At 64.3% G+C, this 922,746-nt stretch carries 801 protein-coding genes, 13 tRNA genes, 9 rRNA genes, 1 other RNA gene, 1 pseudogene and 3 riboswitches (2 of these 828 running past the window's edge); of the genes and pseudogenes, 509 read left to right on the top strand and 316 right to left on the bottom strand.

Features of this window, described 5'->3' with window-relative positions:
• Nucleotides 1-447, bottom strand: partial view of an MFS transporter gene (locus tag ACVZTU_RS02695; protein WP_482401319.1) — the beginning only. The gene continues 1,029 nt to the left of window position 1, outside the view; 447 of the gene's 1,476 nt are visible here — the first part of the coding sequence; it begins with the start codon at nt 445-447; the stop codon falls past the left edge of the window.
• Nucleotides 448-646: 199 nt separating this feature from the next.
• Between ACVZTU_RS02695 and ACVZTU_RS02700 the strand changes: the two genes are divergently transcribed.
• From ACVZTU_RS02700 to dld, 3 genes are all read left to right on the top strand, one after another.
• Nucleotides 647-1,318, top strand: coding sequence for a GntR family transcriptional regulator (locus ACVZTU_RS02700; RefSeq protein ID WP_482401320.1), 672 nt, complete (start codon nt 647-649; stop codon nt 1,316-1,318).
• 8 nt (nt 1,319-1,326) lie between these two features.
• Nucleotides 1,327-2,685 (top strand): MFS transporter, encoded by a 1,359-nt coding sequence (locus tag ACVZTU_RS02705; protein ID WP_482401321.1) that lies wholly within the window; start codon nt 1,327-1,329, stop codon nt 2,683-2,685.
• A gap of 137 nt (nt 2,686-2,822) precedes the next feature.
• Nucleotides 2,823-4,529 carry a D-lactate dehydrogenase gene (dld, locus tag ACVZTU_RS02710; RefSeq protein ID WP_482401322.1) on the top strand — a complete coding sequence of 569 codons (1,707 nt, stop codon included), beginning with the start codon at nt 2,823-2,825 and terminating at the stop codon, nt 4,527-4,529.
• On the opposite strand, the gene ACVZTU_RS02715 is transcribed toward dld, so the two are convergent.
• From ACVZTU_RS02715 to ACVZTU_RS02730, 4 genes are all read right to left on the bottom strand, one after another.
• Nucleotides 4,483-5,331: a dienelactone hydrolase family protein gene (locus tag ACVZTU_RS02715; protein ID WP_482401323.1), complete on the bottom strand. Its 849-nt coding sequence runs from the start codon at nt 5,329-5,331 to the stop codon at nt 4,483-4,485. The two genes, dld and ACVZTU_RS02715, sit on opposite strands and share 47 nt — an antisense overlap.
• Before the next feature lie 274 nt (nt 5,332-5,605).
• Nucleotides 5,606-6,181: a hypothetical protein gene (locus tag ACVZTU_RS02720; protein ID WP_181272305.1), complete on the bottom strand. Its 576-nt coding sequence runs from the start codon at nt 6,179-6,181 to the stop codon at nt 5,606-5,608.
• Entirely contained in the window at nt 6,178-6,390 is a 213-nt protein-coding gene (locus ACVZTU_RS02725; protein WP_181272306.1) for a helix-turn-helix transcriptional regulator, read from the bottom strand. Before ACVZTU_RS02725 ends, ACVZTU_RS02720 begins: the two co-directional genes overlap by 4 nt.
• A gap of 395 nt (nt 6,391-6,785) precedes the next feature.
• Nucleotides 6,786-8,027 (bottom strand): MFS transporter, encoded by a 1,242-nt coding sequence (locus tag ACVZTU_RS02730; protein WP_482401324.1) that lies wholly within the window; start codon nt 8,025-8,027, stop codon nt 6,786-6,788.
• 323 nt (nt 8,028-8,350) lie between these two features.
• Here ACVZTU_RS02730 and ACVZTU_RS02735 point away from each other — a divergent pair, with 323 nt between their 5' ends.
• A complete protein-coding gene (locus ACVZTU_RS02735) occupies nt 8,351-9,391 on the top strand; it encodes an LCP family protein (RefSeq protein WP_139906821.1) in 1,041 nt (346 codons plus the stop codon).
• Between the two features lie 130 nt (nt 9,392-9,521).
• On the opposite strand, the gene ACVZTU_RS02740 is transcribed toward ACVZTU_RS02735, so the two are convergent.
• The 3 genes from ACVZTU_RS02740 to ACVZTU_RS02750 form a co-directional block, all read right to left on the bottom strand.
• Nucleotides 9,522-9,992 carry a hypothetical protein gene (locus tag ACVZTU_RS02740; RefSeq protein ID WP_482401325.1) on the bottom strand — a complete coding sequence of 157 codons (471 nt, stop codon included), beginning with the start codon at nt 9,990-9,992 and terminating at the stop codon, nt 9,522-9,524.
• A gap of 502 nt (nt 9,993-10,494) precedes the next feature.
• Nucleotides 10,495-12,135 (bottom strand): phosphoglucomutase (alpha-D-glucose-1,6-bisphosphate-dependent), encoded by a 1,641-nt coding sequence (gene pgm, locus ACVZTU_RS02745; RefSeq protein ID WP_482401326.1) that lies wholly within the window; start codon nt 12,133-12,135, stop codon nt 10,495-10,497.
• A 118-nt stretch (nt 12,136-12,253) separates the two neighbouring features.
• Nucleotides 12,254-12,547, bottom strand: coding sequence for a hypothetical protein (locus ACVZTU_RS02750; protein WP_458310964.1), 294 nt, complete (start codon nt 12,545-12,547; stop codon nt 12,254-12,256).
• Nucleotides 12,548-12,794: 247 nt separating this feature from the next.
• Between ACVZTU_RS02750 and glsA the strand changes: the two genes are divergently transcribed.
• Both glsA and ACVZTU_RS02760 read left to right on the top strand, forming a co-directional pair.
• A complete protein-coding gene (glsA, locus tag ACVZTU_RS02755) occupies nt 12,795-13,811 on the top strand; it encodes a glutaminase A (protein ID WP_482401327.1) in 1,017 nt (338 codons plus the stop codon).
• Nucleotides 13,811-15,439, top strand: a complete 1,629-nt coding sequence (locus ACVZTU_RS02760) for an MFS transporter (protein WP_482401328.1) — start codon at nt 13,811-13,813, stop codon at nt 15,437-15,439. The genes glsA and ACVZTU_RS02760 overlap by 1 nt, the downstream gene beginning before the upstream one ends.
• Nucleotides 15,440-15,509: 70 nt before the next feature.
• On the opposite strand, the gene ACVZTU_RS02765 is transcribed toward ACVZTU_RS02760, so the two are convergent.
• Nucleotides 15,510-15,839 (bottom strand): rhodanese-like domain-containing protein, encoded by a 330-nt coding sequence (locus ACVZTU_RS02765; RefSeq protein ID WP_139469974.1) that lies wholly within the window; start codon nt 15,837-15,839, stop codon nt 15,510-15,512.
• Between the two features lie 254 nt (nt 15,840-16,093).
• On the opposite strand from ACVZTU_RS02765, the gene ACVZTU_RS02770 reads away from it, so the two are divergent.
• Nucleotides 16,094-16,933 (top strand): pyridoxamine 5'-phosphate oxidase family protein, encoded by an 840-nt coding sequence (locus tag ACVZTU_RS02770; RefSeq protein WP_482401329.1) that lies wholly within the window; start codon nt 16,094-16,096, stop codon nt 16,931-16,933.
• Nucleotides 16,934-17,085: 152 nt separating this feature from the next.
• Here ACVZTU_RS02770 and ACVZTU_RS02775 read toward each other — a convergent pair whose 3' ends face one another.
• Nucleotides 17,086-17,676: a CGNR zinc finger domain-containing protein gene (locus tag ACVZTU_RS02775; RefSeq protein WP_482401330.1), complete on the bottom strand. Its 591-nt coding sequence runs from the start codon at nt 17,674-17,676 to the stop codon at nt 17,086-17,088.
• 57 nt (nt 17,677-17,733) lie between these two features.
• Here ACVZTU_RS02775 and ACVZTU_RS02780 point away from each other — a divergent pair, with 57 nt between their 5' ends.
• From ACVZTU_RS02780 to ACVZTU_RS02810, 7 genes are all read left to right on the top strand, one after another.
• Nucleotides 17,734-19,086 (top strand): MFS transporter, encoded by a 1,353-nt coding sequence (locus tag ACVZTU_RS02780; RefSeq protein ID WP_482401331.1) that lies wholly within the window; start codon nt 17,734-17,736, stop codon nt 19,084-19,086.
• Nucleotides 19,087-19,238: 152 nt separating this feature from the next.
• Nucleotides 19,239-19,529, top strand: coding sequence for a DUF4287 domain-containing protein (locus ACVZTU_RS02785; RefSeq protein WP_139469982.1), 291 nt, complete (start codon nt 19,239-19,241; stop codon nt 19,527-19,529).
• A complete protein-coding gene (locus ACVZTU_RS02790; protein ID WP_482401332.1) occupies nt 19,526-19,870 on the top strand; it encodes a cupin domain-containing protein in 345 nt (114 codons plus the stop codon). The genes ACVZTU_RS02785 and ACVZTU_RS02790 overlap by 4 nt, the downstream gene beginning before the upstream one ends.
• A 62-nt stretch (nt 19,871-19,932) precedes the next feature.
• Nucleotides 19,933-21,246, top strand: a complete 1,314-nt coding sequence (locus ACVZTU_RS02795; RefSeq protein WP_482401333.1) for an FAD-dependent oxidoreductase — start codon at nt 19,933-19,935, stop codon at nt 21,244-21,246.
• 71 nt (nt 21,247-21,317) lie between these two features.
• Nucleotides 21,318-22,175: an ABC transporter permease gene (locus tag ACVZTU_RS02800; protein ID WP_139469989.1), complete on the top strand. Its 858-nt coding sequence runs from the start codon at nt 21,318-21,320 to the stop codon at nt 22,173-22,175.
• Nucleotides 22,168-22,998 carry an ABC transporter ATP-binding protein gene (locus tag ACVZTU_RS02805; protein WP_458310969.1) on the top strand — a complete coding sequence of 277 codons (831 nt, stop codon included), beginning with the start codon at nt 22,168-22,170 and terminating at the stop codon, nt 22,996-22,998. The genes ACVZTU_RS02800 and ACVZTU_RS02805 overlap by 8 nt, the downstream gene beginning before the upstream one ends.
• Nucleotides 22,999-23,408: 410 nt before the next feature.
• A complete protein-coding gene (locus ACVZTU_RS02810; protein ID WP_139469992.1) occupies nt 23,409-24,680 on the top strand; it encodes an MFS transporter in 1,272 nt (423 codons plus the stop codon).
• Between the two features lie 228 nt (nt 24,681-24,908).
• On the opposite strand, the gene ACVZTU_RS02815 is transcribed toward ACVZTU_RS02810, so the two are convergent.
• Nucleotides 24,909-25,817 carry a sulfite exporter TauE/SafE family protein gene (locus ACVZTU_RS02815; RefSeq protein ID WP_482401334.1) on the bottom strand — a complete coding sequence of 303 codons (909 nt, stop codon included), beginning with the start codon at nt 25,815-25,817 and terminating at the stop codon, nt 24,909-24,911.
• 396 nt (nt 25,818-26,213) lie between these two features.
• On the opposite strand from ACVZTU_RS02815, the gene ACVZTU_RS02820 reads away from it, so the two are divergent.
• The 9 genes from ACVZTU_RS02820 to ACVZTU_RS02860 all read left to right on the top strand — a co-directional run bounded on the left by ACVZTU_RS02820 (nt 26,214) and on the right by ACVZTU_RS02860 (nt 36,598).
• Nucleotides 26,214-27,089 carry a sirohydrochlorin chelatase gene (locus tag ACVZTU_RS02820; protein WP_482401335.1) on the top strand — a complete coding sequence of 292 codons (876 nt, stop codon included), beginning with the start codon at nt 26,214-26,216 and terminating at the stop codon, nt 27,087-27,089.
• A gap of 140 nt (nt 27,090-27,229) precedes the next feature.
• Complete coding sequence (locus ACVZTU_RS02825) at nt 27,230-28,957, top strand: nitrite/sulfite reductase (RefSeq protein WP_482401336.1); 1,728 nt, start codon at nt 27,230-27,232, stop codon at nt 28,955-28,957.
• Nucleotides 28,954-29,763, top strand: coding sequence for a phosphoadenylyl-sulfate reductase (locus ACVZTU_RS02830; protein WP_482401337.1), 810 nt, complete (start codon nt 28,954-28,956; stop codon nt 29,761-29,763). Before ACVZTU_RS02825 ends, ACVZTU_RS02830 begins: the two co-directional genes overlap by 4 nt.
• Nucleotides 29,760-30,722, top strand: coding sequence for a sulfate adenylyltransferase subunit CysD (cysD, locus tag ACVZTU_RS02835; protein ID WP_482401338.1), 963 nt, complete (start codon nt 29,760-29,762; stop codon nt 30,720-30,722). Before ACVZTU_RS02830 ends, cysD begins: the two co-directional genes overlap by 4 nt.
• Nucleotides 30,722-32,101, top strand: a complete 1,380-nt coding sequence (locus ACVZTU_RS02840; RefSeq protein WP_482401339.1) for a sulfate adenylyltransferase subunit 1 — start codon at nt 30,722-30,724, stop codon at nt 32,099-32,101. The genes cysD and ACVZTU_RS02840 overlap by 1 nt, the downstream gene beginning before the upstream one ends.
• On the top strand, nt 32,098-32,910 hold the full coding sequence (cobA, locus tag ACVZTU_RS02845) for a uroporphyrinogen-III C-methyltransferase (RefSeq protein ID WP_482401340.1): 813 nt from the start codon (nt 32,098-32,100) through the stop codon (nt 32,908-32,910). Before ACVZTU_RS02840 ends, cobA begins: the two co-directional genes overlap by 4 nt.
• Nucleotides 32,907-33,233: a ferredoxin gene (gene fdxA, locus ACVZTU_RS02850; protein ID WP_482401341.1), complete on the top strand. Its 327-nt coding sequence runs from the start codon at nt 32,907-32,909 to the stop codon at nt 33,231-33,233. The genes cobA and fdxA overlap by 4 nt, the downstream gene beginning before the upstream one ends.
• A gap of 70 nt (nt 33,234-33,303) precedes the next feature.
• Complete coding sequence (locus ACVZTU_RS02855) at nt 33,304-34,713, top strand: FAD-dependent oxidoreductase (RefSeq protein WP_482401342.1); 1,410 nt, start codon at nt 33,304-33,306, stop codon at nt 34,711-34,713.
• A gap of 214 nt (nt 34,714-34,927) precedes the next feature.
• On the top strand, nt 34,928-36,598 hold the full coding sequence (locus ACVZTU_RS02860) for an APC family permease (RefSeq protein ID WP_482401343.1): 1,671 nt from the start codon (nt 34,928-34,930) through the stop codon (nt 36,596-36,598).
• 345 nt (nt 36,599-36,943) lie between these two features.
• Here the strand turns inward: ACVZTU_RS02860 and ACVZTU_RS02865 are convergent, their stop codons facing one another.
• The 4 genes from ACVZTU_RS02865 to wecC all read right to left on the bottom strand — a co-directional run bounded on the left by ACVZTU_RS02865 (nt 36,944) and on the right by wecC (nt 44,089).
• Nucleotides 36,944-37,963 (bottom strand): DUF6414 family protein, encoded by a 1,020-nt coding sequence (locus ACVZTU_RS02865; RefSeq protein WP_482401344.1) that lies wholly within the window; start codon nt 37,961-37,963, stop codon nt 36,944-36,946.
• A 72-nt stretch (nt 37,964-38,035) separates the two neighbouring features.
• A complete protein-coding gene (locus ACVZTU_RS02870; RefSeq protein WP_482401345.1) occupies nt 38,036-39,397 on the bottom strand; it encodes an ApeA N-terminal domain 1-containing protein in 1,362 nt (453 codons plus the stop codon).
• A 765-nt stretch (nt 39,398-40,162) separates the two neighbouring features.
• Nucleotides 40,163-42,142: an acetoacetate--CoA ligase gene (locus ACVZTU_RS02875; RefSeq protein WP_482401346.1), complete on the bottom strand. Its 1,980-nt coding sequence runs from the start codon at nt 42,140-42,142 to the stop codon at nt 40,163-40,165.
• A gap of 687 nt (nt 42,143-42,829) precedes the next feature.
• On the bottom strand, nt 42,830-44,089 hold the full coding sequence (gene wecC, locus ACVZTU_RS02880) for a UDP-N-acetyl-D-mannosamine dehydrogenase (protein ID WP_482401740.1): 1,260 nt from the start codon (nt 44,087-44,089) through the stop codon (nt 42,830-42,832).
• Between the two features lie 301 nt (nt 44,090-44,390).
• On the opposite strand from wecC, the gene wecB reads away from it, so the two are divergent.
• Complete coding sequence (wecB, locus tag ACVZTU_RS02885) at nt 44,391-45,554, top strand: non-hydrolyzing UDP-N-acetylglucosamine 2-epimerase (RefSeq protein ID WP_482401347.1); 1,164 nt, start codon at nt 44,391-44,393, stop codon at nt 45,552-45,554.
• An 11-nt stretch (nt 45,555-45,565) separates the two neighbouring features.
• On the top strand, nt 45,566-46,741 hold the full coding sequence (locus tag ACVZTU_RS02890) for a glycosyltransferase (RefSeq protein WP_482401348.1): 1,176 nt from the start codon (nt 45,566-45,568) through the stop codon (nt 46,739-46,741).
• A 6-nt stretch (nt 46,742-46,747) separates the two neighbouring features.
• Here the strand turns inward: ACVZTU_RS02890 and ACVZTU_RS02895 are convergent, their stop codons facing one another.
• The 7 genes from ACVZTU_RS02895 to ACVZTU_RS02925 all read right to left on the bottom strand — a co-directional run bounded on the left by ACVZTU_RS02895 (nt 46,748) and on the right by ACVZTU_RS02925 (nt 57,487).
• A complete protein-coding gene (locus ACVZTU_RS02895) occupies nt 46,748-47,536 on the bottom strand; it encodes a hypothetical protein (RefSeq protein ID WP_482401349.1) in 789 nt (262 codons plus the stop codon).
• Nucleotides 47,537-47,559: 23 nt separating this feature from the next.
• Nucleotides 47,560-48,969, bottom strand: coding sequence for a polysaccharide pyruvyl transferase family protein (locus ACVZTU_RS02900; RefSeq protein WP_482401350.1), 1,410 nt, complete (start codon nt 48,967-48,969; stop codon nt 47,560-47,562).
• Complete coding sequence (locus ACVZTU_RS02905; protein WP_482401351.1) at nt 48,966-51,566, bottom strand: glycosyltransferase; 2,601 nt, start codon at nt 51,564-51,566, stop codon at nt 48,966-48,968. Before ACVZTU_RS02905 ends, ACVZTU_RS02900 begins: the two co-directional genes overlap by 4 nt.
• Nucleotides 51,559-52,419: a hypothetical protein gene (locus tag ACVZTU_RS02910; protein WP_482401352.1), complete on the bottom strand. Its 861-nt coding sequence runs from the start codon at nt 52,417-52,419 to the stop codon at nt 51,559-51,561. The genes ACVZTU_RS02905 and ACVZTU_RS02910 overlap by 8 nt, the downstream gene beginning before the upstream one ends.
• Nucleotides 52,412-55,045, bottom strand: coding sequence for a glycosyltransferase (locus tag ACVZTU_RS02915; RefSeq protein WP_482401353.1), 2,634 nt, complete (start codon nt 55,043-55,045; stop codon nt 52,412-52,414). Before ACVZTU_RS02915 ends, ACVZTU_RS02910 begins: the two co-directional genes overlap by 8 nt.
• Nucleotides 55,042-55,377, bottom strand: a complete 336-nt coding sequence (locus tag ACVZTU_RS02920; protein ID WP_259358521.1) for a hypothetical protein — start codon at nt 55,375-55,377, stop codon at nt 55,042-55,044. Before ACVZTU_RS02920 ends, ACVZTU_RS02915 begins: the two co-directional genes overlap by 4 nt.
• 217 nt (nt 55,378-55,594) lie before the next feature.
• Nucleotides 55,595-57,487 (bottom strand): glycosyltransferase family protein, encoded by a 1,893-nt coding sequence (locus ACVZTU_RS02925; protein ID WP_482401354.1) that lies wholly within the window; start codon nt 57,485-57,487, stop codon nt 55,595-55,597.
• Nucleotides 57,488-57,735: 248 nt separating this feature from the next.
• On the opposite strand from ACVZTU_RS02925, the gene ACVZTU_RS02930 reads away from it, so the two are divergent.
• The 10 genes from ACVZTU_RS02930 to ACVZTU_RS02975 all read left to right on the top strand — a co-directional run bounded on the left by ACVZTU_RS02930 (nt 57,736) and on the right by ACVZTU_RS02975 (nt 75,378).
• Complete coding sequence (locus ACVZTU_RS02930; RefSeq protein ID WP_482401355.1) at nt 57,736-59,652, top strand: polysaccharide biosynthesis protein; 1,917 nt, start codon at nt 57,736-57,738, stop codon at nt 59,650-59,652.
• Nucleotides 59,652-60,689, top strand: coding sequence for an MraY family glycosyltransferase (locus tag ACVZTU_RS02935; protein ID WP_369865087.1), 1,038 nt, complete (start codon nt 59,652-59,654; stop codon nt 60,687-60,689). The genes ACVZTU_RS02930 and ACVZTU_RS02935 overlap by 1 nt, the downstream gene beginning before the upstream one ends.
• Nucleotides 60,686-62,047 (top strand): glycosyltransferase family 4 protein, encoded by a 1,362-nt coding sequence (locus ACVZTU_RS02940; protein WP_482401356.1) that lies wholly within the window; start codon nt 60,686-60,688, stop codon nt 62,045-62,047. Before ACVZTU_RS02935 ends, ACVZTU_RS02940 begins: the two co-directional genes overlap by 4 nt.
• The gene (locus ACVZTU_RS02945) at nt 62,044-63,789 is read left to right on the top strand and encodes a glycosyltransferase family 4 protein (protein WP_482401357.1); all 1,746 of its coding nucleotides are present in this window, start codon (nt 62,044-62,046) and stop codon (nt 63,787-63,789) included. Before ACVZTU_RS02940 ends, ACVZTU_RS02945 begins: the two co-directional genes overlap by 4 nt.
• Nucleotides 63,786-64,667, top strand: a complete 882-nt coding sequence (locus tag ACVZTU_RS02950) for an ABC transporter permease (RefSeq protein WP_482401358.1) — start codon at nt 63,786-63,788, stop codon at nt 64,665-64,667. Before ACVZTU_RS02945 ends, ACVZTU_RS02950 begins: the two co-directional genes overlap by 4 nt.
• On the top strand, nt 64,654-65,961 hold the full coding sequence (locus tag ACVZTU_RS02955) for an ABC transporter ATP-binding protein (RefSeq protein ID WP_482401359.1): 1,308 nt from the start codon (nt 64,654-64,656) through the stop codon (nt 65,959-65,961). Before ACVZTU_RS02950 ends, ACVZTU_RS02955 begins: the two co-directional genes overlap by 14 nt.
• A complete protein-coding gene (locus ACVZTU_RS02960) occupies nt 65,958-66,824 on the top strand; it encodes a DUF6270 domain-containing protein (RefSeq protein ID WP_482401360.1) in 867 nt (288 codons plus the stop codon). The genes ACVZTU_RS02955 and ACVZTU_RS02960 overlap by 4 nt, the downstream gene beginning before the upstream one ends.
• Nucleotides 66,825-66,990: 166 nt before the next feature.
• Nucleotides 66,991-70,821 (top strand): CDP-glycerol glycerophosphotransferase family protein, encoded by a 3,831-nt coding sequence (locus ACVZTU_RS02965; protein ID WP_482401361.1) that lies wholly within the window; start codon nt 66,991-66,993, stop codon nt 70,819-70,821.
• A gap of 45 nt (nt 70,822-70,866) precedes the next feature.
• Complete coding sequence (locus ACVZTU_RS02970) at nt 70,867-72,723, top strand: glycosyltransferase (RefSeq protein ID WP_482401362.1); 1,857 nt, start codon at nt 70,867-70,869, stop codon at nt 72,721-72,723.
• Between the two features lie 591 nt (nt 72,724-73,314).
• Nucleotides 73,315-75,378 carry a hypothetical protein gene (locus ACVZTU_RS02975; RefSeq protein WP_482401363.1) on the top strand — a complete coding sequence of 688 codons (2,064 nt, stop codon included), beginning with the start codon at nt 73,315-73,317 and terminating at the stop codon, nt 75,376-75,378.
• Between the two features lie 14 nt (nt 75,379-75,392).
• Here ACVZTU_RS02975 and ACVZTU_RS02980 read toward each other — a convergent pair whose 3' ends face one another.
• From ACVZTU_RS02980 to ACVZTU_RS02995, 4 genes are all read right to left on the bottom strand, one after another.
• Nucleotides 75,393-76,316: an LCP family protein gene (locus ACVZTU_RS02980; RefSeq protein ID WP_482401364.1), complete on the bottom strand. Its 924-nt coding sequence runs from the start codon at nt 76,314-76,316 to the stop codon at nt 75,393-75,395.
• A 65-nt stretch (nt 76,317-76,381) separates the two neighbouring features.
• The gene (locus tag ACVZTU_RS02985) at nt 76,382-77,257 is read right to left on the bottom strand and encodes a hypothetical protein (RefSeq protein WP_482401365.1); all 876 of its coding nucleotides are present in this window, start codon (nt 77,255-77,257) and stop codon (nt 76,382-76,384) included.
• A 203-nt stretch (nt 77,258-77,460) separates the two neighbouring features.
• Nucleotides 77,461-78,522, bottom strand: a complete 1,062-nt coding sequence (locus ACVZTU_RS02990) for a YceI family protein (RefSeq protein WP_482401366.1) — start codon at nt 78,520-78,522, stop codon at nt 77,461-77,463.
• Nucleotides 78,523-78,669: 147 nt separating this feature from the next.
• Nucleotides 78,670-79,860, bottom strand: a complete 1,191-nt coding sequence (locus ACVZTU_RS02995) for a YbfB/YjiJ family MFS transporter (protein ID WP_482401367.1) — start codon at nt 79,858-79,860, stop codon at nt 78,670-78,672.
• A 208-nt stretch (nt 79,861-80,068) separates the two neighbouring features.
• On the opposite strand from ACVZTU_RS02995, the gene ACVZTU_RS03000 reads away from it, so the two are divergent.
• Nucleotides 80,069-81,694, top strand: coding sequence for a hypothetical protein (locus tag ACVZTU_RS03000; protein WP_482401368.1), 1,626 nt, complete (start codon nt 80,069-80,071; stop codon nt 81,692-81,694).
• Nucleotides 81,695-81,757: 63 nt separating this feature from the next.
• Here ACVZTU_RS03000 and ACVZTU_RS03005 read toward each other — a convergent pair whose 3' ends face one another.
• The 3 genes from ACVZTU_RS03005 to ACVZTU_RS03015 all read right to left on the bottom strand — a co-directional run bounded on the left by ACVZTU_RS03005 (nt 81,758) and on the right by ACVZTU_RS03015 (nt 84,755).
• On the bottom strand, nt 81,758-82,876 hold the full coding sequence (locus ACVZTU_RS03005) for an NAD(P)/FAD-dependent oxidoreductase (RefSeq protein ID WP_482401369.1): 1,119 nt from the start codon (nt 82,874-82,876) through the stop codon (nt 81,758-81,760).
• Between the two features lie 71 nt (nt 82,877-82,947).
• A complete protein-coding gene (locus ACVZTU_RS03010) occupies nt 82,948-83,796 on the bottom strand; it encodes a DUF3500 domain-containing protein (protein ID WP_482401370.1) in 849 nt (282 codons plus the stop codon).
• Nucleotides 83,797-83,822: 26 nt separating this feature from the next.
• Nucleotides 83,823-84,755: a diacylglycerol/lipid kinase family protein gene (locus ACVZTU_RS03015; RefSeq protein ID WP_139470102.1), complete on the bottom strand. Its 933-nt coding sequence runs from the start codon at nt 84,753-84,755 to the stop codon at nt 83,823-83,825.
• 159 nt (nt 84,756-84,914) lie between these two features.
• Between ACVZTU_RS03015 and ACVZTU_RS03020 the strand changes: the two genes are divergently transcribed.
• Entirely contained in the window at nt 84,915-85,394 is a 480-nt protein-coding gene (locus ACVZTU_RS03020; RefSeq protein WP_482401371.1) for a hypothetical protein, read from the top strand.
• Nucleotides 85,395-86,032: 638 nt separating this feature from the next.
• Here ACVZTU_RS03020 and ACVZTU_RS03025 read toward each other — a convergent pair.
• Nucleotides 86,033-86,464 (bottom strand): Hsp20/alpha crystallin family protein, encoded by a 432-nt coding sequence (locus ACVZTU_RS03025; RefSeq protein WP_209324119.1) that lies wholly within the window; start codon nt 86,462-86,464, stop codon nt 86,033-86,035.
• Nucleotides 86,465-86,510: 46 nt separating this feature from the next.
• On the opposite strand from ACVZTU_RS03025, the gene ACVZTU_RS03030 reads away from it, so the two are divergent.
• Together ACVZTU_RS03030 and ACVZTU_RS03035 are read left to right on the top strand one after the other, a co-directional pair.
• Nucleotides 86,511-86,882, top strand: coding sequence for a MerR family transcriptional regulator (locus ACVZTU_RS03030; protein WP_482401372.1), 372 nt, complete (start codon nt 86,511-86,513; stop codon nt 86,880-86,882).
• Nucleotides 86,882-87,073: a hypothetical protein gene (locus tag ACVZTU_RS03035; protein WP_482401373.1), complete on the top strand. Its 192-nt coding sequence runs from the start codon at nt 86,882-86,884 to the stop codon at nt 87,071-87,073. Before ACVZTU_RS03030 ends, ACVZTU_RS03035 begins: the two co-directional genes overlap by 1 nt.
• Nucleotides 87,074-87,207: 134 nt before the next feature.
• Here ACVZTU_RS03035 and ACVZTU_RS03040 read toward each other — a convergent pair whose 3' ends face one another.
• Entirely contained in the window at nt 87,208-88,755 is a 1,548-nt protein-coding gene (locus tag ACVZTU_RS03040; RefSeq protein WP_482401374.1) for an AMP-binding protein, read from the bottom strand.
• A 148-nt stretch (nt 88,756-88,903) separates the two neighbouring features.
• Here ACVZTU_RS03040 and ACVZTU_RS03045 point away from each other — a divergent pair, with 148 nt between their 5' ends.
• Nucleotides 88,904-89,710 carry an SDR family oxidoreductase gene (locus tag ACVZTU_RS03045; protein WP_482401375.1) on the top strand — a complete coding sequence of 269 codons (807 nt, stop codon included), beginning with the start codon at nt 88,904-88,906 and terminating at the stop codon, nt 89,708-89,710.
• A gap of 23 nt (nt 89,711-89,733) precedes the next feature.
• Here the strand turns inward: ACVZTU_RS03045 and ACVZTU_RS03050 are convergent, their stop codons facing one another.
• From ACVZTU_RS03050 to ACVZTU_RS03060, 3 genes and pseudogenes are all read right to left on the bottom strand, one after another.
• On the bottom strand, nt 89,734-91,119 hold the full coding sequence (locus ACVZTU_RS03050; protein WP_482401376.1) for an MFS transporter: 1,386 nt from the start codon (nt 91,117-91,119) through the stop codon (nt 89,734-89,736).
• Nucleotides 91,120-91,212: 93 nt separating this feature from the next.
• Nucleotides 91,213-91,809, bottom strand: a complete 597-nt coding sequence (locus ACVZTU_RS03055) for a phosphotriesterase family protein (protein ID WP_482401377.1) — start codon at nt 91,807-91,809, stop codon at nt 91,213-91,215.
• A gap of 97 nt (nt 91,810-91,906) precedes the next feature.
• Nucleotides 91,907-92,245 (bottom strand): annotated as a pseudogene (locus ACVZTU_RS03060) (phosphotriesterase family protein); the annotation flags it as partial.
• A 108-nt stretch (nt 92,246-92,353) separates the two neighbouring features.
• Here ACVZTU_RS03060 and ACVZTU_RS03065 point away from each other — a divergent pair.
• The 7 genes from ACVZTU_RS03065 (at nt 92,354) to ACVZTU_RS03095 (ending at nt 98,864) form a co-directional block, all read left to right on the top strand.
• Nucleotides 92,354-92,833, top strand: coding sequence for a MaoC family dehydratase (locus ACVZTU_RS03065; RefSeq protein WP_482401378.1), 480 nt, complete (start codon nt 92,354-92,356; stop codon nt 92,831-92,833).
• A gap of 14 nt (nt 92,834-92,847) precedes the next feature.
• Complete coding sequence (locus ACVZTU_RS03070) at nt 92,848-93,630, top strand: SDR family oxidoreductase (protein ID WP_482401379.1); 783 nt, start codon at nt 92,848-92,850, stop codon at nt 93,628-93,630.
• Nucleotides 93,631-93,761: 131 nt separating this feature from the next.
• Nucleotides 93,762-94,769 (top strand): NADPH:quinone oxidoreductase family protein, encoded by a 1,008-nt coding sequence (locus tag ACVZTU_RS03075; protein ID WP_482401380.1) that lies wholly within the window; start codon nt 93,762-93,764, stop codon nt 94,767-94,769.
• 36 nt (nt 94,770-94,805) lie between these two features.
• On the top strand, nt 94,806-96,029 hold the full coding sequence (locus ACVZTU_RS03080) for an acyl-CoA dehydrogenase family protein (RefSeq protein ID WP_482401381.1): 1,224 nt from the start codon (nt 94,806-94,808) through the stop codon (nt 96,027-96,029).
• Complete coding sequence (locus tag ACVZTU_RS03085; RefSeq protein ID WP_482401382.1) at nt 96,026-97,048, top strand: phosphotransferase family protein; 1,023 nt, start codon at nt 96,026-96,028, stop codon at nt 97,046-97,048. Before ACVZTU_RS03080 ends, ACVZTU_RS03085 begins: the two co-directional genes overlap by 4 nt.
• A 48-nt stretch (nt 97,049-97,096) precedes the next feature.
• A complete protein-coding gene (locus ACVZTU_RS03090; RefSeq protein WP_139469847.1) occupies nt 97,097-97,783 on the top strand; it encodes a TetR/AcrR family transcriptional regulator in 687 nt (228 codons plus the stop codon).
• 109 nt (nt 97,784-97,892) lie between these two features.
• Entirely contained in the window at nt 97,893-98,864 is a 972-nt protein-coding gene (locus ACVZTU_RS03095) for an alpha/beta fold hydrolase (protein ID WP_482401383.1), read from the top strand.
• 169 nt (nt 98,865-99,033) lie between these two features.
• Here the strand turns inward: ACVZTU_RS03095 and ACVZTU_RS03100 are convergent, their stop codons facing one another.
• Nucleotides 99,034-100,305, bottom strand: a complete 1,272-nt coding sequence (locus ACVZTU_RS03100; protein WP_482401741.1) for a cation:dicarboxylate symporter family transporter — start codon at nt 100,303-100,305, stop codon at nt 99,034-99,036.
• Nucleotides 100,306-100,629: 324 nt separating this feature from the next.
• Here ACVZTU_RS03100 and ACVZTU_RS03105 point away from each other — a divergent pair, with 324 nt between their 5' ends.
• The 4 genes from ACVZTU_RS03105 to ACVZTU_RS03120 all read left to right on the top strand — a co-directional run bounded on the left by ACVZTU_RS03105 (nt 100,630) and on the right by ACVZTU_RS03120 (nt 106,205).
• Nucleotides 100,630-101,058: a hypothetical protein gene (locus ACVZTU_RS03105; protein WP_482401384.1), complete on the top strand. Its 429-nt coding sequence runs from the start codon at nt 100,630-100,632 to the stop codon at nt 101,056-101,058.
• A complete protein-coding gene (locus ACVZTU_RS03110) occupies nt 101,058-102,791 on the top strand; it encodes a sensor histidine kinase (protein ID WP_482401385.1) in 1,734 nt (577 codons plus the stop codon). Before ACVZTU_RS03105 ends, ACVZTU_RS03110 begins: the two co-directional genes overlap by 1 nt.
• A complete protein-coding gene (locus ACVZTU_RS03115) occupies nt 102,781-103,482 on the top strand; it encodes a response regulator (protein WP_482401386.1) in 702 nt (233 codons plus the stop codon). Before ACVZTU_RS03110 ends, ACVZTU_RS03115 begins: the two co-directional genes overlap by 11 nt.
• A gap of 431 nt (nt 103,483-103,913) precedes the next feature.
• Nucleotides 103,914-106,205: a helix-turn-helix transcriptional regulator gene (locus ACVZTU_RS03120; RefSeq protein WP_482401387.1), complete on the top strand. Its 2,292-nt coding sequence runs from the start codon at nt 103,914-103,916 to the stop codon at nt 106,203-106,205.
• Between the two features lie 110 nt (nt 106,206-106,315).
• Here the strand turns inward: ACVZTU_RS03120 and ACVZTU_RS03125 are convergent, their stop codons facing one another.
• Nucleotides 106,316-108,091, bottom strand: a complete 1,776-nt coding sequence (locus tag ACVZTU_RS03125) for a sigma-70 family RNA polymerase sigma factor (protein ID WP_482401388.1) — start codon at nt 108,089-108,091, stop codon at nt 106,316-106,318.
• 488 nt (nt 108,092-108,579) lie between these two features.
• Between ACVZTU_RS03125 and ACVZTU_RS03130 the strand changes: the two genes are divergently transcribed.
• Nucleotides 108,580-110,589 carry a SpaA isopeptide-forming pilin-related protein gene (locus tag ACVZTU_RS03130; protein WP_482401389.1) on the top strand — a complete coding sequence of 670 codons (2,010 nt, stop codon included), beginning with the start codon at nt 108,580-108,582 and terminating at the stop codon, nt 110,587-110,589.
• A gap of 61 nt (nt 110,590-110,650) precedes the next feature.
• On the opposite strand, the gene ACVZTU_RS03135 is transcribed toward ACVZTU_RS03130, so the two are convergent.
• A complete protein-coding gene (locus tag ACVZTU_RS03135; protein WP_482401390.1) occupies nt 110,651-111,430 on the bottom strand; it encodes an AraC family transcriptional regulator in 780 nt (259 codons plus the stop codon).
• A 7-nt stretch (nt 111,431-111,437) separates the two neighbouring features.
• Here ACVZTU_RS03135 and ACVZTU_RS03140 point away from each other — a divergent pair, with 7 nt between their 5' ends.
• The gene (locus ACVZTU_RS03140) at nt 111,438-112,013 is read left to right on the top strand and encodes a DUF2000 family protein (protein ID WP_482401391.1); all 576 of its coding nucleotides are present in this window, start codon (nt 111,438-111,440) and stop codon (nt 112,011-112,013) included.
• A 34-nt stretch (nt 112,014-112,047) separates the two neighbouring features.
• Here ACVZTU_RS03140 and ACVZTU_RS03145 read toward each other — a convergent pair whose 3' ends face one another.
• Entirely contained in the window at nt 112,048-112,419 is a 372-nt protein-coding gene (locus tag ACVZTU_RS03145) for an ArsR/SmtB family transcription factor (protein WP_420096319.1), read from the bottom strand.
• 99 nt (nt 112,420-112,518) lie between these two features.
• Between ACVZTU_RS03145 and arsB the strand changes: the two genes are divergently transcribed.
• From arsB to ACVZTU_RS03160, 3 genes are read left to right on the top strand one after another with little or no spacing between them, the layout of a single operon-like run.
• Nucleotides 112,519-113,616 carry an ACR3 family arsenite efflux transporter gene (gene arsB, locus ACVZTU_RS03150; RefSeq protein WP_482401392.1) on the top strand — a complete coding sequence of 366 codons (1,098 nt, stop codon included), beginning with the start codon at nt 112,519-112,521 and terminating at the stop codon, nt 113,614-113,616.
• An 11-nt stretch (nt 113,617-113,627) separates the two neighbouring features.
• Entirely contained in the window at nt 113,628-114,095 is a 468-nt protein-coding gene (locus tag ACVZTU_RS03155; protein ID WP_482401742.1) for an arsenate reductase ArsC, read from the top strand.
• Complete coding sequence (locus ACVZTU_RS03160; protein ID WP_482401393.1) at nt 114,088-115,527, top strand: FAD-dependent oxidoreductase; 1,440 nt, start codon at nt 114,088-114,090, stop codon at nt 115,525-115,527. Before ACVZTU_RS03155 ends, ACVZTU_RS03160 begins: the two co-directional genes overlap by 8 nt.
• 74 nt (nt 115,528-115,601) lie before the next feature.
• On the opposite strand, the gene ACVZTU_RS03165 is transcribed toward ACVZTU_RS03160, so the two are convergent.
• On the bottom strand, nt 115,602-116,255 hold the full coding sequence (locus ACVZTU_RS03165; RefSeq protein ID WP_482401394.1) for a histidine phosphatase family protein: 654 nt from the start codon (nt 116,253-116,255) through the stop codon (nt 115,602-115,604).
• A gap of 63 nt (nt 116,256-116,318) precedes the next feature.
• Nucleotides 116,319-117,218 (bottom strand): LysR substrate-binding domain-containing protein, encoded by a 900-nt coding sequence (locus ACVZTU_RS03170; RefSeq protein ID WP_259358804.1) that lies wholly within the window; start codon nt 117,216-117,218, stop codon nt 116,319-116,321.
• A 158-nt stretch (nt 117,219-117,376) separates the two neighbouring features.
• Here ACVZTU_RS03170 and ACVZTU_RS03175 point away from each other — a divergent pair, with 158 nt between their 5' ends.
• The 3 genes from ACVZTU_RS03175 (at nt 117,377) to ACVZTU_RS03185 (ending at nt 120,626) form a co-directional block, all read left to right on the top strand.
• Nucleotides 117,377-118,291 carry a CoA transferase subunit A gene (locus ACVZTU_RS03175; protein ID WP_181271956.1) on the top strand — a complete coding sequence of 305 codons (915 nt, stop codon included), beginning with the start codon at nt 117,377-117,379 and terminating at the stop codon, nt 118,289-118,291.
• Nucleotides 118,288-119,136 carry a CoA-transferase subunit beta gene (locus ACVZTU_RS03180; RefSeq protein WP_482401395.1) on the top strand — a complete coding sequence of 283 codons (849 nt, stop codon included), beginning with the start codon at nt 118,288-118,290 and terminating at the stop codon, nt 119,134-119,136. Before ACVZTU_RS03175 ends, ACVZTU_RS03180 begins: the two co-directional genes overlap by 4 nt.
• A 110-nt stretch (nt 119,137-119,246) precedes the next feature.
• On the top strand, nt 119,247-120,626 hold the full coding sequence (locus ACVZTU_RS03185) for an MFS transporter (RefSeq protein ID WP_482401396.1): 1,380 nt from the start codon (nt 119,247-119,249) through the stop codon (nt 120,624-120,626).
• Nucleotides 120,627-120,838: 212 nt separating this feature from the next.
• Here the strand turns inward: ACVZTU_RS03185 and ACVZTU_RS03190 are convergent, their stop codons facing one another.
• Complete coding sequence (locus tag ACVZTU_RS03190; protein WP_139469877.1) at nt 120,839-123,358, bottom strand: HNH endonuclease signature motif containing protein; 2,520 nt, start codon at nt 123,356-123,358, stop codon at nt 120,839-120,841.
• Between the two features lie 651 nt (nt 123,359-124,009).
• Between ACVZTU_RS03190 and ACVZTU_RS03195 the strand changes: the two genes are divergently transcribed.
• Complete coding sequence (locus tag ACVZTU_RS03195; protein ID WP_482401397.1) at nt 124,010-125,215, top strand: NAD(P)-dependent malic enzyme; 1,206 nt, start codon at nt 124,010-124,012, stop codon at nt 125,213-125,215.
• 218 nt (nt 125,216-125,433) lie between these two features.
• On the opposite strand, the gene ACVZTU_RS03200 is transcribed toward ACVZTU_RS03195, so the two are convergent.
• From ACVZTU_RS03200 to ACVZTU_RS03210, 3 genes are all read right to left on the bottom strand, one after another.
• Nucleotides 125,434-125,856 (bottom strand): organic hydroperoxide resistance protein, encoded by a 423-nt coding sequence (locus tag ACVZTU_RS03200; protein ID WP_139469879.1) that lies wholly within the window; start codon nt 125,854-125,856, stop codon nt 125,434-125,436.
• 118 nt (nt 125,857-125,974) lie between these two features.
• Nucleotides 125,975-126,448: a MarR family winged helix-turn-helix transcriptional regulator gene (locus ACVZTU_RS03205; protein ID WP_139469880.1), complete on the bottom strand. Its 474-nt coding sequence runs from the start codon at nt 126,446-126,448 to the stop codon at nt 125,975-125,977.
• Nucleotides 126,449-126,662: 214 nt separating this feature from the next.
• Nucleotides 126,663-127,832 carry an SPFH domain-containing protein gene (locus ACVZTU_RS03210; RefSeq protein WP_248284078.1) on the bottom strand — a complete coding sequence of 390 codons (1,170 nt, stop codon included), beginning with the start codon at nt 127,830-127,832 and terminating at the stop codon, nt 126,663-126,665.
• A gap of 201 nt (nt 127,833-128,033) precedes the next feature.
• Between ACVZTU_RS03210 and ACVZTU_RS03215 the strand changes: the two genes are divergently transcribed.
• Together ACVZTU_RS03215 and nagB are read left to right on the top strand one after the other, a co-directional pair.
• Nucleotides 128,034-128,732 (top strand): FadR/GntR family transcriptional regulator, encoded by a 699-nt coding sequence (locus tag ACVZTU_RS03215; RefSeq protein WP_139469881.1) that lies wholly within the window; start codon nt 128,034-128,036, stop codon nt 128,730-128,732.
• Between the two features lie 83 nt (nt 128,733-128,815).
• Nucleotides 128,816-129,598 carry a glucosamine-6-phosphate deaminase gene (gene nagB, locus ACVZTU_RS03220; RefSeq protein WP_139469882.1) on the top strand — a complete coding sequence of 261 codons (783 nt, stop codon included), beginning with the start codon at nt 128,816-128,818 and terminating at the stop codon, nt 129,596-129,598.
• An 84-nt stretch (nt 129,599-129,682) separates the two neighbouring features.
• Here nagB and ACVZTU_RS03225 read toward each other — a convergent pair whose 3' ends face one another.
• From ACVZTU_RS03225 to ACVZTU_RS03240, 4 genes are all read right to left on the bottom strand, one after another.
• Nucleotides 129,683-130,369 carry an N-acetylmannosamine-6-phosphate 2-epimerase gene (locus ACVZTU_RS03225; protein WP_139469883.1) on the bottom strand — a complete coding sequence of 229 codons (687 nt, stop codon included), beginning with the start codon at nt 130,367-130,369 and terminating at the stop codon, nt 129,683-129,685.
• Nucleotides 130,370-130,450: 81 nt separating this feature from the next.
• Nucleotides 130,451-131,509, bottom strand: coding sequence for an ROK family protein (locus ACVZTU_RS03230; protein ID WP_482401398.1), 1,059 nt, complete (start codon nt 131,507-131,509; stop codon nt 130,451-130,453).
• The gene (locus ACVZTU_RS03235; RefSeq protein WP_139469884.1) at nt 131,506-132,426 is read right to left on the bottom strand and encodes a dihydrodipicolinate synthase family protein; all 921 of its coding nucleotides are present in this window, start codon (nt 132,424-132,426) and stop codon (nt 131,506-131,508) included. Before ACVZTU_RS03235 ends, ACVZTU_RS03230 begins: the two co-directional genes overlap by 4 nt.
• A gap of 10 nt (nt 132,427-132,436) precedes the next feature.
• Nucleotides 132,437-134,101: a sodium:solute symporter family protein gene (locus ACVZTU_RS03240; protein WP_139469885.1), complete on the bottom strand. Its 1,665-nt coding sequence runs from the start codon at nt 134,099-134,101 to the stop codon at nt 132,437-132,439.
• Nucleotides 134,102-134,421: 320 nt separating this feature from the next.
• On the opposite strand from ACVZTU_RS03240, the gene ACVZTU_RS03245 reads away from it, so the two are divergent.
• The 6 genes from ACVZTU_RS03245 to ACVZTU_RS03270 all read left to right on the top strand — a co-directional run bounded on the left by ACVZTU_RS03245 (nt 134,422) and on the right by ACVZTU_RS03270 (nt 140,183).
• Nucleotides 134,422-135,309: a CoA transferase gene (locus ACVZTU_RS03245; RefSeq protein WP_482401399.1), complete on the top strand. Its 888-nt coding sequence runs from the start codon at nt 134,422-134,424 to the stop codon at nt 135,307-135,309.
• 141 nt (nt 135,310-135,450) lie between these two features.
• Entirely contained in the window at nt 135,451-136,530 is a 1,080-nt protein-coding gene (locus ACVZTU_RS03250; RefSeq protein ID WP_482401400.1) for a glycosyltransferase family 2 protein, read from the top strand.
• A complete protein-coding gene (locus tag ACVZTU_RS03255; RefSeq protein ID WP_482401401.1) occupies nt 136,527-137,444 on the top strand; it encodes a hypothetical protein in 918 nt (305 codons plus the stop codon). Before ACVZTU_RS03250 ends, ACVZTU_RS03255 begins: the two co-directional genes overlap by 4 nt.
• Nucleotides 137,445-137,533: 89 nt before the next feature.
• A complete protein-coding gene (locus tag ACVZTU_RS03260) occupies nt 137,534-137,995 on the top strand; it encodes a DUF3151 domain-containing protein (protein WP_482401402.1) in 462 nt (153 codons plus the stop codon).
• Between the two features lie 103 nt (nt 137,996-138,098).
• A complete protein-coding gene (locus ACVZTU_RS03265) occupies nt 138,099-139,568 on the top strand; it encodes an MFS transporter (RefSeq protein WP_482401403.1) in 1,470 nt (489 codons plus the stop codon).
• A 162-nt stretch (nt 139,569-139,730) separates the two neighbouring features.
• The gene (locus ACVZTU_RS03270; protein WP_482401404.1) at nt 139,731-140,183 is read left to right on the top strand and encodes a MaoC/PaaZ C-terminal domain-containing protein; all 453 of its coding nucleotides are present in this window, start codon (nt 139,731-139,733) and stop codon (nt 140,181-140,183) included.
• A gap of 124 nt (nt 140,184-140,307) precedes the next feature.
• Here ACVZTU_RS03270 and ACVZTU_RS03275 read toward each other — a convergent pair whose 3' ends face one another.
• Together ACVZTU_RS03275 and ACVZTU_RS03280 are read right to left on the bottom strand one after the other, a co-directional pair.
• On the bottom strand, nt 140,308-141,567 hold the full coding sequence (locus ACVZTU_RS03275) for an IS30 family transposase (RefSeq protein WP_139470450.1): 1,260 nt from the start codon (nt 141,565-141,567) through the stop codon (nt 140,308-140,310).
• Between the two features lie 235 nt (nt 141,568-141,802).
• Complete coding sequence (locus ACVZTU_RS03280; RefSeq protein WP_139469891.1) at nt 141,803-142,147, bottom strand: ArsR/SmtB family transcription factor; 345 nt, start codon at nt 142,145-142,147, stop codon at nt 141,803-141,805.
• Nucleotides 142,148-142,346: 199 nt separating this feature from the next.
• Here ACVZTU_RS03280 and ACVZTU_RS03285 point away from each other — a divergent pair, with 199 nt between their 5' ends.
• Nucleotides 142,347-143,423, top strand: coding sequence for an NADH:flavin oxidoreductase/NADH oxidase (locus ACVZTU_RS03285; protein ID WP_139469892.1), 1,077 nt, complete (start codon nt 142,347-142,349; stop codon nt 143,421-143,423).
• A 183-nt stretch (nt 143,424-143,606) separates the two neighbouring features.
• Here the strand turns inward: ACVZTU_RS03285 and crcB are convergent, their stop codons facing one another.
• The 5 genes from crcB to ACVZTU_RS03310 form a co-directional block, all read right to left on the bottom strand.
• Complete coding sequence (gene crcB / locus ACVZTU_RS03290) at nt 143,607-143,984, bottom strand: fluoride efflux transporter CrcB (protein ID WP_139469893.1); 378 nt, start codon at nt 143,982-143,984, stop codon at nt 143,607-143,609.
• Complete coding sequence (locus ACVZTU_RS03295; protein WP_482401405.1) at nt 143,981-144,415, bottom strand: fluoride efflux transporter FluC; 435 nt, start codon at nt 144,413-144,415, stop codon at nt 143,981-143,983. Before ACVZTU_RS03295 ends, crcB begins: the two co-directional genes overlap by 4 nt.
• The gene (locus ACVZTU_RS03300) at nt 144,412-145,005 is read right to left on the bottom strand and encodes a universal stress protein (protein WP_482401406.1); all 594 of its coding nucleotides are present in this window, start codon (nt 145,003-145,005) and stop codon (nt 144,412-144,414) included. Before ACVZTU_RS03300 ends, ACVZTU_RS03295 begins: the two co-directional genes overlap by 4 nt.
• A gap of 234 nt (nt 145,006-145,239) precedes the next feature.
• On the bottom strand, nt 145,240-145,569 hold the full coding sequence (locus tag ACVZTU_RS03305; protein WP_482401407.1) for a nuclear transport factor 2 family protein: 330 nt from the start codon (nt 145,567-145,569) through the stop codon (nt 145,240-145,242).
• A 69-nt stretch (nt 145,570-145,638) separates the two neighbouring features.
• On the bottom strand, nt 145,639-146,394 hold the full coding sequence (locus ACVZTU_RS03310) for an SDR family oxidoreductase (RefSeq protein ID WP_482401408.1): 756 nt from the start codon (nt 146,392-146,394) through the stop codon (nt 145,639-145,641).
• Between the two features lie 63 nt (nt 146,395-146,457).
• On the opposite strand from ACVZTU_RS03310, the gene ACVZTU_RS03315 reads away from it, so the two are divergent.
• Complete coding sequence (locus ACVZTU_RS03315) at nt 146,458-147,144, top strand: TetR/AcrR family transcriptional regulator (RefSeq protein WP_482401409.1); 687 nt, start codon at nt 146,458-146,460, stop codon at nt 147,142-147,144.
• A gap of 126 nt (nt 147,145-147,270) precedes the next feature.
• Here ACVZTU_RS03315 and ACVZTU_RS03320 read toward each other — a convergent pair whose 3' ends face one another.
• A complete protein-coding gene (locus ACVZTU_RS03320) occupies nt 147,271-148,551 on the bottom strand; it encodes an aminotransferase-like domain-containing protein (RefSeq protein ID WP_482401410.1) in 1,281 nt (426 codons plus the stop codon).
• A 204-nt stretch (nt 148,552-148,755) separates the two neighbouring features.
• Between ACVZTU_RS03320 and ACVZTU_RS03325 the strand changes: the two genes are divergently transcribed.
• The 6 genes from ACVZTU_RS03325 to ACVZTU_RS03350 all read left to right on the top strand — a co-directional run bounded on the left by ACVZTU_RS03325 (nt 148,756) and on the right by ACVZTU_RS03350 (nt 157,092).
• Complete coding sequence (locus ACVZTU_RS03325; RefSeq protein WP_229664162.1) at nt 148,756-149,295, top strand: DinB family protein; 540 nt, start codon at nt 148,756-148,758, stop codon at nt 149,293-149,295.
• A gap of 171 nt (nt 149,296-149,466) precedes the next feature.
• Entirely contained in the window at nt 149,467-151,077 is a 1,611-nt protein-coding gene (locus ACVZTU_RS03330; RefSeq protein ID WP_482401411.1) for a sensor histidine kinase, read from the top strand.
• A complete protein-coding gene (locus ACVZTU_RS03335) occupies nt 151,074-152,000 on the top strand; it encodes a response regulator transcription factor (protein WP_482401412.1) in 927 nt (308 codons plus the stop codon). The genes ACVZTU_RS03330 and ACVZTU_RS03335 overlap by 4 nt, the downstream gene beginning before the upstream one ends.
• Nucleotides 152,001-152,192: 192 nt before the next feature.
• A complete protein-coding gene (locus ACVZTU_RS03340; RefSeq protein ID WP_482401413.1) occupies nt 152,193-153,119 on the top strand; it encodes an ABC transporter ATP-binding protein in 927 nt (308 codons plus the stop codon).
• A complete protein-coding gene (locus ACVZTU_RS03345; protein WP_482401414.1) occupies nt 153,116-155,644 on the top strand; it encodes an ABC transporter permease in 2,529 nt (842 codons plus the stop codon). Before ACVZTU_RS03340 ends, ACVZTU_RS03345 begins: the two co-directional genes overlap by 4 nt.
• Before the next feature lie 161 nt (nt 155,645-155,805).
• Complete coding sequence (locus ACVZTU_RS03350; protein ID WP_139469898.1) at nt 155,806-157,092, top strand: adenylosuccinate synthase; 1,287 nt, start codon at nt 155,806-155,808, stop codon at nt 157,090-157,092.
• An 86-nt stretch (nt 157,093-157,178) separates the two neighbouring features.
• Here ACVZTU_RS03350 and ACVZTU_RS03355 read toward each other — a convergent pair whose 3' ends face one another.
• Nucleotides 157,179-157,457: a hypothetical protein gene (locus ACVZTU_RS03355; RefSeq protein ID WP_482401415.1), complete on the bottom strand. Its 279-nt coding sequence runs from the start codon at nt 157,455-157,457 to the stop codon at nt 157,179-157,181.
• A gap of 446 nt (nt 157,458-157,903) precedes the next feature.
• Between ACVZTU_RS03355 and ACVZTU_RS03360 the strand changes: the two genes are divergently transcribed.
• The 4 genes from ACVZTU_RS03360 to ACVZTU_RS03375 all read left to right on the top strand — a co-directional run bounded on the left by ACVZTU_RS03360 (nt 157,904) and on the right by ACVZTU_RS03375 (nt 162,215).
• Nucleotides 157,904-159,361: a purine-cytosine permease family protein gene (locus tag ACVZTU_RS03360; protein WP_482401416.1), complete on the top strand. Its 1,458-nt coding sequence runs from the start codon at nt 157,904-157,906 to the stop codon at nt 159,359-159,361.
• The gene (locus tag ACVZTU_RS03365; protein ID WP_139469901.1) at nt 159,351-160,760 is read left to right on the top strand and encodes an amidase; all 1,410 of its coding nucleotides are present in this window, start codon (nt 159,351-159,353) and stop codon (nt 160,758-160,760) included. Before ACVZTU_RS03360 ends, ACVZTU_RS03365 begins: the two co-directional genes overlap by 11 nt.
• 115 nt (nt 160,761-160,875) lie before the next feature.
• Nucleotides 160,876-161,727, top strand: coding sequence for a helix-turn-helix domain-containing protein (locus tag ACVZTU_RS03370; RefSeq protein WP_139469902.1), 852 nt, complete (start codon nt 160,876-160,878; stop codon nt 161,725-161,727).
• Between the two features lie 80 nt (nt 161,728-161,807).
• Nucleotides 161,808-162,215 (top strand): VOC family protein, encoded by a 408-nt coding sequence (locus tag ACVZTU_RS03375; RefSeq protein ID WP_482401417.1) that lies wholly within the window; start codon nt 161,808-161,810, stop codon nt 162,213-162,215.
• 31 nt (nt 162,216-162,246) lie between these two features.
• On the opposite strand, the gene ACVZTU_RS03380 is transcribed toward ACVZTU_RS03375, so the two are convergent.
• Nucleotides 162,247-163,407, bottom strand: a complete 1,161-nt coding sequence (locus ACVZTU_RS03380; protein WP_248284084.1) for a GAF domain-containing protein — start codon at nt 163,405-163,407, stop codon at nt 162,247-162,249.
• A gap of 156 nt (nt 163,408-163,563) precedes the next feature.
• On the opposite strand from ACVZTU_RS03380, the gene ACVZTU_RS03385 reads away from it, so the two are divergent.
• Nucleotides 163,564-165,384 (top strand): flavin-containing monooxygenase, encoded by a 1,821-nt coding sequence (locus ACVZTU_RS03385; RefSeq protein ID WP_139469904.1) that lies wholly within the window; start codon nt 163,564-163,566, stop codon nt 165,382-165,384.
• A gap of 202 nt (nt 165,385-165,586) precedes the next feature.
• Here the strand turns inward: ACVZTU_RS03385 and ACVZTU_RS03390 are convergent, their stop codons facing one another.
• On the bottom strand, nt 165,587-166,108 hold the full coding sequence (locus ACVZTU_RS03390; protein WP_139469905.1) for a TetR/AcrR family transcriptional regulator: 522 nt from the start codon (nt 166,106-166,108) through the stop codon (nt 165,587-165,589).
• A 189-nt stretch (nt 166,109-166,297) separates the two neighbouring features.
• Here ACVZTU_RS03390 and ACVZTU_RS03395 point away from each other — a divergent pair, with 189 nt between their 5' ends.
• Entirely contained in the window at nt 166,298-167,836 is a 1,539-nt protein-coding gene (locus ACVZTU_RS03395) for an MFS transporter (protein ID WP_139469906.1), read from the top strand.
• A gap of 54 nt (nt 167,837-167,890) precedes the next feature.
• Entirely contained in the window at nt 167,891-168,574 is a 684-nt protein-coding gene (locus ACVZTU_RS03400; RefSeq protein WP_259358754.1) for a DUF4166 domain-containing protein, read from the top strand.
• Nucleotides 168,575-168,734: 160 nt separating this feature from the next.
• On the opposite strand, the gene ACVZTU_RS03405 is transcribed toward ACVZTU_RS03400, so the two are convergent.
• From ACVZTU_RS03405 to ACVZTU_RS03415, 3 genes are read right to left on the bottom strand one after another with little or no spacing between them, the layout of a single operon-like run.
• Entirely contained in the window at nt 168,735-170,282 is a 1,548-nt protein-coding gene (locus ACVZTU_RS03405; RefSeq protein ID WP_139469908.1) for a tripartite tricarboxylate transporter permease, read from the bottom strand.
• A 1-nt stretch (nt 170,283) separates the two neighbouring features.
• The gene (locus ACVZTU_RS03410) at nt 170,284-170,958 is read right to left on the bottom strand and encodes a tripartite tricarboxylate transporter TctB family protein (protein WP_139906968.1); all 675 of its coding nucleotides are present in this window, start codon (nt 170,956-170,958) and stop codon (nt 170,284-170,286) included.
• Entirely contained in the window at nt 170,955-171,992 is a 1,038-nt protein-coding gene (locus tag ACVZTU_RS03415) for a Bug family tripartite tricarboxylate transporter substrate binding protein (protein WP_482401418.1), read from the bottom strand. The genes ACVZTU_RS03410 and ACVZTU_RS03415 overlap by 4 nt, the downstream gene beginning before the upstream one ends.
• Before the next feature lie 189 nt (nt 171,993-172,181).
• On the opposite strand from ACVZTU_RS03415, the gene ACVZTU_RS03420 reads away from it, so the two are divergent.
• From ACVZTU_RS03420 to ACVZTU_RS03465, 10 genes are all read left to right on the top strand, one after another.
• A complete protein-coding gene (locus tag ACVZTU_RS03420) occupies nt 172,182-174,428 on the top strand; it encodes a S9 family peptidase (RefSeq protein ID WP_482401419.1) in 2,247 nt (748 codons plus the stop codon).
• Nucleotides 174,429-174,694: 266 nt separating this feature from the next.
• Nucleotides 174,695-175,672, top strand: a complete 978-nt coding sequence (locus ACVZTU_RS03425) for an ABC transporter substrate-binding protein (RefSeq protein WP_482401420.1) — start codon at nt 174,695-174,697, stop codon at nt 175,670-175,672.
• Nucleotides 175,673-175,817: 145 nt separating this feature from the next.
• Nucleotides 175,818-176,801, top strand: coding sequence for an ABC transporter permease (locus ACVZTU_RS03430; RefSeq protein ID WP_482401421.1), 984 nt, complete (start codon nt 175,818-175,820; stop codon nt 176,799-176,801).
• 5 nt (nt 176,802-176,806) lie between these two features.
• Entirely contained in the window at nt 176,807-177,598 is a 792-nt protein-coding gene (locus ACVZTU_RS03435) for an ABC transporter ATP-binding protein (protein ID WP_482401422.1), read from the top strand.
• A 148-nt stretch (nt 177,599-177,746) separates the two neighbouring features.
• Complete coding sequence (locus tag ACVZTU_RS03440) at nt 177,747-178,346, top strand: TetR/AcrR family transcriptional regulator (protein WP_482401423.1); 600 nt, start codon at nt 177,747-177,749, stop codon at nt 178,344-178,346.
• Nucleotides 178,343-178,702 carry a DMT family transporter gene (locus ACVZTU_RS03445; protein WP_139906975.1) on the top strand — a complete coding sequence of 120 codons (360 nt, stop codon included), beginning with the start codon at nt 178,343-178,345 and terminating at the stop codon, nt 178,700-178,702. Before ACVZTU_RS03440 ends, ACVZTU_RS03445 begins: the two co-directional genes overlap by 4 nt.
• Nucleotides 178,699-179,013: a DMT family transporter gene (locus ACVZTU_RS03450; protein WP_259358748.1), complete on the top strand. Its 315-nt coding sequence runs from the start codon at nt 178,699-178,701 to the stop codon at nt 179,011-179,013. Before ACVZTU_RS03445 ends, ACVZTU_RS03450 begins: the two co-directional genes overlap by 4 nt.
• A 587-nt stretch (nt 179,014-179,600) precedes the next feature.
• Nucleotides 179,601-181,652: a BCCT family transporter gene (locus ACVZTU_RS03455; protein ID WP_482401743.1), complete on the top strand. Its 2,052-nt coding sequence runs from the start codon at nt 179,601-179,603 to the stop codon at nt 181,650-181,652.
• Nucleotides 181,649-183,235 carry a choline-sulfatase gene (betC, locus tag ACVZTU_RS03460; RefSeq protein WP_482401424.1) on the top strand — a complete coding sequence of 529 codons (1,587 nt, stop codon included), beginning with the start codon at nt 181,649-181,651 and terminating at the stop codon, nt 183,233-183,235. The genes ACVZTU_RS03455 and betC overlap by 4 nt, the downstream gene beginning before the upstream one ends.
• A 264-nt stretch (nt 183,236-183,499) precedes the next feature.
• A complete protein-coding gene (locus tag ACVZTU_RS03465) occupies nt 183,500-184,900 on the top strand; it encodes a TIGR01777 family oxidoreductase (RefSeq protein ID WP_139469918.1) in 1,401 nt (466 codons plus the stop codon).
• An 84-nt stretch (nt 184,901-184,984) separates the two neighbouring features.
• Here ACVZTU_RS03465 and ACVZTU_RS03470 read toward each other — a convergent pair whose 3' ends face one another.
• Nucleotides 184,985-186,214 carry a cobalamin-independent methionine synthase II family protein gene (locus ACVZTU_RS03470; protein WP_139469920.1) on the bottom strand — a complete coding sequence of 410 codons (1,230 nt, stop codon included), beginning with the start codon at nt 186,212-186,214 and terminating at the stop codon, nt 184,985-184,987.
• A 245-nt stretch (nt 186,215-186,459) separates the two neighbouring features.
• Between ACVZTU_RS03470 and ACVZTU_RS03475 the strand changes: the two genes are divergently transcribed.
• Nucleotides 186,460-186,801 (top strand): hypothetical protein, encoded by a 342-nt coding sequence (locus ACVZTU_RS03475; RefSeq protein WP_482401425.1) that lies wholly within the window; start codon nt 186,460-186,462, stop codon nt 186,799-186,801.
• A gap of 130 nt (nt 186,802-186,931) precedes the next feature.
• Here the strand turns inward: ACVZTU_RS03475 and purL are convergent, their stop codons facing one another.
• A complete protein-coding gene (gene purL, locus ACVZTU_RS03480; protein ID WP_410709908.1) occupies nt 186,932-189,316 on the bottom strand; it encodes a phosphoribosylformylglycinamidine synthase subunit PurL in 2,385 nt (794 codons plus the stop codon).
• 162 nt (nt 189,317-189,478) lie between these two features.
• Here purL and trhO point away from each other — a divergent pair, with 162 nt between their 5' ends.
• Nucleotides 189,479-190,390, top strand: coding sequence for an oxygen-dependent tRNA uridine(34) hydroxylase TrhO (gene trhO, locus ACVZTU_RS03485; RefSeq protein ID WP_172175061.1), 912 nt, complete (start codon nt 189,479-189,481; stop codon nt 190,388-190,390).
• Between the two features lie 73 nt (nt 190,391-190,463).
• Here the strand turns inward: trhO and ACVZTU_RS03490 are convergent, their stop codons facing one another.
• Nucleotides 190,464-191,480: an epimerase gene (locus tag ACVZTU_RS03490; RefSeq protein ID WP_482401426.1), complete on the bottom strand. Its 1,017-nt coding sequence runs from the start codon at nt 191,478-191,480 to the stop codon at nt 190,464-190,466.
• 535 nt (nt 191,481-192,015) lie between these two features.
• Between ACVZTU_RS03490 and ACVZTU_RS03495 the strand changes: the two genes are divergently transcribed.
• From ACVZTU_RS03495 to ACVZTU_RS03535, 9 genes are all read left to right on the top strand, one after another.
• Nucleotides 192,016-193,543: ribosomal RNA gene (locus ACVZTU_RS03495) — 16S ribosomal RNA — on the top strand.
• A 422-nt stretch (nt 193,544-193,965) separates the two neighbouring features.
• Nucleotides 193,966-197,086, top strand: a 23S ribosomal RNA gene (locus tag ACVZTU_RS03500).
• Nucleotides 197,087-197,271: 185 nt separating this feature from the next.
• Nucleotides 197,272-197,390: ribosomal RNA gene (rrf, locus tag ACVZTU_RS03505) — 5S ribosomal RNA — on the top strand.
• The 16S, 23S and 5S rRNA genes sit together here, the layout of an rRNA operon.
• A 394-nt stretch (nt 197,391-197,784) precedes the next feature.
• Entirely contained in the window at nt 197,785-198,078 is a 294-nt protein-coding gene (locus ACVZTU_RS03510) for a helix-turn-helix domain-containing protein (protein ID WP_139906987.1), read from the top strand.
• Complete coding sequence (locus ACVZTU_RS03515; protein ID WP_172175384.1) at nt 198,075-199,316, top strand: type II toxin-antitoxin system HipA family toxin; 1,242 nt, start codon at nt 198,075-198,077, stop codon at nt 199,314-199,316. Before ACVZTU_RS03510 ends, ACVZTU_RS03515 begins: the two co-directional genes overlap by 4 nt.
• 566 nt (nt 199,317-199,882) lie before the next feature.
• Nucleotides 199,883-201,410, top strand: a 16S ribosomal RNA gene (locus ACVZTU_RS03520).
• Nucleotides 201,411-201,832: 422 nt separating this feature from the next.
• Nucleotides 201,833-204,953, top strand: a 23S ribosomal RNA gene (locus ACVZTU_RS03525).
• Nucleotides 204,954-205,138: 185 nt separating this feature from the next.
• Nucleotides 205,139-205,257, top strand: a 5S ribosomal RNA gene (gene rrf, locus ACVZTU_RS03530).
• A gap of 227 nt (nt 205,258-205,484) precedes the next feature.
• Nucleotides 205,485-206,534, top strand: a complete 1,050-nt coding sequence (locus ACVZTU_RS03535; RefSeq protein WP_229664226.1) for a DoxX family protein — start codon at nt 205,485-205,487, stop codon at nt 206,532-206,534.
• A gap of 78 nt (nt 206,535-206,612) precedes the next feature.
• Here the strand turns inward: ACVZTU_RS03535 and ACVZTU_RS03540 are convergent, their stop codons facing one another.
• Nucleotides 206,613-207,731 (bottom strand): DUF6882 domain-containing protein, encoded by a 1,119-nt coding sequence (locus ACVZTU_RS03540; RefSeq protein ID WP_139470430.1) that lies wholly within the window; start codon nt 207,729-207,731, stop codon nt 206,613-206,615.
• A 216-nt stretch (nt 207,732-207,947) separates the two neighbouring features.
• Between ACVZTU_RS03540 and ACVZTU_RS03545 the strand changes: the two genes are divergently transcribed.
• From ACVZTU_RS03545 to ACVZTU_RS03565, 5 genes are all read left to right on the top strand, one after another.
• Nucleotides 207,948-209,681, top strand: coding sequence for an ABC transporter ATP-binding protein (locus ACVZTU_RS03545; protein WP_139470429.1), 1,734 nt, complete (start codon nt 207,948-207,950; stop codon nt 209,679-209,681).
• A 1-nt stretch (nt 209,682) separates the two neighbouring features.
• Entirely contained in the window at nt 209,683-211,809 is a 2,127-nt protein-coding gene (locus ACVZTU_RS03550) for an ABC transporter ATP-binding protein (protein ID WP_482401427.1), read from the top strand.
• Between the two features lie 403 nt (nt 211,810-212,212).
• Nucleotides 212,213-213,913, top strand: coding sequence for an LPXTG cell wall anchor domain-containing protein (locus ACVZTU_RS03555; protein WP_139470428.1), 1,701 nt, complete (start codon nt 212,213-212,215; stop codon nt 213,911-213,913).
• 266 nt (nt 213,914-214,179) lie between these two features.
• Nucleotides 214,180-214,674, top strand: coding sequence for a peptidoglycan-binding domain-containing protein (locus ACVZTU_RS03560; protein ID WP_139470427.1), 495 nt, complete (start codon nt 214,180-214,182; stop codon nt 214,672-214,674).
• A 490-nt stretch (nt 214,675-215,164) separates the two neighbouring features.
• Nucleotides 215,165-215,947: a hypothetical protein gene (locus ACVZTU_RS03565; RefSeq protein WP_139470426.1), complete on the top strand. Its 783-nt coding sequence runs from the start codon at nt 215,165-215,167 to the stop codon at nt 215,945-215,947.
• A 126-nt stretch (nt 215,948-216,073) separates the two neighbouring features.
• Here ACVZTU_RS03565 and purQ read toward each other — a convergent pair whose 3' ends face one another.
• The 9 genes from purQ to purD all read right to left on the bottom strand — a co-directional run bounded on the left by purQ (nt 216,074) and on the right by purD (nt 227,182).
• Nucleotides 216,074-216,811 (bottom strand): phosphoribosylformylglycinamidine synthase subunit PurQ, encoded by a 738-nt coding sequence (gene purQ, locus ACVZTU_RS03570; RefSeq protein ID WP_139470425.1) that lies wholly within the window; start codon nt 216,809-216,811, stop codon nt 216,074-216,076.
• The gene (gene purS, locus ACVZTU_RS03575) at nt 216,808-217,065 is read right to left on the bottom strand and encodes a phosphoribosylformylglycinamidine synthase subunit PurS (protein ID WP_025780534.1); all 258 of its coding nucleotides are present in this window, start codon (nt 217,063-217,065) and stop codon (nt 216,808-216,810) included. Before purS ends, purQ begins: the two co-directional genes overlap by 4 nt.
• Before the next feature lie 115 nt (nt 217,066-217,180).
• On the bottom strand, nt 217,181-218,602 hold the full coding sequence (locus ACVZTU_RS03580) for an NAD(P)/FAD-dependent oxidoreductase (protein ID WP_482401428.1): 1,422 nt from the start codon (nt 218,600-218,602) through the stop codon (nt 217,181-217,183).
• A 158-nt stretch (nt 218,603-218,760) separates the two neighbouring features.
• Entirely contained in the window at nt 218,761-219,624 is an 864-nt protein-coding gene (locus ACVZTU_RS03585; RefSeq protein WP_139470423.1) for an ABC transporter permease, read from the bottom strand.
• A gap of 1 nt (nt 219,625) precedes the next feature.
• Nucleotides 219,626-220,564 (bottom strand): ABC transporter permease, encoded by a 939-nt coding sequence (locus ACVZTU_RS03590; RefSeq protein ID WP_139470422.1) that lies wholly within the window; start codon nt 220,562-220,564, stop codon nt 219,626-219,628.
• Entirely contained in the window at nt 220,561-221,724 is a 1,164-nt protein-coding gene (locus tag ACVZTU_RS03595; protein ID WP_180345702.1) for a polyamine ABC transporter substrate-binding protein, read from the bottom strand. The genes ACVZTU_RS03590 and ACVZTU_RS03595 overlap by 4 nt, the downstream gene beginning before the upstream one ends.
• A 1-nt stretch (nt 221,725) precedes the next feature.
• On the bottom strand, nt 221,726-222,913 hold the full coding sequence (locus ACVZTU_RS03600) for an ABC transporter ATP-binding protein (RefSeq protein WP_139470420.1): 1,188 nt from the start codon (nt 222,911-222,913) through the stop codon (nt 221,726-221,728).
• Between the two features lie 15 nt (nt 222,914-222,928).
• Complete coding sequence (locus tag ACVZTU_RS03605) at nt 222,929-224,647, bottom strand: amidohydrolase (RefSeq protein WP_139470419.1); 1,719 nt, start codon at nt 224,645-224,647, stop codon at nt 222,929-222,931.
• A 294-nt stretch (nt 224,648-224,941) separates the two neighbouring features.
• Nucleotides 224,942-227,182 (bottom strand): phosphoribosylamine--glycine ligase, encoded by a 2,241-nt coding sequence (purD, locus tag ACVZTU_RS03610; RefSeq protein ID WP_482401429.1) that lies wholly within the window; start codon nt 227,180-227,182, stop codon nt 224,942-224,944.
• A 33-nt stretch (nt 227,183-227,215) separates the two neighbouring features.
• Between purD and ACVZTU_RS03615 the strand changes: the two genes are divergently transcribed.
• From ACVZTU_RS03615 to ACVZTU_RS03630, 4 genes are read left to right on the top strand one after another with little or no spacing between them, the layout of a single operon-like run.
• Nucleotides 227,216-228,334, top strand: a complete 1,119-nt coding sequence (locus ACVZTU_RS03615) for an asparaginase (RefSeq protein WP_482401430.1) — start codon at nt 227,216-227,218, stop codon at nt 228,332-228,334.
• Nucleotides 228,334-228,735 carry a sterol carrier family protein gene (locus ACVZTU_RS03620; protein ID WP_101546322.1) on the top strand — a complete coding sequence of 134 codons (402 nt, stop codon included), beginning with the start codon at nt 228,334-228,336 and terminating at the stop codon, nt 228,733-228,735. The genes ACVZTU_RS03615 and ACVZTU_RS03620 overlap by 1 nt, the downstream gene beginning before the upstream one ends.
• Nucleotides 228,732-230,174, top strand: coding sequence for an aldehyde dehydrogenase family protein (locus ACVZTU_RS03625; RefSeq protein WP_482401431.1), 1,443 nt, complete (start codon nt 228,732-228,734; stop codon nt 230,172-230,174). Before ACVZTU_RS03620 ends, ACVZTU_RS03625 begins: the two co-directional genes overlap by 4 nt.
• Before the next feature lie 25 nt (nt 230,175-230,199).
• Nucleotides 230,200-231,096 carry an EamA family transporter gene (locus ACVZTU_RS03630; RefSeq protein WP_482401432.1) on the top strand — a complete coding sequence of 299 codons (897 nt, stop codon included), beginning with the start codon at nt 230,200-230,202 and terminating at the stop codon, nt 231,094-231,096.
• Between the two features lie 12 nt (nt 231,097-231,108).
• On the opposite strand, the gene ACVZTU_RS03635 is transcribed toward ACVZTU_RS03630, so the two are convergent.
• A complete protein-coding gene (locus tag ACVZTU_RS03635; RefSeq protein WP_482401433.1) occupies nt 231,109-232,086 on the bottom strand; it encodes a universal stress protein in 978 nt (325 codons plus the stop codon).
• Nucleotides 232,087-232,277: 191 nt separating this feature from the next.
• Here ACVZTU_RS03635 and ACVZTU_RS03640 point away from each other — a divergent pair, with 191 nt between their 5' ends.
• Genes ACVZTU_RS03640 through purM form a run of 3 tightly spaced genes read left to right on the top strand, consistent with a single transcriptional unit; the run spans nt 232,278 to nt 235,382 of the window.
• A complete protein-coding gene (locus ACVZTU_RS03640; RefSeq protein ID WP_482401434.1) occupies nt 232,278-232,757 on the top strand; it encodes a hypothetical protein in 480 nt (159 codons plus the stop codon).
• A gap of 44 nt (nt 232,758-232,801) precedes the next feature.
• Nucleotides 232,802-234,283 (top strand): amidophosphoribosyltransferase, encoded by a 1,482-nt coding sequence (gene purF / locus ACVZTU_RS03645; RefSeq protein WP_482401435.1) that lies wholly within the window; start codon nt 232,802-232,804, stop codon nt 234,281-234,283.
• A gap of 1 nt (nt 234,284) precedes the next feature.
• Nucleotides 234,285-235,382 (top strand): phosphoribosylformylglycinamidine cyclo-ligase, encoded by a 1,098-nt coding sequence (purM, locus tag ACVZTU_RS03650; RefSeq protein ID WP_062245363.1) that lies wholly within the window; start codon nt 234,285-234,287, stop codon nt 235,380-235,382.
• A 265-nt stretch (nt 235,383-235,647) separates the two neighbouring features.
• Here the strand turns inward: purM and ACVZTU_RS03655 are convergent, their stop codons facing one another.
• On the bottom strand, nt 235,648-235,857 hold the full coding sequence (locus ACVZTU_RS03655; protein WP_482401436.1) for a DUF3073 domain-containing protein: 210 nt from the start codon (nt 235,855-235,857) through the stop codon (nt 235,648-235,650).
• A gap of 127 nt (nt 235,858-235,984) precedes the next feature.
• Between ACVZTU_RS03655 and ACVZTU_RS03660 the strand changes: the two genes are divergently transcribed.
• The 3 genes from ACVZTU_RS03660 (at nt 235,985) to ACVZTU_RS03670 (ending at nt 238,394) form a co-directional block, all read left to right on the top strand.
• On the top strand, nt 235,985-236,800 hold the full coding sequence (locus tag ACVZTU_RS03660) for a DUF8083 family protein (RefSeq protein ID WP_482401437.1): 816 nt from the start codon (nt 235,985-235,987) through the stop codon (nt 236,798-236,800).
• Nucleotides 236,801-236,928: 128 nt separating this feature from the next.
• A complete protein-coding gene (locus tag ACVZTU_RS03665) occupies nt 236,929-237,531 on the top strand; it encodes a hypothetical protein (protein ID WP_482401438.1) in 603 nt (200 codons plus the stop codon).
• On the top strand, nt 237,498-238,394 hold the full coding sequence (locus tag ACVZTU_RS03670) for a hypothetical protein (protein ID WP_482401439.1): 897 nt from the start codon (nt 237,498-237,500) through the stop codon (nt 238,392-238,394). The genes ACVZTU_RS03665 and ACVZTU_RS03670 overlap by 34 nt, the downstream gene beginning before the upstream one ends.
• Here ACVZTU_RS03670 and ACVZTU_RS03675 read toward each other — a convergent pair.
• Entirely contained in the window at nt 238,391-239,296 is a 906-nt protein-coding gene (locus ACVZTU_RS03675) for a LysR family transcriptional regulator (protein ID WP_482401440.1), read from the bottom strand. The genes ACVZTU_RS03670 and ACVZTU_RS03675 overlap by 4 nt on opposite strands.
• 72 nt (nt 239,297-239,368) lie before the next feature.
• Between ACVZTU_RS03675 and ACVZTU_RS03680 the strand changes: the two genes are divergently transcribed.
• Nucleotides 239,369-240,358 (top strand): EamA family transporter, encoded by a 990-nt coding sequence (locus tag ACVZTU_RS03680; RefSeq protein WP_482401441.1) that lies wholly within the window; start codon nt 239,369-239,371, stop codon nt 240,356-240,358.
• Nucleotides 240,355-241,557 (top strand): hypothetical protein, encoded by a 1,203-nt coding sequence (locus tag ACVZTU_RS03685; RefSeq protein ID WP_482401442.1) that lies wholly within the window; start codon nt 240,355-240,357, stop codon nt 241,555-241,557. Before ACVZTU_RS03680 ends, ACVZTU_RS03685 begins: the two co-directional genes overlap by 4 nt.
• 16 nt (nt 241,558-241,573) lie before the next feature.
• Here the strand turns inward: ACVZTU_RS03685 and ACVZTU_RS03690 are convergent, their stop codons facing one another.
• The 4 genes from ACVZTU_RS03690 to ACVZTU_RS03705 form a co-directional block, all read right to left on the bottom strand.
• The gene (locus ACVZTU_RS03690; RefSeq protein WP_139469145.1) at nt 241,574-243,055 is read right to left on the bottom strand and encodes a phytoene desaturase family protein; all 1,482 of its coding nucleotides are present in this window, start codon (nt 243,053-243,055) and stop codon (nt 241,574-241,576) included.
• 54 nt (nt 243,056-243,109) lie between these two features.
• Complete coding sequence (locus ACVZTU_RS03695; RefSeq protein WP_139469146.1) at nt 243,110-243,796, bottom strand: TenA family protein; 687 nt, start codon at nt 243,794-243,796, stop codon at nt 243,110-243,112.
• Nucleotides 243,791-243,897: riboswitch (TPP riboswitch) on the bottom strand. Its footprint overlaps the gene before it by 6 nt.
• Before the next feature lie 85 nt (nt 243,898-243,982).
• A complete protein-coding gene (locus ACVZTU_RS03700; RefSeq protein ID WP_482401443.1) occupies nt 243,983-244,600 on the bottom strand; it encodes a nucleoside/nucleotide kinase family protein in 618 nt (205 codons plus the stop codon).
• 71 nt (nt 244,601-244,671) lie between these two features.
• On the bottom strand, nt 244,672-245,697 hold the full coding sequence (locus tag ACVZTU_RS03705) for an ATP-grasp domain-containing protein (RefSeq protein ID WP_482401444.1): 1,026 nt from the start codon (nt 245,695-245,697) through the stop codon (nt 244,672-244,674).
• A 126-nt stretch (nt 245,698-245,823) separates the two neighbouring features.
• Between ACVZTU_RS03705 and ACVZTU_RS03710 the strand changes: the two genes are divergently transcribed.
• Entirely contained in the window at nt 245,824-246,186 is a 363-nt protein-coding gene (locus ACVZTU_RS03710; RefSeq protein WP_139469148.1) for a VOC family protein, read from the top strand.
• A 54-nt stretch (nt 246,187-246,240) separates the two neighbouring features.
• On the opposite strand, the gene ACVZTU_RS03715 is transcribed toward ACVZTU_RS03710, so the two are convergent.
• Nucleotides 246,241-247,623 carry an MFS transporter gene (locus ACVZTU_RS03715; RefSeq protein ID WP_482401445.1) on the bottom strand — a complete coding sequence of 461 codons (1,383 nt, stop codon included), beginning with the start codon at nt 247,621-247,623 and terminating at the stop codon, nt 246,241-246,243.
• A 310-nt stretch (nt 247,624-247,933) separates the two neighbouring features.
• Between ACVZTU_RS03715 and ACVZTU_RS03720 the strand changes: the two genes are divergently transcribed.
• The 3 genes from ACVZTU_RS03720 (at nt 247,934) to ACVZTU_RS03730 (ending at nt 251,748) form a co-directional block, all read left to right on the top strand.
• Nucleotides 247,934-248,467, top strand: a complete 534-nt coding sequence (locus ACVZTU_RS03720; RefSeq protein WP_139469150.1) for a HutD family protein — start codon at nt 247,934-247,936, stop codon at nt 248,465-248,467.
• Between the two features lie 199 nt (nt 248,468-248,666).
• Nucleotides 248,667-250,034, top strand: coding sequence for a hypothetical protein (locus ACVZTU_RS03725; protein WP_482401446.1), 1,368 nt, complete (start codon nt 248,667-248,669; stop codon nt 250,032-250,034).
• Nucleotides 250,035-250,269: 235 nt separating this feature from the next.
• Nucleotides 250,270-251,748 (top strand): catalase, encoded by a 1,479-nt coding sequence (locus ACVZTU_RS03730; RefSeq protein WP_482401447.1) that lies wholly within the window; start codon nt 250,270-250,272, stop codon nt 251,746-251,748.
• Nucleotides 251,749-251,928: 180 nt separating this feature from the next.
• Here the strand turns inward: ACVZTU_RS03730 and ACVZTU_RS03735 are convergent, their stop codons facing one another.
• Nucleotides 251,929-253,863, bottom strand: a complete 1,935-nt coding sequence (locus ACVZTU_RS03735; protein ID WP_482401448.1) for an aconitate hydratase — start codon at nt 253,861-253,863, stop codon at nt 251,929-251,931.
• 231 nt (nt 253,864-254,094) lie between these two features.
• Between ACVZTU_RS03735 and ACVZTU_RS03740 the strand changes: the two genes are divergently transcribed.
• Nucleotides 254,095-254,940, top strand: a complete 846-nt coding sequence (locus tag ACVZTU_RS03740) for a DNA-formamidopyrimidine glycosylase family protein (protein WP_482401449.1) — start codon at nt 254,095-254,097, stop codon at nt 254,938-254,940.
• Between the two features lie 77 nt (nt 254,941-255,017).
• Here the strand turns inward: ACVZTU_RS03740 and ACVZTU_RS03745 are convergent, their stop codons facing one another.
• Nucleotides 255,018-255,698 (bottom strand): TetR/AcrR family transcriptional regulator, encoded by a 681-nt coding sequence (locus ACVZTU_RS03745; RefSeq protein ID WP_180345638.1) that lies wholly within the window; start codon nt 255,696-255,698, stop codon nt 255,018-255,020.
• 48 nt (nt 255,699-255,746) lie between these two features.
• Between ACVZTU_RS03745 and ACVZTU_RS03750 the strand changes: the two genes are divergently transcribed.
• From ACVZTU_RS03750 to ACVZTU_RS03760, 3 genes are read left to right on the top strand one after another with little or no spacing between them, the layout of a single operon-like run.
• Nucleotides 255,747-257,123, top strand: a complete 1,377-nt coding sequence (locus tag ACVZTU_RS03750) for a flavin-containing monooxygenase (protein WP_181272260.1) — start codon at nt 255,747-255,749, stop codon at nt 257,121-257,123.
• Nucleotides 257,120-257,983 carry an SDR family oxidoreductase gene (locus ACVZTU_RS03755; RefSeq protein WP_482401450.1) on the top strand — a complete coding sequence of 288 codons (864 nt, stop codon included), beginning with the start codon at nt 257,120-257,122 and terminating at the stop codon, nt 257,981-257,983. The genes ACVZTU_RS03750 and ACVZTU_RS03755 overlap by 4 nt, the downstream gene beginning before the upstream one ends.
• Before the next feature lie 60 nt (nt 257,984-258,043).
• On the top strand, nt 258,044-259,021 hold the full coding sequence (locus ACVZTU_RS03760; protein WP_181272258.1) for an aldo/keto reductase: 978 nt from the start codon (nt 258,044-258,046) through the stop codon (nt 259,019-259,021).
• Nucleotides 259,022-259,105: 84 nt separating this feature from the next.
• Here ACVZTU_RS03760 and ACVZTU_RS03765 read toward each other — a convergent pair whose 3' ends face one another.
• The 4 genes from ACVZTU_RS03765 to ACVZTU_RS03780 form a co-directional block, all read right to left on the bottom strand.
• Nucleotides 259,106-260,341, bottom strand: a complete 1,236-nt coding sequence (locus tag ACVZTU_RS03765) for a threonine/serine exporter family protein (RefSeq protein WP_482401451.1) — start codon at nt 260,339-260,341, stop codon at nt 259,106-259,108.
• A gap of 124 nt (nt 260,342-260,465) precedes the next feature.
• The gene (locus ACVZTU_RS03770; RefSeq protein ID WP_482401452.1) at nt 260,466-262,106 is read right to left on the bottom strand and encodes a GMC family oxidoreductase; all 1,641 of its coding nucleotides are present in this window, start codon (nt 262,104-262,106) and stop codon (nt 260,466-260,468) included.
• 186 nt (nt 262,107-262,292) lie between these two features.
• On the bottom strand, nt 262,293-263,369 hold the full coding sequence (locus ACVZTU_RS03775) for an IS110 family RNA-guided transposase (RefSeq protein WP_482401316.1): 1,077 nt from the start codon (nt 263,367-263,369) through the stop codon (nt 262,293-262,295).
• A 341-nt stretch (nt 263,370-263,710) separates the two neighbouring features.
• Complete coding sequence (locus tag ACVZTU_RS03780; protein WP_482401453.1) at nt 263,711-265,648, bottom strand: primary-amine oxidase; 1,938 nt, start codon at nt 265,646-265,648, stop codon at nt 263,711-263,713.
• Between the two features lie 100 nt (nt 265,649-265,748).
• Here ACVZTU_RS03780 and ACVZTU_RS03785 point away from each other — a divergent pair, with 100 nt between their 5' ends.
• From ACVZTU_RS03785 to ACVZTU_RS03800, 4 genes are all read left to right on the top strand, one after another.
• Entirely contained in the window at nt 265,749-266,345 is a 597-nt protein-coding gene (locus ACVZTU_RS03785; RefSeq protein WP_139469163.1) for a TetR/AcrR family transcriptional regulator, read from the top strand.
• Between the two features lie 169 nt (nt 266,346-266,514).
• Entirely contained in the window at nt 266,515-267,477 is a 963-nt protein-coding gene (locus ACVZTU_RS03790) for an AraC-like ligand-binding domain-containing protein (RefSeq protein ID WP_139469164.1), read from the top strand.
• 295 nt (nt 267,478-267,772) lie between these two features.
• Nucleotides 267,773-269,164, top strand: coding sequence for an APC family permease (locus ACVZTU_RS03795; protein ID WP_434595340.1), 1,392 nt, complete (start codon nt 267,773-267,775; stop codon nt 269,162-269,164).
• Between the two features lie 125 nt (nt 269,165-269,289).
• Nucleotides 269,290-270,693 carry an aldehyde dehydrogenase family protein gene (locus tag ACVZTU_RS03800; RefSeq protein WP_434595343.1) on the top strand — a complete coding sequence of 468 codons (1,404 nt, stop codon included), beginning with the start codon at nt 269,290-269,292 and terminating at the stop codon, nt 270,691-270,693.
• Nucleotides 270,694-270,763: 70 nt separating this feature from the next.
• Here ACVZTU_RS03800 and ACVZTU_RS03805 read toward each other — a convergent pair whose 3' ends face one another.
• Nucleotides 270,764-271,399, bottom strand: a complete 636-nt coding sequence (locus tag ACVZTU_RS03805; protein WP_181272251.1) for a class I SAM-dependent methyltransferase — start codon at nt 271,397-271,399, stop codon at nt 270,764-270,766.
• Between the two features lie 94 nt (nt 271,400-271,493).
• Nucleotides 271,494-272,390, bottom strand: a complete 897-nt coding sequence (locus ACVZTU_RS03810; RefSeq protein WP_434593854.1) for a LysR family transcriptional regulator — start codon at nt 272,388-272,390, stop codon at nt 271,494-271,496.
• Between the two features lie 122 nt (nt 272,391-272,512).
• On the opposite strand from ACVZTU_RS03810, the gene ACVZTU_RS03815 reads away from it, so the two are divergent.
• Nucleotides 272,513-273,703, top strand: a complete 1,191-nt coding sequence (locus ACVZTU_RS03815; protein WP_434593857.1) for an acyl-CoA dehydrogenase family protein — start codon at nt 272,513-272,515, stop codon at nt 273,701-273,703.
• A 34-nt stretch (nt 273,704-273,737) separates the two neighbouring features.
• Here the strand turns inward: ACVZTU_RS03815 and ACVZTU_RS03820 are convergent, their stop codons facing one another.
• Nucleotides 273,738-274,811 (bottom strand): amidohydrolase family protein, encoded by a 1,074-nt coding sequence (locus tag ACVZTU_RS03820; protein ID WP_434593860.1) that lies wholly within the window; start codon nt 274,809-274,811, stop codon nt 273,738-273,740.
• 35 nt (nt 274,812-274,846) lie between these two features.
• Nucleotides 274,847-275,731, bottom strand: a complete 885-nt coding sequence (locus tag ACVZTU_RS03825; protein WP_482401454.1) for an oxidoreductase — start codon at nt 275,729-275,731, stop codon at nt 274,847-274,849.
• 83 nt (nt 275,732-275,814) lie between these two features.
• Between ACVZTU_RS03825 and ACVZTU_RS03830 the strand changes: the two genes are divergently transcribed.
• The gene (locus tag ACVZTU_RS03830) at nt 275,815-277,569 is read left to right on the top strand and encodes an ABC transporter transmembrane domain-containing protein (protein ID WP_482401455.1); all 1,755 of its coding nucleotides are present in this window, start codon (nt 275,815-275,817) and stop codon (nt 277,567-277,569) included.
• Nucleotides 277,566-279,347 carry an ABC transporter ATP-binding protein gene (locus ACVZTU_RS03835; protein WP_482401456.1) on the top strand — a complete coding sequence of 594 codons (1,782 nt, stop codon included), beginning with the start codon at nt 277,566-277,568 and terminating at the stop codon, nt 279,345-279,347. Before ACVZTU_RS03830 ends, ACVZTU_RS03835 begins: the two co-directional genes overlap by 4 nt.
• A gap of 19 nt (nt 279,348-279,366) precedes the next feature.
• Here the strand turns inward: ACVZTU_RS03835 and mgtE are convergent, their stop codons facing one another.
• Nucleotides 279,367-280,734: a magnesium transporter gene (mgtE, locus tag ACVZTU_RS03840; protein WP_139907040.1), complete on the bottom strand. Its 1,368-nt coding sequence runs from the start codon at nt 280,732-280,734 to the stop codon at nt 279,367-279,369.
• Between the two features lie 137 nt (nt 280,735-280,871).
• Here mgtE and ACVZTU_RS03845 point away from each other — a divergent pair, with 137 nt between their 5' ends.
• Both ACVZTU_RS03845 and ACVZTU_RS03850 read left to right on the top strand, forming a co-directional pair.
• Nucleotides 280,872-281,582 (top strand): ArsR/SmtB family transcription factor, encoded by a 711-nt coding sequence (locus ACVZTU_RS03845; protein WP_259356932.1) that lies wholly within the window; start codon nt 280,872-280,874, stop codon nt 281,580-281,582.
• 41 nt (nt 281,583-281,623) lie between these two features.
• On the top strand, nt 281,624-282,430 hold the full coding sequence (locus tag ACVZTU_RS03850; protein WP_482401457.1) for an isocitrate lyase/PEP mutase family protein: 807 nt from the start codon (nt 281,624-281,626) through the stop codon (nt 282,428-282,430).
• Nucleotides 282,431-282,437: 7 nt separating this feature from the next.
• Here the strand turns inward: ACVZTU_RS03850 and ACVZTU_RS03855 are convergent, their stop codons facing one another.
• The 9 genes from ACVZTU_RS03855 to ACVZTU_RS03895 form a co-directional block, all read right to left on the bottom strand.
• Nucleotides 282,438-282,800, bottom strand: coding sequence for a universal stress protein (locus tag ACVZTU_RS03855; protein ID WP_482401458.1), 363 nt, complete (start codon nt 282,798-282,800; stop codon nt 282,438-282,440).
• 9 nt (nt 282,801-282,809) lie between these two features.
• Entirely contained in the window at nt 282,810-284,255 is a 1,446-nt protein-coding gene (locus ACVZTU_RS03860) for a sugar porter family MFS transporter (protein WP_139469184.1), read from the bottom strand.
• A gap of 64 nt (nt 284,256-284,319) precedes the next feature.
• Nucleotides 284,320-284,817 carry a hypothetical protein gene (locus ACVZTU_RS03865; RefSeq protein WP_139469186.1) on the bottom strand — a complete coding sequence of 166 codons (498 nt, stop codon included), beginning with the start codon at nt 284,815-284,817 and terminating at the stop codon, nt 284,320-284,322.
• Nucleotides 284,818-284,894: 77 nt separating this feature from the next.
• Complete coding sequence (locus ACVZTU_RS03870; protein ID WP_434593877.1) at nt 284,895-285,878, bottom strand: patatin-like phospholipase family protein; 984 nt, start codon at nt 285,876-285,878, stop codon at nt 284,895-284,897.
• A gap of 59 nt (nt 285,879-285,937) precedes the next feature.
• Nucleotides 285,938-286,807: an SDR family oxidoreductase gene (locus tag ACVZTU_RS03875; RefSeq protein WP_482401459.1), complete on the bottom strand. Its 870-nt coding sequence runs from the start codon at nt 286,805-286,807 to the stop codon at nt 285,938-285,940.
• Nucleotides 286,808-286,956: 149 nt separating this feature from the next.
• On the bottom strand, nt 286,957-288,906 hold the full coding sequence (acs, locus tag ACVZTU_RS03880) for an acetate--CoA ligase (RefSeq protein ID WP_181271029.1): 1,950 nt from the start codon (nt 288,904-288,906) through the stop codon (nt 286,957-286,959).
• A gap of 155 nt (nt 288,907-289,061) precedes the next feature.
• Nucleotides 289,062-289,134 (bottom strand) — tRNA-Phe (locus ACVZTU_RS03885).
• 71 nt (nt 289,135-289,205) lie between these two features.
• Nucleotides 289,206-289,279 (bottom strand) — tRNA-Asp (locus ACVZTU_RS03890).
• A 37-nt stretch (nt 289,280-289,316) separates the two neighbouring features.
• A tRNA-Glu gene (locus tag ACVZTU_RS03895) sits at nt 289,317-289,389 on the bottom strand.
• Nucleotides 289,390-289,557: 168 nt separating this feature from the next.
• Between ACVZTU_RS03895 and ACVZTU_RS03900 the strand changes: the two genes are divergently transcribed.
• A complete protein-coding gene (locus ACVZTU_RS03900) occupies nt 289,558-289,905 on the top strand; it encodes a metallopeptidase family protein (protein ID WP_139469193.1) in 348 nt (115 codons plus the stop codon).
• Between the two features lie 207 nt (nt 289,906-290,112).
• On the top strand, nt 290,113-290,613 hold the full coding sequence (gene ybaK, locus ACVZTU_RS03905) for a Cys-tRNA(Pro) deacylase (protein ID WP_101546357.1): 501 nt from the start codon (nt 290,113-290,115) through the stop codon (nt 290,611-290,613).
• Between the two features lie 35 nt (nt 290,614-290,648).
• Here ybaK and ACVZTU_RS03910 read toward each other — a convergent pair whose 3' ends face one another.
• Entirely contained in the window at nt 290,649-291,260 is a 612-nt protein-coding gene (locus tag ACVZTU_RS03910; protein WP_482401460.1) for an IMPACT family protein, read from the bottom strand.
• A gap of 88 nt (nt 291,261-291,348) precedes the next feature.
• Between ACVZTU_RS03910 and ACVZTU_RS03915 the strand changes: the two genes are divergently transcribed.
• On the top strand, nt 291,349-292,713 hold the full coding sequence (locus tag ACVZTU_RS03915) for an aminotransferase class III-fold pyridoxal phosphate-dependent enzyme (protein WP_482401461.1): 1,365 nt from the start codon (nt 291,349-291,351) through the stop codon (nt 292,711-292,713).
• Nucleotides 292,714-292,775: 62 nt separating this feature from the next.
• Here ACVZTU_RS03915 and ACVZTU_RS03920 read toward each other — a convergent pair whose 3' ends face one another.
• Together ACVZTU_RS03920 and ACVZTU_RS03925 are read right to left on the bottom strand one after the other, a co-directional pair.
• Nucleotides 292,776-294,407 carry an amidohydrolase gene (locus tag ACVZTU_RS03920; RefSeq protein WP_482401462.1) on the bottom strand — a complete coding sequence of 544 codons (1,632 nt, stop codon included), beginning with the start codon at nt 294,405-294,407 and terminating at the stop codon, nt 292,776-292,778.
• Between the two features lie 78 nt (nt 294,408-294,485).
• Nucleotides 294,486-296,207, bottom strand: a complete 1,722-nt coding sequence (locus tag ACVZTU_RS03925; RefSeq protein WP_482401463.1) for a thiamine pyrophosphate-dependent enzyme — start codon at nt 296,205-296,207, stop codon at nt 294,486-294,488.
• Between the two features lie 188 nt (nt 296,208-296,395).
• Here ACVZTU_RS03925 and ACVZTU_RS03930 point away from each other — a divergent pair, with 188 nt between their 5' ends.
• Both ACVZTU_RS03930 and ACVZTU_RS03935 read left to right on the top strand, forming a co-directional pair.
• A complete protein-coding gene (locus ACVZTU_RS03930) occupies nt 296,396-299,218 on the top strand; it encodes an aminotransferase class I/II-fold pyridoxal phosphate-dependent enzyme (RefSeq protein ID WP_482401464.1) in 2,823 nt (940 codons plus the stop codon).
• Between the two features lie 12 nt (nt 299,219-299,230).
• Nucleotides 299,231-300,247: a proline racemase family protein gene (locus ACVZTU_RS03935; RefSeq protein ID WP_139469203.1), complete on the top strand. Its 1,017-nt coding sequence runs from the start codon at nt 299,231-299,233 to the stop codon at nt 300,245-300,247.
• Nucleotides 300,248-300,261: 14 nt separating this feature from the next.
• Here the strand turns inward: ACVZTU_RS03935 and ACVZTU_RS03940 are convergent, their stop codons facing one another.
• From ACVZTU_RS03940 to ACVZTU_RS03990, 11 genes are all read right to left on the bottom strand, one after another.
• Complete coding sequence (locus tag ACVZTU_RS03940) at nt 300,262-301,041, bottom strand: amino acid ABC transporter ATP-binding protein (protein WP_482401465.1); 780 nt, start codon at nt 301,039-301,041, stop codon at nt 300,262-300,264.
• On the bottom strand, nt 301,038-301,832 hold the full coding sequence (locus ACVZTU_RS03945; protein ID WP_139469379.1) for an amino acid ABC transporter permease: 795 nt from the start codon (nt 301,830-301,832) through the stop codon (nt 301,038-301,040). The genes ACVZTU_RS03940 and ACVZTU_RS03945 overlap by 4 nt, the downstream gene beginning before the upstream one ends.
• Before the next feature lie 228 nt (nt 301,833-302,060).
• Nucleotides 302,061-302,858: a transporter substrate-binding domain-containing protein gene (locus ACVZTU_RS03950; RefSeq protein ID WP_482401466.1), complete on the bottom strand. Its 798-nt coding sequence runs from the start codon at nt 302,856-302,858 to the stop codon at nt 302,061-302,063.
• A 271-nt stretch (nt 302,859-303,129) separates the two neighbouring features.
• Nucleotides 303,130-304,566, bottom strand: a complete 1,437-nt coding sequence (locus ACVZTU_RS03955) for an MFS transporter (protein ID WP_139469205.1) — start codon at nt 304,564-304,566, stop codon at nt 303,130-303,132.
• Nucleotides 304,567-304,766: 200 nt separating this feature from the next.
• Nucleotides 304,767-305,522, bottom strand: coding sequence for a peptidylprolyl isomerase (locus ACVZTU_RS03960; RefSeq protein ID WP_482401467.1), 756 nt, complete (start codon nt 305,520-305,522; stop codon nt 304,767-304,769).
• A gap of 100 nt (nt 305,523-305,622) precedes the next feature.
• Entirely contained in the window at nt 305,623-306,834 is a 1,212-nt protein-coding gene (locus ACVZTU_RS03965; protein ID WP_139469208.1) for an MFS transporter, read from the bottom strand.
• A gap of 109 nt (nt 306,835-306,943) precedes the next feature.
• On the bottom strand, nt 306,944-308,248 hold the full coding sequence (pcaDC, locus tag ACVZTU_RS03970; protein ID WP_482401468.1) for a bifunctional 3-oxoadipate enol-lactonase/4-carboxymuconolactone decarboxylase PcaDC: 1,305 nt from the start codon (nt 308,246-308,248) through the stop codon (nt 306,944-306,946).
• Nucleotides 308,249-308,292: 44 nt separating this feature from the next.
• Nucleotides 308,293-309,663 carry a lyase family protein gene (locus ACVZTU_RS03975; RefSeq protein WP_482401469.1) on the bottom strand — a complete coding sequence of 457 codons (1,371 nt, stop codon included), beginning with the start codon at nt 309,661-309,663 and terminating at the stop codon, nt 308,293-308,295.
• Nucleotides 309,664-309,669: 6 nt separating this feature from the next.
• Nucleotides 309,670-310,254: a protocatechuate 3,4-dioxygenase subunit alpha gene (pcaG, locus tag ACVZTU_RS03980; protein ID WP_139907066.1), complete on the bottom strand. Its 585-nt coding sequence runs from the start codon at nt 310,252-310,254 to the stop codon at nt 309,670-309,672.
• Complete coding sequence (gene pcaH, locus ACVZTU_RS03985; protein ID WP_482401470.1) at nt 310,247-311,071, bottom strand: protocatechuate 3,4-dioxygenase subunit beta; 825 nt, start codon at nt 311,069-311,071, stop codon at nt 310,247-310,249. Before pcaH ends, pcaG begins: the two co-directional genes overlap by 8 nt.
• A 62-nt stretch (nt 311,072-311,133) precedes the next feature.
• Nucleotides 311,134-312,318 carry a 4-hydroxybenzoate 3-monooxygenase gene (locus tag ACVZTU_RS03990; RefSeq protein ID WP_172175145.1) on the bottom strand — a complete coding sequence of 395 codons (1,185 nt, stop codon included), beginning with the start codon at nt 312,316-312,318 and terminating at the stop codon, nt 311,134-311,136.
• 288 nt (nt 312,319-312,606) lie between these two features.
• Between ACVZTU_RS03990 and ACVZTU_RS03995 the strand changes: the two genes are divergently transcribed.
• Genes ACVZTU_RS03995 through ACVZTU_RS04010 form a run of 4 tightly spaced genes read left to right on the top strand, consistent with a single transcriptional unit; the run spans nt 312,607 to nt 315,816 of the window.
• Nucleotides 312,607-313,212 (top strand): SipW-dependent-type signal peptide-containing protein, encoded by a 606-nt coding sequence (locus ACVZTU_RS03995; protein ID WP_139469219.1) that lies wholly within the window; start codon nt 312,607-312,609, stop codon nt 313,210-313,212.
• A 17-nt stretch (nt 313,213-313,229) separates the two neighbouring features.
• Nucleotides 313,230-313,928 (top strand): SipW-dependent-type signal peptide-containing protein, encoded by a 699-nt coding sequence (locus tag ACVZTU_RS04000; RefSeq protein WP_482401471.1) that lies wholly within the window; start codon nt 313,230-313,232, stop codon nt 313,926-313,928.
• 14 nt (nt 313,929-313,942) lie between these two features.
• A complete protein-coding gene (locus tag ACVZTU_RS04005) occupies nt 313,943-315,274 on the top strand; it encodes a signal peptidase I (RefSeq protein WP_446656010.1) in 1,332 nt (443 codons plus the stop codon).
• Nucleotides 315,271-315,816, top strand: a complete 546-nt coding sequence (locus ACVZTU_RS04010) for a hypothetical protein (protein ID WP_420095781.1) — start codon at nt 315,271-315,273, stop codon at nt 315,814-315,816. The genes ACVZTU_RS04005 and ACVZTU_RS04010 overlap by 4 nt, the downstream gene beginning before the upstream one ends.
• Nucleotides 315,817-315,902: 86 nt before the next feature.
• Here the strand turns inward: ACVZTU_RS04010 and ACVZTU_RS04015 are convergent, their stop codons facing one another.
• Together ACVZTU_RS04015 and ACVZTU_RS04020 are read right to left on the bottom strand one after the other, a co-directional pair.
• Complete coding sequence (locus ACVZTU_RS04015) at nt 315,903-316,739, bottom strand: phosphosulfolactate synthase (protein ID WP_482401472.1); 837 nt, start codon at nt 316,737-316,739, stop codon at nt 315,903-315,905.
• 69 nt (nt 316,740-316,808) lie between these two features.
• Nucleotides 316,809-318,209, bottom strand: a complete 1,401-nt coding sequence (locus ACVZTU_RS04020) for an MmgE/PrpD family protein (RefSeq protein WP_482401473.1) — start codon at nt 318,207-318,209, stop codon at nt 316,809-316,811.
• Nucleotides 318,210-318,415: 206 nt separating this feature from the next.
• Here ACVZTU_RS04020 and ACVZTU_RS04025 point away from each other — a divergent pair, with 206 nt between their 5' ends.
• Nucleotides 318,416-319,471: a YeeE/YedE family protein gene (locus tag ACVZTU_RS04025; RefSeq protein WP_420097034.1), complete on the top strand. Its 1,056-nt coding sequence runs from the start codon at nt 318,416-318,418 to the stop codon at nt 319,469-319,471.
• The gene (locus ACVZTU_RS04030) at nt 319,468-319,692 is read left to right on the top strand and encodes a sulfurtransferase TusA family protein (protein ID WP_039207979.1); all 225 of its coding nucleotides are present in this window, start codon (nt 319,468-319,470) and stop codon (nt 319,690-319,692) included. The genes ACVZTU_RS04025 and ACVZTU_RS04030 overlap by 4 nt, the downstream gene beginning before the upstream one ends.
• A 5-nt stretch (nt 319,693-319,697) precedes the next feature.
• Here ACVZTU_RS04030 and ACVZTU_RS04035 read toward each other — a convergent pair whose 3' ends face one another.
• Nucleotides 319,698-320,468, bottom strand: coding sequence for a class II glutamine amidotransferase (locus ACVZTU_RS04035; protein WP_376906372.1), 771 nt, complete (start codon nt 320,466-320,468; stop codon nt 319,698-319,700).
• Between the two features lie 74 nt (nt 320,469-320,542).
• Here ACVZTU_RS04035 and ACVZTU_RS04040 point away from each other — a divergent pair, with 74 nt between their 5' ends.
• Entirely contained in the window at nt 320,543-321,076 is a 534-nt protein-coding gene (locus ACVZTU_RS04040) for an O-acetyl-ADP-ribose deacetylase (RefSeq protein WP_482401474.1), read from the top strand.
• A gap of 4 nt (nt 321,077-321,080) precedes the next feature.
• Entirely contained in the window at nt 321,081-321,434 is a 354-nt protein-coding gene (locus ACVZTU_RS04045; RefSeq protein ID WP_482401475.1) for a VOC family protein, read from the top strand.
• Between the two features lie 18 nt (nt 321,435-321,452).
• On the opposite strand, the gene ACVZTU_RS04050 is transcribed toward ACVZTU_RS04045, so the two are convergent.
• The 3 genes from ACVZTU_RS04050 to ACVZTU_RS04060 all read right to left on the bottom strand — a co-directional run bounded on the left by ACVZTU_RS04050 (nt 321,453) and on the right by ACVZTU_RS04060 (nt 323,681).
• Nucleotides 321,453-321,704 (bottom strand): hypothetical protein, encoded by a 252-nt coding sequence (locus ACVZTU_RS04050; RefSeq protein ID WP_482401476.1) that lies wholly within the window; start codon nt 321,702-321,704, stop codon nt 321,453-321,455.
• A gap of 121 nt (nt 321,705-321,825) precedes the next feature.
• A complete protein-coding gene (locus ACVZTU_RS04055; RefSeq protein ID WP_482401477.1) occupies nt 321,826-322,506 on the bottom strand; it encodes a response regulator in 681 nt (226 codons plus the stop codon).
• Nucleotides 322,503-323,681 (bottom strand): histidine kinase, encoded by a 1,179-nt coding sequence (locus ACVZTU_RS04060; protein ID WP_482401478.1) that lies wholly within the window; start codon nt 323,679-323,681, stop codon nt 322,503-322,505. The genes ACVZTU_RS04055 and ACVZTU_RS04060 overlap by 4 nt, the downstream gene beginning before the upstream one ends.
• 152 nt (nt 323,682-323,833) lie before the next feature.
• Between ACVZTU_RS04060 and ACVZTU_RS04065 the strand changes: the two genes are divergently transcribed.
• On the top strand, nt 323,834-324,238 hold the full coding sequence (locus tag ACVZTU_RS04065; protein ID WP_172175116.1) for a hypothetical protein: 405 nt from the start codon (nt 323,834-323,836) through the stop codon (nt 324,236-324,238).
• The gene (locus ACVZTU_RS04070; RefSeq protein WP_482401479.1) at nt 324,235-325,743 is read left to right on the top strand and encodes a multicopper oxidase family protein; all 1,509 of its coding nucleotides are present in this window, start codon (nt 324,235-324,237) and stop codon (nt 325,741-325,743) included. Before ACVZTU_RS04065 ends, ACVZTU_RS04070 begins: the two co-directional genes overlap by 4 nt.
• A gap of 36 nt (nt 325,744-325,779) precedes the next feature.
• Here ACVZTU_RS04070 and ACVZTU_RS04075 read toward each other — a convergent pair whose 3' ends face one another.
• Nucleotides 325,780-326,538: an SDR family NAD(P)-dependent oxidoreductase gene (locus ACVZTU_RS04075; RefSeq protein ID WP_482401480.1), complete on the bottom strand. Its 759-nt coding sequence runs from the start codon at nt 326,536-326,538 to the stop codon at nt 325,780-325,782.
• Nucleotides 326,539-326,736: 198 nt separating this feature from the next.
• Between ACVZTU_RS04075 and ACVZTU_RS04080 the strand changes: the two genes are divergently transcribed.
• Nucleotides 326,737-327,315, top strand: coding sequence for a dihydrofolate reductase family protein (locus ACVZTU_RS04080; protein ID WP_420095628.1), 579 nt, complete (start codon nt 326,737-326,739; stop codon nt 327,313-327,315).
• On the opposite strand, the gene ACVZTU_RS04085 is transcribed toward ACVZTU_RS04080, so the two are convergent.
• Nucleotides 327,296-328,027 carry a GTP pyrophosphokinase gene (locus tag ACVZTU_RS04085; RefSeq protein WP_172175104.1) on the bottom strand — a complete coding sequence of 244 codons (732 nt, stop codon included), beginning with the start codon at nt 328,025-328,027 and terminating at the stop codon, nt 327,296-327,298. The genes ACVZTU_RS04080 and ACVZTU_RS04085 overlap by 20 nt on opposite strands.
• An 81-nt stretch (nt 328,028-328,108) precedes the next feature.
• Here ACVZTU_RS04085 and ACVZTU_RS04090 point away from each other — a divergent pair, with 81 nt between their 5' ends.
• Together ACVZTU_RS04090 and ACVZTU_RS04095 are read left to right on the top strand one after the other, a co-directional pair.
• Nucleotides 328,109-328,372: a DUF2277 domain-containing protein gene (locus tag ACVZTU_RS04090; protein ID WP_039207958.1), complete on the top strand. Its 264-nt coding sequence runs from the start codon at nt 328,109-328,111 to the stop codon at nt 328,370-328,372.
• Nucleotides 328,369-328,755: a DUF1304 domain-containing protein gene (locus ACVZTU_RS04095; protein ID WP_139907082.1), complete on the top strand. Its 387-nt coding sequence runs from the start codon at nt 328,369-328,371 to the stop codon at nt 328,753-328,755. The genes ACVZTU_RS04090 and ACVZTU_RS04095 overlap by 4 nt, the downstream gene beginning before the upstream one ends.
• A gap of 16 nt (nt 328,756-328,771) precedes the next feature.
• Here ACVZTU_RS04095 and ACVZTU_RS04100 read toward each other — a convergent pair whose 3' ends face one another.
• Nucleotides 328,772-329,542 (bottom strand): IclR family transcriptional regulator, encoded by a 771-nt coding sequence (locus tag ACVZTU_RS04100; RefSeq protein WP_039207955.1) that lies wholly within the window; start codon nt 329,540-329,542, stop codon nt 328,772-328,774.
• Nucleotides 329,543-329,673: 131 nt separating this feature from the next.
• On the opposite strand from ACVZTU_RS04100, the gene ACVZTU_RS04105 reads away from it, so the two are divergent.
• From ACVZTU_RS04105 to ACVZTU_RS04115, 3 genes are read left to right on the top strand one after another with little or no spacing between them, the layout of a single operon-like run.
• Entirely contained in the window at nt 329,674-331,131 is a 1,458-nt protein-coding gene (locus ACVZTU_RS04105; RefSeq protein WP_482401481.1) for a benzaldehyde dehydrogenase, read from the top strand.
• A gap of 28 nt (nt 331,132-331,159) precedes the next feature.
• Complete coding sequence (locus ACVZTU_RS04110) at nt 331,160-332,440, top strand: MFS transporter (RefSeq protein WP_172175098.1); 1,281 nt, start codon at nt 331,160-331,162, stop codon at nt 332,438-332,440.
• A gap of 4 nt (nt 332,441-332,444) precedes the next feature.
• Nucleotides 332,445-333,611, top strand: coding sequence for a PrpF domain-containing protein (locus ACVZTU_RS04115; RefSeq protein ID WP_139469252.1), 1,167 nt, complete (start codon nt 332,445-332,447; stop codon nt 333,609-333,611).
• A gap of 3 nt (nt 333,612-333,614) precedes the next feature.
• Here ACVZTU_RS04115 and ACVZTU_RS04120 read toward each other — a convergent pair whose 3' ends face one another.
• On the bottom strand, nt 333,615-336,287 hold the full coding sequence (locus ACVZTU_RS04120; RefSeq protein ID WP_482401482.1) for an ExeM/NucH family extracellular endonuclease: 2,673 nt from the start codon (nt 336,285-336,287) through the stop codon (nt 333,615-333,617).
• Between the two features lie 506 nt (nt 336,288-336,793).
• On the opposite strand from ACVZTU_RS04120, the gene ACVZTU_RS04125 reads away from it, so the two are divergent.
• Nucleotides 336,794-337,870 carry an IS110 family RNA-guided transposase gene (locus ACVZTU_RS04125; protein WP_139470449.1) on the top strand — a complete coding sequence of 359 codons (1,077 nt, stop codon included), beginning with the start codon at nt 336,794-336,796 and terminating at the stop codon, nt 337,868-337,870.
• Between the two features lie 63 nt (nt 337,871-337,933).
• Here ACVZTU_RS04125 and ACVZTU_RS04130 read toward each other — a convergent pair whose 3' ends face one another.
• A complete protein-coding gene (locus ACVZTU_RS04130; protein ID WP_482401483.1) occupies nt 337,934-341,341 on the bottom strand; it encodes a bifunctional proline dehydrogenase/L-glutamate gamma-semialdehyde dehydrogenase in 3,408 nt (1,135 codons plus the stop codon).
• A 154-nt stretch (nt 341,342-341,495) separates the two neighbouring features.
• Between ACVZTU_RS04130 and ACVZTU_RS04135 the strand changes: the two genes are divergently transcribed.
• From ACVZTU_RS04135 to ACVZTU_RS04155, 5 genes are all read left to right on the top strand, one after another.
• Nucleotides 341,496-343,037, top strand: coding sequence for an FCD domain-containing protein (locus ACVZTU_RS04135; protein ID WP_181271006.1), 1,542 nt, complete (start codon nt 341,496-341,498; stop codon nt 343,035-343,037).
• A gap of 51 nt (nt 343,038-343,088) precedes the next feature.
• Entirely contained in the window at nt 343,089-343,700 is a 612-nt protein-coding gene (gene udk, locus ACVZTU_RS04140; RefSeq protein WP_139469259.1) for a uridine kinase, read from the top strand.
• Between the two features lie 86 nt (nt 343,701-343,786).
• On the top strand, nt 343,787-345,400 hold the full coding sequence (locus ACVZTU_RS04145; protein ID WP_482401484.1) for an HNH endonuclease: 1,614 nt from the start codon (nt 343,787-343,789) through the stop codon (nt 345,398-345,400).
• A 132-nt stretch (nt 345,401-345,532) separates the two neighbouring features.
• Nucleotides 345,533-346,036, top strand: a complete 504-nt coding sequence (locus tag ACVZTU_RS04150) for a hypothetical protein (RefSeq protein WP_139469262.1) — start codon at nt 345,533-345,535, stop codon at nt 346,034-346,036.
• Nucleotides 346,020-347,636, top strand: a complete 1,617-nt coding sequence (locus tag ACVZTU_RS04155; protein WP_482401485.1) for a hypothetical protein — start codon at nt 346,020-346,022, stop codon at nt 347,634-347,636. The genes ACVZTU_RS04150 and ACVZTU_RS04155 overlap by 17 nt, the downstream gene beginning before the upstream one ends.
• A 19-nt stretch (nt 347,637-347,655) precedes the next feature.
• On the opposite strand, the gene ACVZTU_RS04160 is transcribed toward ACVZTU_RS04155, so the two are convergent.
• Together ACVZTU_RS04160 and ACVZTU_RS04165 are read right to left on the bottom strand one after the other, a co-directional pair.
• Nucleotides 347,656-349,590, bottom strand: a complete 1,935-nt coding sequence (locus tag ACVZTU_RS04160) for an FAD-binding monooxygenase (RefSeq protein ID WP_482401486.1) — start codon at nt 349,588-349,590, stop codon at nt 347,656-347,658.
• 45 nt (nt 349,591-349,635) lie between these two features.
• A complete protein-coding gene (locus ACVZTU_RS04165) occupies nt 349,636-351,039 on the bottom strand; it encodes an MFS transporter (protein ID WP_482401487.1) in 1,404 nt (467 codons plus the stop codon).
• Between the two features lie 118 nt (nt 351,040-351,157).
• Here ACVZTU_RS04165 and ACVZTU_RS04170 point away from each other — a divergent pair, with 118 nt between their 5' ends.
• Genes ACVZTU_RS04170 through ACVZTU_RS04195 form a run of 6 tightly spaced genes read left to right on the top strand, consistent with a single transcriptional unit; the run spans nt 351,158 to nt 357,565 of the window.
• Nucleotides 351,158-352,648: a fumarylacetoacetate hydrolase family protein gene (locus ACVZTU_RS04170; protein WP_482401488.1), complete on the top strand. Its 1,491-nt coding sequence runs from the start codon at nt 351,158-351,160 to the stop codon at nt 352,646-352,648.
• A complete protein-coding gene (locus ACVZTU_RS04175; RefSeq protein WP_482401489.1) occupies nt 352,609-353,349 on the top strand; it encodes a GntR family transcriptional regulator in 741 nt (246 codons plus the stop codon). Before ACVZTU_RS04170 ends, ACVZTU_RS04175 begins: the two co-directional genes overlap by 40 nt.
• A complete protein-coding gene (locus ACVZTU_RS04180) occupies nt 353,346-354,851 on the top strand; it encodes an aldehyde dehydrogenase (protein WP_482401490.1) in 1,506 nt (501 codons plus the stop codon). Before ACVZTU_RS04175 ends, ACVZTU_RS04180 begins: the two co-directional genes overlap by 4 nt.
• A 7-nt stretch (nt 354,852-354,858) precedes the next feature.
• Complete coding sequence (gene hpaD / locus ACVZTU_RS04185) at nt 354,859-355,995, top strand: 3,4-dihydroxyphenylacetate 2,3-dioxygenase (protein ID WP_482401491.1); 1,137 nt, start codon at nt 354,859-354,861, stop codon at nt 355,993-355,995.
• Nucleotides 355,996-356,006: 11 nt separating this feature from the next.
• Nucleotides 356,007-356,792, top strand: coding sequence for a fumarylacetoacetate hydrolase family protein (locus tag ACVZTU_RS04190; protein ID WP_482401492.1), 786 nt, complete (start codon nt 356,007-356,009; stop codon nt 356,790-356,792).
• On the top strand, nt 356,777-357,565 hold the full coding sequence (locus tag ACVZTU_RS04195) for an HpcH/HpaI aldolase family protein (protein WP_410710866.1): 789 nt from the start codon (nt 356,777-356,779) through the stop codon (nt 357,563-357,565). The genes ACVZTU_RS04190 and ACVZTU_RS04195 overlap by 16 nt, the downstream gene beginning before the upstream one ends.
• Here the strand turns inward: ACVZTU_RS04195 and ACVZTU_RS04200 are convergent.
• Nucleotides 357,556-358,029 carry a DUF6194 family protein gene (locus tag ACVZTU_RS04200; protein ID WP_216657199.1) on the bottom strand — a complete coding sequence of 158 codons (474 nt, stop codon included), beginning with the start codon at nt 358,027-358,029 and terminating at the stop codon, nt 357,556-357,558. The genes ACVZTU_RS04195 and ACVZTU_RS04200 overlap by 10 nt on opposite strands.
• A 26-nt stretch (nt 358,030-358,055) precedes the next feature.
• On the opposite strand from ACVZTU_RS04200, the gene ACVZTU_RS04205 reads away from it, so the two are divergent.
• On the top strand, nt 358,056-358,802 hold the full coding sequence (locus ACVZTU_RS04205) for a MerR family transcriptional regulator (protein ID WP_482401744.1): 747 nt from the start codon (nt 358,056-358,058) through the stop codon (nt 358,800-358,802).
• A 9-nt stretch (nt 358,803-358,811) separates the two neighbouring features.
• On the opposite strand, the gene ACVZTU_RS04210 is transcribed toward ACVZTU_RS04205, so the two are convergent.
• Nucleotides 358,812-360,776, bottom strand: a complete 1,965-nt coding sequence (locus ACVZTU_RS04210; protein ID WP_482401493.1) for an LPXTG cell wall anchor domain-containing protein — start codon at nt 360,774-360,776, stop codon at nt 358,812-358,814.
• An 895-nt stretch (nt 360,777-361,671) separates the two neighbouring features.
• Between ACVZTU_RS04210 and ACVZTU_RS04215 the strand changes: the two genes are divergently transcribed.
• Together ACVZTU_RS04215 and ACVZTU_RS04220 are read left to right on the top strand one after the other, a co-directional pair.
• Nucleotides 361,672-362,931: a PrsW family intramembrane metalloprotease gene (locus ACVZTU_RS04215; RefSeq protein ID WP_229664013.1), complete on the top strand. Its 1,260-nt coding sequence runs from the start codon at nt 361,672-361,674 to the stop codon at nt 362,929-362,931.
• Nucleotides 362,932-362,940: 9 nt separating this feature from the next.
• Nucleotides 362,941-364,131 (top strand): MarP family serine protease, encoded by a 1,191-nt coding sequence (locus tag ACVZTU_RS04220; protein ID WP_139469283.1) that lies wholly within the window; start codon nt 362,941-362,943, stop codon nt 364,129-364,131.
• A 6-nt stretch (nt 364,132-364,137) separates the two neighbouring features.
• Here the strand turns inward: ACVZTU_RS04220 and ACVZTU_RS04225 are convergent, their stop codons facing one another.
• From ACVZTU_RS04225 to upp, 3 genes are all read right to left on the bottom strand, one after another.
• Entirely contained in the window at nt 364,138-365,079 is a 942-nt protein-coding gene (locus ACVZTU_RS04225) for an endonuclease/exonuclease/phosphatase family protein (RefSeq protein ID WP_139469284.1), read from the bottom strand.
• A 75-nt stretch (nt 365,080-365,154) separates the two neighbouring features.
• Complete coding sequence (locus ACVZTU_RS04230; RefSeq protein WP_139907110.1) at nt 365,155-365,973, bottom strand: winged helix-turn-helix transcriptional regulator; 819 nt, start codon at nt 365,971-365,973, stop codon at nt 365,155-365,157.
• A 287-nt stretch (nt 365,974-366,260) separates the two neighbouring features.
• The gene (gene upp / locus ACVZTU_RS04235; RefSeq protein WP_139469287.1) at nt 366,261-366,899 is read right to left on the bottom strand and encodes a uracil phosphoribosyltransferase; all 639 of its coding nucleotides are present in this window, start codon (nt 366,897-366,899) and stop codon (nt 366,261-366,263) included.
• Nucleotides 366,900-366,972: 73 nt separating this feature from the next.
• Between upp and ACVZTU_RS04240 the strand changes: the two genes are divergently transcribed.
• The 13 genes from ACVZTU_RS04240 (at nt 366,973) to ACVZTU_RS04300 (ending at nt 382,476) form a co-directional block, all read left to right on the top strand.
• Complete coding sequence (locus tag ACVZTU_RS04240; RefSeq protein WP_139469289.1) at nt 366,973-367,524, top strand: tRNA adenosine deaminase-associated protein; 552 nt, start codon at nt 366,973-366,975, stop codon at nt 367,522-367,524.
• Between the two features lie 32 nt (nt 367,525-367,556).
• Nucleotides 367,557-367,988, top strand: coding sequence for a nucleoside deaminase (locus ACVZTU_RS04245; RefSeq protein ID WP_376906412.1), 432 nt, complete (start codon nt 367,557-367,559; stop codon nt 367,986-367,988).
• Nucleotides 367,989-368,051: 63 nt separating this feature from the next.
• Nucleotides 368,052-368,142: transfer RNA gene (locus tag ACVZTU_RS04250), tRNA-Ser, on the top strand.
• Nucleotides 368,143-368,429: 287 nt separating this feature from the next.
• Nucleotides 368,430-369,890, top strand: a complete 1,461-nt coding sequence (locus ACVZTU_RS04255) for an NCS2 family permease (RefSeq protein ID WP_139469292.1) — start codon at nt 368,430-368,432, stop codon at nt 369,888-369,890.
• A 195-nt stretch (nt 369,891-370,085) separates the two neighbouring features.
• On the top strand, nt 370,086-371,543 hold the full coding sequence (locus tag ACVZTU_RS04260) for a xanthine dehydrogenase small subunit (protein ID WP_139469294.1): 1,458 nt from the start codon (nt 370,086-370,088) through the stop codon (nt 371,541-371,543).
• The gene (gene xdhB / locus ACVZTU_RS04265) at nt 371,543-373,921 is read left to right on the top strand and encodes a xanthine dehydrogenase molybdopterin binding subunit (RefSeq protein ID WP_446655982.1); all 2,379 of its coding nucleotides are present in this window, start codon (nt 371,543-371,545) and stop codon (nt 373,919-373,921) included. Before ACVZTU_RS04260 ends, xdhB begins: the two co-directional genes overlap by 1 nt.
• Nucleotides 373,918-374,703, top strand: coding sequence for a xanthine dehydrogenase accessory protein XdhC (gene xdhC / locus ACVZTU_RS04270; RefSeq protein ID WP_420097474.1), 786 nt, complete (start codon nt 373,918-373,920; stop codon nt 374,701-374,703). The genes xdhB and xdhC overlap by 4 nt, the downstream gene beginning before the upstream one ends.
• A gap of 49 nt (nt 374,704-374,752) precedes the next feature.
• The gene (gene guaD, locus ACVZTU_RS04275) at nt 374,753-376,036 is read left to right on the top strand and encodes a guanine deaminase (protein ID WP_482401494.1); all 1,284 of its coding nucleotides are present in this window, start codon (nt 374,753-374,755) and stop codon (nt 376,034-376,036) included.
• Between the two features lie 170 nt (nt 376,037-376,206).
• Nucleotides 376,207-377,031 carry a hydroxypyruvate isomerase family protein gene (locus tag ACVZTU_RS04280; protein ID WP_139469300.1) on the top strand — a complete coding sequence of 275 codons (825 nt, stop codon included), beginning with the start codon at nt 376,207-376,209 and terminating at the stop codon, nt 377,029-377,031.
• Nucleotides 377,032-377,066: 35 nt separating this feature from the next.
• Entirely contained in the window at nt 377,067-377,954 is an 888-nt protein-coding gene (locus tag ACVZTU_RS04285) for a 2-hydroxy-3-oxopropionate reductase (protein ID WP_139469302.1), read from the top strand.
• A 126-nt stretch (nt 377,955-378,080) separates the two neighbouring features.
• Entirely contained in the window at nt 378,081-379,874 is a 1,794-nt protein-coding gene (gene gcl, locus ACVZTU_RS04290) for a glyoxylate carboligase (RefSeq protein WP_482401495.1), read from the top strand.
• 112 nt (nt 379,875-379,986) lie between these two features.
• Complete coding sequence (allB, locus tag ACVZTU_RS04295) at nt 379,987-381,342, top strand: allantoinase AllB (protein ID WP_482401496.1); 1,356 nt, start codon at nt 379,987-379,989, stop codon at nt 381,340-381,342.
• Nucleotides 381,343-381,486: 144 nt separating this feature from the next.
• Nucleotides 381,487-382,476 carry a DUF559 domain-containing protein gene (locus tag ACVZTU_RS04300; RefSeq protein WP_181270991.1) on the top strand — a complete coding sequence of 330 codons (990 nt, stop codon included), beginning with the start codon at nt 381,487-381,489 and terminating at the stop codon, nt 382,474-382,476.
• 92 nt (nt 382,477-382,568) lie between these two features.
• On the opposite strand, the gene bcp is transcribed toward ACVZTU_RS04300, so the two are convergent.
• Entirely contained in the window at nt 382,569-383,048 is a 480-nt protein-coding gene (gene bcp, locus ACVZTU_RS04305) for a thioredoxin-dependent thiol peroxidase (RefSeq protein ID WP_172174155.1), read from the bottom strand.
• Nucleotides 383,045-384,238, bottom strand: coding sequence for a glycerate kinase (locus tag ACVZTU_RS04310; protein ID WP_482401497.1), 1,194 nt, complete (start codon nt 384,236-384,238; stop codon nt 383,045-383,047). The genes bcp and ACVZTU_RS04310 overlap by 4 nt, the downstream gene beginning before the upstream one ends.
• 199 nt (nt 384,239-384,437) lie before the next feature.
• Between ACVZTU_RS04310 and uraD the strand changes: the two genes are divergently transcribed.
• The 4 genes from uraD to aceE all read left to right on the top strand — a co-directional run bounded on the left by uraD (nt 384,438) and on the right by aceE (nt 389,129).
• Nucleotides 384,438-384,929, top strand: coding sequence for a 2-oxo-4-hydroxy-4-carboxy-5-ureidoimidazoline decarboxylase (gene uraD, locus ACVZTU_RS04315; protein WP_139469311.1), 492 nt, complete (start codon nt 384,438-384,440; stop codon nt 384,927-384,929).
• A complete protein-coding gene (gene uraH / locus ACVZTU_RS04320) occupies nt 384,926-385,249 on the top strand; it encodes a hydroxyisourate hydrolase (RefSeq protein ID WP_172174149.1) in 324 nt (107 codons plus the stop codon). Before uraD ends, uraH begins: the two co-directional genes overlap by 4 nt.
• Nucleotides 385,250-385,404: 155 nt before the next feature.
• Nucleotides 385,405-386,289, top strand: coding sequence for a factor-independent urate hydroxylase (gene pucL / locus ACVZTU_RS04325; protein ID WP_139469314.1), 885 nt, complete (start codon nt 385,405-385,407; stop codon nt 386,287-386,289).
• Between the two features lie 95 nt (nt 386,290-386,384).
• A complete protein-coding gene (gene aceE, locus ACVZTU_RS04330; RefSeq protein WP_482401498.1) occupies nt 386,385-389,129 on the top strand; it encodes a pyruvate dehydrogenase (acetyl-transferring), homodimeric type in 2,745 nt (914 codons plus the stop codon).
• A 25-nt stretch (nt 389,130-389,154) separates the two neighbouring features.
• On the opposite strand, the gene ACVZTU_RS04335 is transcribed toward aceE, so the two are convergent.
• Nucleotides 389,155-389,934 (bottom strand): IclR family transcriptional regulator, encoded by a 780-nt coding sequence (locus ACVZTU_RS04335; RefSeq protein ID WP_139907129.1) that lies wholly within the window; start codon nt 389,932-389,934, stop codon nt 389,155-389,157.
• Nucleotides 389,935-390,096: 162 nt separating this feature from the next.
• On the opposite strand from ACVZTU_RS04335, the gene ACVZTU_RS04340 reads away from it, so the two are divergent.
• From ACVZTU_RS04340 to ACVZTU_RS04350, 3 genes are all read left to right on the top strand, one after another.
• A complete protein-coding gene (locus ACVZTU_RS04340; RefSeq protein ID WP_139469319.1) occupies nt 390,097-391,476 on the top strand; it encodes an NAD-dependent malic enzyme in 1,380 nt (459 codons plus the stop codon).
• A 109-nt stretch (nt 391,477-391,585) separates the two neighbouring features.
• The gene (locus tag ACVZTU_RS04345) at nt 391,586-392,893 is read left to right on the top strand and encodes a DUF6986 family protein (protein ID WP_139469321.1); all 1,308 of its coding nucleotides are present in this window, start codon (nt 391,586-391,588) and stop codon (nt 392,891-392,893) included.
• Between the two features lie 41 nt (nt 392,894-392,934).
• Nucleotides 392,935-393,759 carry a bifunctional allantoicase/(S)-ureidoglycine aminohydrolase gene (locus ACVZTU_RS04350; RefSeq protein ID WP_139469323.1) on the top strand — a complete coding sequence of 275 codons (825 nt, stop codon included), beginning with the start codon at nt 392,935-392,937 and terminating at the stop codon, nt 393,757-393,759.
• A gap of 108 nt (nt 393,760-393,867) precedes the next feature.
• Here ACVZTU_RS04350 and ACVZTU_RS04355 read toward each other — a convergent pair whose 3' ends face one another.
• Nucleotides 393,868-395,343, bottom strand: a complete 1,476-nt coding sequence (locus ACVZTU_RS04355; RefSeq protein ID WP_139469324.1) for a malate:quinone oxidoreductase — start codon at nt 395,341-395,343, stop codon at nt 393,868-393,870.
• 214 nt (nt 395,344-395,557) lie between these two features.
• Between ACVZTU_RS04355 and ACVZTU_RS04360 the strand changes: the two genes are divergently transcribed.
• The 3 genes from ACVZTU_RS04360 (at nt 395,558) to ACVZTU_RS04370 (ending at nt 399,144) form a co-directional block, all read left to right on the top strand.
• Nucleotides 395,558-396,619, top strand: coding sequence for a pyridoxal phosphate-dependent aminotransferase (locus tag ACVZTU_RS04360; protein WP_139469326.1), 1,062 nt, complete (start codon nt 395,558-395,560; stop codon nt 396,617-396,619).
• A gap of 2 nt (nt 396,620-396,621) precedes the next feature.
• The gene (locus ACVZTU_RS04365; RefSeq protein ID WP_139469386.1) at nt 396,622-398,028 is read left to right on the top strand and encodes an FAD-binding oxidoreductase; all 1,407 of its coding nucleotides are present in this window, start codon (nt 396,622-396,624) and stop codon (nt 398,026-398,028) included.
• A 108-nt stretch (nt 398,029-398,136) separates the two neighbouring features.
• A complete protein-coding gene (locus ACVZTU_RS04370; protein WP_482401499.1) occupies nt 398,137-399,144 on the top strand; it encodes an isopenicillin N synthase family dioxygenase in 1,008 nt (335 codons plus the stop codon).
• Between the two features lie 9 nt (nt 399,145-399,153).
• Here ACVZTU_RS04370 and mmuM read toward each other — a convergent pair whose 3' ends face one another.
• The gene (gene mmuM / locus ACVZTU_RS04375; RefSeq protein WP_139469328.1) at nt 399,154-400,089 is read right to left on the bottom strand and encodes a homocysteine S-methyltransferase; all 936 of its coding nucleotides are present in this window, start codon (nt 400,087-400,089) and stop codon (nt 399,154-399,156) included.
• A gap of 21 nt (nt 400,090-400,110) precedes the next feature.
• Here mmuM and tgt point away from each other — a divergent pair, with 21 nt between their 5' ends.
• A complete protein-coding gene (gene tgt / locus ACVZTU_RS04380) occupies nt 400,111-401,367 on the top strand; it encodes a tRNA guanosine(34) transglycosylase Tgt (RefSeq protein ID WP_482401500.1) in 1,257 nt (418 codons plus the stop codon).
• A 241-nt stretch (nt 401,368-401,608) separates the two neighbouring features.
• Here the strand turns inward: tgt and ACVZTU_RS04385 are convergent, their stop codons facing one another.
• On the bottom strand, nt 401,609-402,370 hold the full coding sequence (locus ACVZTU_RS04385; RefSeq protein WP_248284022.1) for a queuosine precursor transporter: 762 nt from the start codon (nt 402,368-402,370) through the stop codon (nt 401,609-401,611).
• Nucleotides 402,351-404,924: a M3 family metallopeptidase gene (locus tag ACVZTU_RS04390; RefSeq protein ID WP_139469330.1), complete on the bottom strand. Its 2,574-nt coding sequence runs from the start codon at nt 404,922-404,924 to the stop codon at nt 402,351-402,353. The genes ACVZTU_RS04385 and ACVZTU_RS04390 overlap by 20 nt, the downstream gene beginning before the upstream one ends.
• 97 nt (nt 404,925-405,021) lie before the next feature.
• On the opposite strand from ACVZTU_RS04390, the gene ACVZTU_RS04395 reads away from it, so the two are divergent.
• A complete protein-coding gene (locus tag ACVZTU_RS04395) occupies nt 405,022-406,092 on the top strand; it encodes an AI-2E family transporter (RefSeq protein ID WP_482401501.1) in 1,071 nt (356 codons plus the stop codon).
• Between the two features lie 17 nt (nt 406,093-406,109).
• On the opposite strand, the gene ACVZTU_RS04400 is transcribed toward ACVZTU_RS04395, so the two are convergent.
• Complete coding sequence (locus ACVZTU_RS04400) at nt 406,110-406,334, bottom strand: hypothetical protein (protein ID WP_139469332.1); 225 nt, start codon at nt 406,332-406,334, stop codon at nt 406,110-406,112.
• 58 nt (nt 406,335-406,392) lie between these two features.
• Between ACVZTU_RS04400 and ACVZTU_RS04405 the strand changes: the two genes are divergently transcribed.
• Nucleotides 406,393-407,466, top strand: coding sequence for a GNAT family N-acetyltransferase (locus tag ACVZTU_RS04405; RefSeq protein WP_482401502.1), 1,074 nt, complete (start codon nt 406,393-406,395; stop codon nt 407,464-407,466).
• Between the two features lie 11 nt (nt 407,467-407,477).
• On the opposite strand, the gene ACVZTU_RS04410 is transcribed toward ACVZTU_RS04405, so the two are convergent.
• Entirely contained in the window at nt 407,478-408,116 is a 639-nt protein-coding gene (locus ACVZTU_RS04410) for a GNAT family N-acetyltransferase (protein ID WP_482401503.1), read from the bottom strand.
• A gap of 176 nt (nt 408,117-408,292) precedes the next feature.
• On the opposite strand from ACVZTU_RS04410, the gene adh reads away from it, so the two are divergent.
• Nucleotides 408,293-409,816 carry an aldehyde dehydrogenase gene (gene adh / locus ACVZTU_RS04415; protein WP_139469336.1) on the top strand — a complete coding sequence of 508 codons (1,524 nt, stop codon included), beginning with the start codon at nt 408,293-408,295 and terminating at the stop codon, nt 409,814-409,816.
• Nucleotides 409,816-410,235 (top strand): DUF779 domain-containing protein, encoded by a 420-nt coding sequence (locus ACVZTU_RS04420; protein WP_482401504.1) that lies wholly within the window; start codon nt 409,816-409,818, stop codon nt 410,233-410,235. Before adh ends, ACVZTU_RS04420 begins: the two co-directional genes overlap by 1 nt.
• A gap of 142 nt (nt 410,236-410,377) precedes the next feature.
• Here the strand turns inward: ACVZTU_RS04420 and ACVZTU_RS04425 are convergent, their stop codons facing one another.
• The 6 genes from ACVZTU_RS04425 to ACVZTU_RS04450 are packed head-to-tail and all read right to left on the bottom strand — an operon-like array spanning nt 410,378 to nt 418,117.
• Nucleotides 410,378-411,712 carry an alkylhydroperoxidase domain protein gene (locus ACVZTU_RS04425; protein WP_482401505.1) on the bottom strand — a complete coding sequence of 445 codons (1,335 nt, stop codon included), beginning with the start codon at nt 411,710-411,712 and terminating at the stop codon, nt 410,378-410,380.
• 1 nt (nt 411,713) lies between these two features.
• Complete coding sequence (locus tag ACVZTU_RS04430; RefSeq protein ID WP_139469339.1) at nt 411,714-412,781, bottom strand: putative FMN-dependent luciferase-like monooxygenase; 1,068 nt, start codon at nt 412,779-412,781, stop codon at nt 411,714-411,716.
• Nucleotides 412,782-412,786: 5 nt separating this feature from the next.
• On the bottom strand, nt 412,787-414,481 hold the full coding sequence (locus tag ACVZTU_RS04435) for a dipeptide ABC transporter ATP-binding protein (RefSeq protein WP_139469340.1): 1,695 nt from the start codon (nt 414,479-414,481) through the stop codon (nt 412,787-412,789).
• Nucleotides 414,478-415,338 carry an ABC transporter permease gene (locus ACVZTU_RS04440; protein WP_139469341.1) on the bottom strand — a complete coding sequence of 287 codons (861 nt, stop codon included), beginning with the start codon at nt 415,336-415,338 and terminating at the stop codon, nt 414,478-414,480. Before ACVZTU_RS04440 ends, ACVZTU_RS04435 begins: the two co-directional genes overlap by 4 nt.
• Complete coding sequence (locus tag ACVZTU_RS04445; RefSeq protein WP_139469342.1) at nt 415,335-416,414, bottom strand: ABC transporter permease; 1,080 nt, start codon at nt 416,412-416,414, stop codon at nt 415,335-415,337. The genes ACVZTU_RS04440 and ACVZTU_RS04445 overlap by 4 nt, the downstream gene beginning before the upstream one ends.
• Complete coding sequence (locus ACVZTU_RS04450; RefSeq protein WP_139469343.1) at nt 416,411-418,117, bottom strand: TIGR04028 family ABC transporter substrate-binding protein; 1,707 nt, start codon at nt 418,115-418,117, stop codon at nt 416,411-416,413. The genes ACVZTU_RS04445 and ACVZTU_RS04450 overlap by 4 nt, the downstream gene beginning before the upstream one ends.
• A gap of 192 nt (nt 418,118-418,309) precedes the next feature.
• Between ACVZTU_RS04450 and ACVZTU_RS04455 the strand changes: the two genes are divergently transcribed.
• The 3 genes from ACVZTU_RS04455 to ACVZTU_RS04465 all read left to right on the top strand — a co-directional run bounded on the left by ACVZTU_RS04455 (nt 418,310) and on the right by ACVZTU_RS04465 (nt 420,546).
• Nucleotides 418,310-419,011 (top strand): VOC family protein, encoded by a 702-nt coding sequence (locus tag ACVZTU_RS04455; protein ID WP_139469344.1) that lies wholly within the window; start codon nt 418,310-418,312, stop codon nt 419,009-419,011.
• Nucleotides 418,999-419,667 (top strand): VOC family protein, encoded by a 669-nt coding sequence (locus tag ACVZTU_RS04460; protein ID WP_139469345.1) that lies wholly within the window; start codon nt 418,999-419,001, stop codon nt 419,665-419,667. Before ACVZTU_RS04455 ends, ACVZTU_RS04460 begins: the two co-directional genes overlap by 13 nt.
• Before the next feature lie 105 nt (nt 419,668-419,772).
• Nucleotides 419,773-420,546, top strand: a complete 774-nt coding sequence (locus tag ACVZTU_RS04465; protein ID WP_180345645.1) for a DUF3152 domain-containing protein — start codon at nt 419,773-419,775, stop codon at nt 420,544-420,546.
• Between the two features lie 90 nt (nt 420,547-420,636).
• Here ACVZTU_RS04465 and ACVZTU_RS04470 read toward each other — a convergent pair whose 3' ends face one another.
• Together ACVZTU_RS04470 and ACVZTU_RS04475 are read right to left on the bottom strand one after the other, a co-directional pair.
• A complete protein-coding gene (locus ACVZTU_RS04470; protein WP_139469346.1) occupies nt 420,637-422,385 on the bottom strand; it encodes a DHA2 family efflux MFS transporter permease subunit in 1,749 nt (582 codons plus the stop codon).
• Nucleotides 422,382-423,032 carry a TetR/AcrR family transcriptional regulator gene (locus ACVZTU_RS04475; protein WP_248284024.1) on the bottom strand — a complete coding sequence of 217 codons (651 nt, stop codon included), beginning with the start codon at nt 423,030-423,032 and terminating at the stop codon, nt 422,382-422,384. Before ACVZTU_RS04475 ends, ACVZTU_RS04470 begins: the two co-directional genes overlap by 4 nt.
• Before the next feature lie 176 nt (nt 423,033-423,208).
• Here ACVZTU_RS04475 and ACVZTU_RS04480 point away from each other — a divergent pair, with 176 nt between their 5' ends.
• Entirely contained in the window at nt 423,209-425,758 is a 2,550-nt protein-coding gene (locus ACVZTU_RS04480) for an ATP-dependent Clp protease ATP-binding subunit (RefSeq protein ID WP_139469348.1), read from the top strand.
• Nucleotides 425,759-425,887: 129 nt separating this feature from the next.
• Here ACVZTU_RS04480 and ACVZTU_RS04485 read toward each other — a convergent pair whose 3' ends face one another.
• Together ACVZTU_RS04485 and ACVZTU_RS04490 are read right to left on the bottom strand one after the other, a co-directional pair.
• The gene (locus ACVZTU_RS04485; RefSeq protein WP_139469349.1) at nt 425,888-426,700 is read right to left on the bottom strand and encodes a YidC/Oxa1 family membrane protein insertase; all 813 of its coding nucleotides are present in this window, start codon (nt 426,698-426,700) and stop codon (nt 425,888-425,890) included.
• A gap of 127 nt (nt 426,701-426,827) precedes the next feature.
• Nucleotides 426,828-427,133, bottom strand: coding sequence for a hypothetical protein (locus tag ACVZTU_RS04490; protein WP_180345646.1), 306 nt, complete (start codon nt 427,131-427,133; stop codon nt 426,828-426,830).
• A gap of 146 nt (nt 427,134-427,279) precedes the next feature.
• Between ACVZTU_RS04490 and ACVZTU_RS04495 the strand changes: the two genes are divergently transcribed.
• From ACVZTU_RS04495 to ACVZTU_RS04515, 5 genes are all read left to right on the top strand, one after another.
• Nucleotides 427,280-427,924: a ClpP family protease gene (locus tag ACVZTU_RS04495; protein ID WP_139469350.1), complete on the top strand. Its 645-nt coding sequence runs from the start codon at nt 427,280-427,282 to the stop codon at nt 427,922-427,924.
• Entirely contained in the window at nt 427,921-428,502 is a 582-nt protein-coding gene (locus tag ACVZTU_RS04500) for a ClpP family protease (RefSeq protein WP_482401506.1), read from the top strand. Before ACVZTU_RS04495 ends, ACVZTU_RS04500 begins: the two co-directional genes overlap by 4 nt.
• Nucleotides 428,503-428,582: 80 nt before the next feature.
• Nucleotides 428,583-429,872, top strand: a complete 1,290-nt coding sequence (locus ACVZTU_RS04505; RefSeq protein ID WP_180345647.1) for a sensor histidine kinase — start codon at nt 428,583-428,585, stop codon at nt 429,870-429,872.
• The gene (locus tag ACVZTU_RS04510) at nt 429,869-430,543 is read left to right on the top strand and encodes a response regulator transcription factor (protein ID WP_139469353.1); all 675 of its coding nucleotides are present in this window, start codon (nt 429,869-429,871) and stop codon (nt 430,541-430,543) included. Before ACVZTU_RS04505 ends, ACVZTU_RS04510 begins: the two co-directional genes overlap by 4 nt.
• Before the next feature lie 119 nt (nt 430,544-430,662).
• Complete coding sequence (locus ACVZTU_RS04515) at nt 430,663-430,944, top strand: SHOCT domain-containing protein (protein WP_139469354.1); 282 nt, start codon at nt 430,663-430,665, stop codon at nt 430,942-430,944.
• Nucleotides 430,945-430,949: 5 nt separating this feature from the next.
• Here ACVZTU_RS04515 and ACVZTU_RS04520 read toward each other — a convergent pair whose 3' ends face one another.
• The gene (locus ACVZTU_RS04520) at nt 430,950-431,309 is read right to left on the bottom strand and encodes a helix-turn-helix domain-containing protein (protein WP_139469355.1); all 360 of its coding nucleotides are present in this window, start codon (nt 431,307-431,309) and stop codon (nt 430,950-430,952) included.
• Between the two features lie 178 nt (nt 431,310-431,487).
• Between ACVZTU_RS04520 and ACVZTU_RS04525 the strand changes: the two genes are divergently transcribed.
• Complete coding sequence (locus ACVZTU_RS04525) at nt 431,488-432,516, top strand: iron-siderophore ABC transporter substrate-binding protein (protein ID WP_139469356.1); 1,029 nt, start codon at nt 431,488-431,490, stop codon at nt 432,514-432,516.
• A gap of 51 nt (nt 432,517-432,567) precedes the next feature.
• Here ACVZTU_RS04525 and ACVZTU_RS04530 read toward each other — a convergent pair whose 3' ends face one another.
• On the bottom strand, nt 432,568-434,064 hold the full coding sequence (locus tag ACVZTU_RS04530) for a L,D-transpeptidase (RefSeq protein ID WP_248284025.1): 1,497 nt from the start codon (nt 434,062-434,064) through the stop codon (nt 432,568-432,570).
• A 180-nt stretch (nt 434,065-434,244) separates the two neighbouring features.
• Nucleotides 434,245-434,340: signal recognition particle sRNA small type (gene ffs / locus ACVZTU_RS04535), an RNA gene on the bottom strand.
• A gap of 160 nt (nt 434,341-434,500) precedes the next feature.
• Between ffs and ACVZTU_RS04540 the strand changes: the two genes are divergently transcribed.
• Genes ACVZTU_RS04540 through ACVZTU_RS04550 form a run of 3 tightly spaced genes read left to right on the top strand, consistent with a single transcriptional unit; the run spans nt 434,501 to nt 437,576 of the window.
• Nucleotides 434,501-435,634, top strand: coding sequence for a permuted SH3 domain-containing protein (locus tag ACVZTU_RS04540; protein ID WP_139469357.1), 1,134 nt, complete (start codon nt 434,501-434,503; stop codon nt 435,632-435,634).
• Nucleotides 435,631-436,380 (top strand): ABC transporter ATP-binding protein, encoded by a 750-nt coding sequence (locus ACVZTU_RS04545; protein WP_229664009.1) that lies wholly within the window; start codon nt 435,631-435,633, stop codon nt 436,378-436,380. The genes ACVZTU_RS04540 and ACVZTU_RS04545 overlap by 4 nt, the downstream gene beginning before the upstream one ends.
• Nucleotides 436,377-437,576, top strand: coding sequence for an ABC transporter permease (locus tag ACVZTU_RS04550; RefSeq protein ID WP_139469358.1), 1,200 nt, complete (start codon nt 436,377-436,379; stop codon nt 437,574-437,576). Before ACVZTU_RS04545 ends, ACVZTU_RS04550 begins: the two co-directional genes overlap by 4 nt.
• Here ACVZTU_RS04550 and ACVZTU_RS04555 read toward each other — a convergent pair.
• Nucleotides 437,554-439,050: an MFS transporter gene (locus ACVZTU_RS04555; RefSeq protein ID WP_139469359.1), complete on the bottom strand. Its 1,497-nt coding sequence runs from the start codon at nt 439,048-439,050 to the stop codon at nt 437,554-437,556. The genes ACVZTU_RS04550 and ACVZTU_RS04555 overlap by 23 nt on opposite strands.
• Nucleotides 439,051-439,171: 121 nt before the next feature.
• On the opposite strand from ACVZTU_RS04555, the gene ACVZTU_RS04560 reads away from it, so the two are divergent.
• From ACVZTU_RS04560 to sfnG, 3 genes are all read left to right on the top strand, one after another.
• A complete protein-coding gene (locus ACVZTU_RS04560) occupies nt 439,172-440,071 on the top strand; it encodes a helix-turn-helix transcriptional regulator (protein WP_139469360.1) in 900 nt (299 codons plus the stop codon).
• Between the two features lie 112 nt (nt 440,072-440,183).
• A tRNA-Ser gene (locus ACVZTU_RS04565) sits at nt 440,184-440,271 on the top strand.
• A 392-nt stretch (nt 440,272-440,663) separates the two neighbouring features.
• A riboswitch (SAM riboswitch) is annotated at nt 440,664-440,782 on the top strand.
• Nucleotides 440,783-440,792: 10 nt separating this feature from the next.
• Entirely contained in the window at nt 440,793-441,941 is a 1,149-nt protein-coding gene (sfnG, locus tag ACVZTU_RS04570) for a dimethylsulfone monooxygenase SfnG (protein ID WP_139469361.1), read from the top strand.
• 19 nt (nt 441,942-441,960) lie between these two features.
• Here the strand turns inward: sfnG and ACVZTU_RS04575 are convergent, their stop codons facing one another.
• From ACVZTU_RS04575 to ACVZTU_RS04590, 4 genes are all read right to left on the bottom strand, one after another.
• The gene (locus ACVZTU_RS04575; protein WP_139469362.1) at nt 441,961-443,535 is read right to left on the bottom strand and encodes a SpoIID/LytB domain-containing protein; all 1,575 of its coding nucleotides are present in this window, start codon (nt 443,533-443,535) and stop codon (nt 441,961-441,963) included.
• A gap of 124 nt (nt 443,536-443,659) precedes the next feature.
• On the bottom strand, nt 443,660-444,193 hold the full coding sequence (locus ACVZTU_RS04580) for a type 1 glutamine amidotransferase domain-containing protein (RefSeq protein WP_139469363.1): 534 nt from the start codon (nt 444,191-444,193) through the stop codon (nt 443,660-443,662).
• Nucleotides 444,194-444,288: 95 nt separating this feature from the next.
• On the bottom strand, nt 444,289-445,248 hold the full coding sequence (locus tag ACVZTU_RS04585; protein ID WP_139469364.1) for an NADP-dependent oxidoreductase: 960 nt from the start codon (nt 445,246-445,248) through the stop codon (nt 444,289-444,291).
• 258 nt (nt 445,249-445,506) lie between these two features.
• Nucleotides 445,507-446,208 carry a hypothetical protein gene (locus ACVZTU_RS04590; protein ID WP_139469365.1) on the bottom strand — a complete coding sequence of 234 codons (702 nt, stop codon included), beginning with the start codon at nt 446,206-446,208 and terminating at the stop codon, nt 445,507-445,509.
• Nucleotides 446,209-446,483: 275 nt separating this feature from the next.
• Here ACVZTU_RS04590 and ACVZTU_RS04595 point away from each other — a divergent pair, with 275 nt between their 5' ends.
• From ACVZTU_RS04595 to ACVZTU_RS04615, 5 genes are all read left to right on the top strand, one after another.
• The gene (locus ACVZTU_RS04595) at nt 446,484-446,891 is read left to right on the top strand and encodes a YciI family protein (protein WP_139469366.1); all 408 of its coding nucleotides are present in this window, start codon (nt 446,484-446,486) and stop codon (nt 446,889-446,891) included.
• A gap of 24 nt (nt 446,892-446,915) precedes the next feature.
• Entirely contained in the window at nt 446,916-447,059 is a 144-nt protein-coding gene (locus ACVZTU_RS04600; RefSeq protein WP_482401507.1) for a hypothetical protein, read from the top strand.
• 90 nt (nt 447,060-447,149) lie between these two features.
• Nucleotides 447,150-448,115 (top strand): RNA polymerase sigma factor, encoded by a 966-nt coding sequence (locus ACVZTU_RS04605; RefSeq protein WP_482401508.1) that lies wholly within the window; start codon nt 447,150-447,152, stop codon nt 448,113-448,115.
• Between the two features lie 196 nt (nt 448,116-448,311).
• Complete coding sequence (locus tag ACVZTU_RS04610) at nt 448,312-449,382, top strand: FUSC family protein (protein WP_180345649.1); 1,071 nt, start codon at nt 448,312-448,314, stop codon at nt 449,380-449,382.
• Between the two features lie 111 nt (nt 449,383-449,493).
• Nucleotides 449,494-450,159: a DNA alkylation repair protein gene (locus ACVZTU_RS04615; RefSeq protein WP_427846183.1), complete on the top strand. Its 666-nt coding sequence runs from the start codon at nt 449,494-449,496 to the stop codon at nt 450,157-450,159.
• Here ACVZTU_RS04615 and ACVZTU_RS04620 read toward each other — a convergent pair.
• Nucleotides 450,148-451,221, bottom strand: coding sequence for a saccharopine dehydrogenase NADP-binding domain-containing protein (locus tag ACVZTU_RS04620; protein ID WP_139469369.1), 1,074 nt, complete (start codon nt 451,219-451,221; stop codon nt 450,148-450,150). The two genes, ACVZTU_RS04615 and ACVZTU_RS04620, sit on opposite strands and share 12 nt — an antisense overlap.
• Nucleotides 451,222-451,291: 70 nt before the next feature.
• Between ACVZTU_RS04620 and ACVZTU_RS04625 the strand changes: the two genes are divergently transcribed.
• Nucleotides 451,292-452,257, top strand: coding sequence for a GlxA family transcriptional regulator (locus tag ACVZTU_RS04625; RefSeq protein WP_139469370.1), 966 nt, complete (start codon nt 451,292-451,294; stop codon nt 452,255-452,257).
• 22 nt (nt 452,258-452,279) lie between these two features.
• On the opposite strand, the gene ACVZTU_RS04630 is transcribed toward ACVZTU_RS04625, so the two are convergent.
• The 4 genes from ACVZTU_RS04630 to ACVZTU_RS04645 form a co-directional block, all read right to left on the bottom strand.
• Complete coding sequence (locus ACVZTU_RS04630; RefSeq protein ID WP_482401509.1) at nt 452,280-453,689, bottom strand: amidase; 1,410 nt, start codon at nt 453,687-453,689, stop codon at nt 452,280-452,282.
• Nucleotides 453,690-453,759: 70 nt separating this feature from the next.
• Complete coding sequence (locus ACVZTU_RS04635) at nt 453,760-454,122, bottom strand: winged helix-turn-helix domain-containing protein (RefSeq protein WP_482401510.1); 363 nt, start codon at nt 454,120-454,122, stop codon at nt 453,760-453,762.
• Between the two features lie 13 nt (nt 454,123-454,135).
• A complete protein-coding gene (locus tag ACVZTU_RS04640) occupies nt 454,136-454,558 on the bottom strand; it encodes a hypothetical protein (protein WP_139469372.1) in 423 nt (140 codons plus the stop codon).
• 157 nt (nt 454,559-454,715) lie between these two features.
• Nucleotides 454,716-455,165, bottom strand: a complete 450-nt coding sequence (locus ACVZTU_RS04645; protein ID WP_482401511.1) for a flavodoxin family protein — start codon at nt 455,163-455,165, stop codon at nt 454,716-454,718.
• Between the two features lie 58 nt (nt 455,166-455,223).
• On the opposite strand from ACVZTU_RS04645, the gene ACVZTU_RS04650 reads away from it, so the two are divergent.
• The 3 genes from ACVZTU_RS04650 (at nt 455,224) to ACVZTU_RS04660 (ending at nt 457,298) form a co-directional block, all read left to right on the top strand.
• A complete protein-coding gene (locus tag ACVZTU_RS04650; RefSeq protein ID WP_482401512.1) occupies nt 455,224-456,135 on the top strand; it encodes a Sir2 family NAD-dependent protein deacetylase in 912 nt (303 codons plus the stop codon).
• A 67-nt stretch (nt 456,136-456,202) separates the two neighbouring features.
• Nucleotides 456,203-456,793, top strand: coding sequence for a TIGR03085 family metal-binding protein (locus tag ACVZTU_RS04655; RefSeq protein ID WP_139468730.1), 591 nt, complete (start codon nt 456,203-456,205; stop codon nt 456,791-456,793).
• A gap of 103 nt (nt 456,794-456,896) precedes the next feature.
• Nucleotides 456,897-457,298, top strand: coding sequence for a DUF4190 domain-containing protein (locus ACVZTU_RS04660; RefSeq protein WP_181270946.1), 402 nt, complete (start codon nt 456,897-456,899; stop codon nt 457,296-457,298).
• Between the two features lie 95 nt (nt 457,299-457,393).
• Here ACVZTU_RS04660 and ACVZTU_RS04665 read toward each other — a convergent pair whose 3' ends face one another.
• The 8 genes from ACVZTU_RS04665 to ACVZTU_RS04700 are packed head-to-tail and all read right to left on the bottom strand — an operon-like array spanning nt 457,394 to nt 463,178.
• Nucleotides 457,394-459,001, bottom strand: coding sequence for a polyamine aminopropyltransferase (locus ACVZTU_RS04665; protein WP_482401513.1), 1,608 nt, complete (start codon nt 458,999-459,001; stop codon nt 457,394-457,396).
• Nucleotides 458,998-459,426 (bottom strand): DUF350 domain-containing protein, encoded by a 429-nt coding sequence (locus ACVZTU_RS04670; protein WP_052240077.1) that lies wholly within the window; start codon nt 459,424-459,426, stop codon nt 458,998-459,000. The genes ACVZTU_RS04665 and ACVZTU_RS04670 overlap by 4 nt, the downstream gene beginning before the upstream one ends.
• Nucleotides 459,427-459,454: 28 nt before the next feature.
• The gene (locus ACVZTU_RS04675; protein WP_218973644.1) at nt 459,455-459,895 is read right to left on the bottom strand and encodes a hypothetical protein; all 441 of its coding nucleotides are present in this window, start codon (nt 459,893-459,895) and stop codon (nt 459,455-459,457) included.
• Nucleotides 459,892-460,518: a DUF2617 family protein gene (locus tag ACVZTU_RS04680; RefSeq protein WP_482401514.1), complete on the bottom strand. Its 627-nt coding sequence runs from the start codon at nt 460,516-460,518 to the stop codon at nt 459,892-459,894. The genes ACVZTU_RS04675 and ACVZTU_RS04680 overlap by 4 nt, the downstream gene beginning before the upstream one ends.
• The gene (locus ACVZTU_RS04685; protein ID WP_482401515.1) at nt 460,518-461,168 is read right to left on the bottom strand and encodes a DUF4178 domain-containing protein; all 651 of its coding nucleotides are present in this window, start codon (nt 461,166-461,168) and stop codon (nt 460,518-460,520) included. The genes ACVZTU_RS04680 and ACVZTU_RS04685 overlap by 1 nt, the downstream gene beginning before the upstream one ends.
• Nucleotides 461,169-461,192: 24 nt before the next feature.
• Entirely contained in the window at nt 461,193-462,221 is a 1,029-nt protein-coding gene (locus ACVZTU_RS04690; RefSeq protein ID WP_181270944.1) for a GNAT family N-acetyltransferase, read from the bottom strand.
• 31 nt (nt 462,222-462,252) lie between these two features.
• Nucleotides 462,253-462,519 carry a hypothetical protein gene (locus ACVZTU_RS04695; RefSeq protein WP_139907172.1) on the bottom strand — a complete coding sequence of 89 codons (267 nt, stop codon included), beginning with the start codon at nt 462,517-462,519 and terminating at the stop codon, nt 462,253-462,255.
• The gene (locus tag ACVZTU_RS04700) at nt 462,516-463,178 is read right to left on the bottom strand and encodes a DUF1707 SHOCT-like domain-containing protein (protein ID WP_181270943.1); all 663 of its coding nucleotides are present in this window, start codon (nt 463,176-463,178) and stop codon (nt 462,516-462,518) included. The genes ACVZTU_RS04695 and ACVZTU_RS04700 overlap by 4 nt, the downstream gene beginning before the upstream one ends.
• 92 nt (nt 463,179-463,270) lie before the next feature.
• On the opposite strand from ACVZTU_RS04700, the gene ACVZTU_RS04705 reads away from it, so the two are divergent.
• The 15 genes from ACVZTU_RS04705 to ACVZTU_RS04775 all read left to right on the top strand — a co-directional run bounded on the left by ACVZTU_RS04705 (nt 463,271) and on the right by ACVZTU_RS04775 (nt 480,424).
• Nucleotides 463,271-466,675, top strand: a complete 3,405-nt coding sequence (locus ACVZTU_RS04705; RefSeq protein WP_482401516.1) for a DNA polymerase III subunit gamma and tau — start codon at nt 463,271-463,273, stop codon at nt 466,673-466,675.
• On the top strand, nt 466,672-467,277 hold the full coding sequence (gene recR / locus ACVZTU_RS04710; RefSeq protein WP_025780860.1) for a recombination mediator RecR: 606 nt from the start codon (nt 466,672-466,674) through the stop codon (nt 467,275-467,277). Before ACVZTU_RS04705 ends, recR begins: the two co-directional genes overlap by 4 nt.
• A gap of 145 nt (nt 467,278-467,422) precedes the next feature.
• Complete coding sequence (locus ACVZTU_RS04715; protein ID WP_482401517.1) at nt 467,423-468,052, top strand: hypothetical protein; 630 nt, start codon at nt 467,423-467,425, stop codon at nt 468,050-468,052.
• Nucleotides 468,052-468,285, top strand: coding sequence for a helix-turn-helix domain-containing protein (locus tag ACVZTU_RS04720; RefSeq protein ID WP_139468723.1), 234 nt, complete (start codon nt 468,052-468,054; stop codon nt 468,283-468,285). The genes ACVZTU_RS04715 and ACVZTU_RS04720 overlap by 1 nt, the downstream gene beginning before the upstream one ends.
• 363 nt (nt 468,286-468,648) lie before the next feature.
• Nucleotides 468,649-469,974: an aspartate kinase gene (locus ACVZTU_RS04725; protein WP_139468722.1), complete on the top strand. Its 1,326-nt coding sequence runs from the start codon at nt 468,649-468,651 to the stop codon at nt 469,972-469,974.
• Nucleotides 469,971-471,023: an aspartate-semialdehyde dehydrogenase gene (locus ACVZTU_RS04730; protein WP_139468721.1), complete on the top strand. Its 1,053-nt coding sequence runs from the start codon at nt 469,971-469,973 to the stop codon at nt 471,021-471,023. The genes ACVZTU_RS04725 and ACVZTU_RS04730 overlap by 4 nt, the downstream gene beginning before the upstream one ends.
• A gap of 376 nt (nt 471,024-471,399) precedes the next feature.
• The gene (locus tag ACVZTU_RS04735; RefSeq protein WP_420097676.1) at nt 471,400-472,470 is read left to right on the top strand and encodes a metal ABC transporter solute-binding protein, Zn/Mn family; all 1,071 of its coding nucleotides are present in this window, start codon (nt 471,400-471,402) and stop codon (nt 472,468-472,470) included.
• 2 nt (nt 472,471-472,472) lie between these two features.
• Nucleotides 472,473-473,342, top strand: a complete 870-nt coding sequence (locus ACVZTU_RS04740; protein ID WP_482401518.1) for a metal ABC transporter ATP-binding protein — start codon at nt 472,473-472,475, stop codon at nt 473,340-473,342.
• Nucleotides 473,339-474,247: a metal ABC transporter permease gene (locus tag ACVZTU_RS04745; protein WP_172173965.1), complete on the top strand. Its 909-nt coding sequence runs from the start codon at nt 473,339-473,341 to the stop codon at nt 474,245-474,247. Before ACVZTU_RS04740 ends, ACVZTU_RS04745 begins: the two co-directional genes overlap by 4 nt.
• 85 nt (nt 474,248-474,332) lie before the next feature.
• Nucleotides 474,333-475,280: a metallophosphoesterase gene (locus ACVZTU_RS04750; RefSeq protein ID WP_139468717.1), complete on the top strand. Its 948-nt coding sequence runs from the start codon at nt 474,333-474,335 to the stop codon at nt 475,278-475,280.
• A gap of 103 nt (nt 475,281-475,383) precedes the next feature.
• A complete protein-coding gene (locus ACVZTU_RS04755; RefSeq protein ID WP_482401519.1) occupies nt 475,384-477,741 on the top strand; it encodes a transglycosylase domain-containing protein in 2,358 nt (785 codons plus the stop codon).
• A gap of 279 nt (nt 477,742-478,020) precedes the next feature.
• A complete protein-coding gene (sp36, locus tag ACVZTU_RS04760; protein WP_009883339.1) occupies nt 478,021-478,176 on the top strand; it encodes a Sp36 family protein in 156 nt (51 codons plus the stop codon).
• A 49-nt stretch (nt 478,177-478,225) separates the two neighbouring features.
• Nucleotides 478,226-478,699, top strand: coding sequence for a RidA family protein (locus tag ACVZTU_RS04765; RefSeq protein WP_139907182.1), 474 nt, complete (start codon nt 478,226-478,228; stop codon nt 478,697-478,699).
• A complete protein-coding gene (locus tag ACVZTU_RS04770; protein ID WP_181270935.1) occupies nt 478,689-479,660 on the top strand; it encodes an NUDIX hydrolase in 972 nt (323 codons plus the stop codon). The genes ACVZTU_RS04765 and ACVZTU_RS04770 overlap by 11 nt, the downstream gene beginning before the upstream one ends.
• Nucleotides 479,657-480,424: an MBL fold metallo-hydrolase gene (locus tag ACVZTU_RS04775; RefSeq protein ID WP_139468713.1), complete on the top strand. Its 768-nt coding sequence runs from the start codon at nt 479,657-479,659 to the stop codon at nt 480,422-480,424. Before ACVZTU_RS04770 ends, ACVZTU_RS04775 begins: the two co-directional genes overlap by 4 nt.
• Before the next feature lie 317 nt (nt 480,425-480,741).
• Here the strand turns inward: ACVZTU_RS04775 and ACVZTU_RS04780 are convergent, their stop codons facing one another.
• On the bottom strand, nt 480,742-481,419 hold the full coding sequence (locus ACVZTU_RS04780; protein WP_101545702.1) for a Crp/Fnr family transcriptional regulator: 678 nt from the start codon (nt 481,417-481,419) through the stop codon (nt 480,742-480,744).
• A gap of 243 nt (nt 481,420-481,662) precedes the next feature.
• On the opposite strand from ACVZTU_RS04780, the gene nth reads away from it, so the two are divergent.
• On the top strand, nt 481,663-482,439 hold the full coding sequence (nth, locus tag ACVZTU_RS04785; protein ID WP_139468712.1) for an endonuclease III: 777 nt from the start codon (nt 481,663-481,665) through the stop codon (nt 482,437-482,439).
• Nucleotides 482,436-483,167 carry an NUDIX hydrolase gene (locus ACVZTU_RS04790; protein ID WP_259357050.1) on the top strand — a complete coding sequence of 244 codons (732 nt, stop codon included), beginning with the start codon at nt 482,436-482,438 and terminating at the stop codon, nt 483,165-483,167. Before nth ends, ACVZTU_RS04790 begins: the two co-directional genes overlap by 4 nt.
• Before the next feature lie 28 nt (nt 483,168-483,195).
• On the opposite strand, the gene ACVZTU_RS04795 is transcribed toward ACVZTU_RS04790, so the two are convergent.
• Together ACVZTU_RS04795 and ACVZTU_RS04800 are read right to left on the bottom strand one after the other, a co-directional pair.
• Entirely contained in the window at nt 483,196-484,041 is an 846-nt protein-coding gene (locus ACVZTU_RS04795) for an ABC transporter permease (protein WP_139468710.1), read from the bottom strand.
• Between the two features lie 58 nt (nt 484,042-484,099).
• Nucleotides 484,100-485,059: an ABC transporter ATP-binding protein gene (locus ACVZTU_RS04800; RefSeq protein WP_482401520.1), complete on the bottom strand. Its 960-nt coding sequence runs from the start codon at nt 485,057-485,059 to the stop codon at nt 484,100-484,102.
• Between the two features lie 111 nt (nt 485,060-485,170).
• Between ACVZTU_RS04800 and ACVZTU_RS04805 the strand changes: the two genes are divergently transcribed.
• Entirely contained in the window at nt 485,171-486,175 is a 1,005-nt protein-coding gene (locus ACVZTU_RS04805) for a TetR/AcrR family transcriptional regulator (protein ID WP_482401521.1), read from the top strand.
• Between the two features lie 82 nt (nt 486,176-486,257).
• Here the strand turns inward: ACVZTU_RS04805 and ACVZTU_RS04810 are convergent, their stop codons facing one another.
• Together ACVZTU_RS04810 and acs (ACVZTU_RS04815) are read right to left on the bottom strand one after the other, a co-directional pair.
• Entirely contained in the window at nt 486,258-486,665 is a 408-nt protein-coding gene (locus ACVZTU_RS04810; protein ID WP_039211350.1) for a phage holin family protein, read from the bottom strand.
• A gap of 179 nt (nt 486,666-486,844) precedes the next feature.
• On the bottom strand, nt 486,845-488,782 hold the full coding sequence (acs, locus tag ACVZTU_RS04815) for an acetate--CoA ligase (RefSeq protein WP_482401522.1): 1,938 nt from the start codon (nt 488,780-488,782) through the stop codon (nt 486,845-486,847).
• Between the two features lie 337 nt (nt 488,783-489,119).
• Here acs (ACVZTU_RS04815) and ACVZTU_RS04820 point away from each other — a divergent pair, with 337 nt between their 5' ends.
• The 10 genes from ACVZTU_RS04820 to ACVZTU_RS04865 all read left to right on the top strand — a co-directional run bounded on the left by ACVZTU_RS04820 (nt 489,120) and on the right by ACVZTU_RS04865 (nt 497,276).
• On the top strand, nt 489,120-491,786 hold the full coding sequence (locus ACVZTU_RS04820; RefSeq protein ID WP_482401523.1) for a hypothetical protein: 2,667 nt from the start codon (nt 489,120-489,122) through the stop codon (nt 491,784-491,786).
• 243 nt (nt 491,787-492,029) lie between these two features.
• Nucleotides 492,030-493,037 carry a septum site-determining protein Ssd gene (gene ssd, locus ACVZTU_RS04825; RefSeq protein WP_181270926.1) on the top strand — a complete coding sequence of 336 codons (1,008 nt, stop codon included), beginning with the start codon at nt 492,030-492,032 and terminating at the stop codon, nt 493,035-493,037.
• Nucleotides 493,034-494,206, top strand: coding sequence for a TadA family conjugal transfer-associated ATPase (locus ACVZTU_RS04830; protein WP_376906121.1), 1,173 nt, complete (start codon nt 493,034-493,036; stop codon nt 494,204-494,206). The genes ssd and ACVZTU_RS04830 overlap by 4 nt, the downstream gene beginning before the upstream one ends.
• Nucleotides 494,203-494,661: a hypothetical protein gene (locus ACVZTU_RS04835; RefSeq protein ID WP_482401524.1), complete on the top strand. Its 459-nt coding sequence runs from the start codon at nt 494,203-494,205 to the stop codon at nt 494,659-494,661. The genes ACVZTU_RS04830 and ACVZTU_RS04835 overlap by 4 nt, the downstream gene beginning before the upstream one ends.
• Nucleotides 494,662-494,700: 39 nt before the next feature.
• Nucleotides 494,701-494,898, top strand: a complete 198-nt coding sequence (locus tag ACVZTU_RS04840; protein WP_482401525.1) for a hypothetical protein — start codon at nt 494,701-494,703, stop codon at nt 494,896-494,898.
• Complete coding sequence (locus ACVZTU_RS04845; RefSeq protein WP_229664004.1) at nt 494,895-495,491, top strand: type II secretion system F family protein; 597 nt, start codon at nt 494,895-494,897, stop codon at nt 495,489-495,491. Before ACVZTU_RS04840 ends, ACVZTU_RS04845 begins: the two co-directional genes overlap by 4 nt.
• Nucleotides 495,492-495,533: 42 nt before the next feature.
• The gene (locus ACVZTU_RS04850; protein ID WP_139468702.1) at nt 495,534-496,136 is read left to right on the top strand and encodes a GNAT family N-acetyltransferase; all 603 of its coding nucleotides are present in this window, start codon (nt 495,534-495,536) and stop codon (nt 496,134-496,136) included.
• A gap of 187 nt (nt 496,137-496,323) precedes the next feature.
• Nucleotides 496,324-496,569 (top strand): DUF4244 domain-containing protein, encoded by a 246-nt coding sequence (locus ACVZTU_RS04855; RefSeq protein WP_139468701.1) that lies wholly within the window; start codon nt 496,324-496,326, stop codon nt 496,567-496,569.
• A gap of 6 nt (nt 496,570-496,575) precedes the next feature.
• Nucleotides 496,576-496,962 (top strand): TadE family protein, encoded by a 387-nt coding sequence (locus tag ACVZTU_RS04860; RefSeq protein ID WP_139468700.1) that lies wholly within the window; start codon nt 496,576-496,578, stop codon nt 496,960-496,962.
• A complete protein-coding gene (locus ACVZTU_RS04865; protein ID WP_139468699.1) occupies nt 496,959-497,276 on the top strand; it encodes an Rv3654c family TadE-like protein in 318 nt (105 codons plus the stop codon). The genes ACVZTU_RS04860 and ACVZTU_RS04865 overlap by 4 nt, the downstream gene beginning before the upstream one ends.
• A 9-nt stretch (nt 497,277-497,285) precedes the next feature.
• On the opposite strand, the gene ACVZTU_RS04870 is transcribed toward ACVZTU_RS04865, so the two are convergent.
• On the bottom strand, nt 497,286-499,562 hold the full coding sequence (locus ACVZTU_RS04870; RefSeq protein WP_482401526.1) for a DEAD/DEAH box helicase: 2,277 nt from the start codon (nt 499,560-499,562) through the stop codon (nt 497,286-497,288).
• Nucleotides 499,563-499,596: 34 nt separating this feature from the next.
• Here ACVZTU_RS04870 and ACVZTU_RS04875 point away from each other — a divergent pair, with 34 nt between their 5' ends.
• A complete protein-coding gene (locus ACVZTU_RS04875; protein ID WP_248283970.1) occupies nt 499,597-501,255 on the top strand; it encodes a DUF7059 domain-containing protein in 1,659 nt (552 codons plus the stop codon).
• A gap of 168 nt (nt 501,256-501,423) precedes the next feature.
• Nucleotides 501,424-504,192, top strand: coding sequence for a type I DNA topoisomerase (topA, locus tag ACVZTU_RS04880; protein WP_482401527.1), 2,769 nt, complete (start codon nt 501,424-501,426; stop codon nt 504,190-504,192).
• 250 nt (nt 504,193-504,442) lie between these two features.
• Here topA and ACVZTU_RS04885 read toward each other — a convergent pair whose 3' ends face one another.
• Both ACVZTU_RS04885 and ACVZTU_RS04890 read right to left on the bottom strand, forming a co-directional pair.
• A complete protein-coding gene (locus tag ACVZTU_RS04885) occupies nt 504,443-504,937 on the bottom strand; it encodes a GNAT family N-acetyltransferase (RefSeq protein ID WP_139468696.1) in 495 nt (164 codons plus the stop codon).
• A gap of 93 nt (nt 504,938-505,030) precedes the next feature.
• Complete coding sequence (locus ACVZTU_RS04890) at nt 505,031-505,786, bottom strand: lipoate--protein ligase family protein (RefSeq protein ID WP_248283969.1); 756 nt, start codon at nt 505,784-505,786, stop codon at nt 505,031-505,033.
• A 109-nt stretch (nt 505,787-505,895) separates the two neighbouring features.
• Here ACVZTU_RS04890 and tmk point away from each other — a divergent pair, with 109 nt between their 5' ends.
• A complete protein-coding gene (tmk, locus tag ACVZTU_RS04895) occupies nt 505,896-508,784 on the top strand; it encodes a dTMP kinase (RefSeq protein WP_139468750.1) in 2,889 nt (962 codons plus the stop codon).
• A 1-nt stretch (nt 508,785) separates the two neighbouring features.
• Entirely contained in the window at nt 508,786-509,943 is a 1,158-nt protein-coding gene (locus tag ACVZTU_RS04900) for a DNA polymerase III subunit delta' (RefSeq protein WP_139468695.1), read from the top strand.
• A 41-nt stretch (nt 509,944-509,984) separates the two neighbouring features.
• Here ACVZTU_RS04900 and ACVZTU_RS04905 read toward each other — a convergent pair whose 3' ends face one another.
• Nucleotides 509,985-511,103, bottom strand: coding sequence for a M20/M25/M40 family metallo-hydrolase (locus tag ACVZTU_RS04905; RefSeq protein WP_482401528.1), 1,119 nt, complete (start codon nt 511,101-511,103; stop codon nt 509,985-509,987).
• 210 nt (nt 511,104-511,313) lie between these two features.
• Here ACVZTU_RS04905 and ACVZTU_RS04910 point away from each other — a divergent pair.
• Nucleotides 511,314-511,386 (top strand) — tRNA-Thr (locus tag ACVZTU_RS04910).
• An 83-nt stretch (nt 511,387-511,469) separates the two neighbouring features.
• On the opposite strand, the gene ACVZTU_RS04915 is transcribed toward ACVZTU_RS04910, so the two are convergent.
• Together ACVZTU_RS04915 and ACVZTU_RS04920 are read right to left on the bottom strand one after the other, a co-directional pair.
• On the bottom strand, nt 511,470-512,018 hold the full coding sequence (locus tag ACVZTU_RS04915; RefSeq protein WP_139468693.1) for an ureidoglycolate lyase: 549 nt from the start codon (nt 512,016-512,018) through the stop codon (nt 511,470-511,472).
• An 8-nt stretch (nt 512,019-512,026) separates the two neighbouring features.
• Nucleotides 512,027-512,707, bottom strand: coding sequence for a DUF2848 domain-containing protein (locus ACVZTU_RS04920; protein ID WP_139468692.1), 681 nt, complete (start codon nt 512,705-512,707; stop codon nt 512,027-512,029).
• A gap of 138 nt (nt 512,708-512,845) precedes the next feature.
• Here ACVZTU_RS04920 and ACVZTU_RS04925 point away from each other — a divergent pair, with 138 nt between their 5' ends.
• Nucleotides 512,846-514,216, top strand: a complete 1,371-nt coding sequence (locus tag ACVZTU_RS04925) for an MFS transporter (RefSeq protein ID WP_248283968.1) — start codon at nt 512,846-512,848, stop codon at nt 514,214-514,216.
• A gap of 76 nt (nt 514,217-514,292) precedes the next feature.
• Here ACVZTU_RS04925 and ACVZTU_RS04930 read toward each other — a convergent pair whose 3' ends face one another.
• Nucleotides 514,293-514,937: a GntR family transcriptional regulator gene (locus ACVZTU_RS04930; RefSeq protein WP_172173881.1), complete on the bottom strand. Its 645-nt coding sequence runs from the start codon at nt 514,935-514,937 to the stop codon at nt 514,293-514,295.
• Between the two features lie 68 nt (nt 514,938-515,005).
• On the opposite strand from ACVZTU_RS04930, the gene ACVZTU_RS04935 reads away from it, so the two are divergent.
• On the top strand, nt 515,006-515,836 hold the full coding sequence (locus ACVZTU_RS04935) for a carbon-nitrogen hydrolase family protein (protein ID WP_482401529.1): 831 nt from the start codon (nt 515,006-515,008) through the stop codon (nt 515,834-515,836).
• A gap of 85 nt (nt 515,837-515,921) precedes the next feature.
• Here ACVZTU_RS04935 and ACVZTU_RS04940 read toward each other — a convergent pair whose 3' ends face one another.
• Both ACVZTU_RS04940 and ACVZTU_RS04945 read right to left on the bottom strand, forming a co-directional pair.
• Nucleotides 515,922-518,585: a LuxR C-terminal-related transcriptional regulator gene (locus tag ACVZTU_RS04940; protein ID WP_482401530.1), complete on the bottom strand. Its 2,664-nt coding sequence runs from the start codon at nt 518,583-518,585 to the stop codon at nt 515,922-515,924.
• Nucleotides 518,586-518,990: 405 nt separating this feature from the next.
• Nucleotides 518,991-519,395 (bottom strand): hypothetical protein, encoded by a 405-nt coding sequence (locus ACVZTU_RS04945; protein ID WP_139468687.1) that lies wholly within the window; start codon nt 519,393-519,395, stop codon nt 518,991-518,993.
• Between the two features lie 252 nt (nt 519,396-519,647).
• Between ACVZTU_RS04945 and ACVZTU_RS04950 the strand changes: the two genes are divergently transcribed.
• The 3 genes from ACVZTU_RS04950 (at nt 519,648) to ACVZTU_RS04960 (ending at nt 524,049) form a co-directional block, all read left to right on the top strand.
• Nucleotides 519,648-520,856, top strand: coding sequence for an acetyl-CoA C-acetyltransferase (locus ACVZTU_RS04950; RefSeq protein WP_482401531.1), 1,209 nt, complete (start codon nt 519,648-519,650; stop codon nt 520,854-520,856).
• A gap of 1 nt (nt 520,857) precedes the next feature.
• Nucleotides 520,858-523,035 carry a 3-hydroxyacyl-CoA dehydrogenase NAD-binding domain-containing protein gene (locus ACVZTU_RS04955; RefSeq protein ID WP_482401532.1) on the top strand — a complete coding sequence of 726 codons (2,178 nt, stop codon included), beginning with the start codon at nt 520,858-520,860 and terminating at the stop codon, nt 523,033-523,035.
• A 93-nt stretch (nt 523,036-523,128) separates the two neighbouring features.
• Entirely contained in the window at nt 523,129-524,049 is a 921-nt protein-coding gene (locus tag ACVZTU_RS04960; protein ID WP_139907208.1) for an NADP-dependent oxidoreductase, read from the top strand.
• A 64-nt stretch (nt 524,050-524,113) separates the two neighbouring features.
• Here ACVZTU_RS04960 and ACVZTU_RS04965 read toward each other — a convergent pair whose 3' ends face one another.
• Nucleotides 524,114-524,740, bottom strand: a complete 627-nt coding sequence (locus ACVZTU_RS04965) for a TetR/AcrR family transcriptional regulator (RefSeq protein WP_139907209.1) — start codon at nt 524,738-524,740, stop codon at nt 524,114-524,116.
• A gap of 134 nt (nt 524,741-524,874) precedes the next feature.
• On the opposite strand from ACVZTU_RS04965, the gene ACVZTU_RS04970 reads away from it, so the two are divergent.
• The 4 genes from ACVZTU_RS04970 to cls all read left to right on the top strand — a co-directional run bounded on the left by ACVZTU_RS04970 (nt 524,875) and on the right by cls (nt 531,383).
• Nucleotides 524,875-526,488 carry a carboxyl transferase domain-containing protein gene (locus tag ACVZTU_RS04970; RefSeq protein WP_482401533.1) on the top strand — a complete coding sequence of 538 codons (1,614 nt, stop codon included), beginning with the start codon at nt 524,875-524,877 and terminating at the stop codon, nt 526,486-526,488.
• 17 nt (nt 526,489-526,505) lie between these two features.
• Entirely contained in the window at nt 526,506-528,515 is a 2,010-nt protein-coding gene (locus tag ACVZTU_RS04975; RefSeq protein WP_482401534.1) for an acetyl/propionyl/methylcrotonyl-CoA carboxylase subunit alpha, read from the top strand.
• A 47-nt stretch (nt 528,516-528,562) separates the two neighbouring features.
• Nucleotides 528,563-529,735 carry an acyl-CoA dehydrogenase family protein gene (locus ACVZTU_RS04980; RefSeq protein ID WP_181270910.1) on the top strand — a complete coding sequence of 391 codons (1,173 nt, stop codon included), beginning with the start codon at nt 528,563-528,565 and terminating at the stop codon, nt 529,733-529,735.
• Between the two features lie 175 nt (nt 529,736-529,910).
• Nucleotides 529,911-531,383 (top strand): cardiolipin synthase, encoded by a 1,473-nt coding sequence (gene cls / locus ACVZTU_RS04985; protein WP_172173863.1) that lies wholly within the window; start codon nt 529,911-529,913, stop codon nt 531,381-531,383.
• Between the two features lie 107 nt (nt 531,384-531,490).
• On the opposite strand, the gene ACVZTU_RS04990 is transcribed toward cls, so the two are convergent.
• Nucleotides 531,491-532,420, bottom strand: a complete 930-nt coding sequence (locus tag ACVZTU_RS04990; RefSeq protein ID WP_482401535.1) for a hypothetical protein — start codon at nt 532,418-532,420, stop codon at nt 531,491-531,493.
• Between the two features lie 312 nt (nt 532,421-532,732).
• Complete coding sequence (locus ACVZTU_RS04995; RefSeq protein WP_139468677.1) at nt 532,733-533,554, bottom strand: HAD-IIA family hydrolase; 822 nt, start codon at nt 533,552-533,554, stop codon at nt 532,733-532,735.
• A gap of 181 nt (nt 533,555-533,735) precedes the next feature.
• On the opposite strand from ACVZTU_RS04995, the gene ACVZTU_RS05000 reads away from it, so the two are divergent.
• Complete coding sequence (locus ACVZTU_RS05000) at nt 533,736-534,098, top strand: ArsR/SmtB family transcription factor (protein WP_139907214.1); 363 nt, start codon at nt 533,736-533,738, stop codon at nt 534,096-534,098.
• An 83-nt stretch (nt 534,099-534,181) separates the two neighbouring features.
• The gene (locus tag ACVZTU_RS05005) at nt 534,182-534,694 is read left to right on the top strand and encodes an SRPBCC family protein (protein WP_446655908.1); all 513 of its coding nucleotides are present in this window, start codon (nt 534,182-534,184) and stop codon (nt 534,692-534,694) included.
• Nucleotides 534,695-534,726: 32 nt separating this feature from the next.
• Here ACVZTU_RS05005 and ACVZTU_RS05010 read toward each other — a convergent pair whose 3' ends face one another.
• Nucleotides 534,727-535,386, bottom strand: a complete 660-nt coding sequence (locus ACVZTU_RS05010) for a histidine phosphatase family protein (protein WP_172173851.1) — start codon at nt 535,384-535,386, stop codon at nt 534,727-534,729.
• Between the two features lie 85 nt (nt 535,387-535,471).
• On the opposite strand from ACVZTU_RS05010, the gene ACVZTU_RS05015 reads away from it, so the two are divergent.
• The 10 genes from ACVZTU_RS05015 to ACVZTU_RS05060 all read left to right on the top strand — a co-directional run bounded on the left by ACVZTU_RS05015 (nt 535,472) and on the right by ACVZTU_RS05060 (nt 549,130).
• Nucleotides 535,472-536,002 (top strand): MaoC family dehydratase, encoded by a 531-nt coding sequence (locus ACVZTU_RS05015; RefSeq protein ID WP_181270906.1) that lies wholly within the window; start codon nt 535,472-535,474, stop codon nt 536,000-536,002.
• An 8-nt stretch (nt 536,003-536,010) separates the two neighbouring features.
• Entirely contained in the window at nt 536,011-536,814 is an 804-nt protein-coding gene (locus ACVZTU_RS05020) for an HpcH/HpaI aldolase/citrate lyase family protein (RefSeq protein ID WP_482401536.1), read from the top strand.
• A 13-nt stretch (nt 536,815-536,827) separates the two neighbouring features.
• A complete protein-coding gene (locus tag ACVZTU_RS05025; RefSeq protein WP_139468671.1) occupies nt 536,828-537,493 on the top strand; it encodes a peptide deformylase in 666 nt (221 codons plus the stop codon).
• 87 nt (nt 537,494-537,580) lie between these two features.
• Nucleotides 537,581-538,756 carry a hypothetical protein gene (locus tag ACVZTU_RS05030; RefSeq protein WP_482401537.1) on the top strand — a complete coding sequence of 392 codons (1,176 nt, stop codon included), beginning with the start codon at nt 537,581-537,583 and terminating at the stop codon, nt 538,754-538,756.
• A gap of 51 nt (nt 538,757-538,807) precedes the next feature.
• The gene (gene msrA / locus ACVZTU_RS05035; RefSeq protein ID WP_139468669.1) at nt 538,808-539,338 is read left to right on the top strand and encodes a peptide-methionine (S)-S-oxide reductase MsrA; all 531 of its coding nucleotides are present in this window, start codon (nt 538,808-538,810) and stop codon (nt 539,336-539,338) included.
• A complete protein-coding gene (locus ACVZTU_RS05040) occupies nt 539,338-540,213 on the top strand; it encodes a nitroreductase family protein (RefSeq protein WP_482401538.1) in 876 nt (291 codons plus the stop codon). The genes msrA and ACVZTU_RS05040 overlap by 1 nt, the downstream gene beginning before the upstream one ends.
• Nucleotides 540,210-541,463 carry an MFS transporter gene (locus ACVZTU_RS05045; protein ID WP_181270903.1) on the top strand — a complete coding sequence of 418 codons (1,254 nt, stop codon included), beginning with the start codon at nt 540,210-540,212 and terminating at the stop codon, nt 541,461-541,463. The genes ACVZTU_RS05040 and ACVZTU_RS05045 overlap by 4 nt, the downstream gene beginning before the upstream one ends.
• A gap of 213 nt (nt 541,464-541,676) precedes the next feature.
• Nucleotides 541,677-545,612, top strand: coding sequence for an efflux RND transporter permease subunit (locus tag ACVZTU_RS05050; RefSeq protein ID WP_482401539.1), 3,936 nt, complete (start codon nt 541,677-541,679; stop codon nt 545,610-545,612).
• A 24-nt stretch (nt 545,613-545,636) separates the two neighbouring features.
• Entirely contained in the window at nt 545,637-546,398 is a 762-nt protein-coding gene (locus ACVZTU_RS05055) for a CPBP family intramembrane glutamic endopeptidase (protein ID WP_482401540.1), read from the top strand.
• A gap of 191 nt (nt 546,399-546,589) precedes the next feature.
• A complete protein-coding gene (locus tag ACVZTU_RS05060; protein ID WP_482401541.1) occupies nt 546,590-549,130 on the top strand; it encodes a PhoX family protein in 2,541 nt (846 codons plus the stop codon).
• A gap of 89 nt (nt 549,131-549,219) precedes the next feature.
• On the opposite strand, the gene ACVZTU_RS05065 is transcribed toward ACVZTU_RS05060, so the two are convergent.
• Nucleotides 549,220-549,861, bottom strand: a complete 642-nt coding sequence (locus ACVZTU_RS05065; RefSeq protein ID WP_139468664.1) for a VOC family protein — start codon at nt 549,859-549,861, stop codon at nt 549,220-549,222.
• Nucleotides 549,862-550,032: 171 nt separating this feature from the next.
• Nucleotides 550,033-550,521 (bottom strand): inorganic diphosphatase, encoded by a 489-nt coding sequence (locus tag ACVZTU_RS05070; RefSeq protein WP_101545791.1) that lies wholly within the window; start codon nt 550,519-550,521, stop codon nt 550,033-550,035.
• A 108-nt stretch (nt 550,522-550,629) separates the two neighbouring features.
• On the opposite strand from ACVZTU_RS05070, the gene dacB reads away from it, so the two are divergent.
• Genes dacB through tilS form a run of 3 tightly spaced genes read left to right on the top strand, consistent with a single transcriptional unit; the run spans nt 550,630 to nt 554,145 of the window.
• Nucleotides 550,630-552,123, top strand: a complete 1,494-nt coding sequence (gene dacB, locus ACVZTU_RS05075) for a D-alanyl-D-alanine carboxypeptidase/D-alanyl-D-alanine endopeptidase (RefSeq protein WP_482401542.1) — start codon at nt 550,630-550,632, stop codon at nt 552,121-552,123.
• The gene (locus tag ACVZTU_RS05080; protein ID WP_139468660.1) at nt 552,120-553,136 is read left to right on the top strand and encodes a zinc-dependent metalloprotease; all 1,017 of its coding nucleotides are present in this window, start codon (nt 552,120-552,122) and stop codon (nt 553,134-553,136) included. The genes dacB and ACVZTU_RS05080 overlap by 4 nt, the downstream gene beginning before the upstream one ends.
• On the top strand, nt 553,123-554,145 hold the full coding sequence (gene tilS / locus ACVZTU_RS05085; protein WP_482401543.1) for a tRNA lysidine(34) synthetase TilS: 1,023 nt from the start codon (nt 553,123-553,125) through the stop codon (nt 554,143-554,145). The genes ACVZTU_RS05080 and tilS overlap by 14 nt, the downstream gene beginning before the upstream one ends.
• Nucleotides 554,146-554,148: 3 nt before the next feature.
• Here the strand turns inward: tilS and ACVZTU_RS05090 are convergent, their stop codons facing one another.
• Complete coding sequence (locus ACVZTU_RS05090) at nt 554,149-555,423, bottom strand: amidohydrolase family protein (protein WP_446655900.1); 1,275 nt, start codon at nt 555,421-555,423, stop codon at nt 554,149-554,151.
• A 116-nt stretch (nt 555,424-555,539) separates the two neighbouring features.
• Between ACVZTU_RS05090 and ACVZTU_RS05095 the strand changes: the two genes are divergently transcribed.
• The 12 genes from ACVZTU_RS05095 (at nt 555,540) to ACVZTU_RS05150 (ending at nt 568,145) form a co-directional block, all read left to right on the top strand.
• The gene (locus ACVZTU_RS05095) at nt 555,540-556,811 is read left to right on the top strand and encodes an MFS transporter (protein ID WP_259357077.1); all 1,272 of its coding nucleotides are present in this window, start codon (nt 555,540-555,542) and stop codon (nt 556,809-556,811) included.
• 47 nt (nt 556,812-556,858) lie between these two features.
• On the top strand, nt 556,859-557,410 hold the full coding sequence (gene hpt, locus ACVZTU_RS05100) for a hypoxanthine phosphoribosyltransferase (protein WP_139468656.1): 552 nt from the start codon (nt 556,859-556,861) through the stop codon (nt 557,408-557,410).
• A gap of 179 nt (nt 557,411-557,589) precedes the next feature.
• A complete protein-coding gene (gene ftsH, locus ACVZTU_RS05105) occupies nt 557,590-559,776 on the top strand; it encodes an ATP-dependent zinc metalloprotease FtsH (protein WP_139468655.1) in 2,187 nt (728 codons plus the stop codon).
• Entirely contained in the window at nt 559,776-560,399 is a 624-nt protein-coding gene (gene folE, locus ACVZTU_RS05110; RefSeq protein ID WP_139468654.1) for a GTP cyclohydrolase I FolE, read from the top strand. Before ftsH ends, folE begins: the two co-directional genes overlap by 1 nt.
• 23 nt (nt 560,400-560,422) lie before the next feature.
• Nucleotides 560,423-561,304 (top strand): dihydropteroate synthase, encoded by an 882-nt coding sequence (gene folP, locus ACVZTU_RS05115; protein ID WP_218973642.1) that lies wholly within the window; start codon nt 560,423-560,425, stop codon nt 561,302-561,304.
• Complete coding sequence (gene folK / locus ACVZTU_RS05120) at nt 561,301-562,257, top strand: 2-amino-4-hydroxy-6-hydroxymethyldihydropteridine diphosphokinase (protein WP_139468653.1); 957 nt, start codon at nt 561,301-561,303, stop codon at nt 562,255-562,257. The genes folP and folK overlap by 4 nt, the downstream gene beginning before the upstream one ends.
• Before the next feature lie 28 nt (nt 562,258-562,285).
• Complete coding sequence (locus ACVZTU_RS05125; RefSeq protein ID WP_139468652.1) at nt 562,286-562,747, top strand: DUF3180 domain-containing protein; 462 nt, start codon at nt 562,286-562,288, stop codon at nt 562,745-562,747.
• Nucleotides 562,744-563,244: a PH domain-containing protein gene (locus ACVZTU_RS05130; protein WP_139468651.1), complete on the top strand. Its 501-nt coding sequence runs from the start codon at nt 562,744-562,746 to the stop codon at nt 563,242-563,244. The genes ACVZTU_RS05125 and ACVZTU_RS05130 overlap by 4 nt, the downstream gene beginning before the upstream one ends.
• Before the next feature lie 2 nt (nt 563,245-563,246).
• Entirely contained in the window at nt 563,247-565,106 is a 1,860-nt protein-coding gene (locus tag ACVZTU_RS05135; protein ID WP_248283964.1) for a PH domain-containing protein, read from the top strand.
• Nucleotides 565,103-565,993, top strand: coding sequence for a Rossmann-like and DUF2520 domain-containing protein (locus tag ACVZTU_RS05140; protein WP_139468649.1), 891 nt, complete (start codon nt 565,103-565,105; stop codon nt 565,991-565,993). The genes ACVZTU_RS05135 and ACVZTU_RS05140 overlap by 4 nt, the downstream gene beginning before the upstream one ends.
• A gap of 44 nt (nt 565,994-566,037) precedes the next feature.
• Entirely contained in the window at nt 566,038-567,597 is a 1,560-nt protein-coding gene (gene lysS / locus ACVZTU_RS05145; protein ID WP_446655899.1) for a lysine--tRNA ligase, read from the top strand.
• Between the two features lie 218 nt (nt 567,598-567,815).
• Nucleotides 567,816-568,145: a histone-like nucleoid-structuring protein Lsr2 gene (locus ACVZTU_RS05150; RefSeq protein ID WP_092015973.1), complete on the top strand. Its 330-nt coding sequence runs from the start codon at nt 567,816-567,818 to the stop codon at nt 568,143-568,145.
• Between the two features lie 294 nt (nt 568,146-568,439).
• On the opposite strand, the gene ACVZTU_RS05155 is transcribed toward ACVZTU_RS05150, so the two are convergent.
• Nucleotides 568,440-569,330, bottom strand: a complete 891-nt coding sequence (locus ACVZTU_RS05155; protein WP_139468646.1) for a macrolide 2'-phosphotransferase — start codon at nt 569,328-569,330, stop codon at nt 568,440-568,442.
• Nucleotides 569,331-569,480: 150 nt separating this feature from the next.
• Between ACVZTU_RS05155 and ACVZTU_RS05160 the strand changes: the two genes are divergently transcribed.
• The gene (locus tag ACVZTU_RS05160; RefSeq protein ID WP_139468746.1) at nt 569,481-572,021 is read left to right on the top strand and encodes an ATP-dependent Clp protease ATP-binding subunit; all 2,541 of its coding nucleotides are present in this window, start codon (nt 569,481-569,483) and stop codon (nt 572,019-572,021) included.
• Nucleotides 572,022-572,079: 58 nt separating this feature from the next.
• On the top strand, nt 572,080-572,664 hold the full coding sequence (locus ACVZTU_RS05165) for an amino-acid N-acetyltransferase (RefSeq protein WP_446655898.1): 585 nt from the start codon (nt 572,080-572,082) through the stop codon (nt 572,662-572,664).
• 124 nt (nt 572,665-572,788) lie between these two features.
• Here ACVZTU_RS05165 and ACVZTU_RS05170 read toward each other — a convergent pair whose 3' ends face one another.
• Nucleotides 572,789-573,820 carry an HhH-GPD family protein gene (locus tag ACVZTU_RS05170; RefSeq protein WP_482401544.1) on the bottom strand — a complete coding sequence of 344 codons (1,032 nt, stop codon included), beginning with the start codon at nt 573,818-573,820 and terminating at the stop codon, nt 572,789-572,791.
• Nucleotides 573,821-573,967: 147 nt separating this feature from the next.
• On the opposite strand from ACVZTU_RS05170, the gene ACVZTU_RS05175 reads away from it, so the two are divergent.
• Complete coding sequence (locus tag ACVZTU_RS05175) at nt 573,968-574,660, top strand: hypothetical protein (protein ID WP_482401545.1); 693 nt, start codon at nt 573,968-573,970, stop codon at nt 574,658-574,660.
• Nucleotides 574,661-574,664: 4 nt separating this feature from the next.
• Here ACVZTU_RS05175 and ACVZTU_RS05180 read toward each other — a convergent pair whose 3' ends face one another.
• The 6 genes from ACVZTU_RS05180 to ACVZTU_RS05205 form a co-directional block, all read right to left on the bottom strand.
• Nucleotides 574,665-575,057, bottom strand: a complete 393-nt coding sequence (locus ACVZTU_RS05180) for a VOC family protein (protein WP_139468643.1) — start codon at nt 575,055-575,057, stop codon at nt 574,665-574,667.
• Nucleotides 575,058-575,100: 43 nt separating this feature from the next.
• On the bottom strand, nt 575,101-576,468 hold the full coding sequence (gene radA, locus ACVZTU_RS05185; protein ID WP_482401546.1) for a DNA repair protein RadA: 1,368 nt from the start codon (nt 576,466-576,468) through the stop codon (nt 575,101-575,103).
• 171 nt (nt 576,469-576,639) lie between these two features.
• On the bottom strand, nt 576,640-577,407 hold the full coding sequence (gene map / locus ACVZTU_RS05190) for a type I methionyl aminopeptidase (RefSeq protein ID WP_139468641.1): 768 nt from the start codon (nt 577,405-577,407) through the stop codon (nt 576,640-576,642).
• A gap of 725 nt (nt 577,408-578,132) precedes the next feature.
• Nucleotides 578,133-578,357 (bottom strand): PLD nuclease N-terminal domain-containing protein, encoded by a 225-nt coding sequence (locus tag ACVZTU_RS05195; RefSeq protein WP_172173788.1) that lies wholly within the window; start codon nt 578,355-578,357, stop codon nt 578,133-578,135.
• 195 nt (nt 578,358-578,552) lie between these two features.
• Nucleotides 578,553-580,088, bottom strand: coding sequence for an L-piperidine-6-carboxylate dehydrogenase (amaB, locus tag ACVZTU_RS05200; RefSeq protein WP_482401547.1), 1,536 nt, complete (start codon nt 580,086-580,088; stop codon nt 578,553-578,555).
• A 102-nt stretch (nt 580,089-580,190) separates the two neighbouring features.
• Nucleotides 580,191-581,411 carry an NAD(P)/FAD-dependent oxidoreductase gene (locus ACVZTU_RS05205; protein ID WP_446655895.1) on the bottom strand — a complete coding sequence of 407 codons (1,221 nt, stop codon included), beginning with the start codon at nt 581,409-581,411 and terminating at the stop codon, nt 580,191-580,193.
• Nucleotides 581,412-581,589: 178 nt separating this feature from the next.
• Here ACVZTU_RS05205 and ACVZTU_RS05210 point away from each other — a divergent pair, with 178 nt between their 5' ends.
• The 4 genes from ACVZTU_RS05210 (at nt 581,590) to ACVZTU_RS05225 (ending at nt 584,079) form a co-directional block, all read left to right on the top strand.
• Nucleotides 581,590-582,465, top strand: coding sequence for a LysR family transcriptional regulator (locus tag ACVZTU_RS05210; protein WP_139468638.1), 876 nt, complete (start codon nt 581,590-581,592; stop codon nt 582,463-582,465).
• 22 nt (nt 582,466-582,487) lie between these two features.
• Nucleotides 582,488-583,090, top strand: a complete 603-nt coding sequence (locus ACVZTU_RS05215) for a class I SAM-dependent methyltransferase (protein ID WP_139468637.1) — start codon at nt 582,488-582,490, stop codon at nt 583,088-583,090.
• A 75-nt stretch (nt 583,091-583,165) separates the two neighbouring features.
• Entirely contained in the window at nt 583,166-583,486 is a 321-nt protein-coding gene (locus tag ACVZTU_RS05220) for a putative quinol monooxygenase (protein ID WP_139468636.1), read from the top strand.
• Nucleotides 583,487-583,536: 50 nt separating this feature from the next.
• Nucleotides 583,537-584,079, top strand: coding sequence for a hypothetical protein (locus ACVZTU_RS05225; RefSeq protein ID WP_446655894.1), 543 nt, complete (start codon nt 583,537-583,539; stop codon nt 584,077-584,079).
• Between the two features lie 89 nt (nt 584,080-584,168).
• On the opposite strand, the gene ACVZTU_RS05230 is transcribed toward ACVZTU_RS05225, so the two are convergent.
• Genes ACVZTU_RS05230 through ACVZTU_RS05240 form a run of 3 tightly spaced genes read right to left on the bottom strand, consistent with a single transcriptional unit; the run spans nt 584,169 to nt 587,168 of the window.
• Complete coding sequence (locus tag ACVZTU_RS05230; RefSeq protein ID WP_248283961.1) at nt 584,169-584,996, bottom strand: energy-coupling factor transporter transmembrane component T family protein; 828 nt, start codon at nt 584,994-584,996, stop codon at nt 584,169-584,171.
• A 10-nt stretch (nt 584,997-585,006) separates the two neighbouring features.
• Nucleotides 585,007-586,539, bottom strand: a complete 1,533-nt coding sequence (locus ACVZTU_RS05235; protein ID WP_139468633.1) for an ABC transporter ATP-binding protein — start codon at nt 586,537-586,539, stop codon at nt 585,007-585,009.
• A complete protein-coding gene (locus ACVZTU_RS05240; protein WP_139468632.1) occupies nt 586,539-587,168 on the bottom strand; it encodes an ECF transporter S component in 630 nt (209 codons plus the stop codon). The genes ACVZTU_RS05235 and ACVZTU_RS05240 overlap by 1 nt, the downstream gene beginning before the upstream one ends.
• Nucleotides 587,169-587,190: 22 nt before the next feature.
• Nucleotides 587,191-587,299, bottom strand: a riboswitch (TPP riboswitch).
• Between the two features lie 146 nt (nt 587,300-587,445).
• Here ACVZTU_RS05240 and ACVZTU_RS05245 point away from each other — a divergent pair.
• Nucleotides 587,446-589,434, top strand: coding sequence for a purple acid phosphatase family protein (locus ACVZTU_RS05245; protein WP_446655893.1), 1,989 nt, complete (start codon nt 587,446-587,448; stop codon nt 589,432-589,434).
• Between the two features lie 36 nt (nt 589,435-589,470).
• On the opposite strand, the gene ACVZTU_RS05250 is transcribed toward ACVZTU_RS05245, so the two are convergent.
• Entirely contained in the window at nt 589,471-590,388 is a 918-nt protein-coding gene (locus tag ACVZTU_RS05250) for a universal stress protein (RefSeq protein WP_139468630.1), read from the bottom strand.
• A 157-nt stretch (nt 590,389-590,545) separates the two neighbouring features.
• A complete protein-coding gene (locus ACVZTU_RS05255; protein WP_139468629.1) occupies nt 590,546-591,085 on the bottom strand; it encodes a DUF4916 domain-containing protein in 540 nt (179 codons plus the stop codon).
• A 195-nt stretch (nt 591,086-591,280) separates the two neighbouring features.
• Here ACVZTU_RS05255 and ACVZTU_RS05260 point away from each other — a divergent pair, with 195 nt between their 5' ends.
• From ACVZTU_RS05260 to proC, 10 genes are all read left to right on the top strand, one after another.
• Nucleotides 591,281-592,777, top strand: coding sequence for an MmgE/PrpD family protein (locus tag ACVZTU_RS05260; RefSeq protein ID WP_139468628.1), 1,497 nt, complete (start codon nt 591,281-591,283; stop codon nt 592,775-592,777).
• Nucleotides 592,777-593,682, top strand: a complete 906-nt coding sequence (prpB, locus tag ACVZTU_RS05265; RefSeq protein ID WP_139468627.1) for a methylisocitrate lyase — start codon at nt 592,777-592,779, stop codon at nt 593,680-593,682. The genes ACVZTU_RS05260 and prpB overlap by 1 nt, the downstream gene beginning before the upstream one ends.
• Complete coding sequence (locus tag ACVZTU_RS05270) at nt 593,679-594,800, top strand: bifunctional 2-methylcitrate synthase/citrate synthase (protein WP_139468626.1); 1,122 nt, start codon at nt 593,679-593,681, stop codon at nt 594,798-594,800. Before prpB ends, ACVZTU_RS05270 begins: the two co-directional genes overlap by 4 nt.
• A gap of 24 nt (nt 594,801-594,824) precedes the next feature.
• Nucleotides 594,825-595,652: an enoyl-CoA hydratase/isomerase family protein gene (locus tag ACVZTU_RS05275; RefSeq protein ID WP_446655892.1), complete on the top strand. Its 828-nt coding sequence runs from the start codon at nt 594,825-594,827 to the stop codon at nt 595,650-595,652.
• A gap of 9 nt (nt 595,653-595,661) precedes the next feature.
• The gene (locus ACVZTU_RS05280; protein ID WP_139468624.1) at nt 595,662-596,639 is read left to right on the top strand and encodes a Ppx/GppA phosphatase family protein; all 978 of its coding nucleotides are present in this window, start codon (nt 595,662-595,664) and stop codon (nt 596,637-596,639) included.
• 188 nt (nt 596,640-596,827) lie between these two features.
• Nucleotides 596,828-598,546, top strand: coding sequence for a glycerol-3-phosphate dehydrogenase/oxidase (locus tag ACVZTU_RS05285; RefSeq protein WP_446655890.1), 1,719 nt, complete (start codon nt 596,828-596,830; stop codon nt 598,544-598,546).
• A gap of 132 nt (nt 598,547-598,678) precedes the next feature.
• Nucleotides 598,679-599,401, top strand: coding sequence for an MIP/aquaporin family protein (locus tag ACVZTU_RS05290; protein WP_139907252.1), 723 nt, complete (start codon nt 598,679-598,681; stop codon nt 599,399-599,401).
• A 59-nt stretch (nt 599,402-599,460) separates the two neighbouring features.
• Entirely contained in the window at nt 599,461-600,993 is a 1,533-nt protein-coding gene (glpK, locus tag ACVZTU_RS05295) for a glycerol kinase GlpK (RefSeq protein ID WP_139468621.1), read from the top strand.
• A gap of 95 nt (nt 600,994-601,088) precedes the next feature.
• Nucleotides 601,089-602,090, top strand: coding sequence for a sugar phosphate isomerase/epimerase family protein (locus ACVZTU_RS05300; RefSeq protein ID WP_139468620.1), 1,002 nt, complete (start codon nt 601,089-601,091; stop codon nt 602,088-602,090).
• Between the two features lie 134 nt (nt 602,091-602,224).
• Entirely contained in the window at nt 602,225-603,061 is an 837-nt protein-coding gene (proC, locus tag ACVZTU_RS05305; RefSeq protein WP_446655889.1) for a pyrroline-5-carboxylate reductase, read from the top strand.
• Nucleotides 603,062-603,076: 15 nt separating this feature from the next.
• Here proC and ACVZTU_RS05310 read toward each other — a convergent pair whose 3' ends face one another.
• Complete coding sequence (locus ACVZTU_RS05310; RefSeq protein ID WP_446655888.1) at nt 603,077-603,958, bottom strand: helix-turn-helix transcriptional regulator; 882 nt, start codon at nt 603,956-603,958, stop codon at nt 603,077-603,079.
• 107 nt (nt 603,959-604,065) lie between these two features.
• Here ACVZTU_RS05310 and ACVZTU_RS05315 point away from each other — a divergent pair, with 107 nt between their 5' ends.
• The 4 genes from ACVZTU_RS05315 to ACVZTU_RS05330 all read left to right on the top strand — a co-directional run bounded on the left by ACVZTU_RS05315 (nt 604,066) and on the right by ACVZTU_RS05330 (nt 607,814).
• Nucleotides 604,066-604,407: a DUF485 domain-containing protein gene (locus ACVZTU_RS05315; RefSeq protein WP_139468617.1), complete on the top strand. Its 342-nt coding sequence runs from the start codon at nt 604,066-604,068 to the stop codon at nt 604,405-604,407.
• On the top strand, nt 604,404-606,056 hold the full coding sequence (locus tag ACVZTU_RS05320; RefSeq protein WP_446655887.1) for a solute symporter family protein: 1,653 nt from the start codon (nt 604,404-604,406) through the stop codon (nt 606,054-606,056). The genes ACVZTU_RS05315 and ACVZTU_RS05320 overlap by 4 nt, the downstream gene beginning before the upstream one ends.
• Before the next feature lie 414 nt (nt 606,057-606,470).
• Entirely contained in the window at nt 606,471-607,460 is a 990-nt protein-coding gene (locus tag ACVZTU_RS05325) for a hypothetical protein (RefSeq protein WP_259357107.1), read from the top strand.
• Between the two features lie 283 nt (nt 607,461-607,743).
• Nucleotides 607,744-607,814: transfer RNA gene (locus ACVZTU_RS05330), tRNA-Gly, on the top strand.
• Between the two features lie 197 nt (nt 607,815-608,011).
• On the opposite strand, the gene ACVZTU_RS05335 is transcribed toward ACVZTU_RS05330, so the two are convergent.
• Nucleotides 608,012-608,674, bottom strand: coding sequence for a potassium channel family protein (locus ACVZTU_RS05335; protein WP_101546810.1), 663 nt, complete (start codon nt 608,672-608,674; stop codon nt 608,012-608,014).
• Nucleotides 608,667-610,085 (bottom strand): TrkH family potassium uptake protein, encoded by a 1,419-nt coding sequence (locus ACVZTU_RS05340; protein WP_248283973.1) that lies wholly within the window; start codon nt 610,083-610,085, stop codon nt 608,667-608,669. The genes ACVZTU_RS05335 and ACVZTU_RS05340 overlap by 8 nt, the downstream gene beginning before the upstream one ends.
• Before the next feature lie 59 nt (nt 610,086-610,144).
• Here ACVZTU_RS05340 and ACVZTU_RS05345 point away from each other — a divergent pair, with 59 nt between their 5' ends.
• The 14 genes from ACVZTU_RS05345 (at nt 610,145) to ccsB (ending at nt 624,556) form a co-directional block, all read left to right on the top strand.
• Nucleotides 610,145-611,341, top strand: a complete 1,197-nt coding sequence (locus ACVZTU_RS05345; RefSeq protein WP_482401548.1) for an acetoin utilization protein AcuC — start codon at nt 610,145-610,147, stop codon at nt 611,339-611,341.
• A 250-nt stretch (nt 611,342-611,591) separates the two neighbouring features.
• Nucleotides 611,592-611,690, top strand: coding sequence for a 30S ribosomal protein bS22 (locus ACVZTU_RS05350; RefSeq protein WP_009882927.1), 99 nt, complete (start codon nt 611,592-611,594; stop codon nt 611,688-611,690).
• Nucleotides 611,691-611,762: 72 nt separating this feature from the next.
• Entirely contained in the window at nt 611,763-612,008 is a 246-nt protein-coding gene (locus ACVZTU_RS05355; protein ID WP_482401549.1) for a glutaredoxin family protein, read from the top strand.
• A gap of 27 nt (nt 612,009-612,035) precedes the next feature.
• Nucleotides 612,036-612,731, top strand: a complete 696-nt coding sequence (locus tag ACVZTU_RS05360) for a redox-sensing transcriptional repressor Rex (protein WP_039206526.1) — start codon at nt 612,036-612,038, stop codon at nt 612,729-612,731.
• Nucleotides 612,728-615,205: a glutamyl-tRNA reductase gene (gene hemA, locus ACVZTU_RS05365; RefSeq protein ID WP_482401550.1), complete on the top strand. Its 2,478-nt coding sequence runs from the start codon at nt 612,728-612,730 to the stop codon at nt 615,203-615,205. Before ACVZTU_RS05360 ends, hemA begins: the two co-directional genes overlap by 4 nt.
• A complete protein-coding gene (locus tag ACVZTU_RS05370; RefSeq protein WP_482401551.1) occupies nt 615,202-616,806 on the top strand; it encodes a bifunctional uroporphyrinogen-III C-methyltransferase/uroporphyrinogen-III synthase in 1,605 nt (534 codons plus the stop codon). The genes hemA and ACVZTU_RS05370 overlap by 4 nt, the downstream gene beginning before the upstream one ends.
• 1 nt (nt 616,807) lies before the next feature.
• On the top strand, nt 616,808-617,836 hold the full coding sequence (hemB, locus tag ACVZTU_RS05375; RefSeq protein ID WP_482401552.1) for a porphobilinogen synthase: 1,029 nt from the start codon (nt 616,808-616,810) through the stop codon (nt 617,834-617,836).
• Nucleotides 617,836-618,303: a MarR family winged helix-turn-helix transcriptional regulator gene (locus tag ACVZTU_RS05380; RefSeq protein ID WP_139468609.1), complete on the top strand. Its 468-nt coding sequence runs from the start codon at nt 617,836-617,838 to the stop codon at nt 618,301-618,303. Before hemB ends, ACVZTU_RS05380 begins: the two co-directional genes overlap by 1 nt.
• A gap of 69 nt (nt 618,304-618,372) precedes the next feature.
• Complete coding sequence (gene hemL, locus ACVZTU_RS05385) at nt 618,373-619,734, top strand: glutamate-1-semialdehyde 2,1-aminomutase (RefSeq protein ID WP_482401553.1); 1,362 nt, start codon at nt 618,373-618,375, stop codon at nt 619,732-619,734.
• Nucleotides 619,731-620,372, top strand: a complete 642-nt coding sequence (locus ACVZTU_RS05390; protein ID WP_139468607.1) for a histidine phosphatase family protein — start codon at nt 619,731-619,733, stop codon at nt 620,370-620,372. Before hemL ends, ACVZTU_RS05390 begins: the two co-directional genes overlap by 4 nt.
• On the top strand, nt 620,369-620,968 hold the full coding sequence (locus ACVZTU_RS05395) for a TlpA family protein disulfide reductase (RefSeq protein ID WP_139468606.1): 600 nt from the start codon (nt 620,369-620,371) through the stop codon (nt 620,966-620,968). Before ACVZTU_RS05390 ends, ACVZTU_RS05395 begins: the two co-directional genes overlap by 4 nt.
• Nucleotides 620,965-621,729: a cytochrome c biogenesis CcdA family protein gene (locus ACVZTU_RS05400; RefSeq protein WP_482401554.1), complete on the top strand. Its 765-nt coding sequence runs from the start codon at nt 620,965-620,967 to the stop codon at nt 621,727-621,729. The genes ACVZTU_RS05395 and ACVZTU_RS05400 overlap by 4 nt, the downstream gene beginning before the upstream one ends.
• The gene (gene resB, locus ACVZTU_RS05405; RefSeq protein ID WP_229664134.1) at nt 621,729-623,396 is read left to right on the top strand and encodes a cytochrome c biogenesis protein ResB; all 1,668 of its coding nucleotides are present in this window, start codon (nt 621,729-621,731) and stop codon (nt 623,394-623,396) included. Before ACVZTU_RS05400 ends, resB begins: the two co-directional genes overlap by 1 nt.
• Nucleotides 623,397-623,551: 155 nt before the next feature.
• Entirely contained in the window at nt 623,552-624,556 is a 1,005-nt protein-coding gene (gene ccsB, locus ACVZTU_RS05410) for a c-type cytochrome biogenesis protein CcsB (protein ID WP_434594348.1), read from the top strand.
• Nucleotides 624,557-625,071: 515 nt separating this feature from the next.
• Here the strand turns inward: ccsB and ACVZTU_RS05415 are convergent.
• Nucleotides 625,072-625,515, bottom strand: coding sequence for a PLD nuclease N-terminal domain-containing protein (locus ACVZTU_RS05415; RefSeq protein WP_139468603.1), 444 nt, complete (start codon nt 625,513-625,515; stop codon nt 625,072-625,074).
• Between the two features lie 84 nt (nt 625,516-625,599).
• Here ACVZTU_RS05415 and ACVZTU_RS05420 point away from each other — a divergent pair, with 84 nt between their 5' ends.
• Nucleotides 625,600-625,890: a DUF4229 domain-containing protein gene (locus ACVZTU_RS05420; protein ID WP_101546796.1), complete on the top strand. Its 291-nt coding sequence runs from the start codon at nt 625,600-625,602 to the stop codon at nt 625,888-625,890.
• 137 nt (nt 625,891-626,027) lie between these two features.
• On the opposite strand, the gene ACVZTU_RS05425 is transcribed toward ACVZTU_RS05420, so the two are convergent.
• From ACVZTU_RS05425 to ACVZTU_RS05435, 3 genes are read right to left on the bottom strand one after another with little or no spacing between them, the layout of a single operon-like run.
• A complete protein-coding gene (locus tag ACVZTU_RS05425; protein WP_062861278.1) occupies nt 626,028-626,960 on the bottom strand; it encodes a 1,4-dihydroxy-2-naphthoate polyprenyltransferase in 933 nt (310 codons plus the stop codon).
• 38 nt (nt 626,961-626,998) lie between these two features.
• On the bottom strand, nt 626,999-628,231 hold the full coding sequence (locus ACVZTU_RS05430; protein ID WP_482401555.1) for an AMP-binding protein: 1,233 nt from the start codon (nt 628,229-628,231) through the stop codon (nt 626,999-627,001).
• Nucleotides 628,232-628,256: 25 nt separating this feature from the next.
• Complete coding sequence (locus tag ACVZTU_RS05435; protein ID WP_062861280.1) at nt 628,257-629,177, bottom strand: 1,4-dihydroxy-2-naphthoyl-CoA synthase; 921 nt, start codon at nt 629,175-629,177, stop codon at nt 628,257-628,259.
• 112 nt (nt 629,178-629,289) lie between these two features.
• Here ACVZTU_RS05435 and ACVZTU_RS05440 point away from each other — a divergent pair, with 112 nt between their 5' ends.
• Nucleotides 629,290-630,450: an o-succinylbenzoate synthase gene (locus tag ACVZTU_RS05440; RefSeq protein ID WP_482401556.1), complete on the top strand. Its 1,161-nt coding sequence runs from the start codon at nt 629,290-629,292 to the stop codon at nt 630,448-630,450.
• 52 nt (nt 630,451-630,502) lie between these two features.
• Here the strand turns inward: ACVZTU_RS05440 and ACVZTU_RS05445 are convergent, their stop codons facing one another.
• Together ACVZTU_RS05445 and ACVZTU_RS05450 are read right to left on the bottom strand one after the other, a co-directional pair.
• Nucleotides 630,503-631,213 carry a hypothetical protein gene (locus ACVZTU_RS05445; RefSeq protein ID WP_172173690.1) on the bottom strand — a complete coding sequence of 237 codons (711 nt, stop codon included), beginning with the start codon at nt 631,211-631,213 and terminating at the stop codon, nt 630,503-630,505.
• A gap of 15 nt (nt 631,214-631,228) precedes the next feature.
• Nucleotides 631,229-632,755 (bottom strand): alpha/beta hydrolase, encoded by a 1,527-nt coding sequence (locus tag ACVZTU_RS05450; protein ID WP_446655880.1) that lies wholly within the window; start codon nt 632,753-632,755, stop codon nt 631,229-631,231.
• 59 nt (nt 632,756-632,814) lie between these two features.
• Between ACVZTU_RS05450 and menD the strand changes: the two genes are divergently transcribed.
• Nucleotides 632,815-634,587 (top strand): 2-succinyl-5-enolpyruvyl-6-hydroxy-3-cyclohexene-1-carboxylic-acid synthase, encoded by a 1,773-nt coding sequence (gene menD / locus ACVZTU_RS05455; protein WP_446655879.1) that lies wholly within the window; start codon nt 632,815-632,817, stop codon nt 634,585-634,587.
• A 57-nt stretch (nt 634,588-634,644) separates the two neighbouring features.
• Here the strand turns inward: menD and ACVZTU_RS05460 are convergent, their stop codons facing one another.
• Nucleotides 634,645-636,015 (bottom strand): isochorismate synthase, encoded by a 1,371-nt coding sequence (locus ACVZTU_RS05460; protein WP_139468598.1) that lies wholly within the window; start codon nt 636,013-636,015, stop codon nt 634,645-634,647.
• 82 nt (nt 636,016-636,097) lie between these two features.
• On the opposite strand from ACVZTU_RS05460, the gene ACVZTU_RS05465 reads away from it, so the two are divergent.
• The 4 genes from ACVZTU_RS05465 (at nt 636,098) to ACVZTU_RS05480 (ending at nt 640,372) form a co-directional block, all read left to right on the top strand.
• Nucleotides 636,098-636,826, top strand: a complete 729-nt coding sequence (locus ACVZTU_RS05465; protein ID WP_139468597.1) for a demethylmenaquinone methyltransferase — start codon at nt 636,098-636,100, stop codon at nt 636,824-636,826.
• Between the two features lie 2 nt (nt 636,827-636,828).
• A complete protein-coding gene (locus ACVZTU_RS05470) occupies nt 636,829-638,130 on the top strand; it encodes a geranylgeranyl reductase family protein (protein ID WP_139468596.1) in 1,302 nt (433 codons plus the stop codon).
• A gap of 94 nt (nt 638,131-638,224) precedes the next feature.
• Entirely contained in the window at nt 638,225-639,235 is a 1,011-nt protein-coding gene (locus ACVZTU_RS05475) for a polyprenyl synthetase family protein (protein ID WP_139468739.1), read from the top strand.
• A 69-nt stretch (nt 639,236-639,304) separates the two neighbouring features.
• Nucleotides 639,305-640,372: a permease gene (locus tag ACVZTU_RS05480; protein WP_139468595.1), complete on the top strand. Its 1,068-nt coding sequence runs from the start codon at nt 639,305-639,307 to the stop codon at nt 640,370-640,372.
• Nucleotides 640,373-640,413: 41 nt separating this feature from the next.
• Here ACVZTU_RS05480 and ACVZTU_RS05485 read toward each other — a convergent pair whose 3' ends face one another.
• From ACVZTU_RS05485 to rarD, 4 genes are all read right to left on the bottom strand, one after another.
• Nucleotides 640,414-641,157 carry a hypothetical protein gene (locus ACVZTU_RS05485; protein ID WP_139468594.1) on the bottom strand — a complete coding sequence of 248 codons (744 nt, stop codon included), beginning with the start codon at nt 641,155-641,157 and terminating at the stop codon, nt 640,414-640,416.
• Nucleotides 641,154-642,071 carry an ABC transporter ATP-binding protein gene (locus ACVZTU_RS05490; RefSeq protein ID WP_482401557.1) on the bottom strand — a complete coding sequence of 306 codons (918 nt, stop codon included), beginning with the start codon at nt 642,069-642,071 and terminating at the stop codon, nt 641,154-641,156. The genes ACVZTU_RS05485 and ACVZTU_RS05490 overlap by 4 nt, the downstream gene beginning before the upstream one ends.
• Nucleotides 642,072-642,074: 3 nt before the next feature.
• Nucleotides 642,075-642,476 carry a GntR family transcriptional regulator gene (locus ACVZTU_RS05495; RefSeq protein WP_180345613.1) on the bottom strand — a complete coding sequence of 134 codons (402 nt, stop codon included), beginning with the start codon at nt 642,474-642,476 and terminating at the stop codon, nt 642,075-642,077.
• Between the two features lie 188 nt (nt 642,477-642,664).
• Nucleotides 642,665-643,576 carry an EamA family transporter RarD gene (gene rarD, locus ACVZTU_RS05500; RefSeq protein WP_139468592.1) on the bottom strand — a complete coding sequence of 304 codons (912 nt, stop codon included), beginning with the start codon at nt 643,574-643,576 and terminating at the stop codon, nt 642,665-642,667.
• 179 nt (nt 643,577-643,755) lie between these two features.
• Here rarD and ACVZTU_RS05505 point away from each other — a divergent pair, with 179 nt between their 5' ends.
• A complete protein-coding gene (locus ACVZTU_RS05505; RefSeq protein ID WP_139468591.1) occupies nt 643,756-645,174 on the top strand; it encodes an FAD-dependent oxidoreductase in 1,419 nt (472 codons plus the stop codon).
• Nucleotides 645,175-645,404: 230 nt separating this feature from the next.
• The gene (locus ACVZTU_RS05510) at nt 645,405-646,331 is read left to right on the top strand and encodes a GTP pyrophosphokinase (protein WP_139468590.1); all 927 of its coding nucleotides are present in this window, start codon (nt 645,405-645,407) and stop codon (nt 646,329-646,331) included.
• Nucleotides 646,332-646,426: 95 nt separating this feature from the next.
• Here the strand turns inward: ACVZTU_RS05510 and ACVZTU_RS05515 are convergent, their stop codons facing one another.
• Nucleotides 646,427-646,918, bottom strand: coding sequence for a YajQ family cyclic di-GMP-binding protein (locus ACVZTU_RS05515; RefSeq protein ID WP_167194552.1), 492 nt, complete (start codon nt 646,916-646,918; stop codon nt 646,427-646,429).
• Nucleotides 646,919-647,078: 160 nt separating this feature from the next.
• Here ACVZTU_RS05515 and ACVZTU_RS05520 point away from each other — a divergent pair.
• Together ACVZTU_RS05520 and ACVZTU_RS05525 are read left to right on the top strand one after the other, a co-directional pair.
• A tRNA-Tyr gene (locus ACVZTU_RS05520) sits at nt 647,079-647,160 on the top strand.
• A 135-nt stretch (nt 647,161-647,295) separates the two neighbouring features.
• Nucleotides 647,296-647,826 (top strand): DnaJ family domain-containing protein, encoded by a 531-nt coding sequence (locus tag ACVZTU_RS05525; RefSeq protein WP_139468588.1) that lies wholly within the window; start codon nt 647,296-647,298, stop codon nt 647,824-647,826.
• Here the strand turns inward: ACVZTU_RS05525 and ACVZTU_RS05530 are convergent.
• The 3 genes from ACVZTU_RS05530 to ACVZTU_RS05540 all read right to left on the bottom strand — a co-directional run bounded on the left by ACVZTU_RS05530 (nt 647,741) and on the right by ACVZTU_RS05540 (nt 651,718).
• Nucleotides 647,741-649,120, bottom strand: coding sequence for an acyltransferase family protein (locus ACVZTU_RS05530; RefSeq protein WP_446655877.1), 1,380 nt, complete (start codon nt 649,118-649,120; stop codon nt 647,741-647,743). The genes ACVZTU_RS05525 and ACVZTU_RS05530 overlap by 86 nt on opposite strands.
• A gap of 139 nt (nt 649,121-649,259) precedes the next feature.
• A complete protein-coding gene (locus tag ACVZTU_RS05535) occupies nt 649,260-650,474 on the bottom strand; it encodes a M20 metallopeptidase family protein (protein WP_446655876.1) in 1,215 nt (404 codons plus the stop codon).
• Nucleotides 650,475-650,545: 71 nt separating this feature from the next.
• The gene (locus ACVZTU_RS05540) at nt 650,546-651,718 is read right to left on the bottom strand and encodes a hypothetical protein (RefSeq protein ID WP_139468585.1); all 1,173 of its coding nucleotides are present in this window, start codon (nt 651,716-651,718) and stop codon (nt 650,546-650,548) included.
• 149 nt (nt 651,719-651,867) lie between these two features.
• On the opposite strand from ACVZTU_RS05540, the gene ACVZTU_RS05545 reads away from it, so the two are divergent.
• From ACVZTU_RS05545 to ACVZTU_RS05560, 4 genes are all read left to right on the top strand, one after another.
• Nucleotides 651,868-652,668 (top strand): glycerophosphodiester phosphodiesterase, encoded by an 801-nt coding sequence (locus ACVZTU_RS05545; RefSeq protein WP_139468584.1) that lies wholly within the window; start codon nt 651,868-651,870, stop codon nt 652,666-652,668.
• Nucleotides 652,669-652,802: 134 nt separating this feature from the next.
• Nucleotides 652,803-652,875: transfer RNA gene (locus ACVZTU_RS05550), tRNA-Thr, on the top strand.
• A gap of 27 nt (nt 652,876-652,902) precedes the next feature.
• Nucleotides 652,903-652,976, top strand: a tRNA-Met gene (locus ACVZTU_RS05555).
• 121 nt (nt 652,977-653,097) lie between these two features.
• A complete protein-coding gene (locus tag ACVZTU_RS05560; protein WP_139468737.1) occupies nt 653,098-654,288 on the top strand; it encodes a M20 metallopeptidase family protein in 1,191 nt (396 codons plus the stop codon).
• Here ACVZTU_RS05560 and ACVZTU_RS05565 read toward each other — a convergent pair.
• Nucleotides 654,274-654,453, bottom strand: a complete 180-nt coding sequence (locus tag ACVZTU_RS05565; RefSeq protein ID WP_139468583.1) for a hypothetical protein — start codon at nt 654,451-654,453, stop codon at nt 654,274-654,276. The genes ACVZTU_RS05560 and ACVZTU_RS05565 overlap by 15 nt on opposite strands.
• Nucleotides 654,454-654,733: 280 nt before the next feature.
• On the opposite strand from ACVZTU_RS05565, the gene ACVZTU_RS05570 reads away from it, so the two are divergent.
• The 5 genes from ACVZTU_RS05570 to ACVZTU_RS05590 are packed head-to-tail and all read left to right on the top strand — an operon-like array spanning nt 654,734 to nt 658,198.
• Nucleotides 654,734-655,693 (top strand): prenyltransferase/squalene oxidase repeat-containing protein, encoded by a 960-nt coding sequence (locus ACVZTU_RS05570; RefSeq protein ID WP_139468582.1) that lies wholly within the window; start codon nt 654,734-654,736, stop codon nt 655,691-655,693.
• Nucleotides 655,669-656,736, top strand: a complete 1,068-nt coding sequence (locus ACVZTU_RS05575; protein ID WP_482401558.1) for an intradiol ring-cleavage dioxygenase — start codon at nt 655,669-655,671, stop codon at nt 656,734-656,736. The genes ACVZTU_RS05570 and ACVZTU_RS05575 overlap by 25 nt, the downstream gene beginning before the upstream one ends.
• A gap of 24 nt (nt 656,737-656,760) precedes the next feature.
• On the top strand, nt 656,761-656,934 hold the full coding sequence (locus ACVZTU_RS05580; protein ID WP_139468580.1) for a twin-arginine translocase TatA/TatE family subunit: 174 nt from the start codon (nt 656,761-656,763) through the stop codon (nt 656,932-656,934).
• Nucleotides 656,931-657,755 (top strand): twin-arginine translocase subunit TatC, encoded by an 825-nt coding sequence (gene tatC / locus ACVZTU_RS05585; protein ID WP_248283959.1) that lies wholly within the window; start codon nt 656,931-656,933, stop codon nt 657,753-657,755. Before ACVZTU_RS05580 ends, tatC begins: the two co-directional genes overlap by 4 nt.
• Nucleotides 657,743-658,198, top strand: coding sequence for a twin-arginine translocase TatA/TatE family subunit (locus ACVZTU_RS05590; RefSeq protein ID WP_139468579.1), 456 nt, complete (start codon nt 657,743-657,745; stop codon nt 658,196-658,198). The genes tatC and ACVZTU_RS05590 overlap by 13 nt, the downstream gene beginning before the upstream one ends.
• A 24-nt stretch (nt 658,199-658,222) precedes the next feature.
• Here the strand turns inward: ACVZTU_RS05590 and ACVZTU_RS05595 are convergent, their stop codons facing one another.
• From ACVZTU_RS05595 to ACVZTU_RS05605, 3 genes are all read right to left on the bottom strand, one after another.
• Nucleotides 658,223-658,819 carry a hypothetical protein gene (locus ACVZTU_RS05595; protein ID WP_139468578.1) on the bottom strand — a complete coding sequence of 199 codons (597 nt, stop codon included), beginning with the start codon at nt 658,817-658,819 and terminating at the stop codon, nt 658,223-658,225.
• Nucleotides 658,820-659,022: 203 nt separating this feature from the next.
• Nucleotides 659,023-660,279: a serine hydrolase domain-containing protein gene (locus tag ACVZTU_RS05600; protein ID WP_482401559.1), complete on the bottom strand. Its 1,257-nt coding sequence runs from the start codon at nt 660,277-660,279 to the stop codon at nt 659,023-659,025.
• 151 nt (nt 660,280-660,430) lie between these two features.
• Complete coding sequence (locus tag ACVZTU_RS05605) at nt 660,431-662,155, bottom strand: biotin carboxylase (protein WP_258041904.1); 1,725 nt, start codon at nt 662,153-662,155, stop codon at nt 660,431-660,433.
• Between the two features lie 184 nt (nt 662,156-662,339).
• Between ACVZTU_RS05605 and ACVZTU_RS05610 the strand changes: the two genes are divergently transcribed.
• The 17 genes from ACVZTU_RS05610 (at nt 662,340) to ACVZTU_RS05690 (ending at nt 678,283) form a co-directional block, all read left to right on the top strand.
• Entirely contained in the window at nt 662,340-662,789 is a 450-nt protein-coding gene (locus ACVZTU_RS05610; protein WP_139468577.1) for an FAS1-like dehydratase domain-containing protein, read from the top strand.
• Nucleotides 662,786-663,229 carry a MaoC/PaaZ C-terminal domain-containing protein gene (locus ACVZTU_RS05615; protein ID WP_139907283.1) on the top strand — a complete coding sequence of 148 codons (444 nt, stop codon included), beginning with the start codon at nt 662,786-662,788 and terminating at the stop codon, nt 663,227-663,229. Before ACVZTU_RS05610 ends, ACVZTU_RS05615 begins: the two co-directional genes overlap by 4 nt.
• Nucleotides 663,226-664,335 carry a UDP-N-acetylmuramate dehydrogenase gene (locus ACVZTU_RS05620; protein ID WP_139468575.1) on the top strand — a complete coding sequence of 370 codons (1,110 nt, stop codon included), beginning with the start codon at nt 663,226-663,228 and terminating at the stop codon, nt 664,333-664,335. Before ACVZTU_RS05615 ends, ACVZTU_RS05620 begins: the two co-directional genes overlap by 4 nt.
• Nucleotides 664,336-664,345: 10 nt before the next feature.
• A complete protein-coding gene (locus ACVZTU_RS05625) occupies nt 664,346-665,995 on the top strand; it encodes a metallophosphoesterase family protein (RefSeq protein ID WP_248283956.1) in 1,650 nt (549 codons plus the stop codon).
• Between the two features lie 122 nt (nt 665,996-666,117).
• Nucleotides 666,118-666,190 (top strand) — tRNA-Trp (locus tag ACVZTU_RS05630).
• Between the two features lie 95 nt (nt 666,191-666,285).
• Nucleotides 666,286-666,564, top strand: coding sequence for a preprotein translocase subunit SecE (gene secE, locus ACVZTU_RS05635; RefSeq protein ID WP_101547325.1), 279 nt, complete (start codon nt 666,286-666,288; stop codon nt 666,562-666,564).
• Nucleotides 666,565-666,646: 82 nt separating this feature from the next.
• Nucleotides 666,647-667,513: a transcription termination/antitermination protein NusG gene (nusG, locus tag ACVZTU_RS05640; RefSeq protein ID WP_139468574.1), complete on the top strand. Its 867-nt coding sequence runs from the start codon at nt 666,647-666,649 to the stop codon at nt 667,511-667,513.
• A gap of 425 nt (nt 667,514-667,938) precedes the next feature.
• Nucleotides 667,939-668,376 carry a 50S ribosomal protein L11 gene (gene rplK, locus ACVZTU_RS05645; protein ID WP_025776636.1) on the top strand — a complete coding sequence of 146 codons (438 nt, stop codon included), beginning with the start codon at nt 667,939-667,941 and terminating at the stop codon, nt 668,374-668,376.
• Between the two features lie 64 nt (nt 668,377-668,440).
• Nucleotides 668,441-669,136: a 50S ribosomal protein L1 gene (rplA, locus tag ACVZTU_RS05650; RefSeq protein WP_101555448.1), complete on the top strand. Its 696-nt coding sequence runs from the start codon at nt 668,441-668,443 to the stop codon at nt 669,134-669,136.
• A 227-nt stretch (nt 669,137-669,363) separates the two neighbouring features.
• Nucleotides 669,364-670,641, top strand: a complete 1,278-nt coding sequence (locus tag ACVZTU_RS05655) for a helix-turn-helix domain-containing protein (RefSeq protein WP_376906934.1) — start codon at nt 669,364-669,366, stop codon at nt 670,639-670,641.
• Between the two features lie 145 nt (nt 670,642-670,786).
• Nucleotides 670,787-672,310 carry an acetaldehyde dehydrogenase ExaC gene (exaC, locus tag ACVZTU_RS05660; RefSeq protein WP_139468572.1) on the top strand — a complete coding sequence of 508 codons (1,524 nt, stop codon included), beginning with the start codon at nt 670,787-670,789 and terminating at the stop codon, nt 672,308-672,310.
• Between the two features lie 128 nt (nt 672,311-672,438).
• Complete coding sequence (adhP, locus tag ACVZTU_RS05665; RefSeq protein ID WP_139468571.1) at nt 672,439-673,458, top strand: alcohol dehydrogenase AdhP; 1,020 nt, start codon at nt 672,439-672,441, stop codon at nt 673,456-673,458.
• Between the two features lie 355 nt (nt 673,459-673,813).
• Nucleotides 673,814-674,347, top strand: a complete 534-nt coding sequence (gene rplJ, locus ACVZTU_RS05670) for a 50S ribosomal protein L10 (protein WP_062244493.1) — start codon at nt 673,814-673,816, stop codon at nt 674,345-674,347.
• 59 nt (nt 674,348-674,406) lie between these two features.
• Nucleotides 674,407-674,793, top strand: a complete 387-nt coding sequence (gene rplL, locus ACVZTU_RS05675; protein ID WP_101546927.1) for a 50S ribosomal protein L7/L12 — start codon at nt 674,407-674,409, stop codon at nt 674,791-674,793.
• 231 nt (nt 674,794-675,024) lie between these two features.
• The gene (locus ACVZTU_RS05680) at nt 675,025-676,260 is read left to right on the top strand and encodes a hypothetical protein (protein ID WP_482401560.1); all 1,236 of its coding nucleotides are present in this window, start codon (nt 675,025-675,027) and stop codon (nt 676,258-676,260) included.
• Nucleotides 676,260-677,069, top strand: coding sequence for a hypothetical protein (locus tag ACVZTU_RS05685; protein WP_482401561.1), 810 nt, complete (start codon nt 676,260-676,262; stop codon nt 677,067-677,069). Before ACVZTU_RS05680 ends, ACVZTU_RS05685 begins: the two co-directional genes overlap by 1 nt.
• Nucleotides 677,066-678,283 (top strand): hypothetical protein, encoded by a 1,218-nt coding sequence (locus tag ACVZTU_RS05690; protein WP_482401562.1) that lies wholly within the window; start codon nt 677,066-677,068, stop codon nt 678,281-678,283. The genes ACVZTU_RS05685 and ACVZTU_RS05690 overlap by 4 nt, the downstream gene beginning before the upstream one ends.
• A 64-nt stretch (nt 678,284-678,347) precedes the next feature.
• Here the strand turns inward: ACVZTU_RS05690 and ACVZTU_RS05695 are convergent, their stop codons facing one another.
• Nucleotides 678,348-679,148 (bottom strand): MBL fold metallo-hydrolase, encoded by an 801-nt coding sequence (locus ACVZTU_RS05695; protein WP_139907292.1) that lies wholly within the window; start codon nt 679,146-679,148, stop codon nt 678,348-678,350.
• A gap of 99 nt (nt 679,149-679,247) precedes the next feature.
• Here ACVZTU_RS05695 and ACVZTU_RS05700 point away from each other — a divergent pair, with 99 nt between their 5' ends.
• The 3 genes from ACVZTU_RS05700 (at nt 679,248) to ACVZTU_RS05710 (ending at nt 687,956) form a co-directional block, all read left to right on the top strand.
• On the top strand, nt 679,248-680,306 hold the full coding sequence (locus ACVZTU_RS05700; protein ID WP_482401563.1) for a GNAT family N-acetyltransferase: 1,059 nt from the start codon (nt 679,248-679,250) through the stop codon (nt 680,304-680,306).
• A 229-nt stretch (nt 680,307-680,535) separates the two neighbouring features.
• Nucleotides 680,536-684,015 (top strand): DNA-directed RNA polymerase subunit beta, encoded by a 3,480-nt coding sequence (gene rpoB / locus ACVZTU_RS05705; protein ID WP_139468565.1) that lies wholly within the window; start codon nt 680,536-680,538, stop codon nt 684,013-684,015.
• Between the two features lie 68 nt (nt 684,016-684,083).
• Nucleotides 684,084-687,956 carry a DNA-directed RNA polymerase subunit beta' gene (locus ACVZTU_RS05710; protein ID WP_482401564.1) on the top strand — a complete coding sequence of 1,291 codons (3,873 nt, stop codon included), beginning with the start codon at nt 684,084-684,086 and terminating at the stop codon, nt 687,954-687,956.
• A 170-nt stretch (nt 687,957-688,126) separates the two neighbouring features.
• Here ACVZTU_RS05710 and ACVZTU_RS05715 read toward each other — a convergent pair whose 3' ends face one another.
• Together ACVZTU_RS05715 and ACVZTU_RS05720 are read right to left on the bottom strand one after the other, a co-directional pair.
• Nucleotides 688,127-689,152 carry an ATP-dependent 6-phosphofructokinase gene (locus ACVZTU_RS05715; protein WP_139468563.1) on the bottom strand — a complete coding sequence of 342 codons (1,026 nt, stop codon included), beginning with the start codon at nt 689,150-689,152 and terminating at the stop codon, nt 688,127-688,129.
• Complete coding sequence (locus ACVZTU_RS05720) at nt 689,149-689,835, bottom strand: DUF1707 SHOCT-like domain-containing protein (protein WP_139468562.1); 687 nt, start codon at nt 689,833-689,835, stop codon at nt 689,149-689,151. The genes ACVZTU_RS05715 and ACVZTU_RS05720 overlap by 4 nt, the downstream gene beginning before the upstream one ends.
• Before the next feature lie 147 nt (nt 689,836-689,982).
• On the opposite strand from ACVZTU_RS05720, the gene ACVZTU_RS05725 reads away from it, so the two are divergent.
• The 5 genes from ACVZTU_RS05725 to ACVZTU_RS05745 all read left to right on the top strand — a co-directional run bounded on the left by ACVZTU_RS05725 (nt 689,983) and on the right by ACVZTU_RS05745 (nt 696,601).
• Nucleotides 689,983-691,248 (top strand): glycosyltransferase, encoded by a 1,266-nt coding sequence (locus ACVZTU_RS05725; RefSeq protein WP_482401565.1) that lies wholly within the window; start codon nt 689,983-689,985, stop codon nt 691,246-691,248.
• Nucleotides 691,241-693,433, top strand: a complete 2,193-nt coding sequence (locus ACVZTU_RS05730) for an ArnT family glycosyltransferase (RefSeq protein ID WP_482401566.1) — start codon at nt 691,241-691,243, stop codon at nt 693,431-693,433. Before ACVZTU_RS05725 ends, ACVZTU_RS05730 begins: the two co-directional genes overlap by 8 nt.
• 15 nt (nt 693,434-693,448) lie before the next feature.
• Nucleotides 693,449-694,165, top strand: coding sequence for a response regulator transcription factor (locus tag ACVZTU_RS05735; protein WP_139468560.1), 717 nt, complete (start codon nt 693,449-693,451; stop codon nt 694,163-694,165).
• Nucleotides 694,162-695,697 carry a sensor histidine kinase gene (locus tag ACVZTU_RS05740; RefSeq protein WP_139468559.1) on the top strand — a complete coding sequence of 512 codons (1,536 nt, stop codon included), beginning with the start codon at nt 694,162-694,164 and terminating at the stop codon, nt 695,695-695,697. Before ACVZTU_RS05735 ends, ACVZTU_RS05740 begins: the two co-directional genes overlap by 4 nt.
• A gap of 91 nt (nt 695,698-695,788) precedes the next feature.
• The gene (locus tag ACVZTU_RS05745) at nt 695,789-696,601 is read left to right on the top strand and encodes a hypothetical protein (protein ID WP_446655861.1); all 813 of its coding nucleotides are present in this window, start codon (nt 695,789-695,791) and stop codon (nt 696,599-696,601) included.
• Between the two features lie 98 nt (nt 696,602-696,699).
• Here ACVZTU_RS05745 and katG read toward each other — a convergent pair whose 3' ends face one another.
• Nucleotides 696,700-698,907, bottom strand: coding sequence for a catalase/peroxidase HPI (gene katG, locus ACVZTU_RS05750; RefSeq protein WP_139468557.1), 2,208 nt, complete (start codon nt 698,905-698,907; stop codon nt 696,700-696,702).
• A 120-nt stretch (nt 698,908-699,027) separates the two neighbouring features.
• Entirely contained in the window at nt 699,028-699,504 is a 477-nt protein-coding gene (locus ACVZTU_RS05755) for a Fur family transcriptional regulator (protein WP_482401567.1), read from the bottom strand.
• A 556-nt stretch (nt 699,505-700,060) separates the two neighbouring features.
• On the opposite strand from ACVZTU_RS05755, the gene rpsL reads away from it, so the two are divergent.
• From rpsL to map (ACVZTU_RS05890), 27 genes are all read left to right on the top strand, one after another.
• Entirely contained in the window at nt 700,061-700,435 is a 375-nt protein-coding gene (rpsL, locus tag ACVZTU_RS05760; RefSeq protein ID WP_025777935.1) for a 30S ribosomal protein S12, read from the top strand.
• Nucleotides 700,435-700,905 (top strand): 30S ribosomal protein S7, encoded by a 471-nt coding sequence (rpsG, locus tag ACVZTU_RS05765; protein ID WP_039206341.1) that lies wholly within the window; start codon nt 700,435-700,437, stop codon nt 700,903-700,905. Before rpsL ends, rpsG begins: the two co-directional genes overlap by 1 nt.
• Before the next feature lie 99 nt (nt 700,906-701,004).
• Entirely contained in the window at nt 701,005-703,110 is a 2,106-nt protein-coding gene (fusA, locus tag ACVZTU_RS05770; RefSeq protein ID WP_139468555.1) for an elongation factor G, read from the top strand.
• A 116-nt stretch (nt 703,111-703,226) separates the two neighbouring features.
• Nucleotides 703,227-704,420 (top strand): elongation factor Tu, encoded by a 1,194-nt coding sequence (tuf, locus tag ACVZTU_RS05775; protein WP_139468554.1) that lies wholly within the window; start codon nt 703,227-703,229, stop codon nt 704,418-704,420.
• A 511-nt stretch (nt 704,421-704,931) separates the two neighbouring features.
• Nucleotides 704,932-705,240, top strand: coding sequence for a 30S ribosomal protein S10 (gene rpsJ / locus ACVZTU_RS05780; RefSeq protein WP_009379191.1), 309 nt, complete (start codon nt 704,932-704,934; stop codon nt 705,238-705,240).
• 11 nt (nt 705,241-705,251) lie between these two features.
• A complete protein-coding gene (rplC, locus tag ACVZTU_RS05785) occupies nt 705,252-705,926 on the top strand; it encodes a 50S ribosomal protein L3 (protein ID WP_101546942.1) in 675 nt (224 codons plus the stop codon).
• Nucleotides 705,927-705,931: 5 nt separating this feature from the next.
• A complete protein-coding gene (gene rplD, locus ACVZTU_RS05790; RefSeq protein ID WP_139468553.1) occupies nt 705,932-706,585 on the top strand; it encodes a 50S ribosomal protein L4 in 654 nt (217 codons plus the stop codon).
• Complete coding sequence (rplW, locus tag ACVZTU_RS05795; RefSeq protein WP_025777929.1) at nt 706,582-706,881, top strand: 50S ribosomal protein L23; 300 nt, start codon at nt 706,582-706,584, stop codon at nt 706,879-706,881. The genes rplD and rplW overlap by 4 nt, the downstream gene beginning before the upstream one ends.
• Nucleotides 706,882-706,911: 30 nt before the next feature.
• Complete coding sequence (rplB, locus tag ACVZTU_RS05800; RefSeq protein ID WP_025777928.1) at nt 706,912-707,748, top strand: 50S ribosomal protein L2; 837 nt, start codon at nt 706,912-706,914, stop codon at nt 707,746-707,748.
• Between the two features lie 15 nt (nt 707,749-707,763).
• Entirely contained in the window at nt 707,764-708,045 is a 282-nt protein-coding gene (gene rpsS, locus ACVZTU_RS05805) for a 30S ribosomal protein S19 (RefSeq protein ID WP_025777927.1), read from the top strand.
• A 42-nt stretch (nt 708,046-708,087) separates the two neighbouring features.
• On the top strand, nt 708,088-708,474 hold the full coding sequence (gene rplV / locus ACVZTU_RS05810) for a 50S ribosomal protein L22 (protein ID WP_025777926.1): 387 nt from the start codon (nt 708,088-708,090) through the stop codon (nt 708,472-708,474).
• Nucleotides 708,474-709,289 carry a 30S ribosomal protein S3 gene (rpsC, locus tag ACVZTU_RS05815; protein WP_139468552.1) on the top strand — a complete coding sequence of 272 codons (816 nt, stop codon included), beginning with the start codon at nt 708,474-708,476 and terminating at the stop codon, nt 709,287-709,289. The genes rplV and rpsC overlap by 1 nt, the downstream gene beginning before the upstream one ends.
• 3 nt (nt 709,290-709,292) lie before the next feature.
• Nucleotides 709,293-709,709, top strand: a complete 417-nt coding sequence (gene rplP / locus ACVZTU_RS05820) for a 50S ribosomal protein L16 (protein ID WP_025777924.1) — start codon at nt 709,293-709,295, stop codon at nt 709,707-709,709.
• A gap of 2 nt (nt 709,710-709,711) precedes the next feature.
• Nucleotides 709,712-709,963 (top strand): 50S ribosomal protein L29, encoded by a 252-nt coding sequence (rpmC, locus tag ACVZTU_RS05825; protein ID WP_025777923.1) that lies wholly within the window; start codon nt 709,712-709,714, stop codon nt 709,961-709,963.
• Nucleotides 709,963-710,250, top strand: coding sequence for a 30S ribosomal protein S17 (gene rpsQ, locus ACVZTU_RS05830; RefSeq protein WP_139468551.1), 288 nt, complete (start codon nt 709,963-709,965; stop codon nt 710,248-710,250). The genes rpmC and rpsQ overlap by 1 nt, the downstream gene beginning before the upstream one ends.
• Nucleotides 710,251-710,394: 144 nt before the next feature.
• The gene (rplN, locus tag ACVZTU_RS05835) at nt 710,395-710,763 is read left to right on the top strand and encodes a 50S ribosomal protein L14 (protein ID WP_025777921.1); all 369 of its coding nucleotides are present in this window, start codon (nt 710,395-710,397) and stop codon (nt 710,761-710,763) included.
• Nucleotides 710,764-710,765: 2 nt separating this feature from the next.
• Entirely contained in the window at nt 710,766-711,134 is a 369-nt protein-coding gene (rplX, locus tag ACVZTU_RS05840; RefSeq protein ID WP_139468550.1) for a 50S ribosomal protein L24, read from the top strand.
• Nucleotides 711,134-711,703: a 50S ribosomal protein L5 gene (gene rplE / locus ACVZTU_RS05845; protein ID WP_039206325.1), complete on the top strand. Its 570-nt coding sequence runs from the start codon at nt 711,134-711,136 to the stop codon at nt 711,701-711,703. The genes rplX and rplE overlap by 1 nt, the downstream gene beginning before the upstream one ends.
• Before the next feature lie 67 nt (nt 711,704-711,770).
• A complete protein-coding gene (gene rpsH, locus ACVZTU_RS05850; RefSeq protein ID WP_025777918.1) occupies nt 711,771-712,169 on the top strand; it encodes a 30S ribosomal protein S8 in 399 nt (132 codons plus the stop codon).
• 17 nt (nt 712,170-712,186) lie between these two features.
• Nucleotides 712,187-712,723: a 50S ribosomal protein L6 gene (gene rplF, locus ACVZTU_RS05855; protein WP_025777917.1), complete on the top strand. Its 537-nt coding sequence runs from the start codon at nt 712,187-712,189 to the stop codon at nt 712,721-712,723.
• A 2-nt stretch (nt 712,724-712,725) separates the two neighbouring features.
• Complete coding sequence (gene rplR / locus ACVZTU_RS05860; protein ID WP_092015640.1) at nt 712,726-713,106, top strand: 50S ribosomal protein L18; 381 nt, start codon at nt 712,726-712,728, stop codon at nt 713,104-713,106.
• Nucleotides 713,103-713,786 (top strand): 30S ribosomal protein S5, encoded by a 684-nt coding sequence (gene rpsE / locus ACVZTU_RS05865; protein WP_216657189.1) that lies wholly within the window; start codon nt 713,103-713,105, stop codon nt 713,784-713,786. Before rplR ends, rpsE begins: the two co-directional genes overlap by 4 nt.
• Nucleotides 713,786-713,968 (top strand): 50S ribosomal protein L30, encoded by a 183-nt coding sequence (rpmD, locus tag ACVZTU_RS05870; protein WP_025777914.1) that lies wholly within the window; start codon nt 713,786-713,788, stop codon nt 713,966-713,968. Before rpsE ends, rpmD begins: the two co-directional genes overlap by 1 nt.
• A 1-nt stretch (nt 713,969) precedes the next feature.
• The gene (gene rplO, locus ACVZTU_RS05875) at nt 713,970-714,422 is read left to right on the top strand and encodes a 50S ribosomal protein L15 (protein WP_101546948.1); all 453 of its coding nucleotides are present in this window, start codon (nt 713,970-713,972) and stop codon (nt 714,420-714,422) included.
• Nucleotides 714,423-714,770: 348 nt separating this feature from the next.
• Entirely contained in the window at nt 714,771-716,072 is a 1,302-nt protein-coding gene (gene secY, locus ACVZTU_RS05880; RefSeq protein WP_139468549.1) for a preprotein translocase subunit SecY, read from the top strand.
• 49 nt (nt 716,073-716,121) lie between these two features.
• A complete protein-coding gene (locus ACVZTU_RS05885) occupies nt 716,122-716,688 on the top strand; it encodes an adenylate kinase (RefSeq protein WP_139468548.1) in 567 nt (188 codons plus the stop codon).
• On the top strand, nt 716,685-717,521 hold the full coding sequence (gene map, locus ACVZTU_RS05890; protein WP_482401568.1) for a type I methionyl aminopeptidase: 837 nt from the start codon (nt 716,685-716,687) through the stop codon (nt 717,519-717,521). The genes ACVZTU_RS05885 and map (ACVZTU_RS05890) overlap by 4 nt, the downstream gene beginning before the upstream one ends.
• A gap of 9 nt (nt 717,522-717,530) precedes the next feature.
• Here the strand turns inward: map (ACVZTU_RS05890) and ACVZTU_RS05895 are convergent, their stop codons facing one another.
• Nucleotides 717,531-717,770, bottom strand: a complete 240-nt coding sequence (locus ACVZTU_RS05895; protein ID WP_139468546.1) for a hypothetical protein — start codon at nt 717,768-717,770, stop codon at nt 717,531-717,533.
• 78 nt (nt 717,771-717,848) lie between these two features.
• Here ACVZTU_RS05895 and ACVZTU_RS05900 point away from each other — a divergent pair, with 78 nt between their 5' ends.
• A complete protein-coding gene (locus tag ACVZTU_RS05900) occupies nt 717,849-718,733 on the top strand; it encodes a PaaX family transcriptional regulator (protein ID WP_139468545.1) in 885 nt (294 codons plus the stop codon).
• A gap of 58 nt (nt 718,734-718,791) precedes the next feature.
• Here the strand turns inward: ACVZTU_RS05900 and ACVZTU_RS05905 are convergent, their stop codons facing one another.
• A complete protein-coding gene (locus ACVZTU_RS05905; RefSeq protein ID WP_139468544.1) occupies nt 718,792-719,937 on the bottom strand; it encodes a MalY/PatB family protein in 1,146 nt (381 codons plus the stop codon).
• 367 nt (nt 719,938-720,304) lie between these two features.
• Here ACVZTU_RS05905 and infA point away from each other — a divergent pair, with 367 nt between their 5' ends.
• The 6 genes from infA (at nt 720,305) to rplQ (ending at nt 723,459) form a co-directional block, all read left to right on the top strand.
• Nucleotides 720,305-720,526, top strand: a complete 222-nt coding sequence (gene infA / locus ACVZTU_RS05910) for a translation initiation factor IF-1 (protein WP_009379245.1) — start codon at nt 720,305-720,307, stop codon at nt 720,524-720,526.
• Nucleotides 720,527-720,584: 58 nt separating this feature from the next.
• Nucleotides 720,585-720,698 (top strand): 50S ribosomal protein L36, encoded by a 114-nt coding sequence (rpmJ, locus tag ACVZTU_RS05915; RefSeq protein ID WP_009884960.1) that lies wholly within the window; start codon nt 720,585-720,587, stop codon nt 720,696-720,698.
• Between the two features lie 212 nt (nt 720,699-720,910).
• Nucleotides 720,911-721,279, top strand: coding sequence for a 30S ribosomal protein S13 (gene rpsM, locus ACVZTU_RS05920; RefSeq protein WP_025777905.1), 369 nt, complete (start codon nt 720,911-720,913; stop codon nt 721,277-721,279).
• A gap of 51 nt (nt 721,280-721,330) precedes the next feature.
• The gene (gene rpsK / locus ACVZTU_RS05925; RefSeq protein ID WP_025777904.1) at nt 721,331-721,735 is read left to right on the top strand and encodes a 30S ribosomal protein S11; all 405 of its coding nucleotides are present in this window, start codon (nt 721,331-721,333) and stop codon (nt 721,733-721,735) included.
• A 153-nt stretch (nt 721,736-721,888) separates the two neighbouring features.
• Nucleotides 721,889-722,887, top strand: coding sequence for a DNA-directed RNA polymerase subunit alpha (locus ACVZTU_RS05930; RefSeq protein ID WP_025777903.1), 999 nt, complete (start codon nt 721,889-721,891; stop codon nt 722,885-722,887).
• Nucleotides 722,888-722,910: 23 nt separating this feature from the next.
• A complete protein-coding gene (gene rplQ / locus ACVZTU_RS05935; RefSeq protein WP_482401569.1) occupies nt 722,911-723,459 on the top strand; it encodes a 50S ribosomal protein L17 in 549 nt (182 codons plus the stop codon).
• Nucleotides 723,460-723,924: 465 nt separating this feature from the next.
• Here the strand turns inward: rplQ and putP are convergent, their stop codons facing one another.
• Nucleotides 723,925-725,445: a sodium/proline symporter PutP gene (putP, locus tag ACVZTU_RS05940; protein WP_482401570.1), complete on the bottom strand. Its 1,521-nt coding sequence runs from the start codon at nt 725,443-725,445 to the stop codon at nt 723,925-723,927.
• Between the two features lie 119 nt (nt 725,446-725,564).
• The gene (purU, locus tag ACVZTU_RS05945; protein ID WP_420095749.1) at nt 725,565-726,416 is read right to left on the bottom strand and encodes a formyltetrahydrofolate deformylase; all 852 of its coding nucleotides are present in this window, start codon (nt 726,414-726,416) and stop codon (nt 725,565-725,567) included.
• Between the two features lie 168 nt (nt 726,417-726,584).
• On the opposite strand from purU, the gene glyA reads away from it, so the two are divergent.
• Both glyA and ACVZTU_RS05955 read left to right on the top strand, forming a co-directional pair.
• Nucleotides 726,585-727,859: a serine hydroxymethyltransferase gene (gene glyA, locus ACVZTU_RS05950; RefSeq protein WP_482401571.1), complete on the top strand. Its 1,275-nt coding sequence runs from the start codon at nt 726,585-726,587 to the stop codon at nt 727,857-727,859.
• Complete coding sequence (locus tag ACVZTU_RS05955; RefSeq protein ID WP_172173581.1) at nt 727,859-728,740, top strand: bifunctional methylenetetrahydrofolate dehydrogenase/methenyltetrahydrofolate cyclohydrolase; 882 nt, start codon at nt 727,859-727,861, stop codon at nt 728,738-728,740. Before glyA ends, ACVZTU_RS05955 begins: the two co-directional genes overlap by 1 nt.
• 93 nt (nt 728,741-728,833) lie before the next feature.
• Here the strand turns inward: ACVZTU_RS05955 and ACVZTU_RS05960 are convergent, their stop codons facing one another.
• Entirely contained in the window at nt 728,834-729,322 is a 489-nt protein-coding gene (locus ACVZTU_RS05960; protein WP_139468538.1) for a GNAT family N-acetyltransferase, read from the bottom strand.
• A gap of 86 nt (nt 729,323-729,408) precedes the next feature.
• Between ACVZTU_RS05960 and ACVZTU_RS05965 the strand changes: the two genes are divergently transcribed.
• Complete coding sequence (locus ACVZTU_RS05965; RefSeq protein ID WP_139907308.1) at nt 729,409-730,224, top strand: exodeoxyribonuclease III; 816 nt, start codon at nt 729,409-729,411, stop codon at nt 730,222-730,224.
• 109 nt (nt 730,225-730,333) lie between these two features.
• Here the strand turns inward: ACVZTU_RS05965 and ACVZTU_RS05970 are convergent, their stop codons facing one another.
• Nucleotides 730,334-730,570 carry a CstA-like transporter-associated (seleno)protein gene (locus ACVZTU_RS05970; RefSeq protein ID WP_181271771.1) on the bottom strand — a complete coding sequence of 79 codons (237 nt, stop codon included), beginning with the start codon at nt 730,568-730,570 and terminating at the stop codon, nt 730,334-730,336.
• Nucleotides 730,567-732,789 (bottom strand): carbon starvation CstA family protein, encoded by a 2,223-nt coding sequence (locus ACVZTU_RS05975; RefSeq protein WP_446655852.1) that lies wholly within the window; start codon nt 732,787-732,789, stop codon nt 730,567-730,569. Before ACVZTU_RS05975 ends, ACVZTU_RS05970 begins: the two co-directional genes overlap by 4 nt.
• A gap of 243 nt (nt 732,790-733,032) precedes the next feature.
• Here ACVZTU_RS05975 and trpS point away from each other — a divergent pair, with 243 nt between their 5' ends.
• Nucleotides 733,033-734,031: a tryptophan--tRNA ligase gene (gene trpS, locus ACVZTU_RS05980; RefSeq protein WP_139468534.1), complete on the top strand. Its 999-nt coding sequence runs from the start codon at nt 733,033-733,035 to the stop codon at nt 734,029-734,031.
• A 2-nt stretch (nt 734,032-734,033) separates the two neighbouring features.
• Nucleotides 734,034-735,083, top strand: a complete 1,050-nt coding sequence (locus ACVZTU_RS05985; RefSeq protein WP_139468533.1) for an App1 family protein — start codon at nt 734,034-734,036, stop codon at nt 735,081-735,083.
• A gap of 109 nt (nt 735,084-735,192) precedes the next feature.
• On the opposite strand, the gene ACVZTU_RS05990 is transcribed toward ACVZTU_RS05985, so the two are convergent.
• The 5 genes from ACVZTU_RS05990 to ACVZTU_RS06010 form a co-directional block, all read right to left on the bottom strand.
• On the bottom strand, nt 735,193-736,164 hold the full coding sequence (locus tag ACVZTU_RS05990) for an NAD(P)H-dependent flavin oxidoreductase (RefSeq protein WP_376907243.1): 972 nt from the start codon (nt 736,162-736,164) through the stop codon (nt 735,193-735,195).
• Between the two features lie 169 nt (nt 736,165-736,333).
• Nucleotides 736,334-737,110: an enoyl-CoA hydratase gene (locus tag ACVZTU_RS05995; RefSeq protein ID WP_139468531.1), complete on the bottom strand. Its 777-nt coding sequence runs from the start codon at nt 737,108-737,110 to the stop codon at nt 736,334-736,336.
• Nucleotides 737,107-738,162 (bottom strand): enoyl-CoA hydratase/isomerase family protein, encoded by a 1,056-nt coding sequence (locus tag ACVZTU_RS06000; protein ID WP_482401572.1) that lies wholly within the window; start codon nt 738,160-738,162, stop codon nt 737,107-737,109. Before ACVZTU_RS06000 ends, ACVZTU_RS05995 begins: the two co-directional genes overlap by 4 nt.
• Nucleotide 738,163: 1 nt before the next feature.
• Nucleotides 738,164-739,330, bottom strand: coding sequence for an acyl-CoA dehydrogenase family protein (locus tag ACVZTU_RS06005; RefSeq protein ID WP_139468529.1), 1,167 nt, complete (start codon nt 739,328-739,330; stop codon nt 738,164-738,166).
• Between the two features lie 134 nt (nt 739,331-739,464).
• Nucleotides 739,465-739,980 (bottom strand): MarR family winged helix-turn-helix transcriptional regulator, encoded by a 516-nt coding sequence (locus ACVZTU_RS06010; protein WP_259357217.1) that lies wholly within the window; start codon nt 739,978-739,980, stop codon nt 739,465-739,467.
• A gap of 52 nt (nt 739,981-740,032) precedes the next feature.
• On the opposite strand from ACVZTU_RS06010, the gene ACVZTU_RS06015 reads away from it, so the two are divergent.
• From ACVZTU_RS06015 to rrf (ACVZTU_RS06030), 4 genes are all read left to right on the top strand, one after another.
• On the top strand, nt 740,033-740,707 hold the full coding sequence (locus tag ACVZTU_RS06015) for an SOS response-associated peptidase (protein WP_374990257.1): 675 nt from the start codon (nt 740,033-740,035) through the stop codon (nt 740,705-740,707).
• A gap of 569 nt (nt 740,708-741,276) precedes the next feature.
• Nucleotides 741,277-742,804: ribosomal RNA gene (locus ACVZTU_RS06020) — 16S ribosomal RNA — on the top strand.
• Between the two features lie 422 nt (nt 742,805-743,226).
• Nucleotides 743,227-746,347: ribosomal RNA gene (locus ACVZTU_RS06025) — 23S ribosomal RNA — on the top strand.
• A 185-nt stretch (nt 746,348-746,532) separates the two neighbouring features.
• Nucleotides 746,533-746,651, top strand: a 5S ribosomal RNA gene (gene rrf, locus ACVZTU_RS06030).
• Nucleotides 746,652-746,786: 135 nt separating this feature from the next.
• On the opposite strand, the gene ACVZTU_RS06035 is transcribed toward rrf (ACVZTU_RS06030), so the two are convergent.
• Nucleotides 746,787-747,452, bottom strand: coding sequence for a GNAT family N-acetyltransferase (locus ACVZTU_RS06035; RefSeq protein WP_482401573.1), 666 nt, complete (start codon nt 747,450-747,452; stop codon nt 746,787-746,789).
• Between the two features lie 126 nt (nt 747,453-747,578).
• Here ACVZTU_RS06035 and gdhA point away from each other — a divergent pair, with 126 nt between their 5' ends.
• Entirely contained in the window at nt 747,579-748,925 is a 1,347-nt protein-coding gene (gdhA, locus tag ACVZTU_RS06040; protein WP_139469695.1) for an NADP-specific glutamate dehydrogenase, read from the top strand.
• Nucleotides 748,926-749,204: 279 nt separating this feature from the next.
• Here the strand turns inward: gdhA and ACVZTU_RS06045 are convergent, their stop codons facing one another.
• Nucleotides 749,205-749,720, bottom strand: a complete 516-nt coding sequence (locus ACVZTU_RS06045; protein ID WP_139907318.1) for a flavin reductase family protein — start codon at nt 749,718-749,720, stop codon at nt 749,205-749,207.
• Between the two features lie 31 nt (nt 749,721-749,751).
• Here ACVZTU_RS06045 and ACVZTU_RS06050 point away from each other — a divergent pair, with 31 nt between their 5' ends.
• The gene (locus ACVZTU_RS06050) at nt 749,752-750,006 is read left to right on the top strand and encodes a DUF3039 domain-containing protein (protein WP_035320920.1); all 255 of its coding nucleotides are present in this window, start codon (nt 749,752-749,754) and stop codon (nt 750,004-750,006) included.
• Nucleotides 750,007-751,800: a DEAD/DEAH box helicase gene (locus ACVZTU_RS06055; RefSeq protein WP_139469693.1), complete on the top strand. Its 1,794-nt coding sequence runs from the start codon at nt 750,007-750,009 to the stop codon at nt 751,798-751,800.
• A gap of 112 nt (nt 751,801-751,912) precedes the next feature.
• Here ACVZTU_RS06055 and ACVZTU_RS06060 read toward each other — a convergent pair whose 3' ends face one another.
• Nucleotides 751,913-753,232, bottom strand: coding sequence for a nicotinate phosphoribosyltransferase (locus ACVZTU_RS06060; protein ID WP_139907319.1), 1,320 nt, complete (start codon nt 753,230-753,232; stop codon nt 751,913-751,915).
• Between the two features lie 52 nt (nt 753,233-753,284).
• On the opposite strand from ACVZTU_RS06060, the gene clpS reads away from it, so the two are divergent.
• The 10 genes from clpS to ACVZTU_RS06110 all read left to right on the top strand — a co-directional run bounded on the left by clpS (nt 753,285) and on the right by ACVZTU_RS06110 (nt 763,223).
• Nucleotides 753,285-753,590: an ATP-dependent Clp protease adapter ClpS gene (gene clpS, locus ACVZTU_RS06065; RefSeq protein WP_101545203.1), complete on the top strand. Its 306-nt coding sequence runs from the start codon at nt 753,285-753,287 to the stop codon at nt 753,588-753,590.
• 3 nt (nt 753,591-753,593) lie between these two features.
• On the top strand, nt 753,594-754,172 hold the full coding sequence (locus ACVZTU_RS06070; RefSeq protein ID WP_139469691.1) for a DUF2017 family protein: 579 nt from the start codon (nt 753,594-753,596) through the stop codon (nt 754,170-754,172).
• Nucleotides 754,169-754,990: an MBL fold metallo-hydrolase gene (locus ACVZTU_RS06075; RefSeq protein WP_139469690.1), complete on the top strand. Its 822-nt coding sequence runs from the start codon at nt 754,169-754,171 to the stop codon at nt 754,988-754,990. The genes ACVZTU_RS06070 and ACVZTU_RS06075 overlap by 4 nt, the downstream gene beginning before the upstream one ends.
• A 58-nt stretch (nt 754,991-755,048) precedes the next feature.
• Nucleotides 755,049-755,771 carry a ribonuclease PH gene (gene rph, locus ACVZTU_RS06080; protein ID WP_139469689.1) on the top strand — a complete coding sequence of 241 codons (723 nt, stop codon included), beginning with the start codon at nt 755,049-755,051 and terminating at the stop codon, nt 755,769-755,771.
• A complete protein-coding gene (rdgB, locus tag ACVZTU_RS06085) occupies nt 755,768-756,373 on the top strand; it encodes an RdgB/HAM1 family non-canonical purine NTP pyrophosphatase (RefSeq protein WP_139469688.1) in 606 nt (201 codons plus the stop codon). Before rph ends, rdgB begins: the two co-directional genes overlap by 4 nt.
• A gap of 126 nt (nt 756,374-756,499) precedes the next feature.
• Nucleotides 756,500-758,005 (top strand): ABC transporter substrate-binding protein, encoded by a 1,506-nt coding sequence (locus tag ACVZTU_RS06090; RefSeq protein WP_139469687.1) that lies wholly within the window; start codon nt 756,500-756,502, stop codon nt 758,003-758,005.
• A 12-nt stretch (nt 758,006-758,017) separates the two neighbouring features.
• On the top strand, nt 758,018-758,965 hold the full coding sequence (locus ACVZTU_RS06095) for an ABC transporter permease (RefSeq protein WP_139469686.1): 948 nt from the start codon (nt 758,018-758,020) through the stop codon (nt 758,963-758,965).
• Nucleotides 758,962-759,915 (top strand): ABC transporter permease, encoded by a 954-nt coding sequence (locus ACVZTU_RS06100; protein WP_139469685.1) that lies wholly within the window; start codon nt 758,962-758,964, stop codon nt 759,913-759,915. Before ACVZTU_RS06095 ends, ACVZTU_RS06100 begins: the two co-directional genes overlap by 4 nt.
• A complete protein-coding gene (locus ACVZTU_RS06105) occupies nt 759,866-761,755 on the top strand; it encodes a dipeptide ABC transporter ATP-binding protein (protein ID WP_218973670.1) in 1,890 nt (629 codons plus the stop codon). The genes ACVZTU_RS06100 and ACVZTU_RS06105 overlap by 50 nt, the downstream gene beginning before the upstream one ends.
• Before the next feature lie 49 nt (nt 761,756-761,804).
• Nucleotides 761,805-763,223, top strand: a complete 1,419-nt coding sequence (locus ACVZTU_RS06110) for an amidase (protein WP_139469683.1) — start codon at nt 761,805-761,807, stop codon at nt 763,221-763,223.
• Nucleotides 763,224-763,360: 137 nt separating this feature from the next.
• On the opposite strand, the gene ACVZTU_RS06115 is transcribed toward ACVZTU_RS06110, so the two are convergent.
• A complete protein-coding gene (locus ACVZTU_RS06115; RefSeq protein ID WP_482401574.1) occupies nt 763,361-765,169 on the bottom strand; it encodes a zinc ribbon domain-containing protein in 1,809 nt (602 codons plus the stop codon).
• A 115-nt stretch (nt 765,170-765,284) separates the two neighbouring features.
• Here ACVZTU_RS06115 and ACVZTU_RS06120 point away from each other — a divergent pair, with 115 nt between their 5' ends.
• Complete coding sequence (locus ACVZTU_RS06120) at nt 765,285-766,619, top strand: cell division protein PerM (protein WP_259356540.1); 1,335 nt, start codon at nt 765,285-765,287, stop codon at nt 766,617-766,619.
• Nucleotides 766,620-766,785: 166 nt separating this feature from the next.
• Here the strand turns inward: ACVZTU_RS06120 and ACVZTU_RS06125 are convergent, their stop codons facing one another.
• On the bottom strand, nt 766,786-767,238 hold the full coding sequence (locus ACVZTU_RS06125; RefSeq protein ID WP_101545186.1) for a hypothetical protein: 453 nt from the start codon (nt 767,236-767,238) through the stop codon (nt 766,786-766,788).
• Nucleotides 767,239-767,340: 102 nt separating this feature from the next.
• Here ACVZTU_RS06125 and purN point away from each other — a divergent pair, with 102 nt between their 5' ends.
• From purN to ACVZTU_RS06145, 4 genes are all read left to right on the top strand, one after another.
• Entirely contained in the window at nt 767,341-767,964 is a 624-nt protein-coding gene (gene purN / locus ACVZTU_RS06130) for a phosphoribosylglycinamide formyltransferase (protein WP_482401575.1), read from the top strand.
• A gap of 48 nt (nt 767,965-768,012) precedes the next feature.
• Nucleotides 768,013-769,557, top strand: a complete 1,545-nt coding sequence (purH, locus tag ACVZTU_RS06135) for a bifunctional phosphoribosylaminoimidazolecarboxamide formyltransferase/IMP cyclohydrolase (protein ID WP_482401576.1) — start codon at nt 768,013-768,015, stop codon at nt 769,555-769,557.
• A 1-nt stretch (nt 769,558) separates the two neighbouring features.
• Entirely contained in the window at nt 769,559-769,900 is a 342-nt protein-coding gene (locus ACVZTU_RS06140; RefSeq protein ID WP_482401577.1) for a hypothetical protein, read from the top strand.
• A gap of 136 nt (nt 769,901-770,036) precedes the next feature.
• Nucleotides 770,037-770,219, top strand: coding sequence for an antitoxin (locus ACVZTU_RS06145; RefSeq protein WP_139469677.1), 183 nt, complete (start codon nt 770,037-770,039; stop codon nt 770,217-770,219).
• A gap of 189 nt (nt 770,220-770,408) precedes the next feature.
• Here the strand turns inward: ACVZTU_RS06145 and ACVZTU_RS06150 are convergent, their stop codons facing one another.
• Both ACVZTU_RS06150 and ACVZTU_RS06155 read right to left on the bottom strand, forming a co-directional pair.
• Nucleotides 770,409-772,958 (bottom strand): UvrD-helicase domain-containing protein, encoded by a 2,550-nt coding sequence (locus ACVZTU_RS06150; protein WP_482401578.1) that lies wholly within the window; start codon nt 772,956-772,958, stop codon nt 770,409-770,411.
• 121 nt (nt 772,959-773,079) lie between these two features.
• A complete protein-coding gene (locus ACVZTU_RS06155) occupies nt 773,080-773,472 on the bottom strand; it encodes a hypothetical protein (RefSeq protein ID WP_139469675.1) in 393 nt (130 codons plus the stop codon).
• Between the two features lie 64 nt (nt 773,473-773,536).
• Here ACVZTU_RS06155 and ACVZTU_RS06160 point away from each other — a divergent pair.
• From ACVZTU_RS06160 to pth, 6 genes are all read left to right on the top strand, one after another.
• Nucleotides 773,537-773,608 (top strand) — tRNA-Gln (locus ACVZTU_RS06160).
• A 32-nt stretch (nt 773,609-773,640) separates the two neighbouring features.
• Entirely contained in the window at nt 773,641-775,098 is a 1,458-nt protein-coding gene (gene glmU / locus ACVZTU_RS06165; protein WP_482401579.1) for a bifunctional UDP-N-acetylglucosamine diphosphorylase/glucosamine-1-phosphate N-acetyltransferase GlmU, read from the top strand.
• Nucleotides 775,091-776,062 (top strand): ribose-phosphate diphosphokinase, encoded by a 972-nt coding sequence (locus ACVZTU_RS06170; RefSeq protein WP_025777652.1) that lies wholly within the window; start codon nt 775,091-775,093, stop codon nt 776,060-776,062. Before glmU ends, ACVZTU_RS06170 begins: the two co-directional genes overlap by 8 nt.
• Nucleotides 776,063-776,206: 144 nt before the next feature.
• Nucleotides 776,207-777,223: an alpha/beta fold hydrolase gene (locus ACVZTU_RS06175; protein ID WP_446655835.1), complete on the top strand. Its 1,017-nt coding sequence runs from the start codon at nt 776,207-776,209 to the stop codon at nt 777,221-777,223.
• A 148-nt stretch (nt 777,224-777,371) separates the two neighbouring features.
• Nucleotides 777,372-778,016: a 50S ribosomal protein L25/general stress protein Ctc gene (locus ACVZTU_RS06180; protein WP_139469671.1), complete on the top strand. Its 645-nt coding sequence runs from the start codon at nt 777,372-777,374 to the stop codon at nt 778,014-778,016.
• 188 nt (nt 778,017-778,204) lie between these two features.
• Nucleotides 778,205-778,804, top strand: coding sequence for an aminoacyl-tRNA hydrolase (gene pth, locus ACVZTU_RS06185; protein ID WP_139469670.1), 600 nt, complete (start codon nt 778,205-778,207; stop codon nt 778,802-778,804).
• A 43-nt stretch (nt 778,805-778,847) separates the two neighbouring features.
• Here pth and ACVZTU_RS06190 read toward each other — a convergent pair whose 3' ends face one another.
• Together ACVZTU_RS06190 and ACVZTU_RS06195 are read right to left on the bottom strand one after the other, a co-directional pair.
• On the bottom strand, nt 778,848-779,564 hold the full coding sequence (locus tag ACVZTU_RS06190) for a rhomboid family intramembrane serine protease (protein WP_139469669.1): 717 nt from the start codon (nt 779,562-779,564) through the stop codon (nt 778,848-778,850).
• 122 nt (nt 779,565-779,686) lie between these two features.
• Nucleotides 779,687-781,165 (bottom strand): arylsulfotransferase family protein, encoded by a 1,479-nt coding sequence (locus ACVZTU_RS06195; protein ID WP_139469668.1) that lies wholly within the window; start codon nt 781,163-781,165, stop codon nt 779,687-779,689.
• A gap of 97 nt (nt 781,166-781,262) precedes the next feature.
• On the opposite strand from ACVZTU_RS06195, the gene mfd reads away from it, so the two are divergent.
• The 5 genes from mfd to eno all read left to right on the top strand — a co-directional run bounded on the left by mfd (nt 781,263) and on the right by eno (nt 787,938).
• Nucleotides 781,263-784,865 (top strand): transcription-repair coupling factor, encoded by a 3,603-nt coding sequence (gene mfd / locus ACVZTU_RS06200; protein WP_482401580.1) that lies wholly within the window; start codon nt 781,263-781,265, stop codon nt 784,863-784,865.
• A 120-nt stretch (nt 784,866-784,985) separates the two neighbouring features.
• Nucleotides 784,986-785,180 carry a CsbD family protein gene (locus tag ACVZTU_RS06205; RefSeq protein WP_482401581.1) on the top strand — a complete coding sequence of 65 codons (195 nt, stop codon included), beginning with the start codon at nt 784,986-784,988 and terminating at the stop codon, nt 785,178-785,180.
• 61 nt (nt 785,181-785,241) lie between these two features.
• Nucleotides 785,242-785,742, top strand: coding sequence for a MazG nucleotide pyrophosphohydrolase domain-containing protein (locus tag ACVZTU_RS06210; protein WP_482401582.1), 501 nt, complete (start codon nt 785,242-785,244; stop codon nt 785,740-785,742).
• Nucleotides 785,739-786,581, top strand: coding sequence for a tyrosine-protein phosphatase (locus ACVZTU_RS06215; RefSeq protein WP_482401583.1), 843 nt, complete (start codon nt 785,739-785,741; stop codon nt 786,579-786,581). Before ACVZTU_RS06210 ends, ACVZTU_RS06215 begins: the two co-directional genes overlap by 4 nt.
• A 76-nt stretch (nt 786,582-786,657) precedes the next feature.
• Nucleotides 786,658-787,938 carry a phosphopyruvate hydratase gene (gene eno, locus ACVZTU_RS06220; RefSeq protein WP_482401584.1) on the top strand — a complete coding sequence of 427 codons (1,281 nt, stop codon included), beginning with the start codon at nt 786,658-786,660 and terminating at the stop codon, nt 787,936-787,938.
• 446 nt (nt 787,939-788,384) lie between these two features.
• On the opposite strand, the gene ACVZTU_RS06225 is transcribed toward eno, so the two are convergent.
• Entirely contained in the window at nt 788,385-789,482 is a 1,098-nt protein-coding gene (locus ACVZTU_RS06225) for a DUF559 domain-containing protein (protein ID WP_181270299.1), read from the bottom strand.
• A 487-nt stretch (nt 789,483-789,969) separates the two neighbouring features.
• Between ACVZTU_RS06225 and ACVZTU_RS06230 the strand changes: the two genes are divergently transcribed.
• The 5 genes from ACVZTU_RS06230 (at nt 789,970) to ACVZTU_RS06250 (ending at nt 794,653) form a co-directional block, all read left to right on the top strand.
• A complete protein-coding gene (locus ACVZTU_RS06230; RefSeq protein WP_172168647.1) occupies nt 789,970-790,464 on the top strand; it encodes an FtsB family cell division protein in 495 nt (164 codons plus the stop codon).
• The gene (locus tag ACVZTU_RS06235; protein WP_139469661.1) at nt 790,464-790,991 is read left to right on the top strand and encodes a DUF501 domain-containing protein; all 528 of its coding nucleotides are present in this window, start codon (nt 790,464-790,466) and stop codon (nt 790,989-790,991) included. The genes ACVZTU_RS06230 and ACVZTU_RS06235 overlap by 1 nt, the downstream gene beginning before the upstream one ends.
• 8 nt (nt 790,992-790,999) lie before the next feature.
• Nucleotides 791,000-791,947, top strand: a complete 948-nt coding sequence (locus tag ACVZTU_RS06240) for a Ppx/GppA phosphatase family protein (RefSeq protein ID WP_181270301.1) — start codon at nt 791,000-791,002, stop codon at nt 791,945-791,947.
• The gene (locus tag ACVZTU_RS06245) at nt 791,944-793,188 is read left to right on the top strand and encodes a S8 family peptidase (RefSeq protein ID WP_229663870.1); all 1,245 of its coding nucleotides are present in this window, start codon (nt 791,944-791,946) and stop codon (nt 793,186-793,188) included. The genes ACVZTU_RS06240 and ACVZTU_RS06245 overlap by 4 nt, the downstream gene beginning before the upstream one ends.
• Nucleotides 793,189-793,279: 91 nt before the next feature.
• The gene (locus ACVZTU_RS06250) at nt 793,280-794,653 is read left to right on the top strand and encodes an NAD(P)/FAD-dependent oxidoreductase (protein WP_139469659.1); all 1,374 of its coding nucleotides are present in this window, start codon (nt 793,280-793,282) and stop codon (nt 794,651-794,653) included.
• A gap of 116 nt (nt 794,654-794,769) precedes the next feature.
• Here the strand turns inward: ACVZTU_RS06250 and ACVZTU_RS06255 are convergent, their stop codons facing one another.
• Nucleotides 794,770-795,375 carry an NAD(P)-dependent oxidoreductase gene (locus ACVZTU_RS06255; protein ID WP_139469658.1) on the bottom strand — a complete coding sequence of 202 codons (606 nt, stop codon included), beginning with the start codon at nt 795,373-795,375 and terminating at the stop codon, nt 794,770-794,772.
• A gap of 118 nt (nt 795,376-795,493) precedes the next feature.
• On the opposite strand from ACVZTU_RS06255, the gene ACVZTU_RS06260 reads away from it, so the two are divergent.
• Nucleotides 795,494-795,889 (top strand): winged helix-turn-helix transcriptional regulator, encoded by a 396-nt coding sequence (locus ACVZTU_RS06260; protein ID WP_219922142.1) that lies wholly within the window; start codon nt 795,494-795,496, stop codon nt 795,887-795,889.
• 124 nt (nt 795,890-796,013) lie between these two features.
• On the opposite strand, the gene ACVZTU_RS06265 is transcribed toward ACVZTU_RS06260, so the two are convergent.
• Both ACVZTU_RS06265 and ACVZTU_RS06270 read right to left on the bottom strand, forming a co-directional pair.
• Nucleotides 796,014-796,457, bottom strand: a complete 444-nt coding sequence (locus ACVZTU_RS06265) for a hypothetical protein (protein WP_482401585.1) — start codon at nt 796,455-796,457, stop codon at nt 796,014-796,016.
• Nucleotides 796,458-796,522: 65 nt separating this feature from the next.
• Nucleotides 796,523-796,599, bottom strand: a tRNA-Leu gene (locus tag ACVZTU_RS06270).
• Between the two features lie 90 nt (nt 796,600-796,689).
• Here ACVZTU_RS06270 and ACVZTU_RS06275 point away from each other — a divergent pair.
• Nucleotides 796,690-797,976, top strand: coding sequence for an MFS transporter (locus ACVZTU_RS06275; RefSeq protein ID WP_482401586.1), 1,287 nt, complete (start codon nt 796,690-796,692; stop codon nt 797,974-797,976).
• Nucleotides 797,977-798,043: 67 nt separating this feature from the next.
• A complete protein-coding gene (gene ppk2, locus ACVZTU_RS06280; RefSeq protein WP_139469655.1) occupies nt 798,044-798,946 on the top strand; it encodes a polyphosphate kinase 2 in 903 nt (300 codons plus the stop codon).
• A 199-nt stretch (nt 798,947-799,145) separates the two neighbouring features.
• Here the strand turns inward: ppk2 and ACVZTU_RS06285 are convergent, their stop codons facing one another.
• The 5 genes from ACVZTU_RS06285 to ACVZTU_RS06305 all read right to left on the bottom strand — a co-directional run bounded on the left by ACVZTU_RS06285 (nt 799,146) and on the right by ACVZTU_RS06305 (nt 802,684).
• Nucleotides 799,146-800,330, bottom strand: coding sequence for a TIGR01906 family membrane protein (locus tag ACVZTU_RS06285; protein WP_139469654.1), 1,185 nt, complete (start codon nt 800,328-800,330; stop codon nt 799,146-799,148).
• A 68-nt stretch (nt 800,331-800,398) separates the two neighbouring features.
• Nucleotides 800,399-801,325 (bottom strand): AEC family transporter, encoded by a 927-nt coding sequence (locus ACVZTU_RS06290; RefSeq protein ID WP_139469653.1) that lies wholly within the window; start codon nt 801,323-801,325, stop codon nt 800,399-800,401.
• 161 nt (nt 801,326-801,486) lie between these two features.
• The gene (locus ACVZTU_RS06295; protein ID WP_229663872.1) at nt 801,487-801,804 is read right to left on the bottom strand and encodes a hypothetical protein; all 318 of its coding nucleotides are present in this window, start codon (nt 801,802-801,804) and stop codon (nt 801,487-801,489) included.
• Between the two features lie 140 nt (nt 801,805-801,944).
• Nucleotides 801,945-802,292, bottom strand: a complete 348-nt coding sequence (locus ACVZTU_RS06300) for a DUF202 domain-containing protein (protein WP_101545131.1) — start codon at nt 802,290-802,292, stop codon at nt 801,945-801,947.
• Nucleotides 802,292-802,684 (bottom strand): YidH family protein, encoded by a 393-nt coding sequence (locus tag ACVZTU_RS06305; RefSeq protein ID WP_482401587.1) that lies wholly within the window; start codon nt 802,682-802,684, stop codon nt 802,292-802,294. Before ACVZTU_RS06305 ends, ACVZTU_RS06300 begins: the two co-directional genes overlap by 1 nt.
• A gap of 51 nt (nt 802,685-802,735) precedes the next feature.
• Between ACVZTU_RS06305 and ACVZTU_RS06310 the strand changes: the two genes are divergently transcribed.
• The 3 genes from ACVZTU_RS06310 to hrpA all read left to right on the top strand — a co-directional run bounded on the left by ACVZTU_RS06310 (nt 802,736) and on the right by hrpA (nt 809,191).
• The gene (locus tag ACVZTU_RS06310) at nt 802,736-803,323 is read left to right on the top strand and encodes a DinB family protein (RefSeq protein WP_139469650.1); all 588 of its coding nucleotides are present in this window, start codon (nt 802,736-802,738) and stop codon (nt 803,321-803,323) included.
• Nucleotides 803,324-803,509: 186 nt separating this feature from the next.
• Nucleotides 803,510-804,832 carry an Nramp family divalent metal transporter gene (locus ACVZTU_RS06315; protein ID WP_218973669.1) on the top strand — a complete coding sequence of 441 codons (1,323 nt, stop codon included), beginning with the start codon at nt 803,510-803,512 and terminating at the stop codon, nt 804,830-804,832.
• Between the two features lie 51 nt (nt 804,833-804,883).
• The gene (gene hrpA / locus ACVZTU_RS06320) at nt 804,884-809,191 is read left to right on the top strand and encodes an ATP-dependent RNA helicase HrpA (protein WP_482401588.1); all 4,308 of its coding nucleotides are present in this window, start codon (nt 804,884-804,886) and stop codon (nt 809,189-809,191) included.
• A gap of 178 nt (nt 809,192-809,369) precedes the next feature.
• On the opposite strand, the gene ACVZTU_RS06325 is transcribed toward hrpA, so the two are convergent.
• A complete protein-coding gene (locus ACVZTU_RS06325) occupies nt 809,370-809,738 on the bottom strand; it encodes a hypothetical protein (RefSeq protein ID WP_181270305.1) in 369 nt (122 codons plus the stop codon).
• 163 nt (nt 809,739-809,901) lie between these two features.
• Between ACVZTU_RS06325 and ACVZTU_RS06330 the strand changes: the two genes are divergently transcribed.
• From ACVZTU_RS06330 to ACVZTU_RS06380, 11 genes are all read left to right on the top strand, one after another.
• Nucleotides 809,902-811,494, top strand: coding sequence for a peptide chain release factor 3 (locus ACVZTU_RS06330; protein ID WP_181270306.1), 1,593 nt, complete (start codon nt 809,902-809,904; stop codon nt 811,492-811,494).
• A 152-nt stretch (nt 811,495-811,646) separates the two neighbouring features.
• Entirely contained in the window at nt 811,647-812,732 is a 1,086-nt protein-coding gene (locus ACVZTU_RS06335; protein WP_101545123.1) for an inositol-3-phosphate synthase, read from the top strand.
• A 299-nt stretch (nt 812,733-813,031) separates the two neighbouring features.
• Entirely contained in the window at nt 813,032-814,615 is a 1,584-nt protein-coding gene (locus ACVZTU_RS06340) for an AbgT family transporter (protein WP_181270307.1), read from the top strand.
• 217 nt (nt 814,616-814,832) lie between these two features.
• On the top strand, nt 814,833-815,615 hold the full coding sequence (locus ACVZTU_RS06345) for a Bax inhibitor-1/YccA family protein (RefSeq protein ID WP_139469709.1): 783 nt from the start codon (nt 814,833-814,835) through the stop codon (nt 815,613-815,615).
• A 217-nt stretch (nt 815,616-815,832) separates the two neighbouring features.
• A complete protein-coding gene (locus tag ACVZTU_RS06350) occupies nt 815,833-816,729 on the top strand; it encodes a dihydrodipicolinate synthase family protein (protein ID WP_139469645.1) in 897 nt (298 codons plus the stop codon).
• On the top strand, nt 816,726-818,243 hold the full coding sequence (locus ACVZTU_RS06355; protein ID WP_139469644.1) for an aldehyde dehydrogenase family protein: 1,518 nt from the start codon (nt 816,726-816,728) through the stop codon (nt 818,241-818,243). The genes ACVZTU_RS06350 and ACVZTU_RS06355 overlap by 4 nt, the downstream gene beginning before the upstream one ends.
• 53 nt (nt 818,244-818,296) lie before the next feature.
• On the top strand, nt 818,297-818,623 hold the full coding sequence (locus tag ACVZTU_RS06360; RefSeq protein ID WP_181270309.1) for a hypothetical protein: 327 nt from the start codon (nt 818,297-818,299) through the stop codon (nt 818,621-818,623).
• A gap of 20 nt (nt 818,624-818,643) precedes the next feature.
• Nucleotides 818,644-820,242, top strand: a complete 1,599-nt coding sequence (locus ACVZTU_RS06365; RefSeq protein WP_181270310.1) for a molybdopterin-dependent oxidoreductase — start codon at nt 818,644-818,646, stop codon at nt 820,240-820,242.
• A 166-nt stretch (nt 820,243-820,408) separates the two neighbouring features.
• Nucleotides 820,409-820,615, top strand: coding sequence for a hypothetical protein (locus ACVZTU_RS06370; RefSeq protein WP_139469641.1), 207 nt, complete (start codon nt 820,409-820,411; stop codon nt 820,613-820,615).
• Complete coding sequence (locus ACVZTU_RS06375; RefSeq protein WP_181270311.1) at nt 820,612-822,150, top strand: sodium/proline symporter; 1,539 nt, start codon at nt 820,612-820,614, stop codon at nt 822,148-822,150. The genes ACVZTU_RS06370 and ACVZTU_RS06375 overlap by 4 nt, the downstream gene beginning before the upstream one ends.
• 1 nt (nt 822,151) lies before the next feature.
• Entirely contained in the window at nt 822,152-822,736 is a 585-nt protein-coding gene (locus ACVZTU_RS06380) for a hypothetical protein (protein WP_482401589.1), read from the top strand.
• Between the two features lie 29 nt (nt 822,737-822,765).
• On the opposite strand, the gene ACVZTU_RS06385 is transcribed toward ACVZTU_RS06380, so the two are convergent.
• Nucleotides 822,766-823,188, bottom strand: coding sequence for a VOC family protein (locus tag ACVZTU_RS06385; RefSeq protein WP_482401590.1), 423 nt, complete (start codon nt 823,186-823,188; stop codon nt 822,766-822,768).
• A gap of 63 nt (nt 823,189-823,251) precedes the next feature.
• Here ACVZTU_RS06385 and ACVZTU_RS06390 point away from each other — a divergent pair, with 63 nt between their 5' ends.
• Entirely contained in the window at nt 823,252-824,118 is an 867-nt protein-coding gene (locus ACVZTU_RS06390) for a DUF6597 domain-containing transcriptional factor (protein WP_482401591.1), read from the top strand.
• 6 nt (nt 824,119-824,124) lie between these two features.
• Here ACVZTU_RS06390 and iadA read toward each other — a convergent pair whose 3' ends face one another.
• The 7 genes from iadA to ACVZTU_RS06425 all read right to left on the bottom strand — a co-directional run bounded on the left by iadA (nt 824,125) and on the right by ACVZTU_RS06425 (nt 832,251).
• On the bottom strand, nt 824,125-825,279 hold the full coding sequence (gene iadA, locus ACVZTU_RS06395; protein ID WP_482401592.1) for a beta-aspartyl-peptidase: 1,155 nt from the start codon (nt 825,277-825,279) through the stop codon (nt 824,125-824,127).
• Nucleotides 825,280-825,329: 50 nt separating this feature from the next.
• Nucleotides 825,330-826,166 (bottom strand): ABC transporter ATP-binding protein, encoded by an 837-nt coding sequence (locus ACVZTU_RS06400; protein WP_139469635.1) that lies wholly within the window; start codon nt 826,164-826,166, stop codon nt 825,330-825,332.
• On the bottom strand, nt 826,163-826,954 hold the full coding sequence (locus ACVZTU_RS06405; protein WP_139469634.1) for an ABC transporter ATP-binding protein: 792 nt from the start codon (nt 826,952-826,954) through the stop codon (nt 826,163-826,165). The genes ACVZTU_RS06400 and ACVZTU_RS06405 overlap by 4 nt, the downstream gene beginning before the upstream one ends.
• Complete coding sequence (locus tag ACVZTU_RS06410) at nt 826,951-827,883, bottom strand: ABC transporter permease (protein ID WP_139469633.1); 933 nt, start codon at nt 827,881-827,883, stop codon at nt 826,951-826,953. Before ACVZTU_RS06410 ends, ACVZTU_RS06405 begins: the two co-directional genes overlap by 4 nt.
• Nucleotides 827,880-828,992 carry an ABC transporter permease gene (locus tag ACVZTU_RS06415; RefSeq protein ID WP_482401593.1) on the bottom strand — a complete coding sequence of 371 codons (1,113 nt, stop codon included), beginning with the start codon at nt 828,990-828,992 and terminating at the stop codon, nt 827,880-827,882. Before ACVZTU_RS06415 ends, ACVZTU_RS06410 begins: the two co-directional genes overlap by 4 nt.
• Nucleotides 828,993-828,994: 2 nt before the next feature.
• A complete protein-coding gene (locus ACVZTU_RS06420; protein ID WP_139469632.1) occupies nt 828,995-830,557 on the bottom strand; it encodes an ABC transporter substrate-binding protein in 1,563 nt (520 codons plus the stop codon).
• 212 nt (nt 830,558-830,769) lie between these two features.
• Nucleotides 830,770-832,251 carry a malate:quinone oxidoreductase gene (locus tag ACVZTU_RS06425; RefSeq protein ID WP_482401594.1) on the bottom strand — a complete coding sequence of 494 codons (1,482 nt, stop codon included), beginning with the start codon at nt 832,249-832,251 and terminating at the stop codon, nt 830,770-830,772.
• A 64-nt stretch (nt 832,252-832,315) separates the two neighbouring features.
• On the opposite strand from ACVZTU_RS06425, the gene ACVZTU_RS06430 reads away from it, so the two are divergent.
• A complete protein-coding gene (locus ACVZTU_RS06430) occupies nt 832,316-833,227 on the top strand; it encodes a LysR family transcriptional regulator (RefSeq protein ID WP_172168690.1) in 912 nt (303 codons plus the stop codon).
• Between the two features lie 69 nt (nt 833,228-833,296).
• Here ACVZTU_RS06430 and ACVZTU_RS06435 read toward each other — a convergent pair whose 3' ends face one another.
• The gene (locus ACVZTU_RS06435; RefSeq protein ID WP_139469629.1) at nt 833,297-834,217 is read right to left on the bottom strand and encodes a LysR family transcriptional regulator; all 921 of its coding nucleotides are present in this window, start codon (nt 834,215-834,217) and stop codon (nt 833,297-833,299) included.
• Nucleotides 834,218-834,330: 113 nt separating this feature from the next.
• Between ACVZTU_RS06435 and ACVZTU_RS06440 the strand changes: the two genes are divergently transcribed.
• Nucleotides 834,331-835,464 carry a PrpF domain-containing protein gene (locus ACVZTU_RS06440; protein ID WP_482401595.1) on the top strand — a complete coding sequence of 378 codons (1,134 nt, stop codon included), beginning with the start codon at nt 834,331-834,333 and terminating at the stop codon, nt 835,462-835,464.
• A 70-nt stretch (nt 835,465-835,534) separates the two neighbouring features.
• Nucleotides 835,535-836,899: an SLC13 family permease gene (locus ACVZTU_RS06445; RefSeq protein WP_482401596.1), complete on the top strand. Its 1,365-nt coding sequence runs from the start codon at nt 835,535-835,537 to the stop codon at nt 836,897-836,899.
• Between the two features lie 160 nt (nt 836,900-837,059).
• Here the strand turns inward: ACVZTU_RS06445 and ACVZTU_RS06450 are convergent, their stop codons facing one another.
• From ACVZTU_RS06450 to ACVZTU_RS06460, 3 genes are all read right to left on the bottom strand, one after another.
• Nucleotides 837,060-839,195, bottom strand: a complete 2,136-nt coding sequence (locus ACVZTU_RS06450; RefSeq protein WP_258041918.1) for an iron ABC transporter permease — start codon at nt 839,193-839,195, stop codon at nt 837,060-837,062.
• Between the two features lie 3 nt (nt 839,196-839,198).
• The gene (locus ACVZTU_RS06455) at nt 839,199-840,242 is read right to left on the bottom strand and encodes an ABC transporter substrate-binding protein (protein ID WP_139469626.1); all 1,044 of its coding nucleotides are present in this window, start codon (nt 840,240-840,242) and stop codon (nt 839,199-839,201) included.
• A gap of 85 nt (nt 840,243-840,327) precedes the next feature.
• The gene (locus ACVZTU_RS06460; protein WP_139469625.1) at nt 840,328-841,152 is read right to left on the bottom strand and encodes an ABC transporter ATP-binding protein; all 825 of its coding nucleotides are present in this window, start codon (nt 841,150-841,152) and stop codon (nt 840,328-840,330) included.
• 122 nt (nt 841,153-841,274) lie between these two features.
• On the opposite strand from ACVZTU_RS06460, the gene ACVZTU_RS06465 reads away from it, so the two are divergent.
• Genes ACVZTU_RS06465 through ACVZTU_RS06475 form a run of 3 tightly spaced genes read left to right on the top strand, consistent with a single transcriptional unit; the run spans nt 841,275 to nt 845,296 of the window.
• Nucleotides 841,275-842,408 (top strand): metallophosphoesterase family protein, encoded by a 1,134-nt coding sequence (locus tag ACVZTU_RS06465; RefSeq protein ID WP_482401597.1) that lies wholly within the window; start codon nt 841,275-841,277, stop codon nt 842,406-842,408.
• Nucleotides 842,405-845,008: an AAA family ATPase gene (locus ACVZTU_RS06470; RefSeq protein ID WP_139907408.1), complete on the top strand. Its 2,604-nt coding sequence runs from the start codon at nt 842,405-842,407 to the stop codon at nt 845,006-845,008. Before ACVZTU_RS06465 ends, ACVZTU_RS06470 begins: the two co-directional genes overlap by 4 nt.
• A gap of 54 nt (nt 845,009-845,062) precedes the next feature.
• Nucleotides 845,063-845,296 carry a hypothetical protein gene (locus ACVZTU_RS06475; RefSeq protein WP_139469622.1) on the top strand — a complete coding sequence of 78 codons (234 nt, stop codon included), beginning with the start codon at nt 845,063-845,065 and terminating at the stop codon, nt 845,294-845,296.
• Nucleotides 845,297-845,350: 54 nt separating this feature from the next.
• Here the strand turns inward: ACVZTU_RS06475 and ACVZTU_RS06480 are convergent, their stop codons facing one another.
• From ACVZTU_RS06480 to ACVZTU_RS06495, 4 genes are all read right to left on the bottom strand, one after another.
• Nucleotides 845,351-847,069 carry a class I adenylate-forming enzyme family protein gene (locus ACVZTU_RS06480; RefSeq protein ID WP_482401598.1) on the bottom strand — a complete coding sequence of 573 codons (1,719 nt, stop codon included), beginning with the start codon at nt 847,067-847,069 and terminating at the stop codon, nt 845,351-845,353.
• Between the two features lie 85 nt (nt 847,070-847,154).
• Nucleotides 847,155-848,360 carry an acyl-CoA dehydrogenase family protein gene (locus ACVZTU_RS06485; protein ID WP_139469620.1) on the bottom strand — a complete coding sequence of 402 codons (1,206 nt, stop codon included), beginning with the start codon at nt 848,358-848,360 and terminating at the stop codon, nt 847,155-847,157.
• 82 nt (nt 848,361-848,442) lie between these two features.
• Nucleotides 848,443-849,237: an SDR family oxidoreductase gene (locus ACVZTU_RS06490; RefSeq protein ID WP_139907411.1), complete on the bottom strand. Its 795-nt coding sequence runs from the start codon at nt 849,235-849,237 to the stop codon at nt 848,443-848,445.
• Entirely contained in the window at nt 849,234-850,256 is a 1,023-nt protein-coding gene (locus ACVZTU_RS06495) for a phosphotransferase family protein (RefSeq protein ID WP_420097187.1), read from the bottom strand. The genes ACVZTU_RS06490 and ACVZTU_RS06495 overlap by 4 nt, the downstream gene beginning before the upstream one ends.
• Nucleotides 850,257-850,432: 176 nt before the next feature.
• Between ACVZTU_RS06495 and ACVZTU_RS06500 the strand changes: the two genes are divergently transcribed.
• Nucleotides 850,433-851,404, top strand: a complete 972-nt coding sequence (locus tag ACVZTU_RS06500) for an NADPH:quinone oxidoreductase family protein (protein ID WP_139469617.1) — start codon at nt 850,433-850,435, stop codon at nt 851,402-851,404.
• A gap of 12 nt (nt 851,405-851,416) precedes the next feature.
• On the opposite strand, the gene ACVZTU_RS06505 is transcribed toward ACVZTU_RS06500, so the two are convergent.
• Nucleotides 851,417-852,583: an acyl-CoA dehydrogenase family protein gene (locus ACVZTU_RS06505; protein ID WP_139907414.1), complete on the bottom strand. Its 1,167-nt coding sequence runs from the start codon at nt 852,581-852,583 to the stop codon at nt 851,417-851,419.
• 230 nt (nt 852,584-852,813) lie between these two features.
• Between ACVZTU_RS06505 and ACVZTU_RS06510 the strand changes: the two genes are divergently transcribed.
• A complete protein-coding gene (locus ACVZTU_RS06510) occupies nt 852,814-853,458 on the top strand; it encodes a TetR/AcrR family transcriptional regulator (RefSeq protein WP_482401599.1) in 645 nt (214 codons plus the stop codon).
• A gap of 42 nt (nt 853,459-853,500) precedes the next feature.
• Here ACVZTU_RS06510 and ACVZTU_RS06515 read toward each other — a convergent pair whose 3' ends face one another.
• The 9 genes from ACVZTU_RS06515 to ACVZTU_RS06555 form a co-directional block, all read right to left on the bottom strand.
• Nucleotides 853,501-855,117 carry a nuclease-related domain-containing DEAD/DEAH box helicase gene (locus tag ACVZTU_RS06515; protein ID WP_482401600.1) on the bottom strand — a complete coding sequence of 539 codons (1,617 nt, stop codon included), beginning with the start codon at nt 855,115-855,117 and terminating at the stop codon, nt 853,501-853,503.
• A 131-nt stretch (nt 855,118-855,248) separates the two neighbouring features.
• Nucleotides 855,249-856,631, bottom strand: coding sequence for an MFS transporter (locus ACVZTU_RS06520; RefSeq protein WP_139469613.1), 1,383 nt, complete (start codon nt 856,629-856,631; stop codon nt 855,249-855,251).
• Nucleotides 856,632-856,933: 302 nt separating this feature from the next.
• Nucleotides 856,934-857,632, bottom strand: coding sequence for a transporter substrate-binding domain-containing protein (locus ACVZTU_RS06525; RefSeq protein ID WP_482401601.1), 699 nt, complete (start codon nt 857,630-857,632; stop codon nt 856,934-856,936).
• Nucleotides 857,633-858,131: 499 nt separating this feature from the next.
• Complete coding sequence (locus tag ACVZTU_RS06530) at nt 858,132-859,589, bottom strand: amino acid permease (protein WP_482401602.1); 1,458 nt, start codon at nt 859,587-859,589, stop codon at nt 858,132-858,134.
• A 162-nt stretch (nt 859,590-859,751) separates the two neighbouring features.
• Nucleotides 859,752-860,477, bottom strand: coding sequence for a DeoR/GlpR family DNA-binding transcription regulator (locus tag ACVZTU_RS06535; protein WP_482401603.1), 726 nt, complete (start codon nt 860,475-860,477; stop codon nt 859,752-859,754).
• A 66-nt stretch (nt 860,478-860,543) separates the two neighbouring features.
• Nucleotides 860,544-861,590, bottom strand: coding sequence for a 4-hydroxythreonine-4-phosphate dehydrogenase PdxA (gene pdxA, locus ACVZTU_RS06540; protein ID WP_139469610.1), 1,047 nt, complete (start codon nt 861,588-861,590; stop codon nt 860,544-860,546).
• A 65-nt stretch (nt 861,591-861,655) separates the two neighbouring features.
• On the bottom strand, nt 861,656-863,062 hold the full coding sequence (locus tag ACVZTU_RS06545) for a four-carbon acid sugar kinase family protein (protein ID WP_253903671.1): 1,407 nt from the start codon (nt 863,060-863,062) through the stop codon (nt 861,656-861,658).
• On the bottom strand, nt 863,059-864,504 hold the full coding sequence (locus ACVZTU_RS06550; RefSeq protein ID WP_482401604.1) for a GntP family permease: 1,446 nt from the start codon (nt 864,502-864,504) through the stop codon (nt 863,059-863,061). Before ACVZTU_RS06550 ends, ACVZTU_RS06545 begins: the two co-directional genes overlap by 4 nt.
• 346 nt (nt 864,505-864,850) lie before the next feature.
• Nucleotides 864,851-865,912 carry a 2,3-butanediol dehydrogenase gene (locus ACVZTU_RS06555; RefSeq protein WP_482401605.1) on the bottom strand — a complete coding sequence of 354 codons (1,062 nt, stop codon included), beginning with the start codon at nt 865,910-865,912 and terminating at the stop codon, nt 864,851-864,853.
• A gap of 143 nt (nt 865,913-866,055) precedes the next feature.
• Here ACVZTU_RS06555 and ACVZTU_RS06560 point away from each other — a divergent pair, with 143 nt between their 5' ends.
• A complete protein-coding gene (locus ACVZTU_RS06560) occupies nt 866,056-868,239 on the top strand; it encodes a heavy metal translocating P-type ATPase (protein ID WP_482401606.1) in 2,184 nt (727 codons plus the stop codon).
• A 92-nt stretch (nt 868,240-868,331) separates the two neighbouring features.
• On the opposite strand, the gene ACVZTU_RS06565 is transcribed toward ACVZTU_RS06560, so the two are convergent.
• Together ACVZTU_RS06565 and ACVZTU_RS06570 are read right to left on the bottom strand one after the other, a co-directional pair.
• Nucleotides 868,332-869,282 (bottom strand): VOC family protein, encoded by a 951-nt coding sequence (locus tag ACVZTU_RS06565; RefSeq protein ID WP_482401607.1) that lies wholly within the window; start codon nt 869,280-869,282, stop codon nt 868,332-868,334.
• A 104-nt stretch (nt 869,283-869,386) separates the two neighbouring features.
• The gene (locus ACVZTU_RS06570; RefSeq protein ID WP_180345666.1) at nt 869,387-870,121 is read right to left on the bottom strand and encodes an IclR family transcriptional regulator; all 735 of its coding nucleotides are present in this window, start codon (nt 870,119-870,121) and stop codon (nt 869,387-869,389) included.
• Between the two features lie 190 nt (nt 870,122-870,311).
• Here ACVZTU_RS06570 and ACVZTU_RS06575 point away from each other — a divergent pair, with 190 nt between their 5' ends.
• From ACVZTU_RS06575 to ACVZTU_RS06595, 5 genes are all read left to right on the top strand, one after another.
• Nucleotides 870,312-871,661 carry an RraA family protein gene (locus tag ACVZTU_RS06575; protein WP_139469703.1) on the top strand — a complete coding sequence of 450 codons (1,350 nt, stop codon included), beginning with the start codon at nt 870,312-870,314 and terminating at the stop codon, nt 871,659-871,661.
• Nucleotides 871,658-873,079: a TRAP transporter large permease subunit gene (locus ACVZTU_RS06580; protein WP_482401608.1), complete on the top strand. Its 1,422-nt coding sequence runs from the start codon at nt 871,658-871,660 to the stop codon at nt 873,077-873,079. The genes ACVZTU_RS06575 and ACVZTU_RS06580 overlap by 4 nt, the downstream gene beginning before the upstream one ends.
• Before the next feature lie 30 nt (nt 873,080-873,109).
• Nucleotides 873,110-873,376 (top strand): hypothetical protein, encoded by a 267-nt coding sequence (locus ACVZTU_RS06585; RefSeq protein ID WP_218973667.1) that lies wholly within the window; start codon nt 873,110-873,112, stop codon nt 873,374-873,376.
• Nucleotides 873,363-874,334: a cyclase family protein gene (locus tag ACVZTU_RS06590; RefSeq protein WP_482401609.1), complete on the top strand. Its 972-nt coding sequence runs from the start codon at nt 873,363-873,365 to the stop codon at nt 874,332-874,334. Before ACVZTU_RS06585 ends, ACVZTU_RS06590 begins: the two co-directional genes overlap by 14 nt.
• A 115-nt stretch (nt 874,335-874,449) precedes the next feature.
• A complete protein-coding gene (locus ACVZTU_RS06595) occupies nt 874,450-876,039 on the top strand; it encodes an acetolactate synthase large subunit (protein ID WP_482401610.1) in 1,590 nt (529 codons plus the stop codon).
• 48 nt (nt 876,040-876,087) lie between these two features.
• Here the strand turns inward: ACVZTU_RS06595 and ACVZTU_RS06600 are convergent, their stop codons facing one another.
• Both ACVZTU_RS06600 and ACVZTU_RS06605 read right to left on the bottom strand, forming a co-directional pair.
• Complete coding sequence (locus tag ACVZTU_RS06600; protein WP_139469603.1) at nt 876,088-876,987, bottom strand: DUF6282 family protein; 900 nt, start codon at nt 876,985-876,987, stop codon at nt 876,088-876,090.
• Nucleotides 876,977-878,266 (bottom strand): MFS transporter, encoded by a 1,290-nt coding sequence (locus ACVZTU_RS06605; RefSeq protein ID WP_482401611.1) that lies wholly within the window; start codon nt 878,264-878,266, stop codon nt 876,977-876,979. The genes ACVZTU_RS06600 and ACVZTU_RS06605 overlap by 11 nt, the downstream gene beginning before the upstream one ends.
• 239 nt (nt 878,267-878,505) lie before the next feature.
• On the opposite strand from ACVZTU_RS06605, the gene ACVZTU_RS06610 reads away from it, so the two are divergent.
• The 10 genes from ACVZTU_RS06610 to ACVZTU_RS06655 all read left to right on the top strand — a co-directional run bounded on the left by ACVZTU_RS06610 (nt 878,506) and on the right by ACVZTU_RS06655 (nt 889,250).
• Nucleotides 878,506-879,300: an IclR family transcriptional regulator gene (locus ACVZTU_RS06610; protein WP_139469601.1), complete on the top strand. Its 795-nt coding sequence runs from the start codon at nt 878,506-878,508 to the stop codon at nt 879,298-879,300.
• Between the two features lie 277 nt (nt 879,301-879,577).
• A complete protein-coding gene (locus ACVZTU_RS06615) occupies nt 879,578-880,846 on the top strand; it encodes a cytochrome P450 (protein WP_139469600.1) in 1,269 nt (422 codons plus the stop codon).
• Between the two features lie 11 nt (nt 880,847-880,857).
• Nucleotides 880,858-881,955 carry a PEP/pyruvate-binding domain-containing protein gene (locus ACVZTU_RS06620; RefSeq protein ID WP_062241643.1) on the top strand — a complete coding sequence of 366 codons (1,098 nt, stop codon included), beginning with the start codon at nt 880,858-880,860 and terminating at the stop codon, nt 881,953-881,955.
• Between the two features lie 64 nt (nt 881,956-882,019).
• The gene (locus ACVZTU_RS06625) at nt 882,020-883,906 is read left to right on the top strand and encodes a PEP-utilizing enzyme (RefSeq protein WP_482401612.1); all 1,887 of its coding nucleotides are present in this window, start codon (nt 882,020-882,022) and stop codon (nt 883,904-883,906) included.
• 3 nt (nt 883,907-883,909) lie between these two features.
• Nucleotides 883,910-884,656 (top strand): SDR family NAD(P)-dependent oxidoreductase, encoded by a 747-nt coding sequence (locus tag ACVZTU_RS06630; protein ID WP_139469597.1) that lies wholly within the window; start codon nt 883,910-883,912, stop codon nt 884,654-884,656.
• A 65-nt stretch (nt 884,657-884,721) separates the two neighbouring features.
• Entirely contained in the window at nt 884,722-885,042 is a 321-nt protein-coding gene (locus ACVZTU_RS06635; RefSeq protein ID WP_139469596.1) for a 2Fe-2S iron-sulfur cluster-binding protein, read from the top strand.
• A gap of 1 nt (nt 885,043) precedes the next feature.
• The gene (locus tag ACVZTU_RS06640; protein ID WP_482401613.1) at nt 885,044-886,360 is read left to right on the top strand and encodes an NAD(P)/FAD-dependent oxidoreductase; all 1,317 of its coding nucleotides are present in this window, start codon (nt 885,044-885,046) and stop codon (nt 886,358-886,360) included.
• Complete coding sequence (locus tag ACVZTU_RS06645) at nt 886,357-887,118, top strand: HD domain-containing protein (RefSeq protein WP_139469594.1); 762 nt, start codon at nt 886,357-886,359, stop codon at nt 887,116-887,118. The genes ACVZTU_RS06640 and ACVZTU_RS06645 overlap by 4 nt, the downstream gene beginning before the upstream one ends.
• Nucleotides 887,115-888,632, top strand: coding sequence for an aldehyde dehydrogenase family protein (locus ACVZTU_RS06650; protein ID WP_482401614.1), 1,518 nt, complete (start codon nt 887,115-887,117; stop codon nt 888,630-888,632). Before ACVZTU_RS06645 ends, ACVZTU_RS06650 begins: the two co-directional genes overlap by 4 nt.
• Before the next feature lie 108 nt (nt 888,633-888,740).
• A complete protein-coding gene (locus ACVZTU_RS06655; protein WP_139469592.1) occupies nt 888,741-889,250 on the top strand; it encodes a hypothetical protein in 510 nt (169 codons plus the stop codon).
• 12 nt (nt 889,251-889,262) lie between these two features.
• Here the strand turns inward: ACVZTU_RS06655 and rraA are convergent, their stop codons facing one another.
• From rraA to ACVZTU_RS06680, 5 genes are all read right to left on the bottom strand, one after another.
• Nucleotides 889,263-889,730, bottom strand: coding sequence for a ribonuclease E activity regulator RraA (rraA, locus tag ACVZTU_RS06660; protein ID WP_101545050.1), 468 nt, complete (start codon nt 889,728-889,730; stop codon nt 889,263-889,265).
• 38 nt (nt 889,731-889,768) lie between these two features.
• Nucleotides 889,769-890,791 (bottom strand): D-cysteine desulfhydrase family protein, encoded by a 1,023-nt coding sequence (locus ACVZTU_RS06665; RefSeq protein WP_139469591.1) that lies wholly within the window; start codon nt 890,789-890,791, stop codon nt 889,769-889,771.
• 83 nt (nt 890,792-890,874) lie between these two features.
• Nucleotides 890,875-891,315 carry a hypothetical protein gene (locus ACVZTU_RS06670; RefSeq protein WP_482401615.1) on the bottom strand — a complete coding sequence of 147 codons (441 nt, stop codon included), beginning with the start codon at nt 891,313-891,315 and terminating at the stop codon, nt 890,875-890,877.
• A gap of 202 nt (nt 891,316-891,517) precedes the next feature.
• Nucleotides 891,518-892,837: a dicarboxylate/amino acid:cation symporter gene (locus ACVZTU_RS06675; protein ID WP_139469589.1), complete on the bottom strand. Its 1,320-nt coding sequence runs from the start codon at nt 892,835-892,837 to the stop codon at nt 891,518-891,520.
• A gap of 168 nt (nt 892,838-893,005) precedes the next feature.
• Nucleotides 893,006-893,233, bottom strand: a complete 228-nt coding sequence (locus tag ACVZTU_RS06680; RefSeq protein WP_482401616.1) for a hypothetical protein — start codon at nt 893,231-893,233, stop codon at nt 893,006-893,008.
• Between the two features lie 174 nt (nt 893,234-893,407).
• On the opposite strand from ACVZTU_RS06680, the gene ACVZTU_RS06685 reads away from it, so the two are divergent.
• Nucleotides 893,408-895,264: an acyl-CoA dehydrogenase gene (locus ACVZTU_RS06685; protein WP_482401617.1), complete on the top strand. Its 1,857-nt coding sequence runs from the start codon at nt 893,408-893,410 to the stop codon at nt 895,262-895,264.
• A gap of 6 nt (nt 895,265-895,270) precedes the next feature.
• On the opposite strand, the gene ACVZTU_RS06690 is transcribed toward ACVZTU_RS06685, so the two are convergent.
• From ACVZTU_RS06690 to ACVZTU_RS06700, 3 genes are all read right to left on the bottom strand, one after another.
• On the bottom strand, nt 895,271-896,005 hold the full coding sequence (locus ACVZTU_RS06690; protein WP_248284046.1) for a phosphatase PAP2 family protein: 735 nt from the start codon (nt 896,003-896,005) through the stop codon (nt 895,271-895,273).
• A gap of 108 nt (nt 896,006-896,113) precedes the next feature.
• Complete coding sequence (locus ACVZTU_RS06695; protein ID WP_139469587.1) at nt 896,114-896,779, bottom strand: response regulator; 666 nt, start codon at nt 896,777-896,779, stop codon at nt 896,114-896,116.
• Between the two features lie 150 nt (nt 896,780-896,929).
• Nucleotides 896,930-898,351, bottom strand: a complete 1,422-nt coding sequence (locus ACVZTU_RS06700) for a sensor histidine kinase (protein WP_482401618.1) — start codon at nt 898,349-898,351, stop codon at nt 896,930-896,932.
• A gap of 159 nt (nt 898,352-898,510) precedes the next feature.
• On the opposite strand from ACVZTU_RS06700, the gene ACVZTU_RS06705 reads away from it, so the two are divergent.
• The gene (locus ACVZTU_RS06705) at nt 898,511-899,311 is read left to right on the top strand and encodes a DUF4352 domain-containing protein (RefSeq protein WP_139469586.1); all 801 of its coding nucleotides are present in this window, start codon (nt 898,511-898,513) and stop codon (nt 899,309-899,311) included.
• 2 nt (nt 899,312-899,313) lie between these two features.
• Here ACVZTU_RS06705 and ACVZTU_RS06710 read toward each other — a convergent pair whose 3' ends face one another.
• Both ACVZTU_RS06710 and ACVZTU_RS06715 read right to left on the bottom strand, forming a co-directional pair.
• Nucleotides 899,314-900,102 carry a fructosamine kinase family protein gene (locus ACVZTU_RS06710; RefSeq protein ID WP_139469585.1) on the bottom strand — a complete coding sequence of 263 codons (789 nt, stop codon included), beginning with the start codon at nt 900,100-900,102 and terminating at the stop codon, nt 899,314-899,316.
• A 44-nt stretch (nt 900,103-900,146) separates the two neighbouring features.
• Nucleotides 900,147-900,890 carry a 3-keto-5-aminohexanoate cleavage protein gene (locus tag ACVZTU_RS06715; protein WP_482401619.1) on the bottom strand — a complete coding sequence of 248 codons (744 nt, stop codon included), beginning with the start codon at nt 900,888-900,890 and terminating at the stop codon, nt 900,147-900,149.
• A 219-nt stretch (nt 900,891-901,109) separates the two neighbouring features.
• On the opposite strand from ACVZTU_RS06715, the gene ACVZTU_RS06720 reads away from it, so the two are divergent.
• A complete protein-coding gene (locus ACVZTU_RS06720; protein ID WP_167443931.1) occupies nt 901,110-901,253 on the top strand; it encodes a GPGG-motif small membrane protein in 144 nt (47 codons plus the stop codon).
• A gap of 103 nt (nt 901,254-901,356) precedes the next feature.
• The gene (locus ACVZTU_RS06725; RefSeq protein ID WP_248284044.1) at nt 901,357-902,367 is read left to right on the top strand and encodes a formylglycine-generating enzyme family protein; all 1,011 of its coding nucleotides are present in this window, start codon (nt 901,357-901,359) and stop codon (nt 902,365-902,367) included.
• A 2-nt stretch (nt 902,368-902,369) separates the two neighbouring features.
• Here the strand turns inward: ACVZTU_RS06725 and ACVZTU_RS06730 are convergent, their stop codons facing one another.
• A complete protein-coding gene (locus ACVZTU_RS06730) occupies nt 902,370-903,302 on the bottom strand; it encodes a LysR family transcriptional regulator (protein WP_482401620.1) in 933 nt (310 codons plus the stop codon).
• Between the two features lie 175 nt (nt 903,303-903,477).
• Between ACVZTU_RS06730 and ACVZTU_RS06735 the strand changes: the two genes are divergently transcribed.
• Both ACVZTU_RS06735 and ACVZTU_RS06740 read left to right on the top strand, forming a co-directional pair.
• Complete coding sequence (locus tag ACVZTU_RS06735) at nt 903,478-904,827, top strand: MFS transporter (RefSeq protein ID WP_482401621.1); 1,350 nt, start codon at nt 903,478-903,480, stop codon at nt 904,825-904,827.
• 10 nt (nt 904,828-904,837) lie between these two features.
• Nucleotides 904,838-906,343 (top strand): acetyl-CoA hydrolase/transferase family protein, encoded by a 1,506-nt coding sequence (locus ACVZTU_RS06740; RefSeq protein ID WP_482401622.1) that lies wholly within the window; start codon nt 904,838-904,840, stop codon nt 906,341-906,343.
• Nucleotides 906,344-906,371: 28 nt separating this feature from the next.
• On the opposite strand, the gene ACVZTU_RS06745 is transcribed toward ACVZTU_RS06740, so the two are convergent.
• Nucleotides 906,372-907,637, bottom strand: coding sequence for an SLC13 family permease (locus ACVZTU_RS06745; protein ID WP_139469580.1), 1,266 nt, complete (start codon nt 907,635-907,637; stop codon nt 906,372-906,374).
• A gap of 311 nt (nt 907,638-907,948) precedes the next feature.
• Here ACVZTU_RS06745 and ACVZTU_RS06750 point away from each other — a divergent pair, with 311 nt between their 5' ends.
• The 5 genes from ACVZTU_RS06750 (at nt 907,949) to ACVZTU_RS06770 (ending at nt 913,150) form a co-directional block, all read left to right on the top strand.
• A complete protein-coding gene (locus ACVZTU_RS06750; RefSeq protein ID WP_139469579.1) occupies nt 907,949-908,428 on the top strand; it encodes a YybH family protein in 480 nt (159 codons plus the stop codon).
• Nucleotides 908,425-909,798: a purine-cytosine permease family protein gene (locus tag ACVZTU_RS06755; protein ID WP_248284042.1), complete on the top strand. Its 1,374-nt coding sequence runs from the start codon at nt 908,425-908,427 to the stop codon at nt 909,796-909,798. Before ACVZTU_RS06750 ends, ACVZTU_RS06755 begins: the two co-directional genes overlap by 4 nt.
• A 145-nt stretch (nt 909,799-909,943) precedes the next feature.
• Nucleotides 909,944-911,224, top strand: coding sequence for a sensor histidine kinase (locus ACVZTU_RS06760; RefSeq protein ID WP_180345663.1), 1,281 nt, complete (start codon nt 909,944-909,946; stop codon nt 911,222-911,224).
• On the top strand, nt 911,221-911,871 hold the full coding sequence (locus tag ACVZTU_RS06765) for a response regulator (RefSeq protein WP_139469577.1): 651 nt from the start codon (nt 911,221-911,223) through the stop codon (nt 911,869-911,871). Before ACVZTU_RS06760 ends, ACVZTU_RS06765 begins: the two co-directional genes overlap by 4 nt.
• A 121-nt stretch (nt 911,872-911,992) precedes the next feature.
• Complete coding sequence (locus ACVZTU_RS06770) at nt 911,993-913,150, top strand: fatty acid desaturase family protein (RefSeq protein ID WP_219922145.1); 1,158 nt, start codon at nt 911,993-911,995, stop codon at nt 913,148-913,150.
• A gap of 46 nt (nt 913,151-913,196) precedes the next feature.
• Here ACVZTU_RS06770 and ACVZTU_RS06775 read toward each other — a convergent pair whose 3' ends face one another.
• Together ACVZTU_RS06775 and ACVZTU_RS06780 are read right to left on the bottom strand one after the other, a co-directional pair.
• A complete protein-coding gene (locus ACVZTU_RS06775) occupies nt 913,197-914,024 on the bottom strand; it encodes an MBL fold metallo-hydrolase (RefSeq protein ID WP_482401623.1) in 828 nt (275 codons plus the stop codon).
• Nucleotides 914,025-914,129: 105 nt separating this feature from the next.
• Entirely contained in the window at nt 914,130-915,314 is a 1,185-nt protein-coding gene (locus ACVZTU_RS06780; RefSeq protein WP_139469575.1) for an ABC transporter permease, read from the bottom strand.
• Between the two features lie 124 nt (nt 915,315-915,438).
• On the opposite strand from ACVZTU_RS06780, the gene ACVZTU_RS06785 reads away from it, so the two are divergent.
• Entirely contained in the window at nt 915,439-916,008 is a 570-nt protein-coding gene (locus ACVZTU_RS06785; protein ID WP_139469574.1) for a TetR/AcrR family transcriptional regulator, read from the top strand.
• 13 nt (nt 916,009-916,021) lie between these two features.
• Here the strand turns inward: ACVZTU_RS06785 and ACVZTU_RS06790 are convergent, their stop codons facing one another.
• Together ACVZTU_RS06790 and ACVZTU_RS06795 are read right to left on the bottom strand one after the other, a co-directional pair.
• Nucleotides 916,022-916,738, bottom strand: a complete 717-nt coding sequence (locus ACVZTU_RS06790) for an MgtC/SapB family protein (protein WP_181270631.1) — start codon at nt 916,736-916,738, stop codon at nt 916,022-916,024.
• A gap of 156 nt (nt 916,739-916,894) precedes the next feature.
• Complete coding sequence (locus ACVZTU_RS06795) at nt 916,895-919,270, bottom strand: ABC transporter permease (RefSeq protein WP_434594722.1); 2,376 nt, start codon at nt 919,268-919,270, stop codon at nt 916,895-916,897.
• 133 nt (nt 919,271-919,403) lie between these two features.
• Between ACVZTU_RS06795 and ACVZTU_RS06800 the strand changes: the two genes are divergently transcribed.
• Nucleotides 919,404-920,060 carry a TetR/AcrR family transcriptional regulator gene (locus ACVZTU_RS06800; RefSeq protein ID WP_139469571.1) on the top strand — a complete coding sequence of 219 codons (657 nt, stop codon included), beginning with the start codon at nt 919,404-919,406 and terminating at the stop codon, nt 920,058-920,060.
• Between the two features lie 95 nt (nt 920,061-920,155).
• Here the strand turns inward: ACVZTU_RS06800 and ACVZTU_RS06805 are convergent, their stop codons facing one another.
• The 3 genes from ACVZTU_RS06805 to ACVZTU_RS06815 form a co-directional block, all read right to left on the bottom strand.
• Entirely contained in the window at nt 920,156-921,232 is a 1,077-nt protein-coding gene (locus ACVZTU_RS06805; protein ID WP_139470449.1) for an IS110 family RNA-guided transposase, read from the bottom strand.
• A 341-nt stretch (nt 921,233-921,573) separates the two neighbouring features.
• Entirely contained in the window at nt 921,574-922,308 is a 735-nt protein-coding gene (locus tag ACVZTU_RS06810) for a DsbA family oxidoreductase (RefSeq protein WP_434594726.1), read from the bottom strand.
• Between the two features lie 46 nt (nt 922,309-922,354).
• Nucleotides 922,355-922,746, bottom strand: the 3' portion of a protein-coding gene (locus tag ACVZTU_RS06815; protein ID WP_434594729.1) for an Rv2578c family radical SAM protein. Its footprint extends 685 nt past the window's final position; the window shows 392 of its 1,077 coding nt (coding positions 686-1,077); the start codon falls outside the window, past its right edge — the gene reads right to left on this strand; its stop codon occupies nt 922,355-922,357.

The following is a 922,746-nucleotide window of genomic DNA, read 5'->3' on the forward strand; positions in this document are numbered from 1 at the left end:
CTCCCGCGGGGAGGCGGCCAGAGTGATATTCATGCCGATCGGGGTGAGCAGTCCGGTGCCGATGGCCTGGAGGAGACGGCCGATGAGGAGGACCGCAAAGCTCGGGGCCAGGGCACCGACGACGGACCCTAAGACCATGATCGCGGTGACGGACACGAACAGCGCCCGGGTCGGGATCCGGTGGTAGAGGACGTTGGCGATCGGCACGAAGATCGCCGCGACGAGGAGGTAGGCCGTGGTCAGCCACTGCACGGTGGCGACATCGACGCCGAGGTCGGCCATGATCGGTGTGAACGCGACGTTGAGGAAGGTCTCGTTGAAGGTGGCGAGGAAAGCCGCGGCCGCAGCGACGGCGATCATCCACCCGGTGCCGCAGGGCTTCGACGAGGCGGCTTGGCCGACGGACCCTTCGGCAGATCGCGGGCGGGCATTGACGGATGAGGTCATGAAGTCTCCTGACGTTCGGCGGTTGAATGCTCGATCGTGCCGTGTCAGAAGTTCCCTGTGACGTGGGTCTTCGCGTGTCGTTTCGTCGATGCGGTGCTGGTGGCCGGAAAGGGCCGTCAATGAATGTAGCAGTTTTCAGCTGTTTACATAAGCGAGATCAGATGCATGCATCAATGTATGCATCTGTTATCGTGGGCTCGTGAATGATTTGCTGACTCTGCCCTGGCAGCGCATCGACGACTCCGCTCCGATCGCCGTTCGGATGGCCGCGGCGACCGCCCGGGAGATCATCGAAGGCCGACATGAACCCGGCGAACTCCTCATCGAGACCGACCTCGCCGCTGCGCACAACGCCAGTCGCACCCCCGCCCGGGAGGCGATGCTCCAGCTCGAGCGTTGGCGCCTCGTCCGCCTCGTCCCCAAGAAGGGCGCGCTCGTGACCACCGTGACGGGCAAGGAGCGCCGCGACCTGCTCGCCGTGCGCTCGATGTTCGAGATCGACGCCGTGGAGACACTGGCCGACGGCGGCGACCTCACCGCTCTGGCCGCCGATCTGCGCACCCTGCTCGGCGAGCAGAGGAAGGCCCTTGACGCGGGCGATCCGCTCGGCTTCGCCAGCGCCGACTATGCCTTCCACGCCCGCCTCATCCGCAGCGGCGACAACGCCATCGTCACCGAGATGCTCACGACCATGGGCCCGCGCCTGGCCCGCCTGACCTTCCAGGTCGCCATCGACGCGCCGCACACCCTCGACACGCTCCTGACCGAGCACGAAACGCTCACCGACCGCGCCGAGGCGGGCGACGCAGAAGGCTTCGCCCGCCTCGGCCGCGACCACATCGAAGGCTCCCACTTCCCGCAGTCCCGCTGAGGAGGACCATGACCGCTTACCTCTCGACCTCCACGACCGATACCGCCGCCGAGGCAGTGCCCACCGGGAATAGGAATACCCACACCGAGGCGGCCCCCGCCACGGACATCGAAACGCCGGTTCCGAACCCGGCCCGGTCCCGCCTCGGCGAGGTGGCTCCCGATCGTGGGCCGGAACGGCCACGGCGGGCACGGGCGTGGCTGATGGTGGCCCCGGCGTTGTTCCTGCTCGCATGGGGCGGCAATCATTTCACCCCGCTCGTGCACATGTATGAGGAGGACGGCGGATACGCCATCTGGCAGGCGAACCTGCTGCTGGGGATGTACGTGGGCGGACTCATTCCGGGATTGTTGGTCGCCTCGGCGCTGTCGGATCGGCACGGACGCAAACCGGTCCTCATCGCCGGATCGCTCGCCGCGATCGCCGGCAGCCTCGGCCTCGGGCTCGGTTTCGATCTGTTCTGGCTGCTCTGCCTGGGCCGGGTGCTCGCGGGAATCGGCGTCGGGGTGGCGATGTCGGTGGGCACGAGCTGGATCAAGGAGCTCTCGGCACCGCCGTTCGATCACCAGGCCGGAATCACCGCCGGTGCCCGGCGTCCTTCACTGACGCTGACCTTGGGGTTTGCCATGGGCGCGGCGGTCACCGGATGCCTGGCCCAATGGGGACCGGTGCCCGAAGTCGTGCCCTACGCCGTGCACGGAGTGCTCAACCTCGCCGCCCTGATCCTGGTGATCTTCGCGCCGGAATCGATGCCTCGCGACCACCGGGCAGCAGGCCATTGGTGGCACGGTCTGCGTGTTCCGCTCGTCGCACATCGGACGATCCTGCGACTGATCGTGCCGGCTGCGCCCTGGGTGTTCGGTGCCGCCGGGGTCGCCTATGCCGTGATGCCGGCGACCGTGCAGGGCGAGCTGGGGGAGTGGACGACGCTGTACGCCACGGTGCTCACCGTCGTCACGCTCGGAGCCGGTGCGCTGGTGCAGAACATCGTGCCGTGGATCAACCGGCTGACCGGCGGGCGGGCGCTCGTCGTCGGACTCGGGCTGATGACCGTGGGGATGGGGCTCGGGGCGGTGGCCGCACTTCTGGCGGACCCGATCCTTGCGTTCATCGTGGCGATCGTGCTCGGTGTCGCTTACGGCATCTGTGTGGTCTCCGGGCTCATCATCGTCCAGGCCATCGCCTCACCGCAGGAGTTCGCCGGCATCACCGGCGTCTACTATTCGCTGGCGTACTCCGGGTTCCTACTGCCCACGGTGCTCGCCGCCCTGCTGCCCGTGCTGTCGTACACGGTGTCTCTGGCCGCCGTGGCCGTCATCTGCCTGGCCTGCCTCACAGCAGTCGCCATATCCACCAAACACCCCTAATTGCTACCCGACGGCGGCCCAGCAACCTGGCGCCAGGTATCTGGGCCGCCGTCGGGTAGTTCTAAAAGGGGGTGCGGGGTGCGAACCGAGACACCTGCCATGAGAACAACCGTCGCCTACCGATAGGGATCGACTATATGCCCGGCAAGACACGTCACCAGTCCCCAGCCGTCAACGCGTTCATCGACATCATGGGGCCGCGCCACGTCCTCACCTCCGCGCGGGCGACCGCACCGTACGCCAAGGGCAACCGCTTCGGCGGCGGCAATGTGCTGGCCGTGCTGCGACCCGGCAGCCTCGTCGACATGTGGCGGGCCCTGCAGGTCTGCGTCGACAACGACCTCATCGTCATACCGCAGTCGGCCAACACCGGCCTGACCGGCGGCTCCGGTCCCGGCGCGCAGGACTACGACCGTCCGATCGTCATCATCTCGACCCTGCGGATCAACGAGATCTATCTCATCAACGACGCCCGCGAGGCGATCTGCCTGGCCGGGTCCACACTGTACGAACTCGACGAGGCGCTCGCCCCGTTCCACCGCGAACCCCACTCGGTCATCGGCTCGTCCTCGATCGGCGCCTCCGTCATCGGCGGCATCGCCAACAACTCCGGCGGCTCCCAGATCCGCAAAGGTCCGGCGTTCACGAAACACGCGATCTTCGCCCGCGTCAACGAGGCGGGGCGACTCGAACTGGTCAACCACCTCGGCGTGGAGCTCGGCGACGACCCCGCCCACATCCTCGACAAACTCCAGCGCGGAGATTGGGACCCCGCCGGGGTCACGCCCGCCCCGGAGGACACGACGGAGACCGAATACGGCGAGCAGGTCCGCAGGATCGTCGACTCACCGGCTCGATTCAATTCGAACTCCGACTACCTGTACGAGGCCTCCGGTTCGGCCGGAAAACTCATGGTCTTCGCCGTGCGCACCCGTACCTTCCCGAAGGAAGAGGGAGCGACCACGTTCTACGTCGGCACGAATTCCCCGGCCGAACTCGAAGATCTGCGACGGGCGATACTGACCTCGGAGATGCCGCTGCCGATCTCGGGCGAATACATGGGCCGACCCTCGTTCGACCTCGCCGAGAAGTACGGCAAAGACACGTTCGTCTCGGTCAAGCACGCCGGCAGCCGCGAGCAGATCAAGCTGTTCGCGCTGAAGAACTGGGCCAACGGCGTGTTCGCGAAGCTGCCGTTCTTCGGCGAGACCGTCGCCGACACGATCGCGCAGAACGCGTTCGGCCTGCTCCCGCAGCAGCTGCCCAAGCGGATGCTCGAGTATCGCGACCGCTTCGAGCATCATCTTCTCCTCGTCGTCAGCGCCGAGGAGAAGAATCGGATGGGTGCGTTCCTCGATGACTTCTTCGCCGAGGCGGCCCACCAGGGTGACTATTTCGTGTGCAGTGCCGATGAGGCTCAGTCCGCGATGCTGCATCGTTTCGGTGCCGCGAGTGCGGCGACCCGGTACTTCAACCTCAACCGTGAGGACTCCTCGGACATGATCACCTTCGACGTGGCCCTGCGCCGCGATGATGAGGACTGGCTCGAGGTGCTGCCCGACGAGATCGCCGACCAGCTGCACATCAGCTCCTACTACGGACACTTCTTCTGCCACGTCTTCCACCAGGACCACGTGGCGAAGAAAGGCGTCGACACAGTGGCGCTGAAGCAGCAGATGACGGAGCTGCTCGAGGCCCGCGGTGCGGCCGTGCCCGCCGAGCACAACTACGGCCGGCTCTACCCTGTGCCGCCGGAGATGGAAGCGCACTTCAAGAACCTCGACCCGCACAACGTCTTCAACGCTGGAGTCGGCGAGACGTCGGCGAAAAAGGACTGGGCCTGACGCGGCGGGGCCGATGGAGTATCTCCTCGTCCCCAGGGCCCCCGCCGCAGCGGTCAGCTCGTTTCAGGTGGCGGGCGAAGAACCGGGCGGCATCCTCGCCGGCGAATTCCGGGACTCCTGTGTGTCCGCCCATATTGGCGTAGAGCGTCTTCTCGGTTGAAGCGAAAGCATCGAAGAGTTCGAGGGCGGCCGCACGGTCGTTGCCTTCGTCATCCCACTGCAGGAGGACGTGCAGCGGAATGGTCACGCGCCGGGCTTCTTCCATGGTCGACTGGGGAATGAAGCTGCCGGCGAAGAGCCCGGCTGCCGCGATCCTGGAATCGATCGCAGCCAGCCGGACAGCGATCGCAATCACTCCGCCGGAGAAGCCGACACGGTCGGCAAGACCGGGAAGGCGCAGGAGTTCGTCGAGCAGCGACTGCCATTCGGGAACTGCCTGCTCGACGAGCGGCAAGATGAGCTCGTCGATGACATCAGCGGAGGGTGATTCGTCGGCGAGGATCGCAGAACGCAGCCGATTGCGTGCCTGATCCATGCCGGGGAGGCGTGGACGCTCACCCGAACCGGGCATCTCGAGGCAAGCGGATGCGAACCCGAGTGCCGCGGCGCTGCGGGCGCGTGCCATCAGTCGCGGGTACATCCGCTCCATGCCGATGCCGCCGGGCTGACCCATGAGAATGATCGGAACCGGCTCGGTTTCAGATGCGGAGGACGGAGTCCAAAGAATGCCCGGAGTATCGCCGAGGCGGAATTGACGTTCGACGAAATCCCCGTCGAAGTGCTGTTCGGAGGTGAAATGCATGGTCGTGCCTTTCGGGAGTGCGATGAATGATCGGCGCTCCCGGACGACCTACCGTCCGACCGTGACTCCATAGGGGAGCACCTTCGAAACTGCGTTCACTGGTACCACCTCCTCGGTCTCTTTCACGGAGTCTCAAGCGTATCAGTGGCAACTAGGTGGTATGTCGCACCGCAGACAGCAAAAACACCCCGCTGCAGCGGGGTGTTTTTGCGCCGAGGGTGATTGATGCTTGAGCGCCGAGCCTCTAGCACCAAACCTCAACAGTCGAGCGGAATCAGTCCTCGTCTTCGATCTCAGCGGCGGCGGCCGCCTCGGCGCGGGCCTGCTTGATTTTTCGTACCCGGGAGATCGTCATGATGGTCAGCGCGACGATGAAGCCGAACGCAGCGCCGATCGCGATGGAATAGGTGCTGGAGGGAGCACCTGGCATCGTTTGATTGCCCATTCCGACATCGATGAGCGGGTAGCCGTTGCTTATATGAAAGACGATTGCACCGACCCAAACGATGGCGAACAGGGCGCCGACGATATTGCCGACGATCAGCCGCCTCGGCGAGACGCGAGCCATCGACATGGAGAAGTCCACATTCTCACGCTGGCAGTATGCAGAGATGACGATGCTGGTCACCATGGAGCCGAAGACGATGAGCACACTCCACATTCCCGCGCCGAAGACGGCAAAGATGAGTGCAAGCGCGAAGAACACGTAGGTGGAGACGACGGCCCCCAAGGTATATGCCCGCAGAATGACGTCGCGTTCGCGTTCGTCTCCCATCGAGGGGTCGTCGAAGCCGGCGATTCTGTCGGCAAAGGCGTTGGGGCGGTTCTTGTTGCCGCTGATGTTGTTCATGACGATTCCTCCTGAAGTGAGAAGATCTCTTCGACTGTCGTGTCCAAGGCTCGGGCGATGCGCAGCGCCAGATAGACGCTGGGGGCGTAGGCGCCGCGTTCGGTCGCGATGATCGTCTGCCGCGACACCCCGGTGAGCTGGGCCAACTGTGCCTGCGTCAGTCCCGCAGCCTTGCGAACCTGCTTGAGGTCCGAGGTCTGAACTTCCATACCGTTCCTTGATGTCAACTTCTCTTTACATCAATAAGTAAAGCATGTTTGACATCTAGATGTCGATGATCTTTGACATCGCCGAGGCGGCCCCGCCGTTCCGTGTTCCCGTGGACTCGCGATCGGGCCACCACGGCCGGGCTGAGCCAGCGGGCCGTCGCCGCCTCCGTACATCACCTCCCGCAAACGCGAAAACACCCCGCCGCAACGGGGTGTTTTCTCGCTATGGGTGATAGATGCGCACCGGCCGGTGCGAAAAGAGACTCACGCGAGGGCGTGACACTGACGACGACGGATGCTCGCCGAGGCGGTCGCCGGCAGGCGGCACTGCCGCCCACTGCACGTGACACCAGCGCGCGAGACAGCGATCGCGCAAGCGCTCGCCTCAGCGCGCTTTACGCCTCCACAACTCGCTCGCGCCGCCGGTCCTTCTCCAGCCGCGCTTCGTGACTCGACCGCGAAGGGTTCAAAAGCTTCAGCAGCGACAGTGCGATGATCGCTCCCAGCACTGCGCAGCCGGCGGGCAGCAGCATCGCGGTCTTTGCATCGAAGGCGTCGATGATGTTGCCGGCGACGGCCGATCCGAAGGCGACGCCGAAGCCCAGCGAGGTGCCCAACCAGGCGAATGCCTCGGTGAGCCTGCGCGGGGGAGCGAGCTGCTCGATGACGGAGTTCGCGCCGATGAGGCTCGGTGCGATCGCGGATCCGACGACGATGAGGATGATGCCGTAGGTGATCATCGAGTTGGCCAGCAGCATCAGGCATGCGCCCACGGCCAGAGCGGACACGGCCACGCCGAAGCGGTGATGGACGGCGGCCTGCCAGTTGCGGGCCCCGTACAGCGCGCCGGAGATGAGCGATCCCAGCGCCAGGCACGACAGCAGCACACCGGCAGAGGACTTCACGCCGAGTTCGTCGGCGAAGGCGACGGCGATGACGTCGATGGCACCGAAGTTTACGCCGAGGAAAATGTTGACGATGATGATCGCGAAGATGCCCGGATTCGAGAACACGTGGCCCTTCGCCTCGGTGGTCCGCTCCACCGGTGGGGGTTCGGTCGACTTCTGGATGTAGAGCAGCAGCGAGCCGACGCCGACGGTGATCATCGAGAGGATGATTCCGGCCGGCGGCCACACGGCGGTGGCGAGCACCGTGGCCAGAACCGGCCCGGAGACGAACATCAGCTCATCGGCGACCGATTCCCAGGAGAACGCGGTCTGCAGCTTCTTCGGGGTGTCGACGATATGCGACCAGCGCGAACGCACGAGCGAACCGACGGAGCCGACGGTGGCGCCGCCGATGCCGGCGAAGACGAAGACGAATCCCGTCCACCATTCCTCGTACACGGAGACGATGAGCAGCGCCAACGCGATGAGGTGGGTGATGACGATGGGCACCATGACCTTCGCCTGGCCGAGACGGTCGACGAGGCGAGCGATCCCGGGGCCCGCAAGCGCCTGGACGATCATGTAGACGGCGGAGACGATGCCCGCCATGCCGTACGACCCGGTCACGCCCTGGATGAAGAGGACGATTCCCAGCCCCAGCACTGCGATGGGCATTCGGGCGACGAGACCGGCCAAGGAGAACTTGAGAGCACCGGGAAGCGACAGAATTTCCCGATAGTTATTGAACACCAGGAAAGTCTACCGAGCGCTCTCAGCGACAGCCAGACGAATTGTGCGTTATTACTGGTGAGTCCCCTCACCTCGGCGCCGGAAGTCATGCACGGGTAACGAACCGGTATCAGTCCCGGTCCACCCGGTCGAAACCGGGGATCACTGCGTCTGACAAGGCAGAACACCTCGCCGAGGCGGCCCTGCCCTCCCGTTCGCCTCCGCAGTGCGGTACGGGGTGAGTCGCGTGGCTGAGAAATGGGTCACCTCGGTCGCTATACAATGAGCGGGATTGCCCAATGACCCCGGCGCCCGGCGCCGACCGCTCAAACCCCGGAGTGCCGATGACGGACAACACCACCTTCGACGATCTCTTCGACCACCAGAACGAGGAACAGCAGCGCCCGCGCAAGAAGAAGCGCGTCTGGCGCAAGGTACTCGTCGCACTGCTGATCATCGTCATCCTCGGCGTGCTCGGCATCGGGCTCTACGTCTGGAGCGTCGGCCGGTCGTTCGACAAAAACGCGAACCAGCTCAGCGATGAGCAGGTCTTCGGCAAGTCCGGCGGCGGCAAGGACGGCGACGGCACGAACATCCTGCTGCTGGGCTCGGACGAGTCGATGAAAGATGTCGACGTCAACGATTCGCGCGGCCTGCGTTCGGACACGATCATGGTCATGCACCTGCCCGAGGACGGCGGCAACGTCCAGATCATGTCGATCCCGCGCGACACCTACGTCGATATCGAGGGCCACGGAAAGTCGAAGATCAACGCGGCACTGTCCTACGGCGGTCTGCCGCTGGCCGTGTCGACGGTCTCGGACTTCATCGGCACCGAACTCGATCACGTGGCGATCATCGACTTCGAGGGATTCAAGGCACTGACCGACAGCCTCGGCGGGGTGACCGTGAACTCCGAGCAGGCGTTCGAGAAGAACGGCCACTCGTTCACCAAGGGTGAGAACGTCCTCAACGGTGACGAAGCGCTGACCTTCGTACGCGAGCGCAAGCAGTTCCAAGACGGCGACTTCCAGCGTGCGCGCAATCAGCAGGCGTTCATCCGCGGGCTGACGAACGAGATGATCTCGGCCGATACCCTGTCGAACCCGAAGAAGATCCAGGACATGGTCAAGAACTTCGCGCCGTACATGTACGTCGACTCGGGCATGGACGCGAAGTACATCTCCTCAACCGCGTTCAACATGCGCGACGCCCGCCCCGGTGACATCGAGTTCTTCACCGCGCCCGTTGCCGGCGTCGGCACCTCCCCGGACGGTCAGTCGATCGTCAACGTCGACGAGGATGAGCTGAAGAAGGTCCGCGACGCGTTCAAGAACGACACCGTGGCCGACTACGTACAGAACGCCCCAGAGGCCCACCTCTAAAACCTCGCCGAGGCGGCTCACCTTAGCCGCAGACGCCGTGGCCCAGCGTCGCTGAGTCCACGCGCCGAGCCCCGCTCCAGGATTTTTCTGGAGCGGGGCTCGATGGATCGGCGTTCAGATGGCTGGAGCTTCAGTCCTCAAACTGAACCTTGTGCACGGCGTTGGGAGTGCCCCACTCGTCGTCGGGGTCGACGACCGCCTCGGTGGGCATGCCGAGCGACATCTTCTCGCCGGTGACGGTGTTCTCGTAGTCGATGTAGGTCGAGCCGGCGGCTCCCTCTCCGCCGACGCGGTCCCAGTGGGTGACTTCGTCGTCGCTGTGTGCCTGCAGTTCCTCGGCGACCTGAGGCGACGCGAAGGCCTCGACCCGGTCCGTGTCGCCTTGTCCCCAAGCTCGGACGAGCTCGTCGGCGTATTTGACCGGATCGGTCGGGTAGTAGACGGACTGTGTGTCGACGCCGGAGTCGGCGGATTGGCTGGATGAGTCGGCGAGGGACGCGTCGGCTGCCATGGCCGGTCCGGACGCGAGTCCAAGACCGGCGAGTCCGGCTACGGTGGCGATTCCGAGAGATGCTGCGCGGTTGCGAACGGAGTACTTCATTGTGTCGATCCTTTTCTGTTCATCTGCCGCTTCTGCTGGTGGACGTGTGAGTTTCGCAGGGCGGTATGTCGATTGACGGTGAACAGTCTTGCGATCGAATCTAGAGGGCGCGACAACGGAGCCTGACAGCCGACTTAAGGTCTGTCACAGCGGGAAAACAGGAATATTGCAGTAGTGCGACGGTCGCTGTTACACACAAGCTGACCACTGTTTGGTGGCAACATGTCTTACGGGTGAACGTCGTGGTCATGGCTTCATGCGGACGCAGTGGTCTAAGTCGCCCGCGGGGTTTGCGCCATTGCGGCCGTATCGTCGGCTCGGTTGGGGGCCTCTGCAATTGCGACAATCCTGCGCAGGCAGCGATACATGATCGTGATCCGCACTCGCCCTTACAAAAGTGAACAGAAGTATCCGCGGCTGCAAAGTGTGAGCGCAGCGATGAAGTTCGCTGCATCCACACTTCGAAGCCGCGGAAGTGAGTTATTCGTACAGTGGCTGGTGCTTACTCCAGCACTCCGTCCACCAGCGTCCGCGCATCATGCTGGACCTGGCGCAGGTGGTCCTCATCGCGCAGCGATTCTGCGTAGATCTTATACACGTCTTCCGTGCCCGACGGTCGCACGGCGAACCATGCATTGTCCGTGGTGACCTTGAGCCCGCCGATGGGCGCATTGTTGCCCGACGCCGAGGTGAGCACCTCCTTGACGGGTTCACCGCCGACGGTCTTTGCACTCACCTGGGAGGCATCCAGGGACCCCAGTCGTTCCTTCTGTGCGCGCGTCGCCGGAGCGTCCTGGCGGGCGTAGGAGCTGGTGCCGTGGTTCGCGGCCAGTCCTGCGTAGCGCTGTGAGGGAGTCTGCCCGGTCTTCGCGGTCATCTCGGCCGCGAGGAGGGCGAGGATGATGCCGTCCTTGTCCGTCGACCACACTTTGCCGTCCCTCCGCAGGAACGATGCGCCGGCCGATTCCTCGCCGCCGAATGCCAGCGTCGAATCGAGCAGGCCGGGAACGAACCATTTGAAGCCGACAGGCACCTCGAAGAGGGTGCGATTATGCGCGGCGACGATGCGGTCGACGATCGACGAGGTGACCAGAGTCTTGCCGATCCCCGCGTCGTTCGGCCAATCGGGGCGGGAGTCGATCAGGTAGTCGATGGCCGCTGCCAGATAGTGATTCGGATTCATCAGGCCGGCATCGGGAGTGACGATGCCGTGGCGATCGGCATCGGCGTCGTTGCCGGTGGCGATGTCGAAGTCGTTGCGCGAGGCAATGAGGCCGGCCATCGCATAGGGGGAGGAGCAGTCCATGCGGATGTTCTCGTCCCAATCCAAGGTCATGAACGACCAGGTGGGGTCGACGTCCGGATGGACGACGTCGAGGTTGAGGTCGTAGTCCTCGGCGATGGCCGCCCAGTAGTCGACGCTGGCTCCGCCGAGCGGATCGGCGCCGATCTTCAGCCCGGAGCTGCGAATGACGTCGAGGTCGATGACAGACTCGAGGTCGTCGACGTAGTTCGAGACGTAGTCGAAGTTCTCGGTGTTCTCCAGATGGAACGCCCGCTGGAACGGGGTGCGCGGGATCTTCTCCCACCCCTCGGCGAGATACTGGTTCGCGCGATCAGCGATCCAGGTCGTCGTCTCGGTGCCGGCAGGTCCTCCATGGGGCGGGTTGTACTTGATGCCGCCGTCGGCGGGCGGATTGTGGCTGGGAGTGACGATGATGCCGTCGGCCTGCGCATCCTCGCGCGACTTCCCTGCATTGAAGCCGAGGATCGCGTGGGAGACGGCAGGGGTCGGGGTGAAACCGTCGCGCTCGTCGATGAGCGCGGGCACCTCGGCTGCGGCGAGCACCTCGAGGACGGTGAGGAATGCGGGCTCACTCAGTGCGTGAGTGTCACGGCCGAGGAAGATCGGCCCACGGATGCCTTTGTCACGGCGGAAGTCGACGATCGCCGCGGTGATGGCCGCGATGTGCGCCTCGTTGAAGGAGCGGTTGAAGCTCGAACCGCGGTGGCCGGAGGTCCCGAAGCTCACTGCTTGCGAAGGCACCGAAGGGTCGGGAACCAAGTCGTGATAGGAATCGAGAAGGGCAGGGACGTCAACGAGATCCTTGTCCTGGGCCAACTGGCCGGCGCGTGTTGTCATTCTTCTACCTAACCAAATGACAGCGGTTGCGCACAGTTGTGTCCACGGAGTTCTTGCATCGTGGACTTCGGCGGCTCCACGGAGCGAGAACTAGCGGCCTCGCTCAACGGTAGCCGTCTCAGTCCGGCGGCTCCACGGAGTCGTCTTCCTCTTCCTTCGTGTCTCCACCGCTGATATCTCGGTCCTTGTCGGGAGAGGACCCTTCAGCTTCGGCCTGGGCTTCCTCAGGATCCCGCTCGATCGGAACCTCGTGTTCGGCAGCGATGCGCTCGAGCCTCTCTTCGGGAGTCTGGGAACTTCCTTCGGCATCGGTATCCGCGCCGACTCCGACGACAGAGCCCTCGATCTCCTGCTCGTCGTCGGTCTGCTCTTCTGCTGCGTTCTCCGGGAGGTTCTTCTTCTCGTCACTCATGACTTCGGCTCCTTTCGGAGTTGAACACGCTCTCGCCGTTCGGCGGAGGATTGGAGATCACCAGATGTGCCTCAGTGATCCGTGGTGCCGACGGTAGACCCATCGTGGCATGCGGGCAAGGGGGTTCAGACCGACGGTCAGGGACCTGTGCAAGGTGAGCGCCCTGAGATACAGTGAAATCACCCTGTGGAGAGGCGCTGAGCGGCCTGTCCCACGGCAACCCCCAAGATTGGGACGAGGATCAAAGATGGTCGGGCCCGACGAGAATTCGGTCAGACAGCGAGCCTCCACCGGTGGCCTGCCCTCCGACAGCTTCATTGACGAGACCCTGGCAGACATCCACGCACGGTACGGCGGACTCGACGACGGTGAGGTCGCCGACTACATCCCGATCCTCGCCGAGGCGGATCCCCGATGGTTCGGACTCAGCCTCATCGAATCGGCCGGGACCGTGCACGAGGCCGGAGACGTCGATATCGAGTTCTCCATCCAATCCATCTCCAAGGCCTTCGTCTTCGCGCTCGTCTGTCAGGCCCGCAGCTCCGAACTCATCCACGAACGCGTCGGCGTCAACAACACGGGACTCGCCTTCAACTCCGTGATGGCGATCGAACTCAACGACGGCAAACCGTTGAACTCGATGGTCAACGCCGGCGCCATCGCCACGACCGCACTCATGCCCGGGGCCACCTCGGCGGAGAAATGGGAGAACATCCGCTCCGGGCTCTCCCGCTTCGCCGGGCGGCAGCTTCGCCTCGACGGTCGGGTGTACGAATCGGAGATGAAGACGAATCAGCGCAACAAGGCCCTGGCTCGCCTGCTCGAGAGCTACGGGCGGATCATCACGGATCCGCTCGACACCGTCGACATCTACACCCGGCAGTGCTCGCTGCTGGTCACCGCGCACGATCTCGCGGTGATGGGAGCGACGCTGGCCGACGGAGGAATCAATCCACTGACCGGTCGGCAGGTCGTCTCCGCCGAAGTGGCGCGTGACACGCTCGCGCTGCTCGCCTCATGCGGAATGTACGAGAACAGCGGTGAGTGGCTCTTCGAGATCGGACTGCCTGCCAAGTCCGGGGTCGCAGGCGGCATCGTCGCCATCGCCCCAGGCAAGGGAGCGCTGGGCACTTTTTCGCCGAGGTTGGACTCCGCGGGCAACAGCGTGCGCGGTCAATGGGCGTGTTTTCACATCTCCAGAGTCCTGGGCATGAACCTCTTCGCATCGAACGCGGCCGTCGAACGTCCAGGGAAAGGACAATGATGAGCTCCGAAACCACACCGCACGACATCGCCGAGGAGCGCAGATCGTGGGCACCGATGATCGGGCTCTTCCTCGCCCAGGTCCTCATGTCGTTCAACGTCGCCGCATTGCCGATCTCGCTCGGCGGAATGGTCGAGGACTTCGGTGTGCCGCCCACGGTCGCCTCGTCGACGATCGTCGTCTACGGCCTTGCTGTGGCCGCGCTCGTGATGACCGGTGCGAAGCTGGGACAGCGGATCGGGTGGGTGCTCATATTCCGCGCCGTCCTCGTCGTCTTCGCGGCCTCCTCGCTGCTGATGATCTTCTCCCGGACGGTCACCTGGGTCATCGCCGGTCAGCTGCTCGCCGGGGCCGCCGCCGCGATCATCGTGCCCGCGCTGGTCGCGCTCATCGCGGAGAACTACCGGGGTGCACAGCAGGCCGCGGCGGTCGGCTCACTCGGTTCGGCACGTGCTTTCTCCGGGATGAGCGCCTTCCTCATCGGCGGCACCTTGGGCACATTTGTCGGGTGGCGGCCGATCTTCTTCATCACCCTGGGACTGGCCGTCATCGTCTTCGCGCTGACGTTCACGCTGAAGTCGGACAAAGGCGATGACTCGATTCGGATCGACTTCGTCGCCTCGGCGCTCATCGGTGCTGCGGTCGTGCTGCTGACGTTGGGGTTCAACAACCTCAATGGGTGGGGGATCATCCGCGCCGAGGTTGGGGCACCGTTCTCGATCGCGGGGCTGTCACCGGCGCCGGTGTTCATCGTCATCGGCGTGGTCCTCGGGCAGCTGTTCTTCGTCTGGACGAAGCGTCGGAAGGCCGCAGGAAAGGTGCCGCTCGTCGACATCAGCGTGCTCGGTCGTCCGAGTGAGAGGGCAGCGGTCTATGCGATGTTCGTCATCGTCGCCATGGAAGCGGCGGTGAACTTCACCGTGCCCACCTACATCCAAGTCGTCCAGGGGCGCACCCCTTTCGATACCTCGTTGGCGATGCTGCCGTTCAATCTCACGGTCTTCGTCACCGCCACCCTCATCGTCCGCTTCTACAAGCGGTACTCACCGCGCACCATCGCGCTCTTCTCCTTCGGGCTGACGACCGCTGCACTCATTTGGCTGGCGTTCGTCGTGACGAACAACTGGGAGACTCTGCCGACGATCCTCGGCCTCATCGTCTTCGGCATTGGTCAAGGTGCGCTCGTGACCTTGGTGTTCAATGTCCTCGTCACTGCCGCGCCGAAGCACCTGGCAGGTGACGTCGGGTCAATCCGCGGCACCGCGCAGAACCTCGCCTCGGCGGTCGGCACGGCGGTGATGGGAGCGCTGCTGGTCACGGTGCTCTCGGCCGGGCTGGCGTCTGCCGCCGATGACCATCCCGATCTGCCGCCGGAACTCGTCGAGCAGGTCGACCTCGACAATGCGAACTTCGTGAGCAACGACGAACTGCGCGACGTCCTCGAGGGGACGACGGCGACACCGGAGCAGGTCGAGCATGCCGTCGAGCTCAACTCCCAGCAGCGACTGCGCACACTTAAGCTCGGCTTCCTCATCCTCGCCGGCATCAGCCTGATCGCAGCAGTTCCGGCTTCCCGGCTGCCGAAGTACCGACCGGATGAGATCCCCGACCCCGCCGAGGCTGACTAGGCCAGGCGGATCAGCTTGATAACTTTACCAACGGCCTGAATCTAGCGGCTGAAAACGGCAGGGGAGAGGATCACTTCACCCAGGGCTCTTCGCCGGTCTCGGAGACGATGGGCTTGCCGTTGTCGAGGTTCCACGAGCCCATGCCGCCGTCGACATTGAAGGCGTCGAAACCGTTCTGGTTGAGCCAGGCCACGGCCCGGTTGGAGCGCCCGCCGGTGCGGCAGATGACGTACATGTCGTCATCGAGGGGGAGATCGTCGAGGCGGCTCGGCAGTTCGCCCAGCGGCACGTGGATCGCGCCTTCGATATGGCCGGCCTCCCATTCGTCGTCCTCGCGGACGTCGATGATGGCGGCCCCTTCGGGGATGTCGTTGACGGTGACGGTCGTTTCTTCATCCATGGCTTCAGTCTAGACATCGGCCAGGACACGGACGCAATGGGCTGCCGGACCGATCTGCTCACCACCCGAGCTCCAAATGGCGCGGTGTCTGGCGCCTCGGGCCGGGCCCCGTCTCTGTGAGGTGGGGGCAGGTCTCTTAGGGCGGCGCGTCTGTGCGCCGACTGGGAAAGCCCACCATGTTGAGTCAGTCAGCGTTCCGCACCGCGATCGCATGGAAGAATGACGAACCACCGCCGACGAAGAGGGGAAGTCTGATGAACAGAGACAAGAGCACCGAAGGTCGCGGCGAGGAGAAGGCTCGCGACGCCGCCGCCGTTCTCGACGAGACAACCGAGAAGTTCGCCGGTACCTCGAACATCGCCCCGGGCGAAAAGGGCGGCTACACCGAGGGGGACGTAGAGACCCGGGCGCGCGACGCCGCTGCCAGCCAAGGCGCGAACCTCTATCGCAACCCCGACGGTTCGCACACGGCAGTCGACGAATCTAAAGCCGCCGTGGGAACCCCGAGCTCCGAATCTGAGGACTCCGGGCCACCGGCCCGCACCGCTGCCACCGATGATACGGAGGCCGGCCAGGTCTCCGCAGCCGGTGACGGGCAGGCTCCTGCAGGCCAGGCGGCTACCGATGAGCTCGACCAGGCCGATGTCGTCAAGATCCTGCGCGGCAGCGACTCCGTCATGCTCGCGACGGCGTTGGCCGATGGCAAGATCCTCTCCCACCCGATGGCACCTCAAGAAGTCACCGAGGATGCCGACGTATGGTTCTTCCTCGCCCTCGACGGCGACCAGACGAAGGCGCTGCGGACGAACCCCGAAGTCAACATCAGCATCGCTGAGGCGGGCAACTGGTTGTCAGTCGCCGGACGCGTCGAGTTCATCGATGACGAGGCCAAGGTCGATGAGCTGTGGTCGGATTCTGCCAAGGCATGGTTCGACGACCGTCGGGACCCGAATCTGGGGCTGATCAAGGTCATCACGCACTCCGCTCAGCACTGGGGGCTGCCTGGAGGTAAGGCATCTGGCCTATTCCACATGGTCAAGTCCAAGATCACCGGCAACCGTCCAGCCGGCGGCACTCAGACCACGGAACTCTGAGCCGTATCAGCATCCAGGGCGTCCGGCGCGACTCATCAGTTCGCGCCGGGCGCCCTCGTCTGTGTCTGCCACCGAATCCGTAGTCGCCCGACACGATGGCTGCGACAGACTGTTTTGGGTTTTTCGCAGCGACCTGGCCAGCCGCTCCAGCCTCACTGATTCGCTTGTTTGGCCCGCCACCGGGCCTGCTTCGCCCGATTGCCGCACAGCTCCATAGAGCACCAGCGTCCTGTGCGCGAGCGCGAGTGATCAAAGAACGCCCACTGGCAGCTGTCGTATTCGCATGCCTTCAGCCTCGCCCATGTTCCGTCCCCGAGCGCCGCGGTCGCAGCACTCACCACCCGACCGATTGCTGCGTCGATACCGGTGCCGGCTGCGACGAGCTCGGCGCCGCGGTCGGTGATGACGATCTGAGTCGTGCGCCGGGCCGCCTCGGTGAGTGCCTCGATAACCGCGTCGGGCGTGCCCGCCTTCGAATGATTGGCCAGGAGCCCATCGCGCAGAATCTCCCGCAGTTCCCGTGCCCGGTGCAGATCCGCCTCCGATGCATCGTCGGCTGCGCCGTTTTCGCCGAGGTGGCCGTCGCCGGCGGATCGTTCGATTCCCTGCTCGTGCGCCCACTCCGACCACCCGGACAGATCGGCGAGGCGATCGGTTCCCAAGTCGATATCGCGGGTGTTGACGAAGGCGCGGACGAACTCCAGCTCGCCGGGAGCAGCTGCGGGCGGAACGATCTCAGGCATGAGGCCAGTATAACCACTATTGCTATTTACATGGTTACTGAGATAACCTGCGTTGCTATGACAACAGTTACGTCAGCGTGGACGGTTCCTGGTTTTCGCCTCTTCTGGAGCGCTGGAGCGCTCTCTCGACTCGGAGCAGAGGTCGGAGAGATCGCCCTGCCCGCCCTCACCCTCATCACTCTCGGCGCGACCGCGATGGAGGCCTCCTGGGTGCGCACGGCACTCGTCGCCCCGTTCCTTGTCGTCACGCTCTGGTTCGGCGTCATCGTCGACCGCCACCCCAGGCGGCCGCTCATGATCCTCGCCGATTGGGTGCGCGGCGTCCTCCTCGTCGCTGTGTGCGTCCTCGCGCTGACGAATACACTGACGATTCCGGTCGCCGTCGGGGCCGCTTTCGCGATCGGCACGATGACCGTGCTCTACCAGCTCGCCGACTTCTCGTTCCTGCCGCAGTTCGTACCCGAAGACGCACTCATCGACGCGAACTCCAAGATCACTGCCACGGAGTCCGCCATCGAGACCGCCGGTTCCGGTGTCGGTGGACTAATCGTCCAGGCCGTCACCGCGCCGATCGCGATCGCAGTCAATGCCGTCGGCTACCTCGCCTCAGCCCTGCTCATCGGGCGGTTGAAAATCGACGACCCCGCTCCCGCCCCTGGCGCGACCGAACCCACACCCGCACCCGCCGCAACCGAACCCACCCCCGCCCCGAGCACGAACGAAACCGCAGACACGTCCGCCGTCAAAACCTCAGCCATCGCCGAGGTGCGCGACGGACTCAAGTCACTCATCCGCCACCCGATCCTCCGGGCCCTGGCGACAGAGGCGTCTCTGTGGAACTTCGGCCATGAGATCCTCATGCTCGCGCTCGCCGTCCACGTGCTTGCCGGACTGCCTGCCGGTCCTCTCATCTTCGGTGTGGTGGTGACCTGCGGAGGCATCGGCGCTCTCGTCGGCAGCCTGCTCAGCCCCCGCCTCACGGCACGTTTCGGATATGGGCGGTCCCTGCTGGTCAGCCTCGTTCTCGGCAACACAGCGCCGCTGATCGGAATGGTCATCGTGGCGTTCTTTCCCGCCGTCCTCATCCCGGGCCTGGCCGTCGCCTTCCTCCTTTCGGGGCTCGGCAGCGGAGTCGCCGATTCGCAATCGACGAGCATCCGCCAGCTCGCTCTGCCCGACGAACTTCGCGGACGCGTCAACGCCGGCTACCGCCTCGTGTCCTGGGGCGCACTGTCCATCGGCGCGATCCTTGGCGGCACCCTGATCACGTTCATCGGGCCGGTCGGATCCGCCGTCTCCGGAGCGGCACTCATGGCGCTGGCCACGGTCCCGGTAGCCCTGTCGCCCGTGCGCGGAATCCGCGCCATCAATGAAGTCGTGCCGGACCGAACCGGCACACAAGACACATGAGTCGGGAGATCGAGCGGTACCGGGGGCTGACGACGATAACCCTCGACCTGGCATCTCTCAGCGATATATCCTGAACTCGGGTGAGCGCGGAACGCTGACCTGCACCGTTGCCGAGCAGCGCCGCTCGCCGCATCGCCCCGAAGGGACCCGACATGTCATTTCAGGCCTACCTCGACACCATCGAAGACAAGACCGGACTCACTCCTCGCGAGTTCATCGACCTGGCCAAGGACAAGGGGTTCGACGACGACTCGGTCAAGGCCGGAGCCATCCTCGAGTGGCTCAAAACCGACTATGGACTTGGCCGCGGGCACGGCATGGCCCTCGTCCACGTCATCAAGAAGGGCCCGCAGATCGACGCCAAACACGTCGGCACCGGCGGCACACACAATGATGAATCAGACATGCTCTGGCTCGATGGCAAAGCGAGCAGACCAGCATGATCACCGTCATGCAGCGCTCCGAGCTGCTGCTGCCCGGATCGCCGACGGCCAAGTTCATCGGCGCCGAGCACGGTGCCGACGTCTCGTTCTTCTGGGGCGATACCGGACCGGGAAAGGGCCCCGATCTGCACCGGCATCCCTACACAGAGACATGGATCGTCCTATCGGGGCAGGTGCGCATCGACGCAGATGACGAAACCGTCACTGCCGAGGCCGGCGCCGTCGTCACCGTCGGAGCCGAAACGGTCCACCGTTTCCGCAACATCGGAACTGAGAATCTCAAAATGGTGTGCATCCATGCCTCACCCGAAATCATCCAGGATTTCGTCACCGAGGGCTGACCAGGTCGGCTTCACACCCGCACCTCCCGGCGGGCCGCCTCGGCGAGGATTAGCATGGAGGCATGAGCAAGCGGATCGTCATCATCGGTGCGGGATTGGCCGGCACGACCGCGGCGCGGGAGCTGAACGCGCGCGGTCAGGCCGTCACCGTCATCGACCCCCAGGCCGGCGAAACGTGTGAGCGGCCGCCGCTGTCGAAGCACCTCTTCGACGGCTCCCGCCACCACCTGCCGTACCACCTCGAATCGACCGAGCACATCACCTTCGTCCGTGACCGGGCAGAAGAGATCACCCTCGCCGAGGCGGCCGCAGAGTCCCGCTACACCGCCGAGACCCAGCGACACCCCCACCCGCTGGCGAACCACCACGCCACCGCGGGCACCATCCACCTGGCCTCGGGAGAGTCCATCGACTTCACCCACTGCATCCTCGCCACCGGGATGGAGGCGAACCGCCCCGAAGTCCCCGCCTACCCGGACGCTCTGCCGGTCTATGACCTCGCTGACGCCGAATGGATCCTTGAACGTGTGAACAACGCGACCGAGGCCCTCAACGTCGGGGTGCTGGGCTCCGGTTATCTCGGAATGGAAGTGGCCACCTCGGCGGTGGCGGCCGGACACCACGCCACGATCTACCTGCGCGGGGACGAACCCCTGCGCAAGCAGCTCTCCGCTCCCGTGAGGCAGGCGCTGTTCGACAAGCACAAGGCTGCCGGAGTCGAATTCGTCACCCACACTGCGAGCCCGGATGACATCCCGGCCGATGTTCACGACCTGTTCATCACCAGCGTCGGGGCTCGCCCTCGGCTGATCCCGATCGACGGTCACCGACCCGCTCAGGCGTGGGGTGTGGATGAGAGTTTGGCAACATCCAATCCGGGTGTCTTCGCCGCCGGTGACTGTGCCATCGTCACCGCCGGACCCTATGCACTCGACCACCCCTGGGCCTGTGAGCCGGTGGCCGAAAGCCACGGAAAATTCCTCGCTGAACTGCTCACTGAAGGATCAGACACGGCTTCGAACGACGGTGATAATGCGCCCGAATCCGCTTCAGATTCTGGGCCGGACGACGGTCCGAAAGTCTGGTCCGATGTTCCCTGGCACTGGAGCTTCCAAGGCCCGGAGAAGGTGTTCACAGCGGGCCTGACGAGCCCCGACGCCGACGACACGATCGTCCGACACGACCCCAGTGGAGCGAAGTTACAGGTCTTCCACTTCGACGGGCCCGCCCCGGAGTCGGTGCTCGTCGGCGTCGAGACGTTCAACTGGCCCCCGATGCAGGCGGCCGCCCGACGGGTACTCGGCGGTAACAATATTCCGACGAGAGCTCAGATCGCCGACCCCGACTTCGACTTCAAGGCTCACAGCCGACTGTGAGTCTGCGCTAGTCTCATCCCGTAGACTCTTTCTGTTCTATCCCCAGTCGCCGACGAGAGAATTTTCTGTTCATGGATATGGCCAGGCTTGCTGCCGAGCACGGACTCGAAAGAGTCGGTGGACGGCCGTCTCTACCTCAGTACGTCAAACAGCTTCTCAACCGAAGCGACTTCACGTATACGCTAGCGAAGTACCGGATGCAGTCCGAGAACGAACGCAATCGCCTCGGCATGCTCTGGGTGCTTCTGCGTCCGGCGTTCTCCGCACTCATCTACGGCACAGTCTTCGGGTTCATCATGCGGGGCGCCACCGCCCGGCCCGACGATTTCGCCCCTTTCGTCATCATCGGCGTCTTCGTGCTGGAGTTCTTCAACACCTCGATGAACGGCGGGTCGAAATCGATCATCTCGAACGCCTCTCTCGTCCAATCGCTGCCGTTCCCGCGCATCGTGCTGCCGATCGCCACGGTGTTCCAGAACCTGCTCAACTTCATTCCCACCTTCATCTTCATGGCACTACTCGTCATGCTCTGGGGCGCGAAACCCGGTTGGGACTGGTTCCTCTTCATCCCCTTGGTCTTCCTGTTCTGGATCTTCAACCAGGGTGTGGCCTTCATCTTCGCCCGCGCAACGGTCCACTTCCGTGACCTCTCCCAGGTGACTCCGTTCATCTCCCGGATGATCTTCTACACCTCGGGCGTCTTCTTCGACCTCAAGGTCATGGTCGACAAGATCAACCCGTCCCTGCAGCCCTTCGCTGATTGGCAGCCGCTGAACAACGTCCTCGCGATCGCCCGCGGCATCCTCATGAAGGACGGTGTCATTCCCTACGACTACTTCTGGCACCTGGCCATCTGGGCATTCGGCATCTTCATCATCGGCTTCGTGTTCTTCTGGCAGGCCGAGGAAAGGTTCGGTCGTGATGAGTGAGACGAACGAAGAGCAGGCCTTCGACACCGGCAGCCTGCCCGAAGTGACGCGAAACAATCCTCCCGTCGTCGTCTGCGACAACGTCCACGTCCGGTACAAGACTCTGGCTACGGGCAAGAAGCTCAAGCTCGGCAGCAAGGACGTCATGTCCAAGCGTCGGGAGCTGAGGGAGGTTCACGCCCTCAAAGGCATCAGCTTCGTCGCCCACAAGAACGAATCGATCGGCATCATCGGCAGCAACGGCTCGGGCAAGTCCACGCTCATGCGGTCGATCACCGGACTGACTCCGACCTCCGAGGGGGCGATCTATGCAACGTCACGGCCGAACCTCCTCGGTGTCGGCGCCGCACTGATTCCGGATCTCTCGGGCGCCCGCAACATCGTCCTCGGGTCTCTGGCTCTGGGGCTCACTCGTGACGAGATCGATGCCAAGTTCGATGACATCGTCGAGTTCACCGGGCTTGAGGACTTCATCGACCTGCCGATGCGAACGTACTCCTCGGGTATGTCCCAGCGTCTGAAGTTCGCGATTGCGACCTCGGTGCAGCATGAGATCCTCATTGTCGACGAGGCGCTCAACGTCGGTGACAAGAAGTTCCGTGACCGTTCCGAGGGTCGTATCCGAGCCATTCGTGAGAACGCCGGTACCGTCTTCCTCGTCTCGCACTCGATGCGCACGATCAAGGACACGTGCAACCGTGCACTGTGGATCGAGAAGGGCGAACTGCTCGCCGACGGCCCGGCGCTTGAGGTCATTCGCAAATACCAGGCTTTCACCAAGGCCGAGAAGGCGAAGGAAAAGGATCAGGAAGAGCCGGCCTGAGCCCTAGTCTGCCCTGCCTTCGGCCCCTTGCGAACTCGGTCCCGTTCTCTGCTGAGGACGGGGCCGTTTCTTTCACTTCGCCGCAGCCAGCGACACCCTGAGCTCCACTGTCCGCGCTGTGCGGGGCCCTCACCAAATCGCCGCGGCGATGTGGTGAAAGGCGTCGACAACGACACTGACGTGACTCGTCACCTGCTGAGACCGTCTTTGCGGCCGGATACTACGGGACTACAATCGTCTCGCTGACGAGAACAGGGGGCATACTTGTCAGATCAGAGACTCCGACCGGGTCTGTGAATAAGCAACATCCGCCCGGGTGACGAGCAACGGTGCCTGCATCCTGCAATTCCACGATCCACCACCGGCTTCGCCAACCACGGCATCCGGGCACCTACAAGAAGAGGCACACGATGACTGAGACACCCGTCGAGTCCCGCGAAGACAAGTCGCGGGCCCGCAAGGCCGTAGTTGCGGCCGGACTGGGCAACGCCCTCGAATGGTATGACATCATCCTGTTCGGGTTCATGGCCACCTCGATCACCGCGGTCTTCTACCCGGGCGAAGGCCTGTCCGCGCAGCTGATGACCTGGGCGACCTTCGCCATCACCTTCGTCGTCCGCCCCCTGGGCGCGATCATCATCGGCCGCTATTCGGACAAGCACGGCCGCAAATCGGCCTTGTCGCTGACGATCGGTCTGATGACCCTCGGCGTGTTCATCATCGTCATCCTGCCCGGCGAAGCGACCATCGGCATCTGGGGCGCGATCGGCCTCATCATCGCCCGCATCATCCAAGGCATCTCCGCCGGCGGCGAATTCGGATCAGCCACAGCCTTCCTCACCGAGAACGCCAAGCGCGGCAAGGCCTACTACGCCTCCTTCCAGACCGCTACCCAGGGCATCTCGATGTTCCTGGCCGCCGGAATCTCGTGGATCCTCAGCTCGGCACTGAGCGAAGAGGCCCTGCACTCCTGGGGCTGGCGAGTGGCCTTCGCCCTCGGCCTGCTCATCGGACCCGTCGGCTGGTACATTCGCTCGAAGATGGATGACACTCCTGAGTTCAAGGCCGCCGAGAAGACCGACAACCCGCTTCGCGTCCTCCTCAGTGAGAACTTCGGTCGCCTGTTCTCCGCGTTCCTCATCATCGCGATGGCCACGATCTCGGTCTACCTCATCACCTTCCTGCCGCAGTTCGCCGTCACCAACCTCGGTCTCGACGCCTGGGCATCATTCCCCGGCGCCGTCGTCGCCGGTGTCATCACCCTCATCGGTGCCCCGTTCGCCGGCCGCCTGGCCGACCGGGTGGGACCGACGACCGTGATGATCCCGACGACCATCGTGGGCATCATCGTCGCCTGGCCGATGTTCATCCTCCTGACCGCGAATCCCTCGATCGGAGTCCTCACCCTGTGCGAGGCGATCGTCGGCCTGTTCATGGTCTTCTACTTCGGTCCGATGCCGGCGCTGCTGTCCGAACTGTTCCCCGTCAAGGTGCGCAGCTCCGGCATGACCATCGCCTACAGCTTCGGTGTCGCGATCTTCGGCGGCTTCGCCCCGCTCATCCTCACCGCGCTGCTCGGCGCGACCGGTCTGCTGACCGTGCCCGGCTTCTACTACGCGGGCCTGTCGCTGCTGTCCCTCATCGGCGTGATCATGGCCCGGAAGCTCTACAGCCAGCGCTGACCGCACCGCAGACCCGAACAGACCCGACCCCGCGATTGTGCGGAGTCGGGTCTGTTCGCGTGTTCTCGCCGGCTCAGCGGCCTTCACCCGCAGGAATCGTGTGCTTGACGGGGTTTCCTCGCCTCGTTCAAGTCGGCCCGCGAAAATAGGTGCGTGTACCTCGCGATAAGCGAGCTTGGCCTTGAACGACGGTATGGAAGAGGGAAGGAGCGCCCTCGCCGAGGCGGTTCACCCGCCGACGGGCACCTCGACTCCAGCTTCCTCGGCCTTCCGCGCCTTCGCTGCCGCACGCTCGATGCGCACGACGTGGGCGAGGAGTGCGAACCACACAAGTGCCAGGCCGCCGAGCGTCAGCCACACAGCCGACGAACCGAGGCCGATGGCGAGCAGGATGGTGCGGACGTTCGTGAGAACGATGATTCCACCTGCGGCGACCGCAAGCACCTTGGCCGGCAGCAGCTTCACCAGCCATGCGGCGAAGGGTGCGGCGATGACGCCGCCGACGAGCAGCGCCGCCACGATCTGCCATTCGATGCCCTGTGATCCGAGTGCAATGAGGAATCCGAGCGAACCGCCGACCGCGACGATGAACTCGCTGGTGTCGATCGAGCCGACGACCTTGCGCGGCTCCAAGCGTCCCGAGGACAGCAGCGTCGTCGTCCCGACCGGACCCCAGCCGCCCCCGCCGATCGAGTCGAGCGTGCCGCCGATGAGCCCGACGGGGACGAGCATCTTCGCGCTCGGCCGTGACTTGAACGTCGGACGCGCACCGCCGAGTGCCAGGAAACGCCAGATGACGTAGATGCCGAGCGCCAGCAGGATCCCTGAGATCCATGGGGTCGCCGCTTCGCCGTCAAGACTGGCGAGGAACGTCGAGCCTACGATCGCCCCGACGAACCCCGGGCCGGCCAGAATCGCGACGGTCCGCCAGTCGACATTGCCGAACTTGTGGTGCGAGATCCCCGACACCAACGTCGTCCCCAATTCAGAGAAGTGCACCGCCGCCGAGGCGGCCGCCGGTGCCGTACCCGCCGCGAGCAGAAGCGTGGTTGAGGTGACCCCATAGGCCATGCCCAGGGAGCCGTCGATGAGCTGCGCGATGAGCCCGACTATTCCCAGGATGATGAGCTGACGCATGTGCTTGCCTTTCGTGGATGACGCGGAGGATGTGGAGGCGCAGAAGATTGGTGAGGCGTCGAAGATGCGGACGGTGCCGGCAACGCAAAGACGCGTTGACAACACACACTAGCGAAACTGTTGAGCAGAAAGGAAAATCGGCCGCAATCCTACGAACTCGGTCGCCGTGTGTCGAAAGATGACGTCGAATGTCGATATTTCGCTGATGAACAGCCTGTATGCGACGCCGAGGCGGATGGGTTACGCTGTGCGAATGCATTCAATCCAAACGATCACTGCTCGCCCTGGTTGCTCAGTCGTTGAGCAATCAGCCTGCCCGGTGACCTTGATGGCCCCGGGGCAGGTGCGGGAACGGGTGCAGAGGCTCGCGCAGAGAAACGCTGAGGAGCGGGCGCAATGACAGGGTTGCCGTCGGTGGGCCTGATCTCCCACGGAACTTCATCGCCGACCGGGCAGGTCCTCATCGAGGTGCTCGCTGCGGAGGTCGCCATGGACCTGCGCATTCGCGGGATCGCTGACGAAGTCATGCTCGGGCACGTGGACGTCCAAAAACCCGACGTCGACGAGGTGATCGCCCGATTGCCCGCCGACCGTCCGGTCATCCTCGTGCCGCTTCTGCTCTCGCCGGGGTATCACGTCCATGTCGACCTCGCCGAGGCGGCCGGCCGTGCCGCTGAATCCGGCCGTGACGTTCGACGAACCCCTACCCTTGGGCCGGATCCGAGGCTCGCAGAGATCCTCGCCGATCGACTTCCGCCCTTGAGGAGCAGCGACGACGTCATCCTCGCCGCTGCCGGGTCGAGCGACGAGCGAGCGAACGAGTCCTGCCGCGAAATGGGCAGGTTGCTGGCCGCAGAGCTCGAGCGTCCCGTCGAGGTCGGCTTCCTCGCCGGCGGAGGAGTGCCGTTGAAAGAACTCGTCGGACGGAGCCGCAACCGCGGTGCCCGACCCGTGCTGGCGAACTACCTGCTGGCCCCGGGTTTCTTCGACGACCTCGCCCGCAAGCACGTAGAGGGCGGCACTGACTCGACCGGCCACCTCGCTCCGCCGCTTCTCACCGGAGGCGGCACCACGTCCGCCGTCCCGCCGAAACTCGTCGACATTGTCCGCGACCGGGTCCGCGAGGGCATCCGCGGCCAAGTTCGCGACGGTGTTCTCGCGGCCGGCCTCAACAGTGGCCACGGTGGCGCCCATGCCGAAGGCGGCTGTCCTGCCTACGTCCAACCTCACACCCAACCCCACAACCTCACCCCGCAGATGCTCAACGCTTAACCGCACCCACGCAACCGCCCACGGCAGGCCGTGACGCCATATGTCACTTCGTGACACAAACCCTTCGGTAATTGGTTGAGCAATTCGGCATTCGTGTAGCGTGATTCATCACTGGTTCCCCTCAGCGTTTGGAGACAGCAATGTCCACTCAGGTGGAAGAGAACAAGGAAACGGCAGGTAAACAGGCCGCAAAGCGGCCCGCCCGCCCGAAGAAGTCCAATGGGCAGTGGAAGATCGACGGCCATGAACCGTTGAACAAAAATGAGATCGACAAGGCCGAAGACAACGGCCTCAACGTTCGCGCCCGAATTGAGACCATCTACTCCAAGCGCGGATTCTCGTCGATCGACTCCGACGACCTGCACGGCCGCTTCCGCTGGTGGGGCCTGTACACGCAGCGCAAACCCGGAATCGATGGCGGCCGCACCGCGAAGCTCGAGCCGCATGAGCTCGAGGACGAGTACTTCATGCTGCGTGTCCGCATCGACGGCGGAAAGCTCACCACCGAGCAGCTGCGCACGATCGCCGACATCTCCACCGAATTCGCCCGCGACAGCGCCGACCTCACCGACCGCCAGAACATCCAGCTGCACTGGATCGAGATCGAGAACGTCCCCGAGATCTGGCGCCGCCTCGAAGCCGTCGGCCTGCAGACCACCGAAGCCTGCGGCGACGTCCCCCGCGTCATCCTCGGCTCACCCGTCGCCGGCATCGCCGCCGACGAACTCATCGACCCGACCCCGGCGATCGAAGAGATCTCCCGCCGCTACATCGGCGACCAGAGCCTGTCGAACCTGCCCCGCAAATACAAGACCGCGATCACCGGCCACCCCAGCCAAGACGTCGTCCACGAGATCAACGACTGCTCCTTCGTCGCCGTCGAACACCCCGAACACGGCATCGGCTACGACCTGTGGGTCGGCGGCGCCCTGTCCGTCGTCCCCCGCTTCGCCGAACGCCTCGGCGCCTGGGTCGCCCCCGACCAGGTCGTCGAGACCTGGCTGGGAGTGACCTCGATCTTCCGCGACTACGGCTTCCGCCGCCTGCGCAACAAGGCCCGTCTGAAGTTCCTGCTCGCCGATTGGGGTCCGGAGAAGTTCCGCGAGATCCTCGAAACCGAATACCTCGGATACAAACTCGCCGACGGTCCGGGACCGGCCAAGCCGATCACCGCCGGCGACCACGTCGGCGTGCACAAGCAGACCGACGGCCGCTACTACATCGGGGTCAGCCCCGTCGTCGGCCGCGTCTCGGGCACCCTGCTCAGCCAGGTCGCCGACCTTGCCGACAAGTACGGCTCTACCCGCCTGCGCACCACCCCGCACCAGAAGTTCCTCCTCCTCGACATCGAGGAGAAGGACGTCGAAGCCGTCGTCGCCGAGCTTGACGCCTTGGGCCTCTCCAGCCGCAAGGACCTCTTCCGCCGCTCGACGATCGCGTGCACCGGCATCGAATACTGCAAACTCGCCATCGTCGAGACCAAGCAGACCGCAGCCGACACCATCACGAAGCTCGAAGAGCGCCTCGCCGACATCGAGGAGCTGCCCCACCCGATCAGCTTCCACCTCAACGGCTGCCCGAACTCCTGCGCCCGCATCCAGACCGCCGACATCGGGCTCAAAGGCCAGATCGTCACCACCGACGAAGGCGAACAGGTCCCCGGATTCCAGGTCCACGTCGGCGGGGGCCTGGCCTCGAAAGACCGCGACGAGGCCGGACTCGGCCGCACCGTCCGCGGGCTCAAGGTCACCGCCGAGAACCTCAGCGACTACGTCGAGAAGCTCGTCCGTCGCTTCCTCGCCGGGCGTGGGGAGACCGAGACTTTCTCCGAATGGGCCCACCGCGTTGACGAGGAGGAACTGGTATGACCCGTACGAACACGACCACCACCGAGGCGACGCCCACCTCCGCAACCGCGGCGAAGGGAGGGGCAGCGACGCAGTCCCGCCCCGAACCGCGCCCCGTCGAGGAACTCAAGGCCCTCGCCGAGGCGGGTGCCCGTGAGCTCGCCGGTGACCCGGAGAACGGTGTTCCCGAGGCCAACCCCGCCGACGTCATCCGCTGGGTGTCCCGGAACTTCGACACCGCGGCCTGCGCCGTGGCCTGCTCGATGGCCGACGCGGCACTGCCGCATTACGTCGCCCAGTACCAGCCCGGCGTTGATGTCCTCTTCCTCGACACCGGCTATCACTTCCGGGAGACCTATGACACCCGCAACGAGGTGGCCCGCCGTGTCGACGTCCACATCGTCGACGTCCTCCCGGAGCAGACCGTGGAAGAGCAGGACGCCGAATTCGGCAAGGACCTCTTCGCCCGCGACCCGGGCCTGTGCTGCGCCCGCCGTAAGGTCGCACCGTTGAAGAAGTCGCTCAACGGCTACGAACTCTGGTTCACTGGAGTCCGCCGTGATGAGTCTCCCACCAGGACGAATACGCCGCTGATCACCTTCGATGAGAAGAACGGGCTCGTCAAGGTCAACCCCCTGGCTGCGTGGTCCTTCGATGATCTCCTCGACTATTCCCGCGCCTTCGACGTCCCGGTCAACCCGCTGCTGTCACAGGGGTACCCGTCGATCGGCTGCCAGCCCTGCACTCGCCCCGTCGCCGAAGGGGAAGACCCCCGCGCCGGCCGTTGGGCCGGATCGACCAAAACAGAATGCGGACTCCACACATGAGCATCGACACCCAGTTCAACCACGACACCCACACCGCCGAGGCGACACCCGCCCACAACCCGGGTGCGAGCCTGTCCACCCTCGACGTCCTCGAATCCGAAGCGATCCACATCATCCGTGAGGTCGCCGCCGAGTTCGAGCGCCCCGTGCTGCTGTTCTCCGGCGGCAAGGACTCCGTGACGGTCCTCCACCTCGCGGCGAAGGCGTTCTGGCCGGCGAAGATCCCGTTCGGACTCCTCCACGTCGACACCGGCCACAACTTCGACGAGATCATCCGCTTCCGCGATGAGACGGCGGAGAAGTACGGCCTCGACCTCACGGTGGCGAAGGTCCAGGACTACATCGACGACGGTCGCCTGCGCGAACGCCCCGACGGGACCCGCAACACGCTGCAGACCCAGCCGCTGCTCGACGCCATCACCGGCGGGAAGTTCGACGCTGTCTTCGGCGGTGCCCGCCGCGACGAGGACAAAGCCCGCGCGAAGGAACGCATCCTGTCCCTCCGCGACGAATTCGGCGGCTGGAACCCCAGCAGCCAGCGGCCTGAACTGTGGAACCTCTTCAACGGCCGCCACCTGCCCGGCGAACACGTGCGCGTGTTCCCGATCTCGAACTTCACCGAACTCGACGTGTGGAGTTACATCGCCCGCGAAGGGATCGAACTGCCCGAGCTCTACTTCGCCCACGATCGCGAAGTCTTCCAACGCGACGGCATGTGGTGGGCCACGGGCGAATTCTCCACCCCGCGCGACGGCGAGACCGTCACGACCAAGAAGGTCCGCTACCGCACCGTCGGGGATATGAGCTGCACTGGGGCCGTCGAATCGAGCGCCGATGACCTCGAGTCCATCCTCGCCGAGGTGGCCGCCACCACTGTGACCGAGCGCGGAGCCACTCGCGCCGACGACCGGATCTCGGCCGCGGCGATGGAAGACCGCAAGAAGGACGGGTACTTCTGATGACGACGACAACCACCACCGAAACAACCACCACCGAGGCGACGCCGACGTTGGATACGACGACGAAGACGCTGCTGCGCTTCGCCACCGCCGGATCCGTCGACGACGGGAAATCCACGCTCGTCGGCCGGCTTCTCCACGATGCGAAGGCGATCCTCGCCGACCAGCTCGCCGCCGTGACCGCCACCAGCCGGGAACGCGGATTCCTGGGAGGTGAGTTCGATTTCGCTCTGCTCACCGACGGTCTGCGGGCCGAACGCGAACAGGGCATCACCATCGACGTCGCCTACCGGTACTTCGCCACCGACCGTCGCTCGTTCATCCTCGCCGACTGCCCCGGACACGTGCAGTACACGCGGAACATGGTCACGGGAGCCTCGACCGCCGATGCTGTCGTCGTCCTCATCGACGCCCGCACCGGCGCGACCGAACAGACTCGCCGGCACCTCACCGTCGTCTCCCGACTGGGCATCCGCCACGTCATCATCGCCGTCAACAAGATCGACCTCATCGACTACGACCAGGCGGCGATCGAGACGGTCGAGAACGACATCAAGGCACTCGCCGACGAGATCGGCCTCGAGACCCCGCACCTCATTCCGATCTCCGCCCTGGCCGGGGACAATGTCGCCACCACCTCGGACAGCACTCCCTGGTACACCGGGCCGGCGCTGCTCGAACTCCTCGAGACCCTGCCGAGTGCGGACGAGGACACCGCCGACCTCGAGGCCTTCCGCCTCGACGTGCAGACCGTGCTGCGTCCCCAAGGGGGCCTGGCACCGGGTCTCGACCCCGAGGAATTCCGGGACTACCGGGCCGTGGCCGGACAGATCACGGCCGGGCGGGTCAGCCTCGGCGATGAGATCGAGATCCATCCTGCCGGGCTGAAAACGACGGTGACCGGAATCGATACCGCCAGCGGTCCCCTTGAGACCGCGAGTGCGCCGCTGTCGGTGGCGCTGCGGTTGGCCGATGACGTCGATACCGCCCGTGGCAGCGTCATCGCCGCGGCCGGCACCCTGCCCACCCCGCGCCGGGAACTGCGCGCCGAGGTATTCCCGTTCACGGCCGAGGGCCTGCGCACGGGGGATCGGGTGCTCATCAAGACGGGGACGACGACCGTGAAGGGGATCGTCACCATCGAGGCCAAACGCAACCTCGAGACCTCCGAGACCGAACCCGCCGAGGTGCTCGCCGGCAACGACATCGGCCTGGCCCGGGTGAAGCTGTCCGCCGAACTGCCGGTCCCGGACTTCCGCGACCACGGCACGGCCGGTGCCTTCGTCGTCATCGACCCGCAGACGGGCAACACCCTCGCCGCGGGAATCCACACCCCCGAGGCGGCCCCCAGCCCCGAATCCACCGAGGACCAGTCATGACGCTCTTCCTCCCACAGCAGCCGGGCACGGTGCTGCTCGTCGGTGCCGGACCGGGCGATCTCGGACTGCTCACCGTCACCGGTCTGCGCGCATTGGAACGCGCCGACGTCATCGTGGCCGACCGCCTCGGCGCCCGATCGGTCATCGATCAGCTCGAAACCGAACGCGGCGCACCCCTGGACGCGGAGATCATCGACGTCGGCAAGCTTCCGGGGCACCATCCGGTGCCGCAGAGCGGGATCAACGACATCCTCATCACACAGGCGAAGCTCGGCCGTCGGGTCGTCCGACTCAAGGGCGGGGACCCGTTCGTCCTCGGACGTGGGGGAGAGGAGGTCATCGCCTGCCGGGCCGCCGGAGTCGATGTCCGCGTCGTTCCCGGGGTGACCAGCGCGAACTCCGTTCCCGCGGTCGCCGGAATCCCGCTCACCCACCGAGGCGTCGCCACCTCGTACACGGTCGTGACCGGTCACGACCAGCTCAGCGAGATCGGCGGGGGACGCGACCACACCGTCGTCGTGCTCATGGGAGTGGGCACACTCATCAATTCGGCGATGGTGCTCGCCCGATCCGGGCGCGGTGACGACTGCCCGGTCGCGATCGTCGAAGACGGTTTCGGTGAGAACCAACGAGTGACCATCGGAACCCTCGGCGACATCGCCTTCCGCGCGGCTCGCCGAGGCGTCCGCTCACCGGCCGTGATCGTCGCCGGTGATGTCGTGACCTTGAGCCCCTACGCCGATGGTGCGTTCACCCAGGCGACAGAGCCTGTGCCAGCGCACGCATCCGAACTCGTGAGGAACCCATGACCTACATCATCGCCCAACCGTGCGTGGATCTGAAGGACCGAGCCTGCATCGAGGAATGCCCGGTCGACTGCATCTACGAAGGCACCCGTTCTCTCTACATCCACCCCGACGAATGCGTCGACTGCGGGGCGTGCGAACCCGTGTGCCCCGTCGAGGCGATCTTCTACGAAGACGATGTGCCCGATGAGTGGGAGGCCTACTACAAGGCGAACGTCGAATTCTTCGACGACATCGGCTCCCCGGGCGGAGCAGCCGCTCACGGGATCGTCGACAAAGACCACCCCTTCATCGCAGCTCTGCCGCCGCAGAATGCGGACGACTGAACACCCCGCGACTGACTTCTCAATGACGACGAGCGACACTTCGCTCACCTCCGACTGATCAAGGAAAACCATGCCCGCTATTCCCTTCAGAGTGGCCATCATCGGCGCCGGTCCCGCCGGCATCTACGCCGCCGACCTGCTGACCAAGGCCGAACATGACCTGGAACTGAGCATCGACCTGTTCGAACGCCTGCCCTCTCCCTTCGGGCTCGTCCGCTACGGTGTCGCCCCCGACCATCCGCGGATCAAGGGCATCATCAATGCGCTCATCAAGGTCCTCGACCGTGGTGACATCCGCCTGTTCGGCAACGTCGAATACGGGGCCGACATCAACCTCGGCGAGCTCACCGACCGCTACGATGCGGTGATCTTCTCCACTGGCTGCTTCGTCGACGCACCCCTGTCGCTGCCAGGCATCGACCTGCCCGGTTCCTACGGCGCCGCCGACTTCGTCAACTGGTACGACGCCCACCCCGATGTCGCACAGACCTGGCCGCTGGATGCGGAGAAGGTCGCGGTGCTCGGCAACGGAAATGTCGCGCTCGACGTGGCCCGGGTGCTCGCGAAGCAGGCCGATGACCTGCACACGACGGAGATCCCCGACCATGTGTATGAAGGACTGAAGTCCTCGAAGGTCACCGATGTCCACGTGTTCGGACGGCGTGGCCCCGCGCAGGCGAAGTTCACTCCGCTCGAGCTGCGTGAGCTCGGTCAGGTCGAAGACGTCGACATCATCGTCTACGCGGAGGACTACGAGTTCGATCAGGGGTCGCTCGAGGCCATCGAGTCGAGCAACCAGGTCAAGCAGGTGACGAAGACGCTCACGGACTTTGCGATGCGGGAGGAGACCGGGGCGAAGCGGCGGCTGCACCTGCACTTCCTCCACGCACCGGTGGCCATCCTCGGCGAGGATCGGGTGACCGGTCTGCGCACGGAACGTCAGGAACTCGACGGGACCGGTGGCGTCAACGGCACCGGGGACTTCCACGACTGGGACATCGATGCCGTGTACCGGGCCGTCGGCTATGCGGGAACGCAGCTGCCGCAGCTGCCCTTCGACGAGGCCAAGAAGGTCATCACGAATCACGAAGGACGCGTCGTCGACGCCGAAGATCAGGGCCAGGCTGCCGAGGCGGACGTCATCCCCGGCGTGTACACGACCGGATGGATCAAGCGCGGACCCGTCGGGCTCATCGGTCATACGAAGGGCGATGCGCTCGAGACGATCGGACACATCCTCGACGACCAGGCCGCCGGGGCGCTCACCGAACCCCTGTACCCGGAGGAGTCCTCGATCGTCGAGCTGCTCGAATCGAAGGGCGTCGACTTCACGGACTGGGAGGGCTATCACCGGCTCGAGGCCGCCGAGAAGGCCCTCGGTGTGGCCGAGGGACGTGAGCGGGTGAAGATTGCGACTCGTGAGGCCATGCTCGCCGAGGCGCGCGCCCACCTGACCGCGGACGCGAACGCCGGGAGCTGAGACCCGCGCCCACCGCGTCGGCACCCACCTCGAGGCGCAAACCTCACATAGTGACCCTCAACGTTCCACCATTCGACCCCGAACACCGAAAAGAGGTGTTCGGGGTCGTTTGAGTCTGTGACCTGGCCGTATAACACGGCTATGTAATTGACATCACACGCCGATCGGAGAAAACTAGCGGCGGATAAACTGCCGTCTACCCTGGGAGGCAAAGATGCCCTCACAAAGTTCCCTGTCGTCGGGCTCGCCCACGAGCGTGACCGTCGTCCATGACAAAGGGCTCAAACGTGATATCGGCAAGACCGGCCTGCTCTTCACCGGGGTCGGGTCGATCATCGGCTCCGGTTGGCTCTTCGGTGCCTTCGATGCCGCGAGCATGGCCGGCCCGGCCGCGATTCTGTCGTGGGCCCTGGGTGCGGTCCTCATCATCTTCGTGGCCCTGAACTATTCAGAGCTCGGTGTCATGTTCCCCGTCGCCGGCGGTGTCGTGCGCTACCCGCACTATGCCTTCGGTTCGTTCGCCAGCTACACCAGCGGGTGGATCACGTGGCTGTCGGCGGCGGGAACCGTGGGCATCGAGGTGCTCGCGGCCGTCCAGTATGCCTCGAGCTATATGCCGTGGCTGATGGAGTCGAAAGAGGGGGTGCTCGTCCTCACGGTGCCGGGCATCTTCGTGAGCATCGCGATGGTCGCGGTCTTCTGCATCATCAACATGTTCGGCGTGAAGTTCTTCGCCCAGTTCAACAACGTGCTCGTGTGGTGGAAGCTGCTCGTCATCGTCCTTGTGTTCATCGGACTGGCGCTGCTGGCGTTCAACCCCGGTCATTTCCACATGCCCGAGTTCGGCGGTTTCGCTCCCAACGGCATTGCCCCGATCTTCGCGGCCCTGCCTGCTGCGGGCATTGTCTTCTCCTACCTCGGATTCCGTCAGGGTGTGGAGTTCGCCGGTGAGACGAAGAACCCGCAGAGGAACGTGCCCTTCGCCGTCATCGGATCGATCGTGCTCACCGGCATCATCTACATCCTCCTGCAGGTCGCGTTCATCGGCGCCATCCCTACCGACCTGCTCAAGGACGGTTGGGGCGGACTGTCGTTCTCGAACTCGGCGGGACCGTGGGCGGAGATCGCGATCATGCTCGGTGCCATGTGGCTGGCGATCATCCTCTACATCGACGCCGTCGTCTCCCCGGCCGACACTGGTCTGATCTTCACCGCGCTCACACCGCGGCTGTCGTATTCGCAGGCGCGCGTGGGCAATGCCCCGAGTGCCATGACGAAGCTGAACAAGAAGGGCATCCCGTGGTTCGGTCTGCTCATCACGTTCATCGTCGCCTGCTTACTGTTCTTCCCGTTCCCGTCGTGGGCGAAGATGGTCGGGTTCATCACCTCCGGCACCGTCATCTCCTTCGGCTCCGGTCCGATCACGGTGGCGGCATTGCGCCGTCAGCTGCCTAATCAGGAGCGTCCGTTCCGCCTGCCTGGTGGAGACGTCCTCCCGTTCCTCGGGTTCCTCGCTGCGAACCTCATTGTGTTCTGGACTGGGTGGGACACGAACTGGAAGCTGTTCCTAGCGATGGCTCTGGGCTACGTCGTCCTCGGCCTGCACTATGCGTTCAGCGACCGCAGCAAGATCCCGCCGCTGCAGTTCAAATCCGGTTGGTGGATGATCCTGTGGCTCGGCGGACTGGCCGTGCTCAGCCTGCTGAGCAACTACGGCGAGGGCGCCATGGGCGTGCTCACGTTCGGCTGGGGCGAGCTGGTCTGCACCATCTTCACCGCCGTCGTCTTCTACGTCGGCATCAAGACCCGCTTGAAATCAGCGGAAGTCGTCGCCAATGTAGAGAACACGAAGGAGACCGCAGCCGAACACATCGACGGGGAATGATCCCTTGACCGAACGTCGAATCCTTCGACACTAGGTAGCGAAACCCTCGCCGAGGCGGCCCGACCCCGTACCTCCACGACAGTGGCATACAGGGTCGGGTTGGCTCTACGTGTCGACATCCGTGGCTTGGCAGCCAGGAGTCCGATACGGTTCCAGAAAGCGGCCTCTGACACGGAGGACGACGATGACCACAATCGGCAACGGACTCACCGCGAGAGAACCGACCGATCAGGAACGCAACGCCCTACAGGTGCTGTCAGTGTTCCCGTTATAGAGTGCGGTGATAGCACCCGAGTTCACCCGCCCGGTGGGACCGACACAGGCGTACTACACTAACCTCGTAATCTACGCATAAATAGCAATCGGAATCACCTTAAAAGACGCACCGTCTACCCTTGAACTCAAGGACAGATCAATCGGTGAAAGATTCGACTCCCCACTCATCTTCTCTTCAATCGACTGCCCGCCGCTTTGAATGACACGATTGAACTCACCAAATGCCGAATCTATCAACTCCGGATTTACAATATCCAACAGTTTATTCCGACTAAAAACAGCCCGATCTCTTATCGCACGTTCGGTGACTTTTCCTAGCACAGTGAATTCTCCATCAAGAATTCTATCTTCATCAGCAACGGTAAAATTGGCCGCGTCGCATATTGTGATTGCTGTCAAGCCATCGACAACATCGCCATAGAATTCCCTTGTCTTATCGCTCCTGAAATCCACGCGCACGGCTTCCGTGATCTCGCGAGCTAAGTTAACCTCCGACTCGAGTGTCTTGTCGAATTTGGCGGCATTTTGTTGAAATTCTTCGAAAGACTCAAATGTTTCACATTTGGACCACTTCTTGATTCGGGCAGTGCGATAGATGGCAGCGACTAGGGTAGGGTTCAGTACGTCGAGCACCGCTGCCGATTGCTCGACTCGAAAATTAGCTGAAAATTCTACAAAAGTTCCTGGTTCAAGATTTTCGGCATCTTGAACCGTAGCTATCGTGCGAATTAGCTTACGCTGCCGAAGTTCCTTGCGCACGTGATGCAAGTAGTAGGCCTGCGAATAGACGAATTCATAAGTATTTCTTGTGGTCTCCAATGTTCTGGAACCAAGCCCGCCTCCAGCTGTTCCTCCTACCTCCAGACCAGCTCTTCCGAAACCGGGAACTTGGCCTGACAGGTTGGCCTTAACCGCTGTCGAGCCTTGGCCCTGAGACTTGGATTCCCCGTCCACGCCCGACTCCATGGTCTCCGTTGAGACAAGGGGCCGCTCGTAAAGTTGTTGGAGCAGTCCCGACACGTGGTCTGGTTGTTGATAAATTACGACACTTGGAGATTCGTGCGGCCTAGTGTCTTTCGTGCTTGCCATATTCAATAAGATCCTTCTGAATTTAATTGCGAATAGTTTCAAGATAACTGGGTAGCGAAATGATTGAAACCGCTAGCTCATCTGCTTCCGTAGATGCTCGATTGTTTTGTAATGTTGGTTCGAGTTGAGGTTAAGAGTGATCTTCGATTCATGGACATCTATTCGTTTTGAAACCCATATTCGAAACAATAATGACATCTCGAGCCATGATAGGTAGGAAGTTGTCGCATCTGGCAGTTTTCTATTGGCATGCTTTACGGAATTGTAGACAGCAGCGGCCCGCTGAAGCCATTGATCCGATTCTAGGGCAAGAACATTTGGGCGAGAGTCTTCTGTAATACGTTCTAGTCGTCGCATGTGGGGCTCGTCTTTAGCCGCTCGAGCCGATATGCCGGATTCAAGAGCCAATAGATATCCTATAGCTTCCATAGCCATGCCAGATTCTGCAATCCTAGTATTGATTGAAGCGGTGTTCTCGAAAAGAGACATCATGATATCTATTCCTCGACCAAAATGCTTTCTTAAAGAGAACCATTTCGCGACCCCCTTTTCGCCAACGTCGGAGAAGAGATACATGAAATTGGGGTTACTTGCGGTCGAAGGTTTGATTCCAGTTTCATGAGTTACGACATTTCTCCACGGTCGATCTGCGATATCCCCCGAAGCTACTAAGTCCGGGTCGTCGTGCCGGCGTGCGCGATGAGCAAGATAGTTCAGCGGTTGCCAGGCTGAGATGCGAAGCAGGTCGCGCACAGCATGATGTATTTGAAAATGGTCTTCCCAGTCTCGCGGCTTGGCGTCACTTGTTTCTACAAAGACCCGCTCAGTTATTACCGTTTCATCTGCTCGTCCCTTGTCGGTCCTAAATGATGGAACAAATCTAACGCCCATTTCTTTCGCGACGTCAATTGGAGGAGGGGTCTCGAGTTGAATATCGATTCGTTTCACTCGACCGGCTTCGTCCCGTTTCATCCCTTGTTCCATGCTTCGGAGACGAAGCCAATCTCCTAGCCCTTCCAGTTCAGATTGAAGGCTATCGACCGAAATGTAGGAGCTGCGCTCAACTCCGAGCACTACGAAGCGGATCTTTACTGTACCTTGGCCACAGTGACTGCCCAGCCCGCGCTCTCTCCACGACGCGCCATAGGTTCCTACTAGGCAGAGTGCCCCGCGAGCGTCCTTGAAATGGAGTTCCTCGGGAATTTTATAGGAAAACTTAGTTTGATCTGTGTCGTCTCCAAAGCTTGCAAAGCCGGAGAGGAACCACCGTCGGTACTCTTCTCCGACTAGTTTGCTAATCCAGGGAATGGCTAGTGTGATTTCACCGTTCGCATTGGACAGTAGCGTCGCCATGTGAGCGGTCCTCGGATCTTCATCGAAGATGAACCCGATCCGGGCGTCGCCATCGCCTAGTGTATTTTCAGTTGATGCCACGAGTTGAACTCTAGCGGTACAACGCTGACAGTTCTGGTTACGAACTGGTTTCGATTCGGGCTAAAAACCGTTAACGGCTACAGCCGTGCATTAGAACTTATGTATTCCACCATGATGCGGTGCGTATTCGGTTCCCAGCTGTCGGAATGTTCAACTTCCTGAGCAACATGAATCGGAATAGAGAAGTCGTATGCTTCAGCTGGAGGTGCGAGTTCTCTTGGGTCCTGCTCAAGGCGGTTCTCCATCAGTGGAGATAACCCAGACGGCGTTCTAGTTCTTAAGCGTCGGAACGAGACCCGCCCATGGCTCGATCTGTAGTCTGCGCTCGCGACTATATCTTGGAGTTCGTCACCCGGCCGCAATTCGGTTCCACGCGGAAAGTGGTCGAAGCTCTAGTTGAGCTGTAGTCCGGTCCGGGAGGTCCGTTTAATCCGGGCACCCTGACTACTGGAAGGCTTCCAAGACGGTCCGAAGCACGGTTGCGCCCTTCGATGACGAGTTCATGGAACTCCTCAAGGACCGCGCCGAATACATCGGTGAGCGCTTCGTCAAGTTGACGGGTTCAGCCCTCTCGGTGTGGACCATGCCTATCTCTAAGCCCAGCGTTTTGACACTGCCTTCTAGGACAAGAGGTTCAGCCCCGGCTTGTATCTGAGCACTCATTCCAGAGCATAAAAACGCTGCAACAGCTGAATACCCCAAACCTTCGCCGAGGCGGCCCGACCGAAATCGTGGGGCCGCCTCGGCGATGTTCGTTGCTTTGATTTAAGCTCCCGCGTCCGTAAACCGCGCAAAGTACTCCAGCGCCTCGAACGAATCCACAGCATCCGGGTTCGCCACCTTCCCCAGCGCATGCCCCTGGATAAGCCGCTTCACCGGCACCTCGAGCTTCTTGCCGGTCTTGGTGTGCGGAATCGCGGGCACGGCGATGATGGCATCGGGCACGTGCCGCGGCGACGCCTTCTCCTTCAGCTCCCGTGCAACCCGACCCTGCAACGCGTCATCAAGCGAAACCCCCTCGGCCAGCACGACGAACAGCGGCATCCAGTACCCGCCGTCGGGCTGCTCAGTACCGATGACCAGGGATTCGGCCACCTCGGGGATGCCGTCGACGACGTCGTAGATGTCGGCGCTGCCCAGGCGCACCCCCTGCCGGTTGAGGGTGGCATCCGAGCGGCCGGAGATGATGACGCTGCCGTGGTCGGTGATGGTGATCCAGTCGCCGTGGCGCCAGACTCTCGGGAACATCGAGAAGTACGTGTCGCGGTAGCGCTCACCGTCGGGATCGTTCCAGAACTTCACCGGCATCGACGGCATCGGTGCGGTGATGACCATCTCGCCGACTTCGCCAACCAAAGGCTGACCGGAGTCATCCCACGACTCCAACGCCACACCGAGGACCGGCCGAGACAGCTCACCGGCCCAGATCGGAGCGTTCGGTGCGGATCCAGCGAAGCCGCTGACGACGTCCGTGCCGCCGCTCGTCGAGGCCAGCTGCACGCGTTCGCCGACGGCATCGCGCACCCACGGAAAGCAGTGGGCGGGCACCGGGGCGCCGGTGGCGCCGATCGTCCGCAGCGCGGAGAGGTCGAACTCCTTGCCGGGTTCGATCCCGGCCTTCATCCCGGCGAGGAAGATCCCGGGACTGACCCCGAGCACGTTCGCCTTCGTGTCCGCGGCGATCTCCCACAGCCGGCTCGGCCCCGGATAGAAGGGGCTGCCGTCGAAGCACACCGTGGTCGCACCACCCACCAGCGCAGAGGCGACGAGGTTCCACATCATCCAGTTCGTATTCGTGTACCAGAAGAACCGGTCACCCGGCCGGATGTCGAGGTGGAGACCCAGCAGACGCAGGTGATCGATGACGACCCCGCCGTGGCTGTGCACGATCCCCTTGGGAATCCCCGTCGTACCCGAGGAGTACAGCACCCACAGCGGGGTATCGAAATCGACGCGCGTGAACTCGGGTTCGGCATCACCGGAGGCAATATCGTCCCAGGCGGCGAGGTTCGTGATCTCACCATGTTCATCGATGAATTCCTCGCCGAGGTTGCCCACCCCGACCACGGCCCGCAGGCTCGGCATCCGGTTGGCTAAGTCCGCGACCTGGTCGCGGCGGTCGAAAGCCTTGCCGTTCCACAGGTAGCCGTCGGCGGCGAAGAGCACCTTCGGTTCGAGCTGTCCGAGTTTCGTTGCGGCACCTTCGGCGGCATAGTCCTGAGCGCAGGCCGACCAGATGGCCCCGACCGAGGCGGAGGCGAGGAATGCGATGAGTGTGTGGTGGGTGTTCGGAAGGTAGCCGACGACGCGGTCGCCTTCTCCGACTCCTTGGGATCGCAGCCAGTCGGCGACGCATCCGACCTGGCGGCGGAGTTCTCGCCAGGTGGTGTCGGTGCGCTCGCCGGATTCTTTGATGGTGATGATGGCTGGTTCGTCGGCGAGTTTGTCATCAAGGCCGGCCCGCAGAGCGTGCTCGGCGTAGTTCAGTCGAGTGCCGGGGAACCACGAGGCACCGGGCATGGACCGGTCAGCGAGCACCTCGGTGTAGGGCTCATCGGCGATGACGTCGAAGAAGTCCCAGACAGCACCCCAGAACCCGTCGAGGTCGCTCACCGACCATTTCCACAGATCGTCGTAACCAGCCAAAGTCTGTCCGGTGCGCTGATTGGCGAAGTCGATGAAGTCGGCAATCTGCGGACGCGGGGTCTGATTGGGGTCGGGAAGCCAGATCGGGTCAGCCGTCAATTCTTCTCCTCAGCACAGCAACGGGCGGTAGCGATAGCGATCTCCACCAGCCGAAACGAGGCACACTCGTTCTGCGGTGGAGACGTTGAGTCCACCTTACGCCGCCATCCCAGCGGCTTTTGCAGGCCGCCCAAAACGCAACTGCGCCACTGAGAATTCTCAGCGGCGCAGTTGCTGGGGCGACCGTTGTGGGTTCGGCCCAATGCATTTGGCAGTTGTACCGAATTGATGGAATATCGACGGGCCAGTCGAGGAAACTCGCCTGCTTTTCACCTCAACCGATGGTCGATCGACCCTTGCAGCTCCGTCACTTGGGTGCTTAGTTTTTGGATTTCTACATGCATCGTGTTCGTCGAGTCACGGAGCATTTGAACGTCGCTAGATTTGATCTGGATGGTAGCGTCTTTGGACTTGATCGAGTGTGAAACAACTGCAGCCAGAACTATGAGAACGCAACCTGAAATTATGACCCAGCCCGCCTAGCCGGAATCGAATCCACCAATTATTGGACCGGCTACGGCTCCAATGAGGCTTCCCCCAAGTGCTGCACTCAATGAACTTAGTGAAGTATCGACGATCCACTCTGGTACTCGGAGTCTTGATCTATCGGTGTCGACCATCTTCCCATCCTATGTAGGGCGAGGAATGGAGCGGAAGACTTAGATAAGACTTGAGATGCGGCCCGACTCAGCCCCACACCCCGCGAGTATCGTGAACGATCTTCTGCGTGAGCAGAGTCCGGTCGATGCGGGTGAACTCATTGTGGTCGACGAGCAGCAGCACGATATCGGCAGCGCGAATGGCTTCGTTCACTTCAGTGAGAGTGACGTTGTCGCGCTCCTCGAGTTCCGAAGGCAGGCTGTCGATGTTCGGCTCGACCGCCATGATGTTCGCATCGGGGAGTTCGTCGGCAAGCCGACCCACGATCTGCCGGGCCGGGCTCTCGCGCAGGTCGTCGATGTTCGGCTTGAAAGCCAGGCCAAGCGCCGCGATCTGCACATCCTGGATGCGACGAGCCTGGGGGAGGAGCTTGTCGAGCACATAACCAGGCTTCGAATCGTTGACCTCACGCGCGGTGCGGATCAGTGACGACTGCTCGGGCGCAGTGGAGACGATGAACCACGGATCGACAGCGATGCAATGACCGCCGACACCGGGACCGGGCTGCAGGATGTTGACTCGAGGGTGGTGGTTCGCGAGCTTGATGAGCTCCCAGACGTTGATATCGAGACCGTCGGAGATCACCGACAGCTCGTTGGCGAAGGCTATGTTGACGTCGCGGTAAGCGTTCTCGGTCAGCTTAGCCATCTCCGCGGTACGAGCATCGGTCATGAGGAACTCGCCCTCACAGAACAACTCGTACAGGTCGCGGGCACGTTCACCGGCATTGCCGTTGAGGGTGCCGACGATGCGATCATTCGTCCGCAGCTCGATCATGATCCGGCCGGGCAGCACCCGCTCAGGGCAGTGCGCGAAATAGACAGTCTGTGCACTGCCGGGTTTGAGCGTGAGATCCGGGCGTTCCCTGATGATCGTCTCGGCCAGGAACTCCGTTGCTCCGGGAGGCGAAGTCGATTCGAGAATGATGAGCTCATTGCCCTCGAGCAGGCGTGCAATCTGCTTACCCGCAGTCTCGATGTAAGACAGGTCCGGTTCGTGCCCGTCCTTGAACGGCGTCGGCACGGCGACGATGTAATTGTCCGCGTGCGGAGTCTCGGTCGTGGCTCGCAGGTAACCCTGAGAGACGACACCGGCCACCGTTGTCGCCATGTCCGGCTCCACAAAGGGAACTTTGCCGGCGTTGATCGTGGCTACAGCATCGGCGTTGATGTCGACGCCGACGACCTCTGCGCCCGAACTGGCCAGAACAGCTGCGGTCGGAAGACCGATATAACCGAGGCCGATGACGGCGACGGAGGGGCGTTGAGAGGTGGCGGTGGGCGGCATGTGTGCGATGCTCCAAACTCGAGATGAACGACTACTGATGTTACCCGAGAGCTTCTCGAGGCAACCTGACCACAATGACTCACGAAATGACCGCTGACGTGACTTCATCATCAACTTTGAGTGAATGCGCTGTGAAGGTCTTCTGATTCGGTCAGCGAAGGTGGGTTCGTCATGATGAGATGAATGGAGTCGGTATGTCCAAGTTCTGCAGAACTGCATACCATTACCCACATCGGCATTGAAGCGAGAACCCTGCCTCGCCGAGGCGGCCCCCGTGGTTCTCCCGACCAGGAGTTCGTGCGTGACCCCCACTGTCCTCACCGTTTTCGGCACCAGGCCGGAAGCCATCAAGGTGGCCCCTCTCATCCGGGCGATCGAATCGAGTGCGACCCTGCACTCCCGCACCGTCGTCACCGCCCAGCATCGTGAGATGCTCGACCAGGTCAATGATCTGTTCGGAATCGTCCCGGACGTGGACCTCAACATCATGTCTCAGGGACAGACACTCAACGGGATCGCCTCCCGTGTCATCGGCGAACTCGACGCCGTGCTGGAAGACGAGGCACCCGATGCCGTGCTCGTCCAGGGCGATACGACCACGGTCATGGGTGCCTCCATCGCCGCCTTCAACCGCGGCATCCCGGTCATCCACCTCGAGGCCGGACTGCGCTCGGGGAACCTGCTCAGCCCCTTCCCCGAGGAAGCCAACCGGAAGCTGACCAGCCAGATCTCCGCACTCCACCTGGCCCCGACCGCACGGTCACGTGACAACCTGCTGGCCGAGAGCGTCAATCCGGCCGACGTCGTCGTCGCCGGGAACACCGTCATCGACGCCCTCCACATCGCCGTCGACATGAACGTGGCACCGGCCGACCCGGTCGTCGCCGACTATGTCGCCTCGGACCGCCCGAAACTGCTCGTGACAACTCACCGTCGGGAGAACCTTGGCTCGTCCATGGAGAACATCGGAGACGCGCTGGCAGAACTCGCCGCTGCCCGACCCGAACTGCTCATCCTGCTCCCGGCCCACCGCAACCCGCTCGTGCGCGAAGCCGTTCTGCCCAGAGTCGAGAAGTTCGACAACGTTCTCGTCACCGAACCGCTGTCCTACGGCGAGTTCACCACGGTCATGGCCGCCTCGGACGTTGTCCTCACCGACTCCGGCGGCATCCAGGAAGAAGCCCCCAGCCTCGGCAAACCCGTCCTCGTCATGCGTGAGAACACCGAACGCCCCGAGGCGGTCACCGCAGGTTCGGTCAAACTCGTCGGCACCGACACCACCGTGATCGTCACCGAAGTCTCCCGACTCTTCGACGACGCTCTCGCCTACGAAGCCATGGCCAAGGCCGTCAACCCCTACGGTGACGGACGAGCCGCCGCCCGGTCGGTCGCAGCCATCGAATCGCTGCTCGGCGTCGGCGACCGCATCGCGGAATTCGCACCAGACGTCGCCTTCGCCGACTGACGGCGACGATCGTGGCAGTTCAAACGCGCACCGTGCTGGTGACCCGCATGGGTGTGGGCATCTTCGACCCCGTCTGGTGGCGAACCCGACTCGGACTCTTCAGCAGCATCACCGCCGCCAGCGTGGCCGCGATGGGCAACCGAGACCTGGTGTGGGCCATCCTGCTCGACTCGGACCTGCCGCCGGACATCCTCGGCGATGTCCACGACGTCATCGACGCCCACGGACTCACCGACACGGTTCGCTTCCACTTCGTCCCGGATCACTCCCGCCTCGGCGACACCGTGCGCGCGGCGCTCAAGGCGGAGACGCACCCGAAGCGTCCCCTCCACGCCCAGCTGCTCGATGACGATGATGCGATCTCGGCCCGATTGCACGACGCCCACCTCGAGGCCTTCGAACCGGATGTTGCCGGGGCGCAGGTAGCCACGACCGCGAAAGGCGTCGGCATCGACGCACCGCGCGGCAACCGAGGCGAGCTGATCTACCCCAGTCACGTCCCGAACTCGACCTTCTTCGGTTCAGCGACCGACGTCGGTGACCTCATGCTCTCCTCCCACCGGAAATGGCTGACTACCGCGGTTCAGCGCGGGGGACTGGCCCACCGAGTCGAGACCGACACCGATGACTGGCTCTACCTCTACCATCGGCAAGGCGACGGGGACTACGACTCGCGGATCGCCCAATTCGGCGACTCCATGCGCCCGCTCACCCAAGCGGATCTCAACCCGTTCGGCATCGACCTCGAAGCGTTCCGAGCCAGCGTCGTCGAACACGAAGCAACCCCGGAGACGATGGGTCTCACGTGGCGTCGCACCCAGCCGCAGCAGTACGCTCTGCTCGATCTGCACCGTCGGACGCGCAAGCTCAAGCAGAAGTGCATCCGCATCAACTCCGACATCTTCGGACAGAGCGAACCGTTCTTCTACCTGCGTTCGCCCCTGCCCGGCAAAGCGCGGAAAGCCGGCGCCACCGAATTCATCGGAGTCGGCACACCCGGCAGCCGCATCGAACTCTGGTTGAAGGGCAAAAACGACTTCAAGCACATGGGATCGGCAGAATGCGCCGAAGACGGCAGCTGGTCGATTCGCCAGAACTTCCGAGCATCGAAATGGTCGGTCGAACTGCGTCAGTTCTCCGGAGACACCGCGGCCAATACGCTTCCGTTCCGCCTCACTATCACCTGAGGGTTCTCAGCTGCCGACGACGTCCTTGAGGATCGTGCCCAACAGGGCACGCTTCGGCGGAACATGGCCTTCACCGGCATCGACGAGGTGGGGCTCCACCTGGTGATCGTCCGGCAGCACATCGAAGAACGGCGCATAGTGGTGCTCCATATGATCGCTGTCGCCGGAGTTCTGCACATAGAGCACCGAATTGGTCACGGGACGACTGTAGAGCTCGATGACATCGGTGCACACCGGCAGCTCGCCGACGGGCAGTCCGTCCCACGCATAGTTGAGGTACCGGTTGACGATGACCGGCACATAGTTGCGGATCGTCGTCTGCGGGTTGACCGGAACAGCGATCGACCCGGAAAAGTGCGTGGAGTAGTAGAGGGAGGCGAAGCCGCCACCGGATGCGCCGAAGAAGACGAGTCGACGCTCCGGACCGTCGAATCTGGAGATGATCTCAGTCAATGCGTCCTGCAGCTTCGGCTGCCGACTGCTGCCGGCGTACCAGCCGAGCTTGATCCGGGAATCGACGTAGAGTGACGGGTCGCTGATGAACAGACGATTCGCGGCGACGTCTTCGGAGAACGTGGCCCCGGAGAACACCGGGTACCGACGCACAGCCTTCGTGATCGCGGCATGGAAGAAGACGACGGTGGTGTCGAACCCGCGATCGTCATAACGCAGATCGATGGGGACGTCATCGAGCATGATCGTGTACGTCGTCGAGGCGCCCGGCTGGGGCCCGGTGAACGCCGCCACCGATTCGACGTGGTGGTGCCCCTCCTCGGGGATGGTGCGTTCGATCATCTCTTCAACTCCTCGGGTCGTTCTCAGCGCGACTCTGCGCCGGGTGCATTGTCATCTGAGTGGCTGTCGGTGTCACGCAGATCGTGAACGGCCTGCAGCACTTGGGACAGCGATTCCTTCTGCGCGCGTTCGAGCCCTGTCCGATAGAGCTGCGCCAGGGCCTCGATCTTCAGCGCAGACGTGTCGAACGTCGTCGTCTCCTGCGAGGCGATCGCCTCTGCGAACCAGCGACGGACCAGGGTCCTGTTCGCCCGGATCCGATTGTGGATCTCGTCGATGGAGTCGCGGACCGTGGACAGTGCCGTGTCGACTTCGTCGCGCACTTTCGAAATGCTCCGTTCGTCCAGACGCACGGCGCAGTGGGGAAACTTGAGCAGCTCGAACAGCCCGGGCATCTTGTGCCCGTGCGTCTCCGAATACACGCCCACGGTCGGCACCGCCTGAGACGAGGCGAGGATGACCGAATGGAAGCGAGATGTCACCAATGCGCCGAGGCGGCCGAGCTCGTCGACGAACGACCGGAATCCGGCCGGATCGATGAGTTCGACCCTGTCCGAACCGGCGATCTCGATGAGATGGTCGGCGACCGCCGTGGAGATTTCCCGGTCGGCTCGGGTCTGAACGATGACCTTCACCCGCCCTCCGTCGGCCAGATGGGCTTCGGCCACCGAGGTGAAGAGTTGGAACGCCTGGGAACTGCGGAACTGCGATTCTCGGAGTTTGTTCTGCACGAATGCCGAACGACGGGACCCCGGACGGATTCCCATGTCCTCGGGTCGCAGGACGATGCCGAGGACATCCTCGTCGCGACTGGCATCCTCTTGGGCCCGAAGGCCCGGTACGAAGAAGCCGGGATCCAGGAGAACCGGAAGCTCCACACCGAGGTCGTGCGACTCGAGTCTCCGGGACTCGAGATCACGGTAGGCCGCGGCGTCGACGCCCTGGTGGAGGAACTCCTCGAGCGCGGTCCCGAACGACGTGCGGAACGGGCCGACGGTCGACGGCAGCATGACGACTGGTTTCTTCAGCGACTGCGCGGCCAGTGCGGGGAGGATCCTCCACACGAGATCGATGAGGTTCTCCCCGGTCGCCGACTCGAAGAGATGCTCACCGGCATTGAGGACGACGAGGTCGACATCGGCCATACCGACATCCTCGGCGAACCGGTGCGGATGAGCGACATAGTCGATGAGCAGTTCGACCTCGTCACGGCCGCCGCGTGCACGACCGTCGGCCGGAACGATCACCTGCTTCGTGCCCTTGAGGGTGAAGCCCGCCTGCCTGCGGAACTGGTCCGAAGGAGCGAGGAGAACAGCCGTCGAGCCATCGATATCGACCTCGGCCCGGCGCATCAGTTCGAGGGCACCGGCATTGATGGCGAGGTCGCCCCAGTTCGAGGCGACATGCCCGTAGAACAGCATCGTCCGTGTCATGACGTCAGCCTATCGAGCGCCGATCCCATGACCGCACCGACCGCCGACCAGCTGCGCTCCGATTCCGTCCATGCGGCCGCGGCCTCCACCCGTGACAGCGTCGCGGAAGGATCCTCGATGACTGCGCTGATCGCCTCGGCGAGAGCCTCGACGTCACCGCTGGGCACAACGAGACCGCGCTCGCCGTATCCGGCGATCTCCGCGAGAGCCGGGACATCGGAGACGATGACGGACTTCTTCGCCGCCATTGCCTCGAAAGGTTTGAGCGGAGAGACCGCGCGGGTCGCCGGGGTGAGCAGGCGCGGATAGGCGCAGACATCGATGACCGAATAGAGGTCGGCGACCTCGTCATGGGGGACGCGCCCGGTGAAGGCGATAGTCGATTCGTCGAGGCCGAGATCGGCTGCCAGCGACCGGATCCGGGACGACTCTGCGCCGTCTCCGACGAGCAGTGCGCGCACCTGGACTCCGCGGCTGCGGACCAGAGCGATGGCGCGAACGAGGATGTCGAGACCCTCGTAGCCGACGAACGTGCCGATGTATCCGATGACCGGGTCGTCGGCGCTCCAACCGAATCGCGAGAGCACCTGCGGGTTCTTCTCTGTAGACGCGAACTCAGCCGTATCGACGGCATTGGGCATGATGCCGATCGGGCGTCGAGTGTGCACTCTGTCGCTGATGATGTCGCGCATCGCCTCGGTGATGGTGAGGACTTCGTCGCAATGCTCCAACACTGCGTTCTCCAGCACCACGGTGCGTGCACGACGGCCCTCCATCCGGGCGGTGTTCGCGGCCTCGTAAACGAGTTCCCACATGCCCGAGACCTCGTAGACGACGGGCAGGCCGAAGCGTTTGGCCGCGATGAGCCCCGGCAGAGCCGAGACATAGGTCGAACGCAGATGGACGGCCGACGGTCGCTCCCGGCGGATCACCTCGGCGAAATGGTCGATGGCCTCGCGCATGTACGCGAACTCACCGTCGGCGCGGGCGGAATCGCTGCCCAGGCGCAGGTAACGGATCCCATCGTGGATCACCTCGGCGGTGTCGCCCGGTTCCAACGAGTTCGCTGCCTCGGGAAAGCCCGGGCGGGTGAGAGCGATGACCTCGAAGTCGTTGGCGGCGATGGTCTTGAGGACGCTGTGTGCGCGAACCGCGTAGCCGCCGCTCTGGTCCGGAGCGCTCGCGTGAAGGATGGTGAGGATCCTCCCGGGCACGGGCTCGAACGGCACCGAGGTGTTCTCGGACACGGATTCAAGCTCGCGCAGCATCGCCGAGGCGGCTGCGGACTCGCTGATGAGAGGCCGGTCCGCGGCGGATGCGGTCGCGGACTCGGCAGTGTCGGCGACCTCGTCGAAGCGTCCGGTTCCGAAGAGAGCGCGGATGCGTCTTGCGCGGTAGACCTTCCCGCGGTCGGAGGCCGGCACGGTACCGACGAGAGCCATGGCCTCAGCAAAGAAACCGGCGGCCAGGAGGTGCCCGGTCAGAATATTGCGAACCGGAGCGGTCTGCCGCCTCGTACCGCGGAACCGCAGCAGACGGGCGAACGCTCTGGTCGCCGAGGACAGGGGCAGCAGTCGGGATGATTCGATCCGAAGAGAGTCGACGACCGTGCGAACGTGTTTGGCTAGCACAGGTGACTCGACGATGGTCGTCAGCCCGAGGGCGGCTCCCAGCGCTTGGATATCGACATCCGTCGGCAGGACGAGGTCCGAACTCGGCCCGGCGTCGAGCAGCTCGGAGCCGCGGATCGAGATGATCGTCTGCTGTCCTGATCGGTTCGGTGTGAGCAGAATGACGCGAGCCCGATCGAGGAGAGGCCGACCCACCGAGTCAGAGGTCGACAGTGCTGCCGCGACAGACTCGGCGACGAGGATCGGTACGACGGGCAGGATCGCGAGGGTCTCCAGCACCGGTGTCAGCGCTTGGCGAGCGAACTCAGTCGGCGCAATCCGGATGCAGACGACGTCGTGCTGAATGCCGACGGGGGTGTCATCGAGGGCGCACACAAGTTCGGCGAGCCAGTCTGCATTCGCACCGAGAGAGCGGGTGACGGCACGCAGCTCGTGTTGAGCCGCTGGCTGCACATCCGACCCTGTTGACTCGAGCGTGGTCGTCCCGTCAGCAGCGATGGTCAGATCGAATGATCGGCGGGCGCCCTCACCGAAGTTGCTGTTCGGAGCATCCTGCATGAGGGACTCCAACCGTCTCCTCTGCCAGGGCTTCGCCCCTGTCGCGACCGCTTGATCGGCCAGCAGACGTGCCAGCTGGGCACGGCCGTTGCTGGCCAACAGGTCAGCCACGAACCGCGATCGCAGCGATGAACCTTCGGCCACCGCAGTGTGGAAGAGAATCCGGCAGACCGTTGCCGAAGACGTCAGACCGTTGAGTACTGAGCTGATCTTCCGCGCGGCCGTCTCCAGGTCATCGGAATGCTCGGACAGCAGACGAGCGGCAGCTGCGATGCCGTCGACAATCGGGTTCTCAGCGGGAACGCGGACGGTTCGGCTGCTCTCACTCGAGGATTCGACAGCAGGAACGGACTCCAACACAGGCTCAGGTGCTGTTTCACGGGTGTCGACCTCGATGCGTTCACTCACCTGCGGCCTCGCTGACGATCGCGTTGACGGCCGCGGCGGTGGCGGCTTTGGACAGTGGATTGTGACCGCCGCGGATGTCGGAATACAGCGATACATCAAAACAGGATCGTTCACCGGACTGAGCGGGCAGAGCGTCGACAAGCGCGGGCAGCTGCGCGAGGGCATCGTTCTCGCTGGCGGCATTGAGCAGGCAGCGAGTTCGGGGGATATGCCCGAACTCGGCGAAGGCCCGAGCGGTCGACGTCCTGTCCGGGAAGTTCTCCGCCGTCTCTTCTGGAGTCGCACCCTCATAGATCTGGCGGGCGATCGTTGTGACGTACACCGGGATGTACTTCGTCCAGTCGATCTGCGGGTTGTTCACCAGGGCACGGCTGCCTTCATCGCGGGCGGCTGTTTGGAGAGCCTGGAAGCCTCCCGCGCTGGTCCCGAAATACAGGCGAGCAGCCGACGGAACCGCGAGACACTCCGCGACGAATCGCGCCGTCTGGGCCATCGCGGGCAGCGCAAATCGGCCGGGAGCTCCTTGCCCCCATCCGATGCTGATCTGATTGTCCGTGCGCAGCGTCGGATCGGAGATGAAGAGGACATCGGCGTCGAAGTCGTCGACCCAGGTCCGCCGTTGGAAGATCTCCTGCGGATCCTTCCCCGGTGTCCTCCGGACTGCTCCGTTGAAGGCGATGACGAGACGGCCGGTCGGCTCGTCCCTTGACCACAGGAGCGCGGGAACCGTCACCGTTCCGGCGTGGAAATCGAAGCGTTGGAATAGACCGGGGCGTCGTTCGATGCGGTCTCCGGGCAGCAATGTGCCCAGTCGCTCGAATGGGGGCTCTTCGCTGAGTGCGGCCTCAGACATGTGTGACGGCATGGAGTTCGGCGAGCTCGGCGTCCTTCCACGACGTCTTGCCGTAGAACCGCGTGAGTCGACGGATGAGGCTCTTGCACTCATCGATATCCTCTTCGGCAGCGAACGCGAGCTTCTGGACGAACCATCCTTTGACGAAGGGTTCGAGCCGTTTGGCGTTGTAGTCCTCGAGCAGACCGACCTCGCGCAGCCACGCAGACCTGTCCTCTTCCAGAGGCAGGTACTTCTCGTAGAAACGCGGGCCGATGGCATTGACCGTCGAGTTCGTCACCGCCGCATAGTAGGTGTGGATCGGTGTCGACGTCAGCCCGATCCGGCAAGCGTGGAAGAGCATCTGCTGGAAGAAGTAGGAATCCTGTCCCACGGCACCGATCGGCTGATAGATGCCGAGGCTCTTCAGCCACTGAGCGTCGGCCACGAGCGCCTGGATGCTCATCGGCTGGAACTTCACTCTAGAGAGCGCATCGTCCTCGAGGACACCCTCCTCGCCGACGACCGGACGCAGAATGCCCGCGTTCTTGACCATGATCCGGTTGTGCTTGAACCGCATCATATTGCCGATGGCGAAGTCGTATCCGTGCTCTTCGACCATCTCGAGCAGCAGCGCAAAACCGTCGTTCGTCTGCTCATTGTCCGGATCGAGATACGTCACGTACGGAGTGCGGGTGAGTTCGAGCCCCTTGTTGCGTGGACGCGAAGCGCTGCCCGACCCGCCGGCCGGGAAGCGGTGGACTCGAACATTGGGATAGGCGCGGTCGAGTTCGTCGAGGACCGCCGGCGTTTCGATGTCGGTGGAACCGTCGTCGACGAGGAGGATCTCGCAGCGGTCGAAGATCGATGACCGGCGCAGGGATTCGAAGCACTTGAACTTCAGATGCGGACCGTTGTTGTAGACGGGAACGATCACGCTGATCTCGGGCTCGGCCGTGACCTCGATCGTCTCGACCCGCTCGACGGCGAGATCCGAGGCGATCGCCAGCGTCCTGCGCTCAGGTCCGACACCGTCACCGAGGCGGCTTCCGGCCGGGCACCACGTGGCGGTGATGTGCTGGTCGGAGTCGACCGGATCGACGAATTCGTAGAGAGGCTCGGTCGTATCGATCGGCAGAATCCGGACCTCGTCGACGTCGGTGAAGCGGAATGCATTCACCGCGTCCTGCACGAGGTGAGGACCGAAATCGGAATGCCCGGTCAGGTCGATGACGACGTCGCCGTCAGCGCCGGCGACCCGGTCGGAGTCGTGTGGAAGAACCTCCACCGGACCCGCATACGACTGGGCCAGGCGGAAGGTGTCGAAATCCGATTCCGTCAGTCCGGTGACGTAGACCGTGTGATCGGGAGAACCGGAGTCCAGTCCCATCTCCTCGGCGATCGTGTCGATACGGTCGAACGCAGTGTTGGCAGTGAACGCGGCACGGATTCCCGCCATTTGTGCTTCCCGGATGCTGCGCTGTGTCAGCGCCCGGTACGTCTGCTCCATGTCGAGAGCGGAGTCAGGCATGCACACCTGCGGATAGAGGGAGTTCACGCCCGCGTTGTAGTTCGAGACGATGAACGTTCCCATCGCCTGCAGCTCGATGATCCGGTTGGCGTACATCGACTGGGAGTTCACAACGGAGTTGAGATTGATGCCCACGGGCAGAAGCCGCTGCAGATCGAGCAAAGTCTCGTGATCGATCGGCCGGTGCAGATGCGGCAGATACCGTTCAGGGAAGAGATAGCGTTCGGTCTTCGCGAACTTCTCCGTGTCGAGTTCGAGGTTGCGGTCGACGATCGTGAGATCGGCTCCGGCCGACAGCAGACCGTCGAAGATCCGCTGGGCGGATGATTTTCGCTCCGGATACTTGTGCTCGAACCAGGAGCCGGCGAAGACGAACTCGCGACCGGAATGGCGCATGCTGCCGAGCGGATGATGATGGACGAAGTTCACTGCGAAGGGCAGAACAGTCACGGGCACTTCGTGACGGAGGTACTCACGGTAGCGCGGTACGCATTCGACGGCGCTGGTGAACACGTGGTCGGCGAATTTCGCCAGGGGTGCGAACTGTTCGTAGTTCGGTGGATCCTCCTTCGAATAGAAGGCGATCGGGATCTCGTTCGCGCGGGCGAAGGGAACGACCTTCGACTCGAGGATCTGGCGTGCCGGGGAACCGGACAGGGCGACGTTGAACCATTCGTCAGCGAGCCCGCGCCAGGCCGAGGTGATGAGCAGCAGGTCGATATCCGCCATGTCCTGCTCGTAGGTCTCAGGATTGATCGGCACCACATGAGCCGCGTCCTTGAGTGAGTCGAAGAGGAACCGGTCGGCGATGATCCCGATGCGCAGCTTCCGGCGAGTATCCCAATGCTGGTCCGAGGTCCTCGGCAGCTGGTGAGCCTTGTCGATGAGGGCTGAGATCTTGCTTTCGACCGGGGCTGCGAAGGACCGGTGGCGTTCGAGGTACTCGTCACGCGATTCGGCCAGGTCGATGTAGGGGTGCCGTCCGAGCAGACCGTCGATGAAGTAGTCCGACTGCGTGTGCACGCCGAGCGACTTCTGGCGCGTGCGGGTTGCCTTCAGTTCCTTGATGCGGTTGTCGAGAGCGGCCTGCCGCTTCTTGATATCGGCGTCCTTCATCGCTGACCTCCCCTCTGCTGGGAGGTGCCGCGCTGCGGACGGCGCAGGCGCCAGTAAGCCCGCTGAACCTGCATGGCTTTGGAGCCCAGCAGTCGTTCGAGCCGTTCATTGACCGAGGCGAGTTTCGCATCCCGTTTCGCGACTTCGTTCTTCAGCCGCTCGATCTCCTTCTCGCGCTTGTTGATGCCTCCCAGCAGTTTCGACTCACGGTCGTAGGCGCTGATGAGTTCCTTGGCGAGTTCGGCATTGAGGGACGAAGTCTCATCAATGACACGAGAAACGTTCTCGCGGACGGATCCGAGGTCCTCGGTTCCGGTCGTGGTGGTCTTCAAATGGGCTCCAGTTGTCCAACGTCCGCAATGGAACTTCTGGCCACCGGAAGCGGTGGCGTCCCACTGCGAAATCTTCACAGCATGACCGCCACGCTACTGACCGGAGCAGACCGAAACCGCCCATTTCACCAACAGTTCACCTGGGGCATACGAAGAATTCCGCGGGCCGCTCAATACTGCCGAGCGAGTGTTCGGGCAAGAGCCGACGACCGGAACCTCAGAAGCAGTAGTGGCCCGGAGCGTAGCCGAAGGCATGAACGTCTCCGTTGGCCAACAGGTGGCTGTCGTCGACGCTCCACGTGTGGGCATGGTCGCCGCGGACCTGGACGAAGTTGAACCTGTCTGCCGAGTAGATCCGGGCTCCGGAGGCGATGAGTCTCTGCTGGAGCTCCGTGTCCTCACCAAGGGTGCGTTCGGCGAACGGGTTGTCCAGCAGCGTCGACCGATGCGTCATCAGGGTCGGGCCCATGACGAGGTCGGTGAACCGGTGCTCGCGTTCGGGGAAACGGCAGATGACGATGTCACGGCCCCGCATGTGCAGATAGTGTGCCTGCTTGCCGACGAGATCGGCATTCGAATAGCGCAGTGCCGCGAGCTGATCGCCCAGGTAGTGCGCTCCGTAGACATCGTCGTCGTCCATCTTCGCGATGACGTCGCCGGAGGCCGCCTGAACTCCGCGATTGAGGCAGACGCCCAACGGCAGCGCAGAGTCGACCTCGACGATCTGCAGATGCTCAACCCCTGCTTGTGCGGCGCGGGCACGCAGATCGGCAGGTGCCGCGAAGCCGTGGGCCACCAGCACGAGCTCCTTATCCGTGTGCAGCTGCGCGGCATGGGTCCGCAGAACCTCGCCGAGGTGGTCCGGCCGATTCGTCGACACCACAGACGAGACGGACGTGGGGAATGGCTGCGCATAGTCCAATCCGAGCGAATCCATCACCGTCATCGCTCGGTGAGTGTAGGTGTGCTCGGCCCAGATGCGTCGTTGGGCAAGATGGACGGTGCGGTCTCTCAACTCAGGACTGCGCACATAGGCACGCAGAGTCCACTCTGCTTCCTCCGGAGTCTCAGGTTGAGGGACCTCGGTGGTGGGGAAGAACTCTCGAGTCGCCGCACTTGGAGTGGTGACGACGGGGGTACCGGCGGCACTGATCTCGAAGATCCTGCGCGCGCACATGCTCGGAGAGTCGGTGACGGAGTTGACGTTGAGGAAGACCTTGAAATGTTTGTATGCCGTGAGCAGATTGCGGTACGGAAGCGACCCGACCACACGCCCGGCCAGGTTGCCTGGGAACTGATACCGCTCATCGTTGCCGAGGAAACGGGAGAAGATCTCCAGCCCGTACTGCATCCTCGGCGATACGGCGTCAGCGGCACCGAGCAGCAGGTCCATCTGCTCCCTGCGCTCCGGATATTTGTGGGCGAAGTACATGCCCGCAAAGGCAATGTCCCTGGCAGCGGCATTCCGCGCAGGACGTGAGGGATTGTGGACTGCCGGCTGTGCGGCGAACGGCAGGGCGGCGACCCTGTCGTGACCGAGTCTGGAGCGATACTCGGGGATCAGTCTGACATCGCTGGTGAAGACGACGTCGAACATCCGTGCCAGGGGCAGGAAATCCTCGAAGTGCGGGGGATCCTCTTTGTTCCAGAAGACGGTCGGAATGCCTCGGCGGCGGCACTCGCCGAGCAGATCGGTGATCTCTGTGCTCGGACCCGACGGGCTCGTGAGCTTGAACTTCCACTGACCGTCGTTGCCGCTCCAGGCGGACTCGACGAAGACGAAGTCGAGGCCGTCGAGCTCGGTCGGCCACTGCGTCGGCGACAGCGGTCGGAGCGACCACTCATAGCCGAAGCTCTCGGTCGAGAACTCGTCGAGGACGACTCCCACGGACAGCTGATCGAAGACCGGAGTGCGATGAACCATCGGCAGGGGAGGGAACAGGTCCGCGAGGACCTCCGCCGACAGGCTTCCCGTTGCGACCTCGGCGGAGGCTTCTGCAGTTCCTTGGACCAGCGAGCGACGGCGACGCCACTTCGCGACTTGGCTGATTCCGCCGTTGCGCAGATGCCACACAGCGGTTCTCAGTGTGCGAAGTGGAGTTTGCGGCACGGATCGGATCCTCTCGGCGGTAGCCAGGGTACGTGACGGGGAAGTGAATCGAAGTCAGGCGACGGCTGTCGACGCTCAAAGTTCACAACGTCATTTATGTGTGAAACCTGTTAACGCCAATAGTACAATCGGAAAGTTGCAAGCGGCTTCGCGAAGTCGGACGGGGAAACCAGAATGAAAAGAGGACAGTGGGAAGCAGCTCAGGGCCCATTCCCTCACGGACCCCTATGAGGCGGCACGGCAGAGCCATGGCGCTGTCACTCATCGACGGTCTCGTCTTCGCGTTCCTCGTCGTAGCGATGACGCTGGTGCGATACGACTTCCACACTGAGCTCGTCAACGTTCCGGGAATGCTCGTCTGTTCGGCGATCAGTCTGATCGTCTTCCTCATAGGCGGGCCCCTGGCGATCTACCGCGGACGCTACAGACGCGGCTCGACCGACCAGTTCGCCGCCATCGTGGGAACGGTTGCCGTGGGTGTCGGCGTCATGTGGGTGGTCGAATTCGCCTTCGCCAGTCAACTGCTCATCCCGACCAGCGTCCCGATCACAGCGGGAGCGCTCATGGTCGTGATCAAGAGCCTCGAGAACTGGATTCGCCGCAACTTGAGGCAGCGCAGTCTCACCACGTCCGGTGCGTCCCGGCCCACAATCGTAGTCGGCGCAGGGAACCAGGGCATGCTCGCCCTCGACATGATCGCTCAGGACACGCACAACGAATTCGTCGCTGTCGGCATCCTCGACGATGACCCTGCCAAACGGCATCTGCGCTACAACGGAATCCGGGTGCTCGGACCGATCGCCGACATCGCCGCCCATGTCGATCGCACCGGCGCCGGGGCAGTCATCATTGCAATCTCTGACCTGCCACCAGAAGAGCTCTCCCGCATCGCTTCGAATCTTGAATCCCGACCGGTCGAGATCAAGATCATGCCGAAGCTCTCGGACTCCGCGCTGGCACGTCCCGAGCCGGACGCCCATGACGTCGCCGACCTGCGTCACCGAAGCTTCCGCGATGTCAGCCTCGAAGACCTCATCGGGCGCAAACCGATCTCGACGAATATCGACGACATCGCCTCGGCGATCACCGGCAAGGTCGTCCTCGTCACCGGTGCTGGCGGCTCCATCGGCTCACAGCTGTGCCGTCAGGTCGCCCGGTTCGACCCGGCCCGACTCATCATGACCGACCGCGACGAATCCGGCCTGCACGCCACTGAGCTCGGTCTTGAGGGATCGGCCCTTCTGACCAGTGATGACCTCGTCCTCGGTGACCTGCGAGATCCGGCATTCATCGATGCCCTCGTCGCCGAGGCGAAGCCGGACATCATCTTCCACGCTGCGGCTCTCAAACACCTGACTTTCCTTGAGCGCTTCCCGGAACAGGCGGTGCGCACGAACGTCGGAGCCAGCCTCGACCTGCTCAACGCTGCAGTGGCTCACGACGTCGATTCATTCGTCCACATCTCCACTGACAAAGCCGCCGGCGCAACCTCGGTGCTGGGGCGGACGAAGTTCTCCATCGAGCGGGCGATCGCCTCCGTGGCCGCGGCGACCGGACGGCGTTATATGTCGGTGCGTTTCGGCAATGTGCTCGGTTCCCGGGGCTCCGTTCTCGAGACCTTTGTCGCTCAGGTGGCGGCCGGCGACCCCGTCACGGTCACCGATCCCGAGGTCACTCGGTACTTCATGACTGCCGATGAGGCCTGTGAGCTCGTTCTGCAGGCAGCGGCGATCGGCGGCCCCGGAGAGACCTTGGTCCTCGACATGGGCGAACCGATCCGCATCGCTGACCTCGCCAAGCGCGTGATCGCACTGTCGGGCCGCAGCGATGCGCAGATCGTGTACACCGGTCTGCGCCCGGGGGAGAAGCTGACCGAAGCCCTTCTCTCACCTGGGGAGGTCGACAGCCGACCCAATCATCCGCTGATCACTCAGGTGCCGATCGCTCCGATCGATCTGGAGAAGCTCGGTGCTCTGGTCGCCGAATCGCGTGACCAGGGAGTCTTCACTCATCGGTCGACACTGGAGGACCACCTGACGGGTCTCCTCGATTCCGAAGCGACACTGGTCCCCGATGACTCGACGGCTGCCATCGAACCTGCGGCGCTCTCATCACGGTCTTCAGAGCCCGGCGCAGATCCTCATGACACCGGAGTCGGCCTCTGATGGCTCTGCAGTCGCTGGTGATCCTGGTTGTGGCCGCGGTGGTCACGGTTCTCAGCGCCCTCATCGCCTTTCCGCTGCTGCGCCGAGCGGGAGTCGTCGACGTCCCCTCTCACCGTTCCTCGCATACTCTGTCGACCGTACGCGGCGGAGGAATCGCTATCGGCTGCGGCATCACCGTCGCCACAATTCTCGCCATGGTCTGGACTGTCAGCGAGGACGGAGTATTCGGCCTCGGCGGTACCCTCCTGCCGATCGGTTTCCTGGTCCTGACCTGGTGCTATTCGGCCATCGGCATGAGCGATGACCTCGATTCCCTGCGCCCCGCTGGGCGGCTGATCGGACAGGTCATCCTGGCTCTGCTGTTCAGCGCGATCATCGCAATGTTCTCGACACAGGGAATCGCTCACGTCATCGCCTTCGCGGTCATCGGCGTGACCACCGTCAACGCCGTGAACTTCGTCGACGGACTCAACGGGTATGTCACCGAGTGGACCATCGTCACCGCCGGATGGTTCGCCTTCGTCAGCTCCTGGGTGGGCGAGAACGACATCGCGCTGCTGGCTCTGGCACTGGCCGGCGCCGCTGTCGGGTTCCTGCCGTTCAACCTTGGTCGGGCCAAAGCGTTCCTTGGAGACACGGGAAGCTACGGCATCGGTGCGGCTGTGTTCGCTCTCGCGGTCTGGCTGTTCGTCCAAGGCGTCCCGATCGTCGTCATCATCGCGCCGATGATCTTCGTCTTCTTCGACGTCGGTCTCACCTTGGTCCTGCGCCTGTTTCGGGGAGAGAATATCCTCTTGCCTCATCGTGAACACATCTACCAGCAGATCCAGCAGGCGGGCTGGCCGCACAGCTCCGTTTCGCTCTTCCACGCAGCATTGAGCGTCCTTGCCTGCGTCATGGCCGTGCCGACCCTGATCAGCGGAAATACGGCGACGACCTACCCTGCCCACGTGTTCTGGGTCGGATTGCTCGCCTTCTATGCGCTGTTGCCGCTGTGGATGAGGCGACGCGCGCAGAAGGAGGCGATGACCGCATGAGGATCGTTCTGCTCAGCCATTACTACTATCCCGAGGTCGGTGCACCACAGCGTCGGTGGCGGATCCTCGTCGACCACCTGCGCGCCGCAGGACACGACGTCATTACGGTGGCACCACACCCGCACTACCCGTATTCCGACCGGAACGGGTTCTTCGGATCGAATGTCGGGCGGGGGCGCCGTCGAGTCGACGTGCGCCTCGGCGGTACCTGGGACACCGGAATCGACGGTGAGCGGATCCTCCGCGTGCCGTACCTGCACAGCGGATCGTCGATGGCTCGTCAGCTGCTCGACCAGACGGTGTCAGCGACAGGCGCGATGTCGGCGGTCATCGACCGGCTGCGAGGCAGAATGCGCCCCGATGTCATCGTCTCCACGACTCCGGCACTGCCGTTTCTGCTGGCCGGCGACACTTTGTCGCGTCTGCTGCGGGTTCCGCACATTGCTGAAGTCCGCGATGCCTGGCCCGACCTCATTTCGGAGATGAACCTGGTGACGGGTGCTGTTGGGAAGTATCTTCCCTGGACGTTGACGCAGCGACTCGAACATCGACTGCTGCCGGACCTGCTCACTCGTGCTCAACGACGTGCCGCTGTCGTCGTCGTCACCACGGAGGGTTTCAAACATCGTTTGGAACAGCGTGGGGTGACCGCCGAGGTCGTCCGCAGCGGAGTCTCACCAGCTGAGTTGGAAGGCGCATCCGGGCTGACGGCGACGGGGGCGATTCCACTCATTCCTGTCGCTGACGCAACCGGTGCCTCTGGGGATGAAGCCAACCGCAGGACGGCTGCCGACCACAGTCGGCTCAACCTGCTGTATGTGGGCACTGTCGGTCGTTCCCAAGACCTCGGCACCTCGATTCGTGCATTGGCCCGCACCGAGGGCGTGCGACTGCGAATCGTGGGCGGCGGCGTCGACGCTGCCGAACTCAAGACCGTCGCTGCCGCGCATGGCGTTCCAGTGGAATTCCATCCCCAGATCGCAGGTGCCGAGCTCGCGGCCCATTGGGAGTGGGCCGACGCCGGGCTGGTCAGCCTCAGCTCCCTCGATTCCTACGAATGCACAGTGCCGTCGAAGCTCTACTCTCTGATGGCCCGTCGAATTCCAGTCCTCGGCGTCGTCGCCGGTGAGGCCGCCGACATCATCACGGTCACCGCGGCAGGAGAAGTTGCGGTCCCCGGAGACACCGAGTCAGTGGCAGCGGCAATGACGCGGATGCGATCGCGAATAGAAGCCGGTGAGGAATTCGGACTGAATCCGTCCGCCGGCCTGAATCCGCGAGACTGGGTGGCTCGGCATGCATCGGCAACCGCAATGGGGCATACCTACGAACGCATCCTCGAGCAGGTGGTGTCGTGAACCTGCGCTTCCTCGCCCGACAACTGACGAACGTTGCCCTGACCACGGCCGGGCATATCAACGACGACCGCGTATTCTTCGGAATGCAGCTGGCACGTCGCCTGCCGGGACCAGCCTCGCGTTTCGTCGGACATGCACTCGGACGACTGCCGGGCGACGCCAGCCGGGCGGCTTCTGCGTGGCTGCTCGGAGAAGAGATGTCGGCGAAGTCATTGGTTGCCGGCTCTCCTTCGCCTTCACGCCTTCTCGGTGAGATCGCACTCAATCTGGGCCTCCTCGACGAAGCCGAGTCGATCGCAGCTGCTATTCCCGGTGCACGCGCACTGAGCTCACGTATCGAGTGGACCAAGGGGCACATCGACGAAGCCATCGCAGTTCTGCCAGACGGCGCTCGGCGGACACGACTGATCGATGAGCGACAGTGTCTGCAGCCTCATTGGTGGCCGGAGGTTTCCAGCCACATCACGGCTCGCCGGGCACGCGGCAATGCGGAACGTGATCGAAGTCGGCAGCCGACGGTTCTGCACGTGCTGACGAACTCCTTGCCTCATACCCGTTCCGGTTACGCGTACCGCTCACATGCCATCCTCACGACTCTGCGGGACGCGGGTCATCAAGCAGCTGCGGTCACGCGCCCGTCGTATCCCGTGACCGTCGGACGACTGAGTCGGGGACCGGTCGAGGTCGTTGACGGCGTCGAGTACATCCGTGACGTGCCGCTGAGACCGCGTCCTACACCATCCGCGCGGCTGAGTGAGCAGGCGAATCATATCGCCTCGGAAGCACATCGACGTGGAGCACAGATCCTTCATACGACAACGCACTACGTCAATGGCTTGGCTGCCGGTGCGGCCGCGGCGGCTGCGGGCCTGCCGTGGGTCTACGAAGTCCGCGGTGTCTTGGAAGAGACATGGGCGGCTGCAGGAAGCAGTCCGGAAGAGCGCTCAGCGCGTCGGGACAGTCAGCGCTTTGCACTCATGCGCTCCAAGGAAATCGAAGTCACGACGGCGGCAGACGCGGTCATCACCTTGGGCGAGACGATGCGTGAGCACCTGATCGCCGGGGGAGTTCCGGCAGAAACCATCACCCTCATCCCGAATTCGGTCTCCGAAGCCGTCGTCGACACCGATGTCACCCGCACTCCGGCCGAGGTGAGGACGAGCCTAGGCCTGCCCGAAGACGGAATCTGGGTCGGCACGGCAGCGTCGATCGTCGGATACGAAGGACTCGACGACCTCGTCGATGCCGTCATCCTCGCCCGGAGCCAGGGCACGGACCTGCGTCTTCTCATCGCCGGCGACGGTGTCGCCCTGCCGGTACTGCGCGAACGTGCAGCTGTTCTGGGAGAGAACGCCGTCTTCACCGGACGGGTCTCCCAAGCCCAGGCAATTGAATACCAACTCGCGCTCGATGCGATCGTCGTGCCGCGCAAGGACGAACCAGTCTGTCGTTTGGTCACTCCGATCAAACCGATCGAAGCGATGGGCCTTGCGCGACCCGTGGTCATCTCCGACCTGCCGGCACTGCGTGAACTGGTTCCGGACAACGCTGGCTTGGTCACAACGCCGGAGAACCCGCAGGATCTCGCGGGACTGCTGTCCGAGCTCGCCTCCGATGACACCGCGAGAGCCAGATTCGGAGACAATGGACGAGCACACGTTCTTGCAACTCGCAGGTGGAAGGAAATCGGACGACGATATGGGCAGGTCTATTCTCAGCTCGTGGGGAGTGATGCGCGATGAGTGAGACAAAGAACCCCCTTGGGCTGAGTTCGATCCCGTCCGTTTCGAGCGAAGGCCTCGTACCCGTCGGTCGGCGGACGAGTCTGAGCAGCTACCTCGCCGCGCTGTGGAACCGTCGGCACTTCATCATCGCCGAGTCCCGAGCCAAGATGTCGAGTTCGACGCGGAAGAACATCCTCGGATACGGCTGGCTGTTCCTCAATCCACTGCTGTCGGTGCTCGCATTCTGGTTCATCTTCGGATTCATTCTGCAGACTTCTCGAGGAGTTCCGAACTTTCTCGGCTTCCTCGTCGTCGGAGTGTTCTTCTTCGGGTTCACCGGCAAGTGCATGACCGGCGGAACCGGAGCGATCCGCTCGGGTGCGTCGATGATCAAGGGATTCCAGTTCCCCCGTGCTGCGCTTCCGATCTCTACTGTGGTCCGCAATTTCCTCGACTTCATGCCGACACTGCTCGTCATGGTCATCGTGCTGGCGGTCGTGCCCCCGCTCGAAGTCATCACCTGGCGTGTCATCCTCGTCATCCCCGTCATCATCCTGCAGACGATCTTCAACGTCGGTCTCGCCTGCTTCCTAGCTCGTCTTGGACACAAGATCCCGGACCTCACGAACTTCATGTCGATTGTCAGCCGATTCTGGCTCTACGGATCGGGAGTGTTCTTCTCCATCGAAGACCGACTGGACAATCACCCGGCACTCTTGGCAGCTATGCAGTACAACCCGATGCATGCTTATCTGACGCTGGTGCGCAACTCACTGCTCTACGGAGTCGATACCGATCCGAAGATGTGGATCGTCGGCACAGTCTGGGCGTTCGGCCTTCTCATAGTCGGATTCCTGTTCTTCTGGAGAGGGGAGGAGAACTATGGCCGACTCTGAGGTCCAGGAACCCAATATCATCGCGGAGAACGTCCAAGTCCGGTACACCGTCAACACCAACGATCCGGGCAGTAGGGCAACTGGTGTCCGACGCCTGACGAACAAAATCGTCGGGCGACAAGGTCAGACGACTGTGCGGGCGCTGCGTGGGGTCAACTTCGTTGCCCGTGAAGGAGAGATGGTGGGAATCGTCGGGGCCAACGGCTCCGGAAAGTCGACCTTCCTGCGCAATGTCGCCGGCGTCGAGCAGCCGGATCGAGGCCGCATTCTCGTCCGTTATCAGCCGCTTCTGCTCGGTGTCAGCGCTGCCTTGCAACCCGCGCTGTCGGGAAGTGAGAACGTTCGCCTCGGATGTCTGGCGATGGGCCTATCTCCGGAAGAAGCGGCCGAAGCCTTTGACTATGTCGTTGAGCTTTCGGCGTTGGGGTCGGCAATCCATCGGCCGATGGGAACCTATTCCTCGGGTATGGGCGCCAGACTCCGATTCGCCATCGCCTTGGCTGCGCGACCGAAGATTCTGCTCATCGATGAGGCACTGTCGACAGGCGACGCGACATTCGCCGAACGCAGTGAACGTGCGATGGATGAGCTTCTCGCTGAAGCAGGAACGGTACTGCTCGTCAATCACGCTGCCAAGGTGATTCAGGAGCTGTGCACCCGTGCAGTCTGGATGCACCGAGGTGAGATCCTCATGAACGGCCCTGCGGAGGCTGTCGCAGAGAAGTACCGCTGGTGGGCGTGGAATGTTGCCAAGGGCAAGGAAGACATCGCGGACAAGCTCCTTGCCGATGTGGTGAGCAACGCGGTCAAAGAGGAGATCAATATCCTCGAACCCGAACTCATCAAGAACCCAATCCCACGCCATGCAGCGCGATCGTCCAAGAAGAAAGCTGCTCCGGCTCGCCATGTGAAGCGACAGGACACGGTCGAAGAAGTCGAAGAGACTCCGACTCCGATGCTGGCTGCCGCTGAAGAACAGGTTTGGCCGACGTCCTTCGACGCTGAGATGCCGAAGGCCAAATTCCCAGCATTGCCCAAACCTGCTTCTCAGGCGGTGAGCGCCCCACGAATCACTGATGCCCCGCCGTTGCGACTGAATCCCAGTAAGAAGCGGGTCGTGCTGCGTGCAGCGAATCCGAGCGACCGTGCGTCGTCGGTTGCCGCTGCCGATGACTTCACCGGCCGCAGACTTGCCTCTCGTGCACGCCAGATTGCCGACGAACGCTACGAGGAGCGGCAGCGATTGCGGCACGAAGATGAGGTTCCTGCTGTTCACCAGGATTCGGGCCGATGAAGATCGCTATCTTCGGGTCCTGCGTGAGCCGTGATACAGCAGAGTTCATGCCAGAAGCCGAGGTCGTGGCCTACGTAGCCAGGCACTCGGTGACGAGTCTTGAATCTCCACATGGGACAGCCGGAATTGATCTCAGTGACTTGACCTCGGCGTTCCAGAAGCGAATGGTCACCAGCGACCTCAACGGCACCGGTCTCGATCGGATCGCCAAGAATGCCAAGGATCTTGACGTCGTTCTTCTCGATTTGATCGATGAACGACGGGGATTCTGGCGTTTTCCCGATGGAACGACAATGACGAACTCACTTGAAATCGAGTCGTGCGGAGCAGCGCGTGTAGCACGTCGCGCCGGTGCGCGGCTCGTCGAGTTCGGCACTGACGAACACTTCGATCAGTGGAGGTCAGGGTTCATCACCCTCATTGAAGGTCTCAAAGATGCCGAAGTGTGGGAGAAGACCATCCTACTCGACATCGAATGGGCCGGTGCCGTCGACGGAGCACAGCACCCACAGAACGACGGTTTCGCGAAAGCAGGGCGGCAATGGCGTCGGCTACAGCGAGGATCTCGCGAGGCGGGCAGGGAACTGTCAAGAGGACGTGGATTGGGTGAGGCTTGGCAGAGCCTGCGTAATATCAAACCGACCGAAGCGGAAGAGTATGCCGAACGGGCCCTATCGGCCAATGCTCAGTATGTCCGCTATCACGAAGCGGCCCGTGATTTCGCGAATTCTACCGTGACCAAGTTGAGCAAAGATTTACGAATCGACCCCGCCCACCGATGGGGTCCTCAGCCATTCCACTATCGAGAACGCGATTATCTAGGAATTGCGAACGGCATAAGAGAGATAGCTGAGCGCCTGTAAGACGAACACATGAGTGTACCGTCCAGCACCTAGCGCATCACGAATTCAGAAATGCTCGAGTCGAGGCGGAAGCAAATTTTTCGCTCACCAGTTTACTGGAGACCTGGAACACAGTACGACGCGGCGGACGGTGCCACCATAAGGTGAACGATATACTAATTTTGTTTTGACTGATCCTTTCCAGGAGAAAAACTTGAGTTCAGAACCAGAGACGCCTGGGATGCTGCGAACCTTGATGAGAATGTCGAGGAAGAAGGCCGAGGAGCGGAGGAGTTCCTCGAATGTTGTGCGGGCAGATGAAACGAACGAGCCGGTGGAAATCGCCGACGATGCGACGGTGACAACGGCTACAAGCCACGAGGAAACAAGTGGGCGAGCGCGGGTAGCTCTCCCGGGACGCCCAGACGGCGTCCTTGGTGATGAACTGACAGTGGTGTTAACCCAAAGTCCAACGGCTGACGATCTCCGACATCTGTTCGGCGGATCACGAGTATCCGCAAAATGTGTGATGCCATCGCCTATCGTGCCTACGCACGGAAATCCACGCTACGACGCTTCCGCAGACGCGGCCAATGGCGGCTACGAAACGGCGGAACCGCTACCGCTAGCCTGGAGACTCCCTTTTTTGCATGCAAGGAAAATCGTGACCGATGAGACAGAGTCTCAAACACGACTGTTGCAAAAGTTGCTCCATAGTGTGACAACGGAATTCGTCCTCATCTCGCCAGAGTGGGAAGCTCTTGAGCTGAAGGGCGTTAACGATCTGCTATCGCGTGTAACGCACGAGCAGGTTCTTTTCGGTTCGGGAAATATTCGTCATGTGGCGGAGACCGGGGACAATAGTTCGCCTCTACTTGCTCCCACGCATAAAAGAGCTCAGGTCATCGACTTCTATGAGAACGAAGCCTTCGGGGACTTCGGGCTTGGGAACAAAATCTTTAGAACGACATTCCTTAGAGAAGTTGTCGATTTTTGCGTTGAGCGAAACCTTGACGAATTGATTCAGACGTCTTTGGTCGCATCCGCATGGGCTAAAGAATACCTGGTATCGAAGGAGATTGTTCTATCAACCTTCTTCCCGACAGAAAATGCTGCAGTTAGGCGTCAGCGGAACAATCCAGATGTTCTTGCTAGCACAATGAGCATGATTGAACATGGTATAGACGCGTTGGTGGCCGTCGGTGACGAGGAATTAATAAACGGGTGGCGCATCTATTCGTTCGGGGCACTGATGTCTCCGTACTACCAGTTGGTCCCGAGAGCAAGCGCTGAATATTGGAACACGCTTTCAGAATTCATCGACGGGCAATATGCGTCAATCCAAAGAGATGGAATCTTGGACTCCCTCTCATTGCATGACAGAGTGTTGATCCATTTAATTAAGGAAAATAATAGAGCCGACTGTGAAGCGGTGTCATTCAATCGAAGCGAACTAGGGTCGAAATATCTAATAGAAGTATCCGACGGACATCTTTTCGCAGCGCCAAATTATCTTGAGGATCTTCAATCCCCAATTCCGAAGGATATCCTTGCCTGCCAGAAATCTGAACTTGAGTTGAAGGCGGGAATATTCGACTATCAATGGACGGATCCGTCAGTGTTGCGGATTTCCGGATACGCCTATATTGAGGGACTGGATATTGATATTCATGACCAGAGGACTTGTGTTCGAGTTGTGAATACAATTACTGGTGCATTTACTGACTTCCCGATTCGTAGTGTCGATAATCCGCGTATCGATTCAATTAGCAATGACCGCAATCTCAGTTATGCAGCTATGGGCTTCGAATCGGACATAGCGCTATCGCAATTTCCTGATGCGAACTTCGATTCTCTTCTCGGTAGCTACACGTGGAAGATCGAGGTCCTCATTGAAAACAAGGCTGGCACCGTCCAGGACGGTTTTGCTTGGCGCGATAGATCCGGGAGTGCAGCGAATCTTGATTTTGCTGAACTTCAATCGGGTGTGCGGCTAGTGCCTCGATTTTCTTCGGATGAAGGTTTGGAGGTCAAGTTCGATCGGCCAAAATACGTGGTCCACAATGCCGACATCGAGGGTCGGGTGTTGACTATACGAATCGCAGCCGGCGGTGGTTCCATTCCGATTGGCATCGAAGCTTCATGTTCCGCAACAAAGACAACGACGCAAGGCGCCCTAGTTGCATTTGACGACGGTGTAGCCACCTATAGTGTGGAGCTGCCGACAGTCACCCACGACTCGCGGGCCAAAGGGGAGTGGGATTGGTCGATCAGGGCAGTACTCGCTGGAAATGAATATCATCCATTGTCGTGGGCTTATGACGCGAAGGCGCTGGAGGCACGAATTGATCCGGCCGCTTCACTGACTGTCAGGCTCACTGGCTTTGGGTATGTGAAACTCGTCGAACGGCGCTGGCGCATACTTGTCGATCGGGTAGTAGTTTCGTCAGACGGTCAACAGCTGGAGGTATTTGGATCTTGTGACCTTGACAGCGGCCGCCCTCCCATCCTCGTGCTTTCCAATGCGCGTGGATCGATAACTGCCACTTATAGCGAGCTCGTCGCCAAGTCAGACAAGCCAGCTGCCGAGTTTAGAGTGAAATTTGATCTGAAAGCGTCGGTCTGGAGAGAAACGGAAGGTCCTATTGAGTCGGGCGCCTACAGCCTCAGGTACTTGCGCCACGAGGGTGATGACCCCAGCCGTAGCCATTGGATATTAGCGGGGAGGCGATTCAGCAGCGAGCTTCCCTACAGAGCCGAAGGTTATCGAGCTAGCGTCGAAGTTTCGCGAACCACCCGGCAAGGCGCGGTAAAAATTCACGTCCGACCGAACCTTTCCGAACGGGAAGCCTCAAGGTTTGGTCAACGTGAGCTGCAACTCGAATACTTCACTGGGCCCAACGTGGATCTGTCAGTGGAAGCTGACGGTGAATTCGTGCTAGCTACGTGCTTCGGCGGACGCCGAGTGACTGACACCGTCCTGGAAGTTGTTAACCGACTTCATAAGGAGAAGCCCGACCTTCCAATCTATTGGGGGGTCGTTGACGAATCCGTCCCGGTACCAGAAGGACACGAGTCTGTCGTCATTGGAACCAGACGCTGGTATCAATTGCTCAGTAGCGCACGACTATTAATAAACAACAACAACTTTCCACACTACTACCGTAAACGAGCTGGACAATACTATCTGCAGACGTGGCACGGCACCCCACTGAAGCGACTGGTGTTTGACGTTGATTCCAATAACTTCTCGTTGTCGTATTGGGCTCTTATGGCGCGAGAGGCTAAATATTGGGATCTCTTGATCGGACAGAATGAAGCATCCGCTAAAACTCTGGCTAACGCGTTTCGATACGATGGACCTTTGTTCTACGATGGCTACCCTCGTAACGATTCTCTCAATGGGTCCGATGCACTGGCTACGCGTGAGAAAGTCCGACGTCATCTTGGCATTGGAACTGAGGAGAAGGTCGTATTGTATGCGCCCACATGGCGAGATAATGCAAAGTCATCTTCGAGTCAATATGCGATGGTCACGTATTTGGACTTTGATGCATTCAACAAGCAGTTGGGTAAGGAATGGACAGTCCTGCTCAGAGGGCACCACAATATTGCGGCGGAAAGGACAACGGCGGGCCTTAATGTCGTTGATGTAACCGACTACCCGTTGGTAAATGACCTCTATTTGGCCGCCGACGCGCTCGTCACTGACTACTCGTCGGTGATGTTTGACTTCTCGGTTACGGGCAAGCAGATTGTCTATTTGGCTCCCGATATCGATGCCTACCGAGACGATATTCGGGGGTTCTATTTCGACCTCATCGAAGCTGCACCGGGTCCGGTTGTGAAGACTACTCGCGGAGTAGTAGACGCACTTCAAAATCTTACTCTCACCCAGTGGAGATATCTGCGTAAGAGGAAAGAGTTTAAGCATCGATTCGCTCCGTTTGACGACGGTGCCGCAACAAACAGGCTTTATGAGGCGTTGCCCATCTCAGAGATATTTCGGGGTGAGTGAAATGCGGTCGACTCGCAATCTGAGCCTGGGGAGGATTCGAAATCCGTGAAGAAGATCTGGAAGTTCAAGCCTAAAGTATCGTCAAGCCCAGTAGCGGCTGCGGTCCCTCGCAAAGTTCCTTTGGACATATACATGCTTACGTACTCAATTCCGGAGAACTTCGGCGGCATGACTAATGTATTGCTTCATCGAGCACGCTCGTTCGCCAATTTAGGGGAGAAGCGAATAGACGTGCTTACGTTGGACGCTGATATGGATTTACCTCACGCGGTTGCCCGTTTGGAGGAGCGCGGCTATTTAGGCGAGTCGAATGTTCGTCTAAGGAATGTGTGGCATGAGATCGGCGAGCTATCTGACACTGCGTTAATGGGCTACGAGTCCTCGGATGAAGAAACTGTTGAGGATACCCCTGTCTCATTTGAAGAGGGAGGAACGTTGCATGTTCGGAAGGGCGGAGACGGATCGTTGCTTCAACTCGACCGCTATCGCTCCGATGGAACTCTGTGGGCCATAGACAGACGTGACACCCACAGGGAAGGCTCGGTGGGTGGTCGACGAATTTCCTTATACGCGAGGAACGGTACTCTGGTGGGCCAGTGGACTCGCCCATCCGAGTTCTATTTCGCGTGGTTGGATTGCGTAATCGGATCTAGAACGGCTGCGTTGATCAGTGATTCTCAGTTCGTTGGCGGTTTTGTTCACAACTATAAACGCCCGAACGTGGTTGTAGCTCAAGTTGTGCATAGTACACATTTGGAATCGGGTGCGAACGATGCGTTTGGCCCCCTGTCACGGGGCAAAGGGCCGATTATGAAGAACGCAGATGCATTTGACCTAGTGACAGTCCTTACTGAATCGCAAAGAGACGATGTAGCGTCAGCTGATCTGGTTGGGAACAGCCTACGAGTCATCCCCAATTCTCGATCGACGCAGGAGCTGAGTGGTTCTGAAGATCGCCCAAGTGGACAGGGCGTGATGATATCCCGTCTGACCTCCCCTAAGAGGGTCGAAGATGCAGTTCGTGCGACTGTATGGGCAAGCCATCATTGCCCCGGACTTCATCTCGATATTTATGGGGACGGCGGTCAACGTGCCAATCTTGAGCGATTGATTGACGGCATTGATGGGGCCGGAGCTGTTAGCTTAAAAGGGTATAACTCCTCAGCTGCCGGTAAATTCCGTAACGCGAGATTTAGTGTACTGTCGTCAAAATTCGAGGGTTTCGGATTGGTGTTAGTGGAATCAATGGCGGCCGGATGCATTCCAATTGCTTATGATATTAAATACGGTCCGTCTGACGTTATCACTGACGGCGTGGACGGATTCTTAGTTCCCTCGGGTGACGTTCATGGGTTAGCTGCCGCGATTCATAGAGTTGCGTCCATGAGGGACGGAGAACTTGCTCGGATGCAGGAGGCGGCCGTGCTTCGTTCGAAAGCTTTTTCGGATAGCGTTGTCATGAAGCTTTGGATGGACGAAATAGCCGAGGCTTGGCGTAGGAAGTCCGATGTTCCTGCGGAGGCTCCCAAAGCGTCCATTCGTCAGGTGCTATTTACGGGTGATGACTCTGTTCGATTCTATGGTGAAGTGGTGGGCGCGGTGCCCGGCCCGTGTGCTCTATTCCTAAGTTGGTTAAATCGTGATAACTCATTGATCTATTCCCGTATGCGAGTCAACGACGTGCGGTTCGTTGACGAAGTTGGTTATTTTTCCGTAGATGTTCCAATGGAGCGTTTGACCCGTTGTGGGCCTGGTCCATTAGATTTCTCTCTGGATATTTCAGGTGGGGGAAATTTGTTCAGGGAGCGACTTAAATGCGCCTCCGAATTCTCTGGCATTTCCGAAAGCGGGTTACGGGTATATTCGACCATTTATGGCAATTTGAGTATTGCGGTAAAGTAGCCCTATTCTCTGATAGGTGGAGAGTTTGATCGATTGACCCTGTGCCTGTGGTCATCAATATTTTTGGGCTCCATACTGAGCGGGGCGACTCGCTGTTTTTCTTATTCTGTTAACCTGCCTGCGGTTTCCCGACGGCTGTTGTTCGCCTGGCTCGAAGCGAGCGTTTCGAGGAATTCTGCCGGCGCACGGTCTAGGCTTGGGCTGCAGCATGCTGTGTAGGCGTTGCTTTTGTGCTTGGGCATTAGTTTTGCTTCACGATATCTCGCTTTTTGTGTACTTGATTATGAGTAGCTTCTGCTAATGTGTCATTCTGGTTATAGTGTTTCGCAGTGCTGCAGCAGTGGTGCCGTCTGCTTTTAGGTCTGAGGGCGTTGGCGGTTGTAGCCATCTTGCTATTTGGGCATGGGGCGGTATCTAAGCGGAGCGGCTCGAGTGGGCGTTGGGCTATTCGAACGGGCGGAATTGCAAACATTTGTAGCTGGTGTTAGTTTGAACTAACATCGGATGAATGTTTTAGTAACATTTGGGGCTCGGCATTGTTTCGGGAGCCGACCGTAGTTTAGGCCGCTGAGAAGCATATACAATGCGGCTATGGTATTAGGTTCGTATTTGTTCCCGCGCGGGTTTATTGCTTATCACCAATCGGTGAATGCATTTGGGTGGGAAGGTCCTCCGCAGCGGTTTCAGCAACTCAGCTTTGGCGAGCTGTTCATGTGGTTCGACAGTGAGCGAGCGCCGGCCGTGGCTCGGTCAGAATCAGCTGCCGTTCTGGTCGTTGGGACAGCAGCATTCGTCCCACCTGGTTCGGATCTGGTCGAGGTGACTGCTGATTTGCAGGCGATCGCCGAGTCTCTGCTCGTGGAACTGACCTCAAGCCAGAAGCACTTCCTTGACGCGCTGGACTACCTTGGCGGGCGCTTCGCGATCATTGTCGAAGTCGACGGCCTCTATCGCGTGTTCCACGATGCACACGGCACTCGCACGATTTACTACGACATGAACCGCCTAGCCTTCTCCACACATGCACATCTGCTCGCATCACTTATCGGAGTCGAGCCGCGTGACTCTAGTGAGTTGAAGGCTACGCGATCCTGGGCAACGCTGCCTCTGTCTTTCGCCTGGGACGAGACACCTTTTCCTGGGATCCGAGCACTCCTGCCGAACCATATGCTTGAGCTCGAGTCGAAACGCACTTTCCGCTACTACCCGCGAGAACGCAATCGCTTCACCAATTTGAGTTTTGACGAGAGAGTGTCGGAGATCAACCGCCTGTGGTTGGGGCAGATGAGTGCATTCGCCCAGAGCACCGACCGCTTCTTCGTGTCATTGTCCGGAGGACTCGACTCGAGAGTGGTTTTAGCCGCACTGCGTGAGCACAAGGGCAAGGTCGATGCATTCACCTATTTCACAAACAATGGGACTGGCAATTGGGCGCAGGCCATGCAGATGGATCGTGACCTCTCCCAGCAGGTACTTGCGCTTGCGCACGTCAACCACGTGCCGATCGTGCACGGGGAAGGCGCAAAGTTCACCGAAGAAGACAAAGCCATGGCTGACAAGAACTCGCTTGTCGAACACGGTCGTTGGCTCGTTGCCCGCTATGTTGAGAATTTCGGAAACAGCACGGGGCTGCACTTCAGGGGTAACACCCAGGAGACGATCCGTTCGTACTACGGGTCAACCAAGCAGAGGGATCCGATCGATCTGGTCAAGGGCCTGATGTCCTCACGGTTGAAGAGCGTCAACCTCGACGACGAGGAACTCAAAGACTACGAAGCGAAGCTCGATGAGACACTGAAGCAGTTTGGCTATCCGAATGCGCTGCACGACTTCGTGGCCTCAGACATGTTCTATTGGGAGATCCGGATGGGGCGGTGGCTGGCCGAGATTTATAACGAGACCGACCCGGCATTCGACTCGATCTCGCCGATGAACATGCGGGCCATCGTCGAACTCGGGCTCGCCGGATCTGAAGACGAACGACGGTCCGGGATCATGTTCACCGAGCTTATCGACCGCAACTGGCCCGAGCTGAATTTTCCTGGAATCAATAACAGGAACAACCTCTACAAGCAGAGCACTATTCTCCGTAAGTCGCTCACCGAAGCCAAGTCACGAGCAGCCGCGGCTCCACCCTGGATCGGACGAGCAGGCAACAACCATGGCCATCCTCTGTCGGCCGGGCCACTGTCGATGGAATCCAACAACCACACTGTCGACTGCCCGCGAGGCGAAATCAAGATTCCAGCCGAAGAGTTAGGAGCGGGAGCATTCGCCAGACGAGTAGTGACTTTGTCTGACGAGAGTTCCAGCGTCCTCACCTTCAGCCTGCGTAGCAACTACGTCAACTCAAGAGGCACTGACTATATGCGCTTTGAAGTCGAGGTGAATGGGAAGACTCTTGTCGGGCACAAGGTCGGGTTCGACTCTGACACCAGCTACTGGGCTGTGTACGGGCTTCGGCCAGGCGATCGAGTCAGTCTGGGAGTCCGGTCTTTGCGCACGGTAACTACCGAATCATGGTCCAGAGCCTCTCGTTGCTTCATCACTATCTTGGATTCTGCAACTGAATACTGGGAACGGCGAGGATCCCTCGACCTCGGTTATGCGACGACCAGTGCGGCGGCAATGCCAGGGGAGTCGTTGCGCGGATAGATCGACGTACTCTCTTAATATCCCAACGAGACGAGGTATCGGAAGAAGTCTGCGAGGTCGTTGCTGGCCAAAGCGTTCTTGAGCGCGGGTACCGCCTCGGGGTCGAAATCGATGATGACTGTGCCGTTGTCCTCGCGACGTGAGTTCGTGGGCACGGTGACCACTGCGATGTCGTCTGTCTGCAGGGTCCGGAGGCTGTTGGCGATCTTGACGAGTTCACCCGTCGTGAGCTCCGCGTTGTGCTGAATGCCCGACGCGAAATGTCCAAGCACAGCAGCGCCCTTGTTGGGATCCTTGACCAAGCCGCCTGACTTCAGCCCCTGAACGAGAGCTCGCACCACCGCCCGCTGATTACGGGTTCGCGTCTGGCCGGCATCATCGACTGGATTCACTGAAGTGAAAATCGCTGATGTCGTTCCGTCGAGGTTGTTCGTACCCTCGACGAAGTCGGTGCCGTCCGCGCTGAATGCAGTACGGCTGTAGACCTGCAGACCGCCTAGCTCGTCGATGACGCGCCCGAGCGCGTCTGCTTCCAGCTGTGCGATGTGATCAATGCGGATGCCGAGGAACTCCTCCACCATGGCGACGACGACCGGCCACCCGCCCTCGTCGGCAATGGTCGCGAAAGTCTGACCTGCCTCGATCTGAGTGGAGGGATTAAGGACGAGTCCTGCTGCGAAGTCGCCGGCGGCGGGAACATGGATGACCGCGAACGTGTCCCCTTGGCTCGATGACTGTGGGGCCGCCTCGGTGAGGTCTCCGGGATTTGTCACCCGAAGCATCAGGGTGCGGGAATCGCCAGCAGCCGGGCGGATGTCTTCTGGCGGGAAGGCAGCCTCGGCGTGGATGGTCTTCGACGCATCATCGAACTCCGCACGGGCGGAGTTGAGGTCCTTGAGAGAACCGATGGCGGAAACCATCTTCGTCAGCTTGGCCATGGCAGTCCCACTTCCTCTGTCAGGTCACATGGTGCTGGTCCCAATAATAGCCGCGGGAGGAATCTTCAGCGCTCTCCACCGTGCCAACTGCAAGTCCCTTGGCCGGACGAATTGGAAACGGTGCCATCGTTGCACTGAGTTGGTCCGCCAGAGTTCCCCTGATACTCGTTGTACGGACCCGGGTATGGGTAGTTGGGGTCGGAACTGCCGTACTCGGGTGCTTCGCCCTCGAACGCGTCTGAACTGTCATACGGGTCGGGAGCGTCCGGCGCCGATGGATCTGACCCGTCGGACTCCGGCGGTGTATCGAAATCGTACCGAGTGATGAACAGCTGATTGTCGTAGTAGTCCGAGAAATCCGCAGCCGACAAGGTAGATCCGATGGCATTGACCGTTTCCAGAAAAGCCAAAGAGATCAGCTGTGCTTCCGAGCCGTACCTTTCGAAGTTCGTGCCGTAATCGTCGACTCCGCACCAGTACGAACCGATCACCAAAAATACGAAGGACTCGAGCAGAAGGCGGGATCGCGGATCCTCGGCGAGGATCTCGGCGGATTCCGGACCATAGACACGAGTGCTGCCCGCTTCAGAATAGGAGTCACATTCCTTCTCTGCGAGCGACAGCCACTCATCAGGTTCCACGTCGGTTCCATAGCGAAAGGCGAGCACTTCGCCGTAGTAGATGAGCTGCTCGTCCTCCGTCGAGTATGGGTCCAGATCCTCAGACACCGCCTCGGGCGCTGGTTCGTCAACGGCTGCCGGATTGACCTCCTCGATGGGGTCAGCGGAGGATCCGGTCGAGTCACCGGTCTGCGGTGGCTTCTCGACTGTAGAGCAACCCGAAAGAGCGACGAGGGCAAAAACTAACACCACCGCGACAAAGGAGCGTCTTATATTCACTTGCCACAGCAAGGACCTCAACAGAGGTGAGCGATGCTTCACGGGACCCCGATTCGACTCTGACCGAAGCAGACGACTTATCGTAACTGGTTACTCGTGAGCGAGAATGCCTCTGGCCGGGGTGGAGGGCAACGGTTATCAATTCGTTGGAATGTGAGTGACTGCGTTGCCGGTAATGCGCTCATTCAACACATAAAACAACTCGACCGAGCAGCTAACAGCTACTCGGTCGAGTTCATTTGGTTTCAGCGGAGGCCGAAGATCTTTCCGAACGCGCTTCCGGATGACTGGCCGTCCGACTTCTTGGATTCGGGAGCCTTTTCCGACGGCTTGTCAGCAGAAGCTTCGGCGGGCTTGACCGGCGGCGGGGGAGGGAACTCCGTGCCGGCGGACTCTGCCTTCGGGGCCACTGATGCTGCGCTCTCCGGGGCCTTCGGCGCGGGAGGAGCCGTCTCGGTCTCGTCGGCTGCCGGGGTCGGGGTCACCGACTCCGGAGCTTCGGGGACCGGCTGAGGGGCTTCCGGTGCGGGAGCCGACTCGGCGGCTTCTGGCTTCGGAGCGTTCGGCACCTCAGGTGCTTCCGGTGTCTCCTGGACCGGGGCGTCAGCGGAGTTCTCCGGGGCATTGGTCACGGGCGCTGTGGTCTGCGGGGCTGCGGAGCCAGCTTCGGGGGCGGAGGTCGCCTCGGTGGAAGGTGCCCGGGCCTCGGTGGAGGCTTCGTTCTCAACCGCGGTTTCGGACGAATCGGCGGGGGCCGCCTCGGCGGCATTCTTGATGAGGGAGAGCTCGAATTCGAGCGTGATCTTGTCGCTGACGAGGACGCCACCGGAATCGAGCTTCGTATTCCAGGTGACGCCCCAGTCCTTGCGGTCGATGCGACGCGAGCCCTCGAGGCCGGCGCGCAGCTCGCCGTAGGGATCGGTCTCGACGCCGATGAGCTCGAGCGGAACCGACACGGTCTTCGTCATGTCACGGATCGTCAGCTCACCGGTGACGATGTAGGAGCCTTCGTCGACCTCGTCGATGGCCGAGGAGACGAATCGGATCTCCGGGTAGGTCTCCACGTCGAAGAAGTCCGCCGAGCGCAGGTGCTCGTCGCGGCCTTGGCTGCGGGTGTCGACGCTGGCGGTCTGGATGATGACCTCGGCCTTTGAATCGGCAAGGTCGTCGGCGATGTCGGCGGAACCTGACACATCGTTGAACGCTCCGCGCACACGCGAGACCATGGCGTGGCGTGTGGAGAATCCCAGTCGAGAATGTGAGGGGTCGATGTCCCAATGACCTGTGATCCCAGGAGTTTCTGTCATGGGGGATAGCTCCTTCGGTTCCTCCGCGCTCCTGCAGGGGAGGCTGTCGTAGTCGGTGTGCCAATTCGCAGATCGAGCGATCATTGAAAGAGCAATCGCCTACGTAGTCTTACACGGGCAGGCGCTTCTGTGCCACCCTGACTCGCATCAGCGTTCGACGTTGCCGGCGAGGACGCCGACCAAGGTCAGCGCCATGGCAATGGCCAGAGCGATCGCTGAGGCGATGAACGCGGCGGCGATGTGCTCGCTCAGGGCCGCCGCGACGATGGCCGGTCCGACGATCTGACCGATGCTGTACCAAGAGGTCAGCTTCGCCGAGGCGTTCGCGACGCCCATCTGCGTGCCGACGCCGATCGTCATCATGACCACGCCGATGAAGGTGAAGCCGAAGAGGGCAGCGGCGATGATGAGGACGATCGGTGAGGATCCGAAGACTGCGAGCAGGGCACCGAAGACCTGGAGGCAATAGCAGACGGTCAGTGCCTTGACTGTGCCGATGCGGGCGGCGACCGCTGACCAGGTCAGGGGAGACGCCGCTGTTGCGATCCCGGCGATGAGCCACGTCGAGGCAGCCGCGGTTGCTCCGAAGACGGGACCGGCCAGCACAACGAGGTAGGTGCCGATGATGATGTAGCCGCCGCCCTGGAAGAAGTAGCCGGTGGAGAGGATGGCCATGGCTCGGCGACGATTGGCCTCGAAGGGGGTGGCCTCCTCGGTGGGGGAGTGATCGGTGTTGGTCTCGGTCGGGGCGACCGCCTCGGCGGTGGTGGTCTGTGGGACCCGGGCGGCGATCGGCCAGGTCCAGGCGATGATGGTGAAGACCGCGGACACGGCCGCGCAGATGAGCCACAGTTGGCGCCAGTCGGCGAAGCTGCCGGCGGCGAGCACGATTGCTCCGGAGACGAGGATGCCGAAGCCGACTCCGCCGTAGGAGACGCCGCCGTCGCGTGGTTTGCGGGAATTCGCGGGGATCCGTTGGGTCACGCACACGAAGATCAGCCCCGAGGCGATGCCGGCGATCGTGCGGATGCCGCCTTGCCAGATGAGGTTCGGGGTCAGGGCGACGGCGGCGAGGCCGAGTGTGGAGACGATGAGGTTGAGGCGGTAGACGAAGCGGTTGGGTTCGACCCAACCTTGGGCGATGACGAGGGTGCCGATGAAGTAGCCGACGTAGTTGAGCGTGGCGATCCACGCGCCGGGGGCGGAGCCCCAGTGCAGGGCGGCGGCCATGAGCGGCAGTGCCGGGGTGTAGAAGAATCGGCCCATGCCCATCGCCACCGAGAGGCCGAGCGCACCGCGGACGGGGGTGAGGGAGGGCCGGGCGATGCTGTCGGGCATGGCGGTTCCTCTCCTCGGGTGGGCTCAGGTGGCGTGGTCTCCACCCTTACGATGCCATGAGCGCGGGGCGGCCGCCTCGGCGGGTGGGGATTCGGACTTCGGACGTCGACGTGGTGGAGGCGGACGTCTTGCCTTGTTTGGGCGGGAGGTGTCTCGAAAGGCACTGTGGGAGTTGTTGATTCTGTGGGGACAGGGCAGAGTTATCGGAGTGAACCTCAAAAGGAGCATCCAGGGCGGTGTGGTGGCGCTCGCCCTCGTTCTGTCCGGGTGCTCGTGGTTCGATTCGGACGATTCGTCGTCCTCGAGCCAGTCCCCGGAGCCGAGTCCTACTCCGACCGAATTCGAGCAGTCGTTTGCCGGCGCGGTCTCCGGAGACGATGCGGTGGTGACTGCGTCCACCGACAAAACGGGTCCGGGCCTCACGGCAGACAATGTCGGGATCTCTTTCGAAGCCACTGACCTCGCCGATCCTCGGCTCGATCCGGCGCAGTCCAACCTCGACGAGCAGTTGAAGTCCCTCGGATCGCCGGCGCTGCGCTTCGGCGGCAATGCTCTCGACCGGAGGACGTTCTGGACGTCCAAGGGTGAGAAGCCGAAGCACGGTGAGAAGGTCACCGTCACCCCTGATGACCTCAAACGGCTGAAGAAGCTCGTCGACGTCACCGGTTCGTCCGTCACCATCGGCATTCCTCTGGGCACCTACGATCCGAAACGCGGAGCGGACATGGCCGCGCATGCGGTCGACATCCTCGGCGATTCTCTTGTCGGTCTGGCGATCGGCAATGAGCCGAACGGGTACACCGTCAAGGATGTGCCCAGCGGTGCCGTGCGAGGCAAGGGATGGAACAAGGACAAATACGTGGAGCAGCTTGAGGCGTATGCGAAGGCGATCCATGCCAAGCGGCCCGATGCGCCGATCATCGGTCCCGATGTCTACGACGGCGCGTGGATGGAGGCTTTCGCGGATTCGGACGTGAAGAAGAAGGCCGCGATCTCCCAGCACTGGTATCAGCTCTACGAATGCGACTCTTCGACGGTGCCCGGTCGCGGCCCGCAGGCGGCGAACCTCATCGACCCTTTGGCGAAGGAGGCGGCGAAGAAGAACCTCGGCATCGGGAAGTCGAAGGCTGACGATGCGGATTTGCCGCTGTGGCTCGAAGAGACCGGGCCGACGAGCTGCCCGGGCACGAATGACACCTCGCTGACGAACGCCTCGGCGTTGTGGGCTGCCGACTACACGATGTATGCGGCGACGCTCGGGGTCGAGCGGATGGCCATGCATTCGATGCTCGGGGCGTGCAATGGGGGAGCGCCGATGTCGCTCATCTGCGATCCGGCCGATCGCGGGGATCAATCGAACGAGTTCCAGGTGCGACCGAACATGCTCGGGCTGCGGCTGCTCGTACCCAGCGTCGGTGGGGAGTTCACTTCGACCGACGTTACGGGCGGCGGGAATATGAGCGCCTACACCGTGGTCAAGAACGACGGTCGCACGCTGGTGACGACGGTGATCAATGCGAACGACGCGGCTTCGGTGGGTGGGAATCCCGTGACGCTGTCGATGCCGTCGGGGTTCAGTGTTTCGTCGGCGTCGCAGGTGTACGGGGAGTCGAACGATGTGAAGAGTGCTACGCAGGTTGTGCCGGCGAACCCGCTGCCGGCTGATGTGCCGTTCAGCGGGGACGGGGCTTCGGGGGCATCGGCGAGCGCGTCGGCTGGGGCGGGTGCCACCAGCTCGTCGGCTACTCCGAGCGGCGGGATGGGCGACGACGGAAAGCTGCGGATCGACCTGGCTGGGAGCTCCGTGACGGTCTTTATTATGCGCAAGGGGTGAGGTGGGCCGATCGGACCGCTTTTCTCCGCGCACGCCCCATAGCCGGCCGTGCTGAAGACTCCTTCACATGGGCGTGGCTGTGGGAAACGCCGTCAGCTCCGGTGCGGGGTTTCCGAGGATGCTGCGGGCGACGGCATCGCCCAGCAGCGGCCCGAGCGTCAGCCCGCCCGCGCCGTAGCCCGTCATCGTCCATAAGCCTGATCTGTCCGGCACTTCTCCGGCGATCGGCAGGTTGTCGTCACCCATAGGGCGAATGCCCACTCGGGTCTCGATGACTGTGGCATCGGCCAGTCCGGGCGCCAAATCCAGCGCGTCCCGGAGGACCTGCATCTGTCCTGCGGCGGTGACGCGGGGATCGTAGCCGCTCCCGGTCTCGCGGGTTGCGCCGACCGCGATCCTGCCATCATCGAACGGGGTCATGTAGTTGGGTGTGAAGGGGTGGACCGTCGGCCATTGTGAAGTGTTCACTCCACGAAGGTTCAGATGCGTGATCTGTCCGCGTTGGGGGCTCACAGCGCAGTTCACATCGAGGGGAAGCAGCAGTTCTGGAGTTCTTGCCCCTGCTGCCACGACGACAGAGTCAACGTCGATCGGACCGCGCATCGTCTGCACTCGCCATCCGGTGTCGCCGAGGGGATTGATCGCGATCACTGCGTCCTCGCAGTGCTCGGCCCCTAGAAGGACTGCGGCACTCAACGTCGCATTCCGGAGAACGCGGCCGTCGACCCGTCCGCCGCCGGAGACGTACAAACCCGTCAGTTCGGTGGACAGGGCGGGAAACAGTTCGTTGACCTGTGTGCTGTCTACGCGCTCCAGCGTTCCTGCGACGGAACCGGACTCAGCAATGCGCTGGGCTACCCGGTCTTCGACGGCGTCGAGTTCTGTATCGTCTCGCGAGACCATCAGGGCGCCGGAGCGCCTGTATCCCAGTTCGGGAATCCCCAGGTCATGGAGCCTTGCGAGGAACTCCGGGTAGTAGTTGCCGCCGGCTGAGTACGCTTCATAGAAGGCACCGGTCGAGGACGAGACCCAGGGAGCGATGATCCCGGCGCTGGCAGCTGTCGCCTGCCCCGAGGCGGCATCGTCGATCAAGGTAACCGTCGCGCCCCGACGCGCCAGTCCGTAGGCAGTCGTGACTCCAGCGATTCCTGCCCCGACGACGGCGATCTTCATTGTATTCATAGTTGGCGATATTCCTTTCGGTCCGGGCCCTGGGGCCAGCTTACGATCCCGACTACACCCTCAGATTGTGCTCATCGGGTGTTGCTTTCGACTCGACCGTCAGTTCGACGCTGCCACTGGCGGACCCAGGCGCGGCCGTAGTCGTTGCCGTTGGTTACGCGCATGAGCGTGTGCACATGGAAGCGCTGGGGGACGTCGTAGTCGAGGAACACTCCGCAGTGGTGGTCGAGTTCGATGATGAGTACTGGTGACTGGAATCGGTAGTAGAACACATCTCCCGGCTCGGTCCCACCGATCCAACTGAAATACGACTCGTTCAGATGTTCCCTGACTTCGCGCACCTTCGCGCGACGCGGCCCCTCGGGCAGGATGTTGAGGAAGGTCGCGACGAGGTCGACGACCGCTTCCTGTGCCCGCGCATCCAGCGTGGCCACCTGCACCCCCTCGTAGGGGATGACCCGATTGTCCTGAAACGCCCCGGCCAGATGGCGCCCATCGCCGGGATGGATTCGCCCTTCGGGCATCGCAGGATCGACGATCACGTCGTAGATGACCGCCTCGGCGTGCTGATTCTCGCTCATGCACGCGATGAGGTCGGTGCCGGCGTCGACGCGATCGTCGAAGGATCGCAGGCCCGCGTGCGGCCCCGCGTCGATTTCGTTTGGCTCAGCGCCGTGAAACACCGGGGCTATCGTCATCCGTCCCTCGACGACGAGGCAGTTGACGGCGCAATGATGTCCATAGAGCTGCCATCCCCAGGGAGCCCTGACATCGGGAGTGCCGTAGACGGCGAAGTTGTATGAGAACTCCCCGAGGACGTTCTCCAGACCCACGACCTCGCCGAGGAATCCGTTGATGAGCATCATCGAGTGGGTGAGTTCGAAGCCCTCCTTGCTCAAACTCGCCCGGACGAGGTCCAACGCGGTGCCCTGTAGTCTCTGCCGGACTAGCGCACTCGCAGCGCCGCGGGCTTGATCGTCACATCGATCCGGTTAGTTTCACCGACTTCGTCACCGTCAACCTCGACGATGCGCGGCTGCTCAAGCTCAATCGTCAATGAAGAAATCCGCTGATGTACCGCGCTCTCACTGCTCTGCGCAGACTCGTCCTTCGCCATCATCTTCCGCAGACCGTTATCCCACACCATGTTCTTCATCGTGTCGAGCCAACCGGCGACACCCTCTGCCTTGAGGATAAGGACATCCAGTTCACCATCGGTGGGATCGGCATCGGGAAGGAGAGTGATACCACCCTGCAGCGTGCCGCAATTGCCGACGATGAGCGTATGCGCCGACTCGTGCCCGATCGGTTCACCTCCGCGTGACAGGTTGATCTCCATGACATCGCTGGCAGAGACGGCACGCCCAAGCGACTCAACATAGGCCAGCCATCCTGCCTTGTCCTTAAGGTCATCGTTGGTCTCTGTGATCATGTGGGCATCTATTCCGAACCCGGCCATGACGACGAAAGGCTCACGATTCATGCCCTGGGGAAGGGTGACCTCCACCCAGCCCATGTCGATTTCGCGTGCTGTGCCGTTGAAGGCGCGATCCATTGCCTCGCCCAAGCTGTTGAGCGGAACGTCGAGATTGCGGGCTAGGAGGTTCCCGGTCCCCAGCGGAACGATGCCGAGCTCGGCAGAGGAGCCGATCTCCGCGAGGTGACCAGCGATCGCACGGACTGTCCCGTCCCCTCCTGCCGCGATGATCACTTCAGCACCGGCATCGAGCGCGGCCTGCGTCGCTGATTTGCCGGGATCGTCTTCCTCAGTTTCGTGCCACGTGATATCGACGCCAGTCTGTGTCGGGAGCGCGGCCTCAAGGTCTGCCTTCTCGGTCTTGGACGGATTCCACACAATGCCGACATGATTGGCATTCATTTCGGGTCCTCTTCTTAGACGATGCTGCGGGTGGTGTTGCTTGGGCATCGGCTTCAGCCGTCGGCCTGTTCACAGGCTAGCGCAGTCGTGACCACGTCAGGCAGGCAGCCCGCTCTGATCCAGCCCAACCTCCAGCTACTTCCAAGGATGGAGGGCGCCATGATCACCTCCAGCGACCCGACCGGCCGTCTCGTCCGCCCGGCTCGGGGCGGACGGACTTCGATCACAGACGCTCACCAGGCTGACGGCTCTGCGACGGGATGCTCACCAACTGGCATTGCCGACGCACAGGCATTGGAGCCGAGAGCCTTTTCGGTATATAACACTGACATCAATCACGACACCGTTGGACCGAAGCTAGGTGATGAGAAGTTGCGTTGGGAACAGACAGCGATAGAGACCGCTAAACAGGTTCATCCCGATCCCGAGTTTGATGTCCTGGGACACTCCTATTCGCTTTCGGCGTTGCGTGAGCACAAACGGGAAGCATTCGTCGATGGTGCACGATGGCAACGAAGCAGACTCGGAAGCGATGAGAGCGTCGAACGCGTCCGGGCGTACCTCCGCGACACTGTCGGCATAGACGTCGACGAAAGTACTCCCCGCGAACTGGTCAAGGCGTTGCTTAAGGAGTCCTGAGGCGGTCAAGCGACACAGGCCGCTGGCCGGCCGAGGATCGATAGCGGGATGATATCGCTTTGCCAATCAGTGCTCGAGCGTGCCTGGGCCAGACAATCAACAGTTTCTCCAAGAAGCTAACCAACACGGTCTCCTCATCTCTCATCTCAACCGAACATGGTCTGGCCCCGGGGGATGCCCCGGGGCCAGAAGGGGAAGCCGTGGGCGGGCCCGCATCACTTCGTCGTCATTGTGACGTCACTGCCGCGCATCTTGCGTCGAGCACACTGGTAGAAAGACTTGCGGGCGCGACCACACGGCTGCATAGCTCAACCTGGTTGTGGAAACGTCTCACCTCCTTTCAACGATGAAGTCAGCGCCGTTTGAACCGGGGAGGAGAGCGCTGACAAGCGAGGATTCGGTGGGCGATGACCTGGGCTGCTGAGAGGCCGGGCGACCGGAACAGCTGCCACGATTCGGAGTGCCTGACGACCCGGCACCTGCAGTGACTCACGGCCTGCGGTCCATCACCTGTGTGGTGACTTGTGTCGAGGTCCCGCAGTTCGCGGTCGCTGAAAACGATCGCCCAGAACGCAGCATCGATACCCAGCTGGACGTCTGGTGCACACGTCTGCATGGCAACACACCACCAGTTGTGGTCAGGCGCTGATGGCTGCCGGTTCAGCAGAGCCCGAGTTGATGGCGATCTTGCGGGGTTTCGCTGATTCCGCTACCGGGATGCTGAGTGTGAGCACACCGGCGTCGTAGTTCGCCGTGATGTTGCTGGTGTCGAGGTTGTCGCCGAGGACGAGTTGTCGGCTGAAGGTCCCGCGGGGTCGCTCTGCCGCGACTGAAGACTCCCCATGGTCGGGGGCGGGCCGTTCAGCTTTGACGGTGACGACGTTGTTCTCCACGTCGAGGTCGATGTCGTCAGGATCAATTCCTGGCAGGTCGAGTTCGACGCGGAAAGTATCGCCGTCGCGCCAGGCGTCCATCGGCATCATCACCGGTCGGGCCGTTGTGCCGGTGGCTCCGAAGATTTCTCTGCTCAGGCGTTCGACTTCGCGGAATGGGTCAGTGCGCATCATGATCATTGGTGAAACCTCCTTTGCTGGATAGTGGATTCGTGCAGATGATATGATCTACATCATCTGGTGGACATATTATTTAGTCGATCCGAATAAGAATGTCAACACTCAGTCAGGAGAAATTTTGAGAGAAGGGGAGATGGCGATTTCAGAGTCTGGTGGGCGCTTGTTCTCGATTTCGCGTGTTGCGGAGTTGACCGGTGTCGGGGTGCAGTCATTGCGGCAATACGAGGCTCGTGGGCTGGTGACTCCTGCTCGGAGTGAAGGTGGGACGCGACGGTTCAGTCGCGCGGATATTGCTCGTCTGCGGCGTGTGCGCGAACTGGTTGACGTGGGCGCGAATCTCGCTAGCATCGGAATCATTCTCGATCTGCAGGATGAGAACACCTCGCTTCGGTACGAATTGAGGAGGAGGCAATGATGGCAGACAGTGACCGCCCCGGCGTCGAAGTGCCCGGGCCGGATTGGAACGAACAGCTCGTCGACGCCGCAACGCATATCGACGACGGTTACGAAGAGGCTGAGCCTCACTGGGGAGCAATCCGCGAAGCGGATGCGGGCGATGTTGCCGATCAATCCATCGTTGTCGAGGTTGATGATGAAGACGGGTGAGAAGCCGCGCTGATCTGATGGCGGCATATCGGGCTATAAGGGGAAGTTGCTGTGCTTCTTCCATCGGCCTTGCCGGCGTTCGAATGCGAACCGTTCCGCCCGCAACCGCCTGCCGACGATGATGCCCGCCTGTCTCAGCGTGCCTCGGTGCTCGGGGTGAACATGCGCACGATCTCGCGTTTGAGGATCTTGCCGCTGGGTCCTTTGGGGAGTTCGTCGAGGAATTCGATGATCCGCGGGATCTTGTAGGCGGCGAGATTCTCCCGACAGAACCGCTCGACCTCATCGGCGTCGAGGTCGGAGCCTGGGGTGCGGGCGATGACAGCCGTCACCTGCTGACCGTACTTCTCGTCCGGGGTGCCCACGACGCTGGCCTGATCGACCTCGGGGATCTCATAGAGGACCTCTTCGACCTCGCGCGGGTAGACGTTGTATCCGCCGTGGATGATGAGGTCCTTGATGCGGTCGACGATGAAGAGGTACCCGTCCTCGTCCACCCGGCCGAGGTCGCCGGTGCGGAACCAGCCCTCGGCGTCGAGCACCTCGGCGGTCGCCTCGGGTTTCTTCCAGTAGCCGGCCATGACCGCGGGCCCACGCAGCAGCACCTCACCCACCTCACCGGCAGGCAGCTCGTCGGCGGTGGTGGGGTCGATGATCTTGACCTCGAATCCGGGCACCGCCGGACCGACGCTCGTGGGCTTCCTCGTCCCGTGCAGCGGGTTGAACGTGCCCAGCCCGGACGTCTCCGTGAGCCCGTAGCCCTCGGCCAGCGGTGCCGTGAAGCGATCTTCGACCCGACGGACCACCTCGGCGGCGATCGAGGCGCCTCCCGAGCTGATGATGCGCAGGTCCGGTGCGTCGCCCTCGGGTGCCTTCGCCAGCACCGACATCCACATCGTCGGTACGCCGGAGACGATGGTCGTCTGATCCTCGGCGAGTGAACCGATGAAGCCCTGCGGATCCCAACGGGGGAAGAGCGTCACCGGTGCACCGGCACTCATCGCCGGCAGGGTGACGGCCGCCAGACCGAACACGTGGAAGAGCGGCAGACCGGTCGCGGACCGATCCGACGGGGTGGCCTCGATCATTTCGCGGACGATGTCGGTGGCCGAAATGAAATTGCCCAAGGTCAGCATCGTCCCCTTCGGCTTGCCCGTCGTGCCCGAGGTATAGAGGAGCGCGGCGAGGTCATCCCAGGCGAAATCGGCACGATCGACGGTGACATCGGACTCGGCGCCCACCTCGGCGCGCGGACCCTCATTGCCGACGATGGCCAGGGTCCGGAAGCCGACATCGTGCTGCGCAGCCGCGGTCTTCCCTGCCTCGGCCGAAGCAGGGTGAGCCACGAGCACGCGGGCCTCCGAGTCGGCGAGGATGTAGTCGAGCTCCCTGACCGTCGAGAGCGGATTGACGGCGACGACCACCAGCCCGGCAGCGTGCGCACCGAAGAACTCGATGAGGAACTCCGGGCAGGTGGGCGCGATGAGCACGATCCGATCACCCGGGCGGACATCCGCAGTCAGGTACCGGTCACGCGCGGCACCGATCTCGCCGAGGAGGCGCACCTTCGACAGTGACACCCGATCCGGTCCCGGAGGCGTGGCCGCTGCGACGGACTCCGGGTGCTTCTCCGCCCAAGGGGTGAGCAGGTCAATGATCGATGTGCGGGACTTCGTGGTCATGAAACTCCTTTGGATCACGACGTGGACGGGCTCGCGCGGGGCTCGACAGCAATGCGTGGATGCTGAAATACTTGAAACTGAGTACAGGTTCAACTATAGATCGGTCGTGTTTCGGACACAACGGGGTGCGCCGGAGAGGAAGAGGACTATGGACATCGAGGGGCGTACTGCCGTCGTCACCGGGGCCGCATCGGGGATCGGGGCGGCGCTGGCCACAGCCCTGCACGAGCGCGGGGCCCGGGTGCTGCTGGCCGACCTCGCCGAGGCGGTCACGGACACCGCGGCACAACTGGGCCAGCCGCACTGGACCGGGGACGTCTCCACGGCAACAGGCGTCGACGATCTGCTGGCCGCTGCCGACCGCGAACTCGGCGACGTCGATCTCTACTTCGCCAATGCCGGGATCGCCGGAGCTCCCAGAATCGGCAGCGAACGCGACTGGGACCGCATCCTCGACGTCAACCTGCGAGCGCACATCCGCGCCGCCGAACGGCTCGTGCCTCGCTGGCAAGCCAGGGGAGAAGGATATTTCGTGGCCACCGCCTCGGCGGCGGGACTGCTCACTCAGATCGGGCAGGCCGGCTACTCGGTGACCAAACACGCCGCACTCGCTTTTGCCGAATGGCTGTCAGTGACCTACGGCGACGAGGGCGTGGGTGTCTCTGTGCTCGCCCCGATGGGAGTGAACACGAAGATCCTGTGGGGAGAGGACCCCGACTCCCTGAGTGCGGAGGAACTCGCCGCCCAGCGTGCCGTGTCCGAAGCCGGAAACGTCCTCGAGCCGGCAGACGTCGCCGAGACCGTCATGGCCGCCGTCGAAGCCGAGACCTTCCTCATCCTGCCCCACCCCGAAGTCCTGGATATGTACCGGATGAAGGGGTCGGACTACGACCGCTGGATCCGCGGGATGCGCCGCTACCAGGCAAAGCTGCGTGGCAGCGGCGCTGCGGGCTGAGCCGATTAAGCAGGCTGGGCCGACTATGCAGGATGGACCTCGACGGCCCCCGCGCGAAGATGCTCACCTGGTACTGCCGTCGGAGACTGCCTGACGGACTTCGGGTTCGTCTCCTTCAGTGCCAGCGTTGACACGACGGTGATCAGGGCCATCGCACACACGAACAGCGTGATCCCCAGCGTCGATCCGTCCATCTTCGCGATCAGCCACGTCATGACGATGGGCGTCGAGCCCGACACGACGATCGCGCTGAGCTGATAGGCCAGAGAGACCGCGGAGAAGCGGATCTGCGGGGCGAACAATTCGCCGAAGTACGCGGCGATCGGGGCGTAGATGAGTGACTGGAACACGCTGGCCACGCTGATCGAGACCGCGAAGAGGACGATGTCCGTCGTATTGATCAGGGCGAAATAGGGGAACGCCCACGCCAGCAGGCCGACGCCACCGATGATGATGACCGGACGGCGACCGATCTTATCGGCGAGCCTGCCGCCGATCAGAATGGTGGCGATGCCGAACACGCAGGAAAGCATGGCGGCGATGAGCATCTGCCCGTAGTCCATGCCCAGATAGCTCGTGCCGTAGGACAGGGCACCGGCGATCGTGATGTAGAAGACGCAGTTCGTTCCCGACAGTGTGCCCGCTGCCAGCAGGATCGTCTTCCAATGAGACCTGATCGCCTGCCACAGCGGTGCCTGCACGACCTTCGGCTTGGCCGCGGACACATCGTTCTCGAGCTTCCTGAACTCGGGGGAGTCCTCGACTTTGAGCTGGATGTACATGACGATCGGCACGAGCAGTGCCGTGGCCCAGAACGGGATTCGCCAGCCCCAGGAGACGAATGCCGCCTCATTGACCGTGGACGAGACGATGACGAAGGCCAGATTGCCGAGCAGGGCGCCGGTGGGTACGCCGACCTGCATGAACGACCCGGAGAAGGCCCGATGCTTGGGCCCGGCGGACTCGCTGAGCAGCAGTGCCAGTCCGCCCCACTGTGCGCCGCAGGCGATGCCCTGGACGAATCGGCACGTGACGAGCAGGACCGGGGCCATGATGCCGATGCTCCCCGCCGATGGCAGGCAGCCGATGAGGAAGGTGAAGACGGCCATGCCCAGCAGGGCGATGACGACCATGGGTTTGCGGCCGATCTTGTCGCCGAAGTTGCCGGCAACGAGTCCGCCGACCGGTCGCGCGATGAAGCCGGTGGCGAAGGTCGAGAACGACAGGAGTGTGCCGGTGACGCCGCTCGAATCAGGGAAGAAGACCTGAGGGAAGACCAGTGCGGCCGCTGTGCCGTAGAGGAAGAAGTCGTACCACTCGATCGAGGAGCCGACGAGACCGGCGGCTCGCAGTCCGGCATGTTTGGCCGGTGTCACCTGTGATGGGATGGTGTGTGCGGTGGCTGACATGGGAGATTCCCTTCATCGTTGAAAATGGTCTCTCAGTGCATATGGTCAGTGCGTGGGGTTGGAACATGTGGTCGGTACGTGTGCTCGGGGGTGTCACTCGAAGTAACGGCGCGGGTTCTTCACCAGCATCGTGTCGATATCGTCTTCGGTCACGCCCTTGTCCAGCAGCATCGGAATGACGTCGTCGCTGATGTGGCGGAAGTGCCAGTTGGGTTGGATCTGCGCCTTTTCTTCCTGAGTGAAGTAGTCGATGTAGCACGCCGCATCGTGGGCCAGGGTGATGCGTTCGGCATAGCCGCGACGGACGAGTTCGACGATGGTGTCCACGCGTGGTTCGGTCGGCAGGTAGGCGTCGATCCCGAACCGGTCCATGCCCAGGAAGGATCCCGCCTCGGCGATCTGGGACAGGTAGTCAAGGTCCGTCGAGTCGCCCGAGTGGCCGATGATGACCTTCTCCAAATCTGCGCCCTCTTCCTTGAGCACGCGTTGCGTGACTAGGCCGGAACCAGTGGCTGGATTGGTGTGGACGGTGATGGGAGCTCCGGTCTGGGCGCTCGCCTGCCCGACTGCCCGCATCGTGCGCTCGACTCCCTCGGTGAGTCCGGGGGATTCGATGGCGCATTTGAGGAATGCGGCTTTGACGCCGGTGTCGGCGATGCCCTCCGTGAGGTCGCGGACGAACAGCCCCACGAGTGGTTCCGGTTCGTCGATGAGGAGGCCGGGGCCGCGATGTTCGAACTGGTGGGGGGAGATCGGTGAAAGTGTAGAGGCCGGTGGCCACGATGATGTTGAGATCGGTCTGCTCGGCCACCTTCTGCACTCGGGGGATGTAGCGTCCGAGGCCGACGACCGTGGGATCGAAGATCGTGTCGATGCCTGCGGCCTTGAGGTCATTGAGCTTGGTCACGGCGTCGGAGATTCTCTCCTCGTCGTCCCATGTCGTGTCATAGTTCTGCCGCATCTCCTCGCTGAGGACGAAGATGTGCTCGCGGACGAGGGTCCTGCCGAGTTCGCTGCTGTCGATGGTGCCGGTGACGGTCTGGACTTCTGTCATGGGTGCCGCTCCTTTGCGTAGACGTCCCTGCCGTGTGGTGTGTTTCGGTTGCACCTTGAAGTGACCCGGCATACACGGCTAGTCTCAGACTAATGAATCTGAACTCAATTTCAAGAGTGGTTTCAGATTCCGGATTCACCTGATCGATTCCGACTCGCTCCACTGATCGAAAGGCAGACAATGACGACTCCCATCAGGCCCACGACGATCGCCGAGATCGACGCGCTCGTCGGCAAAGAACTCGGTCCCACCGGCTGGCACACGCTCGTCCAGGACGACATCAACACCTTCGCCGACCTGACGAATGACCACCAGTGGATCCACGTCGATGAGGATCGTGCCGCTGAGGGTCCCTTCGGCGGCACGATCGGCCACGGTCTGTTCACCCTGTCTCTGGGACCGGCGTTCATGGAGGAGCTTATGGCCTTCGACGGGTTCGCCCACAGCCTCAACTACGGCTACGACAAGGTGCGCTTCCCGCAGCCTCGACCAGTGGGCTCAAAGGTGCGCATGCGGGCCACGATCTCCGCCGTCGACCCGCGCGGAACCGGTTCCGCACAGGTGACCACCACCCAGATCTTCGAAGCAGACGGCATCGAGAAGCCGATCTGCGTCGCCGAATCGATCGGCTACTTCACCGAACACGACGCAGACATCTGAACAAGGGAGTTTCCATGGACATGTCGACACTGTTTGCGCTGAAAGGGCGCAGCGCGCTGATCACCGGCGGCTCGCGCGGAATCGGCAGGATGATCGCCGAGGGATTCGTGCAGTCGGGCGTGCGCGTCTACATCACCGCCCGCAAGGCCGAGGCCTGTGACGCGACCGCCGCCGAACTGTCCGCACAGGGGACCTGCGTGTCCCTGCCCGGCGACATTTCGACGAAGGAGGGACTCGCCTCGGTGGTGGCCCGACTCCGGGAGCACGAGACGAATCTGGACATTCTCGTCAACAACGCCGGTGCCGCCTGGGGTGCGCCGTTCGACGAGTTTTCGGAGGACGGGTGGGACAAGGTCATGGACCTCAACCTCAAGGCGATGTTCTTCCTCACGCAGGCACTCGCGCCGGACCTGCGGGCCGCCGCGGCCGCGGGCGACCACCTCGCCAAAGTCATCAACGTCGCCTCGATCGACGGCATCCGACCCAATCCGCTGGAGACCTACAGCTATCACGCGTCCAAGGCCGGAGTGGTCCACCTGACCAAACGCTTGGCCTCCCGACTGGCCCCGGACGGAGTGATCGTCAGCGGCATCGCCCCCGGAGCCTTCGGGACGAAGATGAACAAGGACGCCCGCGACCACGGCGACGAGGTGAAGACGCAGATCCCGGCAGGACGGATCGGCACCGGTGAGGACATGGCCGGCGTCGCCGCCTACCTCGCTTCTCGGGCCGGGGACTACGTCGTGGGGGAGACGATCGTCGTCGACGGCGGTGTCGTCGCCTCCTCCCGTCTCTGACCACCCCGCCGCTCAGGCACGCTCCCGCTCATCCGCACTGAGCCCATCGCATTGATGGGCGAGCACATTCCATACGTGCGCGAACTCGTCACAAACGTTCGCGAACCCCGACGAAAGGACACCCGACCATCATGAGAGCAATGCAGCTGAGTGCCACCGACGGCCCCGGCTCCCTCGAACTGCGCGACATCGAGACTCCGACACCCGGGCCTGGCGAGGTCCTCATCGACGTCGCCTATGCCGGCGTGACCTTCCCCGAACTGCTCCAATCTCGCGGGCAGTACCAGATGCAGCCGCCGCTGCCCTACACAGTGGGGTCGGAAGTCTCCGGAGCCGTGCGTGAGCTGGGCGAAGGCGTCACCGGTCTCAGCGTCGGCGACCGCGTCGCCGGGGTGGCGAATACGGGGGCCTACGCGGAGTCCATCGTCGTCCCGGCCGCCAGCGTCCTCCCGCTTCCGGAGTCCGTATCGCTGACCGCAGGAGCAGGAATGCCGATGAACCTCCTGACCGCGGACTTCGCGCTGCGCGTGCGCGGGAGACTCGAACCGGGTCAGACGGTCCTCGTCCACGGCGCCGCAGGCGGACTCGGCAGCGCCCTCGTCCAGGTCGCCCGCGCCTACGGCGGAGAAGTCGTGGGCGTGGTCTCGACCGAGGAGAAGGCGGAGACGGTGCGCAGCCTCGGCGCTTCTCGTGTGGTCTTGGCCGAACGGTTCAAAGACACGGTCAAGGACCTGCTCCCTGGCGGTGTCGACCTCGTCGCCGACCCGGTCGGCGGTGATCGGTTCACCGATTCCCTGCGCACACTGAAGACCTTCGGCACTCTTCTGGTCCTCGGATTCACCGCAGGATCCATCCCCGAAGTCAAGGTCAACCGTCTGCTGTTGAACAACATCTCCGTGGCCGGAGTGGGGTGGGGCGCGGCACTGGCCGGACGACCGGAGATGGTCGCCACCCAGTGGGACGCGCTGTGGCCGCATCTGAGTTCAGGGGCACTCGATCCCGTCATTCACAGCGTGCTCCCGTTGGAAAGGGCGCAGGAGGCCCTCGAGCTCATCGACTCCCGATCCGTGCGCGGCAAGGTCGTCCTCGAAGTCAGAGGAGAGACCGGCGGCGCCGGTGCCCATGATCAACAGACCTGACACCGCATACACCCCCTCACCGAGAAAGCAGGAACTATGGACTTCGCACCAGATGAGACGACCCGCGACTACCAATCCAGACTCAACGCCTTCATGGACGACTTCGTCTACCCCGCGGAACCGGTCTACCACCGGCAACGGGCCGAGGCCGGGGACCCGAACTTCCACCCGCCCGTCCTCGAAGACCTCAAACGTGAGGCCCGGTCCCAGGGACTGTGGAACCTGTTCCTGCCATACGACGAATGGGGAGCAGGACTGACGAACCTCCAGTACGCGCATCTTGCCGAAATCACAGGACGCAGTGCGGAGATCGCCCCAGAGGCCATCAACTGCAACGCCCCCGATACCGGGAATATGGAGGTCCTTGCGCTCTTCGGGACCGACGAGCACAAGGAGAAGTGGCTCAAACCGCTGCTCGACGGTGAGATCGCCTCAGCGTTCTGCATGACCGAACCGGCGGTGGCGAGCTCCGATGCGACGAACATCGAGATGAGCATCGCCTCGGACGGAGACGACTATGTGCTCAACGGGCGGAAATGGTTCGCCTCGAACGCTCTGCACGCCAACTGTCAGGTCTTCATCGTCATGGGCAAGACCGACCCGAACGCCGAGACCCACCGGCAGCAGTCGATGCTCGTCGTCCCCAAAGACACCCCCGGCATCACCGTGGTCCGGGGACTGCCGGTGTTCGGCTACCTCGACCGGGAGGGCCACGCAGAGATCATCTTCGAGGATGTGCGAGTGCCGAAGACTGCGCTGCTGTCCGGCGAGGGCGACGGATTCGCCATCAGCCAAGCCCGGCTGGGTCCGGGCCGCATCCACCACTGCATGCGCTCGATCGGGATGGCCGAGCGAGCCCTCGACCTGCTCATCGACCGTGCTCAGGAGCGGGTGACCTTCGGTCAGCCGCTGGCAGAGCGGGCGAACATCCAGGACTGGATCGCCGAGGCGCGCGTCGAGATCGAAGCCACCCGCCTCCTCGTGCTCAAAGCTGCGTGGATGATGGACACGGTCGGCAACAAGGAAGCAGCCACGGAGATCGCGGCCATCAAGGTCAAGGCCCCGAACATGGCGCTTAAGATCATCGACCGGGCGATCCAGGTCCACGGTGGCGGCGGAGTCACCGACGATTTTCCGTTGGCCAGCTTCTACGCCCATCAGCGCACCCTGCGTTTGGCCGATGGCCCCGACGAAGTCCACAAACGGTCGATCGCGCGGCGTGAACTGCGGCGCAGGAAGAACGCACGGGAGTCTCGATGAGCGTCGAACTCGATCTGTCGAGCCTGGCCGGCTGGATGCGGGACGCCGGCGAGCCGGTGACCGGTTCGCTCCGCGGGACCCGTGTGGGGCAGGGGCAGTCGAACCTCACCTACCGCATCGACGACGAGGCGGGGCGGTCGTGGATCGCCCGTCGTCCCCCGCTGGGGCACCTCCTCGCGTCGGCCCATGACGTGGCCCGGGAGCATCGGATCATCTCCGCACTCCAAGCAACCGGAGTGCCGGTTCCAGCCACCCTCGGTGTCTGTGAGGATTCCGCAGTCGCCGATGTCCCCGTGGTCATCATGGAACACGTCGAGGGAACCGTCATCGACGACGAGAAGGCCGCCCGAAATCTCGGCCCCGAGGCGCGCAGACGTCTCGGCCTCGAACTCGCTCGGACCCTGGCGAAGATCCACGCCGTCGACATCGACGCTGTCGGCTTGGGCGACCTGGCGTCTCGGAAGCCCTATGCGCCGAGGCAGCTGAAGAGGTGGAGCCGCCAACTCGAGGAGAGCCGGACCCAAGACCGCCCCGATCTCGACGCTCTCACGACGGTGCTGACCGAGCACCTGCCCGAGCCTGGCGAGATCACTCTGGTCCATGGTGACTTCCACATCCGCAATGTCATCATCGACAGCGCCACCGGTGACATCCGAGCAGTGCTCGATTGGGAACTGGCGACACTGGGTGACCCGCTGGCCGATGTGGGCAGCTCCTTGGCGTATTGGACGCAGGCCGGCGAGGTGCCCGACGGCGCCCCGACTGCAGTTGACGGATTCCCGACCCGCGCCGAGATCTCTGCCGAATACCTGGCTGTCTCGGGTCGCAACAAGCGAACGCTCGGCTTCTGGCACACACTGGGGCTGTGGAAGATCGCGATCATCGCCGAAGGCGTCCGTCGCCGCGTCGCGGACAACCCTGCGAACGCCGCTGCCCACGGCGTGCCCACGGCCCGCGACGTCCAGGCGATCATCGATCAGGGATGGGCTGTTGCGCGGGAGAGCGGGCTGACCTCATGAGCTTGCACTCTGCCCGTGCCCGAGAAATGGATTGTAGGATTGGCTGTCATGTCGACGACCGAAGGCTCAGCTGAGGATCTCCCCACGCTCGTGGATACCGCGCTCCTGCGCGATCTCCCGACGACCACGAGGGGAACCCGCACCCGAGCGGCCTTGGTCGCCGCCGCTCGAGTCGTGTTCGAACGTGATGGCTTCATCGATTCTCGGCTGACCGACATCACCAAAGAGGCCAAGTGCTCCACGGGCACGTTCTACACCTACTTCGACAGCAAGGAGCAGGCTTTCGCTGCTGTGCTCAGCGAAGCCCAGGAGGACATGCTCCACCCGGGCCCGCCGCACAGCGGCGACGAAGAGCGCACCGTCATCGAGCAGCTGCGAGCCGGACACCGTGCATACATCGAGTCGTATAAGCGCAACGCGAAGCTGATGCTCCTGCTCGAACAGGTCGCCGCGATCGACGCGAACTTCCGTCGACTGCGCCTCGACCGGGCGCGGGCCTTCTCCAGACGCAACTGCCGGTGGATCCGAAAGCTTCAGGACGAAGGGTATGTCGACCCGAGTCTCGACCCCCTCATGTCCGCCCGGGCGCTGTCAGCGATGGTCGGGCGGATGGCGTACTTCAAATATGCGGTCGAGGAACCGGACTGGGGCAGTGACGAACTGCTCGTGGAGACTGCGACGAAACTGTGGATCAACGCACTGGGCATTCCCACCGACGGCTCACGTCGCAAATAGCAGTCACCGGGCCGTCGGGTGCCCAGCATCGGCCGAGGGCCCAGCGGCCGGTGGCGGGTGGCCGCTGGGCCGAGAACCCATGCACCTTGATCAACGAGGAGACTGACCCATGACAATATCGACGACGTCCCAGCCCTACAGCGGTGCCCCTTTCGACAACGCATCGGTAGCCGCGCGCTTGGCGGAGCTGCCGACGACCGCCGACGCCGAGGCGCTGACGGTGTCCACCGACCAGGGAGAGTTCACTGCTTTCCGGGCGACACCTGCGCATCCGGATCCCGACCTCGGCGACGCGATCCTTCTGCACGGGTGGCCGGAATACGCGTCGTGCTGGGAGAAGACCGCAGCGCTGCTCCTCGAGCAGGGAATGGGTGTGTTCGCCTACGACCAACGAGGATATTCGCCGGGAATACGGCCGGATTCAGTCGGGGAGTATACGATCGCGCGCCTGGTCGCCGACCTCGACGAAGTCTCCCGCGCGGCGGGACTCGAACGCTTCCACCTCGTCGGTCATGATTGGGGCGGACTGGTCGCGTGGCCCTTTGCCGCGAACCACCCGCAGCGTCTGCACACCTGCACCGTCGTGTCGACGCCGCACCCCAGAGCGCTGGGCAAACAGCTGAAGACGGACGACGATCAGTATGAACGCATGGGCTATATGCGGTCGATCCAAGACCACCCGGAGGGAGTGGCCCGAACATTGCTGCGCGATGACGGAAAGAAGCTGGTCGATCTCTACGGCGGCGCCGTCCCCGAAGATCTCGCAGCCTCCTATGTTGCGCGATTCAGTGAACCGGGGGCTTTTCTGTCCGTGCTCAAGTACTACCAGGCGATGGATGGCCGCGATCGGACGCCGAGCACTCCCGTCACGGTACCCACCAGTCTTGTGTGGGGCAGCGAGGATATTGCCTTTTCCCGCGCAACCGCAGAGCTCAGCGCTCGCTACGTCGAGGGTCCTTATCGTTTCGTCCCGCTTGAAGGGGCCTCCCACTGGCTCCCCGAATCACACCCGAACGACATCGCTTCCACGGTCATCAACCAGGCACGGGAACACGCAGCGGACCGCCTGAGATGTAATTAGTTTCCCGGCGGCCCGGAGGACCGCTGTGAACCCGCCAGGGCGTCAGCCGATGACATGACGATACTGCGCCCCCGCCTCGGCGAGGGGAGACGAAACACCACGGGTGCCGACGTCCTCACGATGAGGACATCGGCACCCGTGGTGGTTGTGGAGCGGGAGCGATTGGAAGTCAGCTCACGGCGACCTTCTCGCCTTCGGCGGGACGTTCCGACTCGGCGGGCGCATCGTGGGCGTCCGGCTCGAGCGAGAGCTCGTCGAACGGGTTGTCACCCGACAGGGTGGCGCGGGCGACGTCGAGGTCGATCTCGTTCGTCCACTTGCCGATGAGCAGGGTGGCCACGGCGTTGCCGGTGAAGTTCGTCAGCGCACGGCACTCGGACATGAACTTGTCGATGCCGACGATGACGCCCATGCCGTCGAGCAGCTCGGGGCGATGCGACTGCAGACCGGCGGCCAGGGTGGCCAGGCCCGCACCGGTGACTCCGGCGGCGCCCTTGGACGCGATGATCATGAACACGAGCAGCGAGATCTGTTCGGGGATCGACATCGGCATGCCCATGGCCGAGGACACGAACAGCGAAGCCATGGTCAGGTAGATGGCGGTGCCGTCGAGGTTGAACGAGTAGCCGGTGGGCACGGTGATGCCGACGACCGGCTTCGAGACTCCGGCGTGCTCCATCTTCGCGATGAGGCGCGGCAGGGCCGACTCGGACGACGAGGTGGAGAAGATGAGCAGGAACTCACGGGCCAGGTACTTCAGCAGCAGGAAGATGTTGAGCCCGGTGACGATCTTGAGCAGACCGCCGAGGACGATGACGATGAACAGCGCACAGGTGAGGTAGAAGGCGCCCATCAGAGTCGCCATCGCCCCGATTGCAGCCCAGCCGGTCTTGCCGACGACCGCGGCGATCGCACCGAAAGCGCCGACGGGAGCGGCCCACATGATCATCATCATGAGCTTGAAGACGACAGCCTGGATGTGCTTGATTCCGGTGAGCACGGGCTCGCCGGCCTTGCCCATCGACTGCAGAGCGAATCCGACGAGAAGCGCGAGCACGAGAGTCGGCAGCACCGGGATGTCACCGGGGATGAGGCTCATGAGGAAGCCGACCATGCCGCCTTCCTCGCCACCGGACGCCTCTTCGTACGGCTGGAGGTGGAGTCCGTCGCCGGGGTGGATGAAGTTGCCGACGACGAGCCCGATGACAAGGGCGAAGGTCGCCATGACCAGGAAGTAGATGAGGGCCAGGCCGCCGACCTTGCCGACGGTGGCCGCCTTCGCCACGGAGCCGACGCCGAGGACGATGGTGCAGAAGATGACCGGGGCGATGATCATTTTGATGAGAGCGACGAACGCCTTGCCCAGTGGTTCGAGTGCGATTCCCGCCTCGGGGGCGATGAGCCCGATGGCGGCACCGGCGAACACGGCCACGATGACCATGATGTAGAGCCAGTGAGTGCGATCCTTCTTCCGCTGCGGGGCACCCTGATCGGTGGCCGCTGCGGTGGCGTTGCCCGTATTCGCGGGTCCGCCTTCTTGCTGTGGCGACATTGCCATGATTCCTCCAAATGATTTCCGCGAACTCACCCGTCGGTGGGTGCGAACGCGCGCGACGACTGGCCGCGGTGGTGATGTACCCGACAACTGTGCCAGTCGATGTGACGGGTGTCTCGGTTGCGTTCATAGTGTTCACAGACACAGTTGGCGGCTAATGTGGAGGCGTAAGGACACACCAATGGACACACCTGAAGAAGGAGCACATTCGTGAAGATCAGCACCGCACTTCTGCGCGCAGTCCCCGGCGCTTTCATCCTCAACTCGGGCATCGGCAAGCTCGGCCTCGACGAAGAATCCGCCGCCGGGCTCCAGCAGATGGCCGCCAACGGTGTGCCCATGGTCGAGAACATGACCCCCGCCCAGTTCGGGAAGTTCCTCTCCTACGGTGAGATCGCCGTCGGCTCCGCCCTGCTGCTGCCGTTCGTGCCCACCCGCATCGCCGGTGCCGCGCTGACGACCTTCGCCGCCGGCCTCGTCGCGAACTACTTCTCCATCGATTCGATGACCAAGGACGACGGCATCCGTCCGTCCGAGGACGGCACCGCCGTGGCCAAGGACACCTGGCTGGCCGCAATCGGCCTGGCCCTCCTCATCTCCGGCGGCAGCAAGAAGAAAAAGAAGAGCGCTAAGAAGTAATGAGGTCACTCCCGGCCCCACCACGGCGGGGCCGGGAGCTGTTCCGGGCTCGCCGAGGCGGAACCCTGGCCAGGCGCCTCTTCCTCGTCCAGCTCGTCCTCATCGTCCTCGTCTGCACCGCCCTGTCGGTGACGAGCTACGTGACGACGCTGAACAATATCCGGCACGCCACCGGCGAGCGAGTCTTGTCCATCGCCGAGACGCTGGCCCACGATCCCTTCGTCACCGAGGCTGTGACCGGGGACGATCCCTCCGCCCGGCTGCAGCCCTATGCGCTGACCGTCATCGATTTCGCCGAGGTTGATTTCGTGACGATCATGGACCGCGACGGTACCCGCTACACCCACCCCGATCCCGATCAGCTGGGCAAGACCTACCTCGGCAGCACCGCGAAAGCCCGCGCCGGGCAGACCCAGACCGAGGAATACGTGGGCACGCTCGGCCCGTCGGTGCGCGCGATCGTGCCGATCAGGGACGCCGACGGCGAGGTCACCGCGATGGTCGCCGTGGGTGTGACACTCGAGACCCTGTCGGTGGCGCAGGCGGCCTCCCTGCCGCAGATCATCCTCGTCGGCCTCGCCGCGCTCGCCCTCGGCGGACTCGGCTCCTGGCTGCTCGCCCGCTACCTGCGCCGAGTCACCCTCGGCTATGGTCCGGAGGAATTGCGCCGTCTGTTCGCGTTCTACGATTCGGCCCTGCATTCCCTGCGCGAGGGCCTCATCCTCGCCGACGATTCCGGTCGGCTCGTCCTCTACAACGACGAGGCCGCGTCCCTGCTCGGCCTGCCCAAGGTGGAGGAATCGACGCCGATCTCCCTCGCCGAGGTGGCCCTGCCAGAATCTGTCCGCGACCTTCTGACGACCGGTCGGGTCGCCGTCGACGAAATCCACTTCACCGAGGACCGTGTCCTCGTCATCAGTCAGAAACAGGCCCGGCAGCCGCGCGGCGGGCGCGATGAAGGCGGAACGGTCGCGACCCTGCGCGATCGCACGGACATCCAGGAGCTCACCGGTGAGCTGGCAACGATGACGACTCTGTCCGAGGCCCTGCGTGCGCAGACTCATGAACATGCCAACCGTTTGCACACGGTCTCCACTCTTATCGAACTCGGCCGGGTGCAGGAGGCGCTGGACTTCGCGGTCAAGGACGAGCAGGAATCGCAGCGGCTGACAGATTCCTTCGTCGCCTCACTCGACGAGCCATTCATCACCGCGCTCATGATCGGCAAGGCCGCGCAGGCCAATGAGCGCGGCATCGAACTGACCGTCACCGCCACCGGCGAACTCCCTCCCGAACGACTCGATGCTCGCGACCTCGTCACCGTTGCCGGCAATCTTCTCGACAATGCTTTCGACGCGGTCGCGGACTCGGATGAGAAGCACGTGTGGGCGGACTTCGTCGCCGCTGACGGGGAGCTCATCATCACCATCGCCGATTCCGGTGCCGGAGTTGCGGGGGAGGACATTGATGCGCTCTTCCACCTCGGTGCCTCGGCGAAACCCGAGGTCGGGGGAGTGGGACGGCACGGATTCGGGCTCGTCTTGGTTCGGCAGGCGGTGAGCCGCCTCGGCGGACATATCGATGTCGATTCCGATGGCGGTGCGATCTTCACGGTGACGCTTCCATTGGGGGACATCGACGCGGCCGGCGACTACGATTCTCCGGAGAACCACACCACTGATGGTGAGGATTCGAGTCAGGATCTGGCGGAAGGAGACTCACGTGAGCGATGATGCCGCGCTGCTGGTGCTCATCGTCGAAGACGATCCGATGACGGCGCAGGCGCATGCGGACTTCGTGGCCCGGGTGCCCGGCTTCGAGGTCGTCGGAACGTGTCTGGGCGGGCATGAGGCGATCGAACGCTTCGACGAACTCGCCGCGGCCGGGACGCCAGTCGATATCGTCCTCCTCGACATGAACCTCACAGATTCGCACGGCCTCGAGGTCGCCGGGCGCCTGAACGCGCGCGGTCAGGACGTCGATATCATCGCGATCACGGCGGTGCGGCATCTGCAGGTCATCCGGTCGGCGATCTCGTCGGGCATTACCCAGTACCTCATCAAGCCCTTCACCTTCGCGTCGTTCCGGGAGAAGTTGGAGAACCAGCGGGAGTTCCGGCGCGGACTCAGCGGATCGGGTTCGTTGGCGACTCAGGCCTCGGTGGACAATGCGCTCTCAGCCCTGCGGTCGGTATCGTCGACGACCCTGCCGAAGGGGCTCATCGCCGAGACCTTGGAGGCTGTGTCTGCTTTTGTCCGCGATTCCAAGGTTCCGGTCTCGGCCACCGAGGTGGGGCGTCGGCTTGATCTGTCCAGGGTCACCGTCCGCCGGTACTTGGAGCACCTCGTCTCGACGAAGCAAGCGATCAAGCAGCCTCGGCATGGGACTCCGGGGCGGCCGGAGTACGAGTATCGGTGGGTGTGAGCTGGCTTCTGGTTTCAAGCGAACCCGACATGCGAAGGCGAGCGAAGGGATCTCTTCCTTCGCCCGCCTGCTTTTGCGCGAGATCAGTGGCTTCGTCTGTCTGAGCAGTCGTTGAAGTGCTCGATCATGCAGTCGGCCCCGGACGGGGTCAGATCAGGGAAAAGGGACCTGACCGGGGAACACGCGGTTCAGCGCTTGGAGTTGTCTTCGGTGGAATCTCCAGCGTCGTCGCCGTTGGGGCTCGAATCTATGATCAGCTGATGTGCAAATGCTGAGATTTGCCGCTGGTGAGCCGAGAACTGATCTCGGTTCACCAGCGCCACCAGTACGATGCGGTACTCTGACAACTGCCCAACGCCGCATTTCCCCTCCTTGTGGCATTTCCCCACTGTCCGTCGGCATCCGCCGCACTAGCAGAGAAGAACCGCGCCGTGACCAGTACCTGCCCTGTAGACCCCAAAAGCAATGACGAGGCGACTCCCCGAAAGGACTCCGGATTCGAGTTCCGGTTCGGTCCTCGCGCATCCTCCATCGACTCCTTTGCCGAGTCGGTCGGCCACAGTGATGAGCTGTCCCCAGCCGCTCTCGAACAGCTCTTCAGCTGCAGCGGCGGTCGCTCCCGTATCGCCGACACGCTCGTGCGAGCACGTGTCAACGCCGGCATACCGCTTACCGACGATGACCCCGACCGCATCGATGCGATGCTCTCATCTTCGTTGACGCCGGAAATCGAGGGCACCAATCGCGAATCCGGGGCACTCTACCTGTTGACCCTGTTCGCGTGGCCCCCGCGAATCACCTCGGCGATGGTCGATCTCATCCACGCCGCTTTCGCCGCCGCCGAGGTGGCCCCATCGGCAGGGGCCTCGCCTGAAGGACTCACTTCGCTCCTCATCGACGAAGGACTCCTGACAGTCCCGACCGACACCGAAAAGGTGTTCACGGTCCCGCCCTTGATCCGCATGCTCATGCGTCGAATCGTCACGTGCGGCTCCGACACCGCCGACAGGAGTCCGCGCGAAGCGCTCGGAGCGGCGGTCTCTGATTCTATCGGCCGACAGCGTTCGGACAGACGCGAAGGTCTGACCGAGGTCGTCGAACTCGTTATGGAGCTCCGTGATTGGCATGTGCTCGAACGGGCATGGGCGCGCCGTTCGGTCAATGTCTTCATCGATGTGCCCAGCGCCATCGAGGCCTACCTCAGCGTCCCCGAGGAGGTGTTGGCGCAGAACCCGACCCTCACCCTGGCTCGCAGTGCTGCCCGTCGCATCGACTCGACCCGCACTCGTCTGGGCACCGACGACATGGCGGCACTGGTTGCGGCCACGGATTTCGCCAGCATCGTGTTGCCCGAGATGCACGGACTCCTGTCCGCCGAGACCGAACGTCGACTCACCGCCGACGAGGTGACTGTGGTGACCATGCTAGAAGCGCGGACGCACCGGCTCAATCGGGAGAACGAAGCCGCGTTGAACGTCATCGATGTGGGACGGGAACGTCTGCGCCACCTCGGCGCGGGAGAGCCCGGGCCCTCGCTGATGCTGCAGGCCGAACTCAACCTCGAGCACGGGCGGAATCTGGTGGTGGCCGGTCGCTTCCCCGAAGCGATGCGCGTGCTCCAGAGGGTCGTCCAGTTCGCCGAGATCTACGCCCCGAACTCGCCGCATCCGCTGCTTGCGGGGCTCGTGGAGACCGCCCAGGCTGGAATGGGACATGGGCACGGATCAGATATGGACCGCAACCTGGAACGGGCACGTGAGGACGCTCGCAGATTCGGAATGGCCGCGTTGCCGGACGAATATACGGCCCTGTGCATCGAATTGATGCGCAGCCTGGACCGGCTCGATCTCGATGCGGCCGGGCAGATCCTCATCGCACTCGACCAGGCGAAGCCCACTCAATTCCTGGGGCCCATTCCGCACGTGCTGAGAAGTCTGTGCTTTGTGTATGAAGGGCGAGCCTCGGCCGCGGCGAAGCTGCTCGTGGAGAGTCCGCAGGTTCAACTTCTGCCGACGACAGGTGTCCCGAGCTCACGGTTCTCGGCCATCGTCAACATCGTCGGCTTCGTGCTGGCCGCCGCGGGGGAGGGGAAGGCCCTGCAGGACCTGGCCGGCCGGATGAGTCCGCAGAGTCCGGGCTACTCGGTCGTCAAGGCTCGTCAGGCCTTCGTCTTCGGGAAGCACGATCCCCTGTGGACCGCCACAGGACAGGTGCTGGCGGGCGATGAGGGGCCCAGGCTCAAGAGCTCCGCCATGGCTCTGCGTGCCGACATTCTCCACCATGAGGGCCGTTCCGCCGAGGCGCTGGAGGCCTTCGTCGACATGCTCGACTACTGTGCGATCACGGCTTCGGTGCTTGCTGTCACTCAGCTGTCGAAGTCTGCTCGAGAGGTGCTCATTCCCGCTTCGGCCGATTTTTCCGAGTGGGTGGCCGTGGCGCGGTCGTTCAATTCTGCGGAGATCACGTCGGCCGTGTTGCAGAAGCGTCTGCTCGAGCTGCCGGAGACTTCTCCGGTGTCCCCGGACTTCCAGACCGATCTCACGCCGACCGAGCAGTCGCTGCTGTTCGCGATCGACTCATCGAAGTCGATCGCGCAGATCGCCCGTGAGTTCGGAGTGGTGCCGGGTACGCTGAAGAACCGACTGTCTGCGCTTTACCGCAAACTCGGCGTGCGCAGTCGCGCCGAGGCTGTGGCCTACGCCCACCGCGCTCAGCAGAGGTGACTGCGTGAGAATCGTCTGCGGCGAGGCGGCCGCCTGCGGGCCAGTTGTCAGAGGCACCGGAACGATCGATCCACCGCGAGCAGTCTGAGCTCTCCGTCTTCGGCGGTGGATCAGTGGCAGAACTCCCACCAGCCGACGACGTGACAGTGGGATCCTTCGTCAGGGTCTTCTCCGTCGGCGTCTGAGGCGTCAGAAGCATCTGCTGCAGTCGAATCGTCTGCGTCTGCGACTGCTTCTGAGGTCGAGTCGACTCCCGCATCCGGTTCGCTGGGCGCGGTCGAGGAGCCCGCGTCGCCGTTCGCAGCCGCTTCGTCAGTGCCTTCCGACGATTCCGATGAGGAGTCGGAACTCGGTTCTGCTGGGGCCGAAGGAGTGCTGCTCGGTTCGGGGCTGGGCTCGCTCGAGTCCTTCGGCTCCTCGTCCGGTGTGGGTTCGGCAGTCTCTGGGGTCGTTTCGGACGAGCGCTCATCCGGTTCCGCAGGCAGAACCTCGGCGGGTTCTTTCCTCGGATGCTGCCGGTCGGACGAGGAGGGGGTCTGGGTCTTTTCCTGCGGGGCGGGCTCTTGAGTGTTCTCCCTAGAGGCCCGCGACCGCTCCTCCTCGCGTGAAGCGGAGCGCTCAGCGGCGTTCTGCTCGCGTTCGTCCGAACTCTCACCTCTCTCATCGCTTCCGGCCGGCCCAGCAGCGTGCGGTGGTGAGACTGAAGAAGGCGTCGTCTTCGGTGGGCCAGCAGGCGCCGAGGAGGTCTCTGCCGCAGCAGCAGACTGTGGGGCAGGGTTACTCTGAAGATTCACAAGTGTGGCGGCACCGGCCGCGATGGCGGCGCTGGCAGCGATGCCTGCGATCGCAACCTTGACCGCCGACGCTCCGGCCGCGATTCCGGCAGTGCCTCCTCCGGAGCTGCCCGCAGCCGCAGTGCCCGTGCTGCTCTTCGAAGCTGCGGCTGCCGCACTTGACTGCGGCTCGGCGGCGACCGTACCTGACTGCCCACCGGGCCCGACGTTCACCGGTCCTGCTTCTGTCAGCAGCACAGCTGTTTCCAAGAAATGGCCCCATTCGATGAGCGCGGCAGCGAGAGCCGCCGGCGTGATCCATGCCTGGAACGTTGTATTGACGCTGCGGAGCTTAAAGGACTGACGGCGGCAGTGACTGCAGTGACTGAGGTGAGCCTCGATCGCTTCGGCGCGTTTCGGGCTCAGCTGCTGACGCACGAACCGCGCAAGCGCCGAGGAGTACTCCACACATTCGGGGGCGCTGGGTTCGACGTGTTCCTGCAGATAGGCGGCCCGCAGCCCCTCTCGTGCACGACGCAGGAGCGAACTGAAGGAATTCGACGACAGTTCCATCGTCGCGGCCGCATCGGTGGTCGATGTCCCATCGATGTCGATGAGGATGAGTGCGCTCTGCCAGGCGTCGGGGAGAGATTTGAAGGCACGGCCCAGCTGATCTCGCTCAGCCACCTCGGCGGCGTGATCGCCCGGTTCGCTGTCTGCAAGGAACGTCAGCACATCGGGTTCGACGATCGTCGTCGCACGGACCATCGCAGTGCGCCGGTACGATTCGGAGCGCACAGCGGCCATGAGGTACGCCTTGAAGGACTCATCCGGCCCTTTCCCGTGCCCCCACGCGCGCCAGATCTTGGCGAAAGCCTCGGCGACGGCATCTTCTGCTTGCGCACGATTTCGGTTGAGGCTCAGTGCGAAATGCAATGCGGGCAGCCGATGTCGGGCATAGAGCTCACCGTAGGCGGCCCGTGCAGCTGCTGATTCGGGCCGTTGGTCACGGATGCGGGCACAGAGGTCGGAGTCGCTGAGTTCGCTGCTCGGGTGCGGCAGTCCGAAAGGGGAGCGGGAACTATCGGCCGACGATGACCACGCTTCGGTCATCGGCTAATCGCCTCGGTGTAGAGGCACGGAAGTTGGCGCTGAATCTGCATGGGGACCTCAACTGTGATTCGGGGAACAGTTCGGGGTATTTCAGGGGAGTGCTGAAACTCTACAGGAGAAGTTCTCGGCTTCCCAAACATTCGAAACCCGGTGCTGTGAGCTCGAAATGTCAGCCGAAGGAGAAGAGATGCCTTTTCGATGTAGTCCTGTTTGCCGTGTCGCGGAGAAAAACTTCTGGAACTCGCGAACGAAAGCCTCCGCGCGCAGGTCTCAGTCTATGGAGAGGTCAAGACCCACGATCGCTCCGAGCCTGAGCCGGCAGTTGGACAACAGCCGATTCGGGTCCCCTCCGAGTCCCGGACTCGCCCGAGGCGGCCCTGCAGAACCACGTGGTTGCAGGGCCGCCTCACACCCCCATAGTCAGTGCATCCGCTTACCTGGCATTCGTCGAATGCGCAGGTGACGGCTTTTTCTGAAGGAGCCAACCCTTGTCTCTGAAGCGACATCCTCTGACGAAGCACGGAGCCGCGATCCTCGCATCGTCCGTTCTTGCTTCGTTCGCATTCCTCGGTGCATCCGTCGCGCCGGCACAGGCCGCGGCAGAGCCCCTGCCGAACCCCTCATTGGCCGACAAATGCGGCCTCGATATCGGGGTCGTCCTCGACCTGTCGAATTCCCTGTCAGATCGAGACGTCGACGATTCGAAGTCGGCCGCCAAATCTGTCGCCAGCGGCCTCTCGGGGACTCCCAGCAGAGTGTCTGTCAACTCGTTTGCGACGTTCGGGCCCGACGGCACCAACGAGCCCATCAACAGCACGTCTGTCGCAACCTCGGACTCAGTTGACGAACTCAATAAGCAGATCGACGCGCTTCGGCGGGTTCCGCAGGACTCGGGAGGCACGAACTGGGACCGCGGGCTCGGGCAGCTGGGCGGCACGAACCACGACTTGGTGCTGTTCGTCACCGATGGCAAGCCCACGGCATACGGGGTGCCGGGGTCCGAACAGGGCAATACCGACCGCGGTACGCGAACCGATCAGGTCGACATCGACAAAGCCATCGAATCGGCGAATGCGCTGAAATCGCAGGGTACCAAGGTCGTCGGTTTGGGAGTGGGCAGCGAGATCAACGAGGGCAACATAAAGCTGGTCTCGGGCCAGACCTCAGGAGACGACTACTATGTGGTCTCGGACTACTCCGAATTGGCCGAACAGCTCCGTGAGATCGCCACGAAGAGCTGCCGAGGAACTCTCAACGTCACCAAACTCATCGACCCTGGGGCCGGCAAACACGCGAAGAACACCGCGAAATACCCAGGCGAGGGCTGGACGATCTCGTCCCCGGACTCGGTGGACGGAGTCGAGAAGACCACCGATGCGGCCGGGACGGTGAGCTTCAAACTGACGACCCCGGCCGAAGGGGTGCGGGCCTCGGAGACGCAGCAGGAAGGCTACCGACTGCAGCAGCAGTCCGGTTCAAACGCGCTCTGCAACGCAGATGGACGTGACGTCGGTACCAGAAACATCGCCGACGGATTCGAATTGACCGAGACCGTCGACACGGATGCGATCATCACCTGTCGGCTCGTCAACGAACAGATCCCCGGAGGACTGAGCTGGAAGAAGGTCGACGAGGACGGCGAAGCGCTCGACGGTGCGGAATTCACACTGAGGGGTCCGGATGGTGAGGACTTCGTCGTGGCCGACAACGGAGAGCTCGACACCGATGAGGCGGTCGGGCAGTTCGAAGTGACCGACTTGGCCTGGGGCGACTACACCATCACGGAAACCCGCGCTCCCGACGGATATGTGCTCACAGACGAGACGCAGACCGTGACGATCACCGGTGAGAAGCGGGACGTGGCGTTCTCCGACATCGTCAACAAGAAGGATGTCGGAGTCGGTGCCGATCCGGATGGCGACACCTCTGCAGATCCGGGGTCAGACGCGGACGCTTCCACCGATCCTGATGCGGACGCTGACCTGGACGCGTCGCCTGATGCGGATTCATCGACTGACCCGGACACATCGTCTGACCCGGACACATCGTCTGACCCGGACACATCGTCTGACCCGGACACATCGTCCGACGTGAATGCCGAATCCAAGGCATCGAAGGAGTCTGACGCTGAGGCTTCGAACGATCCCGATGGTGCTGCCGATGCGTCGACCGACCCTGACGGCAAGGACGAGGAGTCGAAGGATGCTGAGGTCGACGCCACTGCCGATTCGGACGCTGACGACTCGGCGGCGACGAACTCGATCGCGGGCAGTGCTGCGTCGAGCACGTCCGAAGGCGGAAACACCTCAGCCAATGGATCCGCCAGCGACAGCGGAGGGAGCACCAGTGTAGGGAACGACAGCGGCAGCGACGGCTCTCATCTGCCGAGGACAGGCGCCGCTGGAGCGGTGACGTTCGGCATCCTTGGTGTGCTCCTCATCGGGGGCGGAATCGCCGCTATTCTCGTGTCGAGGCTACGGAAGACCGACCTGCTGTGATGCAGTCTCGTATCTGATCCGAGCGTAGAGGGCGGAGCCGAATTGATATCGGCTCCGCCCTCTACCGTCTGGAGAAAATGCCGGGGGTCGCGCCCAGAGTCGACCGGAAGTGGCGGGTGAGATGAGCTTGATCGTGAAATCCTGACTCCACGGCCGCCTCGGCGGGGGAGTGCCCGGCCAGGAGCAGCCTGCGGGCGCGGTCGACCCGGCGGCCGATGACGTACCGGTGGGGCGCGATCCCGAAGTTCCGGGTGAAGACCCGCACCAGATGGCTGCGGTGGGCGCCGAGCTCGGCGGCCGCCTCGGCGATGGTGAACGACTCAAGCAGTCGATCATCGAGCATCTCCCGCAGACGACGGGCGAGCGGCGCATCGGACGCGGCCTCGGACGACGGCGTGAGGCCGGACTTCGCGATCTCGCGCAGGGTCAGCACGCCGCATTCGGCGGCGAAGGCATCGGCGGGATCGGCCAGGGCGGAGTGGACATCGGTGACGGTGCTCAGCGCATCGGGGCCGAGCAGGGTGGGCGAATCGGTCGCAGCGTCCACAGCGGTCGGCGGCAGCCAGTCGGCATCGAGGTAGAGCACCCGTTTGCGAAAGCCCTGGTCAGCCAGCGCGGAACGGCCATCGTGGGGCACCTGCGGCGGTAGCAGCGTCACGGCTGCAGGGGTTGCGAGATGATCGTGACGGTCGAGATCATAGGTCACTGCGCCGTCGTCGATGAGCAGCACCGTCCATGAATCGTGGGTGTGCGCGGGGTAGGCGTGATGGTCGAAACGGGCGTGCAGGACTTCCTGCACCTGCGGGACCGCCGGGTGCCACGCGCGGATGACATCGACCATGCAACAAATGTACAAGACCGGGGGTGCCGCAGTCGGCCAGGCTGGATTCATGCACGAGAACACGAACACCACAGATCAGGCCGACGGTCAGTCCACCCCCGCCGAGGCGGCCGGCAGCAGTTCCATCACCGAGGCGGCCGCGCCGTCACTGTCCGCCGATCCGAGCGAACCGGTGCGGTTCGATACCAAGGTCGTCGTCGTTCTCAGCGACGATCTGCAGCCGTGGCAGGAACTCAACGTCACCGCCTTCCTCATGTCCGGAATCGCCACGAGCGATGAGGGCCTGGTCGGGGAGAACTACCGGGACGCCGACGGCAACGACTACCTGCCGATGCTGCGCCAGCCGGTGATGGTGATGACGGCGGATGGAGATAAGCTGCGGTCGATCCGGACGAAGGCGATGGGGCGAGGAATCCCGACAGCGATCTATACCGAGGAGCTGTTCTCCACCGGCCATGATGCGGCCAACCGGGCCGCCGTGGCCGGTGTTTCGGCCGAGGAACTCAACCTCGTCGGGGTGGCCCTGCGTGGGCCGAAGAATGGTGTTGATCGGGTGGTGAAAGGCGCGCGGATGCACGCGTGAGGTGGGGCTAGCTCCCTGCTTTGCCGTTGTGCTCTCACTTCGTAGAGAGAAACGCTGATAAGCGGTTCAGTGTGTCCGTCTCGAGCGAGTAGTACGACCAGACTCCGCGCTTCTCACGGTGAAGGACTCCGGCATCGACGAGGATCTTCAGGTGGTGGGAGACGGTCGGCTGGCCGAGACCGACGGGTTCGGTGAGATCGCAGACGCACGCTTCCTGCCGCTCGTGCGCGGCGACGAGGGAGACCAGGCGCAACCGAGTCGGATCGGCTACTGCCTTGAAGATGCGCGCGAAATCCTGAGCGTCATCGAGGCTCAACGGCGAGACGGTCAGCGACGGGCAGCAGTCGTCCGCTTGTGTCGGAGGGGGCGCGGGTTGTGTGGTCACTCTTCCATTATGCCCATACATTGACACTTGTCGATGTATTGTGGTCCTATCGTATCGATAAACTTCAATGCGTCAGCATGTGACCGCGGCGCCGAGTCGATCAGGACCTCGAGGGAGACAATGCATTCCACTGCGCCAGTCGGCACCGATTCGCCTGTGGCGGCGAAGATGTCGACATTGGATCGATTTCTGCCGCTTTGGATCATCGGCGCCATGGCCCTGGGCCTGGTGTTGGGCAGACTCGTGCCCGGCGTCGCCGAGACTCTGGACGCGGTCAAGGTCGCCGACGTGTCCCTGCCGATCGCCATCGGCCTGCTGGTGATGATGTTTCCTGTGCTCGCCAAGGTTCGGTACAACGAGACCGGACACGTGTTGAGTGACAAGAAGCTCATGATCACCTCTTTGGCCATCAACTGGTTGGCCGCACCGGCGTTCATGTTCGTGCTCGCATGGCTCTTCCTTCCTGATCTGTCCGAATACCGGACCGGACTGATCATCGTCGGTCTGGCCAGGTGCATCGCCATGGTCCTCATCTGGAACGATCTGGCCTGCGGAGACCGTGAGGCTGCCGTCGTGCTCGTGGCCATCAACTCGGTTTTCCAGGTTCTCGCATTCGGGCTCCTCGGTTGGTTCTACCTCCAGTGGCTTCCGAGCCTGCTGGGTCTGCCGACGACGACCAGCGAATTCTCCTTCTGGGCGATCACCCTCAGCGTCCTCGTCTTCCTCGGAATCCCGCTTCTTGCCGGCTTCCTCACACGCACGGTGGGAGAGAAGACGAAGGGACGTCAGTGGTACGAAGATCGATTCCTCCCCAAAGTCGGGCCGTGGGCACTGTACGGACTGCTCTTCACCATCGTCGTGCTCTTCGCCTTCCAGGGTGACGAAATTACCTCTCACCCGGGCAACGTCGCCCGCATCGCCTTGCCGTTGCTCGTCTACTTTGTCGTCGTCTTCGCTGCCGGGATGGTCATCGGCAAGGCACTGAACCTGGGTTATGAGAAGACGACGACCCTGGCATTCACCGCTGCCGGCAACAACTTCGAACTCGCCATCGCAGTGGCGATCGGAACCTATGGTGTCGCCTCGGGGCAGGCGCTCGCCGGAGTCGTCGGACCGCTCATCGAGGTGCCCATCCTCGTCGCCCTCGTCTACGTCGCGCTCTGGGTGCGACCCCGATTCTTCCCATCGGCCGCTGATCAAGGAGTGAACCGAGTATGAGTCCTGCACAGATGAGCAAGCCGAGGGTCCTCTTCGTCTGCGTGCACAACGCCGGCAGGTCCCAGATGGCGGCTGGATTCCTCCGCGAACTGGCCGGAGAGCGCATCGAGGTGCGGTCGGCCGGCAGCGCACCGGCCGAGACGATCAACCCAGTCGCAGTCGATGCGATGAGGGAACTCGACATCGACATCACTCGAAACAGTCCCACGCTCCTCGACGCCGACACCGTGCTCGCGTCCGATGTCGTGATCACGATGGGCTGCGGCGATACCTGCCCGATCTTCCCCGGCAAACGTTACGAAGACTGGGTTCTGGATGATCCCGCAGGTCAGAGCCTGGAATCTGTGCGCCGAATCCGGGATGAGATCAGGACCAGAGTCGAAGCCCTCGTCGTCGATCTCGCCCCCGATGCAGGGACGAGATCCACACTGTCGACGACCACGTCGAACCCCATCGCCGAGGAGGCGCCCAATGACTGATTATGCGCTCGAACAGCTCCCGGTCGCCGTGATCGGTTCCGGTCCCGTCGGCCTCGCGGCCGCGGCCCAGCTCGTCCGACGCGGTGTTCGACCGCTCGTTCTCGAAGCGGGAACCACTGTCGCGGCGGCAGTGGCCGAGTGGGGTCATACCGGTTTGTTCTCTCCGTGGAAGTACAACATCGACGAGGCGGCGCGCAGTCTGCTGGCGCCCACCGACTGGCAGGAGCCCGACGGGGACCGCCTGCCCACCGGTGCCGAGCTCATCCGTGACTACCTCAAGCCGCTTGCTGAGACAGCTGAACTCCGAGATTCCGTCCTCATCGATACCCGGGTTGTGGCAGTGAGCAGAGTCGGAATGGATCGGACGGGCACCGCGCAGCGCGAATCGACTCCTTTCCTTATCCGCACTCGGAGCTCAGATGGAACATCGGCGGATTTGCAGGTCAGGGCAGTTATTGACGCTTCGGGGACATGGGAGAGCCCGAACCCGCTCGGGCAGTCCGGTCTCGCAGCGACCGGCGAGGCCGAAGCCCGTCGCAGCGGGTTCGTCACATCGCCTCTGCCCGATGTGGTCGGCCGAGATCGAGAGCAGTTCGTCGGGCAGCGGACTCTTGTCGTTGGTGGAGGGCACTCGGCGGCCAACACGCTCCTGGCGCTGGCCGAACTGCGTGAGGAAGCCCCGGGCACGCGAATCGGCTGGGTGCTCAGGCGATCAGATCCCGCATCTGTCTACGGCGGAGAGGACCAGGACGGTCTGCCAGCACGCGGGGCCTTGGGAACGCGACTTCGCCACCTCGTCGAGACCGGAGTCATCGAAGTGCATGCCTCGACGACGCTCACCGGATTCTCCACCGACGGTCGTGGCACCTTAGCTGCGGAGAGTGGCGGCGAGTCGGTGACGCTCCATGCCGACAGGGTCGTCCCTGCCGCCGGCTTCCGGCCGGACCTGGGGTTCTTGCGTGAGATCCGACTCGACCTCGATCCGATTGTCGAAGCTCCGCGGCAGTTGGGCCCGCTCATCGATCCCGAACATCATAGTTGCGGAACTGTCGCTCCGCATGGTGCCCGGGTGCTCGGGCATCCGGAGCCGAATTTCTACATCGTGGGTATGAAGTCCTATGGGCGCGCCCCGACGTTCCTCATGTACACCGGCTATGAGCAAATCCGCTCCGTCGTCGCAGCGATCGCCGGGGACCAGGAGGCAGCCGACCGAGTCGAGCTCGTCTTGCCGGAGACCGGCGTGTGTTCGACCGACGCCGGATCTTCGTGTGATGCGCCGACCGGCAAGTCGGGTTTTGTCGACTTGCCCGACACCGCTGCCGCATCGGACGCATCAGACGCAGCCGGATGCTGCGGACCTGCAGAACCGGTTGTGATCGGGATACCCACAGGGACAGAACACGGGCGATCGGGAGAGAGCGGGAATGGCTGACTCGCGGGTCCGACCTTCGCCGCCTCGACCTTTGCCCCTCAGCGGGCTGATTCGCAGGTTCGGCTTACGTTGCCTCAGCGGTAGGTGGCGTTCTTCGGATCCTGGTGACCGTGGTCGTTGAACGAGATGAGGCTGGTGCCGCCTCGGCCGGTGATGATCTTCGTGATGCCGGTGTTGATGGTCACCCGGTTGAATGCCATCCACTGGTCGAAACCGCCGCCGATCAGGCGGGCGGCGGTCCACGCGATGGCGCCGGCGCTCGAGACCACGATCGTTGACTGGCCTGAGCCCATCGCGCTGGTCGTCTCATCGAGGGCACGTTCGACCCGTGACGTGAACTGCTTGTAGGTCTCCGTATAGTCCTCGTCGTGTTCGCCCGAGGCCCAGCGAGCCGCACCGCGTTCGAGCTCACCCTGGAAGATCTTGGAATCGTGCTGGGCGCGAGGGTCGAGATCCGTGAGCACTCCGGTGAGCTCCCAAGCGGCATATTCGTTCCAGCCGGCGTCGACGTGGGCGTCCATGCTCCGGCTCATGCCTTCGAGGAGGCCCTCGGCGGTCTGACGCTGCCGCAGCATCTCTCCGTGGACGAGCCGGTCTGGCTCGATGCCCTGGGAAGCGAGGAAGCGACCGGTGATGCGGCTCTGCTCTTTGCCGAGATCAGACAGCCTGTCATAGTCATCGGTGCCGAACGACGCCTGCCCGTGCCGAACCAGATAGAGCACACTCATGAATCACACATCCTCGTCGTGAAGCCCACACTGCTTTTCGAGTGATCGTTTACTGATGTGAGTCTACGGGACATCGGTGGGGAACAGCTGCTCGGCCAGTCGAAGCACCTCAGCGAGGGCAGGACTGACGTCATCTCTGCGCCATGCCATGAGCAGCGGGAACGGCCCCTTCGGGTCTTCGAGGGGGACGAAGGCGATATTGGGGAAGGAGGCGTTCTTCGGCACCGACGCCACAGTGACTGAACAGCCGATCTCCGCACCGACGAGCGAGAGTATCGTCCACGTGTCCGGAGCCACCTGGATGACGGTGGGGTTGAAACCTGCGGCCTGCGACAGCTCGTAGAGCCGTTCGATCGTCGTCGACCCCGGATTCGGCGGCACCGTGATGAACTCCTCTCCCGCGAGCTCGCTCATCGACACCGACTCGCGGCCTGCTAAGGCATGCTCTCTGTGCATGGCGACGACAAGCGACTCCTGGGCGACGACGCGAGTATCGACCGACTGTGGCACGAATGGCCAATAGCCGAAGACGAGGTCCACTGAGCCGTCGGCGACGCTGTCGATGGCCGGCATCCCGAAGGAGGCGCTCTGCAGACTGAGGTGGATTCCCGGATGAGTCCCGCGGACCAGTTTGAGCAGCCGTCCGATGAGTTTGTGGGTCGCGATGCCGGTGAATCCCAGGCGCAGATGTCCGACCTCGCCTTTCCCTGCTGCCTGCACTGCGGAGTCGGCGAGGCGATGACTCATGAGGATGTCGCGCGCAGGTTCGACGAGCGCCTGTCCTGCCGGAGTCAGGCGCACAGACCGAGTGCTGCGTTCGAACAGCTGTGCCGACATGTCGGACTCCAGGCCCCGGATGAGTCGGCTGAGGGGCGGTTGGGTCATATGCAGTCGTTCGGCGGCTCTGCCGAAGTGAAGTTCCTCGGCGAGGACGAGGAATGCGCGGATGTGCTTTGTGTCCATATCGGTGTCTCAATCGTGAAGGCGGCCGCCCAGTGAGGATCAGGCGATATTCGTGCAGTGACTGCATTAATCGTCTCCATTATAAGTATTGGACGGGTATCAATGATTTTGAAAGGATGACCCAGGTCACAGTCATCCGAGGTTCGAGGAGGAACGCGATGGACAAGACGATGAGTCTTCCCCAGGCGATCAGCACCTATCTGCGCAACGGGGATACAGTCGCCCTGGAGGGCTTCGGCCACATCGTGCCGGTCGCTGCCGCGCACGAGATCATCCGGCAGGGCTTCACTGATCTAGTCCTTGCGCGCATGTCCTGCGACGTCATTGTCGACCAGCTGCTCGGAGCGAACTGCCTGAAAGGTCTCATCTCCTCGTTCATCGCCAACAGTTCGGCCGGTTCCCTTCACGAGCTTCGGCGGCGCATTGAGAAGTCGGACCCGGAACCGCTGTGGTTCGACGAATACAGTCACGGCGGAATGGTCGCCCGCTATCAGGCCGGTGCCTCGAAGCTTCCGTTTCAGCCCATCGCCTCCTACCGGGGCAGCGACCTAGCGGCGAAGAATCCGCGGATCAAGTCCGTTCCCGACCCCTACGGTGGACCGGACATCCACGTCGTCCCCGCACTCAATCCCGACCTCACGATCATCCACGCCCAACGTGCGGACATGCATGGAAACGTGCAGGCATGGGGGATGCTCGGGATTCAAACCGAGGCCGCATTCGCCAGTCACCGACTCATCGTCACAGTTGAGGAGATCGTCGACGAGGCTGTCGTCCGCTCCGACCCGAACCGCACAATCGTTCCCGCGCACGTCGTCGATGCCGTCGTCGCCGTGCCACGCGGCTCACATCCACATTCGGTCCAGGGCTATTACGACCGCGACGACGAATTCTCGAGACAGTGGTCCGCGCTCGCCCGCGACGCGGCGGCGGTCCAGGACTGGCTCGAGACCAATATCCGCGGCACGAGCGACCACGATGAGTTCCTTGCCACCCTCGGATCGGAACATTTTGAGCGGATGGCCATCCACGACGCATATTCGACGCCTGTGAACTATGGAGGGCGAGCATGACATTGAGTGCTCACGACACCACTGAGACCCGGTCCCGCGACGAGCTCAGCGAGACCACAAGCAGCGAGGTCGCTGGCGACGTGGTCACCAGCAGCGAACTTCTCACCGTCCATTCGGCGCGGGCGCTGGCCGGACGCAACGTGGTCTTCGCCGGGCACGGCCTGCCCACTCTTGCCGTCTCTCTGGCTCAGCACACTGTCGCACCGGACATCGAGATCGTCTACGAGTCGGGAGTAACCGGAGCCAGGCCGCCGGTGATGCCGCGCAGCATCTCGGATTCGATTTTGGTTCCGGGGGCCGCCTCGGTGATGCCGATGACGCACCTGTTCAACTATGTTCTGCAAGGCCAGCGAATCGATGTCGGCTTCCTCGGTGCCGCGCAGGTCGACAAGTTCGGGAACCTGAACTCCACCCTCATTGGCGAGGACTGGGAGCACCCAGACAGCCGACTTCCGGGCTCAGGAGGAGCCATCGAAGCCATGGCGGGCGCAGCAGAGATCTTTCTCGTCATGCGCAGGCACACCCCGCGCACCTTCGTCGAATCCTTGGACTTCGTCACCTCCCCAGGGTCGAAGAAGGCCGCCGAGGCGGAGGTCGGATCCATGCCGGCTGGTTCCGGCGTGACCCACGTGATCACCGACCTGGGCATCATGACGCGCTTCGCTCGGGATGAGGAGCTCACTCTGACAGCCGTTCACCCCGGTGTCGACCCCGCCGAGGCGGTGCGGCAGACCGGATGGAACCTCCAGGTATCGACCGACCTCAAGACGACGCAGCCGCCGACTCCGGATGAGCTGGCACTGCTGCGAGAGACGCTCGATCCCACCCGGATCTACCTGCGCTGAACCGGAGCCCTCACCCGCTGACCGATGTCCGCGGGCAGCTGTAGGCGACAGTCGCCCACTGTGGCTCCCTGCTGAGCAAGCGAGAATTCGAATCGAAGAAAGTTGAAATCATGTCAATGAAGACAAACGCACAGGCTGCCTCCCCTCCTGATCCGAATGTGACTCGGCCCGAACTGCGCCGTGCCGCGTGGTCGTCGTGGCTCGGCAGTTCGCTCGAGTACATGGACTTCACCTTGTATACGCTCGCCTCGGCCCTGGTCTTCGGACCGCTCTTCTTCCCCAATGAGACTCCTGCGGTCGCGCTGATCTCCAGTCTCGGCGTCTACGGGTCCGGTTTCGTAGTCCGGCCGATCGGCGGATACGTCTTCGGACGAGTCGGTGACAAGCACGGACGTCGGATCGTCCTCATCGTCACTCTGTCGATGATGGGCATTGCCACCATGGGCATCGGTCTTCTGCCGACTTATGCTCAGATAGGCATCTGGGCACCTATGCTACTCGTCGTACTCCGGCTCGTGCAGGGGTTCGGAGCCGGAGCCGAATTGGCCGGAGCTTCGGTGCTCTTGGTCGAATCGTCGCCTGTGCGTCGCCGTGGGCTCTTCGGGGCGATCGTGGCGATGGGGACCAACAGCGGAATCTTCCTGGCCACAGTTCTGTGGACGCTGCTCACCCTGCTGCCGGACGAGGCTTTCCTCAGTTGGGGCTGGCGGGTGCCCTTCCTGCTCAGCATCGTCACCACTTTCGTGGCTCTGGCAATTCGTACGAAGGTCAGGGAGTCCCCGGTGTTCGAAGAGGCGAAGGAGCGCCGCGCCGAGGTGGCCGCGGACAAGAGCGATCAGCCGAGCATCCTCGTCGAAGCGCGTCGGTCGACGAAGTCGTTCCTGCTCGCCTTGGGCATCCGAATGGGAGAGAACTCCGCAGTCTACCTCGTCAAAGGCTTCATGGTCGGGTGGGTGGTCACCACGACGGGAATCGACTCCTCCATCGTCACCACCGGCATCATGATCGGCACCGTCATCGGCTTCGCGACTGTGCCGTACTTCGGCAAGCTCAGTGACAAGCTGGGTCGCCGACCCGTGTTCTTGGGGTTCACTCTATTCCAGATCCTCTTCGCGATTCCGGCCATGATCCTCATCGACACGGGCAACCCGATCATCATCGCGGCCGTCTTTGCGGTCTTCGTCGGCGGGCCTCTGCCGAATCTCTACGGTGTCGAGTCGAGCTGGTTGGTCGAACTGTTCGGATCGAAGCATCGGTATACGTTCATGACCACTATCAAAGAGGTCGGATCGGTCGTCTCCGGCGGTCTGGCGCCGGTGATCGCGGCCTCGCTCGTCGCCGTGATCACCGACTCATGGTGGCCCGTTGCGATCGTTCTCATTCTGTTCGCCGGCTGCGGCCTGCTCGGTGCGCTCTTCGCGCCCGAGACCCGTGGTCGCGACCTCACGACTGAAGTCGACGCAGTGGACGAATGGCAACCGCAGCAATAGGCAAGGGCCGGGACCCCGCGATGGGCGAGGGCCGGGACCCTGCGATACGCGACGGCCGGCCCGGTGAGGTGGACTACGACCAGCCCGCTGGGGTCGGCGACGGCCCTACTGCCGGATTGCGGTCAGTTGTTGTGGCGCGGAGGCGCTCTGCCACCAGTGCTGTCGCTGCAGCTCTGCGTTGAGAGCGATGCCACAGGCTCCGGGGGGCGTCATCAGAACGGTGGGGGATCGACCTCGAGGTCGTGGTCCCAGTTCACTGTCTTGGAGACGAAGCGGTGGTCCCAGGGATCGTCGGCTCCAGTGCCCTTGGGGTCTGCAGCGTCCTCAGACTGCGAGTTGCTTTCGAAACCGGTGAGGTTCGGGCCAGCGGCGGTACGGGCGCTGCGCTTGTCGGGCTCATTCGGGTCGAAGTCGATATCGTCGATGTCGAGCTTGGCAAGACGCGCCCATCTGACGACTCGGGCGTACTTCGCGTTCCCCGTCAGCTGCTTCACCGTGAGAGTGTTGGAGCCGGCGGGCAGACTGCGCTGATGGACAGAGTTCGCCCAATTGAGGCAACGCTCCAGCCGCCGCCGCCTGATCTCAGCCTGCTGCTCCCGATACGCCTCCGAAAGACGTCGCTGGTGTGCTTCGCGTTCCTCCCGCTGGCGCTTCTCTTCGTCGCGCTGACGAATCGTTGATTCGCCAGGCATGAGCTCGAGCACCCTCGGTGCTGAGGGAACCATCGACCAGGGCAGTTTCCACCGCTTGAGACCCAGTCGTCCCAGGGAATCGAATTCGAGCGCTTGGGCAACATTGATCGGCTGGCCGGGAGCTGACACAGTGGTCGAGATCCCGTGTTTGAACTCGTAATCGAGCTCACCGGATTTTGGCATAGTGACCCGAAGGCGGCCGGCGGTCTTCAATGCATGATGCTTCTTGCACAGAGGATGAAGGTTGCCGAACCGAGTGAGACCGCCCTTGAGCGGATCCAGATGGAAGAACGGAACGACATGGTCGATCTCCGACTTCTCAGCCCGACGAACACAGCCGGGAACGGTGCACACGGTCCACTGCTCGACCAAGGTCTTCCGAAGATCTCTGGGGACCTGGTAAGTGGTCGCTTTGGCGTCGATGGGAGTGCCGGTGGCGGGATCGGTGAGGATCCGCTGGATGCTCTTCGACCGGCCGGCGATGTTGCGAGCCACCTCAGCGGGTACCGGTGAGCCGTCGGCGAAAGTGCCGGGCAGGTCAGAATCTCCGGTGAGCGAGAGGAATGGAACGGTCACCACGGTGGCGGCCTGGTGTGACAGCCACCACGCGCTTGTGGGCATACGCAGCTTGACGACATATTCAATGGGACCGTCAGGGTCTTCACCTTCGACGCTGCAGTCGTGCCGGAAAGCCGAACCGTCGGGTCGGCTGGCGACAGAGAATCCATCGGACGACTCTGTGGTGCTGTCGGCCGAGCACTCGGCGGACGATTCTGCGGCATCGTCGTCCGAGTCCGAAGCGACGTGCTTCGCGAAGTCGGCGATGGCGTCGTCGCAATCCATATCCGGAATGAGTTCGCCGTCGGTGTCGAGCAGTGACTTCTCTTCGGCGGTTTGGATACCCGTGATCGGGTCGACCGAAATGACCTTGACCTTGAGCTCCGGGACTGGCCGGGTGAACAGATCGTACTCGAGCTGAGAGATGGAGCGGTCATCGCTGATCTCAACGCCCACAGGCAGATTGAACGCCGACTTGTTCTTTCCATGCACGGCCAGCGCCATGCCCTGGATTCGGTTGTAGCAGGCAAAGATCTCCGCTGAGGGTCCGCTGACGGTCAGGCAAGCCGAGCCGTCCTTATATCCTTCGACATCGACGCGGCGACGCTTGGTGGCGAGTTCGGTGTTGTCGATCGGCGGGACGAGCAGGGCGATCATCTTCGCCAGATCTCGGCGCAGGGTCTCACAGGTGATATCGGCGCGCCTCGCGGCCAGGAAGATGTCGAGCTTCGGAAGAAAGTCGAACGCGACATCAGCGCACTGGCGGGCGACCACATCGACATGTGCCTGGGTGAACTCTCCGGCGCGGACACGGTCGGCGAAGCGCGGCAGACCATAGAAGATCGTCATCGCGCCGGCGAGCTGACGGTAGGTACGGGCAGTGTTGGTCCCCAGCACCGTCGAGATCTCGACGAGGACCTCAGCGTCGACATAGTCATAGACCCATTTCGAGAAGCAGATGCCCTCATCGAGCTCGGGGAATTCGGGCAGCGCCTTCGCCTCGGGCTCAGTCGCCTTGCGCAACTGTTCGCGGGCGAAGTCGGCGTCATAGAGCACAACTGTCGCGGAAGGGGAGCCGCCGGTGCCGGTCGTGTCGTCAGTGGGTGACGACGCGACCTTAGGCGACGACGCGACGCTGGGCGAAGACGCGCCCTTGGGTGAGGCCTTCGACTTCTCCGCAGCGCCGAAGTCGGTGTTCTCTTCGGACTCTTTGGCGCGGCGATCAAAGGATGCGGAGATCGTCTCGCAGCGAAACGGTTCGGAGCCCTCGGGCATGGGCAGTTCGAGAGCGATGAAGACCTGTTCCAACACAACTGAGGAGACGGACTCGAGGAGGGAGAAATGGGCACGGTCGGAAGCGACAGCGTTCTCGGCGAAACGAGACATGCTTGATTCGAAGCGGATGGCGAATCGGGGCGACGGCTGTGTCACACCCGGCTCGTCTGCCTGGTCGGGGGTCGAACGGTTGGTGGTGCCCTTCATTGCTCTTTCACCTGCCTCGGACTTCGTTGTCGGGGAAGTGGTGCTGACTTGAAAAGCTGTTAATCAGATCTTAGCCGGTCAATCTGACATTCACAATAGTAAAAAGAAAAAAGATTCGAATAAGTTTCGATGGCATATTGATAGTGGATTGATTCTCTACTCATCATTGCACTCGGTGCTGACATGAGGACGTTCGGCCTTGTTCGGCCAGGTCAGGGGCTGTTCTGCGTCGGTCCAAAGGTCTGGAGAACATGCCACCGGAACGGCGGGACAACCTCGGTGGGGGCCGGATTTTTGGGTGAAACGGGTCACAGCATCGGTTATGATGATCGAGTTGTCGGATGCGACCCATGAGGTCGGTACTCGCCTCATGCGAGCCGTATCCGCACTGCGCGCAACCGCGTCGCCCTTCACCTAGGGTCATGTCGCGGGCCGCGTCGACGTCACCGCACCATCCTTCACTGGTGACCAGTTCTTCGCCCAGACCATCGCCTGCGCTCACGGTCGACCGTGTCCGCGCCGGCCGACGTCCAGACGATCACTGCCGGCTGCACCGATGATCCGATCATCGAACGGAGTGCTCGCCCAACCGAGTGCTCACGAGCTTCGTAAGCTCACGAACCGCCGCCGCATCAACCACGAGGATCAACCATGACGACCACCGCTCACAGCTCCGCCGCCTCCGACCAGGGCTCGAAGGGCCCGATCACCGACGCCGAGATCTTCGAGGCGCACGAAGGCGGCAAGCTCTCCGCCGAGCTCACCTCACCGCTCGAGACCCAGCGCGACCTCTCGATCGCGTACACCCCGGGCGTGGCCAAGGTCTGCACCGCGATCAAGGACGAACCGCAGCTGGCGCGCACGCACACGTGGACCGGCCGGCTCGTCGCGGTCATCTCTGACGGGTCGGCTGTGCTCGGCCTCGGTGACATCGGTCCGGCCGCCTCGCTGCCGGTGATGGAGGGCAAGTGCGCCCTGTTCAAGTCCTTCTCCGGGCTGAATGCGATTCCGATCGTACTCGACACCAATGACACGGACGAGATCGTCGAAACCATCGTCCGCATGGCCCCGACCTTCGGTGCGATCAACCTCGAGGACATCTCGGCTCCGCGCTGCTTCGAGATCGAAGACCGGGTCAAGGAAGCCCTCGACATTCCCGTCATGCACGATGACCAGCACGGCACCGCCGTGGTCGTCCTCGCCGCGCTGACGAATGCTCTGCGCGTGGTGAAGAAGTCCTTCGAGTCCGTCCGCGTCGTCGTCTCCGGCGCCGGTGCTGCCGGAGTGGCCGTGGTGAAGATCCTCGCCGACGCCGGCGTGAAGGACATCGTGGTCCTCGATTCCAAGGGAGTCGTCGAATCCGGCCGCTCCGACCTCACCGAGACCAAGCAGTTCCTCGCTGAGTCGACGAACCCGCGCGGAATCTCCGGTGGGATCGGCGAAGCCCTCGACGGTGCCGATGCCTTCATCGGCGTCTCCGGCGGCACCATCGACGAGGCGCATCTGGAGAACATGGCCGACGATGCGATCATCTTCGCCCTGTCGAACCCCAACCCCGAGGTGGCCCCCGACGTCGCAGCCAAGTACGCCACCGTGGTGGCCACCGGGCGCAGCGACTTCCCGAACCAGATCAACAACGTCCTCGCGTTCCCCGGAATCTTCCGCGGCGCGCTCGACGCCGATGCCAACGAGATCACCGACGATATGAAGCTCGTCGCCGCTCGTGCGATCGCCGATCTCGTCGGCGATGATCTCGAGCCCGGTTACATCGTGCCCGGTGCGCTCGATTCGCGTGTCGCTCCGGCCGTCGCCGAGGCGGTCGAGAAGTCCGCGCTCGAGGCCATGGCCAAGCGCTGACGCCTCGTCGGTGAGCCATCGCCGACTCGGAATTGTCGCCGAGGCGGCCGAATACGGCTGAGGGGCGGGTGAAGAGTGATCTTCGCCCGCCCCTCAACTGTGTGTCGGTTGCTGATTGCGTTCCGCTCCAGGCCGTGTGCCACAGGTGGTCGGGCGCCGGCGGCCGTCGGTTGGCCAGCGGAGGACTGCCGCCCATGCCAGGCAGACGCGGTCGGAACTCAGTCGTCGGTGACGGTGATGGTGACGTCGATGTTGCCGCGGGTGGCATTCGAGTACGGGCAGACCTGGTGGGCCTTGTCGGCCAGGGCCTGTGCCTCGGCTTTGTCGAGGTGCGGGAGGGTGACCTCGAGTTCGACAGCGAGCTGGAACCCGCCCTCATTGTTCTTGCCGATGCTCACTCGTGAGCCGACCGCAGAGTCGTCGACGTTCGCCTTGGCCTGACCGGCCACGAGGCGCAGCGCCGAGTGATAGCAGGCCGCGTAGCCGACCGCGAAGAGCTGCTCGGGATTCGTGCCGTTGCCGCTGCCGCCCATCTCCGCGGGTGTGGCGAGATCGACGTCGACCTTTCCGTCGTTTGTGCGACCGTGGCCGTCGCGGCCTTCGCCGGTAGCCAGTGCCTCTGCAGTGTAGAGAGCCTTCATGATTCTTCCTTCCGTTGGCGGTGCGTTGTGGGTTAGTAGGGTTTTGTGGGTTGGTAGAGCTATCTGGGCTGGACGTGCGCTCTGGGGCAGGGCATTGATCGGTCTCGCATCGGGGCCGTCAGCGGGCCGCAGTCGAGTCGGTGACGGCCGCGGGATCTCCGCGCAGGTTCCTCGTCAGAGTGCGCAGGGTCTCGAGCAGCTCGGGCATCGCGGCGGGGTCGAGCTGCGTGCGCTCACCGATGCGAGCCGGAACGCACTCGGCGCGCTCCTTGGCTGCGGCGCCCTCGGCGCTGGGGCGGATGAACACACTGCGCGAGTCCTCGGCGGAGCGGTGACGGGTGACGTAGCCGAGCGATTCCAGCCGCGACAGCAGCGGAGACAGCGTGCCCGAATCGAGCTGCAGACGCTCACCGAGGTGTTTGACGGTCACGCCGTCGGGCGCGGAATCCTCCTCCCACAGCACAAGCATCACCAGATACTGCGGATAGGTGATGCCGAGCTCGGCCAGCAGATCCTTGTATGACGCGGTCATTGCACGCGACGCCGAGTAGAGGGCGAAGCAGAGCTGTCGGTCGAGGTCGAGCGTATTCATAACTAAATGGTTGCACACAATTCAATTGGGCACAACTGATTATCAGAAGTCGGATGAACGGGGATCGAGGTGAACACAGCGGAGGGGCGGGCGAAGATCTCTCTTCGCCCGCCCCTCCGCTGTGTGGTGCCTCAGTCGTTCGCCGGCACTCGGTGTCGTGCGGTGGCGTTCGGGCAGCTTCGGCGGCGCTTCGGCAGCCTGGCTCTGCCCTGGGTCACTGCGGTGGATTCTGCTTGGAGTTCTTCCACTGCTGAGCTGCCGCTTGAGCCGACTGGGCTGCCGACCGAACGGACTGGCCGAGCGACTGGCCGGAACCTCCGGGGCCACCTGACTGACCGTCATGACCCGAGCCGTCGGAACCATCGGAGCCGCCCGTGCTCGGCGGGTTGGACGGCTGAGGGGGAACGCTGGCCCGCTCGGAGCGGTGGCTCGAGGTGTACCGGCTCTCGGGTGCCGTGAAGGTCGCTCCATCCTCGGCGGCGTTGGCGGCGAACAGGGCGTTGCGGATCTCCTGGCCCATCTCGCCCAGGCCGCCCGGGTTCGAGGGCATAAACAGCACGTTCGACCGGCCCTCCTGGGCGACGTTCTGCATGGTGTCGAAGTACTGGGTCATCATCAGCAGCTGCTCGGCCGTCTTGTCGATGCCCACCTCCTGCAGCTTCGCATACTGCTCGGCGATACCCGTCGCGATCGCCTTGCGCTGAGCGGCGACACCCTCGCCGTGGAGGCGCATCGCCTCGGACTCCGCCTGAGCCTGGGTGACGCGCTTGATCTTGTCCGCCTCGGCGAGCGATTGAGCGGCGACGCGGTCACGCTGTGCGGCATTGATCGAGTTCATCGAATCGCGGACCTTCGGGTCCGGGGTGATATCCGTGACCAGGCTGCTGACGATCTTGAAGCCGTAGCGCTTCATCGATTCCGAGAGCCGGCCCTCGACGTTCTCCGCGATATCGTCCTTCGACTCGAACGCCGTGTCCAGAGTCAGGCCCGACAGAGCCGAACGAACGGTGTCGAAGACGTAGGAGCGGATCTGCTCCTCGGAGTTCGCCAGCTTGTAGTAGGCGTCGGCGACATTGTTCTCTTCGACGACGTACTGGACGGCGACGGGAACCGTGACGAAGACGTTGTCCTTCGTCTTCGACTCGATGTTGACCTCGAGCTGCTGGACGCGCAGCGAGATCGGCCGGCTCGTCGTCTCGATGAACGGCACCTTCGTGTTCAGTCCCGGCTTCGCCACTTTCTTGAATTTGCCGAATCGCTCGACGATGACGTTCTCCTGCGTCTTCACCGTGAAGAACATGCTGGTGCGCAGCTTGCCGAAAAGCAGAACGGCGATGATGAGGATGACGATGATTATGGCGAATGTGGCCACCAATCCAGTCATGGGTGCTCCAATGCGTCGTAGATTTCGGCCGCCGAGCGACCGCCTGTGACTACCACCCTAGTAGCCGGGACGGCATCCGCATATGCCAAGGCCGGTTGACGTCACGGTCCAAGCGTCTCGACATCGAAGAGCGACTGCCGACACATCTGATGTCAGATGTATACTGGAGAATCAGCGTGGAACGACCAGCAGAAGGTGATCATGGCGGAGCCGACAGGGACCGGACGGAAAGTGACGACCTCCGACAGAATCAAGGATCTCATCCTCTCCGATGGTCTGCATCCCGGAGACCTGCTGCCGACCGAAGGCGAACTGTGCACCCGCCTCGGCGTCTCGCGCTCGAACGTCCGGGAAGCCATCCGCAAGCTCTCGACCCTCGACATCGTCGACGTCCGGCACGGTCATGGCACCTACGTCGGCGAGATGACGCTCGACGCGCTCGTCGAAGCCCTCGTCTTCCGAGGCGTCCTCAGCCCCGGTGACGACCTCGACGCACTGCGCGATGTCGTCGAAGTGCGCAAGGCCCTCGACCACGGAATGTCCGAGCAGATCGTCCACGCCCTCAACGGCACGGAGAATTCCGAGCTCAAGGACCTGGTCGACGAGATGACCGCGCTCGCCGCTGACGGCAAGACCTTCCCGCAGCAGGATCGCGCCTTTCACACGGGACTGCTCGCGAAACTCGGAAACTCGCTCGTCGGCCAACTCGTCGCGGCGTTCTGGGATGTGCACACTGCCGTCCTGCCCAAACTCAACGTCGCCGTGGCCGCCGACCTGGAGCAGACCGCACGTGCCCACGGCCTCATGCTCGAAGCGGCAGAATCCGGCGACGCCGAAGCCTTTCGCGCCGCGATCACCGCCCACTATGAGCCGATCATGCGAGCCCTCGAACAGAAATGATTGACTGAAGAACAACGCCCACGCCGCCGATTGGGGCAGCGCCGAACGCAGACTATAGAGCGCAGAACGCCGAAGGAGACCACATGGAAGTCGTCATCGCCGACGAATACACGCTGGCGGAGCTCGCCGCCGACGCGATCGAGGAGCTGCTGCGCACCGAGGCTGCACCGGTCATCGGGCTGGCGACCGGCTCGAGCCCACTGCGCATCTACGACGAGCTGACCACCCGCCACAAGAACGAGGATCTGTCCTTCGCCCACGCGCAGGCGTTCATGCTCGACGAATACGTCGGCATCGCCGACGAACATCCGCAGCGCTATCGCAACGTCATCGACGCCGAGATCGCCACTCGCGTCGATTTCGCCGAGGGGGCCGTCCACGGTCCCGAGGGATCCGCCGATGACCTGGCGGCCGCCTCGGCGGACTATGAACGGAGGATCGCTGAGGCGGGCGGGATTGACCTGCAGATCCTCGGGATCGGCAGCGACGGTCACATCGCGTTCAACGAACCCGGATCGTCCCTGGCCTCGCGGACACGGGTGAAATCCCTGACGCACCAGACGCGGCTCGACAATGCGCGGTTCTTCGACGGCGACGTCGAGCAGGTGCCGAAGCTGTGCTTGACCCAGGGTCTGGGCACGATCATGGAGGCGAAGCATCTCGTGCTCGTCGCGACCGGAGGCAACAAGGCCGAGGCGGTGCATCAGATGGTCGAGGGGCCGATCTCGGCGATGTGGCCCGCGACCGTGCTGCAGATGCACCCGCATGTCACTGTCATGCTCGATGATGCGGCGGCGTCGCGGCTGCAGCTCGGCGACTATTACCGCCACGCGTACGAGAACAAGCCCGAGTGGCAGAGCCTCTGAACGATTTCGGCCCGGGCAGGCAGCTGGCGAACTCAGCCCGGGCCGCTTACCTGCGAACTTGACTTGGGCCGTTGGCTCCCGAGCTCAGCCCTCGACGGCCTCGGTGAACCACGAGGTGATCGTCGCGGGATGCGTGATCGCGGTGCCCACGACCACGGAGTCGGCGCCGGCTGAGCGGGCGGCGGCGGCATGCAACGGGGTGTGGATGCGGCCCTCGGCGACGAGCAGCGCAGGCAGCTCGGCCGCTCGGATCGCGCTGATGAGTTCGAGATCGGGACCCTCGGTCCTCGCCCGTTCGCCGGTGTAGCCGGCCAGGGTAGTTCCGATGATGTCGGCGCCGGCCTCGACCGCGGCCTTCGCATCATCGAGGCTGCCGCAATCGGCCATGACCAGGGCATTCGTCTGTTCGTGGAGGCGAGTGACCGTCTCGGCCAGGCTCAGTCCGTCGGGGCGTCCCCGCCGCGTCCCGTCGAGGGCGACGATGTGGGATCCGGCCAGAGCCACTGCATACGCGTGTTGGAAGGTCGGGGTGATGACGACTCCGTCCTTGCCGTCTTTCCAGAGCCCGATGACCGGGGCGTCGACGGCCGACCGTGTTGCCTGAATGTCGCCGAGTCCCTGCACTCGTACGGCTGCTGCTCCTCCGCTGACCGCCGAGGCAGCCACCTGAGCCATCGTTCTCGGATCGCGCATCGGCTCGCCGGGATAGGCCTGAGCGGAGACGATGAGCCGTCCCCGCAGCGCCTCGAGGATCTCGGTCTTCGACAGCATCAGTGAGTCTCCTTCTTCTGGCGGTTCTCCTCGCCGTTCGGCGAGTTCGTCAGTGTGTTGGTGCGGCGGGAGGGAAGCGTCTCAGTGCTTCTGGCCAGGCGCGTCATTCCAGAGGCCGGCAGCGCCGATGAGCGCGGCGTCCTGCCCCAATTCTGCCTTCACCAGCGGGGTTCCGGAGGCGGCGGGGATGAGTTCCGCGGCGAAAGCCTCGCGCAGAGGTGCCCACCAGGTCTCGTCCATATCGGCGAGTCCGCCGCCGATGACGACGAGCTCGGGGGAGAGCACGTTGACGATCCCACCGAGTGCCGAGCCGAGGGCACGCGCCCCGATGTCGAAGGCGCGAAGCGCCAATGCATCCCCCGCCGAGGCGGCCACCGCCAATTCTCGGGTGTTCGTTGGGGCTGGCGCAGGGGTGGGAGAGGTGATCCCGGAGGCCAGTCGCCGGTAGGTCTCGAGAATAGCCGGGCCCGAAGCGATGGCTTCGACGTGACCGGTGCCGCCGCACGGGCAGGCCAGTCCGGCCGCGGCTGCCGAGGGCACATGCCCGATGTGACCGGCGGCAGAATTCCTGCCAGTGAGCAGGTGACGATCGGTGATGAGCCCGCCGCCGATGCCGGTGCCCGCCGCGACGAGCAGCGAACTCCGAGTGCCGCTGGAGGCACCGGCGGCCGCCTCGCCGAGGGCATGAGCGTGCACATCGTTGACGACGCGCACGGGTAGGTCGGTGCGGGCGGAGAGTTCGGAGACCACGTCCGTTCCGGCCCATCCGGGCAGCGACTCCGTCGCCGAGACCACAGTCCCCGTCACAGGGTCGATGGCCCCGGCCGCGCCGATGCCGATCCGCCACGCGAATTCGGAACCTGAGCCGTCCCCGCCTCCGGATTCGGCGGCACTCGACGTGGACCCGGCACCATGCGAATCCGACACAGCACCACGCGAAGCGGACCCGGCGCCACGCGAACCCGACGTCTCCGCGATGACGGCGGCGGCCACCTCGGCGATGGAGTCGAGAACGGCCCGGGCACCCGCGGTCGCGGGAGTCGGCACGCTGCGCACGTGCGCAAGTTCGCCGTCGATGACGGAGCCGGCACGGATCTTCGTGCCTCCGACATCGACGGCGACGGTGGCGGGCAGGGTCACAGCAGTCCTGCGGCGGCGACGATTTCGCGGACGTGCTCGGTCTCATCGGCGTTGAGTGCTTCCATCGGTTCGGCCATCCGGTTCGAGCCGATGACGCCCATGAGCTGCAGGGCGGTCTTGAATCCGCCGAGGCCGGCCGCACCTGCGGACACGCGTCCCGGGGTCGCGGCTCCGGTGATGTCGAACAGAGCCGCCACGCGGTCCTGCTCGGCAGCCGCTGCCTGCCAGTCGCCGGCCTTCGCTGCATCATAGATGCGCACATATCCGGCGGGGTCGACGTTGCCGAGCCCGGGGACGATGCCCGCCGCGCCGCCGAGCATCGCACCGTCGGTGACCACCTCGTGGCCGGTGAAGACGGCGAAGTCCGGCAGGTGCTTCGTCGCGAGGAGCAGACGGCGGAAGCCGACATCGTCGCCAGAGGAGTCCTTGACTCCGGCGATGACACCCTCCTCGGCGAGGCGGACGAGGACGTCGAGCGGCATCTTCATATGCGTGCGCACCGGCACGTCATAGGCGAACAGGGGCACGCTGATATGGGCGGCGACGGTGCGCAGATGGCGCTCCACCTCGGCGGCGTCGGACAGCGCATAGAACGGCGTGGTCACGACGGCTGCGTCACCGCCGATGGCCAGCAGACGGTCGGCCTCTTCGAGGACCCGGGTCGTCGTCTGCTCGCTGATGCCCACGAGGACGGGCACCCTGCCGGCGGCGGCCTCGATCGCGGTGGAGAGGACGAGGTCACGCTCGGCGTTCGTCAGGTACGGGACCTCGCCGGAGGACCCGAGGACGAAGATTCCGTGCACACCGCCGGCGACGAGGTGGTCGACGAGGGCGGCCAGCCCGGCGCGGTCGATCTCACCGTCGGTGGTGCGCGGGGTCAGCAGCGGCGGGATGATTCCGTGGAAGTCAGCAGTCATGGTCGTGTCCTTACTTGTCGTACTTGTCATTGTTCGCCGAGGCGGCCCCGGGGTCGGCCGGAGCCGATCCGTTCGTCAGGGCAGAGTCGGCGGAGACCGCGAGGGAGGAGGCCACGGATGCGGCGGTCTCCCGGGCAGGTTCGGTGGGGACTCGGCGAGTGTAGGCCGAGCGCTTTCCGTAGATCGTCAGCGGCAGCACATCGTGGTCGCCGCGGCCGCGCTGCATCGCTCCGGTGAGCAGGGAGATGAGGTAGCCGAAGACCATGGCGCCGATGAACGCGACGGTGGAGACCGCGAACGGTGTGAGTCCGGCCTGCTCCTGGACGACCCAGGCCAGGGCGGCACCGAGCAGGAGGCCGGCGAGCACTCCCGAGGTGTTCGCCCGCTTCGTGAAGATACCGAGGGCGAAGACGCCGGCCAGTGGGACGCCGAAGAGTCCGGTGATCGAGAGGAACAGGTCCCAGGTCTGGGCCTGATCGGTCGCCGAGAGGTAGAGCGCAACCCCGACGGACAGGGCACCGACGATGACAATGACGGCGCGGGAGAAGCCGACGCCCGTGCGAGGCCGGCCGTCCTTGGGTGGGAAGAAGCGGTCGCGGATGTCGACGGTCACGCAGGCCGAGATCGAGTTGAGGCTCGAGGAGATCGTCGACTGCGCGGCAGCAAAGATCGCGGCGATGAGCAGACCCGAGACACCGGCCGGCAGAGCGGTGACCGCGAAGTAAGGCACGAGCGCCGAGGTGTTGAAGCCTTCCGGCAGAGCCTCCGAGTGCTGGTAGAAGCTGTAGAGCACAGTGCCGATGCCATAGAACAGCGGGATCGTCAGCAGGGCGAGGAAGCCGTTGACGATGAGCGAACGGGCCGTCGACTTCGGCGAATCCGTGGTCTGGTAGCGCTGGACGACGTCCTGGCTGGCCGTGTACTGATGCAGGTTGTTGAAGACCGAACCGAGGAAGACGATCGGGATGGCCGCTGCCGCTCCGCCGAACTTCCAGTTGTCGGCAGAGATGAACTTGTCATCGGCCGCGGCGTCGGCGGCGACCGTGACGAGACCTCCGTCGATGGCCATGACGCCGAAGACGAGGATGACCGCAGCACCCACGAGGAGGATGATGCCCTGGACGACATCGGACCAGATGACGCCCTCGATTCCGCCGAGGAAGGTATAGACGACCGAGAGCACGCCGACGGCTCCGGCGACGAGCGCCGGGTTGATGTCGGTGACCGAACTGATGGCCAGTGTCGGCAGGTAGATGACGATGGCGACGCGGCCGATGTGGAAGAGGACGAAGAGAACCGAGCCGAGCACGCGGATGCTCGGGCCGAAGCGTTCCTCGAGGTACTCGTACGCCGTGGTGACGTCGAGCTTGCGGAAGAACGGGATATAGAAGATCACGAGCAGCGGGACGATCGCGAAGATCGCGATATTGCCGGCTGCATAGGACCAGTCGGCGAGGAAGGCCTGCTCGGGCGTGGACATATACGTGATCGCCGACAGCGTCGTCGCGTAGATGGAGAAGCCCGCCGCCCAGGCAGGGATCCGCCCGCTGGCCTTGAAGAACTCCTCTGTTCCTCCGCTTGCTCTCTTGGTGAACCAGACTCCGATGCCGAGGGTGGCCAAGAGGTAGATGATGATCACGGCCCAGTTGAGGCCGCCGAGTCCCGGAGCGTCCATGCTCCCTCCTCACGTGGATGAACGTAGGGGACCGGCGCGGGCGTGAGTGCGAGCGGAAGTCCCATCTGACTTATAGAACCAACACGTAAGACGTATGATGTCCTATGTTGTGAATGTACGGGAATGTGCGGCACGGCACAACCCGGCAGACGGTGGATGTGTTATCCGCGCTGGTGAGGGTGGGTGGATCATGTGGGGCCGACGACAATCGGGCGCCGCTTATTGAACACTCTTTCAGTTTCCAATACATTCGGTGAAAGACGATGACGTGCAGCAGTCGTGCTGTGAGCCGATTCCATGGCCGAATACGAGGAGACGCGGTGCCCGACCAGCAACCACTTGACGGAGTCACGGTGATCACTCTCGCCGTGAACCTGCCCGGCCCCTTGGCCGCCGCCCGATTGAGCGCCCTGGGAGCCGAGGTCATCAAGGTCGAACCGCTCACCGGCGACCCTCTCGATGCCGCTGTGCCCGAGTACTACCGAGAACTGACCGTCGGCCAGGACATCCGCAGAATCGACCTCAAGGACCCTACCGGCAAGGCAGAGCTCGAGGCCCTCGCCGCCGATGCCCAGGTGCTGCTGACGGCGATGAGACCGCGGGCGGCGGCCGCTCTCGGCCTGCCCGAGCTCGTCGAACAGCATGGGCTTGTCCATGTCGAGATCGTCGGCTTTGCCGGAGACCGCGCCGATGTGCCCGGCCACGACCTCACCTATCAGGCAGCGCATTCCACACTCGTACCCGGCACGATGCCGACCGTGCCCATCGCCGACGTCCTCGGCGGAGAACACGCCGCCCTCGAAGCGCTCGCCGGCCTGCGCCAGAAGGAGCAGCTGGGTGCCGCCGGCGGCATCGTCAAGCGGGTCGTCCTCGACGACGCTGCCGCATGGGCGGCAGGGCCGGCACGGCACGGTCTGAGCTCACCCGGAGGCCACCTCGGCGGGGGATCACCGTTCTATCGGACCTACCCGACGTCCGACGGGCACATCGCCGTCGCCTGCCTCGAGCCCCATTTCGCGAAGGTGCTGGCCGCGCACATCGGCACCGAGGAGGCCGTACTCGAGCGCACCTTCGCCGAGAAGCCGACCGCGCACTGGGTGGAATTCGCCGCAGAGCACGACCTGCCGATCGAACGAGTCGCGCTCGGTTCCGGTCAGAATCCAGGTCGCTATCGGACACTTTCTGCGAACAGGAATATCCGGTGTTGACCTAGATTCGAGTGCTGGTGTCCGATGGTGACCTGAAGTCGGGATGTGCGGTCGAATGCGACGAGGAAGTCTCAGCTCGACAGAGCCCACCTGTACGCCCCCTCAAGGCCGAGCATTCACGGGTGTGGGAAGATTGAGGGCGTGTCGAAAGTACTTGAGATCCTGACCCCGGAGGGCCTTCCGCCGCTTAACGAGAAGCCCGGTGTCTCCTTCATCATGCCGGTCCTCAACGAGGCCGAACACATTGAGCAGGCGATCACCACGATTCTCGCTCAGGAGTACGACGGGGACAAGGAGATCGTCCTCGCCCTCGGCCCCTCGACCGACGATACGAACGCCATCATCGCATCGATGGCTGCGCATGATCCGCGGATCCAGACTGTCGACAATCCGCAGGCCGCGACTCCGATCGGACTCAACCTCGCGATCGCCGCGACCCGACACCCGGTGATCATCCGCGTCGACGCGCACTCCGGACTCGGCGCCGACTACACCAGACAGGCGATCGACACTCTGCGCGAGACGAAGGCCGCGAACTGCGGCGGACTCATGCTCGCCCGCGGCAAGACCTCCTTCCAGAAGGCCGTGGCACGGGCATACATGTCCCCGGTCGGCCTCGGCGGTCCCGCCTACCACTCCGGCGACGAGGCGCAGGAAGCCGAATCGGCCTACCTCGGCGTCTACCGTCGGGAAGTGTTCGACCACCTCGGCGGATTCGACGAAGGCATCAAACGCGGTCAGGACTGGGAACTCAACCTGCGCATCCGCTCCGCCGGCGGCCGCATCTGGTTCAACCCGGACATGGAAGTCACGTACTGGCCGCGCGGCACCTGGTCGAAGATCGCGCAGCAGTTCTGGGCCACCGGAATCTGGCGGGCCGAACTCATCCGCCGCTACGGGTCGCAGAACTCCATCCGCTACTTCGCCCCTCCGCTGCTCGTGCTCGGCATGGGCGCGGCCGTGATCGAGACCCTGCTCCAACTGTCCGGATCGACGAAGCGGTGGCCGAAGTTCCTCCGCCGCTTCACCTCCCTCATCCACGTCCCCAGCTTCGGCTACATCGCCGGAATCCTGGCCACCGCCTCGGCGGCGAAGGACTGCGGACGACGCGAGCGATTCTGGTTCGGTATCGTCCTGCCGACCATGCACCTGTGCTGGGGCGCCGGGTTCCTCCGGGGACTCGTCACCGGAGCCGGAACGACGAAGGACAGCAGCCGATGAGCAAGAAGAAACCGAGCCGGGCCCACCGGGACCGCTACGGCCGCGGCACCAATGATCCGCTGCCGAGCGTCGATCCCGAATCCCGCGAGCGGATTCCCGTGCCCGATCGTCCCGAGCCGAAGAAATTCAACGCACCCCTGTGGGCCGGCGCCATCGTCGTCCTCCTCGTCGCGGGTGTGTTCGCGATGAACATCTTCGGCTCCAAGGACCAGCTGACCGTCGATTCGCTCAACCCACCGGCCGTGGGCGCCCTCGACGGTGGATCGTCGGTGTACCCGGCGAACTCGAAGCTCGCCTTCACCGAGAACGTGAAGTTCGGCTACCTGCCCGCGCCCACACTCACCGCTCTGGGCGACGGCACGATCGTGGCCGCGAACCCGGAGACCGCCGCCGAGGACATGGGCCTGAAGAAGGGCCTCGACGAGCTCGACGCACACGAATTCCTCGACCAGACCATCAAACCGGCCCGCAAGAACACGAGTGCCGGCGATCCCATGACCTGGGACCAGATCGTCGACGAGTTCGGCGGGGACACCGTTTTCATGCCCGCCATCGACTCCGCCGAGGTGGCAACCCCGGCATTGAAGACCATCACCGAGGCGGAGCTCGAGGACTCGACGCTCGTGCGCACCGATGACCCCGAGGTGGCCCGGGCCGCCGCCGATGCGGGAGTCGGCGCCATGTTCACCGGGGACTACACGGTGAGCTCGGCTGAGGACCTCGATTCCGGCGGGTACACGGCAATGGCGGTTCGCGCCGATGATGCGTCGACCTGGGCCGAAACGGATCTGGCCGTCTGGGCCACCGATGTCAAGGACAAGAAGCAGCTCGAGAAGCTCGCCGACGCCGGGGTCACCGGAGCACTGAGTGCGAACCCGTACACGGTGCTGCCGTCCGAAGTGAAGAAGAACTGACTGCGGCCCCGAACTGAACGTGACGCTGGGGCGGACAGCCGCCTCGGCGAGAAAATGTTGACTACGACCCCGACTACGAAGGAGACGCAATGACTCAGCCCATCGGCAACCCGTCACACATCGGCAATCTGGATGCCAGCCAGCTCGGCCCGCAGCCGACCTACCTGCCCGATGACCACCCGGACGTCGACGCTCGCAAACGCATCGACGCAGGTGAAGAGCCAATCGATGTCGCGGCCGCACTGCCGGCCTCGTCCCTGGCCTGGGCAGAACTCGCGGATGAAGCGCACCAGGAAGGCCGCCTCGTCGACGCCTATGCCTATGCCCGCGTCGGTTACCACCGCGGACTCGACGCCCTGCGCGCTGCCGGTTGGCGCGGCGCGGGACCGATCCCGTATTCGCATGAGGTCAACCGCGGATTCCTCCGTGCGCTCTACGCGCTCGGCCGTGCCGCCGGAGCGATCGGCGAAGGCGAAGAGGCCACGCGCATCGAGGAGTTCCTGCACTCGTCCGACCCGAAGGCCGTGGAAGCCATCGGCCGCGGGGAGTAGGCCCGCCGCAGCTTTTTCGGACATATCGGCCTTCGTGGCGCGTGAGCAAACGCACCACGGAGGCCGATTGTGCTTGTCGCCAGGGCGGCGTAGAACTATATGAATGGGTAATGTTTCCGAGACGGTCATGACGGCAGAGCAGCGCAAGATCCTGGCGGTGATGCTCGTCCCGATGTTCATGTCGCTGCTGAGCGTCTCGATCGTCAATGTCATCCTCCCCGACATGCAGCGCTCGATCGGCGCCTCGAATTCGGCGATCCAGTGGGTGCTCTCGGGGTATACGCTCGCGTTCGGCGTGCTGCTCGTGGCCGCCGGCCGAGCCGGTGACCTCTTCGGCCGTGGTCGGCTCTTCGTCATCGGCGTCGGTGTCTTCGCCCTCGGTTCCCTCATCTCGGGACTGTCCCCGGACCCGCTCGTGCTCAACATCGCCCGTGTCGTCATGGGTCTCGGCTCCGGCCTGCTCAGCCCCCAGGGGGTGGGGATGCTCCAACAGTACTTCCACGGCCAGGTGCGCGGTCGCGCCTTCGGGATGTTCGGCACGATCGTCGGTGTCTCCGTGGGCATCGGCCCCGTGCTCGGCGGTGGACTCATCGCTGTTCTCGGCGACGAGTGGGGATGGCGTTCGGCGTTCCTCATCAACGTGCCGATCGCCCTGGCCGCAATCATCCTCGGCCGGTTCTGGCTCCCGAGGAGCGCCTGGGTCGGCGCCGGCACCGATTCCGACTCGCACGGCCGACGCCGCGCCGACTTCGACCCGGTTGGGCTCGTTCTGCTCGGCGTGGGCACGTTGCTGGTCATGCTGCCCTTCCTCGAGCGCAGCGCAGGTGCTTGGATCTACGCCCTCGTCCCGGTCGGCGTCGCCGTCGTCTGGCTGTGGGTGCGGTGGGAGAACCGATACTCCCGCCGAGGCGGATCACCGATGGTCGACATGCAGCTGTTCCGGACACGCAGCTTCGCGTACGGGGCGTCGCTGACGTCCATGTATTTCGTCGGTATGCCCGGCATCTGGGTCATCGTCGCGCTCTATTTGCAGAACGGTCTCGGATTCCCCGCCCTCCATGCGGGCCTCGTCGGTCTGCCCTCGGCGCTGCTCTCGGCGATCGCAGCACAGGCGGCCGGCCGTGTCGTGCTCACCTTCGGCCGGAAGATGGTCGTCCTCGGGGTCGCAATCGGTCTGACCGGGGTCGTCGCCTCGGCGCTCCTCGTGTTGGCGCATGAGGCCTGGGGGATCAGCATCTGGTGGCTGCTCCTCACACTCGGGGTCACCGGCCTCGGGCAGGGCATGGCGATCAGCCCGAATCAGACGCTCACTCTGGCTGAGGTGCCCGTCGAGTATGCGGGCAGCTCGGGCGGTGTGATGCAGACCGGGCAGCGGGTGGGCACGGCCATCGGCATCGCAATCGTCACCGCCGTGTTCTTCGTCGTCCAGCCGGTGGCCGGCTACGGCGCCGCCATCGTCGCGGGCTTCGGGTTCATTGCGCTCGTCATCGTCTTCGCCGGAATCATCGGACTGGTCGATCTTGCTCGCGGTCGGGCCAAGGCCCGGCAGGAGGGGCAGCCGGTCAGGAGCTGAGCCCCGCATCCCGCGCCTGCGATCGGGGCAGGCCCGGCTGTCGCCGGTGAGGAATCGGGCGAAGGGATTGCCGCCTTCCTCGAGATGCGTGCACCGAACTTTACAGCCGCCTCTGCGAAATCCGATGATGGAACTGAAAGAACGAGCGCAAGGAGGCGCAGAATGACTCTCTTCTATGAGGACCTGACCATCGGGCACGGGTGGACGAGCCCGGCGAGGACGATCACCGAATCCGACGTCGTCTCCTTCGCTCAGCTGACCGGGGACTTCCACCCGCTGCACACGAACGAACCCGTCGCGGCGAAGAGCCGGTTCGGCCAGCGCATCGCTCACGGAATGGTCGGGTTGACCTACGCGATCGGACTCATGCTCACCCGCAGCGGCGAGTTCGACGAATCGATCGCCGCGTTCCTCGGCGTCAAGGACTGGCGCTTCAGCGCTCCCGTGTTCTTCGGTGAGACGGTCCATATGCGCTACGAGATCACCGACCGGCGACTGTCGAAATCCGCCCCGTCCGACGGCATCGTCGATTTCCGCGTCGAGGTGCTCAATCAGAACGACGAGGTGGTTCAGGCGGGCACGCTTACGATGCTGGTGTCGGTGCGGCCCGGCTGAGTTCCAGGTTCCGACCGCTGCTGCGCGTTGAGGTCAACGGTCGTCCCGATTGCGACTTAAGTGGGGCCAGATTGCTCGTCTGCTCGAGGTGGGCTCAGTGTTCTAGTGCAACAGTGGGCTGGTCTCAGGCTACCTGCTCATGCAACAGATCAGCCAGGACCTCGGCCGGGGTCGCGAACCCGAGGACCTTCCGCGGCCTGCGGTTGAGCTGATCCTGCATCGCCTGGATCTCCTCGTCAGTAACCGACTCATCGAAGACCGTGCCCTTCGGGTAGTAGTCCCGAACGAGACCGTTGGAGTTCTCATTCGTCGGTCGTTGCCAGGGTGAGTGCGGGTCGCAGAAGTACACCTGGCAATCGGTGGCGACAGTGATCCGCAGATGCTCAGCCATCTCCTGACCCTGGTCCCACGTGAGAGTCGAGAACAACGCTTCCGGCAGGGAAGCGATCATGTCCTGGACTAGTCCGGTGACGGTGACCGATTCGCGGTTGTTCGGCAGTTTCCGGATCAAGGAGAACCGGGACCGGCGTTCGAAGACGGTCACCAGGCCACCGGCGTGGGAATCGACGACGAGATCACCCTCCCAGTGGCCAGGAACAGTGCGGTCGGCAGCTTGTGAGGGACGGTCGGTCAACAAGGCACCATCGAGCCAGGGACGGTTGGACCGACGCGGCAGCTTCGACTGTGGCTTCCTTCCCGTCTGTCCCGATCGGAGGGCTTTGACCACGGCCAGCTCGTGACGCAGGGATCCGCGTCCTTGGACGTAGAGAGCTTGGTAGACCGTTTCGTGGCTCACGTGCAGGTCCTTCCGGTCAGGGTAGTCACGCCGAAGCCTACCGGCGACCTGTTCGGGCGAGCACTTGTCGTTGAGCCCGTTGATCACGTGAGCCCGCAGCCACGGATCCTCGAGACGTGTGCGACGGTGTTTCTTGCGTGCCTGTCGGGCATAGGTGCGGCCGTGGGCGCCGGCGGCACTGTAGACCGGGTGTGGGCTGATTCTGTCGTATTGGATGAGTCGGTTGCGGCGGATCTCTCGGGACACGGTTGACGGAGCAACACCGAGTTGAGTCGCGATGGTTCTCATCGACAATGGCGGATCTGATTGCAGGCCAGCCTGGATCGTCATTCGGTCGGCGATCGTCAGGTGGCGGTAGGCAGGTGGTCGTGGTGGTGCCGGGGCAGCAACGATGGTGGTCGGCATGGACAGTATTCTGCCGGTCCTGCCTTTGGGCAGGCCGAGTCGCCGCGCCCACCGGGTGACGGTGTTGAGGTTGATGCCGAGGTGGTCAGCGATCGCTGATCGTGGTCTGCCTTCGAGGAGGAGCCAGAAGAGTTCGTCGAGGACGTGGAAGGGCAGCCGTGGACGTCTGTAGTGCGTGGTCATGGGGGTGTTCCTTCGTTCAGTGGAAACACCCGGTCTGATAGTGCTGGTCAGACCGGGTGTTGCACTAGAACCTAGAAACCGCCCGTAAGCAGCGGGCAATCTGGCCCCACTTAACTTTCGTCAGCGGGGGAGAGGGGGCTTGTTCGTGCGGGGAGAGGCGCCTGATCGCTCGTCTCGACGAGGGTCCGCGCAGAAGCGAATCGGCGAATTCGGGCTTGGAGGTGGAGCGGCCGGGTCAGTCGCGAGATTCGGGGGCGGTCGCCTCGGCGCGTTCGATGTCCTGGGCGGCGAACACGGCGTCGAGGAGGCCGGGGAAACGGGCGTCGAGATCGTCCTTGCGCAGGGTATTCATGATCTTCGTGCCCTCATATTCCTGGCGGATCACCCCCGCTTCGCGCAGTGTGCGGAAGTGGTAGGTCGCCGTGGACTTCGACACCGGCAGCTCGAAGGTCGCACACGCATGATCGCCGAAAGCGTCGTTGAGTTTGCAGGCGACGGTCCGGCGGACCGGGTCGGCGAGGGCGGCCAGGACGGTGTCGAGTCTCATCTCGTCCCTGCTGGGGTGGTCGAGTGTGCGCATCTGGATCCTCCCATCTCGCCATCGTGTCGGTCAGCGTCGGTGGATGTCGTCTGAACAGCCACCGATCACAGGTAGCGCCGCATCTCTCCATTGTACGAAATATTTGGTAGTACGAAATTCATCGTAGTAAAGTGCGAACTCGAAGTACGAAGAATCTCATACTTCCAACCAACGACTTTCGACGAGATCACGAGGTGTCATGTCTCATCTGCTGTTCGAACCGCTCACTCTGCGCGGGCTGACCTTCCGCAACCGGATCTGGGTTCCGCCCATGTGCCAGTACTCCGTCGAGACTCTTGACGGGGTCCCCGCTCCTTGGCACACCGTCCACTACGGTGCGATGGCCCGCGGCGGAGCCGGCGCCGTCATCGTCGAAGCCACCGGAGTCGCTCCGGAGGCGCGCATCTCGGCCAAGGATCTGGGGCTGTGGAACGACGAACAGCGCGACGCCTTCGTCCCCATCGTCGACTTCCTCCACACCCAGGGCGCGGCCGCCGGCATCCAGCTCGCCCACGCCGGCCGTAAGGCCTCGACCTATCCGGAGTGGGGAACCGACCGCGACGGCAGCCTGCCCGTCGACGAAGGCGGTTGGCAGACCGTGGCTCCGTCCGCACTGGCCTTCGACGGCCTCGCCGAACCGCGAGCACTGACCGAAACAGAGATCGCCGAGGTGGTCGCGGCCTTCCGGTCCTCGGCTCGCCGGGCGATCGAGGCCGGGTTCGACTTCGTCGAGATCCACGCCGCACACGGTTACCTCCTCCATGAGTTCCTGTCGCCCCTGAGCAATACGCGCACCGACTCCTACGGCGGAACCTTGAAGAACCGGGCCCGACTGCTGCTCGACATCGTCGATGCCACCCGCACCGAGGTGGGCGAAGACGTTCCCGTGTTCGTGCGCCTGTCCGCGACGGACTGGACCGACGGTGGGCTCACGCTCGACGACACAGTGGAGGTCGCCGGATGGCTCAAGGAACATGGTGTCGACCTCATCGACGTCTCCTCCGGCGGCAATGTGATGGCGTCGATTCCCGTCGGTCCCGGCTACCAGACGACTCTGGCCGCCGGCGTGCGGCAGGGATCGGGGCTGCCGACCGCGGCCGTCGGCCTCATCAGCGAACCGTTCCAGGGCGAGCACATTCTGGCCACCGGCCAGGCCGATGCGATCCTCGTGGGCCGTGAGTACCTCCGCGATCCGAACTTCGCGCTGCGCGCCGCCGACGCACTGCGCTTCGACATCGACTACCGCCCGGCCCAGTACCACCGCGCGTATAAGTGAGTTGAGGCAGAGTCGCTGGAGCGGCTCAATGCTCATACGCTGACGGCCCAGTTGAAGGTGAAAAGCTCAGATTTGAATATGGGCTCTTCACCTTCAAATGGGCCGTTCGGCGTCTGTGCGGACAGCGTCTCGCCGAGGGTGAGCGTGTGGAGATGTGGCTGAGCCCAGAACGGTCGGTCGCAGCTAAGCCAGGCCGCCGAGCCACATTCCGATCGCCGCGGCCGCCGTGGCGAAGACGAGGGTGCCAAGCCCGTTGACCAGGCCGGCGACCCAGCGACGTTCCTGGAGAAGCCGAACAGTCTCGAAGCTCGCCGTCGAAAACGTCGTATAGCCGCCGAGGAATCCCGTGCCGAGCACCAGGTGCCAGGCTTCCGGAAGCAGGTTCGCTCCGGCCAGTCCGGTCAGCAGGCCGAGCACGAGTGATCCCGAGACATTGATGATGATCGTTCCCCACGGCAGGGCCGTGCTCATGCGGGACTTGATGAGTCCGTCGATCAGCATTCGTGATGAGGCGCCGAGTCCGCCGGCGGCGGCAAGGGCGATGAAGACCAGCGGGGTCATCGGGCACCTCCTCGACGCAGCGTCGTCGCCGTGGCGATGCCGGCGAACGTGGCGAGACCGCCGATGAGTACCGTGCCCACCGCGTAGGCAAGACCGATGCCGGGGCTGCTCGCACCGCCCGGATCCGCGCCGAGGAGACCAGCGGTATCCGCGGCCAGCGCGCTGTACGTGGTGAAACCGCCCATGAAACCGGTGCCGACCAGGATCCGTGTTCGGCGACGCCACCCTTCATCGGGACCGCTGCGCGCCAGGGAATCCAACAGCAGGCCGAGCATGAACGCCCCGAGGATGTTGACCGTGAAGATTGCCCACGGCACATCGCCGAGGGGCGGCAGGCTCAGACTGATCGCCTCGCGTGCCGCGGTTCCGAGTACGCCGCCGATGAACGCGAGCCCCAGATAGGACAGGCGCAGGTGGACCGGCCGGGTCACTGCTCGCCCTCGCCGGCTTGAGTCTCGGCAGCGGGGGAGGCGCCCGGGGTCGGCGACTTCGCAGGGGCTTCGGGGTTGGCTATGCCGCCGGTGCCTGTCGCCAGCGGAACGACGACGAGGGGGCGATGCTGGCGCCTCGACAGCTGGATCGCGACCGAGCCGTTGAAGAACTCATGCAGTGAGCCGCGAACACCTGCGCGACGGACGCCGAGGATGATCATGCGGGCATTGAGCGCCTCGGCGAGCCGGTCGAGTTCCTGTGCCGGTGACCCGGCCAGTGCGCGAGTCGACCAGGCGACATTCGTGCCTTCCAGGGCGGCAGCGATGCGGTGCTCGAGTTCGGGGTCGAACTCGGTGGCTGCCTCGTCGGTGGTGTCCGGATCGATGGGCATCGAGAGCACGGAGCCGTCGGGACGAGTCTCAACGGTGTAGCGGGATTCGTCGACGTGGGCGCAGACGAGCTCGGCGTCGAAGTGGGCGGCGTAGTCCGCGGCGGCGGCGATCACCTCGGCGGGCTGATCGGGGACGACGCCGAGGATGATGCGGGCGCGCGGCGGCCCGTCGTATATCGGATCGGGGCTGGCGGTCATGGTCTCTCCTACCTTTCGGGCATGCTGAAGCCGGTCGAGGTAGGGACTGTTGTCGAAGACGAACACCGAGGTTCCGCTTCCGAGGTTGGGTACGGCGAGCCCCACCGCCGTGCCGCGCAGTCGCGACACCAATATTGTGCCACAGGACCATAGCGAAAGGGCCGTCGGATGGCCGGCATCCGAAGATGGCCGGCATCCGACGGCCCCCGCTGGGGTATCAGCGCTCGCCGAGCCTCAGCCTTCGCGGATCGTCATCCGGCTCAGTTTGTCGCCGTCGATGATGAAGGCGAATGATGATCGACCGTTGGCATGCGTCGAACGCCAATCGCCGACGACGATGACGTCGTTTCCGTCGACGGTGACCTCCTCTGGCGTGAGGATGCCGGTTGCGCCGATGAACTCCTTGTCGCTCCACGCCTTGATGGCCTCTCGGCCCTGGAACTCGCGGCCCCAGTCATCCACGACTCCGTCAGAGGTTAATGCGTCGAGGAAACCCTGGTCATCGTGAGCGTTGACGGTGTCGATGAAGCCGGCGACGGGTTCGGGAATCTGCAGATCTGACATGTGTGCTCCTGTGGTTTCGAGAGGTGGTTGTTGGATGGGTGCTCAGGGGACGGAAGTGTCGTGTCCGCCTCAGCGAGTGGTGTAGCCGCCGTTGGCGAAGATCGTCTGGCCGGTGATCCAGCTGCCTTCCGTGGCGAGGAATCGCACGATCGGTGCGATGTCTTCGATTCGGGTCAGACGGTTGCCCATGCCCTGCGATTTGTGGAACTCCACTCGTTCCGGGGTCTCCTGACCGTAGAAGAAGGGAGTGTCCATGGGCCCGGGCGCGATGGCGGTGACGGAGATGCCGCGGTCGGCATACTCCTTCGCCGCGGCTCGGGTGAAGTGCTCGACCGGACTCTTGCCGCCGGCGTAGGTCGAGTAGCCGTCGGTGAACGCGGCGAGCAGGGCGGTGACGATGGTGACGATCTTCCCATTGTCGGCAAGGTGTCTGCCTGCTTCCTTGATGAAGAAGTACGCGGCCTTCGCGTTGATGTCGAACATCGCGTCGTACTCGTCTTCGGTGGTCTCCGCAATGGGCTTGCGCAGAACCTTGCCAGTCGTGTTCACCGCGATATCGATGGACCCCAGCGCGGAGACGGCATCGTCGAAGAGCCTCTCGACGTTGGCGGGCTTGGTGAGATCTCCGGTGAGCAGAACGCCCTTCGATCCGCTGGCCTCGACGGCCGCGAGTGTCTCTTCGGCCTCCGGGCGCGTTGATTCCGAGTTGTAGTGGATGGCGATATCGGCTCCGGCTGCGGCGGCCTGTCGAGCGATGAGTCCGCCGAGGTTCTTCCCGCCTCCTGCGATGAGGATGGTCTTGCCTTGCAGAGTCTGTTCAGTCATGGTCTCAACCTCCGTATCGTTGTTACATCGGACTATATCGACGGTACACTATAATATAGCGATATGACAGAAGTTGAGGAAACGGATACACGGACCCGCCTGCTCGAAGCGGCCGCCGACCTCATTGCCGCGACGCCCGGAGAGGACTTCTCTCTGCGCGCGGTCTGCGACGCGGCGGGGGTCAAGATGCCCACTCTGTACCATTTCTTCGGCAACAAGCAGGGACTGATCGAGGCCGTCGTGGAGCGTGGCTTCGACATGTATCTGTCGGCCAAATCCTCGACCGAATCCGGTGGCGACCCGATTCAGGATCTGCGTCTGGGCTGGGATGCTCACGTCGCCTTCGGACTGGAGAATCCGGGTTTCTACACCCTCATGTACGGCAAGGTCAGACCCGGCTATTCACCCGAGGCGCAGTCGAAGCCGAGCGAGATTCTGCGCGGTCTGACGCTCAAAGCGGAACAGGACGGACGGCTCGTCGTTGGCCACGAGCAGGCGGCCGCTCATGTGCTCGCCACGAATATCGGCGTCACCCTGCGACTGATCATTCAAGGCAGGAACGATCCCGAACTTTCGGCAGGCGTCCGTGAAGGCGTCCTCGCCGCCATCACCGGAACCGGACAGAGCGAACCGGGCGACGGTCGTCTGGGTCATGCTGTCATCGAACGTGCTGCGGCGAATCCGGACATCCTGGGCGAAACGGAGACTCAGCTCCTCATCCAATGGATCGGCCGCCTCGGCGAGGTCTGAAAACGGTCGCCGAACAGGCGGCCGCGCCCGCCTGTTCGGTCGAGGCGGGGTCGTCGGTTCGGGAGCGCTCGGACGTCGTGGTCGGGCGAGGTCGGAGCCGCCTCGGCGAAGGTGTCGTCCTGGTGATCAGCGCTCTGCGCGGTAGCGGTCGACGGCACGGCGGAGGCGCTGCAGGCCATCGTCGATGCGATCGGGGGCTGCCGAGGCGAAGCACAGGCGCAGCGCGTTCGAGAAGTTCCCGGCCGGCGAGAACGCAGGACCGGGAATGTAGGCCACACCTTCCTCGAGTGCGGTGGTCATGAGGTCTTCGGTGTTGATGGATTCGTCCTCGAAGGTCACCCACAGGAAGAATCCGCCGTCGGGATCGGTGGCTCGGATCTCTCCGGGGAAGAGCCTCTCCAGTCCTTCTGACATCGCAATCTTCCGCTCGCGGTAGGCCGTGCGCAGGACCTCGACGTGCGAGTCGGCGCCGCCTTCGGCCAGCCACCGGGCGATGAGGTGCTGGTTGGGGACGGGGGCGCAGGAGTCCATCGTCTGCTTGGCGTTGACAGCGAGCTCGCGGACCTCGGGATCGACGTCGATCCAGCCGACCCGCAGACCCGGGGCGACGAATTTCGAGAACGTACGCACCCCGAAGATGAGGGGATCGTTCGGGCTGAGGTCGCTCAGCGCGGGCAGGGACTGACCTTCGAAGCGCAGCATTCCGTACGGGTTGTCCTCGATGATGACCGACCGGTGGCGGTGGGCGAACTCGAGGAGGCGCTCGCGACGCGGCAGCGACATGGTCACGCCAGCGGGGTTCTGGAAGGTCGGGACGGTGTAGATGACCTTCGGGGCGCGCCCGGTGCGCTGTGTGCGCTCCTCGAGGACGTCGATCTGCATGCCTTCTTCGTCGACGGGGATCTCGAGGATCTCCGCCTCATAGCTCATGGCCGTCGCCGAACCGTTCGTATAGGTCGGCGACTCACAGGCGACGAGGTCACCGGGGGTGACGAAGAGTTTGAACCCGAGATCGAGTCCCTGCATGCCGCCGGAGGTGATGAGGAGACGGTCGCGGTTCCCCTGCTGTTCGGGCGGGATCTGTTCGGTGGCGGCGAGGTAGTCGTGGAGGGCTTCGATGAGGATGGGCTCGCCCTTCGTCTCCCCGTAGGTGAAGTTCTCCGGGGAGAAGACGTCCGAGGCGATGCGGGCGAAGTCCGCGGCCGGGAGCATGTCCGGTGCCGGCGCACCCATGCCGAACTTGACGATGTCATGGTCATATTGGGCGAGCACCGTGGTGGAGGCATCGATGACGGAGCCGACGAGCTGATCGCGGCGGCGGGCGTAGGGCAGCGCGGGGGACTGCGACTGGCTCTCGGGCTGGTTCTGCGAAGCACTCGTGGCCGGATGCATTGACGTGGTGGACATGAGCGACCTCCTCTGAGCGGTGATGCCCTGAAGTCGACGGCTCCGGCGACAATGCCAAGGCTCCTGCCCGAACGACGGTGTACGTGGGTCACTTCAGCATAGGGGTGGGGGACGTGGCGGACAAGGATGCTGATCCCCTGCGATTTCGGGCGAGTCGTCGATCAGGTCGGTCCTCCCTCGCCGAGGCGGCTCTACAGTGGGGACATGACAGGCAACGGAGTCGACGCCAACAGCACTTTCGCCATGCGAGAGGCCGACCTGGCCGCACAGTTCACAGCGTTCATCGACGAACACCGACAGCATCTGCTCGGGACCCTCGACGACCTGAGCGAAGACGAAGCGAGGCGATCCCTGGTACCGAGCAGAACCCGCCTCCTGTCTCTGCTCAAACACGCGGTGTTCGTCGAAACAGTCTGGTTCGGTGAAGCAGTCACCGGTCGGAGCCGGGTCGACTACGGGCTGCCTCACGACTCAAAAGACTCCTTCCTCCTCGACTCCTCGGACACGATCGCCAGCGTCTCGGCTGACTACCAGGCCGCCGTGGAGCGCTCGCATTCGGCGATCGAGGGGATGGACCTCGATTCCGTGCTCACCGGTCATCGGGCCGGGCCGATGCCGCTGCGATGGGTGCTTCTCCATGTCCTGCGGGAGCTCGCCCAACATTGCGGGCACGCGGACATCCTCCGCGAGCAGATCCTCGCCGAACGGGGGAGACGCGGCGGATGGTCCGGGATCGCGCGCTAGGGAAGGACCTCCTCGGCGAGTCGGGGTGGTGCGTGACGGCGGAGCCGCCTCGGCGATCTGACGCTCCCGAGTGAGTACGGTCCCGTGGGCGAGCGCCGCGGCGGGCATCGTCTGCTCGGATCAGCCCTGAGTATGATGTGAGTCCGGCGGCGCAGAACTACCATGGCCGACATGAGCAATCGATCGATCCGGACCGAGGGCCACCGCCCGGAGCCGCAGCAGCGCACCCCCGACCGCGTCGACCGCATCCGTCGCACCCTCACCGCTCATCCTTGGATCGTCGACTCACTGCTCTGGGCTCTGCCGATCACCTATCTGACCGTCGTCTTCACCTCCTCTCAGGCCGAGCGGAGCGAGATCGCCTTGGTGCCCGTGGCAGTGCAGGTCGGCATCGTTCTGCTCCAGACGCTGCCGCTGGGACTGCGACGCACTGCCCCGCTGCTGAGCTCTTCGCTCATCGCCGTCGGCTGCCTGCTGACCGTGCTCACGATGATGGGACCGACCTTCGGCATCGTCGCCGTTCCGATCACCGTGTATTCGACGACAGCGTGGGGGACGCGCAACCACGGTCGCATCGTGCTCGTCCTGGGCCTCCTCGGCGCACTCTTCCTGGGCGGCTGGCTCTACCTCGTCTCCCTGCAGGCGACGATCGGGGTGAACCCGCGACCCCTGGCATTCGGTGAGTACGTGTTGCTGGTCGTCGTCGTGGCACTGTGCGCGTCGATCGTGCTCATCGCCTGGCTGTTGGGCGGAGTCGGATTCCGTCGCCGCCGCGAGATCGAGGGCATCCGCGAGCGCAACCGCCTGCTGGAGCGCGAACGCGAATCCGAGACCCGGCTGGCCGCCGATGCCGAACGCATGCGCATCGCCCGCGAAATGCATGATGTCATCGCCCATTCCCTGTCCGTCGTCATCGCCCAAGCCGACGGAGGACGCTATGCGGCGAAGACCGATCCGGCCGTCGCGGTCGGAGCCCTCGAGACCATCGCACAGACCGGACGGGAAGCCTTGGCACAGACGCGGTCGCTGCTCGGCTTCCTCCGCGCCGAGGAGGACGACGAGCGCTCTTCGTCGCCGCTGCCCGGCGTCGCCGACATCGGCTCCCTCATCGCCGATGTGCGATCGGCGGGGCTTCCGGTCTCGGTGACCGAACTGGATGACGTCGACCGCGGCCGCTTGGCCGAAGGAGCGTCGCTCGCCGTCTACCGCATCGTTCAGGAGGCGCTGACGAATGTGCTCAAACATGCCGGGGACGGTGCCCGGGCACATGTCGAGCTGCTGACCGAGGACGCAGAGCTCGTCGCCCGGATCAGCGACAACGGAACCGGAAACGCGACAGGCCGCAGGAGCGGAGAAGCCGACAGCCACGGAGCCGACGATCCGGCACGGAATGCGACCCACGGCCGTGGATACGGAATCGTCGGCATGCAGGAACGCGCTGCGCTCTACGGCGGCACGCTCATGGCCCGGCCGATCCGTTCGACCGGAGTGAAGGACCGGTCCGAAGGACACACCGACGCGAAGCCCGGGTTCTCCTCCGGCACTGTCACAGGAAGCGCCTTCGGAACGACCACGGGATTCCTCGTCGAGGCCAGGTTGCCGCTGTCCGCTCCCGTGCCCAGTCCCGAATCCGATTCCGGGCTCACCTCGGGCGCGGGCACTCATGATTCGTCCGATCATGGGGAGAATGGATCTGCCGGAACCGGGCAGAACACCCTAGCAGGGCAGACCGCCGAGGCGGGGGAGAGTCAGTCCGCCGAAGTCGAGGAGAGCAGCCGATGAGCGCCGATGGCGAGGCGACAGTGCACGGTCGGACCGATGCTCGGGAGAGCGGGCCGCTTCGCATCGTGCTCGTCGATGATCAGGCCCTCGTGAGGGCGGGCTTCGCCATGGTCATCGACTCCCAACCGGACCTCACCGTCGTCGGACAGGCCGGCGACGGTGCGGCAGGTCTCGACATCGTCAGGCAGGACGAACCCGATGTCGTGCTCATGGACGTTCGGATGCCGCGTATCGACGGTATCGAAGCGACCCAGCGGATCCTTGCTCTCGCCGACGAGAGGACGATCCGTCCCCCGAAGATCATCGTGCTGACCACCTTCGACGATGACGATTACGCCCTGCGCGCGCTGCGCGCCGGTGCGTCAGGCTTCCTTCTCAAAGACACCCTGCCCGAGGTGCTCCTCGAGTCGATCCGCACGGTCGTCGACGGTGGTGCCGTCATCGCTCCCACCACCACCAAACGACTGCTCGAGACACGGCTCCTGCCCCACCTCGGCGCGGGGGATCCGCCCCATTCGGATCCGAGATCGGCGGCCTCGGGAACCGATGCGACATCGGCCGGGGGCTTTGCGCCCACCCCACCCGGCGACGGTGAGCCTGCATCATCCGAGGTCAGCGCCTCTGCACTGAGCGAACAGGGGATGCAGAGCAACGATGGCGCGGATGCGTCCGGGCGGGCCGGTGCGAGCCGTCTCGATGCGGCCGATATGCGTCGGTTGGAGTCACTGACCCAGCGCGAGACCGAGGTCCTCGTTCTCATCGCCACCGGTCTGAGCAACACCGAGATCGGCGAACGGCTCTTTCTCGCCCAGCCGACCGTGAAGACCCACGTCGGTCGGATCCTCATGAAGCTCGAGGCTCGTGATCGTGTGCAGGCCGTCGTGTTCGCCTACGAAGCCGGTCTCGTCGGGCCCGGTCACTGAGCCGGAAGCATCTCGCACGCGCCCGGAGGCCGACCGTTCGAGACCGGTTCATCGTCGGCGAGTAGAGTCGCTCAAGGGAATCCGAGATCATCCTCAGGTATGACGGCCGGGCCACGGCCGCCTCGGCGCTCTGAGGCGAAGACCATCCTCAGGTCCGATGTGGGAGGGTGGCCCGGCGACGAAGCTGGAGGCATGAACACATCAGCGACATACACCGATGCCCATCCTTCCCCGACCTCATCCCCGAACCCAGCACAGGGCCCGACCCCCAGCCAGGGTTCGAATCCCGCACCGAGGCTGGCCATACAAGCCATCGGACTGCGCAAGACCTACGGAAAAGGGGACGCGCAGGTCAGGCCGCTCGACGACCTCAGTCTCGACATCGAAGCCGAACGCTTCACCGCCATCATGGGACCCTCCGGCTCGGGCAAATCGACGCTGCTCAACATGCTCGCCGGCCTCGACACCCCGGACTCGGGTGAGGTCTTCATCGGACGCACGGCGATCTCACGGCTGAACGACCGCAAGCTCACGGCGCTGCGCCGCGACCGCATCGGCTTCGTCTTCCAGTCCTTCAACCTCGTGCCCGCGATGAGTGCCGAAGAGAACATCCTGCTGCCCTCTCAGCTGTCGGGGCAGAAGACCGACCGTCGTATCTTCGACCGCATGGTCGACCTGCTCGGTCTGCGCGAGCGCCTGGGCCACCGGCCCCACGAGCTCTCCGGCGGACAGCAGCAGAGAGTCGCCGTCGCTCGGGCACTCGTCGCCCAGCCCGATATGCTCGTCGCCGACGAGCCCACCGGCAACCTCGACTCGAATTCCGGTGAAGAGGTGCTGAACATCCTGCGCGCCTCGGTCGATGAACTCGGTCAGACCGTCGTCATGGTCACCCACGATCCCCGGGCTGCAGCCCGTGCCGACCGTGTCGTGCTGCTCGCCGACGGACGGCTGGCCGGTGAGCTCGCCCAACCGGATCCGGAGTCCGTGGCCGCAGCGCTCATGAATGTCACGGCAGGCTCGGCAGCTTCGGGAGCAGCACCTGCCGGCCAGTCGGCCGGCGGTTCGGCCGGGCCCGGGTCTGCAGCCGCAACAGGGCCGACGGACGGAGGTGCGCGATGATCCGCATCGCCTGGTCCAACCTCCGCAGCGCCTCCGGGCGTCTGAGTGCGGCGATGATCGCGATCGCCGTGTCAGTGGCCTTCATCGTCGCGGCGCTCCTGTTCTCCCAGGCCTTCGGCGACACCCTGCGCAACCAGGTCCAAGCCGAATGGGCCGGCGCCGACGTCGCGATCACCGCGGACGAACCCGACGATCCGGCCGCAGCCGATGAGGCGTCCCCGCTCACCGAATCCATGCGCCAGACCGCGGCCGAGGTCGACGGGGTCCAATCCGCCCAGCTCACCCAGTCCGCCTTCGTCGCCGTTGAGGCCGGAACCACCTCGGTGACGGGGTCGGCCACGAACCTCCCACAGCGACAGGTCAACACCGTGGACGGCACCGTCCCGGACTCGGATGATGAACTCATGCTCCGCGAAGCCGATGCGAAGACCCTTGGGGTCGGCGTCGGTGACACCATCACCCTCGGCGAATTCGACGGGCCGGGACATTCCGCCGCCGACGGCCCGAGCTACACCGTCTCGGGCATCATGCCCGGCTCCTCCTCGGCGGGGATGAATCTCTACCTCACCGACGACGGGCTGGCCACGGCTCCGGGCGAGCTCGTGCCCGACTCCATCCGCGTCGTCGCCGACGATGGGAGCGATCGTGCAGGGCTCGCCGAGGCGGTCGAATCCGCTCTCCCCGATGCCGGCGCCGACGTGTCGGTCCGGACCGTTGACCAGGTCGTCGAGGAGCAGATCGAGTCGCTGTCGAAGACCTCCGACATGCTCTCGACCATCGGCATCGCCTTCGGCCTGCTGGCCGCGGGGGTCGCGGCACTCGTCATCTCGAACACGTTCAACGTCCTCGTCGCCTCCCGCACAAGAGTCCTCGCGCTCTTCCGCGCAATCGGTGCCTCACGCAGGCAGGTGCGCGGGGCCGCGGTGGTGGAGAGCCTCAGCCTCGGGATCGTCGGATCCGTGCTGGGCGTCGGACTCGGTCTCCTCATCGGTTGGGGACTCTCAACCGTGGTCCGAGCGTTCTGGATGCCGGAATTCGCCCAGATGTCACCGTCCGTCTCGGCGTTCGTCGTCGGGCCCGTCGTCGGCATCATCGTCACCCTCGCGGCAGGGTTGATCCCCGCGATCCGGGCCTCCCGGGTGTCCCCGATCGAGGCACTCCGACCGGTCGATGTGCCTGCGGCTGCCCCGCGCATCCGGTGGGTGCGACTGAGCCTGTCGCTTGTGCTCGGCATCGGCGGAATCGGTCTGTGCCTGCTCGGGACTACGAGCCAGTCCGTGCTGTTCGGCATCGTCGGCTGCTTCGCGCTCTTCGTCGCTCTCCTCGTCGGTGCGAAGGTCTTCGTGCCGCCATTGGTGGCGCTGTTCGCCGCCGCAGTCGGCCTCCTCACCCGGCGTTCGCCGGCGGTGAAGCTGGCCGGACGGTCGGCGAGCACAGCGGGAGGACGCACCGCCTCGACGACGGGTGCCCTGCTCATCGGAATCACCCTCGTCACAGCCGTGGTCGTCGGTTCCTCGAGCCTGCAGCGAACCCTCGAACTCGCCACTGCCGAGGACACCCCGGTCGACCTCGTGGTCTCCACGGCAGGGCAAGACGGTGCCGACGACGCGAAGATCGCCTCCGTGCTCGATGATTCGCCGATCGTCGAGGAACGCGAGAACGTTCCGGCGCCCACCGCCTCGGTGAGCGTCGACGGGACCGACGGCTCCGGTGATGTGGCGATCACCAGCGCCGAGGCGGCCGCCGACTCCCCGGTCCTGCGCAGTGAGGGGTACGACGTCGATGAGGGCACGATCTTCCTCGACCCGACGACGGTGGGACTCGACGAGGAGGATTCTGATGTCGACGGCCAGAGCGCGACCGTCCGCCTCGGCGATGAGAATCTCGATCTGACGATCGAGACCTCCTACGACGTCCCCGCGGGGACGGCTCTGGTCAGCGGTGCCGATGCGAAGACCCTCGAGGGGGCCGGCGACAGTGCGGACGAACAGACGTGGGCGAAGATCGCCGATGACGCATCGAGCTCGCAGATCGAAGCCCTGGCCTCCGAACTCGACGCCGTCGGTGCCTCAGCCGATGCGACTGCGGCACAGTATCGGGCGGATTTCGCCTCGATATTCCAGGTCGCTCTGAGCGTGGTGCTCGGACTGCTGGCGGCCGCGGTGGTCATCGCCGTGATCGGAGTGAGCAACACACTCACGCTCTCGGTCATCGAACGACGCCGAGAGGGTGCCCTGCTGCGGGCGCTGGGATTCACCCGAGCTGCGATGTCGCGGATGATCACGATCGAATCGCTGCTCATGACGGTCATCGCACTCATCGTCGGAGCCGGGGTCGGGACGTTCTTCGGCTGGGTCGGAACGGCATCGATCATGCCTGCCTCGGCGAATCCGGTGCTGTCCGTGCCGTGGGCGCAGATCGGGCTGATCGGCGTCGCCGCAGTGCTCGCCGCCGTTCTCGCCTCGGCGATACCGGCGAGGTCGATGTCGCGGATCGCCCCGGCCAAGGGGATGAGCATGGAGTGAGACCGGGGGCGGGTCTCGGTGCGGCCGCGGGTGGGAGCTTTGGGTCTCCTGCCCGCGGCCGCCGCGGTGAGGGAATGCTCCCGATGGCGGCTGTGTCGGTGTGACCCAGTAGACTTGGGGAGTAATGACATCCCCTTTTCACTTCGAGGTGAAGCACTCTCATGCCAGCAATCGTTGTCGTCGGCGCTCAGTGGGGCGACGAAGGTAAAGGTAAGACCACCGATATCCTCGGCACCAGCGTCGACTACGTGGTCAAGCCCAATGGTGGGAACAACGCCGGCCACACGGTTGTCGTCGGAGGGGAGAAGTACGAACTCAAGCTTCTGCCGGCGGGCATCCTCTCGCCGAATGTCACCCCGGTCATCGGCAACGGCGTCGTCGTCAACCTCGAGGCGCTCTTCGAGGAGATCGATGCCCTCGAGTCCCGTGGCGCGGACACGTCGAAGCTGCGGATCTCGGCGAATGCCCACCTCGTGGCTCCGTACCACCAGACGCTGGACAAGGTGACCGAGCGGTTCCTCGGCAAGCGGGCCATCGGCACCACCGGCCGCGGCATCGGACCGGCCTATATGGACAAGATCGGTCGCCTGGGCATCCGCGTCCAGGACGTCTTCGACGAGTCCATCCTGCGTCAGAAGATCGAAGGGTCGCTGCGGCAGAAGAACGAACTGCTCGTCAAGGTCTACAACCGTCGTGCCGTGTCGGTCGAAGAGATCGTCGAATACTTCGAACCCTTCATCGAACGCCTGCGCCCCTACGTCGCCGAGACCGAGCTCATGCTCAACGAGGCACTCGACCGCGGTGAGGTCGTCGTCATGGAGGGTGGTCAGGCGACCATGCTCGACGTCGACCACGGCACGTACCCCTTCGTCACCTCGTCGAACCCGACCGCCGGCGGATCCTGTGTGGGCACCGGCATCGGCCCGACCCGAATCAACCGCGTCGTCGGCATCGTCAAGGCGTACACCACTCGTGTGGGCGCCGGACCGTTCCCGACCGAACTCTTCGATGAGATGGGCGAATACCTGCAGAAGGCCGGTGGAGAATTCGGTGTCAATACCGGCCGTCCGCGCCGCTGCGGCTGGTACGACGCGGTCATCGCCCGCTACGCCGCGCGCACCAACGGCTTCACCGACTATGTGCTGACCAAGCTCGACGTGCTCACCGGCATCGACCGGATCCCGGTCTGTGTCGCCTACGACGTCGACGGGCAGCGCCAGGACGAGATGCCGGTGTCGCAGACCGAGTTCCACCATGCGAAGCCGATCTTCGAGTACTTCGACGGCTGGACCGAGGACATCACGAAGGCTCGGACCTTCGACGACCTGCCGGAGAACGCGCAGAAGTACGTGCTCGCACTCGAGGAGCTCTCGGGTTGCCGGATGTCGGTCATCGGCGTCGGCCCCGATCGCGAACAGTCGATCGTGCGTCACGACCTCCTGGACTGAGGTCTCAACAGAACTGAACAGTTGAGGGCGGGGCTGACAGACCATGTCGGCCCCGCCCTTCGCTGTCTGCACAGTGATGCGGGCGGCTAGCCCCGCAGTTTTCGGATGGACTCGATGGCACCGTCGTAGGCGGCGGCGATGTCGACGAGGTCGGTCCGGTCCGGCAAGTCCCCGGAGGGCTGATGGCTGAGGAGGAATTCCACGGTCGCGCGGACGGTGGCCTCGTCGTTGTCCAAGACCCCGTCGGAGACGTCTTCGGCATCGTCGAACATCAGAACGATCTCGTCGGTTCCCGTCGCCGTGTGGATTCGGGCCAGGAATTCGCCCGTGTCCTGCATCTCGACGTCGATCTTCTCGCCAGCCATTTCGACCTCCCACTGCTCGGCCCACGCGGTTCGGTTCATCCGACGGCGCGGCCCAATCGACTGCGTCCATTCCTGCTCTTCAGCATAGACCTGACTTGCGACCCCTTGGGCAGACGTGCAGAAGTGGGGCCAATAACGGAGCACGCCACCGATTCTCGCCAGGCACGTGTCGAGTTTGAGGGCCGAAGACGACGAGAATGCCCTCAGTTGGGCGATCATGGTGGCTCTGCCAAGAAATGTGTCATGTGTCCCTGTGGACCATCGAATTGAGATGGTACTCGAATTGTAAACTGCTCGACAGTCCGAGAAGACTTGGAGTGGTCTACTCATCAGTAATGTAAGCCGGCGCACAATTGGTGTGTAAAAATGCAGTCTTGGAAAGCGAGATATTCTTTTGTTTCTCTTGTGGGAAGAATGTGGTGATGTGAGGCTGACAGGTACCTTCTATGAAAGAGGTCCAATTGGCGCTCAAAGATGCCTTTAGGAGTCCAGCAACGTCGCTGGATGACCAGATGGAAAGTTACGCAACGGAAAGGGTTCCCCGATCGCAAAGGTGGCCTGCCTTTGCAATCCTGCTGATATTGACCGGAAACGTCACTGCAATGTTCTGGTTTACTCTCGGTGGGCAAATCGGGTTCCTGGTTGGCTGGCCCCTGATGCTCATTCCGATCGGATACCTGGTGGTCGTATCGACTGTCCTCGGATCGCTGATCATGAGAATTGCGTCCAGGGAAGGTCTGAGCCTTGTGCTTCTGACTCGAGGTCTCGGGTTCGGAGCGAAAGGTTCTGCCGTAGCCTCGTTCATCTACGGAATTAACTACATCTTCTACTTCATTTTTGAGGGAAGCATCGTTTCTCATGCATTGAGTCAATACTTCGGTGTGGGACAGAACTCGGTTACCGCTAGCGTAATATTTGCTTTAGTCGGAGCTGCTGCGTTGTTCTTCGCTTGGCGAGGAATGCATTCCATGAACATTCTTCAGAGATTTGGGATGCCGATCTTTCTGATTCTGTTTGCTGTCGGCATTTTCATGCTCTCCCAGGGGCACGCACTGGTCGGCCCCGGCCAGTGGGAATCCCTGACGCCCAATGACCCGACCGTCATGTGGCAGGCCTTCTCGCTTGTGAACGGGCAAATCGTCTTCCAAGCCCTACTTGCGACCGACTATGGAAGGTTTTCGCGACCGCAGATCGGCTACAAAGGCACTGCCGGGATCATGTTCGGAGAAATGATGATGATCGCGGTAGTGCTGGTGCTTGGTTCCTTCCTTGCGTTCACCATCTACCCGAGCATCACAGAAGGTGACCCGGTGCTTTACTCGACGGACCCAGGTTTCGTATTCGCCCTCATTATGGGTCTACTTGGCGTGATTTTCGCTATCATCACTCAGATCAGAATTAACGTCATGAACCTCTACTCTGGCTCCCTAGCGTTCTCGAACACTTGGGACGCTTTTGCGAAGAAGCCGATTCGGCGGAATTGGTGGATGGTCGGTCTGCTGGCTCTTGGCATCGTCCTCTACCCGGTCAACGTCCTTCAGTACACCGACACCTTCTTGGCTGTTACCGGGATCATGACCAATACGTGGATCTTTATACTCCTGTCGGACTATTTCATCTGCCGAAAGGGCCTCAAGCTGGCACCTGCGGAAAAGATTGAGTACGACGAGCGTGTCATCCGGGATTGGAATCCTTGCGGGATGATTGCAATGGCGATTGCTGTGGCTCTAGGAGCCTGTGGACTCGCTGGCCTCTACCCGATCTATTACGCGTCATTCATTGCAATGATTTCAGGACCCATCACCCACGTTCTATTGACCGCTCTGACTAGGGGCAGATTCTATTCCCCGAAGACCTCACGCAGTAGTGACCAGGTTCTAGAAGGAGAAACCAATGCCAACTGACCAGCTGCATTTCGAGTCTATCGAAGGAATCTCGAGCCGGATTGCTCGGCGCGAACTCTCTTCGCGAGAAGTTGTTGAACACATGTTCACCCGCATCAGCGAAGTAGACCCAATCCTCGGCGCCTACTCATCGATCAATTCCGATTCTGCCCGAGTTGAAGCTGATCAGTTGGATCGCGACTACGCGGACGGCAGATGGAGAGGGCCGTTGCATGGAGTGCCCGTAGCGGTCAAAGATATCTACGGAGACGCGGGACACCCATTCGAGATCGGGATGCCGAGTCGGCAAGGTCTCACCGCGCCGGTCACTGCAACCGTGGTGGACCGTCTTAGGGAAGCGGGCGCGGTCATCCTCGGTCGTGTTCACACCACTGAGGGTGTGTATGGCGAACATACGCTGCCTTTCGAACCTCCACGCAATCCCTGGGGGCTTGACCGGTGGGTTGGGGTCTCCTCGAGCGGTAGCGGATCCTCAACTGCAGGAGGACTGGCCATTGCTACTTTGGGGTCAGACACTGGCGGGTCGATCCGCATGCCATCTTCGGCAAATGGCGTGACGGGCCTGAAACCCACCTGGGGCCGCTGCAGCCGCTATGGCGTCTTTGAACTTGCGGCCACCCTCGACCACGTTGGACCGATGGCACGATCGGCACGTGATGCGGGACTAATGCTGGAAGCTATCGCCGGATTCGACCCAAAGGATCCGACTTCGTTATCAGTACCCGTGGACGACTTCGGTCTCCATGCCAGCCGGGATCTGAGTGGATTGAGGATCGGCGTCGACTATTCATGGGCGCTCACCGACGTGTCTCCCAGTGTTCATCGCAGCCTGCTGTCTGCCATCGACACTTTCGAAGCATTAGGTGCATTGATCGTTCCAATCAGCTTTCCAGATCCCGAGGAGATCAACGAAGACTGGTTTACCGTCTGCGGAGTCCAGACTGCTCGTGCGCATGGCGGATGGTTTGACTCCCATCTCGACCAGTACGGGGACGCACTCGCCGAGGTGATCCAGATTGGGCGGAACGTCACAGCAGTTGAATATCAAGAGGTGCTTAGGAGGCGCGACGATTTCAAAGGCAATGTCGCGCATGTGCTTTCCACTGTCGACGCCATGCTGATCCCAGGGCTGCCCTATGAGGCGCCTCCGGCCGCAGAGATGATGAAGATGGGGGCCGACCAGCTGGCTGAGGTGCATCGCTACACCGTTCCGTTCACAATGAGTCAGATGCCGACTATTACGTTCCCGACCGGCTTTACTGAGGCCGAAGGACTTCCTGTGGCTGGACAATTAGTCGGCGGTGCTTTGAGCGAAAAGAAGCTGGTGAGAATCGCCGATGCGTTCCAGCAGGTGACCGATTTTCACCGGAAGCACCCTGAGGTCGGAAAAGGCCTCTAAGTAGCAATGCCGATTGAGCACTGCGGAGGAGGCCACGCGACTTTGCTGGTCTCCTCCGCCTGGTCATATGTAGTTGTATCTATTTTGCCTGCACTTGCGGGTCTACACTGGCGCCATGTCCGCGTCGCGCACTGACGAGCTGATCCGCCGGCCTCACCCGAGACTGCGATCGTTCGTGGGCGATTACGCCGGCTATGACATCTCGGGCGTCCCCGCGGGGACGCATCTCGGGCTGCCCTCGGGAACGCTGACCTTCATCGTCTCGATCGACGAACCACTGTGCCAAGTCGATTCGGTCACCGGCAGTCGCGAGCATTTCGATGTGCTGCTCGCCGGCCTCCACCTGCGCTCGACGCTCATCGCTCACCCGGGCACGATGTCCGGAATCCAGATCAACTTCAATCCGTCGGCTCCGCGCGCGTTCTTCGGAATCCCCGCCGCCGAGTTCGCCCACCACAGCGTCGACGTCGCTCGGATCTCCCGGCCGCTGGCCGCGGAACTGCACGAGCGGGTCAACCTCGAGACCGAATGGCCAGCCCGCTTCGCCGCCGTCGACGACGTGCTCATGCGCACGATCGATGATGCGAATCGTCCCCGCGCCGAGGTGACCGCCGCCTGGCATCGGATCACTGACAGTCATGGCGGGCTGCCCGTCTCCCTCATCGCCGACGACGTCGGATGGAGCCGACGCCATCTGGGCAGTCAGTTCCGGTCCGAATACGGGATCGGGCCGAAGGATGCCGCACGAATCGTCCGCTTCGATCGAGCGCGGCGACTCATCCCCGCCGGTCGGGGCAGTTTGGCGGAGATCGCTGTGAGCTGCGGTTATGCCGATCAAGCCCACCTCAACCGGGACTTCCGGGATTTCGTCGGTCTCAGCCCGAGCCAGTGGCTGGCCGCCGATGACGTGGCCCGGTCACGGACGGTGGGAACAGATTCGGCGGGGGTCGCCTCGGCGATGGGATGAACTGTTCCCATTTGTCCAAGACGTGGAGGGAGGTGCTCCGCGACGATGGAGTTCCATCTGCGACAAACTGAGGAGTGACCATGTCCGAGAACCATGCCAACGTCTGGCCCACTTTCCGCTACCGCGATGCCAGAGCCGCGATCGCATTTCTCCAGGATGCGCTCGGATTCGACATCGTCGCCGAGTACACGAACGTTGACGATCCGAACCGCGTCGATCACGCCGAACTGGCCTGGCCCGAGGGTGGGGGAGTGATGCTCGGGTCCGTCCGCGATGATGGCGGGGTCATGACGAAGACCGGAGTCGCCTCGGGGTCGGTGTATCTGGCCTCCGGCAACGTTCGCGAACTCCACGCGCGTGCGATCGCCGCCGGTGCCATCGAGGTCATGGGACTGACCGAACAGGACTACGGGTCGCTCGACTTCGCCATCCAAGACCCCGAGGGTGTGCTGTGGTCGGTCGGGAGCTACCGTGGGGCGGACAGGTGACGGCTGTGCCCGGTTCACGCCGTTCAGAGAGTCATTCCACCCGCGCGTCGACGCCGTCGGCCCACCGATAGGGGCGGGTGGCGAGCAGGGCTCCGACCGATCGGCGCAGACGCGAGACCTCTGCGCGGACGGTGACCACGTGGTCACCGTCCCCGTAGAGGCGCTGGCTGAGGTCGGCGGCACTGATCCCGGCCAGCCCCGCCGAGGTGACCGCCGCCAGAATCTGCGCCCTCCGTGGCGTGAGCGGAACGACCAGAGGTTCGGTGCCGGAATGGATATCCAGAACGGGCGGATCTTGCTTCGTCCGCAGAGTCACAGAAGCTCGACGATCGCCGGTGGGCCGCAGCAGCCATCCACCGGTGATCTTCTCCGGCAGGCACAGACCGGCACCGGGGATGAGGATCGAACGGTCGGCGGCCGGCACCTCGATGCGGTCGCGGCTGCGCACTCCCTGCTGATACGCCACCCATCCTGCATCATCGACGACGAGGGCCGGACCGGACGTGCCGGCGAGCATCGCCGACATCCGATCGCGGAGTGTGTTCAGCGCTTCCTGCTGAGCGATCATCAGCCGAGCCTCGGCCAGACGCACCGCCGTCGTCACCAACGACTGCACCGCAGGATGAAGAGTCATCGCCGGGCCGCTGATGTCGACAACTCCTAAGAGGGTCCCGACATGCGGGTCGTGGACGGGCACGGCGCTGCAGTACCAAGGGTGCTGAGAGGCCTCAAAATGTTCGGCGGAGAAGAGCTGGACGGGTGCCTCCTCGGTCAGAGCCGTGCCGATGGCGTTGGTGCCGACCTTGGCTTCGGACCAATGCGCTCCCTCGACGAATCCGAGCTCATCGGCTTGCCGTCTGGCGGAAGCCGCACCATCTCGCCACAGAATGACTCCATCGGCATCCGTGACGACGAGGATGAACGGCGCGGCGTCGGGAGCCCGCAACAGCACTGAGCGCATCTCATCGACGACCAGTCGCAACTGCGACTTCCGGCGTCGAGTCTCCAGCTCAGCCTCATCGGCGACGATCCGCGCATTCGCGCCATCCGGGTCCAGCCCCAAGCGCAGCATCCGATCCCACGAGCGCCTGACCAGCGCGCGCGGTTGCACCGGCGGCGAAGCCCCGGTGATCACAGCATCGTGAATGCGTGTCAGATCTCTGGCGAGATGCGCCAGATCCGGCTGAAGCATGCCTTGAGTATAAGTCGGGAACGTACCCCTGGCCATGAGGGCGAGGCGTCGGTGAGAATCCCGGCACGGCGTGGGCCATGCAATCCGATGCAACTCTTCCGAGCTGGGAGTGCCCGGCCTAGTTTGGAGTCACTGAACTCAATGAGGAGGAGTGACATGACAACGACGCTCGACCGTCCCCAGCTGACCGCCGACGACATCGCGATGAGGTGGCTGCAGGACTTCGAATCGGCGCTCAGCCGCCGGGACATCCCTGCCGCAGCCGGACTGTTCGCCACCGACAGCTATTGGAGGGACCTCGTGTCCTTCACCTGGAATCTCAAAACAGTGGAGAACCCCGACGGAGTCACCGACCTGCTCACACACAATCTCGACCGGGTCTCACCGGAGGAATTCGAACTCAGCGAACCGGCGGCAACCGCTGACGGAGTGACGGAAGCATGGTTCACCTTCACCACCTCGGTGGGGCGTGGCAAGGGACTCGTCCGCCTCATCGATGAAGACGGCATCAAGGCCTGGACCGTGCTCACCTCGCTGCAGGAGATCACCGGACACGAAGAGCCGCGCGGCACCCGCCGGGTCAAAGGTGCCGAGCACGGCGTCGATCCTGAGCGGAAGAGCTGGTCGGAGAAGCTCGCCGAGGAGGACGCCGCCTGGGGCGCGACCGCCGACCCCTACATCCTCGTCGTCGGTGGCGGTCAGGGCGGGATCGCCCTCGGCGCTCGCCTCCGCCAACTCGGGGTGCCGTCCCTGGTCATCGACCGGTGGGAGCGGCCGGGTGATCAGTGGCGGTCGCGGTACAAGTCGCTGTGCCTGCATGACCCGGTCTGGTATGACCACCTTCCGTACCTGAAGTTCCCAGACAATTGGCCGGTGTTCGCACCGAAGGACAAGATCGCGGACTGGTTGGAGTTCTACACGAAGGTGATGGAGATTCCGTACTGGTCGTCGACCACAGCTGCCTCGGCGAAATACGAAGAAGCGGAAGGCCGGTGGACGGTCGAGGTTGACCGGAACGGGGAGAAAGTCACCCTGCGGCCGACCCATCTGGTGATGGCCACGGGCATGTCGGGCAAGCCGAGCATCCCAACGTTCCCGGGCTCGGACATCTTCAAGGGCGAGCAGCAGCACTCCTCGCAGCACCCGGGCCCCGACGCTTATGCGGGCAAGAAGGTCGTCGTCATCGGCAGCAACAACTCCGCCTTCGACATCTGCGGTGCTCTGTACGAGAACGGCGCCGATGTCACGATGGTGCAGCGATCGAGTACGCACATCGTCAAGAGCGATTCGCTCGTGGAGATCGCGATGGGCGACCTGTACTCCGAACGCGCGCTGGAGAACGGCGTGACGACGGAGAAGGCGGATCTCATCTTCGCGTCACTGCCGTACCGGATCATGCACGAGTTCCAGATCCCGCTCTACGACCAGATCAAGGAAGCGGATAAGGACTTCTACCAGCGCATGGAGGCCGCCGGGTTCGACCTCGACTTCGGCGACGACGAGTCTGGTCTGTTCCTCAAGTATCTGCGCCGCGGTTCGGGCTACTACATCGATGTCGGATCCGCCGAGCTCGTCGCCGACGGCAAAGTGAAGCTGGCCAAAGGGCAGGTCGACCACCTCGCCGAGGATGCCGTCGTCCTTTCCGATGGGACTGAGCTGCCGGCTGACCTCGTCGTCTACGCCACCGGCTATGGCTCGATGAACGGCTGGGTCGCGGACCTCGTCGACCAGGAGACCGCGGACAAGGTCGGCAAATGCTGGGGACTGGGGTCGGAGACGACGAAGGACCCGGGCCCGTGGGAGGGCGAGCAGCGCAATATGTGGAAGCCCACCCAGCAGGAGAACCTGTGGTTCATGGGCGGCAATCTGCACCAGGCCAGGCACTACTCGCTGTATCTGGCGCTGCAGCTCAAGGCCCGGCACGAAGGCATCGAGACTCCGGTGTATGGGCTGCAGGAGGTTCATCACCTGAGCTGAGCTCGGGGTGAATCCGGCTCTTTGAGGTCGGGTGGATGCTCATAGGTGGGCGAAATGGTCACGTTCTGTTACTCGGGACGTGACCATTTCGCCCACCGAAGGCATCTAGTAGGGAAGTGCATCTGCCGGGGGAGGTGCGCAGATCGTAGGAGAAGTTGCTCTAGGGGCCCAGGCGCCCAAGCCGCCCAGGCGCGTAGGTGTCTTAAAGCCCCAAACGCGTGAGCACTCGCTTCACATGATCGAGGGCCTCATCCTGTGACAGCCCGAAGTTCTGATTGAAATACATTCCGTCGCCGATGAGCTGAATCGTCATCGCCAGATCAGCATCGCCGAGGTGGTTGTTGAGAGCGTCGAACCACGCTTCACGTGTGCGACGCAGAGCCGCCTTGGCGTCCTCGTTCTCGAGAGCGAGGCAGCCGGCGGCGATGAGGCTGCGGTCCAGGGGAGTACCGACCTCGGCGGAGGTCTCGAGGTAGTAATAGTGGAGGCGCGCGCCGGCGGCCTTCATCTCCTCGACGTCTTCGGCGACCAGCTGGTCGAGGCGTTCCAGGCTGCCCTTGATGAGCTCGGCCTTCGACCCGAAATGATAGAGCAGACCGCCTTTGGAGACTCCGGCCTTCGCAGCTACTGCGTCCAGAGTCGCTCCGGCTGTGCCGTGTTCGTCGAGGAGCGTATCGAAAGCGTCGAGCAGCTTCTCCTTGGTTGCGGTCGGATTGCGTGCCATAGCCACGAGCCTAGTCCATGGCTGTACTTACGAGACGGACGTGTGCCTGGTGTTCTGCCAGCTGGGCATGCATGAGACCGCTCGGATTTCTCGCGCGGCCGGGCCTGTATCTGCGAAGTACCTGAGCATCTCGGTTGCAGCACGCCAACCGCTTTTCAACTGTACCGTCCAGACGGTACAGTTGATGACATGACGACGACACTGACTCCACAGCTGCGTGCCGGCCGGCGCGAATGGGCCGGACTCGCGGTGCTCATGATCCCCGTGCTGCTGATCTCGATCGACAACACGGTCCTCGGCTTCGCGATCCCGGCAATCAGCACCGGCCTGCATCCGACGGGCACGCAGCTGCTGTGGATCGTCGACATCTATGCGCTCATGCTCGCCGGTCTGCTGGTGGCCATGGGCAGCCTCGGTGATCGGGTCGGACGTCGCAAGCTGCTCATCATCGGGTCCGTCGGCTTCGGTGCGGCCTCGCTGCTCGCGGCGTTCTCCACCTCCGCCGAGATGCTCATCCTTGCCCGCGCACTGCTCGGCATCTTCGGCGCCACCCTCATGCCATCGACACTGTCGCTCATCCGCAACATCTTCGACCATGACAAAGACCGTCGCATCGCGATCGCCACCTGGGCCGCGATGTTCTCCGGTGGTGCCGCACTCGGGCCCATCGTCGGCGGCTTCCTGCTCGAGCACTTCCACTGGAGCTCCGTCTTCTTCATCAACCTGCCACTCATCGCGCTCTTCATTCCCGCAGCTGCAATTCTGCTGCCCGAATCGCGCGACCCGAACCCCGGCCGCTTCGACCCGTTCTCCATCATTCTGTCGATGCTTGCTCTGGCCCCGCTCGTCTTCGCCATCAAACACAGCATGGCGTCTGGCGCCGACTTCCTCTTCTGGCTCAGCCTGTCCGTGGCGATCGTCGCCGGAGCCAGCTTCGTCCTCCGCCAGCTCGCGACTCCGAACCCGATGCTCGACGTCCGTCTGTTCGCGAACTCCGTGTTCACCTCGGCGGTGGTGTCGAACCTGTTGAGCATCATGGGACTGGCAGGGTTCCTCTACTTCGGCACCCAGCTGCTCCAGCTCGTGCTCGGACTCTCACCGATCGACGCGGCCCTAGTGCTCATCCCGGGACTCATCACCTCGGTTGCGGCCGGCTATCTGGCAGTGCCGCTCATCGCCCGCTTCGAACCGCGCGTCGTCGTGCCCTGCGCGCTCGCGCTCAACGCGGTCGGCATGGGCATCATCGCCTTCACCTCCGAACACTCCGTGATGGGAATGCTGCTGGCCTTCCTTATCCTCGGCATCGGACTCGGCACCGCCGAGGTCATCACGAACGACCTCATCCTCGCCGCGGTCCCCGCTCACAAGGCCGGAGCTGCCTCGGCGATATCGGAAACCGCGTACGAATTCGGGTCCGTCATGGGCACGACCGTCCTCGGCGGACTCTCGACCTTCATGTACGGATCCGCGCTGCAGTCGGCGATCGGGGACAAAGCGGACAGAGCACAGTTCGATACGCTCGGCTCCGCCCTCGAATACGCGTCTGGGTTGAGTGGTGCAGCCGGTGAGCGAATCACCGAGGCGGCCGTGTCAGCCTTCGACTTCGGCGTGCAGTGGGCCGCCGGTGCGGCCGTCGTCCTCGTCCTCATCGCCGCCGTGCTCACGAGCTTCGGCCTCAAGGGGGCCGGGCGACTGCTGCCGGGAGCTGCCGCCAACGCCGACCGCTGAGGCCGGGACGGTTCCTGACCACTGATCCGGCGGAGTTGCCCTACACTCGCAGCCATGAGCTCTCCCTCCCGATCCGCATATGAGCGGGCGCTCGGCGCTCGAGTGGCAGAACTCCACCCGGTCCTCAGGCGATACTTCGCGGTGATCCCTCCCGGCGCGGTGGGTGTCGGTGAAGGTGTCTTCGAATCGTTCGGCACCCAACGGCGGTGGCTGTGGCCCGTCCTCGCAATTGCGAAACGGTGCGGTGTGATCGTGCCGGGTGTGCACCGCGAGGTTCCTTTTCGCGTAGAGAACCGAACGGAAGACGGTGAGCAGACGGCGACGCGGACGATGAAATTCGACGACGGTGATTGGTCGATGGTCGATGCGGTGTCGTTCGTCCCGCGCGGATCCCGATCCGAGGTAGGTGGAGAAGTTCCGTGCGACTCTCAGGGCGGAGTCGTCGACGTGCTGGGGAAGCCGTCCATCGTCGAGGCGGAGTTTGCTGTTGACGTGGTCAATGGGGGATTGCGACTGCGCAGCCGCCGAATCGCGCTACGGGCAGGTGGGTTGCGGCTGCCCATGCCGTTAGTGCTGCGACCGGTCATCGAATTGAGTGAGCGATTCGACGACACCCTCGACCGGCAGAGAGTCGAGCTCAACGTCGACGTACCGCTGATCGGACGTGTCTACGAGTACTCCGGCACTTTCACCTACCGCATCGTGAGCGAATACCTGCGTTCGACGAGGGGCAATTGAGCGATTCGGGCAGTCGGCGAAGGTCGTCAATGCCCTCGATCAAGCAGAAGCGCGGATATCGGGACGTAGACGTCTCGATATCCGCGCTTGGCCTTGAACGGCGGTTATTTGGCTGGCGAACCGCGCTTCGCCTTGAACGACGGCTGGGAGCCGCGCTAGTTCAGAGGTTGACCGACTCCGCGGAGTTCGATGCCTTCGACGTAGCCTGTTTCTGTCGTTTGCGAGCCAGCACTCGGCCGATGCCGGTGTAGACAAGAGCGGCGATGAGCACGACGTAGATGACGATCGTGATCGGCGAGGACACCAGAGTCGACGCATCACCGCCGGAGGCCAGCAGAGAGTCGCGCAGGTTCGATTCGGCCAGGGGGCCGAGCACCATGCCGATCATCAGCGGAGCCAGCGGCACACCGTAGCGCTTGAGCACGAAGCTCAGCACTCCGATGCCCAGCAGGATGAGCAGCTCGAAGGTCGAGGCGGACGTCGCATAGATGCCCAGTCCGCAGAAGACCGCGATGCCGCCGTAGAGGTACGGGTCCGGGATCTTCAACAGCTTCGCCCACAGAGGAGCGAACGGCAGGTTGATGATGAGCAGCACGATCATCGCGACGAAGAAGCTCGCCAGCAGACCCCACACGAGCTCGGGGGAGCGGTCGAAGAGCAGCGGACCGGGCTGGATGCCGTACTGGCGGAAGGCCGCGAGCATGATCGCCGCCGTCGCCGAGATCGGCAGACCCAGAGCCAACAGGGCACCCATGGCGATGCCCGTCGTCGCCGATCCGGCCGCCTCGGGGGCGGCAAGACCACGGATCGCGCCCTTGCCGAACTGCGGATCCTTCCGACGGGAATCGAGCTTGCGCTCCAGGCCGTAGGCCATGAACGTCGGAACATCGGCACCGCCGACAGGAATGACGCCGAAAGGCAGGCCGATCGCTGTTCCACGCAGCCACGCCGGCAGAGCTTCGCCGACTTCCTCGCGGGAGAGGAAAGGCCGACCAGAGGCGTTGATCGTATTGTCCTTGGTCTGACGGCGGATGCGGGAGGCGATGAAGAACACTTCGCCCAGCGCCAGCACACCCACGGTCACCGTGACGAGGGAGACTCCGTCGAAGAGCTCGGGCACGCCGAGGGTGAACCGCTCGGTACCCGAGACCGAGTCGATGCCGATGACGGTGAAGCCGATGCCCAGCACCAGGGCTGTGAGCCCCTTGAGCACCGAATCGGCCACCACCGAGGAGGTGGCGACGAAGGCGAACAGGGCAAGGGCGAAGAACTCGGCCGGGCCGAAGCTTGTTGACAGCTCCGCCAGAGCGGGAGCGACGAAGACGACGAGGCAGCAGGAGATGAACCCGCCGATGAACGCACCGATCGCGGCCGTCGCCAAAGCCTGCGGGGCCCGCCCGGCCTTGGCCATCTTGTGGCCTTCGAACGTCGAGGCGATGGCCGAGGCCTGCCCAGGGGTGTTCATGAGGATGGCCATCGTCGAGTCGCCGAAGAGCCCGCCGAAGTAGACGCCGGCGAACATGATGAACGCACCTGTGGGGTCCAGCGCAAAGGTCATCGGCAGCAGCAGGGCCACGGCCATCGATGAGCCCAGGCCCGGCAGCACGCCGACAGCGGTGCCGAGGAAGCAGCCGACGAGGACCCACAGCAGGTTCATCGGCGTCAGAGCGTGTGTGAACCCTTCGAAGAGGGACATGAGAGCGTCCATATCAGAAGCCACCTCCCAGAATTCCCGAAGGAAGGTTGAGCCCCAGCATCACCGAGAAGGCGATATAGACCAGGGACGAGAACGTCAGTGCCAGAGTTAGATCGAACAGCGGCTTTTTCGAGCCCATCGACCGGGCCACGCACCAGAACAGCAGAGCGGCGGCGATGATCCACCCGGCGAATTCGAGGATGAGCGCGAAGGCAGCGAAACCGCCCGCACCCCAGGCCAGGGACACGAAGTCACTGTGCGTGCGGTGCTTCGCATCGGCCTTGCGAGCCGCAGCGAGAGCCTGACGGTCTTCTTCCGGTTCGTCTTCCTCATGAGGGGAGAGCCGCGAGGCCGCGACAGCTGAGGTCACCGGAGTCGAGAACGCCTTGTCCTCCTCGGCCGCGGCCGGCAGCTCGTCGTCGACGTCGACGGGTTCCGGATTGCGGATATAGGCGATGACCAGCAGGATCGTCAGCGCGTATCCGACGAGCATGATGATCGTCGGGAAGAACTGCGGACCCGGTTTGTCCGCGTCCGGGGCGACGTCCATGGTGAGGATGCCGATGAGCAGGTAGGTCGAGAATGCTCCCATGATGAGGGGGACGATGAGGCCCGACCGTCCCTGCCACCAGGTGCCCGCGCCGAGGTGGCCCGTCCTGTCCGTGCGCGATGTCGTCTGTGCGCTCACAGTCCCAACTCCTTCAGCAGCTTCTCCACCCGGGAGGTGTCTTCTTTGACGAATTCGGCGAACTCCTCGCCGGTCTGCCATACGTCTGTCCACTTGTTCCGATCGAGGGCGTCCTTCCAGGCCGCACTGTCACGGGTCTTCTGCAGGATCTCGAGCAGCTGAGCAGAGTCGTCACCGTTGATGTCCGGTGCTCCGAGCCAGCCGCGCCAGTTCGTCAGCGTCACCTCGTATCCCTGTTCGGACATGGTCGGCACGTCGTCGAAGCCCTCGATACGTTTGGGCGCGGCCACGCCGATGGCTTTGACACGTCCGGCCTCGATCTGGTCGGAGACCTCGTTGAAGCCGCAGGAGGCGAAGTCGGTGGTGCCCGAGAGCAGAGTCTGGATGGCTTCACCGCCGCCGGACTTCGGGATGTAGGTGATGTCAGAGGCGGGGATCTTGCCGAGCAGCGCCAACTGAGCGATGGTCAGGTGGTCGACCGAGCCGGCCGAACCGCCCGTCCACACGAACCCTTTCGGGTCCTTCTTCCACGCGCCGATGACGTCGTCGATCGTATTGTGCGGGGAATCCGCGGCGGCGATGAGGACGTCATAGTCCTCGGCCACGCGGGCGAGCAGAGTTGTGTTGTCGAATCCGACCGGCGACTTATTCAGCGCGATTCCGCCGACCATGGCGGTGCCGGTGGCCAGGATCGTGTCCGACTGGCCGTGCATGGTCGAGAATTTGCCGAGGCCGATGGTGCCGCCGGCGCCCGGGATGTTGACGACCTGGGCATTGTTGGCGAGCCGGTCGACGCGCATGGCCTGTTGGGTCTCGCGGGCGAATCCGTCCCAGCCGCCGCCGGCGCCGGCCGGAGCGATGAGGGTGAGATTCGATGACAGGTCACCCTTCGCCGAGGCGGCCCTGACCGAGTAGGTCGTCGCCGTTCCGATCGCCGCCAAGGCGATCGCCCCGTAGGCGATGCGACCGAAGGTTCGTCGCGAGGGATGGGAGGATTCCGACACGGAATCCCCGGGAGGTGGCGCCTTTGGCACGGACTTCTCCTTTGAAGGCAGGTGTGATGTGAGACTCACCTTAGAGGTTCCTGAGTGTCGACTGCGAGGTTGTGCTCACTCTGCGCGTTCTGCTCATTGAGCGCGTTGAGTGCATTCTGCTCAGAATGAGTCGGCGACGATACATCGGTCGGGTCCCGGGGTTTCCGGTCCGGCGGCTAGGCTGACGTCATGAGCGATACTTCCGGCACAGACTCCGCGGCCTCGACGACCGCGACCCCGGCATCGGCACCGGTGGCGAAGAAGGTCCCGTTCGAGCGCACGCACCACGGCCATACTTTCGTCGACGACTACGAATGGTTGCGTGAGAAGGAGTCGCCCGAGGTCATCGCCCACCTCGAGGCAGAGAACGCCTGGACGAGCGCACAGACCGCTCACCTCGAAGGACTGCAGAACTCGATCTTCACCGAGATCAAGACACGCATCAAAGAGACCGATATGTCCGTGCCCAACCGGCGCGGGAACTACTGGTACTTCTCCCGCACGAAGGCCGGACTCGACTATGGAATCAGCGTCCGAATCCCCGTCTCGGGTCCCGACGATTGGACTCCGCCGGAGGTCGGCAAAGAGCCTCTGCCCGGCGAAGAGGTCATCTTCGACTCAAACGTCGCCGCCGAAGGCGAGGAGTTCTTCTCACTCGGTACATTCTCGCTGAGCGACGACGGTCGCTGGCTTCTCTACGGTGTCGACACCACCGGCGACGAACGCTATACCCTCCGACTTCGCGATCTGGCCACGGGAGACGACCTCGCCGACACGGTCGACGGCACCTTCGCAGGAGCCTCCCTCGATCCGAGCGGCCGCTTCGTCTTCTACACCACCGTCGACGACGCCTGGCGACCGGAGAAAGTGTGGCGCCACGTCGTCGGCACCGACAGCAGCGACGACGTGTGCATCTTCCATGAACCCGATGAGCGCTTCTTCGTCGGCTCGGGCTTCTCACGTTCGGGCCGGATGATGTTCGTCGTCACCGGATCGAAGACGACCACCGGATACTGGAGCATCAGCGTCGACGACCTCGAGGCCGAACCGCAGGAGATCTGGCCCCGCGTCGACGGTGTCGAATACAACGTCGAGCACGCCGTCATCGGCGGTGAGGACCGCTTCCTCATCACCCACAACCGCAATCGCGCCGACTTCGAACTCGTCGACGTTCCAGCGGCCGATCCGACCGCCACGGGCCGTCCGGTGCTTGATGACATTGACGATCTGCGCATCGAAGACGTCGACGCCTTCGCCGACTTCATCGTGCTCAGCTACCGTCGCGGCGGATTTGCGCGCGTCGGCATCATCCGCTTGGGCGATTCCTCCTCTCCGTTCGGACCGCTGCAGGAGCTGCCCTTCGGCCGGGAGACCGGGTCACTCTACGTGGGCAACAACCCGGAGTTCGTGCAGACGAGCATCCGACTGCATTTCACCTCCATGTCGACGCCCGCCGTGATCTATTCCCACAGCGTTGCAGACGGCGCTGACACGGTTCTCAAGCGTCAGCCCGTTCTCGGTTCCGTCGACCTGGACGCCTACACCGAAACCCTGCTGTGGGCGAAGGCCGAAGACGGCACCGATATCCCGATCTCGGTCGTCTTCCGCAAGGACCTGCACCGTTCCGACGGCCACGGCGGTCCCGCCTCGGCGAATACGGGCACAGGCGACGGTGGGGACACAGCGAACGGAGCCGCCTCGGCGAAAGCCGAGCCGGCACCGCTGCTCCTCTACGGATACGGGTCTTACGAAGCGAGCATGGACCCGTACTTCTCGGTCTCCCGGCTGTCCCTGCTCGACCGCGGCGTCGTCTTCGCCATCGCCCACGTGCGCGGCGGCGGCGAAATGGGCCGACGCTGGTACGACCAGGGCAAGACCACGGCGAAGAAGAACACCTTCACCGACTTCATCGACGTCGCCCGCCACCTCATCGACACCGGGTGGACGAGCCCGGACCGACTCGTCGCCAGCGGCGGATCGGCCGGCGGCCTGCTCATGGGCGCAATTGCGAACATTGCCCCCGAGCTCTTCGCCGGAATCAGCGCCGAAGTGCCGTTCGTCGACGCCCTGACCTCGATCCTCATGCCCGAGCTGCCGCTGACCGTCATCGAATGGGAGGAGTGGGGAGACCCGCTCCATGATCCGCAAGTGTATGAGTACATGCGCTCGTACTCTCCCTACGAAAACATCACCGAGGCGGCCTACCCGCAGATCTTGGCCGTGACCTCGCTCAACGACACCCGAGTCCTCTACGTCGAACCCGCGAAATGGGTCGCCCGACTCCGTGAAGTCGGTGCGAACGCCCTGCTCAAGACCGAAATGGTCGCCGGGCACGGCGGAGCATCGGGGCGCTATGACGCGTGGAAGGAGATCGCGTTCGAGTACGCGTGGATCCTCGATGTGCTGGGACGATCGGATGTCGAAATAGAGCCCTGAGGGGACGACTGTCGCCGCAGATAACGATACTGGGACGATTGTCTCCAAAACCCGGATTCGGCACCCGGCGTCAGTGCCGGGCCATACAGTGGATATCATCACATTCGACGTGATGCGCGTCATGATCTCAGAACGGTCTGAGTGACGGCGGCGCATCATTCATCTGCATTGCCGTCACTATTCCTTGCGTGCGAGGAGCGGCGGTGTCGAATGCAGAATTCGTGACGGATCCGCACCGGCGGACCGAAATTCCGAAAGGGAGAAGAATGCGTCTCAGGAAAGTGGCCACAGCGATGGTGGCAGTCGGTTCGATTCTTGCGGTTTCGGCCTGCGGAGGCGGCGAAGGCGGTAGCGGTGAGGGCGATTCGTACTCCATCGGCGTCTCCCAGCTCGTGCAGCACCCGGCGCTCGACGCCGCGACCGAAGGCTTCAAGAAGTCGTTCGAAGATGCCGGCGTCGACGTCGAATGGGACGTGCAGAACGCCCAGGGCGAACAGGCCAACGCGACCTCGATCGCCCAGCAGTTCGCCAACGACGACCTCGACCTCGTGCTCGCCGTTGCCACCCCGGCCGCTCAGGCCGCGGCCCAGGCGATCACCGACAAGCCCGTGCTCTTCACCGCCGTCACCGACGCCGAAGAAGCCGGACTCGTCGACTCCAACGACAAGCCAGGCGGAAACGTCACCGGCACTTCCGACCTCAACCCGGTCGAAGAGCAGCTCAAGCTGGTCAAGGACGTCAAGCCCGATGCGAAGACCGTCGGCATCGTCTACAGCTCCGGTGAGGTCAACTCGCAGGTCCAGGTCGATCTCGCGAAGAAGGCCGCCAAGGACCTCGACGTGACGATCAAGGAAGCGACGATCGCGAACTCGGGTGAACTCGCTCAGGCCGTGGATTCGCTCGGCAAGGTCGACGCCTACTATGTGCCCACCGACAACAACGTGGTCTCGGCAGTGTCGACCATGGTCCAGGCGGCAGAGAAGAACAAGGCTCTGCTCGTCGGGTCGGAAGCCGGCCAGGTCGAATCCGGTGCGGCGATCACCCGCGGCATCGACTACACGAAGCTCGGCGAACAGACCGGCGAAATGGCTCTGAAGATCCTCCAGGACGGAAAGAAGCCCGCCGAGATGCCCGTCGAGACCAGCTCGAACCTCGAACTCGTCGTCAACCCGAAGGCCGCCAAGTCCCAAGGCGTCGAGATTCCGAAGAAGCTCGTCGACGAGGCCGACAAGGTCATCGAGTGATCGGAACCTGCTTCACCCCGTGACCCGGTGCGCGGAGTCCTGAACTCTCCGGAGGCACCGACGTCACCGGCCCCGAGGCCGTCGGCACTGAAACCGACGGCCTCGGGGCCACCACGAACCACACACCAGAAATGAACGGAAACCCATGTTCGGAGCATTGGAGCTCGGGCTCATCTACGGCGCGATGGCGCTCGGGGTCTATCTGACCTTCAAGGTCCTCAACTTCCCCGACCTCACCGTCGACGGAAGCTTCACCACGGGCGGCGCCACCGCAGCCTCCCTCATCATCGCCGGGGTCAACCCCTTCCTGGCCACCCTCGCGGCGATCGGCGCCGGACTCATCGCCGGCTACATCACCGGTCTGCTCCACACGAAGGGCGGAATCGACGGACTGCTCGCCGGAATCCTCACCATGATCGGCCTCTGGTCGATCAACCTGCGGATCATGGGGAAGGCGAACCTGCCGCTCCTGCGAGAAGACACCGTGTTCACCCCGCTGCGGGAGAACATGCTCATGGGCACCTGGGCATCGATCGCGATCCTGCTCGTCTTCGCCCTCATCCTCAAGTTCGCCATCGACTGGTTCCTCACCACCGATCTCGGGCTGGCCATCCAGGCCACCGGCAACAACAAAGAGATGATCCGCAGCCTCGGCGTCAACACCGACAACTCGACGATGCTCACCCTGGCACTGTCGAACGGCTTCGTCGCGCTCTGCGGTGCACTCGTCGCCCAGTACCAGGGGTTCTCCGACATCAGCATGGGCATCGGCCTCATCCTCGTCGGACTCGCCTCGGTGATCCTCGGTCAGGCAGTCTTCGGTAGCCGCAACATCTTCATGGCCAGCCTCGGCGCGCTCCTCGGCTCGGTCGTCTACCGGCTGATCATCTTCCTCGCCCTGCGCGCGGGCCTGGATACGAACGATATGAAGCTGACGACCGCGCTCCTCGTCGTCATCGCACTGCTGCTGCCCAGATGGGGCTTCCTCAAACGGATCCCCTCACTGCGCGGACGCGGAAACCGCGCGGCCGCCTCGGTGCCGGCCGGAACGACCGATATGAAGGACCCCGCAGAGATCGCCGACATCCCCGCCGGCGCGACCGGCGCCCGAAACGGGAAGGAGATCTGAGACCCATGCTCAAGATCGACAACATCTCCAAGACCTTCTTCCCTGGCACCGTCAACGAACGCAAGGCGCTGCAAAGACTCTCGCTCGAACTCGACGAATCCGACTTCGTCACCGTCATCGGCTCCAACGGAGCCGGAAAATCGACACTGCTCAACACCATCTCCGGCCGTATGCCCATCGACTCCGGTTCGATCACCATCGACGGCGCCGAGGTGTCGCGGATGCCCGAATACAAACGGGCGAGATACCTGGGCCGCGTCTTCCAGGATCCGATGGCCGGCACCGCTCCGGACCTCACGATCGAGCAGAACCTCTCGCTCGCGCTCAGACGCGGAAAGCCGCGTGGGCTGGGGCGGGGGACCACCTCGGAGCGACGCGAGCACTTCAAGGAGGAGCTCGCCACTCTCGAACTCGGACTGGAGAACCGGCTGAAGACGAAGGTCGGGCTGCTCTCCGGCGGTCAGCGGCAGGCGCTCAGCCTGCTCATGGCCGGATTCACTCAGCCGCGGATCCTGCTGCTCGACGAGCACACCGCCGCCCTCGACCCGCAGCGCGCGGCCCTGGTGTCAGCTCTGACGAAGAAGATCGTCGAAGCCGACGGGCTGACCACGCTCATGGTCACCCACAATATGGAGCAGGCCATCGCGCTGGGCAACCGGCTGATCATGATGCACGAGGGACGGATCATCTACCAGGCCTCGGCCGAGGAGAAGAAGGATCTGACCGTCGAGACGCTGCTCGGCGAATTCTCGAAACTCAAGGGAGCGACCCTGGGCGACCGGGCACTGCTGAACTGAACCGAGACTTCGCCGGAAGCCAGGCGAACGCCCGCAGGCAGGCCGACGGTCTGCAGACCGGATGAGAGGGCGGTTCGCACCGACAGGGTGCGGACCGCCCTCTCATCCGCGCTGGCGTACTTTACCAACCGGTTGGTAAAGTCGAGGCATGGCGAATGATGGACGGATGCGGATACTCAAGGCGGCGAAGGCTCTGGCCGAATCGCATGATTCGGTGCAGGGAGTGACGATCTCGCTGGAGTCGGTCGCACAGCAGGCGGGCCTGACGAAGCCTGGCCTGATGTATCACTTCCCTTCCAAGGAAGCGCTCATGCTCGGGCTCGTCGACCACGCCGCAGAAGACTGGGCACGGCGACTGCGCGAGCACACCGGGCGCCCGAGTCAGGAGCTGTCGAGCTTCGAGCGGCACCGTGCCTATGTCGCCGTGGCCACCACCGCCGAGGTCTCTCGCGCCGACTATTGGATCTTCTCCGATGCGCTCTACCACCCGAAGCTGACGCGGGCATGGAGTGAGCACCTCGGTCCGTGGTTCGACACCACCGGGCTCGATGATCGTGCGGTATCTCTGCTGACTGCGGCTCGATTCTGCGCCGACGGCGCGTGGATGTCAGAGGCGACGGGTGTCTTCCCCTCCGAGGACCTCGCCGCCGTACGCGAGCACGCCCTCGCTCTCATCGACGCCGCTGAGACCTCAACCGATACCGCCGAGGGAGCATCCGACAACACCGCTGTGGAGGTGAGCAAATGAATGCGAAACGTCTGCTGCTGCTCGTCACGGCCATCCTCGCCGAGGTGGCCGCCACCCTGATGCTGCGCGCCTCGGTTGCCGATCCGAGGTGGATCCCCGGAGTCGTCGTCCTCTACGCCACAGCCTTCTTCATCCTCGGGCTCACCCAGCGGCTGGGCATGCCGCTCGGAGCCGTCTACGCCACCTGGTCGGCCAGCGGAGTCGCCCTCGTCGCCGTGCTCGGCGTCGTGTTCTTCGGTGAGCTCCTGAGCATCGGCGCCATCATCGGCATCGCTCTCATCATCATCGGGGTCATCCTCGTCGAATCCGGCACTCCCGAGGAATCCGAGACCGTCGACGCGGAGGTGACCGAATGAGTTGGATGTGGTTGGCCCTGTCGATCCTCAGCGAAGTCGCCGGCACCTTGTGCCTGCGCGCCAGCGCCGGACTGCAGCGCAAGATCTGGTTCGTCCCGGTGGCGATCAGCTACACCGCGGCCTTCTTCTTCCTCAGCCGCACCCTCGCCGAGGGGATGCCGCTCGGCGTCGCCTACGGCCTCTGGGCGGCGTGCGGAGTCGCACTGGTCTGTCTGCTCTCTCGAGTGATCTGGAAGGATCCGCTGACGCGGAAGGCGCTCCTCGGGATCGGCTTCATCACCGTCGGCGTCATTCTCGTCGAAATCGGCTGACGCGGCCGTACCGGGTTGCACATGCCATACCCGGTTGCCCCGACCACGTCTGGCTGACTCGGCCATAAGCGGCCGACCAGGCCAGCGGTTCGCCTGCTCGTTGCTGAGAATTTATTGTGAAGCGTCAAGGAAGCTGTTATCGTCCGAAGATATGACCCCTCTCGAATTCGACGACCACCAACGCTGTGGATGGTCGACCCCGAATCGAGAGCGCCCGAGCTGCGGCTTCGCCAATGATTCTTGGGAGCCCGTGGCCGTCGGCTGGTGGGGCGGAGAGCCCTAGTCACTGATCGCCGATCCGCAGACCATCTGCCCGATCGACGGCCGCCGACCGGTCGCATCACCTGATTTCCCACTCGTACCCGATGTGCGTTCACGCCATCGGGCCATGATGCGTTCGTCTCCGTGCACGGCACCGATCGTTTTCGGCAGTCTTCCGCAACTATCGAGAGAGTGTGAACCGACCCATGACAGATGACCCCACCCGTACCGACGAACACGATCCGGGCCCGGATCGCCAGTCCGATGCCCCCGCCGAGGCGACCCGCCGTGATCCGCGCGAGAGGATCAAGGCCGACGCTCGCCGAATGAGGGACGACGCCAAACGCGTGGGACGTGAGACCGGGCGCAACCTCGGACAGTTCGACTACCGCCGCCCTCGCGGACCGGTGAAGGCCGATCTCGAAGATGCGCACGGCCATTACCCGCACGACACCCACCCCATCCTCGTGCCCGGAATCGCCATCGACGAACAGCGGCGGAAGTACTCGCTGGACACGATCATCTTCGCCATCGCCGGCGGCCTCACCGTCGCGTTCGTCATCTGGGGCATCACCAGCCCCTCCAGCGTCGCCAGCGTCGCTCAGACAGCCTACGACTGGGCCACGCTCAACGTCGGATGGCTGTTCAACCTCGTCGCGATCATCATCCTCGTCTCCCTGCTCATCCTCGCGTTCTCTCCCTACGGCAAGATTCCCTTGGGCAAGGATGGGGAGACCTCAGAATTCTCCACCTTCTCCTGGGTCGCCATGCTCTTCGCGGCGGGAATCGGCATCGGCGTCCTCTTCTTCGGCCCCTCCGAGCCGCTGACCTACTTCATCTCACCGCCGCCGCTGACGAACGATCCGGAGACGACCGAGGCGCTCCATGGGGCGATGGCTCAAACCTACTTCCACTGGGGCTTCCACGCCTGGGCGATGTACGCCCTCGTCGGCGGTGCCATCGCCTACGCCGCCTACCGTCGCGGACGGTCGCTGCTGCTGTCCTCGATCTTCCAGTCGCTGTTCGGCAAACGACAGACCGAGGGCTTCGCCGGCAAACTCGTCGACATCTTCGCGATCGTTGCCACTCTCTTCGGTACGGCCGCGGCGCTGGGCATCGCGGCCATGCAGATCGGCACCGGCGTGAGCATCGTCTCCGGCGCGGGACCGATGACGAACAATATGCTCGTCATCATCATCCTCGTCCTCACCCTCGGCTTCATCATCTCCGCGGTCTCCGGCGTCTCGCGCGGAATCCGCTACCTGTCCTCGATCAACATCGTGCTGACCGTCGGCATCGTCGCGCTCGTGCTGTTCCTCGGACCCACGCTCTACCTGCTCAACCTGCTGCCCTCGGCGTTCATGGAATACCTCGGGTCGATGTTCGACATGATGGGCCGGTCCCTGTCCTGGGGTGCCGAGACCCAGGAGTTCCAGTCCCTGTGGACCGTCTACTACTGGGCCTGGTGGATCTCCTGGTCGCCGTTCGTCGGCACCTTCATCGCCCGCATCTCCCGCGGCCGTTCGATCCGCCAGTTCATCCTCGGCACGATCTTCATCCCCTCGACGCTGCTCTTCGTCGCCTACGGCATCATGGGCGGAACTTCGATCTGGATGTACCGGTCCGGAGCGTCGGGCTTCACCGACAGCATGGAAGCCCCCGAGGTGTTCTTCACCCTCATCGACAACCTGCCCTATGTCGAATGGCTGCCGTTCGTCGTCATCATCGTCCTGGCGATCTTCTTCATCACCTCCGCGGATTCTGCCTCGGTGGTCATGGGCATGCTCACCAGCCGGGGTGATCAGGAGCCGAAGAAGTGGGTCGTCGTGTTCTGGGGTCTGGTGATGTCCGGCATCGCCGTGGTCATGCTCCTCCTCGGCGACGCCAGCGCCCTCGAGGGACTCCAACAGCTCGTCATCGTCACCGCAGTGCCGTTCGCGCTCGTCATGCTCTTCATCATCGTGGCCTGGTTCAAGGAGCTGCGGACGGACCCGCTGGCGCTGCGTCGTCAGTATGCGCTCAACGCGGTGGACAACGCCGTGGTCGCCGGTGCCGATGCCTACGGTGACGACTTCGCCCTCCAGGTCGTGCCTACCGAACCCGGTGACGGTGCGAACGGCGGAATCGACTCCGAGCACGGGGACTACACCGACTGGTACCAGCGCACGGACGAGAACGGCGAACCCGTCGGGTTCGACTACGAAACCGGCGAATGGGCCGACGGCTGGACCCCGGACGACGATTCCACCGCCGAGGCGGACGCAGCCGCAACGACCGACGCGGACTCCGTGACCGCCTCGGCGAGTGAATCCGACCCGGGGTCAGTGACCGATTCCGAAGCCGACTCCGGCTCCGACCGCAGAGAGGACCACTCATGACCACGCCGAACATCGTCGTCATCCAAGCCGATCAGATGGCTGCCCAGGCTCTGGGTGCCTATGGTGATGCGGCCGCGCTGACACCGAATATGGATGCCCTGGCTGCCGACGGAGCCGTCTTCGACCGTGCGTACTGCAATACTCCTCTGTGCTCGCCGTCGCGGGCGTCGATGATGACCGGGCGGATGCCCTCGGAGATCGATTGCCTGGACAACGGCGACGACTTCGCAGCCTCCGTGCCGACGTTCGCCCACCGTCTGCGCAAGCTCGGCTACCATACCGCGCTGATCGGGCGGATGCACTTCATCGGCCCTGATCAGCACCACGGTTTCGAAGAGCGCCTGACAACGGACGTGTACCCGGCCGATCTCGATATGGTGCCCGACTGGAACCGTCCGCTGGAGCAGAAGCTTCAGTGGTACCACGAGGCGGATCCTGTGTTCACCGCCGGTGCGGCGACCGCGAACGTCCAGCAGGACTTCGACGACGAGGTGATCTTCAGAACCCTGCGCCACCTCAACGACCGCAAGCGCGCGAACCAGGCTGCCGGGTGCGATCAGCCGTTCCTCATGGTCACCTCGTTCATCCACCCTCACGACCCGTATGAACCGCCGAAGGCCAACTGGGACCGATTCGCCGAGGTGGCAATCCCGGACCCGGCGCACCCCGAGGTCCCCGATCCGGCCGTGGACCCGCACAGCCACCGTCTGCGCACAATGTGCGGCTTCGACGAACGCGAGCCGGGAATCGAGGACGTGCGACGGGCCCGCCGTGCCTACTATGCGGCGGTGAACTACATCGACGACCATGTCGGAGCGATCCGGCGCAAACTCGAGGAGCTCGACCTGGCGGACAACACTGTCATCGTCGTCACCAGCGACCACGGTGACATGCTGGGGGAGAAGGGGCTGTGGTTCAAGATGTCGCCTTACGAGCAGTCCTCCCGAGTTCCCCTCATCATCAACGGACCCGCCGAGGTGATCGCCCCGGGCCGGTATGCGACCCCGGTCAGTCTCGTCGACCTCGCGCCGACCCTGCTCGAGATCGCACAGGGCACGGCCTCGTCCGGGCCGTCCGTGGGCACGGAGGATGCAGGTGCAGGAGCCGCCTCGGCGATCGATGAAGGACTGACCGGAACCTCGATACTCGAATCTGCCAGGCGGGAAGCCGCCGGCGGGCTCGAACCCGAGGACCGCGACGTCGTCATCGAGTACTTTGCCGAGGGCACCTACCGGCCGCAGGTCACGCTGGTGCGCGGCGATCTCAAGCTCACGGTGTGCCCTGGAGATCCGGAGCTGCTCTTCGACCTGGCGGCGGATCCCGACGAGCTGGTCAACCGCGCCGAGGATCCGGCCTACGCCCAGGCGCATGAGTCGATGCGTGCAGAACTCGAATCCCGGTACGACCTCGAACACCTCGAAGAGCATGTGCTTGCTTCTCAGCGCAGCCGCCAACTCGTCGCCGACGCGCTCAAGGTCGGTCGAGTCCGCCACTGGGACTTCGACCCGGAACCGTCGCACGGATATGTGCGCGGTGACTTCTGGTCGGCGTTCCGTTTCGGCAAGATCCCAGCCGCCGACTGAGTCGCCGGCTGCAGCGCCAACGGACCGCGTTGCCCTCGCGGTCGGTCGCGCTGCCCCCGCGGGTTCGAAGCGTGGGCGCACTGATCGAGATCACTGCGCTCACACTTCGAGCCCGCGGAAGCAGGTTTCGGACCCCGCCGAGCGGTCACAGCAGGTGGGCTGGGAGGGTGAGCCGCCTCGGCGAGAACAATTCACTTGGACTTAGGTGAGTTGCGGGTCACATTCTCAGAAACCGGTGGCATCATTCGAGGTAGGAGGGATTCCATGACCATCTTTGAGTCGACATCTGAAGTTCCGCTCGGTGCGGAGACCACATTCGACTGGCATGCTCGGCCAGGAGCGCTGACCCGCCTCTCGCCTCACTGGGCGCAGGAGATCGTCGAAGAGAGCTATCCTCCGATCGCGCCGGGCTCGGTGGCGCAGGTGAAGACGAGCGTTCCCGGTACCTACGGACTTGTGCGGCGGCCGTTCAGCTCGGTGCATTCGGAGGGGCCGTCACGGTTCTCCTTCGTCGATGAGCTGAAGAAGGGGCCGCTGAGCCAGTGGAAGCACACGCACGAGTTCACCTCGGTCGCCGGCGGGACGAAGATCGACGACCACATCGAATTCTCCATGGCTCCGCAGGGCTTCGACGTCATCGACCGGGGCCTCACCCACTACCTTGAAGCCACTTTCGACGCCCGCCGCAAGCGGATGCTCATGGACATCGATTTCCTCGAATCCACGAACGCGCCGCTGCTGGCGCGGAAGAAGGGCAAACACATCCTCATCGCCGGCGGCAGCGGAATGATCGGACGCCAGGTCGCCGCCCTGTTCTCCACTGCGGGTCATTTCGTCCGACTGCTGGTGCGCGAAACCCCGAAATTCCCCTACGAGGTGCACTGGAATCCGGACCTGGGAATCCTCAATCCACGCGACCTCGCGTGGGCGGATGCGGTGGTCCACCTCGGTGGGCGATCCATCGCCACTCGGTTCACCAAGCACGCGAAGGATGAGATCTGGTCGTCTCGAATCGACTCGACGAGGCTGCTCGTCGAAACGATGCGTGGTCTGCCCGAGGCGAAGCGTCCGTCGGTCTTCGTCTGTGCCTCTGCGGTCGGCTACTACGGGTCGAAAGCTGACGAACCGGTCGACGAAACCGGACCGGCCGGCGACGGATTCCTCGCCGAGGTATGCCAGAAGTGGGAAGAGACGGCGGCCGGTGTCGAGGAAGTCGGGATCAGACGTGTGTCGATCCGAACCGGAGTCGTGCTCAGCTCCTTGGGCGGTCTGCTCAAACTGCAGGCGCCGCTGTTCCTTGCGGGTGCCGGCGGTCGATTGGGCAGCGGGGAGCAGGCCCTGGCGTGGATCTCTCTTGACGATGTTGCGCGGTCATATGTGCATGCGGTCCTCTATGACTATGTGCGCGGGCCGGTCAACGCTGTTGCGCCGGAGCTTGTCACGCAGGCGGAATTCGCCGAGGCGCTCGCCGCTCACCTGCGCAGACCCGCGTGGATCCCGACGCCCGGGTTCATCACGGAGATCATGCTCGGCCGTGACGGTGCGAAGGAGCTCGCTCTGGCCGACCAGCGGGTGGTGCCGGAGAAGCTGCAGGAAACCGGATACCAGTTCGCCCACCCGACATTGAACGACTGCTTCGAGGAGGAGCTCGGCGGCGGGGCGTGATACAGAGGTCCCCTCCGTTCGGCATGTGAGCCTAACGGAGGGGACCGGTGTTTCTGCTGTTACTGCTGTTTTCGCGGTACTGGGTCAGAAGCGCTTCGAGGCGATCTCCGCACCTTCGGTCAGAGACTGCAGCTTCGCGACGGCGATGTCCGGGTGGACTCGGCCGCCCAGCCCGCAGTCGGTGGAGGCGACGACGTTCTCGGGTCCGACGAGCTTGGCGAACCGGCCGATGCGTTCGGCGACGAGCTCGGGATGCTCGACGACGTTGGTCGAGTGGGAGACGATCCCCGGGATGATGTACTTGCCCTCGGGCAGCTTCTTCTCTTCCCAGATCCGCCACTCGTGTTCGTGGCGGACGTTCGCGGCTTCGAACGTGATGCCGGCGGCGTTGATCGAGAGCACCTGGTCGACGATCTCGATGAACGGCAGGTCGGTGACGTGCGGTCCGTGCCAGGAACCCCAGCAGGTGTGCACGCGCACCTGCGCCGGGTCGATTCCGCGCAGCGCATGGTTGAGAGCGTCGATGCGGACCTGGATGAACGCGCGGTAGTCATCGAACGACGGTTCAGGGTTGATCTGGTCGAAGTTCTCCGCCAGGGACGGATCGTCGATCTGGACGGTCAGCCCCGCCTCGGTGATGGCGAGGTATTCCTCCCGGAGCACATCGGCCCATGCCCAGATGAACTCCTCATCGCTTGAGTAGTACTCATTGGCGATGCGGGAGGCCGAGCCGGGGGAGAGGGCGTTGATGTAGCCTGCGCGCTCGTCGTAGCCGGCGGCGGCCAGACCTGTTTTGAGGTTCGCGATGTCACGGTTGACCTGGTCCTGACCGATGTAGCTGATCGGGCCGGTGGCCTTCGGGAACTGCGGCTGCTGGCCGGTGTCGGTTCCGGCCTTCGGATCCGTGTAGACGTTCGGGAAGAGGTTGCGATCGCGGCGGTCGGGCATGCTCGTGAGCACGATATTGCCCGGGGTCGAACGGTTCGCCGGGATCTCCCAGAGGTCGATATCGTGGAGCTCGAGCCCACCGGTGCGGGCGAACGAGTAGTGCCACCAAGCGCCGTAGTCGAAGTCGGCGGCCATGGCGTGACCGTACTCGCCGTCGTTGGGCAGTGAGATGCCCAGGTTCTTCTGGCGTTTGACGAGGTCGGTCACGCTGGCGGCGAGGAGCTCGTCGAACTCCTGCTCCTGTTCCTGCGAAACGGATTCGCCGGCGAGACGGGCGGTGTTCTGTGCCTGCTTGATCTTGTTGGCCTCGATGAGTTCGGGGGTGCGGGGTAAGGATCCCGCGTGGGATGTGCGAATCGTCGCCATGGCTGACTCCTCTTCCTTGTTCGTCGTGTCGTTCGTCTGCGCTTCTGAGTCGGCGGCCGCGGAAAGGCTGAAGCCGCATCGTTCTTCTTCAGGCAATCACATTCGCAGTCGTGCATGAGTGGGGACTGTCATCTTCGGTCACGTCGCGGATGGGCCGCGCTGCTATGTCAGGCGTCGCCATACACATGTCAGCATTGCCACGTCAGCGGACACTGTCGTCCGCCGCCTAGTCCTAGAGTGAAAACATGAGTTCGATACAGCCGCAGACACCCGGTGTGAGTCGGGCGCTGCCGCCCCAGCAGAAGGCCGGTCAAACGGGCATCCCCGGCACTTCCGTTGCGGCGGCTGCCCAGACCGAACAGTTCGCTCGGGTCATGCTCTGGTGCTCCCGGTGCCCCTCGGCGATCACCATCGCGTTACTGGTCATCGGAATCGCGATCGCGGGCTGGGCTGATTCCTTCTGGCTGATCTATTGGACGATTGTCGCCGTCTTCACCGCTCTCGCCTGGGGCGTAGTCGGACCGCTGCGTGACCGGTTGCGCCGCAGCAAGCGCGAATGTGAGAAGGCTGCCGACCCGCCTTCGTGACCGTCACGCCCAGCAGGGCGATCGGACTCAGCGCGACAGCGAGACGGCCCCTCAGCCTCGACAAGACCAACCGCAGCTGGTCGTATCGAGGCCGAGAGGCCGTCTCGTGACAGTCTTCGCCGGTCGTGGCTCAGACCGCGGTTTCGGTCACCGCCGCGACGCTGCCGCCGAAGCGATCAGCCAGCGTACCCTCGTGGGCCTGGCCGAGTTCGTCGAGTCCGATCGAGAAGTGGTCGACGACCTCGAGCTCGGGAGCTCCGTCGCCGGCATCGGTCATGCCGATGCGCACGAACGGGAACCGCCGGGCTGTGCACATGTCCTTGAAACGGACCTCTTCCGACCGCGGCACGGCGACGATCGCACGCGCCGTCGATTCGGAGAACAGCGCGGTGAACACGTCGATGCCGTCACGCTCGCAGACCTCGTCGAGCCAGATCCGGGCACCCGTGCCATAGCGCAGCGACGATTCGACGAGGGCCTGCGACAGCCCGCCCTCGGACAGATCGTGCGCGGCATCGATCATGCCGTCGCGCGAGCAGTTGATGAGGATCTCGCCGAGTTCTTTCTCCGCCGCCGGCTTGTACTGCGGAGGAACCCCGCCGAGGTGGTCGGCCGTGACGTCGGCCCACGCCGAACCGTCGAGCTCCGCCTCGGTGGTACCGAGCAGATAGATGGTCTGGCCCGGTTCCTGCCACCCACTCGGGGTGGCGCGGGTGACGTCATCGAAGACACCGAGCACACCGACGACCGGAGTCGGGTGGATGGCCACTCCGCCGGTCTGGTTGTACAGGGACACATTGCCGCCGGTGACCGGGATTCCCATGTCCTGGCAAGCGTCGGCGAGGCCCTCGACGGCCTGCGCGAACTGCCACATGATCTCCGGATCCTCGGGCGATCCGAAGTTCAGGCAGTCGGTGACCGCACGCGGAATGGCACCTGAGGTCGAGACATTGCGGTAGGCCTCGGCCAGAGCCAACTGGGCACCGCGCGCCGGGTCGAGGAAGCTGTAGCGGCCGTTGGCGTCGGTGGCGATGGCCACGCCGAGACCGGACTCCTCGTCGACGCGGACGACACCGGCATCATCCGGGTGGGCCAGTGCGGTATTGCCCTGGACGTACTTGTCGTACTGCGAGGTGATCCACGACTTCGAGGCGAGGTTCGGCGACCCCGCGAGCTGCAGCATCGTCGACCGCAGCTCATCATCGGACTCGGGCTTAGCCAAGCCGGCGGCCTCAACGGTGTTCGCAGCCACCTCGGCGGTCCATGACGGTGCGGTGAACGGACGGTTGTACACGGGTCCGTCGTGGGCGACCGAGCGCGGAGGCACATCGACGATGACGTCGCCATGCCATTCGATGACGAGACGATCGGAATCAGTGACCTCGCCGAGCACGGAGGTCTCGACCTCCCACTTGCCGACGATTTCGAGGAACTCCTCGAGGCGGTCGGGACGGACGACGGCCATCATCCGCTCCTGCGACTCCGACATGAGGATCTCCTCAGGGGTGAGGGTCTCATCGCGCAGCAGTACGTCGTCGAGCGCGATGTGCATTCCGCCGTCGCCGTTGGACGCCAGTTCCGAGGTCGCACAGGAGATGCCCGCAGCGCCGAGGTCCTGAATGCCTTCGACGACACCGGCGTGGAAGAGCTCGAGGCAGCATTCGATGAGCACCTTCTCAGCGAAGGGATCGCCGACCTGGACGGCGGGGCGCTTCGAGGGCTTCGAATCGTCGAAGGACTCGGAGGCGAGGATCGAGGCACCGCCGATGCCGTCGCCGCCGGTGCGTGCACCGAAGAGCACGACCTTGTTGCCCAGCCCCGACGCATTGGCCAAACGGATGTCCTCATGCCGCATGACACCCACAGCCAGGGCGTTGACCAGCGGATTTCCCTGATAGACGGAATCGAAGACGGTTTCGCCGCCGATGTTCGGCAGGCCCAGGGAATTGCCGTAGTTGCTGATGCCAGCGACCACGCCGTGGACGACACGGGCGGTGTCCGGATGGTCGATGGCTCCGAACCGCAGCTGATCCATCACAGCGACCGGGCGCGCACCCATGGAGATGATGTCGCGGACGATGCCGCCGACTCCGGTGGCCGCACCCTGATGGGGTTCGACGTAGCTGGGGTGGTTGTGGGATTCGACCTTGAAGGTCACGGCCCAGCCGTTCCCGATGTCGACCACGCCGGCGTTCTCGCCGATGCCCACAAGCAGGTGCTTCTTCATGTCCTCGGTGACTTTGTCACCGAACTTGGACAGGTGGACCTTCGAAGACTTGTACGAGCAGTGCTCGGACCACATCACCGAATACATGGCCAATTCCGCCGAGGTGGGGCGACGTCCGAGGATCGCCTTGATCTTCTCGTATTCGTCGGCCGTGAGACCGAGATCGGCGAAAGGCTGCTCGACGTCGGGGTTCGCCGCTGCGAACTCGACCGTCTCCTTGACCTTCTTCGATGCATTCTGCGGGGAATCGACCTGCGTGGAATCCGCAGAGCTGAGGTTAGACGTCATGTCCTCTTCGGGGCCCTTTCATACGACACGGCACTCACGGCCAATCTTAGCCGTGTCCTCACCGCGGGGGCGAAGCGCGTCCACGGGCGGACCACCTCGGCGCGGGTAGGGACCGTTCCCCGCTGGGAATCGGACTGTCGCACCCCACTTAGAATGGGAGCCATGGCAACTCCCAAGATCGTCCTGTTCTACGTCTTCACCCCGCTGCCCGACCCCGAAGCGGTCAAGCTGTGGCAGCACACCTTGGCCGAGAGCCTCGGGCTCAAGGGGCGGATCATCGTGTCGAAGGACGGGATCAACGCCACTGTCGGCGGGGACATCTTCGAGGTGAAGCAGTACGTGCGGGCAACGAAGTCGTACGCGCCTTTCAAAGGTGCGGACATCAAATGGTCGAACGGTCAAGGCGATGACTTCCCGCGGCTGAGCGTGAAGGTCCGCGACGAACTCGTCACCTTCGGCACTCCTGATGAGATCACGGTGACCGAAGACGGAGTTCAAGGCGGCGGCCAGCATCTCAAGCCCGGAGCCCTGCACAAACTCCTCGACGAACGCGGCGAGGAGGTCGTCTTCTTCGACGGCCGCAATGCGATGGAGGCGCAGATCGGGAAGTTCCGGGACGCGATCGTTCCCGACACCGACACCACGCGTGACTTCATCGCCGAGATCGAATCCGGCAAATACGACGACCTCAAAGACAAACCCGTCGTCACCTACTGCACCGGCGGAATCCGCTGCGAGGTCCTGTCCGTGCTCATGAAGAACCGCGGGTTCGAAGAGGTCTATCAGCTCGACGGCGGCATCGTCCGCTACGGCGAGACCTTCGGCAGCTCCGGCTACTGGGACGGTTCGCTGTACGTCTTCGACAAGCGCATGCACGTCGAGTTCGGTGACAATGTCGAATCCATCGGGCATTGCGTGTCCTGCGACAGGAAGACGCCGGAGTTCGTCAACTGTGCGAACCTCGAGTGCCGCAGACAGTACCTGCGGTGCGCCGATTGCACGGACAAGGGTCTGCAGCCCTATTGCGCCGACTGCGTCGAGCAGGGAATCCCCGCCGAGGCGGCCGTCGGCTGAGCGTGCGATCCTGCCGTTCCCCGGAGGTGGGGGGCGGCGTTCCCCCGAGGTGGGGGAGTGCCGTACCGACACTTCAGCGCAGCAGGTGCTTTGCCGCCGCCTCGATGTCGGTCCACCTGAAGTCGAATCCGGCCGCTTCGAGTCGTTTCGGCAGCACCCACCGACTTTTGAGCACGAGTTCTGACTCCTGCCGCAGGACGGTCATCCCGATCTCGAGCAGCCACCTGGGTGCAGGAATCCCCACGGGCATACGCACTGCCTTGCGCAGCGCTTTCATCATTGAGCGATTGTCCGCGACCTGTGGGTTCGAGACGTTGATCGGGCCACTGAGTTCGCCGTGTTCGTCGATGAACCGGACTGCCCGGAGCACGTCGTCGATATGGACCCAGCTGAACCGCTGTCGTCCGTGAGTCGGCGGGTGTCCTCGCCAGACCGTCGGCCCGGAAGCCGCCGGGCCGATCCCGCGATAGCGCCGGTGCGGGAACCAGCGCCCGTCATGCTGAGCTCCTCCCGCGCCGAATCTGGCCGCGGTGGCCAACATGTTCAACGCCGCTCCGTCACCGAGCACGATCGCCATCCGCAGCGCGACTCGTCTGGTCGCGGGCAGGTCCCCGGCGAAGAACTCCTTCTCCCAGGCTTTGGCGATGTCGACTGAGAACCCTTCGCCGATGTCGCCGTCGTCCTCGGTCTGCGGTCGGTCCATCGAGTGACGGTAGATGGTGGCCGTGCTCGAATTGATCCACAGACGCGGCGGCACCGAGGCGGCTGCCACCGCCGTATTGAGGGCGCGGGTCGTATCGACTCGGGAATCCCAGATGACCTGTCGATTGGCATCCGTGTACCGACATCCGACGCTCCGGCCGGCGAGGTTGATAAGCAGGTCGGCACCGTCGATGAGTTCGGCGATTCGGTCGGGACGGTCCCAGGTGGCGTCGGCGGAGTCAGGGGAGCGGCCGATCGTCCGCGTCGCGTACCCCCAAGCGCTGAGCGCATCGAGCAGCTCTCCGCCGATGAACCCCGATGCTCCGGCGACGACGGCGATCGGGGCCTGGGCGCTTGTCAGCGATGTGTCTGTGGGTAACGTGCTCATACTCAGGACGCTAGCACCCCGCATTGGCGGGGATGTCGATGCGGCAACGAGGCCGTGTGGTGGGTGTCACGTGGAGAAAGTCGGTTTTGGATTTGCACGGTGGCTCTGGGGTGGTCTAGAGTTATATCTCGTTGCCCCGCCGGAAACACCGTCTTCGAGACAGAGTTTCCACCGGGTCTGACCAGGACAAACACGGTTTGGTCTAAGGGTTCAGACGATCGGGTGGGTGACACAAAATGAAACTGATACCCCCAGTGAACATGCTGCGTTTTGTGTGGTGTGGTGATGGGTGTGTGTTTGTGGTTTGAGAATCCAATAGCGTGTTTGTTTGAACAAGTTGTGATGCCAGAACATTTTTATTTTCTGGTAAGACAATCATCTGGCCAAACATTGGTTCACCTGTGGTGGGTGGTTCTTCGCCGAACCTCTCGCATCACATGGGTGGATGGTGTGTTTGGTTAGTATTTTTTGGTCAACCTTCTCACCCCGTGAGGGGTTGGCTGTCTTGCTGGGATTCATTCGTAACATAAAGTTTTTTATGGAGAGTTTGATCCTGGCTCAGGACGAACGCTGGCTGCGTGCTTAACACATGCAAGTCGAACGCTGAAGCCGACAGCTTGCTGTTGGTGGATGAGTGGCGAACGGGTGAGTAACACGTGAGTAACCTGCCCCTGATTTCGGGATAAGCCTGGGAAACTGGGTCTAATACCGGATATGACCAATCCTTGCATGAGGGTTGGTGGAAAGTTTTTCGATCGGGGATGGGCTCGCGGCCTATCAGCTTGTTGGTGGGGTAATGGCCTACCAAGGCGACGACGGGTAGCCGGCCTGAGAGGGCGACCGGCCACACTGGGACTGAGACACGGCCCAGACTCCTACGGGAGGCAGCAGTGGGGAATATTGCACAATGGGGGAAACCCTGATGCAGCGACGCAGCGTGCGGGATGACGGCCTTCGGGTTGTAAACCGCTTTCAGCAGGGAAGAAGCGAAAGTGACGGTACCTGCAGAAGAAGTACCGGCTAACTACGTGCCAGCAGCCGCGGTAATACGTAGGGTACGAGCGTTGTCCGGAATTATTGGGCGTAAAGAGCTCGTAGGTGGTTGGTCACGTCTGCTGTGGAAACGCAACGCTTAACGTTGCGCGTGCAGTGGGTACGGGCTGACTAGAGTGCAGTAGGGGAGTCTGGAATTCCTGGTGTAGCGGTGAAATGCGCAGATATCAGGAGGAACACCGGTGGCGAAGGCGGGACTCTGGGCTGTAACTGACACTGAGGAGCGAAAGCATGGGGAGCGAACAGGATTAGATACCCTGGTAGTCCATGCCGTAAACGTTGGGCACTAGGTGTGGGGGACATTCCACGTTCTCCGCGCCGTAGCTAACGCATTAAGTGCCCCGCCTGGGGAGTACGGTCGCAAGGCTAAAACTCAAAGGAATTGACGGGGGCCCGCACAAGCGGCGGAGCATGCGGATTAATTCGATGCAACGCGAAGAACCTTACCAAGGCTTGACATACACTGGACCGTTCTGGAAACAGTTCTTCTCTTTGGAGCTGGTGTACAGGTGGTGCATGGTTGTCGTCAGCTCGTGTCGTGAGATGTTGGGTTAAGTCCCGCAACGAGCGCAACCCTCGTTCTATGTTGCCAGCACGTGATGGTGGGAACTCATAGGAGACTGCCGGGGTCAACTCGGAGGAAGGTGGGGATGACGTCAAATCATCATGCCCTTTATGTCTTGGGCTTCACGCATGCTACAATGGCTGGTACAGAGAGAGGCGAACCCGTGAGGGTAAGCGAATCCCTTAAAGCCAGTCTCAGTTCGGATCGTAGTCTGCAATTCGACTACGTGAAGTCGGAGTCGCTAGTAATCGCAGATCAGCAACGCTGCGGTGAATACGTTCCCGGGCCTTGTACACACCGCCCGTCAAGTCACGAAAGTCGGTAACACCCGAAGCCGGTGTCCCAACCCACTTGTGGGAGGGGGCCGTCTAAGGTGGGACTGGTGATTGGGACTAAGTCGTAACAAGGTAGCCGTACCGGAAGGTGCGGCTGGATCACCTCCTTTCTAAGGAGCACACATTAAGATCCTCATGGCATGACCCGTCTGTGGTCATCATGAGAGCTCAAGGGTGGAACATCACTTCTTCCGCTTGCCCACACAGCCCGGCTGGGGTCAATGCCCCGGGTGCGGTGAGTGATCGGGTGGGCTAGAACGAACACGTTATTGGGTCCTGGAATCACAAACCCCACACGATTGTGTGGGTGTGGTTTCAACCAACAGGACCAACCCGACCAACAGGCAGCAGCGTGAAGCGGTTGTGTGGTGGTGGGTGTTTGGTAGTGGTTTGAGAATCGTATAGTGGACGCGAGCATCAAACACCATATTTGTGTGGTGTTTATGTAATGTGATTTTTCTTGTCATCATCTAGTTAAGGTGAATGAAACAATATTTTTCGCGCACATGAAGCTGGTCCCTTTTTGGGGGTTGGGTGAGTGTGTAAGAGCGCATGGTGGATGCCTTGGCATCAGGAGCCGATGAAGGACGTGGAAATCTGCGATAAGCCTCGGGGAGCCGATAAACAGGCGTTGATCCGAGGGTCTCCGAATGGGGAAACCCCGCCACTCGTGAGGGTGGTGACCCGTGTCTGAATATATAGGGCATGTGGAGGGAACGCGGGGAAGTGAAACATCTCAGTACCCGCAGGAAGAGAAAATAACAATGATTCCGGGAGTAGTGGCGAGCGAAACTGGATGAGCCTAAACCTGTGCAGTGTCAAGCGTGCTGGTGTTGCTGCAGGGGTGTTGTGGGGTGTACGTGGTCCGGTCCAGCATGACCGGTCTGTGAGTGTTGTTGGTGTAGTCGAACCTGGTGGGAAACAGGACCGGAGTGGGTGAGAGTCCCGTAGACGAAACGCTGACTGTTCGCAGTGTGTGCATGCCCGAGTAGCACGGAACTCGTGGAATTTCGTGTGAATCTGCCAGGACCACCTGGTAAGGCTAAATACTTCCTGATGACCGATAGCGGATAAGTACCGTGAGGGAATGGTGAAAAGTACCCCGGGAGGGGAGTGAAAGAGTACCTGAAACCATGTGCTTACAATCCGTCAGAGCAGTATCTAGATGACTGTGATGGCGTGCCTTTTGAAGAATGAGCCTGCGAGTTAGCGGTGCGTGGCGAGGTTAACCCGTGTGGGGTAGCCGTAGCGAAAGCGAGTCCGAATAGGGCGATCCTAGTCGCGTGTCCTAGACCCGAAGCGGAGTGATCTAGCCATGGGCAGGGTGAAGCGTGTGTAAGAGCGCGTGGAGGCCCGCACCCACTTCAGTTGAAAATGGAGGGGATGACCTGTGGTTAGGGGTGAAAGGCCAATCAAACTCTGTGATAGCTGGTTCTCCCCGAAATGCATTTAGGTGCAGCGTTGCGTGGTTCTTGCTGGAGGTAGAGCTACTGGATGGCTGATGGGCCCTACCGGGTTACTGACGTCAACTAAACTCCGAATGCCAGTCAAGGTTCAGCGTGGCAGTGAGACAGTGGGGGATAAGCTTCATTGTCGAGAGGGAAACAGCCCAGACCATCAACTAAGGCCCCTAAGCGTGTGCTCAGTGGGAAAGGATGTTCAGTTGCGAAGACAACCAGGAGGTTGGCTTAGAAGCAGCCACCCTTGAAAGAGTGCGTAATAGCTCACTGGTCAAGTGATTGAGCGCCGATAATGTAGCGGGGCTAAGTACACCGCCGAAGTTGTGGCAGCACCACGTATAGCCGTAATGGTGTGGTGTTGGGTAGGGGAGCGTCGAGTTGCCGGAGAAGCTGCCGTGTGAACGAGTGGTGGAGGCGATTCGAGTGAGAATGCAGGCATGAGTAGCGAAAGACGGGTGAGAAACCCGTCCACCGGATGACCAAGGGTTCCAGGGCTAGGCTAATCCGCCCTGGGTAAGTCGGGACCTAAGGCGAGGCCGACAGGCGTAGTCGATGGACAACCAGTTGATATTCTGGTACCGACACACAACCGACAGTACCAAAACACACGATACTAACCCCGTGATGACCCCGTCAGGCCTTCGGGCCTGTGGTTGGGTTTGAGTGGGGGACCTGAGTGTGGAGTCGGTAAGCGTGAGGTGTGACGCAGAAAGGTAGCCAGGCCGTGCGATGGTAGTCACGGTCTAAGGTTGTAGCACGTGGGGGTAGGTAAATCCGTCCCCACATTTGAGTGTGAGAGCTGATGGGCGCCCCACATTGGTGGGGTGATCTGGTGATCCTCTGCTGCCGAGAAAAGCATCGACGTGAGGGTGTGTGTTGCCCGTACCCTATAACCGACACAGGTGGTCGAGTAGAGAATACTAAGGTGATCGAGAGAATCGTGGTTAAGGAACTCGGCAAAATGCCCCCGTAACTTCGGGAGAAGGGGGACCATCCCGGTGAACCCACCATGCGTGGGGATGTGCTGGTGGTGGTCGCAGAGGCCAGAGAGAAGCGACTGTTTATTAAAAACACAGGTCCGTGCGAAGATGTAAGTCGATGTATACGGACTGACGCCTGCCCGGTGCTGGAAGGTTAAGAGGACCTGTTAACCCACTTTGTGGGTGAAGCGGAGAATTTAAGCCCCAGTAAACGGCGGTGGTAACTATAACCATCCTAAGGTAGCGAAATTCCTTGTCGGGTAAGTTCCGACCTGCACGAATGGCGTAACGACTTCTCTGCTGTCTCAACCACGAACTCGGCGAAATTGCATTACGAGTAAAGATGCTCGTTACGCGCAGCAGGACGGAAAGACCCCGAGACCTTCACTATAGTTTGGTATTGGGATTCGGTGTGGTTTGTGTAGGATAGGTGGAAGACTGGGAAGCCCTGACGCTAGTTGGGGTGGAGTCGATCGGTGAAATACCACTCTGACCATAGTGGATTCCTTAACTTCGGACCCTGATCGGGTTCAGGGACAGTGCCTGATGGGTAGTTTAACTGGGGCGGTTGCCTCCTAAAGAGTAACGGAGGCGCCCAAAGGTTCCCTCAGCCTGGTTGGCAATCAGGTGTCGAGTGTAAGTGCACAAGGGAGCTTGACTGTGAGACGGACGTGTCGAGCAGGAGCGAAAGCTGGGACTAGTGACCCGGCCATGGCTTGTGGAAGCGTGGTCGCTCAACGGATAAAAGGTACCTCGGGGATAACAGGCTGATCTTGCCCAAGAGTCCATATCGACGGCATGGTTTGGCACCTCGATGTCGGCTCGTCGCATCCTGGGGCTGGAGTCGGTCCCAAGGGTTGGGCTGTTCGCCCATTAAAGCGGTACGCGAGCTGGGTTTAGAACGTCGTGAGACAGTTCGGTCCCTATCCGCTGCGTGCGTAGGAAATTTGTGGAGGTCTGTCCTTAGTACGAGAGGACCGGGACGGACGAACCTCTGGTGTGCCAGTTGTTCCGCCAGGAGCATGGCTGGTTGGCTACGTTCGGGATGGATAACCGCTGAAAGCATCTAAGCGGGAAGCCGGCTCCGAGATGAGATTTCCAACTGACTTTTGTCAGGGGAGGTGTCCTATAGATGATGGGGTTGATAGGCCGGGTATGGAAGCACTGTAAGGTGTGGAGTTGACTGGTACTAATACACCGATCACTCATCAACTTTTTCCCTTTAGTGGGGTTGGTGTGTGCGAAGAGTCTTTATTCGCCTTTCTGGTTGTGATGAGAGAATGCGCCCCGTTTTGTGGGGTGTGCATGACATAGTTTTGGTGTTCGCGTTCGCTGTGCGGTTCTTGGACCACTACCACCCAAACGTTTTGGGTTTGGGTGTGTGTGGTTTGTTGGTTTTGCGGTGGTGATAGTGGTGGGGAAACGCCCGGTTAACCGTTCCGATCCCGGTAGCTAAGCCCATTCGCGCTGATGGTACTGCAACTTGGTGGTTGTGGGAGAGTAAGTGACTGCCGCAATATTTTTTAGTGGTGATGGCCTCGTCCGACTGTGTTGGGCGGGGCCATTACTGTATTCACGAACGGGTGTGCTGCCGGTGGTTATTACTACCTGACGGGGGTACTGCTACCTGGCGCGGGGTTGCTGGGCCGCCATCAGGTAGTAATAGGGAGGTAGTAAATGGCCTCGTCCGACTCCCAATGGGAGTCGGACGGGGTCATTCGTGTATTCTCCGGCTCGTGGCCGGCCAACTGAGAGTGGTGTTCTCACGGACGTTCAGAGATCTTGTGGAGTCCAACCGGACAGCAGCCGGCCACCGATCCTCCCGAAATCAACATTGCCGAGTAGTCTAATGACGCGTATTCTAGTCGTTAATGAATCATATGGTGTTTATTGCACTCATAAGGAGCCAAAATGAGCGTCACTCGCCAGGTGGATCGCCGCCTCACCGAGATCGGATCCGCGATTCGTCGGTGGCGACTCATGCAGTCGTTGAAGGCTGTCGAAGTTGCAGAGCGGGCCGGCATCTCTCGATCGACGCTCCAGAAAGTCGAACGTGGTGACGCGGGGGTATCAATCGGCGCAGTGATGTCGGTTATGCAGGCACTCGGACAGCTCGACCACGTTTCCGCCTCATTCGATCCTCTGAGCACCGACGTCGGCAGACTGCGCTCTGCTGAAACGCTTCCAGACAGGGTCCGTCGATGAGTGAGCAGATCCGGGTTGAGATGGACCAGGGCGGAACGACGGTATTCGTCGGCACTGCGTACTTCCACATCGCACGGCGGCATATCTCGACGACGTTCAAATACTCCGATGAGTACGCGGGAGCTCGATGGGCCTATTCCATCGACCCGGAGCTCCCACTGTCGACAGCCCCATTCAACGTAACCGGTCTGCCGGGAGCCTTCGCCGACTGCTCTCCTGACCGGTGGGGTCGTAACCTCGTTGCGAAGGAGCATCGGCGGCAGGTCGCCGAGGGCGTCGTCCGTGATCGCCGCCTGACCGACATCGACTTCCTGCTCGGAGTCAGCGATCGCACTCGTCAAGGGGCTCTGCGATTTCGTCGTGCTGCTGACGAGGACTTCCTCAGCCCGACGAGCCGTGTACCTAAGCTGCTCTCCCTGCCCGAGCTGCAGCGGGCTGCTGATGGTGCCGCAGAAGGGTCGGGCACGGCTGTGAAGCGCCTTCTTGACGCTGGGACAGGGTCTCTGGGAGGGGCGCGGCCCAAAGCTTCTGTGGCGGACGATGAGGGACGACTGCTGATTGCGAAGTTCTCCCGACCCGGTGACGATCGAGACGTCATCGCGTGGGAGAGCCTGGCACTCGAACTTGCCCGTAGGGCCGGAATCGATACCTCTGCATCTCGGTTGCTGAGCATCGACGAGAGATCCGTGCTTCTTCTGCAGAGGTTCGATCGCACGACCGGCCGTCGGATCGGATATATGAGTGCGATGACAGCAGCCGGGCGTCGAGACGGGGAGCCCGGTGACTATCTCGATATCGTCGAAGCTATCGAAGACCACAGCCGGCGCTGGCGCAGCGACTGTGCGGAACTGTATCGCCGAGTGGCATTCTCAGTTGCATTGCACAATACGGATGATCATTTGCGTAACCATGGCTTCATACGGGCGGACGCGGGATGGCAGCTGAGCCCGGCTTTCGACATCAACCCGGAACCGGAGTCCGCGCTCGAACGGCAGACCGCGATCAACGGCGTTGTGTCCGCGGAGATCGAGGCGGAGGCGCTGCTCGAATTCGCCTCTCTCTGCCATCTGACGAAGCCGACTGCTGTGTCTGTGCTCAATGAGGTCGTGAGCGCGGTCGAAGGGTGGAGGTCGCTGGCTGTAGAACGCGGGATCCGACGGGCAGAGACCACCGAGATGGGAACCGTCATCGACACGCAGCTCGCACGTCTGCGCAAAGCTATCCGCCCGGTCAGCTGAACCGCGCGGCGTGCGGGCTCGGTTGAGCCAAGGACTGATGGCGAGCCTGCCTCGTCGGTGGGGCGGTCGGCGTGGTTCCGGGGGTGTGTGGTGGGTGTCACGTGGAGAAAGTCGGTTTTGGATTTGCACGGTGGCTCTGGGGTGGTCTAGAGTTATATCTCGTTGCCCCGCCGGAAACACCGTCTTCGAGACAGAGTTTCCACCGGGTCTGACCAGGACAAACACGGTTTGGTCTAAGGGTTCAGACGATCGGGTGGGTGACACAAAATGAAACTGATACCCCCAGTGAACATGCTGCGTTTTGTGTGGTGTGGTGATGGGTGTGTGTTTGTGGTTTGAGAATCCAATAGCGTGTTTGTTTGAACAAGTTGTGATGCCAGAACATTTTTATTTTCTGGTAAGACAATCATCTGGCCAAACATTGGTTCACCTGTGGTGGGTGGTTCTTCGCCGAACCTCTCGCATCACATGGGTGGATGGTGTGTTTGGTTAGTATTTTTTGGTCAACCTTCTCACCCCGTGAGGGGTTGGCTGTCTTGCTGGGATTCATTCGTAACATAAAGTTTTTTATGGAGAGTTTGATCCTGGCTCAGGACGAACGCTGGCTGCGTGCTTAACACATGCAAGTCGAACGCTGAAGCCGACAGCTTGCTGTTGGTGGATGAGTGGCGAACGGGTGAGTAACACGTGAGTAACCTGCCCCTGATTTCGGGATAAGCCTGGGAAACTGGGTCTAATACCGGATATGACCAATCCTTGCATGAGGGTTGGTGGAAAGTTTTTCGATCGGGGATGGGCTCGCGGCCTATCAGCTTGTTGGTGGGGTAATGGCCTACCAAGGCGACGACGGGTAGCCGGCCTGAGAGGGCGACCGGCCACACTGGGACTGAGACACGGCCCAGACTCCTACGGGAGGCAGCAGTGGGGAATATTGCACAATGGGGGAAACCCTGATGCAGCGACGCAGCGTGCGGGATGACGGCCTTCGGGTTGTAAACCGCTTTCAGCAGGGAAGAAGCGAAAGTGACGGTACCTGCAGAAGAAGTACCGGCTAACTACGTGCCAGCAGCCGCGGTAATACGTAGGGTACGAGCGTTGTCCGGAATTATTGGGCGTAAAGAGCTCGTAGGTGGTTGGTCACGTCTGCTGTGGAAACGCAACGCTTAACGTTGCGCGTGCAGTGGGTACGGGCTGACTAGAGTGCAGTAGGGGAGTCTGGAATTCCTGGTGTAGCGGTGAAATGCGCAGATATCAGGAGGAACACCGGTGGCGAAGGCGGGACTCTGGGCTGTAACTGACACTGAGGAGCGAAAGCATGGGGAGCGAACAGGATTAGATACCCTGGTAGTCCATGCCGTAAACGTTGGGCACTAGGTGTGGGGGACATTCCACGTTCTCCGCGCCGTAGCTAACGCATTAAGTGCCCCGCCTGGGGAGTACGGTCGCAAGGCTAAAACTCAAAGGAATTGACGGGGGCCCGCACAAGCGGCGGAGCATGCGGATTAATTCGATGCAACGCGAAGAACCTTACCAAGGCTTGACATACACTGGACCGTTCTGGAAACAGTTCTTCTCTTTGGAGCTGGTGTACAGGTGGTGCATGGTTGTCGTCAGCTCGTGTCGTGAGATGTTGGGTTAAGTCCCGCAACGAGCGCAACCCTCGTTCTATGTTGCCAGCACGTGATGGTGGGAACTCATAGGAGACTGCCGGGGTCAACTCGGAGGAAGGTGGGGATGACGTCAAATCATCATGCCCTTTATGTCTTGGGCTTCACGCATGCTACAATGGCTGGTACAGAGAGAGGCGAACCCGTGAGGGTAAGCGAATCCCTTAAAGCCAGTCTCAGTTCGGATCGTAGTCTGCAATTCGACTACGTGAAGTCGGAGTCGCTAGTAATCGCAGATCAGCAACGCTGCGGTGAATACGTTCCCGGGCCTTGTACACACCGCCCGTCAAGTCACGAAAGTCGGTAACACCCGAAGCCGGTGTCCCAACCCACTTGTGGGAGGGGGCCGTCTAAGGTGGGACTGGTGATTGGGACTAAGTCGTAACAAGGTAGCCGTACCGGAAGGTGCGGCTGGATCACCTCCTTTCTAAGGAGCACACATTAAGATCCTCATGGCATGACCCGTCTGTGGTCATCATGAGAGCTCAAGGGTGGAACATCACTTCTTCCGCTTGCCCACACAGCCCGGCTGGGGTCAATGCCCCGGGTGCGGTGAGTGATCGGGTGGGCTAGAACGAACACGTTATTGGGTCCTGGAATCACAAACCCCACACGATTGTGTGGGTGTGGTTTCAACCAACAGGACCAACCCGACCAACAGGCAGCAGCGTGAAGCGGTTGTGTGGTGGTGGGTGTTTGGTAGTGGTTTGAGAATCGTATAGTGGACGCGAGCATCAAACACCATATTTGTGTGGTGTTTATGTAATGTGATTTTTCTTGTCATCATCTAGTTAAGGTGAATGAAACAATATTTTTCGCGCACATGAAGCTGGTCCCTTTTTGGGGGTTGGGTGAGTGTGTAAGAGCGCATGGTGGATGCCTTGGCATCAGGAGCCGATGAAGGACGTGGAAATCTGCGATAAGCCTCGGGGAGCCGATAAACAGGCGTTGATCCGAGGGTCTCCGAATGGGGAAACCCCGCCACTCGTGAGGGTGGTGACCCGTGTCTGAATATATAGGGCATGTGGAGGGAACGCGGGGAAGTGAAACATCTCAGTACCCGCAGGAAGAGAAAATAACAATGATTCCGGGAGTAGTGGCGAGCGAAACTGGATGAGCCTAAACCTGTGCAGTGTCAAGCGTGCTGGTGTTGCTGCAGGGGTGTTGTGGGGTGTACGTGGTCCGGTCCAGCATGACCGGTCTGTGAGTGTTGTTGGTGTAGTCGAACCTGGTGGGAAACAGGACCGGAGTGGGTGAGAGTCCCGTAGACGAAACGCTGACTGTTCGCAGTGTGTGCATGCCCGAGTAGCACGGAACTCGTGGAATTTCGTGTGAATCTGCCAGGACCACCTGGTAAGGCTAAATACTTCCTGATGACCGATAGCGGATAAGTACCGTGAGGGAATGGTGAAAAGTACCCCGGGAGGGGAGTGAAAGAGTACCTGAAACCATGTGCTTACAATCCGTCAGAGCAGTATCTAGATGACTGTGATGGCGTGCCTTTTGAAGAATGAGCCTGCGAGTTAGCGGTGCGTGGCGAGGTTAACCCGTGTGGGGTAGCCGTAGCGAAAGCGAGTCCGAATAGGGCGATCCTAGTCGCGTGTCCTAGACCCGAAGCGGAGTGATCTAGCCATGGGCAGGGTGAAGCGTGTGTAAGAGCGCGTGGAGGCCCGCACCCACTTCAGTTGAAAATGGAGGGGATGACCTGTGGTTAGGGGTGAAAGGCCAATCAAACTCTGTGATAGCTGGTTCTCCCCGAAATGCATTTAGGTGCAGCGTTGCGTGGTTCTTGCTGGAGGTAGAGCTACTGGATGGCTGATGGGCCCTACCGGGTTACTGACGTCAACTAAACTCCGAATGCCAGTCAAGGTTCAGCGTGGCAGTGAGACAGTGGGGGATAAGCTTCATTGTCGAGAGGGAAACAGCCCAGACCATCAACTAAGGCCCCTAAGCGTGTGCTCAGTGGGAAAGGATGTTCAGTTGCGAAGACAACCAGGAGGTTGGCTTAGAAGCAGCCACCCTTGAAAGAGTGCGTAATAGCTCACTGGTCAAGTGATTGAGCGCCGATAATGTAGCGGGGCTAAGTACACCGCCGAAGTTGTGGCAGCACCACGTATAGCCGTAATGGTGTGGTGTTGGGTAGGGGAGCGTCGAGTTGCCGGAGAAGCTGCCGTGTGAACGAGTGGTGGAGGCGATTCGAGTGAGAATGCAGGCATGAGTAGCGAAAGACGGGTGAGAAACCCGTCCACCGGATGACCAAGGGTTCCAGGGCTAGGCTAATCCGCCCTGGGTAAGTCGGGACCTAAGGCGAGGCCGACAGGCGTAGTCGATGGACAACCAGTTGATATTCTGGTACCGACACACAACCGACAGTACCAAAACACACGATACTAACCCCGTGATGACCCCGTCAGGCCTTCGGGCCTGTGGTTGGGTTTGAGTGGGGGACCTGAGTGTGGAGTCGGTAAGCGTGAGGTGTGACGCAGAAAGGTAGCCAGGCCGTGCGATGGTAGTCACGGTCTAAGGTTGTAGCACGTGGGGGTAGGTAAATCCGTCCCCACATTTGAGTGTGAGAGCTGATGGGCGCCCCACATTGGTGGGGTGATCTGGTGATCCTCTGCTGCCGAGAAAAGCATCGACGTGAGGGTGTGTGTTGCCCGTACCCTATAACCGACACAGGTGGTCGAGTAGAGAATACTAAGGTGATCGAGAGAATCGTGGTTAAGGAACTCGGCAAAATGCCCCCGTAACTTCGGGAGAAGGGGGACCATCCCGGTGAACCCACCATGCGTGGGGATGTGCTGGTGGTGGTCGCAGAGGCCAGAGAGAAGCGACTGTTTATTAAAAACACAGGTCCGTGCGAAGATGTAAGTCGATGTATACGGACTGACGCCTGCCCGGTGCTGGAAGGTTAAGAGGACCTGTTAACCCACTTTGTGGGTGAAGCGGAGAATTTAAGCCCCAGTAAACGGCGGTGGTAACTATAACCATCCTAAGGTAGCGAAATTCCTTGTCGGGTAAGTTCCGACCTGCACGAATGGCGTAACGACTTCTCTGCTGTCTCAACCACGAACTCGGCGAAATTGCATTACGAGTAAAGATGCTCGTTACGCGCAGCAGGACGGAAAGACCCCGAGACCTTCACTATAGTTTGGTATTGGGATTCGGTGTGGTTTGTGTAGGATAGGTGGAAGACTGGGAAGCCCTGACGCTAGTTGGGGTGGAGTCGATCGGTGAAATACCACTCTGACCATAGTGGATTCCTTAACTTCGGACCCTGATCGGGTTCAGGGACAGTGCCTGATGGGTAGTTTAACTGGGGCGGTTGCCTCCTAAAGAGTAACGGAGGCGCCCAAAGGTTCCCTCAGCCTGGTTGGCAATCAGGTGTCGAGTGTAAGTGCACAAGGGAGCTTGACTGTGAGACGGACGTGTCGAGCAGGAGCGAAAGCTGGGACTAGTGACCCGGCCATGGCTTGTGGAAGCGTGGTCGCTCAACGGATAAAAGGTACCTCGGGGATAACAGGCTGATCTTGCCCAAGAGTCCATATCGACGGCATGGTTTGGCACCTCGATGTCGGCTCGTCGCATCCTGGGGCTGGAGTCGGTCCCAAGGGTTGGGCTGTTCGCCCATTAAAGCGGTACGCGAGCTGGGTTTAGAACGTCGTGAGACAGTTCGGTCCCTATCCGCTGCGTGCGTAGGAAATTTGTGGAGGTCTGTCCTTAGTACGAGAGGACCGGGACGGACGAACCTCTGGTGTGCCAGTTGTTCCGCCAGGAGCATGGCTGGTTGGCTACGTTCGGGATGGATAACCGCTGAAAGCATCTAAGCGGGAAGCCGGCTCCGAGATGAGATTTCCAACTGACTTTTGTCAGGGGAGGTGTCCTATAGATGATGGGGTTGATAGGCCGGGTATGGAAGCACTGTAAGGTGTGGAGTTGACTGGTACTAATACACCGATCACTCATCAACTTTTTCCCTTTAGTGGGGTTGGTGTGTGCGAAGAGTCTTTATTCGCCTTTCTGGTTGTGATGAGAGAATGCGCCCCGTTTTGTGGGGTGTGCATGACATAGTTTTGGTGTTCGCGTTCGCTGTGCGGTTCTTGGACCACTACCACCCAAACGTTTTGGGTTTGGGTGTGTGTGGTTTGTTGGTTTTGCGGTGGTGATAGTGGTGGGGAAACGCCCGGTTAACCGTTCCGATCCCGGTAGCTAAGCCCATTCGCGCTGATGGTACTGCAACTTGGTGGTTGTGGGAGAGTAAGTGACTGCCGCAATATTTTTTAGTGGTGATGGCCTCGTCCGACTGTGTTGGGCGGGGCCATTACTGTATTCACGAACGGGTGTGCTGCCGGTGGTTATTACTACCTGACGGGGGTACTGCTACCTGGCGCGGGGTTGCTGGGCCGCCATCAGGTAGTAATAGGGAGGTGGGGAATGTCTTGGGGAATAGTCCGGAGAACCCTACTGCAGGACAAGTCGTTTTGTCAGTAATGTGAACATTATGACGACGAACGATACTGCACTGCATGCACAATCAGCGGAGCCGGACGCTCTACAGGCTCGGTCACGGTCGCGCTGGATCGGTATCCTCTGGGCCCTGCATTGGCTGTTGCGCATCGGATTGGCGATGGCGCTCCTGCCCTACGCCTGGACGAAGATCTACCACGTTCAGATGGGCTATGCCGACTATGCCGACGCAATAGTCCAGTACGGCGAGATGAGCCCCATGGGGCTGCTGTGGCGTTTCATGGCCTTCTCCCCGACCGTTCAATTCCTGGCGGGCCTGGCCGAGCTTCTCGCGGTCATCCTGCTGCTCTTCCGTCGTTCTGCCTGGCTCGGCGCACTCATCGCAGCTCTGGACATGAGCGTGGTCTTCCTGCTCAACCTGACGTTCGACGTGCCGGTGAAGCAGCTCTCAGGAGCGATGGCCCTCGTCGGTCTCATCCTTCTCATCCCCAACGTGCCCCGAGTCGTGAGTTTCGCATTCGGGCGCAGCGTCGGGCCGGCAGTCAACGGCCTCATCTGGCACAACCGGATCTTCGTTCGCATCACTCGCTGGGTCTCCCCGATACTCGCTGTTGTCATCATCGTCGGCAGCGGACTGGCCACCGGAATCAGCCTCAATTGGGGTCGCCCTGGCGCTCCTGAGGAGATCTCAGGCGTCTATACCGTCACCACGTCAGGCAAGCCCGCCCTGATCGAGGGCACTGACCATACAACCGAGGACATCACTCAGATCGCCTTCGGGCAGATCGGATCGGGCAAAGGCAAGAGAATGAGTGTGCGGTACTCCGACGGAGACTTCCAGGATGGGGTCTACAGCGTCGATGGCCAGTCGATCACAGCGAAGCTCTACCCCGTCCGGAAAGGCGCTCAGACGCTTATCCGCGGTTCCTCAGGTACGGTCGAGTTCCAGTACTCGGAGGTAGGAGAAGGGGAGTTCTCTCTGCGAGCAGGGGAATCGGAACTGACGCTGCGCAATGATGAGGAGCGAAGGTTCCTCTTCGATCGAGGATTCCGCTGGGGACCCGAAACACCCGTCAATCGCTGAAAGCCGATAAATCAATGGGGCCCCGCCGATCGGCGGGGCCCCAAGCATCCGTCAGGGATGCAACTGCTCAGCGGCGTATCAGCGTCCGAACAGCTTGGAGAACAGGCCCTTCTTCTTCGGCTTGGCGTCCTTGCTCGGTTCTTCCTCGACCGGAGTCTCCGTCTCGGCGGGTTCGACAGGCCCGTCTCCGAGTGGCCGCTCGTCTTCCGGCCGCTGCTCTCCGCGTGCGGTATCCGAAGCCTCCGCCGCAGGCTCTGCAGCTTCGTCGGTCTGAGCTTCGGCCGTCGGGGTCGCCTCCGCTGCCGGCTTCTCGTCTGGCACGGACTCCGTGGGCGCAGTTTCCGCCGTTTCCCCTGCCGAGGCCGGTGTCGGTGTCGTGGGTGTCGACGCAGGTGGTGCGGCAACATCCTTCGCAGCGGGAGCGGAAGTCGACTCGGTCGTGCGAGAGGCGGCGGCCGCCTCGGCGGGGGTGCCTGTGGGTTCCGCGGCGGCGTACTGCTCGGCGGCCTCGCCCTCCAGCGGCGCATTCAGGTCGCAGTTGGAGATGCGACGCTGATCGTCGAAGGACAGGTCGGCCGAGCCGTCGGCGAACAGCATCCGCAGGCCACCTTCGGGAAGCTCTGCCGTCGGAATGCCGCGTTTGGCGACGTACGCGTCGATGGCCGCGCGGTGGTCGGTCACTGTCGTCTGCGTCAGTCCCTGCATGAGCGCCCGCACAGAGACCTTGACCTGCGGTGCGGGCAAGGCGATCTCGGCGGCATCGACGAGGAGCCAAACAGTGGTTCCGGCGCCGGCGGCGGCAGGATAGTGGGCCCACTTATCGGTGGCCTCCTTCGACGCCAGGGTCAGCCGCAGTGCGAGCTCCTCATCGAGGGAGAGCTCAGGTGTCGTGAGCTCGCTGACGTCCTCAGCGGCCCCGAACTTGCGCACCTCGTGGGAGAGCCCGACGATGGCGTCGGGGAAGTCATTGACGTTCTCCCAACCCCACAGCCACGTCTTCTCCCTGCCTGACTCCGAACCGAGCAGATGCGGCCGGGTGCGCAGGACGGCGCCCTCGGTCGACGTGAACGTCAGGTGCGGGTCGGAGCTGAAGTCGACTTCCCACTCGGCGTCGGCGATGAGCGCACCGAAATGCGTCTGCACCTCCGTCGAATAGAAGACGGCACGATTGACCAGGTCCTGCAGAGTTGAGCTCATGCTTTCAAGCGTATGCGGGAGCGCCCGAGAAGCGAGGAGGCACGCGGTGCGAAGGCCGTGTCAGTGCCTCATGGTGAAGTGGAGGTCGTGGCAGAACGCCCCCGATCAGCCGCCGGCTCGTCTATCTCTGAGAGGAGAATCAATGTAAGGTAGTCTGTTGCGCTTCGCAACTCTCACGACTCCATCATCAGCCGCTCTTCACTCAGGACGTTCAACGTGGCATTACTCCGCCTGTCCCTGAAATACGCCAAAAACTACTGGCCGTTCATCATTCTGGTCGTCATCCTGCAACTGGCCTCGACCATCGCAGCACTGTACCTGCCCAGCCTCAATGCCCGGATCATCGACGAAGGAGTCGCCAAGGGCGATACCGACTTCATCTGGTCGACGGGCATGACGATGCTGCTCGTCTGCCTCGTGCAGGTCGTCACCGCGATCACCGCGATCTACTTCGGCGCCCGGACGGGAATGGGCGTCGGCCGCGACCTCCGCAGAGCCATCTACCGTCAGGTCGACGACCTGTCGATGCTCGAAGTCGGAAAATTCGGATCCGCCACCCTCATCACCCGCAACACCAACGACGTCCAACAGGTTCAGATGCTCGTGCTCATGACCCTGAACTTCATGGTCTCGACACCGATCATGTGCATCGGCGGAATCATCATGGCCCTGCGGGAAGACGCCGGACTGTCCTGGCTGGTGTGGGTGTCCGTGCCCGTCCTGTTCATCGTCGTCGCCATTCTCGTCTACCTCCTCATGCCGCTGTTCCGCCGCATGCAGGACCAGGTCGACGACATCAACGGCGTTCTGCGCGAACAGATCACCGGCATCCGCGTCATCCGTGCCTTCGTCCGTGAGCCCTTTGAGACCGACCGCTACGCCGATGCCAACCGTGCCCTGACCGAAACTTCGGTCAAGGTCGGCAACCTGTTCGTGCTCATGTTCCCCGCCATCATGATGATCCTCCATCTCGCGACCGCCGCCGTCCTGTGGTTCGGTGGCCACCGCGTCGACGCCGGACAGATGGAAGTGGGATCGCTGACCGCGTTCCTGCAGTACCTGCTGCAGATCCTCGTGGCCGTGATGATGGGCGTATTCATGATGATGATGATTCCGCGCGCCGTCGTCTGCGCCGAACGCATCGCCGAGATCCTCGACACCCGCAGCACGATGACCATCCCTGCCGGTGTCAGGGAGCTGCCCGGTCGCGGTGAGCTCGAATTCCGCAATGTCACCTTCGGATATCCCGGCGCCGAGGTGCCTGTGCTCGAAGGACTGAACTTTACCGCCCAGCCCGGAACGACGACCGCGATCATCGGATCGACCGGTTCCGGCAAGTCGACGATCGTCAACCTCATCCCCAGACTCATCGACCCGCAGGTCGGTGAGATCCTCATCGACGGCACCCCCGTCACCGAGTTCAACCGCCACCAACTGGCCCAGCTCATCGGTCTGGTGCCGCAGAAGCCGTACCTGTTCTCCGGCACGATCGCCTCGAACCTGCGCTTCGGGAATGAAGACGCCACCGATGAAGAGCTGTGGGAGGCCCTGCGCATCGCTCAGGCCGACGACTTCGTGGCTGAGAAAGAAGACAAGCTCTCAGAACGCGTCGCCCAGGGAGGCACGAACTATTCCGGTGGGCAGCGGCAGCGTCTGTGCATCGCCAGAGCCCTGACGGTGAAGCCGCAGATCTACGTCTTCGACGATTCGTTCTCCGCCCTCGACGTCGCCACCGACGCCCGCCTGCGGGCCGCCCTCGACGAATCGACGGGGGACGCCACCGTCATCGTCGTTGCCCAGCGTGTATCGACGATCCGGGACGCCGATCAGATCATCGTCCTCGAAGCCGGGAAGATCGTCGGCCGCGGCACCCATGAGGAACTCGCCGAGACGAACCCGACCTACCGCGAGATCATCGAATCCCAGCTGACCACGGAAGAGGTGAACTGACATGGCCGACAACAACTCAACCGAAACTGTGGTGGCTGGGGAAGACGAATACATCCCCAGCGGCGAGGAACTGGAGATGAGCGGAGGCACACCTCCGCGCAAGGCCAAGCACTTCTGGCCGTCGGTCAAGCGTCTGTTCGGACTCATGGCCACGGAGAAGAAGGGCATGTTCTACGTCGTCGCCCTCGTCGTCGGCTCCGTCGTGCTCACCGTCATCGCGCCCAAGGTCCTCGGCAAGGCGATGGACGTCGTCTACTCCGGAGTCATCGGCGCTCAGCTGCCCGCTGGTGCGAACATCGACGACATCATCGCCGGGGCCCGCGCCGAGGGCCGAGACGACTTCGCCGATATGCTCGCCACCGCCGAGGTGGTGCCCGGGCAGGGGATCGACTTCACGGCGCTCGGTCAGATCATCATCGCCGTCCTGCTCATGTACCTCGTGGCCTCGATGCTCATGTGGGCGCAGGGGTATATCCTCAACGCCCTGGTCATGCGCGTGGTCTACCGTCTGCGTGAGGACATCGAACGCAAGATCAACCGACTGCCGCTGCGCTACTTCGACACCCGTCAGCGCGGCGACGTGATGTCGCGAGTGACCAACGACGTCGACAACATCCAGCAGGCCCTGCAGCAGGCATTCTCTCAGCTCGTGCAGTCGGCGCTGACGATCATCGGCATCGGCGTGATGATGTTCATCGTGTCCTGGCAGCTCGCACTGCTGGCTCTCATCGCTCTGCCGCTGTCGGCGATCATCGCCGGCGTCATCGGCACCCGTTCGCAGAAGCTGTTCAAGGCGCAGTGGAAGCACACCGGTGAGGTCAACGGGCACGTGGAAGAGTCATTCTCCGGTCTTGACATCGTCAGGGCCTTCGGCCGTGACGAGGTCATGCTCGAGGAGTTCGACCGTCGCAACGAATCGCTGTACAAGGCTTCGGCAGGAGCACAGTTCGTCTCCGGCATGATCATGCCCTCAATGCAGTTCGTGTCCTACCTCAGCTATGTCCTCATCGCTGTCGCCGGCGGACTCAAGGTCGCGACGGGACAGATGACGCTCGGTGATGCGACCGCGTTCATCCAGTACTCACGTGAGTTCTCGCAGCCGATCTCCGAAATGGCCGGTGTCGCGAATATGCTCCAGTCCGGTGTCGCCTCGGCGGAGCGGACCTTCGAACTGCTCGACGCCGAGGAGGAGGACCCCGACGAGGTGCAGCAAGAACTGCCCCCGCGCACTCCGGGCAAGGTCGAATTCTCCGAAGTGAGCTTCCGGTATGCTCCGGAGCCGCCTCTCATCGAGAAGGTGTCCTTCACCGCCGAACCGGGACATACGGTGGCGATCGTCGGCTCGACCGGCGCCGGCAAGACCACCTTGGTCAACCTCGTGATGCGCTTCTACGAGATCACGGGCGGAACCATCTACCTCGACGGCATCGACACCCGCGACCTCAGCCGGGCCGGCCTCCGATCACATGTGGGCATGGTGCTCCAGGATGCGTGGCTGTTCGAAGGCACCATCGCCGACAACATCCGCTACGGCCGGTTGGGCGCCACCGATGAGGAAGTCGTCGCAGCCGCCAAGGCGACGATGGTCGACAGGTTCGTGCGCCAGCTGCCCGACGGCTATGACACCGTCATCGATTCCGACGGCGGCAGCGTCTCGGCCGGCGAACGGCAGCTCATCACCATCGCTCGAGCGTTCCTCGCCGACCCCTCACTGCTCATCCTCGACGAGGCGACCTCATCGGTCGACACCCGCACCGAGGTGCTGGTGCAGCAGGCGATGGCAGCGTTGCGAACCGATCGGACGTCGTTCGTCATCGCCCACCGGCTGTCGACGATCCGTGACGCTCACACCATTCTCGTGATGGAGGACGGAGCGATCGTCGAACACGGCAACCACGAGCAGCTGCTCGCGGCAGAAGGCGCCTACCACCGGCTGTACATGTCGCAGTTCCGCGGGGAGGACGCCGAGGAGCAGTTCACTGCCGAGGTGCTCGCCGAGGCCGATGCCGACGCAGGTGCACCGCTCGACGAGGCTGCGGCCTCCGACAGCGACAGCACGGACGGACCGGATACCGAAGGTGAAAGCCACGAGGCGCCAGCAGAGGAAGGCCGCTCTCCGCAAGTCTGATCGTTCCGAGCAGTGGCAGGGTCCCCGAGCTTGAGCTCGGGGACCCTGCATCGCATTCAACGCAGAAATCAGATGGTGTGCGAAAATCCGACATAACGTTTTTCAGGGTATGAATGCCGAAGTCGATCCAAATGTGACACTGCTCTGACCGCTCTGCCGTGCGGCTCACCAGCCCCAAATAGAAGTTGTTGTGCAGGTGAGAGCACAGCCTGAGGCACGAACACGTGGGGGCACTATGACTGGGTCGCGCGAACAGTATTGCGAAGTGATAAACATTCGGCCAAACACCTCTATCACTTCTGTCATGACCTAAATGACCTAAAGTCGTGCGCTCTTCATTGCCTGCGTATGGTCCAAGCCATAACTGAAGACGGCAACCGACCAGAACTCTGGAAGGACCATCATGAAACGGTTGGCAATGGCGGCAACGTTCGCTCTGGCACTCTCCATCGGAGGATGGGGCCAGGCAGCCGCACAAGCAGATGAGCGCACAACTGCGCAGGCGGCCGACGTCCAAGCCGCAGGAGAAGCAGGAAACAGCGACGCAGATTCCCCGGGAACAGAGGACCCGCCCACGGATCCCGGTGACGACGCCGCGGATCCCGGCACACCCACCGAACCCGGTGACGGGGAGGAATCAACTGATCCGGGAGGCGACGAGAACGCAGCAGATCCCGGCGACGGTGAAGAGGCGGCCGACCCCGGCGAAGGTTCGGACGAACCGACCGAGGACTCGACCCCGATCGATGCCTCGTTCTCCCTCGACCAGTCGTCGATGCCCGTCGACGAGGCAGCCGAGGCCATCCCATACACCATCACCGGACTGAAAGCCGGAGACACCGTCACCGCCGGACCCGGCGAGAACGGCTCCATCACCGTCGACAGTGACGGAACGTTCAACGGAGAGCTCCGTGGCAACACCGAGCTCAAGGTCGGCGACGTCGTCGATGTCACCGTGACCGTCGCGCGCGACGGCGAGGAGTCGAAGACGTTCAGCGGCAGTGTGGAGATCACCGACAGCCAAAATGACTCGGATGCGGCCGTCAGCGTCGACCCGCAGAGCCAGGGGATCGACTCGTATCTCGACAACGGTGTCGACATCACCGTGAGCAATTGCGAGGCGGGCGAAGAAGTGACCGTCACCATCGTCCGCAAGGGCGAAGATACGAACATCTGGGAAGAGACGAAGACCGCCGGCGATGACGGTTCGGTCTCCACATCATTCATGCCCGGCACCGGCGGTGACGGATGGATCGGTGACTTCGTCGTCAGCGCAGAATGCGGTGACACGAGCGCAGAGACGACGTATTCCGTCACTGAAGACGACGACAGCTCCGATGCAGATCTCAGCGTCACCCCGCAGAGCCAGAAGCTCGCCGACTTCCTCGAGAACGGTGTCAACATCACCCTCGTCGACTGCCACGTCGACTCCGAGGTGAAGTTCCAGGTGAGCTCCGCGAAAGATCCCGACACCGTGATCTGGGACGAGACCCAGGAAGCCGGTGAGGACGCAGCCGGATCCGTCCAGTTCCTGCCTGATGGTGACGGCGGCAAGGGCTGGATCGGTGACTTCAACGTCCTGGCCTCCTGCGGTGACAAGAGCGCAGAGACCACGTTCACGGTCACCGATGACGGCAGCGTCGTCGATCCCAAGCTCTCGATCAATCCCGAAACGATTTCGGGGGAGGACTTCATCGACCGGGACCAAGGTGTGCAGCTGATGGTCAACGAATGCGTCCCGGACGCCGAAGTCCACTTCGAGGTCTATTCCGGGGACAAGAGCGAGAAACTCTATGAACAGACCGCGACGACCAATGAGGAAGGAGCAGCCGGAATCCACGTCTACGGACTCGGGGATGATCCCGCGTACTACGTCGGGACCTACCAGGTCTTCGCCGATTGCATGGACGTCAGCAGGTCAGGAAAGTTCGAAGTCACCGGCGGTGAGTCCGGTGGCGGCAACGGAGGAGACTCCGGCGAAGCCGGCGGCGGTTCGTCGATGCCTCGCACCGGTGCTGAACTCACCGGACTGACCGCAGGTGCCCTGCTCATCCTCGGCGGTGGAGCAGCCATCGGACTGGCTCGCAGGAAGAACAAGAGCTGACAGTGACCGGTGACCCGTCGGGTTGGTGACTCCACCCGGCCCGACGGCGAGAGGCGGTCCTGGCGGAAGCGATCGGCCCCGGTTCCTCGACTTCGAGTCGAAGAACCGGGGCCGATCTGTGCTGTCTTCACAGGCAGTGCCGAACAGTTCGCGTGCACGCCCGTTGAGTCTCGTCGGCGCCTTGCCGGTGCAGGAACAACGGGCCTAGCTTGGTGGTCGTGGAGGCAAGGAAGCTTCCACGAAACCGATGACAGAGGAGCACAACCATGTCCAATCCAGGTCAGCCCGAAACTAAACGCGGTGACAAGGGCGCCGCGGTCCTGCGTGCTCAGCGAGCACTGCGGAGAACTCCCGATCACAGCGTCGCAGCCGACGGTGATTTCGGACCGGACACCGAAGCTGGGGTCAGACGATTTCAGGAGAGTGCCGGACTGACGGTCGATGGCATCGTCGGAAAAGACACCTGGGAATCACTTCCGAACGGTGGTCCGATGCCTCTGCTGAAGACCGGGTCGAAAGGTGATGTCGTCCGCGACCTGCAGAAGGTACTCATCTCCGGTGCAGACAGCGGTGATTGGCCGTCGCCAGGCGAAGCCGACGGAGACTTCGGGGCCGGCACGAAGGAGTCTGTGGAGGGCTTTCAGAAGTGGGGCGGCGTCGACTCCGATGGCATCGTCGGGGACAAGACATGGGCCGTCCCACTGCACGCCACGAACAGCACTCTCGAGACCGCTGTCGGACTCGACTGGGCCGAGGACTGATTCCGGCCAGGGTGCTGCTGACGGTTCTGGTCCCCGGCTTCCGGAGTCGCGAGCAGGGGACCGCGGACTGAAATCTCCGAAATCGGCAATAACAATTCAGCCTGCCGAATTCCACGGAGTGATGACGATGTGATCGGCAAGCTGATCAGGACCTGTGTGCGCGTTTCACCTCGCCGTTTCTGGCAGGACCCGGTCCGACCCGGCCATGCTGGGCCAGGGGGGATGACCAGGAACGACAGTGGCGCCTCGGCGAGGGTGCCGTTGCAGGCGGCGCGTGAGTCTGAACGTCGGCTCAGCGTTCGAATCGGCAGGTCACATTGACGTCTCGAAACCGTTCGGAACGCTGTTTCGAAGTTGTCATGACCACAATGATCAGAACTCCACAGAACCATTTCGTCTTGCCTACGGTCGCATCACAACCGAATACGGCAGATCAACCCGACAACGCTTTCAGAGCATCACTGGCAAGGACGAAAGAAGGATGATCACAATGAAGAAGCTCGCACTCGCCGCAACCGTCGCCCTCGGGATCTCTGCCCTCGCAGCTGGACCGACGGCCGCTTCGAGTCTCGATGCCGCACCTTCGGGCTCTGTGCCGACCGACGGAAATCACTCGAGTGAATCTGCGGCAGCAGGGGAGGAAGCCGCGGAGGACGACCCCAAGTCTCACGATGAAGATCTGGCGCTGAGGTACGCGACGATGACACTGTACGAGGTCGCGCACGGCAAGGGTATCGAATACACCGTCGACGGACTCAAAGCAGGGGACGTCGTCACCACGAGCCTCAACGACAAGAAGTCCGTGGTGAAGAAGGACGGGCCATTCGACGGCTCGGTTGTCGTGGATGAGGAACCGGACGTCCCGACAGACCTTCCATTCACGGTCTATGTCGAACGCGACGGTGAGACAGTGAGAGAGATGTTCACCAGAGTCGACCTCATCTCGGAGGGCGATCGAGGTGAATACGACGATGGCACTCTGTTGGTGAACCCAGAGGAGGACACGAACGACACGGCTCTCGGCACCGACGGAGTCAATCTCACAATGGTCAACTGCTCGGCCGAAGACGAGGCCGTGTTCCGCGTGTTCAAGAAGAACACGGATGGTCAGACGAAGGTCTGGGAAAAGCGTCAACTCGCCGGTGAAGATGAGTCCGCATCGGTCCGATACATAGCGGATTCAAGCAAGGACCTGTGGGGCAGATACGTCATCACTGCAGAATGCGGCGACCTCGAAGACTCGGCGCCACTGAGGGTGTACATCGACGAATAGAGGCCCGTGATCACTCCACCCGCCAACAGGATGCAAACGACGCCGGGTCCTTGACTCAGAACACTGGTTCTGAGTCAAGGACCCGGCGTCGTTCGTCTGTCGGTTTCTCCGCGGCAGCCGGTCGGCTCAGCCCTTGGCGACGAGCGTGCGCACGGCCGAGGAGAAGAACCCTTGACCGTCGATTCCGCCGCCGGACTCGGGGCCGAAGCCGGTCTCGACGGCGTGTTCGGGGTGCGGCATGAGGCCGACGACGTTGCCTGCTTCGTTCGTGATTCCGGCGATGTCTCGCAGAGACCCGTTCGGGTTGAAGCCCTGGTACCGGAAGACCACGCGTCCGGTGGACTCGAGCTCGTCGAGCACCTCGTCGGTGGCGACGAACCCGCCCTCACCGTTCTTCAGCGGAATGCGGATCGTCTGACCCTGCTCATAGTCGCTCGTCCACGCGGTGTTCGCGTTTTCCACGACCAGGTCCTGGTCGCGGCAGATGAAATGCTGGTGATCGTTGCGGATGAGCGCACCGGGCAGCAGACGGGATTCGCAGAGGATCTGGAAGCCGTTGCAGATGCCGAGCACCGGCATACCGGCATTCGCCGCGGCCACGACGGACTCCATGATCGGAGCGAATCCGGCGATCGCACCGCAGCGCAGGTAGTCACCATACGAGAAACCGCCGGGCAGGATGACGGCGTCGACTCCGGACAGGGTCGAATCCGCGTGCCACAGGTTCACCGGGTTCGCACCGGCCAGACGCACGGCGCGAGCGGCATCACGGTCATCGAGAGTTCCGGGGAACGTGACGACTCCGACGGAGACACCGGACTCTGCGGTCGCCTCGGCGGTGGGATCAGCCGCGACAGCGGTCACGATGCGTCCTCGGCCACGCGGACTGCCACAACGTTTTCGATCACGGGATTCGACAGAAGCTTCTCTGCGGCTTCGCGTGCCTGGGCGAGGACCTCCTCGGTGGCTTCGCCGTCAACCTCGAGTTCGAACCTCTTGCCCTGACGAACCTCACCGAACCCGGTGAAGCCCAGACGGGTCAGTCCGCCGGAGATCGCCTTGCCCTGGGGGTCAAGGATCTCGGGTTTGGGCATCACCTCAACGACGACACGTGCCATGCGTGTACTGCTCCTTTGTGAAAGTGTTCGGGAGTTCCTCCCGCGCTCACCCAGAGTCTACCAACCACGGCCGAATTCCCCGCCCGCGGTCCGGTCGTCGGACAGGCTGGAGCCCTCAGGAATCGAAGCCCATGCCCACTGCATCGAGGACTTTGAGCAGAGGACCGCGACGACCCTCGTTCTCATCGGCCTTGATCAGCGCATTCGTCGTCATCTTGATGCCCAGCCACGCCATCGGCTCGGGCGGGAACGGCAGGGGCAGCTTGCGCACCATCTCGAGCTCGGTCAGTTCGGTGTCCTCACCGGAGAGCAGATCGAGCATGACTGTTCCAGCGAACCGAGACGCACCCACCCCGAGGCCGGTGAACCCCGCAGCCATGGCGACCTTCTTCCCATAGGCGCTGGTGAAGAACGAGAAGAACCGTGAACAGGTGTCGATCGGTCCGCCCCACTTGTGAGTGAACTTCAGCCCGGCCAGCTGCGGGAAGGTCTCGAAGAAGTGCTCGGCGAGGGTCTCGAAGGTCTCGGGCCGCTGATCGTATCTCCACGACACCTGCCGCCCGAAGTGGTAGACGGCGTCCCAACCGCCGAAGAGGATCCGGTTGTCAGCGCTCAGCCGGTAGTAGTGGAATCTGTTCGCACAGTCGCCGATGCCCTGACGGCCCTCCCACCCGATCGCAGCCATCTGCTCGTTGTTCAACGGCTCGGTCATCAGCGCATAGTCGTAGACGGGAACCGTATGCAGACTCACCCGCTTGAGCAGCGAGGGGAACACATTCGTCGCTAACGCCACCCGCTTCGCCGTGATCTGGCTGCACTGAGCGGTCGCGCAGTCCTCGAGCGTCTCCGCGGTCACGCGGGTCTGGACTCGCACGCTCGTCTTCGCGTCGCTGACATCGGTGACCTTCGTGCCCTCATAGACCTCGACCCCGAGTTCGCGGATGACCCGCAGCAGCTCCCAGCACAGCTTCGCCGGATGGACGAGCGCGACCTCGCGAGAATCCCACAGCGCACCTTTGTACGTCGGCGACTTGACGATCCCCGCGAGCTCCTGCTGGTCGAGGAAGATGAAACCGGAATCGGGATCGTGGGCCTCCCGCAGCTCGGCGACCTGGTAGTCCTCGGTGGCGACATCGAGTTCGCCCGTGCGTTCGAACTCGACGTCCATCCCGTACTTCGCCACCGCTGCTTCGATGGCGTCGAGGTTCTCCCGGCCCAGCTGCGCGAGCCGATCGTTCTCCTCCGGCAGGTGAGCTTCCCCGTTGTCGTAGCCGTGAGTGAGGCTGGCCGCGCAGAATCCGCCATTGCGCCCCGAGGCGGCCCACCCGATCGAGTTCGCCTCGACGAGCACGACCCGACGGTCCGGGTCCCGCTCCTTCGCCTGCAGTGCGGTCCACAGACCCGTGAACCCGCCGCCGACAACGAGGAGGTCGGTTTCTCGATTCTCCTGCAGCGGCGGCAGCGGCTCCGGACGGAGGTCGGTGTCGAGCCAGAACGGAATGGTCGAGGCGTCGGCCAATGCGGCATTGACGTCCATGTCACTTCACTTTCTTCGCGGTGCGGTCGGTGGGCACTCTGCCGGACAGGCAGGTGCGGTCGGTTGGCACTCTGCCAGACCGGCGAGTGCGGGGTGGTGCGAAACGGCGGGCCGGCACGAGCCGGCGAACTTCGGGGCCGCCTCGGTGATGGTGCGCTTCATGCGGCCATCGTCTTGATGATCTCCGTGGCGTTCCCGCCGGCCTTGCGCAGGACGAAGCCGACGAAACCGAGCGCGGCGAGGGTGAGCACGAACATCACCGTCGACATCGCCGCGACCTCGGGGCGCAGGGCCACGCGGACGGCGGAGAAGATGTAGACCGGCCACGGGGTGTAGCCCGGCTGTTGGACGAAGCTCGAGAGGATCGTGTTGTCGAGGCTGACGGTGAACGACATCAGAGCACCGGCGAGGATGCCGGGAGCCGCAATGGGCAGCGTGATGTCCTTGAACCGATTCCACGGGGTGGCACCGAGATCGGCGGCGGCATCTTCGAGCTGGGTGTCCATTCCGGCGAGCCGGGCCCTGACGATGAACGTCACGATCGCCATGGAGAACATCGCATGCGAGATGATGAGCCTGACCAGGCCGTTGTTGAGCGGGGTGATTCCCCAATCGACGCCGACGGTGACGAACCACGGCAGGAAGGAGATGCCGTCGACGATCTCGGGGGTGACCAGGGTCAGTCCGAGGATCGCGGTCAATCCGAGTGCCCACCAAGCGCCCCTTCGGGCCCGGGCCAGAGCGACTCCGCCGAGGGTGCCGAAGATCGTCGAGACGATGGCGGTGCCGACAGCGGCCTGCAGGCTCGTGACGATGGAGGAGACGATGATGTCGTTGTTGATGCCGCTGATGTAGGCGTGCAGGCCGAAGCCGCGGAAGTTCGCGAGCACCTTTCCGTTGTTGAACGAATAGGCGATGATCACCGCGATCGGCACGAACAGGTAGACGAAGACGAGGATGCCCCAGACGTGCAGGGCGATATCGGTCGGAGTCCGACGTGCGAACGTGTTCTTCTTCGGCATCTCAGGCCCTCCCGTCATGCAGCGGCACACTGTTCAATTTGGCCGTGATCGCCTGCCCGAGCTTGAGCAGTGCGAAGCCGACCCCGACGACGGCCAAGGTGGAGATGATGAGGATCATCGCCATGGCCGCTCCGACCGCCCAGTTCTGTGCGGTGTTGAACTGATTGGCGATGAGCTGACCGACCATGGAGCCGCTCGCTCCGCCGAGGACGGTCGCGGTGACGTAGTCGCCGTTGAGCGGGATGAACACGAGCAGGCAGCCGGAGACGACTCCGGGCATCGCCATCGGCAGCGTGACCCGCATGAAGGTCTTCACCTTCCCCGCGCCGAGGTCGTAGCTGGCCTCGCGCAGCTTCTTGCCCGAGGCGTCGATGGCGACGAACAGCGGCAGGATCATCAGCGGCAGATAGTTGTAGACGACGCCGATCTGCACCGCCGTCCGCGTGTAGAGGATGTCGAGAGGTCCGTCGAGCAGCCCGAGCCCCTGCAGCCAGTTCGACAGGAACCCGTCGGGGGAGAGCATGATCTGCCAGCCGAGGGTGCGCACGAGGAAGTTCGTCCAGAACGGCACCATCACCAGGGCCAGAGCCAGCGACCTGCGGGCGGGCGCAACCTTGATCGCCAGCCAGTACGCGAACGGCAGGGCGATGATCAGGCACAGCAGGGTGCCGAGCAGCGAGATGCGCAGCGTCGCGAAGAACGTCGAGACGAAGCTTGCGCTCATCGCTTCCGGGTACCGACCGAACGACAGGCGATCGGTGGCGATGGCCGTGAACTGGTCGGGTTTGTACCCGAAGCTGTAGAAGACGATGAGGGCGAGGGGAATGATGAAGAAGAACAGCGCATAGGCCCATGTCGGAAACGACATGGCCGCCGGGCCGAAGAACTTCGTCGCCGGTTTCTTCGGTCGTGGCTGCTGCGGTCGGGTCTGAGTGCTCATGCTCCGCTCCTGGCCTGGGCGTCGGTGAGGATCTTCGTCCGAATCTGATCGGCCGGAGTCTGCTTGCTCGGTTCGAGACGGTCGAGGACCTTCTGTGCCGGGAAGATGAGGTCCTGTTGGTCGAGGTCGGCCTTCTTCGCCTGCTCGGCCAGGCCCTTCGTTCCGATCGGGTAGCCGATGTAGTCGAGCTGGTCGACCGCAGTGTCCGGCGAGATCATGTGGTTGATGAAGGCGTGCGCGGAATCCGGGTGCGGGGCGCCGGTGGCGATCGACCAGCAGTCCATCCACAGATTCGCCGAGGGGGTCGGGAAGACGAACTTCCAATTCTCCGGGTCCTTGACCTCGGTCAGGCCCTGCCGGGCGTCGCCGTTGAAGGCGTGCAGAAGGGTGAAGCTGCCCTGAATCATGCTCGTGGCGGCATTGCCGACATAGGCCTTCACGTTCGGAGCCAGATCGTCGACGATGATGTTCCGCGCTGTGTCGAGCTCTCCTTCGTCCTGAGTGTTGAGGCTGAATCCCTGTGCAGCCAGGGCGATCGCCGAGACCTCCCATGGGTCCTCGAGCAGGGCGGTCGTGCCGGCCGCTTCCTTCTGTGCGGCATCGAGGAAGTCCTGCCAGCTCGTCATCTCCCGGTCGATCTTCTTCGTGTTGTAGACGAAACCGGTGGTGCCCCACGCCTTGCAGATCGAGTACGTGTTGTCCGGGTCGAAGTACTGATGAGTGAAGTTCGGATCCATGTGCTCGAAGTTCGGGATCAGGCTGAGGTCGAGCTCCTGCAGCAGGTCATGTTCGAGCATCTGCGGAATGTTCGACCCCGTCGGCACGACCACGTCGTAGCCGGACGTCCCGCGTGAGGTCGAGAGCTTCGCCACGAGCTCCTCGTTCGACCCGTAGGCGTCGACCTGGACGAGGATGTCGTTCTGGGATTTGAAGGCGTCGAGAAGTTCGGGGTTGTCGTAGTCGCCCCACGAGTAGAGGTTGAGCTTCGATTCGAGCTTTCCGTCGGTCGGCGGCGATGCCGCCATCTTCGTGTTCTTGCCGCACGCGCTCAGTGCCCCGAGCCCGACGACACTGAATCCGGCCAGCAGCGCTCGCCGGCTCAACCTCGCCGAGGCGGCCCGCGGGGCCAGGAACGTCACATCGGGTCTCTGCCGGGCCATTTCAGGCACCGCCTTCGAGGAGGGACGCGACCGCGCTCGGCTCACGGTCGTACACGGCGACGGCGTCGGCATTCCAGCTCAGCTCCACCTCGGTGCCGGCGCTGATCGGCTCCCGCCCGGCGGCAGGCACGCGGGCGAGGATCTCGTCGTTGTCACCGACGACGATCATGTACTGGATGACGTCGCCGAGGAACGAATACGAGATCACGGAGCCGCGGGCCGTGTTCGCCTCTCCGGAACTCTCGCCTGCGGGGGCGACGTGCATCCGTTCGGGACGGATGGCTGCGCGCACTCGGTCGCCGACCTCGAGATTCCGGGGTTCACCGGCGGCGGTGGCCGGTTTGAGTGTCAGCGTCGGGGCCGTGAGCACAGCGTTGGCCGTGCGCAGGGTCGCGGTCGTCGAATCGGTGGACGCCACCTCGGCGGAGATGAAGTTCTGCTTGCCGATGAAGCCGGCGACGAAGCCGTTGTGCGGGTTCGCGTAGATGTCCTCACCGGAGCCGATCTGCTGGATGACGCCGTCGTACATGACGACGATGCGATCGCTCATCGCCAGCGCCTCATCCTGATCGTGGGTGACGAAGACGAAGGTCGTGTCGAGCTTCGTGTGGAGGCGTTTGAGCTCGAGCTGCATCTCCTCCCGCAGTTTCCTGTCGAGCGCCGACATCGGCTCGTCGAGAAGGAGGACCTGCGGCCGGTTGACCAGCGCCCGGGCCAGGGCGATACGCTGCTGCTGACCGCCGGAGAGCTGTTCGGGCTTGCGCCCGGCGAAGTCCTCCATCTGCACAAGGGCGAGGGCATCGCGGACGCGCTGCGCGATCTCCGGTTTCGGGACCTTCGCCTGCTTGAGTCCGTAGGCGATGTTGTCGGCGATGTTCATATGCGGGAACAGCAGGTAGGACTGGAACACCGTGTTGACCGGTCGGCGGTGCGGCGGCAGGGACACGATGTCCTTGCCGGCGAGCAGGATCGCACCGTCGGTGGGGGTCTCGAAGCCGGCGATCATCCGCAGCAGGGTGGTTTTTCCGCAGCCGGAGGGGCCGAGCAGGGAGAGGAATTCGCCCTTGCGGACGTTCAGATCGAGGCGTTCGATGGCGGTGTTGTCGCCGAAGACCTTCTTCACACCCTGGATCTCGAGGTGGTCGAGTCCGGTCTCCGCAGAGGGCGCCGAGGTGGCTGTACTGGTCATGATGGCCTTTCGTCTTCAGCTGGCTGAGCCGGTGGTGGTCGGGGCGGACGGCGTGGTCGGTGCCGGTGTGTGAGGCGGCAGGGCGTCGTGGACGATGCGCCCGTCACAGATCGTCAGTTCGTTCGTGATCTCCGCGATATCGGTCGGCGGCAGTGTGAAGGGGTTGGCGCTGGCCAAGGCGAGGTTGGCCGGCCGACCGGGGCGGATGTGGCCGTTGTCGGCCGAGCGCAGCAGGTGTGCCGAACCTGCGGTGTAGGCACGCAGCGCCGTCATCAGGTCGATCGCCTCGTCGGGCAGCAGCGGCGACTCATCCGCGGCGGTCGGGTGCGAGCGGTTGAGCGCGACATGGATCGCGTCCCACGGGTTCGCCGTCGACACCGGCCAGTCCGAACCCATCGCCAGATGGGCACCGGTACGGTTGAGAGACCCGAAGGGATAGAGCCAGCCGCTGCGCTCGGCACCGAGGAAGGGCAGGTTGAGGTCGATCATCTGCTCGTCATAGCAGGCCCATAGTGCCTGCAGGTTCGCGGTGACTCCGAGTTCGGCGAAGCGCGGGACATCGGCGGGATCGACGACCTGGACATGGGCGATATGGTGACGGCGTTCGCCGGTGTCAGTTAAGCCGGTCGTCCCGGTGCCGGCCGTGCCCTGGCTGCGGACGGCCTCGAAGGCGTCGAGGGCGGCCTTGACCGCGGCATCGCCGATCGCATGGCAGTGGATGTCGAAACCGGCCGCATCGAGAGCCGCGAACGAGGCCTCGAGGTGGGCGCGAGTGAAATAGCTCGTTCCGAAGCCGCCGCAGGTGCATGTGTATTCGGTCGTCATCGCCGCAGTCCGGGACTCGACGATTCCGTCGAGCATGAACTTCACCGAGGTGGCGCGGAAGCGTCCGTCGGAACGTGCGAGATCGGTCAGTCGGGCCACCTCGGCGTCGATGTCCTCGACTCCGCGCGGCCACCACAGGCTGCCGACGACCTCGGACCGGAGCGCGCCCGATTCCGCCGCCCCGACGTAGGTGTCGTACGGGTCGCGGTGGCCGCCGTAGTCGCCGACGATGGCGTCCATCCATGCGGTCACGCCGAGGGAGTTGAGGTAGCGCTGACCTTCGCGCAGACCGGCAAGGACCTCCTCCTCGGAGGCGGAGGGAACGTGGGCTGAGACGAGGTCGATGGCCGATTCGTGCAGGCACCCGGTGGGACGGCCCGCGGAATCGGCGACGATGACGCCGCCGGCAGGTGCCGTGGACGTCTCGTCGAGTCCGGCTGCGGTCATCGCCTGCGTGTTCACCCATGCCGAATGGTGGTCGGCGCTGAGGAGGATCGCCGGCCGATCGGGGCAGGCCTCGTCGAGGATGTCGGCAGTCGGGTCTCCTCCGGGGAAGTGGGCCATGGACCAGCCGCCGCCGATGACCCAATCGTTCGCGGGGTCGGTCGCGCCGTCATCACGGGTCGTCTCGGCGACATAGTCGCGGATCATCTGCAGTGCCGCCTCGAGGCTGTCCGCTCCGCTGATGTCGCAGGCCAGGGCCTCCTGGCCGCCGAAGGTCGTGTGCACGTGCGCATCGACGAAGCCGGGAGTGAGCAGCTTCCCGGCGGCGTTGATCGTGCGCGACGCGGGCACAGCTGCGGGTCCGGTGCCGATCTCGGTGATGATCCCGTCGCGGATGCTCACACGATTCTCGGCGCGCAGAGCCTCACCGTCGAAGATCGTGACATCGAGGATATCGAGGTCCAATGCTGCCTCCCGACTGCAGTGTCGTGGCAGAGGCGGATTGCCGAGCCCGCTCTCTGAGTGTGTTGTGGATCACTGTGAAGTCACCTTAGCGGAACTTCCCCCGTGATTCCACTGATTCCGTTGCGGAAATATGGGTCAAGTGAGGGAAACTGCAACACGGATTGCCGGTAGCGCTGATTCAGCGTCTCACACTGCGATATTCGCACAGGAGCCGTTGGCGGCAATGGTGAAGCCGCGAGGCACCGACTTGTCGTCGATGCCCCGCGGCTTCTGTGGGGTTGTGAACTGAGCGCTTCAGCCGGGGAAGGTCTCTCCGGTGAGCTTCTCGAAAGCCTCGATATAGCGGGCACGGGTCTTCTCGACCACCTCGGCGGGCAGGGCCGGGGGAGGAGTGTCCGACGCCTTGTCCCAGCCGGATTCTTCGGTCAGCCAATCGCGGACGAACTGCTTGTCGAAGCTCGACTGAGCCTTGCCTGCCTCATAGCCCTCGGCGTCCCAGAAGCGGGAGGAGTCCGGGGTGAGCACTTCGTCGCCGAGGACAATCGTGCCGTCGGGCAGGGTCCCGAACTCGAACTTCGTGTCGGCGAGGATGATCCCGCGTTCCCGGGCGATCTGCTCGGCACGCTGGTAGATCTCCACGGTCAGGTCGCGCAGCCTCTCTGCGGTCTCGGTCCCGACGGTCTCGGCGACGGCCTCGAAGCTGACGTTCTCATCGTGTTCGCCGAGCTCGGCCTTCGTCGCCGGAGTGAAGATCGGAGGCTCGAGGCGATCGGCCTCGACGAGTCCGGCCGGCAGCTGGATGCCGCACACGGACCCGGTGGCCCGGTAGTCCGACATTCCCGATCCGGTGAGGTAGCCGCGGGCCACGCACTCGACGGGGAACATGGAGAGGTTCTGCACGATGAGGCCGCGGCCGGCCACGGCCTCGGGCACGTCTGAGCTGATGACATGGTTGCCGATGACATCGGCGAGCTGATCGAACCACCACAGGCTGAGTCCGGTGAGCACCTTGCCCTTGTCCGGGATCTCCGAGTCGAGTACCCAGTCATAGGCGGAGATGCGGTCCGAGGCGACCATGAGCAGCTGCTGCGCACTCGCGGCATCGGCGGCGTCGGCGGGAATGTAGAGGTCGCGGACCTTCCCCGAATACACGTGCTTCCAGCCCGGCAGCACCGGGGCGACCGGTGCGGGGGCGGCGTATCCGGAGGCGAGATCGATACGTCCGGCGGCGGCCGCCTCGGCGATATCGGTGCGGTGCTGCTCACCGTCCCACTTGATCTGGCCGACCGCGGCATAGGCCTTCGCCCGCGCATCGTCGAGGTCGTCGCCGAGGGAGACGACGGAGAGCACGCGGCCGCCGGAGGTGACGATGTCACCGGTCTCGGCGATGTCCTTCGTGATCACGGCATCTTCGGGGGCGAATCCGCCGCTGGGACCGGTCGCGAGTTTCGTACCCGCGTGAAGGGCGCTGACGTCGGGCAGTGTCGCGACGGTGTCGAGTCCGCGGATGATGTCTCCGGTGCTCGGAGTCCCCGGGTAGTTCTCGGCGGCCATGACCACTGTCACCGATGAGCGCGGATCCCATTCGAGGGGCGCGGTCTCGTTCAGGCGTCCTTCGGCAGCGGCGAGCAGCGTCTGGCCCAGGGGGCTGGACAGGCGGGCGAGCACCGACTGGGTCTCCGGATCGCCGAAGCGGACGTTGAACTCGATGACGCGCAGACCCTTCGACGTCAGCGCGAGGCCGCAGTAGAGGAGCCCGGTGAACGGGGTGCCGCGGCGGGCCATCTCATCGACGACGGGCTGGGCGACGGTGTCGATGATCTCGTCAACGGTGCCGGCAGGCAGCCACGGCAGCGGCGAATACGCGCCCATCCCGCCCGTGTTCGGGCCGGTGTCACCGTCTCCGATGCGTTTGAAGTCCTGAGCCGGGGCCAGGGGAACGGTGGTCGTGCCGTCGCAGAGGACGAACAGGGAGACCTCGGGGCCGTCGAGATAGTCTTCGATGACGACCCGGTCGGAGACCTCGAGGCAGGAGCTCGCATGCGTCAGCGCGGCATCGAGGTCATCGGTGACGACGACTCCCTTGCCGGCGGCCAGGCCGTCGGCCTTGACCACGTGCGGGGCGCCGAATTCGCGCAGTGCGGCCGCCGCCTCGTCGGTCGAATAGGCGACCACCGTACGTGCAGTCGGCACGTTCGCGGACTCCATGACCTCCTTTGCGAACGCCTTCGAGCCTTCGAGGTGCGCGGCCTCCGCGCTGGGTCCGAAGACGGGGAACGAGGCTTCGCGCAGAGCATCCGCAACACCGGCGACCAGCGGGGCTTCGGGCCCGATGACGACGAGATCGACGTCGAGGGACTCGGCCAGCGCGGTCACGGCGGCGGCATCCGAGGCATCGACCGCCTCGGTGTGGGCGATCTGCGCGATACCGGGATTGCCGGGAGCAGCGATGACGGCGTCGACCTGTGGGTCGCGCGAGAGAGCAAGGACGAGGGCGTGTTCACGGGCGCCCGAACCGATGACAAGAACCTTCACGCCACCAGCCTAAAGGGTCGTAGGCTTGAGTGCGTGACCTTCTCGACTTTCACCGCCGCCCACGCCGCTGAGCTCGCCGTCGTCGAGCGCTCCGGCTTCGTCGAATCCCGGCACATCGGGTCCGCCGTCGTCCTCGACCCGCAGGGATCACCGTTGATCAACCTGGGTGCTCCGGAGATTCCCGTGTTCACCCGGTCGAGTCTCAAACCGCTGCAGGCGATCGCGGCGATGAGCCTCGGCGCGCAGCTCGAGGGACCGGCCGCGGCCCTGGCCGCTGCCTCACACAAGTGTGAAGCCGGGCATGTGGCGGTCGTGTCCGCGATGCTCGAGAATGCTGGGCTGAGCGTGTCCGACCTGCAGTGCCCGTCCGCCCATCCCGCCGACGGAGCCTTCCGTCGTCAACTGCAGGAATCGGCGCGGGCTCGGGGAGAGGAGAACACGGACCCGCGCTCGCCCCTGTACTTCAACTGCTCCGGCAAGCACGCGGCATTCCTCGCCGCAGCCCGCACCATCGGCGCCGACACCGCCACCTATCTGTCCCCGGCGCATCCCGTGCAGCAGAAGGTCGCCGAGGTGGTCGCCGCCTTCGCTTCGGAGGAACCGTCCGCGGTCGGCATCGACGGCTGTGGGGCTCCCGTGTTCGCGCTCAGCCTCACCGGCCTCGCCCGCGCCATCGGCCGCGTCATCCGGATGGGCAGCAGCGATGACACAGAGAAGGAGGGAGCGTGGGCTGCCTATGAGAGCGAGGCTCGCACCCTCACCGAGGCGGTCTTCGCCGACCCGTGGACGATCGAAGGACACGGCCGACCGAATTCGACCGTCATCGACAAGCTCGGCGTCTTCGCCAAGGGCGGGGCCGAAGGAGTCATCGTCATGGCCACCCGCTCCGGGTATGCCGTCGCCGTGAAATGCCTCGACGGGTCCTCGCGGGCCACCGGGCTCGTCGCCCTCACCCTGCTCCAGTGGGCGGGAGCGTTCGACGTTGAGCCGGGAGCCGCCTCGGCGTCGGGGAAGGATACGGTCGACGCCGTGATCGCCGCGATCACGGATCCGGTCACCGGAGGCACGGATTCCGAGGGGCGGACGAACGTTGTCGGACGCCTGGAGCTCGGGGAAGATATTGCCACAATCGGTGAGAGGAAGAGGGACTGATGGCGATTCGCAGAAGGATCGACCCCGATCAGGGGCGCAGCGCACTCGAGATGTGGCTGACTCAGGCGAGGCTCGACGCGGCCCCGGCCGACCGGTCGACCATCGCCACCGCCGTGCGGTTCACCCTCGAGGAGCTCGCCTCCCGAGCCGAAGGCAACAGCGTCGAAGTCCGGGTCCCGCCGTTCGGCGTCACCCAATGCATCGCCGGACCCCGGCACACCCGCGGCACCCCGCCGAACGTCGTCGAGACCTCGGCCGAGGTGTGGCTGGGTCTGGTCACCGGACGCACCGACTTCCAGGCCGCGCTCGCCGCCGGCGACATCGAGGCCTCGGGGACCCGAGCCGACCTCGGCGACTTCCTGCCCCTCTTCACCACCGCAGAACTCGAGGCCCGAGCATGAGCGCACAGATCACGCAGACGACGTCGTTCATCGGCGGGCGGCATGTGCCGTCCCTGCTCACCTACGCCAATATCGCCCCGGCCACCGGAGGCCAGCTCGGCGATATCGCCCGCGCCGGAGCCGATGAAGTCGACCGGGCGGTGCAGGCTGCGGCGAAAGCGCAGCGGGAATGGAAGCGCTCGAGCCCGGAACAGCGCTCCCGCCTGCTCATCGCCACCGCCGCCGTCATCACCGCCAACCGCGACGATCTGGCCCGCATCGAATCCGAGGACACGGGCAAACCGCTCACCCAGGCCTATGCCGACGTCGATGTGTGCGCCCGCTACTTCGAGTTCTACGGTCACACCATCGAGTCCTACTACGGTCACGCGATCCCGCTGGCCGAGGACATGCACGTCTACACGCGCCGGGAGCCCTTCGGCGTCACCGGACACATCGTGGCCTGGAACTATCCGCTCCAGCTCATCGGCCGTGCCGCCGCCACCTCGCTGGCCACCGGCAACTGCGCCGTGGCCAAACCCGCGGATGAGACCCCGCGCTCGACCGTGCGGTTGGCTGAACTCATCCACTCCGTGGGCTTCCCGGCCGGAGCCTTCAACGTCGTCACCGGCCTCGGCGCCGAGGCGGGAGCGGCGTTGAGCGCCCACCCCGGGGTGGCACATCTGGGCTTCGTCGGGTCGACGCAGACCGGTTCGGCCATCGCCCACGCCGCCGCCGATCGAGTCGTGCCCACGGTCCTCGAGCTCGGTGGGAAGTCCGCGAACATCGTCTTCCCCGATGCCGATATCGATGCGGCGATCCCATCGCTCGTGCGCTCGATCATCCAGAACGCCGGGCAGACCTGCTCGGCCGGATCCCGGCTCATCGTCCACCGCGACATCCACGCCGAGGTCGTCGACAAGATGGCCGCGGCCATGGCGAAGGTGACCATCGGCTACGGCCTCGACGACCCGATGCTCGGGCCCCTGATATCGACCAAACAGCATGAACGGGTCGGCGGGTTCCTCGCCACAGTCGACTCCGGACAGATCATCACGGGCGGCACCCGACCCGACGGTCTGGCCGACGACCTCGCCGCTGGGGCGTTCATCACCCCCACCATCGTCGACGCCGTCGACCCTAAGTCCCGGATCGCCCAGGAAGAGGTCTTCGGCCCCGTCGTCGCGACCCTGCCATTCGCCGCCGACGACGAAGCCGTGGCGCTGGCCAACGGCACCGACTACGGCCTCGTCAGCGCACTGTGGACGCAGAACATCTCCCGCGCCCACCGATTGGCTGCCGAGGTCGATGCCGGCCAGATCTTCGTCAACACCTATGGCGCCGGCGGGGGAGTCGAACTGCCCTTCGGCGGGTTCAAGAAGTCCGGTTACGGTCGCGAGAAGTCCATCGAAGCCCTCGACGAATACACGCAGACGAAGACCGTCGCCATCAAGCTGTGACGGTGAGGAAGGGGCCGGTGCGCCGATGACCTTCCCGGTGCTCGGGCTCGTCCTCATCGCCGCCGTCGCCCACGCCGTCTGGAACCTCGCCGCGAAGTCCGTCACCGGCAGAGGCTATGCCTTCGTGCTCGCCTACCACGGGCTCTCGGCGCTCCTGCTCGCCCCGGTCGCGGCCGTCATCATCGCCACCGGCGCGCAGCCGCTGAACTGGGGACTGGTCGGCGCGGCGGCGCTGAGCGCGGTCTTCCACATCGCCTACTCCGTGGCCCTGCAGTCCGGTTACGACCACGCCCCGCTGGGCGTCGTCTACCCGACGGCGCGCGGCATCGGGCCGGTCGTGACGATCATCATCGCCGTGGCCTTCCTCGGTGAGCGTCCCACGCTCGCCGAGGCGGTCGGAGCCTTCACCGTCATCGCCGGCATCGCCGTCGTCACGATCCGTCCCCGCGGCGGCGGGGACGGCCCCACGAGCAGCGACGGTCTGCGACGGGGGCTCGCCTGGGGCGGGCTGATCGGGGCGTTCATCGCCTCGTACACACTCTGGGACGACTTCGCCGTGAACCATGTCAGCGATTCCCCGCTGCTCTACTTCGCCGTCTCCGAAGCCTGCGTCGGGCTCATCATGACCGTCGGAATGTTCGCGCTTCCCGGCGGCCGGGAGAAGCGCGCGGACTTCCGCGAGATCCTTTTGAGCCACAAGCGCGCGCTCGTGACCGTGGCGATCCTCTCACCGCTCGCGTACGTGCTCGTCCTCTACGCGATGCAGCAGGCGCCGGTGGCGCTCGTAGCCCCCGTGCGGGAGACCTCGATCATCGTCGGCACCCTGCTGGCGTGGTGGTTCTTCGGGGAGAAGAACGTGCTGCTCAAACTCGCCGGTGCCCTTATCGTGGTTGCGGGCATCGGGCTCATCGCGCTCGGATGACGGCGCCGCGCCTCAGCGGCGGCGGCCCGGCTGGCGGCGGTTGACCCGCACCACCCGCACCGGGCACACGGCATGCGAGAGCACACCCTGCGACGTCGACCCGAGGACGGTGGCGACGAACCCGCCACGGCCGCGGGAGCCGATGACCATGAGATCGGCGGTGTACGTGGCCGACACGAGCACCTCGGTGGCAGGTGCATCGAAGATCGAGAACCGCACCTCGAGATCGGGGAAGTCTCCCTTCAGCGACTCGGCAGCAGCGGTGAAGGCCTTCGCCGCCTCGTCGTACATCCGGATGAGATGCTCCTCGCTGGGCATCCACTCGGGCGAGAGGATGTGCGTGGCGGTGACCCCGACGAGGTGCAGCGGAACACCGTAGATCGCGGCCTGAGCGGCCGCGGCACGCAGCACCGGGGTGTCGGTCTCGAAGGGATCGACGGCGGCGACGACCTCACCGGAGAAGTCGGGACGCGACCGTCCGTCCGCCTCGGCGGAGGGATCATCGGTCGTGCGGACGGGATCATCGATGGGCAGGGGAGTCGTCGGCATGATCCGGGTCGGCCACGTGCTCGGGACGACGAGGGTGGGGCACTGCGAGTGCGCGGGCATGGCCAGGGCCACGGATCCGAGGAGGCGACCGGCGAATCCGCCGCGACCGCGCGCGCCGACGACGGCGAGGGCGGCGTTCTTCGAATGCTCGACCATCACTCCGGAGGCGTCACCGGGCACGATCGTCGTCGACACGGGAACGCCGGCCTTGGTGACGGTGGCGGCGGCCGCCTCGGCGATGTCTTCGACGGTCTTCTTCACGGCGTCGTCGAAATCGGCGGGGTAGACGATATCGGCCTGGCTCATATTGACGCCGGGGACGGTGTAGGCGGAGACGATGCGGATCTCTGCGGAGGTCTTCTGTGCATGCGTGATCGCCCACTGCAGGGCGCATTCGGCGTTGTCGGAACCGTCGATGCCGACGATGATCGTGTGGGACATATCGCAAACCTCTGTCTTCAGTGACCGTCAATCTGGGTGAGTCCAGTTTAGTTGTGTCCAGTTTATGGGAAGTGGCGTGAGACTGCCTGGGAAGAACCTCAGGCTGACTCAACTAGACTGTTCGGGACCTGTTGTTCCGGGGTATTCCCGGTGATCCATCGGCCCCATCCGGCCACGTGTCCAAGGAGATCATGAAGGACCAGATCGACGTCTCCGTCCGTCGCAGCCCCAAGTACTCGGTGTTCATGGGCATCGGCGCGGTGCTCGGCATCGCGATCGCTGGAATCCTCGCGATCTTCGTCGACCCGGCCGATATGCCGATGGGCTACACGGTGGGCAAGGGGCTGGGCCTGATGCTGCTCGTCCTCGGGATCGGCGGACTGTTCCTCGGCGGACTTGTCGCCCTCATCCTCGACTGGAGGGGACGGAAGAAGGCGAAGGAATTCCGGGTCGATGCGCAGATCGACATGGTCGACGATCCGAAGGAGATCGCGCGCCGTCGCATCGCCGAAGCCCGCGGGGAGGACCCCGATGCCGGTGCCGACGAAGGTGCGGCCGCCTCGGCGAACACGGAGTCCGCGCCCGCAGACGATACGCATGCTGAGCCCGCAGCCGACGACGAGGACGACGCGGAAACCGGACGGGATTCGGCCCCCGGTTCCACAGTCTGAGCACCGGGTCAGAGCGCAGTTGCGGGTATGAGACAATTTCACTCGTGGCAAGAGGAGACGGGCAGCTGACGCACGAAATCGACCCCCAGGACCGCGGACCGCAGGATGAATGCGGTGTGTTCGGAGTCTGGGCCCCCGGCGAGGAAACCGCCAAACTCACCTACTTCGGGCTCTATGCCCTGCAGCACCGCGGACAGGAATCTGCGGGAATCGCTGCCAGCAACGGCAAGCAGATCCTCATCTACCGTGACATGGGCCTGGTTTCCCAGGTCTTCCATGAGCGCGATCTCGAGCTTCTGCAGGGCCATATCGCCGTCGGGCACACGCGGTATTCGACGACCGGATCCCCGTCGTTCGAGAATGCTCAGCCCACTCTGGGGCCGACGCCGTTCGGCACCGTGGCACTGGCGCACAACGGCAATCTGACGAACTTCGACGCTCTCGAAGCCATAGCCGATGCCCGCCGCGACCACGCGACGAAGGTCGTCGAGGAGGCCACGAAGAAGTCGGCCCGCACCCGGCCCTTCCGTGATTCCTCGAATGACACCTCCCTGGTCACCGAGCTCTTCGCGACCGAAGACGGAGAGAACCTCACCGAGGCGGCGCTGAGTCTGCTGCCGCATGTCGAAGGCGCGTTCTCGCTGGTCTACATGGACGAGCACACCCTCTACGCCGCGCGTGACCGGCACGGGGTCCGACCCCTGTCGCTGGGCCGGCTGGAGAACGGCTGGGTCGTGGCCTCGGAGACCGCGGCACTCGACATCGTCGGTGCTAAGTTCGTCCGCGACATCGAACCCGGTGAGCTCATCGCCATCGACGAAGACGGTCTGCGTTCGCACCGCTTCGCCGAACCGAGCCAAGCTCGCTGCGTCTTCGAATACGTCTACCTCGCGCGTCCCGACAGCAAGCTCAACGGCAAGAACGTCCACGCCGCACGGACCCAGATGGGCCGCCAGCTGGCCGAGGAGTACCCGGTCGACGCCGACCTCGTCATCGCCACCCCGGAATCGGGCACCCCTGCGGCCGTCGGCTATGCCGAGGCCTCGGGCATCCCCTTCGGCCAGGGGCTGATGAAGAACGCCTATGTCGGACGCACCTTTATCCAGCCTTCGCAGACCCTGCGGCAGCTGGGCATCCGCCTCAAGCTCAACCCGATCCGGGAGAACATCGAGGGCCGACGCCTCGTCGTCGTCGACGATTCGATCGTGCGCGGAAACACTCAGCGCGCCCTGATCCGCATGCTGCGGGAGGCCGGAGCGGCCGAGGTCCATGTGCGCATCTCATCCCCGCCGGTGAAGTGGCCGTGCTTCTACGGCATCGACTTCGCCACCCGTGCCGAGCTCATCGCCAACGGCCTGACCACGAACGAGATCTGCGAGAACCTCGGCGCGGACTCGCTGGGCTATATCTCTCTGGACGGCATGATCGCCGCCACCGAGCAGGAGCGCAGTCAGCTGTGCACCGCCTGTTTCTCGGGCGAGTACCCGATTCCCGTCAACAACACACCCGCCGACAAAGGATGCTGAGTTGAGTTCCGAAGCGAACCCGAAGTCCACCACCTATGCCGCCGCCGGCGTCGACGTCGAGGCCGGAGACCGCGCCGTCGAACTGATGAAGGCAGCCGTCTCGGCCACCCACAACTCCTCGGTCGTCGGTGGGATGGGCGGATTCGCCGGACTCTTCGACGTCTCCGTGCTCAAGGACTTCGAGCGTCCGCTGCTCGCCTCGTCGACCGACGGAGTGGGCACGAAGGTCGCCATCGCTCAGGCCATGGATAAGCACGACACCATCGGCTACGACCTTGTGGGCATGGTCGTCGACGACATCATCGTCTGCGGTGCCCGACCCCTGTTCATGACCGACTACATCGCCTGCGGCAAGGTCGTGGCCGAACGCATCGCCGATATCGTGCGGGGAATCGCCGACGCCTGTGCCTCGGCCGGTGTCGCCCTGGTCGGCGGGGAGACCGCCGAACACCCGGGGCTGCTCGGAGTCGATGAGTACGATGTCGCCGGTGCCGCCACCGGTGTCGTCGAGGCCTCGAAGCTGCTTGGACCCGAGAAGGTCCGTGCCGGTGACGTGCTCATCGGTCTGCCGTCCTCGGGCATCCACTCCAACGGCTACTCCCTGGTCCGCCACGTCATCGCCGAGGCGGGATGGGGCCTTGATAAGCATGTCTCGGAGTTCGGGCGCACCCTCGGTGAGGAGCTGCTCGTTCCCACCCATGTCTACACCGGTGAGCTCGCCGCTCTCTTCGACGCGCTGCCCGAAGCCGTGCATTCGGTCTCGCATGTCACCGGCGGAGGACTCTCGGCCAATGTGGCCAGGGTGCTCCCGCAGGGGCTGGTGGCGAAGATGTCACGGGCTTCGTGGGAGATCCCGGCGGTGTTCAACGTACTCGGTGATCTCGGCGGAGTGCCGCAGGACGACCGGGAACGCACCTGGAACCTCGGCGTCGGCATGGTCCTCGTCGTCGACGCGGAATCGGTCGACGGTGTGCTCGCCGCCAGCCCCGGAGCCTGGGTGCTCGGCGACGTCGCCGCCGACGACGGAACCCTCGCCACCGACCCCGACTATGTGCAGGGCGCCAAGGGCGTCGACGGGGGCGCCGCGATCCTGCAGTAAGGCTCGTGCGGCTCTGCGTTTCGCTGCGGAGCATCCCTCACCCGTACTCTCACACCCTCGTGCTCCTGCACGGGGGTGTGGTGCTTCCGGTGGGTGATGGCCACGGGACGGGAGGAACTGCACGGAACGGTGGGGGATGCGTGTGAGGGCACAGCCGCCTCGGCGAGGGGATGTCCCGGCGTAGTGGACCATATGCGGGAACGACAGAGGGCGGGGACCGAAGTCCCCGCCCTCTGCGATGTCAGATCAGCCGACTGCGGCTGGCTCAGTTCTCGTGCTCGTCGTCATCGTCGACGTTGTACTTGTCGGCGTAAGCCGAGTAGTCAGGTTCATCGTCGTAAGGATCGGACGGACCAGACTTGTGCGCGTCGGCGCCCAGCTCCTGCTGGAGTCTATTAAGGTCGGTATCCGGGCTGTAGTACTTCAGCTTCCGAGCTACCTTGATCTGCTTTGCCTTTGCGCGGCCGCGACCCACTGGCGTGACCCCCTCCGTCGTCAATGGGGCGAATGGCCCCGGACTAGATCTCTGCTATGCGCTTAAATCCTACCTGTTCGTACTGGGAAGTTCCATTTTGCGAGCCGACCTTGGATAGGCTGAACCCATGGCCTACCGTCGCGATTATGTCGTCACCCTGCGGATCTTCGAACCTCTTGTGGTGCATTCCGAATTGCAAGACAGGCGGGTGGAGGACAACCGGTCACGCATCGAGGAGCAGATTTCCCACGACGCTGACAAGCGCTTGATCTCCCTGCCTCCGTCACCTGTGGCCGATTCTTTCCGGCGCACTCCGATCTTCCTTCCGGCGTCTCAGACCGCGGACGGAGTGGACCGTTTCTGCCCTGCTCAGGAGGACATCCGCGGATGGGAGGCGCTCGAATCGCTGACAGAGCACACCTCGAAGGCGACCTTGGACATCGTCGCTCCGAAGACCGCTCGACGGCGTGCCGCGAGCCGGCGTGCGGAATGGCTGCAGGACGCGAAGGACACACGGATCTTCACCCGGGTCTCGGCGTGGGACGTGCCGCCGTCGTGGTGGCTGTTCTTCTCCCTGACCGAGGACCAGATCATCACCGAGGAGACCGACGAGGGTCTGCGGGTGCTCATCCGCACGGACATCCTGGCCGCCTCGGCGCGCATGGAATGGGCTGCGGAGACGATCGCGGACACTTCGAAGGTCGTCGACATGGTCGAGCAGACCTCGGTCCTGGCCGAGTGGATCGATACCTTCGATATGAACTCGATCCTCGAGCTCGACCTCGGCGGGATGTCCGATGTGCTGTGGCCGAGCGAGGCCGCGGAGCTCGTCGACTCGTGGGTCACCGCGCTGAGCAACAGCGATTCCGAGTCCGCGGTCGCCGCCTTCCAGAAGTATGCGGCCGGGTGGGAGCAGCTCAACCTCTACGCCCGCAGCTCCTAACCCCAATTACTACCTGACGGCGGCGCAGCAACCTGGCGCCAGGTTGCTGCGCCGCCGTCAGGTAGTAATTGGGCGGATAGGATTGTCTGCGAACGAGCCGCACCCGAGAGGACGAGTCCCGTAAGCGTATGGAAGAGAAGAAGCGCCGTCTCCTGACGAGTCAGGACCCCGCCGCCGCAGGTGCCGGCTCCGCCTCCGACGACTCCAGCCGCCATGCTGCTTCCGGCACGTCCGCCGGCTCCCGCAGCACCCAGGCTACGGCCAGCGCGAAACCGCTGTCCAAGATCTCAATCGGCTGGCGCATCGTCATTCCCGCCATCGCCTTCGTCATCCTCACCTGCGGACAGATCCTCAACACCAACGACTTCTTCCCGCTCGGCTCGCTCACCCAGTACGCCACCGCCAAAGACCTCAACGGCACGGTGAACTCCACGTGCATCGAAGCCCAATTCCCCGGCGAGGACGAACCGCGCCGCCTCGGCTTCAACACCGCGACCGTCGGCATCGAACGCGGCGACGTCGAATCCCAACTCGACCGCGTCATCGCCCACCCCGAACTCCTGCAGTCGATGGCCGACTCGTACATCCGGCTGCACCCGGACGAACCGAAACCCGAGACGATGATCCTCTGCCGCACCACCACCCAACTGAAGAACGGTCTGGCCGTCGGCGAACCCGAGAAGACGACGCTGGCGGAATGGGAGGTCCGATTAGCAGCACCCCGCCCCTGACGAACACCCCCGCCGAGGCGGCCCCCACGAATCCGTTCCTCCGCTGGTTCATGCCCGAGGTCGCCTTGGCCCGGGTGGCCGTGTTCCGCGTGTTCATCTACGTCTTCATCATCATCGATGTGCTCACGATCTCCGGCGACGTCATCGCCCACGGATGGACACCCGAGTTCTACCAGCCGCTGTGGTTGGCGAGGCTCCTCCACATTCCTGCGGTCAGCGTCCTCGGCGCGCAGATCCTGCTTGCCCTCATCATCGTCTTCTCCCTGCTCGCCGCAGCAGGGATCCTTCAGCGCATCAGCGGTTGGGCCGTGGCGTTCAGCTTCGGTGCGTGGATGTTCTACACGCAGGGCTACGGCTACGTCGCGCACGATCATATGGCGCTCGTCATCGCCGCCTTCGTCCTGCCCACGATCGGAACGGCGCGCTTCCGGGACGTCGGCACCGCCTCGGCGAGGGCCGGGTGGGCACTGCGCATGGTGCAGATCGCGGTCGTGCTCACCTACTTCTACTCGGTGCTCATGAAGTGGATCGCCTCGGGCAATATCACGCATTGGGCCAACGGTGCGGTCATCATCTGGGCGCTGATGCGCCGCGGCGCCGAATGGTCGAAACCGTTCCTCGAGATGCCCGGCCTCCTCATCGCCGCGCAGTGGGCGACGCTCGTCTTCGAGTTCCTCTCACCCGTCGTCCTGTTCCTCAAGAAGAAGTGGCTCTACGGGGCCGTCGCCCTCTTCTTCCTCTTCCACCTCATGACCTATCTTGCGCTGGGCATCCACTTCCTGCCGACCGTCATCTGCTGGGCGGCGTTCCTGCCGTTGGAGAAGCTCGTGCCGAAGCGCTTCACCAGCACGGGCACCGCCTAATCCGCGGCGTCGTCGACGCGGCTGAGCGCGCTGATCACAGCACGTACCGCGACACGTTCGGCCGTGTCCGGACGCATCACCGCTACGATCCAGCGTGTCGTCGTCACCCCCGTCAGCGGCACCAGTGACAGTCCCGCATCGCGTGGCGTCGTGAACCGGGGAAGGAGCGCGACCTGGTCCGAGGAGGCGACGATCGCTTCGATGAGCCGGTTGTCCCGGATGCGTTGGACGACGTCGAGGTCGCGACCGGTGAGATGCTCGATCGAGGTGAGGATCGTGTCGAACGGGTATCCGCGGGGCACTCCCACCCAGCGACAATCGACGACATCGTTCGGGGACAGCTCGGCGCGTTCGGCAAGCCGATGGCCGATGGCGAGGGCCACGTCGATGGGTTCGCGGGCGAGCGGGATGACGGTGAGTCCGTCGGTGCCCAGGGGGCGTTCGGCGACGAGGCTGTGTGCGACGACGATATCGACATCTCGGGTCAGTCCCGCGAATTCGTGCTCGGCGAGGTCGACATCGTCCATGCGCAGATCGATGTGCGGGTGGTCCTCCCGCAGCCTGCCCAGCGCATCGGGGAGGAGGTGGGTGAGCGCGCTCGGCAGCCCGGCCAGCGTGATCTCTCCGACAGCTTCGCCGAGGTGGCCCTCCCATTGGGCCTGCACCCGGGCGAGCGTGCGGGCCACGTCCCGACCACCGTTGGCGAGCAGTCGTCCCGCGGCTGTGAGCGTGAGTCCGCGACCGGCGGGTTCGACCAGAGCTTGGCCGATCTCTCTCCCGGCCTGCCTCAGCTGCTGAGAGACGGCCGACGGGGAGCGATAGGTGATATCGGCGACGGCGGTGACGCTGCCGTATTCGTCGAACAGGCGCAGCAGCTCAAGATGCTTCGGATCGATGACCATGAAGCCATGCTACAGAGTTGATGAAGTACTCTGCGATTGTGCTTCATTGTTGACGAAGTTGAGAATGGGGCCATGTCATTCAAGCACTGTCTGCTCGCCGCCTCGGTGGCGGTGATGTGGGGACTGAATTTCCTCGCCATCGATCTCTCCCTGGCCCATTTCCCGCCCTTCTTCCTCGTCGCTCTGCGATTCGCCCTGCTTGCGGTTCCCGCGTTGCTCTTCGTGCCGAAGCCCGATGTCGGACTCCGGTGGATCATCGGCTACGGGCTCGGCTTCGGACTGCTGCAGTTCCTCTTCCTCTACTGGGCAATGGCCGCCGGCATGCCCGCGGGACTCGCGTCCCTCGTCCTCCAAGCCTCGGGCCCCTTCACGGTGCTGCTGGGCATGACATTCCTGCGCGAGAGGGTACGCGGCTCGCAGATGGCCTTCCTCCTCATCGCGATGGCAGGGCTCGCCGTCGTCGGCTGGCAGCGCTTCGACTCGAATGCGAGCTTCCTGCCCTTCCTCCTCACCCTCGCCGGCGCCTTCGGCTGGGCGATCGGCAATATCTGCAACCGGCAGGCTCACACCACTGAGCCGATCAAGCTGACGATGTGGATGTCGCTCGTCCCGCCCGTGCCGATGCTCGCCCTCTCCCTCCTCGTCGAAGGACCGGCGAGGGTCGGCGCATCGTTTTCGGGACTGACCACACCGACAGGGCTGCTCGCGATCGCGGGACTGCTCTACACCGTGGTCATCGCGACGATCCTCGGTTCGGGCGTGTGGTCGTGGCTGATTTCGCGCAACCCCGCCGGAGTCGTCGCCCCCTTCTCGATGCTCGTGCCCGTCGTCGGAATGAGCGCGTCGTTCGTCTTCCTCGGCGAGCGGGTCACCGTCGGCGAGCTGTGCGGGGCCGTCCTTGTCATCATCGGGGTCCTCGGCGCGGGTTTGAAGGCCGCGAAAGGGGCGCGGATTCTCGCCGCCGCTGAGGCGGTCGTGCCGGTGAGCGCGCCAACGGAGGATTCGACGCGGGCGATTCCATCAGGGCCAGTTGACAGGTGTTCGCGTAGCCTGAGGTCATGACCGCCGATGATGCGCCTCCGACCCTTCATGACGACCGCCTGTCCGCCGAGGATCTGCTCGCGTCCCCGCGGGGACGCTCGCTCGTGTTCGGGCTGGCCCTCGAGCAGGTCGAGAGTTTTCCGTGGACTGGCGATGAAGAAGCCCCAGGCGCGGAGGCGGTGGTGCGCAATCTGAGGTGCCTGTGCCCGATTGCGCCGACTTGGAGTGCAGTTAAGGAAGCCATGTCCGACGTAGTCGACGCTGCAGTGTATTGGCAGCCTCCTGATGATGACGATTGGGGGACCGCGGAAATCGGCGAGGTGCGCGAGGCTCTGCGTCCTTTCGCCGAGATGCTCGTTTCCACGGGCTTGCTAGATGCCTGGTCGAAGCCACTCGATCCCGATGATCAGTGGGCGCTGGGCTGGGACGACAAAGAACTCAATGAAGTCAATGGACGCCACACAGGACTGCCCGCGGTCTTCGACCTCGAGACAGGCCCGACGGATGAGCGCATAGAAATCACTCTGACCGATCTATACCCGCCTCTTGACGAAGACGGAACGAGGCTCCCCTGGGGATTCGACGAGTGGCTCGCCTCTGTCCTCACCACGGAAACCCGTTACCGTCACAACTTCGCCAAGGACCCCTACGACGAGCTCACCGGCGAATGGTGGTCGACCCCACCCCATGGCCTCTGGTCGTCGACGGGAACGTGGCCGGATGGAACCCCGATCGGCCTCGAACTCGTTGAGGATGACCTCGGTCTCGAACGCGCCCAAACCTGCCGTCTGCGCCTGCGCCCGGACGCCCGCATCGCCGAGATCCGCCGTCCGGAGGACTGGGCGGATCTGTGCCGCCGCTACCCACTCGACGTCACCGCCCAGCGCCGTCAGGTGTGGTTCGAGACCACCGGTCGCAGGGGACGCTGGGTCATCCCCGACTGGACACGCGTGGCCGAGGAATACGACGGTGTCCACGTCGGTCTCGCCGGCTATCTGCGGGCGGCAGGTGCGGTCATCGATGTGGCGGAGGGCCACCTCGGTGAGGATCCGGATCCGGACACAGTCCCCACCGCGGGGAACACGGACGATCGGACCGCGAGCCTCATGGCGGGCTGGCACCCGGATACGACGTTCTGGCTGAACGACGTCATCGAAGCAGTCACCGAGGTGGCCGAATGGCACTATGACAGCGACGCTGATCGGTGGGTGCAGGACTGAGTGAGCTGAATGAAAGTCAGTCGCCCGGGGCCAGGCTCGGAGCTTCCGTGATCCCGAACCGGGACTTCAGGGCGCGACGGGCGGCGAACCATCCGTTCATCCCGTGCACGCCCGGTGCCGGCGGGGTCGCCGCCGAGCACAGGTAGGCGCCGGGGACGCCGAGGCTGTAGTTGTCCCAGCTGGTGCGCGGGCGGGCCATCATCCGGTAGAAGGAGACGATGCCGGTGGCGATGTCCCCGCCGATGTAGTTCTGGTTGTGCCCGGCCATCTCGGAGGCGGGGATCGCGTTGTGCGCGACGATGCGGTCGCGGAAGCCCGGGGCGAAGCGTTCGAGCTGGCGGGTGATGTACTCGGTCGGGTCGAGCGGGCAGTCGAAGGGCACGTGCGCATACGTCCACAGCGGTCGCAGGCCGTTCACCTCGCGGGATGGGTCGAAGACGGTCGGATCCGAGACGAGGCACACGGGATCGGCGGGCATGCGACCGGACATCACCTGTGCCTCGGCGGCGGCCATCTGCGCCCGTGAGCCGCCGATGTGGATAGTGCCGGCACGGCCGACGTCGGGGTCGGACCAGGGGACCGGCCCATTGAGGACGAAATCGACCTTGGCCGCGGCGTTGCCGTGTTTGAAGCTGCGCAGGGCTTTGTCGACGTGGCTCGGGATGAGGCCGGAGAAGATCTGCGCGGCGTTCAGCGCCGAGGTGTCGAGCAGGTAGGCGCGGGCAGCGGGCATGTCCGATACGTGGTCGATGCGCGCATCCGTGTGCACGGTTCCGCCGTGGGCTTCGAGGTCGGCGACGAGGTAGTCGATGATCGACTGCGATCCGCCGATGGGGGAGGGCCAGCCGCCCGCGTGGGCGACGGTAGAGAGCATCGTGGCCGTGGCCGCGGTGCCCATCGCCGGCAGCCCACCGATTGCGTGCGCGGCGACACCGGTGAACAGGGCCTGGGAGGATTCATGGGAGAGCGGAATGTTCCACGCCGGACTGGCCTGGGACAGGAGCCGCAGGCCGAACTTCACGACGTTCGCGATGCCGGGAAGATCGCGCAGGGTCTCCGGCACAGAACGTTTGTCACCGAGGGAGAGCCAGATCGCGTCATCGACCCGGTCGAGCAGCGGAGCGAAGAAACGCCGCCATTCCGGTCCTGCCGCGCCGAGGTGGTCGACCGTCTTTTCGAGATCGTGGAAGGCCAGCGCGGCGGGTTTGCCGTCGAGGGGCTGGGCGTAGGAGATCTCGGGGGTGGTGAACTCGAGGCCGCGGGCACGCAGGTCGAAGTCGACGAAGAAGGGGCTGGCGATGGCCAGTGGGTGGACGGCCGAGCAGATGTCATGAGTGACGCCGGGGGCCAGACCGAGGTCGAGGGTGCGTGCACCGCCGCCGATCGTCGGCTGAGCCTCGTAAACTTCGACGCTCAGCCCGGCGCGGGCCAGGGTGACGGCGGCGGCCATGCCGTTGGGACCACTTCCGACGACGACTGCATCTACACCTGTGCTCATGGGGCCAGTCTAGGTCAGTGAGATGGACGGCTGCGGCGTGCGTTCCCTGGCGGCTCAGTTGTCGTACACGTTGTCGAAGAAAGCGCATTCGAGGTCGACGGCGTGCCGCCACACGCGGGTCAGGGACTCGGCGGCTTCGGCGTCGCCGGAGGGGAAGACGCGTTCGAGTTCGTCGACGAGGAACTGCACCCACCCGTGAAAGGCCTCGCCTCGGTGGAGATCGATCCAGCCTCGGTGAATATGTCGCGGCGGCATGTCCATCCGGGACTCGGCCCAGTCGAGATAGAGCCATTCGGCGACAACGAGGACGACGAGCAGCTGCGGATACGACGCCGAAGCGACTGACGAGTCCATGAGATCGCGGAACCCAACCGTCGGGGCGGTCAGTTCCGGGTGGAGATAATCGGCTGTATCGACTCCCAACTCGGCGAAGGAGTCGACGAAATAGGTGTCCTCATCGGCGACGAGCATTCCCAGCTGTCGGGCGAACCGCAGCTTCGCCTCGAGTTCATCGGCGTGGGCCACGCACGCGCCGAGCATCGACAGAAACGACTCGAAGAACTGATAGTCCTGCACCAGATAGTCGCGCATCACGGCGTCGTCGATGCTGCCGGCGAAGAGATCCTGGACGAATCTGTGTTCGACGGCTCCCGCCCACTGCCAGCTGGTCGAACTCACCAGTGCTGATACCGCTCCGTCGGCGTCCACGGTGATCGATGTGTCGAAATCTGTGGTGGTCATTGCTTGTCCACTCCCTCCGCCGGTGCTCACCGGATCAGGTTCAAAGGGTCTGCATGCGCACTCTCAGCGCCGGTCCTTTCGGCGCTCCCCTGTAGCACTTCGACACTATCATCGGGATAAGGTGTGCTGTCAGAGCGAACGGGCCAGGGCTGGCAGATCAGGGCCGGTCGGGCCCGGACCGGCGGATCAGGGTCGGCCGGGCCCGGACCGGCGGATCAGGGTCGGCCGTTCCAGATCGCGATTGTCGAGCACCCATGTGGCGTTTTCCCACGGAGCAGCCTCGGCGAAGTAGAGTCGCTGACCACCGACGTAGCGGCGATTCGACTCATCCTCTGGATCGGCATCGAAGGCTCCGGCAAATCGCTCGTTTCCTCGTGGGACCGAGACTTCAAACGGAACATCGACCCAGATGCTCGCATCCCAGAGATCCACAAGCTCGGGACGATGGAGGAAGATTCCCTCGACCAGGAGGACGCAGTCGTTCGGCAGGCTCCGAGGTTCGGGCGCTATCGGCCGATCCTTGTCGACGTCCCACACGGCTGGAACGACCGAGTCGCCTCGTCGAAATGGTTCGACGACGGATTCGACGAAAGCTCCGTAATCATAGGAACGGCGATAGAAAGTGTCTGGCCCCTTGCCTTGGGCGTACCGGATCGCCCGAGGGTGGTGGAACGCGTCGATGCTGATGGCGGTGACCCGGCGGTCGGAATCTTGTCCAGGAACGTCCGCAGCGGTCTCGGCCAAATTCACGAGCTCGTGAGCGAGCATCGTCTTCCCCGCACCGTCGACCCCATCGAGGGCCACGAGAGCGCGTTGCCTAGGCCGGACTGCGCGGAGATCGGCGAGCAGGTGACGTAGGACCGTGTCCCGGGACCTCACCTGGATGCGGACCCGGCGAGCGGCACGGACGGTGGGGCCGCCTTGGCGAGGGCATCGGCGATGAAATCGGCGATACGGTCCGCGGCAGGCTGACGGCCTGCCGACTGTTCGGCGGACTCGACGGACGGGTTGTAGTTCGTGTTCGTGTTGATGTCGTAGACGACCTGACGGCCGTCGGCGGTCTCGATGAACTCGACGCCGGCGATCTCGATGCCGAGGTCGGCCAACAACGTCTCGAGCCGAGCGATGAGCGGTGTTCCGGCCGTGATCTCCTCACGGCGGGCGAACTGGGGGACCGCCTCGACGTCGGGATCGGCCCCGGCACCCGGAATCGTGCAGGCATCGGCCGGGCACAGCTCGAATGACCCAGCTGAGACGTCGACGCGCACCGCATAGTGGAAGCGTCCGCCGATGACTTCGGCACGGGTGATGAACGGCTGGGCAGGCTGCACATATTCCTGGATGAGGGTGATGCCGTCGATCGGCGCATTCGCTCCACCGGGCGCGAACTCATCGGCGACCGCCTCGAGCTCGGCGTGGGAGTCGAAGCGACGCACACCGAGGCCCTTGCCGCCCTGATTGTGCTTCGTGATGAATGGGGGAGTGAAGCCGGCCGCGGCGTCGACGAGCGCCCGCGGTCCGAACGCGGCGGCGGTGCGCGGAACATCGAAGCCCCGGCCGGCCAGCTCGCGATGCTGACGGACCTTGCTCACCTCGAGCTCGTAGACATCGCGTCCGTTGATGACTCGGCGGCCGGCGGCGGCGAGCCAGTCGAGGACCGCACGCCCGTACTCCTTCACATGCGGATCGGTCCGGGTGTGCGCCGACGCCGACAGCCGCGACCAGAACACCCCCTGTGGGGGCTCGGCGTCGAGATCGATCGTGGTCTCGGGCAGCAGCCATTCGACGTGTGCGACGCCGAGGCGGTCGAGCGCATCCGTGAATGGTGCGATCCATTCCGGATTGTCGTGGATGATGTGCACCGTCGGAGTGCCGCCGACGGGCAGGGCATGAGAACTCATCGCGAACCTTCATCGTGGAGCCGGTGCGGCCGAGAGTACGCGGAAACATCGGCGGATCTGCTCAACAATCCTACGCCCTGGTGTCCAGCCCTTCGCTGTGTCAGTGCGGCGGCGTAGACTCGGGGCATGGCTATCGCAAAGCAGCCCGTTGTCGTGCTCGACGCCCCTGACGCCGGTGAACTCGCAGAGTTCTACGGCAAACTCCTGGACTGGTCGGTCACCGTCGAAGAAGACGGCACCTGGGCAGAAGTCGTCTCCAATTCGTGGCCGCCGATCTGCATCCAGCAGGTCGAGGACTACCACGCACCCAGCTGGCCCGGGCAGGCCCACCCGCAGCAGATGCACCTCGACGTCATGGTCGATGACCTCGACGTCGCCGAGGAAGCCGTGCTCGAGATCGGCGCAGGCAAGGCCCCAGAGCAGCCGGGAGAGACGTTCCGAGTGTTCCTCGACCCGGCCGGCCACCCGTTCTGCCTGTGCAAGGGATGACCGGCCCCGCCCAGAGCTGATCCGGAGAGACCGACGGCGCTGATACGCGCCGGCTCAGACCAGGTCGGCCTCCTCGTTGAGCTCCTGGGCGAGGTCCTTCGCCTCTTCCTTCGACGCCGCCGACGGAGTCGAACCCCACAGCGGACGACGATTGCTCTCAGGCACGAAGTGGATCGTGACGAGCCCGATGACTCCAGCGGCCATGAGGTAGATCGCCGGCCACATGAGGAATCCGGTGGCGTTGATGAGCGAGGTCATGACGAACGACGTCGTGCCGCCGAACAGCGAGATCGAGACGTTGAACGCGATCGCCAGTGCACCGGCGCGGACCATCGTCGGGAACAGCGACGGCAGAGTCGAGGGCATCGTAGCGCTGAAGCAGATGAGGCTGAGCCCCATGATGAGCAGCCCGAGGAAGACCACGAAGTCGTTGTGCCCGCGGATGAGCCACAGTGACGGGAACGAGAGCACGATGAGCGAGAGCGCTCCCGCGCGCACAACGGCCTTGCGGCCCAGCCTGTCCGAGAGCTTGCCGATGACCGGGATGAGCGCCAGACAGCAGGCCATGACGATGATCTGCAGGACCTGCGAGGTCAGTTCTGAGACTCCGCCGCTGCCCTGGAGGTCCTCGACCATCGGGAAGTACACGGGAATGAAGGAGGTGAGCATGTAGTTCGTCACGTTCCACGCCAGCACCAGACCACAGCAGGCCAGCAGGTTCGGCCACAGCTTGAAGATCTTCTTGAACTCGCCCTTGGCGTGGTTCTTCTGCTCCTCCTGTTCGGAGAGCTTCTCCATCTCCTTGTAGGCAGGAGTGTCCGCGAGCTTCGTGCGCAGGTAGACGCCGATGAAGCCGAGAGGCAGAGCGACGAAGAACGGGATCCTCCAGCCCCACGACTCGAGGAACTCGGGAGTCGAAACAGCCTGCATGATCGTGGCGACGAGTGCACCGAGGACGTAGCCGGTGAACGTTCCGACCTCGAGCAGGCTGCCGAGGAAGCCGCGGCGCCGGTCGGGTGCGTATTCGGCGATGAAGGTCATCGCATTCGAGTACTCGCCGCCGGTGGAGAACCCCTGGAGCAGACGGCAGGCCAGCAACAGGAACGGTGCCCACAGGCCGACGGTCGCATAGTCGGGGATGACACCGATGAGGAAGGTGCCGGCAGCCATCATGATCATCGTCATCGCCAGCACCTTGTTGCGCCCGACCTTGTCGGCCAAAGGGCCGAACACCAGACCGCCGAGCGGACGGACAAGGAAGGCGACGGCGAAGAGTCCGGCGACGATGACGGTCCCGATCGGTCCTGAGTCCTCCGGCAGAAAGATTCCCTCAATCACGACGGCGAGGTAGCCGTAGACACCGAAGTCGTACCACTCGGTGATGTTGCCGATGGCCGCGGCGCCGATGGCCCGCTTCGTCACATCGGGCTTGGTCACTGTGATCTCTTCCGGCCGCCACCGCCGGCGGACATTATCCGGTCCGAACATGTCCCTCCCTCCGATTGCCGGTGAGAGGCTTGCGGGAACGCGACCCGGGCGCGAATCCACAGAGTCTGAGAATCACGCGCAGTCGTCTCCGCGAGCCCCTCATCGTTCTGGTTGATGTCGTTGCTCTCAGCCAGGTCGCCCCGACGAAAAACACCACTCAAGGCTAGTCCTCTCAGCTCTCATGGCAACCCCGATTGCGCGGGAACCCCCGATCTCAAGGTTGTGAACAGCCCGTCGCAGGTCCGTCTAAAGTGGTTCCATGCGCGTTCTCACCAGCTTTGATGATCGTGATCCCGTTCCCTGGGCCAACGGTGCCGGGGAGACGACCGAGCTCGTCTCCCTCGCCGACTCCGAGAACCTGACCCCGCTTGCGCGGCCGTGGCGACTGAGCATCGCACGGCTCGATCGCACCGCCGAGTTCTCCGCCCTGCCAGGGATGGCGCGCACCTTCCTGCCCACCGCCGAGGTGGTGCTGTCCGTCGACGGTCGAACACACCGCATTCCCCGGCTGACTCCGCTGCGCTTCCGCGGGGACCGAGCCGTCGTGCTCACTGAACTGGATGAGCCGTGCTTCGCAGTCAATCTCATGGTCGCTCAGGCGGATTCGGTCGACCCGCCTCGGCGAGGGCTGGTGATGATCGGCCCCGACGAGGAACACGCAGTGAGAGCGGACGACGGCGCCGCCTTCCTCCTCACCCTCGCGTCGAGCCCGGACCGCCCGCGTTTCCAGCTGTTCGAACTCACCGGTTCCGACGGTCCGGCGGACCGCCTCGGCGGAGTCCTCCTGCACTGAGGGAAGACGGGGTCCACACGGCTGGGGAAATGGTGTGAAGCGCGTGTCTGCCGCATCACACCGGTCGTCGTTCTCGCAGGTCACCACGCCTACCCGCGGTCGGCTGGGTCAGCGATCTCCCAGACTGCGAGGGGGTGGGTCAGGATGCCCGCACACTCGAGTCCGATACTGGTGAGAAGTACGTGTTTATGGAGGACCATTGGCATCGAATCACGGCGAAACCGACCAGACGGACAAGCAGCGGACGACTCCCGGCAGTGAGGCTCCGCCGAGCGCGCCGCGGCACTCTCAGACTCTGCCGCTCATCACCGAGGAGATCGCGGAGAGGCCTCGGACCGAGACGGCGCCGACCGAGCATGTCACTACTCCGGTGATGCCGCCCAATCCGATCCGCCGTGACGATCGGACCGGAGCAAGTCCGGCGAAGAGCGTGTCGACGGAGACCGTGGGCACCGAGGGCGGGCAGCGGACCGCCTCGGTGCCGTCGAGGGACGGAAGCCAGGCGGAAGAAGCGGCTGGCGGTGCCGACGAGAAGAAGTCCGAAGGGCGAATTTCAGCCACCCAGCTGATCGCGGGTGCCGGTGCCGCGGCGACCTCCTCGGTCATCGGCGGTCAGCTCGGCGTCGCCGGCACCGTCGTCGGCGCGGGCATCGCGAGCATCGTCACCGGTCTCGCCGTCACCCTCTACGGCCGCAGCCTCGACAAAGGCAAGGAGAAGATCCAAGAGGTCGGCTCCAAGCTGGCCCCGGCCGTCAAGGCGAAGATCGCAAAGAACCCCACCGCGAAGACCGCAGCTGTCGATCAGACACTTGCCGAGGATTCGGCCTTCGCCCCGCCGGAGCCCACCAGTGGCCATGCGACTGCGTCAGCCGCCTCGGTGCCGCACGACAGAACAGCCGAAGACGGCGACAGCAGTGAAACCGAGAGCGAGCCCCGCTCCTGGTGGCAGAAGCTGCGACGCAAACGAGTCCTCTACCCGTTGACGATCGGCGTCGCCGCCTTCGGAATCGGACTCGGCGCGGTCGTCGTGGCCGAGAACTTCACCGAAGCCGATATCTCACCGGGCACCTCGCAGATCTCACGATCAGTGACCGGACAGTCGACGAACGACGAATCCGTCACCGACGACGGAACCTCGAACTCCGGGAGCGCAGGAGACGAATCGTCGAGCGGATCCGGGTCGAGCGCCGACGGCGGTCAGAGCTCATCGAACAGCGGCTCGAACACGCAGAACGGTCAGTCCACCTCGGCGGGGGAGACCGGCACCGAAGGTGCGGCCGAGGGCCAGGACTCTCAGGGTACGGACACGACGACGGGCACGAGCGATTCCACCGGCGGTTCGACGAGCACCGACGGCACCGAAACGAGCAGCGGTTCCACCTCGACCGATGGCACCGGCAGCACCGGGGACACCAGCGGCGGCACAAACAGCAGCACAGGCTCCGGATCCGGCTCGGACGGTTCGGACAGCGGTTCCGGCAGCGGCTCGTCGGGTTCGGGCGGATCCGGAACCGGCGGCTCGACCGGCGGTTCCGGTGGTGGGTCGGCCGCCTCGGCGGAGGGGTGAGCCGGACAACGTCGAGGACGGGAATTTAGACAGCCCACCCTTGGTTGTATGAAGTAGAGAACATCGCTAGGTTGAAACCAACTCCGACAGTGTTCTGCCGAAGTCGGGATAACGAGACTGGGCGAACGGCGCTCAGCCGATCGATCAGCTGCACCGGCGGGAACCGCATCTCACCGGTGGCCGTGATCGCGGGCTGGGCGACGACGCCTGAAATCAAACGGTTGAAGGAGATGTGATGACGCAACATACAGATCATGAATACGCCGGACACGACAATAAGAAGGCCTCGACGACCGAATCCGGTGCGCCGAGGGAATCGGACGCTCACTCGCTGAGCGTCGGAGCGAACGGACCGCTGCTGCTCCACGACGTTGCGCTGGTCGAGAAGCTTGCTCGCTTCGACCGTGAGCGTGTGCCCGAGCGCAGCCCCCACGCCAAGGGATCCGGCGCGTTCGGTGAGTTCGAAGTCACCGCGGACGTCTCCAAGTACACGAAGGCCGACTTCCTGCAGCCGGGCAAGAAGACCCCGATGCTCGCTCGCTTCTCCACCGTCGCCGGTGAGCTCGGCTCGCCCGACTCCTGGCGTGACGTGCGCGGATTCGCGCTGAAGTTCTACACCGAAGAGGGCAACTTCGACATGGTGGGCAACAACACCCCCGTGTTCTTCGTCCGTGATCCCATGAAGTTCCCCGACTTCATCCACTCGCAGAAGCGCACCCCTGATTCGGGTCTGCGCAGCAACAACATGCAGTGGGACTTCTGGTCGCTCTCGCCCGAGTCGGCTCACCAGGTCTCCTACCTCATGGGACCCCGTGGTCTGCCCAAGAGCTGGCGCCACATGAACGGCTACTCCTCGCACACCTACATGTGGGTCAACGCCGAGGGTGAGAAGTTCTGGGTCCAGTACCACTTCCACACCGACCAGGGCGTGGAGAACATGAGCAACGAGGAAGCCTCGAAGCTCGCCGGTGAAGATGGCGACGTCCACCGTCGCGATCTGTTCGACGCCATCGAGCGCGGAGACTACCCGTCCTGGACCTTCAGCGTGCAGATCATGCCGTACGAAGAGGCCAAGGACTACCGCTTCAACCCCTTCGATCTGACCAAGACCTGGTCGAAGAAGGACTACCCGCTCATCGAGGTCGGCAAGTTCACCCTCAACGAGAACCCCTCGAACCACTTCGCGCAGATCGAGCAGGCTGCCTTCAGCCCCTCGAACACCGTGCCGGGAACCGGGCTCTCGCCGGACAAGATGCTGCTGGGCCGTGTGTTCTCCTACCCGGATGCACAGCGCAACCGCATCGGCACGAACTTCAACCAGCTGCCGGTCAATGCTCCTGTCACGAAGACGAACTCGTACGACAAGGAAGGCCAGATGCAGTACCACCACTCGGGTAATGCACCGGTCTACGCTCCGAACTCGTACGGTCGCTCCTACCAGGACGAGCAGGGCCCGGTCGACAACGGCTGGGAGTCCGACGGCGAGCTGGTGCGCAGCGCCTACAGCCTGCACTCCGAGGATGATGACTTCGGCCAGGCACACACCCTGGTCCGTGAGGTCTACACCGAGGAAGAGCGCCAGGGTCTCATCGAGACCGTCGTCGGCGGACTCTCCGACGGAGTCGAGGAGCCGGTGCTGTCGAACGCGATCCAGTACTGGAAGAACATCGACGCCGAGGTCGGCGCAGCCATCGAGGCCAAAGTCAAGGGCTGACAAGCTCTGAGACTGTGAGCGTCTGACCGCTCGGAATTCGGCACGAGACGGCGGCCCGGAACCTCCCCACCGCGGGAGTGTCCGGGCCGCCTTCTCTTTTTCTCTTTTCCAATTACTACCTGACGGCGGCCCAGCAACCTCGCGCCAGGTTGCTGGGCCGCCGTCAGGTAGTTCGTGGAGTCAACTGAGGTGGGCGGCGCGTTGGGCGATGCGACCGCCGGCGAGGACCATCTCGACCTGACGCGGCGACAGGCCATGGCGGAATTCGAACTTTCGGCCGGCCGCCTCGGCGGTGATCGTCGTCCCTTCGCCGAGCTCATCGCGCAGACCACGGAACTCAAGCACATCACCCTGGGACAGGGATTCGTAGTCGGCCTCGTTCGTGAACTCGAGAGCGAGGACGCCGAAGTTCGCGAGGTTCTGCCAATGGATCCGCGCCAACGATTTCGCCACCACGACCCGCAGTCCGAGATAGCGCGGAGCGATGACCGCATGCTCGCGTGAGGACCCCTGACCGTAGTTGTCCCCACCGACGATCGCGTGCCCTCCGTCGTGGTCGGCGGCGCGGGTGGCATAGGTGTCATCGATCTGGATATAGACGAACTCGGAGATCTTCGGGATGTTCGACCGATACGGCAGAACGCGGGATCCGGCGGGCATGATCTCGTCGGTGGAGACGTTGTCGCCGACCTTGAGCAGGATCTCCAGATCGATGTCATCGGGCAGCGGTTCGAAGTCCGGCAGGGTCGAGATGTTCGTTCCCTTCACGAGCTCGACCGACCGGGCTTCCTCCGGTCCCAGCGGTGGGACGAGCATCTTGCGGTTCGCGGAGTACTTCTCGGGTAGCCGCACCTCGGGATAGTCCATGTCGAGATCGCGAGGATCGGTGATCTTCCCGGTCAGCGCGGCAGCGGCTGCGGTCTCCGGCGAGCACAGCCACACGGCGTCCTCGTCGGTGCCGGACCGGCCGGGGAAGTTCCTCGGCATGGTGCGCAGACTGTTGCGCCCGACCGCCGGAGCCTGGCCCATGCCGATGCAGCCCATGCAGCCGGACTGGTGGATCCTGGCCCCGGATCCCACCAGAGAGGTCAGCCATCCGCCGGCGATGAGGTCGGCAAGGACCTCTCGTGAGGTGGGGTTGATGTCAAGTGAGATCTGCTGGTGGATCTGGCGGTCGGCAAGTGTTTCGGCGACGACGGCGAAATCCCTCAGACCCGGGTTCGCCGAGGAGCCGACGACGACCTGGAAGACGTCTTCGCCGGCGACCTCGCGCACCGGAGTGACATTGCCCGGCGACGAAGGTGCGGCGATGAGCGGCTCGAGCTGGGAGAGGTCGATGGCGTCGGTGAGGTCGTATTCGGCGCCCTCATCGGCCTCGATGCGCGTGAAATCCTCACCGCGGTCGACGGCTTCAAGGTAGTCGCGGACGGCATCGTCGGCGGGGAAGACCGTGGCGGTGGCGCCGAGCTCGGCACCCATATTCGCAATCACGTGACGGTCCATGGCCGTGAGGCTCTTCAGTCCGTCCCCGTGATATTCGATGATCTTTCCGACTCCGCCTTTGACGCCGTGGCGACGCAGCATCTCGAGGATGACGTCCTTGGCCGAGACCCAGTCGGGCAAAGTGCCCGTGAGTTCGACGCCCATGATCTGCGGCGCGCTGATGAAGAGGGGTTCACCGGCCATGGCCATGGCGATCTCGAGCCCGCCGACGCCGATCGCGAGCATTCCCAGGGCGCCGGCAGCGCAGGTGTGTGAGTCGGAACCGATGAGAGTGGCTCCGGGCTTTCCGAATCGCGACTGGTGAACGGGGTGGGAGACGCCGTTGCCGGCAGGGGAGAACCACAGACCGAACCGTGCCGCGGCAGAGCGGAGGAACTCGTGGTCCTCCGGGTTCTTCTCATCGGTCTGCAGCAGGTTGTGATCGACGTACTGCACGGACAGTTCCGTGCGGATGCGGTCGAGGCCGAGCGCCTCGAGCTCGAGCATGACCAGGGTGCCCGTCGCATCCTGGGTGAGAGTCTGGTCGATCCGGATCCCGAGTTCGTTTCCGGGAGCGAGCTCCCCGGACTCCAGATGTGACCGGATGAGCTTCTGAGCAACGTTCTCAGCCATTGTCCGCCTCCTTCGGCAGTCAGCGATCCACCGAAGCCACTCGGTTTGCGGTGGTCAATCCACGCTAGTCCTCGACCGACGGGTTCTCAAGGTCGGTCACCTCCTGCGACCGGGTTTGCGCGTCTCAGAACTACCCGACGGCGGCTCAGCAACCTCGCGCGAGGTTGCTGAGCCGCCGTCAGGTAGCAATTGGGGGTGTTGGGATTGGGAGGTGAGGAGGATACTGGGACTATGCCGGAGCTGCCCGAGGTCGACGCGCTGGTCGACTTCCTGCGTCCTCGGCTGGTCGGGGACTTCGTCACCCGCGCGGACATCGCCGAGCTCAGCCTGCTCAAGACCGTCGACCCGAGCATCGATGCGCTCGCCGGACTTGAAATCACCGAGGTGGCCCGCCGTGGGCGAGCCCTCATCATCGGCTTCGACGGACTTAACCTGGTCTGCCGGTTCGCCCGAATGGGCTGGCTGAACTGGCACGACACCGCACCGAGTGGTCCGATCCGGATGGGCAAAGGGCCGTTGGGAATGCGCGTAGCCCTGGCCTCGGGGGCCGCCTTCGACCTCATCGAACCCGGATCGAAGAAGAACGCCGCCGTCTCCCTCGTCCGCGACCTCTCCGAGGTGCCCGCCCTCGCATCGCTCGGCCCCGACGCCCTGAGTCTCACCGTCGACGAACTCGCCGCGGCACTGTCCGAGTCGACCTCCCGGATCAAAACGGTCCTCGAAGATCAGAGAATCATCTCGGGCCTCGGCAATGCCTATACCGATGAGATCCTCCACGCTGCGAAGCTCTCCCCGTTCGCAACCGCGAAGACCGTCGACCCGCAGACGCTGCACACCGCCATCCATGAGGTGCTCGATGCCGCCCGCACAGCCCTCGTCGGCCTGCCGCCGGGCAAGATCAAAACCGCGAAGAAACGCGGATTCTCCGTTCACGGCCGCACAGGTGAGACCTGTCATGTCTGCGGGGAGACCATCGCCGAGGTGTCCTTTGCCGACAAATCCCTCCAGTACTGCCCCGGCTGTCAGACCGGCGGAAGGAAGCTCTCCGACCGTCGAATGGACCGCCTCCTCAAGTGATGCGCCTCCTCAAGTGAGGTCCGACCACCGGCATGGACGGCACCATCGACAGGATCTGTACCGCGCTCACCGCACTCTCACGCTGGGCGGAGGCGAAAATGGCGGTCGGCGATGCCATGGGCACGCAGGGCCACCTCGGTGATGTCGGTGAGGAACTCATCCCGGGATGATCGCTCATCGGCGGGAGTGTGGATGCGCTGCACGAGCGTCTCGGTGATTCCGCCGACGAGGACGATGCTTGTGAGGTCATTCGACGCCGCCGGCGCGGTCAGGCCGTAGGCGTGATCGAGTTCGTCGAAGGCTCCCTGCACCGAGGCGGCCAGCAGTCGCATCGTCTGATGACGCCGTTCCTCGAGTGAGTCGCAGATGCCGACGGCTTCTACCTCGAGGACGCGAGCCTTGCGCTCGTCATCGAGCATCGGCGACAGGGCCGCGCCGACGATCAGCCTGGCAGCTTCGGCCAAAGTGGCGTCAGAGGGGATCTGCGCCTCGTCGAGGACCGTGGTGATCTCCTCGTTGAGTTCGATGTAGAGGTCTTCGAGGAGACTCTCCTGAGTCGGGAAGAGCTCGTAGAAGGACCGGCTGGAGACCCCCGACTCCTGGCACAGGGCTTGCACCGAGGTCTTGCGGAACCCGATCGTTCCGTAGAGCTCGAGCGCCGCGTCGAGCAGGCGCGTACGACGCGCCGAATCCCGTTCCGACCGCAGGGTGCCGTGCCAGCGACGTGGGGACGAAGGCTGGGCCGGAGAAGAATCCATCCTCCCATAATAGTGAAAATTCATATTTTCACTGGCATACTCTGTGACATGGCTTACATGATTCGACAAGGTCGTCGCGCACCGGCCCCCACCGCCCCGATCGCCCCGGACCCCTCACTGCCGAAGGTCTGCATCATCGGAGCGGGATCCTCCGGCATCGCCGCCGCGAAGACGCTCTACACCTCAGCCATCCCCTTCGACTGCTTCGAAAAGGGCAGCGAAATCGGCGGCACATGGCTCTTCGATAACCCCAATGGTCAGAGCGCCTGCTACGAGACCCTGCAGATCAACACCTCGTGCCCGCGCATGGCCTTCTCCGACTTCCCGATGCCCGAGCACTACCCGCACTACGCCAGCCACGATCAGGTCTTCGACTATTTCCGTGACTACGTCGACCACTTCGGATTCGGTCACACGATCACCTTCAACACCGAAGTCACCGATGTTCGCCGAGGCGGCCGTGGCGGTTGGGATGTCGACATCAGATCCGGAATAGGTCAAGATGCCGTGTCGGAGACCCGGCACTACGATGCCGTGATGGTCGCCAACGGCCACCACTGGGATGCCCGCTGGCCCGACCCTGCCTACCCGGGGGACTTCGCCGGCGAACAGATCCACGCCCACGACTACCGCAGCGGTGACCAGCTCGAGGGACGTGATGTGGTCGTCGTCGGTGCCGGCAACTCGGCCATGGACATCGCCGTCGAAGGCTCGCGCCGGGCGAACAACGTCACCCTCTCGATCAGACGCGGCCAATGGGTGATGAAGAAGACGATCATGGGCATGGCGGCCGACCAGATCGTCCTGCCCGGGTGGGCCCCGTGGTGGATGACCTCGGCCCGGCTGCGCCTCGGCGCGATCCTCTCCGGCGGGTTGAAGAAATACGGACTGCCGGTGCCCGGCCACACGCCGGGCCAGTCCCACCCCGTGCAGTCGGATGCCATCCGGGATCGCCTCAAGGCCGGTACCGTGACGGTGCGTCCCGGGATCGAACGCCTCGAGCGCGACCGCGTCGTCTTCACCGACGGAACCTCGGCCCCGGCCGACCTCATCGTCTGGGCCACCGGGTACCGAGTGTCGTTTCCGTTCTTGTCCTCCGACGTCGTCGATGTCGCGAACAACGACCTGCCGCTGTGGAAGCGGATGGTCCACCCCGACCTGCCGGGGCTGTTCTTCATCGGCCTGCTCCAGCCGGTGGGTGCGGTCATGCCGCTGTCCGAAGCCCAGTCGAAGCTGGTGGCGAAGATCCTCACGGGATCCTGCGAACTGCCGAGCAGCCGGGACATGGTCAGACAGATGGCTCGCGATGACCGCCGGAACAAGAAGCAGTTCTACGATTCGCCCCGGCACACGATGGAGGTCGACTTCGACCACTATCTGTGGGAGATCGACCGGGAGATGAAGAAGGGAGCTATCGCCGCATGAAACGCTCCGGCACGACCCGCGGGAAGATCGTCGCCGTCACCGGAGGGGCACGCGGAATCGGCAAGGCGATCGCCGCACAGTTCACCGCGGCCGGCGCTCGAGTCGCCATCGGCGACCGCGACCTCGAAGCGGCCGAGGACACCGCCGCGGAACTGGGAGTGCGCGCCTTCGGCCTCGACGTCACCGACCCGGAATCCTTCGCCGATTTCCTCGAATTCGTCCGCCGCGATCTCGGCCCCGTCGATGTGCTCGTCAACAATGCCGGCATCATGTGGGTCGGTTCCTTCGACGAGGAACCGAACGGAGCGGCTCGCGCTCAGCTCGAGGTCAACCTCCTCGGCGTCATCAACGGAATCAAGACCGCAGCACCTGCCATGCGCGAGGCCGGGCACGGTCACCTCATCACGGTCGCCTCGGCGGCATCGATCCTGCCCACCCCGGGCGAGGCGACATACGCGGCGACCAAACACGGAGTGCTTGGCTACCTCAAGGCTGTGCGCACGGAGATGCGCGGTACCGGGGTGCACTTCACCGCCGTCATGCCCGCCGTCGTCGACACCGTCCTGGCCGCGGGGACCGGCACCGGTGCGGGTCCGCTGCTGCGTCCCGACCATGTCGCGGCCGCCGTCGTCCGTGCGGTCGCCCGGCCCCGTTTCGAGATCACCGTACCCGGCTTCATCGGTCCCGTGACCCGCCTGGCCGATCTCCTGCCGCAGCCGGTCAGGGACCGTATCTTCGGGGCCATGGTGCCCGACCAGGTCGCGCAGGTGAGGGCCGACGCCCGCGCCGGTTACGAGGTCGCGGCGTTCACGACCTCCCGCGCGGGGCGCGGTCAGGGGTGGGCCGCCTCGGCGGAATAGTCCTCCAGATCTATCCGTTGTGCAGAGGTGCGGGCCATCTGAGGCCCGGACATTCTGCGAATGGAGGAAAATTTGACGTCACGGAAGCAGATCCCCGGCACCGACCTGTCCGTCTTCCCGATCAATCTCGGCACGAACACCTTCGGGTGGACGGCCGATGAGGCGCAGTCCCATGCCGTCCTCGACGCCTTCGTGGCAGGCGGCGGCAATTTCCTCGACACCGCCGAGTCCTACCCTGCGTGGGTGCCCGGCAACACCGGCCGCGAATCCGAGACCATCATCGGCACCTGGTTGGACTCGCGGGACAACCGCGATGACGTCGTCATCGCCACGAAGGTCGGCGACCATCCCGAGCACAAGACGCAGGATCCCGAATACATCCGCACCGCCATCGACGCCTCACTGGAGCGTCTGCAGACCGATCACGTCGACCTCTACTACGCCCACCGTGACGATGAGGTGACCCCCATCGCCGAGGTGGCCCGCGCCTTCGATGAGATCGTCCGTTCCGGTAAGGCCAAGCACACCGCGGTGTCGAACTATTCGCCGGCGCGTCTGGCCGGGTGGTTCGCAGCGGCTGAGGACGAAGGGCTGGTCAAGCCGGTCGCGATCCAACCGCAGTACAGCCTCGTCTATCGGCGGGAGTTCGAGACCGATCTGCGCCCAATCGCCGAGCGGCGGGATCTCGCGGTGTTCTCGTACTTCAGCCTTGCCGCCGGCTTCCTCACCGGCAAATACCGCACCGAAGCCGACCTCGAGGGGGCCGATCGGGGTGGCATGGTGCAGGGATATTTCAATGCCGAGGGGCTCAAGGTCGTCGACGATCTCGTCGCGATCGCTGATTCGCACGATGTCGCTCCGACGACTGTGGCGCTGTCCTGGCTGTTGGCGAATGGCGTGACGGCGCCGATCGCCTCGGCCCGCACACCTGAGCAGCTCGAGGCGGTCATGGCCGCGCCCGGGCTCGAGCTCAGCACCGACGAGGTCGACCGTCTCGACCGGGCCTCGACACCGTTCGCTGTAGAAGAACCGTCCTGACTTCCCTCCCAATTACTACCGGACGGCGGCTCAGCAACCTCGCGCGAGGTAGCTGAGCCGCCGTCAGGTAGCTCTAGGGGTGTCTCAGGCGACGATTTCGTCCTTGGGCTCGACGGTGTGGGCAATGGCGGCGCCGATGACCGTGCCGATGGCGATCGTGAAGAACGTGGTCGCAGCCGCCAGCATGCTGCCGGCAACCCCAGCGCCGTCACCGAATTCGATCTGTGAGGCATTGAGGAGCCCGAACGACCCGGGGGCGACGACGAGGAACGCGGGCACGAAGCTGATCCGCCAGATCGGGCCTTTCGGCAGGCGCGAGAGCACGACGGCCACCACCGATGCGGTCAAAGCGCCGGCCAGACCGCCGATGGCCGCACCGAATTCGGCACCGATGCCCAGCTGCGCCAGCGCGGCCGCAGTGATGGTGAGGACGATCGGCACGGTGTGCTCGAGAGGGGTGTGCAGATAGATGATGAGGCCCAGTGTCGCGGCGGCCACGCCCAGGGCGGAGAGCCACCATGTCGAGGCGGTGAGCTGGGAGTTCGCAAGCGCCTCGGCGCCGGTGCCAGTGACGACGGCGGCACCGGCGACTCCGGCGATGAACATCGCCAACTGGACGGTGGCCGAGACGAGCCGGGAACTGCCTGCCGAGAGGGCGCCGGCGGAGATCTCGGTCAGCCCGGTGACCACGGCGCTGCCGGGCAGCAGCAGCGCCAGGGTGGCGACGATCGTGCGCAGGGGACTGTCCAGCCAGTCGAGGCGGAAGCCGATGAGGATGAGCACCGCGACGATGAACGCCGAGGCGACCGGCAGCAGCGGTCCGAGGCTGGGGTGGCGGGCGTTGACGGCGAGCACACCCGCGACGATGAGCGAACCGAGAGCGGCGAAGGCGAGGTTGACCAGTCCCGGTTCGAGCAGCAGGCACAGCCCGACGCCGACGGGCACCGCGCCGAGGCAGGTCACCCATCCGGGCCAGCGCGGGGGAGTGCCGTAGACCTCGGCCTCGATCATGCGGCGAGCGGCGTCGATGCCGAGCCGACGCGACCGCACGGCGTCGACGATGTCGAGCAGCTTCGCTGTCTGGTCGAACCGCAGGTCAGGACCGATGCGTTCGAACCGGGTGGGACTGCCGGGGCCGATGGTGAGGAACAGGCCCTTGGGAAGAGCTGCGACGTTGATGGACTTCAGGCCGACCGCAGGTGCCAGCCCGGTCAGAGCGTCTTCGACATCGACCGAGGAGATCCCACCGGCGAGCAGCCCCGTCCCGATCGTCACCAGCAGCTCCTGTGCGGGGACGGTCTTTTCGCTTGCCTCGTGCACTCCCAATCCCTCTCGTCTGCAGATCGGCCGACGAAGTAGAAGATACCAGCCTCCTACTACCCGACGGGGGCCCAGCAACCTGGCGCCAGGTTGCTGGGCCCCCGTCGGGTAGCAATAAGGGGAATCAATGGGAGGCGGGTGCGGTGATTCCTTCGGCTGGGGAGCCGACGAGAGCGGCCGCGGCGCGTTCGGCGATCATGATCGTCGGAGCGTTCGTGTTCCCGGTCGGCACGAGCGGCATGATCGACGCATCGGCCAACCGCAGCCGGCTCACGCCCCGGACCTCGAACGTGGCCGGGTCGACGACCGCCTCGGCGTCCGTCCCCATCCGGCAGGTCCCGGCTTGGTGATGATAAGTCACAACCGACCCGCGGACGTAGTCCTCGAGGTCCTCGTCGGCCACCTCGGGGCCCGGGTGAATCTCGGTGGGCTGCCACGATGACAGGGCCTCGGCTCGCCCGATCTCACGGCATTGCCTCACCGAGGCGACGAGAGCATCGACATCGGCCTGTGCCGAGAGCACCTGCGGATCGACGACGAGCGGATCCTGTGGATTCGGCCCGCTGAGCCGCACCTCTCCGCGACTTTCGGGGCGAACCAGGCCGCCCTGCAGAGTGAATGCTCCGCCGGGTCCTGGTCCGGTCTGCCCGGCCGGCGCCGCATCCTGGGCATACATCGGCACGGAGAAGAACAACGGCTGAGTGTCGGGGACCGGCAGATCCGGTCGGGACTTCGCAAAGAAGTGCACCTCGGCGGGCGCCACCTCTCCCATCGGCACCTCCCGATCTCCGGTGGAGAAGATGACCGGTGAGAGCCAATGATCCTGGAGATTCTTGCCGACGCCCGGCAGATCGACCACGGAGTCGATGCCGACCTCGGCAAGCTCCTCGGCGGGACCGATGCCCGACCGCAGTAGCAGCTCGGGGGAGGCCAGAGCACCCGCGGAGAGGACGACCTCGTCGGCGGACACGGTGCCGACGCGGCCGCGGAAATCGATCTCGAGACCGGTGATCGCGGTCCCGTCGAGGAGAAGCCGACGGGCGTGCGCGGAGGTGAGAATCGTGAGGTTCTCATCGCCGAGGCGGGGCTTGAGGTAGGCGCGCCATGTGTTCAGTCGTTTGCCGTCGCGGACGTTGAGCTGGATCTTTCCGATGCCTTCGACGGATCCGGAGTTGTAGTCGTCATTGACGGGTATGCCGGTCTGTGTGGCGGCCGTGAACATGTCCTCCTGCAGCGGATTGCGCGCATAGTCGACGCGCACATCCATCGGACCGTCGGTGCCTCGATTCTCAGCGATGTCGCCGTCGAAGTTCTCGATTGCGGCGAAGACCGGCCAGACCTCGTCCCAGGACCATCCCGGACACCCGGATTCGACCCACTGTTCGTAGTCCCAGGCATCGCCGCGGACCCAGATGACGGCGTTGAGGGCATTCGACCCGCCGAGGACCTTGCCGCGGGGGAGGTGGATGCGGCGGTTCATCGCCGCCGGCTGCGGGGGAGTGTAGTAGTCCCAGTCCTGCTGCGAATGCCAGATCAGTCCGAGGTTGTTGAGATGGTCGATGTTCGGATTGGTCTCGTCTCCGCCGGCTTCGACGAGGCAGACCTTCTTTCCGGCATCGAGCAGTCGACGGGTGAGGACGCACCCGGCCGATCCCGCTCCGACGATGACGTAGTCGAATCGTTCGTTCGGGATCTCAATGGGGAACGTGTCCGGATGGTCTGAGGTGTTCGAGGCCACGGTGCCTGATTCATGCTCGGTTGTCATGGCCACAGGCTAGTGACGTCGGACACCGGTGAGGAATGCCTGCGGACGAGGTGTGCACGATTCGGCAAGTCGTCGGCGACGGTCGTGCGCGCATCGTCAATTCCGGTCCCACCCGACCTCTCCGTGCTACCCGACGGCGGCCCAGCAACCTGGCGCCAGGTTGCTGGGCCGATCCTTCTATGTCTGTCAAGCCGGCGCGGGACTAGTTTCTAACCCGTTGAGAATCCTGAAGACCCGACGCGCTAGATACCATTTGAGCTTGCGTTTGAGCTCCCTCTTCGACTTCTTCGTCGGGTCCTCACCAAAGCGCTGGGCAACATAATCCCTGGTCCTCTCATCGTGGATCATCCGGTTCGTGATCACCGTGTGCAAAGCCCGGTTCAACTGCCGATCCCCACCCCGATTCAACCGATGCCGGTGCGTGTTACCCGACGACGCAGGGATCGGGTTGACCCCCGCCAAAGCTGCGAACGCAGCCTCGTTCCGTACCCGACCCGGATGGGACCACGCGGTGAAGCACACAGCAGCACTGAACGGACCGATCCCGGGCTCGGCCAGCAAGACCGCGGCCGGGCTGGCTTCAACGAGCTCGGCGAGCCTGTCATGGTTGTCCTGCAGATCGTCATTCAAAGCCAGGACCCGTTTGGCCAGACGGACTGCTTCATCACGGGCGGTGGACACATCAATGTCCTCATTGCGGGCCCGCCATTTCGCGATCTCTGTGACCTGGTCATCAGTCAATGACTGACGGGCATCGATGCCCAGATCGATGGTGCGCACCAGAGCTGTCAGGGAGTTGATCATCCGAGTCCGTTCCGTGGTCATCGCGTCCCGGGCTGCCAGCAGGACACGCAGTGCCTGCCGGACACCCGCGCCTTGTCGCGGCCACCGCAGCTGGTCAGTGCGCAACGCCAACACGGATGCCGCGATCCGGTAGGAGTCGAGCTCGTCGCTCTTGCCCACACCGAACCTGGCCTTGGCATCCATCCGCCCGGCTTCGACGACCGAGTATCCGGCCGCGGCGATGTGCCCGGTCAGCACCGCCCCGTAGGATGCGGTTCCTTCCACAACCCAGAGGGTGTCGAGGTCACCGCCGGTGCGCCTACCAGCCCAGTTCAGAGCCCGTTTGATCCCGGCCCGCGACGTCGGGAAACTGCGGGTAGCGACGAGGAGACCGGTGTTGGTGATGATCGTGTAGACGTGGTTTCTGGCGTGGGTATCGACGCCGATGAAGAAGTTGTATAAGTGCGCGACAATGGACATGGCGGTTCGAAGCTTCCTGTTTGACCGATAGGTTGACCGGCCGCTTGCGGCCGGTACCGGTCCGGGTAGGAGTCACTTCGGAACAACACTGTGATGAGTCACGCCCCCGGTTTTCCGGGGGTGGACAGCCTTCTGATCAAGTTACCGAGGTGGGCCGGGCTGGTGCCGGCCGCACCACCCATGTGATCGGACAAATCGGCCCGAAGACACCACCAAAGGGGGTGGGTCACCGCCGGGTTGAGTCACGATCACGGGATGGGTACGGCCAACACCTACTCTGCCAGCCGGTCCCAGACCAGCCACTACCAAGACTCACAGCCGTCGGGTAGCAATTGGGGAGGTTAGGAGTCGCAGCAGGGGGAGCCGGACTCCGGGGCGGGGACGTCGAGGACGGGGGAGCGGTCGAAGAATCCCTCAGGTCGCAGCTTGAAGCCGACGGTGTCGACGGGCATGATCGGCCAGTCCTCGACCCGCGGGAAGTGGGTGAGGCCGAAGCTGTGCCAGACCACGATGTCCTCCCCGTCGACGTTGCGATCGGATGTCGTCCACGCCGGCAGCCCTGCATGGCCGGGATGCTGATTCGGGAAATCCCCGGTCGGGTAGCGCTCGTCCTCCTGATACTGCGAGACCCACAGGGACTTCGACGCGAACGTGGCACGGCGATGAATCGACGAGTCCTCGGCCGCGAGCAACGTGGGCAGGCCCGTCGGGTGCAGTTTGTACCCGACCGGTTCGCCGAGGCGGTTGGTCGACTCCGGGTTCGTCACCACCCACGTCCGCGCCTTCGACTGATCCGCATCCCGCTGCGCAGTCAGTTCGGTGGCCAGAACGGTCCGGGACCGGCTGAAGGCATTGCCGCGCGGGTTGTCCTGCGAGACCGGCAGACGCACCACGTCCTCCTCCTCGACCCGGCACTTGCCGCCGTCGAGGGCGAAGTCGAGTCGAGCCCCGAAGAGATGCTGGTGGAACGGGGCACCGAGTCCGGGCGCGATCTCCGAGGCGAAATCCGTCGACCCGTTCGGCAGCGCCGAGGTGAAGACGACACCGGTGGCCTTGGCCTCGAACTCGATCGTGCCGTCGAGGTAGAGATACCAGTAGAACCCGTAGTCGTAGTTGCCGACCGTGGTGAAGAACGAGACGACGAAGCGACGGTTGCGCCGGGTGTAGGCGACACCCGACCACAGGTCCGAATGCTTGGCCAGAATCGACGCATCCTCCTCATGCATGCAGATGCCGTTCTTGATCTGCCGAGGTTCGCCGAGGTTGTTCGCCACCCACGGTGACAGATAGGTGATATCGCCGAGGCAGTCACACCCGAGCTCGAGCGAGTTCGCCCATTGCCCGACGAGGTATTCGCCGGTGTCGAAATAGTTCTGCCACGACCGCACCGGTGAGGGGTCACCATAGGGAACGACCATCTCGGCGATCGCCGCCCGATCGAGGATCGTGCGACGGCGCTCACCGTCGTCGAAGGCGATGTTGTGCAGGACGAGGCCTTCGCGCATATCGAAGCCGACATCGAACGACCACTTCTCCCACTCGATGTGGTTGCCCTCGGTGACGGTGAAGCTCGGCCCCTCCGGCTGCGTGATCGAGATCGGCTTCTGCGTGGTCCGCACAGGTCCGGTGAGCTCCGGATCCGTGTAGTTCCCGTGCTCGGCCGGCACCGGAACGTTCTCGAGGTCGAGGACCTGGTCGACGGTTTTGTTCGTGACATCGACATAGGCGACGAGTCCGTCGATCGGGTGCGCCCACGCCGAGTCCGACTCATGCTGCTGATGGAATGCCAGCCCGCGCAGGATCCTCCGTCCCTTCTCCTCCGGGTATTCGAAGACCCCGGCCGACAGCGGCGCCACCCGGACCTCTGCGACGGACAGCCCGCGCCTCTCGAGGCTCGCCCGCCACGTCGGATCGGCGGCGAGGACCTCTTCGACGACCTCGAACTCCTCTTCCATGACGGGGAACTCGCCCTCTTCGGTGGAGTCCACCTCGGCGACGGATTCGACCGTCTCACGGGTGGCCGAGACGACGATATCGCGGGCAGTGCCTGCGGACTTGTCGAGGATGAAGGCACGGAAACGGCGATCCACCTCGGCGATGGCCCGCTCCGTACCGCGCACGGGATCGAGCAGGCCGACGTAGGCCATGCGCGCGGTATCGGGGAAGTGCCCGGCCGCGCGCAGCACCGCGGTGACGGTCGAGATCTCGGCCTCGGTCGGCAGTGTGAAGGGGGTGGCGGTGGTCGCCTCGGCGACGGAGGGGGAGGAATGGCAGGACATTGTGCACCTTTGCAATCTGGGCCTGTGGACTGAGTCACGCTAAAATCTACACTCGTAGGAAATAAAGTCAAGACCCGATCTGCACCGCTGTGGAGGAACCATGCCCAAGATCGTCGACCATGACCAGCGACGACTGGACCTCGTGCAGGCGACGCTGCGCCTGATCGTCCGCCAGGGCCTCAGTGGGGCGACGATGCGCGATATCGCGGCTGAGGCCGGGTTCGCCAATGGGGTCGTCAAAACGTACTTCGGTTCGAAGGCGGACCTGCTCGCGGCCACCTACCTCTACGTCTTCGAGGCCACGAACGCCCGGGTCGCGACCTCGACGACGGGCCTGCGCGGTCTCGACGCTCTGCGCGCCTTTGCGCACGAGGTGCTCCCGGTGACCCCCGCGCTGCACGACGAAGCCCGCGTCGTCCTGTCCTATCTCGCCGAGGTGGCCCAGAACCCCGAACACGCCCGCGCGACCGCAGGGACCATGGAGCTGTGGAGGGCGTGGATCGTCTCCTGGCTCGGCGAGGCCGACGCTGACGGTCATCTGCGTGCCGAGGTCGATATCGAATCCGAGACCGAAGTGCTCCTGACGTATCTGCTCGGGGCGCAGACCAGCGCGATCATCGGAGGGCGCGGATTCGACTTCGCCGGCTTTCGGGCCCAGCTCGACTACGTCATCGCCCGACTCGACTTGCCGAACTGAACCGGTAGGGCCGGGGCGAACCTTGGACGGAGGGAGCCTTGCCGAAGCTAGGTGACCAAATGGTCGGTAATCGGGTTCGGGGTGGTGACTGGCGCGGCGGTTGGGGATAGAGTGACCGGACAACGGGCCTTCGGCGAAGCGGTCGAGGCCGAGTGAACTGAGGACGACGATGTTGCTTGAAGACACCGCGAACGACTTCGACGGCTGGCAGGGCCTGGTCTCGGACTCGTTCGTCCCACTCGATACGGAACCCCAGCGCCGAGGCGGATTCCAAGGTCGCATCAGCGCGCGCGACTACGACTCCGTGGTGATGTCGCAGATCAACGCCAATCCCCATGCCGTCCTGCGCACCCCCGAGCTGATCGCCCGAGCCCGGTCGGAGGCGCACGGCTGCGCGGCCGGCACGAACTACTTCAAGGTCTCTCTGCAGCTCGACGGGCACGGACTGCTCATCCAGGACGGACGTGAGATGGCTCTGGCGCCCGGATCGCTGGCCATCTATGACACGTCACGACCGTATACGCTCAGCTTCGATTCGGACTTCTCGTCCTACGTCATGATGTTCCCGCAGTCACGGGTCAACCTGCCTGCCGGAACCGTCGGCCAACTCACCGCCACCCCGATCGGAGCCGACCACCAACTCGGCGCGGTCGTCGCCCAGGTCATCTCCCAGGCCGGGGCCATGCTGCCGACCCTCAACCGGGCGACCGGTGTGCGGCTGGCCGGCAACGTCGTCGATCTGCTCACCACCGTGATGGCCGACGAGCTCTCTGCCGCGGGCGGCGAGATCGACGAGCGGCAGCAACTGTGGGCTGAGATGACCGACTACATCGATGTCCACCTCTCCGACCCGCAGCTCAGCCCATCGACCATTGCCGCCGCCCATTTCATCTCGGTGCGCACCCTGCACCAGATCTTCGAAGGCACCGGGGAGACCGTTGCCGGAGAGATCCGACGACGCCGCATCGAGAAATGTCGACTCGACCTCGCCGACCCCGGGCAGCGCCAGACCCCGGTGGCCGCCATCGGCGCCCGTTGGGGACTGAGCGATCCCGCACACTTCTCCCGGCTGTTCCGCAGTGCAGTCGGACAGCCGCCCGCCGGGTACCGCCGCAGCATCCACGCCGACTGAGCCAGTCCTCATACCGGTACCGGTTGAACCGAAGCGCCCCGACGCGGATGCGCGAATCGTCAAGAACTCTGCCTGCAAAGCCAAGACGCGATCTGCAGGCGGCACCCACACTGGCAGTAATCACTTTGACTGTTAGGTGGATCACATGAGCACTCTCAGCTCGGACCCGGCCAAAGGCGGCCTGGGTTCCCCGATCGGCAATGCCGCCGATCGGGCCTCCACGGACGTCGGGCAGGCACCCTCGGCCACGGCCTCACTCGATGCCCGCCGCATCGGAATCCCCGCGCTCGTCTTCATGATCATCGCCGCCTCGGCGCCGTTGACCGTCGTTGCGGGCGGAGTCCCCAGCAATTTCGCTGTCACCGGCCTGGTGGGGATTCCGCTGTCATTCGTCGTCCTCGGGATCATTCTCATCCTCTTCGCCATCGGCTATGCGGCGATGAGCCGCCACGTCCACAACGCCGGGGCCTTCTTCGCCTACATCTCGAAAGGGCTGGGCAAGCCCGCCGGAATGGGAGCGGCGATGACCGCGCTCGTCGCGTACAACGCCATGCAGATCGGCATCGCCGGAATGTTCGGCTTCGTCTTCTCCTCGTTCCTCGACACTCTCTTCGGCATCTCCTGGTCCTGGTGGGTCTGCGCCCTCATCGCCTGGGTCATCGTCGGCATCATGGGAGTGCTGCGCGTCGACTTCTCCGCGAAGGTGCTCGGCATCATCGTCGGCGCGGAGTTCCTCGTCGTCATCGTCTTCGACATCATCGGACTCGCGCACAGCCCCGAGGGCATCACCGGCGACGGGCTCGCTTTCGATCAGCTCTTCGCCCCTGGAGTCGGCGCGGCCCTGGCATTCTCGATCGCGGCTTTCATGGGCTTCGAATCCGGGGCCATCTATAACGAGGAGGTCAAAGATCCTCGTCGCACGGCAGGCCGGGCCACCGTCATCGCCGTGAGCATCATCGCGGTGTTCTACGCGTTTTCAGCTTGGGCGATGGTCGTCGGCGAAGGGGTCTCGAAGGTCATCGGCCGGTCCCAGGAATTCGGGCCCGACCTCATGTTCGTCTTCCTCGGCGAACACGCCCCGGTGTGGTTCGTCGACCTCGGCAACCTGCTGTTCCTCACCTCGCTGCTGGCCGCGCTCGTGGCTTTCCACAACATCGTCGCCCGTTACGTCTTCGCGCTCGGTCGAGACCGGGTTCTGCCGTCGTCGCTGGCCAGGACCTCGCGGCGCACCGGTGCTCCCGTGGCCGGCTCCCTCACCCAGTCGGGACTGGCGCTTGTCATCATCCTCGTCTTCGCCGTGGTCGGCTCCGGCAGCGATGACCCGCTGTTCCCTGTCGTCACGCTCTTCACCTGGCTGACGAACATGGGGGCCTTCGGACTCGTCCTGCTCATGGCGCTGACTGCGCTCGCCGTCGTCGGATTCCTGCGCACGAAGTCGGGGGAGTATTCGCTGTGGACCCGCGCGATCGCCCCGGGCCTGTCAGCCATCGGACTCCTCGTCCTCTTCGTCGCCATCGTCATCAACTTCAACGTTCTCATCGGCGCAGAGGGCACCACGGTCCTGTCCTGGCTGCTGCCGGCCATCGTTCTCGTCCCCGGGCTCATCGGCACGATCTGGGCCATCGTCCTCCGCTCGTCGTCACCGAATCTCTATGCAGGAATCGGTTCGGGTGGTTCCCTGGGATGACGTAGGCGTCCCGACCGCCTGAAACAGCCGTACACACCGCCAGAAAATGACCACACCAACCGCCGCCGACCTACCCGGTCGCCGATCAAAGGAGCACCATGACCGCCGAGGCAACCGCCACTGAAATGACCACCACCGCTGGAATTCTCGCCGCCATCGTCGACCCCTCCGGACGCGAGATCCACGACCCCGCCACCGGTGAGGTCGTCGGCCGCACCCACGAAGGCACACCGGCAGAGATCGACGCTGCGGTGACAGCAGCGCGCCGGGCTCAGCCTGCTTGGGCAGCGCGCAGCTCCCAGGAGCGCAACGACCTGCTCAACCGAGCCGCCGACGCCATCGAAGCCTCCGCCGAGGCGCTGGCTGAGCTGCTCTCACGCGAACAGGGCAAACCCCTCAACGGACCCAACGCCCGCTTCGAAGTCGGTGCCTGCGCGGCCTGGCTGCGTGCGAACGCGTCCTTCGAACTCGAACCCGAGGTCCTCGTCGACGACGGCGAAACGCATGCTGAACTCCATTACAAGCCCGTCGGCGTCGTCGGTGCGGTCGGTCCCTGGAATTGGCCGATGATGATCTCCGTCTGGCAGTTCGCGCCGTCTCTGAAGATGGGAAACACCGTCGTCCTCAAACCCTCGGAGTACACGCCGCTGTCCGTGCAGGCGCTTGTGGCTGTGGTCAACCAGGTGCTGCCGGCCGATGTGCTCTCCGTCGTTCCCGGTGATGGTTCTGTGGGCGCTGCATTGACCAGCCACGAGGATGTCGACAAGATCATGTTCACCGGGTCGACGAAGACCGGACAGGCGATCATGCGCACCGCCGCGGACAACATCGCCCGCATCACCCTCGAGCTCGGCGGCAACGACGCAGGCATCATCCTCGAAGACGCCGATCCGGCCCAGATCGCGGGAGACCTGTTTTGGGGCGCGTTCATCAATACCGGACAGACGTGTGCTGCGATGAAGCGGCTCTATGTCCCCGAATCGCTCTACGATCAGGTCTGCCAGGCCCTCGTCGAGGTGGCCGGACAGTCCCCGATGGGTGTGGGGCTGGAAGAGGAGAACGTGCTGGGGCCGTTGCAGAACAAGCAGCAGTACGACATCGTCGCTCGGCTCGTCGACGCAGCCAAGGACGGGGGAGCGCGCGTGCTCATGGGCGGCGATCCCGTCGCCGAGCAGCCCGGCTACTTCTACCCGACGACCCTCGTCGCCGACATCGACAACGACAACCCGCTGGTGGCCGAGGAGCAGTTCGGGCCGGTCCTGCCGATCATCAAGTACACCGACCTCGACCAGGCCGTCGAATGGGCCAACGAGCTCGAAGTCGGCCTCGGATCCTCGGTGTGGGGCACAGACCTCGACGCCTGCCGACAGGTCGCGGCCCGTCTCGAGGCGGGAACCACGTGGATCAACAAACACGGCGCGGTCGACCCCCGCGTGCCGTTCGGTGGGGTCAAGAAGTCCGGCTTCGGTCTCGAATTCGGTCTCGAGGGCCTCAAGCACGTGAGCATCCCCCAAGTCATCTCCTGGTAATTACTACCTGACGGCGGCCCAGCAACCTCGCGCGAGGTTGCTGGGCCGCCGTCAGGTAGTTCTGGGAGGGCTATTCGGGTGGTAATGCGTGAATGCCGTCGGGGCCGTCAGCTGTGCGGCGGGTACCTAGGGCCGAATAGACGCTGACCGACCACGGTGAGTCGGAGTCGAATGCGCCGAGGTGCCAGTCTCCATAACGATGCTCAAGTCTCAGTGATGTTCCGGCCGCGCAGTGATCGAGATCGACAGGACCGCCTCGTCGGTGGGTCGTTGTTCCGACAACGAGGCGACCGCCAGGTGCCAGCAGCTCGTCGGCAGTGGCGAATGCCCTTGCGAGCTCCACTCGAGTCAGAAAAGCCGGCACATTGCCTGACATGAGAATGAGATCGAAGCGCTTCGGCAACTGATGATCTGGCATCGTTCCGGGTGACAGGTCTGTCGCTGACAACTGCCGGAACCAAACAGAGTCGAAGAGCTCCCTCGCCACCTGCAGCACCTCGGGATTCGGGTCGATGCCGAATGCCCGGTGTTCGGCTCTGCGCAGTGCCGCGACCGCACTGCCGATGCCGCAGCCGATGTCAAGGACCGTTGATTTGCGAGGCACAATCATGTCGATGAACCGGGCGTCGACCTCGAGATCGGTACTTGAATGAGCCAACCGCCGCATCTTTGCGGCGTAGTCCGAAAGATCGGTCGAATGCACCATCCCCATAGTCTCTCACTCATTCCGCACCAACTTCGCGCTCTCAGAACTACCTGACGGGGGCCCAGCAACCTCGCGCCAGGTTGCTGGGCCGCCGTCAGGTAGTAATAGGGGAGGGGAAGAGCTCGCGTACGATGTCGAGCACCCTCGCCAGCGCCTCGGACGGGTTGTTCCGGCGCCAGCCGAGGGCGAGAGTGAACGAATCCCCGCCCTCGGCGAGGCGGACATAGCGCACTCCGTCGATGCGGATGTGATCCGAGGACTCGACGACGACGGCCATGCCGACCTGCGCGCCGACGAGCGCCAGAAGACTGTAGGGATCCGGTGCCTCCTGGACGACCTGCGGCAGGAAACCGGCGTCATCGGCCAGCCGCATCATCACCTCTCTGACCTGAGATCCGTGCGACGGGGCATAGGAGATGAACGGCTGACCGGCGAGCTCACCCATGCTCACCGACTCACGCTCCGCCAGCTCATGCCCCGAGGGCATAGCGATCATCACGCTCTCCTGCCGGATGTCGTGGACCTCGACACCGGCCGGCACCGGCGGGCTGATGATCGCGAGATCCGTCTCCCCGTCGCGCAGCGCGATCGCGGCCTCCCCGCAGTACATCTGCGGCTGCAGGTCGAGGCTGATGCCAGGGTGCCGTTCGCCGACCTCGCGGGCCAGTCTGGAGAGGATGGAGTAGCCGCTCGTGCCGCCGAATCCGATGCGCACCCGGCCCGCCAGGCCCTGTTGAGCGGCCCGGGCCATGCGCCGGGCACCGTCGACCTGAGTCCCGATTGCCGCAGCGGGTTCGAGCAGCGCCTCACCCGCCGGCGTCAGTCGGACCCGCCGCGTCGTCCGCTCGAACAGATCGACGTCGAGGTCTCGTTCGAGCGCGCGGATCATCTGGCTGAGCGCGGGCTGCGCGATGTGCAGACGTTCCGCAGCTCGCCCGAAATGCAGCTCCTCGGCGACGGCGAGAAACGCAGTGACCTGCCTGAACTCCATGTCATGTCCCCACTGCGCCGATTGATAAGAATATACGCTTAATCACCATGATATTACCTCTTGGACTCTGAGTAATTCCGATGGCACTGTTGAAGACGAACTCAATGCCCAAGGAGACGCCCATGACTGCCGAAACCACAGACACCACCACCGCCGACCCCTCCGACCTGCTCGACCTCGCCGGACTCCTCACCGACGACGAGCTGGCGCTGCGCGAAAAGGTCCGCAGCTTCGTCGACGAGCGGATCCGCCCGAACATCGCCGAATGGTACGAAGGCGCGATCTTTCCGACCGAGATCGTGCGTGAGATGGGCGAGCTCGGCCTCCTCGGCATGCATCTGCAGGGGTACGGCTGCCCGGGGCGTTCCGCCGTCGAATACGGTCTCGCCGCCCTCGAACTCGAAGCCGGCGACTCCGGACTGCGCACCTTCGTCTCCGTCCAGGGATCGCTGGCGATGTCGGCCATCCACAAGTTCGGCTCCGAGGCGCAGAAGAACCGCTACCTTCCCGGAATGGCCAAAGGTGAGATCATCGGCTGCTTCGGACTGACCGAACCCACCGCCGGGTCCGACCCGGCGTCCATGGCCACCACCGCCACCCAGGGCGCCGACGGATCCTGGACGCTCAACGGTGCCAAACGTTGGATCGGTCTGGCCTCGATCGCCGATATCGCCGTCATCTGGGCCGCCACCGACGACGGCATCCGCGGCTTCCTCGTGCCCACCGACACCCCCGGATTCACCGCCACCCCGATCACGCAGAAGCTGTCGATGCGGGCCTCCATCCAGTGCGATATCAACCTTGCGGACGTGAAATTGCCCGCCGAGGCGGTCCTGCCCGAGGTCACGGGACTGAAGGGGCCGTTCTCCTGCCTCAATGAGGCCCGGTACGGAATCATGTGGGGCGCCATGGGGGCCGCCCGCGACTCCTTCGAAGTCGCCCTCGACTACGCACAGAACCGCCTCCAGTTCGACAAGCCGCTCACCGCCTACCAGATCACTCAGGAGAAGCTGGTGAACATGGCACTCGAGATCCAGAAGGGCACGCTCCTGGCCATCCAGACAGGACGACTCAAAGACACCGGGACCCTCGACCCCGTGCAGATCTCCGTCGGCAAGCTGAACAACTGCCGCGAAGCCATCGCCATCTGCCGGGAGGCCCGGACGATGCTCGGCGGCAACGGCATCACCCTCGAATACTCACCGCTGCGGCACGCGAACAACCTCGAATCCGTGCGCACCTACGAAGGCACCGACGAGGTCCACACCCTCATCCTCGGCCGCCACATCACCGGCCAGCAGGCCTTCCGCTGAGCTGATCGGTTCCGCAGTCGGCCGGTACCCCAGGTCAGCTGCTGACCTGCGCCCCGCCGACCCACACCTCGGCGGGGGTGCGCAGACCTTCCAGATCAGCCAGCGGATCGGTCCCGAGGACCAGCAGATCCGCACGGTCGCCTTCGACGATCCGCCCCCGGTCACTCAGCCCGAGCGCATCGGCTGCGCCCGAGGTGGCCGACCGGATCGCCTCGGCGGCAGTCATCCCGGCGTCGATCAGGTAGCCGAGCTCACCGTGCAGCGACGCCCCGTGGGGCACGGGCGCGAACGGCGTCTCGTTCGCATCGGTGCCCGCAATGATCCGCACTCCCGCAGCGTGCAGGGCGCGCACATTCGACAGGGCGAGAGCGAACGCGGAATCGGCATGCTCGCGGAGGCGGGCGTCGGCAATCGCACGCATCATCACCAAGGTGGGGGAGACGATGGTGCCCGTCTCGACGATCCGAGAGATCGTCGCCTCGCTCAGCCGTGCCCCGAAAGGGACATGGGTGAGCACATCGACACCAGCCTCGAGGCCGCGATCGAACGCCCCCGGAGTGACCGCATGGGCGACGGTGAGCAGCCCCCGGCCGCGGGCTCCGTCGACGAGCGCCCGCAGCGTCGGAATATCGAGCGCGGGCACCTCGGTGGCGTCCGGATCCTCGATGATGATCTTGATGAGATCGGCTCCGCCGGCCTCCCGCCAGTCGAGGAACCGCTCGGCATCGTCGGGCCCGGTGACACCGGATCCGACGGGGAATCCCATCAGCTCGATCTGTGAGCTCCCCGGTGCCGAGGCGGCCGATCCGGCGCTGACGATCCCCGGGATTCCGCGGTCGGACCGGAAATCGTCGACAAGCGAGTCCGGATGCGTCCCGAGATCGACGAGCGTCGTCAGCCCCGTGCGAAGAGCACCGACGAGCGGCTCCCGTGATTTCAGGTGCACATGGGTGTCGATGAGCCCGGGCAGGACGAAGCCGTTCGACTCCGCAGACGGGGCCTCGGCAGGACTGATCGTCGTGATCGTATCGGCGAAGTCGATGTCGACGGCATCGCCGATGGCCGCGGTGTCGACATCGATGATGTGCACATTGCGCAGAGTCGTCATGAATCCACCTTAGTCACCGCAGGCATCTGCAATCCTCACAGTTCCGGGAAGCCGACCCCGGTCAGCTCTTCGGACACCGCCCACAGTCGGCGGGCCACCTCGGTGTCGGTGGACTTCGCCGAACGGGATGCGAACCCCGGCTTTCCGCGGATCTCGAACAGGCCGGTCGGGCCGATGTAACTGCCACCGGGCAGATCGGCGACGGCGGCGCAGAGGATCGGCCGTGCCCCGTTCTGCTCGCTCTGAGCGACCACCCGGGTGAACGCACGGCTGACTCGCGCGTCCAAAGAGTTGTCGTCGCTGGAGCCGAAGAGATTCGTCGCCGCCATCCCCGGATGGGCGGCCGTCGCGATCACCGAGGATGACCGTTCGGACAGCCGGCGCTGGAGTTCATCGGTGAAGAGCAGGTTCGCCAGCTTCGACTGACCATAGGCGGCCATCGGCCGATACGATCGGCCGGTCCACTGGAGATCGTCGAAGTCGATCGTGCCGAACCGGTGGGCGATGGAGGCGACGGTGACGATGCGCTCGCGCACCTGCGGGAGCAGCAGATTCGTCAGGGCGAAATGGCCGAGGTGATTCGTCCCGAACTGCGATTCGAATCCGTCGACGGTCCGGTACAGGGGCGGGATCATGATCCCCGCATTGTTGATGAGGAGATCGACCGGATCGGTGAAGTCCGCAGCGAAGTCGCGCACCGAGGACAGATCGGCGAGGTCGAGGTCGCGCACCTCCGTGCTCCCGGACATCGTCTTCGCGGCGGCTTCACCCTTCGCGCGGTTGCGGACGGCCAAGATGACATGGGCACCGCGGCCCGCGAGAACCCGGGCAGTCACCCGGCCGAGTCCGCCGTTCGCGCCGGTGATGAGGGCCGTGCGCCCTGTGAGATCGGGAATGCCGAAGTCCATCGGAGAAGTCATGAAGCCATCCTAGATTTCCGCCCTGGCAGTCAGCTGTCCACCCGAGCCGCCACCGCACCACCGAATTTGTTAGGGTAGCCTTCGTGCCGAAGACCCCTGAAACCGGTGCGCAGATGCTGCGCCGAGCCGCCCGTCGGCGCATCCGTCCCCTGTTCGGTGGAGCAGGGGCCTTGTCGATCTGGCAGGTCTGCGAAGCGCTCGTGCCGGTGGCGATCGGCATCATCGTCGACCGGGCGATCATCCCGCTGTCGATCCCAGCCCTCATCATCTCCATCATGGGCCTCGGCCTCCTCTTCACAGTGCTCAGCCTCGGCTACCGTTTCGGTGCACGTCTGTGCAACTCCGCCCGCGAGCACGAAGCCCACGCCCTGCGTGTCGAGATCACACACGCGGCGCTGACCGCCCCGAGCCTTCCAGCCGACCGCACCTCGGGCGAGGTTCTGTCGATCGCGTCTGCGGATGCCGACACCGCGGCCACCGCATTTCAACAGGCCGGACGCGGCATCGCCTCGGTGCTGGGCATGATCACCGCCGCGGTCTTCCTCCTCATCGCCGACCCCGTGACCGGACTCGTTGTCCTCATCGCCGTACCCGTCGGCCTGATCATCGTCGCCCTGCCCGGCCGGTCCGTCTCCGCGCGCGCGACCGCGCAGCTCGAAGCCGTCGCCTCCGCGGGACGCTCGGCGTCTGACCTCATGCACGGACTGCGCGTGATCAAAGCGATGGGAGGAGAGCCGTGGGCGGTCCGTCGCTACCGCGCCACCTCCGATGCGGCCGCCGACGCCGGCGTCGCCACAGGTGAGAAAACCGGACGCCTGGCCGGGCTCGGGGCACTCGTCATGTCCGCGGTGCTGGCGATCGTCCTCATCGTCGCGGGCCTGCGCCTCATCGACGGCCAGATGAGCGTCGGCGCGCTCATCGGCATCCTTGGCATGACCGCCTTCCTCACCGAGCCCATGCGCGCACTCGCCGACATCGTCGGCCTCTTCGCCCAATCCCACGGCGCCGCCGAACGGATCGCCCGCCTGCTGACCAGCATCGATGCTGAATCAGGCACCGGCGATGCGACAGACACCAGCGCCGAGGCGGCCCCCACCACCCGTGATGCCGCCGATATCCGCCCGAGAGTGACCACCACCGAATCCGGAATCACCATCACCGGATGGCCGACGACCGCCGAGTCCCGGGCACTCACCACCGCCGGGGGAGCGCTGACCTGCATCGTCTCCGACGACGCCGAGGATGCAGCCATGCTGCTGGCTGAGCTGACCTCCCACGCCAGGAGCCTCGGCCCCGCCCGGATGCTCGTCGCACCCCACGACGTCGATCTGTTCGAAGGCACCATCGGATCGAACATCACGATGGTCGTCGCCGACGACAGTACAGACACCGACGACCGCACTGACGCTGCCGGTCACCCACCGATCTCGGCCGAGGTGCTCGCCGCCTCGGGAGTCGACGAGCTGCTCGACCTCGTCGATGGGGGACTCGGCTACCGGATCCAGGAACTCGGCGGGAACCTCTCCGGCGGCCAGCGGCAGCGCGTCGCCCTGGCTCGAGCCCTGAACGCCGACCCGCAGATCCTCGTCCTCGCCGAACCCACCACCGCCGTCGACGCGGTCACCGAAGCGAAGATCGCCCACGGGCTCAGCCGACTGCGCCGCAGGAGAGGAGGTCAGGCCACGATCATTCTCACCTCATCCCCGGCCTTCCTCGCCGCCGCCGACACCGTCGTCTATCGCCCCACGTCGGGCCCGCTGCTCATCGGCCGCCATGCCGATCTCCTCGAGACGGACACCGACAGTGCCGAGGCCTACAGAGACGCGGTGACCCGATGACGCCGCAGACCACCCTGACGATCGCCTCGCGGCGTCGCTCCTTCGCCCACCTGGCCCCGCTGCTGCGGCGCCGCGCCGGCTGGATCGTCCTCCTCGTCGTCGCGGGACTGGCCAATGCCGGGGCAGGCCTCGTCGGGCCGTGGGCGATCGGCCGTCTCGTCGACGAACTCCCCGCCGGAGCAGACCCCGAACTCGTGTTGGTCTGCGCCATCGCCGTCGCGATCGCCGGCATCGTCATGGCCGCCGGCACATGGATCGGCGCCTGGGCGCTCGCCCGCATCGCGATGCCCGTCGTCGCCGAACTGCGTACCGAAGTCGTCGACTCAGCCCTGACACTCGAGTCCCAGCGGATCGAACGCACCGGCACCGGCGACCTCGTCTCCCGCGTCGCCGACGACTCCCGCAAGATCGGCGAGGCCGCCGGCCAAGTGCTGCCGCTCGTCGTCGAATCCCTCCTCGTCGTCGTGGTCTCTGCCTTCGGTCTGGCCGCCATCGATTGGCGTCTCGGCCTCACCGGGCTCGTCGCCGTGCCGATGTACTGGCTCACCCTGCGCTGGTATCTGCCCAGATCAGAACCCATCTACAAAGAAGAACGCGCGGCTTTCGGCAGGCGTGCCGGGCGCCTGCTCGGCGGACTCACAGGTAGCGCGACCCTGCGCGCCTATCGTGCCGAGGCCGGGGAGATGCGACGCATCGACTCCGCCTCTGCGCATGCCCGCGACCTGTCGATCGACGTCTTCCGGTTCGTCACCCGCGCCTTCGGCCGCAACAACCGCGCCGAGGCGGTCGTGCTCTCCCTGCTCCTGGTCGCCGGCTTCGTCCTCGTCTGGTTCGGGGAGTCCACCGCCGGCGCCGTGACCACGGCGGCCCTGGTCTTCCACCGCCTCTTCAACCCCATCGGCGCCCTCGTCGGACTCTTCGATCAGATCCAATCGGCTGGTGCCTCCCTGACCCGGATGGTCGGAGTCATCGACGAAGCCGGAACCGCGCCGAAGCGACCGATCCAGGCCGCACCTGCCGCCCCGTGCCTCGTGCTCGAGGACCTGTGGTTCTCCTACGACACGGACCCGGATACGGACAATCACGTGCTGCGTGGGGTGAACCTGAGCATCGCGCCGGGTGAGCACATCGCCGTCGTCGGCACCACCGGTGCCGGGAAGACGACGCTGGCGAAGATCGCCGCGGGACTGTCCGCACCCGGTCACGGACGGGCACAGCTGACGGATGGCGGGGCCGCCTCGGCGAACGGGGTGGACGTGGGATCGATGGACGAATCCGCGCTGCGCCGGCATATCGCCATGGTCGCGCAGGAGGTGCACACCTTCTCCGGCAGCCTGCGCGACAACATCACCCTGCCGCGTCCGGACGCAAGCGACGACGATGTGCGCAATGCCGTGGACACGGTCGGCGCCGGGTGGGCGACATCCCTGCCGAACGGCCTCGACACGCAGACCGGGGAGGGCGGGGTCCGCCTGTCCGCGGTTCAAGAGCAGATGATCGCGCTCGCCCGCCTCGTCCTCGCCGACCCGGACTTCGCGATTCTCGACGAAGCCACCGCCGAGGCGGGATCGGCCGGAGCTCATGTCCTCGAATCCTCCGCCGAGGCGGCCCTTTCCGGCCGTGGTGCGCTCATCGTCGCCCACCGGCTCAGCCAAGCGGAGAAAGCCGACCGGATCCTGGTCATGGAGCACGGGCAGGTCATCGAGGAAGGCACCCACGCCGAACTCGTCGGTGCGGGCGGCCGCTACGCCGAGCTGTGGGAGGCATGGTCGGGCTGAGGCCGTCGGACAGGGGGCATCAGCTCAGGCCGAGCACCGTCGTGGCGATCGTGAAGTAGAGGATGAGGCCCGTGGCATCGCAGAACGTGGAGATGAACGGGTTGGAGAACACTGCCGGATCCGCCCCGACCTTCTTCGCGATGATCGGCATCAGCCCTCCCACCGTCGCGGCCATGATGCACACCGACAGCAGCGTCAGCCCGATGACCAGGCCGATCGCCCAACCGTAGACGAGTCCGGCGACGACGAAGCCCAATGTGCCGAGCACGGAACCGAGTACCGCGCCCACGCGCAGCTCTCTCCAGATGACTCGGCCGAGATCGCGGACGCGCACCTCACCGACGGCCAGGGCTCTGGTGACGGTGGTGGCCGCCTGGTTGCCGGTGTTTCCGCCGGTGCCGGTGAGCAGCGGAATGAAAAGCGCGAGGACGACGACCTGATCGAGCCGGTCCTCATAGACTTCGAGGACCTGGACGGTGAGGATCGCCGATACGGCGAGGACGAGCAGCCAGACGATGCGGCTCTTGACCAGACGCATGATCGTCGAGGACAGGTAGGAGCGATCCAGCGGTTCCGTACCGGACCCGCGGGCGAGGTCCTCCGCGTCCTCCTCGTCAACGATATCGAGGACGTCGTCCATGGTGAGGATGCCGACAAGCCGCTCCTCCTGATCGGTCACCGGCATCGCGATGAGTCGGTGGGAGAGGAACTCACGCGAGGCTTCCTCACGGTCCGTCAGCGCATGAGTGCTCAGCGAATCACGAACGATGTCCTCGATGATCGTGTCCTCATCGGCCGCAAGCAGATTGCGCAGCGACACCACTCCCCGCAGCACCCGGCCGGGACCGACGACGGGCAGCAGGTAGACGGTCTCGGGTCCGTCGATGCGGGCGCGCACGACCTCCATGGCCTGGGCCGCCGTCCAATCCTCGTGGATGCCGAGGACCTCCGGAGACATGTACCGTCCGATCGCGGACTTCGGGTATCCGAGCACCGCGGACGTCATCTCCCGCTCGTCCGGGGTCAGCCCCTTCATCAGGCGGCTGGCCACGCCGGCGGGCAGCTCGCCGAACAGCTCGGCACGGTCATCGGGGTCGAGGCCCTCGACGATATCGGCGACCTCGGGTTCGCGGAGATTGCCGATGAGCTCGGCCTGGTACGCCGGAGGGAGGTCCTCGAAGACGTCGAGAGCCTCCTCCTTCGTCAGCACGCGGAAGAGCATCGCCGACTGCAGCGGGGTCGAGGTGTGGACGAGGCGTCCGATCTCGGCACGCGGGACTTGTTGGGCCAGACCAGCGATCTCATCGAGCGTACCGGGATCGATTCTGCCGGTGAGTGCGGATTCGAGTCGGTCGGCCGCCTCGGTGCCCTCTGTCGTATCGGCCACGCATGCCCCCTCACCTCGGACGGAAACTTCCGCCCTCAACCTTAGGCCATCTACGAGGCGGCGCCGGGCTCGCCTCGACAGCGCGCAGCCGCGACATTTCGGGCACCACCGAAACAACACAGCCCTACGATGGTGGCATGACGAGGAGATTCCCGGAGTCCGCACCGAACATCGCCGCCCTGGCGTCGGCCATCGCCGACCCGAGGCGCGTGATGATCTGTGCCATCCTCCTCGACGGCCGTGCCTGGACGCTCACTGAGCTCTCCCGCGCTCTGTCGATTCCGATGTCGTCGATGTCCGAACACGCCGACGTCCTCATCGACCACGGCGTCCTCGTCGAGCGACGAGAAGGCCGACACCGCTATGTTCAGATCGCCTCGACCGACGTGGCCGACTGGCTGGAGCACACCGGAGCTCTGGCCGGCGGAGCGATGACCTCAGCACCGACGCTGGCTGCGAAGACCCGTGACCGTCAGCTCATCGAAGCCCGCACCTGCTACCGGCACATCGCAGGCCGGTTCGGCACTCAGCTCTTCTCCGCACTGATGCAGCGAGAATGGATCGATCCGTCTCTCACCATCACCGAATCCGGGAGGGCCGGGCTCGCAGAGGCATTCGGGCTCGAAGTCGGTCAACCGACCGCCTCGTCGCGCCCCCTTGTGCGCCGGTGCCTCGATTGGACGGAACGTCGTTCCCACCTCGGCGGTCGCCTCGGCGACGACATCTGCAGCACGTTCTTCGACCGCGGGTGGATCCTGCGCCGCCCGCACTCGCGAGCTCTGACGATCACCGCGGACGGGCGCGACCGCCTCGACTGGGTGTTCAGCGCACAGAGAGATCATCTCTGACCCCCAACGAACAATCCGACAGCGAACAACGGAGACCGACGATGACCGCACCCACCGGCACCACGAGCGCCTTCCGCGAACTGCACGTTCCCGGCGACCCGTTCATCCTGCCGTGCGCCTGGGACGTGGCCAGTGCGCAGCTCTTCGTCGAGGCGGGGCACCGGGCCGTCGGCACCACGAGTCTGGGCGTCGCGGCTGCCATCGGCGCCGCCGATGAGGACCGTGAGACGCTGACCGCCACCGCGGACCTCGTCGCCGCTCTGCGTCGGGCGCTGCCGGAACAGCCGCTGACCTGTGACTTCGAAGACGGGTACGGTGACGGCCCCGAACCCGTCGTCGCGAGCGTGCGCGAGGCTTTCGCCGCCGACCCCACTGGCCGACTCATCATCGACGGCATCAACATCCAGGACTCGCGGCACGCACGGATGAGCGAGCCCGTGGTCTTGGCCGCGAAGGTGGCGGCCGTCAAGGAAGCGTGTCCGGATCTGTTCGTCAACGCCCGGATCGACACATTCTGGCTCGGCCAGGACAGCCTCGGCGAGGTTCTCGAACGCATCGACGCCTATGCGGACGCGGGAGCCGATGGCATCTTCGTCCCCGGCGACCTCGACCTGTCGACGATCGAGACGATCACCGCCCGCAGCCGGGTTCCGGTGAACGTGCTGGCCAGTCCGCGATACTCGCGGACGACGCTCGCCGAGGCGGGGGTGGCCCGGATCAGCACCGGGTCCCTGCTCTACCGTGCGGCGATGTCGGAAGCGCTGCGCTCCCTCGCCGTCCTTGCCGACGACTCCCCGGCGGAGACTGAGAACGTGCTCTCGTACCGGGCTTTCACCGAACTGGGCTGAGTCAGCGTCAGCGCCCGTCCTGCCGGACGGTGAGCACGGGCACGGGGGAGCGGAGGATGAGCCGCTGCGCGACCGACCCGAGGATCATCTTGCCCACGCGCGATCGGGCACGGACACCGAGGACGAGGCGATCGACCTCCGCGTGATCGCTCAGTTCGTCGATGACGGCGGTGACCGGGTCGCGATCGCCGCGGCCGGACCGATTGATGACGGTGACCTCGAGCCCGGAGGGGACCTCATCCTCGGTGAAGTCATGGAGGGTGAGGTTGATGAGCAGCAGCCCGGTGCCGAGGTTCTGCGCCTCGGCGACGGCCGATTGGAGGGCAAGCCGACCCTCGGGACTGTCGGTGACGGCGACGGCGACTGACATGGAGGCTCCTTATCTGCGTCCGTACTCGGCTTTGAATTCGCGTTCGAACTCCGCGAGGTCCTTGTCCTTCGTCTCCGGCAGCATCAGTGCCAGGAAGACGAAGGCGATCACGGCGAGGCCGGCGAACATGCCGAAGGTCGCCGTCATGCCCAAAGCCTCGATGAGCGGCGGGAAGAACTGGGCGACGATGGCGTTCATGATCCACAGCACGAACACGCAGATGCCCATTGCGAAGCTGCGGATCTTCATCGGGAAGATCTCCGAGAGCATCAGCCAGGTCAGCGGGCCGACCGTTCCCTGCATGGAGAAGACGAAGAGGACGAGGAACGCGAGCACCGTCCACGCCTGTGCCGGTCCGGGAGGAACGATGACCGCGGTCAGGGCGATGAGCGTGTGGAAGACCGCGATGAGGGCGTAGCCGGTGAGGAACATGACCCGGCGCGGCAGCTTATTCAGCAGATACATGCCCAAGGAGATGCCGGCCAGGGAGAACACGCCGTTGGCGATGTTGCCGATGATGGCGACACCGGAATCCAGGCCCGCGCTCGTGAGCAGCTGAGTTCCGTAGTACATGACCGAGTTGATTCCGGTCAGCTGCTGGAAGAAGCCGAGTCCGGCACCGATGATCACCAGTCGCAGCACCCACCGGGTGCCGAGGTCGGAGAGCCCGCCCGTGGCCTCCTTCGCATCCTCGGCTGCGAGGTGGGTGACCTCGTCGATCTCGGCCTCGGCACGTTCGGGGGAGCGGACCTGCTTGAGCACGGCCAGAGCTTCCTCGGTGCGTCCCTGCGAGATCAGCCAGCGCGGGCTCTCGGGTTGGAAGATCATGCCCACGAGGAGGGCGATCGCTGGCACCAGGGCAACGAGCAGCATCCACCGCCAGATCGAGTCGACATGCCCGAAGAAGTTGAAGATCACGGCGTTGATGACGAACGCCGCAAGCTGACCGCCGACGATCATGAGCTCATTGCGGGTGACGTAGCTGCCGCGCTTCTCCGACGGGGCGATCTCACCGAGATAGACGGGCACCGTCGCCGAGGCACCGCCGACTGCGAGTCCGAGGACGAAGCGGGCGCCGATGAGGAACTCCGCCCCGGGCGCGAGCACGCAGCCGAGGGTGCCGATGATGAAGACTCCGGCCAGGAGCAGGATCGTCTTGCGACGGCCCCAGGCATCGGCGACTCGACCGCCGAAGACCGCACCGAAGGCGGCGCCGACCATGAGAGAGGCGACGACGAGGCCTTCGCTCAGCGCGGTCAGGCCGAAGTCCTCGCTTAGGGGTTCGAGGGCTCCGTTGACGACTCCGGTGTCATAGCCGAAGAGCAGCCCGCCGAAGGTGGCGACCGTGGCGATGATGCCGAGGCGGTGGACGGGGCGACCCGTGCCGACGTGGGGGAGTTCGAAGTTCGTGCTGGCGGTGGACGTCGATCGGCGACGCGGGGATCCGGGTGGCATGGGCGGCTCCTTTCCCCTTCAGTCCTAACACATGGGAGCCTGCCGCAAGCGGAGGGGGTGGAGCTCAGTCCTCCTGATACGAGTCGTCGATGACTTCGGGCATCCCGTCGATGACCGAGACCTCTTCGGTTCCGTCGTCGGCCAGGGCATCGACATCGAGGTCGTCGCCATCCAGCTCGGCGACTTCGAATTCGTCATCATCGTCGGAGACCATCTCGTCGCCGACACGATTGCCCTGTTCCGCGGCAGGTGACTGATCGGTGTTGAACTCGTCGGAGAGACCGGGAGCCTCGTTCTCGTCGTCCCAGCCGGCGTCGTCGATGAGAGCATCGTCGGCCCCTTCGATGCCCGTGCCTTCCGGCCCTTCGGCACCGGGCTCGACGGTCGGCTCGGCGGGCTCATCGTCGATGCCGGAGTCGACGTCGACCTGGTCGGCCTCTGCTTCGGCGGCGGTGAGTTCGGGATCATCCAACTCTTCGGCCGTCGGATCGTCGAGTTCGGGATCGTCGAGGATGGGGTCGTCTTCCAGCCGGTCGGCCGCATCCGAATCGAACTCGCTCATGATCTCTCCTTCGCTCGCAATCAGGTTCGGGCCCTCATTCTTACACGTCGATCCGTCGCAGGCCATGGGGGACAGAATCATTTCCGGTCAAAGCGGTCCTTCCACTCCTGCCAATCCCAGTGCGCCAGAAACTTCTCTCCGGCCATTCGGCCCGACGAGATGAGATCGAGTTTGTCGGCCGTCGTCAAAGCGAAGTCCGTACTGCTGTGGCCGGTCGTGTCGACGAACACCGTCCTTTCGGTCACCGAAGGGTCGTCGATGTGCCGCCGGTCGTGCGCGTTGATCATCGTTGACAACAGGGACTTCGCGTATTGGAAGGTCGTCGCGTTGGGCCGCCATTCCGCGGCCGCCGTCCGCCGGGCCGAGAGCATGACGCCGAAGGTCGGCCACCGTGCTGGCAGCGCATCCTTGCGGTCGAAGACGTCGACGGGGAAGTTCGAGAGCAGTCCGCCGTCGGCACCGAGCACGGAGTCTCCACCGGCCACATTCGGCCGGGCGGGCAGAGCCCGCGGACGGAAGAAGAACGGGCTGGCCGCCGAGGCGCACACCGCCTCGGCGACGGACTGACTGTCCGCATCGACGCCGAGGGCCTCTTCGTAGTCCCAGGGGAGGCGGAGCATGCGGCCGCGGGAGACGTCGGAGACGATGACGACGAGACGATACGATCGCTCCGGCGGAATTGCGCTTCCGGGATCGTCGAGCTTGAGGTCACCCCATGTGCGCACCCCCTGATCAGCCAAAGCCGTGGCGAGGAAATCGTGGAGCGTCTGTCCCACATACATCCCCTTGTGCAGCAGCAGTCCCTGCACCCGCCCCAACCAGGGGACGAGGCGGAAGGCAGCAGAAAGGTCCTCGAACTCGGTGAAATCCTGTTCGAGGACCTTCTGCCGCAGAGTCTGCGGGCCGATGCCCGCCGCGGTGAGCGCACCGACGATGGCCCCGGCCGAGGTGCCGGCGATCCGGTGGAAGTCGAAGCCGCTGTCGGCGAGAGCTTCGACCGCGCCGACCAGGCCCGGCAGCTTTGCACCGCCGCCCTCGAGAACGAGATCGGTCGTCGTCATGGCGGCTCCTTTCCTTCGCACCCCGATTCCATTGTGGACCAGCGCCGAGGATGTGCCGCCTAGTGACGTGCGACGGTGACCGGCACGTCTCCCTCTGGTGACCGGTGCGTCCGGTTCAGACCGGTGCGACCGGTGAAGTGGTCCATCGTCTGGTTGACGCCGAGGAAGTCCATGACCTTGTCGAAAGCGCGGGTCGGCAGGAGGCGGGCACCCGGAACCAGGCGGACGAGTGAGGGCATGACCAGCTGCTCACGACCGGATTCGACGGAGTCGAGGACCCGCGTGGCCACATCGTTCTCTTCGAGGATCGGGAGCAGGCGGGGGAATTTCGTCTGCACTCCCTTGAACATGCCCGTATTGATATAGAAGGGGCACACGGCAAGCGTATTGACCCGGCTGCCGTCGGCGCGCAGCTCTCCGCGCAGTGACTCGGTGAAGCCCACCGCCGCCCATTTGCTCGCCGAGTAGTCGGTCTGTCGAGCGACTCCGGTCAGGCCGGCAGCGCTGGCGATGGTGACCACCGAACCGCGGTCGCGTTCGATCATTCCGGGTAGGAAGGCCTGGGTCGTCCAGTACAGGGCGAAGGTGTTGACGTCGTAGAGGCGACGGATCGCCGCTTCCTCCATGTCGAGAAGCTTCTTGCCGGAGACGATGCCGGCGCAGTTGACGAGGATGTCGATCTGACCGGTCTGCTCGGCCATGGCGGCAACCTGGTCGGCATCACCGACATTGAGGGTGAAGGATCGGGCCCTGGTTCCAGCGGCCTCCACCTCGGCGCGCACCGCGTCCCCGCGTTCGTCCGAGAGGTCCCAGATGATGACCTCGGCTGCGCCGCGGGCCGCCGCGTCCAGAGCCATGAGTCTGCCGATTCCGCTTCCGGCCCCTGTGATGAGGATGCGGTTGCCGGCGATCTTCGTTCCACGCGTCATGTCTGTGCGTCCTTGCAGTTAGGCGTCAGTGCTGTTCCTCGCGAGCAGAAACCGCCCAAGCGGACCTCACGAGATGTTACTCAACAGTACATCAGTGTGCCGTGGGTCACGCAAGGGCGGGTTAGCCAATCGCCCGTCGCCTGGGAAGGTCAGCTCTCCTTCATGCCTTTCTGGATGAGGTCCATCACCGAGGAGTCCGCGAGGGTCGTGACATCGCCGACCTCGCGATTCTCGGCCACGTCCTTGAGCAGCCGTCGCATGATCTTGCCCGACCGGGTCTTCGGCAGATCGGGCACGATCATGATCGAACGGGGAGTCGCGATCGGTCCGATCGAGGACCGCACATGACTTCGCAGCTCACCCACGACATTGTCCCCGCCGTCGTGCGCGCTCTCCCGGAGGATGACGAAGGCCTCGATCGCCTGCCCTGTCATCTCATCAGCGGCCCCGACCACGGCCGCCTCGGCGACTTTCGGATGAGCGACGAGGGCGGACTCGATCTCCGCGGTCGACATCCGGTGACCGGAGACGTTGAGGACGTCGTCGACGCGGCCGAGGACCCAGAAATCACCGTCGCGGTCGATCTTCGCACCGTCCCCGGCGAAGTACACCTCCGGGTACTGCGACCAGTAGGTCTTCTTGAACCGTTCCTCATCGCCCCATAGGGTGCGCAGCATCGACGGCCACGGCTCCTTGATGACGAGGTAGCCGCCGTTTCCGGGTTCGACGGAATTGCCCTCATCGTCGTAGACGTCGGCGACGATGCCGGGCAGCGGACGCATCGCCGAACCCGGCTTCGTCTCGGTCACGCCCGGCAGAGGGCTGATGAGGATGCTGCCGTTCTCCGTCTGCCACCAGGTGTCGACGACAGGGCAGCGGTTCCCGCCGATGTGCTCGCGGTACCACATCCACGCTTCGGGATTGATCGGCTCACCGACGCTGCCGAGCAGACGCAGGCTGGACAGGTCGTACTGCGCGGGGATGTCGCGGCCCCATTTCATGAACGAGCGGATCGCCGTGGGCGCGCAGTAGAGGATGGAGACCTTGTACTTCTGCACGATCTCCCACCACCGGCCCCGGTGCGGTGTGTCCGGGGTGCCCTCATAGAGCACCGAGGTGGCCCCATTGGCCAGCGGACCGTAGACGATGTACGAATGGCCGGTCACCCAGCCGATGTCTGCGGCCGTCCAGTAGACGTCCGTCTCGGGTTTGATGTCGAAGACCGCCCAATGGGTGAAGGAAGCGCCGACGAGGTAGCCGCCGGTGGTGTGCATGATGCCCTTGGGCTTTCCGGTCGTTCCCGAGGAGTACATGATGTAGAGCGGATGTTCGGAATCGAAGGCGTCTGGAGTGTGCGTCTCCGGCTGCCGATCGACGACCTCGTGCCACCACAGATCACGGTCGCCGTTCCAGTCCACGTCCTGGCCGGTACGGCGGACGACGAGGACATTGCGCACCTCGGGGCAGTCCTCCATCGCCTCATCGACGACGGATTTGAGACCCGAGGGCTTGCCCTTGCGATAGCCGCCGTCTGCGGTGATGACGAATTCGACTCCGCAGTCCTTGACGCGGTCGGCGATCGCCGAAGCGGAGAATCCGCCGAAGATGACGGTGTGCGGGGCACCGAGGCGGGCGCAGGCCAGCATGGCGAACACCGTCTCCGGGATCATCGGCATGTAGATGGCGACGCGGTCGCCGGTCTTGACCCCGAGTTCGGCGAGGGCATTCGCGGTCTTTGAGACCTCGCGCAGAAGATCGGAGTACGTGATGGTGCGGGTATCGCCGGATTCGCCTTCGAAGTAGTAGGCCACACGATCGCCGAGGCCGTTCTCGACATGGCGGTCGACGCAGTTGTAGGAGGCGTTGAGCCTGCCGCCGGTGAACCACTTCGCGAAGGGCTTCTCCGACCAGTCGAGGACCGTGTTGAAGGGAGTCTCCCAGCTGATCCGCTGTGCCTGCTCCTCCCAATAGCCGATGCGGTCGGCGGCCGCCTTCTCGTATTCGACAGCCTGGGCATTGGCTGCGGCGGCGAAGTCCGCTGGGGGTGGGAAAGCCCTGTCCTCGTGGCTGAGTTCCTGAATCGTCGGATTGTTCGTCATCGTGCACTCCTTTCACCCCGCACCACCACGACGTGGGCGGGTCATCGAACTCACCTTCAACCTACTCCAGTCGGTTGGGATTTCAAGAGGTGCCCGCAGACGCGAAGAAGCCCCGCTTCCCCAGTTTTCACTGGGGAAGCGGGGCTTCCGTGTTGTGGCTCCGACCGGCGTCGATCCGGTGACCTTTCGATTTTCAGTCGAACGCTCTACCAACTGAGCTACAGAGCCGAGTCGCCGACATACTGAAGAAGTATGTCGAGAGAAACAAAGGCTCTTCCGAAGAAGAGCCTTATGCTCCGCGACCCTGACGGGACTCGAACCCGCGACCTCCGCCGTGACAGGGCGGCGCGCTAACCAACTGCGCCACAGGGCCTTGCTGTTGTGATGGAAGACCTTACGATCTTACACCGTACCCCCAACGGGATTCGAACCCGTGTCGCCGCCGTGAAAGGGCGGTGTCCTAGGCCTCTAGACGATGGGGGCCCAGGTTGTCCTCGGATTCCCCGTGGGCAACGACGTTAAGCTTATCCCACCCGATTCGAGGAATGCAAAACGAAAAGGAGTGTCCTCGGTCACACGACGGAAACGGTGTTTGTCGACGTTTCGCAGGGCCGCCTCGGCGAGGGGATCGGAGTCGCTAGAGTGGGAGGCATGGTGGCCCTGAGTGATGAGGAGTTCGACGCGATCCTCGGCGAAGCCCTGGATCTGCTGCCCGCCGGGGTGACCGAACAGCTGGACAATGTCGCCCTGTTCGTCGAGGATCGGCCGGAGAACGGTGATCGACACCTGCTCGGCCTCTATGAGGGCACACCGATCGGGGAGCGGGGAGTCGCCGGGTTCGAGATGCCCGACAATATCTTCATCTATCGTGACAACCTCATCGACTTCGCCGAGGATGTCGATCACCTGCGCGAGGAGATCGTCGTCACCATCGTTCATGAGATCGCCCATTTCTATGGGCTCGATGACGATCGGCTCCACGAACTCGGGTGGGGGTGAGCGTCTCCGGCCGAAGGGGTTGACGGGCTTACCGACGAGTCACTTGACGTCACGGGAATTGGCGTCCGCAAGCCTACTTCGCCTATTGTGGGCGGGTACCTATCAGCACCGATACAACATTCCGTCCGTATCGATGCGGGGACACGGAGCCGTGAAAGCTGCGCCTCCTGGCCCCGCTGACCTGCGGGCAGGAGGCACTACCCCCTTATGACAGTTGCATCCAAGACTTCCAGCGCGGCGACCCCGGCCGTGCGAGTACTCAATCTGGCAGGCATCGACTACAGCCTGCGCAGCTTCGACCACGACCCCGCCACCCGCCGTTACGGTTCGGAGGCCGCCGACAAACTCGGCGTCAGCTCCGACCAGGTGTTCAAGACCCTGATGATCCAGGTCGACGGGCAGCCCGTGACCGCGCTCGTCCCCGTCTCCGGTCAGCTCGACCTCAAGGCGCTGGCCTCCGCGCGCGGAGCGAAGAAGGCCCAGCTGTCCGGCGTCGCCGAGACCGAACGTCGTACCGGCTACCCCGTCGGCGGAGTCTCTCCGTTCGGACAGCGCCATGCCGTGCCGGTCGTCGTCGACCGCACAGCTCTCGACCATTCGACGGTGTTCGTCTCGGCCGGCCGTCGCGGTCTCGAGATCGAGATCCGCCCCGAGGATCTCGTCATGCTCACGAACGCCCAGGTCGCGAAGATCGCCGCGCTCGACTGATCAGCTCTCGCTGATCAGAACGTCGATCCTCGGCCTCACACCCATTCGACCTCACCGATCTCGGGCTCTGCCCGACCGGCGGTGAGGTCGGCGTACATCGCCACGGCATCGGCCACCTCGGCGAGGGGAACCAGGACATCGAGTCCGACCTCACCGCCGTAGTCGGCCCGCGTCGTCCACCCCCGGTTCCCGGCCGCCCGCTCCAGGGCGTTGGCCTGGGCATAGTCGACGTGTGCGGACACAGGGACGCGTTCACGACGGGTGACCATCCTCGCCTCATCCACGGCCGCCGAGGTGGCCTGACCGTAAGCGCGCACGAGCCCGCCCGCGCCCAACAGGGTGCCCCCGAAATACCGGGTGACGACGGCGACGACGAAGGTCAGATCATGACCGGTGACCACATCGAGGATCGGAGCGCCCGCAGTGCCGGCCGGTTCCCCGTCATCGCTGAAGCGCTGAGTGCGCGAATCGGTGTCGAGGACGAACGCCGAACAATGGTGGCGGGCCTTCGGATGCTCGGCGCGCGCCTCGGCGATGACGGACCTGGCCTCGGCCTCATCCGCGGCGGGGGAGAGGCGGGCGAGGAGACGGGATCTCTTGATCTCGATCTCGGCCTCGACGGGGCTGACGATGGTCTGGTAAGACATGCTCGTCACTGTAGTCGAATGTGTTCTACGATGAGCCCACGGGCGCGGATTCCGCGCTCATCCCCGGTACTTCAGTGAAAGGGTGACAATGGTGCACCATCTCGACGACGCCGACCTCGCAGCGCTCAAGGACGAATCCGCCCGAGCCCGTGAACTCGACCGCGCGCACGTCTTCCACTCGTGGTCGGCACAGCGACTCATCGACCCGCCGACCGTCGCCCGCGCCCACGGGTCGACGGTCATCGACGGTGAGGGTCGGGAGTTCCTCGACTTCTCCTCGCAGCTGGTGAACACGAACATCGGCCACCAGCATCCGGCCGTCGTGCAGGCGATCAAGGACCAAGCCGATGTGCTGTGCACCATCAGCCCGGCCACCGTCAACGCCGCCCGCTCCGAAGCAGCTCGCCTCATCACCGACCGCACTCCAGCCGGGCTCGACCACGTTTTCTTCACCAACGGCGGAGCGGATGCGAACGAGCACGCCATCCGCATGGCACGTCTGCACACCGGGCGAACGAAGGTGCTCTCCCGCTATCGGTCCTACCACGGTGGAACCCAGACTGCCGTCAACGTCACCGGTGACCCGCGCCGGTGGGAGAACGAGACCGGAGAATCTGGCGTCGTTCACTTCTTCGGCCCCTTCCTCTACCGTTCGGAATTCCACGCCACCACTGAGGCCGAAGAGACAGACCGTGCGTTGCAGCACCTGCGTCGGACCATCGAACTGGAAGGACCGGCGACGATCGCCGCGATCATCCTCGAATCCATTCCCGGCACCGCCGGCATCATGGTGCCCAGTCCGGAGTACATGCAGGGTGTGCGGGCGCTGTGCGACGAGCACGGGATCGTGCTCATCGCCGACGAGGTGATGGCCGGGTTCGGACGGTCGGGCAAGTGGTTCGCCTTCGAGCACTTCGACATCGTCCCCGATCTCATCACCTTCGCCAAGGGCGTGAACTCCGGGTACGTGCCTCTGGGCGGAGTCGTCATCAGCGAGGCGATCTTCGAGACCTTCGCCGAACGCGTCTACCCCGGCGGGCTGACCTACTCCGGGCATCCGCTGGCGTGCGCCGCAGCGGTCGCGACGATCAACGCGATGGCCGAGGAGGGCATGATCGAGCATGCCGCGCGTATCGGCGAGACCATCATCGGGCCGCGGCTGCGCCAGATCGCGGAGAACTCGAAGCACGTCGGCGAGGTCCGCGGCACCGGAGCGTTCTGGGCGATCGAACTCGTCTGGGACAAGGAGTCCAAGGAACCGCTGGCCCCTTACGGTGGCGGCTCACCCGAGGTCGCCTCGGTGGTGGCGGCGCTGAAGGAACACGGCGTCATCCCGTTCAACAACTACCACCGGCTGCACGTGGTCCCGCCGATCAACATCAGCGAAGAGGACCTCGAGCGCGGCCTCGGAGTCTTCGAGAAGGTCCTCACCGACTTAGACTTCCCCCACTAATTACTACCTGACGGCGGCCCAGCAACCTCGCGCGAGGTTGCTGGGCCGCCGTCAGGTAGTAACTAGGGGGTTTGGTGGGTGTAGTTGCCGCCGAGGATTGTCGCGCGGACCGGGATCTGTGCGATCTCGTCGGGGGCCACGTCCCGCGGGTGGGTTTCCAGGGCGACGAAGTCGGCGAGCTTGCCTCGGCTCAGCGTTCCCTTGTCCGCGCCCTGGCCCGAGGCCTTCGCCGCCTCGACCGTGTAAGCCGCGATCGCCTCATCGACGCTCAAGCATTCGGCCGGCGAACCCATGACGTCCCCGTCGCGGGTCTTCCGGGTGACATAGGCTTCGATCCCGCGCAGCACATTCCCGTCGGCGCACGGCCGGTCCGAGCTGCCGGCCATCGGCACACCCGCATCGACGAACGACTTCGCCCGGTAGATCAGGTGCCGGCGGTCCGGCCCGAGCGAAGCGTTCATCCCGTCCCCGATGCCGTCGGCGAACGCCGCCTGCGGGGTGACGACGATACCGTGTTCGGCCAGCGTCGCCAGGTGCTCGTCATGGACCAATGCGGCATGCTCGATCCGGTTCGGCACCGCCCTGCGGCCATAGCGCGTCTGCGCCTCGACGATGTTGGCGATCGCAGCATCCACGGCGGCATCACCGATGGCATGCACGGCCAGCGACCAGCCGGAGGCATAGGTGTCGAGGATCTGCTGACGAAGCACCTCGGCGTCGTCCTGCAGATAGCCGGGGTGGTCCTTGCCCGCGTAGTTCTCCCGCAGTGCCGCGGTCTCGCCGGACAGGGCACCGTCCATGAAGAACTTCACGGGCCCGATAGAGATGAGATCATCGCCGAGGCCGGTGCGCAGTCCCGCATCCAGACCGATGCCGAACCCGTCGGCGGAGTTCGCCGCGATCGGGTGCAGCCCGTCGGCCTGCGGCATGAGCTGCGCTCGCGCCCGCAGCTTGCCCTCTTCGCGGGCTCGCAGGTAACCGCTGATCTCGATGGGGGAGTGCCCGATCCAGCCGTAGGCGATGCCGCATTCGCCGAAGGACGTGATGCCTTCCTTCGCGTAGTACGCCGTCGCGAGATCGAGGGCGTCGACGACGGTGTCGAGCGAATACGGGCGGATGAGATCCTGCACCAGAGTCTGCGCGGTCTCTTCGATCAGCCCCGTCGGATGTCCGGCCGCGTCACGCACGACCTTGCCGCCGACCGGCTCCTCGAAACCGGGGCCCAGAATCCCCGCCCGACGCATCGCCTCGGTGTTGGCGATCGCGGCATGACCGGACGTCTGCCGCATGAACAGGGGGCGGTCCCCGGTGATCTCGTCGAGTCTGGCCAGGTCCGGATACTGCCCGTCGTAGTCACGGTGGGCATACCCCGTGGCTTCGATCCATTCCCCGGACGGAGTCGTCGCCGCGGCCTTCTCGAGTGCGGCATACACATCGGGCAGACCGCCGGGCAGCGCCGTGACATCGACCGAGGCCAGGGTGAGACCGAACCAGGTCGTGTGGCAGTGGACGTCGTTGAAGCCCGGCAGCACCGTCGCCCCGCCCAGGGACTCGACACGATCGGCATCGATGCCGTCGAGCTCCTCGTCGAAGCCGATGATCCGGTTGCCCCACACCCCGATCCTCTGCGCCCGCGGGCGCGCCGGATCAAGGGTGAATGCGTCGAGGTCGGTGAAGATCGCGTCGATTCTCATGCATCCACCTTAGTCAGATTCGTTCGCCATCCGCCCCACCGTTCACAACAGACCGTTCACGGCAGGCCGCTGCTGAGTTCACGGCAGGCGCGCCCCGCGAACGGTCGGATCCGTGATGCAGTGGACGAGCGAGAGCCCCTTGTGTGCCAGCGCCCGCTCGAACGCGTCGCGGAAGTCCTCGGTCCGCTCGACGCGGATGCCGAGCCCGCCGAACGCCGTGGCCATGGCTGCGAAGTCCGGATTCTGCAGTGCGGTGGCCGTGGCCCGGCCCGGATATTCGCGGTCCTGATGACCGCGGATCGTGCCGTAGACCGAATTGTCGTTGAGCACGACGGTGATGTCCGCGCCGTGCTGGACGGCCGTGGCCATCTCCTGCCCGTTCATGAGGAAGTCCCCGTCACCGGCGATGCAGAACACCGCCCGTTCCGGATGGACGAGCGCGGCGGCGACCGCAGCCGGCAGACCGAATCCCATCGATCCGTTGCGCGGGCCCAGCGCCGAGGGGAACCCGTGCGTGGGCAGGAACCTGGTCGCCCACCCGGAGAAGTTCCCCGCCCCGTAGGTGATGATTGCGTCGTCCGGCAGCAGGTCCTGCACATGGACGAATGCTTCGTCCATGTCGACGAATCCCGCCGAGGCTGCCGACCCCGAACCTGCCACCTGCGGTTTCCGCCACGCCTCGAGCTCGGCCCGGGCCTCGGCGACCCAGGCCGGCAGCTGCACGGCGTCCCCTGCCGCCTCGGACAGGGCATCGCCGAGCGGCGGTTCGTCGATCGAGCCGTCGGAGGACACCGAATACGTGCGGGTTCCCTCCTCGGTGAACAGGGATTGGGCGAACCGGCCGACCGAGGTGACGATGTGCTGGTCGAGGCGACCGAAGTGGCCGTGCGCATCGGCATCGGGGCCGATGACGACAGTGCGCTGGTCGACGCCGTTGCTGAACCCGTCGGTGGCCACATCGGTGCGGACACAGCCCAAGAAGATGTGCAGGTCCGCCTCGGCGAGGACCCTCTTCGCGACGGGGGACGCACCATAGCCCAAGATGCCGAGGAAGTTCGGACTGTCGTGGTCGATGCCGTCATAGGCGCGGAAGGTGCCGAGCACCCCGAGCCCGCGGTCGCGCGACCATTGGGCGATGCGCCGCGAGGTCGACGGCGACCAGTCCTCGCCGCCGATGATGAGCACGGGACGGTCGGCAGCGGTGATGCGGGCACGCAGCTCCGTGACGTCCCCGGCATACGGTGAGGCCGATCCGTGCACGCGAGGGGGCAGCACCGTTCCCGAACTCGGGCGGACGAGGACCTCTTCGGGCAGACCGACGATGACGGGACCGGGCCGCCCGGTCACGGCGGTGTGCATGGCGTCGACGACCACCTCGGCGGCCTTATCGGGATCATCGAGGGTGAGCACCTTCTTCGCGGTCGAGGAGAACCAGCCGTCCAGATCGAACTCCTGGAAGGATTCGCGGCCGCGATGATCGGTGGGGATGAGTCCGACGAATACGACGAGAGGGGTCGCATCCTGGTAGGCGGTGTGGACGCCGACCTTGACGTTCGCCGCACCGGGACCGCGCGTGACCATGGCGATGCCGGGAACCCCGGTCATCCGCCCCTCGGCGACGGCCATGTATGCGGCCCCGCCCTCCTGGCGGCAGACGATCGGGGTGATAGCCGAATCGCGGAGTCCGTCGATGACGTCGAGATACGACTCGCCGGGAACCAGATAAGTGCGAGTGACTCCGTGTGCTTCGAGTTCCTCGACGATGAGATGACCTGCAGAAAGAGACGCGGAGGTGTCCATACCCCATGCTTATCATCATTTCTCCTCCTGTGGTTGTCTCAACTGCCCACCACCCTGCCCATTCGAAACTGTGAGGTCGTATGATCGTGCAACAACGGAATCAGTACGGTCCGCCGACTGAGCCCGTGAGCAGGAATTCCACACCGGACCGGGGTGGGGACTGAGACTGACAGCCAGGAGGCTCTCGCATGACCGGAATCGACTCCGACCAGGCAACGGCGCAGGAGTTTGAGCCCACCGACCTCGGCGGCGGCCGCAGGCACGGTCGCGTCGGAGCCCCCTCGACGCCGCGCCGGGCGCAGCTCGAACGGGATCCGGGAATGCCGGCGAGCACGTGGCGGCTGCGTTCGGACGCGTGGGAGTACCTGAAGTTCGCGATCAAACGCCTGGCCGTCAGCGGCGGGGACTTCTCGATGATCGCCGAAGACGGCGAGGTGTGGCGCTCGCTGCGTTCGCTGAAGACGATCGAGCTCTACTGGGCAGGTTTCGGTCAGCGCTATGTCGAGGAGATCACCGACCTGCTCTCGAACGGCGAATTCGACCGCGCGCACGACATGATCACGCGTGCGGTCAATCGGCTGCGCGGCACCACCGTGCCCGATACCGGGGAAGACGATCTCACCGAGGATGAGCGCGCCGAACTCAAGGACCGCCAGGACACCCGTCCTCGCTTCGAGGTCCTCATCGTCGATGAGACCACCGAGGGCGGCCGCGATGAGCTGCACACGGATCTGCTCAAACTCCGCAACGCCTCCGACCAGTTCATCTATGACTACGTCATCGTGCCCACCGCCGACGATGCGGTGGCGGCGGCCCTGACGAACCCGAACCTGCTCGCCTGCGTCATCCGCCCCGGTTTCACCGACAACACCCGCGAGGTGCTCAGTCGTGACCTGCGCGATTCCATCGAGTTCGCGCACACCTCGACGAAGGAATCGCCGACGGCGCCGATGAGCCCGCTCAATTCGGTGCGCCGGGTGCTGCGGCTGGCCGACACCCTGGCGAATCTGCGCCCCGAACTTGACCTCTACCTCATGGCAGGCGCCCATATCGAAAGCCTCGCAGGTGCCCTGACCCACCGGTTCCGTCGCGTCTTCCGCCGCGAGGACCAGTTCGAACTCCACCTGTCCCTGCTGCGCCGCATCCAACACCTCTACGACACACCGTTCTTCGACGCGATCCGTGAGCATGCCCGCCGTCCGGCCGGTGTCTTCCACGCACTGCCCGTCTCCCGCGGCGGCTCCGTCGTCGGGTCGAAGTGGATCGGCGACTTCGTCGACTTCTACGGGCTCAACCTGCTGCTGGCCGAATCCAGTGCCACCTCCGGTGAGCTCGATTCCCTGCTCGCGCCGGTGCACACGTTGAAGAAGGCGCAGTCGCTGGCTGCCCGCGCGTACGGCGCCAAGCGCACGTACTTCGTCACGAACGGCACGTCGACGGCGAACAAGATCGTCCACCAGGCGGTGGTGTCACCCGACGAGGTCGTCATGGTCGACCGCAACTGCCACAAGTCCCACCACCATGCGCTCATGCTCACCGGAGCCCGCACCGCCTACCTCGAGGCGTACCCGCTCAACGACGTCGCCTTCTACGGGGCAGTGCCGCTGAACAGGATCAAGCAGCTGCTGCTCGACTACCGGGCCGCCGGCCGCCTCGACGAGGTGCGGATGATCACCCTGACCAACTGCACCTTCGACGGAATCGTCTACGACCCCTACAAGGTCATGTCAGAATGCCTGGCGATCAAACCCGACCTCGTCTTCCTCTGGGACGAAGCGTGGTTCGCCTTCGCCCGGTTCCACCCGGTCACCCGCAAGCGCACCGCCATGGTCGCCGCGGAGACCCTCGAGGAGAACCTCGCCACCAACGCCCACGCCGCGGCGTACCGGGAGCAGCAGAAGCGCCTGTTCGATCCCGAGACCGGTGCCCCCGCCCCCGATTCGGAGTGGCTGGAGGAGGACCTGCTGCCCCCGCCGGATGCGACGATCCGCGTGTACGCGACCCAGTCGACGCATAAGACGCTGACCGCGCTGCGCCAGGGATCGATGATCCACGTCTACGATCAGGAGTTCTCCGCCGGCGCCGAGGAGGCCTTCCACGAGGCGTACATGACCCACACCTCGACGTCGCCGAACTACCAGATCCTCGCCTCCCTCGACCTCGGCCGCAGGCAGGTGGAGATGGAGGGCTTCGCGCTCGTGCAGAAGCAGCTCGACCTGGCGATGAGCCTGTCCTCGGCGATCGCGCGTCACCCGCTGCTGAAGAAGACATTCAAGGTGCTCACCGCCGCCGACCTCATCCCCGAGGAGTACCGGGTCACCGAACGGACGATGCCGCTGCGCGATGGTCTGTCGACGATGTGGGATGCCTGGGTCCGCGATGAATTCGTCGTCGATCCCAGCCGCATCACCGTCGAGATCTCGGGCACGGGAGTCGACGGGGACACGTTCAAGCACGAGCACCTCATGGACCGCTACGGCATCCAGGTGAATAAGACGAGCCGGAACACGGTGCTGTTCATGACGAACATCGGCACCTCACGCTCGGCCGTCGCCTACCTCATCGAGGTGCTGGTCAAACTGGCGGGGAAGTTCACCGACCCGCACGAACTCCAGGAACAGGATGCGCTGACTGAACCCGCCGCGGTGATGCCCCCGCTGCCGGACTTCTCGGCCTTCGCCCCCGACTACGCGGCCGAGGTGCCCGCCGACGACCCGTCGAAGCAGCTGCCCGACGGCGACCTGCGCACCGCCTACTATGCGGGTCTGCGTCGCCAGAACATCGAGCACGTGCTGCCGCATGAGCTGCGACGCCGCGTCGAGAACGGGGAACAGCCGGTCTCAGCCGGATTTGTCACCCCGTACCCGCCCGGGTTCCCGGTGCTCGTGCCCGGACAGGTCATCACCGCCGAGGTGCTCGACTTCATGTCCGCGCTCGACACCCGAGAGATCCACGGCTACGACTCCCGCCAGGGCTACCGCGTCATCCTCAAAGAGGTCCTGGAGAGCTGAGCGAGATCGACCGTGCAGACCAACCGTCTCATCCAGACCGTCGAAGCCCACACCGAGGGGCTGCCCGTTCGCGTCGTCACCGGGGGAGTGGGGCCACTCCCCGGTGAGTCCATGGCCGAACGCAGGGAGTGGTTCATCGAGAACTCCGACGATCTGCGGACCTTCCTCATGTGCGAACCCCGCGGCCACGGGTGGCTCTCGGGAGCGATCCTGCAGCCGCCGACCCGTGCCGACGCGGACTGGGGAGTGCTCTTCATCGAGGTCACCGGCGTGCTGCCGATGTGCGGGGCCGGCACGATCGCTGTGGCGACCGTGCTCGTCGAGACAGGCATGGTGCCCGTCGTCGAACCCGTGACGACCGTGCGTCTCGACGCTCCGATCGGGCTCATCACCGCCGAGGTGGTCGTCCGGGACAGTCGCGCCGAGTCGGTGACCATCGTCAACGTTCCCTCGTATGCGCATGTCCTCGACCAGACCGTCGAGGTGCCCGGGCGAGGGACGATCGCCTGCGACATCGGCTTCGGCGGGAACTTCTACGCCTTCGTCTCCGCCGCCGACGTCGACATCCCGTTCGAGCGCGACCGGGCTGAGGACTTCATCTCCGCTGGTCGCGAGATCATGGCTGCGGTCAACGAACAGCTCGACCCCGTGCATCCGGTGACCGGATTCCGCGGCTGCGAGCACGTCGTGTTCCTGACGCCGCCGACGGGGCCCGGGCCCGACGGCGAAATCCCGGATGCCCGCCATGTGCTCATCAATTATCCCGGCTGGCTCGATCGGTCGCCCGGCGGCACAGGCACGAGCGCGCTCATGGCCGTCCGGCATGCCCGCGGGCAGTTGGGCCTGAACACGGATTTCGTCAATCAGTGCTTCATCGGCACCTCGTTCACCGGACGGCTGATCGAGGAGACGAGAGTCGGCGAACATGTGGCTGTGGTGCCGACGATCACCGGTAGCGCCTGGCTGACCGCGACCTCGCAGTTCATGCTCGACCCCAGCGACCCGTTCCCCGCCGGCTTCTCGCTCTGAAGTAGGACCGGCGGCTAGCCCAGCTGGCCGGGGTGGAGGACGCGGGAGAGGAAGTCCTTCGTCCGCTGCTCCTGCGGGTTGCCGATGACCTCTTTGGCCGGACCTGCCTCGACGACGACTCCGCCGTCCATGAAGACCACGCGGTCAGCGACCTGCCGGGCGAACTCCATCTCGTGGGTGACGACGACCATCGTCATTCCCGCCTCGGCGAGGTTGCGCATGACCTGGAGGACGTCACCGACGGTCTCCGGGTCCAGCGCCGAAGTCGGCTCGTCGAAGAGCATGACGTCGGGGTCCATGCTCAGTGCACGGGCGATCGCCACACGCTGCTGCTGACCGCCGGAGAGCGAACCGGGCTTGGCCTCCATCTTCTCGGACAGCCCGACCTTCGCGAGGTTCGCCTCGGCGACCTTGTTGGCCTCGGCCTTCGATCGCCTGAGGACCTTCGTCTGCGCGATCGTGAGGTTCTCGCGCACGGTGAGGTGGGCGAAGAGGTTGAAGGACTGGAAGACCATGCCGATGCGGGTGCGGGCGGCATCGATGTCGAGATCGAGGTCGGTCATGTCCATGCCGTCGACGACGATCGAGCCGCCGGTTGGAGTCTCGAGCGTGTTGATGCATCGGAGCATCGTCGACTTGCCTGAGCCCGAGGGGCCGATGACGCAGACGACCTCACCTTTGACGACGTCGAGGTTGATGTCGGTGAGGACCTGGTTCGTGCCGAAGCTCTTCTGGAGGTTGCGGATCGCGATGATCGGCGTCTTTGTCGACGCGTGCGAGGTGGTGGTCATCATTTCACTCCTGAATCGGCGGAACCGTATTTGCGCTCGAGCACCCGCGACAGATACGACAGCGGGATCGTGATGATGAGGTAGCACAGCGCGATGACGATGAACGGGGTGAGGTTCGCGGTGTTGACGATCTCGGCGCGGCCGAGTGCCGCGAGCTCACGGCCGTCGACCGAGGAGCCGAGGATGTAGGCCAGGGACGAGTCCTTCGCGAGCAGGATGAGCTCGTTCGTCAGCGGCGGGAGGATGATGCGCATCGCCTGCGGCAGGACGATCGTGAACATCGCACGTGACGAGGACATGCCGAGTGACCGGGCGGCTTCGATCTGACCTTTCGGCACCGCCTGGATGCCGGCGCGGATCGTCTCGGCCATATACGCCGAGGAGACGAGGCCGAGGGCGATCATGATGATGATGAGCTGCGGCAGATTGAAACCGGGAAAGGCCACAGGCATGCCGAATCCCAAAACGAGGAAGACGACGAGGGCCGGCAGTCCGCGGAAGAACTCGATGTAGATCGTCGCCAGCCAGCGATAGACACCAACGGAGGACAGGCGCATGAGCGCGACGAACAACGCGATGACAAGGCCGAGGGCGAAGCCGAGGAACGTGTAGACCACGGTGTTCTTCAAGGCCATCGTGATGACGTCAGGGAACATGCCCGTGGCGATGTCGATGCGGCCGAAGGAATCGATGAGCGTCGGCCAGTCGGCGAAGACCGCGACGAGGACCGCGATGACGACGAGGATGGCGTATTGGATGCCACGGGAGAGCTTCGCCTTCTGGCGTTTGCTCATCTTGGCCTTCGGAGTGGCGGTGGCGGCCGGGACGGCAGGGCCGGTCTGGCGGCCGTCCTCGCTCGCTGTGGGAGCTGACATGGTTGTCCTTCGAAAAGCTGTGGCGGGGGTGTCCGCCGGGGTGCGTGCCGTGAGTGTCGGTTGGGACTCAGGCAGGTTGGTAGAACTCAGCCGAACGGGCGGCCCGCTGCAATGACAGATCGCAGCCGGCCGCCCATTCGCAAGTGGTCACTTCGGTGCGTCGCCGAACCACTTCTTGTAGATCTTGTCGTACTCGCCGTTGCCCTTGATCTCTTTGATCGTGTCGTCCACGGCCTTCTTCATCTCGGTGTTGCCCTTCTTCGTCGAGATGCCGTAGTGCTCGTCGGTCTTGATGTCGAAGCCGACCGCGAAGCCCTTGTTCTCGGTGTTGTAGTTGTAGAGCACCCCGTTGTCATTGATCACGGCGTCGACCTGACCGGTCTTGAGCGCTTCAAGTGAGAGCGGCAGATCCTCATAGGTGATGACCTCGGAGTCCTTGAAGTGCTCGGTCGCGTAGTCGAGGCCCGTGGTTCCGGCCTGAGCTGCGATCTTGAAGCCCTTGAGCGCCTTTTCGTCCTTCGCGGTCTTGTCGGCCTTTGTCAGGATCGCCTGGTTTGCATCGAAGTACGGTTCGGAGAAGTCCGTGGCCTCTTCGCGTTCAGGAGTGATCGTCGTTGCCGCTGCCGCGACATCGCACTTGCTTTGGTTGAACTCCGCGCCCGAAGTGATCGTCTCGAACGAGGTGTTGATGATCTCCTGCTCGACGCCGAGCTTCTTCGCCACGGCATCGACGATGTCGACGTCGAAGCCGACGACCTCGCCGTCCTTCTCGAACTGGAACGGCTGGTAGGACAGATGGGTGCAGGTGGTCAGTTTGCCTTCCTTGACCAGGGGGACTCCGCCTTCGGCGGTCGCTGCAGGTTCGGAATCGCCTCCGCCGCCGCAGGCGGACAGGGCGAGCATGGCGCCGGCTGCCACAATGGCCAGGCTCGAGCGTCGTTTCATGGTTCCTCCAGGGGATCGGTGACGGTCTCGTCACGCAAACGGATTGCCCGGACATCCGTGTCTGGGCAATGTCTGAGAGGAATCCTACCGTGAACTGGGTCACACCTATGACGCTTTGATGATCGCCGAGGCGGTTGTGACGAAATCGTAGTCTTGCCGCCTTCGCGGTTGGCTGACCTGCGATGCCGGTGAGTTGTGGTCACAGAGCCGAGGCCCGACCGCCGAAAACGGCGATTGGGCCTCGGATGAGTGACCAGGTTCGGACTGAGGCTCAGCTCAGCTGATCCTCCATATCGAGGTCAGAGGTGTCCTTGGCCAGCCACAGGGCGATGATCGTGACGATGGCCGCGGCGATGATGTAGAGACCGCAGTAGAAGATCGACCCTCCTTCGTGCTGCCACAGAGCGACCATGGCGAATGGTGCGGGACCGGCCCCGATGACGCTGGACATGTTGTAGGAGATCGCCGAACCGGTGTAGCGGACATTGGCGGGGAAGAGCTCGGGCAGGTATGCGGCCATCGGACCGAAGGTCAGCCCCATGAGGATGAAGCCGACGATGAGGCCGATGATGACTCCCGGGGTGCCGGCGTTGAACAGGGCGTTGACGACGAGTCCGTAGGCGGCGATGAGCACGGTCACGCCCAGCAGCATCTTCCGGCGTCCCAGCTTCTCTGCCAGGGGGCCGGAGACGACGGTGAAGATGCCGAAGAAGACGACTCCGATGATGAGGTAGGTGAGGAATTCGTTCTTCGTGTACCCCAGCCCCGCGACGAAGCCTGCGGGATCGAAGGACTTCCCTGCCGCCTCAGCGGCGGTTTGGGCCTGCTCCGGGGTGGCCGGGGACGTGCCGTAGGTGAGGGTGAACGCGGTCATGAAGTAGAAGATCACGTAGGTCGCGAGCATGATGAACGTGCCCAGGATGAGCGGCTTCCAGCTCGTGGCGAAGACCCGCCCGAGCGGGGCTTTCGAGATCTGCTGCTTCTGGGCGACGAGCTGGAACGCCGGGGTCTCCATGAGCGACATGCGGACATAGAGGCCGACGGCGACGAGCAGGGCCGAGAGCAGGAACGGAATGCGCCAGCCCCAGGCGAGGAACGCCTCGGGGGAGGTCCAGGTGCCGAGGGCGACGAAGAGCAGGTTCGCGATGATGAAGCCGACTGGCGCGCCGAGCTGTGGGAAAGTGCCCCAGATGGCGCGTTTGCCCTTCGGGGCATTCTCGGTGGCCAGCAGTGCCGCGCCCGACCATTCGCCGCCGAGGCCGACGCCCTGGCAGAAGCGCAGAAGAACGAGGAACAGCGGGGCGAGGACGACCCAGCCCGGCGTGCTGGCTGTCGGCAGCAGGCCGATGAGGAAGGTGCCGATGCCCATGATGAGCAGAGAGGCGATGAGCGTCTTCTTCCGGCCGATGCGGTCACCGAAGTGGCCGAAGATGATCGAGCCGAGGGGGCGGGCGACGAAGGCGACGCCGAAGATCGCGAACGAGCTCAGCAGCTGAGTCGTCGACGTCTGGTTGGGGAAGAAGAGGGCCGGGAAGACCAGCGAGGAGGCCGTGGCGTAGGCGTAGAAATCGAAGAATTCGATCGTGGTGCCGACCATCGAGGCGGTCAGGACCTTGCCGCGGGTGTTGTTCTTCCGAGTCGCTGCGATTGCGTCGTCGTCGACTCCGGGTGCCGAAGAGGGATTCTCCGGCTGTGTTTCGGTGGACATGGTGGTGGTGCTCCGCTGTTTCGTGAGTGCAGGCACGGGCGGGTGGTCCGTGCCAATGGAAAAGGCCGTCGGCGCTGTGTCTGGCACAGCGTCGACGGCGACGAATCGAGATTACGCTCGTCTCACAAAACGTGATTTCCGAGTCTCACCGAATGAGATTACTAGGTGGTCGAAGTGTTCTGGACAACTCGGACGGGCGGTCAGTCCGCGGTGGTGACCTCGGTGATCGTCACCTTCTCCTTGGGTGCGCCGTCGCCGGCGCCGGAGTCTGTGCCCTTGGCAGCGAGATCCGCGACGGTCTTCGTGCTCTTCTCATCCAACTGTCCGAACACGGTGTAGTCGGGCGGCAGCGAGCTGTCGTCGTAGACGACGAAGAACTGGGAGCCGTTCGTATCCGGGCCGGAGTTCGCCATGGCCAGAGTGCCGGCCGGGTAGGTCTCGGAGCCGTCGAGCTCATCGGCGAACGAGTAGCCTGGGCCGCCCGACCCGGTGCCCGTGGGATCGCCGCACTGGAGGACGAAGATGCCCTCGGTGGTCAGGCGGTGGCATTCGGTGTCGTCGAAGTACTTCTGCGCGGCCAGTGACAGGAAGCTGTTGACGGTGCACGGGGCGCGGTCGGCATCAAGAGTCACCGCGAGGTCCCCGGCGCTCGTCGCGACGGTGGCGTCGACGCTGCCTTTTGCCTGCGGCTTCTCTTCAGGAGCGTCGACTTCCTTCGCGCCCGGCTGCGAGTCAGCAGGGTACGAGCAGGTTCCCGCGGCGGCCGCGGAGTCCGAGCTCCCGGAGGACTCGCCGGAGTTCCCTTCGGAATCAGACGATCCGCATCCGCTCAGCAGCAGAACGGCGAGGACGGCGAAAGCAGCGAGGGTCAGCAGCAGAGCTGGTTTCGGGCGACGGTTCGATTCATCAGAGTGGCGGGTCAGGGCATGAGAGCGACTGGGCGCAGGGTGATCCATGCGTTCATCGTATCGGCACTTTCACCGAGAAACGGGCTGAGCGTCGAGACACGGGCGTGCACACCCGTTTCTCGACACGCAGCCCGTTTCTCGGCGGAACTCAGGTCTCGACGGAGGTGCGGGTGCTCGGGTCGGGGGAGCCGCCTCGGCGAAGGAAGATCGCGATGGAGATGACGATGAGCCCGGACACGCACAGACCCACACCCACCCAAGCCGGTGCACGGTAGCCGAGGCCGGCGGTGATGACGATTCCGCCGAGCCACGCGCCCAGGGCGTTGGCGAGGTTGAAGGCGGCGTGGTTCATGGCCGCGGACAGGCTCGGGGCGTCGTGGGATTCGCGGAACAGACGCATCTGCAGGGCCGTGGTGATCATCGACCCGGAGATGCCGATGAGGAAGAGGGCGATGATCGCGATCGCCGCTATGTGGGTGAAGGCGCCGAACGCGGCGAGCACGAGGGCCGAGAGGATCATGCCGCCGGTGGCCGAGCGTTCGATGGACTTGTCGACGAGCGGTCCGGCAATCAGCGATCCGGCGGTCATGCCCAGGCCGTAGACGGCGAGCACCCACGGGATCGCGACGCTGGGGACGCCGGCGACGTCGGTCATCGTCGGGGTGATGTAGGTGTAGACGGCGAACATTCCGCCGAAGCCCACGGAACCGGCGACGAGGGTGAGGATGATCTGGACGCGTCCGAGCGCCTTGATCTCCCCGCGGGCCGAGGGCACCGCGCCGAGCTTCACGCGCGGAACGCCGACGGCGACCATGATGACGGTGAGCACGCCGAGCGCGGCGACGAGGGCGTAGGCGCTGCGCCATCCGAACATATTGCCGAGTGCCGCAGCGAAGGGAACGCCGAAGATGTTCGCGATCGTCAGGCCGAGCATCACTCGTGACATGGCTCGGCCGCGGCGGTTGGCCGGGACGAGGGAGGCGGCGACGACGGCTCCGATGCCCAGGTAGGCTCCGTGCGGCAGACCGGAGACGAAGCGTGCGATGTTGAACAGTCCGGCCGTCGGGGCGAGCATCGAGGCGAGGTTGCCCAGAGCGAAGAGACCCATCATGCACAGGAGCAGCAGCTTGCGATCCATATGGGCAGCGATGGTCGTGATCAGGGGTGCGCCGACGACGACGCCGATCGCATAGAACGACACCGCATGCCCGGCCTGGGGGACCGTGATGCCCAGCTCCTCGGCGATCATCGGCAACAGGCCCATAGTCGCGAACTCAGTCACCCCGATGGCGAAGGCGCCGATCGCCAAGGCGAAGACAGCGAACTTGTAGACTCCGCGGGAGACCGGGGCATCACTCATGGGGCTCCTTCAAGGGAAACGCGGGATCGGGGAGGCAACCGCACCAGCCTATTGCCCACAGCGGTTCCTCGGAACCCCTCAGGTACCCAATGTGACGATTCGAACAGCCTCAGTCGACGTTCGCTTCCTCGGCGTCGTATTCGGCCAGAGCCTGCGAGGCGACGGAGAAGGCGGTGTTCGCGCTCGGCACGGAGCAGTAGATGGCCGACTGGAGGAGGACCTCCTTGATCTCATCGCGGGTGAGCCCGTTGCGCAGCGCAGCCTTGACGTGCATCGCCAGCTCCGCCTCGTGGCCACCTGCGATCATCGCAGTGAGCGTGATCGCCGAGCGCATCCGCCGCTCGAGCCCTGGACGGGTCCAGATCTCACCCCAGGCGTAGCGGGTGATGAGGTCCTGGAAGTCGCTCGTGAAATCGTCGACCTTCGCATTCGCGCGCTCGACATGGGCATCGGAGAGCACCTGCCGTCGCACGGCCATTCCCGCCTCGCGCACGTCGTCGCGGCTGGCCTCCCGCGGCCCCGAGGCTGTCGGCAGCTCGGGACCGGCTTCCGGGGAAGCGGCTCCGCCGGCCCCTGCGCCGAGTCCCTTGCCCTGCAGAAAGTCAGCGAGCAGACCCGCGGTCACGACCGGAGCCTCGGCTGGCACGAGATGAGCGGCGCCGTCGATGACCTCGAGCAGCGCCCCGGGGACCTCGCCTGCGATCTCGGCGAGCTTCGTCGCCGGAGTCGGCTGATCCTGTGAACCCGCGACTGCGAGCAGGGGACGCGTGATCTCGGGCAGTCGCGCGCGGACATCGAAGTCGGCCAGTGCATAACAGAGGGAAGCATAGGAGAAGCGGTCGGCGTCCTGCAGCGAATGAAGAAGCGCAGCCGAGGCCTCCGGTTCCCGGTCCATGAACCCTTCCCCGAACCAGCGCTGTGCCGAACCGATGACCTGAGTCGGGGTGCCCGAGGTCGCCACCGTCTGGGCGCGTTCCTCCCAGGCCGAGGCCTCACCGATCTTCGCGCCCGTGCAGAAGACGGCGATGCGGCCGAAGCGGTCGCCGTGATCGAGCGCCAGCTGCAGGGCCGTTGCTCCGCCGATCGAATCGCCGGCGAGGTCGACGGGAGCGCCGGGGGCGGCCACATCGGGAAGGACCCGATCGAGGGTGCCCAGGACCGCCTCGGCGAGGTCGGACATCGTGACTCGCGGGGCTATGGACGTCCCCGCGGGGACATCGATCGGTGCCGAACGGCCGTGGCCGGGCAGGTCGATGCCGATGACCGTCGTCTCCGGACTGAGTGCGGTCAATTCGGTGGCGGCCTGCTGCCATAGGGCTGCCACGGAGGTACCCAGGGAAGGCAGGACGACGAGCACTCGGGCATCGGTGGCGGGGGAGGCGGGTGCGGCAAGGACGGATGCGGTGAGGTCCATGGGTGTCACTTTCTTCGGTCGGCTCTTAAGTCGGAATACGGGTCTCAGTCGAAGGGTGGCAGGTCGATCTCCTGCGGTCCGGAGCTGTCGATGGTCGCCAGGATGGTGCGGCGGATGTCCTCGGCTTCACCGAGGTAGGACTCGGGGGTGAAGAATTCCTCGATTCCATCCTCGTCGCCGATCTCGGCGCGAAGTTCTGCGACAGGGTCGGATCCGGGGGCGATGATGGCTGCGCGGGTGTCTTTGTCGATCCGGTCGCCGAAGACGATGCCGAGCTTCTCCCCATAGATCCCGGGGGAGGCAGCGTCGAGGTTCGCGCGCATGGCTTCGGCGTTGACGCGCAGGCCCGCGATCATCTCGTCGAGGATGATGAGCGAGGAGATCGCCAGGGTCATGAGCTCGGACAGGGCCGGCCATTCGGCATGCCAGGCACCGTCGGAGCGTTCTTCGATGGCTTCGGCGGCGGCCGTGGTCAGGGTGGACAGTGATCCGGGCACGCGCATTCCGTTGCGGTGGAGCAGCACCGCCGAGGTGGGATTCGACTTGTGCGGCATCGTCGAGGATCCGCCGGTGGAGGCCAGGGACAGCTCACCGATCTCGGGGCGCACGCCGATGAGGACATCGCGGGCGATGGAGGCCCCGACGGAGACGCATTGGGCGAGGTGGGAGCCCCAAGACAGGATGCGAACGCGATCGGTGTGCCAAGGGACGGGGATCTGGGTGAGTGCCGCGTCGGGACCGACCATCTGCACGTGGAATTCGCGGAGCAGGGATTCGGTAGAATCGCCGGCGAACCAGCGGATCGCGGCGCGGGTGCCGGCGGCCCCGCCGACCTGCACATAGTCGACGTAGGGTGCCTGGCCTTGGACTTCATTGACCTCGGCGGCCCAGGCGGCGGCCTTGAGGCCGAAGGTCGTCGGCAGGGCCGGTTGGGTGAGGGTGCGGGCCAGGCACAAGGTCTTCGCGTGGGCGTCGGAGAGTTCGACGAGGGAGGCACCGATGACTTCGAGCCTGGCCTGCATCTGCCGCACGACGCGGGAGACGAGCAGGCCGATCGCCGTGTCGATGACGTCTTGGCTGGTCAGCCCCCGGTGCAGGCATCGTGAGGCTTCGGGGGAGAGCCGGGAGCGGACGCGGGCGAGAAACGGGATGAGCGGGTTGCCGCCGGATTCGGCGGCCTCACCCAGGGATTCGAGTTCGGTGTGATCGTCCGTGAGCGTGCGGATCGTGGCATCGATGGCGGCGGCCACCTCGGCGCGGATCTCCGACGACACCAGCCCCACCCGTCCCTGTGCGACGATCCATGCGGTCTCGACTTGGCCGATCGCGGTGATGAACGCGGCGTCGTCGATGGCTTCGGATCCGCGCAGATCGCCGGGGGCGAAGAGAAACCGGGTGTGGGCGGTGTCGGTCATGTCGCTTCAGTCCTCGTGGCTGGGGAATCGGAGGAAGGGAGTTTCCTCCTCACCCTGCAACCGTATGTCGAAGTGCAGCGATCCGTCAGCCCCTCGAGTGGCGATGAGGCGGGTGCGCTCGTCTTCGTCGAGCGAGGACAGGAGCGGGTCGGCGGCCAGTGCCGCGGTGTCCTCAGGCAGATAGATGCGGGTGAACAGCCGGTTGAGCAGCCCTCGGGCGAAGATGACGACGCTGATGAAGGGTGCCTTGCCCGCCTCGGTGGGGCCGGGATCGACCGTGGAGAAGCTGAACTCGCCTTCCGGGTCGACGGCGGCGCGGCCGAAGCCGGTGAAGGTGAAGCCGTTGCGGCGCAGCGATCCCGTCTCGCGGGGGACAGCGCCGTGCTCATCGGGCTGCCAGATCTCAAGAATGGCATCGGGGACCGGGGCACCGGCCCCGTCGAAGACGGTTCCCGTCAGCTGCACGGCGCGAGCCGAGCCTGGCGGGACGAGCTCATTATCGTGCTCGAACGGCAGCGCATAGCCATAGAACGGGCCGACGGTCTGGCCCGGTGTCGGCGTGAGATCAGGGGTCGTGGGGGTGTCAGTCATCGTCCTCTTCTTCCATCCAGGTCCGGTTGGCGCCGGTGAGCACGATGTCCCAGTTAAAGCCCATGAGGAATTCGTGCTCGGTGATGTTGTGGTCATAGGTCGCCACGAGGCGGTCGCGCGCCTTTTGATCGGTGATCGACTGGTAGATCGGGTCGAGGGCGAAGAGCGGATCCCCGGGGAAGTACATCTGGGTGATCATCCGCTGTGTGAACTCGGATCCGAAGAGCGAGAAGTGGATGTGGGCCGGTCGCCAGGCGTTGTGGTGGTTCTTCCACGGGTAGGGGCCCGGTTTGATCGTCGTGAACGAGTAGGAGCCGTCGTCGCCGGTCAGGGTGCGGCCGACGCCGGTGAAGTTCGGGTCGATCGGGGCCGGGTGCTGGTCGCGCTTGTGGATATAGCGTCCGGCCGAGTTCGCCTGCCAGATCTCGACCAGCTGGTTGCGCACGGGGCGGCCTTCCCCGTCGATGACCCGACCGGTGACGCGGATGCGCTCGCCGATGGGTTCGCCGTCGGCCTGGATCGTCAGGTCGGATTCGAGGGTGCCGATGTCCCGGTGTCCGAAGGCGGGGGAGAAGAGCTCGATCGTCTCGGGGTCGGTGTGGCGGGGGTCCTTCGTCGGGTGACGCAGGATCGATGACCGGTAGGGCTGGTAATCCAGCCGCGGCTGGGTCTCGGGCTTCTTGCCGCCGGCGACATCCTGCTTGTACTGCGCTTCGATGCCGTCGATCTCGGCGGACAGAGTCGCCTGCGATTCGGCTGCGTCGTCGGGGCCTTTCACGGTTTGATCTTCGTTCTCCGAGGACTGGTGCTGACTCATCGTCGAACCTCTCTTCGTCTCTTCGTCGGTTGACATCGTGGTGGGGTCGGTGGGGGTGCGGGTCAGCCGTGCGGCCAGCCCGTGTAGCACTCGGCCAGGTAGCGGCGACCGTGGTCGGATTCGAGGATGGACCGGAGTTCGCCGAGGCTGCGCTTCGTTTCGAAGTCATCCTGAGTCGGGTCGGTGTGGAGCATCCGTGTCATCTGGTAGGAGAAGTTCTGGGCCTTCCACACGCGTTTGGTCGCGGTCTGCGAATAGCCGGCCAGCGCCTCTGCGTCGGAGTCCTTGAGCGCCGAGATGAGGGCCGGCGCGAGCACGGCGACGTCGGCGAAGGCGAGGTTGAGGCCCTTCGCTCCGGTCGGTGGGACGGTGTGGGCACTGTCGCCGGCGAGGAACATCGAACCGTGCTGCATCGGCTCGGTCACGGCCGAGCGGAAGGGGAGCACGGTCTTGTCGAAGATCGGCCCGGTCTTGAGTTCGAACCCGTCGGGGCCGTCGACGCGGGCCTGGAGTTCGGTCCAGATCCGATCGTCGGACCATTCGGCGACGTCGGTGTCGGGGGAGGCCTGGAAATACATGCGCTGGACGTTGTCGGAGCGCTGGGAGATGAGTGCGAAGCCGCGTTCGGAGCGGGAGTAGATGAGGACTTCGTGGCTGGGCGGGGCCTCGCAGAGGATGCCGAACCAGGCGAACGGGTACTCGTGGAAGAAGCGCTGCCGGGTGCCGTCGGGGATCATCGAGCGGCATGGTCCCCGGGAGCCGTCGGCGCCGACGACGTAGCGGGCGTCGACGCGCAGTTCGTCGCCGTCGGAAGTGGTGGCGGTGACCCAGGGACGTTCGGTTTCGACATCGCCGAGGCGGGTGTCCGTGACCGAGTAATAGGTGGGGCGGCCGGTCCGTTCGCGGGCGGCCGAGAGGTCGACGAAGATCTCGTTCTGGGGGTAGAGCCAGACGGATTCGCCGACGAGTTCGGGGAAGTCGAAGTGGTTCGAAGAGCCGTTGACTCGAATGTCGATTCCGTCGTGTCGGTGCCCGTCCGTGTGGACGCGCGATTCGACGCCTGCGGCCTCGAGCATGCGCACGGATCCTGCTTCGAGGATGCCGGCGCGGTGGGTGTGGGCGATGTCGTCGCGGCTGCGGTTGTCGATGACGACGGATTCGATGCCTGCATTGTGCAGCAGGTGCGCGAGCATGAGCCCCGCGGGTCCGGCCCCGACGATTGCGACGTCTGTCTGAAGTTGTGCCACCTTGGCCTCCTTGCCTGTCTCTTCCCAACAGTGTGCGCCCAGTCACGGACGCGAGGCGATGACGTTCTCAATGAATGGGAGGAGGGGGTTGGGGTGGGCGGAGGGGGCCAACGGGACTATCGGTGTGGCGCTTTTGGGCATTACTTCCCTAAGTCACTTTTCGATAACAGATTACAGAAGTGATGGAAAAAAGTTCTACGAAAGTAATTCATAAGTCATCATGAAGTCATTCCCCACAATATTTCATCGTGACAAGGCGCTGGAGCGCCCGACAATGAGGAGTCCCCAGTGACCACAAAGACCACGCGTTCGCGCAAATTCAAAGCCATCCTCGCCGGCGGCATCGTCCTCGGCGTCGGCGCTGCCGTGACGCTGGCGGCCTGGACCGACGACGAATGGGCCGAAGGCGTCTTCGGCGCAGGTTCATTCAACGTCCAGGGCAGCACCGACGGAACGACATTCGCTGACCATGAGAGCAGTGACGGTGCCGCGGCGCTGACTTTCGACCTCGACGGTGGGGACAATATGTCGCCCGGCGATACCGTGGCGGCGCCTTTCGTGCTGCGCCTCGACGGACCGACGAGCTACGACGCGACTGTCTCTCTCGAGTCGGCGGCAGGAGGCGGGGACAACGCTGCGGCGCTGACCTACGCGATCGTTCAGGTCGCCTCGGCGGGTGACTGCTCGGCCACCGCAGAGGGCACTTCGATTGTGCCCGAGGGGACGGCGCTGGACTCGACTACGGGCGCTGCGGAATTCAATCTCACCGCGGGCGCAGACACTGCGACCGGCGACCCGGTCACGCTGTGCTTCCAGGTCACTGCCGGTGACTCGCTGGAGCAGGGGCAGAACACAACCGCTCAGTGGCAGTTCACCGCCACCTCGGCCGAATGACGACTCTGAGCTGATCGATGAGGTCGCTTCTGCCGACGCTGCATAGATTCTTCTCGTCCCGGCGGGCGCCTGATGACGCCCGCTCAGTCAGTCGACGGCAGCTGCGTCAGCGACAGCAGCTGCGAGGCCGCCGCATCAAGGCGATTCTCGCTGGCGGCCTCGTACTCGGCGTGGGCGCAACGGCCACGGTCGCCGCGTGGACGGACTCGGAAGAGGCCTCCGGCTCTTTCGAAGCCGGACGGTTCAACATCGAGCTCCGGGTCGGCGGCGAATGGAACGGCACGAATGAGATGACCTTCAATGCGGGCAACATGTACCCGGGGCAGAAGGTCTACGCGCCAGTGTCAGTGCGCACCACGTCGAATACGTCGATCGACGGCAAGCTCACGGTCTCAGCACGCGGAATCTCCAATCCGAATACCTTTGCCTCTGCACTCACATACCGATCCGTGGCCCGATCGACGTCGGGTGTCACCTGTAACGCGGCCAATTTTCCTGGTCCAGGCGCCTTCGTCTTCGGCAGCGCTGCTGCTGCAATCCCGCTGAGCTCCACGCCCACAGCCGACACCACCCAAACCCTCAAAGCCGCCTCCGCGTCGGTCCAGGACTATTGCTTCGAGGTGACACTGGCAAGCAACGCTCCGAGCTCTGCCCAAGGTCTGCAGGCGAGCCACACCTGGACGTTCACGGCCGAGTCCACCGCGCCCGGGAATTGACCATGGCGGGCTCTATGACACGCAAGCGGAACGTGGGTTCATGGCTGGGCGGAGCCGTGCTCAATGTCCTCGCCGTCCTCGGCGTGGTCTGCATCGTGCTCGTCATCCTCAGCTTCGTGTTCAACGTATCGATCATCATGTTCAAAACCGGCTCGATGAGTCCGACGATCCCGGCCGGATCGGCCTCCCTCGTTCGTGAGATCCCCGCAAAGGACATGAAGATCGGTGACATCGTCACCGTCGATCGCGGGGAGAACGTCCTACCGGTGACTCACCGCGTCACCGAGATCCAGAGCATTGACGACTCCACCGGTGCAGTGACGTTTGAGATGAAGGGCGATGCGAACGCCGAGAAAGACCCTGACCCCTACACCGCCGAGACGGTCCGAACGGTGATGTTCTCAATCCCCGGGGTCGCTCCGATCCTTCAACAGTGGCGCAATCCGTTCCTGCTCGGCGGCATCACGATCGCGGCCAGCCTCCTCGTCGTGTGGGCATTCTGGCCACGGCGAGATGAGGATGACGACGACACCCTCGCCGAGGCGACCCGCCCCCGTGCGCGATCACCGCGGCACGCAATCGCGCTGCCGGTGGTGGTGGCCGTGGCTGTGGTTGGGCAGGTAGTGCCAGGGGTGTCGTTTGCCGAGGATGCTCTGTCCGTAAACGCGGATCGTTCCCTGTCCGCGTCATCAGATGCGGCAGATGACATCCTGCGTATGCGCGACTTCGGTGATGCCGAGAAGATGCGCAACCTCAGTCCCGGAAGCTCGGCCACATGGGCGGTCGATGTATGGGCAGATGCCTCCGAACCGGGAGACATAACGATCTATATCGGGTCGGGGGCAGGGGCGGAGGCGCTGACGGATTCGCTGTCTATCGATGTGCGGGAATGCGCGATGACTGAAGCGGAGGCACCGTGTCCAAGTGGTTCGCAGATGTTGATTCGCGGAATGGTGCTCAGCGAATTGGAGCCAGCTGCTGACGACGGTCTCACCCTGCTGGAAATGGACAGCGATGACTCTCGCCGAGTCGAGGTAACGGCGACTCTCGCAGCCGACGCCGATGTTCGCGCGGTAGCTGGCGCCAGGGCGGGTGTGCGCGTGCTGGCGGAAGGCCTCGGCGACAAGGTTTCGACAGGTCCAGGAGATCCCGGTGATCCTGGCGCGCCGGGCGATTCTGGCACTGACTCTGATGGCACTGTCGAGGGCGCGGCCGATGGCGGCAGTTCCGGCGAGCTGCCGTGGACCGGAATCGATGGTTGGCAGTGGATTCTGCTCGCAGCATTCTTGCTCGTTGTCACCGGCTCAGCGATCGTGTCGCGAACCAGGAAGGCGAGGATGTCATGACGGGCAGGAACTCGCCGCGACAATCTTGGAGACGAGCTCGTCTGCTGTTGGCAGTAGTCGCCTTGCTCGCCCTCGTCGCCGGTCCAGCCGCAGTCAACGGCACCCTCGCCGGTTGGAATGATGAGAAGATAAGCCAGGGGACGTTCACTGCGGGCAAGGTCCCGGCACCGGTGTTGACCGGCAACTGCCAGTTCCGTCCGGGTATTCTTGGTATCGGTGCTAGTGTGCGAGTCTTTTGGAAGCCTCCGGCGGGTTACTCACTCAGCAACATCGTTGTCACTGCATCTACGAGCGGTCTTGGGTCCGTCTTGGCACCGATCACCGGCTTCAATCTGACGTCGAACACGACCTCGAACAGCGATGGATCGTACACGACAGACGTGCCCACCAACCTGCTTGGCGGATTGCTCGGACTCGGATCCGAATTGGAGATAGCCTTTCAGGCCAAACATGCCAGCGGTTGGGTTTCGACATCTGCCTCTGTCGCTAGTAACGCCGGGTTGCTGGGCGGAATCGGCGGAAACTGTCGCAATCTGACGTGATTCCGAGGTCTGACGATCTTTCGTACTGGCAGATGTGCGGGTGTCCGTTCTCGGGCACACCCGCACACATATGCAGCAGTACGGCCTCACGGGCGTGGGTTGATCACCCGACCCCAGGTTGACTTATTGCCCCAGATGTTCTGGCGCAGCCCCTCGAGCTGGAGGATCTGCGAGTGGTCGACGAATAGGTTGCATTCGTTGCCGTAGTTCTTGATGTACCACTCGAAGACCGGCCCGTCGGCGGCTTCGAACATGACGTTCTCGAGGCCCAGACCGTTGATGATCGAGGCGGCCGCAGGGGTGTTCCACTCGTCGACGTTCTCCGTGATGCCCTCGGACTCTATCATGATGATCGAGGCTCCGGCATCGAGCGCCCGCTTGCCGCGGTCGACTAGATCGCCGATGTCCTTTGCAGACTCCGCAGCCAGTTCGGCCTCACCGGAGTCTCCGCCGGAGCCGATCTGGATGCCCAGCTCCGGCTTCGCCTTCAGCCCGGCCTTGACGACCTTCTCGACGAGGCGCTCAAGGCCTGAGGTCGGGAGCATGATGAATCCGGTCGAGATCTCGATGACGTCGAAGCCGACCGCCTTAGCCTCTTTGAGGTACTGGTCGACTGCGTCATCTCCGTAGCGCAGGACCGTTTCGATCCATCCGCCGGAGGACACATACGCCCCGTTCTCATGGGCGATGTCGCTGAAGGCCTTCACCTGCTCGGCCGGGACGAGGGAGAACGAGCCCCCGGCCCACTTGATGCCGTCGACCCACTGACCGGCGACGTCGAAGACGTCCTGCAGGTGCCGGGTGCCGAAGGTCGAATAGTACGGAGCGCGGATCTCGGTCATCCCGATGGTGCGGGGTTTGGCCGAGCGGTGGGCGCGGGGGACGAAGTTCATGGACACATCGAAATCGATGGCGTTCGACATGGTCTTTCCTTTCTTCGGGTGTCGGCGGTCGCCGACTGGGTGCCGGGATCTCCGGCGGGTGACGCAGCCTCAGCTGCGAGCCTGGGGGACGTGCGCGAGGACCGCGGTCAGCTCTCGGATCTGATGGTTCTCGAGGTCGTGGACAATGTCGGCGATCTCGTCACGCAGCTCCGCCTCGGCGAAGGGGGACGTCAGTGCATCGAACTTCTTCCGGGCTCCCGTCCAGTCGAGAGGATGCGTGGTGAAACCCTCATAGTCGTCGGTGTTCGCCCGGAACTGGGTCCCATCGCCGAGGGTGACGACGAGGTCGGCGCACATCTGCTCGGGGAAGCGATCGCTGAACTCCGTGGAGGGAGTGATCGTAACCTTGTGCATGAGGTCCTGGACATCGTCGGCGACGATCCGTTCAGCCTCGTACTGCGCCGGATTGAGCTCACCGTCGAGAAGGACGACCGCGAGCATCCACGGCAGCGAATGATCGGCCTCCTCCTTCGTGCGGATGGAGCGCTTGTCGCCTTCTTCGCCGCCGCCGATGATCGAGTATGCGACATCGAAGGTCGTCAGCTCGACGCTGGCGATGGCATCGGCACGGAATCCCTCCTGGGAGCGGACGTCCTGTGCGGCGTCGAGGGCCGACTGCGAATGGATCTCCGCATTGTGCTTCTTGATGATCGTGTCCGTGACCTTCTCGAGATCCTCCGCCGACCAGTCGAGCTCGAAGTCTCCGGCCAGGGCCTTGAAGCCCTTGTTGCCTTCGAAGACCTCGGACGGTCCGGTGATTCCGCGTGAGGCAAGGAGTGCGTCGAAGACTCCCTCCTTCGACACATGGGGATAGGCCAGGCCCTTCCAGTGGCTGAGGTCTCCGGTCCGGGTGACCCGCAGTGCGACGTTCGCGGTGCCGGCCATGGCGGCAGCATTCGCGATCTGCTCGGCATTCAGTCCCAATGCCTTCGCCGAGGCGGCCGCCGCAGCGAAAGCGCCCTGTGTCGTGTGGTCGAAGCCGAGGTCTCTCACCGGTGCGACATCCGAGAGCCGGGTGTGGATCTGATAAGCCACGGCGAAGGCCGTGAGAAAGTCCGCGCCCGAGGCGTCGGTCAGCTCCGCGGTCGCGAGGACCGCGCCCATATTGTCCGACGGGTGGTTGGTTTCGCCCTTGGCCAGATAGGCATCCATGAAGTCGAGATATCGGCTCAGGGCGGAATTGAAGAACGCGGCGTGATCGGGGCTGGCCTGGCCCCCGCCGATGAGCGTGGCTCCGCGTCCGTCCCCGAGGTCCTCGATGAGGGTTCTGATCTCCTGCAGCGGGGGAGCGTCCAGGGCGCCGATGGCGACGCCGATTGTGTCGAGAACGCGGATCTTGAGCTGTTCGAGGGCGCTATCGCTGAGCATGTCCAGCGAGGCATCGGCGACGAACTGAGCGAGTGATTGCACCTCTGTCGGTGCGTGGTGCTGGTCCATGGTGACCTTCATCGTGACCCCTCCTAGTTAGGTAAGGCGTACCTAAAGCATGACTCTAAAAGTATCTTGACGTCAAGATACTTTTGCTGAGCGCTGAGTCACATCGAGCTGAACGGGAGGTGCTGTGCCCGGCGGTGGTTGACTGACCATCGATTGTTGAGCAAAATGGACGGTTGTTGTGTTCGTCCGCGAACCTGCCGTGAACAGAAAGCAGCTCAATGATCATCACCGGACTCATCGTCGGCCTCGTCCTCGGATTCGTCTTCCAACGTGGACGTTTCTGCGTAACCGGCGCCTTCCGCGACCTCACGCTGACGGGGAACACGCGCTGGTTCTCCGCCCTCATCGTGCTCATCGCCGTGCATTCCATCGGCCTGTTCCTGCTCAACAGCTTCGGAGTCATCACCCTCGAGGCGACGCCGTTCCCATGGCTGGCCTCGATCGTCGGCGGACTGATCTTCGGCTGGGCCATGGTCTACGCCGGAGGCTGCGCGACCGGCACCTATTACCGGGCCGGTGAAGGACTCGTCGGCAGTTGGTTCGCCCTCATCTTCTACGCCCTCTTCTCCGCGGTGATGAAGCTCGGCCCGCTCGCCGGCTTCACCGAGGGCATCCGCGGGATCACCCTGGACAACGGCAGCCTGCAGGCGAGCACCGGCATGAGCCCCTGGGTCTTCGTCGCCATCATCTCTGCAGTGGCGATCTGGCTGACCGTCCACCATGCCCGCAAACTCAAGACTCCGATGGCCACCCTGCCTCCGCGCAAGACAGGCCTGGCGCACCTGCTCACCGAGAAGCGCTGGAACCCCTTCGCCACAGCCGTGGTCATCGGCATCATCGCCACGATCGCCTGGCCGCTCTCCGCCGCCACGGGCCGCAACTCGGGTCTGGGCATCACCACCCCCTCGGCGAACCTCGTCGGATACCTCACCACGGGTGACACGCAGCTCATCGACTGGGGCGTCATGCTCGTCATCGGCATCCTTGTCGGCTCCTTCATCGCAGCAAAGGCCTCCGGCGAGTTCCGGGTCCGCGTGCCGGACAAGAGCGTGATCATCAAGTCGATCATCGGCGGTATCGGCATGGGCGTCGGCGCAGCCATCGCCGGCGGCTGCACCGTCGGCAACGCGATGGTCTCGACCGCACAGTTCGAATACCAGGGCTGGGTGTCGATGGTCTTCATGATCGTCGGCTCCGGAATCGCAGCGAAGGTCTCCATCAAACCGAAGAAGTCGCAGGCCGCAGCGCCCGCGGCGGAAAGCAGGACAGTATGAAGCAAGTACTCGAAACCGACGGCCAGGTCTGCCCCTTCCCCCTCGTGGAAGCCAAGGACGCGATGACCGGTCTGGAAGCCGGTGACGAACTCGTCATCAACTTCGACTGCACCCAGGCCACCGAGGCGATCCCGCAGTGGGCCGCCGAGAACGGCTACCCCGTCACCCACTTCGACCGAGTCACCGACGCGAGCTGGACCATCACCGTCCAGAAGGCCTGACCCACCTACAGCCTGACGATCGTCTCCGCACCGTCGGCGACTGTCAGCCGCATGATCGTGTTCTGCTCGATGAGACTCCACCCATTGTGTTCCAGTCCCGAGGAGGACACGATCATTGCGTTCTCGGGCGACCGCTGCCAGCTCATCCGGTAGTAGTGATCGTGATGGTCCGGCGGCAGCGGTTCCTGCAGATACGGCACTTGTGTTCCCGCAGTGGCATGAACGACGATCATCTCCTCTGTCGTCAGGAAGAGCAGGTTCATGCCCGGGCGATCGAAGCCGGCCCGTAGCATCCGCACTGTCCCGATCACCGCGTCGAGCAATGATTCGCCGTGCCGCAGCCGCCGGAGGACGAGTGCGAAGACGATCGCAGAATCGGTGGTGCCGCCCACTTCGTCAGCCTCAGCGACGCTGACGAATTCGCGCAGCCGTTCGATCGGGTGCACCGAACCGTTGTGCGCCATCGCCACACCATCGGCCAGGAACGGGTGCGTGTTCTCTTCGAGGTCCTTCAGTCCTGTCGTCGCCATCCGCAGGTGGCAGATCCGCCCCTCGCTCGCCTCCGCATCCAAAGCGCGGGTCAACCGGGGATCATCGGCGCCCTCGGTGGGAGTGCGGAACCGCGCGACCGCCTCGGCGCGGGGGTCTATCCACGCCGTGCCCCACCCGTCATCGTGGACGGTCCCCATCGACTGCCACTGCCGGCACTCATCGACACCGATGAGATCCACGGCCGTGGTCGGGACGGGGGAGATGAAACCGAGCAGTCTGCACATAGCCCCTCCTTCGCGCTGACCTCAGGTTACGCCGATGGGTAGGCAGTGTCAGTGTCGATGCCTAGACTCAAGACATGAAGATCACGGTTCTCGAAGGCGATATCACCGAGGTGGCCGTCGACGCGATCGTCAACGCCGCGAATTCTTCGCTGCTCGGTGGCGGCGGAGTTGACGGAGCCGTCCACCGCGCGGCCGGTCCCGCGCTCCTCGAAGCTTGCCGCGAGGTCAGGCAGACCACCCATGTGCGCGGTCTGCCGCCGGGCCAGGCCGTCGCCACCTCAGCGGGGGATCTGCCCGTCCGCTGGGTCATCCACACGGTCGGACCGAATCGGAACGCGGGCGAGGCTGATCCTGAGATCCTCGAGTCCTGTTTCGAATCAAGCCTCAACCTCGCCGAGGAGCTCGGAGCCTCTTCGATCGCGTTCCCGGCCATCGGCGGCGGAGTCTACGGCTGGGCGCCCAGGGACGTCGCCGAGGCGGCTCATTCCGTCATCGTCGACGGACGGTCCCGCGGCCGCTGGGACTCGATCGACGAGGTGCAATTCGTTCTCTTCAGCGATCAGATGACCAGCGTGTTCTGCCAGGTCTTCGACCACGATCAGTGGTGATGTCATGAAGGTCAACAGGGTCATTCCCGACATCGCGGTCGACGACCTCGACGCCGCGCGGGAGTTCTATGCGGGCTTCCTCGGGCTGAGCAGCGAGGAATTCAATCTCGGCTGGGTCGCACGCTTCACCTCACCGGGCACCGGCGCCAGCGTGCAGGTGCTCACCGACGATGACACCGGGCAGACGAATCCCGTGGCTTCGGTGCTCGTCGAGGACGTCGACATTGCCTTTGCCGAAGCCCAGCAACAGGGCATCGAGATCGTCCACCCGCTCACCCACGAGGAATGGGGAGTACGGCGGTTCTTCGTCCGCGCACCCGACGGCAACGTATTCAATATCGTCGCGCATCCGGAGTGAACCGACGCGGGGCAGTGTTCACGCTGCCCTGTGCCGCACTTTGTGTACGACCGCCAGCGCCAGTGCGCTGACGGCACACCCGGCGGCGATTAGCAGCGGAATTCCGGAGACGGCGGCCTCGACGACATATTCGGGGCCGGTCTGCAGAACCGGACCGACGATCTTGACGAGGAGGAAACCGAGGACGCCGATGAAGAGGAACAGCGCCGCCCTCTTGCCGAGAACCACCGCCAGGGGCTTCGGATACTGATAGGTCTGTGTCGTGCTCATGGTCGATCACCTGATGTTTTCGTCCACGGTCCAAACCATTTGGGCTGTGCCTGCCACGCTACGCCTGCAAGCAGAGTGTGCACTGGGGGATCTGAGGACGTTCGATGGGAGCAGCCGACGATCACCCGCGTGAAGCACCGCCCGGCCGAACCAGCCCCGTCTCATAGGCGAGCACGATCAGGGCAGCGCGGTCCCGGGCATCGAGACGAGTGAGCAGTCGACTGACATAGGTGCGAGCAGTGGCGGGGCTGAGGAAGAGTTCGGCAGCGATCTCGTCATTGGTCAGCCCGCGCCCGATTCCGCTGAGGACCTCGACCTCCCGTTCAGTCAGCTGATCGAGCCCATGCCCGTCCGGATAGGGTGAATGCCCCTCCGCGACGACCCGCATGACCGCGGCGGTGACAGATGGAGACAACAGGGCATCACCGGCGGCGACCGTGCGGATCGCAGCGCGCAGATCGTCGGGAGAGACGTCCTTGAGCAGGTAGCCTGCAGCACCGGCACGGATGGCGGCGAACACGTTCTCGTCCTCGTCGAAGGTGGTGAGCATGAGCACCCTGACCCCGTTCAACGCACCATCGGCGACGATGGCCCGCGTCGCCTCGATCCCGTCCATGACGGGCATGCGGATGTCCATGAGCACGACATCGGGGCGCAGCTCCCGCACATGCGACAGCCCTGACCTCCCGTCCGCCCCCTCGGCGATGACCGAAATGTCTCCGTCGCGTTCGGCCAATGGCCGCAGACCGGCCCGGACCAGCTCCTGATCGTCGACGATGACGACGCGGATCGCCTCGGTCATTCGTTCTCCTCCACGTTGATCGGCAGATGCGCGATCACTTCAAATCCTTCACCGTTCGCCCCGGCACCGAGGCGACCCCCGAGCAGCCCCGCCCGTTCCGACATCCCGCGGATGCCGGCACCGGCGGCCGTGTCCGCGGCCCCGCTGTGACCGTCATCGTGGATGCGCACGATGAGCTCGTCGCCGTGCACCCGCCCGGAGATGCGGGCCGCGCTCGCCCCGGAATGGCGGAGCACGTTCGTCACCGATTCCTGGACGATCCGAAATGCCGCGGCGTCGACGGCCCGCGGCAGCCGTGCCGGATCGACATCGAGGTCGACCGTGACGTCGAGGCCGGCGGCTCGGGCCGACTCGATGACGGAGGAGATCGAAGCCAACCCCAGCGCCGAGGCGGGTCCCGGGTCGGTCGCACCCGCGGACTCCTCGCGGAGGACCTTGACCGTGCGACGCAGTTCCCGCAGTGCCTCCGAGGTGGCACCGCGCACCCGTTCGAGTGCGGCCGCGCGGTCGTCCGGGTCCACGGCCTCGGCCGCCACTGAGGTGTGCAGGGAAGCCACGGACAGGGTATGGCCGATCGTGTCGTGGAGGTCGCGGGCGATGCGCACTCGTTCGGAGTGCATCCGCGCCTCGGCGGCTCGGGACTCCTCGGCAGTGGTGAGGGCGGCGATGCGCGCCGACTGCGTACGGGTCTCCCGGACCAAACGGACCACGGACCCCAGGGCGATCGCGGCGGCTGCCAGGGCAAGTTCAGTGACGAAGCCGTACCCGGTCAGTTGGGCGCGCGGATCGAGGTCATCGAACCGGTAGAACGTCGACACGGCAATCAAGACCGCAGCACCGAGCACCGCCCATGAGGTGCGCCGCACCTCGGCAGTCGAGTAGAGAGCACCGACGGCGGGCAGGACCATGCCGATCGGCGGCAGATTCAGAGCGTAGTAGGCGAAGATCCCGAACACGGTCACGGCCAGAACGGTCAGCGGCAGACGGCGACGCAGGAGCAACAGGGCACCGAAGCCGATGGCCCAGGCGACGCCGGGCAGCGGGGAGGACTCGGCATCGGCGGCGATGACCAGCGAGATCACCAGGGTCACCGCAACCGCCAGGGAGGCATCGGTCAGCCACGGTGCGAGGCGCTCGCGCTCCTCACCCGTCTCACTCACATCTGCCGAACCCATAGTCCAAGACTACGGAGCAAACGCGTCCGCCGCAGTCGTTCGGCGTCGATCGGGCAATCGCCTGCAGGCGACTCGAGCCTCGCCTCGGGGCGGGAGAAACTGACGCCTCAGTGTCGATGTGGCAGATCCGGCCGGCCGGAAGAGTGGGGGACATGAATACGACAACACATTCGAAACGTCCTCTGTCCTGGCCGCTCATCGTCGGTCTGTCCTCTCTGGCGCTGCTGTGGCCGCTGACCGGACTGTGGCCCATCCTCGGTGACGGCGCCGTCCGCGCCCTCATCCTGCTCGGTCTCACCGGAGCGGTGTGGATCGGGACCGTCGGCTTCGCCCGCGTCGCTCGGCCCGTACTCACCCTGACGATCTGCGGCGCGGCGCACGGCTTCCTCACCCTCGCATTCGGCGGACTGCTCGCCGGGACCGGGCTGATCAGCAGCGGGCCGGCGGTGTTCATGGCACTCATCCCGAGCCTCGGAATGGGCGCCGGGATCGGCGCCCTCACCGGACTGGCAGCCTACGGAATCCAGGCGATGCTCGGGAGGCGAGAGCAGCGATGAGACGGCGCCCGCACGCCTCTGTCGCTGCCGGGGCCGCTGTCGCGGTGGTCGCCGCGGTCGGGCTGGCTGCCTGCGGAGTGTCGACCACCTCGGTGACGGAGGCCGAGTTCGACAACGAACTGGCCATCCCGCCGTTGGCGGAATCGACGGTCAACGGCGGAGTGCGCACCTTCGACCTCACCGCTGAGAAAGGGTCGACGGAGTTTCCCGGTCAGGACGGACCGACGGAGACCTGGGGATTCAATGGGTCATTTCTCGGGCCCACTCTGCGGGCCGAACGCGGGGAGAAAGTCGCCGTCGACGTTGCGAACGACCTCGACGAACCGACGAGCGTGCACTGGCACGGGATGCATCTGCCGGCGACGATGGACGGCGGTCCGCACCAGATGATCGATCCTGGTCAGTCGTGGAAGCCGCACTGGACGATCGACCAGCAGGCCTCGACCCTGTGGTACCACCCGCATCCACATGGAAAGACCGAGGACCACGTGTACAAGGGGTTGGCCGGGATGGTCATCCTCGACGACGATGCCAGCGCCGACGCGGATCTGCCGGACGAGTACGGCGTCGACGATCTCCCGCTCATCGTCCAGGACAAGTCTTTCGACGATGGTGAGCTCGAGCTCAGCGACGACGGGGCCGAACCGGGGATGCTCGGCGACACCGTCATGGTCAACGGCACCATCGGCGGGGTGCAGGAGGTGACATCGGAGAAGGTGCGGCTGCGCCTGCTCAACGGATCGACGGCGAGGACGTACGCCTTCGAATTCCCCGATCGGTCGATGGATCTCATCGCCGGTGACGGCGGACTCCTCGACGAACCTGCCGAGGTCGATCGGCTGAGGTTGGCACCGGGTGAGCGCGCCGAGGTGGTCGTCGACTTCACCGCAGGTGAGACGGTGCGGATGCGCTCGGCCGAGGTCGACCTCGGCGGGGTGGCGGTGCCGGCGACGATGGGCGGACACGATTCCTTCGACGTTCTCGAATTCCGTGCGGCCGAGACCCTGACGCCAGCTCCCGAACCCGCATGGTCACCGTCGTCGCATGCTGGGGACGATGCCCTAGTTGAGGCTGAGGCAGCCAAGACCCGCAAGTTCGAACTCGAGGAACGTGAGATCAACGGCGAGCGGATGGACATGAACCGCATCGACGAGGTGGCCTACGTCGGTGACACCGAGGTGTGGGAGGTGCGCAGCAAGCAGCCGATCCCGCACAGCTTCCATATCCATGATGTGCAGTTCGAGGTGCTCTCGGTTGATGGGGAGGCGCCGCCGGTGGAGATGAGCGGAAGGAAGGACACGATCTACCTCGAACCGAATCGCGACTACCGGCTGCTCATGCGATTCGAGGACTTCGCCGACCCGACGATGCCGTATATGTATCACTGCCACATGCTGCTGCACGAGGACGAGGGCATGATGGGCCAGTTCGTCGTCATCGAGCAAGGTCAGGAGGCAGAAGTCGGGGTGCCGGCCGGGCATGACGGGGCCGGGCACGAGCACTGAGGCGGTGACAGTGCTCGTGCGTCATCGACAGAGCGATCACACCGCGGTGTAGCCGCCGTCGATGAGGTAATAGGCGCCGGTGACGAACGAGGCATCGTCGGAGAGCAGGAACGATACGACCTTTGCAACTTCATCGGCGGTGCCCAGGCGGCCGAGAGGGTGCTTGGCCTTGAGTCCTTCAAGCGTTTCGGCGTCCAGGCTCGATTCGAGCAGGGGAGTTGTGATGTAGCCGGGGCCGACTGCGTTGATGCGCAAGCCTTCGGTGCCGTATTCGGCGGCGGCATTCTTCGTGATGCCGACGACGCCGTGCTTGGCTGCGGTGTAAGCGCCGTTGTTGATCGCGGCGACGGTTCCGTGAACCGAAGCCATATTGACGATCGCCGACTCCGCTGCGCCGTTCTCGAGCATGGCCGGGATCTGGAAGCGCATGCCGTAGAGGACGCCGTTGAGGTTGACGTCGATGACCTTGTCCCACGAATCGAGGTCGGTCTCGCCGGCGGGCACCTGCTTGCCGCCGATGCCCGCGTTGTTCACGGCGAAGTTGAGTCCGCCGTAGGTGTCGACGGCGAACTTGACGACCTTCTCCGAGTCCTCCTTCGAGGACGTGTCCTGCCGGATTGCCGAGGCGGTGCCTCCGGCCTCGGTGACCTCACCGGCGACACGCTCGGCTGCCTCGAGGTTGATGTCGGTGATGACGACCTTCGCGCCCTTGGAGGCGAGGTCCTTGGAAATCGCCTCTCCGAGGCCCGATCCGCCTCCGGTGACGAGTGCGACCTTGTTCGTGAAATCTGCCATGGCGGTGACTCTCTTTCTCGAAAATCCTCGGGCCCAGCTGACGTGGCCCTCACCAGGCGTAACGAGGAAGAGTCGGAGAACATTCCGCTGTAAGTCGGCCTGTTCGGTCACACGGGGCATTGATCGAGGCCGGCAACAATGGTTAACTGGTTGCAATCTGCAACTGGATTGATGATCGCTGCGGCTCGAGGGGGAGCGATGGGAAAAGTGGCATGGGGTTTCACCTGTTCGATCGACGGATTCATCGCCGGGCCAGGCCATGACATGTCGTGGCTCTCGGCCTCCGAGCCGAACGCCGAAGGCACCACCGAGGGCATGGCGTCGAAAGTCGCCGTCATCATCTCCGGCCGCAGCGGCTACGACGCGGCCAAGGCGCAGGCCGCCGAACGCGATGAGCTGACGTCCGAGCCATACGGAGGTGTGTGGTCGGGGACGGAGTTCATCCTCACTCATCGTCCCGAGGATTTGGCCGATGACGCCTCGGTGACCGCGCTGAACTGCACCATCACCGAGGCGGTCGAGCGTGCCCAGCAGATCGCCGGTGACCGCGACATCCAGATCATCAGCGCCGATATCGCCCGGCAGGCACTCGAGGTCGACCTCATCGACGAACTCCAGGTCTACGTCGCCCCGGTCTTCCTCGGCGACGGCACCCGGATCTTCGATGTTCCCGGCGGACGGCGGGTCGACTGGGAGCTCAAGACGATCGATACGGCGAACGCCCGCAGCTTCGGTCGGACGTACCGACCCAAGAGACCTAGCCCTCCCGCCGACTGAGGTCCCAAAGGATCCGCAGAGCCTCCTCGTCGAACTCCTCACCGGAATCGACATCCGGTGAACCGCTCCTGACCTCGGCGTGGAGGCGTTCCATCTTCCGGTCGAGTTCGCTGGCCGCGTCGGCCGCCTCGGTGAGTTCGCCGACGAGACGTTCGGGAACGTCGCCGTCGAACTTGTAGTGGATCTTATGTTCGAGGCTCGCCCAGAAGTCCATCGCGATCGTGCGGATCTGCACCTCGCAGATGACCGGGGTCGGCCCGCTGCGGAGGAACACCGGTACCTCGAGGATCGCGTGCAGGCTGCGGTAGCCGTTGGGCTTCGGCTCTGCGATGTAGTCCTTGACCTCGACGAGGCGGACGTCGTTCTGCGCGGTGAGCAGCTCGAGGACGTGGTAGGTGTCGGCGATGAAGCTGCAGGTGATGCGGATGCCTGCGATGTCGGTGATCTCGCGGCGGATGATCGCGGTGTCGAGCGGCAGGCCCCGACGGTGGACCTTCTCCAGCAGGCTCCGTGGCGACTTCACGCGAGAGGAGATGTGCTCGATCGGGTTGTAGCTGCGCGTGTGGACGGACTCCTCGCGCAGGATCGAGATCTTCGTGAGCACCTCGTCGATGACGAAGCGGTGGTGCATGATCAGCTGCGAGAAATCCAGGCGCAGCTGACGGATGCTTTCGATCTGCTGTGGTGTCAGGGCGGTCTCTGTTGGCGTCATCTCTTTCCGGATCTCCATTGTGGCCTCAGTGTATCGGCGGAACATCTGTTCTGTGTCAGTGCCGAGGAGTACCGTTTTGGCATGTGCAGAAACATCAGGACCCTCCATAATTTCGAACCTGCCGCCACCTCCGACGAAGTCCACGCCGCCGCACTGCAGTATGTGCGCAAGATCGCCGGCACGACGAAGCCCTCGCAGGCCAATGCTGAGGCCTTCGACGCTGCTGTCGAGGAGATCGCCCACACCACCCAGCACCTCCTCGATGCGCTGGTGACGAACGCGCCGCCGAAGAATCGAGAGGAGGAAGCGGAGAAGCGGCGAGCCAGATTCGCGGCTCGCGCATGACGATCGCCGGACTTGTCCTCGCCGGCCTCGCCGCCGCCCTGCACGTCTTCATCTTCTACTTGGAGTCCATCGCCTGGACGAGTCCACGTGCCCGCGCCACGTTCGGCACGACCGAAGCCGAGGCTGCGGCGACGAAGTCCCTGGCCTTCAACCAGGGCTTCTACAACCTCTTCTTGGCCCTCGCTGTGTTCATTGGCCTCATCGTCTTCGGCGCAGGCTCTGCCGCGGTCGGTCTCACCCTCGTCTTCGTCGGGGCAGGATCGATGCTCGCCGCAGCGCTGGTGCTCGCACTCTCAAGCCGTGAGCTGCTCGCCTCCGCGCTCAAACAGGGCACGCTGCCGTTGTTCGGTGTGGTCTGCCTGCTCGTCGGTGTGCTGGTCTGAGTCGCAGCGATCTGACTCAGCCGGCGAATCGATGATCGGCGGTAAGGTCCTGCGTGATCCTCGCCGAGGCGGTCCGCAGGACCCGCATGATCGCGGGCACGCCTTTACGGTGCTCCGAATCGATGACGACGCCGAGCCCGGCGATCGCCGCCCCGCCGGCGTCGAAGACAGGAACCGTGATTCCTGTCGTGCCCTCATCGATATGGCCGGAGAGCTCGGCGAAATGGTGAGAGCGGATGGAAGTGAACATCTTGCGCAGAGCTGCAGGATCCGTTGTCGTCTTCTCCGTGATGGCAGACAGCGGCCCCCGCAGATACGCCTCACGAACATGTTTGGGCGCATAAGCCAAGAGCACGAGTCCACAGGACGACGCATGAGCCGGCAGTCGACCGGCGGTCTTCGACCGGTGGATGACCGCATTCGGCGCCGACATGCGCTCGATGATGAGCACCTCCCGCTCCCGCAGGATGCCCAACTGGGTGTTCTCACCGACGAACTCGTGTACACCCATCATGTGCGGTCTGGCCACCGAAGCCAGATCGACGGCATCGGAGGCGCGGTTCGACAGCTCCCACATCCCGACGCCGATCCGGATGCGGCCGTTGGGGTCGCGCTGGAGCAGATCGTGACGCATCATCTCACCGATGAGTCGGTAGGCCGTCGACTTCGGCAGTTCGGCACGCTCGGCGATCTCGTCGGTGCTCAGGCTCTGATGGTCCGGGTCGAAGGATGCGAGCACGCGCACGAGCCGATCGATCATCGAGTCGCCGGAAGGAGAGTTCGCCATGCCTCGGATTCTAGCGGTTCTCCATCGAAATTCTCAATGAATGGGAGCGTTGTGGCTTCGGGTGGTGCGGGTCACTACTGTGACGAGAGGTGCACCACAGTCCCGCCCCGACAAAGAAGTGAGGACAGACAATGACTGATTTCCTGGGAACCGACTGGCACGAGAAGATCTTCACCGGCACCTGGGCCGCCGGCTCAGGAGAGACCTACGACGTCATCGAACCGGCCACCGGTGAGACCCTCGGCCGCCTCGGTGCCGCCAGCGCCGACGACGTCACCGCCGCCGCCACGCGAGCCGCCGCTGCACAGAAGGATTGGGCAAGGACCACCCCGGCCGAACGGGCCGCAGTGCTGCGCCGCGCCGGTGCTCTGTGGGCCGAACACGCCGAAGAGCTCTCCGGATGGATCATCCGCGAAGCCGGCTCCATCCCACCGAAGGCCGCACTTGAGATCTCCTCCGCCGAAGCCATCTGCTTCGAATCCTCCGCCTTGCCCAGCCACCCCAAGGGGCAGGTGCTCACCTCGAACGAACCCCGCTGGTCCTTCGCCCGCCGAGTGCCCGCCGGAGTCGTCTCCGTCATCGCCCCGTTCAACTTCCCCCTCATCCTCGCTATGCGCTCCGTCGCCCCGGCCCTGGCATTGGGCAACGCGGTCCTGCTCAAGCCGGACCCGCGCACCGCCGTGTGCGCCGGAGTGGCGATCGCGAAGGTCTTCGCCGAGGCGGGACTGCCCGAAGGACTGCTCCAGGTCCTGCCCGGCGGCCTCGACGCCGGTGAAGCCGTCGTCGCCGCACCCGAGGTCTCCGTCATCTCGTTCACCGGCTCTACCGCGGCCGGACGCAAGGTCGGCGAAGCCGCCGGTCGCCTCCTCAAGCGCTGCCACCTCGAGCTCGGGGGCAACAATGCGCTCGTCGTCCTTCCCGGAGCCGAGGTCGGTCCCGCCACCTCGGCGGGGGCCTTCGGATCGTGGATGCACCAAGGCCAGATCTGCATGACCACAGGCCGCCACCTCGTCCACGAATCCATCTACGACGAATACATCGAACAACTGGCCGAACGCGCCCGCAACCTGCCGGTGGGCAACCCCGCCACCGAGGAGGTCGCGATCGGACCGATCATCGACGAGAAACAGCGCACCCACGTCCGCGACATCCTCGACAAAGCCATCGCCGACGGTGCCACACTCGTCGCCGGCGGGCCGGGCGAAGGGGCCTTCGTCCCGCCCACGGTGCTCACCGACCTCAGCCCTTCGAACCCCGCCTGGGCGCAGGAGATCTTCGGACCCGTCGCCCCGGTGGCCCGCTTCTCCACCCTCGAAGAAGCCGCCGAGATGGTCAATGCCAGCGAATACGGACTCTCCTTGGGCATCCTCGGCGATGTGGGTCTGGCCATGGACCTCGCCGACCTCGTCGACACAGGGAAGGTCCACATCAACGAACAGACCGTCTCCGATGAGGCCAACGTCCCCTTCGGTGGCATGAAGGACTCCGGCAACGGATCCCGTTTCGGCGGGGCTGAGGCCAACATCGAAGCCTTCACCGAAACCCAATGGGTGACGATGCGCTCGTCCATCGCGCCTTACCCGTTCTGACCTGCACGACAACACCCCGGAGACACCGATGTCCGCAACCACCCCATCCGCATCCACGACCGGTTCCGCCTCGGCGGGCCGCTGGCCGGCCGTCCTGTGCTGGCTGGCTGTCGCTTTGGAGGGCTTCGACCTCGTCGTCCTCGGCGCGGTCATCCCTGAGTTGCTGGCCACCGAGGCCCTCGGATTCACCCCCGAGGCGGCCACAATGGTGGCCACGCTCAGCCTCGTGGGCGTCGGCCTCGGCGCCGTATCCGTCGGCCCCGTCGTCGACCGGATCGGACGACGGTGGGCGATCATCGGCTGCGTCATCGGCTTCAGTGTCTTCACTCTGCTCGTCGCGTTCGCTCCGAACGTCGCACTGTTCACCACCTACCGGTTCATCGCCGGACTGTTCCTCGGTGCCGTGATGCCCAGCGCTCTCGCCTACATCAGCGAGTACAACAAGTCGGGTAAGACTGGAAAGGCCACGACGCTGACGATGACCGGCTACCATGCCGGCGCCGTCGCGATCTCCCTGCTGGCCGTCGCCTACTCCCACAATTGGCACCTGCTCTTCCTCGCCGGCGGAATCGCCGGCCTCGTCATGGTGCCCCTCCTGATCTGGAAGCTGCCCGAATCCGAAGTCTTCCTCATCGCTCAGGAACTCAAACGCAACCCCGCTGCCGCGGAAGCGGTGGACGCCGACGCCGTCGACCCGTCCGGCACCGTCGACGCGCAGGCGAAGACAGGAATGGCGGGACTTTTCGAGGGCAAGCTGGCGCTGGTGACCATCGGCGTGTGGGCAGCGAGCTTCATGGGACTCCTGTTGGTCTACGGACTCAACACCTGGCTGCCGAAGATCATGGCCGACGCCGGCTACGAGGTCTCGGACTCGCTGGTCATGCTCTTCGTCATGAACATCGGCGCCGTCGTCGGACTCGTCCTGGCCGGCTGGCTGGCCGACAAGCACGGGACGAAGAAGATCGTGCTCATGTGGTTCGTCCTCGCAGCCATCTTCCTCGCCGCACTGTCGATTCCGATGACCAGCCAGGTGCTGCTCAACATCGCGGTATTCATCACCGGAGTCTTCGTCTTCTCCGCCCAGGTGCTCGTCTACGCCTTCGTCTCGGCCATCTACCCGGCTCAGGCCCGCGGCACCGCGCTGGGCATGGCTTCGGGCATCGGGCGGATCGGTGCCATCGTCGGTCCGTTCATCACCGGTGCCCTCGTCACCGCGGGCATCGCCTACCCGTGGGGCTTCTACCTCTTCGCCGTCGTGGCAGTCCTCGGGTTCGCTGCCATGGCGATCGTGCCGAAGTCGCTACGCTGAAAGCATGACTCGGTGGATCGATGCCACGTTCGTTCGCGGCGGCACAAGCAAGGGACTGTTCTTCAGCGAATCCGCGCTGCCACCTTTGGGCACCGGCGGGGACACGGCGGAGTGGGACACGATCTTCTGCCAGGCGATGGGCTCGCCCGATCCGTTCGGCCGTCAACTCGACGGAATGGGCGGGGGAATCTCCTCGCTGTCGAAGATCGTCGTCGTGGCCGCCTCGGCGAGGGACGGGGTCGACCTCGACTACACGTTCGGTCAGGTCTCCGTCACCGAGGCGGCCGTCGACTATTCCGGCAACTGCGGAAATCTGTCGTCCGGGGTCGTGCCCTTCGCCCTGTCGGCCGGGCTGATCTCCGCAGCCGACGGATGGAATGTCTTCCGGCTGTTCAATACGAACACGCAGAAACTCGTCGACGTCGGCCTCGGCGTCGTCGATGGGCAGGCCGACGTTACGGGAGATCTGGTGCTGCCCGGAGTCAGCGGAACGGGCGCTCCGCTCGAACTCATCTACCCCGACCCGGCCGGCAGCCGCACCGCCGGGCTCCTGCCGACAGGGAAGGCAGCCGAGTCCATCACTGCCGGTGGGGCGATGTTCGAGGTCAGTCTCGTCGATGCCACCCTGCCCGTCGTCATCGTCCCGGGTGCTGCGATCGGACTCAAGGGCACCGAATCTCCGGAGGAGATCGACGCGAACGAGCACGCGATGGGCATGATCGCGGAGCTGCGCCGCAACGCCGCTGTGCGGATGGGTCTGTGTGAGTCACCGGAGGAAGCGCCGGACGTCGTGCCGAAGGTCGCCGTGGTCACCGCCCCACAGCCCACCCGACTGCTCGACGGAACGACCCTGGCCGCCGAGGAGGCCGACCTGCTCGTGCGAATGATCTCCATGGGGCAGACGCACAAAGCCGTGCCCGGAACCGGAGCCATGTGCCTGGCCGCGGCCGCGCAGATCCCGGACACGATCATCAACCGCATCATCCGACGCTCCAGGCCCGGGTCCGACACCGGGGACGAAGACAAAAATGTCGGGCCGGAAGTGCGGCTGGCCACCCCTTCGGGCGTCGTCACGGCCGGTGCCGTCTTCGACGCGGACACGGTGACGGCCACCTCCCTCTTTCGCACGGCACGAGTGCTCATGCGGGGGCAGGTGGCCGTCACCGACTAAGCGTCACCAACCGTTGTGGCGACCGTTCTTCCCGGCGTTCTTGCCTCCAGGGTGATCACCGTCGCGGCTGCCCCAATGGTTGCCGTTCTTGCCACCGTTCTTCCCCGCGTTCTTTCCGCCGGGGTGGTCGCTCGAACCGTCGGCGTCGGCGTTTTCCGCAGCGTCTGCTCCGGCGTCGTCGTCCCCGCCTTCATCTGAGGAGTCGAAGAGGCCGACGACGACCGGATCATGGTCGGAAGCCCGGAACTGGTCCGGAGCGAAGAGGTCGCTGACGTTGTAGTTGAAGCGGCTGTATTCGAGCGCCAGGGACTCGACCGAGTTGATGTTCCAGACATCGGCCCCGGTGACGGAGCCGAAGGCCGTTGCCTCCGTGCCTGCACCGTCGGCTTCGTCCGAGGCGTCGAGGGCGAGGACATGATCGAGGCTGCCTGTGCGCGAACCGAAGACATACGTGGATTCGTCCGTCTTCTCCGCCGCGATGTCCTTGTATCCGGCCTCGTAGAAGACCTGCATCGGGTCCTCCTGAGTGTAGGAGTTGAAATCGCCGAGGAGGTAGACCAGGTCGCTGTTCGTTGCCTCCTGTTGGTCACCGGCAAACCCGACGAGCGCTTCGGCCTGCTTCACGCGATCGGCGTTCGACGCGCCCTGACCGTCACCGGAGTCCTCGTTGCCCGGACCTGACCCGGATCCCTTGGACTTGAAGTGGTTGGAGATCGTCACGAAGGTCTTGTCCTTTTCGATCTCACCGGTACCGTCCTTCGGCGCGAACGCCTGGGACAGGGGTTCGCGGGCATTGGAGAACGCATCCTGATCGTCAAGGATCGTGGATTCGTTCTGCGGAGCAACCTCGGCGGGTTGGTAGATCAATGCCGTGCGGATGACATCCTCATCGGACGGAACGGCGGAAGGGGAGTCGACGAAGTCCCATTTCTCGGTCCCGGCCGCCTCGTTGAGGCGTTTGACCAGGGTCGCCAGGGCATCGTCGCGGTCCTTGCCGAACGCGGCGGAATTCTCGATCTCCATGAGCGAGACCACCGAGGTGTCGAGCTTGTTGATCGCGGTGACGATCTTCGTCTCCTGACGCTTGAGACTCTCCGCATTCGCGGCACCACGGGCATCGCAGCCGCCGCGGACGGTGATGTGGTTGCCCTCGCGGTCGTCGTAGTACTGGCAGCCAGAGAGCTGGTCACCGGTGGTGGTGAAGTAGTTGAGGACGTTGAAGCTGGCGAGGCTGACCTGCCCGCCAACGGCCTCGGGGGCCTCGGTGCGAGTGTCGGTGAAAGTGGTCGGCTGGACCGCCTCGGCGTTGTCACCGGTCAGACGGGTCGTCGGCTGGAATCGCCACTTCTCGTGATCGAAGCCGAGCACGACCGGGGAGGTGAAGTTCGCCTGCGCACCGACGCGGACCGGGTCCTCTTTGCTGAGGTAGGGCAGGGGGATGTCCTTGTCGGCCTTGAGGAAGTTCACGGTGGCGCCGTCGTCGAGGACGACCTCACGGTCGAGGTTCTCGGCTTCCAGAGCCTTTGCCTCGGGGGTGCCGGGGCGGTGAACGTCGGTGGGTTGGTCGAGCATGCCCTCACCGGTGGCGAGGACGACCTCGCCGTACGTATTCGTGTTGTAGTTGTCGGCCACGGTCAGCGATTCGCTCGGCTGCAGGAGCATGCCTTCGAGGGATTCGCGCTTCTCATCTCCTGCAGGAAAGGCGTCTTCGACGGGTTTGACCGCCTCGGCGGGTTCGTCGACCGTTTTGAGACCGGACGCGGATACGGAGATCTGGGTCTGACCGTAGTGTTCGGATACGGTGCCGGTGACCTCGACATGGTCGTCGATGCTGATATCGGCGACGGTGTCGGGGGAGTAGACGAAGATGCCGTCGGATGCTGCACCGTCGGCACGGTCGGCTCCGCCGGTGCCCGGGGTCTGGATGTAGTAGCCGTTCAGCCCGCCCTCGGGGTAGGCGGCGGTGACGACACCGCGGGTGGTCACGGTCTTGCCTTGGATGGGGCTGGCGTCGCCCGTGCCCTGGATGTCGGCGATCGGCGTGACGCCTTCGGGAGTTTCGCCGTCGTCGCCATCGTCGTCGCCGTCGTCGCTGCTGTCGGGCAGGGCGTCCGGGGTGGGGGCTGCCGACTTCCATGCGTCGCCGGTGAGCTGGATCGACTGGCCGCCGGCGGCAGTCGCACCGGTCGGTTCGGCTTCCTGGCCGATGACGAGCGCGGGGGTGAAGGTGTTCTTCGTGCCGGTGACGCCCTTGCCGTCGACGACGCCGCCGATCTGCTGGAAGTCGACCAGCTCGCCGTCATCGTCGATGACGAAGGCGCTCGAGCCGTACTCGCCGTCGGCGGCCGAACCGGCCTTGACGGAGTTCGTGATCGACACGTCGATCGCGACGGCACCGGAATCGCCGACCGTCGTGTCCTCGGGCACGGTGACGGTGTTCTCCTGCGCCTGGACGCTGCCGCCGCGTGTCACCGAACCGAAGGTCCACCCGGAGATGTCGGTGCCGGGGTCGGCGGCGACTTCGATGAAGTCGGTCGCGAGGGTGTAGGCGATTTCGGAGATGTGGATGTCGCTGTCTGCGGCGGCATCTGCTGCGGCTGCCGGTGCGAGGGGGAGGGCCAGGCCCGCGACGAGACTGAGCGCCGCGGCGGAAGAGAGGGTGGTCGTGACTTTCATGGGAGCCTTTCGGGCGGATGAGCGGCTGTGCGCACCGTGACGATCACGTGGGCAGTCCCTTGCACCCTAGCGGCTCACTCATCGACGACAGCGGCGAAGATGTGAACAACTTGTGAACAGTCGAACAGTCCACTGAGTGCCACGGGTGGCACTCATCCTACACAACCCGCCCTGCCCCAGAACTACCTGACGGCTGTGAGTCTTGGTAGTGGCTGGTCTGGGACCGGCTGGCAGAGTAGGTGCTGGCCTCTCCACCCCGTGATCGTGACTCAACCTGGCGGTGACCCACCCCCTTTTGGTGGTGTCTTCGGGCCGATTTGTCCGATCACATGGGTGGTGCGGCCGGCACCGACTCGGCCCACCTCGGTAACTTGATCAGAAGGCTGTCCGCCCCTTGCCGGGGCGTGACTCATCACAGTGTTGTTCCGAAGTGACCTCATCCCGGACCGGTACCGGCCGCAAGCGGCCGCACAACCTATCGGTCAAACAGGGAGCTTCGAACCGCTATGTCCATTGTCGCGCACTTATACAACTTCTTCATCGGCGTCGATACACACGCCAGAAAACACGTCTACACGATCATCACCAACACCGGCATCCTCGTGGCTACCGGCAGCTTCCCGACATCTCGGGCCGGCATCAAACGGGCCCTGACCTGGGCAGGCCGGTGGACGAAAGGTGACCTCGACACCCTGTGGGTCGTGGAAGGAACCGCATCCTACGGGGCGGTGCTGACCGGTCATATCGCCACGACCGAATACCCCGTGGTCGAAGCTGGACGCATGGATGCCAAAGCCCGGTACGGCGTGGGTAAGAGCGATGAGCTCGACTCCTACCGGATCGCGAAGTCCGTGCTGGCGCTACACACCGACCAGCTGCGGTGGCCACGCCAAGGCGAAGGAGTCCGCCAGGGCCTGCGCGTGCTGTTGGCAGCCCGGGACGCGATGACCACCGAACGGACCCGGATGATCAACTCCCTGACCGCGTTGGTGCGCACTGTCGCTCTGGGAATTGATGCCCGTAACTCGTTGACCGATGCCCAGTTCGTCGAGATCTCGAAGTGGCGGTCGAGGAAGGAAGACATCGGCCTGGCCACGTCCCGGGACGAAGCGGTCCGTTTAGCTCAACGCGTCCTCGATCTTGATGACGATCTGCAGGACAACCATGACAAGCTCGCTGAACTTGTTGAGGCCAGTCCGGCGGCAGTCTTGCTGGCCGAACCCGGGATCGGTACGTTCACTGCCGCGGTGTTCTTCACCGCCTGGTCGCATCCGGGACGAGTCCGTAACGCGGCTGCGTTCGCAGCCCTGGCAGGGGCGAATCCGATCCCTGCTTCGTCGGGCAACACGCAACGACACCGGTTGAACAGGGGTGGGGATCGGCAGTTGAACCGGGCCCTGCACACGGTGATCACGAACCGGATGATCCACGATGAGAGAACCAGGGATTATGTTGCCCAGCGCTTTGGTGAGGACCCGACGAAGAAGTCGAAGAGGGAACTCAAGCGCAAGCTCAAATGGTATCTCGCGCGTCGAGTTTTCAAGATTCTCAACGGGCTAGAAACAATTCCCACGCCGGCTTGACAGACATAGAAGGATCGGCCCAGCAACCTCGCGCGAGGTTGCTGGGCCGCCGTCAGGTAGCAATTAGGAGGTGAGGGTGGCGGCGAGCTCGTGGAAGTCGCGGCTCGGGTTGCCGAAGCGGTGCAGGGTCATCGACACCGCCTGCTCCTGCACGTAGTACCGCAGCTCCACCCGCCCCGAGGTGGTCACCGGCTCATCGATGATCGCGACCTCCGGGCGAGGCGCGGCCGCAGCCAGCAGTTCGTCCTCGAACCGACCGAGGACGCGGATGCGGGCACCCACCGTGTCGTCGTAGCGACCCTGTCCGACCATCTCGGCGAACAGATCCGCCGACTCCGTGCGGGCGGGGACACCGGCGTTCGTCACGGCGATCTTCACCTCGGCGGGCACATCCTCGGCGACGGACAGCTGCACCGCCGACCCCACCGTGGTGGCGGCGTGGAGCGAGCGTTCGAGATCGAACAGGCTCGCCTGGGCAGTGACGCGCAAGGTGACCGGCCGAGGACGGTAGCGGAAGATGTTCGCCTCCGCGCGCAGTCCCGTATGGTCCTTCGCCGCACCGAATTCGGCCCCGAACCAGCGCTTGTCATCGGCCTTGGCCGCCTCGAGATTCTGGCTGCCGGCATCGGCGAAGTGGCCGAAGAGCATGAGATAGTTCGGCCCGCCGGCCTTCGACCCCAGGCCGACCGAGGACTGCTTCCAGCCGCCGAAGGACTGCCGACGCACGATCGCACCGGTGATTCCGCGGTTGACGTAGGCATTGCCGACCTCGACGCGGTCGAGCCAGGTGGTGACCTCCTCGGGGTCGAGGGAATGGATGCCGCCGGTGAGGCCGAAGTCCACGGCGTTCTGGAACTCGATGGCCTCATCGAGGTCCTTGGCATGCATGAGACCGAGCACCGGACCGAAGACCTCGGTGAGGTGGAAGAAGGAACCGGGCTTGACCCCGTCCTTGATACCCGGGCTCCACAGACGCCCCGAATCGTCGAGCTGCTTGGGCTCGAGCAGCCAGGATTCTCCAGGTTCGAGCGACGTCAGCGCCCGACGCAGCTTGTCCGAGGGATCCTCGGTCAGCGGACCCATGGTCGATGCGAGATTCGACGGCCAGTCGACGACCATCGACGAGGCGGCATCGATGAGCTGGCGACGGTAGCGCTCGGAATCGTAGGTCGAACCGACCATGATGCCCAACGAGGCGGCCGAGCACTTCTGTCCGGCATGTCCGAAGGCCGAATACACGAGGTCGGCCATGGCGAGGTCTCGGTCCGCCGCCGGGGTGATGACCAGGGCGTTCTTGCCCGAGGTCTCTGCATTGACGTGGAGTTCGGGTCGGAAGGACTTGAACATCGCTGCGGTCTCCGACGCACCGGTGAGGATGACCCGGTCGACGTCGGGATGCGAGACGAGGTGCTGGCCGAGGTCCCGCTCGACCGGGGCGCACAGCTGCAGCACGTCCTTGGGCACGCCGGCCTGCCACAGGCAGTCGATGATGAGCGCCGAACAGTGCGGGGTCGGCTTCGACGGCTTGTGGATGACAGCAGATCCCGCCGCCAGCGCCGCCACGGTGCCGCCGGTGGGAATCGCCACCGGGAAGTTCCACGGGGGAGTGATGACGACCATCTCATCGGGAGTGAAGGTCGCGCCCTCAATGTTCTCGAGCTCGAGCGAATTCAGCGCGTAGTAGCGGATGAAGTCGATGGCCTCGGACACCTCGGGATCGGACTGCGACGGCATCTTGCCGACCTCCGCGGCCTCGACGGCGATGAACTCGCCGCGACGGGCAGCGAAGATGTCCGCGGCGCGGTGGAGGATCTCGGCGCGACCGGCGGCGCCGAGGGCCCGCCAGTCGGCAGCCGCGGCGCGACCGCGGGCGATCATCTCATCGAGCTCGTCCGTGGATTCGACCTTGGGCGCGTTCGGACGATCGTCGAGGTAGCCGGGGGCGGTCGCCTCGGCGATGATGCTGCGCACCCACTCCTGGTTGGCAGGAAGGGACGGGTCGGTGTCGGGTTCATTGAAGAACTGGGTCGGCACCACGGTCTCACCGAGTGTTTCGGTCGACCGGTTCTGGTGACGGTTCGGGGCCGGTGCGGTCTCACCCTCGGTGTCGAGGATCGATTCGAGCTGGTCGACCGACGCGGTGAACCGATCGGCTTCGCGCTTGAACACGTCGTTGCCGTTGGCGAGGTCGAAGATGCCGGACATGAAGTTCTCGGACGCAGAGTTCTCTTCAAGCCTGCGCACGAGGTAGGAGATCGCGACGTCGAACTCCTTCGGATGAACGGCCGGAACGTAGAGGAGGAGGTCTCCGACGTCCTCGGTCACGGCGGCGGCCTGCTCGCTGGCCATACCCTGGAGCATCTCGAACTCGACGCGGTCGGTCACGGAGCGTTCGACGGAGAGGTGGTGGGCGAAGGCGATGTCGAAGAGGTTGTGCCCGGCCACGCCGATGCGCAGCCCCTTCATCCGCTCCGGGGTGAACAGCCAGTGCAGGACTCGCTTGTAGTTCGCGTCCGTGGACTGCTTCGAATCGCACGTCGTTGCAGGCCAGCCCGCGATTTCGGCGTGCACGGTCTCCATCGCCAGGTTCGCGCCCTTGACGAGGCGGACCTTGATCCCGACTCCGCCGTTCTCGACACGGCGGGAAGCGAATTCGCTCAGCCGCTGCACCGCTCCGAGCGCATCGGGCTGGTAGGCCTGGATGACGATTCCGGCCTCGAGATCCTTGAATTCCGGTTCGGAGAGCAGTCGCGTGAACACCGCGATCGTCAACTCGAGGTCCTGGTACTCCTCCATGTCGAGGTTGACGAACTTCGCGCCGGTCGGGGCTTTCGCGGCCTGCTGGTAGAGCGGACGGAGGCGGTCGACGACATAGTCGACGGTCTCGTCGAAGGCCCACATCGAGATCTGCGAGGCCACGGAGGAGACCTTCACCGACACGTAGTCGACATCGTCGCGGGCGAGCAGCCGGTGGGTCTGCTCCAGGTGATTGTCGGCTTCGCCGTCACCGAGCACGGCCTCGCCGAGGAGGTTGATGTTGAGCCTGTGACCGTCGGCGGTGAGGGCGGCGACGGTCTTGCCGAACTGCTTGTCCCGGGCGTCGACGACCATGTGGCCGACCATCTGACGCAGGCGAGTGCGGGCGGCGGGCACGACGACCTGCGGGGCGATCTTGGCCAGTGCGGCACCGGCCTTGATCTGTGCACGGTCGAGGTACGACATCGTCTCAGGTGCCAGCTTGCCGACCTCGGTCAAGGCGTCGGCGGCGGCGTGGACATCATCGGTGCGCACGACCCGATCGACGAACCCGACGGTGAAGTCGAGGCCGTTGTCGTCGGAGAGGACGGCGGAGAGGCGTTCGGCCGCGGGGTTCTTCGCCGTGGTCATCGACGTCGACACTCGCAGCCACCGGCGGACGGTGTCGATCGACTGGGCAGTGAGCGTGGCGAGGTCGGTTTCGGTGTGCAGCAACTGTGCTCCTTCGGTGCTCGGATTCGGTGCTCTCACGCGTCGGCGCTGACCGTGGAACCTGGGTGTGAGATCAGTATGCGCCGCCGAAATCCGGGGGTGAAGAGATGGAGTCGACCGCCGTGAATGTTTGAGTCAGAAGTCCTAAGATAGAGTGATGTATTCCGCTGAGTTCCGTCGTGACGCCGTGGCGCTGCTGACGACGTCGACCCTCGCCGAGGCGGCCGCGCGCACGGGAGCATCGCCGTCGACCCTGCGTCGTTGGGCGAGCCGATCCGACCTCGCGGATCGTCCCCGCAGCGGCCGCCCGCCGATCCAGGAGACCGCTGACCGGGTCGTCGAAGCACTCGTCGCCACCGCGGGGGCCAGGATCTCCGGACGGGACTATTCGACTCGTGCCCTGGCCGAGGCGACGGGGTTGAGTCAGAGCATCGTCTCCCGGTCGGTGCGGGCGCTGACGGTCCCCGTCGCCGAGGTGGCCGGTGCCTCGGAGCTCATCCTCGCGGCCAGCGGGTTTCCCCTCGTCATCGTCGGCGTTCGCAGGAACGATGCAGGTGGGGGCGGAGATCGTGGAGAGTCCGCGACGATCGTGCCGCCTCGGCGAATTCAGCGGCGCATCGCGGGAATCACCGCGGCCCTGCGCACCGCGGGCGTCGGGCGGTGGGCGCAGCGCTTCGACAGCGAGCATCGGCAGGTGCCCACCGCCGAACTGCTCGCCCTGCTCGACGGTGATGGTGACTTCCTCGTGTTCGACCCCCTCGGCGAGGTTCCTGACGACCTCTCCGACGGGGCGGGAGCCCGGGTGAGGGCGTGCGCGGAATTCGACGATTTCGTCACCGTACTCAAGAGCCGCCTCGGCGAGTGTCAGGACATTCCCGGGTCTCTGCTCGATCTGCTCGCCGACCGCGTCCGGAACGGACTCGAAGGTGTGCTGTGGTGGGAATCGGCTCCGTACGAGCCTCAGAGAAGTTCTATTACTTCTGACTCAATGGAGATATCGTCGTGGCTGCCGAAGGAGACCCGATCGATCACCGAGCATCTGGCGATCGCGCTGCGCGAGGAGATCATCGACTCCGGATATGAGCCGGGGGACCGGATCAATCCGCGCCTGCTCTCCCGCCGAATGCAGGTGCCCAGGGCCTCGGTCGATGCGGCGCTGCGAAGGATGGTCGACGACAAACTGCTCGACGGATCCCGCGGCGGCGCGCGGATTCCTTTGATCACGACCGTCGACGTGCTCGACCTCTACGCCGCGCGCATGGCCATCGGGGAGGTTGTGCTCAGGTCCCTGGCCCTGCGTCCGCAGCGCTACCTCGTGCCCGTGCAGCTGGCCCTGCGACAGGTCGAAGCCTCGGCGCCGACGCGCAGCGGAATCGATGTCGAGGACGCCGACCTCCATTTCCAGCAGGAGCTGGCCCGTGCTTCGGGTCTGCGGGAATCGGCGCGTGCCTTCGAAGCCCTGACTCTGCGGCTGCGTCTGTTCATCTCCATCTTGCAGCTCGACTATTCTCCGGCCAGCGACCGTATCGTCAGCGATGATCGGGCCATGTTCCGTGCGCTCAGCCGAGCGGATGCGAAGACGGCGATCGAGGTCTGGCGCGGCAAGGTCGACAATGCGGTGAGACATATGGCCGGTCTGCTGGGCAGGCGGCGCTTCGACCAGGAGCTGTGGACCCAGCTGACCCGCAGCCTCGGGTGAGTACGGAAGCCGGGACCCGCCTCGGCGGGGGTCGTGGTCTATATTTGTGCCGTGGAGACTTTGGTTGTGGGCGTGGCCGGCGGAACCGGCAGCGGAAAGACGACGCTGACTCAGGCGCTGTTGGACAAGTGCGAAGGACCGCCGTCCGTGCTCTTCCACGACAACTACTACAAGCGGCGCGACGAGCTCACCTACGAGGAGCGCGAGAAGGTCAACTACGACGATCTCGATGCCTTCGACAATGACCTCTTCGTCGACCATCTCACCGCATTGCGGAACTCCGAGGCGGTCGACAGCCCCGTCTACGACTTCTCGATCCACAACCGCAGCGACGAGACGACGCGCGTCGAACCCGCGCCGGTTATCATCGTCGAAGGCATCCTCATCTTCGCCGAACCGCGCATCTGCCGGCTGCTCGACATCAAGCTCTTCGTCGACACCGACGCCGATGTGCGTCTGCTGCGCCGGATCAAACGCGATGTCGTCGATCGTGGTCGGACGCTGCAGTCGGTGGAGGACCAGTACTTGGGCACGGTCAAGCCGATGCACGAACTCTACGTCGAGCCGTCGAAGCGCAATGCCGACCTCATTATCCCCGACGGCGGCCACAACATCGTCGCTATGGACATGATTCTCAACCGCATCCAGCGCGGAGTCGGCTGAGGCTGAGCTAGGGTCTGACCTGGCCGTATTGGGTCATTCGGGGCCGTTCGCGAAGTCGTGTCAGTGCCGACGGGTACCGTTTCTATATGGACGTCGACCCCGCACGGGAACCAGCGCCGGTTCCGGATCCGCTGACCGAGATCACTCGGTTCGGTGAGCTCCTGCGCGGTCTCGACCCGGGCGGCACCGAGGCACAGACACTCGAGCGGATCACTGCGCTCGAGGAGCTCAAGTCTGCCGTCGTCGCCGCACAGTCGCGGGAGGCAGTGGCGTTCGAAGCGCTGCGCATCGAGCGGGACCGGCACAACAGGGTGCCCGCGATCGACTGCGGAAAACGTGCCGGAGACGAGGTCGGGCTGGCGAAGAAGGTCTCGCCCGGATCGGGGCGGAAGTTCCTCAGCACCGCCCGCTCGATCGTCATCGGGATGCCCAATACCTTCAAAGCCCTGTCCAAGGGGGAGATCTCCGAGGACAAGGCGCGCATCATGGTCGATGAGACCGCGGTCCTTGCCGCCGCCGATCGGCGCAAGGTGGACACGCGGATGAAGCGCAGTCTGGAACCGTCCGGGTTGCGCAGCCTGCGCGCCGAAGTGCGTGCGCTCAGTGCGGAGATGGACGCCGAGGCGGCTGCGAAGCGGGCAGCGAAAGCTGAGTCCAATCGTCGTGTGAATCTGACCGTGATCGATGACGGGATGGCCAGGATCTCTGCGATCCTGCCGCTGGCTCAGGCCGTCGCCGCCTATGAGAGTCTCCGGGCCGGAGCCGAGTCGATCACTGCCGCCGGTGACGCAGGCGGACGGAATCGCCAGCAGGTGCTCGCCGAAACCTTCGTCGAACGATTGAGCGGCCAAACGAGTGCGACGGCGGTGCCTGCGGAGATCCATGTGCTCGTCGAGGCCGAATCCCTGCTCTCGGACGGCCTCGTGCCCGCCTGGCTGCCCGGGTTCGGACCGCTGCCGGCGCAGACGGCACGGAAGTTCATCGCCGCGAACGAAGCAAAGATGTTCATCAGCCGGATCTTCACCCGTCCCGACGACGGGCAGTTGGTGGGGATGGATGCGAAGAGTCGAGAGTTCACCGGCCGACTGCGGCAGATGATCACCTTCCGCGACGATGTGTGCCGGACACCGTGGTGCGACGCCCCGATCCGGCATGCCGATCATGCCCTTCCCGTTGCCGCTGGCGGAGCCACCACCTGGGAGAACGGTTCAGGACTGTGTGCATCCTGCAATTACGCGAAGGAACATCCCGGGTGGAAGCATGAGGCCACAGCGGACGGGCTGCGCGTCACCACGCCGAGCGGACGATCCTACGAGGTGACTACGCCCGCGGTGGTCCGCCGCATGCGGTTCCCGCGTCCCGAAGCGGTGTCCGAACCGGGTGGTTCGCCGCCGGGGCCGGATTGGCGGCAGACCTTCTCCCGTTTCCTCGAACCGGATAGGGATGAGGGCGGGAGAGTCGCCGAACAGGCCGGCACAGACGAAACGCACGATGCGGCTCAGCCGGACCCGCCGGTCGAATACCAGACGATCGAACCGAAGTGTGTGCTGCCCGAGCAGCTGCCACCGCGCTATTGCACCCGTGCCGAGAAGATCGCCGGTTGGCGCAGCCGCAATTCGCACCGACGACCGAGTGCACAGGACTGCAACGGCAGCCCGGTCGAAAGGCAATTGGTTCGGATGGTGTTCGGGCCCGACTGAGCCGCGTGTCGGATCTGGAACATCGCGGGAACACCTGTCACACGGACACTGCAGAGAATCGTAGTTATGGACAGGGCGGGTAAGAGCGGCAGCACACGACTGACGACTGCGCGGGGGCGAAGTCTCAACCTCGTGGCGCGTGTGCTCCCTTTAGGGGCGGTGGCCTGTTGGGTGATCACGATCTTCGTGCCGGTCCTCGACAGCGGCGGGCCCGGATCGATGCAGATCCGCGTGACGTCTCTCGGTTTCTCGCCGATCGACATGAACGACCTCGACGAGGTCTACCTCGTGCTCTGGATCGTCATCTTCACCGGTGCGTTCACCGCCTGGCTGCTCTCCGCGTCGAAGTGGTGGTCGATCGCGGCCATCGTTCTGGGCACGGTGCTGGGACTGCGACTCCTGCAGATGGTCGCCGATCCGCCGATCATGATGTGGGACGGGCAGACGGCCGACGGCATGCCCACGGGAGGCATGGAGGTCGCCTACCCGGCGGCAGGGTTCGGCCTCTGGGTGCTCGGCAGCCTGCTGTTCTTCGCCGCCGGCATCTGTGGTCTGGTCGCTGCCGCCCAACAGGACCACCATCGTCGTGAACGGATCAAACGCTGTATGTCGAAGCGCCATGGTCCCGCCGCGTGAGGCTCGACTCGGCCGACTGCTTCTGCATTTCGCGCAAGCGCTGTCTCTGTCAGCTCTCTGCCTGTGGATCGTCATGCTGTGGGTTCCGGTGGTTGCCAGCCCTGAGGACACGTCGGAAGCGCCGCAGCCGCCGCGCATCATCGTCACCGCTCTCGGCGGACCGCCGTTCGACCTCGAGGAGGCTCGGGGCTCGATGGTCTTGGTCGCCGTCGGCGTTCTTGTATGTGCGGCTGCTTCGCTCCTGCTCACCGTCAGGTCTCGGCCCGATTCGCACCCGTGGCCGGACGTCGTCCGGCGCCTATGGTCGGTGGGAACTCTCTTTCTGAGCGTCTGCGTCTTCCTCGTGTTGGCCGACATGTTGGCCAATATGCCGACGATCATGTGGGACGCCGTCGATGATCGCGGACGCTCGGTCTTCGGGATGGTCGTCGCCGAACCGGCGCTGGGCGCAGTCCTTTGGGCCATCGGGGGCCTCAGTCTGCTGGCCGCGGGAGTCTGCGGCCTCCTCGGCGACGCCAGGCGGAGGAAGACAGCACCCGCTCACTTCGCAAACGCCAGAATCACCCCGTGGCCCCAAGGGAACCGAACACATCGCCTCGCACAGCGGCTGCCGTGGGTCGCGCTCGCCTGCTGGGTGCTGATGATCTGGGTGCCGCTCTTCGACAGCGGCGACCATGGTGATGATCGATTGACGGTGACATCGTTCGGACGGGTACCCTTCGATCTCGCCGACCTCACCCCGGGTGTCATCCTGCCCTGGGTTGTCGTTCTCGCCTGCGCAGCGACCGCGAAACGGTTCGACACCTTTGCCCACTGGCCTCTTTTGTCGGTGGCAGTCGGAGTCGGTCTGTTCATCCAGCAGGCGACTATGGTCATCGATCTTCCGCGAGAGCGCGTCGAAAGCACCGACGCCGCCGGTGAAACGCTCAGTGCCATTATCGTCGGGTATCCGTCAGCAGGTCATTATCTCTGGACGATCGGCTGCTGGGCACTAATCGCCGCAGGCATCTGCGGACTCCTCAGCGATCGACGGCGGATCGACCGGCAGATGCAGAGGCAGGCACAGCGTCCGACGAAAAAGATCAACCGCAGACGCCAACGCAAGCTGCAGCAGTGGGCCCGGCTGCTTCCGCTCACCGCGGTCGGAGTGTGGACCGTGACTGTCTTCGTCCCCGTCGTCGACAGCTTCAACGACGACGGTCCGCGCATTCGAGTGACTTCACTGGGAGAATGGACGATTGATGACGGCGGTGATGTTGATCTGTTCTTCCTGATCATCTGGGCACTCGTGGTCGCCATCGCCGCGCTCGGGCCCGCCTTTGCCCTCGCACGCTGGTGGGGCGTGACAGCTGTGCTCATCGCAGCACTCCTCGTCCTGGTCCTCTTCAGCTACCTCCTCATTCCTCCCGTGCTGATGTGGGACGGGCAGCTGCCTGACGGAACACCGACCGGAGGGATGGAAGTCGGTCGCCCGTCGTTCGGCTTCGGGCTGTGGCTCATCGGCGCCGCAGCCCTCGTCGCAGCTGGGATCTGCGGACTCCTCACGCAGACCAAATGCGTCCGGCCAGCAGTCCAGGGACCACCAGCCGGAGGCGTTTGAGAACAGAATCGTTCCGAAATCACTTCACGGGTTCGAAGACTCCCGCGAAATAGTCGCCGATCTCGGTATGTGCGTCCAAGGGGAAGACGCCAGAGACATACTGGTCGGGTCGGACCACGACGACGGCACCATCGCGGCTGATCTCACGGGCTTCGAAGATGTCCTCGTCGGGCAGGGTCGCGTAGATCTTCTCCACGTATTCGAGGTCAAAGGCACCGATATTCGGACGGAAGGCCTTCGGCACATCGGGGAACGCGAACTCCTTGTGCTCCTGCTGGTAGATGACGCTGAGCTCGACGAGCGCATCGAGGTCCTCACCCTCCCTGCGGTAAGCGACCAGGGGAGAGGCCTGATCCGATTCGAGCCACGCAGCCAGAGCTGCCACCTTCGACTCACCGCCCGAGTTGCCAGCACTGCCGTCGACGACAGGAGCGGCCCGATCGGCGAAGACATAGACCCTCCAACGACCGTCGGCGCGGGCCTCATGTCCGAGGTGGATGAAGTTCGCATCGCAGCTGCGCTTGACCCGAGCCGACTTGAACCGCTTGCCGATCGGGAATCCGGCCGCGAGCTCCTGATGAGTCGTCGGCGTCGTGATCATCGACTCCGTGTACTCGGTCATGAACCCTGCCGGGAACTCCGCGGTCTTGACGTAGAAGTCCTCGAGGTAGGTCTTGTCCGGCAACTCCTCCTGCGGAGTCGCCATGAGCGTCGACCATTCCTTGTCGAATTCGATGAGGTTCTTCGCCGCCACCTGACGTTCGGCCGAATAGGTGCGCAGCAGTTCCGTCGACGACCGTCCGGAGATGACCTGGCCGAGCTTCCACGCGATGTTGAACCCGTCCTGCATCGATACGTTCATTCCCTGACCGGCTTTCGCCGAGTGAGTGTGGCAGGCATCGCCGGTGATGAACACGCGCGGACACTGAGAATCGGGCGCGGTCTCGTCGGTGTCGTCGAAGGCATCGGTGAGCCGGTGCCCGACCTCATAGACCGAATGCCAGGCCACGTTCTTCACATCGATGCTGTAGGGCGAGATGATCGCATTCGCCCGGCGGATGATCTCGTCGATGCTCGTCGACCGCACCTTGCGCGCATCATTCTCGGGCACCTCGCCCAGATCGACGTACATCCGGAACAGATGTCCGCCCTCGCGGGGGATGTGGAGGATGTTTCCGTGCTTCGACGAGATCGCGCACTTGGTGCGGATATCGGGGAAATCGGAATTCGCGAGCACATCCATCACGCCCCAGGCGTGATTGGCCTGGTCACCGGACATCGTCCGTCCGATCGACGATCGGACCTTCGACCGGGCACCGTCGCAGCCGACGACGTAGCCGGCGCGGATGGTGCGTACCTCCCCGGCGCGCTCGCCGGCCGTGTAGCGGACGGTGACCGATACCGGATGGTCCTTCGCCGAGGCGGCCGCGGCGTCCTGGTCGACCGCGAGGTCGACGAATTCGATCCCATAGTCGGGTGTGATCTTGCCGGGGGACTGGGCTGCGAACTGGGCGAAGTAGTCGAGCACGCGTGCCTGGTTGACGATGAGGTGGGGGAATTCGCTGATGCCGTGCTCGTCATCCTTGGGCCGACCGGTGCGGATGATGTTCTCGGGGTTCTCCGGATCCGGATTCCAGAACGCCATCTCGGTGATGTGATAGCCCTCGCGCATGATCTCCTCGGCGAAGCCGAACGCCTGGAAGGTCTCGACAGAACGGGCCTGGATGCCGTCGGCCTGACCGATGACCAGCCGCGAATCGCGCTTCTCGATCATCCGAGTGTTCACGTGCGGGTACTGCGACAGCTGTGCCGCCGCGATCATCCCCGCAGGGCCGCTGCCGACGATGAGGACATCGACTTCATCGGGCAGATCATCTGCGCGCTCGATCCCGTAGCCAGCGGCTTCCTCGATCCGCGGGTCCGCGGACACGTAGCCGTTCTGATGGAAATGCATGTCAACCTCCGGTTCGTGACACGTCGTCGTGATGTTTGAATGCTATCAGTTCATATACGATCTGGTGTCGGCGGGGTGGTGCCGATCACCGTCATCGCTGGTCAGCTGCGGCGACCCGATTCCGATGATCGGGCTCACTGACTGCTCGTCCTCGTGGACTGGACCGAGCGGAATGCCGGTGCGATCACGCAGCAGCAGAGTCGCGGCGAGGGCGAGCACGGCGACGACGCCCAGGTACACCGCCACCGAGGCGGTCGTTCCCGTCGATGACACGAGCCCCTTCGCGATCGTCGGAGCAAAGGCGCCGCCGAGGATCGACCCGATCGCATAGGACACCGAGACCCCGGAGAAGCGGACGCTGGAGGGGAACAGCTCGGCGTACATCGCCGGCTGCTGACCGTAGGTGAAGCCCAGACCGACGGTGAGGACGACGAGACCGAGCAGGAGCATGCCCACCGAGCCGGTGTTGACCAGCGGGAACAGAGAGAAGATACCCGCGAACAGGAGGATCCAGCCGAGGATGTAGGTGTTCCGGCGTCCGATCCTGTCCGAGACGGCTCCCGCGATGATCGTGAAGACCAGCCAGGACACCGCCGAGGCGGCGACGGCCCAGAGCACGGGACCGCGTTCGAGGCCGATGGGTCCGGTCGGATCCGTGGCGTAGTTCTGGATGTATCCGCCGGTGGTCATGTACCCGGCGGCGTTGTTGCCCATGAACACGAGGGAGGCGAGGATGACGAGCAGCCAATGGCTCTTGATGAGCTTGCCCAGCGGGTTCGTGACCTGTTCCTTGCGCTCGGCGATCTCGTGGAAGACCGGGGATTCCTCGACTCCGCGGCGGATCCAGTAGCCGACGAAGACGAGCACGATGGAGAGGAAGAACGGCACCCGCCAGCCCCATTCGAGGAAGGCATCGCCCGGGGCGATCGAGGTCATCAGGGCGAGCACGCCCGAGGACAGCAGAAGGCCGATGGACACCCCGATCTGCGGGAAGGAACCGCGCAGTCCGCGTGACTTCTCATCAGCGTGTTCGACGGCGAGCAGAACGGCTCCGCCCCATTCTCCGCCGGCCGAGATTCCCTGGACGATGCGCAGTGCGATGAGCAGGATCGGAGCCAGGACGCCCGCGGTTTCGAAAGTCGGCAGGAAGCCGATGAGCGCGGTCGCGGCACCCATGGCGATGAGGGTGATGATGAGGACCACCCGGCGGCCGAGCTTGTCACCGAAATGTCCGGCGAGGAATGCGCCCAAAGGGCGGAAGAGGAAGCTGATCCCGACCGTCGCGAAGGCGACCATGGTCGAGAGCGTCGATCCGAGCGGGCCGAAGAAGAGCTCGTTGAAGATCAGTCCCGAGGCCGCCGCGTAGAGGAAATAGTCGTACCACTCGATGCTCGTGCCGACGATCGTCGCGAATGCCACCCGGGTCTGAGTGTGCTTCTGTGCTGCCATGACTCCTGTGTCCTGTCGTGCGTCCCGACCACGTTCTCTGTGGCCTGGATTACTTGTTCCCGGGAACCGTATCATATACGATCTGTGGTGAAGCCAATCGAAATGAGGTGTGAGATCGATGTCGACTCCAGCAGGTGTTCCGGCCCGTCCGGGCAAGATCATTGCCGTTCATGTGGCCTATGAGTCCCGTGCGGCACAACGAGGAAAGCGCCCCGCCCAGCCGTCATACTTCCTCAAAGCGGCCAGCTCCGTCGCCGCCACCGGCCAGACCATCGAACGCCCCGCCGGCACCTCGCTGCTCGCCTTCGAGGGTGAGGTCGCCATCGTCATCGGCGCCCCCGCCCGCAACGTCACCGAGGCCGAGGCCTGGTCGTATGTCGCCGGCGTGACCGCGTCGAACGACTTCGGCCTCTACGACATGAAGACCCCGGACAAGGGATCGAACGTGCGCTCGAAGAGCCGCGACGGATACACCCCGCTGGGCCCTGAACTCATCCCCGCCGCCGAGGCGGCCCCCGACTCCCTGCGCCTGCGCACCTGGGTCAACGGCGAGCTCGTCCAGGACGACGGCACGCGAGCCGATCAGCTCATCTTCACCCTCCCGCGCATCGTCGCGGACCTCAGCCAGCACCTCACCCTCGAGCCCGGCGACGTCATCCTCACCGGCACCCCTGCCGGATCCTCCGTCGTCGCCCCCGGTGACACGGTCGAGGTCGAGGTCACGGCCGCCTCGGCGAACGGCGAAGAACTGAGCTCCGGACGACTGACCACCACAGTCGTCGACGGCCCCGGGGAGTTCGACGAGCAACTCGGCAGTCTGCCCGCAGTGAACGAAGCACTCACCGTCGACGCCTGGGGCTCACGCGAAGCCGCCGGACTCGCCCCGGAGGGTGATGCCGATGAAACTGCCGCGACGGCACTCGGCGATGACCTCGTCGCCAAACTCACCGAGGCTCCGACCGCGGGCCTGTCGGCTCAGCTGCGGTCGCGCGGACTCAACAATGTCGTCATCGAAGGCGTGGCCCCGCTGAAGCCGGGCGCGAAGATCGTCGGCACCGCGAAGACGCTGCGCTTCGTGCCCAACCGCGAAGATCTGTTCAAATCCCACGGCGGCGGTTTCAACGCCCAGAAGCAGGCCTTCGACTCGATCCGCCCCGGCGAGGTCGTCGTCATCGAGGCCCGCGGCGAATCCGGTTCGGGCACCCTCGGTGACATCCTCGCCCTGCGTGCGAAGTCGCTCGGCGCCGCCGGCGTCGTCACCGACGGGGGAGTCCGTGACTCCGCCGAGGTGGCCGAGATCCTGCCCGTGTTCTCCACCGCGAAGCATCCCGCCGTGCTCGGCCGCAAGCACGTGCCGTGGGAATCGGACGTGGCTGTGGCCTGCGGAAATGCCACCGTCCTGCCCGGCGATGTCATCGTCGCCGATGATGACGGAGCTATCGTCATCCCTCGTGACCTCGTCGAGGAAGTCGTCGACGCGGCACTGGCGAAGGAGATCGAGGACGGCTGGGTGGCCAAACAGGTCGCCGCCGGCAATCCGATCGAAGAGCTCTTCCCGCCCAAGGGCGAATGGAAGGCGAAATTCGACGAGTGGAAGGCCTCACGGTGACTGCGACTGCGTCCCTGAGCAAGGCCGAGACCGCCTATCGGTGGATCCGCGAACGCGTCGCCGACCAGACCTATCAGCCCGGGCACAAGCTCGTGCTTGCGCAGATCGCACTCGAACTCGACACCTCAGTGGTGCCGGTGCGCGAGGCCATCCGCCGCCTGGAAGCCGACGGGCTCGTGACCTTCGAGCGCAATGTCGGGGCTCGTGTGGCCATGGTCGACCAAGGGTCCTACACCCAGTCGATGGAAACGGTTGCGATCCTCGAGGCCGCGGCCGTCGCCCAAGCACAGGGCCACCTCGGTGCCGATGATCTCGATGCCGCGGAGCAGATCAACGATCGGATGCGGGCTCTGCTCGATGATTTCGAGCCGGCCGAGTTCACCCGGCTCAACCACGAGTTCCACGAAATGCTCTACCGGCGCTGCCCGAACGAGCGGCTGTGCACCCTCGTCGAACTCGAGTGGGACCGGCTCAACCACCTGCGGGATTCGACGTTCTCCTTCGTCCCAGAACGGGCGCTCGAGTCGGTGGAGGAACACTCCCGCATCGTCGCCCTCATCCGGGCTCGCGCCTCGGCGCAGGAGGTCGAACGGGCCGTGCGCGAGCACCGCTCGGCCACTCTGCACAGCTTCCAGAACTCCCAGACGACCACAGCTCCAACCACGGATTTGCAGACAGACACACGAAAGGACAAGTCATGACACAGTCCACCACCCCGCCGGCCGATTTGCCGGAGAAGATCCGCCACTACATCGGCGGAGAATTCGTCGACTCCATCGACGGAGACGAATTCGATGTCCTCAACCCGGTGACGAACGAGCCCTACATCAAGGCCGCCTCGGGCAAGAAGGCCGATATCGAAGCCGCCGTCGCAGCGGCGAAGACGGCCTTCGATGAGGGCCCATGGCCGCGGATGCTCCCGCGTGAGCGCGCCCGGATCCTGGGCAAGATCGCCGATATCGTCGAATCCCGCAAGGACGAACTCGCCGCCATGGAGTCCTTCGACTCCGGACTGCCGATCACCCAGGCCAAGGGCCAGGCGGCGCGCGCGGCGGAGAACTTCCGTTTCTTCGCCGACCTCATCGTCGCCCAGGTCGACGACGCCTTCAAGGTCCCCGGCCGCCAGGCGAACTACGTCAACCGCAAGCCCATCGGCGTGGCCGGACTCATCACCCCGTGGAACACCCCGTTCATGCTCGAGTCCTGGAAGCTGGGACCGGCGATCGCGACCGGCAACACCGTCGTGCTCAAGCCCGCAGAGTTCACCCCGCTCTCGGCCTCCCTGTGGCCGGGTATCTTCGAAGAGGCCGGCCTGCCCACCGGTGTGTTCAACATGGTCAACGGCTTCGGCGAGGAGGGCTTCGCCGGCGACTCGCTCGTCAAGCACCCCGACGTGCCGCTCATCTCCTTCACCGGTGAGTCGAAGACCGGCCAGACGATCTTCGCCAATGCCGCCCCCTGGCTCAAGGGCCTGTCGATGGAGCTCGGCGGAAAGTCCCCGGCCGTGGTCTTCGCCGACGCGGACATCGAGGCTGCCGTCAACGCCACGATCTTCGGCGTCTTCTCCCTCAACGGGGAGCGCTGCACCGCCGGTTCGCGCATCCTCGTCGAGCAGTCGATCTACGACGAATTCGTCGAGCGCTATGCCGCTCAGGCGGGGCGCGTGAAGGTCGGTCTGCCCTCGGATCCCGCCACCGAGGTGGCTGCGCTCGTCCACCCCGAGCACTATGAGAAGGTCATGTCCTACGTCGAGATCGGCAAGTCCGAGGCCCGCCTCGTCGCCGGCGGCGGACGCCCCGAAGGCTTCGAAACCGGAAACTTCGTCCAGCCGACCGTGTTCGCCGATGTGCAGCCCGACGCGCGGATCTTCCAGGAGGAGATCTTCGGCCCCGTCGTCGCCATCACCCCGTTCTCCTCCGACGAGGAGGCCCTGGAGCTGGCGAACAACACGAAGTACGGTCTGGCCGCCTATATCTGGACCTCGGACCTCAAACGCGCCCACAACTTCTCCCAGGCCGTGGAGTCGGGAATGGTGTGGCTGAACTCGAACAACGTCCGCGATCTGCGCACCCCCTTCGGCGGCGTCAAGGCCTCGGGACTCGGCCACGAAGGCGGCTACCGGTCGATCGACTTCTACACGGAACAGCAGTCCGTGCACATCAACCTCGGCGAGGTCCACAATCCTGTCTTCGGAAAGCAGTGAAGCAGCCATGACCAAACGCACTGATATGACCCGGACCTCGGCCGGCTATTTCGTCAGCCAGGAGACGGGCATCTCCACCGACAACCCCATCGCCACTCCGCAGGTGAGTCCGCCCGACATCCTCCGCTGCGCCTATATGGAACTCGTCGTCACCGACCTCGCCGCGTCGCGGGAATTCTACGTCGACGTGCTCGGACTCTACGTCACCGAAGACGACGAGAACACGCTCTACCTGCGTTCGACGGAGGAGTTCATCCACCACAATCTCGTCCTGCGCAAGGGCGAGGTCGCCGCCGTGGCTGCGTTCTCCTACCGGGTGCGCAGCCCGGAAGAGCTCGACAAGGCAGTAGCCTTCTACACGGAACTCGACTGCGATGTCCGACGCAATCCCGACGGCTTCGTCAAGGGCGTGGGCGACTCCGTGCGCGTGGTCGACCCGCTCGGCTTCCCGTACGAGTTCTTCTACCAGTCCGATCACGTCGAACGCATGTCGTGGCGCTACGACCTGCACATCCCCGGCGAACTCGTCCGCCTCGACCACTTCAACCAGGTCACCCCGGATGTGCCGCGGGCCGTGAAGTACATGCAGGACCTCGGCTTCCGCGTCACGGAGGACATCCAGGACGAGGAGGGCACGGTCTACGCCGCGTGGATGCGCCGCAAGTCCACCGTCCATGACACGGCGATGACCGGTGGCGACGGACCGCGCATGCACCATGTCTGCTTCGCCACCCATGAGAAGCACAACATCCTCTCCATCTGCGACAAGCTCGGTGCCCTGCGCCGGTCCGACTCGATCGAGCGCGGACCCGGCCGCCATGGCGTCTCGAACGCGTTCTACCTCTACCTGCGCGACCCCGACGGTCACCGCGTCGAGGTGTACACGCAGGACTACTACACCGGCGACCCGGACAACCCGGTCATCACGTGGGACGTCCACGACAATCAGCGCCGCGACTGGTGGGGCAACCCCGTCGTGCCGTCCTGGTACACGGACGCCTCGCTCGTCCTCGATCTCGACGGCAACCCGCAGCCCGTGCACGCCCGCACGGACGATTCGGAGATGGCCGTGACGATCGGTGCCGACGGGTTCTCCTACACCCGCGCGGATGAGAATGAGGGCAAGCTGGGCAACCAGCTCTGAAAGGAATCCACATGCTCGATGAGGCAACGATCGCGGCCATCGCCGACGATCTCGCGGAGGCGGAGCGGACTCGGTCGAAGATCGGTCTGCTCACCGCGCAGTATCCGGATATGACGGTCGAGGACTCCTATGCGGTGCAGAACGAATGGCGCCGTCGCGGTGAAGCCGCCGGCCGTCGACTCTACGGTCACAAGATCGGGCTGACCTCGAAGCCGATGCAGCAGGCCACCGGCATCACCGAACCCGACTACGGAGCGATCTTCGCCGATCAGGTCTATGACACCGGGTCCGTGATCGATCATTCGCAGTATTCGGGTGTGCGCATCGAGGTCGAACTCGCCTTCGTGCTGCGTGACGAACTGCGCGGACCCGATGTCAGTCTCTTCGACGTCCTCCGGGCCACCGAGTACGTCGTTCCCGCCCTCGAGGTCCTGTCCTCGCGCATCGAGATGGAGGGGCGCACGATCGTCGACACCATCTCGGACAACGCGGCACTGGGGGCGATGGTCCTCGGCGGCCGTCCCGTCGCCGTCGATGCCGTCGACCTGCGTCGGGTGAACGCCCTGCTCTACCGCAATGAGACGATCGAGGACTCCGGAGTGGCTGCCGCCGTCCTCGACCATCCGGCCCGCGGAATCGTGTGGTTGGCGAACAAACTCGCCGAACACGGAGATGTGCTGCAGGCCGGAGAGACCGTGCTCGCCGGATCGTTCACCCGCCCCATGTGGGTGCATCCCGGCGACACCGTCCACGCCGACTACGGAGAGCTGGGAGTCATCGCATGCCGTTTCGAGTAGAACTGCCGGAGACCTTCGCCGACCGTGTGGCCGGCCTCGGCGACGGCGAGTACCTGGCCGGGATGTGGGTGTGCTCGGGTTCGCCCGTGGCCGCCGAGATCGCTGCCGCCTCGGGAATGCAGTGGGTGCTCATCGACGCCGAGCATTCCCCGATCGGACTCGAGACCACGACGAGTCTGCTGCGTGCGATGAACGGCTACCCGGCGACCCCCGTCGTGCGGGTGCCGGTCAACGACACGGTGCTCATCAAGCAGTACCTCGACCTCGGCGCGCAGAATCTGCTCGTGCCGATGGTCGATACGAAATCCGACGCCGAGGCGGCTGTGGCGGCCGTCCATTATCCGCCGAAGGGTGTGCGCGGGGTCGGTTCGGCCCTGGCCAGGGCCTCCCGGTGGAATGCCGTGGACGGGTACCTGGGTCGTGCCGAGGAGTTCGTGTCCCTGACGGTGCAGATCGAATCGGCGACCGCAGTGGACAACGCCGCCGAGATCGCCGCGGTCGATGGAGTCGACCAGATCTTCGTCGGGCCCTCCGACCTGGCTGCGTCGATGGGACTGCTCGGACAGCAGACCCATCCGGATGTCACCGATGCGGTGGCCAGGACCTTCGAGGCGGTGAAGGCTGCCGGCAAACCCGTCGGTGTCAACGCCTTCGACCCCGAGCAGGCACGGAAATACCTGGAAGCCGGAGCGTCCTTCGTCCTCGTCGGAGCCGACGTCGGTCTGATGATGAACGGCGCCCGCGCCTGGGCCGACACTTGGGTTCAGGACTGAGCTCGCTCCCAGCGGTGCCGGGCATCATCGTGGGCGGCGATGAGGAGTTCGTCGACCTGCTTCTCAGTGCGTGAGCCTGGATTCACGACCGCTACCCACCCCTGCCTGCGATACAGCGGGTGGGGGTGGATTGCGTCTGTGACGGACTGCTGACCCGGGGTGTCCGCGTTCGCGTCGACATCGGGGCCGGGCTCGCCGAAGAGTGCGGAGAACCGGGCACGCCCGATGTGGAGATTGAGCCTCCAGCGATCGGGAGCCGAGAGCTCGGAGGCCGTGTCGTCGGGGTAGTCCTTGGTGATGATGGTGGCGAACGGCTGAGTGTTCGCAAGCACTTCTCCGTCGGGAGCGAAATAGAAGAAGTGGTCTCCCCAGGTCAGCTCGGGGTACGGGCCGCCGGCCTCGGGAGCGATGTGGAGCAGTCCGTCGAGAGTGTGGAAACGGTCGATGATCTCGTGCATACTCATGGTTCAAGTGTGCACTTGAAGTGTTCATGTCGGGTTTTTGTCGGGAGGTGATCACTCTGCGCACTGCGGACGTGGCTTCGCTCAGCGGGTATTCGGTGCAGCAGATCCGTCAGCTCGAATCCCGCGGTGTCATTCCCGCAGCCGCTCGGGAGGACAATGGCTACCGGCGGTATTCAGACGTGCATGTCAGTGCATTGTCCGCATACCGTGATCTTGCTTTCGCCGTCGGTCCTGTTGCGGCCCGATCGGTGATGACCGAACTTCCGCGGCTCGATCCCCGTGAGGCGATCGCCCTTCTCACCGGCAAAGTGACTGAAGTGGACGAGCATCGACGTCAGGTCGTTGCAGCACGCTCGATGCTGCTCTCGATCCAGTCAGAAGCTGAAACTGCCGGCGAGCATGGGCGCGAGACGACCGACGAATCGATGACGATCACCGAACTTGCTGAGGCGGTGGGCGTGCGTGCATCCACGTTGCGATACTGGGAATCGGAGGGACTGACTACCCCGCTCCGGGTGGGCTCCGGAGCTCGAACCGCGCGTCTCTATCGGTTCGGAGCGATCAGAGACGCAAGGATCACTGCCGCGCTGCGGTCCGGAGGGTACGGCATTCACGAGATCCGCGAAGCTTTGGCAGTGGTGCGAGGGCTCGGTGATACGAGCTCGATGCTCGCCGCACTCGACGACAGACTGGACGATCTGGCGTTGCGTGGGGCGGCGGTCTTGCGAGCCGGGGGTGTTCTCGCCGGGACGATCGGCGGAGGACACCCCTGAGCTCACTTCTCAGTCCTTCTCGCGGCGGCTGCCGGAGATCAGCAGGATCGTCGAGCCGAGTCCGACGAGGACGATGCCCAAGCCGATGAGCATCCCGTTGCCTGTCGTGCCGGTGCGGGGCAGCTCACCGGATGGTGCCGGGGCCGCCGGAGATGCGGGGGTCTCGGGAGTTTCCGCGACCGGTTCGACCGGTGGGGTGTCTGGCTCCTCAGGTCGTTCGGGCGCTTCAGGCCTTTCGGGCTGTTCCGGCTGTTCCGGGGGAGCCGGCGGCATGCTTGGCTCCTCCGGCGGCGTGCTGGGTTCTTCCGGGGGAGTCGACGGCTTCTCCTCGGGTGGGCGGTGCACGGTCTCGGCGGGAACGCCCCAGTCGCTCGTCCACGCCTTGTTGACGTCGCTGCCCTCGATCGCCGTCACATAGGTGACCCAGCCGACGGGCATGTCGATCGGCTCCGTGTCGATCTCGACGCGGCCATCCTCGTCGGCGTTGACGGTGAAGTCCTGCACGGACAGCTCGGTGCCGTCGGGCTTCTTCGACTGCGCGGGCTCGGTCTCCACGTGGTAGGCGGTGATGGTGAGGACGGCTTCGGAACCCGGCCGCAGTCCGGTCACGGCCACCTCGTCGTGGGTAGATGTCCCCTCGAGCACTGCCTCGGTGTCGGCGGTCGGAGTCCACGGGGCGAACCCCGTCTCACGGGGTTGGCCGTGGATTCCCTTCCATTCCTTCGTTGCCTTGTCCCCGGCGATCGTCTCGGTGAAGTACAGCCAGCCGCGGAAGTCCTCGGGCACGGTGATCTCGTCGGATGTGTGGGTGCCGTTGCCGACATTCTTCGAGGTCACGGATCCGATTTCGCGAGCGTCATCGTTCTTGATGCCCTGCCTCGGTGCCGTCGCGGTCTGCCACAGGGTGTGTTCGACGGTGACGGTGTGGTCGCCGATGAGGCCGGAGACGGTGAATTCGTCGGTGACCGTCTCACCCGGTGTCGGTGTCTGGTCGGAGATCTCGGTGGTCACCTTCGGCTGGGAACTCAGCTCCAGTGACGCCTTGTCCGTGACGGAATCGGGGGTGTCCGGGGTGATGACTCGCTGTACCCGAGTGCCGGACGTCGGTTCGAAGACGCGCACGGTCTGCGGGGCGACCTTCGCCGAGGCGGTCACGGACAGAGTGCCGGGGGCGCTCGCCCGCAGTGTCGTGGCCACGGGTTCCTTCCCCGTGGTCACAGTCGTCGGGGCTTTCGCAGTGCCGGTGGTCTTGAGCGTGACAGGAACGTCGGGGACCTGTGCACCTGAGGCGCTGAGCAGGGACACCGTCAGCGTCGCCTCATCGGTGGGAGTACCGAGGACCTTCGGCTTGTCAGTTTTGTCGGAGGCCCAGGAGTCAGGAGAAGTGGTGGATTCCGGGGCGGCATAGGGTTCGAGCACGGGCATGCGCATGACCGGCTCGAGGCTGATGTCGAGGGTGTAGGGACCGGCCAACTTCTTGGCCTCGGCGAGGATCGTCGAGTGCTTCTTCGCGGCCGCCGCGAACTTCTTGCCCAGATCGGCCGGCTTCTGCGGCGGCACCTTGTGATCGTGGGGGAGCGCCTTGTCGAGTCGGGCCATCGCGCTCAACGCGGCCTGCACATCTTTCGACGTCGAGCCGGCATATTCGTGCAGTGCCCACGCTGTGCGAGCCGAGATGACCGTGTCGGCCTTCGCATTCTTGAAGTGCTTCGGCAGCGGAGACTTCTTGCCCGCATCGATGCAGTAGGCGGAGGTGTCAGGGAAGGTCCGGTAGGAGCCGTACCAGGTCTTGCCCTGTTTCGCATGGTGCCAGATGCCCGGACCGTAGGCGTTGGGTGCGGTGTGCACCGGAACCTCGCCGAGGCCGACCGGCGGTCCCGCGGCCATGGCCGGTCCCAGCCCGATGAGCGAAGCGATTGTGAGGACGGTGAGCAGCAGCGCGGTGCGCAGCGATGCGATTCTGAGAGTGATCATGGACCGATTCGACATTGGGCGCTGGCTGGTCATCTAGGGCTGATTGAGGGGCTGTGGATACCGCTTTGAGCGTCCACAGGTTCTGACGTGTGAGTGGGGGAGGTGCTGGTCGCTGCAGGGAGGGGAGTGGCCCCGGGGAGGAACGGCCGCGTCGGGTGCGTGTGGTGGGCGATGCCGACCGTCGGGCGACGGTCGTGGGTGCAGGGGCGGTCTGGTTCCCCGGCCGACACAGAGTCGACGAAACTGCGTCCATCCACAGTCGAAAATGGTTGAGTGGGGCGGGGGACGTCGTTTGAAGAACGTGGCAGTCGGCTGAAGTGTTGCTGGACGGATACACGGCGGGGCCGTTCACGGCGGGCTGGGACTCTAGACTGAGGTGAGCGGAAATTCCCCCATCGCAGAAGGACAGACTATGTCGGCACAGAACGGTCCCGGTTCGCAGAGACCGCAGCCGCCCCAGGTGCAGGGCCCACCGAACCCGAACGTGCCCCCGGCACAGGGACAGATGCCGCCTCAGGGCCAGGTCCCTCCGCCGCAGCCACACAATCCGCAGCAGGGGCAGCCGCAGAATCATGATCGGTTCCGGCCGCGACCACAGGGGTCGCAGCAGCCGAACCAGCAGCAACCCGGCGGGTCGCGGCCGCAGCAGCCGCCCATGCAGGGACAGAATCGGCCCCCAGCGCCGGGTCGACCCATGCCGCCGCAGAACCAACCGCCCATGCAGGGACAGCCGATGCAGGCACCCGGCCGACCCATGCAGCCTCAGATGCAGCCGATGCCGGGCCAATCCATGGCTGGTCAACCCATGCCTGGCCAGCCGGTGATGTACGCGCCCCCGCCTGCGCAGGCCCGCGTCTATGCTCAGCCGCGGTTTGCTCCGACGGTGACGCAGGAGATGCGTATCCGTGCAGGCATGCAGGCACCCCAGCAGGTCGTCACCGACACTCCCTGGACCGGCGCCGTGCGGAAAACACAACCGGAGACCGAACCCGACTCGACCGGAAACATCGTCCGGCTCGTCGCTGCAATCCTCGTACTCGTCGGGCTTGTCATCGGATTGGCATTACTTGCCCTGCTCGGCGGACTGAGCTTCGGCGTCCGCCTCTTCGGTCTCATCGGACTCGCGGCGATCCCTCTTCTCGGCATAATCGCCTACGTCCTCTGGCTCGACCGCTGGAGACCGCAGCCGAAGCTCCTCCTGGGCATCTGTCTCCTCTGGGGTGCTGTCGCCTCGGTTATCCTCACCCTCGGCTTCTCACTCGTCGGTGAGGTCGCGCTCTATATGATCGGCATCAATGGTGTGCCCGACGTCATCGGTGCGGTGATTCAAGCTCCGATCCTCGAGGAATCGACGAAGACCGTCCTCCTCCTCGTCATCGTCCTTGCCGCTCGCCGCTATTTCGAAGGGCCCCTCGACGGGCTCGTCTACGGTTCGCTCATCGGTGCGGGCTTCGCCTTCACAGAGAACATCCTCTACCTCGGCCAGTCGTGGAACGACGGCGAGTTTCTGGGCCTCGCCATGACGTTCGCCATGCGCTGCCTCGGATCGCCGCTGCTCCACACGGCGTTCTCAACCTGCGCTGGTGTGTCGATCGGACTCGCCGCCCGCAAATGGCCGTGGTGGTCACTCATCCTCATGTGGCTGCCCGGACTTGCACTCGGCATGATCCTGCACGGTTTCTGGAACGCCTCGATGACGTTCCTCGGTGTCCTCGGCCAAGCGACCAGTGACGTGATGGGCGGAATGCTTCCGCAGATCATCGGCCTCGTCGTCCTCAGCGTCATCCTCTCCGCCGCCTGGGTGACGCTCGGTCTCATCCTGCGCCGCAGCGAACGCATGCACACTCAGAACATGCTCGGTGACTATGCGAACTCCGGTTGGCTCACCCATGCCGAGGTCGACATGCTCGGCACCTGGAAGGGCCGGAAGAACGGACGCGACTGGGCGAAGTCGTTCCCGGGCGGCAAGGAGGAGATGAAGACCATGATCCGCACCTCCGGCAAGCTGTCGACGACGCGGATGCGCGTGCTCGCCGGAATCGGCGGAGAACAGGAACGCAAGATCGAACGGGCCGAACTCCAGCAGTTCGCCGACGCCCGTGAACGTCTGCTCGCGGCCTCCAAACAGACAGCCTCCCAACAGACTGTGCGGTAAGTTCCAGCGGTGACGATCTTCGACATTCTCCTCATCGTCCTCGGCATCGGGGCGCTCTTCGCCGGGTTCCGCCAGGGCATCATCACCGCCCTCGGAACGGCGGCGGGCTTCATCGTCGGCTGGATCCTCGGCCGATTGCTCTCCCCGCTCGTCGAATCGCTGAGCGCCGGCACCGACGTCATGGACAACCAGGGCGTGCTCATGCTGCTGGCCTCGATGCCGTTGGTCCTCAGCGTCCTCTTCGCCTTCGCCGGCAGCGGCATCGGGGCGTGGATCAAGAACAATATGGACTCCGACCTCGGCCAGGGCATCGACGCCGTCGGCGGCACCGTCACCGCCGGAATCGTCTATGTCCTCGTCATCTGGCTCGCCGCCGGATTCATCCGCACCACCCCGCTCGTCGAACCCAACCGCTGGGTCGCCGACTCCTCCGTCATCGCCGCGATCGACCGCACCATTCCCTACTCCTCCCAGAACGCCCTGGGCGGACTGGCGAAAGGACTGAGCGCCTCCGGATTCCCTCAGGTGTTCTCCGGGCAGCCCGAACAGATCCGCGGAGTCGGAGAACCCGACGAAGGCATGGTCGACGTCGGACGCAGCGTCGAGGACTCGGTCGTCAAGATCACGACGACGGCCACCAGCTGCGCCACTGGTTCGGAAGGCTCCGGCTTCGTCTATGAAGACGGACTCGTCGCCACCAACGCCCACGTCGTGGCCGGATCCACTGAGTTGGCCGTACAGGTCGGGGGCAAGGGCAGGCCCTACCGCGCCGAGGTGGTCGAATTCGACGCCGAAGCCGATGTGGCCGTGCTCCGGGTCCAGGGTCTCGATGCTCCCGCTCTCGACTTCGGCAACGGGCTCGGACCGGGAGACGACTCTGTCGTCGTCGGATTCCCCGCGAACGGTCCCTATACGATCTCACCGACCCGAGTGCGGGAGAAGATCAACGCCCGCGGACTCGACATCTACGATTCGCAGTCGGTCGTCCGCGAGGTCTATGCACTGCGCGGAATCGTCAGGGAAGGCAATTCGGGCGGCCCGCTCATCGACGCCGACGGAAACGTCGTCGGCATGGTCTTCGCCCGCTCCGCCACCGATGACGAAACCGGCTACGCCCTCACCCGAGCCGAGATCGCCGATGAACTGGACGCAGGTGCCGCCGAGCGCACACCGCAGCCGACAGGCCAGTGCACGAACTGACCCCGACTACTTGAGGTCGAGTCCGGCGAGGACGGCGCGGTGGTCGCTCGATCCGCGTTCGAGCACCTCGTCGGAGGTGGCGTCGAAACCTCGGTAGAGGACATGGTCGAGCCGGGTGACGGGGAACTGGGAGGGCCAGGTGAAGCCGAAGCCGCCTCGGGCCTCTTCCCGGGTATCCTGCAGCGGCGGCACCAAGGTCTCCATATTGTTGTCCGTGGTCGCCGTGTTGAAGTCGCCGGCGATGATGACATGCTCGGCACCATCGGTCTCCACTGTCGTGGCCAGGCGGCGCAGAGCTGCGTTGCGCATCGATTCGTGCCCCGGGCGCACCGAAGGCATATGCACGGCATAGAAGCGGATGTCACCGTGATCGGTTGAGATCGTGGTCGCGAATGCGCGCGGCCACTGCAGACCGAGGTCGACCTCCTCGGGCTCCGACATCGGCCACTTCGACCACACGCCGATGGTGTCGACGACCTGCGAATGCTCGAACGAGGAGTCGAGCTCCTTGTGGATGATCTTGCCGGACAGGGATTCGAGTTCCTGGATCGTGACGATGTCCGGATCACGTCCGACGATGTTCTGCGCGGCAGCCGTGGGCTGTGGCATCCTCGCCCCCACATTGTGGGTGGCCACCGTCAGGTCCGGATCACTGGAATCCTCATTCGGCAGCAGGGCAGGGCCGAACATCCCCGTCCACACGAGAGCAGGCACGAGGAACCCGATGGCCGAGAGCCACGAGAAGCGGATGAGGAACATGAGCAGCACGAGCGCGAGGACGATTCCCGTCCACGGCAGCACCGATTCGAGGATGAGCGCGATGCCCATCCGCGTCGGCAGCAGATCGTGGAGAAGCAGGAATGCCGCATAGAGGATCCCGAAGATCAATGCGGTGATGCCCTTCGCGGGGCTGTGCCTTCTGCGCGGTGAGGAATATGCCTGGTTCATCGATCAACGATCTTAACCGGGAAGTCTGGCCCCACGCTGGAAGCGACTTGCGACGCGGCTCACAGCCGCACGACGTCAGCGACGCGCAGTCGCGCTCCACACAGTCACATCGGGGTGGGTGTCGTAGCGATAACCCGAACCCCTCATCGTGCGCACCACGGAGGCATATTCGCCGAGGCGGCGCCGCAGTCGGCGGATGTGGACGTCCACGGTGCGTTCGTCGGGAACCTCACCGCCGGACCATACCGCGGTGATGAGGTCCTCACGGGGCAGGGTCTCATCGGCATGGGAGACGAGGGTGGCGAGCAGGTCGAATTCCTTCGTCGTGACATCGACGAGGTCGCCGTCGATGCGGACCTCGCGGCGAGGGATGTCGATGCGCAGACGTTCGCCGGTGGCCTGGGTGTAGGCGTCGCCGGCCCGTCCGCCGAAACCGCGGGGTGCGGGAGCCGCCGGAGCAGCCTCCTCGCGCAGGGCCGGCGGGTGGATGCGGTTGGGAATGCGCGAACGCACGGGGCCGTGTGTCGCCGCCGGTGCACCGGTCGCAGCGGGGGAGCCGTTGGCCACGGCTCGCACGGCGTCGATATCGCTGCCGCGGCCCTCCGGTGCCAAGGCGATGACGGCCTGGGTCTCGGCCTGGCTGGCGAGTTCCTTGGCGTAGGCCTGCAGCTCAGCGGCGATTGCGGAGAGGTTCGTGCCGTCGGCGGCGGCCTTGGTCTCGTCGAGTCCGATGTAGACGATGATTCCGCGGGCGGCCTTCGGCGAGGGGACGACTCCGGCGGGCCCGTAGGTGTGCGGTGGGTTCTGCGGGTCGACTGCGCTCAACCTGGCTCCTGCACGTCGAGTGGCCACTGCACTGCGGGGGTGGACGTAGGCGGGTTCTGGATTCGGCATAGCTGTCCTTTGCTCCGACCATGAGGTCGATATGACTGGAAGAGTCCGCTGCTTGAGTGAACTCGTTCGAGGCCGGACAGCGGGAGTACGATCACCGACCACGAACGCAGGGCATACACATATGTGCGCCCGGCATTCGCATCTGATGGATCGTCGAAGTCATGACTTCATTATTTGTCACAAAACTTCGGCCGCGCAAAGGAAAACCCGAAAATGAGACGACTGTGACGAAATATGACGTCACAGTCGCCGGGGTCGACGACCGAAATCGTCATCCGCAGGTGCCGTCAGTCGACGATTCCGTACATCCGGTCCCCGGCATCGCCGAGTCCGGGCACGATGTAGCCCTTCTCGTTGAGCTTCTCATCGAGTGCCGCGGTGTACACCTTCACCTCGGCGGAATCGCTGTAGTCGCGCTCGATGCGCTGGACGCCCTCGGGTGCGGAGACCAGGCACACGGCGGTGACGTCGCGAGCTCCGCGAGCGAGCAGGAAGTCGATCGCCATGGCCAGGGTGCCGCCGGTGGCGAGCATCGGATCGACGACGAAGATCTGCCTGCCGGTGAGGTCATCAGGCAGGCGATCGGCATAGGCGCTGGGCTCGAAGGTCGTCTCGTCGCGGACCATTCCGAGGAAGCCCACCTCGGCAGTGGGCAGGATGCGCAGCATTCCGTCGAGCATGCCGAGCCCGGCGCGCAGGATCGGGACCACGACGGGGCGGGGCTCGGCGATGCGGGTGCCGACGGTCGTCGTCACCGGAGTCGAGATCTCCTTGTCTTCGACGGCCACCGAGCGGGTCGCCTCATAGGCGAGCAGCATGACGAGCTCTTCGGTGAGCTGTCGGAAACGAGCGGAATCCGTATTCACATCGCGCAGAGCGGTGAGTTTGTGGGCGATGAGCGGGTGGTCGGCTACGTGAAGATGCATACCCCAAATGGTACGGGAGAACTTCGGGCTCAAGGCAGTGGTCAACGCGGGGCGAAGCGTTCACAATGGAGGCATGTCGTACTTCACTGAGATCCTGGCCGATTCCGGCGATGGCTTCCGCGCCCTCGATGTCGACGTCCGTGACGCGAACGACCTCGACGACCTCGTCGATATGATGCGTTCGGCAGCCGGCGATGACGGAGAGGCCGTGGCCGTCATCGAACACGAAGACGAATGGTTCGGGCTCGTGCGCCTGTGCCGGAACAATGAGGTCAAGGTCTTCCTGTCCGACCTCGCCGCGGCCGAGGCGAGCCCGTTCGCGGAGATCTTCGCCGACTTCCTCGACTCCCGTCCCGACGCCTACGACGCCGAGCCCGAAGAGGACTTCGGCGCCGAGGAGGACGAGGCCGCGGTCGATGAGGAGGACGACGAAGACGAGGTCGAAATGCTCGAGTTCGACGCCGATGCCGAATGGGGCGGAGACGCCGATATCTACTCCGACCGCGGAGTCCCGGCCGCCACCCTCATCGACCAGGTCGAAAGCTATCGGTCCGACCCGGCCCGCGTCGTCGCCCATGTCGGTGAGACCGTCGGCTTCGCCGATCAGCTCGAGGCCGCACGCTGACCGCTGCGTCCGTGACCCGGCTCGATGAATGGATGGGTCATGCCCTCGCCGAGGCGGCCCTGGCGCCCGCTCATGACGACGTTCCCGTCGGGGCCGTGGTCATCGACGGTGCCGGTGAGATCATCGGGCGCGGTCACAATCGACGCGAGATCGATGCCGACCCGCTCGGCCACGCCGAACTCATGGCGATCTCAGCCGCCGCCTCGGCGAGAGGCGAATGGCGCTTGGACGGCTGCATCCTCGTCGTCACGCTGGAACCGTGCGCGATGTGCGCCGGAGCCCTCGTCGGCTCACGCATCGACAGGGTCGTCTTCGGCGCCTATGACGACAAGGCCGGGGCGGTCGGCTCGGTCTGGGATCTGCTGCGCGACCGCGCCGCACTCCACCATCCGGAGGTCACCTCGGGCGTACGGGCGGAGGAGAGTCGGGCCCTGCTGAGGGAGTTCTTCGCGGCCAGACGCTGACGTGTCCCAGCTCACGGCGAACCGATTTGGACGCAGAAAGTCCGCCGCTGTACAGTTGTCGGCGGTGGCGTGTCCGAGCGGCCGAAGGTGCAACACTCGAAATGTTGTGTAGGGCAACCCCCTACCGTGGGTTCAAATCCCACCGCCACCGCCAAGGGAAACCCCTGATCAGACGCTTCTGGTCAGGGGTTTCGTCTGTCTCGTCGAAGGATGGCATCGGCGCGGGCAGAGGTGTGATGATTGACACGCCAGGGTCGAGCGGCGAGACTTGCTCGGTGAAACAGAAAGAGTTTTCCGGGATATGGAATTACTTTTCGGTATCCCGGTCCGGTATCCGGGGTTGAAGACTCGACTGTCTCATTGCGCATGTTCAAGGCGCAGGGCCGACGACGATGATGTCGCCGGCTGACCAAATCGAACAACCTGAGGTGGTCCATGAAAATGGCTGACAACGACCAAGCGGTGCAGACCGCATCTTCGAGACCGGGGCTTCTCGACAAATTCTTCGAAATCACCCATCGAGGCTCGACGATCAGACAGGAGATCCGCGGAGGCATCGTCGCCTTCGTCGCGATGGCCTATATCGTCGTCCTCAATCCGCTCATCCTCGGCGGTTCCCAGGACATCGCCGGAGACAGCCTCGACTTCGCCCAGCTGACCGCGGTCACCGGGCTCGTCGCCGGCGTCATCACGATTCTCTTCGGCGTCGTCGCCCGACTGCCCTTCGGTCTGGCCGCAGGCCTGGGCATGAACAGCTTCCTCGCCGTCTCAGTCGTCCAGGAGGTCACCTGGGCCGATGCGATGGGACTGGTGGTCATCAACGGCGTCATCATCGTCGTCCTCGGTGCCACGGGCATCCGCACCGCGATCTTCAACGCCGTCCCGCATGCACTGAAGATCGCGATCACTGTGGGCATCGGACTCTTCATCGCCTTCATCGGCTTCGTCAACGCCGGGTTCGTCACCCGCACCCCGGCCGGCCCACCCGTCCAGTTGGGTCAGGACGGATCGATCGGCTCCCTGCCGACGCTGGTCTTCGTCTTCGCGCTCGTCCTCATCGGCATCCTCGTGGCGCGGAGGATTCCCGGCGGCATCCTCATCGGCATCATCGTGGCCACGATCGCCGCGATCATCATCCAGGCGTTCGCGAAGCTCGGCACCGTCGGCGACCCGGTCAATCCGGACCCGCTGGGCTGGAACCTCTCAGCTCCGGAATTCCCGAAACAGGTCATCGCCCTTCCCGACTTCGGTCTCATCGGCGCCTTCGACCTCGTCGGCGGCTTCCAGCACATCGGAGTCCTCGCGGCCACGATGCTCGTGTTCACCCTCGTGTTCACGAACTTCTTCGACGCCATGGGCTCGATGACCGGACTGGCCCGCAGCGCCGGACTGCAAACTGAGGACGGAATGTTCCCGCGCATCCGCGGAGCCTTCATCGTCGAAGGTCTCGGCGCGGTCTTCGGCGGCGGTGCCTCTGCCTCGTCGAACACGGTCTTCGTCGACTCCGCAGCCGGAATCGCCGAAGGCGCTCGCACGGGTCTGGCCGCCTGCATCACCGGTGTGCTGTTCCTGCTGTCGATGTTCTTCTCACCGCTCATCGCCGTCATCCCGATGGAAGCCGGAGCCGCTGCGCTCGTCGTCGTCGGCGCCATGATGGTCACGCAGATCCGTGAGATCGACATGACCGACTTCCGCACCTCGCTGCCGGTCTTCCTCACCATGGTGACGATGCCTCTGACCTATTCGATCGCCAACGGCATCGGCGTCGGATTCATCTCCTGGGCGCTCATCCACGCCATGAGCAACCGTGCCCGTCAGGTCCACTGGCTGCTGTGGGTCGTCTCGGCCGGATTCGTCCTGTACTTCGTTCGCGGCCCGATTTCGGCTATCTTGGGGGCATGAGAACAATGGTTGGACACTCAGCTTGGGGAAAGGGTCAGATCGCCCACGGGGCTTGACCTGCGGGGACGCCGAGTCCCCTCTTCCGCGTTCTTCTGCGCTGTTCGCATGGATAACCAGAGGCTCGAAGAACGAAGCAAATTGTTCCAACCATGCACTGTGCGCCTCAGTGGAGAGGCGCGGGAGGTGTGAAGTGCGATGTCCGCAGCGACAACGGACCAGTCAACTGCCGAAGTGACAATCAACGGGACCGTTCGTGAGTTCGACGGCCCACCCCATACGAATGCGCTGGACTTCCTGCGCGGTCAGGGTCTGACCGGAGCGAAGGAAGGCTGCGCCGAAGGCGAATGCGGGGCCTGCGCGATCATGGTCGCCCGCCCCGATGAATCCGGCGGAACCCGCTGGACCTCGGTGAACTCCTGCCTGCTGCCGGCAGCAGCCCTCGACGGGGGAGAAGTCGTGACCTCCGAAGGTCTGGCCGACGGAGACACCGTCCACCCCGTCCAGGAAGAGATGGCCGTGCGCGGCGGATCCCAATGCGGATACTGCACCCCCGGCTTCATCTCCTCGATGGCCGCCGAATACTACCGGCCCGACCGCTGCGAGGACGGCTTCGACCTCCACTCCCTGTCGGGCAATCTGTGCCGCTGCACCGGCTACCGCCCCATCCGCGATGCCGCGAATGCGCTGGGACAGCCCGCAGCCGACGATGCGCTGGCCGCCCGCCGTGACCGCCCCGCCCCTTCGGCTCGAGCCACCGACTACCAGCGAGCCGACACCGCCACGGGAAAGATCGGGCGCTACCGTCGTCCCGCCACCCTCGCCGAGGCGACCTCCATCCTCAGCCAGGATCCCGAGGCCACCGTCGTGGCCGGGGCCACCGACTGGGGCGTCGAGGTCAACATCAAGGGAGCACGCGGTAAGAACATCCTCGCCGTCGACCGGCTCGAGGAGATGCGCGGAATCCGCCGGACCGAGTCGTTCGTCGAACTCGGTGCCTCCCGCACCCTGTCCGAACTCGAACGTGAGCTCGCCGGAGACATTCCGCTGCTGGGCAAGCTGTTCCCACAGTTCGCCTCCCGCCTCATCCGCAATGGGGCGACCATCGGCGGCAACCTCGGCACCGGTTCGCCTATCGGCGACACACCGCCGGCTCTGTTGGCGCTGGAGGCCGAGCTCGTGCTCACCTCGGTGCGCGGATCCCGGACCGTGGCGCTGGCCGACTACTTCACCGGATACCGGCAGACGGTGCGGGAGTCCGATGAACTCATCACCGCCATCCGCATCCCGCTGCCGCTGTCCCCGCTGACGTCGTTCCAGAAGATCGCCAAGCGCCGTTTCGACGATATCTCCTCGGTGGCGATCGGCTACGCCGTCGACATCCAGGACGGATTGATCGCCAAGGCCCGGATCGGCCTCGGTGGAGTCGCCGCCACCCCGCTGCGCGCCACCGCCACCGAAGCCCTCCTCGAAGGCCGGCCATGGACATTGGAGACCGTGCACCAGGCGGCCGAGACCCTCGCCGCCGAAGGCACCCCGATGGACGACCACCGGGCGAGTGCGAAATACCGGACCGCGATGCTGCGGTCCTCCCTCGAACGCTTCTACGCCGAGCAGCTCGGCCACCCGGCCGTGACCAGCAAGGAGGTCAAGTGATGAGCCAGCTCTCCCAGCGCCCCGCCGACCCGGTCGTCGGCGAACGCCACCACCATGAAAGCGCCTTCGGTCACGTCACCGGTACCGCGCTCTACACCGATGACCTCGTCGGACGCCTCACCGGGGTCCTCCACGCCTTCCCCGTGCAGTCGACGACCGCGCACGGCCGCCTCGGCGCCATCGATATCGAACCCGCCTATGCGGTGCCCGGAGTCGTCAAGGTCATCACCGCCGCCGATATCCCCGGCGTCAACGATCAGGGCGTCAAACACGATGAGCCGATGCTGCCGGTCGACGAGATCATGTTCTTCGGCCAGCCCCTGGCCTGGGTGCTCGCCGAGGATCTCGAAGCCGCGAAGGAAGGCGCGGCGGCCGTCACCGCCGAGGTCGAGGAACTGCCGTCACTGGTGACCGTGCGGGATGCGATCGCTGCCGACAGCTACCACGGCAAGCCCCTGTCGATCGACAAGGGCGAGGTCGACTCCGCGTTCGCCGATGCCGCTCATGTCTTCGAAGGCGAATTCGAGTTCGCCGGTCAGGAGCACTTCTACCTCGAGACGCAGGCCTGCCTGGCGCATGTGGACGAGAACGAACAGGTCTTCATCCAGTCCTCGACCCAGCATCCCACCGAGACTCAGGACATCGTCTCCCACGTCCTCGGAGTTCCCGCCCACGAGGTGACCGTGCAGTGCCTGCGCATGGGCGGCGGCTTCGGCGGCAAGGAGATGCAGCCCCACGGCTACGCAGCCCTGGCCGCGCTCGGTGCGAAGCTCACCGGCAGGCCGGTGCGGCTGCGTCTCGACCGCACCCGCGATATCACCATGACCGGCAAGCGGCATGGCTTCCATTCGTCCTGGAAGATCGGATTCACCGAGGAGGGGAAGATCCTCGCCCTCGATGCGACGCTGACCGCGGACGGCGGGTGGAGCCTCGACCTCTCCGAACCGGTGCTCACCCGCGCCATGTGCCATATCGACAACGCCTACTGGGTGCCCAACATCCAGGTCACCGGCCGCATCGCCAAATGCAACAAGACCTCGCAGACGGCGTTCCGCGGATTCGGCGGCCCACAGGGCATGCTCGTCATGGAAGACATCATCGGACGCGTCGCCCCGCAGCTGGGGCTCAGCGCCCGCGAGCTGCGCCGCCGGAACTTCTACGCGCAAGGTCAGGACACTCCCTACTATCAGCCGGTGCGTCATCCCGAGCGGATCGGGGCGTGCTGGGACCAGCTCATCTCCCAATCCGATCTGGAAGCCCGCGAGGCTGAGATCGAGGCATTCAACGCGGGCAGTGAGCACATCAAACGCGGTCTGGCGATCACCCCGGTGAAGTTCGGCATCTCGTTCAACCTCACCGCATTCAACCAGGGCGGGGCGCTCGTGCTCGTGTACAAGGACGGCTCCGTCCTCGTCACCCACGGCGGCACCGAAATGGGGCAGGGGCTGCATCAGAAGATGCTGCAGGTCGCGGCCACCACCCTCGGCGTGCCCCTGTCGACGGTGCGTCTGGCGCCGACGCGCACGGACAAGGTGCCCAACACCTCGGCGACGGCGGCGAGCTCCGGATCCGACCTCAACGGCGGAGCGGTGAAGAACGCCTGCGACCAGATCCTTGATCGGCTGCGGCAGGTGGCCGCGGGCATCCTCGGGGCGCCCGCCCATGAGGTGGAGATCTCGCGGGGAATCGTCTCCGCGCTGTCCTCACCGAAGACGGTGACCTGGGAAGAGCTCATCAACACCGCGTACTTCCAGCGCATCCAGCTCTCGGCCTCAGGTTTCTACCGCACCGAGGGACTGCACTGGAACCTCTCGCAGATGCGCGGCGAACCGTTCAAGTACTTCGCCTACGGGGCCGCGGCGTCCGAAGTCGAAGTCAACCGTTTCGACGGCTCCTACACCCTGCGCCGCGTCGACATCGTCCACGACGTGGGAGACTCCCTGTCACCGCTGCTCGACCTCGGACAGATCGAGGGCGGCTTCATCCAGGGCGCCGGCTGGCTGACCCTGGAGGACCTGCGCTGGGACGAATCGGACAAGCCGAGCCGCGGCCGCCTGGCCACTCAGGCAGCGAGCACATACAAGATTCCGAGCTTCTCTGAAGTCCCCGAGATCTTCAACGTCGCCTTCCTCGACAAAGCACATGAAGAAGGAGCCGTGTACGGGTCGAAGGCCGTGGGCGAACCCCCGCTCATGCTCGCCTTCTCCGTCCGCGAAGCCCTGCGCGAGGCCGTCGGTGCCTTCGCGCGACCCGGCCACAGCGTCGACCTCGCGTCCCCGGCCACACCGGAAGCGGTGTTCTGGGCGATCGAAGAAGCCCGCGGGCAGGACTCGGGGGCGGCCGCCTCGGCGAGGGAAGGACAACGAGTTCCGTCATGACCTGGATGGACACCGCAGCCGAGCTTCGCGCAGCTCGGGTGCCGGCTGTCCTCGTCACTCTCGCTGCGGTGCGCGGGCATGCCCCGCGCGAGGCGGGAGCGAAGATGATCGCCACCGCTGATGACCTGTTCGGGACCATCGGCGGGGGCAATCTCGAGATGACGGCCCTCACCCGTGCCCGGGAGCTGCTCTCCGAGGGGCAGACGGCTCCGGAGATGCTCACTCTGCGGCTCAACGACAAGGCTCCGGCCAAATACGGTCGCCAATGCTGCGGCGGAGAGGTCACCATGCTCTTCGAACCCCTGCCCGTGCCCGCCTCGGTGGCGATCTTCGGGATCGGCAACATCGGACTCGAGCTCACCCGGATCCTCGCCCGCCACGATCTCGACCTGACCGTGTCCGATTCACGGCCGGAACAGCTCGAAGCTCTCGATGAGTTGGAGGAGCCGGTGGCGCGGATCCGCCGCGAATTCGCTGTCGTCGGGGAAGAGGTGATCACGGAGCTGCCGGCCGGAGCGCACGTGGTCATCATGACCCATGACCATGCCGAGGACCTGCACCTGTGCTCCGCGGCGCTGACCCGCGGCGACCTCGGATCGGTCGGGCTCATCGGCTCGAACGCGAAATGGCAGCGCTTCCGCAAGAACCTCGCCTCCGAAGGCTTCGCGCCCGAGGTCATCGACGCCATCCGGTGCCCCATCGGACTGCCCGACCTGCCCGGCAAAGCACCCGCGACGATCGCCGTGAGCGTCGCCGCGGATCTGCTCGGCCGCATGGCCTGACTCTTCACCACCACTGACTTTCACCACCACTGACTCAAGGAGAACCACTGTGGTCATCTACCGTGCCCGCGTCTTCGATACGCCGGACAACCCATTCACCGGCGGCCGGCTGCGTTCGGCAGCCGATGTCGCCCTCGTCGTCGACGACGGACTCATCACCTCCCGCACCGACTTCGACTCCGCCCGGGCAGCGCACCCCGAGGCGCAAGTCGTCGACCTCCGCGACGATGTGCTCATCCCCGGACTCATCGACACCCACGTCCATCTGCCGCAGGTCAGGGCCATCGGCCATCTCGGGCGGCCGCTGCTCGACTGGCTCGACCAGTGCGCCCTGCCCGAAGAGGCGAAGCTCGGAGACCCCGCCTACGCGAAGGCGGTGGCCGGTGAATTCCTTACGGGACTGATCTCGGCGGGGACCACCTCGGCGATGGTCTTCGGTTCGCACTTCGCGGGCGCCATGGACACCTTCTTCGCCGCCGCTTCAGCATCGGGGCTGCGGATCACCTCCGGGCTGGTGACGAGCGACCGGAACCTGCCCGATGCGCTGCTCACCGACGTGGAGCGTTCGACCGAGGAGAGCCAAGCGCTCATCGACCGGTGGCACGGCAAGGGACGACTGCGCTACGCGGTGACCCCGCGATTCTCGTTCTCTGCGGGACCGGAGCTGCTGGCTGCCGGCGGCCGCCTCGTGGAGGAGAACCCGGGCGTCTGGGTGACCTCGCACCTGAACGAGAACGTCGATGAGATCTCCGGGGTCGCGCAGATCCACCCGGAGGCTCGTGATTATCTCGATACGTACGACCGGGCGGGACTCGTCGGCCGGCGCACCGTGCTCGCGCACAACGTCCACCCGCAGGATCGGGAACTGGCGCGGTTGGCCGAAGCCGGGTCGGTGGTCGCGCACTGCCCGACCTCGAACTCGGCTCTGGCCAGCGGCTTCTTCCCGCTGCGCCGGCACATCGAGGCCGGCGTCCGGGTGGCCCTGGGTTCGGACGTCGGAGCGGGCACCGGGTTCAACCTGCTCAAGGAGGGCGTGCAGTCATACTTCATGCAGCAGCTCGACCCGGCCGGGGGAGTGGCGCTGACCTCTGCGCATCTGCTGCACCTGGCGACCTCTGCCGGCGCCGAGGCGCTCGAGCTCGATGAGGTCGGGGTGCTCGGCGAGGGCAAGCGCTTCGACGCCGTGCTCATCCGCCCGGCCGAGGGCCAGCCCTTGGACGTCGGCATCCGCCACGCCGCCGACGACGGCGACGCCTTGGCGAAGATCTTCGCCATGGGCACCCCGGGCGACATCGCGGACGTCTGGGTCGACGGCGTCTCCCTCCACCCCTAATTGCTACCTGACGGCGGCCCAGCAACCTCGCGCGAGGTTGCTGGGCCGCCGTCAGGTAGTTCTGGGGGACAGGTCTTGACGGGAGCTCCAAGGGCGACTTATGCTGATTTCACGGAATGGAAACACACTTCCACAATACGGAAAACAGCGGCAACTCAAAGGAGAGCTCCATGTCCCAGAACTTCACCTCACCTGGCAGCTACGTCCTCAACTGCTCGACCCTGCTCACCGAACTGCCCGTTCTCGAGCGCGCGCAGGCCGCGAAGGACGCCGGTTTCGACGACGTCGAATTCTGGTGGCCCTTCGACGGGAACCCGAGCCCCACCTCGGCGGAGGTCGATGAGTTCATCGCCTCCCTCGAATCCGCAGGCGTCGCCCTCAAAGGCCTGAACTTCTGGGCCGGAAACATGGCAGCAGGCGATCGCGGAATGGTCTCGATCATCGGCGCCGAAGAGGACTTCGCGAAGAACGTCGACATCGTCGTCGACATCGGCCGCCGCACCGGCTGCCGCGCCTTCAACGCGCTCTACGGTCTGCGCACCGACGGACAGGACCCGGCCGCTCAGGACGCCACCGCCGCCGCCAACCTGGCGCTGGCCGCCGGCAAGGTCGCCGAAATCGGCGGATCCGTCCTCGTCGAACCCGTCTCCGGAGCCGAGGCCTACCCGCTCAAGCGCTACGCCGACGCCGCCGAGGTGGTCGCCCAGGTCCGCGCCGACGGACCCGAGAACATCGCCGTGCTCGCCGACTTCTACCACATGCACGTCAACGGCGACGACGTCGCGGTCGTCATCGAAGCCGAAGCCGCGAACTTCGGCCACATCCAGATCGCCGACGCCGACGGCCGCGGGGCACCGGGAACCGGGTCGCTGCCGCTGCGCCAGTGGATCGACCGCGCCTACGAGCTCGGCTACACCGGAGCCGTGGCGCTCGAATACAAACAGGACCGCGCGACCGCCTTCGACTGGCTCGACCGCGCCGCCCAGACCGCCTGAACATCACCACCGACGACTCGAAGGAAACCCCCACCATGTCCAAGACCATCGCTTTCATCGGACTCGGCATCATGGGCCTGCCCATGGCCAAGAACCTCGTAAACGCCGGATTCGACGTCCGCGGCTTCAACCGCACCCCGGCCAAGGCCGACGCCCTCGCCGAGGCGGGAGGCAGTGCCGCCGCCACCATCGCCGAGGCGGTGGACGGGGCCGACGTCATCATCACCATGGTTCCCGACTCACCCGACGTCGAAGCCGTGCTCACCGGCGACGACGGAATCCTCGCCCACGCGTCCGCCGGGGCCACCTGGATCGACTTCTCCACCATCCGCCCCGATGTCGCGAAGGACCTGGCCGAACAGGCCAAGGCCGCCGGCCTCAAACCGCTCGATGCCCCCGTCTCCGGAGGGGAGCCCGGAGCCATCGACGGTGTCCTCTCCGTCATGATCGGCGGCGACCAGGCCGACTTCGACGCCGTATCCGATGTCTTCGACGCCGTCGGGAAGACCATCGTCCTCGTCGGCCCCTCGGGAGCCGGCCAGACCGTCAAGGCCGCGAACCAGCTCATGGTCGCCGGCAATATCGGACTCCTCGCCGAAGCCGTCGTCTTCCTCGAAGCCTATGGAGTCGAAACGGGTGCGGCGCTGCAGGTCCTCGGCGGCGGGCTGGCCGGATCCAAGGTGCTCGACCAGAAGGGGCAGAAGATGCTCGACCGCTCCTTCGACCCCGGATTCCGGCTCGAACTCCACCACAAGGACATGGGCATCGTCACCGCCGCCGCCCGCGAGGCGGGAGTGGCGATCCCGCTCGGCGCCACGGTCGCCCAGCTCGTCGCCGCAACCGTGCAGCAGGGCAACGGAGGACTCGATCACTCGGGCCTCTTCACCGTCATCGAAGCCCTCTCCGGCAAGAACGAGAACTGAACGACCGCCTCGGCGAGGCCACACCAGCCGGGCGGGGTCGTCGGCCCAACGACACCAACGGTCCCGCCCAACCATGAACCGAGCCGGCGACAGCGTCGTCGCCGGCTCACGAACAAAGGACGAACAATGACACGCATGCGCGCAGTCGACGCCGTTGTGCTCATCCTCGAGAAGGAAGGTGCCACCGAGACCTTCGGGCTGCCGGGGGCGGCGATCAACCCGCTCTACTCAGCGATGAAGGCCCACGGCGGAATCCGCCACACCCTCGCCCGGCACGTCGAGGGAGCCTCCCACATGGCCGACGGATACACCCGTTCGGCACCGGGCAACATCGGAGTCTGCCTGGGCACCTCGGGCCCGGCAGGCACCGACATGATCACCGGACTCTACGCCGCGGCTGCAGACTCCCAGCCGATCCTGTGCATCACCGGCCAGGCACCCGTCGCCGTGCTCGACAAGGAGGACTTCCAGGCCGTCGACATCGCCTCGATCGCGAAGCCCGTGACGAAGATGGCCAAGACGGTGCTCGAAGCCGGGCAGGTGCCCGGTGTCTTCCAGACCGCGTTCCAGCTCATGCGCTCGGCGCGGCCCGGACCCGTGCTCATCGACCTGCCCATCGACGTGCAGCAGACCGAGATCGACTTCGACATCGACACCTACGAACCGCTGACCCCGGCCAAGCCCGCGGCCACCGCGGCGCAGGCGGAGAAGATCCTCGACCTCATCGCCGAGGCGGAGCACCCGATCATCATCGCCGGCGGTGGAATCATCAACGCCGACGCCGCCGCCAGGCTCGTCGAATTCGCCGAACTCACCTCCATCCCGGTCTCTCCGACCCTCATGGGCTGGGGCGTGATCCCCGATGACCACCCGTTGGCCGCGGGCATGGTCGGAATCCAGACGCACGTGCGCTACGGCAATGCGTCCTTCCTCGAATCCGATCTCGTCATCGGCATCGGCAACCGCTGGGCCAATCGCCACACCGGGAATCTGGATGTGTACCGCAAGGGTCGGAAATTCGTCCACATCGACGTCGAACCCACCCAGATCGGACGCGTCTTCGCCCCCGACTACGGAGTCGCCTCGGACGCCGGAGCCGCCCTCGATGCACTGCTGGCTGCCGCACGCTCTCGGTCGGGCGGGCTGCCGGACTTCACCGGTTGGGCCAGCGAATGCACGGCACGGAAGTCGACCGAGCACCGGAAGACGAACTTCACCGAGGTGCCGATCAAACCCCAGCGTGTCTACCAGGAGATGAACCAGGCCTTCGGCCGCGACGTCACCTACGTCTCGACGATCGGGCTCAGCCAGATCGCCGGCGCCCAGATGCTGCATGTCTACCGACCTCGGCACTGGATCAACGCGGGACAGGCCGGACCCCTGGGCTGGACCGGACCGGCCGCGCTCGGTGTGGCCAAGGGCAAGCCCGGCGAGACCGTCGTGGCGCTGTCGGGCGACTACGACTTCCAGTTCATGATCGAAGAGCTCGCCGTCGGTGCGCAGCACCAGATCCCCTATGTCCACGTCGTCGTCAACAACTCCTACCTCGGTCTCATCCGCCAGTCCCAGCGCGGGTTCGAGATGGACTACGAGGTGTCGCTGGCCTTCGAGAACATCAACACCGCCGGTTCCGCATCGTCCGGTTACGGCGTCGACCATGTGGCCGTCGCCCAAGGGCTCGGGTGCAAGGCGCTGCGGGTCGAGGACCCCGAACTCATCGGCGAAGGCCTGCGCGTGGCCAAGGAGCTCATGGATGAACACCAGGTGCCCGTGGTCGTCGAGGTCATCCTCGAACGCGTCACGAACATCTCGATGGGAACCGCCCTCGATCAGATCAACGAGTTCGAGACGCTCGCCCAGACCCCGGCCGACGCTCCGACGGCGCTGAGCCCGATGGGCGAACTGGCTGCAGCGAAATAGGCAGGGTCCAACCCGCCGGAGGGCTGGGCCGAACCGCCCGAGCCGAGTACGCTAGAACGGTATACCGAAACTGCATTCACCGGCCCCCAGGGGCGGGCGACCGAGGAGGAACATGAGCAACGACGCCGACTTCGACCTGATCATCCATGCCGAGAAGGCTCTGCTGCCCGAGGGCATCGAACCGGTGACGATCGGGGTCAGGGACGGGAAGATCGCCGAGATCGCCCGCGGTGGACAAGATCTGGGCACGGACGCCTCGGCGGAGGTGAAAGTCATCGAGATCGGGGATGATCAGGTGCTGCTGCCCGGTCTCGTCGACTCCCACGTCCACGTCAACGACCCCGGTCGCGCCGAGTGGGAGGGCTTCGCCAGCGCCACCCGCGCGGCCGCGGCCGGGGGAGTGACGACGATCGTCGACATGCCGCTGAACTCGCTGCCACCGACGGTCGACGTCGCAGCCCTGGAGACGAAACGGGCGGTCGCCGAGCCCAAGGCCTTCGTCGACGTCGGCTTCTGGGGCGGGGCGATCCCCGGCAACACCGCGGATCTGCGGCCCCTGCATGAGGCAGGAGTCTACGGGTTCAAATGCTTCCTCGAGGACTCCGGCGTCGAGGAATTCCCGCCGCTGGAACCGGCGGAGATGAAGGCGGACATGGCCGAGATCGCCTCCTTCGACGGAATGCTCATCGTCCATGCCGAGGACCACGAGGTGATGACCTCGGCACCGAAGAACTCGGGTCCGAAGTTCGCTGACTTCCTCGCCACGCGCCCCCGCGAGGCCGAGAACGTCGCGATCGCCCGCGTCATCGACGCTGCTCGGGAGACCGGTGCCCGGGCGCACATCCTGCACCTGTCCTCGGCGGATGCGCTCGATCAGATCGCTGCGGCCAAGGCCGAGGGCATCAAGCTCACCGTCGAGACCTGCCCGCACTACCTCGTCTTCACCGCCGAGGAGATCCCGGATGGGGCGACGACGCACAAGTGCTGCCCGCCGATCCGCGAGGAATCGAACCGGGAGGCGCTGTGGCAGGGCCTCATCGACGGCACGATCGACTGCATCGTCTCCGACCATTCGCCCTCGACGGCCGAGCTGAAGCTGCTCGACACGGGCGACTTCGGTGCGGCGTGGGGTGGGATCTCGTCGCTGCAGCTGGGACTCTCGCTCGTGTGGACCGAAGCCGCGAAGCGCGGAATCGAGCTCGCCGAGGTGGTCCGCTGGATGTCCGCGGCACCGGCGGCCGTGGCTCGGGTCGAAGGCAAGGGTTCGATCGCCGAAGGCAATGACGCGGACTTCGCCGTCTTCGCCCCCGACGACGAGTGGACCGTGCGGGCGACGGAGCTCTGGCATCGCAACCAGATCAGCGCCTACGACACCCGCACCGTCCGCGGTCGGGTCACGCAGACGGTGCTGCGCGGGGCCCCGGTCGACTTCGAGACCCCGGGAGGCCGCCTCCTCAAAGCCCGCTGATTTACTACCTGACGGCGGCCGTGCCACCTCGCGCGAGGTGGCACGGCCGCCGTCAGGTAGTTGTGGGGAGAAGTTATCCACAGATTGCTCTCGGTTATTGTCTTTTGAAGGTCAAGAGTGCAGTTTGGTGTCATGTACTTAAGTATGACGACGCAGAAGCTCTATCGGCTCGGGTTCACCAAAGACGAGATTCGGCGCGGGGAGAAGTGCTGCCTCGAACGCGTAGCGCGAGGACGGTATGTGGCCACCGGCTCCTGCACGGACGCGCGACATGAGCCGATCTGGTCGGCACTGAGTGAAGAGGACTTCGAGGAGTTCGGCCACCACGGCGACATGCGTGATGAGATCGAGCGTCTTCGCGTACTCATCCGGACTCGTGCTGAGAAGATCCACACCGCTTCTGGACGGTGGCGAGTGTCGAAGGGGCGTGAGGTCTTCTCGCATCTGTCGGCGGCGCTCATCCACGGCCTCCCGATCGCCTATCCGGCCGAGTCCAGGGTGGAGGTGCTGCGTCCCAACATCAGCCGCAAGTACAAGCACCTCTATGTCCGGGACAGAGAGGTTCCGTCACCACATCGCCAGATGGTCGGCATCTATGCGGTGACGACGATGGAACGGACGCTCATCGACGTCGCCCGCGACTACGGACCCGATATGTCGGTGCCGATGCTTGACGAGGTGATCCGCCGACGCCGCACCGCGCGATTCCGCATCGAGGCTGTGCTGGCCGAATGCCCCGAACTACGCGGGGACGCGGCGGTGCTGCGCGCCCTCGACCTCACTGATGGCAGGCGCGAAGCCCCGTCGGAGTCGATCGCAGCAGTGCGCTTCTTCGAACACGGAATCATCGGCTTCGAACCGCAAGTCGAATTCTTCGACCACTCCGGAGGCGTTGTCGCCCGAGTCGACTTCTGCAATCACGATGCCCGTCTGATCATCGAGATCGACGGCGTGGAGAAGTACACGATGAATGGACGTTCGCCGGAAGAGAGCATCGCCGCGGAGAAGGCGCGTCAGGCCGCACTCGAAGCCAGGGGGTACACGATCATCCGGCTCACATACGGCGATCTCTTCCGCGCGGCTCCGTTCGAGCGGATCCTCGGAGAGCTCGCCACCCGTCTGCGCACGAACTGAGTGCCCGGAAACGCTCCCAGACGCAGGTGGCGGCGGCGGTGCCACCTCGCGCGAGGTGGCACCGCCGCCGCCAGGTAGTAATTAGGGGGGGGTCAGGCGTTGAGCTCTTCGCGGAGGCGGGCCACGTGGCCGCGGGCGTCGACGTTGTACTCGGCGTGGGTGAGCGTGCCGTCGGCGCCGATGACGAAGGTCGAGCGCTGGGTGCCCTGGAACGTGTGCTCGCCGACCGTCTTCTGTCCATAGCTGCCGTAGGCCTTCGCCACCGCAGCACCCGGGTCGGAGAGCAGCGAGAAGGTCAGCCCCTCCTCGGCGGCGAACTCCTTGAGCGATTCGGTGTCATCGGGGGAGACCCCGAGGACCTCGAAGCCGGCGGCCGCCAGCGCCGAGAGGTTGTCCCGGAAGTCGCAGGCCTCCGTCGTGCACCCCGGCGATGCGGCCTTCGGGTAGAAGTAGAGGATGACGCTGCGGCCGGCATAGTCGGCCTTCGACACCGTCCGCCCCTCGGCGTCGGTGAGCGTGAAGTCGGGAGCGATATCTCCGACGGTGAGCTGAGTCTGAGTGGTCGTGGTCATGGTGCGTCCTTTCGTCGTTGAAATGGTGCGTCCAGCGGCGCGCTGAGTGCGCACGCCTGCGCGGCCGTGTCCTCGATGAGCGCTTCGGCGCGCTCGGACAGGGTGGTGAGGTCCGCCGGTCCCGGTGCGATCGACAGCGCCGCCGTGATCCCGGCATCCCGGCATTCCGCGGCGGTCAGGCCGACCCGACCGGCGATGACGATCACCCTCGCCGAGGCGGGGGCATGGTCCCGCACGGCCGCGACGACCTTCCCGCCCAAGGATTGGGAATCGAAGGACCCCTCTCCGGTGAGCACGAAATCAGCGCCGGCCAGGGCCTCGGACAGGCCCACGGCCTCGGCGACCATCGTCGATCCGGGAACCACCTCGGCGCCGAGCATCGTCGTCAGCGCCAACGGAATCCCGCCGGCAGCCCCAAATCCCGGAGTCGCCGCCAGGTCTTTCGCCTCGGCAGAGGTGCCGGTGAGCACCTCGGCCAAGTGGGCGAGTCCGGAATCGAGCACGGCCACCGAGTCCGCGTCCGCCCCTTTCTGCGGACCGAAGACCGCAGCGGCCCCGCGGGGCCCGGTGAGCGGATTGTCGACGTCGACGGCGATGCGCCACCGCACGGCCGTCGCCCGCCGGTCCAGCCCCGAGGTGTCGACCGCAGCGATCGCGGCCAGGCCGCCTCCGCCCGGGGCGACCGGCTGACCTGCGACATCGGTGAAGCGGGCGCCGAGGGCGGCCAATATTCCGGTCCCGCCGTCCGTGCTCGCCGAGCCGCCGATGCACAGCAGGATCTCCTCGACGCCGAGGTCGAGCGCCGCGGTCGCGATGAGCCCGACACCATAGGTGTCGGCGCGTTCGGGCCGCAGCTCCACGTCCGAGACCTGCGGCAGGCCATTGGCTTGGGCCGCCTCGATGACCGCGGTCTTTCCGTCGGGGGAGAGGCCGAAGTCCGCCGAGGCGGTCCTGCCCAGGGCATCGACCGTGTCGACGGTGCGCGGCCGGGTTCCCCAGACGGCGAGCAGGGCGTCGAGCGTGCCCTCCCCGCCGTCGGCGAAGGGCAGTTCGGTGACTCGTGCGCTGGGGAAGACTGCTCGAGCTCCGCGGGCCATGGCGGCTGCGGCGGCCGGAGCGGAGGCCGAACCCTTGAATGAGTCAGGGGCGCAGACGATTGACGGGGTCTGATCTGTCGTTGTCAGGCTCATGCACTCATTCAACCTCATCGTCGATGGCCGGGCGTGCGGCGGTTGCCACACGAACAGTATCCACTATACGGAAGAAAGTTTCCACAATAATGTGTGAGCAATTTGACATTGCCGATGACGCCCAGCAGACTCGGAGCAGTTGTTCGGAAATGGTATTCCGAACGGTGAAAGTCATTCAGCGCCTGCCAAGGAGGTCACCGTGGACCTGGCCGAGTTCAACCGACTCCCAGCCGATGATGCCCGCGGAATTCTGCGTCCCTGCCTCGACGTCGACCGGTGGATCGACGCGATCGTCGACGCCCGCCCCCTGGCCGACCTCGACTCCGCCGAGGCGGCGTCCCGCGCCGCCGCACCGCTGACCACCGCCGAGATCGACGCGGCGATGTCCCATCATCCGCGCATCGGTGAGAAGGCGAAGGGCGACAGCGCCGAGGCGGCCCATTCGAGCCGTGAGCAGGCCGGACTCGGCACCTTGGAAGCAGACGTGCAGTCCCAGCTGGCCGCGGGCAACGCCGCCTACGAAGACCGCTTCGACCGCGTCTTCCTCATCCGCGCCGCCGGTCGCACCCCTGAGGAGATCCTCTCCGAACTGCAGCGCCGCATGGACAACACCGACGAGGATGAGACCGCCGAGGTCGGGCAGCAGCTCATCCAGATCGCCGAACTGAGACTCGAAGGGATCCTCTCATGAGCTTCATCACCGCCCACGCGCTCGACTCCATGGTCGGCACCCCCGCCGCCGACCTCGAGGTCACTCTCTACTCCGGGGCCGAGACCATCGTCTCGGCCCGCACCGACGACAACGGGCGAGTCTCCGACTTCGGTCCCGACCACCTCGAGCCGGGGGACTACCGGATCGTCTTCGGCACCGGCGACTACTTCGCGGCCAGGGAGATCGATCACTTCCACCCCGTGGTCACCATCGACTTCACCGTCCAGGCCGGGCAGGAGCACTATCACATTCCCCTGCTGCTCAGCCCCTTCGCCTACAGCACCTACCGCGGCAGCTGAGCCGCGCCCGCAATCGCTCACAGGGGAAGCAGGCCCCCTGCAGGATCGCCATCCTCAACAAACCGCCGAAGCCGACCGGGAACTGCCGGCAGGCCTCGCCAATCGAATGGTCACGGCGTGTGCAGGTGCGCACGCCGACGAACTGGAGGAAGAAAATGAGCAAGGTCCGACTGACATCGAACCAGTACGGCAAGGCGGAAAACCGACTCATGCGGGTCTACCGCGACACCGACCGCCACGAGATCCGCGATCTCAATGTCACCTCACAGCTGTGGGGCGACTTCGAGACCGCTCACACCGAAGGCAACAACGAGCACGTCGTCGCCACCGACACCCAGAAGAACACGGTCTTCGCGAAGGCCAAGGAGTTGGGCGTGAGCTCGCCCGAACAGTTCCTCATAGGCCTGGCCGACCATTTCACCTCAAGCTTCGACTGGGTCACCGGCGGACGCTGGGAAGCCGAAGAATACGGCTGGGACCGGATCAACGACCACAAGCACTCGTTCTACAAGTCCGCTCCCGAGGTCCGCACCGTCGTCTTCACCCGAGACGGCGACAAGGACACGCTGATCTCCGGCTTCAACGGACTCACCGTGCTCAAGACCACGGAGTCGGGCTTCGTCGGCTACCCGAAGGACAAGTACACGACCCTGCCGGAGACCCAGGACCGCATCCTCGCGACCGATATCGCCACCCGGTGGATCTACAACACCACCGACCTCGACTTCGAAGCCGTGTACACCAAGGTCAAGGAGATCATCCTCGACTCCTTCACCGATCACTTCTCCCACGCCCTGCAGCACACGCTGTACCAGATGGGCGAGAAGGTCATCGAGGCTGTGCCGGAGATCGACGAGATCCGCTTCTCCTGCCCGAACAAGCACCACTTCCTCTATGACATCGAACGTTTCGGGCTCGAGAACCCGAACGAGGTCTTCATCGTCGCCGACCGCCCCTACGGCCTCATCGAAGCCACCTTCACCCGTGAAGGCGTCGACGAGAACAAGGACGCATGGGCACAGGTCGCCGGCTTCTGCTGAGATCTGAACATCACCTGCTGAGACAGGACTTTCCATCTCCGGGCTCCCGGGGTACTGTTCCGGGAGCCCGGACCCCGTGAGAAGGAAACCCCGATATGACACAGGACACAACCTCGGCGAGTCCGAGGGGACACGTCGACGAAGAGGTCGATGAATGGATCGAGTCCTGGGAAGGGCTCGTCGACGCGCGCGGAACCCAGCGCGCGGGCGAGATCATGGAGGCGCTGCGTGCACGCGCGGCCACGAACTCCGTCGCCCAGCCCAAGGTCACCACCACTGACTACGTCAACACCATCCCCGTTGACCAGGAACCGTTCTATCCCGGCGAGGAGAAGGTCGAGCGCCGCTTCCGCAGATGGCTGCGGTGGAACGCCGCCATGCTCGTCCATCGGGCGCAGCGGCCCGAGATCTCCGTGGGCGGGCACATCTCCACCTACGCCGGCGCCGCCACGCTCTACGAAATCGGATTCAACAACTTCTTCCGCGGTCAGGACCACCCCGGCGGCGGCGATCAGGTCTTCTTCCAGGGCCATGCCTCACCGGGAATGTACGCCAGGGCGTTCCTCGAGGGCCGCCTGACCGAGGCCGACCTCGACGGGTTCCGGCAGGAGGTCTCACGTGCCCCGCACGGACTGAGCTCGTATCCGCACCCGCGGCTGATGCCGGAGTTCTGGCAGTTCCCGACCGTGTCGATGGGTCTGGGCCCGATCAACGCGATCTACCAGGCGCAGATGAACCGCTACCTCCACAACCGCGGCATCTCCGACACCTCGGATCAGCGGGTGTGGGCGTTCCTCGGCGACGGCGAGATGGACGAACCCGAATCGCGCGGCGCCCTGCAGCTGGCCGCGAACGAAGGGCTGGACAACCTCACCTTCGTCATCAACTGCAACCTCCAGCGCCTCGACGGACCCGTGCGCGGAAACGGCAAGATCGTCCAGGAGCTCGAAGCGACCTTCACCGGCGCCGGCTGGGACGTCATCAAGGTGCTGTGGGGCCGCGAATGGGACGACCTGCTGGCCAAGGACCGCACCGGCGACCTCGTGAAGATCATGAACGAGACCCTCGACGGTGACTACCAGACCTTCAAGGCCGAATCCGGCGGATTCATCCGCGACAACTTCTTCGGCCGGACACCTGCGACGAAGGGGCTCGTCGACCACCTCTCCGACGACGACATCTGGAACCTCAAGCGCGGCGGCCACGACTATCACAAGGTCTTCGCCGCCTACCAGAAGGCCGTGAACACCAAGGGCAAGCCGACCGTCATCCTCGTGCAGACCGTCAAGGGCTACGGCCTGGGCACGACGTTCGAGTCCCGCAACGCCACGCACCAGATGAAGAAGTTCACCGCCGACGACGTCAAGGCCTTCCGCGATCGGATGGACATCCCGATCAGCGACAAGGTCATCGACGAGGACCCGTACGCGGTGCCCTACTACCACCCGGGCAAGGACGACGACGCGATCCAGTACATGCTCGACCGTCGGCGTCAGCTCGGCGGATTCCTGCCGGCACGCAAACCCGAGCACAACAAGATCACCCTGCCCGCGCCCAGCGACAAGGCGTTCGCACAGACGAAGAAGGGCTCGGGGCAGCAGATGGCCGCCTCGACGATGGCCTTCGTCCGGCTGCTCAAGGACCTCATGCGAGAAAAGGGGCTGGGCGAGCGGATCGTGCCCATCATCCCCGATGAGGCCCGCACCTTCGGCATCGACGCGTTCTTCCCGACCGCGAAGATCTACAACCCGAACGGGCAGAACTACCTCGCCGTCGACCGCGAGATGTTCCTCTCGTACAAGGAAGCCACCAGCGGTCAGCTCCTCCACGTGGGCATCAACGAGGCCGGTGCCGCGGCCGGATTCACCGCCGCGGGAACCGCGTACTCCACCCACGGCGAACCGATGATCCCGATCTACGTGTTCTACTCGATGTTCGGATTCCAGCGCACCGGTGACGCCTTCTGGGCCGCCGGCGACCAGATGACCCGCGGGTTCATCATCGGCGCCACCGCCGGACGCACGACCCTGACCGGGGAAGGCCTGCAGCACGCCGACGGACATTCCCCGGTGCTCGCGGCCACGAACCCGGCCGTGCGCGTCTATGATCCGGCCTTCGGCTACGAGATCGGGCACATCGTCCGCGACGGTCTGCATCGCATGTACGGAGAGCACGACCTCGGCGAGGACGAGCGCAACGTCATGTACTACCTCACCGTGTACAACGAGCCGATGCTCCAGCCGGCCGAACCGGAGGACGTCGACGTCGAGGGCATCCTCAAGGGCATCCACCGCGTCGCCGAGGCGGCCCCCGGCGACCGTCCGCAAGCGCAGCTGCTCGCCTCCGGTGTGGCCGTGCCCTGGGCTCTCGAGGCCCGGGACCTGCTCGCCGCCGACTGGGGCGTCGATGCCGCCGTGTGGTCAGTGACCTCATGGGCGCAGCTGCGCCGCGACGGCCTCGAATGCGAAGCCGCGGAGCTCAGCGCCGCCGACGGCACCGAGTCGGCCGACCGCGTCCCGTACGTGCGTCAGAAGCTGGAGGGTCAGCCTGGCCCGATCGTGGCCACGAGCGACTTCGACTCCACCCAGCCGGATCTCATTCGGCCGTACCTGGACCACGATTTCGCGACGCTCGGCGCCGACGGGTTCGGCTTCTCCGACACCCGCGCCGCCGCGCGCAGGCACTTCAAGATCGACGCGCACTCGATGGTCGTGCGCACCCTGCAGCTGCTTGCCAAGCGCGGTGAGATCGACGGATCCATTCCCGCCGAGGCGGCTCGACGTTATCGTCTGAACGACGTCAACGCCGGCACCTCGGGAACGGCCGGCGGAGACTCCTGACCCGGTCCGGGAGCTGAAGCCAGAGTCAGCGGCCGCTCTGCATCTCTGCGGAGATGCGGGCGGCCGCGTCTTTGAGCAGGGGCACGGCGCGATCGGCGAACGACTGGTCGACGCGGCTGATCGGACCCGATACGGAGATCGCCAAAGGAGCGGGGGAGTCCGGGATAGCCATGGCGAAGCAGCGCACGCCGAGCTCCTGCTCCTGCTCGTCGATGGCATAGCCGCGCTCACGGATGCGGCCCAGCTCGGCCTCGAGGTCTTCGATCGTCCCGATGCTGTATTCCGTGGGGGTGGGCATGCCGGCGGTGGCGGCGATATGCCGGACCTGCTCGGACTCGAGCCCCGCGAGAATGGCCTTGCCGACCCCGGTGGCATGCATATGGGCACGGCGTCCCACCTCGGTGAACATCCTCATCTGGCGTTCGGAGGCGACCTGATCGACGTAGACCACCATGTCTCCGTCCATCGTCGCCACATTCGCCGACTCCCCGAGCTCGGCGACGAGCTCGCGCAGATAAGGGCGGGCGACGGCACCGAGCTGGGAGCCGGCGATATCGCCGAGTCGCACCAGCCCGGGCCCGAGCGCATAGCCGCGGTCGGGCAGCTGACGGACCACACCGAGGTTGACCAGGGTGTTGAGCAGACGATGGATCGTCGGCAGGGGCAGATTGACGTCCGCGGCGATATGGCTCAGCGTCGCCGATCCTGCGGAGTTAGCGATGCACTCAAGCAGTCCGAACGCGCGTTCGACGGACTGCACGCCGCCCTTGGACTGGCGGATCGCCGGGGTGTCCTTGCTGCTCATCGATGTTCCTTAATCTGTGGTGAGTCTCGGCAGTGAAACTCCGTTCAGTCTAGTCCCGAAATGGAAGAAACTTTCCGAATCCACTGACACCGTCTAGTATTTCCACTAGGCAAAAGTTATTATCCATAATACGGAAACTCGATATCAAGGAGGATATTGCCCATGGTCGCCACCAGCCCCGGATACTCCATCACTCTGCGCGTCGGCACCCAGGTCGGTCAGGCCTCGACCTCCGACCTCGTCGCCGCGGCCGCCGCCGCCGGCGCGTCAGTCACCGCCCTCGACGTCGTCGAGTCCACTCCGCGCTCGGTCATCATCGACGTCAGCGCCGATACCCGCGACGTCGCCCATGCCGACGAAGTCTCCGATGCGCTGGGTGCCCTGCCCGGAGTCGACGTCCACAAGGTGTCGGACCGGACCTTCCTGCTCCACCTCGGCGGCAAGCTCGAATCCACCCCGAAGGTGCCCCTGCGCAACCGCGACGACCTCTCCCGCGCCTACACCCCGGGTGTGGCCCGTGTGTGCAAGGCGATCGCTGAGAACAAAGAGGATGCACGTCGGCTGACGATCAAACGCAACACCGTCGCCGTGGTCACCGACGGGACCGCGGTGCTCGGCCTCGGCGATATCGGCCCCGAAGCGGCCATGCCGGTGATGGAGGGCAAGGCCGTGCTGTTCAAGCAGTTCGCCGATGTCGACGCCTGGCCGGTGGCCCTCGACACGAAGGACACCGAGGAGATCATCTCCATCTGCAAGGCCATCGCACCGGCCTACGGCGGAATCAACCTCGAAGACATCGCTGCCCCGCGCTGCTTCGAGATCGAGGCCCGGCTGCGCGAGGAACTCGACATCCCCGTCTTCCACGATGACCAGCACGGCACCGGCGTCGTCACCCTCGCCGCGCTGAAGAACGCGCTCAAGGTCGTCGACAAGAAGATCGAGGACCTGCGCATCGTCGTCTCCGGAGTCGGCGCGGCCGGCAACGCCATCATCCGCCTCCTCCAGGTCGCCGGTGCCGCGAACATCATCGCCTGCGGCCGCGACGGGGCGATCGGCCCGGACTCGACGGTCGACACCGACCACAAGAAGTGGCTGCAGGCGAATACGAACCCCGAGGGCTTCTCCGGCACCCTCAAGGAAGCCGTCGTCGGCGCCGACGCGTTCATCGGCGTCTCCGCCCCGAATGTGCTCGACGGTGACGATATCGCGGCGATGAACAAGGACGCGCTGGTCTTCGCCATGGCCAATCCCGACCCCGAGGTGGACCCCGCCGAGGCGGCGAAACACGCAGCCGTCGTGGCCACCGGCCGCAGCGATTTCCCGAACCAGATCAACAATGTGCTCGCGTTCCCGGGAATCTTCCGCGGACTCCTCGACGCCGAAGCCCGCGACGTGGATGAGAACATCATGGTCGCCGCCGCCGATGCCATCGCCTCGTGCATCCCCGAGGACGAACTCCACCCCGGCTACGTCATCCCCTCCGTGTTCGATCCCGAAGTCGCGAAGAAGGTCGCCGAGGCGGTCGCCCGGGTCTCGTCCTGAAACCCCAGAGAGCCTTGCGTGCCTGGGGACGGAGAATGAGAGACAATGAGGCCAGGTCAGGCATCGCCGCCTCGCCGTCGAACCCCGTGCAGAGAAAGAGAATGTGAAAGTGGAACGATCAACACTCGCCGATATCGACTCACTGCTGGGAGACACGGACGAGCTACTGGCGACCGCGTACCCCGGTGATCGCGACGTCCGCCAGCCAGTGCACACCGTGTACGTGCCCGGACACCGCACGAGTGCCGACCTGCCGTACCAGTGGGGGCAGCAGGCGCTCGAATGCGTCGAGGCCCACGGCGGAATGCTGCAGCTGGCCGAACGCGTCATCACCGCCGCCCGGAAGGAATCCGGTCCCGCGATCCCCGGTCAGGTGCCCAGCATCCACCAGGTGGCCCGGGAGGCCGAACTCCTCGCCGAGGCGGTCACCGCGAAACTCGAACGTGAGCCGATCGAGGACCTGCGTCTGGACTTCGAAGACGGGTTCGGCGACCAGGGGGATGAGACCGAGGATCGGTGGGTCATCCAGGCCGCCCGCGATGCGGTGGCCGGCCGCGCGGAGAAGGCAGCCCCCGGCTTCGTCGGCATCCGGTTCAAATGCATGGAGTCAGCGACCCGGGAACGCGGTCTGCGCACTCTCGACCTGTTCCTCTCCGAACTCATCAAGGCAGGCGGCAGCCTGCCGGAGAATCTCGTGCTCACCCTCCCGAAGGTCAGCACCGTCGATCAGGTCCGGGCGATGGTGCTCGCCGCGCGAGCGCTGGAAGCCGAGCACAGCCTCGGTGAAGGGACTATCACCTTCGAGATCCAAGTCGAGACCCCGCAGCTCGTCCTCGCCGCCGATGGCACCGTGCCGCTGGCGACGGCGCTGCAGGCCGGGGCCGGGCGCGTGACTTCGCTGCACTACGGAACCTATGACTATTCGGCGTCGATGGGAGTGGCTGCGGCCTACCAGGCGATGGACCATCCGGTCGCGGATTTCGCGAAGAACCAGATGATGCTCGCCGTCGCCGGCACCGGAGTCCACCTCTCCGACGGGTCGACGAACATCCTCCCGCTCGGCGAACCCGCAGAGGTCCACCACGCGTGGGCGCTGCACGCCGGCCTCGTCCGCCGCCACCTCAAACGAGGGATCTACCAGGGCTGGGATCTGCACCCGCACCAGCTGCCGACCAGGTTCCTGGCGACCTTCGCCTTCTACCGCGAAGGCGGGCCACGGGCGGCGCAGCGCCTGCACGACTACGTGTTCAAGGCGGATTCGACGGTCCTCGACGAACCCGCGACCGCGAAGGCGCTCGCCCGCTACCTCGACCGAGGGCTCGTCTGCGGAGCCCACACCGAGGAGTTCGTGACCTCGCGGACGAACCTCAGCCTCACCCAGCTCGGGCAGCTCGCCCGCACCGGCTCGCTCGACTGAGCCCACCGACCACCGACCACCGACCGAAGGAGACCCCGCCCATGACGACGACCGACCCGTACACCTACTGGGCCCCGACCGGCGGCCACCCGCCGCAGTCCGATCTGCTCACCGACCGTGCCCTCGTCACCGAGGCCTATACGGTCATCCCGCGCGGAGTGATGCGCGATATCGTCACTTCGAATCTGCCCGAGTGGACCGGGACCCGGTCGTGGGTGCTGAGCAAGCCCGTGGCCGGGGGAGCGGTGACGTTCTCGCAGACGATCCTCGAAGTCGCACCCGGCGGCGGCTCGCAGGCGCCGGAACCGCAGCCCGAGGTCGAAGGGTTCCTCTTCGTCATGGCCGGAACGCTCGAGGTCACCCATGAGGGCACCGCGCACACGCTGACTCCGGGTGGGTTCGCGTTCCTGCCCGCCGGATCGACGTGGTCGGCGACGTCCACCGGCACCGAGGCGGCCCGCTTCCACTGGGTGCGCAAACGCTACCAGCCCGTGGCGGGGCTGACCCCTGAGGCGAAGTTCGGCAACGAGGCCGATGTCGAACCGTCGCCGATGCCCGGAACCGACGGACGCTGGCGCACGACCCGTCCGCTCGACCCGGACGACCTCGCCTACGACATGCACGTCAACATCGTCACCTTCGAGGCCGGAGCGGTCATCCCGTTCGCGGAGACGCATGAGATGGAGCACGGCCTCTACGTGCTCGAGGGCAAGGCCGTCTACCGTCTCAACGGCGACTGGGTCGAGGTGCAGGAGGGCGACTTCATCTCCATGCGCGCCTTCTGCCCGCAGGCCTGCTATGCCGGAGGGCCCGGACGCTTCCGCTACCTGCTGTACAAGGACGTCAACCGCCAGGTCGAGCTCTGAGGTTCTCGACGCTCCGAACTCCTGAGGGAACGTAAGAAGCGGCTGGCCGGAAAGGATTCCGGCCAGCCGCTTCTCCTGTATGTCAGTCGGCTGAGGGCGTCAGTCCACTCAGATGAGCTGCAGGGTCCGCGAGGTGTACTCGGAGACCTCCTTGAGCAGCGTCTCGTCATCGACGAGGTCGCGGCCGAGCGAGGGGATCATGTCCTTGAAGCTCTTCTCCCAGCCCGCGAACTCGCGCGGGAAGCAGGTCTTGAGCAGTTCGATCATGATCGGCACCGCGGTCGAGGCACCCGGTGAAGCACCGAGCAGGGTCGCCAGCGAACCGTCGGCGGACGAGATGAGCTCGGTGCCGAACTGGAGGACGCCGCCCTTCTTCGGATCCTTCTTCATCACCTGCACGCGCTGACCGGCCTGGATGAGTTCCCAGTCGGCGGGGTCGACGGAGGGGATGAAGGTCTGCAGGGCCTCGAAGCGGGCTTTCTTCGTTGCGGCGAGCTCACCGAGGAGGTACGTGACAAGATCCGTGTTGTCCTTGGCGACATTGAGCATCGTGCCGATGTTGTTTCCGCGCACGGACAGCGGCAGATCGGTGAAGCGGCCCTTCTTGAGGAACTTCGGCGAGAAGCCGGCGTAGGGGCCGAACATCAGGTAGTCCTGGCCGTCGACGACACGGGTGTCGAGGTGCGGCACCGACATCGGGGGAGCATCCTGAGCGGCCTGGCCGTACACCTTCGCCTGGTGGCGGGCGACGAGATCCTGGTTCGCGGTGCGCAGGAAGTAGCCGGAGACCGGGAAGCCGCCGTAGCCGCGTCCCTCCGGGATGCCGGACTTCTGCAGCAGCGGCAGTGCACCGCCGCCGGCGCCGACGAAGACGAACTTCGCGCCCACCTGGTGGGTCTCGTGCGAGAGCAGATCCTTCACGGTGAGAGTCCAGCCGTCGGAGGAACGGTCGAGGTCGGTGACCTGGTGGCTGGTGCGCACGGTCGCGCCCTTGGCGGCGACGTAGCTGAGCAGCTGAGACGACAGAGAGCCGAAGTCGACGTCGGTGCCCTGCTTGATGCGCGAGATGCCGTTGACCTGACCGGGACCACGGCCGGAGAACATCAGCGGCAGCCATTCGGCCTGAGTGTCCGCGTCCTCGGTGTATTCCATGTCCGCGAACAGCGGATTGCGCACCATCGTCTCGTAGCGGTTCTTGATGTAGTCACGTCCCTTGTCGCCGCGTCCGTAGCTGACGTGGGCGATGGGATTGATGAAGGTCGTCGGATCGGTGATGACACCGGTGTCGACGAGGTGCGACCAGTACTGGCGCGAGTGGTGGAACTGCTGGTTGATGTTCGAGGCCTTCTCCAGGTCGATCTGACCGTTGGAGTCCTCGGGGGTGTAGTTGAGTTCGCAGAGTGCGGCGTGGCCGGTGCCGGCGTTGTTCCAGGGGTCGGAGCTCTCCGTTGCCACATAGTCGAGCTTCTCGTAGACACGGATGTCCCAATCGGGCTGAAGTTCGGTCAGCATGGCGCCCAGAGTGGCGCTCATGATGCCGCCGCCGATCAAGACGACGTCGACTTTTTCCTGCGGTGAGGGCATTTGGACTCTCATTCCTCGTCTCTGACTACATGTATTCGTCTCTCAGGGTACTCTCCGGCATCGGCCCACCTGTAACCCGGGAGGAGGGAACGAAGCGTCGCGAGAGCATTCTCACAGCGGATGGACGTCCGCCCTGCTCGCCTTTATCCGACCATTCGGACGCTTTGGCAAGACAGTCTGTGTTGCCCGCCACAAGATATGCAACTATGGGCACATGTCCAAACGTTTCCAGCTCCGTGACGCGCTCGCCGAATTCCCTCCCTACGTTCCCGGCAAGCCTCCCGTCGCATCCCCCGGCCTGACCCCGTACAAACTGTCGTCGAACGAGAACCACCTGCCGCCGCTGCCGGGTGTCGTCGAATCGGCGGCATCCGCCTCGGCGATTCCGGGGAACTACCCCGATCCCACCGCAGCCGCGCTCGTGGCCGATATCGCCTCCCACCTCGATGTCGAACCCGCCGAGGTGGTCCCCGGCGCCGGGGCCTCCGAGGTCCTCACGGCGCTGACGAACATCACCCTCGAAGCGGGCACGTCCGTGGTCTATCCGTGGCCGTCGTTCGAGATGTACCCGATCCTCGCCTCGGCGCGGGGCGCGGAGAAGCGCCCCGTCGACCTCCTGGAAGACGGTCGACACGACTTCGCCGGGCTGGCCGCGGCGATCGATGACACGACCCGCCTCGTGCTGCTGTGCTCGCCGAACAATCCGACCGGTCCGACGATCACCGATGCCGAACTCGAGGGATTCCTCGCCGAGGTGCCCGAGTCCGTCATCGTCGTCCTCGACGAGGCGTACCTCGAATTCGCCACCGAGGCGGCCGACTCCCTCGCCGCTCGCGCCAAGCACCCGAATCTCGTGCTCGCCCGCACCTTCTCGAAGGCGCACGGCCTGGCAGGTCTGCGCGTGGGCTACGGCATCGCCGACGCCGAGATCGCCTCGGCGATGCGCCAGGTCATCGCCCCGTTCTCCGTCACCGCCGGTGCCCAGGCCGCCGCCCGGGAATCCCTGGCTCGCGTCGACGAGGTGGCCGTGCGCGCCAAGGAAGTCGCCGCGGTGCGCGACCGGTTCGCTCACGATCTGCGGGAGCTGGGTCTGTCCGTGCCCGATGCTCAGGGCAACTATGTGTGGATCGCGCTCGACCCCGAGGCGGCCGTCGCCTTCGAAGGTGAGTGCGCGAAGCAGGCCGTGGCCGTGCGTCGTCTGCAGGGCGGTGTGCGTGTGAGCATCGGACCCGATGAGGCTCTCGAGCGCGTGCTCAAGGTCGCCGCGTCGCTGTGACGATGAGTGCGGAGACGACGGTGGACACGGACCTGGACGGACTTGCGGCCGAGCTGAGCGCGGGCGCCCTGGTCACCGATCGGGATGTCATCGAGTCCTATTCGTCGGATAAGGCCCTGTTCTGTCCGGTGGGGACCGCCTCGGCGCTCGTACGAGCTGCCGACGTCGATGATGTGGTCGCGGTGATGCGCTTCGCCACCGCGCATCGGATCCCGGTGGTCACTCAGGGTGCCAGGACGGGTTTGTCGGGGGCGGCGAACGCCACCGACGGGGCGCTCCTGCTCAACGTCGCGAAGCTGAACGCGATCGTCGACATCGACGAGGTGAACCAGACCTGCCGTGTCCAGCCCGGTGTCATCAACCAAGACCTCAAATCGGCTCTGGCCGAGCACGGTCTGTCGTATCCGCCGGATCCGGGGTCGGTGGCGATCTCCACGATCGGCGGGAACGTCGCGACGAACGCCGGCGGCATGTGCTGTGTGAAATACGGGGTGACGCGAGACTACGTGCGCGGTCTGACCGTGGTCCTCGCCGATGGGACAGTGACCCGGTTGGGTCGGCAGACGGCGAAGGGTGTGGCCGGTCTCGATCTGGCGGGTCTGTTCGTCGGGTCCGAGGGGACTCTGGGAGTCATCGTCGAGATCACCCTCGGGCTCAGACCTCTGTTGACTCCGCCGGTGACCGGTGTCGGGATCTTCCCGGACTTGGAATCGGCCGGGCATACGGTCTCTGAGTTCATGGCCTCCGGGGCGGCCCCGTCGATGCTCGAGCTCATGGACGGAGGCACCGTGGGCATGATCAATGCCTATGGTGATTTCGGGCTGCCCGACGGGGCCGGTGCGCTGTTGTTGGTGCAGTCGGATGCTCCGGGGCAGGCCGGTGTGACCGAGCTGCAATCGTTCGAGGCGATCGCCAGAGCGCAGGGTGCCGATGAGGTGTTCTTCTCCGATGATCCGGCGGATTCGGAGATGCTGGTCGCGGCTCGTCGGGCTGTGTCTCCGGCGATGGAGAAGTACGTGTCGGGGCTTGGTGGGGGAGAGCTCATCGATGATGTGTGCGTTCCTCGGTCCCGCCTCGGCGAGTTCTTCGCCAGGTTGGACGAGATCGCGGCCCGGCATTCGGTGGAGGTGTCCACGGCCGGGCATGCCGGGGATGGGAATATGCATCCGAGTGTGCTCTTCGATGCCCAGGATGAGGCGAGTGTGGCCGAGGCGAAGGAGACGTTCGCTGAGATCATGCAGCTGGGTCTCGATCTGGGTGGGACGATCACGGGTGAGCATGGGGTCGGGTATCTGAAGAAGGGCTGGCTGGTGCGCGAACTCGATGCGGGTGCGCGGGCGCTGCAGACGTCGATCAAGGCGGCGGTGGATCCGTTGGGGATCCTCAACCCGGGCAAGATGCTCGGCTGATTCTCCTCTTCATGTCTCGGAATGTGACGGTTCGCGACCGACTGTGACCGGTCGCGGCCGGCCCCGTCAGGGCGCGGCCTAAGGTGCTGGGAAAAGAGAGGAATCCCCATGACGCTCACCCAGCTGCCCGTTCTCGACCTCAGCCTCGCCGATGACCCCGCGACCGCCGAACAGTTCCGCGAGGACCTGCGTCGCGTCACTCACGAGATCGGCTTCTTCTACCTCACCGGCCACGGCATCCCCGACGCCGAATTCAGCCGCATCATCGATGTCGCCCAGAACTTCTTCGCACTGCCCGAGGACGAGAAGCTCGCGATCGAGAACACGAACTCCCCGCACTTCCGCGGCTACACCCGCACCGGCGGCGAACGCACCCAGGGCCGCGTGGATTGGCGCGAGCAGATCGACATCGGCCCCGAACGCACACCCGTGGCCGAACCGGTCAACGACTTCGACCATCTCACTGGCCCCAACCAGTACCCGGAATCGCTGCCCGAGCTGCGGGAGGCCACGGACTCCTGGCATGCGCAGCTGAGCGAGGTCGGCGCACGCCTTCTCGAACAGTGGGCGCTCAGCCTCGGCCAGCCCGGCGATCATTTCGCCGACGCGTTCGCCGAGGATGCCGAATCCTTCATCAAGATCGTTCGCTATCCCGAAGCCGAGTCCGAATCCGTGACCCAGGGGGTGGGCGAGCACCGCGACGGCGGCACCCTGACCCTGCTCTACCCGCAGCCGGGCACCACCGGTCTGCAGGTGCTCACTGACGACGGTTGGATCGATGCGGATCCGATCGAGAACACCTTCGTCGTCAACATCGGCAAACTCCTCGAAGTCGCCACGAACGGCTACCTCAAGGCCACCGTCCACCGGGTCCTGCCGACCGGTCCCGGCCAGGACCGCATCTCCATCCCGTTCTTCTATAACCCGGCGCTCAGCGCCCGCCTGCCCGAGGTCGCACTGCCCGACGAACTCGCCGCCGAGGCCCGCGGGGTCACCGACGACGAACGCGATGCCCTCTACGCCGTCTATGGGGAGAACGCGTTCGCCTCCGGGCTGCGCTCCCACCCGAACGTCGCCGAGAAGTACTATCCGGAGCTCGTGGGGGCCCAGGGCTGAGGAATCGCGTCAGCGGCGAATCTGTTCTGCGAGCACCGCGATGTCGTCGGGACGGACCCGGCAGCAGCCGCCGATGATCCGTGCGCCGAGGTGGGTCCACTCCTCCACCGGCCACGACCCGACGCCGGGTTCCGCGCCGTCGTGCCACGTCAGAGTGTCCGCGTCGTAGGTTTCGCCCGAGTTCGGGTAGGCGATGAGCGGCAGGTCTGTGTGCTTGGACAGTTCGCTCAGCGCCGGGGTCACGAGGCACGGGCGAACGCAGTTGACCCCGATCGCATACACGCTCACCGAGGCGGCCACCACCTCGGCGAAGTCCTCCAGGGTGCTGCCGTCGGGCATGGTCGGGGCGGTCGTGTCCGTGGTGCCCTGTAGAGTCACGGTCACCCAAGCCGGAAGGCCGATGTCCTCGGCCAGAGCGATGAGGGCGCGGATCTCATCGAGGCGCGGTTGGGTTTCGATGGCGAGCAGGTCCGCACCCGCCTCGGCGAGGGCTTCGATGCGCGGACGATGGAAGGCGGTGTAATCCTCAGGACTCCGGTGATAGCTTCCCGTGTACTCGGCGCCGTCGCCGAGCGCCGCCCCATACGGGCCGACGGACCCTGCGACGAGGATACTTGGGCCTGGTGCGGCACTGCGATCTGCCGCAGCGCGCGCGATGCGCACGCTGTCGCCGGTGATCCGGCTGCCCTCCTCGGCGCTGATTCCCGCCGCGGCGAACCCGAGCGGCGTCGCCTGGTAGCTCGCGGTCGTGAGTATCCGGGCTCCGGAGTTCGCAAAGGCGGTGTGCACGGCGCGCAGGGTGTCGGGGACACGGCGGATGAGCTCGGCCGACCACAGTGCATGGTCGAGGTCGATGCCGCGATCCTCGGCGGCACTGCCCAGCCCGCCGTCGATGACGATGGGGGCGGCCGCCTCGGCGAGGGTGAGCATCTGGGTGAACGTCATGGACTTAGTTAAGCTTGTCTGGTGACTACAGACGAAACTCCGGCAGCATCCGAGACCGCCCCCATCAACGACCGATCGCAGTTCGGCTTCGAGGTGGGCACCCGCATGGACACGGGCGGACGCACCGGAGTCATCCGCACCCCGCACGGCGACATCCAGACCCCCGCGTTCATTCCCGTCGGCACGAAGGCCACGGTCAAGGCCGTGCGCCCCGAAGAGGTCGCGGAACTCGGCGGTCAGGCGGTGCTCTCGAACGCCTACCACCTCTATCTGCAGCCGGGATCGGACCTCATCGACGAGGCCGGCGGGCTGGGGAAGTTCATGAACTGGCCCGGACCCACCTTCACCGACTCCGGCGGATTCCAGGTGATGAGTCTCGGCTCGGGGTTCAAGAAGGTCATCTCGATGGAGTCGACGGGGGAGCAGAACGACGAGCTCGTCGCCGTCGGCAAGGAACGGCTGTCGAACGTCGACGATGACGGGGTCACGTTCAAGTCCCACCTCGACGGATCGATGCACCGGTTCACGCCGGAGATCTCGATGCGGGTGCAGCACGAACTCGGCGCCGACATCATGTTCGCCTTCGATGAGCTGACCACGCTGGTGAACACCCGCGGCTACCAGGAGGAATCGCTCGAGCGGACCCGGCTGTGGGCGATCCGCTGCATCAAAGAGCACTTCCGCCTCACCGAGGAGCGGTCGCACCGGCCCTACCAGGCGCTCTTCGGGGTGCTGCAGGGCGCGCAGTACGAGGATCTGCGGCGCAAGGCCGCCCGCGACCTGGGCGCGATGGACTTCGACGGCTACGGCATCGGCGGGGCACTGGAGAAGGAGAACCTCGGCATCATCATCCGCTGGGTGTGCGAGGAGCTGCCGGAGAACAAGCCGCGGCACCTGCTCGGCATCTCCGAACCCGACGACCTGTTCGAAGCGATCAAGACCGGCGCGGACACCTTCGACTGCGTCTCGCCCTCCCGCGTGGCCCGCAACGCCGCGATCTACACCCGCGACGGCCGGTACAACCTCACCGGCGCGAAGTACCGCCGCGATTTCGGCCCGCTCGATCCCGACTGCACGTGCTATACGTGCCAGAACTACTCGCGTGCGTACCTGCGGCACCTGTACAAGGCGAAGGAGATGCTCTTCTCCACCCTGTGCACCATCCACAACGAGCACTTCGTCGTCTCGCTCGTCGCCGAGATCCGCCAGGCGATGATCGACGGCCGCTTCGACGAGCTCGAAACCGAGGTCCTCGGCCGCTACTACGCGAAGAAGTAGCCGCGCTTCCGGCGGTCGCTGCGGTCGCCAGCCGGCCCCACACGCTTCCGGCCGCAGGTGAGTCATCGACTTCTGATCAGCGCATCGAGTTCTATCTCGATGACCTGATCAGAAGTCGATGTCGGCCAGGGACAAAACTCGATGACACTCGCCGACAACCGCTTTCCGTTCGGGCTGACCACTGGGCGTCCGGTGCATCAGTTCGCGAACGCGCGCCGGTCGGCTAAGGCGTCATTGAAATCTACGCTTCAGCCGCGTCGAGTTCGTAGCTGGGTTCGTGGCGTTTGACGAGCTTGATGACCCGGTAGGTCACGGGCAGGAAGATGATCTCGACGGCGACCTTGTAGACGAAGCCGACGATGATGTAGTTGAGGAAGTCGAGCCCCGGGATGACACCGGCGAAGGCGATGATGCAGAACAGCAGCGTGTCGACGAACTCGCCGACACCGGTCGACGTGAGCAGCCGCACCCACAGCTTCGACTCGCCCATGCGCTTCTTCACCGCCACGAGCACCCACGAGTTGAGCAGCTGGCCGACGAAGTAGCCGACGAGGGAAGCCGCGACGATGCGCGGGTAGAAGCCGAGCACGGCGGCGAACGCGTCCTGGTTCTCGTACCCGGGCCCCGGAGGCGAGATGAGCACGAGCCAGAAGACGAAGGTGGCCAGGATCTGCAGGGCGAATCCGGTGATCACGGCTTTGCGAGCGGCTTTGAAGCCGTACACCTCGCTGATCACATCACCGAGGATGTAGGCGATGGGGAAGAGGAACGCGCCGCCGTCGGTGACGATCGGACCGAAGCCGATGACCTTCGTGGCCGAGATGTTCGAGATGATGAGCACCGCGCAGAACACGGCGAGGAAGACCGCATAGTAGCGGCCCCGGGAGGAAGCGAAAGCTGCGAATCGTGCAGCCGAGGTGGTGGTGTGCGCCGGATCGGTGGTGCGATCCGGCTGCCCAGACTCGGACTCGGAACGCCCAGACTCAGGACTCTTCTGCGACAACGGTGATTTCCTTTCCTCCGGTGACCGTGAGCAGCTGCTCGTACGTCAGAGGCACCATCGAATTCGGTGTCCCCGCGCCGGCCCAGAGAACAGGATAGTCCTTCAGCGACACATCGACATAGGTCGGAATCGGCCCCGGATGACCGCAGGGAGCGACCCCGCCGATGACCTGCCCCGTGGCCTCGCGGACGAGTTCCTTCGACGCCCGGTCGAGGGAGTCGACGCCGATGAGTTCGGCGACATGTGCGGTGTCGACCCGGTGGGCGCCCGAGGCCATGATGAGCACGGGTTCGCCGCCGGAGGAGAAGATGAGGCTGTTCGCGATCGCTCCGACCTCGATGCCCAGCGCTTCGGCCGCTGCGGCCGCCGTCGGCGTCGAGCCGTCGAAGATCTCGATGCGCGGATCGATGCCCGCAGCCGCGAGATCGGCGGCGACCGCCTCGTGGTTGGGGTGATCCCACATCGCCGAGGCGGCTCCGGACTCGGTCTCGGTCGTTTCCTCCCCGTCGACCTCGGTCACGGGTTCCGCGAGGCCGCGACGGCGCAGCAGCGGGGCGACATCCGGGCGGGTGCCGAAGAAGCGTTCGATCGCCGCCATCGGGTCGACCGAATAGCCGGGGGCGAGGATCGCCTCGCGGAAGGCATCTCCGGCTTCTCGGTTGAGTCCGCCCTGGGACTCGAACCATTCGCTCACCCAGGCGGCGATGACTTCGGAGTAGAGGTAGGAGTAGTAGCCGGCCGCATACCCGGAGGCGAAGATGTGCCCGAAGTACGTCGACCGGTAGCGCGGCGGAACGAGCGGCGAGAAGCCGGCCGCGGCGAGCACCTCCGATTCGAAGGACAGGACTTCGGTGATGTGCTCTCCGGCCTCGAGCGAATGCCAGGACAGGTCGAGCATGGCAGCGGCGAGATATTCGATCGTGTCGAATCCCTGCCCGAACTTCTCCGAGGCGATGAGCGCGTCGACGAGTTCGGCCGGCATCGGCTCGCCCGTGTCGACGTGCTTGGCGAAGTGGGGGAGGACCTGCGGGTGGAAGCGCCACATCTCGTTGAGCTGGGATGGGAATTCGACGTAGTCGCGGGGGACGGCGGTGCCGGCCGTCGACGGGTAGGTGGAGTTCGCGAAGAGCCCGTGGAGGACGTGGCCGAATTCGTGGAAGAACGTCGTCAGCTCGGTCGGATTGAGCAGCGTGGGCCGGCCCGGACCGGGCTTGGCGAGGTTGAGCGAGAGGGTGACGACCGGCAGCAGCCCGGTCAGCCGGGAGGCCGGAACCAGCTGGTCCATCCAGGCCCCGCCGCGCTTCGTATCCCTGGAATACGGGTCGATGAGGACGAGCCCCAGGTGACGTTCGTTGACATCGGTGACCTCATAGACGCGGACGTCCTCATGCCAGGCGGTGACACCCTCGTACGGGGCGAACGTGATTCCGTACAGTCCGGTGGCGGCCCGGAAGACGCCTTCGGTGAGGACTGTGTCGAATTCGAAGTACTTGGCCACCTCGTCAGGGTCGATGCCGAATTCGTCGGCGCGGAACTTCGCAAGGTAGTACTTGACGTCTTCGGACGCGACCGTCTCGAGGCCGTAGCGCTCCTTGACCTGCGCAAGTTCCTCATCGAGTTGGGCATTCGCGGGATTGATGAGAGAGGAGACGATATCGGCAGCGGCATCGGGGTTGCCGGCCGTCTGATTGTCGATGGCGAAGGACGAGTAGGAAGGGTATCCGAGCAGATGCGCCTTCAGTGCACGCAGCGCCGTGGTGTCGGCGACCTGGGTGCGGGTGTCGCCGTCGCCGCCGCGGGATCCACGGGCCATCGAGTTGTTCAGCACGTGCCGACGAGTCTGGGCTGTGCTCAGGGATTCGAGCACGCCCTGTTGGGTGAAGTTGTTCAGCGGCAGCAGGTAGCCGTCGACGCCGCGTTCGGCGGCACGATTCGCCGCTGCCGCGATCTGATCGTCGTTCATCCCGGCCAGGGAATCGGCCTCACTGAGGTGGACGGCCAACTCGCGCGTATCGAGCTGCAGCGCGCGGGAGAAGGAGTTCTCCAAAGTGGTCAGTTCGGCCGCGATCGTGGCCATCTGCTCGCGTTCGTCCTCGCCGAGGCGGGCGCCCGCACGCACGAACTGATCGATGGTCAGTTCCTGCTGACGCTTGTCCTCGGGGTTGAGGTCGGAGACCGAAACCTGCTCGATGCGGTGGAAGAGGTCGACGTTCAGCAGGATCTCGGTCTCGGTGGCCGACAGGAGCTCCCAGGTCTCGGAGATGGCGTCGGTGAGTTCGGGACGCAGATGATTCGACTCGATGGCTGCCGCCACGGAGGCGATGCGGGTCATCGGCACGGACGCGGATTCGAATCTCACCGTGGTGGAGAAGAACGTGGACTCGGCGTCGTCGGCGATGATGGCAGCCACCTCGGCGCGGGCGAAATCGGTCGCCGTGCGAACCGCGGTCAGCAGCGTCTCCGGGGTGACTGCGGCGAAGTCGGGCAGCGAATAGTCGGACTGCGGGTCGAGGAACGCTTCCCAGACATCGATGCTGTTCGGATCTGCGCTCATTTTCTCGACGATTCACTTTCTGAAGCGGTTGGGGGTTCGCTCCGATCCTAACGTGAGTTGACCGACCAGTGCATGATCGCTGGTTACACTGGGTTCCATGGGCACTGGGCAGGGCAAGTCCCTCACACTCAACAGCGCGTTCCGGCTCGGTTTCACCGGCGCCCTGGGCGTCGGGTTGGCGATCGTGGTGATGACGGCGCTGCAGTCCGTGGCGACCGTGATCATCTATATCGGTCTGGCACTGTTCCTCGCTCTCGGTCTCGAACCGATCGTGCAGTGGCTCGTCGACCGCAAGGTTCCGCGGTCGCTGTCGGTGCTCATCGTCGTCGTGGCCTTCATCCTCATCGTCGTCGGCGTCGCACTGCTCATCGCGCCGGCCGTGATCAGTCAGATCCAGACGTTCGTCGCGGATCTGCCCGGAATCGTGGCGAACCTTGCCACGACCGGGTGGGTGACGGAGCTCGAAGAGCAATTCACCGGCGCGATCGACATCGATGCGGTGTTCGCCAACATCGCGGAGTGGGCCTCGGATCCGAAGAATGTGCTCTCCCTCGGCGGCGGCGTCGTGTCGATCGGGGCGGGAATCCTCAGCTTCCTCACCGGGGTGATCATCGTCGTCATCCTCACCATCTACTTCGCCGTGTCCATGCCGACGATCAAATCCGCGATGTTCTCCCTGGTCGCAGCCTCATCGCGGCCGACGGTCGAGTCCGTCACCGAGGAGGTCACCCGATCCATCGGACGCTACGTCCTCGGTCAGGTGTCTTTGGGTGTCATCAACGGCGTATGCTCGGCGATCTTCCTCACCATCATCGGCGCTCCGCTGCCGGCGCTGTTGGCGTTCGTGGCGTTCCTCGCCTCGCTCATTCCCCTGGTCGGCCCGATCACCGGGGCGATCATCATCACCGCTTCCTGCCTGATGGTCTCGCCCGGGCTGGGCATCACAGCCGGAATCTACTACCTCGTGTACATGCAGGTCGAGGCGTATCTGCTCAGCCCGCGGATCATGAACAAGGCCGTCGACGTGCCTGGCGCCCTCGTCATCATCGCCGCGATCGCCGGCGGAACCCTCGGCGGTGTGCTCGGTGCGGTGGTCGCGGTGCCGGTGGCCGCCTCGGCGCTCATCATCATCCGCAAGGTCGTCGTCCCGGCGCAGGCGAATAAGTAGGAGCGGCTGGCCGACTGTCAGTCGTGGTCGTCGTGGTGGTCGGAACCGATCCGGGTGACGAGGGCGTGGATGATGAGCTTGACGATGAAATATGTGCCGAAATAGCCGACTGCTGCGACGACGAGCGTGACGAGCAGGTTGGACTCCCCGGTGCCGACCACCGACAGCGTGGCGAACACCGTGACGGTGATCGCCGCGAGATACGGGATCAGTCGGAGGACGGGGGACTCGGGCTCGCTCATGGGACTGAGTCTAGCAACGGGGTACCGGAGCATCGATGCGGAGTCTAGGGTGGAGCCCATGACTGAAGCCGACTGGAGGGCTCAGCGCGACGAGGCCGTGCCCGAAGACGTGGAACGGCTGCTTGCAACCGTGCCGGAATGGTTCGGCAGACCCGAATCCAACGCCGAATACATCGACGACGCGCGCCGCATGGAGACGTGGACGGTCCGCGACGAACATGGCCGAGTCGTCGGAGTCACGTTGGTGACGCATCATTTCCCGCAGACCAGTGAAATCCATTTCACCGTCGTCGACCGCTCCGTCCATGGCGAGGGCGTTGGGAATGCGATGATCGAGGCCATCACCGAGGATGTGCGGGCCCGAGGGGCGCAGCTGCTCGAAGTGAAGACCCTCGGTCCGTCGAAGGACGACCCGAACTATGCACGGACGCGACACTTCTACGAAAAGATGGGCTTCCTACCTCTGGAAGAGACCGACCTGTGGGGAGCGGACACGCCCTGCCTGATCATGGTGAAGCCGGTGGGCCACCATGCTCAGGGAGGTCAGGGGGGGGGCGATTGGCGGCTGATGCCCACGCCTCATCGGCTGCCTCCGTGGCCCTCGACTGATCCGGAATTCGGCGCGATCAGACTGCGGCGCGTGGAACTTCGTGATGCTGTTATGGCCCGCGACCTGTCCACTGATCCGTACGTGCCGCTGACGGGGACTCTGCCCGGGCACGCCAGCCGTGAGGAGGCTGAGTCCTGGGTTCGGAGACAACAGGGGCGTCACGCAGAAGGGCGGGGTTTCTCGTTCACGATCGCGCGGCGCTCCGACGATGAGGCAGTCGGCCATTGCGGTCTGTGGCTCAAAGACCTTGCAGACGGCCGAGCCAGTGCAGGCTACGCGATCGCGCCCTCGTCGCGACACCGCGGATACGCTGCTGAGGCGCTCGTTGCACTGACGAACTTCGCCTGGACGATTCCCGGGCTGAGTCGAGTCGAACTCTTCATCGAACCGGGGAATTCCGGATCTCTGCGGACCGCTGACAGAGCAGGATATGTTCGCGAACGAGTGCTTGTGGAACATCAGGAGGTCGGTGGCATCTGGCGAGACATGGTTCTCTTCATGGCCGCTCGGCCAACCAGTTGAATCCGCGCTCGCTAGAATTCCTGCACCATCGTCTGCTGATGAACTCGGCCGCCCTGCCAGCGGATGCCCGGAACCGGCGGCGTCGGTCCATGCACGCGGAAGCCCGAGCGTTCGAAGAAGCGCACCGCACCATGGTTCTCGACGATGGTTTGGAGGTGACAGCCGGGAACACCATGCTCCCGTAGCCGATCGATCCACGCCGCCATCAGCGCTGCCCCGGCACCCGTACCGCGTGCCTCTGGCGCGACGTTGATGTGCAGATGCGCCGGCCACCGAGGATCGAGGAGCTCGCCGGACGCGGGCCGTTTGCGCAGGCGGTCGCGGATCGCGTCCGCCGCGCTGCGGGCGAAGAAAGCAACTGAGGATGGCCGTCGCATGATCAATCGAGCCGAGATGGCGTCGCTGAAGAGCTTGTCCTCGCGGGGAAACTCTGCGGTGTCGAGACATCCGGCCAGATATCCGACCGGTCCCGACTGCGTCCATGCGAGCAGAACCGACTGAGGATCGTGGCGGAGATAAGGAGTCAGGTAGATCAAGGCTTCGGACTCCGGATCTCCCCACAGCGTGCCCGTGGGCGAGCCCTCTCCTGCGCGTGCGAAGAGCGCCTCGAGTGCGTCGCGATCTTCCGGAGCGCAGGGCCTGATGTCCACGCCGACAGTCTCTCAGATTCCGGGCGAATGTCACCTGCGAACTCCCTCAACGGCTATTGTCCGCACCCGGGTTCCGACCTAAGGTGAGAGGACACGGACACATCCGCTCCGCGCCTCCGACCGCCATCGGACGAGGCACGTGTTGTGGGGTGGATGGACTCACACGAAGGAGTGTCATGGCAGTCTACTCAGCACCCGGTACCGACGGCGCGCTCGTCACGTTCAAGCCCCGTTATGAGAACTACATCGGAGGAGAGTGGGTGCCGCCGAAGGACGGCAACTACTTCGAGAACATCACCCCCGTCACCGGGCAGGCCTTCACCGAGATCCCCAGCTCCACCGCAGATGATGTCGAGACCGCACTCGATGCAGCCTGGGCAGCGGCCCCGGCCTGGGGCAAGACCTCGGTCGCCGAACGGTCGAACATTCTGCTCAAGATCGCCGACCGCATCGAATCCAACCTCGAGATGCTCGCCGTCGCCGAAACCTGGGACAACGGAAAGGGAATCCGTGAACCGCTGGCAGCAGACCTCCCGCTGGCCGTCGACCACTTCCGCTACTTCGCCTCAGCCATCCGGGCGCAGGAAGGCGGCATCTCACAGATCGACGACGACACCGTCGCCTACCACTTCCACGAGCCCCTCGGCGTGGTCGGACAGATCATTCCCTGGAACTTCCCCCTGCTCATGGCCACATGGAAGCTCGCACCGGCGCTCGCCGCCGGCAACTGCGTCGTCCTCAAACCTGCCGAGCAGACTCCGGCATCGATCCTCGTCCTCGCCGAACTCATCGGCGACCTGCTGCCCCCCGGCGTCCTCAACATCATCAACGGATTCGGCGTCGAAGCCGGCAAACCGCTGGCGTCGAACAAACGCATCCGCAAGATCGCCTTCACCGGAGAGACGACGACCGGTCGCCTGATCATGCAGTACGCCTCGCAGAACATCATCCCGGTCACCCTCGAGCTCGGCGGCAAGTCACCGAACATCTTCTTCGACGACGTCATGGCCGCCGACGACAGCTTCAGAGACAAGGCGCTCGAAGGCTTCGCGATGTTCGCTCTCAACCAGGGCGAGGTCTGCACCTGCCCGTCGCGTGCACTCGTCCAGGACTCGATCTTCGACGACTTCGTCGCCGCCGGCGTCGAACGCGTCCGCTCCATCAAGCAGGGCAACCCGCTCGACACCGACACCCAGGTCGGCGCACAGGCCTCGAACGACCAGTTCGAGAAGATCATGTCCTATCTGAAGATCGGCAAGGATGAAGGCGCCGAGGTGCTCATCGGCGGCGACAAAGCCGAACTCGACGGTGACCTTGCCGGCGGCTTCTACATCCAGCCGACGATCTTCAAGGGCACGAACAAGATGCGCATCTTCCAGGAGGAGATCTTCGGACCCGTCGTGGCCCTGACCTCGTTCTCCGACTACGCCGACGCGATCGCCACAGCCAATGACACGCTCTACGGCCTCGGCGCCGGAGTCTGGGCCCGCACCGGCAACACCGCCTACCGAGCCGGACGCGACATCCAGGCCGGACGCGTCTGGGTGAACAACTACCACGCCTACCCGGCCCACGCCGCGTTCGGCGGATACAAGTCCTCGGGCATCGGACGAGAGAACCACAAGATGATGCTCGACCACTACCAGCAGACGAAGAACCTGCTGGTCAGCTACTCCGAAAATGCACAAGGATTCTTCTGATGAGTGAAACAGCCGAAACAGCCGCCCTCGAATCGACGCCGACGATCGAGGGCGAAGAGAAATCACGAGTGGCGATGACTCAGGCCGCCATCGACCTGCTCGCCGGACTCGTCGACAAACACGGACAGCTCATGTTCCACCAGTCCGGTGGCTGCTGTGACGGCTCGTCGCCCATGTGCTTCCCCGAAGGCGACTTCCTCACCTCGGAAGCCGATGTGCTGCTCGGCCACTTCGACCTGCCCATCGAAGATGCCGAGAAGGCCGGACTGGACTTCTGGATGTCGACGGAGCAGTTCGAGTATTGGAAGCACACGCATCTGACGATCGATGTGGTGCCGGGACGGGGGAGCGGCTTCAGCGTCGAATCACCGACGGGAAACCGCTTCATCATCCGCTCGACGCTCATGGTCGTCGGCTGAGACGAGTCGCGGCCGAGTAGCTGGCGCAGCTGATTCTCGATTGTGTGGTCGATCCACGGCGTTCCCGCGAGGAAATCGACGCGGATCGACCACACAATCGACGCCGTAGGACGCATGCAGCCACCGCGCCTGCGAGAAGAGGTCACTTCCCGGCGTTCAGCACCTCGGGTTCGCCGAGGGAGAGCATCAGTCGGTTCGCCCAGTTGAAGAAGGCGGCACAGCTGAGTGCGTCGATGATGTCGCCGTCGTCGAGACCCGCCGCACGCAGCTGCTCGATGTTTGCGACGCCGAAGGACTGCGGGGTCAGGGTCAGCGCCACCGAGGCATCGACGACGGCATCCCACACCTGATCACCGAGGTGGCTCTTCGGGCCGATTCCCTCGTCGAGGAGGCGCTGGACGACGTCACGACGCCCGGATTCCTCGGTGGCCCGATCGGCGTGGACCGACGCACAGAACAGGCACCCGTTGAGCCGCGAGGCCGCTGTCGCGGCGAGTTCGCGTTCGGCCCGGCCGAGCCCGTCGGTGGTGTTGAAGAAGATGTCGAAGTCGGTCAGGGTCCGTGCCTTGAGTGCTGCAGGATCCCTCGCCAGCAGCCGGAAGTACGGGTTCTTCGCCCGTCCGGCCTCGATGAGGGCATCCCGTTGGTCATCGCCGAGGTCCGACTCGGCGACGGGAGCGATCCACGGCACCCACCCGAGCCCACCTTGCTGGAACAGCTTCGGGCGGTGGAGATTCGGATACGTCTTCACCCGATCGCCGACGGCCTGCAGAGCTTCGTCCACTCTCGCCGAGGCGGGGCCGTCGTCGGCATCGTCCGTCTCGTTCGCGGATTCGCCTTCCGACCGGTCCGCCTGGTGCGGTTGAGTATCCGCGGTCGCTGAGGCCGCATCGGTGAGCGCGGCGAGTCCGGTGCTGATGCGGATCTGGAAGTTGAGGAACGACACGAGCTGAGCGAGAGTGACGATGCCGTCCTCGTCCCATCCCGCCTCGAGCAGAAGCGCGAGGTGACCCGGGCGGCTGTCGCGCGGATGGAGAACGAGAAGATGAGCGAATTCGAGTCCTGCCGTCAGCTTCTCACCGAGTCTCTCCGCAGTCGCCTCGGCGGCAGTCAGCCACGGCCCGGGAACGTTCTCTTCGGCCAACGCCGCGGATTCGAAGATTCCGTAGGGACCAGCTGTGCCGGCAGGCGAGGTCGCCTCGTCGAGGAGTTCGGCGACCGCCCAGGACACGGACTCGTCTTCGTCACGCAGGAGATCACGGTAGAACTCCTCGGCCCGAGTCGAACCGAGCAGACCCGCGGTGAACGCGGCGACCGCATAACGGTCGCGGAAGCTCACGCTCTTCGGATCAGCGGGTTCGAGCAGAGCCTCGAAACTCAGCTGCGCGTTCTCCTTCGCCTGCGCCCGGTGGCCGCGCAGCTCATCGAGAGGATCGTTCGCCGCGATTCCGGCGAGGAGGTTGATGATATCGGCCATCTCAGTGCACCTTCTCCTTGGTCACGGAGAACCCGAGGGCGGGTGCCACCTCGGTGGCCAGCAGTTCGATGGACCGCAGAGCGGTCTCGTTCGTCGCCGGAACCGAGTGCACCTGGAAGCTGACGTCGGTGGCACGATCGAGGACGCGGTCATGCTGCAGACGTTCGCTCACCTGCTCGGGTGTGCCGAGGTAGGTGTCGGTGGCGACGAGGAGCTCATCGAGGCTCAGTCCGGAGGTGTCATAGCCGACGAGGCGGTCGGCCTCGGCCCGCAGCGCTGGCTCGGTGATCTCGCGCAGCCGGGACAGATCCTCGGCATCGGCGACCACGGCGGTACGAGAGGCGAGGATACGCGGTTCGGCCCCCTCGGGCAGCCGGGAGAGATAGGTATCGATGACCGGCAGCTGCACCTCGTCGAGGAGTGCCGCCGGATTGTCCTGGGGACGCGGCTGAGTCCGCGAGAGCATGAGACCGTCACCGGCAGCGCCTGCCGCACCGGCTCCGCCGGCGGAGAACGTTGCCTGCCACAGTCGTCGCTCGAGGCTCGGACGCTGCCCATCGGGAGCGGGGTAGAGACCATGGTCGGTGGGCAGCCGGTCGCCTGAGAACAGTGTGCGCAGGGTCGCGAGATTGTCTGCGAAGACCTCACGACGCTCATCGAAGCTCGTGCCGAAGGCGGGGAACGACTTCGGGTTCCCGCCCGAGCCCAGACCGATCTCGAGACGACCGCCGGAGAGCTCGTCGAGGACGGCGGCGTCTTCGGCCACGCGCACGGCATTCTCCATCGGCAGGGTGATGATCGCGGTGCCCAGAGAGATTCGGGTGGTACGGGCGGCGGCGTGGGAGAGGAAGACGAGCGGGGACGGCAGCCCGCCCTCGGCCGCGGAGAAGTGATGCTGGGCGACCCAGGCCGAATGGAAGCCGAAGTCCTCGGCCGCCTCGATCTGTTCGAGGGCGAAGCGATAGCGGTCTGCGGCGGGGGCGTCTTCGAGCAGGCGGGTGAAGAATCCGAGCTTCGGTCCGCCTACCTGAGTGTCGGTCGCCTGAGTGTCGGTGGGTTGCGGGGTCATGGTTCTCAGCTTTCTGCTGCTGCAGTGAGCAGGGTCGGGGTCGCCGGTCGATTGTTCGCAGGCGCTGCAACGGCCGACAGCGTCGCGGGACGGGGGATCGCCTCGAGCAGAGTGCGGGTATAGGCGGAGCGCGGGCGAGTGAAGATCTCTTCGGTCGCGCCGTCGTCGACGAGGTGTCCGTGCGACATCACGGACACCGTATCAGCGATCTGGCGGACGACGGCGAGATCATGGGTGATGAAGACGTAGGTCAGACCGAGCTCCCTCTGCAGCTCGTCGAGCAGTGTGAGGATCTGCGCCTGCACGGTCACGTCGAGGGCCGAGACAGCCTCGTCGAAGACGACGAGTTCGGGTTCGACGATGAGGGCGCGGGCGATCGCCACTCGCTGCAGCTGACCGCCGGAGAGTTCGGCGGGACGCCGATCGAGGAAGTCCGCAGGCAGCGCCACCCGGTCCATCGCTTCGGTCACGAGCCGCGGTCGGGAGGCGCGATCGCCGAGGCGGAAGTTGCGCAGAGGCTCCGTCAGCGTCGACCGGATCGAATGCTTGGGATCGAGAGCGGAGAACGGGTTCTGATGGACGAGCTGCACGGTGCGCCGGAACTCCCGCAGCCGCTGCCGTGAGGGACGACCGCGTCCGAGCTCCGCAGCATCGAAGTCACCGATGCGCACATGCCCGGACTGCGGGGTGAGGAACCCGGACAGCGCCTTGCCCGTGGTGGTCTTGCCCGAGCCGGACTCGCCGACGAGACCGTGCGTGGTCCCGCGCGCCACGGTGAAGTCCACACCCTCGATGCCGGTGATCCGATCATCCGTACGGTCGAAGACATGGGTGAGCGATTCGACGGAGACGAACGGGTCTGTGGACTCCCTGGTCGCCTCGGCGCGGGCAGTTCGTGCCTTTGTCTGCAGTGCGGGAGCATCGGCGATGAGACGGGTGGTGTAATCGGTGGCCGGGTCGGAGAAGACCCGTCCGGCCGGCCCCGATTCGACGATGCGTCCGCCCTGCATGACCACGACCTCATCGGCGCGTTCGCCGGCGACGGCGAGATCGTGGGTGATGAAGAGGATGCCCATCGCGGTCTCGGCGCGCAGTTCATCGAGAAGGTCGAGGACCTGCTTCTGGACGGTGACGTCGAGGGCGGAGGTGGGTTCGTCGGCGATGAGCAGGCGCGGGCGCAGCGCGATGGCCGCGGCGATGAGCACACGCTGCCGCATCCCACCGGAGAGCTCATGCGGGAACTGGTCGGCCCGCTTCTCCGGCTGGTCGATGCCGACCCGGTCCAGGAGCTCGACGACCTGGGCGCGAGCCCCGGCGCGGCCCGCGCGACGGTGGATGCGCAGCGCCTCGGCGACGGACTTGCCGACCGTCTGCAGCGGATTGAGCGAGGACCCCGGATCCTGTGGGACGTAGCCGATCTGAGATCCGCGCACACCGCGCCAACCGGAGGTGCCCAGGCTGAGCAGATCAATCTCGCCGAGGCGGATCCGCCCGGCCGCGACCCTGGCCGAGGAAGGAAGGAGACCGATGACGGCGTTCGCCGTCGTCGACTTCCCCGAACCCGATTCCCCGACCACGGCGGTCATCGAACCGGGACGGACCGCGAGATCGAGCTCGCTCACGGCCGGTGCCGCGGAGCCGCCTCGGTGGGAGTATTCGACGGACAGGCCGTCGATGCGCAGCAGTGAGGAGTCGGTCATGATGTCACCTTTCGCAGGGTGTTGCCGATCTGGTGGGTGGCGAGCACGATGGCCATGACCACGAGGCCGGGCAGCACTGTCAGCCACCAGGCGGTGGCGACAAAATTGCGGCCTTCAGCGATGATGAGTCCCCATTCCGGGGTGGGCGGCGGGGTGCCGTAGCCGAGGAACCCGAGCGTGGAGATCTGGAGGATCGCCGAACCGACCTGGAGGACCGCCAGCGAGAGCACGGGAGAGATCGAATTCGGGAGGATATGGCGAGTGAGGACGGAGAAGAAGGTGCCGCCGGAACCGTAGGCCGCGGCCACGAAGTCGCTCGTATTGATCTGCACCGCCTGTGACCTGGCGAGACGCGCGAACTGCGCGATGGCGGTGACGCCGACGGCGATGGCCGCGTTGATCGTGCCGAAGCCGAGGACCACGACGATCGAAAGGCTGAGCAGGATCGCGGGGATGGACAGCAGCACATCGATCAGGCGCATGAGCACATCGTCGATGAGTCCGCGCCGGGTGCCGGCGATGAGCCCGATCGTGGTGCCGACGATCAGCCCGACCCCGACGGCCACGAGCGCGGCCAACAGGGACTGGGAGGCGCCGTAGACGACTCGGGTGAAGGCATCCCTGCCTGTCTGGTCGGTGCCGAACCAATGCTCGAGACTCGGTGCCAGCAGGGCAGGGGTGTCTCCGCCGTCGTTGGGGTCGAAGTGGGTGAAGAGCCCGGGAGCCAGCGCCCAGGCGACGGCGATGAGCAGAACCAGAGCGGAGACGATGGTCGCCGGGGAGAGCGCGGCGCGTGCCCGGCCGCCGCGTGCGCGCCGGGTCTCGGTGCCCTGGCCGCTGGTGAAGACGATGCTCACGAGTTCTTCTCCTTCGTCTCGTCATCCCATTCGAGGTCGACGCCGACGCTGGCAGCGGATGCCGTGAGAGCGCGACGTGTCGGTTCGTCGTGGCTGCGCAGGGTCTTGCCCGCCGAGGCGGCGCTGCGTTTCGTGCGCAGACGGACGTCGATGACGGGATAGAGAAGGTCGACTGCGAGATTGATGATGACGTAGCCGAAGGTGGCGATGACCACGACGGCCAGCAGGATCGGATTGTCCCGGTGGGTGACGGCCTGGGCGGTGATCAGCCCGATGCCGTTGCGGCCGAACACGGTTTCGGTGACCACGGCGCCGGCGACGAGTTCGCCGAAGACGAGCCCGATGATCGTCAGCCCCGGCAGCACCGCATTGCGGGCGACGGTGTGGACGAGGATCCACAGTTCGGAGGCGCCCTTCGCGGTGGTGACCTTGACGAAGCCGGAGGCCTGCACCTCGGTGATGGAGCGGATGAGCACCTGGGCGATCGGGGCCGAGAGCGGGACCGCCACGGTCAGGGTCGGCAGCACGAGCGCTTCGGCGGGGCCGGGATTGACGACGGAGACCACGCCGAGCTGGAAGGAGAAGACCTGGATGAGCAGGATTCCGAGCCAGAACACCGGGATGGAGATGAACAGACTGGGCACCGAGTCGAGGATCCGGCGCACCCGAGCAGTCGGCCCGGTGGACGGTCCGAAGGTGGCGAAGACGGCGATGATCACGGCGAGGACGAGGGCGGTGACGAACCCGGAGGCCGCGAGCACTGCGGTCGACGGCAGAGCCGCAGCGATGATCGTCGACACGGCCGCGCCGGTCTGGACCGAATAGCCGAAGTCGCCGGTGAGGAACCCGGTGAGGCTCGTGAGGTACTTGCCGAACCAGGAGTCGTCGGCGCCGGTGGCAGCCCGGATCTCGGCGATCTGGTCATTGGACAACCCCAGCGCGGGGTCGGCGAAGCGGGCAGTGACGCCGTCGCCGGGGATGAGGCTGAGCAGGATGAACGCCGCGGTGAATGCGAGCAGCAGTACGAGGACCGCTTGGCCCAGGCGCAGGATGAGGTAGCGGGTATCGAGGATCATTTCTCTCCTGCCAGCCAGGTGCTGTAGAAGTCGGGCCGTCCCACGGGTTCGGTGGCGAAGCCGTGGACGCGGCGGCGGAAGGCGAAGACCTGCGGCTCTTCGAAGAACGGCAGCACATAGGCCTGGTCGACGAGGTAGTTCTGGACCGCCTCGGCGGCTTTCTGGCGTTTGTCATGGTTCGGTTCGGATGCGAGCGTCTCGAGGAGTTCGTCGACTTTCGCATCGACCGAATCGTCGTCGGCGTCCGCGCGGTCGGTTCCGTTGAGGAAGACGTCGCGGTTGACTGAGGAGTAGTTCGAGCGCAGGTTGTCGAAGTCGGCGCGGGCGACCATCGAATGGTAGATCTGCACGGTGTCGAGTTCGAGGGCGTCGAGGGTCTGCTTCGATTGGTCCCCGGGGTTGATCGACAGGCGCACGCCCACGCGGCGCAGCTGCTGTTGGATGAGGGTCTGGACCTCGTTCGACCGCGGCTGCGGCAGGGCGATATTCACCACCAGCGCCAACGGCCGGCCGTCCTTGACGCGGTAGCCCTGCCCGTTGCGCTCACTCCACCCGGCCTCATCGAGGAGGCGGTTGGCCCTGTCCGGGTCGAAGTCCCAGGATCCCGACTGGTCGACATACCCCATGGCGCCCTTCGCCAGCAGACCGGTGGCCAGCGGGTAGTTCGGGGTGAAGAGCTTGTCGACGATCTCCTGCCGATCGATGGCGGCGATGAGCGCTCGCCGGACGTCGATATCGGCAAGCAGGTCGTGGCGGAACCGGAAGTTGATGCTGTTGTTGATTCCGTTCGTCGCCTTCGCATAGAGGCGCAGCCCCTGTTCGGTGACACGCGACTCATCCGGTGCCTGGACATCGCGGACGCCGTCTGCCTGCCCGGAGAGCACGGCTCCGATGCGCACGGAGTATTCGTTGTTCGTCAGATAATCGATGCCGTCGAGGTGGGCCCGACCCTGATGCTTCAGGTGCGGGGGAGCCCAGTCATAGTCCTCGCGGGCACGGACGGAGAGTTTCGTGCCGATGGTCTCGGCCGTGATGTGGAAGGGCCCGCAGGTGTGGATCTGCGTGGCTCCGCCCGGGCCGAAGCCTTCGGCGTCGAGGTCGAGAGTGGAATCGGCGAGTAGTCCTGCGTTCATCGTCGACGTCGCCTGCGCGAAACCGGGGGAGGGGGCGGAGAAGTGGAACCGAACCCGATGCTCGTCGAGGACTTCGCTGCGCTCGTAGTTCGAGATCTGCTCGGACACCGGCAGCGTGCGTGCTTCGTCGCCGAGACCGAACAGGTCGAAGTTCTTCGCCACATTCTCAGGTGTCAGTGGTGAACCGTCCGAATAGGTCACGCCCTCACGGATGGTGAATGTGTAGGTCGTGGCATCGGCGTTCGTCTCCGGCAGTTCGGTCGCCAACCACGGATAGAGCTCGAGTGTCTTCGGATCCTGCCACAGCAGGCGTGCGGAGATGTTGTTCATGATCCCGCCGTTGGGGTAGAAGCCGACCGACGGCGGGTAGAGCAGGGTCCAGGTCTGGGGTTCGAAGTAGGTGAGCACTCCACCGCGGACGGGTTCGCCCTCGGCCAGCGAACCGGAGTCGTGAGGTGTGCAGGCGCTGAGGGTGAGCAGAGTGCCGAAACCGAGACCGAGGCTGAGGACCGAGCGGCGGTCGAGGCGGCGCTGAGTCAGACTCGCGGAGGCGGAGAGACGGTCCGGCATGGAAGAGGTCCTTCGGGCAAGTGGGATGGAACAGAGGGAGCTGAGTGTGATAGTTCAACAATATGCGGACATCGCAGGTGCCGTTGACGGCAGACAGGGGCGGTGTCCGGCACGGAGCCCGAAGTGGATGCGCATGCCATGAGTAAAGCGCATCCGTGCAATTACCGTCAATCCGGGGCTTAATATTGAGACATGTTGAACAGTGCGGAATTTGATCATCTCGTTATCGCCGTCCCAGATCTGCAGAAATATGTTGAGCAATGTGAGGATCGTCTGGGGGTGAGTGCGGTCGACGGTGGTGCGCATCCGGGCTTGGGCACGGCCAACGCGCTGCTCGGACTCGAGCTCAGCGATGAACTCTCCGATTCGCTGGGACTCACACGTCAGAGCGGTCCGAAACCGCTGACGTACCTCGAGATCCTCGGTCCTGACCCCGAGCAGGACCCGGTGCTGGCGGCCGCGCGGTTGGCCGGGGTCACGGCGCCGACCGTGCAGAGGTGGGCGATCCGTCCGGACGATTTCGACGGCTTCGTCACGGCCGCTGCGCGGTCACGGGAACCGCGCGTCCGCCTCGGCGAGGTCCATGACATGACCCGCCGCAGACCGGACGGGGTGGTCCTCGATTGGCGCCTGACCAGGCGCACCCCGCTGCCGTGGTCGGGAATCCAGCCGTTCCTCATCGATTGGAAGGACTCCGAGCATCCGGCGAGCCAGGAGATGCCGTGGGTCCGCCTCGAGAAGCTGTGGGCCGCGAGTGACGAGCCTGCTGCGGTCGGTTCGGTCCTCGACTTCTTCGGCATCGCTCTCGACATCATTGCCCCAGGCCGCCAAGAGGGGGAGACTGAGGGCCTACACGCTCATCTGAAAGGTCCGGGTGGATCATGGACACTCTGAACACCATTCCCGCGCAGCTCGACCACCTCATCATCACGGTGCCCGACCTCGAGGCCGGGGTCGCCGCCGTCGAAGAGGCCACCGGGGTGCGTGCGGTTCCCGGCGGCTCGCACCCGGGGCGGGGGACCGCGAACTTCCTCCTCGGGCTCGCCCCGACGGGCTGGCCGGAGGGAGCGCACACTTACCTCGAGATCCTCGGCCCCGACCCGCAGCAGGAGAAGCCCGCTGACGGCACCCTTCCGCTCGACGCACATCTGGCCACCGAGCCGACCCTGCAGACCTGGGCCATCCACCCGCCGGCGTTCCTCGCGAAGGTCGCGGCCGCGAACACCGTGGGCATCGACTTCGGCGAGGTCCAGGACATGGCTCGCGACACTGCCGAGGGTGACCGCCTCGAATGGCGGCTGACCACGCGTTCCCCGCTGCCGCACTCAGGTGCGCAGCCGTTTCTCATCGACTGGGGCGAATCCGTGCATCCCGCCGAGGCGGCCCTGCCCACCCTCGAACTGCTCGAATTCCGTGTGGAATCGCCGGAGCCCGAGGCGGCGCGGCAGGTGCTCGAGGTGCTCGGAGCCGGTGACACCACGGTGGTCGAGGGGTCGAACTGCCGTCTGCGTGCCAGATTGCGCGGACCCGGCGGCATCCTCGAGTTCTGATCACTCGCCGAGAAACGGGCTGAGTGTCGAGACACGGGTGTGTGCGCACGTTTCTCGACAAGCAGCCCGTTTCTCGATGAATCGGCAGGAGATAGACTCACAGGCGTGCTCAGTCGAACCCGTCTTGTCTCCCGTCCACGCCTCCGCACCCTGACCTCGCTTGCCGCTGTCTCGCTGATCGTCGGGCTGAGCGCCTGCGCGCCCGCCGCCGACGAAGAGACCCGGCCGACTCCGAAGGCAGTCGAAACGCAGGCCGCCTCGCCGGGCCCGAGCGGCTCAGCCACCGAAACCAGCGAGCCCACCGAGACCTCGAGCATCGACGACGCGGGAGCCGCCGGGGTGAGCGAAGGCGATATCGACGATCATGGCAGCGGAAAATGGGACCGGCCGAAAGAGGAGACCGGACCCAACCGCGACGAGGGCAAGACGTTCAAGGTCGCCCTGCGCGTCGAAGACAACCTGCCCATCGACGTCGATGAGGCCGGCGACTTCATCATCAAGACCCTCCAGGACGAGCGCGGCTGGCAGGACATGGACGACGTCTCCATCGAGCTCGTCGATGAAGGCCAGGACACGATGATCTCCATCGCCAGCCCCGATACCGTCGACGAGATGTGCCTGCCGTTGCGGACCCTGGGCAAGCTCTCATGCCGCAATGGACCCAACGTCATCCTCAACGCCAAGCGCTGGGTCTCCGCCACGGAGGAGTTCGACGATATCGTCCAGTACCGGCAGTACCTCATCAACCACGAGGTCGGTCACGCTCTCGGCCACGGCCACGAATCCTGCCCCGGACCGGGCAAGACCGCACCGCTCATGCAGCAGCAGACGAAGGGCCTGCAGGGGTGTGAGCCGAACGGATGGCCTTCGAAAGGCTAGTTCCGCGGCAGTCGCGGACAGACTCCGGCCGCGATACAGCGCAGGCCCCGCAATTGCGGGGCCTGCGCTGTCATTGTGTAGACGTGCGTATCAGTGCTTGGGCGAGCGGGGCCGCAGAGAGTAGTCTTCGGCACCTCGCGTTGCCGTCTCGTACTCGATCTCATCGCTGACGGAGCTCGTGCCCGAGGGGGCCAGCGAACCAGGCTGTTCGACGACAGCGATGCTGTCGGTCGCGACGACCTCACGCTGATGGTCCGTCGGGGCGCCCGCATCGATCTTCGTGGCCAGAGCCTTCTCACGAACGAACATGAGGATGACTGCCGCGATGATTCCCAGCGGGCAGACCCACAGGAAGATCGGCACCAGCGCATCGCTGTACGCATTGACGATGATCGAGTGGATCGGATCGGGCAGCGACTTGACCACTTCGGGGGTCAGTGAGTTCGACCCCGTGCCCTTCATCGCCTGGGCGCCCTGGGGTCCCAGGGACTTGATGCCGTCCTCGAGGTTGGATGCCAGCCGCGAGGTGAAGAGCGAACCGATCAGCGACATGCCCAGCGTGCCGCCGATCTGCCGGAAGAAGTTGTTCGACGCCGTGGCCGTGCCGACCATCGCCACCGGGAACGAGTTCTGGACGATGAGCACGAGCATCTGCATCGACAGTCCCAGGCCGAGGCCCAGCACACACAGGCAGCCGATGACGACGAGAACGTTCTGATCGGCCGTGACGAAGGTCCCCATGAGGAAGAGGGCGACGCCGACGATCGCGCTGCCGAGCACCGGGTACCACTTGTACCGTCCCGTCTTCGAGACGACGAAGCCGATGATGACCGAGCTCGGCAGCATCACGGCCATCATGGGCACCATGAGGAGCCCGGCCTTGGTCGCTTCGATCCCGTGGGCCATCTGCAGGAACGTGGGCATGTACGAAAGTACGCCGAACATGCCGATGGCGATGCACATGCCGGCGATTGTGCAGAGGACGAAGTTCGTGTCCTTGAACACGAACATCGGGATGACGGGTTCGGGCACAGCCTGTTCGACGAAGACGAAGACGACGGCGCTGATGACGGCGATGGCGATGAGTCCGATGATGATCGGATCGTCCCAGTCGTACTGATGCCCGCCCCACGAAGTCGTGAGGATGAGTGCCGAGGTGAATTCGGCGATGAGGATCATGCCCGCGACATCGACATGGCGTTTGACCGACCGATCCGACTTGGGGACCTTGAGGAAGAGGATGGCGGCGATGAGCGCGAGCACGCCGAACGGAAGATTGAGAGCGAATGTCCAGCGCCAGCCCGGACCCTCGGTGATCCAGCCTCCGATCAGCGGTCCCGCCACCGAGGTGACCGCGAAGTTCGCCCCCATGATGCCCATATACGGGCCGCGTTTGCGCGCCGGCACAACCGCGGCGATGAGAGCCTGCGAGAGGATGATGAGACCGCCGCCGCCGAGGCCCTGAATGACGCGTGCGGTGATGAGGACGGCCATGTTGTGGGCCAGGAAGCCGACGATCGAACCGAGGATGAACATGCAGATGGCGAAGATGAAGATCTTCTTCCGGTTGAACGAATCGCCCAACTTGCCGTAGATCGGCATCATGATCGTCGACGCCAACATGAACGCCGTCGAGACCCACAGCATCTGGTCGACGCCGTTGAGGTCACCGACGATGGTCGGCAGGGCCGTGGCCAGCATGGTCTGGTTGAGCGAGAACATGAACATTGCCAGCATCAGGCCGGTGAATAGCAGGATGACCGACGAGGTCTCGATCTCCGGCTCCTCCTCGGCGCCGTGCTGCTTCTCGGCAGCGGGCTCGGTGGCGGTAGTGGTCATTTCAGCCTTTCTAAGAGGGTCAGGAACAGTTCGATCGAGGAGGTGAACGCCTGGTCCACCCGTTCGTCGTCCAATTCGTGTTCGGTGTCGAATCGCGCGGAGGCGAAAGCGTGCTCGAGCGGGATGCTGCACAGCTGCGCGAGCATCCGCGTGGCCCGTGCGGCGGTGTCGTCATCGGCAAAGGTGATTCCGCGACGTTCGATCCGCCGGCGGATGCCGGTGATGATCTGCTCGGAGTAGTGCCGTTTCGTCTCCATGCTGAGCATGCCGAGGTGCGGATGCCGAGCCTGGATCGCGCGCAGCTTCTGCTTGTTCGCCGACCGCGGCAGCAGGAATTCGAACGCGGCGCGGATGGTGAAGGAGAGATCCTCCACCAGACGCTCGCGCCGGGGCTCGAAGTCCTCGATGAATCGCTGCAGAGCGGCGGCGATATCGTCAGAGGTCGTCAGTCCGACGATCGCCATCTCCTTGGTAGGGAAATAGTTGAAGAACGTGCGCGTCGAGACCACTGCAGCTTCCGCGATCCGAGCCACAGTCACCTCGTCGAGTCCATGATCGAAGACGAGATCGACGGCCGCGGCGTGGATGGACGCACGGCGCTCACGGGTCTGGCGCTCGCGCAGGGATTCGGTCGGTTCGGAACTCACCAGAAAATTATGCACCTCTTGCAAATTTGCACCAAATGCAGAAATGCATTCAATGCATTTCTCGACGGTGATGTTGTTCACACTCCGTCGTCGGGCGGTCGACAGGTGGGAATATATGCCTGCATGCACCTGTTGATTGAGTCGTATACGCTCAACTTTGAAAGAGGAGGTCAGCTTTGGCCACATTCTTCGGACCCGCAGGCTCGGGCGGAGACTCGTTCGACGAGTTCCTCGCTCGTTTCCTCCAGGGGCAGACCGGAGCCCGCCGAGGCCGTTCCGTCGACATCAACCGACTGCTGAGCAAGCGCAGCCACGAGGTCATCGAAGCGGCCGCGGAGTTCGCAGGACGACACGGTCAGTCCGAGGTCGACGCGCTCCACATCCTGCGCACCATGGTCGATTCCGAACCCGGAATCTCCGCCGTGCGCCAGGCCGGCGCCGATCCCGAGGCCATCGCCCATGCGATCGAAGAGCGCCTTCCGGCCAGCACCGACACCGAGGCGGATTCCACGCCCACGCTGACCGGTTCGGCCCAGCGCGCCCTGCTCGACGCCTACCAGGTGGCGCGAGCCTTCGGGTCGACCTACATCGATCCCGAACACATGTTCTTCGCCTTCGTGCTCAACCAGGAGATGCCCGCCGGTCGGATCCTCGCCCAGGCAGGCGTCACCCAGGCTGCACTGCAGGCCGGTGCCGAGGCGGCCGAAGCCGCAGGCATGCACCCCGGCCAGGAGGCCGAAGGTGAGGACGGTCAGGAATCCGTGCTGGAGAAGTTCGGCACGGACCTCACCGAGCTCGCAGCCGAAGGCAAACTCGATCCCGTCATCGGCCGCTCGGAGGAGATCGAACAGACGATCGAGATCCTCGCCCGCCGGACGAAGAACAACCCGGTTCTCCTCGGCGAGGCCGGTGTCGGCAAGACCGCGGTCGCCGAAGGCCTCGCTCAGGCCATCCACTCGGGCGAAGTTCCCAAGCAGCTGCAGGGCAAGCGCATCATCGCGCTCGATATGCCCGGAATGCTCGCCGGCACGCGCTACCGCGGTGACTTCGAAGAGCGCCTGACCGGAGCGCTCAACGAGATCGCCGACGACGGGGACATGATCGTCTTCGTCGATGAACTCCACACCCTCGTCGGCGCCGGCGGCAACGGCGAGGCGAACTCGATGGACGCCGGCAACATCCTCAAACCGCGACTGGCCCGCGGCGATCTGCACATGATCGGCGCGACCACGCTCAAGGAGTACCGCACCATCGAGAAGGATTCGGCTCTCGAACGTCGCTTCCAGCCGGTGACCGTGGGCGAGCCGAGCGTCGAGGACGCGGTGACGATCATCGACGGGCTGAAGGATCGGTACGCGGAGTTCCACGAGGTCACCTACACCGCAGAGGCGGTCCGCGCGGCCGTGGAGCTGTCGAACCGCTACATCACCGACCGGTTCCTGCCGGACAAGGCCATCGACCTCATCGACCAGGCGGGCGCCCGGATGTCGCTCAGGCGCGGACCCGCGGTCGATATCGACGCGCTCAAGCTCAATCTCTCCGAACTCGAAGCGGAGAAGAAGTCCGCTATCGAGGTCGAGGACTACGAGCGTGCCGGCCGTGTCCGCGATGAGATCAACGAGGTGACCGCTCGGATCGAATCCGCCGAGAACCCGGACGCGGAGGCCGTGAAGACCGCTGCCGCCGAGGCGATCATCGGTGAGCAGGAGATCGCGCATGTGGTCTCCCGGGCCACCGGAATCCCGGCAGCGCGGATGACGCAGAGCCAGAAGGCACGACTGGCGAACATGGAAGAGGTCCTCCACGACCGCGTGGTCGGACAGGACGAAGCCGTGACCGCCGTGTCGCGCGCCATCCGCCGCAGCCAGACCGGTATGGCCGATCCCAACCGTCCCATCGGCAGCTTCCTCTTCCTCGGCCCCACCGGTGTCGGCAAGACTGAGCTGGCGAAGGCTCTGGCGCAGACCCTGTTCGACGACGAGTCGGCCATGATCCGCTTCGATATGAGCGAGTTCGGCGAACGCCACACGGTGTCCCGCCTCGTCGGTGCTCCTCCCGGCTACGTCGGCTACGACGAGGCAGGGCAGCTGACGGAGAAGGTCCGCCGTCGCCCGTATTCGGTCATCCTCCTCGACGAGGTCGAGAAGGCCCATCCGGATGCGTTCAACCTGCTGCTGCAGGTCCTCGACGACGGACGACTCACCGACGGTCAGGGCCGCACGGTCGACTTCCGCAACACCGTGGTCATCATGACCTCGAACCTCGGCTCCGAGTTCATGTCCGGCACTCCGCTGGGCTTCGCCTCCGGGGCTGCGGGAGACGCGGAGAAGGATCTCAAGGCCAAGGTCATGGGGCGTCTCAAGGAGTTCATGCGGCCGGAGTTCATCAACCGCATCGATGACACCGTGATGTTCTCGCGGCTCGATCGCGAGCAGCTGCGGTCCATCGTCGATCACCAGCTGGCCGCGTCGAAGCAGCGCCTCGAGGCTCAGGGCATCGCCCTCGACGTCTCGGCAGAGGCTCTCGACTGGCTGGCCGATGAAGGCTACGAACCCGAGTTCGGTGCCCGTCCGCTGCGTCGCACGATCCAGCGCGAGCTCGACGACCGCATCGCCGATCTCCTCGTCACCGAGGCGGTCGATGAGGGCGGCACCGTGCGTGCCACGGTCGTTGACGGCGCACTCAAGGTCGTGGCCGGCACCCGCCCGGAGCCGATCATCGCCTGATCACCGAGGCGGCCCTGCACCGGCCGTCGCTTCTCAGCGACGCGTTCGAACCGGAATGAGCCCGGGACGAAAGATTCCGTTCTTTCGTCCCGGGCTCTGTCGTTGCTGCGGGCAGCGTCGCGTCCCGGTTCAGCCGCGGGTGGCAGAGGACTGTTCGGGCTGGGGATCGTTCGCGCCGAGGAGGCGGTTGAGGACGAGCCGTTCGCCGAGCGTCCACGTGGTCGTCGTCGCCAGGTAGAGAGCGGCGGCCAAGGGGACGAAGAGCGCGAAGATCGCGGTGAGGAAAGGCATGAAGCTCAGGGTCTTCATCACGCCTGACAGATCCGGCATCGCCGGAGCATCTGCTCCGGTCTTCGTCGAGGGAGCGGTCGGGGTCTCGGGTGTGGCCGGGGTGAGCAGGTGTCGGGAGAACCCCGCGACGACGGCGATGAGGACGACGAGGATGAGGTAGACCGTGATCGCGGTGCCGGTCAGATCGCCAGCGCCGAGCAGTCTGACGAAGCTCGTGTTGAGAGGCAGGCCGAAGAGCGTATGCCCGAGCAGCTCATTGGCGTGCCCGCCGATCGTCGCATTGATGAAGAGGCCATAGACGGCCATGAGCACTGGGGTCTGTGCCAGCACCGGCAGGCATCCGGCGAAGGGGGAGGCATTCTCCTCTTTGTACAGCTCCATGAGCTTCTGCTGCATGAGTTCGGGCTGCTTCTTGTACTTCGTCTGCAGCTCTTTGATCTTCGGGGCCAGTCGTTTCCGAGTGATGCCTGCCCTGACCTGGGACACCCCGACGGGGATGAGCACGGCGCGGACCAGGACGGTGAGCACGATGACGGCCAGGGCGGCGCTGAAGCCGCCGGCGAGCGGTTCGAGAATGTCGCTGATCCCCGTGACCACCGTGTAGGCGGCCTCGACGAGCAGGCGGATGGGCAGGAATTCGTAGATGTTCACAGGTGAGTGTCCTTCGGACAGGGCGCACTGAGGCGCGGTTGAATGGGCCGTTGAAGGCCATCACCGTGACGATTGATGACAATTGCCCGCGCCGAGGCGGGGAGACGTTCCGTACGGAACAGGTCGTTCAGGCGATGGCGTGAACGACGGAAGAGGGGGCTCTGGGCAGAGCCGTACCCGGAGTCCCGGGCTCCTCCGGCATGCGGAATTCGCGGATGTTTCGGCGCGTGCCCGGCAGAGACGGCGGGCGCGCCGACAGCGAGAGCACACGCAGCAGAGCCATGCTCGCCCATGCGGCGATCGGCGTGAGCAGGGCCGCACCGAGGAGAGCCAGGACGATGAGATGAGTGGGGGACTGGGGTACGACCGAGTCGAGGTCGGAAGAGAGCACGACGACGAGCAGCTGCAGAGTCAGCCACATATTCGCCATCATCTCGCCCCCTAACCAGTGCGTCGATGCTAGCACGCGGGCCTGTGCGGGCGGTTCAGAGAAACGGAGTCCGTCCGCTCACAGCGGCAGACGTCTGCGCCGAGCGGATCAGGGTTTCCCACTCCCACCGGCACTGCCAGTGTGGACGCATGTTCACTCTCAACTCTTCGCCCCACAGCCGACCACCTCTGTTCTCCGGCTCCGACGAGACCGACGCGGCCACCGCGATCCCCGAATCCCAGCGCATGCTCTACGCCTACCGGTCCGTCGTCTTCAACGGCGAGCTGCGCGACGAGAACGGAATGGAGATCGTCTCCCGACTCGTCCTCCTCTCCGCCGAGGATCCGCGTTCCGATATCCACCTGTGGATCAACTCTCCCGGAGGCTCCGTGCCGATGATGCACGCGATCGCCGACACCATCGCCGCTCTGCCCAACGACGTGGTCACGATCGCCTTCGGGTGGGCCGCCTCGGCGGGACAATTCGTTCTCAGCATGGGAACGCCCGGACGACGCCTCGCCCTGCCCCACGCGCGCATCCTCCTCCACCAAGGATCGAGCGGAATCGGCGGAGCCGCCGCCGACATCGAACTCCAGGGCGACGACCTCCGATCGGTCAGAGACACCGTCCTGCACCGGATAGCCGAGGCGACCGGAAAGACCTACGACCGCATCTTCGAAGACTCCCTGCGCGACCGGTGGTTCACCGCCGAAGAAGCGATCGAGTACGGACTCATCGATCGCGTCATCGACTCCCCGTCCGACCTGCGAGCTCAGATCGGAGGAAGCCGATGAGTCAGTACACGATCCCCAACGTCGTCGACCGAACCGGTGGCAGTGAGAAGATCGTCGACGTCTACTCGCATCTGCTCGGCAACCGCATCGTCTACCTCGGCGTGCCCATCGACGACGGCGTGGCGAACACGATCATCGCGCAGCTGCTCCACCTCGATTCGAGCAGCCGGGACCTGCCGATCAGCATGAACATCAATTCCCCGGGCGGCTCCCTGACCGCGATGACGGCGATCTTCGACGCAATGCACCACATCGGCGCGCCCGTGGCCACAACCTGCGTCGGGCAGGCCGTCGCCGATGCGGCCGTGCTCCTGGCCGCCGGAGAACCCGGCCAGCGGGCCATGCTCGCCCACGCCCGCGCCGTGCTGCGACAGCCGCATGCCGAAGGGGCGCGGGGCACGATCCCCGACCTCATCGTCGCCGCAGACGAGATCGTCCGGCAGCGGCGGGACGTCGAAGAGATGCTCGCCGACAGCACCGGTCGGACCCCGGAGCAGATCCACCGTGACTTCGATCGCGACCTCGTCCTCGACGCGAAGGCGGCACGGGACTTCGGACTCGTCGACGTCATCCTCTGACCGCGTACTCTCACCGAGGTGGGTCGAGATACTCCCCGAGGATGACGACGGCCCCGGGCGCGGGTCGCTACGATCGGAGAATGAGACCGGACCGTCCAGACCGCCGCGCGCGCCGACGAGTCGTCCTGCTCACCGTCGCCGCAGCGGTGCTCCAGCTGCCGTTCTCCATCGTCCTCGCCGCTGCGACCGAGACGTCTGCGGCCGCGATGATCATCCGCATCGGCACCGCGGTCCTCTCACCGGCGATCTTCCTCTTCGCAGTGCGGTGGCCCGGACCGCGCGTGGCCGTACTGGCAGGGCTCGTCCTCCTCGACGTCCTGGTGTGGGCGGCGGCGACTCCCGATCCGGGCCCCGGCAGTTTCGGTATGGGACCGGGTGCGTGGAGCGACCGCGGTCCCTGGCCGCCCGCGGAGGCCGGGCCCGGGACGACGCCGTTCTACGCCGGCTTCCTCTTCGCCGTCGTTGCCGCGATCGTCCGCGGAAAGGCATTCTGGGCGATCGCCTCGGCGGCGGGAGTCTGGGCGGGCTGCCTGCTGCTGGGTCCCCTGCTGGGAATCGACTGGTCGGTAGGACGGGTGGTCTCGGCGACGATGGGACTCGCCATCGCCGTGGGCATCGGCGCATTCGTCCGCCGCCGCAGCGAGCTCCGTCGCCAGGAGGCAGCCCAGCAGAACGCACGCCACGCCGAGGTCGTCCAGGCCGAACGACTGCGCATCGCCCGGGACCTCCACGACGTCCTCGGCCATGCTCTGTCCCAGATCAACGTCCAAGCCGGAGTCGGCGAACACCTCATCGACCGCGATCCCGAACAGGCACGGTCCGCACTCGCGGCCATCAGAGAACTCAGCCGCACAGGGCTCAACGAAGTCCGCACCGTGCTGCATACGATGCGCTCCGACACCGGTGCTGCGGAAGCCTCAGAACCGGCGCCCTTGGCTCCGGTCCTCGGACTCGACGCCGTTCCGGCGCTGGTCTCCCGCCTCGTCGGCTCCACTGACTTCAGGGTGGACGACCGGCGGGATACGGACGCCGAGGGTGTGAGAGAGGCGCCCGGCCAGTCAACGGACGCAGCCGCCTATCGGATCATCCAGGAAGCACTGACGAACGTGCTCAGACATGCCGGCGCCGGCAGCGCACGGGTCGTCATCGCACGGAACTCGGATCGGCTGCAGGTGAGCATCAGCGATGATGGGACAGGACTCCCAGACGGAGTCGAAGGGACGGGAATCATGGGCATGCGCGAGCGGGCGAAGCTGCTGAAAGGGTCACTCACCCTGACCTCGAAGGGTCGGCAGGGCACCGTCGTCGACGTCGACCTCCCCTGGAACGCCGACCATGCAGAGCTGCCAGACGAGGAGCCGCATCGATGACACCGATCCGAGTCGCCATCGCCGATGACCATCAGCTCGTGCGCGCCGGCTTCGCCTCACTGCTCGATTCCGAAGACGATATCGAGGTCACGATCCAAGCCTCCGGCGGGAACGCCCTGCTCGAAGCACTGCGCACAGCACCCGCCGACGTCGTCCTCATGGACATCCGCATGCCCGACGGAGACGGACTGTGGGCGACGGAGGAGATCGCCGCCGATCCGCGGTTCGATGCCGTCCGCGTGGTGCTCGTGACGACCTTCGGACTCGACGAATACATCGTCCGCGCCGTGCGCGCCGGGGCGAGCGGCTTCCTGTTGAAGGACACCGACCCGACCGACCTCATCCGCGCCGTGCGCGTCGTGGCCGCCGGTGAGGCCCTGCTCTCGCCCGAAGTCACGAAATACCTGCTCTCCCGCATGTCCTTGGGGCTGAAGGCAGAACCCGACTCCGGGCTCGACGTTCTCACCGACCGCGAACGCGAAGTTCTCGCGCTCGTCGGCCGCGGTCAGTCGAACGACGAGATCGCCGAATCGCTCGTGCTCTCCCCGCTGACCGCGAAGACCCATGTCTCGCGCATCATGACGAAGGTCGGGGCCAGAGACCGCGTCCACCTCGTCGTCCTCGCCTACGAATCGGGGCTGGTCTCTCCCGGTTGGCTGAACGAGCACTGAGTTCTGCTCCGTGCGGAGCAGCGCAGGTGACTCCCTTCGGCGGATTCGCAGCGACCGGCTTGCGGTGTGTCATTGATGTCAGGTCCACGAACGGCGTGGACACCCGCCAAGGAGGCATCATGCACATGGAACACGGACCGCTTGCCTGGCCGTTCTTCTTCCTCATTCCGATCTTCTGGGTCCTCGTCATCGGACTCATCGTCACCCTCATCGTGACCCTCAACCGTCGCCGGTGGCGGCAGGCCGGGGGACCGCCGTGGGCGGCTGCGGCACGAGAGGGAACAAGGAGCGCCGAGGCGACTCTGGCCCAGCGCTTCGCCCAGGGGGATATCGAGGAGGCCGAATATCGTGCCCGACTCGAGGTGCTGCGGGCGAACCGGCTCGAGGCCGGGAACGGCTGAGCCGTTCAGGCCGCGAGGGCGAGCCGTACCTGACCCGCTGCCGGCGGAGCAGGTGCGGCTCGCGTCATATCGGTCGCCGACAGCAGCGCGGTCGCAGGGACCCCGGAAGTCAGGCCGAAGGCAGCGAGCACGAGGACCTGCGGCAGCTGGAGCTCGAGCACCTCGGCCACTGCCTCGATGACCTCCGACGACGGGTCCTTGAGCCCGCGTTCGATCTCGGAGAGGAACTGGGTCGAGACCCCGGACCGGTGGGAGACCTGAGCCAGTGTGAGACCCAAATCGGTGCGGCGCAGTCGGAGAGCGCGGCCGAGCGCCTCACGCCACAGCGGCGGCGGGGTCGGGTTGTGCGGGAGCATGTCGGTCATGGGGTGAGCCTACGGTCGGTAGGGCCGCCTCGGCGAGGGTTTCTGCTGTCAGCAGATGAGGATGACTTAAGTGAAGTGGCTCACAGGTGTTGCGGAAACGGCAGTAGGTTAAGTTAGGCTGGCCTACGTTAATGTCGAGGGGTCGTATCAGGCTCCGACCACTGTCGAAAGGACAGGAATGTCAGTTCCTCACAGCCGCCGGGCCGTCATCGCCGGAGCGCTCGTCGCGCTCTCGCTCACCGCCACCGCCTGCGGGCAGGGATCGCAGGCCGCGGAGGAATCCGGGTCCGCGAATTTCGAGACCGTGACGATCAAGCACGCACTCGGTGAAGCGGTCATCGAATCCGAGCCCGAACGCGTCGTCACCCTCGGCCAGGGATCGACGGAAACTGCGATCGCTTTGGGCAAGACGCCGGTCGGCATGGAGGAATATGCCTGGGGATCCGATGACACCGGCTACATGCCGTGGATCTACGAGGCCGTGAAGGACAAGGGTGAGAAGCTGCCCGAACAGTTCCAGGGGGATACGGAACTCGACGTCGAAGCCATCGCCGAACTCGAACCGGATGTCATCCTCGCCCCCTGGTCGGGAATCACGGCCGAGCAGTACAAGCAGCTCGATGCCATCGCCCCGACCGTGGCTTACCCGAAGCAGCCGTGGACGATCAAGTGGGATGAGCAGATCACCACGATCGGCAAGGCGCTCGGTCAGGAAGAGGAATCAGAAGGCCTCGTCGACGACATCAAGACGCAGCTGAAAGAGGCGAAGCGAGAGGAATACAAGGACCTCACGTTCTCCTTCATCTACAACTCGGGTCCCGGCACCCTCGGCGTCTTCTACCCCAACGAGCAGCGGGTGGCGATGGTCTCGGCGCTCGGACTGACCCCGGATCCGATCATCGACGAGCTGAAGAAGGACTACGACGAGCCGGGAACGGATTCAGCGCTCATCGGTCTGGAGAACGCGGACAAGCTCAACGATTCGGACCTCATCTTCACTTTCTACTCCGATGAGAAGAACAGGAAAGAGATCGAATCGCAGGGACTGTATGCGAATATTCCGGCGATCAAGGCCGGGGCTGTCGTGGCTCCGGATGATCAGCCCTTCGTCACCGGATCCTCGATCATCAACCCGCTCACCGTCCCCTGGACGCTCGAACGCTATGTGCCGATGATCGACAAAGCGGTGAAGAAGCTCGACAAGTAAGTCGTCGGCGAGGAGCCTGCCGCATCAGTCAGGCAAGCAAGCTGGGCGCTCTCAATCGAGGGCGCTCAGCTTCTTCCACTCATCCCAGGAGTACACCCAGTCCGAGATGTCGCTGTCATTGGTCGACAGGCTCACTTGGGAACCGGTGACCTCGACGGGATCGCCGAAGATCGCGGAGTCGTAGTACTCCTTGGCCCGTTCGGTGGTGAGATTGATGCAGCCGTGGGAGACGTTCTGCGAACCTTGGACGCCTGCCGACCACGGGGCGGCGTGGATGAATTCTCCGTTGTTGTGGATGCGCACCGCCCACTGCACATCGGTCTCGTAGTCCCATTGTTCGGAGGTCATCGTATAGTCGGCGGCCTTCGACATGACCACATGCGTGCCGTTGTAGGACGGGGACTTCGGTGCGCCGAGCGAGGCAGGGAAGTCCATGACGGTCTTGCCGTCACGAGTGACGGTCATGCGATGGGACTGCGCATCGGCCTTGACGACCTGCTTGCGTCCGATCTCGAAGTCGAGGGTGAGGTCGTTCTGACCGACGCTGTTCTCTCCCGTCGGCACATCCTTGAGCGGAACGTCGACGGAGACCTTCGAATGAGCGGGCCAGAATTCCTTCGGGCGGAAATGCAGGCGGGACTGCGGATCGTCGTAGAGCCAACCCCAGGAGCCCTCGACCTCCCGCTCCTTGCCGTCTTCATCGGTGACCTTGACCGAGAGGCGGCGTTCGACATCGTCGCGGAAGTCCTTGGACACGGTGGAACCGAAGTTGAGCATGATGGGGGCGGCGACGCCGACCGTCTGATCGTCGGCGAGCGTTGTACGTACCGACATCGGGGCGCCGTCGCTGTCACCGACGGTGATCGTTGCGTCGAGGTCGACTTCGTCTCCGCCGGCAGTGGTGGCGGTGACTTTCACGGTGTATTCGCTGTCGGCGACGAGGCCGTAGGTCGAGATCCAGGCGGCGGATTCGTCCGGGGCGGCGACCACCTCGGCGGTGTCCTTGTCGTCTGTTTCGGCGTCCTTCGAACCATCGTCGGCCGTCCCGGACTCGGTGGAGCTCGGTGTCGACGAACCGGCTTGGGCGTCGTCACCTGTCTCGAGCGCGGTGCCCGAAGCGTCGAAGAACGTGCCGGGATCGTGCCCGATCCGGGGGTGGGCCTCCTCGGTGACGGAGATGTCACTGAGGTCGGCGTTCTCGACGGAGATGCCGATCCGCTGGCCGGCCTCGAGGTCGATGTCGTCGCCGGATTCGGTCACCTCGCCGAAGTCCCCGGCGCCGGGCATCGCGGTCGCCGCATCGGCGGACTCACTCGGCTCAGCTGAGGAGGTCGCATCGCTGGGCTGCGACGTCGGCGTCGATTCGGACGCGGATTCTGCTGCCTCGGAGGTGATGGCTCCGACGCGGAACACGGGATCCGCGGCCGCCTCGGCGGTCTTGTTCGCGCCATTGCGGGTCGCGTCGGGATCGTCGCTCGACGGTGTGCACGCCGTGAGCAGGGCCAGTGCCGAAAGGGCGGCAATGGCCCCTTGGATCTTCGTGGACAACAGGGAAACCTCGTTTGAACACAGGGATGAGAACTGCGAATCATGGTAATGAAGCAAAATCACGAAAGTATTAACGCTTTCGCTTCTTCGCCCCGATTCCGGCGCTCGGAGGGCCGTGTAGGCAGACCTGACCTGGGCAGATGAGGGAGAGGGGGAGTTGTGGAATTGTGATGTTGGGGAATAGAGGACTCCCCGTGCACCCGACAGAGCTCGCTTACCCTTGCTGCCTTCCGGCCCTGGGGGAGTTCACAAGATGACGCCGCACGGGGAGCCGTGAATCAGTCTAGTCGAGAGCGGCCTCGGTGGACAAAACGAGTGGGCGGGGCCACATGATTGCGACAAGGACACTGTTATCCACTCGTGACAGAAACATCATCTGACCGGGACATTCACTGGATAGTGTGGACGCATCCTCGTTTCCCATCCCTAAGGAATCATGCACATTTTCCGCAGAGTGGTTCTGCCGCTGGCCTTCCTCCTCGTCCTCATCCTCATCGCTGTATTCCTCGGCTGGATCGCCTTCAAACCGGCTGCCGACGACGAATTCGACGATGTCGGTGCCAGTGGGGAGCCGGCGGAATCCACCATCACCGCCGAACGCGGCGACATCTCCAACACAATCGAAGTCAAGGGACGCATCAACGTCGACTCCCCGACTGCGGTCAAAGCCGACCACGACGGCGTGGTCAACCATCTCTTCGTCAAGCCCGGTGATGAGGTATTCAAAGGCGCGGAGCTGTTCCAGGTCAGAAGCGAGGGTGAGCAGGAGGCGCCCGAAGAGCCGGACGGCGGCAGCGACGATGCCGAGACAGCAGACTCGGATGGCGGGGATGAGGCATCGGGAGGTGACCCGTCGACCCCGGCCAAGCCGAAGTATCATTCGGTGATCGCTGCGGAAGACGGCACGGTGGGTGATTTCTCCGTCGAGCAGGGTGACACAGTCTCTGCCGACACCCAGGTGACCGAGCTGCTGAAGAAGACCTTCACCGCCAAGGCGCCGATCAAGGCGACCGATCTCTACCGGGTGCAGGAGCTTCCGGACACCGCGAACATCGCAATCGACGAGGGCCCGAAGCCCTTCGACTGCACGGGTCTCAGACTCGACCAGGGGCCGGGTACAGCCTCGGCATCGTCGTCGACGAGCGAGGAGGAGTCCGAGGACCCAGGGGCTGAAAGCGCAGGTGACGACGGTTCTGCCGCCGAAGGCTCGGAGGGAGGTTCCGGAGACGGTCCGCAGCTGATCTGTGCCATCCCCGACGATGTCACCGTCTACAACAGCCTCGATCTCACTATGACCATCGATGCGGGAGAGGCGAAGGACGTCATCGTCGTTCCGGTGACCGCGGTGCGCGGACTCACCGAGAAGGGATCAGTCTGGGTGACCGGAGACGGTGGTAAGTCCGAGGAGCGTGAGGTCGAGATCGGCCTCAACGACGGGTCCATGGTCGAAGTGAAGTCGGGCCTGGACGAAGGTGAGGAGATCGATGAGTTCGTTCCCGGCACCGAACCTGAAGATGAGAGTTCCGAGGGCGGCATGGATGACGAGTTCGGCGAGGGAGAGGACTGGTGAGCCGCCCGGAGCCGACGGCGGCAGAGACTCTGCTCTCGCTGCGACATGTGTCGCGTTCGGTGCCGATCGCTGACGATCAGCTGCTCACGATCCTTGCCGATATCGACCTCGAGGTGGGGGTGGGGGAGCACATCGGCATCGTCGGTCGCTCCGGCACCGGCAAATCGACGCTGCTCAACATCCTCGGACTCCTCGACGCGCCGACGACCGGGGACATGGAGTTCGCAGGTGAACCCGTGCAGAAGATCTCCCGGAACAGGGCCGCAGCGATCAGAGGACGGGACATCGGATTCGTCTTCCAGCAGTTCAACCTCCTGCCCGGACGCACCGCGGTCGAAAACGTCGAAGCCCCACTGATGTACGCCACTGGACGGGAGTTCCGCAATCGGCGGAGATCGGCCGAAGCCATGCTCGAGCGCCTCGGCCTCGGCGACCGGATCGAGGCGAAGCCGAACCGTCTCTCCGGAGGTGAGCAGCAGAGAGTCGCGATCGCACGCGCGCTGGTGCGTGAGCCGAAGCTCGTGCTCGCCGACGAGCCGACGGGCGCCCTGGACGTTGAGACGGGGCGTCAGGTCATGGAGATCCTCGACGGCATCACCAAGGACTCGGGTGCCGCGCTCATCACGATCACCCATGATCTCGGGGTGGCGAACATGGCCACTCGACAGTTCTCGCTCAGTCAGGGGTGTCTCCATCCGGTCCTCGACGGGGCCACCGCCGAGGCGCTGGCGGGTGAGAGCCGATGATCACAGGATTCGCCGCATCGATCGTCGAGGCCTGGCAGGAACTGAGGGTGCACAAGGTGCGCGTGCTGATGTCCCTGATCGGCGTGGGCGTGGCAGTGTGTGCACTGACCCTCGTCGTCGGGTTCGGGAACATGATGCAGAAGGGGCTTGCCGACTCGTACGAGCAGCAGGGTGGTCGAGCCGCGACCTACACCCTGAGCCTCAATCCGACCGAGTCCGAGATGGGCGAATCCGAGGTCGAGAAGGTCCGGTCAGCACTCGACGAGACCGCCGACCGTTTCGGAATCAGCCACATCTCCGCCTACGGTCAGGCCGAAACCACGGTGCCGGGACCGGCTGGCACCGTCAGCGCCTCGATGTACATCGTCGACCCGGATTTCGACGTCATGCGCCGACTCTCCGTCGATCACGGCAGGTGGTTCACCGCCGGTGACGCCGCGAACCTGTCGCCGGCCGTCGTCGCCGATGAGACTTTCCTCAGCGAATACGGCATCGACCCGACTTCCCTGCCGGCCACGATCGAGCTGTCCGGTTCCCCGAAGAAGACGGCCACGGTCATCGGTTCGGTGCCCTCCTCCGAATTCCAGGAGTACGGGGAGATCTACGTCCTCAACGGGCAGGAGAAGCAGTTCGCCGCAGACGCCTACGCCGTCACCGAATTCGAGATGTGGGTGCCGCCCGAGGTCGGTGAGGAGCTGAGCAAACAGGTGACGAGTGATCTCAGACGGCAGCTGCCCGGCTTCGACGTCAGTGCGGACAGAACCGATTTCGCCTCGGACATCGATGAAACACTGGGTCCGGTGAAGAACGTGCTGTTGGTCATCAGCATCCTCATTCTCTTCATGGGTATGCTCGGCCTGCTCAACATCTCTCTTGTGACGATCCAACAGCGGATCAGGGAGATCGGCATCCGCAGATCCTTCGGGGCGACGAGTCGGCGCATCTTCTTCTCCGTGATGATGGAGAGCGTCGTCGCGACGACCATCGCAGGCGCTGTCGGCGTTCTCATCGCCGTGCTCGTGCTCAAGGCGCCGCTCGTCTCTGAGTTCATGTTCGACGGTGCGAGTACTCCGCAGGTCCCGATCTCTGCCGCGATCGTGGGCATGCTCGTCTCGGTCGGAGCCGGAGCGCTGGCAGGATCGGTGCCTGCTGTCGTCGCCACTCGGGTGCGGATCATCGACGCGATCCGAGCCTGAGGAGTGCCAGAGCGCCCGTTCCGAAGGCCAGGCACAGCCCGACCTGAACGAGGCATGCCACGGCGAAGGCATTGTCATGGCCGAGGCTGAGCGTGAAGACATGGAAGAGCGCTCCGAGCAGTGCCACGCCCACGGCGATGCCCGCCTGCTGCATCGTTGCGATGAGACCGCCGCTCAGCCCGGCCACTCGGTCGGGGACCGCTCCGACCACGGTGCCGACAAGAGGACCGAACTGGAGAGCCTGAGCTGCGCCGAGGACGACTCCCGGAAGCTGGAACCACAGATTCCATTCTGTGGCTGGGGCCGTCGCCGACGCCCAAGCCACCCCGAGAAGGCTGATCGCCTGCAGGGTCGTGCCGAGGACCATCGTGCCGGGCCCGCCGAGTCGACCGACGGCCCGGGGGACGAGGAGAGAGGTGATGAGGAAAGCTGCGGCGAAGAGGCCGAGCGTGAGTCCGGAGACGGCGGCGGGGTCACCATGGCCGGTCTGCGATGTGAGCGCGAAGTTGTAGAGGAACGTGCCGAAGCCGGCGAAGAACACGAAGGCCATGAGCATCCCGATCCATGCGGCAGGGATGCGAACCACCTGCGGCGGAATGAGGGGGTCACGTCCGGCCGCCTCGGCGCGGTTCTGCCAGAGTGCGAACGCGGTGAGAGCTGCAGCGCAGGCTGCCAAGAGGGTTGCGGGCAGCGGAAGCCAGCCGGTGACCGGTCCCAGCGCCAGTCCGATGACGAGGCACATCATGCTCACGCCGAGGAGGATCGCGCCGAGGGCGTCGAGGGGTGCCGGGTCGGTGCTGCGTGATTCGGTCAGACGCAGGGAACCGAGATAGGCGGCTGCGGCGGCGATCGCGCAGCTGAGGAACGCCGCCCGCCACCCCCAGGTCTGGCCGAAGAGGGAGATGAGTCCGCCGCCGAGGACCTGACCACCGACGGTGCCGACTCCGGAGAATGCGCCGAAGAGGCTGATCGCCTTCAACCGTGCGGCCCCGGACAGCGAATGCTGGAAGCTCGCGAGGATCTGCGGCATCATCACCGCCGCTGCCGAACCCTGGGTTGCGCGAGCCACGAGCAGGAAGAGCGGATCGGGTGCCAGTCCGACGGCGATTGAGGTGATGACGAGCGCGCCCGTGCCGATCATGAACAGGCGGCGACGCCCGAAGCGGTCCCCGATGCGACCGCAGAGGATGAGGCCGGAGGCGAAGGCGGCGGAGAACAGACCGACGATGAGTGCCGAGGTCGCATCACTCGCACCGATGTCGGCCTGCACCGCGGGGATCGCGACGTTCGAGACGGAGAACATGAACGTCGCGAGGAACGCACCGAGGTGGAGCGGCCAGAGGACGGGGGCAGGATGGCCTGCGGTGGGGGCGGGGTCGACGTCGGGTGCGTGACCGGGAGCAGCCTCGGCGAGGGCCGAGGTCGGAACCGCCTCGGCGGAGGTCGATGATGTCTGCGTGTGGGAATCTCTCATGGATCCAGTCTGCGATGGGCCGCGGGGGAGTGGGAGGGCGTGCTGATGGTGTTGGTCGCACCACCAGGCTGAGAGCGGTGACAGGGTGGAACGGGGTGAGCGTCGGACGGACAATGGAGGCATGGCACAAGTGAGAACCGAGGAGCTAGGACGATTCCTGCGTTCGCGACGCAACCGAGTGCGGCCCTGCGAGGTCGGTCTTGCGGCCGGCACCCGGCGGAGGGTGCCGGGACTGCGGCGCGAAGAGGTCGCTGTGCTCGCGAACATCGGCACCAGTTGGTACACCTGGCTTGAGCAGGGGCGCGAGGTCCACCCCTCGGAGTCGGTGCTCGAATCCATCGCCGAGGCGCTCCTGCTCGACCGTGAGGAGCGTGCCCATCTCTTCCTGCTGGGCGGATATCCGGATCGAGTCGCGAACCCGGGGGACTCGGCGGTGGGAGAGCAGATGCGCACCTTGCTCGACGAACTGCTGCCGCTGCCGGCGATGGTCACTGATCCGCGGTATACGATCCTCGCCTTCAACTCCGTCGAACGGTATCTCGCCTCCGACCTCGAAGCACTCGCTCCGGCCGACAGGAACTGCGCGATCCAGTCCTTCGAGAGCCCGGAATGGGCGCGGACCTTCCACTCCGACGACGGCCATCGGGCGCAGGTCGTGGCGAAGCTGCGTGCCTCGTACGCGGAGTCGATCGACGATCCCGAGTGGTCGCCGCTGCTGTCGCGGCTGCGCAGGAATCCGGAATTCTGCCGCCTGTGGGATTCGGGAACGGTCGGTCGATCTGTCGGGCGGGTCAAGACCATTGAGAACCCGTATGTGGGCACGCTCAAGCTGACGATGACGACGCTCATCGCGCAGGAGAACCAGAGGCTGACGCTCTCGGTCTATCAGCCGGTGGACACGGTGACGCGGTCCCGATTGGAGACGCTGCACGGCTGGATCAATGACGGCAGCATCGAACGCAGACGGGAGGACGGGGCGCAGCCGTCGGCAGAACGGCATCTCCGCGCCGTCGCGGACTGAACCGTGTGCCGTCGGGTGACGAGGTCGCGTGTTCACCTGCGGGAAGTGGGATGCTTCACACTCGGCCACCGCGATTTCGCATTGTCGTCATGACTCGGATAAGCTGATTCGCGGAGGATTCGCCTAGTGGCCTATGGCGCTCGCCTGGAACGCGGGTTGGGTTAACGCCCTCAGGGGTTCGAATCCCCTATCCTCCGCCACGGAAGTCCCGGTCTCGCAGTTGCTGCGGGCCGGGACTTCGTCGATTCACCGGCGGCGGACCTCCATGCCGGTCGCGGGAGGCTCGTATTCGGACATCCCACACCGATTGTGACAGTTCGCACCATTCGTGCCACCTGCTACCGGTGCTTTCGCATCCCTCGTCGGTCCTGGTCCAACGCACCGGTGCAACGAGGTGGTGTGCCGCCAAGGGTGAGGGGTGCGGAGCTGGGTGCAGCGGAGCGCAGCTGCCGGAAGGCAAATCGCATGACGGTTCGTGGCGGAATGCGTCATTGTGACGGCATGCGTCGGCCTGCGAAGTCTGCCCGCCGAGTGTGGTCTGCGTCTCAGTAGTCTGGCACGGCACACCCGCACACACGATATTGCACACCTGCACACATCACGAGCGACTGAAGGGAACTGGCCCGATGACGTCGCAGCAACCGGTCCGGCGCGGAAGATCGCGCAGCGCACGCCCCGCGGACACGGTGCTCATGCCAGTTTCGATGGGAAGGGACACACAATGACGAATCTCCACGCCAACCCGATCTATACCGGTGAACCCGAAGACCTGAAGTTCGCCTACTGGGTGCCCAACGTCTCCGGCGGCCTGGTCGTGTCGAACATCGAACAGCGCACCGACTGGGGCTACGACTACAACGTCAAGCTCGCACAGACCGCCGAGGCAGTCGGCTACGAATACGCACTCAGCCAGGTCCGCTACCTCTCCAGCTACGGCGCGGCCCAGCAGCACGAATCGACCTCCACGTCACTCGCGCTCGCCCTTGCCACTGAGAAGCTCAAGGTCATCGCCGCCATTCATCCGGGCATCTGGGAACCGGCCGTGCTCGCGAAGTTCATCCTCACCGCCGACCAGTTCACGAAGGGCCGGGCCGCCATCAACGTCGTCTCCGGCTGGTTCAAGGACGAATACACCCGCCTCGGCCTGCCGTGGCTCGAACACGGCGAACGGTACCGCCGGTCCGCCGAGTTCATGGATGTCGTCCGCAAGCTCTTCACCGAGGAGAACGTCGAGTACCGCGGCAATTTCTACACCGTCGACGACTTCACCCTCCGCCCCGGCCCCTACCCAGTCGAGGGCCGCCCCCACCCGGAGATCTTCCAAGGCGGAAACTCCTCGGCCGCTCGCATCAACGGCGGCAAGCACGCCGACTGGTACTTCTCCAACGGCAAGGACTTCGACGGCTTCCGCGAACAGTACGACGACGTCACCGAGGTGGCCCGAGCGCACAATCGGAAGGTCCGTTTCGGGCTCAACGGGTTCGCCATCGTCCGCGACACCGAGGCCGAAGCCCGCGAACAGCTGCGTGAGATCATCGCCAAAGCCGATGAAAGCGCGGTCGAAGGATTCCGCAAGTCCGTCCAGCAGGCCGGAGCCTCGACTCACGATAAGAAGGGCATGTGGGCGGATTCGAGCTTCGAAGACCTCGTCCAGTACAACGACGGCTTCCGCACCCAGCTCATCGGCACTCCCGAACAGGTCGCCGACCGCATCATCGAGTACAAGAAGATCGGCGTCGACCTCATCCTCACCGGCTTCCTGCACTTCCAGGAGGAACTCGAAGCGTTCGGCAAAACCGTCATCCCGATCGTTCGCGAGAAGGAAGCCGAACTCGTCAACAGGGGACTGCTCACCCCTGCCGGAGTCTGACCCTGGAGGCGAGTTTCCCTCAGGCCACGCTGAATGACGCGGACTTGAGCTTCAGCTTGGTCCGCAGCTGATCGCCGGTGAGGCTCGCGGTCTTCCCCTTCACCGAGGTGGCTTTCACCGTCTTCACCAGACCTGAGCCGGTCTTCGCCACCGTCACAGACCGGACGTCTGCCAGCCCGAACGCCCGTGCCATGTCGGCCTGCTTGGCCGTCACCGACCACGAGGCGTTCGGGTTCTGCGCAGAGGCATACTTCGACGGAGAGTCATCGACCGAGACTAGGTACGGCACGGCCGACCCCCACACCTCGGCAGCCGAATGCGTCTTCGAGCCTGCCGACGACGAGTAGACAGCATCGATGAGCCCGCCCTTGTAGGTGATGACGCGCGCCGACTTCACCGTCGACCCGCTCGTGCTCTGTGTCGCGGCCACGGCCTTGCGCCATGGACCGGAATCGCCTGCATTCTCATGAGTCCACCCGAGGAAACGCTGCGAGGCCACCTCGTCATAGACGTTGCACCCGCAGGCAGGCTTCACCGCACCGAGATTGCGGTAGGCATAGGTGCGCGAAGCGATGGCCTGAGAGCGCAGGGCTTCGGACTGCCACGATGCCGGCATCTCGGCGATGCCCGGCAGATATTCCTTGTTGAGACCTACCACGTTGATGACGTTGAGCGAGCTCTTCAGCTGACCGATCTCGAGCCGTCCGTGCCGGTAGGTGCCGGTCGCCCCGTTCTGGGCACCGCTGACCGACACCGTCGTCGCCGACGAACTCTTCCAATATCGGGTGCCCTGCCATTCGAGGGTGAGCTTCGATCCCGAATAGCTCTTCGACCCGATGATCGCCTTGACCGAACCGGACGAGGTCCGTTCGATCGTGACCTTCGAGGCCGATTCGATGGTCTTCGACCCGACCTTGACCCGCAGACGGCCGGACCGCGGAGAGACCGTCACGGACTTCTTCCCGGTCAGCAGCTGCACCCTGAGACTGGCGTCGGCGTCCTTCGACATCGTCGTGACCTTGGCCCCGGTGTAGTAGTGCTGCAAGATCTGCGTCGACGACTTTCCGGCTGCCGCCATTCCGCGCGCTCCGTACTGGCTCATCCCGGCTCCATGGCCGAACCCCGACCCCTTGATCGTGAACGACGACGGCGCCTTCGTCAGCGTCACTTTCGCCCCGGACTTCGCCGTCCACACGATCATGCCTTTCTGGAACTTCTGCCGGGTCTCGGACCCGGACCGGTACTCGTTGCTCGTCGGATAGCCGAGCGGACCGCGTTCCCACCCGGACTTCTTCCACGCCGTGCGGATCGCACCCAGAGTCGCATGGGCACCGGTGGCCTTCGTCCAATGGATGCTGCCGTGCTTGAACGACTGATAGCAGCCCTTCTGGATCAGCGTGCACCGCTGCGGGCCGACCGCTGGGCCGAGCTTGCCGGAATTCCCGCCGAGCGATCTGTGCATCGTCCCGATCGCGCTCGAGGTCGAATAGGCGGCATGTGCCGGAGGCGGTGTGGAGCAGAGAAGGAGAAGGAACCCGATGAGCAGTGACGCGAGGGCAGGAGTCGTCGCCTTGACGAACGGGGAAGCTGGCATGAGTAGATCATAAGCGCGGCTGTCAAGACCCCGGGTGACGAACAGACGAACTCCCCGAAACGATCGTTCCGGGGAGTTCGTCGCCGAGGCGGTCCGACCTCGGCGAAAGAGGCATCGTTCCTGCTCAGCTCAGCTTGTCAGCGATCGCCTGGTTGAAGGCGTCGAGGTCGCCGGGGTTGCGGGAGGTGATGAGGTTGCCGTCGACGACCACCTCGGTGTCGGTCCAGTCGGCGCCGGCGTTGATGAGGTCTGTCTTCGTCGCGATGAAGGACGTCAGCTTCCGTCCCTTGGCCACTCCCGCCTCTGCGAGGATCCACGGGGCATGGCAGATGGCCGCGACAGGTTTGTCGGCAGCGAAGAACGCTTTGACGAGGTTGACGGCGTCCTCGTCCAGACGCAGAGCGTCGGCGTTGAGGGTGCCGCCGGGCAGGACGAGGGCGTCGAAGTCATCGACCGAGGCTTCGGCGACGGGAACGTCGACGTCGAAGGTCTCGGCGTGCTCCCAATCGCCTTCCATCGCCTGCAGTGTTCCCTCGGACGGGGAGACGATGACGGTCGTCGCCCCGGCCTCGTCGAGTGCCGCGCGGGGACTGGTGAGTTCGATCTGCTCGACGCCGCGGGTGAGGAGGAATGCGACCTTCTTATCGGTGATGGCCATGATGGTGCTCCTTTTCTCTGTGTTCTGGAAATGCTGTCTGTCGTGAAATCTGTCTGTCGTGGGAATTGAGCCGCCGCGGAACTTGGGCCGGCGCCTCAGGTCAGATGGGCTCGCTGCTCGTCGGTCAGCGGCTTCGCGGGGAAGCGCAGCAGCACCTTGCCTGCCGGGTGGGCGGTGAGCAGATGCCGGTAGGCGTCGTGGACCTCTTCGGCGTCGAAGACCCGGGCGATCGGGATGTGGATATGGCCGTAGGCGATGGCCTGGCCCAGCCAGACCATGTCATCACGGCGGGCTCTGGCTTCGCCGTCGATGCTCACCCCGTACTTCTCCGCGACCGTGGGGCCCGCACCGATCGAGACGATGCGGTCGGCTGGGACGCCGAGGTCGATCATGCCCGTGATCTCGTCCTCACCCTGCGTCGAGTACGCGGCCTGGATCCCGTCCGGGGCGAGCTCACTGACTCGGTCCCACAGTCCCTCACCATAGGTGACGGGTTCGATCCCGAGGCTTTCCAAGAGAGCATGATTGCCCTGGCTGGCGCTGCCGATGACCCTCGCCCCGAGGTTGCGGGCGAGCTGGGCGACGATGATGCCGACGCCGCCGGAGGCCCCGGAGACGAAGAGAGTGTCGCCTTCGCTGAGGCGCAGGGCGCGGATTCCGGCGACGGCGGTGCGCCCTGCGACGTAGAGACCTCCGGCGGTGTCGACGCCGAGTCCGCGCGGGATCCTGTCGAGCCTGTCGGCAGGATCGGTGATGAGAAGCTGTTCGGTCTGCGCCTGCTTCGGCAGCCCGCCGTAGACGAGGTCTCCGGGCGTGAAGTCCGTAACGCCTTCGCCGACCGAGGCGACGACGCCGGAGAAGTCCACGCCGTTGCCGGAGGCAGTTTCGACGGAACCGAAGCGACCGCCCTGGAGCATCTTCCAATCCAGGGGATTGAGCCCGGCATAGAGGACGGTGACGAGGACCTGGCCCTCGCCGACCTTGGGGACGGCCACCTCGGCGAGGTGAAGCTGATCGATGTCTCCGTTGGAGGTGTACTGGACGCGTCTGGTCATGCTCTGCTCCTCATCGGTGGGCGAATCAGTCCGACTGACGAATCGGTTGGGGGCCCGACCTGTTCCGTGGCCCACATCAGCGACAACACCACAGGAAGCCGACTTGTTCCACGACACGAATGACCGCACTCCCCGGGCCGCAGCGGGCCAGGGGAGTGCAGTTGGGGATGCGCGGCGCTCGAAATGGAGCGGGTCGCGGCTGCTCGAGGGGAGCGGATCAGGGTGGCCGCGTCGATGAGGCGACCGGGCATTGTCGGCTCAGATGTTCGGGAACTCGAGGCTGTAGCCGATGCCGGACTGCGACGCCGAGGTGATCTTCACAGTGCCGTAGTGATTCTTGCCGGCAGCGGCGACGGTGCAGTTCTGTGAGCCGCTGTGGGAGAAGATCCGCAGGTCGGAGTAGCAGTCGACGTTGTCGACCGTGGTGCCCTGCTTGGCGTAGGCGTTCTTGATGTCCGCCTCGAGAACGTCGGCGGGGATCTTGCCGTTGCCGTCGGCGTCGAGTTCGACTCCGTCTTCGCCGATCCGCGGACCCTGGTAGCCGTTGTCGGTCGTGCCGCTCGACGACGATGATCCGCTCGAGGTGGAGTCGCTCGAGGACGACGATCCGGTGGACGACGAGCCGTTCGAGGTGGAGGAGCCACTCGCCGAGGAGGCGCTGGACGAATCCGTGGATCCGCCGCTGCCGGTGGTGCCGTTGTCCGTCGTGCCGTTATCGGTCGTTCCGGTCGAACCCGAACCGGTGGAGTCCGAGGCGGAGCCCGAATCCGATGCCGGTTCTTCGGCGGTCGTCTCGGTGCTCTCGGTCTGCTGGTCCTGCTGACCGTCCTGCTCCTGGCCCTGTTCCTGGCCCTGGCTTTCTGGGCCGAAGGTGATGTTCATATCGCAGGCCGAAAGTGTCAGGGTCGCGGCGAGAGCTCCGGCAACGGTGATGGTCTTGAGAAGTGTCTGTGCCTTCATGGTCTGCTCCTGGTCTCGTGTGCAAAAAGCTGTCGGTGTTTCGTACAAGACAAGCCTCTCAGCGCGGAGCCGTGACCTGGGCCGATTCGTGTTCGGATCCGGTGACGCATGTTCCAGGACGGACACATCGGCCTATTCTGGGACTGTGTTCGATGATCGGAGCCGAAGAGATTCGAGAAAACTTCGCCGCCGATGTCGAGAACACTCGTCCGGCTGCGTCCCAGACATGTCAGCGAGCACAACCCGTGCGAGCGACACGAGACAAGGAGACCATCATGGCCAAGTACCTCATGCTCAAGCACTATCGGATGTCGGAGCAGTATATGGATTACACCCCGATGGATCAGTGGCGTCCCGACGAAGTCGACGCGCATGTGGCGTACATGAACGCCTTCGCCGACAGACTCAAGGACTCCGGTGAATTCGTCGACTCCCAGGCACTCTCGCCCGAGGGCACCTTCGTCCGATCCGGCGGACCGGGCAAGCCTCCGGTCACCGACGGTCCCTTCCCCGAGACGAAGGACCTCATCGCCGGGTGGATGGTCATCGACGTCGAGAACTACGACCGCGCTCTCGAACTCGCCGGTGAGCTGTCCGCCGCACCGGGCAAGGGCGGAGAGCCGATCAACGAATGGCTCGAACTGCGTCCCTTCCTCGACCACGCACCCAGCGTGGACGAATGATCAGGGACGCGAACGGAGTCCGCGATGATCGATCCGGATCCCCTGGCCGAGGCGGAGCTGCGTGAGCTCGTCCCCGCCGTGATCGGCATCCTCGTCAGTCGTGGAGCAGACTTCGCGACTGCCGAGGATGCCGTTCAGGACGCGCTCATCGAAGCCCTGCGATCGTAGCCGGCCGACCTGCCCCGTGACCGGCGGGGCTGGCTCGTGACGGTGGCGTGGCGGAAGTTCCTCGACATCGTGCGATCTGAGGGATCGCGGATGAAACGCGAGGAACGGGTCATGGCCGCCACGCTCGCCGAGCCCGAAACCTCGGCCGAACCCGGAACCGACGGCGTCCCGAACGTCGATGACACCCTCGACCTCTACATCCTCTGCGCCCATCCCGACCTCAGCCCCGCCTCGGCGGTGGCCCTGACCCTGCGGGCGGTCGGCGGACTGACGACGAAGCAGATCGCCGCAGCCTATATGGTGCCCGAGCCGACGATGGCCCAGCGCATCAGCCGCGCCAAATCCACGATCGCAGGCTCCCGACTCAACCGACCCGGCGACCTGTCCGCAGTGCTCACCACCCTCTACCTCGTGTTCAACGAAGGCCACTCGGGCGAGGTCGACCTCGTCGCCGAGGCGATCCGACTGACCCGCGGCCTGCGGGCGATGATCGACTCCGCCGAGGTGGACGGACTGCTCGCCCTCATGCTCCTCCACCACGCCCGCCGCGATGCCCGTTTCGGTCCCGACGGACGACTCATCGCGCTGGCCGATCAGGACCGCACCCTGTGGGATCGACGACTCATCATTGAGGGCATCGAAATCCTGCAGGCAGCCCTTGGTCGGGATGAACTCGGCCAATATCAGGCACAGGCCGCCATCGCGGCACTCCACGCCGATGCGCAGACAGTCGAGGACACCGACTGGGTGCAGATCGTTCAGTGGTACGACGAACTGCTGGCCCTGCGCGATACACCGATCGTGCGACTCAACCGTGCCGTGGCCGTCGGGGAAGCCGACGGACCCGCGGCGGGCCTGGCCGAACTGCGGGGACTGGACGAGAGCCTGCCGCGCTACTTCGCCGTCGAAGCGCACCTGCGCGAACGCGCAGGGGAGTCACAGCAGGCCGCCGAGCTCTACGCACGGGCCGCCGAACGGGCCGGCAACCTCGCCGAACGCGACCATCTCAACCGGCAGGCGGCACGCGCACGGTCGGGGCAGGGCCACCGACCGTGACCGATGTGACCGTGACGGCGGTGATCACGGTCTCGCTCGGCCGCCTCGGCGAGCGAGGTTGATCACTCCTGTCGGCAGAAGACATTCGTCAGCACCGATGGCGGACTACGATCGAAGGGAGCACTCAGCTCACCACCCCATGTCAGCGATCCCGTCACCGGGGTCCGTTCCCGATGTCGAAAGAGGCCGAACCCGTTTGAGCCACCTGCAGGAGTTCTTCCGCATCCCACCGGGCGAACGCGACCATATTCCCGCGTTCCGCATCGCCCTGGGAGTCGCTATCCCACTCCTCGTGCTGCTCGGAATCGACCGCCTCGACCTTGCCGTCTATGCCGCCTTCGGTGCCTTCACCGGCATCTACGCGCGCTTCGAGTCCCCACGATCGCGGACCAGACGCCAGTCGATCGCTGCCTCCGTCCTCGTCGTCTGCGTGGGCATCGGCGCCCTGCTCAGCAGCCTCGGAGCTTCGGTCTGGGCGCTCGTCGTCATCACCTCACTCGTGTCCGGTGCGGGTGCGGCCATCGCCCTGCGCTTCCGGCTCAAACCCGGCGGGTCGATCTTCTTCATCTTCGCCACGGGAGCCGTCGGATCCATTCCGGGCGGCGCATCGGTGCCGGTGGCAATGGGTGTGGCGGCCGCCTCGGCGCTGGTGTGCATCGGTCTCGGAGCGTTCGCCCACTATGCCGGCGAACGCATGCCTCCGGAGAAGGAGACCTATGTGCGGGTCGGGCTGTCGCCGGTGGGCAAGGCTGATCTGGCAGCCCACGCCGCCCGATTCACGATCGCCCCGTTCATCGCCGGAGTTCTCGGCACCCTGCTCATCGATGTGCTCCCGCTTCTGTCACACAGCTATTGGGCGATGGTCGCAGCGGTCGCACCGATCACTCCGCCCGGTCGTTCGGCTCGTCTCAAGCGCGGCGTCCACCGGGTGGTCGGAACCCTGCTGGGCGTGATCGTCACAGCGTTCCTGCTATCGTTCCCCTCCGAGGCGTGGCAGCTGGTGGTGTGGGTGATCCTGCTGCAGTTCCTCGCCGAGATCTTCGTCCTGCGCAACTACTCGGTGGCTCTGCTCTTCATCACCCCGTTGGCCCTGCTCATGACCCAGATCGGCAGCCCCCACCCGGTTCCGGAGCTGTTGGCCTCGCGTGCCATCGAAACCGTCATCGGCGCCGTCGTCGGCATGGTCGTCGTCATCGTCGGCTTCAGCAGTGCGAAGAGGACGCGCGCTGAAATCGATGCCTCCCCGCATGCCGATGATGATGACTGACCTGGTCCTCGGCTGCCAGAACTTCTGCCACGCCGCCTGTGCGTCGGATATCATCGGCTCACCTCAACTCATCCGCACTGCCCTAATGCTCAACCGAACCGGGAGCACATGATGACCACCAGCACCGAGGTGCTCGCCACCCTGGCCTCGCTCGAGGACGAGAAGATCCGCGCCGTCAACGCCCGCCACGGCGACGACCACGCGGTCAACCTGACGAAGCTGCGCGCCGTGGCGAAGGACCTGAAGAAGAACGATGAACTCGCCTCCGAACTGTGGGACTCCGGTGACACTGCGGCCCGCCTCGTCGCGATCCTCATCATGCGTCCGAAGGCCTGGAGCGAAGCACAGCTCGATGAGATGCTGCGTGACTCCCGTGTCCCGAAGGTCCACGGTTGGCTGGTCAGCTATATCGTCAAGAAATCGCCCCACGCCGAGGCGCTGCGCCGGTCGTGGATGGACGATCCGGATCCCGTGGTCGCCTCCGCCGGGTGGGCGCTGACGAGCGAACGGGTGAACCGGAACCCCGAAGGCCTCGACCTGCCCGGTCTGCTCGATGTGATCGAGGCCGAGATGTCCGATGCCCCCGAACGTCTGCAGTGGGCGATGAACGAGACGTTGTCCTATATCGGCATCGAGAACCCGGACCTGCGGAAACGTGCCATCGACATCGGTGAGCGCCTCGGCGTTCTCCGCGACTACCCGACCTCGCCCGGCTGCACCTCGCCCTTCGCCCCGACCTGGATCACGGAGATGGTGGCTCGGAAGTCAGCGGATTGATTCGGCAGGCACCTGCCCCGCGAGACCGGACGCCGCTGATTCTTCGTCCGGAGAGCTGATCGTCAGCCAATTCGCGCTCAGGGCGGTGAGGAAGTCGGCGGCGTCGAAGGCCCCGCCCGGCGCCAGAGCCCCTGTGCCGGTGAACCGACCGTCGATGAGGCGGATGGCGGCTTCGACCACGAGTGGGGCGGTGACCTGGTAGATGTCGCGGCCGGACGCTCGCAGTTCGCGTCGGTGACCGGCTCGGTCGAGCCGGACATCGACGGTGAAGTTCTGGGCGGAACGACCGAAGTCATCCACCGCCTGTGGGGCACCGGTCTCCGAATCGGAGATATCGGCCAGCGCGGTCTCTGAGAGGAGATTGTCGATCCGGCGGGCCCGCAGATGCCGGTTCATGGTGATCATCTCGCTGAATGGCTGCTCGCGAACAGTCTGCTCACCGATCGGTGCCGGGAAGGCCCACTGGTGGCGACTGGGCTGTGGGGAGACGGGAACGAGCATCGATTCGGACACCCTCAGTCGAGTGGCTGTGTTGCGTCGGCCTGTGATCCGAGTCCCCGGGGTCGGCCACCACCGGTCGAGGCCGATGGCGACTGTCACCGAGTCGATCTCCTCCCATTCACCGGCAGCGGCGGTGACGAGGAGGTCCGCCAGTCCGCCGTAGAAGGACATGGCCGGCACCACTGCCGTGCTCATCGGTGTCCGATTCGATCCGAATGTCTCGAAGAGTGCCTGCACGGACCCCTGTTCGGCGGAGACATCGAGGTAGTGGGCCCCGGCGCGGGCGGCTGCTGCGGCCAATGGCTCTGCGGTGTCGAGGAATGGGCCGGCGGCGTTGATGACTGCGGCGGTTCCGGCGACTGCGGCATCGAGATCTGTTGTGACGGCGACGTCCGCGACGCGGATCTCCGTTCCCGGAAGATTCTGGGCCATGGCGGTGAGGGCGGCTTCTCTACGACCGGAGAGGATCGGTCGCAGTCCGCGCCGAAGCGCCTCGGCGACGATGAAACGACCGGTATGTCCGTAGGCTCCGTAGACGAGCACTGCTGAGTTCTTCTGCATGGTTCAAGCTCATCACCGCGCGGCTGCGGGCACCAGGAGACGATGGGACACTCTGCGTACAATTTCAGACATGCATACCGTCGGGCTGGCCCTGCACCGAGATTCCATGCTCTATGAGACTGCGATCGCCGCCGAGGTCTTCGGCACCGATCGCTCTGATTTCACGCCGCAGGGTGATTGGTACGACCTCATCGTGTGCACCCCCACCGGCGATGACGCAAACTGGCTTCCGCAGGGTCGCAGAGGCGACTTTGCCGATCTGCTCGACGTGGATTCGATCGTCGTGCCCTCGACCACCGTCCTTGACGGAGAACCGGATCCGCAGCTTCTCGAGGTGCTGCGAACCGCCGCCGCCGACGGCATCAGGATCTCCAGCCTGTGCACCGGATCCTTCGTCCTCGCTGCGGCGGGTTTGCTCGATGGGCGTCCGGCGACCACGCATTGGATGCACGCGGCCGAACTCTCCCGACTGCATCCGAGAGTCGATGTCCGCGACAATGTCCTCTACGTCGATGACGGGACGATTCTCACCTCCGCGGGAAAGACCGCCGCTCTCGACCTGTGTCTGCATCTGGTTCGCCTCGACTTCGGAGTCGCGGCAGCCAATGCGCTCGCCCGCACGCTCGTGGTGGCCTCGCATCGACCAGGTGGTCAGAAGCAGTTCGTCATCGCCCCGGCCGATCCTGCGCTCGATGACTGTCTCGGTGCCGCACTCGATTGGGCCAAGGCGCACCTCGACGAGCCGCTCACTGTCGACGACCTTGCCAGTCGGGCCGCCGTAAGCAGCCGACAGCTCGCGCGCCGAATGCTTTCTTCGGTGGGGGTGACCCCGCTCAGATGGCTTCACAACCAGCGGATCCTCCGTGCGCAGGATCTGCTCGAGCGCACCGATGCTGCCGTCGAGATCATCGCCGCCCGCTGCGGGATGGGCAGCGCAGCCACCCTGCGACGTCACTTCCGGAACGAACTGGGCATCAGCCCTACTGCCTACCGGAATGCATTCCACAGCCCCGAGGAGAGACCGCTCGGGGCCTGAGGTGCCCCTGCGGTCGGTGGGCTCAGAGCCCGGCCGGGTGGCTGGTGTGGAAGTCTGTGACCTGCTGGAAGGCATGACCGGCGGCCAGCACCAAGGGTTCGGTGAAGTCACCGCCGACGAACTGTGCTGCCAGGGGAGTGCCCCGGTCGGTGAACCCTGCGGGCAGAGTGATCGACGGCATTCCGCAGTTGTCGATCGGTGCCGTTGGCACGGTCACCGCAGCGAACAGCTTCTGGTCGGAACCCAGGTTCGCCATCTGCGCGATAGTCGGCGAGCCGACGCCGATTCCCGGCAGCAGGAGCAGATCGATATCGGCCATGAGAGTGCGCATACGGCCGGTGAAGTCTCTCCGCGATTCGAGGAGCCGATGGTAGTCGACGGCGGAGAGTCCGCGCCCGATCTCGATGAGACCGGACAGGTCGGGACCGTATTCGTCCGCCCGGGCCGGATACGTCTCCGAATGGACACCGGCGGTCTCGACCCCGCACAGAGCCGTCCATTCCTTGGCCGCGGCCTCAAAACCGGGAGTCTCGACCGCGAGCACCCGCCAGCCCAGGTCGGTCACCGTCTCGATGGTGTCCTCGAGCATCTCATTCGTCGCAGCGTCGAAGTGCTCTTCGGCCAGCTTGCGGTCGAAACCGACGACCGGGGCTCCGTCGACGCGCAACCTCTGCAAGTAGTCCGGTACCGGTTCGAGCGACGAGGTGGGATCGGCCGGATCGTGGCCGGCGATGGCCCGCAGCACGATCGCGGCATCACGGGAGCTGCGGGTCATCGGCCCGATGTGATCGAGGCTGGGAGCGAGTGCGAAGATGCCGTGGCGGGAGACTCGGCCCCAGGTCGGTTTGAGTCCCGTGACGCCATTGGCCGAGGACGGAAGGCGGATCGATCCGCCGGTGTCCGAGCCGAGCGAGGCGAAGCAGAGCCCGGCCGCAGTGGCCACACCGGACCCTGAGGAGGAGACTCCCGACCAGGTGCCGGCATCCCACGGGTTGACCGGGGTCGGCAGGTCGGGATGGTGACCGGTGAACGCCCCCTCGGTCAGACGCAGTTTGCCGAGGATGACGGCTCCGGCGGTTCGCAGTCGAGCGACGACGGTGGCATCGAAATCTGGGCGGAAGTCCGCATGGATCGTGGTGCCCGCACCGGTCGGTGCGTCGTGGGTGTTCGCAAGATCCTTCACCGCCACGGGGACTCCGTGCAGATCGCCGAGCCAGCTTCCGCGGTCCAGGAGGGAATCGGCGCGGTCGGCCTCAGCGAGGGCCGATTCGGCCATGACCGTGGCGAAGGCCTGCAGTCGGGGCTCGAGGCTGTCGATGCGTTCGAGCATCGCTTCGGTGACCTCACGCGAGGACAGCTGCCTGGTTCGGATGAGTGTCGAGACTTCGTGGAGCTCGAGGAACGGGATCTCGGTGCTCGTCGGTGTGGTCATCATGCCTCCCTGCATCGGTTTCCATCACCCTAGTCGATCTTCTCACCAGGGTGAACAGTCATCTACGGGGCTATGCTCCGGCCAGTTCCCGCAGTGCTTGGATGTGTGCCTCGAGACGTCTGCTCCCGTCTTTGCTGATCGAGACCCAGGTGCGCGGGCGTTTGCCCACGTACCCTTTCTTCACCTCGATCATTCCGGCCTTCTCGAGTGCGGTGATGTGCCGGGAGAGCACGGAATCGGAGACGCCGAGACTGTCGCGCAGCAGTTTGAACTCGGCCCTGTCCCGGTTCTTCAGGCTGGAGACGATGCCGAGCCGTGTGGGGTTGTTCAGTTCCGGTTCGAGCCGGGTCAGTGAGTCGCCGAGGTGGGGGATCGTCTCGTCTTCGGTGTGCGCGTCCTCTGGTTCGGTCGCGGAGTTCTGTTTCGCAGTCATCGTCGGTTCCTCCTCAGCGGCGCAGGGCCAACAGGGAGAAGACCGGGGCGGCGACCCACAGCACCCCTGCGGCGATGAACGGGATCGGACCGCCGGCGGCGAACGAATCGGCCATGACGCCGGCGACGAAGGCGACGATGATGACGCCCAGCCATGTCAGCAGCAGAGCCGTGGAGCGGCGGCTCCAGGACAGGGCCTTGACGAGGTAGACGACCAGTGCCGGGACGAGCCAGCTCAGTCCGGCTCCGGCGATGATGAGCTGGGTGGTGTTGTCGTCGATGATGCCGATGGCCATGAGACCGACGGAGAGTCCTGTGGAAAGGACGAAGAGCAGAGTGACCAGCGGCCACGCATCTCCACTGCGGGCCCGGGACTGGTTCGCTTCGACCTGGCTGAGAAGATCTGCCGCCTGCTGCGGGGTGGGGTTCGCGTTCATGTCGGTTCCTTTGAGTGGTGGTAGCTCTGTGAAAGTAATTCCATAGTACCAACTACTTTCCATAATGGAAAGTACTTTCATCAGAAACTCCCCCATTACTACCTGACGGCGGCCCAGCTACCTCGCGCGAGGTGGCTGGGCCGCCGTCAGGTAGCAATTAGGGGGTGGAGACTGCGACTGTGGCGGCCAGCTCCGTGGCCCGCTCCAAATGCTCCTCGGTGACTTCGCCGGTGAAGATGAGGGGGTCGAAGGCGAGCTTCCAACCTAGGCCGGTCGTGATCTGCTTCATCGCGGTCTCGGCACCGGTCGTGTCGTAGCCGCCGTGGATCCAGTAGGAGAACGGCCTGCCGGCGGTCGGCTCGCGCACCGCGTCATAGGTGGTGTCGAAGAAGTGCTTGAGGGCACCGGAGATATAGCCGAAGTTCGCGGTCGTGCCGAGCACATAGGCATCCGCGGCGAGCACATCCTCGACGCTCGCCTCCAGCGCCGGGCGGATGGTGACGTCGATGTCGCCGAGCTCGGGCATACGCAACCCGGATTCGGCCGCCTCGGCGATCCGTACCGTCGCAGCGGACGGGGAATGATGGACGAGCAGAACGTTGACCATGGCCCCACCCTAGCCCCGGCCGGTGCCCTCCGTCAGCTGCCATGTCTACAGTGGAGCCATGGCAGTCATCTTCGACCCCCTGCGCGGACGCGTGCGTCCGGAAGCCAGCCACCCCGATGCCGCGATCATCGACGTGCTCACGAGGACCTATTCCGGCGCGGACTGGGCGGTGCTCACCGGGGCGGGAATGAGCACGGATTCAGGCGTGCCCGACTACCGTGGACCGGATTCCCCGCCGCGGAAGCCGATGACGATCCAGACCTTCCTCTCCCACCCCGATCAGCGAGCCAGGTACTGGGCACGGTCATGGATGGGGTGGCCGCGGATGCGCGGCACTCGCCCGAACCAAGCTCACCTCGGCCTGGCCGAGCTGTCCGTGGCCGGGATCATCACCCAGAACGTCGATGGACTCCATCAGGCCGCCGCCGAGGCGGTCGCCGCCGACCGCGGGAACGACGCCGGAGCCCCGGCGCCGAGTCCCGTCATCGACCTCCACGGCAGCCTCGACCGAGTGATCTGCCTGAGCAACGGACACCTGTTCGACCGCGACTGGGTACAGCGGAGACTGAGCGAACTCAACCCGGACTTCGCCGAGGAGGTCGGCATCGACCCCATCGACGTCGAAACCGCACCCGACGGCGACGTCGAACTCGAGGACACCGCCGGATTCGCAGTCCTCGACTGCCCCGAATGCGGTGGACTGCTCAAGCCCGATGTCGTCTATTTCGGCGATTCCGTCCCGGCCGCCAGGGTCCAGGCAGCCAATCGGATCGCCGACGAGGCTGCCGGACTCGTGGTGCTCGGTTCCTCGCTGGCGGTGCTCTCCGGACTGCGGTTCGTCCGGACCGCAGCGAAGGAAGGCAAACCCGTCGTCATCGTCACCGACGGGCCGACCCGCGGAGACGAATTCGCCGACTTCCGGTCGATCTCCCGCGTCGCCGACTTCGTCACCGCGTGGGCAAGCCGGTGAGGAGATCAGGCTGCGATTCGGCCAGGCATCCAGGGGAGTCCAAGCCGGGAATGGAAGACTGAGAGTCATGAGAGACAATCTGGCTCGCGCCGAACGACTGCGCCTTGTCGACACAGCCCGCCGTGCCGGGGACGACGCACCCACCCTGTGTGAAGGGTGGACGGTCAGGGACCTTGCCACCCACCTCGTCATCCGCGAACGTCATCCCCGCGCTGCCGCGGGCATCTTCATGCCGAAGTTCTCCGACCGCCTGCAGGCGAAGGAAGACGAGTACGCCGAGATGCCGTTCAGCCGGCTGCTCGGACTCGTCGCCGCACCGCCGAAGTGGACCCCGGGCGCCCTGCCGGGAGTGGAGACGGTGATGAACACGACCGAGTTCCTCGTCCACCACGAAGACATCCGCCGCGCCGCGATCGAATGGATTCCGCGTCGGCTGTCGAAGGCGGAGACCGCGACCGTGTGGGCACAGACGAAGGTGGCCCTCCTGCCCTACGCGGCGAAGGCGAAGGGGCCCGTGACGATCGAAGCCCCGGGCTTCGGTACCCGCACAGCAGGGAAGAAGGGCAGCGGTGAGGCCACGACGATCACCGGGGCACCTCTCGAGCTGCTTCTCTACCTCATGGGACGAGAAGGCCACGCACTCGTCGACGTGCGCTGAACTTCGGGAAAACCCTATCCAGGTCGGGGGATTGGTCCCTGTCGGCGTCCGGTGACGTCTTCCTAGGCTGGTATCAACAGCCGATACCAAGGAGACCAGCACCATGAACGCAGCACCCACCCCGACTCCCGATCAGTTCGACCAGACCTCCGCGGGACAGTACCCACGCCCGTCCGCCGGGCAGTACGAAGCACCGCAGAGCTACCCGACGCAGTACCGCAATGGCCAACGCGCCGAGGAGGATCCGGGCAAGGTGCTCGGCATCGTCTCGCTCGTGGCGACCCTGTCGACCTTCCTCGGATTCAACTTCATCGGACCCGTCGTCGGCATCATCACCGGTCACATGGCGCGCAAGCGCTCACAAGAAGCAGGTTTCGGAGACAACGAGATGGGCAAATGGGGCTTCATCTTGGGCCTCGTCTTCCTCGGTCTCCTTGTCCTCGGATGGGCACTCGGAATCTCCTTCGGCATCGTCGGCGGCCTGGCCAGCCTCATGGCCGGCTGACCGCGACAAGAAGGCAACACCGACAGAGAAACCGCAGAGGGCCGACCCATGTGGGTCGGCCCTCTGCCGATTTGAGAAGCTCGTGTCAGACGAATTCAGTATCCGACCCAGGCTCCGCGTTCCTGGTCGAGGACACGCGGGTGCAGCAGCGTCGAGGCTTCGACCTTGCCCACAGCCGCGCGATCACGGTCCGGTGGGAACGTCGTCGAGGCGGCGAGCACCTCGGCGGTGGCGAATTTCAATCCGTCCGGAGCATCATCGGGAACGGTCACCTCGGGGCCCTCCCCGTCGAGATCGGCGAGGAAATATCCCCAATCACCGAAGCTGGGGACATCGACGTGATACGGAGTCGTCGACAGTCCCGCCTCGGCGACGGCCTCACCGATGCCCCAATAGGCTTCAGGGGCGAAATAGGGGGAGCCGGCCTGGACGACGAGGCGCGCCTCCGGGGACATCACCTGGCGGATGAGCCCGTAGAACTCGATGCTGTAGAGCTTCGACGTCGCCACATCATCGGGGTCGGGAAGATCGGCGATGACCGCGTCATAGGCCGAATGCTTCGCCTCCCGCAGCCACGTGAAGGCATCGGCGGCGATCGTTGTCACCCGCGGATCGTCGAGGGAGTCGTCGTTGAACGCGGTGAAGTGCTCCGAGGTCTTCGCCAGTTCGAGGACCGCGGGGTCGAGGTCGACGAGCGTGACGGACTCGACGTCGGGATACTTGAGGATCTCGCGTACGGCCAATCCATCGCCGCCGCCGAGGACGAGGACGTTGCGGCACGGACCGTTCAGCAGCGGATGGACGAGGCTTTCGTGATAGCGGTACTCATCGGCCGAGGCGAACTGCAGATCCCCGTTGAGGAACAGCCGCGTATCACCGGTCCTCTTCGCCTCGGTGAGCACGATCTCCTGGTAGTCCGACCGCTGCGAATACACGATCGGATCCCGGTAGAGACGCTGCCGGGTGGTGACTTCGATGTCGTCGGTATACACCCACACCACGGTGAGCCCGCCGAGGATGAGCACAAGCAGCGCTGCCAACATGAGTTGGGCGGCGCGGCTGAGTTCGGAGCGGAAGAGCCAGAGGACGATGAGGATGCCCACCAGCGCGTTCGTCATCCCCACGGCCAGCGCACCGCGCGGCAGACCGAGCAGCGGCAGCAGGAGGAACGGGAAGGCGAGCCCGCCGATGAGTCCGCCCACATAGTCGGCGGCGAAGAGGTCGGCCACTGCGCTCGAGGCCTTCTGCGCGCGGATGCGTTGGACGAGCTCCATGAGCAGCGGGATCTCCGCGCCGATGAGCGCGCCGATGACGAACGCGAGGGCCACCATGGCCACCGTGTAGACGTCGGCGAACGCGAAGGCGAGGTAGAGCAGGATGACGGAGAGCCCGCCGATGATGCCCAGGGCCGCCTCGATGAGGGCGAAGGAGACCGCGGCGAACCCGGTCAGCCGCTTGGTCGCCAGCGAGCCCACACCCATGGCGAAGACCATGACGGCCAGGACGATGGAGGCCTGGACGATGGTGTCGCCGAGCAGATAGGACCCCAAGGCCACGAGCGCGAGCTCGTAGACCATTCCGCAGCTCGCGCAGATGAACACGGCGAGCAGGACGAAGAATCGGGCCGGCCCCGGACGCATCGGGAGGGTGATCGGTCGGGCCGCCTCGGTGGTGGTGCCGGAGCCGTCGTCAGCGGTGTTCAAAGGAGGGCTGCGGCCATGATGCCCGCGATGCCCAGGTGGGCGGTGGCGTTGACCCAGACCTCGGGGTGCATCTGTGGGGAGTTGATGATGTCGCCTGTCTTGCCCGGGGTGAGCAGGCCGATGAGCACGAAACTCACTCCCATGAGGATGATGCCGAGGATGCCGAAGACGAGGGTGGACAGGATGCCCGCGGCCAGGTCATCGGAGCTGGCGCGGATGGCTGCGATGACGATGATCGCGACTCCGGCCAGGTCGGAGGCGACGAGGACCGCGGCATTGCGCGACTTCTGCTCCCACAGGATGACGTGGAGCTTGCCCGGGGTGAGCAGGTCGACGACGAAGTAGCCGATGACCATGAGGAGGAGTCCGCAGCCCGCATAGGAGAGGACGACTCCGGTCTCGTAGATGAGGTAATTCAGGAGCATGTCTGCCTTTCGCTGTGCCTGATCGTGCCTATTTTCCGGTGCCCGGTCCGCCGCCGCGGAAGCCGGAGCCGTCGCCGTAGTTCGATCCGCCGCCGGTGAAGAACGGGAGGAAGAAGAAGCCGCCGCCTCCGGAGCGGGATGTATCGCAGCCGACGTAGTCATAGCTGCTGCCGTTCTTGACGTAGTCGCCCTCGCCGGGGTTCGAGACGTATTGGCCGTTGCTGAGGTCGTAGTCGCCGCAGTTCGCCGACGACCCGGACGAACCGCAGCCTCGGAACATATTGCCGATGACGATGAGGATGACGACGAAGAAGATGATCGTTCCGCAGCCGATGCGGCGCGGCTTCCGCCCCGATCCGCCGCCGGGCCGCTGCGGTCCGCTGGGACGCTGGGGGCCGGAAGGGCCGGAGTTTTCGCGGTCGAAATCGAAAGAGCCGCCGCCCATCGAGACGTTCGGTCCCTGGCTCATGTCGACCTCCTCAATTCGGAGCTGCTGTGCACGATCTCTCCATGCTGCGGGTAGCAGTGCCACGACTGCCAGGCGATCCGTTCGGGACCTGCTGCGGTCAGCGACAGTGCCGTCAGCGCGCCGGGCTGTCCGGGGAACGCGACCGAGAGGTGGTCGTCTGCGGTGAGGGCACGGTCGGCACCGACGGCGAGCACCTCGGCGGCGGCCGTCGGGAAGTCCCCGGACACGTGGGTGCGGGTCGCGGTGAACCGGTGTTCGGTGAAACCGGCCCACCGACCGTGGCGGATGTGTTCGCGGTCCCACCGCGGTCGTTTCGGAGACGAATCGTCCCCACCCTCGCCGAGGCAGGCGAAGGTCTCGATGAACACATCGGTGGGCCCGGCGCTCAGGACCGCCTGGTGGGAGGAACCGATGACGGTCAGTGTCAGGGTCAGCTCTGGCGTCGCCTCGGCGAGGATGGGCCCGGTGTCAGCGATCACTGTGTCAGTGGGTGCGGCTACGGTGGGCACATCGATGCGGCGGACAGCCAGCGGGGCGATCCGGTCGTGGTCGAGGCTCAACCGCAGCGCCTCGGCACTGGTGTCGGTGAAGGGGACGTCGAGCGGGCGGGGGAGGGTGAGCATCAGCTGCCGGAGTAGATGGTGAAGGAACCGGTCGGGATGGTCTCTCCCGTGCTCACTTCCCAGCGTCCGTGGTCGAAGCGTTCGAAGGCGAGCAGGCGGCCGCCGCCGGATTCGTAGTCGACATAGTCGACCCCGCCCTTCTCATTCAGTCCCGTGGTGCCTTCGGACCGGTAGGATGCGGTGCCGTGCTCGACGAGGTCGTAGTCGGTGCCGTCGATGGTGATGGTCCGGGCCTTCGGCTCGATATCGAGGTCGGGGCGGTCGCGCCAGCGGGCGACCTGCACGTCGGGATCGCGTTCGACGCTCAGCCACATACGGGTCGCCGAGGCGTCGGCCTGGAAGAAGTGCTCGGCCCAGTCGTAGCCGCCCTCGGAGATGCGCAGGGTGCCGCGGACGAAGAACTTCTCGTTGCCGAATTCGAGGAGATCGCCGGCCTTGATGGTCTCGGGATCACCGCCGGTGTTCTGGTCGGCGGCGAAGGGATCGCGCGGGGCGGTCGGCTGCTGCGTCTGCTCCTGCTTGCGGGCCTTGTTGGCGCGAGAGCGGATGACGAGCACGGTCACGAGGACGACGATGATGAAGACGAGGACGGCGATGAGGAGTTCTGTGGGCACGGCGGTCTGCTTCGATTCGATGGCCGGACGGGTCACCGCCCACTCTAGTCGACCGGAATGTCACGCGCGGCTGTGATCGGACTTCTTCTCCAGAGCGGTCATCGTATCGGCGATGAAGAACCCGAGGTCGCGGTTGAGTGCGAGCATCGGTTCGTTGTCCGTCGCCGTGTACGTCTGCACCCATTTCGCCGAGACGGTCGCCGCGACCGCGGGCAGCTGACGCAGGTTCGCGACCTTGAGTGCCCGCCCGATCCCGCGGCCTCGATAGGCACGGTCGACGAGCGTGTCCTCCTGGATGACGATCTGCGGATCGTGGGACGAGACCATGATCTCCGTATAGCCGACGGCGAGTTCGCCCACGTGCGCCATCGAGCTGACCAAGGTCCAGCCCTGCTCTTCCATCCGCTCCTCATGGCAGCGGATCGCCGCAGTGCTGGCATGGGTGGCGGAGCGGGTGAGCTTGCCGACGGGCACGTCCTCATCCATCTGCACACGCAGCTGGGTCCAGGACTCCAACACCTCCTCGGGGCAGGCTCCGATCCATGAGGTGACCGAGAAGTCCGGGTCCTCCCTGATCACCGGCACAACCGTCGACGCCCCCGAATCCTTGTACCGATTCGCATCGGCGTCCAGGTAGGCGGGCAGGTCGAGCAGCAGCCGGTGCTCTTCGTTGCCGATGCTCATCCCGTGCGCCTGCGCGAAGGCGACCCCGGCCGGGCAGTAGGTTTCGGTCTGCACGATCTCCGAGGAATCGTCACCATCATCGAGGAACTGTGCGGCCGCCTCGGCGAGGGCAGTGCCGAAACCCTGCCGACGGTGAGCCGAGAGGACACCGAGTTCGATATCGGTCGGAGTTTCGGGGGAGAGACTGATCTCGACGCCGCCGATGATCTCCTCGCCGAGCCGGCCCACCAGGGCGATGTCCTGTCCTCCCGGGCGCGGGTGGGCGAATTGGGTCAGCGTCGTCTCGGCGCTGCGCCACCAGGCGGCGGTGCGGCCCTCGGTGTAAGCGGTGCGCATGACGTCGTTCCACGTCAGCAGCGCAGATTCATCGTCGGCGGCGATGCGCGTGATCTGAATCTCAGACATAGTGAAAGTCGATCACGGTAGGTGCCGGTTTTCAAGGACGCCGCGGTTCGGGGTCCTCGGGACGGTCAGGGTCGTCGGTGCTGTTCGTTCCCTCGGGGTCGGACGGGTCCGCAGCGGAAGCGCGGTCGGACGTGTCGGTTGGGGCCGCCTCGGCGTGGGGATCGTGTTTGGGCAGGCGGGAGCCGATATGAGAACCGGGAGTGTTCATCACCCGGTACACGAGGAAGGCACCGACGCAGAAGACGACGATGATGCACAGGGTGAGGAAGATGACAGCACCGAGTCCGGGCTGCATCATTTCGCCATTCGCCGACGGTCGAAGTAGTTCGCGAAGCGGGCCTTGAACGAGCCCATGCCGATCGATCCGCCCACGCGTACGAGGGGTCGGCGGCCGGTCGGAACGGCGTCGACCACGGATTTCACGCTTCCCCAGGACTTTGAGAGCTGGTCGACGTTGACCGCCCAGTCGTCGGGGATGACGACGGTGACCGAGCCCATACCGGCGACGATCTCGATCTCGATGACCTCGAGATCGGTCTCGACCTCGAGGAAGTTCAGCTCGATGTTCGACATCGACGGTTCGCAGCGGATATACGGCGGGACCGCCCACCTGGCGCGGCGGACCGCGGACTCCCAGCCGGCCTTGATGACGAGCGGATCGAAGCGGTCATGCCCCGTGATCGCCATCGCGCGGCCAGGGGCAGGGGCGATCGCCGAGGCGGGGCGGAAGCGATCGGAGGGCAGCTCGGTTGTGAGGTCGGCGAGCACCGCGTCGAGGTCGATGGGGAACTTCGCGGACTGGACCTTCTCCATCCGTTCGTCGAGCTCGTCGACCGTGATCCGACCGTCACCGGCGGCTTCGCGCAGAAGCTCGATCGCTTCATCGCGCTCTTTGTGGCCGATGCGGAAGGTCTTTGCGGGGTCGTTCTCGTCGGGGGAGGGGGTGGCTGAGCTCATGATCTCTATCGTGCCTGATCGGGAAGTCGGCGACAACGGCGGGGAGTCCGGGGCCGTGTCTCGTGTCAGCCGTTGGCATTAGGCTAGGGGACGTGTCCACCGCACTGTACAGAAGATACCGCCCAGAGACCTTCGACGAGGTCATCGGTCAAGAGCATGTGACCGATCCGCTGAAGGCCGCCATCGAACGTGGCCGCATCAACCATGCCTACCTGTTCTCCGGCCCGCGCGGGTGCGGTAAGACCACCTCGGCGCGGATCCTGGCCCGGTGCCTCAACTGCGAGCAGGGACCTACCCCGGTGCCGTGTGGGGAATGCCCGAGCTGTCGGGATCTGGCCAACGGCGGACCCGGCTCGCTCGATGTCGTCGAGATCGACGCGGCCAGCCACAACGGCGTCGATGATGCCCGTGACCTGCGTGAACGTGCCGTCTATGCGCCCGCGCGCGATCGGTACAAAGTGTTCATCCTCGATGAGGCGCACATGGTCACCTCGCAGGGCTTCAACGCTCTGCTCAAGATCGTCGAAGAGCCGCCGCCGCATATCAAGTTCATCTTCGCCACGACCGAACCCGAGAAGGTCATCGGCACGATCCGGTCGCGGACCCACCACTATCCGTTCCGACTGGTGCCGCCGGAGGCCCTGGGCAACTACCTCGAGGAGCTGTGCGCTCGTGAGGGTGTGCAGGTGGCCAAGGGCGTGCTGCCGCTGGTCGTGCGGGCCGGAGGGGGATCGGTGCGTGACACGCTGTCGGTCCTCGACCAGCTCATCGCTGGGGCTGGGCCCGATGGAGTCGACTACGGTCGAGCCGTCGCGCTGCTCGGATACACTCCTGATTCGCTGCTGTCCGACATCGTCGATGCGTTCTCCGCCGGCGACGGTGCCGGGGTGTACCGCGCGGTGGAGCGGGTCATCGAATCCGGTCAGGATCCGAGGCGCTTCGTCGAAGATCTGCTCGAGCGCTTCCGGGATCTCATCGTCATCAACGCCGCCCCCGAGGCGGCCCATGCCTTCCTGCCCGAAGTGCCGCCGGACCGCCTGGAGAGGCTGACCCTGCAGGCCAATGGTTTCGGACAAGGCGAACTCTCCCGCGCCGCAGACCTGCTCAACGTGGGACTGACGGAGATGTCGGGTGCCACCTCGCCGAGGCTGCAGCTCGAACTCATCTGTGCCCGCATTCTGCTGCCCGGTTCCGGCCGCAGCCGGGATGCTGTGCTCAGTCGTATGGAGCGGATGGAACGTCGCATCGGCATGTCGGCCACCGGTGTGGTAGCGAACGTGCCGCCGCCGCAGGCAGTCCCGGATCAGGGTGCGGCGCAAGCCCCTGTGCAGGGGCAGGCACCTGCTGTCGATCAAGGACAGTCGGGCGGTCGACCGCCGGCAGGTGATGCGTCGCCTGGTGCGCCGGGCCGCGGGGCCGGAGCACCGGATGCGGATGCGACCGCCGGTCAGCTCCAGAGCGCGGCTCACGACGACTTCGACGACATCGCGGCCATGGCCGCGGCCGCCGAGTCGATGCTCAACGAACCGGTAGCGCAGCCAGCGCAGCAGCGTGAGCAGGGGCAGCAGCGTCAATCTGATCGGCAGGGGGCGCAAGGGCAGGCCGAGCAACAAGAACAGTCGGATCAGCAGGCTCAGTCGTCTCAGCACGATGGCCAGACCGAGCCGGAGCAGGCATCGCCGTCCGGACCTCAATCTCAGACCGCGCTCGCGGGTCCGCAGCAGCAGTCTGCTGAGGATCCCCGGAGCGCAGCTGACGGCCAGCCGGCGCAGGAACAGCAGCCATCTCCCGATTCGCCGCCCGAGCCTGCGGCCGAAGCGTCGGGCGCGCCGCAGAATGAGTCGCAATCTGTCCAGGACAACCAGCAGAGACAGGACTCTGCCGGTGCCTCCGCACACAGCTCTGCACCGGACTCCGCGCCGGCGAACCAGCCTCAGCGCCAGTCGGCTCCTGCGCCTGCGGCACCAGCCGGACCTGCCGATGGCTCACAACAGTCCGAGCAGGCAGCGGCGCCGGAGGCGACCTCGGTGGCGGGATCCGGCGATATCGGCGGTGAGATCGAAGCGATCCGCCGCGCATGGCCGAGCATCCTCGCCTCGGTGGAGAAGCGCAGCCGACTGACACGAGCGATCATCGCGGCCAATGCGATCCCGCAGTCGTTCTCCGACGGGGTCGTCTACCTCGGCTTCAACAACGCCGGATCCGTGCAGGGATTCCAGCAGCGTGACCATGCGGCCAAACTCGCGGCGGCGATCAACGACGTTCTCGGCATCCAGGCTCGTATCGACGTCGGTGATGTCGGTCGGATCGGCGGAGGAACTGCCGGCGGAGGCAGCCAGGGCAAAGGATCCTCGGCTCCGCCCATGAATGACTCCGGCGGCAATCACGGACCGGCGCCGAGCCAGCGACGCCCGAGTCCGCAGGAAGTCGCCGCAGTCGTCGGTACTCGTGAAGTCGACAAACCACAGGTTGACCACGAGAAGTTCTGGGAACCCAGCGGCCCGACGCAGGGGCCCTGGTCCTCCGACGACGAGGAGGGGGAACAGCCGGGCCCTCCGACTGAACCCACACCTCAGGACAACCCCGGTGAACCGGCCGAAACCACCGAAGAGGGATCGGCCGATTCTGAGCCGGAATCCTCGGTCGCTCAGGTTCCCGCTGCGGACTCGGCCGACTCTGAAGGATCAGACTGGACTGCTCCTGAGCCGAGAGATCCTGACCACGATTCTTTTGAACCAGCGGTCCCGGATGTTGTTGTGCCCGACCTGTCCGACGACGACTTCTTCGGTGCGCCGACAGATGCCGGAACCGAGTCGACCGACTCCGGTAACGCACCGACCGACGACTTCGGACGGTCTGACCACTCGCGCGAGCAGGAACCAGCTCCAGCAAGGTCGTCCGGCTTCGCCGACGATTCGCCGATGGAATATGTCGAACCGCGGTGGGAGGAACCGAATTGGAACGACGGTCCCTCCCCGATCGACCCCTCACCGGTCGATGCGGCATCGACAGGCACAGCCTCGAACGACGTCGACGAGACGAGCGCCGGCAGCGGAGCTGTCGACGTCGGCGCCGTCGTCGTTCCGCCGCCCGACGACGATCTCGACTATCCCGATCTCGGCGACACCACGAGCGACTTCGGAGGAGGTGCCTTCGACCAGTCGGCACCTGCCGTGCAGCCGCCGCCACCGACCCCTGGGGGAGAGGCGAAACCGTTCAAATCGCGCTTCGCCGCACTTGCCGAAAAGCACGGTGCCACCACCACTCCGCCTGCCGGACCCGGCTACGGATCTGCTCCGCAGGCCAACCCGGCAGGCGGGACAGCACCGGGGGCTGCCTCGGCGCCGGGATCGAACCCCTACCCGCAAGGGTCGGGATCGGACGAGGACGAGTATGATCCGGAAACGGACCTCGACGTCTCCGAAGCGCCGCAGATGGGCGTCGATGTGATCGCACGGGTCCTCGGCGGCGAAATCATTGACGAAAGAGAAGTATGAGCGCTGTATACGAAGGTGCCCTTCAGGACTTGGTCGAAGAGTTCGGCAAGCTTCCGGGCATCGGGCCGAAATCGGCCCAGCGTCTGGCGTTCCACATCCTGCAGACGGACTCGCAGGACGTCAATGCGCTGGCCCAGGCGCTCACCGACGTGAAGAAGCGAGTGCGGTTCTGCGAGATCTGCGGAAACGTGTCCGAGGAGGCCGAATGCACGGTCTGCCAGGACCCGCGCCGCGATCGGTCGATGATCTGCGTGGTCGAAGAGCCCAAGGACGTCGTCGCAATCGAACGGACCCGAGAATACCGGGGCCTCTACCACGTCCTCGGCGGAGCGATCGACCCGATGGCCGGAGTCGGGCCCGACAACCTGCGGATCAAAGAGCTCATGACGCGTCTGCAGGACGGTGAGGTCAAGGAGACCGTCATTGCCACCGACCCGAACCTCGAAGGCGAAGCCACCGCCACCTACCTCGTCCGCCTGCTCGGATCACTCGGCGTGACCGTCACCCGCCTGGCCTCGGGGCTGCCCGTCGGCGGCGACCTCGAATACGCCGACGAAGTCACCCTCGGTCGGGCATTCTCCGGTCGTCGCGAAATCGACTGACCGCCTCGGTTTCGCCCTCTTGACACCATATCGATAATCGTAAAACATATTGTTTATCGATATATCGACAAACGATAAATCATCGGATGCGGCGAAGGTCGGCGGAAAGCTCGTCTGCTGCTCGCCGGGACGGGAAGGCGTTGTCATGTCACCGACAGAGGAACAGAGGCCGGACGGCGAACCTCAGAAGCGCAAGGCGTTCGGAACAGGTTACGAACTATGGATCGGTTTAGCGGTCGGCTTCTACGTCATCTATGCCGTCACTGATCTCGTCACGCGAATGATCCGCTCCGAAGTGGCGGTGACGGTGGACTTCTCCGACGGCTCCGCCTCCTCGCTCGATGCCGGGAACGGAGCGGCATCCCTGTCCGGACTCACCGAGATCGTCGTTCCGACGGCCGACGTCTCGGCCGGGGCGGTCGTGCTGGTGACCATTGCCGAAGTCACTCTTATCCTCACCGTGTTGGCGGCCGCGATCTCCCTGGTGCCTGTCATCCGTGACATCGCGGCGGGAACACCCTTCACGCTCCGGGCGTCCCGCGCCTTTGCGGCGTTCGAGTGGATCGTGGCGATCGGGTGGATTCTCCACTTCATCACCAAGGTTCCCGGCGGCAACTGGATCTCCGCCGATATCGGCATCGCTGATGAAGTGGGGCCGGGAATCACCGTCGTCCACGCATTCTTCGTTCTCGGGGCCGTCGGCGGCGCCGAACTGCTGCGGAGGTGCTTCAGATCAGGGCGCGAAGCTCAAGAAGAGCTCGAAGGGCTCGTGTGATGGTCGAGGAATTCGGCTCTTCCCGAGTCATCTGCCACCTCGACAGTCTGCTGACCCGGCGAGACATGAGCCTGACCGAACTGTCCAAGCGCGTTGGGGTCTCGCTCGCAAACCTCTCCGTGCTCAAGAACAACAGAGCGAAGGCCGTGCGCTACTCCACTCTCATTGCTCTGTGCGAGGTCCTCGACTGTCAGCCCGGTGACCTCTTCACCGTGGAGCGACGGTCGGACTGACCGTCAAGAGCAGCGCCCGTCGGCACGAAGCCGGCGGGCCGCCTCGGCGAGTGAATCCGGCGTTCCGCGATGCCTCGTTTATAACGATTTCTGAGCAGGGGCTGAACGCCCGGTGACCAACCGCCGCCTCGCCTATGTGCACAGTCAACGCTCGGGTCTGCAGGGGCGGACGTTCGGCCCGGTCAGGCAGTGTCTGAATGACGGGCGAAGGTGAAGCGGAATGACGCACCTCATACAATGGTTCAGGTGCCGGGAGCCCGACACGGCTGAAATCCTGATCGATGCAGCACGAGACCTCCATGTTTGGAACCATGGAATCGATCGCCTGGCACGGAACTTATCAGCGATAAGGAAGATACTGCAGTGAGCATAGTCGTCCAGAAGTTCGGTGGGTCCTCGGTAGCCGATGCGGAATCGGTCAAGCGAGTGGCCAAACGAATTGTCGAGTACCGTCAAGCCGGTCACGAAGTAGTTGTCGTGGTGTCGGCCATGGGTGACAGTACCGATGATCTCATCGACTTGGCCCAACAGGTTTCCCCCATGCCCCCCGCCCGCGAACTCGATATGCTGCTGACCGCCGGTGAGCGCATCTCGATGGCGGTGCTGGCCATGGCGATCGCCAACCTCGGCTTCGAAGCCCAGTCCTTCACCGGCTCCCAGGCCGGAGTCATCACCGATGAGCAGTTCGGCAAGGCCCGAATCATCGACGTCACTCCCGGCCGCATCCGGTCCTCCCTCGACGAGGGATACGTTGCCATCGTCGCAGGATTCCAGGGCGTCAGCCAGACTGCGAAGAACATCACCACACTCGGCCGCGGCGGCTCCGACACCACCGCTGTGGCACTGGCCGCGTCGCTCGACGCCGATGTGTGTGAGATCTACACCGACGTCGACGGCGTCTTCACCGCGGATCCGCGGATCGTGCCCACGGCGCGCAAGATCGATGAGATCGGCTACGAAGAGATGATGGAGATGGCCGCCTCGGGCGCCAAGGTCCTCATGCTCCGCTGCGTCGAATACGCCCGCCGTTACAACGTGCCGGTGCACGTGCGGTCCTCATTCTCTCGCAACCAAGGAACCTGGGTGACCGATTCACCCATCCCCGAAGCCTTCCGCCAGGGCCGGGGATCATCGACCCCGGCAGCGGAACCAGAAACGGAGTCCACCATGGAACAGGCAATCATCTCCGGCGTCGCCCACGACCGCTCGGAAGCCAAGGTCACGATCGTCGGTGTTCCCGATGTCCCCGGCAAGGCCGCTGAGATCTTCAAGACTCTGGCCAAGCAGGAAGCCAACATCGACATGATCGTCCAGAACATCTCCACCCGCGAGCCGGGGAAGACGGACATCTCATTCACCCTGCCCATGGACGACGGAGCCAAGGCGCTCGAGGCCCTCGACGGTGTGAAGGCAGAGATCGGCTTCGACCAGGTCCGCTACGACGACCAGATCGGCAAGCTCTCCGTCGTCGGCGCCGGAATGCGCTCCCACCCGGGCGTGACCGCGACCCTGTTCGAAGCGCTCAGCGAAGCCCAGGTCAATATCGACATGATCTCCACCTCGGAGATCCGCATCAGCGTCGTCACCCGAGCAGACCTGCTCGACGACGCGGTCCGTGCCGCTCATGCCGCCTACGGACTCGACAGTGAAGACAACGAAGCAGTGGTGTACGGAGGTACCGGACGATGAGCGTCAATATCGGAGTAGTCGGTGCGACCGGCCAGGTCGGCGGAGTCATGCTCGACCTGCTGGCCGACGATCCCGGGTTCGAGATCGGGTCCCTGAGGCTCTTCGCCTCGGCCCGTTCGGCCGGGAAGACGATCGACTTCAAGGGCCAGCCGATCACCGTCGAAGACGCCGCCGAGGCGGATCCGAGTGGACTCGATATCGCCCTGTTCTCCGCCGGTGGGGCGACGTCGAAGGCACAGGCCGAGCGTTTCGCCGCGGCCGGTGCCATCGTCGTCGACAACTCCTCGGCGTGGCGTTCGGACCCGGAGGTTCCGCTCGTCGTCAGCGAGGTCAACCCCAATGCCCTTGATGAGCCGCCCAAGGGCATCATCGCGAACCCGAACTGCACGACCATGGCCGCCATGCCCGTGCTCAAGGCCCTCCATGACAAGGCCGGACTGAGCCGTCTCATCGTGGCTACCTACCAGGCAGTGTCCGGTTCGGGTCTGTCCGGGGTCGAGGAGCTCGCCGGTCAGCTCGAAGCCGGTCTGCCCGATGCCCGCAAGCTCACCACCGACGGAAACGCGGTGAGCCTGCCGGAGCCTGACAACTACGTCGAACCGATTGCGTTCAACGTCCTGCCGATGGCCGGATCGGTCGTCGACGACGGGCAGAACGAAACCGATGAAGAGAAGAAGCTGCGCAACGAGAGCCGGAAGATCCTCGGACTGCCCGACCTGCTGGTCGCCGGCACCTGCGTGCGCGTGCCAGTCTTCACCGGACACAGCCTGAGCATCCACGCCGAATTCGACTCCGACATCAGCCCCGAGCAGGCCACCGAGATCCTGTCGCAGGCACCCGGAGTCTCCCTCGACGAGGTCCCGACCCCGCTCAAGGCCGCAGGTCGGAACGACAGCTACGTCGGCCGCATCCGCGCCGACCAGTCGGCACCAGCAGGCAAGGGACTCGTCCTCTTCGTCTCCAACGACAACCTGCGCAAGGGCGCGGCACTGAACACCGTGCAGATCGCCGCTCTGCTGGCCAAGAAGCTCGAGGCGAAGGCCGCCTGAGCCGGCAAGGCAACGACAGTCAGGTGATGAACCGCCCGGAAGCACACGCTTTCGGGCGGTTCGTTGTTTCCCACAGTCGCACTCGACTGCCCGTCAGCGGCAGTCTCGTTCAAGGCCACGCTCGTTTATCCAGAGTTCCCGCACGCCGGTCGAACTTGTTCAAGCGCAACCGCAGATTGCACGCGGTACACGGAGCGAAAAGTGCGCTCCGCCTTGAACGAGCGGACCTCGGGTGACGGTATGGGTGCCAAGTGTCGAAAGTGGCCAGAACATATAAAAGCGTTGCTATATATAAATATTTATATTAGTGGCGGGCCTCTGATCTGAGTATCGTCGACGATGTTGCTTCATCCTCGATGCCTTAGAAAGGCTCCTCATGACCTCCTCGCGCATTCTTCTCACTTCCGCTGCCATCGCCTCCTCGGCGACGCTGGTCCTCAGCGGCTGCGGGGGACAGGCCTCCGAAGCCGACACCGGGGCACTGCGCGTGGTGACCTCGACCAACGTCTACGCCGACATCGTCTCCCAAGTCGCCGGCGATTTCGCCGAGGTGAGCCCGATCATCGATGATCCGAACCAGGATCCTCACTCCTACGAGGCGACCACGCAGGATCGACTCAAACTGTCGAAGGCCGACCTCGTGGTACAGAACGGCGGCGGCTACGACGCATTCATGACCGGAATGCTCGATGCCTCCGGTACTGACGTCGACATCATCGATACCGTTTCGATCTCGGGCCTGCCCGGCTCGGAAGGCCTCGGCAACGAGCCCCACGACCATGAACACGGTGAGGGTCATGACGACGAGGAAGCCCACGGCGGCGGGCACGCTCACGAAGACGAGGAGGCACATGATCATGAACATGCCGAAGAAGGCCACGATGAAGAGGGCCACGAAGGCCACGATCACGGATCATTCAACGAACACCTGTGGTACTCGGTCCCGACGATGACGAAGCTCGTCGACGAGGCGGCGACCCACCTCGGCGAGGCCCTGCCGGAACATCAGGGCGAGTTCGAGGAGAACGCGAAAGAGTACAAGGCGCAGCTGACCGCCCTGCAGGACGATATCGATGCGGTGAAGAAGGAACACGGCGGCGAGAAGGTCGCTGCGACCGAACCGATTCCGCTGTGGTTGTTCGACGATATGGGACTCGAGAACGTCACCTCGATGGAGTTCCTCGCCGCGGTCGAAGAGGGCAATGATGTGCCGCCGCTGGTGCTCAAGGCCGCGGAGAAGCAGATCTCCGATGGAGATGCCGTGCTGCTTGGATACAATACTCAAGCGGCAGGTCCGCAGGCAGAGGCCTTGAAGTCCACCGCTGAGGACTCCGACGTCCCGGTCGTCGACCTCGCCGAGACCATGCCTTCGGGAACGCACTACGCCGACTGGATGGGTGGCTACATCACCGAAATCTCAACCGCACTCGAAGGGCACAAGCACTGAACATGGCCAAGGAATCCGACGCTTCCGCACCGGCAACGCGACGGGAGCCGGTGATTCGACTGCGCGATGCCGAACTGCGGTTCGGCCCGCGTGTGCTCTGGCACGATCTCGACCTCGACGTCGCGCCCGGGGAGTTCCTCGCCGTGCTCGGCCCCAACGGCACCGGCAAGACCTCCCTGCTCAAGGTGCTGCTGGGACAGAATGCACTGTCGGCCGGCACCGCTGAGGTCGGCGGTCGGGAAGTGCACAAGGGCAATCCCGCCATCGGCTACATTCCGCAGCAGCGCGGAATCGATCCGCACACTCCGATGCGCGGCCGCGATCTGGTGCGCATGGGCGTCGACGGTCACCGGTGGGGGATGGGCCTGCTGTCCCGGGGGCGAAAGAAGAAGGTCGAAGACCTCTTGGCCTCCGTCGGCGCCACCGACTATGCCGACGCCCCCGCCGGCACGGTCTCCGGCGGTGAGCTGCAGCGACTGCGTGTGGCACAGTCCCTGGCCAACGATCCCACGGTGCTGCTCTGCGACGAACCGCTGCTGTCCCTCGACCTGCACCACCAGCAGGTGGTGGCCGCGCTGCTGCACGAACAGCGGGTCAAACGCGATGCCGCCGTCGTCTTCGTCACCCACGAGATCAACCCGATCCTGCCGTATGTCGACCGGGTGCTCTATATCGTCGGCGGGCATTTCCTCATCGGCACCCCCGCCGAGGTGATGACCACCGAATCGCTGTCCCGCCTCTACGGTGCTCCGGTCGAAGTGGTCCGCGTCGGCGGCCGCCTCGTCGTCGTCGGCGGTGAAGAGGAATGCGTCGACCACCACAACCTGCCCGATGACTCCTTCGACCTCGACGGGACGGTGGTGAACCGATGAGCATTCCTGAGATCTTTGCCAACCTCTTCACCTTCGAGGATTACGGCGAGCTCGTGGCGCTGCTGGCCAATTCTCTCATCGCCGCGGCGTTGCTCGGCGTTGTCGGAGGCCTCATCAGTGTCTTCGTCATGGCTCGGGACATCCCCTTCGCAGTCCACGGGGTCTCCGAGCTCTCCTTCGCCGGTGCTGCCTTCGCCCTGCTCGTCGGCTTCGACGTCGTGACCGGGTCGATCGTCGGGTCCGTCGTCGCGGCTCTCATCATCGGCATCGGCGGGGCCAAGGATTCGGAGAAGAACGCGATCATCGGCGTCCTCATGCCCTTCGGCCTGGGACTGGCGATCCTCTTCCTCGCCCTCTACGACGGGCGAGCGGCGAGCAAGTTCGGGCTGCTCACCGGCCAGATCGTCGCGATCACACCCGGCCAGATCCTCACCCTCATCATCTGTGCGCTGGCAGTACTCGTGGTGTTGGCGATCGTCTGGCGTCCGCTCATGTTCTCCAGCCTCGACCCCGAGGTGGCACGGGCCAAAGGTGTGCCGGTCAGTGTGCTCACCATCGTCTTCATGCTCACCCTCGGACTCGCGGTGGCGCTGAGCGTGCAGGTCGTCGGTGTCCTCCTCGTCCTCGCTCTCCTCATCACCCCGGCCGCCGCAGCAACCCAGCTCTCGGCCTCGCCGGTGTGGGTTCCGGTGCTCAGCGTGATCTTCGCCGTGACCGCCTCGGTCGGTGGAATCCTCATTGCGCTCGGTTCACCGGTGGTCCCGATCAGCCCGTTCGTCACGACGATCTCGTTCCTCATCTACGTCGTCTGCCGACTCGTCGGCGGTCGCCGGATGAAATCCCTGCACCGCCGCCGCGCCCACCGCGCCGCAAGAGAACACAACACCCCCATCCCCACCCCCTAGTTGCTACCTGACGGCGGCCCAGCAACCTCGCGCGAGGTTGCTGGGCCGCCGTCAGGTAGTTCTGGGAGCGGATAGAGTTGGGGGAATGAAGAAGCGCGCTCTCCTCGCCGGTGCTCTTGCCGCCCCCACGGCCGCCGGAATCTGGGGTGCGGTCATCGAACCGCACCTCTTCGCCATCCGCCACCACACCCTGCCGATCCTGCCTGCCGGAGCCGAATCCATCCGGATCCTCCACGTCGCCGACCTGCACCTGGCGCCCTGGCAGAAGCACCGTGCCTCCTGGGTCAAAGCGCTCACCCGGCTCGAACCGGACGTCGTCGTCAACACCGGTGACAACCTCTCGGCCGATATCGTGCCCGACGTCCTCGACGTCTTCTCCGGTCTGCTCGACACACCCGGAGTCTTCGTCCTGGGGTCAAATGACTTCTTCTCGCCGCAGGCGAAGAATCCCGCGAAGTATCTGCGATCGCCGTCCCAGGTCAAACACCGAGTGAACCCCGATCTCGACGTTGGGGCCCTCGTCCGCGGATTCGAAGAACCGACATCCCCGTCGGACTCGTCGGCCGGTAGTCAGGGATGGCATTTCCTCGACAACACCGAGGCGACCCTGACGATCAAGGGCACCCGGATCCACTTCACCGGGCTCGGCGACGCCCATATCGACCGCGACCGGATCCGTTGGAGTGGGGGAGCACCCGGCAAGGGCGTGCTTGAGCATCCGCGGTTCGATTCCAAGGCCGGGCTCAAGGTGGGCGTGACACACGCCCCGTATTCGCGGACCTTGGAGGCGTTCGCCTCGGCGGGGGCGGACCTCATCATGGCCGGACACACTCACGGGGGACAGATCCGCGTGCCCTTCTGGGGTGCGCCGGTGACGAACTGCGACCTCGATCGGACACGCGCACGCGGAGTCTTTCCGTACCGGAAGAGCCTCGTCGCCATCTCCGCCGGTCTCGGATTCTCACCGTACTCACCAGTGCGTTTCGCCTGCCGACCTGAAGTCAGCGTCTTGGAACTCGTCGCAATGGCCTAACCTGTTCAGCGGTTTCTGAAGATTTGCACAAGGCAAATTCGTTAAACTGGCTACCATGGTGTCTCCTGAGTCAAACGCCCCACCCACAAAAATGGGCGCGTTCATGCAGTTCGTGGCCGTCAGCGCAGTGGCGGGAATCGTCGCTGCCGGTCTGGCCATTCCCGGAGTCGGTGTCGCAACAGCCAGTGCGAACAGCGCTGTCGAGATCTTCGATTCACTCCCCGCGACCTTGGAGATCAAGGACCTCGGTGAGAAGTCGACGATGCTTGCCTCCGACGGGTCCGAGCTTGCGGAGTTCTACTGGCAGAACCGCCAGGAGGTCCCGCTGGATAAGATCTCGAAGGATATGCAGAATGCGACGATCGCCGTCGAGGACTACCGGTACTTCGAACACGGCGGCGTCGACATCGAGGGCATTGCTCGTGCAGCGGTGCACAATATGGTGTCCTCGACGACTCAGGGCGGATCGACGCTGACCCAGCAGTACGTGAAGAACGTGCTGGCAGAGAACGCGCATGCCGAGGAAGACTCCGAAGGTGTGGCTGCGGCGAAGGAGTCCGAAGGCACCGCCGGCTATGCGCGTAAGCTGCGCGAAGCCAAACTCGCTGTCGCGGTTGAGAAGAAGTACGACAAGAAGGAAATCCTCAACCGCTACATGAACATCAACAACTATTCGGGTTCCCCGAACGTCTACGGTGTCGAAGCCGCCGCCTACCGGTACTGGGGCATCCACGCGAAGGATCTCAACATCCAGCAGTCGGCGATGCTCGCCGGAATCGTGCAGAACCCCTCGGCGTTCAACCCGCAGCGGTTCCCCGACCAGGTGCTCAAGCGTCGCAACACCGTGCTCGGGCAGATGCTCAAGTACGACCACATCACGCAGAAGGAATACGACAAGGCGGTCAAGACCGACCTCGACCTCGACCTGCATGAGACACCGAACGGCTGTTCGGCAGCCAAGAGCAAGGCAGAATTCTTCTGCAACTATGTTCAGAACGTCATTATGAATGATGACACCTTCGGCGACACGGCTGACGAACGCCTGGCCTTCCTCCAACGTGGCGGTCTGAAGATCAAGACGAGCCTCAATCCCGATATCCAGAAGATCGCGGACAAGGAGATCAAGAAGCGCGTCCCCGTCGGCGACCCCTCCGGCGCCGGTCACGCCCTGGTGACGATCGAACCTGGAACCGGTGAAGTCATCGCCATGGCCGAGAACCGCGAATACACCGCGGGAGAGGTCAAGAAGAAGGACAAGAACAAGAAGACCTCGATCAACTACACCGTCGACAAGAAGCACAACGGAGGCGGCGGCTTCCAAGTCGGTTCGACGTGGAAGCCTTTCGTCCTGACGGCATGGCTGAAGGAAGGAAAGAGCCTCAACACCACCGTCAATGCGACGAAGCGCAATTTCCCGGCCAGCTCCTGGAAGTACGAGGGCTGTCCGAATATGGGCGGAGACTGGGACCCGAACAACGCCGGCGACGGTGAAGGCAAGGGTTCGATGACCGCGCTGGAGGCCACGAAGAAGTCCGTCAACACGGGCTATGCGGCGATGGGCAACCAACTGAACATGTGTGACGTCATGGACACCGCTATGGACCTCGGCATCCGCTATGGCAGCGGAGAGGCGCTCGACTTCAAGGACAAGTCCGGCTTCATCCAAGCCCTGTCACCGTCGTCGATTCTCGGTACGACGGAGACCACGCCGATCGCCATGGCCGCGGCGTTCGCCACCTTCGCGAACGAAGGCGAATTCTGTGGGCCGAAGCCGATCATTGAGATCAAGGACCGCAAAGGCGAGAAGCTCGACCTGCCTGGCGAAGGCTGCAAGCGAGTGCTCGACAAGGAAGTGGCCAAGGGCGTCGCCTACGCGCTGACTCAGACGTTCAACGGCGGTACGACGAGCTCGCTGAAGATCGGAGTTCCGGCAGGCGCTAAGACCGGTACGACGAACTTCGAGGTCGGTCACACCTGGCTGCTCGGGTTCACCAAGACGCTGTCGACTGCGGTCTGGACCGGTGATCCGGGGGGCACTCGGGACTGGCGCACCAACGGCGCCGGCGCCGTCAGAGGCCACATCTACGGTGCGACCATCTCCGGTAAGACCTGGCAGGCATACATGAGCCAGGCGGTGAAGGAGACCAAGGGCAATACCGGGTTCCCGAAGCCCAGCAGCAAGTACTTCTCCGGCGGCGGCTCCGGCGGTGGTGGCGGTTCGTCCAGCGGCGGCCGCGGTGGAGGCGGCGGCGGCACCGGCGGCGGTGGCGGTGGCGGTGGCGGAAGCCACGGCAACGGCGGTGGCGGCACCGGTGGCGGCGGCAACGGCGGCGGTGGAGGCGGCAACTCCGGAAACAACGGAGGCGGCGGCGGAAACGGCGGCGGCAACAACGGCGGCAGTGACGGCGGCAGTGACGGCGGTGACGGCGGCGGCGAGGCTCCCGGCCTCGGCGGCAACTGAGCCGATGAGATGCCGGTCGTGACCGGCCGATAGAACCCGGCGGAGAACGTCCCGGTGAAGGCGGGGAGGACCAGGGCCTCCCCGCCTTCGCTGTCTGACTTTCACGGGTGTCGCCGCAGCGAAACAGCTGTGACCGCCGCCCACGGAACACGGGTGCCCAGCGTGCCCAGTCTGGGCTAGTGTGGGGAACGGACCTGCGTCGTCGACCGCACCAGGAAAGCCTGGTCATACCGGATCACTCGGACCGCCTCGGCGCCGCACCAACAACTGAGGAGAACCATGACCAAGTGGGAATACGTCACCGTGCCGCTCATCGTCCACGCGACCAAGCAGATCCTCGACCAGTGGGGCGAGGACGGATACGAACTCGTGCAGGTCGTCCCGGGTCCCGACAACAACGGACTCGTGGCTTACCTCAAACGCCCCAAAGAATGAGCTGAACCGGCCGGACCGTTGACACCCCACCCTCACCGAAAGAAGAACAATGTCGAAGACCCTTGAGCGCATGAACGAACTCGGCCTCGAACTGCCCGAGATCGCCACACCAGCCGGCGCCTACGTCCCCGCCCTGCGCACCGGGAACTACGTCTATACCTCGGGCCAGCTGCCCGTCGTCGACGGCAAACTGCCTGCGACCGGTCACCTCGGCACGGATGTCGACCTCGACACCGGCTACCAACTTGCACGCACCGCCGGGCTCAACGCTCTGGCCGCCATCGCCGGAGTCATCGGCGATCTCGACAAGATCGTGCGCGTCGTCAAGGTCACCGGCTTCGTCAACTCCGCCGACGACTTCACCCAGCAGCCAGCCGTCATCAACGGCGTGTCCGAGCTCTATGGCGAGATCTTCGGAGACCGTGGGCAGCACGCCCGCAGCGCGGTCGGCGTGAACACTCTGCCTCTGGGCACCCCCGTCGAGGTCGAAGTCATCGTCGAGGTCTCAGGCGATGCCGCTTAGCGGACGCACTCTTCCCGTCTCGTCGGAGCTGCGGTGGCTGCTTGACCACTGGCAGTCCGACGGACGGTGGCCCGTCCCGGAGGCCCCGCGCCCCACCTCGGCGATCGTGCTGATCCGGGATTCCGCGGACGGGCTGGAACTCTTCATCACCCGGCAACTCGACGCCCGCGGCGTCGAAGACCGCAACCGGTGGGCATTTCCCACCAGCAGCCTGCGCCCGGGTGATGTGCGGAAGCTGCCTCTGGCCGGATGGAATTCGGCCCGGTGCGCCCGTGCGCTGAGCATCGAAAACAAATCCCGCGCCCTCCACCACTTCTCCGCGGCCGCCCGCATCACCTTCGCTGCCACCGGAATCCTACTCGCCGAGGATGTCGACCGGGAGATCGTGGCCACACCGCAGACGGACTGGAACACCACCCGATCGAGGCTGTTCTCGAACGAAGTGTCCTGGTCACAGGTCTTACGCGACCGAGACCTGCGGTTGCGTCCCGATCTGTGCAAACCGTGGCTGCGTTGGATCAACACCCCCACCCAGCTGCACCGGTTCGACACCACCTACTTCATCGCCACCGTGCCCTTCGGCCAGGACGTCGACTTCCTGTCACCGAACGAGACCTCTGCCGGATGGAAACGCCCCGACCAGATCATCGCCGAGGTGGGAGGAGACCCCGACCGCATCGGCGCGGCCGCCCGCATCATCGTCGAAAGCCTCGCCGAGGTCCCGACCGTGGGCGCGGCCATGGCGCAGATCCGCAACCTCCACCCGCTGCGTCCGGAGATCGTCGATGACGACGGCGACTGGAAGGTCGTCATCCACACGGGCAAGGACCCCCACAGCAAGGGAAGCCTGCGCGACCGGGCCGTGGCCGTCGGCGAGACCGACACCGACCAGAACCCCGGCTTCCTGACATTCAGCGGTGACGATGACGAAACGACAGACGAGGAGAACGACGACTCATGAGAATCCGTGCGAACAACCCCGGCCCGATGACCCTGACCGGTACGAACACCTACGTGCTCACCAGCCAGGATGACACGTCCGCAGTTGTCATCGATCCCGGACCGGAGATGGCCGATCATCGTGAAGCCTTCCTCGCGGAAGTGGCCGACCGTGACCTGGCGGCGGTCGTTCTCACCCACCAGCACGCCGACCATTCTGAGATGCTCGGAAGCATCGACCAGTGGGCCCCCGACGTGCCCGTCTATGCCGTGCTCGAGCGTTTCGCTCGGCACACGAACCCGGTCAGCGACGGCGACGAGATCGCCTTCGGTGACACTCCGGCCGACGTTCTGCGCGTCGTCGCCACCCCCGGACACACGAGCGACAGCATCAGCCTCATCCACTCCGGAGCCCTCTACAGCGGCGATACGATCCTGGGGGAGGGGACGACGATCGTCACCCACCCGGAAGGCTCCCTGGGCGACTATCTGAACTCCCTCGACCGATTGAAGGAGCTGCTCGACGACGGGGAGTTCGCCATCATCGAGCCGGCCCACGGTGAGCGCATCGACGCCCCCGCCGAGGTGATCGACTACTACCGTTCCCACCGACTCGAACGCATCGAGCAGGTCAAAGCGGCATTGGAGCAGGGGGCGAAGACGGCCTCAGAGGTATGCGACATCGTCTACCACGACGTCGACTCCAGCGTACGGTCGGCGGCCGAGCAGATCGTCAAGGCTCAGCTGGCCTACCTCGACGCCCTGCCCGCCGCCGACGACGCCTGAGTCCTGCTGCTGACGCCGGAGCCGCCGACGACGCCTGAGTCCTGCCGCGGCGCCTGGTGCGCAACATCTTCGGTCCAGCTGGATGACACACCACTCACGACTCGGGTTCTGATCCAGTCATCGAGTTTGAACTCGATGACTGGATCAGAACGCGATCACGAAACTTCCCACACCTCACGCGACAGCCCCTGAGACGGCGAGCGCCGGCCACGACGCACACCTGTCCCGACCAGAACGAACGCCCCAGCCGAATCGGCTGGGGCGTCCATTTGTCGCGGCGTCCACGCGGCCACAGCGGCCGGAGGTCGCTGGGAGGATCAGCGGGCGCGGTTGCGCATGCGGTCCATGTCGAGGATGACGACGGAGCGGGCCTCGAGACGGATGAAGCCGCGGGCGGCGAAGTCGGCCAGTGCCTTGTTCACGGTCTCACGCGAGGCACCGACGAGCTGAGCCAGCTCTTCCTGAGTGAGGTCGTGAGCGACGAGCACACCGTCGGGAGCCGGCTTCGAGAAGCGAGCTGCGAGATCGAGCAGAGCCTTGGCGACACGGCCGGGCACATCGGAGAAGACAAGGTCGCCGACGGTCTCATTTGTGCGACGCAGACGCTGGGCGAGGGCCTTGAGCAGGTTCATCGCGGCCTGCGGACGCTCGTTGAGCCAAGTGGTGAGGTCTTCGTGCTTGAGGCTGAGCAGCTCCGACTGGGAGACGGCAGTGACAGAGGTCGAACGCGGGCCCGGATCGAAGAGGCTGAGCTCACCGATGATCTCGCCGGGGCCGACCACGGACAGCAGGTTCTCACGGCCGTCGGAGGACTCACGGCCGATCTTGAGCTTGCCCGAGGAGACGATGTAGAGCTCGTCACCGGCATCGCCCTCATGGAAGAGCACGGTTCCCCGACGGAGACTCCGCGGGTTCATGAACTTCATCAATGCACTGGTGGCTTCATCGTCCAGACCTGCGAAGAGCGTCGCGCCCCGCACCACTTCAATATCCACTGGTTCCTCCTTGTCGTGATAATCACACACAAATCTACCTGGTCATCTGCATCGATACCAGCAAAGACGCGGGAGTGTGGCCCATCAGTATGAAAACCTCTCCCGCACCGCCCAACACGACTCCCGTCCACACCATTCCCGCAGCCGGCCAGAACAAGGTGCGCAGATCCGGGCGCGAACATGATTCACGGGTGTGACCGGCATGACTGCGGAATGACAGGGCACGGATTAGGATGGTGAGTCGTGTTGACTGTGGCAGAGAAGAGCGCGCGGAAGTTCGCGAAGGAGACCCCGCTGGGCCGGACTCGCCGGGCGCGGAAGATCCATCGCATCCTCGCCGAGGTGTATCCGAACGCGAAGTGCGAGCTCGACTTCGAGACTCCGTTCCAGCTGCTCATCGCCACCGTCCTCTCCGCCCAGACCACCGATATCCGCGTCAACTCGGTCACCCCGAGCCTCTTCGCCGCCTTCCCCGACGCCCACGCCCTGGCCGTGGCCAATCTCATCGAGGTCGAGGAGCACATCCGCTCCACTGGGTTCTACCGGGCCAAGGCCCGCAACATCGTCAAGCTCGCGAACGAACTCGTCGATGAATACGACGGCGTGGTGCCGAACAAGCTGGACAAGCTCGTCAAGCTCGCCGGAGTCGGACGAAAGACCGCGAACGTCGTCCTCGGAAACGCTTTCGACACCCCTGGGCTGACCGTCGATACACATATGGGCCGGCTGGCCCGCCGCTTCGGTTGGACCGAGGAGACCGATCCGGTCAAGGCCGAGCACGAGATCGCGGCCCTGTTCCCGAAGAAGGACCTCACCATGCTTTCGCATCGGGTGATCTTCCACGGCCGCCGCATCTGCCATTCCCGCAAGCCCGCCTGTGGAGCCTGCCCCCTGACGGCGCTGTGCCCATCGTTCGGGATCGGGGAACTCGACCCGGACAAGGCACGTGCCATGCTTCGGTTCGAAATGGCGCCTTTGGCCACTCCCGCCGAGGAGGCTGTCCCCGAGGAGGGACGATGAGCGCCCGAATCCCCGACCTTCCACCCGAATCGGCGACGATCGCCGATGGGGCCTTGCGCGGGCAGCTCGAAGATCTCGCCGCCTCGCACGGGTCCCCGCTGTGGCTGCGCCGACAGAAGGACGCCGCAGAGCAGTCCGCCCGTGACGCCGCCGTTCTCATGCTCTTCGGGCGCGGGGGAGAGCCTCGCACCGAGGCAGGAGGAGCAGAAGCATCGCGCCTGGCCGAACTCGGCGTCGCCGATGTCGACATCGTTCTTCTCCAGCGTGCCGCGACCCTGCGCCATCATCCCGGGCAGGTCGCCTTCCCCGGAGGCGGTCGTGATCCCGAAGACGATTCCATGGCGGCCGCCGCGCTGCGTGAAGCGGAGGAAGAAGCCGGAATCTCCCCGGACACCGTCGAAGTTCTCGGAGAGATGGACCCGCTCTATATCCCCGTCTCGAAGTTCGAGGTCACTCCGGTTATCGGCTATTGGCGTCAGCCGGGCCAAGTCCAGGTGATGGATCAGCGGGAGTCCTACTCCGTCTATCGGGTGGCCATCGCCGACCTCGTCGCCCCCGCCAACCGCGGAACCTTCGCCCGTCCCGATCTGAAGATCTCGACCCCGGCCTTCGACGTCGGAGTCCTCAAGGTATGGGGCTTCACTGCCGGCATCCTCGACTTCGCCCTCGACCATCTCGGCTGGGCCGGTGAATGGGACAAGAAGGTTCCCATCGCCATCGACTTCTGAATTCGGCCACTGCGGTTTCCGGTGACGGTCAGCGCTGCCCGGCCTTCGCTCTGAACAGCACCGCGGCCCACACCGCCGCCACAGCGAGGATGAGCAGACACCAGCCGACAGCGAGATAGCCGGAAGCGCCCATCTCGGTGCCGATGAGCAGTGCGCGCAGAGCGTCGATGATCGGGGTGATCGGCTGATTGTCGGCGAACACCTCCAGCCACTTCGGCATGGTCTCGACCGGCACGAACGCGCTGGAGACGTACGGGAGGAAGAGCAGGATGAAACCGTATCCATTGGCGGATTCGGGAGACTTCGCGGCGAGGCCGATAGCGGCGAAGAGATACGTGATCGCCAGAATGTAGAGGGCGACGAGTCCGACGGTCGCCAGCCATTCGGCCACTCCGGCGGAGGGGCGGAATCCGATGGCGACGGCGACGAGGAGGACGATGGAAGTGGCGAACAGATTCCTTGCGAGGCTCGCCGCCACGTGCCCGGTGATGACGGCAGACGCTCGCACCGGCATCGTCCGCAGTCGGTCGACGAACCCGGAGGTCATGTCCGAAGCCACCGACAGCGAGGTCGAGGCGGCACCGAATCCGGCGCAGGTGAGGATGATTCCGGGGACGACGTAGTCGACGTAGCCGCCGTCGGGATCGAGAGCGCCGCCGAAGACGAAGGTGAACATGAGCATGAGCATCACTGGCAGAGCGACGGCCATGAGCAGCGATTCGACGTCGCGAACAGCGTGACGCAGGCTCCTGCCGATGAAGGCGGCCTCGGTTGAGAACCCGCGAGGGCGTGTACGGGAGACCCCTCGGGGGAGGGGAGAGGCGGTGGTCGCTGCTGTCGTCGGGGTATCGGTGATCGGGTGACTGTGTGACATTGGTCTGTCCTCTCTGGACGGTGTGGAGATCGGAGACGTGGGATCGGATATCGAGCGCTCAGTGAGGTGAGCCGGCCGAGGTGAAATCGAGGAAGACGTCGTCGAGGCTGGGACTGTGCAGGGAAACCGAGGCCCGAGGCGATCGGGAAGTCCACGGCTCGAGAGCCGCGGCGAGGCCGGCGACAGTGCCGTCGGTCGCGATCTCATCCAGTTGAGTTCCGTCTGTTCCGCGGATCGACACGGTGTCCTCGCCGATGCGTGCCTTGAGTTCTGCTGGTGTGCCCAGACCCGCCATTCGGCCGCTGTCGAGCAGGCCGATCCGGTCGGCCAGTGCATCGGCCTCGTCGAGGTACTGGGTGGTGAGGAACACCGTCGCGCCGCCTCGGGAGAGCTCGCTGACTTCGGTCCACAGCTGCTGCCGGGAGCGGGTGTCCAGCCCGGTGGTGGGTTCGTCGAGAATGAGCACCTCGACAGGGACGACGAGGCTGAGAGCCAGGTCGAGGCGGCGACGCATACCGCCGGAGAGTGCGGCGACCCGGGTGGACATGAAGGCTGTGAGGCTGAGCTTCTCGGCAAGGTCGCGGCTTCGCGCTTTCGCGGCACTCCGACTCAGCCCGGAGAGTCGACCGAGGAGGACGAGGTTCTCTTCGGTCGAGAGATGGGCATCGACGGCAGCTGACTGGCCGGTGACGGCGAATCGCCGCTTCGCCTCGGCGGGTGACTCGCGCACATCGACGTCCATGACTCGAACTGATCCGGCATCAGGGCGGACGAGCGTGGTGAGGATATTGATGCATGTGGTCTTCCCTGCGCCGTTGGAGCCGAGAAGTGCGAAGACCTCGCCTCTGTGCACGTGGAAGTCGAGTCCGTCGAGGACGGTCTTCGTTCCGAAGCGCTTGCCCACCTGTGTGAAGGAGATAGCGGGAGAACGGACGTCACCCGTGTCGATGTGCCCTGTCGGTTTCGGTGACGGTGCCGTTGAGTCCTGTGCGGTGCTGGTTGAACTTTCCGTGGTCATGATGGGAGTCCTCTCACGAGTCGTGGTTCCCGGAGCAAGTGTCTGTATATGACAGAAACTGTATATGACACTAACACGCAATATATGCCATACACAATATAGACTGACGGCATGAGCACGGATGATCTGATCGAGCAGCTTCCCAGTGGAATCGCACTGGCCTGGGGTGTCGCGGCGACTCCCCAGCGGGGGCCGAAGAGGGAGATGAGCGTCGAGAAGATCGTCGACGCTGCGATTGAGATCGCCGACAGCGACGGCATCCAGGCGGTGTCGATGGCGGCGGTCGCGAAACGACTCGGGTACACGCCGATGTCGCTCTACCGCTATGTCAGCTCGAAGGACGATCTGCTGCTGCTCATGCAGGAGGAGGCGACCGGCCTGCCGCCGGAGCCAGGCGAGGAGGATCTCGGCTGGCGGGCACGACTCGGTGAACTCTATGAGGCGCAGTCACAGATCTATTCGCGTCAGTCCTGGCTGCTGTCGATGCCGATCACCGGCAGCCCGATCACACCGAACAGTTCGGCCTGGCTGGAAGCCGATCTCGAGGCGCTCCGCGATACCGGTCTGACCGAAGAGGAGGGGATCGCTGTCTCACTTCTCGTCACCGGTGCGGCTCGTTGGAAAGGGCTGATTGCGGCAGGCTACGAGGAGCAGAGCAGAGCGACCGGTTTGGACGCCGCCGAGGTGGCGGCGCGGGAGCAGCGTCTCTTCGACGCCGTCATCACCGAGGATGGATATCCCTTCCTCAGGAAGGCGATCGATGCGGGGGTCTTCGCCTCGGAATTCGATCCCTTCGACTTCGGGCTCGAACGAGGTTTGGACGGGGTGGAGGCCTTCATCGAGGCGATCGTGAACGCGCGGGCAGGTGCCGTGTCCGACGTGGCGAACGACGGCTCGAGCGCAGCGACCTCAGTCGCCGCGCCCGATGATGCGACGGAGGCAGCGGCTGCAGGGCATGCCGCGATCGCCGATGATGACCCTGCGGTAGCGGCCGATAAGAAGCTGCGAGAGGCGCAGAAAGCGGTCCGGCAGGCGCAGAAGGTGCTGGCCGAGGCACGGAAACGGGAACGTCAGGTTCTGCGGGAAGCCAAGGAGCGAGTCGCGAAGCGACGCTGAGCGTGAATGCGAGAAGCGGCGCCGGACGAAATGTCCGGCGCCGCTTCTCGCATCTGCCGCGGTTCTCAGATTGGGAGAGGTGTCAGTACCTGGGTCCCGAGGGATTCTTCACTGCGCGCTTGACAGAGGCCACCAGCGACTTGGCCGAACCGATCGCGGTGCCGGGAACCGGGTTGCCCTTCTTGAACAGCGGGAGGGCCACAAGGACGAGGATGATCGCAATGACGGCGAGGATGCCGAAGACGATGAGGAAGCTGCCCCACCATGGCCAGCCCAGACCCTCATGGAATGCTGCCGCACCGGCGAAGATCACCATGAACGAGGACAGGAAGAGCAGGAAGAGAGCGACGATGGCCAGTCCGGCCCCGATGCCCAGGTTCTTCGCACCGGCAGTGGCCTCGGCCTTGGCGAGGGCAATCTCTTCTTCGGCGATCGCTTTGGAATCGTCGCTGATGCCTTTGATCAGTTCGCTGATGGACCGTTCGGCCATGAGAGCTCCTAAATCGAGAACGAGGACAATCTAACTTAAGAGTAGTCTGAACGGGCTCTGCGGCCAAAGGCGAATCGGCGGGGAATCGGGAAAACCCGTCGGATCCGGACGACCGCCGTTATGCGGCAGGGTCGTCTGTCACCGACGGGTCATCCGATTTCGGCCTCAGAGCGAGGGGCTCAGGCTCCTGTGACGGACTTTTCGATCTGATCCATCACCGAGGCATCGGCGAGGGTCGACGTGTTGCCGACCTCGCGGTTCTCGGCAACGTCCTTGAGCAGGCGACGCATGATCTTGCCCGAGCGGGTCTTGGGCAGGTCCGTGACGATGTGCACCTTCTTCGGCTTCGCGATGGGGCCGATGTCCTTGCCCACATGCTGACGCAGCTCCTCAGAGGTCTCGGGGGAGTCCTCGACGCCGTTGGAGACGATGACGAACGCGACGACGGCCTGACCGGACGTGTCGTCGGCGGCGCCGACCACAGCCGCCTCGGCGACCTTGGGATGCGCGACGAGCGAGGACTCGATCTCCGCGGTGGACAGGCGGTGACCGGACACATTCATCACGTCGTCGACACGCCCGAGGAACCAGATGTCCCCGTCCTCATCACGGCGGGCGCCGTCGCCGGCGAAGTACGTGTCTTCGAACCGCGACCAGTAGGTCTCCTTGAAGCGCTCCGGGTCTTTCCAGATTCCGCGCAGCATCGACGGCCATGGGCGGCGGATGACGAGCAGTCCGCCTTCGGGGCCGGCCGGGTTCTCACCCGAATCATCGACGACATCGACGGAGATGCCGGGAATCGGACGCTGTGAGGAGCCGGGCTTGGTTGAGAGCACGCCGGGCAGAGGCGCGATCATGTGGGCCCCGGTCTCGGTCTGCCACCATGTGTCCACGATCGGGCAGCGCTCACTGCCGATGACGCGGTGGTACCAGCGCCAGGCCTCGGGGTTGATCGGTTCGCCGACGCTGCCGAGCAGGCGCAGACTGGATAGATCGTACTTCGCGGGGATCTCCTCGCCCCACTTCATGCAGGTGCGGATCGCCGTCGGTGCGGCGTAGAGGATCGTGGCTCTGTACTTCTCGATGATCTCCCACCAACGACCCTGATGCGGGGTGTCCGGAGTGCCTTCGTAGATGATCTGAGTGGTGCCGGCGGCCAGTGGGCCGTAGGTGACATAGGAGTGACCGGTGATCCAGCCGACGTCGGCGGTGCACCAGAAGACATCGGATTCGGGCTTGATGTCGAAGACGGCCTTCATCGAGTAGAGCACCTGAGTGAGGTAGCCGCCGGTGGTGTGGAGGATGCCCTTGGGCTTTCCTGTCGTACCGGAGGTGTAGAGGATGAACAGCGGGTGCTCCGAGTCGAAGAATTCGCACTCGTGTGTGTCGCCGGCCTGGCCGACGGAGTCCTCCCACCACTGGTCACGGCCTTCGACCCAGTCGACGTCCTGACCGGTGCGCTTGACGACGAGGACGTGCTCGACGGGAGTGTCGCCCTGGGCGATCGCTTCGTCGACGGCCGGCTTGAGACTCGTGGGTTTGGCGCGCCGGTAGCTGCCGTCGGCGGTGATGACGACGCGGGCCTCGGCGTCGATGATGCGCGAGTGCAGAGCATCGGCGGAGAATCCGCCGAAGACGACGGAATGCGCCGCACCGAGGCGGGCACAGGCGAGCATCGAGATCACCGCTTCGGGGATCATCGGCAGATAGATGGCCACCCGGTCGCCGGTCTTCACGCCGAGGTCGATCAGCGTGTTCGCCGCCTTCGACACCTCGGCCAGGAGCTCGGCATAGGTGAAGGTGCGGGAGTCGCCCGATTCGCCTTCGAAGTTGATGGCCACGCGGTCGCCGTTGCCTGCGAGGACGTGACGGTCGAGGCAGTTATAAGCGACGTTGAGCTTTCCGCCGACGAACCATTTCGCGAACGGCGGGTTCGTCCAGTCGAGGACCTCGCCGAAGTCTTCGTGCCAATCGACGAGCTCACGGGACTGTTCGGCCCAGAAACCCAGGTAGTCCGCCTCGGCGCGTTCGTATTCATCGGCCTTGACGTTGGCTGCGGCCGCGAACTGCTCAGGTGGGGCAAACGTCTCGGTCTGCTCGGCAGCGGTTTCGGTCATGCTTTCCCTCCGACTTCCTTGGTGGATCGAAAATTCTAGTTGCACTGTATACCTGCGGTCGGGGGCTGGGGAGAGCAGTTTCACTCGATGAACGGGGAAATCGGGGGTAGCCACCGTGCTTTTATCGTGGTATGGCTCACATGATTTCGACGGCTACGCGGCGACGGAAGGGCCGCCTCGGCGGGGGACTGAGGAGTCTTCGACGTGCCTGAGAATGCGCATATGAGTGCACAGGTGGCCTGTGTTCTGCAAGGATGGGGTCAGAGTCTGTCGGGATCCGTCCCGCGCGGACACGGAAACACTGTTAGCTTTTCCCCGAGATCGACTGGAGTCAGCGATGAGTTCGCCGCAGCATCCAACCGGGTCCGGGCCACAGCCGTGGCAGGATCAGCCCCCGCAGTACCCGGGCCAGAACGCGCAGCAGCCTGGTGGTCAGCCGCCGGCCTACGGTTCGGGGCCAGGGCAGTTCGGTTCTGCTCCCGGGCCGGGCTATGGTTCCGCACCGGGACCCTACGGTTCGGCACCGGGACAGCCCGCCGCACAAGGACCCTATGGTTCGGCTCCGGCTCAGTACGGTTCGGGACCTGGCCCGTACGGTTCTGCTCCCGGTCAGTACGGATCGGCGCCGGGACCCTATGGTTCGGCTCCGGGACAGGGCCAGTTCGGTCAGGCGCCTGCGCCGAAGCAGAAGACCGGCCCGGGAATCCTCGGCCCGCTGACTCTGCGCGATCTCTTCCTCCTGTTCGCCGGACTGCTCGCCTTCATCGCATTGTTCGTGCCGTACCGGGGTTACGATTACGGCCTCGGCAGTGAGACGACCACTCTGTGGCACTGGAATGTCGCCGATATGGGCGCGCTCGTATTCGGAGTGCTCACAATTCTGCTCATCGTGGCGGCCGTGCTCGTCAACAAGCTCGGCAACAGCCGACTGCGAGTCGGATCGCTCAGCCTCGACCAGTTCATCTCCGTGCTCTCGGCGATCGCCTTCACCTATGTGTTCGTCGATCTGCTCACTTCGGCGGTCTACTGGCATGTGGGTTCGTACCTGACGTTCTTCGCCGGCCTCATCGCGTTCTTCGCCGGAGTATTCACGATGCTGCCGTTCTTCGCCAAGGAATTCGCCGGCCGCGAGGACATCGAAACCCATCCGAAGGCTCGCCCTGTCACCAAGCACACCCAGCATCCGGCACCAGTGGCCAATGTGCCCGGTGCTGCCGGCCCGGGCACCGGTGCACCCGGATTCGCGCCTTACGGAGCGGCTCCGGCCGGTGTGGGACAGGCGGCGCCCGGTCAGCCGGATCAGTTCGGTCAGCCGAGCGGCCCGGGACAGTCCGCCCAGCCGACTCAGTTCGGTGCGCCCGGACAGCAGGACCAGTTCGGCGGACCAGGACAGTCGGGTCAGCCTGCACAGCAGGGGCAGCAGGACCAGTTCGGTCAATCAGGACAGTTCGGCGGTCCGGAACAGCAGAACCAGTTCGCCGCTCCGGAACAGCGGGTCCAGCCTTCCGACCAGCAGAACCAGCCCAGCCCCTACGCTCCGCCGCAGGAGCAGGACTCCGAGCGTTCGGCTAGCTCCTTCGCCGCACCCGCCGCTTCCGGCACCTCGGGCGCGGGCGCTGCGCCCGAATCCGCGGACGTGGCATCCGACCAGGCCTCGGACGACGGACCGGTGCACAGCACCGGTGACGGACAGACCTACCTGGGTCGTCACGATTCGGACGCCCCACAGCATTCGCAGAGCGAACCGACTCAGGCATTCGGTGTCGGAGCCGGACAGCCGCAGACCGATGCGACCGGAGACCAGACCGCCGCTGCGGGAAGCCGGGCCGTTGAGTCGGGCAGCCAGCCTGCAGCGTCTGACGCCCAGTCCAGGCAGTCCGATGACATGTCACACTCGGGCGCCGCGGCCGCTGCCGCAGGCGCCGGAGTGATCGGTGCCGGTGCTGCCGGCGTCGCTGCTGCGCATTCGGATTCCGAACGTCGCCGTGGCCGCCACGCCGCTCCCGAAACGGAGTCCGACGCGGAATCGACCCTCGGTGCGGATTCGACGTCCGGTGCGGAACCGACCGACACCGGGTCGGCTGCTCGGAAGGATGAAGCGAACGACGACACGTCCGCGGACCGGTCCACGGCCGCCTCGGCGACGTCAGACGAGACCCCCACGGTGGTGTCACCGTCCGAGAGCAGCGACCTGGTCTCCAAGGTCAACGCCAAATCGTCCGACACGAACGCCGCCGAAGGTGCGAACGTCGCCGGCGCGAATTCGGCTGCGCAGTCCTCGACCGATGCCGGTCAGGCCTCGACAGGAAATGCATCGGAAGATGCGGCCTCGGCAGATGCGGCGTCGAACGATTCGCCATCGGATTCCCCGGCATCGACCGACGGGACCACGGTGCAGGACCCGGACGACGACGCCAACATCCGCTCCACCGATGCCACCGTCGTCAGCACCCCGGCCGACGACAAGGTCGTGTCAGATGATGAACCCACCTCAGTTGGCAAGACGGGCGCGGACGACGACGAACAGGCGACCGCTGTGATGGAGCCGGCAGTCAACTCGGAGCGGACCACCGCTCCCGAAAGCGAAGAGCCGACTCAATACGTTCCCGTGGCCGACTACGCCAACCGGCCGGAGACCGACGGGGGCGCGGAGAGGTCGAACGACGAGACCATGGCACAGACGGCCGTCGACAACCAGCCGGTGCCCGCCGATGCGGGGCAGAACCGGTCCGGTGATGCGCCGAACGACGGACGGAACGCCGATCAGGACAATGGTCAGGCCGAGAACCAGGACGGTGGACGCCCCATCATCCAGGCCTTCTGGTTCGCCGTTCCCGAACCGCGCGAAGCCGTGGACGAGACCACCGGAATGCCGGTGTTCACGATCTACCCCGGCGACTGGTACCTCAGCCTCGAAGACAACGGATCCTGGTTCAAGGTCCGCGACTCCGACGGCAGCACCACTGGCATCCTGCGCAATATCGAAGGAATCCAGCGCGGCTGAGCCGACTGGAATCCACTCACGCGTCAACGCTGTGGACAGACCTCGGTCGAATCGGTGCCCACCGGCACCACATGATGTGACCGGCCGGTCGGCCCACCGCGGCTGACGTGGACGGAGGCCGCCGACTGCCGCTGGGGGCGCCTCCTGTGACTCAACCTCACAGGAGGCGCCCCTTCGTCGTTCCATCCACAGGGCGGCACTCCGGCCTGGCCGGTGACAGCCGGGCGGATCCAGGCTCGGTGCATGCAGGTAGCCCTCATCACCGACCTCGGTGCGATCACGGAAGAATGCGCCCGAGTGGCCGAAAGCATCGGCATCTCGCTGACCGTCCTGCCTCCCGACTCCGGAGGCTGGCAGTCCGCGTCGCTCATCCTCCTCGGAGAAGACGTCCGCGAAGCCCCCGCCACCGACCGGGCAGACACGATCCTCGTCGTCCTCGACGATGACGAACCCTCCTCGACCTGGGCGAGGGCCGCGCACCTCGGCGTCGACCAGCTCGCCGTGCTGCCTGCTGCTGCGGAATGGCTGAGCGGGCGGATGATCGCCGCTGTCGAACCGCCGACGGCACCCGGGACCACGGTCGGCGTCGTCGCCGGATGCGGGGGAGCCGGAGCCTCCGTGCTCGCCTGCGCACTCGCCCGGCGGGCCGGAGCCGATCACAGCACCGTCCTCGTCGACGCCGACCCGCTCGGCGGGGGACTCGACCTCGTCCTCGGCGCCGAACAGGCCCCCGGTCCGCGATGGACCGACCTCAGTGCCTCCCGCGGACAGCTGCGCCCCTCCACCCTGGCCGAAGCGCTGCCCCGCCACGACGGGCTCGCCCTTCTGTCCTGGGGGCGAGACGACACCGTCGACCTCGACCCGGACGTCTTCGACGACTTCCTCGCCGCGGCCGGCCAGGCCTTCGACCTCGTCATCGTCGATCTGCCCCGCCACGCCCCACCCCAGTGGACCCGGCGCTGCCATCATGTCCTCCTCGTCTCCCCGGCCCGGGTCAGATCCGCCGTCGCCTCCTCCCAAGTGGCCAAGCGGCTCTCCCAAGCCCACCCGGATGTGCGCCTCGTCGTCCGTGAAACCGGGGCCGGCGGGCTCGACGCCGACCTCCTCGCCGATTCCATCGGGCTGAGCCTGGCTGGAAGCATCCGCGACGATCGGGGCCTGTCCGCCGCCGTCGACCGCGGCGAGGGAATCCCAGGTGGGGCGCACCTCGGCCGCCTCGTCGACCGATTGCTGGGGGAGTGGGTGGAATGAGCGAATGGCTCGACGCCTCGCTCGTCGCCGATGTCCGCAAAACGCTGCTCGACAATCCGGGGCCGGTGACCACGGCTGCCGTCGCCGAGGCGGTCCAGCGCACCGGACGCGTGCTCGGTTCCTCCGCCCTGCTCGAGCTCGTCACCCGGCTGTCCGCGCAGCTGTCCGGGGCCGGACCCCTGCAGTCCGTGCTCGAGGTGCCCGGCACCACGGACGTGTTCGTCAACGGGCCGCGGGAGGTCTTCGCCGACACAGGTGACGGTCCCCAGCTGCTCGACCTGACGCTGGGATCCGAAGAGGACGTGCGGTCCTTGGCGGTGCGTTTGGCCGCCCTCGGCGGGCGCCGCCTCGACGATTCTTCCCCCTATGTCGACGTTCGTCTGCCCGACGGGGTGCGGATGAACGCGATCGTCCCACCGATCTCCGGGGAGACGACGACGATCAGCTTCCGCGTACCCAAACGGGCCGGATTCCCCTATTCCCAGCTCTGCGCCGAAGGGTTCCTCCCCGCTGAGATCAGCCCCCTCGTCGCCGAGGCGGTCACCTCGCGGGCGAACATCCTCGTCTCCGGCGGAACGGGCACGGGAAAGACCGTCCTCCTCGGCGCTCTGCTGTCGCTGGTCGAACCGATCCAACGCATCGTCATCGTCGAGGACTCCCGCGAGCTCATCGTCACCCACCCGCACACCGTGCAGCTCGCTGCGCGTCAGGCCAACGTCGAAGGCGGCGGCGAAGTGACCCTGACCGACCTCGTGCGCAATGCCCTGCGGATGCGGCCCGATCGCCTCGTCGTCGGGGAATGCCGCGGTGCCGAGGTCCGGGACATGCTCACGGCCCTCAATACCGGGCACGAGGGTGGGTGTGCGACGATCCACGCGAACACCGCCGAGGCCGTGCCCAGCCGGGTGGCCGCGCTCGGTGCGCTGGCGCAGATGAGTCCGGACGCCGTGTATTCGCAGTTCTCCACCGCCATCGACCTCGTCATCCATCTGCGTCGCACGGGTTCCGAGCGGGGAGTCACGGAATTGGCGATCCCGACGAGGACTGGATCCGAGGGAGTGGTGATGGAACCGGTGTGGGGTCGCCCCTCGCCGTCGACGGCCGGCACTGTCAATCGGCGTGCCCTGGCCCGGTTCGAAGCCGTGCTCGAACAGAAGTCCGCGCAATGATCGTCGTCACCGCCGTCCTCATCGCGGCCGGGATCATCCTCGCCGCGCCTCCGGACCCGGGCTCCAGGCTGCGCGAGCTCTTGCCCCGTGGGGAGGGCGGAGAATCGGTGCGGAAAGGGGTGCGTGCCTTCTTTCGCCCAGGCGGTCACACCGCCGACGATCAGGCCGAGCGTCTGTGGGCGATCGCCGCCGTGGAGAACTGCGCCCACCTGCTCAAGGTGGGGATGACCCCACAGGCGGTGATGAGCACACTGAGCCGCCGCAACGACGTCCTGACCCCGATCTCACGAGCCATCTCCCTGGGCGAGGAACCCGGACGCGCCATCGCCACCCGCAGCTCCGGACTGTCGGAGACCGCCGCTCACGTGCTGTCGGGAATGGCCGCCGTGTGGACGGTGTCCGAACGCTCCGGAGCACCGGCAGCGGAGATGATCCTCCGGTATGCGGCAGCGTAGAGGGACGCCCTCGATGCCGAACGCGAACGCCGCATCGCGATGGCCGGACCGAGGTCGACGGTGCGGGTGCTCAGCTGGCTGCCGCTCATCGGTGTCGGTCTCGGCCTGCTCATCGGCGTCCGCCCTCTGGAACTCATCACCGGACTGCCGGGACAGCTGAGCATCGGTGCCGGTCTCCTCCTGTACGGGGCCGGCCGGTGGTGGATGCGGACGATGATGCTCAGAGCACAGAGATGACCATGCTGATTGTGCTCATCGGTGTCTGCGTCGGACTCGGCGTGCTCCTGTGGTCCGGACCGACCCGCGGGAGACTGCAGAGCCTCCTCGGCGAGGGCCGATCCGTTCCCACCGACACCGAGGCGGCTGCCGGGGAGGCGGGAACGCCGGAGTCGGGGACGGCAGGAGCAGTGGCCGATGATCAGCTGGCGTTCGACCTCGACCTTGTGGCGATCTGCCTGACCTCCGGTCTGCCGATTCCCGTGGCGCTGACCCTGACCGCCGAGGCGACCGACGACCGGTCGGGTCTGCAGAGGATCGCCCGTGCAATGACGATCGGAGGGCGCAGGCTCGCCGACGATGATCGCCTGCTGCCGGTGCTCGAGGTCTTCGAGTTCTCCGAACACACCGGCGTCGGCCCGGCACCTCTCATCGAGTCAGTGGCCGAGGAGCTGCGGGCTTCGTCCCGTCGGCGTCGGCAGGAGGCGGCCGCCTCTTTGGGTGTGCAGCTGGTGCTGCCTTTGGGCGTGTGCATTCTGCCGGCGTTCCTGCTGCTGTCTGTCGTTCCGGTCGTCATCTCACTGCTGACCGACCTCACGACCGTGTTCTTCTGAAGTGGTGACCGGGTTTTCAGACTCGACCGATAGGCTCGGGACATGGCACCGGTCACACCTTTCAATCAGCTGTCCAATGTCGAACAAGCCGAGGACTACGCCGAGAATCTCTTCGTCGGTCGATCCGTGCGCCTGCGGCCGCTGAGGGAGGATGATCTGCCGTACCTCGAACAGTGGTGGTTCGATCCCTCGATCGTCGTCCTGCAGAATCACACGGTTCTGCCGCGGCCCGAAGGGGGTGTGTCCGAGCAGTTCTCGCAGTGGAGTGCGAACATCTCGAGCGAGGCAGTCGGCTTCAGCATCGAGCTGACCGAAACCGAGGAGTTCGTCGGCCATGTCACCCTCTACGGACGCAATCCCATCAACCAGTCCGCCACTCTGGCGATCGTCCTCGGCCCTGAATTCCACGGTCGCGGATACGGCTCGGATGCCGTGCGACTGGCCGTGAAATACGGGTTCCTCCAATTGGGACTCAATCGCATCGAGCTGCAGACCTGGGCGTTCAACACCCGTGGAATCGCCTCCTATACGAAAGCCGGATTCGTCGAAGAAGGCCGTCGACGCGAAGCCGTGTTCTTCAACGGCCGGCGCCACGACGAAGTCATCATGGCCATCCTCAGAGACGACTGGGCCGGCAACAGCTGATGCTCGGGCTGCGCTGACTCGCACGCCGTTTCCTGTGGACGGCGCCTCCACTCACACACGGTGAGCTTGTGGATGCAGAACACGTTTCCACAGGTGCGAATCCGGCCCTGGACACGGCAGCATGCCGACTCCCAGGCTGAAGGTCCGCTCGCAGAGTGCGAACGGGGTTTCAGCCAAGGAGGAGAGCATGGCCACCACATCACCGTCCCCGCAGATCGAGGACCCGCCGACCGGGCACGTGGAACCGGTCGAGGACCACAGCGAGATCGAACAGTTCTGGGAACCCGACGCCGGAGCGACCACAGCCGAATATGCGATCACCACTCTGGCCGCGTGCGGATTCGCAGCACTTCTCGTCGTGGTCCTCAAATCCGAACCGATCAAGGAACTCATCACGGGGGTCATCTCCTCGGCGCTCGGTCTGGGAAGCTGAACCGTCATGGCACGCGGACGCTCCCGTCAGCGGCAGCGAGGATGGGATCGCGATGCGGGAACGGCGACGGCGGAATTCGCCGTCGTCATGCCGGCTGTCGTTCTTCTCATCGTGCTGCTCGCGGGAGCCGCCGCTGTCGGGTTCTCCCAGCTGCGAGCCTTCGACGCGGCACGGTCCGCGGCCCGTGAGATCGCCCGCGGCGAACCACAGGCCGCCGTCGTGTCCGAAGCGAAGAAGCACGCCGGTGACTCATCCTCGGTCCGTGTCCGAGCCGACGGCGGATACTCGGTCGTCACGGTCACGATCGAGCTGCCGGCCGCGATCTTCTTCCTCGACACCGTCGACGCGGATGCCACCGCACGGTTCGAAGGGGACAGAGGAGGACCGTCATGACGAACATCGTCGTGGGTCTCTGCTCGATCGTGCTCGTCCTCGTCACCGCCATCGGCAGCCTCGGCCAGGCGTTCGTCGCCCACAGTCGGGCACAGAGTGCCGCGGATCTGGCGGCGCTCGCCGCCGCGGACGCCGTGCGCGGACTGGCCACCGGGGAACCGTGTGAGACGGCGAAGGAGGTCGCGATTCGCAACGGCGGACACCTCAAGGACTGCCGTGCCTCATTGAGTGAGCAATCCGCCTATGTCGTCATCGAAGTCGACATCCCGGGACCTCTGCCGAAGGTCAGAGAGGAGGCCGTCGCCGGGAAATGAGGGGGATCGCTACCTGAGCACGGTGCGCAGCAGCCTCAGCGCAGCGTCCTTCTCCAACGGTTCGTTGCCGTTGCCGCACTTCGGCGACTGCACACACGACGGGCAGCCGTCGATGCACTCACATGCGGCGATGGCATCCCTTGTCGCACCCAACCATTCTTCGATGACCTCGCTGCCGCGTTCGGCGAAACCGGCACCACCGGCCAGACCGTCATAGACGAACACTGTCGCCAGTCCGGTGTCGGCATGCAGAGCCGTCGACACTCCGCCGATATCCCACCGGTCGCAGCCGGCGAAGAGCGGCAGCAGACCGATCGAAGCATGCTCGGCGGCATGGACGGCTCCGGGCAGGTCTCCGGAGACGACTTCGGCCTCGTCGAGGACGCTCTGCGGAATCGTCCACCACACGGCCTTCGTCCGCAGCGTGCGCTCCGGCAGGTCGAGCTCGTGTTCGGCGATGATCGCTCCACCTCGCTTGGCCCGCATCCGGTAGGCGACGACCTGATCCTTGACGTCGACGGTGCCGCTGCACACAGCCACCCCGGAGGGCAGAACCCGCTGCGCATCGGTGTCGACGATCGAGATCTCCGTCTGCGAGCGCGGCTGAGTCGTGTAGTCGACCTCGGCACGTTCGACGGCGACGATCCGGTCCTCGAGGTCGAGATCGAGGACGGTGAAGTCGATGCCCTGATGCGTGTACACCGCGCCCGGATGGGCTCCCGTATGTGCACCCGATTCGTCGACCGTGCCCAGCAGAGTGCCGGTGCTCGCTTCGACCAGGCTGAATTGTCCGCCGCCGGAACCGCGGATATCGGACAGGTCGGTCGCCGGTTGGTCTTTTGCCCAGAACCATCCGGTCGGCCGTGCTCGCAGCATCTTCCGCTCCACGAGATCGTCGATGACCTCGGACGAATCGTCCGGGAAGTGCACGAGATCGGCCGCCTTCAGAGGCACCTCGGCGGCGGCCGCACACAGGTGACCGGAAAGCACGTGCGGATTGCCCGGATGGATGACGCCGGCGTCGACGGGGGAGTCGAAGATGACTTCGGGGTGGTGGACGACGAAGGTATCGAGCGGATCATCGCGGGCGATGAACACAGCCATCCACCGTTGCCCGGCTCGGCCCGCGCGTCCCGCCTGCTGCCATAGGGACGCCAAGGTCCCCGGCCAGCCGGAGATGATGACCAGGTCGAGTCCGGAGATGTCGATGCCCAGCTCCAGAGCATTCGTCGACGCCACGGCCAGCAGCTGACCCGAACGCAGAGCCGTCTCGAGCATCCTGCGCTCTTCGGCCAGATACCCGCCCCGGTATGCCGCGACCTTGCCGGTCAGGGTCTCGTCCACCTCACCCACCTGGTCACGGACCGTCTGCGCCAGGGCTTCGGTGCCTCGGCGGGAGGCGATGAACGTGATCGATCGATATCCGGCGCACATGGAATCGGTGATGACATCGGCGGCCTCGACGAGGCCGCTGCGCCGGTCCCCGCCCGGTGACACAGGAGGCTCCCACAGTGCGAAGCTGCCTGCTGCCCGGGGTGAAGAATCCTCGGTCACCGCGTTTGCGGGCCGCCCGGTCAGCTTCGCAAAGGCTGCGTCCGGGTCCGCCATCGTCGCCGAGGCTCCGATGACGACCGGGGCAGCCCCGTAGTAGGCGGCGATGCGCAGCAGGCGGCGGAGGATGAGTGCGACGTGGGACCCGAACACTCCACGGTAGCGGTGGGCTTCATCGATGACTATGAAGCGCAGGTTTTTGAACATCCGGGCGAAGCGTTCGTGCTGGGGCAGAATGCTGCGGTGGAGCATGTCCGGGTTGGTGAAGATGATGTTCGCATGCCGTCTCGCCCAGTCCTTCGAGACCTGTGAGGTGTCCCCGTCGTAGCTGGCGGGACGCATGCCCTGGATGACGAATCGTTCGAGTTTGGCCAGCTGATCGGCGGCCAGAGCCTTTGTCGGAGCGATGTAGATCGCCGAGGCGGTGCGCAGCTTCCCGCGAGTCGATTGGATCGCTTCGAGCACCGGCAGCCAGAATCCCAACGACTTGCCCGACGCGGTGGGGGTGGCGATGACGACGTCGGAACCGTCCCTGGCCGTCTGCGCCGCCTCGAGCTGGTGCTGCCACAGAGCGTCGACGCCGATGGAATGACATGCGTGCTTGAGTTCCTCGTCGATCCAGTCCGGCCACTCGGCATCCCGTTCGAAACGCTGCGGGATATCGCGGACATGGACGATCCGCTCATCCCGGGCACCGAAACCGGTGACGATGTCGAGAAGAGCAGAGGAGGCCATGAGTCAATTATGGCGCAGTCGCTAGGATTCTTCTGTGACTGATCTGCCGTTGGCCCACCTGGGCGAGACCCTCTACCGTTCCGGATACACCGAACCACGGCTGCGCCAGTTCTGGGGTGGTCCGACCTCGGAGGCGCTGCTGCGCAACAACGCCGCACCCGCCATCCACCACTGCGCCCGGACGCTGGCGGACCAGTCGTCGACGGCCGCCGACCGTGCCATGGCCAGCGCGGCGCTGCTCTTCCACTTCCACCGCACAGTCCCGGTCGCCCAGGTCCGCGCCCTGCTGGGGGAGTCCTTCGACACCGCCGCCGAGGCGGGGCTGATCACCGTGGACGACGACGAGGTGACCGCCCCCTTCGCCCTGACCCCCTATGAACTTCCCGTGGGTGTTCCCCGCGGCTTCCGTCCCGGGGACGAGAACCTCTACCTCGTGGCCGACCACGGGACCCTGACCACACCGGATGTCCTCGACGGCGAGTTCGTACTCGGACTCGGCGGAGCCGGCCGGACACTGGTGTCGATCACCCCGCGCGACCACGTCGGGGTAGCCGCCGACATCGGCACCGGCTGCGGAATCCAAGCTCTGCTGCTGACCCGCCACAGCGACCGAGTCATCGCCACCGACATCTCCCACCGGGCCCTGCGTCTGGCCGAACTCTCGGCCGGACTCAACGGTGTGACGACGATCGAATTCCGGCACGGCTCGCTTCTCGAACCATTGCAGGAACCCGTGGATCTGCTCGTGTCGAATCCGCCGTTCGTGATCACCCCGCGCAGCACGGACACCACCTTCGAATACCGGGACGGCGGAATGACTGGGGACCGACTCGTTCGGGAGCTCTTCACCCGGATCCCTGAGAACCTCACCCCGGGCGGACGCAGCGTCTGCCTCGGAAACTGGGAAGCCGCCTCGGGGAAGGACGAAGGACCGGAGTCCTGGGTCAGCGATGACGACACGTCAGTGTTCGTCATCGAACGCGAAGTCCTGGACCCCATCGCCTACGCCGAGACCTGGATCCGCGACAGCGGGATCCCTCGCGCCAGCACCGCCTGGAACGACGCAGTCGCCGCATGGCTCGACGACTTCGCCACCAGAGCTGTGGACGAAGTCGTCTTCGGGTACGTGCTGATCGCGAAGTCCGATAACGATGTGCCAACGATTGGTTTCGAAGATCCCGCGATCGGCGACGTCACCTCGGACGTCGACCGCGGACCGTCGGGGACGGCCGAGGGAGTGTTCAAGACCCGGGTCAGAGTCACCTCGGCGCCGGCGAACAATCCGCACGGACTCGCAGAGTTCCTCACCACGATCATCGCGATCCGGTCGTGGCTGGCAGCGGCCGGACCGGAGGAGATCGCCGCGACTGCTTTCACACGCTCTCCGGACCTCGTCGAACATCGCCATTTCCTTCCCGGGGAGCCGGAACCCAACTCGATCACCTTGGAACAGGGGATCGGCTTCGGGCAGGTCTTCGACCTCGACACGGCACTGGCCGGATTCGTGTCCGTCGCGGATGGGACGCTGACCCTGCGACAGACGGCCGGGGCCTTGGCCCAGCTTCTCGAGGTCGATCCCACGGCTCTGGAAGATCAGCTCGTGGCGCAGGTCAGAGCCCTGTGCGCGGCGGGTGCACTGCTGCCCGACGGCGGTTCGATCGGGACCTCGACGACTGGGACGTCGGCGGAATAGGGATAGGATCGGAAACCGTTGACCCCGTGTCCGAGCCGAGATCGGACGAGGTCCGGGCAGCATCCGGGCCGCAAGTGCCGATGAGGAACGTGTCCGTTCAACAGTGTTACATTGGGCCGGATCGTCCGTTGCAGCGGGCAGCTGATGCCGTGAGAGGAATGTGAAAGCGTGACCACAACCGAGAAGAAGCCCCGTCGCCTCGTCATCGTCGAGTCTCCGACGAAGGCGCGAACGATTGTGGGATACCTCGGCGACGGTTATGACGTCGAGGCCTCCGTCGGTCATATCCGCGACCTGCCCACCCCTTCGGAGCTGCCCGCCGATATGAAGAAGGGGCCGTACGGAAAGTTCGCTGTCGACGTCGACAACAACTTCGATCCCTATTATCGGATCGATCCGGGCAAGAAGAAGAAGGTCACCGAACTCAAGCGTCTGCTCAAGGACGCCGACGAACTCTATCTGGCAACGGATGAGGACCGCGAGGGAGAGGCCATCGCCTGGCATCTGCTCGAAGTCCTCAAACCGAAGATTCCGGTCAAGCGCATGGTCTTCCACGAGATCACGCCTGAGGCGATCGAACGGGCCCTGGAGAACACCCGCGATATCGATTCCTCGCTCGTCGACGCGCAGGAGACCCGCCGCATCCTCGACCGTCTCTACGGCTACGAGGTCTCACCCGTGCTGTGGCGCAAGATCCGTGCCGGGCTCTCGGCCGGACGTGTGCAGTCCGTGGCCACCCGCCTCGTCGTCGAACGCGAACGCGAACGCATGGCCTTCGTGCCCGCTGACTACTGGGACCTCGATATCGATCTCGGTCTGCCGGACGGGACGAACCCGTTCGCTGCGAATCTCACCACACTCGACGGATCGCGGGTGGCCAGCGGCCGTGACTTCAACGACAAGGGCGAGCTGAAGAACACCTCGGCGACGATCGTCGACCAGGCGCGAGCGGAGTCGTTGGCCACGGAGCTGAACGGCAGCGCCAAGGATGCGCTGACGGTGACCGCGGTGGAGTCGAAGCCGTACTCCCGGCGCCCGGCCGCACCCTTCACGACCTCGACCCTGCAGCAGGAAGCCGGACGCAAACTGCGCATGAGCGCTCGTCAGACCATGCGCACCGCTCAGTCGCTGTACGAGCACGGCTACATCACCTATATGCGTACCGACTCCTCGGCGCTGTCGGGTCAGGCCATCGCTGCCGCCCGCAAGCAGGTGACCGAACTCTACGGTCCCGAATTCGTTCCGCAGTCGCCGCGCCAATACGCGAGCAAGCAGAAATCGGCGCAGGAGGCCCACGAGGCGATCCGTCCCGCCGGTGACTCCTTCCGCACCCCGGCACAGGTGTCCAAGCAGCTCAACGGCGACGAGTTCCGTCTCTACGACCTCATCTGGAAGCGCACCGTCGCCAGCCAGATGGCCGACGCGAAGGGCAAGACCGCGACGATCAAGGTCAGCGCTGCTCTCGCCGACGGCCACGAAGCCGGTTTCAGCGCCAGCGGCACCGTCATCACCTTCCGCGGGTTCCTTGCCGCCTATGAAGAGGGCCAGGACGCGTCCCGCTACGACACGAAGTCCGGAGAATCGCGGCTGCCGCAGGTCGAAGAGGGCCAATCGCTGTCGGTCGTCAAGGCCGAAGCCGACGGCCACACCACCGCTCCGCCGCCGCGCTTCACCGAAGCCAGTCTGGTCAAGCAGCTCGAAGAGCTCGGCATCGGCCGACCCTCGACCTATGCTGCGACGATCTCCGTCATCCAGGACCGCGGCTATGTGACCACTCGCGGCAACGCATTGGTACCCAGCTGGTTGGCGTTCTCTGTCGTCCGCCTGCTCGAAGAGCACTTCACCGGTCTGGTCGACTATGCGTTCACCGCTGACCTCGAATCCGAACTCGACCGGATCGCGATGGGCGAGGAGGATCGCAACGACTGGTTGGCCGGATTCTACTTCGGTGACAAGACCCAGGATCGTGAAGGACTCAAAGCCATCGTCGACGACCTCGGCGATATCGATGCCCGCGAGGTCAACACCGTCGCCATCAGCCAAGGTGTGAACCTGCGCGTGGGCCGCTACGGTCCCTACCTCGAAGTCGCCTCGGAGAAGGACGGAGAGGACCCGAAGCGGGTCTCCGTCCCCGACGATCTGGCACCCGATGAGCTGACAGCGGCGAAGGCTGCCGAACTCATCGAATCCCAAGGCGACGGCGACCGCGAGCTCGGCGTCGACCCGGAGACCGGACACACCATCGTGGCGAAGAACGGTCGTTTCGGACCCTATGTCTCCGAGGTGCTGCCCGAACCCGAGGAGAAGCCGAAGCGCGGCGCGAAGAAGCCGAAGCCGCGCACAGGTTCCCTGTTCAAGTCGATGGATCTGAACTCGATCGACCTCGAGACCGCGCTCAAGCTGCTCAGCCTGCCGCGCGTGGTCGGACAGGACGAAGAGGGCACGGACATCACCGCGCAGAACGGCCGATACGGACCGTACCTGAAGAAGGGAACCGACTCCCGCTCCCTGACCGATGAGGAGCAGATCTTCAACATCACCCTCGAAGAGGCGCTGAAGATCTACTCCGAGCCGAAGCAGCGCGGCGGTCGTCGGGCCGCGGCTCCGCTGAAGGAACTCGGCGAGGACCCGGAGACGAAGAAGCCCGTCGTCGTCAAGGACGGTCGCTTCGGACCGTATGTCACCGACGGTGAGACGAATGCGACCCTGCGCAAGGACGACTCCGTCGAAGCCGTGACGCTCGAACGCGCCGCGACTCTGCTCGCCGAGAAGCGCGCGAAGGGGCCGGCGAAGAAGAAAGCTCCGGCAAAGAAGGCCCCCGCCAAGAAGTCGACTGCGAAGAAGACGACGGCTTCCAAGTCGACTGCGTCGAAGTCCACGGCGGCGAGAACTACGGCTGCGAAGAAGACGAGCACGGCCAAGCCGAAGACTCCCTGAGTCGACGTCCGCCGAGCCCGCGGCGTTCACCTGTCACTGCTTTCGCCACCTGCCTGATGGTCCGGCAGGTGGCGAAAGTCGTTTCTTCTCCCGTCGCCTGTGACACCCCGTGGCCCGTGATTGTTGGGTCGATCCACGGTGTTTCCGACGTCGAAAACACCGTGGATCGACCCAACAATCGCCGTTTGCCGGCGCCGGCCACGTACTCCAGTGCTTCTGGGACGTGGACAGCAGTGCCTCAGGGACGAGGTCAGTCGCGCGACGAATCTGCGAAGTCCGTGAGCGCCTGGCCGTCGAGTCGGTAGGTCTCCCACTCGTCCTGCGGCTTCGCACCCAGCGATTCGTAGAACCCGATGGACGGGGTGTTCCATTTGAGCACGCACCATTCGAGCCGCGTCAGTCCGCGCTCCTGGCAGATCTGCGCCAGCCGGCCGAGCAGCGCCTTTCCGGCTCCCGAGCCGCGATGTTCGGGCAAGACGAAGAGGTCTTCGAGCCAGATGCCGTTCCTGCCCGTCCAGGTCGAGAACGAATGGAACCAGATCGCGATGCCGATGACCTCGCCGCCCGACTCGGCCACGAGACCGAACGTGTTCGCATGACCACCGTCGGGGAACATCACTGCCGCGAAATCCGCCTCGGTGGCCTCGACCGCATCCGGTTCCTTCTCGTAGACGGCCAGCGCGCGGACGAGCCGCAGGATCTCGGGCAGATCAGAGCGTTCTGCTTCACGAATGGTGACGGTCATGGTGTGTGCTCCCAAAGTCATTCGGTCAAAGGAATTCAGTCTCCGCGGTTCGCGCGCTGTCCCGGCCTGTGCCGACCACAGCTTTCGCCGACCTCACAGCCGGTGCTTGTCCGCGTGGGCGGCCACCTCGGCCAGCTCCTCGGCGGTGGGGGACAGGGGCGAATCCGGATTCGCGTCGGCATAGTAGGCGGCGAACGCCTCGGCGACGGAATCGATCGTCACCTCCGGATGGACCTCGCTGATCGATCCGCCCGTGGACGGATCCCAGTCGATTCCGAGGGCGGCTTCGACATCGGTGAGTACCGCGCGGATCGGATCCGGGTCCTCGACGACGACGGACGACGAGAACAGCCAGGCACCGGAGACCACGCGCTGGGCGGTGCCGATCGCCTTGATCCGCCCGGCCACGTTGACGCTGTGTTCACCGGGACAATATTCGCCGGGAATCTCGCCGAGGCGGGCATCGATGCCCAGCCCGCGCAGCACCTCGACATAATCCTGGCCGAAACCGGTGAACCGTGCGTTGGTGTTCGTGATGAATGAATCACTCGGTTCGATGTGATCGATGACCAGCGAACCCGGATGGTATGCGGCCGCGCGCCCGCCGAGGCTGCGCAGGGCAGGCGTGAAACCGTGATCCCGGGCCGCTTCGATGGCGGCGGCGAAGCCGGGCAGGAAACGATCCCTGGCACCGAACGCCAAGGTCGGGGCCGGTCGGTACATCCGCAGAGTCGCTCCGCGGCGTCCGGCCTTGACCGAATCGAGGAGGACGCGGGCGAATGCGAGTTCCTCCACGGGGCCTAAGCCTTCCGCCGCCACCGTGGTCATCGCCAGTGAGTCTGTGTGCACGAGTTCAAGGGTAGAGGATCGGCAGGCCCCGGTCGGGTTCGGGTTGTCGCAGATCGCACACGTTTCCAAGAGATATGTCAGTTCGGCCAGATAGTGTAGGGCTGTGAGCATGTTGACGACTACAGGACACCGACTGCCCGGAGCCCCCGGCCGCCTGGTCACCGAGACCGCCGCCTGGGGTGCCCTGATCGTTCTTGTCGCGATCAGCTACGTCGTGGCAGGAACCAGCGGACTCGTCGCGACGGTGGGCGGACGCGCCTACACCGCCATGGGAGAGTCTCTCAGCGCCGGAGGATTCGACAATCAGATGGGCAGTCTGTCGCTGCTCATCGTCTTCGCCCTCTCCTGCGCAGGTCTCTTCATTCCCGCAAAGGTCTTCGCCTCCCGACCGCCGGCGGTGCGCAAGACAGCTCTGAGCATCTCAGCGATCGTCGAAGCCGCACTTCTCGTCGTCCTCAGCCTGGCTCCCAGCGCCTGGTTGACCTGGGTCGCGGCCCTGTTCCTCGGCGCCGTGGTCGGTCTGCTCATGAGCATCAACCCCTTCAGGCACGAGAAGCCGTGGCGCCGTGTCGGCATTCCCGCGGCCGTCCTCGTCTTCGTCTCCTGTGCCTTCCAGATCCTCGGCGGCTCTGCAGCGGGAACTCAAGCGCTCGGCTGGGTGTCCCTGCTGGTGGGCATCGGCATGGCCGCCGGTTCCGTCATCATCTTCCTCACCCCCGAACGTGCCCTGCACGCAGAGTCTGCGACGACCGGGCAGTTCCCCGAACTCAAGGCCCGGGTCGCCCGCCCCGCCGAGGCGATCGCGAATCCGTGGGTGTGCATCGGCCTCTTCGCCGTCCTCGGCGCGACCTTCATGCTTGCCCAGCCGACGGCGATCGGCCACGGCTATGGTCAGGCCGGTTTCGCGCTCATCATCGCCTGCTGCCTCGTCGGGTGGGCCGTCGGATTCGAGATGGGGCCGACCTTCGCCCCCGGAATGTCCCGTCCGCGTGTGTCCACTTTCGCTCTGCTCGTCTCCGGTGTGCTGCTGCTCGCCACCGGCGCCATCAACGAACTCTCCGGCAAGGTCGTGCTCTCGGCCGCGATCGCGTTCCTCGTCGGCATCGGCGTGCGCGCTCAGCCCTATGACTTCTCCCGTCGCTACGGTGCCGTCGCGGGCGCCGGTCTGGCCTTGGTGATCAACGCCCTCGATCTCGGCGGCACGGTCGAAGTCGGTTCAAGTCCTGACTGGATCCTGGCTCCCAGCGACGTCGCGTTCCTCATCTTCGGCATCGCCGCCCTGGTCGCCGGAGTCATCGGACTCTTCACCTTCGACCCGCACAGACTGCAGGGGCTGTCCGTCGACATCGTCCACGGATTCCGCCCGCCCAGCCAGCCGGAGACTGCGGCCGGCGGACTCGGGAACTCGGCCGAACGCCTCGGCGCCGGATTCTTCATCGCCATCGAAGGCGGAGATGGTTCCGGCAAGACCACACAGATCAAACGCATCTCCGCGGCTCTGGCCGATGACGGCTATCACGTGGAGGCCACTCGCGAACCCGGCGGCACCGAACTGGGCACGAAGATCCGTTCTGTTCTCTTCGACTCCGACCCGCCGAGCTCGCGCACCGAAGCCCTGCTCTTCGCCGCTGACCGTGCCCACCATGTGGCATCCCTGGTCGACCCCAGCCTCGACGCCGGAAACATCGTCATCACCGACCGGTACATCGATTCGACGATCGCCTACCAGGCAGCCGGTCGCAGCTTCGACGAGAAGACGATCCTCGCGCTGAGTCGGTGGGCCACCCAGGGGCTCGTACCGAACCTGACGATCGTCCTCGACATCGAACCCGAGGTCGCGGCCGAGCGGATGGGCAAGCGCGGCGACAGCAACTACCTCGACGACGAGAACCAGCAGTTCCACCAGCGCGTGCGCCAGACCTACCTGTCCCGCGCACACAAGGAACTCGACCGGTATGTCGTCCTCGACGCTTCGGTCGACGCCGATGAACTCACCGAGCAGATCCTCGCGGCCATCCGCGCTCGGCTTCCGCAGACCCTGGTCAAGCGCGACACCGGCACCGAGGCTGCCCCCGCCTCAACATCGAATGCTGAGCCCGACAGCGGCCCGGAACGCAGCTCCGTGCCGATCGCTGCCGTGGCCGCCGGAACCGTGCCTGACGACGACAAAGACGAAACATCCTCTCCCGACTCCTCCGCAGAAGTGGACGGTGCACCTGAGACTGCAGACGACTCTGTCGACAGCCGGGATACGGCAGATGGCTCCGCCGAGGATGACACCGATGCGGACGACACCGACGAACGCGATACGCGCGACGAAGACGAGATGCACGAACGCGGACCGCGTTTCGTCCCCGCCTCCGGCGATCGCTTCGTTCCCTCTGCGGTCACCGACGCCGAGGCCGAGATCTCGGGTGCTGTTCCCACCAAACGCGTCGACCTCGGAGCGGATCTGCGAGAAGATCCGACCGCCTCGGCGAGTGAGGAACCATCCGGTGCTACCAGTGCTCCGGGGGTCGCCGGTGAGGCCGCGGACCGGGATTCGGAGAACGACGAGGAGGAGCTCCCGTCGTTCCTCGAGCAGAAGGGTGCGCGCCGATCCGACGAGGATGATGCCACCACGGTGCTGCCGACCCATGGAACCAACTCCGACGCGATCATCGATGACAGCGACGATGCCGATGGTGTGCCGACGGACCGAATCGCCACGGATGAAGACGCGGAAACCCGCATCGTCAACCGTGTCGATCCCGAAGACGCCGAAACCCGCGTGGTTCACCGGGCCGATTCGAGTGCCGAGGCAGGTGCGGGTGGCGCATTCGAGGACTCGGCCGATGCCGGGGATGCGGAGACCACGGTGCTGCCGGTCCGCAGTGCACGGGAGATGAGTCGTGAACGGCTGCAGGCGCAAGCCGAGATCGAACGGCAGGCTCGGGAACGTCTGCGCAGGCAGCGGGAACGCAGCAACCGCCGCTTCACCAACCCGGAGGATTCCTGAAGTGAGCGTCTTCGACGAACTCGTCGGCCAGGATGACGTCGTCACCCAGCTCGGCTATGCCCTGGACAACCCGGCGGCGATGACCCATGCGTGGCTGTTCACCGGTCCTCCCGGCTCAGGGCGATCCAATGCGGCTCGGGCCTTCGCAGCGGCCCTGATCTCCGGTGGCACCGAATCGAACGACGTGACCGCCAGGGTGCTGTCGGGACATCACGAGTCGCTGACGATCATGTCGACGCAGAAGTCGGTCATCTCGATCGAAGAGGTCCGCGAACTCGTATCCAAGGCTCAGTCGTCGCCGGTGAACTCGAAGTGGCGTGTCGTCATCATCGAAGATGCCGATCGGATGATGGAGCGGACGGCGAACGTGCTGCTCAAAGCCATCGAAGAACCTCCTCCGGGAACTGTGTGGCTGCTGTGTGCACCGAGCCCGATCGATGTGCTGACCACCATCCGATCGCGGTGTCGCCCGGTACGCCTGCGTATTCCTTCTCGGGAGGCCGTGGCACAGCTGTTGATTCAGCGTGATAGTGTCTCGGAGGATCGTGCCCATTGGGCTGCGGCCGTGGCTCAGAACCACATCGGGCGCGCGAAATACCTGGCGCTCAACGAGTCGGCCGACGCCGAACGCAAACAGATCCTCGCCATCCCCGGCAAGCTCACCTCGGTGGGGGCGACGATACGTTTGGCCGGTCGCATCGTCGACGCAGCGGCAGAGACCGCGAAGTCACGAGTCGAAGAGCGCAATGCCGCCGAGCGGACTCAGCTTCTGACCACATTGGGGGTCGAAGGGGAGAAGACGATTCCGCCCTCGGCCAGAGCGCAGATCAGAAAGCTCGAGGAAGAGCAGAAGCGCCGTTCGGTGCGGGCCCGCAACGATGAGCTCGACCGGATCTTCCTCGAGCTCATGAGCCTCTACCGTGACATCCTCATGTACCAGCTGGGGATCCGAGACGGGTGGATCAACGCCGGCGAAGTCGATCTCATCGCCGAACAGGCGAACCGGGACGGCCCCGACACCACTTTGCTGCGCATCGATGCGATCACCGAGGCCCGGCAGCGCCTGCAGACGAACATGTCGCCCGTGCTCATCGTCGAAGCAGCCTTCGTGCTGCTGTCGAACCCCTGGCTGCAAGAGGACCGCACGGGCGCACTCTGATCGCCGACGGTTGGGCGCGCCGGGGGAATGGCCGAAGACGCTCAGTCGTCGCCGAGGAGTTCTGCTACGAGTGCTGCGGTGAGTTCGATGCGGCGGGGAATCCAGATCTGCAGAGCGTGTTCGGTCCGGGCGTGGGAACCTCCGCCGACGGTGCCGAGGCCGTCGAGGGTCGGCGTCCCGACTCCGGCGGTGAAGTTGCCGTCCGACCCGCCGCCGACTGCGACTGACCGCAGCGGGGGATGCCCGAGTCGTCCTGCCAGTCGTTGGGCACGGGCATACAGGCCCATCGCCATGTCCTCTTCGAGCGGGGCGCGGTTGATTCCGCCTTTGAGTTCGATCTTCGCACCGGCCACGCTGGGCGTCAGGGCGCGCAGAGCCTCATCGATGCGCACCTGTTCATCCGCCGAGGCTGCCCTGGAGTCGATGCCGACGACGGCTTTGGCCGGTACGGTGTTTGTGGTCGATCCGCTGGTCATCACGGTCGGGACTACAGAGGTCCCGACAGAGGGTTTGTGCAGTGCAGCGATCTCGATGACCTGGTTGGCCACTTCGATGGTGGCGTTGATGCCCTTCTCCGGTTCTACTCCGGCATGCGATGCCAGACCGGTGACTTCGAGCTGGTAGATCGCCACGCCTTTGCGAGCGATCTTGACGGCACCGTCGGCGGCACCGCTTTCGAACACGAGGGCGGCCTTCGCTCCGCGCGCTTCGTTTTCGATGATCTGCCGGGAGCCAGGGGAACCGAGTTCTTCATCGGCAGTGATGAGGAGGCTGACGCCATCGAGATGGCCGAGTTCGGCGCGGACCTTCGCCAACGCGTAGATTGCGATGAGCAGTCCGCCCTTCATGTCATCGGCGCCGGGTCCGCGAACAACTCCGTCCTTGACCGAATACGGAAAATCAGCGAGCGTTCCCGTCGGCCAGACGGTGTCGTGGTGGCCGATGAGCACGACTTTGCGCGGTCCGGTGCCGAAACGCCACAGCACATGCGGGTGGCCGTCGGTCTCGACGATCTGAGGTGCGGCACCGAGCATTCCGGTGCCGATTCGCGAGACGAGCCGTGCACTGCGGGCCAGGGAAGAGAGGTCGTTGGAGAACGACTCGCATTCGATGAGCGCCTGGAAATCACTCATGAAATCGTCGGAGTCGAACTCTGCCATGGATGTCTCACCTTCTCGCTTGTCAGCCAACTGTTCTTTCAAGGTTAACTGGTGCCCGGTCGCGGCCCGGCGGCACCCGCTCAGGGGCGGGCCAGGTGGTCGGTTGTCGCCGTCCGGCGAGGGGGTGACGAAGCTCTCTGCCGGAACCGCCCTGGAGGGTGATCGTCGTTTTGACCGCTGGCAGAGAAGTTGGCTAAAGTTGGTTCGGTTGCCGCCTTAGCTCAGTCGGCAGAGCGATTCACTCGTAATGAATAGGTCGCGGGTTCGATTCCCGCAGGCGGCTCGGCAACAGCCCCTCCCACCAGGACAGACTCTGGTGCGGGAGGGGCTTTCTCGTGGCCGAAGTGCCTGTTAGGCGAGACCCTCTCAGCCGGGAGGCGGAGCGAAGACGGTCTCACTTGCTTGGCAACCCGTCTGCAGGCTGCGGCTGAGATCGTCGGTGGTGCTCACTCGGCTGACCATCAGACACAGCGCTTCGCCATCGACGGACGTCGTCGTGTGAAAGCTGCCTGGAGACATGACGATTCCCTGCCCCGGGCGGACAAGAAACCGATTGACCGTTCCGTCGTCGACATCGTCTCGGAACAAGTGCTGGACGATCGTACCGGTGATCGGAATGAGCGCCTGCTCCGTGAGCAGATGCGCTTCGAAATCCTCCGGTGGCTCTGCGCGGTCGTAAGAAACCCACAGCAGATCGGTCGTTCCGTCGGCGCCTGGTTCGAAAAGGGAAGCACGGAAGAACGAGGTCGCTGCTGACAGGAATGCTGACGAACCGGGCACCTGCTGGGCGTGGAAATCCATCACCCTGCCGAACGGCGCGAAGGCTTCCGGCGTCAGCTCGAGCATTCCGTCCCCCGCGAGGTCGGAGTTCTCGCGCCGACCCAAGGTCACGTGAGAGCGGGAAGGAGACTTCACGGTTCACTTCACCCGACCGGCTCAGGCATCTTTTCCACGGTGTAGGACATTTCGATGCTGTCCTCGGTGCGCGGGTCGAACAGGCGCACTCGCCAGAGTGAGGCGAACTGGTCAACACCTTCAGCCATGGGGATGGTGCCAGAGATGAGGACGGTGCCCGGCTGCGCGACCTCCTTGGCCTTGAGTTCGTCAAGCCAATAGCTCGGAGGCAGCAGATCGGCAAAGCTTCCATCCTGAAGCTGTGATTCGACGCCACCCGCATCAGTGACGAAGGACTCGATGCGGATCTCGTCGATGTGATCGGCAATTTCCTCATAGACCCATGCACGCTTGGCCAGAATGTTCGGTGCAGCATTCTTGCTCCATGCCACTCCATACACTTCGAGGTCGCGATCGGTCTGATCGCTGGCTGCGGTGATGAGTACGCCGCGGTCCGATACGACCAGCGCCCATTCCGCCTCTCCAGAAGATTTTCCGTGCTGGACCGTCACGGTCTCAGCCTGTTGAGCAAGGTAAGGAGACACGGGGTATAGGGCGGGCACCTGGCTGGGGCCAGGTACTCCGAGAGCGGCCAACTCGTCAATGTGATGCTGAACCGCTTCTTGGTTTCGACCGGCATAGCCCGCGTTGAGAAGCCTGTCGACGTGTACGTCAACGGTGGTCTTGTCCGGGAGTTCGAAGGTAAGCATCGTGTGTTCTTCCTTGTCGTCGATGAGGTTTCACGTGATGTTGTCTCATTGTATACAGCCTGTATACTGTTAGCGCAATCACAGTTCTTGCCGCAGAGTCGCAGGCGAGCATTGTCCAGACAGATGAAAAGGATTGCTATGCAGAGTGCATCAACAACCCGTCCGCCGGTGGCGCGGAAGGATCTCATCAAGGCATTCGCCGCCAGCCTGAGCGGCACCACGCTCGAGTGGTACGACTTCGCCATCTATTCGGCAGCGGCGGCCATCGTCTTCCCCGTGCTCTTCTTCCCTTCGGGCGACCCGATGGTCGGCGTGCTGTTGGCCTTCTCGACCTATGCAGTCGGCTACGTCTCTCGGCCGTTGGGCGGAATCGTCTTCGGCCGCCTCGGCGACAAAGTCGGTCGAAAGAAAGTCCTGGTCTGGACTCTTGTGCTCATCGGAGTCTCGACATGTCTCATCGGCATCCTTCCGACCTACCAGAGCATCTCCCTGTGGGCTCCGCTCTTACTGGTGCTCCTGCGTTTCGCTCAGGGCATCGGTGTCGGCGGTGAATGGGGCGGCGCTGTCCTCCTGTCTAGCGAATACGGAGATCCGCGCTATCGCGGCTTCTGGTCGTCAGCTGCTCAGATCGGACCTCCGGCCGGCAACCTCATGGCCAATGGTGCCTTTGCGGGTCTGACTCTCGCCCTCAGCGAAGAGCAGTTCTTCGCTTGGGGCTGGCGTGTGGCGTTCCTCGTGTCGGCGGTGCTCGTGCTCTTCGGTCTGTGGATCCGTCTCAAGCTCGAAGACACCCCGGTATTCAAGGCAGTCGAACAGTCGGGTGAGCGTCCCGAGAAGCCGATCACAGAACTTCTGCAGACCGAGTCGCGCCCGCTGTTCTCGGCGATCCTCGCCCGCATCGGGCCCGATGTCACCTACGCACTCTTCACAGTCTTCACCCTCGCCTACGGCACGATTGTGCTCGACCTCGACCGGACCACGGTGTTGGGCGCGGTCATGCTCGGCTCAGCTTTCCAGGTCATCTGCATCCCGCTGGCCGGCTACCTCTCAGACATCATCAACCGGCGTCTTGTCTATGGTGTCGCTGCGGTGGGCGCAGTGGCGTGGACCTTCGTTTTCTTCACCAAGCTCGAAGCAGGAGACGCCACCTGGATGTACGTCGGCATCCCCGTCGGACTGTTCTTCCACTCGCTCATGTACGGGCCGCAGGCGGCGTTCGTCGTCGAGCAGTTCACACCTCGACTGAGGTACACAGGTTCGTCACTGGCATACACCATCGCCGGTGTGCTCGGCGGGGCGATCGCTCCGATGATGTTCACGCTGCTGCTCGACAACACCGGAACCTGGGTCTGGGTGGCCGTGTATTTGGCCGGAGCCGTGACTCTCACGTTGATCGGTCTGATCATGGGACGCAACAACAACGTGCAGGAGGACGTCGACCATCTTGCGAAGCTCGCCGCTGCGCAGCGTTCGGCTGAAGTCATCGATGAGGCGGCGCCGAGTCATTGAGTTCGGTCAGTCATGTGCTCCGACTGCGACTAACAGTCGGGGCACATGACTGGCCTTCTCGCGGCGAATGTGGCACTCAGCGGGACAGCAGCAGATTCTGCGTCTGAGTGATGTGCTCGCAGATAGCGTTGGTAGTCGCCTCGGCATCACCGGAGCGCAGCGACTCAAGGATCTGGGAATGTTCTTCGAGCACCTGTGCCGGACGGTCGGCGCTCGTCCAGGTTGCAGAGATGCCGAAGCGGACGTGTTTGACTCGCAATCGGGTGTAGATGTCGCTGAGCACCCTATTGCCTGCGGCATCGACCATTGCGGCATGGAAACGCTGGTCGAGACTGATGAAATCCGGAATCGTGTCGTCGGCGACCGGCAGCTCCACCTGCTGCTGGTAGAGGTCATCCATGGCTGCGATCGGCGCTTCTCCGGATGCCAAGATCTGCCGAGCGGTCTCGAGCTCGATCATCTGCCGGACCTCCATCGTCTCGCGGATCTCTCGATCGTCACTGGGCCGTATGTATGCCCCGCGGTGCGGAATGAGGTCAACGAGGCCGTCAGAGGCGAGCATGATAAGCGCTTCACGAATTGGGGTGCGGGATAGGCCGAACCTCTTGACCAGATCCCCTTCGGTCAGGAAGGTGCCTTGTATAGCCGGGTCCGTCAGTACGAGGTCGCGCAGGCGCTCATAGGCAGTCCGGCGTGCAGCGGGACCTGACGATGTTTGCATACAACCCACCTTAGTCGTTTGCCGGATAACCAGCATCGGCCACGACAAGAGAAAAAGAGGAGAGATACATGAAGATCGCAATGGTGCAGATGAACTCGACTGGGGACCAGCAGGAGAATCTCGACCGAGTCGCCGAGCACACTGCCTCGGCAGTTCGGAAGGGAGCTCGCCTCGTCGTCTTCCCTGAAGCTGCCCAGATCGCTTTCGGGAACGACCTGGCGCGTGCGACCGCTGAGGATGACGGTCAGTGGTCTGAGTCGATTGCGCAGATTGCTGCAGAGAACAACACTGTAATTGCTGTCGGTGCCTTCCGCGCGGGTGAAAATGGGACGGTGGTCAACACTCTCATCGTGCGCGGAGTCGACGAAGGCCGCGAGATCAGTGTCGACTACGACAAGATCCATCTCTACGATGCATTCGGACATCGCGAATCGGACACAGTGACTGCAGGGGAGTCGGTGCGCACATTCCGCCTGGGCGGACTCACTTTCGGCCTGGCCATCTGCTATGACGTACGTTTCCCGGCACTGTTCACAGCTCAAGCTCGAGCAGGAGCAGATGCGATCATCGTCGCGACCTCATGGGGCGCGGGCCCTGGAAAAGCCGAGCAGTGGAAGCTGTTGGGTCCAGCCCGCGCCCTGGATTCGACCGCTTACGTGCTCGCCTGCGACCAAGCCGACCCCGCGGTCACAGGAATTCCGGTGAAGGACGGCAGTCCGACGGGGATCGGACACTCCTATGTGGCGTCACCGAACGGCACGCTGATCGCCGAGGCAGGGCGAGGTGAGGAGATCATCTTCGCTGACATCGACCACAGTCGAGTGGCGGCAATCCGTGGGACCCTGCCTGTCCTTCAGAACTCGCGTCTTGAAGGTGCCCTTTTCGTCGAGGGCGTCTGAACCGACTCGCCTCGGCCAGTAGGCGAAGAGACGGATGACTTCGGCCGCCGGTCGATGAATGGACAAGCAAGGCAGCCGGTGCTGCTCACTCGTCCTCGGAGCGGGCCTTGTTCTCCTGGTCCAGAGCCCGCATCAGCTCGAACCGGGACTTCACCCCGACTTTGCGGTAGATATTCGTCAGTCTCAGCTCCACCGTCCGCACCGAGACGAAGAGCTCATGGGCGATGACATGGTTCTTGTAGCCCTGAGTGAGCAGTTCGACGACCGGAAGTTCTTTGTCGTTGAGGGAATCCGTGATCGACCCGGACGACTCGGCGTGCGTTTCTCCCACGACTCGAGCGTCTCCTAAGCCGATGTCGGCGAGGACGGACCGACCGATCGCCTTCATCTCTTCGCTGTCAGCGTCATAGCCGAGTTCCTTGAGCTTATGGGCATAGGCCAAGAACGTCCGGCCGCGCACATATTCGAGTTCCGGACTCGTCCACGAATCGAGGAGGCGGGAGAACTCCCTCCAAGCCTCATCGCCAGACATCAGCAGCGCTCTGCTGCGCGCGGCCGCCGCTGCCGTCCAGGTCATCGGCACATCCCGCTGTGCCTGTTCGAGCTCGGCGAGGATCCGCTTGGCTTTGGAGATATCGCCGACATAGACGAGGGACTCGATGAAGTCGTCGAGATAGCGCAGAAGGTGAGGGCTGGGCAGTCGCGTCGACAGACGGTGGCAACGCGCGAAATGCCTGTTCGCGGAGGCGAAATCGCCCTCCTGCATCGCTGTTCGTGCTTCGATCGCCGCCAGCCTGCATCTCAGCAGCCAACTCGACCCCTGCGCCGTGAGTCGGCGGGCGTCGTGCACTGCGTTGCGGGCGAGATCCGAATGGCCGTCGAGGACCGCCATCATCGCGGTTCGAATGTGATCGTTGACGGACACACTCTCGTGATGGTCATTGCCGGCGGTGAGCAGTTCGTCCAATTCGCGAACGCGATGGTAGTTTCCGGCACGGCACTCGTTGTCGAACGCCACGACCCTGGACAACCTCGCCCACAGGGGTGTGAGATGAGATGACTGGTCGAAGAAGTTGCTCAACGCTGCACGAGCCTCGTCGAACCGGTCTGCCAAGGACAGAATCTGGGCGATGACGATCCATGAGAATTCGATGGCGAAGGTCCGGCGAATACGGTAGCCGATGACAACGAGTTCCTCGGTGGAGGGAAGGCATCGTCCATTGAGGGCTGCGTCGAAGAGATCGACGACTGATTCGACGACCTGAGCCACCTCTGCATCTGGGCCGAGCAGAGTTGATATCCGTTCAGCTGCTGCTCGTGCATTCTCTGCGTCCCATTGCTGGAGATAACAGAATCCCGTACTGGCCAACAGGGAGGCACAGGCTTGCGGTGATTTCTCCGCATTGCTGTCGACGACTCTCATCACATGCTGATCGTTGATCACGCTCAATTCGGCATAGTCGATGAGGATTCGCAGCCTCAGCACCGAGGGGCTGACCTCATCGGTACCTTTCCGCCCCTGCAGAAACCGCAGATATCTGCGCGCAAGGGTGTACTGGCACTGTGCCATGAGTTCTGCGGTCAGCTCCTCGACCGCCGACTCAGGCGCAGGGCCGTCAGAGAGGAGAAGAGCTCGTTCTGCCAATTCCAGTCCGTGAAGTATCTGACCGCCTCGGACACATTCGGTTGCACACATCAACAGGCCGACGACTCTTTCGGCATCGATGGCAGCGAAACTGGTGTGCCACATGTGCAGCACAGCCTCATCGTCCGCGAGCTCATCGGCGATCGCCGCATGAAGACGATAACGTTCGGTGTCGGTCATCGAATAGTAGACAACCGATCGGATGCGTGGATCGCAGACCTCGACGCCGTTCCGCATCTGTCGGACCAATCCCTGTGCGACGAGGTCCTCGATGCTTCCCTCACCGGCCTGCGCGACCTGCTCGGCGATGTGGGTGGGAATGTACGCACCGCATGAGATGACTCTGAGCGCATCCAGCATCTGTATGGAGCAGTTCTCGAACGAGCGCCCCGCTGTCTCCTGAAGCTCGGGACCGGGCCTGAGGGGAAGCGAGAGAGCTTCGTTCTCGTAGAGCGCTCCAGGGCGAATCGCCGAGAGGAGCGATTCGAATGACCCGGGATTGCCTGCACTGCACCTGGCGACAATTTCGAGCACGCTCTTCCACGCCAGAGGCGACGTCGAGGACAATCCCAACTCGATGAGCGATTCGACCTTGAGCGGGCTCAGGACGACCCGTGGAAAGCTGCTCAGGGGTCCGGATCTGTCGATCGACCGGACCGAGAGGATCGCGCGCAGATTCTTGACGCTGCGACGTCGCAGCAGATAGCCGATCACCTCGAGACTGGCCGGATCCATCAGATCGGCATCATCGACGATGACCGCGAAAGCGTTGAAAGCTCTCTGCCGCAGAGAAGCGTCGAGGTTCTCTGCGACGGCAAAAGTCGATCGTTCATCGGTGGACAACGTGATCAGCGACCGTAGGCTCGTCCCGACGGCATCGTCGACAGCCGCGAGGAACGCAGAAAGTCCGGAGAGTCGCCACTCCCTTTCGACCGGGTTGGCACGCACGATGCTCACCGAAAGGGTGGTTGCATCAGCCACAGAAGTGAGGAGAGTGGTACGCCCCGAACCGGCAGGGCCGGTGACGACGACCGTGTCGGACCCGGCTCCTCTGGTTACGCTCAGCAGTTCGCTGAGCTCGTTTTCGCGTAGGTTCTGGATCATCGAAGGTGCTCGCTTCTCGGTATCGCCTGCTCCACAGACCGCGGTGCGAAACGAGGAACGCACCAGGCTCAGAAGAAGCCTGTGAAAGGTGGGGAGCGGGAAACCCTGGCGCAATGGGTGGGTCGCGCATCTGGGGGAGTGGTCTGCGGATAGGGGATCAACGTGTTCCCGGGGTGGAAACTGCAGATGATGCTACCGAACATCAGGCGATTTCCGCGGAGAAAATGTTTCAGTCATTGAATAGTTTCGCGAAACTGTGGAATTTGCGGGATCTGAGCCACGGAAGACATCGGGCCCGTCTCGACATGATCTGCCATGTCGAGACGGGCCCGAGAATTGCGAAGGGGCATCCCCGCCGCCGGAAAGAGAATCGGCACGAGGTCCGAGCGCAGTGTGACTCAGCCGTCAGCGCTTCTTCACCGGTTTGAACGACGTCGAGCACTTCCACGTCGTCTTGCCCTTCTTTGCCGTCACGGTCACCTTGACAGCCTTACCTGGGGTAGCGCCGGAGATGTAGTACTTCAGAGAGGCCTTGCCCTTCTTTGACGCAGTGGCCTTCTTCTTCGTCTTCGTCGTCTTGTAGTGGGCAAGGGTCTCGACCTTGGCCTTCGAGCCGACCTTCGAGACATTGACCCAGGTGTTCGAGTACTGGCGGGGCTTCGAATTCGACATCTTCACTGCGCATTTCTTCGTCGCAGCTTCGGCGGGTGCCGCGTCGACGGCGATGGGGCCGGCGAGCAGGCCGACAGCAAGGGTCAGTGCCATGAGCTTCGAGCCCGTCTTCGTGCGGGCAAGGGTGGTCAAGGACATGATTCTCCAATGGGTTCCGAGTTGATGCGTCGACTTATCATAATCACGTCTATAGTCGAAAGGAAACGCGGAATATTCGACAACTGAAGAAGTTGCGGAAGTGCGAGTGTGCAACCGAATTCACTCTGCTTGCGCCGGCGCTCGTGCGTGTGTTGCCCGTCACTCGAAACTGGGACACAATAGGGGTGCGAATATTACTGAACGATCGATCAGATCTTATGGTCGGTCTTCCATCCAGACTGTGAGGAACACATGAGCGAAGCGTTCATCTATGACGCAGTGCGCACCCCACGCGGCAAGAACCGCGGCGGAGCGCTGCACAGCGTCAAACCCATCGATCTCGTGACCGGACTCATCGACGCCATTCGCGAGCGCAACCCCGATCTCGACGACAAAGCCATCGACGACATCGTCCTCGGCGTTGTGTCCCCGGTCGGCGAGCAGGGGTCGGATATCGCCCGCGTCGCCGCCATCGTTGCTGGCCTCGACGAGTCCGTCGCTGGCGTTCAGGTCAACCGCTTCTGCGCCTCCGGGCTCGAAGCCGTCAACATCGCCGCCCAGAAGGTCGGCTCCGGCTTCGAGAACCTCGTCCTCGCCGGAGGCGTCGAATCCATGTCCCGTGTGCCGTTGGGATCCGACGGCGGAGCCTGGGCACAGGATCCGACGACGAACTATGACACGTACTTCGTGCCGCAGGGCATCGGTGCCGACCTCATCGCCACCACAGAGGGCTTCAGCCGGGCAGACGTGGATGCCTTCGCCGCCGAATCGCAGAAGCGTGCCGCTGCTGCCTGGGAGAACAACCTCTTCGAAAACTCGATCATCCCGGTCAAGGACATCAACGGCATCACCGTGCTCGACCGCGATGAGCACATGCGTCCCGGCTCGACCGTCGAATCGCTGTCGCAGCTGCCACCGGCATTCTCCAAGCTCGCCGCACAGACCGGATTCGACGAGGTGGCTCTGCAGAAGTACCACTGGATCGAAGCCATCGACCACGTCCACACCGCCGCGAACTCCTCGGGAATCGTCGACGGCGCCTCGTTGGTCATCCTCGGCGACGAGGAAGTCGGCCAGAAGATGGGGATGAAACCCCGTGCCCGCATCGTCTCCACCGCGGTCACCGGCTCGGAACCCACGATTATGCTCACCGGTCCGACTCCGGCGACGAAGAAGGCCCTCGACAAAGCCGGCATGACCGTCGATGACATCGATCTGTTCGAACTCAACGAGGCATTCGCCGCCGTCGTGCTCAAGTGGATGAAGGACCTCAACGTCCCCCACGAGAAGGTCAACGTCAACGGCGGAGCTATCGCCATGGGCCACCCGCTGGGAGCCACCGGCGCCATGATTCTGGGCACTGTCCTCGACGAACTCGAGCGCCGCGACCTCAAGCGTGGACTCGTCACCCTGTGCATCGGCGCAGGCATGGGCATCGCGACGATCATCGAAAGGGTCTGACATGACGAACACTCAAACCACAGCTGCCGACTACCAGCGCAACACCGATGCCGAAGGCATCGTCACCGTCGTCATCGACGAACCCGGTGCCAAGGTCAACACCATGAACGACTACTTCGCAGCTGCCCTGGAGGCGACCGTGGAGTGGCTCGAAGCCAATGTCGATGACATCACCGGCGTCGTGCTGACCTCTCCGAAGAAGACCTTCTTCGCCGGCGGAAACCTCAACAAGCTGCGTGCGGCCGATCCGGCCAATGCTGAAGAGGAGTTCGCGACCGTCGAACACCTCAAGAAGGTGCTGCGTCGCCTCGAGACCTTCGGCAAGCCGGTCGTCGCCGCCCTCGGCGGTGCGGCACTGGGCGGCGGACTCGAACTCGCCCTGGCTGCTCACCACCGGATCGCAGCCGATGACAACCCGAGCGCCCGCTTCGGCTTCCCCGAGGTCTCACTCGGCCTGCTGCCCGGCGGCGGCGGAGTCGCCCGGTCGGTGCGCATGCTCGGCATCCAGACCGCACTGCAGAAGGCCATCCTGCCGTCGACGAAGTTCAAGGCCGCCGACGCCCAGGCGCTCGGCCTCATCGACGAACTCGCCCCCGCGGCCGAACTCGAATCCAAGGCCAAGGCCTGGATCAAGGCCAACCCCGAGGCTGTGCAGCCGTGGGACGTCAAGGGCTTCAAGATCCCCGGCGGCTCCCCGTCCTCGCCGAAGATCGGCGCGATGCTTCCCGCGCTGCCGTCCTTGCTGCGCAAGCAGGGCAAGGGTGCGCCGATGCCGGCTCCGCGAGCTGTGGTCGCCGCTGCGGTCGAAGGCGCACTGGTCGACATCGACACCGCACTGACGGTCGAGTCCCGCTACTTCGTCAACGTCACCCATACTCCGGTGGCGAAGAACATGATCAAGGCGTTCTTCTTCGACCTCGGCCACATCAACTCCGGCGGCTCGCGCCCTGACGGTGTCACACCTCGTCAGGTGAAGAAGCTCGGCGTGATCGGTGCCGGAATGATGGGGGCGGCGATCGCCTACAGCGCAGCGAGGTCCGGTATCGAGGTCGTCCTCAAGGACGTCGAGCTCGCCAATGCGGAGAAGGGCAAGGCCTACGCCGCCAAGCGTGAGGAATCGGCCTTGGCCAAGGGCAAGACCACCGAGGCGAAGTCGCAAGCTGTCCTCGACCGGATCACCCCGAGTGCCTCGGCCGAGGATTTCGCCGGTGTCGACTTCGTCATCGAGGCGGTCTTCGAGTCCGTCGATCTCAAGCAGAAGGTGTTCCAGGAGATCCAGGACATCGTCGAGCCTGATGCGGTCCTCGGTTCGAACACCTCGACCCTGCCGATCACCGACCTGGCCAAGGGCGTCACCCGGGACAAGGACTTCATCGGTGTCCACTTCTTCTCACCGGCCGACAAGATGCCGCTGGTCGAGATCATCTGCGGTGAGAACACCTCCGACGAGGTCCTCGCCCGCACCTTCGACCTCGTGCAGCAGATCCGGAAGACTCCGATCGTCGTCAACGACTCGCGCGGATTCTTCACCTCCCGCGTCATCGGCACCTTCATCGCCGAGGCGGTCGCCGCCGTCGGCGAAGGCGTGGAGCCGGCCAGCGTGGAACAGGCGGCACTGCAGGCCGGGTACCCCACCGGTGCCCTGCAGCTGCTCGACGAACTGACGCTGACCCTGTCGCAGAAGATCAACAAGGAGACCCGCGACGCGGTCGAGGCCGCTGGCGGCACCTGGATAGCCCACCCCTCCGAAGCCGTCTTCGACTGGATGGTCGAGCAGGGACGGACTGGACGCAAGGACGGCGCCGGCTTCTACGACTACGACGAGAACGGCAAACGCACCACGCTGTGGCAGGGGGTGCGCGACAAGTACGAATCGGGATCGAATGATCAGCCCTTCGCCGATCTGCAGGAGCGGATGCTCTTCGCCGAGGCGATCGAGACGATCAAGTGCCTCGACGAGGGTGTGCTCACCTCGGTGCCGGACGCGAACATCGGTTCGATCTTCGGCATCGGATTCCCCGCGTGGACCGGCGGCGTGCTCCAGTACGTCAACCAGTACGAAGGCGGTCTGGCCGGCTTCGTCGACCGGGCGAATGATCTGGCTGCGAAGTACGGCGAGCACTTCACACCGCCGGCCTCGCTGGTCGAACGCGCGAAGACCGGGGAAACCTACGAGTAAGAGGAGACCCCTGGAATAGCCTGATGGCCTTCCGGTGTTGTCCAGTCACACTGAGACTTCAGTGTCACTGACATCTACCGGAAGGCCATTGCCATGCGCGCCGCCGTCTATGACGCCTACACCGAGAACTTCGACGACATCACCGTCCGCGAGCTGCCCGATCCGAAGCTGCCGCCCGCCTCGGTGCTCATCGAAGTCAAGGCTGCCGGAGTCAACCCGGTCGACTGGAAGCTCGTCGGCGGGCACCTCGACCCAGTCATGCCCACGCAGTTCCCCGTCATCCCGGGCTGGGACGTCGCCGGTGTCGTCGTCGGACTCGGCTTCGACACCCCGGAATTCTCCATCGGCGATGAAGTCGTCGCCTATGCACGCAAGGACGTGCTCGGCGGTGGGACCTTCGCCGAGAAGGTCGCCGTCCCCGTGCGTGCGGTCGCCCCGAAGCCGAAGAGTCTGAGCTGGGAACAGGCAGGCGGACTGCCGTTGGCCGGCGGCACCGCTCTGCGGACCCTCGAGTCCCTCGGCGACCTGGAGGGCAAGACCGTGCTCATCCACGGAGCCTCCGGGGGAGTGGGCGGCTTCGCCGTGCAGATCGCCCGAGCCGCCGGAGCACGCGTCATCGGCACCGCGTCCGAAGCCAATCATGAATACCTGCGCGGACTCGGCGCCGAGCCCGTGACCTACGGCGACGGCCTGGTCGAGCGCGTTCTCGAGGCTGCCGGCGGCGAGGTCGACGGGGTCGCGGACTTCGTCGGGGGAGTCCTCGACGACACCCTGGCCGTGCTCGCCGAGGGCGGAGCGCACGCCTCGGTGGCCGATCCCAGTGTCGCCGAGCACGGCGGACGCTACATCTGGGTGCGTCCCGACGGCTCCGAGACTGCTCGCCTCGGTCTCCTCGTCGACGAAGGAAAACTCACCGTCGACATCGCAGGCACCTACGGCCTCGACGATGTTCCCCGGGCCTTCAAGGACAGCGCCACCGGTCACGTCCGCGGCAAGCTCGTCATCGTGCCCTGAATATCGGCTATACCGTCCTCGGTGATCGAAATATCGCCGAGGCGGGACTCGGCTGATCCGGTGATCAGCTGAGTCCCAGCGCCGCGGCCGCTGCGGCGCGCAATTCGACCCCGACCACCTCGGCGCTGGAGCGACGAGCCTGGTGCGGGGTCGAATTCATCATCCCGAACGCCGCATGCACGCGCACAGTGGCCGATTCCAGAGTCCACGCCGGATGGGCGGCCTCGACGACCTCCGCCCACCGACTGACATAGGCACGCTGGAGACGGCGCACGGTCCGTCGCGATTCGTCCGGCAGCGCCTCGAGGTCACGGTCCTGGATGCGGATGAGCTCGGGCTCGCTCATGGCGAAGTCGACATGGAAGTCGATGAGACGCCGCAGGGTCGGGACCGCCTCGGTGGGGGAGATCCCCGACGCGGTGTCCCATGCCGCGGAGACGATCTCCTCGCCTCCGGACTGGAGATACGCAGAGATGCCGACGAGGAGCTCCTCGAGCACGGCCTCCTTCGACGAGAAATGCCGGTAGACCGCCGGCGCCGAGATCCCCGCACCTTTGCCCAGGTCGTCGAGGCGCACCCCATGGAAGCCGTGCCGGGCATAGAGCGTCTTCGCGACCTCGAGCAGCTGCTCGCGCCTGGCTGCCTTCGCCGCTGCCCGCGCCGTCGGCTTGGCCTCGTCCGAGATCGACATCCGGCCTCCTTCCCTGAGCCTGATGCCCACCGCCTGGGACGACGTCGGTGCGGGCTGGCTCGTGCGTTGTCAGTTCTGCCTGTGAGCAGTATCATAGCAGTCAGTTAAGAATCATTAACTGAAATGAGGATGGAATGAGAGCAGTGGGAACTCCGGTCAGTCCGGCGACGGGGCAGGTCAACTCCGAGGCCCACGCCGAACTCATCGCTGAACTCCGGGAGCGCATTGCGGCCACAGCCCGCGGCGGTTCCGAGAAGTCCAGACAGCGCCATATCGATCGCGGAAAGCTGCTGCCGCGTGAGCGCGTCGAGCATCTCGTCGACCCCGGCACTCCCTTCCTCGAACTCTCTCCGCTGGCCGCCAACGGCATGTATGACGACGCCAGCCCGGGCGCCGGAATCATCACCGGAATCGGGCGGGTCGCCGGCCGCGAATGCGTGATCGTGGCCAATGACGCCACCGTCAAGGGCGGAACGTACTACCCGGTGACCGTGAAGAAGCACCTCCGGGCCCAGGAAGTCGCCAAAGAGAACAGCCTTCCGTGCATCTACCTCGTCGACTCCGGTGGCGCGAACCTGCCGAATCAGGACGACGTCTTCCCCGACCGAGAGCACTTCGGTCGCATCTTCTTCAACCAGGCCACCCTCTCAGCTGCCGGAATCCCGCAGCTGGCCGCCGTCATGGGCTCCTGCACCGCCGGCGGCGCCTACGTCCCCGCGATGGCCGACGAATCGATCATCGTCTCCGAGCAGGGCACGATCTTCCTCGGAGGCCCACCGCTGGTCAAGGCCGCCACCGGCGAGGAAGTCACCGCCGAGGAGCTCGGCGGCGGAGCGCTGCACTCCCGCGTCTCCGGCGTCACCGACCACCTCGCGGCCAATGACCCCCATGCACTGGAGATCATGCGCGACATCGTCTCGACTCTCGGGCCGAAGAGCACTCCGAACTGGGACGTCATCGAATCCCGCATGCCGGCGCACTCGCCGGAGGAGCTGACCTCGGTGGTGCCGGTGGACTCGCGCACACCGTATGACGTCCGCGAGGTCATCGCCCGCCTCGTAGACGGATCCGAGTTCCACGAGTTCAAAGCCGAATACGGCACGAGCCTCGTCACCGGATTCGCTCACCTCGAGGGACACCCCGTCGGCGTCATCGCCAACAACGGAATCCTCTTCGGCGAATCCGCGCAGAAGGGTGCCCACTTCATCGAGCTCTGCGACCAGCGCAGCGTGCCCTTGGTGTTCCTGCAGAACATCTCCGGATTCATGGTCGGCCGCGACTACGAAGCCGGCGGCATCGCCAAACACGGTGCGAAGATGGTCAACGCCGTCGCCACCGCCCGCGTCCCGAAGTTCACCGTCGTCATCGGCGGCTCCTTCGGCGCCGGCAACTACTCGATGTGCGGCCGCGCGTACTCCCCGCGTTTCCTGTGGATGTGGCCCAATGCCCGCATCTCCGTGATGGGCGGCGAACAGGCCGCCAGCGTGCTCTCGACCGTCAGGCGCGACCAGCTCGAGGCCCGCGGCGAGGAGTGGAGCGCCGAGGCCGAAGACACGTTCAAACAGCCCATCCGCGACCAGTACGAAGCCCAGGGAAACCCGTACTACTCGACGGCTCGCCTGTGGGATGACGGAATCATCGAACCCGGTGACACCCGCCGGGTACTGGCACTGGCCCTCGAACTCGCCCGCTTCGGACCGATGGAACGCCCGCTGAATGCCAGCGGCTACGGCGTCTTCAGAATGTGAGCCCCACCATGACGAAAATGTTCACAACAGTCCTCATCGCCAACCGCGGCGAGATCGCCCTGCGCGTCATCCGCACCTGCCGCCGACTCGGCATCCGCACCGTCGCCGTCTACTCCGACGCCGACGCCCGTGCGGCCCACGTCAAGGCCGCCGACACCGCGGTCCACCTGGGGCCGGCCGCCGCCTCCGAGTCCTATCTGCGCATCGACAAGGTCATCGCCGCAGCACAGGCCACGGGAGCCGAAGCCATCCACCCCGGCTACGGATTCCTGTCGGAGAACGCCGAATTCTCCGCTGCCTGCGCCGACGCCGGAATCGTCTTCCTCGGCCCCGGAGCCGACGCGATCCGGACGATGGGCGACAAGATCACCGCGAAGCAGGCTGTCTCCTCCCGCGGGGTGCCGCTCGTGCCCGGCACGAAGGACGCCGCGATGAGCGACGAGGCCCTCATTGCGGCTTCGACGGACGTCGGCTTCCCCGTGCTCATCAAGCCCTCCGCCGGCGGCGGCGGCAAAGGAATGCACGCGGTGTTCGAAGCCGACAAACTCGCCGAGGCGCTGCGGACCGCCCGCCGCGAAGCCGCGAGCTCCTTCGGCGACGACACGCTGTTCCTCGAACGCCTCGTCGCCACCCCGCGCCATATCGAAGTCCAGATCATGGCCGACGCGCACGGCAACGTCATCCACCTCGGCGAACGCGAATGCTCCCTGCAGCGCCGTCACCAGAAGGTCATCGAGGAAGCACCCTCTGCGCTGCTGGACGAAGAGACCCGCGCCCGAATCGGCCAGGCCGCCTGCGAGACCGCGAAGTCCGTCGGCTACGTCGGAGCCGGCACTGTCGAGTTCATCGTCGGGGCCGACCGTCCCGATGAGTTCTTCTTCATGGAGATGAACACCCGACTGCAGGTCGAACACCCCGTCACCGAGGAGGTCACCGGAGTGGACCTCGTCGAACTCCAACTTCGCGTCGGCGCGGGCGAAGAGCTGCCGCTGACGCAGGATGACATCACACTGACCGGGCATTCGATCGAAGCGAGAATCTACGCCGAGGATCCCTCGCGCGGATTCCTGCCCACCGGTGGGCGTGCCCTCGACGTCGTCTTCCCAACCGGTGAGGGCATCCGCGTCGATGCCGGCCTCGACGCTGGCCAGACCATCGCCTCGGACTACGACCCGATGATCGCGAAACTCATCGTCCGTGCCGACGATCGGGCAGCGGCGCTCAAGCGGCTCGATGCCGCGCTCGCCGCCTCGGCGGTGCCGGGAATCGTGACGAACATCGACTTCCTGCGCACCCTTCTCGCGCTGCCCGAGGTGATCTCCGGGGACCTCGACACCTCACTCATCGACAACCTCGGCGAGGATCAGCTGGCGCACAGCGCCGGTGAGACCCACGCGCAGCTGGCGGCCGCCGCTGTCACGGTCACTGGGGGAGCGGCAGGCACGACCCTGACCGGACCAGTCACGGACGCCGAACTGACAGCGAATCGGTCGGCCGCCTCGGCGTGGGCAGGACTCAGCGCCTGGCGCACCTCACGTCCGGACTTCCACCCCACGGTCACCCTGGCCACGGGCGGAGAGACAGTCGAAGTCGAGACTCGAGCGGGAGCCGTCGAGGTCGACGCCGACGGACTGTGGCATGTCACCCTCGACGGGATTCAGCACACGGCGCGGATCTTCTCCGATGCCCGTGACCGCAGCATCTGGGTGAGCACCGACACCGGAATCCACGTCTTCGTCCGGCCGCAGGCCGACACCTCGCTGACCCCTGGACTCGAAGGCGCCGAGGTGCTCGCACCGATGCCCGGCTCCGTCGTCGATATCAAGGTCGAAACCGGCGACCACGTCGAACAGGGCGATCCGATCGTCATCGTCGAGGCGATGAAGATGGAGCACGTGCTCACCGCACCCGCAGCCGGAATCGTCACCGTCACCGCTGTCGAAGGCGCCCAAGTCGCTCTCGACGAAGTGCTCGCCACGGTCGTCGACGAAGCCGCCGCCGAGGCCGTCGCAGACGCCACCGAATAGTCACCAGCCACTCACACCACAACCACGCCACAAGCGGGGAGGAAACTATGGAAACCTTTGTTCCGGGAATGCTGCCCGAAGAATACGAAGACCTGCGCCAAGGTGTCGCGAAATTCGCCGACGAAGAGGTAGCACCCGTCTCAGCCGAACTCGACGCCAAGCACGAGTTCCCCTACGACCTCGTTGCGAAGATGGGCGAGATGGGGCTCTTCGGCCTGCCCTTCGACGAAGAGTACGGCGGAATGGGCGGCGACTACTTCGCCCTGTGCCTGGCCATCGAAGAACTCGGCCGGGTCAACCAGTCCCTGGCCATCACGCTCGAGGCCGGGGTCTCGCTCGGGGCGATGCCGATCTACCGCTTCGGCACCGAAGAGCAGAAGAAGGAATGGCTGCCGAAGCTCACCGACGCCTCGGGCCTGGCCGCCTTCGGCCTGACCGAACCCGAGGCCGGATCCGATGCCGGCGGCACCCGGACCAAGGCCACTCTGGAGGGCGGGACCTGGACGATCAACGGCAGCAAGTGCTTCATCACGAACTCCGGCACCGACATCACCCGTCTGGTCACCGCCACCGCCGTGACCGGAACCCGAACGTCGAAGTCGGGCCGCGAAGTGCCTGAGATCTCGACGATCATGATCCCGACCGGCACCCCCGGCTTCACCGCCGAACCGGCCTATGACAAAGTCGGCTGGAACTCCTCGGACACGCACCCGCTCACCTTCGACAATGTGCAGGTGCCCGAAGCGAACCTGCTCGGCGAACGCGGACGCGGCTACGCGAACTTCCTGCGCATCCTCGACGAGGGCCGCATCGCCGTGGGCGCCCTGTCCGTCGGCGCCGCCCAGGGCTGCGTCGACGAATCAGTGAAGTACGCGAAGGAACGCCAGGCCTTCGGCAAGCCGATCGCCGACTTCCAGGGCATCTCCTTCAAGATCGCCCGCATGGAAGCACGCGTCGTCGCAGCCCGGTCGGCGTACTACCTCGCGGCTTCGCGGATGCTCGCCGGACTCCCGTTCAAGAAGGAAGCGGCTATTGCAAAGATGATCGCCGGCGAAGCAGCCATGGACAATGCGCGCGACGCCACCCAGATCCACGGCGGCTACGGCTTCATGAACGAATACCTCGTGGCTCGCCACTACCGCGACTCGAAGATCCTCGAAGTCGGCGAAGGCACCACCGAGGTCCAGCTCATGCTCATCGCCCGCGAACTCGGACTCTGAGCTCCCGCTCCTGATCTGAGAGCAGGTGCCGACCTTCCGTCGGCCACCCATGCCAGATCGCCCGCCGAGGCGGCGCCGCACATCCGTACGGACGTGCAGGTCCGCCTCGGCGGGCGATATTCTTATCCGATAACACCGTGAGGTGAGACGGCGACCGAAAGGGAAGTGGGAGCACATGGATCTCAGCATGGTGGCATCGGTGGCGACGACGACGTGGATCGTCATCGAATACATCGTGAAGATCATCGCGGTCGGTGTGGTGCCGGAGAACCGCCGCCCGTCATCGTCATCGGCATGGCTGCTGCTCATCCTGTTCGTGCCGATCGTCGGAATTCCCGCATTCCTGCTGCTCGGCAGCCCTTATATCAACCAGCGCCGGGCGCGGATCCAGGCCGAAGCGAACGAACTCATGCACGAAGGCGCCGACGACCTGCCCGATGTGCCGCCGTCTCTGGTCGCCGAGCCCGAATTCGTCTCCGTCGCCCAGCTGGGGCGGGCACTGACCGCGCTGCCGATGGTCACCGGCGACAGCCATGGGGTGATCTCCGATTACGCAGCGTCGATAGCGCGGATGGCCGAACTCGTCGACGAAGCACACGAATACGTCCACGTCGAGATCTACATCATGGCGTGGGATTCGACGACCGACGTCTTCTTCCAGGCGCTCGAGCGAGCATCTGCGCGCGGGGTCGAAGTCCGTGTCCTCTTCGACCACATCGGATCCCGGAAGTATCCGGGATTCCACCGGCTCGGCAAACGACTGAACGCGGCCGGCATCGAATGGCACCTGATGCTGCCGTTCATTCCATGGCGAGGCAAGGCTCGGCGCATCGACCTGCGCAACCACCGCAAGCTGCTCGTCATCGACGGCAAGCGGGCGATGATGGGTTCGCAGAACATGATCGATTCGAGCTACCTCAACAGGAAGAACTCACAGATCGGCCGGAACTGGCACGACATCATGGTCGAGCTCTCCGGGCCCATCGTCGCCGGAATCGAGGCGGTGTTCTCCACCGACTGGTATTCCGAATCGGGACAGGCTCTGGGCATCCGCCCGTACGAGCGCGACGGCAACGAGCCCGAAGTAGGCGGGGCGACGAGCGCGATGCAGCTGGTTCCTTCGGGGCCCGGGTTCACGACCGCTCCGAACCTCAAGGTCTTCACCTCGATGATGTACCTGGCGCAGAAGCGTCTGGCCATCGTCAGCCCCTACTTCGTGCCCGACGAATCGCTGCTGGCCGCCGTGGAGACCGCGGCCAGGCGTGGGGTCGACGTCGAACTCTACGTCAGCGAGCAGGCGGACCAGTACATGGTCGACCGGGCACAGTCGTCTTACTACCGGTCGCTGCTCGAAGCTGGGGTGCGGATCTTCCTGTACCCGAAACCCGCCGTGCTGCACACGAAGTGCTTCATCGTCGACGACCTCTATGCTGTGATGGGCTCATCCAACATGGACATGCGCTCGTTCGGCCTCAACTACGAGATCAGCCTGCTGACCACCGGCGGCGACCTGGTCGACGACATCATCGATGTCGTCGCCGACTACCAGGGCGTCAGCGACGAACTCACCCTGGAGGAATGGGAGAAGCGGCCATGGCCCCGCCGCTATATGGAGTCCGTCATGCGCCTGACGTCGTCGCTGCAGTAGGCGGGCTGGGGAGGCTGCTTCGCCGAGAAACGGGCAGCGGCACGGCTGCTTCGCCGAGAAACGGGCTGAGTGTCGAGAAACGGGTGCGTACACCCGTGTTTCGACACTCAGCCCGTTTTTCGCTGATCAGTCGTCTCGATGGCCCGCTTGATCGCAGCGAAGATGCGAGGTCTGAAGAGGTCGCCGAAGCTCAGGTTGAAGACCTTGAAGCCGGCGTTGAGAAGATCCATATTGCGCTGATGACTCAATTTGGCCGCCTCATCAGGGCCGTGAGGGTTGAGATAGAACTTGCCGAGACCGTGGACTTCCACTGCGACAGCAGCGGACTTGTGCCGAAAGTCATTGCGTCCGATGAACTTGCCCGACTCTGTGAACGTGTCGACCTGCGGGACCATTCCGGTTACTCCGAAGCGATGGAACTTCACTGCGCAGACCGCCTCGGCTGGAGATTCATATTCGGCGTTCGAGAGATCAACGGCCAAGAGGGCTCTTCGGCGTCCGCGTTGCCCTTTCGCCAACAGATCGGTGATGTCTGCCCGGTCCACCTCTCCCGAACGGAGTGCTTGAGAGATGAGCGGTACAGAAACTTCGAGCGAACGGTCAAGAGCAACGTCAGCCAGAGTCCTGGGCAGAGTGGTGACCGGATAGGCGAACTCGGATGAGACCTGTTCCGGTGGAAGTCTGCGCGAGTAGATGAACACGCCGTCGTAGTTGCGGGTAGGGGAGTTCCTGGAGATCTCGACTTTCGACGATTCGAGCACAGCGGGGTCAAGACAGTGGATGAGCGCGGCCGAAACATGAGAGAACACATCTCCCGGCAGAAGCTCACCGAGGCGGCATGCGATCTGGACCCGCAGCTCCTCGGCTTCGTCCCGCAGATCTCCGAAGGTTTTTGGAAACGAAGTGTCGTGATCCGTGGAAAGACCGCGGATGGGTCCGTGATGGCTATCATCACACGACTTGCGGATCACGTAGTGACCCTTCCTGACTAGGCGCAGGCAGCATCGTTTGGCTTCGGCCAACTGTCTGCGGGACATGCCGAGTCCACGGAGCTGTTGCGCTGTCAGCACTTGGAACATCTATCAAGGATGATCTTAAAATATGCCAAATGCAAGCAAATACTATTAAACGTGGTTTATTTGTGTGGTCAGATGGTGCAGCTTCGGCGACGGCGAAGGTGAAGGGATTGATGCAGCACGGGCCTGTGCTGGGTTGCAAGGTCGCCGGCTCCATCGAAAAACGGGCTGAGTGTCGAAACACGGGTGCGCACACCCGTGTTTCGACACTCAGCCCGTTTCTCGGCGGCCCGGGGTGCATGCTCCCTGTCTCTCGGCGAAGGAGTGCGTGCCTCAGGCAGAGCCTGTGGGGTCGGGGCCGAGGTCGCCGCGGCTCTCCAGCGGCACGTCCAGCAGATTGTGGACGCCGTCGACGATCTCGTTGGGTCGGAACGGAAAGCGGCGGACATCCTCGGCGGTGGAGATTCCCGACAGCACGAGGACCGTGTGCATGCCCGCTTCCATGCCCGCGATGATGTCGGTGTCCATGCGGTCGCCGATCATTGCGGTGCTCATCGAATGGGCGCCGATCCTGTTCAGGGCCGAGCGGAACATCATCGGGTTGGGCTTGCCCACGACGTAGGGTTCGCGGTTCGTCGCCTTCGTGATGAGAGCGGCGATGGCGCCGGTGGCAGGCAGGACGCCCTCGGGGGAGGGGCCGGTGGCGTCGGGGTTCGTGACGATGAAGCGGGAGCCGGCGTCGATGAGGCGGATCGCCTTCGTGATCGCCTCGAACGAATATGAATGGGTCTCGCCGACGACGACGAAGTCCGGGTCGTGCTCGGTCATGACGAACCCGGCCTCGTGGATCGCCGTGGTCAGCCCCGCCTCGCCGACGACATAGGCCGTGCCGTGCTCGACCTGATTGGACAGGAAATCCGCGGTGGCCATCGCAGAGGTCCAGATGTTCGACTCGGGGACGTCGAGCCCGTTCGAGCGCAGCCGGGCGGAGAGATCACGAGCGGTGTAGATGGAGTTGTTCGTCAGCACCAGGTAGGGGATATCGGCCTGACGCCACTGGGCGAGCAGCTCTGCGGCTCCCGGCAGAGGATTGTTCTCCTTGACCAGGACACCGTCCATATCGGTCAGCCAGCAGTCGATCGAATCGCGATCCATGTCTCTCCTCGAGCTCGGGGTGGGCCGAAGCGGCTGCTTCCAGCCTAGTCGGGTTGGGCGCAAGTGTGCTGAGAAGTCCGATCCGGGGTGCCGTACCCCCTTTGCGGATCGTCCCCGAGCCCCCTTGACGGAGCGGTCGAAGAGTGTATTGTAGAAATCACTTAATTAAGGGGATGCTTAAATGAGTATGGATCACGTCTTCGCGGCGCTTGCCGATCCGACGCGTCGGGCGATCATCGATCGTCTGCGCGGGGGAGACAAGACCGCCGGTGAGCTCGCGGAACCGCTGCCGATCAGTCGTTCCGCGGTCTCCCAACACCTCAAGGTGCTCGAGACGGCGGGGCTGATCACCCGATCGAAATCCGCGCAGCAGCGCATCGTCGCACTCAACGCCGATGCCCTCACCGAGGCCGCCGGCTGGCTGCAGGCGGCCCACGACGAATGGCAGCAGCGCTTCGACAGCCTCGACCGCATCCTCGCCGAGGAGGTGCCCACCGATACATCGACGACCGACCCGTCGACCACAGATCGAACTGCGGACTGACTATCGACATCAACGACGTGCCGAATGACGCAGACATCACGTATGACGCAGACATCATGCACGACTCAAGGAGGAGAACAGCGATGAACGCCGAGAACACAGCCAACACAGACACCACAGCCAACACAGTGACCGATCCGAACAGCGCACAGGCGGGAGAACCCGGATTCACCATCGTCCGCGAATTCGCCGCCCCGCGCGCCCGCGTCTGGGAAGCCTGGACGAACCCGGACGTCATGGCGCGCTGGTTCCACCCCGAAACGCTGGTCACTCCACGCGAATCCGTATCCGTCGACCTGCGGGTCGGCGGCGAATACACCTATACGATGCGCATACCCGATACGGGGCAGGAGTTCCCGACCGCCGGGAAGTACCTTCACATCGACGAGCCCGTCCGCCTCGACTTCACTTGGGGAAGTCCCGGCGAGGTCGACGATGCCCCGCGCGTCAGCGTCGCACTTGAGGAGATCGGCGCCGACCGCACTCGCATGACGTTCACGCTGACCGGCCTGCCCAATGACTCGGGTGAAGACGCCAGTGCCTACGACGGATGGTCATCGGCCTTCAATGAACTCGGTACAGAGCTCGGGTCCTGACCGGTGCCGACTGATCACAGCGGTGGACCGCCTCAGGCATCGCCGAGGTGGTCCACCGCAGCGAGCGACCGCAGGGTCCGATTGCCGAACCGATCGTCCTCGGTCAGTTCGGTGATGCACCCGGAATGCGCGGCGAACGTCGCCCGCCCCATCGCCTCGAGAGGCAGTTCGAGCCACCGACCGATGACGAACGTGTGGGCGAAGCCGTGGGTGACGACCACCTGGTGCGAGGCTCGCTGCGTGAGGATCTCGCCGACCGCGGCGTAGATCCGAGCACCGGCCTCGCGTCGCGTCTCCGCGCCGTCGATGCCTTCGGCATGATCGAGGCGCATCGTGTGGTCGAAGGCGTCGTCGGGCACGGGTGGGAAGATGAAGCGCGCGTCCAGCCAGGACTGCTCCCGTCCCTCCGCGACTCCGTACGACTTCTCGCGCAGACCCGGGTGGTCGATTGCGCGCGTGCCGAGTCGATCGGCGATCACTTCGGCGGTCCTGCGCGTTCTTTTGAGATCAGAGGTGAATACCGGCGCGGAGGCGGCCGTCGGGATCCGCGACCGCAGTTCGGCGGCGATGCGATCGGCTTGGAGTTCGCCGCGGACGGTGAGCTCGGAATCGTGCCACCCGCCGACCCGGGCCTCGAGATGGTGTCGGGCCTCCGGGTGGGTGACGACGAAGAGGGATCGTGTGATGGCCATGGTGTGCTCGATCCTACCGACCCCCGGGTCGCAGGGGTCCGGTGAATGGCGATAAACTCAAATCACGACGAGTGAGGAGCGTTACATGAGTGACAAGGTCATTGCACAACGAGGTCTGTGGCTGGACGAGATGGAAGTCGGCGCCACCTATAAGCACGCACCGGGCCGCACAGTCACCGAAGCGGACAACACCCTGTTCACGGCCGTGACGATGAATACCCAGGCCCTGCACCTCGACGCGGCATGGTCGGCTACCGAACCCTTCGGCGAGCGCCTCGTCAACTCGATGTTCACCCTGGCCACCCTCATCGGTCTGTCCGTGTCCCAGCTGACGCAGGGAACGACAGTCGGAAACCTCGGCTTCTCCGAGGTCAGTTTCCCGGCACCGATGTTCCACGGCGACACTCTCTACGCAGAGACGACGATCCTCGACAAACGCGATTCGAAGTCCCGTCCGGGCCAGGGCATCGTCACCTTCGAACACCGCGGCTACAACCAGCACGGCAAACTCGTCGCGAAGGCCGTGCGCCAGGCGATGATGTTCGACTCCAGCCACGAGTCCACGGCGGCGAAGTCCGCCGCCGACACCGCCGATCAGACCGACACCGGAAAGTGAGCCCCCAGATGTCCCTCGAGTTCAAACCCGCCTGGCTCTTCGTCCCCGGCGATCGTCCCGACCGGTACACGAAAGCGGCCGAACGCTCCGATATCGTCATCCTCGACCTCGAAGACGCCGTCAACGAGGCCGACAAAGCTGCCGCACGGGAGTCCATCGTCGACTTCCCCCTCGACCCCACCCGCACGGTCGTGCGGGTGAACTCCCACGATTCGGGCCACCTCGGCGAGGATCTGAAGATGCTCGCGCGCACCGAGTACACGGCCGTGATACTGCCGAAGGCCGAGCTTGCATCCGATCTGTCGATCCTGTCCGGATTCCAGGTCATCGCGCTCATCGAAACCGCGCTCGGGGCCGTCAATGTCGCCGAGATCGCCGCTGCCCCGAATGTCTATGCGCTGATGTGGGGCTCGGAGGATCTCATCGCCGACCTCGGCGGAGGCTCCTCCCGCAGGGCCGATGGCGGCTACCGGGAGGTGGCCAAGCATGTGCGCAGTCAGACCCTCCTCGCCGCTCGGGCCCATCGCAAGTTCGCGCTCGACTCGATCTGGGCGGACATCCCGAACCTCGAAGGACTGGCAGCCGAGGCCGAAGACGCCGTACAGTCGGGGTTCTCCGGCAAGGTCTCCATCCACCCCAACCACGTGCCCGTCGTCCGCGACGCCTTCCGCCCCAGCGACGAACAGCTGACCTGGGCGCGGTCCGTGCTCGACCTGGCGAAGACGGAGAAGGGCGCATTCTCCTTCGAGGGCAAGATGATCGACGCCCCGCTGCTCAAGCACGCCGAACTCATCGTCGCCCGCGCGAACTGAGGGACACCACCTCGTGAACGTCTCCGATGCGCTCATCGCCGACCAGATCCGTGCCGTCCTCACCGCCGCCGAGACGGGGGACGGGACCGCGCCCATCGTCGAGGCAGGGAACCCGGTCCTCCGGTCCCAGACCCGCCCTTTCGACGGGCAGGTCGACGACGCCGAGCTCGAGCAGCTCGCCGAGGTGATGCGAGCGACCATGCTCGCCGCCCCGGGAGTCGGCCTTGCCGCCCCGCAGGTGGGCATCGGCCTGTCGATGTTCGTCGCCGAAGATCCTGGTGCCCGTGATCCCGAGGTCGCGAAGGTCCGGCAACGGGAGCCGATGCCGCTGAGGGTGGTCCTCAACGCGGGCTGCGAACGCGCCGGAGGTGAGGACGTCGCCTTCTATGAAGGATGTCTGTCGATCCCCGGCTACCAAGCCGTCGTGGCCCGCCCCCGCAACATCGCATTGACGGGCATCGACCTGCAGGGCGACCCCATCGCCGAGGAGGTCTCCGGCTGGTCGGCGCGCATCGTCGCCCACGAGACCGACCACCTATCCGGGATCCTCTTCCTCGACAAAGCCGAGATGCGATCCCTGGCGACGAACGAATCCGTGGCGAAGTTCTGGCACCAGCCCTCGACACAGAAGGCCGCCGCAGAACTCGGCTTCTCCTTGCCTTCGGGCATGGTGATGTGAACCTCCGCCGCGGTCGCCGGTCCGGATACCGCCGAGACTGTTGACCGCTCTCATCTGCGTCACAGGCGGGCATGTTTCGATAAGGACATGCGACTTCCCGACATCCCCCTTCGTCATCACCGAACCGTCCGTACCGCTGCCGCACTCGGCACCGGCGCCCTCGCGCTGGTGCGCCGCCGCGACGTCTCCGCCGAACGCCAGACCGGCCTGAGAGCGGGAACCGCCCTGGCCAATGCGGGCCTGACCTGGCTCACCGGGTCCCGGGCTTTCCTCGGCAAGGTGGGCGGATCGAGCGGCATCGACGAATTCCTCGGAGCCTTCTCCACCAGAGGGAGCGGTCCCGTCCGATATGCATCCTCTCCTGCGCACATCTCTGACGTCGGAGTACTCGACGGCGATGCCGACGCGGATACTTGGTGGGACGAACAGGCGAGCGTGACTTCCCCGGCGTTCCTCAATGCGGTCACCGCGGCAGCAGCGGGAGCGGCCTCATGGGCGCTCTGGCCGCTGACGGAGCGGCTGGCGGAGGCTATCGATGCGAAACTGCCGACGGGCGTCGGCCGCGGTCTCAATGCCGTCGTCAACGGCGGGCTCGTCGCGGTGACAGCGGTCCTCATCGACAAGGTCGAGAAATGGGCCGACGACGTCGAGGACTTCGACTACGCGCCGGTCGAGATCGAACTGCCCACCCGCATCCGGGAGTCGGTGAACCTCCTGTTGTCACAGCCGCATCCCGTCGCACAAGCCACCGCCGAGGCAGTGTCCGAGCAGCTCGACACCGCGCGCTTCTTCGTCTGGGTCACCTACCCGAGAGCTGAGTATCCGGGAAACGAGCCGATCATTCTGGACCCCGACCGGCTGGCCGAGATCATCAGGAACGAAGACATCGAGAGCATCCACGTCTACCCCGCAGCATCATCCCCGCGGGTGGTCCCGGCAACGCAGACATACCCGGTCGTTGGGATCAGGCACAGCGCGGACCAAGATGGGGGAGAGACGGCTGAGAGGGAACTGAGTCTGAGCATCGTCAACGGCTATCTCGACGCCATCTCGTTCAGCTCGCCTGATTCAGATTTCAGGGTCTCCGAGGATCTTCCCGAGGACTCTGTGCCGGGAACGCTGCATCCCGAGGGCCTCGAACAGGAGTCAGACTATGCGGGCTACTCGAACAGCTTCGAGATCCTCGACGAGGACGAACATGTGACCGTGCTGGCGACGTGGCCTGCCCCCGATCAGCTGACCTTCCGCGCCGATGGCAGCTGATCGTACCGCTGGGGCCGGGAATAACCTGCTCGCGTCATCGTTATACGTTGCATGAGCGATCTTCGTACCCTCACCCTCGGCGCCGGCTGCTTCTGGTGCCTCGACGCCGTCTACCAGCGGACCACCGGCGTGAGAGAAGTGATCTCCGGCTACACCGGCGGACACACCGACAACCCCGGATACCGTGAGGTCTGCTCCGGGATGACCGGCCATGCCGAAGCCCTGCAGGTGACCTTCGACGCCGACATCGTTCCCGAAGACGTCATCCTCGGCCTGTTCTTCACCGGCCACGACCCCACGAGCCTGAACCGCCAGGGCTACGACGTCGGCACCCAGTACCGGTCGGCCATGTTCTATCGCGACGAGACCGAGAAGCAGCACTTCGCCGAGGCCATCGAATCCGCGCAGAACCTGTTCGACGATCCGATCGTCACCACCCTCGAACCTCTCGGTACCTTCTATCCCGCCGAGGCGGTCCACCAGGACTTCTACACCGCGAACCCGGACAACGGCTACTGCCGTGTCATCATCGACCCGAAACTGCACAAGGCCCGCACCGCCTTCGCCGAATGGGTGAGCTGATGGGCAGTCACAAAAAGGACAGATGCAAGAAGTCCAAACACAAGGACCGCAAACGGTCCAAGGACTCGGGCAAGGCCTGCGATGTGACGAAAGACCGCGTCCGTGCCCACTTCCTCGACGGCAACACCGGGCCATGGGCGAAGAGCCTGGCCGCGCAGGAAGCCCAGAACATCCAGGGTGCACAGTTCGATGTGTCCCCGCGGGACGGGGCTCACCCCACCGAGGCGGCCGCCGCCTCAGCGACGGACCGCACCTCAGCCGTGACGCCCACTCGCCGCGGTCCCGACTACTCAGCGCCGTCGTCGATCGACATCGTCGCCGATCCCGTCCTCCACGCTCTGAGTACCAGACGGTCGATCTCGAAGGTCGACCCGGAGACTCCGAACGACTCCGACCTGCTCGAGATCATCCGGTCGATCTCCTCGGTCGCCGACCACAAGTCACTGCGCCCCTGGCGCTTCCTCATCATCCGCGGCAACGACCGGCACCGCCTCGGCGACGCCCTCGACGAAGCCGCTGGCGTCGTCCGCAATCCCGGGGAGACCAATACGAAGCCGCTGCGGGCCGAGCTTCTGCTCGCCCTCGTCTCCTCACCGGTCGAACATGACAAGGTTCCCGAATGGGAGCAGCACGCCACCGCCGCCGGTGCCGGCCACCTGCTCGAACTCGCCCTGTGGCAAGCCGGCTGGGGAGTCATGTGGCGCTCGGGAACCCTGACGAACACCGAACCGGTCCGCCGCCTCCACCGCCTGAACGATCATGAACTGCTCATGGGCTGGTTCTACATCGGAGCCGTCCCCGAACGCTACCGACAGCGCCTGACCACGAGCACTCGCCCCCTGCCGAAGCCCGAACAGTTCCTCGATACCCTGTGAGCACTCCCGACACCGACACTCCGGAAACGCGCCGCCTGCCCAAGGAGATCTATGTCCTCGTGGCAGCGGCCTTCATCGTTGCCCTGGGCTACGGAATCATCGCACCCGTCCTGCCGCAGTTCGCGGCGAGCTTCGACTTCGGGGTCACCGCCGCAACCATCGTCGTCTCCTCGTTCGCATTCTTCCGGTTCGTGTTCTCACCCTCATCCGGGCGCCTCGTCGATGCCTTCGGCGAACGCCGCATCTACATCACCGGTCTCCTTATCGTCGCAGCCTCCACCGCGGCCGTCGCCTTCGCTCAGAACTACTGGCAGCTGCTGATCTTCCGCGGACTCGGCGGCATCGGCTCGACGATGTTCAGCGTCTCCGCGATGGCGCTCATCGTCCGCCTCGCCCCGATCGACGCCCGCGCGAAGGCATCGTCGACGTATGCGACCGCATTCCTCGTCGGCAATATCGCCGGACCCGTCCTCGGCGGTGCCATGGCCGGATGGGGGATGCGCATTCCGTTCATCATCTATGCCGTCGGTCTGCTCATCGCCGCCATCGTCGTCCGCGTCTTCCTCGCCTCCACCGCATCCTTCGGCTCCTCGACGAAATCCGGGCGTGCCCGGCTGGAAGCGGAGAAGGACAAGCAGCAGCAGGAAGTCATGTCCTTCCGGGAAGCCTGGAAGGATTCGGCCTACCGGTCGGCGCTCATCTCCGCCTTTGTCCAAGGCTGGTCGGCGATGGGCATCCGCGTGGCCATCTACCCGCTCTTCGCCATCCAGGCCCTTAAGGCCGATACCGCCGTGGCCGGACTGGCGCTGACCATGTTCGCCATCGGCAATGCCTCGGCCGTGACGGTGGTCGGACGCTTTGCCGACACCGTCGGGCGCAAACCCTTCATCCAATGGGGCCTGTTCGTCCTCGGCGTGACCACCGCGGCGCTGGCCTTCATCGATTCGATCTGGCTGTTCTTCGTCTTCTCCATCATCGCCGGGATCGGCTCCGGCCTGGCCAACCCCGCTCAGCAGGCCACCGTCGCCGACGTCATCGGCCGCGACCGCAAGGGCGGCCGAGTGCTCGCCCGCTACCAGATGGCCCTCGACGGCGGAGCCATCCTCGGCCCGATCATCGCCGGAGCCGTCGTCGATCACTTCGACTACTCGTGGGCGTTCCTGCTCACCGGTGTCCTCGGCATCGTCGCCGCGGGCCTGTGGTTCTTCGGCCGTGAGACCCGTCCCCGCCGACCGGCCGGCGTTCAATAGCCTGCCGACAGCTCGGCGCACCGGCAACAGCTCGGTGCACGGACCGAGCTGTTGCCGGTTCACCGAGCTGTCGCACGAAACGCGATGCGTCGGGATTCTGGTTCCGAAAAGTCAGGTTTTCCTCATGTGCGGTTCAGGGGACACTCACTAGGATGGTTGGTTGAGTCGGCGTTCTGCGTCGTCGCCCTGTCTACGACAAAGAAAGTCCCCCTCGTGAGTTTCCTGACCCGGCTGAGTCTGAAGAACCGGGCGCTCATCGCGCTCATCTCCGTCGTCGCCATCATCTTCGGCGTCATCGGTGCCGGTGCTCTCAAGCAAGAGCTCTTCCCGTCCCTCGACAACCCACAGGCCACGGTCACCGCCTCCTATGAAGGAGCCACCCCCGAGGCCGTCGAATCCGAAGTCACCGACCCACTCGAAGGGGCGCTGACCGCACTGCCCGAGGTCGAGGACATGACCTCGACCTCCTCGGCGGGCAGTTCGCAGATCACCGTGAGCACGAAGTACGGCGACGACTCCGATGACGTCGTCCGTGCCCTGCAGCGCGCCGTCTCCCAGGTGCAGCCGACCCTGCCCGACGGGGTCGAACCGAACGTCATGATGATGGGCACCGATGATATTCCGGTGCTCGCCCTGTCCGTGACCTCGGATGCCGATGAAGACCAGCTGGCGGCGAATCTCGAAGACATCGTCGAACCGGAGCTGAAGAAGGTCGACGGCGTCTCCCAGGTCCAGATCGCCGGAGCGAAGACCAAACAGGTCGAGATCAGCATCCGCCGCGACGACCTCGAGGACGAAGGAGCCAACCTCGACGAGGTGGCCGGAATCCTCCAGTCCAACGGTGTGCCCACCTCGGCCGGTGAGCTCAAGGGCGACGACGGCGCGGCCCCGGTCGAGGTCGGCACCCGCATCCGCTCGATCGATGCGATCAAAGACCTCGTCATCTCCGGCAAGGACGGGCCGATCCAGATCTCCGACGTCGCCGACGTCAAACTCGTCGACGAGCCGATCGAGTCGATCTCGCGCACCAACGGCGAACCCTCGCTGTCCGTGTCGGTGATGAAGGAATCCGACGCGAACACCGTCGACGTCTCTCACGCGGTGGCCGACAAGCTGCCCGAACTCGAGAAGATGATGGGTGACAACACGGAGTTCGTCTCCGCGTTCGACCAGGCCCCGTTCATCGAACAGTCCATCCACGACCTGCTCAACGAGGGTGGGCTGGGCCTGATCTTCGCGGTCCTCGTCATCCTCGTCTTCCTGCTCTCGGTGCGGGCGACGATCATCACCGCCATCTCCATCCCGCTCTCCCTCCTCATCGCCATGATCGGGTTGTGGATGGGCGGGGAGACCCTCAACATGCTCACCCTCGGTGCGCTGACGATCTCCGTCGGCCGCGTCGTCGACGACTCCATCGTCGTCATCGAGGCGATCCGCAGACGCCACGCCTCCGGCGGCGACAAGTTCTCGAACATCCTCGCCGCCGTCTCCGAAGTGGCCGGTGCCATCACCGCATCGACGCTGACCACGGTGGCCGTGTTCCTGCCGCTGGCATTCGTGACCGGGCAGACCGGAGAGATGTTCCGGCCCTTCGCCCTGACCGCGACCATCGCCCTGCTCTCGTCCCTGTTCGTGGCACTGACGATCGTGCCCGTCCTCGCGTACTGGTTCCTGCGTCAGCGTGAAGCGAAGGTCAAGCTCACCCGTGCGGAGAAGGCGGAGATCCGTCGCAGCCGCAAGTCGATGCTGTCGCAGTGGCGGGCAGAGAAGAAGGAAGCGAAGAAGGCCGACAGGAAGCGCGACCTCGTCGCTGCCGGTGCCGAAGCCGAGGACACCGGTCCTCGAGACAGTGTCGAATCGTTCCCGCGCGCTGATGCCTCCGCACAGGCCGGTGCCACGACTCGAACCGATGCGACCGGAGTGGCAGCGGGCGGACCGCGCTACGGCGAATCCGAAGACGGAACGGAAGCGGTCGACGAGCTCGCCGGAATGCATTCGCCGGTGACGCGACTGCAGAAGACCTATATGCCGGCCATCGGGTTCTCGACGAAGCACCCGATCATCATGATCCTCATCGCCGTGCTCGTGCTCGCAGGCACCGGAGCGATGATCCCACAGCTGAAGACAGAGCTCTTCGGCGACACCGGGCAGGACTCACTGCAGATCTCGCAGACCTTCGACCCGGGCACCGACCTCGATGAGGCCTCGGAACAGGCGAAGAAGGTCGAGGACATCCTCGCCGACGAATCCGATGTCGACAACTACCAGTTGTCGCTAGGCGGCACGTCGTTCGGCTTCACCGACGATTCGTCGCTGACGGGCACCTATATCGTCAACACGAAGTCCGGAGTCTCGGCGCAGTCGATCTCCGCAGATCTGCAGAAGCAGTTCGACGGCCTCAAGGGCGCCGGCGACGTCGAGGTGGCAAGCCAGAGCTCGACCCCGGGTGCGCAGACCATCGACGTCACACTCACGGCCACCGATTCCGAAGAACTCGAGGACGCGACGAACAAGGTCAGCGACAAGCTCGAGGGCGTATCGTCGGCGCAGTCGGTGACGAGCGATACCGCCGCGGTCCAGCCCGTGATCGAAGTCAAGGTCGATCATGAGAAGGCCGCAGAGGAGAACCTCACCGAGGCGGCCATCGGCCAGTATGTGCAGCGTGCCATGCATGGCCAGCAGATCGGTGAGGTCGTCATCGACGATGTCTCCCATTCGGTGCTGCTCTTCGATCGCAATGCCGACACCGTGGAGAAGCTGCGCGAACTCAAGATCCCGGGCAAGCCGGAAGAGACGGCTCCCGCTGGAGGAGCCGGCGCAGGTGCGGCAGGCGGCGCCGGTGGTGCGGCCGGAGGTGCCGGTGGCTCAGGTGACGCCGGCGCGGCCGGTGGTGCCGGAGGAGCTGGCGGTGGTGCCGGAGGTTCGGGTGACGCCGGTCCAGCCGGCGGCGCAGGCGGTGCTGGTGGTGCGGCCGGAGGTGCCGGTGCGACGGGCGGCGATCCGAACGCGGGCGCTCCCGTGACATCGGAGCCGCGATTCATCGAACTCGATGAGGTCGCCGACGTCAAGGAGGTCAAGACCGCACCGACGATCCGCCACACGGATTCGCAGCGTTCGACCACCGTGTCCGTGACTCCGGAAGGCGATGACCTCGGAGCAGTGTCGACCGAGGTCCAGTCCGCCCTCGACGAGGTGGACCTGCCCGATACGGTGTCCGTCGACACCGGCGGTGCCACCCAGGAGCAGAACGAAGCGTTCTCGCAGCTGGGACTGGCGATGCTTGCTGCGATCCTCATCGTGTTCGTCATCATGGTCGCCACGTTCAAGTCGCTGCTGCAGCCGCTGATCCTGCTGGTCTCGATCCCGTTCGCGGCCACCGGTTCGGTTGCGCTCTCGCTCATCACCGACACTCCGCTGGGGCTGACGTCGATGATCGGTCTGCTCATGCTCATCGGCATCGTGGTGACGAATGCGATCGTGCTCATCGACCTCATCAACCACTTCCGAATCCGCGGGGTCGATCTGCGTACGGCCATCGTCCACGGTGCCAGGTTGCGTTACCGTCCGATCCTCATGACTGCGGCCGCCACGATCTTCGCTCTGCTGCCGATGGCCCTCGGGCTCACCGGCGGGGGAGTGTTCATCTCGAAGCCGCTGGCGATCGTCGTCATCGGCGGACTGGTCAGCTCGACGCTGCTCACGCTCATCCTCGTGCCCGTTCTCTACCTGCTGCTCGAAGGGGTCAAGGAACGCCGAGCCGAGAAGAAGTACGTGAAGAACATGGCTCGCGGCGAGGTCCTCGATGCCGCCGAGGCACGGGCACATGAGCGGGAGACTGCCGCTGTGCCAGCCGGTGCTGGGGCCGCTGCCGTCGGTTCCGACGACACCCGGGCGCAGGCAGAAGGGGAGGTCCCCACCGAGGCGACCGCACCGACCGCGGACTCGACGTCCGCGGATTCGGGCAGGGCCGCCTCGGCGTCGGACGAATCGACGGACGCCGACCGCCTCGGTGACCGCCGCGACGACGAACCGACCGGCAGCGACGGACGCGACGACGACGGGATCCGGGGCGATGGGCCGGGAACGGACTTCACCCTGCGCAGCCAGCAGCCGCGTCGTGATGACGGGGGCGGCGAACCCAAACACTGACCCGTCCCGGCTAGAGTTGAGTCCATGACGACCGAGCTCGAACCACAGGAGAGAAAGCGCCTGTGGTTCGAGCTCGGTCTCATTGCGGCCCTGTCCCTGGGGCAGGCATCCGTCTATGCGATCGTCCGTCTGGCAGACATCGCCACGCGCGGACCGATCAGCGACGCCCAGGCCAAGCTCAACACCTCGATCTCGCCCCGGCCGGCCTTCGACCTGATCTACCAGCTTCTCGACATCGGCTTCACCCTCGTGCCCGTCGCCCTCGCGATCTACCTGCTCAGTCGAGACCGACCGGCCCTGCCGCTGCCGATCAGGCTCGGAGTCGACGGGCACCGACTGCGCGACCTGGGCCACGGCGCCCTCATCTTCCTCGTGATCGGCATCGGCACCCTCGGGGTGTACGCGGGCGGCAGGGCACTGGGGATCACTGCCGAGATCCAGCCGTCCAACCTCGGCGATCATTGGTGGACGATTCCCGTGCTGCTGCTCTCGGCCGCGAAGAACGGAATCCTCGAAGAGGTGCTCATCTTCGGCTTCGGGGCGCTGCGACTGCGGCAGCTGGGCTTCGGGCCGTGGCCGATCATCATCTCCCTGGCGATCTTCCGCGCCAGCTACCACCTCTACCAGGGCATCGGCCCGTTCATCGGCAACGTCGCCATGGGCATCATCTTCGGCTGGTACTTCCTGCGCAAGGGCAGGCTCATGCCGTTGGTGTGGGCGCATGTCATCATCGACGCTGTCGGATTCCTCGCCCCGGGAGTACTCGCCCTCGTCGACATCGGCTGAGTGCTGCAGGCGAGGTCGGGACAGGCGAACGGGACACTCATTCCTCCCTCCGGGTTCACCTCTGATTCACCGACGGGTAGTTCCAGGGCCGCTTGCCGGTGACAGTCTCGATCGGGTGAGTCCTTCCGGTTCCGCCCTCTGTGCCGGGCGGGCCCCGGACTGGGAAGATACCCGATACAAGGAGAGAATCGATGCGAACCTTTCTGCCGATGGCCGACCATGTGCGTGGCAAGCGCAGCCCCGTCACGTGCGCACTGAAGTGCGACAACGCCTGCCTCAAGGCCACCTGCAACACATCGGCAAATGGGTATTTCCGCGATATCGTCAATGCGAAGCTCAGCCGTCGCGCGGTTCTCGGTGCCTCTGCTGCCGGTGCCTTGGCCATCGCAGTGACCACCGCACCGAGTCCGACCGCACGCTCTGCCGCAGCAGCCACCGCAGGCAGTCTGGCCTTCACCGCCATCGACCCGGTCCAGCATGAGGTCGACGAATTCGTCGTCCCCGAAGGCTACTCCTGGCATCCGATCGTCCGCTGGGGAGACCCCTTGTTCCCCGACTCTCCGAAATTTGACCCGGAGAATCAGAGCCCAGAGGCGCAGCGCCGCCAGTTCGGCTACAACAACGACTTCCTGTCCATCCAGATCGACCCCGATGACTCCAACCGGGCCGTGCTCTTCGCCAACCAGGAATACACGAACGACGCCATCATGTACCCCGAGGACATGGACGGAGCCGATCAGCGGGCGATCAGCCGCGAAGCCCACGGACTGACCGTTGCCGAACTCATCCGCACGGACGAGAAGTCGACGTGGACGATCGATGTCAACGGAAAGAAGAACCGCCGGTTCCTCATCGACACCGAATACGAGTTCACCGGTCCCGCCGCCGGTTCCGATCTGCTGCGGACGAAGGACTATCCGAACGGTGACAAGGCGCAGGGCACTCTCGGCAACTGCTCGGGCGGGCTCACGCCCTGGGGTACTCTGGTGTCCGGTGAGGAGAACTTCAACTCGTACTTCAAGGCGCAGGGCACCTCGGCGGCCGATAAGCGCTACGGTCTCGACAGCGAAGACTCGGCCAACGGGTGGGAAGCCGATGTCGACCGATTCGATACGAACAACCCGGGCTACGCGAACGAAGCGAATCGCTTCGGCTGGATCGTCGAAGTCGACCCCTGGGACCCGAACTCCACCCCTCATAAGCACACGAACATGGGCCGCTTCAAACACGAAGGGGCGAACATCACGATCTCCGATTCGGGCCACGCCGTGGCCTATATGGGAGACGATGAGAAATTCGACTACCTCTACAAGTTCGTCTCGAAGGACACCTACGTCGAGGGCGACCGCGAACACAACAAGACGCTGCTGACCGACGGCGACCTCTACGTCGCGAAGTTCACCGGCAACTCACCGAAGTCCGAGATCGACGGCAGCGGTGAGGTGCCCGCCGACGGCGAGTTCGACGGCAGCGGACAGTGGCTTCCGCTGGTCAAGGACGGCAAGTCGCAGGTGTCCGGATTCTCCGTCGAAGAGGTCCTCGTCAACACCCGACTGGCCGCCGACAAGGTCGGGCCGACGAAGATGGACCGCTGCGAAGACGTCGAACCGAACCCGGTCAACGGCCGCATCTACGTCGCCTGCACGAACAACTCCGACCGCGGCACCGACGGGAAGGCCGCTGCAGATGAGGCCAATCCGCGCACGGAGAACCGCGACGGGCACATCGTCGAGATCACCGAGCGCTCCGGCGATCATACGGGCACCGAATTCGACTGGACGCTGCTGTTGGTCTGCGGAGACCCGAAGCAGGGCGACGCCACCTACTTCTCCGGCTTCCCCGCCGATCAGGTCTCACCGATCTCCTGCCCGGACAATGTCGCCTTCGACACCGCCGGAAACCTGTGGATCTCCACCGACGGTGCTCCCGACGGCATCGGCTATTGCGACGGGCTGTTCAAGGTCACGATCGATGGCGACCAGCGCGGCCGGGTCGAACAGTTCCTGTCCGTGCCTCGCGAAGCCGAGGTCTGCGGACCACTCGTCCACGATGAATATGAGTCAGCTTTCGTTGCGGTCCAGCACCCAGGTGAGGACGGCTCCTATGCCGATCAGCACTCGCAGTTCCCCGATTATGTCGACGCGACCGATGTCGACAAGGGAGTGGCCGCGATGCCGCGGCCCACGGTCGTGCAGATCATCAAGGGCGACGGCGGATCGGCACCGGACCCGACTGAACCGCCGAAGGACCAGGATTCCGACGCCGACGGCACAGATGAAGGGGCGAAGGACTCGGATGAGAACGGCAGCTCAGATGGTGCCGGAACGGGTGAGGACACCGATGCCAAGGGCGACAGGACCGGAACGGACGCCGACAGCTCCGGATCGACGGCCGGGTCGCAGGACGGCGCGAAGGATGCCGCGGCAGCTGGTGCGGCCGCGAGCGCCGGAAGCGACGGCGGCTCCGGTTCGGGCGGCTCCGGCGGATCTGGTTCGGGCGGCGGTTCTTCGAACGGCGGCTCGGGTTCAGGTGGCTCCGGTTCAGGCGGGTCCGGCTCGGACGGCGGTGAACTGCCGTGGACCGGTACTGACAGCACTCTGCCGCTGCTCGGCGGCGGAGCAGGTCTCCTCGCCGTCGGCGGTGCGATGGCGACGGCCGCTCATCTGCGTCGGAAGAACGCAGACGGGACGGAAAGCGAGCAGGACTCGCCGACGGAGTTCCAGGGCGACTGATGATTCCAGGACCATAAGCTGAAGAAGGCCAGAGGCGACACTGCCTCTGGCCTTCTTCGACTCCGCAGAGTATGCGGACTCTGATGTGCTCAGATGGTGACGGGGCCGTTCTCCGTGTTGAAGCTCACCGACATGATGCCCGGCGTCCCGTGGGGTGCGGACCAGTCGATGTTGATCTCAGAGATCGGCTTGGCATCCTGAGTGCCCAGCCAATCGCGGAGACGATCGCGGTCCCCGGCGATCTGCAGGGTGTCGATGTCGACGCCCTGATTCGTCTTGTACGTCGACGGGTGCTGCGAGGAGTCGGCGGACCACTTGATGAAGAACGGCAGCTGGGGATCGGCGATGAGCCCCTTGACACCGATCTGCAGCCACCGAAGTTCCAAACCGGACTCCGGCGTGCGGTTTCCATCGACAGCCTTGCGCTCGAGGCGGGTTTCGACTGCGGTGAGATCGTCGACCGAGACGCACCAGCCCATCCAGCCACCGCCGAGCTCGGAACGAGCCCGGACCGCCTGACCGAAGGGGGTCGAGAGAGCGGCCGGATGCTCCAAGGCTTCCACGACTTCGAGGTAATGGCCGTTCGCTAGGGGGAAGATGAGGTTTCTGGTGCCGAATCGAGGATGCACACCGCCGTCGTAGGGAGCCACTCCGAGCTTCTCCGCGATCCGCTCGGCGGTCGCACGATAGCCGTCAGGTTCACTGGCGTATGACACATGATCGAGTTTCATGACTCGACAATCGCATAACCTGGCTCACACTGCCCCTTAGGCTTACCTAAGAAATCGTGATGGTCATCACGCTGGGGCCCCGGTCGGGGGCCAAACGAAACCGCCCGGATGTCATCATCCGGGCGGTCGCAGATCAGCGCTGAGTTCTCAGCACAGTGAGAGGGGAAGGGCTCAGTGGCCCTCGGCCTTGAAACGCTCGATCGAGGCGTTGATCTCGGCCTCGGCGGCTTCGCGGCCGGCCCAGCTCGAACCCTTGACGTACTTGCCGGGCTCGAGGTCCTTGTACCGGGAGAAGAAGTGTTCGATCGAGTCGAGCATGAACTTGTCCACGTCCGAGATGTCGGTGTAGGAGTCCCAGCGAGGATCTCCGGCGGGCACGGCGAGGACCTTGTCGTCGCCTCCGGCCTCGTCTTCCATCTGGAACATGCCGATGGGACGGATGTCGATGAGCACACCGGGGAACAGCGGCTCGGGCAGCAGCACGAGCACATCGAGAGGGTCGCCGTCGTTTCCGAGCGTGTCCTCGATATAGCCGTAATCGGCGGGGTACTGCATCGAAGTGTAGAGGTAGCGATCGAGCTTGACCCGACCGGTCTCATGATCGACTTCGTACTTGTTGCGGGACCCCTGGGGGATCTCGATTGTGGCCAGCAGTTCCATAGTGCTCCTTCACGTTAGGGGTGCATCACTAGAATAGATGGTACAAGTCCCCGTCACCGCCCACCGACGGCGACCGCCTCACGGTCGTCGAGGAATGAGAGCCTGCGTTTGAACGACACCGATGCGCCGCAGAACCCGTCGGACTCCGGCTCCCCGCGCCGCGACCGCAGAGAGGCGACCTCGCGGCGGAAGAAGGGCGGTGCGATCACCGCAGGGATCATCGTCCTCGCCCTCGGTGCCTATGCCGCCGTCGACGCCTACGACCTCGTGCCCGGCCTGCCCGGCGTGCTGACCACCGAACCCCAGGTCGAGGTCCAGACCGTGCCCACTCCGCAGGCCCACGCCCAGCAGGTGCCCGCCCCCGCCTCGGCGGTCGACGATTCCGCTCCTGTGCCCACACAGATCCCGAAGACGATCGACGCCGTGCTCAAGGATTCGAAGGTCAAGGGCTTCGGCCTCGAGGTCCGTGACGGGATCAGCGACGACGTCCTCTACGCGAAGGACGAGACGAAGCCGCGCACTCCCGCCTCCGTGACGAAGGTGCTCACAGCGGCCGCCTCCCTGTCCGCGATCGGCGGGGAGAAGCGTTTGGCGACGACGACGGACTTCGACGCGGACACGAACACCCTGACGCTGACCGGCGGCGGCGATGTGCTCCTGTCGGCCGGAGACTCCGATCCCGGTTCGGTCAACGGGCACGGGGGACTGCGGACCCTGGCCGAAGACACCGCGGCCGCCCTCAAGGACCAGAACATCACCGAGGTGGCCCTCAACCTGGACACGAGCCGCTACGTCGGCGAGGACTTCGACTCCGGCTGGTCCCGGTCCGATATCGCCAAGGGCGTGATCACCCCGATCCAGCCGATCATGGTCGACACCGCCTACGTCGGGTCGAAGAACGCCGACTGGCGGGGCCGCAGCGAACACCCGGCGAAGGACGCGTTCTCGATCTTCGAAAAAGAGCTGAAGAAGACCGGGATCACCGTCACCGAGGCGACCGACCGGTCCGAATCCGAGGCGCCGTCCGAGTCCGAGAACCCGAAGGAACTTGCCCGGGTGGAATCGGCGACGATCTCCGAGATCGTCGAATACGCGCTCGTGCACAGCGACAACGTCGTCGCCGAGATGCTCGGCAACGAGGTCGCCATCGCTCAGGGGCAGGACGGCAGCCTCGAGAACGGTCCCAAGGCGGTCCTGGAGGCCCTCGGCGAATCCGTCGATCTCGGGCGCACTCACCTCGTCGACACCTCGGGGCTGTCCTATGACAACCGGATCGCCCCGCACGATCTCACGACCGTGCTGCAGGCCTCGGTCGTCGCCGATGACTCGCTGGCCGGGCTCGTCAGCTACTTCCCCGTCGGCGGACTGACCGGCACCCTGCACGACCGATTCCTCGACGAGAGGAACGCCTCAGGGGTGGTGCATGCGAAGACCGGAACGCTGTCGACCGTGACCTCCCTGGCCGGGGGAGTGCTCGACGCGGAAGGCCGCTACCTCGTATTCTCCATCCAGATCGACGACGTGGATAAGGACAAGATCTTGGAAGCCAGAAAGACCGTGGACGATATCGTCACAGCCCTCGCGAACTGCGGCTGCCGATGATCATCGACGAGAACTTCGCCGCCCGCACCGCCCGTGAGCTCGTCTCCGCGGCGAAGGTCCCCGAACCGGGTGTGCTCGACGGACTCGTCGAGGGGATGAAGGACAATGCGCTGACCGCCCAGGACCTCGTGCTCGACTCGTTTCTGCTGCCGCCGGAGCACGCCGATGATGTGCGCGGACGGCTCGCCGCCGGTTCCGTGCTCGTCCTCGACCAGGTCAGCTGGGTCAAAGCCAACGCGCAGTCCGTCAATGGAATGCTCGATGAGGCGGCCCTGCCCGCCCCGGTCAGCCCCGCCACCGCGAAGGCCGGCGCCGTCGAGGTCGCCGGGGTGCTCTCACTCCTGTCGACTCGCGTGCTCGGCCAGTTCGACCCCTTCGCCGTGGAGACGGGACGGCTGATGTTCGTTGCCCCCGCCGTGCTCATCGCCGAGAGGGCCATGGACGTCGATCCGCGTGACTTCCGCATGTGGGTGGCCCTCCACGAAGCCACCCACCAAGTGCAGTTCGCGACCGCGCCCTGGCTGCGCGAACATATGCGCACCCTGCTCTCCGGAGCCGTGTCGACCCGACTGACGATGCCGGGGGTCGGCGGGATCGTCGACCTCTTCGCCACCCTCGGACGCATCGTCAAGGGCGAGGCCAGCATCATCGACCTCATCCGTGACGAGACCATGCGCACCGCACTCGACGAGGCCACGGCGATCCTGTCGCTGCTCGAAGGCCACGCCGATGTCGTCATGGACGAAGTCGGAGCCGGTGTCATCCCGAGCGTGCGCCGGCTGCGCCGCAAGTTCGAGGCCCGCCGCGATGCCGCCCAAGGCGGGTTCCTGACGAATCTGCTCGGAATGGACCTCAAACTCGCCCAGTATCGCGACGGAGCGAAGTTCGTCCGTGCCGTCCGCCGCGAGGTCGGACAGAAGGGCTTCTCCCGCATCTATGCCGAACCCGCGAACCTGCCGCGCACGGCCGAAATCCACGAACCGCAGCTCTGGCTCGACCGTGTCCACGGCTGAGGGGCCGCGCAGCGCATCGTCGCCGAGGCGGCCGACCCTCGACCCGGCCAGCGCAGCCATCCGCAATGCCGTGCGCGCAGCGCTCGCCGTCGCAGGAGCGTCTGTCCCGGGCCTCATCGTCGCAGTGTCCGGGGGAGCGGATTCGATGGCGCTGCTCCACGCGACCGCATTTCTCCATCGACGCGGTGAGATCCGGGCCCGTGCCGTCACCGTCGACCACGGCCTGCAGACCGTCACCGCCGAAGTGGCCGACCGGGTTGCTGTCACCGCCGAATCCTGGGGTGTGCCCGCCGAGGTGATGAGGGTGAGGATCGATGCCGGTGAGGAAGGCCTCGAGGCCGCGGCACGCACCGCCCGCTATGCCGCCCTCGAAACCGCTCGGGCCGCAGCCGGAGCCGACTGGATTCTCACCGCCCATACCCGCAGCGACCAGGCAGAGACCGTTCTGCTCGGCCTCATGCGCGGATCGGGCACCCGGTCCCTGGCCGGGATGAGCCCGCTGGCCGGTCGCCTCATGCGTCCCCTGCTCGGCCTCGACCGAGACCAGACCGAAGCGTCCTGTCAGGCACAGGGCATCGAGATCTGGGACGACCCGATGAACGCCGACACCGCGTTCACCCGCGTCCGGGCCCGGCAGCTGTTGGCCGGACTCGAAGCCGAACTCGACCAACCGATCACCGCGAACCTCGCCCGCACCGCCGACCTCTGCCGAGCCGACGCCGATTTCATCGATGCCCACGCCGAGGCGGCAGGGCAGACGATCCGCGGAGCCGCCTCGGTGCCGGTGGAGGTCTTCACTGCGCTCGACGATGCCGTGCTCAGCCGCGTCGTGCGCGACTGGGCGATCTCACTCGGCGTGCCCGGACAGAACCTCGGAGCGGTGCGGGTCGCCGAACTCTGCGCACTCATCCGCGATCGCAGGCGCGGTCGACTGTCCCTGCCCGGGGACACGGAAGTCGTCGTCTCCGACGGGCGGGCCGTGTTCCAACCGGCCGCGAAGGCCCGCTGAGACTCAGCTCAGCCGCGGCCCGCCCGCCAGTTCGCCGCCGGAGGCGATGAGTCGACCGCCCTTGAACACATCCCTGTCCCTCGGGCAGTCCATGATCGCCGAGGTGACCGTGTCGGCGTCGACGAGCACGAAGTCCGCGGGAGCGCCCACCGCCAGACCGAACCGGGAATCGTCGACCAGAGCCGAACCGTCGGAACGAGCACCGGCCATGACCTGCGCTCCTCCGCGTGAGGCGATGTCGAGACAGCCTTCGATATCTGCGTCTGCACGGAATCCGTTCGTGAACGCCAGCTGCCAGGTCCGGCGCAGCAGATCGCCGTCACCATAGGGACTCCAGTAGTCCCGCTGACCGTCCTCGCCGAGTCCCAGAGCCATTCGGCGCTCACGGATGAGTCTCTGCGGCAGCGCACCCTTGGCCGGGGCAACCGTCGTCAGGGCCACTCCCGCCTCGGCGAGGACATCGAGGATCCGAGCGACCGCGGGTTCCGGGTTCGTGTTGAGAGCGAAGGCATGGGAGACCGTGACCTGCCCGGCCATACCCGCGGCTCGAGTACGCGCAGCGATTTCCTCGAGCGTGAAGAGTCCCGCGGTGCCCGCCTCATGGAGGTGGATGTCGATGCCCTTGCCGTGCTTCTCAGCCAGGCCGAAGACGACATCGAGGTGGGAGACCGGATCCCGGTCGTAGAGCAGCGGATCGAGTCCGCCGACGAGGTCCGCGCCCTCGCCCAGAGCCGCATCGAGCAGCTCTTCGACGCCCTGCTCGTGCACGATTCCAGCCTGCGGGAAGGCAACGATCTGGAAGTCGAGGACATCGACATGAGCCTCGAGCGCGGCCCTGACCCCGTGGAAGCGCTCGAGACCGCAGTCGGCATCGACCTGTGCGTGTGAGCGGATGCGCGTGCCTCCGGACGCGATGATCTTCGCAATTGCGTACGCGGCCTGATCGGCGACGCTGCGCTCGCCCTGCCGCCAGTTCTCGCGATCGTTCATGATGTACCCGTGCAGAGTGCCGTCGGCGGTGTGCGGACGGAACGTCTGGCCCATCCGATTCGAATCCAGATGAGCGTGGACATCGCCGAGGCCAGGCAGCAGGATCCGCCCCGCCCCGTCGATGACCTCGGTCCTGGTCGATGTCGTCCCGGTCGCCGGTGGCGCGGAATCGGGGGCGGCATCCTCGGCGGGGGAGAGGCGAGAGAACCGTCCCTCGGTGATCTCGACGTCGACGGCGGGAGCATCGGGCGTGCGAGGGAACAGGCGCACATTCTTCACAACGATCATGTGCTCAGCCTACGACCGTCAAACGGTATACCATCGGAAGCTGTGCCTGTCTGCGTGCCTCTATGGGGCCGCGGCCCGCGCGCACGACGACTGCAGCGGTCTGAAAGGATGAGGCCATGACGACTTCGCCCGTGCAGGGATTCCGACGCAACCGCGGCCTCGACGTTCTGGCCCTGGCCTGCCTCGTCCTCATCGCCGCCTCGCTGCGCCCAGCCGCCTCCTCCCTGGGGCCCGTTCTCTCCGAAGTCAGCGACGGATTCTCCCTGGCCGAATGGCAGACCGGTCTGCTCACGGCTCTGCCGGGACTCGTGTTCGCCATCTGCGGCATCATCGCCGTACCCCTGCTCAAGCGCCTCGGTCTGTTCTCCGCTCTAGCCCTGAGCGCCGCCCTCATCGTGGCAGGCATCGGTCTGCGCGCCATCGTCACCGAATGGGTGGCCTTCGCTCTGCTCACGGTCCTCGCCCTGGCCGGAATGTCGATCGGCAACGTCATCCTGCCGGTCTACGTCAAGTCCCGCTTCCCGCACCGGCCCACCCTGGGCGCGACGACGTTCACGGTCTCGCTCGGCCTCGGTTCGATGCTGCCCTCGCTGCTGACTGCGCCTCTGGCCGAACAGTTCGGCGGGTGGCGCTTCGGTCTCGGCTTCTGGCTGGTCCTGCCCTTGTCCGCGCTCATCACCTGGACGGTGCTGCGGACACTGAAGTCCGTGCCCGTCCTCTCCGGACAGGCCGCGGAGCCCGGTGGGCAGCAGGAGGAGGCGCCGCCTCGGCGAGCGGTTTTCACCTCGCCCAAGGCGCGGTATATGGCCATGTTCTTCGGCCTCCAATCGGCCAATGCCTATCTCCAGTTCGGATGGCTGCCGCAGATCTACCGCGACGCCGGGCTCGACCCCTTCCTCGCCGGGATCATGCTCACGATCGTCACCTTCGGCGGTCTGCCCGGTGGATTCCTCGCCCCGCAGATCATCGTCCGGGGCATCGCCCCGCGCGCCTTCCTCGTCTCCTTCGGGGCCAGCGCCGTCGCCGGCTATACCGGACTGCTGCTCAGCCCGGTCAGCCTCCCCTGGCTGTGGGCGGCTCTGCTCGGATACGGCGGATTCGCGTTCCCCGCCGCGCTGGCGCTCATCACCTCCCGCACTCGCGAGGTCTCCGTCACCGCCTCGACTTCGGCGTTCGTCCAGTCCTCGGGCTATGTGCTCGCCGCACTGTGCCCCCTGGCCGTGGGCGGACTGCTCGGGGTCAGCGGCGGCTGGCAGGTGCCGCTGTGGTTCATGGTCATCATCTCCGCACTCATGGCGATCACCGGTTGGCTGTCGGCCGGTCCGGGGACCGTCGACGACGAACTGGCACCGACATCCGGGCCCACTGGCACCGGTGAGGCAAAGTGACCCATAATGGAATCTCCAGGACCCGCATCTGAGGAGAATCGACACTCGTGGACATCAACGATCTCGGCAATGACATCGAAAAAGTACTCGTCTCGGAAGAGCAGATAGCCGCACGACTCGTTGAACTGGCCGCCGCCATCGATGCAGACTACAAAGACAAGGACATCCTCCTCGTCGGCGTCCTCAAAGGCGCCGTCATGGTCATGGCCGACCTTGCCCGCGCCCTGCACTCTCCTGTGACGATGGACTGGATGGCCGTGTCCTCCTACGGTTCGGGCACCAAGTCCTCCGGCGTTGTGCGGATCCTCAAGGACCTCGACACCGACCTCACCGATCGGCACGTCCTCATCGTCGAAGACATCATCGACTCCGGCCTCACTCTGTCCTGGCTGGTCCAGAACCTGCGCACCCGCGGAGCTGCCACCGTCGAGATCTGCACTATGCTGCGCAAACCCGAAGCCGTCAAGGTCGACATCGACGTCAAGTACGTCGGCTTCGACGTGCCCAATGAATTCGTCATCGGCTACGGACTCGACTATGCGGAGAAGTACCGCAATGTGCCGTTCGTGGCGACCCTGGCCCAGCACGTCTACAGCTGAGTCCGCTGGCACCGCTTTTTACGCCCGCGGCGAACCCGGGCCGAGTCCGGGGTCTGTGACGGAATAGATTCGGCACGCATTCGGGCTATAGGGGTGCGAAGTACTAGGCTGTGGGGGATGTTCCCAGGCAGCCTCGGTAGCCTGAAACGGTTGCCCACATCTTTTTCCTGAGAGGACTTATGGCCGAGTCGAACAAACGTCGCCCCCTGCTGAACAAGGCGACGAAGGGCCCATTGGTCTGGATCGTCCTGGCGCTGCTCGTCGTATCGATCGGTGCTCTGCTGTTCAGTCAGTCCGGGTTCAGCCAGATCGACACCGAACAGGGTCTGCAGTTACTCAAGGACGACAAGGTCGAACAGGCCAAGATCGTCGACAAGGACCAGCGCGTCGACCTCACTCTCAAGGACGACTACAAGGTCGACGGCAAGGACTTCGGCAAGAAGGTCCAGTTCTTCTACGTCGAACAGCGCGGAGAGCAGGTCGTCAAGGCCGTCGACTCCGCCGGCCCGGACAAGGGCTTCACCGACGAGGTGCCCAAGCAGAGCTGGCTGATGTCGCTGCTGGGCACGCTCATCCCGTTCGTCATCATCTTCGTCGTCTTCTGGTTCCTCATCTCGCAGATGTCGGGCGGGAAGATGATGAACTTCGGCAAGTCGAAGGCGAAGCTCGTCAACAAGGAGAACCCGGACGTCACCTTCAAGGACGTCGCCGGAGTCGACGAGGCGCTTGAAGAGCTCGAAGAGATCAAGGAGTTCCTCGCCGAGCCGGAGAAGTTCAAGGCCGTGGGAGCGAAGATCCCCAAGGGCGTGCTCCTCTACGGACAGCCCGGTACGGGCAAGACCCTGCTGGCCAAAGCCGTCGCCGGTGAGGCCGGAGTCCCGTTCTACTCGATCTCCGGTTCCGACTTCGTCGAGATGTACGTCGGCGTCGGTGCCTCCCGAGTTCGTGACCTGTTCGAACAGGCGAAGTCGAACGCCCCCTGCATCATCTTCATCGACGAGATCGACGCCGTCGGCCGCCAGCGCGGCGCCGGAATGGGCGGCGGACACGACGAGCGCGAACAGACTCTCAACCAGCTGCTCGTCGAGATGGACGGATTCGACGTCAAGACGAACGTCATCCTCATCGCCGCGACCAACCGTCCCGACGTTCTCGATCCGGCGCTGCTGCGTCCCGGTCGCTTCGACCGGCAGATCCCCGTCGAAGCCCCTGATATGAAGGGCCGCAAGCACATCCTCGAGGTCCACGCCGCCGACAAGCCGCTGGCCGACGAGGTCGACCTCGGGCAGGTGGCGAAGCGGACCCCCGGATTCTCCGGTGCGGACCTGGCCAATGTCCTCAACGAGGCGGCCCTGCTCACCGCACGTGAGAATGCGAAGGTCATCGACAACCGGATCCTGGATGAGGCCATCGACCGTGTCATCGCCGGCCCGCAGAAGCGAACGCGACTGATGAACGACAAGGAACGCCTCGTCACCGCCTACCACGAGGGCGGGCACGCACTGGTCGCCGCGGCCATGAACCAGACCGACCCGGTGACGAAGGTGACGATCCTCCCGCGCGGACGCGCACTCGGCTACACGATGGTGCTGCCCAGCGAGGACAAATACTCGACGACCCGCAACGAGCTGCTCGACCAGCTCGCCTACGCCATGGGCGGGCGTGTGGCCGAGGAGATCGTCTTCCACGACCCGACCACAGGTGCCAGCAATGACATCGAGAAGGCGACGAACATCGCCCGGAAGATGGTCACCCAGTACGGAATGAGCGAGAAACTGGGCATGGTCAAGATCGGCGACGACCAGTCCGAACCCTTCGCCGGCCGCGGTTACGGCGGCGGCGACGAATACGGGGATTCGACCCTGTCCTCGATCGATCGCGAGGTCCGCGGTCTCATCGACTCCGCGCACGCCGACGCCTACTGGGCGCTGACGCACAACCGCGATGTGCTCGACAACCTCGCCTACCAGCTGCTCGAACGCGAAACGCTGGACCAGGCCGCCCTCGAGGAGATCTTCGCCCCCGTCGTCAAACGCGCCACCCGCGAAGTGTGGCTGGCCCACGACGATCGCCCCGTGTCCGAACGCGGCCCCATCGTTCCGCCCGCACCGCAGAGCGAACGCAGCGACGGTGAAGGATCGACCGGCGCCGAGGTGGACACCACCGACATCCCCGGAGCCGGACCCACGGGCGTCAGCGGACCCCACGTCCCGCACAACCCGCCCGGACCCGAGAACCCGAACGGCCCGACCGGCCCGACGGGCGGCCCCACCGGGGGACCGACCGGAGGACCAGGCACAAGCGGTCCGGGAACCGGGGGACCGGCGACGAATGACACGAACGAAGACAGAGGGAACAACGACTGATGGCCGATATCGAAGAGGTCTCCGCCGGTCTCGGCCCCGCCCCCGCAGGGCAGGACAACAAGGTCGACCAGGAGCGCATCGCCGCTGCCGTGCGTGAGATCCTCATCGCCGTCGGCGAAGACCCCGACCGGGAAGGACTCGTCGAGACCCCGCACCGGGTGGCTCGAGCCTATGAGGAGATCTTCGCGGGACTCCACCGCGACCCGGCCGAAGTCCTCGGCGTCACCTTCGACATCAGCCACGAGGAACTCGTCCTCGTCCGCGATATCGACCTCTACTCGACCTGCGAACACCACCTCGTGCCCTTCCACGGAGTCGCCCACATCGGCTACATTCCGAGCAAGAACGGCAAGGTCACGGGACTGTCGAAACTGGCCCGCCTCGTCGAGATCTATGCGCGGCGCCCCCAGGTGCAGGAACGCCTGACCTCACAGATCGCCGACGCGCTCGTCGATCATCTCGAACCGCAGGGCGTCATCGTCGTCGTCGAAGCCGAACACCTGTGCATGACCATGCGCGGAGTGCGCAAGCCCGGAGCCTCGACCATCACCTCGGCCGTGCGCGGGCAGCTGCGCGAAAGCGCCTCCCGAGCAGAAGCGATGAGTCTCATCCTCGGTCGCTGAGGCAGAACACGGATCACACAGCGATGGACGAAACAGCCGCTAAGACGACGCAGATCATGGGCGTCCTCAATGTCACCCCCGACTCCTTCTCCGACGGCGGGCTGTGGTTCGACCATGACCGAGCCGTCGCCCACGGACTCGAACTCATGGCAGCCGGTGCCGACATCATCGACGTCGGTGGCGAATCGACGCGTCCGGGATCGGCCCGCGTCGACGAAGCCGAAGAGCTGCGCCGAGTCGTCCCGGTCGTCCGTGAGCTCGCCGCAGCCGGAGCTGTCATCAGCGTCGACACGATGCGTGCCCGCGTCGCTGCAGAATCCCTGGCAGCCGGAGCTCATATCATCAACGACGTCTCCGCCGGACAGTCGGACCCCACCATGCTCAGCGTCGCCGCCGAGTCCGGAGCTCCCATCGTGCTCATGCACTGGCGCGGCTACCTCGATCAGGCTTCGGCGACGTTCCACTACGACGATGTCGTCGCCGAGGTGATCTCCGAGCTGCGCACCCGCATCGACGAAGCCATCGACGTCGGCGTCGAACCGGCGAATATCATCGTCGACCCCGGCCTCGGGTTCTCGAAGAACGCCGAACACAACTGGCAGCTGCTCTCCGCGCTCGACGAATTCGCCGCCCTCGACCACCGACTCCTCGTCGCCGCCAGCCGGAAGCGCTTCATCGCCTCCCTGCTCAGCCCCGACGACCCGAAACAGGCCGAACAGGCGGCGAAGGATCAGGCCACGGCCACGATCTCCGCGATCTCCGCGCAGGCCGGTGCCTGGGCGGTCCGCGTCCACGATCCGGCCACCTCGGCGGTCGCCTGCAAGGTCATCGCCGCGGTCAGGGAACACTCCGCAGCAGCGGCACACCCGGCAGCGGACTCCGGGACTGAGGGATCCGGGCGATGACCGGCGCAGAGTCGGCCCCCGACCGCATCGAACTGCGCGGACTGACGGTGCGCGGCAACCACGGCGTCTTCGACTTCGAGAAGCGCGAGGGTCAGGACTTCATCATCGACGTCACCCTCCACACCTCCGTCGCACGTGCCGCGGCCACCGACGACCTCGCCGAGACGATCCACTACGGCGAACTCGCCGAAGACGTCGCCGGAATCGTCGAGAACAACACCTTCGACCTCATCGAAACGCTGGCCGAACGCATCGCCGACCACTGCCTGAGCCTGTGCGAACACGTCGAGGTCGTCGTCCACAAACCCTCGGCACCGATCCAACGGACCTTCGACGATGTGCGCATCCGAGTCGAACGCAGACGCGTCGACTCTGCCGCCGCCTCGGTGAGGGAGCCTGCAAGGGCCGCGGACGCGCCGCGCGGTTCGGGCGACACGGCCGAGGGCGAGACCGAAGCGTATCTCAATCTCGGGGCGAACCTCGGCGATGCCGCGGACACCCTCGACCAGGCGGTGGCCGCCCTCGACCGGCATCCGGACATCACCGTCACCCGCCGGTCCTCACTCTTCCGCACCGCCCCCTGGGGCGGAGTCGACCAAGCCGACTTCCTCAACCTCGGAGTGCTCGTGACGACCACATTGTCGGCTCTCGAACTGCTCTCGGTGGCACAGGGCATTGAAGTCGCCTGCGGGCGGACGCGCGAACTCAGGTGGGGACCCCGCACCCTCGACATCGACCTCATCCGCTTCGGAGACGAGGACGGGGAGCAGCGCAGCAAGACCCCGCGACTGACGCTGCCGCACCCGCACGCTCACGAACGTGCCTTCGTCCTCGCGCCATGGGCGGAACTCGTCGGAGACACACTCATCGACACCCCACAGGGACGCCGCCCCATCAGCGCGGTCCTGGCCGAACTCGACGACCAGGACATCGCTCGGATCACCTCTGGATAACCGCCCGCGATCTGAGAGACTGGGAACCATGCAGAGAACCTCCTCGTCCACCCTCGCCGTCTGGGCCGTGATCGGCACGGTTCTCGCGATCGTGGTCGACGTGGTGCTCGAAAGCCAGGGGTTCTCACTGCCGGGACTGCCGTGGTTCGCCATCATCGGCATGCTCGTCCTCGCAGCCATCCTGTTCCTGCTCGGCTGGCCCATCAAGAAATGGAACGACGGTGACCGGACGAAGGAGATCGACCCGATCCAAGCGGCGAGAGTGGCGATCATGGCCAAGGCCAGTGCCCTGACCGGGGCCGGACTGGCCGGCTGGTACCTGGGCAACGCCGGCTACTACTTCCTGTCAGCCCCCGGGATCCGCAATGATCTGGCCGCAGGTATGCTTGTCGCGATGATCTCGGCCGCAGTGCTCATGATCGTCGGTATGATCGTCGAGGGATTCTGCGAGATCCCACCCCAAGACCCGCCGGGAGCTGAAACAGCATGAACCGCGACCTCTCCTTCTCCATCGGAGCCGATGTGCCCTTCAACAGGGTGAGTCCGAAGTACGGGCTGAAAGAGGTTCTGGCGTCACTGACGCTGCTCGTTCCGATGCTCATCGCCGGGCTGGCCTTCGCGATCATCTTCAACTCCGAGGTGCCCTGGCTGCACCTCATCTGGATCGCCGTCCTCGTCTACGGCATCATTTCGACGATCATCATCCTCCGTCAGGCTCGCGCCATCGGCTATGCCGAACGGGAGGACGACCTGCTCGTCCGCCGCGGCATCATGTTCCACCGCGCCACCGTCGTGCCCTACGGCCGACTCCAATTCGTCGACGTCGACGCCGGCCCCATCGACCGCATGTTCGGCCTGGCCACCGTCAAACTGCACACCGCGTCGGCCGCCACCGACGCGACGATCCCCGGACTGCCCCGCGCCGAAGCCGATCGCCTGCGCGACAGCCTCGCCGGACTCGGCCAGGCCAATCTCGCCGGGCTATGACCATGAGCGACGCATCTTCACCCGAAACCCCGAACCCCGGCACCGAGGCGGCCGCACCGGAGGTCTGGCACCGCGTCCATCCGCTGACGCCGATCCTCGAGAGCCTCGGCGTCCTCGTCGGCATCTTCATCGCCGCGGCCTACGGTCTGCAGAACTTCTTCCAGAGCGCCGTCGAAGACCTCGCCTCCGGCCGGTCCGTCAACCTCACCTTCGCCGAATGGCTGGGCGCTCACCCGCTGGTGATCCTCGCCGTCGTCGGCGGAATCATCCTGATCCTGGTCCTCACCGCCTTCTTCAGCTGGCTGGCGTGGCGAGTCATGGGGTATCGGGTCGACGCCGAGGCGATCTACTACCGTCGGGGGCTGCTGTCGAAGAAGCTGCGCAAGGCCCGTCTGGACCGCGTCCAGTCGATCGATCTGCAGCAGAAGCTGCTGCCGCGCATGCTCGGCATGGCCGAACTCGTCTTCGATGTCGCCGGCGGCACCGACTCGAACATCTCCCTGAAGTACTTGTCGAAGAAACGTGCCGAAGAGCTGCGCGATGAACTTCTCGCCGCGGTGAAAGCGAAGAAGAACGCATCCGCGACGTCTGCGACGTCCACCGATGCGGTGCCCGGAGTCGCAGCCGACCACGGTGGGACCGAGGCCGATACAGAGGCAGGCGGCGGCGCAGGAGCCGATGCATCTGCGGGCGACACTGCACGCTTCGGCGCCGGTGGCCACGACAGCCCGGACCCAGGTGCGGACGGAGAACAGCCGGGCATCGACCGCTCAGTGCCCGAACGCAGCGCCGACAGCATCGGAGTGCGACTGAGCAAGCGCCTGGGCGTCCTGGCCGACGACGTCTCCCACGAAGCGGAACGGAGCCTCAACGACCTGCTGGCTCCGTACAACCTCTCGGCCGATGTCGGCGAAGAGGGAGAGATCATCCGTGTCCCCGCCCATCGGGTCATCGTGTCCTCCCTGCTCAACACCGGAACGCTGATCTCCGTCGGCGTCATCATCGTCCTCGTCGCCATTGCCGTCGTGTTCCTCCTCGTCGGAATCGAGGAGGCCTTCCTCCCGATCCTCATCGGTGGATTGCCCGGCATCTTCGCCGCGTTCGCCGGGTTCAAGAAGAACCTCGACAATGCCAACTTCGTCGTCCGCATCAGCGAAGACGGATTGGCCGTCAGCCACGGACTCTTCTCCACCTCCCGCAAAGTCATCCCGCTCGACCGGCTCCAGGCCGTCTGCCTCCACCAGCCGCTGCTGTGGCGCTGGGCCGGCTGGTGGAGGGCCGAATACAACATCGCCAGCGACGGCGGAAAGAGCGACGAGAACCTGCTCCTGCCGGTCGGCGATATCGACCAGGCACTGCTCATGGTGGGTCTCGCTCTGCCCGACCCGCAGCTGCCCGAAGGCATCTCGGCCGACGGCCTCGTCCGGTCGGCCATGTACGACAGGAAATCCACACACCCCGACGCAGCGGCGGCCGAGGAGCTGTTCCACGCGCAGCCGCGCTCCTCACGGATCCTCGACCCCCTCGTCTGGAGACGACGGGCCTATGCCCTCACCGATTCCCTGCTCGTGCTGCGCCTGGGAGTCCTCGATCGCCGGGTCGACTTCGTGCCCCATGTCAGGGTCCAGTCCCTGCGCTACTACCAAGGGCCGCTGATGAGGTCGCTGAAACTGGGCAGCGTGGCCGTGCACTCGACCGCCGGACCCATCACCCCGCTCGTGAAGCATCAGGACGCCGAAGCTGCCAAACGCTTCTTCACCGAACATGCCGAACGTACTCGGATCGCCCGCCAACGCTTCGACGCCGCCGCGAAGTCGGCACACACCGGCCCCATCGAGACTCACGAGGAAGACAACGGATGAGCCAGGACGACGCACCACGGCTGGGCATCGGAATCATCGGCTGCGGCCGAGTCGGAGCCAGCATCGGTGCCGCCTGGAGGCAGGCCGGTCACGCGATCATCGGAGTCAGCGCCACCTCGACGGCCAGCCTCGAACGTGCCGAGGACATGCTGCCCGGAGTGCCGGTCCTCGACCCCGACGCGATCACCGAACGCGCCGAACTCGTGCTCATCGCCGTCCCCGACGACGAGATCGCACCACTGGTGACCGGACTGGCGAACCTCGGCCGCATCCATGCCGGGCAGATCCTCGTGCACTGCTCCGGCCGATACGGAACGGACGTCCTCGAGGCCGGGACCCGCCTCGGCGTTCTGCCCATCGCTCTGCACCCATCCCTGACATTCACAGGCACCGAGGTCGATCTCAGCCGTCTGCGGCAGGCGACGATCGCGGTCACTGCGCCCGCGCCGATCCGTCCGGTGGGCGAGGCTCTCGTCGTCGAACTCGGTGCCGAACCGATCGACATCGCCGAGGCGGACCGTCCTCTCTACCATGCGGCCATCACCCACGCGTCGAACCATTCGATCACGATCCTCGCCGAGGCCATGGAACTGCTCGCCGAGGCAGGGGTCGCCGATCCGTCGGCCGTCCTCCACGCCCTCGTCGACGCCAGCGTCGCCAACACCATGCAGAACGGACCGAAGGCGCTGACCGGACCGATCAGCCGTGGTGATGTCGGAACCATCGAAGCGCACCTGGCGGCACTGAGCGAGTTCAGCCTCAGCCGATCGAACCCGGCCGTGCGCAACAGCTACATCGCACTCGCCCGATCGACGGCCGCGAAAGCACTGGCGATGGGACGGATCACAGAAGCTCAGGCACAGCAGATCCTGAGCGCTCTGGACTGACCGCCGAATTCCCCCGTGCGGCCCGTCCACGGTAGCCTTGAAGCATGGCGAATACCGACTCGAAGACACCTGAGAACGCAGACCTTTCACCCGAACACCTCGATCCGGAACAGATCCGGATTCGAAAGGACAAGCGCCAGCGTCTCCTCGACGACGGAACCGATGCCTACCCGGTGACGGTGCCCCGCACCCACAGCCTCGCCGAGGTCCACGCCGCCCACGACGGTCTCGAAGCGGGGGAGGAGACCGAGGCTGTCGTCGGCGTCATCGGCCGAGTCGTCTTCGTCCGCACCACCGGCAAACTCTGCTTCGTCACACTGCAGTCCGGTGACGGCACCCGCCTGCAGGGCATGCTCTCGCTGCGTGAAGTCGGTCAGGAGCGCCTGGACGACTTCAAGACCGACGTCGACCTCGGCGACTTCCTGTTCCTGCACGGAAAGGTCATCAAGTCCAAGCGCGGTGAGCTCTCCGTCCTCGCGGACTCCTGGACCATGGCGTCGAAGGCCCTCCGCCCGCTGCCCGGATTGCACACCGAACTCGCCGAGGACACCCGCGTCCGCCAGCGCTACCTCGACCTCATCACCCGCGAGCAGGCTCGGGAGACGATGCTCACCCGTGCCAAGGTGATGTCGTCGCTCCGGAAGACCTTCGCGGACCAGGACTTCGTCGAGATCGAGACGCCGATGCTGCAGACCATGCACGGCGGTGCCTCGGCACGCCCGTTCAAGACGCATATGAACGCCTACGACATCGACATGTACCTGCGCATCGCCCCGGAGCTGTTCCTCAAGCGGGCGGTCGTCGGCGGAATCGAGAACGTCTTCGAGATCAACCGCAACTTCCGCAACGAGGGTGCTGACTCCACTCACTCCCCGGAATTCGCGATGCTCGAGGCCTATCAGTCCTTCGGCGATTACCATTCGATCGCCGATCTCACGAAGACCCTCATCCAGAACGCCGCCCAGGAAGCCACCGGATCGCTCGTCGTCACTCTCGACGACGGCACGGACTACGACTTCGGCGGAGACTGGCCGGTCGTGAGCATGTACGACTCCCTATCCGAGCTGTCCGGCGTCGAGGTGACCCCGGAGACCGGACTGGACGTCCTCGACAAGATCGCCGCCGACAACGGCGTCGACATGGGCGGAGTCTTCCGCTCACACGGAAAGTACGTCGAAGAGCTGTGGGAGCACTTCTACCAGGACAAGCTCTGGGCTCCGACCTTCGTCACCGACTTCCCGGTCGACACCTCACCACTGGTGCGTGAGCACCGGACGAAGAAGGGCGTCGTGGAGAAGTGGGATCTGTATGTGCGCGGCTTCGAGTTGGCCACCGGCTATTCGGAGCTCGTCGACCCGATCATCCAGCGTCAGCGTTTCGAGGCTCAGGCCGCGGACGCCGCCCGCGGTGACGACGAGGCGATGGGCCTCGACGAGGACTTCCTCATGGCGATTGAGCACGGAATGCCGCCGACCGGCGGAATGGGCATGGGACTCGACCGTCTGCTCATGGCGCTGACCGGTTTGGGAATTCGTGAAACCATTCTGTTCCCATTCACCAAGCCTTTGGCTTCTTCGCAGGAGGACTCGGCTCAGGAGGGCTGATCTGATTATGTTGGATATCCTCAAAGCGCTGCTCCCGTCGATCTGTGTGGGATTGCTGTTCTGGTATGTGTTCCGGAATATCGTCCGCGCAGATCGCAATGAACGCGAACAGGTAGATAAATACTATTCAGAGATTGACGTTAGCGAAGTCGACGATAATCCCCGAACGGATGTTAAGATGACAGCGACAAAAACCTCTGATTACGAAAAGAGTGAACATGGCAAGGGAAATGCGCCTCGTTCTCACGGATGATTTCGACGGAAGCGAAGCGGCGGAAACCGTTCGTTTCAGCCTCGACCAGGCGACGTACGAACTCGAGCTCTCAACCGAGAATGCCGACAAACTCCGTGAGACGTTCGCCCCATTCATCGCCAAAGCACGTCGTGTAGCCAACACCGGTGGCCGTGGCCGCCGTGCGGGCTCGTCGGGCCCCAAGCGGGACACGGCGAAGATCCGCGAGTGGGCTCAGAACAACGGGTACCAGCTCGGTGATCGTGGACGGATCCCGCTGGAGATCGTCGAAGCATACGAAGCAGCGGAGAAGTAAGAGGCTCATTCGAAAGCCGATAACTTCCGATTAGACCCGAGGGGTCAGCGAATTGAATCGCTGGCCCCTCGGTCTTTTTGTGCTCGACCTCGGAAATATCAATTGCCCTCATCCGGCGATGCGGCAACACAGCAGTGATGAATCATCACAGACAATTGCCAGGTGGAGAGTAGTTGAAAATCATATCGATTGATGCCGCAGCCAAATGATTCGAAGAAGCTGCACACGAATCAAGGGAGCCTGCACTGCGGCTGAGGAAAGACCTCTGCTCACCGCACGGCTGTTGAAGTCGGTTCAGTTCTCCGGGTTCAATTGAATTCGTGCCGCACTCATATGCTCCGGGTCTCCGGTCTGCAGAGCGTACAGCCCCAATTCGACGGGCGACGTCGAGTAGAGCTCGCCGCAGTGCTCGGCGAACCTGGGCCAGATCCGAGCGCCGGCTTCCACGTATCGCGCGCTCGTGTTCTCGAACGCTGAGGCCGAGACACTGGCGTGATGGAACATGAAATCTCTGGCCGGATCGCCGATTGCCGCGGTCGTCCAGTCGAGGATGCTCAGATTGACGGGTCCGTCCATGAGCTGATGAGCCGGGTACACCTCGCCATGAGTCACGGTTGAGAACGACGGCCAATAGCTGTCTTCGTCGAGCCACGCGGTCCACCGCCGGAGCAGGGACGGCGCCACCTCGAACTCGGCGGCGACGTTGTCGATGTCTTCGCGCTTGCGCTGTCGGATCTCGGTGGGGGAGAACTCCGGAATGCCTGTGTCCCGAACGACAGCCGGGTCGACGGTGTGAAGTTCGGCGAGGACTGATCCGAGCGATGCGGCATACTCGGAGGATTCGACATCGAAATGCCACTGCGGCTGACCACTGTCATCGATCGTCAGTCCGGGTGTTCCCGGCAGCAGCGGGTAGGCGATGAGGTCATTCGAGTGGATCTGCCAATCGGGGACCGCGACGCTCAGATGCGGTGCGATGGCGCCCAGGAACCGGCCCTCGACGGCGGCGCGGGCAGAGACATCCGGACGCCGAGGGATCCGGAGCACCCACGCTCCGCCGTCGACCGCCTCGGCGATGGCGACCTGGAAGTCGAGGCCGAGCTCGTTGATGACGATGGAATCGGTGATGATGTCGAGACCGTGGGCCCGGGCCAGGTCCCGGATGATCGTGGGATCGGTGGGCATGTCTGCGTCCTCTCTGACGTTGCTGTGTGGGTCTCGAGTCTAGAGAATTTCGCCCACAGCCAAACGGTTTCGGCTGATGGCGAAACCTGCAATAGAACCGCGGTCGTGGTGGTTAGGCTCAGAAGAATCAGAAGACCGAGGAGGATGAATATGTTCGAGCGGTTCACCGACCGAGCACGACGCGTCGTGGTGCTCGCGCAGGAAGAAGCGAAACTTCTCAAACACAACTACATCGGCACCGAGCACATTCTGCTCGGCCTCATCCATGAGGGTGAAGGTCTGGCAGCGAAGGCACTCGAGGGTATGGACATCTCCCTCGAGCAGGTGCGCGACCAGGTCCAGGAGATCATCGGTCAGGGACAGCAGGCTCCGAGCGGCCATATTCCCTTCACCCCGCGGGCGAAGAAGGTCCTCGAGCTCAGCCTCCGTGAAGCACTGCAGCTGGGTCACAGCTACATCGGCACCGAGCATATTCTGCTCGGCCTCATCCGTGAGGGCGAGGGCGTTGCCGCGCAGGTGCTCGTCAAGCTCGGCGCGGACCTCGGACGCGTCCGCCAGGAAGTCATCAAGCTGCTGTCGGGCTACCAGGGCAAGGAACCCGTGTCCGCCGGCGGCCGCGAAGAGGGAACTCCCTCGGGATCGCTCGTGCTCGACCAGTTCGGCACCAACCTCACCGCTGCGGCCCGCGAGGCCAAGCTCGACCCGGTCATCGGCCGGCACGAGCAGATGCAGCGCGTGATGCAGATCCTCTCGCGTCGCACGAAGAACAACCCGGTGCTCATCGGTGAACCCGGTGTCGGCAAGACGGCTGTCGTCGAAGGACTCGCACAGGCCATCGTCAACGGCGATGTCCCCGAGATCCTCGCCGACAAGCAGCTCTACACACTCGACCTCGGTTCGCTGGTCGCAGGCTCCCGCTACCGCGGTGACTTCGAGGAGCGTCTGAAGAAGGTGCTCAAGGAGATCCGCACCCGCGGCGACATCATCCTCTTCATCGACGAGATCCACACCCTGGTGGGTGCCGGAGCCGCCGAAGGTGCGATCGATGCCGCTTCGATCCTCAAGCCCATGCTGGCTCGCGGAGAGCTGCAGACCATCGGTGCGACCACGCTGGACGAGTACCGCAAGCACATCGAGAAGGATGCCGCTCTCGAGCGCCGGTTCCAGCCGATCCAGGTTCCCGAACCGTCGCTGGCGCATTCGATCGAGATCCTCAAGGGTCTGCGTGACAAGTACGAAGCGCACCACAAGGTCACCGTCACCGACGGAGCCCTGGCAGCCGCTGTCAACATGTCCGATCGCTACATCAACGACCGGTACCTGCCGGACAAGGCGATCGACCTCATCGACGAAGCCGGTGCCAAGCTGCGCATCTCGCGTCTGTCGGTTCCCCAGGAGGTGCGTGACCTGGAGGAGAAGATCCTCGAGGCCCGCCACCGCAAGGAAGCCGCCATCGATGCTCAGGACTTCGAACTGGCAGCCTCGGAGCGCGATTCCGAGATGAAGCTGCAGAAGGAGAAGGAAGAGCAGACCGAGGCGTGGCGCAAGTCCGGCACCGACACCTCGAAGGTCGTCGATGCCGATCTCATCGCCGAAGTGCTCGCCTCTGCCACCGGCATTCCGATCTTCAAGCTCACCGAGGAAGAGTCCTCGCGTCTGCTGCGGATGGAAGACGAGCTGCACAAGCGCGTCATCGGTCAGGACGATGCGGTCAAGGCGATCTCGCGGGCGATCCGTCGTACCCGCGCCGGGCTGAAGGATCCGAAGCGCCCCTCCGGCTCGTTCATCTTCGCGGGCCCCACCGGCGTCGGCAAGACCGAGCTGGCCAAGGCTCTCTCGGAGTTCCTCTTCGGCGATGAGGATTCGCTCATCAGCCTCGACATGTCCGAATACTCGGAGAAGCACACGGTTTCGCGACTGTTCGGTTCGCCTCCGGGATATGTCGGATACGAAGAGGGCGGTCAGCTCACGGAGAAGGTCCGCCGGAAGCCGTTCTCGGTCGTCCTCTTCGACGAGGTGGAGAAGGCCCACTCGGACATCTTCAACTCGCTGCTGCAGATCCTCGAGGATGGTCGACTGACCGACTCGCAGGGTCGTGAGGTGGACTTCAAGAACACCATCATCATCATGACGACCAACCTCGGTACGCGTGATGTCTCGAGCGGACTCCAGCTCGGATTCCAGGTCGAGGGTGACACGAAGACCAACTACGACCGGATGAAGCAGCGGGTCAACGAAGAGCTCAAGCAGCACTTCCGTCCCGAGTTCCTCAACCGGGTCGATGACACGATCGTGTTCCCGCAGCTGAGCATGGTCGAGATCATCAAGATCGTCGATCTCTTCCTCGAACGTCTCGACGTCCGCCTGGCCGATCAGGGCATGAAGGTCGACGTCACGGCCAAGGCGAAGGATCTGCTCGCCGAGCGCGGCTACGATCCCGTCCTGGGTGCCCGTCCGCTGCGTCGGACGATCCAGCTCGAGATCGAGGACACTCTGTCGGAGAAGATCCTGTTCAAGGAGATCGGACGCGGCCAGACCATCAAGGTCGACGTCAAGGGCGAAGGAAAGGACGCTGAGTTCACCTTCGAAGGCATCGAGACCGAGAGCCTGAAGCCCGCTGAGGATGACGAAGGCGAACTCGCAGGTCTGGGTTCGTCCGGTTCGAGCGGATCCTCGGAGACCTCGGCCTGATCGTTCATCACCTTCTCGGATAACGCATAAGAGTCCGGCGATGGTGTTGAATGTCGGTATGAGCTCACATGCAGGCGACTTCGATCACGGACTGATCTCCGAGGACCATCATTCAAAGCACGAACTCCCAGGAGGTCTGTACCTGCGACGAGCGAGGACCGGCGATGTCAAAGGCATCGAAGCCCTGGTCGCCCCACTGGCCGGTGAGCGGATCCTGCTCGCCAAGGACACGGTGACCTACTTCGAGTCGCTGCAGGAGTTCTGGCTGGTCGTCGACCCGCAGCCCGATGGTTCCGAGATCCTCGCCGGCTGCGGCGCCCTGCACATCATCTGGGCGGATCTCGCCGAGGCGCGCACGGTCGCCACGTCACCGGACTATCGGGGCAGGGGAGTGGGCAAGGCGATCATCCAGCAGCTGCTCGCCGATGCTCGTGAGATCGGAGTCGACCGGGTGTTCTGCCTGACCTTCGAGACCGGATTCTTCGGTTCGCTCGGCTTCGAACCGATCAAGGGCATCCCCGTCTCACCCGAGGTCTACGTCGAGCTGCTTCACTCCACCGATGAGGGCGTCGCAGAGTTTCTCGACCTGGCCAGGGTCAAACCGAATACCCTGGGCAACTCACGGATGATCAAATACCTCTGAGGCAGACCCTGATCCTGGCCGTCACCGGCGGGCGTCGGTCTTGGCCACGCTCTCACCGGCCAGTGTAGGCGACTGCCGCACACGCACCGTCCAGTGGCGACGTCTGCCATGTTCGGGTCCTGATTCAGCTGTTCGGCAATGCCAATCGGCCATCGACCTGTTGTGCCAGACCGTCGTCGACGAGGTCGGAGATGAGCCGATTGATCCTGTCCTGGTCCGCACTGAGTTCACGCACTCGCGCCACCGCCGTGGCCGTCGATTCGGCCAGTGAGTCGAGAAACACCGGGTCGAAGTCGGTCACCGAGGCGGTGAAGACGTCGAGCCGGACACCGCGTCGGTCGTCCCCGGCGACGTGCGCTGCCTTGAGGACATCCATGATCGCGCCGCGCAGCTGTCGATCGGTGCCTGCCCACTTCTGAGTCTTCGGTTTCGTCGCCGAGGCGGGTCTGCCCAATCGGTTCCATGTGCAGATGTCCTGGAGCGGGCAGGCGGGGCAGTCGGGATTGCGTGCCGTGCAGACGAGGGCCCCGAACTCCATGACTCCGGCGTTCCACTCAACGTGCTTGTCCTCGGGCACCAGGGCGGCCGCCCAGGCAGTCTCCTTCCCGCCAGGTGAGGTGGTGGGGCGTTCCCGGCCCGCGAAGAGGCGGATGAGGACCCGACGCACGTTCGTGTCGAGCACGGTCGTCTTTCTGCCGAAAGCGAAGGAGGAAACCGCGGCGGCGGTATAGGACCCGATGCCCGGCAGTCGTTCGAGCTCTTCGGTCGTTTCGGGAACCCGGTTGTCCAGGTCCGCGGCGATGACTTCGGCGGCTTCCTGCAGTCGCAGCGCTCTGCGCGGATAGCCCAAGCGATCCCAGGAGTGGAGGACTTCGGCGGTCGGGGCGGCGGCGAGGTCGGCTGGTGTCGGCCATTTGTCCATCCACGCACGCCATCGCGGTTCGACTCGGGCGACAGGGGTCTGTTGGGACATGATCTCACTGACGAGGATTGCCCAGGCACTCGTCTTCGGGTGCCTCCACGGCAGGTCGCGGGCGGTGTCCTCGAACCAGGCGATGATGGTGTCCTGGACTCGTCTGAGCACAGGTTCGGACACCTCGGGGAAGGCGGAGGTCGACCCGGAGGGATTCGATTCGGGACCGGCTCGGTGTGTCATTTGGATGCTCAATCGCTTCGGCCTAGGCTCAAAGCGATGACTCCTTCCAATCGTGGTTCGCAGCCGAACAGAGCTGCCGGGCAGCCTCGCCAGTCTAGCGGGAAGCTGCCTGCTCACGTGTACCGCCGACGCCGTATCACGCTTGCTGTGGCCAGCCTCCTCGTCCTGGGGCTTCTCGTGCTCGGAATCGTCGGAATCGTCAAAGCCATCGGCGGCCGCAGCGACGGATCGGACAAGGTTGCAGCCGAGGAGACTACCCCGGCCGAATCGACGACGGCGGCACCGGTGCCGGATAAGAAGGCAGCGAGCGGAAAGTGCCCGGAGGACAAACTCTCGCTGAAGGCGAAGGTCGATCCGAAATCCGTGAAGGATGGGAAAGAACCCGAATTCGGCATGGTCATCGAGAACGGCCACACCGCCACGTGCCTCATCGAGGTCGGTACCGATAAGCAGGAATTCATCGTCGAAAAGAACGGTGATGTCGTGTGGTCGTCGGAGTACTGCGCGGCGGCGAAAGACGAGAATGCCGAAGCTTCCACGGAGTTCGCACCGCAGTCGGAGAAGACTGCGAAACTCAAATGGAACCGGATCAAGGTCGACAAGAACTGCAACCGCGAAGACGCTGACTTCGCCCCCGGCGACTACGAGCTCATCGTGAAGCTCGATGACAAGAAGAGCGAACCGACGCCGTTCGAGCTCGAGAAGAGCGCCGCCGATAAGGCCAAGGAGAAGAAGGCCGCGGAGGAGAAGAAGAAAGCCGACGAGGAGAAGAAGTCGGAAAAGGAATCCGGCGAGAAGGACTCCTCGGATGAGAAGCAGTCAGAGGAACCGCAGGACTGAGTCCTCAGGCACCACGGTAGGAGCCGACTCCCCAAGAGTTCCCGTCGTGGTCGCGGAAGTCGAATTCGCGGCCGCCGTAGTCTTGAGTCGCTACCGGTCGCACGATCGCATGCCCCAGGTCGACGATCTCCTGGTAGAGTCGGTCCACTTCTCGTTCGGTGTCGACGACGACGTAGATCGAGCTTCCGCCCACTGCATCGAGTGCCGATCCGTCGTTGCGGACCGAACCGAACATGATCCCGCCGTTGTCACCGAGCGCGAATTCGGCATGCTCGACGAGGGCCGGGTCCTGCTCATTGCGCACGAGCAGTCTTTCGGTGAACCCGAGCGTGACCAGCAGTTCGATCGTCGCTGCGGCATCGGTGGTCCGGAAGGCGGGAAAAACTGTCGTGGTCATGACACCAGGATGCTCCAAAACCAAGCGAAAGTCCCGAACTTTCTCACTTCTGCTCCCGAAGACCCTGCTTCGTCAGCATCAGTTCGACCGCCCCGGCGATGTGTTCGCACTCCTCGACCTCCATCTTGTCCGGTGCCGCCACATTGGTCATGGCTCCCTTGGCGACGACGGCATGAGTGATGCCCAGTCGTTTGGCTTCGTTGAGGCGTTGGCCGAGATTGGGGACATTGCGGATCTCCCCTGACAGGCTGACTTCGCCGATCGCGACGAGGTGGCGAGCCAGCGGCTTGCCGAGCAGCGCCGAGGCCAGGGACATGCAGATCGCGAGGTCGCTGGCCGGCTCGGAGAGCTTCGCTCCGCCGACGGTGGCGGTGAAGACATCGCTCTTGGCGAGGTCCTCCTGCGCGACGTTCTGGCTGAGCACAGCCAGCATCATCGCCACTCGGGAGGAATCGACTCCGGAGACCGAGCGACGGGACTGGCCGCCGGCGGATTCTGTGATGAGCGATTGGACTTCGACGAGCAGCGGTCGCTTGCCCTCCTGCGTCACCGTTAGGCAAGTGCCGGGCGGATTCGCACCGCTGCGCGAGAGGAACAGTCCCGACGGGTCCTCGAGACTCTTGATCCCGTTCTCCTCCATATCGAAACAGCCCACGTCGTCGGTGGGGCCGAAGCGATTCTTCACCGCGCGCAGCATACGCAGACGCGAATGCCTCTCACCTTCGAAGGTGCATACGACGTCGACGAGGTGCTCGAGAAGGCGAGGACCGGCGATCGTGCCGTCCTTCGTGATGTGGCCGACGAGCACAGTCGGCAGAGACCGGGCCTTGGCTTCCCTGATGAGGGCGGAGGCGACTTCGCGGACCTGGGTGACTCCGCCGGGGATGCCTTCGACCTCGGAGGATGCCAAAGTTTGGATCGAGTCGACGACGAGCAGCTCCGGCTGTTCGGATTCGATCATTCCCAGTACCGACCCCAGATCGGTCTCGGCGGCGAGGAGCAGCGAGTCGGCCAGGGCATTGATCCGTTCGGCGCGCAGCCGCACCTGACCGGCGGATTCCTCACCGGTGACATAGAGAACCTTGACCCCGAACATGGCGATCTTCGCGGCGACGTCGAGCAGCAGCGTCGACTTGCCGACCCCCGGCTCGCCGGAGAGCAGGACAACGGCGCCAGGCACGATGCCACCGCCGAGCACCCGATCGAACTCGGGGACGAACGTCGATCTCGCCTGCGCGAGCGACGAGTCGATCTCGCTGATCGGCTTCGCCGCATTGGATTTCTTGATTTTCGTCTTCACCTTCGACGAGTTCGCGCCCTTTTCCTCAAGGGTGCCCCAGGCCTGGCATTCGGGGCAGCGTCCCAACCATTTGACTGTCGAATAGCCGCATTCCGAGCATGTGAAAGACATACCGCAATTCTGGCACGGGCCGCTGACACGAGAGTCCTTGCTCGAGAGTCCGGCCTCAGTGACAAGGAGAGCTGGCCGGTGCGCACTGCAGCGGGGGAGCCCGGTGAATGCAGAAGGGCGCCCGACGATGAGTTCGTCGGACGCCCCTGCCGGCAGAGTGCGGCAGCCAGGTCAGTCGAGCGTGGTGAGGATTCGGGGACCATCCTCGGTGATGGCGATCGTGTTCTCCGAATGGGCACCATTCGAACCGTCGGCCAGGCGCAGGGTCCAACCGTCCTTGTCGACGGACAACTTCTTCGAGGTGAACGACCACCAGGGTTCGATCGCCAAGGTCAGACCCGGTTTGAGGACCAAGCCGCGACCTCCCTTTCCGCGGTTGGGCACGTGCGGATCCTCGTGCATCGTGTGGCCGAGACCGTGCCCGCCGAAGTCGAGGTTGACGGGGATGCGGTGGGCATCGGCCACGTCACCGATGGCCTTCGAGATATCGCCGAGGCGATTGCCTGCTTGGGCGGCGCTGATTCCGGCTTCGAGGCCGGCCCAAGTGGTGTCGATGAGTCGTTGGTCCTCGTCGCTGCCGTTGCCGACGACGACGGAGCGTGCGGCGTCGGCGACCCAGCCGTCGATGGATACGGCGAAGTCGAGGGTGAGCACGTCGCCGTCCTTCATCACGTAGCTGTGGGGCTTGCCGTGGAGGACGCCGTCATTGACGGACAGGCAGATGACGTTGCGGAAGGGGCCGGAGCCGAAGGAGGGGGCGTAGTCCCAGTAGCAGGACTTCGCTCCGGCATCCTCAATGAGCTTCCGCGCGGTCTTCTCCAGGTGCATGATGTCCATGCCCGGTTCTGCGATCGAGGTCAGCTCGGCCAAGGTCTTCGCGACGAAACGGCCGGTCACCGCCATCTTGTCGATCTCGGCGGGCGTCTTCAGCTCAATCACAGGGGTCTCCTTAGGCGGGGTGCAGGGTTTCAACAGCGTTCACTGGTCCAGACTCGATTTTAGTCCTCGGCAATGCCGAAGTCGCGGCCGCACCCGGATCTGTGGGCAAGCAGACAGTCGCGGTCGGAGCTCAGCGTCACTTTGTTCGGTCTACCGGACAGCCGACTTCTGCCCGAAACCTGCTCGTTCAAGGGTTCGCTCGAATATCGCCCCGTTTACGTCGTGTGATTCGAGCGAGCCCTTGATCGATGCGCGAAGGCGGGCGTTAAGAGGGAGGGGACCTCTCGGAGGTGGGGTCGTGAACCAGGCAGCAGTTCCGACTACGGGCAAGGATGCTTGTGTCTTGATTTCCCGGTGCGTAGGGTGCGGAGCATGAGGCACATCATCATGGCTTACAGCGCAGGCATCGCTCTGGCAACTTCGGTGTTGTCGGGTGAAGAGGACCTCCGTGCAGGCGGGCCCTGGGTTCTCACGCTCATCGTCTTTCCCGCCTGCTCACTGCTCTGCCTCGCCTTCATTCTCCGAGACCACCGGCGACGGGAGCGTGCAGACAGCCAGTGCAAGCACGATTCTGCATCCTCGAGTGCAGAGCCAGACGAGAGCGTGAGCAGAGATCGCTGAGGACGCAGTCCTGCACGAGAGTTGATCAGTCAACGCGAAACTCGAAAGAGTCGTCACTGGCGACGACTTTTTCGAGTTTCGCGTGACCTGAGCGCGATTGCGCGTCAGCTGAGACTGGTGTCCGACTTCTGCGGTCGTGCAATGAGCCAGCAGATCGGTCCGACGACGGGCAGCAGCAGGACGATGATCGCCCAGACGAGTCTCACCCGAGGGTCGAGTCCTGATCGGGCGATGCTCACCATTGCCCAGATGAGCAGGACGACGAGCACTAGGACGACTCCGGACCAGATCACGTCATAGGCGGCGGGCAGTAGCGGATTTTTGCTCATGGCATCAATCTACCTTGGTTTTTGTACGAAAGTCGCTCGTTCAGGGGCCAGCGCGGATATCGCGTCGTGTACCACGTGATATCCGCGCTGGCACTTGAACGACGTGAAGGGTCGTCGGTGGGCCGGTCTGCGCTTCGATCAGCCCACCGGCCCACCGGTCGAGGACCTCACTTCGCCCCAGAGGACTCAGCTCTCTCAGAGGAACTCGACTCCCTGCGCCAGCGGCAGCTCTCCGGAGTAGTTGATCGTGTTCGTGGCCGGGCGCATATAGGCCTTCCACGAATCCGAACCCGACTCGCGTCCGCCGCCGGTCTCCTTCTCACCGCCGAAAGCACCGCCGATCTCCGCACCGGAGGTGCCGATGTTGACGTTGGCGATTCCGCAGTCGGAGCGGGACAGGAACTTCTCGGATTCGGCGAGTTCGGCTGTGAAGATTGCCGAGGACAGACCTTGCGGCACTCCGTTGTGGATCTCGAGTGCCTCATCGAGATCCGAATATGTGACGACGTAGAGGATCGGGGCGAACGTCTCCTCTTTGACCACTGCGCTCTGACTGGGCATCCGCACGACGGCGGGTTCGACATAGTGAGCATCCGGACGTTCATCGGCGAGCACCCGGCCACCACCGCAGAGGATCTCGCCGCCCTCTGCCTCTGCCTGTTTGAGGGCCGCCTGCATCGCATCGAACGAACCCGAATTGATGAGCGGTCCCACGAGCACTCCGTCATCGGTCGGCGATCCGATGCTCAGCGTCTTGTATGCGGCGACGACCTTGTCGACGAACTCGTCGGCGATGGACTCGTGCACGATGAGCCGCCGCAGCGTCGTGCACCGCTGGCCGGCCGTTCCGGCGGCCGCGAAGACCACTCCGCGCAGCGCCAGATCGATATCGGCGCTCGGGGCGACGATCGCCGCGTTGTTGCCGCCGAGCTCGAGCAGGATCTTGCCGAAGCGCTCGGCCACGACGGGTCCGACCTCGCGACCCATCCGCACCGATCCCGTCGCCGAGACCAAGGCCACGCGTTCATCCCGGACCATCACATCTCCGATGTCCCGGCCACCGACGAGGACGGGTGCGAGGTTCTCCGGTGCCCCCACCTCGGCGGCGGCCCGGGTCAGCAGCGACTGTGCCCCGAGGGCGGCGAGCACGGCGTTCTCTGAGGGCTTCCACACGACCGCGTCACCGGCGACCAGGGCCAGGGCGGTGTTCCAGGAATACACGGCCACGGGGAAGTTGAATGCGGAGATGACCCCGACGACGCCGAGGGGATGCCACGTCTCCATGAGCCGGTGACCCGGCCGTTCGCTGGGCATGGTCTTGCCCCACAGCTGCCGGGACTGACCGAGTGCGAACTCGCAGATGTCGATCATCTCCTGGACTTCGCCGGCCGCCTCGGAAGGGGTTTTGCCGGCTTCGACAGTGATGATCTTGGCCAGATCCTCCTTGTGCTCGCCGAGCAGCTGTCCCCACCGCTGCACCAGCTGACCGCGGACGGGAGCGGGCACGTCCCGCCAGGTCTCGAACGCGGTCTGGGCTGCGGCGATCTTGTCCGCCGCTGTCTGCACGGTGTCCGCGGCGATCGTGCCGAGGCCCTGTCCCGTGATGGGGGAGCGGGCCGGAAGGCTCGCCGAGGCGGCCGATCCCTTGAGAGCGGATGCGTCTACTCCGCAGGCGCTCAATCCTGAGGTGAGGAGGTCGGTGATGGTCTGATCGGTGGGCAGTGCAGTCATTGCTGTCCTTTCGTCGTCTGCTGTGTCGATCGGTCGCTTGGCCGGTCGGTGGAGTTCAGTCGTTGCGGGGAGGTGGGAGATGAGGGGCGGGTGTGCGAGGCCTCAGATCACGTTGAGCTCCTTGCGCAGTCCGGTGGTGGCGAAGCGTCGTTTGTCCATGGGAGCCACGTCGACGAAGGGGATGCGGCCGGTCATGAGGTCGGCGACGACCTCTCCGACGGCCGGGCCCATGAGGAAGCCGTGACCGGAGAACCCGCAGGCGTAGAAGAATCCCGGCCTCTCCTCGGCCTCGCCGATGAGGGCATTGTGGTCGGGCGTCATCTCATACAGTCCCGCCCACCCGTGTTTGGCCTCGACTTCGCCGAGTTCCGGGGTGCGGGCTTCGATGTGCTCGGCCAGGGTGGCCAGCCAGTTCGGGTCGCGTTTGTCGTTGAAGGACCAGTCATCGACCTCATCGGGGCAGCCGAACAGCAGCCCGGTTCCTTCCGGGTGGACGTAGTAGCTGGTGGAGAAATCTATCGTGAAGGGCATCTGCGAGGTGTCGAAATCGACGGGCTCGGAGACCATGATCTCCCGCCGCAGCGGCTTCACGGGCAGGTCGACCCCGGCCATGTCCCCGATGGGGCCGGACCAGGCTCCCGCCGCGACGACGACCTGTTCGCAGCTGATCGTGCCCTGATTCGTGATCACCGAGGTGGCCATGCGATCCGTTCCGCCGTCGGTGTCGAATCCGGTGACCTCGCAGTTCTTGACCACCGTGACCCCGCGCTCGCGGGCGGCGGTGACGAAGCCTGCGACGACGGCCTCGGGGGTGCAGTGACCGTCGCCGGGATTGAACGCCCCGGCGATCAGCCCTTCGGTGTTGACGAACGGGGCCAGCTCGGCCACCTCGGCGATGGTGAGCATCCGCGAATCCAGCCCCATCCGCTGTTGCAGGGCCACGTTGTCGGTGAACGCGCGCACGTCGTCATCGTTGTCGAGGAGGAACAGATAGCCGTTGCTGACCAGGTCGATGTCGACGCCGAAATCGGTTTCGAAGTTCCGCAGCACTTCGAGCCCGCGGGCGGCCAATGCGATGTTGACCTCGTCGGAGAATTGGCAGCGCACACCTCCAGCGGCCTTCGACGTCGATCCGGCTCCGGGGGTGTTGCGTTCGACGATGACGATGTCGCGGACTCCGCGTTCGGCCAGGTGGTAGGCGATGGCCGCTCCCATGACGCCGGCGCCGATGATGACGACGGAGGCTTCGGCGGGCAGGGCTCTGGACGTGTCGGGGACCCCGTCGGTGTGAGGGGTGGTGGCTGATGCGGTGGGGGATTCCACGGTTCACCTCGCTGTCTGCTGCCGGGGCGACCGTCGTTGGTCGCCCCGGAAACGGAGAGTGCCGACGGCGATGTCGGCGTTTGTGTCTTGACTTCATTGTGGTTGCCATCACACTTAAGAACAAGGGAGAGTTTGTGAACATTGTGTTCAAGAAACCTAAAGACAGGAGAGCGCTGCCATGACATGGACGCTCGGACAGCTGCGCACATTCGTCGCTGTGGCCGAACTCGGATCGATGACGCGGGCGGCCGACCACCTCGGCTACAGCGTCGGGGCCGTGTCCCAGCACATCTCAGCCCTGCGCAGAGTCGTCGATTCCGACCTGTTCCGACGGCGCGGCCGTGGGCTCGTCCTCGCCGAAGCCGGGCGCACCCTGCTGCCCAGGGCGCGGAACATCCTCGCCGCTCAGCAGCAGGCGGAGATGGCGATGCTCGGCCGGGACTTCCGCAGCGAGGCCATCGTCACCCTCGGCGTCTTCGGATCGGCATCGACGACGGCGCTGCCGAAGGTGGTGCGGGCGCTGGCCGAGCGCCATCCGCATATCGAAGTCCGGGCGCGGGAGATCAATGTCGAGACCATGTCGGCCGCCGTCATCGACGGGATCATCGACCTGGGGATCGGGATCAACTACCCGGCCGCGCCGCTGCCGCCGATGCGCGGGCTGAGTTGGGAAGCTGTGGCCGAGGAAGACTTCGGCATCGTCGTCCCCGCGGGGACGTCCCGGCCGAGCGATGACGATCTGGCCGAGGCCGACTGGATCCTACCGCCGGCCGAGGAGCTCTTCGGCCGCGCGATGCGGTTGGCCACCTCGGCGCTGGGAATCAATGCGAAGGAGACCCATATCGTCACGGACACCGCGGTCGCGCTGGCGCTCGCCGGAACCGGGCTCGGCCTGACCCTGGCGACGCCGATCATGATGTCGTTGGGTGGGTCCGACGTCGACCTCCACCCCGTCGTCGAGGCGGGCGGACGCGAGATCATCGTGCTGACTTCCCCGGACCCCAGCGATCCGGTCCGGGCGGTCGCTAAGGTGGTCACCGAAGTCTTCGCCTGAGATTCCGACCTAGGATGAGGACATGAGCTTCGACCATCAGTGGAATAAGGTACGCAGGGCCAACCCCGACCATTCGGCGAACTACGCGCAGCGGTGGCGAGATCTTGCGGCCGCCGGGCATGACATCGGCGGTGAGGCCAGGTTCGTCAACGCCATGGCTCCGCGGGGATCGCGCATCCTCGATGCCGGCTGCGGAACCGGCCGGGCCGGCGGACTGCTCATCGACGAAGGGCACACCGTCTTCGGCGTGGATCTCGACGAATTCCTCATCTCCGTCGCCGAGGAGGACTTCCCCAGCGGTGAATGGCACACCGGCGACCTCGCCGACTTCGATTTCGCCGGCGCCGGGATCACCGAGATCGATGTGGCCTTCTGCGCCGGAAACGTCCTGTCCTTCCTCGATCCCGCCTCGCGCCGGCAGACCTTGGGCAATATCAAATCGACGCTCAAACACGGCGGCCGGTTCGTGTCCGGCTTCGGTGCCGGACGCGGGTATGATTTCGACGATTTCATCGAGGACGTCAAGGCCACGGGGATGTTCGTCGACCAGAAGTTCTCCACCTGGGAACTCCGCCCCTTCGAAGCTGACAGCGACTTCCTCGTCCTCATCGCCGAAAGGCTGTGAGCCGGTCGATTCGCAAGGGCGGCAGAATTAGGCTGGGATCGACCCATACTGCTGATCAACTGAAGGAGAATGATCATGATCTTCATCGTCGTGAAATATGACGTGAAACCCCACAGTGTCGAGAAGTTCCCCGAAGCCGTTCGGGCCTTCACCGAGGCGACCCGCGCCGAACCCGGCAATCTCTTCTTCGAATGGTCGAAGAGTCTGGAGAACCCGAACGAGTTCGTTCTCGTCGAGGCATTCACCGATGAAGGCGCAGAACCGCACGTCACCAGCGATCACTTCGCCGCCGGCCTCGAAGCCATGCGCCCGCACCTGGTGTCGACCCCGAAGATCATCTCCCGCAAGATCGACGGTGAAGGCTGGGACGAAATGGGCGAACTGAAGATCGACTGATCGCCTACCAGGCCTTCAACACCGGTCGATCGAGCACATAGACTTCTGCCATGGCGACCAAAGCGCAGAACATCGCATCGATCGAAAAGGCCCTCGGCGAACCATGGGCCGCCACCCGTGCTCGCTTGGAGGCGGCCGGGGGAGCGTCGGCGAGTCACAAAGAGCTCGCCGACGCTCTCTATCCCCAGTTCGACGGCAGAGTCGACAACCACGGCTGGTGGGTCCAGGGCGCCGTCGTCGCCTACGAGCAGGAGATCGGACGCCGAGTCCCCGGCCAGCGCGCCGACGGCACTTTCGACGTCGCCGTCTCCCGCACCATTCCCGGCGATCGTTCCGCACTCATCGAAAAATTCGCGTCCCTCGTCGGCGACACCCTCAACGAGGTAGCCCTCGACGGTGATCCCCGCACCTCGGAGACGGCGAAACGCTCCTTCTGGAGAGCGAACCTCGACGGCGGCATCAAGGTCGAAGCCGCAGCCGAGACGAAGAGCGAAGACAAAACCCTCTTCGTCCTCACCACGTCAAAGCTTCCCAGCCCCGAAGCCCTCGAGGAATGGCGGGCCTTCGGCAAGGACTTCCTCAAGCAGCTCTGAGCTCTGACCGTCCGGCAGTTTTGATCGACCGCCGGTGGAACAGCTCCGACCTCTTGTGAGCACGGCAGCTCCGAGACACCCGATCCGCCTCAGCCGATGATCGGGTTCCAGACTCCGAACATGTGAGCCGCACCGATCGCGACCGCGCAGACAGCCAGACTGAGAAGCACCGCCACGACATCTCGGACCGCGAAACTCGACCGCCTGCGCCACGTGCGGCCCGGACGACCGAATGCCCGTCCCTCCATCGCCATCGCCAGGTTCGTTGCCCGGCGAATCGAGACCACGAGCAGAACGAATACCCCGCTGAAGAGGCTGCCCGTGCGCCGCAGAAGCGAACCGCCCGCGACACCTCTGGCCCGCCTGGCCATCGCCAGCACCTGCCACTCACTGACCAGCAGTCCGAGCAGACGTGAGGCCGCGAGAACCGAGACCACAACCACCTCTGGCAGCCGCAGATGCTGAATGAGCGCATCGGCGAGATCACGCGGATCGATCGTCGACGCGAGCACGATGAGCGGGATCGCCAATGCCAAGGCACGGACGAAGATCGCCGCGGCCGCGGCCAGCGACCCGGTGGTGAACAGAATCGGACCGAAGTCGACGACCACATCCCCAGTCTTCTCCGCCAACAGCGCCGTGCCCCAAGCGGCGAGCAGAGCGCCGGCGGGGAGGAACCACAGCCGCTTGGCCGCGGCCACCAGATCGAGTCCCGTCGCCGGCAGCGCCAGCACTGCCGCGAGCAGCACCACCCCGGCAGAGATGAGATCAATGCTCAGCAGCGCCCCGACCATGAGGATGAGGGCCACTGCGATCTTCGTCAGCGGATTGCACCGAGCCAAAGCGGTGGAACGCACCACGGGGATGAGCTGTCCCGGATCCTGTACGGCGACCTCAGGGGAGGGGCGAGAACGCACATCGAGACTCTCACTCACCGCGATCACCCGCCCTGACACGCGATTCCGACTCGTCGACGACATCGCGATCTGCACTCAGGCAGCCACCGAGCTTGAGGACATCGGCACCTATGGCCTCGAGGAACGCCTGATCGTGGCTGACCGCGACCACCGCGGAACCGTGTACCAAGGCGTCGAGGAACATCTCCACCAACCCCGCCCACGTCAGCGCATCCTGACCGAAGGTCGGCTCATCGACGATGAGCACCCGTGGCCGGGGCGCCAGCATCGTTGCCACCGACAGGCGTCGCTTCTCCCCACCTGAGAGACTCTGCGGATGAGCCTGCGCCAACCCGGTGAGACCGAGTCCCTCAAGAAGCTCATCCACCCGTGCCTGCGACTCGGCGGCAGACCATCCGGCCAGTCGGGGGCCCAGCTCGAGTTCGGTCGCCACGCTCGAGGTGAGGAACTGGTGTGCCGGTTCCTGGAAGACCATGCCGATGCGCGCCGCCAGCTGCTTCGACGGCCAGGCGAATGGCCGGGCCCGTTTGGCTCCGTCCCGCAGGGGCGCCTCGGCGAGGACCTGTCCGGAGAATTCGGGCAGAAGGCCCGCCAGGGTCAGGGCCGTGGTCGATTTGCCTGCCCCGTTCGCACCGACGATTCCGAGTGCCTGACCGGCACGCAGGCTCAGGTCAAGGTCGGTCGCGGCGGGGGTGGCCATGCGCGGTCGAGCAACGCTGAGCCGATGGGTGCGCAGCAGAACCTCGCCGAGGCGGCCCGTCGTCCTATTGATTTCTGCGGTTCCGCCTCGGCGCGGGTCGGGGGAGTGCCGCGGCATCCAGATTCCGCAGTCGACGAGTGTGTCGGTCAGGTCCGGATCGGAGAAGATCTGCGCGGGCGGACCTTGGGCAGCAATGCCTTCGCGGCCGAGCACGATGACCCTATCGACGTGATCGAGCCACAGCTCCACCCGGTGTTCGACGATGAGCATGGTCGCCTGTGTCTCGGCCTGCACGGTGAGCACGGCATCGCGGACCTCGGCGGCCGAGGCGGGATCGATATTGGCCGTCGGTTCGTCGAGGACGATGACCTCCGGGGCCATCGCATGGATCCCGGCCAGAGCCAGCCGCTGCTTCTGCCCACCGGACAGAGCGGCACTCGGATGCTCCGGCGGCAGATCGAGTCCCAGCGCCTGCAGGGACTCGGAGACCTGAGCGTCGATTGTCTCGGACGGGAGTCCGAGGTTCTCCATCCCGAACGCCACATCATCACCGATGCGGGAGAAGATCACCTGAGAATCGGGATCTTGGAGGACCAGCCCGGTGCTGCCTCGGCGGGGATCCGGTTTCTCACCGCCGACGAGGAGTTCACCGGTGGCCTCACCCGATTCCTCGGGCAGGACACCGGCGACGGCGTGGAGGAACGTCGATTTGCCGGCCCCGGAGGCACCGAGCAGCAGCACCTTCTCTCCGGCCGCGATCTGCAGATCGAGCGGACCGACAGCCGGCCGGTCACGGTCGGTGTGCGACCACGAGAAGCCGGCGGCCGTGATCGGCAGCGCCATCAGCGCAGACGGCCGGAGGCGAAGGAGCTCAGAGCACCCGTGGCCGCGATCGCCCGGTAGGCGAACCAGGCGCCGATCCCGGAGATGACGAGGCCGGAGACGATCGCGCAGACTGCGTAGATCGCCTGGAAGCCGAACTGCCATTCGGCGTTGTACATGATGTTCTCGCTCACTGCCATGAACGCAGCCGCCAGCATGCCCGATGCGGCGGTGACCCACAGGGTGAAGCGCTTGTAGCCGAAGGCGGCGAAGACGAGTTCGGCACCGAGGCCCTGCAGCAGACCCGAGAGCAGGACGGTTGCTCCGAAGTGAGAGCCGAGGACGGCTTCGACGATGGCGGCGATGAGTTCGCACAGGAGCGCGGCACCGGGTTTGCGGATGATGGCACCGGCGAGCGGACCGGCCAGCACCCAGAGTCCTGCGATGAGACCGATCGACGGCGGGAATGCCTGGAAGGCGAGTTCGAGGACCTTCCAGCTCAGCGCCAACACCCAGAACACAAGCCCCACGGCAATGCCGAGAACGGCGGTGGTGACATAGTCGACCACCCGCCACTGTTTGGATTTCGGCGCCGCGGTGAAGGCGCGTGAAGAGGTGGGGGTGGTGCTCGGCGTAGTGGTATTCGGCATTGTGCCTCCTCATTTCAAGGAGGGGTGAAGAGTCTCGACTTCCTTCGGCGGTGCTAACCGCATCAGGTTCGAGGGTCTGCAGCTTCTTCTGCACTCTCAGCGCCCCTGACGGCGCTCCCCTGTCGTAGCCACCACTGTACAACAGGGGAGCGGGGCAGCGACCGGGATCCGTGGCGACGCGGAGGCCGGGGGCGGTCATCGAGGATTCACTTCCCGTTCCCATTCCCGTCGATGGGCCTCGAACAACCGGACACTACTGGTCAGTAGGAATGGGCGGGTGAATACGCATCGACTGAAGAGACCGCTCAGTGCCCTGTCCGCCGCCACCCTGCTCGCCGCTCTGGTGGCGGCCCCGGTGCCTGTGCGTGCCGAACCATCTCTCGGTTCCGGAGGGTCGACCGCGACCCAGGGCGCGAAGGCCGACTCTGCTCAGACTCCGAGCCCTGACCGGACGGATTCGCCCGCCGAGGCGGACGCGGGGAGCGAGGCGATCACCGATACCGTGTTGCAGGTTGGGGCCGACTCCACGGCGCGCAACCTCTCGTGGATGAGCGAGAGTGCCGGTGGGGGAGAGGTCCGGTGGGCACCGGCTAGTGAGGTCGACGGCGGAAAGCTCCCCGCCGATGCTGACAAGGCTGAGACCACGGACTCGGGCCTTGCCACCGACCTCAAGCGTCACTTCAACCATGCGAGCATGACTAACCTGGAACCCGACACCGAATACGCCTACCAGGTCGGCAGCGAAGAGGACGGGTACACCGAGGTGCAGCAGTTCACCACAGGGTCTGCTGGAGGAGACGACGAATTCCTCGTCTTCGGCGACCCCCAGGTCGGTGCCGGAGGCGGGGATCCCGACGACGCTGCCGGTTGGGACCGGACCCTGTCCTCGGCGGCGGCCACTGCTGACGACCCGAGCTTCTTCTACTCGCTGGGAGACCAGGTCAACTCCGCCGGCAACCAGGAGCAGTACGCGCAGTACCTGGCACCGGAAGCGACCCGCACGATCCCGCAAGCGACGACGATCGGCAACCACGATGTGTCTTCGAAAGCCTACGAGCAGCACTTCAACCGACCCAATGTCAGCCAGGATCACGGCGGTGGCGGCGTCATCACCTCCGGCGGCGACTACTGGTTCATCGAGGACGGGGTCCTGTTCCTCAACATCAACTCGAACAGCCCGGACATGGATGCCCACGCCGAGTTCATCGACGAGGTCGTCGCCGAGCACGGAGACCAGGCACGCTGGACTGTTCTCGGGTTCCACCACTCGATCTATTCGACGGCAACCCATTGGGACGACCTCGACGTCAAACGGCTGCGGAAGGCGATCCCTCCGGTCGCGGCCCGCAATGACATCGACCTCGTCGTCTCCGGCCACGACCACATCTATAACCGCACCTTCCTCATGGACGGCGAAGGCAAGCCTGTTGAGGGTTCCGAAGCGGGAGCCGAGGAAGAGAAGGAAGACGGGCAGACGCTCTACCTCACGCTGACCTCGTCATCAGGGTCGAAGTTCTATGACTACGTTCCCGGCCTCGACTGGGAAGGCAAGAGCGTCCACAACGACGTGCCCGCCTTCACGCGGGTCCGGGTCAGCGACGAGGCGCTGCGGGCGACGACCTATGAGGTGCCGGCAGGTGGGCCACCGGCCGATGGTGAGCGCGCGGAAGCGCAGGCCGCAGCCGAGCAGATCGACGATGTCGAACTCAGGCGCGCCGAGGCGGAAGAACCCGCCCCGGATGACGACGCCGGTGCAGACGCCGGTTCCGGCGCCAGCGCGGGTGCCGACTCCGCGGCAGGTGCTGATGATGCAGGTGCGAATGATGACGCCGACAGTGCAGGAACGAGCGACGACGCGGACGCAGGTGCCGATGATGCCGGAACCAGCGACGACGCTGGTACGCGTGGCACCGCCTCCGACAGTGCCGGCTCCGACGGTGCCGGCTCCGACGGTGCCGGCTCGGGTGGTGTCGGGTCTGACGGTACCGATGACGAGAACGGAACAGACTCGGGGACAGCAGATGCCGGCACTGCCGACTCCGGCTCCGAGGCAGATGCAGCCGAGGCAGATGCGACCGAGGCGAACGCCGCAGGAACGGGCGATGATTCGGATTCATCCGGGACCGCCTCGGCGAGTGGGGATGGAGACCTGCCCCGCACCGGCGGTGGGCTCGCACTGCCCTTGGCCGTCGGCGCGGGAGCGCTGGCACTCGGCGCGACACTTCTCGTGGTGAGCCGTCGCCGTCGAGGTGCCGGGCTCAGCTGATCAGCACCTCCTGGCTGATCAGCACGGCGCTGCCGATCAGCTGGGAACCACCATGACCGGGCCTTCGGCGTGGTTGAGGACTCCGCGCGAGACGGATCCCAGCAGTGCGCTGCGGATCCGTCCGCGCCCACGGGTGCCCATCACCGTCAGCTGTGCGCGGGAGCTGATCTCGACAAGAGTCTCAGTCGGATCGCCGACCGGCACCGAGGTGGTCACCGTCAGATCCGGGAACTGCTCCGACAGCGTCCCGGCTTCCGTCTCGAGTGATTCGGACAGCTGCCTCTGCCGACGCGCGGTGACCTCGGAGCTGAGTTCGAGGTCGGGGTACCAGTAGAGCCATTCCTCACCGGCCGGCAGCACCACGACGAGTTCGAGTTCCGTGCCGCGTAAGGCGGCCTCGGCGGCTGCCGTGAACATTGCGACCCGACCGCTGTCGGAACCGTCGACCGCGACGACGACTGGGCCGTTGCCGGCCGTTGCCGAGGCCGACCGTTCGGAAACGACGATCGTCGGGCAGTGAGCGTGGGCAGGCAGCGCCGTGGACACGGATCCGAGGACTCGACCCATGAAACCGCCGCGGCCGCGGGCGCCGACGATGGCGACCTCGGCATCGGCGCTGAGCGTGACGAGCGCACCGGCGGAATTGCCGGGTGCCGTGCGGAAGGACTTCTCACCGGAGTAATCGCGCAGAAGTTCGACCGCCTCGGCGAGGGTCTTCTCTGCTTCCTTCTTCGCCTTGTCATCCTCGGGTTCACTGGGGATGGAGGCCATATTCGGATAGATCATCGTCGGCAGCTCATAGGCGGTGACGACGGTGAGAACAGTTCTGCGGCGTTCGGCCTCGACTGCGCCGTAGCGGACGGCTTGGGCGGCGAGTTCCGAGCCGTCGAAGCCGACGAGGACGCCGAGTTCGAGGCTGAGGCCGGATTCGGACGAACTGGTTTGAGCAGACATCTCGCACCTCTCGATCGGGGCCTGTCCAACCCAGACGCCGACGACGGCCCCGACTGGCGATATCGTCCGCGTCGCTTTCAGTCTACCAAGACGGTTCTACAACTTGTAGAAAAAACGTGGGGCGAGAAGGTCCGTCTCACCTGGGCGTGCATCTGGCTCAGACGCGGAAGCCCAGATGGGCCAGTGCGATGCGCAGGATATGGTCCTGGCCGTAGCAGAGCTCGCCGACGATATCGGGACGCATGGTCTCCTCGGGGGTCAGCCAATCGAGGCTGAGGGCATCGGCCCGCGGGGTGCATTCGCCGCGGACCTCCATGATGAAGCACATGGCGATCGCATGCTGGCGCGGATCGTGGAGGAGGGCCGAACCCTCGGTGGGGAAGTACTCGGCGATGTGGAACGGGCTGATCGCAGGCGGAATGACCGGCAGCGCCATCGGGCCGAGGTCGTTCTCGGCATGACGCACCAATGCGGTTCGGATCGTCTCGTGGAAGCGGATCCTCCCGCCTACGACCTCGCGTCCGAGGGTGCCGTCCTCGAGGCTGCGCAGCAGCAGGCCGATGCGTTCGACATTGCCGGTCTCGCCCACCCGCACTGGGATGGCGTTGACATAGGGGATCGGCATGCGTCTGCGCAGGCGCGCGTATTCCGCGTCGTCGAACCAGTTCTCGTCGAAGTCCAGGGCAGTCCGAGTCATGACCCAATATTCCCACAACCATCCCTCGCGGCAGAAGAGCATGGGGACCCCGTTGGTGAACTGGGACACGCTTCGGGTAAAATATCTTGATGTCGAGATAAATTTCCGACCGGCAGGGACCTGTCGAGTGACGTGGCCTACAGTTGTGTCAGCACTATGTGACCATTTCCGGTCAAGGACTATGAAGGGGTATCCATGATCAATCATGAAGTCCGCACCTACAAGAGCTCAGAGAACCTGGCTCGCGAAGATCAGCTCGCATGGAAGATCGCCGAGGTCGCATCCGACCCGACGCCGGTCGATTCCGAAGTCACCGAAATGGTCATCAACCGCGTCATCGACAACGCTTCCGTCGCTGCCGCATCCGTGCGCCGCTCCGCTCCCACCCACGCTCGCGAGCAGGCTCAAGCTCACCCGTTCAATCCCGGTGCCAACATCTTCGGCCTGCCGGTGACCGACCGCTTCTCACCGGAATGGGCCGCTTGGGCCAACGGTGTGGCCGTGCGCGAACTCGATTTCCACGACACCTTCCTCGCCGCAGAGTACTCACACCCCGGTGACAACATCCCGGCAGTGCTCGCAGTCGCCCAGCACAAGGGCATCGGCGGCAAGGACCTCATCAACGGCATCGCCACCGGCTACGAGATCCAGGTCGACCTCGTCAAGGGAATGTGCCTGCACGAGCACAAGATCGACCACGTCGCCCACCTGGGCCCCTCGGCCGCAGCCGGCATCGGTGCCCTGCTCCACCTGCCCACCGAGATCACCTTCCAGGCCGTCCAGCAGGCCCTGCATGTGACCACCGCGACCCGTCAGTCGCGTAAGGGCGAGATCTCGTCCTGGAAGGCCCACGCTCCGGCGTTCGCCGGCAAGATGGCCGTCGAATCCGTCGACCGTGCGATGCGCGGCGAGGGAGCCCCGAACCCGATCTACGAAGGCGAGGACGGCTTCATCGCCTGGATCCTCTCCGGCCCCGAAGCCCGCTACACCATCCCGCTGCCGGGCAAGGGCGAATCGAAGCGTGCGATCCTCGACACCTACACCAAGGAGCACTCGGCCGAGTACCAGGCTCAGGCGCTCATCGACCTCGCCCGCAAGCTTGGCGGGCAGATCGAGGACCTTTCGAAGATCAAGCGCATCGTCATCCACACCTCGCACCACACCCACAACGTCATCGGCACCGGTGCGAACGATCCGCAGAAGATGGATCCGAAGGCCAGCCGTGAGACCCTCGATCACTCGATCATGTACATCTTCGCCGTGGCCATGCAGGACCAGGGCTGGCACCACGAGCACTCATACGCTCCCGAACGCGCCGGCCGTCCCGACACCGTCGAGCTGTGGCACAAGATCGAGACCACCGAGGATCCCGAGTGGACCCGCCGCTACCACTCGATCGACCCGAACGAGAAGGCCTTCGGCGGACGCGTGGAGATCGAATTCGAGGACGGCTCGACGCTGACCGACGAGATCGCCGTCGCCGACGCCCACCCCTTCGGCGCCCGTCCCTTCGCCCGTGCGAACTACATCGAGAAGTTCAAGACCCTGGCCGAGGGCATCGTCTCCGATTCGGAGCAGACCCGGTTCCTCGATCTCGCCGAGAACCTCGAGAGCCTCGACGCCAAGGGCGTTGCGGAACTGAGCTTCACGGTCGACGGACTCGAGCACAGCGGATCGAAGGGCATCTTCTGATGCTCGGTGCACAGGCAACCCCCGCCGAGCGCCGCGCCAAGTTCCGCGAGCTGCTCGCAGGCGACGAGATCGTCCAGTTCCCCGGCGCCATCAACCCGATCAACGCTCAGATCATCGAGCAGACCGGCTTCGAAGGCGTCTACATCTCCGGTGGCGCGTTCTCCGCGGCCATGGGTCTGCCCGATATCGGACTGACCACCCTCACCGAGGTGGCCGACCACGGACGCAATATCGCCCGAGTGACGAACCTGCCGACCTTCATCGACGCCGACACCGGATGGGGCGAAGCCATGAATGTGGCCCGCACCGTCCAGGAGTTCGAGGACGCCGGAATCTCGGGCATGCACCTGGAGGACCAGGTCAACCCGAAGCGCTGCGGCCACCTCGACGGCAAGGAGGTCGTGACCGCGGCCGAGATGTCCAAGCGCATCAAGGCCGCCGTCAAGGGGCGCCGAGACGAGAACTTCGTCATCTGCGCCCGCACCGACTCCCGCGCAGGGGAAGGCCTCGACGCCGCCATCGACCGGGCGAAGGCCTACGCCGATGCGGGAGCGGACATGATCTTCCCAGAGGCGATGCGAGATCTCGGAGAGTTCGAGAGATTCGCCTCCAGCGTCGATGTGCCGATCCTGGCGAACATGACGGAATTCGGAAAGAGCGAACTGTTCACCACCGAACAGTTGGCGAATGTCGGAGTCAAACTTGTGATCTACCCGGTCACGACTCTGCGCATCGCCATGGGTGCGATCAAATCGGGCCTGCAGACCATTCGGGACAAGGGCACTCAGGTGGACCTGCTCGAGGGCATGCAGACCCGCGCGGACCTGTATGACACGATCGACTACGCGGCGTACAACGAGTTCGATGCCGCAGTCTTCAACTTCTCACAGGAGGGTCACCAGTGACCGAAGAAATCAAGAAGGGCCTCGCCGGTGTCGTGGTCGACACCACCGCAGTGTCCAAAGTGGTCCAGGAGACCAACTCGCTGACTTACCGCGGCTACCCCGTGCAGGAGCTCGCCGCCAAGCGCAGCTTCGAGGACGTCGCCTACCTCATCTGGAACGGCGAACTGCCCACCGAGGCGCAGCTGGCGGAATTCCAGGAACGCGAACGCTCCCAGCGTGAGATCGATGGCAAGCTCGTCGACCTCATCCTCGGCCTGCCCAAGGACTGCCACCCGATGCACGTCGTGCAGACGGCTGTGGCCTACCTGGGCGCCGTCGACCCCGAGGCCGACACCGAGGGTGCCGAGGCGAACCTCGCGAAGGCCGAGCGTCTCTACGCCCAGCTGCCGACGATCGTGGCCATCGACCACCGTCGCCGTCACGGCCTCGACCCCGTCGCCCCGACGAAGGACCTCGGCTACGCCGCAAACTTCTTCAAGATGGTCTTCGACGAAGTTCCTGCCGAGGAGGTCGTACGCTGCTTCGACGTGTCGATGATCCTCTACGCCGAGCACTCGTTCAACGCCTCGACCTTCACCGGTCGAGTCATCACCTCGACCACATCGGACCTGTACTCGGCAGTCGCCGGTGCCGTCGGGGCGCTCAAGGGACCCCTGCACGGCGGAGCGAACGAAGCCGTCATGGCGATGCTCGAAGAGGTCGGCACCGCCGATAAGGCTTCGGCCTGGATCGACGAGGCACTGGCGAAGAAGGCGAAGATCATGGGCTTCGGCCACCGCGTGTACAAGAACGGAGATTCGCGCGTTCCCACCATGCGCAAGGCCTTCGAGGACATGGTCGCGGTGAAGGGTGCGAACGATCTGCTGGATCTGTACAACACCTTCGAAGAGGACTTCGTCGGGCGCAAGGGCATCTACCCGAACCTCGACTACCCCTCGGGCCCGGCCTACCACCTCATGGGCTTCGACACCGAGCAGTTCACCCCGATCTTCGTGATGGCACGCATCACCGGCTGGACCGCTCATATCTTCGAGCAGCAGGCGAACAACGCCCTCATCCGTCCCCTGAGCGCCTACGACGGTGAGGACCAGCGCGAGGTTCCCGACAACCGGGGCTGACCTCTCGAAAGGCAGAACACACATATGAGACCAGACGGCTCCTACCGTCCGGTCGATCTCGAGGGTTTCGACTTCACCGTCTCCGGTGGGGTCGGAACCCTCGTCATTGATCGGACCGAAAAACGCAATGCGATCTCCCGGCCCATGTGGCGGGCGCTGCCGCAGATCATCGCGAACGTCGATGCCGACGATTCGATCGGCGCGCTGGTGATCACCGGGGCCGGCGGGCACTTCTCCGCCGGTTCGGACATCGCCGACCTCAACGTCGCACTCGCGGACTTCTGGGAACTCAACTCCACCGCCGAGGCGGCCCTTGCGAGCTCGCGGACACCGACGATCGCCGCGATCACCGGCAACTGCGTGGGCGGAGGGACGGAGATCGCCGCGGCCTGCGACATCCGCATCGCCGCCCCCGGATCGATCTTCGGCGTCACCGCAGCCAAACTCGGACTCGTGTACCCGGCCGGACCCACGAAGCGGCTGGCTGAGATCCTCGGCGACGCCTGGGCACGGTACCTGCTCATCACGGCCTCGATCGTGAAGTTCGAGAAGATGGCCGAACTCGGGTTCTTCCACGAAGTCTCCGACACCCCGCTCGAGACGGCACAGGCCCTGGGGGAGCGGATCGTGGGACTGTCCCGGCTCAGCCAGGTCGGTGCCAAGGCGATCCTCGACGGTGAACTGACGGAGGACACGGAGCCGCCTCGGTGGCTCGATGACGCCTACCGGGACGAGATCATCCGCGGTCAGGAAGCCTTCTTCGCCAAGGAGCCGCCGGAATTCGGCTTCGCCAAATCCGCATGGCAGAACGGTCCCCAGGTTCGTTCTCACGGAGTCCCGCGGAGAGGATAAACTGAGCGAATGCGCCTAGCAGTCCTCGATATCGGCTCCAACAGCGTCCACCTCCTGGTCGTCGACGCCCACGTCGGAGCACCGCCCCTGCCGGCCACCTCGCACAAGGAGGTGCTCCGACTCGCCGAATTCCTCAGCGACGACGGAACGATCGACTCCGAAGGGCAGGAACGGCTGCGCTCCTTCATCGCCGATGCCGTCGAGATCGCCGAAGACCAAGGCGCGGAGCAGATCCTCGCCTTCGCCACCTCGGCGGTCAGGGAAGCTCCGAACGGGATCGGACTCATCGAATCGATCAACGCTCAGCTCGGGGTCACCCTCAACGTGATGTCGGGTCGGGACGAGGCCCGCGTGACCTTCCTCGCCGCCCGCCGCTGGTTCGGGTGGTCGGCCGGGAAGATCCTGCTGCTCGACATCGGCGGCGGCTCGCTCGAGATCGCGGCGGGTCAGGACGAATACCCGCAGGCGGCCGTGTCGGTTCCGCTCGGCGCCGGACGCACCTATTCCGAGTTCCTCCCGGACCCGATGCCCACTGAAGAGGACATCCACCGCCTGCGCAAACATGCCCGGGCGCAGATCGGACGCATCGCCGGCGACATCAACAGGGTCGGAGTGCCCGACCAGGTCGTCGGGTCGTCGAAGACCTTCCGCTCGCTGGCCCGCATCGCCGGCGCAGCCCCGAGCGGAGACGGAATCTATGCTCCGCGGAAGCTCTTCCGCCGCGACCTCGAAGGCATCATCGACACCCTCGCCTCCCGCACCCCCGAGGAACGTGCCACCCTGCCCGGCGTCTCCGAAGCCCGAGCCGGACAGGTGCTGGCCGGAGCGATCGTCGCCGAGGCGGCCTTCACGATCTTCGACATCGGCGTCATGAACATCTCCCCATGGGCGCTGCGTGAAGGCATCATCATGCGCAAACTCGACCTCCTCGACTCGGCCGAACAGTCATCGGCGATGCGCGTCGAGCCCGTCGCCGCCCTCGACTGAGCCTTCGGCGGGTCGCACGCCGACGTCTCCGGACACGGTTGAGCCGCCTTCGCATCTGTCGGATTGCTACCGGAATTCAGGTTCGCCTGCTAGTTTTTGATTAGTCGCCGAGGCGGCACCCGCACTGATCTGCCCGTGCCGACATCGGTGAAAGCCCGAATCTTCTGACGGAAAGCACGAATCTGCTGATGCGAAATGGTGAGCTGTCCCCGAACTTCCGCGACCAGGCGCTGGAGACTCTGAAGAAGACGAGCGCGGCCGACCCGCTCGACGTCTTCGTCGTCGGCGGGGGAGTGACCGGAGCAGGATCGGCCTTCGACGCAGCCACCCGCGGACTCAAGGTCGGCGTCGTCGATGCCAAGGACTGGGCCTCGGGTACCTCGTCCCGGTCCTCGAAGCTCATGCACGGCGGACTGCGGTACCTCGAGATGCTCGACTTCAAGCTCGTCGCGGAGGCGCTCAAGGAACGCGACCTGCTGCTCCAGCACACCGCGCCGCACCTCGTCGAACCCGTCGCCTTCGTATTCCCCTTCGAGCACCGCCTCATCGACCGGGCCTTCATCGGCTCCGGCGTGCTCCTCTACGACACGATGGCCACCCGGCCGGGCCGCAAACGGGCTGTGCCGATGCACCGCCACCTCGGGAAGAAGGCACTGAGCGCCCACTTCCCGGGCTTGGCCGACGACGCCGCCGTCGGAGCCCTCGAATACTATGACGCGAAGGTCGACGACGCCCGCTTCGTCATGAACCTGGTCCGCTCGGCCGTGAGCTACGGAGCCGCTGCCGCCAACCACGTCTCCGTCATCGGCTACCTCCACGACGGCGATCAGGTCACCGGCGTCCACGCCCGGGACGAGATCACCGGTGAGGAGTTCGACATCCACGCTCGCCGCACCATCCTCGCCGGGGGAGTCTGGACCGAAGAGCAGCAGGATCTGGCGAAGGCCGATGCCGGGCTCAAGGTGCTCGCCTCGAAGGGCGTGCACATCACCGTGGCCGAAGACAAGATCAAGGCCGACCCGAACACCGGAATCATCTCGAAGACGGAGAAGTCCGTCCTCTTCGTCATCCCCTGGGAAGGCTACTGGGTCATCGGCACCACCGACACCCCGTGGAACGAAGACGTCGACGCACCGGTGGCGACCTCGCAGGACATCGACTACCTGCTCGAACATGCCAACGCCATCCTCGCCGACAAACTCACCCGCGAGGATGTCATCGGCGTCTACTCGGGACTGCGTCCGCTGCTCCAGCCGGTCGTCAAGGAAGGACAGGCCTCGACGAAGGTCTCCCGCGAACACACCGTGATGGAGGTCGAGCCGGCCCTCGCCGCGATCGCCGGCGGCAAGTTCACCACCTACCGAGTGATGGCCGAAGACGCCGTCGATTTCGTCCTCGGCGACGATGCGAAGGACCGCAGGTCACTCACCGAATCCGTGCCGCTGCTCGGTGCCCAGGGCGTCGGTGCACTGAGGCGCGGCCAATCCGGAATCGCGGAGAAGTACGGATGGGACGAGGACCGCGTCAAACGACTCATCCGCCGCTATGGCACCCTCATCGAGGATCTGCTCGACCTCGTCGATGAGGATCCGGAGCTCGGACAGCCTTTGGACGGCGCCGAACGCTACCTGCGCGTCGAAGCCCACTACGCGGCCGCCGCGGAGGGGGCCGTCCACCTCGGCGACATCCTGGAGCGGCGGATGCGGCTGAACTACGAGACTCGCGACCGGGGGAAGAACGCCGCCGAGGCGGTCGCGGCCATCGTCGCACCCGTCCTCGGGTGGGACGACGACCGGCAGACGGCCGAGGTCGAGGCGTTCAACGCCCACGTCGACGCCCAGGTCGCGGCCGAATCCACCGACGATGACGCCTCGGCGGCGGCCCTGGTCGGTGCGACCCTCCACTGAACCGTTCACAGAGAAGTGCGGGACCACAACCGAATACCGACAATCGAATATCGACCGACCCCGGAGCACCCTCCGGGTCGACCATCGACCGGGACACCCTCCGGAAAGACAAACAATAGGAGTTTGTGAGATATGGGCACCATCTTCCTCTTCGAGATCGCCGGTACGGCGATGCTCATGCTGCTCGGCGTCGGCGTCGTCGCCAATGTCGTCCTCGGCAAGACCAAAGGCAACGGCGGAGGCTGGCTGCTGATCTCCTTCGGCTGGGGCCTCGCGGTCTTCGCCGGTGTCTTCGTCGCTTATAAGACCGGCGCACACCTCAACCCCGCCGTGACCTTCGGCATCCTCGCCAGCGGAGCCGACGAATATGCACCCGGCATCGCCGTGACTTTCGGCAACACCATCGCCTATCTCGCGGCCGAGATGATCGGAGCGATGCTCGGCGCGGTCCTCGCGTGGGCCGTGTACAAGAAGCACTACGACGAGGAGAAGGACGCTGGCAACATCCTCGGCACCTTCTCCACCGGTCCGGAGCTCCGCTCCTACGGCTGGAACTTCGTCACCGAGGTGATCGCGACATTCGTCCTCGTGTTCGTCATCCTCCTCTTCGGCAAGACCCCACACGAGCTTGGACCCTTGGCCGTCGGCCTCCTCGTCGTCGTCATCGGCGCTTCGCTGGGCGGACCCACCGGCTACGCCATCAACCCGGCGCGTGACCTCGGTCCGCGCATCGTCCACGCACTGCTGCCGATCCCGAACAAAGGCGGCTCCGACTGGGCGTACTCGTGGGTGCCGATCGCCGGACCGCTGGTCGGCGGCGTCGTCGCCGGTCTGGCCTCCCAGGCATTCGTCTGAGTACGATCACAGACAACTGAGCACGCTCACAGACAAACCACTTCGACACAGGAGTCAGAATGAGTCAGGAAAAGTTCATCCTCGCCATCGACCAGGGCACCACCTCGTCGCGGGCGATCGTCTTCAACCATGACGGGCAGATCGTGTCGTCCGGCCAGCTGGAACACGAGCAGATCTTCCCTCGCGCCGGCTGGGTCGAGCACGACCCGGTTGAGATCATCAAGAACACCAACGAGGCGATCGGCCAGGCCCTGGCTCGGGCGAATATCAACCGCCACCAGCTCGAGGGCGTGGGCATCACGAACCAGCGTGAGACCACCGTCATCTGGAACAAGAACACCGGCGAACCCGTCTACAACGCCATCGTGTGGCAGGACGCACGCACCCAGAAGGTCTGCGACGAACTCGCCGGGGACGAAGGACCGGACAAGTACAAGGACCGGGTGGGTCTGCCCCTGGCGACCTACTTTGCCGGCCCGAAGGCCAAATGGATCTTCGACAACGTCGACGGGGTCAAGGAAGCCGCCGCGGCCGGGGACCTGCTCTTCGGCACCATGGACACCTGGGTGATCTGGAATCTCACCGGCGGGGTCAACGGCGGAATCCACGTCACCGACGTCACCAACGCCTCGCGGACGATGCTGATGAACATCGACACCCTCGACTGGAACCCTGACATCGCGGCAGATATGGGCATTCCCGTCGAGATGCTGCCCGAGATCAAGTCCTGCTCGGAGATCTACGGCTACGGGGCGAAGAACGGACTCATCATCGACACCCCGATCTGCGGCATCCTCGGCGATCAGCAGGCTGCGACGTTCGGTCAGGCCTGTTTCGAGAAGGGTCAGGCGAAGAACACCTACGGCACCGGCAACTTCATGCTCATCAACACCGGCAATGAGCCGGTGGCCAGCAAGAACGGTCTGCTCACCACGGTCGCGTACAAGATCGGCGAGGACGATGCCGTCTACGCGCTCGAGGGGTCGGTGGCGGTGACCGGTTCGCTCGTGCAGTGGCTGCGCGACAACTTCGGCATCATCAAGGACGCCCCCGAGGTCGAGACCCTGGCCAAACAGGTCGAGGACAACGGCGGCTGCTATATCGTGCCGGCGTTCTCCGGACTCTTCGCCCCGCACTGGGAGTCCGATGCTCGCGGCGTGATGGTGGGTCTGACCCGGTATGTGAACAAGAACCACATCGCCCGTGCCGCCCTGGAATCCGTGGCTTTCCAGTCGCGCGAGGTCCTCGACTCGATGAACCTCGACTCCGGTGTCGAACTCACCGAGCTCAAGGTCGACGGAGGCATGGTCGCCAACGAGACGCTCATGCAGTTCCAGGCCGACCTCCTCGGCGTGCCCGTCATCCGTCCCGAGGTCATCGAGACCACGGCACTGGGTGCGGCCTATGCGGCAGGCATCGCCGTGAAGTTCTGGAACGGTGAGGACGACGTGAAGGGCAACTGGCGCGAGGACAAGCGCTGGAACCCGTCGATGGATGATGAGACGGTCGACCGCCTCTACCGCCTCTGGAACAAGGCGGTGGAGAAGTCGAAGAAATGGGTCGACGACGACACCGAAGCCCTCTACGCCTGAATTACTACCTGACGGCGGCCCAGCAACCTCGCGCGAGGTTGCTGGGCCGCCGTCAGGTAGTTCTGGGGAGGGGGAGCCGCGTTAGACTGGAAGAGATGAGCAAGAAGTCGAAGTCCCAGCGGAAGGTGTTGACCACCAAGAATTCTGCGCGCTCGAATTCGAAGCGCCATAAGGAGTACTTCGACAAACACGACGTCTATGAGAAAGACGCCCATCACGTCTCCGACAACCGGATCAGGCTCGGCCTCTCCAGCTCCTCCGTCTCACCAATGACCGTCGAAGAGACCTTCACCCAGGCAGCCAAACACGGCTACGACGGCGTCGAGATCATGGTCACCCATAACACCGAGACCCGCGACGTCGACCTCATCAACGGGCTCGCCGGCGACACCGGACTCGACGTCATCTCCCTGCACGCCCCGACCCTGCTGTTCCTGCCCCGAGTGCTGCACAAAGACCATTGGGAGAAGCTGCGGATCACCGCGAACCTCGCCAAGGCAGTGGGCGCCGACACGGTCGTCCTCCACCCGCCGTTCCGCTGGCAGGGCGAATACGCCCTCGGCTTCGTCGACGGCGTCCGCCAGGTCGCCCAGGAGACCGGTGTGAGACTGGCCGTGGAAAACATGTACCCCTGGCGGGCCGGCCTGCGCGAGATCCAGGTCTACTACCCCGACTGGAACCCCCTGGACGAGGACTACGACGACCTCACCTTCGACTTCTCCCACGCCTCCACCGCCGGCATGAACGCATTGGAGACGGTGAGCGAGATCTTCGACCAGCTCCGTCACGTCCACCTCACCGACGGTGCCGGCTCCCTCAAGGACGAACATCTCGTTCCGGGCGAAGGCACCATGCCCGTCGCCGAGACCCTGCAGTACCTCGCCAAACACAATTGGCAGGGCGACGTCGTCGTCGAGGTCAACACCCGATTCGTCCGCAGACAGTCAGCGCGCGAGAAGATGCTCGCCGACTCCATCGCCTTCGCCCGTGAGCACCTCGGCCTCGACGCGGATACTCCACGTCGCAACGCCCACAGCCACACCCGCACCTCCGAGCACAAGTCCTCGCAGTCCGGATCATCCGGCGCCGAGAGCTGACCCTGCGAGCGCCTGCGACCTCGCACATCACCCTGCCCGTCTTCGCCTCGCTTCGCTCGGTCACGCATCGGCACGCTTCAGCGCATGGACACCCACCGACCACCGCACATCAGATATCGAAAGGCTGACGCACTTTGACCACCATCGCCTCCATCGGAACCGGCAACATGGGCACGGCCCTCATCCAGGGAATCCTCACCGCCGACGCGAGCATCACCGTCCGCGCGACGACGAACTCGACCGACTCGGCGCAGCGGCTCCGCAGTGATCTGCCCACCGCCACGGTCACCTCGCTGGAGGATGACGCCGAAGCGAATCGGAAAGCCGTGTCCAGCGCCGATTTCGTCTTCCTCGGTGTGAAGCCGTGGATGATGGCCGATACCCTGCGCGAGCTCACCGACGACCTCGACCGGGACTCCGTGCTCGTGTCCATGGCAGCCGGTGTCGCCGCGGCTGACCTTGCGAAGCTCGCCCCCGAGAATCCGATCGTGCGGATCATGCCGAACACGCCGAGCGCCATCGGCCACGGCGTCATCGCACTGGCCCCCACCGCCGAGGTGACCGCCGCCAGTGTGGACACACTGAAGTCCCTGCTGTCGGGCGCCGGCCTCGTCGTCGATCTCGACGAATCCCAGATCCCGGCCATGACCGGCATCTCCGGGTCCGGAGTGGCGTACTTCTTCCTCCTCGCCGAAGCCATGATTGCCGCGGGCGTCAAGCAGGGTCTCAGCGAGGACGTCGCCCGCCAGATGGTCGTGGCCACCGCCGACGGTGCCGGCCGACTCCTGACCGAGAAGCCCGACCCCGCCGCTCAGCGTCAGGCCGTGAGCAGCAAGGGCGGAACGACCTTGGCCGGTCTCCAGCAGTTCCTCGACTCCGGGATCTTCGATATCGCCGAGGCGGCCGCGCAGGCGGCAGCAGACCGTTCCCTGGAGATGGAACAGGAGAACTCCGAGGTCATCAACGGCTGAGCCGGATCTCCCCGTTCAGGGGAGGACGTGGGACGAGCGGGCGATCGACACGGCCTCATGCCGGGTCCGTGCCGAGAGCTTGACCATCGCCGTATTGAGATAGGACTTCACCGTCGACTCGCGCAGCGACAGCGCCTCGGCGATGCGGGCATTCGGCCATCCCAAGGCGACATGCGAGAGGATGTCGGTCTCCCTCGGCGACAGCCTGACTGCGGGTACCGGCGTCTGGAAGCTCTCCGGATTGTGTCCGGAGAGAATATCGGCCAGGCGCGCCTCGATGCCGGTGAGCTTCTCCCTGGTCTCCTCATCGACGATCCCGGAGCGGATCGCCCTCAGCTCGGCATAGGTGTGCCGGAGAGCTTCGCGTCCCGAGGGATCCAGATCCGGGTAGAGCGGTTCCTCCTTGACAGGGCCGCGCGGTTCCTGCCGGTATCCGAGTCGAGCGAGATCGACCGAAAGCTGTCGTACCCGTCTGACGAGGTCTCCCGTCTGCGGGGCAGCGGCGTTGTAGTCCGCGCGGTGGCCGCAGTAGACCATACCGGTGACCTCACCGCCGTGCAGAGTCGGGACGGCGACGAGGACGCGGATGCCCTCGCCGAGCACCTCCTCGTCGTAATGGTGGGTGATGAGCGGGTCGATCTCATAGTCGCGGGTCAGCTGCGGAGTGCCTTCGGTCATGGCCCGACCGCCGAGGCCGCGCCCGGTGCTGACGATGAGGTTCGAGAGCAGGTCCTTGTCGGCTCCGGCGACGGCTTCGACCGCGACCGAATCCTCTTCGACCATACCTCCGAAGACGACGTCACCGGTGCCGCTCTGGTGCAGGGAATCGACGGCTTCGACGAATAGGCGACGGGTCTCGACCTTGAGTGCCCGCGTTTCCTTGGCGTGCGCATTCATGTGAACAAGCTACCAACTTTCGGTGGTATTCCCTAGCGCATGCTGAACGTTACCTTTGGGTCATGTGATTCAGGACACTGATGTTCTGTCCATTCAAAGGAGAAAGAATGACTGACCCTGTCAACACCGGTGTTGACTTCCTCGCAGAGGAGGAGAAGCCGGAGTTCAAGGCCCTCAAACGCAAGCGCTTCTCGGTGGTGATCCCGCTGTCGATCGCGTTCCTCGTCTGGTACTTCCTCTACGTCATCCTCAGCACGTACGCCCACGACTTCATGTCGACGAAGGTCGTGGGGGAGATCAACATCGGACTCGTATTCGGGCTGCTGCAGTTCGTGACGACCTTCGCGATCACGATGTTCTACGTCTCGTTCGCCAACAAGAAGCTCGACCCTCCCGCGGAGGCGATCCGTGAACGACTGCAGGCCGAATCGGAAGGACACCGCTCATGAGCACTCTGGCAATCGGAGACTTCGTCGCTTCGGGAGTCGACCTCCTCAGCGCAGCGACCACCGAGGTGGAGAACAACCCGGTCCTCAACATCACGATCTTCGCCGCATTCGTCGCGGTCACGATGTTCATCGTTCTGCGGGCCAGCCGCAACAACAGATCCGCCTCGGACTACTATGCGGGTGGCCGGTCGTTCACCGGACCGCAGAACGGCTTCGCCATCGCCGGTGACTACCTCTCTGCCGCATCCTTCCTCGGCATCTGCGGTGCGATCGCCGTCAACGGCTACGACGGATTCCTCTACTCGATCGGCTTCCTCGTCGCCTGGCTCGTCGCTCTGCTCATCGTCGCCGAACTCATGCGCAACACCGGCAAATTCACCATGGCCGACGTGCTGTCCTTCCGCCTCAAACAGCGCCCCGTACGCATGGCAGCAGCCCTGTCGACCCTGGCGGTCTGCTTCTTCTACCTGCTCGCGCAGATGGCCGGTGCCGGCGGGCTCGTGTCTCTGCTCATGGGGATCGACGGCAAGGTCGGCCAGTCGCTGGTCATCGCCGTCGTCGGCGCGCTGATGATCATCTACGTTCTCGTCGGCGGAATGAAGGGCACCACCTGGGTGCAGATCGTCAAGGCGATTCTGCTCATCGCCGGTGCTTTCGCCATGACCATCTGGGTGCTCGCACTCAACGGCTTCAGCCTCTCGACCCTGCTGGCCTCGGCCGTGGACAACGCAGCCGAAGGAGTCGGGGAAGGCGTCCTCAACCCGGGTCTGCAGTACGGCGAGAATCCGCTCGACTTCATCTCCCTGGCACTGGCGCTCGTGCTGGGCACGGCGGGTCTGCCCCACGTGCTCATGCGCTTCTACACCGTCCCCACGGCTAAGGAAGCTCGCCGATCCGTGGTGTGGGCGATCTGGCTCATCGGTGCGTTCTACCTCTTCACCCTCGTGCTCGGCTATGGTGCGGCCGCACTCGTCGGCGCCGACGCGATCAAGAACGCTCCTGGCGGCGTGAACTCCGCGGCGCCGCTCCTGGCGCTGCAGCTCGGAGGGCCGCTGCTCATGGGCTTCATCTCCGCGGTCGCGTTCGCCACGATCCTCGCGGTGGTGGCGGGCCTGGCGATCACCGCGGCGGCCTCGTTCGCTCACGATATCTACGCAAACGTCATCAAGAGGGGCAAGGTCGAAGACTCCGAGGCGGAGGTCAAGATCGCCCGTCGCACCGTCGTCGTCATCGGTGCGGTCGCGATCATCGGCGGCATCGGAGTGCAGGGGCAGAACATCGCATTCCTTGTGGCGCTGGCCTTCGCCGTCGCCGCCAGCGCGAACCTGCCCACGATCGTGTACTCGCTGTTCTGGAAGCGCTTCACCACCCGCGGTGCGGTGTGGTCGATCTACGGCGGACTGATCTCGGCGATGGTGCTCATCGCCTTCTCGCCGGTCGTCTCCGGCTCCGAGACCGCGATGATCCCCGGTGCCGACTTCGCGATCTTCCCGCTGTCGAACCCCGGCATCATCTCGATCCCGCTCGGCTTCATCCTCGGGTGGATCGCCTCGGTGACGGATCGAACGGTGGAGAGTCCCGAGCTGGCCGCCGAAATGGACGTCCGTGCCCATACCGGATTCGGCGCCGAGGAGGCTGTCGAGCACTGACCCATTCCGCCATCCGCGTGTTCGAAGTGCAGACGACCCGATTCCGATCAGCACGCATGCACTTCGAACACGCGGTTGTGGATACCGCAGCGTTATGGCCGCGTCGTGACCATCTCGGCGCACGCACCCTTGCGCTGAGAACTCGGCTGCAATCGAGTACCACGCGGGGGCGGAGGCGCCGCTGACTCAAACGCCGTGGACTGTTGACAGCATGCGGACTCGGACGTCTTATGGGTGTGGATGCCGAGGGCGATTCCACAGGCGGTTGAGGAGGCCTTGTCGGAGTCTCATTCGTAGCGACAGTCTTGCCGCATGTACAACGTGGTCCGCACCAGTGAACTCAGGGCGCGTGGGGTGCAGAGCAGATGCATCCGTGACGCCAAAGACTGCTGCCTTTTGGCACTCACTCAAGGGATGTATTCTGTCATCGCCCGCTGCTCGAATCTCAGACATGGTGCGATAGCGGAGTTCATCACGGACGAAGCGTGGATTCACAGAGTCGTCGAGCAGACCGACCCGGAGTCGGGGAGGCCTCGTTTCGAACTCCTCGATATGTTCGAGAAGCTGCGAGTGGCTTCGTACCCGCACTACCGATTTGACGACGTGATCTGGGGAGTCTCCGCCGCATTCGTCCATGACCTTCCGCTGCATCGACCGCCTCGGGGGAAGGTCTTCATCGCTCACCCGAAGAAGCGACACAACAGCGCCGACGTGTCGAGGACGTCGAAGACCGTTCCTGAAGAGGACGTCGTTCGCATAGGCAAGATGTCGTTGACTTCACCCATTCGCACCGCCTTCGATCTTATCGGCCAACTTGGTGAACCGGAGGGCTTCGTCGCACTCGAACGGTGTCTGCGCAGATCAGCATTCGGGTCTGACGAAGGGGCCGACGAGGCGGCAAGATTCGGATATCCGCCGGACACTTTGGGATTAGCTGAGCTCTGCATTGCTGAAGACTTCATGCCTGTGCTCGGCCGGCTGTCAAAGGGCCAAGCGAGAGCTCAACGTCTGCTGTCTTCAGCGGGGCCGCTGTCGGAAAGCTACGCAGAGAGCCGTTTCGTGTACAACCTCATGCAGCTGAGACTGACCGGATTCAGCCAGCAAGTCAGGATCCGGGACGGGCACACGGTCATCGCTCGCGTGGACTTTCTGCACGAGAAATCGCGGACTATCGTGCTCATCGACGGCTTCTCCAAATATGCCGATAACGGAGTTCGGCTCATTCGGAAAGAGGTCCGTCAATTCAATCGGCTGCTGGAGCTCGGGTACAGAATCGTCCGTCTGAGCTTCGACGAGGTGACCCACCTTGAAGAGTGCGCAACCAAACTCTTCGGGCAGGCCCCGCAGCTCAGGGCGTTCATCGCCCCGCGAAAACGGTCCGGTGCCCGGCAGAGCCGGACTTAACAGCCGTGGCGAGACATTGCTGTGCGACCAGACAAGTGTTCAGCTGCTTCGAAATGCAGATGCCCTGACCGAAGTCACTGCGTCCACACTTCTGACCAGCGATTGTCGCTGGCCGCGGCAGAATGGCCAGTGGAATGCAGCTTGGTGGGCGTCGTGGGTGCGCATATGGCGAATGGATGTGATGCACCCGAGGTGGGAAGCTGTAGACTGGTTCGAGTTGCCGATCGCGGTATGTCTGCACCGGGTTTCACCTGGGTGAATGTCTGCCGACCACGGGTGATGTGCGGGCGTAGCTTAATGGTAAAGCTTCGGCTTCCCAAGCCGATGACGCGGGTTCGATTCCCGTCGCCCGCTCTCATACCGCGCACCCACACTGGCTATGCCAGCGATCCGAGACCCACGATGCGGGGTGATCGCCGCTCGCAGCGTGTGCCGCCGCGGTGGTGTCGGACCTGACCGGTGCGCCAACTGCTTCGAAATGCAGATGCCCCGATCGAAGTCACTGCATTCACGCTTTGAACCCGCGGTTACCTCTGGCACCGCTTCGCAGCCTACGGGCGGCCGGCGAAGCGGCCGAGCAGCTCGACGTGACCGGCGACGATGAGCAGATCCTGTTTGCCCACGCGGGTCGTCGGATCGGCGTAGGTGAAGTCGCGGCCGGGGCTCTTGATGCCCACGATCGTCACGCCGTACTTGTCGCGGACACCGGACTCGCTGAGAGTGAAGCCCTGGATCTCCCGCGGCGGCCGCATCTTCACTACGGCGAAATGGCCCTCATCGAACTCGATGTACTCCATCATCCGCGAACTGACCAGGTGGGCGACGCGGCGACCTGCGTCCGACTCCGGGTAGAGCACATGGTGGGCGCCGATGCGGTGGAGGATCTTGCCGTGCGACGGCGAGATCGCCTTCGCCCACACCTGCGAAACGCCCAGGTCGACGAGGTTGGCGGTCGTGAGCACGCTGTCTTCGATCGAGGTTCCGATCCCGACGACGGCAGTCGAGAAGTCACCGGCACCGACCTGCCGCAGTGCGTCGATGTTCGTCGAATCGGCTTCGACGACGTGCGTGAGTTTGCCGCTCCAATCCTTGACGAGCTCGGGGTTGTGCTCGATGGCCATGACCTCGCGCCCCAGGCGGGCAAGAGTCGCCGCAGTCGAGGATCCGAAACGCCCCAGCCCGATGACCAGGATTGAAGTGTGTTCGTTAGCCAACGACCGGCCTTTCCTCGGGGTAGCGGTACAGGCGCACCGAATCCTGCATAGACAGTGCAGCCGCCAGTGTAATCGTACCGAGTCGACCGATGAGCATGATCACCGACAGAACATAGAGTCCCGAATCCGGCGAGGTCGCCGACACCCCGGAGCTCAGACCCACGGTGCCGAAGGCGGAGATCACCTCGAACAGCACCCGATCGAGCGGTTCCGCACTGATCTGCAGCATCGTCAGGGTGCCGATGAAGACGATCATCGCACCGGTGAGCAGAATCGAGATCGACAGTTTGATCGTCGACGACGTCAGCCGCCGACCGAACACGTGCACGTCCTGCAGACCCCTGGCCTCGGCATACGCAGCGAGGACAAGCACGGCCACCGTCGTCACCTTGATTCCGCCTGCTGTCGACGACGAACCGCCGCCGATGAACATCATGAGGTCCATGAGCAGATGCGACGCCTGGCTCATGTCCGCGACCTCCATCGTCGAGAAGCCGCCGGACCGGGGCATGACCGCCATGAACAGCACTTCGACGAAGGTATGGCCGGCATTCTTATCGCCCAGGGTCGCCGGGTTCGCCGACTCGAACAGCGCCAACAGGAGCAGACCGATCGCCAGCACCGTCGTCGTGGTCGTCAATGTCAGCTTCGTATGGAGATCCCAGCGGCTGGGCCGGTTCCAGAACATCGCGACCATGAGCACGACGGGGAACCCCAGCGACCCGACGAACACCCCCGCCATGAGCAGGGACAGAATCCACGGATCCGAGGCGAAGTACGCCGCACCGCCTTCGTGGATGGTGAAACCGGCGTTGTTGAACGCCGAGATCGAGTAGAACACCGAGTACCAGATGGAGTCGCCGAGCGATTCCCCGCGGATGAGGAACCGTGGGAACAGCAGCACCGCGAGGATCGACTCGGCGGTGAAGATGGTGATGACCACTGTCTTGAGCAGCGAGCCGACCTGACCCAGATTGAGCGCCGAGGTGGCCTGCTGAGCGATCAGGCGCTGCCGGACTCCCAGCCTCCTGGAGACCGCCATGCCCAGCACCGAGGCGAGGGTGAGGATTCCGAGACCGCCGACCTGGATGCCGGCGGTGATGACCGAGATCCCGAAGTCCGACCAGTACTCCTCCGTGACGACCGGGGTCAGTCCGGTCACACACACGGCCGAGACCGCCACGAACACCGAGTTCGCGATGTGCGTGGCCTGATCGACCGAACCGGGGTCGCGCATGCTCGCCGGCAGCATCAGCAGGATCGCGAACGCCGCGACGACGGCGACGAAGGACCCGATCGCCAATCGTGCCGGTGAGGCCACGGCGAGGTCGTCGACGAAGTCACGGACCCACCGGCCCGGCTTCAGCAGCCGATCGAAGCGCGGCGAGGAATTCTTGGACACAAGCACCATGGTAGAGCCGGTGGCCCCGGAATCGGCGCAAGTGAGCTGTGCCATATAGCATGGTGGGCATGGCCGAAAATGATGTGTATGTCGTTTGGGACGACGAAGTGACCGGTTACAGTTTCGGTCCCAGCCACCCCATGCACCCTCTCAGGCTCGACCTGACAGCGAAGCTCGCCGAGGACTTCGGACTCTTCGACGCAGACAACGTCCACATCAATCCCATCGGTGAGATCGATGAGGCGAAGCTCGCCCGCCTCCACGACCCCGACTACATCGCCGCGGTCAAGCAGGCCGGCACCGAGGAGGGCCTCGAGGAGCAGGACGCGAACAGATACGGAATCGGCACCGAGGATGTTCCCGGGTTCGAGAATATGCACACCGCCTCGGCGCTGCTGTTCCAAGGCAGCGTCAACGCCGCGAACGCGATCATCTCCGGGGACTTTCGGCGCGCGGTGAACTTCTGCGGCGGAATGCACCACGCGATGCCCGGCAAGGCCAGCGGGTTCTGCGTCTACAACGACGCGGCCGGAGCGATCACCGAATTCCTCGACGCCGGATACGAGCGCATCGTCTACCTCGACATCGACGCCCACCACGGTGACGGTGTCGAGACGTTCTTCTGGGACGACCCGCGAGTGCTCACGATCTCGATCCACGAATCGGGGAAGTTCCTCTTCCCCGGCACCGGATTCCCCGCCGATATCGGGGGACTCAAGGCGGCCGCCTCGGCGGTGAATATCGCCCTGCCCCCGCGCACGGGCGACGCGGACTGGCTGCGCGCCTTCGACGCCACCGTCCCGCAGGTCGTCGCCGCCTTCGAACCTCAGGTCATCGTCTCCCAACACGGGTGCGACGGTCACCGGGCGGACCCGCTGACCCATATGCGCCTGAGCGTCGACGCGATGCGCATCGCCGCCGAACGCATCCGCGACCTCGCCGTCGACCATGCCGATGGACGCTGGCTGTCCGTCGGGGGAGGGGGCTACGCGATCATCGACGTCGTGCCCCGCGCCTGGACGAACCTGCTGGCCGTCGCCGCCGGCCGCGATATCGATCCCGGAGCCCGGATCCCCGGACGCTGGGCCTCCTACGCGCAGACGAAGACCGGGAGGGAAGCGCCGCTGTCGATGACCGACGGCTTCGACGGGGCGTTCGAACCATGGTCGAAGGGGTTCGACCCCGAAGTCGAACTCGACCGTGCCGTGATGGGCACTCGGAAGAACATCTTCCCTTTCTTCGCACTCGACCCCTACTTCGACTGAGCGGGGGCTGCTTCGACTGAGCGAGATCGGTCGACACTCGTCGACCCAACCGAACGCGAGTCCGGCCCTGCCGTGCACGCCACCCGGGCCGAACCCGATCCCCGCGTCCGCGCGGATCGCCTGGCACCGCCGTTGTGGATCTGGACACAGTTTTGGGAAAGCAGGCGGCCAAGCGATAGAATTGCACGGTTAGTTCAATGGGTGGGCACCTGATGTTCACCCTCCACCGACAAGCACAAGGGGTACCCGAGTGGGCTCAGTCATCAAGAAGCGCCGCAAGCGTATGTCGAAGAAGAAGCACCGCAAGCAGCTTCGCAAGACACGTCACCAGCGTCGCAACAAGAAGTAAGACCCAACGGTCCTACGCCCCCGCTCGAGTGATTTCTCGGCGGGGTTTGTTGCACCCGATGAGGAGTGAGCCATGGTCGATCTGACCTTTCTCACACGTGTCGACTGCCATCTGTGCGCTGATGCGCTGCAGACCGTCACCGAGGTGGCTGCAGGCAGAGATGTGACCGTGACCGAGATCGACATCGATACGGATGACGATCTGGCCGCGCAGTACGGCTGGGACGTTCCGGTCGTTTTCCTCAACGGGCGACAACACAGTTTTCATCGAGTCGATAGGGATCGGCTGTCCACGGCGCTTGACGCCTTGGGCGCATGAGATCGATTGAAGGAGTGAGGCGGATTCGTGGGCGAGATTCTGTCCGCCAACAGGATTGAGGGTGTCGTTCGCAAGGACGTACCCGAGCGCGTGATATCCCGACTCCCGATCTATCTGCAGACCGTCGAGACGATTGCCGCCACCGGCCAGGACACAGTTTCGTCGGAGGACCTTGCCGCCCGCAGCGGTGTGTCCCCGTCGATTCTGCGCAAAGACCTGTCCCAGCTGGGACGATCGGGAACCCGTGGGGTCGGCTACTCCTGTCCGGAGCTGGCCGCGACGCTGCGGACTTTCCTCGGCCTCGACCGCGACCGCCGCGTCGCCATCATCGGCGCCGGACGTCTCGGCTCGGCACTGGCCGACTACGCCGGATTCCGTCGGCGCGGCCTGCGTCTGACAGCCGTCTTCGACATCGACGAGGAGAAGATCGGCACCTCCATCGGTGCCCTGACCGTCTCTTCCCTGGACGACCTTCCCGCCTGGTCCGAACACATCGACCTGGTGGTCATGGCCGTCCCCGCAGCCGCGGCACCCGCGGCGGCCCAGAAGGCCGTCGAAGCAGGTGTGCGCGGCATTCTCAACTTCTCACCCACCGTGCTCGACGCACCGGATACCGTGCGTGTCCATCAAGTCGACTTGGCCAGTGAGCTGCAAGTACTCGCATACTATTCGGCGCTGGACACGGCACCGCTCAACCCTGGTTTTGAGGAGCACAGGAATTGACTCTCTTGGTTCTCGGCATTTCACATCAGTCGGCTCCGATCGACATGCTCGATCGAATGGCCTTCGGCGCCGGTGAGGTCGGCACTCTGCGACGGGACGCCCTGGCCGGAGAGAACATCGAGGGACTCGCCGTGCTCTCGACGTGCAATCGCCTCGAACTCATCGCCGACGTCTCCGCCTTCCACGGGGGACTGGCCGACCTCGGCAACGCGCTCGTGTCGTCGATCGACAAAGAATGGTCAGATATCGCCGGGCACTTCTACGCCCACTACGACCACCAGGCCATGGAGCACCTGCTCAAGGTCGCCTGTGGACTCGACTCCATGGCCATCGGCGAAGCCCAGATCCTCGGTCAGCTCCGGACGGCGTTCACGGAATCGCAGTCGGACAAGGCACTGACCTCCGAACTCTCCCAGGCGCTGCAGCAGGCGCTGCGTGTGGGCAAGCGCGCCCATTCGGAGACCGACCTCGGAGACGTCGCACGGTCCCTGTTCGGTGCAGGCATCGAGGCATCGGCCGCGCACATCGGGTCCCTGCGTGCAGCGAATGCACTCGTCATCGGCGCCGGAGCCATGTCGGGGCTCGTCGTGTCCGGGCTGCACAAGGAAGGCGTCGCCCACATCACCGTGCTCAACCGGACGCTAGACAAGGCCGAACGCCTCGTCGCCGAGGTGGGCGGACGTGCCCGCGAACTCACCCCGCGCATCATGGCCGAGGAGATCGCCGACGCCGACCTCATCGTCTCCTGCACCGGTGCCCGCGGAGTCGTCGTCAGTCGCGACGACATCGTCGCCGGACTCTCGCAGAACCCGAAGGGCGCAGCGAACAAGGCGTTCATCGACCTCGCCCTGCCGCACGACATCGACCCCAGCGTCCGCGAGTTCGAACATGTCGCCCTCTTCGGCCTCGGCGAGATCCGCGAGCTGCTGCGCGGCTCCGATAAGGAAAGCGATGCGAAGGTCGCCGGCACCATCGACGAAGTCCGCGCCATCATCGCCGCCGAGCTGGAGAACATCGCCACCGGCAACAAGGAGCGCTCGGTCGCTCCGACCGTGACCGCTCTGCGCTCCCATGCCAAAGATGTGCTCGCCTCCGAGACACAGCGCCTGGAGAAGAAGCTCGGTGGCTCCGTCGACGAGAAGGCGTTCGCAGAGATCCGCAAATCCCTGCACCGGGTGGCGGAGAAGCTCATCCACACCCCGACCGTGAAGGTCAAGGAACTCGCGGTGACCGAATCCGAGGTCGACTACGCCCAGGCTCTCATGCAGCTCTTCGACCTGCCGGTCAACAAAGTCGCCCACGCCAAGACCGCTCCGGAGACGAAGGTCGCGAAGGCCGCCAGCGCGCATCATGTCGAGGCCGACGGCATCCGCCCGGTCGCCGATCACACCCTCGACATCGTCGAACCCGAACACTTCACCGGCCGCACCGTGCGTCTGGGCACCCGCCGGTCACAGCTGGCTCGTTCCCAGTCCACGGCGATCGCCCACCAGATCGCGGCTCTGACCGGCTGGCGCGTCGAGATCGTCGAGGTCGTCACCGAGGGCGATGTCAACATGTCGCCCCTGGCCGGTTTCGGCGGCACCGGAGTCTTCGTCTCCGCCGTCCGCCAGGCCCTCCACCAGGGCAAGATCGATCTGGCCGTGCACTCGCTCAAGGACCTGCCCACCACCCCCGAGGCGGGAATCCAGATGGCAGCCATCCCACCGCGCGTCGACCCGGCCGACGTCCTCATCGGCCGCGACGGGCTGAGCCTGAACGACCTGCCCTCCGGGTCCGTCATCGGCACCGGTTCGCCGCGTCGTGCCGTTCAGCTGCGTGCCGCACGTCCCGATATCGAGGTCCGCGGAGTGCGCGGAAACGTCGACACCCGAATCGCCCATGTCCGCGACGGCCGCCTCGATGCAGTCGTCCTCGCCGCCGCCGGAGTGCGTCGCATCGGGCGGCTGGCCGAGGCCACCGATTCGCTCAACTTCGATGTCATGCTCCCGGCCCCGGGCCAGGGAGCCTTGGCGGTCGAGACTCGCAGCGCCGACAGCGCCTTCGCCACCACTGCGGACATCCTCGACAGCGACGCCGAGGTGCGGGCGGCTCTGCGCCGGATCCACGACCAGACGACCGACCTCGCCGTGACCTGCGAGCGCGCGATCCTCTCCCGTGCCGAAGCCGGCTGTTCGGCTCCGATCGGCGCGCTGGCGAAGATCGAGGGCACCGAGTTCATCGTCGACGCCGTGATGGCCGATGATGACGGCAAGCTCGCCCGCACGCGTCAGAGCACCGAGCTGCCCGCCCTGCTCGACGTCGACTGGAGCAGCACCGGCGAGCAGCAGCTGTCGGTGACCGCGAAAGAACTCGCCCGTATCGCCGACGAACTCGGCACCGCGGCGGCCGAGGATCTGCTGGGACGGCTCGGCATCGACCCGGCCGCCAGCGCCGAACACCTCACCCCCGTCAAGGCTCAGGAGCAGGGATGAATAGCGAACCGACAACGGGCCAGGTGCAGCCGCGCCGACTCCTGCCGGCTGCTCCGCGCGTCGTCTTCATCGGCAGCGGGCCCGGCGAATCGGGTCTGATGACGATGCGCGGCGCCGAGATCCTCGCCACCGCCGAAACCGTCGTCTATGACGCCGATGTGCACTCGGAGATCGTCACCGCCTATGTGCCGCAGGCCGCAACGCTCATCGATGCCGCCGACCTCGGAGTCGCCGCCTCGACCCGAGGTCGCCGCATGGCCGAACTCGCCCGCCCGGACAAGACCGTGGTGCGGCTGAGCTCGGACGACGGAATCATCTTCACCACGACGACAGCGGAAGCCGGAGTCTGCCGCAAGGAACAGGTCGAGGTCGAAATCGTGCCCGGAGTGGGACTCTCCGCCTCGACGGCTGCCTACACCGGAACGGCTCTGACGACCAACCGCGTCCGGTCGGTGCGTTTCATCGAAGCAGGACCGCAGACCCATGTCGACGTCTCCCGCCACCGGAACACGACCCACGTGCTCACCGGCAGCGCAGCCGCCCACGAACAGGCTATCGAAGCCCTGCTCGCCGACGGATGGGACGAGGACACGAAGGTCCTCCTCGGGTGGGGGATCTCCACCATCGAGCAGACGAGCGTGGAGACGACTTTGCAGCAGGCGCTGTCCATGGCGCAGACAGGTTCGGATCGTATGGTGGTGATCATGGGGCAGGGAGTGGAATCCAGAGGAGAGCTCAGCTGGTTCGAATCCAAACCGCTCTTCGGCTGGCAGGTGCTCATCCCGCGGACGAAGGAACAGGGCACCTCCACCGCCGAAGCCCTGGCCGAGCTCGGCGCCGTCGGCACTGTGGTGCCGACCATCGCCGTGCAGCCGCCGCGCACCCCGACCCAGATGGAGAAGGCGATCCGCGGCCTCGTCGACGGATCCTACGAATGGGTCGGCTTCACCTCGGTGAACGCCGTGCGTGCCGTGCGCATGTGGTTCGAAGACTTCGGACTCGATTCCCGTTCGATGGCCGGCGTCAAGGTCGCCGCCGTGGGCGGTCGCACCGCGGAAGCGCTGGTCGACTGGGGGATCACCCCCGACCTCGTCCCCGACGGGGAGCACTCCGCACGCGGGCTGGCCGCGGCCTGGCCGGACTTCGTTGATGACATCGACCCGATGAACACGGTTCTCCTGCCTCGTGCCGATATCGCCACCGAGGTGCTTGTGGCCGGACTGCTGGAGAAGGGGTGGGACCCCGACGACGTCACCGCCTACCGCACCGTGCGCGCCTCTCCGCCGCCGGCTCCGATCCGCGAGTCGATCAAGGCCGGAGACTTCGACGCCTTCCTCTTCACCTCCTCATCGACGGTGCGCAACCTCGTCGGCATCGCCGGCAAACCCGCCCCCACCTCGGTGATCTGCTGCATCGGCCCGGCAACGGCGAACACTGCAGTCGAACACGGACTGCGCGTCGACGTCCTTGCCGAGGAAGCCAACCTCACCTCTCTCATCGACGGTCTCGTCGAATTCGCACTCACCCAGCGCGCCGATGACGTGGAAGCCGGGGTCTCCCCGCAGCGTCCTAGCCAGAAGCGCCGCAGAAGGAAGGCCTGACATGTCATTGGTTCCCGGAACCGTCCGTCCCCGTCGGCTGCGGTCGACCCCGGCACTGCGTCGCCTCGTCTCCGAGGTGCGACTCCACCCGACCGAGCTCATCCTGCCGATGTTCGTCAAGGAGGGCCTGAGCGAACCTCTGCCGCTGGGCGGAATGCCCGGAGTCGTCCAGCACACGATGGACTCACTGCTCGAGGCAGCCCGAGAAGCGGTGGCGGCCGGAGTCGGCGGACTCATGCTCTTCGGCATCCCCGAACACAAGGATGAGATCGGCTCACAGGCCGATGACCCCGACGGCATCCTCAACCGGGCGCTGTCGCTGCTGGCCGGCGAATTCGGCGATGACACCGTGATCATGGCGGACCTGTGCCTCGACGAATACACCTCCCACGGCCACTGCGGAGTCCTCGACGATGCCGGTGCGGTCGACAACGACGCCACCCTCGACCGCTACGCCTCGATGGCGCTGGCCCAAGCTCGCGCCGGGGCCGAGGTGCTCGGGCTGTCAGGCATGATGGACGGCCAGGTCGCTTACTGCCGGGAAGCCCTCGACGCCGCCGGATTCACCGACACCGTCGTCATGGGCTACACCGCGAAGTACGCCTCCGCCTTCTACGGTCCCTTCCGCGAAGCCGTCGACTCCGAGCTCAAGGGCGACCGCAAGACCTACCAGCAGGATCCCGCGAACGGTCGCGAGGCGCTGCGCGAACTCGGCCTCGACCTGGCCGAAGGCGCCGACATCGTCATGGTCAAGCCGGGTCTGCCGTATCTCGACGTGCTCGCCGAGGTGGCCCAGGAATCCATCGTGCCCGTATGGACCTACCAGGTATCCGGAGAATACGCGATGATCGAATTCGCGGCCGCCGCCGGAGCCATCGACCGGGAGAAGGCGATCGAGGAGTCCCTCATCGCCTTCAAACGTGCCGGTTCCGACGCGATCCTCACCTACTGGGCAACCGAGGTCGCCCAGCGCCTCCAGTCCGAGGCCGCAGGCCATCTGACCAAGCGCAGCGCTGACGGAGGCCGGTGATGACCGAGCCTCGCTGGCTGTCGGCAATCGACCAGAGGGCCTGGCGCAGCTACCTCAACGGCTCTCAGCTGCTCAGCACACAGCTGGACAAGGAGCTGCGTGAGAAGCACGGCATCGGTCTGCCCGAATACGAGATCCTCGTGCGTCTGTCCGAACACGACGACCGGACGATGCGGATGGCGCTGCTGGCCACCGATACGACGATGTCCCGATCACGACTGACCCACAGCGTCGCCCGAATGGAGAAGCGCGGACTGCTCGAGCGCTCCGCCATCCCCGAGGACGGCCGAGGGGTCAACTGCGTGATGACCGAGGCCGGATGGCAGCTGCTGCGAGCCGCGGCCCCCGACCACGTCGCCGGAGTCCGCAGCCACCTCGTCGATCTCCTCGACCCCGAGGAGATGGAGACCCTGGGGCGGATCTTCACCAAAGTCTTCGACCATATGAGCGACATCGACGGCTCCTGAGCCGTCCCCACACATCACTGAGAACGATCCCGGGACGAAACCCGACCCGCGAAGAATCAGAGGAGAACCATGACGACAGCAGAGACGAACGGTCACACCACCGATCGGTCCGCCGCCCTCTTCACCCGCGCCGAGGCGGTCATCCCCGGCGGAGTGAACTCCCCGGTCCGCGCGTTCAAGGCCGTCGGCGGAACCCCCCGTTTCATCACCGAGGCGACCGGTGCGTGGCTGCGCGACGCCGACGGCAACGACTACATCGACCTCATCGGATCCTGGGGTCCGATGATCATGGGCCACTCCCGCCCCGAGGTCGTCGCCGCTGTCCAGGAAGCCGCCGTCAAGGGATTCTCCTTCGGCACCCCGTCGACCGGTGAGGTCGAACTCGCCGAGGAGATCGTGCGCCGCGTCGATCCCGTCGACCAGGTGCGCCTCGTGTCCTCAGGCACCGAGGCGACGATGTCGGCGATCCGTCTGGCCCGCGGTTACACGGGACGGTCCAAGGTCGTGAAGTTCGCCGGCTGCTACCACGGTCACGTCGACTCGTTGCTGGCCCAGGCCGGCTCCGGACTGGCCACGTTCTCTCTGCCCGACACACCCGGAGTCACCGGAGCCCAGGCACAGGACACAATCGTCGTCGACTACAACGACGCCGCCGGTCTCGAAGCCGTATTCGCCGAACACGGTGAGGACATCGCCTGCGTCATCACCGAGGCCAGCCCCGGCAATATGGGCGTCGTGCCTCCCCGCGACGGTTTCACGAACACCATCCGCCGGCTGACCAAGGCCCACGGTGCGCTGATGATCAGCGACGAAGTGATGACCGGTTTCCGCGTCTCCGCCGCCGGCTGGTACGGCTATGAATCCGAGACTCTCGGCTACCCAGAGGGCCCGGCCGACCTGTTCACCTTCGGCAAGGTCATGGGCGGCGGCTTCCCGGCAGCGGCCTTCGGCGGTCGCGCCGAGATCATGGCCCACCTCGCCCCAACCGGCCCCGTCTACCAGGCCGGAACGCTCTCGGGCAATCCGGTGGCCACCGCTGCCGGTCTGGCCACGCTCAAGCTGACGACCGAACTCGACGTGTACTCGCACATCGGTCGCGCCGCGGACATTCTGCGCCCGGCCGTCGCTGCAAGCCTGGAAGCCGAAGGCGTCGCCCACGTCATCCAGTCGGCGAACTCGATGTTCTCCGTGTTCTTCACCGACACCGACGTGACGAACTACGACCGGGCACGGGCTCAGAACGTCGACCGCTACACCGCCTTCTTCAACGCCATGCTCGATCAGGGCATCCATATGCCCCCGAGCGCGTTCGAAGCCTGGTTCCTGTCCTACGCCCACACCGATGAGATCCTCGACCGGATCATCAGCGCCCTGCCGGCGGCGGCCAAGGCAGCGGCCGCGGTTCCGGAGGCCGGGAAGGCGCAGTCATGACCACCATCCACCTCGTCCGCCATGGCGAAGTCGACAACCCCGACGGCATCCTCTACGGGCGTCTGCCGCATTTCGGTCTCACCGAGCGCGGACACGAGATGGCCGTGCGCGTGGCCGAGCACTTCCACACCGCACCCACTCGTCCGGTCGAACTCGTCGCCTCCCCGCTGCTGCGGGCACAGCAGACGATTCGTCCCCTGTCGAAGTCCCTCGACCTGCCGGTGTTCGACGACGACCGGGTCATCGAGGCGGCGAATTCCTTCGAGGGACAGAAGCTGGACGCTCGTCGGCTGGCCGAGCCGAAGAACCTGGTGCGCCTCTACAACCCGCTCACCCCGTCCTGGGGAGAGCCGTACAAGCAGATCGTGCTGCGCATGCGGGCCGCAATGGCCAGTCTGAGAGCCAAGCTCGACCTCCACGGTCCGGACGCCGAAGGAGTCATCGTCTCCCACCAGCTGCCGATCTGGATGACGCGCCTGTCGGGGGAGGGACGTTCGCTCGTCCACGACCCGCGCAGACGCGAATGTGACCTGGCTTCTATCACCAGTTTCACATTCGATTCCTCCACACTGGTGTCCGTGAGTTATGAGAGCATCTGTGCGGATCTGCAGCCGGGCACCGCGGTGGCGGGAGCATGAGTTTCGGACGCCGTTCCCTCAACCGTCGGGCCCTCTTCACCTCGGCACTCGCCGCCGGAACGGCCCTGGCGCTCAGCGCCTGCAGCGAGAACGATGAGCTGGCCGATCAGGCCGGATCCGACCAGGGGTACGTCTCCGGCTCGGGAGTCGTCTCGCAGGTGGCGGCCGAGGACCGCGGCGAACCCCTCGATCTGAGCTTCGAGACCCTCGACGGGAAGTCGATGTCTCTGGCCGATCTGCGTCCCACCCCGGTCGTCGTCAACCTCTGGTACGCGGCATGCCCGCCGTGCCGGAAGGAAGCCCCCGACTTGAAGTCCGTGTCCGAGGAATTCGGGGACAAGGCCCAGTTCATCGGCGTCAACGTCCGCGACCAAGAGGCTGCGGCCAACGCGTTCATCCAGAACTACCAGGTGCCGTACCCGAACATGCTCGATTCGAACGGTGAGATGGTGTCTCTGCTCTCCGGAGTCCTGCCCCCGCAGGCCACCCCTTCGACGGTGGTCCTCGACGCGAAGGGCCGGGCCGCGGCCAGAGTCGTCGGTGAGATCGATGCCTCGACTCTCAAGGGACTCATCGAGGACGTGCTGGCCGAGTGAGTGGACTCGGGGCGGACTTCGCCCAGACCGTCCTCTCCGGCCCGCTGCTGCTGGCTGCCGGCGCAGCGGCCCTGGCCGGACTCGTCTCGTTCGCCTCCCCGTGCGTGCTGCCCCTGGTTCCCGGCTATGTCGGGTACGTCACCGGGCTGTCCGGATCATCGCTGAGCGACAAGCAGACGTGGCGAGTGGTCGTGGGCATCAGTCTGTTCGTCCTCGGCTTCACCGTCGTCTTCGTGCTGCTGGGGACCAGCTTCTCCGCGCTGGGAGCGCTGTTCTCCCAATGGCAGTCGGTCATCCTGCGCGTCCTCGGCGTCATCGTCATCCTTGCCGGGTTCGTGTTCATGGGCGGATTCGGTCTGCTGCAGAACGAACGTCGCATCCGTGCCAGACCGAAGGCCGGACTCTGGGGTGCACCGGTGCTCGGAGCGACCTTCGCCCTCGGATGGGCACCCTGTGTGGGACCGACCCTGTCGGCGGTGCTGAGCATGTCTGTGAGCTTCGGCGGTGACGGGATGATCTGGCGCGGAGCGCTGTTGGCCTTCGTCTACTGTCTGGGCTTGGGCATCCCGTTCATCCTCCTGGCGCTGGCGATCCACAAGGGCGCGGGGCGACTCGTTTGGGTGCGGAAGCATCAGACCGCGATCGTGCGGGCCGGGGGCATCATGCTCATCATCCTCGGTGTGCTCATGGCCAGCGGCGTATGGAACATGTGGATGACCTCTCTGCAAGGTCTCATCAATGGATTCGAAGTGGTGATCTAGTGGCGGGCTCAACCGAAGGCTCGGAGAAGACACAGCCGAAATCGGGTGCGAAGACGACGGCGAAGCAGGGAGACAAGCCTGCCGCGAAGTCGACCGTGACGCAGCCGCAGCTCGGGTTCATCGGCATGTGCCGGTGGGCCTGGACCCAGCTGACGACGATGCGGGTGGCACTGATCCTCCTGCTCATCCTCGCCCTCGCCTCGATTCCCGGATCTCTGCTGCCGCAGCGGATCCAGGACCCGGGCCGGGTGAACACCTTCCTGGAGAACAACGGTGCCTGGGGACAGTTCCTCGACACCATCCAGATGTTCGACGTCTACTCCTCGGTGTGGTTCTCCGCGATCTACCTGCTGCTGATGATCTCCCTCATCGGCTGCATCATCCCGCGGACGAAGCAGCACTGGAAGGCGATGCGCTCGTCCCCGCCCAAAGCACCGAGGCGGCTGTCCCGGATGCCCGGATACGCCGCCTTCACCTCGGCGCAGGCAGAAGCAGAGACCCGTGAGGATGCGGATGAGGCGTTCCTCGACGCAGCGGAGGCCCGGCTGAAGAAGTCCGGGTACCGCATCAACCGCCAGTCCGATCACATCGCCGCCGAACGCGGCTATCTCCGCGAGACCGGCAACCTCGTCTTCCACATCGCGCTGCTCATGGCAACCCTGACGATGGCGATCGGATCGCTGTTCGGCTACGAAGGTCAGCGCATCCTCGTCGAGGGCGAGACGTTCTCGAATTCGCTGGTCTCCTACGATTCCTTCGAACCCGGCTCCTACTACGATGCCGACAACCTGCCGGATTTCCGGCTCAAGCTCGACTCCTTCACCTCCACCTTCGACGATCAGGCGGCGGGCAACCAGTTCGGTCAGCCGCGCACCTTCGATGCGAAGGTGACGACGACGGCGGACGGGACGACCGAATCGCACGTCCTCAAGGTCAACGAACCGGTGCGCGTGGGCGGCGTCGGCGTTTATCTCACCGGCAACGGCTACGCCCCCGAGGTGACCGTACGTGATGCGAAGGGCGATATCGTCCAGTCCGGTCCGCAGGTGTTCATCCCGGACGGAGGGGACCCCGGTTACACGTCCGAGGGCGTCATCAAGGTCCCGGACTCGGCCGGCACGCAGATGGGCTTCGTCGGGGTGTTCCTGCCGACGGCCGCGCAGAATGAGGACGGTGAGCTGATCTCGAGCTTCGCCGAGCTGCGCAACCCCTACCTCGTGATGAGCGGGTACACCGGCGACCTCGGCCTCGATTCCGGAGTCCCGCAGTCCGTGTACTCCCTCGACGCAGAGAACATGACGGAGATGACCGACGAGTCGGGCAACCCGCTCGTCATCCAGCTCGCCGAGGGGGAGACGCAGAAGCTGCCGAACGGCGGTTCGGTGACCTTCGACGGAGTCAAGAAGTACATCGCCGTCGACATCTCCCAGGACCCGACACAGGCGCTCATGCTCATCAGCGCGATCCTCGTCCTGGCTGGGCTCGGCCTGTCCCTGTTCGTTCCCCGCCGACGCGTATGGGTGCGGATCAAGAACGGCGACGCCGAGGTGGCCGCCCTGGCCCGCGGTGAGGATCCGATGGTCGAGCGTGCCGTCGATGACCTGGTCAAGGACCTGCGCGATCCGGAACCCGATGAGGGTGAGCACGGTGACGACGACGAAAGATGAACCCGAAGTACTACGCGGAGTAGAATAGCCGCGGAGTGCGCGTCGCCGGTGGCTTCGTCACGGAGTCGGCAGCGCGCGCACCGACATATGGTCAGACAGAGAGTCTGGCAGCAGCAACCTGCGACTGAAGAGCACTTCAGCGGTGCGGAGGATGAATGGACGTCAACACTGACCTCGCAATGTGGTCGAACCAGCTGATCATCTCGGCGATGATCGTCTACGCCGTCGCCATGATCTTCTACGCCTTCGATCTCTTCGGCGCGCGTGAGCTCAAGACCTCCGAAGCCGAGGTCGCCACCTCGGCCAAGGCCACCACGGTGCGGCGGACGAACCGGAAGACGGCGACGACTGCCGTCCTCGACCGGCCCGGTGATGACGACTCCGCGACGGTGAAGTCGTCCCGGAAGAACAAGCACCGGGGCGCCCGCATCGGCACCTCGCTGCTCGTGCTCGCCATGCTGCTGCACGTCGGCGGCGTGCTCACTCGTGCCCTGTCTGTCTCCCGCGTGCCGTGGGGCAACATGATGGAGTACGTCCTCACCGCCACCGCGATCACCGTCATCGTCTTCCTCGTCGTGCTGACGAAGAAGGACGTGCGCTACCTGGGAACATTCGTCTCCGGGGGAGTGCTGCTGTGCCTGGGACTGGCGATCACCGTCTTCTACACGCCTGCCGCGAAGCTCATCCCGGCGCTGGATTCGTACTGGATCGCCATCCACGTGCCGATCGCGATCCTCTCGACCTCCCTCCTCTACATCTCTGCGATCCTGGCGGTCTTCCAGATCCTGAAGAGCGTGCACGAGACCAAGGATCCGAAGTGGCTGCGGTTCCTCCACCGTCTGCCCTCGAGCACCGACCTCGAGCGGATCTCCTACCGGATCGCGGCAGTCGGCTTCATCACCTGGACGTTCACACTCATCGCCGGTGCCATCTGGGCCGAAGTGGCCTGGAGCCGTTACTGGGGCTGGGACTCCAAAGAGATCTGGACGTTCGTCGTCTGGGTCATCTACGCCGCGTACCTGCACGCTCGTGCGACCCGCGGTTGGGGCCCGACGAAGGTGGCTGTGCTCAACCTCATCGGCATCGCCTCGGTGATCTTCAACTTCACCGTCGTCAACATGTACTTCAACGGCCTGCACTCGTACTCCGGGCTCGACTGAGGCGCGGGGTCGCTCTCAAGGCCGCTCTGACGTAGCCGAATTCTGCTGACGGCCCAGTCTGAGGCGAACAGCCCATGTTTGAAACAGGGCTCTCCGCCTCAGACTGGGCCGTTTGCGTGCTGATTCGATGCCGTGATCTGGCGGCGGACGACCGTTTCGGCTCGGGCTGCTCTGAAATCACGACGTTCCTCAGTGTGTATTTCAGAGAAAGCAATGACTATTAGTTGAATCGCAGCATGGCAACGCGCCTGCGATATCGATGCCGTTGTCGAACAGCGGCAGTGCGGCGCGGCTGCGGCAGGGGGTGAGAGCGGGAAGCTGCTTGTCCGCGAAGACTTGTCTGCTTCACGGCAGCAGCTGGCAGTCGAGGGGCCTCTTACCGCGGAGACGTCTTCACACGAGGATGATCTCGCACGGCAGAGGCGTCAGCACGCGAGGATGGTCGAGCTCGCCGGAGACGTCAGAACGCGAAGATGGTCTCGCACCGATGAGGCGAAAGTGCGCCGAGGATGTGCTCAGTTCGAGCGGCCGCGGCCGTCGCCCTTGGTGCCCCGGTCATCAGAATCGGCTGACGTATCAGCGGAGGAATCAGCGGGATCGCCGTCATCTTCCGGCTTGCCAGAATCATCGCGCGGAGATTCCTTCTCGTCGTTGTCCTGAGCCGGAGGCGCATGCTTGCCGAGCTTGAGTTCGCGATCGACCTGTCGCAGATAGTCCGGATCATCATCCGGGGCGACCTGACCGCGAGGGCGGGTGCCGCGGGTGGGCTTGTCTTCCGAACCGCGTCCGAACAGATACCAGAGGATGAACCCGAGGACGGGGATGAAGAGGATGATGAGTGCCCATACGGGTTTGGGCAGGACTCGAATCAGACCCCGATCGCGCAACAGGCAATCGAAGAGTCCGTACAGTGTCACCGCTGCCGCCAGGACGATCGCGGCAATGAGTAGTCGAGCCATGCAACAAGGATAGTCCACCAACCTGAGCGCGGCCTCCAGCGGGCGGTGACAAGACTGTCACGATCGGAGGCTAAAATGAGTTCAATGCGCACCTTCTGGCTCTACACACTCGCTCGCTTCGGCCTCATCATCGCCGCCGGCCTCGTTCTGTTCCCGTTCCTCGGCTTCAATCTCGTCATGGCGATCGCCGCCATCATCATCGGCGCGCTGCTGAGCTACCTCTTGCTCGGCAAGATGCGCGCCCAAGCAGCGACCGAGATCGAAGCGAAGGTCGCCAAGCGAGCCTCCAAGCCCAAGCGCGTCGGCGCCGATGAAGCGGCAGAAGACGAGATCGTCGAGGAGCGCCTTGGAGAAGACGGCGACCAGTCCAAATGAACTTGTGGCTCAGCCGAATGAGCTGCGGCTCGGCTGAGCCGGCTCAGATCCGAATGAGCTGGGGCCTTTCAGCGCGCTGATCCTTGGAACGCCAGGCGGCTGAGCCTTGGAACGCCAGGCGTCAGCACTGAAATGCCTCAGAGTGCCAGGCCGAGACCCATCAGTGCGGAGAAGGCCAAACCGGTCAATCCAGTGGATTTGATCGGCGGAATCAGGCCAGGGCCCGTTGTGCCGCTGAGCACCGTCTTGAGTGGGTTGAGTGCTGGGACGAGGGCAAGGATCGCCAAGGCCACGGCGGGATGTCCGTCGAGGATCGCCAGCGCCAGCAGCGCGAATGGCAGCAGCACGAGCACCGCATAGGCGATGCGTGCGGCATTGTCGCCCATCCTCACGGCCAGGGTGATCTTGTCTGCCTCGATGTCTGTCGGGATATCGCGGAGGTTGTTGACCATCAGCACAGCCGAGGCCAGAGACCCGATTGCCACGGCACCGGCCCAGCCGCTGAGGCTGAGATGACCGACCTGCATCCACATCGTGCCCAAGGTCGCCACGAGCCCGAAGAACACGAACACGAAGACCTCGCCGAGGCCCATATAGCCATATGGTCGTTTGCCCCCGGTATAGAACCAGGCGGCGGCGACGGCTGCGGCTCCTACGACGAGGAACCACCAGGCCTGTGAAATGAGGATGAGCACGATGCCCGCGACTCCGGCCAGGCCGAAGAAGATGAAGGCGGCCCGTTTGACCTCGTGAGGTTCGGCCAGTCCGGTCGCGGTGAGACGGACTGGTCCGACACGTTCGTCATCGGTGCCGCGGATGCCGTCGGAGTAGTCGTTGGCGTAGTTCGAGCCGATCTGCAGGCACAGGGAGACGAGGAGAGCGAGGAATCCGCGCAGCAGGATCTGTCCGAAGCTGACGTGGTCGTCCTTGCCCGAGATGTCGTCGAGGATGAAGGCGGTGAATCCGCCGAGCGATCCGATCGCGGCGCCGGTTCCGATGAGGACGGGTGCGAGAGCCAGGGGCAGAGTTCGCAGTCGAGCTCCAGAAATCCACTGGGCGGCATCAGCCATAGTCCTCGCTCACCTTCCTGTCGAATTGTGGAGCCGTCTTATGTTACCGGTAGTTCACCGGTATGGGTATTCGCATCACGCGCGATGAGATCGGCGGCGATGCGGGCCGCCGCCTGGCGATCGGGTTTGCCGATCGACCGGTTCGGAATCTCGGCGACCGCGAAGACGAGCTGCGGCAGCAGCTGCCCCGTCATCCCGTGATCGAGGGCGTTGAGTCTCTGTGCCGATTCTTGCGGATCCTCGACTCCGACACCACCTCCGCCGTCGGCGAGGCGAACGAGCGCGACGATCCGTCTGCCCCATTCCTCGTCGGGCACCCAGGTCACGAGCATCTCCTCGATTCCCGCCTTCTGCCAGCTCGGCAGCAGGCCGGTCTCCAGGGCGTGCGGGGAGACGTTCGTGCCCCCGGAGACGATGATGTCGTCGGCTCGACCGAGCACGCTGAGCACACCGGAGTCGATCCGGCCCAGATCGCTGGTGTGCATGATCCGCCGTCCCGCCTCGTCGACGGTGAAGGCGGGGGACTCGACCGGTCTGATGGTTCCATCGATGCCGATCTCGACGTAGCCGTCGGCGACGACGGGGCCGCTCAGATCGATCGTTCCCGCCTCGGTGATGGTGACGTCGACGCCGTCGAACGGAACCCCGTCATAGACGCAGCCGCCCGCCGTCTCGCTCATCCCGTAGGTCCGTACGATCGCCAGGCCCGCGGCCTCGGCACGCTCGAGCAGGGACGGTGAGATCGCCGCCCCGCCGAGGAGGATGTGCGTGATCCGTGCGGCTGCAGCGGTCGCCGCGTCGTCCTCGAGGATGCGGTGGAGCTGGGTGGGCACGAGCGAGGTGTACGTCGGTCGGTCGCCCGCCCGTTCCAGCAGAGTCGCGACCTCGGCGGCGAAGGACTGGGCGGTGAACCTCGCCGAGGCGGCCCTGACCGGGGCGCGGCCCGCCAGACGGGCGCGCAGTTCGACTTGGAACCCGGCGATGTGGTTGACCGGCAGGCACAGATGCCAGTCACCCGGCCCCGAGAGGAACCGTTCGGTCGCCCGGGCCGAGGTTGTCAGCGCGTCAGCTGACAACGCCACCGCTTTCGCCTTCCCTGTCGACCCGGAGGTGAAGAGGATGAGGGCCGGAGCGGGAACAGGTCCTGCCCACTTGCCGGGGGACGCCTCGGTGACGGCACCGTCCCGATCCGAGGGGAGGATGAGGATCGAGGTCCTGGTCAGTGCCCGATCAATCGCCTCGGGCAGCTCGTGAGGGCTGAGTTCGCGCATGGACACAGTTATGGGAACCGGCCGCTCAGTAGTACCAGGGGAACGGCGACCAGTCGGGATCGCGCTTTTCGAGGAAGGCGTCGCGGCCCTCGACCGCCTCGTCGGTCATATAGCCCAGTCGGGTGGCTTCGCCGGCGAAGACCTGCTGGCCGACGAGCCCGTCGTCGACGAGGTTGAAGGCGAACTTGAGCATGCGCTGCGCGTTCGGTGACTTGCCCAGGATCTCCCGCGCCATCTGCAGGGCTGCGGTCTCGAGATCGGCGTGGTCGACGATTTCGTTGACGGCACCCATATCGGCCATCTCCTGCGCGGAGTAGGTGCGGCCGAGGAAGAAGATCTCGCGGGCTTTCTTCTGCCCGACCATCTTCGCCAGGTAGGCGGAACCGTAGCCGGCGTCGTAGGAGCCGACATCGGCATCGGTCTGCTTGAACTTCGCGTGTTCGCGTGAGGCGATCGTCATATCGCAGACGACGTGGAGGCTGTGGCCTCCGCCGGCTGCCCAGCCGGGGACGACGGCGATGACGACCTTCGGCATGGTGCGGATGAGGCGCTGGACCTCGAGGATGTGGAGGCGGCCGGCACGAGCCGGATCGACGCTTTCACGGGTCTCACCGGAGGCGTACTGGTAACCGGAGCGGCCGCGGATGCGCTGGTCGCCGCCGGAGCAGAAGGCCCAACCGCCGTCCTTCTCGCTCGGGCCGTTGCCGGTGAGCAGCACGGCGCCGACGTCGGAGGTCTGGCGGGCATGGTCGAGGGCGCGGTAGAGCTCGTCGACGGTGTGCGGACGGAAGGCATTGCGGACTTCTGGGCGGTCGAAGGCGATGCGCACACAGCCGATGTCGTTGCCGGTGGCGGGGTCGATGGCCCGATGGTAAGTGATATCGGTGAAGTCGAAGCCGGAGACTTCGCGCCAAGCAGAAGGGTCGAAGATTTCAGAAACCGTCATGACCCCAGCCTAGCGCTTGGTCGTTGAGGTCAGGTTCGGGGCCGGGCGGCGGACGGTGAGGTTCCGAACGGCAGACAGGAGTGGCAGGATCGGCGGAGGTTAGTCTGGGCTCATGGCCGATTTCGCACGTTCGCACCCTGGCACACTGGACTCAGAGGCTCCGGCTGCCGCACTTCTTGATCTGCCGCGGCGCTTCGAGGAGGTCATCGAGGACCTGCATGTGGTGCGGCTGCCGATGGTCACCCGGTTCCGGGGGATCACGGAGCGAGAAGTGGCGCTCTTCACCGGCCCCTCCGGGTGGGCGGAGTTCTCCCCGTTCGTCGAATACGGCACCGAGGAGGCCAGCCGGTGGCTGCGTGCCTCCCTCGAATTCTCCGGGCTGATCCCGCAGAAGACCGGCCTCGCCGAGGCGGCCCCCTCCACCGTTCCCGTGCGCGGTTCCTTTCCGGCGCAGGTTGAGGCGGGGACGAGCGGTGAGACCGTCGACGTCAACGGCACCCTGCCCGCCTGTCCACCTGATCAGGTCGCACCGATCCTGTCGCGCTATGACCGGGTCGGCACCGTCAAGGCGAAGGTCGCCGAGTACGGATTCGCCTCCCTTGACGAGGATCTGACACGCCTACGGGAATTCCGCAGGCTCTACCCCGAGACGACGCTGCGCCTGGACGCGAATGCCGGTTACACGCTCAGCGAGGCCCTTGATGCCTGTGAGACATTTGCCGAGTTCGATATCCAATACTTCGAACAGCCGGTGCCCGAGGTCGAGCAGCTGGCCGAACTGCGCGCTGAGCTTGCCCGGCGAGGACTGCCGATCGTCATCGCCGCCGACGAATCCATCCGCAAAGCCGAGGACCCGCTGCGCGTGGCCGAACTCGGAGCGGCCGAGGTCATCATCGTCAAGGTCCAGCCGCTGGGCGGGATCGGCGCCGCCCTCGAAGTCATCGGCGCTTCGGGCCTGCCTGCTGTCGTGTCCTCGGCTCTTGAGTCATCCGTCGGCCTGGCCGCCGGAGCCGAACTCGCCGCCAGACTGCCTCGCACCGATCGCAGCCGGGACATCCTCGGCGATCGGGTGGCCTGCGGGCTGGGCACCGGGCGCCTCTTCACCGCCGATGTCGTCGCGGAGGAGGCGGCCCTGACTCCGGTCGACGGCGCCATCCCGGTCACGCGAATCGTCCCGGACCCTGACCGCCTGGAGCAGCTGGCGGTGGATCCGGGACGATTCGCGTGGTGGGCCGACCGGCTCCAGGATTGCTGGAGCGCCCTGCGAGACTGAGCCGATTCTGATTGAACTGATACCGCCTGAATCGACTCGCGGGCGAACCGGGTCAGCCTGCGTTCTTCACCGCGTCGACGAAGGCACCGGCGGTCTTCGTCACGGTGGCCTCTTCGACATCGGCGATATTGGAAACGGCCACGACGTTGTTGCCGACGAGGGCGTAGACCATGCGCAGGTTCATGGCTGTCTGTCCGCCGGCCTCGACGGAGGCGACGATTCCATTGGTCTCGTCTGCCCCGTCGACTTTGGCGTCGAAGGTCTTGTACTTCATCGACATCTCGACGCCGGCGGTCTTGATCTTCACATCGCTGCATTCTTCTGCGATCTTCGAGGCGCCCTCGATCTGGGTCTGCGCGCCGTCCAGATCGTCATAGCTCGACAGTGCCGCGGAGAGGATGTTGTCGGTGGAGGTTCCAGCGACCGTGGTGCCTTTGGAAGCGAGGTTGGCGTTGAGGAGGTTCATGGTGATGTCTTTGCACTTGGCCGGTTCGAACTCAGAACTCTCCAGGGCCTTGACGGCCTCGCTGGAGGAATTGCCGGCACCGTCGACGGCCTTGAACGACTGACCCTCGGCCTTGGTCGACTCAAGGATCTCCTTGAGCTTCGCCTCATCGAGTTTGCTTGCCTGCGGGGTCTCTTCGGCTGACGCCTGCGAGGAGTCACCGCCGCCGTCAGCCTGGTCCGGCTTGTCTCCTCCACCCGTGCAGCCGACGAGGGAGAGTCCGGCGAAAAGAGCGATGGCTGGGAGTATGCGTTTCATGGTTGACCTCTCGAGTCAGCGTTCTGAAGAATCAGCGGCCGTCGATTCGCGACCGCTCTCAATATAGACGCCAGTGGGATCGTCCGTGGATTCTGTCTGTGACGGATCTGGAACATCGGCTGTGGACCTTTCGCCATCGACCGTTGCGTCGACCGGTGCCGAGGCGATCCTCACCGTGGTCACCTCGTCCTGTCCCAGCGTGGCGAAATGAGCGGTGCGCTTTCCGGGGATGATCGGATCGTGCATGGCCGCGGCCAGGCGGCCGGTGAATGTCAGCCGCCCTTTCTTGTCGGCCTTCTGCTGATAGGCATTGTCCCCGCTGGGACCGGACACGCTGATGTCGTAGCGGCGGCCGGGATCGAAGAGACCGGGAGTGCGCACACGGAAGCTGCCGGTCCCGGTCAGGGAGAAGCCGGCGGCGCTGACGGCGTCGAAGCGCACCACCTGCGCGCGACGACGGGAGATCTCCACCCGCCACCCATGGATGTCGAAGAGGGCATGGCCGGTGAGGAAGGTGAACTGTCCGCCATCGGCCACGCGATCTGTCCGACGACGATCCGAACTCGCATAGTTGCGCCGCCTGGCGAGGGTCTTCAGCCACGCCCCGAGTTCCCGTTCCCAGCTCGTCCAGTTGTGCAGGCCGCTGGTGCGCGGAAACCAGGAATGGCGGATGCCGAGGGAGTTGAGACGGGCAGAGAAGCGCTCGCCCTGCGAGCTGATCATCGACTCCAGAAGGTCGCGATCCTTCGCCCCTTCGAGGCTGCCGGAACCGGCGCTGAACCACAGGTCGAGGCCGCGGAGGTTCTCGGCCAGAGCGTACGGGGAATTCGCCAGCCATTCGCTGCGGTCGAGAGCGGGATCGCCGAACAGGCTCAGTGATCGCGCGCCTTCGCGCATCGCGATGATGTCGAAGGCGGGCACGGTCGACAGGGGATCCAGAGGAGAGGAGAACGCGGCGGCCGATCCGTACCTGTCGGGATGCCAGGCCGCGTACTTCATCGCCCCGTACCCGCCCATCGACAGCCCCGCCACCAGCTGGCTGGCAGGCGCCCAGTCGACGGAGAAGTTCGCCTTGAGGAACGCCGGGATCTCCTCGGTATGAAATCGCGGCCAGTCGTGGACCTTGCTGCCGACAGCCAGACGCGAATAGGTTCCTGCTCCGCCGTCGGGCATGACGACGAGGTACGGGGAGTCGAGGGTGAGCTCCTCGGCGGATCCGAAATCCGTCCACGACCGGAAATCATCGCCGCCTCCGTGGAAGAGGTGGATGACGGGGCTGACCTCGGCGGGAATCCCCGGCAGCAGCACACGCACGCCGACGGTGCGACCGAGCGCGGGGGAGTAGAGGAAGAATTCGCGCAGCCTCGGCGAGAGTTTCCGTTTGTCCCGGATATGCCAGGTCCGGGCGTCCTTCCCGCGGGGTTCGGGGCCGAGGAAGGAGGTGGTCTGGTCGCGGGCGGGATAGCGTCCGCGATGGGAGCGGGCCGCGGTCAGAGTGCGGATGGCTCGTGCTCCCATCGCAATGATCAACGAGCGGCGCATTTTTCGAGGTTAGAGGGCGGAGGTGAACCACAGGTGGTCAGGTGGTTGAATAACAGGTGATGTCGAATTCGAGCGCGGTGGCGCAGCAGATTGCCCGAAGCCTGGTCCATTCCGGGGTCAGTGATGTCGTCTTCGCCCCCGGTTCACGGTCCGCCCCCTTGGTCTATGCACTGGCTCCGCTCGCCGAGGCGGGGCTCATCCGCACTCACGTGCGCGTCGATGAGCGTGATGCCGCCTTCCTCGCCCTCGGCCTGGCCCGCGGTCTGCGTGCGCGCGGCTGTGAGTCCGCCGTGGCGGTCGTGACGACGTCCGGCTCGGCCGTGGCCAATCTCCATCCCGCCGTCCTCGAGGCCTCGTACGGGCACGTGCCGCTGCTGGCGCTCACCGCGGATCGTCCCGCTCGGCTGCGCGGCACCGGAGCCAACCAGACCATCGATGACCAGTCGCAGGTGCTCAGCGATGTCCGCGCCCGGTTCGATATATCCGCCGGTGAGACCGCGGAGGCGGTCCACCGAGCGATGTCAGACGCCGTGGCCGCAGCATTGGGATCACGCAGGGACACCGGCACCGAGGCGGCCGGCCCCGTCCAAATCAATGTGCAGTTCGACACCCCCTTGGTTCCCACCCCGAACGAGCTGGACACGTGGAAGAACGAGATCGTCGAACAGGTTGGGAACGGCGCCGGGCAACGTTCGACCACGACCACAACCGCGTCGGAGTCTCATCCGAACCTCGGTATCACCGTGACCGAAGGAACCGTCATCGTTGCCGGAGACGCAGGCGGGCATTCGGCCGAGTCCCTGCGCGCGCTCGCCGCTGATCATCATCTTCCGGTGCTGGCCGAACCCTCGAGCCCGCTGGCCCGCACCTCTGCCGATCATTCGAACTCGTCGGCCACAGAAGCGGCCGAAGCGTCGACCCTCGTGCCCGCCCATGCCCGCGTGCTCAGCGAACACTCCGAGCTGCGCGAGTCGATCCGCACCGTCATCGTCCACGGAAAACCGACCCTGACCAGGCCCGTCGCCGCTTTGCTCGCCGACGAAACCGTGACCGTGCAGCGCATTCCCGACGCCGTCGATGCATTCGACCTGACCGTCCGCGACGAGAGAACCGTCGCGGACGACGAGACGGCTGCGGGCGAGACGCAGGGCACCGCCGCCTCGGGGGAGACCTGGGTGCGCGCCTGGATCGACGCCGGGACGTCGCTTGTCGCAGCCGCACGAACAGAGCGGTCTGCGGAACGATCCCCGGAACCGGACAAGGGAGAGAACCCGGGTGCCGCCTCGGCGAAGGATTTCCAGGCGACGGCGCGGAGGGTCACTGAGCATTTGGCCGCCCAGGACATCACTCTCTTCGTTGCCAGCTCGAACTCGGTGCGCTATCTCAGCGACGCCACCGATATCCGCGCCCGCATCCACGCCTCACGCGGACTCGCCGGAATCGACGGACTGATCTCGACGGCGACAGGACTGTCGCTGGGCCTGGGGGAGCCGGTCGTCCTGCTCATCGGTGATATCGCCATGCTCCACGACATCGGAGGACTGCTCACCCCGAGCACCGAGGATGCCGGTGACGTGACGATCGTCGTGCTCAACGACGACGGGGGAGCGATCTTCTCCGGGCTCGAACATTCCCAGCCCCACCTCGAAGGTTTCTTGGAACGATATTTCACCGTTCCCCACGGTCGCGGTTTCGCCGACCTCGCTGCAGGGTACGGATGGGATCACGAACAGGTGACCAGCGCTGAGGAATTCGAAGCGGCTCTCGGCCGCATCGACGGACAGCGAGACGCCGGTGCCCGTCGCATCATCGAGGTGACGGCACCGCACTAGGCGACGGAACTCTCACCGGTCTTCCGAAAGCAGGGGAGGTGCGGTGAGCGCGAGAAGTCAGTCTCGGTCGAGACCGAGCGCCCGGCGCATCGGGGCCAGCTTCGCGTTCGTCTCGGCCACCTCGGTGGCGGGATCCGAATCCGGCATGATCCCGGCACCGGCATACAGTCGGATGCGGTTGCGGTCCTCGAGCTGGCCGCAGCGCAGGGCGATGCCGAACTGGCCGTTGCCGCGCCCGTCCATCCATCCCACGGGACCGGAGTAGCGGCCGCGGTCGAGGGGTTCGAGCTCATCGACGCGGGCCACGGCGCTCGCCTGCGGGTAGCCGCCGACGGCGGCAGTGGGGTGGACCGCTGCGGCGACGTCGAGGGCGGTGAGCCCGGAATCGGGGGAGAGGTTCGCCTGCGCATCGGAGGCCGAATGGATGACATTGGCCAAAGGCAGCAGGTGGGGGCGCTCATCGACGGTGACATCCTCGGCGACCGAACCCAGACTGCGCTGCAGCGAGGCGATGGCGAACGCATGTTCGGTGCTGTCCTTGTGCGCGCTCAGCAGCTTCCGAGCCGCCGGCATCTCCTCCATCGGGTTCTTCTCCACCCGGTAGGTTCCGGCCAACACTCGTGAGGTCACTCTGTTGTTCTCGACCCCGATGAGCAGCTCCGGGGTCGACCCGATGAGACCGGCGATGTCGAAGGTCCAACAGCTCGGGTAGCTGCGGTTGAGCGCACCGAGCACCGCACGCACGTCGATGTCCTCTCCGGTGGTGACGACCTCGTCGCGGGCGAGGACGATCTTGCGCAGAGTCGGATCATCCGAGAATGCGTCCACCTCCGCCGAATTGTCGATCGGAGTGAGCATGGCGGCGACCTGCTCGACGAGCCGGGACCATTTGTCGGGATCGAGCTCGCCGGCTTCGGCATGGGCCGAGTGCACGCGCTGCAGCGGTTCGGCATGGAGGATCGGCGGCAGGGGAGGTACCTCGGCCGTCGAGATCGAGGTCAGCCACACGCGGCCGCCGCGGCGGCCGAGGACGAATTCGGGGACATGGATGATCGAATCGACCGCGGATTCCCCCGAATAGGCGACCGTGGCAAAGCACATGAGTCCGGAACCGAGCAGATCGACCTCATCCTCGATCTCAGCCGCCTCGGTGATGGCCTTCCACGCATCCGAGAGTTCGGTGAACCTCTCGGGGCCGCGGGCCCGTATGCGCAGAGTGCGGCCGAAGCCGATGAGGCCGGAGGTGTCACGGACCCAGCAGGAGAAGCCGTCGGTGGGCAGCAGTTCGAGCGTCTGCTCCACGGTCGTGGGCAGTCCCGATTCGAAGGGGAAGCCGGGCCCCGGATCGACATCGTCGACGAAACGGGACCGCACATGCAGGCGCGGAGGGGCGGAGAGGATGTCGGAAGTGCCGAAAGTCGTAGTCATGTCGCCTCGATTCTAGTTGAGGATCGCGAGTACCAGGGATCCGGATTCGCCCTCCCGGTTCGGGTGTTGAGAGAATATGGTCATGAACCGTGCCAAGCTGGACAAACAGCCCGCAGACGTCGCGTCGATGTTCGACGATGTCGCCTCCCGCTACGACCTCACGAACGACGTCCTCTCCTTGGGCTTCGCCCGTGCCTGGAGGCGCACCGTGGCCCATTCCGTGGCCGCCGGGCCCGGTGAGCGCGTGCTCGACCTGGCTGCCGGCACCGGCACCTCCTCGATGACGTTCACCCACCACGGCGCCGAGGTGGTGGCCGGGGACATCTCCACGGGAATGCTCGCCGAGGGACGCCGTCGGCACCCGCAGATCGACTTCATCTACGCCGATGCGATGGACCTGCCTTTCGCCGATTCGAGCTTCGACGTCGTCACGATCTCCTTCGGTATCCGCAACGTCCACGATGTCGACCTGGCGCTCACCGAGATGCTGCGCGTGCTCAAGCCCGGCGGACGCCTCGTGATCTGCGAATTCTCCACTCCGACGCTCGATGCCTTCAGCCTCGTGTACAAGGAGTACTTGATGAGAGCCCTGCCGCCGCTGGCCCGTGCCGTGTCGTCGAACCCCGAAGCCTACGTCTACCTGGCCGAGTCGATCCGTGCCTGGCCGAACCAGGACGCCTTCGCCCATCAGATCCTCGACGCCGGCTTCGACCAGGTGAAATACCGTAACCTCACCGGCGGAATCGTCGCAGTCCACCATGCCCTCAAACCCACCGAGGCGGCAGGCGCCACGGAGCCGGCCCAGCCTTGACGATGAATGAGTTCGATGCCGAAGTCGTCGTCGTCGGTGCCGGCCCGGCCGGCTCGGCGATCGGCGCCTACCTCGCCCAGGCCGGGCACGAGGTCATCATCCTGGAGAAGTCCGGATTCCCGCGCGACAAGATCTGCGGCGACGCCTTGACCCCGCGCGCGGTGAAGGAAGCCGGCTACCTCGGAATGGAGCTGCCGGAATCCGACGGCTGGCACCGCAACAGAGGGCTGCGCCTCATCGGCGGCGGCCACCGGCTCGAACTCGACTGGCCCGAGATCGACGGCACCCCGAACTACGGGGTGACTCGCCCCCGGATGAGCATGGACGAAGCCTTCGCTCGTCATGCCCAGCGCAGCGGGGCCCGGCTCTTCGAACAGGTTCGCGCCATGTCCCCGGACGTGGGCGACGACGGGTGGATCCGCGGCGTCCACGCCTCCGGAACAGATCACCGCGGTCGCCGAGTGGGCCCCGAAGCCCATTTCCGGGCACCGATCGTCATCGCAGCCGACGGAGTCTCCTCCCGCCTGGCCGTGTCGATGGGGTTGGAGAAGCGCGACGACCGTCCGATGGGAATCGCCGCCCGCGCCTATCACACGACGCCACGGCATGCCGATGACTACATCGAATCCTGGGTGGAGATGCGGTCGACGAACGCGGCCGGGGAATCCGAGACCCTGCCCGGATATGGGTGGATCTTCCCCCTCGGCGACGGCACCGTGAACATCGGTGCCGGACTGCTCGACTCCTCGCCCCAGTTCAAATCCGTGGATCTGCGGGGAATGATGAACCAGTGGATCGCCGACATGGGCCACGAGTGGGGCATCGACGAAACCACCTCCCTGGGTCCGATCAAGTCCGCGGCCCTGCCGATGGCCTTCAACCGCACACCGCACTTCCACCGTGGACTGCTGCTCGTCGGCGACTCCGGAGGAATGGTCAACCCGTTCAACGGCGAAGGCATCGACTACGCCCTGGAATCCGCACGCATCGCCGCCGAGGTGATCTCCACCTATTCGCGCTACCCGCAGTCCGTGATGCGTCGTCGGTTGGAGGAGTACCCGGCTCTGCTCGGAGATTCGCTGGGCGGCTACTTCACCCTGGGACGCGTTTTCGCCTCGATCATCGGCCATCCTGCGCTCATGCAGTTCGGAATCAAGTACGGTATGGGTGTTGACGTTGTGATGGAGTTCGTCGTCAAATTGTTGGCGAACCTCTACCGCGACCCGAAGGTCTCCGAGGCCGATCTCATCGACAGGATCATCTCGGCCCTGACCCGAATCGTCCCGGCCACCAGCAATGTCTGAGCGCAAGGACCACGGTGAGACCACAGTGAAGAACTCTGAGCGCAAGGGCTGCGACAACACCATGCCGACACCGACTACGACGAATGACGAGGACATGAGCCACCCAGCCTCTCCGGCCACCTTCACCGGTGACGACGCCCAGCTCGCGGCAGAGCTCTCGACTCAGTTGGAAACCGTGGAGGCCCGTCTCTACGAGGTCACCGAACAGACGCGGAGACTGCCGGACGAGACATCGAAGCACCTGCTGGCCGCCGGCGGTAAACGCGCCCGCCCGAACCTCGTGCTGCTCACCGCCCGCCTCGGCGATGCGGAGAACGACGACATCATCGATGCGGCCGTCGCCGTCGAACTCATCCACCTCGCCTCGCTGTACCACGACGACGTCATGGACGATGCTCCCGTGCGCCGCGGTGCGAAGGCCGCCCATGAGGTGTGGGGCAATTCGGTGGCGATCCTCACCGGCGATCTGCTGTTCTCCAAGGCCTCCGGCGTCACCGCGAAGCTCGGTCCCGAAGCCGTGCGCATCCAGGCCGAGACGTTCGAGCGCCTCGTCCTCGGTCAGCTCAACGAATTCGCCGGCCCGCCCGAAGGCGCCGACGAGATCGAGCATTACATCCAGGTACTCGCCGACAAGACCGGATCGCTCATCGCCACCTCGGCGCGCTTCGGCGTCATGTTCTCCGGAGCCGATTCTGCCCTGGCCGAACCCGTCCGGGTCTTCGGCGAACGCGTCGGTGTGGCCTTCCAGCTCGCCGATGACATCATCGACCTCACCACCACATCCTCTGAGTCGGGAAAGACCCCGGGCACGGATCTGCGCGAACGCGTTCCCACCCTGCCCGTGCTCTACGTTCGGGCTGCTGCCGCCGACGGGGATGCCGCCGCCGCCGAGGTGGTCGGCCTCCTCGACGCGGATCTGACCTCCGATGACGCTTTGGAGACCGCCCGTGCGGCGCTGGCAGCGCATCCGGTGACGGAGAAGGCCCGAGCAGAGGCTGCACGCTGGGCCGATGAAGCCAAGGCGGCTCTGGCGCCGCTGCCGGAAGGCCAGATCAAGGAATCGCTGTTCGCCTTCGCCGACTCCGTCGTCGCCCGCACGTCCTGAGCTCCCACCCCTCACCGTTTCTCTACTGTCTCTCAGCCGTTTCGGCACAGGCACAAAGGACATACCGCGATGACGCATACCTCGGCTTCGGCACCGGTTCGGACTCCGCAGAGGCTCAGCGCCGCCGACTGGATCGGACTCGGCATACTCGCGGTGCTGCTCGTCGTCGGCCTGAGCTGGTCGAAATGGCTGCCGTACTGGGACAAGGCCTGGACGATGAGCCGGACGTCCCTGTGGGACGGTACCCCGCTGTTCGACGCCGCCGGAGACACGGTGTCGCTGTCGGGCGCGTGGGACTTCACGCTCGTGTACTTCACCGCCGTGTGGAAAGCGCTGCTGGTGGCACTGCTCGTCGCGGCGGCAATCGACGCACTGGTGCCGCATGACTGGCTGCTGAGGCTGCTCAACCGCCGCAGCCACACAGGTCAATCCCTCGTGGGTGCCGCCTTGTCGATGCCGTCGATGATGTGCACCTGCTGCGCGGCACCGGTGGCCGCAGGCCTGCGGGACTCGGGTGTGCGCCGTTCGGCCGCTCTTGCTTATTGGGTGGGCAATCCGCTGCTCAACCCCGCGGTCATCATCTTCTTGGCCCTCGTCCTGCCGTGGCAGTACATGGCGGTGCGCATCGTCTTCGCGCTCCTCGTCGCGGTCGGTGCCGCCGCGCTCATCGGACGGTGGGTGAACGGCCCCGCCGAGGCGGCACCCGAGGCCGCACCCGCCTCGGCGAATCTGCTGTCTCTGCCCACGCGCTATCTGCGGTCCTTGGCCAGGTTCACCCTCATCCTCGTGCCCGAACACCTCGCGCTCGTCTTCGTCATCGGACTCATCGCACCGTGGCTGACCGGTGTCTTCGGGCTCGAAGCCCAATTGGGTGCCGGTGCCGTCCTCATCGTGGCGGTTGTGGCGACCCTATTGGTCATCCCCACCGGCGGAGAGATCCCGATCATCCTCACCCTCGTTCCCCTTGGGGTCGGGGCCGGTGTCACGGGTGCTCTGCTCATCGCCCTGCCGGCGCTGAGCATCCCGTCGATGGTCATGGTCGGACGGGCCATGGGGTGGAAGACGACAGCAGCGATGGGTGCGGCCGTGGCGGTTGCCGCGATACTGGCCGGGGGAGCACTGGCCCTGCTCAGCTGAGCTGCCGACCGCGGCGCCGCCTCGGTGAGGGCGATAGCGGACTATGTCGTCAGGCGGCGCAGGGTGAGGTACGAGCCCAGGGCGAAGATCACTGTCAGCCCCAGCGCCCACAGGGCCAGGCCGATCGCCTGCGCACCCACGATCGCTGCCCACACTTCGGGCCAGGCCCGATTGACGTTGATCCACGCAGCCCCGGCCAACAGAGCCAAGGCGATGCCGGTGAGAGAGATCGTAAGGATGAGGGCGCCGGCGCGTTTGTAGAAGATCGCAAACCAGAAGCCGAGGACGAAGCACAGCATCGTGAGCACGAAGTAGACGAACCCGGCACCGAGCGGGCCGTGTTCCCACACCCACGACAGGTAGGCGAAGTAGCCGCCTATGCCATAGCCGTCGGTGGCCTGTTCGATGAGTCCCAGGAGGACGAACACGGATGAGACGCCCGCGGCGCTGATCGCCGCGGCGGTGAGGGAGCCGAGGCAGAATTCCCGTCGGGTGAGGCTCATCGCCTGGGAGAAGTAGAACGTGAGGTTCACCGCCTGTGCACCGACGACGGCGAAGTACCACAGCGGCGCTTGCGAACCACCGCTGTATTTGGGGGAGTCCACGCCTGCGGAGGCGATGATCCAGTGGATGATGAGCGTGATGAGCCACGCGGCGACAAGAATGAGCAGAGGCACCCAGACGAAGGTCTGCGTGTTCGTGAACTGCAGACGGACGACGCCGAGGATCCGGTTCTTCGGTCGCGATGTGCGGGATCCGGGCGGATGGTCGATGACGGCGGTCATGATTGCAGGCTCCTTGAGTCGGTCTCCGCTGCCGATGTCTCGGCGAGATCTGCCTGGGTGCTGCGGACGACGAGCTGTTGCAGCGAGACGGGAGTGAGGTCGAGGTTGGCGTCGGCGATGAGTTCGCGATCGGCATTGCTGAGGTGGCCGAGCATCGTCACCGAGGCGACTCGGCCGAGTGATTCGCGGTGGATGACTTCGCGACCGGCGACGAGCCGATTGATCGAGTCGGCATCCCCGACGACGTTGACCGCGCGACTGCGGACCTCCTCGGTGGTCTCATCCATGATGATCCGGCCGCGGTCGATGACGATGACCTTCTCGATGAGATCGGCGACCTCGTCGATGAGATGGCTCGAGAGCACGATGGTGCGCGGGTGCTCGGCGTAGTCGGCGATGAGACGGTCGTAGAAAGTCTGCCGGGCAATGGCGTCGAAGCCGAGGTAGGGCTCATCGAAGAACGTGATCTCGGCCCGGGAGGCGAGGCCGATGATGACTCCGACGGCCGACTGCTGACCGCGGGAGAGCTTCTTGATCGGCGTCTTCAGCGGCAGATCGAAGTCCGAGACGAGTTGGTCGGCGAAGTCCTGATCCCAGTGGGGGAAGAACAGGCGGGCGTTGGTCAGAGCATGCCGGGCATTCGAGTCGTCCGGATACTTCTGGCTCTCACGGACGAAACACATGCGATTGAGTACGCGGGCGTTTTCGTACGGGTCCTCCCCGAAGACCTCGACGTCGCCGCTGGTCGCGAAGTTCTGGGCCGTGAGGATGGACATGAGGGTGGTCTTGCCGGCGCCGTTGCGTCCGAGCAGGCCGTAGATCGAATCCTCGTCGATGCTCAGGCTGACATCGTCGAGGGCGGTGGTGGTCTTATACGTCTTGGTGAGGCGGCGGACCTCGACGACGGCGTTCATGGGTCATCCCTTCGCTGCGGTCGGATCGAGTGCGGTGGTCAGGTGGAGTTCTCGGGAGCGCTCTTCGATGAGCGCGATCACGTCCTTCGACCCCAGCCCGAGGCGATTGGCCTCGTTCAGCAGGGGGCTGATGAAGTTCTCGGAGAAGGTGGTCCGGTGTTCGTTGATGAGCAGAGCGCGGGCCCCCTCGGTGACGAACATTCCGATGCCGCGGCGCTTCTCGAGCACGCCTTTGTCGACGAGTCGGTTGACGCCTTTGGCGGCGGTGGCCGGATTGATGGAGTAGAAGGTCGCGAGCTCGTTCGTCGATGGTGCTCGGGAGAGTTCAGGCAGGGTGCCGTTGAGGATCGAGTCCTCGACTTTCTCGGCGATCTGTGTGAACAGGGGTTTGGCGTCGTCGATCACATTCGGCTCCATGTGGGTTGGTTAGTTACTTAACTAATGAACCATGGTGCCAATGGTGGTGTCAAGGGCTGGAGACGATTCGATCGGGTAATCCTGGAACCCGCCCCAATTACTACCTGACGGCGGCCCAGCAACCTCGCGCGAGGTTGCTGAGCCGCCGTCAGGTAGCAATAGAGAGGTGTCGGGGGTCAGCGGCGCCGGCTGTGGCGGATCATGTCCGTGCACAGCAGGATCACGGCGATCCAGATGACGAAGAACCCGATCCAGCGGGTCGTCGACATCATCTCGCCGAGCACCGTGACGCCGAGGGTGAATTGGATGGTCGGAGTGAGGTACTGGAGCATGCCCACCCAGGACAGCGGGATGCGGCGGGCGGCGGCGCTGAAGAGGATGAGCGGGATCGCGGTGGCGGGCCCGGTGATGATGATGACGAAGACGTGCCAGCCGCCGAAGCCGGTGAACGTCTGCAGTCCCAGCGAGCCGAGGGCGATGAGGTAGATCGCCGAGGGAACAGCGAGGACGAGACTTTCGACGGCCATGCCTTCGAGCGCGCCGACTCGGCTGCCGACCTTGTTCTTCACCAGCCCGTAGAGGCCGAAGGACAGGGCGACGGTGAACGCGAGGTAGGGGACTCGGCCGAGGCCGATGCCGACGATGATGACCGCGAGCAGACCGAAGCCCACGGCAGTCCACTGCAGCGGGCGCAGCTTCTCACCGAGGAAGATCACGCCCAGGCCGATGGAGATGAGCGGATTGAGGTAGTAGCCGAGTGAGATCTCGACGAGCTGGTTGGTTTCGACCCCGTAGATGAACGTCGTCCAGTTGATGGCGATGAGCACCGAGGCCAGAAGCAGCAGGCCGAAGAGGCGTGGTGAGCGCAGAATCTGCCAGGTGCGCAGGAATCCGCCGGTGAAGACGAGGAGGATGGCGCAGAAGACCAGTGACCAGATGACGCGATGGGAGACGAGTTCGAGGGCGCCGGTGGGAGCCGCGGCGGCGAAGAGCAGCGGCATCACACCCCACAGCAGGTAGGCGGAGAATCCGTTGATCAGGCCGGCACGGCGGATTGCGCTCTCATCGGGGGCAGGGTTCTGGCTCACATGTTTCAGTCTAGTGAGGGTTGGGTTCGGGGGAGCCGGCGGGATCGCCGGTGAGATGGCAGGGCGGTGAGGGGTGCAGTCTGCCGACCGGGCGGCGGTGATGCGAGTTTGGTCACGTCATTGTAAGGATGACCTACATTGACGATAGACTCGATGGGACTGAATAGAGAGGTGTGAGAATGACTCGTCCCTTCCGGGTGGCCATCGTCGGCGCCGGTCCTGCTGGGATCTACGCGGCCGATCTCATGACAAAGGCGGAACGTGATTTCGATCTGAGCATCGATCTCTTCGATCGTCTGCCGACTCCCTTCGGGCTCGTCCGCTACGGCGTCGCTCCCGACCACCCGCGGATCAAGGGCATCATCAACGCCCTGATCAAGGTCCTCGACCGAGGCGACATCCGCCTGTTCTCCAATGTCGAGTACGGAGTCGACCTCCACCTCGAAGAGCTCACCGACCGCTATGATGCGGTGATCTTCTCCACCGGCTGCTTCGTCGACGCCGCCCTCGACCTGCCCGGCATCGATCTGCCCGGATCCTACGGCGCCGCGGACTTCGTCAACTGGTACGACTCGCATCCCGACGTCCCGCAGTCCTGGCCGTTGGACGCCGAACGCGTCGCCGTCATCGGCAACGGCAATGTCGCTCTCGACGTCGCCCGCGTGCTGGCGAAGCAGGCCGACGATATGCACACCACGGAGATCCCCGATCACGTGTACGAGGGGCTGAAGTCCTCGAAGGTCACCGATGTCCACATCTTCGGCCGTCGCGGACCGGCTCAGGCGAAGTTCACGCCGCTGGAGCTGCGCGAACTCGGCGCCGTCAAGGACGTCGACCTCATCGTCTACCCGGAGGACTTCGAGTTCGACGAAGGGTCGATGCAGGCGATCGAGTCGAGCAACCAGACCAAGCAGGTCGCGAAGACGCTCACGGACTTCACCATGCGCGAACCCACCGGAGCGAAGCGGCGTCTCCACCTGCACTTCCTGCACTCACCGGTCGCCATCCTCGGCGAGGACAAGGTGACGGGGCTGCGCACCGAACGCATGGAACTCGACGGCTCCGGCGGAGTCAACGGCACCGGCAGCTTCCACGATTGGGAGCTCGATGCCGTCTACCGTGCCGTCGGCTATGCGGGCACTCAGCTGCCGCAGCTGCCCTTCGACGATCGCAAGCGTGTGATCCCGAACCACGAGGGTCGCGTCGTCGACTCCGATGATCAGACCACGGCCGCCGAAGCCGATGTCGTTCAGGGCGTGTACACCACCGGGTGGATCAAGCGCGGACCCGTCGGACTCATCGGCCACACAAAGGGCGATGCGCTCGAGACCATCGGCCACATCCTCGACGACCGTGCCGCCGGTGTGCTCACCGAGCCGGTGTACCCGGACGAATCGGCCATCATCGAGCTCCTCGAATCCAAGGGCGTCGACTTCGCCGATTGGGAGGGCTACCACCGCGTCGAGGCCGCTGAGAAGGCGGCCGGCGAGGTCGAGGGCCGTGAGCGCATCAAGCTCGCCACCCGTGAAGCCATGCTCGCCGAGGCGCGTGGACACGTCACCGCCGAATCCGTCGGCCAGCCGTCCGCAGGCAGCTGAGCCTGCGGAGCATTTCGCGACATTTCCTCCACTCCTGGGTCATCTGGCACCGGCAGTGACTTCTCGCCTCGTTGCAACGGGGAGACGAGTCGCTGCCGGTGCCTGATGCTTCCACCACGTAGAGTCGGAGACGTCCAGATCACGCCAGCGCACACCAAGTCATGCCCGCGTGCAGCAGATCGCACCAGCGAGCGTGGACCATTGCACCGAAGGCCGGCAGGGGAGACCGCGTGAGAAACGAATCGCAGCTCAAGACGATCGTCGAACGTGCCTATGTCGAACGGCTCAACGCCTGGCAGACGGCGGCGGTGCGGATCAAACACTGGCTGACCGAACAGCAGAAGGGCCTGCTCAAGGACAAGGACATCTCCCGCCTCGACGTCGATGGCCATCGGATCAAGGACGCGGCACGGACCCTGGCGAAGCTGACGGAGAAGACCGACGACGATCCGGATCTGACGATCACCTCCACCGAGGATGTCGAAGACCAGATCCGCGACATCGTCGGCGTCAAGGTGCTGTGCAAATCACCGCGCGATCAGTCGATGATGTTCGCCGCGCTGCGCGACCCCGATCAGTTGGGCGCCTTCGAACTCATCGAGTGGAAAGACTATACGGACCCGCCGAAGGCCAGCGGGTACCGCGCCTGCCACGTCATACTGCGCATTCCTTCCGACCAGGGGCCTCCTGTCTTCGCCGAGATCCAGGTCAAGACCCGGCTCCAGGACGCCTGGAGCGAACTGACACACGAGGACATGTACAAACCCGGCGCGGCGATGAAGCCGAGCAAGCTGCACGGCGAATTCGCCCGTGCCATGGCGAACATGCTCGCGACCGTCGATGACATGGCCGATACCCTGGCCGTCGAGCTCACCGCGCTGACGAACCCGGAACCCGTCGTCGAACTCGACGAACTGCGGGAACAGGACACGGGCATCGACGTCCGGGTCCGCGCGACCGGCCCGAAATACGCGCTCGCCGTCGACGGTTCGGGACGGCAGGGGCTCATCCCAGCCTTCGCCATCCGTCGCCTCAGCGGCCAGAAGGGCACCATCAAGGTCAACGATTTCATCCACCTCGACGATCGCCTCCGGGCCAGCGTTGAAGAAGACTCGAAAGGTCTGTACTACATCCCGCTCGAGCTCCCCGTACACTGACCAGCCTCTTTCGGGGCACAGCGTTACGGGCGAATACGATACCGGCCCGGTCCGCACTCAGCAGTGCGGACCGGGCCGGCGTGGTGCGCTGGCGATCAGCGGTAGTTCGTGAACTGCAGGTCGACGTCGAGGTCCTGTCCCTTGAGCAGAGCGATGACTTCCTGCAGGTCGTCACGCTTCTTCGAGCTCACGCGCAGCTCGTCGCCCTGGATCTGGGCTTTGACGCCCTTGGGGCCCTCGTCGCGGATGATCTTCGAGATCTTCTTCGCATTGTCCTTGTCGATGCCCTCCTTGAGGGACGCATCGATGCGGTACTCCTTGCCGGAGGGGTACGGTTCGCCGTCTTCCAGGGACTTCAGCGAGATTCCGCGCTTGACCAGCTTCGACTGGAAGACGTCGAGAATGGCCTTGACCCGGTCCTCGCTGTTGGCTTTCAGCTGCACGGCTTCGCCGCTCCAGGCGATCGACGCATCGGTGCCGCGGAAGTCATAGCGGGAGTTGATCTCCTTCGCGGCCTGGTTGAGTGCGTTGTCGGCTTCCTGGCGGTCGACCTTGCTGACGATGTCGAATGAGGATTCGCTGGCCATGAATGCTCCTTTGTCTGCGATCGTTGATGCCCGTCGGAAACGGGCGTGGCTGTTGCCCCCGAGTCTAGTCGAGGCCCCGAACTGTGATCTGCGTCTACCGAGTTGGAGATTCGGGTCCGAGCCTTGTATTCTTTTCAGGTGCTCATCGAGCGCCACCTGCGGCAGATTGCCCGAGCGGCCAAAGGGAGCTGACTGTAAATCAGCCGGCATTGCCTTCATAGGTTCGAATCCTATATCTGCCACGCAGAACGGAGAAGCTCCGTGACCGAGAGGTCACGGAGCTTTTCTCGTTTTCCGCGCTTTCCCTTGCCCGGCGCCCGGCCGACGCCTACCGTGTGAGGACAGGGTGGAAATGCTCCGCCGAGGAGGGCGAACCGATGAGCGATGACACGGATGACACGCAGTCGCCTCGGCGTCTGAATTCGCTCGAGGACCGAAACGCTGTCGTCGAATCCGCTCTCGACCGAGCCATCAAGCGTGGTGATTTCGATGATCTGCCGGGTCTGGGCAAGCCGTTGTCCGGGTTGCACAGCTCATCTGATCCTGATTGGTGGATCAAGCAGAAGATGGATACCGAAGGCATCAACGGCGTCGCTCCGGAGGCGTTTCAGCTGCGCAAGGAGAACGCCGTCCTCGAAGACACGGTCGACGCTTTCTCCACCGAGTCCGAGGTCCGCGACTACCTCGCCGGCTTCAACGCCCGGGTGCGCGAGGCCGTGATGGATCTGCGCGACGGCCCGCCCGTGTTCACTCCGCCCCGCGATGTGGAGAAGGAGATAACCGCATGGCGGCGGCGTCGGAATGCGAAGAAGAACGACACCGTCACCGAGGCGGAACCGGGGGACCATCCCGCCGCTCCGGAATCGGTGGGTTCACCTCGGCGATGGTGGCATCGTTTCCGTCGCTGATGCGGGAACGAGCGGTGGCGCTGTCTTCAGTGAGGTTGACTGCGATCGTGGTGCACACCAGGCCGAGGATGGCCAGTGGCAGGTCGAGTCCGTAGCTCGAGATCGCCAGGGATTGGACGACGAAGAGGGCAACGGCGGTGACGGTGACGGCATCGGAGGGCCACCTCGGGGAGAGAACCGGGCGGGGGCTCTCCCAACGTTTCGTGATCGTCGAGATCGCCCACACGACGAGCAGGACGGCGATGACGAAGACCGGACGCGTCAGCCACCAGGCTCCGGTGCCGGGATCGGGCATCGGCAGCCACAGCAGCTGGACTCCGGTGAGCAGGACGATCGCCGGCACGTGCCATAGGTAGACGGACATGAGTCGGCTGCCGAGGAAGAACACGATGGCCTGGGCGAAGCGACGGTCCATGATCGCTGTCAGCGGTCGGTGGAGCAGGGTCAGCAGGGCGGCTTGGATGACGGCGAGGACGGCCAGCGGCAGGGTCGGCGGCCATTGGTTCGTGAGCATGGACGCCGAGTACTCCCCGAGGATGACGAGCAGTCCCAGGCAGGCGAATCCGGCGACGATCATGACGAGGTTCCACCAGCGGAGACGGGAGAACCAGCCGTCGCGCAGGCAGAAGCCGATCTGCTGGGCGAAGAGCCAGACGAAGCCAACGTTGGGCAGTCCGAAGAGTTCGTCGCCGATGCCGTAGCCGTCGGCGGGGATCCGATCGAGTCCGAGGCTTTGGATGCCGACGACGAGGCGGACGACGTCGACGAAGAACGCTCCGGCGAAGAGGACGACGAGGGCCAGCCACGGATTGCGTTCGTGCCAGCGGATCATCCAGGGTGCCAAGGCCTGGGCGAGAGCGTACGCGGCGAGGAACCACAGGACGGAACCGACGGGGACAGCGATGGCATCGGCCAAGTCCGGGTCGACGCCGAGGACTAGGACGGCGGTGAGAGCAGCGGTGAGGACGATGAATAGCGGCAGCGCCGGAAGCGCGAGGCGTCGCAAGCGGGTGCGGACGAAGGTCGAAGCCGATTCGCCGCGACGTTGTGCCGATTCCCAGCCGACCTTGGCCGCGAATCCACCGACGACGAAGAACATCGGCATGATCTCCGCGATCCAAGTGGCTGGGGCGAACCAGCGCTCGCCGGAGACCGGGTTGATGATGAAAGGTGAGCCGTCCGGGTTGCGGCCGACCCCGACGAGCAGGAGGTGGACGAACACGACGACGAGCACACAGACGACGCGGGCGAGGTCGAGGGTGAGATCACGGTGGCGGGGGATCGAAGTGGTCACAGTGTCTACGGTAGGTGGGTTCGCGCCTTGGCGGGTGGCGACGATGTGTCAGATCAGTTGCATCGCTGCGGCGGGGGAGTGCGGGCCTGCAAGCGTGTTGTTCGCCGGCAGCCGCACAGCGTCGTGCTTCCCCGCGCGGCTATGACATTCGCGTCGCCTTCGCCAGTCGTTCGATCGCGAGGTGAGCAAGAAGCGCCGCTTGATCGCCGAGAACCGAATCGTCGAAGATGACGAAGGGGGAGTGGTTGTTGCCCTGGCGCTCTGCTGGAACGTCCGTGCGCTCGGCGCCGAGCATGAGATACGTGCCCGGCACCGCGGCTAAGACGAAGGAGAAGTCCTCACTCGGCATGATCGGCTGTTCGAGGAGCTTCACCCGATCCTCGCCGAGAAGGACTCGGAGTTCTTCCATGGCCCATGCGGTCTCGTCATCGTCGTTGACCGTGACCGGGTACTGGACATCGAAGTCCACTTCGGCGCTGCATCCATGGGCGGCGGCGATGCCGTCGGCAAGCTGCTTCGAGCGGGTGCGGACGATGTCGAGTGATGAGTCCGACAGTGTGCGCACAGTCGCACCCAAGGTGGCCGAGGCGGGGATGACGTTGATCGCGTCCGAGGCGCTCAACTGGGTCACGGACAGCGCGATGGGGTCGAAGGCGTCGATGCGGCGGCTGACCATATTCTGCAGGGCCGTGACGAGTTCGGCCAGCGCCGGCACCGGATCGACGGCGGTCTGCGGTTGGGAACCGTGACCGCCGCGTCCGTGGATCGTCACCCGCAGTGTGTTCGAACCCGCCTGGAGGGTGCCCGGGCGGGTGGCGACCACGCCGCGCGGACCGGGGAGCACATGCGCCCCGAATGCAGCGATCACCCGCGTCCCGGCTGCGTCGAGCACGCCTTCGTCGATCATCACCGACGCTCTGTTCCAGCCCTCTTCCCCGGGCTGGAACATGAGGACGATGTCCCCGACAAGCCGGTCGCGCAGAGCGTGAAGGAGTCGCGCGGCTCCGACGAGTCCGGCTGTGTGCAGGTCGTGGCCGCAGGCGTGCATGCATCCGTTCGTCGAGGCGAAGGGCTCATCCGTCTCCTCTGTCACTGGAAGGGCGTCCATGTCTCCGCGCAGCAGCACCGCTGGAGCGTCGGCCGGTCTGTTCGGATGGGTTCCGCGCAGAACGGCGATCACCGAGGTGGTGCCCTCACCCGTGGTCACCTCGAGGTCGAGGCCGGACAGGGCGGCCAGGACCGCCGCCTGCGTGCGGGGCAGGTCGAGACCGATCTCCGGGTCCGCATGGAGGGAACGCCGCAAGTTCTGGAGCTCAGGGAGCAGGGTCTGTCCTTGTGCGATGAGATCGTGCATGGGGTCCTTTCGTATGAGAGCCCGGGGTGTGCCGAGGGCCTGGGGCTGGCGGGAATTGGGGCCGGTCGGGATCAGAGCATACTGACGAGGACACTGGCAATGACGACGGACCCGGCGCTGACCGAGGTGAATCCGCCGACGAGCATCGGCGGGAGCATGACATTGAGCAGCGCTTCCTTTTCGTCGTCGTCACGGGCAATGGAACGTGCTACCTCGTTGGTGAGCAGATAGTCGGCAGGGAAGCCGTACATCGCCGTCAGCGCCACTGACACTCCCAGTCCAGACTTCCAACGCAGAAGCTTCGTAGCGACGAATCCGCCGAGGACGATGCCGGCGCCGCCGACGATGAGGATCGTGATGGTAGGGACGAATGCGTTGATGACGTCCTGCACCGAGGCGGTCACCAGCGGGGCCATGACGATGGCGATGACGCCGGCCATGGCGATGCCGAATGAGTTCGACCGTTCCATGGCCTTATCGGGGGACAAGCCCACCGCGGTGGCGAGAATGCCGAGGACCAGTGCGAGGATCGACGACGGAATATGGGTTGGGACCGCCAGCAGTGTCGCTGCCGATCCGCCGACGAGAATGAGGAAGAGCATGAAAAGCTGATTGTCGACGAGGAAGTCGGGAAGGTTGACGAGTTTCTTCTTCTTGGCGGCTTCCTCCTCTTCCTGGCTGTGGGCGCGCGCGAGTTCCTGAAGTTCTCCGCTGTCGCGCAGCTTCTTTGCATAGCGACGCAGAAAGTAGTTCGTCAACGGCATCGAGGGCAGTGATTGGAGCATCAGAACAAGCGCGGGAAGAACGATGATCGACGAGGCGGCGCCGTGCGCCGTCAGCCCTTCCGTCGTCAAGCTGGTGGCGACGATGCCGCCGGCCAACGGCCCGGAACCGGCCACGAAAGTTTCGAAGCCGAAGAGCGGGGCCACGACAGCCAGGATGAGCAGGACCGCCACGAGCATGCCCGAGACTGCGATGATGACCGAACGCCATTGCTTGAGCATCACGCGCAGAGGGATGAGCGACCCCATATGGAAGAGCAGCGGCGCGACGAGGAACGAGTAGGCCTGAAGCAGCAGAGAGTCATCGATGACAGTCTCTGGGACTACGCCGATCTTGGCGAAGATGAAGATGCCGAGCATCGCAACCAGAAGGCTGGGGACACGCGCCTTCGACCAGATCGATACCAGCTCACCGAGCGCGATGAAGGCGAGGACGATAGCGGCAGCGTAGACAGCTTCCATGGTGTGCCCTTCGAGTTGGGAGTGTGATGCTTCCCACAACCTATCCGTTCAGAATCGGTCTGTGTGGGATTCGACTGGAGTTTCCGATAGTTGGGACTTCTGACGTTGTGCAGGCAGTGGAATGAGGGCTCAGGGCATAGGCTGAAGCCATGAGTTTTCTGCAGTTCCTCCACGAACGGGGCATCGTCGAGCGCCCCGGATCCGGAAGCCGCCCACTGGTGATCGCGCACCGCGGCTATTCGGCTGTTGTGCCCGAGAACAGTCTCGCCGCTGTCGACGCCGCGCGTGCCCTGGGTGTCGACTTCATTGAGGTCGACACCTCGACCAGCGCCGACGGTGTCCCTGTCATCCTCCACGATCCGGATCTGGACCGAACCACGAATCGCAGAGGTCCCGTCGTCAATCTCACCGCAGAAGAGCTGTCGTTCGTCGACGCCGGCTCGTGGATGGGTCCGGGATTCAACGGAGTGCGCATCCCGACCCTGTCGGCCGTGATGAGGGATATCCAGCACCGAGGCGGCGAACTCCTCCTCGAGCTCAAGGGCGAGTGGTCGTCGGGTGCGGTGGCGAGGATCTCGGAGCTGGTGGTGGAGACCGGCATCGCCGACCGGATGATCGTCCAGTCGTTCAACATCGAGACGCTGGAGACCTGTCGGGACATGCTGCCGATGGTGGCTCGCTTCCTTCTGCGCATGGTGCCCAAGCCTGAAGACATCGAGATCGCTCGCGAACTCGGTGCGGTGGCGATCAATCCCTCGTACAAGGGATTCTCGATGCGCAAATCGGTCGTCACCGAGATCATGGACAACGACCTCGGTGTCTTCGTCTGGACTGCCGACGAGATGAACGAATGGCGGGAACTCCTCGGTGCCGAGGTCGATGGGATCATCACGAACCACCCAGGTCGACTGCAGGGATTCCTCGCAGGGCGATTCGACCCGGTGAAATAGACATCTTCGCTGGTGACAGTGATGCGGGGCAGGGCCCGGTGGGAGTTTTCGCCTCCGGCTCCAGGGCGTGTGAGTGACGTCACTGATATCCGATTTGCCCAGAGCGAGCGAACCCGTGTAAATTCTTACCTGTTGCCCCGATAGCTCAGTCGGCAGAGCATCTCCATGGTAAGGAGAAGGTCAAGGGTTCGATTCCCTTTCGGGGCTCTCGTGCCGCCTAGAATGCGGTGCTGGGGCGGGGTAGCTCAGCTGGTTAGAGCGCACGACTCATAATCGTGAGGTCGGGGGATCGAGTCCCCCTCCCGCTACCGATCAACTCCCTCATCAGGATGACGAATCCGATGGGGGAGTTTCTGTATTCGGGAACTCCCCGAGACGGTATTGCGCGACTCCTTCCGGCCGTGCCAGTCTTGCCGAGTGAAGCACACAATGACTCCCGATTTCACCAGCGAATCCCACGCACTTGCCGATGACCTGCGCGAACTGCGCCGCGACCTGCACCGGGACCCCGAAATAGGACTCGATCTGCCGAAGACCCAACGTCGGATTCTCGACGCTTTGGAAGGTCTGCCGCTTGAGATCACGCTCGGTCAGGAGCTCAGCTCGATCGTAGCCGTCCTGCGCGGAGCGCTCCCCGGCCCGACGGTGCTCCTGCGCGGGGATATGGACGCTCTGCCCGTCGACGAGGCGACCGGACTCGACTTCGCGTCGACGAATGGGAACATGCATGCCTGCGGGCATGATCTCCACGTTTCAGGACTCGTCGGAGCCGCGAAGCTGCTGTCCGCTCATCAGTCCGAGTTGAAAGGCACGGTGGCCTTCATGTTCCAGCCCGGCGAGGAGGGGATGGGCGGGGCGAAGATCATGCTCGAAGAAGGAATGTTCGACACCATCGGCCAGAAGCCCGATGCGGCTTACGCGATCCATGTGGCACCGGGGGTGCCGGGAACCTTCGTGACCAGACCGGGCACGATCATGGCAGGGGCGAATACTCTGCACGTGACGATGCACGGCAGCGGAGGCCACAGCTCGCGACCGGAGGATGCTGTCGACCCGGTGCGTCCGATTCTCGAACTCGGACAGGCGCTGCAAACGATGGTCACCGGATCATTCAGCGTGTTCGATCCCATCGTCGCCCAGGTGACGCAGTTGGAAGCGGGGGAGGCCGTCAATGTCATCCCCGCCTCGGCGAAGCTCGGAGCCTCTGTGCGCACGCTCTCCCTCGAGTCGACGCGAAGGTTCCCCGAGCGCGCCACACAGTTGGCGGAGTCGATTGCGGCCGCACACGGGTGCACGGCCGAGGTGGTGTGGACCGAGCAGTATCCCGTCACGGTCAACGACGGCGCCGAAGCCGACTTCGCTCTGAGAGTTCTGGCCGATCGTTTCGGTGCCGAGCGGGCGGTGCAGGTGCCGGACCCGCTCATGGGTTCCGAGGACTTCTCCTTCGTGCTCGAGCAGGTGCCCGGTGCTTTCATGTTCTTCTTCGTGACGCCCGAAGGCATCGATCCGGGGTCGGCGGCAACGAACCACTCGCCGGAAGTCCAGTTCGACGATGCGCACCTGCCCGACCAGGCTGCGGCGCTCGCAACCCTGGCCTGGGAGCGGTCACTGCGCGGATGATCGGGTCGGTTCCGCCTCATCGGTCGAGCCTGTGGGAAAGCCGGAATCCTCAGGTTTCGGAGTCGACCGGAGCGCAGTGACGATCATCGCGATGAATAGGATCAGTCCGATGAGCACCGCGAGGCCGAGGAGGATGAGAAGAATGATTCCGATTGAGAGGGTCATTTCACTCCTTCGCTGTGTAACAGCTTGATGCGATCAACACCGCCGACGATACTGCGCTTGGGACTGCCCTTCCATGGGGATATCCCGAAGAATTCGTTCTGTGCCACTGCCGGTCGCAGCTCGCAAGGGTGATCGGGCGTGCTCAGCGGTGTCAGCACGGCACCAAGCGCCGCCTCGGCGATGAATCATTCATCTGTCTTCCACGGACCCGGGGTATGGTCTTCACGCGATTCGGCGCCTACTCTCGAAGTGACTGTTCGACCGACGTGGGAGATCGACGATGATCAGCACAGAACTGTCCGATTGGCTCCTCGACTCGGACCCGGCCCTGCGCTGGCAGGTCGAACGTGACCTGCTCGGAGCAGAGGAGACGACCTGGCAGGAGACCCGCGCACGCGTGGAACACGAAGGCTTCGGCGCAGAGCTGCTGGCCTATCAAGACCCGGACGGACAATGGGCAGGCGGGGCCTTCTTCCCCTCCGACTTCGCATTCGACGACGAGGGATCACAGCCGTGGACTGCGACGACGTGGGCTCTGAAGGACCTGCGCGAGTGGGGACTGACCTCCTCGGCGTTGGAGGGAACGGCAGAGAAACTCGAATCCGCACGTTGGGAATACGAGAACCTGCCCTACTGGGGCGGTGAAGTCGACGTCTGCATCAATTCCTGGACGCTGTCGAACGGCCTGTGGCTCGGCGCCGATGTCGACGGCATCGTCGACTGGTTCCTGGGCCACCAGCAGCCCGACGGCGGATGGAACTGCGAATGGGTCGAAGGCTCGAAGGTCTCGTCGTTCCACTCCACCCTCAACGCCCTCGTCGCGCTGCTCGACTATCAGCTGGCTACGCGCGACGCCGCCCGTGTGCAGGAGGCCCGAGCCAGGGGAGAGGAGTACCTGCTGTCGCGGGACCTGTTCCGCACGCGCAGCACCGGTGATCCTTTCGACGGCCGTGCCCTCGCTCTCTTCCACCCCCGACGCTGGTTCTACGGAATCCTGCCCGCACTCGACTACTTCCGCGAAGCGACGAGCGCGGACGGAAGCGCCCCTGACCCGCGAATGGAAGAGGCAATCGGGAAGGTCCGAGCCAGACGCTCCGACGACGGCACCTGGACTCAGGACCACCGCCTTGACGGCGACGTCTGGTTCCACGTCGACGCTCCGGTCGGCGAACCCTCGAAATGGGTGACCCTGCAAGCCCAGCGAGTCCTCGACTGGTGGGACGGAACACAAACCGACTGAGCATCCACAGCCGCGGCCCAGAAACGCCACAGTCCCACGCCAGAGCCGGTCACCACGATGGTGTCATCACACATCATCGAAGGAAGGACAGCTCATGGCTCGCGTACCCGAACCGGACCAGACCCCCCAACGGACCCGCCTACGAAGGCAGGCTCCTCGACCGTCCCGACGAGGAGGTCGTCGACCAAGGCGCCTCCTTCGACATCCGCACCCTCTTCAGCCGACGAGGAGTACTCGGGCTCGTCGGCGCCGGCGTCGGCACCATGGCCCTGGCCGCCTGCACCTCCGGGGCCGCGGGATCGACGAAATCGAGTTCGAGCGGCAGCGGATCGGTCACCGAGATCCCCGACGAAACGGCCGGTCCGTATCCGGCGGACGGATCGAACGGACCGGACATCCTCGAAGACTCCGGAATCGTGCGTTCGGACATCCGCTCGAACATCGACGGGACCGACACCGTCGACGGTGTGCCCCTGACATTCACCCTCAAGGTCACCGATATGGCCGGTGACAATGCTCCATTCGAAGGCGCAGCCGTCTACGCCTGGCACTGCGACGCTCAGGGCCGTTACTCGATGTACTCCGACGGCGTCGAAGACGCGACCTGGCTGCGCGGCGTCCAGGTCGCCGACTCAGCAGGAGAAGTCACCTTCACCTCCGTCTTCCCCGGCTGCTACTCCGGTCGTTGGACCCACATCCACTTCGAGGTCTACCCGGACGTCGATTCGATCACCGATGCCGAGAACGCCATCGCCACCTCGCAGATGGCCCTGCCCGAAGACGCCTGCAACGCAGTCTTCGCCCTCGAGACCTACGACGGATCGGCGAAGAACCTCTCTGCCATCTCCCTCGACGACGACAACGTCTTCGGTGACGACGGAGGAGAGCACCAGCTCGCCACGATCAGCGGCGACACGGACTCCGGATACACCGCCACGCTCGATGTTCCCGTCGACACCGACACCGAACCGACCGGCGGCGCAGCCCCGGGAGGCGGCGGTGAAGGACAAGCTCCACCCGACGGCGCCCCCGAAAAGCCCTGACAACTCCGAGAAAGGCTCACCATCATGCTGCACAACCTCACGGGCTGGCACGCCCTCGTCATCCTCGCCATCATCATCCTCGTCTTCGGCGCAGCCAAGCTGCCTGCACTCGCCAAGAGCCTCGGGCAGTCTGTGCGCATCCTCAAGGACGAATCATCCGACTCACGGGCGGGTGATGAGACGGAACCCCACTCATGAGCACCGCCGCGGAGAAGATGCCGCTGTCCGCGCACCTTCGGGAGGCGCGGACACGGGCGGTGCGCGCGGCGGTGGCGCTGCTCATCGGCACGGTCATCGGATATCTCACCTCGGATTTCGTGATGGACGTCCTCCGGGCCCCGATCACCGAGCTCGCCGAGTCCCGCAGCGCTTCGCTCAACTACGACAGCGTCACCGGCGCCTTCGACCTTCAGCTGCGCATCGCCGTGTACTCCGGGATCGTCCTCTCCAGCCCGGTGTGGCTGGGAGAGATCTTCGGATTCCTCACCCCGGGACTGACGGCGAAGGAGAAGAAGGTGACGTTCGGCTTCCTCGGTGCCGCAGTACCCCTCTTCGTCGCCGGCTGCCTCACCGGCCTTTACGTCTTCCCCCGGATGGTCGCAGTGCTCACTTCGTTCGCCGCGAGCGAGGACAGCACCATTCTGCAGGCGTCCTACTATTTCGACTTCGTGTTCAAGATCGTCATCGCCACCGGCGTCTCCTTCGTCCTCCCGGTCTTCCTCGTCGTCCTCAACTTCATCGGCCTGCTCCCTGCACGATCGATCGCGAAGGCCTGGCGAGCCGCCATCGTGGCCATCGTGATCTTCGCCGCACTGATCACCCCGGCCGCCGACGTGCTCTCCATGTTCTTAGTCGCGGCCCCGATGGCGCTGCTCTTCCTCGCTGCGCTCGTCATCGCGTGCATCCACGACCGGACCCGAGGCTACGGCCGGATGGTCGGTGATCCGCACGTGGAGGAGGAACGGTCCGGGCGAGTGCCGATCCCGCCAACGGAAAGGACTCGGACATGTTCGGCCTGAGTTTCGAGAAACTGATCATCGTCGGCATCTTCGCTGTGATCGTCATCGGCCCACAGCGGCTGCCCCACTACGCGCAGAAGCTCGGCGAGTTCGCCCGCCTGCTCCGTGCCCAGGTCGATACGGCGCGGACTCGGGCCGCCGAATCGATGGGCGCCGAGGACTGGAGAACTCTTGATCCGCGACAGTACGATCCGCGCCGGATCATCCGAGAGGCGCTGGACGAACCGGGCAGCGCCCGGAGCTCGGAGACTGCTGCCCCGGGTTCGACTGAGCATTCCGAACGTGCCCCGGGCGGGAACACTCGATCCCTCGCCGAGGCGGCCGGCAGCGTTGTCATCACCGGTTCGTCCGGACATCCGCGGAGACGATTCGTCGCCCGCACGGCCGAAGGTCGTACGGGCGACGATGAGCGTGCAGTCGCAACCTCAGGAACCGATCGATGACCAGGGGAGGGGCCGCCCCGGTGATCAGTCCTTGAAGTCGAAGTCTTCCTTGTCGATGCCGGGGAACATGAGTTCGTACTTGATCATCTGATCCTTGTGATCGACGATCTTCACGGTGCCGAAGTACTTCTTCCTGCCTTTGTACGCGTCCTTGTCCTTGACGGTGACCTGGCACGATTTGAAGCCGTACCACTCGCGGAGCTCCATATCGGAATCGCACTTGGCTTCTTTGACCTTCCAATCGAGCTTGTTCTCGAACAGGTCGATGAGGTCGGCCTCGATCGACGAGGCGGGCACGATGCCGTTGCCCTTCTTGTCGATCTTCATCCCGTCGTCGCTGGCCCAGTTCGTCGTCTTCGCAGCATCGGCGAACGGATCGGTCGATTTCGTGTCGGTCGGCTCCGCCTCGGCGGGTTCGGATCCCGGGGCCTCGGCCTCTTTCGATTCGACAGCACCTCCGCCGAATCCGCCTTCTTCGGTCTGCGGGGCCTCGGACTTCTGATCCTCGGCGGGCTTGTCCCCTCCGGAGCCTCCGCAGGCGGTCAGGGACAAGGCGAGAACGGTTCCAGCGGTGGCCGTCAGCAGGCGGGGCATCCAGGTGGACCGGCGAATCGGGGTCATCGTGTTTCTCCTTCGCACTCAGGCGATCACAAACGTTGTCGATACACCACGATTCTGCCACGGCCGGTTGCCGCGAACCCCGGTTCGGTGTGCGGATCCGGCGACACCTGTGGCGATTCGGGCACATCCGCACCGGGAGATGGCCCCGGGTCCGGTGGCGGGAGGGAGCCGGATCCGGCCTGCTCCACGGCGATCGGCTCCGGCTACTCCGCGGCAGGGGAGTTGACGGCCTTCGCGAGAGCCTCGAATGCGCGGATCGTCGGGAACAGCTTCGTCGCATCCTGCGGCAGCCCCCAGCTCGAGAGCTTGACGCCGAGGACGTTGGCACCCGGGTTCATATAGATCATCTGCCCGTGGATGCCGAGGGCGAGGAACGCATGAGAATCGGGGAACGGGAACCAGAACTGGTTGTGATACGCCCCGCCCGGCATCCGATTGTCTCCGGGCCCATCGGCGAACGCCTGACGCACATCCTCGGAGGTGGTCAGCGTATCGCCGATCCACGTCGTCGGCGCCACCTGCTGTCCGGTCAGCGACTGCCCGCGGTTGGTGTAGACGTAGCCGAATCGGGCGAGATCGCGCAGAGTGGTGTTGATTCCGCCGTCGAACATCCCGACCCCGTACTGGTCGGTGGCGATGATCGCGTCCTGTTCGGCGCCGATCCGAGACCACAGCACCCGCGACATGAGCGACTGCATACTCTCACCGGCGATCTTCTCGCACACCCATCCGAGCACATCGGTCTCGCACGACCGGTATTCGAAGACCCCGCCGTGCTCGGACTTCGCCTCCAGGGTGGTGAGGAACTCGTACATGCCGATGCCCGGGTTCTCCCGCTTCGCCTCGGACCAGCCGATCGACTCTTCGATCTGCCGGACCTCGGACTTCGGGTCGAGGTAGTCCTCGGAGAAGCGGATGCCCGACCGCATATCGAGGACATGGCGCACGGTCGCCCCCGCATAGCCGGACTCGGCGAGTTCGGGCACATAATCGGTGACGAGGCGGTTAGGGTCGAGGTCACCCGAACCGGCGAGCACCCCGGCGACAGTGCCGACGAGCGATTTGGACACCGACATGAGCAGATGCTCGGTCGACGCGGTCATCTCCCCGAAGTACTCCTCGGTGAGCACGGTCCCGTTGTGCATGAGCATCCAGGCATCCGTGTCGGTGGATTCGATGACGCTGCGGACGCTGCGGGCCTCCGAGTACTCCGTCGCGGGAACCTCGACCTCGCCGAGATCCTGTGGATCGGCGGGCAGCTCGGCCACAGGACCGGTGCCCCGGGAGATCGGCGTCGTGGGAAGGACCCGTGCGACGTTCTGGAACGACCAGCGCACATTGTCGGGATCCTGCCAGTTGTCCCGGTCGATTCCGGCCGCCGGATCGACGGGAGCCGATGGGGCCACGGGCTGGTCCGCCGGGGGAGTGGCCGCGGTCTGGTCCGGTGACGGTTCGATCACTCTTCACCTCTGATTCTCGCATCGGTCTGTCCGCGGAACGGCTCCGCGGACGGCAGCTGGGAGCCGCCTCGGGTCGTGTTGAGATTATCACCGAGGCGGCTCCGCGCTTCGCGTATATCTGCCCTTCGCGTACAAGGGGGCGGCGCCGGGCTCAGTCGCCTTTGGCTCCGGGTCCGCCGAGGGCCGGCGACGGATCGTCGGCGACGACCGGAACTCCGGCGTACATCGCCCTGATCGAATCGATGAAGTGCTTGGCCCGGATGCTCAGCGCATCGGGTCCGCCGACGTTCGTCTGCAGCGGATTCTTCGTCACCAGGACTCCGAGGTCCGCGCCCTTCCACCGGTAGTCCCCGGCCCCGAAGATACGCAGGAAGAACACCTCGCTGCCGTTCTGCAGGGGGTGCCAGTCGAGTGCCGCACGTTTGTACGTCAGCGTCCCGTACTGGTCGAGATAGTACTGACCGGTCAGCGGGGAATGCGTGATGTACTCGGTGATCGGAGCCGTCTCCTTGATGATCATCTGGCTCCACTCGTCGGCGCCGGAGAGTTCCTCCCACCGCTCATTGATCTCGGTGACATCGAGATCGAATTCGACGTCGAGATATTCGAGCAGGTGGAACAGGAACAGGGGCACATCGGCATAGGCGCCTGCCGTGACGTTCGTGATCGCCGAGGCCCCGGAGATGCGCGGATTGAGCTCACCGAGGTAGCAGTCGTCGTTGTCGAGATCGACGAGGACATCGACTTCGAAGAACCCGCGATAGCCGCGTTTGCGCAGGCCTTCGCCCATCTTGCGCACGAGCTCACGGGTCTGCGCCCGCTGCTCTGCGTTGAGGACATCGGGTTTCATCTCGTTGCCGCACCAGCCACCCTTGTACGGGGTGAGCTCGGCGAAGCCGGCCAGCTCTGTCAGATACGGACCGACGACGACACCGCTGGAGGTGATGACCGCCTCGACGGCGACCGGAGTGTTGTTGATCCGCTTCATCACTTTTAGCTGCTCGCCGATGATGTCGTCCTTGTGCGCCTCCCAGCCCGAGGCATCGGAGATGAAGAACGTCGTCTTCCCGGAATCGCCATACGGAGTCTGCACGACGAGATCCGTGCCCAGCCCCGCCTCGGCGGCCCGCTCATTGAGCTCTTCATAGGTGTCGGCGGTGGTCAGCACGTTCGGGACGGAGAACGCACCGGCCTCATTGCCGAGTTTCGTCGTCTCGATCTTCGAATCGAGCTGATTGCGCAGGGCTGCCGACGGCAGGATGAGGTCGTAGCCGAGCTCTCGGCAGATCCGCTCGGTCTCCTCGTCGAAGAAGACCATCGCGACCTTGACCCGCTCACCATGGGGGACGTTGCGCGTCATATGGGCGCGCACCTCGGCGTTGAGCAGCAGCCAGTTGTTGATCGCCTCACCTGATTCGAACTCGACATAGGGCTTGTAGCGCGGGGAGAAGACACGCGGATGTCCGCCGTCCCAGCCGTCGTAGTAGGTGATGTACGAGAAGTTGCGCACCCACCGGTCGAGACCGAGCAGGTTGAACGGAGTGGCTCCGACGAAGAAGATCGGGGTCTGATTCGTGCGGAAGAAGTGCCGGACCTCGGAGACGTTGCGCAGCGGTCGACGCAGCTGAACTCTGTCGGCTTCTTTGCCGGCGTAGGCGGCGTCGGTGGCCACCGCCACTTCGACCTGCGGCGGGTCGACGTCGGCGGGTGCCGGTGCCGGATCAGAACCGCCGGCTGCTGGTGCAGGCGCAGCGGGGGCGCCGGGGCCAGGTGTGTGCGGTGAGGGGACCGCGACTGCGTCTTTGACTCGTGCGCCGGGCGTCACCGTCTGTGCCTCGGGACTCTTCGGGTCAGCGCTGGGGGATTCGTTCGTCATCGCACTACTCCTTACCAAATGTGATGTGGACAACATATACCAGTTTCGAAGCCATGAGCCCGATGGTGCAGCAATTGTGTGAACCGGATACGAACGCGCGATCAATTCTTCGCCGGTGAGCCTCATCCTGAGGCCGTGCTTTAGGCTGGTGTCGATACCGACCCCAGTGGAAGAGAGAGCGCATATGCCGGTGAATACGGAGAAGCAGGGGGCCACGTTCTCCCTGCCTCAGCCCTATGAGGTCTCCAGGGAGGCGATCGCGGAATTCGCGCTCGCCACCGGAGCGAAGGCCGATTACCATTTCGACGCCGAGGCGGCCACCGCGCTGGGCTACCGCGACGTCGTCGCCCCGACCACCTTCGCCGTGATCATCGCGCAGAAATCGGAAGCCGCCTATATCTCCGACCCGGAATCGGGCATCGACTTCTCGAAGGTCGTCCACGGCTCCGAACAGTTCTCGTTCAACCGTCCCATCGTCGCAGGTGACTCCCTGTCCGCCGTCACTCACGTCGACGGAGTCCGGGCCGCCGGCAGCAACGCCATGATCACCACCCGCACCGAGATCACCGATGTCGCGGAGCAGCCCGTCGTCACCGTGACCTCGACCATCGTCGTGAGAGGAGACGGAGAATGAGCGCCATCGACTTCTCCACACTGACCATCGGAGACACCGTCGTGGAATCGGAGATCCCACTGTCGCGTGCCTCCCTCGTCGACTATGCCGCAGCCTCGGGCGATCACAATCCGATCCACTGGAACGAACGTTTTGCCCGCGAAGTCGGCCTCGACGATGTCATCGCCCACGGGATGCTCTCGATGGCGGCGGTCATCGCTCCGGTGGCCGAATGGCTCGGCGACCCGGGTGCGATCGTCGACTACCGGACCCGCTTCTCCGCCCCCGTCGTCGTCCCCGATGCCGATTCCGGATCACCGGCCACCCCGACGACCTCGCTCAAGCTCACCGCCACCGTCGGCGCCGTCGACCCTGCCGTCGGCACGGCCCGCATCGACATCTCCGTGAAGTCCGGCGAGGCAGATGTCCTCAGCCGCACGCAGGTTCGGATCTCGGCGTGACCGAAGCCCACCCGCAGGAACTCTCCGGCTTCACCACCTTCCGCCTCGGCGGACCGGCCCCGCAGGTCACGGTTGCGAACACCCGAGACGAACTGCTCGATTTCTGCGCCGCCCACCCGCTCGAACTCAACGGTCAGGAACGGTCCCGCGTCTTGTTCATCGGCGGCGGATCGAATCTGCTCATCGCCGATGCCGGATTCGACGGTGCGGTCTGCGTGGTCCGAACCACCGGAGTGGAGACGACCCAGACCACGACGACCGACACCCGGGTCACCGCCGAGGCGGGGGAGGACTGGGACGCCTTCGTCGCCCACACCCTCGACCTGGGGCTGTCCGGGCTCGAAGCACTGTCCGGGATCCCCGGGTCGGTCGGTGCGACCCCGATCCAGAACGTCGGCGCCTACGGCACGGAGGTCGGCGAGCTCATCTCCTCCGTCGAGGTCTTCGACCGGGTGTCCGGTCAGATCCGCCACCTCACCGCAGTCGAACTCGAATTCGGCTACCGCACCTCGGCGCTCAAGCGCGCCCAGATCGCGGCCGGAACCCCGCAGTACGTCGTGCTCTCGGTGACCTTCGACCTCCAGCGCAGCGACGAGTCGCTGCCCGTGCGCTACGCCCAGCTCGCATCGTCCCTCGACGTCGAGATCGGCAGCCGCGTCCCGGCCGCACGAGTGCGCGAGAACGTCATTGCGCTGCGCAGGTCGAAGGGCATGGTCCTCGACCCAGCCGATCACGACTCCTGGTCGGCGGGATCCTTCTTCACCAACCCCATCGTCGAGAACGCCGAGATCCTGCCCGCCGAAGCTCCTCGCTACCCGGTGACCGACCCGCTCAGCGGAGCGAAGATCGAAGGGAAGACGAAGACCTCAGCGGCCTGGCTGATCGAGCATGCGGGGTTCTCCAAGGGCTTCAGCCTGGGTGCGGGACTGGCTTCGCTGTCGACTAAGCACACCCTGGCGCTGACGAATCGGGGACACGCGAGCACGGCCGATGTGATCGATCTCGCGTCGACCGTCGTCGCCGGCGTCGAGGACGCCTTCGGCATCACCCTCGAACCCGAACCGACCTTCATCGGCTGCTCCATCGACGACGGGAAACGTCCTTAGACTGGTGGCCGTGTCATCACGACGGAGAATCACCGCACTCGTCATCACCCTGACTGCGGTTGCGCTTGTGACCCTGCCCTGGGCGCTGTTCACCTCGCGCGCCGATCTCACCTTCGGCCCGCATGAGGCGCAGTACCGGATCACCGCGGATTCCCGACTCACCGTCGACTTCGGCCCCCTGGGCAGACTGCTCGTCCCCACCGAGGATGTCATCCCTCTCGGACTGGGACTGCACGTCGACATCGGAGAGATCCCCGTATCGGGTGATTCCGGTGACGACGAGCGACCTGCGGCCGATCCCGCGGAGGTGGCGGACCCCGGCGGGGGAAGCGTCGACGCCCTCGGCGGCGACATCGCCTCCTACGCGTCGCTGTTCTCGGCCCCGCAGGCGCAGATCGACCAGGTCATCGACGGACTCAGCCAGGAGATCCTCACGCGATGGGCGCTGGCAGTGTGCATCATCACCGGGGGACTCGTCGGTCTGGCCCTCTTCCTCGGGCCCGCCCGGGTCGACACCATCATCCGCGCCTTCGTCGGCAAGGAACTCCTCGCCATCGGACTGGTGCTCGTGCTCGTGCTCACCGGACTGGGCGCCGTCGTTCTCAATCGTCCGAAGCCGATCGCGGCCGATCCGGCATTCGAGGGCACGCCACTGGCCGGATCCCAGGTCACGGGCCGCCTCGGCGGCATCATCGACACCGCATTCGGTGCGGTGCAGGACTTCGCCGACGACAACGACGCCTTCTACGACGAGGTACTCGCAGCCCTGCGGGCGCAATGGAACGACCGCCCGATCACCGGGAACTGGACCGATCGGGGACTCGTCCCGACTGCCGGAGTCGGCGCACCCGCTGCCGACGGCGGCGAGGGCGAAGGGCAGAAGGGTGTGTCCACGTTCGTCTACGGCTCCGATATCCACTGCAATATCGGAATGGCCCGCGTCGTCGGTGCGGTGGCGGAGATGAGTCGGGCCGATGCCTATATCGACGGCGGAGACATCTCCATGACGGGCACCTCGGCCGAGAACTACTGCCTCGACGTCGTCGACGACGAATTGCCGGAGAAGCTGCCGCGCATGATCGTCAAAGGCAACCACGATTCCATGGAAACGACGCGGCACGCGAGGGCGCGCGGGTGGAACGTGCTCGAGGACTCCAGCGCAGAGATGGCAGGGGTGACCTTCTTCGGTGCCGCCGACCCGCGCCGGACCGTGTTCGGGTCCGGTCCGCAGCTGGAGACCGACCTCACCGCCGACCAGTACGCGCAGCGGCTGCGAGACGAAGCCTGCCGGGCCGATTTCGACATCATGCTCATCCACGATCCCGCCGTCGGCGGACCGAGCCTGCGCTCGGGCTGCGCCGACTACGCTCTCAGCGGACACTGGCACCGACGGGTCGGACCGGAGAACTTCGGTTCGGGAACCCGCTACGTCAGCTCGACGACCGGGGGCGCACTGGCGAACGCCCTGACACCGGGACCGCTGAAGATGAACGCGGAACTGAGCATCATCCGCGTCGACAATGGGACGAAGCGCCCCATCGACGTGCAGATCATCACCGTCACACCCGACAGACAGGTGCAGATCGACCCCTGGGTGAGATTCCCCGAACCCAGGCCCCTCGTGGGCCAGCCGCCTGTCGATGAGTCGGTGGGTGAGTGAGCGTCGACACGTTCGAGACATTGCTTCGGCACTCGGTTCGACGAATAACGGTCGAGCACGGTATGCTCGTTTCTCGTGGTCGGACACCACAGGGATCGACACGATCGCTCAAGTCCGATCAGAGGGGTGTGGCGCAATTGGTAGCGCAACGGTCTCCAAAACCGTAGGTTGCAGGTTCGAGTCCTGTCACCCCTGCGCAGTTGACTCTGCCGAAGTCTCATCGGCCAGGCGCCGTCCTCGACCGGCACGAACAATTGTGAAGCCAAACGAAACCGACCGAGTGAGGATGTGTGAGCGACACACCGGCAAAGCAGACTGGCAGCGCACCCAACAGTGCCTCCGGTCCAAAGAAGCTCGGATTCTTCGGACGAATCCTGCAGTTCTTCCGCGAAGTGGTGGCAGAGCTCAAGAAGGTCGTCACTCCGACCCGGAAGCAGCTGCTCAACTACACGCTCGTCGTGCTGGGCTTCATTCTGTTCATGATGCTTCTCGTCACGGGCCTCGACCTGGTCTTCGGCAAGCTCGTCGGCTGGGTGTTCGGCGGAACTCCGCTGTGGCCCCTGTGGTGATACGGCCTCAGCCGTGAACCACCCCAAGCTCAAACTTCACTCCCTACCGGGAATCACAAAACGCGAAGCGAGGAATTGATCGGTGTCGGATACCAACTCACCTGAGCAGGAGACCCCTGAGACCCAGGACGTCACTCCCGAGGAGTCGGGTGCCGCTGTGGTGCCCGAAACCGAAGAGGCGGCCATCGACGCCGAGGCGACCGCCCCCGTCGAGTCCGCTGACGCTGACTCCGCAGAAGCTGCCGACTCCGCTGACGAAGCCGATTCCGCTGACGAAGCCGACGGCGAGCAGGACGATGCTGCCGAAGACGTCGCCGCCGCCGACGAGGTCGACCCGGCCGAAGAATTCAAGGCCGAGCTGCGCATGCAGGAGGGTGACTGGTACGTCATCCACTCCTATGCAGGCTACGAGAACCGCGTGAAGCAGAACCTCGAGAACCGCACCGTCAGCCTCAACCTCGAAGAGTTCATCTTCGAGTCGCAGGTGCCGATGGAAGACGTCGTCGAGATCAAGAACGGACAGCGCAAGCAGGTCCGTCGTGTGCGCATCCCCGGCTACGTGCTCGTGCGCATGGAACTGACCGACGAGTCGTGGGGCGCCGTGCGCCACACTCCGGGTGTCACCGGATTCGTGGGCAACGCATACGACCCGACTCCGCTGTCGATCGACGAGGTCTTCTCGATGCTCGCCCCGATCTTCGAAGAGCGTCAGGCCGAAGCCGCCGCTGCCGAAGGCCCCGCCGCCGAAGCCGCTGCGAAGTCCGCGCCCATCACCGAGGTGGAGTTCGAGGTCGGCGAGTCCGTGCTCGTCAAGGAGGGCTCCTTCGAGGGCCACCCCGCGACGATCCAGGAAATCCGTCCGGAATCGCAGAAGCTCACCGTGCTGCTGTCGATCTTCGAACGCGATGTTCCCGTCGAACTCGGCTTCGACCAGGTCTCGAAGCTCTGATCGCCGCATAGTTTCACTGATCGCCTCGACGCGATCGTGACCGAAGGGGCCCGGAATTCTCCGGGCCCCTTCGGCGTTCCCGCGTTCACTGGCTCGGCCGCCTCGGCGAGGGGATTGTGTCGTTGGGGAAGGGATTGTGTCGATCAAGGCTGAGCGCAGTTGTCGAACCGTCTACGGGGCGATATCCGGGCCCGCGCTTGAACGACGGCGCCGAGGCGGTCGCACCGAGGCGGTCACATCAGCCGGCGACGCTGTCCCGCCTCGGCGAGGGAATGATCGGGTGATGCCCCTCACGAGCATTTGCCCGCAGGCGGGCGCGCATGGAATACTGGTGTGGTTTGATTGCGGCCCTTATCGGAAGGCCGCTGTCGAACGATGTGCTGTATATGTCTGGCACATCGAAACCTCAAGATTAAGGACCGTACATGCCTCCCAAGAAAAAGGTAGCCGGCCTCGTCAAGCTCCAGATTCAGGCAGGTGCCGCTAACCCGGCTCCTCCGATCGGTCCGGCGCTTGCCCAGCACGGCGTCAACATCATGGAATTCTGCAAGGCCTACAACGCCGCCACAGAATCCCAGCGCGGAAACATCGTTCCCGTCGAGATCACCGTGTACGAAGATCGTTCGTTCGACTTCGTGCTCAAGACCCCGCCGGCAGCCGAGCTGATCAAGAAGGCCGCCGGAGTGAAGTCGGGTTCGGCTACTCCGCACACCGTCAAGGTCGCTCACCTGAGCGCCGACCAGGTGCGCGAGATCGCCACCACGAAGATGCCCGACCTGAACGCCAACACCCTGGATCAGGCCGACCGCATCGTCGCCGGAACCGCGCGTTCCATGGGCATCACCACCGACATCGAGGTCTGAGACCTCACCCCACACAGTGGCAGGGCCCACGCAGCCCACACCACGACTGCAAGGAGTAAAGCAGATGGCAAAGCGTTCGAAGGCCTATCAGGCCGCGGCTGAGAAGATCGCCGCAGATGTGAACTACGAACCGGCTCAGGCGATCGCCCTGGCCAAAGAGACCAACGTGGCGAAGTACGACGCCACGGTCGAGGTCGCTCTCCGCCTGGGTGTTGACCCCCGCAAGGCGGATCAGATGGTGCGCGGCACCGTCAACCTTCCGCATGGTACCGGTAAGACCGCTCGGGTCCTGGTGTTCGCTGCCGGCGACCGTGCAGAAGCTGCCCGTGAAGCAGGTGCTGACTACGTCGGCTCCGATGACCTGCTGGAGAAGGTGGCCGGAGGGTTCACCGACTTCGATGCCGCTGTTGCGACCCCTGACATGATGGGCAAGGTCGGTCGTCTCGGTAAGGTGCTGGGTCCCCGCGGCCTGATGCCGAACCCGAAGACCGGCACCGTGACCATGGATGTCGCCAAGGCCGTCAACGACATCAAGGGCGGAAAGATCGAATTCCGCGTCGACAAGCACTCGAACCTGCACTTCATCATCGGAAAGGTCTCCTTCTCCGAGGAAGCTCTGCAGGAGAACTTCGATGCTGCGATCGAAGAGATCCTGCGTCTGAAGCCGTCCTCCTCGAAGGGCCGCTACATCAGCAAGGCCACGATCACGACCTCGAACGGCCCCGCCGTTCCGGTCGACCACTCGGGTCTGCGCATCTGATCTGATCGATGCACCGGCAGAGGGCGGGAAGCGATTCGTTCGCTTCCCGCCCTCTGCCTTCCCAATTGCTACCTGACGGCGGCCCAGCAACCTCGCGCGAGGTTGCTGGGCCGCCGTCAGGTAGTTCGGGGAGTGGACGGGCTCTTGTCCGCGGGCGGGTTCGCGATTAGATTATGAGCAGTTGAGGCTCTCTTCCGACACCCGCCGATGGAGGTGGACCGTCCGCCATGGATTCGACGCTGCTGCTCGAAGACACCTATCAGCGTGCCGTTCGCCGCGCACATGAGCGTCTGGCCGGGCCATCGGATCCTCTCCTCCCTGCACCATCGTCGGAGCCTGGTGTGCGCGCCTCGGTGTTGGAATCCTGGGACCGGTCTCTTGCCCGGTTGCGCGACCCCGACAGCGTGGAGGTCCAAGTCCCGTTCGAAGCCGATCGCCTCGCCGAGGTGCGCCGGCGCCATCCTTTCCACGCGATCATGCCGCTGCTGCGATCCCACCTCATCGAACCCGCCAAGGATGCCGGTCTGCTCGCCGCCCTCGGCGACGAACAGGGGCGATTGCTCTGGGTCGAGGGGGAGCGAGGCGTCCGGAACCGCGCCGAAGCCATGGGATTCGTCTCCGGCTCGGACTGGTCCGAAGAGGTCATGGGCACTTCCGCCCCGGCGCTGGCCCTGCGCTCGGGCCGTCCGGTGCAGGTCAGCCGCGCCGAGCATTTCGCCCCCGACGTCCATTCCTGGAGCTGCAGCGCGGTCCCCGTCACCCACCCTCTGACCGGGCAGGTCATCGGCATCATCGATGTCACTGGGGGAGACGACGCTGTGTCCTCGATCGTGCTGCCGCTGCTGTCCTCGACAGCCAAAGCCGCAGGTGCCCAGCTGTCCCAGCTCTTCACCCCGCAGCAGATGCACACCGACACCGAGGCGGCCGGAACCAGACTCACCGTGCTCGGTCCCAGCCCCGCCCTGGAAGGCCCGGACGGCACCCGGATCCCGCTGACCCGCAGGCACGCCGAGATCCTGCTTCTGCTGCACCGGTATCCCGACGGCATCAGCGGAGCCGGGCTGGTGGAGCGGCTGTGGACGGTCGGCGGCAGCGAAGTCACGGTCCGGGCGGAGATCAATCGTCTGCGCAGAACGATCGACAGCTTCGGCGATCTGCGCATCGACGCGCGCCCCTATCGACTTCGCGGGGACGTCGATTCGGATCTTGAGCGAACCGTTCAGGCGCTGGCCAACGGTGACGCGGATTCGGCCCTCGAACAGTTCATCGGAACCGTCCTGCCGGACTCCGATGCTCCGGGAGTGCGGGAGATCGGAGCGGAAGTCAACGCACTCATGCGCGAGACCCTGCTGCAGGACGGAACCTGGCAGCAGTTGTGGCGGTTTGCAGATCTCCCGGACTTCCGTGACGACGTCGAAGTCCTCATGACCGTGCTGCGTCTGGCCCCGCCCGAGGCTGCCGAACGCAACGCCGCGGTCGTGCGTCTGGAGGCGCTGGGTCTCTGAACTCGGCGAACCCATCGCGGTTCGGCGTGCGGGACGGTTCGACCGCCTCGGCGATATGATGCAACCCACATGCAACGTTGCGCTCGGTAGCGTCGTGGTCACACGGAGACAATCCGGTGGAATCAGACGCATCAAAGGAGTTGCAATGACTGTCTACGCACAGCCTGGTCAGGACGGGTCGCTCGTCACGTTCAAGTCCCGCTACGAGAACTTCATCGGCGGTCAGTGGGTGCCGCCGGTCAAGGGCAACTATTTCGAGAATCCCAGTCCGGTCACCGGCAAGACCTTCACGGAGGTCCCGGCCAGCACCGCCGAGGATATCGAACTCGCTCTCGACGCCGCGCACAAGGCGGCTCCGGCATGGGGCAAGACGGCAGTGGCCGAACGGGCCAACATCCTCAATCGGATCGCCGATCGCATCGAGGAGAACCTCGAGACGCTCGCCGTCGCCGAGACCTGGGACAACGGCAAGGCGATCCGCGAACCCCTCAACGCCGACCTGCCGCTGGCAGTCGACCACTTCCGCTACTTCGCCGGAGCGATCAGGGCGCAGGAGGGCGGACTCTCGCAGATCGACGAGGACACGGTGGCGTATCACTTCCACGAGCCGCTCGGCGTGGTCGGTCAGATCATTCCCTGGAACTTCCCGATCCTCATGGGCGTGTGGAAGATCGCTCCGGCGCTGGCCGCGGGCAATGCGATCGTGCTCAAGCCCGCCGAGCAGACTCCGGCGTCGATCCTCGTCCTCGTCGAACTCATCGCCGACCTGCTGCCCGAGGGCGTGCTCAACGTCGTCAACGGCTTCGGTCTCGAAGCCGGCAAGCCGCTGGCGTCGAACAAGCGGATCTCGAAGATCGCGTTTACCGGGGAGACGACGACCGGTCGCCTGATCATGCAGTACGCCTCGCAGAACATCATCCCGGTCACCCTCGAACTCGGCGGAAAGTCGCCGAACATCTTCTTCGAGGATGTTTTGGCCAAGGACGACTCGTACGCGGACAAGGCCCAGGAGGGCTTCACGATGTTCGCCCTCAACCAGGGTGAGGTCTGCACCTGCCCGTCGCGTGCGCTCATCCAGGAATCGATCGCCGATCCCTTCCTCGAGAAGGTCGTGGCCAGGACGAAGAAGATCGTCCAGGGCAACCCGCTCGACACGGACACGATGATGGGCGCCCAGGCCTCGAACGACCAGTTCGAGAAGATCATGTCCTACCTCGACATCGGCCGCCAGGAAGGCGCCGAGGTGCTCACCGGCGGCGCCAAGGCCGAGCTTGACGGAGATCTGGCCGGCGGATTCTACGTGCAGCCGACGATCTTCAAAGGCACGAACAAGATGCGCATCTTCCAGGAGGAGATCTTCGGGCCCGTCGTCTCGGTCGCGACGTTCTCCGACTACGCCGACGCGTTGGCCACGGCCAACGACACGCTCTACGGCCTCGGAGCCGGAGTCTGGTCCCGTGACGGCAACACTGCCTACCGGGCCGGTCGTGAGATCCAAGCCGGGCGTGTGTGGGTGAACAACTACCATGCCTACCCGGCCCATGCGGCCTTCGGTGGGTACAAGGCTTCGGGCATCGGACGCGAGAACCACAAGATGATGCTCGACCACTACCAGCAGACGAAGAACCTGCTGGTCAGCTACTCGGAGAACGCCCAAGGCTTCTTCTGACCCCAATTGCTACCCGATGGCGGCGCAGCAACCTCGCGCCAGGTAGCTGCGCCGCCGTCGGGTAGTTCTTCCACCTCAAGTTCAAACCCCGCATCGCTTCGTGAACCATCATCACAAAGGAGAGAATGATGTCCGCAATGAAAGCTGCAGTAGTCGAGGGTTTCGGCCAGGAACTCGTCGTCGGGGACAATGCGATTCCCGACCCCGGCCCGGGCCAGGCCTTGGTCAAGCTCGTCGCCTCCGGCGTCTGTCACACCGATCTCCACGCCGCCCATGGTGATTGGCCGGTCAAACCGAAGGTGCCGCTCATCCCGGGACACGAAGGAGTCGGCATCGTCGAAAAGGTCGGCGAGGGCGTCACCGATGTCGAGGTCGGACAGATGGTCGGCAACGCTTGGCTGTGGACCGCGTGCGGAACCTGTGAGCACTGCCGTCAGGGCTGGGAGACCCTCTGCGAATCCCAGGTCAACGGCGGCTACGGCGTCGACGGCTCCTTCGGCGAGTACATGCTCGTCGACACGAAGTTCGCCGCCATCATCCCCGACGGTGCCGATCCCTATGAGATCGCCCCGGTCCTCTGCGCCGGCGTCACTGTGTACAAGGGACTCAAACGCACCGAGGTTCAGCCGGGCCAATGGGTCGTCATCTCCGGAATCGGCGGACTCGGACACATCGCCGTCCAGTACGCCGTCGCTATGGGCATGCGCGTCGTCGCCGTCGATGTCGCCGACGACAAGCTGGCGCTGGCGAAGAAGCACGGTGCCGAAATCACTGTCAACGCCTTCGCCGAGGATCCGGCCGAGATCATCCAGGACAAGATCGGCGGCTCACACGGAGTCCTCGTCACCGCCGTCCACCCCGCGGCGTTCGGTCAGGCGATCGGAATGACTCGCCGAGGCGGCACCATCGTCTTCAACGGACTGCCGCCCGGTGACTTCCCGGCACCGATCTTCGACATCGTGCTCAAGGGCCTGACGATCCGAGGTTCGATCGTCGGCACCCGACAGGACATGGTCGAGGCGTTGGAATTCTATGCCGCCGGCAAGATCCACCCGACGTTCACGAAGCGACCTCTCGAGGACATCAACGCGATCTTCGACGAGATGGAACACGGCAAGATCGACGGCCGTGTCGTCATCGAATACTGACGAACCTGCACACCCGCGCCCAGAACTACCTGACGGCGGCGCAGCAACCTCGCGCCAGGTTGCTGCGCCGCCGTCAGGTAGTGTGGGAGGGGTCTCGGTGGTCGGATTGGACTTGCCGGGACGGACTTCGTTAGACTTGAACCACCCAAGACCGTCGGTCTCTGTGGAATCATCGGAATTCGCCATCGAATCCCGGTGCCCGCAGACGAAGACTCCTAGTGAGTGACCCGCGCAGGTGAGCCGAAATCCTTCCGTCGGATTCTTCTGGAATCGACGGCCAAGCGTTTCACGCCTTCCTGCGTGGAGCGCTTTTTCTGTTGTCGGGACAGACCGGACGACTTATGAAAGGAACACCATGGCGAGGCCAGACAAGGCAGCCGCAGTCGAGGAGATCAAACAGCAGTTTGAGAACTCCGACGCTGTGTTGCTGACCGAGTACCGCGGTCTCACCGTCGCGCAGATGAAAGAACTGCGCGTCTCTCTCGGTGAGAACGTCAGCTACGCCGTGGTAAAGAACACGCTGACCAAGATTGCAGCCAAGGAAGCCGGAGTCACCGGTCTCGATGAGCACCTCAATGGGCCCACCGCGATCGCGTTCGTCAACGGCGAACCACCTGAGGCTGCCAAGGCTCTGCGTAACTTTGCCAAGGCGAACGACAAGCTCGTGGTGAAGGGCGGCTACTTCGATGGAGCCGCGCTCAGCCCCGAACAGGTCAACCAGCTCGCCGACCTCGAATCCCGCGAAGTGCTGCTTGCAAAGGCAGCCGGTGCCATGAAGGCAAGCCTCCACCAGGCGGCTTACCTCTTCACCGCTCCGCTGGTCAAGGCCGTGCGCACTGTCGATGCCCTCCGCGAGAAGCAGGACGACGCTCCTGCCTCCGACGCCTGAGCATCACCACAAACCGAACCGGTCGCTGATCGTGACCAAAACAGGAAGGACTAGCCACCATGGCTAAGCTCACCACCGACGAGCTCCTCGAGGCTTTCAAGGAGCTCACCCTCATCGAACTGTCCGAGTTCGTCAAGAAGTTCGAAGAAGAGTTCGACGTCGAGGCTGCCGCTCCGGCCGCCGTCGCCGCTGCTCCTGCCGCTGGCGGAGCTGGCGAAGCCGCTGCTGAAGAGCAGACCGAATTCGACGTCATCCTCGAATCGGCCGGCGAGAAGAAGGTTCCCGTCATCAAGGAAGTCCGTGGACTCACCTCCCTCGGACTCAAGGAAGCCAAGGACCTCGTCGACGGAGCTCCCAAGGCCGTCCTCGAAGGCGCTTCGAAGGAAGACGCCGAGAAGGCCAAGGAGACCCTCGAGGCTGCCGGCGCCACCGTCACCCTCAAGTGATCTTCTGCGCAGCAGCCTGACTGCTGCATAGGCTTCGAACCCCCACGGTCCGCCGTGGGGGTTCTCTGCATCCCCACCGGGAATGCCCACCCCACCGGGAATGCCCACTCCAGCAGGAATGCCCTAGGAATGCCCTCATTCGCCGAGGATGTTCGCCCGTCCCATGTCGATGTGACCGATTCGGAACACCGATCGACAGGGGCCGGGCAGAAGCTGAACTATTCTTGACTGGTGACTGAGACGACGAGCTACGCCCGCGCACAGCAGCAGCTGCGCGAACGCATCCGCGGAACTTGGGCGCAGCATCCCCTCTACATCGACGAGATCATCAGGCCCGGACTGACCGAGAATCAGATCAAGGCCATTCGGCAAGCCTCACAGCAGACCGAGGACACCGGTCTCACCCACTACCTCGCGATCGTCCCCGGACTCCTGACCATGGGCTACAGCGATTGGGCGAAGTTCACCTCCGACTTCGCCTTCGACATGCATCAGGAATCGGGGGAGAAGCAGACCCTCGTCCTCTTCAGTGAAGGCGAGACATCCGCCCGCTCGTTCGCCTACCTCGTCACCGACAACGGACCCGTCGTCCCCACAGGTGCCCCGGAACTCATGAAGTCCAGCAGCGACGACTTCATCTCTGTCGAACTCGCCGTGCCCTACTATCTGCAGGTCCTCGTCGCCGCCGCCAAGGGCACCGAACCTCCCCAGGCACCGGATTTCGACACCCGCGATGTCGGTGACCGCGATGAGGACTACATCGAACGCTTCGGCCTCGACAACTCCGACCCAGACACGCTCGTCTTCGGCGCCACGGCGGGCGCAGCCCTCGGTGCGACCCTGTGGCTGCTGCATCGCCGTCATCGCTATTCCTGGCGGTCTGAGCTGACCACGAAACCCGAACTGGTCACGTCGCACAAGCTGAAGAAGGCCGTCACCGAGGCGGCCGCCCCGATCCCCGAACCCGACCATCCCGATGACGACACGTGGGCCCTGCATGACCGAGGCAGACGAATCCAGGATGCGCTGGCGGCTCTGACCGCGGCCCACCCGGATTGGGCAGAATCGGTCGACTTCGCCCACCGCAACGGCGTGTTCGTCCTCGTCGCCCTCGACCGTTGGCTGCGCCGACAGCTGCGCAGGCGCTCCAGCCGAGTCGAAGACGAACCGCGCTTCTGCTTCCTCTTCCCGCATCATCGCAAGGACATTGAGGACCATGTGCTCAAACAGTCGGGCCGCAGTCTCACCGTAGGGCTGTGCGCCGACTGTCGTCAGGAGCTGGCGACCGGCCACGACCCGGAACGACTGATGGTGCCCAAACGTCCCGGCTCCACCCGTGCAGTTCCGTACTTCCAACGCGATGACGCCTACGCACTCTCTGGTTTCGGCAGCTTCCAACCTCTCGACGAGGCGGTGCTGGATGAAATGAGCCCTCAGCGCTCCGCCGCTGTCGGAAGGAGCCGATGATGGCCGCCGGAAGCGTGCGTTCGAAGACCCCTCTCGACTGGCTCATCGCCGTCGTCGCGGTCGCTGCAGTGTCGATCGGCGCCACTCTGCTGAGCACACATCTGTTCGATCAGGCGAAGGCCGAGAGGATCACCGCAGCCGACAGTGACGCGATCGTCGTCGACTCGATCTACGACGACCGCATCGAAGGCGCCCATGATCCGAACTACGCAACAGACCGCTACCAGGCGATCGCGACGTCCTTCGCAGCAGATCCCGTCTACTTCGACGGCTACCCGGAGTTCGAGATCGACGAGGGCGATGTCGACTCCATCCGCGCGGAGATCGCCGAGGCCGACAGCCCGATCTATGTGGCGTTCCTCAACGTCTCGGATCTTGACGACGCCGATGGAGACCTCGATCTGTTGGCGGCTCGGATCGTCACCGAGATGGATGACCCCGAGGCTGCAGTGCTCACGGTCGATGCCACCGGGCGCATGGGACTGGCGGAGAAGGGCCTCATCCGACCTTCGCTGCTGACTCTGTCGGGGGACTTAGACGACAGCGACTCCGATGCCGCGCTCGCGGGAGTGCGTAAGATCAGTGCTGCCGAGACCGAGGACGTCGAATCGCGCTACTCGCACCGTCATGATGACGACGGGAACCCGGAGGTGACCTCCGAGGACACGACGAAGGACCCGCACACGCTGTCGTACAGCACCGGCGGCGCTGTGGCCGGAGCCGTCTTCGGCATCCTCGTCGGCGCGGGAATCGGCGTCGGAACATACTTCATCCGCCGCGCACTGAAGAAACGGACAGCGAAGCAGTGACCCAACAGGCCCAGACGATCGCCGAGGCGCTCAACACCGATCCCGTCTACGTGACGAATGCCGCGAAGGGGGAGATCAACGAAACGCTGCTGCAGAAGGCGGAGACGAAGATCGACAGCCTCGACTTCGATGTCTACGTCATCATCACCGGAGGCGAGGGTGCCGATAGGGATCTGCTCGAGCAGGTCAAGGTCTTCAACGGCGATGAGGGTGCGTTCATCATGATCGATACGAACACCGACCTCGCCGTCGACTACACCTTCGAGGACCAGCACGATCTGCAGATGCAGGTGATGGAGCAGATGTCCGTCGGGCGCGAAAAATGGAGCCACAGCACTCCGTCGCAGACGAAGCTGAACATGCTCCTCGACCTCTACGCCGATCCGCAGGAGGCACCCGAGTACGAAACCGGACAGGAGGCCTCGGGCAGCGAGGTGCAGACGGTCGACGGTTCGAACTCGACAGCCACTCTGTTCCTCGGGGGAGCGGTTCTGGTGCTGGCGCTGGTCATCGCCGTCATCTGGTTCGCCAGGTCACGGCGAGAGCGGGCGAAAGCCGCCCGCACCCGCCGCCGCTTCGAATTGCCGGCACGACTGCTCGACCGAGTCGATGACCTGCAGCGGAAGACCCTGCGAGAAGGACTGAACGAGGACACGACAGAGCTGGCCGACGAGATCACGCAGCTGCAGACCCAGGACCTCAGCACCACAGATGCCGAGGGAGTGGAAAGAGCGCTCGACGCCTACCAGATGGCCAGATCCATCGTCGACGACACCGAGGCCGAACGCATCGACCTTGCCGGGGCCATGGTGCTGCTGCGTCAGGCCGGACGCGAGATCGCCGAGGTGAAGCTGCACAGATCGACCAAGCGCGGGGCGAGGACCGGAAAATCCGATTCTGCCCGCTCTGCTGGCTCGACGAAGTCAGCAAAGGCGCGGGGACTCCCGCAGAGTCTGTGCACTGTCAACCCTCTCCACGGAGAGGCGCGATCGAATCAGCTGGTGAGCACCGAGCGCAAGGGACACTTGGCGGGAAAGAGCGTTCGCGTCCCCGTCTGCAGCAGCTGCCTGTCCGATCTGCACTCCGGCCGCGAACTGCAGTGGATCTTCGACGGCGACCGACCCTACGTCGAGGGCCGCAGCGTTTGGGCACAGACGCTGTTCGGAGCGATCGGCGGCGATCTCGTCACCGCCCTGCACCGGCACGGCTCCTAGGGAACCGGCCGGCTGAGTCCACTCAGTCAGTGCACGTCCGACCGTTGCTCAGGCGGGTCCGGAATCAGACCAGGCGGTGCTCTCGGGGAATCGTCCGATCATGATCACCCGGCATGGAGCGGGCGGGCAGAGCCACCTCGGCGTCTCCCTGATCGACCCTCATCCCCTCGATATCGGCGAGCTGACGGGAAACGAAATCACGGTCGACCGGGGTCCCGTGACCGGGAACGAAGGTCCTCGCCTCAGGAAACGCCAGCAGGGTGTGCAGGCTCGATGCCCATTCGCTCAAGGAAGCATCGGCCCCGGCCTGAGGTGCATCCGCCTCTTCGACGAGGTCGCCGGTGAAGACGATGCCGAGCTCGGGCAGTCGGACGACGAGGTCGGCCGTCGAATGTCCTCCGAGCACATGGAACTCGACCGGACAGCCACCGAGGTCGAGGTGCCACACATCACCGGGTGTCGGATCGACGGGCGAGACGTCGACGATGAGCTCACCGGGATCCGTGGGTAGGCTCGATCGATATTCAGCCGGGAAGTCACCGACCGCGACTCCGTCGAGAGCGATCCAGGCCGTGGCCTCTTGATCGGCGGCGAACGATGACGATGCGTACACGGCGGTGACCCCGGCGGAGACGGCTGCGGCGGCGCCGAAGAAGTGATCCCAATGATCATGGGTGATCGCGAGCTCGATCGCGCGGGGATGGCTGCCTCCGATCTCCTCGCCGAGGCGGCCCGCCCGCTCCACCAGATGTGCGGCGGCCGCGGGGCCGGGGCCCGCGTCGACGAGCAGAGAGCGATCGGTGCCGACGATGATTCCGCAGTTGACTGCGGCCGGATCGAAGCTGAGGATACTCACTCGTGTCATGGTCGCAGTCTAGAATGTCTCCCACCGGCTGTCAGCGCGACGATGCGCGAAGGAGACATTGCAATGCGAGGCGGCCATCAGCGACGACAGAGGCCACAGATGGAGATCACTCGGATCAGGTCCGGACACGGCAACCCGGCGGCAATCGAGGCATTGATACCCGAGCTGCTGGCTTTCGACACTGTCATCAATCGAGCATCCGGGCTGGGGGAGGACTTCGACCCGATTCCCGAAGAACTGCGGCACTCGCTGACCAGCAGGAGCGAGTACCGGGCCACGCTCACCTGGATCGGTCGCAACCACGGAGACATCGTCGCCAGGGGCACTGCCGACCTGCGTCTGACGAGCAACACCGACACTGCAGAGCTCTGGTGCGCGGTCCGACCCGATCTGCGCCGACGAGGACTGGGCGCGGCCCTGCTCGAGCAGATGGAGTCCGATCTGGCGGCAGACGGACGGACCGCGCTGTCGACCTATTGTGAGATCCCGGGGTCTGTCAGAACTGCCGATCTGCGCGGGGCCCATCTTGCCGCCGCGACCGGTGCCGGGACGCTGCCGGTGGCTCTGCCTGAAGTGTCGTTCCTCAGCGCTCGCGGATACGGGCTCGCCCAGATCGAACGCTGCTCGGTCGCTCCGACCGCCACTGCGGCCGAGCTCGACCTCGGTGCCAAGGCCGACGGCTACGTCATCGAGACATGGCGAGGTCCGGTCCCGGAACAGCGGCTCGAGCACATCGCACTGTGCAAGCGCCGGCTGAGCACCGACGTGCCGGGAGCAGCGAAATTCGGGGGAGAGGAGACCTGGGACGGTGAGCGGGTGAGGGCCCTCGACGCAGAGAAGGAAGCAAAAGGCGAAACCATGGCCACGGCGCTCGCCCTCCTCGACGGGGAGCCGGCGGGATACACGCAGGTCGGACACTCGGCCGATCGGCCGACCGTCGGGTGGCAGGGCGGAACTCTGGCGCTGAGCGAGCATCGTGGCCACCGCCTCGGTGCCAGGCTCAAGATCGCCAATCATCGCAGTCTCGCCGAGAACACGGCGGTCGACCGGGTGTACACGTGGAACGCGGTGGAGAATTCGTGGATGCTGGCGATCAACGATCAGGCGGGATTCGCCACGTGGGCCTGGGTGGGGATGTGGACGAAGAATCTGCACTGAAACCGTCGTCTTGCCAGACTTGACCAGATGCTATAAGCTTGATATTTGCATCGTTCTGCCTGTGGTGTGCCTTCATATAGCGGTGGGCACAGCATTTCCACTCAAGTGAACCATGCCGACGCCGGGAGTCGAAATCTGACACACCCCGTATATGTCGTGGATGTCCGGACGTCGCCGGAGCGAGTGGGCAGACGAAGTATCAGATGGTGAAGCACTCGGAAGGAACCAATTGGCCGCCGCCAACGACAACACCAGGACCGCTAATCCCCCCAAGAGAATTTCCTTCGCGAAGATTCGCGAGCCCCTCGAGGTTCCCGATCTGCTCGGTCTGCAGACGGACAGCTTCGACTGGCTGATCGGATCGGAGGCGTGGCAGGACCGCGTCGCCGAGGCCATCGAGATCGGGGACGACTCAGTCGCAACCACCTCGGGACTCGAAGACATCTTCGAAGAGATCTCGCCGATCGAAGACTTCGGCGGATCCATGTCGCTGTCGTTCCGCGAGCACCGGTTCGAAGCTCCCAAGTACTCGATCGATGAGTGCAAGGAACGCGATATGACCTACTCGGCGCCGCTGTACGTCACCGCCGAGTTCATGAACAACAACACGGGCGAGATCAAGAGCCAGACCGTGTTCATGGGTGACTTCCCCCTCATGACCGACAAGGGCACGTTCATCGTCAACGGCACCGAGCGCGTCGTCGTCTCCCAGCTCGTGCGTTCGCCCGGCGCCTACTTCGAATCCAGCGTCGACAAGACCACGGACAAGGACATCTTCACCGCGAAGATCATCCCGTCCCGCGGTGCCTGGCTGGAGTTCGAGGTCGACAAGCGCGACCAGGTCGGTGTTCGCCTCGATCGCAAGCGCAAGCAGTCCGTGACTGTTCTGCTCAAGGCCCTCGGCTGGTCCGAAGCGAAGATCCTCGAAGAGTTCGGCGAGTTCGAATCGATCCGCGAGACGATGGCCAAGGACACCGTCACCACGCAGGACGAAGCGCTGCTCGACATCTACAAGAAGCTGCGCCCGGCAGAGCCTGCGACCGCTGAGGCCGCTCGCAACCTGCTCAACAACCTGTACTTCAACCCGAAGCGCTACGACCTGGCCAAGGTCGGCCGCTACAAGGTCAACCGCAAGCTCGGCGTCGAAGCCCCGCTGTCGGACTCGGTGCTCTCCACCGAGGACGTCGTCGCCACCATCCGCTACCTCGTGTCTCTGCACGCCGGAGTGGACACGGCCAAGGGCACCCGCGACGGCGAAGAGGTCGAGATCAGCGTCAAGCTCGACGACATCGATCACTTCGGCAACCGCCGCATCCGTGCCGTCGGCGAGCTCATCGAGAACCAGATCCGCACCGGTCTGTCCCGGATGGAGCGCGTCGTGCGTGAGCGCATGACCACTCAGGACGTCGAGGCGATCACCCCGCAGACCCTGATCAACATCCGCCCCGTGGTGGCTGCGATCAAGGAGTTCTTCGGCACCTCGCAGCTCTCGCAGTTCATGGATCAGAACAACCCGCTCGCGGGTCTGACCCACAAGCGCCGTCTCTCCGCACTGGGACCCGGCGGTCTCTCGCGTGACCGTGCTGCCATGGAAGTCCGTGACGTGCACCCCTCGCACTACGGCCGCATGTGCCCGATCGAGACCCCCGAAGGCCCGAACATCGGTCTGATCGGTTCGCTGGCGTCCTACGCCCGCATCAACCCCTTCGGCTTCATCGAGACGCCTTACCGCAAGGTCGTCGACGGTGTCGTGACCGATGAGACGCAGTACCTGACCGCCGATGACGAACTCGAGTTCAACATCGCCCAGGCCAACGCACCGCTGACCGACGACCAGCGTTTCGCTGAGGTCGAGGTCCTGGCACGCCCGAAGGGCGGCGGCGGTGAGGCCGAACTGGTCCAGCATGACCAGATCGACTTCATGGACGTCTCCGCACGTCAGATGGTGTCTGTGGCTTCGGCTCTGATTCCGTTCCTCGAGCACGACGACGCCAACCGCGCCCTTATGGGTGCGAACATGCAGCGTCAGGCCGTGCCGCTGGTGATGGCCGAATCCCCGGTCGTTGGCACCGGCATGGAATACCGTGCCGCCGTCGACGCCGGCGATGTCATCACCGCTGAGAAGTCCGGTGTCATCACCGAGGTCTCGGCCGACTACGTCACTGTGCTCGCCGACGACGGAACCCAGCTGACCTACAAGGCGGCGAAGTTCAAGCGGTCGAACCACGGCACCTCGTACAACCAGCGCATCCTCGTCGACGAAGGCGACCGCGTCGAGGCCGGCACCGTCCTCGCCGACGGACCGTCCACCGAGAACGGTGAGATGGCTCTGGGCAAGAACCTCCTCGTGGCGTTCATGTCCTGGGAAGGCTACAACTACGAGGATGCGATCATCCTCTCGCAGCGTCTCGTCCAGGACGATGTGCTCTCCTCGATCCACATCGAAGAGCACGAAGTCGATGCGCGCGACACCAAGCTCGGTGCCGAAGAGATCACTCGGGACATCCCGAACATCTCGCCCGATGCCCTGGCCGACCTCGACGATCGCGGAATCATCCGCATCGGCGCCGAGGTCACCGACGGTGACATCCTCGTCGGCAAGGTCACCCCGAAGGGTGAGACCGAGCTGACCCCGGAAGAGCGCCTGCTGCGCGCGATCTTCGGTGAGAAGTCCCGTGAGGTCCGCGACACCTCGCTGCGCGTTCCCCACGGCGAGATCGGCACCGTCATCGGTGTGCGCGTCTTCGACCGCGAGGACGACGACGAGCTCTCGCCCGGCGTCAACCAGATGGTTCGCGTCTACGTGGCTCAGCGCCGCAAGATCACCATCGGTGACAAGATGGCCGGCCGTCACGGAAACAAGGGCGTCATCTCGACGATCCTGCCGGTCGAGGACATGCCGTTCCTCGCCGACGGCACCCCTGTCGACGTCATCCTCAACCCGCACGGTGTTCCCCGTCGTATGAACATCGGACAGGTCTTCGAGGTTCACCTCGGATGGATCTCGAAGCAGGGCTGGAAGATCGAGGGCAACCCCGAATGGGCTGCCGAGCTGCCCGACGCCGCTCGCGAAGCCGAGGCCGGCACCAACCTGGCCACCCCGGTCTTCGACGGTGCGCACGAGCAGGAGCTGCGCGGACTGCTGGATTCGACGACCCCGAACCGCGATGGGGACCGCCTCATCGACTCCTCGGGCAAGGCCCAGCTGTTCGACGGACGCTCCGGTGAGCCGTTCCCGTACCCGATCTCGGTCGGCTACATGTACATGCTCAAGCTCCACCACCTCGTCGACGACAAGATCCACGCGCGTTCGACCGGACCGTACTCGATGATCACCCAGCAGCCGCTCGGTGGTAAGGCGCAGTTCGGTGGTCAGCGCTTCGGTGAGATGGAAGTCTGGGCCCTCGAGGCCTACGGCGCCGCCTACACCCTGCAGGAGCTTCTGACGATCAAGTCCGATGACATCCCAGGCCGTGTGAAGGTCTACGAAGCCATCGTCAAGGGTGAGAACCTGCCCGACCCGGGAATCCCGGAGTCGTTCAAGGTCCTCATCAAGGAGATGCAGTCCCTGTGCCTCAACGTCGAAGTCCTGTCTTCCGACGGAGGCCATGTCGAGATGGGCGAGTCGGAGGACGAGGTCTACCGCGCCGCCGAAGAGCTCGGCATCGACCTCTCCCGCCGCGAAGCACAGACCGTAGAAGAAGTCTGAGTACTTCCACTTCAACCGACACAACTTTTTGATGAACGATTCGTTCATCGCCAGGAAAGAGGATTTACGTGCCTGACGTCAATTTCTTTGATGAACTGCGCATCGGTCTTGCCACCACGGAGAACATCCGCGGCTGGTCACACGGTGAGGTGAAAAAGCCTGAGACCATCAACTACCGCACCCTGAAGCCGGAGAAGGACGGACTCTTCTGCGAGAAGATCTTCGGTCCCACCCGTGACTGGGAGTGCGCCTGCGGAAAGTACAAGCGAGTCCGTTTCAAGGGCATCATCTGCGAACGCTGCGGCGTCGAGGTGACCCGTGCCAAGGTGCGTCGTGAGCGGATGGGCCACCTCGAGCTCGCCGCTCCCGTCACCCACATCTGGTACTTCAAGGGCGTGCCCTCGCGTCTGGGCTACCTGCTGGACCTGGCTCCGAAGGACCTCGAGAAGGTCATCTACTTCGCGGCCTACATGATCACCTCGGTCGACGAGGATTCCCGTCACCGTGATCTGCCCAGCCTGCAGAACAAGATCGACGTCGAGAAGCAGCAGATCGGCACCCGCCGTGACGCCGACATCGACCGTCGTGCCAAGAAGCTCGAAGAGGATCTCGCAGCACTCGAGGCCGAAGGCGGAACCGCCCAGGCCAAGAAGAAGCTGCGGGACACCGCCGAGAAGGAAATGGACAAGCTGCGCAAGAACGCCGACCGCGAGGTCGACCGTATCGAGCAGGTGTGGGACCGGTTCAAGAACCTCAAGGTCAACGACCTCGAAGGTGACGAGAGCCTGTACCGCGAGATGTTCCACCGCTTCGGTCTGTACTTCACCGGCGCCATGGGTGCCGAAGCCATCCAGAAGCGCCTCATCGACTTCGACCTCGAAGGCGAAGCCGAGAAGCTGCGTGAGCTCATCGCCACCGGCAAGGGACAGCGCAAGACCCGTGCGCTCAAGCGCCTCAAGGTCGTCAACGCGTTCCTGACCACCGATAACAACCCCGAGGGCATGGTCCTCGACGTCGTTCCGGTGATCCCGCCGGAGCTGCGCCCGATGGTGCAGCTCGATGGTGGACGCTTCGCGACCTCGGACCTCAATGACCTCTACCGTCGCGTCATCAACCGCAACAACCGCCTCAAGCGTCTGCTCGACCTCGGTGCTCCCGAGATCATCGTCAACAACGAGAAGCGGATGCTGCAGGAGGCCGTGGACTCGCTGTTCGACAACGGACGTCGCGGACGTCCGGTGACCGGACCGGGCAACCGCCCGCTCAAGTCGCTGTCGGACATGCTCAAGGGCAAGCAGGGACGCTTCCGTCAGAACCTGCTCGGTAAGCGTGTGGACTACTCGGGCCGTTCGGTCATCGTCGTCGGTCCGCAGCTGCACCTGCACCAGTGCGGTCTGCCGAAGACCATGGCTCTCGAGCTGTTCAAGCCCTTCGTGATGAAGCGCCTGGTCGATCTCAACCACGCTCAGAACATCAAGTCGGCCAAGCGCATGGTCGAGCGCCAGCATCCGCAGGTGTGGGACGTCCTCGAAGAGGTCATCACCGAACACCCCGTGCTGCTCAACCGTGCACCGACCCTGCACCGTCTGGGCATCCAGGCGTTCGAGCCGCAGCTCATCGAGGGTAAGGCCATCCAGCTGCACCCGCTCGTCTGCTCGGCGTTCAACGCTGACTTCGACGGTGACCAGATGGCTGTGCACCTGCCGCTGAGCCCCGAGGCGCAGGCCGAGGCCCGCATCCTCATGCTCTCGGCCAACAACATCCTCAAGCCCTCGGACGGCAAGCCCGTGACCATGCCTTCGCAGGATATGATCATCGGTCTGTTCCACCTCACCTCCGAGCGCAAGGGACTGGCCGGCGAGGGCCGTGCGTTCTCCGGCATGGGCGAAGCCATCATGGCCTTCGACCGCGGAGAGCTCGACCTCGGTTCGCCGATCACCATCCGCCTGGAAGACGTCGTTCCCAACGCGGACATGGAGCTTCCCGAGGGCTGGGAGGCCGGCGAACCGCTGGACGTGGCGACCACCCTGGGCCGCGCGACGTTCAACGAATACCTGCCTGCCGACTACGCGTTCGTGAACTCCACGATCGACAAGAAGGCCCTGAGCCGGATCGTCAACCACCTCGCCGAGGAGTACCCGAAGGTCGAGGTCGCACACACGCTGGACAACTTCAAGGCCGGCGGCTTCCACTGGGCCACCCGCTCGGGCATCACCATCGCGATGTCGGACGTCGTCTCACCCGAGGCGAAGACCGAGATCATCAACGATGCCGAGGTCATCGACACGAAGGTCCAGCAGCAGTACGAACTCGGTGCACTCACCGACGACGAGCGCCGCAACGAGCTCGTCAAGCTGTGGACGGAGACGACCGAGAAGGTCGACCAGATCATGCGTACGAACTTCCCTGAGGAGAACTCGGTGCTGCGTCTGGTCGAGTCCGGTGCTTCCGGTAACTGGATGCAGGTGCGTCAGCTGGCCGGTATGCGCGGACTGGTGACGAACCCGCAGGGTGAGATCATCCCGCGACCGATCGTCTCGAACTACCGTGAGGGACTCGCAGTGCTCGAGTACTTCATCGCCTCGCACGGTGCTCGTAAGGGTCTGGCCGATACCGCTCTGCGTACCGCTGACTCCGGTTACCTGACCCGTCGTCTCGTCGACGTCTCGCAGGATGTCATCATCCGCGCGGCAGAGGCCGAGTCGAACAAGGGCATCACCCTGCCGATCGCCGAACGCGATCACGAGGGCAACCTGGTTCCGCACGAGTACGCCGAGACCAGCGTCTACGGTCGTCTCACCGTCTCCGATGTCACCGACGCCGAGGGCAATGTGCTCCTTCCGGCCAAGTCCGATGTCACCGGTGCAGTGGTGGACATGCTCGTGGCCAACGGCATCGAGGAGCTCAAGGTCCACTCCGTGCTGACTGCCGATTCCGATGCGCAGATCTCCGCCGAGCACTACGGTCGCTCGATGGCGACCGGCCAGCTCGTCGACATCGGCGAGGCCATCGGCACCGTCGCAGCACAGTCGATCGGTGAGCCCGGTACCCAGCTGACGATGCGTACGTTCCACACCGGTGGTGCCGCCGCTTCGACAGGTGATATCACGCAGGGTCTGCCGCGTGTGACCGAGCTCTTCGAAGCTCGCACACCGAAGGGCTTCGCCCCCATCGCCGAGGCGACCGGACGGGCGAAGATCGACGACAGCCGCAAGACCCGCTTCGTCATCATCACCCCTGATGACGGCAGCGAAGAGATCGAGCACGCAGTGTCCAAGCGTGCCCGTCTCATGGTCGAGGACGGTCAGCACGTCAAGGCCGGAGAGCAGCTCATCGTCGGTGCCGTCGATCCGAAGCAGGTGCTGCGCATCCGCGGTCGCCGTGAGGCCGAGCGCTTCCTCGTCGAGGAAGTTCAGAAGGTCTACCGTTCGCAGGGCGTGGGCATCCACGACAAGCACATCGAGGTCATCGTGCGGCAGATGCTGCGTCGCGTGACCGTGATCGAGTCGGGCGATACGAACCTGCTGCCCGGTGAGCTCGTCGACCGCGGCCGCTACCAGGCGGAGAACCGTCGTGTGGTCGCCGAAGGCGGCCAGCCGGCATCGGCTCGTGACGAGCTGATGGGCATCACGAAGGCTTCGCTGGCCACCGAGTCGTGGCTGTCGGCCGCGTCCTTCCAGGAGACCACCCGCGTCCTCACCGAGGCGGCCATGGAAGGCAAGTCCGATACGCTCATGGGGCTGAAGGAGAACGTCATCCTCGGTAAGCTCATCCCTGCCGGCACCGGCCTGCAGACCCACCGCAACCTCGTGGTGGAGCCGACCGAAGAGGCCAAGGCCGAGATGTTCACCAACAGCTACGGCGACTTCTACGCAGGCATCGGAGCCGATTCCGGTTCCGCCATCCCGCTGGAAGACTACGACTACGGAGCATTCAGCTGATCAGCTGATCTCCCGGCCGTAAGGCAGACAGGAGGGGCATCCACCATTCGGTGGGTGCCCCTCCCGCCATTCATGTCTGCGGCATCGAGAAACGGGTGGAGTGTCGAAACACGGGCGTGTGCCCGTATCTCGACACTCCACCCGTTTCTCGATGAAGATGTCGCGAGCGTTCAGCCGAAGAGCACCTGCGCCTCTTCCCAGCGATGCAGCGGCACCGATTTGAGACTGTGCACGGCCGAGGACATCTCCACGGAGACGATGTCCGTGCCTTTGAGGCTGGCCATCTTCCCCCAGTGGCCATGCTGGGCGAGGTCGACCGCCGCCATGCCTAGCCGCGTGGACAGTACGCGGTCGTACGCAGTGGGGGAGCCGCCTCGCTGCAGGTGTCCCAAGATTGTGGCTCGGGATTCGATGCCGGTGATCTCTTCGATCTTCGGAGCGAGGTAGTTCGCGATCCCGCCGAGGCGGACGCGGCCCTTGTTGTCCACGCCGTGGTCGGCGACCTGGGAATCGAACCCCTCGGGAACGAACCCTTCCGCGACGACGACGATCGGTGCGCGTCCGCGATCTTTGGCCGAGGTCACCCATTCGGCGATCTGGTCGAAGTCGACGGGGAACTCGGGCATGAGGATCGCATGGGCACCCGCAGCCATGCCCGCGTGCAGGGCGATCCAACCGACGTTGCGTCCCATGACCTCGATGACCATGCAGCGGTGGTGCGATTCGGCGGTGGTGCGCAGCCGGTCGATCGCCTCCGTGGCGATGGACTGAGCGGTGTCGAAGCCGAAGGTGTAGTCGGTGTTGCCGAGATCGTTGTCGATGGTCTTAGGCACGCCCACGATGTGCAGACCCTCCTCGTTGACCAGACGCGAGGCCCCTGCGAGTGTGCCTTCGCCGCCGATGGCGATGAGCGAATCGATGCCGTGGGCGGCCATGACCTCGCGCATGCGCTCGGGACCGCCGTCCTCATACGGGTGGGTGCGTGAGGTGCCGAGGATGGTGCCGCCGCGCCCGGAGAGGCCTCGGACATCGAGCATGGTCATATCGAACATGTCGTCGTGGAGCAGGCCACGCCAGCCGTCGCGGATGCCGACGAATGAGGCGTTGTGGGTGCGGATTCCCTTGCGGACGATGCCGCGGATGACAGCGTTGAGGCCCGGGCAGTCTCCGCCCGATGTGAGTACGCCGATCTTCATTCCAGTTGACCCTGATCCTTTGCTCGGTAGCCTTTGGCCAGATGGACATCGTGTCCGGCCATGAGTGAGAAGCCCTTGAGGACGACGGTGCCGTTCGATCCGTCGCCCCGCGCGGACTGACGGACCTCATTGCCCGCCATGATGTTGATCGTCTCGTCGCGGATGCGCACACCCGGCGGGACGTAGATGTCGTTGCCGCCCCACATAGAGTAGGAGACCAGCTCGACAGTCACACCCGGTCCCATGACGGCGCACAGATCGATATTGTCCCCGCCCATGAGCGCATATGTGGTGACCTGTCCGGTGCCGGGTGCCACGTCGATCTCACGACCGGACATGATGGCCACCGAGTTCGTGGGTGGGGCGGAACCAGGATCGACGGCCGGGCTGAGCTCGGCCGGTCCCCGTCGCTGCAGAGCCGACCCCGGGCCCGATTCCTGATCATGACCGGTCTGGCGGGCGAGCCTCTGGTGGAGTCGGTGGCCCTCCGGCAGATCGTCGATCAGCGGCATGAGGTCGTCGAGGAACTTCGCGGAGATGGCATCATCCTGCCGCTGCGCGGTCTCCTCGGGGTCGAGGCGTCCGTTCGTCACCGCCTCCGTGATCACGGAGAGGACCTCGTCCCGGTCCTTGTCGGAGGCACGGATCCGGCGCTTCGGGGCAGGGGAGTCATCTTCGGCCATGGCCACCAGTGTAGCGGGAATCACCCGCACGGACCGGGCCTTCCGCCGAGGCGGTCGGACAGGGCGCTGTGTCGTGTCGTCCCGTCCACAGCCGGGCCACAGCTGCGACCGATGGTGGGCCTAAGCAGGGACGCGAATGTGGTCTCCATGAGATACGAGAGCAGCGCCGGGAACCAGCCCGCAGCGCACCCAGCAGCCCCGTCCCTGCGAACGCGCACGACCGTCGACCTCGTCGTCCCGGTCTACAACGAGGAGGCTTCGCTGGCCGTCTCGATCGAGACTCTCCTCGCCGCCGATACCGGTCGCGGAATCGAGGTCACGATCATCATCGCCGACAATGCGAGCACCGATTCGACCCCGAGAATCGCCGCAGCGCTAGCGGCCGAACACCCGAACGTCGAATACGTGCGGCTCGAGCAGAAAGGCCGCGGGCGCGCACTGTCCCGGGTGTGGCAGTCCTCGACGGCGGATATCGTCGCCTATACGGATGTCGATCTCGCCACCGATATCCGAGTCCTCGAGCCGATGGTCGAGGTGATCCGCTCGGGACTGGCCGATGTGGCCATCGCGTCCCGTCTGCAGCCCGGTCTTGCGGTCGAGCGGGGCATCAAACGCGAGATCATCTCCCGCTGCTACAACCGACTGCTCAAGCTCAGCCTCGGTGTCAGGTTCAGCGACGCTCAATGCGGTTTCAAAGCGCTGTCGCAGCGTGCGGCGAGAGACCTGCTCCCGCAGGTCGAGGACAGCGAGTGGTTCTTCGACACGGAGCTGCTCGCTCTCGCCGAGTGGGCCGGGTACCGCATCCACGAGTTCGGCACGGACTGGACGGATGACCCCGACTCCTCCGTCGACGTGGTCAGCACGGCGTGGAAGGACATCAAGGGCATCGTCCGGCTGCGCACGGGCGGACGCATCCGGACCAGTCACGAAGTCCCGGCACCGAACACCGGGGCGCAGATCCTCCACTTCATCGACGTGGGGATCATCAGCACCGTGCTCTACGCCGTGCTGTTCCTCCTCGGCATCCAATTCGTCTCGGAACCCACGGCGAACATCATTGCGCTGCTCCTTTCGACGATCGCGAACACCGCCCTCAACCGGGGCCACACCTTCGGGGTGAGATCCCCGCACCGCCGACTGACCTCCCAATTGAAGGGTCTGGCGGCCTTCGGCCTGTGCCTGGCCTTCACCTCGGCAGGTCTGGCCGTCGCAGATGGATTCTCCGGACCCTGGGCAACTGTCGGCACGCTCGCCGTGCTGACGGCGGCGAACCTCGCCGCCACCGTGGTCCGGTTCGTGCTCATGCGCACATGGGTCTTCGCCCGCGGTTCCCACCAGGGCGTCCACCCCGCCACCACGACTGCTGCAGCCGGAACGGCGCTCCCGAACGACAAGGACAGCGACCATGTCTGAGACCCCCACCCGATATGCCCGCACCCGCGGACTGCGACGGCACTGGTACCCGATCACACTCACCGTGCTCACACTCGGCACGATCGCGGCGTTCCTCGCCAACCTCACGGCCAACGGGTGGGCGAACTCCTTCTATGCGGCGGCTGTGCAGGCCGGATCGGAGAACTGGGAGGCGTTCCTCTTCGGCTCCCTCGACTCGGCGAACGCGATCACCGTCGACAAACCCCCGGCCTCCCTGTGGCTGATGGCCCTGAGCGCCCGGGTCTTCGGCTTATCTTCGTTCTCGATGCTCCTGCCCCAGGTCCTCCTGGCCGGGGTGAGTGTGCTCCTGATCGTCCATTCGGTGCGGCTGAGCCTGCGGTCCCATGTCGGACCAGGGCTTGAGAAGGCCGCCGCTCTGGGGGCCGGCGTGATCTTCGCCGTCTCCCCGGTCGTGGCGCTGATGTTCCGGTTCAACAACCCGGACGCGCTGCTCGTGACCCTGATGATCGGTGCGGTCGTCGCGACCCAGCACGCCCTGCGCACGCTCACCGAGGCCCACCGGCGACGCCCGTCCCGCCGCATCGCCGGCTGGCTCATCCTCGCCGGAGTCTGCCTCGGCCTGGGGTTCCTGACCAAACAGTTCCAGGTCCTCCTCATCGTCCCCGGCCTCGCTGTGTCCTGGGTGCTCTTCGCCCGCACCTCCTGGCCACGCCGTCTGCTGTGGCTGCTCGTCCCGCTCGGGTCGATGATCGTCAGCGCCGGCTGGTGGATCGCCCTCGTCGAGCTCACCCCTGCAGGCTCCCGACCCTACGTCGGCGGCTCGCAGTCGAACTCCTTCCTCGAGCTCACCTTCGGCTACAACGGCTTCGGACGGCTGACCGGCAACGAGACCGGGTCCGTCGGCGGAGGAGGCGGCGGCCAGGGCGGCGGATGGGGCGAGACGGGCGTCACCCGCCTGTTCACCGGCAGCTTCGGCCAGCAGGTGTCGTGGTTCCTGCCCACCGCACTGTTCCTCCTGATCGTGACGATCGTTCTCCTCATCCTCGCCGAGGCGGCCCGCCGTCGCCGTGTCCCCACCGTCACGGACGGAACCGTTCCGACCGGAACACGTTCGACGGACACCATCCCGGACACCGTCACGGACGGTGAGAAGGACGCCGGCCTCGCGGTGCGCGCGTCCGGCGCAATCGGCGGGGGCAGCCTCGGCGCGGGACTGCTCATGTGGGGTGCATGGCTGATCGTCACGTGGCTCGTGCTGTCGAATATGAACGGGATCGTCCACGAGTACTACACGGTTGCGCTCATTCCCGCGATCGCCGCCGTCATCGGCCTCGGCGTCGCGGTGCTGCTCGCCCGTGACGGATTCCTCCCACGTCTGCTGCTGGCGGTGGCTTGGGCCCTGACCGGAGCGTGGCAGTTCATCATCAGCTCGCAGATGACCGGGGTCCCGGGCGTTCTGCGCTGGTGCGTGCTCATCGTCTCGATCCTCGGCGCTCTGGTCCTCATCGTTACCGCGCACCGGCGGATCGGCACGGCGCTCGCCTCGGTGCTCGTCGCGCTGGCCATCCTCGGCAGCGCTGCGATTCCGGCTCAGCTGGCCGTGCGCACGATCGCCGGGACGACGCAGGGATCGATCGTCACGATCGCCGGCACGAGCTCGGGCATGGGCGGTGGACCCGGCGGTGGCGGAATGCCCGGCGGCGGCGTCAGACCCGGCGGAGGCCTCGGCGGCACGGATGGCACGACCGGTGGCACGCCCGGTGGGACACGCAATTCCGAAGCCGGCAGGGGCAGTACCGGGGGGATGCCCGGCGGAGGAGGCGGGATGGGCGGTCTGCTGGGCGCCTCCGAACCCTCCGACGAACTCACGCAGCTGCTCGAAGAGGATGCCGCGGACTACACGTGGGCGGCTGCGACGACGGGGGCGAATCAGGCGGCGGGATACCAACTCGCGCTCGAAGAGCCCGTGATGGCGATCGGCGGGTTCAACGGCACCGATCCATCGCCCACCCTCGCCGAGTTCAAACAGCTCGTGGCCGACGGCAAGATCCACTACTACATCGGATCGGGCTCCGGCGGCGGTCAGGGTCCAGGCGGCGGGAACGAGGACTCCGCCTCGTCCCAGATCGCGGCCTGGGTGGAGGCGAACTATGAGGTGACGACCGTCGACTCCGTTTCGCTCTACGATCTCAGTGCGGGTTGAGGGGATAATCGAGCTATGAACCCGACAGCGAATCCGCCGGCGCGCATCCTCATCGTCGACGACGAGGCGAACCTCTCCGAGCTCCTCGTCATGGCCTGCCACGTCAGAGGTTGGGAAGCCGAGGGAGTCGGCACCGGCCGCGAGGCCGTGGCGCTGGCCAGGAGCGAACGCTTCGACGCGATCGTCCTCGACGTCATGCTGCCCGACCTTGACGGGTTCGCCGTGATCGAGAAGATCCGAGCCGAGGGCATCGACACTCCGGTGGTCTTCCTCTCTGCCAGAGACGAGGTCGATGACCGGCTGACGGGTCTGCGGCTGGGCGGGGACGACTACGTGACGAAGCCGTTCAACCTCGATGAGGTCATCGCCCGGATCGAGGTGCGCCTGCGCCGGGGGGCCTCGAACGGTCCGGTCGATGAGGATGATGTGCTGCGCGTGGGTGACCTCGAACTCGACGAACGCTCCCACGAGGTCACCCGCGCCGGTCATCCGATCGAGCTGACGGCTCGCGAATACGAGGTGCTGCTGCTGTTCATGCGCAATCCGCGGGTGGTGCTGTCGAAGGCCCAGATCCTCGACCGCGTGTGGGACTACGACTTCGGCGGCAACGGCAACATCGTCGAACTCTACGTCTCCTATCTGCGGAAGAAGATCGACGCGCCGTTCCCGGACCTGCCGAACCTGTTCCACACGAAGCGCGGGGCCGGCTACATAATGCGGGCGGAACAGTGACTCTGCGTCGCTGGCGGCTGCAGACGAGGCTCATCGTCCTCGCCGGTCTCGTCCTCCTCCTCGTCGGCGCCGGAATCGGCACCGCCTCCTGGCTGAGCGTGCGCGGATCTCTGATGACCGACCTCGACGCCCAGCTGACGTCGATGACCTCGCATGCACGCTCGGGTGACGGCCCCGGTGCGGGCCCCGGGACGAGCGGCAATCCGGGCACCTCCGGTGGGGGCGACGACTCGGTGGCGGCGGTCGATTCGGCTCTGCGCTATCTCTTCCAGCCGGGGGTCGGCGACGGAGCTCTCGTCGTCGTCGATTCCGGCGACGGGGGAGAGGGGCTCATCGCCGAGGCGGGGCTGACCCGTCCGCGCTCTTTGTCCGCCGAAGCGATCGATGCCCTGCTCGACGTCGATGCTCACGGCGGCGAATCCGCCCATGAGTCCGTGCGGGTGCCCGGGTTCGGCGCCTACCGGGTCGTGGCCTTCGATGACGGCGCAACCACCACCGTCTACGGTGTCCCGCAGGGCAGCGTGGACTCCGCGCTCGAACGCACCGCCTGGACGACCGCGTTCGTCGTCCTCATCGGCGTCATCGCCACGGCTGCGCTCATGGCGGTGATCATCCACCGCCAGCTGCGGGACCTGCGCGACGTCGCCCGCACTGCCAGGGAGGTCGCCGACCTGGAGCTGAGCGCCGGCAAACCCGAGCTCGCGCTGCGGGTTCCCGCCGAGCTGGCGGTGCCGGGCACGGAGGTCGGCGATGTGGGAGCCTCGGTCAATCGGATGCTCGACCACGTCGGCTCCGCCCTCGAAGAGCGCTACCGCGGCACGGAGCAGATGCGCCGCTTCGTCGCCGACGCCTCCCATGAGCTGCGCACTCCGATCGCGACGATCCGCGGCTGGGCCGACCTCACCCGCCCGTACCGTGATGATCTGCCCGCCGAGGTGGCCACCTCCTTGGGCAAGATCGATTCAGGAGCGATGCGGATGTCCTCCCTCGTCGATGATCTCCTCCTCCTCGCCCGACTCGAAGCCGGCCGCCAGCCGACGAGGGAGGACACCGTCGACGTCTCCTCCCTGCTCGTCGAACTCGTCGAGGACGCCCATGTGGTCAATCCCGACCATTCGATCTCCCTCGATGTTCCCCCGGAGGCCCTCGAGGTGCGCGGAGCAGCCGATCAGGTCCGTCGGGTCGTGTCGATCGTGCTCACCAACGCCTGTGTGCACACGCCCCCGGGCACCAGCGTGCACGTCGAGGCACTGGCGGCCCGGAAGCCGGTCTCCGGGCAGCTGCCCAGCGATGTCGTGGCGATCCGCATCAGCGACGACGGTGGGGGCATTCCGCCCGAGATCCGGGACCGGGTCTTCGACCGCTTCGTGCGTGGAGACCCCTCGCGGGCACGGCAGGACGGAGCCAAGGGAGGTTCCTCGGGGCTGGGACTGTCGATCGCCGCCGGACTCGTCGAACTCATGCGCGGCGGCATCTCGATGTCGACCACGGACGCTGGTACGAGCTTCGAGCTGCGCCTGCCTGCCGCCTGAGGCGAGTCGCACAGGTTGGCCACAGGCACGACTGGGAGGGGCTACAGCGAGTCGGCGGAGAGTGGAATCACCGACAACCAGAGGAGATTCCATGACCGAGAACCAGAACCCCGACCAGAACCCCGATCCGGACCGCAACCACGCGGAGAACACAGCGTCGGGCCCGAACGCCGCAGACAGCACCCGTAGGGTCGAAGCTCAGGAGGGCACGGCAGGACCTCATGCCGGACCCAACTGGGCGATGCAATCGGATCCGGGAGTCCAGGGCAGGGCGAACGAATGGGGCGAGCAGACGACCCGCTCGGCACCCGATCCGCGGGCCGGAAGCCCGGAGGGACAGCGGCCGTGGGTGAACCCCTATGACCGGTCCGCTCCGATCGCCCAGTCCGGCGGTTCCGAGGGACCACGTAAGCAGAAGCGACGCGTCCCGCTCATCCCCGCAGTGCTCGCCGGATCGGCTCTCTTCGTCGTCGGCGGTCTCGCCGGAGGAGCGATCGGTGCATCGGCGGCTATGGCGACGAACGATTCGGGGACGAGTCAGGGGCCGGGAGGCCAGAACGGACCCGGTGGAATGGGCGGCCAACAGGGCGGTGCTCAGGATGGCGGCGGACAGTCGAATGGCGGCGGAATGCCCGGAGGACAATCGAACGGCGGAGGCATGCCCGGCGGACAGGCCAACGGAATGCAGGGTAATCAGAGCGGCAGCGCCGACTCCGGGAGCTCCTCTGACGGATCCAGCTCTGACGGATCCAGCTCGGACGGCAGCGCCTCTGACTCCGACGGATCGGACGCAAGCGCTGGCACCACGTCGGCGGACACCGACGAGACGACGATCGAGAACGCAGCCGTCACGCACTTCGACCGGATCTTCACCGGATTCGCCGTCCTCAACCGGGAGGAGTGAACGCTGTCTGATATCGGCGCAGCAAAGACGATGCCCCCACCGATCGGTGGGGGCATCGTCATGCTGACGCGTCGGTCACCTCGGTGACCGTCGCCGGATCAGCGCTTGAGGTCGAAGCGGTCGGCTTCGACGAGCTTCGTCCAGGCCTTGACGAAGTCGGCGACGAACTTCTCGTTCGCGTCATCCGAGCCGTAGACCTCGGCGATCGCACGCAGTTCGGAGTTCGCTCCGAACAGGAGGTCGATCCGGCTGCCGGTCCACAGCTTCTCGCCCTCGGGGGAGAAGCACTCGTAGACATTGGCCGTCTCTGACGGTCCGACGGGCTTCCAGACGTTGCCGAGGTCGAGCAGATTGACGAAGAAGTCGTTCGTCAGCTCGCCGGGGCGATCGGTGAAGACACCGAGCTCGGAATCTTCGTAGTTCGCACCGAGGACGCGGAGCCCGCCGATGAGGACCGTGAGCTCCGGCGGGGTGAGACCCAGCAGGCTGGCCTTGTCGAGCAGGAGGTACTCGGCCTTGAGCGGAAGTCCCTCGGTGAGGTAGTTGCGGAAACCGTCGTGGGTCGGCTCGAGGTAGCCGAACGAGTCGACATCGGTCTGCTCCTGGGTGGCGTCGCCGCGTCCGGTGGAGACCGGAACCGTGATCGAGTGACCGGCCGCCGCGGCAGCGGTCTCGACGCCGACAGCACCGGCGATCGCCAGCACATCGGCAAACGATGCGCCGGTGGACTCGGCGATGCCCTCGAGCACGGGAAGCACCTCGGCGAGCTTGGCAGGCTCATTGGCCTCCCAGCTGCGCTGCGGTTCGAGACGGAGACGACCTCCGTTGACGCCGCCGCGCATGTCCGAGACGCGGTGCGACGAGGCCGCGGCCCATGTCGTCGACACGAGCTGCGAGACGGTCAACCCGGACTCGCGGACGGCGGACTTGACGGCTTCGAGGCCGGCGTCATCGAGCGGGGTGCCGGCCGGAACCGGGTCCTGCCAGATGAGCTCTTCGCTCGGAGCTTCGGGGCCGAGGTAACGGGTCGCCGGGCCCATATCGCGGTGGGTGAGCTTGAACCAGGCGCGAGCGAAAGCATCTTCGAACGCTTTCTGGTCGTCCTTGAAGCGGCGCGAGATCTTCTCGTACGCCGGGTCGAAGCGCAGCGACAGGTCGGTCGTGAGCATACGGGGCTCGCGACGTCCGTCGCCCTGGGCCATGGGGACCATATCGTCCCCGCCGCCGTCTTTGGGACGCCACTGCAGGTGTCCGCCTTCGTTCTCGAAGACCTCCCACTCGTAGGCGAAGAGAATGTGGAAGAACTCGTTGTCCCAGCGGGTCGGGTGGTAGGTCCACGTGACCTCGATGCCCGAGCCGATGGAGTCGTTGCCCTGCCCCGTGCCGAAATCGGACTTCCAGCCCAGGCCCTGCTCTTCGAGCGGAGCGGCTTCCGGGTCGGCTCCCTTGTGCGATTCGGGACCGGCACCGTGCGTCTTGCCGAAGGTGTGTCCGCCTGCGATGAGGGCGACGGTCTCCTCGTCGTTCATGGCCATGCGTCCGAAGGTCTCGCGGATGTCGATCGCGGCCTTGACCGGATCGGGTTCGCCCTCGGGGCCCTCGGGGTTGACGTAGATGAGGCCCATGGTCGTCGCCGCCAGGGGCTTCTGCAGCTCACGGTTGCCCACGTAGCGCTTGTCGGTGCCCAGCCATTCGGTCTCGGAGCCCCAGTACACATCATTGTCGGGTTCCCAGACGTCCTTGCGTCCGCCGGCGAAGCCGAAGGTCTTGAAGCCCATCGACTCGAGCGCGACGTTGCCGGCGAGGATGAAGAGGTCGGCCCAGGAGATCTTCTTGCCGTACTTCTTCTTCACCGGCCACAGCAGACGGCGAGCCTTGTCGAGCGAGACATTGTCGGGCCAGGAGTTCAGAGGTGCGAAGCGCTGCTGACCCTCGCCGCCGCCTCCGCGGCCGTCCTGCACGCGGTAGGTGCCGGCCGAGTGCCAGGCCATGCGGATCATGAACGGACCGTAGTGTCCGAAATCAGCGGACCACCAGTCCTGGTTGTCCTTCTGCAGGGCTTCGATGTCGGCCTTGAGCTGGAAGTAGTCGAGGCTGTTGAACTCCGCGTCGTAGTCGAAGTCAGGGTCCATGGGGTCGCGTGCCGGCTGACCCTTGGCGAGGATCTTGAGGTTGAGGCGGTTCGGCCACCACTGAGCGTTGGCATCACCCTGGACGGGGTTGACCAGCTGGTCGGAATCCGGCGCCGCGGCCGGCTCCGTGGAAGTGTGGGCGACCGGGCAGCCGCCGGTGGTCGTCTGGGTCATCGTGTTCCTTTCACAGTCGAGTCGCGTTCGACGACTCGGATGACGGGATGGGCAACCCTCGCAGAAAGGGCATAGTCGTGTCCTCGAAAGAGGACGGGTGGTGGTGAACGGAAGCCGGGGTCACACGGCCGAGAACTGATCGTCGCCGGTCAGCTGAGCACCGGAGGCCGTGCAGTCGGGGCACAGGCCCCAGAATGTCACTTCGGCCTGATCGATGACGAAGCCGGCATCGTGGGACGGCGTCAGGCACGGAGCCTGACCGATCGTGCAGTCGACATCGACGATGAGACTGCATGACCGGCACACCAGATGATGGTGATTGTCCCCGATCCGGCGCTCGTACCGAGCCACCGAGCCCGAAGGCTTGATGCAGCGGAGGAGCCCTACCTCGGTGAGAGTGTGGAGCGAGTCATAGACAGCCTGGTGGGAGACCGCCGGCAGCGATTCCCGCACCGAGCGGATCACGGTCTCGGTATCCGCATGCGGGTGATCCCGCACGGCATCGAGGACTGCGACCCGCTGTTTCGTCACACGCAGCGACGTCTGCCGCAGAGCTGCGGCGGCGTCTTCGTCGTGTTCATGCTTCGTCCCGTTCACAGCACCAGAATGCCTGCTTCTCTTGAACGAGTCAAGGAAAGTGATGACAGGTTCTCGCCGAGGCGGCCGTCGGGTCGCGCTGCGGGTGCCGGTGTCCGGGTGGTGCGGTTCGACGGCAGTTGAGGAACATCACGTGGTTCTGAGTCGTCCGAGGTGAGAGGCGTGATCCTCGGGGTGAACCATCTGGAGCGTGATTTCCGCGGCAGGGCGGGGTAGGATGCATGATCGCCATTTTGACCAGACGTGCTCGAGAGAGATATTCTGGTAGGCGACTGATTGTGTTATCTGCGTCGTCGATCGATCCTGCCGGGTGTTCTGTGAGGCCCGGAATCCTTGAGAGAAGTCGTCGCTGCAGGCCGCCGAGAAGTCGTCGCTGCGCTTCCGTGTCCTTGCGACACACCCGGGCGCAGGGGTCGATGACTCGCGTGGTTACTGGCATCGGGAGCCAAGCTTCACCCGGTGTCCGGTCGGATATGTCCCACGGTTCACAGAGACGACTGCGGTCGTGGCCGGAATTGGGAATTAGGTCTATCGAGAAGCAAATGGAGAACGCTTAGTGCCGACTATCCAACAGCTCGTCCGCAAGGGACGGCATGTCAATACAGCAGGATCGGACGCTCCTGCCCTCAAGGGCAGCCCGCAGCGTCGTGGAGTGTGCACCCGTGTGTACACCACTACCCCCAAGAAGCCGAACTCGGCTCTTCGCAAGGTCGCTCGTGTCAAGCTTTCGAGCCAGATCGAAGTGACCGCATACATCCCGGGCGAGGGACACAACCTGCAGGAGCACTCGATCGTGCTCGTGCGCGGTGGCCGCGTCAAGGATCTGCCCGGTGTTCGCTACCGGATCGTCCGCGGTTCGCTCGACACCCAGGGTGTCAAGGGTCGCCAGCAGGCCCGCAGCAAGTACGGTGCGAAGAGGGAGAAGAAGTAATGCCACGTAAAGGTCCTGCACCCAAGCGACCGATCGTCGTTGACCCGGTCTTCAGCTCACCGCTCGTCACGCAGCTGATCAACAAGATCCTGCTCGACGGCAAGCGCTCGACCGCAGAGCGGATCGTCTACGGTGCCCTCGAAGGCACCCGCGAGAAGAACGGCAACGACCCCGTTGTCAACCTGAAGAAGGCTCTCGACAACATCCGTCCGTCCCTCGAGGTCCGCTCCCGCCGTGTCGGCGGCGCGACCTACCAGGTGCCGATTGATGTTCGTCCGGCTCGTTCGACCACCCTGGCTCTGCGGTGGCTCGTGGGATACTCCCGCCAGCGCCGTGAGAAGACCATGACCGAACGACTCATGAATGAGATCCTGGACGCCGGCAACGGCCTCGGCGCAGCAGTCAAGCGCCGCGAGGACACTCACAAGATGGCCGAGTCCAACAAGGCCTTCGCCCACTACCGCTGGTAATCGCCTGCCCTGTGCGCCGGTCGGCGGACCTCGTCCGCGAGTTCTGTCGTCCGGCAGCGCAGGGGAGTCGAGCAAATCATCGATTGAGAGAGAGACACCGTGGCACTTGACGTGCTCAGCGACCTGAACAAGGTCCGTAATATCGGCATCATGGCCCACATCGATGCCGGTAAGACAACTACGACCGAACGCATCCTCTTCTACACCGGCGTGAACTACAAGATGGGCGAGACCCACGACGGCGCCGGCACCATGGACTGGATGGACCAGGAGAAGGAACGCGGAATCACGATCACGTCGGCCGCGACGACCTGCTACTGGCACGATAATCAGATCAACATCATCGACACCCCCGGTCACGTTGACTTCACGGTCGAGGTCGAGCGTTCGCTGCGCGTCCTCGACGGCGCTGTCGCTGTGTTCGACGGCAAGGAGGGCGTTGAGCCCCAGTCCGAGACCGTGTGGCGTCAGGCCGACAAGTACGACGTTCCGCGCGTCTGCTTCGTCAACAAGATGGACAAGCTCGGTGCTGACTTCTACTTCACCGTCGACACCATCAAGGAACGTCTCGGCGCGAAGCCGCTGGTCATTCAGCTGCCGATCGGTGCCGAAAGCGACTTCGCCGGTATCGTCGACCTGCTTGAGATGAAGGCCTATATCTGGCCCGATGAGACCAAGATGGGTCAGGACATCACCGAGATCGAGATCCCCGAGGATCTCAAGGACAAGGCTGTTCAGTACCGTGCGCAGCTCGTCGAGGACGTCGCCGAGAGCTCGGAGGAGCTCATGGAGAAGTACCTCGAGGGCGAAGAGCTCACGACGGCTGACGTCAAGGCCGGTATCCGCGAACTCGTCATCAAGTCCGAGGCCTTCCCGGTCATGTGCGGTTCCGCGTACAAGAACAAGGGCGTGCAGCCCATGCTCGACGCGGTCATCGACTACCTCCCGTCGCCGCTCGACGTGCCTCCGATGATCGGACACAACCCGAACAACGATGAAGAGGAACTGACCCGCAAGCCTTCGACGGACGAGCCGTTCTCGGCTCTGGCCTTCAAGGTCGCCTCGCACCCGTTCTTCGGATCGCTGACCTACGTGCGCGTGTACTCCGGTCACGTCAAGTCCGGTGATCAGGTGCTCAACACCTCGTCGGGCAAGAAGGAGCGCATCGGGAAGCTCTTCCAGATGCACTCCAACAAGGAGAACCCTGTCGAAGAGGCATTCGCAGGTCACATCTACGCCTTTATCGGTCTCAAGGAGACCACGACGGGCGATACCCTGAGCGACCCGGCGAACCCGATCGCTCTCGAATCGATGACCTTCCCGGAGCCTGTGATCTCCGTGGCCATCGAGCCGAAGACCAAGGGCGACCAGGAGAAGCTGTCCTCGGCCATCCAGAAGTTCGTCAAGGAAGACCCGACATACCAGGTCGAGCTTGACGACGAGACCGGCCAGACCGTCATCCGCGGAATGGGCGAGCTGCACCTCGACATCCTCGTCGACCGCATGCGTCGCGAGTTCAAGGTCGAGGCGAACGTCGGCAAGCCGCAGGTCGCCTACCGTGAGACCATCCGTCGCACTGTCGAGAAGTACGATTACACCCACAAGAAGCAGACGGGTGGATCGGGACAGTTCGCGAAGGTTCAGGTCACCTTCGAGCCCCTCGAGGTCGAAGGCGATACGATTTACGAGTTCGAGAATGCCATCACGGGCGGACGCGTTCCGCGCGAGTACATTCCGAGCGTCGACGCCGGCATCCAGGACGCCATGCAGTTCGGTGCCCTCGCCGGTTACCCCATGGTGGGAGTCAAGGCCACTCTGGTCGACGGCGCCTACCACGATGTCGACTCTTCGGAGATGGCATTCAAGATCGCCGGCTCGATGGTCTTCAAGGAGGCTGTCCAGCGGGCGAACCCGGTTCTTCTCGAACCGGTCATGGACGTCGAGGTGCGTACCCCTGAGGAATACATGGGTGACGTCATCGGCGACCTGAATTCCCGGCGTGGACAGATTCAGTCGATGGACGATGCTTCCGGTGTGAAGGTCGTCAAGGCTGTGGTCCCGCTCTCGGAGATGTTCGGTTACATCGGTGATCTGCGGTCGAAGACCCAGGGCCGTGCGGTGTACTCGATGACGTTCTCCAGCTATGCGGAGGTCCCGAAGGCTGTTGCCGAGGAGATCATCCAGAAGGTGCGCGGCGGAGAGTAATCTCCGAATTCCGGTCGCCCCGGTGATCAAGAACATGGTCGCCGGAATGAAAGATAACCAACAAAAGGTCTAAGATATGAACCGCATATCTTTTGACAACCACGAGGAGGAACCCAGTGGCAAAGGCTAGTTTCGAACGGACTAAGCCGCACGTCAACATCGGCACCATCGGCCACGTTGACCACGGAAAGACCACCCTGACCGCTGCGATCACCAAGGTCCTGGCGGATCAGTACCCGGATCTCAACGAGGCTCGCGCCTTCGACCAGGTCGACAACGCACCTGAGGAGAAGGAGCGCGGCATCACCATCAACGTCTCGCACGTTGAGTACCAGACGGAGAAGCGTCACTACGCTCACGTCGATGCCCCGGGTCACGCCGACTACGTGAAGAACATGATCACCGGTGCCGCTCAGATGGACGGTGCGATCCTCGTCGTTGCCGCCACCGACGGCCCGATGCCCCAGACCCGTGAGCACGTGCTGCTCGCTCGTCAGGTCGGCGTTCCCTACATCGTCGTGGCTCTGAACAAGTCCGACATGGTCGATGACGAAGAGCTCCTCGAGCTCGTCGAATTCGAGGTTCGCGATCTGCTCTCCAGTCAGGAATTCGACGGAGACAACGCTCCTGTCGTCCCGGTGTCCGCTCTCAAGGCGCTGGAAGGCGACGAGAAGTGGGTCAAGAGCGTTCAGGAACTCATGGAAGCCGTCGACGAGAACGTTCCCGAGCCGGAGCGCGATGTCGACAAGCCGTTCCTCATGCCTGTTGAGGACGTCTTCACGATCACCGGTCGTGGAACCGTCGTCACCGGTCGTGTCGAGCGCGGCGTCCTCCTGCCGAACGACGAAATCGAAATCGTCGGCATCAAGGAGAAGTCGTCCAAGACGACCGTCACCGCCATCGAGATGTTCCGCAAGACCCTGCCGGATGCCCGTGCAGGTGAGAACGTCGGTCTGCTTCTGCGCGGCACCAAGCGCGAAGACGTGGAGCGCGGTCAGGTCATCGTGAAGCCGGGTTCGATCACCCCGCACACCAAGTTCGAAGCTCAGGTCTACATCCTGAGCAAGGACGAGGGCGGACGTCACAACCCGTTCTACTCGAACTACCGTCCGCAGTTCTACTTCCGTACCACGGACGTCACCGGCGTCATCACGCTGCCTGAGGGCACCGAGATGGTCATGCCCGGCGACAACACCGACATGTCGGTCGAGCTCATCCAGCCGATCGCTATGGAGGACGGCCTCCGCTTCGCTATCCGCGAGGGTGGACGCACCGTCGGCGCCGGTCGAGTCACCAAGATCAACGCCTGATCTGACTCACTGAGTACCACCGGCTAGGGCCGCAGTTCTTCGGAACTGCGGCCCTTCCGCATGTTCGGACCGTAACAGCCGAGCACCGGTAGGATGATGCAGTTTGGGGAAGTTCCGCAGCGCCGTCAGAATGGGGACCGGCATGATTCGGGTTCGCGCCGTCCTTGAGAGTTCCCTCACAGCCACCGTCCCCGGAATTGCGCGGGTGAAGTGCTCTATGACAAGATAGTGAAGTTGCGTTTTGGGCGTTGACCCCTGCACTGCGGTAGTGATACCGCGAACAGCCTGAAACACTATCGGATCGATGAATCTGCATGATGCGGGTTCGGACCGAGCAGCCAATGAGTAGAAGCGCCGTCGGCGCTTGGGGGAGAAGTGAGAATTTCTCCGCCAGGATCAGCCGACACGCCCGACCTCGGGGGTCGGTCATGGTCAGCCGGCACAGACGGCAGAGAGTCTCCGACACTCTGCGAGTTGATGGCCGGAAGCAACTAAAGAAAGAGACGACGCCATGGCGGGACAGAAGATCCGCATTCGGCTCAAGTCGTACGACCACGCTGTGATTGACAGTGCTGCACGCAAGATCGTGGACACCGTCACTCGCGCAGGTGCGACTGTTGTGGGCCCCGTGCCGTTGCCAACGGAGAAGAACGTTTACTGCGTCATCCGTTCGCCGCACAAATACAAGGACAGCCGTGAGCATTTCGAGATGCGCACGCACAAGCGTCTGATCGACATCGTCGACCCGACGCCGAAGGCAGTCGATTCGCTGATGCGTCTCGACCTCGCTGACGACGTCAACATCGAGATCAAGCTCTAAGGGAGGCAGCAATGGCGAACACTCGTTCATCCGCTCTCCCGACCACCCGCAAGGTCAAGGGCCTTCTGGGAACCAAGCTGGGCATGACCCAGGTCTGGGATGAGCAGAACAACCTCGTGCCGGTGACCGTGGTGGCCACCGGTAACAACGTCGTAACCCAGGTCCGCAACGAGGAAACCGATGGTTACCCCGCTGTGCAGATCGCGTTCGGCGAGATCGATCCTCGCAAGGTCAACAAGCCGACTGCAGGCCACTTCGAGAAGGCCGGTGTGACCCCACGCCGTCACCTCGTCGAGCTGCGCACTGCAGATGCTGCTGACTACGCGCTCGGCCAGGAACTCGGCGTCGACACGTTCGAAGCCGGACTCAAGGTTGATGTGACCGCGAAGACCAAGGGCAAGGGAACCGCCGGTGTCATGAAGCGTCACGGCTTCTCCGGTGTCGGTGCCTCCCACGGTCAGCACCGCAACCATCGCAAGCCAGGTTCGATCGGCGGAGCCGCGACACCTGGTCGCGTGTTCAAGGGTATGCGCATGGCCGGCCGTATGGGCGCTGTCAAGCACACCACCCAGAACCTCACGATCCACGCCGTGGACAACGAGAACAACTTCCTGCTCATCAAGGGCGCCGTTCCCGGCCCCAAGGGTGGAGTCGTCCTCGTTCGCTCGGCCGCGAAGGAGGCCTGAACGTCATGACTGATGTCAAGACAGTCGACGTCATCGATGCCGCTGGTGCCAAGGCCGGCTCCGTTGATCTGCCCGCCGAGGTCTTCGGTGTGCCGACCAATGTGCCCCTGATCCACCAGGTCGTCGTTGCACAGCTGGCTGCGGCCCGTCAGGGTACGCACAAGACGAAGACCCGCTCCGAAGTTCGCGGTGGCGGTCGCAAGCCCTACCGTCAGAAGGGAACCGGCAACGCCCGTCAGGGTTCGATCCGCGCTCCCCAGTACAACGGCGGTGGAATCGTGCACGGGCCGGTCCCGCGCGACTACTCGCAGCGGACCCCCAAGAAGATGAAGGCCGCCGCTCTGCGCGGAGCCCTGTCGGATCGTGCACGCCTCGATCAGGTCTTCGTGATGAAGAACCTGGTCACCGGCGACGCCCCGTCGACCAAGCAGGCGAAGGCCGCACTGGCCGGTCTGTCCGAACGCAAGAACACCCTCGTGGTGCTCGATCGTGACGACGAGCTCACCTACCTGAGCGTGCGCAATCTGCCCCACGTCCACGTGCTCACCGCCGATCAGCTCAACACCTATGATGTGCTGCTCGCCGACGACATCGTGTTCACCGAGGCAGCTCTTGCCGCGTTCCTGAGCGGAAACCGCAAATCGGAGGACGCATCATGAGTCTGAACTTCAAGGACCCGCGCGACATCATCGTCGCACCGGTCGTCTCGGAGAAGACCTACAGCCTGATGGACGAAGGCAAGTACACCTTCCTCGTCGACCAGGACTCGAACAAAACCGAGATCAAGCAAGCCATTGAAACGATCTTCGATGTGCAGGTCGCCAAGGTCAACACCCTGAACCGTCAGGGCAAGCGCCGCCGCACCCGCACCGGTTGGGGAAAGCGCAAGGACACCAAGCGTGCCATTGTCGCCCTCAAGGACGGATCGATCGACATCTTCGGTGGATCGCTCTAAGCGATCCTTCGTCAAAGAAGGACAAGACTCATGGGAATCCGTAAGCACAAGCCGACGACCCCGGGCCGCCGTGGCTCGTCGGTCGCCGACTTCGTCGAAGTGACCCGGTCTACACCGGAGAAGTCGCTTCTGCGCCCGCTGCCCAAGCGCGGCGGCCGCAACAGCCAGGGACGCGTGACCACCCGCCATCAGGGCGGCGGTCACAAGCGTCAGTACCGTGTCATCGACTTCCGCCGCCATGACAAAGATGGCGTTCCGGCGAAGGTCGCACACATCGAATATGACCCGAACCGTACGGCTCGCATCGCTCTGCTGCACTATGCAGACGGAGAGAAGCGCTACATCATCGCCCCGCAGAACCTCAAGCAGGGCGCACAGGTGGAAGCCGGTCCGGGTGCAGACATCAAGCCGGGCAACAACCTTGCCCTGCGCAATATCCCAGTCGGCACCGTGGTGCACGCAGTTGAAATGCGTCCCGGTGGCGGTGCCAAGATCGCTCGCTCTGCCGGTTCGTCCGTGCAGCTCGTGGCGAAGTACGGCCGTTTCGCACAGCTGCGGATGCCTTCGGGCGAGATCCGCAACGTCGATGCGCGCTGCCGTGCGACGATCGGCGAGGTCGGCAATGCCGAGCAGTCGAACATCAGCTGGGGCAAAGCAGGCCGCATGCGTTGGAAGGGCAAGCGCCCGACCGTCCGCGGTGTCGTGATGAACCCGATCGACCACCCGCATGGTGGTGGCGAGGGCCGTACTTCGGGTGGTCGTCACCCAGTCAGCCCGTGGGGTCAGTTGGAGGGCCGCACACGCCGGCCGAACAAAGAGAGCGACAAGTACATCGTGCGCCGTCGCCGGACCGGCAAGAAGCGCTGATTGGAGTACTGACTTATGCCTCGTAGCCTCAAAAAGGGTCCTTTCGTCGACGAACACCTCTTCCAGAAGGTGGCTCGTCAGAACGAGAAGAACACCAAAAATGTCATCAAAACATGGTCTCGTCGCTCGATGATCATCCCGGACTTCCTGGGACACACCATCGCAGTACATGACGGACGCAAGCATGTCCCCGTCTTCATCACTGAGTCGATGGTCGGACACAAGCTCGGCGAGTTCGCACCGACACGGACGTTCCGTGGCCACGAAAAGGACGATCGCAAGGGTCGCCGCCGCTGAGGCGGGGCACTCTTTCGATCCTAGAGAAGAGAGAAGGAAGCGATGGAAGCCAAGGCTAAGGCGCGGTACCTGCGCGTTACGCCTCGCAAGGCTCGGCGCGTCATCGACCTCATTCGTGGTCAGCAGGCGACCGAAGCACTTGCAGTGTTGAAGTTTGCAGAACAGTCGGCATCAGATCCGATTTACAAGCTCGTGGCCTCCGGCATCGCCAATGCGCGTGTCCGGGCCGACGAGGAAGGCGTTGCGTTCGACGAGAACGAACTGGTCATCTCCGAAGCCTTCGTGGACGAGGGGCCGACCATGAAGCGGTTCCGTCCGCGTGCCCAGGGTCGCGCTTTTCGCATTGAGAAGCGCACCAGCCACGTGACAGTGGTCCTGGCCAGCGGTGACGACCTGCCTCAGCGCAAGAGCCGGAAGGGGAACCGTTAATGGGCCAGAAGATCAATCCGAATGGATTCCGACTCGGAATCACCACGGATCACAAGTCGAAGTGGTTCGCTGACTCGACCAAGCCGGGGCAGCGCTACCGCGACTACGTGCTCGAAGATGTCAAGATCCGCCAGATGATGAACACCGGCCTCGAACGGGCCGGCATCTCGAAGGTCAACATCGAGCGCACGCGTGACCGTGTCCGTGTCGACATCCACACCGCACGCCCGGGCATCGTCATCGGCCGTCGCGGAGCCGAAGCAGACCGCATCCGCGGTCAGCTCGAAAAGCTCACCGGCAAGCAGATTCAGCTCAATATCCTTGAGGTGAAGAACCCCGAGGTCGACGCTCAGCTCGTCGCCCAGGGTGTTGCCGAGCAGCTCGCCAGCCGCGTGGCCTTCCGCCGCGCGATGCGCAAGGCGATCCAGAGCGCCCAGCGCGCAGGTGCCAAGGGCATCCGCGTTCAGTGCTCGGGCCGCCTCGGCGGTGCTGAGATGAGCCGGTCCGAGTTCTACCGCGAAGGTCGTGTGCCGCTGCACACCCTGCGCGCGAACATCGACTTCGGCGTTCACGAAGCCCACACCACTTTCGGACGCATCGGCGTCAAGGTGTGGATCTACAAGGGCGACATGACCGACAAGGAGCTTGCCGCCGAGCAGGCCAAGGCTCCTGCTGCTCGTGGCCCGCGTGGCCGTGGGCGCGGTCGTGGAGGCCGCGGACGTGGTCAGGAAGGCGCACCGCGCCGTGGCGACCAGGCCCGTAATACTGAGAACAGCGCCGAAGCCCCCGCGGCTGAGGCCGGATCGGAGGGCTGAGAAATGCTGATCCCTCGTCGAGTGAAATTCCGCAAGCAGCACCACCCCAACCGGGGCGGCGCCGCCAAGGGAGGCACGACGGTGTCCTTCGGTGACTACGGCATCCAGGCTCTCGAGCCGGCTTACGTCACCAACCGTCAGATCGAGGCCGCACGTATTGCCATGACCCGCTACATCAAGCGCGGCGGCAAGGTGTGGATCAACATCTACCCTGATCACCCGCTGACGAAGAAGCCTGCCGAAACCCGCATGGGTTCCGGTAAGGGTTCGCCGGAGTGGTGGATCGCCAATGTCAAACCCGGTCGAGTCATGTTCGAACTCGGCGGTGTGTCCGAGGAAGTTGCTCGCGAGGCTCTGCGCCTGGCGATCCATAAGCTTCCGCTGAAGGCCCGTATCGTGGCCCGCGAAGGTGGTGAGTGAGAATGGCTATCGGTTCGAAGAACCTTTCCATCGACGCGCTTGACGGTTACGACAACGAGCGTCTGCAGGAAGAGCTCAAGAAGGCCAAGGCCGAGCTGTTCAACCTGCGTTTCCAGTCGGCCACCGGCCAGCTGGAGAGCCACGGTCGCCTCAAGGCCGTGCGTCGCGACATCGCTCGTATCTACACCGTGCTCAACGAACGGGAGCTGGACATCCGTCCGAACCCCGCTGATGCCAAGGAAGAGAGCAAGTGATGGCGGAGACCACGAACACCGAGTCCACTGCTGCGGAACGCAACTCCCGCAAGACCGCACGTGGCTACGTCGTATCCGACAAGATGGACAAGACCATCGTCGTCGAGGTTGAGGAGCGCATGAAGCACCGCCTCTACGGCAAGGTCATGCGCAAGTCGGTCAAGTACAAGGTTCACGACGAAGAGAACACCGCCGGCATCGGCGACCTCGTCCTCGTGGCCGAGACGCGGCCCCTTTCGGCCGCGAAGCGTTGGCGGCTCGTCGAAATCGTCGAACGCGCCAAGTAGTCAACGCCACCCCACCCACCCGGTCCCGCCCGCGGCCTCCTGCAGGCCGTGGGCGGCTACCGGGAACGGGGTGAAATGTCAATGAATCCGTTCCGCAAGGCTCGCGCTCAGGCGTGAGAACCAGCGCGACGACAGGAGAAAATAGTGATTCAGCAAGAGTCGCGACTCAAAGTCGCCGACAACACTGGCGCCAAGCAGATCCTGGCAATCAGGATCCTGGGTGGCTCCGGTCGGCGCTACGCCTCGATCGGTGACACCATCGTGGCTACCGTCAAGGATGCAATCCCTGGCGGCAATGTGAAGAAGGGTGACGTCGTCAAGGCCGTCATCGTTCGCACTGCCAAGGAACGTCGTCGTCCCGACGGCTCCTACATCAAGTTCGATGAGAATGCAGCTGTCATCCTCAAGAACGATGAGGAACCACGCGGAACCCGTATCTTCGGGCCCGTGGGACGCGAACTCCGCGACAAGAAGTTCATGAAGATCGTCTCCCTGGCACCGGAGGTGTTGTGAGCATGGCGAACAAGCTCAAGATCAAGAAGGGCGACCTCGTCCAGGTCATCGCCGGCGCTCGGCAGTCCCGTGGTGGCGATCGTGGCAAGCAGGGCAAGGTTCTTGCCGTCTACCCCGAACGCAACCGCGTCCTCGTTGAGGGCGTCAACCGCGTGATCAAGCACAAGAAGGCTACGCAGACTCAGGCCGGCGGCACCGCTGGTGGCCGTGAGACCCACGAAGCCCCCATCCACGTGTCCAACGTGGCGCTCGTTGATCCCAAGGACAACAAGCCCACCCGCGTCGGATACCGCGAAGAGAGCGTCGAGCGCGACGGTCGCACCAAGACCGTTCGGGTTCGCATCTCGCGTCGCACCGGGGAGGAGATCTGATGACGGAAACAACCACCAGCCGTCCCGCACCGCGTCTCAAGCAGATTTACCGCGAAGAGATCGTTGCGAAGCTGCAGGAAGAGTTCAACTACGCCAACCCCATGCAGGTTCCCGGACTGACCAAGGTCGTCGTGAACATGGGTGTGGGTGACGCAGCACGCGATTCCAAGATGATCGAAGGCGCGATCAACGACCTGACTCTGATCACCGGTCAGAAGCCTGTCGTGACCCGTGCCCGCAAGTCCATCGCACAGTTCAAGCTGCGCGAAGGTCAGCCCATCGGCGCCCACGTCACCATGCGTGGAGCCCGGATGTGGGAGTTCATCGACCGCGTCATCACTCTGGCACTGCCGCGTATCCGCGACTTCCGCGGACTCTCGGATCGTCAGTTCGACGGAAACGGTAACTACACCTTCGGCCTCACCGAACAGTCCATGTTCCACGAGATCGATCAGGACCGGATCGACCGCGTCCGCGGTATGGATATCACCGTCGTCACCACCGCGGCAACCGACGACGAGGGACGTGCACTGCTGCGTCACCTCGGGTTCCCGTTCAAACAAAAATAATCGCTACGTTGCAGGTCCAAACACAGTACGTGGGCGGAAACCGTAACGAGGAAGGGCAAGTGCCCAAATGACAATGACTGATCCAGTCGCAGACATGCTTACGCGTCTGCGCAACGCCAACTCGGCTTATCACGAGGACGTCAGTATGCCGTTCTCGAAGCTCAAGTCGAACATCGCCGAGATCCTCAAGACCGAGGGCTACATCACCGGCTGGAGCGTCGAAGACGCCGAAGTCGGCAAGACTCTGCTCCTGGACCTGAAGTTCGGACCCAACCGGGAACGTTCGATCGCCGGCCTGCGCCGTGTGTCGAAGCCGGGACTGCGCGTCTACGCGAAGTCCACGAACCTGCCCAAGGTTCTCGGCGGCCTCGGCATCGCCATCCTGTCGACCTCGTCAGGCCTCCTGACGGACCGTCAGGCCGCCAAGAAGGGTGTGGGTGGGGAAGTCCTCGCCTACGTCTGGTAAAGGAAGGAGAGAAGAACATGTCACGTATTGGCAAGAACCCGATCTCCGTTCCCAGCGGCGTCGAGGTCAAGGTCGACGGCCAGGATGTCGCCGTCAAGGGACCTAAGGGCGAGCTGTCCGTCACCATCGCCGAGCCGATCACCGTATCGCTCGAAGACGGTGTCATCACGGTTGCCCGTCCGGACGAAGAGCGCGAATCGCGTTCTCTGCACGGACTGTCCCGCACGCTCATCAACAACATGATCGTCGGTGTGACCGATGGCTACTCCAAGGCCCTCGAGATCGTCGGAACCGGTTACCGTGTCCTGGCCAAGGGATCGAACCTCGAGTTCGCCCTCGGCTACAGCCACCCGATCGTCGTCGAACCGCCGGAGGGAATCTCCTTCAGCGTCGACGGTCAGACCAAGGTTGCTGTCCACGGAATCGACAAGCAGCTCGTCGGTGAGACCGCTGCCAACATCCGGAAGCTGCGCAAGCCCGAGCCTTATAAGGGCAAGGGTGTGCGCTACGCCGGCGAAATCGTCCGTCGCAAGGTCGGAAAGGCTGGTAAGTAACGATGGCCTTTGGCAAGAAGGAAAGCTACGGCAAAGGCAGGGCAGCTGCTCGCAAGCGTCGTCACGCTCGACTGCGCAAGCATGTCAGCGGCACGACCGAGCGCCCTCGCCTCTCAGTGACTCGCTCCACGCGCCACGTCTTCGTCCAGGTCATCGACGACACCGTCGGCAAGACCCTGGTCTCGGCCTCCACCATGGAAGCCGACCTGCGGACATTCGAAGGCGATAAGACCGGCAAAGCCCGCAAGGTGGGCGAGCTGGTTGCTCAGCGCGCCAAGGACGCCGGAATCGATTCCGTCGTCTTCGACCGTGGAGGCAATGCCTACCACGGCCGTGTGCAGGCAATCGCCGAAGGTGCCCGTGAAGGAGGATTGGCCCTATGAGCACTGAAGAGAACAAGGAACAGCAGGCAACTGCTGAGACCCGCACCGACAACAGCGGTGACCGTTCCTCCCGTGGCCGCGGCCAGGGTGGACAGGGCGGTCAGGGTCGCGGACGCGGCGAAGGCCGTGGACGCGGTGGTCGCAACGACCGTGAAGACAAGAACCAGTTCATCGAACACGTCATCACGATCAACCGCGTGTCGAAGGTCGTCAAGGGTGGACGTCGGTTCTCCTTCACGGCTCTCGTCGTGGTCGGTGACGGCGACGGCATGGTCGGCATGGGCTACGGCAAGGCGAAGGAAGTTCCTGCCGCCATCGCCAAGGGTGTCGAGGAAGCGAAGAAGAACTTCTTCCGCGTTCCCCGCATCCAGAAGACCATTCCGCACCCTATCCAGGGCGAGGAAGCCGCAGGCGTCGTCCTGCTGCGTCCGGCCGCTCCGGGTACCGGTGTCATCGCCGGTGGACCCGTTCGTGCGGTCCTCGATGCGGCAGGCGTCCAGGACGTCCTGTCCAAGTCGCTGGGCTCGGCGAACGCGATCAACATCGTGCACGCTGCGATCGCCGCGCTGAAGGGCCTTGAGCGTCCGGAAGAGGTCGCGGCTCGCCGTGGCCTGCCCGTCGACGAAGTTGCTCCGCACGCACTGCTGCGAGCAGCTGCTGAAAGTGGGGCGAAGTCCTGATGGCAAAGCTCAAGATTACTCAGCGCAAGTCCGCAATCGGATACCGTCAGAGCCAGCGTGACACGCTGCGTTCGCTCGGTCTCAAGCGGACCAACGACGTTGTGGTGCAGGAAGATCGCCCCGAGATCCGGGGAATGATCAACGCTGTCCGCCACATCGTGACTGTGGAAGAGGTCGATTGATATGTCGAACAACGACTCGCTGAAGCTGCACGATCTGCGCCCTGCTCCCGGAGCCAAGACCGCCAAGACCCGTGTCGGTCGTGGTGAGGCTTCGAAGGGTAAGACCGCCGGACGCGGAACCAAGGGCACGAAGGCCCGCTACCAGGTTCCGCACGGCTTCGAGGGCGGCCAGACCCCGATGCACATGCGTCTGCCCAAGCTGCGTGGATTCAAGAACCCCGCCAAGGTGGAGTTCCAGGTTGTCAACCTCGACAAGCTGTCCAGCCTGTTCCCCGAGGGCGGAGACGTCACCGTCGCCGATCTCGTGGAGAAGGGCGCTGTGCGTGCAAAGCAGCCCGTCAAGGTTCTCGGCACCGGTGAGATCACCGTTGCCCTGAACATCACTGCAGACAAGTTCTCCGGCTCCGCAGCCGAGAAGATCAAGGCTGCAGGCGGAAGCACCAACGAGGCCTGATCCGTTCCACTCGGAACGGATTCCCGGCTTCAACGCTGGTCAAAGGGGGCGGTCACTTCGGTGGCCGCCCCCTTCTGCATCCCTGAACGCCGGCGGCGGTGGTCCGCATACCAGGCCGAGACCGGCCAGACGCCCTCTCGAACACCGCGTGAAACCGCTCCGATGCGATCTCAACCCCTGTCTGAAACCGCTCTTCGACCGCCTCGAACACAGGTTGCGCCGAGTCGCCGCGGGGCTTCGCCGGTTTCGGCCTGGAGGGCATACCCTGGTAGTCTTTTGCAGGTATTTGTCTCAATCGCCAGGTCGCGACCACGACTCTGACTTTTCATCCCCCAACGAGGAGGACGCTTGATCGGCGCAATCCGGAGGGCCTTCAGAACGCCCGACCTGAGGAAGAAACTCCTCTTCACCCTGGGCATTCTTGTCATCTTCCGACTCGGCTCGTTCATTCCTTCGCCTGGAATCGACTACACCAAGGTGCAGGAGTGCGTGGCTTCGCCTCAGCTCAATGAGGGCGGATTCGCCATGATCAACCTCTTCAGCGGCGGCGCGCTGCTGCAGCTGTCGATCTTCGCCCTGGGCATCATGCCGTATATCACCGCGAGCATCATCGTCCAGCTGCTGCGAGTGGTCATTCCTCGCTTCGAAGCCCTCCATAAGGAAGGTGCCTCTGGCCAGGCGAAGCTGACTCAGTACACTCGCTACCTCACCATCGGCCTCGCGATCCTCAACTCGACGACCCTCGTGGCGACCGTGCGCTCCGGTGCACTGTTCGGCGACGTCCAGAACTGCCAGGATCTCATCGCCAACGACACTTGGTGGGGCATTGCCGTCCTCGTCCTCACCCTGACCGCAGGAACCGGCCTGATCATGTGGCTGGGCGAGCAGATCACCGAACACGGTGTGGGCAACGGAATGTCGCTGCTCATCTTCACGTCCGTCGCTTCTGCCTTCCCGTCCTCGCTCGGTGCGATCTTCCGCGAGCAGGGTGTCGACATCTTCATCATCGTCATGGCCGTCGGACTCGTCCTCATCGCCCTCGTCGTCTTCGTCGAGCAGTCGCAGCGCAGGATCCCCGTCCAGTACGCCAAGCGCATGGTGGGACGTCGGATGTTCGGCGGAACGTCGACCTACATCCCGATCAAGGTGAATATGGCCGGTGTCATCCCCGTCATCTTCGCCTCTTCGGTGCTCTACCTGCCGAGTCTGATCTCGCAGTTCTTCGACCCCGAATCCAAGGCAGTCGAATGGATCAACACCTACTTCACCCGCGGTGACCATCCTCTCTACATCACCGTGTATGCGCTGCTGACGATCTTCTTCGCCTACTTCTACGTAGCGATCACCTTCAACCCTGAAGAGGTTGCGGACAATATGAAGAAGTACGGCGGCTTCATCCCGGGTATCCGTGCCGGTCGCCCGACCGCCGAGTACCTCAGCTACGTACTCAGCCGCATCAACTTCCCCGGCTCGCTCTACCTGGCTTTCGTCGCCCTCATTCCGCTGATCGCTCTGGTTCTCATCAACGCCAATCAGAACTTCCCGTTCGGCGGCACCTCACTGCTGATCGTCGTCGGCGTCGGCCTCGAAACGGTCAAGCAGATCGACGCGCAGATGCAGCAGCGCCACTACGAGGGTCTGCTGCGCTGATTCGACCGGACGCTGACGTTCAGCGGACATTCCATTGGAAGGACACCTTATGAGTTCACGCATCATCCTGATCGGCCCTCCCGGAGCCGGCAAGGGCACCCAGGCCGCACGCCTGTCCGAGGCGCTCGGCGTCCCGGCCATCTCGACCGGAGACATCTTCCGGGCGAATGTGAAGGGTGAGACCGAACTGGGCAAGCTGGCCAAGCGCTACATGGATGCCGGCGAGTACGTGCCCGACGAGGTCACGAACTCGATGGTCGCAGATCGACTGGCACAGGATGACGCAGCCGAAGGCTTCCTCCTCGATGGGTATCCTCGCACCAGCGCCCAGGTCGACGAACTCGACAGGATCCTCGCTGCAGAGGATAAGGCGATCGAGCACGTGGTCGAGCTCACCGCCGACACCGACGAGGTCGTCGCTCGTCTCCTCGCGCGTGCTCAGACCGAAGGCCGCAGCGACGACAGCGAAGACGTCATCCGCCATCGCCTCGACGTCTACGAAGAGCAGACCCAACCGCTGACCGATATCTACCGCAGCCGCGGTCTGCTTCGCCAGGTCGACGGACTCGGCGAAGTCAACGACATCACCGAGCGCATCCTCTCGACCATTCGATGATCTTCGGACCACGTATCGAGCTGAAGACTCCCGCAGAGCTTGAGCTCATGCATCGGGCCGGGCAGCTGACAGCAGAAGTGCTCTCAGCGGCCCGGTCCGCGGCCGTTCCCGGAGCCTCCACCGCCGAGGCGGACGCCGCTGCGGAAGCCGTCATCGACGCCGCCGGCGCCCGCTCGAACTTCAAGGGCTATCAGGGATTCCCTGCGGTCGTGTGCATATCCGTGAACGAGGAGATCGTCCACGGCATCCCGGGATCCCGTGTCCTCAACGCCGGGGACATCGTGTCGATCGACGGCGGCGCCGTCGTCGACGGCTTTCACGGGGACTCGGCGCTGACGATGATCGTCGGCGGCGACGAAGCAGGCACTGCAGCCGACCGTGAGCTGTCGTCTGCCACCGAGGCGGCTATGTGGGCAGGCATCGCGGCATTCGCGACCGGTACGAAGGTCAGCGACATCGGCGACGCCATCGATGACTTCGTCTCCGAATCATTCCCCCACCTGGGCCTCGTCGAGGAATTCACCGGACACGGAATCGGCACCTCCATGCATATGGCGCCTGAGGTCCTCAACTACCGTGCACGCTCGAACGGCCCGAAGATCAAGCCCGGAATGTGCTTGGCGATCGAGCCGATGCTCACCACGGGAGGTGCGGACACGCGCACTCTCGCCGACGACTGGACTGTCGTGACGGCGGATGGGTCACGGGCGAGCCACTGGGAACACAGCGTGGCCCGCCATGACGGGGGAGTCTGGGTACTCACAGCCGCCGACGGGGGAGCGGCCGGGCTGGCGCCGTTCGGAATCACTCCCGTGGCTCCGAAAGACGCCTGAGGGGAGAACTCAGGCGGCCGGCATCTGCTTTCTCAGGGCAGACCTGCCGACGAAGTAGACTGCGGCGAAGGTTCCGGACGCCGCCATCAGTGCGAGTGCGAACATCCACGTGGCCGTCTCGGCGATGGTGAATCCGAAGATCTGGAATGCGCAGAAGGCGATGAAAGCCGTGATCGCTCCCGCCAGCAGTCCGGAGGTGCGGGCCGTCTGGTAGGCGCGCTGATCCAGTGTGTGCTTCTCGTCATCCATGTCGTGGCTCCTCGTCGCTTGGCTGCGATCTCGGTCCTGTCGGCACCGATCCTTGTGTCTTCACGGTAGAATCCGGCCATGACGAGTGTCCACAATGTCCCGAAACGTCGGACAGATGTGGGCGATCGGTATCGGATGACGCGGATCGCCTTCGACGTGGTCTCCGTTTTCGGGTGCCTGCAAGCCAGTGGACTGCCGGGACCCGTCATCGTCAGCGTGCTGCGTGAACACGGATATTCCTCCTCGAGCGTTCACAATCAGCTCGTACGGATGGTCCAACGTGGCATCATCAGCAGCGAACGAATCGGGCGGGTCTCCATCTACCGTCTGAGCGAACAGATCCTCTCAGATTTCGGTGACATCGCAGGCGATCACGTCTTCCCCGACTATGCGGGGCGCTTCCACACCATCGTGTATTCGGTTCCGGAAGCTGAACGCGGACTGCGCGACCGACTGCAGTACATTGCGCGGAGCTTGGGATACAGACAGCTGAGACCGGGAATCCTCATCGGCTTCGCAGACCAGTCCAGACTGCTCTCGAAGAGACTGCCCCACATCCCTGTTCCCGGCTGGTCAGAGGCAGGAGTGCTGACCCCCGAGTCCCTCGCGGCGGCACGCAGGATGACGACTCGGGCATTCGAACTCGACGCTGCTCTCGCCCAGCTGCCGCCTCTGGAAGAGCGCATGAACGCATTGAGTTCGGGGGGTTCGGCACCCGGCACGGGTTGCGCAGGGCTGAGCCTGGGAAGCTTCTTCGATCTGTACTACGACGTCGCCCGTGCAGTGATGACCCACCCGCTGCTGCCGGAAACTCTCGTCGACGGGACTCAGCCGGCTTTGCGGTTCCGTGCGCTGATGCGGCAGTGCAATCTCGAATACTATCTGCGCTTCGATCAGCTGATCCGCGAGTGCGCGGGAGCAAGCTCATCCTTCGAACTCATCGAATGGCTGCCCGAAGACTGATCAGTGTCGGGTGTGGAGGCCATTGGACATGTCGGTCAGAGGGCCCAGGGCATGGTGGTCAGAGTATCCGGGCGATCCTCTTGACCGCTTCGGTGAGCAGAGGTCGGGGGAGTGCGAAGTTGAAGCGGATATGTCCGGCCCCGACCTGTCCGCAGAGTCGACCTTCGGTCACGGCCACCGCGGCGCGGGATCGGATGTGATCGGACAGGTTCGACTCCAGTCCATAGCCGCGCAGATCCAGCCAGGCCAGATAAGTGCCTTCCGGTTCGATATAGGCGGCACCCGGCAGCAGTGACCCGACGAGATCGGTGAAGTGGTCGCGGTTGCCTTTGAGGTAGCCGGTGACTTCGCTCAGCCAGTCATTCGCATGCGTGTAGGCGGCGGTGGTGGCGAGTATCCCCGGGTTCGACGCGGCTCCGGAGACGAACTGTCCCTTCTTCGCCCAGACCTCACGGTCGCTGGGGGAGGTGAGGATGAGCTGGGCACATTTGAGGCCGGGGATGTTGAAGGCCTTCGACGCGGCTGTCGCGGTGGCGGTGTGGGCGGCGGTCGCCTCGGTGAGAGTGGCATACGGAATGTGCCGCGCGGGGGCGTAGACGACCGGTGCATGGATCTCATCGGAGAACACCCGGGCACCGGCCTTCTCCACGACGTCGGCGAGGGCCAGCAGTTCGGCCTCGGTGAAGACCTTGCCGATCGGATTGTGCGGATTGCACAGGACGAACGTGGCTCCGGGGGTCAGAACGGAGGCGATGGCATCGAGGTCGAATGACCAGCCGGACTCCGATCGCAGCATCGGGACTTCGATGAGCTCGCGGCCGGTCACTCGCGCGACATCGAAGAACGGCATATAAGCCGGTGTCGGCAGCACGATCGGAGTGTCGGGTGGGGTGAGGTGGGTGAGGACGCCGAGGAACGCAGCCAGCACATCACTGGCCGGTTCGATGTGACCGACGGGGATCCGCCAGCCGTAGTGCTCGGAGCAGAAACTCGAGGTCGCTGTTCTCAGGTCGGCGGTCAGGTCGGCGGGAGCGTAGCCGTAGAGGTCACGATCGTCGATGGTCTGCAGCGACTGCCGTACCGCGGGAGCCACCCCGAAGTCCATCTCGGCGATGAAGGCGCCGATGGAGCCGGGGAAGGACGACCACTTGCGGCCGCCCTTCGCGACAAGGGACTCCTCGGTGATGGCATCGAAATCGGACATCTCTGTGCTCCTTTTCGGGGACTGCGTCGGGTGCGGTTCTCACGCTAGCAGTCGGGGCGGCCGAGGTGCGCTCCATTCGTCGTCAGGGGACATGGGAACGGTGCGCCGCCTCGGCGAAGATGGGATTGTAAGGGACTTCGCGCTCAGAAGCGAACACCGTGTGGAAGATTCTTTCTCCGTAGTGTAGGGTTGATGATTGGTCTGTTCTCATTCAACTCACCCTTTTTCAGATGTGGGCGGCTTCTGCCATCCACTTCTTTTATGTGGTGACGAGGACTGCAGACCGAGGGGTCACCGGCATTGAGTCGGTGATACACGATTACGTCGAACGCGAAGGTTTCGCGGGAATACGAGGTTAGCGAACGATATGGCCAAAAAAGAAGGGGTCATTGAGATCGAAGGCACCGTTGTCGAGGCTCTGCCGAACGCATCGTTTCGGGTTGAGCTGAGCAACGGGCACAAGGTGCTCGCACATATCTCCGGAAAGATGCGTCAGCACTATATCCGCATCCTTCCCGAGGACCGGGTCATTGTGGAGCTGTCTCCATACGATCTCTCGCGCGGACGAATCGTTTACCGCTACAAGTAAGGATCTTCGATCATTCGCGTCCTGTCCGGCCGGGCAGGGACCGAAAGAAGGAAAAACGATGAAGGTTAAGCCCAGCGTCAAGAAGATCTGCGAGAACTGCCAGATTACCCGCCGTCACGGCCGGGTCATCGTCATCTGCTCCAACCCGCGCCACAAGCAGCGCCAGGGCTGAGCAGCTCGTTTCGAGCAGATCGAGGCTCCACAGCGGAGCCTCAGCAGCACCACACCCGCGCAAACCTCGCCATCTGCGTTCGGAGCCATGAGAAGTGAGAGCTTCCGGGGAACGGACACAGGACGATACCTCCGGTCGGGGGCCGGAGACCTTGGGAGACCAAGGACAGGTTTGCATCAGCACCTCCGAAACAACAACAGGAGACAGTACCCATGGCACGACTTGCCGGAGTCGACATCCCGCGCGAAAAGCGCGTGGAAGTCGCCTTGACTTACATCTATGGTGTGGGCCGCACCCGTGCGCGCCAGACCCTGACCGAAACGGGAATCAGCCCTGATACCCGTGTGAAGGACTTGAGCGACGCAGAGCTCGTCCAGCTGCGTGACTACATCGAGGGCACATTCCAGGTTGAGGGTGACCTCCGTCGTGAGGTGGCCGCCGATATCCGCCGCAAGGTCGAAATCGGAAGCTATGAAGGCCTGCGTCACCGCCGCGGTCTGCCGGTTCGCGGTCAGCGGACCAAGACGAATGCGCGTACCCGCAAGGGACCGAAGCGCACCGTGGCCGGTAAGAAGAAGTAACACGCTCACTCGGTTGGCTGAGGCCAACCACCTCGATCAGGAGTAGGACATATGCCTCCCAAGTCACGCGCCGCTACAGTGCGCAAGCCTCGCCGCAAGCTGAAGAAGAATATCGTTGCCGGCCAGGCCCACATCAAATCAACCTTCAACAACACCATCGTGTCGATCACTGATCCGACCGGTGCTGTCATCTCCTGGGCCTCCTCAGGTGAGATCGGCTTCAAGGGTTCGCGCAAGTCGACCCCGTACGCCGCTCAGATGGCTGCTGAATCGGCTGCTCGCCGGGCGCAGGAACACGGCCTGAAGAAGGTCGACGTGTTCGTCAAGGGGCCGGGCTCGGGCCGCGAGACCGCCATCCGTTCGCTGCAGGCCGCCGGCCTGGAACTGGGAACCATCCAGGATGTCACTCCCGTTCCGTTCAACGGCTGCCGTCCCCCCAAGCGCCGCCGCGGCTGATCCTTCCGTGGAACTGCAACGGATGACGGGTGAGATCCCGACATCGGTCGCAGAACGGATTCCCAGATAACCCGAACCGTTCTTCATGGCCTTTGTGGCCATGACGTGCAGTGCGAACGTCATATAGCGGATGTTCGCTGAAAGGAAGCCCACGTGCTCATTGCACAGCGCCCAACGCTCACGGAAGAAGTCGTCTCCGATAACCGCTCACGGTTCGCCATCGAACCGCTCGAGCCCGGATTCGGCTACACCCTCGGCAACTCGCTTCGCCGGACCCTGCTGTCCTCGATCCCTGGTGCCGCCGTCACGTCCATCCGGATCGACGGAGTGCTCCACGAGTTCAGCACCGTGCCGGGAGTCAAAGAGGATGTCACAGAATTCATCCTCAACCTGAAGTCCCTGGTCGTATCGTCCGAATTCGACGAACCGGTCGTCGCCTACCTGCGCAAGCAGGGACCTGGCACCGTGACCGCTGCCGATGTCTCTGCTCCTGCCGGGGTCGAGATCCACAATCCGGACCTGCACATCGCCACACTGAATGGTGAGGGTCGTCTGGACATGGAACTGACCATCGAACGTGGACGCGGATACGTTTCGAGCGCTCAGAACAAGAACGCGGATGCAGAGATCGGCCGGATTCCGGTCGATTCGATCTACTCTCCGGTTCTCAAGGTCACCTACAAGGTCGAAGCCACGCGTGTCGAACAGCGCACCGACTTCGATCGTCTGGTCCTCGACGTCGAAACCAAGCCCTCGATGACCCCGCGCGATGCCATCGCATCTGCGGGCAAGACCCTGGTCGAACTCTTCGGCCTGGCTCGAGAGCTCAACGTCGAAGCTGAAGGCATCGAGATCGGACCCTCGCCTGTGGACGCGGCACTCGCCGCCGACCTGGCGCTGGCGATCGAAGATCTCGACCTGACCGTGCGCTCCTACAACTGCCTCAAGCGCGAAGGCATCCACACCGTCGGCGAACTCGTTGCTCGCAGCGAAGCCGACCTGATGGATATCCGCAACTTTGGTTCGAAGTCGATCGACGAGGTCAAGGCGAAGCTCAACGAGCTCGGCCTGAGCCTCAAGGACAGTCCTGCCGGGTTCGAAGCCGGTCTCGTTGATGAGGACCAGTCCTACGTCGAAGACGAACAGTACTGATTAAGACCTAGGAGTAACTGACAATGCCAACCCCAACCAAGGGTCCCCGCCTCGGCGGTTCGCCCACACACGAGCGCATGATGCTCAACAACCTGGCAGCCCAGCTGTTCGAGCACAAGCAGATCAAGACGACTGTGACGAAGGCCAAGCGCCTGCGTCCGGTTGCCGAGCGCATGATCACGAACGCCAAGAAGGGTGACCTGGCCGCACGTCGTCGCGTGCTCGGCCAGATCTCCGACAAGTCGATCGTGCACGAGCTCTTCACCTCGATCGCCGAAACGATGGCCGAGCGTCCCGGTGGATACACCCGTATCACCAAGATCGGCCCCCGTCCCGGCGACAACGCCCCGATGGCCGTCATCGAACTGGTCCTCGAGCCCTACTCGCCGAAGCAGGCAACCGTGAAGGAAGCCGAACAGGCCACCGCCGCTGCCGCTCCGGCAGAAGAGGCACCGGCTGAGGCTGAGGTCGTCGACGAGGCTCCGGCCGAAGACGCCGCAGTCGAGGCAGAGTCAGCCGAGGCTGACGCCGAGACCGCTGAAGAGTCCAACGAGGCTGCCGAGGAGAAGTAAGCTCCTCGACCGACTGACGGCTCGGATCTCCGCAGCCGTGAGTCACACACTTCAGGCGGGCACCGACACAGGTGCCCGCCTGAAGTGTATTCACCGCTGGCGCGGGGATCGACAAGCACGTGCAGGCCGCCTCGGTGGGGTCAGTTTTCACGCACCTGTCCGACCACCTCGGCGTGAATGATTGCTCTTCGTTCCAATCATCGGTTTCGATTCAGATGATTGGAACGAGGAGCGATTACTCCGGTACGCAACCTGAGGCTCTCAACGCAATGTGATGTCACCGCATGAGTGACCGGCGCCCCGTCTGATCGGGCAGGCGTCTGCAGACGTACCGCGATCCGTTCAGTGCACGGACGGTGGGCAAGCCATGGGTCATACTGACGGCTCGATATGACGAAGGCCGGGGCACGATCGTGCCCTGGCCTTCGGTCAGTTCGCGTCGACTCTCACATCACGAGTCTGTTCTCACTTCACGCGGGAGAGTTCCACGGATTCTTCGAACTCGATGTCAGAGGCCTCATCGTGCTTGTAGGTGAAGCGACTGACGACCACGGCGACGATGAGGTTGACGATGAAGCCGGGAATGATCTCGTAGATCGAATCCGTCATCGGGGTGCTCACCTGGCCCCAGACGAAGGCCACGACCGCGCCGGAGAGCAGACCGAACAGGGCGCCCCAGTTGCTCAGACGCTTCCAGAACAGAGTGAGCAGGACGATCGGCCCGAAGGAGGCGCCGAAGCCTGCCCACGCGAAGGCGACGAGGTCGAGGATGCTGTTCGATGGTGAGATCGCGAGGACGACCGCGATGACGGCGACGACGAGCACGCCGAGGCGGCCGAGCAGTACGTAGGTCTTGTCCTGCAGCGTCCTCGTGGATCCGGTGCTCAGGGCGACGATCTTGAACAGATCCTCGATGAGCGCTGACGACGTGACGACGAGCTGCGAGGAGATCGTCGACATGATGGCTGCCAGCACCGCAGCCAAGACGAGGCCGGCGATGAACGGGTGGAAGAGGATCTGCGCGAGGTCGAGGAAGACGGTTTCGGCGTCTGCGGGTTCCATATCCGCGTGCTGAGAGAAGTAGGAGATGCCGACGATGGCGGTGGCGACGGCACCGAGCGCCGAGATCGCCATCCAGCCGACGCCGATGCGCCGAGCGACGGTGGCATCGGCGGGAGTGCGCAGGGCCATGAAGCGCACGATGATGTGCGGCTGGCCGAAGTAGCCCAGTCCCCAGGCCAGGGCGGACACGATCGACGCGATCGTCGCGAAGGTCCAGAATTCGTCTGAGCCGAAGAGGCTGAGCAGACCGGGATCGATTTCGGTGACGTTGTTGACTACCGTCGTCGGCCCGCCGGCGTTGATGACGGCGACGATCGGCACAGCCACCAGAGCAGCGAACATCAGCAGACCCTGGGCGACATCCGTGAGAGTCGCGCCGAGGAATCCGCCGAAGAGGGTGTAGATCATCGTGATCGCTGCGACGAGGAGCATTCCACCGAGGTAGTTGAGTCCGAAGCTCGACTCGAAGAATTTGCCGGCCGCCACCATGCCCGACGAGACGTAGAAGGTGAAGAAGACCAGAATGATGATGCCGCAGACGATGCGCAGCAGTCGTGTCCGGTCTTTGAGCCGCTGTTCGAAGAAGCTGGGGATCGTGATCGAGTCGCCGGCCTTCTCCGTGAACGCACGCAGGCGAGGCGCGACGATCTTCCAGTTGACCCAGGCGCCGACGGTCAGGCCGATAGCGATCCAGGCTTCGATGAGCCCGGAGACGTAGATGGCGCCGGGCAGACCCATGAGCAGCCACCCCGACATATCGGAGGCGCCGGCGCTCAGCGCGGCAACGCTGGGTCGCAGTCCACGTCCCGCGAGCATGTAGTCGTCGAGGTTGTTCTTCGTCTTGCGGTAGGCAAACCAGCCGATGGCCAGCATGCCGATGAAGTAGAGGACGATCGCGATCGTGCGGAAAGTGGTTTCCGACATTTGAGCTCAGCTCCTTCGATAGGCCGAGCCGACCTTACAGGACAAGAGGTCGCAGGTGTGAATTTCCTGTGCACCTCCTTGTTGCGAGAGTACACAGCGACACTGCTGGAGCGGCAGGCTCAGTCGAAGACGACGGTGCGATGGCCGTCCATGAGCACGCGGCCTTCGGCATGCCAAGCGACGGCCCGAGCGAGCACGGCCGCTTCGACGTCCTGACCGTGCCGGACGAAATCGGCGATCGCCTGATTGTGATCGACGCGGGCCACATCCTGTTCGATGATCGGCCCCTCGTCGAGGTCACTGGTGACGTAGTGGGCAGTCGCGCCGATGATCTTCACGCCTCGGGCATGCGCCTGATGGTAGGGCTTTGCGCCCTTGAAGCTCGGCAGGAACGAATGGTGGATATTGATGACCCGGCCCTCGAGGCGGGCGCAGAGGTCGGGGGAGAGGATCTGCATGTATCGGGCCAAGACGATGAGTTCGACCTCGAGGTCATCGACGAGAGTCGAGAGCCTCGCCTCGGCGTCGGCCTTCGTCTCCCGGGTGATCGGAATATGGTGGAAATCGTGGCCGTGGAACTCGGCGAGCGGACGCAGATCGGCATGGTTGCCGGCGACGCCGACGATGTCGATGGGCAGCTGACCGGCCGAATGCCGGAACAGCAGAGTGTTGAGGCAGTGCGCGGCCTTGGACACCATGATCAGGGTGCGGGTCTTCTTCTCCACCGGTTGCAGGCTCACAGTCATCGCGAACCGGGGAGCCACCTCGGCGAGTGCCTCTTCCACGGTCTGGGCCGTGGTCTCTGCAGGCGTCGAGAACTGCAGGCGCAGGAAGAACTGACGAGAATCGGGGGAGGAGAACTGCTGGGATTCGGTGATGTTGCCGCCCAGGCCCGCGAGCACCCCGGTCACGGCGTGGACGATGCCGGTCGAATCGGGGCAGGTGACTCTCAGGATCCATTCGCAGCTCATGGACTCGATCCTAATCGGTGGCTGCGCTCAACGCCCACTCCGAGTCGGCATCCGGATGGCGGTCGCGGCCCCGGAAGCAGGTGGCGTCGCTGTTAGCATGGTGCCGGGTGACGGCCGCGGTTTGCGCGCTGCCTCGCTCCCATCATCGGATGCCACAGGAGAGTACTCATGACCGAAAACTCGATGCAGGCTTCGCTTGCCGACATCGACCCGCAGATTGCCGAAGTCCTCGACCTCGAGCTGGGCCGCCAGCGGTCGACGCTCGAGATGATCGCCTCGGAGAATTTCGTCCCGCGCGCCGTGCTGGAAGCACAGGGGTCGGTGCTGACGAACAAGTACGCCGAGGGGTATCCCGGCAAGCGCTACTACGGCGGCTGCGAATACGTCGACGTCGCGGAGAACCTCGCCATCGACCGCGCCAAGAGCCTCTTCGGCGCCGACTACGCGAACGTCCAGCCCCATTCCGGTGCCTCGGCCAACGCCGCTGTCATGCACGCTCTGGCCCGTCAGGGTGACAAGATGCTCGGGCTGTCCCTGGCCCATGGCGGGCACCTCACCCACGGTATGAAGATCAACTTCTCCGGACGCCTCTACGATGTCGCCTCCTACGAGGTCGACCCCGATACCTACCGCATCGATATGGACAAGGTGCGCGAGAAGACTCTCGAACACCGCCCCGAGGTCATCGTCGCCGGCTGGTCGGCCTACCCTCGTCAGCTGGACTTCCAGGCCTTCCGCGATATCGCCGACGAAGTCGGTGCGAAGCTGTGGGTCGATATGGCCCACTTCGCCGGACTCGTCGCCGCCGGTCTGCACCCGAACCCGGTGCCGTTCGCCGATGTGGTGTCCTCGACGGTGCACAAGACCATCGGCGGGCCCCGGTCCGGTTTCATCCTCGGCAAGGAGGAGTACGCGAAGAAGCTCAACTCCGCCGTGTTCCCGGGACAGCAGGGTGGACCGCTCATGCATGTCATCGCCGCGAAAGCCGTGGCGTTCAAGCTCGCGGCCTCTGCCGAGTTCAAGGAACGTCAGGAACGCACCGTGCGCGGTGCTCAGATCCTGGCTGAGCGCCTGCTGGCCTCCGACGTCGCTGACGCCGGAGCCACCGTGCTCACCGGCGGCACAGATGCCCACCTCGTGCTCGTCGACCTGCGCAACTCCGCCCTCGACGGACAGCAGGCCGAAGATCTTCTGCACTCGGTCGGCATCACCGTCAACCGCAATGCCGTGCCCTTCGACCCGCGTCCGCCGATGGTCACCTCGGGGCTGCGCATCGGCACCCCGGCACTGGCCACCCGCGGATTCGGCGACAACGAATTCACCGAGGTCGCTGACGTCATCGCCGAGGCGCTCAAGCCCGGTGCCGACGTCGAGGCACTCGCCTCACGCGTGAAGAAGCTGAGCGACGACTTCCCCCTCTACGAAGGACTGGAGCAGTACTGATGGGTGCACAGATCCTCGACGGCAGAGCCTGCGCGAAGCAGATCAAGGCTGAACTCACCGAGGCGGTGGCGACCCTGGCAGAATCCGGAATCGTTCCGGGCCTCGGCACAGTGCTGGTGGGGGAGGACCCCGGTTCGAAGTGGTACGTCGCGGGCAAGCACCGTGACTGTGCCGAGGTCGGAATCAGTTCGATCCGCCGCGACTTGCCCGAGTCGGTAAGCCAGGAAGAGCTGCTGGCGGTCATCGACGAGCTCAACAAAGATGACGCCTGCACTGGCTACATCGTGCAGCTTCCGCTGCCGGACCATATCGACACGGACACGATCCTCGAAGCCATCGATCCGGCTAAGGACGCCGACGGCCTGCATCCGACCAACCTCGGCCGACTCGTGCTCAACGTGAACTCGGAGATCACCACTCCGCTGCCGTGCACTCCGCGCGGTGTCATCGAGCTGATCACCCGCAACGGCATCGATCTGGCCGGCAAGCATGTCGTGGTCATCGGTCGCGGGGTCACCGTGGGCCGGTCCATCGGTGCACTGCTGACTCGGCGTGAGCACAATGCGACCGTGACTCTGACGCACACCGGTACGCGCAATCTTGATGAGCTGTTGGCTCAGGCCGATGTCATCGTCGCGGCCGCCGGGGCGGCTCGCATCGTGAAGGCGGAGGCGGTCAAACCCGGAGCGATCGTCCTCGACGTGGGAGTCTCGCGTGAGACGGACCCGGAGACGGGGAAGTCGAAGATCGTCGGAGACGTGGATCCGGCGGTCGCCGAGGTGGCGTCCTGGGTCTCACCGAACCCCGGAGGCGTCGGACCGATGACTCGAGCCCTGCTGCTCAAGAATGTCGTCGACACCGCCCAACGCTCAGCCAACTGACCCCTATTACTACCTGACGGCGGCCCAGCAACCTCGCGCGAGGTTGCTGGGCCGCCGTCAGGTAGTTCTGGGAGGGTGGGCGGTGCCGGGTGCTCAGTCCTCGGGGAACTTGAGCTCGAAGAAGACGCGCGGGTTGCCCGGGCCGGCATAGTCCTCGATGAGCTCTCCGCTGAAGCCCATGGAGGAGTGGAACGAGATCGCACCCGAGGACTCCGGCATCGTCGTCGCCTGAACCGAGGAGGCACCGAGCTGACGGGAATGGTCGATGAAGTGCTGGTAGAGATGACGGCCGATTCCCTGGTGACGGAAATCCGACCGCGCTGCCACCAGGTGGATGTAGGCAGGACCATCATGGGGAATGACGCCGAGCAGGTATCCGACGATCTCCGAACGGTAGCGGGCGACGAGCCCCGAGGTGACGAACTGACGGAACCAGTAGGCATCATGGTCACCGCTGAGATCGCGGTCTCCCCAGAAGTTGGCTTGGGCGTCGAGCAGGAATTCGCGCATCTCGCGGGCGTCGACCTCATCGAGCGGACTGATGCTCAGCTGCTCGGTGTCGATAGTTTCGTCAACGGCCATTGCGCCTCCTGATGTGTTCGTACTTACCCTCACTCTATAACGCCCCGTCCCGGAAGAATAGTGCGCTCCATGTCATCATAGATCACATGATTCGGATTGCTTCAGTCAACGTCAACGGAGTCCGCGCAGCATGGCGAAAGGGGATGCCCACCTGGGTCGATGCAGCGAAACCGGACTTCATCACCCTCCAAGAAGTGCGCGCCGCGAACGATATCGCGCACGGTGTCCTTGCCGACACCGGATACACCACGATCAGCCATGATGCCGAGGCGAAGGGCCGCGCCGGCGTCGCCGTGATGGCCCGCACCGAACCCGAGGCGGTGCGCGAAGGACTCGGCGACGACGGTTACTTCGACCGGGCCGGACGCTGGGTGGAGACGGACTTCCGCCTCGGCGACGGATCGCTTCTGACCCTTGTGTCCGCGTACGTCCATTCCGGTGAGGCCGACACCCCCAAACAGGACGACAAGTACCGGTTCCTCGACCGCATGATCGAACGGATGCCGCAGCTGGCGAAGACCGCCGACCATGTGCTCATCACCGGCGACCTCAACGTCTGCCACACCGAACGCGACCTAAAGAACTGGAAAGCCAACCGGAAGAAGTCCGGATTCCTCCCGGAGGAACGAGCCTACTTCGACAAGTTCTTCGGTGAGATCGGCTATGTTGACGTCCACCGCGAACTCAGCGGCGATATCGACGGGCCCTACACCTGGTGGTCGATGCGCGGTCAGGCCTTTGACAACGACACAGGATGGCGCATCGACTATCAGATGGCCACTCCGGCCCTGGCCGAAACCGCGGTCAAGGCCACCGTGGACAAAGCCGACAGCTGGGCCGAACGCTGGTCGGACCACGCTCCGCTGGTCATCGACTACGACCTCCCGTCCGTCCAGGCCTGACCGCAGACCGAACGACAGACGAAGAGCCCGGGGCTCAGGACGAAATGTCCTGAGCCCCGGGCTCTTTGCTGTCCTCTCTGCGTTCAGAGACGCAGGCAGCTTCAGAGTCTCAACAGCAGCGGGCCTTGGGATTGCGGTCCTGCTCATCGGTGAGATCTCGCCAGAAGGCCTTCTCCTCCATCGCCCCCTCCCGGGTGCCGTGGCGGCGCTCGTAGGATTCGAGGTAGTGGATATAGGCGTTCTCGCCCATGATCTCCTTGAGGTACCAGTGGAGCCAGGCCCCGCCTCGGCGCAGGGATCCCCACGGATCGCTGGCGATGCGGGCGAGCGGATGTGCGGTGCTCATTCCTTCTGCCTTCCTGCTGCGTGTTCGTCCCACTGCGCCTGCAGCTCGCGCTCGGGCTTGCGAGCGATGAGACCGGCCGGAGCGAACATCTTCGTCTCGACGAAGGGCTCCTCCGTCGTCGGCAGGGACCCCTTCCTGATGGCCTCGATGGACTTCCAGACTGCCATGACGACGACCATCGCGACAAGAAGTGCGAAGACGATCGACAGGGTGCCCTGGACGAACGTGTTGCGCACGACTGCGCTCATCGCCGCGACGCCCTCGGTATTGCCCATCGAGGTCTCTCCGGCGGCCAGCGCGTCCTTGTATGCGAAGTGCTGAGCCCAGTAGCCGAGCTTCGGGTCGGAGGAGAAGATCTTCTGCCACGAGGCGACCATCGTGACCACCAGATCCCAGACCAGCGGGATGCCGGGGATCCAGGCCCACTTGGCCAGACCCATCTTGCACACGATGGCGAAGACGACGGCCAGGGCAATCGCGGCCAGCAGCTGGTTCGAGATGCCGAAGAGCGGGAACAGCGTATTGATTCCGCCGAGGGGGTCGGTGACTCCCATAAGCAGGATCGATCCCCAGGCGGCTACCATGATGGCCGTCGTCAGCCACGCACCTGGAGTCCACGAGGGGTCCCGGAACTTCTTCGAGAAGTTGCCGAGCGCATCCGAGAGCATGAAACGGGCCACGCGGGTACCCGCATCGATCGTGGTGAGGATGAACAGGGCCTCGAACATCACGGCGAAGTGGTACCAGAAAGACATCCAGGCCGGCCCGCCGAAGACGTTGTGGAGGATGTGCGCCATTCCCATCGCCAGCGTCGGGGCGCCGCCGGTGCGAGAGACGATGCTCTCCTCACCGACGTCTTTGGCCGCCTGATCGAGGATCTCCGGACTCGTCTCCACCCCGGACATGCCCAAGGAGTTGTTGATGAAGTCCGCTGCGCCCTGCACTGTTCCGCCGGTGAGCGGTTCGGCGGCATTCATCGCGAAGTAGAGGCCCTTGTCGAGGCAGATCGCGGCGACCAGCGCCATGATGGCGACGAAGGACTCCATGAGCATGCCGCCGTAGCCGATGAGGCGAGCCTGCGTCTCCTTCTCGATGAGCTTCGGAGTCGTGCCTGAGGAGATGAGAGCGTGGAAGCCCGACAAAGCTCCACAGGCGATGGTGATGAACAGGAACGGGAACAGGGCACCGGCGAACGCCGGACCGGCCGAGTTGAACGCGAATTCGGTCAGCGCAGGCATCTGCACGGTCGGGTTGACGATGAGGATGCCCACAGCCAGCAGCACGATGGTGCCGATCTTCATGAATGTCGACAGGTAGTCGCGCGGTGCCAGCAGCACCCACACCGGAAGCACGGCGGCGAGGAATCCGTAGATCATCAGGCACCAGGCCAGAGTCACCTTGTCGAGGTGGAAGATCTCGGACCAGAACGGCGAGCTGTGGACCCAACCGCCGGCGATGATCGCGATGACGAGCAGCACGATGCCGATGACCGAGGTCTCGACGACCTTGCCGGGGCGCAGGTAGCGCATGTAGATGCCCATGAACACAGCGATCGGGATGGTCATCGCAATGGAGAAGACGCCCCAGGGACTTTCGGCCAGCGCGTTGATGATGACGACGCCGAGGACCGCGATGAGGATGACCATGATGAGGATGATGCCGATGGAGGCGATGATTCCGCCCGTTCGACCGAGCTCATCGCGAGTCATCTGTCCCAGCGATCGGCCGTTGCGGCGCATGGAGAAGAACAGCACCATATAGTCCTGGACACCGCCGGCGAGCACGACGCCGAAGACGATCCACAGGGTTCCGGGCAGGTAGCCCATCTGGGCTGCGAGGATCGGTCCCACGAGGGGGCCGGCACCGGAGATTGCGGCGAAGTGGTGGCCGAACAGGACCCGGCGGTCGGTCGGCGCGAAATCGCGGCCGTTGTCGTTGAGTTCTGCCGGGGTGGCTCGCTTCGGGTTCGGGCGGCAGATCTTCCATTCGATGAGCTTCGCGTAGAAGCGGAAGCCGATGAGGTAGCTGCCGACGGCTGCGGCGACGAACCAGCTGGCCGACAGCTCTTCACCGCGCACGAACGCGATCATCGACCAGCCCGCGCCGGCGATGAGGGCGATGGCCACCCACAGCACGATCTTCGCCGGTGTCCAGCGTGGCTTCTCGACCACGGCGACCGGCGGAAGGTCGCCCTCGGTCTTGATGTATTCGACCGACATAGTCCTCCTCCTTGAGAGACGACGCATCAGGTCCGTAGGAGATGACGCGTCGGGATTGTTGAGTTCTCAGCATGATCAGACCTTCGCTGGCCGCTGCTCGACAGATGTTCGAGAACTGGGAGACACCTTGGCGAATCATGTGATCTGGTACGAACTATACCGCTGGTCCGCGGCCGAGCGTGATCTCCGACACCAGACCGGACGCCTGAACAGACCCGACAGGGGAGATGGCATCATAGGACTATGACGAACTCTTCACAGCCACGCACTGTCTCAGGTATCCAAGCCACCTCCGATTCCCTTCATCTCGGCAACTACATCGGAGCCCTGCAGCAGTTCGTGACTCACCAGGAGTCGCACGATGCCTTCTACTTCATCGCGAACATGCACGCGATCACCGTCGAGCAGGACCCGGCCGAACTGCGGGAACGCACCCTGCGCACGGCCGCGCAGTTCATCGCCGCCGGTCTCGATCCGGAGAAGTCGACGATCTTCGTCCAGTCCCAGGTGCCCGCCCATCCGCAGCTGTCCTGGGTCCTCGAATGCACCACCTCGATGGGTGAGGCCAGCCGGATGACCCAGTTCAAGGACAAGTCCGCGAAGCAGGAGCATGTGTCCCTGGGGCTGCTCACCTACCCGGCGCTGATGGCCGCCGACATCCTCCTGTACAACCCGCAGCTCGTTCCCGTCGGTGAGGACCAGCGCCAGCACCTCGAGCTGACCCGCAACCTCGCCGAACGCTTCAACTATCGGTTCGGCAAGACCTTCACCGTCCCCGAGGCGCAGATCCTCAAGGCGACCGCGAAGATCTATGACCTGCAGAATCCGGGCGCGAAGATGTCGAAGTCCCAGCCCAGCCCGCAGGGACGCATCGACATCCTCGACGATGCGAAGGCCCTGACGAAGAAGATCAAGTCCGCCGTGACCGACGACGGAACCGAGATCGCCTTCGACCCGGAGAACAAGCCGGGAGTGTCGAATCTGCTGACGATCTATTCCTCCCTGACCTCACGTTCGGTCGACGAAATCGTCGCCGAGTACGAAGGGAAGATGTACGGTCACCTCAAGGTCGACCTCGCCGAGGTGGCTGTGGAGACCCTGACACCGGTGCGGGAGCGGACGCTGGAGCTCCTCGAGGACCGGACCCAGCTGCAGGCGATCCTCGATCGCGGGGCGGAGAAGGCCAGCGCCATCGCCGAGGCGACCCTGCGCGAGGTCTATGACAAGATCGGCTTCATCTGATCGTGGCGAAGAAGAAACCCGAAGAGGGGCCGCTCAACCTCACACCGGATATGCTCCACACTGCTGCGCGGGTGGAGGACCGGTTCAACGGCTGGATCCAGAATCGGGCCACAGACCACGCCTATCATCGCACCGTCATCGCCTACGACACCTACGGCGGGACCGGTTGGGTGCGGGTGCTCGGACGCCTGGTGCTCACCCCGAACGGTCAGCCGGCCGCCGATGTCCACGCGAGCATCCGCGGGTGGAAGTCCTTCGTCAGTGTGCCTCTGCCCAATGACACCGCATGGGTGCGCGTGAACGACGAAGAGCATATGGTCACCTCCGATCGCGGAGGAATCATCGACACCGTGATCCCCGGAGACTTCGAGCCGGGGGAGACGGAGATCGAACTGTGGACCGACGGCTCGCTCGTCGACTCTGCCGCTGTGCGCATCATCGGCGAGGACTCGACCTTCGGCATCATCTCCGATATCGACGATACGGTCATGGTCACTTCGCTGCCGCGTCCCTTCCTCGCCGCGTGGAACACCTTCGTCCTCAGCGAGCATGCGAGGTCCCCGGTGGCGGGAATGGCCGTGCTCTATGACCGGATCACCTTCATGCGCCCGGACACTCCGATGGTCTATCTGTCGACGGGGGCGTGGAACTCTGCCTTGACGCTCAAGCGCTTCCTGTCCCGCAACCTCTATCCGATGGGCCCGCTGCTGCTCACCGACTGGGGTCCGACGACGACTCGGGTGTTCCGGTCAGGCAAGGAGCACAAACGCAATTCGCTGGAACGTCTGGCCAGGGAGTTCCCGTGGATGAAGTGGCTGCTCATCGGTGACGACGGGCAGAACGACGAGGAGATCTACGGGGAGTTCGTCGAGAATCATCCGAAGAATGTCGCCGCCGTGGCAATCCGACAGCTCACCGTCGGTGAGGCCGTGTGGGCCGGTGGACGGTCGAAGCGCCACGGTCGCGGCCAAGGCGTGCCGTGGATCTACGCCCCTGACGGTGCCGGTCTGGCCTCTCGTCTGACGGAACGAGGAATCATCTCGACGATCTGAACGGAACCTCACCGCTACCTGACGGCGGCCCAGCAACCTCGCGCGAGGTTGCTGGGCCGCCGTCAGGTAGCAATTGGTGCTGAGGTGGTCTTTGAGGCGCTCGGTCGGATCAGCCCAGCTGCGCCTGCAGCTGCTGCTTCGCCTCGTCGAACTGAGCAGCGAATGTCTCGACGAGCTCTGCGGTCGTCCGCTGCTGGCCGAGCGCACCGATGCCCTGTCCCGAGCCCCAGATGTCCTTCCAGGCCTTCGAGTCCGAACCCGAAGACGAGCTGAAGTCCATCTTCGTGGGATCGGCGTCGGGCAGATTGTCCGGGTCGAGGCCCGAGGCGACGATGGATCCGCGCAGGTAGTTGCCCTTCACACCGGTGAAGTAGTTCGAGTACACGACGTCGTCGGCGCCGGATTCGACGATCATCGTCCGGTAGTCGTCGACAACATTCGCCTCGGGCGTGGACAGAAAGGCCGAGCCGATGTAGGCGAAGTCGGCACCGGCGGCCAGAGCCGCAAGGATCGAACGGCCGTGGGCGATGGCGCCCGACAGCAGCAGGGGGCCATCGAACCAGGAGCGGATCTCCTGAACCAGGGCGAATGGCGACTGCGCCCCGGCGTGCCCGCCGGCACCGGCGGCCACGGCGATGACGCCGTCGGCGCCCTTCTCGACGGCCTTGTTGGCGAAGCGGTTGTTGATGACGTCGTGGAGGACGACACCGCCGTAGGAGTGGACGGCTTCGTTGACCTCCTCACGGGCACCGAGCGAGGTGATGACGATCGGCACTTGGTGGCGGACCACCTCGGCGAGGTCCTCCTCGAGGCGATTGTTCGACCGGTGGACGATGAGGTTGACTGCGAACGGAGCGGCGGGCTGCTGCGGATTCGCCGCAGAGTGGGCGGCGTTCGACTCGGAGATCTCATCGAGCCAGTCGGTCAGCTGCGAGGCGGGACGGGCGTTCAGCGATGGGAAGGATCCGACGATTCCGGCCTGGCACTGGGCCTTGACCAATTCGGGCCCCGAGGCAATGAACATGGGGGAGCCGACGACGGGCAGACGGAGTTGGGAGCGCAGATCGGTGAAGCTTGTCACGGTGCCTCCTTGCGAAGATGAATGCATACACTCACTCTAACTGAACGATTGTTAAATGCGATACGGAACACATTCTCTTTCGTCTCCTGGCCCGCATTTCGGCTGATCAGACGACGAAAGCGCAGACTCTCTGAGGAGTCTGCGCCTTCGGCAGTGATAAGAAGCTGGATCAGGAATCCGTGAAGTTCGGGTCCCGCTTCTCGACGAAGGCGGCCATGCCCTCGGACTGATCATTCGTGGCCAGGGACGAATGGAAGAGTCGGCGCTCGTAGCGCAGTCCCTGCTCCAGGGTCGTCTCGAATGCGGTGTTCACCGCTTCCTTGACCATCGCCGAGGCGATGCGGGACTTCGACGCGATCGTCTGCGCGATCTCGTTCGCCGTGTCCAGGAGCGCTTCGGGTTCGACGATGCGGGCGACGAGTCCGGAACGTTCGGCCTCCTCGGCGCCCATCATCCGGCCTGTCAGGCACATGTCCATGGCCTTTGCCTTGCCGATGGCGCGGGTCAGTCGCTGCGATCCGCCCATGCCCGGGAGCACGCCGAGGTTGATCTCGGGCTGTCCGAACTTCGCCTTCGTCGACGCGATGAGGATGTCGCCCATCATCGCCAGTTCGCAGCCGCCGCCCAGGGCGTAGCCGCCGACGGCGGTGATGACGGGCTTGCGCACATCGGTCAGCCGGGTCCAACCGGCGAACCAGTCAGCTTTGTATGCGGTCGAGAAGTCGAGGCTCGACATCTCCTTGATATCTGCGCCGGCGGCGAAGGCCTTCTCGCTGCCGGTGATGATGATCGCTTTGATCGAATCGTCTGCGTCGTAGGCCGTCGCGGCATCTGTGATGTCGGTGAGCACCTGCAGATTGAGCGCGTTGAGCGCTTTCGGTCGGTTGATCGTGATGGTGGCGACGCCGTCGGCTACGTCGGTCAGGATGGTTTCGAATTCGCTCATGAGAACACCTTGTCTTCGTGGTCGGTGGTGAGGATGGACTGGACCTGTTCGTCGGAGACCTCGGCCAGCGAGCCGGGACTCCACTGCGGGTTGCGGTCCTTGTCGATGACCTGCGCGCGGATACCCTCCTTGAGGTCCGGCAGGCCGGTGAGCGTGACGGCGACCCGGTAGTCCTGTTCGAGGACGTCGGCCAGGTTCATCGATGCGGCGTTCCTGATCGCAGCCAGGGTCACCTTCACCGAAGTGGGGGCCTTCGTGCCGATGAGCTCAGCGGTGGCCTGGGCATCGGGGTTCTCGTGCGCGGCGAGAGCCGCGACGATGGCTTCGGCGTCGTCGCCGGCGAAGCAGGCGTTGATCCAGTCGGCCGCCTCGGCGAGTTCGTTGTCCGTAACATCGGTTGAATATCGGCCGATGACCGCGTCGAGGTCCTCGCCATCGGTGAGCTCGGCGATGAGATCGGGGATCTGCGCGTCAGGGACGAAGTAGTCGGCGAGGCCCAGTGCGATCGCAGTGCCGGCCCCGACGGGCTGCCCGGTCAGCGCAAGGTGGGTGCCGAGCTCTCCGGGGGCGTTGGCCAGCAGGTGGGTGCCGCCGACGTCTGGGAAGAGCCCGATTCCGGTCTCCGGCATTCCGACCTTCGTCGAATCGGTGACGATGCGGTGCGATCCGTGTCCGGAGATGCCGACTCCGCCGCCCATCGTGATGCCGTTCATGATGACGACGTAGGGCTTGGGGAACTCAGAGATTGCGAAGTTCATCTTGTATTCGCGGTTCCAGAATCTCGCGTTCTCATCGCTGCCGGCCACGATGTCGTTGTACACGGCCTTGATGTCGCCGCCCGCACACAGACCGCGTTCCCCGCGACCGGTGACGAGGACGAGGTTGACCGCTTCGTCGTCGCGCCATGCGTTGAGGGCGTCATCGATGGCACCCACCATGTCCTGGCTGAGCGCATTGATCAGCTTCGGTCGGTTGAGTTCGATTCGGCCGACCCCGTTGTTTACCGAGGTGATGACGGAGGCGTCCGCCTGCTCTGCCGAAGGTTCTGTCATATCAGCCCACTCCTGTGCTCTTGCGCGAGATGATCACGCGCATGATTTCGTTGGTGCCTTCCAGAATCTGGTGGACTCGCAGGTCACGCACCAGCTTCTCAATTCCATACTCTGTCAGATAGCCGTAGCCGCCGTGCAACTGGAGTGCCCTGTTCGCGACATCGAAACCGGTGTCGGTGGCCTTGAGCTTGGCCATGGCCGAGAGCAGAGAGGTGTTCGGATCGCCTGCGTCATAGGCTCCTGCGGCCCGCCACAGCAGGGAGCGAGCACCCTCGAGGTCGGCCTGCATCTGCGCGACCTCGAAGCGCAGAGCCTGGAATCCGGAGAGCTCGGTGCCGAAGGCCTGGCGCTCACCCATATAGGCGATGGCCTTCTCGAGCGCGGCCTGACCGCCGCCGAGCGAGCAGGCGCCGATGTTGAGACGTCCGCCGTCGAGTCCGGACATCGCGATCTTGAAGCCTTGGCCGGGCGCGCCGAGCATGTTCTCCTTCGGAACCCGCACGTTCTCCATGATCACCTGTCGGGTCGGCTGTGCGCGCCAGCCCATCTTCTGCTCATTGGGGCCGAAGCTCAGACCCTCCATACCCTTCTCGAGGATGAAGGCGGAGATTCCACGCGCTCCGTCCTGGCCTGTACGGGCCATGACGAGGTAGGTATCCGAGGTGCCGGCGCCGGAGATGAACTGCTTGACTCCGTTGAGCACATAGTGGTCGCCGTCCTCACGGGCGGAGGTGCGCAGGGCGGCCGCATCGGAGCCGGCATTGGGTTCGGTCAGGCAGTAGCTGCCGAGGTGCTCCATGGAGACGAGCTTCTCGAGGTACGTCGTCTTCTGCTCGTCGTTGCCGAACTTGTCGATCATCCACGCGACCATGTTGTGGATGGAGATATAGGCGGCGACGGAGGGGCATCCGGTCGACATCGCTTCGAAGATCAGCGCTGCGTCCATCCGGCCCATTCCGGTTCCGCCGGACTCCTCGCTGACGTAGATGCCGCCCATTCCGAGTTCGGCAGACTTCCTGATGACGTCGACGGGGAAGAAGTGTTCGGCATCCCATTGGAGGGCGTGTGGGGCGACTTCGGTATCGGCGAACTCACGCACCATCCCGGCGACGGTCTGCTGTTCGTCGGTGAGACCGAAAGGTAGGGCAGCGGCTGTACTGCGGGACATGATTCCTCCAAGAATCGGACGCTTATTCGGTGATCGACACCACGATACGTCCATATTACTTGGACATCCAACTAATTTCTCGCCGAGGCGGCCCCGATGACCGATGGTCCGTTCGGCGGCCGGCTTCGGTCGGCTCAGGCGCCGGCTTCGAGTCCCGAGCGCAGTGTTTCGAGATGGGGGAGCAGAGAGTCGAGGTCGATACCGGAGAAATCGGGGGAGGAGAAGACCTCGGCGTTGAGCGCCTTCGTTGCTTGTGCGGCGAGCTCGCGACCGGCATCAGTGAGGTCGACGAGCGTCGTCCGGCGATCATCGGGGTGGCTGCGTCTGGCGACGAGGCCGGCCTTCTCGAGGCGGTCGACAGAGTTCGTCGTCGAGGTCGCATGCACCTGCAGTCGAGCGGAGATCTTCGACATCGGCAGGGTCCCGGCTCGTGTGAAGGATAGGAGAGTGAGCACCTCATAGCGCGAGAACGTCAGCGCGAAGGGCTTGAGGGCGGCATCGACTCGGGCCAGGAACAGCTGGTGGATCCTCATCACTGAGATCACTGTCGTCATTCCATCGGCTGCATCGTCCCATCCGTGGGCCAGCCATTGTCGACGGGACTCTTCGATCGGGTCGAACCCCGTACTTGTATTCTTTTCTGCCGCCATTGTCGACAGTGTAGTGAAGTGAGAAGATGGGCGCATGTGCGGTCGACTCAATATGTCTCTCGATCCGGCGGATCTCGCTGATGAGCTGCGGTTGGATGTCGTCTCCTATGACTACGCGCCGCGCTTCAATGTCCCCCCGGGGTCATTCGTGCCGATCGTCGTCGAACGACTCGACGAGGATGGTCAGCTACATCGCCGACTCGAAACCGCGTCCTGGGGGCTGGTGCCGGCGTGGGCGAAAGATCCCAAAATCGGCTTCAAGGCATTCAATGCCCGTTCCGAGACAGTGCTCGAGAAGCCGATGTTCCGACAGGCCATCCGACGTCGTCGCTGTGTTCTGCCGATTCCGGGCTATTACGAATGGGAGAACACTGAAGACGGCAAGCAGCCATGGATGATGACCGCTGCCGGCGAGGACCCCCTCTTCATGGCGGGACTCTTCGAGTTCTGGAAACAGCCGGATGAGACCTGGTTGGTCTCCACGACGATCCTGACGATGGAGTCCGCGGGGCACCTCAGCGAAGTCCACCATCGGATGCCCGTGTTCCTCGGGCGCGACCAGATCAGTGACTGGATCGACCCTGGAGTCCTGACGAATGATGTGCCGGACCTGTTGGCGGCGACACATGATCAGGTTGATCCCGCCAGCGTCACTCGGCACAAGGTCGGCAAAGCGGTCGGAAACGTCCGCAACGATTCTCCCGAACTCGCCGAACCCGTGGCGTAGGTCTCTCTTAACGCTGTGCGGCGGAGACGTTCGCCCGAGATCTCGGGGTCTTTCGGAGTGGGGGAGTGGGCACGTGCGAAGCGGTTTTGCAGGTGGCCGAAGATGTGTGTATTGTTGTCCAGGTTGCCAGGCCGCAAGGAACGGCAACAGTCGCTCTGATCGGGAACGATACGGGCAAACCGAAGATGAACTTCGAGTTGCGCGGATCGGAACAACCATGTAGAGTAGACATCCGCTGGCACAGCGAGTCGCAAGACGAAAAGTGCAAACAGAAACTGATACCCCCAGTGAACATGCTGCGTATTTGTGTGGTGTGGTGATGGGTGTGTGTTTGTGGTTTGAGAATCCAATAGCGTGTTTGTTTGAACAAGTTGTGATGCCAGAACATTTTTATTTTCTGGTAAGACAATCACCTGGCCAAACATTGGTTCACCTGTGGTGGGTGGTTCTTCGCCGAACCTCTCGCATCACATGGGTGGATGGTGTGTTTGGTTAGTATTTTTTGGTCAACCTTCTCACCCCGTGAGGGGTTGGCTGTCTTGCTGGGATTCATTCGTAACATAAAGTTTTTTATGGAGAGTTTGATCCTGGCTCAGGACGAACGCTGGCTGCGTGCTTAACACATGCAAGTCGAACGCTGAAGCCGACAGCTTGCTGTTGGTGGATGAGTGGCGAACGGGTGAGTAACACGTGAGTAACCTGCCCCTGATTTCGGGATAAGCCTGGGAAACTGGGTCTAATACCGGATATGACCAATCCTTGCATGAGGGTTGGTGGAAAGTTTTTCGATCGGGGATGGGCTCGCGGCCTATCAGCTTGTTGGTGGGGTAATGGCCTACCAAGGCGACGACGGGTAGCCGGCCTGAGAGGGCGACCGGCCACACTGGGACTGAGACACGGCCCAGACTCCTACGGGAGGCAGCAGTGGGGAATATTGCACAATGGGGGAAACCCTGATGCAGCGACGCAGCGTGCGGGATGACGGCCTTCGGGTTGTAAACCGCTTTCAGCAGGGAAGAAGCGAAAGTGACGGTACCTGCAGAAGAAGTACCGGCTAACTACGTGCCAGCAGCCGCGGTAATACGTAGGGTACGAGCGTTGTCCGGAATTATTGGGCGTAAAGAGCTCGTAGGTGGTTGGTCACGTCTGCTGTGGAAACGCAACGCTTAACGTTGCGCGTGCAGTGGGTACGGGCTGACTAGAGTGCAGTAGGGGAGTCTGGAATTCCTGGTGTAGCGGTGAAATGCGCAGATATCAGGAGGAACACCGGTGGCGAAGGCGGGACTCTGGGCTGTAACTGACACTGAGGAGCGAAAGCATGGGGAGCGAACAGGATTAGATACCCTGGTAGTCCATGCCGTAAACGTTGGGCACTAGGTGTGGGGGACATTCCACGTTCTCCGCGCCGTAGCTAACGCATTAAGTGCCCCGCCTGGGGAGTACGGTCGCAAGGCTAAAACTCAAAGGAATTGACGGGGGCCCGCACAAGCGGCGGAGCATGCGGATTAATTCGATGCAACGCGAAGAACCTTACCAAGGCTTGACATACACTGGACCGTTCTGGAAACAGTTCTTCTCTTTGGAGCTGGTGTACAGGTGGTGCATGGTTGTCGTCAGCTCGTGTCGTGAGATGTTGGGTTAAGTCCCGCAACGAGCGCAACCCTCGTTCTATGTTGCCAGCACGTGATGGTGGGAACTCATAGGAGACTGCCGGGGTCAACTCGGAGGAAGGTGGGGATGACGTCAAATCATCATGCCCTTTATGTCTTGGGCTTCACGCATGCTACAATGGCTGGTACAGAGAGAGGCGAACCCGTGAGGGTAAGCGAATCCCTTAAAGCCAGTCTCAGTTCGGATCGTAGTCTGCAATTCGACTACGTGAAGTCGGAGTCGCTAGTAATCGCAGATCAGCAACGCTGCGGTGAATACGTTCCCGGGCCTTGTACACACCGCCCGTCAAGTCACGAAAGTCGGTAACACCCGAAGCCGGTGTCCCAACCCACTTGTGGGAGGGGGCCGTCTAAGGTGGGACTGGTGATTGGGACTAAGTCGTAACAAGGTAGCCGTACCGGAAGGTGCGGCTGGATCACCTCCTTTCTAAGGAGCACACATTAAGATCCTCATGGCATGACCCGTCTGTGGTCATCATGAGAGCTCAAGGGTGGAACATCACTTCTTCCGCTTGCCCACACAGCCCGGCTGGGGTCAATGCCCCGGGTGCGGTGAGTGATCGGGTGGGCTAGAACGAACACGTTATTGGGTCCTGGAATCACAAACCCCACACGATTGTGTGGGTGTGGTTTCAACCAACAGGACCAACCCGACCAACAGGCAGCAGCGTGAAGCGGTTGTGTGGTGGTGGGTGTTTGGTAGTGGTTTGAGAATCGTATAGTGGACGCGAGCATCAAACACCATATTTGTGTGGTGTTTATGTAATGTGATTTTTCTTGTCATCATCTAGTTAAGGTGAATGAAACAATATTTTTCGCGCACATGAAGCTGGTCCCTTTTTGGGGGTTGGGTGAGTGTGTAAGAGCGCATGGTGGATGCCTTGGCATCAGGAGCCGATGAAGGACGTGGAAATCTGCGATAAGCCTCGGGGAGCCGATAAACAGGCGTTGATCCGAGGGTCTCCGAATGGGGAAACCCCGCCACTCGTGAGGGTGGTGACCCGTGTCTGAATATATAGGGCATGTGGAGGGAACGCGGGGAAGTGAAACATCTCAGTACCCGCAGGAAGAGAAAATAACAATGATTCCGGGAGTAGTGGCGAGCGAAACTGGATGAGCCTAAACCTGTGCAGTGTCAAGCGTGCTGGTGTTGCTGCAGGGGTGTTGTGGGGTGTACGTGGTCCGGTCCAGCATGACCGGTCTGTGAGTGTTGTTGGTGTAGTCGAACCTGGTGGGAAACAGGACCGGAGTGGGTGAGAGTCCCGTAGACGAAACGCTGACTGTTCGCAGTGTGTGCATGCCCGAGTAGCACGGAACTCGTGGAATTTCGTGTGAATCTGCCAGGACCACCTGGTAAGGCTAAATACTTCCTGATGACCGATAGCGGATAAGTACCGTGAGGGAATGGTGAAAAGTACCCCGGGAGGGGAGTGAAAGAGTACCTGAAACCATGTGCTTACAATCCGTCAGAGCAGTATCTAGATGACTGTGATGGCGTGCCTTTTGAAGAATGAGCCTGCGAGTTAGCGGTGCGTGGCGAGGTTAACCCGTGTGGGGTAGCCGTAGCGAAAGCGAGTCCGAATAGGGCGATCCTAGTCGCGTGTCCTAGACCCGAAGCGGAGTGATCTAGCCATGGGCAGGGTGAAGCGTGTGTAAGAGCGCGTGGAGGCCCGCACCCACTTCAGTTGAAAATGGAGGGGATGACCTGTGGTTAGGGGTGAAAGGCCAATCAAACTCTGTGATAGCTGGTTCTCCCCGAAATGCATTTAGGTGCAGCGTTGCGTGGTTCTTGCTGGAGGTAGAGCTACTGGATGGCTGATGGGCCCTACCGGGTTACTGACGTCAACTAAACTCCGAATGCCAGTCAAGGTTCAGCGTGGCAGTGAGACAGTGGGGGATAAGCTTCATTGTCGAGAGGGAAACAGCCCAGACCATCAACTAAGGCCCCTAAGCGTGTGCTCAGTGGGAAAGGATGTTCAGTTGCGAAGACAACCAGGAGGTTGGCTTAGAAGCAGCCACCCTTGAAAGAGTGCGTAATAGCTCACTGGTCAAGTGATTGAGCGCCGATAATGTAGCGGGGCTAAGTACACCGCCGAAGTTGTGGCAGCACCACGTATAGCCGTAATGGTGTGGTGTTGGGTAGGGGAGCGTCGAGTTGCCGGAGAAGCTGCCGTGTGAACGAGTGGTGGAGGCGATTCGAGTGAGAATGCAGGCATGAGTAGCGAAAGACGGGTGAGAAACCCGTCCACCGGATGACCAAGGGTTCCAGGGCTAGGCTAATCCGCCCTGGGTAAGTCGGGACCTAAGGCGAGGCCGACAGGCGTAGTCGATGGACAACCAGTTGATATTCTGGTACCGACACACAACCGACAGTACCAAAACACACGATACTAACCCCGTGATGACCCCGTCAGGCCTTCGGGCCTGTGGTTGGGTTTGAGTGGGGGACCTGAGTGTGGAGTCGGTAAGCGTGAGGTGTGACGCAGAAAGGTAGCCAGGCCGTGCGATGGTAGTCACGGTCTAAGGTTGTAGCACGTGGGGGTAGGTAAATCCGTCCCCACATTTGAGTGTGAGAGCTGATGGGCGCCCCACATTGGTGGGGTGATCTGGTGATCCTCTGCTGCCGAGAAAAGCATCGACGTGAGGGTGTGTGTTGCCCGTACCCTATAACCGACACAGGTGGTCGAGTAGAGAATACTAAGGTGATCGAGAGAATCGTGGTTAAGGAACTCGGCAAAATGCCCCCGTAACTTCGGGAGAAGGGGGACCATCCCGGTGAACCCACCATGCGTGGGGATGTGCTGGTGGTGGTCGCAGAGGCCAGAGAGAAGCGACTGTTTATTAAAAACACAGGTCCGTGCGAAGATGTAAGTCGATGTATACGGACTGACGCCTGCCCGGTGCTGGAAGGTTAAGAGGACCTGTTAACCCACTTTGTGGGTGAAGCGGAGAATTTAAGCCCCAGTAAACGGCGGTGGTAACTATAACCATCCTAAGGTAGCGAAATTCCTTGTCGGGTAAGTTCCGACCTGCACGAATGGCGTAACGACTTCTCTGCTGTCTCAACCACGAACTCGGCGAAATTGCATTACGAGTAAAGATGCTCGTTACGCGCAGCAGGACGGAAAGACCCCGAGACCTTCACTATAGTTTGGTATTGGGATTCGGTGTGGTTTGTGTAGGATAGGTGGAAGACTGGGAAGCCCTGACGCTAGTTGGGGTGGAGTCGATCGGTGAAATACCACTCTGACCATAGTGGATTCCTTAACTTCGGACCCTGATCGGGTTCAGGGACAGTGCCTGATGGGTAGTTTAACTGGGGCGGTTGCCTCCTAAAGAGTAACGGAGGCGCCCAAAGGTTCCCTCAGCCTGGTTGGCAATCAGGTGTCGAGTGTAAGTGCACAAGGGAGCTTGACTGTGAGACGGACGTGTCGAGCAGGAGCGAAAGCTGGGACTAGTGACCCGGCCATGGCTTGTGGAAGCGTGGTCGCTCAACGGATAAAAGGTACCTCGGGGATAACAGGCTGATCTTGCCCAAGAGTCCATATCGACGGCATGGTTTGGCACCTCGATGTCGGCTCGTCGCATCCTGGGGCTGGAGTCGGTCCCAAGGGTTGGGCTGTTCGCCCATTAAAGCGGTACGCGAGCTGGGTTTAGAACGTCGTGAGACAGTTCGGTCCCTATCCGCTGCGTGCGTAGGAAATTTGTGGAGGTCTGTCCTTAGTACGAGAGGACCGGGACGGACGAACCTCTGGTGTGCCAGTTGTTCCGCCAGGAGCATGGCTGGTTGGCTACGTTCGGGATGGATAACCGCTGAAAGCATCTAAGCGGGAAGCCGGCTCCGAGATGAGATTTCCAACTGACTTTTGTCAGGGGAGGTGTCCTATAGATGATGGGGTTGATAGGCCGGGTATGGAAGCACTGTAAGGTGTGGAGTTGACTGGTACTAATACACCGATCACTCATCAACTTTTTCCCTTTAGTGGGGTTGGTGTGTGCGAAGAGTCTTTATTCGCCTTTCTGGTTGTGATGAGAGAATGCGCCCCGTTTTGTGGGGTGTGCATGACATAGTTTTGGTGTTCGCGTTCGCTGTGCGGTTCTTGGACCACTACCACCCAAACGTTTTGGGTTTGGGTGTGTGTGGTTTGTTGGTTTTGCGGTGGTGATAGTGGTGGGGAAACGCCCGGTTAACCGTTCCGATCCCGGTAGCTAAGCCCATTCGCGCTGATGGTACTGCAACTTGGTGGTTGTGGGAGAGTAAGTGACTGCCGCAATATTTTTTAGTGGTGATGGCCTCGTCCGACTGTGTTGGGCGGGGCCATTACTGTATTCACGAACGGGTGTGCTGCCGGTGGTTATTACTACCTGACGGGGGTACTGCTACCTGGCGCGGGGTTGCTGCGCCGCCGTCAGGTAGTAATAGTGAGGAAGGTTCGGAAGGCTTCGGCGCCGGTGACTTGTAGGTCACTGTCTGTGTGGACGTAGTCCTCGGCGCGGAGCACCATGCGGTGTTCGGTCAGGACCGTGCCGTTCTGACCGACAGCGCTTCGATCACCATTGGGGGAGTAGCCGAGCTTCTCCGATACCCGCCGGCTGGCGTCATTGCCGTCGAAGTATGCTGTGTCGAATCGTGCGGCACCGAAGTATCTGGTGAAGGCTTCGATGATCATCCTTCGCATTCTGGTGCCGTATCCGCAGCCCTGTTCAGGCAGCGCCAACCATGATCCTGTCGAGACTGTCCTCGTGAGTGGAAACCGACGTCCGGTCACACCCTGAACTCCGATGGCGCGGCCATTGACCCTGACCGTGAACTCGATCGTCCACTCATCTACGGTGAAGTTCGCTCTAGTGGACCAGTGGTATTGAGCGAGGCTTCGTGCTACCTGCTCATCGGTGCCCGAGTCCCAATTGACGAGGAAGGCTTCGATTCCATCACGTCTCACTCCGCCTCGCGCGATCTGTGCGAGTTCCGGAATATCGGCCTCTCTTACGGGTGAGAGTTCCATATCATCTGATCGCAGATGAAGTGCGAACGGCGGCCAGATCTCCGAGATGTCCATGTGCCTTGTGCCCATTCTTTCGTGTTCAGTGGCCCTGGAACTGCGCGGAAGACTTATATCCCACTTGAAGTGACCGGACAGCGCTGTCCATTATCTGGTCGCTCGGATTGTTGTTATACGGGTCACGGTATGTTTGTGCGCATGAGTCTACATCCATCACTGCAGCCAATCTTCGACACAGTGCTCCAACGTAACCCTGGAGAGTCGGAGTTTCACCAAGCGGTACAGGAAGTTCTCTATTCCCTGGGCCCCGTCGTGGACAAGCACCCCGAATACCTGGAACTCTCCGCGCTCGAGCGGCTCTGCGAGCCCGAACGCCAGATCATCTTCCGGGTTCCCTGGATCGATGACTCCGGAGTCGTGCAGATCAACCGCGCCTTCCGCGTGCAGTTCAATTCGGCTCTCGGCCCCTACAAGGGCGGTCTGCGGTTCCACCCCTCGGTGAACCTCGGCATCGTCAAGTTCCTCGGTTTCGAGCAGATCTTCAAGAACGCCATCACCGGCCTGCCCATCGGCGGCGGCAAAGGCGGATCTGACTTCGACCCGAAGGGCCGCAGCGACCGCGAAGTCATGCGGTTCTGCCAGTCGTTCATGACCGAGCTGTACCGTCACATCGGTGAGTATCGCGATGTGCCCGCGGGTGACATCGGCGTCGGTGGTCGGGAGATCGGCTACCTCTTCGGCCAGTACAAGCGCATGACGAACTCCTATGAAGCAGGTGTGCTCACCGGCAAGGGACTGTCCTACGGCGGTTCCATGGTCCGTACCGAAGCCACCGGCTTCGGCGTCGTGTACTTCCTCAAGGACATGCTCGCCGCCGCGAAGAAGAACATCGACGGTCGCACTGTCTCGATCTCCGGTTCGGGAAATGTCGCAGTATTCGCCGCAGAGAAGGTCACGGCCTTCGGCGGCACCGTCATCACGATGTCCGACTCGGCCGGCTTCATCCATGACCCGGACGGAATCGACACCGAACTCGTCAAGCGCATCAAGTTCGAAGAGCGGGGACGCATCTCCGAATACGTGGAGCAGCGCGGGGGACGCGCGACCTACCACGAGGGTGGAAACGTCTGGGACGTCGAGGTCGACGTCGCACTGCCATGTGCGACTCAGAACGAGCTCGACGGGGACTCGGCTGCGACTCTGGTCAAGAACGGAGTTATCGCCCTCGCCGAAGGCGCGAACATGCCCTGCACGCCGGAAGCCGTGAAGGTCTTCTCCGAGGCTGGCGTCCTCTTCGCCCCCGGCAAGGCCGCAAACGCCGGCGGTGTCGCGACCAGTGCGCTCGAAATGCAGCAGAACGCCAGCCGCGACTCGTGGGACTTCGACTTCACCGAGGCGCGCCTGGCCGAGATCATGGGCGATGTCCACGACAGCTGCGCGGCTGCGGCCGACGAGTTCGGCCAGCCCGGAGACTACGTCGCCGGTGCCAACATCGCAGGTTTCATCCGCGTTTCCGAGGCAATGCTCGCCCAGGGAGTCGTCTGATCGTCTGGTCCATCGGCGGCCGGGCGACCAAAGCGCCTGTGCACAGCCGACAGGACGGCCGCGATCAGCGCTGACAGCCGAGGCTGACAACCCAAACGACAAGACAGGCTCTGCTCAGAACCCGTGAACTTCTCCACGAAGCCGTCGGTCCTGAGCAGAGCCTCTGTCGTACGCTGTGAGCCCGCGATCGACCCCGATAGCTGTGTCCTGCCTGTCGGTCCGTGTCGACCGTGCTGGGTGGGTTCGTGATCAGGGACCGGTCAGAGCCAGACGAGAAGGTCAGCGCTTTCCGATGGTTCCGTAGCCTTTTCGCCAACGCAGCAGGGGACGACTCGTTCCCGCATCGGCGCCCGCGCCCATGGACACCACCTCCCCGACGACGAGATTGTGGGTCGCAACCTCGAGCACCTCGGTGAGCTTGAGCTCGAACCAGGCGATTGCCTCGGTGAGCACCGGCTGTCCGGCATGAGGGGCGGGAAAAGTGTCGATGCCTTTGAGCGATCCGTACAGTGGTTGGCCCGAAGCGCCGAGGCGTTCGGAGATGTCGCGCTGGTCGGAGTTGAGCAGCGAGATCGCAAAGTGGGAACTCGTCTCCAGAGTCTCCATCATCCGAGAGCCGGAATAGACGCTGACGGCCATCGTCGGGGGATCGTACGACACGTCGAGAAACGAATCGACGGTGATCGCATGCAGGGCACTGCCACGGGTAGCGGAGACCACGGCGACCGCCGCAGCGATGTCGTCGCTGAGCTCGCGGTAGCGTTCTGTGAGGGAATCGTCGTAGGCCTGGTCCATGACTCTCATTCTAGGGAACTACAATGGAGCCATGACCATTCCAGCTTCAGGCGGTTCAGCAACGATCGAGCGCGAGCAGTCCGAGCAGCTAGTCGAGCCCGGCGATCACGAGCGCTTCAGCCACTACGCGCCCAAGGACAAGATCATGGAGTCCATGGTGACCGGGACTCCGCTGATCGCCTTGTGCGGAAAGGTGTGGGTCCCCACGCGCGACCCCGAGCGGTTCCCGATCTGCCCCAAGTGCAAAGAGATCTACGAGACGATGTCCGAAGGACCGCAGGAGTAGATGTCCGCGGATCGTCTCCCAACAGCACCAGGGACCTCCGCGGCAGAACAGCTTCCACCGGCATTCCCCGAGCGCGCAGCATGGGGAACGGCGGGAAAGCTGCGTGCCTGGCAGGCTGAGGCTCTCGAACTCTACTTCCAGAAGCAGCCCAAGGACTTCCTCGCGGTCGCGACCCCAGGAGCAGGTAAGACCACCTTCGCTCTGCGGCTGGCGGCCGAACTGCTGGCACAGCGAGTCGTCAACCGTGTCACAGTCGTCGCTCCCACCGAACACCTCAAGGTGCAGTGGGCCGACTCGGCAGCACGCGTGGGCATCAAGCTCGACCCGCACTTCAAGAACTCCCAGGGCAAACACGCACCCGGCTACCACGGAGTGGCTCTGACCTACGCGCAGGTCGCTGCCAAACCCGTTCTCCACCACAACCGGACGGCCGCCGGCCGCACTCTGGTCATCCTCGACGAGGTCCACCACGGAGGTGACGCCCTGTCGTGGGGCGATGCCGTGCGAGAGGCCTTCGGCCCCGCGGTCCGTCGGCTGTCCCTGACCGGAACACCGTTCCGTTCCGACACCTCACCGATCCCATTCGTCACCTACGCACCCGACGAGAACGGCATCCGCACCTCGGTGGCGGACTATTCCTACGGCTACGGTCGAGCGCTCAAGGACTCCGTCGTCCGCCCGGTCCTCTTCCTCGCCTACGCCGGCGCCATGACCTGGCGGACCAAGGCCGGCGACGAGATGTCGCACGTCCTGGGCGAGGAGACGACGAAGGACATCAACTCGCAGGCCTGGCGCACGGCCCTCGACCCGAAGGGCGACTGGATCCCGGCGGTCCTCAAAGCCGCAGACATGCGATTGACCGAGGTCCGACGCACCGTCCACGACGCCGGCGGCCTCGTCATCGCCACCGACCAAGAGGCGGCCCGAGCCTACGCCAAACGACTGCACGAGATCACCGGTGAGAAGCCGACCGTTGTGCTCTCCGACGAGGCGGGAGCCTCGGAGCGGATCGAACAGTTCCAGAACTCGACCGACCGGTGGATGGTCGCCGTGCGGATGGTCTCCGAAGGCGTCGACGTTCCCCGATTGTGTGTCGGCGTCTACGCGACCTCCTCGTCGACGCCGCTGTTCTTCGCGCAGGCCATCGGGCGCTTCGTGCGTGCCCGCAAACGCGGCGAGACCGCCTCGGTGTTCCTGCCCTCGGTGCCCGTGCTGCTGGCCCTGGCGAACTCGATGGAAGCCGAACGCGATCATGCCCTCGATCGCCCGAAGAACGAGGACGAGAACGATGTCGTCGTCTTCGACGATCAGGCCATGGAGCAGGCGAACCGCAACGAGGGCGCCTCGTCGGACCAGCTCGGCTCCTTCGAAGCGCTCGGCGCCGAAGCCCTGTTCGACCGTGTCCTCTACGACGGCGGTGAATTCGGCACCGGCGGAGCCATCGGCTCCGAGGATGAACTCGACTTCATCGGCATCCCCGGCCTGCTCGAACCCGATCAGGTGCGTGAGCTGCTGAGCACTCAGCAGGCCCGGCAGGCGAAGCGCAAGACCGCGGCGGCTCCTCCGGCCCCTGAGACGGAGACGAGCGAGCTCGAGCACCGAGCGATGAAGGAAGAGCGCAACCAGCTCCAGAGCCTCGTGGGCGCTTGGTCCAGACGTACCGGAACGCCGCACCAGAACGTTCACGTCGAACTGCGCAAGGCATGTGGGGGACCGGCCGTCGCTCAAGCCACGCGGGAGCAGATCCAGGCTCGGATCAAGAAGCTGCAGGGCTGGTTCGTCGGCAAGAAGTGAGCACCGGATGTCGGCAGGGGAGACCCTGTCGGCATGAGGCTGACGAAGCCGCCGAGGCAGACGCACTGTCTGCCTCGGCGGCTTCGTCGATTCGCGGTGGGCCGGGTGTGGATTAGGCGGAGTAGAACACGGTGGGAATGGCGGGCTCGCCGTCCTGCAGGCGCCTGGCCGAACGCGGCAGCTCCGCCAAAGACTCGTCATGTCGGGCGCAGGCCTTCTTCACTCCTGCCGCGCCGATGAACGACTCATCGACCTCACCGTCGACGACGAGATCGACGCTGAGCCGACGGCCTTCGCCGAGATCATCGGGCAGGCTCGGAATGCCGACGGCTTCCTCCACGGCGATCGGACCGTCGATGAGGCGCAGCGCTTCCTTGTGTCCGCCGCGTGAGGGCTTGCCGGAGGAGTTCTTGGCCACCGAGGTCCACTCGCCGGCCTCATCGGCACGAGCCACGAGCTTGTACACCAGGCCGGCGGCCGGGGCACCTGAACCGGTGACCACCCGCGTGCCGACACCGTAGGAGTCGACGGGCGAGGCGGCCAATGCGGCGATCGCATACTCGTCGAGATCGCTCGTGACGGTGATCGTCGTGTCGCGGGCGCCGAGGCGGTCAAGGCTCTCGCGCACCTCACTGGCCTGTTCGATGAGATCGCCGGAATCGATGCGCACTCCGCCGAGGTTCGGCCCGGCCAGCTCGATCGCCGTGGTCAGCGCCTCCTCGACGTCATAGGTGTCCAGGAGCAGAGTCGTATCGGTGCCGAGCGACTTCAGCTGAGCGGCGAAGGCCTCCCGCTCGGAATCGTGGAGCAGGGTGAACGAGTGGGCCGAGGTGCCGATCGTGCGCAGACCGTACTGCAGGCCGGCGGCCAGGTTCGACGTCGAGGCGAAGCCGCCGATGACCGCTGCCCGAGCCGCAGCCACGGCCGCATGCTCGTTCGTGCGTCGCCCGCCCATCTCCGCGCAGGGGCGATCGCCGGCCGCCTGAGCCATTCGGGACGCTGCCGAGGCGACCGCACAGTCATAGTTCATCGCCGACAGGATGAGCGTCTCCAAGATGACGCCCTCGGCGAACGTCGATTCGATCGTCAGCAGCGGTGAGCCGGGGAAGTAGATCTCCCCTTCTGCATAGCCGCGGATATTGCCGGAGAACCGATAGTCGGCCAACCAGTCGATGGTGCGCTTGTCGACGATGTTCTCCCTGCTGAGGAACGAGAGCTCGGCATCGTCGAAGCGGAAGTCGCGGATCATCTCGAGGATCCGACCGGTGCCGGCGACGACACCGTAGCGGCGACCTGCGGGAAGGCTGCGGCCGAATACCTCGAAGAGGCTCTTCCGGTGAGCGGCACCGGATTCCAGGGCCGCCTGCACCATCGTCAATTCGTACTGATCCGTGAAGAAAGCCGTCGAATCGGTCCGTGTGAGATCACTCATAGGCGCGATCTTACGTCACGACAGCGTCAGTGTTCTGCCGTATGGTGGAAACGTGAGCAACCCAACGACACCAGTCCTGGAGCCGGAGGTCGACGTCCGACCCTCCGAGAACCTGGCCAAGCCCTGGCGGACCGTGGTCTTCAACGACCCGGTCAACCTCATGAGCTATGTCAGTTTCGTGTTCCAGACCTACTTCGGCTACTCCGAGGAGAAAGCCCACTCACTTATGCTCGAAGTCCATGAGAACGGGCGCTCCGTCGTTGCCACCGGAGGCCGCGAAGCCATGGAACGAGACACCCAAGCGATGCACGAATACGGCCTGTGGGCCGCGTGCCAACCCGATTCAGGATCCGACTGACACATGGCCGCTATCGACGCACGAGGGGACGATGTCGTCCTCACCCTGCAAGACAACGAACGCTCGCTCATGCTCACGGTGTTCACCGATCTTGCGGCTCTGCTGGCCGAAGACAGCGACAGCGATGACGACCGTCCGGACTCGGAGAACTGGGAAGCCCGGCTCGGACTTGTCGACCGTCCCCGTCCGGAGGACCCGGCGCTGCTGCGGCTGCTGCCCGACGTCGATCCCGAGGACGATGAGCGTTCAGCGGAGTTCCGCCGCCTCACCGAGTTCGATCTCAAACAGGCCAAAGCGCACAATGTGCGCATCGTGCTGCTGGGACTGAGCAAGGGCAATGACATCTCCCTGACACGGGACGAGGTGCTCGCCTGGATGAAGGGCCTCAACGATCTGCGACTCGTCCTCGCTGTCCGCCTCGGGATCGACACCGAGGAGGCGCAGGAGGAGAAGTACGCCCACCGTGAGGACCTCTCCGAATCCGAAGACCTCACCCTGACCCTGTACGACTTCCTGACGTGGATTCAGGACCGACTGACGACGACCTTGCTCGGCCAGACGCAAGGGGATGACGAGATATGAGACTCACCGCAATCGGCACCGCAGGCTCCTTCCCAGGACGCGGCGCCCTCGCCAGCTGCTACCTCATCGAAACCGATGAGGACACACCCACTCGCATCATCCTCGATCTCGGGTCCGGTGCGCTCAGCCCCCTGCAGGAGACGGTCGACACCGATCGTCTCTCCGGAATCGTGCTCAGCCACCTCCATCCGGATCACTGCATGGATATGACCGGCCTCTACGTCAAACACTGCTTCGACCCGAAGTTCTTCAACGGCGACATCTCCGACACGGGAACGATCCGCACGCGCACTCCGGTGTTCGCGCCGGCCGGTGCGAAGGAACGCCTGTCCAGGGCCTATTACACGGATCCCGGAAAGTCCCCGGTGGCCAACGGGGGAGACGACTCGGACTTCGACCACGCCTTCGAATTCACCGACATCGACCACGGCAGTCGTCACCAGATCGGCTCCCTGACCATCGAATCCTTCCTCGTCGACCACCCCGTCGAGGCCTATGCTCTGCGGATCACGGATGCGGCCGGCAAGGTCATCACGTATTCGGGCGACAGCGATGAGTGCGACAACCTCGTCGCAGCGGCGAAAGACGCCGACCTCTTCCTCTGCGAAGCCGCTTTCCAGGAAGACCGCGACACTGCGCGCGGCATCCACCTCACCGGCAAGCGCGCCGGGCGAGTGGCGCAGAACGCCGCGGCGTCCGCGCTCGTGCTCACCCACATCCCGGTCTGGACAGACTGCTCCATCGTTCGCGGTGAGGCGGCCGGGGAGTACCGTGGACCCATCGAGCTGGCGAAGCCCGGAGCCACCTGGACAGTGTGAGCCGGCGACGATCGCCGGCGACCAGCAGACACCACCACCGAGACGAAAGAGGCAGACAGTGCGAGCAGACGGCCGTGCAGCAGACGAACTCCGTGAAGTCCGGATCACTCCGGACTGGATCAATACAGCCGAAGGGTCCGCGCTGGTGGAATTCGGCAACACCCGCGTCCTCTGCGCGGCCTCACTGACCGAAGGCGTGCCCCGTTGGCTCAAGGGCCAGGGCCGCGGCTGGGTCACCGCCGAATACGCCATGCTCCCGCGCGCCACCGATTCCCGCAGCACCCGCGAATCGGTCAAGGGCAAACAGGGCGGACGCACTCACGAGATCTCCCGTCTCATCGGTCGCAGCCTGCGCGCCGTCATCGACATGGACAAGCTCGGAGAGAACACCCTCGTCCTCGACTGCGACGTCCTCCAGGCCGACGGCGGCACCCGCACCGCCTCGATCACCGGTGCCTACGTTGCGCTGGCGAAGGCCATCGACAAGGGGCGCTCGACCGGGCTGATCCCCGCCGCCCACCAGCCGCTCATCGACTCAGTGGCGGCCGTCAGCGTCGGCATCATCGACGGAGAGCCCCTCCTCGACCTGCCGTACGTCGAAGACTCCCGCGCCGAGACGGACATGAACGTCGTCATGACCGGGTCCGGAAAGTTCATCGAAGTCCAGGGCACCGCGGAGGGCGCACCGTTCGACCGCGACGAACTCGGCAAGCTGCTCGACCTCGCCGGCCACGGGTGCACCGAACTCACCCGCATCCAGTCCGAAGTGCTCGCCGGATGACGACCTTCGTCCTGGCCACTCACAACGAGGGCAAGAAGCGCGAGCTGCTGACCATCCTCGGGCCCGTCCTCGGTGCTGACACCCAGGTGCTCACCGCCGCCGAGGCGGGACTCGGCGATGTCGCCGAAACCGGAGTCACGTTCACCGAGAACGCGCTGATCAAGGCGCGTGCCGCGGCCGCTGCGACAGGGCACACCGCCATCGCCGACGACTCGGGAATCAGCGTCGACGTGCTCGGCGGTGCACCGGGCATCTTCTCCGCTCGCTGGTCCGGCCGGCACGGAGACGATCGTGCGAACCTCGAACTCCTGCTCGCTCAGCTGGGCGACATCGCGGCCGAACACCGCGGAGCGCAGTTCCGTTGCGCGGCGGCCGCTGTGACCGCCGACGGACGTGAGTTCACCGCCGAAGGAGTCATGCCCGGGCGCCTGGCCACCGAACCCAAGGGCGAGAACGGCTTCGGATATGACCCGATCTTCGTCCCCGAGGGTTCCGAACTCAGTGCCGCCGAGATGACGCCTGAGGAGAAGAACTCACGCTCCCACCGCCGATTCGCCTTCGACGCACTGGCCGCGATTCTCGCCGACGAATCGAATCTCTGAACCTCCTCCTCGAAACGCTCAGCATCTGAACACAGCCGCCTCACCAGCTGAGAACTTCGGATACACTGACGATGCTTGAGTGTTGGCGAACGACCCTCTTCGTGGTCGGCGAAATCGAGGAGAACAATGAAGACTCCGCGCATCATGACGTGGGTGGCGGCAGCGGCCGCCACGAGCCTGCTGATCACAGGCTGTTCGGCCGGAGCCTCCGACACCGGAGGCGATGCGCAGAAGAAGGACTCGATGACGATTGCCTTCACCGCCGAACCGGTCAACCTCGACTTCACCTCCACCTCGGGAGTCGCCATTCCCGAAGCGCTGATGGAGAACGTCTACGAATCGCTCGTCCGGTTGGACGGCGAGGGGGAGATCCAGCCCGCACTGGCCAAGGACTGGACACTGTCCGATGACCGCAAGACCTACACCTTCGAACTCCAGGATGGTGTGAAGTTCTCCAACGGTGCGGACTTCACCAGCGAAGACGTCAAGTACTCCTATGAACGAGTGCAGAAGGACTGGAAGAACGCGCTGAAGTCGAAGATGGACATCGTCGAGTCCATCGAGACCCCGGACGACTCCACCGTCACGATCGAACTGAAGAAACCGTCGAACACCTGGCTGTTCAACCTCACCAGCCTCGTCGGAGCCGTCTTCGACACCGAAGGCACCGACGACCTGGCGAACGAAGCCGTCGGCACCGGTCCCTTCGCGATCGAGAAATTCACACGCGGACAGTCCATCGACTTCGCCGCCCGCGACGACTACTGGGGCGAGAAGCCGTCCCTGAACTCGGTCCAGTTCAAATACTTCAAAGACGCGGTTTCGGCCTCGAACGCCCTGAAGTCCGGGGAGATCGACCTCGTCTCCAACCTCCAGGCCCCCGAACTGGCCGGAGAGTTCCAAAGCGACGACTATCAGATCGTCTCCGGCACTACGAACGGCGAAGTCGTGCTGTCGATGAACAACGCCGAGGGCATCTTCAAAGACAAGAAGGCCCGTGAAGCCGTGATGCATGCGATCGACCGCAAGGCCGTCCTCGACACGGCCTGGGCGGGCTACGGCGAGCTCATCGGCTCGATGGTTCCCCCGACCGACCCGTACTACGAAGACCTCACCGGGGTGTGGAAGTACGATCCGAAGAAGGCCAAGCAGCTCGTCGACGAAGCCGGGATCAAGGGCGAGGAATTCGCCTTCACCGTGCCGAACCTGCCGTACGCGAAGGCGATCTCCGAAATCGTCTCCGCGCAGCTCGAAGAGGTCGGACTGAAGGCGAAGATCTCGACTCAGGAGTTCCCAGCCGTGTGGTTGGACAAGACCTTCACCGAACACGATTACGACATGTCGGTGATCAACCATGCCGAACCGCGCGACATCCTCACCGTGTTCTCGAAGGACTACTACATCGGCTACGACGATTCGTCGATCAAGAAGCTGGCAGACAAAGCCGATACCGGAACCGAAGACGAGTACATCTCGGGAATGAAGAAGATCGCGCGGACGATCACCGAGGATGCCGCCTCGGACTTCCTGTTCCTGTTCCCGAATCTCGTCATCGCCAAGTCCGGAGTCGAGGGGATACCCGCCAACCGCGTCTCCGACGCATTCAAGATCGCCGACCTCAGCTGGTCCTGACCGCGCACGTCGATGCTCACCTACGCAATCAACCGCGCGATCCAGTTCGCGCTGTCCCTCCTCGTCGCCTCGGTGGTGATCTTCGCCCTGATGAGCCTGCTGCCGGGCAATGCGGCACAGGTGGCGCTGGGAACGAACGCCACCCCGGAGGCAGTAGCGTCGCTCGAAGCTCAATACGGGCTTGATCGGCCGCCACTCATCCGGTACTTCGACTGGTTGGGAGGAATGCTCACCGGAGACTTCGGCACCTCCTACGTCACCGGTGCCGAGATCACTCCCGTCATCGTCGACAGCGTCCAGGTCACGGCGATCCTCGTCATCGCGGCCATCGCCGTGTCCATCCTCATCGCCGTGCCCCTGGGCACCTTCGCCGCCCTCGAGCAGCGCAACTGGATCGGCGTGACGATCTCGGCGATCAGCCAGGTCGGCATCGCGATACCGAACTTCCTGGCCGCGATCATCCTCGTCATCATATTCTCTCTGACCCTCGGATGGTTCCCGTCCCAAGGCTGGATGGCTCCGATCGAGGGCCTCGGCGGCTTCCTTGTCCGTCTCGTCCTGCCGGTCGTGTCGCTTGCTCTCGTGCAGGCGGCGATCCTCACCCGCTACGTTCGTTCGGCCGTGCTCGATGTGATGCGGGAAGACTATATCCGCACCGCCCGCGCCAAGGGACTGACCAAGACGAAGGCGCTGTTCGCGCACGGACTGCGCAATGCGGCGATTCCTGTCATCACCGTCGCCGGAGTCCAACTGGCCACCCTGCTGGTCGGGGCCGTGATCATCGAACAGATCTTCGTTCTGCCCGGAATCGGCTCCGAGCTCGTCCGCGCCGTCGCCAATCGTGACCTCGTAGCGGTGCAGGGCATCGTCATGGTCCTCGTCCTGCTCGTGCTCGTCATCAACCTCATCGTCGACATCCTCGTGCCCATCGTCGACCCCCGGATCAGGAACGCCGCATGAACCCGACCCCGACCGGTGCCCAGAGCCCCAGCGACCACGTCGATCCCGTCGCTCACGACGCGACAGACACGACCGCCTCGGCGAAGATCCGGCCGGGTCGGTCCCGCAGGAGCGGACGGCGGGCGAACGCATCGATGATCATCGGCGCGGGCCTCGTCGTGCTCATCGTCGGACTCGCTCTCATCTCCTTCGTGTGGACCCCGTACGACCCGACCACGATCGACCCCGCCGCCCGATTGCAGAGCGGCAGCCTCACCCACCCGTTCGGCACCGACACCTTCGGACGGGACACGTTGACCTGGGTGATGGTCGGGGCGCGGATCACGCTGCTCGTCGGGGTCGTCGCCGTCGGCATCGCCCTGCTCATCGGCACCCCGATCGGAATCGTCTCCGCCTTCTTCGCGAAACAGCCGTGGGGAATGTGGCTCGACGCGGTGATCATGCGGGCCAACGACATCCTGTTGGCCTTCCCCGCGCTGCTGCTGGCGATCATCTTCGCTGCCGTCTACTCGCCGGGGACGGGACCGGCCATGGTCGCCGTCGGCATCGCCGCGATCCCCGGCTTCGCGCGCGTCGCACGCTCCGGCACGCTGCAGGTGCTGGGCTCCGAATACGTCCGCGCCGCGCGAGCTTCGAACCGTCGGATCCCGGCCATCGCCGTCGTCCACGTGCTGCCGAACATCGCCGGAATGGTCATCGTCCAGGCGTCCGTGGCCTTCGCGATCTCCGTCCTCGCCGAGGCGGGGCTGTCCTTCCTCGGACTCGGCACCCAGGCCCCGACCCCGTCGTGGGGCCGGATGCTGCAGGAGTCCCAGCAGTACCTGTCCACCCACCCCGAGCTCGCTCTGTGGCCGGGAGTGTTCATTGCACTCGCGGTGCTCGGATTCAATCTCTTGGGCGATGGGCTGCGCGACCGGTTCGACCCGAAGATGGAGGCGCGAGGTGCCTGAGAACCTGCTCGAGGTTCGTGACCTCACCATCACCCCTGCCGGAGCGGACGCTCCGGTGCTCCACGATGTCAGCCTCAGTCTGGCGCCGGGCGAGCGGGTCGGACTCATCGGCGAATCCGGGTCGGGGAAATCGCTGACCGCCCAGTCCGTGATGGGTCTGCTGCCAGAAGAGCTGCACGCCCGTGGCCAGGTGCACCTGCAGGGGCATTCCGGGAACCTTCTCGAAGCGAACGAGAAGACCCTGGCCGGGCTGCGCTCGGACATCGTGTCCATGGTGTTCCAGGAACCCATGAGCGCCCTCAATCCGCTCATGCGCATCGGCGACCAGATCGCCGAAGTGCTGCGCCTCCATGGCAAGGCGCCGCGGGGGCAGATTCCGACGCGTGTGCTCGAACTGCTCCGCGACGTCCACATGCCCGACCCCGACAGCGCCCGGTTCGCCTACCCGCACCAGCTGTCGGGCGGGCAGCGGCAGCGGGTCATGCTCGCGATCGCCCTGGCCAATTCGCCGAGGCTGCTCATCTGCGACGAGCCCACCACCGCCCTCGACGTCACCGTGCAGAAGCATATGCTCGACCTCATCGTCGAGAGGGTCTCGGCGGTGGAGGCTGGACTGCTGTTCATCACTCACGACCTCGCTGTCGTCGCCGGAGTCTGCGATCGGGTCATCGTCATGTACCGCGGCCGCATCGTCGAGTCCGGCAGCGTCGACGAGATCTTCACCGCGCCCAAGCACGAGTACACGCGAGGGCTCCTGGCATCCTCGGATCTCGAAGCCACAGATGACCGCGGCCGACTCTTCACACTCAAGACCGCGCTCGCCTACTCGGGGCCGCAGATCGGCGAAGGAGAGGCTTCGGTCGATGTGGGGGAGCCGGGGGATCTTCGCGACGAACCGCAGATCTCGACCCGACCGGATCACACCGGCATGTCCGTCGCGGGGTCGACGGACGAAGACAGCGTCAGGACCACCTCGGCGAGGGAAGGGGCCGGAGCCGCCTCGGTGAGGGATGACCACCGAACCCCCTCGGTGAGGGAATCGGCACCGCTCATCGAGGTCTCGGACGTCACCCGGATCTTTCGCGGACGCGGACTCTTCGGTCGCAGACGATCGGACGTCACCGCCCTGGGCGGGATCGACTTCAGCGTCGCGGCCGGAGCCCGCCTGGGCATCGTGGGGGAGTCGGGATCGGGGAAGTCAACGCTGCTGAACATCCTCTCCGGCCTCGACCGACCGACCACCGGGCATGTGCGCGTCGGCGACATCCGGGTCGAAGCCGCGAGCTCACAGGCTCTGCGCCGCCTGCGCGAGAACCTGCAGATCGTGTTCCAGGATCCGTTCGCCTCGCTCGACCCGCGGATGCGCATCGCCGACATCGTCGCCGAACCGCTCATCGCCGCCGGAGTCGACAAGGACGAACGCGCAGCACGGGTCGAGGAGATGATCGCCGCCGTCGACCTCGACCAGGACTCCCTGCGCCGGTACCCGCACCAGTTCTCCGGCGGGCAGCGACAGCGCATCTCGATCGCCCGGGCCCTCGTGACCAGGCCGCAGATCCTCGTCGCCGACGAACCGGTCTCCGCCCTCGACGTCTCGGTGCGTGCGCAGGTCCTCAACCTGCTCACCGACCTCGTCGACGAGTACGCGCTGACTCTCCTCTTCGTCTCCCACGACCTCGGCGTCGTCAAACACCTGTGCTCCGAGGTCATCGTCATGAGAGCCGGACAGATCGTCGAATCGGGTGCGACGGAGGACATCTACGCGAACCCGCAGGACGAGTACACGCGGCGCCTCATCGCCGCCACCCCGAGCCTGGCCGAAGCACTCGCGGCCGGATAGACCGGCTCGCGCGCGGGATGCGACGAACCATCGAGAGAAAGGGCAGCATATGACCACATCGCTTGCCGACCGCAGTGCGGCCGAAATGGCAGCCGGATTCGCCGGCGGGGACTTCGACCCGGTCGAGGTGCACTCCGCGGTCGTCGACCGCATGGACGACTGCGAACCGACCATCAACGCCCTGTTCCACCGCGACGACGAACGCTCCCGGGACGCCGCCGCTGCCAGCGCAGCACGCTGGCGAGAGGGACGACCGTTGAGCGACCTCGACGGGGTGCCCGTGACGATCAAGGAGAACATCGCCCGCCGCGGAGTTCCGCTGCCCAGCGGCCACGCCTGGGTGGAGATGCCGGTGGCCGGCCACGATGCCCCGATCACCGAGCGTCTCGAAGAAGCCGGAGCCGTCATCCTCGGTTCGACGACGATGCCCGACTGGGGAATGCTCTCCTCAGGAGTGTCCTCTCTGCACGGAATCACCCGTTCACCGCTGGACCCGAGCCTGACGACCGGAGGGTCGAGCGCCGGAGCCGGAGCCGCGGCAGCCGCCGGATACGGACCCATCCACATCGGCTCCGACATCGGCGGATCCATCCGCCTGCCATGCACGTGGCTCGGTCTGGCCGGACTCAAGCCCAGCTTCGGCCGCGTGCCTCTCGACGCCCCCTACCTGGGCAGATGTGCGGGACCGCTGGCGCGGACGATGGCCGACGTCAAAGCCGCCATGGACATCATCTCCGCCCCGGACGATCGCGACTATTCGCGGCTGCCGCGCTTCGCCGCCGATGATGCGCAGTCTCTGCCGGGCAGCGACTCGGCTGGAGCCTTCGACCCGCGGGGACTGCGCATCGGCGTGCAGCTCGACGCCGGGTGCGGGGTCGCCGCAGCGGCGCAGGTGCGCTCGGCCGTCACCGAGGCGGCAGAGAGGTTCTCTGCGGCCGGTGCAGAAATCGTCACGGTCGATCCTTTCATCGACGATGATCACCTCCGCGACATGGATCTGTTCTGGCGGGTCCGGTCGTGGGCCGACCTCAAGGCGCTGCCTGTCGACGAACAGGCGCTCATTCTGCCTTATATCCAGCAGTGGGCACAGGACGGAGCCGATACCAGCGGAGTCGACCTGATGCGCTGCTATCACAGCGTTCAGGAGATCCGGCGGCGGACGGTCGAAGCAACTGCCGAGTTCGACCTGGTCATCTCGCCGACAGCTCCGGACGCGGCATTCCCGGCCGAGCAGCCGATGCCGTACCCGCAGGTGCACGAACCGATGGGGCATATAGGGTTCACCATGCCGTTCAACATGTCAGAACAGCCTGCGGCGACGGTGCTGGCCGGATCCATGGACGACGGTCGGACCATCGGAGTGCAGATCGCCGGACGACGGTTCGCCGACGAACTCGTCATGGCCGCCGGTGCCTGGTTCGAAGCCGCGGCCGACCTCGAGCTGCCGACTCGGTCGGTCGGAGTCTGAGAGAACGACGACAGCGGGCCTGCGACGACCGGGAATCGGTCGTCACAGGCCCGCTGTGACTTGGACGTCGCCTCGGTGACGGTGGGTGTCTCACCTCGGGGAGGTGAGGTGCACCGTGTCGGCGGTGGACCCTGAGGTCAGAAGTCGAAGAATTCGACCGAGAGCTTGTCTCCGTCGATCTTCACGCTTCCGGACACCGACAGGGAGTTGCCGTTGGAGAAGTACGAGGAGCCGGCCCTCTTGCCGTCGACGGAGAAGTTGAACTTGCCTGGCTTCTCGGTGAAGAACGAGCCGGTGTTCGTGTCTCCGGCGCCGAAGCTGGCCTTCACCTTCGGCATCTCCTTCATGTCCCATTTGGCGGTGTTCTTCTTCGCCAGATCATCGAGCTTCTTGTCCGAACCGCCGACTGGGATCTCGGTCGGGTCGTACTTGATGAAGTCGCACTTCGGCTCGATGCTCTTGTTGTCGAAGCACTTCTTGAGCTCCTTCTCGACCTGTTTCTGAACTTCCTTGTCGAAGGCGCCGGTCGGGGACAGATCGAGGTTGAGGGTGGTGGGGGACACCTGGCCCTTGTTCGGCTGTCCGCCGGGGGCGAAGGCCTTCGGGAAGTTCACCTTGGCCGTATCGGAAGCTTCGGAGATCCACTTGCTCTTCGGAATCGTGAAGTCGTAGCTGCCGGGGTAGACAGCGAACGACGTGGTGCCCGACTTCGCCTTGTAGTCCTTGCCGTTGACGGCGAGACCGTCGGCAGCGGGGATATCGAGGGAGATGACGTTGAGGTCGGGGCCCTTCATCGTCCACTTGTCGAAGAACAGGTCCTGTTTGCCGTCCTTCGTCGCAGAGAGCTCCACATTGTAGGGGCTGCCGTCGAGCTCGTAGGACACGACGACGGTGCCCTTGTCCCCGTCGGTCTTCGACGATTCGACCTTGGCCTTCTCGATCTTCGCCGATGAGGAATCGGTGAATTCCTTCTGCAGCAGATCGAGGTTCGTGCCCTCAGGCCGTGTCGAGGGGGCGATCTTCTCCGCGGCTGCGAAATCACCCTTGTTCAGGGCTTCGACGTAGTCCTCTGCGACCTTGTCGGGTCCGTACTTGTTCTTGTTCACGCTGCCGATGACGAAGAACCCGACGAGGACGAGGATGATGACCAGCGCGACCGCACCGAGGGTGATGAAGAGCGGAAGTTTGCTCTTCTTCTTATCGGGGCGATTGTCGGCACGCGTCGCGGTGCTCTGACCGCCGGCGAAACCCGGAGCCGGTGCAGGCTGCGGAATCGCCTGGGATGGACCGGAACCGGTCTGTTGGGCGTTCGGACCCGACCCCGTCTGATACTGCCCGGACTGGTTCTGGGCGGAGTTAAACTGGCCCGGCTGGTCCTGAGCGCCGGGGTACGGCTGATTAGACGCCCCCGGATATGCCGCATTCGAATACTGACCGCCTGGCTGTTGGACGCCCTGCGGCTGAGCGCCTTGCGATTGAGCCCCGGGGTAGCCGCCGTTCGGCTGCTGCGGGCTCTGGTACTGGTTGTTCGGATACTGCCCGTTCTGAGGCTGGTCACTCGGAGACGGGGCACCGGGATAGGGACCCGCCTGTGGGCCGCCCTGAACGTTGGCTCCGCCTTGCTGGCCGGAGTTGAAGGACTGATCGTTCTGGGCGCCGGGGCCCGAATACTGAGGCGGTTGGTTCTGCTGAGAAGAAGCCGGAGCGACCGTCGGTCGTTCCGGCGCATCGTTGCCCGGAGCTCCCAAGGGTGGTGCCTGGTCATCGGGCACCGAGGAACCGCTTCCGGACTGAGCCGAACCGCCGGTTGCGGTGGGGGCGTCATCGGAGACCGAACCCGGAAGGCCCTCATCCGTCGGCAACTCCGACTCGGGCTTCGACCCGCCGTTCTCCGGAGGCTCGCTGGGTGGTGGCGGGAAATTGGGGTGATCGTTCCCGTTGCTCATCGTGGGGTCATCCTTTGCGTGTACAAGCCTGTCCTGGCGCAATTGTACTTCCCGGAGCAGGGAATCGCGTGGTCAATACCGGGAAGCCGAGCCGGGTTAGGCGAAAATGGTCCTGATGCACACTTCTCCTCACCCTCAGCCCTACCGTCGGACGATCTTCGCAGCCCTCATGGAAGTCGTGAAGATCGACCTCATCGTCGTTCCCGCGGGATTCGTCGTCGCCATCGTCTTCTGGATCATCGGGCTCGGCTCGCAGCTGCCGTACTCGGCGATTCCCGAATGGGCGTTCGCACTGTGGGCGACGGTGTCAGGACTGAGTGTCTCGACCCTCGGATTCGACTTCTCGCTGGCGCCGAGCCTCGTGACTGTCGGCCTGTGGCTGCTGGTGGCAACGGGGGCCAAACGAGTCGCCCGCAGCACGGCAGCGGACAGCCCGGCCGAGAGCGACGACGATCCCGGCGGATGGTGGGCGCTCATGGGTACAGCTCTGGGCACCTTCGTCGTGGCCTACGCCGCTCCTCTGCTCGTCGCGGCGGTCCTGGTCGGCCAGGCCACGGTGACTCCGCTCGGATTCCTTCGGCTCTTCCTCTTCCTCGTCACGGCTGTGGCGTGGGCCTTCATTCGGGTGCGAGGAATCGGTGACATCCCCGGACTGGCCGTGATCGCCGATGACACCTGGACTGTCTCCGTCGGACTCGCACGCCGTCTGCTGTGGGCCGCTGCGGCACTCGGTGCGATCGTGCTCGTCGTCGGAATCGTGATCCGCTGGAGCGATGTCGCCGACACTGTGCAGGTCTACAGCTCACCGGTCGCCGCAGGCATCGGCCTCATCGTCGTTCAGGCGCTCTTCGCCCCGAGCATCCTCTTCTCAGCCCTGTCGTGGACCGCCGGGACGGGAGTGAGCATCGGCGGGGCCGGGACGAGCTCTGCATTCACTTCGACCTCAGCGCCCGTGCCCGATGTGCACGTGCTGCAGCTGTTGGACGGTGACTATCCCGCCTGGACGGCGGCCGCACCGGCGCTTCTCGTGCTGCTCGGTCTGCTGTGCGTCATCCTCGGCCGCGACCGAGCCCGCGACATCGCCGCACAGTCGTGGATGGGACTGGGGCTTGCAATCGGGATACTGTTCGTCGCCCTCGAGGTGCTCGCGCTGTTCGCCGGTGGGGCCTTGGGCCCGCTGGGTCTCTCCGGGTTCGGACCCTCGGCCCTGACGTCGGCGCTGGCGATCACTGGGTGGATCGGTGTGGGAATGGCCGCCGGCCTTCTGCTGATCAGACTCTCCGGTCTGCACGCCGAGTATTCCGAATTCGCCGAGGATGACGAAGAGTACCCCGACGACGAGGATGCCACAGCGGGCGCGTTCGAAGAGGACCGCACAACGGATGCGTTCGATGAGGACGAACCGGAATCGCTCGCCGACGACATCGTCGACGAAGACGAACCGCGTTAGACGAGGGCGCTGCCTCGGTGACGGATTGGGCTGCCTCGGTGAGGCAGCGTACTCACCGCGGCTGTGGCGTGAACAGAAGTCCGCCTCGGTGACGGGGCAGGCGTGAACCGAGGACATCCTCGGTGAGGGGATCAGCGCTGAATGATCAGGGTCTTGGCCCCGTGGATCACTTGGTGCCGGGCAGATCGAGATCCTGGCCGGTGACCTGCTTGAACCAGTCACCCAGACCCGACTGATACTCACTCGAGCACGAGAGCTGCGCCTGCTGCGTGATCGCGTCGCGCAGGCATTCCTCGTACTTCGACTGCACCGGCCAGAGGATGACCGAGGACATCGTGGAGAAGATGAGGTAGATGCTGAGCAGACCGCCGAGGATGCCCAAGGACATGTTCCGGCGCTGCTTGGTCTTGACGACGGCGACGATGTACTTCACCGACCAGACGACTGCGGCGATGGCGAAGCCGATGGCGGCGAGCTTGAACGGCAGCTGATACGTGAACGTCAGCACCGAGGCGAGGATCAGCAGTATCAGGACGAGCCCGTGTCGTGCCGGTGCGGCCTGTGCCTCCTCTTCGGGAGTCGGTGCCTTCTTCTCTTCGGTATTCTGCGGTGACGTCACCGGATCAGTTTCTCACAGTCGACTGACAAATGCCTCGGCGGGCCGTGTCCGCACGATGACAGCAGGGCATCGTCCATGTGCTGCAGACGTTAGACTGTGCGGGTGCGCATCGTTCTTCTGGCATCAGGATCCGGTACCCTCACGCAGTCCGTCATCGACGCTTTCGCCGACGGGACCCGTGGAGTCGACATCGTCGCCATCGGGGCCGACTCGGCCACCGCAGGGGTCCTGACCCGAGCCGAACAGCATGAGATTCCCTCCTTCGTCGTCCGGCCCAAGGACTTCGCCGACCGCGACGAGTGGAACCTGGCGCTGAAGGACACGGTGGCCGAGCTCGCCCCGGACTGGGTGGTCTCCGCCGGTTTCATGCGCATCCTCGGTCCCAGCTTCGTCGAGGCCTTCCCGTCCCGGATCATCAATACCCATCCGGCGCTGCTGCCGTCGTTCCCGGGTGCACACGGGGTCCGCGACGCGCTCGCCCACGGGGTGAAGCTGACCGGCGGAACCATCCACCTCGTCGACACCGGAGTCGACACCGGACCGATCATCACTCAGTACGCTGTGCCCGTCGGCGATGACGACACCGAGGAGACCGTGCACGAGAACATCAAAGCCCGGGAACGCGAAGAGCTCGTGCGTCTGCTGGCACATCTGGCCCACACCGACCTCGTCGTCGAAGGGCGACATGTCCGCGGATATGTCGCCTCGGCGATGACCGCCCACTGACCCCGCCGTGAGAAGAACCGACCGGCAACCGAACCTCGAGGAGGATCTGTGACAGGAACCCGCGCGATCAAGAGAGCGCTGATCAGCGTCTACGACAAGACCGGGCTGGAGGAGCTGGCTCGCGGCCTCCACGCCGCCGGAGTCCAGATCGTGTCGACCGGATCCACGGCAGCGAAGATCGCCGAGGCGGGAGCCGCGGTGACGAAAGTCGAAGACCTCACCGGGTTCCCCGAATGCCTCGAAGGGCGGGTCAAGACCCTTCATCCGCGCGTCCACGCCGGCATCCTCGCCGATTCCCGCAAGCCTGAGCACCTGGAACAGCTGTCCGAACTCGAGATCGAGCCCTTCGACCTCGTCGTCGTCAACCTCTATCCTTTCGCCGACACCGTCGCGAGCGGAGCCGGCTTCGATGACTGCATCGAACAGATCGACATCGGCGGACCCTCGATGGTGCGTGCGGCGGCGAAGAACCACCCCACGGTCACCGTCGTGACCGATCCGGCCGACTACTCGGCCGTGCTCGACGCAGCCTCCGGAGACGGCTTCGATATCGATGCCCGCCGCATCTTCGCCGCCCGCGCCTTCGCCCACACTGCCGCCTACGACGCGGCCGTCGCCTCCTGGTTCGCCGCGGAACTCGCCACCGATGAGAAGGCCGAATTCGCCGGCCTCACCGGAGAGAAGATCGCCGACCTGCGCTATGGAGAGAATCCGCACCAGGCTGCTGCCGTGTACTCCGACGGCACCGCCGGAATCGCCGGTGCGAAACTGCTCGGCGGCAAAGCGATGTCGTACAACAACTACACGGACACCGATGCCGCGATCCGCGCGGCATTCGACTTCGAGCAGCCGGCCGTCGCCATCATCAAGCATGCGAACCCCTGCGGAATCGCCGTCGGTGAGTCTGCTGCCGCTGCGCACAAGTCCGCCCACGAATGCGATCCGCTGTCGGCCTACGGCGGTGTCATCGCCACGAACCGCGAGGTCGACGCAGAGCTCGCAGCATCGATCAAGCCGATCTTCACAGAATGCCTGGCCGCTCCGTCGTTCAGCGCCGAGGCACTTGAGATCCTCACGACGAAGAAGAACCTGCGACTGCTCGAGCTCGGCGACATCGATGTGCCCACAGACGAGGTCAAGCCGATCAGCGGTGGGTTCCTCGTACAGGACCGCGACGCCTTCCAGGCGGACGGCGACTCCGTCGAGAACTGGACCCTGGCCGCTGGTCCGGCAGCTGCACCCGAGGTCCTCGCGGATCTCGAATTCGCGTGGAAGGCCGGACGGGCTGTGAAGTCCAACGCGATCCTGCTCGCCAAGGGGGGAGCCTCGGTGGGTGTGGGTATGGGGCAGGTCAACCGCGTCGACTCGGCCAAACTCGCTGTCGAACGTGCCGGAGCCGAACGCGCCACCGGTGCGGTCGCAGCCTCCGACGCCTTCTTCCCGTTCCCCGACGGTCTGCAGATCCTCATCGACGCAGGAGTCACCGCCGTGGTGCAGCCCGGCGGATCGATCCGCGACGATGAGGTCATCGCGGCCGCGGAGGCGGCAGGGATCACGATGTACCTGACCGGGAGCCGCCATTTCTTCCACTGAGATGAAGCGGCCTCACCCCCGCCACGCACGGCGGGGGAGAGGGCCGATCGCGAAGCGATGGATCTACTGGAAACGGCGATACGCGCATCCCACTCGGCGTGACTGGGTGCTGCTCGGCTGTCTCCTGGGCGTCGCCGCCGCCGCGGCGTGCTCCGTCATCGATTTCCGCCTCGGTGCTGTCGTCCTCGCGGTCGTTCCTGCCGGTCTCGCCGGGTTCCGAGCGATGCCGCAGCCGTGGACCGAAGTGTGGGCGAATCGGTCGAAGGTCGTCGACATCACGACCTGTCTGGTGTTCGCCGGACTGCTGGTCGGGCTTGCGTTCCTCGTACCGCTGACCCGCTGAGGAGTCGGTCTCGGCGACGTTCTTTATGTGCATTCGCTGAGAAATGGGACGCGCAGGTGTCGTCACGTCGACAATAGTGGCAAGGTGAGTGGCGTCAGAGGTTCGCTTCGAACCTTTTCCGATGAAAGGAGACAGCATGGGACTCGACGATCTTACTAACAAAGCCAAGGACGCCTTGAATAGCGATAAGGGTGAAGAGATCAGCGACCAGGGCCTGGACAAGGCCTCGGACGCAGCCAACAATGTCACCGGTGGAAAGTTCGAAGACCAGATCAATCAGGGTCGCGACGGAGCCGATGACAAGCTCGGCAACGAATGATCTTTAATCCATAGCCGCGTCCGGCATGGATGAGCGCCGAGGAGAATGTGATTCTCCTCGGCGCTTTCTTGTGTTCTGGCTAGCGTCAGTCGATACCAACTATCGGGGCACGAGTGGCTTCGCTGCGCGAGCGAACGGCTCAGTGCAGTGGATGCACGGCTTGGCCGTGCATCCACGTGCACCATTGCCTCAGCTGAGTTTTTCGATCGGGGCGTAGCGCAGCAGCAGCCGCTTCGATCCGGCCGAACCGAAGTCGACGACGGCCACGGTCTTGTCTCCGACACCGTTGACTTCGGTGACGGTGCCGAGCCCGAAGGACTCGTGCGAGACCTTCTCGCCGACCTCGACGGAGATGACCTCACGATTGGGTCGGATCCGATTGGGGAATCCGGCAACCGGTGTCGACGAACTCGCACTCGAGCGTGAGCGGGAGCCGCCACCGGACGACCGTGATGACCCGAAGCCGCGTGATCCTCCCGAGTATCCGGACGAATAGCCGCCGGAGCCGAAACCTCCGGAACCGAAGCCGCCCGAAGCGAACCCGCCGGAGAAGCTGCCCGTGTTCTCCCAATTGATGAGGTTCTCCGGGATCTCGGACAGGAACCGGCTCGGCGGATTGTATTGAGGCTGACCCCACATGCTCCGGGTCTCGGCGCGAGTGACGAGCAGACGCTGCCGTGCACGCGTGAGCCCGACATACGCCAGACGCCGCTCCTCCGACAGCTCCTGCGGATTCTCGAAGGAACGCGAATGCGGGAATCCTCCGTCTTCGAGTCCGGTGAGGAAGACCACCGGGAACTCGAGTCCCTTGGCCGTGTGCAGAGTCATCAGTGTGACCTGACCGAGTTCGGCATCGGGGATCTGATCAGTGTCCGAGGCCAGAGCCACCTGTTCGAGGAACTGATCGATGGCCGCCGCGCCGACGCCCGGTGCAGCGGAGGCGTCTGCGGAACCGACGTCATCGACGTCGGGGTCGACCGCCTCGGCGGCGGTTTCGGTCTCTGTATCGGTCGTCTCAGGCACGGCGGTCGCCTCAGTGCCGGTGTCTGTGTTGGTGTCGTTGTCATCCGGCGTGTCCGGTTCCGCAACCGCGGCAGCCTCCCGAGTGGCGACGAAATCCTCGGCCACGGCGACGAGTTCGGCGAGGTTGTCGACACGGGACTCGTCCTGCGGATCGGTGCTCTTCTGCAGCGATTCGAGGTACCCGGACTGTTCGAGGATCGCCTCGATGACCCGGGAGAGCGGGGAGGATTCGGCGGTGGAGCGCAGGTCCTGCATGAGGTCGTAGAACTTCTGCACCGAGGTCAGGGCGCGCGAACTCAGGTGAGGGATCTCGTCGAGGCGGCCCAGGGCGGTGAAGAAGCTGATGTTCTCCCGGTCGGCGAAGTCGGCGATGATGCCCTCGGTGCGGTCGCCGATGGAGCGTTTGGGCACATTGAGGATGCGGCGCAGATTGACGTCGTCATCGGGGTTGGCGACGACGCGCAGGTAGGCGAGGGCGTCCTTGATCTCCTTGCGCTCGTAGAAGCGGGTGCCGCCGACGACCTTGTACGGGATTCCGGACCGGACCAGCGCATCTTCGATGGCGCGCGACTGAGCGTTCGTGCGGTAGAACACGGCGAAGTCACCATAGGTGTACTTCTCCTCGTCGATGAGGTCATCGATGCGGTCGACGATGAACCGGGCTTCACCTTGTTCGTTCTCGGCCACCCAGCCGACGATCTGCTCGCCGGAACCCTCCGAGGTCCACAGCTTCTTCTCGCGGCGGTCGTCGTTGTTCGCGATCACGGCATTGGCGGCGTCGAGGATGTTCTGCGTCGACCGATAGTTCTGTTCCAACAGAATGGTGTCCGCGTTCGGGAAGTCCTTCTCGAACTCGACGATGTTGCGCACCGTGGCGCCGCGGAAGGCATAGATCGACTGGTCGGCGTCGCCGACGACGGTGAGTTCGGCACCCGTCGGCCCTCCTGCGCCGTCACCGGCCAGGGCTTTGATCAGGGCGTACTGTGCTGGGTTCGTGTCCTGGTACTCGTCGACGAGGATATGGCGGAACCGGCGACGGTAGGAATCGGCCACCTCGGGGAAGGCGCCGAAGAGGTGGACGGTCTCTGCGATGAGGTCGTCGAAGTCGAAGGCATTGGCCAGGCGCAGACGGGAGGTGTAGCGCTTGAAGACGTCGGCGAGCACCTCGTCGGCGGGATTGTTGGGCCGCGGGATGAAGTCGTCGGGGGTCTGCAGGTCGTTCTTGAGGTTCGAGATTCGGTGCAGGATGGCCCGCGGGGCGTACTTCTTCGTGTCGAGGCCGAGCTCCTTGAGGATCTGGGCGACGAGTCGCTGGGCGTCCTGGGCGTCGTAGATCGTGAAATTCGACTTCATGCCCAGCACCTTCGCCTCGCGGCGGAGAATGCGCACACACGAGGAGTGGAAGGTCGAGACCCACATGGCGCGGGAGGCAGGGCCGACGATCGAGGACACGCGTTCGGCCATCTCTTTCGCGGCCTTGTTCGTGAACGTGATCGCCAGGACTTCGCCGGGGTGGGCGCGACCGGTGGCCAAGGCGTAGGCGATGCGTCGGGTGAGCACGGTCGTCTTGCCCGATCCGGCTCCGGCGACGATGAGCAGCGGGGATCCCGTATGGATTACGGCCTCGCGCTGCCTGGGGTTGAGTCCGGTGAGGAGTTCGGCCGCTCGGGAGTCGGCGCCGGCGGCATGGTCGGTGTGTTCAGCTGCAGCAGTCATGTCGCCCCCAACGATACCGTCAGCCTCGGACACGAGCTCACACCCCTCAGAACTACCTGACGGCGGCTCAGCAACCTCGCGCGAGGTTGCTGAGCCGCCGTCAGGTAGTAATTGGGGAGGGTCAGTGGATGAAGACGGCCACGATGACGTTGATGACCGCGAAGGCCACCACCAGGTGTGCCATGGTCGCCGACGGGTTCGCCACCTTCACGCCTGCCCCGCCCTCTGCAGGCGCAGAGGCGGCGAAGGCCTTCTGCTTCTTGTTGCCGATGAACGCGAAGACAGTGACGAGGATCGCCACGACCAGTTTGATGCCGAGCTTCATATGGTTGACGTCGCCATCGCCCATCTCGGCCAGCCCCATGAGCAGCAGGCCGGTGACCAGCTGCAGATAGGCGCCGTGGAGCATTCCGGGCATCACTTTGGGGGAGCGGATGACGGTGAAATAGCCGCCGACGATGATGGCCATACCCAGCAGATGCAGGGTCAGAAGAATCTCGCGTAGAATTTCCATACAGTTAATCGTAGTGGCATGATGGTGTCTCGTGAGCGCGGGCCCCTCTACTGGTGCACGCTGTTCCGCCCTGGTGTAATGGCAGCACGCCGGCCTTTGGAGCCGTGCAGTATAGGTTCGAATCCTATGGGCGGAGCTGGCCCAACCCGACATGCGAAGGATTCAACTATGTCGCAGACTCATCCGACCGCCGTCATCGTTCTGGCAGCGGGCCAAGGCACTCGAATGAAGTCGGCTCTTCCCAAGGTGATGCATCCCATCGGCGGACGCTCCCTGCTCCATCACTCCGTCGCCGCGGCGGCCGGAACCTCTCCCGAGCACCTCATCGTCGTCGTCCGCCATGAGCGCGATCAGCTCGTCGCCCACCTCGACTCCCTTCCCGTGTCCTCCCAGAGAACCCTGCTCATCGCCGATCAGGATGAGGTTCCGGGCACCGGCCGCGCCACCGAATGTGCGCTCACCCAGTTGCCCGAGGACCTCAGCGGAACCGTCGTCGTCACCTACGGCGATGTGCCGCTGCTGACGACGGAGACCATCAACGGCCTCGTCGAGATCCACGAATCCAACGCCAACGCCGTGACCGTCCTGTCCGCCGAGGTGAACGACCCGACCGGGTACGGCCGCATCGTCCGCGACGCGAACGGATCCCTGCTGCGCATCGTCGAGCAGAAGGACGCCGGCGAGACCGAACGGGCCATCCGTGAGATCAACTCCGGCATCTACGCCTTCGACGCCGCGGCGCTCAAGGAGGGCCTGGCCTCGCTGACGACCGACAACGCGCAGGGTGAGAAGTACCTCACCGACGTCATCGGACATTCCCGTGAGGCGGGCCGCCCCGTCGCCGCCACGGCCACCGACGACCTGTGGCAGGTCGAGGGAGCCAATGATCGCGTGCAGCTGGCGAACCTCGGCAAGGAGCTCAACCGCCGGCAGTGCGAGAAGTTCATGCGTGCCGGTGTCTCCATCATCGACCCCGACACCACGTGGATCGACGTCGACGTGTCCATCGCCGCCGATGCGACGATCCTGCCCGGCACCCAGCTGTTGGGCGCCACCGACATCGGCGCCGGCGCCGTCGTCGGCCCCGACACCACCCTCAAGGACACCGAGGTGGGGGAGAACGCCAAGGTCGTGCGCACCCACGGTGAACTCGCCGTCGTCGGCCCGGAAGCCAACGTCGGACCGTTCGCCTACCTGCGTCCGGGCACCAAGCTCGGCGAGTCCGGAAAGATCGGCACCTTCGTGGAGACGAAGAACGCCGATATCGGCAAGGGTGCGAAGGTACCCCACCTCTCCTACGTCGGCGATGCGGAGATCGGGGAGGGCTCGAACATCGGAGCCGCCTCGGTGTTCGTCAACTACGACGGCGTCAACAAGCACCGCACCGTCATCGGCAAGCATGCACGCATGGGCTCGGACAATATGTATGTCGCCCCTGTCACCGTGGGCGACGGCGCCTATTCGGGTGCGAGCACGACGGTGCGCAAGGATGTCCCTGCAGGAGCGCTGGCCATCTCGGTGGCCCCACAGCGCAACCTGGAGGGCTGGGTTCAGACAAACCGTCCGGGCACGCCTGCAGCGCAGGCGGCCGAAAACGCATCCGAAGGGGAACGGATCAGTGAATGAGATAACGACGGCGGGCGATAAGAAGCTCGTCCTGGTGAGCGGTCGGGCAAATCCCGAACTCGCCGAGCAAGTCGCGGAGAATCTGGGGACCGAACTCCTCCCCACCGACATCTACAACTTCGCGAACGGCGAGATCTACGTCCGCTACTCCGAGTCAGTGCGCGGCAGCGACGTCTTCGTCCTCCAGTCCCACTGCGCTCCCATCAACGAATGGCTGATGGAGCAGCTGATCATGGTCGACGCCCTCAAGCGTGCATCGGCCAAGCGCATCACCGTCATCGCACCGTTCTTCCCGTACGCCAGGCAGGACAAGAAACACCGCGGACGCGAGCCCATCTCCGCTCGCCTCGTCGCCGATCTGTACAAGACCGCCGGTGCCGACCGCATCATCACCGTGGACCTGCACACCGCGCAGATCCAGGGCTACTTCGACGGTCCCGTCGACCACCTCATCGCGATGCCGATCCTCGCCGGCTACGTCAAGGACAAGTACCCCGGCGACCTAGCCGTGGTTTCGCCCGACGCCGGCCGCATCAAGGTCGCGGAGAACTGGTCGAACTCGCTGGGCGGAGTGCCGCTGGCCTTCATCCACAAGACCCGCGACATCACCCGACCGAACGAGACCAAGGCCAACCGCGTCGTCGGTGAGGTCGAGGGCCGCACCTGCGTGCTCGTCGACGACATGATCGACACCGGCGGCACCATCGTGCAGGCCGCCGATGCCTGCATGGCCGCCGGCGCGAAGGGCGTCATCGTCGTGTCCACCCACGCCGTGTTCTCCGGCCCGGCCGTCGAACGCCTGTCGAACTCCGTGGCCGAAGAGGTCATCGTCACGAACACTCTGCCGCTGAGCGAAGACAAGATCTTCGACAAGCTCACCGTGCTCTCGATCGCCCCGCTCATCGCTCGTGCCGTGCACGAGGTCTTCGAAGACGGATCGGTCACGAGTCTCTTCGAGGTCTGATCCCGAAGGCTGAGGCCCCGTGATCCGCGCAATCGCGCCGGATCTGATGCGAACCCCGAGTCGATGCGGCTCGGGGTTCGCATCGTCTGGACTGCCGTGAGGTCCTACACTGGAGGCAAGACTTCGGCGAAGGGATCAGGGACGATGTCCTCACACGATTACAACCGGTACCGCGTGGACGTCCCCGGCGGGCAGCTGTCCGTGGGAGTGTGGGAGCCGGTGGCGAGCGGCCCCGGGCGCGTGCCCACCGTGTGCGTCATCCACGGCATCACCTCCAACCACCTGTTCTTCGCGGGCCTCGTCTCCGCACTGCCCGGCGTCCGCATCATCGGGCCCGACCTGCGCGGACGAGCCGACTCGCGCACCCTGCCCGGCCCGTTCGGGATGGCCGCCCACGCCGAGGATGTCACCGCCGTGCTCGATGCCTTCGCCCCGGAGGGGCCGGTCACCCTGGTTGGTCATTCCATGGGCGGTTTCGTCGCCATGACCCTGGCCGGAATGTCGGCTGAGCCGAACGTCGACACCGGCGCCGAGGCGGCCCGCCGTTTCCGTGGCCCCGTCCTCATCGACGGGGGACTTCCCCTGCCAGTGGGGCAGCCCCACGGAGACGGCCCCGTCGACGACCTCAACGATGAGGACCTCGACACCGATGATCTCATCGCCGCCGTCCTCGGCCCGGCCGCCGAGCGGCTGTCGATGACCTTCGGCAGCGTCGAGGAGTACTTGGCGTTCTTCGCCGCTCACCCCGCTTTCGTCGACGGCCTCGACACCGTGGCGACCGAGAGCTTCGTCTACGATCTGGCGGCCAAGGACGACCATTCGTTCCAACCGTCGACGTCGGTGGAGGCGATGCAGGCCGATTCGGCCGACATGTACACCGGCTCCGCCTACCGTGATGCCCTGGAGACGATCATGGGCAGTGACGGAACCCAGTCCGAAGTGGTCTTCCTCTTCGCCGAGCGCGACCTCGTCGCCGCCGAACCGGGCCTGTACCCGCCGGAGACGACCAACGACTTCGCTCGGCAATGGCCGCAGATGGACATCGTCGATGTGCAGGGGACGAACCATTACGACATCCTCCTCACCGAAACCGGAATCGATGCGTGCGCTGCAGCCGTGACCTCTCGGATTGGTGCCGAAACGGACGGTGCCGTAGACTAGTCGGGTTGCCTCGGCGAGGGAGACTGATGTCTCCGTGATCGACGCGGTCCTGCCCCACGAAACGAACCCATCGGGTTCGTGATTCGCGTGGGTGCTCAGGCTGTTTCGCCGTGGTGCTCGAAGGTAAGTTCACCACGAAGGAGAGAAAATGGCTGACTTCAAACTTCTGGCCGAAGCTCGCAACGAGTTCGGCAAGGGCGCAGCGCGCCGCATCCGCCGCGCAGGACGCATCCCCGCTGTCATCTACGGCCACGGCGGAGACCCCGTGCACGTGTCCCTCGAGGGCCACGCCACCATGCTGGCTCTCAAGCACGCCAACGCGCTGCTCGAGATCGAAAGCACCGACGGATCGAAGAACGTCCTCGCCATTGCGCGCGACGTCCAGATCGAGCCCGTCCGTCGTGATATCGAGCACCTCGACCTCATCATCGTCAAGCGCGGCGAGAAGATCGAGGTCGACGTGCCCGTCCACGTCATCGGTGAAGCCGCCCCCGGCACCATGGTCTCGCAGGAAGAGTCGACCATCGCCGTCAAGGCCGATGCGACCAAGCTGCCCGAGCTCATCGAGGTCTCCATCGAAGGCCGTCCCGCCGGCGAGCACGTTCTGGCCGGTCAGGTCGAACTGCCTGCAGGCGTCGAGCTCATCGCCGACGAAGAGCAGCTCATCGTCAACGTCTCCGAAGAGATCGAGATGGACACCGAGTCCGACGCCGAGGAAGAGACTGCTGAAGAGTCGACCGAGGAAGAGGCCGCTGAGGAGTCCGGTGAGGAAGAGACCTCCGAAGAGGAGTGATCTTCTCTCCTCCCGGCACTCAACGTGCCGTGAGGAGCACTGACTGACTACGCTGTTCGGTGGGCCGCCTGTTGGGCGGCCCACCGAATGCGTTTCTCAAGAGCGAACCCGGCGCACCTCTCGCCCCGCGGCGAGCAGAAGCCCCACCACTCGGTCAGCGGGCGCGGACAGGACGGACAAGGACGGCAATGTCGAACGAAGCATGGTTGGTCTTCGGACTGGGCAATCCCGGCCCCAAGTACGAAGCGACACGGCACAACATCGGACAGATGGTCATCGCCGAACTCGCCTCCCGCATCGGAACCACGCTGACGCGGACGAAGCTGCGTGCGAACGTCGGCACCGGGCGGCTGCCCGGCGGCAGCGTCCCGGGACTGCCCGGTCCGCGGGTGGTGTTGGCCACCTCGACGGGATATATGAACGAATCCGGCGGACCGGTGCGCGCGCTGGCTGACTTCTACGGAATCGCCACCGACCGGATCATCGCCGTCCATGACGATGTGGACATCCCCTTCGATGCCATCAAAGCCAAGCTCGGCGGGGGAGAGGGCGGGCACAACGGTCTGCGTTCGATGACCTCGGTGCTGGGGACGAAGGACTATCTGCGGGTGCGAGCGGGAGTCGGACGCCCTCCGGGGAGACAGGACACCGCCGATTATGTGCTGCGCCCGTTCTCGAAGGACGAGCGCACGATCCTGCCGATGTTCGTCTCCGACCTCGCCGATGCCGTCGAAGAGGTCATCGTCAGCGGGCTCACCGACATGCAGCAGAAGTTCCACTCTCGCTGATCGCACCTCGGGTGCTGACCAAGCAGCGGGCGCTGCCCGGGACTCAGGCCGTCTTCTGCTTCTCCGGGCGACGGTGCAGCCACCATGCGGCGAAGATGCCGCCGGCGAATCCGAACAGGTGGCCCTGCCAGGAGATGTCGTTCGTCTGCGGCAGCATGCCGAAGATCATCGATGCGCCGTAGGTGACGAAGATGAACAGGCCGATGGTGAAGTAGATGATCTTGCGCAGCAGGTCATCGGTGAACCAGGTGCGCAGCGCGAGGTAGCCGAAGAATCCGAAGACGATGCCGGACGCCCCGACGATGTGCTGGCCGGGCAGCGTGGTCAGCCACGCACCGAGCCCGGAGCTCAGCGCGGTGATGCCCGTGACCGTCCAGAAACGACGCTTGCCTTCGAAGGCGATGACGATGCCGAGGACGAGGAACGGGAAAGTATTGGCCAGAAGATGGCCGAATCCCGAATGCAGCAGCGGCGAGGTGACCAGGCCGTAGAGCGAGAGCGGATTCCATGACTCCAGACTGAAGACGTCGAGGTCGACGGGGAGGATCGCATCGACGATCTCGATGACCCACATGACGGCCAGGACGATCAGCACCGGAGCGAACCGGGAAAGCAGATGCGGCCGGTCGACGGTGGTGTTCAGGTGCGCAACCGGGGGATTCGCGGAACGGCCGGAGTGGGGAGATCCGGAGTCGGTGGAGTCAGGGCCGAAGAGGAGTCGGGATTCCTCGGCGGAGAAACGGGGGGAGTGGTCGGTCATGTTCCAATTGTGGGTGATGAAGATTGGAGAACCCCGAACATCCGGGCCTTCCGGGCAATCGTGATCGTTCCGTTAGGCCCGTTATCGCCTCGAAATATTCACGACCGGTCCAACTCCCGAAACTATCTGTTCTGAGGCTCCGCTCTGGTCGACCCGAGGGACTTGCCGTCCGCGTCGAGAGCTTCGACGATGATCGTCGAACCGTTCGGGGTGATGTCCGCCGCCGTCTCGAAACCGCTGCGCTCGACCTCGGTGTTCTCGACGAGGTGCTCCTCGTCGTCACCGCTGAGCACCCTCCACGAAGCCACCTCGGTGGCACCGTTCCAGCTCATGTGCACCCGAGTGATGTCGGACTGCGGCTGTGACTTCGTGGCCGTCGGGGGAGCAGTCGGCTGGGCATGCCAGTCGAAGCGGTAGGCGCGGTAGTTCGATCCGCCGGTGAAGGTGAGGTCGGCGAGCAGCTTTCCGTCCTTGGAGAACTCGGAGATGTAGGGCTCCGAACCCCAGCCGAGGACGACGTTGCCGCCCGGCAGCTCCTGGAAGTTGCCCTGACTGCCCGACGAACGGTCGTCGGGGGCGGGATACTCCGTGACCACCTCGGCGCGCTTCCTCTTCTCATCGACGTCGAGGCGCAGACCGCGGGTGTCGCCGAGCCGAGGCGCGGCGTGGTTGTCGAACAGGGTCAGCGTCCCATCGGAGCGGCGCTGGGCATCGTGCTGCCAGGCGAACTGTGCGCTCTCGCCCATCTCGAAGTCCGAGGCCTTGCCGCCGAGGACCCAGTTGAGATCGCCACTCTTCCGGTCGAGCTGGTAGACAGCGTGGGTATTGCGCGCCGAGACGAGGAGAGCCCTGCCGTCATCGTCCTCGGACACGGAGTTGAGGTGGATGTAGTCGAAGGGCTCGTCCTTCGTGCCCTCGCCTTCCTTGAGCTCCGTCTCGGTCTGATCGATGGGCACGGCGTCGAGGGAGCGCCATTCGAACAGGGGATCACCGCTTGCGATGTCGACCTCCTGGACGATGCCCTCCCAGGCCCAGCCGTCCTCGGCTCCGCCGACTGAGCTGAGATCCGTCTGCGTCTTCACGTAGGAGATGAGGAACATTGTGTCATCGGCGGTGATCGTCGTCTCGTGCAGGTCGGACGTGTCCTTGGGAAGCTCGCCGCCCATGCCGACACGGGCGATCTCCTGATACGAGTCGTCGAGGACGACAACCTCGCCGGCGGTGTGCGGAGTCTCGGCCAGTCCCTCCCACCAGGTGAGCACCGGCTTCCCCTGATATTCCTGGACGCGCAGATCCCACAGCGCCTCGGAGTCGTCTCTGATCCACACCGGGTCACCGGCGGAGTCGAGGATGAGCCCGCCCACCCAGGACGTGTCATCGGTCTGCGTCTGTCCCTTCGGGGCGAGGAAGGTCTCCAGGTCTCCGTTGTCGTCGGGGAAGGCCCCGGCGTCGATATCGACCTTCGGCGGGGCGAGTTCGGGGCGGGAATGGAAGTCCCACCGTTCGGCGACGGCGATGTCGTCATCGGCATCGGCCGTGCACCCTGCGAGCAGGAGCGTCGCCGCAGCCAAACCTGCAAGGACGGTTCTCTTCATGGCCATATGCTCATCCTCACACGTTTTCGACTCCCGTGGTCCTCGGGCTTTGTCGAGAGGGCGCCGAATGGGTCGTGTCAGCCGCGTGGCCTAGACTGTTCGGGTGCTCAACGGACTCGATCTCACCCGCCGGAATCCCACCATCACCGAACTCGTCGCGGCCTTCAACGACGCGAACACCGACGGTGGCACGATCGATGCGATCAAGGGACTGTGGCCGTCGATCCTGCGCCGCACCGTCACCACCGACGGGGCCGCCTCGGGGCCTCAGCTCATCGTCACCGCCACGACACGTGAGGCAGAAGACCTCGCCCAGGCGCTGGCCGACTGGGTGCCGTCGGCGTCGATCGCGATCTTCCCCAGCTGGGAGACCCTGCCGCACGAGAAGCTGTCGCCGCGGTCGGACACCGTCGGCCAGCGCCTCGAGGTGCTGCGCCGCCTCGCCCACCCCACTCCCGGCCGGGAACTGACCTTCATCATCGCGCCCGTGCGCGCCTTCCTCCAGCCCCTGGCCAAGGGGCTCGGCGACATCGAACCGGTCGAGCTCGCCGTCGGCGACGAATACGAGATCGATGACCTCGCCGAACGGCTCACCGAACTCGCCTACTCCCGAGTCGACATGGTCTCCAGACGCGGCGAATTCGCTGTGCGCGGCGGAATCGTCGATATCTTCCCGGCCACCTCGGAGCGAGCGCTGCGTGTGGAGTTCTTCGGCGATGAGGTCGACGAGATCCGCGAATTCTCCGTCAGCGACCAACGCTCCATCCCCACCGACGACGGTGACGAACCCCTGCGACTGTCGGCACCGCCGTGCCGGGAGCTGCTCCTGACCGATTCGGTGCGGAAGCGGGCCGCGGAACTCGCCGAGGATGTGCCCAGCGCCGCAGATATGCTCGACAAGATCGCCGGCGGAGTCGCCGTCGAAGGGATGGAATCGCTCTCCGCCGTCCTCGCCGACGGAATGGAGCCGATGATCGCTCTGCTGCCGGCCGGATCGAAGATCATCATCACCGAACCCGAACGCGTCGACGCCCGTGCCACGGACCTCGTGGAGACGACGAACGAATTCCTCGAGGCCGCCTGGACCGGAGCAGCCAGCGGGGGAGAGACCCCGATCGACCTGTCTGCCGCCAGCTTCCGCACCGTGGCCGAGATGGCCGAAGGCGCTCGCCTCATCGGCCTGGCCTGGTGGGAGATCGGCGGATTCGCCACCGACGAGGAGCTCGCCGGTCCCGAGGAGAACATCTTCTCCGTCCCTGCCCGCATCCCGAAGGGCTATGCCGGAGACGTCGAGGCGATCCTCGCCGACGTCAAGGCACTCATCCACGACAAGTGGCGCATCCTCGTGCTCACCGAAGGCCAGGGCCCGGGCCGACGCATGGTCGAGGTGTTCTCCGAAGCCGGAGTGCCCGCCTCCTTCGTCGACGACCCGACCGATCTGCCCGAAGCCCTGGTGACCGTGACGACGGCCGCGTCCTTCGGCGGCTTCGTCTTCGACGATCTCAAACTCGCCGTGCTCACCGAGGCGGATGTGCTCGGTCGGGCTGCGGCCACCTCGACGCGGGATATGCGCAAGCTGCCCACCCGTCGTCGACGCAACCAGGTCGACCCGCTCAACCTGGCTCCCGGCGACTACGTCGTCCACGACCAGCACGGCGTCGGACGATTCGTCGAAATGACCCAGCGGACCACAGGGCGAGGTGCGAACAAGCACACCCGCGAATACCTCATCATCGAATACGCGCCCGCCAAACGCGGACAGCCCGGTGACCGCCTCTACGTTCCCAGCGATGCTCTCGACCAGGTCACCCGCTATGTCGGCGGGGAGAGCCCGAACCTCAACAAGATGGGCGGCGCCGACTGGCAGACGACGAAGGCGAAGGCCCGCAAGGCCGTCAAGGAGATCGCCGGGGAACTCATCCGACTGTATTCGGCCCGTCAGGCCACCGTCGGCCACGCCTACGGACCGGACACCCCCTGGCAGCGCGAACTCGAAGACGCCTTCCACTATGTCGAGACCGCCGATCAGCTGACCACCATCGACGAGGTCAAGTCGGACATGGAGAAGACCGTGCCGATGGACCGTCTGATCTGCGGCGACGTGGGCTACGGGAAGACGGAGATCGCGGTCCGTGCCGCATTCAAGGCGATCCAGGACGGCAAACAGGTCGCCGTGCTCGTGCCGACCACTCTGCTCGTCCAACAGCACTATGAGACCTTCGCCGAACGCTACTCGGGATTCCCCGTCACCATCGGCGCCCTCTCCCGGTTCCAGACCAAGCAGGAATCGGAGAAGGTCAAGGAGGATCTGGCCGCCGGCAAACTCGACCTCGTCATCGGCACCCACCGACTGCTCAGCGGCGAAGTGCGGTTCAAAGAACTCGGACTCGTCATCATCGACGAGGAGCAGCGCTTCGGCGTCGAACACAAGGAGACGCTCAAGGCACTGCGGACGAACGTCGACGTCCTCGCCATGTCGGCGACCCCGATCCCGCGCACCCTGGAGATGGCGGTGACCGGCATCCGTGAGATGTCGACCCTGGCCACACCTCCGGAAGAGCGGCACCCGGTGCTGACCTATGTCGGCAAACGCGAAGACAAGCAGATCAAGGCCGCGATCCGACGCGAGCTCATGCGCGAAGGCCAGGTCTTCTACATCCACAACAGGGTCCGCGATATCGAAGCCGTCGCCGGACACATCGCCGAAATGGTGCCCGAGGCGCGAATCGCCATCGCCCACGGCAAGATGAACGAGACCCGACTCGAACAGGTCATCGTCGACTTCTGGGAGAAGAAGTACGACGTGCTCGTGTGCACGACGATCGTCGAAACAGGAATCGACATCGCCAATGCGAACACGCTGATCATCGACAACGCCGACAAATACGGGCTATCCCAGCTGCATCAGCTGCGCGGACGCGTGGGACGTGGACGCGAACGCGCCTACGCCTACTTCCTCTACCCGCCGGACACTCAGCTGACCGAGACCGCACACGACCGTCTGACGACCCTGGCCGCGCATACCGAACTGGGTGCCGGAATGCAGGTGGCGATGAAGGACCTCGAGATCCGCGGGGCCGGCAATCTGCTCGGCGGTCAGCAGTCCGGCCATATCGAAGGCGTCGGCTTCGACCTCTATGTCCGACTCGTCGGTGAAGCCGTGGCGAAGTTCCGCGGCGAGGAGACCGAACCCGAGGCTGACATGCGCATCGAACTGCCCGTCGATGCTCACCTGCCGGCCGACTATGTCGACCACGAACGACTGCGTCTCGAGGCCTACCGAAAGCTGGCCGCGGCGACCGACGAAGCACAGCTGCAGGAAGTCCTCGACGAACTCATCGACCGCTACGGCCCCTATCCGGAACCCGTCGGTGTCCTCGCCGATGTCGCCAGGCTGCGCATCCGCGCCCGTGCCTCCGGGGTCAACGACATCGTCATGCAGGGCAACTTCATCCGCTTCGGACCCGTCGAACTCTCCGACTCCCAGGTGGTCAGGCTCAAGCGTCTGTATCCGAAGTCTCTGCTCAAACCGGCACTGCGCTCGGTCCTCGTCCCGAAACCGATGGCGGGCACCGGATTCGACTCCAAGGAGATGACCGATTCGGACATCCTGCGGTGGGCACATCAGTTCCTCGACGCCATCCTGCCTGTTGTCGCGTCCGAAGCCACCGAGGTCAAGGAAGCCGGTGTCGAGAAGAACGGTTGAGAACTCTCCGACTGTTCTTCGCCGACCGGCCCACGAGCCGAGACTGTGGCGTAGAGTGCGAAGCGCGGAGGCATCCGCAGCAAGTGCATTTCGCTCAGCCGTCTGCGAAGGAGAATCACCATGGGTGTTGACGACAAGTTCGAGAACAAGGCCGAGGACCTCGGCGGTCGGGCCAAGGAGACCATCGGCGATGTGACCGGTGACGACGAGCTCAAGGCCGAAGGCGCCACCGATCAGCTCAAGGCCAAGGCCAAGGATGTCGGCGAGTCGGTCAAAGACTTCGGCGCATCGGTCAAGGACAAATTCTCGAAGTGATCGACGAATCGGCCCTCACCGCTTGTGGTGAGGGTCTTTCGTGCCGACAGGAGGGTGATTCGTGGGGGATCGTGACGGGCAGGAGTCGGTCGACCAGGGTGCAGTCGGACCGGGCGCGGGCCAGGCCGCACCAGAACTGCAGCCGGTGATCGAAGCCATGGCGACTCTGCGGCGACGCTGCCCCTGGTCGAGCCGGCAAGATCATCAGAGCCTCGAGAAATACGCACGGGAAGAGACCGACGAACTCATCGTCGCCCTCGAGGATTTCACCTCAGAACCCACTGCTGAGAACCGGGCGGCCGTCGTCGAAGAGCTCGGCGACGTGTTCTACCAAGTGCTCTTCCACTCCGCCCTGCTCGATGAAAGCAGCGGGCAAGCCTGCGGCCACAGCCTCGGCGCCATCATCGATGGCCTCGAGGCCAAGCTCATCCGCCGTCACCCCCTGGCCTTCACCGACGATCCCGGGGAGGAGATGGCATCTCTGGAAGACGTCGAACGCGAATACCGACGGATCAAAGCAGAAGAGAAGGCCGCGGTGCGGGGCGAGGATGGAACCCGATGAGTCTGGAGAGGCTCGAGATCGAAGGCACGTTCAACTTCCGTGACCTCGGCGGGCCCGCCACCGAGGCGGGGGAGAGCCGAGTGCGATCCGGGAAGGTGTTCCGCGCCGACGGTCTGGCGCACCTGAGCGATCGGGCGCGTGCCGAAATCGGCGAACTCGGCATCGGCACGGTCATCGATCTGCGCGATATCGGCGAGAGGGCGAAGCTGCCCGATGCGCTCGACGGCCTCGACATCCGACATATCGAGCTGCCCGTCTTCGACGACCATTTCTTCCCCAGCAGACCATTGAGCAGGGAAGAGATGAAGGCCGCCGCCGAGGCGACAGGAATGGATCTCAGTGACCGGAGCCTCAGCCGCATCTACGACCTCATGATCACGCACTTCGGCCACCGGCTGGCCGCCGCCGTCGACCTGATCGCCGAACACTGCAGCGAGGGCGTGGTGTTCCACTGCTCTGCCGGGAAGGATCGCACCGGAGTGATCGGAGCGTTCCTGCTCGACCTCCTCGGCGTGGGCCGACAGGAGATCGTCGACGAATATGCGATCACCTCCACCCACCTGTCCGGGGGTTTCCTCGAGGCGATCACTCGTAACTTCTCCGATGCTGGGATCTCCGGCAACCTCGCCGCGACCGCCACCGCTGCTCCTCCCGACCTCATGCACGAGGTCCTCGATCGGATCGAGGCCGAGCACGGGACCGCCTCGGCGAAGGACGGCGGTCAGCCAGGGGGAGTGGAGGCCTACCTGCTCGCGCACGGGATCGACCCGGCGACGCCCGAGCGACTGCGGCAATGTCTGCTCGAATCCGAGTCCAACCGGGGCTCGGACCGAGGGTGAGCCTGGGCGCGCGGTGCATTAAGCTGTCCTGCAGGCACATGTTCCCCATGTGAAACCAAACGCTAAGGAGTACTCAGTGGCCGAGATCGTTGCCGCAAATGCCCGTGAAATCCTGGATTCCCGGGGAAATCCCACCGTCGAGGTGGAAGTGCTGTTGGCCGATGAGTCCGTCGGTCGTGCCGGCGTTCCCTCCGGTGCCTCCACCGGAGAATTCGAAGCCGTGGAGCTGCGCGACGGAGATCCCGAGCGCTACCTGGGCAAGGGCGTCACCCAGGCTGTCGACGCTGTCGTCGACGAGATCCACGAAGTCATCGTCGGACTCGAAAGCGACGATCAGCGTCTCGTCGACCAGGCGCTCATCGAACTCGACGGCACCGACAACAAGTCCCGCATCGGCGCGAACGCGATGCTCGGCACCTCGCTGGCCGTGGCCCGCGCGGCAGCGGTCTCGGCGGATCTGCCCCTTTACCGCTACCTCGGCGGACCGAATGCGCACGTCATGCCCGTGCCGATGATGAACATCCTCAACGGCGGATCCCATGCCGACTCGAACGTCGACATCCAGGAATTCATGATCGCCCCGATCGGCGCCGCCAGCTTCCACGAAGCGCTGCAGTGGAGCGTCGAGGTCTACCACGCGCTCAAGGGAGTGCTCAAGGAACGCGGACTCTCGACCGGACTCGGCGATGAGGGCGGATTCGCTCCGAACCTCGACTCGAACGCCGCGGCGCTCGACCTCATCATCGAGGCCATCGACATCGCCGGGCACCGTCCCGGACGCGATATCGCCGTCGCCCTCGACGTGGCGTCCTCGGAGTTCTACGCCGACGGTGCCTACGAGTTCGAAGGCAGCAAGAAGTCCGCCGAGGAGATGGCCGCCTACTACGAAGAGCTGCTGGCGAAGTACCCGCTCGTGTCGATCGAGGACCCCCTCGATGAGAACGACTGGGACGGCTGGGCGACCCTGACCGAGACGATCGGCTCGAAGGTGCAGCTCGTCGGCGACGACCTGTTCGTGACCAACCCCGAGCGCCTGCAGCGCGGTATCGACAACGCCACGGCGAACTCGCTGCTGGTCAAGGTCAACCAGATCGGTACCCTGACCGAGACCCTCGACGCTGTGTCTCTGGCGCAGACGAACGGCTACACCACGATGATCTCGCACCGTTCCGGCGAAACCGAGGACACGACCATCGCCGACTTGGCCGTGGCGACCAACGCCGGTCAGATCAAGGCCGGCGCCCCGGCACGATCGGAGCGCGTCGCGAAGTACAACCAGCTGCTGCGCATCGAAGAGCAGCTCGGAGATGCCGCACGCTACGCGGGCCGCAGCGCCTTCCCGCGCTTCGAAGCCTGAGGCGAGCAGGGCTCTGAACTCCCCGAGGCGGGGCCGGACGATCACAATGATCGCCCGGCCCCGCCTCGGGGTTTCCAGCTTCGGACCTCCCTCATCCGAGGCTTCTCGTCTCGAGTCTTCCCGCCTTCGGGCCTTCCTCCATCCGGGGCCGCATTTCTCACCGCGAAGTCTCCTCGTCGCGACGATTCTCCGTTGCCGGGCCCGGTTCACTGCGTCACCATTTGTCACCGGTGGTCTCATATCCGCCCACCGGCGACTATCCCTCGCGTTCCTCGTAATTTGCACCGTTGCACCACTCTGACGAGTCTCTATGGGTGAGGGACGGTCGAGCACCTGTAGGAGTTGCCGGCAACGGTGCGGGATGAAACTCTGCCAATCGCACCATGGGAGACGGTGTGCTCGACGAAATAGGGGTGAACGACAGCCGCGGTGCGGGATGCCTCGCCCTATGCAGCGATGTGCCGCCTGGTGCGGCGGTCCGCGGCGGTGCGCTGCGGTCCGCGATGCATCTGCGGCACAGATGCCCGCGGTGGGGACCAGGCGGTGGCGTTCTGCGCACGGCGGATGAACCGGAGGATGTCATAGAATTTCGCCTCCTCGAACAGCTCCTTCCAACTGATCCGAATCACCTGCCAACCTTGGTCGCGCAGCCACTGCTCGCGGCGGCGTTCCTGTTCGAGCTCCTCGCGGGGGACACCTGAACCGAGATAGAGCTTGCCGATGCCGTCGATCTCGATGATGAGACGAGCCCGGCGGTGACAGAAGTCGACGCGGATATCGCGCCTCAATGATTCGGCGTGAAACGTGACCTGCGGTTCCATCCCCGTGATCCCGTGTTCGTAGAATCGCACCGCGGCGACAGCCTCGGCGGGGGATTCGCGGCGAGAATCAGCCAGATCGATGGCCAGTCGCACTTTCGCGGAATTGCGCTTCTCCAAGCATTGAGCGAGTTTCGTGAGGATCTTCTCCCTGGTGGTCAGCTTTCGGTGCAGCGCATCATCGATCATCGGCACAGAGACGTCGAGGTTGTAGCTGCGGGCGACGTCGATGAGTGTGCGTTCGAGTGTGGTCACCTCGGCGCCGTTGATCGTTGCGCGGTGGTTCTGCGGGATGATGCTGCCGCGGACGTGGATAGTCTTGAATTTGCGGTTGGTGCCCCGCCGGACGACCTCGACCTGGTGGGTGACAGGGTGGGAGATGGGCAGATTGTGGATTAGTGCCGCAGAGATGTGCGAGAAGATCTCCGCCGGTGGGTTCGACTTCGCGTCGTCGGTTCTCCGATCGGCACGTTGTGCGAAGTGAGCCATCACCGAGGCGTTGAGATCGTTGATATCGTCGCGGATGACTCCGTGCTCGATGAAGACCTGGTGGACCTGTTCGGCGATGCTCGCCCAGAGCGGGCGATGGAAGTCCAGTTCGCAGACGTGGCGGACGAGATATGTGCCCCGCGACAGCCGTCGGAGGCAACATCTGCGGGCGCGCCTGATGTCGCCATGGTTGAATCCGAGCCGAAGGATGTCATCGGTGCTCAATAGTTTATACATGCATCTAAAATGCAATAAACGCAACCAAACAGCAATGAGCGCTCTCTTGTCTGTGGATAACTCTGTGGATAGGGCATTGATCGGGCGGAGCTCTCGCAAGATGACTGGTCGCAGGTCAGGTGATCGACGGCGGCGATCTTCGGACATCCGTCACCCCGAGGCGCATAACGCACCGCAGGAGCGAGGTGGTTTGCTGCCAAGAGTGAGGGGTGCCGTCGTGGGTGTAGGAGTTGGGGCTGCGGGGAGGGGGAAGCAGTAGTGGTGTGAGATGCCTGCGGGAGGCGAGGCTGAGATGGCTCCTGGGGCGGGCACGGGCTGAGGTGAGAGATGCTCGCGGGGGAGGAGTGGGCGGGACCGGACGTGACGGAGGATACGTGAGAATCGAACACGCCACGAGCTCGAAATCCTCGCGCAGGGAATGCGGACACGGCACACTTGGAGATGTTGCGACACTCTTCCCCGATCCCCAGTCGCAGAGGAAAGAAGCATGGTCCCGAGCAAGCCCAGACGAAGTGCCCCGAAATCGGCTCCTGGCAAAGCCACCCCTCGTCGACGCCCGAAACCGGTCATCGAAGCCGATGCCGGCACGGACGCCGAGGCGCGTGGCCGCCGCATGTCGGTGCGCACGGGAATCTTCCTCCTCGTCGTCGCAGCCGTCCTCCTCGCGTTCCTCTCGCCCCTGAACTCCGCACTCAAACAGGCCCAGCAGATCGCGGCCCTGAATAACGAGATCGAGACGACGAAAGCCGAGGTCAAGAGCCTCGAAGAGAAGAACGAGAACCTCAGAGACCCCGCCTACATCAAGCGCAAGGCCCGCGAAGACCAGTACTACGTGGAAAAGGGCAAGAACGCGGTCATCGTCACGAATCAAGAGGCCGTCGACGAGGAATCCGAGCCCGAACGGCCGGTTCGCAAGCAGGCCTGGTACCTTGAGTTGCTGGAGTCCATTCAGGAGACCGGCAACACCGTGGAGAAGAGCTGATGATCACAGAGTGCACCGAGGCGGATTTCGCTGTCCTCCAAGACCAACTCGGGCGCATTCCCCGAGGCGTCGTCGGCATCGCCGCCCGCAGCGCATCCGGTGAACCCCTCGTCGTCGCCACCGCTCCGCGCCTCGAGGACGGCACGCCGTTCCCGACGACCTTCTACCTCACCCATCCTGCCTACGTGGCCGAATGCTCGCGGCTGGAAGCCTCGGGAATCATGGCCGAATGGACTACGGAGATCGGCGAAGACGAAGAGCTCGCTGCCGCCTACGCCGCCGCACACCGGGCCTACCTCGACGTCCGCTCTGAGATCGGCTCCGCAGCGGGCCTGGCGGAAGTTGAAGAGATCAAGGATTACTCCGCAGGCGGAATGCCGAACCGGGTCAAATGCCTCCACGCCCTCGTCGGCCACTCGCTGTCCGCCGGGCTCGGCATCAACCCCATCGGCGACCGCGCACTGTCGTTCATGAACGATGTGCCTCCGCTGGCCGAGACCGCTGCCACCACCGAATCCACCGACTAGGACCTGCCATGCGTGTTGCTGCCTTCGACTGCGGGACGAACTCCCTGCGCCTGCTCATCGCCGATGTCGCCGCCGACGGCACCCTCACCGACCTGCGTCGCGAAACCCGGATCGTCCGTCTCGGCCAAGGTGTCGACGCCACCGGCGAGTTCGCACCTGAGGCGCTCGAGCGCACCTTCGCCGTGGCGAAGGAATTCGCCGAGGTGGCCGCCGAGTACCGGCCGGAGAAGCTGAGATTCGTCGCGACCTCGGCCAGCCGCGACGTGAAGAATCGCGATGAGTTCTTCGCCGGGATCTTCTCGATCCTCGGCGTCGTCCCCGACGTCATCGCCGGTGAAGAGGAGGCCCGGCTGTCCTTCCTCGGCGCCACTGTCGGCCTCACGGATGCTGACGGACCCTATGTCGTCATGGACCTCGGCGGCGGCTCGACCGAACTCGTCCTCGGCCGAGACGATGTCCAGGCGGCCGTGAGCATGGACATCGGGTCGGTGCGTCTGACCGAACGGCACATGCCGGTCGAAACTCCCAGCCAGGACCAGATCCAGGCAGCTCTGGCCGATATAGACGGCCAGCTCGACCAGGCCGCGCAGATCGTCGACTTCGCGGCCCCGCGCACTTTCATCGGAGTCGCCGGCACCGTCACCACCATCACCGCAGGCATCCTCGGACTCGAAAGCTACCAGCGAGAGCGCATCCACGGAGCACATATCAGCGTCGCCGACGTCGCTGACGAATCCCGAAAGCTTCTGGCCATGGACCGCCAGGCACGCACGGACCTGCCGTATATGCATCCCGGACGCGTCGACGTCATCGGCGCCGGATCGCTGCTCTTCGCCAGGATCGTCGCCCGCTTCGACCAAGCCGTGGCGGCCGCCGGAGGATCGCTGGATATTCGGATCTCCGAAACCGACATCCTCGACGGGACCGCGCTCGACCTCGCGCTGACGAGCTCGTGAGAGCCGCCGCGCGACTCCTCGCCGTCACGACCGTCGTCCTCGGACTCGTCGTCGGTACCACCCAACCCGTCATGGCCGCGCCGAAGGCCGGACCCGGCCAGTGGTTCATCAAAGACTACGGAATCGACAAGGTCTGGAAGAAATCCACGGGCAAGGGCGTCAAAGTCGCAGTGATCGACTCCGGCGTCAACTCCGACCACGAAGACCTCAAGGGCGTCGTGAAGAAGTCCAAGGACTTCAGCGGACTGGGCAAGGACGGAAAGACCCCGCTGGGAGGGAAGACCACGATCCACCACGGCACCGCCGTGGCCGGAGTCATCGCCGGCCGAGGAGTCGGTGCCGGGCCGACCGGCGTCGCCCCGGACGCCGAGATCCTGTCGGCATCGATGTGGCTGGGTCCCGACCGCCCCAAGGAATCCGGATCGACTCGAGAACAGGCCGATGAAGCCATCCGATGGGCTGTCGACTCCGGTGCGAAGGTCATCAACATGTCCTTGGGATGGGACGATCCGGGCTGGCCGGAGAGCTGGGACGAATCCTTCGCCTACGCCTACAAGAAGGACGTGCTCGTCGTCGCCTGCGTCGGCAACGCCTCACAGGGAGCGACCCAGGCATGGTCGCCGTCGACGGTTCCGGGCGTCATCGGGGTGGGCGGACTCGACCAGAACGGGAAGGTCCTCGACGACTCCACCGCACCCGGCACCGCCGTCGACCTCATGGGTCCGGCCAAGGACATTCCCATTCCGTACTACAGCGGCGGCTACGCCGAAGGCCAAGGCTGCTCGTTCGCCTCACCCGTCGTGTCCGGTGTGGCAGCGCTCATCCGCTCCGAGAACCCCGACCTCAGCGCCGATGAGGTGCGAGCCATACTGCAGTCGAGTGCCAAACCGGTGGACGGTCACAAGGGCGTGAGCAAGAAGGGCAAGCCCGACCCGATCGTCGGCTGGGGGCGCGTCGACCCGCAGAGCGCCATCAAGGCGAAAGCGCCCAAGAACGTCTCCTCCGCCGAGGATGAGCTGGCGGATTGGGTGAAGATGCATCGTCGCGGGGATGCGAAGTCAGAAGAGACCGAAACCGCCGCACCGGATGAGACCGAGAGCCCGAAGGCTCTCGCTCCGACCGATATCGTCGCCACGCAGTCGACACCGACACTCGGCTTCGCCGTCCTCGGGGCCGGAGCCCTGATCGCCGTGGTCCTCATGATCATCTCGATCGTCTCCTTCGCCCGCCGTCGCCACTGAGGCCAGGTGCAGAAACTGCTCTGATCTGGGGCGTTCGAGTCCGTGGGACAAACAATTAGTGAAAGTTTTCACAAGGGTCTAGCATGGGATTATGGCACTCATCAGAAACTCAAAACTGCGTCCACGAATCCTCGTTGTCGGTGGCGGCTCGGTCGGCCTGCTCGCCGCTCAGAATCTGCTGAAGAACCTCGGTCGGGGCGAAGCCACCGTCACCGTGGTCGATCCCAACCCGTACATGACCTACCTGCCGTTCCTCCCCGAGGTGGCAGCCGGGTCGATCGAGCCTCGTCACGCTGTGGTGCCGCTGCGCCGCAACCTGCCGGGTGCCGAGGTCATCACCGCGAAGGTCACCTCGATCAACCACGCCGAGAAGTTCGCCACCATCGAACCCGAGAACGATGAAGCGTTCGAACTCGACTACGACCACATCATCCTCGCCTCCGGTTCGGTTGCCCGTGCGCTGCCGATCCCGGGCCTGAAGGAGAATGCGATCGCGCTCAAGCGCATCGAGGAAGCCGTCGCCCTGCGCGACCACCTCCTCTCCCGCCTCGCCGACGCCGCACTCATGGAGGACGACGAGGAGCGTCGCAAGGCTCTGACCTTCGTCTTCGTCGGCGGCGGATTCGCCGGCATCGAGCTGCTGACCGAACTCGAGGACATGGTCCGCTCGGCCATCGCCCAGTACGAGACGCTGACCGAAGCCGATGTCCGCTTCGTCCTCGTCGAGGCCCTCGGCCGCGTCATGCCCGAGGTCGGCGAAGCTCAGGCCCGTTGGGTCGTCGAGCACATGCGCGAACGCGGAATCGACGTCTACCTCGAGACCTTCCTCCAGGACTGCACCGACAAGCACGTCAAGCTTTCGAACGGCGAAGAGTTCGACGCCGACACTATTGTGTGGTCCGCCGGTGTCAAGGCCAACCCGATGCTCATCGACTCCGACCTGCCGATCAACGAACGCGGCAACGTCACCGTACGCGCCGACCTGCGGGTCGAGGGCGATGACGGTGTCGTCGAGGGCGCTTGGGCTGCCGGCGACAACGCCGCGGTTCCCGACCTGTCCGGCGGCGGAGTGGCAGGCTTCTGCGTGCCCAACGCTCAGCATGCTGTGCGTCAGGCTCCGGTGCTGGCTGCCAACGTGCTCGCCGCACTGCGCGGAGAGACCGAGTTCAAGCAGTACTTCCACAAGACCATCGGTACGGTCGCAGGCCTGGGCCTGTACAAGGGTGTTTCGCAGATGGGTGACTTCGAAGCCCGCGGACTCCTCGCCTGGCTCATGCACCGCGCCTACCACGGCTACGCGATCCCGACCATGGACCGCAAGGTCAGGGTCTTCGGCAACTGGTTCGTCAGCGCCGTCCTCGGCCGCGACGCCATGCCGCTGGCAGACCTCGATGTTCCGCGCAAGAACTTCGTCGAGGCCGCCAACTCGAAGCCGGCTCCGAAGAAGGAGCCTGCCAAGGCCTGACTTGAGGCAGCCGGTGCCATCCGGCGACAAGCCCTGATGAGACGACTGACGCCGGGGATGCAGATGCATCCCCGGCGTCAGTCATATCTGCAGGCCCTGCTGCGAGTGCGTCCTGCTCAGTTCGCCACGGTGAAGCGGGCGTCGATGTGCGCAGGCTCGGCGATCTCATCGACCATGGCTACGGCGAAGTCCTCGGCCGAGATCGAGTCGCCCGCGGGCACCTCGAGCTCGACATTGTAGGAACCGGTGCGCTCACCCGGAGCGATCTCCGGGGCGGGGGAGATGAGCGTCCACGGGGACGGGTTCGCGGCACGAAGAAGCTCGAGGGCCTTCGTGCCGGTCTCTGCCTCAGCCTTGTACGCGGGAGGAAAGCCCTCGGTGTCCTTGAGCATCGTGTCCCCGGCGAACAGGGAACCGGCACCGCCGACGACGAACAGTCGCGTATCGCCGCTGGCCTTCGCCAGGGCCGACAGAGCTTCGAGCCATTCCTGGTGGTCCCCGCCCGTGCGGCTGGGTCCGGTGGTGGAGACGATGACATCGTGATCGGCGGCCATGCGTGCTCCGAGCTCCGCATCGGCCATGTCGCCGGCGACTGAGCGGGTCGCTCCGGCCACCTCGGTGCCGGAGCGGGTGATGGCGGTGACCTCGATCCCGCGAGAGGCCGCCTCGGCGACGACGCGAGAGCCGATCATTCCCGATGCTCCAAAGAGTGCGATCTTCATAAGAGTCCCTTCGTTCTTCGTGCGGCGCGACTGCGGTGCACGGTGGATGTCGTAGTCTGACTCTCCTAAGGTATCTTTTGGATATCGAGTACCTCAAGGATACTATTGGACTATGAGTATGAAAGTTCGCTGGGAAGGCGATGCCTTCGACCCTGAATGTCCGACCCGAGTGGTTCTCGATCGCGTCGGAGACAAGTGGACGGTGCTTATCGTCGACATTCTCGATTCCGGTCCGAAGCGTTTCAACGAGATCCGGCTGGCCATCGGCGGGATCACCCCGAAGGTGCTGACCTCGACCCTGCGATCGCTTGTCGCCGATGGCCTCATCGAGCGCGAGGTCTTCGGCGAGGTGCCACCGCGGGTGGAATACTCGCTCACCGATCTCGGGCGATCGCTGCAGGATCCTGTGGCCGCGCTTCGGAAGTGGGCGGAGGCCAACGTCGCGGAGATCGTCGAGAACCGGGACCGCCATGACGAGGCACATGCGTCCGCGGGATTGCGAGCGTTCCGGTGACCGGAGCCTAACGGTCAACCGGCGGCTGGTGCGGGCGTTTCGACAGAGACGATGGGTCGCATGTCGACCAGTCGAGTGTGGCGGATGCTGTCACACTCGTACTGCGGAGAAGCAGCAATAGGGATCAGCCGCGGGAGAGCTGTCCGAGCACGGTGACGAAATCACGCAGCTCTCCGGCGACGCGATAGACCCGAGGTGAACCGGAGTAGACCCAGTTGTTCGTGATGATCGAGGCGCTGCCGCCGTTCGTCGCCTGTTTGAACTCGGCGACGTTGAGCGTCGCAAGATGATCCTCGACGAGGCGGCTGCGCAGGTCCGAACCCATCTGCACCCAATGATCGGCTGCCTCGAAGCCGATCTCCGTCCAGTCGCCTCCAGCTTCACGGAAGGCGACCGGGCGACCCAGCGGAGGGAAATCGGCTGCGGTGGAGTCGTCTGTCGCGGTGGGGGAGGCCGCCTCGGTGGCGGTGATGATAACGGCGGGACCGTGCTGGCTGCGGGCGAGATCATCGTCGACGGAGGCGATCGGCAACGGTGCCTGACCTGCGCTGAGAAGAAGGAACGGCATAGGACGATCATGCCGCACTCGACGCGATTCGGCGATCTCGGTCGGTACTCGACGACGACGAAGAATGGTCCCCCCAGTGGGACTCGAACCCACACTGAATCGATTTTAAGTCGACTGCCTCTGCCGATTGGGCTATAGGGGGAATGCTCAGAACACACTTTATCGGCAAAGCCCGGCCACCGCGATCTGAGACATTCCGCGGACGATCCGGGCACACGGCTAACCTGGAACGATGACGACGAACGGACCCACCCGGCAGGCCTGGGTGATCCTCGTCGTCGGCGTCCTCACGCAGATGGCGGCGACCATCGCGATCGCCGGACCCGCCTTCCTCATCCCCTATATGCACTCCGACCTCGGGTTCACACTCACCCAGGCCGGCACCGTCGCGGCCGCACCGAGCTTCGGACTCATCCTCACCCTCATCGCCTGGGGCGCATTCGCCGACCGATTCGGCGAACGTCTGGCGATGACATTGGGCATCGGACTGACGGCTGCCTTCTCGGCCGCCGCCGTGCTCGTCGTCGACTCGCCGATCTGGATGGTCATTGTCATCGCCGCCTCCGGTGCCGCGGCCGCCTCGGTCAACTCTGCATCCGGCCGCGTCGTCATGGGCTGGTTCCCCCGCCACCGCCGAGGACTGGCCATGGGCATTCGCCAGATGTCCCAACCACTGGGCACGAGCGTGGCCGCTGTGACCATCCCACCGATCGCCGCGGCCGGCGGATTCCCCGCCTACCTCTGGTTCGTCGCCGCCGTGACCGGCGTCCTCGCCCTCATCTGCTTCGCCCTCATCCGCAACCCACCGGACCCGACCCCCACCCGCGCCGAGGTGGCCGACCCCGACCGCGACACCCTACCGGAGGCGGAACGACACGGACAGAACGAACCGGGCACCGCCTCGGCGGGGGAGGGGAAGCCCAGCGCCGCCTCGACGATCAATCCCTACCGCAGCGACTCCTTCCTGTGGCGCATCCACGCGGTCTCCGCGCTCCTCGTCGTCCCGCAGTTCGCGTTCTCCACCTACGGACTCGTCTGGCTCATCGTCGTCCAAGGGATCGGCGCGGGCGCCGCCGGAGCGATCGTCGCGATCGCGCAGATCGTCGGAGCAGTCGGCCGCATGGTCGTCGGCGCGCTCTCCGACCGCAAGGGATCCCGCGTCGGCCTCATGCGCATCGTCGCCGTCGCAGCCGTGATCGTCGTCGTGGCCATCGCCATCCTGTCGTTGACGGAGCTGCCCGCCGTCGCCGCAGTCGTCTTCATCCTCGCCTCAGCCGTCTCCGTGGCCGACAACGGACTGGCCTTCGCCTCGGTCGCCGAAGCCGCCGGACCGCGCTGGTCGGGCAAAGCGCTGGGAGCCCAGAACACGGGACAGTTCGTCATGTCGGCCCTGCTCGGCCCCGGATTCGGTGCCCTGGTGACGGCATTCGGCTACCCGCTGTCCTTCGGACTCATCGCCATCGCCCCACTGTTGAGCGTCGGAATCATCCCGCGACGCGACGTCGATCGCATAACCTGATATTCATCTCGGCACATTATCGTGCACGAGGCACACCCCGGTGTCGACAGCGAAAGGGAAGGATCTCGTGAACAATCTGTTCCAAGAGAATCTGCGGGAGTACATCGACAAACTCCGCCTCGAAGGGTACACCGTCGAGGACAGTCAGACCACGGATCCGCACCTCATCGACCCCATGGGCCGGGCCGTCGAAACGTGGCGGGAAGGATACCCGTACGACGAACAGATGGACCGGGAAGAGTACGAACTCGAGAAGTACAGACTGCAGGTCGAACTGCTGAAATTCCAGTACTGGGGTCAGGACACGGGCGCCAAACACGTCATCGTCTTCGAAGGTCGTGACGCCGCCGGCAAGGGCGGAACGATCAAACGCTTCACCGAACACCTCAACCCGCGTGCCGCCCGCGTCGTCGCACTCAACAAACCCTCCGACCGCGAAGCCGGACAGTGGTACTTCCAGCGCTACATCTCCCACCTGCCCACGAGCGGGGAGATCGTCATGTTCGACCGCTCCTGGTACAACCGGGGCAACGTCGAGAGGGTCATGGGATTCTGCACCGACGACGAATACGAGACCTTCATGGAACAGGCTCCGGTGTTCGAGAAGATGCTCATCGACTCCGGAGTCCACGTCACGAAGTTCTGGTTCTCCGTGACCCAGAGAGAGCAGCGGACCCGGTTTGCGATCCGTCAGATCGACCCGGTGCGGCGGTGGAAGCTCTCACCGATGGATCTCGAGTCCCTCGATCGCTGGGACGACTACACGGAGGCGAAGGAAGAGACGTTCCGCCGCACGGACACCGACCACGCTCCGTGGATCACGATCAAGAGCAATGACAAGAAACGCGCCCGCCTCAACGCGATGCGCTACTTCCTCAACCAGTTCGACTATGAGGACAAAGACCCCTCGGTCGTCTACGAAGCCGACCCGCTGCTCGTCCGCCGCGGCCGCGACGCCGTCGACGACTAGCCCGCAGTCGTCCACCGTCACCGAGGCGGGGGATCGGAGATCGCTGGTCTCATACGCGGATGATTTCGGACAGAAATTCGGCCGGGTGGAAGGGGAAAGACCACCCGGCCGGAACCGTGGAGCGGGACTCGAACCCGCTGTGCAATGACGCGCCTCTGTGCCGCCGGAGGCCGATGCTCCGGACTGCGGCGAAACCGAATCAGATCTCTGCGGCGGCGTCCTTCCGTGCCTTGCGCAGCGCCCGGCGCTTCTTGTGCCCGGTGAAGCTGAGCAGGAAGAGGATGATCGCCAGGAGCACGAAGAGCCCGCCGCCGGCGATGCCCGCATCGACCCAGAACTGAGGCGGGAAGAGGCGGATGAGCGAATCATCGGCGTAGAACTCCCAGGTCCCATCGGCGAAGAACACCTTGTGGAACCCGCGGAAGAAGCTGTCCCAGCCGAGGACGGCGACAACGGCGACAGCGGCCATGAAGATGATGCTGAAGATCGACCCCAGACGCACGCCTGCATGGATGCCCGATCCGTTCTTGCGGCACATGTAGATGCCGAACAGCACAGATCCGATGATGCCGACGAGAGCCACGAGGTAGAGCAGCGAGATCAGACCCTTGACGTCAGCCATATGGCTGAGCTCGTCGGAGATGAAGATCGGCTCTCCGTTGGGCATGACGATATCGGCGAGGTAGCGCCGGGAATCGAAGTTGTGCAGGTAGTCGATGACATAGGTCCCGTAGTGCTCACGGTCGGCGGCACTGAAGCCGAACCGATCGGCCGGGAAGCCGGGCCGGAAGTACTCGAACTTGAGGAAGATCCCCGAGGCGACGAAGCGCACTGCCAGAGCCAACAGGACGAAGGGGGTGGCGAGCATGATCCAGATTGTGCCGATGACATCGAGCACGGACCGGCGTCGTTCGGGCACCTCGGGATCGCGGGCATCGGTCGACGTCGCCGCCTTCGACACGGCGGCCCAATCGGCTTCGCTCATCACTGCGGTGCGCGCATTCTGCGGCACCTCGCGTGTGGTCCCGGTATCGGTCGAGGATGATGCCCCGGCTGTCGATGCAACGGCGGCCGAATCCGTGCCGGCGGACTTCTGCGCGGCGGTGTGATCGGCGGTACGCGTGCTCGCGGGCTGAGAGGCCGGATTCGTCGAGTGGGCGGGAGTCACCCTCACCGGGCCCGTCGAGGGCTTCGCATCCGCGGAATGCTTGGGGGCATCCTCGGCGATGGGATCCGTGATCGGATCGAACGCCTCGGTGTCGGTCGAGGGATCATTGGCCGCCTCCAGAGGGGCCTGCGACTGCTTATCGGCAGCACTGGCAGACCCTGAACTCATCCGCCTGCTCAGGAGGTCTTCGGTCTCGTTCTTCTCGTCTCTGGACACATCCCCATTGTCAGTGACCACAGGGTCCTAGCCCGGGAGGACACGCCACGGCGGCCGATTTCGCGGAGTCAGCCGAGGAGGGCGGCGATGATGACGAGAGCCGGAACGGAGAGCACGGTGGTGATGAAGACGGCATCGCGCATGAGCGCCTCGGATTGTCGGTACTGCATCGAGTAGATGTAGACGTTCTGCGCGGTCGGCAGCGCGGAGGTGACGACGATGGCGAAGAGGTCGACCCCGTCGTAGCCGAGCAGAGGGCCGCCGATGGCCCACGCGATGACCGGTTGAGCGATGAGTTTGGCGCCGGTGATGTAGCTCAGCTGTGCGCGGCTGCCCTTGACGGGGATTCCCCACCCGTCCTTAAGCGAGATGCCGAACGCCAACAGGGCACCCGGGACCGCGGTGGCGCCGATCATGTCGATGGGCTCGAAGACGAAGCGCGGCAGCTCGAAGCCCGTCGCCGAGGCGGCCACACCGGCTGCAGCACCGAGGACGATGGGGTTCTTGAGCACTTGGAGGATCGCGGAGTACCAGTGCGAATCATGTTGCTTCTTGCCCGCACCGTCGAGCACGGCCATGCCGATGGGGGCGAGGACGAGCAGCTGGAAGAGCAGGACCGGGGCGACATAGCCGATGTCGCGGAGGACATAGGCGGCGATCGGGATGCCGAGATTGCCGATGTTGACGTAGCTGGTCGCCCACGCGGAGAACATCGCCTCCCCGGTGCTGCGCTTTCTGATCCACTTAGTGAGGACGAAGAGAGCGGCACCGACGATGAGCGCCGAGCCGCCGGTGGCGAAGAGCGCGGTGTTGAAGATCAGCCCGAGGTCGGTCTCGGAGACTGTGATATAGAGCAGCGTCGGGGTGCCGGCGTAGAAGACGAGCTTCGCGATGACCTGCTGACCGTGCGGACCGAGAACGCCGGAGCGGCCGAGGACGAACCCGACCAGAATGACTCCGGCGATGACGGCGAAACCTTCGAATACGGCCAGCATGGGCTGCTCGGCTCCTCGCTTCCTGCGTCTGGGAGTGCCGCGGTCAGTCTGGTGCGGCTGGTGTCAGTCCCGTAGAGCGGGTATCAGTTCGGGACGGTCGGGATCGTCGCCGGGCGGAATCCGCGGCGGGGTGCGGAGGTCGGGCCTCCTCGGCGGTGGGGTCAGTCCGCCTCGGCGATATCGGAGACGACATAGGAGGCTGCGGCGCTGACCGCACTGACGGCGAACACGGCCGGCCATGCGCCGATCTTCTTCGCCAGGGGATGGGAGGCACCGAACCCGCCGAGGTAGGCCAAGCTCAGTCCGGTGGCGGCGGGCCAGCCCTTCTTCACATACCAGGAGCGGGCGGCGTAGGCACCCGCTGCGGCGAGGACGACTCCGCCGAGGGGGCGGATCCCGGTCTCGCGGGCGGTGAGGAAGCCGCCGATGAGGCCGACGGCGACGAGTGGGGCGGTGGAGACTTCGCGTGCATCCTTCATACGCACCAGTTTAGGCGTGCAGTTCAGCGGACCGGACGGCGGTCTCATAACGCGGCATGCGCAGCAGGTGTGCGCGATGTCGGGCGGGAGCAGGTGGGATGCCGATCAGGAGGTCTGGGAAGTTGAGCGGGTGGAGAGCCTCAGAACAGGCTGATCTTGATGACCGAGGCGATGCTCAGCACCGAAATGAGGCACACCGAGGTGGTGAGGAAGATGACCGCCCACGGCGACGGCCGACCGCGTTCGGCCCGAATCGAGACCGAACCTAGCCGGTAGCGTCTGACCTGCATGGCGATGGCGACGATAGCCATGCCCATGCACACGACGAAGAGCGCCACCGACCAGCCTTGGAAGACGTGGATGAAGCGCATGAAGATGAGGCTGACGACCGTCATCGTCAGACTCGTGCGCAGCCATGATTGGACGGTGCGTTCCGGCTGCAGAGCCGGATCGTCATGCGGCTGCGGTCGCGGTGAGCGGGTCGGCATCACAGTAGGCCGGCGAACACCAGGACGAGGAGACCGGCTCCCAGCGCCGAGGCGAGGCTGACGATGGGGATGATGATTGGCAGCGGCAGCGAGGTCTTGCGACGCATCGCCGATTCGATGCGATGCCAGCGGACGGCGGCACCGGCGGCGAGGATGAAGCCGATGACCATGAGCACGATCGACAGGGTCGCCCGCAGACCGGTGCCGAAGATCTCCGAGGTGAAGGCCTCGACGGCGATTCCGCCGCCGATGAACGCCAACGCGGTGCGGATCCAGGACAGGAAGGTCCGCTCGTTGGCCAGGGTGAAGCGAGGATCGGGGTCGACTCCGTCGGGGAAGACCCGTCGGGCGATGCGGCTGCGGGAGTCCTGCGACGAATTGTTCTCACTCACCCTTCGAGGATAACCGTAGACGGCGCAGAGATGGTGTGGAAGCCTATGCTCATGAGCGACGACGAGACGATGAAGTCCTTCCTGCAGCAGTCCCTGCGCCGGGGTCGGACGAACCTGCGATGGAAGCTGTCCGGACTCGATGAGAGGTCCCTGAGGTGGCCGCGCACCCCGACCGGATTCAACCTCCTCGGCGCACTCAAACACATGGCACAGGTCGAGATCGTCTACTTCGGCGACACTTTCGGCCGAACCTGGCCGAACCGGGAAGAGGTCGTCAGCGACGCGGACATCGACCTCGATCCGCAGGCCGACTGGTGCGCGACCGAGTCCGAGACGACCGCGTATCTGCTCGACTTCTACACTCGCGTCTCAGACTTCGCCGACGAGACCATCGACTCGCTCAGCCTGGATTCGCCGGGACGGGTGCCGCATTGGCCCACGGGCCGCGACGAGACCACCTTGGGACAGATCATGGTCCACGTCCTCGTCGACCTCACCCGGCATGTGGGCCAGATCGACATTGTCCGGGAAGGCATCGACGGCGCCGCCGGACTCTCCGAGGCAGCTCCGAACCTGCCGGAGGACTTCGACCACGACACGTATCTCGAACGCCTGCGAACCATCGCCGACCGTTTCTGAGGCGCGGCGGGACGGGGCCGACCGTCGCGAGGGATGGTGACCGATGACACGACAGCGCCGTTGTCACCTATCATGACTGTGGACATGCTGAGACCGCTGCGCCGCCGAAATGCGGGAGAACCCGATGGAGGATCCCCGACCGCTCGGTGAGTCTGTGCGCGGCCGAAGATGAAAGCGAAAAACTCCATGAGTGAGCAGTCGAACGGTTCCGGCCCCGGCTACGGGGGCGACGCAGAGACCGTTTCCGGAATCGAAGAGGCCTCCGGCCCGGCCAAATGGAAGGTCATCGGTCCCGGCCTCGTCGTCGCGGCCACCGGCGTCGGTGCCGCGGATATGGTGGCGACCCTGGTGGCCGGCAGCCAGTTCGGCTACGGACTGCTGTGGGCAGTGATCGTCGGCGTCATCCTCAAGATCGTCCTCGTCGAAGGAGCCGGCAGGTTCAGCCTCGCGACCGGCAAGACGATCTTCGAGGGGTGGCGATCGCTCGGCCGCTGGACCACGTGGTACTTCGGGCCGTACATCATCATCTGGGGCTTCGTCTACGGAGCCACGGCGATGAGTTCGGCGGCGCTTCCGCTGGCCGCGCTCTTCCCCGGCCTCAACCTCACAGTGTGGTCGGTGCTCATGGGCCTGGCCGGCTTCGTCATGGTGTGGTTCGGCCGCTACGGCGTGTTCGAGAAGATCACCGCCGTCCTCGTCGGGATCATGTTCATCACCGTCGTGGGACTGGCGATCATCGCCGCCCCGAACATTCCCGATATGCTCACCGGACTGATCCCCATCATCCCCGAGGGCGGAGTGATCTACACGCTCGCGCTCGCCGGAGGCGTCGGCGGCACCATCACCCTGGCCGCCTACGGCTACTGGCTGCGTGAGAAGGGCTGGCACACTCCGAAGTGGATGCGGGTGATGCGCATCGACAACTCGATGGCCTACGTGATGACCGGCATCTTCGTCATCGCTATGCTCATCGTCGGTGCCGAGGTCGTCCGTGCCGCGGGAGTCTCGATCTCTGCCGAGGACAAGGGACTGCTCGACCTCGCCGACGTCCTCAAAGCCCGCTACGGCGAGGTCGTGGGCATCGGCTTCCTCGTCGGATTCTGGGCCGCTTCCTTCTCCTCGATCATCGGAGTCTGGAACGGAGTGTCCCTGATGTTCGCCGACTTCTGGGGCCATATGCGCAAGAAGCCGGGCGGACATCCCGACACCCTGACCGGCGGCAAGTACTTCAAGTTCTATGTGCTGTGGCTGACGTTCCCGCCGATGCTGCTGTTCATCCTCGGCAAACCGATCGGACTCATCCTCGCCTACGGCGTCCTCGGCTCGCTGTTCATGCCGTTCCTCGCAGTCACTCTGCTCGGGCTCCTCAACGGCAAGAAGATCCCCAAGGAATGGGCCAACAAGCTGCACACGAACATCGCTCTGGCGATCACGGCACTGCTGTTCATCATCCTCGGCATCCAGCAGCTCTACTCGGCGCTCGCCCCACTCTGGGGCGGCGGGGAGTAACCCGCCTGGGCGGGGCCGAGTCTGGGCATTGCCGCTAAGCTGGGAGACGCAATGGCAGAAGAGAACCCGACCCCGTCGACCACCCCAGCGAACACGAATCCAGGACGGCCGCCTCGGCGCGGGAAGAACGGACGTGGGCGTTCGCAGCAGCGACGCAGAATCACGGCAGCGCACCATCAGCAGCGCCGAGCCCGGCTCAAGGACGCCCGCGCTGCCCATCCGGTCACCGTCACCTACCCCGAGGATCTGCCGGTCACCGCGGCGAAGGACGAGATCGCCGAGGCGATCCGGGACAACCAGGTCGTCATCATCGCCGGCGAGACGGGATCGGGAAAGACCACCCAGCTGCCGAAGATCTGCCTCGACCTCGGCCTCGGGGTCGACGGACTCATCGGCCACACCCAGCCTCGGCGCATCGCCGCCCGGACTGTGGCCGAGCGCATCGCCGACGAACTCGACGAGGAGCTCGGCAGCACCATCGGCTACCAGGTGCGGTTCACCGCGCAGGTCGCCGATTCCACTCGGGTGAAGGTGATGACCGACGGCATTCTGCTGTCCGAGCTCTCGCGCGACAAACTGCTGCGCGACTACGAAGTCATCATCATCGACGAGGCACACGAACGCAGCCTCAACATCGACTTCCTCCTCGGCTATCTCAAGGAAGTGCTCGACCGACGTCCCGACCTCAAAGTCATCATCACCTCGGCGACGATCGACCCCGAATCGTTCTCCGCTCACTTCGATGACGCTCCGATCATCTCCGTCGAAGGCCGCACCTTCCCCGTCGAGGTGCGGTACCGGCCTCTCGGGGACGATCCTGCCGATGACGATGTCGACGGGCCCGGCGAATCCGGGAACTACGAAACCGGAGTCGAGGAGCAGACCGACGGAATCATCGCCGCCGTCGATGAACTCGCAGCCGAGGCACCCGGTGACATCCTCGTCTTCCTCTCCGGCGAACGGGAGATCCGCGACACGGCCGATGCCCTGACCGACCACCTGCGCAGACGTCCGCGGATGAGCAGCTGGGAGGTCGTGCCGCTGTTCGCCCGACTCTCGGCGGGGGAGCAGCAGAAGGTCTTCCAACCCCATTCACGACCTCGCATCGTCCTGGCCACGAACGTCGCCGAGACCTCGCTGACGGTGCCCGGAATCAAATACGTCATCGACGTCGGCACCGCCCGCATCTCCCGCTACTCCAACCGCACCCGGGTGCAGCGACTGCCGATCGAGCGTATCTCCCAAGCCAGTGCGAACCAGCGCAAAGGCCGCTCCGGGCGCACCAGTGACGGCATCTGCATCCGCCTGTACTCGGAAGACGACTTCGACTCGCGTCCCGAATTCACCGATCCGGAGATCCTGCGCACGAACCTCGCCAGCGTCATCCTGCAGATGGCCTCACTGGGATTCGCCGCAAGCGATCAGGAGATCCTCGACTTCCCATTCCTCACCCTGCCAGAGGCCAGGGCCGTCCGTGACGGACGGACGATGCTCACCGAACTCGGGGCGCTGACCAGCGACTCGGCAGGGAAGATCCACGTCACCGAGATCGGTCGGAAACTCACAGTGCTGCCGATCGACCCCCGCCTGGCCCGAATGGTCATCGCCGGGGCGGAGGCCGGCTGCGGGGGAGAGGTCACCGTCATCGTCGCCGCGCTGTCCATCCAGGACCCGCGGGAACGTCCGGCGGAGGTCCGAGCCGCCGCCGACGAGAAGCACGCCCGATTCACCCACCGAGGCAGTGACTTCCTGTCCTACCTCAACCTGTGGAACTACCTGCAGAGTCTGCAGGCGGACATGGGATCCTCGAAGTTCCGTCGCCGCTGCAAGGACGAGTTCCTCAACTTCGTGCGCATCCGCGAATGGCAGGACCTCGTCGGTCAGCTGCGTTCTCTGCTCGGCTCGGCCGGCATTCGCATCGAGAGATCCGTCTGGCAGCCGGGCGACGATGCCGACACGGCCGGATCCGCGCTCGATAGCGAGGGCGGCAAGACGAATGCTGCTGGGTCCGGTGACGGTTCCGACCGTGGTCAAGGCGGTCGCAGCGGTCGAGGTCGTGAGGGTCAGAATGCTCCTGGCGGTCAGGGCACCCGCGGCGGTCGGGGCGAAGGAAGCGCTCAGGGCGGACGAGGTGCGAACGGCAAGATCGGATTCGCCGAGCTCAGCGCCGCCAAACGCAGCGCGAAGAAGCAGGGCGCGACCGGTCCGGCCGGGGACACCGGGAAGCAGGTGGCGGCTGCCAAACTCGACCCGCATGCCGCCGCCATCCACCGGTCCCTGCTCACCGGTCTGCTGACGATGATCGGCTCACGGTCGGAGCGGCACAAGGACTATCAGGGAGCTCGCGGCACCCGATTCGCGATCTTCCCCGGATCCGGACTCTTCAAGGTCAACCCCGACTTCGTCATGGCTGCCGAACTCGTCGAGACCTCCCGCCTGTGGGCCCGCACCGTGGCCGCGATCGACCCGGACTGGGTCGTCGGAGCCGCCGGTGACCTGGTCACCCGCCAACATTCGGATCCGCACTGGTCGACGAAGGCCGGCGCATCGATGGTGTACGAGAAGATCTCCCTCTACGGGGTCACTCTTGTCAGCGACCGTCGTGTCGGCTACGGCACCATCGACGCCGAGGCCGCCCGGGACGCGTTCATCCGCAAGGGTCTCATCGAAGGCGACTGGCACGAACGCTTCGGCTTCCTCGAACACAACGCGGCCGTCATCGACGAGGCCGAGGAACTGGCTTCGCGGACACGGAACCGTCGCGTGCTCGACCAGGACGATGCCCTCTACGAATTCTTCGACGAACGGATTCCGGAGGGGATCACCTCGGCGGCGGATTTCCGGGGGTGGTGGAAGAAGCAGAAACGACGGGACGCGCACCTGCTCGACCTCACCACCTCGGTGCTGCTCAGCGACGACAGTGAGGAGCTGACCGCCTCGGTGGCCTCGGATTTCCCGATGGAATGGGAACTGACCGACGGTACGCGGGCGAAGCTGCGCTACTCCTTCGACCCCGGCAGCACCGACGACGGGGTGACCGTGGAGATCCCCGCCGAGGCGGTGCCCGCGGTCGACGCGGACGAATTCAGCTGGCAGGTCCCCGGCCTGCGCGAAGAACTCGTCGCCGCCTATATCCGGTCATTGCCGAAGAGCAAACGCCGCTACTTCGTTCCCGCTCCCGACGTCGCCCGCGAGATCCTGCCGGCGCTCACCCCGTACCAGGGAAACCTGCCGGACGTGCTCGCCGCGTACTTGAGCGAACGCGCCGGCGGGGGAGGGCTGAACGACCTCGTGCCGATCACGGTCACCGCCGACGATTTCGACCGATCGCGGATCCCCGCCCATCTGCGGCTGACCTTCCGGGTCGTCGATGGAAAGAAGACCGTCGGTCTCGGCGAGGATCTGTCTGCTCTGAGAACGAAAGCCACACCCCAGGTGCGCAAGGCCCGCCAGAAGCAGAGCGCGTTCACCCCGAAGACCGGTCTGACGGACTGGTCGTTCGGTGAGCTGGCCGATCCCGATCAGGCCGCAGTCGGTGTCGTTCCGGGGCTCGCGGACCGTGCGACATCGGTCGACCTCGTGGCCTTCGACACCGCAGCACAAGCGCGCCTGGCCACGCGAGAAGCGATCATCACCCTGCTGGGCCAGCACACGTCTGACGCACTGAAGTACCTGCAGGACGGGCTGACCACTCAGGAGAAGCTCATCCTCGCCGGTCATCAGAAGACCGCCGACGAGCTCCTGGTCGGACTGATTCGTGTCGGGATCCGCGGCCTCGTCGCCGACCGGTTGGGGCCGGCCGAGACGTCATGGGTGGCCAACGCCGATGAGTTCGCGCAGCTGCGAAAGGACGTCGACGCCGAGCTGCCGCTGACCTGTTCATCGCTGCTGCCGTCCCTGATGAAGGCGCTGCAGGCGGCGACCGAGCTCGACAAACTCGTTTCGAAGGCATCCTCGTTGGCGATCCTGTCCAACCTCGCCGATGTGCAGGCGTGGCGAGCCTCCCGGACGACCGCAGCCGCCATTGCGGCGATGACTCCGCAGATGCTGCGCGAGCTGCCCCGCTGGGTGCAGGCCGAAGTGGTGCGCATCGGCGGAATGCAGGACTCGCCGATCCGTGACAAGCAGCTCATGGATCGAGTCACCGGCTGCAGCAGCGATGTGGTCAAGAAGATCGGCAATCGATTCCCGGCACTGGCGAAGGCCGAGTGGCCGCAGCTGATCGTGTCGCTGCCTGCCGAATGGGTCGAAGTCGTTGTGATGCTCGAAGAGCTGCGGGTGTCGCTGTTCGCGAATTCGCTGGGCACGGCACATCCGGTGTCGGAGAAGCGCATCGCGAAGGCTCTCGCCCAGCTCTGACCCGAGCATCCCTCACCGGCAGCGGCACAACACCTGGTTGCAGAGGGGCGTTGTGTCACGAAGAGTGAGTGACGCGCGAGTACCTGTAGGAGAAGTCGCCAGCGGGAGGTGTTGCCGCCAAACGTAGGAATTGCGAGGACCTGTGTGGGTCAGCGGCCGTCTCGGCAGCGGGTGAGGGTCAGACGTCGGCGAAGAAGCCGCTGCAGAGCCACCACAACGGCAGAGCTCCGGCGGCAAGAAGGGTGGCGACGCTCCACCAGATGCGCCACTTCCACGTGCGACGGCGAGTGCCGATGAAGAGGAACGCGAGATAGAAGATGAGGCAGAAGGCCCCGGACAGGCTGAGCAGCACCATCCCGGCCGCCTCGGTGCCGGAGGTGCCGAGATCGAAGAGGTACTTCGTCGTCTGCGCTATCTGCCAGGAGAACCAGATCGCCGCGCACAGCAGCGGGACTCCAAGGACTCCCGAGACGATGAGCGGCAAGGCTTTGAGCCAGCGTTCCTTCGGCTCCGAACGGCCGGCGTATTCGACGAATTCCTCAGACATCGTCCCCCAGCATATGGGCCGATTCCGACAGGACGCTGGATGCAACGCCCCACGGGCCTCCTCGCACATACGGTTCCGGCCGCCGGACGCCCGGCACAAGCTGGCCCCACACTGTGACTGAACGGACACGCCGGATGGGCGCGAAGAACGATAGGATATTGCGGTGACTTCTGGCCAGTATTCCGTCAAGGACATCCGACACGAGGCGTCCCGCCGCCGCACGTTCGCTGTCATCTCCCACCCCGACGCGGGCAAATCGACGACCACCGAGGCGCTCGCCCTCCACGCCCGCGCCATCGGCCAGGCCGGAGCCACCCACGGCAAGGCCGGTCGCCGCGCCACCGTCTCCGACTGGATGCAGATGGAGCAGGACCGCGGAATCTCGATCTCCTCCGCCGCCCTGCAGTTCGAGTACCGCGACGCCGTGTTCAACCTCGTCGACACCCCTGGCCACGCCGACTTCTCCGAGGACACCTACCGTGTGCTCTCCGCCGTCGACTGCGCCGTCATGCTCATCGATGCCGCCAAAGGCCTCGAGGCACAGACGATGAAGCTCTTCGAAGTCTGTGCCCACCGCAATATCCCGATCATCACGGTCGTCAACAAGTGGGACCGTCCCGGCCTCGACGCGCTCGAACTCATGGACGAGGTTCAGCAGCGCACCGGCCTCCTGCCCACCCCGATCACCTGGCCCGTCGGCCAGTCCGGAGACTTCCGCGGAGTCCTCGACCGCACCAGTGGCGAGTACACGAAATACACCCGCACCGACGGAGGCGCCACGATCGCCGGTGAGGACACCTACACGTCCGAAGCGGCTGCTGACCTCGAAGGCGATGCGTGGACGACCGCTGTCGACGAGTCCGATCTGCTGGAGATGGAAGACCAGAACCACGACCAGGAGACCTTCCTCGCCGGCAAGTCGACCCCGGTGATGTTCGCCTCGGCCGTGCTCAACTTCGGCATCCACAAACTCCTCGACCTCCTCGTCGACCTCGCCCCGCCCGCCGAGGCCCGCCTGGACAAGGACGACCAGCCCCGCCCCGTCGACGATCCCTTCTCCGGATTCGTCTTCAAGGTACAGGCCGGAATGGACTCCCACCATCGCGACCGACTCGCCTACATCCGAGTCTGTTCGGGAGTCTTCGAACGCGGAACCGTGCTCACTCACGCCAGCACCGGCAAGCCCTTCGCCACGAAATACGCTCAGCAGGTCTTCGGTCGCGACCGCGATGTCGTCGACGAAGCGTTCCCGGGAGATGTCGTCGGATTGGTCAACGCCTCCGCCCTGCGCGTCGGTGACTCCCTCTACCTCGACAAAAAGGTCGAGTTCCCCGGCATCCCGACGTTCTCACCCGAACACTTCATGGTCATCCGCGCCAAGGACTCCTCGAAGTACAAGCAGTTCCGCCGCGGCATCGAACAGCTCGACCACGAAGGCGTCATCCAGGTGCTGCGCTCGGATCTGCGCGGTGATCAGGCACCCGTGCTCGGCGCCGTCGGACCCATGCAGTTCGAAGTCGCCGAAGACCGGATGACCAACGAATTCAACGCTCCCTGCACCCTGGAGCGTCTCAACTTCTCCCTCGCCCGACGTACCACTCCCGAATGCGTGCCGACCCTGGCACGGGAACGCTCGGTCGAGGTCCTCCACCGTTCCGATGGAGAGCTGCTGGCGCTGTTCTCCGACCGGTGGCGGCTGCAGGGCGTGCAGAAGAACCACCCCGACCTGGTTCTCGAACCTCTGGTCGTCAGCTGAGACGAGCACTGCCGCGTTCGAAGGCCGGTGTCCGGCATTTTGACGCGGAGATTATTATGGATAGTTGGGGCCGAAGCGAAGCCCTACAGGGCCAACCGCCCGCGTGGGACATTCCCGCCGCTCGGTGAAACCCAAACAGACAAAGGAGAATTGTGGGAACGAAATCGATTCGAGTCGCGATTGCCGGACTGGGCAACTGCGCCTCGTCCCTGATCCAAGGCGTGGAGTACTACCGGAACGCGTCGCCCGGGACGAAGGTTCCCGGCCTCATGCACGTGGAATTCGGGGACTATCACGTCGGTGACATCGATTTCGTTGCCGCCTTCGACGTCGACGGCAAGAAGGTCGGCGTCGACATCGCCGAGGCGATCACCGCCAGCGAGAACAACACCATCAAGCTCGCCGATGTGGAGCCGACCGGCATCGAGGTCCTGCGCGGACCCACCCTCGACGGACTCGGCGAGTACTACCGCGACACGATCGTCGAATCCGACCGCGAGGCCGTCGACGTGGTGAAGGCGCTCAAGGACGCCGAGGCGGATGTCCTCGTGTGCTACCTGCCCGTCGGTTCGCAGAAGGCCGTCGAGTTCTATGCTCAGGCCGCGATCGACGCGAAGGTCGCCTTCGTCAATGCCCTGCCCGTGTTCATCGCCGGCACCAAGGAATGGGACGAGAAGTTCCGCGCCGCAGGTGTCCCCATCGTCGGCGACGACATCAAGTCCCAGATCGGTGCGACCATCACTCACCGTGTGATGGCGAAGCTGTTCGAAGACCGCGGCGTCGTCCTCGACCGGACCTACCAGCTCAACGTCGGCGGCAACATGGACTTCAAGAACATGCTCGAGCGGCAGCGCCTCGAATCGAAGAAGATCTCGAAGACTCAGGCCGTGACCTCGAACACCTCCGCCCAGCTGTCCGACCGCGACGTCCACATCGGACCCAGCGACTACGTCGAATGGCTCGACGACCGCAAGTGGGCCTTCGTCCGCCTCGAAGGCCGCAACTTCGGCGACGCCCCAGTGTCCCTGGAATACAAGCTCGAGGTGTGGGACTCGCCGAACTCCGCCGGCGTCATCATCGACGCGGTGCGTGCGGCGAAGATCGGCCTCGACCGCGGAATCGGCGGAGCCCTCATCTCCGCCTCCTCGTACTTCATGAAGTCGCCCCCGGAGCAGCAGGACGACGACGCCGCCCACGAAGCCGTCGAAGCGTTCATCCGCGGCGACCTCGAACGCTGATATCGCCGAGGCGGCCCACCCTGTTCTGAGGTGCTGAGTCGCCTGCCGGTCGAGAGGGCGCCGATCGCAGATTCTGCGGTCGGCGCCCTCGCACATTCACCGACGTCGGTGAGAACGGAACCGCACGACCGCCTCGGCGGGGTTCGGGTGGCGCCCCACCCCGGTGCATCCGGTATTTGAGACCGCCGTGACACAACGGGGATTGTTCACGATACTTGTCTCTTCGACGTGATCGCACTCACATGTGCGGCACACGGCCCAGCGCACCGATCGGTGCCGAGACGACCGAGGAGACCCCTATGGCGAGCACCTCCGCTGCCACCGATGAGAAGCAGAGCGACAAGTCAGAACTCAGCTGGCTGATGCGCGTCCTCGTCATCATCGAGAAGGCCGGCAACAAACTGCCCCACCCGTTCTGGCTGTTCCTCTCGCTGGCAGTCATCGTCATGATCCTCTCGGCGATCTTCGCGTCCACCGGGCTCAACGCCGTCAACCCGGCAACGGACGAGAAAGTGACGGTGACGAATCTCTTCTCCACCGAGTCGCTGCGTGAGATCGTCGCGGGAGCCACGAACAACTTCGTCACCTTCCCGCCTTTGGGACTCGTCCTCATCGTGCTCATCGGCGTAGCCGTGGCCGAGCAGTCCGGACTCATCCCGGCGATGCTGCGCGGAACCATCGCCGGAGCCTCGCCGAAGTGGATCACGTTCATCGTCGCCCTGGCCGGAACCGCCTCATCGATCGCCTCGGACGCGTCCTACATGATCATGATTCCCCTCGGCGGACTCGCGTTCAAAGCCGTCGGCCGCAATCCGCTGCTCGGCTGCCTCGTCGCCTATGCCGCGACCTCGGGAGGCTATTCGGCGGCTCCGATGGTCAACTCGCTCGACACGATCCTCGGCGGCCTGTCCACCTCGGCCGCCCAGATCATCGACGCCGACTACTCCGTCAGCCCGGTCGCGAACTTCTACTTCAACTTCATCTCCATGTTCGTCGTCGCTGCCGCGGTGACCCTGGTGACCGAGCTGGTTCTGTCCAAGCGAGCCGACCAGATCGAACTCGACGAGGAGACCGACGACGATCCTGACAACTTCGACGTCAAGATGGCCCTCGACGCCAACGAGAAGCGCGGAATCATCATCGCCGTTGTCGCCATCGTCATCTGCGCGGCGGTGCTGTTCGCCCTCGCCTGGCCCGCCGGGTCATTCCTCCGCGATGAAGCCGGAGGCTTCGGTCCCGATTCGGGTCTGATGGCCGGAATCGCCGCGATCATCGGCTTCGGCTTCTTCATCGTCGGCATCGTCTACGGCTACGCCACCGGATCGATCAAGCACACCGCCGATATCCCGGAGATGATGGGCAAGGGGCTGCTGCCGTTCGTACCGGTCATCGTCCTGTTCTTCGCCGCCAGCCAGTTCCTCGCGCTGTTCAAGATGTCCAACCTCGGCGAGATCATGGCGATCAAGGGTGCCGAGGTCTTCGGGGCGCTCAACACCGGACCGTTCGTCATCCTCCTCGGTGGATGGCTGCTCGTCGCAGTGGGTGCACTGTTCCTCACCTCCGGCTCGGGACTGTGGACGCTCATGGCACCGGTGCTCGTCCCGATGTTCATGCTGCTGTCGATCTCCCCGGAGACCACACAGGCTCTCTACCGCATCGGTGACTCGACGACGAACATCATCTCCCCGATGAGCCCGTACTTCGTCGTCGTCCTCGGCTTCATCCAGCGATACAAGAAGGATGCCGGCATCGGCACGGTGCTCTCATTCACGATCCCACTGTCCTTCGCCATGTTCATCCTGTGGGGACTGCTGTTCTTCATCTGGTGGGCCACCGGAATTCCGTGGGGACCGGGTGCGGCCACTCACTATCAGATGGGCTGAGTCGGTCACCCGATGGGCCGATCCGGGAATTCTCGCGCATGATCGGGTGTTGTCCACCACAGCATCACGATCGTGCAACGTCGGACGCTGTAGGCGGGAATCCTCAGTTCCCGTCCAGACCGTCCGGTTAGACTGTGACCGTGAACGATCATCTGTGCAGCCTCCCGGCTGCGCATATTCTACTCAGATCGAAAGGATCTCGACCGTGAGTAACCCCATGATGAACCGGGCTATCAACCAGGGCGCCCAGGCTGGACGCAACCAGCCGGTCATGTCCGATCAGGAGCTCAACAACCTCTTCAACCAGCCTGCCGCGGAGAACCGCAACGCCGGGCCCCAGGTCGCCGACCGTGCGATGACCTATGACGATGTGATGATGAAGACCGGTGTGCTCTTCGCCATCCTCCTCGCCGGTGCCGTCGTCGGCTGGCTCGTGCCTGTCCTCGCCCTCCCGGCGATGCTCATCGGCCTCGTCCTCGGCCTCGTCAACGCCTTCAAGAAGGAACCGAACAAGGCCCTGATCATCAGCTATGCCGCGTTCGAGGGTGTGTTCCTCGGCGGCATCTCCGCGATCTTCGAGTCCATGTACTCCGGCATCGTCGTCCAGGCCGTGCTCGCCACTCTCAGCGTCTTCGCGATCATGCTCGCCCTCTTCAAGTTCAAGGGCGTGCGCTACGGCTCGAAGATGATGAAGTTCATGGTGATCGCCGTCGGCGGCTACGCGATCTTCTCGATCGTCAACCTCGTCTTCGGACTGGCCTTCGGAACCGGAGGGGTCCGCAGCATGGAGATCTTCGGAATTCCGCTGGGCATCGTCATCGGCCTCGTCGCCACAGTGCTCGCTGCGATGACACTGATCATGGACTTCCAGATGATCGAAGAGGGCGTCAAGCACAAGATCCCGGAGAAGTACTCCTGGATGTGCGCGTTCTCGCTCATGGTCACCCTCATCTGGCTCTACGTCGAGATCCTGCGCCTCATCTCCTACTTCAGAGACTGAGAGACGTGACCGCTCCACAACTGTGGGTCGCGGCCGAACGCTGAACGAAGGGCGGATCCCCGAGAAGGGGGTCCGCCCTTCGTCGTGCGTTGCGAGCTGCCCATTGCTTGTGATCACTTTTCTGCCTATCGTCTGAGATACCGACGAGAAGCGTCGGCGGACCGTCTTCATCGATGAAGCGCGGACCAGAGACCTCATGGCCTGAGAGGACGATTCGATGACGAATCCGATGCGCGGTGTGTTCGCCGTTCCGACGACCCCCTATTCCGACGACGGAGACCAGAACCTCGACGCCCTGGGCAGTCGCGTCGAGGAGGTGCTCGCCTCAGGAGTGACCGGGCTTCTCGGCCTCGGCGCCACGGGGGAGGCGCTGGCACTCAGCGCCGCTGAGCGGGAAGCACAGATCAAGACCATCGTCTCCGCCGTCGACGGTCGGGCGCACGTGGTCATCGGCTGTATGGCCTACACCCCGGCAGAGATGTCGGCCCAGATCTCGGATGCCGCCGGCTGGGGCGCCGACGCCGTCATGGTCACCCCTCCCTTCTACGGCGGACTCGAACCAGACGCCGTCATCGCCGCCTTGCACCCGGTGCTGACCGCGTCCGAACTGCCGGTCATGGTCTACAACAATCCCCACTCCACCGGCACCGACCTGCTCCCGGACCACCTCGCCGCGCTCCAGCACACCGGCCGACTCTGGAGCGTCAAAGAGACCTCCGGCGAAGCCACACGGATCCGGGAGCTGCGCGACCGCCTCGGCGAGGATACCGAGATCTTCGTCGGGGCCGACGGAATCGCCCTCGAGGGCTTCGCCCAGGGCGCCAGCGGCTGGGTGGCGGCCTCGGCGTGGCTGCTGCCCGATCACTGCCAGAGACTGTGGGAGCTGGCCGACAGCGGTGATTGGGCCGGCGCCGTCGACCTATGGAGAAGCCTCGGGCATGCCCTCGGACTCATCGAGGGTGACTCCGCCTTCATCTCACTCATCAAACAGGCGCTCGGCCGAACCGGTCACGAACAGGGACCGGTGCGTCCACCCCTGCCGACAGCCGGTCCCGACTCATTGGCGTCGCTGCTCGACGCGATCGCCGAACTGGAGAGGAAACACGCAGCATGAGCCCTACGTCTTCAACTGACAGCACCCTCGTCGACCGCGGTCGAACCGCGCTTCGGGCCATCATCGACGGCAATTTCGGACAGTGGATCGGCGGCCGCGCCGTCACCGGCACCGGCGACGAGATCGGTCTCATCTCACCGAGCGACGGAACAGTGATCGGAAGCCTGTCCGCGGCCAGCGTTCAGCAGCTCGATGACACCGTCGCCACAGCGCGCACCGCCTTCAACGAGGCCGACTGGGCAGGAGACGCGAAGCTGCGGGCGCGGGTGCTGCGTCGCCTCGCCGACCTCGTCGAAGCCGATGCCGCAGAGATCGCCTACCTCGACGGCATCGAAGCCGGAAAGGTCGCCCTCGGCAGCGTCGAGGAAGACGTCCCCGATGTCGCCGCGAACCTCAGACTGAGCGCCGACCTCATCTCGCGCGACGACGGACGCTACCTGCAGAATCCTGACGGTTGGGGCTGGGTGACGAAGGTGCCCAGCGGGGTCGTCGGAGCGATCCTGCCGTGGAACTATCCCGTGGCCATGCTCGGCTGGAAGATCGCCCCGGCGCTGGCCGCCGGCAATGCGATGGTCGTCAAGACCTCTGAGGATTCGACGCTCAGCGCCCTCCACCTCGCCAGGCTCGCCACCGAGGCGGGGGTGCCCGACGGCATTCTCAACGTCCTCACCGGCACCGGCTCAGCGATCGGCGCCGCGATGGGTCTGCACAACGACATCGACGTGCTCACCTTCACCGGTTCGGGACCCGTCGGCAGGTCCTTCCTCGAGTCCTCGGCCCGGTCGAACCTCAAGAAGGTGTCCCTCGAACTCGGCGGACGGGCCGGTTATATCGTCGACTCCGCACACGCCACGGATTTCGAGGCGATCGCCGCCGACATCGCCGGTGCGTCCTTCGGCACCAGCGGCCAGAACTGCACCGCCGCCTCTCGGGTGATCTACGTCGGCGACGATGACGAGAGGTTCGCCGAGTTCCGCACCGCACTCATCACCGCGACCGAGGCACTCACCGTCGGCGATCCGTTCGACGCCGATACGGACGTCGGCCCGGTGATCAATGCTCGCGCCCGCGATCGTATCACCGCCTGGGTCGACGAAGCCGTGGAGAAGGGAGCGCGGATCCTCAACACCCGTGCCGACGTCCCCGACATCGGCACCTGGTATCCGCCGACCGTCATCGAAGGCGTGCCCGATGCCAGCGAACTCGGCCGTGGAGAGATCTTCGGCCCCGTGACCCAGCTGCTGCGACGCACCAATCGCGACGACGCTGTGGACCTCATCAACGGCGAACCCTATGGGCTGGCGTCGAGCGTGTGGTGCGAGGACATCGCCCAAGTGCGGTGGTGGGCGAGCCGGATCCGCGTGGGCACCCTCGCGGTCAACGGCTACAGCGAAGGCACCGAAGCCACTCCGTTCGGCGGACTGCGACAGTCCGGATTCTGGGGCCGCGACAACGGCCCGGAAGCCCTGGACACCTATCAGGAAACCATGACCGTCTGGGTGGCCGACACCTGATCATCGTCTGAGGTTCCGCCGCTGTTCCCATCGACGAGGACTATCATGAGTCCATGACCACGGCAGCGGCGGAACTCGAGACCGAGGTGCGCCGTCTGCGCATCCGGATCATCTCCCTGACCACTGCCCAACTCGACGAGGCGGCCCCACCGGCACCGAGCAGACGTGCAGTCATCCGTGAGGCCCTGGCCGAGTTCTCATGGATCGGCTCCGAGGCCCGGCCGGTCCCAGAACTCGGAGATCAGACCCTCGCCGATCAGGTCGTCGTGCTCCTCGAACACGGACTGCGTTCGGCTCGGACACTGCCCGAACCCGATCGCGAGAACCGCATCAGCGCCCTCACCGAGGCGGTCGTGCGCCTGCGTCGAAACCTGGCCTGAGCATGGGGGAGAAGGAGGGCATGGTGGGGAGTACTCAGCGCACGTGGCCCTCTGTGCTCGCCGGGGTCGTTGCGACACTCATCTATTTCGGCACGGCCGAACTCATCGCCCGCAGCCTGGACGTGGCGTCGGCTCCTGCTCTGCTCATCGGCCAGGCACTCATCCCGCTGATGCCTACCGTGCTCATCAAGTCCGCGATCGCGGTCTTCGGCACTCACGACAAATTCGCCCTCGTCATCACCATCGTGGCAGGAGGGGCGGGGTGCGGTGCGATCATCGGGTGGATCGGCGCTCGCCGTCGCGGTCTGGCGCTCGTCCTGCTCATCGGTTTCGGCCTGCTGCCTGCCGTCGTCGGCTTCAGCTCCGGTGCCGGGCTTGTGGCCACCCTGCCGAGTCTCGGCGGAATCGCCGCCGGGGCCGCAGCCTTCCTCGTCCTCCTTCACGTCGCGACAGTTCCGGCTCGCACCGGTGGAGGCACTGAGGCTCGCTCCGACGCCGAGGACGCCGGAGCCGACACGCAGCATCGAACTCCGGCCAGGCCGGGTCGACGGGCCTTCTTCGGGCTGGCCGCGGGACTGAGCGCGGTCGGCATCGCCGCCGTCGCGGCCGGGCAGTCCGCGGCCACACTGGCCCGCAGTGCGGCAGGAACGGTGACGAAGCTCGTCCTCCCGCGACCGGCCGCCTCGGCGCCGGAGATTCCCACCGGAGCGGAACTCGACGTGCCCGGACTGACCCCGCTGGTCACGGAGACCCAGGATTTCTACCGCATCGACACAGCGCTCTTCCCGCCGTCGATCGACGCGGGAACATGGATGCTGCGCGTCCACGGCATGGTCGAGCACGAGTTCACGATCACGATGGCCGAACTCCTCGACCTCCCGCTCCAGGAGCACTATGTGACCCTGGCCTGCGTCTCGAACGAGGTCGGCGGCGACCTGGTGGGCAATGCGAAATGGCTGGGCTATCCGATCCGGGACCTGCTGGCACGGGCGAAACCGCACTCCGGTGCGGACATGGTGCTCTCGGGCTCCGATGACGGTTTCACCGCCTCCACCCCACTCGAAGTGCTCACCGACGATCGCGCGGCCCTGCTGGCCGTGGCCATGAACGGTCATGCTCTGCCACGCGACCACGGATACCCGGCACGCCTGGTCGTCCCCGGACTCTACGGCTACGTCTCGGCAACGAAATGGGTGACCGATCTCGAAATCACCCGGTTCGCGGACAAAGAGGCATATTGGACGACGCGCGGCTGGGCCACGCACGGACCCGTGCTGGTGGCCTCGCGCATCGACGTGCCCCGCCCCGGGGCCACTGTCACGCCCAAGAGCGGCGGCCGGGTCGTCACCGCAGGCATGGCCTGGGCGCAGCACACAGGCATCGAGAAGGTGCAGGTGCGCATCGACAACGGCGACTGGGCGGAAGCGGAACTCAGCGAAGAACTCACCGCCGACACCTGGCGCCAGTGGCGATGCGAGCACACGGGACTGAGCACCGGCACGCACACGGTCAGCGTGCGCGCGGTCGACCAGGACGGAAACGTGCAGACCTCGGAACGCCGGCCCGCCATTCCGGGTGCCGCGACGGGACTCCACGAGCGCCAGTTCACCGTTGAGTGAGCCCGCGCTGCGGAACGGACACGCGCATCGAACCGACAGGTCGGTCAGACAGTCGTGCCCCGCGTTCCCACCATGCGAACTCGGCGCGGCAGTCTCAGGCTTCTCGCGATAACTTGTAATCTCATTCACATCATCTGTATTCCCGCATCACAACGAGGTGGTCAACGTGTTCGGTCTTCCGACGGCGACGGTCGTCATCATCGTCGGCATCCCCGCGATCTGGGTGATCTACACCCTCGTCTTCGTCTTCCTCTCCCGCGGTTGGAAGGCCGAGGACATGGCTGAGGATCAGGCCCTGGCGAGAACCGCGAACGGAGCGGACGGACGAGACGGCGGGGCCGCCTCGGCGAAAGGAAACGGGGGAGCGGCATGAACATCGAAACCTGGTTCCTCGTCATCTACTTCCTCGCCATGGCCGGCATCGGCGTGTGGACGCTCAAGATAGGTTCGAAGGGCAGCGAGGGATATCTGCTCGGCGGTCGCAGCCTGGGCGCTGCGGTCACGGCTCTGCGCCTGCAGTCGTCGTCGATGTCGGGGTACATGTTCCTCGGTGCGGGATCGCTGGCGTATACGAAGGGCTACTTCTCTCTGTGGTACGCGATGGGCGACATCGGCGGCGGTGTTCTCAACCTCTCGATCCTGGGCCGGCGGATGCGCAAGCTCTCCCAGATCCTCGGGTCGCTCACCTCGATCGAATACCTCGAACATCGATATCCGTCGAAGTGGATCCGCGCGATCGCCGCGCCGGTCGCCCTGTTCTGCATCTTCTTCTATGTGATGAGTCAGTTCATCGCCGGCGGGCGCGGACTCGAGATGGTCACCGGCATTCCGTATGCCTGGGCGCTGCTCATCGCCGTCGGCGTCATCGTCTTCTACACCTTTCTCGGCGGCTACCTCGCCGTGGCCTACACCGACTTCGTGCAGGCGATCATCATGCTCATCGGCATGGTGTGGATCCTCATCGGATGTCTGCAGGCCGTGGGCGGGTGGACAGCCGGCAACGAGACGGTCGGACAGATCAACCCGAACCTGCTGACCATGTGGGGACCGGACGGGATCGAATCCGTCCAATGGGGAGTCATCGTCGGCGCCGTCCTCGTCTTCTCTATCGGCTATATGGGCTGGCCGCACGTCAACGTCAGCCATATGGCGATGAAGCGGCCCTCGGTGGCCAGGCGCGCCAGCCTCTACGCCACCGGCTTCAACCTGCTGTTCATCCCCGCTCCCTACATCGTCGGCATCATGGCGCTCATCCTGCTGCCGACTCTGGACAATCCGGAGCTCGCGGTCTTCGAAGTCGCAGACACTGTGCTGCCGAACTTCGCCGTAGGCATCGTCATGGCAGGAATCATGGCTGCGATCATGTCCACAGCCGACGCTCTGCTGCTGCAGTCGGGCACGATCGCCAGCCAAGATCTGTTCCAACGCTTCTTCAAGAAGGACATGTCCGACCAGCAGTCCGTCTGGGTCTCCCGGTTCACCGTTCTCGTGCTGGCGATCATCGGCTACTTCGTCGCGGTGAATGATCCGCCGGCCGTCGCCGAGGTGGTCATCTTCTCGACCACGGTGCTCGGTGCCGCGTTCGTCCCCGTCTACATCGCCGCCGCCTGGTGGAAGAAGGCGAACGTGCCCGGAGCGATCTGGTCGATGATCGCCGGCACTGTGTCGTCGGTCGTGTGGCAGCTGACAGGACTCGTCGACGTCACCGGAGTCGACCCGATGGGAGTAGGCATCGTGTGCTCGACCCTGGCCCTCATCCTCGTCTCCCTGGCCACTCAGCGCTCGCATCCGGTGCCTGCCCACGTCCTCGAGGCGATGAAGGAGACCGACAAGATCGGCGCGATCCCAGCACACATGCTCACCGGTCAGAACGATTCCCTGGCCGGTCAGGTTCCGAAGGACGTCTGAGATGAGTGCCGAGATCGGAACCGGGCGCCCGGTCGGCCCGGATCTGCAGACTGAGGATCCGGTGCGGATGGACCCGCACGTCACCGCCGCCGAGGCGCTCGCCGTCTTCCAGCGCAAACTCCCTGACGCGCTCGCCGAGGTCCAAGCGGTGCATCATCCGTTCTGGTGGGCCGCCCTCGACGTGCGCACCCGCGGACTCTTCCGTCGGAGCGCATCCGGGCCGGTGCAGCGGATGGACGTGCTCGTCAACGCCTTGTCGGGCAGGGGTATGATCGCCGACTTCACCCCTCGCGGCGCCACGGCGGGATCATCGGAGTGGTCGAGTCTGATCGGCGAGCAGTCGGGACCGCCGCCGACTCGGGATGAGGCGGAGCGGACCGCGCGATCATTGGCACGTGCGAAGGTCGTCAAGACGGTGAAGCTCGGTATGGGCATCGATATCACTCCTGCTGGCGGTCTGCGCGGAGTGCTCAAGCCCAACTGGATCGTCTCCGGAGGGAATGCGAGGCATGAGGCGACGATCCTCGTCGATGGTCTCGATGGGTCTCACTACATTGTGCGGGCGGACAAGGCCGGGCGGAGCTGAGAGCTCGGCTGTCAGGTCTGCGGGGATGCTCAGCCCCAGTTCTTCGCGTCCGAGATGCAGAACGGATGACCGGCGGGATCGAGGAGCACGACCCAGGTCTCACCAGGCTGCGTTTCGGCTCGGGTAGCTCCGAGTTCGACGCAGCGATCGGCTGCCGCATGGATGTCGTCGGCGGCGAGGTCGAGGTGGAACTGCTTGTGTCCGTCGTCGGGCCAGCTCGGTCGCTGATAGTCCGGGATCGTGCCGATGCCCAGTGCATGGCTGGGACCAGTGAGCATGGCATAACTCTCGTCCGAATAGGCGATGGGCCAGCCGAGGACTGAAGAGTAGAACTCTCCGAGAACGGCAGCGTTCGGGGCGTCAAGGGTGACCATCGCCAGTGTGGCGACGGGTGCTGTAGTGGAGTTGTCGGCGGTGGTCGCGGCGGTGTCGGTCTTCTGTGTTTCAGTCATGTCTGACATTCTTGTGCCATGGACGACGACGTCACTAGGAAAAATGCGTCACCGGGAGAAGAGATGCCGCAGCACTTCTTCGGACGTGTGCTCAAGCCGGGGGAGATGCTCGAGCATGCGCGCTATTCGTCCGTTCGTGTCGTCGCCGAGCGCCTGCGCCCCTTCGTCAAACGCTATTGGGCCGTCGAGTGGGATCTGCCGAAGGGCGAGAGCTATCAGACGGCTACCTTGTCCGAACCGACCATCCATCTGACCTTCGAGTTCGGCGACAGCCGGCGGGCGCACGTGGACGGGCCTGGGGCATGGGTGACCGGTCCGGTCACCAAACGGCGCTTCGATGTGGGAATCTTCGGGCGCGGCGGAGTCTTCGGCGTGAACTTTCAGCCTGGTGCGACACTGGCGTTCTCCGAGGAGAAGCCGGCGAGCATCCGTGATTCGACCGTCCCTGCCGAACTGTGGTTTCCGAGGTTGGATGCCGACCTCGGACTCTCCGAGATGTTTGCGCAGTCGCAGAGTGCCGGGGCGCCCGACTTCAGCGAATTGGCCGCATCGGTGGAAAGCTGGCTGCTGTCCTGGCGGCCGCAGATGACCCCGTCGTTCGAACGATTGAAGCGGGTGCTCGACATCCTGTCCGACCCCGAAGTCGTGAGCCTGAAGGTCCTCTCGGAGAGAGCCGATCTCGGTGAGCGTACGCTGCAGCGGATATTCAGCAGCTTCTGCGGAGTCGGGGTGAAGAAGGTCTTGGCCAGGGCACGGATCATCGACGCGGTCGCAGCGATCGACCGCGGGTGGGACGGAACTCTGGCCGACCTCGGCGCGCACTTCGGATGGTTCGATCAATCGCACTTCAGCACGGATTTCGTTCGCGTCACCGGTTTCAGCCCTGCCGAGTACGCGCAGCGGAAGTCCGCGCGGGTCACGCGAGGCTGACCGGGTTCAGCGTGGCCTCTGATCGAATGTGCTTCTGACCAGCAGCTCGCCCCTGCTGATGGTCGGCCGGCCCAGTGCGAATCCGTGCTCGATTGAGTGCTCTGCGTCGACGAGCAGCAGATCGGCGTCACCGCCCGGACGGATTCGTCCCTTGCGTGGGAGCTTCAGGGCGTCTGCAGTGTTGGCGGTGACGAACGAAAGAGCCTGCGACAGGGGCAGGCCGCTGGAATCAGCGCACGCCCACACCTGGTCGTACAGCGTCGTCTGGTATGCCACCTGGAGTTCCGTCAGACGTCCGTGAGCATCGAACTTCGGCAGGCTGCCGTTGGCGTCCGAGGACAGGGTGAGTCGGTCGAGATGGCCGCCGAATTCAACGAACTTCTTCACCGCTTCGACGGTGGACGCTCCGGCGGTCATGTCGACGAAGGCGCCTTTGGCCGCGAGGTCGACCGCCTCGGCGATGAGCTCGTCATCACGGGTGATGTGGGTGGCATACACGGCGGGCGGGGCAATCGGATAATCGTCGAGGAGACGATGCAGGGGTGCGAGCCGAGTCGAATGCGATCCGACGTGGAAGTGAGTGACACCGGCCTTTCCGCTGAGCAGCCCGCCGACATGGCATTGGCTGACGATGTCGGCGAGTTCTTCGATCGTCGGTTGGAACGACCGACTTTCGGAGATGGCGATCTCGCCGGCCCCGATCACTTTGTCGATGAGGACGATGTCGTCGGCGACGGAACCGGTGACAGTTCGTGCCGGAAGCTGGTAGCTGCCGGTGTAGACGAATGTCGTGATGCCCTCTTCCTCGAGGCCTCGTGCTTTGGCAAGGAGGCCGCGGTGAGAGCGGGTGATGGAGTCGGTGCCGAGGCAGCCGACGACAGTGGTCACTCCTGCGCGGATGATGTCGCCGATGTCGATCTCGGGAGTGCGGGTCGCGTATCCGCCTTCGCCTCCGCCTCCGATGATGTGCACATGGGGGTCGATGAAACCGGGCACAGCAGTCAGGCCGTCGGCATCGATGACTGCCGAAGCCGGCAACTGCGCGACTATGTCGCGATCCACCTGGCCGAGGTGGGCGATACGTGAGCCCTCCACGAGGATGTCGCGCACTCCGAGCGGCTCGGGGGCACAGATCTCTGCCCCGCGAATCAGGATGACCATGACTCTCGTGTCCTTTCGATGTCGCTCGGGACCGCCGGCTGCTTGGCAGATCAGTCGCTGCCGGGGATGATTCCCTTGCCGTCGACCTGGGGAATCGCGGCCAGGAGCTTCTTCGTATACGGGTGCTGCGGATCGTTCCAGATCTGGTCGGTCGGGGCGACTTCGACGATGCGTCCGGCTTCCATCACTGCGACCCTGTCTGCGATATCGCGAACGACCGAGAGATCGTGGCTGATGAAGATCATCGAGGCACCGGAGTCGATGGCGAGGTCGCGCATCATCCGAGCGATCCGCGCTTGGAGGAACGCATCGAGAGAGGCGATGGGTTCATCACCGACGAGCACTTTCGGACCCGCCGCCAGGGCACGAGCGATGGCGATGCGCTGCCTCTGTCCGCCGGAGAACGAATGCGAATAGCGCTGTGCGGAGTCGGCAGGCAGGTCGACGGCGTCCAACAGCGATTCCACGGTCCAACCGCCGTCAGGATTGAGGGCCAGCGCATCGTCGAGCTGGTCGCGGATCCGCCTGCGCGGATTGAGCGACGCGTAGGGGTTCTGGAAGACCATCTGAATGCCGAGCAGTTCCTTCGCTCTCTTCTTCAGCCCGAGCGCTCTGACCGGATGACCGTCGAAGGTGACGGTGCCGTCTGCCGGCTTCTCCAACCCGCAGATGAGTTTGGCCAGCGTCGATTTGCCGCAGCCGGATTCGCCGACGAGCCCGAGCACCTCCGAACGACCCAGTTGCAGAGACACTCCGTTAACGGCTCGGAAGCGGCCGCCGCCGTCGAGTTTGTATTCGCATGCCACGGAATCGAGTTCCAGGAGCGGAGCCCCTGCTGCGGGGGAGTGAGCGGTGGCGGCGGCCGGGGCCTGGTCGATCGATGTCATGGGGAGACCTCCGCTCCTGGCAGCGATTCGATGAGCGAACGCGTGTATTCGTGTTGAGGAGCAGTGATGACCGCCTCCCGTTCACCGGTTTCGACGACGACGCCGTTCTTCATGACCACGATGGTGTCCGCGACCGAGGAGAGCACTCCGAAGTCGTGGGTGACCAGCAGCACGGCGAGGTCGAGATCGTCGCAGAGTTCACGCAGCAGCCGAAGGATGCCTGCCTGCACGGTGACATCGAGTGCTGTGGTCGGTTCGTCGGCGATGAGCACCTTCGGATCGCAGATGATCGCCGAGGCGAAAGCGATTCGCTGCAGCTGTCCGCCGGAGAACTGGTGCGGGTACTTCTTCACCGCCTCCTTCGGGTGCGGCACCCTGGTTCGGCCGAGGATCTCGACGGCTTTGGCCAGGGCGTCTTTCTTCGACACTTTCTGGTGGTGTCGAAGGTGGTCGGTGATCTGGTCGCCGACCGTGAGCATGGGATGGAACGCCGAGGCCGGATCCTGAAAGACCATCGACAGCTGCACTCCGCGCAGGCGGTTGTGCTGCTTGGCGGGCATTCCCACCAGTTCGACTCCGTCGAAATCGATGCTTCCGCTCAGTTCCGCGCCCGCGGGCGAGAGCCCCATGACGGCCAGACCGGTCTGGGTCTTGCCGGATCCAGACGCACCTGCGACACCGGTGATGCGACCTGCTTCGAGGTCGAACGAGACGTCTTTGAGGATATGAGTGGTCTTCTTGCCTGCAGTGACCGACAGGTTGAGGTCTCTGATGCTGATCATGCTCATGAGGTCGTCTCACCGACTTCCTGGGCGGTATGGGGATCGAGGGTGTCGCGCAGACTGTCGCCGATGAAGTTGAACGCCATGACGATGGTGAGGATGCAGAGGCCGGGGAAGAAGGCGATCCACCAGGCAGCGAACTGAGAGACGCCTTCGCTGATCATTGCGCCCCAATCGGGGGTCGGCGGAACGGCACCGAGAGACAGAAACGACAGTCCTGCCATGGTGAGGATCGCCGAACCGACATCGAGGGTGGCGAGCACGACGACGGGAGAGATGACGTTCGGTGCGATTTCGCGGGCCAGTGATCTGCCCGCGCTGAATCCGAGCAGGCGTCCGGCGATGACGTACTCACTGCCCCGCGCTGTCATCACCAGCGATCTGGTGACACGCGCGTAGGACGGCCAGGAGACGAGCAGGATCGCGATTATCGCGTTCTTCAAGCCCGGACCGAGGGCGGCTGCGATGACCATGGCGAGGATGATCGTGGGGAAGGCGAACACCAGATCGGCGATGCGCATGATGATCTCGTCGACGGCTCGACCGAAGTATCCGGCAATGGCCCCGAGGACCGAGCCGAGCAGCGCAGAGCAGATGACGACGAACACCGCGGCGGGCAAGGTGGTGCGGGCAGCAACGAGGATGCGGGAAAGCACGTCTCGGCCCAGTGTGTCGGTACCGAGCAGATTCTCCCCGTTGGGAGCCGAGAGCCTCGGAAAGTTCTGCGCCAGAGCATCGAACGGCGCCAGCAGCGGTGCGAAGATCGCTGCGATCAGCCAGAGCACGAGGATTCCAGCGCCCACGATCCCCAGCGGAGTGCGCAGGGCTTTCGGGAAGCGGATCTGCCACCTTTTGAGTCCGGGGTCGACGGGATCGCGGCGGGCCGCCTCGGTGATGGGGGCATTGGCGGGCTGTTTCGGGGTGCCGATGCTCATCTCACCCTCACTCTCGGATCCACGAAGCCGTAGATCAGGTCGACGATGAAGTTCACGAGGATATAGACGATGCCGATGACGAGGCCGACGCCCATGATGACGGGCAGGTCGAGCGTTGTCGCTCCCCGGTAGGCATATTGGCCGAGTCCGTTCCAGGCGAAGACGGTCTCAGTCAGCACAGCTCCGGAGAGCAGGGAGCCGAAGGCCAGACCGACGACGGTGATGATCGGGACCAGCGCGCCGCGGAAGATGTATTTGAAGACCACTGTCCGAGCCGGCAGCCCTTTCGCCTTGGCGGCGGTGACGTAGTCGAGCCTGATGATGTCGAGGACGCTCGAACGGCTGAAACGTGTGAGCAGGCCGATGGTGAAGAGGGCGAGAACGCACGACGGCAGAATGAGGTGGCCCAGCGCATTGGCGAAAGTCGCCATCTGACCCGCCAAGAGCGAGTCGAGCGTGTAGAGGCCGGTCACTTTCGGCGGTGGGGTGATCCAGGGGTCGAGCCGACCGGCGCCGGGGACGACTCGAAGTCTGAAGAAGAAGACGAAGTAGGCGACGGTGGCGATCCAGAAAGTCGGTGCCGAGATGCCGATGAGGCTGAGGGTGCGGATGGCGTGGTCGACGAGACTGTTCTGTTTGAGAGCACTGAGCAGACCGAGCAGCAGTCCGAGGATCACTGAGATGAGAATCGCTCCGATGCCAAGCTCGATCGATGCGGGGAAGACCTGTCCGATCGAGGCGAGCACGGGTGTGCGGGTCTGATTGGAGACACCCAGATCTCCCTGCAGCAGATTTCCCAGATACGTGAAGTACTGGACGAGGAGCGGTTGGTCGAGTCCGAGCTTCTCCCGTGTCTGCGCGACGATCTCGGGATCTGCCGCGGCCCGGTCACCGAGGATGGCGGCGACCGGATCGGTGGGCACGAGGTTGGTGAACAGGAACGTCACCACGGTCACGCCCCAGATCAGAATGAGCGAAATCCCGATCCGGATGAGGATGAACCGGAGCAGTGGGTGGAGCTTCGGTGGTCTGACTCGCTGCGCCGCGTCCGCCTCACCAGAAGCGGACGCGACATCAGTATCGTGCGGCGCTGTGGTGGCTTCCGCCATCCTCACTCTGCCTTTGCGAAGTCGAACGAGATGTCGGCGTTGGAGACGAACTTCTCAATGCTCGAACCGACGGCGACGGTGCTGACCGGCTGGACGAGCGGGATCCACACCGCGGTGTCGGTGGTCGCCTTGAACAGCTTCGCGTAGGCGGCATCGCGCGCATCACCCTTCGCCTTGGCAGCTTCGTCCGCAAGCTTCTTCAGCTTCGGGTCCTCGCTCCAGTTCACGCGATCGGCAACGTCGCCGCCGGGAATGAAGACGTTGTAGTTCGTCGGATCGGGGAAGTCCGCGCCCCAGGTTCCGATGCCCATCGGCTGTTTGGCAGAGCGGAAGCCGTCGAGCTGAGTCGAGCTCGGAGCAGGTTTGAGATCGAGGTTGATGCCGGCCTCCTTCAGCTGCGCCTGCAGGGTTTCGGCGAGCTGTGCGAGGTCGACTCCATTGACGGCCTGATCACTCGAATAGTGGAAGGGGACCTTCTCTCCGTCGTAGCCAGCCTCCTTCAGCAGCTTCTTCGCCTTCTCGAGGTCGCGTTCAGGAGCCTCGTCCTTCGGGACGGCACCGACGAACTCGTTCGGCACGAGACTGGCCATGCGCTGGGATCCCTTCCCTGCGAGGTCGATGAGTTTGTCGTAGTCGATCGCCGCCATGACGGCCTTGCGGAAGTTCGGGTCCGCTGCGGGGCCGCCGATCTTCTCATCGGCGTTGTTGAAGATGTAGAGGCTGCGAGTCGAGGGCAGGCTGGAGATCTTGCCCATCGACTCATCGATCTGCTTCGCCTGATCGGCGTTGAGGTCGTAGGCGACCTGCGCCTGACCCGACTGGATGTCGGTCAGCTGCGTCTCTGCGGAGACATTGCGCAGGACCACTCGCTTGTACTTCGGTTCCGGACCGTTGTAATGCTCGTTCGCGGTCAGCACGACCTGGCTGTCGGCGTCGTACTTCTCCACCTTGTACGGTCCCGAGCCCTGTGAGTTCTCATTGAGGAACTGTTCGGCGCCGTCCTTCTCATCTGTGGTTCCCTCGTTCTCCTTGACCACCTTCGAATTGACGATGCCGATCGAGGAGTTGGGGAGGATGTAGGGCAGCGCAGGGTTGGGCTCTGCGCTGGTGAGCGTGACCGTCTTGTCGTCGACCTTCTTCACCTTGACCCCGTCGAGGAAGAACGAGGGGTTGCCCTTGATGCCCTGAAGGCGTTCGAAGGAGAAGACGATGTCGTCGGCGGTGACGGGATCGCCGTTGGAGAATTTCGCATCCTCGTCTTTGAGGGTCAGCGTCATCTCCTTGCTGTCCTCGGACATTTCGAATGAGCAGAGGCCATCGGTGGGCTTGGTGAGGTCACCGTCCTCGAATTCGAGCGCCGTCTGGTAGATGGCGCTGTCGATCGTCGAACCGGTGAACTCGAATTGTCGATGCGGGTCGATCGTCTTGAGGTTGAAGGCGGTCTCGGCCACGATCGTGTCGCCGGCGCCGCCGGCTTCGTCGGAGCCGCTGCCGCAGGCGGCGAGTCCGGCGGTCAGTGCGAGAGTGGAGCAGATTGCGACGAAATTGCGGGTCAGACGCCTCATGTGTGATCTCCCTAACAGTAAGTGTTGTGAGTCACATTAGAGTCGAAAGCCCTCCCATGCAATTCAACCTGCCACAAAGCTGTCGGATTTCCACTGTGCACTTCCGCCAACGGCACAAGCAGTGGAATGAGGTCTCTGATCTGCGGCTTATGTCGACAGGCGATTGCCTCGCCGTCCGCTGGCCGAGTACGCGCAGCGGAAGTCCGCGCGGGTCACGCGAAGTTGACCGGGGACAGGCCGAGCGCTCCATCGGTCGTGGCGTGGGAACGAGCGACCGCCTCGGCGGTCCAGTCGGTGCGATCGAGGTCGGGGACCGCCTCGGCGATCTGGGACCCCCAGCTGTCGTGCCATTGGGCGGGGAAGGCCTGCTTGAGCAGATCGACCATGATCGGCACCGCCGTCGATGCTCCGGGGGAGGCCCCGAGCAGACCCGCGATCGAGCCGTCGGCGGAGACGACGAGTTCGGTGCCCTGCTGCAGGACGCCGATCTTCTGCCGATCCGGTTTGACCAGCTGGGCCCTCTGCCCGGCCGGCAACAGGGCCCACTCATTGCGTCGGGCCAGGGGCAGATAGCGTCGCAGCTGCGCGAATTTCCGGGACGGGCTGGCGGCGAGCTCCTTGACGAGGAACGACACGAGACTGAGGTTCTGCAGACCGGCGGCCGCGATGACATGCACGTTGTCAGGCCGCACCGTCGTGAAGAAGTCGGAGAGGCGACCGTGCTTGAGCAGCTTCGTGCTGAAGGTCGCGTAGGGGCCGAATAGCAGATGCTCCTTGCCGTCGACGACTCTGCGGTCCAGATGCGGCACCGACATCGGCGGGGCGCCCACATCGGCCTGACCATAGACCTTCGCATCATGGCGGGAGACGACCGCCGGGGTCGAACACCGGTAGAAAGCGGCCCCGACCGGCAGGACGGCGTAGCCGCGGACTTCGGGGATCCTGGCTTTCTGCAGGAGTCGCAGCGCGAAGCCGCCGGCCCCGACGAACACGGTCTTCGCGTGCACGGCGAACGGTCCCGCCGGTGTCGATCCGCTGACCGTCCAGCCCGATGTGCGCGATTCGAGCCCGGTCACTGTGTGACCCGCTCGCACCTCGGTGGACCCGATGCTCAGCAGTGCCGACGTCAGAGCGCCGAAATCGACATCGGTGCCGCGAGGGTGACGGGCCGCCGCCATGGGCTCGTCGCTGTCGGCTCGTCCCTCCATCGTCAGGGGAGCCCACCGGGCGATAGTGTCCGGATCCTCTGTGTACTCCATTGCGGAGAACAGCGGGTCAGCTTTCAGGGTGTCGACGCGTCGACGCAGGTAGGTGACGTCCGTGTCCCCGAAGACGAGGTTCATGTGTGGGGCCGAGTGGATGAATTCCGCTGGGTCGAGGAGCCCGAGTCGGACGAGATGGGCCCACCATTGGCGGGTGAGGTGGAATTGTCCGGCGATCTCTGCCGGTTTCGCGCCATCGGCGGGGTCAGGCATGTAGTTGAGTTCGCAGTACCCCGAATGCCCGGTGCCGGCATTGTTCCACGGGTCGCTGCTCTCTCCGGCGATGTATTCGGCCTTCTCCAGAACGAGGATCCGCAGATCGGGATCGAGCAGAGTCAGCATCGAACCGAGAGTCGCGGACATGATGCCCGCGCCGATGAGGACGACATCGGCATCGGGCAGCTGGTCGGTGTGCTTGGGGTTCGCAGTCATATTCTCACCATGCGCCCCCATGAATCATCCGTCCAATGCGCGATCGGAACTGTATGATCCGAGTATGGAACGATCATCCGAGTCCCGCGCGGCGCCGCTGACGGCGCTGCGGGAACTCGTCGAGCTGGCCGATCAGGACGGGCATCTGACCGAGGCCGCCGCCGCCCTCGGCATACCCCAATCCACGATGAGCCGACGTATCCGCGCCCTCGAAAGCCACCTCGGGGTGCCATTGACCGTTCCGCGCGGACGCGCCATCGGTCTGACGACGGCAGCGCTGGATCTCGTGGCTGCGGTGCGTGCCCCGCTGACGGAGATCGATGCGGCGCTGGCCGATCTCGCCGAGGTGGCCGATCCCGAGCACGGCACGATTCGGTTCGGATTTCCGCTGACGATGGGCGCCGGTGAGGTGCCCGACCTGCTCGCGGCTTTCAACCGGGCTCATCCTGGCATCCGCCTCGATCTCAAACAGGCCCACGGTGCCGAGCTCGTCGCTGATCTGCAGCGGGGCACTCTCGATCTGGCGATCATCATTCCGCCGCCGCCCGAGGTCAGCCACGAGGTGCTCGCACGACAGACGATCATCGCGGCGCTGCCCGATGTGCACCCGCTGGCAGGTGTCCGCAGCATCACCCTGGATCGGTTGGCGTCCGAGGAATTCATCGCCACCCCTGCGAGTTACAACCTCCGGGTGCTGACCGACCGCTGGTGTCAGGCCAGCGGATTCGATCCGGAGGTGAAGATCGAGGTCACCGAGTTCTCGACGATCCGCGAATTCGTCGGTCGTGGAATGGGCGTGGCATTGATCCCGCCCGCGGTGCGTCCGGTCGACGGAATCACCGAGGTGGCTCTGGACGGGGCCGAATACGTGCGTGAGGTCGCGCTGTGTTCGGCTGTGCGTCGGCCCGGCCGCGTCGTCGAGCGCCTGCGCGATTTCATCCGCGCGCACGCGGCCGCGTGGGCAATCGAGGACTGATGAGAAAGTGCGTACATCGTTGAGACCGTCGCATGTGGAGATGCTCGGTCGTGGAGTCGGAGGGAGCTGCTAGGTCCGCCATTCCTTCGCGCTGGCGATCTTGCGGAATGCGCGAACCAGAGACAGCACAGCCGGTGATGGCACTCGTTCGGGCAGTTGGGAAAGGACGATGCGTCTCGGCGCTGGATTTCCTCTGATGGAGACGACCTTCACGTCGGGGCTATGAAAATGGACTGCAAGGCGAGGGGCGATGGCCACCCCCAGCCCGGCGGCGACCATGCCCAGAAGCTCTTGGTAGTCATTGGCCTCGAAGACGATGCGCGGCGCGAACCCGGCATCACTGCATATCCGTCCGAGCACCGAGGCAACGGGGTGGGAAGAGCGAGTGATCCATGGATTGTCCGCCACCTCTTTGAGCTCCACGACTCTGCGTCGTGCTAAGGCGTGAGTTGATGGCAGAAGCAGCATCGTGGGCTCTTTGAGCAGCGTCGTCGTCACGGGGATCTGGTCGTCGATCGGCGCCCAGGGGTAGTCCCACACTGTCGCGAGATCGACTTCGCGGCGTTCGAGCGCCTCTTGGATGCGGTCGAGACGGTAACTCTTGACCGTCACATCGAGGTCTGGATGCAGTTCATGGAAATGCTGAAGGATCTTCGGCATCACCGACGCGGCGAAGGTCGGAAATGTGGCAATCCGAACTTCGCCTCGGTCGAGCTGAGCAAACGCGGACATGTCGTTCCTTGCGGCCGTGAGCGCATTGTCGATGGTCGCCGCATAAGACGAGAGTTTGACTCCGGCATCTGTCAGGCGCATGCCCTTCGGGTGACGGACGACAAGCGGAAGGCCTACTTCGCGTTCCAGTTTGCTGATCTGCTGTGACACTGCCGAGGTCGATAACGCGAGTTCGTCGGCGGCGGCGGAGAGGCTGCCTGTCCGAAAGACGAGAAGCAGCAGGAGGAGGCGGTCGACGTTGTAGGGCGCTGAACTCATAGTTTAAGCGTAGCTTATAGAGAGGTTACCAAGTGTTGATTGAACTTAACTAGACGATGTGAAAACTTGATGTTCGTCGTCGCAGACAGCGGCGATGGACCAAGGAGATGCGAGTGGAAAGTCAGCTCCACGGACAGTGGTACAGAGGCGGAACGTCCAAGTGCTGGTTGTTCGCCAATGACGAGATGCCGGCGGACAGAGCTGGGATCGCGCAAGCCTTGTCTGCGGCCTTCGGGTCGGGAGATGACCGTCAGCTCAACGGAGTCGGTGGGGCTTCCTCGACGACCTCCAAGGCTGCCGTCATTTCGCCGTCGGCGATCCCCGGCATCGACGTCAGCTACCTGTTCGCGCAGGTCGGAATCGGCCGGTCGGCGGTCGAGTTCACGTCGAACTGCGGCAATTGCGCTTCGGCTGTCGCGCTCTACGCGGTCCAGAACGGATTGGTCCGACCTGGCGGCGAAGTCACTCCGGTGAGGATGGTGAATGAGAATACTCGTTCCGTCGTGGTCGCTCATGTAGCTACACCCGGAAAGAAGATTCCATCGAACGGCTCCGAAACGATACCGGGAAGCTCGATGCCGGGCATTCCGGTCAACGTCTTCTTCGAAAACGTCGACGGTGCTTCAACCGGCGAGCTGCTGCCGACCGGAGAGGCAGCCACCGAGGTGAGTTGCGACGGAGTTTCGATCACCGTCAGCTGCATCGACGCCGGTGCTCCGGCTTGCTTCGTCAGTGCCGCTGAGCTCGGACTGTCCGGGGCCGAGCCGACCGCGGAGATCCGTCTGAGACTCAATGAGCTCGTCGAGATTCGATCGGCCGCATCGAGGTCAATGGGACTGAGCGCCGAAGGCGAGGAGCCGAGCCCCGCCGTACCCAAGGTGGGCCTCATCGCGCCGCCGTCCGACTACACCGGCATCTCCGGAGAGAGGATCTCCGCCGGAGACTACGACATCTCTGCGCGGATGGTTTCGATGTTCGATCTGCATCCCGCAATCGGAATCACTTCGGCGATCGCCCTGGCACGGGCTTCATTCGTGGAAGGAAGTCTTGTCAATGACGTCATCGACAAGCGGGCTCTTCAGCACACCGACGCCGACGACGAGGTGGCTATCCGAATCGGCACCCCCGTCGGAGTCATCGTCTGTCGAGTTCAGCTCACCGGGTCGGGGCAAGTCGCTCGTCTCGGAGTCAGACGGGTGGCGCGGCGGATTGCCCACGCAGACATAGATCTGCCCCTGGTCTCATGAACGACCGTCCCTAGGAATACCTGAATCTTTTCAAGGAAGATCAGCTGACAATGAAGTTGGAGGAACACCCATGTCCCTAGTTCAGATACTCATGCTCGTGGTGCTGGTGGTGATGTTCATCGCCGCCACCAAATGGCCCATCAATATCGGGATCATGGGCCTCGTCGGGGCTTTCGTCTTCGGCACCTTCGTCTTCGGCATGGATGACAAGGAGATCCTTGAGGAGTTTCCCGCGAGCATCGTGCTGACGATCGTCGGCGTGACTTTCTTCTTCAGCATCGCCCAGAAGAACGGGACCATTAGGGTCCTCGTGGATCTGGCTATCCGCGCAGTCCGGGGTCGTATCAATATCGTGCCGTGGATCTTCTTCGTCGTCTCCTCGCTGCTGACAGCGATGGGCACATTCTCTCCCGCCGCAGTTGCTCTGCTGGCACCGGCAGCCATGGGCTTCTGTGCCTCGACTGGCTACAGCGGAGTAGTCATGGGAGCGATGGTCATCAACGGCGCACACGCCGGTGGGTTCTCACCGATCTCCGTGTCCGGAAACATTGTTCGTGACATTGCCGAGGCCAATGGCTTCGAGATCAACGGCGGGGCTCTCTTCCTCGCAGCCTATGTCATCAACTTGTTGGTCACTATTCTCACTGTCGTCGTGATGAAGGCCCTCGGGCGACTGCGTACAGTGCCCGACCCGGACAACCTTGAGAGTTGGGGAGCTCATGGAGACTCCGGTGTGGGAAGCAAAGGGCCCGACTCTGACGGTAGGATGCCTCGGCAGGGAAGCGGTTCTGGAACGGCAGTCGCAGTAGAGACCGAGGTGCGCACAGCGACATCGCCGATGACTCGTCAGGTGTGGCTGACCATAGGCCTCATCGTCGTCATGGTTGTCGGCGCGGTCGGATTCGAGCTGCCGATCGGCTTCCTCGGACTGGCATGCGGACTCGTGCTGGCGTTCACCTCCTTGAAGAGCTCCGAGAACCTCGTCTCAGGAATCTCGTGGTCGACCGTCCTTCTGGTGTCGGGCATGATCGTCTATGTCAGCCTGCTCACCCACGCCGGCGTCATCGATTCGCTCTCGAAGATGGCGGTGGCAATTGGTGCTCCACTCATCGTCGCGATCGTCCTCTGCTACGTCATCGGAGTGAGTTCTGCCTTCGCATCCTCGACTGCGCTGCTCACCGCCCTGATTCCGATGTCCATCCCTCTGCTCGAGCAGAGTGCCCTCAGCGCGACAGCCGTCATGTCGGCGCTCGCGGTATCGGCGACGATCGTCGATGTCTCTCCGTTCTCGACAGACGGTGCGCTCATCATTGCCAACACACAGTGCGGCGAAGCCAAAACAATCTGGCGCGACCTCATGATCTACGCCGGGTTCGTCGTCCTCATCGCCCCGCTTCTTGCGTGGGCTCTGCTGGTGCCGACGGGAATCATCTGACAACCGAACGATACACAGGTCGCCGCCGAATGCCATCGTGACTCGGCGGCGACCTTTCATCTGCTGATCGTTACTCGGATCGGCTGGAGAGTGCACATCGAATTGCAAGGCAACCGGGCAGGCGAGGAGCAGCGCGGGACCTTGCGAGTCTCACGCAATGTCAGGCGCGGGTGCGTGCCAGCAGGTAGACGAAGTACGGGGCGCCGATGAGGGCGACGATGAGACCGGCCGGTATCTGCGCCGGAGCGATGACCGTGCGCCCCACGGCGTCGGCGACGACAAGGCCCACGGCTCCGAGCAGCATCGCCGTGGGCACGACCCGGATATGACGGGCGCCGACCAGAGCGCGCGCAGCGTGCGGGGCGACGAGGCCGATGAATCCGACGACGCCGACTGCCGATACGCTCACCGCCGCGAGCACGGCGGCGGTGATGAGCACTGCCAGACGCACCGGTTCACGCGGAACCCCGACCAGCCGTGGGGTGTCATCATCAAGGGCGAGCAGGTCGAGCTCGCGCGTCCACACGAACGCCAGCGGTACGGCGACGAGCAGGGCGAGGGCGACTGGTGCGATGTCCGCCCACGCCCTTCCGTACGTCGATCCGGACAGCCACGTGAAGAGGGCAGGCGTGTCCCAGGGATTGGCACGGACGAGGAACAGTGTCGTCAGGGCGGTGAACCCGAACCACAGCCCGATGCCGATGAGGACGAGGCGATCGGTATTCATCCCACCTCGCCATGAGAGTCCGTAGACGATGGCGAAGGCAACCAGCGCGCCGACGATCCCGACCGCGGAGACGAGTCCGACCCCAGCGCCGGGAATGAGGGTGACGACGATGACGGCACCCAGCCCGGCCCCGCCGGTGATGCCGAGCAGGCCGGGTTCGGCCAGAGGGTTGCGTGCACTGGCCTGAACGAGGGTGCCGGAGAGTCCGAGCGCGGCACCGGCAGCCAGAGCAGCGGCGACGCGGGGCGCGCGTGAGTCGAAGGCGAAATCGATGACGGGGGCCGCCCGGTCCTGGAACCACAGCAGAACATCGCCGAGGAGGTAGAACCGTTCCCCGGTGAGCAGACCGATCACGGCGACGAGGATGAGGACCATGATGCCGATGCCGATGACGAGCCCGGCACGTCGCGGACCTACCACAGCCGAGTTCGCCGCCGAGGTGGCCGCGGCCGGTGATGCCGTGCGCATCGATCGCGCCAGAAGAACGAGCACGATCGCCCCGAGCACAGTCGTCGTCACTCCCGACGGGAGGGTGATCGCCTCGGTGGCGCCGACGATCGCGCGCAGCAGGGCATCGGCGACGATGACGATGATCGCACCGATGAGACCGGCGGCGGGAAAGAGCACGGCATGACGGCCGAGGCTCGGTACGACGCGGGCGAGGAGCCGGGCGATGACCGGGGCACAGAGGCCGACGAAGCCGATCGGACCGGCCAGGGTCACCGCAGTGGCGGTGAGCATGACGGCGAGGAGGATCCCGATGGCCCGCGTCGACCTGACCGGAACCCCGAGCACCGAGGCGGCGTCGTCGCCGAGACCGAGCAGGTCCAGACGCCTCGACAGCAGGATCGCACCGCCGGCGATGACAGCGATGACGGGAATGCTGCGCAGGGCCGCGGTGCCATCGAGCTGATTGAGAGTGCCCGAACCCCAGGAGAAGAGACTCGTCGTCTCTTCGGCGAAGAGGATGAGCAGAGTCGATGTCGCCGCCTGCAGCGCCATCGCCGTGGCCGTGCCCGCCAGCACGAGCCGAGTCGTCGAGGCTCCTGCGCCTCCGGCCAGGCCGAGGACCAGGGCTGCGGCAAGCAGGCCGCCGAGGAAGGCGACCCCTCCCGAGGCCCAGATCGGAATCGCAATGCCGAAGGCAGTGACCACGGTGACGGCGAAGTACGCACCGCCGGTGACCGCCAGCGTGTCCGGCGATGCCAAGGGGTTGCGCGCCAGCGATTGGAACAGGGCGCCGGCCACACCCAAGGCGAGGCCGACGAGGATGCCCGCCCCCACGCGCGGCAGCCGGGATCCGAGGAGGATGTCACGGGCACTGGGGCCATCCTCGGCGGGGGAGAGCGTGCCGGTCACGGCCGTGAACAGTTCCCTGATGCCGATGCCCGAGGTGCCCTGCGTGATATGCCAGGCGGAGGCGATGACGAGGACGGCAATGAGGCCGAGCAGTGCGGCGGCGGTCGACAGGGCACCGACGATTCCGCGGCCGCGGACCGGAACCATGGTCGGTTCCGGTGCCGCAGCCGTCTGCTGGGAGGTGTTCGGACGGGTCAGGGGAGAGGCCACGGTCTACTTGGTCAGTGCGTCGACGTAGGCGTCGAGGGCCTGCTCGGACGACTTGGGTCCGCCGAAGGTCCAAATGCCTGCCGGGAAGGCCGTGGTGCGGTCGTCCTTCACTGCGGGGATGTTCGCCCAGATGTCGTTCTTCTTCAGCAGCTCCACATAGTCCTCGGACTCAGGGTCCTCGGTCCCGGTGTAGAAGAAGTTCGCGTCACCGACCTTCGAGATGCCTTCGATATCGGTCTGGCCGAGTCCGTACGCGGGGTCGACCTCACCGGTCCACGCGTTCTTCAGGCCCAGTTCCTCGCCGAGTTCGCCGATGAGTGAACCCTGGCCGAAGGGACGCAGCGCCACATTCGAACCGTTGACCCAGCCGTCGAAGTAGACGAATTCGGTGGTGGCCGGGTCCGCCTCGGCGATGGCCTTCTTCGATTCTTCGAGCTTCGCATCGAAATCGCCGAGCACGGTGTCGGCGCGCTCGGTGCGACCGGTCGCCTCGGCGACGGTGGTGAACGTGTCCTTCATGTACTTGACGGGATCCTTGCCGTCGGCGCCGGCCATCGCCATCACAGGGATTCCCTGCTTCTCGAGCTGACCGACGATCTTGTCCTTGCGGTTCGTCGTTTCGATGATGACGAGATCCGGATCGGCCGACAGGATCGATTCGACGTTGGGTTCCTGGCGAGTGCCGACGTCGGTGGTGGAGTCGGGCAGCTTCTCTGCCGTGTCCCAGGTGGTGAAGCCCTTCGCATCGGCGACAGCGGCGGGATCGACGCAGAGCGAGAGAAGATCCTCGGTGTACTGCCATTCGAGAGAGACGACCTTCGCCGCCGGCTTGTCCAGTTCGATCTCGTGGCCGGTGTCGTCGGTGACGGTGACCGGATCCGCCGAGGTGGTGCTCGAGTCGTCCGCGCACGATGCGGAGGTCTGTCCCTTCGCATCAGCAGGGGCGTCGGTATCGGTGGTGCCGCACCCGGTCAGGGCCAGTGCGCAGACCGCCGTTGCCGAGGCGAAGGCGGCGAACGAGGTGCGTGACAGAGGTGTTCTGGTCATGGTGTTCTTTCTGTGAACCGATCGGCGATCGGAGATGAGGTGGTGCGATTTCTGGGTGTGACTGTCAGAAGGTGCGGTGGGGTGCTCAGAGAGCTGCGGCCGGGCGACGAGTCCGTCGGTGGAGGGCTTCGACCCGGACCAGGCCGGTGTCGGCATCGATCCGGGTCGAGATAGGCAGCCCGTAGACCTCGCTCAGCGTCTCGGCGGTGAAGACGTCTTCGCAGGTGCCGACCGAGCGGATGCGGCCCTGTTCGAGCAGGACCACGTGATCGGCGACGGTGGCGGCATGTTCCAGGTCATGGAGGACGACGCCGACGGCGATGGAGTGGTCGTCGGCGAGTTCGCGCATGAGGTCGAGGATCTCCGACTGGTAGCGCAGGTCGAGATGGTTCGTCGGTTCGTCGAGCAGGAGGACTCCGGTGTCCTGGGCCAGACAGGTCGCCAACCAGACGCGTTGGAGCTCGCCGCCGGAGAGCTGGTCGACCGGACGGTCGGCCATCGCCATGGTGCCGGTGAGGGAGAGGCCGCGATCGATGGCAGCGCGATCGACGTCGGTGAGCCCGGCGAAGCGCTTACGGTGCGGGTGGCGGCCGAAGGTGACGATCTCACGGACACTGAGGCCCGACGGGTGCGGGCGCGACTGGGACAGCAGGGTGACGAACCGGGCGAACTCTCTGGCCGTCAGAGTGCTTGATGGAGTGTCTGCGTCGGCCTCGGTGATGACGACGTCGCCCGAGGTGATCGGGTGCAGCCGGGCCAGTGAGCGCAGGACGGTGGACTTGCCCGACCCATTGGGTCCGAGCAGGGCGGTGACCCGTCCGGGGACGATCGTCAGGCTCACGTCATGGACGACCTCGGTGCGGTCGTAGCCCAGATTGAGGCCGGTGGCAGTCAGTGCAATCGCATTCACAAATGTTTAGCCTAACCTAAGTCAGCGTTTGAGGGTATCTGTGTGGTGCAGAACACCCGCGTCAGTGCCTGCCGATAGTGTGGGCCTGCGACCGTAGGATGGGACCGATTGAGGAGGAGCAGATGAGATTCATCGCCACGGGGGACTGGCAGCTCGGCATGACCGCGCACTACCTCAGCGACGAGGCCCGGCCTAGGTTCCACCGCGCCCGCCTCGACGCCGTTGCCCGCATCGGAGCGCTCGCCGCCGAGACGGGCGCGGAGTTCGTCCTCGTCTGCGGGGACGTGTTCGAAACCAACCAGCTCGACCGCGCGATCATCGCCCGGACTTTCGAAGTCCTCAACGCTTTCACCGTGCCGGTCGTGCTGCTTCCCGGCAACCATGACCCCTTGGACGCCGCATCGATCTATGACTCCCCGGCCTTCTCCTCACGGGTGCCCTCGCATGTGCATGTCCTGCGCGGCAGCGACCCGTTCACCGTCGTTTCCGGGGTCGAGATCATCGGCGCCCCCTGGTCTTCCAAACATCCTCAAGGGGATCTCGTCGCCACAGCGACGAAAGACCTCGCCGAGGTGGCTGCCGGTGATATCCGGATCATCGCCGGCCACGGAGCCGTGAGCGTCCTCGACCCGGATCGGGAATCGCTGGCCACCATCGACACCGACCATCTGCAGGCACTGCTGCGCGACGACCGGGCCCAGTTCGTCGCGCTCGGCGACCGGCACGCGACCTTCGAGGTCGCCGACCGCATCTGGTATCCGGGAGCACCGGAAGTGACCTCTCGGCGGGAGACCGATCCGGGCAACGTGCTCCTCGTCGACATCGATGCCGACACCCACCGGGCCGAGGTCGAGAAGGTCCGCGTCGGCACATGGGCATTCACCGTCATCGAAGCCGACCTCAACTCCGCCGAGGATGTCGCCGATTTCGAAGAGCGGATGAATGCCGTTCCCGACAAGGACCGCACGGCGGTGTGGCTGATCCTGCGCGGCACTCTGCCGACGGCGGCGAAGGCCCGACTCGACGAACAGCTCGACCACTTCTCCGACCTGTTCGCGCTCGTCTCACTCTGGGAGCGTCACATGGACCTGGCCGTCGTCGCTGCGGACGACGACTTCGCCGATCTCGGACTGAGCGGATACCTGCAGGAGACTCTTGACGAACTCTCCGCACGTGCCACCGCAGACGACGACTCAGCAGTCACGGCCCAAGACGCACTCGGTCTGCTCTACCGATTCGCCAGGAGCGGCTCATGAGACTCCATTCCATCCGCCTCATCGACTACCGCGCGATCAGCGACGCCACCGTCGACTTCAGCTCCGGGGTGACGATCGTCGAAGGCCCGAACGAGGTCGGGAAGTCCTCGATCCATCAGGCCATCACGCAGCTGCGCGAGGACAAGGACAGCTCCCGCAAGGCCAGCGTCAAAGACACCCAACCGGTCGGTTCCGACGTCGGTCCGCAAGTCGAACTGCACCTGAGCACCGGGGACTACGAACTCCGATACAGCAAACGCTGGATCAAACAGCCCTTCACCGAGCTGAGCATTCTCAACCCCGCCCCCCAACAGCTCAGCGGCAGCGAAGCACATGAGCGGTTCTTGGCGATCCTCGACGAAACCGTCGATGTCGACCTGCTCGACGCTCTCGACGTCGCTCAGGGCCGGAGCCTCGACCAGGCTTCCCTGGCCGAGATCAAGGCACTGCACGGTGCTCTGGGCGAGGCCGGGGAGGAACCGGCTGACCACGATGCCTTCCTCGACAGAGTCGAAACCGAATACCTGAGGTTCTTCACGGCAAAGGGCAAGGAGACGGGTGAGCTGCGAAGGCTCACCGAAGAACTCCCCGGCGCCGAAGAGCAGCATCGTGAACTGAAGGCTCGCAGCGCCGATATGGACGGGCTCGTCGACCGGCATGCTCGAGCAGCCGAGCGGCTGACGAATGGGCGTACTCAGCTGGCATCGGCCGTGACCGAACGCGAAGAGGCTGAACAGGCTGTGCAGTCCGTGTCCGGGCTCAAGACCGAACTCGATCGAGCTCTCGAACGCGCGGGCGTCGCACAGAGAGAACGTCAGCGTGCCGAGGAGGCGCGAGACCGACGTCAGGCACTCATCACCGAGGTCACCGCGGCCGAAGAGTCGGTGAAGACTGCCGACGATGCACTCAAGACGGTCACGACCGCACAGCAGGAAGAGGACTCGTCTCTCGCCGAGGCGCAGAAGGGCCTCGAGGCCGAACAGACCGCACTCCTCACCGCTCAGGTTGAAGCGAAGACCGCAGCCGCCGATCTCGCTCGGGCCCGCGCACGCAGAGAGGTCGAGACTCTGCGGAAGAGGCTGGCCGACATCCGCGACCAGGAACGCAGAGCAGCCGAGGCGAAAGCGACGATCGGGTCGATCACCGTGACCGCGAAAGACGTGGAGAAACTCGGAGGACTGTTCACCGAGCTGCGCATTGCGCAGAACGCGAAGACCGCGGCCGCCGCACAGATCGTCGCCCGCCGCCTCGGCGATACCGCCGTGAGCATCGACGGAACCGATGTGCCCAAGGGGTCCGCCGAGGAATTCGCCGTCACCTCGGACCTGCAGATCCTCGTCGACTCCGTCGTCGACATCACTGTGCGACCGGGACAGTCACCAGCCGAACTCGACCGGGCCCTCGACTCCGCGCAGACCTTTCTCGACGCGGAACTCGACCGGCTCGGCGTGACCTCCCTAGAACAGGCACGCGAACGCAGCGAGGTGCGCACCGATGCCGAGTCCGTGCTGGCCGAAGCCTCATCGACTCTGCGGGTGCTCATCGGCGACGACGACCGCGACGGACTCGATGCCGCGCTCACCCGAGCCGAACACGTGGCGGGGGACCCCGCTGATACGAGCGGAACCGCCGCATCGATCGACGACCTCGAAGCACTGGTCGAATCGACGTCAGCAGCCGTCGACGATGCGACCGCGCAGGTCGAGACGGCCAGAACCACGCTCGAACGCATTCGCACCGACCGGGATGAGGCACGTGTGGCAGCCGTGCGTGCACAGTCGACGCGCGAACAGGCGGCGACGACGCTGCAGAACCTCAGCACCCGCCTGAGCATGGACAGGGAAGCGAACTCCGATGAGTCCCTCGACGAAGCACTGACCGCTGCCACGGCGACACTGACACAGGCTGAGGACGAAGCCGCTGCCGCACGCTCCGCATACGAGGCCGCCGACCCCGAGACTCTTGAGATGCGACTGCAGAACGCTCTCCAGCTCGTCGACAGCAAACAGAAGCAGCAGGAGAAGGACCGGCAGGAGGTCGATCAGCTCGCGGCTCTCATCGATGACCGTGCGGCCGAGGGCATCTACGACAAGCTCAAAGCTGCAGAGCAGAACGTGGAGTCCATTCGGTCAAAGCTGGCTCGCATGCAGCGGCAGGCAAATGCGATCCGACTGTTGCGCGACACCGTGCTCGCACACAAGGAAGAGGCTCAGCGGAGGTACGTCGCCCCGTTCAAGGAGGCGATCGAGAAGCTGGGTCGGGTGATCTTCGGTCAGGGACTGTCGGTGGAGATCTCCGAGAACCTCGAAATCGTCTCTCGCACGCTCGACGGACGCACCGTGGCCTTCGACGCGCTCTCGGGTGGGACGAAGGAACAGTTGGCGCTCATCGGCCGACTCGCCGTCGCCACCCTCGTCGATGCGGAAGCCGGAGCACCGGTCATCCTCGACGATGCCTTCGGCTTCTCCGATGAGCAGCGCCTGGCCGCCCTCAACGTCATCCTCGGCAATGTCGGCCGCACGGCTCAGGTCATTCTGCTCACCTGTCAGCCCGACCGCTTCGCCTCCATCGGCGGCGCCGAAACCGTCAGCCTGGGCTGAATCTCGGCGTCCAGTCTCGACGTCGTTAAGGGGCCTTGCGTTAACCTGGGGGTCATGAGCGAGAAGACCTATGCCGATGAAGTCATCGTCCGCTGCTCCGGCGGCGGGTACTACCGCACTCGCTGGATTCCGCTGATGTCATTCAAATCCATCCGCTTCGGCGCGTATCGCTTTCAGCGTTGCCCGGTCCATGGCCGATGGGAGATGGCAGGCATCGTCGAGGACGACGAGCAGACTCCGGAGATCATCAGCGAAGCAGACAAGTATCCGGCATCCCGCGTCCCCTGAACGACGCCGACGCCGCGGAAGCCGGAATCGCGCAAGACAGGCCCGACCTCAGCCTCAGTCGGCAGACCCCGCTGCCGCTTTGGCTGCCTGGGCGGCTTCGACGGCATCGGCGCGGATGGTCCGCCGCAGGATCTTGCCCGAACTCGTCTTCGGCAGCTGATCGATGAACGTCACCTGGTGCGGAGCCTTATAGGAAGCGAGCTTCTGCCGGCAGAATGACATGATCTCGTCAGCGGTCGCCTCGGCGCCGGGCTGCAGGGTGACGAAGGCCGACACATCCTCGCCGCGGTAGTCATCGGGAATGCCCACGACAGCTGCCTCCTGGATGGTCGGGTGCATGTAGAGCACATCCTCGACTTCCCGCGGCCAGACCTTGAAGCCGGAGGCATTGATCATGTCCTTCTTCCGGTCGACGATGAACAGCCACCCGTCTTCATTCATGAACCCGACATCGCCGGTGTGCAGCTCGCCGTTGGGGATCTGCTCCGCGGTGGCCTGCGGGTTGTTGAGGTAACTGGAGACCACCTGCGGTCCGGAGATCGCAATCTCTCCGACCTCCCCGGGGCCCATGGGCTGACCGTGGTCATCGAGGATGCGGATCATCACATCAGGCTGCGGCAGACCGCAGGCGAGGTTCCCGCTGTCCGGGTCGACCGGGGCTTGGAATCCATGCGGCACGGTGGCGACCTGGGCGCAGGTCTCCGACAGGCCGTAGCCCTGACCGACATAGATATCGGCACGCTCTTCGAATTTGTTGACCAGTCCTTCGGGCAGCGGTGCACCGCCGGACATGAGGGATTTGAAGGATGCGAACTTCTCGGCGCTGAAGGCGGGGTGCGCCATCATCGCCGTATATATCGTGGCCGGGCCGGCCATGTACGCAGGCTTCTGCCGATCACATAGAGCGATGAGCGAACCGGGTTCGAAACGATAGTTCAGGATGAGCCGGGCACCGCCGGCCACGGCCGCAAGGAACTGGCAGATGAATCCGGTGATGTGGAACAGGGGAGCCAGTGAGACGTAGCCGTCGCCGGGACCCAGGATCGGGTTGCGCAGGCAGTAGCGCGAGTTGCTCGAGATATTCGCATGAGTCGCTGCCGCTCCCTTCGACCGTCCCGAGGTGCCGGACGTGTAGGCGATGAGACCGAGGTCCGACGGAGCAGGGGAGTACGGGGTGAAGTCGGTATCGAGGTTGTCCTCCACCGCCTCTGCGAACGCAAAACGTCCTTCGGCCGGCGGCAGGTCCTCGAAGCGCGGCAGTTTGTCGAACATCGCATAGATCGCATCAGGGCCATCCGTCTGGAAGCTCCGGTCATCACTGAGCACAACCAGCGGCAGGTCCGAGGTATAGTCCTTGACCCGGTCGAGATAGGCAGCCTGAGAGACGATGAGTCCCTTGACCTCGGAGTCGGCGAAGATGTGCTCGAGCTCGCCGCGGTACATGGGGTTGAGGGGGACGACGGTGCCTCCGGCTTTCCAGACCCCATAGGTGGAGATCACGAACGCGGGGGTGTTCTGATCATAGATGCCGACACGGTCGCCGGGCTTGATCCCGTGGGCCGAGAGGAAAGCAGCGAAAGCTGTCGACCACCGGTCGAACTCCGCCCAGGTCAGGGTGAATCCGTAGTAGTTGATGCCTTCCTCGTCGCCACGGGCGTCGACTGTTGCAGCCAGGTCGGCCAAGGGCGTGGAATCCGGCAGCACATAGGGCTCCTGAGCGAGATCGCCCAAAGTGGTGATCCATGGGCGATCCTCAAACCAATTGTTCGTCATTGAACATCCTTTCGCAGGCGGTGCCGGACCCGTGCACACTGCTGCGGGCCCGGTGGGGTCTCACTGTATCGCGGAAGAGCCGACCTCAGCCGCGGTATTTCCTGATCTCATTGCGGGCGATGGAGCGCTTGTGCACTTCATCCGGTCCATCGGCCAGACGCAGGGTGCGCATATGCGCCCACATCCGGGCCAGTGGGAAGTCCTCGGTGACTCCGCCGCCGCCGTGGACCTGAACCGCCCGATCGATGACCTTCAGCGCCATCGTCGGTGCGACGACCTTGATCTCAGCGATCTCGTTCTTCGCCACCTTGTTGCCGTACTTGTCCATCATGTCCGCGGCGTGCAGGGTCAGCAACCGAGCCTGATCGATCTCGATCCGGGACTCGGCGATCCAGTCTTGGATGTTCGCCCGGTTCGACAGCTTCTCACCGAAAGTCACGCGAGATTCTGCGCGCTTGACCATGAGTTCGAGCGCGCGCTCGGCGGCTCCGATGGCACGCATGCAGTGGTGGATGCGGCCCGGGCCCAGTCGCGCCTGACTGATGGCGAAGCCTTCGCCCTCGCCCTTGAGAATGTCCTTGAACGGCACGAGCACGTTCTCGAAGATGATCTCGGCATGGCCCTCCCGGTCGGCGTAGCCGTATACGGGCAGGTTGCGCACCACGGTGACTCCGGCGGCATCGATCGGCACGACGAGCATCGACTGCTGACGGTGCACCTCGGCGGTGGGATCGGTCTTGCCCATGACGATGAGCACCCGGCAGTTCGGGTGCATCGCGTTCGACGCAAACCACTTGCGGCCGTTGAGCACGAATCCGTCGTCGGTGCGCTCCATGCTCATCTCGACGTTCGTCGCATCGGAGCTGGCCACGGCCGGCTCGGTCATGGCGAAGGCCGAAGCGATCTCACCCTCGAGCAGGGGCCCCAGGTACTTCTCCTTGTGCTCATCCGTGCCGAAGACCGTGAAGACCTCCATATTGCCGGTGTCCGGTGCATTGCAGTTGATCGCTTCGGGGGCGATCTCCAGGCTGCGCCCGGTGATCTCGGCCAATGGAGCGTATTCGAGGTTCGTCAGCCCGGGTCCCCATTCCGGGTGCGGGTGGAAGAGGTTCCACAGGCCCTGCTTCTTCGCTTCGGCTTTGAGGTCTTCGAGGATCTGCGGCTGTGTGTGGGGGCTGGCCGCCGCGGCCATCTGCTCGGCGTAGACCGGCTCGGCCGGGTAGACGAATTCGTCCATGAAGGCGTTCAGACGCTCCTGATACTCGCGTCCGCGTTCGCTGGTTTCCAACACGTGGGCTCCTTGCTTCTCGGTGGGTCTCACACTGCTGTGAGGTCTGGTCTCGGGTGAGTCTCACTCGGTGGTGGGATCGGTGTCACTGTTCGCTGAGTCGGGCTTGGTATCGGGACATTCCGCGCAGCCAGCGGTCGTAGTCGCTGCCTTTCATCCGGTACATCTCGAGGACTTCGGGGTGCGGCAGGATGAGGAACTGCTCGTTCTCGACGGCGTCGAGGACGATGGCGGCCACCTCGGCGGGTTCCAGGACGGTTCCGGCTGAGGTCACGGCCTTCTGGGCGGCGCCGCCGGCGGATCCGGCGTCGTCGAGCAGATTCGTGTTCACTCCCATCGGGCAGACCACCGAGGCGCGGATTCCGTCATCGCGATAGGTCATGGCCAACCATTCCGCGAATCCGACTGACGCATGCTTGGTCACCGAATACGCGGCCGAGCCGATCTGCGTGAGCAGTCCTGCCGCCGAGGCGGTGGCGACGAAATACCCGGAACCGGCCTCCTGCCAGCGGGGGACGAGTGCCTGCGCGGCGCGGATATGGGCGCGCATGTTGACGTCGATGATCGCGTCCCAGTCGGCGTCGGAGTCTCCGAGCATCGCCGGACCGATGATTCCGGCATTGGCGAAGTACAGATCGATCCCGCCGAGGCGGTCGTCGGCAGAATCGATGAGCGCACCGATTCCTTCGACCGATGACACGTCCCCCGTCCACGCGAATGCCGAGGTGCCGAGTTCGGCGGCGGTGTCGACGACCGTGGGGGAGAGGTCCGCGAGAACGACTGACGCACCGCGTTCGATGAGCTCGGCGGCCAAAGCGGCGCCGATTCCACCGGCGGCCCCGGTGACCACTGCACGTTTGCCAGCCAGGGATGAGGTCATGATCTCTCCAACAGGTCGAGGGCTTGGCGAGCGAGGTCTTCGACCCCGGCTCCGGCCTCTTCCGGGTCGAGATCGAGGTCGCCCATCTTGCCAGTCGCCAGTCGTGTGTAGACGCCTTCACGGATACAGGCCAGTTTCCACATCGCGAACGCCGAGTAGTAGCTGACATCGTGGACTTCGTGCCCGCTGACTTCCTGATAGCGGTCGATGAGTTCGTCTGTGGTGGGGAAACCGTCGTCGGCTCGGGGTACCCAGATGCTGGTGTACTGTTCGGGCACCGTGAGCATGGCGACGAAATAGCCGAGGTCGGTGAGCACCTCGCCGATGGCTGTCAGCTCCCAGTCGACGACGGCGTTGACCGACCCCGAAGGGGCGAAGATCATATTGTTCGGTTTGAAGTCCCCGTGTGCGATTCCCACGGGCGAGCCCGCAGGGTCGGGCATGGCCTCGCGGAGGACATCGTGGACCTCGTGGATGATCGGAGTCTCGCGCATCGCGATCTTCTCGACCTGCCCGATCCAACGACGCAGCTGCCGGTCGATGAGTCCGCCGGGTCGACGCAGATCGGACAATCCGACAGCATCGACGTCGACGGAATGGATCGCCGCCAGCGCGTCGACCATGCCGAATGCACAGTCGCGGCGGTTCTCAGGTGGGATGGACTCCCACTCGGTGGGAGTGTTGATCGGGAATCCCGGGCAGTGGTCCATGAACACGAAGGGCACGTCGAGGACCTCGGGGTCGTCGACGATGTCGAGGACGGTCGGCACCGGAACGTCACTGTCATTGAGCGCTGCCATGATCCGGCCCTCGCGGGCGACATTGTGAGCGCTGCCGCCCTCGTGGCCCAGGGGAGGGCGGCGCAGGACCCAGCGTGGGTTGCCGTCGACGAGGATGGTGAACGTCAGATTCGACCGACCGACTGACATCACTTCGACGTCGAAATCGCTGATCCCGAATCTCCGCTCGATCCATCTGCCGATGCTGTCCGCATCGAACCCTGCCGGTGATTGTGTCATCCTTGACCTTCCCGAGTGAACAGTCGTTCAGTAGAGTTCACAGTATTCATCCCGAGCGGGGGAGTCAAGCCGTGAAAGTGATCACGGTCATAGCCGCTCGGTGTGATAGAGGTGAGAAGACCGCCGACACCGGAGCTCGAGTGTTCCGTGTGCGTCACAACGATAGCGAGGAAACAATGAAAGCCATTCGCGTCACCGCTCTGACCGGCCCCGATGATGTGGAGCATCTCGATGTGGAGCGCCCGTCGCCGGGGCCGGGCCAGGTGCTCATCAAGGTCGCATATGCCGGCGTGACGTTCCCCGAAGTCCTGCAGACTCGCGGAATGTACCAGGTCAAGCACGACCTGCCCTTCACTCTGGGTTCCGAGGCCTCCGGCGTCGTCGCCGAGGTGGGTCCGGACTCCCGCTACTCCGTCGGGGACCGCGTTGCTGCGATCACCGGAAAGGGTACCTTCGCCGAATACCTCGTCGCCGGTGACGAGGCCACCGTGAAGGTTCCGGATTCGGTTTCCTTGGCCGATGCCGCAGGCATGCCGATGAACGTGCTCACCGCTGACTTCGCACTGCGGGTGCGCGCGAATGCCCAGCCTGGCCAGAGCCTCCTCGTCCACGGAGCCGCAGGCGGTCTCGGTTCGGCCGCAGTGCAGCTGGGTCTGGCGATGGGCCTCGAAGTCATCGCCGTCGTCTCGACCCAGGCGAAGGCTGAAGCGGTTCGCGAGATCGGCGCCACGCATGTCGTCCTCGCCGACGGCTTCAAGGACGCGGCGAAGGAGATCTGTCCGGGCGGCGTCGATTTCGTCTTCGACCCCGTCGGCGGCGACCGATTCACCGATTCGACACGAGTGCTCGCTCCGTTCGGTCGGCTTCTCGTTCTCGGCTTCACTGCCGGTGAAATCCCCTCGATCAAGGTCAATCGCCTGTTGCTGAAGAACATCTCTGTCGACGGCGTCGCTTGGGGCGCGGCGGCCTGGGGTCACCCGAACTTCATCCACGAGCAGTGGGACGTCGTCCTCGGGCACGTTGCCGCAGGTGACCTCAACCCGCGCATCCACGCGAACTACCCGCTGACCGAGGCTGCCTCGGCGATCAAGGAGCTCGACGGCCGTTCCGTGATGGGAAAGGTCGTTCTCGAAGTCGCGGGAGAGTAGCCGCGGGCGTTATCACCTCTTGCGGTTGCGCTTGGCGATATCGCGTCCGATGAGTTCCTTCATCACCTCGTTCGCTCCGCCGAAGATTGCCTGGATGCGGTTGTCCTTGTAGGCGCGAGCGATGGGGAACTCGAGCATATAGCCGTAGCCGCCGAAGAGCTGCAGGCAGCGATTGACGACCTCGATCTCGAGGTCCGAGCCCAAGTACTTCGCCTTGGCGGCGTCGACCGCGGTGAGTTCGCCTTCGTTGAGAGCCAGGGCACAGCGGTCGACGAACGCCTCCAGGGCGTCTACGCGGGTTTCGAGCTCGGCGAGTTCGAAACGAGTGTTCTGGAAGTCGCCGATGGTCTGACCGAAAGCGGGGCGGTCGAAGACGTATTCGGCCGTCCATGCCAGCGCTGCCCGCGCCGATGCCAGGGTTCCCGATCCGATGAGGAGGCGTTCGGTGGGGAGGTTGACCATGAGGTGGATGAACCCCTGATCGAGTTCGCCGAGGAGGGCATCGGCCGGCACCCGGACATCGGTGAACGAGAGTTCGGCGGTGTCCTGGGCGTCCAGGCCGAGCTTTTTCAGTTTGCGGCCCTTCTCGAACCCAGGTGTGCCTGCCTCGACGATGAACAGCGAAGTGCCTTGAGACGCCTTCGCCTCCGGGTTCGTGCGGGCGACGACGATGACGAAATCACAGTGGATGCCGTTGGTGATGAAGGTCTTGGCGCCGTTGATGATCCAATCGTCGCCGTCGCGGACAGCCTTCGTGGTGATGCCCTGCAGATCCGAACCGGCATCCGGTTCGGTCATGGCGATCGCCCCGATCATCGCGCCCGAGGTCAGTCCAGTCAGATACTTCTGTTTCTGCGCCCGAGTGCCCAACTCCATGAGATAGCCGGGGACGATTCCGTCTGAGACGCCCCAGCCGCTCGTGGCCGCACCGACACCACGGCGGGCGATCTCTTCGGCTCGCACCATCTCGAACCGGAAGTCGGAGACGCCGCCACCGCCGAACTCCTCGGGGATGGCCAGGCCGATGATGCCCGACTGCGCTGCCTTGCGCCACATCTCCCGATCGACGAGGTGGTTCTCCTCCCAATCCTCGAAGTGGGGGACGACTTCGCGGTCGAGGAACGCAGCGACCGATCCTCGGAATGCCTCGTGATCCTCGTTGTACAGATTCCTCTTCATCGATTGCGTCCTCTTCTCAAGCAGTGGTTGTCGCTGGGCGGGCAGGCAGGCCGGTCTTCGGGCCGAGGCGATGATGTGTGCTCGGTCACTGAGCGTGCGTTCAGTCTGGCATCCGCCTGAAAAACAGTCAATACAGACTGGATCTGTGAGATAGTCGGAAGCAGCCCGTTTCGACCGCAGTTCTGCGGTGTCGAACAGCTCCAGAACGGAACACGGCAGAAGGGGATGCGATGGATGCCGGCAACCAGGCCGAACGCACTGCGCGCTCACGCGACCTCATCCTCGATGCCACGATCGAATGCCTGCTGCGCGAAGGATATGCGGCGACGACGACGGTGAGAGTCCAATCGATCGCGGGGGTGACTAGGGGGCGTCTGCTCCACCACTTTCCCTCAAAGCAGGATCTGCTCACGGCCGCAGTCAGCCGCCTCGGCGAACAGAGACTCAGCCGACGGCTGGAGGACCAGGACGACGAATTCGGTCGGATACTGGAAACGGAACGACCCGACGCCGCCGACGCCGAGGCCAGAAGCGATTGGGCGATTCGGACCCTGTGGACGGGGCTGATGCACGGCAGCTTCTTCTCTGCCCTCGAACTGTGGACGGCTTCGCGCACCGACGACGAACTGGCCGGGAACGTCCGTGAGCACGAGAGGATCGTCCTCGAACGCGTCAGGGACAATGCCCGCGAGCTCTTCGGACCGGCGGTCACGCGGAACCCGGAGTTCGATGAGGTCTTCACGATGATCTTCGCGAGCATGCGCGGAATGGCCGTGACCTACATGTTTTCCCGACGTGACCCGCATCGGGAGCCGATGCTCACCACCTGGCAGCGGACCGCGCGAACCCTGCTCTTGGGTGCGGCGCCGGACTGACATCGCAGACCCACCGACGAAACCCGGTGAGAACCTGAGCGATCAGTTCCCGTAGATCTCGTCGAAGATGGTCAGGTCACCGACGACGATGAGCTTCGTCGTCGCTCTCGACATACCGACGTAGAGCATGTCGATGGCTCGCTGGGGGTCTCTGAACCCGTTGAGGCAGAGCACCACGGCGGGCCTTTCGAGTCCTTTGAAACCGAGCACATGCCCGTAGAAGACGTCCTCTTCAGCGAAGAACTGATCCCAGTAGGCTGCGATCCCCTCGCTCTCCACGATGTTCTTCTGCTCCGGATGCCTGGATCCGGTGGTCAGCAGTGCGACCTGGCCGGCGTTCCACCCGGCATCCATGAGTGCTTCGACCTGCCCATCTGCTTCGGCTACGGCATCCTCGAGGCCGACGTCGATCCACTCGATTTCGTCGCCGGGCCCGTTGCGTGCGATCGGCGGTTCCAACGCGAGGTCGGCGATTCCGGCGACGATCTGCGATGAATTGCGGAGATTCTCGTCTAGCTGGATGGGGTTCATCGTGATCGGTGATTCGCCGTGACGGTCGAAGATCCGTTGGCGCTCATCGGTGAAGACGTAGAGGGTGTCGGCAAGCTGATTGCGCAGGCAGGATTGGACGGCTTCCCACCACAGCAGGCTGAAGTCCTGGCCTTCGTCGATGACGATGGCGTCGAAGAGTCTCTTGCGCGGACGCTCGTCGGCGAGTTCCTTGAGCATCGTGGGCAGTCGCTGTTCCCAGTACTCCGAGTCGTCGTCGCTGCCGGTGGGCGCACCCCAGCTGATGGGCAGGTCGTGGAAGAGCCCGACGAACGCGGGCCGGTCGACTTCGGGCCATTGTGCGGTGAAGAGCTGGAGGAAGCGGCCGAGCCCGCGGGAATAGCACATGAGGGCGACCTTCTTCCCCTCCTGCGTCAGCGCTCTGGCCTTGAGCAGGGCCAGATAGGTCTTGCCCGATCCTGCACCGCCGCTGATCTCGGCACGATTCTGGTGGCGGAGGATGCGGATGAGCTTCGCCTGCTCACGGCTGAGTGCATCGGCTCGGTCAGAGATTTCGGAGGCTCTGAGCTTGAGATTCTCCACCGCCTGGTTGGTCCTGCGGAGGTTCTTCAGCACGAACTCGTGGCCGGCCGTGAGGTCGTGGCGTTCGGGGTCGAAGTCGAAGCGCAGCTGAGTGGCGATCTTCGATGCCAGGGAACCGATCTCGGTGCCGTCGACGAGCTGACGCCTCGGCGCGTCCGGCTGGTCCCAGTCGCTCGGCAGTTCCGTGTAGGGGAGGACCGCAAGGTGGCTGATCGGTCCGGGGAGGCGGGAGAGCCGCGGGCGCAGATAGTCCACGAGGGTGTGCTTGGCGATCATCGCCTGCTCGAGGGGAGAGGTGGGCAGTCGGTTTCGCTTTCCCTGGGCGCCGGAGGTGAACCAAGCGCCGTCGACGACGTCGACGCGTCCGCCTTTGACCTCGACGACGGCGATGCCGGCGCCCGGCCACAGGATGAGGAAATCGATCTCGACATCCTTGTCATCGCCGGTCAGTCGTTGACCATGGATGATCGCCGCTGCATCGGGCAGCTGCCGGCACAGAGCATTCCACACGAGCTCCTCGGCCGTGGACCCATTGAAATCTGGCTGTTCGGGAATCAACGTGACCATGATCCGAGACTAACCCAGACTCGGTCGCAGAAGACCGGCGACACTGCAACGGAAGTTCCGTTGCGGTGCCGCCGGTCTGCTCCGTCGGAGGTGACGCGTCACTCAGCCCCGGTCACGAGAGGCCGGGACGATCATTTCGCGTCGTTGACGAGCTCCGATTCGTCGAGGATGACGTCCGCGCCGGTCTCAGGGAGGCCGCAGCCGCGCAACGAGGCACCGTTCGTCTCCTTCATGAAGATCGTGGCAATCAGACCGATCGCGCATGCAGCCATGACGAGGTAGGCGGGAATGATGGTGTTTCCCGTTGCGCCGATGAGTCCATCGCTGATCGAGGGCGCGGTGCCGCCGAACAGTGCGGTGGAGACGTTGTAGGCGATCGCGAAGCCTGCGAAGCGCACAGGTCCGGGGAACATCGCTGGGAAGGTCGCCGAGATGGTCGAGATCTGCGGGATGTAGAGGACACCGAGGACGGCCAGTCCGATGAGTGCCCACACGAAGCCGTTGGCCATGAGCATGAACATCGGAATCGCCGCGACGAAGAGTCCGATGAGAGAGAAGTACCAGACCGGCTTGCGCCCGACCTTGTCCGAAAGCATTCCTCCGAACGGGATGAGGATCATCATGAACGCCTGCGCAAGGAACATCACGGTCAGCGAGGCGTTCGCGCTCATGCCGACGGGATCCTGCAGGTACGTGGGCATGTAGGACAGCAGCGTGTAATTGACCACGTTGACCGCGACGACCATGCCGCCGAGGACGAGCAGCTGCTTCTTGTAATTCGCGAACAGGGTCGCGAAGACTTCCTTGACCGTCTTGTCGTTGTCGCCACTATCAAGTTCCTCATAGACGGGCGACTCGTCGAGCTGCGAGCGCAGGTACAGGCCGACGACGCCTAGAACACCGGCGAAGACGAACGGAATCCGCCATGCCCAGTCCGTCATCGTCTGTTCGCCGAGCCCGAGCTGCAGAAGGAGGACGAACAGCGAACCGGCCGCCATTCCGGCCAGAGTGCCGAATTCGAGGAAGCTGCCGAAGAATCCGCGCCGGTTGTCCGGGGCGTATTCGGCCATGAAAGTGGCGGCACCACCATACTCACCGCCTGAGGAGAAGCCCTGGATGACGCGGAGCAGAACGAGGATGATGGGTGCGGCGACGCCGATCGTGGCGTAGGACGGCAGCAGCGCGATGCAGAAGGTGGAACCGGCCATGAGCAGAATCGTCAGCGCCAGTACGCGTTTGCGGCCGAGGCGATCACCCATCGGGCCCCAGATGATTCCGCCGAGAGGGCGGAAGATGAAGGACACGGCGAATGTCAGCAGCGCCATCAGCTGAGCATGCTCGCCGGGGAAGAAGTGCTGAGCGAGATAGGTGACTGAGACGGCGTAAAGACCGTAGTCGAACCACTCCGTCGCATTGCCCAGGGCGGAGGCGGCGACGGCCTTGCGGACCGTCTTGAGATCGGGTTCGGGCGGGGAAGCAGGTGATGCGGATCCTGAGGTATCGGGGATGCTCATGAATTCCTCCAGTCATTCGGATCACAGTCGAAGTGATCCTTCTTTCGAACCGAAGCCACGTTACGAGCCTGTGCTCAGCTTCTCAATCGAAGAATCCTGTCAAATCATCGGCGTGTCATTAGGAGAATATTCGGTTTTGGTGCACCTGACCTGGAGGAACGTTCTGCGTCGCCAATATCGGCGCGGCAAGTCGTCTTCACAGGGAACAGTGAAGTTATCGTTATGGCAATCGGGTTGACAGAAAACTCAATCAATGACCGAATTTGTCTGTGCAAGCGAAAAGAGTAGTCTTCTCTTTCGAGCTATCCGAACCATTTCTTCTCGGCCCCGGCATAGGTGCCGTCGTGCTGGGTGATGCGCAGCCAAGTGTTGAGGTATTCAAGCATCTGGTCGTCGCCTGAACGTATTGCATAGCCCTGTTCGCTGAAGTTCAAGGGTTTGTCCGGGTTGACGGCGCAGAGTTCCGGTTCTTCATGGGCTACCCACTTGGTCTCTGGTGCGTCGGTCACCATGACATCGGCCTTGCCTTTGATGATCTGGTCGAAGATCGTATTGTTGTCGTCCCATTTGATGACCTTGGCCTCGGGAAAGTGCTCCGCGGCGAACTCTTCGTTGGTGCCACCTTTTGGCGTGATGACTTCAACATCGTCATCGTTGATCTTGTCAATCGAGTCGTACTTGTCCACCTTCCCACACTGGGTGATGGGAGTCTTACCGTCCTGCGTGGTCGGATCCGACATATACAGTTGTGCGGCCCGCTCTGTGGTGATAGAGAGCCCTCCCATGCCTATGTCGCACGCGCCTTTTCGAATCTTAGATGGGAATTCGTCCCAGTCGATTCTGACGAATTCTGGTTTCGCGTCGAGGTCGTCGGCGAAAGTGCGACCCATGTCGACGTCAATGCCCGACCATTCCTTCGCCTTCGGGTCGAAATAGGTGAAAGGACGGTAGTCCCCGGTAGTACAGATCTTCACGACTCCCGACGATTCGATTCGGCTCAATGTCGGGGAAGATCCGTGCGACTCTGTCGGCTTCGGACCTTCGGCAGCATTCTGATCGGAATCGCCGGTTGACGTACACCCGGCAAGTGCAAGAGAGATCGCACAGACTCCAGCGATGGTGGGAGCGAATTTGCTTGTGAACTGCATGACTTCGATGTCCTAGGTGAGGCGGGCGCGTCGGTTCGCAGGATCGTGCGTGATTAGAGTCTAGCTCGATGCATCGGGGAGACGGGTTAGTCTATCTGCGGTCAGGAAGGCGACCGATCTCATCCGCATGGCAGTTCCCACCTCCGCCGATGCCGGTGCCCATAGCCGACGGCCGACGGCACCTGCACCGGCTCATCCGGTGGACGATACCCTCGTTTTTGCGCCGAGCGCCGTAGATCGGATCGAAAACGTCGAAACCAGATGAATGAGCGGAGGGACCGCGCGTATGCACGGTCCCTCCACTCAATCGACTCAGGCCGAATGGCTCAGGTGTCAGAACGGTGGTGCTGGATCAGGATGCCGCAGATTCCTCTGCCGCGGCTGCTGCACGCTGATCCATCGCCGGAGACGTATCGATCCCGCGAGCGTTGAGGCGACGCTTGACCAGCGGCCACACGGCGAAGAGCACCGCAGTGGCGACTAGGCTCGTCCACACCTGTGCCCGGCCGTCCTCGCTGAGGAGCATGATGACGACGACGCCGATGACGACGATGATGAGGAAGATGTTGAGGATCGGCGTCAGCCACGATTTCAAGGTCAGAGCTTCTCGCTCGGCCGGGCTGAGTTTGAGTCGCATGCGCCACTGGGCGAGGGCAATGAAGACATAGACGAAGAGGGCTACGAGACCGCCGGAGTTCATGATGAAGTCGAAGATCCCTGATGCCGGGACGGTGAAGTTGGCGACAACTGCCGCCAGTGCACCGAGGCTCGAAGCGATGAGAGCGGCCACTGGGACGTTCGTCTTCGAGCGCTTGCGGATGAGCGCGGGCGCATACCCTTTGTCGGCCAGGGAAGCGAACATGCGGGAGGCCGAATAGAGGCCGGAGTTGAGCACCGAGATGACGGCGGTGAAGAGGACGATCGTCATGATCGCCGAGGCGCCCGGCAGACCGAAGAGACCGTAGACATGAGCGAACGGAGCGATCGTATCGGGATCGGGCAGCTCATCCCAGGGAACCGCGGTGACGATGATGAGCACGCCGCCGACGAAGAACAACATGATCCGCCAGATGACGGTCCGAGTGGCCTGGTTGATGCCGCGAGCCGGATCGACCGACTCGGCCGATGCCATGACAGCGATCTCGGTGCCGAAGTAGCTGAAGATGACGGTGGCCACGCCGATCATCACGGCACTGAAGCCCATGGGCATGAAACCGCCGTGGTCCCACAGGTTGGATACGGAATTCGTCGCGTTGGGCCAGGCGCCGAACACGAAGAGTGCACCGACGATGAGGAAGACGACGATCGTGATGACCTTGATGCTCGCGAGCCAGAACTCGACCTCACCGAAGACGCGGACCGAGAGGACGTTCGTGCCGATGAAGACGATGACGAGGAGGAGGGACCAGAGCCAGGTGGGAATCGCGGGGAACCAGCCTGACATGATTCCGCCGCCGACGACCGCTTCATAGGCGATGACGCCGACCCAGAAGTACCAATACAGCCAGCCGACGAGGTAGGCGGCCCACCCGCCCAAGGACTCGTTCGCGTACTCCATGAAGGAGCCGACGGCAGGTCGTCGCGCCGACATCTCACCGAGCATCCGCATGGCGAGGAAGACGAGAAGTCCGCCGATGAGATAGGAGAGGATGGCAGCCGGTCCAGTCGAGCGGATGACGTTTCCGGATCCGACGAAGAGGCTTGCACCGATGATGCCGCCGAGCGTGATCATGGTGATGTGCCGGTTGCGCAGCTTGCCGCCCCCAGCGGCGTTGTCAGTGTCAGCACCCGAGTTGTGGGGTTCGCTCATAGAGCTTTCTCCTTGTGAGACCAGGGCTCGGATTTCGCACGAATGCCGAGCCTCCAGGCAGTCACTGTTGAAACTGCCTCCGGGATTCTACACAGAAGTCGCGAGAATCAGATGTCGTCGATCACACGGTGGTCGGCGAATGGAGCTGTCAGCGCAGTATTGTCAATCGTGCCGGTGGGACGCGTGCTCGTCGATCCACGTCCAGCCGGGCGGCATCGGTGCCCATGCGGCGACATCGCGGCCGGCTTTCGAGCTGTCGGCGAGGACGACGACTGCTCCGGCCCGCTCGGCGATGAGCTCTTTCGTGCGTGCTTCGTCGAGACTCGGTTCGCCGAGGCCCTGTGCCGGATCCACGGCATCGGCACCGAGGAATGCAATGTCGACATGGATGCGCGACAGCGCATGATCGGACAGCGCGCCGGTGGTGCCGTGCGACAGTGTCGAGACCTCGCCGCCGACCATGATCACTGTGGGGCCGGCGGGATGAGCCAAGGCCAGCGCGATCTCGAGACCGCGAGTGAACACGGTGAGCTCTTTGCGGTCCCTGATCCGCTCGGCCAAACGCACGGTCGTCGAACCCGCGTCGAGGAAGACGGTTCGCACTCGGGCGTCGTCGAGTTGTTCGAGCGCTCGTGCGGCGATCGTGTCCTTCGCCTCCGCCTGCTGCTCCATGCGCTCGCCCAAAGGCGGTTCGACATAGCCGGCGGCTGCGGCTCCGCCGATGGTGCGGATGATCTCGCCGTCTGCGGCCAACTCACGCAGGTCGCGGCGGATCGTCGATTCCGAGGTCTCGAGAGCCTCGGCCAGGCGAGGTATGCTCCACGAGCCGGTTTTGAGCAGGCCGAGAATGGCTTCGCGGCGGCGCTGAGTCCCTGAGCGGATCGCCATCTGTTCTCCCTCTCATTCGGCAGTGATCCGGCCGCAGCGACGCCGCGGCCGGAGATACGACTCAGCCTACTGCGGCAGGTACTCCGCGCGGATGCCGTCGACGAACGGAGCGTAGCCGATGGCCGCGCGGTAGGCCGAGCGCATGGTGCCCGCATCGGCGATTCCCTGACCGGCGATGTCGAAGGCGGTTCCGTGATCGACCGACGTGCGCAGGATCGGCAATCCGACGGTGACCGAGATGGTGCCGTCGAAGTCGAAGGTCTTCGATGCGATGTGCCCCTGATCGTGGTACTGAGAGAGGATTCCGTCATAGCGGCCGGTCAGCCCCTGGTGGAAGACGGAATCCGCCGGGATCGGTCCGGCGACTTCGAAGGCGCCACCCGCATTGACCTTCTCCACGGCCGGGCGGAGGATCTCGATCTCCTCGTCGCCGAAGGCGCCGTTCTCGCCACCGTGGGGGTTGAGAGCAGCGACGGCCAGTCTCGGCGAGGTGACGCCGTAGAGCTGGAGGGCACGATGGGCGCGTTCGATGGAGTCGACCTGAGTGTCCACGGTCAGGGCGTCGAGAGCCTTGCGCAGGGACATGTGGCGGGTGGCGAAGAAGATCTGGAGTTTGTGGTCGGGGACCTTCGTGTTCTCCACGACGAACATCGTGTCCTGCTTCGTCACTCCGGTCAGCTCACCGAGCATCTCGGTGTGCCCGAGGTGCTGCGAACCGGACTTCCATACGGCTTCCTTGTTGATCGGGCCGGTGACGATGCCGGCGACCTGCTGATCCATGGCCGCCTTGGTGGCGAGCTCGATCGCGGCCACCGAAGCCCTGCCGGCGCGGGCATCGACGACTCCCCAGTCAGGAAGGTCATCCCCGAGAACGCCGATATCGAAGACGTCGATGACGCCTTCACCGGCTGACGGGGTCGACCAGTCGGAGATGGAGCGCAGTTCGACGTCGAGTCCGAGGACGTCGACGGCCCGTTTCATCACGGCCAGATCCGCCACAGCGATTCCATGCTGATCGTCTCTGCCGGCGAACTCCGCAAGCACCGTGGCGGTGATCTCCGGTCCGATTCCGACCGGGTCACCCACGGTCACGGCGAGTGCTGGTGCTGTCATTTCTGTCTCCTCAGATGGTTCGGATGGATGTCGGTGGGTGGGGCGTTGGGGTCGTCGTGCACGATTCAGTCTCGCCTGACGCGAGCAGTCGTCGACAGGAATTCGAGGCAGTCGACGGCGGTGCCGGTGTCACCGATGAGTCCGCCTTTCGTGACGATCGGCAGTCCGTCAGCGCTTCCGCCGACGAGGCGACCGCCCACGGCCAGAGGCACGATCTCCTTGTCGATCTCCATCCCCATCGCACCGAGCTCGCGCATCACCGTGGCAGTGACGTCCCCGCCGGTGGTGTAGAGGCCGGAGACCGGGATGGCGGACATGACCGCCGAGGCGATCAGTGCCAGGCGCCGTGTCGTCTCTTCGGATTCAGCGTCGGTGAGTTCGCGCAGGTCGCTGGTCTCGAGGACGGTGGCGATGATGATCGCCCGCGCCGAGGCGGTCCGATCGATGAGGCCGAGTGCGGCCTCGACATCGGGCAGTCCCGCGTCGTCCAAAGGTGCACGCAGGACCGTGATCGTGGGGTCCTCGGCCACTGCTGCAAGCTGTGCACGGGTGACCTCAGTGGCCGATCCCGAAATGCCGAGCAGAATGCCGTCGGCGCGAGTCGGCAGCCGAGACTGAGCCAGGGCGAGGCTGCCGGGCCCGGGGTCGATGGTCACCCAGTCCAACCGCTCACCGTCGGCCAGACCTGCCCGGTCGCGGATGTCGGGGGAAGCCGCCTCGGCGAGCTCGTGGCTGATCTCAGCCATGACGGACCCGACGAGGTCGATGTGGTCGGTGGTCAGGGCATCGGCGATGAGCACGTCCGTTCCTTCGCCGATGGCGTCGAGTACGGCGGTGCGTACGGCATCCCGACCGGCCAGCACCGTGGCGATATCGATGAGGCGGCTGTTGAGATCCGTGCCGGCGGCAAGGATGTCCTCGATGACGGAGGTGCGCATGGGGGAGCGGACGTCATGGGCGAGCTCGGTGTGTTCGAGCAGTCGGCCGCCCAGCAGCTGTCGCCCCTGCACGGTGGTTCTGCCTGCGGCAGGGAACGCCGGCACGCACAGGCCCAGTACGCGGTGGCGTGGCCCGTCGGTCGCGGCGAGAGATCGTCTGCGGGCCGAGATGGCGGCGGCCGCGGCGGGTCCGACGTTGCCGCGCAGGGTGGTGTCGATTCGGCATGCTACGAGGTCGACAGCCCCGGCGGTTTCGATGAGCTCGGTGTAGAGCTCACTTGCCTGCCGTGCGGGCAGGTGCCGGGAGTCGGTGTTGACGACGACCGCGTCGAAGTCATCGAGCAGTCCGCTGATGTCGAGGTTGCCGGCCGGCCTGGTATCGGTGACGGTGATCGTCCGCAGCCCCGCCTCGGCGAACAGGGCTCCGCACGCATTTCCGCCGGTGAGGTCGTCGGCGACGATGAGGATGCGCGGACTCGCCTGGGCCGAGGCGGCTGCGGTCGTTTCGGAGTCGGACATTCGGGAGGCGCTCATACGACCAAGTCGAGCACGAACAGCAGCGGAAGGGAACAGATCCACACGGCGGTGGTGATTCCCGACCAGCCCTTGATGGCATTGATTCCGTCGAGGCCGGTGAACCGGGTGACGACCCAGAAGTAGGAGTCGTTGAAGTAGGAGAAGACCATCGAACCGGCGGTGCAGGCCATCACGGCCACCAGCGGGTCGAGTCCCAGCGGGGCGATGAGCGGAGCCGTCACCGAGGCGGCGGTGATCATCGCGACCGTGCCCGATCCCTGAGCCAGACGCACGAGCGAGGCGATGAGGAACGGGACGAGGAGGGCCGGCAGGCTGATCGAGGCGATCGCCTCGGCGAGGGCATCACCGACGCCCGACTCGCGCAGCACCAGTCCGAAGCTTCCCCCGGCGCCGGTGATGAGCAGGATGAGTCCGGCTGAGGCGGCGCCGTCGGCCAGCCAACTCTGCACCTGGTTGCGTGGGGTTACGCGGGGCAGCAGTGTGTAGACGGCGAGGACGAGGCCGATGATGAGAGCGACGACGGGGTTGCCGAGGAAGGCCAGAGGTGCGACCCAGGCGGAGGGCTCGTAGGCGTCTCCGGAGAGCTCGCCCTGAGCGTTCTTGTCGATCGCGGTGCTCACCGTGTTGGCGACGATGAGCAGCAGCGGGACGATGAGCGGCAGGAAGCCGAGGAAGGCGCCCGGCTTCTTGCCGGTGCCCGGGGCGGGGCCGGTGCCGGCCGAGTCTCCGCCTTCGGCGGTGAGGACGGTGCCTCCGGCGGAACCTGATGCGGTTTCGGCGACCGCCTCGGCGTAGACATCACGCTTGACCTGGGCGTTGAGGACGGGTTCGAGCTTCGGTCCGATCCACCGGGCGTAGACGACGACAACGGGCAGGAGGATGACGGTGAAGACGAGTCCGGCGAGGATGACCGATCCGATGTCGGCGCCGAGGATGCCGGTGGCCGCCAGCGGACCGGGCGTCGGCGGCACCATATGGTGGGTCAGTGTCATTCCGCAGCCCAGAGCCAGGGCGAGGGTGACGTAGCCGCCCTTCTTCACACGGGCGATGGAGCGTGCCAGCGGGTTCATGATGACGTACCCGGAGTCGCAGAAGACCGGGATGGAGACGAGGGAGCCGACGGTGCCCATCGCCCAGGGCTCACGGCCCTTGCCGAAGGCGCGCAGGAAGGCCCGGGCCAGGGAGTCGGCGGCACCGGAGACCTCGAGGATCTTGCCGATGCCGACGCCGAGTCCGATGACGATGCCGATGCTGGCCAGGGTGTCGCCGAAGCCCGTGGTGATGGAGTCGACGATCGAGAGCAGGTCCTGACCGGCGACGATGCCGGTGACGACGGCTGCCAGGAGCAGAGCGATGAAGGCGTCGAGTCGGGTCGCGAGCACGATGACGACGATCGTCGCGATTCCGGCGATCAGCGCCAGGATGAGTTGCAGGTCCATAAGGTCCTCCGCAGTGAGGCCGGCTCAGGGAGCCAGGGTGTGTGGTTCTCATTGGCTTCGACCTGATGTGCGATGCCCGTTGGGCAGTCGACGATCAGAAGCGAAGTTGAACAGTATGAGCAAGTATGAGTCATAACTGCACGTTTATGCAATGTCGAACGCGGGTGCGTTCCTCCTGCGGGGAGGGTGCGTGAATGCGGGGCCAAGCGTGTGAGTGCGGAGGCGCGTGCGTGAATGCAGAAATTCGAGGGAGCGGAATGTTGATTTCAGCGGACTGAATCGACATTCTGCTCCCTCGAAACTGCGGAGTGCTCGTCAAGAGGGTGCCGAGGAGGTTCCTGATGGCTCAGGCGCGGGGGTCGACGATGATCTTCACGTGGTGTTCGTTGTTGTCGATGAGCTCGTCGAAACCGCCGGTGATGAGGTCGTCCAAGCCGATGCGCGCGGTGATGAATGCGGAGAGGTCGATCGTTCCTTCGGAGACGAGGCGGATCGTCTCAGGGTGGTCTCCGGCGTAGCCGATCGTGCCACAGAGGTCGATCTCCTTGAGCACGAGACTGGGCAGATCGACTTCAGGTCTGTGTCCCCAGATGGACACGTTGACGATGACTCCACCCGGACGGGTGGCATCGATGAGCATGTCCAGGACGGCGGGGACAGAGGAGCATTCAAACCCGACGTCGGCGCCTTTGCCGTCGGTTCGTTGGCGGACCGACTCAGCGACATCGGATTCTCTGGGGTCGAAGACTTCGTCGGCCACTCCCGTTGACTCTGCCATGGCCTTCCGCGCTTCCGAGAGTTCAGAGATGAAGACGGTCAGGCCCTTGGCTTTGAGGACGGCTGCAGTCAGAAGGCCGATCGGGCCTGCTCCGCCGACGATGGCGGTCTGGCCTGCAGCGGCGCCGGAGCGTGTGGCTGCGTGGTGGGCAACTGACAATGGTTCGATCAACGCAGCCTGGTCGAGCGGAATATCGCCGATCGGGTGCACCCAACGGCGTTGGACGACGATCTTCTCCGAGAGTCCGCCGCCGTGCCCGCCGAGGCCGATGAAGTTCATGTCTTTCGACAGCTGATAGCTCTGGCCGGGGCCGGTGTCGACGTCTTCGGCAATGATGTAGGGCTCGACGACGACGTTCTGCCCTACCTCCAGATCATCCACTCCTTGGCCAAGCGCTGTGATCGTGCCGGAGAATTCGTGCCCCATCGTGACAGGCGCGGACTCGCCGGAAATCGGATGGGGGTGCCCTGCCGGAGGGACGAAGATTGGCCCTTCGAGGTATTCGTGGAGGTCCGTTCCGCAGATCCCGCACCATGCGACGTCGATGGCGACAGTGCCTGGACGCAGTTCGGGCTCTGGGATGTCTTCGATCCGGATGTCGTTGCGCGCGTGGAAACGTGCTGCTCTCATGGTGATTCCTTCCGCGGTCTGAGAATGCCGTTCGGCATTCTTTGACGCTAGGGCGCGTGAGGCGATCGAGCCAGGGTTGCAAGGGATTGCATGTGGGCGGCGTCACCGTTGATTTATACCCCCTAGGGGTATAAATTGAAGGCATGGACAGACAGCAGAATCATCAGCAATACGGAATGCAGTCTGCTGAGACGGGCCATTCCGCACACACTGAGGCCATCGCCCACTCCGATCACGCTCAGCATGACCACAGTGGTCATGGCGACCACTCCGGTCACGAGAGCCACTCCGGCCATTCGGGCCACGCGGGTCATGCCGGCCATGGCGATCATGTCGCGCAGTTCCGGCGCCTGTTCTGGATCATGCTCGTCATCGCCGTCCCTGTCGTCGCGTTCAGCCCGATGTTCGGCCACCTCGTCGGGTATGAGATTCCCGAAACCGGCCTCCTCGGTGCGCTTCGCTGGCTCGCTCCGATCCTCGGCACCGTCATGTACGTCTGGGGTGGTAGGCCGTTCCTGACCGGCGGCCTCGACGAGATCAAGGCGCGCAGCCCCGGTATGATGCTGCTCATCGCCTTAGCGATCACGGTCGCCTTCATCTCCTCCTGGGGCTCGTCGTTGGGTCTGCTCGATCCGCAGCTCGACTTCTGGTGGGAGCTGGCCCTGTTGGTCGTGATCATGCTCGCCGGTCACTGGATGGAGATGCGTTCTCTGGCACAGACCACCTCGGCGCTTGACGGTCTCGCCGCGCTGCTGCCGGATGAGGCCGAGAAGATCATCGATGGGGAGACGGTGAGCGTCGCTCCGTCCGACCTCGTCGTCGGGGACATCGTCCTCGTTCGACCCGGTGCCTCGGTGCCCGCCGACGGACGGATCATCGACGGTTCGGCCCATATGGACGAATCCATGGTCACCGGAGAATCGACGACGGTCCGACGCGGCGAAGGCGACTCGGTTGTGGCCGGCACCGTCGCCGCCGATTCCGGGCTTCGGGTCGAGATCACCGCGATCGGTGGCGACACAACGCTGGCCGGTATCCAGAAGCTGGTCTCCGACGCTCAGAGCTCGTCATCGCGAGCCCAGCGCATCGCCGATCGAGCCTCGGCCTGGCTGTTCTGGTTCGCTCTCGGCGCTGCCGTCATCACAGTGGTCGTCTGGACGCTCATCGGCATGCCCGATTCGGCGGTCGTGCGCACGATCACCGTGCTCGTCATCGCCTGTCCTCACGCCTTGGGTCTGGCCATTCCGCTGGTCGTGTCGATCGCCACCGAACGTGCCGCCCGTGCCGGCGTCCTCGTCAAGGACCGGCTCGCGCTCGAGACGATGCGCACGGTCGATTCCGTGCTCTTCGACAAGACCGGCACTCTGACGAAGGGTCAGCCGACGGTCACCGCCATCGAAGTCGTCGAGGGTGCCGGGGCCACGCGGGCCGAGAGTGAAGTGCTTGGCCTGGCGGCTGCGGCCGAAGCCGACAGCGAGCACCCGCTGGCCGCAGCCATCGTCACGGCTGCGGCTGAACGGGGGATCGACGTGCCGACAGCATCCGACTTCTCGTCGTCACCTGCGGTTGGGGTCAAGGCCGTCATCGCAGGCCAGACGGTCGAGGTGGGTGGTCCCAGACTGCTCGAGGCGTATGACGCGCCCGAGGCGAAGTCTGCGGAGGCCTGGCGAGCCGAAGGTGCCATCATCCTCCACGTGCTCGTCAACGGATCTGTCGTCGGAGCCCTGCGGTTGGCCGATGAGATCCGGCCGGAGTCTCGCGATGCCGTCGATGCACTCCACGCCATCGGTGCACAGGTCGTGATGATCACCGGAGACGCCGAGGCGGTCGCGCAGTCCGTTGCCTCCGAGCTCGGCATCGACCGTGTCTTTGCCGGCGTTCATCCCGCCGACAAGGCGGCGAAGGTCTCCGAGCTGCAGGGGGAGGGGCGTCGTGTGGCGATGGTCGGTGACGGTGTCAATGACGCTCCTGCGCTCGCGCAGGCCGATGTCGGCATCGCCATCGGGGCCGGAACCGATGTGGCCATCGGCTCTGCCGGAGTCATCCTCGCTTCCGACGATCCGCGGTCCGTGCTCTCGATCGTCGAGCTTTCTCGGGCGACCTATCGGAAGATGAAGCAGAATTTGTGGTGGGCGGCCGGATACAACCTCCTGTCGGTGCCGTTGGCAGCAGGAATCCTCGCTCCCATCGGGTTCGTTCTGCCGATGAGCGTGGGCGCGATCCTCATGTCGATCTCGACGATCGTCGTCGCCCTCAACGCTCAGCTGCTGCGCCGACTCGACCTGCATCCGCATGCGGCTGTCGAGCGAGTGCGTTCCAAGAACTGATCTCGGCGCAGACGACTGAGGCGGGTGATGCCGTTGAGCATCACCCGCCTCAGCGTGTTCTGGCCGGTGGAGCTCTTCGCCCCGGCGGAGTGTCAGCGCGCCAGCGTCTCGTCGATGGAGCTGGTTCCGATGGCGAGAGTGACCTGCGTGCCCCACGGGTCGACGACTCGCACAGAACGTCCGTCATCAGCGAAATCGAGGCTGTGCGCACGCAGACGCGCGACCAGTGCATCGAGATCCTCGCGGCCGGGAACGGTGATCGCCACATCCCCGAGACCGAGGCTGGCCGCCCGGGGGCCGGCACCGCGGCTGTTCCAGGTGTTCATGGCCACGTGGTGGTGGTATCCGCCGGCCGCAGCGAAGAGGACTCCGGGCATCGACGACAGTGACGGTTCGAAGCCGAGCGCGTCGACGTAGAACTCACGGGCCTGCGGGATGTTGCCGACCTGCAGATGGACGTGGCCGACGATGCCGGGTTCGGCCACGGTGTTCGCGAGGACGTCCTGGTTGAGGTGACGCTCGAGGAAACGGTTCGGATCGAGGTGGATCGAATCCATCTGGACCTCTCCGTCGATGGAGTGCGTCCATTCCGAGCGAACCCGGTCGACGTAGAGTTCGATGCCGTTGCCCTCGGGGTCGGTGAAGTAGAAGGCCTGGCTGACCAGGTGGTCGCTGGATCCGACGAAAGTGCTGTTCGTGTTCTGAGCGGCATGGGCGACGGTGGCCGCCAAAGCTTCCTTGTCGTCGAAGAGGAACGCGGTGTGGAACAGGCCGGCCTGCTTGGGGTCGACACCGGGAAGGCCCGGGGTGGCGACGAGCTTGACCAGGGGAGTGGTGCCGCGGCCGAGCACGCGGTGGACTTCGCCATCGCGGGAGGTCTCCTCGAGAGGTTCCATCGCCAGGGCGTTCGAGTAGTAGTTCGACATCTCCTCGAGATCGCCGACGCGCAGAGTCACGGCGTCCATTCCGGTGGCGGCGCTGAGTGTGGTGTCATTGACGGCCGGTGAGGCGGTCGTATCGGTGGGGGTGTCGGTGACGGTCATGCGGCTCTCCTGAACACGGTGTGCTGATAGATCCAGTGTAGATCTATCTAGTTGAACATTCAACAACCATGCTGGTGGTTCTTATTCCCAGAGGTCGGAGCGGGTTAGTTTCCCGGTAGCTCAGGAAGGCCGTGGCCGATGGAGATCGCCGCCTGTCGAACCTGACGGCCCAGCGATTGAGTCTTCTCTTCGGGGAAGTCGTCGATTGTTCCGGTGACCTGGATGGCGGCAAGGATTCCATAGTCGCCCGGAATTGCGGCGGCGACGCTGGCGACCCCGGGCTCGCGTTCTTCCCGGGAGATCGAATAGCCGCGATCTCGGATCCCGGCAACGTCGAGCATCAGTGCGTCGAGCTCGGGGGTCTGCTCAGGTTTCGCCGCCTGCTCCTGATGCAGTGTCATGATGTCGTCGTCCTTGAGCTGGGCGAGGATGGCCTTTCCGCCGCCTGTGGTGAGTGGGAGCCGAGAGCCGACGACGAGTTCGTAGCCGAAGTTGCGGGCAATGCCCGCACGGGAGAGGGCGACTCTCTGTCCATTGTGTTCGCGGTACAGCGTTGAGGTCAGGCCGGTGATTGAGGCGAGTTCGATGAGCACCGGGCGGGCTGCGCGGATCAGGGGGTTGGTCGTTGAGAAGGCGTGTGCGCCGAATGTGAGAGCAATGCCCGGGCGGTAGCCGTTGCTGTCTCGCTCCACTCGATCGCGGGACTCGAGGACGGCGAGGATTCGCTGAGTGGTTGCCACCGGGAGTTCGGCGCGCCGAGCGATCTCATTCAGGCGTAGCGGTCCTCGTGAGCTGTCGAGGATCTCGAGAACGTCGATGGCTCTCTCGAGTGACCTCATCGGGGATTTCTGGGCAGGCATTCGGTCCCTCCGGTCGGCTGTTGGGTGCGTCGGACTCCCATGCAGTGAGATTCTACCTTCCGGAAATGATATTCCGTTTTCATTTAGCGGATTCACGGTGTTGACAATCACTTCCGCGCACTGCAGTATTTCGTACTGCGACATTAAGTCTCATAGAATGGGTGCAAGGATGCATATAGCGGTAATTGGTTTGGGTGAAGCGGGAACGCTCTACGCCCGTGGCCTCGTCGAACTCGGTTGGGAGGTCACCGGATTCGACCCGGCCGACATTCCGACTCCGCGCGGAGTCTCACGCGTAGCGTCGCCGAAGGATTTGGTCGAATCCGCGGACGCAGTGATGTGCCTCGTCGGCGGTCGTGCGGCCGTGCCCGCCGCCGCCTCGGTGGCCGAATTCCTGTCACGGGACGCGTTCTTCATCGACATGAACTCTGCGTCGGCAGAGATTAAGGCACACGTTGCCAGCGTCGTCGGTGTCCGCAGGTATGCCGACGTCGCTGTCGTCGGCTCAGTTCCCGAACACGGCGCAGCCACGCCGCTGGTCATCAGCGGTGCCGCCTCGGGCCGAGCGGCGGAGGTCTTCTCCGCACTCGGGGCCGCTGTCGAGGACATCGCCGGAGAACCCGGCGATGCCGCACGGCGCAAGCTCCTGCGCAGCTCATTCATGAAGGGCCTTGGGGCGCTCATCGTCGAAACGCTTCGCGCAGGCGAGGCGATGGGGGCCGAAGACTGGGCCCTCGCACAGATCGCCGACGAACACTCCGGAGGAGCCGAATCGGTCGAGCGCCTCAGAACCGGGACGATCAAGCACGCAGACCGTCGCGGACATGAGGCAGAAGAAGCCGCAGAGATGCTTGAACAGCTCGGCGTGCGAGCGACGATGTCGCACGCGGCGGCGCATTCTCATGCACAGATCGTCAACGACGCGGCCCGGTCCGAGCAGGACCTACTCAAGGCCTACTCGACGATCCCGGCCGCCAACGTCGGCGATGCCCGCGACCGAATGGGAATGCTCGACGGCGGCATCAGGGCGCTGTGGCCAGGTGCCAAAGCGGTGGGGTGGGCGAGGACCGTCTGGGTACCGGCCGGCGACAACCTCCGTCTGCGCGAAGCACTCGACCGGATCGAGCCCGGCGATATCCTTGTCGTCAACGGCCATGGACACACAGACCGCGCACTCATGGGCGAACTCATGGCGGAGAAGGCCAAGGCACGCGGCGCAGTCGGAGTCATCGCGGACGGCGCACTCCGAGACGCCCGCGATCTCGAGGAGATCGGATTCTCCGCCTGGGCCCGGGCGGTCAGTCCTGCGGGGCCGTACAAGAACGGACCCGGACAGATCGACGTCCCGGTCGCGGTCGGCGGGGTCGTCGTCGAGCCTGGTGACCTCATCGTCGCCGACGACGACGGAGTCATCGTGGTCCCAGCGGGAGAAGCCGCGTCAACACTGCCCAAGGCACTGTCTGTCCAGGAGGACGAAGCAGGACGTCGCGCGCAGATCCTCAGAGGTGACCTGACATGATGGCCGTTCTCGCGCTCGTTGTCTTCATCGCCGTCATCATCGTCTGGAATGCCGTCGTCGGTCGCAACATCGGCGAGGCGATGACTCTGGGTTTCCTCTCCATCTGCGTTTTCGCCTTCATCGCCGGTCCCTCCGACGAGGACTCGGTGCTGACGATGATCTGGGCATCCGTCTCCGACGCTCTGACGGAAGAGATCATGTTCGCCGCGCTCGCCTTCGTCTTCGTGTCCTATGTGCTCGAGCGAACTCCCGTGCTCACCAAGCTCGTCGATCTGCTCAATTCCCTGCTAGGGCGATTCCGCGGAGGCCACCTCTACACCACCACGGTGGCCGGAGCGATCTTCGGCGCCATCGCACATATCGGCGCTGCCATCACCGCTGCAGTCGGATCGATCACGATTCCCTGGATGAAGAAGTCCGGGGTCAAACCGGAGATCGCCGCTACCGTGGCATCGGGACTTGCCGGCTTCGGTGTCAGCTTTCCATTTTCGGGAACGATGTTCATCCTCGTCGGCGGCCTTGTTGCGCAAGGAGCGATGGAGTCCCATGAGATCGTCATGCCCTTGTTCTTCGCCGGGCTGTGGGCGCTCGTCTACCGTCTGATCGTGGCGTTCTGGATAGTTCGGAAATACAAGATTCCGGCAGTGCCGTCTGAAGATCGACTGCCCATCCGCACGAGTCTGTCCCAGGGATGGACGACGATTCTGCTCCTGGTTCCCATTTTCGTTCCCCTGGTCCTGTCGTTCGGTCCGCTCGCGGATTTCCTCGCGGACTTCACTGGCGTCAGTGCAGAATCCGAACCGGGCAAGACTCTTGCTGACGGCACAGTTCTCGATCCGACACCGCTGGCGATGCCGGACGTCGTCAGTCTGCTCACCTGGATTCCGGTGCTGATGATCGTCTTCGTGCTCATCCTCGGGCGCAAGTCACTGCCGAGATCGGCCTCGGGGTGGTGGAAGCTCATCGAGGGATCTGCCTCATCGTTCGGCGTCATCGGCATCACGATCTTCGCGGCATTCTCCGCATCGAATCTCCTCGGGGAGATCGGTCTGGCTGCCGAACTCGAGGCGCTGCTGTCCTATCTCGATGTGCCGAAGTGGCTGATGGCGATCGCAATCGGAGTGATCATCATTCTCATTGCTGTGCCGCTGACCGCCAGCGCGACCATGGCTGCGATCGGGCCCGTCGCGGTGATGACGATGGCGAGTACAGGCATTCCCGTGCCGGTTGCAGCCGCGGCAGCCCTGATCTTCGCCTCGACGGAGGGGGCCTCTCCGCCATCAGGGGCTCCGATCTACGTGGCAGCGGGCATCGCTGAGGTGAATCCCGGTAAGACATTCGTCCCGCTGCTCAAGTACTACTGCGTCCCGTTGCTGGGCGTCGGCACGCTCATCGCCCTCGGGTTCCTCCCGATCTGAGCCGCGAGAAGTCAAGAAAGGAACCAGACAATGAATGTTTCGACGAATCGAAGCCGTGGCCGCTTCGAAGCGATGTGCTCTCAGCTCTTCGCCGCCTCGACAGTGCTATTCCTCCTCGGAGGGGCAGTGATCGTCATCTTCCAGATCGTCCTCATCGTCGCGGGGAAGGGCATGATGGCTATGGACGTCGCCGAGGCGGTCGGACCGTATGCCTTCGGCATGTCGTCGATCGCGGGGCTCCTGGCCTTCGTCCTCACCTATTTCCACAAAGGAGCGTCGAAAGATGGAGAAGACTGAATACCCGACCTACGCCCAATTGGAGGAAAACACTCCGCCCGGATCAGCGTGGGGTGTCTTCGCCGACGCGGATCGGGGCACAGCGAACTTCGCCGATGGTGAAGATGTCCGTGAGGCTGCAGCATCGGTGTCGAGGGGAGAGGTGTTCAACCTCGACTATGCGCTCGATGCGTTTGACCCGCCGATGGCTCGTGCCAGGCGCGCACCGGAGCACGAGATCCTCTCGGCGCACTCGGAGTCCCGCGATGATGTTCTCCGCGAGTTCTTCCTGCAGGCGACCTCACAGGTCGATGGTCTTCGACATCGACGCGCCTCCGGATACGGCTTCTACAACGGTGTCGCAGACGCATCGATCCGGCCCGGGGCTCCCGACCTCGGTGTCCAAGCCTGGGCAGAACGGCCGATCGTGGGACGGGGCATTCTTCTCGATATTGCGGGCCTCCTCGCTGATGAGGGCACACCTCTGGAGCACCGAGGCGGTCCCGTCCTTGAGGTCGACCACCTTGAGCGAGCATGTGCGCGACAGGGCGTGAGCGTTCGTTCCGGCGACATCGTCATGGTGCACACCGGTTGGTCCACATGGTTCATCGGCTCCACCGACGATGTCCGCGATGAGGTTCGATCTGGGCGGCGCGCTACGGGTTTCCGGCAGTCGAAGGACCTGGCTCGATGGATCTGGGAACATCAGGTGGCGACATTCGCAACCGACACCTTCGCCGTTGAGGTCCTACCTGTTGTCGCTGACAGCGACTTCCACGAATCGGCGCCCGAGGACAGGGGGATGATGCATCAGGAGCTCATTGCCAAGCTCGGAGTGCCGCTCGGAGAGCTGTGGAATCTCGAAGCGCTGCTCGAGGACTCATTGCGTACGGGGCGTTGGGACGCGATGTGCGTCATCAAACCGCTCAACCTCGTCGGAGGAGTCGGCTCTCCGCCGAACGCCACCGCGATTCGGTGACGAAAGTCTTCGGCGAACGGCTCGGCCGTCGCCCTCGGGAATGTGGTACGACAGAGGGCACATGCTGTCTGAGGGTGCGACTGCAGCGATGACCGACGTCGAAGGAGATGCTGGCATGAACGGTGCCGAGAGCCTGGTGGAAACGCTGGGACACAATGGAGTCGAGGTGTGTTTCGCGAATCCCGGAACTTCGGAGATGCACTTCGTGGCGGCCTTGGACAGGCAACCGCGTGTCCGTGGTGTGCTCGGACTCTTCGAAGGGATAGTCACCGGAGCCGCCGACGGCTATTCGCGACTGCTTGATCGGCCCGCGGCGACTCTGCTGCATCTCGGTCCGGGCGCGGCCAACGGACTGTCCGCACTGCACAATGCGCTCCGGGCACGTTCCTCGATCGTCAATATCGTCGGCGACCACGCTGGTTACCACCGAGGCCTCGATGCGCCGCTGACCTCGGATATCGAGGGGGCGCTGCGGCCTTTCAGCGACTGGGTGCGCACTTCTCATTCGGCGAACTCGATCGCCGGCGACGCCGCCGACGCCATCGGCTTCAGTCTGCCGGGACGGATCAGCTCACTCATCCTTCCCGCCGATACGGCATGGAATTCCGCCGATGAATACTCGACTCCGCCGAAAGCGGTCGAACCGATGCAGCGTGCGATCGATCCCGGCGAGGTCGACGCTGCAGCGGAACGTCTGAAGGATTCGGGTCGTCGTACCGCAATCCTTCTGGGCGGGCGTGCTCTGCGCTCGAGGCAGCTCGAAACCGCGGCGCAGATCGCGGGGGCCACCGGTGCCTCGGTGCTGGCCGAAACCTTCGCTCCACGCACCGAGAGAGGTGCGGGACGGCCGACGGTGGCGAAGATCCCCTATCCTGTCGAGCCGTCCGTCAAGCTGCTGAGCAGCTTCGATGCCGTAATTCTTGTCGATGCCAAACCGCCCGTCGCCTTCTTCGCCTATCCGGACAAGCCGAGTGTACTTACCCGGCCGGGGACGACGTTCTACACACTCAGCCCCATCGGGGCGGACTCGTCGGTGGCACTGGAGGCTCTGCAGGACGCGATCGGCCCCGCAGCGAAAAGGCCCGTCCTCGCAGACCCGGCCGCGACCGGATCTGTCCTGCCCTCGGTTCTGGCGAAATCGACTTCGGCTCCCCGTCCGGAGGGGGCGATCACCCCCGCCAAGCTCGCAGCGTGGCTTTCAGGGGCGATCCCTGAGAACGCGATCGTCCTCGACGAGTCGATCACCACCGGCCGGGACTTCTACGACCGGACGGAGACATCGGCTCCGCACGATTGCCTGGGCGGCACCGGAGGATCCATCGGCTGGGCACTGCCGGTCGGAGTCGGGGCGGCGGTCTCGAGCCCGGACCGGAAGGTCATCGTTCTCGAGTCCGACGGCTCGGGAATGTACACCCCGCAGGCGCTGTGGACTTATGCCAGAGAGCAGCTCGACGTCATCGTGCTCTTGTTCGCCAATCGGAAATACCAGATACTGCGCGATGAAATGTCCAATGTCGGGGTACCTGACTTCGGACCCGAGGCACAGTGCCTACTTGACATCGACAATCCCGATATCGATTGGGTCAGCCTCGCGAAAGGCCTGGGTGTCCCGGCGACGCGGGTGGAGACCATTGCCGAACTCGATCGCGACTTCAGGGCAGGCGTGGCCGATGCGGGTCCGCGGTTGATCGAAGTGTCGCTCTAGAGATCTGAAACGTCCTTCCGGAGCAACGCCGCAGATCGCGGCATATCGTCAGTTTGCTAAGGCTCTGCGCGGATTCTCAACGATCATCTGTCTGATGGCGGCGGATTCGACACCGTGATCGAGCAGAATTCTCGCCCACATGGGCAACCCGGCGGCGATGCTTCCGAACTCGGGTTGGCCGAGGTCGCCGCTGAGAACGGTCGACTGCGGCCCGCACTGCTCGATCACCCGGAGGACTCGATCGAGCGTCACTTTTCCCGTGGCCAAGGAGTTCATCGTGTGTTCGATGAGGGCGCCGCGTCGGGCCATCTCGACTTGCGCAGGGATTGAGATATCGAGATGAGGCAGGCACGGGTGAGTGACGATGACGTTGTCGAGTCCGCGGTTGTCGGCCAGGTCGAGGACGACGAAGATCTCATTCTGATCCAAATGCCCGGTGGCCAGCACCAACGAGTTGCGCACTGCCGCGTCGATGACATCGACGAGCGCATCGACGGGTCTGCCGCCGTCGATGATCCGGACGGGATTCCGATGTGAGTCGGGTTCCGAGAGCGAGGTGGATCTCTCGAACCGGCACTGGATCCTGCTGTCCTTCGTCGGCAGCCACACGACCTTGGCCCCCATCCGCGCTGCGATGTCGACTGCGTCCGGGTTGAGACCGCCGACTGACCGGTTGAGCGTGATCGACGCCAGTGGGCGGGAGGGAAGGCCTGCGGGTGCCATGGAGACCATCGTCGTCGTCGGAATGGAATGGGACTTGACGACGAATCCGGCAATACCGGCCGAACCGAAGTCCCACGCGGCCTCATCAATTGACTGCGAACGAGCCACGATATCCGGACTCGGATGCGTGTGAAGGTCGATTCCGCCCTCTGTCACCGCGACAACCTCATCTGCGAGAAGTGCGCTCAGGCCGCCGTTGAGTCGGCTTTCAATGTCACCTGTCATCGATCTTCGACCTCCCGACGGTGAGGACGGTTGCCAGCCCGATGATGGAAGCGCACGTCATATAGGCTGCAGGGGCGAGTGTCCATCCGGTGAGGTCAGTCAACCACTGTGCGACGTAGGGGCCGAATCCGCCTCCCACGATCGTGCCGATCGAGAAGCCGAACGCGACACCCGTCAAACGCGCGGTCGATCTGAACAGCTCAGTGAAGAGGGGATAGCCGATCGCCTGCGCGAAGACCCAGGGAACGAATGAGATCGCCATCGTCAGCGGGAGAGGCCAGCCGCTTGCGGGACTCATGAGGGCGAAGCTGGGAATTGTGAGCAGAATGTATCCGACCATCGCGTACGCGTAGGTGCGGCCGCGACCGATGCGGTCGGACACGAGGGCAGCGAAGGGCATGAGGATGGCGAACAGGACGGTGATGACCGCGTTCGTGCCGAACGCCTCGCTGGTCGAATAGTCGAGTTCAGTGGTCAGATAGGTATTGAGGTATACGTGTCCGACATAACCGGTCAGGGACATCGAAAAGGCGAGAAGAATGAGCTTGATGGTCGCCGTGCGTTCATGTCGGAGGACCGAGACTATCGGGGGCGGGCCGGCCGACGCGGTCTTTGCGGAGAATTTCGCGGACTCGGGAAGAGTGTTCCTGATCCACAGGATGATGATGCTCAAGGGCAGAGACAGCAGGAACGGCAATCTCCATCCCCATTCGGCCATGGCGCTGTCGCCGAAGACGGTGCTGACGAGAGAAGCGACTCCGCTCGCCGCGGCCGTTCCCAAGGCGATCCCGGCTGGGGTGAAGGCTCCGAAGAACCCGCGACGTTCGGGCGGCGCCATCTCCGCGATGTACGTCGCTGCTCCACTGGCCTCGCCGCCTGCGCAGAGCCCCTGGACCAGCCTCAGCAGCACGAGGAGGACAGGCGCAGTCAAGCCGATATCGGAGTATGCAGGAATCAGGCCCATCAGCGAGCTGACCGCGCCCATCATGATGACGCTCGTCAGAAGCGATGCCCTGCGACCGTGCCGATCGCCGAGCCAGCCGAAGAACAGTGCGCCGATCGGGCGCATGAGGAAACCGCTGCCGAACACGGCGAGAGTTGCCAACAGAGCGATGGTGGGGTCGGATTGGGGCATCAGCGCAGCTGCCACAAAGATCGCGAGGGTGGCGAAGAGGGAATAGTCGTAGTATTCGAGCAGTGAACCGGCGCCGCCGGTCAGGGCGGTCTTCCAGACCGTTCGTCGAGTCGTTTTCGCAGTCTTGATTTCTTCAGTCAACATCACTGTTGTCTCCTTATCGGGCACCATTGCCCCCGGTCCGACGGGGTTATGTAGGCAAGTGTCTGCCAGTCGCAACCCTCACATATTTACCATTAGATGATAAGTGCATATCGGGGCGTGATTTCAGCATACATGCAGTGGAAATTCCAGCAAAGTGTGTGTCGATTCCGCCGACGTCAACAGTGGCCTCGGGGCAGTGGAGGGAGGTCGGCGTTGACAGGTCCGATAGATTCTCGAGCATGGAGCACAATCAGCGTCCGGAGGTGCCGAAGGCCGGCCGCACCGTCACTCACAAGGTCCTCAGTCTGCTGACGACATTCGAAGAGCCGCGGCGCAGCTTCACCCTCACCGAGCTCGCCGACGCGGCGCAGATTCCACTGAGCACGGCGCACCGCCTGGTCAATGAGCTCGTCGAATGGGAGTTTCTCTCCCGCACCCCGCAGGGTCGGTATCAGCTGGGCCTGCGACTGTGGGAGATGGGGCAGAACGTCGGCAGGCAGCTGCGCGAGACTGCTCGACCATTCATCCAGGATCTCTATTCATTCACGGGCGAGACGTCCCAGCTTGCGATCCGCGACGGTCGTGAGGTGCTCTACATCGACCGCGTCTATGGGACGGAGAGGGTCCCGCGCGCGTCACGGGTCGGCGGGCGCCTGCCGATGCATTCCACCGCGGTCGGAAAGGTGCTGCTGGCTTTCGAGGAAGACTGGCTCTCCGAAGCCTACCTGCGGCAGCCGCTCGACCAGGTCGCGCCGCGGACCGTGACGAACCCCGGTCTGCTTGCCGAGCAGCTCGAGCAGATCCGGACCGAAGGGTTCTCTGTGACCAACGAAGAGCAGAGACCCGGCGCCTGCTCGATCGCGGTCCCCGTCTTCCATACCGGACGCATCGGTTCGAGCATCGGTCTCGTCGTCGCCTCCGAGAAGGCCAGCACGTTGACGCGCCATCTGGCGACGCTCAAGGGAGTCAGCGAGCGCATCGAGGCGGCAACCGCGAGGATTCCTCTCGAAACCTTGCTGGGGTCGCATCGCTGAAGGGGCGGATCAACAAGTTCGATTGTCGATCGTCGGGTTTCTGGGGAAAGTCTCGTCGAACCTGCACGTCGTTTCTGGTCTGGTGCTTCGTCGAGGTTGGGTGCGTCTCTCTGGCATAACGCTGACCTCGAAAAAGGCGCCGCCGACGCCGCCTGAGACGGCTCTTTGGAGGCTTCCAGGTCGCTTCCGCTGAACGGAAGCCACGTCATCGAAAATCTTCGCTGTGCCTGTAGGGTGATCATCACTGTCAGCAGTGACCCGCATCACAGGAGATGGAATGACTTTGCAATCCGCAGCAGAGACCGGCAAGTGCCCCTACAGCGGCGCGGCTGAAGGCTCTCACCACGGGTACGAACCCTTCGACATGAAGAACCCTTTCCCGGCCTATGCCGAGATGCGCAAGGAAGAACCCGTGATGTTCGATGAGCGAGTCGGCTACTGGGTCGTGACACGCTACGAGGACATCAAAGCGGTCTTCGAAGACTGGGAGACCTTCTCCTCGGAGAACGCGCAGGCTCCGGTGCGCAAACGCGGACCGCAGGCCACGAAGATCATGAAAGACGGAGGCTTCACCGCCTACTCCGGGCTCTCGGCACGCATCCCGCCGGAGCACACCCGCATTCGTGAGATCGTGCAGAAGGCATTCACGCCGCGACGCTTCAAGAAGCTCGAACCAGAGATCCGCGACAACGTCGTCAGCCGCATCGAAACGATGCTTGCGCGTCCTGACAAAGACGGTGAGATAATCCGCGATCTCGCCTATGACATCCCGACCATCACCATCCTCACGCTCATCGGTGCCGATATCGACAAGGTCGATACCTACAAACGCTGGTCCGACTCCCGCGCCGCCATGACGTGGGGAGACCTGTCGGACGAGGAGCAGATCCCACACGCCCACAACCTCGTCGAGTATTGGCAGGAATGTCTGAGCATCGTCGCCGACGCCCATGAGAACGGCGGAGATTCGATGACCGCCGACCTGGTCACAGCACAGTCCGAAGGCGCGGAGATCAGCGACCATGAGATCGCGTCCGTCCTCTACTCGCTCCTCTTCGCCGGCCACGAGACGACGACAACGCTGATCGGCAACACCCTGCGAGTGCTGTTGGTCCATCCAGATCAATGGCAGGCGCTCATCGACGATGAGAAGAAGATACCCAAAGCGGTCGACGAGGTCCTCAGGTACTCCGGTTCGATCGTCGGCTGGCGCCGCAAAGCGCTGAAGGACGCCGAGGTGGGAGGCGTGAAGATCGCCGAGGGCGACGAACTGCTGCTGCTCATGGGCTCAGCCAACCGTGACGAGTCCCGCTTCGACGGCGGAGAGGACTTCGACATCGACCGACCCAACGCCCGTGAACATCTGTCCTTCGGATTCGGCATCCACTACTGCCTGGGCAATATGCTCGCGAAGCTGCAGGCGAAGATCTGCCTGCAGGAGATCACCCGCCTGGCACCGAATCTCAAGCTCGTCGACGGTGAGAACATCGACTTCCGGGAGAACCTGTCGTTCCGTGTCCCCACATCCGTTCCGGTGACCTGGTGAAGGAGAAGTCCATGAGTTTCGTACAATCATTCGACTCCACGTCCGAACCCCGCCTGGAAGACCTCGGCGGCAAGGGTGCCTCGCTGGTGACCATGACGCAGGCAGGAATGCCCGTGCCACCCGGATTCGTCGTCACAACCGAATCTTTCGACTCCTTCGTCTCCGAATCCGGCATCGCCGAGGAGATCGTCACCGAACTCGGAGCTCTCAATCCCGATGACGTAACTGAGGTCGACGAGATCTCCGCTCGCATCCGCCGTCGGCTCACCGACTCCGAGGTGCCCGAAGCTGTTCGGAGCGCCACGAAGACCGCTTACGACGAGCTCGTTGCCGCCTGCGGGGGAGAAGTACCCATGGCTGTGCGGTCCTCGGCCACGGCAGAAGACCTGCCCGACGCCAGTTTTGCCGGCCAGCAGGACACCTACCTGTGGCTGAGCGGATACGCAGCGGTGACCGAACACATCCGCCGGTGCTGGGCTTCCCTCTACACGTCCCGAGCCATCATCTACCGGCTGAAGAACAACATTCCCGATGAGGGCCTGTCGATGGCCGTCGTCGTGCAGAAGATGGTGAATGCAAAGACCGCTGGAGTGGCGATCACGATGAACCCCGCCAACGGCGACCGGTCGAAGATCGCCATCGACGCGTCTTGGGGCGTCGGAGAGACCGTCGTCTCCGGTCTCGTCACTCCCGACAACATTCTGCTGGACAAGATCACCCTCCAGGTCGTCAACGAACATATCGGAGAGAAGCACATCGAACTCGTCCCCGCCGACGGGGAGCTCGCCGAACGCGAGGTGCCGGTCGAACGCGCCGAAGTCCGGTGCCTCTCTGATGAGGAGCTCACCGAAGTGGCGACCCTGGCCAAGCGGGCGGAGAAGCACTACAAATGCCCGCAGGACATCGAATGGGCACTTGATCGGGACCTGCCGGAGGGTGAGAACCTGCTCCTGCTGCAGTCCCGGCCGGAGACGGTGCATTCCTCTGCAGAGAAGAAGAGCGAGAAAGAACCCGCGGCCGCGACGAAGCCGGCTGCGCCTGCTGCAGCCTCGACCGGCGGAATCGACCTCGGATCGATCACTGCCTCCCTGATGAAGAAGAGCGGCTGAACCCTGCCGCAGCGAACCTCACTTACGACCGAACTCACGAACCACCGATGCAATGGAGCAGACAATGTCAATGAAGTCGTTTCCCCGTCCCTCCGATCTTCCCGTCCCAGCCGGCGCCGAAGGCTGGGAGAGGATCTACCCCTACTACCTCGTATTCCAGGACAGCCTGAAGGCGATAGAGGACGAGAAGTTCTGGTTCTGCGATTCGCAGCACTGGCCGACCGTGTTCAAGCCGTTCGAGACCATCGGCGGAGAGTTCGCCGTCAAGTGCCTCGGCCAATACAACGCCCGTCACCTGATGATCCCCAATGCCAACGGCATCGACTTCCGCATCCACCAGGGCTACCTCTACATGTCGCCCATCCCCGTGCCCGAAAACCAGATCGAGGCTCGGCTGCCGGAGTTCCAAGCCCGCATCGGCCACTACTTCGCCAACTGGGAACCGCTCCTGGAACAGTGGAAGACGAAGGTCCGCGGAACCATCGACGAGATCGAGGCGCTCGACTTCTCGAAGCTTCCCGATATGGTCCCCATGGATGACATCCTCTCCGGCAAGGCCAAGGACGGATCCGAGCGACTGCTCGAGAACTTCGACCGCCTCATCCAGCTCGCCTACCAGAACTGGCAGTACCACTTCGAGTTCCTCAACCTCGGCTACATCGCCTATCTCGACTTCTTCAATTACTGCAAGGAGATCTTCCCCGACATTCCCGACCAGTCGATCGCAACGATGGTCCAGGGCGTGGACATGGAGCTCTTCCGCCCCGACGACGAACTCAAACAGCTGGCAACCACAGCCGTCGAACTCGGCCTGCAGGCTGCATTCGACAACACCGACGACGCCGAGGCGACGCTTGAGGCCATCGCCGCAGCTGATGGCGGCACTGCCTGGCTGGCCCAGTGGGAGAAAGCTCAGGACCCTTGGTTCAACTTCACCACCGGGAACGGCTTCTACGCCCACGACGAGTACTGGAAAGAGAACTTCTCGATCCCGCTCGGCTTCATCGCCGACTACATTCGCCGCCTCGACGAGGGGCAGACGATCATGCGGCCGACCGAAGCACTCATCGAGGAGAAGGAGCGCATCGTCTCCGAGTATCGCGATCTTCTCGATGACGAGCAGGGTGCGACCTTCGAAGCCAAACGACACTTGGCCGCCACCGCCTACCCGTATGTGGAGAACCATAACTTCTACATCGAGCACTGGACGATGGGCGTGTTCTGGCGCAAGGTCCGCGAACTCGCCGCGACCCTCGTCGAGCACGGAGTCTTCGCCGAAACAGGCGACTTCCTCTACCTCAACCGCAATGAAGTCCGTGATGTCCTCTTCGACCTCGTCACCGCGTGGGGAGTGGGCGCCCCACAGGGTCCGATCGCCCCGGCCTACTGGCCGCCGATCATCGAAGAGCGCAAGAAGATCGTCGCCGCCCTCAAGACCGCTCGTCCGCAGCCGGCGCTGAATACCCCGCCGGAGGCCATCACCGAACCGTTCACCCGGATGCTGTGGGGAATCACTACCGAGCAGGTCCAGTCCTGGCTCGAAGCCGATTCCGACAACGTCACCGGCCTGCGCGGAATGGCCGCCTCACCCGGCGTCGTCGAAGGAGTGGCCCGAGTCGTCATGGACGCGTCACAGATCCACGAGATCGAACAGGACGAGATCCTCGTCGCCCCGGTCACCGCACCCAGCTGGGGGCCGATCTTCGGCAAACTCAAGGCCACCGTCACCGACATCGGCGGCATGATGAGCCACGCCGCGATCGTCTGCCGTGAGTACGCGCTGCCGGCCGTGACCGGCACGGGCAATGCCTCGACGACGATCCGGACGGGTCAGCGACTGCGCGTGGACGGAACCCGCGGCACCGTGGAGATCCTCGACCTCGAGGACTCGGTCCCCGAAGTCAGCGGCCCCGGTGCCCACAGCCATGCCCACGCCACGGCAGCGAGCTGAACGATGACTGAGCCACGCACCGTGCTCATCACCGGCGCAGCCGGGGGACTGGGACGCGCCTTCGCCGAAGGGTTCGCAGCGGCCGGCGACCGAGTGGTCGTCGCCGATATCAACCTGGCCGGCGCGGAGGAGACGGCCACGGCTCTGCGCGCCGCCTCGGCGGAGACACTGGCCTGCGAGGTCGACGTCACCGACCGAGCCTCGACGCAGGCCCTCGCCGAGGCGGCCGCCGACTTCGGCGGAGGCAGCATCGACGTCGTCGTCAACAACGCCGCGATCTACGCCGGGATCACCCGGTCTCCCTTCGAAGACGTCGCCGAAGACGAATGGGATCTCGTGATGGGAGTCAACCTCAAGGGGCCCTGGCAGGTGACCCGGGCAGTCAGCCCGTATCTGCCTGCAGGCGGCAGAGTCGTCAACCTGTCCTCGGCCACGGTGATGTCCGGATCCACACAGTGGGCTCACTATGTGGCGTCCAAGGGAGGGGTCATCGCACTCACCAGGGTGCTGGCGAAGGAACTGGGCACCAGGGACATCACGGTCAACGCGATCGCTCCCGGGTTCACGCTCACCGAGGCCAGCTATGAGCTCATGGACGATGCAGCGACCTACGGAGTCGACCGCGGCGCCATCCGCCGTGCCAGCCAACCCGACGACATCGTCGGCGCCACGATGTTCCTCGCCTCACCCGACGCCGGATACATCACCGGCCAGACACTCGTCGTCGACGGCGGCCGACAGTTCATCTGAACACTGACGCCACAGGCGACACCGCAACCGCAGACCACCAGCACCACTGTAGGAAAGGGAATGACATGCCGACCGTACATTTCACCGATTCCGAAGGCACCACCCGCGACATCGACGCCAAAGTCGGCGACTCCGTGATGGAGACCGCGGTGCGCAACGGAGTGCCCGGCATCGTCGCCGAATGCGGCGGGTCCCTCTCATGCGCCACCTGTCACGTCTTCGTCGACGAATCCGACTTCGAAGGGCTCGACCCGATGTCGGAGATGGAAGACGAGATGCTGTGGGGCACGACCGAGGATCGGGAGGACAACTCCCGTCTGTCCTGCCAGCTCAAGGTCACCGACGACACGGACCTGCACGTGACCACTCCGGAAACCCAGGTGTGACATGACGACGACAACGCAGACGGCACCGGCCGACGTACAGGACCGACCGGCCCGCACACAGACCGGGATGCTCATCATCGGAGCCTCCCAGGCCGGAGTGCAGCTGGCGATCTCACTGCGGGGGACCGGATTCACCGAATCGATCACCCTCCTCGGCGAAGAGGACCACCGGCCTTACCAGCGGCCGGCCCTGTCGAAGGAGTTCCTGCAGGGAACGGTCGACAAAGAGAATCTCATCTTCCGCAGCGCCGAATACTGGGACGAGCACAACATCGAACTCGTCAAGAACACGCGCATCGAGAAGATCGACAAGAACCCGGACGGCTCCGGAGTCGCCATCGCCACCGACGGTGAGGAATACCCCTTCGCCCGTCTGGCACTGGCCGTCGGAGCGCGAGCCAGACCGCTGGAGGTTCCCGGCGCCGACCTTGCGGGAGTGACCTATCTGCGCAGCGCCGATGACGCGCTGTCGCTGAAAGGCAGCCTCGATGACTTCACCGATGTCGTCGTCATCGGCGGCGGATTCATCGGTCTCGAAGTCGCCTGCTCCCTGCACGGGATGGGCAAGAACGCCACCGTGCTCGAACACGGCCCCCGCCTCATCGGGCGCGCCGTCGGAGAGGAGACTTCCGAGTACTTCTACCAGGCGCACCGAGAACGGGACCTCGACATCATCCTCAACTCCCGGGTCGAAACACTGATCGACGACGGCAGCGGGCGCGTGTCCGGAGTGGCACTGGCCGACGGGACCGTAGTCCCGGCCCAGCTGGTCATCGTCGGCATCGGCGTCATCCCGAACACCGGACTGGCCGAGCAGATGGGCTTGAAGACCGAGAACGGAGTCGTCGTCGACCGCTATGCGCTCGCCTCCGATGGTACGACCATCGCGGTGGGAGACGTGGCGAACATGCCCAACCCGCTTCCGGACGCGCCGGAGGGGGAGCGGATCCGCCTCGAGAGCGTGAACAATGCGATCGAACATGCAAAGGTCGCCGCCTATTCGGTCTCAGGTCGACGTGAAGAATACGCCGGCATTCCCTGGTTCTGGTCGAATCAGGCCGATATGAAGCTGCAGATCGCCGGACTGTCGATGGGCTTCGACTCCACCGTGGTGCGTCGTGATGACGAAAAAGGCAAGTTCAGCGTCTTGTACTACCGCGAGGGCCAGATCATCGCAGCCGACTGCGTCAATGCTCCCCTGGACTTCATGGCGGTGCGCACCGCTCTGGCCAAGAACCAGCAGATACCTGCCAACCAGGCCGGCGATATGAGCGTCACGCTCAAATCCATCGCCGTCGACCGAGAGGATCCCCGATGAATACCCGAACCGAAAGCAGCAGCCGCGAACAGGACTATCCGAGCTGGGCGGCAGCGGAGTCCGGTGACACCGCCGACGACCCTCGAGCCGTCCGTTTCGCCACCGACTACCCCGTCCGCCCTATCCCGATGGAAGGGACGGTCGACACACAGCCGATCTGTTCGACTCCGAGCAGTGGATTCGAGGCGCTGTGGAAGCAGATCGAACCCGAGACGCGCACCCGCGGCAACGACGTGCACCTGCCGATCTCGGCCGCCTATGCCGAGCGACTCTGCGACGCCTATCCCTCGGCCGACCGTGAGCTCGTGCTCGTGACGATCATCCTCCACGACACCGGCTGGGCACATGTCGACGAATCCCGAATCATCTCAGAAGGCTTCGGCGGTGACTGGCGCAAAGCCACGATCCGGTTCGAACACGAACGGGAAGGCTGCCTCGTCGCACGCCGGGTCCTGCCGGGCCTCGGCTATTCCGAGGACTTCGTCGAACGCGTCTGCGAGATCATCGACGGCCACGACACCCGTCCGGTCGCCTTCAGCCTCGAGGACGCCCTGGTCCGTGACGCCGACCGTCAGTGGCGCTTCGACCGGGCCGGAATCGCCCTGTCCGCGTCGTGGTTCGACATGGACATGGCCACCTACACCGACCGGCTTGAGAGGGAGATCATCCCTGAACTCATCACCGAAGCAGCAGTGACCATGGCCGAAGCAGACCTGCGCCGTCAGCGGGACCTGCTGCGCACCGAGGTCATCCGATGAGCACCGTCGACACCGTCTCTCCGACACTGACCCGAGCCGGCCTGCGCCGAGACCTGCCGTACAGCCACGTCGATGACCATTTCATCGACGGCGTCTGGACGCCCGCCGCCGATTCCGAACGCAACCCGGTCATCGATCCGGCGACGGACGAAGTGTGGGGCTCTGTGCCGGCAGCCACCTCGGCGGAACTCGATCGCGCCGTGACCGCAGCCCAGGCATCGATGAACGAATGGGCGAGCCTGACCGCGGCCGAGCGGGCGGAATATCTGGTGCGGATCGCCGAGGAGATCGAAGCGCGAAGCGAAGACCTGGCACGGACGAACACCCTGGAGAACGGCACCCCGATCTCCGAGACCCGGGGAGCGGCGGCGAATGCGGCTGGAATCTTCCGCCACTTCGCCACCTTGTCTGCCTGGATCGACGATGAGGACATTCGTGACTTCCCTGCCGCCGTCGACTCCTATTCGGTGGTGCGCAAGGACCCGATCGGAGTCTGCGCACTGATCGCACCGTGGAACTTCCCGATCAACCTCGTCGTCGTCAAGCTCGCTCCCGCGCTTCTGGCCGGGTGCGCCGTAGTCATCAAACCCGCGTCGGTGACTCCATTGTCCATTCGCTTCATCATCGATGCCGTCGCCGCCGCCGGAGTGCCCGCCGGCGTGGTCAACCTGCTCACCGGTCCCGGACGATTCGGCGATGCCCTCGTCCGCCACCCGGGAATCAGCAAGGTGGCGTTCACCGGTTCGACCCCGGTGGGCCGGCGCATCGCCGCTGCCTGTGGCGAACTGCTGCGCCCGGTGACGCTGGAGCTCGGCGGCAAATCCTCGGCGATCGTGCTGCCCGATGCCGATCTGGAGGCGATGGGGCGGGTGCTCGTGCGATCGTGCATGCGCAACACCGGACAGACCTGCTATATCTCCACCCGGATCATCGCACCGGCTTCCCGGTACGACGAGGTCGCTGAGGTGGTGGGACGGACGATCGCCGAGGGGCGGCAAGGGGATCCGCTTGCCGAAGACACAGTGTTCGGGCCTGTGGCATCGCGGTCCCAGTACACGACCGTCATGGAATACATCGCCTCCGCTCACGAGGAGGGCGCTCTTCCCGTCACCGGGGGAGCTGCAGCAGAAGTCGACATCGACGGAAAGGCCGGGATGTTCATCCAACCGACGGTCTTCGCCGAGGTGACCCCGCAGATGCGCATCGCGCGGGAGGAGATCTTCGGCCCCGTGATCTCGATCCTGCGCTACGACGATTCGCAGGGCTCCGACGAAGCCGTCTCCCTGGCCAACAACACTGAGTTCGGACTCGGCGGCATCGTCTTCGGCGCCGACGCAGAGGCCGCTCAGGCAGTAGCCGAACAGGTCGATTCAGGATCGGTGGGAGTGAACTTCTTCGGTTCGAATCATTCGGCACCCTTCGGCGGGCGTCATGACTCCGGCCTCGGCGTCGAATACGGCGTCGAAGGGCTCAGTCAGTACATCACGTACAAATCGATCCACCGGAAGCGGTGAGACCGAGCACGGTGCGACTGTGCCTTGTGCGACCAGACGCGGTGCGAGCGCCCACGGTACGACCGAGGCGATGCGGTACCAACGCGCGCCCGCCGATAGGCTGGTGCCATGAGGTTCGAATCGAAGTCCGCCCCTGCTCTCGCCGGGCTCCTGACCGCCGCATTCATCGCTCTCAGCGGCTGCGGTTCCGATTCCGCCTCATCGTCGGAACCCGAAACGACGCCGACGGCGACACTGGATGTCGTGGAGCAGGGCTTCGATTCCCTCGACGAGCTCTCGGATTATGTGGCGCAGTCCTTGGACGGTGTCGAGGTGAGTCTCGAATCCGAGACGAACCCCGACTTCAACGAGGAGGCCGAACCCGAACGCCTCCATGTCCACTTCGCCTCGACTGAGGACAGAGTCAAAGACTTGGAAGCTACGGCGTTCATCGTCCAAGCGACGTCACGGGCGGGTTTCGACTATGACATCCTCGTGGTCACCGGAGTCGTGTCGGCAGGGGAGTGGGCGTACCTCTACGACCGGTCGACTGTCGTAGAGCTCACCGCTGATGGTCAGATCGCTGTTGCCGATATCTGGGACTCAGCCGAACAGAGCTTCGACACCATTCACCGCTGAGTCTCTGCCGCCCTACTTCTCGACGGCAACGCCGTCGGCGTCGGCGAAGACCATCGCTCCCGGGCGGATCGTCGCGCCGCCGATCTCCACGGTCACGTCGATCTCACCGGCACCGTCTTTCGCGCTCTTGCGCGGGTTGCTGGCCAGAGCCTTGATGCCGAACTCCATCTCGGCCAGAGCCTCACGGTCACGGACGGCACCGTTGATGACGACACCGTTCCAGCCGTTTCGAACTCCTGCCTCGGCGATCATGTCACCCATGAGGGCGGTGGCGATCGATCCGTCACCGTCGATGACGAGCACGGCGCCGTCGCCGGGCTGGTTGAGGGTCTGCTTGACCAGTCCGTTGTCCTGGTAGCAGCGGATGGTGCGGGCCGGCCCGGAGAATGACGTTTTGGCTCCGAAGTCGCCGAAGTTCAGGGCGATCGAATAGAGCTCGTCGCCGCGTTCATCCCACAGGTCTGCTGTCGAAACTGTCATCTGTGTGCCTTCCGTTGGGGGTGGGAGCTGGGTGGTGCTCAGGCAAACGCCTGGGCACGGGCGTAGAGTCCGGGGACTCCGCCGGAATGGATAGAGACGACCGCGTCCTCGGAAGAGAAACGGCCGGATCTGATGAGGTCGATGAGGCCGGCCGCTGCCTTGCCGGTGTAGACCGGGTCGAGGACGATGCCCTCGGTGCGGGCGAAGAGACGCACGGCCTCGACCATCTCGGGAGTCGGCAGAGCGTATCCCGTCCCGACATAGTCGCCGAGTCCCACTGTGGCGTCGCGAGGGACCGGGGGCAGATCGAGGAAGTGCGCCGTGGAATCGACGAGGTCGACGATCTTCGGCTCCTGCTCCGCCTGTGTCCGGCTGACGTTGATGCCGATGACCGGAGCATCGCTCCCTGCACTGTGGAGGCCGACGATGAGTCCGGCCTGCATTCCGGCCGAACCGCTGGGCGTGACGATCGTGGGCGAATCCAGTCCCGCCTCGGCGAATTGGTCGAGCATCTCAACGGCACAGTCGACGTACCCGAGCGCACCGATCGGGTTCGACCCGCCCACCGGGATGACGTAGGGCTTCCTGCCCTCGCCGCGCAGCTTCTCAGCCAGTTCTTCAGCCTCGCCGAGGAGGTCGGCCCCGTGGCCGAGCACCGTGACCGAATCCGCGCCGAGGAGGTCGAAGAGCAGGAAATTGCCCGTGTACTCCGGCGGGTTCGACCCTGTCGGTCCGAGGGCGCTGCCTTCAGGTCCGAGGTCCTCTTCGACGATCAGGTGACAGTCGAGGCCCTCGACTCGTGCAGCGGACAAGGTCAGTCGACAGTGATTGGACTGCACCCCGCCGACGGTGATGAGCGTGTCCGCGCCCTGTTCCAGGGCGTCGGCGATGAGGAACTCGAGTTTGCGCGTCTTATTCCCGCCCTGAGTCAGTCCCAGCTGGTCATCGCGTTTGATCCAGATCTGCGGTCCGCCGAGTTCGGCGGACAGGCTCCGCAGATGTTGGAGAGGCGTCGGCCCCGCGGTGTAGCGGCGGCGTGGGACTTCATTCAGGGCGACCATGGTTCCCGAGTCTACCGAGCTGGTCAGCCCTGCTGACAAGACGCCGACCAGAATCTGGTCAACGGGATGTCAACGGGTCGTTCTCAGCCGACGAACTCGACCTCACGAATGGCATCGCGGCCCTTGTTCGCGGCGAGCGCGTTTCTCACTGTCAGATTCATAACCTCATGCGTGTCCAGGTTCGTATAGGACACCCAGGTGAATCCCTTGCCGGAATCGGCTGAGCTGCGGTGCCAGCGTTCGGAGTGCCCGTGGCTGTGTTCGATCAGTGCCGTCACGACGTTCTTGGTGGCGAGACGATCCATAGTCCGGTCATCCCCATTGCCGAAGGCGGTGACGAGTTTGTCCGCGTACCCGGCTGCCTTGACCGGGTAGCCGGAGGTCTGGGGAGCCTGAGCGGCACTGGGCACGGGTGCGGCTTCGCCGGACGCGGCTGCCGGCCCGACTGCGAGACCCAGGGAAGCGAGGCAGGCTAATGCGGCGACGCCCCACTTTGCGGCGTGAGTGCTGAGGATGGCGGGCATGGTGACATCTCCTCTTACAGATCAGGAACATTGCTGGAATCGAGTATCGTCAGCCCAGGTGAGAGCCTTTTGCCCGAAACTGAACAGAAGCTGAGATGCCGAGTCGCAAATGCGGAAGTTCTATTGCGTTCCTATGACATCTCCGAGACATTCGGCCAGAAGGAGCCTTGTCCGAATCTACGAGCTCGGGAGTGTGACAGATTCACTGAGCATACGGAACCGAATCGTGATCATCCTCTTTGGCTTTGTCCATCCAGTCCTTGCCGTCGAGGATGCGCGCGACCATCATCGAGCTCGCCTGATCGCCGACGGAATTGACCGTGGTGGCCGGGGGATCGATGACGGTCCCGATGATCTGGATGATCGGCAGTGCCGCGGCCGGGAAGCCGTAGAGGGTGATGATCATGAGCTCGCCGATGAAGCCGCCTGAGGGGATTCCTGCCATGACCATTCCGGCCAGCAGCGCCACGGCGATGGCGATGAGGATGTTCTCCAGGGTGAAGAAGTCGCGCTGGAACACGGCAAAGAGGAAGGCGATCTTGAGGATCGCGGACAGGCTCGAGCCTTCCATGTGGATCGTGGCACCGATCGGCACGATCGTCTCCCGGATGTCACGGGGGACTCCGATCTTCTCTCCGGCACGCAGGTTCGCCGGGATCGCCGCCACCGAGGAGGATGTGCCCAAAGAGATCGCCGTGGGCTCGAGGATATTGCTCCAGAACCGAGAGACGCCTCGGCGGCCACCGGCCAGGCAGGAGTAGAACGTGAACGCGAGGATGAAGTAGGCGATCGCCACCGGATAGTAGACGAGGAAAGCGCGAACATAGTCCCCGACGAGCTGGGAGCCGAGGTCACCGATGAGAGCGGCGAAGTAGGCCCCGAGACCGATAGGGGCGTAGTACATGATGATCGAGGTGAACTTGAGGAACACCTCGGTGCCGGAATTGAGGAACTGGGCGAACGGCTTGCCCGCATCGCCGATCCTGCTGGTGGCGAAGCCGACGATGACGGCGAAGACGATGAGGGCGAGCATGTGCTCGGCGGACAGGATCTTAGAGAAGTCGTCGACGACGACGGTCTGGACGAGCTGGTCGCCGATGGACCCTACGTCCTCGACGTTCTCCGGCTCCTGCATCTCCACCTGGACGCCGTCGGTGGCGTTGAAGATGCGCAGCGCGGCGACCATGACGATGGAGGCGATGATGCCGGTGACGGCGAAGACTCCGAGCATGCTGCCCATGATCTTGCCCAGTCGCGCGGCCGAGGACATTCCCGCGACTGCGGAAGCGATGGAGAAGAACACGAGCGGCACGACAAGAGTGAACATCATGTTGATGAACAGCGTGCCGAACGGTTTGATGACGGTGGCACGTTCCCCGAAGATGAGGCCGATGACGGCACCGACGACCACGCCGGTGAGGATGAAGAGCGGGAAGCGGTAGTTGCGCAGGATCCGGAGGAATCCCGACGGCTGTGTCTTCGTGTCGGAGGACTGCGCAGGCGAGGCAGTGGGGGAGGGCATAGGCTCTGCCTTTCAGATCAGCATCATTGTTCCGCCGACAATGCGGCGTGGGGTCATGGCCCTGGCGATCCTACCTGGGGCACAGCAGGACCCGGCACGCGGATAGCCGTGTACCGGGCTGCTGATGTTCGCTCGAGCCGACGAATCAGCTCTCAGGCTGATCGATGATCAGTCGTCGTAGCTCGAGTGGGATTCGTCGACAGCGAGATGAGAGCCGTCGGGATTGCGGTAGAGCTTCACTCCCTCGTGTTCGGCCGTGGCTTGCAGCCGTTCTTCGGAGCTGTCCTCTCGGTAGCCGACCTTCTGCCCCTGGCCGATGTTGGCGCTCTTGAACGCCTTCGAGAACTTTTCGATCGTCTCTGCCAACTTCGATGATCGATGCGTTCCTGCGGTCATGATCCTTCGCCCCATTCCCACGCAGATTGTAGAGAGAATTATAGCTCTCGCGGGGGCCTAAACCCAGGGATGAGGAGCGTTTGGCGGACCTCACAACTGATCAATAGCCAAACCTTTGCACTGTGAGAGGGCGAATCGCTTTACTTAACGAACGTTTAGCTCTAGTTTGGTCTCGTGACTGAACAGAGCAAAGGCAATGGCGTCTTGACGACTGCGACAGAATCCATCCTCTCCGCCAAGGACATCGAGTTCCAACTCTACGACTGGCTCAAGGTCGACGAACTCTGCGACCGACCTCGCTTCTCCGACCATTCGCGTGAGGTCTTCGACTCCGTGCTCGAAGCCAGCGAGGAGCTTGCTAAGGAGCGGTTCGCGACCCATGCACGGAAGTCCGACCTCAATGAACCGACTTTCGACGGCACTGCGGTGACGTTGATTCCTGAGATCAAGTCTGCACTCGACCAGTTCGCCGGCATCGGTCTGCTGTCGGCGACGATGGATGAGAGTGTCGGCGGAATTCAGCTGCCGCAGACGGTCGCGAAGGCCTGTTTCGCCTGGTTCCAGGCGGCTAATATCGGCACCGCCAGCTACCCGATGCTGACCATGGCCAACGCCAATCTGCTGCTCGAGTACGGCACCGAAGAACAGATCGAGAAGTACGTTGTGCCCGAGCTCGACGGCCGCTTCTTCGGCACCATGTGCCTGTCCGAACCCGAGGTCGGCTCCTCGCTGGGAGATGTCTCGACGAGAGCCGTTCCGGATCCCCAGGGCGGCGACGATGCGTTCCGCGTCCACGGCACGAAGATGTGGATCTCCGGCGGCGACCACGAACTCTCGGAGAACATCGTCCACCTCGTCCTGGCCCGTGCCGAGGGTGACCAGCCAGGTGTCAAAGGCCTGAGTCTGTTCCTCGTTCCGAAGTACCTCGTCAACGACGATGGCAGCCTCGGAAAACGCAATGATGTCGTTCTGTCAGGGCTCAATCACAAGATGGGGTGGCGCGGAACGACGAACACTCTGCTCAACTTCGGTGAGGGCACGCACACTCCGGCCGGTTCCGCTGGTGCTGTGGGCTACCTCGTGGGGGAGCGGGGCAAGGGTCTGGCCTGTATGTTCCACATGATGAACGAGGCTCGCATCGGTGTCGGAGCAGGTGCGGTCGGACTGGGGTACCACGGGTACCTCGATGCCCTCCGCTATGCCCGCGACCGCCGCCAGGGTCGTCCCGACGGTGCGAAGGGATCCGCTGGTGAGCCGATCCCGATCGCGGAACACTCCGATGTCCGGCGCATGCTGCTGTCGTCGAAGAGCTACGTCGAGGGCGGGCTCGGACTCATCCTCTATGCCGCGCGTCTGCTCGACGAATCCGAAACTGCTGATTCCGAGGCCGAGCGTGACCGTGCGGCACTGCTGCTCGATGTGCTCACCCCGATCGTCAAGACCTGGCCGAGCGTGTGGTGCCTGAAAGCCAACGACCACGCCATTCAGGTGCTCGGCGGAGCGGGATACACTCGCGATCATGATGTGGAGCAGCTCTACCGCGACAATCGGCTCAACCCGATCCACGAGGGCACGCACGGCATCCAGGCCAAGGATCTGCTCGGCCGTAAGGTCATCATGAAGGGTGGGGCCGGTCTGCAGGTGCTGCTGGAGCAGATGCGGGAGACCCTCGCCGAGGCGACCGACCGATCCGAATGGTCAGGTGAGACCGCGGCACTGACGTCAGCCGTCGATCGCATCGAATCCGTGACTGCCGCAGTGTGGTCGAGCGGGGATCCAACGGTGGCCCTCGACAATGCGTGGACCTATTTGGAAGCAGTGGGCCATACGGTGATGGCGTGGCTGTGGCTGCAGCAGGGAATGGCTGCTGAGGCGACCGTCGGTGAACGTGGCGACTCTGCTTTCCTCAGGGGAAAGATCGCCGCGGCGCGGTATTTCTTCGCCCACGAACTGCCGCAGACCGGCCCATGGTTCGATCTCGTTGAGAGCAGGGCGACGACATTCATGGAGCTCGACGATTCCTGGCTGTGAGTGCCGTCAGGTTCTGGGGTCAGGTATTCGCCGATCGGCGATGATGAGCAGTCGCAGGAAGAATCCGCCGATCAGCAGACCTCCGATGAGGTCGGTGGCCCAGTGCCAGCCGAGGGCGAAGGACACGACCACGGAGTTCACGCTGACCGCTGCGACGCCCCAGCACAATAGGCGCACGGTTCTGGTGGAGACCTTGCCGTAAGTGGCAATGAGGTAGGCGACCGCGCCGTAGATGAGCACGGCTTCGGCCGCGTGCCCGGACGGATAGCTGATTCCGCGGCCGCCGATTTCGATGAGACCGCCTTGGAAGAACCGCGGATCGTGCAGGGTGGTCGCCGGTCGAGCGAGGAGGACCTTGAGTGAACCGATGCCGAGGTAGAAGGCCGCTTCGACAGCGATCGCGAAGACGATCGGTCGCCAGGACCGACGTTTGCGCGACAGCACGATCGCGGTGATCGCCAGGACGGGAAGACAGACTGCCTGGCCTGCGATGGGGTCGAGGATGTGCTGAACGAACCAGACGAGATCGGGTTCGAAGAGATAGAGCCACCGTCGATTGAGCTTGTAGTCCCAGACTCGCAGCGGGCCGGCTGCGGCGAATGTGACGACGATGAAAGCGATCGCCAAGACCCAGATTGAGGTTGCCCAGGACAGCAACCCCTGTGCTCGTTCTGTCCACTGACTGCGATCTGAGGGGTTGCTGATCAGCTTCTCGGATTCGACATAGGGTTCAGCAACCATCAGAGTCGATTTTAGACGGAGTCGACAATCACTTCTGCTGTGGGGGATAAAGAAACGGTGAATTCTTGCGAGGATTCTCTGAAAGTCGCGCCGGTCGATCTATCGGAATCAGTGCCCGCGGGCGCGAACGACCATCGTGGCGATGCGCACGCGATTGTTCGTGTCCAGCTTGACGTTGATTCGATTGAGGTGAGTCTTGACCGTAGCCAGGCTCATGAACGTCTCCTCGGCGATCTCCTGATTCGACAGACCGTCGGCCACGAGCTCGGCGATCTGCCGCTCGCGATCGGTGAGTCCGGCCAGCAACTCAAGGGCCTCCCTCTGTAGCCGATGGTCGGAGTTCGACCTGACCTTGGCGATGACCTGCCGCATCGACTGCGGGGCGAGAATGGGCTCACCTGCGTGGACCTTGCGGACCGCAGCAGCGAGATCCACAGGGCCGATGTCCTTGAGGAGGTATCCGGCGGCTCCCGCCTCGAGCGCCCTGAAGAGGTGATCGTCGCTGCTCATGCTCGTCAGAGACACCACCTTCGGCGGTCGTACACTGTTGAGCAGACGCTGAGTAGCTTCGATCCCGCCGATTCCGGGCATCCGTATGTCCATGAGCACGACATCGGGAAAATGCAGACCTGCCTGCTCGACGGACTCTTCCCCGCTCAACGCCGAGGCGACGACGTCGATGCCGTCGGCCGCCTGGAGTATCCCCCTGATCCCGGTGATGACCATGGGATCGTCATCGACGACCATGACTCGGATCGGGGCGGCTTGGTTCATGAATGTCACAATACCTGAGGCTGCTGTCACAGCTTGTCGCAGCGCTGAAGTCGCTGTTCCACATGGCTCTTTCGGCCGTTATCGGCAGACGTTCCGGCAGAATGCGAAACAGTCCGGACAGGATCGGAAACAGTCCGGACAGGCTGCGAATCAGTTCGGAGGAGAGAAGGACCGGAAGCTCACCTGGACGTGGAACTCATTGCCGACCACCCCGATCGACGCGTCTCCGCCGAACATCTCGGCGCGCTCCCGGATGCCGACAATCCCGGATCCCGACCCGGTCGACGCCAAGTGCGCTTCGTGCGGCACCGGACTCGTCCCGGGCAGCCCCCACTTCTGAGCGGGCGCACCGGCGCCGGGTTCTCGCGCCGAACCCGGTGCGTATCGGGGGCGAGGCGGAACATCGACCGGGGCTGAACCACGCGGAAGCGGATTGCTCACCGAGATCTGGATTCCGCGAGCTGCCGAGACGGCGACGTCCACCGTCACGGGCACGTTCGGTGCATGCTTCATCGCGTTGGTCAGAGCCTCCTGAACAATGCGAAAGGCCGCACGGTCGAGCGCAGGCGGGCACGAGTCCACGTCCTGGATGACGACGAAGGGGCGGATGACCGTACCGGTGGAGGCCACAGAGGAGATGAGCTCGGGAATCGCTGACATCGTCGCACGGCTCGGAGGCGACGAGATGCCATGGCCAGGCCGCGGACGGGCCAGATCTCCGCTCCTCACACCACCCACCAGATGACGCAGATCCTCCATGGACGCACGGGCCTCCTCCCGCAGGGCAGACGCCGTCGCAGCGACCTCGGGGTCGGTGCGTGCCCCGACCTCAAGGGCACCGGTATGCAGAGATATCACCGACAGTCGGTGGGAGAGCGTGTCGTGAAGCTCGCGTGCCAAGAGCTCTCGTTCCGACTGCCGCGCGATCTCGGCCGTGAGCGACTCATTGCGCAGAGCTTCGCGTTCGGCGATCGACTCGACCGCCCTCATCTTCCGAGTCCGACGCAGAAGCGCACCGACTCCCAGCGCCGTACACAGTCCGATGACTCCGGCAGCGACCGTGATGATACTGATCGCCAGGTGCGCATCCTCCGGCGGAATGGTCGCCTCGAGCCCGGTGACCTGAGCCGGATCGGGCAGGAAGAAGATGCTGAAGGGATTGTGCTCAGCGGGTGCCAGACACATCCTCACCGTGGAGAACGCGATCAGTCCGGTGCCCACCGCCGAGGCGGTGATCGCCTGCCGCCGGGGTGCTCGGACGACGAGGTGGAAGACCGCAATGAGCAGCATCAGCGCATCGCCCCAACCCGCGGTGAGCAGTCCTCCGGCGACGAAGGGCACCCACGGCCATCGGTGACGGAGGAAGACGAGTCCCCACACGAGGAACAGCAGCAGGACGGCAACGAGTCCGGTGTCGTTGAGTTCCCCGTCGGAGAAGGCCCAGGCATGGGCCGTCACCGCCATTGACGAGGTGAAGAACCCGAAGAGGTAGAGAATGACGCCGACGAGGATGCTGCCGGCGATGCGCACGCCGCGCGGGATTCTGCGGCGAGGGGCGGATTGTACTGACACAAGAGAATCGTAACCGCGGGGGCTGACACACGTAGTCCACCTTTCAGCTGGACGGGATCAACCGATCGGCTGGTGCGGTCCAGCCCGATTGCGGACGCGCCGGGGCGCGGACGGGACGAAGCTGGAGCAGTCAGCCAGAACCAGCTTCGAAGGAGCGTCATGTCCCATTCGCGGAATCCCCAGAACACCCCGCAGCAGCCGCAGTCACCACAGCCTCAGCACCAATGGTCCCCGCAGCACCAGCCCCCTCACAGCAACCACCAGCAGCCAGCTCATAACTTCGACCCCCAACAGTGGGCACCAGCACAGAACGCACCTGCCTACGGAGCCGGCGGCTACCCGCAGCAGCCCTACGGCCAGAAGCCGCCGAAGCGGAAGAAGCCGTTGCTGAAGCGCTGGTGGTTCTGGCTGCTCGTCGTCATCGTCATCATCGCCGTTGCCAGCGCGATCGGAGGCGGGGGAGATGACACCAACACTGCGGAGGGCGGCTCGTCCGACGCTCAGCAGTCGGGGGAGTCCACGAAGAAGAAGGAGGCCGCCGACAAACCCGCCGAGGAGGCTTCGTACGGTATCGGAGACACCGTGGCCGCCGATGACTGGGAGATCACCGTCGCAGAGGTCGAGGATGGTGTCTCACAGGTCGGCGACGAATTCCTCAACGCCAAGGCACAGGGACAGTTCGTCCAGATCGAACTGTCGGTGAAGAACACCGGATCGGATCCGAACTTCTTCTTCGAAGACGACATCAAACTCGGTGATGAGTCCGGCAACACCTACTCTGCGGATTCAGAAGCCGGTATCTATGCGGCCGAGAACAACATCCTCTTCCTCGAAGAGATCAACCCCGGAAACACCGCCGAGGGTGTCCTCGTCTTCGACGTGCCCGAAGACGCCGACCCGAACAAGCTGACCTTCGCCGGCGGACTGTTCTCCGACCCGGTGGAGATCTCCTTGAAGTGACCTCACCGGTGCAGCTGTTCCGCCCGGGCGATGATCGACCGGGCGGCGCTGACCGCCTGCCCGAGGAATCCGCGCCCGAACAGACGGATATGAGCGAGCAGAGCGAAGAAGCTGTGCGCCGGCAGGTCCTCCTGCCAACCGTCCGGCATCGGGTGGGCCTGTTCGTAGCCGGAGAAGATCTCCCCGAGAAACGGGGCACCGAAAAGGGCGAGCAACGCGAGGTCTTCCAGTCGGTGACCGCCGTGGGCGGCCGGATCGATGAGCGTCACCCCGGTCGGTGACCACATAAGATTCCCCGCCCACAGATCGCCGTGGACGCGGGCCGGCGTCTCCGCACCCTCACCGCAGATGCCGGCGAAGGCGCCAGACGCGATGGCATCGATCGCCGAGGCGACCGTCGCCCGGTCCTCACCTCTGAGATCCCCGGCAACCGCAGAGGTCAGGGGTCGTAAGCGCTGCCCGACCCAATAGTCGGTGAAATCGTCGACGGGCTCGGCAGGCACCTCGAAGGGACTGTCGAGGGGGCCGAAGAATGACTGCGGGGCCGGTGACCAACCGAAACCGGGAGCACCCGCATCGTGGAGCCCGGCGAGGGCACGACCGAAGGCAGCGGCCTCCTCGGCGTCGGGACCGGTCTCCCGGAGACGGTGCAGCCGCAGAAAATCCGGCCCGTGTTCGAGCACTTCGACGACCGGGACCACATCTGGTTCGGCCAGCCACCTCAGCCCGGCGGCCTCGGCGGCGAAGAAGCCGTCCGGGGCGGACTTCCGCAGTTTGAGGAAATCAGTCATGGCCACAGGTTAGCCGGGGGAACCGTTGTCCGTCAGACCTCGGGTCAGTTCCCGAGCTCGGCGAGGAGACCGGCGGCAACCGAAACGAGGTCGCCATTGCCGGTTGCCCGAGTGCCGTCGATGAGGACCGGAGTGTCCTCCAAACCGGTGCGGATGCCGTGGCCGCGCCTGATGGCTCGGGCATTGACGACCCAGGAGGCGATGCCCTCCCCATGGTGGACCTGCGGCAGTTCGATGCCCGCATCGGCAAGGACCCGCTCGATCGCGGCGGCCTCAGCCAAGGCATGATCCGGATCGGTCACAGTGGGTTCGACGAGCACACGTGCGCATCGGTCGGCCAGCCCGGAATCGACGAATGCCGCTGCATCGTCGAGGCTGAGCAGACCTGCCTCGACTCGAACACCGCGCTCGATGAGCAGTTCGCACACTTCGCGAATTCCCGACTCACCTTGATTGGCACTGACGAAGTCAGGCAGCTCGGTCCATTCGGAGAAGAGCGTGAGACGGACCTGCGGATCGGGTTCGATTTCGGCCGCGGTGCTCAAAGAGATCGGAATGCCCGGGCACGCGGCACGCACCTCAAGAATCGTGGCCGAGACCGGTTCGGCATGAAAGGTCTGCCGGCCGGTCGCATCGAAGGGGTGGAGGTGGATGGCCTGAGCACCTGCTGCCACGGCGGCGGCCGCCTCGGCGGCGATGGACTGCGGTGTCCGCGGAGTCGCCGGGTGGTCGCGATCACCGTTGAGGGCGGCATGCAGCAGCGGTTCGTGCGAAGCTGATCCGTTCATCTGTCCACTGTCTCGCATTCGTGACGGCGAGTACAGGTCCCTTCTGCAAGACCGTGAGAAGTCAGCCTCGAATCACTGCGAAGACACCGCGCGGGCACGCCCCGATCATGATGGGGTTCGGTGCGGCGTGTTGTTCGGAATGAGCCCGAATGACGGCAGATGTCGTGCAAGGATGAACCATCCTCGACCGAGGTGTCTCACATGGAAATAGGAGCTCAAATGGCTTTCGTCCTCTGGATCATCGCAGCGATCCTCGTCATCTCCGGCATCTTTGCGATCTTCCGCAAACAGCTGCTGTGGGGAATCGTCCTCATCGTCGTCGGCTGCCTCGTGGGGCCGGGCGGAGTCAGCCTCTTCACCTGACCGTCAGGTCCCGGACTGTCCCCAGCCCCGGCTGAGGTCATAGGGTGATCCCAGAGTCCGCCCAGCATCGAGACGGACCCGGAGAGAAAAGGGGCGCCCACGCGTGACAGAGACCGGAGACCTGAGTACTGCCGGGGCGCAGAACGGCCATTCGTGCTGCGCCCCGGCGACCAGCCGCGCCGAGGCGGTGGACAGTCATGTTTCGCACCCTGGTGCTGATCCTGCCGTGAATTCGGAGTCGGAGCCCGAGTTCAGCTTCGACTTCGTCACCGCCGGCGGCGCCTTCGACATGGGCGATCCCTTCGGCGACGGGCATCCCACCGACGGTGAGGGACCACGCCACCGTGTGAACCTCACCGAATTCGAGATCGCGACGACAAGCGTGACGAATGATGATTTCGCCCGGTTCGTCGCTGACACGGGGTTCGTCACCACCGCGGAGCGTTTGGGCACCTCGGCGGTCTTCGCCATGCTTTTGGAATCCAATCCGGGAGCAGAGGCTCACATCCTCGGTCAGGCTCCAGGCGTGCCCTGGTGGGTCGAAGTCTCCGGGGCGAACTGGGCCGCACCCGAAGGTCCGGGATCGAGCATCGACAATCGAAAAGACCATCCTGTCGTCCACATCAGCTGGGACGACGCCCATGCCTATTGCACGTGGTCCGGGACGCGGCTGCCGAGCGAAGCCGAATGGGAGCTCGCCGCTCGCGGGGGCCTCAAGGGCCGCCGCTATCCGTGGGGCAATCGGCTGCTGACCGACGGGGGATGGAACTGCAATATCTGGCAGGGCGAGTTCCCGCGTATGAACACCCTCGACGACGGCTTCATCGGCACCGCACCGGCCCGACACTTCGCGCCCAATGGGCTGGGCCTGTTCAACACCGTCGGCAATGTATGGGAATGGTGCGCCGACTGGTTCACCCGCGACTACTACCAGCATTCCCCGCAATCCGATCCCCAGGGCCCCGACATCGGAGACAAGCGGATCATGCGCGGAGGATCGTTCCTGTGCCATGACTCCTACTGCAATCGCTACCGGGTGGCTGCCCGCTCCTCGAACACTCCGGACTCATCGGCGTCGAACATCGGATTCCGAGTCGTCCGAAAAGCACACTGAGCTCAGTCCCGGAGCTCCGCACCGAGGCGGCTCATCAGGTGCTCCGTCTCGACCGACAACGTCTTGAGAGCGAACGCCACAGTCTCACGGGCATCCGCTCCGGTCCGGGTCACGGCCGTGATGTGCCGTGACGGGGCATTGTCACCGCTGATGGGGATTCGGCGCACCGGGTGAAGATCCTGCGAGCGCGACATCCTTGACGCCACACATACTCCGAAGCCGCCGTGGACGAGAGCGGTTCCCGTGTTCCAGTCATCGGCGAAATGCCCGATGCGGGGTGCGAACCCGGCCGACGCGCAGCTGGCCATGACGAGCTGGTGGTAGCCGGTGCCTGGCCTGCCCAGAATCCATATCTCATCGATGGTATCGGCGATTGTGACCGTTGCGCGGTCCGCCAAGGGGTGGTCGAGGGGAACCATGAGGTCGAGCGGGTCGTCGATGAGGAAGTGGTGGCTGAACCGATCATCACCGCCGGCGGGGATGTCGGGAGCCGCGACGACGATGCCGATATCGGCATCTCCGGAGAGCAGGAAGTCGTAGCATTCGCTGGGTTCGGCTTCGATCGTCTGAGTCTGCATATGCGGGAACTGCTGGTTGAGAGCCCGCATCGTCGGCGGCAGCAGCAGACTGGCGGCGGTGGAGAAACCGCACAGTCCCAGCGAGCCGGACACAGTCTCGGAGTAGCGACCGAGATCGGCCAGCGCCATCTCCCACTCCGCCGACATGACATCGACATGGCGCAGCAGTGCCTCGGCAGCCGGGGTGAGCCTGACATTGCGCCCGTGCTGTTCGAGCAGTGTCACTCCGAGCTCGGCAGCGAGCTGTTTGACCTGGTGGGACACAGTTGACGGCGAGTAGCGCAGCGAGTGTGCCGCGGCAGTGACCGTGCCGTGTCGCTGGATCATGCTCAACATGGTGAGCCGACTGTCGATCATGTGATCCTATCGAATGGTTTCGTGGGGTTTCTTACGATATACAACAATACTCTCGTGACCCCATCATGGAATCGACAGGGCGATGCGAGCAGTCACCAGGAGGTCGCAGAGCAGACTCGGAGACGCAGCCGCAGTCACCGGGGGAACAGACGACGCGAAGAGATGGAGGCTCCGTTTGGCCGAGAACGCACGTATCAGAGGGACGAGGCGACAGCTGTGGTTCGGTGCGTTGGTCCTGCTCATTCTCTCGGCAGCCGCGAACATGGCCAGCCCTCTGTATCCGCTGCTGCAGGAGGCCCACGGGATGTCGGAGTCCGTGATGACTTCGCTCTATGCGACCTATGTCTTCAGCTGTCTGCCGTCGCTGCTGCTGTTCGGCTCGGCTGCTGATGCGTTCGGCCGCAAGCCGGTGCTGCTGGCGGCGATCGCTCTGGTCGGCTTCGGCACTGCGATTTTCGGGATCGACACGGCGGGAGTCGCCGGTCTGTTCATCGGCAGAGCCCTGGTCGGCATCGGACTCGGGTTGGGCACCGGCGCCGGAATCGCTCTCATGGTCGAGGCCTCGCCGGCGCGGCGAGTCTGGTTCGGGTCGACTCTGGCGACGATTTCATTCGTCTTGGGGTCGGGCCTCGGCCCGATGCTTGCAGGCGTCGTGTCATCGCTGTCGACGGCGCCGCTCGCTCTGCCGTTCCTCGTCATGGTGTTCCTGATCGTCATCGTCATGGTCCTCATCGCGATGATGCCGCTGCAGCGGCCGATCACTCGGCAGCGGTGGAGGCCGACCTGGCCGTCAGTGCCCGGCGCCATGCGCACAAGCTTCAACATCGCCGCTCTGACCGGATTCATCGGCTGGACGGCGCTCGGCCTCTTCCTTGCCCTGCTGCCTTCGATGGCACAGTCGATCATTCCGAACTCGGGCACCCTGACCTCCGGCCTCATCGTCGGCTCGGTTCTCGTCGTCTCGGCCGCGAGCCAACTGATAGCCCCGAAGTTCCAACCGCGGGCGGCTCAGACCCTGGGGCTGACGCTCATGGGGCTCGGGGCAGCACTCCTGCTGTCATCGAATCTGCCCGAGATCAGTCCCGCGGCGGTGAAGGTCATCATGGTGTTCGCGGCCGTGGCCACTGGCATCGGGCACGGGCTGAGTTACTGGGGAGCGAATCGGGAGATCGACGTGCTCACTCCGCCGAAGAACCGAGCCGGCATCTCCGCGGCACTCTATCTCGCCTTCTATGCCGGGGCCGGTGCTCCGGCTGTCGTCGTCGGAGTGCTGGCGCTGAGTATGCCGCTGGTCGTCGGCACGATGATCTTCACCTTGGCTCTGCTGCTGGCGACGATCGTCACGATTCCGGTTCCGAGTCTCTCCCAGACGGTGATTCGGCAGTCGAAGGCCGCGGTCGCGGTAGCGGACGCCGTGCCGGAGCCGGCTCTCAACGTTGTTGAAGCGCAATGGTTCGACAGCGGATACGGCGTCTCCGGCCACGACAGCGGGACCGCCTCGGCCGGGCACCCGGCAGCCCGATAGACTGCGAGTCATGTCGAGAATCACCTGCCCCGAACTGAGCACGAAGACCGTCACCGCTGAGGAAGCAGCCCGCCATATCGACAATGGCCAACGCGTGGCTATGAGCGGTTTCACCGGTTCCGGGTACCCGAAGGCAGTGCCGGGGGCGGTGGCCGCACGTGCTCAGGCCGCCCACGACCGTGGTGAGGACTTCCGCATCGAACTGTGGACGGGAGCATCGACGGCGCCGGAACTCGACGGGGTACTCGCCGAAGCGAACGCGGTGAGCAAACGGCTGCCGTTCCAATCCGATCCGGCTATGCGGGCCTCGATCAATTCCGGTGACACCGCTTATGTCGACACTCACCTCAGCCATTCGGCTCAGCAGGCATGGTTCGGCTTCTACGGCAACCTCGACGTCGCCGTCGTCGAAGTCGCGGCGATCCTGCCCAACGGTCTGCTCGTTCCCGGCAGTTCCGTCGGGAACTCGAAGACATGGCTCGACCTGGCCGACAAGGTCATCCTCGAGGTCAATGACTGGCATCCGCGCGGCTACGAAGGCTTCCACGATGTCTACTACGGAACCCGGCGTCCGCCCGAGCGGCTGCCGATCCAACTGCTCGAGCCGATGCAGCGCATCGGTGACCCCTATCTGCGTGTCGACCCGGCGAAGGTCGTCGCCGTGGTGGAGACGAACGCTCCGGACCGGAACCTGCCGTTCAAACCTGCCGACGAGGACTCGAAGGAGATTGCCGGCCACCTCGTTGATTTCCTCCGCCATGAGATCGCCGCAGATCGGCTGCCGCCGGAGCTGCTGCCGCTGCAGTCAGGCGTCGGCAATGTCGCCAATGCGGTGATGGGCAATCTCGCCGACAGTGAGTTCGAGGGACTGACCGCCTATACGGAAGTCATCCAGGACGGAATGCTCGACCTCATCGACAGCGGAAAGCTCACCTCGGTGTCGGCGACGGCGTTCTCGCTCTCGGCCGAACGGGCAGCGGACTTCAATGACCGGATCGAGTCGTACAAGGGCAGGATCCTGCTGCGCACCCAGGAGATGTCGAACCACCCGGAAGCCATCCGTCGCCTCGGCATCATCGCCATCAACGGGATGGTCGAGGCCGATATCTACGGCAACGTCAACTCCACGCATGTGACCGGTTCGTCGATCATCAACGGCATCGGCGGCTCCGGTGACTTCGCCCGCAACGCCTACCTCAACTTCTTCGTGTCGAATTCGCAGGCCAAAGCGGGAGCGATCTCTGCGATCGTGCCGTTCGCCAGCCATATCGACCACACCGAACACGACACTCAGATCCTGGTCACCGAACAGGGCCTGGCCGATCTGCGCGGACTGCCGCCGGTGGCCAGGGCACGGAAGATCATCGACAACTGCGCCCACCCGGACTACCGCGATCGTCTCAACGACTACCTCGAGCGTGCGATCGCCGCGAATCCGACCGGTCGGCATACCCCGCACATCCTCGCCGAGGCCCTGTCCTGGCACGAGAAGTTCCTCACGACCGGGCACATGTGAGCTGCAGCGGGGCACCGACCCCGCCGGTTCAGCCGCTGACCACGGTCGGCACTGCGGCGACCACCCAGGCGAGTCCTGGCCCGATGAGGCACATGAGGCCGGCGTAGCCGATCATCTGTCGGTAGTAGCGGTCGCGGATGCTCGGATGGACATTGGCCAGGAGCATCGCGCCGTTGGTCGAGAACGGACTGATATCGACGATGGTCGCGGCGATCGCCAGCGCCGCGACGAACCCTCCGACATGCACGTCGCCCGACTCGAGGAACGGCACCGCCAGGGCGATGACGACACCGATGATCGCCAAGGACGACGCCAGCGCGGAGATCAGGCCGGACATGTAGAACAGCAGCAGCGCTGCCAGCAGGGGGACGCCGATCGCTGAGATGCCGGCCGAGACCCATTCGACGGTTCCGGCCTCCTGCAGCACGGCGATGTAGGTGAGCACTCCGCAGATGAGGATGACGATCGACCATGAGACCTTCGACAGCGCGGCCTTGCCTGCGGCCGGGTCGATGGCGGCGAGCACTACCGAGATCGTGATGGTCACCAGGCCCACATCCCAGCTGAAGATGATCACGGACAGCGCCATCGCGATGAGCCCGATCAGGGTCGGGATCTGAGAGCGTGTGAGACGGATGGTCGTTCCGCCGTCGGGCTCGGCCTCGGGGTGGGGGTGAGCCCCATCTGCCTCCGCGCGCAGTCCTGGCCGGCGACGGAGGACGAACCAGACAACGACCGCGAAGACGGTATTGAAGATGAACGGGGCGAGGAACAAGGTCAGCGGCGCAGGGGTGAGGCCGTTCTTCGTCAGATAGTCGTTGATGAAGATGCCGTAGACGCTGATGGGCGAGAACGCGCCGGCCAGGGCACCGTGGACGACGAGCAGACCGACCATGAACTGATTGATCCTATGACGCCGCGCGAACGACAGCGCCAGCGGCGCGATGATGGCCACGGCGAAGAGCGCCCCGAGCGAGATGAGGACAGCTGTCAGTGCGAAGAAGATCCAGGGCATGAGTCCGATGCGCCCGCCGACGAGCTTCACGCACCAGCGGACGATGACTTCGATCGCGCCGTTGTTCTGGGCGAAGCCGAAGAGGTAGGTCAGGCCGACGAGCGTAAGGAAGAGGTCGACGGGAAATCCTGCGAGGAACTCTTCGGGCGCCTGGTGCAGGACGAGGCCGCCGACGCCCGCGGCCGCGATGAAGCCGAGCAGGCCCATATTGATGTCCCGCCAGGTTCCGATGACGAACATCAGTCCGAGGACGATTACGCAGATCAGTTCTGCACTCATGGGTTCAGCTTCTCCTTCGAACGTCAGCCGCGGAATGTCCGGCGGCACATGGGCATGCGACTCAAATTAATGCATGTCACCTGGTGCGATCAGGTCCATTCGGCATATGAACTCACAGCGACGCTCAGCGGAAGGACTCAGGAGCCGATTCGCCGCTTCGTATAACTGAGGGCAGAATTCGTCCATCGCGGATAGTGCGGACGATCACAGACTCGTTAGTGTGTCATTCAGCTTCATCGGGCCGCACGAGAGTCGTTTGGACTCAGCGCGGCATCCTCCTTCTCTCAGTCTGCGAAAGGTCGCCGTCGATCATGAACGAATCCACACCGGAACCCAGCGAATCCGATGTGCTCACGGCCGCCTCGGCGATCGTCGATGCCTTCGCCGCCACGGACACTCAGTCGTATTTCTCCCGATTCGCCGAGGACGCCTCGTTCGTCTTCCACCCCGAAGCGCGACGCCTGAACACTCGTGCGGAATATGAAAGGGAGTGGGCTTCGTGGTTGGCCGACGGCTGGTCAGTGGCCGCCTGCGCGTCATCGGACCAGCTCGTCCAGACCTTCCCCGGCGGAGCCGTGTTCTCCCACACCGTCGATACGACCGTGAACACCGCAGACGGGCGGGAATCGTACCGGGAACGCGAATCGATCGTCTTCCGCCGCCTCGGTGACGGTGGGCTCATTGCCATCCACGAACACCTCTCCACGGTCCCGGACCCTGCCGACGGCTCGTCGGCGGCTGGTCCCAATGCCGCCGAAAGCAAGCCCGGCGCCGAGGAGGTCGCGCGGTGAACTGGTACCGCCGTTTGGAACAGCGATTGGAATCCGGCCACGATTCCGGAGTCATCCGCGGAACCCTGAGCGGGGGACGGATGTTCATGATCTGGCTGGCCGCGAACCTCGTCGTCACGACCCTGTTGACCGGAACCCTGTTCGTCCCCGGCGTCGACTTCACCACAGCGGTCATCGTCATCATCGTCGGCACGCTCATCGGCACCGTCGTGCTCACGCTCATCGGCAACATCGGCACCCGCACGGGCCTGGCCACCATGGCCATCACCCGCGGTGCCTTCGGCGCCAAGGGCAGCTTCCTGCCGGTCGCCGCCAACGTCATCATCCTCATGGGCTGGAGCTGGGTGCAGGCCATGTTGGCGGGAATCAGCGTCAACTACGTCGTCGCACAGACGACGGGATTCTCCAACCCGATCCTCTTCTCGGTGCTCTGCCAGGCGCTCGTCGTCGGACTGGCGATCCTCGGCCACGAAGGGATCGAGAAGGCCGAACCCTGGTTCGCTCTTCTCATCCTGCTGGTCATGGCCTATGTCTTCGTCATCGCGTTCACGGGACACTCACCCGGCGAATACGCAGGAATCGAGAGCCTGCCGGAGCTCGAGTTCACTCCGGTCCTCGCACTCGATATCGTCATCTCCACAGCCATCTCCTGGACCGTGCTCTCCGGCGACCTCAACCGTTTGGCCGGGACTCAGAAGGCCGGAATCGTCGGATCGGGTCTGGGCTACCTGACCTCGACCGTGCTGGCGATGCTGCTGGGTCTCACCGCGTTCAGCTTCATCCTGCTCGACGGGGGAGACCCGGCCGAATTCGACCCGACGGCCCTAGCCGCGGAATTCGGATGGGCGCTGGCCATCGTCATCTTCCTCTCCGTCATGGCCACGAACACGATGGTCGTCTACGGAATGGTCAACTCCGTCGTCGGCGCACAGAGCAGGACGAAGCTGAAGTTCCTGCCGACGGCCCTCATCCTCGGCGCGATCTCGATCATCGGTTCGACCTGGCTGGCCCTGCTCGACCAGTACACCGACTTCCTCACGATGATCGGGGCGTTCTTCGTCCCCGTCTTCGCCATCCTCATCGTCGACTACTACATCATCAAACGCGGTGCCTACTCACCCGACATCCTCAAGGACTCCGGCGGCCTCTACTCCTACACCCGCGGAGTCAACTGGGTGGCCGTCGGGGTGTGGGTCCTCGGGGCGTTGGCGTCCTATGTGCTCACCTACGCCTATCCCAGCCCGATCGGAGCGACGATCCCGTCCTTCGCCATCTCCTTCGTGCTCTACCTCGTGCTGTCCTGGGGCAGCCGAGCGAAGTTCGCGGGAACTCGGCATGCGCACCTGGCCGACGGGATCCGCGGAAGCTGAACGGGGAGTTCTCGGTTCCGGGCCGCGAACTGACCACTATGTGCCGTTCACAGGTGATGAAGCAGCACAGGCGCTATGATCGCAACGGTCGGCCGGAATCACAGAAGGGAACCGGGTGTCTGTGATGGTAGTCTTCGACAGGTTCATGCCCCCGAACCGTCGACTCAACCCCGAGGCGCTGGCCTGGGTCGCGGTGATCGTGCTTGCCATCGTCATGCTCGCGGTGGAATCGTCGATCGCCGTCTCGGTCAATGAGGCCCCCGTCGCATTGGCCTTCGTCGTCACCATCGTCCACGTCGGGTCCATGCCGCTGTCCATGCTGCGCCCGCTCTTCGGCACGATCATGTCGATCGCCGCCTGCACTGTGCTGCCGCTGCTGGGGCCGCTCGTGTCGGGTGTGCCGTGGCCGTGGATGGTTCCGATGATGATCACTCAGATCGTCATCATCCTCGTCATCGGCCTCCGCGCCCACTGGGGAGTGGCCCTGGCTGCACTGCTCGGCAGCATCGCAAGTTCGGCGGCCGCGGTGCTCATCACTCATCTGCTCGTCGCAGACACCCGCACCGACGGTGCCATTGTCAACATCCTCATTTACTCTTGCATCGCCGGCGGCGTCTACCTCGCCGCGGTCATCATCCAGCAATGGCAGCTCATCCGCTCCCAACTGGTCCAGGAGAAGGAGAACACCGCGGAGGAGCACTCCAAACGCGTGACCATCGAGGAGAAGGCCCGCATCGCCAGGGAACTCCACGACATCGTCGCCCACAGCATGTCGATCATCAACATCCAGGCCTCCAGCGCACCGTTCCGCCATGCCGGGATCGACTCAGAAGTGGCCAAAGAGTTCGAAGACATCTCCAGCTCCGCCCGCACAGCGCTGACCGAGATGCGCGGACTGCTCAGCGTCCTGCGCAACGATGAAGGCGGAGGCGAACTGGCGCCGCAGCCGAAGTTCTCCGAGATCGACCCGCTCATCGAGAAGGCCCGACAGGCCGGAGTGCAGGTCACCGTCGAACGCAGCGGCGAACCGATCGACCACCTCATGCGCGACAGCACCGGACTCGCCGGCTACCGCATCATCCAAGAAGCCCTGAGCAACGCGATCCGCCACGCCCGCAACTCCGCCATCTCCATTAGCATCCGCGGTGGCAACTCGGCCGTCTGGATCAGCGTCACCAATGACCACGGCGACGGTCCCGGCGAGGCCGCGAAACACGAGAAGCACAGCCGGCAGGGACTGATCGGCATGCGCGAACGGGCAGCCTCCGTCGGTGGGGAGATCCGCAGCGGAGCCACTGCCGACGGAGGCTTCGAAGTCGAAGCAGTGCTGCCGCTTTCGCCCCGCGAACGCTCGACCGACGACGGTGAACCGAGCGTCGACACACCGGTCACGGACACTTCGGCCACGGACAAGGAGACCCCATGATCAGGATCGTCATCGCCGATGACCAAGCGATGGTCCGCGCCGGCTTCGCCGCGCTGCTGAGCGCTCATGCAGATATCGAGGTCATCGGACAGGCCGAAGACGGTGCACACTGCGTCGAGCTCGTCGCCGACCTTGGCCCCGATATCGTCCTTATGGACGTCCGAATGCCGCTGATGGACGGAATCGAAGCAACCCGCACGATCGTCGCCGCGAATGCCGAGACCCGGATCATCATGCTCACCACCTTCGACATCGACGACTATGTCTTCGATGCCATCCGCGCCGGGGCCAGCGGTTTCCTCCTCAAGGATGCCCCGCCCAGTGAACTCGCCGAGGCGGTCCGCATCGTCGCCGGAGGCGAAGCGCTCCTGGCGCCGAGCGTGACGAAACGGGTCATCGAACACTTCGCCACCGGAGGACAGAAGCCCAACCGCACAGCGCTGCCCGAACTCACCGACCGAGAACGCGAGATCCTCATCCAAGTCGCCCGCGGAGCGTCCAACACGGAGATCGCGGCGAGTCTGCACATCGCAGTGCAGACCGTGAAGACCCACGTCTCCCGGATCCTGTACAAACTCGATGCCCGAGATCGCGCCCAAGCAGTCATCGCCGCCTACGAATCAGGTCTCATCGTCCCCAACAGCTGAGTTCTGCACCTGTCCTCACCTCGGACCCCCTACCCGAGTAGGGGGTGAAGAACGGCACCCAGGGGTGACGAAAAACGGCGCGGGCATCCATACGGTGGGAACCATGAACTCGTCTGACCTCATGACTTCCGAACCGTCTTCCCCAACTGCGACCGAACTGTCGACTCCGGCACCGGATCGGGCCACGCGGGCCGCAGTGCTCGAACGCAGGCGAGCGAAGAGGGGAACCGCCGAACAGGAATTCACCAGCGACTTCAGCGCGCTGATGGCGCAGGTCAAAGAAGCGGGCCTGCTGGCCAGACGGCCGGGCTGGAACACCCTGCGCTTCGTCCTCCTCGGGCTCGGCTACGTCGCATCCTTCGCCATGCTCTTCCTCATCGGTGAGAGCTGGTGGCAGATGGCGACCGCAGTTGTCTTCGGTGCACTGTTCACCCAGACCGCCTATGTCGCCCATGACGCAGCACACCGGCAGATCTTCACCAGCGGAAAGGTGGGGGAGTGGGTGTCGACGATCATCGGCAACCTCTTCATCGGACTGAGCTACGGATGGTGGCTGAAGAAGCACAATGCACTTCACCACGCCAATCCGAACAAGGCCGGAGTCGACGGAGACATCGCTCCTGGCGCCCTCGTCTTCACTCCCGAGGATGCACGTGAACGCACAGGCCTGGCCAAATGGTTCGCCGCACGTCAGGGCTGGTTCTTCCTGCCGCTGCTGACCCTGGCCGGCCTCCAGCTGCACGTCGAATCCGTCAAAGCCATCGTCCGGGGACAGTCGTCGATCAAACGCCGTTGGATCGAAGGCGTCTTCATCGGAATCCGCCTCATCGGGTTCCCTGCGCTCGCCATCTGGGCGGCAGGTCCTCTCATCGGCAGCGTCTTCTTCCTCGTCCAGCTCGCCGTCTTCGGCGTGCATATGGGCGGATCATTCGCCCCCAACCACAAAGGACAGCCGATCGTACCCAAAGATGTGAAGATCGACTTCCTGCGCCGTCAGACGCTGATGTCACGCAATATCTCCGGCGGTCGCTTCATGGGATTCCTCATGGGCGGTCTGAACTATCAGATCGAACACCACCTGTTCCCCAGCATGCCGAGCGTCAACCTGCACCGGGTGCAGCCGATGGTCCGCGAATACTGCCGCCAGAAGGACATCACCTACACCGAGACGACTCTGCTCGAGTCCTACAAGATCATCATCGCCTACCTCAACCGGGTGGGCCTCGGCGAAGCAGACCCCTTCGATTGTCCCGTCACCGCGCAGTTCCGGTCGCGCTGACCGGCGGGCCTTATTCGGTTCGCACCGAGGGACCGTCGGGGGAAACTCAGGTGAGGTGATCGTGGTCGCCGGAGACCCATTCGGCATAGCGTTCTGCTGAGGTCTGCACTGCAGAGTGTGCCCCGGAACCGATCGACTGACCGAAGTTGCCGTACATGCGGTCGAAGTCGAGATCGATCACCGAGGCGGCGATGCGCCTGACGACCGTGGCCGATAACGGCAGATAGTTCGGGAAGCTGCGCATGAACGTCACCCACCCCGATCGCGCCACCGGACCGATCGAATCGCCGCTGAGCATGACCCCGGCGCCGTCGGCGCCCGTCCAGACTGCCACCGCACTGCCGGGGAAATGACCTCCCGTCCTCCGGAGCCTCACCCCAGGCACCGGCTCCGCCTCGTGGAAATAGGGGCAGACGGCCCGGCCGGTCCGCTGCACCCATTCGAGGTCGGCCCGGCACACGAAGACGGGAGCTCCATCGAATGCGGCACTCCATTCCAACTGGGTGCCGAACATGTGCGGGTGGCTGGCGGCGATCGCCGCAACTCCGCCGAGGTCCCGGATCGCCGCGACCGCCTCGGCGTCGATATAGGCGGGAACATCGAAGAGCACATTGCCGGAATCGGTGCACACGAGATAGCAGGTCTGCCCGATCCCGAACTTCGGTTCGACGCGGATGGCGAAGAGACCGGGTTCCCTCTCCGTGGTGGCGATGCGGTGGCCCTCGGATTCGAGGTCTGCCCGAGTCGTCCACTGTTGGCCGGAGGCAGGAACCCATTGCCGATCGTCCTCGCAGATCGGACACAGCTGTGGTGGAGGCGTCGTCGTCTCCACCCCGCAGGTGCGGCAGATCGTCACATCGGAAAATGCCACCATGTCATCCTCTCGGTTCCACAGAGGAAACCACAGACTCCCACCGAGCCTAGTCCTCACATGAAGTGAAGACCAGGATCGATGGGAGTCCAACGACGCGGCAGCTTGTCAGTGGGCGGCCGTGTGCGCCTTCCTGTGGGCGAGGACGTGGCCGACGAGGATGAGCGCGATGCCGACGACGAGCCAGGCGGTGAGCACCCACCACTGGAGAGCCGACGGCGCGTCAGGGAAGTAGGAGAGATCGCGCAGCAGCGTGCCCGCCGCTCCGGGCACGAAGAACTGACCGATATCGCCCCAGGAGCCGGCGAGGAACTCCTTCGGCTGATTGAGCGAGGCGATCGGATTGCCGATGAGCATGGTGAGCACTGCACCGAACGCGATGCCGGCAGGTCCGATGAGGGAGACGAAGCCGTTGATCAGGCCGACCGTGGCCGCGATCGACAAGCCGATCGCCAGGGCATTGATCGCGAAGTTCCCCTGCAGGATCCCGAACCAGGTCTGCATGATCAGGGCCAGTGCCAGTCCTCCGACGACTCCGTAGACGATGGTGCCGACCAGGCGCATCCGCCGTGAACGGATGCCCATGCTGGTGAGCACACCGCCGACGATGCCGCCAAGGGTCAACGGCAGACCCGCGATGGCCAGTCCCGCACCGGAGGGATCGTCGTCGGAGAGCGGCACGACGTCGGTGATCTTCACCTGCGGAACCTCCGTCGCCGAGGCGGCCGGATCGGCGCCGTCTCCGGCCGGGTTGCCCTGCGGCGGGGCCTGACCGGAGGCAGCGGCCTCGAGAGCCTTCTGCATCTGCTCCTGCATCTTCTTCGTGCCTTCCTGGAGGCCCGAGATCGCCTGTTGGTCGATGTTGTGCTGCATCTGGGTGCCGATTCCGCTGAGCTGCTGCGCGACAGCAGGGGAGGCGGCCTTGGCGATGAGGATCTCCGGTTCGTCCTCGAGGACGAAGGCGCCGTAGACCTCTCGCTGTTCGATGAGGTTCACCGCCTCGGCGCGTGAGTCGACGGTCTTGAGATCGAGCATGCCGTCCGGGGCGTTCTCAGCGATCTGGTCGATCTGCTCTTCGTCTCCGACCGCTGCGATCGGCAGGTCTTTGGGGTCCGAGGTCACGGTCGGCCAGCTGAAGGCGAGCATGACGAGGCTGACGACGGCGGCGGCGAGGACGGCGACGAGGATCGCGCGTCCGAACTGTGGGGGAGCGGCCTGCGCCGCCTTCTCCGGTGTCTCGCTCACCGCCGAGTGGTCGGCCTTGTCTTCTCTGCTGAGTATCTGGGTCGGCATGTCTGTCCAATCATCGAAAACGAATACTCGTTCATTATGAATCCATCCGCTAGGATATATCAAGAATGGTCATTCGTTTTTTGGGGGAGATGTGCCGAAGGTCACCGAGGAGCACAGGAGTGCGATGCGTGCCAGGATTCAGGATGCGGCGCTGGCCTGTTTCGCGCGCAGGGGGTTCGCCGGTGCGTCCATGGCCGACATCGTCAAGGAAGCGGGGCTGTCGGCCGGAGCGGTCTATGTCTACTATGCGTCGAAGGCCGACCTGATGATCGACGTCGCCCGCCGGGTGATGGAGCCGCGCATGGCGGTGCTCGAGGCGGCCAAGTCCGGAAGTGAGGTGACAGCTCCTGCCGAGGTGTTCGTCGAGCTCATCGATTCCCTGCTCATCGACAATCCGTTCGCCTCGGTCATGGTTCAGGTCTGGGGGGAGTCTTCCTACGACAAGGAGTTCGCGAGTTTCGCCGGTGGGGTCTTCGAGACGCTCATCGAAGAATTCACCGTTTATCTTGCTGCCTATCTGCAGGATCAGCGGGGAGCGGACGCTGAAGGCGCGCGGGCTCGTGCCGCGGCAATGGTGCCCGGGCTGCTGGCAATGATCCAGGGGGCCGTCGTCCAGTCGACCGTCTTCGGCGAATCCTCCCGGCTGCGGGTCCGGGCCGGAATCGAAGCAGTGATCTCCAGCGTCGATTTCTGAGTTCGTCGGCTGCTCATACGGAATCGCCGTCGTCATCGACCGAGTGGACGCGGTCTTCGCGCATGCTCACCGTTTCGACGCCGCTCAGTTCCATGAGCGGGGCGACGAGCAGGTGCAGAGGCCGCTTTCCGTCGAACCTCACATCGACCTGCACCATCCGCGTCTCGTCGGGGGACTCGAAGCGGCGCGAATCGACGATGGTATTCGCAAAACCCATTCGGCCGGCCAGAGCGAGGATCTCGCGGAGGACACCGGCCCCGTCGTGGTAGGTGATGCGCAGGAGTTTGCGATGGTCGCTGTTGGGGATCCTGCGGATGAGAGGCGCGATGACGAACAGCGTGAACAGGTGCAGAGCAGTGAGCATGGCGGCCAAGGGCAGCATTCCCGCACCGCAGGCCATTCCGACGGCCGCGGTGACCCAGATCGTTGCGGCGGTGGTGAGTCCGCGGACCATGTTGCGTCCTTTGAAGATGACTCCGGCGCCGAGGAAGCCGATTCCGGAGACGATCTGCGCGGAGATTCGTGAAGGGTCGAGGCGGACGTCGTTCTCGAGCACTCCGGCGAATCCATACGCGGAGATCAGAGTGAAAGCGCAGGTGCCGATGCCCACGAGCACGTGGGTGCGGTACCCGGCGGCCTTCTGCCTGAACTGCCGCTCGAAGCCGATGAGGGAGCACAGGACGAAGCTGGCCAGCAGCAGGCCGGCTTCCAACAGGCCGGTGCTGCTCATGATGTTCTCAATCGACGCGGAGTTGACCATAGTGCCTTCACCATAGCCCCACCCCCAACGAACAACCCCCAATTACTACCTGACGGCGGCCCGGCAACCTCGCGCGAGGTTGCTGGGCCGCCGTCAGGTAGCAGGTCAGACTGTGGAGGGGATTGACTACTCGTGAGGTCTGCGGCTGCGGGCCTGACCGTCGCCGGCTGTCGGGGCTCGGCGATCCGACTCCTGCGCGTCGGTGCCGTCGTCGACGATGGAGCCTTGAACGGTCTGGTACGACTCCTGGCTGGGCGCGGAGTCCTGATCGGCCGCCTCGGCGTCGGACTTCGCATGATCCGGGGACATGCCCAACGCCAATGCCTGCTTCCGTTGTTCCTTGGCGATCTCTCGCTCGCGCTCGAGGTGGAGATTGCCGAAATCATGGGCCGTGCGCGGCGGTTTGATGCCATCGATGAGGAAGACGAGAGCCAGCGACACCAGTCCCCACAGGCCGAGGACCTGCAGATGTTCGGTCACGACATCGCCGTCGAAATACAGGATCGAGCGGATGGTCTCGACCGAGGCGGCCATCGGCAGAAAATCGTGCAATGTGGCGAAGAACTTCGGCACCATATACTGCGAGAGGGCTCCGTTCGACGACGGCACGCCGGCGAACATGAGCGTGCCGATGACCGGGATGATCGCGAACATGCCCAAGAGCCTTTCGAAGACCATGGCGAACATGGAGATGCAGGCGATGGCGATGATGCCGGCACCCCACAGCGCCGCGAAATGCCCGTCGACGGCTCCTGTGATCGGACCGGCGATGGTCGCGACGATCAGCGACATAAACGGTGCGTAGACGACGATGATCGGCAGCATCCGCTTCAGCGGCCTGGTCCACGGGTTGGCGTTAGCGGCAACGATGACGACCATGAAGCCGGCGAGGATCCATCCCATCGCCACGTACATCACAACCACGCCGTTCTTGTCCCGATCGGGCAAGGGCTTCAGGTCGTCGACCGTGAGATCGGAGTCCTGCGCCTGAGCCACCTGTTCGAAGACCTGTACGGCCACACGGTAGGAAGCGTTGTTGCCGGCCTGGTTGGCCAAGAGCTCGAAATCCGGATTCTTCTCGCTGGGTAGGACGAGCGCGGCGACCTCATCGCGGTTCTCCACGAGCCGACGGGCTTCGCCCTTGTCATCGAGCGCGGTGAACTCGAACTTTCCGTCCATCTGCTCATCGAGCTGCTTGATAGTGTCTTCGGCCTGTTCGACCGAGGACCCGACGACCGCGACCGGCATGTCCTTCGGCGTCGGCGAATGCATCGCTCCGAGCATGAACGTGATCATCATGGTCACCATCGCCAGCGGGAAGAGGGTCAGCGAGATGTAGCGCATGAGCTTCGTATCCGGCCTCCGGCCGCCGTGGATCGCTGCCACATTGACATCCAGCGGCACAGGGTGTTCATTGCGCTTGGCGTAGAAGTGGTCGTAGACCTTCGTCAGCAGCAGACCGGCCACCGCGCCGAGGGCGAGGACGAACAGGTGTCCGGTGACTCCGTTGCCGTCGAAGTAGAGCACGGAGCGCAGGGACTCGCCGATCGCCGGCATCGGCAGGAACTCGTGGGTGAAGCGGAAGAACTTCGGCATGCTGTACACCGGCATCGCCATATTCGACGACGGCATGCCGAGGACCATGAGGAAGAGGATCCCGAGAATCACACCCAGTGCCCCGACGAGGCGGGTGATGAAGAGCTGGACGGAGGAGATGGCGAAAACGCCCAGCCAGGCGATGCCGAGGACGGCCGCCGTGTCCTTGACATCGACGACATCGAGGATCGGGCAGGCCACGGTCCACACGAGGCCGGCGATGGCAGCCGACCACCCGGCGAGGATCGGCACGATGCGTTTGAACTTCAGCAGTTCAGGCGAATTCGACCGCAGAACGCTGAAGGGCATGTAGCCGGCCATGACGATGGAAGTCATGAGGAACATCGCCGCCATCCCGGACGGATCGTTGTCCGGCAACGGGACGATGTCGTCGGTGTTGACCGTGAAACCGTCTTCAGCGAGCGCGGGACGCACGAGCTGCTCGACGGTGGTCGACTGTTGGATCCCGGCTCCGCTGGCGGTGACGATCGTCGCGGTATCGCCCTTGACGATGATCGCCGCCGAGGCCTCCCTGTCATAGACGTCCTGGCGGGCGTCGTAGACATCATCGGTCGTCTCGATTTCGAAGGCGTCGGGTTCGGCGCCGTTGATCGCAAATGCCACATCATCGGCCTTGGCCGATGACCCCGCCACCACGATGGGCATGTCGTTGGCTTCGGGGGAGTGCATCGTCCCCAGGTAGCTCGTGATCATCATGCCCACGAAGATGAGCGGCATGAGGAAGATCGCAACGGTGCGGCCGATGAATTCGGCCTTCGCGCGTTTGGCCGCTGCTTGGTCCTCGGTGGTCGCAGTCGAGCCGGCCTCGGAGTCGGAAGCCGGGTGCGATGTCGGGTGCTCGGACTCGAGGGCCTCTTTTCTCGTTCGCGGTTGGCTATCGGACATTGTCGTCCCCTTCAAGGATCGGAAATCGTGTGATCCTCGTCGACCACGGTGAACTTCGCCAGTTTAAGACACGTGACTTAAAACTGTGAAATCGAGAACTTGTGATTTCGAGAGCGAATGGAAAGATGAGGGAATGACCATCCAGAGTGACCGGGCGCGGGATGCCCTGCTCGACGCCGCCGAAGAGCTGTTCGCGCGCAATGGGATCGATGCGGTATCGAACAGGCGCATCGTCGAACACGCGGGGGCTGCGAATCACTCGGCGATCGCTTACCATTTCGGCGGCCGCGAGGGGCTGCTGCGCGCACTCGTCGAGCGCCACCATGACGAAATGGCTCGGCGCAGGCGTGAGCTGACGGAGCAGCTGGGCGAGACGCCGAACATCCACGAGCTCGTCACGACTCGTCTGCGCCCGCTCATCGAGCTGCTCGACAGTCTTCCGAAGCCGAGCTGGCGGGCGCAGTTCATGTCTCAGATCTCGGCTGTCCCCTCCGCCGTCGAGGTGGCCAAAGAGGTGATCGGGGACGCGGACCTGCCCGATGACCTGCGATTCATCAACGGAGCGGTCGACGGGATCCCCGAAGGGGTTCTGCGCGGTCGCGCCTATCTGCTGGGGAGCATGGTCGTCGGCGTCTGCGCCGACCAGGAGGCGAAGATGAATGAAGACGCCAATAAGGGCAGCTGGGAACAGGTCGGCCGCTTCCTCATCGATGCGGCGGCGGGAATGCTCGGGGCACCGGTGACCGACCCGGACGGTGCCGTGCGCTACCCGAGCGTTCCCCTGCTCTGATCAGCTGACAGCCCCGCCCGAATCTCCTGTTATTACTACCTGACGGCGGCCCAGCAACCTCGCGCGAGGTTGCTGGGCCGATCCTTCTATGTCTGTCAAGCCGGCGTGGGAATTGTTTCTAGCCCGTTGAGAATCTTGAAAACTCGACGCGCGAGATACCATTTGAGCTTGCGCTTGAGTTCCCTCTTCGACTTCTTCGTCGGGTCCTCACCAAAGCGCTGGGCAACATAATCCCTGGTTCTCTCATCGTGGATCATCCGGTTCGTGATCACCGTGTGCAGGGCCCGGTTCAACTGCCGATCCCCACCCCTGTTCAACCGGTGTCGTTGCGTGTTGCCCGACGAAGCAGGGATCGGATTCGCCCCTGCCAGGGCTGCGAACGCAGCCGCGTTACGGACTCGTCCCGGATGCGACCAGGCGGTGAAGAACACCGCGGCAGTGAACGTACCGATCCCGGGTTCGGCCAGCAAGACTGCCGCCGGACTGGCCTCAACAAGTTCAGCGAGCTTGTCATGGTTGTCCTGCAGATCGTCATCAAGATCGAGGACGCGTTGAGCTAAACGGACCGCTTCGTCCCGGGACGTGGCCAGGCCGATGTCTTCCTTCCTCGACCGCCACTTCGAGATCTCGACGAACTGGGCATCGGTCAACGAGTTACGGGCATCAATTCCCAGAGCGACAGTGCGCACCAACGCGGTCAGGGAGTTGATCATCCGGGTCCGTTCGGTGGTCATCGCGTCCCGGGCTGCCAACAGCACGCGCAGGCCCTGGCGGACTCCTTCGCCTTGGCGTGGCCACCGCAGCTGGTCGGTGTGTAGCGCCAGCACGGACTTCGCGATCCGGTAGGAGTCGAGCTCATCGCTCTTACCCACGCCGTACCGGGCTTTGGCATCCATGCGTCCAGCTTCGACCACGGGGTATTCGGTCGTGGCGATATGACCGGTCAGCACCGCCCCGTAGGATGCGGTTCCTTCCACGACCCACAGGGTGTCGAGGTCACCTTTCGTCCACCGGCCGGCCCAGGTCAGGGCCCGTTTGATGCCGGCCCGAGATGTCGGGAAGCTGCCGGTAGCCACGAGGATGCCGGTGTTGGTGATGATCGTGTAGACGTGTTTTCTGGCGTGTGTATCGACGCCGATGAAGAAGTTGTATAAGTGCGCGACAATGGACATAGCGGTTCGAAGCTCCCTGTTTGACCGATAGGTTGTGCGGCCGCTTGCGGCCGGTACCGGTCCGGGATGAGGTCACTTCGGAACAACACTGTGATGAGTCACGCCCCGGCAAGGGGCGGACAGCCTTCTGATCAAGTTACCGAGGTGGGCCGAGTCGGTGCCGGCCGCACCACCCATGTGATCGGACAAATCGGCCCGAAGACACCACCAAAAGGGGGTGGGTCACCGCCAGGTTGAGTCACGATCACGGGGTGGAGAGGCCAGCACCTACTCTGCCAGCCGGTCCCAGACCAGCCACTACCAAGACTCACAGCCGTCAGGTAGCAATAGGGGTGTTTTGGTCAGTTGCAGCCGTCGGGGCCGCAGACCGCGCCGTCGGCGAAGTCCTCGGCCGCGTCCTTGCCTGCTGACTGCGGAGTCCCGGCGAGCACCGTGAGCTTCTGTCCCTCGTCCCAGGCCGTCTCGAGTGCCTGAGAGAAGACCTCCGCCGGTTGGGCTCCGGAGATCCCGTACTTGCGGTCGATGACGAAGAACGGGACTCCATTGGCGCCGAGCGAGCGGGCCTCACTGATATCGGCCCGTACCTCATCCGAGAATTCATCGGTTGCGAGGATCCGGCGGACCTCGACGGGATCGAGGCCGATCTCACGTCCCACCTCGGCGAGGTAGTCGACGTCACCGATGTCGCGACCCTTCTCGAAATGGCCCGAGAGCAGCACCTCCTTGGCCTCGGACATGAGTCCGTGAGTCTTGGCGAAGTGGAGGAAGCGGTGCGCGGTGAAGCTGTTGGCCACGACGATCGAGTCGAAGTCGTAGTTCAGGCCGACTCCGGCAGCCTGCTGTGTGACATGATCGAACATCTGTCGCACCTGAGCGGCGGGCATGCCCTTCATCTGACTGAGGTATTCGGTCTCGGTGCCGTCGAAGTGATCGGGCAGGCTCGGGTCGAGCTGGAAGCTGCGCCATTGGACGTCGACGTCATCCTTGTGAGCGAAGCCGTCGAGGGCATCCTCGAAGCGACGTTTTCCGATATAGCACCAGGGGCAGGCGATGTCCGACCAGATCTCAATCTTCATATCAATGCTAACCGTGCCCATCTCATGGTTATTCCGCAGGTCCGGCTCAGAACAGAGCCTGCTGCGATGGGGCGGCGAGCTGCTGCGTCGGAGCCGCTGGCACGCCCACCGTCTGCCGGTTTCGGCCCGACTCTGGGCGACCGCGCATCCGCGAGGTCGCAGGGTAGTCGTCATCGCTGCGTCCGCGCAGGTCATATCGGTCGATAAGGGGGTTGATGCGCTCACTGAGCCACCGACGATACTCCTTCGATGCGTAGGATGAGCCGGCGTACATCCTGCGATAGCGGGGGAGCAGCTCGGGGCGGTTGTGTTCGAGCCATTCGAAGAACCATTCGCGGGCGCCAGGGCGCAGGTGCAGCGCCCCGTAGACGACTCGCGCGGCTCCGGCGTCCCTGATCGCCCGAAGAGCGGATTCGAGGTGGTCACGGGAGTCGGTGA

It is taken from the genome of Brevibacterium sp. OS20 (assembly GCF_056837565.1).

Bases quoted from the DNA above. Each gene is read 5' to 3' on its own strand.
- ACVZTU_RS02705 (WP_482401321.1), top strand. From the start codon at position 1,327: ATGACCGCTTACCTCTCGACCTCCACGACCGATACCGCCGCCGAGGCA.
- dld (WP_482401322.1), top strand. From the start codon at position 2,823: ATGCCCGGCAAGACACGTCACCAGTCCCCAGCCGTCAACGCGTTCATC.
- ACVZTU_RS02715 (WP_482401323.1), bottom strand. From the start codon at position 5,331: ATGCATTTCACCTCCGAACAGCACTTCGACGGGGATTTCGTCGAACGT.
- ACVZTU_RS02720 (WP_181272305.1), bottom strand. From the start codon at position 6,181: ATGAACAACATCAGCGGCAACAAGAACCGCCCCAACGCCTTTGCCGAC.
- ACVZTU_RS02725 (WP_181272306.1), bottom strand. From the start codon at position 6,390: ATGGAAGTTCAGACCTCGGACCTCAAGCAGGTTCGCAAGGCTGCGGGA.
- ACVZTU_RS02735 (WP_139906821.1), top strand. From the start codon at position 8,351: ATGACGGACAACACCACCTTCGACGATCTCTTCGACCACCAGAACGAG.
- ACVZTU_RS02740 (WP_482401325.1), bottom strand. From the start codon at position 9,992: ATGAAGTACTCCGTTCGCAACCGCGCAGCATCTCTCGGAATCGCCACC.
- pgm (WP_482401326.1), bottom strand. From the start codon at position 12,135: ATGACAACACGCGCCGGCCAGTTGGCCCAGGACAAGGATCTCGTTGAC.
- ACVZTU_RS02750 (WP_458310964.1), bottom strand. From the start codon at position 12,547: ATGAGTGACGAGAAGAAGAACCTCCCGGAGAACGCAGCAGAAGAGCAG.
- glsA (WP_482401327.1), top strand. From the start codon at position 12,795: ATGGTCGGGCCCGACGAGAATTCGGTCAGACAGCGAGCCTCCACCGGT.
- ACVZTU_RS02760 (WP_482401328.1), top strand. From the start codon at position 13,811: ATGAGCTCCGAAACCACACCGCACGACATCGCCGAGGAGCGCAGATCG.
- ACVZTU_RS02765 (WP_139469974.1), bottom strand. From the start codon at position 15,839: ATGGATGAAGAAACGACCGTCACCGTCAACGACATCCCCGAAGGGGCC.
- ACVZTU_RS02770 (WP_482401329.1), top strand. From the start codon at position 16,094: ATGAACAGAGACAAGAGCACCGAAGGTCGCGGCGAGGAGAAGGCTCGC.
- ACVZTU_RS02775 (WP_482401330.1), bottom strand. From the start codon at position 17,676: ATGCCTGAGATCGTTCCGCCCGCAGCTGCTCCCGGCGAGCTGGAGTTC.
- ACVZTU_RS02780 (WP_482401331.1), top strand. From the start codon at position 17,734: ATGACAACAGTTACGTCAGCGTGGACGGTTCCTGGTTTTCGCCTCTTC.
- ACVZTU_RS02785 (WP_139469982.1), top strand. From the start codon at position 19,239: ATGTCATTTCAGGCCTACCTCGACACCATCGAAGACAAGACCGGACTC.
- ACVZTU_RS02790 (WP_482401332.1), top strand. From the start codon at position 19,526: ATGATCACCGTCATGCAGCGCTCCGAGCTGCTGCTGCCCGGATCGCCG.
- ACVZTU_RS02795 (WP_482401333.1), top strand. From the start codon at position 19,933: ATGAGCAAGCGGATCGTCATCATCGGTGCGGGATTGGCCGGCACGACC.
- ACVZTU_RS02800 (WP_139469989.1), top strand. From the start codon at position 21,318: ATGGATATGGCCAGGCTTGCTGCCGAGCACGGACTCGAAAGAGTCGGT.
- ACVZTU_RS02805 (WP_458310969.1), top strand. From the start codon at position 22,168: ATGAGTGAGACGAACGAAGAGCAGGCCTTCGACACCGGCAGCCTGCCC.
- ACVZTU_RS02810 (WP_139469992.1), top strand. From the start codon at position 23,409: ATGACTGAGACACCCGTCGAGTCCCGCGAAGACAAGTCGCGGGCCCGC.
- ACVZTU_RS02815 (WP_482401334.1), bottom strand. From the start codon at position 25,817: ATGCGTCAGCTCATCATCCTGGGAATAGTCGGGCTCATCGCGCAGCTC.
- ACVZTU_RS02820 (WP_482401335.1), top strand. From the start codon at position 26,214: ATGACAGGGTTGCCGTCGGTGGGCCTGATCTCCCACGGAACTTCATCG.
- ACVZTU_RS02825 (WP_482401336.1), top strand. From the start codon at position 27,230: ATGTCCACTCAGGTGGAAGAGAACAAGGAAACGGCAGGTAAACAGGCC.
- ACVZTU_RS02830 (WP_482401337.1), top strand. From the start codon at position 28,954: ATGACCCGTACGAACACGACCACCACCGAGGCGACGCCCACCTCCGCA.
- cysD (WP_482401338.1), top strand. From the start codon at position 29,760: ATGAGCATCGACACCCAGTTCAACCACGACACCCACACCGCCGAGGCG.
- ACVZTU_RS02840 (WP_482401339.1), top strand. From the start codon at position 30,722: ATGACGACGACAACCACCACCGAAACAACCACCACCGAGGCGACGCCG.
- cobA (WP_482401340.1), top strand. From the start codon at position 32,098: ATGACGCTCTTCCTCCCACAGCAGCCGGGCACGGTGCTGCTCGTCGGT.
- fdxA (WP_482401341.1), top strand. From the start codon at position 32,907: ATGACCTACATCATCGCCCAACCGTGCGTGGATCTGAAGGACCGAGCC.
- ACVZTU_RS02855 (WP_482401342.1), top strand. From the start codon at position 33,304: ATGCCCGCTATTCCCTTCAGAGTGGCCATCATCGGCGCCGGTCCCGCC.
- ACVZTU_RS02860 (WP_482401343.1), top strand. From the start codon at position 34,928: ATGCCCTCACAAAGTTCCCTGTCGTCGGGCTCGCCCACGAGCGTGACC.
- ACVZTU_RS02865 (WP_482401344.1), bottom strand. From the start codon at position 37,963: ATGGCAAGCACGAAAGACACTAGGCCGCACGAATCTCCAAGTGTCGTA.
- wecC (WP_482401740.1), bottom strand. From the start codon at position 44,089: ATGCCGCCCACCGCCACCTCTCAACGCCCCTCCGTCGCCGTCATCGGC.
- ACVZTU_RS02895 (WP_482401349.1), bottom strand. From the start codon at position 47,536: ATGATCGAACGCACCATCCCCGAGGAGGGGCACCACCACGTCGAATCG.
- ACVZTU_RS02900 (WP_482401350.1), bottom strand. From the start codon at position 48,969: ATGACACGGACGATGCTGTTCTACGGGCATGTCGCCTCGAACTGGGGC.
- ACVZTU_RS02910 (WP_482401352.1), bottom strand. From the start codon at position 52,419: ATGTCTGAGGCCGCACTCAGCGAAGAGCCCCCATTCGAGCGACTGGGC.
- ACVZTU_RS02915 (WP_482401353.1), bottom strand. From the start codon at position 55,045: ATGAAGGACGCCGATATCAAGAAGCGGCAGGCCGCTCTCGACAACCGC.
- ACVZTU_RS02930 (WP_482401355.1), top strand. From the start codon at position 57,736: ATGGCGCTGTCACTCATCGACGGTCTCGTCTTCGCGTTCCTCGTCGTA.
- ACVZTU_RS02935 (WP_369865087.1), top strand. From the start codon at position 59,652: ATGGCTCTGCAGTCGCTGGTGATCCTGGTTGTGGCCGCGGTGGTCACG.
- ACVZTU_RS02940 (WP_482401356.1), top strand. From the start codon at position 60,686: ATGAGGATCGTTCTGCTCAGCCATTACTACTATCCCGAGGTCGGTGCA.
- ACVZTU_RS02950 (WP_482401358.1), top strand. From the start codon at position 63,786: ATGAGTGAGACAAAGAACCCCCTTGGGCTGAGTTCGATCCCGTCCGTT.
- ACVZTU_RS02955 (WP_482401359.1), top strand. From the start codon at position 64,654: ATGGCCGACTCTGAGGTCCAGGAACCCAATATCATCGCGGAGAACGTC.
- ACVZTU_RS02960 (WP_482401360.1), top strand. From the start codon at position 65,958: ATGAAGATCGCTATCTTCGGGTCCTGCGTGAGCCGTGATACAGCAGAG.
- ACVZTU_RS02975 (WP_482401363.1), top strand. From the start codon at position 73,315: ATGGTATTAGGTTCGTATTTGTTCCCGCGCGGGTTTATTGCTTATCAC.
- ACVZTU_RS02980 (WP_482401364.1), bottom strand. From the start codon at position 76,316: ATGGCCAAGCTGACGAAGATGGTTTCCGCCATCGGTTCTCTCAAGGAC.
- ACVZTU_RS02990 (WP_482401366.1), bottom strand. From the start codon at position 78,522: ATGACAGAAACTCCTGGGATCACAGGTCATTGGGACATCGACCCCTCA.
- ACVZTU_RS02995 (WP_482401367.1), bottom strand. From the start codon at position 79,860: ATGCCCGACAGCATCGCCCGGCCCTCCCTCACCCCCGTCCGCGGTGCG.
- ACVZTU_RS03005 (WP_482401369.1), bottom strand. From the start codon at position 82,876: ATGAATACAATGAAGATCGCCGTCGTCGGGGCAGGAATCGCTGGAGTC.
- ACVZTU_RS03015 (WP_139470102.1), bottom strand. From the start codon at position 84,755: ATGAATGCCAATCATGTCGGCATTGTGTGGAATCCGTCCAAGACCGAG.
- ACVZTU_RS03020 (WP_482401371.1), top strand. From the start codon at position 84,915: ATGATCACCTCCAGCGACCCGACCGGCCGTCTCGTCCGCCCGGCTCGG.
- ACVZTU_RS03030 (WP_482401372.1), top strand. From the start codon at position 86,511: ATGATCTACATCATCTGGTGGACATATTATTTAGTCGATCCGAATAAG.
- ACVZTU_RS03035 (WP_482401373.1), top strand. From the start codon at position 86,882: ATGGCAGACAGTGACCGCCCCGGCGTCGAAGTGCCCGGGCCGGATTGG.
- ACVZTU_RS03040 (WP_482401374.1), bottom strand. From the start codon at position 88,755: ATGACCACGAAGTCCCGCACATCGATCATTGACCTGCTCACCCCTTGG.
- ACVZTU_RS03045 (WP_482401375.1), top strand. From the start codon at position 88,904: ATGGACATCGAGGGGCGTACTGCCGTCGTCACCGGGGCCGCATCGGGG.
- ACVZTU_RS03050 (WP_482401376.1), bottom strand. From the start codon at position 91,119: ATGTCAGCCACCGCACACACCATCCCATCACAGGTGACACCGGCCAAA.
- ACVZTU_RS03065 (WP_482401378.1), top strand. From the start codon at position 92,354: ATGACGACTCCCATCAGGCCCACGACGATCGCCGAGATCGACGCGCTC.
- ACVZTU_RS03070 (WP_482401379.1), top strand. From the start codon at position 92,848: ATGGACATGTCGACACTGTTTGCGCTGAAAGGGCGCAGCGCGCTGATC.
- ACVZTU_RS03075 (WP_482401380.1), top strand. From the start codon at position 93,762: ATGAGAGCAATGCAGCTGAGTGCCACCGACGGCCCCGGCTCCCTCGAA.
- ACVZTU_RS03080 (WP_482401381.1), top strand. From the start codon at position 94,806: ATGGACTTCGCACCAGATGAGACGACCCGCGACTACCAATCCAGACTC.
- ACVZTU_RS03085 (WP_482401382.1), top strand. From the start codon at position 96,026: ATGAGCGTCGAACTCGATCTGTCGAGCCTGGCCGGCTGGATGCGGGAC.
- ACVZTU_RS03090 (WP_139469847.1), top strand. From the start codon at position 97,097: ATGTCGACGACCGAAGGCTCAGCTGAGGATCTCCCCACGCTCGTGGAT.
- ACVZTU_RS03095 (WP_482401383.1), top strand. From the start codon at position 97,893: ATGACAATATCGACGACGTCCCAGCCCTACAGCGGTGCCCCTTTCGAC.
- ACVZTU_RS03100 (WP_482401741.1), bottom strand. From the start codon at position 100,305: ATGGTCATCGTGGCCGTGTTCGCCGGTGCCGCCATCGGGCTCATCGCC.
- ACVZTU_RS03110 (WP_482401385.1), top strand. From the start codon at position 101,058: ATGAGGTCACTCCCGGCCCCACCACGGCGGGGCCGGGAGCTGTTCCGG.
- ACVZTU_RS03125 (WP_482401388.1), bottom strand. From the start codon at position 108,091: ATGACCGAAGCGTGGTCATCGTCGGCCGATAGTTCCCGCTCCCCTTTC.
- ACVZTU_RS03135 (WP_482401390.1), bottom strand. From the start codon at position 111,430: ATGGTCGATGTCATCCGCGCGTGGCACCCGGCGGTCCCGCAGGTGCAG.
- ACVZTU_RS03140 (WP_482401391.1), top strand. From the start codon at position 111,438: ATGTACAAGACCGGGGGTGCCGCAGTCGGCCAGGCTGGATTCATGCAC.
- ACVZTU_RS03145 (WP_420096319.1), bottom strand. From the start codon at position 112,419: ATGTATGGGCATAATGGAAGAGTGACCACACAACCCGCGCCCCCTCCG.
- arsB (WP_482401392.1), top strand. From the start codon at position 112,519: ATGCATTCCACTGCGCCAGTCGGCACCGATTCGCCTGTGGCGGCGAAG.
- ACVZTU_RS03155 (WP_482401742.1), top strand. From the start codon at position 113,628: ATGAGCAAGCCGAGGGTCCTCTTCGTCTGCGTGCACAACGCCGGCAGG.
- ACVZTU_RS03160 (WP_482401393.1), top strand. From the start codon at position 114,088: ATGACTGATTATGCGCTCGAACAGCTCCCGGTCGCCGTGATCGGTTCC.
- ACVZTU_RS03165 (WP_482401394.1), bottom strand. From the start codon at position 116,255: ATGAGTGTGCTCTATCTGGTTCGGCACGGGCAGGCGTCGTTCGGCACC.
- ACVZTU_RS03170 (WP_259358804.1), bottom strand. From the start codon at position 117,218: ATGGACACAAAGCACATCCGCGCATTCCTCGTCCTCGCCGAGGAACTT.
- ACVZTU_RS03175 (WP_181271956.1), top strand. From the start codon at position 117,377: ATGGACAAGACGATGAGTCTTCCCCAGGCGATCAGCACCTATCTGCGC.
- ACVZTU_RS03180 (WP_482401395.1), top strand. From the start codon at position 118,288: ATGACATTGAGTGCTCACGACACCACTGAGACCCGGTCCCGCGACGAG.
- ACVZTU_RS03185 (WP_482401396.1), top strand. From the start codon at position 119,247: ATGTCAATGAAGACAAACGCACAGGCTGCCTCCCCTCCTGATCCGAAT.
- ACVZTU_RS03190 (WP_139469877.1), bottom strand. From the start codon at position 123,358: ATGAAGGGCACCACCAACCGTTCGACCCCCGACCAGGCAGACGAGCCG.
- ACVZTU_RS03195 (WP_482401397.1), top strand. From the start codon at position 124,010: ATGACGACCACCGCTCACAGCTCCGCCGCCTCCGACCAGGGCTCGAAG.
- ACVZTU_RS03200 (WP_139469879.1), bottom strand. From the start codon at position 125,856: ATGAAGGCTCTCTACACTGCAGAGGCACTGGCTACCGGCGAAGGCCGC.
- ACVZTU_RS03205 (WP_139469880.1), bottom strand. From the start codon at position 126,448: ATGAATACGCTCGACCTCGACCGACAGCTCTGCTTCGCCCTCTACTCG.
- ACVZTU_RS03210 (WP_248284078.1), bottom strand. From the start codon at position 127,832: ATGACTGGATTGGTGGCCACATTCGCCATAATCATCGTCATCCTCATC.
- ACVZTU_RS03215 (WP_139469881.1), top strand. From the start codon at position 128,034: ATGGCGGAGCCGACAGGGACCGGACGGAAAGTGACGACCTCCGACAGA.
- nagB (WP_139469882.1), top strand. From the start codon at position 128,816: ATGGAAGTCGTCATCGCCGACGAATACACGCTGGCGGAGCTCGCCGCC.
- ACVZTU_RS03225 (WP_139469883.1), bottom strand. From the start codon at position 130,369: ATGCTGTCGAAGACCGAGATCCTCGAGGCGCTGCGGGGACGGCTCATC.
- ACVZTU_RS03235 (WP_139469884.1), bottom strand. From the start codon at position 132,426: ATGACTGCTGACTTCCACGGAATCATCCCGCCGCTGCTGACCCCGCGC.
- ACVZTU_RS03240 (WP_139469885.1), bottom strand. From the start codon at position 134,101: ATGGACGCTCCGGGACTCGGCGGCCTCAACTGGGCCGTGATCATCATC.
- ACVZTU_RS03255 (WP_482401401.1), top strand. From the start codon at position 136,527: ATGAGCAAGAAGAAACCGAGCCGGGCCCACCGGGACCGCTACGGCCGC.
- ACVZTU_RS03260 (WP_482401402.1), top strand. From the start codon at position 137,534: ATGACTCAGCCCATCGGCAACCCGTCACACATCGGCAATCTGGATGCC.
- ACVZTU_RS03265 (WP_482401403.1), top strand. From the start codon at position 138,099: ATGGGTAATGTTTCCGAGACGGTCATGACGGCAGAGCAGCGCAAGATC.
- ACVZTU_RS03270 (WP_482401404.1), top strand. From the start codon at position 139,731: ATGACTCTCTTCTATGAGGACCTGACCATCGGGCACGGGTGGACGAGC.
- ACVZTU_RS03275 (WP_139470450.1), bottom strand. From the start codon at position 141,567: ATGACCACGCACTACAGACGTCCACGGCTGCCCTTCCACGTCCTCGAC.
- ACVZTU_RS03280 (WP_139469891.1), bottom strand. From the start codon at position 142,147: ATGCGCACACTCGACCACCCCAGCAGGGACGAGATGAGACTCGACACC.
- ACVZTU_RS03285 (WP_139469892.1), top strand. From the start codon at position 142,347: ATGTCTCATCTGCTGTTCGAACCGCTCACTCTGCGCGGGCTGACCTTC.
- crcB (WP_139469893.1), bottom strand. From the start codon at position 143,984: ATGACCCCGCTGGTCTTCATCGCCCTTGCCGCCGCCGGCGGACTCGGC.
- ACVZTU_RS03300 (WP_482401406.1), bottom strand. From the start codon at position 145,005: ATGACCGCCAGCCCCGATCCGATATACGACGGGCCGCCGCGCGCCCGC.
- ACVZTU_RS03305 (WP_482401407.1), bottom strand. From the start codon at position 145,569: ATGTCAGATCTGCAGATTCCCGAACCCGTCGCCGGCTTCATCGACACC.
- ACVZTU_RS03310 (WP_482401408.1), bottom strand. From the start codon at position 146,394: ATGACTGAACAGACTCTGCAAGGCAAGACCATCCTCATCGCAGGAGGC.
- ACVZTU_RS03315 (WP_482401409.1), top strand. From the start codon at position 146,458: ATGACAGAAGTTGAGGAAACGGATACACGGACCCGCCTGCTCGAAGCG.
- ACVZTU_RS03320 (WP_482401410.1), bottom strand. From the start codon at position 148,551: ATGTCCACCACGTCAATGCATCCGGCCACGAGTGCTTCGCAGAACCAG.
- ACVZTU_RS03325 (WP_229664162.1), top strand. From the start codon at position 148,756: ATGACAGGCAACGGAGTCGACGCCAACAGCACTTTCGCCATGCGAGAG.
- ACVZTU_RS03330 (WP_482401411.1), top strand. From the start codon at position 149,467: ATGAGCAATCGATCGATCCGGACCGAGGGCCACCGCCCGGAGCCGCAG.
- ACVZTU_RS03335 (WP_482401412.1), top strand. From the start codon at position 151,074: ATGAGCGCCGATGGCGAGGCGACAGTGCACGGTCGGACCGATGCTCGG.
- ACVZTU_RS03340 (WP_482401413.1), top strand. From the start codon at position 152,193: ATGAACACATCAGCGACATACACCGATGCCCATCCTTCCCCGACCTCA.
- ACVZTU_RS03345 (WP_482401414.1), top strand. From the start codon at position 153,116: ATGATCCGCATCGCCTGGTCCAACCTCCGCAGCGCCTCCGGGCGTCTG.
- ACVZTU_RS03350 (WP_139469898.1), top strand. From the start codon at position 155,806: ATGCCAGCAATCGTTGTCGTCGGCGCTCAGTGGGGCGACGAAGGTAAA.
- ACVZTU_RS03355 (WP_482401415.1), bottom strand. From the start codon at position 157,457: ATGGCTGGCGAGAAGATCGACGTCGAGATGCAGGACACGGGCGAATTC.
- ACVZTU_RS03360 (WP_482401416.1), top strand. From the start codon at position 157,904: ATGAAAGAGGTCCAATTGGCGCTCAAAGATGCCTTTAGGAGTCCAGCA.
- ACVZTU_RS03365 (WP_139469901.1), top strand. From the start codon at position 159,351: ATGCCAACTGACCAGCTGCATTTCGAGTCTATCGAAGGAATCTCGAGC.
- ACVZTU_RS03370 (WP_139469902.1), top strand. From the start codon at position 160,876: ATGTCCGCGTCGCGCACTGACGAGCTGATCCGCCGGCCTCACCCGAGA.
- ACVZTU_RS03375 (WP_482401417.1), top strand. From the start codon at position 161,808: ATGTCCGAGAACCATGCCAACGTCTGGCCCACTTTCCGCTACCGCGAT.
- ACVZTU_RS03380 (WP_248284084.1), bottom strand. From the start codon at position 163,407: ATGCTTCAGCCGGATCTGGCGCATCTCGCCAGAGATCTGACACGCATT.
- ACVZTU_RS03385 (WP_139469904.1), top strand. From the start codon at position 163,564: ATGACAACGACGCTCGACCGTCCCCAGCTGACCGCCGACGACATCGCG.
- ACVZTU_RS03390 (WP_139469905.1), bottom strand. From the start codon at position 166,108: ATGGCACGCAATCCGACCGCAACCAAGGAGAAGCTGCTCGACGCTTTC.
- ACVZTU_RS03395 (WP_139469906.1), top strand. From the start codon at position 166,298: ATGACGACGACACTGACTCCACAGCTGCGTGCCGGCCGGCGCGAATGG.
- ACVZTU_RS03400 (WP_259358754.1), top strand. From the start codon at position 167,891: ATGAGCTCTCCCTCCCGATCCGCATATGAGCGGGCGCTCGGCGCTCGA.
- ACVZTU_RS03405 (WP_139469908.1), bottom strand. From the start codon at position 170,282: ATGGACGCTCTCATGTCCCTCTTCGAAGGGTTCACACACGCTCTGACG.
- ACVZTU_RS03420 (WP_482401419.1), top strand. From the start codon at position 172,182: ATGAGCGATACTTCCGGCACAGACTCCGCGGCCTCGACGACCGCGACC.
- ACVZTU_RS03425 (WP_482401420.1), top strand. From the start codon at position 174,695: ATGCGTCTCAGGAAAGTGGCCACAGCGATGGTGGCAGTCGGTTCGATT.
- ACVZTU_RS03430 (WP_482401421.1), top strand. From the start codon at position 175,818: ATGTTCGGAGCATTGGAGCTCGGGCTCATCTACGGCGCGATGGCGCTC.
- ACVZTU_RS03435 (WP_482401422.1), top strand. From the start codon at position 176,807: ATGCTCAAGATCGACAACATCTCCAAGACCTTCTTCCCTGGCACCGTC.
- ACVZTU_RS03440 (WP_482401423.1), top strand. From the start codon at position 177,747: ATGGCGAATGATGGACGGATGCGGATACTCAAGGCGGCGAAGGCTCTG.
- ACVZTU_RS03445 (WP_139906975.1), top strand. From the start codon at position 178,343: ATGAATGCGAAACGTCTGCTGCTGCTCGTCACGGCCATCCTCGCCGAG.
- ACVZTU_RS03450 (WP_259358748.1), top strand. From the start codon at position 178,699: ATGAGTTGGATGTGGTTGGCCCTGTCGATCCTCAGCGAAGTCGCCGGC.
- ACVZTU_RS03455 (WP_482401743.1), top strand. From the start codon at position 179,601: ATGAGGGACGACGCCAAACGCGTGGGACGTGAGACCGGGCGCAACCTC.
- betC (WP_482401424.1), top strand. From the start codon at position 181,649: ATGACCACGCCGAACATCGTCGTCATCCAAGCCGATCAGATGGCTGCC.
- ACVZTU_RS03465 (WP_139469918.1), top strand. From the start codon at position 183,500: ATGACCATCTTTGAGTCGACATCTGAAGTTCCGCTCGGTGCGGAGACC.
- ACVZTU_RS03470 (WP_139469920.1), bottom strand. From the start codon at position 186,214: ATGGCGACGATTCGCACATCCCACGCGGGATCCTTACCCCGCACCCCC.
- ACVZTU_RS03475 (WP_482401425.1), top strand. From the start codon at position 186,460: ATGAGTTCGATACAGCCGCAGACACCCGGTGTGAGTCGGGCGCTGCCG.
- purL (WP_410709908.1), bottom strand. From the start codon at position 189,316: ATGACGTCTAACCTCAGCTCTGCGGATTCCACGCAGGTCGATTCCCCG.
- trhO (WP_172175061.1), top strand. From the start codon at position 189,479: ATGGCAACTCCCAAGATCGTCCTGTTCTACGTCTTCACCCCGCTGCCC.
- ACVZTU_RS03490 (WP_482401426.1), bottom strand. From the start codon at position 191,480: ATGAGCACGTTACCCACAGACACATCGCTGACAAGCGCCCAGGCCCCG.
- ACVZTU_RS03510 (WP_139906987.1), top strand. From the start codon at position 197,785: ATGAGCGTCACTCGCCAGGTGGATCGCCGCCTCACCGAGATCGGATCC.
- ACVZTU_RS03515 (WP_172175384.1), top strand. From the start codon at position 198,075: ATGAGTGAGCAGATCCGGGTTGAGATGGACCAGGGCGGAACGACGGTA.
- ACVZTU_RS03535 (WP_229664226.1), top strand. From the start codon at position 205,485: ATGACGACGAACGATACTGCACTGCATGCACAATCAGCGGAGCCGGAC.
- ACVZTU_RS03540 (WP_139470430.1), bottom strand. From the start codon at position 207,731: ATGAGCTCAACTCTGCAGGACCTGGTCAATCGTGCCGTCTTCTATTCG.
- ACVZTU_RS03550 (WP_482401427.1), top strand. From the start codon at position 209,683: ATGGCCGACAACAACTCAACCGAAACTGTGGTGGCTGGGGAAGACGAA.
- ACVZTU_RS03555 (WP_139470428.1), top strand. From the start codon at position 212,213: ATGAAACGGTTGGCAATGGCGGCAACGTTCGCTCTGGCACTCTCCATC.
- ACVZTU_RS03560 (WP_139470427.1), top strand. From the start codon at position 214,180: ATGTCCAATCCAGGTCAGCCCGAAACTAAACGCGGTGACAAGGGCGCC.
- ACVZTU_RS03565 (WP_139470426.1), top strand. From the start codon at position 215,165: ATGAAGAAGCTCGCACTCGCCGCAACCGTCGCCCTCGGGATCTCTGCC.
- purS (WP_025780534.1), bottom strand. From the start codon at position 217,065: ATGGCACGTGTCGTCGTTGAGGTGATGCCCAAACCCGAGATCCTTGAC.
- ACVZTU_RS03580 (WP_482401428.1), bottom strand. From the start codon at position 218,602: ATGGACGTCAATGCCGCATTGGCCGACGCCTCGACCATTCCGTTCTGG.
- ACVZTU_RS03585 (WP_139470423.1), bottom strand. From the start codon at position 219,624: ATGCCGAAGAAGAACACGTTCGCACGTCGGACTCCGACCGATATCGCC.
- ACVZTU_RS03590 (WP_139470422.1), bottom strand. From the start codon at position 220,564: ATGAGCACTCAGACCCGACCGCAGCAGCCACGACCGAAGAAACCGGCG.
- ACVZTU_RS03595 (WP_180345702.1), bottom strand. From the start codon at position 221,724: ATGGCCCGGCAGAGACCCGATGTGACGTTCCTGGCCCCGCGGGCCGCC.
- ACVZTU_RS03600 (WP_139470420.1), bottom strand. From the start codon at position 222,913: ATGACCAGTACAGCCACCTCGGCGCCCTCTGCGGAGACCGGACTCGAC.
- ACVZTU_RS03620 (WP_101546322.1), top strand. From the start codon at position 228,334: ATGGCGATTCGCAGAAGGATCGACCCCGATCAGGGGCGCAGCGCACTC.
- ACVZTU_RS03625 (WP_482401431.1), top strand. From the start codon at position 228,732: ATGAGCGCACAGATCACGCAGACGACGTCGTTCATCGGCGGGCGGCAT.
- ACVZTU_RS03630 (WP_482401432.1), top strand. From the start codon at position 230,200: ATGACCTTCCCGGTGCTCGGGCTCGTCCTCATCGCCGCCGTCGCCCAC.
- ACVZTU_RS03635 (WP_482401433.1), bottom strand. From the start codon at position 232,086: ATGTCCCACACGATCATCGTCGGCATCGACGGTTCCGACAACGCCGAA.
- ACVZTU_RS03640 (WP_482401434.1), top strand. From the start codon at position 232,278: ATGAAGGACCAGATCGACGTCTCCGTCCGTCGCAGCCCCAAGTACTCG.
- ACVZTU_RS03660 (WP_482401437.1), top strand. From the start codon at position 235,985: ATGGCCTACCGTCGCGATTATGTCGTCACCCTGCGGATCTTCGAACCT.
- ACVZTU_RS03665 (WP_482401438.1), top strand. From the start codon at position 236,929: ATGGAAGAGAAGAAGCGCCGTCTCCTGACGAGTCAGGACCCCGCCGCC.
- ACVZTU_RS03670 (WP_482401439.1), top strand. From the start codon at position 237,498: ATGGGAGGTCCGATTAGCAGCACCCCGCCCCTGACGAACACCCCCGCC.
- ACVZTU_RS03675 (WP_482401440.1), bottom strand. From the start codon at position 239,296: ATGGTCATCGATCCGAAGCATCTTGAGCTGCTGCGCCTGTTCGACGAA.
- ACVZTU_RS03680 (WP_482401441.1), top strand. From the start codon at position 239,369: ATGTCATTCAAGCACTGTCTGCTCGCCGCCTCGGTGGCGGTGATGTGG.
- ACVZTU_RS03685 (WP_482401442.1), top strand. From the start codon at position 240,355: ATGACCGCCGATGATGCGCCTCCGACCCTTCATGACGACCGCCTGTCC.
- ACVZTU_RS03690 (WP_139469145.1), bottom strand. From the start codon at position 243,055: ATGAGCACAGGTGTAGATGCAGTCGTCGTCGGAAGTGGTCCCAACGGC.
- ACVZTU_RS03695 (WP_139469146.1), bottom strand. From the start codon at position 243,796: ATGACCACCACAGATTTCGACACATCGATCACCGTGGACGCCGACGGA.
- ACVZTU_RS03705 (WP_482401444.1), bottom strand. From the start codon at position 245,697: ATGAGTTCTCATGCCCTGCCCGTCGGCGGCACTCCGACGGTGCACATC.
- ACVZTU_RS03710 (WP_139469148.1), top strand. From the start codon at position 245,824: ATGGCTATCGCAAAGCAGCCCGTTGTCGTGCTCGACGCCCCTGACGCC.
- ACVZTU_RS03720 (WP_139469150.1), top strand. From the start codon at position 247,934: ATGCGCGTTCTCACCAGCTTTGATGATCGTGATCCCGTTCCCTGGGCC.
- ACVZTU_RS03730 (WP_482401447.1), top strand. From the start codon at position 250,270: ATGACGCAACATACAGATCATGAATACGCCGGACACGACAATAAGAAG.
- ACVZTU_RS03735 (WP_482401448.1), bottom strand. From the start codon at position 253,863: ATGGCTGAGAACGTTGCTCAGAAGCTCATCCGGTCACATCTGGAGTCC.
- ACVZTU_RS03740 (WP_482401449.1), top strand. From the start codon at position 254,095: ATGCCGGAGCTGCCCGAGGTCGACGCGCTGGTCGACTTCCTGCGTCCT.
- ACVZTU_RS03745 (WP_180345638.1), bottom strand. From the start codon at position 255,698: ATGGATTCTTCTCCGGCCCAGCCTTCGTCCCCACGTCGCTGGCACGGC.
- ACVZTU_RS03750 (WP_181272260.1), top strand. From the start codon at position 255,747: ATGGCTTACATGATTCGACAAGGTCGTCGCGCACCGGCCCCCACCGCC.
- ACVZTU_RS03755 (WP_482401450.1), top strand. From the start codon at position 257,120: ATGAAACGCTCCGGCACGACCCGCGGGAAGATCGTCGCCGTCACCGGA.
- ACVZTU_RS03760 (WP_181272258.1), top strand. From the start codon at position 258,044: ATGGAGGAAAATTTGACGTCACGGAAGCAGATCCCCGGCACCGACCTG.
- ACVZTU_RS03770 (WP_482401452.1), bottom strand. From the start codon at position 262,106: ATGACAACCGAGCATGAATCAGGCACCGTGGCCTCGAACACCTCAGAC.
- ACVZTU_RS03775 (WP_482401316.1), bottom strand. From the start codon at position 263,369: ATGTCCATTGTCGCGCACTTATACAACTTCTTCATCGGCGTCGATACC.
- ACVZTU_RS03780 (WP_482401453.1), bottom strand. From the start codon at position 265,648: ATGTCCTGCCATTCCTCCCCCTCCGTCGCCGAGGCGACCACCGCCACC.
- ACVZTU_RS03785 (WP_139469163.1), top strand. From the start codon at position 265,749: ATGCCCAAGATCGTCGACCATGACCAGCGACGACTGGACCTCGTGCAG.
- ACVZTU_RS03790 (WP_139469164.1), top strand. From the start codon at position 266,515: ATGTTGCTTGAAGACACCGCGAACGACTTCGACGGCTGGCAGGGCCTG.
- ACVZTU_RS03795 (WP_434595340.1), top strand. From the start codon at position 267,773: ATGATCATCGCCGCCTCGGCGCCGTTGACCGTCGTTGCGGGCGGAGTC.
- ACVZTU_RS03800 (WP_434595343.1), top strand. From the start codon at position 269,290: ATGACCACCACCGCTGGAATTCTCGCCGCCATCGTCGACCCCTCCGGA.
- ACVZTU_RS03805 (WP_181272251.1), bottom strand. From the start codon at position 271,399: ATGGTGCATTCGACCGATCTTTCGGACTACGCCGCAAAGATGCGGCGG.
- ACVZTU_RS03810 (WP_434593854.1), bottom strand. From the start codon at position 272,390: ATGGAGTTCAGGCAGGTCACTGCGTTTCTCGCCGTCGCCGAGGAGCTG.
- ACVZTU_RS03815 (WP_434593857.1), top strand. From the start codon at position 272,513: ATGACTGCCGAAACCACAGACACCACCACCGCCGACCCCTCCGACCTG.
- ACVZTU_RS03820 (WP_434593860.1), bottom strand. From the start codon at position 274,811: ATGACGACTCTGCGCAATGTGCACATCATCGATGTCGACACCGCGGCC.
- ACVZTU_RS03825 (WP_482401454.1), bottom strand. From the start codon at position 275,731: ATGACTTCTCCGATGGACTTCGGCATTCCCGATCTCACAGGGCGCACG.
- ACVZTU_RS03835 (WP_482401456.1), top strand. From the start codon at position 277,566: ATGACGCCGCAGACCACCCTGACGATCGCCTCGCGGCGTCGCTCCTTC.
- ACVZTU_RS03845 (WP_259356932.1), top strand. From the start codon at position 280,872: ATGACGAGGAGATTCCCGGAGTCCGCACCGAACATCGCCGCCCTGGCG.
- ACVZTU_RS03850 (WP_482401457.1), top strand. From the start codon at position 281,624: ATGACCGCACCCACCGGCACCACGAGCGCCTTCCGCGAACTGCACGTT.
- ACVZTU_RS03855 (WP_482401458.1), bottom strand. From the start codon at position 282,800: ATGTCAGTCGCCGTCGCCGTCACCGACAGTCCCGAGGGTCGGCTTGCC.
- ACVZTU_RS03860 (WP_139469184.1), bottom strand. From the start codon at position 284,255: ATGCCACCCGGATCCCCGCGTCGCCGATCGACGTCCACCGCCAGCACG.
- ACVZTU_RS03865 (WP_139469186.1), bottom strand. From the start codon at position 284,817: ATGAGCGAGTTCGATTCGGATGCGGCCGACCGGCTGGAAGACGACCCC.
- ACVZTU_RS03870 (WP_434593877.1), bottom strand. From the start codon at position 285,878: ATGACGACGACCGATCTCGTTCTCGAGGGCGGCGGTGCAAAGCTGCCG.
- ACVZTU_RS03875 (WP_482401459.1), bottom strand. From the start codon at position 286,807: ATGACGCGTGGAACGAAGATCGCCGGCAACCGCATCCTCATCACAGGG.
- acs (WP_181271029.1), bottom strand. From the start codon at position 288,906: ATGACGAACAATCCGACGATTCAGGAACTCAGCCACGAGGACAGGGCT.
- ACVZTU_RS03900 (WP_139469193.1), top strand. From the start codon at position 289,558: ATGGTGGCCCTGAGTGATGAGGAGTTCGACGCGATCCTCGGCGAAGCC.
- ybaK (WP_101546357.1), top strand. From the start codon at position 290,113: ATGACAGTTGCATCCAAGACTTCCAGCGCGGCGACCCCGGCCGTGCGA.
- ACVZTU_RS03910 (WP_482401460.1), bottom strand. From the start codon at position 291,260: ATGTCTTACCAGACCATCGTCAGCCCCGTCGAGGCCGAGATCGAGATC.
- ACVZTU_RS03915 (WP_482401461.1), top strand. From the start codon at position 291,349: ATGGTGCACCATCTCGACGACGCCGACCTCGCAGCGCTCAAGGACGAA.
- ACVZTU_RS03920 (WP_482401462.1), bottom strand. From the start codon at position 294,407: ATGAGAATCGACGCGATCTTCACCGACCTCGACGCATTCACCCTTGAT.
- ACVZTU_RS03925 (WP_482401463.1), bottom strand. From the start codon at position 296,207: ATGGACACCTCCGCGTCTCTTTCTGCAGGTCATCTCATCGTCGAGGAA.
- ACVZTU_RS03930 (WP_482401464.1), top strand. From the start codon at position 296,396: ATGACCGGAATCGACTCCGACCAGGCAACGGCGCAGGAGTTTGAGCCC.
- ACVZTU_RS03940 (WP_482401465.1), bottom strand. From the start codon at position 301,041: ATGATGACCACCACCTCGCACGCGTCGACAAAGACGCCGATCATCGCG.
- ACVZTU_RS03945 (WP_139469379.1), bottom strand. From the start codon at position 301,832: ATGAGCAAACGCCAGAAGGCGAAGCTCTCCCGTGGCATCCAATACGCC.
- ACVZTU_RS03950 (WP_482401466.1), bottom strand. From the start codon at position 302,858: ATGAAACGACGCTCGAGCCTGGCCATTGTGGCAGCCGGCGCCATGCTC.
- ACVZTU_RS03955 (WP_139469205.1), bottom strand. From the start codon at position 304,566: ATGTCCACCGAAACACAGCCGGAGAATCCCTCTTCGGCACCCGGAGTC.
- ACVZTU_RS03960 (WP_482401467.1), bottom strand. From the start codon at position 305,522: ATGGATCACCCTGCGCCCAGTCGCTCTCATGCCCTGACCCGCCACTCT.
- ACVZTU_RS03965 (WP_139469208.1), bottom strand. From the start codon at position 306,834: ATGAGTGATGCCCCGGTCTCCCGCGGAGTCTACAAGTTCGCTGTCTTC.
- pcaDC (WP_482401468.1), bottom strand. From the start codon at position 308,248: ATGGACCTCACCGCATCCGTCCTTGCCGCACCCGCCTCCCCCGCCACC.
- ACVZTU_RS03975 (WP_482401469.1), bottom strand. From the start codon at position 309,663: ATGACCGACACCGCCCACACCCGGTTTCTCTTCGCCCCCGGCGATCTG.
- pcaG (WP_139907066.1), bottom strand. From the start codon at position 310,254: ATGACTGACACCCCCACGACCCCTGATCTCACGCCGACACCGGGCCAG.
- pcaH (WP_482401470.1), bottom strand. From the start codon at position 311,071: ATGAGTCAGCACCAGTCCTCGGAGAACGAAGATCAAACCGTGAAAGGC.
- ACVZTU_RS04000 (WP_482401471.1), top strand. From the start codon at position 313,230: ATGAGGTCGCTTCTGCCGACGCTGCATAGATTCTTCTCGTCCCGGCGG.
- ACVZTU_RS04005 (WP_446656010.1), top strand. From the start codon at position 313,943: ATGACACGCAAGCGGAACGTGGGTTCATGGCTGGGCGGAGCCGTGCTC.
- ACVZTU_RS04010 (WP_420095781.1), top strand. From the start codon at position 315,271: ATGACGGGCAGGAACTCGCCGCGACAATCTTGGAGACGAGCTCGTCTG.
- ACVZTU_RS04015 (WP_482401472.1), bottom strand. From the start codon at position 316,739: ATGTCGAACGCCATCGATTTCGATGTGTCCATGAACTTCGTCCCCCGC.
- ACVZTU_RS04020 (WP_482401473.1), bottom strand. From the start codon at position 318,209: ATGAAGGTCACCATGGACCAGCACCACGCACCGACAGAGGTGCAATCA.
- ACVZTU_RS04025 (WP_420097034.1), top strand. From the start codon at position 318,416: ATGATCATCACCGGACTCATCGTCGGCCTCGTCCTCGGATTCGTCTTC.
- ACVZTU_RS04030 (WP_039207979.1), top strand. From the start codon at position 319,468: ATGAAGCAAGTACTCGAAACCGACGGCCAGGTCTGCCCCTTCCCCCTC.
- ACVZTU_RS04035 (WP_376906372.1), bottom strand. From the start codon at position 320,468: ATGTGCAGACTGCTCGGTTTCATCTCCCCCGTCCCGACCACGGCCGTG.
- ACVZTU_RS04040 (WP_482401474.1), top strand. From the start codon at position 320,543: ATGAAGATCACGGTTCTCGAAGGCGATATCACCGAGGTGGCCGTCGAC.
- ACVZTU_RS04045 (WP_482401475.1), top strand. From the start codon at position 321,081: ATGAAGGTCAACAGGGTCATTCCCGACATCGCGGTCGACGACCTCGAC.
- ACVZTU_RS04050 (WP_482401476.1), bottom strand. From the start codon at position 321,704: ATGAGCACGACACAGACCTATCAGTATCCGAAGCCCCTGGCGGTGGTT.
- ACVZTU_RS04055 (WP_482401477.1), bottom strand. From the start codon at position 322,506: ATGACCGAGGCGATCCGCGTCGTCATCGTCGACGATCAGGAGCTGGTC.
- ACVZTU_RS04060 (WP_482401478.1), bottom strand. From the start codon at position 323,681: ATGGGTTCGGCAGATGTGAGTGAGACGGGTGAGGAGCGCGAGCGCCTC.
- ACVZTU_RS04065 (WP_172175116.1), top strand. From the start codon at position 323,834: ATGAATACGACAACACATTCGAAACGTCCTCTGTCCTGGCCGCTCATC.
- ACVZTU_RS04070 (WP_482401479.1), top strand. From the start codon at position 324,235: ATGAGACGGCGCCCGCACGCCTCTGTCGCTGCCGGGGCCGCTGTCGCG.
- ACVZTU_RS04075 (WP_482401480.1), bottom strand. From the start codon at position 326,538: ATGGCAGATTTCACGAACAAGGTCGCACTCGTCACCGGAGGCGGATCG.
- ACVZTU_RS04080 (WP_420095628.1), top strand. From the start codon at position 326,737: ATGGGAAAAGTGGCATGGGGTTTCACCTGTTCGATCGACGGATTCATC.
- ACVZTU_RS04085 (WP_172175104.1), bottom strand. From the start codon at position 328,027: ATGACGCCAACAGAGACCGCCCTGACACCACAGCAGATCGAAAGCATC.
- ACVZTU_RS04090 (WP_039207958.1), top strand. From the start codon at position 328,109: ATGTGCAGAAACATCAGGACCCTCCATAATTTCGAACCTGCCGCCACC.
- ACVZTU_RS04095 (WP_139907082.1), top strand. From the start codon at position 328,369: ATGACGATCGCCGGACTTGTCCTCGCCGGCCTCGCCGCCGCCCTGCAC.
- ACVZTU_RS04100 (WP_039207955.1), bottom strand. From the start codon at position 329,542: ATGGCGAACTCTCCTTCCGGCGACTCGATGATCGATCGGCTCGTGCGC.
- ACVZTU_RS04105 (WP_482401481.1), top strand. From the start codon at position 329,674: ATGACTGATTTCCTGGGAACCGACTGGCACGAGAAGATCTTCACCGGC.
- ACVZTU_RS04110 (WP_172175098.1), top strand. From the start codon at position 331,160: ATGTCCGCAACCACCCCATCCGCATCCACGACCGGTTCCGCCTCGGCG.
- ACVZTU_RS04115 (WP_139469252.1), top strand. From the start codon at position 332,445: ATGACTCGGTGGATCGATGCCACGTTCGTTCGCGGCGGCACAAGCAAG.
- ACVZTU_RS04120 (WP_482401482.1), bottom strand. From the start codon at position 336,287: ATGAAAGTCACGACCACCCTCTCTTCCGCCGCGGCGCTCAGTCTCGTC.
- ACVZTU_RS04125 (WP_139470449.1), top strand. From the start codon at position 336,794: ATGTCCATTGTCGCGCACTTATACAACTTCTTCATCGGCGTCGATACA.
- ACVZTU_RS04135 (WP_181271006.1), top strand. From the start codon at position 341,496: ATGTATTCCGCTGAGTTCCGTCGTGACGCCGTGGCGCTGCTGACGACG.
- ACVZTU_RS04145 (WP_482401484.1), top strand. From the start codon at position 343,787: ATGGACGTCGACCCCGCACGGGAACCAGCGCCGGTTCCGGATCCGCTG.
- ACVZTU_RS04155 (WP_482401485.1), top strand. From the start codon at position 346,020: ATGGTCCCGCCGCGTGAGGCTCGACTCGGCCGACTGCTTCTGCATTTC.
- ACVZTU_RS04160 (WP_482401486.1), bottom strand. From the start codon at position 349,590: ATGCATTTCCATCAGAACGGCTACGTGTCCGCGGACCCGCGGATCGAG.
- ACVZTU_RS04165 (WP_482401487.1), bottom strand. From the start codon at position 351,039: ATGGCAGCACAGAAGCACACTCAGACCCGGGTGGCATTCGCGACGATC.
- ACVZTU_RS04170 (WP_482401488.1), top strand. From the start codon at position 351,158: ATGTCGACTCCAGCAGGTGTTCCGGCCCGTCCGGGCAAGATCATTGCC.
- ACVZTU_RS04175 (WP_482401489.1), top strand. From the start codon at position 352,609: ATGGAAGGCGAAATTCGACGAGTGGAAGGCCTCACGGTGACTGCGACT.
- ACVZTU_RS04180 (WP_482401490.1), top strand. From the start codon at position 353,346: ATGACACAGTCCACCACCCCGCCGGCCGATTTGCCGGAGAAGATCCGC.
- hpaD (WP_482401491.1), top strand. From the start codon at position 354,859: ATGACCAAACGCACTGATATGACCCGGACCTCGGCCGGCTATTTCGTC.
- ACVZTU_RS04190 (WP_482401492.1), top strand. From the start codon at position 356,007: ATGCTCGATGAGGCAACGATCGCGGCCATCGCCGACGATCTCGCGGAG.
- ACVZTU_RS04195 (WP_410710866.1), top strand. From the start codon at position 356,777: ATGCCGTTTCGAGTAGAACTGCCGGAGACCTTCGCCGACCGTGTGGCC.
- ACVZTU_RS04200 (WP_216657199.1), bottom strand. From the start codon at position 358,029: ATGAGTATGCACGAGATCATCGACCGTTTCCACACTCTCGACGGACTG.
- ACVZTU_RS04205 (WP_482401744.1), top strand. From the start codon at position 358,056: ATGTCGGGTTTTTGTCGGGAGGTGATCACTCTGCGCACTGCGGACGTG.
- ACVZTU_RS04210 (WP_482401493.1), bottom strand. From the start codon at position 360,776: ATGATCACTCTCAGAATCGCATCGCTGCGCACCGCGCTGCTGCTCACC.
- ACVZTU_RS04215 (WP_229664013.1), top strand. From the start codon at position 361,672: ATGCGTATCCGTGCAGGCATGCAGGCACCCCAGCAGGTCGTCACCGAC.
- ACVZTU_RS04225 (WP_139469284.1), bottom strand. From the start codon at position 365,079: ATGAACCAGGCATATTCCTCACCGCGCAGAAGGCACAGCCCCGCGAAG.
- ACVZTU_RS04230 (WP_139907110.1), bottom strand. From the start codon at position 365,973: ATGCCGAATCCAGAACCCGCCTACGTCCACCCCCGCAGTGCAGTGGCC.
- upp (WP_139469287.1), bottom strand. From the start codon at position 366,899: ATGCATCTTCACGTAGCCGACCACCCGCTCATCGCCCACAAACTCACC.
- ACVZTU_RS04240 (WP_139469289.1), top strand. From the start codon at position 366,973: ATGTCGTACTTCACTGAGATCCTGGCCGATTCCGGCGATGGCTTCCGC.
- ACVZTU_RS04245 (WP_376906412.1), top strand. From the start codon at position 367,557: ATGGGTCATGCCCTCGCCGAGGCGGCCCTGGCGCCCGCTCATGACGAC.
- ACVZTU_RS04255 (WP_139469292.1), top strand. From the start codon at position 368,430: ATGGCTGACAACGACCAAGCGGTGCAGACCGCATCTTCGAGACCGGGG.
- ACVZTU_RS04260 (WP_139469294.1), top strand. From the start codon at position 370,086: ATGTCCGCAGCGACAACGGACCAGTCAACTGCCGAAGTGACAATCAAC.
- xdhB (WP_446655982.1), top strand. From the start codon at position 371,543: ATGAGCCAGCTCTCCCAGCGCCCCGCCGACCCGGTCGTCGGCGAACGC.
- xdhC (WP_420097474.1), top strand. From the start codon at position 373,918: ATGACCTGGATGGACACCGCAGCCGAGCTTCGCGCAGCTCGGGTGCCG.
- ACVZTU_RS04280 (WP_139469300.1), top strand. From the start codon at position 376,207: ATGTCCCAGAACTTCACCTCACCTGGCAGCTACGTCCTCAACTGCTCG.
- ACVZTU_RS04285 (WP_139469302.1), top strand. From the start codon at position 377,067: ATGTCCAAGACCATCGCTTTCATCGGACTCGGCATCATGGGCCTGCCC.
- gcl (WP_482401495.1), top strand. From the start codon at position 378,081: ATGACACGCATGCGCGCAGTCGACGCCGTTGTGCTCATCCTCGAGAAG.
- allB (WP_482401496.1), top strand. From the start codon at position 379,987: ATGAGCAACGACGCCGACTTCGACCTGATCATCCATGCCGAGAAGGCT.
- ACVZTU_RS04300 (WP_181270991.1), top strand. From the start codon at position 381,487: ATGACGACGCAGAAGCTCTATCGGCTCGGGTTCACCAAAGACGAGATT.
- bcp (WP_172174155.1), bottom strand. From the start codon at position 383,048: ATGACCACGACCACTCAGACTCAGCTCACCGTCGGAGATATCGCTCCC.
- ACVZTU_RS04310 (WP_482401497.1), bottom strand. From the start codon at position 384,238: ATGAGCCTGACAACGACAGATCAGACCCCGTCAATCGTCTGCGCCCCT.
- uraH (WP_172174149.1), top strand. From the start codon at position 384,926: ATGAGCTTCATCACCGCCCACGCGCTCGACTCCATGGTCGGCACCCCC.
- pucL (WP_139469314.1), top strand. From the start codon at position 385,405: ATGAGCAAGGTCCGACTGACATCGAACCAGTACGGCAAGGCGGAAAAC.
- aceE (WP_482401498.1), top strand. From the start codon at position 386,385: ATGACACAGGACACAACCTCGGCGAGTCCGAGGGGACACGTCGACGAA.
- ACVZTU_RS04335 (WP_139907129.1), bottom strand. From the start codon at position 389,934: ATGAGCAGCAAGGACACCCCGGCGATCCGCCAGTCCAAGGGCGGCGTG.
- ACVZTU_RS04340 (WP_139469319.1), top strand. From the start codon at position 390,097: ATGGTCGCCACCAGCCCCGGATACTCCATCACTCTGCGCGTCGGCACC.
- ACVZTU_RS04350 (WP_139469323.1), top strand. From the start codon at position 392,935: ATGACGACGACCGACCCGTACACCTACTGGGCCCCGACCGGCGGCCAC.
- ACVZTU_RS04355 (WP_139469324.1), bottom strand. From the start codon at position 395,343: ATGCCCTCACCGCAGGAAAAAGTCGACGTCGTCTTGATCGGCGGCGGC.
- ACVZTU_RS04360 (WP_139469326.1), top strand. From the start codon at position 395,558: ATGTCCAAACGTTTCCAGCTCCGTGACGCGCTCGCCGAATTCCCTCCC.
- ACVZTU_RS04365 (WP_139469386.1), top strand. From the start codon at position 396,622: ATGAGTGCGGAGACGACGGTGGACACGGACCTGGACGGACTTGCGGCC.
- ACVZTU_RS04370 (WP_482401499.1), top strand. From the start codon at position 398,137: ATGACGCTCACCCAGCTGCCCGTTCTCGACCTCAGCCTCGCCGATGAC.
- mmuM (WP_139469328.1), bottom strand. From the start codon at position 400,089: ATGACGTTCACCCAGATGCTCACCCTCGCCGAGGCGGCCGCCCCCATC.
- ACVZTU_RS04390 (WP_139469330.1), bottom strand. From the start codon at position 404,924: ATGAGCGCAGATCCGAACAGCATCGATGTCTGGGAAGCGTTCCTCGAC.
- ACVZTU_RS04395 (WP_482401501.1), top strand. From the start codon at position 405,022: ATGGGCACTGGGCAGGGCAAGTCCCTCACACTCAACAGCGCGTTCCGG.
- ACVZTU_RS04400 (WP_139469332.1), bottom strand. From the start codon at position 406,334: ATGAGCGAGCCCGAGTCCCCCGTCCTCCGACTGATCCCGTATCTCGCG.
- ACVZTU_RS04405 (WP_482401502.1), top strand. From the start codon at position 406,393: ATGACTGAAGCCGACTGGAGGGCTCAGCGCGACGAGGCCGTGCCCGAA.
- adh (WP_139469336.1), top strand. From the start codon at position 408,293: ATGGCAGTCTACTCAGCACCCGGTACCGACGGCGCGCTCGTCACGTTC.
- ACVZTU_RS04420 (WP_482401504.1), top strand. From the start codon at position 409,816: ATGAGTGAAACAGCCGAAACAGCCGCCCTCGAATCGACGCCGACGATC.
- ACVZTU_RS04425 (WP_482401505.1), bottom strand. From the start codon at position 411,712: ATGGCCGATATCATCAACCTCCTCGCCGGAATCGCGGCGAACGATCCT.
- ACVZTU_RS04430 (WP_139469339.1), bottom strand. From the start codon at position 412,781: ATGACCCCGCAACCCACCGACACTCAGGCGACCGACACTCAGGTAGGC.
- ACVZTU_RS04435 (WP_139469340.1), bottom strand. From the start codon at position 414,481: ATGACCGACTCCTCACTGCTGCGCATCGACGGCCTGTCCGTCGAATAC.
- ACVZTU_RS04445 (WP_139469342.1), bottom strand. From the start codon at position 416,414: ATGATCCTCGATACCCGCTACCTCATCCTGCGCCTGGGCCAAGCGGTC.
- ACVZTU_RS04450 (WP_139469343.1), bottom strand. From the start codon at position 418,117: ATGCCGGACCGTCTCTCCGCCTCCGCGAGTCTGACTCAGCGCCGCCTC.
- ACVZTU_RS04455 (WP_139469344.1), top strand. From the start codon at position 418,310: ATGTTGAACAGTGCGGAATTTGATCATCTCGTTATCGCCGTCCCAGAT.
- ACVZTU_RS04460 (WP_139469345.1), top strand. From the start codon at position 418,999: ATGGACACTCTGAACACCATTCCCGCGCAGCTCGACCACCTCATCATC.
- ACVZTU_RS04470 (WP_139469346.1), bottom strand. From the start codon at position 422,385: ATGACCACTACCGCCACCGAGCCCGCTGCCGAGAAGCAGCACGGCGCC.
- ACVZTU_RS04490 (WP_180345646.1), bottom strand. From the start codon at position 427,133: ATGATGGCGAATATGTGGCTGACTCTGCAGCTGCTCGTCGTCGTGCTC.
- ACVZTU_RS04495 (WP_139469350.1), top strand. From the start codon at position 427,280: ATGTTCACTCTCAACTCTTCGCCCCACAGCCGACCACCTCTGTTCTCC.
- ACVZTU_RS04500 (WP_482401506.1), top strand. From the start codon at position 427,921: ATGAGTCAGTACACGATCCCCAACGTCGTCGACCGAACCGGTGGCAGT.
- ACVZTU_RS04505 (WP_180345647.1), top strand. From the start codon at position 428,583: ATGAGACCGGACCGTCCAGACCGCCGCGCGCGCCGACGAGTCGTCCTG.
- ACVZTU_RS04510 (WP_139469353.1), top strand. From the start codon at position 429,869: ATGACACCGATCCGAGTCGCCATCGCCGATGACCATCAGCTCGTGCGC.
- ACVZTU_RS04515 (WP_139469354.1), top strand. From the start codon at position 430,663: ATGCACATGGAACACGGACCGCTTGCCTGGCCGTTCTTCTTCCTCATT.
- ACVZTU_RS04520 (WP_139469355.1), bottom strand. From the start codon at position 431,309: ATGACCGACATGCTCCCGCACAACCCGACCCCGCCGCCGCTGTGGCGT.
- ACVZTU_RS04525 (WP_139469356.1), top strand. From the start codon at position 431,488: ATGTCAGTTCCTCACAGCCGCCGGGCCGTCATCGCCGGAGCGCTCGTC.
- ACVZTU_RS04540 (WP_139469357.1), top strand. From the start codon at position 434,501: ATGCACATTTTCCGCAGAGTGGTTCTGCCGCTGGCCTTCCTCCTCGTC.
- ACVZTU_RS04550 (WP_139469358.1), top strand. From the start codon at position 436,377: ATGATCACAGGATTCGCCGCATCGATCGTCGAGGCCTGGCAGGAACTG.
- ACVZTU_RS04555 (WP_139469359.1), bottom strand. From the start codon at position 439,050: ATGAGAGATTCCCACACGCAGACATCATCGACCTCCGCCGAGGCGGTT.
- ACVZTU_RS04560 (WP_139469360.1), top strand. From the start codon at position 439,172: ATGGCACAAGTGAGAACCGAGGAGCTAGGACGATTCCTGCGTTCGCGA.
- sfnG (WP_139469361.1), top strand. From the start codon at position 440,793: ATGACGAATCTCCACGCCAACCCGATCTATACCGGTGAACCCGAAGAC.
- ACVZTU_RS04575 (WP_139469362.1), bottom strand. From the start codon at position 443,535: ATGCCAGCTTCCCCGTTCGTCAAGGCGACGACTCCTGCCCTCGCGTCA.
- ACVZTU_RS04580 (WP_139469363.1), bottom strand. From the start codon at position 444,193: ATGGCCATCACCGATAAGAAGGTCGCATTCCTCCTCACCCGCGGCGTC.
- ACVZTU_RS04585 (WP_139469364.1), bottom strand. From the start codon at position 445,248: ATGACCAGACGCGTCCAGTACACCTCCAACGGAGACATCGATCAGCTT.
- ACVZTU_RS04590 (WP_139469365.1), bottom strand. From the start codon at position 446,208: ATGAAGGCACAGACACTTCTCAAGACCATCACCGTTGCCGGAGCTCTC.
- ACVZTU_RS04595 (WP_139469366.1), top strand. From the start codon at position 446,484: ATGGCCAAGTACCTCATGCTCAAGCACTATCGGATGTCGGAGCAGTAT.
- ACVZTU_RS04600 (WP_482401507.1), top strand. From the start codon at position 446,916: ATGATCGATCCGGATCCCCTGGCCGAGGCGGAGCTGCGTGAGCTCGTC.
- ACVZTU_RS04605 (WP_482401508.1), top strand. From the start codon at position 447,150: ATGAAACGCGAGGAACGGGTCATGGCCGCCACGCTCGCCGAGCCCGAA.
- ACVZTU_RS04615 (WP_427846183.1), top strand. From the start codon at position 449,494: ATGACCACCAGCACCGAGGTGCTCGCCACCCTGGCCTCGCTCGAGGAC.
- ACVZTU_RS04620 (WP_139469369.1), bottom strand. From the start codon at position 451,221: ATGCAGAAGAACTCAGCAGTGCTCGTCTACGGAGCCTACGGACATACC.
- ACVZTU_RS04625 (WP_139469370.1), top strand. From the start codon at position 451,292: ATGCATACCGTCGGGCTGGCCCTGCACCGAGATTCCATGCTCTATGAG.
- ACVZTU_RS04630 (WP_482401509.1), bottom strand. From the start codon at position 453,689: ATGACCACACCGACGAGCACCGAGATCCCGTTCCTCGAGCTCCACGAA.
- ACVZTU_RS04635 (WP_482401510.1), bottom strand. From the start codon at position 454,122: ATGACTGCGAAACAGAACTCCGCGACCGAACCAGAGGACGCGCACACC.
- ACVZTU_RS04640 (WP_139469372.1), bottom strand. From the start codon at position 454,558: ATGAACGCGAACCCCACCCCGCAGCAGGCGGCAGATCTTCTCAGCCAG.
- ACVZTU_RS04645 (WP_482401511.1), bottom strand. From the start codon at position 455,165: ATGGTCAACGTTCTGCTCGTCCATCATTCCCCGTCCGCTGCGACGGTA.
- ACVZTU_RS04650 (WP_482401512.1), top strand. From the start codon at position 455,224: ATGGCAGTCATCTTCGACCCCCTGCGCGGACGCGTGCGTCCGGAAGCC.
- ACVZTU_RS04655 (WP_139468730.1), top strand. From the start codon at position 456,203: ATGAGAGACAATCTGGCTCGCGCCGAACGACTGCGCCTTGTCGACACA.
- ACVZTU_RS04660 (WP_181270946.1), top strand. From the start codon at position 456,897: ATGAACGCAGCACCCACCCCGACTCCCGATCAGTTCGACCAGACCTCC.
- ACVZTU_RS04670 (WP_052240077.1), bottom strand. From the start codon at position 459,426: ATGCTCCTGAATTACCTCATCTACGAGACCGGAGTCGTCCTCTCCTAT.
- ACVZTU_RS04675 (WP_218973644.1), bottom strand. From the start codon at position 459,895: ATGAGCCAGGGACCGAACGTCTCGATGGGCGGCGGCTCTTTCGATTTC.
- ACVZTU_RS04680 (WP_482401514.1), bottom strand. From the start codon at position 460,518: ATGCTCACCCTCCCCCGCCCGCTCGACGTCCCCTTCACCGACACCAGT.
- ACVZTU_RS04690 (WP_181270944.1), bottom strand. From the start codon at position 462,221: ATGTCTGAGATTCAGATCACGCGCATCGCCGCCGACGATGAATCTGCG.
- ACVZTU_RS04695 (WP_139907172.1), bottom strand. From the start codon at position 462,519: ATGATGCAGCCCGGACTCGGTGCTGTCATCTTCCTCACCCTGTGCATC.
- ACVZTU_RS04700 (WP_181270943.1), bottom strand. From the start codon at position 463,178: ATGAGCTCAGCCACCCCCTCCCCCGACGAGAACGACCCCGCAAAGACC.
- recR (WP_025780860.1), top strand. From the start codon at position 466,672: ATGAGCGCTGTATACGAAGGTGCCCTTCAGGACTTGGTCGAAGAGTTC.
- ACVZTU_RS04715 (WP_482401517.1), top strand. From the start codon at position 467,423: ATGTCACCGACAGAGGAACAGAGGCCGGACGGCGAACCTCAGAAGCGC.
- ACVZTU_RS04720 (WP_139468723.1), top strand. From the start codon at position 468,052: ATGGTCGAGGAATTCGGCTCTTCCCGAGTCATCTGCCACCTCGACAGT.
- ACVZTU_RS04730 (WP_139468721.1), top strand. From the start codon at position 469,971: ATGAGCGTCAATATCGGAGTAGTCGGTGCGACCGGCCAGGTCGGCGGA.
- ACVZTU_RS04735 (WP_420097676.1), top strand. From the start codon at position 471,400: ATGACCTCCTCGCGCATTCTTCTCACTTCCGCTGCCATCGCCTCCTCG.
- ACVZTU_RS04740 (WP_482401518.1), top strand. From the start codon at position 472,473: ATGGCCAAGGAATCCGACGCTTCCGCACCGGCAACGCGACGGGAGCCG.
- ACVZTU_RS04745 (WP_172173965.1), top strand. From the start codon at position 473,339: ATGAGCATTCCTGAGATCTTTGCCAACCTCTTCACCTTCGAGGATTAC.
- ACVZTU_RS04750 (WP_139468717.1), top strand. From the start codon at position 474,333: ATGAAGAAGCGCGCTCTCCTCGCCGGTGCTCTTGCCGCCCCCACGGCC.
- ACVZTU_RS04755 (WP_482401519.1), top strand. From the start codon at position 475,384: ATGCAGTTCGTGGCCGTCAGCGCAGTGGCGGGAATCGTCGCTGCCGGT.
- sp36 (WP_009883339.1), top strand. From the start codon at position 478,021: ATGACCAAGTGGGAATACGTCACCGTGCCGCTCATCGTCCACGCGACC.
- ACVZTU_RS04765 (WP_139907182.1), top strand. From the start codon at position 478,226: ATGTCGAAGACCCTTGAGCGCATGAACGAACTCGGCCTCGAACTGCCC.
- ACVZTU_RS04770 (WP_181270935.1), top strand. From the start codon at position 478,689: ATGCCGCTTAGCGGACGCACTCTTCCCGTCTCGTCGGAGCTGCGGTGG.
- ACVZTU_RS04775 (WP_139468713.1), top strand. From the start codon at position 479,657: ATGAGAATCCGTGCGAACAACCCCGGCCCGATGACCCTGACCGGTACG.
- ACVZTU_RS04790 (WP_259357050.1), top strand. From the start codon at position 482,436: ATGAGCGCCCGAATCCCCGACCTTCCACCCGAATCGGCGACGATCGCC.
- ACVZTU_RS04795 (WP_139468710.1), bottom strand. From the start codon at position 484,041: ATGTCACACAGTCACCCGATCACCGATACCCCGACGACAGCAGCGACC.
- ACVZTU_RS04800 (WP_482401520.1), bottom strand. From the start codon at position 485,059: ATGACCACGGAAAGTTCAACCAGCACCGCACAGGACTCAACGGCACCG.
- ACVZTU_RS04805 (WP_482401521.1), top strand. From the start codon at position 485,171: ATGAGCACGGATGATCTGATCGAGCAGCTTCCCAGTGGAATCGCACTG.
- ACVZTU_RS04810 (WP_039211350.1), bottom strand. From the start codon at position 486,665: ATGGCCGAACGGTCCATCAGCGAACTGATCAAAGGCATCAGCGACGAT.
- acs (WP_482401522.1), bottom strand. From the start codon at position 488,782: ATGACCGAAACCGCTGCCGAGCAGACCGAGACGTTTGCCCCACCTGAG.
- ACVZTU_RS04820 (WP_482401523.1), top strand. From the start codon at position 489,120: ATGAGTTCGCCGCAGCATCCAACCGGGTCCGGGCCACAGCCGTGGCAG.
- ssd (WP_181270926.1), top strand. From the start codon at position 492,030: ATGCAGGTAGCCCTCATCACCGACCTCGGTGCGATCACGGAAGAATGC.
- ACVZTU_RS04830 (WP_376906121.1), top strand. From the start codon at position 493,034: ATGAGCGAATGGCTCGACGCCTCGCTCGTCGCCGATGTCCGCAAAACG.
- ACVZTU_RS04835 (WP_482401524.1), top strand. From the start codon at position 494,203: ATGATCGTCGTCACCGCCGTCCTCATCGCGGCCGGGATCATCCTCGCC.
- ACVZTU_RS04840 (WP_482401525.1), top strand. From the start codon at position 494,701: ATGGCCGGACCGAGGTCGACGGTGCGGGTGCTCAGCTGGCTGCCGCTC.
- ACVZTU_RS04845 (WP_229664004.1), top strand. From the start codon at position 494,895: ATGACCATGCTGATTGTGCTCATCGGTGTCTGCGTCGGACTCGGCGTG.
- ACVZTU_RS04850 (WP_139468702.1), top strand. From the start codon at position 495,534: ATGGCACCGGTCACACCTTTCAATCAGCTGTCCAATGTCGAACAAGCC.
- ACVZTU_RS04855 (WP_139468701.1), top strand. From the start codon at position 496,324: ATGGCCACCACATCACCGTCCCCGCAGATCGAGGACCCGCCGACCGGG.
- ACVZTU_RS04860 (WP_139468700.1), top strand. From the start codon at position 496,576: ATGGCACGCGGACGCTCCCGTCAGCGGCAGCGAGGATGGGATCGCGAT.
- ACVZTU_RS04865 (WP_139468699.1), top strand. From the start codon at position 496,959: ATGACGAACATCGTCGTGGGTCTCTGCTCGATCGTGCTCGTCCTCGTC.
- ACVZTU_RS04870 (WP_482401526.1), bottom strand. From the start codon at position 499,562: ATGGCCTCCTCTGCTCTTCTCGACATCGTCACCGGTTTCGGTGCCCGG.
- ACVZTU_RS04885 (WP_139468696.1), bottom strand. From the start codon at position 504,937: ATGACCGTCACCATTCGTGAAGCAGAACGCTCTGATCTGCCCGAGATC.
- tmk (WP_139468750.1), top strand. From the start codon at position 505,896: ATGTTGACGACTACAGGACACCGACTGCCCGGAGCCCCCGGCCGCCTG.
- ACVZTU_RS04905 (WP_482401528.1), bottom strand. From the start codon at position 511,103: ATGGCAGAGTTCGACTCCGACGATTTCATGAGTGATTTCCAGGCGCTC.
- ACVZTU_RS04920 (WP_139468692.1), bottom strand. From the start codon at position 512,707: ATGCTTACCTTCGAACTCCCGGACAAGACCACCGTTGACGTACACGTC.
- ACVZTU_RS04925 (WP_248283968.1), top strand. From the start codon at position 512,846: ATGCAGAGTGCATCAACAACCCGTCCGCCGGTGGCGCGGAAGGATCTC.
- ACVZTU_RS04930 (WP_172173881.1), bottom strand. From the start codon at position 514,937: ATGCAAACATCGTCAGGTCCCGCTGCACGCCGGACTGCCTATGAGCGC.
- ACVZTU_RS04935 (WP_482401529.1), top strand. From the start codon at position 515,006: ATGAAGATCGCAATGGTGCAGATGAACTCGACTGGGGACCAGCAGGAG.
- ACVZTU_RS04940 (WP_482401530.1), bottom strand. From the start codon at position 518,585: ATGATCCAGAACCTACGCGAAAACGAGCTCAGCGAACTGCTGAGCGTA.
- ACVZTU_RS04945 (WP_139468687.1), bottom strand. From the start codon at position 519,395: ATGTCCTTGACCACCCTTGCCCGCACGAAGACGGGCTCGAAGCTCATG.
- ACVZTU_RS04950 (WP_482401531.1), top strand. From the start codon at position 519,648: ATGAGCGAAGCGTTCATCTATGACGCAGTGCGCACCCCACGCGGCAAG.
- ACVZTU_RS04955 (WP_482401532.1), top strand. From the start codon at position 520,858: ATGACGAACACTCAAACCACAGCTGCCGACTACCAGCGCAACACCGAT.
- ACVZTU_RS04960 (WP_139907208.1), top strand. From the start codon at position 523,129: ATGCGCGCCGCCGTCTATGACGCCTACACCGAGAACTTCGACGACATC.
- ACVZTU_RS04965 (WP_139907209.1), bottom strand. From the start codon at position 524,740: ATGTCGATCTCGGACGAGGCCAAGCCGACGGCGCGGGCAGCGGCGAAG.
- ACVZTU_RS04970 (WP_482401533.1), top strand. From the start codon at position 524,875: ATGAGAGCAGTGGGAACTCCGGTCAGTCCGGCGACGGGGCAGGTCAAC.
- ACVZTU_RS04975 (WP_482401534.1), top strand. From the start codon at position 526,506: ATGTTCACAACAGTCCTCATCGCCAACCGCGGCGAGATCGCCCTGCGC.
- ACVZTU_RS04980 (WP_181270910.1), top strand. From the start codon at position 528,563: ATGGAAACCTTTGTTCCGGGAATGCTGCCCGAAGAATACGAAGACCTG.
- cls (WP_172173863.1), top strand. From the start codon at position 529,911: ATGGATCTCAGCATGGTGGCATCGGTGGCGACGACGACGTGGATCGTC.
- ACVZTU_RS04990 (WP_482401535.1), bottom strand. From the start codon at position 532,420: ATGTCCCGCAGACAGTTGGCCGAAGCCAAACGATGCTGCCTGCGCCTA.
- ACVZTU_RS04995 (WP_139468677.1), bottom strand. From the start codon at position 533,554: ATGGATCGCGATTCGATCGACTGCTGGCTGACCGATATGGACGGTGTC.
- ACVZTU_RS05000 (WP_139907214.1), top strand. From the start codon at position 533,736: ATGAGTATGGATCACGTCTTCGCGGCGCTTGCCGATCCGACGCGTCGG.
- ACVZTU_RS05005 (WP_446655908.1), top strand. From the start codon at position 534,182: ATGAACGCCGAGAACACAGCCAACACAGACACCACAGCCAACACAGTG.
- ACVZTU_RS05010 (WP_172173851.1), bottom strand. From the start codon at position 535,386: ATGGCCATCACACGATCCCTCTTCGTCGTCACCCACCCGGAGGCCCGA.
- ACVZTU_RS05015 (WP_181270906.1), top strand. From the start codon at position 535,472: ATGAGTGACAAGGTCATTGCACAACGAGGTCTGTGGCTGGACGAGATG.
- ACVZTU_RS05020 (WP_482401536.1), top strand. From the start codon at position 536,011: ATGTCCCTCGAGTTCAAACCCGCCTGGCTCTTCGTCCCCGGCGATCGT.
- ACVZTU_RS05030 (WP_482401537.1), top strand. From the start codon at position 537,581: ATGCGACTTCCCGACATCCCCCTTCGTCATCACCGAACCGTCCGTACC.
- msrA (WP_139468669.1), top strand. From the start codon at position 538,808: ATGAGCGATCTTCGTACCCTCACCCTCGGCGCCGGCTGCTTCTGGTGC.
- ACVZTU_RS05040 (WP_482401538.1), top strand. From the start codon at position 539,338: ATGGGCAGTCACAAAAAGGACAGATGCAAGAAGTCCAAACACAAGGAC.
- ACVZTU_RS05055 (WP_482401540.1), top strand. From the start codon at position 545,637: ATGACGACCGAGCTCGAACCACAGGAGAGAAAGCGCCTGTGGTTCGAG.
- ACVZTU_RS05060 (WP_482401541.1), top strand. From the start codon at position 546,590: ATGCGAACCTTTCTGCCGATGGCCGACCATGTGCGTGGCAAGCGCAGC.
- ACVZTU_RS05065 (WP_139468664.1), bottom strand. From the start codon at position 549,861: ATGAAACTCGATCATGTGTCATACGCCAGTGAACCTGACGGCTATCGT.
- ACVZTU_RS05070 (WP_101545791.1), bottom strand. From the start codon at position 550,521: ATGGAACTGCTGGCCACAATCGAGATCCCCCAGGGGTCCCGCAACAAG.
- ACVZTU_RS05080 (WP_139468660.1), top strand. From the start codon at position 552,120: ATGATCATCGACGAGAACTTCGCCGCCCGCACCGCCCGTGAGCTCGTC.
- ACVZTU_RS05090 (WP_446655900.1), bottom strand. From the start codon at position 555,423: ATGATCGTTGTGAAGAATGTGCGCCTGTTCCCTCGCACGCCCGATGCT.
- ACVZTU_RS05095 (WP_259357077.1), top strand. From the start codon at position 555,540: ATGACGACTTCGCCCGTGCAGGGATTCCGACGCAACCGCGGCCTCGAC.
- ftsH (WP_139468655.1), top strand. From the start codon at position 557,590: ATGGCCGAGTCGAACAAACGTCGCCCCCTGCTGAACAAGGCGACGAAG.
- folE (WP_139468654.1), top strand. From the start codon at position 559,776: ATGGCCGATATCGAAGAGGTCTCCGCCGGTCTCGGCCCCGCCCCCGCA.
- folP (WP_218973642.1), top strand. From the start codon at position 560,423: ATGGACGAAACAGCCGCTAAGACGACGCAGATCATGGGCGTCCTCAAT.
- folK (WP_139468653.1), top strand. From the start codon at position 561,301: ATGACCGGCGCAGAGTCGGCCCCCGACCGCATCGAACTGCGCGGACTG.
- ACVZTU_RS05125 (WP_139468652.1), top strand. From the start codon at position 562,286: ATGCAGAGAACCTCCTCGTCCACCCTCGCCGTCTGGGCCGTGATCGGC.
- ACVZTU_RS05130 (WP_139468651.1), top strand. From the start codon at position 562,744: ATGAACCGCGACCTCTCCTTCTCCATCGGAGCCGATGTGCCCTTCAAC.
- ACVZTU_RS05135 (WP_248283964.1), top strand. From the start codon at position 563,247: ATGAGCGACGCATCTTCACCCGAAACCCCGAACCCCGGCACCGAGGCG.
- ACVZTU_RS05140 (WP_139468649.1), top strand. From the start codon at position 565,103: ATGAGCCAGGACGACGCACCACGGCTGGGCATCGGAATCATCGGCTGC.
- lysS (WP_446655899.1), top strand. From the start codon at position 566,038: ATGGCGAATACCGACTCGAAGACACCTGAGAACGCAGACCTTTCACCC.
- ACVZTU_RS05150 (WP_092015973.1), top strand. From the start codon at position 567,816: ATGGCAAGGGAAATGCGCCTCGTTCTCACGGATGATTTCGACGGAAGC.
- ACVZTU_RS05155 (WP_139468646.1), bottom strand. From the start codon at position 569,330: ATGCCCACCGATCCCACGATCATCCGGGACCTGGCCCGGGCCCACGGT.
- ACVZTU_RS05160 (WP_139468746.1), top strand. From the start codon at position 569,481: ATGTTCGAGCGGTTCACCGACCGAGCACGACGCGTCGTGGTGCTCGCG.
- ACVZTU_RS05165 (WP_446655898.1), top strand. From the start codon at position 572,080: ATGAGCTCACATGCAGGCGACTTCGATCACGGACTGATCTCCGAGGAC.
- ACVZTU_RS05170 (WP_482401544.1), bottom strand. From the start codon at position 573,820: ATGACACACCGAGCCGGTCCCGAATCGAATCCCTCCGGGTCGACCTCC.
- ACVZTU_RS05180 (WP_139468643.1), bottom strand. From the start codon at position 575,057: ATGACCACGACAGTTTTTCCCGCCTTCCGGACCACCGATGCCGCAGCG.
- radA (WP_482401546.1), bottom strand. From the start codon at position 576,468: ATGTCTTTCACATGCTCGGAATGCGGCTATTCGACAGTCAAATGGTTG.
- ACVZTU_RS05195 (WP_172173788.1), bottom strand. From the start codon at position 578,357: ATGAGCAAAAATCCGCTACTGCCCGCCGCCTATGACGTGATCTGGTCC.
- amaB (WP_482401547.1), bottom strand. From the start codon at position 580,088: ATGACTGCACTGCCCACCGATCAGACCATCACCGACCTCCTCACCTCA.
- ACVZTU_RS05210 (WP_139468638.1), top strand. From the start codon at position 581,590: ATGACATGGACGCTCGGACAGCTGCGCACATTCGTCGCTGTGGCCGAA.
- ACVZTU_RS05215 (WP_139468637.1), top strand. From the start codon at position 582,488: ATGAGCTTCGACCATCAGTGGAATAAGGTACGCAGGGCCAACCCCGAC.
- ACVZTU_RS05220 (WP_139468636.1), top strand. From the start codon at position 583,166: ATGATCTTCATCGTCGTGAAATATGACGTGAAACCCCACAGTGTCGAG.
- ACVZTU_RS05225 (WP_446655894.1), top strand. From the start codon at position 583,537: ATGGCGACCAAAGCGCAGAACATCGCATCGATCGAAAAGGCCCTCGGC.
- ACVZTU_RS05235 (WP_139468633.1), bottom strand. From the start codon at position 586,539: ATGGCGCTGCCGATCACGGCCGCCGGCTTCTCGTGGTCGCACACCGAC.
- ACVZTU_RS05240 (WP_139468632.1), bottom strand. From the start codon at position 587,168: ATGCCGAATACCACTACGCCGAGCACCACCCCCACCTCTTCACGCGCC.
- ACVZTU_RS05250 (WP_139468630.1), bottom strand. From the start codon at position 590,388: ATGTCTGCTCAAACCAGTTCGTCCGAATCCGGCCTCAGCCTCGAACTC.
- ACVZTU_RS05255 (WP_139468629.1), bottom strand. From the start codon at position 591,085: ATGACTCGGACTGCCCTGGACTTCGACGAGAACTGGTTCGACGACGCG.
- ACVZTU_RS05260 (WP_139468628.1), top strand. From the start codon at position 591,281: ATGATCAATCATGAAGTCCGCACCTACAAGAGCTCAGAGAACCTGGCT.
- prpB (WP_139468627.1), top strand. From the start codon at position 592,777: ATGCTCGGTGCACAGGCAACCCCCGCCGAGCGCCGCGCCAAGTTCCGC.
- ACVZTU_RS05275 (WP_446655892.1), top strand. From the start codon at position 594,825: ATGAGACCAGACGGCTCCTACCGTCCGGTCGATCTCGAGGGTTTCGAC.
- ACVZTU_RS05280 (WP_139468624.1), top strand. From the start codon at position 595,662: ATGCGCCTAGCAGTCCTCGATATCGGCTCCAACAGCGTCCACCTCCTG.
- ACVZTU_RS05285 (WP_446655890.1), top strand. From the start codon at position 596,828: ATGCGAAATGGTGAGCTGTCCCCGAACTTCCGCGACCAGGCGCTGGAG.
- ACVZTU_RS05290 (WP_139907252.1), top strand. From the start codon at position 598,679: ATGGGCACCATCTTCCTCTTCGAGATCGCCGGTACGGCGATGCTCATG.
- glpK (WP_139468621.1), top strand. From the start codon at position 599,461: ATGAGTCAGGAAAAGTTCATCCTCGCCATCGACCAGGGCACCACCTCG.
- ACVZTU_RS05300 (WP_139468620.1), top strand. From the start codon at position 601,089: ATGAGCAAGAAGTCGAAGTCCCAGCGGAAGGTGTTGACCACCAAGAAT.
- ACVZTU_RS05310 (WP_446655888.1), bottom strand. From the start codon at position 603,958: ATGAATGCGCACGCCAAGGAAACGCGGGCACTCAAGGTCGAGACCCGT.
- ACVZTU_RS05315 (WP_139468617.1), top strand. From the start codon at position 604,066: ATGACTGACCCTGTCAACACCGGTGTTGACTTCCTCGCAGAGGAGGAG.
- ACVZTU_RS05320 (WP_446655887.1), top strand. From the start codon at position 604,404: ATGAGCACTCTGGCAATCGGAGACTTCGTCGCTTCGGGAGTCGACCTC.
- ACVZTU_RS05325 (WP_259357107.1), top strand. From the start codon at position 606,471: ATGTATTCTGTCATCGCCCGCTGCTCGAATCTCAGACATGGTGCGATA.
- ACVZTU_RS05340 (WP_248283973.1), bottom strand. From the start codon at position 610,085: ATGGTGCTTGTGTCCAAGAATTCCTCGCCGCGCTTCGATCGGCTGCTG.
- ACVZTU_RS05345 (WP_482401548.1), top strand. From the start codon at position 610,145: ATGGCCGAAAATGATGTGTATGTCGTTTGGGACGACGAAGTGACCGGT.
- ACVZTU_RS05355 (WP_482401549.1), top strand. From the start codon at position 611,763: ATGGTCGATCTGACCTTTCTCACACGTGTCGACTGCCATCTGTGCGCT.
- ACVZTU_RS05370 (WP_482401551.1), top strand. From the start codon at position 615,202: ATGAATAGCGAACCGACAACGGGCCAGGTGCAGCCGCGCCGACTCCTG.
- hemB (WP_482401552.1), top strand. From the start codon at position 616,808: ATGTCATTGGTTCCCGGAACCGTCCGTCCCCGTCGGCTGCGGTCGACC.
- ACVZTU_RS05380 (WP_139468609.1), top strand. From the start codon at position 617,836: ATGACCGAGCCTCGCTGGCTGTCGGCAATCGACCAGAGGGCCTGGCGC.
- hemL (WP_482401553.1), top strand. From the start codon at position 618,373: ATGACGACAGCAGAGACGAACGGTCACACCACCGATCGGTCCGCCGCC.
- ACVZTU_RS05390 (WP_139468607.1), top strand. From the start codon at position 619,731: ATGACCACCATCCACCTCGTCCGCCATGGCGAAGTCGACAACCCCGAC.
- ACVZTU_RS05395 (WP_139468606.1), top strand. From the start codon at position 620,369: ATGAGTTTCGGACGCCGTTCCCTCAACCGTCGGGCCCTCTTCACCTCG.
- ccsB (WP_434594348.1), top strand. From the start codon at position 623,552: ATGGACGTCAACACTGACCTCGCAATGTGGTCGAACCAGCTGATCATC.
- ACVZTU_RS05415 (WP_139468603.1), bottom strand. From the start codon at position 625,515: ATGGCTCGACTACTCATTGCCGCGATCGTCCTGGCGGCAGCGGTGACA.
- ACVZTU_RS05420 (WP_101546796.1), top strand. From the start codon at position 625,600: ATGCGCACCTTCTGGCTCTACACACTCGCTCGCTTCGGCCTCATCATC.
- ACVZTU_RS05425 (WP_062861278.1), bottom strand. From the start codon at position 626,960: ATGGCTGATGCCGCCCAGTGGATTTCTGGAGCTCGACTGCGAACTCTG.
- ACVZTU_RS05430 (WP_482401555.1), bottom strand. From the start codon at position 628,231: ATGCGCGAACTCAGCCCTCACGAGCTGCCCGAGGCGATTGATCGGGCA.
- ACVZTU_RS05435 (WP_062861280.1), bottom strand. From the start codon at position 629,177: ATGACGGTTTCTGAAATCTTCGACCCTTCTGCTTGGCGCGAAGTCTCC.
- ACVZTU_RS05440 (WP_482401556.1), top strand. From the start codon at position 629,290: ATGGCCGATTTCGCACGTTCGCACCCTGGCACACTGGACTCAGAGGCT.
- ACVZTU_RS05445 (WP_172173690.1), bottom strand. From the start codon at position 631,213: ATGAAACGCATACTCCCAGCCATCGCTCTTTTCGCCGGACTCTCCCTC.
- ACVZTU_RS05450 (WP_446655880.1), bottom strand. From the start codon at position 632,755: ATGCGCCGCTCGTTGATCATTGCGATGGGAGCACGAGCCATCCGCACT.
- menD (WP_446655879.1), top strand. From the start codon at position 632,815: ATGTCGAATTCGAGCGCGGTGGCGCAGCAGATTGCCCGAAGCCTGGTC.
- ACVZTU_RS05460 (WP_139468598.1), bottom strand. From the start codon at position 636,015: ATGACTACGACTTTCGGCACTTCCGACATCCTCTCCGCCCCTCCGCGC.
- ACVZTU_RS05465 (WP_139468597.1), top strand. From the start codon at position 636,098: ATGAACCGTGCCAAGCTGGACAAACAGCCCGCAGACGTCGCGTCGATG.
- ACVZTU_RS05470 (WP_139468596.1), top strand. From the start codon at position 636,829: ATGAATGAGTTCGATGCCGAAGTCGTCGTCGTCGGTGCCGGCCCGGCC.
- ACVZTU_RS05475 (WP_139468739.1), top strand. From the start codon at position 638,225: ATGAGCCACCCAGCCTCTCCGGCCACCTTCACCGGTGACGACGCCCAG.
- ACVZTU_RS05480 (WP_139468595.1), top strand. From the start codon at position 639,305: ATGACGCATACCTCGGCTTCGGCACCGGTTCGGACTCCGCAGAGGCTC.
- ACVZTU_RS05485 (WP_139468594.1), bottom strand. From the start codon at position 641,157: ATGACCGCCGTCATCGACCATCCGCCCGGATCCCGCACATCGCGACCG.
- ACVZTU_RS05490 (WP_482401557.1), bottom strand. From the start codon at position 642,071: ATGAACGCCGTCGTCGAGGTCCGCCGCCTCACCAAGACGTATAAGACC.
- ACVZTU_RS05505 (WP_139468591.1), top strand. From the start codon at position 643,756: ATGACTCGTCCCTTCCGGGTGGCCATCGTCGGCGCCGGTCCTGCTGGG.
- ACVZTU_RS05515 (WP_167194552.1), bottom strand. From the start codon at position 646,918: ATGGCCAGCGAATCCTCATTCGACATCGTCAGCAAGGTCGACCGCCAG.
- ACVZTU_RS05525 (WP_139468588.1), top strand. From the start codon at position 647,296: ATGAGCGATGACACGGATGACACGCAGTCGCCTCGGCGTCTGAATTCG.
- ACVZTU_RS05535 (WP_446655876.1), bottom strand. From the start codon at position 650,474: ATGCACGATCTCATCGCACAAGGACAGACCCTGCTCCCTGAGCTCCAG.
- ACVZTU_RS05540 (WP_139468585.1), bottom strand. From the start codon at position 651,718: ATGGAAGCTGTCTACGCTGCCGCTATCGTCCTCGCCTTCATCGCGCTC.
- ACVZTU_RS05545 (WP_139468584.1), top strand. From the start codon at position 651,868: ATGAGTTTTCTGCAGTTCCTCCACGAACGGGGCATCGTCGAGCGCCCC.
- ACVZTU_RS05560 (WP_139468737.1), top strand. From the start codon at position 653,098: ATGACTCCCGATTTCACCAGCGAATCCCACGCACTTGCCGATGACCTG.
- ACVZTU_RS05565 (WP_139468583.1), bottom strand. From the start codon at position 654,453: ATGACCCTCTCAATCGGAATCATTCTTCTCATCCTCCTCGGCCTCGCG.
- ACVZTU_RS05570 (WP_139468582.1), top strand. From the start codon at position 654,734: ATGATCAGCACAGAACTGTCCGATTGGCTCCTCGACTCGGACCCGGCC.
- ACVZTU_RS05580 (WP_139468580.1), top strand. From the start codon at position 656,761: ATGCTGCACAACCTCACGGGCTGGCACGCCCTCGTCATCCTCGCCATC.
- tatC (WP_248283959.1), top strand. From the start codon at position 656,931: ATGAGCACCGCCGCGGAGAAGATGCCGCTGTCCGCGCACCTTCGGGAG.
- ACVZTU_RS05590 (WP_139468579.1), top strand. From the start codon at position 657,743: ATGTTCGGCCTGAGTTTCGAGAAACTGATCATCGTCGGCATCTTCGCT.
- ACVZTU_RS05595 (WP_139468578.1), bottom strand. From the start codon at position 658,819: ATGACCCCGATTCGCCGGTCCACCTGGATGCCCCGCCTGCTGACGGCC.
- ACVZTU_RS05605 (WP_258041904.1), bottom strand. From the start codon at position 662,155: ATGACGAACGAATCCCCCAGCGCTGACCCGAAGAGTCCCGAGGCACAG.
- ACVZTU_RS05610 (WP_139468577.1), top strand. From the start codon at position 662,340: ATGCCGGTGAATACGGAGAAGCAGGGGGCCACGTTCTCCCTGCCTCAG.
- ACVZTU_RS05615 (WP_139907283.1), top strand. From the start codon at position 662,786: ATGAGCGCCATCGACTTCTCCACACTGACCATCGGAGACACCGTCGTG.
- rplK (WP_025776636.1), top strand. From the start codon at position 667,939: ATGCCTCCCAAGAAAAAGGTAGCCGGCCTCGTCAAGCTCCAGATTCAG.
- rplA (WP_101555448.1), top strand. From the start codon at position 668,441: ATGGCAAAGCGTTCGAAGGCCTATCAGGCCGCGGCTGAGAAGATCGCC.
- ACVZTU_RS05655 (WP_376906934.1), top strand. From the start codon at position 669,364: ATGGATTCGACGCTGCTGCTCGAAGACACCTATCAGCGTGCCGTTCGC.
- exaC (WP_139468572.1), top strand. From the start codon at position 670,787: ATGACTGTCTACGCACAGCCTGGTCAGGACGGGTCGCTCGTCACGTTC.
- adhP (WP_139468571.1), top strand. From the start codon at position 672,439: ATGTCCGCAATGAAAGCTGCAGTAGTCGAGGGTTTCGGCCAGGAACTC.
- rplJ (WP_062244493.1), top strand. From the start codon at position 673,814: ATGGCGAGGCCAGACAAGGCAGCCGCAGTCGAGGAGATCAAACAGCAG.
- rplL (WP_101546927.1), top strand. From the start codon at position 674,407: ATGGCTAAGCTCACCACCGACGAGCTCCTCGAGGCTTTCAAGGAGCTC.
- ACVZTU_RS05685 (WP_482401561.1), top strand. From the start codon at position 676,260: ATGGCCGCCGGAAGCGTGCGTTCGAAGACCCCTCTCGACTGGCTCATC.
- ACVZTU_RS05695 (WP_139907292.1), bottom strand. From the start codon at position 679,148: ATGACACGAGTGAGTATCCTCAGCTTCGATCCGGCCGCAGTCAACTGC.
- ACVZTU_RS05700 (WP_482401563.1), top strand. From the start codon at position 679,248: ATGGAGATCACTCGGATCAGGTCCGGACACGGCAACCCGGCGGCAATC.
- ACVZTU_RS05715 (WP_139468563.1), bottom strand. From the start codon at position 689,152: ATGAAGATCGGCGTACTCACATCGGGCGGAGACTGCCCGGGCCTCAAC.
- ACVZTU_RS05720 (WP_139468562.1), bottom strand. From the start codon at position 689,835: ATGGCCGAAGATGACTCCCCTGCCCCGAAGCGCCGGATCCGTGCCTCC.
- ACVZTU_RS05725 (WP_482401565.1), top strand. From the start codon at position 689,983: ATGAGATACGAGAGCAGCGCCGGGAACCAGCCCGCAGCGCACCCAGCA.
- ACVZTU_RS05730 (WP_482401566.1), top strand. From the start codon at position 691,241: ATGTCTGAGACCCCCACCCGATATGCCCGCACCCGCGGACTGCGACGG.
- ACVZTU_RS05735 (WP_139468560.1), top strand. From the start codon at position 693,449: ATGAACCCGACAGCGAATCCGCCGGCGCGCATCCTCATCGTCGACGAC.
- ACVZTU_RS05745 (WP_446655861.1), top strand. From the start codon at position 695,789: ATGACCGAGAACCAGAACCCCGACCAGAACCCCGATCCGGACCGCAAC.
- katG (WP_139468557.1), bottom strand. From the start codon at position 698,907: ATGACCCAGACGACCACCGGCGGCTGCCCGGTCGCCCACACTTCCACG.
- rpsG (WP_039206341.1), top strand. From the start codon at position 700,435: ATGCCACGTAAAGGTCCTGCACCCAAGCGACCGATCGTCGTTGACCCG.
- rpsJ (WP_009379191.1), top strand. From the start codon at position 704,932: ATGGCGGGACAGAAGATCCGCATTCGGCTCAAGTCGTACGACCACGCT.
- rplC (WP_101546942.1), top strand. From the start codon at position 705,252: ATGGCGAACACTCGTTCATCCGCTCTCCCGACCACCCGCAAGGTCAAG.
- rplD (WP_139468553.1), top strand. From the start codon at position 705,932: ATGACTGATGTCAAGACAGTCGACGTCATCGATGCCGCTGGTGCCAAG.
- rplW (WP_025777929.1), top strand. From the start codon at position 706,582: ATGAGTCTGAACTTCAAGGACCCGCGCGACATCATCGTCGCACCGGTC.
- rplB (WP_025777928.1), top strand. From the start codon at position 706,912: ATGGGAATCCGTAAGCACAAGCCGACGACCCCGGGCCGCCGTGGCTCG.
- rpsS (WP_025777927.1), top strand. From the start codon at position 707,764: ATGCCTCGTAGCCTCAAAAAGGGTCCTTTCGTCGACGAACACCTCTTC.
- rplV (WP_025777926.1), top strand. From the start codon at position 708,088: ATGGAAGCCAAGGCTAAGGCGCGGTACCTGCGCGTTACGCCTCGCAAG.
- rpsC (WP_139468552.1), top strand. From the start codon at position 708,474: ATGGGCCAGAAGATCAATCCGAATGGATTCCGACTCGGAATCACCACG.
- rplP (WP_025777924.1), top strand. From the start codon at position 709,293: ATGCTGATCCCTCGTCGAGTGAAATTCCGCAAGCAGCACCACCCCAAC.
- rpmC (WP_025777923.1), top strand. From the start codon at position 709,712: ATGGCTATCGGTTCGAAGAACCTTTCCATCGACGCGCTTGACGGTTAC.
- rpsQ (WP_139468551.1), top strand. From the start codon at position 709,963: ATGGCGGAGACCACGAACACCGAGTCCACTGCTGCGGAACGCAACTCC.
- rplX (WP_139468550.1), top strand. From the start codon at position 710,766: ATGGCGAACAAGCTCAAGATCAAGAAGGGCGACCTCGTCCAGGTCATC.
- rplE (WP_039206325.1), top strand. From the start codon at position 711,134: ATGACGGAAACAACCACCAGCCGTCCCGCACCGCGTCTCAAGCAGATT.
- rpsH (WP_025777918.1), top strand. From the start codon at position 711,771: ATGACAATGACTGATCCAGTCGCAGACATGCTTACGCGTCTGCGCAAC.
- rplF (WP_025777917.1), top strand. From the start codon at position 712,187: ATGTCACGTATTGGCAAGAACCCGATCTCCGTTCCCAGCGGCGTCGAG.
- rplR (WP_092015640.1), top strand. From the start codon at position 712,726: ATGGCCTTTGGCAAGAAGGAAAGCTACGGCAAAGGCAGGGCAGCTGCT.
- rpsE (WP_216657189.1), top strand. From the start codon at position 713,103: ATGAGCACTGAAGAGAACAAGGAACAGCAGGCAACTGCTGAGACCCGC.
- rpmD (WP_025777914.1), top strand. From the start codon at position 713,786: ATGGCAAAGCTCAAGATTACTCAGCGCAAGTCCGCAATCGGATACCGT.
- rplO (WP_101546948.1), top strand. From the start codon at position 713,970: ATGTCGAACAACGACTCGCTGAAGCTGCACGATCTGCGCCCTGCTCCC.
- ACVZTU_RS05885 (WP_139468548.1), top strand. From the start codon at position 716,122: ATGAGTTCACGCATCATCCTGATCGGCCCTCCCGGAGCCGGCAAGGGC.
- map (WP_482401568.1), top strand. From the start codon at position 716,685: ATGATCTTCGGACCACGTATCGAGCTGAAGACTCCCGCAGAGCTTGAG.
- ACVZTU_RS05895 (WP_139468546.1), bottom strand. From the start codon at position 717,770: ATGGATGACGAGAAGCACACACTGGATCAGCGCGCCTACCAGACGGCC.
- ACVZTU_RS05900 (WP_139468545.1), top strand. From the start codon at position 717,849: ATGACGAGTGTCCACAATGTCCCGAAACGTCGGACAGATGTGGGCGAT.
- ACVZTU_RS05905 (WP_139468544.1), bottom strand. From the start codon at position 719,937: ATGTCCGATTTCGATGCCATCACCGAGGAGTCCCTTGTCGCGAAGGGC.
- infA (WP_009379245.1), top strand. From the start codon at position 720,305: ATGGCCAAAAAAGAAGGGGTCATTGAGATCGAAGGCACCGTTGTCGAG.
- rpmJ (WP_009884960.1), top strand. From the start codon at position 720,585: ATGAAGGTTAAGCCCAGCGTCAAGAAGATCTGCGAGAACTGCCAGATT.
- rpsM (WP_025777905.1), top strand. From the start codon at position 720,911: ATGGCACGACTTGCCGGAGTCGACATCCCGCGCGAAAAGCGCGTGGAA.
- rpsK (WP_025777904.1), top strand. From the start codon at position 721,331: ATGCCTCCCAAGTCACGCGCCGCTACAGTGCGCAAGCCTCGCCGCAAG.
- rplQ (WP_482401569.1), top strand. From the start codon at position 722,911: ATGCCAACCCCAACCAAGGGTCCCCGCCTCGGCGGTTCGCCCACACAC.
- putP (WP_482401570.1), bottom strand. From the start codon at position 725,445: ATGTCGGAAACCACTTTCCGCACGATCGCGATCGTCCTCTACTTCATC.
- purU (WP_420095749.1), bottom strand. From the start codon at position 726,416: ATGAGCTGCGAATGGATCCTGAGAGTCACCTGCCCCGATTCGACCGGC.
- glyA (WP_482401571.1), top strand. From the start codon at position 726,585: ATGACCGAAAACTCGATGCAGGCTTCGCTTGCCGACATCGACCCGCAG.
- ACVZTU_RS05955 (WP_172173581.1), top strand. From the start codon at position 727,859: ATGGGTGCACAGATCCTCGACGGCAGAGCCTGCGCGAAGCAGATCAAG.
- ACVZTU_RS05960 (WP_139468538.1), bottom strand. From the start codon at position 729,322: ATGGCCGTTGACGAAACTATCGACACCGAGCAGCTGAGCATCAGTCCG.
- ACVZTU_RS05965 (WP_139907308.1), top strand. From the start codon at position 729,409: ATGATTCGGATTGCTTCAGTCAACGTCAACGGAGTCCGCGCAGCATGG.
- ACVZTU_RS05970 (WP_181271771.1), bottom strand. From the start codon at position 730,570: ATGAGCACCGCACATCCGCTCGCCCGCATCGCCAGCGATCCGTGGGGA.
- ACVZTU_RS05975 (WP_446655852.1), bottom strand. From the start codon at position 732,789: ATGTCGGTCGAATACATCAAGACCGAGGGCGACCTTCCGCCGGTCGCC.
- trpS (WP_139468534.1), top strand. From the start codon at position 733,033: ATGACGAACTCTTCACAGCCACGCACTGTCTCAGGTATCCAAGCCACC.
- ACVZTU_RS05995 (WP_139468531.1), bottom strand. From the start codon at position 737,110: ATGAGCGAATTCGAAACCATCCTGACCGACGTAGCCGACGGCGTCGCC.
- ACVZTU_RS06000 (WP_482401572.1), bottom strand. From the start codon at position 738,162: ATGACAGAACCTTCGGCAGAGCAGGCGGACGCCTCCGTCATCACCTCG.
- ACVZTU_RS06005 (WP_139468529.1), bottom strand. From the start codon at position 739,330: ATGTCCCGCAGTACAGCCGCTGCCCTACCTTTCGGTCTCACCGACGAA.
- ACVZTU_RS06010 (WP_259357217.1), bottom strand. From the start codon at position 739,980: ATGGCGGCAGAAAAGAATACAAGTACGGGGTTCGACCCGATCGAAGAG.
- ACVZTU_RS06015 (WP_374990257.1), top strand. From the start codon at position 740,033: ATGTCTCTCGATCCGGCGGATCTCGCTGATGAGCTGCGGTTGGATGTC.
- ACVZTU_RS06035 (WP_482401573.1), bottom strand. From the start codon at position 747,452: ATGGGCACAAGGCACATGGACATCTCGGAGATCTGGCCGCCGTTCGCA.
- gdhA (WP_139469695.1), top strand. From the start codon at position 747,579: ATGAGTCTACATCCATCACTGCAGCCAATCTTCGACACAGTGCTCCAA.
- ACVZTU_RS06045 (WP_139907318.1), bottom strand. From the start codon at position 749,720: ATGGACCAGGCCTACGACGATTCCCTCACAGAACGCTACCGCGAGCTC.
- ACVZTU_RS06050 (WP_035320920.1), top strand. From the start codon at position 749,752: ATGACCATTCCAGCTTCAGGCGGTTCAGCAACGATCGAGCGCGAGCAG.
- ACVZTU_RS06055 (WP_139469693.1), top strand. From the start codon at position 750,007: ATGTCCGCGGATCGTCTCCCAACAGCACCAGGGACCTCCGCGGCAGAA.
- ACVZTU_RS06060 (WP_139907319.1), bottom strand. From the start codon at position 753,232: ATGAGTGATCTCACACGGACCGATTCGACGGCTTTCTTCACGGATCAG.
- ACVZTU_RS06070 (WP_139469691.1), top strand. From the start codon at position 753,594: ATGGCCGCTATCGACGCACGAGGGGACGATGTCGTCCTCACCCTGCAA.
- ACVZTU_RS06075 (WP_139469690.1), top strand. From the start codon at position 754,169: ATGAGACTCACCGCAATCGGCACCGCAGGCTCCTTCCCAGGACGCGGC.
- rdgB (WP_139469688.1), top strand. From the start codon at position 755,768: ATGACGACCTTCGTCCTGGCCACTCACAACGAGGGCAAGAAGCGCGAG.
- ACVZTU_RS06090 (WP_139469687.1), top strand. From the start codon at position 756,500: ATGAAGACTCCGCGCATCATGACGTGGGTGGCGGCAGCGGCCGCCACG.
- ACVZTU_RS06095 (WP_139469686.1), top strand. From the start codon at position 758,018: ATGCTCACCTACGCAATCAACCGCGCGATCCAGTTCGCGCTGTCCCTC.
- ACVZTU_RS06100 (WP_139469685.1), top strand. From the start codon at position 758,962: ATGAACCCGACCCCGACCGGTGCCCAGAGCCCCAGCGACCACGTCGAT.
- ACVZTU_RS06105 (WP_218973670.1), top strand. From the start codon at position 759,866: ATGGGCTGCGCGACCGGTTCGACCCGAAGATGGAGGCGCGAGGTGCCT.
- ACVZTU_RS06110 (WP_139469683.1), top strand. From the start codon at position 761,805: ATGACCACATCGCTTGCCGACCGCAGTGCGGCCGAAATGGCAGCCGGA.
- ACVZTU_RS06115 (WP_482401574.1), bottom strand. From the start codon at position 765,169: ATGAGCAACGGGAACGATCACCCCAATTTCCCGCCACCACCCAGCGAG.
- ACVZTU_RS06120 (WP_259356540.1), top strand. From the start codon at position 765,285: ATGCACACTTCTCCTCACCCTCAGCCCTACCGTCGGACGATCTTCGCA.
- ACVZTU_RS06140 (WP_482401577.1), top strand. From the start codon at position 769,559: ATGAAGCGGCCTCACCCCCGCCACGCACGGCGGGGGAGAGGGCCGATC.
- ACVZTU_RS06145 (WP_139469677.1), top strand. From the start codon at position 770,037: ATGGGACTCGACGATCTTACTAACAAAGCCAAGGACGCCTTGAATAGC.
- ACVZTU_RS06150 (WP_482401578.1), bottom strand. From the start codon at position 772,958: ATGACTGCTGCAGCTGAACACACCGACCATGCCGCCGGCGCCGACTCC.
- ACVZTU_RS06155 (WP_139469675.1), bottom strand. From the start codon at position 773,472: ATGGAAATTCTACGCGAGATTCTTCTGACCCTGCATCTGCTGGGTATG.
- glmU (WP_482401579.1), top strand. From the start codon at position 773,641: ATGTCGCAGACTCATCCGACCGCCGTCATCGTTCTGGCAGCGGGCCAA.
- ACVZTU_RS06175 (WP_446655835.1), top strand. From the start codon at position 776,207: ATGTCCTCACACGATTACAACCGGTACCGCGTGGACGTCCCCGGCGGG.
- ACVZTU_RS06180 (WP_139469671.1), top strand. From the start codon at position 777,372: ATGGCTGACTTCAAACTTCTGGCCGAAGCTCGCAACGAGTTCGGCAAG.
- pth (WP_139469670.1), top strand. From the start codon at position 778,205: ATGTCGAACGAAGCATGGTTGGTCTTCGGACTGGGCAATCCCGGCCCC.
- ACVZTU_RS06190 (WP_139469669.1), bottom strand. From the start codon at position 779,564: ATGACCGACCACTCCCCCCGTTTCTCCGCCGAGGAATCCCGACTCCTC.
- ACVZTU_RS06195 (WP_139469668.1), bottom strand. From the start codon at position 781,165: ATGGCCATGAAGAGAACCGTCCTTGCAGGTTTGGCTGCGGCGACGCTC.
- ACVZTU_RS06205 (WP_482401581.1), top strand. From the start codon at position 784,986: ATGGGTGTTGACGACAAGTTCGAGAACAAGGCCGAGGACCTCGGCGGT.
- ACVZTU_RS06215 (WP_482401583.1), top strand. From the start codon at position 785,739: ATGAGTCTGGAGAGGCTCGAGATCGAAGGCACGTTCAACTTCCGTGAC.
- ACVZTU_RS06225 (WP_181270299.1), bottom strand. From the start codon at position 789,482: ATGTATAAACTATTGAGCACCGATGACATCCTTCGGCTCGGATTCAAC.
- ACVZTU_RS06230 (WP_172168647.1), top strand. From the start codon at position 789,970: ATGGTCCCGAGCAAGCCCAGACGAAGTGCCCCGAAATCGGCTCCTGGC.
- ACVZTU_RS06235 (WP_139469661.1), top strand. From the start codon at position 790,464: ATGATCACAGAGTGCACCGAGGCGGATTTCGCTGTCCTCCAAGACCAA.
- ACVZTU_RS06240 (WP_181270301.1), top strand. From the start codon at position 791,000: ATGCGTGTTGCTGCCTTCGACTGCGGGACGAACTCCCTGCGCCTGCTC.
- ACVZTU_RS06250 (WP_139469659.1), top strand. From the start codon at position 793,280: ATGGCACTCATCAGAAACTCAAAACTGCGTCCACGAATCCTCGTTGTC.
- ACVZTU_RS06255 (WP_139469658.1), bottom strand. From the start codon at position 795,375: ATGAAGATCGCACTCTTTGGAGCATCGGGAATGATCGGCTCTCGCGTC.
- ACVZTU_RS06260 (WP_219922142.1), top strand. From the start codon at position 795,494: ATGAAAGTTCGCTGGGAAGGCGATGCCTTCGACCCTGAATGTCCGACC.
- ACVZTU_RS06265 (WP_482401585.1), bottom strand. From the start codon at position 796,457: ATGCCGTTCCTTCTTCTCAGCGCAGGTCAGGCACCGTTGCCGATCGCC.
- ACVZTU_RS06275 (WP_482401586.1), top strand. From the start codon at position 796,690: ATGACGACGAACGGACCCACCCGGCAGGCCTGGGTGATCCTCGTCGTC.
- ACVZTU_RS06290 (WP_139469653.1), bottom strand. From the start codon at position 801,325: ATGCTGGCCGTATTCGAAGGTTTCGCCGTCATCGCCGGAGTCATTCTG.
- ACVZTU_RS06295 (WP_229663872.1), bottom strand. From the start codon at position 801,804: ATGAAGGATGCACGCGAAGTCTCCACCGCCCCACTCGTCGCCGTCGGC.
- ACVZTU_RS06300 (WP_101545131.1), bottom strand. From the start codon at position 802,292: ATGCCGACCCGCTCACCGCGACCGCAGCCGCATGACGATCCGGCTCTG.
- ACVZTU_RS06310 (WP_139469650.1), top strand. From the start codon at position 802,736: ATGAGCGACGACGAGACGATGAAGTCCTTCCTGCAGCAGTCCCTGCGC.
- ACVZTU_RS06315 (WP_218973669.1), top strand. From the start codon at position 803,510: ATGAGTGAGCAGTCGAACGGTTCCGGCCCCGGCTACGGGGGCGACGCA.
- hrpA (WP_482401588.1), top strand. From the start codon at position 804,884: ATGGCAGAAGAGAACCCGACCCCGTCGACCACCCCAGCGAACACGAAT.
- ACVZTU_RS06325 (WP_181270305.1), bottom strand. From the start codon at position 809,738: ATGTCTGAGGAATTCGTCGAATACGCCGGCCGTTCGGAGCCGAAGGAA.
- ACVZTU_RS06340 (WP_181270307.1), top strand. From the start codon at position 813,032: ATGGCGAGCACCTCCGCTGCCACCGATGAGAAGCAGAGCGACAAGTCA.
- ACVZTU_RS06345 (WP_139469709.1), top strand. From the start codon at position 814,833: ATGATGAACCGGGCTATCAACCAGGGCGCCCAGGCTGGACGCAACCAG.
- ACVZTU_RS06350 (WP_139469645.1), top strand. From the start codon at position 815,833: ATGACGAATCCGATGCGCGGTGTGTTCGCCGTTCCGACGACCCCCTAT.
- ACVZTU_RS06355 (WP_139469644.1), top strand. From the start codon at position 816,726: ATGAGCCCTACGTCTTCAACTGACAGCACCCTCGTCGACCGCGGTCGA.
- ACVZTU_RS06360 (WP_181270309.1), top strand. From the start codon at position 818,297: ATGACCACGGCAGCGGCGGAACTCGAGACCGAGGTGCGCCGTCTGCGC.
- ACVZTU_RS06365 (WP_181270310.1), top strand. From the start codon at position 818,644: ATGGTGGGGAGTACTCAGCGCACGTGGCCCTCTGTGCTCGCCGGGGTC.
- ACVZTU_RS06375 (WP_181270311.1), top strand. From the start codon at position 820,612: ATGAACATCGAAACCTGGTTCCTCGTCATCTACTTCCTCGCCATGGCC.
- ACVZTU_RS06380 (WP_482401589.1), top strand. From the start codon at position 822,152: ATGAGTGCCGAGATCGGAACCGGGCGCCCGGTCGGCCCGGATCTGCAG.
- ACVZTU_RS06385 (WP_482401590.1), bottom strand. From the start codon at position 823,188: ATGACTGAAACACAGAAGACCGACACCGCCGCGACCACCGCCGACAAC.
- ACVZTU_RS06390 (WP_482401591.1), top strand. From the start codon at position 823,252: ATGCCGCAGCACTTCTTCGGACGTGTGCTCAAGCCGGGGGAGATGCTC.
- iadA (WP_482401592.1), bottom strand. From the start codon at position 825,279: ATGGTCATCCTGATTCGCGGGGCAGAGATCTGTGCCCCCGAGCCGCTC.
- ACVZTU_RS06400 (WP_139469635.1), bottom strand. From the start codon at position 826,166: ATGACATCGATCGACCAGGCCCCGGCCGCCGCCACCGCTCACTCCCCC.
- ACVZTU_RS06405 (WP_139469634.1), bottom strand. From the start codon at position 826,954: ATGAGCATGATCAGCATCAGAGACCTCAACCTGTCGGTCACTGCAGGC.
- ACVZTU_RS06410 (WP_139469633.1), bottom strand. From the start codon at position 827,883: ATGAGCATCGGCACCCCGAAACAGCCCGCCAATGCCCCCATCACCGAG.
- ACVZTU_RS06415 (WP_482401593.1), bottom strand. From the start codon at position 828,992: ATGGCGGAAGCCACCACAGCGCCGCACGATACTGATGTCGCGTCCGCT.
- ACVZTU_RS06420 (WP_139469632.1), bottom strand. From the start codon at position 830,557: ATGAGGCGTCTGACCCGCAATTTCGTCGCAATCTGCTCCACTCTCGCA.
- ACVZTU_RS06425 (WP_482401594.1), bottom strand. From the start codon at position 832,251: ATGACTGCGAACCCCAAGCACACCGACCAGCTGCCCGATGCCGATGTC.
- ACVZTU_RS06430 (WP_172168690.1), top strand. From the start codon at position 832,316: ATGGAACGATCATCCGAGTCCCGCGCGGCGCCGCTGACGGCGCTGCGG.
- ACVZTU_RS06435 (WP_139469629.1), bottom strand. From the start codon at position 834,217: ATGAGTTCAGCGCCCTACAACGTCGACCGCCTCCTCCTGCTGCTTCTC.
- ACVZTU_RS06445 (WP_482401596.1), top strand. From the start codon at position 835,535: ATGTCCCTAGTTCAGATACTCATGCTCGTGGTGCTGGTGGTGATGTTC.
- ACVZTU_RS06455 (WP_139469626.1), bottom strand. From the start codon at position 840,242: ATGACCAGAACACCTCTGTCACGCACCTCGTTCGCCGCCTTCGCCTCG.
- ACVZTU_RS06465 (WP_482401597.1), top strand. From the start codon at position 841,275: ATGAGATTCATCGCCACGGGGGACTGGCAGCTCGGCATGACCGCGCAC.
- ACVZTU_RS06470 (WP_139907408.1), top strand. From the start codon at position 842,405: ATGAGACTCCATTCCATCCGCCTCATCGACTACCGCGCGATCAGCGAC.
- ACVZTU_RS06475 (WP_139469622.1), top strand. From the start codon at position 845,063: ATGAGCGAGAAGACCTATGCCGATGAAGTCATCGTCCGCTGCTCCGGC.
- ACVZTU_RS06480 (WP_482401598.1), bottom strand. From the start codon at position 847,069: ATGACGAACAATTGGTTTGAGGATCGCCCATGGATCACCACTTTGGGC.
- ACVZTU_RS06490 (WP_139907411.1), bottom strand. From the start codon at position 849,237: ATGACCTCATCCCTGGCTGGCAAACGTGCAGTGGTCACCGGGGCCGCC.
- ACVZTU_RS06495 (WP_420097187.1), bottom strand. From the start codon at position 850,256: ATGACACAATCACCGGCAGGGTTCGATGCGGACAGCATCGGCAGATGG.
- ACVZTU_RS06500 (WP_139469617.1), top strand. From the start codon at position 850,433: ATGAAAGCCATTCGCGTCACCGCTCTGACCGGCCCCGATGATGTGGAG.
- ACVZTU_RS06505 (WP_139907414.1), bottom strand. From the start codon at position 852,583: ATGAAGAGGAATCTGTACAACGAGGATCACGAGGCATTCCGAGGATCG.
- ACVZTU_RS06510 (WP_482401599.1), top strand. From the start codon at position 852,814: ATGGATGCCGGCAACCAGGCCGAACGCACTGCGCGCTCACGCGACCTC.
- ACVZTU_RS06515 (WP_482401600.1), bottom strand. From the start codon at position 855,117: ATGGTCACGTTGATTCCCGAACAGCCAGATTTCAATGGGTCCACGGCC.
- ACVZTU_RS06520 (WP_139469613.1), bottom strand. From the start codon at position 856,631: ATGAGCATCCCCGATACCTCAGGATCCGCATCACCTGCTTCCCCGCCC.
- ACVZTU_RS06530 (WP_482401602.1), bottom strand. From the start codon at position 859,589: ATGAGCGAACCCCACAACTCGGGTGCTGACACTGACAACGCCGCTGGG.
- ACVZTU_RS06535 (WP_482401603.1), bottom strand. From the start codon at position 860,477: ATGGCGATCCGCTCAGGGACTCAGCGCCGCCGCGAAGCCATTCTCGGC.
- pdxA (WP_139469610.1), bottom strand. From the start codon at position 861,590: ATGACAGCACCAGCACTCGCCGTGACCGTGGGTGACCCGGTCGGAATC.
- ACVZTU_RS06545 (WP_253903671.1), bottom strand. From the start codon at position 863,062: ATGAGCGCCTCCCGAATGTCCGACTCCGAAACGACCGCAGCCGCCTCG.
- ACVZTU_RS06550 (WP_482401604.1), bottom strand. From the start codon at position 864,504: ATGGACCTGCAACTCATCCTGGCGCTGATCGCCGGAATCGCGACGATC.
- ACVZTU_RS06555 (WP_482401605.1), bottom strand. From the start codon at position 865,912: ATGAGAGCAGCACGTTTCCACGCGCGCAACGACATCCGGATCGAAGAC.
- ACVZTU_RS06560 (WP_482401606.1), top strand. From the start codon at position 866,056: ATGGACAGACAGCAGAATCATCAGCAATACGGAATGCAGTCTGCTGAG.
- ACVZTU_RS06565 (WP_482401607.1), bottom strand. From the start codon at position 869,282: ATGACCGTCACCGACACCCCCACCGATACGACCGCCTCACCGGCCGTC.
- ACVZTU_RS06570 (WP_180345666.1), bottom strand. From the start codon at position 870,121: ATGAGGTCACTCGAGAGAGCCATCGACGTTCTCGAGATCCTCGACAGC.
- ACVZTU_RS06575 (WP_139469703.1), top strand. From the start codon at position 870,312: ATGCATATAGCGGTAATTGGTTTGGGTGAAGCGGGAACGCTCTACGCC.
- ACVZTU_RS06580 (WP_482401608.1), top strand. From the start codon at position 871,658: ATGATGGCCGTTCTCGCGCTCGTTGTCTTCATCGCCGTCATCATCGTC.
- ACVZTU_RS06585 (WP_218973667.1), top strand. From the start codon at position 873,110: ATGAATGTTTCGACGAATCGAAGCCGTGGCCGCTTCGAAGCGATGTGC.
- ACVZTU_RS06590 (WP_482401609.1), top strand. From the start codon at position 873,363: ATGGAGAAGACTGAATACCCGACCTACGCCCAATTGGAGGAAAACACT.
- ACVZTU_RS06595 (WP_482401610.1), top strand. From the start codon at position 874,450: ATGAACGGTGCCGAGAGCCTGGTGGAAACGCTGGGACACAATGGAGTC.
- ACVZTU_RS06600 (WP_139469603.1), bottom strand. From the start codon at position 876,987: ATGACAGGTGACATTGAAAGCCGACTCAACGGCGGCCTGAGCGCACTT.
- ACVZTU_RS06605 (WP_482401611.1), bottom strand. From the start codon at position 878,266: ATGTTGACTGAAGAAATCAAGACTGCGAAAACGACTCGACGAACGGTC.
- ACVZTU_RS06610 (WP_139469601.1), top strand. From the start codon at position 878,506: ATGGAGCACAATCAGCGTCCGGAGGTGCCGAAGGCCGGCCGCACCGTC.
- ACVZTU_RS06615 (WP_139469600.1), top strand. From the start codon at position 879,578: ATGACTTTGCAATCCGCAGCAGAGACCGGCAAGTGCCCCTACAGCGGC.
- ACVZTU_RS06620 (WP_062241643.1), top strand. From the start codon at position 880,858: ATGAGTTTCGTACAATCATTCGACTCCACGTCCGAACCCCGCCTGGAA.
- ACVZTU_RS06625 (WP_482401612.1), top strand. From the start codon at position 882,020: ATGTCAATGAAGTCGTTTCCCCGTCCCTCCGATCTTCCCGTCCCAGCC.
- ACVZTU_RS06630 (WP_139469597.1), top strand. From the start codon at position 883,910: ATGACTGAGCCACGCACCGTGCTCATCACCGGCGCAGCCGGGGGACTG.
- ACVZTU_RS06635 (WP_139469596.1), top strand. From the start codon at position 884,722: ATGCCGACCGTACATTTCACCGATTCCGAAGGCACCACCCGCGACATC.
- ACVZTU_RS06640 (WP_482401613.1), top strand. From the start codon at position 885,044: ATGACGACGACAACGCAGACGGCACCGGCCGACGTACAGGACCGACCG.
- ACVZTU_RS06645 (WP_139469594.1), top strand. From the start codon at position 886,357: ATGAATACCCGAACCGAAAGCAGCAGCCGCGAACAGGACTATCCGAGC.
- ACVZTU_RS06650 (WP_482401614.1), top strand. From the start codon at position 887,115: ATGAGCACCGTCGACACCGTCTCTCCGACACTGACCCGAGCCGGCCTG.
- ACVZTU_RS06655 (WP_139469592.1), top strand. From the start codon at position 888,741: ATGAGGTTCGAATCGAAGTCCGCCCCTGCTCTCGCCGGGCTCCTGACC.
- rraA (WP_101545050.1), bottom strand. From the start codon at position 889,730: ATGACAGTTTCGACAGCAGACCTGTGGGATGAACGCGGCGACGAGCTC.
- ACVZTU_RS06665 (WP_139469591.1), bottom strand. From the start codon at position 890,791: ATGGTCGCCCTGAATGAAGTCCCACGCCGCCGCTACACCGCGGGGCCG.
- ACVZTU_RS06670 (WP_482401615.1), bottom strand. From the start codon at position 891,315: ATGCCCGCCATCCTCAGCACTCACGCCGCAAAGTGGGGCGTCGCCGCA.
- ACVZTU_RS06675 (WP_139469589.1), bottom strand. From the start codon at position 892,837: ATGCCCTCCCCCACTGCCTCGCCTGCGCAGTCCTCCGACACGAAGACA.
- ACVZTU_RS06680 (WP_482401616.1), bottom strand. From the start codon at position 893,233: ATGACCGCAGGAACGCATCGATCATCGAAGTTGGCAGAGACGATCGAA.
- ACVZTU_RS06690 (WP_248284046.1), bottom strand. From the start codon at position 896,005: ATGGTTGCTGAACCCTATGTCGAATCCGAGAAGCTGATCAGCAACCCC.
- ACVZTU_RS06695 (WP_139469587.1), bottom strand. From the start codon at position 896,779: ATGAACCAAGCCGCCCCGATCCGAGTCATGGTCGTCGATGACGATCCC.
- ACVZTU_RS06705 (WP_139469586.1), top strand. From the start codon at position 898,511: ATGTCCCATTCGCGGAATCCCCAGAACACCCCGCAGCAGCCGCAGTCA.
- ACVZTU_RS06710 (WP_139469585.1), bottom strand. From the start codon at position 900,102: ATGACTGATTTCCTCAAACTGCGGAAGTCCGCCCCGGACGGCTTCTTC.
- ACVZTU_RS06715 (WP_482401619.1), bottom strand. From the start codon at position 900,890: ATGAACGGATCAGCTTCGCACGAACCGCTGCTGCATGCCGCCCTCAAC.
- ACVZTU_RS06720 (WP_167443931.1), top strand. From the start codon at position 901,110: ATGGCTTTCGTCCTCTGGATCATCGCAGCGATCCTCGTCATCTCCGGC.
- ACVZTU_RS06730 (WP_482401620.1), bottom strand. From the start codon at position 903,302: ATGATCGACAGTCGGCTCACCATGTTGAGCATGATCCAGCGACACGGC.
- ACVZTU_RS06740 (WP_482401622.1), top strand. From the start codon at position 904,838: ATGTCGAGAATCACCTGCCCCGAACTGAGCACGAAGACCGTCACCGCT.
- ACVZTU_RS06745 (WP_139469580.1), bottom strand. From the start codon at position 907,637: ATGAGTGCAGAACTGATCTGCGTAATCGTCCTCGGACTGATGTTCGTC.
- ACVZTU_RS06750 (WP_139469579.1), top strand. From the start codon at position 907,949: ATGAACGAATCCACACCGGAACCCAGCGAATCCGATGTGCTCACGGCC.
- ACVZTU_RS06760 (WP_180345663.1), top strand. From the start codon at position 909,944: ATGCCCCCGAACCGTCGACTCAACCCCGAGGCGCTGGCCTGGGTCGCG.
- ACVZTU_RS06765 (WP_139469577.1), top strand. From the start codon at position 911,221: ATGATCAGGATCGTCATCGCCGATGACCAAGCGATGGTCCGCGCCGGC.
- ACVZTU_RS06770 (WP_219922145.1), top strand. From the start codon at position 911,993: ATGACTTCCGAACCGTCTTCCCCAACTGCGACCGAACTGTCGACTCCG.
- ACVZTU_RS06775 (WP_482401623.1), bottom strand. From the start codon at position 914,024: ATGGTGGCATTTTCCGATGTGACGATCTGCCGCACCTGCGGGGTGGAG.
- ACVZTU_RS06780 (WP_139469575.1), bottom strand. From the start codon at position 915,314: ATGCCGACCCAGATACTCAGCAGAGAAGACAAGGCCGACCACTCGGCG.
- ACVZTU_RS06785 (WP_139469574.1), top strand. From the start codon at position 915,439: ATGCGTGCCAGGATTCAGGATGCGGCGCTGGCCTGTTTCGCGCGCAGG.
- ACVZTU_RS06790 (WP_181270631.1), bottom strand. From the start codon at position 916,738: ATGAGCAGCACCGGCCTGTTGGAAGCCGGCCTGCTGCTGGCCAGCTTC.
- ACVZTU_RS06795 (WP_434594722.1), bottom strand. From the start codon at position 919,270: ATGTCCGATAGCCAACCGCGAACGAGAAAAGAGGCCCTCGAGTCCGAG.
- ACVZTU_RS06800 (WP_139469571.1), top strand. From the start codon at position 919,404: ATGACCATCCAGAGTGACCGGGCGCGGGATGCCCTGCTCGACGCCGCC.
- ACVZTU_RS06805 (WP_139470449.1), bottom strand. From the start codon at position 921,232: ATGTCCATTGTCGCGCACTTATACAACTTCTTCATCGGCGTCGATACA.
- ACVZTU_RS06810 (WP_434594726.1), bottom strand. From the start codon at position 922,308: ATGAAGATTGAGATCTGGTCGGACATCGCCTGCCCCTGGTGCTATATC.